At 37.9% G+C, this 922,746-nt stretch carries 930 protein-coding genes, 14 tRNA genes, 7 pseudogenes, 8 riboswitches and 3 other annotated features (2 of these 962 only partly in view); of the genes and pseudogenes, 400 read left to right on the forward strand and 551 right to left on the reverse strand.

All coding sequences use genetic code 11. The features are described from left to right. Positions 1 to 156: the 3' end of a patatin-like phospholipase family protein gene (locus CEQ21_RS20735; protein WP_185766138.1), read on the forward strand. The gene continues 699 nt to the left of window position 1, outside the view; 156 of the gene's 855 nt are visible here — the last part of the coding sequence; the start codon falls outside the window, past its left edge; its stop codon occupies positions 154 to 156. A gap of 65 nt (positions 157 to 221) precedes the next feature. Here CEQ21_RS20735 and CEQ21_RS20740 read toward each other — a convergent pair whose 3' ends face one another. Continuing rightward, positions 222 to 785: a YdcF family protein gene (locus tag CEQ21_RS20740; RefSeq protein WP_185766139.1), complete on the reverse strand. Its 564-nt coding sequence runs from the start codon at positions 783 to 785 to the stop codon at positions 222 to 224. A gap of 94 nt (positions 786 to 879) precedes the next feature. Here CEQ21_RS20740 and CEQ21_RS20745 point away from each other — a divergent pair, with 94 nt between their 5' ends. Continuing rightward, entirely contained in the window at positions 880 to 1,668 is a 789-nt protein-coding gene (locus CEQ21_RS20745) for a hypothetical protein (protein ID WP_185766140.1), read from the forward strand. A gap of 48 nt (positions 1,669 to 1,716) precedes the next feature. Here the strand turns inward: CEQ21_RS20745 and fabF are convergent, their stop codons facing one another. Next, positions 1,717 to 2,949, reverse strand: coding sequence for a beta-ketoacyl-ACP synthase II (fabF, locus tag CEQ21_RS20750; RefSeq protein WP_185766141.1), 1,233 nt, complete (start codon positions 2,947 to 2,949; stop codon positions 1,717 to 1,719). Between the two features lie 113 nt (positions 2,950 to 3,062). On the opposite strand from fabF, the gene CEQ21_RS20755 reads away from it, so the two are divergent. Together CEQ21_RS20755 and CEQ21_RS20760 are read left to right on the forward strand one after the other, a co-directional pair. Beyond that, positions 3,063 to 3,896, forward strand: a complete 834-nt coding sequence (locus CEQ21_RS20755; RefSeq protein ID WP_185766142.1) for a helix-turn-helix transcriptional regulator — start codon at positions 3,063 to 3,065, stop codon at positions 3,894 to 3,896. A 90-nt stretch (positions 3,897 to 3,986) separates the two neighbouring features. After that, complete coding sequence (locus tag CEQ21_RS20760; protein WP_185766143.1) at positions 3,987 to 5,264, forward strand: ATP-binding protein; 1,278 nt, start codon at positions 3,987 to 3,989, stop codon at positions 5,262 to 5,264. 36 nt (positions 5,265 to 5,300) lie between these two features. Here the strand turns inward: CEQ21_RS20760 and CEQ21_RS20765 are convergent, their stop codons facing one another. After that, positions 5,301 to 6,101, reverse strand: a complete 801-nt coding sequence (locus CEQ21_RS20765) for an EcsC family protein (RefSeq protein WP_185766144.1) — start codon at positions 6,099 to 6,101, stop codon at positions 5,301 to 5,303. Positions 6,102 to 6,483: 382 nt separating this feature from the next. Beyond that, a riboswitch (FMN riboswitch) is annotated at positions 6,484 to 6,633 on the forward strand. A 405-nt stretch (positions 6,634 to 7,038) separates the two neighbouring features. On the opposite strand from CEQ21_RS20765, the gene ribE (CEQ21_RS20770) reads away from it, so the two are divergent. From ribE (CEQ21_RS20770) to CEQ21_RS20805, 8 genes and pseudogenes are all read left to right on the forward strand, one after another. Continuing rightward, positions 7,039 to 7,686, forward strand: coding sequence for a riboflavin synthase (ribE, locus tag CEQ21_RS20770; RefSeq protein WP_185766145.1), 648 nt, complete (start codon positions 7,039 to 7,041; stop codon positions 7,684 to 7,686). Between the two features lie 37 nt (positions 7,687 to 7,723). After that, positions 7,724 to 8,329, forward strand: a pseudogene (gene ribB, locus CEQ21_RS20775) (3,4-dihydroxy-2-butanone-4-phosphate synthase); the annotation flags it as partial. 17 nt (positions 8,330 to 8,346) lie between these two features. Then, entirely contained in the window at positions 8,347 to 8,814 is a 468-nt protein-coding gene (ribE, locus tag CEQ21_RS20780) for a 6,7-dimethyl-8-ribityllumazine synthase (protein ID WP_185766147.1), read from the forward strand. Between the two features lie 215 nt (positions 8,815 to 9,029). After that, a complete protein-coding gene (locus CEQ21_RS20785; RefSeq protein ID WP_185766148.1) occupies positions 9,030 to 10,325 on the forward strand; it encodes an NCS2 family permease in 1,296 nt (431 codons plus the stop codon). A gap of 228 nt (positions 10,326 to 10,553) precedes the next feature. Next, complete coding sequence (locus CEQ21_RS20790; protein ID WP_185766149.1) at positions 10,554 to 11,789, forward strand: EAL and HDOD domain-containing protein; 1,236 nt, start codon at positions 10,554 to 10,556, stop codon at positions 11,787 to 11,789. Positions 11,790 to 11,922: 133 nt separating this feature from the next. Then, positions 11,923 to 12,909, forward strand: coding sequence for a diaminopimelate epimerase (dapF, locus tag CEQ21_RS20795; protein ID WP_185766150.1), 987 nt, complete (start codon positions 11,923 to 11,925; stop codon positions 12,907 to 12,909). A 134-nt stretch (positions 12,910 to 13,043) separates the two neighbouring features. After that, positions 13,044 to 13,682 (forward strand): FMN-dependent NADH-azoreductase, encoded by a 639-nt coding sequence (locus tag CEQ21_RS20800; protein WP_185766151.1) that lies wholly within the window; start codon positions 13,044 to 13,046, stop codon positions 13,680 to 13,682. A 95-nt stretch (positions 13,683 to 13,777) separates the two neighbouring features. Beyond that, positions 13,778 to 14,719: an ATP-dependent DNA ligase gene (locus tag CEQ21_RS20805; RefSeq protein ID WP_185766152.1), complete on the forward strand. Its 942-nt coding sequence runs from the start codon at positions 13,778 to 13,780 to the stop codon at positions 14,717 to 14,719. Between the two features lie 40 nt (positions 14,720 to 14,759). On the opposite strand, the gene CEQ21_RS20810 is transcribed toward CEQ21_RS20805, so the two are convergent. Continuing rightward, positions 14,760 to 15,344 carry an HD-GYP domain-containing protein gene (locus CEQ21_RS20810; RefSeq protein WP_185766153.1) on the reverse strand — a complete coding sequence of 195 codons (585 nt, stop codon included), beginning with the start codon at positions 15,342 to 15,344 and terminating at the stop codon, positions 14,760 to 14,762. 450 nt (positions 15,345 to 15,794) lie between these two features. Between CEQ21_RS20810 and CEQ21_RS20815 the strand changes: the two genes are divergently transcribed. Both CEQ21_RS20815 and CEQ21_RS20820 read left to right on the forward strand, forming a co-directional pair. Beyond that, positions 15,795 to 16,451 carry a response regulator transcription factor gene (locus CEQ21_RS20815; protein ID WP_185766154.1) on the forward strand — a complete coding sequence of 219 codons (657 nt, stop codon included), beginning with the start codon at positions 15,795 to 15,797 and terminating at the stop codon, positions 16,449 to 16,451. Between the two features lie 104 nt (positions 16,452 to 16,555). Continuing rightward, positions 16,556 to 18,055: a helix-turn-helix domain-containing protein gene (locus CEQ21_RS20820; RefSeq protein WP_185766155.1), complete on the forward strand. Its 1,500-nt coding sequence runs from the start codon at positions 16,556 to 16,558 to the stop codon at positions 18,053 to 18,055. Between the two features lie 57 nt (positions 18,056 to 18,112). On the opposite strand, the gene ligD is transcribed toward CEQ21_RS20820, so the two are convergent. Next, on the reverse strand, positions 18,113 to 19,321 hold the full coding sequence (gene ligD, locus CEQ21_RS20825; protein ID WP_185766156.1) for a DNA ligase D: 1,209 nt from the start codon (positions 19,319 to 19,321) through the stop codon (positions 18,113 to 18,115). Positions 19,322 to 19,484: 163 nt separating this feature from the next. On the opposite strand from ligD, the gene CEQ21_RS20830 reads away from it, so the two are divergent. The 11 genes from CEQ21_RS20830 (at position 19,485) to CEQ21_RS20880 (ending at position 30,929) form a co-directional block, all read left to right on the forward strand. Next, complete coding sequence (locus CEQ21_RS20830; protein WP_185766157.1) at positions 19,485 to 20,324, forward strand: non-homologous end joining protein Ku; 840 nt, start codon at positions 19,485 to 19,487, stop codon at positions 20,322 to 20,324. Positions 20,325 to 20,445: 121 nt separating this feature from the next. After that, positions 20,446 to 21,102 (forward strand): phosphatase PAP2 family protein, encoded by a 657-nt coding sequence (locus CEQ21_RS20835; protein ID WP_185766158.1) that lies wholly within the window; start codon positions 20,446 to 20,448, stop codon positions 21,100 to 21,102. 28 nt (positions 21,103 to 21,130) lie between these two features. Continuing rightward, complete coding sequence (locus tag CEQ21_RS20840; protein WP_185767358.1) at positions 21,131 to 21,670, forward strand: glycerol-3-phosphate responsive antiterminator; 540 nt, start codon at positions 21,131 to 21,133, stop codon at positions 21,668 to 21,670. 209 nt (positions 21,671 to 21,879) lie between these two features. Next, the gene (locus CEQ21_RS20845) at positions 21,880 to 22,698 is read left to right on the forward strand and encodes an MIP/aquaporin family protein (protein ID WP_127737759.1); all 819 of its coding nucleotides are present in this window, start codon (positions 21,880 to 21,882) and stop codon (positions 22,696 to 22,698) included. A gap of 56 nt (positions 22,699 to 22,754) precedes the next feature. Further along, the gene (gene glpK, locus CEQ21_RS20850; RefSeq protein WP_185766159.1) at positions 22,755 to 24,248 is read left to right on the forward strand and encodes a glycerol kinase GlpK; all 1,494 of its coding nucleotides are present in this window, start codon (positions 22,755 to 22,757) and stop codon (positions 24,246 to 24,248) included. Positions 24,249 to 24,421: 173 nt separating this feature from the next. After that, a complete protein-coding gene (locus CEQ21_RS20855; RefSeq protein ID WP_185766160.1) occupies positions 24,422 to 26,101 on the forward strand; it encodes a glycerol-3-phosphate dehydrogenase/oxidase in 1,680 nt (559 codons plus the stop codon). 837 nt (positions 26,102 to 26,938) lie between these two features. Continuing rightward, positions 26,939 to 27,023, forward strand: a riboswitch (ZMP/ZTP riboswitch). A 37-nt stretch (positions 27,024 to 27,060) separates the two neighbouring features. Beyond that, positions 27,061 to 27,897, forward strand: coding sequence for a bifunctional 5,10-methylenetetrahydrofolate dehydrogenase/5,10-methenyltetrahydrofolate cyclohydrolase (locus CEQ21_RS20860; RefSeq protein ID WP_185766161.1), 837 nt, complete (start codon positions 27,061 to 27,063; stop codon positions 27,895 to 27,897). 192 nt (positions 27,898 to 28,089) lie between these two features. Further along, positions 28,090 to 28,290 carry a cold-shock protein gene (locus CEQ21_RS20865; protein WP_127737763.1) on the forward strand — a complete coding sequence of 67 codons (201 nt, stop codon included), beginning with the start codon at positions 28,090 to 28,092 and terminating at the stop codon, positions 28,288 to 28,290. 331 nt (positions 28,291 to 28,621) lie between these two features. Further along, entirely contained in the window at positions 28,622 to 30,091 is a 1,470-nt protein-coding gene (locus CEQ21_RS20870) for a degradosome RNA helicase CshA (RefSeq protein ID WP_185766162.1), read from the forward strand. Between the two features lie 105 nt (positions 30,092 to 30,196). Continuing rightward, positions 30,197 to 30,397: a cold-shock protein gene (locus CEQ21_RS20875; RefSeq protein ID WP_127737764.1), complete on the forward strand. Its 201-nt coding sequence runs from the start codon at positions 30,197 to 30,199 to the stop codon at positions 30,395 to 30,397. Positions 30,398 to 30,527: 130 nt separating this feature from the next. Further along, on the forward strand, positions 30,528 to 30,929 hold the full coding sequence (locus CEQ21_RS20880; protein WP_185766163.1) for a cytosolic protein: 402 nt from the start codon (positions 30,528 to 30,530) through the stop codon (positions 30,927 to 30,929). A gap of 44 nt (positions 30,930 to 30,973) precedes the next feature. Here the strand turns inward: CEQ21_RS20880 and CEQ21_RS20885 are convergent, their stop codons facing one another. Next, entirely contained in the window at positions 30,974 to 31,267 is a 294-nt protein-coding gene (locus CEQ21_RS20885) for a DUF6509 family protein (protein WP_185766164.1), read from the reverse strand. 345 nt (positions 31,268 to 31,612) lie between these two features. Here CEQ21_RS20885 and CEQ21_RS20890 point away from each other — a divergent pair, with 345 nt between their 5' ends. Beyond that, the gene (locus CEQ21_RS20890) at positions 31,613 to 31,816 is read left to right on the forward strand and encodes a cold-inducible protein YdjO-related protein (RefSeq protein ID WP_185767359.1); all 204 of its coding nucleotides are present in this window, start codon (positions 31,613 to 31,615) and stop codon (positions 31,814 to 31,816) included. 34 nt (positions 31,817 to 31,850) lie between these two features. Here CEQ21_RS20890 and CEQ21_RS20895 read toward each other — a convergent pair whose 3' ends face one another. The 3 genes from CEQ21_RS20895 to CEQ21_RS20905 all read right to left on the reverse strand — a co-directional run bounded on the left by CEQ21_RS20895 (position 31,851) and on the right by CEQ21_RS20905 (position 33,943). Beyond that, the gene (locus CEQ21_RS20895) at positions 31,851 to 32,540 is read right to left on the reverse strand and encodes an LrgB family protein (protein ID WP_185766165.1); all 690 of its coding nucleotides are present in this window, start codon (positions 32,538 to 32,540) and stop codon (positions 31,851 to 31,853) included. Continuing rightward, a complete protein-coding gene (locus tag CEQ21_RS20900; protein WP_235907294.1) occupies positions 32,537 to 32,914 on the reverse strand; it encodes a CidA/LrgA family protein in 378 nt (125 codons plus the stop codon). The genes CEQ21_RS20895 and CEQ21_RS20900 overlap by 4 nt, the downstream gene beginning before the upstream one ends. Before the next feature lie 153 nt (positions 32,915 to 33,067). Continuing rightward, positions 33,068 to 33,943: a LysR family transcriptional regulator gene (locus tag CEQ21_RS20905; RefSeq protein ID WP_185766166.1), complete on the reverse strand. Its 876-nt coding sequence runs from the start codon at positions 33,941 to 33,943 to the stop codon at positions 33,068 to 33,070. A gap of 175 nt (positions 33,944 to 34,118) precedes the next feature. On the opposite strand from CEQ21_RS20905, the gene CEQ21_RS20910 reads away from it, so the two are divergent. Further along, positions 34,119 to 34,268: a hypothetical protein gene (locus tag CEQ21_RS20910; protein ID WP_185766167.1), complete on the forward strand. Its 150-nt coding sequence runs from the start codon at positions 34,119 to 34,121 to the stop codon at positions 34,266 to 34,268. Positions 34,269 to 34,348: 80 nt separating this feature from the next. Here the strand turns inward: CEQ21_RS20910 and CEQ21_RS20915 are convergent, their stop codons facing one another. Continuing rightward, complete coding sequence (locus CEQ21_RS20915; protein ID WP_185766168.1) at positions 34,349 to 34,675, reverse strand: hypothetical protein; 327 nt, start codon at positions 34,673 to 34,675, stop codon at positions 34,349 to 34,351. Positions 34,676 to 34,904: 229 nt separating this feature from the next. On the opposite strand from CEQ21_RS20915, the gene CEQ21_RS20920 reads away from it, so the two are divergent. From CEQ21_RS20920 to CEQ21_RS20930, 3 genes are all read left to right on the forward strand, one after another. Continuing rightward, entirely contained in the window at positions 34,905 to 35,435 is a 531-nt protein-coding gene (locus tag CEQ21_RS20920) for a pyrophosphohydrolase domain-containing protein (RefSeq protein WP_185766169.1), read from the forward strand. A 249-nt stretch (positions 35,436 to 35,684) separates the two neighbouring features. Continuing rightward, positions 35,685 to 36,305: a TetR/AcrR family transcriptional regulator gene (locus CEQ21_RS20925; protein ID WP_185766170.1), complete on the forward strand. Its 621-nt coding sequence runs from the start codon at positions 35,685 to 35,687 to the stop codon at positions 36,303 to 36,305. A gap of 82 nt (positions 36,306 to 36,387) precedes the next feature. After that, positions 36,388 to 37,899, forward strand: a complete 1,512-nt coding sequence (locus tag CEQ21_RS20930) for an MDR family MFS transporter (RefSeq protein ID WP_185766171.1) — start codon at positions 36,388 to 36,390, stop codon at positions 37,897 to 37,899. A 78-nt stretch (positions 37,900 to 37,977) separates the two neighbouring features. Here CEQ21_RS20930 and CEQ21_RS20935 read toward each other — a convergent pair whose 3' ends face one another. Further along, positions 37,978 to 38,265 carry a late competence development ComFB family protein gene (locus CEQ21_RS20935; protein ID WP_235907295.1) on the reverse strand — a complete coding sequence of 96 codons (288 nt, stop codon included), beginning with the start codon at positions 38,263 to 38,265 and terminating at the stop codon, positions 37,978 to 37,980. Between the two features lie 133 nt (positions 38,266 to 38,398). Here CEQ21_RS20935 and CEQ21_RS20940 point away from each other — a divergent pair, with 133 nt between their 5' ends. Both CEQ21_RS20940 and CEQ21_RS20945 read left to right on the forward strand, forming a co-directional pair. Beyond that, positions 38,399 to 39,055: a DUF3885 domain-containing protein gene (locus CEQ21_RS20940; RefSeq protein WP_235907296.1), complete on the forward strand. Its 657-nt coding sequence runs from the start codon at positions 38,399 to 38,401 to the stop codon at positions 39,053 to 39,055. Positions 39,056 to 39,202: 147 nt separating this feature from the next. After that, positions 39,203 to 39,463 (forward strand): spore coat protein, encoded by a 261-nt coding sequence (locus CEQ21_RS20945; RefSeq protein ID WP_185766173.1) that lies wholly within the window; start codon positions 39,203 to 39,205, stop codon positions 39,461 to 39,463. 42 nt (positions 39,464 to 39,505) lie between these two features. On the opposite strand, the gene CEQ21_RS20950 is transcribed toward CEQ21_RS20945, so the two are convergent. Both CEQ21_RS20950 and hpaB read right to left on the reverse strand, forming a co-directional pair. Then, positions 39,506 to 40,009 carry a YhcN/YlaJ family sporulation lipoprotein gene (locus CEQ21_RS20950; RefSeq protein ID WP_185766174.1) on the reverse strand — a complete coding sequence of 168 codons (504 nt, stop codon included), beginning with the start codon at positions 40,007 to 40,009 and terminating at the stop codon, positions 39,506 to 39,508. Between the two features lie 173 nt (positions 40,010 to 40,182). Then, on the reverse strand, positions 40,183 to 41,646 hold the full coding sequence (gene hpaB / locus CEQ21_RS20955) for a 4-hydroxyphenylacetate 3-monooxygenase, oxygenase component (protein ID WP_185766175.1): 1,464 nt from the start codon (positions 41,644 to 41,646) through the stop codon (positions 40,183 to 40,185). 530 nt (positions 41,647 to 42,176) lie between these two features. On the opposite strand from hpaB, the gene CEQ21_RS20960 reads away from it, so the two are divergent. The 6 genes from CEQ21_RS20960 to CEQ21_RS20985 all read left to right on the forward strand — a co-directional run bounded on the left by CEQ21_RS20960 (position 42,177) and on the right by CEQ21_RS20985 (position 47,565). After that, positions 42,177 to 42,359 (forward strand): hypothetical protein, encoded by a 183-nt coding sequence (locus CEQ21_RS20960; RefSeq protein ID WP_185766176.1) that lies wholly within the window; start codon positions 42,177 to 42,179, stop codon positions 42,357 to 42,359. Between the two features lie 172 nt (positions 42,360 to 42,531). Beyond that, positions 42,532 to 42,975, forward strand: coding sequence for a disulfide oxidoreductase (locus CEQ21_RS20965; protein ID WP_185766177.1), 444 nt, complete (start codon positions 42,532 to 42,534; stop codon positions 42,973 to 42,975). A 391-nt stretch (positions 42,976 to 43,366) separates the two neighbouring features. Further along, positions 43,367 to 44,830: a sugar porter family MFS transporter gene (locus CEQ21_RS20970; RefSeq protein ID WP_185766178.1), complete on the forward strand. Its 1,464-nt coding sequence runs from the start codon at positions 43,367 to 43,369 to the stop codon at positions 44,828 to 44,830. Between the two features lie 247 nt (positions 44,831 to 45,077). Next, positions 45,078 to 46,061, forward strand: coding sequence for a ketoacyl-ACP synthase III (locus CEQ21_RS20975; RefSeq protein ID WP_185766179.1), 984 nt, complete (start codon positions 45,078 to 45,080; stop codon positions 46,059 to 46,061). Between the two features lie 282 nt (positions 46,062 to 46,343). Further along, the gene (locus tag CEQ21_RS20980; protein ID WP_185766180.1) at positions 46,344 to 46,535 is read left to right on the forward strand and encodes a hypothetical protein; all 192 of its coding nucleotides are present in this window, start codon (positions 46,344 to 46,346) and stop codon (positions 46,533 to 46,535) included. A 190-nt stretch (positions 46,536 to 46,725) separates the two neighbouring features. Further along, the gene (locus CEQ21_RS20985; RefSeq protein ID WP_185766181.1) at positions 46,726 to 47,565 is read left to right on the forward strand and encodes a glycosyltransferase family 2 protein; all 840 of its coding nucleotides are present in this window, start codon (positions 46,726 to 46,728) and stop codon (positions 47,563 to 47,565) included. A gap of 399 nt (positions 47,566 to 47,964) precedes the next feature. On the opposite strand, the gene CEQ21_RS20990 is transcribed toward CEQ21_RS20985, so the two are convergent. After that, positions 47,965 to 48,552: a nitroreductase family protein gene (locus tag CEQ21_RS20990; RefSeq protein WP_185766182.1), complete on the reverse strand. Its 588-nt coding sequence runs from the start codon at positions 48,550 to 48,552 to the stop codon at positions 47,965 to 47,967. A 457-nt stretch (positions 48,553 to 49,009) separates the two neighbouring features. On the opposite strand from CEQ21_RS20990, the gene CEQ21_RS20995 reads away from it, so the two are divergent. Beyond that, positions 49,010 to 49,606: a lysozyme family protein gene (locus tag CEQ21_RS20995; RefSeq protein WP_185767362.1), complete on the forward strand. Its 597-nt coding sequence runs from the start codon at positions 49,010 to 49,012 to the stop codon at positions 49,604 to 49,606. Between the two features lie 109 nt (positions 49,607 to 49,715). On the opposite strand, the gene CEQ21_RS21000 is transcribed toward CEQ21_RS20995, so the two are convergent. Together CEQ21_RS21000 and CEQ21_RS21005 are read right to left on the reverse strand one after the other, a co-directional pair. Continuing rightward, complete coding sequence (locus tag CEQ21_RS21000) at positions 49,716 to 50,432, reverse strand: GntR family transcriptional regulator (RefSeq protein ID WP_185766183.1); 717 nt, start codon at positions 50,430 to 50,432, stop codon at positions 49,716 to 49,718. 67 nt (positions 50,433 to 50,499) lie between these two features. Beyond that, positions 50,500 to 51,699, reverse strand: a complete 1,200-nt coding sequence (locus tag CEQ21_RS21005; protein WP_185766184.1) for an enolase C-terminal domain-like protein — start codon at positions 51,697 to 51,699, stop codon at positions 50,500 to 50,502. 303 nt (positions 51,700 to 52,002) lie between these two features. Between CEQ21_RS21005 and CEQ21_RS21010 the strand changes: the two genes are divergently transcribed. Next, positions 52,003 to 53,394, forward strand: coding sequence for a PTS transporter subunit EIIC (locus tag CEQ21_RS21010; protein ID WP_185766185.1), 1,392 nt, complete (start codon positions 52,003 to 52,005; stop codon positions 53,392 to 53,394). Positions 53,395 to 53,436: 42 nt separating this feature from the next. On the opposite strand, the gene CEQ21_RS21015 is transcribed toward CEQ21_RS21010, so the two are convergent. Continuing rightward, entirely contained in the window at positions 53,437 to 54,363 is a 927-nt protein-coding gene (locus CEQ21_RS21015; RefSeq protein ID WP_185766186.1) for a LysR family transcriptional regulator, read from the reverse strand. Positions 54,364 to 55,006: 643 nt separating this feature from the next. Between CEQ21_RS21015 and CEQ21_RS21020 the strand changes: the two genes are divergently transcribed. Beyond that, a complete protein-coding gene (locus tag CEQ21_RS21020) occupies positions 55,007 to 55,195 on the forward strand; it encodes a hypothetical protein (RefSeq protein WP_185766187.1) in 189 nt (62 codons plus the stop codon). Between the two features lie 250 nt (positions 55,196 to 55,445). Here CEQ21_RS21020 and CEQ21_RS21025 read toward each other — a convergent pair whose 3' ends face one another. Further along, entirely contained in the window at positions 55,446 to 55,874 is a 429-nt protein-coding gene (locus tag CEQ21_RS21025; protein ID WP_185766188.1) for a DUF3888 domain-containing protein, read from the reverse strand. Between the two features lie 36 nt (positions 55,875 to 55,910). After that, positions 55,911 to 56,597: a DUF421 domain-containing protein gene (locus tag CEQ21_RS21030; protein WP_185766189.1), complete on the reverse strand. Its 687-nt coding sequence runs from the start codon at positions 56,595 to 56,597 to the stop codon at positions 55,911 to 55,913. Between the two features lie 570 nt (positions 56,598 to 57,167). On the opposite strand from CEQ21_RS21030, the gene CEQ21_RS21035 reads away from it, so the two are divergent. The 3 genes from CEQ21_RS21035 (at position 57,168) to licT (ending at position 61,539) form a co-directional block, all read left to right on the forward strand. After that, positions 57,168 to 59,087 (forward strand): beta-glucoside-specific PTS transporter subunit IIABC, encoded by a 1,920-nt coding sequence (locus CEQ21_RS21035; protein WP_185766190.1) that lies wholly within the window; start codon positions 57,168 to 57,170, stop codon positions 59,085 to 59,087. A 69-nt stretch (positions 59,088 to 59,156) separates the two neighbouring features. Continuing rightward, a complete protein-coding gene (locus CEQ21_RS21040) occupies positions 59,157 to 60,578 on the forward strand; it encodes a 6-phospho-beta-glucosidase (protein ID WP_328593489.1) in 1,422 nt (473 codons plus the stop codon). Positions 60,579 to 60,708: 130 nt separating this feature from the next. After that, on the forward strand, positions 60,709 to 61,539 hold the full coding sequence (gene licT / locus CEQ21_RS21045) for a BglG family transcription antiterminator LicT (protein ID WP_185766192.1): 831 nt from the start codon (positions 60,709 to 60,711) through the stop codon (positions 61,537 to 61,539). Positions 61,540 to 61,573: 34 nt separating this feature from the next. On the opposite strand, the gene CEQ21_RS21050 is transcribed toward licT, so the two are convergent. The 4 genes from CEQ21_RS21050 to CEQ21_RS21065 all read right to left on the reverse strand — a co-directional run bounded on the left by CEQ21_RS21050 (position 61,574) and on the right by CEQ21_RS21065 (position 65,772). Next, on the reverse strand, positions 61,574 to 62,953 hold the full coding sequence (locus CEQ21_RS21050) for an MFS transporter (RefSeq protein ID WP_185766193.1): 1,380 nt from the start codon (positions 62,951 to 62,953) through the stop codon (positions 61,574 to 61,576). Between the two features lie 29 nt (positions 62,954 to 62,982). Next, positions 62,983 to 63,993: a quercetin 2,3-dioxygenase gene (locus CEQ21_RS21055; protein WP_185766194.1), complete on the reverse strand. Its 1,011-nt coding sequence runs from the start codon at positions 63,991 to 63,993 to the stop codon at positions 62,983 to 62,985. A 70-nt stretch (positions 63,994 to 64,063) separates the two neighbouring features. Then, positions 64,064 to 64,639, reverse strand: a complete 576-nt coding sequence (locus CEQ21_RS21060; RefSeq protein ID WP_185766195.1) for a TetR/AcrR family transcriptional regulator — start codon at positions 64,637 to 64,639, stop codon at positions 64,064 to 64,066. Between the two features lie 119 nt (positions 64,640 to 64,758). Then, positions 64,759 to 65,772, reverse strand: a complete 1,014-nt coding sequence (locus tag CEQ21_RS21065) for an AraC family transcriptional regulator (RefSeq protein ID WP_185766196.1) — start codon at positions 65,770 to 65,772, stop codon at positions 64,759 to 64,761. Positions 65,773 to 65,962: 190 nt separating this feature from the next. Here CEQ21_RS21065 and CEQ21_RS21070 point away from each other — a divergent pair, with 190 nt between their 5' ends. Both CEQ21_RS21070 and CEQ21_RS21075 read left to right on the forward strand, forming a co-directional pair. Further along, positions 65,963 to 67,303, forward strand: coding sequence for an MFS transporter (locus tag CEQ21_RS21070; RefSeq protein ID WP_185766197.1), 1,341 nt, complete (start codon positions 65,963 to 65,965; stop codon positions 67,301 to 67,303). Further along, positions 67,296 to 70,043 (forward strand): alpha-L-rhamnosidase, encoded by a 2,748-nt coding sequence (locus tag CEQ21_RS21075; protein ID WP_185766198.1) that lies wholly within the window; start codon positions 67,296 to 67,298, stop codon positions 70,041 to 70,043. Before CEQ21_RS21070 ends, CEQ21_RS21075 begins: the two co-directional genes overlap by 8 nt. Positions 70,044 to 70,080: 37 nt before the next feature. Here the strand turns inward: CEQ21_RS21075 and CEQ21_RS21080 are convergent. After that, a tRNA-Arg gene (locus tag CEQ21_RS21080) sits at positions 70,081 to 70,154 on the reverse strand. A gap of 688 nt (positions 70,155 to 70,842) precedes the next feature. On the opposite strand from CEQ21_RS21080, the gene CEQ21_RS21085 reads away from it, so the two are divergent. From CEQ21_RS21085 to CEQ21_RS21195, 23 genes are all read left to right on the forward strand, one after another. After that, complete coding sequence (locus CEQ21_RS21085; protein WP_185766199.1) at positions 70,843 to 71,556, forward strand: GntR family transcriptional regulator; 714 nt, start codon at positions 70,843 to 70,845, stop codon at positions 71,554 to 71,556. 232 nt (positions 71,557 to 71,788) lie between these two features. Beyond that, positions 71,789 to 72,613, forward strand: a complete 825-nt coding sequence (locus CEQ21_RS21090; RefSeq protein ID WP_185767363.1) for an ABC transporter permease — start codon at positions 71,789 to 71,791, stop codon at positions 72,611 to 72,613. Between the two features lie 39 nt (positions 72,614 to 72,652). Next, on the forward strand, positions 72,653 to 73,756 hold the full coding sequence (locus CEQ21_RS21095) for an ABC transporter ATP-binding protein (RefSeq protein ID WP_185766200.1): 1,104 nt from the start codon (positions 72,653 to 72,655) through the stop codon (positions 73,754 to 73,756). Beyond that, positions 73,743 to 74,897, forward strand: coding sequence for an extracellular solute-binding protein (locus CEQ21_RS21100; protein WP_185766201.1), 1,155 nt, complete (start codon positions 73,743 to 73,745; stop codon positions 74,895 to 74,897). The genes CEQ21_RS21095 and CEQ21_RS21100 overlap by 14 nt, the downstream gene beginning before the upstream one ends. Beyond that, entirely contained in the window at positions 74,894 to 75,766 is an 873-nt protein-coding gene (locus CEQ21_RS21105; RefSeq protein ID WP_235907297.1) for an ABC transporter permease, read from the forward strand. Before CEQ21_RS21100 ends, CEQ21_RS21105 begins: the two co-directional genes overlap by 4 nt. A 24-nt stretch (positions 75,767 to 75,790) precedes the next feature. Beyond that, positions 75,791 to 77,059 carry a hypothetical protein gene (locus CEQ21_RS21110; RefSeq protein WP_185766202.1) on the forward strand — a complete coding sequence of 423 codons (1,269 nt, stop codon included), beginning with the start codon at positions 75,791 to 75,793 and terminating at the stop codon, positions 77,057 to 77,059. A 20-nt stretch (positions 77,060 to 77,079) separates the two neighbouring features. Further along, a complete protein-coding gene (locus CEQ21_RS21115) occupies positions 77,080 to 78,624 on the forward strand; it encodes a CehA/McbA family metallohydrolase (protein WP_185766203.1) in 1,545 nt (514 codons plus the stop codon). Between the two features lie 499 nt (positions 78,625 to 79,123). After that, a complete protein-coding gene (locus CEQ21_RS21120) occupies positions 79,124 to 79,618 on the forward strand; it encodes an NUDIX hydrolase (RefSeq protein ID WP_185766204.1) in 495 nt (164 codons plus the stop codon). Between the two features lie 281 nt (positions 79,619 to 79,899). Beyond that, positions 79,900 to 80,349, forward strand: coding sequence for a GNAT family N-acetyltransferase (locus tag CEQ21_RS21125; protein ID WP_185766205.1), 450 nt, complete (start codon positions 79,900 to 79,902; stop codon positions 80,347 to 80,349). A 32-nt stretch (positions 80,350 to 80,381) separates the two neighbouring features. Then, positions 80,382 to 81,368: an AraC family transcriptional regulator gene (locus tag CEQ21_RS21130; protein WP_185766206.1), complete on the forward strand. Its 987-nt coding sequence runs from the start codon at positions 80,382 to 80,384 to the stop codon at positions 81,366 to 81,368. Between the two features lie 127 nt (positions 81,369 to 81,495). After that, complete coding sequence (locus CEQ21_RS21135) at positions 81,496 to 82,851, forward strand: glycoside-pentoside-hexuronide (GPH):cation symporter (protein ID WP_185766207.1); 1,356 nt, start codon at positions 81,496 to 81,498, stop codon at positions 82,849 to 82,851. Beyond that, complete coding sequence (locus CEQ21_RS21140; RefSeq protein WP_185766208.1) at positions 82,848 to 84,416, forward strand: alpha-L-rhamnosidase-related protein; 1,569 nt, start codon at positions 82,848 to 82,850, stop codon at positions 84,414 to 84,416. The genes CEQ21_RS21135 and CEQ21_RS21140 overlap by 4 nt, the downstream gene beginning before the upstream one ends. Before the next feature lie 122 nt (positions 84,417 to 84,538). Further along, on the forward strand, positions 84,539 to 85,090 hold the full coding sequence (locus CEQ21_RS21145) for a hypothetical protein (RefSeq protein WP_185766209.1): 552 nt from the start codon (positions 84,539 to 84,541) through the stop codon (positions 85,088 to 85,090). 177 nt (positions 85,091 to 85,267) lie between these two features. Then, positions 85,268 to 85,999, forward strand: coding sequence for an SMI1/KNR4 family protein (locus CEQ21_RS21150; RefSeq protein WP_268879007.1), 732 nt, complete (start codon positions 85,268 to 85,270; stop codon positions 85,997 to 85,999). 311 nt (positions 86,000 to 86,310) lie between these two features. Continuing rightward, a complete protein-coding gene (locus tag CEQ21_RS21155; protein WP_185766211.1) occupies positions 86,311 to 87,822 on the forward strand; it encodes a response regulator transcription factor in 1,512 nt (503 codons plus the stop codon). A gap of 10 nt (positions 87,823 to 87,832) precedes the next feature. After that, the gene (locus CEQ21_RS21160; protein ID WP_185766212.1) at positions 87,833 to 89,599 is read left to right on the forward strand and encodes a cache domain-containing sensor histidine kinase; all 1,767 of its coding nucleotides are present in this window, start codon (positions 87,833 to 87,835) and stop codon (positions 89,597 to 89,599) included. A gap of 163 nt (positions 89,600 to 89,762) precedes the next feature. After that, complete coding sequence (locus CEQ21_RS21165) at positions 89,763 to 91,052, forward strand: ABC transporter substrate-binding protein (RefSeq protein WP_185766213.1); 1,290 nt, start codon at positions 89,763 to 89,765, stop codon at positions 91,050 to 91,052. Between the two features lie 202 nt (positions 91,053 to 91,254). After that, positions 91,255 to 92,070, forward strand: coding sequence for a carbohydrate ABC transporter permease (locus tag CEQ21_RS21170; RefSeq protein WP_235907416.1), 816 nt, complete (start codon positions 91,255 to 91,257; stop codon positions 92,068 to 92,070). Then, the gene (locus tag CEQ21_RS21175; protein WP_419181602.1) at positions 92,063 to 92,881 is read left to right on the forward strand and encodes a carbohydrate ABC transporter permease; all 819 of its coding nucleotides are present in this window, start codon (positions 92,063 to 92,065) and stop codon (positions 92,879 to 92,881) included. The genes CEQ21_RS21170 and CEQ21_RS21175 overlap by 8 nt, the downstream gene beginning before the upstream one ends. Positions 92,882 to 92,905: 24 nt before the next feature. Beyond that, a complete protein-coding gene (locus tag CEQ21_RS21180) occupies positions 92,906 to 95,935 on the forward strand; it encodes a beta-galactosidase, LacZ type (protein ID WP_185766215.1) in 3,030 nt (1,009 codons plus the stop codon). A gap of 362 nt (positions 95,936 to 96,297) precedes the next feature. After that, on the forward strand, positions 96,298 to 97,683 hold the full coding sequence (gene fumC, locus CEQ21_RS21185) for a class II fumarate hydratase (RefSeq protein ID WP_185767366.1): 1,386 nt from the start codon (positions 96,298 to 96,300) through the stop codon (positions 97,681 to 97,683). Positions 97,684 to 97,866: 183 nt separating this feature from the next. Next, positions 97,867 to 100,224, forward strand: a complete 2,358-nt coding sequence (locus CEQ21_RS21190; RefSeq protein ID WP_185766216.1) for a sensor domain-containing protein — start codon at positions 97,867 to 97,869, stop codon at positions 100,222 to 100,224. A gap of 126 nt (positions 100,225 to 100,350) precedes the next feature. Beyond that, positions 100,351 to 100,929: a nucleotidyltransferase family protein gene (locus CEQ21_RS21195; RefSeq protein ID WP_185766217.1), complete on the forward strand. Its 579-nt coding sequence runs from the start codon at positions 100,351 to 100,353 to the stop codon at positions 100,927 to 100,929. Positions 100,930 to 100,984: 55 nt separating this feature from the next. On the opposite strand, the gene CEQ21_RS21200 is transcribed toward CEQ21_RS21195, so the two are convergent. The 3 genes from CEQ21_RS21200 to CEQ21_RS21210 form a co-directional block, all read right to left on the reverse strand. After that, complete coding sequence (locus CEQ21_RS21200) at positions 100,985 to 101,440, reverse strand: GNAT family N-acetyltransferase (protein WP_185766218.1); 456 nt, start codon at positions 101,438 to 101,440, stop codon at positions 100,985 to 100,987. A 186-nt stretch (positions 101,441 to 101,626) separates the two neighbouring features. Further along, the gene (locus CEQ21_RS21205) at positions 101,627 to 102,595 is read right to left on the reverse strand and encodes a bile acid:sodium symporter family protein (protein WP_185766219.1); all 969 of its coding nucleotides are present in this window, start codon (positions 102,593 to 102,595) and stop codon (positions 101,627 to 101,629) included. A gap of 262 nt (positions 102,596 to 102,857) precedes the next feature. Next, a complete protein-coding gene (locus tag CEQ21_RS21210; RefSeq protein ID WP_185766220.1) occupies positions 102,858 to 103,217 on the reverse strand; it encodes a hypothetical protein in 360 nt (119 codons plus the stop codon). Between the two features lie 166 nt (positions 103,218 to 103,383). Here CEQ21_RS21210 and CEQ21_RS21215 point away from each other — a divergent pair, with 166 nt between their 5' ends. The 7 genes from CEQ21_RS21215 (at position 103,384) to CEQ21_RS21245 (ending at position 108,038) form a co-directional block, all read left to right on the forward strand. Further along, positions 103,384 to 103,626, forward strand: coding sequence for a hypothetical protein (locus CEQ21_RS21215; RefSeq protein WP_185767367.1), 243 nt, complete (start codon positions 103,384 to 103,386; stop codon positions 103,624 to 103,626). A 120-nt stretch (positions 103,627 to 103,746) separates the two neighbouring features. Beyond that, complete coding sequence (locus CEQ21_RS21220; RefSeq protein WP_185766221.1) at positions 103,747 to 104,058, forward strand: antibiotic biosynthesis monooxygenase family protein; 312 nt, start codon at positions 103,747 to 103,749, stop codon at positions 104,056 to 104,058. Positions 104,059 to 104,182: 124 nt separating this feature from the next. Then, on the forward strand, positions 104,183 to 104,617 hold the full coding sequence (locus CEQ21_RS21225; protein WP_185766222.1) for an SRPBCC family protein: 435 nt from the start codon (positions 104,183 to 104,185) through the stop codon (positions 104,615 to 104,617). Further along, positions 104,617 to 104,943 (forward strand): ArsR/SmtB family transcription factor, encoded by a 327-nt coding sequence (locus CEQ21_RS21230; protein ID WP_185766223.1) that lies wholly within the window; start codon positions 104,617 to 104,619, stop codon positions 104,941 to 104,943. Before CEQ21_RS21225 ends, CEQ21_RS21230 begins: the two co-directional genes overlap by 1 nt. A gap of 169 nt (positions 104,944 to 105,112) precedes the next feature. Continuing rightward, positions 105,113 to 106,846 (forward strand): ATP-binding protein, encoded by a 1,734-nt coding sequence (locus tag CEQ21_RS21235; protein ID WP_185766224.1) that lies wholly within the window; start codon positions 105,113 to 105,115, stop codon positions 106,844 to 106,846. 40 nt (positions 106,847 to 106,886) lie between these two features. Continuing rightward, positions 106,887 to 107,477 (forward strand): restriction endonuclease, encoded by a 591-nt coding sequence (locus CEQ21_RS21240; RefSeq protein WP_235907298.1) that lies wholly within the window; start codon positions 106,887 to 106,889, stop codon positions 107,475 to 107,477. A gap of 243 nt (positions 107,478 to 107,720) precedes the next feature. Beyond that, a complete protein-coding gene (locus CEQ21_RS21245; protein ID WP_185766225.1) occupies positions 107,721 to 108,038 on the forward strand; it encodes a CHY zinc finger protein in 318 nt (105 codons plus the stop codon). A gap of 11 nt (positions 108,039 to 108,049) precedes the next feature. Here the strand turns inward: CEQ21_RS21245 and CEQ21_RS27300 are convergent, their stop codons facing one another. From CEQ21_RS27300 to CEQ21_RS21255, 4 genes are all read right to left on the reverse strand, one after another. Then, complete coding sequence (locus CEQ21_RS27300) at positions 108,050 to 108,178, reverse strand: hypothetical protein (protein ID WP_268878998.1); 129 nt, start codon at positions 108,176 to 108,178, stop codon at positions 108,050 to 108,052. A 221-nt stretch (positions 108,179 to 108,399) separates the two neighbouring features. Then, positions 108,400 to 108,819 carry an acetamidase/formamidase family protein gene (locus CEQ21_RS27420; RefSeq protein WP_328593509.1) on the reverse strand — a complete coding sequence of 140 codons (420 nt, stop codon included), beginning with the start codon at positions 108,817 to 108,819 and terminating at the stop codon, positions 108,400 to 108,402. Beyond that, a complete protein-coding gene (locus CEQ21_RS27425) occupies positions 108,801 to 109,337 on the reverse strand; it encodes an acetamidase/formamidase family protein (protein ID WP_328593490.1) in 537 nt (178 codons plus the stop codon). The genes CEQ21_RS27420 and CEQ21_RS27425 overlap by 19 nt, the downstream gene beginning before the upstream one ends. Before the next feature lie 80 nt (positions 109,338 to 109,417). Next, positions 109,418 to 109,762 (reverse strand): hypothetical protein, encoded by a 345-nt coding sequence (locus CEQ21_RS21255; RefSeq protein ID WP_185766226.1) that lies wholly within the window; start codon positions 109,760 to 109,762, stop codon positions 109,418 to 109,420. A 342-nt stretch (positions 109,763 to 110,104) separates the two neighbouring features. On the opposite strand from CEQ21_RS21255, the gene CEQ21_RS21260 reads away from it, so the two are divergent. Continuing rightward, positions 110,105 to 110,392, forward strand: a complete 288-nt coding sequence (locus CEQ21_RS21260; protein ID WP_185766227.1) for a hypothetical protein — start codon at positions 110,105 to 110,107, stop codon at positions 110,390 to 110,392. A gap of 45 nt (positions 110,393 to 110,437) precedes the next feature. Here CEQ21_RS21260 and CEQ21_RS21265 read toward each other — a convergent pair whose 3' ends face one another. Next, positions 110,438 to 111,748: a prolyl oligopeptidase family serine peptidase gene (locus CEQ21_RS21265; protein ID WP_185766228.1), complete on the reverse strand. Its 1,311-nt coding sequence runs from the start codon at positions 111,746 to 111,748 to the stop codon at positions 110,438 to 110,440. Positions 111,749 to 111,950: 202 nt separating this feature from the next. Here CEQ21_RS21265 and CEQ21_RS21270 point away from each other — a divergent pair, with 202 nt between their 5' ends. From CEQ21_RS21270 to uxaC, 6 genes are all read left to right on the forward strand, one after another. Then, positions 111,951 to 112,952 (forward strand): LacI family DNA-binding transcriptional regulator, encoded by a 1,002-nt coding sequence (locus CEQ21_RS21270; protein WP_185766229.1) that lies wholly within the window; start codon positions 111,951 to 111,953, stop codon positions 112,950 to 112,952. A gap of 187 nt (positions 112,953 to 113,139) precedes the next feature. Further along, a complete protein-coding gene (locus CEQ21_RS21275) occupies positions 113,140 to 114,582 on the forward strand; it encodes a tagaturonate reductase (RefSeq protein ID WP_185767369.1) in 1,443 nt (480 codons plus the stop codon). 68 nt (positions 114,583 to 114,650) lie between these two features. Continuing rightward, positions 114,651 to 116,141 (forward strand): UxaA family hydrolase, encoded by a 1,491-nt coding sequence (locus tag CEQ21_RS21280; protein ID WP_185766230.1) that lies wholly within the window; start codon positions 114,651 to 114,653, stop codon positions 116,139 to 116,141. 173 nt (positions 116,142 to 116,314) lie between these two features. Then, entirely contained in the window at positions 116,315 to 117,814 is a 1,500-nt protein-coding gene (locus CEQ21_RS21285) for an MFS transporter (RefSeq protein ID WP_185766231.1), read from the forward strand. A gap of 123 nt (positions 117,815 to 117,937) precedes the next feature. Further along, positions 117,938 to 119,071 carry a glycoside hydrolase family 88/105 protein gene (locus CEQ21_RS21290; protein ID WP_185766232.1) on the forward strand — a complete coding sequence of 378 codons (1,134 nt, stop codon included), beginning with the start codon at positions 117,938 to 117,940 and terminating at the stop codon, positions 119,069 to 119,071. Between the two features lie 8 nt (positions 119,072 to 119,079). Next, on the forward strand, positions 119,080 to 120,492 hold the full coding sequence (uxaC, locus tag CEQ21_RS21295) for a glucuronate isomerase (protein ID WP_185766233.1): 1,413 nt from the start codon (positions 119,080 to 119,082) through the stop codon (positions 120,490 to 120,492). A gap of 64 nt (positions 120,493 to 120,556) precedes the next feature. Here uxaC and CEQ21_RS21300 read toward each other — a convergent pair whose 3' ends face one another. Continuing rightward, a complete protein-coding gene (locus CEQ21_RS21300; protein WP_185766234.1) occupies positions 120,557 to 121,321 on the reverse strand; it encodes an IclR family transcriptional regulator in 765 nt (254 codons plus the stop codon). A 55-nt stretch (positions 121,322 to 121,376) separates the two neighbouring features. Further along, a complete protein-coding gene (locus CEQ21_RS21305) occupies positions 121,377 to 122,219 on the reverse strand; it encodes a sugar phosphate isomerase/epimerase family protein (RefSeq protein ID WP_185766235.1) in 843 nt (280 codons plus the stop codon). Between the two features lie 161 nt (positions 122,220 to 122,380). On the opposite strand from CEQ21_RS21305, the gene CEQ21_RS21310 reads away from it, so the two are divergent. The 7 genes from CEQ21_RS21310 (at position 122,381) to CEQ21_RS21340 (ending at position 127,293) form a co-directional block, all read left to right on the forward strand. Continuing rightward, positions 122,381 to 123,034 (forward strand): bifunctional 4-hydroxy-2-oxoglutarate aldolase/2-dehydro-3-deoxy-phosphogluconate aldolase, encoded by a 654-nt coding sequence (locus CEQ21_RS21310; RefSeq protein ID WP_185766236.1) that lies wholly within the window; start codon positions 122,381 to 122,383, stop codon positions 123,032 to 123,034. After that, positions 123,031 to 124,044 carry a sugar kinase gene (locus tag CEQ21_RS21315; RefSeq protein ID WP_185766237.1) on the forward strand — a complete coding sequence of 338 codons (1,014 nt, stop codon included), beginning with the start codon at positions 123,031 to 123,033 and terminating at the stop codon, positions 124,042 to 124,044. Before CEQ21_RS21310 ends, CEQ21_RS21315 begins: the two co-directional genes overlap by 4 nt. A gap of 31 nt (positions 124,045 to 124,075) precedes the next feature. Beyond that, complete coding sequence (gene kduI / locus CEQ21_RS21320) at positions 124,076 to 124,915, forward strand: 5-dehydro-4-deoxy-D-glucuronate isomerase (protein WP_185766238.1); 840 nt, start codon at positions 124,076 to 124,078, stop codon at positions 124,913 to 124,915. A gap of 35 nt (positions 124,916 to 124,950) precedes the next feature. Next, positions 124,951 to 125,733 (forward strand): 2-dehydro-3-deoxy-D-gluconate 5-dehydrogenase KduD, encoded by a 783-nt coding sequence (kduD, locus tag CEQ21_RS21325; protein ID WP_185766239.1) that lies wholly within the window; start codon positions 124,951 to 124,953, stop codon positions 125,731 to 125,733. Positions 125,734 to 125,890: 157 nt separating this feature from the next. Continuing rightward, on the forward strand, positions 125,891 to 126,313 hold the full coding sequence (gene fosB / locus CEQ21_RS21330) for a metallothiol transferase FosB (protein WP_185766240.1): 423 nt from the start codon (positions 125,891 to 125,893) through the stop codon (positions 126,311 to 126,313). A 36-nt stretch (positions 126,314 to 126,349) separates the two neighbouring features. Beyond that, a complete protein-coding gene (locus tag CEQ21_RS21335; RefSeq protein WP_185766241.1) occupies positions 126,350 to 127,006 on the forward strand; it encodes an MtnX-like HAD-IB family phosphatase in 657 nt (218 codons plus the stop codon). Between the two features lie 98 nt (positions 127,007 to 127,104). Beyond that, positions 127,105 to 127,293 carry a hypothetical protein gene (locus CEQ21_RS21340; protein WP_185766242.1) on the forward strand — a complete coding sequence of 63 codons (189 nt, stop codon included), beginning with the start codon at positions 127,105 to 127,107 and terminating at the stop codon, positions 127,291 to 127,293. A gap of 15 nt (positions 127,294 to 127,308) precedes the next feature. Here the strand turns inward: CEQ21_RS21340 and CEQ21_RS21345 are convergent, their stop codons facing one another. After that, on the reverse strand, positions 127,309 to 128,082 hold the full coding sequence (locus tag CEQ21_RS21345; protein ID WP_185766243.1) for a serine/threonine protein kinase: 774 nt from the start codon (positions 128,080 to 128,082) through the stop codon (positions 127,309 to 127,311). Between the two features lie 98 nt (positions 128,083 to 128,180). Here CEQ21_RS21345 and CEQ21_RS21350 point away from each other — a divergent pair, with 98 nt between their 5' ends. The 3 genes from CEQ21_RS21350 (at position 128,181) to CEQ21_RS21360 (ending at position 130,582) form a co-directional block, all read left to right on the forward strand. Continuing rightward, positions 128,181 to 128,516, forward strand: coding sequence for a hypothetical protein (locus CEQ21_RS21350; protein ID WP_185766244.1), 336 nt, complete (start codon positions 128,181 to 128,183; stop codon positions 128,514 to 128,516). 499 nt (positions 128,517 to 129,015) lie between these two features. Further along, positions 129,016 to 130,365 (forward strand): amino acid permease, encoded by a 1,350-nt coding sequence (locus CEQ21_RS21355; RefSeq protein WP_185766245.1) that lies wholly within the window; start codon positions 129,016 to 129,018, stop codon positions 130,363 to 130,365. Positions 130,366 to 130,510: 145 nt separating this feature from the next. Further along, positions 130,511 to 130,582 (forward strand) — tRNA-Val (locus CEQ21_RS21360). Between the two features lie 149 nt (positions 130,583 to 130,731). Here CEQ21_RS21360 and CEQ21_RS21365 read toward each other — a convergent pair. Further along, positions 130,732 to 131,547: a Cof-type HAD-IIB family hydrolase gene (locus CEQ21_RS21365; RefSeq protein ID WP_213087360.1), complete on the reverse strand. Its 816-nt coding sequence runs from the start codon at positions 131,545 to 131,547 to the stop codon at positions 130,732 to 130,734. Between the two features lie 191 nt (positions 131,548 to 131,738). On the opposite strand from CEQ21_RS21365, the gene CEQ21_RS27305 reads away from it, so the two are divergent. After that, positions 131,739 to 131,873, forward strand: a complete 135-nt coding sequence (locus CEQ21_RS27305) for a hypothetical protein (RefSeq protein WP_268878999.1) — start codon at positions 131,739 to 131,741, stop codon at positions 131,871 to 131,873. Between the two features lie 93 nt (positions 131,874 to 131,966). Here the strand turns inward: CEQ21_RS27305 and CEQ21_RS21370 are convergent, their stop codons facing one another. The 3 genes from CEQ21_RS21370 to CEQ21_RS21380 all read right to left on the reverse strand — a co-directional run bounded on the left by CEQ21_RS21370 (position 131,967) and on the right by CEQ21_RS21380 (position 135,012). Next, a complete protein-coding gene (locus CEQ21_RS21370; RefSeq protein WP_185766247.1) occupies positions 131,967 to 133,151 on the reverse strand; it encodes an MFS transporter in 1,185 nt (394 codons plus the stop codon). A 519-nt stretch (positions 133,152 to 133,670) separates the two neighbouring features. Further along, complete coding sequence (locus CEQ21_RS21375; RefSeq protein WP_185766248.1) at positions 133,671 to 134,036, reverse strand: winged helix-turn-helix transcriptional regulator; 366 nt, start codon at positions 134,034 to 134,036, stop codon at positions 133,671 to 133,673. A gap of 160 nt (positions 134,037 to 134,196) precedes the next feature. Beyond that, positions 134,197 to 135,012 (reverse strand): AraC family transcriptional regulator, encoded by an 816-nt coding sequence (locus tag CEQ21_RS21380; RefSeq protein ID WP_185766249.1) that lies wholly within the window; start codon positions 135,010 to 135,012, stop codon positions 134,197 to 134,199. Positions 135,013 to 135,271: 259 nt separating this feature from the next. Here CEQ21_RS21380 and CEQ21_RS21385 point away from each other — a divergent pair, with 259 nt between their 5' ends. From CEQ21_RS21385 to CEQ21_RS21405, 5 genes are all read left to right on the forward strand, one after another. Continuing rightward, positions 135,272 to 137,230, forward strand: coding sequence for a primary-amine oxidase (locus CEQ21_RS21385; RefSeq protein ID WP_185766250.1), 1,959 nt, complete (start codon positions 135,272 to 135,274; stop codon positions 137,228 to 137,230). A 61-nt stretch (positions 137,231 to 137,291) separates the two neighbouring features. Next, on the forward strand, positions 137,292 to 137,861 hold the full coding sequence (locus tag CEQ21_RS21390) for a hypothetical protein (protein ID WP_185766251.1): 570 nt from the start codon (positions 137,292 to 137,294) through the stop codon (positions 137,859 to 137,861). 112 nt (positions 137,862 to 137,973) lie between these two features. Further along, a complete protein-coding gene (locus CEQ21_RS21395; RefSeq protein ID WP_213087361.1) occupies positions 137,974 to 139,233 on the forward strand; it encodes an ammonium transporter in 1,260 nt (419 codons plus the stop codon). Positions 139,234 to 139,604: 371 nt separating this feature from the next. Next, complete coding sequence (locus CEQ21_RS21400) at positions 139,605 to 140,168, forward strand: transposase (RefSeq protein WP_185765678.1); 564 nt, start codon at positions 139,605 to 139,607, stop codon at positions 140,166 to 140,168. Next, positions 140,054 to 140,995 (forward strand): IS3 family transposase, encoded by a 942-nt coding sequence (locus CEQ21_RS21405; protein WP_185767319.1) that lies wholly within the window; start codon positions 140,054 to 140,056, stop codon positions 140,993 to 140,995. Before CEQ21_RS21400 ends, CEQ21_RS21405 begins: the two co-directional genes overlap by 115 nt. 100 nt (positions 140,996 to 141,095) lie before the next feature. Here CEQ21_RS21405 and CEQ21_RS21410 read toward each other — a convergent pair whose 3' ends face one another. Then, entirely contained in the window at positions 141,096 to 141,857 is a 762-nt protein-coding gene (locus CEQ21_RS21410; RefSeq protein ID WP_185767370.1) for a YqcI/YcgG family protein, read from the reverse strand. 245 nt (positions 141,858 to 142,102) lie between these two features. Between CEQ21_RS21410 and CEQ21_RS21415 the strand changes: the two genes are divergently transcribed. Next, on the forward strand, positions 142,103 to 142,783 hold the full coding sequence (locus CEQ21_RS21415) for a polysaccharide deacetylase family protein (RefSeq protein ID WP_185767371.1): 681 nt from the start codon (positions 142,103 to 142,105) through the stop codon (positions 142,781 to 142,783). A gap of 150 nt (positions 142,784 to 142,933) precedes the next feature. Then, on the forward strand, positions 142,934 to 144,286 hold the full coding sequence (locus CEQ21_RS21420; RefSeq protein ID WP_185766253.1) for a sensor domain-containing diguanylate cyclase: 1,353 nt from the start codon (positions 142,934 to 142,936) through the stop codon (positions 144,284 to 144,286). Between the two features lie 147 nt (positions 144,287 to 144,433). Here CEQ21_RS21420 and CEQ21_RS21425 read toward each other — a convergent pair whose 3' ends face one another. Further along, positions 144,434 to 144,610 (reverse strand): PhzF family phenazine biosynthesis protein, encoded by a 177-nt coding sequence (locus CEQ21_RS21425; protein WP_268879008.1) that lies wholly within the window; start codon positions 144,608 to 144,610, stop codon positions 144,434 to 144,436. Between the two features lie 304 nt (positions 144,611 to 144,914). Between CEQ21_RS21425 and CEQ21_RS21430 the strand changes: the two genes are divergently transcribed. Next, positions 144,915 to 146,210: a globin-coupled sensor protein gene (locus tag CEQ21_RS21430; protein ID WP_185766255.1), complete on the forward strand. Its 1,296-nt coding sequence runs from the start codon at positions 144,915 to 144,917 to the stop codon at positions 146,208 to 146,210. A 30-nt stretch (positions 146,211 to 146,240) separates the two neighbouring features. Here CEQ21_RS21430 and CEQ21_RS21435 read toward each other — a convergent pair whose 3' ends face one another. Continuing rightward, a complete protein-coding gene (locus tag CEQ21_RS21435; RefSeq protein WP_127737858.1) occupies positions 146,241 to 146,474 on the reverse strand; it encodes a DUF378 domain-containing protein in 234 nt (77 codons plus the stop codon). A gap of 336 nt (positions 146,475 to 146,810) precedes the next feature. Here CEQ21_RS21435 and CEQ21_RS21440 point away from each other — a divergent pair, with 336 nt between their 5' ends. The 12 genes and pseudogenes from CEQ21_RS21440 to CEQ21_RS21495 all read left to right on the forward strand — a co-directional run bounded on the left by CEQ21_RS21440 (position 146,811) and on the right by CEQ21_RS21495 (position 157,001). Then, positions 146,811 to 146,990, forward strand: coding sequence for an H-type small acid-soluble spore protein (locus tag CEQ21_RS21440; RefSeq protein WP_185766256.1), 180 nt, complete (start codon positions 146,811 to 146,813; stop codon positions 146,988 to 146,990). A 195-nt stretch (positions 146,991 to 147,185) separates the two neighbouring features. Continuing rightward, complete coding sequence (locus CEQ21_RS21445) at positions 147,186 to 148,106, forward strand: CobW family GTP-binding protein (RefSeq protein WP_185766257.1); 921 nt, start codon at positions 147,186 to 147,188, stop codon at positions 148,104 to 148,106. A gap of 133 nt (positions 148,107 to 148,239) precedes the next feature. After that, on the forward strand, positions 148,240 to 149,244 hold the full coding sequence (locus CEQ21_RS21450) for a permease (protein WP_185766258.1): 1,005 nt from the start codon (positions 148,240 to 148,242) through the stop codon (positions 149,242 to 149,244). A gap of 73 nt (positions 149,245 to 149,317) precedes the next feature. Next, entirely contained in the window at positions 149,318 to 150,106 is a 789-nt protein-coding gene (locus CEQ21_RS21455; RefSeq protein WP_185766259.1) for a TIGR03943 family putative permease subunit, read from the forward strand. A 49-nt stretch (positions 150,107 to 150,155) separates the two neighbouring features. Then, positions 150,156 to 150,263, forward strand: a riboswitch (TPP riboswitch). Positions 150,264 to 150,410: 147 nt separating this feature from the next. After that, positions 150,411 to 151,238 (forward strand): hydroxyethylthiazole kinase, encoded by an 828-nt coding sequence (gene thiM / locus CEQ21_RS21460; protein ID WP_185766260.1) that lies wholly within the window; start codon positions 150,411 to 150,413, stop codon positions 151,236 to 151,238. A gap of 1 nt (position 151,239) precedes the next feature. Next, positions 151,240 to 152,049, forward strand: coding sequence for a bifunctional hydroxymethylpyrimidine kinase/phosphomethylpyrimidine kinase (gene thiD, locus CEQ21_RS21465; RefSeq protein ID WP_185766261.1), 810 nt, complete (start codon positions 151,240 to 151,242; stop codon positions 152,047 to 152,049). Positions 152,050 to 152,064: 15 nt separating this feature from the next. Next, positions 152,065 to 152,724 (forward strand): thiamine phosphate synthase, encoded by a 660-nt coding sequence (gene thiE, locus CEQ21_RS21470; RefSeq protein ID WP_185766262.1) that lies wholly within the window; start codon positions 152,065 to 152,067, stop codon positions 152,722 to 152,724. Between the two features lie 187 nt (positions 152,725 to 152,911). Next, positions 152,912 to 152,992, forward strand: a pseudogene (locus tag CEQ21_RS27430) (YjcZ family sporulation protein); the annotation flags it as partial. 328 nt (positions 152,993 to 153,320) lie between these two features. Then, positions 153,321 to 154,586 (forward strand): ammonium transporter, encoded by a 1,266-nt coding sequence (locus tag CEQ21_RS21480; RefSeq protein ID WP_185766263.1) that lies wholly within the window; start codon positions 153,321 to 153,323, stop codon positions 154,584 to 154,586. Positions 154,587 to 154,694: 108 nt separating this feature from the next. Then, entirely contained in the window at positions 154,695 to 155,678 is a 984-nt protein-coding gene (locus tag CEQ21_RS21485; protein WP_185766264.1) for a DUF294 nucleotidyltransferase-like domain-containing protein, read from the forward strand. Between the two features lies 1 nt (position 155,679). Further along, complete coding sequence (locus tag CEQ21_RS21490) at positions 155,680 to 156,408, forward strand: exonuclease domain-containing protein (protein WP_185766265.1); 729 nt, start codon at positions 155,680 to 155,682, stop codon at positions 156,406 to 156,408. Between the two features lie 35 nt (positions 156,409 to 156,443). Beyond that, complete coding sequence (locus tag CEQ21_RS21495) at positions 156,444 to 157,001, forward strand: GNAT family N-acetyltransferase (RefSeq protein ID WP_185766266.1); 558 nt, start codon at positions 156,444 to 156,446, stop codon at positions 156,999 to 157,001. 200 nt (positions 157,002 to 157,201) lie between these two features. On the opposite strand, the gene CEQ21_RS21500 is transcribed toward CEQ21_RS21495, so the two are convergent. Next, positions 157,202 to 157,552, reverse strand: coding sequence for a hypothetical protein (locus tag CEQ21_RS21500; RefSeq protein WP_185766267.1), 351 nt, complete (start codon positions 157,550 to 157,552; stop codon positions 157,202 to 157,204). A gap of 275 nt (positions 157,553 to 157,827) precedes the next feature. Between CEQ21_RS21500 and CEQ21_RS21505 the strand changes: the two genes are divergently transcribed. From CEQ21_RS21505 to CEQ21_RS21515, 3 genes are all read left to right on the forward strand, one after another. Beyond that, positions 157,828 to 158,580 (forward strand): DeoR/GlpR family DNA-binding transcription regulator, encoded by a 753-nt coding sequence (locus CEQ21_RS21505; RefSeq protein WP_185766268.1) that lies wholly within the window; start codon positions 157,828 to 157,830, stop codon positions 158,578 to 158,580. Continuing rightward, a complete protein-coding gene (gene pfkB, locus CEQ21_RS21510) occupies positions 158,577 to 159,482 on the forward strand; it encodes a 1-phosphofructokinase (RefSeq protein ID WP_185766269.1) in 906 nt (301 codons plus the stop codon). The genes CEQ21_RS21505 and pfkB overlap by 4 nt, the downstream gene beginning before the upstream one ends. A gap of 79 nt (positions 159,483 to 159,561) precedes the next feature. Further along, positions 159,562 to 161,436 carry a PTS fructose transporter subunit IIABC gene (locus tag CEQ21_RS21515; RefSeq protein ID WP_185766270.1) on the forward strand — a complete coding sequence of 625 codons (1,875 nt, stop codon included), beginning with the start codon at positions 159,562 to 159,564 and terminating at the stop codon, positions 161,434 to 161,436. Positions 161,437 to 161,522: 86 nt separating this feature from the next. Here CEQ21_RS21515 and CEQ21_RS21520 read toward each other — a convergent pair whose 3' ends face one another. Continuing rightward, positions 161,523 to 162,818, reverse strand: coding sequence for an MFS transporter (locus tag CEQ21_RS21520; protein WP_185766271.1), 1,296 nt, complete (start codon positions 162,816 to 162,818; stop codon positions 161,523 to 161,525). Positions 162,819 to 162,979: 161 nt separating this feature from the next. On the opposite strand from CEQ21_RS21520, the gene CEQ21_RS21525 reads away from it, so the two are divergent. From CEQ21_RS21525 to trpA, 8 genes are all read left to right on the forward strand, one after another. Next, on the forward strand, positions 162,980 to 163,618 hold the full coding sequence (locus tag CEQ21_RS21525; RefSeq protein ID WP_185766272.1) for an MOSC domain-containing protein: 639 nt from the start codon (positions 162,980 to 162,982) through the stop codon (positions 163,616 to 163,618). A gap of 52 nt (positions 163,619 to 163,670) precedes the next feature. Next, positions 163,671 to 163,929: a binding site (T-box leader), on the forward strand. Positions 163,930 to 163,978: 49 nt separating this feature from the next. Next, positions 163,979 to 164,209, forward strand: a binding site (T-box leader). A gap of 77 nt (positions 164,210 to 164,286) precedes the next feature. Further along, the gene (gene trpE, locus CEQ21_RS21530; protein WP_235907299.1) at positions 164,287 to 165,678 is read left to right on the forward strand and encodes an anthranilate synthase component I; all 1,392 of its coding nucleotides are present in this window, start codon (positions 164,287 to 164,289) and stop codon (positions 165,676 to 165,678) included. Further along, positions 165,675 to 166,265 (forward strand): anthranilate synthase component II, encoded by a 591-nt coding sequence (locus tag CEQ21_RS21535; RefSeq protein WP_185766273.1) that lies wholly within the window; start codon positions 165,675 to 165,677, stop codon positions 166,263 to 166,265. The genes trpE and CEQ21_RS21535 overlap by 4 nt, the downstream gene beginning before the upstream one ends. Beyond that, the gene (gene trpD, locus CEQ21_RS21540; RefSeq protein WP_185766274.1) at positions 166,262 to 167,284 is read left to right on the forward strand and encodes an anthranilate phosphoribosyltransferase; all 1,023 of its coding nucleotides are present in this window, start codon (positions 166,262 to 166,264) and stop codon (positions 167,282 to 167,284) included. The genes CEQ21_RS21535 and trpD overlap by 4 nt, the downstream gene beginning before the upstream one ends. 1 nt (position 167,285) lies before the next feature. Next, positions 167,286 to 168,062, forward strand: a complete 777-nt coding sequence (gene trpC, locus CEQ21_RS21545; protein ID WP_185766275.1) for an indole-3-glycerol phosphate synthase TrpC — start codon at positions 167,286 to 167,288, stop codon at positions 168,060 to 168,062. A 12-nt stretch (positions 168,063 to 168,074) separates the two neighbouring features. Next, positions 168,075 to 168,683: a phosphoribosylanthranilate isomerase gene (locus CEQ21_RS21550; protein ID WP_185766276.1), complete on the forward strand. Its 609-nt coding sequence runs from the start codon at positions 168,075 to 168,077 to the stop codon at positions 168,681 to 168,683. An 18-nt stretch (positions 168,684 to 168,701) separates the two neighbouring features. Continuing rightward, complete coding sequence (trpB, locus tag CEQ21_RS21555; protein ID WP_185766277.1) at positions 168,702 to 169,904, forward strand: tryptophan synthase subunit beta; 1,203 nt, start codon at positions 168,702 to 168,704, stop codon at positions 169,902 to 169,904. Continuing rightward, positions 169,904 to 170,683 carry a tryptophan synthase subunit alpha gene (gene trpA / locus CEQ21_RS21560; RefSeq protein WP_185766278.1) on the forward strand — a complete coding sequence of 260 codons (780 nt, stop codon included), beginning with the start codon at positions 169,904 to 169,906 and terminating at the stop codon, positions 170,681 to 170,683. Before trpB ends, trpA begins: the two co-directional genes overlap by 1 nt. Before the next feature lie 148 nt (positions 170,684 to 170,831). Here the strand turns inward: trpA and CEQ21_RS21565 are convergent, their stop codons facing one another. Beyond that, complete coding sequence (locus tag CEQ21_RS21565) at positions 170,832 to 171,596, reverse strand: SDR family oxidoreductase (RefSeq protein WP_185766279.1); 765 nt, start codon at positions 171,594 to 171,596, stop codon at positions 170,832 to 170,834. Between the two features lie 171 nt (positions 171,597 to 171,767). On the opposite strand from CEQ21_RS21565, the gene CEQ21_RS21570 reads away from it, so the two are divergent. From CEQ21_RS21570 to CEQ21_RS21595, 6 genes are all read left to right on the forward strand, one after another. Beyond that, positions 171,768 to 172,214 (forward strand): Lrp/AsnC family transcriptional regulator, encoded by a 447-nt coding sequence (locus CEQ21_RS21570; RefSeq protein WP_185766280.1) that lies wholly within the window; start codon positions 171,768 to 171,770, stop codon positions 172,212 to 172,214. A gap of 83 nt (positions 172,215 to 172,297) precedes the next feature. After that, positions 172,298 to 172,576 carry a hypothetical protein gene (locus CEQ21_RS21575; RefSeq protein WP_185766281.1) on the forward strand — a complete coding sequence of 93 codons (279 nt, stop codon included), beginning with the start codon at positions 172,298 to 172,300 and terminating at the stop codon, positions 172,574 to 172,576. Positions 172,577 to 172,989: 413 nt separating this feature from the next. Then, positions 172,990 to 173,688, forward strand: a complete 699-nt coding sequence (locus CEQ21_RS21580; RefSeq protein ID WP_185767373.1) for an MBL fold metallo-hydrolase — start codon at positions 172,990 to 172,992, stop codon at positions 173,686 to 173,688. 26 nt (positions 173,689 to 173,714) lie between these two features. Next, positions 173,715 to 174,287 (forward strand): TetR/AcrR family transcriptional regulator, encoded by a 573-nt coding sequence (locus tag CEQ21_RS21585; RefSeq protein ID WP_185766282.1) that lies wholly within the window; start codon positions 173,715 to 173,717, stop codon positions 174,285 to 174,287. Positions 174,288 to 174,473: 186 nt separating this feature from the next. Further along, entirely contained in the window at positions 174,474 to 175,088 is a 615-nt protein-coding gene (locus CEQ21_RS21590; RefSeq protein WP_185766283.1) for a TetR/AcrR family transcriptional regulator, read from the forward strand. Between the two features lie 109 nt (positions 175,089 to 175,197). Further along, entirely contained in the window at positions 175,198 to 176,532 is a 1,335-nt protein-coding gene (locus tag CEQ21_RS21595) for a metal-dependent hydrolase family protein (protein ID WP_185766284.1), read from the forward strand. A 65-nt stretch (positions 176,533 to 176,597) separates the two neighbouring features. Here the strand turns inward: CEQ21_RS21595 and CEQ21_RS21600 are convergent, their stop codons facing one another. Beyond that, on the reverse strand, positions 176,598 to 177,008 hold the full coding sequence (locus CEQ21_RS21600) for a DUF4275 family protein (RefSeq protein WP_185767374.1): 411 nt from the start codon (positions 177,006 to 177,008) through the stop codon (positions 176,598 to 176,600). Positions 177,009 to 177,207: 199 nt separating this feature from the next. Here CEQ21_RS21600 and CEQ21_RS21605 point away from each other — a divergent pair, with 199 nt between their 5' ends. The 6 genes from CEQ21_RS21605 to CEQ21_RS21630 all read left to right on the forward strand — a co-directional run bounded on the left by CEQ21_RS21605 (position 177,208) and on the right by CEQ21_RS21630 (position 180,058). After that, a complete protein-coding gene (locus tag CEQ21_RS21605) occupies positions 177,208 to 177,720 on the forward strand; it encodes a YxiJ family protein (protein ID WP_185766285.1) in 513 nt (170 codons plus the stop codon). 95 nt (positions 177,721 to 177,815) lie between these two features. Continuing rightward, a complete protein-coding gene (locus CEQ21_RS21610) occupies positions 177,816 to 178,196 on the forward strand; it encodes a hypothetical protein (RefSeq protein WP_185766286.1) in 381 nt (126 codons plus the stop codon). 215 nt (positions 178,197 to 178,411) lie between these two features. Then, positions 178,412 to 178,609 carry a helix-turn-helix transcriptional regulator gene (locus CEQ21_RS21615; RefSeq protein ID WP_185766287.1) on the forward strand — a complete coding sequence of 66 codons (198 nt, stop codon included), beginning with the start codon at positions 178,412 to 178,414 and terminating at the stop codon, positions 178,607 to 178,609. Next, on the forward strand, positions 178,609 to 179,082 hold the full coding sequence (locus CEQ21_RS21620; RefSeq protein ID WP_185766288.1) for a hypothetical protein: 474 nt from the start codon (positions 178,609 to 178,611) through the stop codon (positions 179,080 to 179,082). The genes CEQ21_RS21615 and CEQ21_RS21620 overlap by 1 nt, the downstream gene beginning before the upstream one ends. Positions 179,083 to 179,152: 70 nt before the next feature. Next, a complete protein-coding gene (locus tag CEQ21_RS21625; RefSeq protein ID WP_185766289.1) occupies positions 179,153 to 179,650 on the forward strand; it encodes a GNAT family N-acetyltransferase in 498 nt (165 codons plus the stop codon). Positions 179,651 to 179,704: 54 nt separating this feature from the next. After that, positions 179,705 to 180,058, forward strand: a complete 354-nt coding sequence (locus CEQ21_RS21630) for a hypothetical protein (RefSeq protein WP_185766290.1) — start codon at positions 179,705 to 179,707, stop codon at positions 180,056 to 180,058. A 102-nt stretch (positions 180,059 to 180,160) separates the two neighbouring features. Here CEQ21_RS21630 and CEQ21_RS21635 read toward each other — a convergent pair whose 3' ends face one another. Beyond that, a complete protein-coding gene (locus CEQ21_RS21635; protein WP_185766291.1) occupies positions 180,161 to 180,493 on the reverse strand; it encodes a hypothetical protein in 333 nt (110 codons plus the stop codon). A gap of 343 nt (positions 180,494 to 180,836) precedes the next feature. Here CEQ21_RS21635 and CEQ21_RS21640 point away from each other — a divergent pair, with 343 nt between their 5' ends. The 3 genes from CEQ21_RS21640 (at position 180,837) to CEQ21_RS21650 (ending at position 183,328) form a co-directional block, all read left to right on the forward strand. Further along, on the forward strand, positions 180,837 to 181,310 hold the full coding sequence (locus CEQ21_RS21640) for a MarR family winged helix-turn-helix transcriptional regulator (protein ID WP_185766292.1): 474 nt from the start codon (positions 180,837 to 180,839) through the stop codon (positions 181,308 to 181,310). Positions 181,311 to 181,462: 152 nt separating this feature from the next. Beyond that, positions 181,463 to 182,698, forward strand: a complete 1,236-nt coding sequence (locus CEQ21_RS21645; RefSeq protein ID WP_185766293.1) for an MFS transporter — start codon at positions 181,463 to 181,465, stop codon at positions 182,696 to 182,698. A gap of 234 nt (positions 182,699 to 182,932) precedes the next feature. After that, positions 182,933 to 183,328 carry a DUF2500 domain-containing protein gene (locus CEQ21_RS21650; protein WP_185766294.1) on the forward strand — a complete coding sequence of 132 codons (396 nt, stop codon included), beginning with the start codon at positions 182,933 to 182,935 and terminating at the stop codon, positions 183,326 to 183,328. A 152-nt stretch (positions 183,329 to 183,480) separates the two neighbouring features. On the opposite strand, the gene CEQ21_RS21655 is transcribed toward CEQ21_RS21650, so the two are convergent. Then, positions 183,481 to 183,786, reverse strand: coding sequence for an antibiotic biosynthesis monooxygenase family protein (locus CEQ21_RS21655; RefSeq protein ID WP_185766295.1), 306 nt, complete (start codon positions 183,784 to 183,786; stop codon positions 183,481 to 183,483). A gap of 183 nt (positions 183,787 to 183,969) precedes the next feature. Here CEQ21_RS21655 and CEQ21_RS21660 point away from each other — a divergent pair, with 183 nt between their 5' ends. Then, positions 183,970 to 184,470, forward strand: a complete 501-nt coding sequence (locus CEQ21_RS21660; RefSeq protein WP_185766296.1) for a GNAT family N-acetyltransferase — start codon at positions 183,970 to 183,972, stop codon at positions 184,468 to 184,470. A gap of 38 nt (positions 184,471 to 184,508) precedes the next feature. Then, positions 184,509 to 185,111 (forward strand): DJ-1/PfpI family protein, encoded by a 603-nt coding sequence (locus CEQ21_RS21665; RefSeq protein WP_185766297.1) that lies wholly within the window; start codon positions 184,509 to 184,511, stop codon positions 185,109 to 185,111. Between the two features lie 39 nt (positions 185,112 to 185,150). On the opposite strand, the gene CEQ21_RS21670 is transcribed toward CEQ21_RS21665, so the two are convergent. Continuing rightward, the gene (locus CEQ21_RS21670) at positions 185,151 to 186,062 is read right to left on the reverse strand and encodes a LysR family transcriptional regulator (RefSeq protein WP_185766298.1); all 912 of its coding nucleotides are present in this window, start codon (positions 186,060 to 186,062) and stop codon (positions 185,151 to 185,153) included. Positions 186,063 to 186,325: 263 nt separating this feature from the next. Here CEQ21_RS21670 and CEQ21_RS21675 point away from each other — a divergent pair, with 263 nt between their 5' ends. From CEQ21_RS21675 to CEQ21_RS21700, 6 genes are all read left to right on the forward strand, one after another. Continuing rightward, on the forward strand, positions 186,326 to 188,038 hold the full coding sequence (locus tag CEQ21_RS21675; RefSeq protein ID WP_185766299.1) for an ABC transporter ATP-binding protein: 1,713 nt from the start codon (positions 186,326 to 186,328) through the stop codon (positions 188,036 to 188,038). A gap of 119 nt (positions 188,039 to 188,157) precedes the next feature. Further along, on the forward strand, positions 188,158 to 189,126 hold the full coding sequence (locus CEQ21_RS21680) for a DMT family transporter (protein WP_185766300.1): 969 nt from the start codon (positions 188,158 to 188,160) through the stop codon (positions 189,124 to 189,126). A gap of 157 nt (positions 189,127 to 189,283) precedes the next feature. Further along, positions 189,284 to 190,057 carry a Cof-type HAD-IIB family hydrolase gene (locus tag CEQ21_RS21685; RefSeq protein ID WP_185766301.1) on the forward strand — a complete coding sequence of 258 codons (774 nt, stop codon included), beginning with the start codon at positions 189,284 to 189,286 and terminating at the stop codon, positions 190,055 to 190,057. Between the two features lie 342 nt (positions 190,058 to 190,399). Continuing rightward, entirely contained in the window at positions 190,400 to 191,491 is a 1,092-nt protein-coding gene (gene proB, locus CEQ21_RS21690) for a glutamate 5-kinase (protein ID WP_185766302.1), read from the forward strand. Between the two features lie 14 nt (positions 191,492 to 191,505). Next, a complete protein-coding gene (locus tag CEQ21_RS21695; RefSeq protein WP_185766303.1) occupies positions 191,506 to 192,753 on the forward strand; it encodes a glutamate-5-semialdehyde dehydrogenase in 1,248 nt (415 codons plus the stop codon). A 49-nt stretch (positions 192,754 to 192,802) separates the two neighbouring features. Continuing rightward, positions 192,803 to 193,702: an AEC family transporter gene (locus CEQ21_RS21700; protein ID WP_185766304.1), complete on the forward strand. Its 900-nt coding sequence runs from the start codon at positions 192,803 to 192,805 to the stop codon at positions 193,700 to 193,702. A 520-nt stretch (positions 193,703 to 194,222) separates the two neighbouring features. Here the strand turns inward: CEQ21_RS21700 and CEQ21_RS21705 are convergent. Next, the gene (locus CEQ21_RS21705) at positions 194,223 to 195,086 is read right to left on the reverse strand and encodes a YitT family protein (RefSeq protein ID WP_185766305.1); all 864 of its coding nucleotides are present in this window, start codon (positions 195,084 to 195,086) and stop codon (positions 194,223 to 194,225) included. 204 nt (positions 195,087 to 195,290) lie between these two features. Between CEQ21_RS21705 and CEQ21_RS21710 the strand changes: the two genes are divergently transcribed. Next, positions 195,291 to 195,623 carry a PadR family transcriptional regulator gene (locus CEQ21_RS21710; protein WP_185766306.1) on the forward strand — a complete coding sequence of 111 codons (333 nt, stop codon included), beginning with the start codon at positions 195,291 to 195,293 and terminating at the stop codon, positions 195,621 to 195,623. Next, the gene (locus CEQ21_RS21715) at positions 195,620 to 196,261 is read left to right on the forward strand and encodes a hypothetical protein (RefSeq protein WP_185766307.1); all 642 of its coding nucleotides are present in this window, start codon (positions 195,620 to 195,622) and stop codon (positions 196,259 to 196,261) included. Before CEQ21_RS21710 ends, CEQ21_RS21715 begins: the two co-directional genes overlap by 4 nt. Positions 196,262 to 196,359: 98 nt before the next feature. On the opposite strand, the gene CEQ21_RS21720 is transcribed toward CEQ21_RS21715, so the two are convergent. Beyond that, positions 196,360 to 196,989 (reverse strand): DUF3885 domain-containing protein, encoded by a 630-nt coding sequence (locus CEQ21_RS21720; protein WP_185766308.1) that lies wholly within the window; start codon positions 196,987 to 196,989, stop codon positions 196,360 to 196,362. Positions 196,990 to 197,191: 202 nt separating this feature from the next. Between CEQ21_RS21720 and CEQ21_RS21725 the strand changes: the two genes are divergently transcribed. The 4 genes from CEQ21_RS21725 (at position 197,192) to CEQ21_RS21740 (ending at position 200,653) form a co-directional block, all read left to right on the forward strand. Beyond that, positions 197,192 to 197,833 (forward strand): sigma factor-like helix-turn-helix DNA-binding protein, encoded by a 642-nt coding sequence (locus CEQ21_RS21725; RefSeq protein ID WP_185766309.1) that lies wholly within the window; start codon positions 197,192 to 197,194, stop codon positions 197,831 to 197,833. Positions 197,834 to 197,851: 18 nt separating this feature from the next. Further along, positions 197,852 to 198,433, forward strand: coding sequence for an ATP-dependent Clp endopeptidase proteolytic subunit ClpP (gene clpP / locus CEQ21_RS21730; RefSeq protein WP_185766310.1), 582 nt, complete (start codon positions 197,852 to 197,854; stop codon positions 198,431 to 198,433). Between the two features lie 119 nt (positions 198,434 to 198,552). Continuing rightward, complete coding sequence (locus CEQ21_RS21735) at positions 198,553 to 199,743, forward strand: class I SAM-dependent rRNA methyltransferase (RefSeq protein ID WP_185766311.1); 1,191 nt, start codon at positions 198,553 to 198,555, stop codon at positions 199,741 to 199,743. Positions 199,744 to 199,867: 124 nt separating this feature from the next. Continuing rightward, positions 199,868 to 200,653 (forward strand): HAD family hydrolase, encoded by a 786-nt coding sequence (locus CEQ21_RS21740; protein WP_185767375.1) that lies wholly within the window; start codon positions 199,868 to 199,870, stop codon positions 200,651 to 200,653. Positions 200,654 to 200,702: 49 nt separating this feature from the next. Here the strand turns inward: CEQ21_RS21740 and CEQ21_RS21745 are convergent, their stop codons facing one another. Continuing rightward, positions 200,703 to 201,146 carry an Lrp/AsnC family transcriptional regulator gene (locus tag CEQ21_RS21745; protein ID WP_185766312.1) on the reverse strand — a complete coding sequence of 148 codons (444 nt, stop codon included), beginning with the start codon at positions 201,144 to 201,146 and terminating at the stop codon, positions 200,703 to 200,705. Positions 201,147 to 201,354: 208 nt separating this feature from the next. Between CEQ21_RS21745 and CEQ21_RS21750 the strand changes: the two genes are divergently transcribed. Then, the gene (locus CEQ21_RS21750; RefSeq protein WP_419181603.1) at positions 201,355 to 201,990 is read left to right on the forward strand and encodes a YitT family protein; all 636 of its coding nucleotides are present in this window, start codon (positions 201,355 to 201,357) and stop codon (positions 201,988 to 201,990) included. 123 nt (positions 201,991 to 202,113) lie between these two features. On the opposite strand, the gene CEQ21_RS21755 is transcribed toward CEQ21_RS21750, so the two are convergent. Continuing rightward, complete coding sequence (locus CEQ21_RS21755) at positions 202,114 to 203,055, reverse strand: ArsR/SmtB family transcription factor (RefSeq protein WP_185766314.1); 942 nt, start codon at positions 203,053 to 203,055, stop codon at positions 202,114 to 202,116. Positions 203,056 to 203,272: 217 nt separating this feature from the next. Here CEQ21_RS21755 and CEQ21_RS21760 point away from each other — a divergent pair, with 217 nt between their 5' ends. The 8 genes from CEQ21_RS21760 (at position 203,273) to CEQ21_RS21795 (ending at position 211,589) form a co-directional block, all read left to right on the forward strand. After that, positions 203,273 to 204,541: an extracellular solute-binding protein gene (locus tag CEQ21_RS21760; RefSeq protein ID WP_185766315.1), complete on the forward strand. Its 1,269-nt coding sequence runs from the start codon at positions 203,273 to 203,275 to the stop codon at positions 204,539 to 204,541. A 110-nt stretch (positions 204,542 to 204,651) separates the two neighbouring features. Beyond that, positions 204,652 to 205,575 (forward strand): carbohydrate ABC transporter permease, encoded by a 924-nt coding sequence (locus CEQ21_RS21765; RefSeq protein ID WP_185766316.1) that lies wholly within the window; start codon positions 204,652 to 204,654, stop codon positions 205,573 to 205,575. A 15-nt stretch (positions 205,576 to 205,590) separates the two neighbouring features. Continuing rightward, positions 205,591 to 206,436: a carbohydrate ABC transporter permease gene (locus tag CEQ21_RS21770; protein ID WP_185766317.1), complete on the forward strand. Its 846-nt coding sequence runs from the start codon at positions 205,591 to 205,593 to the stop codon at positions 206,434 to 206,436. Then, the gene (locus CEQ21_RS21775) at positions 206,436 to 206,873 is read left to right on the forward strand and encodes a hypothetical protein (protein ID WP_185766318.1); all 438 of its coding nucleotides are present in this window, start codon (positions 206,436 to 206,438) and stop codon (positions 206,871 to 206,873) included. Before CEQ21_RS21770 ends, CEQ21_RS21775 begins: the two co-directional genes overlap by 1 nt. After that, positions 206,873 to 208,621 (forward strand): glycoside hydrolase family 2 protein, encoded by a 1,749-nt coding sequence (locus tag CEQ21_RS21780; RefSeq protein ID WP_185766319.1) that lies wholly within the window; start codon positions 206,873 to 206,875, stop codon positions 208,619 to 208,621. Before CEQ21_RS21775 ends, CEQ21_RS21780 begins: the two co-directional genes overlap by 1 nt. 8 nt (positions 208,622 to 208,629) lie before the next feature. Then, complete coding sequence (locus tag CEQ21_RS21785) at positions 208,630 to 210,444, forward strand: glycoside hydrolase family 2 protein (RefSeq protein WP_185766320.1); 1,815 nt, start codon at positions 208,630 to 208,632, stop codon at positions 210,442 to 210,444. Positions 210,445 to 210,771: 327 nt separating this feature from the next. After that, complete coding sequence (locus CEQ21_RS21790; RefSeq protein WP_185766321.1) at positions 210,772 to 211,152, forward strand: hypothetical protein; 381 nt, start codon at positions 210,772 to 210,774, stop codon at positions 211,150 to 211,152. 137 nt (positions 211,153 to 211,289) lie between these two features. Continuing rightward, positions 211,290 to 211,589 (forward strand): iron-sulfur cluster assembly accessory protein, encoded by a 300-nt coding sequence (locus CEQ21_RS21795; protein ID WP_127742140.1) that lies wholly within the window; start codon positions 211,290 to 211,292, stop codon positions 211,587 to 211,589. 28 nt (positions 211,590 to 211,617) lie between these two features. Here CEQ21_RS21795 and CEQ21_RS21800 read toward each other — a convergent pair whose 3' ends face one another. Next, the gene (locus tag CEQ21_RS21800) at positions 211,618 to 212,187 is read right to left on the reverse strand and encodes a thioredoxin family protein (RefSeq protein WP_185766322.1); all 570 of its coding nucleotides are present in this window, start codon (positions 212,185 to 212,187) and stop codon (positions 211,618 to 211,620) included. Positions 212,188 to 212,612: 425 nt separating this feature from the next. On the opposite strand from CEQ21_RS21800, the gene ppc reads away from it, so the two are divergent. Next, complete coding sequence (gene ppc / locus CEQ21_RS21805; RefSeq protein WP_185766323.1) at positions 212,613 to 215,372, forward strand: phosphoenolpyruvate carboxylase; 2,760 nt, start codon at positions 212,613 to 212,615, stop codon at positions 215,370 to 215,372. 49 nt (positions 215,373 to 215,421) lie between these two features. Here ppc and CEQ21_RS21810 read toward each other — a convergent pair whose 3' ends face one another. Next, the gene (locus CEQ21_RS21810; protein ID WP_185766324.1) at positions 215,422 to 215,742 is read right to left on the reverse strand and encodes a thioredoxin family protein; all 321 of its coding nucleotides are present in this window, start codon (positions 215,740 to 215,742) and stop codon (positions 215,422 to 215,424) included. Positions 215,743 to 215,931: 189 nt separating this feature from the next. Between CEQ21_RS21810 and CEQ21_RS21815 the strand changes: the two genes are divergently transcribed. Further along, positions 215,932 to 216,714: a CAP domain-containing protein gene (locus CEQ21_RS21815; protein ID WP_185766325.1), complete on the forward strand. Its 783-nt coding sequence runs from the start codon at positions 215,932 to 215,934 to the stop codon at positions 216,712 to 216,714. Positions 216,715 to 216,933: 219 nt separating this feature from the next. Continuing rightward, positions 216,934 to 217,365 (forward strand): hypothetical protein, encoded by a 432-nt coding sequence (locus CEQ21_RS21820; RefSeq protein WP_185766326.1) that lies wholly within the window; start codon positions 216,934 to 216,936, stop codon positions 217,363 to 217,365. A gap of 41 nt (positions 217,366 to 217,406) precedes the next feature. Here the strand turns inward: CEQ21_RS21820 and CEQ21_RS21825 are convergent, their stop codons facing one another. Together CEQ21_RS21825 and CEQ21_RS21830 are read right to left on the reverse strand one after the other, a co-directional pair. Next, a complete protein-coding gene (locus CEQ21_RS21825) occupies positions 217,407 to 218,198 on the reverse strand; it encodes an HAD family hydrolase (RefSeq protein ID WP_185766327.1) in 792 nt (263 codons plus the stop codon). Between the two features lie 114 nt (positions 218,199 to 218,312). Beyond that, a complete protein-coding gene (locus CEQ21_RS21830) occupies positions 218,313 to 219,266 on the reverse strand; it encodes a MerR family transcriptional regulator (RefSeq protein ID WP_185766328.1) in 954 nt (317 codons plus the stop codon). Between the two features lie 169 nt (positions 219,267 to 219,435). Between CEQ21_RS21830 and CEQ21_RS21835 the strand changes: the two genes are divergently transcribed. From CEQ21_RS21835 to CEQ21_RS21845, 3 genes are all read left to right on the forward strand, one after another. Further along, positions 219,436 to 220,629 carry a metallophosphoesterase gene (locus CEQ21_RS21835; protein WP_185766329.1) on the forward strand — a complete coding sequence of 398 codons (1,194 nt, stop codon included), beginning with the start codon at positions 219,436 to 219,438 and terminating at the stop codon, positions 220,627 to 220,629. Positions 220,630 to 220,703: 74 nt separating this feature from the next. Then, positions 220,704 to 221,708 carry an LLM class flavin-dependent oxidoreductase gene (locus tag CEQ21_RS21840; protein ID WP_185766330.1) on the forward strand — a complete coding sequence of 335 codons (1,005 nt, stop codon included), beginning with the start codon at positions 220,704 to 220,706 and terminating at the stop codon, positions 221,706 to 221,708. 85 nt (positions 221,709 to 221,793) lie between these two features. Continuing rightward, complete coding sequence (locus CEQ21_RS21845; RefSeq protein WP_185766331.1) at positions 221,794 to 222,201, forward strand: hypothetical protein; 408 nt, start codon at positions 221,794 to 221,796, stop codon at positions 222,199 to 222,201. Positions 222,202 to 222,237: 36 nt separating this feature from the next. On the opposite strand, the gene CEQ21_RS21850 is transcribed toward CEQ21_RS21845, so the two are convergent. After that, on the reverse strand, positions 222,238 to 223,215 hold the full coding sequence (locus CEQ21_RS21850) for a cation diffusion facilitator family transporter (RefSeq protein ID WP_185766332.1): 978 nt from the start codon (positions 223,213 to 223,215) through the stop codon (positions 222,238 to 222,240). 224 nt (positions 223,216 to 223,439) lie between these two features. Further along, positions 223,440 to 223,607 (reverse strand): hypothetical protein, encoded by a 168-nt coding sequence (locus CEQ21_RS21855; protein ID WP_185766333.1) that lies wholly within the window; start codon positions 223,605 to 223,607, stop codon positions 223,440 to 223,442. 251 nt (positions 223,608 to 223,858) lie between these two features. Between CEQ21_RS21855 and CEQ21_RS21860 the strand changes: the two genes are divergently transcribed. Next, complete coding sequence (locus CEQ21_RS21860) at positions 223,859 to 225,502, forward strand: copper resistance CopC/CopD family protein (RefSeq protein WP_185766334.1); 1,644 nt, start codon at positions 223,859 to 223,861, stop codon at positions 225,500 to 225,502. A 128-nt stretch (positions 225,503 to 225,630) separates the two neighbouring features. Here the strand turns inward: CEQ21_RS21860 and CEQ21_RS21865 are convergent, their stop codons facing one another. Continuing rightward, positions 225,631 to 226,200: a biotin transporter BioY gene (locus CEQ21_RS21865; RefSeq protein WP_185766335.1), complete on the reverse strand. Its 570-nt coding sequence runs from the start codon at positions 226,198 to 226,200 to the stop codon at positions 225,631 to 225,633. A 176-nt stretch (positions 226,201 to 226,376) separates the two neighbouring features. Here CEQ21_RS21865 and CEQ21_RS21870 point away from each other — a divergent pair, with 176 nt between their 5' ends. Then, complete coding sequence (locus CEQ21_RS21870; protein ID WP_235907300.1) at positions 226,377 to 226,709, forward strand: DUF3889 domain-containing protein; 333 nt, start codon at positions 226,377 to 226,379, stop codon at positions 226,707 to 226,709. A 52-nt stretch (positions 226,710 to 226,761) separates the two neighbouring features. On the opposite strand, the gene CEQ21_RS21875 is transcribed toward CEQ21_RS21870, so the two are convergent. The 3 genes from CEQ21_RS21875 to CEQ21_RS21885 all read right to left on the reverse strand — a co-directional run bounded on the left by CEQ21_RS21875 (position 226,762) and on the right by CEQ21_RS21885 (position 230,620). Beyond that, the gene (locus tag CEQ21_RS21875) at positions 226,762 to 228,117 is read right to left on the reverse strand and encodes a 6-phospho-alpha-glucosidase (RefSeq protein WP_185766336.1); all 1,356 of its coding nucleotides are present in this window, start codon (positions 228,115 to 228,117) and stop codon (positions 226,762 to 226,764) included. 1 nt (position 228,118) lies between these two features. Then, positions 228,119 to 229,684, reverse strand: coding sequence for a PTS transporter subunit EIIC (locus CEQ21_RS21880; RefSeq protein WP_185766337.1), 1,566 nt, complete (start codon positions 229,682 to 229,684; stop codon positions 228,119 to 228,121). Positions 229,685 to 229,819: 135 nt separating this feature from the next. After that, complete coding sequence (locus tag CEQ21_RS21885; protein ID WP_185766338.1) at positions 229,820 to 230,620, reverse strand: MurR/RpiR family transcriptional regulator; 801 nt, start codon at positions 230,618 to 230,620, stop codon at positions 229,820 to 229,822. Between the two features lie 274 nt (positions 230,621 to 230,894). Between CEQ21_RS21885 and CEQ21_RS21890 the strand changes: the two genes are divergently transcribed. The 5 genes from CEQ21_RS21890 (at position 230,895) to CEQ21_RS21910 (ending at position 237,363) form a co-directional block, all read left to right on the forward strand. Further along, positions 230,895 to 231,944: an LLM class flavin-dependent oxidoreductase gene (locus CEQ21_RS21890; protein ID WP_185766339.1), complete on the forward strand. Its 1,050-nt coding sequence runs from the start codon at positions 230,895 to 230,897 to the stop codon at positions 231,942 to 231,944. A 383-nt stretch (positions 231,945 to 232,327) separates the two neighbouring features. Further along, on the forward strand, positions 232,328 to 233,071 hold the full coding sequence (locus CEQ21_RS21895; protein WP_185766340.1) for a (Fe-S)-binding protein: 744 nt from the start codon (positions 232,328 to 232,330) through the stop codon (positions 233,069 to 233,071). Beyond that, positions 233,052 to 234,476 carry a LutB/LldF family L-lactate oxidation iron-sulfur protein gene (locus CEQ21_RS21900; RefSeq protein WP_185766341.1) on the forward strand — a complete coding sequence of 475 codons (1,425 nt, stop codon included), beginning with the start codon at positions 233,052 to 233,054 and terminating at the stop codon, positions 234,474 to 234,476. Before CEQ21_RS21895 ends, CEQ21_RS21900 begins: the two co-directional genes overlap by 20 nt. Before the next feature lies 1 nt (position 234,477). Next, entirely contained in the window at positions 234,478 to 235,194 is a 717-nt protein-coding gene (locus CEQ21_RS21905; RefSeq protein ID WP_185766342.1) for a LutC/YkgG family protein, read from the forward strand. 72 nt (positions 235,195 to 235,266) lie between these two features. Then, positions 235,267 to 237,363, forward strand: coding sequence for a bifunctional aldolase/short-chain dehydrogenase (locus tag CEQ21_RS21910; protein WP_268879009.1), 2,097 nt, complete (start codon positions 235,267 to 235,269; stop codon positions 237,361 to 237,363). Positions 237,364 to 237,469: 106 nt separating this feature from the next. Here CEQ21_RS21910 and CEQ21_RS21915 read toward each other — a convergent pair whose 3' ends face one another. Continuing rightward, entirely contained in the window at positions 237,470 to 237,946 is a 477-nt protein-coding gene (locus CEQ21_RS21915) for a DUF4188 domain-containing protein (RefSeq protein WP_185766344.1), read from the reverse strand. A 14-nt stretch (positions 237,947 to 237,960) separates the two neighbouring features. After that, positions 237,961 to 238,503, reverse strand: a complete 543-nt coding sequence (locus CEQ21_RS21920; RefSeq protein WP_185766345.1) for a PadR family transcriptional regulator — start codon at positions 238,501 to 238,503, stop codon at positions 237,961 to 237,963. A gap of 249 nt (positions 238,504 to 238,752) precedes the next feature. Between CEQ21_RS21920 and CEQ21_RS21925 the strand changes: the two genes are divergently transcribed. Both CEQ21_RS21925 and CEQ21_RS21930 read left to right on the forward strand, forming a co-directional pair. Further along, a complete protein-coding gene (locus tag CEQ21_RS21925) occupies positions 238,753 to 239,220 on the forward strand; it encodes a hypothetical protein (protein ID WP_185766346.1) in 468 nt (155 codons plus the stop codon). Positions 239,221 to 239,441: 221 nt separating this feature from the next. Continuing rightward, positions 239,442 to 240,200 (forward strand): hypothetical protein, encoded by a 759-nt coding sequence (locus tag CEQ21_RS21930; protein WP_185766347.1) that lies wholly within the window; start codon positions 239,442 to 239,444, stop codon positions 240,198 to 240,200. A 153-nt stretch (positions 240,201 to 240,353) separates the two neighbouring features. Here CEQ21_RS21930 and CEQ21_RS21935 read toward each other — a convergent pair whose 3' ends face one another. Beyond that, a complete protein-coding gene (locus CEQ21_RS21935; protein WP_185766348.1) occupies positions 240,354 to 240,818 on the reverse strand; it encodes a VanZ family protein in 465 nt (154 codons plus the stop codon). An 828-nt stretch (positions 240,819 to 241,646) separates the two neighbouring features. On the opposite strand from CEQ21_RS21935, the gene CEQ21_RS21940 reads away from it, so the two are divergent. From CEQ21_RS21940 to CEQ21_RS21960, 5 genes are all read left to right on the forward strand, one after another. After that, complete coding sequence (locus tag CEQ21_RS21940) at positions 241,647 to 242,126, forward strand: RNA polymerase sigma factor (protein WP_185766349.1); 480 nt, start codon at positions 241,647 to 241,649, stop codon at positions 242,124 to 242,126. Between the two features lie 3 nt (positions 242,127 to 242,129). After that, positions 242,130 to 242,828: a zf-HC2 domain-containing protein gene (locus CEQ21_RS21945; protein WP_185766350.1), complete on the forward strand. Its 699-nt coding sequence runs from the start codon at positions 242,130 to 242,132 to the stop codon at positions 242,826 to 242,828. Positions 242,829 to 242,979: 151 nt separating this feature from the next. Next, positions 242,980 to 243,267, forward strand: coding sequence for a hypothetical protein (locus tag CEQ21_RS21950; protein ID WP_235907301.1), 288 nt, complete (start codon positions 242,980 to 242,982; stop codon positions 243,265 to 243,267). A 29-nt stretch (positions 243,268 to 243,296) separates the two neighbouring features. Further along, positions 243,297 to 243,719 (forward strand): cytidine deaminase, encoded by a 423-nt coding sequence (locus CEQ21_RS21955; RefSeq protein ID WP_185766351.1) that lies wholly within the window; start codon positions 243,297 to 243,299, stop codon positions 243,717 to 243,719. A 180-nt stretch (positions 243,720 to 243,899) separates the two neighbouring features. After that, positions 243,900 to 244,670: a class I SAM-dependent methyltransferase gene (locus CEQ21_RS21960; protein ID WP_185766352.1), complete on the forward strand. Its 771-nt coding sequence runs from the start codon at positions 243,900 to 243,902 to the stop codon at positions 244,668 to 244,670. A 644-nt stretch (positions 244,671 to 245,314) separates the two neighbouring features. Here CEQ21_RS21960 and CEQ21_RS21965 read toward each other — a convergent pair. Next, positions 245,315 to 245,653, reverse strand: coding sequence for a hypothetical protein (locus CEQ21_RS21965; protein ID WP_185766353.1), 339 nt, complete (start codon positions 245,651 to 245,653; stop codon positions 245,315 to 245,317). Positions 245,654 to 245,725: 72 nt separating this feature from the next. Next, the gene (locus tag CEQ21_RS21970) at positions 245,726 to 245,908 is read right to left on the reverse strand and encodes a hypothetical protein (RefSeq protein WP_185766354.1); all 183 of its coding nucleotides are present in this window, start codon (positions 245,906 to 245,908) and stop codon (positions 245,726 to 245,728) included. Between the two features lie 887 nt (positions 245,909 to 246,795). On the opposite strand from CEQ21_RS21970, the gene CEQ21_RS21975 reads away from it, so the two are divergent. The 11 genes from CEQ21_RS21975 to CEQ21_RS22025 all read left to right on the forward strand — a co-directional run bounded on the left by CEQ21_RS21975 (position 246,796) and on the right by CEQ21_RS22025 (position 260,334). After that, a complete protein-coding gene (locus CEQ21_RS21975; protein WP_185766355.1) occupies positions 246,796 to 248,034 on the forward strand; it encodes an SH3 domain-containing protein in 1,239 nt (412 codons plus the stop codon). 465 nt (positions 248,035 to 248,499) lie between these two features. Further along, a complete protein-coding gene (locus CEQ21_RS21980) occupies positions 248,500 to 249,066 on the forward strand; it encodes a hypothetical protein (RefSeq protein WP_185766356.1) in 567 nt (188 codons plus the stop codon). Between the two features lie 14 nt (positions 249,067 to 249,080). Continuing rightward, positions 249,081 to 251,414, forward strand: coding sequence for a putative bifunctional diguanylate cyclase/phosphodiesterase (locus CEQ21_RS21985; protein ID WP_185766357.1), 2,334 nt, complete (start codon positions 249,081 to 249,083; stop codon positions 251,412 to 251,414). A gap of 184 nt (positions 251,415 to 251,598) precedes the next feature. Then, entirely contained in the window at positions 251,599 to 252,564 is a 966-nt protein-coding gene (locus CEQ21_RS21990; protein WP_185766358.1) for a helix-turn-helix domain-containing protein, read from the forward strand. Between the two features lie 152 nt (positions 252,565 to 252,716). Continuing rightward, complete coding sequence (rhaB, locus tag CEQ21_RS21995) at positions 252,717 to 254,129, forward strand: rhamnulokinase (protein ID WP_185766359.1); 1,413 nt, start codon at positions 252,717 to 252,719, stop codon at positions 254,127 to 254,129. A 12-nt stretch (positions 254,130 to 254,141) separates the two neighbouring features. Beyond that, complete coding sequence (rhaA, locus tag CEQ21_RS22000; RefSeq protein WP_185766360.1) at positions 254,142 to 255,395, forward strand: L-rhamnose isomerase; 1,254 nt, start codon at positions 254,142 to 254,144, stop codon at positions 255,393 to 255,395. Between the two features lie 79 nt (positions 255,396 to 255,474). Next, entirely contained in the window at positions 255,475 to 255,789 is a 315-nt protein-coding gene (rhaM, locus tag CEQ21_RS22005) for an L-rhamnose mutarotase (protein ID WP_185766361.1), read from the forward strand. 40 nt (positions 255,790 to 255,829) lie between these two features. Then, complete coding sequence (locus tag CEQ21_RS22010; RefSeq protein WP_185766362.1) at positions 255,830 to 257,152, forward strand: MFS transporter; 1,323 nt, start codon at positions 255,830 to 255,832, stop codon at positions 257,150 to 257,152. A gap of 180 nt (positions 257,153 to 257,332) precedes the next feature. Further along, positions 257,333 to 258,094, forward strand: a complete 762-nt coding sequence (locus CEQ21_RS22015) for a DeoR/GlpR family DNA-binding transcription regulator (RefSeq protein ID WP_185766363.1) — start codon at positions 257,333 to 257,335, stop codon at positions 258,092 to 258,094. Positions 258,095 to 258,278: 184 nt separating this feature from the next. Continuing rightward, positions 258,279 to 259,115, forward strand: coding sequence for a rhamnulose-1-phosphate aldolase (gene rhaD / locus CEQ21_RS22020; protein ID WP_185766364.1), 837 nt, complete (start codon positions 258,279 to 258,281; stop codon positions 259,113 to 259,115). Between the two features lie 67 nt (positions 259,116 to 259,182). Then, complete coding sequence (locus CEQ21_RS22025) at positions 259,183 to 260,334, forward strand: iron-containing alcohol dehydrogenase (protein WP_185766365.1); 1,152 nt, start codon at positions 259,183 to 259,185, stop codon at positions 260,332 to 260,334. 69 nt (positions 260,335 to 260,403) lie between these two features. Here the strand turns inward: CEQ21_RS22025 and CEQ21_RS22030 are convergent, their stop codons facing one another. Beyond that, a complete protein-coding gene (locus CEQ21_RS22030; RefSeq protein ID WP_185766366.1) occupies positions 260,404 to 260,859 on the reverse strand; it encodes a VanZ family protein in 456 nt (151 codons plus the stop codon). Positions 260,860 to 261,054: 195 nt separating this feature from the next. On the opposite strand from CEQ21_RS22030, the gene CEQ21_RS22035 reads away from it, so the two are divergent. The 26 genes from CEQ21_RS22035 (at position 261,055) to manA (ending at position 284,863) form a co-directional block, all read left to right on the forward strand. Beyond that, positions 261,055 to 261,492 (forward strand): MarR family winged helix-turn-helix transcriptional regulator, encoded by a 438-nt coding sequence (locus tag CEQ21_RS22035; RefSeq protein ID WP_185766367.1) that lies wholly within the window; start codon positions 261,055 to 261,057, stop codon positions 261,490 to 261,492. Then, positions 261,485 to 262,693 (forward strand): MFS transporter, encoded by a 1,209-nt coding sequence (locus tag CEQ21_RS22040; protein ID WP_185766368.1) that lies wholly within the window; start codon positions 261,485 to 261,487, stop codon positions 262,691 to 262,693. The genes CEQ21_RS22035 and CEQ21_RS22040 overlap by 8 nt, the downstream gene beginning before the upstream one ends. 401 nt (positions 262,694 to 263,094) lie before the next feature. Then, positions 263,095 to 263,520, forward strand: a complete 426-nt coding sequence (locus tag CEQ21_RS22045) for a transcriptional regulator GutM (protein ID WP_185766369.1) — start codon at positions 263,095 to 263,097, stop codon at positions 263,518 to 263,520. Between the two features lie 16 nt (positions 263,521 to 263,536). Then, positions 263,537 to 264,067: a PTS glucitol/sorbitol transporter subunit IIC gene (locus CEQ21_RS22050; RefSeq protein WP_144455671.1), complete on the forward strand. Its 531-nt coding sequence runs from the start codon at positions 263,537 to 263,539 to the stop codon at positions 264,065 to 264,067. Between the two features lie 15 nt (positions 264,068 to 264,082). Continuing rightward, entirely contained in the window at positions 264,083 to 265,102 is a 1,020-nt protein-coding gene (locus CEQ21_RS22055) for a PTS glucitol/sorbitol transporter subunit IIB (RefSeq protein WP_185766370.1), read from the forward strand. A gap of 38 nt (positions 265,103 to 265,140) precedes the next feature. Further along, on the forward strand, positions 265,141 to 266,076 hold the full coding sequence (locus tag CEQ21_RS22060) for a sugar-binding transcriptional regulator (protein ID WP_235907302.1): 936 nt from the start codon (positions 265,141 to 265,143) through the stop codon (positions 266,074 to 266,076). Positions 266,077 to 266,268: 192 nt separating this feature from the next. Further along, positions 266,269 to 267,546, forward strand: a complete 1,278-nt coding sequence (locus tag CEQ21_RS22065) for an NAD(P)H-dependent oxidoreductase (protein WP_185766371.1) — start codon at positions 266,269 to 266,271, stop codon at positions 267,544 to 267,546. A gap of 27 nt (positions 267,547 to 267,573) precedes the next feature. Further along, complete coding sequence (locus CEQ21_RS22070; RefSeq protein ID WP_185766372.1) at positions 267,574 to 267,927, forward strand: PTS glucitol/sorbitol transporter subunit IIA; 354 nt, start codon at positions 267,574 to 267,576, stop codon at positions 267,925 to 267,927. A 222-nt stretch (positions 267,928 to 268,149) separates the two neighbouring features. Continuing rightward, positions 268,150 to 269,136 (forward strand): thiamine pyrophosphate-dependent dehydrogenase E1 component subunit alpha, encoded by a 987-nt coding sequence (locus CEQ21_RS22075; protein WP_185766373.1) that lies wholly within the window; start codon positions 268,150 to 268,152, stop codon positions 269,134 to 269,136. 18 nt (positions 269,137 to 269,154) lie between these two features. Beyond that, positions 269,155 to 270,144, forward strand: a complete 990-nt coding sequence (locus CEQ21_RS22080) for an alpha-ketoacid dehydrogenase subunit beta (RefSeq protein ID WP_185766374.1) — start codon at positions 269,155 to 269,157, stop codon at positions 270,142 to 270,144. A 14-nt stretch (positions 270,145 to 270,158) separates the two neighbouring features. Beyond that, on the forward strand, positions 270,159 to 271,511 hold the full coding sequence (locus tag CEQ21_RS22085; RefSeq protein WP_185766375.1) for a 2-oxo acid dehydrogenase subunit E2: 1,353 nt from the start codon (positions 270,159 to 270,161) through the stop codon (positions 271,509 to 271,511). A 12-nt stretch (positions 271,512 to 271,523) separates the two neighbouring features. Next, the gene (gene lpdA, locus CEQ21_RS22090) at positions 271,524 to 272,921 is read left to right on the forward strand and encodes a dihydrolipoyl dehydrogenase (protein ID WP_185766376.1); all 1,398 of its coding nucleotides are present in this window, start codon (positions 271,524 to 271,526) and stop codon (positions 272,919 to 272,921) included. A gap of 188 nt (positions 272,922 to 273,109) precedes the next feature. Then, a complete protein-coding gene (locus tag CEQ21_RS22095; protein WP_185766377.1) occupies positions 273,110 to 273,589 on the forward strand; it encodes a PTS sugar transporter subunit IIA in 480 nt (159 codons plus the stop codon). 37 nt (positions 273,590 to 273,626) lie between these two features. Beyond that, positions 273,627 to 275,045 carry a PTS galactitol transporter subunit IIC gene (locus tag CEQ21_RS22100; protein ID WP_185766378.1) on the forward strand — a complete coding sequence of 473 codons (1,419 nt, stop codon included), beginning with the start codon at positions 273,627 to 273,629 and terminating at the stop codon, positions 275,043 to 275,045. Between the two features lie 22 nt (positions 275,046 to 275,067). Beyond that, the gene (locus tag CEQ21_RS22105; RefSeq protein ID WP_185766379.1) at positions 275,068 to 275,349 is read left to right on the forward strand and encodes a PTS sugar transporter subunit IIB; all 282 of its coding nucleotides are present in this window, start codon (positions 275,068 to 275,070) and stop codon (positions 275,347 to 275,349) included. 63 nt (positions 275,350 to 275,412) lie between these two features. Continuing rightward, on the forward strand, positions 275,413 to 275,871 hold the full coding sequence (locus CEQ21_RS22110) for a hypothetical protein (protein WP_185766380.1): 459 nt from the start codon (positions 275,413 to 275,415) through the stop codon (positions 275,869 to 275,871). Continuing rightward, the gene (locus CEQ21_RS22115) at positions 275,840 to 276,919 is read left to right on the forward strand and encodes a zinc-dependent dehydrogenase (protein WP_235907303.1); all 1,080 of its coding nucleotides are present in this window, start codon (positions 275,840 to 275,842) and stop codon (positions 276,917 to 276,919) included. Before CEQ21_RS22110 ends, CEQ21_RS22115 begins: the two co-directional genes overlap by 32 nt. A gap of 14 nt (positions 276,920 to 276,933) precedes the next feature. Then, positions 276,934 to 277,635 (forward strand): SDR family NAD(P)-dependent oxidoreductase, encoded by a 702-nt coding sequence (locus CEQ21_RS22120; RefSeq protein ID WP_185766381.1) that lies wholly within the window; start codon positions 276,934 to 276,936, stop codon positions 277,633 to 277,635. Next, positions 277,632 to 278,372: an SDR family NAD(P)-dependent oxidoreductase gene (locus CEQ21_RS22125; RefSeq protein ID WP_235907304.1), complete on the forward strand. Its 741-nt coding sequence runs from the start codon at positions 277,632 to 277,634 to the stop codon at positions 278,370 to 278,372. Before CEQ21_RS22120 ends, CEQ21_RS22125 begins: the two co-directional genes overlap by 4 nt. Before the next feature lie 127 nt (positions 278,373 to 278,499). Beyond that, positions 278,500 to 279,450: a sugar-binding transcriptional regulator gene (locus CEQ21_RS22130; protein ID WP_185766382.1), complete on the forward strand. Its 951-nt coding sequence runs from the start codon at positions 278,500 to 278,502 to the stop codon at positions 279,448 to 279,450. Positions 279,451 to 279,532: 82 nt separating this feature from the next. Further along, positions 279,533 to 279,868 (forward strand): bh protein, encoded by a 336-nt coding sequence (locus CEQ21_RS22135; RefSeq protein ID WP_185766383.1) that lies wholly within the window; start codon positions 279,533 to 279,535, stop codon positions 279,866 to 279,868. 372 nt (positions 279,869 to 280,240) lie between these two features. Beyond that, entirely contained in the window at positions 280,241 to 280,603 is a 363-nt protein-coding gene (locus CEQ21_RS22140) for a GntR family transcriptional regulator (RefSeq protein WP_185766384.1), read from the forward strand. A gap of 16 nt (positions 280,604 to 280,619) precedes the next feature. Then, positions 280,620 to 281,525, forward strand: a complete 906-nt coding sequence (locus tag CEQ21_RS22145; protein WP_185766385.1) for an ABC transporter ATP-binding protein — start codon at positions 280,620 to 280,622, stop codon at positions 281,523 to 281,525. Next, positions 281,497 to 283,446: a hypothetical protein gene (locus tag CEQ21_RS22150; RefSeq protein ID WP_185766386.1), complete on the forward strand. Its 1,950-nt coding sequence runs from the start codon at positions 281,497 to 281,499 to the stop codon at positions 283,444 to 283,446. The genes CEQ21_RS22145 and CEQ21_RS22150 overlap by 29 nt, the downstream gene beginning before the upstream one ends. Before the next feature lie 27 nt (positions 283,447 to 283,473). After that, positions 283,474 to 283,812, forward strand: a complete 339-nt coding sequence (locus tag CEQ21_RS22155; protein WP_185766387.1) for a hypothetical protein — start codon at positions 283,474 to 283,476, stop codon at positions 283,810 to 283,812. A 103-nt stretch (positions 283,813 to 283,915) separates the two neighbouring features. Continuing rightward, positions 283,916 to 284,863 carry a mannose-6-phosphate isomerase, class I gene (manA, locus tag CEQ21_RS22160; RefSeq protein ID WP_185766388.1) on the forward strand — a complete coding sequence of 316 codons (948 nt, stop codon included), beginning with the start codon at positions 283,916 to 283,918 and terminating at the stop codon, positions 284,861 to 284,863. A 38-nt stretch (positions 284,864 to 284,901) separates the two neighbouring features. Here the strand turns inward: manA and CEQ21_RS22165 are convergent, their stop codons facing one another. Then, entirely contained in the window at positions 284,902 to 285,699 is a 798-nt protein-coding gene (locus CEQ21_RS22165) for a histidinol-phosphatase HisJ family protein (protein WP_185766389.1), read from the reverse strand. Between the two features lie 184 nt (positions 285,700 to 285,883). Here CEQ21_RS22165 and CEQ21_RS22170 point away from each other — a divergent pair, with 184 nt between their 5' ends. The 6 genes from CEQ21_RS22170 (at position 285,884) to spoIIP (ending at position 292,153) form a co-directional block, all read left to right on the forward strand. Further along, a complete protein-coding gene (locus tag CEQ21_RS22170) occupies positions 285,884 to 286,660 on the forward strand; it encodes an alpha/beta hydrolase family protein (protein WP_185766390.1) in 777 nt (258 codons plus the stop codon). A gap of 190 nt (positions 286,661 to 286,850) precedes the next feature. Continuing rightward, the gene (locus CEQ21_RS22175) at positions 286,851 to 288,584 is read left to right on the forward strand and encodes a methyl-accepting chemotaxis protein (RefSeq protein WP_185766391.1); all 1,734 of its coding nucleotides are present in this window, start codon (positions 286,851 to 286,853) and stop codon (positions 288,582 to 288,584) included. Next, positions 288,577 to 289,623 (forward strand): sugar ABC transporter substrate-binding protein, encoded by a 1,047-nt coding sequence (locus tag CEQ21_RS22180; RefSeq protein ID WP_185766392.1) that lies wholly within the window; start codon positions 288,577 to 288,579, stop codon positions 289,621 to 289,623. The genes CEQ21_RS22175 and CEQ21_RS22180 overlap by 8 nt, the downstream gene beginning before the upstream one ends. A 184-nt stretch (positions 289,624 to 289,807) precedes the next feature. Further along, positions 289,808 to 290,413: a lysophospholipid acyltransferase family protein gene (locus CEQ21_RS22185; RefSeq protein WP_185766393.1), complete on the forward strand. Its 606-nt coding sequence runs from the start codon at positions 289,808 to 289,810 to the stop codon at positions 290,411 to 290,413. Beyond that, positions 290,410 to 290,829 carry a 3-hydroxyacyl-ACP dehydratase FabZ gene (gene fabZ, locus CEQ21_RS22190; RefSeq protein WP_235907305.1) on the forward strand — a complete coding sequence of 140 codons (420 nt, stop codon included), beginning with the start codon at positions 290,410 to 290,412 and terminating at the stop codon, positions 290,827 to 290,829. The genes CEQ21_RS22185 and fabZ overlap by 4 nt, the downstream gene beginning before the upstream one ends. A gap of 184 nt (positions 290,830 to 291,013) precedes the next feature. Next, positions 291,014 to 292,153 (forward strand): stage II sporulation protein P, encoded by a 1,140-nt coding sequence (gene spoIIP, locus CEQ21_RS22195; protein WP_185766394.1) that lies wholly within the window; start codon positions 291,014 to 291,016, stop codon positions 292,151 to 292,153. A gap of 38 nt (positions 292,154 to 292,191) precedes the next feature. On the opposite strand, the gene CEQ21_RS22200 is transcribed toward spoIIP, so the two are convergent. Continuing rightward, positions 292,192 to 292,392: an aspartyl-phosphate phosphatase Spo0E family protein gene (locus tag CEQ21_RS22200; RefSeq protein ID WP_185766395.1), complete on the reverse strand. Its 201-nt coding sequence runs from the start codon at positions 292,390 to 292,392 to the stop codon at positions 292,192 to 292,194. Between the two features lie 208 nt (positions 292,393 to 292,600). Between CEQ21_RS22200 and CEQ21_RS22205 the strand changes: the two genes are divergently transcribed. The 5 genes from CEQ21_RS22205 to CEQ21_RS22225 all read left to right on the forward strand — a co-directional run bounded on the left by CEQ21_RS22205 (position 292,601) and on the right by CEQ21_RS22225 (position 300,746). Further along, positions 292,601 to 293,347: a sugar phosphate isomerase/epimerase family protein gene (locus CEQ21_RS22205; protein ID WP_185766396.1), complete on the forward strand. Its 747-nt coding sequence runs from the start codon at positions 292,601 to 292,603 to the stop codon at positions 293,345 to 293,347. A 111-nt stretch (positions 293,348 to 293,458) separates the two neighbouring features. Further along, the gene (gene bglX, locus CEQ21_RS22210; protein ID WP_185766397.1) at positions 293,459 to 295,612 is read left to right on the forward strand and encodes a beta-glucosidase BglX; all 2,154 of its coding nucleotides are present in this window, start codon (positions 293,459 to 293,461) and stop codon (positions 295,610 to 295,612) included. Between the two features lie 70 nt (positions 295,613 to 295,682). Then, positions 295,683 to 299,018, forward strand: coding sequence for a GH36-type glycosyl hydrolase domain-containing protein (locus tag CEQ21_RS22215; RefSeq protein ID WP_185766398.1), 3,336 nt, complete (start codon positions 295,683 to 295,685; stop codon positions 299,016 to 299,018). A 284-nt stretch (positions 299,019 to 299,302) separates the two neighbouring features. Next, positions 299,303 to 300,259, forward strand: a complete 957-nt coding sequence (locus CEQ21_RS22220) for a LacI family DNA-binding transcriptional regulator (RefSeq protein ID WP_185766399.1) — start codon at positions 299,303 to 299,305, stop codon at positions 300,257 to 300,259. Between the two features lie 127 nt (positions 300,260 to 300,386). Further along, positions 300,387 to 300,746, forward strand: a complete 360-nt coding sequence (locus CEQ21_RS22225; RefSeq protein ID WP_419181625.1) for a hypothetical protein — start codon at positions 300,387 to 300,389, stop codon at positions 300,744 to 300,746. A 31-nt stretch (positions 300,747 to 300,777) separates the two neighbouring features. On the opposite strand, the gene CEQ21_RS22230 is transcribed toward CEQ21_RS22225, so the two are convergent. Next, a complete protein-coding gene (locus tag CEQ21_RS22230; protein WP_185766400.1) occupies positions 300,778 to 301,740 on the reverse strand; it encodes a tyrosine-type recombinase/integrase in 963 nt (320 codons plus the stop codon). Positions 301,741 to 301,820: 80 nt separating this feature from the next. Here CEQ21_RS22230 and CEQ21_RS22235 point away from each other — a divergent pair, with 80 nt between their 5' ends. The 6 genes from CEQ21_RS22235 to CEQ21_RS22260 all read left to right on the forward strand — a co-directional run bounded on the left by CEQ21_RS22235 (position 301,821) and on the right by CEQ21_RS22260 (position 307,787). Then, on the forward strand, positions 301,821 to 303,341 hold the full coding sequence (locus CEQ21_RS22235; protein WP_185766401.1) for an aminotransferase class V-fold PLP-dependent enzyme: 1,521 nt from the start codon (positions 301,821 to 301,823) through the stop codon (positions 303,339 to 303,341). A gap of 58 nt (positions 303,342 to 303,399) precedes the next feature. Beyond that, a riboswitch (TPP riboswitch) is annotated at positions 303,400 to 303,502 on the forward strand. Between the two features lie 103 nt (positions 303,503 to 303,605). Next, entirely contained in the window at positions 303,606 to 304,214 is a 609-nt protein-coding gene (gene thiT, locus CEQ21_RS22240; protein WP_185766402.1) for an energy-coupled thiamine transporter ThiT, read from the forward strand. A gap of 185 nt (positions 304,215 to 304,399) precedes the next feature. Continuing rightward, on the forward strand, positions 304,400 to 304,657 hold the full coding sequence (locus CEQ21_RS22245; RefSeq protein ID WP_185766403.1) for a hypothetical protein: 258 nt from the start codon (positions 304,400 to 304,402) through the stop codon (positions 304,655 to 304,657). A gap of 189 nt (positions 304,658 to 304,846) precedes the next feature. Continuing rightward, positions 304,847 to 305,101 carry a hypothetical protein gene (locus CEQ21_RS22250; RefSeq protein ID WP_185766404.1) on the forward strand — a complete coding sequence of 85 codons (255 nt, stop codon included), beginning with the start codon at positions 304,847 to 304,849 and terminating at the stop codon, positions 305,099 to 305,101. 64 nt (positions 305,102 to 305,165) lie between these two features. Beyond that, a complete protein-coding gene (locus CEQ21_RS22255) occupies positions 305,166 to 306,881 on the forward strand; it encodes a glycosyl hydrolase family 18 protein (RefSeq protein WP_185766405.1) in 1,716 nt (571 codons plus the stop codon). A 156-nt stretch (positions 306,882 to 307,037) separates the two neighbouring features. Then, on the forward strand, positions 307,038 to 307,787 hold the full coding sequence (locus CEQ21_RS22260; protein WP_185766406.1) for an MBL fold metallo-hydrolase: 750 nt from the start codon (positions 307,038 to 307,040) through the stop codon (positions 307,785 to 307,787). 35 nt (positions 307,788 to 307,822) lie between these two features. Here the strand turns inward: CEQ21_RS22260 and CEQ21_RS22265 are convergent, their stop codons facing one another. After that, on the reverse strand, positions 307,823 to 308,362 hold the full coding sequence (locus CEQ21_RS22265) for a GNAT family N-acetyltransferase (protein ID WP_185766407.1): 540 nt from the start codon (positions 308,360 to 308,362) through the stop codon (positions 307,823 to 307,825). Positions 308,363 to 308,814: 452 nt separating this feature from the next. Between CEQ21_RS22265 and fni the strand changes: the two genes are divergently transcribed. The 3 genes from fni (at position 308,815) to CEQ21_RS22280 (ending at position 311,676) form a co-directional block, all read left to right on the forward strand. Further along, positions 308,815 to 309,882, forward strand: coding sequence for a type 2 isopentenyl-diphosphate Delta-isomerase (gene fni, locus CEQ21_RS22270; RefSeq protein ID WP_185766408.1), 1,068 nt, complete (start codon positions 308,815 to 308,817; stop codon positions 309,880 to 309,882). 139 nt (positions 309,883 to 310,021) lie between these two features. Continuing rightward, positions 310,022 to 310,372: a hypothetical protein gene (locus tag CEQ21_RS22275; RefSeq protein WP_185766409.1), complete on the forward strand. Its 351-nt coding sequence runs from the start codon at positions 310,022 to 310,024 to the stop codon at positions 310,370 to 310,372. Positions 310,373 to 310,920: 548 nt separating this feature from the next. Continuing rightward, positions 310,921 to 311,676: a glycoside hydrolase family 25 protein gene (locus CEQ21_RS22280; RefSeq protein WP_185766410.1), complete on the forward strand. Its 756-nt coding sequence runs from the start codon at positions 310,921 to 310,923 to the stop codon at positions 311,674 to 311,676. Positions 311,677 to 311,712: 36 nt separating this feature from the next. Here CEQ21_RS22280 and wrbA read toward each other — a convergent pair whose 3' ends face one another. The 3 genes from wrbA to CEQ21_RS22295 all read right to left on the reverse strand — a co-directional run bounded on the left by wrbA (position 311,713) and on the right by CEQ21_RS22295 (position 314,454). Further along, a complete protein-coding gene (gene wrbA / locus CEQ21_RS22285) occupies positions 311,713 to 312,330 on the reverse strand; it encodes an NAD(P)H:quinone oxidoreductase (protein ID WP_185766411.1) in 618 nt (205 codons plus the stop codon). A gap of 29 nt (positions 312,331 to 312,359) precedes the next feature. Continuing rightward, a complete protein-coding gene (locus CEQ21_RS22290) occupies positions 312,360 to 313,817 on the reverse strand; it encodes an aldehyde dehydrogenase family protein (RefSeq protein ID WP_185766412.1) in 1,458 nt (485 codons plus the stop codon). A 220-nt stretch (positions 313,818 to 314,037) separates the two neighbouring features. Further along, positions 314,038 to 314,454, reverse strand: a complete 417-nt coding sequence (locus CEQ21_RS22295; RefSeq protein ID WP_185766413.1) for a MarR family winged helix-turn-helix transcriptional regulator — start codon at positions 314,452 to 314,454, stop codon at positions 314,038 to 314,040. Positions 314,455 to 314,578: 124 nt separating this feature from the next. Here CEQ21_RS22295 and CEQ21_RS22300 point away from each other — a divergent pair, with 124 nt between their 5' ends. Further along, positions 314,579 to 316,009 (forward strand): MFS transporter, encoded by a 1,431-nt coding sequence (locus tag CEQ21_RS22300; RefSeq protein ID WP_185767382.1) that lies wholly within the window; start codon positions 314,579 to 314,581, stop codon positions 316,007 to 316,009. 44 nt (positions 316,010 to 316,053) lie between these two features. Here CEQ21_RS22300 and CEQ21_RS22305 read toward each other — a convergent pair whose 3' ends face one another. The 6 genes from CEQ21_RS22305 to CEQ21_RS22330 form a co-directional block, all read right to left on the reverse strand. Next, positions 316,054 to 317,118 (reverse strand): sensor histidine kinase, encoded by a 1,065-nt coding sequence (locus tag CEQ21_RS22305; protein ID WP_185766414.1) that lies wholly within the window; start codon positions 317,116 to 317,118, stop codon positions 316,054 to 316,056. Further along, positions 317,115 to 317,795 carry a response regulator transcription factor gene (locus CEQ21_RS22310; RefSeq protein ID WP_185766415.1) on the reverse strand — a complete coding sequence of 227 codons (681 nt, stop codon included), beginning with the start codon at positions 317,793 to 317,795 and terminating at the stop codon, positions 317,115 to 317,117. The genes CEQ21_RS22305 and CEQ21_RS22310 overlap by 4 nt, the downstream gene beginning before the upstream one ends. A gap of 37 nt (positions 317,796 to 317,832) precedes the next feature. Next, positions 317,833 to 318,624: an ABC transporter permease gene (locus CEQ21_RS22315; RefSeq protein WP_185766416.1), complete on the reverse strand. Its 792-nt coding sequence runs from the start codon at positions 318,622 to 318,624 to the stop codon at positions 317,833 to 317,835. Continuing rightward, the gene (locus tag CEQ21_RS22320) at positions 318,611 to 319,576 is read right to left on the reverse strand and encodes an ABC transporter ATP-binding protein (protein ID WP_213087348.1); all 966 of its coding nucleotides are present in this window, start codon (positions 319,574 to 319,576) and stop codon (positions 318,611 to 318,613) included. The genes CEQ21_RS22315 and CEQ21_RS22320 overlap by 14 nt, the downstream gene beginning before the upstream one ends. Positions 319,577 to 320,099: 523 nt before the next feature. Beyond that, positions 320,100 to 320,639, reverse strand: a complete 540-nt coding sequence (locus tag CEQ21_RS22325; protein ID WP_185766418.1) for a GNAT family N-acetyltransferase — start codon at positions 320,637 to 320,639, stop codon at positions 320,100 to 320,102. Between the two features lie 133 nt (positions 320,640 to 320,772). Further along, positions 320,773 to 322,962, reverse strand: a complete 2,190-nt coding sequence (locus CEQ21_RS22330) for a diguanylate cyclase (protein WP_185766419.1) — start codon at positions 322,960 to 322,962, stop codon at positions 320,773 to 320,775. Between the two features lie 77 nt (positions 322,963 to 323,039). On the opposite strand from CEQ21_RS22330, the gene CEQ21_RS22335 reads away from it, so the two are divergent. Next, positions 323,040 to 323,675 carry a C40 family peptidase gene (locus CEQ21_RS22335; protein WP_185766420.1) on the forward strand — a complete coding sequence of 212 codons (636 nt, stop codon included), beginning with the start codon at positions 323,040 to 323,042 and terminating at the stop codon, positions 323,673 to 323,675. A gap of 30 nt (positions 323,676 to 323,705) precedes the next feature. Here CEQ21_RS22335 and CEQ21_RS22340 read toward each other — a convergent pair whose 3' ends face one another. Continuing rightward, positions 323,706 to 324,722 carry a Gfo/Idh/MocA family protein gene (locus CEQ21_RS22340; RefSeq protein WP_185766421.1) on the reverse strand — a complete coding sequence of 339 codons (1,017 nt, stop codon included), beginning with the start codon at positions 324,720 to 324,722 and terminating at the stop codon, positions 323,706 to 323,708. Between the two features lie 166 nt (positions 324,723 to 324,888). Here CEQ21_RS22340 and CEQ21_RS22345 point away from each other — a divergent pair, with 166 nt between their 5' ends. From CEQ21_RS22345 to CEQ21_RS22360, 4 genes are all read left to right on the forward strand, one after another. Beyond that, entirely contained in the window at positions 324,889 to 325,215 is a 327-nt protein-coding gene (locus CEQ21_RS22345) for a hypothetical protein (protein WP_185766422.1), read from the forward strand. 243 nt (positions 325,216 to 325,458) lie between these two features. Continuing rightward, complete coding sequence (locus CEQ21_RS22350) at positions 325,459 to 326,007, forward strand: GNAT family N-acetyltransferase (protein ID WP_185766423.1); 549 nt, start codon at positions 325,459 to 325,461, stop codon at positions 326,005 to 326,007. 21 nt (positions 326,008 to 326,028) lie between these two features. Further along, positions 326,029 to 326,463, forward strand: coding sequence for an NUDIX domain-containing protein (locus tag CEQ21_RS22355; protein ID WP_185766424.1), 435 nt, complete (start codon positions 326,029 to 326,031; stop codon positions 326,461 to 326,463). Between the two features lie 168 nt (positions 326,464 to 326,631). Beyond that, positions 326,632 to 327,612, forward strand: a complete 981-nt coding sequence (locus CEQ21_RS22360) for a DUF3231 family protein (protein ID WP_185766425.1) — start codon at positions 326,632 to 326,634, stop codon at positions 327,610 to 327,612. Between the two features lie 197 nt (positions 327,613 to 327,809). On the opposite strand, the gene CEQ21_RS22365 is transcribed toward CEQ21_RS22360, so the two are convergent. Next, a complete protein-coding gene (locus CEQ21_RS22365) occupies positions 327,810 to 328,319 on the reverse strand; it encodes a hypothetical protein (protein WP_185766426.1) in 510 nt (169 codons plus the stop codon). A gap of 188 nt (positions 328,320 to 328,507) precedes the next feature. On the opposite strand from CEQ21_RS22365, the gene CEQ21_RS22370 reads away from it, so the two are divergent. The 4 genes from CEQ21_RS22370 (at position 328,508) to CEQ21_RS22385 (ending at position 331,420) form a co-directional block, all read left to right on the forward strand. Further along, positions 328,508 to 329,149 (forward strand): DUF4272 domain-containing protein, encoded by a 642-nt coding sequence (locus tag CEQ21_RS22370; protein ID WP_185766427.1) that lies wholly within the window; start codon positions 328,508 to 328,510, stop codon positions 329,147 to 329,149. 164 nt (positions 329,150 to 329,313) lie between these two features. After that, complete coding sequence (locus CEQ21_RS22375; RefSeq protein ID WP_185766428.1) at positions 329,314 to 330,192, forward strand: DMT family transporter; 879 nt, start codon at positions 329,314 to 329,316, stop codon at positions 330,190 to 330,192. 615 nt (positions 330,193 to 330,807) lie between these two features. Beyond that, positions 330,808 to 330,945, forward strand: coding sequence for a hypothetical protein (locus tag CEQ21_RS22380; RefSeq protein ID WP_185766429.1), 138 nt, complete (start codon positions 330,808 to 330,810; stop codon positions 330,943 to 330,945). Between the two features lie 148 nt (positions 330,946 to 331,093). After that, positions 331,094 to 331,420, forward strand: coding sequence for a YnfA family protein (locus CEQ21_RS22385; RefSeq protein WP_185766430.1), 327 nt, complete (start codon positions 331,094 to 331,096; stop codon positions 331,418 to 331,420). Between the two features lie 47 nt (positions 331,421 to 331,467). On the opposite strand, the gene CEQ21_RS22390 is transcribed toward CEQ21_RS22385, so the two are convergent. Continuing rightward, positions 331,468 to 332,385, reverse strand: a complete 918-nt coding sequence (locus tag CEQ21_RS22390) for an aldo/keto reductase (RefSeq protein ID WP_185766431.1) — start codon at positions 332,383 to 332,385, stop codon at positions 331,468 to 331,470. Positions 332,386 to 332,639: 254 nt separating this feature from the next. Here CEQ21_RS22390 and CEQ21_RS22395 point away from each other — a divergent pair, with 254 nt between their 5' ends. From CEQ21_RS22395 to CEQ21_RS22430, 8 genes are all read left to right on the forward strand, one after another. Next, on the forward strand, positions 332,640 to 333,785 hold the full coding sequence (locus CEQ21_RS22395; RefSeq protein ID WP_235907307.1) for a tetratricopeptide repeat-containing glycosyltransferase: 1,146 nt from the start codon (positions 332,640 to 332,642) through the stop codon (positions 333,783 to 333,785). A 109-nt stretch (positions 333,786 to 333,894) separates the two neighbouring features. After that, positions 333,895 to 334,191, forward strand: a complete 297-nt coding sequence (locus CEQ21_RS22400; RefSeq protein WP_185766432.1) for an antibiotic biosynthesis monooxygenase family protein — start codon at positions 333,895 to 333,897, stop codon at positions 334,189 to 334,191. Between the two features lie 254 nt (positions 334,192 to 334,445). Further along, positions 334,446 to 335,039, forward strand: coding sequence for a cell wall hydrolase (locus CEQ21_RS22405; protein ID WP_185766433.1), 594 nt, complete (start codon positions 334,446 to 334,448; stop codon positions 335,037 to 335,039). A gap of 169 nt (positions 335,040 to 335,208) precedes the next feature. Beyond that, entirely contained in the window at positions 335,209 to 336,981 is a 1,773-nt protein-coding gene (locus CEQ21_RS22410; RefSeq protein ID WP_185766434.1) for a helix-turn-helix domain-containing protein, read from the forward strand. A 149-nt stretch (positions 336,982 to 337,130) separates the two neighbouring features. Next, positions 337,131 to 338,435: a Zn-dependent hydrolase gene (locus tag CEQ21_RS22415; protein WP_185766435.1), complete on the forward strand. Its 1,305-nt coding sequence runs from the start codon at positions 337,131 to 337,133 to the stop codon at positions 338,433 to 338,435. 16 nt (positions 338,436 to 338,451) lie between these two features. Further along, the gene (locus CEQ21_RS22420) at positions 338,452 to 339,636 is read left to right on the forward strand and encodes a M20 family metallopeptidase (protein ID WP_185766436.1); all 1,185 of its coding nucleotides are present in this window, start codon (positions 338,452 to 338,454) and stop codon (positions 339,634 to 339,636) included. A 17-nt stretch (positions 339,637 to 339,653) separates the two neighbouring features. Further along, a complete protein-coding gene (locus tag CEQ21_RS22425) occupies positions 339,654 to 339,848 on the forward strand; it encodes a DUF3311 domain-containing protein (RefSeq protein ID WP_185766437.1) in 195 nt (64 codons plus the stop codon). After that, positions 339,845 to 341,317 (forward strand): sodium:solute symporter family protein, encoded by a 1,473-nt coding sequence (locus CEQ21_RS22430; protein ID WP_185766438.1) that lies wholly within the window; start codon positions 339,845 to 339,847, stop codon positions 341,315 to 341,317. The genes CEQ21_RS22425 and CEQ21_RS22430 overlap by 4 nt, the downstream gene beginning before the upstream one ends. A gap of 359 nt (positions 341,318 to 341,676) precedes the next feature. Here the strand turns inward: CEQ21_RS22430 and CEQ21_RS22435 are convergent, their stop codons facing one another. Next, positions 341,677 to 341,997: a hypothetical protein gene (locus CEQ21_RS22435; RefSeq protein ID WP_185766439.1), complete on the reverse strand. Its 321-nt coding sequence runs from the start codon at positions 341,995 to 341,997 to the stop codon at positions 341,677 to 341,679. 181 nt (positions 341,998 to 342,178) lie between these two features. On the opposite strand from CEQ21_RS22435, the gene solA reads away from it, so the two are divergent. From solA to CEQ21_RS22450, 3 genes are all read left to right on the forward strand, one after another. Beyond that, positions 342,179 to 343,321, forward strand: coding sequence for an N-methyl-L-tryptophan oxidase (gene solA, locus CEQ21_RS22440; protein ID WP_185766440.1), 1,143 nt, complete (start codon positions 342,179 to 342,181; stop codon positions 343,319 to 343,321). A gap of 128 nt (positions 343,322 to 343,449) precedes the next feature. After that, positions 343,450 to 343,887: a hypothetical protein gene (locus CEQ21_RS22445; protein ID WP_185766441.1), complete on the forward strand. Its 438-nt coding sequence runs from the start codon at positions 343,450 to 343,452 to the stop codon at positions 343,885 to 343,887. A 104-nt stretch (positions 343,888 to 343,991) separates the two neighbouring features. Then, a complete protein-coding gene (locus tag CEQ21_RS22450) occupies positions 343,992 to 344,615 on the forward strand; it encodes a nitroreductase family protein (RefSeq protein ID WP_185766442.1) in 624 nt (207 codons plus the stop codon). Positions 344,616 to 344,618: 3 nt separating this feature from the next. Here CEQ21_RS22450 and CEQ21_RS22455 read toward each other — a convergent pair whose 3' ends face one another. Continuing rightward, complete coding sequence (locus CEQ21_RS22455; RefSeq protein ID WP_185766443.1) at positions 344,619 to 345,113, reverse strand: L,D-transpeptidase family protein; 495 nt, start codon at positions 345,111 to 345,113, stop codon at positions 344,619 to 344,621. 172 nt (positions 345,114 to 345,285) lie between these two features. Here CEQ21_RS22455 and CEQ21_RS22460 point away from each other — a divergent pair, with 172 nt between their 5' ends. The 8 genes from CEQ21_RS22460 to CEQ21_RS22495 all read left to right on the forward strand — a co-directional run bounded on the left by CEQ21_RS22460 (position 345,286) and on the right by CEQ21_RS22495 (position 354,799). Next, positions 345,286 to 345,597 carry a hypothetical protein gene (locus tag CEQ21_RS22460; RefSeq protein WP_185766444.1) on the forward strand — a complete coding sequence of 104 codons (312 nt, stop codon included), beginning with the start codon at positions 345,286 to 345,288 and terminating at the stop codon, positions 345,595 to 345,597. A gap of 121 nt (positions 345,598 to 345,718) precedes the next feature. After that, positions 345,719 to 346,066: a hypothetical protein gene (locus CEQ21_RS22465; RefSeq protein WP_185766445.1), complete on the forward strand. Its 348-nt coding sequence runs from the start codon at positions 345,719 to 345,721 to the stop codon at positions 346,064 to 346,066. A 133-nt stretch (positions 346,067 to 346,199) separates the two neighbouring features. Continuing rightward, a complete protein-coding gene (locus CEQ21_RS22470; RefSeq protein WP_185766446.1) occupies positions 346,200 to 346,613 on the forward strand; it encodes a CoA-binding protein in 414 nt (137 codons plus the stop codon). Positions 346,614 to 347,127: 514 nt separating this feature from the next. Next, entirely contained in the window at positions 347,128 to 349,107 is a 1,980-nt protein-coding gene (gene parE / locus CEQ21_RS22475) for a DNA topoisomerase IV subunit B (RefSeq protein WP_185766447.1), read from the forward strand. Further along, a complete protein-coding gene (gene parC, locus CEQ21_RS22480) occupies positions 349,104 to 351,533 on the forward strand; it encodes a DNA topoisomerase IV subunit A (RefSeq protein WP_185766448.1) in 2,430 nt (809 codons plus the stop codon). The genes parE and parC overlap by 4 nt, the downstream gene beginning before the upstream one ends. A gap of 111 nt (positions 351,534 to 351,644) precedes the next feature. Then, on the forward strand, positions 351,645 to 352,403 hold the full coding sequence (locus CEQ21_RS22485; protein WP_185766449.1) for a hypothetical protein: 759 nt from the start codon (positions 351,645 to 351,647) through the stop codon (positions 352,401 to 352,403). 138 nt (positions 352,404 to 352,541) lie between these two features. After that, positions 352,542 to 353,603 carry an AbrB family transcriptional regulator gene (locus tag CEQ21_RS22490; RefSeq protein WP_185766450.1) on the forward strand — a complete coding sequence of 354 codons (1,062 nt, stop codon included), beginning with the start codon at positions 352,542 to 352,544 and terminating at the stop codon, positions 353,601 to 353,603. A gap of 467 nt (positions 353,604 to 354,070) precedes the next feature. After that, on the forward strand, positions 354,071 to 354,799 hold the full coding sequence (locus CEQ21_RS22495) for a hypothetical protein (RefSeq protein ID WP_185766451.1): 729 nt from the start codon (positions 354,071 to 354,073) through the stop codon (positions 354,797 to 354,799). A gap of 46 nt (positions 354,800 to 354,845) precedes the next feature. Here the strand turns inward: CEQ21_RS22495 and CEQ21_RS22500 are convergent, their stop codons facing one another. From CEQ21_RS22500 to CEQ21_RS22565, 14 genes are all read right to left on the reverse strand, one after another. After that, positions 354,846 to 357,407, reverse strand: coding sequence for a rhamnogalacturonan lyase (locus CEQ21_RS22500; RefSeq protein WP_185766452.1), 2,562 nt, complete (start codon positions 357,405 to 357,407; stop codon positions 354,846 to 354,848). A gap of 95 nt (positions 357,408 to 357,502) precedes the next feature. Beyond that, entirely contained in the window at positions 357,503 to 358,603 is a 1,101-nt protein-coding gene (locus tag CEQ21_RS22505) for a beta-galactosidase BglB (protein ID WP_185766453.1), read from the reverse strand. Positions 358,604 to 358,620: 17 nt separating this feature from the next. Then, complete coding sequence (locus CEQ21_RS22510; protein ID WP_185766454.1) at positions 358,621 to 359,988, reverse strand: family 4 glycosyl hydrolase; 1,368 nt, start codon at positions 359,986 to 359,988, stop codon at positions 358,621 to 358,623. Positions 359,989 to 360,001: 13 nt separating this feature from the next. Next, a complete protein-coding gene (locus tag CEQ21_RS22515) occupies positions 360,002 to 361,987 on the reverse strand; it encodes a beta-galactosidase (protein WP_185766455.1) in 1,986 nt (661 codons plus the stop codon). A gap of 42 nt (positions 361,988 to 362,029) precedes the next feature. Next, entirely contained in the window at positions 362,030 to 362,689 is a 660-nt protein-coding gene (locus CEQ21_RS22520) for a rhamnogalacturonan acetylesterase (protein WP_235907308.1), read from the reverse strand. A 24-nt stretch (positions 362,690 to 362,713) separates the two neighbouring features. Continuing rightward, entirely contained in the window at positions 362,714 to 363,751 is a 1,038-nt protein-coding gene (locus CEQ21_RS22525) for a glycoside hydrolase family 88/105 protein (protein ID WP_185766456.1), read from the reverse strand. 18 nt (positions 363,752 to 363,769) lie between these two features. Then, positions 363,770 to 364,543: a carbohydrate ABC transporter permease gene (locus CEQ21_RS22530; RefSeq protein ID WP_419181626.1), complete on the reverse strand. Its 774-nt coding sequence runs from the start codon at positions 364,541 to 364,543 to the stop codon at positions 363,770 to 363,772. 127 nt (positions 364,544 to 364,670) lie between these two features. Next, positions 364,671 to 365,570: a carbohydrate ABC transporter permease gene (locus CEQ21_RS22535; RefSeq protein ID WP_185766457.1), complete on the reverse strand. Its 900-nt coding sequence runs from the start codon at positions 365,568 to 365,570 to the stop codon at positions 364,671 to 364,673. A gap of 64 nt (positions 365,571 to 365,634) precedes the next feature. Next, the gene (locus CEQ21_RS22540) at positions 365,635 to 366,924 is read right to left on the reverse strand and encodes an ABC transporter substrate-binding protein (RefSeq protein WP_185766458.1); all 1,290 of its coding nucleotides are present in this window, start codon (positions 366,922 to 366,924) and stop codon (positions 365,635 to 365,637) included. A 118-nt stretch (positions 366,925 to 367,042) separates the two neighbouring features. Next, positions 367,043 to 368,602, reverse strand: a complete 1,560-nt coding sequence (locus CEQ21_RS22545) for a response regulator transcription factor (RefSeq protein ID WP_185766459.1) — start codon at positions 368,600 to 368,602, stop codon at positions 367,043 to 367,045. Between the two features lie 2 nt (positions 368,603 to 368,604). Beyond that, positions 368,605 to 370,365 carry a cache domain-containing sensor histidine kinase gene (locus CEQ21_RS22550; RefSeq protein WP_235907309.1) on the reverse strand — a complete coding sequence of 587 codons (1,761 nt, stop codon included), beginning with the start codon at positions 370,363 to 370,365 and terminating at the stop codon, positions 368,605 to 368,607. Between the two features lie 24 nt (positions 370,366 to 370,389). Continuing rightward, positions 370,390 to 371,022 (reverse strand): YesL family protein, encoded by a 633-nt coding sequence (locus tag CEQ21_RS22555; RefSeq protein WP_185766460.1) that lies wholly within the window; start codon positions 371,020 to 371,022, stop codon positions 370,390 to 370,392. A 318-nt stretch (positions 371,023 to 371,340) separates the two neighbouring features. Then, positions 371,341 to 372,297, reverse strand: a complete 957-nt coding sequence (gene corA, locus CEQ21_RS22560; RefSeq protein WP_185766461.1) for a magnesium/cobalt transporter CorA — start codon at positions 372,295 to 372,297, stop codon at positions 371,341 to 371,343. Positions 372,298 to 372,545: 248 nt separating this feature from the next. Continuing rightward, a complete protein-coding gene (locus CEQ21_RS22565; protein ID WP_185766462.1) occupies positions 372,546 to 373,202 on the reverse strand; it encodes a M50 family metallopeptidase in 657 nt (218 codons plus the stop codon). A gap of 229 nt (positions 373,203 to 373,431) precedes the next feature. Between CEQ21_RS22565 and CEQ21_RS22570 the strand changes: the two genes are divergently transcribed. Further along, positions 373,432 to 374,127 (forward strand): DUF1796 family putative cysteine peptidase, encoded by a 696-nt coding sequence (locus tag CEQ21_RS22570; protein WP_235907421.1) that lies wholly within the window; start codon positions 373,432 to 373,434, stop codon positions 374,125 to 374,127. A gap of 58 nt (positions 374,128 to 374,185) precedes the next feature. Here CEQ21_RS22570 and CEQ21_RS22575 read toward each other — a convergent pair whose 3' ends face one another. From CEQ21_RS22575 to CEQ21_RS22595, 5 genes are all read right to left on the reverse strand, one after another. Beyond that, positions 374,186 to 374,668 (reverse strand): CBO0543 family protein, encoded by a 483-nt coding sequence (locus tag CEQ21_RS22575; RefSeq protein ID WP_185766464.1) that lies wholly within the window; start codon positions 374,666 to 374,668, stop codon positions 374,186 to 374,188. 5 nt (positions 374,669 to 374,673) lie between these two features. Next, entirely contained in the window at positions 374,674 to 375,147 is a 474-nt protein-coding gene (locus tag CEQ21_RS22580; RefSeq protein WP_235907310.1) for a CBO0543 family protein, read from the reverse strand. A gap of 152 nt (positions 375,148 to 375,299) precedes the next feature. Next, positions 375,300 to 376,001: an N-acetylmuramoyl-L-alanine amidase gene (locus tag CEQ21_RS22585; RefSeq protein ID WP_185766466.1), complete on the reverse strand. Its 702-nt coding sequence runs from the start codon at positions 375,999 to 376,001 to the stop codon at positions 375,300 to 375,302. 232 nt (positions 376,002 to 376,233) lie between these two features. Continuing rightward, positions 376,234 to 376,740, reverse strand: coding sequence for a hypothetical protein (locus tag CEQ21_RS22590; RefSeq protein ID WP_185766467.1), 507 nt, complete (start codon positions 376,738 to 376,740; stop codon positions 376,234 to 376,236). Then, positions 376,737 to 377,210: a hypothetical protein gene (locus CEQ21_RS22595; protein ID WP_185766468.1), complete on the reverse strand. Its 474-nt coding sequence runs from the start codon at positions 377,208 to 377,210 to the stop codon at positions 376,737 to 376,739. The genes CEQ21_RS22590 and CEQ21_RS22595 overlap by 4 nt, the downstream gene beginning before the upstream one ends. Positions 377,211 to 377,366: 156 nt before the next feature. On the opposite strand from CEQ21_RS22595, the gene CEQ21_RS22600 reads away from it, so the two are divergent. The 3 genes from CEQ21_RS22600 to CEQ21_RS22610 all read left to right on the forward strand — a co-directional run bounded on the left by CEQ21_RS22600 (position 377,367) and on the right by CEQ21_RS22610 (position 379,766). Beyond that, the gene (locus CEQ21_RS22600) at positions 377,367 to 378,635 is read left to right on the forward strand and encodes a glycoside hydrolase domain-containing protein (RefSeq protein ID WP_185766469.1); all 1,269 of its coding nucleotides are present in this window, start codon (positions 377,367 to 377,369) and stop codon (positions 378,633 to 378,635) included. Between the two features lie 353 nt (positions 378,636 to 378,988). Next, on the forward strand, positions 378,989 to 379,273 hold the full coding sequence (locus CEQ21_RS22605) for a hypothetical protein (RefSeq protein ID WP_185766470.1): 285 nt from the start codon (positions 378,989 to 378,991) through the stop codon (positions 379,271 to 379,273). Positions 379,274 to 379,418: 145 nt separating this feature from the next. Further along, the gene (locus CEQ21_RS22610; RefSeq protein ID WP_185766471.1) at positions 379,419 to 379,766 is read left to right on the forward strand and encodes a hypothetical protein; all 348 of its coding nucleotides are present in this window, start codon (positions 379,419 to 379,421) and stop codon (positions 379,764 to 379,766) included. Positions 379,767 to 379,779: 13 nt separating this feature from the next. On the opposite strand, the gene CEQ21_RS22615 is transcribed toward CEQ21_RS22610, so the two are convergent. The 9 genes from CEQ21_RS22615 to CEQ21_RS22655 form a co-directional block, all read right to left on the reverse strand. After that, complete coding sequence (locus CEQ21_RS22615) at positions 379,780 to 380,082, reverse strand: Parvovirus coat protein VP1-like protein (RefSeq protein WP_235907311.1); 303 nt, start codon at positions 380,080 to 380,082, stop codon at positions 379,780 to 379,782. 142 nt (positions 380,083 to 380,224) lie between these two features. Beyond that, positions 380,225 to 380,755 (reverse strand): aminodeoxychorismate lyase, encoded by a 531-nt coding sequence (locus CEQ21_RS22620; protein ID WP_185766473.1) that lies wholly within the window; start codon positions 380,753 to 380,755, stop codon positions 380,225 to 380,227. Next, positions 380,745 to 381,125, reverse strand: a complete 381-nt coding sequence (locus CEQ21_RS22625; protein WP_185766474.1) for a hypothetical protein — start codon at positions 381,123 to 381,125, stop codon at positions 380,745 to 380,747. The genes CEQ21_RS22620 and CEQ21_RS22625 overlap by 11 nt, the downstream gene beginning before the upstream one ends. A gap of 193 nt (positions 381,126 to 381,318) precedes the next feature. Next, positions 381,319 to 382,041, reverse strand: a complete 723-nt coding sequence (gene queE / locus CEQ21_RS22630) for a 7-carboxy-7-deazaguanine synthase QueE (RefSeq protein ID WP_185766475.1) — start codon at positions 382,039 to 382,041, stop codon at positions 381,319 to 381,321. After that, positions 382,038 to 382,520: a 6-carboxytetrahydropterin synthase QueD gene (queD, locus tag CEQ21_RS22635; protein WP_185767387.1), complete on the reverse strand. Its 483-nt coding sequence runs from the start codon at positions 382,518 to 382,520 to the stop codon at positions 382,038 to 382,040. Before queD ends, queE begins: the two co-directional genes overlap by 4 nt. A gap of 5 nt (positions 382,521 to 382,525) precedes the next feature. Beyond that, positions 382,526 to 383,185 carry a 7-cyano-7-deazaguanine synthase QueC gene (gene queC / locus CEQ21_RS22640; protein ID WP_185767388.1) on the reverse strand — a complete coding sequence of 220 codons (660 nt, stop codon included), beginning with the start codon at positions 383,183 to 383,185 and terminating at the stop codon, positions 382,526 to 382,528. Positions 383,186 to 383,463: 278 nt separating this feature from the next. Beyond that, positions 383,464 to 383,847: a ribosomal maturation YjgA family protein gene (locus CEQ21_RS22645; protein ID WP_185766476.1), complete on the reverse strand. Its 384-nt coding sequence runs from the start codon at positions 383,845 to 383,847 to the stop codon at positions 383,464 to 383,466. A gap of 70 nt (positions 383,848 to 383,917) precedes the next feature. Beyond that, positions 383,918 to 384,094, reverse strand: a complete 177-nt coding sequence (locus CEQ21_RS22650) for a Fur-regulated basic protein FbpA (protein WP_185766477.1) — start codon at positions 384,092 to 384,094, stop codon at positions 383,918 to 383,920. Positions 384,095 to 384,214: 120 nt separating this feature from the next. Further along, positions 384,215 to 384,332, reverse strand: a riboswitch (SAM riboswitch). A 55-nt stretch (positions 384,333 to 384,387) separates the two neighbouring features. After that, positions 384,388 to 385,488 carry an EAL domain-containing protein gene (locus tag CEQ21_RS22655; RefSeq protein WP_235907312.1) on the reverse strand — a complete coding sequence of 367 codons (1,101 nt, stop codon included), beginning with the start codon at positions 385,486 to 385,488 and terminating at the stop codon, positions 384,388 to 384,390. A gap of 169 nt (positions 385,489 to 385,657) precedes the next feature. Here CEQ21_RS22655 and CEQ21_RS22660 point away from each other — a divergent pair, with 169 nt between their 5' ends. Beyond that, positions 385,658 to 387,157, forward strand: a complete 1,500-nt coding sequence (locus CEQ21_RS22660; protein WP_185766478.1) for an FAD-dependent oxidoreductase — start codon at positions 385,658 to 385,660, stop codon at positions 387,155 to 387,157. Between the two features lie 383 nt (positions 387,158 to 387,540). On the opposite strand, the gene htpG is transcribed toward CEQ21_RS22660, so the two are convergent. The 5 genes from htpG to CEQ21_RS22685 all read right to left on the reverse strand — a co-directional run bounded on the left by htpG (position 387,541) and on the right by CEQ21_RS22685 (position 392,997). After that, positions 387,541 to 389,415: a molecular chaperone HtpG gene (htpG, locus tag CEQ21_RS22665; RefSeq protein ID WP_185767390.1), complete on the reverse strand. Its 1,875-nt coding sequence runs from the start codon at positions 389,413 to 389,415 to the stop codon at positions 387,541 to 387,543. A 166-nt stretch (positions 389,416 to 389,581) separates the two neighbouring features. Continuing rightward, positions 389,582 to 391,162 (reverse strand): catalase, encoded by a 1,581-nt coding sequence (locus tag CEQ21_RS22670; RefSeq protein WP_419181604.1) that lies wholly within the window; start codon positions 391,160 to 391,162, stop codon positions 389,582 to 389,584. Positions 391,163 to 391,248: 86 nt separating this feature from the next. Continuing rightward, entirely contained in the window at positions 391,249 to 391,662 is a 414-nt protein-coding gene (locus CEQ21_RS22675; RefSeq protein WP_185766480.1) for a GNAT family N-acetyltransferase, read from the reverse strand. A gap of 239 nt (positions 391,663 to 391,901) precedes the next feature. Beyond that, complete coding sequence (locus CEQ21_RS22680; RefSeq protein WP_185766481.1) at positions 391,902 to 392,663, reverse strand: DUF1129 family protein; 762 nt, start codon at positions 392,661 to 392,663, stop codon at positions 391,902 to 391,904. A gap of 13 nt (positions 392,664 to 392,676) precedes the next feature. After that, positions 392,677 to 392,997: a PadR family transcriptional regulator gene (locus CEQ21_RS22685; RefSeq protein ID WP_185766482.1), complete on the reverse strand. Its 321-nt coding sequence runs from the start codon at positions 392,995 to 392,997 to the stop codon at positions 392,677 to 392,679. A 189-nt stretch (positions 392,998 to 393,186) separates the two neighbouring features. Between CEQ21_RS22685 and CEQ21_RS22690 the strand changes: the two genes are divergently transcribed. Continuing rightward, entirely contained in the window at positions 393,187 to 393,690 is a 504-nt protein-coding gene (locus tag CEQ21_RS22690; protein WP_185766483.1) for a hypothetical protein, read from the forward strand. A gap of 33 nt (positions 393,691 to 393,723) precedes the next feature. Here the strand turns inward: CEQ21_RS22690 and CEQ21_RS22695 are convergent, their stop codons facing one another. The 4 genes from CEQ21_RS22695 to CEQ21_RS22710 form a co-directional block, all read right to left on the reverse strand. Continuing rightward, the gene (locus CEQ21_RS22695; RefSeq protein ID WP_185766484.1) at positions 393,724 to 395,130 is read right to left on the reverse strand and encodes an amino acid permease; all 1,407 of its coding nucleotides are present in this window, start codon (positions 395,128 to 395,130) and stop codon (positions 393,724 to 393,726) included. Positions 395,131 to 395,479: 349 nt separating this feature from the next. Further along, the gene (gene map, locus CEQ21_RS22700) at positions 395,480 to 396,223 is read right to left on the reverse strand and encodes a type I methionyl aminopeptidase (RefSeq protein ID WP_185766485.1); all 744 of its coding nucleotides are present in this window, start codon (positions 396,221 to 396,223) and stop codon (positions 395,480 to 395,482) included. Between the two features lie 130 nt (positions 396,224 to 396,353). Further along, the gene (locus CEQ21_RS22705) at positions 396,354 to 396,773 is read right to left on the reverse strand and encodes a DUF1801 domain-containing protein (RefSeq protein ID WP_185766486.1); all 420 of its coding nucleotides are present in this window, start codon (positions 396,771 to 396,773) and stop codon (positions 396,354 to 396,356) included. A gap of 18 nt (positions 396,774 to 396,791) precedes the next feature. Beyond that, complete coding sequence (locus tag CEQ21_RS22710) at positions 396,792 to 397,775, reverse strand: Gfo/Idh/MocA family protein (protein ID WP_185766487.1); 984 nt, start codon at positions 397,773 to 397,775, stop codon at positions 396,792 to 396,794. 185 nt (positions 397,776 to 397,960) lie between these two features. Here CEQ21_RS22710 and CEQ21_RS22715 point away from each other — a divergent pair, with 185 nt between their 5' ends. After that, positions 397,961 to 398,593 carry a LysE family translocator gene (locus tag CEQ21_RS22715; protein WP_185766488.1) on the forward strand — a complete coding sequence of 211 codons (633 nt, stop codon included), beginning with the start codon at positions 397,961 to 397,963 and terminating at the stop codon, positions 398,591 to 398,593. A gap of 41 nt (positions 398,594 to 398,634) precedes the next feature. On the opposite strand, the gene CEQ21_RS22720 is transcribed toward CEQ21_RS22715, so the two are convergent. Beyond that, positions 398,635 to 400,086, reverse strand: a complete 1,452-nt coding sequence (locus CEQ21_RS22720) for an alpha-amylase (protein ID WP_185766489.1) — start codon at positions 400,084 to 400,086, stop codon at positions 398,635 to 398,637. A 183-nt stretch (positions 400,087 to 400,269) separates the two neighbouring features. On the opposite strand from CEQ21_RS22720, the gene CEQ21_RS22725 reads away from it, so the two are divergent. After that, positions 400,270 to 401,493, forward strand: coding sequence for an MFS transporter (locus CEQ21_RS22725; protein WP_185766490.1), 1,224 nt, complete (start codon positions 400,270 to 400,272; stop codon positions 401,491 to 401,493). A 40-nt stretch (positions 401,494 to 401,533) separates the two neighbouring features. Here CEQ21_RS22725 and CEQ21_RS22730 read toward each other — a convergent pair whose 3' ends face one another. From CEQ21_RS22730 to CEQ21_RS22750, 5 genes are all read right to left on the reverse strand, one after another. Beyond that, positions 401,534 to 402,700: a M20 family metallopeptidase gene (locus CEQ21_RS22730; protein ID WP_185766491.1), complete on the reverse strand. Its 1,167-nt coding sequence runs from the start codon at positions 402,698 to 402,700 to the stop codon at positions 401,534 to 401,536. Between the two features lie 147 nt (positions 402,701 to 402,847). Next, positions 402,848 to 403,657 carry an adenosylmethionine decarboxylase gene (gene speD, locus CEQ21_RS22735; RefSeq protein WP_185766492.1) on the reverse strand — a complete coding sequence of 270 codons (810 nt, stop codon included), beginning with the start codon at positions 403,655 to 403,657 and terminating at the stop codon, positions 402,848 to 402,850. Positions 403,658 to 403,786: 129 nt separating this feature from the next. Next, positions 403,787 to 404,716 carry a glutaminase A gene (gene glsA / locus CEQ21_RS22740; protein WP_185766493.1) on the reverse strand — a complete coding sequence of 310 codons (930 nt, stop codon included), beginning with the start codon at positions 404,714 to 404,716 and terminating at the stop codon, positions 403,787 to 403,789. A gap of 185 nt (positions 404,717 to 404,901) precedes the next feature. After that, positions 404,902 to 407,112 carry a sensor domain-containing protein gene (locus CEQ21_RS22745; protein ID WP_185766494.1) on the reverse strand — a complete coding sequence of 737 codons (2,211 nt, stop codon included), beginning with the start codon at positions 407,110 to 407,112 and terminating at the stop codon, positions 404,902 to 404,904. Between the two features lie 276 nt (positions 407,113 to 407,388). Next, positions 407,389 to 407,814 (reverse strand): EamA family transporter, encoded by a 426-nt coding sequence (locus CEQ21_RS22750; RefSeq protein WP_213087350.1) that lies wholly within the window; start codon positions 407,812 to 407,814, stop codon positions 407,389 to 407,391. Between the two features lie 225 nt (positions 407,815 to 408,039). Here CEQ21_RS22750 and CEQ21_RS22755 point away from each other — a divergent pair, with 225 nt between their 5' ends. From CEQ21_RS22755 to CEQ21_RS22765, 3 genes are all read left to right on the forward strand, one after another. After that, positions 408,040 to 409,095, forward strand: a complete 1,056-nt coding sequence (locus tag CEQ21_RS22755; RefSeq protein WP_185766495.1) for an LLM class flavin-dependent oxidoreductase — start codon at positions 408,040 to 408,042, stop codon at positions 409,093 to 409,095. Continuing rightward, on the forward strand, positions 409,095 to 410,045 hold the full coding sequence (locus CEQ21_RS22760) for an ATP-grasp domain-containing protein (RefSeq protein WP_185766496.1): 951 nt from the start codon (positions 409,095 to 409,097) through the stop codon (positions 410,043 to 410,045). Before CEQ21_RS22755 ends, CEQ21_RS22760 begins: the two co-directional genes overlap by 1 nt. A 99-nt stretch (positions 410,046 to 410,144) precedes the next feature. Further along, the gene (locus CEQ21_RS22765; protein ID WP_185766497.1) at positions 410,145 to 410,771 is read left to right on the forward strand and encodes a ribonuclease H1 domain-containing protein; all 627 of its coding nucleotides are present in this window, start codon (positions 410,145 to 410,147) and stop codon (positions 410,769 to 410,771) included. A 29-nt stretch (positions 410,772 to 410,800) separates the two neighbouring features. Here CEQ21_RS22765 and dacB read toward each other — a convergent pair whose 3' ends face one another. From dacB to CEQ21_RS22815, 10 genes are all read right to left on the reverse strand, one after another. Continuing rightward, positions 410,801 to 412,285, reverse strand: coding sequence for a D-alanyl-D-alanine carboxypeptidase/D-alanyl-D-alanine endopeptidase (dacB, locus tag CEQ21_RS22770; protein WP_235907313.1), 1,485 nt, complete (start codon positions 412,283 to 412,285; stop codon positions 410,801 to 410,803). 71 nt (positions 412,286 to 412,356) lie between these two features. Beyond that, positions 412,357 to 413,166 carry an Fpg/Nei family DNA glycosylase gene (locus tag CEQ21_RS22775; protein WP_185767392.1) on the reverse strand — a complete coding sequence of 270 codons (810 nt, stop codon included), beginning with the start codon at positions 413,164 to 413,166 and terminating at the stop codon, positions 412,357 to 412,359. 107 nt (positions 413,167 to 413,273) lie between these two features. Beyond that, the gene (locus CEQ21_RS22780; RefSeq protein WP_185766499.1) at positions 413,274 to 414,293 is read right to left on the reverse strand and encodes an STAS domain-containing protein; all 1,020 of its coding nucleotides are present in this window, start codon (positions 414,291 to 414,293) and stop codon (positions 413,274 to 413,276) included. Between the two features lie 14 nt (positions 414,294 to 414,307). Continuing rightward, a complete protein-coding gene (locus CEQ21_RS22785; protein ID WP_185766500.1) occupies positions 414,308 to 414,895 on the reverse strand; it encodes a hypothetical protein in 588 nt (195 codons plus the stop codon). A 25-nt stretch (positions 414,896 to 414,920) separates the two neighbouring features. After that, entirely contained in the window at positions 414,921 to 416,291 is a 1,371-nt protein-coding gene (locus tag CEQ21_RS22790) for a DEAD/DEAH box helicase (RefSeq protein WP_185766501.1), read from the reverse strand. Positions 416,292 to 416,447: 156 nt separating this feature from the next. Next, complete coding sequence (locus CEQ21_RS22795) at positions 416,448 to 417,248, reverse strand: HAD family hydrolase (RefSeq protein ID WP_185766502.1); 801 nt, start codon at positions 417,246 to 417,248, stop codon at positions 416,448 to 416,450. Between the two features lie 109 nt (positions 417,249 to 417,357). Continuing rightward, positions 417,358 to 418,335, reverse strand: coding sequence for a ring-cleaving dioxygenase (locus CEQ21_RS22800; protein WP_185766503.1), 978 nt, complete (start codon positions 418,333 to 418,335; stop codon positions 417,358 to 417,360). A gap of 22 nt (positions 418,336 to 418,357) precedes the next feature. Further along, positions 418,358 to 418,771 carry a MarR family winged helix-turn-helix transcriptional regulator gene (locus CEQ21_RS22805; protein ID WP_185766504.1) on the reverse strand — a complete coding sequence of 138 codons (414 nt, stop codon included), beginning with the start codon at positions 418,769 to 418,771 and terminating at the stop codon, positions 418,358 to 418,360. Between the two features lie 140 nt (positions 418,772 to 418,911). Continuing rightward, positions 418,912 to 419,667, reverse strand: a complete 756-nt coding sequence (locus CEQ21_RS22810; RefSeq protein ID WP_185766505.1) for an exodeoxyribonuclease III — start codon at positions 419,665 to 419,667, stop codon at positions 418,912 to 418,914. Positions 419,668 to 419,959: 292 nt separating this feature from the next. Beyond that, positions 419,960 to 420,733, reverse strand: coding sequence for an MBL fold metallo-hydrolase (locus CEQ21_RS22815; protein WP_185766506.1), 774 nt, complete (start codon positions 420,731 to 420,733; stop codon positions 419,960 to 419,962). A gap of 348 nt (positions 420,734 to 421,081) precedes the next feature. Here CEQ21_RS22815 and CEQ21_RS22820 point away from each other — a divergent pair, with 348 nt between their 5' ends. Beyond that, the gene (locus tag CEQ21_RS22820) at positions 421,082 to 422,080 is read left to right on the forward strand and encodes an NADPH:quinone oxidoreductase family protein (RefSeq protein ID WP_185766507.1); all 999 of its coding nucleotides are present in this window, start codon (positions 421,082 to 421,084) and stop codon (positions 422,078 to 422,080) included. 35 nt (positions 422,081 to 422,115) lie between these two features. Here CEQ21_RS22820 and CEQ21_RS22825 read toward each other — a convergent pair whose 3' ends face one another. From CEQ21_RS22825 to CEQ21_RS22835, 3 genes are all read right to left on the reverse strand, one after another. Next, positions 422,116 to 422,988, reverse strand: coding sequence for an amidase (locus tag CEQ21_RS22825; RefSeq protein ID WP_185766508.1), 873 nt, complete (start codon positions 422,986 to 422,988; stop codon positions 422,116 to 422,118). Positions 422,989 to 423,036: 48 nt separating this feature from the next. Further along, positions 423,037 to 423,125: riboswitch (cyclic di-GMP riboswitch) on the reverse strand. 158 nt (positions 423,126 to 423,283) lie between these two features. Then, complete coding sequence (locus tag CEQ21_RS22830) at positions 423,284 to 423,724, reverse strand: CoxG family protein (protein WP_185766509.1); 441 nt, start codon at positions 423,722 to 423,724, stop codon at positions 423,284 to 423,286. 110 nt (positions 423,725 to 423,834) lie between these two features. Beyond that, positions 423,835 to 424,791, reverse strand: coding sequence for a tyrosine-type recombinase/integrase (locus CEQ21_RS22835; protein ID WP_185766510.1), 957 nt, complete (start codon positions 424,789 to 424,791; stop codon positions 423,835 to 423,837). Between the two features lie 213 nt (positions 424,792 to 425,004). Between CEQ21_RS22835 and CEQ21_RS22840 the strand changes: the two genes are divergently transcribed. Continuing rightward, positions 425,005 to 425,310, forward strand: a complete 306-nt coding sequence (locus CEQ21_RS22840) for a DUF5658 family protein (RefSeq protein WP_268879000.1) — start codon at positions 425,005 to 425,007, stop codon at positions 425,308 to 425,310. A gap of 85 nt (positions 425,311 to 425,395) precedes the next feature. On the opposite strand, the gene CEQ21_RS22845 is transcribed toward CEQ21_RS22840, so the two are convergent. After that, a complete protein-coding gene (locus tag CEQ21_RS22845) occupies positions 425,396 to 426,415 on the reverse strand; it encodes an STAS domain-containing protein (protein ID WP_185766512.1) in 1,020 nt (339 codons plus the stop codon). Between the two features lie 271 nt (positions 426,416 to 426,686). Between CEQ21_RS22845 and CEQ21_RS22850 the strand changes: the two genes are divergently transcribed. Beyond that, the gene (locus tag CEQ21_RS22850; RefSeq protein WP_185766513.1) at positions 426,687 to 427,508 is read left to right on the forward strand and encodes an alpha/beta fold hydrolase; all 822 of its coding nucleotides are present in this window, start codon (positions 426,687 to 426,689) and stop codon (positions 427,506 to 427,508) included. 73 nt (positions 427,509 to 427,581) lie between these two features. Here the strand turns inward: CEQ21_RS22850 and CEQ21_RS22855 are convergent, their stop codons facing one another. After that, positions 427,582 to 428,721 (reverse strand): MGDG synthase family glycosyltransferase, encoded by a 1,140-nt coding sequence (locus tag CEQ21_RS22855; protein WP_185766514.1) that lies wholly within the window; start codon positions 428,719 to 428,721, stop codon positions 427,582 to 427,584. Positions 428,722 to 428,736: 15 nt separating this feature from the next. Continuing rightward, entirely contained in the window at positions 428,737 to 429,720 is a 984-nt protein-coding gene (locus CEQ21_RS22860; RefSeq protein WP_185766515.1) for a metal-dependent hydrolase, read from the reverse strand. A 493-nt stretch (positions 429,721 to 430,213) separates the two neighbouring features. Here CEQ21_RS22860 and CEQ21_RS22865 point away from each other — a divergent pair, with 493 nt between their 5' ends. Continuing rightward, entirely contained in the window at positions 430,214 to 430,750 is a 537-nt protein-coding gene (locus tag CEQ21_RS22865) for a ribonuclease H-like YkuK family protein (RefSeq protein ID WP_185766516.1), read from the forward strand. A gap of 50 nt (positions 430,751 to 430,800) precedes the next feature. Here the strand turns inward: CEQ21_RS22865 and CEQ21_RS22870 are convergent, their stop codons facing one another. The 9 genes from CEQ21_RS22870 to CEQ21_RS22910 all read right to left on the reverse strand — a co-directional run bounded on the left by CEQ21_RS22870 (position 430,801) and on the right by CEQ21_RS22910 (position 440,331). Next, positions 430,801 to 431,571 (reverse strand): TerC family protein, encoded by a 771-nt coding sequence (locus tag CEQ21_RS22870; protein WP_185766517.1) that lies wholly within the window; start codon positions 431,569 to 431,571, stop codon positions 430,801 to 430,803. Positions 431,572 to 431,737: 166 nt separating this feature from the next. Continuing rightward, a complete protein-coding gene (locus CEQ21_RS22875; RefSeq protein WP_185766518.1) occupies positions 431,738 to 432,925 on the reverse strand; it encodes a MalY/PatB family protein in 1,188 nt (395 codons plus the stop codon). Positions 432,926 to 432,977: 52 nt separating this feature from the next. After that, a complete protein-coding gene (locus CEQ21_RS22880) occupies positions 432,978 to 433,727 on the reverse strand; it encodes a glucose 1-dehydrogenase (protein WP_185766519.1) in 750 nt (249 codons plus the stop codon). A gap of 535 nt (positions 433,728 to 434,262) precedes the next feature. Continuing rightward, positions 434,263 to 434,916 carry a DUF1796 family putative cysteine peptidase gene (locus CEQ21_RS22885; protein ID WP_185766520.1) on the reverse strand — a complete coding sequence of 218 codons (654 nt, stop codon included), beginning with the start codon at positions 434,914 to 434,916 and terminating at the stop codon, positions 434,263 to 434,265. A gap of 16 nt (positions 434,917 to 434,932) precedes the next feature. Beyond that, positions 434,933 to 435,562, reverse strand: coding sequence for a DUF1796 family putative cysteine peptidase (locus tag CEQ21_RS22890; RefSeq protein ID WP_185766521.1), 630 nt, complete (start codon positions 435,560 to 435,562; stop codon positions 434,933 to 434,935). Positions 435,563 to 435,670: 108 nt separating this feature from the next. Beyond that, complete coding sequence (locus tag CEQ21_RS22895) at positions 435,671 to 436,600, reverse strand: NAD-dependent epimerase/dehydratase family protein (protein ID WP_185766522.1); 930 nt, start codon at positions 436,598 to 436,600, stop codon at positions 435,671 to 435,673. Between the two features lie 149 nt (positions 436,601 to 436,749). Then, positions 436,750 to 437,850 carry a hypothetical protein gene (locus CEQ21_RS22900; protein WP_185766523.1) on the reverse strand — a complete coding sequence of 367 codons (1,101 nt, stop codon included), beginning with the start codon at positions 437,848 to 437,850 and terminating at the stop codon, positions 436,750 to 436,752. Then, positions 437,825 to 439,081 carry a glycosyltransferase family 4 protein gene (locus CEQ21_RS22905; protein WP_185766524.1) on the reverse strand — a complete coding sequence of 419 codons (1,257 nt, stop codon included), beginning with the start codon at positions 439,079 to 439,081 and terminating at the stop codon, positions 437,825 to 437,827. Before CEQ21_RS22905 ends, CEQ21_RS22900 begins: the two co-directional genes overlap by 26 nt. 38 nt (positions 439,082 to 439,119) lie before the next feature. Next, positions 439,120 to 440,331: a glycosyltransferase family 4 protein gene (locus tag CEQ21_RS22910; RefSeq protein WP_185766525.1), complete on the reverse strand. Its 1,212-nt coding sequence runs from the start codon at positions 440,329 to 440,331 to the stop codon at positions 439,120 to 439,122. A 195-nt stretch (positions 440,332 to 440,526) separates the two neighbouring features. On the opposite strand from CEQ21_RS22910, the gene CEQ21_RS22915 reads away from it, so the two are divergent. The 6 genes from CEQ21_RS22915 to CEQ21_RS22940 all read left to right on the forward strand — a co-directional run bounded on the left by CEQ21_RS22915 (position 440,527) and on the right by CEQ21_RS22940 (position 445,574). Beyond that, positions 440,527 to 441,051, forward strand: a complete 525-nt coding sequence (locus CEQ21_RS22915) for a hypothetical protein (RefSeq protein ID WP_185766526.1) — start codon at positions 440,527 to 440,529, stop codon at positions 441,049 to 441,051. A gap of 33 nt (positions 441,052 to 441,084) precedes the next feature. Further along, a complete protein-coding gene (locus CEQ21_RS22920) occupies positions 441,085 to 441,591 on the forward strand; it encodes a hypothetical protein (protein WP_185766527.1) in 507 nt (168 codons plus the stop codon). Positions 441,592 to 441,782: 191 nt separating this feature from the next. Next, positions 441,783 to 442,874, forward strand: a complete 1,092-nt coding sequence (gene wecB, locus CEQ21_RS22925; RefSeq protein ID WP_185766528.1) for a non-hydrolyzing UDP-N-acetylglucosamine 2-epimerase — start codon at positions 441,783 to 441,785, stop codon at positions 442,872 to 442,874. Next, positions 442,867 to 443,853, forward strand: a complete 987-nt coding sequence (locus tag CEQ21_RS22930; protein WP_185766529.1) for a polysaccharide biosynthesis protein — start codon at positions 442,867 to 442,869, stop codon at positions 443,851 to 443,853. The genes wecB and CEQ21_RS22930 overlap by 8 nt, the downstream gene beginning before the upstream one ends. After that, on the forward strand, positions 443,854 to 444,681 hold the full coding sequence (locus tag CEQ21_RS22935; RefSeq protein WP_185766530.1) for a dTDP-4-dehydrorhamnose reductase family protein: 828 nt from the start codon (positions 443,854 to 443,856) through the stop codon (positions 444,679 to 444,681). Beyond that, positions 444,678 to 445,574 (forward strand): NAD-dependent epimerase/dehydratase family protein, encoded by an 897-nt coding sequence (locus tag CEQ21_RS22940; protein WP_185766531.1) that lies wholly within the window; start codon positions 444,678 to 444,680, stop codon positions 445,572 to 445,574. Before CEQ21_RS22935 ends, CEQ21_RS22940 begins: the two co-directional genes overlap by 4 nt. A 47-nt stretch (positions 445,575 to 445,621) precedes the next feature. Here the strand turns inward: CEQ21_RS22940 and CEQ21_RS22945 are convergent, their stop codons facing one another. Further along, complete coding sequence (locus CEQ21_RS22945) at positions 445,622 to 446,695, reverse strand: glycosyltransferase family 4 protein (RefSeq protein ID WP_185766532.1); 1,074 nt, start codon at positions 446,693 to 446,695, stop codon at positions 445,622 to 445,624. 319 nt (positions 446,696 to 447,014) lie between these two features. Between CEQ21_RS22945 and CEQ21_RS22950 the strand changes: the two genes are divergently transcribed. Continuing rightward, positions 447,015 to 447,740: a glycosyltransferase gene (locus CEQ21_RS22950; protein ID WP_235907314.1), complete on the forward strand. Its 726-nt coding sequence runs from the start codon at positions 447,015 to 447,017 to the stop codon at positions 447,738 to 447,740. Between the two features lie 80 nt (positions 447,741 to 447,820). On the opposite strand, the gene CEQ21_RS22955 is transcribed toward CEQ21_RS22950, so the two are convergent. The 8 genes from CEQ21_RS22955 to gltB all read right to left on the reverse strand — a co-directional run bounded on the left by CEQ21_RS22955 (position 447,821) and on the right by gltB (position 459,127). After that, positions 447,821 to 448,255, reverse strand: coding sequence for a peptidylprolyl isomerase (locus CEQ21_RS22955; protein ID WP_185766533.1), 435 nt, complete (start codon positions 448,253 to 448,255; stop codon positions 447,821 to 447,823). 123 nt (positions 448,256 to 448,378) lie between these two features. Beyond that, positions 448,379 to 449,044 carry a peptidylprolyl isomerase gene (locus CEQ21_RS22960; RefSeq protein ID WP_185766534.1) on the reverse strand — a complete coding sequence of 222 codons (666 nt, stop codon included), beginning with the start codon at positions 449,042 to 449,044 and terminating at the stop codon, positions 448,379 to 448,381. 89 nt (positions 449,045 to 449,133) lie between these two features. Next, positions 449,134 to 449,340, reverse strand: coding sequence for a hypothetical protein (locus tag CEQ21_RS22965; protein WP_185766535.1), 207 nt, complete (start codon positions 449,338 to 449,340; stop codon positions 449,134 to 449,136). A 79-nt stretch (positions 449,341 to 449,419) separates the two neighbouring features. Then, positions 449,420 to 451,654, reverse strand: coding sequence for a DEAD/DEAH box helicase (locus CEQ21_RS22970; protein WP_185766536.1), 2,235 nt, complete (start codon positions 451,652 to 451,654; stop codon positions 449,420 to 449,422). Between the two features lie 77 nt (positions 451,655 to 451,731). Then, a complete protein-coding gene (locus CEQ21_RS22975) occupies positions 451,732 to 452,196 on the reverse strand; it encodes a hypothetical protein (protein ID WP_185766537.1) in 465 nt (154 codons plus the stop codon). 126 nt (positions 452,197 to 452,322) lie between these two features. Continuing rightward, positions 452,323 to 452,841, reverse strand: a complete 519-nt coding sequence (locus CEQ21_RS22980; RefSeq protein WP_185766538.1) for an HD domain-containing protein — start codon at positions 452,839 to 452,841, stop codon at positions 452,323 to 452,325. A 225-nt stretch (positions 452,842 to 453,066) separates the two neighbouring features. Then, positions 453,067 to 454,557, reverse strand: a complete 1,491-nt coding sequence (gltD, locus tag CEQ21_RS22985) for a glutamate synthase small subunit (protein ID WP_185766539.1) — start codon at positions 454,555 to 454,557, stop codon at positions 453,067 to 453,069. A gap of 16 nt (positions 454,558 to 454,573) precedes the next feature. Then, the gene (gene gltB, locus CEQ21_RS22990; RefSeq protein WP_185766540.1) at positions 454,574 to 459,127 is read right to left on the reverse strand and encodes a glutamate synthase large subunit; all 4,554 of its coding nucleotides are present in this window, start codon (positions 459,125 to 459,127) and stop codon (positions 454,574 to 454,576) included. Positions 459,128 to 459,266: 139 nt separating this feature from the next. Between gltB and CEQ21_RS22995 the strand changes: the two genes are divergently transcribed. Beyond that, positions 459,267 to 460,169: a LysR family transcriptional regulator gene (locus CEQ21_RS22995; protein ID WP_185766541.1), complete on the forward strand. Its 903-nt coding sequence runs from the start codon at positions 459,267 to 459,269 to the stop codon at positions 460,167 to 460,169. An 80-nt stretch (positions 460,170 to 460,249) separates the two neighbouring features. On the opposite strand, the gene pepF (CEQ21_RS23000) is transcribed toward CEQ21_RS22995, so the two are convergent. The 4 genes from pepF (CEQ21_RS23000) to CEQ21_RS23015 all read right to left on the reverse strand — a co-directional run bounded on the left by pepF (CEQ21_RS23000) (position 460,250) and on the right by CEQ21_RS23015 (position 464,935). Next, positions 460,250 to 462,043, reverse strand: coding sequence for an oligoendopeptidase F (pepF, locus tag CEQ21_RS23000; protein ID WP_185766542.1), 1,794 nt, complete (start codon positions 462,041 to 462,043; stop codon positions 460,250 to 460,252). A gap of 194 nt (positions 462,044 to 462,237) precedes the next feature. Further along, positions 462,238 to 463,353 carry an NADH-dependent flavin oxidoreductase gene (locus CEQ21_RS23005; protein WP_185766543.1) on the reverse strand — a complete coding sequence of 372 codons (1,116 nt, stop codon included), beginning with the start codon at positions 463,351 to 463,353 and terminating at the stop codon, positions 462,238 to 462,240. A 233-nt stretch (positions 463,354 to 463,586) separates the two neighbouring features. After that, positions 463,587 to 464,402 carry an STAS domain-containing protein gene (locus CEQ21_RS23010; RefSeq protein WP_185766544.1) on the reverse strand — a complete coding sequence of 272 codons (816 nt, stop codon included), beginning with the start codon at positions 464,400 to 464,402 and terminating at the stop codon, positions 463,587 to 463,589. A gap of 335 nt (positions 464,403 to 464,737) precedes the next feature. After that, the gene (locus CEQ21_RS23015) at positions 464,738 to 464,935 is read right to left on the reverse strand and encodes an IDEAL domain-containing protein (RefSeq protein ID WP_185766545.1); all 198 of its coding nucleotides are present in this window, start codon (positions 464,933 to 464,935) and stop codon (positions 464,738 to 464,740) included. A 174-nt stretch (positions 464,936 to 465,109) separates the two neighbouring features. Between CEQ21_RS23015 and CEQ21_RS23020 the strand changes: the two genes are divergently transcribed. Then, positions 465,110 to 465,919 carry a Cof-type HAD-IIB family hydrolase gene (locus tag CEQ21_RS23020; RefSeq protein ID WP_185766546.1) on the forward strand — a complete coding sequence of 270 codons (810 nt, stop codon included), beginning with the start codon at positions 465,110 to 465,112 and terminating at the stop codon, positions 465,917 to 465,919. 71 nt (positions 465,920 to 465,990) lie between these two features. Next, positions 465,991 to 466,848 carry a dimethylarginine dimethylaminohydrolase family protein gene (locus CEQ21_RS23025; RefSeq protein ID WP_185766547.1) on the forward strand — a complete coding sequence of 286 codons (858 nt, stop codon included), beginning with the start codon at positions 465,991 to 465,993 and terminating at the stop codon, positions 466,846 to 466,848. A 42-nt stretch (positions 466,849 to 466,890) separates the two neighbouring features. Here CEQ21_RS23025 and CEQ21_RS23030 read toward each other — a convergent pair whose 3' ends face one another. From CEQ21_RS23030 to CEQ21_RS27310, 3 genes are all read right to left on the reverse strand, one after another. Further along, positions 466,891 to 467,961, reverse strand: a complete 1,071-nt coding sequence (locus CEQ21_RS23030; RefSeq protein ID WP_185766548.1) for a branched-chain amino acid aminotransferase — start codon at positions 467,959 to 467,961, stop codon at positions 466,891 to 466,893. A gap of 182 nt (positions 467,962 to 468,143) precedes the next feature. Then, positions 468,144 to 469,523, reverse strand: coding sequence for a M20/M25/M40 family metallo-hydrolase (locus CEQ21_RS23035; protein ID WP_185767394.1), 1,380 nt, complete (start codon positions 469,521 to 469,523; stop codon positions 468,144 to 468,146). 203 nt (positions 469,524 to 469,726) lie between these two features. Then, a complete protein-coding gene (locus CEQ21_RS27310) occupies positions 469,727 to 469,858 on the reverse strand; it encodes a hypothetical protein (protein WP_259347255.1) in 132 nt (43 codons plus the stop codon). A gap of 416 nt (positions 469,859 to 470,274) precedes the next feature. Between CEQ21_RS27310 and CEQ21_RS23040 the strand changes: the two genes are divergently transcribed. Beyond that, entirely contained in the window at positions 470,275 to 471,408 is a 1,134-nt protein-coding gene (locus CEQ21_RS23040; RefSeq protein ID WP_235907315.1) for a CAP domain-containing protein, read from the forward strand. 39 nt (positions 471,409 to 471,447) lie between these two features. Here CEQ21_RS23040 and CEQ21_RS23045 read toward each other — a convergent pair whose 3' ends face one another. From CEQ21_RS23045 to CEQ21_RS23105, 13 genes are all read right to left on the reverse strand, one after another. Beyond that, on the reverse strand, positions 471,448 to 472,359 hold the full coding sequence (locus CEQ21_RS23045; protein ID WP_185766550.1) for an AEC family transporter: 912 nt from the start codon (positions 472,357 to 472,359) through the stop codon (positions 471,448 to 471,450). 64 nt (positions 472,360 to 472,423) lie between these two features. Then, positions 472,424 to 473,686 (reverse strand): L-lactate MFS transporter, encoded by a 1,263-nt coding sequence (locus CEQ21_RS23050; protein WP_185766551.1) that lies wholly within the window; start codon positions 473,684 to 473,686, stop codon positions 472,424 to 472,426. A 55-nt stretch (positions 473,687 to 473,741) separates the two neighbouring features. Further along, positions 473,742 to 474,923 carry a formate-dependent phosphoribosylglycinamide formyltransferase gene (gene purT / locus CEQ21_RS23055; protein ID WP_185766552.1) on the reverse strand — a complete coding sequence of 394 codons (1,182 nt, stop codon included), beginning with the start codon at positions 474,921 to 474,923 and terminating at the stop codon, positions 473,742 to 473,744. 208 nt (positions 474,924 to 475,131) lie between these two features. Then, positions 475,132 to 476,436, reverse strand: a complete 1,305-nt coding sequence (locus CEQ21_RS23060) for an allantoinase (RefSeq protein ID WP_185766553.1) — start codon at positions 476,434 to 476,436, stop codon at positions 475,132 to 475,134. Positions 476,437 to 476,486: 50 nt separating this feature from the next. Continuing rightward, on the reverse strand, positions 476,487 to 476,828 hold the full coding sequence (gene uraH / locus CEQ21_RS23065) for a hydroxyisourate hydrolase (RefSeq protein ID WP_185766554.1): 342 nt from the start codon (positions 476,826 to 476,828) through the stop codon (positions 476,487 to 476,489). Between the two features lie 18 nt (positions 476,829 to 476,846). Continuing rightward, the gene (gene uraD, locus CEQ21_RS23070) at positions 476,847 to 477,359 is read right to left on the reverse strand and encodes a 2-oxo-4-hydroxy-4-carboxy-5-ureidoimidazoline decarboxylase (protein ID WP_185766555.1); all 513 of its coding nucleotides are present in this window, start codon (positions 477,357 to 477,359) and stop codon (positions 476,847 to 476,849) included. Between the two features lie 28 nt (positions 477,360 to 477,387). Further along, positions 477,388 to 477,870 carry a (2Fe-2S)-binding protein gene (locus CEQ21_RS23075; protein ID WP_235907316.1) on the reverse strand — a complete coding sequence of 161 codons (483 nt, stop codon included), beginning with the start codon at positions 477,868 to 477,870 and terminating at the stop codon, positions 477,388 to 477,390. Then, complete coding sequence (gene pucD / locus CEQ21_RS23080) at positions 477,867 to 480,176, reverse strand: xanthine dehydrogenase subunit D (RefSeq protein ID WP_185766557.1); 2,310 nt, start codon at positions 480,174 to 480,176, stop codon at positions 477,867 to 477,869. The genes CEQ21_RS23075 and pucD overlap by 4 nt, the downstream gene beginning before the upstream one ends. After that, on the reverse strand, positions 480,163 to 481,059 hold the full coding sequence (locus tag CEQ21_RS23085) for an FAD binding domain-containing protein (RefSeq protein WP_185766558.1): 897 nt from the start codon (positions 481,057 to 481,059) through the stop codon (positions 480,163 to 480,165). Before CEQ21_RS23085 ends, pucD begins: the two co-directional genes overlap by 14 nt. Further along, on the reverse strand, positions 481,056 to 481,676 hold the full coding sequence (locus tag CEQ21_RS23090; protein WP_185766559.1) for a nucleotidyltransferase family protein: 621 nt from the start codon (positions 481,674 to 481,676) through the stop codon (positions 481,056 to 481,058). Before CEQ21_RS23090 ends, CEQ21_RS23085 begins: the two co-directional genes overlap by 4 nt. Beyond that, entirely contained in the window at positions 481,673 to 482,686 is a 1,014-nt protein-coding gene (locus CEQ21_RS23095) for an XdhC family protein (protein WP_185766560.1), read from the reverse strand. The genes CEQ21_RS23090 and CEQ21_RS23095 overlap by 4 nt, the downstream gene beginning before the upstream one ends. Before the next feature lie 192 nt (positions 482,687 to 482,878). Then, complete coding sequence (locus CEQ21_RS23100; protein ID WP_185766561.1) at positions 482,879 to 484,495, reverse strand: aminotransferase class V-fold PLP-dependent enzyme; 1,617 nt, start codon at positions 484,493 to 484,495, stop codon at positions 482,879 to 482,881. Positions 484,496 to 484,539: 44 nt separating this feature from the next. After that, entirely contained in the window at positions 484,540 to 485,109 is a 570-nt protein-coding gene (locus tag CEQ21_RS23105; protein WP_185766562.1) for a glycerol-3-phosphate acyltransferase, read from the reverse strand. Positions 485,110 to 485,403: 294 nt separating this feature from the next. Here CEQ21_RS23105 and CEQ21_RS23110 point away from each other — a divergent pair, with 294 nt between their 5' ends. Then, complete coding sequence (locus tag CEQ21_RS23110; protein WP_144454882.1) at positions 485,404 to 485,640, forward strand: helix-turn-helix transcriptional regulator; 237 nt, start codon at positions 485,404 to 485,406, stop codon at positions 485,638 to 485,640. 840 nt (positions 485,641 to 486,480) lie between these two features. On the opposite strand, the gene CEQ21_RS23115 is transcribed toward CEQ21_RS23110, so the two are convergent. After that, on the reverse strand, positions 486,481 to 488,535 hold the full coding sequence (locus CEQ21_RS23115; protein WP_185766563.1) for a methyl-accepting chemotaxis protein: 2,055 nt from the start codon (positions 488,533 to 488,535) through the stop codon (positions 486,481 to 486,483). 151 nt (positions 488,536 to 488,686) lie between these two features. On the opposite strand from CEQ21_RS23115, the gene CEQ21_RS23120 reads away from it, so the two are divergent. Further along, positions 488,687 to 489,418, forward strand: coding sequence for a hypothetical protein (locus CEQ21_RS23120; RefSeq protein ID WP_185766564.1), 732 nt, complete (start codon positions 488,687 to 488,689; stop codon positions 489,416 to 489,418). 39 nt (positions 489,419 to 489,457) lie between these two features. Here CEQ21_RS23120 and CEQ21_RS23125 read toward each other — a convergent pair whose 3' ends face one another. Both CEQ21_RS23125 and CEQ21_RS23130 read right to left on the reverse strand, forming a co-directional pair. Then, positions 489,458 to 490,213, reverse strand: a complete 756-nt coding sequence (locus CEQ21_RS23125; RefSeq protein ID WP_185766565.1) for a 3D domain-containing protein — start codon at positions 490,211 to 490,213, stop codon at positions 489,458 to 489,460. A gap of 201 nt (positions 490,214 to 490,414) precedes the next feature. Then, entirely contained in the window at positions 490,415 to 492,556 is a 2,142-nt protein-coding gene (locus CEQ21_RS23130; protein WP_235907317.1) for a PAS domain-containing protein, read from the reverse strand. 253 nt (positions 492,557 to 492,809) lie between these two features. Between CEQ21_RS23130 and pepF (CEQ21_RS23135) the strand changes: the two genes are divergently transcribed. From pepF (CEQ21_RS23135) to CEQ21_RS23145, 3 genes are all read left to right on the forward strand, one after another. Beyond that, a complete protein-coding gene (pepF, locus tag CEQ21_RS23135) occupies positions 492,810 to 494,624 on the forward strand; it encodes an oligoendopeptidase F (RefSeq protein ID WP_185766567.1) in 1,815 nt (604 codons plus the stop codon). A 118-nt stretch (positions 494,625 to 494,742) separates the two neighbouring features. Then, positions 494,743 to 494,886: a hypothetical protein gene (locus tag CEQ21_RS23140; protein WP_185766568.1), complete on the forward strand. Its 144-nt coding sequence runs from the start codon at positions 494,743 to 494,745 to the stop codon at positions 494,884 to 494,886. 17 nt (positions 494,887 to 494,903) lie between these two features. Continuing rightward, entirely contained in the window at positions 494,904 to 495,161 is a 258-nt protein-coding gene (locus CEQ21_RS23145) for a transcriptional regulator SplA domain-containing protein (protein WP_144454876.1), read from the forward strand. A gap of 45 nt (positions 495,162 to 495,206) precedes the next feature. Here CEQ21_RS23145 and CEQ21_RS23150 read toward each other — a convergent pair whose 3' ends face one another. Beyond that, positions 495,207 to 495,392 (reverse strand): cold-inducible protein YdjO-related protein, encoded by a 186-nt coding sequence (locus CEQ21_RS23150; RefSeq protein ID WP_185766569.1) that lies wholly within the window; start codon positions 495,390 to 495,392, stop codon positions 495,207 to 495,209. Between the two features lie 187 nt (positions 495,393 to 495,579). Here CEQ21_RS23150 and CEQ21_RS23155 point away from each other — a divergent pair, with 187 nt between their 5' ends. Continuing rightward, on the forward strand, positions 495,580 to 496,767 hold the full coding sequence (locus CEQ21_RS23155; RefSeq protein ID WP_185766570.1) for an alanyl-tRNA editing protein: 1,188 nt from the start codon (positions 495,580 to 495,582) through the stop codon (positions 496,765 to 496,767). Between the two features lie 33 nt (positions 496,768 to 496,800). Here CEQ21_RS23155 and recQ read toward each other — a convergent pair whose 3' ends face one another. Next, positions 496,801 to 498,948, reverse strand: a complete 2,148-nt coding sequence (gene recQ / locus CEQ21_RS23160) for a DNA helicase RecQ (RefSeq protein ID WP_185766571.1) — start codon at positions 498,946 to 498,948, stop codon at positions 496,801 to 496,803. A gap of 260 nt (positions 498,949 to 499,208) precedes the next feature. Here recQ and CEQ21_RS23165 point away from each other — a divergent pair, with 260 nt between their 5' ends. After that, positions 499,209 to 500,048 (forward strand): P-loop NTPase family protein, encoded by an 840-nt coding sequence (locus CEQ21_RS23165; RefSeq protein WP_185766572.1) that lies wholly within the window; start codon positions 499,209 to 499,211, stop codon positions 500,046 to 500,048. Between the two features lie 101 nt (positions 500,049 to 500,149). Here the strand turns inward: CEQ21_RS23165 and CEQ21_RS27495 are convergent. From CEQ21_RS27495 to CEQ21_RS23185, 4 genes and pseudogenes are all read right to left on the reverse strand, one after another. Then, positions 500,150 to 500,233 (reverse strand): annotated as a pseudogene (locus CEQ21_RS27495) (YjcZ family sporulation protein); the annotation flags it as partial. Positions 500,234 to 500,340: 107 nt separating this feature from the next. Then, complete coding sequence (locus tag CEQ21_RS23175; RefSeq protein WP_127741175.1) at positions 500,341 to 500,448, reverse strand: YjcZ family sporulation protein; 108 nt, start codon at positions 500,446 to 500,448, stop codon at positions 500,341 to 500,343. Positions 500,449 to 500,613: 165 nt separating this feature from the next. Next, a complete protein-coding gene (locus tag CEQ21_RS23180) occupies positions 500,614 to 500,877 on the reverse strand; it encodes a hypothetical protein (protein ID WP_185766574.1) in 264 nt (87 codons plus the stop codon). Between the two features lie 169 nt (positions 500,878 to 501,046). Next, positions 501,047 to 502,231 (reverse strand): MFS transporter, encoded by a 1,185-nt coding sequence (locus tag CEQ21_RS23185; protein ID WP_185766575.1) that lies wholly within the window; start codon positions 502,229 to 502,231, stop codon positions 501,047 to 501,049. A gap of 94 nt (positions 502,232 to 502,325) precedes the next feature. On the opposite strand from CEQ21_RS23185, the gene CEQ21_RS23190 reads away from it, so the two are divergent. After that, the gene (locus tag CEQ21_RS23190) at positions 502,326 to 503,057 is read left to right on the forward strand and encodes a ZIP family metal transporter (protein ID WP_185766576.1); all 732 of its coding nucleotides are present in this window, start codon (positions 502,326 to 502,328) and stop codon (positions 503,055 to 503,057) included. 188 nt (positions 503,058 to 503,245) lie between these two features. Here CEQ21_RS23190 and CEQ21_RS23195 read toward each other — a convergent pair whose 3' ends face one another. After that, a complete protein-coding gene (locus CEQ21_RS23195) occupies positions 503,246 to 503,383 on the reverse strand; it encodes a hypothetical protein (RefSeq protein WP_164849752.1) in 138 nt (45 codons plus the stop codon). 333 nt (positions 503,384 to 503,716) lie between these two features. Here CEQ21_RS23195 and CEQ21_RS23200 point away from each other — a divergent pair, with 333 nt between their 5' ends. Together CEQ21_RS23200 and CEQ21_RS23205 are read left to right on the forward strand one after the other, a co-directional pair. Next, positions 503,717 to 505,336, forward strand: coding sequence for an ABC-F family ATP-binding cassette domain-containing protein (locus tag CEQ21_RS23200; RefSeq protein WP_185766577.1), 1,620 nt, complete (start codon positions 503,717 to 503,719; stop codon positions 505,334 to 505,336). 153 nt (positions 505,337 to 505,489) lie between these two features. Further along, entirely contained in the window at positions 505,490 to 506,203 is a 714-nt protein-coding gene (locus tag CEQ21_RS23205) for a restriction endonuclease (protein ID WP_185766578.1), read from the forward strand. Between the two features lie 509 nt (positions 506,204 to 506,712). On the opposite strand, the gene CEQ21_RS23210 is transcribed toward CEQ21_RS23205, so the two are convergent. From CEQ21_RS23210 to mprF, 3 genes are all read right to left on the reverse strand, one after another. After that, positions 506,713 to 507,882: a D-alanyl-D-alanine carboxypeptidase family protein gene (locus CEQ21_RS23210; RefSeq protein WP_185766579.1), complete on the reverse strand. Its 1,170-nt coding sequence runs from the start codon at positions 507,880 to 507,882 to the stop codon at positions 506,713 to 506,715. 269 nt (positions 507,883 to 508,151) lie between these two features. Next, complete coding sequence (locus CEQ21_RS23215; protein WP_185766580.1) at positions 508,152 to 509,768, reverse strand: MutS-related protein; 1,617 nt, start codon at positions 509,766 to 509,768, stop codon at positions 508,152 to 508,154. A gap of 112 nt (positions 509,769 to 509,880) precedes the next feature. Next, positions 509,881 to 512,415, reverse strand: a complete 2,535-nt coding sequence (mprF, locus tag CEQ21_RS23220; RefSeq protein ID WP_185766581.1) for a bifunctional lysylphosphatidylglycerol flippase/synthetase MprF — start codon at positions 512,413 to 512,415, stop codon at positions 509,881 to 509,883. A 521-nt stretch (positions 512,416 to 512,936) separates the two neighbouring features. Between mprF and pflB the strand changes: the two genes are divergently transcribed. Both pflB and pflA read left to right on the forward strand, forming a co-directional pair. Next, positions 512,937 to 515,177, forward strand: a complete 2,241-nt coding sequence (gene pflB, locus CEQ21_RS23225; RefSeq protein ID WP_185766582.1) for a formate C-acetyltransferase — start codon at positions 512,937 to 512,939, stop codon at positions 515,175 to 515,177. Between the two features lie 103 nt (positions 515,178 to 515,280). Continuing rightward, positions 515,281 to 516,018, forward strand: coding sequence for a pyruvate formate-lyase-activating protein (gene pflA / locus CEQ21_RS23230; protein ID WP_185766583.1), 738 nt, complete (start codon positions 515,281 to 515,283; stop codon positions 516,016 to 516,018). A gap of 382 nt (positions 516,019 to 516,400) precedes the next feature. Here pflA and nadE read toward each other — a convergent pair whose 3' ends face one another. Genes nadE through CEQ21_RS23245 form a run of 3 tightly spaced genes read right to left on the reverse strand, consistent with a single transcriptional unit; the run spans position 516,401 to position 519,275 of the window. Next, positions 516,401 to 517,222, reverse strand: a complete 822-nt coding sequence (gene nadE, locus CEQ21_RS23235; RefSeq protein ID WP_185766584.1) for an ammonia-dependent NAD(+) synthetase — start codon at positions 517,220 to 517,222, stop codon at positions 516,401 to 516,403. A gap of 12 nt (positions 517,223 to 517,234) precedes the next feature. Beyond that, on the reverse strand, positions 517,235 to 518,698 hold the full coding sequence (locus CEQ21_RS23240; RefSeq protein ID WP_185766585.1) for a nicotinate phosphoribosyltransferase: 1,464 nt from the start codon (positions 518,696 to 518,698) through the stop codon (positions 517,235 to 517,237). A 31-nt stretch (positions 518,699 to 518,729) separates the two neighbouring features. Continuing rightward, positions 518,730 to 519,275, reverse strand: a complete 546-nt coding sequence (locus CEQ21_RS23245; protein ID WP_328593510.1) for a cysteine hydrolase family protein — start codon at positions 519,273 to 519,275, stop codon at positions 518,730 to 518,732. Between the two features lie 362 nt (positions 519,276 to 519,637). Between CEQ21_RS23245 and CEQ21_RS23250 the strand changes: the two genes are divergently transcribed. Then, positions 519,638 to 519,928, forward strand: coding sequence for a hypothetical protein (locus CEQ21_RS23250; protein ID WP_127741203.1), 291 nt, complete (start codon positions 519,638 to 519,640; stop codon positions 519,926 to 519,928). Positions 519,929 to 519,961: 33 nt separating this feature from the next. Further along, complete coding sequence (gene yidC / locus CEQ21_RS23255; RefSeq protein ID WP_185766587.1) at positions 519,962 to 520,762, forward strand: membrane protein insertase YidC; 801 nt, start codon at positions 519,962 to 519,964, stop codon at positions 520,760 to 520,762. Between the two features lie 42 nt (positions 520,763 to 520,804). Here the strand turns inward: yidC and crcB (CEQ21_RS23260) are convergent, their stop codons facing one another. The 6 genes from crcB (CEQ21_RS23260) to CEQ21_RS23285 form a co-directional block, all read right to left on the reverse strand. After that, entirely contained in the window at positions 520,805 to 521,167 is a 363-nt protein-coding gene (gene crcB / locus CEQ21_RS23260) for a fluoride efflux transporter CrcB (RefSeq protein ID WP_185766588.1), read from the reverse strand. Next, positions 521,160 to 521,540 carry a fluoride efflux transporter CrcB gene (gene crcB / locus CEQ21_RS23265; RefSeq protein WP_185766589.1) on the reverse strand — a complete coding sequence of 127 codons (381 nt, stop codon included), beginning with the start codon at positions 521,538 to 521,540 and terminating at the stop codon, positions 521,160 to 521,162. Before crcB (CEQ21_RS23265) ends, crcB (CEQ21_RS23260) begins: the two co-directional genes overlap by 8 nt. 61 nt (positions 521,541 to 521,601) lie before the next feature. Continuing rightward, entirely contained in the window at positions 521,602 to 521,805 is a 204-nt protein-coding gene (locus tag CEQ21_RS23270) for a DUF6501 family protein (RefSeq protein WP_127741211.1), read from the reverse strand. A 76-nt stretch (positions 521,806 to 521,881) separates the two neighbouring features. Then, positions 521,882 to 522,085, reverse strand: a complete 204-nt coding sequence (locus CEQ21_RS23275) for a hypothetical protein (RefSeq protein ID WP_185766590.1) — start codon at positions 522,083 to 522,085, stop codon at positions 521,882 to 521,884. 74 nt (positions 522,086 to 522,159) lie between these two features. Beyond that, positions 522,160 to 522,564 carry a gamma-glutamylcyclotransferase family protein gene (locus tag CEQ21_RS23280; RefSeq protein ID WP_235907423.1) on the reverse strand — a complete coding sequence of 135 codons (405 nt, stop codon included), beginning with the start codon at positions 522,562 to 522,564 and terminating at the stop codon, positions 522,160 to 522,162. Positions 522,565 to 522,593: 29 nt separating this feature from the next. Beyond that, a complete protein-coding gene (locus CEQ21_RS23285) occupies positions 522,594 to 522,995 on the reverse strand; it encodes a secondary thiamine-phosphate synthase enzyme YjbQ (RefSeq protein WP_185766592.1) in 402 nt (133 codons plus the stop codon). A 197-nt stretch (positions 522,996 to 523,192) separates the two neighbouring features. On the opposite strand from CEQ21_RS23285, the gene sda (CEQ21_RS23290) reads away from it, so the two are divergent. Beyond that, positions 523,193 to 523,330, forward strand: a complete 138-nt coding sequence (gene sda / locus CEQ21_RS23290) for a sporulation histidine kinase inhibitor Sda (protein ID WP_185766593.1) — start codon at positions 523,193 to 523,195, stop codon at positions 523,328 to 523,330. 41 nt (positions 523,331 to 523,371) lie between these two features. Here the strand turns inward: sda (CEQ21_RS23290) and odhB are convergent, their stop codons facing one another. From odhB to CEQ21_RS27315, 5 genes are all read right to left on the reverse strand, one after another. Continuing rightward, positions 523,372 to 524,625, reverse strand: a complete 1,254-nt coding sequence (gene odhB, locus CEQ21_RS23295; RefSeq protein ID WP_185766594.1) for a 2-oxoglutarate dehydrogenase complex dihydrolipoyllysine-residue succinyltransferase — start codon at positions 524,623 to 524,625, stop codon at positions 523,372 to 523,374. Positions 524,626 to 524,640: 15 nt separating this feature from the next. After that, positions 524,641 to 527,463: a 2-oxoglutarate dehydrogenase E1 component gene (locus tag CEQ21_RS23300; RefSeq protein ID WP_185766595.1), complete on the reverse strand. Its 2,823-nt coding sequence runs from the start codon at positions 527,461 to 527,463 to the stop codon at positions 524,641 to 524,643. Positions 527,464 to 527,819: 356 nt separating this feature from the next. Continuing rightward, positions 527,820 to 529,232 carry a HAMP domain-containing sensor histidine kinase gene (locus CEQ21_RS23305; RefSeq protein WP_185766596.1) on the reverse strand — a complete coding sequence of 471 codons (1,413 nt, stop codon included), beginning with the start codon at positions 529,230 to 529,232 and terminating at the stop codon, positions 527,820 to 527,822. Then, complete coding sequence (locus CEQ21_RS23310; RefSeq protein WP_185766597.1) at positions 529,229 to 529,921, reverse strand: response regulator transcription factor; 693 nt, start codon at positions 529,919 to 529,921, stop codon at positions 529,229 to 529,231. The genes CEQ21_RS23305 and CEQ21_RS23310 overlap by 4 nt, the downstream gene beginning before the upstream one ends. Positions 529,922 to 530,045: 124 nt before the next feature. Further along, entirely contained in the window at positions 530,046 to 530,171 is a 126-nt protein-coding gene (locus tag CEQ21_RS27315; protein ID WP_259347241.1) for a hypothetical protein, read from the reverse strand. Positions 530,172 to 530,406: 235 nt separating this feature from the next. On the opposite strand from CEQ21_RS27315, the gene CEQ21_RS23315 reads away from it, so the two are divergent. From CEQ21_RS23315 to metC, 3 genes are all read left to right on the forward strand, one after another. Further along, positions 530,407 to 530,589, forward strand: a complete 183-nt coding sequence (locus CEQ21_RS23315) for an H-type small acid-soluble spore protein (RefSeq protein ID WP_127741229.1) — start codon at positions 530,407 to 530,409, stop codon at positions 530,587 to 530,589. A 92-nt stretch (positions 530,590 to 530,681) separates the two neighbouring features. After that, positions 530,682 to 530,798: riboswitch (SAM riboswitch) on the forward strand. A gap of 178 nt (positions 530,799 to 530,976) precedes the next feature. After that, positions 530,977 to 532,086: a methionine biosynthesis PLP-dependent protein gene (locus tag CEQ21_RS23320; RefSeq protein ID WP_185766598.1), complete on the forward strand. Its 1,110-nt coding sequence runs from the start codon at positions 530,977 to 530,979 to the stop codon at positions 532,084 to 532,086. Further along, complete coding sequence (gene metC / locus CEQ21_RS23325) at positions 532,083 to 533,252, forward strand: cystathionine beta-lyase (RefSeq protein ID WP_185766599.1); 1,170 nt, start codon at positions 532,083 to 532,085, stop codon at positions 533,250 to 533,252. The genes CEQ21_RS23320 and metC overlap by 4 nt, the downstream gene beginning before the upstream one ends. 337 nt (positions 533,253 to 533,589) lie before the next feature. Here metC and CEQ21_RS23330 read toward each other — a convergent pair whose 3' ends face one another. The 7 genes from CEQ21_RS23330 to CEQ21_RS23360 all read right to left on the reverse strand — a co-directional run bounded on the left by CEQ21_RS23330 (position 533,590) and on the right by CEQ21_RS23360 (position 540,938). Continuing rightward, complete coding sequence (locus CEQ21_RS23330) at positions 533,590 to 534,171, reverse strand: hypothetical protein (protein ID WP_185766600.1); 582 nt, start codon at positions 534,169 to 534,171, stop codon at positions 533,590 to 533,592. A 141-nt stretch (positions 534,172 to 534,312) separates the two neighbouring features. Continuing rightward, positions 534,313 to 535,014, reverse strand: a complete 702-nt coding sequence (locus CEQ21_RS23335) for an SGNH/GDSL hydrolase family protein (protein ID WP_185766601.1) — start codon at positions 535,012 to 535,014, stop codon at positions 534,313 to 534,315. Positions 535,015 to 535,213: 199 nt separating this feature from the next. Then, complete coding sequence (locus tag CEQ21_RS23340; protein WP_185766602.1) at positions 535,214 to 536,038, reverse strand: aldo/keto reductase; 825 nt, start codon at positions 536,036 to 536,038, stop codon at positions 535,214 to 535,216. A gap of 160 nt (positions 536,039 to 536,198) precedes the next feature. Further along, positions 536,199 to 536,864 carry a GNAT family N-acetyltransferase gene (locus CEQ21_RS23345; RefSeq protein WP_185766603.1) on the reverse strand — a complete coding sequence of 222 codons (666 nt, stop codon included), beginning with the start codon at positions 536,862 to 536,864 and terminating at the stop codon, positions 536,199 to 536,201. Between the two features lies 1 nt (position 536,865). Next, positions 536,866 to 537,732: a carbon-nitrogen hydrolase family protein gene (locus tag CEQ21_RS23350; protein WP_144454842.1), complete on the reverse strand. Its 867-nt coding sequence runs from the start codon at positions 537,730 to 537,732 to the stop codon at positions 536,866 to 536,868. A 487-nt stretch (positions 537,733 to 538,219) separates the two neighbouring features. Next, entirely contained in the window at positions 538,220 to 539,371 is a 1,152-nt protein-coding gene (locus tag CEQ21_RS23355) for an acyl-CoA dehydrogenase family protein (RefSeq protein WP_185766604.1), read from the reverse strand. A 127-nt stretch (positions 539,372 to 539,498) separates the two neighbouring features. Beyond that, positions 539,499 to 540,938, reverse strand: coding sequence for a phospholipase D family protein (locus CEQ21_RS23360; RefSeq protein WP_185766605.1), 1,440 nt, complete (start codon positions 540,936 to 540,938; stop codon positions 539,499 to 539,501). 158 nt (positions 540,939 to 541,096) lie between these two features. On the opposite strand from CEQ21_RS23360, the gene plsY reads away from it, so the two are divergent. The 4 genes from plsY to CEQ21_RS23380 all read left to right on the forward strand — a co-directional run bounded on the left by plsY (position 541,097) and on the right by CEQ21_RS23380 (position 544,168). Continuing rightward, positions 541,097 to 541,699: a glycerol-3-phosphate 1-O-acyltransferase PlsY gene (gene plsY, locus CEQ21_RS23365; RefSeq protein ID WP_185766606.1), complete on the forward strand. Its 603-nt coding sequence runs from the start codon at positions 541,097 to 541,099 to the stop codon at positions 541,697 to 541,699. A 116-nt stretch (positions 541,700 to 541,815) separates the two neighbouring features. Beyond that, positions 541,816 to 542,490, forward strand: coding sequence for a two-component system sensor histidine kinase NtrB (locus CEQ21_RS23370; protein ID WP_185766607.1), 675 nt, complete (start codon positions 541,816 to 541,818; stop codon positions 542,488 to 542,490). A 128-nt stretch (positions 542,491 to 542,618) separates the two neighbouring features. Beyond that, complete coding sequence (locus CEQ21_RS23375) at positions 542,619 to 543,776, forward strand: CapA family protein (protein WP_185766608.1); 1,158 nt, start codon at positions 542,619 to 542,621, stop codon at positions 543,774 to 543,776. Positions 543,777 to 543,868: 92 nt separating this feature from the next. Further along, a complete protein-coding gene (locus CEQ21_RS23380) occupies positions 543,869 to 544,168 on the forward strand; it encodes a HesB/YadR/YfhF family protein (protein ID WP_127741253.1) in 300 nt (99 codons plus the stop codon). Positions 544,169 to 544,184: 16 nt separating this feature from the next. Here the strand turns inward: CEQ21_RS23380 and CEQ21_RS23385 are convergent, their stop codons facing one another. From CEQ21_RS23385 to CEQ21_RS23405, 5 genes are all read right to left on the reverse strand, one after another. Continuing rightward, on the reverse strand, positions 544,185 to 544,475 hold the full coding sequence (locus tag CEQ21_RS23385; protein WP_185766609.1) for a hypothetical protein: 291 nt from the start codon (positions 544,473 to 544,475) through the stop codon (positions 544,185 to 544,187). 27 nt (positions 544,476 to 544,502) lie between these two features. Further along, positions 544,503 to 544,925: an acyl-CoA thioesterase gene (locus CEQ21_RS23390; protein ID WP_185766610.1), complete on the reverse strand. Its 423-nt coding sequence runs from the start codon at positions 544,923 to 544,925 to the stop codon at positions 544,503 to 544,505. Between the two features lie 102 nt (positions 544,926 to 545,027). Further along, positions 545,028 to 545,198 carry a hypothetical protein gene (locus CEQ21_RS23395; protein ID WP_185766611.1) on the reverse strand — a complete coding sequence of 57 codons (171 nt, stop codon included), beginning with the start codon at positions 545,196 to 545,198 and terminating at the stop codon, positions 545,028 to 545,030. 98 nt (positions 545,199 to 545,296) lie between these two features. Next, positions 545,297 to 545,650, reverse strand: a complete 354-nt coding sequence (locus CEQ21_RS23400; RefSeq protein ID WP_185766612.1) for a hypothetical protein — start codon at positions 545,648 to 545,650, stop codon at positions 545,297 to 545,299. A gap of 471 nt (positions 545,651 to 546,121) precedes the next feature. Next, a complete protein-coding gene (locus tag CEQ21_RS23405; RefSeq protein WP_185766613.1) occupies positions 546,122 to 546,259 on the reverse strand; it encodes a hypothetical protein in 138 nt (45 codons plus the stop codon). 127 nt (positions 546,260 to 546,386) lie between these two features. Here CEQ21_RS23405 and CEQ21_RS23410 point away from each other — a divergent pair, with 127 nt between their 5' ends. Beyond that, the gene (locus CEQ21_RS23410) at positions 546,387 to 546,530 is read left to right on the forward strand and encodes a hypothetical protein (protein ID WP_185766614.1); all 144 of its coding nucleotides are present in this window, start codon (positions 546,387 to 546,389) and stop codon (positions 546,528 to 546,530) included. A gap of 266 nt (positions 546,531 to 546,796) precedes the next feature. Here the strand turns inward: CEQ21_RS23410 and CEQ21_RS23415 are convergent, their stop codons facing one another. The 10 genes from CEQ21_RS23415 to CEQ21_RS23460 form a co-directional block, all read right to left on the reverse strand. Next, entirely contained in the window at positions 546,797 to 549,127 is a 2,331-nt protein-coding gene (locus CEQ21_RS23415) for an AAA family ATPase (protein ID WP_185766615.1), read from the reverse strand. 146 nt (positions 549,128 to 549,273) lie between these two features. Further along, positions 549,274 to 549,417 carry an acid-soluble spore protein N gene (locus CEQ21_RS23420; RefSeq protein WP_127741263.1) on the reverse strand — a complete coding sequence of 48 codons (144 nt, stop codon included), beginning with the start codon at positions 549,415 to 549,417 and terminating at the stop codon, positions 549,274 to 549,276. A 73-nt stretch (positions 549,418 to 549,490) separates the two neighbouring features. Beyond that, positions 549,491 to 549,622 carry an FbpB family small basic protein gene (locus CEQ21_RS23425; RefSeq protein WP_127741265.1) on the reverse strand — a complete coding sequence of 44 codons (132 nt, stop codon included), beginning with the start codon at positions 549,620 to 549,622 and terminating at the stop codon, positions 549,491 to 549,493. Between the two features lie 185 nt (positions 549,623 to 549,807). Then, positions 549,808 to 550,326 carry a TlpA disulfide reductase family protein gene (locus CEQ21_RS23430; protein WP_185766616.1) on the reverse strand — a complete coding sequence of 173 codons (519 nt, stop codon included), beginning with the start codon at positions 550,324 to 550,326 and terminating at the stop codon, positions 549,808 to 549,810. A gap of 279 nt (positions 550,327 to 550,605) precedes the next feature. Then, positions 550,606 to 551,163, reverse strand: a complete 558-nt coding sequence (locus CEQ21_RS23435) for a PepSY domain-containing protein (RefSeq protein ID WP_185766617.1) — start codon at positions 551,161 to 551,163, stop codon at positions 550,606 to 550,608. Between the two features lie 100 nt (positions 551,164 to 551,263). Then, complete coding sequence (locus CEQ21_RS23440; protein ID WP_185766618.1) at positions 551,264 to 551,968, reverse strand: PepSY domain-containing protein; 705 nt, start codon at positions 551,966 to 551,968, stop codon at positions 551,264 to 551,266. Beyond that, entirely contained in the window at positions 551,965 to 553,329 is a 1,365-nt protein-coding gene (locus CEQ21_RS23445; protein WP_185766619.1) for a HAMP domain-containing sensor histidine kinase, read from the reverse strand. The genes CEQ21_RS23440 and CEQ21_RS23445 overlap by 4 nt, the downstream gene beginning before the upstream one ends. Continuing rightward, positions 553,326 to 554,024, reverse strand: a complete 699-nt coding sequence (locus tag CEQ21_RS23450) for a response regulator transcription factor (protein ID WP_185766620.1) — start codon at positions 554,022 to 554,024, stop codon at positions 553,326 to 553,328. The genes CEQ21_RS23445 and CEQ21_RS23450 overlap by 4 nt, the downstream gene beginning before the upstream one ends. A 144-nt stretch (positions 554,025 to 554,168) precedes the next feature. Continuing rightward, complete coding sequence (locus tag CEQ21_RS23455) at positions 554,169 to 555,098, reverse strand: manganese-dependent inorganic pyrophosphatase (protein ID WP_185766621.1); 930 nt, start codon at positions 555,096 to 555,098, stop codon at positions 554,169 to 554,171. Positions 555,099 to 555,328: 230 nt separating this feature from the next. Further along, on the reverse strand, positions 555,329 to 556,663 hold the full coding sequence (locus tag CEQ21_RS23460) for a glutamine synthetase family protein (protein ID WP_185766622.1): 1,335 nt from the start codon (positions 556,661 to 556,663) through the stop codon (positions 555,329 to 555,331). 304 nt (positions 556,664 to 556,967) lie between these two features. On the opposite strand from CEQ21_RS23460, the gene CEQ21_RS23465 reads away from it, so the two are divergent. The 3 genes from CEQ21_RS23465 (at position 556,968) to CEQ21_RS23475 (ending at position 560,439) form a co-directional block, all read left to right on the forward strand. Continuing rightward, positions 556,968 to 558,149 (forward strand): MFS transporter, encoded by a 1,182-nt coding sequence (locus tag CEQ21_RS23465; RefSeq protein ID WP_185766623.1) that lies wholly within the window; start codon positions 556,968 to 556,970, stop codon positions 558,147 to 558,149. A 95-nt stretch (positions 558,150 to 558,244) separates the two neighbouring features. Then, complete coding sequence (locus CEQ21_RS23470) at positions 558,245 to 559,462, forward strand: aminotransferase-like domain-containing protein (RefSeq protein WP_185766624.1); 1,218 nt, start codon at positions 558,245 to 558,247, stop codon at positions 559,460 to 559,462. Then, positions 559,462 to 560,439 carry a D-2-hydroxyacid dehydrogenase gene (locus CEQ21_RS23475; protein ID WP_185766625.1) on the forward strand — a complete coding sequence of 326 codons (978 nt, stop codon included), beginning with the start codon at positions 559,462 to 559,464 and terminating at the stop codon, positions 560,437 to 560,439. The genes CEQ21_RS23470 and CEQ21_RS23475 overlap by 1 nt, the downstream gene beginning before the upstream one ends. Before the next feature lie 55 nt (positions 560,440 to 560,494). Here CEQ21_RS23475 and CEQ21_RS23480 read toward each other — a convergent pair whose 3' ends face one another. The 3 genes from CEQ21_RS23480 to CEQ21_RS23490 all read right to left on the reverse strand — a co-directional run bounded on the left by CEQ21_RS23480 (position 560,495) and on the right by CEQ21_RS23490 (position 564,354). Next, the gene (locus CEQ21_RS23480) at positions 560,495 to 560,884 is read right to left on the reverse strand and encodes a rhodanese-like domain-containing protein (RefSeq protein ID WP_185766626.1); all 390 of its coding nucleotides are present in this window, start codon (positions 560,882 to 560,884) and stop codon (positions 560,495 to 560,497) included. A gap of 139 nt (positions 560,885 to 561,023) precedes the next feature. Further along, positions 561,024 to 563,729 (reverse strand): aconitate hydratase AcnA, encoded by a 2,706-nt coding sequence (gene acnA, locus CEQ21_RS23485; RefSeq protein ID WP_185766627.1) that lies wholly within the window; start codon positions 563,727 to 563,729, stop codon positions 561,024 to 561,026. Between the two features lie 364 nt (positions 563,730 to 564,093). Then, positions 564,094 to 564,354 carry a hypothetical protein gene (locus tag CEQ21_RS23490; protein WP_185766628.1) on the reverse strand — a complete coding sequence of 87 codons (261 nt, stop codon included), beginning with the start codon at positions 564,352 to 564,354 and terminating at the stop codon, positions 564,094 to 564,096. Positions 564,355 to 564,525: 171 nt separating this feature from the next. On the opposite strand from CEQ21_RS23490, the gene CEQ21_RS23495 reads away from it, so the two are divergent. After that, on the forward strand, positions 564,526 to 564,672 hold the full coding sequence (locus tag CEQ21_RS23495; protein ID WP_185767395.1) for a small acid-soluble spore protein P: 147 nt from the start codon (positions 564,526 to 564,528) through the stop codon (positions 564,670 to 564,672). Positions 564,673 to 564,799: 127 nt separating this feature from the next. Continuing rightward, entirely contained in the window at positions 564,800 to 565,105 is a 306-nt protein-coding gene (locus CEQ21_RS23500; RefSeq protein ID WP_185766629.1) for an Hsp20/alpha crystallin family protein, read from the forward strand. 4 nt (positions 565,106 to 565,109) lie between these two features. On the opposite strand, the gene CEQ21_RS23505 is transcribed toward CEQ21_RS23500, so the two are convergent. Then, positions 565,110 to 565,661, reverse strand: coding sequence for a hypothetical protein (locus CEQ21_RS23505; protein WP_185766630.1), 552 nt, complete (start codon positions 565,659 to 565,661; stop codon positions 565,110 to 565,112). Between the two features lie 15 nt (positions 565,662 to 565,676). Then, entirely contained in the window at positions 565,677 to 567,077 is a 1,401-nt protein-coding gene (locus CEQ21_RS23510) for a MocR-like pyridoxine biosynthesis transcription factor PdxR (RefSeq protein ID WP_185766631.1), read from the reverse strand. Between the two features lie 108 nt (positions 567,078 to 567,185). On the opposite strand from CEQ21_RS23510, the gene CEQ21_RS23515 reads away from it, so the two are divergent. The 3 genes from CEQ21_RS23515 to CEQ21_RS23525 all read left to right on the forward strand — a co-directional run bounded on the left by CEQ21_RS23515 (position 567,186) and on the right by CEQ21_RS23525 (position 570,553). After that, the gene (locus tag CEQ21_RS23515; RefSeq protein WP_185766632.1) at positions 567,186 to 567,731 is read left to right on the forward strand and encodes a pyridoxamine 5'-phosphate oxidase family protein; all 546 of its coding nucleotides are present in this window, start codon (positions 567,186 to 567,188) and stop codon (positions 567,729 to 567,731) included. A 133-nt stretch (positions 567,732 to 567,864) separates the two neighbouring features. Then, positions 567,865 to 569,415 carry a ribosomal protection-like ABC-F family protein gene (abc-f, locus tag CEQ21_RS23520; RefSeq protein ID WP_185766633.1) on the forward strand — a complete coding sequence of 517 codons (1,551 nt, stop codon included), beginning with the start codon at positions 567,865 to 567,867 and terminating at the stop codon, positions 569,413 to 569,415. A gap of 115 nt (positions 569,416 to 569,530) precedes the next feature. After that, positions 569,531 to 570,553 carry a potassium channel family protein gene (locus tag CEQ21_RS23525; protein WP_185766634.1) on the forward strand — a complete coding sequence of 341 codons (1,023 nt, stop codon included), beginning with the start codon at positions 569,531 to 569,533 and terminating at the stop codon, positions 570,551 to 570,553. 48 nt (positions 570,554 to 570,601) lie between these two features. On the opposite strand, the gene CEQ21_RS23530 is transcribed toward CEQ21_RS23525, so the two are convergent. Further along, on the reverse strand, positions 570,602 to 570,937 hold the full coding sequence (locus CEQ21_RS23530; protein WP_185766635.1) for an antibiotic biosynthesis monooxygenase family protein: 336 nt from the start codon (positions 570,935 to 570,937) through the stop codon (positions 570,602 to 570,604). A 191-nt stretch (positions 570,938 to 571,128) separates the two neighbouring features. Between CEQ21_RS23530 and CEQ21_RS23535 the strand changes: the two genes are divergently transcribed. Both CEQ21_RS23535 and CEQ21_RS23540 read left to right on the forward strand, forming a co-directional pair. Beyond that, entirely contained in the window at positions 571,129 to 572,091 is a 963-nt protein-coding gene (locus tag CEQ21_RS23535) for a processed acidic surface protein (RefSeq protein ID WP_185766636.1), read from the forward strand. Then, complete coding sequence (locus tag CEQ21_RS23540) at positions 572,081 to 572,671, forward strand: sortase (RefSeq protein ID WP_185766637.1); 591 nt, start codon at positions 572,081 to 572,083, stop codon at positions 572,669 to 572,671. Before CEQ21_RS23535 ends, CEQ21_RS23540 begins: the two co-directional genes overlap by 11 nt. Before the next feature lie 30 nt (positions 572,672 to 572,701). On the opposite strand, the gene CEQ21_RS23545 is transcribed toward CEQ21_RS23540, so the two are convergent. The 5 genes from CEQ21_RS23545 to CEQ21_RS23565 all read right to left on the reverse strand — a co-directional run bounded on the left by CEQ21_RS23545 (position 572,702) and on the right by CEQ21_RS23565 (position 583,119). After that, positions 572,702 to 573,406, reverse strand: a complete 705-nt coding sequence (locus tag CEQ21_RS23545; RefSeq protein WP_185766638.1) for a class I SAM-dependent methyltransferase — start codon at positions 573,404 to 573,406, stop codon at positions 572,702 to 572,704. 117 nt (positions 573,407 to 573,523) lie between these two features. Further along, positions 573,524 to 576,877, reverse strand: coding sequence for a hypothetical protein (locus CEQ21_RS23550; protein WP_185766639.1), 3,354 nt, complete (start codon positions 576,875 to 576,877; stop codon positions 573,524 to 573,526). 129 nt (positions 576,878 to 577,006) lie between these two features. Further along, the gene (helD, locus tag CEQ21_RS23555) at positions 577,007 to 579,325 is read right to left on the reverse strand and encodes an RNA polymerase recycling motor HelD (RefSeq protein WP_185766640.1); all 2,319 of its coding nucleotides are present in this window, start codon (positions 579,323 to 579,325) and stop codon (positions 577,007 to 577,009) included. 202 nt (positions 579,326 to 579,527) lie between these two features. Beyond that, complete coding sequence (locus CEQ21_RS23560; RefSeq protein WP_185766641.1) at positions 579,528 to 580,781, reverse strand: MFS transporter; 1,254 nt, start codon at positions 580,779 to 580,781, stop codon at positions 579,528 to 579,530. Positions 580,782 to 581,154: 373 nt separating this feature from the next. After that, positions 581,155 to 583,119, reverse strand: a complete 1,965-nt coding sequence (locus CEQ21_RS23565) for a lipoteichoic acid synthase (RefSeq protein WP_185767396.1) — start codon at positions 583,117 to 583,119, stop codon at positions 581,155 to 581,157. 473 nt (positions 583,120 to 583,592) lie between these two features. On the opposite strand from CEQ21_RS23565, the gene CEQ21_RS23570 reads away from it, so the two are divergent. After that, positions 583,593 to 584,648, forward strand: a complete 1,056-nt coding sequence (locus CEQ21_RS23570; RefSeq protein WP_185766642.1) for a M42 family metallopeptidase — start codon at positions 583,593 to 583,595, stop codon at positions 584,646 to 584,648. Between the two features lie 50 nt (positions 584,649 to 584,698). On the opposite strand, the gene CEQ21_RS23575 is transcribed toward CEQ21_RS23570, so the two are convergent. The 9 genes from CEQ21_RS23575 to CEQ21_RS23615 form a co-directional block, all read right to left on the reverse strand. After that, a complete protein-coding gene (locus tag CEQ21_RS23575; RefSeq protein ID WP_419181606.1) occupies positions 584,699 to 585,253 on the reverse strand; it encodes a M15 family metallopeptidase in 555 nt (184 codons plus the stop codon). 62 nt (positions 585,254 to 585,315) lie between these two features. Next, a complete protein-coding gene (locus CEQ21_RS23580; protein ID WP_185766643.1) occupies positions 585,316 to 586,260 on the reverse strand; it encodes a response regulator in 945 nt (314 codons plus the stop codon). A gap of 401 nt (positions 586,261 to 586,661) precedes the next feature. Continuing rightward, positions 586,662 to 587,603 (reverse strand): C40 family peptidase, encoded by a 942-nt coding sequence (locus CEQ21_RS23585; RefSeq protein ID WP_185766644.1) that lies wholly within the window; start codon positions 587,601 to 587,603, stop codon positions 586,662 to 586,664. A 274-nt stretch (positions 587,604 to 587,877) separates the two neighbouring features. Then, entirely contained in the window at positions 587,878 to 591,015 is a 3,138-nt protein-coding gene (locus tag CEQ21_RS23590; RefSeq protein ID WP_185766645.1) for an AAA family ATPase, read from the reverse strand. Next, positions 591,012 to 592,157: an exonuclease SbcCD subunit D gene (locus CEQ21_RS23595; RefSeq protein ID WP_185766646.1), complete on the reverse strand. Its 1,146-nt coding sequence runs from the start codon at positions 592,155 to 592,157 to the stop codon at positions 591,012 to 591,014. The genes CEQ21_RS23590 and CEQ21_RS23595 overlap by 4 nt, the downstream gene beginning before the upstream one ends. 179 nt (positions 592,158 to 592,336) lie before the next feature. Further along, a complete protein-coding gene (locus tag CEQ21_RS23600; protein ID WP_185766647.1) occupies positions 592,337 to 592,537 on the reverse strand; it encodes a cold-shock protein in 201 nt (66 codons plus the stop codon). A 214-nt stretch (positions 592,538 to 592,751) separates the two neighbouring features. Beyond that, a complete protein-coding gene (locus CEQ21_RS23605) occupies positions 592,752 to 592,889 on the reverse strand; it encodes a YvrJ family protein (protein WP_185766648.1) in 138 nt (45 codons plus the stop codon). Between the two features lie 72 nt (positions 592,890 to 592,961). After that, positions 592,962 to 593,177, reverse strand: coding sequence for a DUF2922 domain-containing protein (locus CEQ21_RS23610; protein WP_185766649.1), 216 nt, complete (start codon positions 593,175 to 593,177; stop codon positions 592,962 to 592,964). Positions 593,178 to 593,207: 30 nt separating this feature from the next. Beyond that, a complete protein-coding gene (locus CEQ21_RS23615) occupies positions 593,208 to 593,426 on the reverse strand; it encodes a DUF1659 domain-containing protein (protein ID WP_185766650.1) in 219 nt (72 codons plus the stop codon). Between the two features lie 174 nt (positions 593,427 to 593,600). On the opposite strand from CEQ21_RS23615, the gene CEQ21_RS23620 reads away from it, so the two are divergent. Beyond that, positions 593,601 to 593,861 carry a phage holin family protein gene (locus tag CEQ21_RS23620; protein ID WP_235907318.1) on the forward strand — a complete coding sequence of 87 codons (261 nt, stop codon included), beginning with the start codon at positions 593,601 to 593,603 and terminating at the stop codon, positions 593,859 to 593,861. Positions 593,862 to 594,021: 160 nt separating this feature from the next. Here the strand turns inward: CEQ21_RS23620 and CEQ21_RS23625 are convergent, their stop codons facing one another. From CEQ21_RS23625 to CEQ21_RS23635, 3 genes are all read right to left on the reverse strand, one after another. After that, entirely contained in the window at positions 594,022 to 595,467 is a 1,446-nt protein-coding gene (locus CEQ21_RS23625; RefSeq protein ID WP_185766651.1) for a DEAD/DEAH box helicase, read from the reverse strand. Between the two features lie 254 nt (positions 595,468 to 595,721). Further along, positions 595,722 to 596,279, reverse strand: coding sequence for a hypothetical protein (locus tag CEQ21_RS23630; protein ID WP_185766652.1), 558 nt, complete (start codon positions 596,277 to 596,279; stop codon positions 595,722 to 595,724). Positions 596,280 to 596,304: 25 nt separating this feature from the next. Continuing rightward, positions 596,305 to 596,862 carry an isochorismatase family protein gene (locus CEQ21_RS23635; RefSeq protein WP_185767399.1) on the reverse strand — a complete coding sequence of 186 codons (558 nt, stop codon included), beginning with the start codon at positions 596,860 to 596,862 and terminating at the stop codon, positions 596,305 to 596,307. A gap of 108 nt (positions 596,863 to 596,970) precedes the next feature. Between CEQ21_RS23635 and CEQ21_RS23640 the strand changes: the two genes are divergently transcribed. Next, positions 596,971 to 597,360 carry a hypothetical protein gene (locus CEQ21_RS23640; RefSeq protein WP_185766653.1) on the forward strand — a complete coding sequence of 130 codons (390 nt, stop codon included), beginning with the start codon at positions 596,971 to 596,973 and terminating at the stop codon, positions 597,358 to 597,360. Positions 597,361 to 597,368: 8 nt separating this feature from the next. On the opposite strand, the gene CEQ21_RS23645 is transcribed toward CEQ21_RS23640, so the two are convergent. From CEQ21_RS23645 to CEQ21_RS23655, 3 genes are all read right to left on the reverse strand, one after another. Continuing rightward, positions 597,369 to 597,839 (reverse strand): CcdC family protein, encoded by a 471-nt coding sequence (locus CEQ21_RS23645; protein ID WP_185766654.1) that lies wholly within the window; start codon positions 597,837 to 597,839, stop codon positions 597,369 to 597,371. Between the two features lie 145 nt (positions 597,840 to 597,984). Next, positions 597,985 to 598,344 (reverse strand): response regulator, encoded by a 360-nt coding sequence (locus CEQ21_RS23650; protein ID WP_185766655.1) that lies wholly within the window; start codon positions 598,342 to 598,344, stop codon positions 597,985 to 597,987. A 157-nt stretch (positions 598,345 to 598,501) separates the two neighbouring features. Then, a complete protein-coding gene (locus tag CEQ21_RS23655; protein ID WP_185766656.1) occupies positions 598,502 to 599,209 on the reverse strand; it encodes a cytochrome c biogenesis CcdA family protein in 708 nt (235 codons plus the stop codon). 242 nt (positions 599,210 to 599,451) lie between these two features. On the opposite strand from CEQ21_RS23655, the gene CEQ21_RS23660 reads away from it, so the two are divergent. Continuing rightward, on the forward strand, positions 599,452 to 599,628 hold the full coding sequence (locus CEQ21_RS23660; RefSeq protein WP_235907319.1) for an aspartyl-phosphate phosphatase Spo0E family protein: 177 nt from the start codon (positions 599,452 to 599,454) through the stop codon (positions 599,626 to 599,628). Between the two features lie 218 nt (positions 599,629 to 599,846). On the opposite strand, the gene CEQ21_RS23665 is transcribed toward CEQ21_RS23660, so the two are convergent. The 7 genes from CEQ21_RS23665 to yneA form a co-directional block, all read right to left on the reverse strand. Next, the gene (locus tag CEQ21_RS23665; RefSeq protein WP_185766657.1) at positions 599,847 to 600,062 is read right to left on the reverse strand and encodes a hypothetical protein; all 216 of its coding nucleotides are present in this window, start codon (positions 600,060 to 600,062) and stop codon (positions 599,847 to 599,849) included. A gap of 451 nt (positions 600,063 to 600,513) precedes the next feature. Then, positions 600,514 to 600,732, reverse strand: a complete 219-nt coding sequence (locus CEQ21_RS23670; protein WP_127741347.1) for a YneF family protein — start codon at positions 600,730 to 600,732, stop codon at positions 600,514 to 600,516. Positions 600,733 to 600,819: 87 nt separating this feature from the next. After that, positions 600,820 to 601,263 carry a sporulation inhibitor of replication protein SirA gene (sirA, locus tag CEQ21_RS23675; RefSeq protein WP_185766658.1) on the reverse strand — a complete coding sequence of 148 codons (444 nt, stop codon included), beginning with the start codon at positions 601,261 to 601,263 and terminating at the stop codon, positions 600,820 to 600,822. A gap of 177 nt (positions 601,264 to 601,440) precedes the next feature. After that, entirely contained in the window at positions 601,441 to 603,450 is a 2,010-nt protein-coding gene (gene tkt, locus CEQ21_RS23680) for a transketolase (protein ID WP_185766659.1), read from the reverse strand. 420 nt (positions 603,451 to 603,870) lie between these two features. Further along, positions 603,871 to 604,104: a DUF896 domain-containing protein gene (locus tag CEQ21_RS23685; RefSeq protein ID WP_185766660.1), complete on the reverse strand. Its 234-nt coding sequence runs from the start codon at positions 604,102 to 604,104 to the stop codon at positions 603,871 to 603,873. Between the two features lie 113 nt (positions 604,105 to 604,217). Beyond that, positions 604,218 to 604,883, reverse strand: coding sequence for a YneB family resolvase-like protein (locus tag CEQ21_RS23690; RefSeq protein ID WP_185766661.1), 666 nt, complete (start codon positions 604,881 to 604,883; stop codon positions 604,218 to 604,220). 80 nt (positions 604,884 to 604,963) lie between these two features. Continuing rightward, positions 604,964 to 605,278 (reverse strand): cell division suppressor protein YneA, encoded by a 315-nt coding sequence (gene yneA, locus CEQ21_RS23695; protein WP_185766662.1) that lies wholly within the window; start codon positions 605,276 to 605,278, stop codon positions 604,964 to 604,966. 156 nt (positions 605,279 to 605,434) lie between these two features. Between yneA and lexA the strand changes: the two genes are divergently transcribed. Next, positions 605,435 to 606,055 carry a transcriptional repressor LexA gene (gene lexA, locus CEQ21_RS23700; protein WP_127741360.1) on the forward strand — a complete coding sequence of 207 codons (621 nt, stop codon included), beginning with the start codon at positions 605,435 to 605,437 and terminating at the stop codon, positions 606,053 to 606,055. A gap of 460 nt (positions 606,056 to 606,515) precedes the next feature. On the opposite strand, the gene CEQ21_RS23705 is transcribed toward lexA, so the two are convergent. The 4 genes and pseudogenes from CEQ21_RS23705 to CEQ21_RS27320 all read right to left on the reverse strand — a co-directional run bounded on the left by CEQ21_RS23705 (position 606,516) and on the right by CEQ21_RS27320 (position 608,421). Continuing rightward, positions 606,516 to 607,280, reverse strand: a complete 765-nt coding sequence (locus tag CEQ21_RS23705; protein WP_185766663.1) for a nucleotidyltransferase domain-containing protein — start codon at positions 607,278 to 607,280, stop codon at positions 606,516 to 606,518. After that, entirely contained in the window at positions 607,277 to 607,753 is a 477-nt protein-coding gene (locus tag CEQ21_RS23710; RefSeq protein WP_185766664.1) for a YbaK/EbsC family protein, read from the reverse strand. Before CEQ21_RS23710 ends, CEQ21_RS23705 begins: the two co-directional genes overlap by 4 nt. 139 nt (positions 607,754 to 607,892) lie before the next feature. Beyond that, positions 607,893 to 608,170: pseudogene (locus CEQ21_RS27435) on the reverse strand (hypothetical protein). Between the two features lie 119 nt (positions 608,171 to 608,289). Continuing rightward, positions 608,290 to 608,421 carry a hypothetical protein gene (locus CEQ21_RS27320; RefSeq protein WP_259347222.1) on the reverse strand — a complete coding sequence of 44 codons (132 nt, stop codon included), beginning with the start codon at positions 608,419 to 608,421 and terminating at the stop codon, positions 608,290 to 608,292. Positions 608,422 to 608,644: 223 nt separating this feature from the next. On the opposite strand from CEQ21_RS27320, the gene CEQ21_RS23720 reads away from it, so the two are divergent. The 3 genes from CEQ21_RS23720 to CEQ21_RS23730 all read left to right on the forward strand — a co-directional run bounded on the left by CEQ21_RS23720 (position 608,645) and on the right by CEQ21_RS23730 (position 610,243). Continuing rightward, the gene (locus CEQ21_RS23720; RefSeq protein ID WP_185766666.1) at positions 608,645 to 609,226 is read left to right on the forward strand and encodes a CBO0543 family protein; all 582 of its coding nucleotides are present in this window, start codon (positions 608,645 to 608,647) and stop codon (positions 609,224 to 609,226) included. Between the two features lie 54 nt (positions 609,227 to 609,280). Further along, a complete protein-coding gene (locus CEQ21_RS23725; RefSeq protein WP_235907320.1) occupies positions 609,281 to 609,445 on the forward strand; it encodes a DUF4021 domain-containing protein in 165 nt (54 codons plus the stop codon). Positions 609,446 to 609,604: 159 nt separating this feature from the next. After that, on the forward strand, positions 609,605 to 610,243 hold the full coding sequence (locus CEQ21_RS23730; protein WP_185766667.1) for a histidine phosphatase family protein: 639 nt from the start codon (positions 609,605 to 609,607) through the stop codon (positions 610,241 to 610,243). A gap of 30 nt (positions 610,244 to 610,273) precedes the next feature. Here the strand turns inward: CEQ21_RS23730 and CEQ21_RS23735 are convergent, their stop codons facing one another. Next, positions 610,274 to 610,900, reverse strand: coding sequence for an NUDIX hydrolase (locus CEQ21_RS23735; protein ID WP_235907321.1), 627 nt, complete (start codon positions 610,898 to 610,900; stop codon positions 610,274 to 610,276). 102 nt (positions 610,901 to 611,002) lie between these two features. On the opposite strand from CEQ21_RS23735, the gene lepB (CEQ21_RS23740) reads away from it, so the two are divergent. After that, a complete protein-coding gene (gene lepB / locus CEQ21_RS23740; protein WP_185766669.1) occupies positions 611,003 to 611,545 on the forward strand; it encodes a signal peptidase I in 543 nt (180 codons plus the stop codon). A gap of 29 nt (positions 611,546 to 611,574) precedes the next feature. On the opposite strand, the gene CEQ21_RS23745 is transcribed toward lepB (CEQ21_RS23740), so the two are convergent. The 3 genes from CEQ21_RS23745 to CEQ21_RS23755 are packed head-to-tail and all read right to left on the reverse strand — an operon-like array spanning position 611,575 to position 615,191. Next, positions 611,575 to 612,045 carry a (2Fe-2S)-binding protein gene (locus CEQ21_RS23745; RefSeq protein WP_185766670.1) on the reverse strand — a complete coding sequence of 157 codons (471 nt, stop codon included), beginning with the start codon at positions 612,043 to 612,045 and terminating at the stop codon, positions 611,575 to 611,577. A 1-nt stretch (position 612,046) separates the two neighbouring features. Next, positions 612,047 to 612,871, reverse strand: coding sequence for an FAD binding domain-containing protein (locus CEQ21_RS23750; RefSeq protein ID WP_185766671.1), 825 nt, complete (start codon positions 612,869 to 612,871; stop codon positions 612,047 to 612,049). Beyond that, positions 612,861 to 615,191, reverse strand: coding sequence for a xanthine dehydrogenase family protein molybdopterin-binding subunit (locus tag CEQ21_RS23755; protein ID WP_185766672.1), 2,331 nt, complete (start codon positions 615,189 to 615,191; stop codon positions 612,861 to 612,863). Before CEQ21_RS23755 ends, CEQ21_RS23750 begins: the two co-directional genes overlap by 11 nt. 353 nt (positions 615,192 to 615,544) lie before the next feature. On the opposite strand from CEQ21_RS23755, the gene CEQ21_RS23760 reads away from it, so the two are divergent. Then, on the forward strand, positions 615,545 to 615,721 hold the full coding sequence (locus tag CEQ21_RS23760) for a tunnelling fold family protein (protein WP_375545205.1): 177 nt from the start codon (positions 615,545 to 615,547) through the stop codon (positions 615,719 to 615,721). 263 nt (positions 615,722 to 615,984) lie between these two features. Next, positions 615,985 to 616,314: pseudogene (gene queF, locus CEQ21_RS23765) on the forward strand (preQ(1) synthase); the annotation flags it as partial. A gap of 293 nt (positions 616,315 to 616,607) precedes the next feature. Here queF and CEQ21_RS23770 read toward each other — a convergent pair. After that, complete coding sequence (locus CEQ21_RS23770; RefSeq protein ID WP_185766673.1) at positions 616,608 to 617,132, reverse strand: YfiT family bacillithiol transferase; 525 nt, start codon at positions 617,130 to 617,132, stop codon at positions 616,608 to 616,610. Positions 617,133 to 617,146: 14 nt separating this feature from the next. Further along, positions 617,147 to 617,728, reverse strand: coding sequence for an LOG family protein (locus CEQ21_RS23775; protein ID WP_185766674.1), 582 nt, complete (start codon positions 617,726 to 617,728; stop codon positions 617,147 to 617,149). A gap of 204 nt (positions 617,729 to 617,932) precedes the next feature. Between CEQ21_RS23775 and CEQ21_RS23780 the strand changes: the two genes are divergently transcribed. Then, the gene (locus CEQ21_RS23780) at positions 617,933 to 618,406 is read left to right on the forward strand and encodes a hypothetical protein (RefSeq protein WP_185766675.1); all 474 of its coding nucleotides are present in this window, start codon (positions 617,933 to 617,935) and stop codon (positions 618,404 to 618,406) included. A gap of 38 nt (positions 618,407 to 618,444) precedes the next feature. On the opposite strand, the gene CEQ21_RS23785 is transcribed toward CEQ21_RS23780, so the two are convergent. After that, positions 618,445 to 618,876 (reverse strand): DUF2383 domain-containing protein, encoded by a 432-nt coding sequence (locus CEQ21_RS23785; protein ID WP_235907322.1) that lies wholly within the window; start codon positions 618,874 to 618,876, stop codon positions 618,445 to 618,447. A 179-nt stretch (positions 618,877 to 619,055) separates the two neighbouring features. Here CEQ21_RS23785 and CEQ21_RS23790 point away from each other — a divergent pair, with 179 nt between their 5' ends. After that, positions 619,056 to 619,163 carry a YjcZ family sporulation protein gene (locus CEQ21_RS23790; protein ID WP_185766677.1) on the forward strand — a complete coding sequence of 36 codons (108 nt, stop codon included), beginning with the start codon at positions 619,056 to 619,058 and terminating at the stop codon, positions 619,161 to 619,163. A 56-nt stretch (positions 619,164 to 619,219) separates the two neighbouring features. Here the strand turns inward: CEQ21_RS23790 and CEQ21_RS23795 are convergent, their stop codons facing one another. The 6 genes from CEQ21_RS23795 to gdhA form a co-directional block, all read right to left on the reverse strand. After that, positions 619,220 to 619,885, reverse strand: coding sequence for a hypothetical protein (locus CEQ21_RS23795; RefSeq protein WP_185766678.1), 666 nt, complete (start codon positions 619,883 to 619,885; stop codon positions 619,220 to 619,222). A gap of 105 nt (positions 619,886 to 619,990) precedes the next feature. Next, a complete protein-coding gene (locus tag CEQ21_RS23800) occupies positions 619,991 to 620,371 on the reverse strand; it encodes a hypothetical protein (RefSeq protein ID WP_185766679.1) in 381 nt (126 codons plus the stop codon). An 85-nt stretch (positions 620,372 to 620,456) separates the two neighbouring features. Then, positions 620,457 to 620,705 carry a hypothetical protein gene (locus CEQ21_RS23805; RefSeq protein WP_185766680.1) on the reverse strand — a complete coding sequence of 83 codons (249 nt, stop codon included), beginning with the start codon at positions 620,703 to 620,705 and terminating at the stop codon, positions 620,457 to 620,459. A gap of 1,056 nt (positions 620,706 to 621,761) precedes the next feature. Beyond that, positions 621,762 to 622,601 carry an alpha/beta fold hydrolase gene (locus tag CEQ21_RS23810; RefSeq protein WP_185766681.1) on the reverse strand — a complete coding sequence of 280 codons (840 nt, stop codon included), beginning with the start codon at positions 622,599 to 622,601 and terminating at the stop codon, positions 621,762 to 621,764. 265 nt (positions 622,602 to 622,866) lie between these two features. Continuing rightward, positions 622,867 to 624,366 carry a malate:quinone oxidoreductase gene (locus tag CEQ21_RS23815; RefSeq protein WP_185766682.1) on the reverse strand — a complete coding sequence of 500 codons (1,500 nt, stop codon included), beginning with the start codon at positions 624,364 to 624,366 and terminating at the stop codon, positions 622,867 to 622,869. A 649-nt stretch (positions 624,367 to 625,015) separates the two neighbouring features. Continuing rightward, positions 625,016 to 626,407: an NADP-specific glutamate dehydrogenase gene (gdhA, locus tag CEQ21_RS23820; protein ID WP_185766683.1), complete on the reverse strand. Its 1,392-nt coding sequence runs from the start codon at positions 626,405 to 626,407 to the stop codon at positions 625,016 to 625,018. A gap of 144 nt (positions 626,408 to 626,551) precedes the next feature. Here gdhA and CEQ21_RS23825 point away from each other — a divergent pair, with 144 nt between their 5' ends. Both CEQ21_RS23825 and CEQ21_RS23830 read left to right on the forward strand, forming a co-directional pair. Further along, entirely contained in the window at positions 626,552 to 627,463 is a 912-nt protein-coding gene (locus tag CEQ21_RS23825; protein WP_185766684.1) for a LysR family transcriptional regulator, read from the forward strand. 98 nt (positions 627,464 to 627,561) lie between these two features. Further along, positions 627,562 to 628,704 (forward strand): zinc-dependent alcohol dehydrogenase, encoded by a 1,143-nt coding sequence (locus tag CEQ21_RS23830; RefSeq protein ID WP_185766685.1) that lies wholly within the window; start codon positions 627,562 to 627,564, stop codon positions 628,702 to 628,704. 364 nt (positions 628,705 to 629,068) lie between these two features. Here the strand turns inward: CEQ21_RS23830 and CEQ21_RS23835 are convergent, their stop codons facing one another. The 21 genes from CEQ21_RS23835 to nadB all read right to left on the reverse strand — a co-directional run bounded on the left by CEQ21_RS23835 (position 629,069) and on the right by nadB (position 646,613). Next, positions 629,069 to 629,296: a hypothetical protein gene (locus CEQ21_RS23835; protein WP_185766686.1), complete on the reverse strand. Its 228-nt coding sequence runs from the start codon at positions 629,294 to 629,296 to the stop codon at positions 629,069 to 629,071. A 125-nt stretch (positions 629,297 to 629,421) separates the two neighbouring features. Further along, complete coding sequence (locus CEQ21_RS23840) at positions 629,422 to 629,652, reverse strand: hypothetical protein (protein WP_185766687.1); 231 nt, start codon at positions 629,650 to 629,652, stop codon at positions 629,422 to 629,424. A gap of 240 nt (positions 629,653 to 629,892) precedes the next feature. Continuing rightward, positions 629,893 to 630,324: a hypothetical protein gene (locus CEQ21_RS23845; RefSeq protein WP_185766688.1), complete on the reverse strand. Its 432-nt coding sequence runs from the start codon at positions 630,322 to 630,324 to the stop codon at positions 629,893 to 629,895. Positions 630,325 to 630,350: 26 nt separating this feature from the next. After that, positions 630,351 to 630,662 (reverse strand): hypothetical protein, encoded by a 312-nt coding sequence (locus tag CEQ21_RS23850; RefSeq protein WP_185766689.1) that lies wholly within the window; start codon positions 630,660 to 630,662, stop codon positions 630,351 to 630,353. A gap of 96 nt (positions 630,663 to 630,758) precedes the next feature. Beyond that, the gene (locus tag CEQ21_RS23855) at positions 630,759 to 630,977 is read right to left on the reverse strand and encodes a hypothetical protein (protein ID WP_235907323.1); all 219 of its coding nucleotides are present in this window, start codon (positions 630,975 to 630,977) and stop codon (positions 630,759 to 630,761) included. A gap of 222 nt (positions 630,978 to 631,199) precedes the next feature. Beyond that, positions 631,200 to 631,775 (reverse strand): DUF6944 family repetitive protein, encoded by a 576-nt coding sequence (locus CEQ21_RS23860; protein ID WP_185766691.1) that lies wholly within the window; start codon positions 631,773 to 631,775, stop codon positions 631,200 to 631,202. A gap of 324 nt (positions 631,776 to 632,099) precedes the next feature. After that, on the reverse strand, positions 632,100 to 632,408 hold the full coding sequence (locus tag CEQ21_RS23865) for a hypothetical protein (RefSeq protein ID WP_185766692.1): 309 nt from the start codon (positions 632,406 to 632,408) through the stop codon (positions 632,100 to 632,102). 631 nt (positions 632,409 to 633,039) lie between these two features. Next, positions 633,040 to 633,291 (reverse strand): hypothetical protein, encoded by a 252-nt coding sequence (locus CEQ21_RS23870; RefSeq protein WP_185766693.1) that lies wholly within the window; start codon positions 633,289 to 633,291, stop codon positions 633,040 to 633,042. Positions 633,292 to 633,633: 342 nt separating this feature from the next. Then, positions 633,634 to 633,903 (reverse strand): CPCC family cysteine-rich protein, encoded by a 270-nt coding sequence (locus CEQ21_RS23875; RefSeq protein WP_185766694.1) that lies wholly within the window; start codon positions 633,901 to 633,903, stop codon positions 633,634 to 633,636. Positions 633,904 to 633,918: 15 nt separating this feature from the next. Further along, positions 633,919 to 634,116: a hypothetical protein gene (locus CEQ21_RS23880; protein ID WP_185766695.1), complete on the reverse strand. Its 198-nt coding sequence runs from the start codon at positions 634,114 to 634,116 to the stop codon at positions 633,919 to 633,921. A 148-nt stretch (positions 634,117 to 634,264) separates the two neighbouring features. Further along, positions 634,265 to 635,602 (reverse strand): type I glutamate--ammonia ligase, encoded by a 1,338-nt coding sequence (gene glnA / locus CEQ21_RS23885; RefSeq protein ID WP_185766696.1) that lies wholly within the window; start codon positions 635,600 to 635,602, stop codon positions 634,265 to 634,267. Positions 635,603 to 635,634: 32 nt separating this feature from the next. Further along, positions 635,635 to 636,051 (reverse strand): MerR family transcriptional regulator, encoded by a 417-nt coding sequence (locus tag CEQ21_RS23890; protein WP_127742842.1) that lies wholly within the window; start codon positions 636,049 to 636,051, stop codon positions 635,635 to 635,637. A 109-nt stretch (positions 636,052 to 636,160) separates the two neighbouring features. After that, positions 636,161 to 637,432: a methionine gamma-lyase family protein gene (locus tag CEQ21_RS23895; RefSeq protein WP_185766697.1), complete on the reverse strand. Its 1,272-nt coding sequence runs from the start codon at positions 637,430 to 637,432 to the stop codon at positions 636,161 to 636,163. Between the two features lie 9 nt (positions 637,433 to 637,441). Beyond that, positions 637,442 to 638,707, reverse strand: coding sequence for a GTPase HflX (gene hflX / locus CEQ21_RS23900; protein WP_185766698.1), 1,266 nt, complete (start codon positions 638,705 to 638,707; stop codon positions 637,442 to 637,444). A 272-nt stretch (positions 638,708 to 638,979) separates the two neighbouring features. Continuing rightward, positions 638,980 to 639,969: a stage V sporulation protein K gene (gene spoVK, locus CEQ21_RS23905; RefSeq protein WP_185766699.1), complete on the reverse strand. Its 990-nt coding sequence runs from the start codon at positions 639,967 to 639,969 to the stop codon at positions 638,980 to 638,982. A 180-nt stretch (positions 639,970 to 640,149) separates the two neighbouring features. Then, positions 640,150 to 640,386: an RNA chaperone Hfq gene (gene hfq, locus CEQ21_RS23910; protein ID WP_127742850.1), complete on the reverse strand. Its 237-nt coding sequence runs from the start codon at positions 640,384 to 640,386 to the stop codon at positions 640,150 to 640,152. 45 nt (positions 640,387 to 640,431) lie between these two features. Further along, complete coding sequence (gene miaA, locus CEQ21_RS23915; protein WP_419181627.1) at positions 640,432 to 641,388, reverse strand: tRNA (adenosine(37)-N6)-dimethylallyltransferase MiaA; 957 nt, start codon at positions 641,386 to 641,388, stop codon at positions 640,432 to 640,434. Positions 641,389 to 641,511: 123 nt separating this feature from the next. After that, entirely contained in the window at positions 641,512 to 642,927 is a 1,416-nt protein-coding gene (locus CEQ21_RS23920; RefSeq protein WP_185766700.1) for a hypothetical protein, read from the reverse strand. A 185-nt stretch (positions 642,928 to 643,112) separates the two neighbouring features. Beyond that, a complete protein-coding gene (gene nadA, locus CEQ21_RS23925; protein ID WP_185766701.1) occupies positions 643,113 to 644,204 on the reverse strand; it encodes a quinolinate synthase NadA in 1,092 nt (363 codons plus the stop codon). A 29-nt stretch (positions 644,205 to 644,233) separates the two neighbouring features. Continuing rightward, positions 644,234 to 645,067: a carboxylating nicotinate-nucleotide diphosphorylase gene (gene nadC, locus CEQ21_RS23930; protein WP_185766702.1), complete on the reverse strand. Its 834-nt coding sequence runs from the start codon at positions 645,065 to 645,067 to the stop codon at positions 644,234 to 644,236. Continuing rightward, the gene (gene nadB / locus CEQ21_RS23935; protein WP_235907325.1) at positions 645,036 to 646,613 is read right to left on the reverse strand and encodes an L-aspartate oxidase; all 1,578 of its coding nucleotides are present in this window, start codon (positions 646,611 to 646,613) and stop codon (positions 645,036 to 645,038) included. Before nadB ends, nadC begins: the two co-directional genes overlap by 32 nt. Before the next feature lie 112 nt (positions 646,614 to 646,725). On the opposite strand from nadB, the gene CEQ21_RS23940 reads away from it, so the two are divergent. Continuing rightward, the gene (locus CEQ21_RS23940) at positions 646,726 to 647,862 is read left to right on the forward strand and encodes an IscS subfamily cysteine desulfurase (protein WP_185766703.1); all 1,137 of its coding nucleotides are present in this window, start codon (positions 646,726 to 646,728) and stop codon (positions 647,860 to 647,862) included. Positions 647,863 to 647,896: 34 nt separating this feature from the next. Here CEQ21_RS23940 and CEQ21_RS23945 read toward each other — a convergent pair whose 3' ends face one another. The 4 genes from CEQ21_RS23945 to CEQ21_RS23960 form a co-directional block, all read right to left on the reverse strand. Further along, positions 647,897 to 648,475 carry a TetR/AcrR family transcriptional regulator gene (locus CEQ21_RS23945; protein ID WP_185766704.1) on the reverse strand — a complete coding sequence of 193 codons (579 nt, stop codon included), beginning with the start codon at positions 648,473 to 648,475 and terminating at the stop codon, positions 647,897 to 647,899. A gap of 18 nt (positions 648,476 to 648,493) precedes the next feature. Beyond that, positions 648,494 to 648,805 (reverse strand): DMT family transporter, encoded by a 312-nt coding sequence (locus CEQ21_RS23950; protein ID WP_328593492.1) that lies wholly within the window; start codon positions 648,803 to 648,805, stop codon positions 648,494 to 648,496. After that, positions 648,805 to 649,146, reverse strand: coding sequence for a DMT family transporter (locus CEQ21_RS23955; protein ID WP_185766705.1), 342 nt, complete (start codon positions 649,144 to 649,146; stop codon positions 648,805 to 648,807). The genes CEQ21_RS23950 and CEQ21_RS23955 overlap by 1 nt, the downstream gene beginning before the upstream one ends. A gap of 157 nt (positions 649,147 to 649,303) precedes the next feature. Next, complete coding sequence (locus CEQ21_RS23960; RefSeq protein ID WP_185766706.1) at positions 649,304 to 650,266, reverse strand: glycoside hydrolase family 43 protein; 963 nt, start codon at positions 650,264 to 650,266, stop codon at positions 649,304 to 649,306. A 298-nt stretch (positions 650,267 to 650,564) separates the two neighbouring features. Between CEQ21_RS23960 and CEQ21_RS23965 the strand changes: the two genes are divergently transcribed. Further along, positions 650,565 to 651,839 (forward strand): erythromycin esterase family protein, encoded by a 1,275-nt coding sequence (locus CEQ21_RS23965; RefSeq protein ID WP_185766707.1) that lies wholly within the window; start codon positions 650,565 to 650,567, stop codon positions 651,837 to 651,839. Between the two features lie 57 nt (positions 651,840 to 651,896). Here the strand turns inward: CEQ21_RS23965 and CEQ21_RS23970 are convergent, their stop codons facing one another. Further along, complete coding sequence (locus tag CEQ21_RS23970) at positions 651,897 to 652,535, reverse strand: YcnI family copper-binding membrane protein (protein WP_185767405.1); 639 nt, start codon at positions 652,533 to 652,535, stop codon at positions 651,897 to 651,899. Positions 652,536 to 652,988: 453 nt separating this feature from the next. Between CEQ21_RS23970 and CEQ21_RS23975 the strand changes: the two genes are divergently transcribed. Then, positions 652,989 to 653,249 carry a hypothetical protein gene (locus tag CEQ21_RS23975; protein ID WP_185766708.1) on the forward strand — a complete coding sequence of 87 codons (261 nt, stop codon included), beginning with the start codon at positions 652,989 to 652,991 and terminating at the stop codon, positions 653,247 to 653,249. Positions 653,250 to 653,301: 52 nt separating this feature from the next. Here the strand turns inward: CEQ21_RS23975 and CEQ21_RS23980 are convergent, their stop codons facing one another. The 5 genes from CEQ21_RS23980 to CEQ21_RS24000 all read right to left on the reverse strand — a co-directional run bounded on the left by CEQ21_RS23980 (position 653,302) and on the right by CEQ21_RS24000 (position 656,403). Continuing rightward, the gene (locus tag CEQ21_RS23980) at positions 653,302 to 653,733 is read right to left on the reverse strand and encodes a hypothetical protein (RefSeq protein WP_185766709.1); all 432 of its coding nucleotides are present in this window, start codon (positions 653,731 to 653,733) and stop codon (positions 653,302 to 653,304) included. Between the two features lie 120 nt (positions 653,734 to 653,853). Next, positions 653,854 to 654,315: a DinB family protein gene (locus CEQ21_RS23985; RefSeq protein ID WP_185766710.1), complete on the reverse strand. Its 462-nt coding sequence runs from the start codon at positions 654,313 to 654,315 to the stop codon at positions 653,854 to 653,856. A 20-nt stretch (positions 654,316 to 654,335) separates the two neighbouring features. Beyond that, positions 654,336 to 655,199, reverse strand: a complete 864-nt coding sequence (locus CEQ21_RS23990; RefSeq protein ID WP_185766711.1) for an AraC family transcriptional regulator — start codon at positions 655,197 to 655,199, stop codon at positions 654,336 to 654,338. A gap of 194 nt (positions 655,200 to 655,393) precedes the next feature. Next, positions 655,394 to 655,618 carry a hypothetical protein gene (locus CEQ21_RS23995; protein WP_185766712.1) on the reverse strand — a complete coding sequence of 75 codons (225 nt, stop codon included), beginning with the start codon at positions 655,616 to 655,618 and terminating at the stop codon, positions 655,394 to 655,396. Between the two features lie 116 nt (positions 655,619 to 655,734). Next, the gene (locus tag CEQ21_RS24000) at positions 655,735 to 656,403 is read right to left on the reverse strand and encodes a TVP38/TMEM64 family protein (RefSeq protein WP_185766713.1); all 669 of its coding nucleotides are present in this window, start codon (positions 656,401 to 656,403) and stop codon (positions 655,735 to 655,737) included. Positions 656,404 to 656,650: 247 nt separating this feature from the next. Between CEQ21_RS24000 and CEQ21_RS24005 the strand changes: the two genes are divergently transcribed. The 6 genes from CEQ21_RS24005 (at position 656,651) to CEQ21_RS24030 (ending at position 660,176) form a co-directional block, all read left to right on the forward strand. Then, on the forward strand, positions 656,651 to 656,890 hold the full coding sequence (locus tag CEQ21_RS24005) for a YueH family protein (RefSeq protein ID WP_185766714.1): 240 nt from the start codon (positions 656,651 to 656,653) through the stop codon (positions 656,888 to 656,890). 121 nt (positions 656,891 to 657,011) lie between these two features. Next, positions 657,012 to 657,515, forward strand: coding sequence for a GNAT family N-acetyltransferase (locus tag CEQ21_RS24010; RefSeq protein ID WP_185766715.1), 504 nt, complete (start codon positions 657,012 to 657,014; stop codon positions 657,513 to 657,515). A 163-nt stretch (positions 657,516 to 657,678) separates the two neighbouring features. Continuing rightward, entirely contained in the window at positions 657,679 to 658,095 is a 417-nt protein-coding gene (locus tag CEQ21_RS24015) for a BlaI/MecI/CopY family transcriptional regulator (protein WP_185766716.1), read from the forward strand. Between the two features lie 2 nt (positions 658,096 to 658,097). Further along, the gene (locus CEQ21_RS24020; RefSeq protein WP_185766717.1) at positions 658,098 to 658,940 is read left to right on the forward strand and encodes a M56 family metallopeptidase; all 843 of its coding nucleotides are present in this window, start codon (positions 658,098 to 658,100) and stop codon (positions 658,938 to 658,940) included. 111 nt (positions 658,941 to 659,051) lie between these two features. Continuing rightward, positions 659,052 to 659,453 (forward strand): DoxX family protein, encoded by a 402-nt coding sequence (locus CEQ21_RS24025; protein WP_185766718.1) that lies wholly within the window; start codon positions 659,052 to 659,054, stop codon positions 659,451 to 659,453. 30 nt (positions 659,454 to 659,483) lie between these two features. Beyond that, entirely contained in the window at positions 659,484 to 660,176 is a 693-nt protein-coding gene (locus CEQ21_RS24030) for a DsbA family protein (RefSeq protein ID WP_185766719.1), read from the forward strand. A gap of 37 nt (positions 660,177 to 660,213) precedes the next feature. On the opposite strand, the gene CEQ21_RS24035 is transcribed toward CEQ21_RS24030, so the two are convergent. Both CEQ21_RS24035 and CEQ21_RS24040 read right to left on the reverse strand, forming a co-directional pair. Next, positions 660,214 to 660,873 (reverse strand): Type 1 glutamine amidotransferase-like domain-containing protein, encoded by a 660-nt coding sequence (locus CEQ21_RS24035; protein ID WP_185766720.1) that lies wholly within the window; start codon positions 660,871 to 660,873, stop codon positions 660,214 to 660,216. Between the two features lie 212 nt (positions 660,874 to 661,085). Then, a complete protein-coding gene (locus tag CEQ21_RS24040) occupies positions 661,086 to 661,805 on the reverse strand; it encodes a YebC/PmpR family DNA-binding transcriptional regulator (protein ID WP_185766721.1) in 720 nt (239 codons plus the stop codon). 277 nt (positions 661,806 to 662,082) lie between these two features. On the opposite strand from CEQ21_RS24040, the gene CEQ21_RS24045 reads away from it, so the two are divergent. Next, on the forward strand, positions 662,083 to 662,463 hold the full coding sequence (locus tag CEQ21_RS24045; protein ID WP_185766722.1) for an SET domain-containing protein: 381 nt from the start codon (positions 662,083 to 662,085) through the stop codon (positions 662,461 to 662,463). Between the two features lie 40 nt (positions 662,464 to 662,503). Here the strand turns inward: CEQ21_RS24045 and CEQ21_RS24050 are convergent, their stop codons facing one another. The 7 genes from CEQ21_RS24050 to CEQ21_RS24080 form a co-directional block, all read right to left on the reverse strand. Beyond that, entirely contained in the window at positions 662,504 to 663,505 is a 1,002-nt protein-coding gene (locus tag CEQ21_RS24050; protein ID WP_185766723.1) for an LLM class flavin-dependent oxidoreductase, read from the reverse strand. A 118-nt stretch (positions 663,506 to 663,623) separates the two neighbouring features. Then, positions 663,624 to 664,244 (reverse strand): YesL family protein, encoded by a 621-nt coding sequence (locus tag CEQ21_RS24055; protein WP_185766724.1) that lies wholly within the window; start codon positions 664,242 to 664,244, stop codon positions 663,624 to 663,626. Between the two features lie 28 nt (positions 664,245 to 664,272). Next, positions 664,273 to 665,265 (reverse strand): LacI family DNA-binding transcriptional regulator, encoded by a 993-nt coding sequence (locus CEQ21_RS24060; RefSeq protein ID WP_185766725.1) that lies wholly within the window; start codon positions 665,263 to 665,265, stop codon positions 664,273 to 664,275. Positions 665,266 to 665,516: 251 nt separating this feature from the next. Then, the gene (locus CEQ21_RS24065) at positions 665,517 to 666,419 is read right to left on the reverse strand and encodes a carbohydrate ABC transporter permease (RefSeq protein ID WP_185766726.1); all 903 of its coding nucleotides are present in this window, start codon (positions 666,417 to 666,419) and stop codon (positions 665,517 to 665,519) included. A gap of 36 nt (positions 666,420 to 666,455) precedes the next feature. Then, positions 666,456 to 667,379: an ABC transporter permease gene (locus CEQ21_RS24070; RefSeq protein WP_185767406.1), complete on the reverse strand. Its 924-nt coding sequence runs from the start codon at positions 667,377 to 667,379 to the stop codon at positions 666,456 to 666,458. Between the two features lie 116 nt (positions 667,380 to 667,495). After that, complete coding sequence (locus CEQ21_RS24075; protein WP_185766727.1) at positions 667,496 to 669,103, reverse strand: type 2 periplasmic-binding domain-containing protein; 1,608 nt, start codon at positions 669,101 to 669,103, stop codon at positions 667,496 to 667,498. A 558-nt stretch (positions 669,104 to 669,661) separates the two neighbouring features. Then, a complete protein-coding gene (locus tag CEQ21_RS24080; protein WP_185766728.1) occupies positions 669,662 to 670,249 on the reverse strand; it encodes a TetR/AcrR family transcriptional regulator in 588 nt (195 codons plus the stop codon). A 291-nt stretch (positions 670,250 to 670,540) separates the two neighbouring features. Between CEQ21_RS24080 and CEQ21_RS24085 the strand changes: the two genes are divergently transcribed. From CEQ21_RS24085 to CEQ21_RS24100, 4 genes are all read left to right on the forward strand, one after another. Continuing rightward, on the forward strand, positions 670,541 to 670,870 hold the full coding sequence (locus CEQ21_RS24085) for a YolD-like family protein (RefSeq protein WP_185766729.1): 330 nt from the start codon (positions 670,541 to 670,543) through the stop codon (positions 670,868 to 670,870). Positions 670,871 to 670,888: 18 nt separating this feature from the next. After that, positions 670,889 to 672,154, forward strand: a complete 1,266-nt coding sequence (locus CEQ21_RS24090; RefSeq protein WP_185767407.1) for a Y-family DNA polymerase — start codon at positions 670,889 to 670,891, stop codon at positions 672,152 to 672,154. Between the two features lie 68 nt (positions 672,155 to 672,222). Further along, positions 672,223 to 672,960 carry an AAA family ATPase gene (locus tag CEQ21_RS24095; protein WP_185766730.1) on the forward strand — a complete coding sequence of 246 codons (738 nt, stop codon included), beginning with the start codon at positions 672,223 to 672,225 and terminating at the stop codon, positions 672,958 to 672,960. An 81-nt stretch (positions 672,961 to 673,041) separates the two neighbouring features. Then, positions 673,042 to 673,521, forward strand: coding sequence for a hypothetical protein (locus tag CEQ21_RS24100; protein WP_185766731.1), 480 nt, complete (start codon positions 673,042 to 673,044; stop codon positions 673,519 to 673,521). A 129-nt stretch (positions 673,522 to 673,650) separates the two neighbouring features. After that, positions 673,651 to 673,733, forward strand: a riboswitch (cyclic di-GMP riboswitch). A 395-nt stretch (positions 673,734 to 674,128) separates the two neighbouring features. Here the strand turns inward: CEQ21_RS24100 and CEQ21_RS24105 are convergent. Further along, the gene (locus CEQ21_RS24105; RefSeq protein WP_185766732.1) at positions 674,129 to 674,329 is read right to left on the reverse strand and encodes a hypothetical protein; all 201 of its coding nucleotides are present in this window, start codon (positions 674,327 to 674,329) and stop codon (positions 674,129 to 674,131) included. A gap of 461 nt (positions 674,330 to 674,790) precedes the next feature. Between CEQ21_RS24105 and sda (CEQ21_RS24110) the strand changes: the two genes are divergently transcribed. After that, positions 674,791 to 674,979, forward strand: coding sequence for a sporulation histidine kinase inhibitor Sda (sda, locus tag CEQ21_RS24110; protein WP_185766733.1), 189 nt, complete (start codon positions 674,791 to 674,793; stop codon positions 674,977 to 674,979). Positions 674,980 to 675,072: 93 nt separating this feature from the next. Next, positions 675,073 to 675,160 (forward strand) — tRNA-OTHER (locus CEQ21_RS24115). Positions 675,161 to 675,272: 112 nt separating this feature from the next. Here the strand turns inward: CEQ21_RS24115 and mngB are convergent. From mngB to CEQ21_RS24135, 4 genes are all read right to left on the reverse strand, one after another. Beyond that, on the reverse strand, positions 675,273 to 677,870 hold the full coding sequence (gene mngB / locus CEQ21_RS24120; protein ID WP_185766734.1) for a mannosylglycerate hydrolase: 2,598 nt from the start codon (positions 677,868 to 677,870) through the stop codon (positions 675,273 to 675,275). A 12-nt stretch (positions 677,871 to 677,882) separates the two neighbouring features. Next, complete coding sequence (gene mngA, locus CEQ21_RS24125) at positions 677,883 to 679,820, reverse strand: PTS 2-O-a-mannosyl-D-glycerate transporter subunit IIABC (protein ID WP_213087351.1); 1,938 nt, start codon at positions 679,818 to 679,820, stop codon at positions 677,883 to 677,885. Positions 679,821 to 679,947: 127 nt separating this feature from the next. After that, the gene (locus CEQ21_RS24130; protein ID WP_185766736.1) at positions 679,948 to 680,679 is read right to left on the reverse strand and encodes a MurR/RpiR family transcriptional regulator; all 732 of its coding nucleotides are present in this window, start codon (positions 680,677 to 680,679) and stop codon (positions 679,948 to 679,950) included. A 35-nt stretch (positions 680,680 to 680,714) separates the two neighbouring features. Further along, positions 680,715 to 681,260, reverse strand: a complete 546-nt coding sequence (locus tag CEQ21_RS24135; protein ID WP_185766737.1) for a GNAT family N-acetyltransferase — start codon at positions 681,258 to 681,260, stop codon at positions 680,715 to 680,717. Between the two features lie 262 nt (positions 681,261 to 681,522). Between CEQ21_RS24135 and CEQ21_RS24140 the strand changes: the two genes are divergently transcribed. After that, the gene (locus CEQ21_RS24140) at positions 681,523 to 681,777 is read left to right on the forward strand and encodes a hypothetical protein (protein WP_235907327.1); all 255 of its coding nucleotides are present in this window, start codon (positions 681,523 to 681,525) and stop codon (positions 681,775 to 681,777) included. Positions 681,778 to 681,825: 48 nt separating this feature from the next. Here CEQ21_RS24140 and CEQ21_RS24145 read toward each other — a convergent pair whose 3' ends face one another. After that, the gene (locus CEQ21_RS24145; protein ID WP_185766738.1) at positions 681,826 to 682,119 is read right to left on the reverse strand and encodes a hypothetical protein; all 294 of its coding nucleotides are present in this window, start codon (positions 682,117 to 682,119) and stop codon (positions 681,826 to 681,828) included. Between the two features lie 733 nt (positions 682,120 to 682,852). Between CEQ21_RS24145 and CEQ21_RS24150 the strand changes: the two genes are divergently transcribed. Together CEQ21_RS24150 and CEQ21_RS24155 are read left to right on the forward strand one after the other, a co-directional pair. Continuing rightward, a complete protein-coding gene (locus CEQ21_RS24150) occupies positions 682,853 to 683,047 on the forward strand; it encodes a CsbD family protein (RefSeq protein WP_185766739.1) in 195 nt (64 codons plus the stop codon). A 176-nt stretch (positions 683,048 to 683,223) separates the two neighbouring features. Next, positions 683,224 to 683,508, forward strand: a binding site (T-box leader). 61 nt (positions 683,509 to 683,569) lie between these two features. Further along, positions 683,570 to 684,775, forward strand: a complete 1,206-nt coding sequence (locus tag CEQ21_RS24155) for an MFS transporter (protein ID WP_185766740.1) — start codon at positions 683,570 to 683,572, stop codon at positions 684,773 to 684,775. A gap of 138 nt (positions 684,776 to 684,913) precedes the next feature. Here the strand turns inward: CEQ21_RS24155 and CEQ21_RS24160 are convergent, their stop codons facing one another. Next, the gene (locus tag CEQ21_RS24160; RefSeq protein ID WP_185766741.1) at positions 684,914 to 685,354 is read right to left on the reverse strand and encodes a cell wall hydrolase; all 441 of its coding nucleotides are present in this window, start codon (positions 685,352 to 685,354) and stop codon (positions 684,914 to 684,916) included. Positions 685,355 to 685,622: 268 nt separating this feature from the next. On the opposite strand from CEQ21_RS24160, the gene CEQ21_RS24165 reads away from it, so the two are divergent. Then, positions 685,623 to 686,375 (forward strand): SDR family NAD(P)-dependent oxidoreductase, encoded by a 753-nt coding sequence (locus CEQ21_RS24165; RefSeq protein WP_185766742.1) that lies wholly within the window; start codon positions 685,623 to 685,625, stop codon positions 686,373 to 686,375. Between the two features lie 67 nt (positions 686,376 to 686,442). Here CEQ21_RS24165 and CEQ21_RS24170 read toward each other — a convergent pair whose 3' ends face one another. After that, a complete protein-coding gene (locus CEQ21_RS24170; protein WP_235907328.1) occupies positions 686,443 to 686,610 on the reverse strand; it encodes a hypothetical protein in 168 nt (55 codons plus the stop codon). A 315-nt stretch (positions 686,611 to 686,925) separates the two neighbouring features. Then, a complete protein-coding gene (locus CEQ21_RS24175) occupies positions 686,926 to 687,756 on the reverse strand; it encodes an SDR family oxidoreductase (protein WP_185766743.1) in 831 nt (276 codons plus the stop codon). A gap of 95 nt (positions 687,757 to 687,851) precedes the next feature. Between CEQ21_RS24175 and CEQ21_RS24180 the strand changes: the two genes are divergently transcribed. Then, complete coding sequence (locus tag CEQ21_RS24180) at positions 687,852 to 688,256, forward strand: MerR family transcriptional regulator (protein ID WP_185766744.1); 405 nt, start codon at positions 687,852 to 687,854, stop codon at positions 688,254 to 688,256. A 76-nt stretch (positions 688,257 to 688,332) separates the two neighbouring features. Here the strand turns inward: CEQ21_RS24180 and CEQ21_RS24185 are convergent, their stop codons facing one another. The 4 genes from CEQ21_RS24185 to CEQ21_RS24200 all read right to left on the reverse strand — a co-directional run bounded on the left by CEQ21_RS24185 (position 688,333) and on the right by CEQ21_RS24200 (position 692,100). Further along, the gene (locus CEQ21_RS24185; RefSeq protein ID WP_185766745.1) at positions 688,333 to 688,992 is read right to left on the reverse strand and encodes a class D sortase; all 660 of its coding nucleotides are present in this window, start codon (positions 688,990 to 688,992) and stop codon (positions 688,333 to 688,335) included. A 3-nt stretch (positions 688,993 to 688,995) separates the two neighbouring features. Further along, positions 688,996 to 690,186, reverse strand: coding sequence for a processed acidic surface protein (locus CEQ21_RS24190; RefSeq protein WP_185766746.1), 1,191 nt, complete (start codon positions 690,184 to 690,186; stop codon positions 688,996 to 688,998). Positions 690,187 to 690,511: 325 nt separating this feature from the next. Beyond that, positions 690,512 to 691,537 (reverse strand): STAS domain-containing protein, encoded by a 1,026-nt coding sequence (locus CEQ21_RS24195; RefSeq protein WP_185766747.1) that lies wholly within the window; start codon positions 691,535 to 691,537, stop codon positions 690,512 to 690,514. Between the two features lie 224 nt (positions 691,538 to 691,761). Further along, on the reverse strand, positions 691,762 to 692,100 hold the full coding sequence (locus tag CEQ21_RS24200) for a ribonuclease E inhibitor RraB (protein ID WP_185766748.1): 339 nt from the start codon (positions 692,098 to 692,100) through the stop codon (positions 691,762 to 691,764). 336 nt (positions 692,101 to 692,436) lie between these two features. Here CEQ21_RS24200 and CEQ21_RS24205 point away from each other — a divergent pair, with 336 nt between their 5' ends. Next, positions 692,437 to 692,583, forward strand: a complete 147-nt coding sequence (locus CEQ21_RS24205; protein WP_185766749.1) for a hypothetical protein — start codon at positions 692,437 to 692,439, stop codon at positions 692,581 to 692,583. Between the two features lie 43 nt (positions 692,584 to 692,626). Here the strand turns inward: CEQ21_RS24205 and CEQ21_RS24210 are convergent, their stop codons facing one another. Together CEQ21_RS24210 and CEQ21_RS24215 are read right to left on the reverse strand one after the other, a co-directional pair. Beyond that, entirely contained in the window at positions 692,627 to 693,106 is a 480-nt protein-coding gene (locus CEQ21_RS24210) for a GNAT family N-acetyltransferase (RefSeq protein WP_235907329.1), read from the reverse strand. 34 nt (positions 693,107 to 693,140) lie between these two features. After that, positions 693,141 to 694,037: a DMT family transporter gene (locus CEQ21_RS24215; protein ID WP_185766750.1), complete on the reverse strand. Its 897-nt coding sequence runs from the start codon at positions 694,035 to 694,037 to the stop codon at positions 693,141 to 693,143. A gap of 211 nt (positions 694,038 to 694,248) precedes the next feature. On the opposite strand from CEQ21_RS24215, the gene CEQ21_RS24220 reads away from it, so the two are divergent. After that, entirely contained in the window at positions 694,249 to 695,118 is an 870-nt protein-coding gene (locus CEQ21_RS24220; protein WP_185766751.1) for a LysR family transcriptional regulator, read from the forward strand. 118 nt (positions 695,119 to 695,236) lie between these two features. Here CEQ21_RS24220 and CEQ21_RS24225 read toward each other — a convergent pair whose 3' ends face one another. Then, positions 695,237 to 695,977 carry an alpha/beta hydrolase gene (locus tag CEQ21_RS24225; RefSeq protein WP_185766752.1) on the reverse strand — a complete coding sequence of 247 codons (741 nt, stop codon included), beginning with the start codon at positions 695,975 to 695,977 and terminating at the stop codon, positions 695,237 to 695,239. A 138-nt stretch (positions 695,978 to 696,115) separates the two neighbouring features. Here CEQ21_RS24225 and CEQ21_RS24230 point away from each other — a divergent pair, with 138 nt between their 5' ends. Further along, the gene (locus tag CEQ21_RS24230) at positions 696,116 to 696,583 is read left to right on the forward strand and encodes a hypothetical protein (RefSeq protein ID WP_185766753.1); all 468 of its coding nucleotides are present in this window, start codon (positions 696,116 to 696,118) and stop codon (positions 696,581 to 696,583) included. A gap of 114 nt (positions 696,584 to 696,697) precedes the next feature. On the opposite strand, the gene CEQ21_RS24235 is transcribed toward CEQ21_RS24230, so the two are convergent. From CEQ21_RS24235 to CEQ21_RS24245, 3 genes are all read right to left on the reverse strand, one after another. Continuing rightward, positions 696,698 to 697,537 carry an HAD family hydrolase gene (locus CEQ21_RS24235; RefSeq protein WP_185766754.1) on the reverse strand — a complete coding sequence of 280 codons (840 nt, stop codon included), beginning with the start codon at positions 697,535 to 697,537 and terminating at the stop codon, positions 696,698 to 696,700. A 249-nt stretch (positions 697,538 to 697,786) separates the two neighbouring features. After that, positions 697,787 to 698,137 (reverse strand): DUF6054 family protein, encoded by a 351-nt coding sequence (locus CEQ21_RS24240; protein ID WP_185766755.1) that lies wholly within the window; start codon positions 698,135 to 698,137, stop codon positions 697,787 to 697,789. A 163-nt stretch (positions 698,138 to 698,300) separates the two neighbouring features. Then, positions 698,301 to 699,653 (reverse strand): MATE family efflux transporter, encoded by a 1,353-nt coding sequence (locus tag CEQ21_RS24245; RefSeq protein ID WP_185766756.1) that lies wholly within the window; start codon positions 699,651 to 699,653, stop codon positions 698,301 to 698,303. A gap of 192 nt (positions 699,654 to 699,845) precedes the next feature. Here CEQ21_RS24245 and CEQ21_RS24250 point away from each other — a divergent pair, with 192 nt between their 5' ends. Continuing rightward, the gene (locus CEQ21_RS24250) at positions 699,846 to 700,526 is read left to right on the forward strand and encodes a TetR/AcrR family transcriptional regulator C-terminal domain-containing protein (RefSeq protein WP_185766757.1); all 681 of its coding nucleotides are present in this window, start codon (positions 699,846 to 699,848) and stop codon (positions 700,524 to 700,526) included. A 68-nt stretch (positions 700,527 to 700,594) separates the two neighbouring features. Here CEQ21_RS24250 and CEQ21_RS24255 read toward each other — a convergent pair whose 3' ends face one another. The 3 genes from CEQ21_RS24255 to CEQ21_RS24265 all read right to left on the reverse strand — a co-directional run bounded on the left by CEQ21_RS24255 (position 700,595) and on the right by CEQ21_RS24265 (position 703,196). After that, positions 700,595 to 700,966, reverse strand: coding sequence for a hypothetical protein (locus CEQ21_RS24255; protein WP_185766758.1), 372 nt, complete (start codon positions 700,964 to 700,966; stop codon positions 700,595 to 700,597). A gap of 162 nt (positions 700,967 to 701,128) precedes the next feature. After that, on the reverse strand, positions 701,129 to 701,581 hold the full coding sequence (locus CEQ21_RS24260) for a hypothetical protein (protein ID WP_185766759.1): 453 nt from the start codon (positions 701,579 to 701,581) through the stop codon (positions 701,129 to 701,131). A 520-nt stretch (positions 701,582 to 702,101) separates the two neighbouring features. Next, a complete protein-coding gene (locus tag CEQ21_RS24265; RefSeq protein ID WP_185766760.1) occupies positions 702,102 to 703,196 on the reverse strand; it encodes an NADH:flavin oxidoreductase in 1,095 nt (364 codons plus the stop codon). A 134-nt stretch (positions 703,197 to 703,330) separates the two neighbouring features. On the opposite strand from CEQ21_RS24265, the gene CEQ21_RS24270 reads away from it, so the two are divergent. Then, on the forward strand, positions 703,331 to 704,188 hold the full coding sequence (locus CEQ21_RS24270; RefSeq protein ID WP_144454704.1) for a LysR family transcriptional regulator: 858 nt from the start codon (positions 703,331 to 703,333) through the stop codon (positions 704,186 to 704,188). A 437-nt stretch (positions 704,189 to 704,625) separates the two neighbouring features. Here CEQ21_RS24270 and CEQ21_RS24275 read toward each other — a convergent pair whose 3' ends face one another. From CEQ21_RS24275 to CEQ21_RS24290, 4 genes are all read right to left on the reverse strand, one after another. Then, positions 704,626 to 704,826 carry a hypothetical protein gene (locus tag CEQ21_RS24275; protein ID WP_144454703.1) on the reverse strand — a complete coding sequence of 67 codons (201 nt, stop codon included), beginning with the start codon at positions 704,824 to 704,826 and terminating at the stop codon, positions 704,626 to 704,628. 158 nt (positions 704,827 to 704,984) lie between these two features. Next, a complete protein-coding gene (locus CEQ21_RS24280; protein WP_185766761.1) occupies positions 704,985 to 706,628 on the reverse strand; it encodes an FAD-dependent oxidoreductase in 1,644 nt (547 codons plus the stop codon). Positions 706,629 to 706,661: 33 nt separating this feature from the next. Next, positions 706,662 to 707,960, reverse strand: coding sequence for an arsenic transporter (locus CEQ21_RS24285; protein WP_185766762.1), 1,299 nt, complete (start codon positions 707,958 to 707,960; stop codon positions 706,662 to 706,664). Between the two features lie 15 nt (positions 707,961 to 707,975). Then, a complete protein-coding gene (locus tag CEQ21_RS24290; RefSeq protein WP_185766763.1) occupies positions 707,976 to 708,323 on the reverse strand; it encodes an ArsR/SmtB family transcription factor in 348 nt (115 codons plus the stop codon). A 261-nt stretch (positions 708,324 to 708,584) separates the two neighbouring features. Here CEQ21_RS24290 and CEQ21_RS24295 point away from each other — a divergent pair, with 261 nt between their 5' ends. Continuing rightward, positions 708,585 to 708,761: a DUF8096 family protein gene (locus CEQ21_RS24295; protein WP_127734276.1), complete on the forward strand. Its 177-nt coding sequence runs from the start codon at positions 708,585 to 708,587 to the stop codon at positions 708,759 to 708,761. A gap of 218 nt (positions 708,762 to 708,979) precedes the next feature. Further along, on the forward strand, positions 708,980 to 709,843 hold the full coding sequence (locus CEQ21_RS24300) for a hypothetical protein (protein WP_185764152.1): 864 nt from the start codon (positions 708,980 to 708,982) through the stop codon (positions 709,841 to 709,843). Between the two features lie 1,195 nt (positions 709,844 to 711,038). Here CEQ21_RS24300 and CEQ21_RS24305 read toward each other — a convergent pair. Continuing rightward, entirely contained in the window at positions 711,039 to 713,429 is a 2,391-nt protein-coding gene (locus tag CEQ21_RS24305) for a hypothetical protein (protein WP_185766764.1), read from the reverse strand. 853 nt (positions 713,430 to 714,282) lie between these two features. Here CEQ21_RS24305 and CEQ21_RS24310 point away from each other — a divergent pair. After that, positions 714,283 to 715,209: a hypothetical protein gene (locus CEQ21_RS24310; RefSeq protein ID WP_185766765.1), complete on the forward strand. Its 927-nt coding sequence runs from the start codon at positions 714,283 to 714,285 to the stop codon at positions 715,207 to 715,209. A 17-nt stretch (positions 715,210 to 715,226) separates the two neighbouring features. After that, positions 715,227 to 715,802: a hypothetical protein gene (locus CEQ21_RS24315; protein ID WP_185766766.1), complete on the forward strand. Its 576-nt coding sequence runs from the start codon at positions 715,227 to 715,229 to the stop codon at positions 715,800 to 715,802. A gap of 539 nt (positions 715,803 to 716,341) precedes the next feature. On the opposite strand, the gene CEQ21_RS24320 is transcribed toward CEQ21_RS24315, so the two are convergent. From CEQ21_RS24320 to CEQ21_RS24490, 35 genes are all read right to left on the reverse strand, one after another. Then, positions 716,342 to 717,244, reverse strand: coding sequence for a polymorphic toxin type 44 domain-containing protein (locus CEQ21_RS24320; RefSeq protein WP_185766767.1), 903 nt, complete (start codon positions 717,242 to 717,244; stop codon positions 716,342 to 716,344). A gap of 100 nt (positions 717,245 to 717,344) precedes the next feature. After that, positions 717,345 to 717,812 carry a DUF5412 family protein gene (locus CEQ21_RS24325; RefSeq protein ID WP_185766768.1) on the reverse strand — a complete coding sequence of 156 codons (468 nt, stop codon included), beginning with the start codon at positions 717,810 to 717,812 and terminating at the stop codon, positions 717,345 to 717,347. Positions 717,813 to 718,375: 563 nt separating this feature from the next. Next, positions 718,376 to 718,624 carry a DNA-binding protein gene (locus CEQ21_RS24330; RefSeq protein ID WP_185766769.1) on the reverse strand — a complete coding sequence of 83 codons (249 nt, stop codon included), beginning with the start codon at positions 718,622 to 718,624 and terminating at the stop codon, positions 718,376 to 718,378. Positions 718,625 to 718,859: 235 nt separating this feature from the next. Further along, positions 718,860 to 718,982: a hypothetical protein gene (locus tag CEQ21_RS27325; protein ID WP_268879001.1), complete on the reverse strand. Its 123-nt coding sequence runs from the start codon at positions 718,980 to 718,982 to the stop codon at positions 718,860 to 718,862. A 136-nt stretch (positions 718,983 to 719,118) separates the two neighbouring features. Next, positions 719,119 to 720,009 (reverse strand): N-acetylmuramoyl-L-alanine amidase, encoded by an 891-nt coding sequence (locus CEQ21_RS24335; RefSeq protein ID WP_185766770.1) that lies wholly within the window; start codon positions 720,007 to 720,009, stop codon positions 719,119 to 719,121. A gap of 54 nt (positions 720,010 to 720,063) precedes the next feature. Next, complete coding sequence (locus tag CEQ21_RS24340) at positions 720,064 to 720,333, reverse strand: phage holin (RefSeq protein ID WP_185767410.1); 270 nt, start codon at positions 720,331 to 720,333, stop codon at positions 720,064 to 720,066. 18 nt (positions 720,334 to 720,351) lie between these two features. Next, entirely contained in the window at positions 720,352 to 720,861 is a 510-nt protein-coding gene (locus tag CEQ21_RS24345; RefSeq protein ID WP_235907330.1) for a phage holin family protein, read from the reverse strand. A gap of 60 nt (positions 720,862 to 720,921) precedes the next feature. After that, complete coding sequence (locus tag CEQ21_RS24350; RefSeq protein WP_185766771.1) at positions 720,922 to 721,149, reverse strand: hypothetical protein; 228 nt, start codon at positions 721,147 to 721,149, stop codon at positions 720,922 to 720,924. Next, a complete protein-coding gene (locus CEQ21_RS24355; RefSeq protein ID WP_185766772.1) occupies positions 721,142 to 721,387 on the reverse strand; it encodes a hypothetical protein in 246 nt (81 codons plus the stop codon). The genes CEQ21_RS24350 and CEQ21_RS24355 overlap by 8 nt, the downstream gene beginning before the upstream one ends. A 1-nt stretch (position 721,388) precedes the next feature. Then, positions 721,389 to 723,956, reverse strand: coding sequence for a hypothetical protein (locus CEQ21_RS24360; RefSeq protein WP_185766773.1), 2,568 nt, complete (start codon positions 723,954 to 723,956; stop codon positions 721,389 to 721,391). Positions 723,957 to 723,970: 14 nt separating this feature from the next. Continuing rightward, positions 723,971 to 724,273, reverse strand: coding sequence for a hypothetical protein (locus tag CEQ21_RS24365; RefSeq protein WP_185766774.1), 303 nt, complete (start codon positions 724,271 to 724,273; stop codon positions 723,971 to 723,973). Next, positions 724,270 to 725,460, reverse strand: a complete 1,191-nt coding sequence (locus CEQ21_RS24370; RefSeq protein WP_185766775.1) for a phage tail protein I — start codon at positions 725,458 to 725,460, stop codon at positions 724,270 to 724,272. The genes CEQ21_RS24365 and CEQ21_RS24370 overlap by 4 nt, the downstream gene beginning before the upstream one ends. Continuing rightward, the gene (locus tag CEQ21_RS24375) at positions 725,453 to 726,571 is read right to left on the reverse strand and encodes a baseplate assembly protein (RefSeq protein ID WP_185766776.1); all 1,119 of its coding nucleotides are present in this window, start codon (positions 726,569 to 726,571) and stop codon (positions 725,453 to 725,455) included. The genes CEQ21_RS24370 and CEQ21_RS24375 overlap by 8 nt, the downstream gene beginning before the upstream one ends. Further along, positions 726,564 to 726,872, reverse strand: coding sequence for a hypothetical protein (locus CEQ21_RS24380; protein ID WP_185766777.1), 309 nt, complete (start codon positions 726,870 to 726,872; stop codon positions 726,564 to 726,566). The genes CEQ21_RS24375 and CEQ21_RS24380 overlap by 8 nt, the downstream gene beginning before the upstream one ends. 5 nt (positions 726,873 to 726,877) lie before the next feature. Then, a complete protein-coding gene (locus CEQ21_RS24385; protein WP_185766778.1) occupies positions 726,878 to 727,549 on the reverse strand; it encodes a phage tail protein in 672 nt (223 codons plus the stop codon). Positions 727,550 to 727,563: 14 nt separating this feature from the next. Beyond that, positions 727,564 to 727,758, reverse strand: coding sequence for a hypothetical protein (locus CEQ21_RS24390; RefSeq protein ID WP_185766779.1), 195 nt, complete (start codon positions 727,756 to 727,758; stop codon positions 727,564 to 727,566). Beyond that, entirely contained in the window at positions 727,758 to 728,777 is a 1,020-nt protein-coding gene (locus CEQ21_RS24395) for a phage late control D family protein (RefSeq protein ID WP_185766780.1), read from the reverse strand. Before CEQ21_RS24395 ends, CEQ21_RS24390 begins: the two co-directional genes overlap by 1 nt. Beyond that, the gene (locus CEQ21_RS24400) at positions 728,777 to 729,046 is read right to left on the reverse strand and encodes a tail protein X (protein WP_185766781.1); all 270 of its coding nucleotides are present in this window, start codon (positions 729,044 to 729,046) and stop codon (positions 728,777 to 728,779) included. The genes CEQ21_RS24395 and CEQ21_RS24400 overlap by 1 nt, the downstream gene beginning before the upstream one ends. Continuing rightward, a complete protein-coding gene (locus CEQ21_RS24405) occupies positions 729,043 to 733,716 on the reverse strand; it encodes a phage tail tape measure protein (protein WP_235907331.1) in 4,674 nt (1,557 codons plus the stop codon). Before CEQ21_RS24405 ends, CEQ21_RS24400 begins: the two co-directional genes overlap by 4 nt. A gap of 169 nt (positions 733,717 to 733,885) precedes the next feature. Then, entirely contained in the window at positions 733,886 to 734,233 is a 348-nt protein-coding gene (locus CEQ21_RS24415) for a phage tail assembly protein (protein WP_185766782.1), read from the reverse strand. A 17-nt stretch (positions 734,234 to 734,250) separates the two neighbouring features. Continuing rightward, positions 734,251 to 734,763 carry a phage major tail tube protein gene (locus CEQ21_RS24420; RefSeq protein ID WP_185766783.1) on the reverse strand — a complete coding sequence of 171 codons (513 nt, stop codon included), beginning with the start codon at positions 734,761 to 734,763 and terminating at the stop codon, positions 734,251 to 734,253. 2 nt (positions 734,764 to 734,765) lie between these two features. Next, the gene (locus CEQ21_RS24425; protein WP_185766784.1) at positions 734,766 to 736,223 is read right to left on the reverse strand and encodes a phage tail sheath family protein; all 1,458 of its coding nucleotides are present in this window, start codon (positions 736,221 to 736,223) and stop codon (positions 734,766 to 734,768) included. A 3-nt stretch (positions 736,224 to 736,226) separates the two neighbouring features. After that, positions 736,227 to 736,637: a hypothetical protein gene (locus tag CEQ21_RS24430; RefSeq protein WP_185766785.1), complete on the reverse strand. Its 411-nt coding sequence runs from the start codon at positions 736,635 to 736,637 to the stop codon at positions 736,227 to 736,229. Next, the gene (locus tag CEQ21_RS24435; RefSeq protein ID WP_185766786.1) at positions 736,634 to 737,140 is read right to left on the reverse strand and encodes a hypothetical protein; all 507 of its coding nucleotides are present in this window, start codon (positions 737,138 to 737,140) and stop codon (positions 736,634 to 736,636) included. Before CEQ21_RS24435 ends, CEQ21_RS24430 begins: the two co-directional genes overlap by 4 nt. Position 737,141: 1 nt before the next feature. Continuing rightward, positions 737,142 to 737,708: a phage tail protein gene (locus CEQ21_RS24440; protein ID WP_185766787.1), complete on the reverse strand. Its 567-nt coding sequence runs from the start codon at positions 737,706 to 737,708 to the stop codon at positions 737,142 to 737,144. After that, the gene (locus CEQ21_RS24445) at positions 737,708 to 738,025 is read right to left on the reverse strand and encodes a hypothetical protein (protein ID WP_185766788.1); all 318 of its coding nucleotides are present in this window, start codon (positions 738,023 to 738,025) and stop codon (positions 737,708 to 737,710) included. Before CEQ21_RS24445 ends, CEQ21_RS24440 begins: the two co-directional genes overlap by 1 nt. After that, complete coding sequence (locus tag CEQ21_RS24450) at positions 738,018 to 738,416, reverse strand: hypothetical protein (protein WP_185766789.1); 399 nt, start codon at positions 738,414 to 738,416, stop codon at positions 738,018 to 738,020. The genes CEQ21_RS24445 and CEQ21_RS24450 overlap by 8 nt, the downstream gene beginning before the upstream one ends. 2 nt (positions 738,417 to 738,418) lie before the next feature. Next, positions 738,419 to 739,462, reverse strand: a complete 1,044-nt coding sequence (locus CEQ21_RS24455) for a major capsid protein (protein WP_213087352.1) — start codon at positions 739,460 to 739,462, stop codon at positions 738,419 to 738,421. Positions 739,463 to 739,478: 16 nt separating this feature from the next. After that, positions 739,479 to 739,844 carry a head decoration protein gene (locus tag CEQ21_RS24460; protein WP_185766790.1) on the reverse strand — a complete coding sequence of 122 codons (366 nt, stop codon included), beginning with the start codon at positions 739,842 to 739,844 and terminating at the stop codon, positions 739,479 to 739,481. Further along, on the reverse strand, positions 739,841 to 740,950 hold the full coding sequence (locus CEQ21_RS24465) for a head maturation protease, ClpP-related (RefSeq protein ID WP_185766791.1): 1,110 nt from the start codon (positions 740,948 to 740,950) through the stop codon (positions 739,841 to 739,843). Before CEQ21_RS24465 ends, CEQ21_RS24460 begins: the two co-directional genes overlap by 4 nt. Continuing rightward, complete coding sequence (locus tag CEQ21_RS24470; RefSeq protein ID WP_185766792.1) at positions 740,947 to 742,515, reverse strand: phage portal protein; 1,569 nt, start codon at positions 742,513 to 742,515, stop codon at positions 740,947 to 740,949. Before CEQ21_RS24470 ends, CEQ21_RS24465 begins: the two co-directional genes overlap by 4 nt. A gap of 13 nt (positions 742,516 to 742,528) precedes the next feature. Beyond that, a complete protein-coding gene (locus CEQ21_RS24475) occupies positions 742,529 to 742,765 on the reverse strand; it encodes a DUF6148 family protein (protein ID WP_185766793.1) in 237 nt (78 codons plus the stop codon). After that, positions 742,765 to 744,585: a phage terminase large subunit family protein gene (locus CEQ21_RS24480; RefSeq protein WP_185766794.1), complete on the reverse strand. Its 1,821-nt coding sequence runs from the start codon at positions 744,583 to 744,585 to the stop codon at positions 742,765 to 742,767. Before CEQ21_RS24480 ends, CEQ21_RS24475 begins: the two co-directional genes overlap by 1 nt. After that, complete coding sequence (locus CEQ21_RS24485) at positions 744,563 to 745,144, reverse strand: type IV toxin-antitoxin system AbiEi family antitoxin domain-containing protein (protein ID WP_185766795.1); 582 nt, start codon at positions 745,142 to 745,144, stop codon at positions 744,563 to 744,565. The genes CEQ21_RS24480 and CEQ21_RS24485 overlap by 23 nt, the downstream gene beginning before the upstream one ends. A gap of 1,106 nt (positions 745,145 to 746,250) precedes the next feature. Continuing rightward, the gene (locus CEQ21_RS24490; RefSeq protein WP_185766796.1) at positions 746,251 to 746,874 is read right to left on the reverse strand and encodes a DUF1796 family putative cysteine peptidase; all 624 of its coding nucleotides are present in this window, start codon (positions 746,872 to 746,874) and stop codon (positions 746,251 to 746,253) included. Between the two features lie 816 nt (positions 746,875 to 747,690). Here CEQ21_RS24490 and CEQ21_RS24495 point away from each other — a divergent pair. Next, a complete protein-coding gene (locus CEQ21_RS24495) occupies positions 747,691 to 748,641 on the forward strand; it encodes a sensor domain-containing diguanylate cyclase (RefSeq protein WP_185766797.1) in 951 nt (316 codons plus the stop codon). Between the two features lie 1,314 nt (positions 748,642 to 749,955). Here the strand turns inward: CEQ21_RS24495 and CEQ21_RS24500 are convergent. From CEQ21_RS24500 to CEQ21_RS24550, 11 genes are all read right to left on the reverse strand, one after another. Then, on the reverse strand, positions 749,956 to 750,513 hold the full coding sequence (locus tag CEQ21_RS24500; protein WP_185766798.1) for a tyrosine-type recombinase/integrase: 558 nt from the start codon (positions 750,511 to 750,513) through the stop codon (positions 749,956 to 749,958). Next, positions 750,510 to 751,163 (reverse strand): sigma factor-like helix-turn-helix DNA-binding protein, encoded by a 654-nt coding sequence (locus CEQ21_RS24505; protein ID WP_185766799.1) that lies wholly within the window; start codon positions 751,161 to 751,163, stop codon positions 750,510 to 750,512. The genes CEQ21_RS24500 and CEQ21_RS24505 overlap by 4 nt, the downstream gene beginning before the upstream one ends. A 243-nt stretch (positions 751,164 to 751,406) precedes the next feature. After that, entirely contained in the window at positions 751,407 to 751,598 is a 192-nt protein-coding gene (locus tag CEQ21_RS24510; RefSeq protein WP_185766800.1) for a hypothetical protein, read from the reverse strand. A 214-nt stretch (positions 751,599 to 751,812) separates the two neighbouring features. Continuing rightward, on the reverse strand, positions 751,813 to 752,016 hold the full coding sequence (locus CEQ21_RS24515; RefSeq protein WP_185766801.1) for an XtrA/YqaO family protein: 204 nt from the start codon (positions 752,014 to 752,016) through the stop codon (positions 751,813 to 751,815). Positions 752,017 to 752,321: 305 nt separating this feature from the next. Further along, positions 752,322 to 752,507 (reverse strand): Fur-regulated basic protein FbpA, encoded by a 186-nt coding sequence (gene fbpA / locus CEQ21_RS24520; protein WP_185766802.1) that lies wholly within the window; start codon positions 752,505 to 752,507, stop codon positions 752,322 to 752,324. Between the two features lie 11 nt (positions 752,508 to 752,518). Next, positions 752,519 to 753,580: a DnaD domain-containing protein gene (locus CEQ21_RS24525; RefSeq protein WP_185766803.1), complete on the reverse strand. Its 1,062-nt coding sequence runs from the start codon at positions 753,578 to 753,580 to the stop codon at positions 752,519 to 752,521. A 45-nt stretch (positions 753,581 to 753,625) separates the two neighbouring features. After that, positions 753,626 to 753,796: a hypothetical protein gene (locus tag CEQ21_RS24530; RefSeq protein ID WP_185766804.1), complete on the reverse strand. Its 171-nt coding sequence runs from the start codon at positions 753,794 to 753,796 to the stop codon at positions 753,626 to 753,628. 148 nt (positions 753,797 to 753,944) lie between these two features. Continuing rightward, positions 753,945 to 754,274, reverse strand: a complete 330-nt coding sequence (locus tag CEQ21_RS24535; RefSeq protein WP_185766805.1) for a hypothetical protein — start codon at positions 754,272 to 754,274, stop codon at positions 753,945 to 753,947. A gap of 12 nt (positions 754,275 to 754,286) precedes the next feature. Then, a complete protein-coding gene (locus CEQ21_RS24540; protein ID WP_185766806.1) occupies positions 754,287 to 754,547 on the reverse strand; it encodes a group-specific protein in 261 nt (86 codons plus the stop codon). A gap of 14 nt (positions 754,548 to 754,561) precedes the next feature. Continuing rightward, on the reverse strand, positions 754,562 to 755,074 hold the full coding sequence (locus CEQ21_RS24545) for a helix-turn-helix domain-containing protein (protein ID WP_185766807.1): 513 nt from the start codon (positions 755,072 to 755,074) through the stop codon (positions 754,562 to 754,564). A gap of 236 nt (positions 755,075 to 755,310) precedes the next feature. Beyond that, complete coding sequence (locus tag CEQ21_RS24550) at positions 755,311 to 755,526, reverse strand: helix-turn-helix transcriptional regulator (protein ID WP_185766808.1); 216 nt, start codon at positions 755,524 to 755,526, stop codon at positions 755,311 to 755,313. 159 nt (positions 755,527 to 755,685) lie between these two features. Here CEQ21_RS24550 and CEQ21_RS24555 point away from each other — a divergent pair, with 159 nt between their 5' ends. The 4 genes from CEQ21_RS24555 (at position 755,686) to CEQ21_RS24570 (ending at position 759,095) form a co-directional block, all read left to right on the forward strand. Further along, positions 755,686 to 756,123: a helix-turn-helix domain-containing protein gene (locus CEQ21_RS24555; protein ID WP_185766809.1), complete on the forward strand. Its 438-nt coding sequence runs from the start codon at positions 755,686 to 755,688 to the stop codon at positions 756,121 to 756,123. Between the two features lie 151 nt (positions 756,124 to 756,274). After that, on the forward strand, positions 756,275 to 756,856 hold the full coding sequence (locus CEQ21_RS24560) for an ImmA/IrrE family metallo-endopeptidase (protein WP_185766810.1): 582 nt from the start codon (positions 756,275 to 756,277) through the stop codon (positions 756,854 to 756,856). A gap of 23 nt (positions 756,857 to 756,879) precedes the next feature. Then, the gene (locus CEQ21_RS24565) at positions 756,880 to 757,791 is read left to right on the forward strand and encodes a toll/interleukin-1 receptor domain-containing protein (RefSeq protein ID WP_185766811.1); all 912 of its coding nucleotides are present in this window, start codon (positions 756,880 to 756,882) and stop codon (positions 757,789 to 757,791) included. A gap of 185 nt (positions 757,792 to 757,976) precedes the next feature. Continuing rightward, the gene (locus CEQ21_RS24570; RefSeq protein WP_235907332.1) at positions 757,977 to 759,095 is read left to right on the forward strand and encodes a site-specific integrase; all 1,119 of its coding nucleotides are present in this window, start codon (positions 757,977 to 757,979) and stop codon (positions 759,093 to 759,095) included. A gap of 51 nt (positions 759,096 to 759,146) precedes the next feature. Here the strand turns inward: CEQ21_RS24570 and mutL are convergent, their stop codons facing one another. The 5 genes from mutL to CEQ21_RS24595 all read right to left on the reverse strand — a co-directional run bounded on the left by mutL (position 759,147) and on the right by CEQ21_RS24595 (position 765,791). Next, positions 759,147 to 761,042 carry a DNA mismatch repair endonuclease MutL gene (mutL, locus tag CEQ21_RS24575; RefSeq protein WP_185766813.1) on the reverse strand — a complete coding sequence of 632 codons (1,896 nt, stop codon included), beginning with the start codon at positions 761,040 to 761,042 and terminating at the stop codon, positions 759,147 to 759,149. A gap of 27 nt (positions 761,043 to 761,069) precedes the next feature. Beyond that, positions 761,070 to 763,685, reverse strand: a complete 2,616-nt coding sequence (gene mutS, locus CEQ21_RS24580; RefSeq protein ID WP_185766814.1) for a DNA mismatch repair protein MutS — start codon at positions 763,683 to 763,685, stop codon at positions 761,070 to 761,072. 168 nt (positions 763,686 to 763,853) lie between these two features. After that, entirely contained in the window at positions 763,854 to 764,402 is a 549-nt protein-coding gene (locus CEQ21_RS24585; protein ID WP_127734284.1) for an outer spore coat protein CotE, read from the reverse strand. 257 nt (positions 764,403 to 764,659) lie between these two features. Beyond that, positions 764,660 to 765,106, reverse strand: a complete 447-nt coding sequence (locus CEQ21_RS24590) for a GNAT family N-acetyltransferase (protein WP_185766815.1) — start codon at positions 765,104 to 765,106, stop codon at positions 764,660 to 764,662. A 118-nt stretch (positions 765,107 to 765,224) separates the two neighbouring features. Continuing rightward, positions 765,225 to 765,791: a histidine phosphatase family protein gene (locus tag CEQ21_RS24595; RefSeq protein WP_185766816.1), complete on the reverse strand. Its 567-nt coding sequence runs from the start codon at positions 765,789 to 765,791 to the stop codon at positions 765,225 to 765,227. 265 nt (positions 765,792 to 766,056) lie between these two features. Here CEQ21_RS24595 and CEQ21_RS24600 point away from each other — a divergent pair, with 265 nt between their 5' ends. Then, on the forward strand, positions 766,057 to 766,419 hold the full coding sequence (locus tag CEQ21_RS24600; protein WP_185766817.1) for a group I truncated hemoglobin: 363 nt from the start codon (positions 766,057 to 766,059) through the stop codon (positions 766,417 to 766,419). A 39-nt stretch (positions 766,420 to 766,458) separates the two neighbouring features. Here the strand turns inward: CEQ21_RS24600 and CEQ21_RS24605 are convergent, their stop codons facing one another. The 4 genes from CEQ21_RS24605 to CEQ21_RS24620 all read right to left on the reverse strand — a co-directional run bounded on the left by CEQ21_RS24605 (position 766,459) and on the right by CEQ21_RS24620 (position 770,225). Continuing rightward, complete coding sequence (locus tag CEQ21_RS24605) at positions 766,459 to 767,496, reverse strand: DUF3231 family protein (protein WP_185766818.1); 1,038 nt, start codon at positions 767,494 to 767,496, stop codon at positions 766,459 to 766,461. 83 nt (positions 767,497 to 767,579) lie between these two features. Beyond that, a complete protein-coding gene (locus CEQ21_RS24610) occupies positions 767,580 to 768,359 on the reverse strand; it encodes a Cof-type HAD-IIB family hydrolase (protein WP_185766819.1) in 780 nt (259 codons plus the stop codon). A 162-nt stretch (positions 768,360 to 768,521) separates the two neighbouring features. Further along, positions 768,522 to 769,808, reverse strand: coding sequence for an MFS transporter (locus tag CEQ21_RS24615; RefSeq protein ID WP_185766820.1), 1,287 nt, complete (start codon positions 769,806 to 769,808; stop codon positions 768,522 to 768,524). Between the two features lie 204 nt (positions 769,809 to 770,012). Beyond that, on the reverse strand, positions 770,013 to 770,225 hold the full coding sequence (locus CEQ21_RS24620) for a hypothetical protein (RefSeq protein ID WP_185766821.1): 213 nt from the start codon (positions 770,223 to 770,225) through the stop codon (positions 770,013 to 770,015). Between the two features lie 380 nt (positions 770,226 to 770,605). Between CEQ21_RS24620 and CEQ21_RS24625 the strand changes: the two genes are divergently transcribed. After that, complete coding sequence (locus CEQ21_RS24625) at positions 770,606 to 771,307, forward strand: YoaK family protein (RefSeq protein ID WP_185766822.1); 702 nt, start codon at positions 770,606 to 770,608, stop codon at positions 771,305 to 771,307. Positions 771,308 to 771,391: 84 nt separating this feature from the next. Here the strand turns inward: CEQ21_RS24625 and CEQ21_RS24630 are convergent, their stop codons facing one another. Beyond that, positions 771,392 to 771,724, reverse strand: coding sequence for a YisL family protein (locus tag CEQ21_RS24630; protein WP_185766823.1), 333 nt, complete (start codon positions 771,722 to 771,724; stop codon positions 771,392 to 771,394). 611 nt (positions 771,725 to 772,335) lie between these two features. On the opposite strand from CEQ21_RS24630, the gene brnQ reads away from it, so the two are divergent. Further along, a complete protein-coding gene (brnQ, locus tag CEQ21_RS24635; RefSeq protein ID WP_185766824.1) occupies positions 772,336 to 773,667 on the forward strand; it encodes a branched-chain amino acid transport system II carrier protein in 1,332 nt (443 codons plus the stop codon). Between the two features lie 121 nt (positions 773,668 to 773,788). Further along, positions 773,789 to 774,034, forward strand: coding sequence for a DUF2164 domain-containing protein (locus CEQ21_RS24640; RefSeq protein ID WP_185766825.1), 246 nt, complete (start codon positions 773,789 to 773,791; stop codon positions 774,032 to 774,034). Between the two features lie 294 nt (positions 774,035 to 774,328). Here CEQ21_RS24640 and CEQ21_RS24645 read toward each other — a convergent pair whose 3' ends face one another. Both CEQ21_RS24645 and CEQ21_RS24650 read right to left on the reverse strand, forming a co-directional pair. Next, a complete protein-coding gene (locus CEQ21_RS24645) occupies positions 774,329 to 774,565 on the reverse strand; it encodes a hypothetical protein (RefSeq protein ID WP_185766826.1) in 237 nt (78 codons plus the stop codon). 239 nt (positions 774,566 to 774,804) lie between these two features. Continuing rightward, entirely contained in the window at positions 774,805 to 775,599 is a 795-nt protein-coding gene (locus CEQ21_RS24650; RefSeq protein ID WP_185766827.1) for a D-alanyl-D-alanine carboxypeptidase family protein, read from the reverse strand. 232 nt (positions 775,600 to 775,831) lie between these two features. Here CEQ21_RS24650 and CEQ21_RS24655 point away from each other — a divergent pair, with 232 nt between their 5' ends. Further along, positions 775,832 to 776,047, forward strand: coding sequence for a hypothetical protein (locus CEQ21_RS24655; protein WP_185766828.1), 216 nt, complete (start codon positions 775,832 to 775,834; stop codon positions 776,045 to 776,047). Between the two features lie 27 nt (positions 776,048 to 776,074). Here the strand turns inward: CEQ21_RS24655 and CEQ21_RS24660 are convergent, their stop codons facing one another. The 3 genes from CEQ21_RS24660 to CEQ21_RS24670 all read right to left on the reverse strand — a co-directional run bounded on the left by CEQ21_RS24660 (position 776,075) and on the right by CEQ21_RS24670 (position 778,168). Further along, the gene (locus CEQ21_RS24660) at positions 776,075 to 776,854 is read right to left on the reverse strand and encodes an arylamine N-acetyltransferase family protein (protein ID WP_185766829.1); all 780 of its coding nucleotides are present in this window, start codon (positions 776,852 to 776,854) and stop codon (positions 776,075 to 776,077) included. Between the two features lie 4 nt (positions 776,855 to 776,858). Continuing rightward, entirely contained in the window at positions 776,859 to 777,209 is a 351-nt protein-coding gene (locus CEQ21_RS24665) for a cupin domain-containing protein (RefSeq protein WP_185766830.1), read from the reverse strand. A gap of 77 nt (positions 777,210 to 777,286) precedes the next feature. Beyond that, a complete protein-coding gene (locus CEQ21_RS24670; RefSeq protein WP_185766831.1) occupies positions 777,287 to 778,168 on the reverse strand; it encodes an AraC family transcriptional regulator in 882 nt (293 codons plus the stop codon). 102 nt (positions 778,169 to 778,270) lie between these two features. On the opposite strand from CEQ21_RS24670, the gene CEQ21_RS24675 reads away from it, so the two are divergent. Then, entirely contained in the window at positions 778,271 to 779,206 is a 936-nt protein-coding gene (locus CEQ21_RS24675; RefSeq protein ID WP_185766832.1) for a DMT family transporter, read from the forward strand. A gap of 38 nt (positions 779,207 to 779,244) precedes the next feature. Here CEQ21_RS24675 and CEQ21_RS24680 read toward each other — a convergent pair whose 3' ends face one another. Then, a complete protein-coding gene (locus CEQ21_RS24680) occupies positions 779,245 to 779,751 on the reverse strand; it encodes a GNAT family N-acetyltransferase (protein ID WP_185766833.1) in 507 nt (168 codons plus the stop codon). A 173-nt stretch (positions 779,752 to 779,924) separates the two neighbouring features. On the opposite strand from CEQ21_RS24680, the gene CEQ21_RS24685 reads away from it, so the two are divergent. Beyond that, entirely contained in the window at positions 779,925 to 780,170 is a 246-nt protein-coding gene (locus CEQ21_RS24685) for a YkuS family protein (RefSeq protein WP_185766834.1), read from the forward strand. 365 nt (positions 780,171 to 780,535) lie between these two features. Here CEQ21_RS24685 and CEQ21_RS24690 read toward each other — a convergent pair whose 3' ends face one another. Continuing rightward, positions 780,536 to 781,726: an RtcB family protein gene (locus CEQ21_RS24690; protein WP_185766835.1), complete on the reverse strand. Its 1,191-nt coding sequence runs from the start codon at positions 781,724 to 781,726 to the stop codon at positions 780,536 to 780,538. A gap of 183 nt (positions 781,727 to 781,909) precedes the next feature. On the opposite strand from CEQ21_RS24690, the gene CEQ21_RS24695 reads away from it, so the two are divergent. Then, complete coding sequence (locus CEQ21_RS24695) at positions 781,910 to 782,920, forward strand: DUF3231 family protein (RefSeq protein ID WP_185766836.1); 1,011 nt, start codon at positions 781,910 to 781,912, stop codon at positions 782,918 to 782,920. A 147-nt stretch (positions 782,921 to 783,067) separates the two neighbouring features. On the opposite strand, the gene CEQ21_RS24700 is transcribed toward CEQ21_RS24695, so the two are convergent. The 12 genes and pseudogenes from CEQ21_RS24700 to CEQ21_RS24755 all read right to left on the reverse strand — a co-directional run bounded on the left by CEQ21_RS24700 (position 783,068) and on the right by CEQ21_RS24755 (position 792,497). Then, a complete protein-coding gene (locus CEQ21_RS24700; protein ID WP_185766837.1) occupies positions 783,068 to 783,508 on the reverse strand; it encodes a hypothetical protein in 441 nt (146 codons plus the stop codon). Then, entirely contained in the window at positions 783,508 to 784,278 is a 771-nt protein-coding gene (locus tag CEQ21_RS24705) for a hypothetical protein (protein ID WP_185766838.1), read from the reverse strand. The genes CEQ21_RS24700 and CEQ21_RS24705 overlap by 1 nt, the downstream gene beginning before the upstream one ends. Positions 784,279 to 784,844: 566 nt before the next feature. After that, a complete protein-coding gene (locus tag CEQ21_RS24710; RefSeq protein ID WP_185766839.1) occupies positions 784,845 to 785,243 on the reverse strand; it encodes a VOC family protein in 399 nt (132 codons plus the stop codon). Then, complete coding sequence (locus CEQ21_RS24715; protein WP_235907333.1) at positions 785,236 to 785,814, reverse strand: GNAT family N-acetyltransferase; 579 nt, start codon at positions 785,812 to 785,814, stop codon at positions 785,236 to 785,238. The genes CEQ21_RS24710 and CEQ21_RS24715 overlap by 8 nt, the downstream gene beginning before the upstream one ends. A gap of 29 nt (positions 785,815 to 785,843) precedes the next feature. After that, a complete protein-coding gene (locus tag CEQ21_RS24720; RefSeq protein ID WP_185766841.1) occupies positions 785,844 to 786,149 on the reverse strand; it encodes a YciI family protein in 306 nt (101 codons plus the stop codon). A 101-nt stretch (positions 786,150 to 786,250) separates the two neighbouring features. Continuing rightward, the gene (abc-f, locus tag CEQ21_RS24725; RefSeq protein WP_185766842.1) at positions 786,251 to 787,885 is read right to left on the reverse strand and encodes a ribosomal protection-like ABC-F family protein; all 1,635 of its coding nucleotides are present in this window, start codon (positions 787,883 to 787,885) and stop codon (positions 786,251 to 786,253) included. A gap of 317 nt (positions 787,886 to 788,202) precedes the next feature. Continuing rightward, positions 788,203 to 788,670, reverse strand: a complete 468-nt coding sequence (locus CEQ21_RS24730) for a GNAT family N-acetyltransferase (RefSeq protein WP_235907427.1) — start codon at positions 788,668 to 788,670, stop codon at positions 788,203 to 788,205. Between the two features lie 117 nt (positions 788,671 to 788,787). After that, positions 788,788 to 789,408 (reverse strand): annotated as a pseudogene (locus tag CEQ21_RS24735) (HAD hydrolase-like protein); the annotation flags it as partial. A gap of 117 nt (positions 789,409 to 789,525) precedes the next feature. After that, positions 789,526 to 789,699, reverse strand: a complete 174-nt coding sequence (locus CEQ21_RS24740; protein WP_185766843.1) for a hypothetical protein — start codon at positions 789,697 to 789,699, stop codon at positions 789,526 to 789,528. A 160-nt stretch (positions 789,700 to 789,859) separates the two neighbouring features. After that, on the reverse strand, positions 789,860 to 790,300 hold the full coding sequence (locus tag CEQ21_RS24745; RefSeq protein ID WP_185766844.1) for an SRPBCC domain-containing protein: 441 nt from the start codon (positions 790,298 to 790,300) through the stop codon (positions 789,860 to 789,862). A 116-nt stretch (positions 790,301 to 790,416) separates the two neighbouring features. Further along, positions 790,417 to 791,355 carry a magnesium transporter CorA family protein gene (locus CEQ21_RS24750; RefSeq protein WP_185766845.1) on the reverse strand — a complete coding sequence of 313 codons (939 nt, stop codon included), beginning with the start codon at positions 791,353 to 791,355 and terminating at the stop codon, positions 790,417 to 790,419. A gap of 845 nt (positions 791,356 to 792,200) precedes the next feature. After that, positions 792,201 to 792,497 (reverse strand): hypothetical protein, encoded by a 297-nt coding sequence (locus tag CEQ21_RS24755; RefSeq protein ID WP_185766846.1) that lies wholly within the window; start codon positions 792,495 to 792,497, stop codon positions 792,201 to 792,203. Between the two features lie 259 nt (positions 792,498 to 792,756). Between CEQ21_RS24755 and CEQ21_RS24760 the strand changes: the two genes are divergently transcribed. From CEQ21_RS24760 to CEQ21_RS24770, 3 genes are read left to right on the forward strand one after another with little or no spacing between them, the layout of a single operon-like run. Next, the gene (locus CEQ21_RS24760; protein ID WP_185766847.1) at positions 792,757 to 793,308 is read left to right on the forward strand and encodes a TetR/AcrR family transcriptional regulator; all 552 of its coding nucleotides are present in this window, start codon (positions 792,757 to 792,759) and stop codon (positions 793,306 to 793,308) included. Continuing rightward, positions 793,308 to 793,631 carry a DMT family transporter gene (locus CEQ21_RS24765; protein ID WP_328593493.1) on the forward strand — a complete coding sequence of 108 codons (324 nt, stop codon included), beginning with the start codon at positions 793,308 to 793,310 and terminating at the stop codon, positions 793,629 to 793,631. The genes CEQ21_RS24760 and CEQ21_RS24765 overlap by 1 nt, the downstream gene beginning before the upstream one ends. Before the next feature lie 17 nt (positions 793,632 to 793,648). Continuing rightward, positions 793,649 to 793,996, forward strand: coding sequence for a DMT family transporter (locus tag CEQ21_RS24770; RefSeq protein WP_185766849.1), 348 nt, complete (start codon positions 793,649 to 793,651; stop codon positions 793,994 to 793,996). A 22-nt stretch (positions 793,997 to 794,018) separates the two neighbouring features. On the opposite strand, the gene CEQ21_RS24775 is transcribed toward CEQ21_RS24770, so the two are convergent. After that, entirely contained in the window at positions 794,019 to 794,513 is a 495-nt protein-coding gene (locus CEQ21_RS24775) for a tetratricopeptide repeat protein (protein WP_185766850.1), read from the reverse strand. A gap of 212 nt (positions 794,514 to 794,725) precedes the next feature. Between CEQ21_RS24775 and CEQ21_RS24780 the strand changes: the two genes are divergently transcribed. The 3 genes from CEQ21_RS24780 to CEQ21_RS24790 all read left to right on the forward strand — a co-directional run bounded on the left by CEQ21_RS24780 (position 794,726) and on the right by CEQ21_RS24790 (position 796,858). Then, positions 794,726 to 794,908, forward strand: a complete 183-nt coding sequence (locus tag CEQ21_RS24780) for a hypothetical protein (protein WP_185766851.1) — start codon at positions 794,726 to 794,728, stop codon at positions 794,906 to 794,908. Positions 794,909 to 795,131: 223 nt separating this feature from the next. Next, on the forward strand, positions 795,132 to 796,136 hold the full coding sequence (locus tag CEQ21_RS24785; protein WP_185766852.1) for an aliphatic sulfonate ABC transporter substrate-binding protein: 1,005 nt from the start codon (positions 795,132 to 795,134) through the stop codon (positions 796,134 to 796,136). A 236-nt stretch (positions 796,137 to 796,372) separates the two neighbouring features. Beyond that, on the forward strand, positions 796,373 to 796,858 hold the full coding sequence (locus tag CEQ21_RS24790) for a GNAT family N-acetyltransferase (protein ID WP_185766853.1): 486 nt from the start codon (positions 796,373 to 796,375) through the stop codon (positions 796,856 to 796,858). Between the two features lie 93 nt (positions 796,859 to 796,951). On the opposite strand, the gene CEQ21_RS24795 is transcribed toward CEQ21_RS24790, so the two are convergent. The 8 genes and pseudogenes from CEQ21_RS24795 to CEQ21_RS24830 all read right to left on the reverse strand — a co-directional run bounded on the left by CEQ21_RS24795 (position 796,952) and on the right by CEQ21_RS24830 (position 802,974). Beyond that, on the reverse strand, positions 796,952 to 798,292 hold the full coding sequence (locus tag CEQ21_RS24795) for an LLM class flavin-dependent oxidoreductase (RefSeq protein WP_185766854.1): 1,341 nt from the start codon (positions 798,290 to 798,292) through the stop codon (positions 796,952 to 796,954). A gap of 23 nt (positions 798,293 to 798,315) precedes the next feature. Beyond that, positions 798,316 to 799,161: an ABC transporter permease gene (locus CEQ21_RS24800; RefSeq protein ID WP_235907334.1), complete on the reverse strand. Its 846-nt coding sequence runs from the start codon at positions 799,159 to 799,161 to the stop codon at positions 798,316 to 798,318. Then, positions 799,158 to 799,934, reverse strand: a complete 777-nt coding sequence (locus tag CEQ21_RS24805) for an ABC transporter ATP-binding protein (RefSeq protein WP_185766855.1) — start codon at positions 799,932 to 799,934, stop codon at positions 799,158 to 799,160. Before CEQ21_RS24805 ends, CEQ21_RS24800 begins: the two co-directional genes overlap by 4 nt. Before the next feature lie 118 nt (positions 799,935 to 800,052). Continuing rightward, positions 800,053 to 800,211: a YezD family protein gene (locus CEQ21_RS24810; protein ID WP_127734359.1), complete on the reverse strand. Its 159-nt coding sequence runs from the start codon at positions 800,209 to 800,211 to the stop codon at positions 800,053 to 800,055. A 103-nt stretch (positions 800,212 to 800,314) separates the two neighbouring features. Further along, positions 800,315 to 800,476, reverse strand: a complete 162-nt coding sequence (locus CEQ21_RS24815) for a Fur-regulated basic protein FbpA (protein WP_185766856.1) — start codon at positions 800,474 to 800,476, stop codon at positions 800,315 to 800,317. Between the two features lie 75 nt (positions 800,477 to 800,551). Continuing rightward, a pseudogene (locus CEQ21_RS24820) lies at positions 800,552 to 801,753 on the reverse strand (threonine synthase). A gap of 217 nt (positions 801,754 to 801,970) precedes the next feature. Then, positions 801,971 to 802,495, reverse strand: coding sequence for a hypothetical protein (locus CEQ21_RS24825; protein ID WP_185766857.1), 525 nt, complete (start codon positions 802,493 to 802,495; stop codon positions 801,971 to 801,973). Further along, on the reverse strand, positions 802,492 to 802,974 hold the full coding sequence (locus CEQ21_RS24830) for a hypothetical protein (protein WP_185766858.1): 483 nt from the start codon (positions 802,972 to 802,974) through the stop codon (positions 802,492 to 802,494). The genes CEQ21_RS24825 and CEQ21_RS24830 overlap by 4 nt, the downstream gene beginning before the upstream one ends. Before the next feature lie 174 nt (positions 802,975 to 803,148). On the opposite strand from CEQ21_RS24830, the gene CEQ21_RS24835 reads away from it, so the two are divergent. After that, positions 803,149 to 803,901, forward strand: a complete 753-nt coding sequence (locus CEQ21_RS24835) for a sulfotransferase family 2 domain-containing protein (protein WP_185766859.1) — start codon at positions 803,149 to 803,151, stop codon at positions 803,899 to 803,901. Positions 803,902 to 803,955: 54 nt separating this feature from the next. On the opposite strand, the gene CEQ21_RS24840 is transcribed toward CEQ21_RS24835, so the two are convergent. The 4 genes from CEQ21_RS24840 to lepB (CEQ21_RS24855) form a co-directional block, all read right to left on the reverse strand. Beyond that, on the reverse strand, positions 803,956 to 805,062 hold the full coding sequence (locus CEQ21_RS24840) for a GerAB/ArcD/ProY family transporter (RefSeq protein WP_185766860.1): 1,107 nt from the start codon (positions 805,060 to 805,062) through the stop codon (positions 803,956 to 803,958). A 479-nt stretch (positions 805,063 to 805,541) separates the two neighbouring features. After that, positions 805,542 to 806,195, reverse strand: coding sequence for an HAD family hydrolase (locus CEQ21_RS24845; protein ID WP_185766861.1), 654 nt, complete (start codon positions 806,193 to 806,195; stop codon positions 805,542 to 805,544). Between the two features lie 68 nt (positions 806,196 to 806,263). Next, positions 806,264 to 806,593 carry an HIT domain-containing protein gene (locus tag CEQ21_RS24850; RefSeq protein ID WP_185767416.1) on the reverse strand — a complete coding sequence of 110 codons (330 nt, stop codon included), beginning with the start codon at positions 806,591 to 806,593 and terminating at the stop codon, positions 806,264 to 806,266. Between the two features lie 30 nt (positions 806,594 to 806,623). Next, positions 806,624 to 807,181, reverse strand: coding sequence for a signal peptidase I (gene lepB, locus CEQ21_RS24855; RefSeq protein WP_268879002.1), 558 nt, complete (start codon positions 807,179 to 807,181; stop codon positions 806,624 to 806,626). A gap of 124 nt (positions 807,182 to 807,305) precedes the next feature. Here lepB (CEQ21_RS24855) and CEQ21_RS24860 point away from each other — a divergent pair, with 124 nt between their 5' ends. After that, positions 807,306 to 807,767: a hypothetical protein gene (locus CEQ21_RS24860; RefSeq protein WP_185766863.1), complete on the forward strand. Its 462-nt coding sequence runs from the start codon at positions 807,306 to 807,308 to the stop codon at positions 807,765 to 807,767. 351 nt (positions 807,768 to 808,118) lie between these two features. On the opposite strand, the gene CEQ21_RS24865 is transcribed toward CEQ21_RS24860, so the two are convergent. After that, entirely contained in the window at positions 808,119 to 808,823 is a 705-nt protein-coding gene (locus CEQ21_RS24865; RefSeq protein WP_185766864.1) for a class I SAM-dependent methyltransferase, read from the reverse strand. Positions 808,824 to 808,988: 165 nt separating this feature from the next. Between CEQ21_RS24865 and CEQ21_RS24870 the strand changes: the two genes are divergently transcribed. Further along, complete coding sequence (locus CEQ21_RS24870) at positions 808,989 to 810,026, forward strand: helix-turn-helix transcriptional regulator (RefSeq protein WP_185766865.1); 1,038 nt, start codon at positions 808,989 to 808,991, stop codon at positions 810,024 to 810,026. Between the two features lie 46 nt (positions 810,027 to 810,072). On the opposite strand, the gene CEQ21_RS24875 is transcribed toward CEQ21_RS24870, so the two are convergent. From CEQ21_RS24875 to CEQ21_RS25025, 31 genes are all read right to left on the reverse strand, one after another. Further along, positions 810,073 to 810,780 (reverse strand): M48 family metallopeptidase, encoded by a 708-nt coding sequence (locus tag CEQ21_RS24875; protein WP_185766866.1) that lies wholly within the window; start codon positions 810,778 to 810,780, stop codon positions 810,073 to 810,075. Positions 810,781 to 810,810: 30 nt separating this feature from the next. After that, positions 810,811 to 811,308 carry a YehS family protein gene (locus tag CEQ21_RS24880; RefSeq protein WP_185766867.1) on the reverse strand — a complete coding sequence of 166 codons (498 nt, stop codon included), beginning with the start codon at positions 811,306 to 811,308 and terminating at the stop codon, positions 810,811 to 810,813. A 231-nt stretch (positions 811,309 to 811,539) separates the two neighbouring features. Further along, a complete protein-coding gene (locus CEQ21_RS24885) occupies positions 811,540 to 812,517 on the reverse strand; it encodes a tRNA dihydrouridine synthase (RefSeq protein WP_185767417.1) in 978 nt (325 codons plus the stop codon). Positions 812,518 to 812,734: 217 nt separating this feature from the next. Continuing rightward, positions 812,735 to 812,815 (reverse strand) — tRNA-Leu (locus tag CEQ21_RS24890). Positions 812,816 to 812,820: 5 nt separating this feature from the next. Then, positions 812,821 to 812,894, reverse strand: a tRNA-Gly gene (locus CEQ21_RS24895). A gap of 14 nt (positions 812,895 to 812,908) precedes the next feature. Then, positions 812,909 to 812,985, reverse strand: a tRNA-Asp gene (locus CEQ21_RS24900). 21 nt (positions 812,986 to 813,006) lie between these two features. Then, a tRNA-Ser gene (locus CEQ21_RS24905) sits at positions 813,007 to 813,099 on the reverse strand. A gap of 5 nt (positions 813,100 to 813,104) precedes the next feature. After that, positions 813,105 to 813,180: transfer RNA gene (locus CEQ21_RS24910), tRNA-Ala, on the reverse strand. A gap of 16 nt (positions 813,181 to 813,196) precedes the next feature. Next, positions 813,197 to 813,273: transfer RNA gene (locus CEQ21_RS24915), tRNA-Arg, on the reverse strand. Positions 813,274 to 813,301: 28 nt separating this feature from the next. Next, positions 813,302 to 813,376, reverse strand: a tRNA-Gly gene (locus tag CEQ21_RS24920). Positions 813,377 to 813,391: 15 nt separating this feature from the next. Continuing rightward, positions 813,392 to 813,476, reverse strand: a tRNA-Leu gene (locus tag CEQ21_RS24925). A gap of 15 nt (positions 813,477 to 813,491) precedes the next feature. Beyond that, positions 813,492 to 813,567, reverse strand: a tRNA-Thr gene (locus CEQ21_RS24930). Between the two features lie 5 nt (positions 813,568 to 813,572). Beyond that, positions 813,573 to 813,648 (reverse strand) — tRNA-Val (locus CEQ21_RS24935). A 6-nt stretch (positions 813,649 to 813,654) separates the two neighbouring features. After that, positions 813,655 to 813,729: transfer RNA gene (locus CEQ21_RS24940), tRNA-Glu, on the reverse strand. Between the two features lie 203 nt (positions 813,730 to 813,932). Then, positions 813,933 to 814,460, reverse strand: a complete 528-nt coding sequence (locus CEQ21_RS24945) for a DUF3231 family protein (RefSeq protein WP_185766868.1) — start codon at positions 814,458 to 814,460, stop codon at positions 813,933 to 813,935. A 61-nt stretch (positions 814,461 to 814,521) separates the two neighbouring features. Then, positions 814,522 to 816,219: a GMC family oxidoreductase N-terminal domain-containing protein gene (locus CEQ21_RS24950; protein ID WP_185766869.1), complete on the reverse strand. Its 1,698-nt coding sequence runs from the start codon at positions 816,217 to 816,219 to the stop codon at positions 814,522 to 814,524. 6 nt (positions 816,220 to 816,225) lie between these two features. Then, positions 816,226 to 816,864, reverse strand: coding sequence for a hypothetical protein (locus CEQ21_RS24955; protein ID WP_185766870.1), 639 nt, complete (start codon positions 816,862 to 816,864; stop codon positions 816,226 to 816,228). A 136-nt stretch (positions 816,865 to 817,000) separates the two neighbouring features. Beyond that, positions 817,001 to 817,921: a DMT family transporter gene (locus tag CEQ21_RS24960; protein WP_185766871.1), complete on the reverse strand. Its 921-nt coding sequence runs from the start codon at positions 817,919 to 817,921 to the stop codon at positions 817,001 to 817,003. Between the two features lie 26 nt (positions 817,922 to 817,947). After that, a complete protein-coding gene (locus CEQ21_RS24965) occupies positions 817,948 to 818,775 on the reverse strand; it encodes a helix-turn-helix domain-containing protein (protein ID WP_185766872.1) in 828 nt (275 codons plus the stop codon). A 140-nt stretch (positions 818,776 to 818,915) separates the two neighbouring features. After that, positions 818,916 to 819,476 (reverse strand): AAA family ATPase, encoded by a 561-nt coding sequence (locus tag CEQ21_RS24970; RefSeq protein ID WP_185766873.1) that lies wholly within the window; start codon positions 819,474 to 819,476, stop codon positions 818,916 to 818,918. A gap of 140 nt (positions 819,477 to 819,616) precedes the next feature. Then, complete coding sequence (locus tag CEQ21_RS24975) at positions 819,617 to 819,937, reverse strand: putative quinol monooxygenase (protein WP_185766874.1); 321 nt, start codon at positions 819,935 to 819,937, stop codon at positions 819,617 to 819,619. A 40-nt stretch (positions 819,938 to 819,977) separates the two neighbouring features. After that, on the reverse strand, positions 819,978 to 820,424 hold the full coding sequence (locus tag CEQ21_RS24980; protein WP_185766875.1) for a GNAT family N-acetyltransferase: 447 nt from the start codon (positions 820,422 to 820,424) through the stop codon (positions 819,978 to 819,980). Positions 820,425 to 820,809: 385 nt separating this feature from the next. Continuing rightward, positions 820,810 to 823,719 carry an alpha-L-rhamnosidase gene (locus tag CEQ21_RS24985; protein WP_185766876.1) on the reverse strand — a complete coding sequence of 970 codons (2,910 nt, stop codon included), beginning with the start codon at positions 823,717 to 823,719 and terminating at the stop codon, positions 820,810 to 820,812. A 90-nt stretch (positions 823,720 to 823,809) separates the two neighbouring features. Continuing rightward, positions 823,810 to 825,108, reverse strand: a complete 1,299-nt coding sequence (locus tag CEQ21_RS24990; RefSeq protein WP_185766877.1) for an MFS transporter — start codon at positions 825,106 to 825,108, stop codon at positions 823,810 to 823,812. Positions 825,109 to 825,288: 180 nt separating this feature from the next. Continuing rightward, positions 825,289 to 826,557 carry a glycoside hydrolase family 1 protein gene (locus CEQ21_RS24995; RefSeq protein WP_185766878.1) on the reverse strand — a complete coding sequence of 423 codons (1,269 nt, stop codon included), beginning with the start codon at positions 826,555 to 826,557 and terminating at the stop codon, positions 825,289 to 825,291. Positions 826,558 to 826,704: 147 nt separating this feature from the next. Continuing rightward, positions 826,705 to 827,700, reverse strand: coding sequence for an AraC family transcriptional regulator (locus CEQ21_RS25000; protein ID WP_185766879.1), 996 nt, complete (start codon positions 827,698 to 827,700; stop codon positions 826,705 to 826,707). 285 nt (positions 827,701 to 827,985) lie between these two features. Further along, positions 827,986 to 829,047 carry a C45 family autoproteolytic acyltransferase/hydolase gene (locus CEQ21_RS25005; protein WP_185766880.1) on the reverse strand — a complete coding sequence of 354 codons (1,062 nt, stop codon included), beginning with the start codon at positions 829,045 to 829,047 and terminating at the stop codon, positions 827,986 to 827,988. Between the two features lie 118 nt (positions 829,048 to 829,165). Next, positions 829,166 to 830,863, reverse strand: a complete 1,698-nt coding sequence (locus tag CEQ21_RS25010) for a methyl-accepting chemotaxis protein (RefSeq protein WP_185766881.1) — start codon at positions 830,861 to 830,863, stop codon at positions 829,166 to 829,168. Between the two features lie 206 nt (positions 830,864 to 831,069). Further along, a complete protein-coding gene (locus CEQ21_RS25015; protein WP_419181607.1) occupies positions 831,070 to 832,671 on the reverse strand; it encodes a DUF1593 domain-containing protein in 1,602 nt (533 codons plus the stop codon). Positions 832,672 to 832,866: 195 nt separating this feature from the next. Further along, the gene (locus CEQ21_RS25020) at positions 832,867 to 833,517 is read right to left on the reverse strand and encodes a hypothetical protein (protein WP_185766883.1); all 651 of its coding nucleotides are present in this window, start codon (positions 833,515 to 833,517) and stop codon (positions 832,867 to 832,869) included. 18 nt (positions 833,518 to 833,535) lie between these two features. Then, complete coding sequence (locus tag CEQ21_RS25025) at positions 833,536 to 834,009, reverse strand: SRPBCC family protein (RefSeq protein ID WP_185766884.1); 474 nt, start codon at positions 834,007 to 834,009, stop codon at positions 833,536 to 833,538. A gap of 169 nt (positions 834,010 to 834,178) precedes the next feature. On the opposite strand from CEQ21_RS25025, the gene CEQ21_RS25030 reads away from it, so the two are divergent. Further along, a complete protein-coding gene (locus tag CEQ21_RS25030) occupies positions 834,179 to 835,279 on the forward strand; it encodes a GerAB/ArcD/ProY family transporter (RefSeq protein WP_185766885.1) in 1,101 nt (366 codons plus the stop codon). Between the two features lie 54 nt (positions 835,280 to 835,333). Here CEQ21_RS25030 and CEQ21_RS25035 read toward each other — a convergent pair whose 3' ends face one another. From CEQ21_RS25035 to CEQ21_RS25045, 3 genes are all read right to left on the reverse strand, one after another. Beyond that, positions 835,334 to 836,788: a glycoside hydrolase family 1 protein gene (locus CEQ21_RS25035; protein WP_185766886.1), complete on the reverse strand. Its 1,455-nt coding sequence runs from the start codon at positions 836,786 to 836,788 to the stop codon at positions 835,334 to 835,336. Between the two features lie 200 nt (positions 836,789 to 836,988). Further along, positions 836,989 to 837,729 (reverse strand): MurR/RpiR family transcriptional regulator, encoded by a 741-nt coding sequence (locus tag CEQ21_RS25040; protein ID WP_185766887.1) that lies wholly within the window; start codon positions 837,727 to 837,729, stop codon positions 836,989 to 836,991. Between the two features lie 83 nt (positions 837,730 to 837,812). Continuing rightward, positions 837,813 to 838,685 carry a LysR family transcriptional regulator gene (locus CEQ21_RS25045; RefSeq protein ID WP_185766888.1) on the reverse strand — a complete coding sequence of 291 codons (873 nt, stop codon included), beginning with the start codon at positions 838,683 to 838,685 and terminating at the stop codon, positions 837,813 to 837,815. A gap of 122 nt (positions 838,686 to 838,807) precedes the next feature. Between CEQ21_RS25045 and CEQ21_RS25050 the strand changes: the two genes are divergently transcribed. Continuing rightward, positions 838,808 to 839,578, forward strand: coding sequence for a class I SAM-dependent methyltransferase (locus CEQ21_RS25050; RefSeq protein ID WP_185766889.1), 771 nt, complete (start codon positions 838,808 to 838,810; stop codon positions 839,576 to 839,578). A 42-nt stretch (positions 839,579 to 839,620) separates the two neighbouring features. Here the strand turns inward: CEQ21_RS25050 and CEQ21_RS25055 are convergent, their stop codons facing one another. Then, on the reverse strand, positions 839,621 to 840,145 hold the full coding sequence (locus CEQ21_RS25055; RefSeq protein WP_185766890.1) for an SRPBCC family protein: 525 nt from the start codon (positions 840,143 to 840,145) through the stop codon (positions 839,621 to 839,623). 562 nt (positions 840,146 to 840,707) lie between these two features. Between CEQ21_RS25055 and CEQ21_RS25060 the strand changes: the two genes are divergently transcribed. The 3 genes from CEQ21_RS25060 (at position 840,708) to CEQ21_RS25070 (ending at position 841,855) form a co-directional block, all read left to right on the forward strand. After that, positions 840,708 to 841,088, forward strand: coding sequence for a hypothetical protein (locus tag CEQ21_RS25060; RefSeq protein ID WP_185766891.1), 381 nt, complete (start codon positions 840,708 to 840,710; stop codon positions 841,086 to 841,088). A gap of 36 nt (positions 841,089 to 841,124) precedes the next feature. Then, entirely contained in the window at positions 841,125 to 841,394 is a 270-nt protein-coding gene (locus CEQ21_RS25065; protein WP_185766892.1) for a hypothetical protein, read from the forward strand. Positions 841,395 to 841,510: 116 nt separating this feature from the next. Then, entirely contained in the window at positions 841,511 to 841,855 is a 345-nt protein-coding gene (locus CEQ21_RS25070) for a hypothetical protein (RefSeq protein WP_185766893.1), read from the forward strand. A gap of 47 nt (positions 841,856 to 841,902) precedes the next feature. On the opposite strand, the gene CEQ21_RS25075 is transcribed toward CEQ21_RS25070, so the two are convergent. From CEQ21_RS25075 to flgG, 77 genes are all read right to left on the reverse strand, one after another. Further along, positions 841,903 to 842,298 carry a YlbF/YmcA family competence regulator gene (locus CEQ21_RS25075; protein WP_185766894.1) on the reverse strand — a complete coding sequence of 132 codons (396 nt, stop codon included), beginning with the start codon at positions 842,296 to 842,298 and terminating at the stop codon, positions 841,903 to 841,905. Then, complete coding sequence (gene miaB, locus CEQ21_RS25080; RefSeq protein WP_185766895.1) at positions 842,298 to 843,842, reverse strand: tRNA (N6-isopentenyl adenosine(37)-C2)-methylthiotransferase MiaB; 1,545 nt, start codon at positions 843,840 to 843,842, stop codon at positions 842,298 to 842,300. The genes CEQ21_RS25075 and miaB overlap by 1 nt, the downstream gene beginning before the upstream one ends. Before the next feature lie 180 nt (positions 843,843 to 844,022). Further along, entirely contained in the window at positions 844,023 to 844,949 is a 927-nt protein-coding gene (locus CEQ21_RS25085) for a dipeptidase (RefSeq protein WP_185767418.1), read from the reverse strand. Between the two features lie 182 nt (positions 844,950 to 845,131). After that, the gene (spoVS, locus tag CEQ21_RS25090) at positions 845,132 to 845,392 is read right to left on the reverse strand and encodes a stage V sporulation protein SpoVS (protein ID WP_016201204.1); all 261 of its coding nucleotides are present in this window, start codon (positions 845,390 to 845,392) and stop codon (positions 845,132 to 845,134) included. A gap of 332 nt (positions 845,393 to 845,724) precedes the next feature. Then, complete coding sequence (locus CEQ21_RS25095; protein ID WP_144452479.1) at positions 845,725 to 846,522, reverse strand: TIGR00282 family metallophosphoesterase; 798 nt, start codon at positions 846,520 to 846,522, stop codon at positions 845,725 to 845,727. Positions 846,523 to 846,676: 154 nt separating this feature from the next. Beyond that, positions 846,677 to 848,245 (reverse strand): ribonuclease Y, encoded by a 1,569-nt coding sequence (gene rny, locus CEQ21_RS25100; protein ID WP_185767419.1) that lies wholly within the window; start codon positions 848,243 to 848,245, stop codon positions 846,677 to 846,679. Between the two features lie 442 nt (positions 848,246 to 848,687). After that, positions 848,688 to 849,737 (reverse strand): recombinase RecA, encoded by a 1,050-nt coding sequence (recA, locus tag CEQ21_RS25105; RefSeq protein ID WP_185766896.1) that lies wholly within the window; start codon positions 849,735 to 849,737, stop codon positions 848,688 to 848,690. 178 nt (positions 849,738 to 849,915) lie between these two features. After that, positions 849,916 to 851,157, reverse strand: a complete 1,242-nt coding sequence (locus CEQ21_RS25110; RefSeq protein WP_185766897.1) for a competence/damage-inducible protein A — start codon at positions 851,155 to 851,157, stop codon at positions 849,916 to 849,918. 85 nt (positions 851,158 to 851,242) lie between these two features. Further along, positions 851,243 to 851,821, reverse strand: coding sequence for a CDP-diacylglycerol--glycerol-3-phosphate 3-phosphatidyltransferase (gene pgsA, locus CEQ21_RS25115; RefSeq protein WP_185766898.1), 579 nt, complete (start codon positions 851,819 to 851,821; stop codon positions 851,243 to 851,245). A 242-nt stretch (positions 851,822 to 852,063) separates the two neighbouring features. Then, positions 852,064 to 852,981 carry a helix-turn-helix domain-containing protein gene (locus tag CEQ21_RS25120; RefSeq protein ID WP_185766899.1) on the reverse strand — a complete coding sequence of 306 codons (918 nt, stop codon included), beginning with the start codon at positions 852,979 to 852,981 and terminating at the stop codon, positions 852,064 to 852,066. Positions 852,982 to 853,001: 20 nt separating this feature from the next. Beyond that, positions 853,002 to 853,793, reverse strand: a complete 792-nt coding sequence (locus CEQ21_RS25125) for a YmfK family protein (protein WP_127734451.1) — start codon at positions 853,791 to 853,793, stop codon at positions 853,002 to 853,004. Positions 853,794 to 854,077: 284 nt separating this feature from the next. Beyond that, entirely contained in the window at positions 854,078 to 854,338 is a 261-nt protein-coding gene (locus CEQ21_RS25130; RefSeq protein ID WP_144452475.1) for a DUF3243 domain-containing protein, read from the reverse strand. Between the two features lie 95 nt (positions 854,339 to 854,433). Continuing rightward, complete coding sequence (ymfI, locus tag CEQ21_RS25135; protein WP_185766900.1) at positions 854,434 to 855,156, reverse strand: elongation factor P 5-aminopentanone reductase; 723 nt, start codon at positions 855,154 to 855,156, stop codon at positions 854,434 to 854,436. Between the two features lie 70 nt (positions 855,157 to 855,226). After that, a complete protein-coding gene (gene yfmH, locus CEQ21_RS25140; RefSeq protein ID WP_185766901.1) occupies positions 855,227 to 856,513 on the reverse strand; it encodes an EF-P 5-aminopentanol modification-associated protein YfmH in 1,287 nt (428 codons plus the stop codon). Then, the gene (yfmF, locus tag CEQ21_RS25145; RefSeq protein WP_185766902.1) at positions 856,513 to 857,790 is read right to left on the reverse strand and encodes an EF-P 5-aminopentanol modification-associated protein YfmF; all 1,278 of its coding nucleotides are present in this window, start codon (positions 857,788 to 857,790) and stop codon (positions 856,513 to 856,515) included. The genes yfmH and yfmF overlap by 1 nt, the downstream gene beginning before the upstream one ends. Before the next feature lie 191 nt (positions 857,791 to 857,981). Beyond that, entirely contained in the window at positions 857,982 to 858,944 is a 963-nt protein-coding gene (locus CEQ21_RS25150) for an ABC transporter permease (protein WP_185766903.1), read from the reverse strand. Beyond that, positions 858,945 to 860,003, reverse strand: a complete 1,059-nt coding sequence (locus CEQ21_RS25155) for an ABC transporter permease (RefSeq protein ID WP_185766904.1) — start codon at positions 860,001 to 860,003, stop codon at positions 858,945 to 858,947. It lies immediately after the preceding gene. After that, positions 859,996 to 861,531 carry an ABC transporter ATP-binding protein gene (locus tag CEQ21_RS25160; protein WP_185766905.1) on the reverse strand — a complete coding sequence of 512 codons (1,536 nt, stop codon included), beginning with the start codon at positions 861,529 to 861,531 and terminating at the stop codon, positions 859,996 to 859,998. Before CEQ21_RS25160 ends, CEQ21_RS25155 begins: the two co-directional genes overlap by 8 nt. A 269-nt stretch (positions 861,532 to 861,800) precedes the next feature. Beyond that, positions 861,801 to 862,862 carry a BMP family lipoprotein gene (locus tag CEQ21_RS25165; RefSeq protein WP_185766906.1) on the reverse strand — a complete coding sequence of 354 codons (1,062 nt, stop codon included), beginning with the start codon at positions 862,860 to 862,862 and terminating at the stop codon, positions 861,801 to 861,803. 74 nt (positions 862,863 to 862,936) lie between these two features. Next, positions 862,937 to 863,668, reverse strand: a complete 732-nt coding sequence (locus CEQ21_RS25170; RefSeq protein ID WP_185766907.1) for a GntR family transcriptional regulator — start codon at positions 863,666 to 863,668, stop codon at positions 862,937 to 862,939. Between the two features lie 303 nt (positions 863,669 to 863,971). Continuing rightward, positions 863,972 to 866,341, reverse strand: coding sequence for a DNA translocase FtsK (locus tag CEQ21_RS25175; protein ID WP_185766908.1), 2,370 nt, complete (start codon positions 866,339 to 866,341; stop codon positions 863,972 to 863,974). A gap of 140 nt (positions 866,342 to 866,481) precedes the next feature. Next, on the reverse strand, positions 866,482 to 866,694 hold the full coding sequence (locus CEQ21_RS25180; protein WP_185766909.1) for a YlzJ-like family protein: 213 nt from the start codon (positions 866,692 to 866,694) through the stop codon (positions 866,482 to 866,484). Then, positions 866,691 to 867,362, reverse strand: coding sequence for a ClpP family protease (locus tag CEQ21_RS25185; RefSeq protein WP_419181628.1), 672 nt, complete (start codon positions 867,360 to 867,362; stop codon positions 866,691 to 866,693). Before CEQ21_RS25185 ends, CEQ21_RS25180 begins: the two co-directional genes overlap by 4 nt. A gap of 281 nt (positions 867,363 to 867,643) precedes the next feature. Further along, on the reverse strand, positions 867,644 to 867,799 hold the full coding sequence (locus tag CEQ21_RS25190; RefSeq protein WP_127734476.1) for a DUF3934 family protein: 156 nt from the start codon (positions 867,797 to 867,799) through the stop codon (positions 867,644 to 867,646). A gap of 150 nt (positions 867,800 to 867,949) precedes the next feature. Further along, the gene (locus tag CEQ21_RS25195; RefSeq protein WP_185766911.1) at positions 867,950 to 869,638 is read right to left on the reverse strand and encodes a ribonuclease J; all 1,689 of its coding nucleotides are present in this window, start codon (positions 869,636 to 869,638) and stop codon (positions 867,950 to 867,952) included. Between the two features lie 181 nt (positions 869,639 to 869,819). Next, complete coding sequence (locus CEQ21_RS25200; protein ID WP_185766912.1) at positions 869,820 to 871,157, reverse strand: amino acid permease; 1,338 nt, start codon at positions 871,155 to 871,157, stop codon at positions 869,820 to 869,822. A 235-nt stretch (positions 871,158 to 871,392) separates the two neighbouring features. Next, positions 871,393 to 872,256 (reverse strand): 4-hydroxy-tetrahydrodipicolinate synthase, encoded by an 864-nt coding sequence (gene dapA / locus CEQ21_RS25205; protein ID WP_185766913.1) that lies wholly within the window; start codon positions 872,254 to 872,256, stop codon positions 871,393 to 871,395. A 37-nt stretch (positions 872,257 to 872,293) separates the two neighbouring features. Further along, entirely contained in the window at positions 872,294 to 873,520 is a 1,227-nt protein-coding gene (dapG, locus tag CEQ21_RS25210) for an aspartate kinase (RefSeq protein WP_185766914.1), read from the reverse strand. A 224-nt stretch (positions 873,521 to 873,744) separates the two neighbouring features. After that, positions 873,745 to 874,794: an aspartate-semialdehyde dehydrogenase gene (asd, locus tag CEQ21_RS25215; RefSeq protein ID WP_185766915.1), complete on the reverse strand. Its 1,050-nt coding sequence runs from the start codon at positions 874,792 to 874,794 to the stop codon at positions 873,745 to 873,747. A gap of 176 nt (positions 874,795 to 874,970) precedes the next feature. Further along, the gene (dpaB, locus tag CEQ21_RS25220) at positions 874,971 to 875,564 is read right to left on the reverse strand and encodes a dipicolinate synthase subunit B (RefSeq protein ID WP_185766916.1); all 594 of its coding nucleotides are present in this window, start codon (positions 875,562 to 875,564) and stop codon (positions 874,971 to 874,973) included. Next, entirely contained in the window at positions 875,565 to 876,464 is a 900-nt protein-coding gene (dpaA, locus tag CEQ21_RS25225; protein ID WP_127734490.1) for a dipicolinic acid synthetase subunit A, read from the reverse strand. 179 nt (positions 876,465 to 876,643) lie between these two features. Beyond that, positions 876,644 to 876,895 (reverse strand): YlmC/YmxH family sporulation protein, encoded by a 252-nt coding sequence (locus CEQ21_RS25230; protein WP_185766917.1) that lies wholly within the window; start codon positions 876,893 to 876,895, stop codon positions 876,644 to 876,646. Between the two features lie 98 nt (positions 876,896 to 876,993). Next, complete coding sequence (locus CEQ21_RS25235) at positions 876,994 to 878,232, reverse strand: M16 family metallopeptidase (protein WP_185766918.1); 1,239 nt, start codon at positions 878,230 to 878,232, stop codon at positions 876,994 to 876,996. Positions 878,233 to 878,361: 129 nt separating this feature from the next. Further along, the gene (locus CEQ21_RS25240; RefSeq protein WP_185766919.1) at positions 878,362 to 879,324 is read right to left on the reverse strand and encodes a polysaccharide deacetylase family protein; all 963 of its coding nucleotides are present in this window, start codon (positions 879,322 to 879,324) and stop codon (positions 878,362 to 878,364) included. A 184-nt stretch (positions 879,325 to 879,508) separates the two neighbouring features. Then, positions 879,509 to 881,635, reverse strand: coding sequence for a polyribonucleotide nucleotidyltransferase (gene pnp / locus CEQ21_RS25245; protein ID WP_185766920.1), 2,127 nt, complete (start codon positions 881,633 to 881,635; stop codon positions 879,509 to 879,511). 259 nt (positions 881,636 to 881,894) lie between these two features. Further along, entirely contained in the window at positions 881,895 to 882,164 is a 270-nt protein-coding gene (gene rpsO, locus CEQ21_RS25250; RefSeq protein ID WP_127734500.1) for a 30S ribosomal protein S15, read from the reverse strand. A gap of 199 nt (positions 882,165 to 882,363) precedes the next feature. Continuing rightward, a complete protein-coding gene (gene ribF, locus CEQ21_RS25255) occupies positions 882,364 to 883,311 on the reverse strand; it encodes a bifunctional riboflavin kinase/FAD synthetase (protein ID WP_419181608.1) in 948 nt (315 codons plus the stop codon). A gap of 70 nt (positions 883,312 to 883,381) precedes the next feature. Further along, positions 883,382 to 884,299, reverse strand: coding sequence for a tRNA pseudouridine(55) synthase TruB (gene truB, locus CEQ21_RS25260; RefSeq protein ID WP_185766921.1), 918 nt, complete (start codon positions 884,297 to 884,299; stop codon positions 883,382 to 883,384). 141 nt (positions 884,300 to 884,440) lie between these two features. Further along, a complete protein-coding gene (gene rbfA, locus CEQ21_RS25265) occupies positions 884,441 to 884,797 on the reverse strand; it encodes a 30S ribosome-binding factor RbfA (protein WP_127734504.1) in 357 nt (118 codons plus the stop codon). A 20-nt stretch (positions 884,798 to 884,817) separates the two neighbouring features. After that, on the reverse strand, positions 884,818 to 885,099 hold the full coding sequence (locus CEQ21_RS25270; protein ID WP_185766922.1) for a DUF503 domain-containing protein: 282 nt from the start codon (positions 885,097 to 885,099) through the stop codon (positions 884,818 to 884,820). After that, positions 885,096 to 887,255 carry a translation initiation factor IF-2 gene (infB, locus tag CEQ21_RS25275; protein WP_185767421.1) on the reverse strand — a complete coding sequence of 720 codons (2,160 nt, stop codon included), beginning with the start codon at positions 887,253 to 887,255 and terminating at the stop codon, positions 885,096 to 885,098. The genes CEQ21_RS25270 and infB overlap by 4 nt, the downstream gene beginning before the upstream one ends. A gap of 19 nt (positions 887,256 to 887,274) precedes the next feature. Continuing rightward, the gene (locus tag CEQ21_RS25280; protein ID WP_127734510.1) at positions 887,275 to 887,577 is read right to left on the reverse strand and encodes a YlxQ family RNA-binding protein; all 303 of its coding nucleotides are present in this window, start codon (positions 887,575 to 887,577) and stop codon (positions 887,275 to 887,277) included. Beyond that, entirely contained in the window at positions 887,574 to 887,861 is a 288-nt protein-coding gene (gene rnpM / locus CEQ21_RS25285) for an RNase P modulator RnpM (RefSeq protein WP_127734512.1), read from the reverse strand. Before rnpM ends, CEQ21_RS25280 begins: the two co-directional genes overlap by 4 nt. A 9-nt stretch (positions 887,862 to 887,870) precedes the next feature. Further along, positions 887,871 to 889,001, reverse strand: coding sequence for a transcription termination factor NusA (gene nusA, locus CEQ21_RS25290; protein WP_185766923.1), 1,131 nt, complete (start codon positions 888,999 to 889,001; stop codon positions 887,871 to 887,873). Between the two features lie 327 nt (positions 889,002 to 889,328). After that, on the reverse strand, positions 889,329 to 889,799 hold the full coding sequence (rimP, locus tag CEQ21_RS25295) for a ribosome maturation factor RimP (RefSeq protein WP_185766924.1): 471 nt from the start codon (positions 889,797 to 889,799) through the stop codon (positions 889,329 to 889,331). Between the two features lie 297 nt (positions 889,800 to 890,096). Beyond that, complete coding sequence (locus tag CEQ21_RS25300; protein ID WP_185766925.1) at positions 890,097 to 894,419, reverse strand: PolC-type DNA polymerase III; 4,323 nt, start codon at positions 894,417 to 894,419, stop codon at positions 890,097 to 890,099. A 195-nt stretch (positions 894,420 to 894,614) separates the two neighbouring features. Continuing rightward, complete coding sequence (locus CEQ21_RS25305; RefSeq protein ID WP_185766926.1) at positions 894,615 to 896,315, reverse strand: proline--tRNA ligase; 1,701 nt, start codon at positions 896,313 to 896,315, stop codon at positions 894,615 to 894,617. An 89-nt stretch (positions 896,316 to 896,404) separates the two neighbouring features. Further along, entirely contained in the window at positions 896,405 to 897,673 is a 1,269-nt protein-coding gene (gene rseP, locus CEQ21_RS25310) for an RIP metalloprotease RseP (RefSeq protein ID WP_185766927.1), read from the reverse strand. 15 nt (positions 897,674 to 897,688) lie between these two features. Further along, a complete protein-coding gene (locus tag CEQ21_RS25315; protein WP_185766928.1) occupies positions 897,689 to 898,831 on the reverse strand; it encodes a 1-deoxy-D-xylulose-5-phosphate reductoisomerase in 1,143 nt (380 codons plus the stop codon). An 89-nt stretch (positions 898,832 to 898,920) separates the two neighbouring features. Next, entirely contained in the window at positions 898,921 to 899,715 is a 795-nt protein-coding gene (locus tag CEQ21_RS25320) for a phosphatidate cytidylyltransferase (RefSeq protein ID WP_185766929.1), read from the reverse strand. 16 nt (positions 899,716 to 899,731) lie between these two features. Then, complete coding sequence (locus CEQ21_RS25325; RefSeq protein WP_185766930.1) at positions 899,732 to 900,508, reverse strand: isoprenyl transferase; 777 nt, start codon at positions 900,506 to 900,508, stop codon at positions 899,732 to 899,734. A gap of 402 nt (positions 900,509 to 900,910) precedes the next feature. Further along, positions 900,911 to 901,468, reverse strand: coding sequence for a ribosome recycling factor (gene frr / locus CEQ21_RS25330; protein WP_185766931.1), 558 nt, complete (start codon positions 901,466 to 901,468; stop codon positions 900,911 to 900,913). Beyond that, the gene (gene pyrH / locus CEQ21_RS25335; RefSeq protein ID WP_185766932.1) at positions 901,468 to 902,193 is read right to left on the reverse strand and encodes a UMP kinase; all 726 of its coding nucleotides are present in this window, start codon (positions 902,191 to 902,193) and stop codon (positions 901,468 to 901,470) included. Before pyrH ends, frr begins: the two co-directional genes overlap by 1 nt. A gap of 218 nt (positions 902,194 to 902,411) precedes the next feature. Continuing rightward, positions 902,412 to 903,296, reverse strand: coding sequence for a translation elongation factor Ts (gene tsf, locus CEQ21_RS25340; RefSeq protein WP_185766933.1), 885 nt, complete (start codon positions 903,294 to 903,296; stop codon positions 902,412 to 902,414). 229 nt (positions 903,297 to 903,525) lie between these two features. Further along, a complete protein-coding gene (rpsB, locus tag CEQ21_RS25345) occupies positions 903,526 to 904,227 on the reverse strand; it encodes a 30S ribosomal protein S2 (RefSeq protein WP_185766934.1) in 702 nt (233 codons plus the stop codon). A gap of 144 nt (positions 904,228 to 904,371) precedes the next feature. Then, complete coding sequence (locus CEQ21_RS25350; RefSeq protein WP_185764153.1) at positions 904,372 to 904,986, reverse strand: hypothetical protein; 615 nt, start codon at positions 904,984 to 904,986, stop codon at positions 904,372 to 904,374. A gap of 15 nt (positions 904,987 to 905,001) precedes the next feature. Continuing rightward, complete coding sequence (locus CEQ21_RS25355; protein ID WP_185766935.1) at positions 905,002 to 905,310, reverse strand: hypothetical protein; 309 nt, start codon at positions 905,308 to 905,310, stop codon at positions 905,002 to 905,004. Positions 905,311 to 905,321: 11 nt separating this feature from the next. Further along, the gene (locus CEQ21_RS25360; RefSeq protein WP_185766936.1) at positions 905,322 to 906,086 is read right to left on the reverse strand and encodes a FliA/WhiG family RNA polymerase sigma factor; all 765 of its coding nucleotides are present in this window, start codon (positions 906,084 to 906,086) and stop codon (positions 905,322 to 905,324) included. Positions 906,087 to 906,607: 521 nt separating this feature from the next. Beyond that, positions 906,608 to 907,105, reverse strand: a complete 498-nt coding sequence (locus tag CEQ21_RS25365) for a chemotaxis protein CheD (protein WP_185766937.1) — start codon at positions 907,103 to 907,105, stop codon at positions 906,608 to 906,610. After that, positions 907,098 to 907,736, reverse strand: coding sequence for a chemotaxis protein CheC (locus CEQ21_RS25370; protein WP_185766938.1), 639 nt, complete (start codon positions 907,734 to 907,736; stop codon positions 907,098 to 907,100). The genes CEQ21_RS25365 and CEQ21_RS25370 overlap by 8 nt, the downstream gene beginning before the upstream one ends. Continuing rightward, positions 907,736 to 908,206, reverse strand: a complete 471-nt coding sequence (locus CEQ21_RS25375; RefSeq protein ID WP_144452442.1) for a chemotaxis protein CheW — start codon at positions 908,204 to 908,206, stop codon at positions 907,736 to 907,738. The genes CEQ21_RS25370 and CEQ21_RS25375 overlap by 1 nt, the downstream gene beginning before the upstream one ends. Positions 908,207 to 908,253: 47 nt before the next feature. Next, a complete protein-coding gene (locus CEQ21_RS25380; RefSeq protein WP_185766939.1) occupies positions 908,254 to 910,284 on the reverse strand; it encodes a chemotaxis protein CheA in 2,031 nt (676 codons plus the stop codon). 21 nt (positions 910,285 to 910,305) lie between these two features. Next, positions 910,306 to 911,403 carry a protein-glutamate methylesterase/protein-glutamine glutaminase gene (locus tag CEQ21_RS25385; protein WP_185767422.1) on the reverse strand — a complete coding sequence of 366 codons (1,098 nt, stop codon included), beginning with the start codon at positions 911,401 to 911,403 and terminating at the stop codon, positions 910,306 to 910,308. Positions 911,404 to 911,413: 10 nt separating this feature from the next. After that, positions 911,414 to 912,277, reverse strand: a complete 864-nt coding sequence (locus CEQ21_RS25390; RefSeq protein WP_185766940.1) for a MinD/ParA family protein — start codon at positions 912,275 to 912,277, stop codon at positions 911,414 to 911,416. A 1-nt stretch (position 912,278) separates the two neighbouring features. Beyond that, entirely contained in the window at positions 912,279 to 913,451 is a 1,173-nt protein-coding gene (gene flhF / locus CEQ21_RS25395) for a flagellar biosynthesis protein FlhF (protein WP_185766941.1), read from the reverse strand. Then, on the reverse strand, positions 913,448 to 915,484 hold the full coding sequence (gene flhA / locus CEQ21_RS25400) for a flagellar biosynthesis protein FlhA (RefSeq protein ID WP_185766942.1): 2,037 nt from the start codon (positions 915,482 to 915,484) through the stop codon (positions 913,448 to 913,450). The genes flhF and flhA overlap by 4 nt, the downstream gene beginning before the upstream one ends. Positions 915,485 to 915,534: 50 nt before the next feature. Further along, a complete protein-coding gene (gene flhB, locus CEQ21_RS25405; protein ID WP_185766943.1) occupies positions 915,535 to 916,617 on the reverse strand; it encodes a flagellar biosynthesis protein FlhB in 1,083 nt (360 codons plus the stop codon). Between the two features lie 2 nt (positions 916,618 to 916,619). Then, positions 916,620 to 917,393, reverse strand: coding sequence for a flagellar biosynthetic protein FliR (gene fliR, locus CEQ21_RS25410; protein ID WP_185766944.1), 774 nt, complete (start codon positions 917,391 to 917,393; stop codon positions 916,620 to 916,622). A 4-nt stretch (positions 917,394 to 917,397) separates the two neighbouring features. Then, positions 917,398 to 917,667 carry a flagellar biosynthesis protein FliQ gene (fliQ, locus tag CEQ21_RS25415; protein WP_144452435.1) on the reverse strand — a complete coding sequence of 90 codons (270 nt, stop codon included), beginning with the start codon at positions 917,665 to 917,667 and terminating at the stop codon, positions 917,398 to 917,400. Between the two features lie 22 nt (positions 917,668 to 917,689). Beyond that, positions 917,690 to 918,355, reverse strand: a complete 666-nt coding sequence (gene fliP / locus CEQ21_RS25420; RefSeq protein WP_185766945.1) for a flagellar type III secretion system pore protein FliP — start codon at positions 918,353 to 918,355, stop codon at positions 917,690 to 917,692. Next, positions 918,348 to 919,052: a flagellar biosynthetic protein FliO gene (locus tag CEQ21_RS25425; protein ID WP_185766946.1), complete on the reverse strand. Its 705-nt coding sequence runs from the start codon at positions 919,050 to 919,052 to the stop codon at positions 918,348 to 918,350. The genes fliP and CEQ21_RS25425 overlap by 8 nt, the downstream gene beginning before the upstream one ends. 26 nt (positions 919,053 to 919,078) lie before the next feature. After that, positions 919,079 to 919,441, reverse strand: a complete 363-nt coding sequence (locus CEQ21_RS25430; RefSeq protein WP_127734568.1) for a response regulator — start codon at positions 919,439 to 919,441, stop codon at positions 919,079 to 919,081. 31 nt (positions 919,442 to 919,472) lie between these two features. Beyond that, positions 919,473 to 920,654 (reverse strand): flagellar motor switch phosphatase FliY, encoded by a 1,182-nt coding sequence (fliY, locus tag CEQ21_RS25435; protein ID WP_185766947.1) that lies wholly within the window; start codon positions 920,652 to 920,654, stop codon positions 919,473 to 919,475. Further along, positions 920,644 to 921,642: a flagellar motor switch protein FliM gene (gene fliM / locus CEQ21_RS25440; protein WP_185766948.1), complete on the reverse strand. Its 999-nt coding sequence runs from the start codon at positions 921,640 to 921,642 to the stop codon at positions 920,644 to 920,646. The genes fliY and fliM overlap by 11 nt, the downstream gene beginning before the upstream one ends. A gap of 38 nt (positions 921,643 to 921,680) precedes the next feature. Next, complete coding sequence (gene fliL / locus CEQ21_RS25445) at positions 921,681 to 922,109, reverse strand: flagellar basal body-associated protein FliL (protein ID WP_185766949.1); 429 nt, start codon at positions 922,107 to 922,109, stop codon at positions 921,681 to 921,683. Next, on the reverse strand, positions 922,096 to 922,320 hold the full coding sequence (locus tag CEQ21_RS25450; RefSeq protein ID WP_185766950.1) for a flagellar FlbD family protein: 225 nt from the start codon (positions 922,318 to 922,320) through the stop codon (positions 922,096 to 922,098). Before CEQ21_RS25450 ends, fliL begins: the two co-directional genes overlap by 14 nt. A gap of 54 nt (positions 922,321 to 922,374) precedes the next feature. Next, positions 922,375 to 922,746, reverse strand: the 3' end of a protein-coding gene (gene flgG / locus CEQ21_RS25455) for a flagellar basal body rod protein FlgG (RefSeq protein ID WP_185766951.1). 411 nt of this gene lie beyond the right edge of the window; 372 of the gene's 783 nt are visible here — the last part of the coding sequence; its start codon lies off the right edge, out of view; the stop codon is at positions 922,375 to 922,377.

Genomic DNA, 922,746 nt, shown 5'->3' on the forward strand with positions numbered 1-922,746 from the left:
GAACGGAATGGAAACATACTTGTCATAAGACCACAGGAAAAATTGATTGTCGGACGTATGGAAAGAAATCCTCAAAAACTCGAAAATTTGTATATGCAAGGCTTTCGTGATGCAAAAGCAGCACTTGTACAGATGAAAGAGCATGAATATATGTAAAGCTATGAAATCCCAATTGGTCGTATGCCAATTGGGATTTGTTTTATGTCAAACAATAAAAGCTATTAATATCCAAGCACCTTCATTTTGCCAATAGCCAACAATTCTCGCAATGTTAACGAGACTTTCACTGAGTTCGGTGTTTTGGCCGCGAGAGGGTGTGCTTTGATACCAATTTTTTCAGCAATTGTGATTGCCCTGAAAAGGTGGAAATCACTTGTGGCAATAGTCACTTCCTTTATGTCATATAAGTCCTTACTGTTTTGTAGGTTTTCAATAGTAGAAGTAGACGTATCTTCCAAGAGTATCCTATCTTCCGGCACTTTCTTTTCAAGAAGATAGTTTTTGAGTGCTGCAGCCTCTGATATCTTTTCTCCCTCTCCTTTACCGCCAGATACAATAATTTTAGACTGTTTATTATTATTCCAATAAGAAAGGGCAGCATCAGCCCGGTTTTTAAGCACTTTTGATAATGTTTCGCCGTCCACTTTAGCCCCGAGGATAATAATATAAGGTATTCCGTCAGGGGGTGTTATAGCAGAGGTTCTTTTCATTTTTACATAGTAAAAGGATGTACAGGCTATCAACAGTACGGCAGTTGTGAGGATAGCAAATTTTACTTTTTTCAAAAAATATCACTCCAATCAATCATAGATGATAATGGCTGTTAATAGAATATAGAATACTAGATTATGTTTAAAAAATCAGTAAGGAGCCATGTTCGTGATGAATATCGAAAAATACTACAGACAATCAGCAACTGCTTATCTTAACGCAAGCATTATCAGCTGCCTTCCAGTCATCTTTTTTCTGGCAATGTTTTTAAGTATTAAGCTGAATCGTCTCTTTCTTTTGTTAATCATACCCTTTTGTTTATACAGTATAACCGCATTTGCCTCGTACTTGCTTCAGAAACGGCGATGTGAGAGGCTTGCGAATACTTTCGAAGAGACAAAGGTGAAGTCTCTCCTTCAATCTCGGACAGTTCTTTTGTCTTTTTTGCCTGCACCATCTTTAAGGATGCTTATTTTTGACGGTGAGGGATTAGTACTCGGAGAAATTAGGGATGAAAAATTTGCTTTGTTCAGGTGGTATTTGCCAGCATTTCTAGACGGATTACGGTCAAAAACATATGGTTTCTATAACGGGGAAGATATGCTTCAATATCAATTTACGATGCGAAAACAATCGATAGAGATTCGGAATAGAAAAAACCAGCTGATCAGTAAAATGGATGAAAAGAAAACAGATAAGGCTGTGCAAACTATTTATATATATGATGATAAGCAGCTTGTGTTAAAAAGGTCCCTTGCATTTACTGATTATCGCCTTGAAAAGGAAGGCGGCTTAATACTGGCAAATGTGAAAAAGGGCTGGATGCCAAAGGATTGGCAAAAGCGTTTTTTAGACCCAAACCATCCAGTTGTGACTATCCACCATTCTGCAGCAAACAAAGATATAATTCATATTTATGCGATTTTGGCAAAAATATTTGCTTATAAGGACCATTAAAGAAAAAAGGCTGGCAAATTTGCCAGCCTTTAAATCACATCTGCGTTATTAATATTTTTTAAGCAATATTGCTGAATTGTGGCCGCCGAATCCGAATGAATTGGATAGGCCGATGGTCATTGCTTTTTCTCTAGCTGTATTTGCAACATAATCCAAGTCACAATCTGCGTCTGGGTTTTGCAAATTGATGGTTGGGGGAATAAGCTGGTGCTGTAGTGTTTTGGCGAGGGCGATTGCTTCTACGCCACCTGCTGCACCAAGCATATGTCCAAGCATTGATTTATTCGCAGTTACAGGAATTTGATGGGCATCTGCACCAAACAGCTTCTTGATTGCGAGTGTTTCTGACATGTCGCCAACCTTCGTGCTCGTTGCATGTGCGCTGATTACATCCACATCAGCAGTTGTGATGCTTGCTTTTCGCAATGCATTTCTCATTGCTGTATATGCGCCAATTCCCTCTGGATGAGAAGCAACCATATGATAGGCATCTGAGCTTGCACCATAGCCGATAACTTCACAAATAATGGGCGCATTGCGACTTAAGGCATGTTCTAAAGATTCTAGCACTAATATTCCCGAACCTTCACTCATTACAAATCCATCCCGTCCTTCATCAAAGGGACGACTTGCAAGCACAGGTTCGTCATTTCTTGATGATAATGCTCTAGCATTTGCAAAACTAGCCACAGATAATCGTGAAATTGCGGCTTCTGCGCCACCAGCAAACATGATGTCAGCATCATCGTTTCGAATCGCATTAAATGCTTCTCCAATAGATGTATTTCCAATCGAACAAGCAGTTACAGGCGAAAGAGATGGACCTAAGGCACCAAGCCTGATACTTATCTGCGCTGCAGCTGCATTTGAAATCATCATTGGTACTAAATTAGGACTGACCCTATTTGGACCCCTGTCCTGTAATATATTTACATTATCGATAAGTGTATTGAGGCCGCCGATTCCGGACCCGACATATACGCCCATTCTTTCCTTATCGACTTTTTCTAGGTTCAATTGTGAACCGATTAACGCTTCCTCAGCGGCCGCTAATGCAAACTGTGCGAAGCGATCCAGCTTTTTCGCTTCCTTCGTGCCCCATCTTCCTTCAGCATCTAAATTCGTAACACTTCCAGCAATTTTCGTTTTTAAATCAGATACATCAAATTGTTCAATTTTACTTATGCCCGATTTTCCACTAGAGAGATTTTCCCAAAATTGATTCACATCATTTCCAAGTGGCGAGATGACACCCATTCCTGTGACAACGACTCTTTTCATCTTTCATTCCTCCAAAAGCTTGTTTTTTTATCTATTTTATCGTTTACTTATCCTATTACAAGTTGTAGTTTATCCTATTATAAATACTACTAGCTTAATAAGGAGACGAAAGTATGAACGATGAGATAAGACTTCGGGCACTGTCTGAGTTTTTGAAAACGAAGCGGTCAAAGCTGCTGCCACAGATGGTTGGGCTACCTCCTGGAGGGAGAAGGCGCACACTTGGGCTGCGCAGAGAAGAGGTGGCACAACTAGCAGGAGTCAGCACAACATGGTACACATGGCTTGAGCAAGGCAGAGATATTAAAGTGTCGATTTCCGTATTAGAAGCAGTTTCGGACGCTTTAAGATTGAGTAAGGACGAAAAAAAGTATGTATTTGGACTGGCCTTTGAGGAAGCGCATAATACAGAAATTACTTTAGATGAGGGAGAATTAATCACTCCTTCTTTAGAAAAAATTCTAAGAGAACTTAAATATTGTCCGACAATTATTACTGATAGAAGATGCTTTATAGTTGGCTGGAACGAAGCTGCAGCACAAGTATTCCTGAACTTCAATTTGTTGCCTTTAGAGAATCGGAACTTGATTGAGCTTTTGTTTGCGAGAAAAGAATTAAAGGCACTTGCTGTTAACTGGGAGCATTTTGTCCAGGGTTTTCTTTCTATTTTCCGTACTTATTTAGGACAGTATATGGCTGATGATTGGTATTCACACTTTATTCAACAAATGGGAGATAAGTATCCTGATTTCCAAAAGATGTGGAAGGAAAGTGAAGTAAGCTCTGCACCAGAAGTTATGATTGAATTTCGACATTCAAAGGCAGGCAAGATGCTCTACAACTTGTCATCCCTGCAGGTTCATGGTGCAAATGATTTAAGATGCAGCATTTATACACCAGTTGACGGTACAGAAACAGAAGAGAAATTGAAGCAGCTTATTAAATAGCAGCTAAAAACGCATTGTGCAATAAAATACCTTCATATAAAATGAAAGTAAAAGAAAGTAAAAGAAAAGGATAGAATAGGTGAATGCATCATGCTTGACGACTTACTAGTAAACGGTTTCTTCCTCTTTTTATTTTGTTGTTTTATACCGCTGCTGTTTGTGTTTCAGAATGGCAGAATTGAAAATAAAAAATATTTGCTGATTTTAACATCTGCTGCTGCAATCATTGCCTGTATGAGTTTTCCAATTAAGGTGGGGAATGGTACGCTGTTTGATTTGCGGCTTGTTGCCCAAATTTTCGGCTCCTTATATGGAGGGCCTATTGCAGCTATTATTTTAGCATTAGTCAATATCCTGTATAGAAGCTTTTTTGATGGCATAGGAGTTATAACCACATTTATTATTGCTCCGGTTCATTTGATGGTTATATTAAATGTGAGAAAGCGATTTCTGTTGTTGTCAATTCGAAAGAAAATTATTTATAGTTTTATAGGAGGAACTATTTCTACCTTACTTACTCTGTTAATGGTTAATTGGATAGCGGGAATTAATGTCCCAACTAAGCTGGCAATTCTTTATGCATTGCTTCTCTCATCAGTATTGGCATTAATAATTTATGTTGTGGAGACAATTCAAAAGCTTTGGACAGTGCAGCATAAAATCATGCAATCACAAAAGATGGAAACGGTCAGTCAGCTGGCAGCATCTATCTCCCATGAGGTACGTAATCCACTAACATCAGTAAAAGGATTTATGCAGCTCCTTCAAGAAACATCTCTTACTAATAACCAAAAGAACTATTTGGAAATATCAATAAGTGAGCTTGACCGGGCAGTGAAGGTAATAGAAGACTACTTAACATTTGCCAACCCAAAGCCATGCAGTGCTGTGAAAGAATTGGATATTCAAGAAGAGATTAATCGGGTTGTTAAGGTACTTGGGCCCTTGGCAAATAAGAATTCTGTACGTGTGGAGCTTAGTATAAGCAGCATACATATTATAGCTAATCAGCAATATTTCAACCAATGCCTTATAAACATATGCAAAAATGCAATAGAGGCAATGGAAGAGCATGCCCATGGAGTACTGGCAATTAAAACAGAAAAAGTAAAAAATGATATTATCATACGTTTCATTGATACAGGTATTGGAATGAGTAAGGAAGAAATAGCAAGACTTGGCGAGCCTTATTATTCTACAAAAGGAAAAAACGGGACTGGACTTGGCATGATGTTTGTTTTTAATTGCGTTAAAGAAATGGGCGGCACCATTCAAGTAGAAAGTAAAAAAGGGCATGGCACAACATTTATTATGCGCCTGCCCATTAAATATAGTGCTAAATCAAAAGAAACGGATCATGCATCATGATCCGTTTCTTTTTTTGAAAATAGAATCTGTATACACTTAACGTTGGTGAATGTCGAGCCTTTCTAATACTTTGCGTTTTCGATAAAACATTTCACCTGTCTCGGCAATATCGTGAATCATCGAACGGTTGGAGAAAGCGCCAAAAACAACCCCGAAAACTGGCACCATCTGAAACAGCTTCTTCCAGCCAAAAGTATCGCGATAGGCAAAGACAACCTCCTTCCAGCCTTGCATTTCAAGCAGAACCTCTCTTTGCACTTTATCTGTTTCATGATCGAAGTGGGAAAGTTGATCCAATATCGTGTTTTTTCCTAATACATCTGCTGAAACATATTGCAAACATTTAATAATAAAAATGCGCTCTTTTTTTTCATTTGGGTTATAGCCGTAAGAGATGGCAATATCCTGCAAAATTTTGATTTGCATCGAAAGCAAGATGGGAATATCGATTCCTAATGTCAAGAAACCGCCAATTCCTGTACTAGCCCCTTGGATGGTCGCAATGTTTTTGCGGTTTTTTGTCAATTTCGCGACCGCAGATTTCATTTCATCTAACGGCAAGTCCTTAACCTCGTCAAAATGCTGCACATTAAGATGCTTATAATATTTTTTAGAGGCAGATATATCACTTAGCAGTTTGCCACCACTCTGAATATAGTTTCCCATTTCATCTAAAAGCTGACCGATTTTATTTTGAATGAATGCAGGGGTTAGTTTATCTATTAATTTAAAGGGAAGTCTACTGAGCTTCTCCCAAAACCATAAACCGCTTTGGTCTTTTTCCCATTTTCTGACTTCCTCCAGCTCATTCAATAAATAGGCTTCATTTTCTGTCATATAAGCTGCTCCATTTCTGATTAGATGTTTTTTCATATTGAATAGTAATACGATAGTCTCGAAAAATGGTTTCCCAAATTACTGTAAAAAGACTAGGACATTAAATTGCTATTTAAGCTCTAATGAAATTTTTTATTACTATTTGAATATACCACTAAAACCAGGCAGGGCTGGGTAATGCTATAACTCCAACCCCCTTTATGTACAAGCAAAAAACAGACTATTCAATGTAATACCAATATAATTTTCCGTTTCAAGTTTTTAGGGGAATGGAGACAGTTGCACTTGAAGTCTCGATATATATTTATAAGCAATGCAGTTGCATTCTAATATAATGTAGTGTAAACTAGCAACAATTAAATAGTAAAGGACCACATTATGTGGTCGCCTTCGGGGTAGGGTGAAATTCCCAACCGGCGGTGATGAGCGTTCGTGTGCTCTAAGCCCGTGACCCGGCTTAAAAAATTTTTAAGGCGGTGGATTTGGTGAGAAACCAAAGCCGACAGTATAGTCTGGATGGGAGAAGGAATAACAAAAGCTGCTGATTCATTATGTGGATTCAGTGTGTTTGGTGTGAGTATTGCTAACTTAGGTTCGCTTTTTTGACTATGGGCTAAATTATGTCCATGTTTAAAACAGGTGTAGCTTTATTTAGTGTACCCTTATACCAAATTTGCGCCTTTATTTGTTATGCAATCTCCCGTATAAATTTATTTTATACGGGATTTTTTATTTTTCAGTACTGGTCTACAGTGCATTTAATGAATTAATTGCATGAATTCTTAAAGGGTTGGTCAAAATGAAAAAAACTGTTTTACATACAGCAGCACTTACTGGATAATCCTCAACATTATAAATAATCAACATGCTTTAATCACCCCACTTAGGTGTGAAGGCAGCTATTTAATCACAATCAATAGAGGGAGGAGGAGATGGTTTGTTTACGGGAATTGTCGAGGAAACAGGTGTAGTGAAAAATATCTCCAAAACAGGCAAAACGCTAGTCCTTGCTATCCAAGCGAAAACCATTATGAATGATATCAGGCTTGGGGACAGCATTTCGGTTAATGGGGTGTGTCTTACCGTTACAAGCTTTAAGCAAAATGAATTTACTGCAGATGTGATGCCTGAAACATTTCAAGATACTTCACTATCGCGGCTGACAAATGGTTCACAAGTTAACTTGGAAAGAGCAATGGCGGCAAATGGCAGGTTTGGAGGTCACTTTGTAACAGGTCATATTGATGGTGTTGGGACCATTTTAAGTAGAAAACCAATTGAAAATAGCATCAGTCTTGAAATCGAAATACCAAAGGATTGCTCGCATCTCGTATTGGAAAAAGGATCGATTGCCATAGATGGAACGAGCCTGACCATTTTTGAGACAAAAAGCCGCTCTATTTGTGTAAGTATTATCCCGCATACAACGCTAGAGTCCATTGTTGGTAAAAAGCAGGTTGGGGATATCGTAAATCTTGAAATTGATATGATGGCGAAGTATTTTTATTCCTTCATGAATAGAGACGACAAGAACGAGTCAAGCAAAATAACACCATCTTTTTTGCAGGAGAATGGCTTTTATTAAACGGATTCTATTGATAAATAGGAAGGGGGAGTATTCTATGTTTCATACAATTGAAGAGGCATTAGATGATTTAAAGGCAGGTAAACTGATCATCGTAGTAGATGATGAGGATAGGGAAAATGAAGGGGATCTAGTAGGGATTTCCGACTTGGTAACACCTGACATGATCAACTTCATGGCAAAAGAGGGCAGAGGACTTATTTGTGTTCCTATCGAGGCAGAGCTTGCCGACGAGCTCAAACTCACGCCAATGGTAGATAATAGTAGTGATCCTCGGGGGACAGCTTTCACTGTGAGTGTTGATCATAAAGAAACATCAACAGGAATAAGTGCATTTGAACGGGCGTTAACGATTGAAAAAATGGTGGCCCCCGGAGCTAAGGCAAAGGACTTCACAAGACCAGGCCATATATTCCCGCTAATTGCCCATAAAGGCGGTGTTCTTTCCAGAAATGGCCATACAGAAGCTGCCGTTGATTTAGCGAAATTAGCAGGTTACTCTCCATCTGGAATCATTTGCGAGATTTTAAAAGATGATGGAACGATGGCCAGAGTAGATGATTTAAAAGTAATGTCACAAAAGTTTGGAATGAAATTGGTTACGATAAAAGGACTTATTGAATATAGACAAAAAAGAGAAGAAGCTAAGGAGACAGTAATATGACAAAAATATTTGAAGGTAACTTAATTGGAAGCGGGCTAAAGGTTGGCATTATCGTATCAAGATTTAACGAGTTCATTACAACAAGACTTTTGTCTGGTGCAGAGGACGCTCTTAAGCGCCATGGTGTTGAAGCAGAAAATGTTAATGTTGCGTGGGTACCAGGTGTTTTTGAAATTCCACTAGCAGCAAAAAAATTAGCAGAAACAAAGAAGTATGATGTAATAATCACATTAGGAACAGTTATCCGTGGTGCAACACCGCATTTTGATTTTGTTAGCAATGAGGTCGCAAAAGGGGTGGCAAGCACGTCTTTATCAACAGGAGTTCCTATAATTTTTGGAGTTCTTACAACAGAATCGATTGAACAGGCAATCGAGCGAGCTGGTACAAAAGCCGGCAACAAAGGCTGGGAAGCGGCAGTTAATGCGATTGAAATGGCAAACTTATACAAGGAAATAATTTAATCTCAAAAAATTGGTCAAATCCTCCATTTTTATGGTGCAGGATTTGGCCAATTTTCATTTAAAAAGATTGGCAAAGTAATGGAAATCTGCTATCATATTCAATTGTGGCTCCCTTAATAAAATAAAACAAATTAGGACTAAAGATTTATGTGTCTGAAACGTATTTTTAAGGTGATGCGGGTAGGGAGAGGGCTATAAATACACAGGTTTACTAAATGAAAAACTATCTATCAGATTTCTTTAAGATGAAGGAGAGCGAAGCTACTTTCAAAGGGGAATTTTTTGCAGGTCTGATTGGCTTTTTTACAGTTGTCTATATTGTCGCTGTTAATTCGCTTATTTTGTCAGAGGCTGGAATTCCACTTGAAGCAGCAATAATCGCTACCATTTTAACATCTGTCGTTGGTTGTTTTTTAATGGGGTTTCTTGGAAATGTACCAATATTGCTTGTTCCAGGAATGGGGATTAATGCACTATTTTCCTACACAATTGTCCAGTCAATGGGGCTAAGTTGGCAGGAAGCGCTTGCTGTTGTCTTTGTTTCTGGATTATTGTTCATGCTGATTGCCTTTACTAAGCTAGCGGCAATCGTCAGCAAGGCGATCCCAAGTTCTCTAAAGGAGTCACTGACAGTTGGACTCGGTCTATTTCTTATGCTGATTGGCTTGGAAAAAGGCGGAATCGTTGAAAAGGGCAGCAATTCTATTATTGCATTAGGCTCCCTCAGTGACTTGCATGTATTGGCAACTGTTATTACATTAATCATCAGCATTATCTTGTTTTTGAGAAATGTAAAAGGAAACTTCCTGATTACTATTATCGTTGGAACACTGATTTCTTGGATGTTTGGCTTAATTGAACCAGGAAGTGCAGGAGAATCTGTCCAGTTAAAGGATTATTGGAATGTGTTTGGGCATATGTCCTTTGAGAATATTATTTCCATACCTTTTTGGATTGCTGTTTTCTCACTGTCCATGGTACTTGTTTTTGAGAATATTGGTCTTGTATCAAGTCATGTTCAATATGTTGGGAAGTCAGAGCGTTTTAAACGAGCTTTTCAGGCAAATTCCATTTCCGTTATGTTGTCAGGGCTATTTGGCAGCAGTCCGACTGTTGCGACAGTGGAAAGTACTGCCAGTATGACAGCAGGAGGAAAAACAGGACTAACATCTATTACGACAGCATTGTTGTTCATTTGTTCCGCCTTCTTTATTCCCGTAATAAAGATGATACCGAATAGTGCCATTGCCCCGATTTTAATCATCATTGGCGGGCTAATGCTGCAAAATATTCGCAATCTTGATTTGAAGGATATGAGTGAAAGTTTTCCAAGCATTTTTATAATTGCGATGATTCCTTTCACATATAGCATTGCGGACGGTATGGCAATCGGATTTATATTGTATCCGATTTTAAAGATAGCACTTGGAAAAGCTAAAGAAGTATCTTTGCCTTTATACTTCATTTCTTCCTTGTTCTTAATAAATTTTGTCCTTCAATATACACATTGATGATAACTGGCTTCCATAGGACTTCCTTTTATGGCAGCCAGTTTTATATTGAGATAACGAAAAAAATTCTGCTCGGAAATTTTGGTATACGCTAAATTACCCATTATAATAGAGTAGATAGTCACTTTTTATAAAAGCTCCATCGTTCGACAGCCTTTGGAGACATCGTTTATTAGAATAAAACTAAATATTTTGAAATGAGTAGAAAAGAAGTTCGGAGGTATTTCAATGGAAGTTTTTGTGGCCAGGCAGCCGCTGTTCAATAGAATGGAAGAAGTGTACGGCTATGAGTTGCTGTATCGCAATAATGAAGTCAACATGTTTCCGAACATCGACGGTGATCATGCGACAGCAGATGTAATTATCAACAGTTTTTTAAATATTGGGATTGAAAAACTATCTGACGGAAAGCCTTGTTTTATTAATTTTACTGAAAATCTTCTGGATTTAGGGCTGCCTACATATTTTCAACCACGAGATATCGTAATAGAAATTTTGGAGACTGTCGAACCAAGCAGAAAAATTATTGACATATGCAAAGAATTAAAGTCATTAGGCTATAAAGTGGCGCTCGATGACTACATTTTTGATAACAGCAATCCATACGCTTATGAGTTATTACTAGCTGCAGATATTATTAAAGTGGATTTTATGAATACAAATGAGGAAGAGAGACTGGAAATAGAGGCGCTTGCAAAACAGCTTGGCAAGGAGATGGTTGCCGAAAAGCTTGAGACAAGAGAAGAATATGAAAAAGCTAGAAATTCTGGCTATCATTATTTTCAAGGTTATTTTTTCTCAAAGCCTGCAATCATGTCTACACATGATGTTCCTGCATATATCCATACATATTATGGTATCTCCAAGCATATTCGCTCCATAGACCCGGATATTGATATGATTACCAATCTGATTGAACAGGATATTTCCTTGTCGTACAAGCTCCTTAAATTAATTAATACGTTAGGATTCGGCCTTAAGCATAAGGTTACGAGCATAAGACAAGCAATTGTTCTTATTGGGTTAATGGAACTTCAGAAATGGTTGTATGTGCTGGCTGTACGGGAAAGGGACTGGAATAACGGTATATCATATGAAGTAATGTCCAATTGTCTAATCAGGGCCAGAATGTGTGAGTCTGTTGCAGATCTAATTCCAGGGAAAAGAAATACCTCTGGACATTTTTTGACAGGAATGTTTTCTTTAATGGATACGATCTTAAATTTAGATATGCAGGATATTTTAACACAAGTGCCACTTGACGAAGCAATCATGGATGCACTCTCAGGCGAAAGTAATACACAAAGAGATGTTCTTGATCTTGTACTTGCTGTTGAAAAAGCAGACTGGGTACTTATAAGCAAAGGCTGCAAGAAACTGAACATAGAAGAGAAAGAATTGTTTAAGGTTTATGCAGAATCTCTTAATTGGGCGAAGGATCTCATGGAAGATAAAAAAGGTTAAAAAATAAGCCAGCATTCTGAGTGCGAATGCTGGCTTATTTTTTATCCAAATTTGCTTTACGAAAAATGTTACAATTGCAAAAATAGCAAAAAGAGAAGTACAATGAGATAAAGTTAATGTTGGAGGGTTACATATGAAAATAAAACTTACAAAATGTCATGGAAGCGGGAATGACTTTCTAATTATAGATGAGATTTCAAACAGCTACACTTTTACAGAGGAAGAACGTGCAAGCTTAGCAATTGCTTTTTGTAATCGCAGCACCGAATTAGGCGCAGATGGAATACTATTTGTCATGCCTAGCCAGCAGGCAGATGCTCGCATGAGAGTGTTCAATGCAGATGGATCTGAAGCTTCGATGTGTGGTAATGGAATCCGTTGTGTGGCACGTTACGTTTGTGAGCTGCTTAATGTGGAGGAAGCTGTAATTGAAACAATGAAAGCTAACTTGGAAGTGAAAAATGAAGCAGATATCTTTCCAAACATACCGACATATTTAGTGGAAATATCGCCAGTTTCCTTCCAGACAAAGGACTTACCTTTGCATGTCGGTAAAGAGACTTTGCTAAACGAAAAGATTGAAAGCCTTCATGCTAATCTGGAATTTACTGCCTTAGCAGTCCCTAATCCGCATCTAATTACAATTGTCGACAAAGCAACCATCGAATCATCTGTTCAAGAGGAAATTAGCAGCTATGTAAATGGACCTAATGAGCTTTTCCCTGATGGAGTTAACGTGAGCTTTGTGTCTATATTGGACAAAGGAAGCATCTATGTCAGAACATACGAGCGTGGTGTTGGATTTACAAATGCCTGCGGAACTGCGATGTCTGCATCAACACTTGTATCTATTTTAAACGGCTTCAATAAGTCAGGTGATTACATTGAGGTTTATAATAATGGCGGAAAAGTACGTTGTTTTGTGCATGAAAATGATGGGAACTATCGCATTGACCTAATTGGTAATGCCACAAATGTATACGAAGCATTTGTAGAAACAGACCTTGCGAAGCCTGGTGATTTTGTACTTCTTGAAAAAGTGATGGAGGAGCAAGAAGCTATTCATTACAGCAAGCTGCAGGATGCAGCACAAGCATATATAAACGACAAACTTGTATAAGTAATTTTTGCTTGAAAGATTAATTCTTTCAGGCGTTTTTTATATGGAAGAATATGTAAATGTTCTGTTGGTATGATTTCCGTCTTTCCTTCAAAAAATAAGACCCTAGTCTTGTAATGGAAAGGAAGTACAAAATGGCAAAATTATTATATATTACGGCACATCCAAATGATCACTCTCAATCCTTTAGCATGGCTGCGGGACAAGCGTTCATCGATTCATATAAAGAACAAAATCCAAATGATGAAATTGTTTATATCGACCTGTATAAGGAAGTGATTCCGCATATAGACAATGATGTATTCAGCGGGTGGGGCAAGCTGCAATCAGGTAAAGGATTTGAAGAGCTTTCAAACGAGGAAAAGTCAAAAGTGAGCAGACTTGGTGAATTGAGTGATCAATTTGTCGGAGGGGATAAGTATGTTTTCGTTACACCGATGTGGAACTTCTCCTTTCCACCTGTTTTAAAAGCCTATATTGACTCTGTTGCTGTTGCAGGCAAAACCTTCAAATATACAGATAAAGGTTCTGTTGGCTTGTTGACAGACAAAAAAGCACTCCATATACAAGCACGGGGCGGTATTTATTCGGAAGGTCCAGCGGCTGAATTGGAAATGGGACATCGCTATTTAAATGCGATACTCGTGCACTTCTTTGGCATTCCTACTTTGGAAGGGATATTTGTTGAAGGTCAAGCTGCAATGCCAGATAAAGCCCAGGAAATTAAAGAAAAAGGAATTGCAAGAGCAAAGGATTTAGCGAAAACCTTTTAAAAATGTGGAGCTGCTTATGATTAGGCAGCTCCTTTTTTATGGGATAAAAAGCTGTATTAGAGGCATGTTAAAGAAAAAAAGGAATGGGAAATTAAATGAAACCAATCGTCCCTTTTGAACCAGTAGTAACAGAGTCCGTACCCATTGGCGACAACTGGATAGCACAAGTAAAGTGGGATGGGACAAGAATTCTAACATACCACGATGGCGACAATACCAAGCTCTTTAATCGTAAACTGAATGAAAGGACTAAACAATACCCTGAATTGCTTCAAGCATCCACCTATTTAGAAGAGGACTCATTCATTGTAGATGGTGAAATAATTGCTTTAAAGGATGGGAAGCCCTCCTTTTATGAAGTGATGAAAAGAGATCGCCTTAAAAATATCGATCGCAATGGCGGAATGATGAATCGGGTACCGATAACCTATATGGTTTTTGATATTCTCTATTTAAACGGAAGCTGGGTAACAAACAAGCCTTTAGCAGAAAGAATGGAGCTCCTTAAAGCTTTGATAAGACCTATGGAGCATGTTCAGCTCGTCGAAAGCTTCAGTGACAAAGAAGGGCTGCTGCAGGCCTGCCTCAGCAATGATTTAGAAGGAGTAGTTTTTAAAGATTTGACAAGTTCCTATACAATTGGCGCTAAGGATAAACGCTGGTTAAAAAGGAAGAAACAGCATGACTTGATTGCCGTTATTGGCGGTGTCACCTATAAAAACGGTGTTGCAAATTCCCTGCATCTTGGCTTGTATGATCAAGATACTAATTTGATTTACATCGGAAGCGTAGGCAACGGTAAATTGACAAACAAGGATTGGGTGGAGCTTACAAAAATTCTTGTTACATTGCAAACTGATAACTGTTCTTTTACAAATGTTGGATATGGTAAATCTGCCATGGTTTGGTTAAAGCCTATTCTAACTGTAAAGGTCAGCTTTCTTGAATGGATTGAGGACCAGACATTAAGGCATCCAATCATAGAAGCATTCGTAACTGCAGACCCGCTTGAGTGCAGACTGGAAAAGGAAGAGTAAAGAAGTGGGCGTTGCATATTAGGTGTAGCTTTGCAGCGCTCTATCGAGACAATTGAAGTTTCTCCTCTAACATGCGATATTTTTTTGATTCTATATAGTTGAAAAAAGAATAGACTAACTCTTCATCATAGACAGTTTTATTTAATGCTTCTATTTCTAATTTAATTTGCTCTTCGTTACTTGGAAGTTGATAAGCTCTTCCGTAAAGCATTGCATCATAACTATCAATAATTCGAAGCATCCTTGAAAATAGAGGTATCTCTTGTCCTTTTAAGCCATAGTAGCCACTACCGTCAAGATTCTCATGATGATATAAAATGACATTCATAAACTCCTCTGTAAACATCTTTCTCTCCTGTAATATTTGTTTTCCATAAAAGGTATGACTTTTAAGTTCATGCTTCTCTGAAATGGTAAGCCTGCCTGATTTGTTCAGCAGGCTCCTGCTAATGTTAAGTTTCCCAATATCATGAACTGCACCCATATAATAGATTTCAGCAGACGGCTTAATGTCGATAAAGGAACTGAAATTATGCAGCTCGTCTGCGACTCGCAGTGAGTGGCCCAAAGTATTCCTGCAGTGTTTAAATAAACTGCATACTAGCTCCTGAATATGTTTGTTCATTCAACATTTCTCCCTTTAATTAGTATGGAAAATCTATCTGAATTTAGGGTACCACTTATTTACATATTTTGTTTCTCATTTTCGAAACGGTCTATTTAATATTTGAAGAAAAAATATTTAAATTACTATCTTTATATTTTTTGGTTTATAAATCTACTCCAATTAGAAGTTGAAATCCTTCTTCAGCGTATTGTTACAACGGGAAAGTTGTTAATGGTTTATTTTGAAAAGCTCCGTTTCAATGTTGAGACGAATCACTTAATTCCTTGTTGTAAAATGTAAATTGTTATTATTTGCACTCCAATCCTTAATTCCTATTTGTCCTTTCAAAAAAATCCTAGCATTTATACCTTTGATGTTTTCTAATACAAATCCTCTGAGGATAAATAGGAATGCTTCATTAGCTTGCAAATACTAACTCGGAAGAAGTTAAAGAGGAGACAATAATCTATGGCTAAAATTGCACTTTTAGATAAGGATCCACTTGCAAGAGAGAAAATGAGACAAAGTCTTAGGATGGAACAATCCTATCGCATTGTTGCAGAAGGTCAAGATGGGAGATTTGCATTGCCAATCATGAGAGCCCACAATCCAGATATATTTATCATGTGCAGCAAAATGCCCAATGTTAACGGGGTGGAAGCTGCGAAAGAGCTTATTGAGGAAGCTTCGGAAGCGAAAATTATCATGGTTTTTTCTGATGAACAAGACATAGAGTTAACTGCGTCTTTACGTGCAGGAGTAATGGGGTTTGTTTCCATTGAAAGAATAGAGGATTGGTTGAAGGAAGCTGTGCGGAACCTCCTTTCTAACAGAAATTATATGGATCCGTACATTTCAACTGAGGTTCTCAAAGAATATCGTAAGCTATCAGATCGAACAAAAAAATATAAATCTGGACGTACTAGTATTTTTACAACACGCGAGCAGGTTGTTCTCCAATCGCTTGTAAAAGGGAAAAGTAATTTTGAAATTGCTGATGAGCTGCATATAAGTGATAAAACAGTAAAAAACCATATTAGTAGTATCTTAAAAAAGTCAGATACAGAATGCAGAACAAGGGCTGTTGTTAAAGCGATTAAATACGGATGGGTAAAATTTGAATAACGAACCAGCGATATTACCGAGACCATATTGTTGATGATACGTTTTGCAATATTTTTATCGTACCAAGACAGTAAAAGGCAAATCTCGGCAAAAAGGTGATAAGGATGAATCGATTTTATAAGCGGTACTCTGATATAATTTTTCAACTGCTAAGTGATGAAAAGTGGAATAGTTTAGCGGTGATTTCGGATAAGACAGGCTTTTCAAAAACAACCATTTGGAGAGATTTGGAATTTCTTGAAAGCGTATTACCGGAAGATTGGGTATTCGAGAAGAATGAAGCATATGGTGTCAGACTCATTAAGCCGGAAAATGGAACACTTGAGGGTCTTTTGGGGCAAATAAGAGAAAAGAACACGTATTTGCATACACTGAAAATCATTCTTTTAAATGATGGGGTTGATGTTTCTCAAATATGTCAAGAAGTGCATATAAGCAGATCAACAGCATACAGGCACTTGGAAAAATTGCAGGAGGTAGTTAAGGAGGCAGAAGTCACATTATCAGCAAGTCCATTTCGGCTTGAAGGTGATGAAAGGAAAATTAGACGCTTCATTATGCAGTATTTAGATTTTATGTCCTTTGAAACGAATCTTGTCAAAGAAGAGCTTGATGCTGGAAAATTCCAAGAGCATTTGGTTAAAATGTTTTCGCGGTTTTCAATGTCTTATCGAACAGGTGCACTCTATCGCTTGACGATTATTTTATTTATAGCCAATCATCGTGCATCAATGGGTCATTTTATTTCATATCCAGATTCTGTCTTAAAGACACATGAAGGCAGCAAGTATTTTGAATTGACTAAAAGGCTTTCGCCTTTTATGATTAAATGTCCGCGCAGAGAAATTCAATTACAGGAAATTCTGTACATTGCCATATTTATTATGAGTGAGGAAAGACCGTTAAATAGAACAAAGCACTTGCAGTATATTCATAAATCAATGAAAAGCGAAAGAGGCTATCCGATGTCCGTCTTTCTCAAAAAGTTAGATAAGTATATTGGTGTACCAATATCACAGGACGACATATTTTTGTTTCACTTCTATCAGTCACTAAAACGAATTTCGGTTGAAACGGAATTTGAGACAGAAACTGTGAAGAATTCTGCTCTGCAATATTTAGATTTTTTTGAAGGAAACCAGCTTTATCAGGCGATTGCACAGATTGCAAAAGAGTGTTTTACGCATTATTCCCTTTTGTTAAAAAAGCTTGATATACTTGAAATTTTTGCGATTACTCAGGCTGCTATAATCAGAAGATGGAATAACCACAAAATCCAGGTGGCTGTTATGTGCAGAACCTATAGTGAGAAGGATTACATCCGGGAGATTTTGAACTACCATTTTGACAGCAAGCTGAAAATAACCTGTATTGATCCTTCAAGTGTTCATCTGCTGTATATGTATGAGGAGTTTGATTTGCTTATTTCAGCAGGCGAATTGAATCCTTCAGATGCCTGTATCGAGCATATTCCGAAAATTATCATTTCATCCTTTCCAACAAGTGCTGAATTAAGAGAAATAAGTCATTTTATTGAGGATCATTTTTTTGGTGATTTAGGAGTTACAAAGGATATGGTTTATCCGTTCAATGAGTCAGTTTGATATATTGTTATGTAGGTTAAGAATCCCATCTAAATGTTGATGGGATTCTTTTTTTCTTCATGAATGGTTTGACTGGATGAAACGGAGGACTTCCTTTAATGATTGCTTTTCCTTTGTTGCAAAAAAGAATTGGAAGGGATCTTCCCCGTTTTTTAGCCGATCTGACACAGACTCCATTGTAAAGGCTTTTGGTGATAAATTATTTGTGAGTTCCTCCCAATATATCGGGCAAGCTACATATCCACCTTCATTCCCTCTGACAGAATAGGGAGCAATAATCGTTTTTCCTTCGCTATGCTGGATATAATCGATGTAAAGGCGGTTACGGCGATTTTTTTTCAAGCGCTCAATCGTAAATAATTCTGGTTCAACCGTTATCATATAGTTTGCAATAAATTCTGTAAAAATTCTTGCTTCCTCATACGTGTAAGTTTTTTCTGGCAGTGGGATATATACTTGTATCCCTTTATTGCCAGATGTTTTTATAAAAGAAACAAGCTTTAGTCCGTCGAGAACCTGCTTGAGGATTTGTGCAGCTTTAATTGCCATATAGAAATGATCTCTTGATGGTGGGTCTAAATCAAAGACAATTTCTGATGGCATACTGTCAGACAGCATTGTCTCAAACGGGATGTGAAACTCGAACGCAAGCTGATTGCCAAGCCAGAGCAATGTTTGTTGATTGTTGCAGACAATATAATTAATATCTTCCTTCTGGCTTGTTTCAACAAATGCTGGTGCATAATCAGGACATTGCTTCTGATAAAAGGATTCTCCGAACAGTCCATGCGGAAATCGGATAACTGTCAGTAGCCGATTGCGTAAAAAAGGCAGCATTTTCTCTTCTGCCAATGTTAAATAGTTGATGAAATCTATTTTGCGTACATTGTTCGCAGGAAATAATGGTTTGTCTGGGTGGGTGATAGCCAGTTTATCAAGTCCGCTTGCTTCAAGTAGCTGTTCATAAGTGCACTCCTGCCAGCCTTTTTGAAAAAGAAATTGGACAAATACAGGCTGAATAATTTTTTCGTCTTTAAACGCAGAAAATGAAAGCTCGACACAAATCCCTGGTTCAACTAACATCACATTTTTCTCTGACTGTGCATTTTTTTGCACAATGCTGAGTAAGGCAGCATTTTCTTCCTTTGTCATGCCCTCACTAAACTGTCCAACATTTTTGATAAGGCCATTATCCGCAACACCTACCGAAAACAGCTTATCCTTAAGGTTATATTCTGTAATCGTAAAGGAAGCAGTATATTTCATGGTAGTACTCCTAACAATGCTTATTTGCTTTTAGTGTTTCACCTATGCAGTCGAATCATTCATTTCCAAGATTTCATTGCATGAAAGGCAGGCTCAAAAGCCATTTTATTAATAAGTACCACTTTAAAGAAGTCAGTGAAAAAACATGATGGGAGAATAAAGAATGCACACAATGTGGAAAGGAAGCATTAGCTTCGGTTTGGTTAATATCCCAATTAAGCTGCATACTGCAACAGAAGATAAAGATATAAAGCTGCGCACACTTCATAAAGCATGTCATGCACCTATTAAATATGAAAAAAAATGCTCTGCTTGTGAAAAGGAAGTTGCACCAGAAGATATCGTTAAGGCATATGAATATGCTAAAGGCAAATACGTTGTTCTTGATAAGGAAGATTTAGAGAAGCTGCAAAAGGAAAATGAAGATAAAGCAGTAGAAATAATTGATTTTGTTAAAATGGATGAAATCGACCCGATCTATTATGATAAGTGCTATTATATGTCTTCAGGTGATGGCGGCAACAAAGCATATGCTTTGTTAAGAGAGGCATTACTCGAGTCGGGAAAAGTTGGTATTGCTAAAATTATTATCCGTTCAAAAGAGCAATTAGCGGTAATAAGAGTATATGACAATACATTAGTTATGGAGACAATCCATTTTCCTGATGAAGTCCGTAAAGCAGAGGATGTGCCAAATGTTCCGGCAGAATCCACTATTGCCAAAAAGGAGCTAGAGACGGCAATCCTGCTAATTGATCAGTTAACTACTTCATTTGATCCGACGAAATATACGGATGAATATCGAACTGCATTACTTGAATTGATTGAAGCCAAGAAAATGGGCAAGGATGTTGTTACAAGCCAAGAAAAGGTTCAGACAACAAATGTCATGGATTTAATGGCAGCATTACAGGCTTCTATCGACAATACGAAGCCAGAACAAACAACAGAAGAAAAACCCAAAAAAACAAAAACAAGAAAAAAAGTCGCAAAGGAAGCATAAACAGCAAAGGGGGGAAATCCCCTTTGCATACAAACTTATTGATAAACAGTTCTTTTTGGAAAAATTGTCTACAGTTGTCTATAATGGGGAGATAATCTAAATAAAAGGAGGCTAAACTTTATTGAATAGAAGTGAAAAGAAGCTGACACTAAAATATGTCAGTACTATACTTAGCATTGTTATTTTGTTTATAATTGCCTTTTTATTTGTTAGCTTTCAAATCAGAGGTGCAGAGATAATCGCTTTTGATAAAGTCATTATCGAGTTTGTTCAATCATTTCAAACAGATGCCACAACAAGATGGACTGCCATCTTGACAGATTTTGGATCTATTAAATTTATAGCCATTGCAATTGTTGTTGGAGCAGTGCTTCTTTGCTTGTACAAGAAATATTCACTGGCGATTTTTCTTATTTGTGTCCCTGGTATAGGCGGATTATTAAATAAGTTCCTAAAGTGGATCTTTAAACGAGAAAGACCGGATATACTCCCATTAATTACAGAGCATGGGTACAGCTTTCCTAGTGGCCATAGTATGGGGTCGCTCATTTTTTATGGAAGTGCTGCATATGTACTTCTTCATATTTTGAAGACTAATGGAAAAAAAGCAGTGACTGTTCTAATTGCTTGCATTTTTATCTTAATGATTGGGACAAGCCGAATTTATTTAGGTGTACATTATCCAACAGATATTGTAGGGGGATATGCCGTAGGCTCCGCGTATTTACTAGTGTGTATCTTAGTTTTCCGCTATTATGAAGAAAGAAAAAATAAATAGATAATAAAACAGGGTAGAGGTAAAAATGATGGAACAGAAAATAATACCTGCATCATCCAACTTAAAGGAATTCGAAGCTTTTTTGGAAAGCAGTTACGAAGTTGGCGTCTTTTTAGAAATACATATTTCTCAGCTTAAGAACATCAGTAAGCTTGCCAAAAATGCCGGTAAAAAAATGATATATCATGTTGATTTGATCCAGGGGTTGAAAAGTGACGACTATGCGACAGAATATGTCTGTCAGGAATTTAAGCCATATGGACTAATATCGACAAAATCATCAGTTATATTAAAAGCGAAACAAAAGAATGTAATTGCCATCCAACGTGTCTTCCTTCTTGACAGTCATGCCATTGAAAAAAGTATTAAACTGGTACAGCGAACAAAACCTGATTATATTGAGCTTCTGCCAGGTACAATGCCTTGGATGATTGAAGAAATAAAGGAGCGGCTCGATGTACCGATATTGGCTGGTGGATTGATTCGTACTGAAGCGGATGTTGAAAATGCGATTAAGGCTGGAGCAGCGGGTATAACAACATCAAGAAAAGAATTATGGAACAAATAGAAAAGTTTTCACTATTTTTCTAGAGAAAATCTTGCAAACGTATTGACAGCGTTTACATGGTAAGATATGATGTATCTACAAGTTAATAAAACGTGTTGGAGATAAGGAGATGCACACAGATTTTCACATTTATTGTGATATATTTCTGTTGTGCCCTCCTTTTTTGCTGTTTTATAAACTTATTGTTTTTTAGAAAAGGGGGAGTATTAATGTCTGCGTTTTTAGGTGAACTTATTGGTACAATGATTTTAATCGTTTTTGGGGGAGGAGTAGTTGCTGGTAGCAATTTAAAGAAAACGTTTTCTAATAATAGCGGGTGGATTGTTATTACAATTGCTTGGGGCTTAGCTGTTACGATGGGAGTCTTTGCAGTTGGCAGTATCAGTGGAGCACATCTTAACCCTGCAGTAACTATCGCACTTGCGATAACTGGCGATTTTGCATGGAATCAAGTGCCTGAATATATCATAGCTCAAATGCTTGGTGCGTTTATTGGAGCAGTTATTGTATACTTACATTATTTACCACATTGGAAAGCAACTGATGATAAAGGAGCTAAGTTAGGCGTATTTGCAACAGGTCCAGCTATTCCACATACTTTTTCCAATCTGCTTGGAGAATTAATCGGTACTTTCATGCTTGTTCTAGGCTTGCTTTTCATTGGTGCAACAACATTTACAGATGGCTTAAATCCGATGGCAGTCGGTTTACTAATAGTAGTGATCGGTATGTCTCTTGGGGGCACAACTGGCTATGCTATCAACCCGGCAAGGGATTTAGGACCACGTATTGCTCACGCGTTGCTTCCGATTGTAGGTAAAGGGGATTCTAACTGGAAATATGCTTGGATTCCAGTCGTTGGACCAGTCTTAGGTGGAGGGTTGGCAGCAGTATTTTACCAATATTTCTATAAAGGAACAATTTCCAGCTATTTTTGGCCGGTTGTCATCGTTAGCATAGTGATATTAGGGTTTGCGTTTTTTGCAACAAAAAGCAACAATTCTATTAAAATGAAAAATGCAGCTTAATAATAGAAGGAAATAATATGGTAGACTAGTTTCATAATCAAATAGGGGGTATTACGATGGAAAAATATATTTTGTCATTAGACCAAGGAACTACTAGCTCAAGAGCAATTATTTTCAATAAAAAAGGAGAAATTGTTCATTCGGCGCAAAAAGAATTTACGCAAATCTTTCCGAAGCCAGGTTGGGTAGAGCATAATGCAAGTGAGATTTGGGGTTCCATTCTATCTGTTATTGCAACCGTTTTATCGGAATCAGATATAAAAGCAGACCAAATTGAAGGTATTGGGATTACGAACCAACGTGAAACAGCAGTCGTTTGGGATAAAGAGACAGGTGTTCCAGTCTATAATGCAATTGTTTGGCAATCAAGACAAACAAATGATATTTGTGAAGAACTTAAGGCACAAGGACATAACCAATTATTTAGAGATAAAACAGGGCTTTTGATCGACGCTTATTTTGCAGGTACAAAAGTGAAATGGATTCTTGATAATGTTGATGGAGCAAGAGAAAAAGCGGAAAACGGTCAATTGTTGTTCGGGACAATTGATACGTGGCTGATTTGGAAGCTTTCAGGCGGAAAAGCGCATGTGACGGATTATACGAACGCTTCTCGTACTTTAATGTTCAATATTTATGATTTAAAGTGGGATGATGAGCTACTTGATATTTTGACTGTACCTAAGTCTATGCTTCCAGAGGTGAAACCTTCTTCTGAAGTGTATGCACATACAATTGACTATCACTTCTTCGGCAAGAATATTCCGATTGCGGGTGTCGCTGGAGATCAGCAAGCAGCATTGTTCGGCCAGGCTTGCTTTGAGGAAGGAATGGCGAAAAATACGTACGGAACAGGCTGCTTCATGCTTATGAATACAGGAGAAAAAGCAGTCCGCTCTAATCATGGTTTGTTAACCACAATTGCATGGGGATTAAACGGAAAGGTCGAATATGCGCTAGAAGGAAGTATCTTTGTTGCCGGCTCTGCTATTCAATGGCTTCGTGATGGCCTTAGAATGCTAAAGGATGCAAAAGACAGTGAAGCGTATGCTACGAAAGTAGATTCAACTGATGGAGTCTATTTAGTTCCTGCCTTTGTTGGGCTTGGCACACCATATTGGGACAGTGATGTGCGCGGTGCGATGTTTGGTGTCACAAGAGGTACAACAAAAGAGCATTTTGTCAGAGCAACACTTGAATCCCTTGCCTATCAAACAAGAGATGTCTTGTCTGCAATGGAAGCTGATTCCAATATAAGTGTAAAAACATTAAGAGCAGATGGCGGAGCAGTAAAAAACAACTTCTTAATGCAATTCCAAGGAGATATTTTGGATGTTCCAGTACAAAGACCTGTCATTAATGAAACAACGGCTCTTGGTGCCGCATATTTAGCAGGGCTTGCTGTAGGCTTCTGGAAGGATCAGGCTGAAATTGCTGAGCAGTGGAAATTAGATAAGTCATTTGATCCAGCAATGGAAGAAGAACAACGAGAAGTACTTTATTCAGGATGGAAGAAAGCGGTTCAAGCAACAATGGCTTTCAAAAATTAAGCTAATACAAATTAATTCTAAATACTATGAATATATATATAATTATGTTATAATAAACACAAGTTAATAAAATGTCCGGAGATTTGGAGAGACCACAAAGTCGTTATCACGTATTGGTAATGATTCTTTGTGGTCTCTTTTTTGTTGGACATAATTCTTAGGAGGACATCCAAATGAAAACGAATCGTAATTTCTTAAAAAAACAACTTCAGGAAAACAAATTTGATGTGCTAGTCATTGGTGGAGGAATAACTGGTGCTGGGATTGCGCTTGATGCAGCAACAAGAGGGATGAATACCGCATTAGTGGAAATGCAGGATTTCTCTGCAGGCACATCAAGCAGATCAACAAAGCTTGTCCACGGGGGACTTCGCTATTTAAAACAGTTCGAAGTGAAAATGGTAGCAGAGGTTGGTAAGGAAAGAGCGGTCGTTTACGAAAATGGTCCACATGTTACAACACCAGAATGGATGCTTCTGCCTTTCCATACAGGCGGCACGTTTGGAAAGTTTACAACGAGTATCGGCTTACGTGTCTATGATTTTCTTGCAGGTGTTAAGAAAAAGGAAAGAAGAAAAATGTTCACTAAAGATCAGACACTTGCAAAAGAGCCTCTTGTGAAAAAGGAAGGCCTTAAAGGCGGCGGTTATTATGTGGAATACCGTACAGATGACAGCAGATTAACAATTGAAGTAATGAAGGAAGCAATCGAAAAAGGAGCGACTCCTTTAAACTATACGAAAGTGGAAAAACTGCTTTATGATAACGAAGGCAAAGTGAATGGAGTATATGTAACAGATGTATTAACTGGAGAAACTTATTCAGTTTTTGCTGATATTGTTGTTAATGCAGCAGGTCCATGGGTGGACACTATTAGAGAAAAGGATGGCAGCAAAAAAGGGAAAACTTTGCAGATGACAAAAGGTGTGCATATCGTCATTGACCAATCTGTATTTCCGTTAAAACAAGCCATTTACTTTGATACACCAGACGGAAGAATGGTATTTGCGATTCCAAGGAACAATAAGGCCTATGTTGGAACAACAGATACCTTCTATAAGGAAGATCCAGTGAACCCTGCGATGACAGTGGAGGACCGCACATATATTCTTAATGCGATTAAATATATGTTCCCGGCAGTCAATCTAACAGAAAATGATGTAGAATCAAGCTGGGCTGGAGTTAGGCCATTAATTTTGGAGGATGGAAAGGACCCATCAGAAATCTCAAGGAAGGATGAGATTTGGGTATCAGATTCTGGACTTGTGACAATCGCTGGAGGTAAGTTGACTGGCTATCGTAAAATGGCAGAAACAGTCCTTGAAATTGTTGGTAAAAAATTAACAGAAAAAGGCAGTAGCTTTAGTGGCTGTCAAACAAAGCATTTGCCGATATCAGGAGGAAAAGTTGGTGGTTCAGCCAACTTTGAAAGCTATATAGAACGAATTATTCCAGAAGGCATAAATGCTGGCTTAACAAGAGAAGACGCTGCCGCGATTGCGAAAATGTACGGAAGCAACGCACCAGACATTTTCAACCTAGTTGCGGAAAAGAAAGCAGCAGCACAACAGTCTAACTTACCTGTCCTACTTTGGGCGAAGATCCACTATGCGATGCAGCGCGAACTCGCAATGACACCGGTCGACGTACTGCTTCGGAGAACGGGAATGCTCCTGTTTGACATAACAGAAGCATTAAAACATAAAGAAGCTGTTCTTGCATATATGGCAAACTATTACGAATGGGACCAAGCAGAACAACAATACCATAAGCAACAACTCGAAAAAGAAATCCAACACGCAACAATTCCAGCAGATTTACAATCAGCAGAACTATTAAATAATATAATGTAACGAAATAGATGGTGTGACATTTGAGTTAGTCACGGTTAAAAAACTGAACTATTACAGCGATTAATAGTTCAGTTTTTTTCTTTGTGATTTCTAAACAGAGACAATATTGAGAAATATGTTGAAATGCAACGGAGGCAAATCGACTCCTGCGGGAAATAGAAGACCCCGCAAAAGCGAGTGTGCGCAGCGCAATGAAACGGACTAATCTTAGGAACATACTCTATTACTATGCTGAAAATCGGGTGTTTTGTTTTTATAATAAAATTATGCCTTTTATTACCGATATACAGCACGGTTGACAAAATGTAAATAATAGGGTATTCTATTACTTGTATGTATTTGAGGCAAGAACGGATTTGAATTATAAAAGTAAAAGATTTTGTGTAAAGTTATGTAGATGCAAACCAACCAGGAACAGTTGAAAAACAGAATAAACACCACTTTAACAATCTTCTCCAAAAATCACATTAAAAATAATCTCTCATATGCGGATTAACCCTTCCAAAAATTATTCTCAGTTAATGTTATTTTTGCCGCCGTTCTAACTGATAGAACCTAAATTCACACTGGCACGGCCTCGGAGCCGTAAGGATGAAAGAGAGGTAGGGCTTTCATTGTTTTAGGCAATGGCACTAATTAGTAGTGCATTCCTTAAATATATGCCAATAAAAGTGCAAGTTTTTACATAGGTCTACTTTCTTCATATAATAATGAACAAAGATCTATTGCAGCACTCACCACTGGGCATCTCCTGAATTAACAGGAGATGCCCTTTTTTCATGTCGAAACTTGTTTTCATAAAATGAGAGCTATGTTATTATTACCTAGTAAATAGATTCGTTTCGCAGTGACTGACGACAATAATGGAATAAACCATATGGGAGCTGTGAAAGGTGTATAGCCGGTCGTCTGGGCAAAAGGTGATAAACCTTTCTAACACAATACCTGGAGGGATATACATGTCTGAGAAAGTTATTTTAGATGGAAATGTAGTAGCAAACACAGTAAAGGAAGAATTGAAAAGCAGAATCGAAGCATTAAAGACAAAAGGCATTACACCTTGTCTTGCAACAATTCTTGTTGGAGAAGATCCATCTTCCGCTACTTATGTACGCATGAAAGGTAATGCGTGTGCTAAGCTTGGTATTGACAGCAGAAAAATCCATTTAGACAAAGAGACAACAACAGAACAGTTGCTTGAAACAATTCAATCGTTAAATGAAGACAGTAACGTACATGGAATTTTGCTTCAGCATCCTGTACCTGACCATATTGATGAAAGAAAGGCATTTGAAACAATTGCGATAGATAAGGACGTTGATGGTGTAACGAGCCTAGGATACGGACAAACAGCTTTAGGCTTCGGAAGATACCCATCCTGTACACCTGCTGCAATACTGAAAATAATGGAGCATTATGGTATTGACGCTAGCGGAAAGCATGCAGTCGTTGTTGGCAGAAGTCCAATTCTTGGTAAGCCAGTATCAGCATTGCTATTAAATGAAGATGCAACGGTAACAACTTGTCATTCTCGCACTAAAAATTTGGCTGAGCATGTCAAACAGGCTGATATTGTTGTTGCTGCAGTTGGTAAGCCGAATTTCATTCAAGGTGACTGGATTAAGCCAGGCGCTGTTATCCTTGATGCAGGCTATAATAAAGGTAATGTCGGGGATGTTGATTACGAAGCATGTCTTGCAAATGCTTCAGCAATTACTCCAGTGCCAGGCGGTGTAGGTCCTGTAACAATCAGCATGCTTTTAAAGCATACAGTGGATTCAGCAGAGGCAAATTAAAAAAGTTAATTGACAAAAGTCGATATTGAAGATATGATGTATATAACGCTTGTAAGTTCGGTATATGTTTTTTAAGGATTGTTGGTCATGGTTGCACATACAGCCTATGTCCGAAAAGGTAGCGATGCTTCACTGATTCCTAAAGATTTATATAAGTTCTTAAAGGTGTAACACAATTTTGGAGGTTTTACAATGAACACAGGTAAAGTAAAATGGTTTAATGCAGAAAAAGGTTTCGGTTTCATCGAGTCTACTGAAGGACAAGACGTATTCGTTCACTTCTCCGCTATCCAATCAGAAGGTTTCAAAACTTTAGAAGAAGGCCAAGAAGTAACTTTCGAAATCGTTGAAGGTAACCGTGGACCTCAAGCTTCTAACGTAAACAAAGCTTAATAATTTTTAGATTAAAGGTGATGCCTTTCCTTAATGCATCACCTTTTTTTAGTGTAGTACGCTATCGCTCCACAATCCCAATCATTTTCATCAGGAATTTAAATCCCCTAATACTTTTTCAAGAATGTTTTGGAACATGAAAAAAAGTGAATGGAAGTGGAGAGTATATATTTATCAATAATTATACAAAGCTCTTGCTCCAATATTTTTCAAGATTAAATTATTTAAATGCCTACCAACTTGGGTAAAATAGGCTAAGGTATCCCAATGGACTACCAGCATTCTTTATAAGTATTTAAGGCAATGAGCACTAACGAAGGAGGAAAAAGTATTGACGACTTTTTCAGATTTTAATTTAAGCAGCAGTTTAGAAAAAGCATTATCCAATATGGGTTTTGAAGAACCAACACCAATTCAAGCACAGGCGATTCCTATTGGTCTTGCTGGTAAAGATATGATCGGACAGGCACAAACAGGAACAGGTAAAACAACAGCATTCGGTGTTCCACTTTTGGAAAAAATCGAAGTTGGTAAAGCTGTTCAAGGCCTTGTTATCGCGCCAACTAGAGAATTGGCTGTACAGGTTGCAGAAGAACTTAACCGTATCGGTGCAGTAAAAGGCATCCGTACATTGCCAATCTATGGTGGACAAGATATTAACCGTCAAATCCGCGGATTAAAGAAAAAGCCAGAGATTATCGCAGCAACTCCTGGTCGTCTTATCGACCATATTGAAAGAAAAACAATTCGTCTGCAAGATACAAAAATGATCGTTTTGGACGAAGCAGATGAAATGCTAAATATGGGCTTCATCGAAGATATCGAAAGAATCTTGAGTGAAACACCAAAAACACGTCAAACTTTACTTTTCTCAGCAACAATGCCAAAAAGAATTCAATCATTGGCAGAGCGCTTCATGGTGGAGCCAGAGCTTGTTAAGGTTAAAGCGAAAGAAATGACTGTTACAAATATTGAACAACACTATATCGAGCTGCAAGAACGCCAAAAGTTTGATGTACTATGCAGTCTTCTTGATATCCAATCACCAGATCTTGCGATTGTTTTCGGAAGAACGAAAAAACGTGTTGATGAAGTAGTTGAAGGTTTAATTAAACGTGGATATTCTGCTGAAGGAATCCATGGTGATATTCCACAAGGGAAAAGGGATCAAGTAATCCGCCGTTTCAAGGAGCAAACAATTGATATCATGGTAGCAACAGATGTAGCTGCTCGCGGATTGGATATTAGCGGTGTAACTCATGTTTACAACTTTGATATTCCACAAGACCCTGAAAGCTATGTTCACCGTATTGGTCGTACTGGCCGTGCAGGTAAAAAAGGTTATGCAGTAACATTAGTATCTCCAAGAGAATTGGATCACCTTCGCATCATTGAAAATGTTACGAAGAAAAAAATGGTGAAAAACCCAATTCCATCAACTACAGATGTATTGGCAGGAAACCAACAGGCAACAATCAACAAAATCCAAAAAACAGTTGAAGAAAACCAATTCGCAGAATATAAGCGTCTTGCGGAAACTTTGCTGGAAGAAACAGATTCTGTTACATTGCTTGCAAGTGCATTAAAGCTTCTAACAAAAGAGCCGGATGCAACGCCAGTTAAATTGACTGCTGTTGAACCGCTTCGTTCTAAAAAGCCGAAAGGTGACCGTTCTGGCGGAGGACGTCGTCGTAGTGGTGACAGAGGCGGACGCGGATATGATCGCAACCGTGGCGGTGGCAACGGCAACGGCGGCGGCGGAGAAAGAAGAAGCAGAAACAGAAATAGAAGCAGAGACTAAAAAAATATTTCTGGATTATGTTTAATTTTTCTTCAAAATGGTTAAAATGTACAAATGAAGGATATAAATGTATATCCTGGTTATTTAAATCTAGGAGGCAATAAAATGGCAACAGGTAAAGTAAAATGGTTTAACTCAGAAAAAGGTTTTGGATTTATCGAAGTAGAAGGTGGAGATGATGTATTCGTACATTTTTCTGCAATTCAAACAGACGGTTTCAAAACATTAGATGAAGGTCAAGAAGTTAACTTTGATATTGAAGATGGCGCACGTGGCCCACAAGCTGTTAACGTAACGAAACTTTAATATGCTTATCTCAAAGAACCCTGTATAAACAGGGTTCTTTTTCGCATTGTTCATTTTTTAGGCTAATGTTTTTTGTGAAATGGACAAAGTCTGTTACAATTAAGGCTGATTAAGAAAGAGGTGCTTATATATGAAGGAATATACTGTTGAATTTCATAAGGAAGACGGTATGGATAATATTAACGTCCAAAAATTAAGCGAAGAGGATTTCAATCGTGTCACAAGCGGTGGAACTAGACAGCTGTTTGAGCTTGATACAAATATCGGCTTTTTCATCTATTTTGATGCAGTAGATGAAAATGGCAAAGAATCTTATTTAGTTCTTCAATATGAAGAGGAGAATGAATCTCCTTCAGCTTGTTATTCATTTGAGTTAAAGGATTTTTATCAATTTATCGCATTGCATTTGAATGATCTGCAAATTGATGAGGATGAAGAGGAAGAGGCGGATGAACAAGAATTTGGTCCAATTCATTACCTTGCACATTTAATGCATCATATTGTAGAAGACGGGAAGTCTGTAGAAGTATAAGATGAGAAAAAGGAGCAGGAATACCCTGCTCCTTTTTATGTAGATTAAGCCTCTTCTGATGCGTAGTGACTGCTGCAAAAGCTGTGGATCTCTTGGAGCTCTTCATCTTCTAATGCAAAGTCTAGGTACTTATCCTGACTGCTGTTATGGAAATGGTAATTTAGTACCTTCATTTCCTTCTCATCAACGAAAAATAATACTTTCAGCTCAACTGCACCGTCCTCAAACAGCTCATCTTCTTCCTCTTCTTCAAGCTGTAAGATAAATTCATAACGGTCTCCAGATAAAATACCTGTAGGATCTTGAAGCTTTTCAACTGTGTATTCTGTTATATTCATTTGTGTTAGCCTCCTATGTTAGTACTTGCTAGTATTTGAAAGTATCGGTGAATTTATTGCACACTCGAAAATAATATCATATTGCTTTCAGGATAGCTAATGCTTTTCATTTGAAATGAAATATGTTACTATGAAATATTAATTATTTGACTTTTTTTATTAATGTGCTATAATTATAAGATAGGTTAAAAGATAGATATGTTTTTTCACTTGTTTTTTAAGATCTAGTCTGTAGATTTCTTACGTTTACAAGTGATTTTTTATTTTTTATCGGCTCGAACGTACTCTGGCATTGTATCCAGAGCCGAAACAAACAAAAGCTTCATGGAGGTGTTTCATTTGGCAATGGGTTTTGGCCGGAAGAATAACGAGGAAGTTGTAAAAGAAGAAGTAGTAATTTGGGATTGTGTATCTGAAACATGTAAGTGTTGGTTAAGAGACAATTTTAAAAGCAGTGAAACACCGAAATGCCCAATTTGCGGCAGTGATATGGCACAAACGACAAGAGAATTACAAGTCGTCAATAATAATAGCATTTATTCAAAATAAAAAACTAAAATCCTTTTGGATTTTAGTTTTTTTTTTAACTCGTTATATTCATCAATAATGGAATGAGAGAGCTACCCCAAATAACCGTAATCCACGCAGCTAATATCATCGCAAGTGTTGAAAAGGTGGCTTCCTGTTCTCCAAATTCCATTGCTTTTGTTGTTCCGACTCCATGTGCACCCATGCCTAATGCTAAGCCTCTGGCTATCGGTGATTTTAGAGACAAAAATTTAATCGCACATGGTCCAATAATTCCACCAATGATTCCTGTCAGAATAACAAATACTGTTGTTAATGGCGGCAGCCCGCCGATTTCCTGTGAAACTTCTATCGCAATTGGAGTCGTAATTGAACGAGGGAGGATACTTATCATAAAATCAGGTCTTAAATGAATGAACATCGAAAAGAAATACGAAGAAACGATGGCAACAACCGTTCCAGTTGTGACGCTTATAAGCATGACACCGAAGTATTTCTTCAGCAAATGCTTATGCTTATAAATTGGCACAGCAAATGCTATTGTTGCAGGACCAAGCAAGTGAGTTAAAAATCGGGAAGCTTCCGTATAGTTTCCTGCAGGTATGTGCAGGCAGCTGATAACAAGTATCAACATTAATGGTGCCAGCAAGAGTGGGTGCAATAATGGATTTTTCCACTTATTATAGCCCCACTTTGTCAGCCTGTAAAAAAAATAAGTTAACGCTGTAAACAGTAAAATATTCATTTATGAAAACTTCTCTTTCTATTATAAATTTTTTCTGCTGTAAAGCCTGTTGCACCCATGACTATAAAGGTACTGACAGCAATGAGAAGTACTGTTTCGATCCCCTTCATGTTAAAAATCTCTTCATAATTAACGATTCCGACTGCAGAAGGAATAAAAAACAGCAGCAGCTCTGCTAACAGCCAGGCAGCTCCTTGCTCCACCCATTTTAATTTAATCCAGCCAAACTGCAATCCTATAAATAAAAAAATGAGACCAATCATGGATGCCGGCAGTGGAACGGACACAACCATTTTTATTCCCATTCCTAGAAAAAGAAAAAGATGTATAAAGGCAATTTGCCCCATTATTATGAGTAGTTTCAATCCAATCACCTTCCTAATGTCAATCAAAAGATTAACTATATGGATATAATACGATGATTGTCGGTATTCGTAAAATACATAATAATTATAATTAATATAACTAAAAGTTATGATGAGTTCGTGAAATAACAAAAGGAGAGGAAGGGAGGGGAAGAAGGGCAGCTATTGCTGAAGAATAAAGTCTATAAACCTTCTTCCCGCGACAGAAAGATAGCGGTCTTTTTTTGTTATGACAGCTAATTGCCAGTTTGTTACTGGATTTAAATCCATAATTCGTACTTGATTATTCGTAGTTTTGCTACATATGGATTCTGGGAGCATGGAGATTCCAAGGTTTGCTGCCACTATTTCAATCATAAAGTCCCATTGTGAGCTTTTAAAAATGATGTTTGGTTCAAATCCTTCATTAATGAAGCCTCTTTTCATCATTTCATACAGAGCAAACTCTTCGCTATAAAAAATGAATTCCTCCTCTTTCAGCTCCTTCATATGGACTTGCTTTCTATCTGCAAGCTTATGCTGTTCATTAACAATTAGTTTGATTTCTTCACTTACAAGATGAAAAACATTAAAGGAAGATTCATCGGTTAGCGGCAATACAGCAATACCAATTTCGAATTCACCTTCTTCCACACTCTTAACAACTTTTGCAGCTCCATATTCTTTTATATTGATGTGAATATTCGGATAAGCTTTATGAAATGCAGCAATTACTTTAGGAAAAAACAAACTGCCAATCATTGGTGGAATGCCGATTGTAATGTTGCCTCTTGCAAGATTAGTCATGTCATGGAGAGTAGTAGCCATCTCATCCATTTGCGCCATAATTTTTTGTGCATATTCGTACACAATCTGGCCAGCATCTGTTAGCTCATGCGTTTTATTGGAGCGATTAATGAGTATAATCCCAATCTCTTCTTCTAAACTTTTGATCCCCTTACTTAATGCAGGCTGTGAAATATGCAGTTTTTCTGATGCTCTTGTCATACTTTTTTGTTTAACCACTTCAACAAAATACATTAGCTGCCTAATATCCATGTTTCTCCTCTATTCTTCGCTTGATTAATGGTTATTATTGTACTCTACTAGGAGAAAAAGGAACAGGTAAATATTATTATTTCAAAAAAAGATCGAACATTAAGGGATGAAGTGTTTATAATCAGCAACATGAGGGTAAAGACACGTTAGAATGAATGAAAAGGGTGTGGATGCTATGAATACGCATGAGCTGAAAACGAAAAGAAAGCATTCTGACTGGAAAAATAATTTAATGGCGCAAAAGAAGTATGAAAAGTTAATTACGAAGAAAACTACTGTGGAATTTATCGCAAATAATGTTAATCGCAATAAGGAACAGCATTAAGCTCTTATATTTTATATAAATCTCAGGCTGTTTAGGCACAGCACGCTAAGCAGCCTGAATATAGTATCTAAAGTGAGCGCTTATTTCAGCGCGGAAGGTTCCATTATATAATCTTCAAAAACTTTTTCTATGATTGCATTTTCTTCTAAATAATTTGGGCTTTCAAAATGTTTGATTCGCACAATATAAACAGATTTAACAAACATATGAAGTGCTTCATCCTCGGTTAAAGCATCAATCTTCTCGATTAATACTTGGTCGGATATATAGTTGACAATTCGACTCAGAAATTCTTTTGGATAATCCTTTGGCAGTTTTCCGGTTTCTTCTGTAAAGATACCCCCTTGACCTTCAATTTCGACATGACGTATAACCTCTGATAATTCTTTAATACTGAATATATCCACTGATTCAACACCTCTTTCCTCTAGTATTATAACAGGGGTTTAAATGCTAGTAAATTAGTGTTTTTTCACATGTTTATTATGTGTACAGCTGCTTGGTCTGAAATGTTGTTATATAAAAGAAAATCGCGTGGTTTTTTTAGGGATTTCAAAAAAAACAGAATGTAAGTCCCATATTGGGAACAATAATGGTAAAATACTCATGGAAGACTATTTATAAAGGGAGTACAGTATGGCAAACGAACAAAATAAAGATTTAAATATTATGTATAATATGGTTAAGGATTTTCATCAGGCATTTGGCCACCAAGTAGGCGAAAGTCCTAAGCCGATTGCGGACAAAACTGCCGTTAACAGAGCTGTTTGGACAGGAGAAGAGCTTGTGGAATTCCTTTACGCTACTGCAGCAGGTGAGGAAGAGAAATTCCAAGAATTATTCCAGCAATTCCTTAAAGGACTTCATAAAGCAGCAGATAAAATCATGACAGAGAAAAAACCTGTTGATGATGTGCTTGTGGCACAAATGGATGCTTTGACAGATGTTGAATATTTCAACCAAGGCAGCTTTGTTATTGCCGGAGTTGAACCGTTTAATTTATTCAATATTGTTCAAGAAGCAAATATGGGCAAGCTGTTTGAAGATGGTAAACCGAGATTCAGGGAAGAAGATGGAAAAATCATCAAGCCGCCAAATTGGGAAAAGGATTTTGCTCCTGAAGGACGTTTAAAAGAAGAAATTGACAAGCAAAAGCACAAAGGATAATGAGCTAACTACATATAGAGCTAGGAGAGTATCTTTAAAAGGATTCCTCCTGGCTCTTTTGCTTGTTCAAATACTTTTTCATATACAAAGGTATGAAACATCATATAAGAAGTATGCAGCTAAAAATTAAGAAGCAAATGAAATGACACGTTGTCATGTTTTTATGTTGACATATGACACAGTGTCACATATAATAAAATTTGTTATCACATATGACACAGTGTCACATGAAGAGAGTAGGGTTATGTTATGCCAAAACAAACTTTTTTTCATTTAGCTCAAGATAAGCAGGATACACTAATACTAGCTGCTAAAGAGGAGTTTTCAAGAGTGCCGCTTCATGAAGCTTCCATTGCAAATATCATTAAAAGCGCAGGTATTCCAAGAGGTAGTTTTTATCAATATTTTGATGATAAAGAGGATTTGTATTTCTATTTATTGAGTGAAACCTCTAAGAAAAATACCGAAAAATTTCTATTAATATTACAGGAAAATAATGGTGACTTGTTTAAAACGTTTATTGAGTCCTTTAGATTTATGGTAAGCAGTCATAAAGACAAAGACCAAGCTAACTTTTTTAAAAATGCTTTCTTGAATATGAATTATAAATTGGAAAATACTTTAGCCAATAATGTATATGAAGAAAAGCAAAAAAGTCATTTTGAAAACATCTCTAAATCGATTGATAAAAGCATGCTGAATATAGAAGATGAAAGTGAATTACATCACATGGTAAGGGTAATGACAGCTGTTACCTTTCATAATTTAGTGCAAATGTTTGTGAAGGATCTTACCGCTAAAGAAGCAGAAAACAGCTATCTGATGCAAATGAAACTGCTAAAAAGAGGTTTTTGTAAGACAGAGGATTAAGATAAACAATCATAAAGTAACTGGGTCTTAAGCAAACTAAAGGTAAATAACATGAGGATTTAACAGTGAGGAGATAAAATAGATGGATTCAAGTTTACAACAAAAAAAACCCCCATATTTGATGATTGCCATACTTTTTGTGGGAGCCTTCGTTTCATTTTTGAATAACTCCCTTTTAAACGTTGCGCTGCCATCCATTATGGTGGATTTAAAAATAGCAGATTATTCAACGGTACAGTGGTTATCAACAGGCTATATGCTTGTTAGTGGTATATTAATTCCTGCTTCGGCATTTCTTTTGACCCGCTTTTCAAACAGAAGCCTATTTATTACATCAATGGCTATCTTTACAGCAGGTACGGCGTTGGCAGCATTCGCGCCTAACTTCGGCACATTGCTTGCTGGACGTATGATTCAAGCTGCAGGATCTTCTGTAATGGGTCCTTTGCTTATGAATATTATGTTAATCAGTTTCTCCCGTGAAAAACGTGGGGCTGCAATGGGGATATTCGGATTAGTTATGATTACTGCTCCAGCAATCGGTCCAACATTATCCGGTTATATCGTAGAGTATTACGATTGGAGACTTCTTTTTGAAATGATTCTTCCACTAGCTGTTATTAGCTTACTGCTTGCGGTATGGAAGCTTAAGAACGTTATGAATCAAAATAAAAATGCAACACTTGATTATATTTCTATTGTGTTATCAACGATTGGATTTGGCGGATTGCTGTATGGCTTTAGTTCCGCAAGCTCTGATGGCTGGACAGATCCAATTGTGCTAACAACATTAATTGCCGGGGCACTAGCTTTAGCTGCATTCATCATCCGTCAATTAAAAATGGAAGAGCCGCTACTTGACTTGCGTGTATATAAATATCCGATGTTTGCGCTTGGCTCAGTCATTGCTATAGTTAATGCTGTTGCCATGTTCTCAGGGATGATATTAACACCAGCCTACGTGCAGAACGTAAGGGGGATTTCACCGCTTGATTCAGGGTTAATGATGCTTCCAGGGGCGATTATTATGGGAATAATGTCTCCAATCACAGGAAGACTGTTTGATAAGTTTGGACCTCGTGTTCTTGCTGTCATCGGCCTTGCTATCACAGGATTATCCACATATATGCTGGCACATGTGCAGCTTGATTCAACACATACGTATATCATACTTGTGTATACACTTCGTATGTTCGGTATGTCGATGGTTATGATGCCAATTATGACAAATGGTTTAAATCAGCTTCCTACACGCTTGAATCCACATGGAACGGCTGTTAATAATACAGCACAGCAGGTATCAGGTTCCATCGGGACAGCAATATTAGTTACAATCATGAATACCGTAACAAAAACGAACGCAGAAAGCATGATGGCAGGTGTTGACCCTGCAACAATCACACAATCCTCTGCAGCGTTGATTACACAAAAAGCTTTGTTAGAAGGTATTCAATATTCCTTCTACGTAACACTTGCAATCAATATTATCGCATTGATTCTTGCCTTCTTTGTTAAACGTGCAGATACAAGCGAAAGTGCAGTGAAGGAGCTTGAAAAACAAGGTAATGCAACAACAAAGCCTGCAACTAATTAAAGAAAAGAAATAAACCAGGCAAATGCCTGGTTTATTTCTTTTTATAGGTCATAAAAAAATACTGAAAAGTATAAGACATTAATGCTCATTCAAATGTTTTGGATAGTTTCCAACAAGATAAATCGCACTGATAATTCGTTTGTTTATCCATTTGCGGTTTTCGTCTGTATTCAATTGCTCAAAAACATGTTCTCTGCCTTTATCTGTAGTAACATAATGGTGTGGCAGATTATTTAGGCTGTATGCAATTATATCCATTTTACATTTTTCACATTTACAAAAAAGCTGGAAATCGGGACTGAGCAATAAATAGGTTACGAGAGACTCGACGATTTCTTCCATGACATTTAAGTATTTTCTATCCATAGCTATTCCCCCACATATTGCACTATATTATTTATATCGGCAAATTCCGGGATTTTTTCACTCAGTTCTAAACATTTGTTTATCGAATCAAGAAAATTATTTTTATTATTTATTCAGCGAAGGAGAAGCTATTTTGATTAACCAGGTGAATGTATTTTTACAAAGCCATTTTAAGGATTTAGTATTAGAGCCACCGTTATTTTACAGCTGGAATTATGGATTAAGATTTGAAATCGCAGATCCAATTAAATGGAATGAAAAGGGTGGCATGAACCAAGCTTATGAACGTTCCACCACATTATTCAATGAGGTGTTTGCAAAAGAGGATAACATTATTTTTGTGACAGATGTCCATACTTTCAAAAGCAACAAGTATCTGCAGAAGCGTCCGCTGAATGTATATTCTAAATTCATAAAAAGTAAACAAAAATTATATCAATTATCGCACCAAACACTCCCTGAATTGGAGGAGGAAGAGGGAGTTACCCATCGGTTTAGTCTTATTTGTAAGAAGGCCGAAATTAGATACGCTTCCTTGCTTAAAGCAATATGCCATGAAGATATGGGTGATTCGCAAACTATTCTAAGAGGGGATAGGCGGATAGGCTATAACATTTACTTGATAAATCACACGAAGCAGATGATTTATCATCTATATGATGATCGTGGCTGTGATATTATTGCGGCAAGTAAACAAAACCTGCATGCTATTTATAGGAATTATAATCATTGGTTATTGGATTATGATCGAGAAAAAATGGCTTCCTTGTTTTCACCAAGCAACAAGTAAAGACAAGTTAAAAAAATGTAAGATGACAAAAATAGCGTGAGCAGTTTGCACATTTTTATTTTTCCTCCACAATTAGGCAAATCACCTAGACAAAATCAGGGCTGGGTGAATATCGTATTAAGGATTACAGGAGGAGGTTATATAGAGATGAATGAGATAGCTGCAAATTATCCAATTAACAGTGCTGATTTAAGAAGACCATTTGGAAGGCCATTTGGCGGCCATTTTGGCTATGGTAGAAGACCGTGGGGTTACCGTCCGTACGGATTTGGAGTTCCTTTCGCTGCGGGACTTCTCGGAGGTCTTGCTGCAGGATCACTTATCGGAGGGCCATATTACGGAGGATACGCATACGGAGGATATCCATACCCATATCCGTACCCATCCTACCCTTACTATCCTTATTAATATATAAGATGCCCATCCAATTGGATGGGCATCTTTCTTTTGTTAGCGTGAATTAGGGAAAATTCTTCTAACAGTTTCGACAAATTCGTCGTATAATCCGCTGATTGGTTTTCCATCTTCGATGTCATTAGCATAATTTGTGAATCGATCAAAAAAATCAGGATTAGAGGATACATACACGTTATCAATGTCCTTATCTGTATCTTTGACACGATCGGCAATTTTATCCTCTAGCTTATTTGTTACACCGTCTTCTTGATTGCCTTCAAGCTGGACAGCAACAAAAGCATTTTCGTCTGTTTTCATCACAACAGCACGCTTAACTTCTTTCATATCCTTTACTTTTTCCGCTGCTTTGTCTGCGACATCTAGGTTGGCTTTTTTGCGTTCATCTGTTTTATAGCCAACACTGTTATCAGTTAAATTGTTTGCAGTATTATTTTTATCATCATTCATGGCTGTGTTATTATTATCGTCATCATTGCCACAGCCTGTAATGATTGTCATTAAGGCAGCAACTGCAAGCATATGCTTCATTTTTTTCATCGTGATTTGCCTCCTTGTATATGGTTCAAATTAAGTTTTCCCGAGAACTTAATTTAATATGTACAAGGTATCACCATAAAGGTAAAAAGCTATTATAACCGCATCCTAATAGTTCCTAAAGTCTTAAGCATTTCCTTTTGTGTCTTTAGCCTGATTGGAAGGCAAAGGCCGTTTTATTTTGTCGGATTATCATCATCTGAATGTCCTAATTGTAAGAAGTTGCTTACCGTTCGCACATGCTCATCTAAAGCATAATTTCGGTACAAACTGCTCGCTGATCTTACCGGGTCGCCAAAGAAAAATCTTTCATACTGTGTTTGTCTTGTGCCAAAAGCACTCATTGTTAAATCCCAGCCTAAACGAAAGATTTTATTGCGCTCTACTGCCTGTTTATTTGCACCCTGCAAATACTGAAGTAAATCCTTTCTAATTTCAGATTGAAAAGCTGTTTGTGTTGGTAATGTAACAAGTCCACTTGCCCCAAGTAATTGAATAATTTCTGTAAATCGAGGATAATTTTTTGAAAAAATATTGCTGGAAACTTGCAGGGGAGTAATATTAGGGACAATGCCGCCCCAATTATCATATATTGCATCATTCTCAGATTTATCTAATAACGCTTTCATCGTTTCAAGTGTAATAATGATTTCTGCCATTTTTTCTTGTATATGAGTGTACTCTCTTATATCAATTGTATCAATGATCAATTCGGCAATTCCTAATAAAAATTCCGTTTTGACGATTTGTCTAATTAAAACCTGATGTAATGCGAAATGGTGGAAGGAGCTGGAGTTTAAAAATTCATTTGCAGCTTCTAAATTGTCATAAAAAAATACGCGGTTCCATGGCACCAATACATCGTTAAATACAAGGATACAATCCATTTCGTCGTAGCGAGAGCTTAATGGATGATCGATTTGAGAATTCTCACCTGCAAATGACTCTCTGCCAATAAACTTAAGTCCAGGCGTATTAGAAGGAATACTGAATGCAAATGCCTCGTTTTTATCAAACTTTGGTGCACCAAACACAAGAACCTCGTCCGTTATTCCACCCTGTGTTGCCAAAAGACGCGCTCCCTTTATAACAAGTCCTTCGGAAGTACGAGCGATGACTTTAGCAGAAATAGGTTCTTTAGCATCCTCTAAAAATGTTTGTGAACGATTCACCTGTGGAGTAATAAAAGTATGCGTAAAAGTCAAATCACGCTCTCTTGCTTCTTCATAGAGCCGTACAATGTTTTCCGGAAAACAATTTTCCTTGCCTGCAAGCAAGCTAGCTGATGAAGCCAAACTCATTACCGCTGTATTTAAATAATCAGGACTTCTGCCCATCATCCCAAAGCTTGCTTTTGCCCAACATTCCATCATTTTACGGCGCTTATATAAATCCTCTTTCGTTTTTGGCTGCAGATAGGATAATCCTATACGTTCGCCTGTATGCGGAGAAGAAAATGTCATTAGCTGCTCCAAGTCTAAGTTTGTCTGCATGTCATATAAGGAAGCTTTTTCCTCCAGTATCCCTTTAAATGCTGGATGTGTTGACAGTTTTTGTGTGACTTTCCTGCCGTCCAGCCATATTTCCGAATTCATGTTATCAATTCTTTGTATAAAAGCTTTTCCATTTATAGCCCCCATAAAAATCCTTCCCTTATATTGATATTAGTTAAAGCTATTTTATTAACGACTGTTGCTTATTGTTCCACGTTTTTCATATATATGAGTAAGGGTGTTAAGAAATTAATCTCATGGATAGGTCAAAAGTTAGATTATTCGAATATTCAATATTAATATTAGTGAGTGAGGGGATAGATTTAATTTTGAAAAAAAGCATGGAAGTACTGTTATTTAACAGTAGCAAGCCCGGTTTGTTTTTTTATGGTCTGTCTTTTTTGATTCAAGTGGAACCTTAGGATTGTTTATTCGCGATGTTCTTGAAGATTCAAACTAAGCACCACCATACATACTGGCAAAAAAGTTTAGAAGTTTTCCAAGGATTTTAACTGATGAAATGATGTATCAATAGAAAAAACAGGACAGTAATGTATTGTCCTGTTTTTTCTATTGGTTTTTATATGCAAGTACACTTTATATTTGAACCACAATGAATGTCATAAACAGAAAAATATGTTGATATGCTATGAAGAAGGTAACTGGAGGTGATGCTCTTGGTAAGACTAAATACGCTGTATCAGGATAAGGGAAGAGGTTGGCAATCCAAGCAGATTATCTTTCAGATAGCACCATCCATTGGCGAAACAATTAAAATTGATAAAAGTTTTTACAAAATCACCAATATCATTCACCATGCAGAGGATGGCAGCTTGGAAGTAATAGCCCAAGCAAATTGAGCTCAACGATTTGGAGGTAGTGGCTTATAGTCAAGACCTCCTTAATCATCTATAATAAGGAACAGGTAAATTGATTAGTCACGAGATGTTGCTTTATACAAAAAAGGGACAAGTTCTGATGAAGATATTAGTAAGATTAAGTGTTCGTTTAGCTATAAGGGAGGTAAATAATATGGAAACAAAAAATAAAGAGAAACTGTTAATGGCAATATGGGTTGTTTCTACAATTGCCACGTTCGGAAGTTTGTTTTTTTCTGAAATTATGAAATTTGAGCCATGTAAACTATGCTGGCTTCAGCGAATATTTATGTATCCATTACCGATTATTGTTGGCTTAGCTATTATAAGAAAAGATTATAATCAGATTTGGAGCTTTTTAACGTTAGCAAGCATAGGCTTTGCTATTTCTGTCCATCACAATTACATTATGTTGTTTCCGCCAGAGCTAGGCTCATGCGGCAGAGTGTCATGCACAACGGATTATTTTCATTTATTAGGATTTATTACCATTCCGCTTATGGCACTTATAGCATTTATCATTATTATTGTTTTATGTATTATCGGCTTAATTATGGACAAAAAGTCAACATTTATCGTTGGTGAAAATCAGGAATAACCATGGGGACTGTGACAAGGAGTTAAGGCTAGAAGGAAGAGCCGAACTATTTTTCGTTTAGCGACTAATAGTTCGGTTTTTTATTAGGAATTTACTTTTTATCCACTAATGAGAAATCTTAGTGTACATTGCCGAGGACACTCGATTACTAAAGGAAATAGAGACGATTAGCCCCGCAATCGCAGAGGAGGAGGCTCTAAAACCTCCTCTGTGAAAAGTGTGCATAGCAGAATGAACAAATTTTAGAGCAAGGAATATTCTGTTTTGTTCATATCAAAAAAAACGGGCAAATGTTTAAATCCCCCTTTAAAAAGGTAAATAACTTCTACACACTTCCTTAACAGCAAAGGAAGCTGCGAATCTATATTTACATAAAAGGGTGAGGAATTAAATGAGAATTAGTGAGGAACCTGCTTTTGTAAAAACATCCGCAGCGAGCTCAAATGAAGGGCAAAAAAAGCAGAAGTTTTCACAAAAAACATATTTAAAATTGATTACAATCATTTCTACATTCGGAGGTCTGTTATACGGTTACGATACGGGTGTAGTAAATGGAGCACTGCCTTATATGTCAAGAGAGGATCAGCTTAACTTATCTCCTTTTACGCAAGGGCTCGTTACAAGTTCCCTTCTGTTTGGGGCAGCATTTGGGGCAATTTTTGGAGGCAGACTGTCTGACAGGAAAGGACGACGCAAAACAATCATAAGTGTTGCATGTATTTTCCTTATCGCAACAATTGGTTGTTCGCTTGCTCCAAATATAGAGATTATGGTTTTAAGCAGATTTATTTTAGGACTTGCAGTCGGAGCAACATCTGTAACAGTACCTGCATTTTTAGCGGAGATGGCTCCTGCAGAAAAAAGGGGTAGACTTGTTACTCAGAATGAATTAATGATTGTCACAGGACAACTGCTCGCATACATATTTAATGCCATTTTAGCGAACTCATTTGGCGATATGGGCAATATTTGGAGATATATGCTAGTTATAGCGACTCTTCCAGCAGTACTATTATGGCTTGGCATGCTGATTGTTCCCGAAAGTCCACGCTGGCTTGCTTCTAAGGGCAACTTAAAAGGAGCTTTACAAGTACTAGAAAAGATTAGGGAACGCATGCAAGCACAAAAAGAACTAAAAGAAATCAAAAATACGATTGTAAATGAAGGAAAAGTGAAAAAAGCAACCTTCAAAGACTTAAAACTTCCTCATGTTCGCAGAATTATACTTATAGGAATAGGAATTGCCATGATCCAGCAGTTAACTGGTGTTAATTCCATTATGTATTATGGAACAGAAATATTGAAGGATGCAGGCTTTTCAACAGAAGCGGCTTTAATCGGTAACATTGCCAATGGTGTTATCTCTGTTGCTGCAACATTCGTTGGTATAGCACTGCTTGACAAGGTCGGCCGAAGACCAATGCTGTTTTTCGGTATGGTTGGGACAAGCACATCACTCCTGCTTATTGGTATTATTTCAATTACAATGGAAGGCTCTTCCGTACTTCCGTATATTATCTTGAGCTTAACTGTTTTATTCTTAGCATTTCAGCAAGGTGCAGTCTCACCAGTAACTTGGTTGATGCAGTCAGAAATTTATCCACTTCATCTTCGCGGTTTAGCAATGGGTATTTCTATTTTCTGCCTGTTTATGATGAATTTTCTTGTAGGTTTGCTATTCCCTGTATTATTTGATGCATTTGGCTTGGCAACTACATTCTTCATCTTCGTTGGACTGGGATTAATAAGTTTATTTTTCATCAAACGATATGTACCGGAAACGAAAGGACGTTCACTAGAGGAGATTGAGCAATCCTTTGCTAAATCACAGAAAAAATATGTACAACAAGGCTAATAGCTAAGAAACGTTCCTAATAAAGGAACGTTTCTTTAGCTATTAGCCTGTTTTTCTATTCCTTGTCGCGAATACCTTTCTCCAATCATTTTATATACAAAGGTTTTTTTTGTGTAAGGAGGAGGAATGGAAAGTTGATACTCCATCGTTGACAAATAAACTTCATTCGTAATAATATAAAATTAGTACCTGATACTAATAGTAGGATATATAAATTGGTTATAAGTATAAAAAGGAGCGAACCGAAATGACTTCAAAAGCAAGGATTTCAGCAATTGGAACATATGTCCCTGAAAAGAGACTGACAAATAACGATCTTGCGAAAATGGTGGATACAAGCGATGAATGGATCGTCCAAAGAACAGGCATTAAGGAAAGACGAATTGCAGGAGAAGAAGAGTTTGCTTCTACCTTGGCAATTAAAGCAATCGAAAACTTAGCTGCAAACAGCAGTACTTCACTGGATGATGTTGACTTTATCATCGTTGCAACTACTACTGCAGATTATGGTTTTCCAAGTGTAGCAACACAAATACAATCACATTTTAAAATCGGGCAGACAGGTGCGATGGATTTAAGTGCTGCATGCGCTGGATTCACATATGGTCTGCATTTAGCGAATAGTATGATCACATCTGGAATGCATAAAAAAATACTTGTTATTGCAACAGAAACTTTGTCAAAGGTGACAGACTATACGGATAGAACAACATGCATCCTGTTTGGTGATGGTGCCGGAGCAGTGCTTGTTGAATATGATGAAGAAAATCCGAGCTTCCTTGCAACCCATCTGGGCACAAATGGAGAAGGCGGCATTCACATATACAGAACCGCATTATCGGAAAAGATGAATGGAGAGCCTTTAAATAACAGTGGGAAAATGGTTCAAAACGGCCGTGAAGTATATAAATGGGCGACAAGAACGATTCCAGCCTCCATGGAAGCATTATTGAAAAAAGCCAATATGAAAAAGGAACAGCTGGACTGGTTCGTTCCCCACAGCGCAAATTTACGGATGATTGAATCGATTTGTGATAAGTCGGGTGTATCGATAGAAAAAACTTTAACAAGCATGGTTCCATATGGAAATACCTCATCAAGCTCGATACCATTGGCAATCCAGACAGGGCTCGATGAACAAAAAATCAAAAATGGAGACAATATACTCCTTTACGGCTTTGGCGGCGGACTTACACATCTTGGGTTAATTATAAAATGGAATTTGGCTTAAAAAGATACAGGAGAGAGCAGGCTGCTCTTTCTTTTTTTTTGTTGCTTTACCAAGTTCTACTGTTGTCCGCGGCCTTGACCGACAATTTATAAAAAAAGGCGTGATTATGGAAAAGGGATAGATAGTTGAAAAGAAATCTTTTTTTACAAAAAAAGTATTAACTTATATTGAAATAAAAGGGATTTTCAAGCATAATAAGTGAAAATGAGAAAAGTAATTTTTTGTTAGTGGTGTTACTTAATGTCGTTATAATGGATCACTTTTAAAAAAGGAGCTTGTCTGATGAATGGTAAAAAAAGACTAATCCAAGCAAAATACAGGGCTAAAAAGAAAGAGATGCAGGAACATAATAAATCGATTGCGGTTTTTTATCTTTTGGCTCTAATTGTGCTCATTATGATGCAAAGTGATTTTGGAAGCAAATCTATATTTCCTTTCGACGGAAATGGCATTTATACTTATTATAGCGAGTAAACAAAAATGAATTGATATACGTAAGTCAGTCCTATACAAAGTGTACAGGGCTTTTTTTATTGAACTTCAATGTGTGCAAATATCTACTACGCAAGAGCTGAAAAAATGTATAAAGAAGATGTTTGAACATACCATTTTAAACCCTTCCTCATAGTATATAAAAGTAGTTAGGAAATGGAGGGCAAATAGCTTGGATAATCTTATTACAGTCCTAATCCCGTTTTACAATCCTGGTAAATATATCATTGATGCTATTAGCAGTATTTACGCACAAAATTATTTCTCCTGGAAAATCGTTTTGGTAGATGACGGCTCGACAGATGAGAGTTCAGAGTTAGCAAAAAAATATCTTGTTGATCCAAGGATAACGTATGTAAGACATGACGAAAACAAGGGGCAATCGGTTAGTTTGAATACTGGACTTGAGCATATTGAAACACCCTTTTTTGTTCAGCTTGATCCTGATGACTGGCTTTATCCAGACACCTTGCAAAGCTTAGCAGATGAAGCATTGAAACAGCCAGAGGATGTTGCGGTCATTAGCGGCAATATTAATATAAGTTTTGAAGATGAATATGGACAAGTGTATTTATCGCGAATAAAAAAAGGCCAGCATTATGATAATCCATATGATTTTTTATTGGCAAATACATCTATTTGGCCAAGATGCTACAGAACCTCTGCAGTACGAGAGGTAGGAGGCTGGCCATTGGATGATCCTTATGGAGGCAGATATGTGGAAGACATTAGAATACTGCTTCTGTTAATAATTTCTTATCGTTTTTATTGGATTGATCAGCTTATGCTTTATCATCGCAGACATGAAAAAAATAACACAAATGAAAAAAATGAAACAGCTTCTTCCCTAAGATTGCTTATTGAAGAAACATTAGTCAATTGGGGAGATGTGTACAAGCCTGTATTTAAATATGAAGATAGCTACATGATACTGGATGGTCTTGAGGATAATACCGATAGTCAAGAGGATAATACAGCAGAAATTATTAGGGAAATACCAGTGTCAGAGTAATCTAAGAGGAATAGAAAAAAGAGGCTGGTACAAAACAAAAGATAACCTTTCTAAACACGAATAATAAAATTACATCCATATTTGAAAAATGAAGCTAGTGACTAAATAGAATATGGAGTTATAATTAGTTCATTTCATTACGCGCTCGTCCTCGCGCTTTCCGCGGGGAAAGCTTGAGTCTCCTCGTCTTCGCCTGCGGGGACTAAAGCGTCCTCTATTTCCCGCAGGAGTCGAGTGGCCTCCGCTCCATTCCACTAAAATTCTTAATTATTGTATTAAAACTAAAAAACAAAAAACCGAACTATCTAATTTATATTAAAATATATAGTTCGGTTTTTATATTGATTCATATACTTATGTCCCAGCCTCTTTTTTCTTTAGATGATTTTTCGAAACAGATTAAAGAGCTTCTTTACCAAAAGACCCTTCAAATAGGGATTCACGTAATGCACGTCTGCTGCTTGGCTTTTCCCGTTCTTGCAGATTATCTGGGAGTGACTCCTTCTCTCCTTGATATCCAATGGCAACCACAGCGTGTAGTTCGTATTGCTCTGGGATGTTTAATACTTGGCGAGCAAGCACATTATCAAACCCTCCCATCGCATGTGTAACCAAGCCTTGATTATGTGCTTCCAGAGCAAGGTGACTCCATGCAGTACCAGCATCAAATGCATGCCACGCATTGGGACCACGTTCTGTTGATGTTTCGGAAAGAATAACCGCTAAAGCAGGTGCATGCTTAGCCCATAGAAGATTTCCAGGTACAATAAAGGAATGAAACTTTTCTAAATCGGCCTGTGTGCGGGCGATAATAAATCTCCAAGGCTGAACATTGGATGCAGAAGGAGCCCATCTTGCTGCTTCAAATATACTTAAAAGAACATCCTCAGGTATAGCCTTCTCCAAAAAAGAACGAGGAGACCAGCGATTGATAAACTGCAGTGAAATATCGAAACTAGAATTACGAAAGTCCTTCATATCAGCCATAAATAATCCTCCTAACTAGTAATATAAGTTAAAATATACCATAATTAACATAGGATAAAAAGCTTGGCAAACAATTGTTAGAAGATAATGATATTTCTAAAAGACACGTAAATTAGGAAATATATGTTAACATATAGATATTGCCATAATGGAGGATAATAATGTCATATATTACTGGTTTTTGGCAAATAATGATTTTTTTATTGTTAGCGTTATTGGTAAGAGGAATATATAACTTTATAAAGGTAAAACGGTAACGAACGGAGCAATATATCTTCACACAGCTGCTAAATAAGGCAGCTATTTTTTAATAGAAAAAACATTTGCAAAAAAACAGGACAGAGTTTAGGTTAAGGAAAGAAATTCTGACCTGTTTCTTGTATAATGGATAGAGAAAAATGAAAAAACATTTAAATTGCTTTAATGAGGGGTTAAATTGAAAAAAAGAAGAAGAAAAATGAGAAAACTGCGTATATTGATCTTCATCGTTATTGTTTTATACGGTGGCTATTTAATTACCGCTAACTCTATTAAACAAACGGCTGAAACAAGATTAGCCAATTATTTGCCAGAGATAAAGGATGAATTGAATAAAAATGAACTGGATGCAGATGAGTTTGCACCTGTTTTGCTTGCCATTATGGATCAAGAAAGCCATGGGAAAGGCAGTGATCCCATGCAGTCATCTGAATCTGCAGGTTTAGCGCGTAATGAAATCAGTGACCCCGCAGAAAGCATCAAACAAGGAGTGTATCATTTTTCCGAAATGTACAAATACGGTGAAGCAAATGATGTAGACCTTGAAACAATTATTCAAAGCTATAATATGGGTCCAGGCTATATCGATTTTGTTGTTAATAGTGATACATTTCATAGTGAGGAAACCGCCAAATCCTATTCCGAGCTTATGGTAGAAAAATCGCCTGATTTGTATACATGCAATAACGATAAATTAAATTTCCGCTATCCTTATTGCTACGGCGATTATAGTTATGCAGGAAAAGTCGCTGCAAAAATTGATGCGATGAATGAGATTGTGAGACAGCATTTATAAAATTCAGTTTTAATTACACAAGGAAAGATAATCAAATATTAAACAGCTTGAAAGGTTTGTCTAAAAGTTCTAAGACCAGTGAAAAATCACTGGTCTTAGAACTTTTAGGTTATTTCTTTCTATACTCATGCTTGTGTCGATTGAAGGGTGTAAAGTAGGAGACGGAATAATCTAAATTAATCATTTCACTATATTCAAACACCTTGCCATTTTCTAATATTCCCCTATTAATAATTTTCATGGCTGCACTTCCTTTTTTACAATTAAGCAGGTCTGCATCCTCTTTAGTAATGTTTATAGCACGGTATGTTGTGATGAAATGGGAAATATTAAGTCCGCATTGCTGTACATAATCATGGACAGATTTTTTTATTTCTTCTTCATTTAGATCAGGAAAATAAGAACAGGGAAGAACAGAGGTTTCAATCTGCATCTTTTGAAAGTCGACAATCCTTATCCGCTTAAACTCCCATAATTTCTTATTTGGAACCATATGTAAATCGAAAATCTTTTCCAGCTCTTGATTTGGCTGAATCTTTTTTAAGTACATTATTTTTGAATGGATATCCTTGAATTTTTTTTCTGTAAGAGAATTATAAATTAAAGGACTTCTATATCTAGTTTCAGACACAAAGATACCAGAGCCTTGAATAACTTTAATACACCCAATATTGACAAGCTTCTTTAACGCTTCTCTTATCGTATACCTTGAAACAGTATACAGATTGGAAAGCTCCCTTTCAGTTGGGAGCTTTTCGCCAGCTTTGTACTTATTCTGATAAATTTTACTGAGAATATCCTCTGCGATAAAATCTCTTTTTTTCATTATTTATACCTCGAAAATTAGTATCTTTCCTCGGTTCATTGTAGCATGCAAAAGTATAGAACGCTTGTTATGGTGTGTGGATGGCACCGTTCGGCAGGCGGGACTCTGTCCACTCGTGTTTACGGTAAATAACAGGATAGGCTGCTGCCATCTCTTCGTCAAAATCTACACCAATGCCGTTTTTTTCAATTGGATAAATATACCCATTCTGTACCTCCACATTTCCAGGAAACATTTTTTTTGTTGTTTCATCTGGTTCTTGAATTTCCTGTATGGCTGCATTGTGCAAATGGATATTTAAGTGTGTATTGACGGCAACGCCAATTGGAGTCATATCAGATGGCCCGTGCCATGCTAGGCGAACACCGAAATTTTCACAAAGTGCTGCAAGCTTTAATGCAGGTGTAATCCCGCCTATTTGTGAGACATGACAGCGAATAAAATCAATTTGACGATTAACAATCAGATTTCTCCATTCTACCGGATTATTAAATAATTCTCCTGTTGCAATCGGGGTACTGCATTGATTTCTTAAGGAAATAAGCCATTCATTTTGGTCTGGTGGCAGGATATCCTCTAAAAAGTATGGTTTAAACGGCTCTATATCCTTCGCTAGCTGCAATGCTTCATTAGGAAATAATCGTTCATGAACATCATGCAGGAAATGGATAGAATACCCATATTTCTCCCTGAGTGCCTGAAACATGGTAATAACATCCTGCCGATAGTTATGTTGATCAAAATATTCGCCGCCAGCGTCCTGTATGGCGCAATGCATGTTAGGGTTTTTCCCGCCGTATTTTCCCATTTGACAGCGAATATGCCGATAACCTTTTGCCAGCAGCCTATCCACATCCCGGAAAAGCTCTTCGATTGTTAATCCATCAGCATGTGTATAAGCAGCAATCGCATTTTTCGATTTGCCGCCAAGTAGTTGATAAAGAGGCATGTCAGCTAATTTTGCTTTTATATCCCATAACGCCATGTCAATGCCAGCAATCGCATTATTGATAACAGGACCGTTTCGCCAATAAGAATTCACCATCATTACTTGCCAAATGTCTTCTATATGGTTCGCATCTCGATTAATAAGCAGTGGTTTTAAATACTCTTCGATCATAGTTTGAACAGCTAATGGTCGCTGTTGAAATGTGGCACATCCGTAACCGTAAATACCCTTATTCGTTTCTACTTTAACAACGACAAGATTATGTCGATGCGGATTTGTTACAAATGATTTTATGTCAGTAATTATTGTCGGTTCCAACTCTTAATCTCCTTTTCTCTCACTTTTTTTGTCAAATCAAAGCCTTATAATGACTCCATTAAAGCATATGGAAAAACAACGAGTCAATTTGGTCAGGGAAGTACTTCTTATTTATTCATTTACCGTACCAATTTATAAGACCATTGCAGGTGAAAGCTTGTTGCAGCAACGGTTTTTCCAATAAAACGGTATTTTTTAACCGCTTTCATTGCAAGCGATGCTATGCTATTATGACCTTGTCAAATCAAGTTTCTATAATTAATGTTAATCTGCATTTACTTGATAATGAGAGGATGCTTTAGGATGAGGGAAAAAGAAGCTGTTAAAAGAATCATCGAATATGTTGGCGGTAAAGATAATATTAAGAAGGCATGGCATTGCATGACAAGATTACGGTTTGATTTAGTCGATCAGACAAAAATTGATCATGAAAAGGTTAAACAAGTTAACGGAGTTATTGGTGAACAGTTGCAGAATGAACAATATCAAGTGATTATTGGCACAAATGTGCAAGTTTTTTATAATGCTTTAATGGAAGAATTAGAGGTAGATGAAAATACAATTACCACAACAGCAGACACTAGCAGTAAAGGAATGTTTGGCAGATTGTTGGATGTAGTTTCTGGAGTGTTTGGACCAATTGTGCCTGCCATTGCAGGGGCGGGAATGATAAAAGGGGTTCTGGCTGGTTTAATAGCTCTAAACATTTTGTCAAAAGAAAGTGAAACAGTTGTTATTTTAGATTTAATTGCTAGTGGGGTCTTTTATTTTCTGCCATTCTTTTTAGCAGCATCTGCTGCAAAAATCTTTAAGACAAATCAATACTTAGCGATAGCAGTAGCAGGAGGGCTGATGTACCCAACGTTGCTCGATGCGGCTAAGCTTGGAGAAATAACCAAGTATCATTTTATAGGCTTGCCGATACCAGTTATTAATTACTCAGGTACTGTTATTCCTATCATTTTATCTGTGTGGGCATTAAGCTATATACATAGATGGGTAGATAAATGGATGCCAAGTGTATTGCGAACGGTATTCACGCCAACATTGACGTTATTTCTGACCATTCCAGTTACACTTATTGTAACAGGGCCCTTAGGCAGCTATGTTGGCAAGGGCTTGGCATTTATGGTTGAATTTTTGTTTAACGTATCTCCGATTTTGGCAGGGGTTGTCATGGGAGGGGCGAGACCAATTGAAATCGTTTTTGGTGTTCATCATGCCATCACACCGATAGCCTTGCAAAATTTTGCGGATAAAGGATACGACATGCTGATGCCAATGATGTTCATGACAAATATGGCGATTGCTGGTGCGACCTTTGCGATGTTTTTTAAAGCGAACAGTAAAACAGAAAAATCAGTGATACTATCTGCAACCATATCAGCCATACTTGGCATAACAGAACCTGCTTTATTTGGTGTTTTGATTAGAAACAAAAAGGCATTTATTGCGTGTACAATCGGCAGTACGATTGCTGCGACATTCTTTGCAGTCATGGGTGTGAGGATATACGGGTATATTCTTTCAAGTATTGTAAGTCTTGTTGCATATGTCGGACCGTATTTTCCGTATGCGATTGCAGGTATCATCATTGCAATTGGAACAGCCTTTTCCATCACGTTTTTAACGGTAAAAAAGAATTCATTCGGGGCGGGGCATAAAGATACTCCTGTTCAGAAAATAAGTGGATAATAGTCAGAGGGGGCCTAACTTTGGGGAGGTCCCCTCTGACTATTACACTAATACTTCTAATGATGATCTCTGATTGATTAATTTCTTTACGATAGATAAGTAGCTTTGCATATCCCCATTTTTAGCCACTGTTTTCGGATAAACTGCCCATATTTCTCGATAGATATAATCGGGGCTTTTAAAGGGCAAAACAATAATATCTCCTGACGCATAATCTTGGTGATTGATAAGGGAAAAATCATCGAGTGCACAGATGGCATGGCCATCCTTAACGACATTTCTTATTAGCGCACTATTATTGGAGGTAACAAAAACAGGGTTGTTTTCCAAGCCTGATTTTTTCACAAGCTCTTTATGTGTGGATGTTTCAAGGACGGCAATACTTTCATTAACTAAATCTTCCTTCGTCAGGAACTTTCTTGTACTTAAGGGAGAGTGTTTACTTACTGCTATACAGACATAGCTTCGATAAAATGGCTCAATATGGATGGAACTGCTATTTTCTAACAGATTTCTGTTCGCAACAATTAAGGATAGATCAAATGAACCATCATTTTTGAGGATTTTTGCGATGATATCCTCATGCATGCCTTCTTGTATTTCAACCTTCAAGTCTTTTTGCTCCTCCTTTAACGACATAAGGGCTAGATAGCCCACATTTCCAAATGTAGGTGTAAAGGCAATCTTTAAAGGCAAGCTTTGATGCCCATTTTCCATTCTATGCACATCGTCATATAGCTCTTTATACTTACACTGCAGCTCGAATGCTCGTTTCAGGACCATTTTCCCTGCAGGTGTTGGAGTAGTCCCTTTGTTGGAGCGCTGAAAAATAGTTACCCCTAAATTTATTTCTATTTGCAGGATGGATTGGCTGATTGCAGAAGGGGTTATATGCAGATTATCTGCTGCTTTCCTGATAGACCTTTCCTTCGCCACTTCCAACAAATAATCAATTTGTTCTATATTCATTTTCATCCTCCTACTTAAAAGAATACTATTGCTGTTACATTAAATGAATCTCCAACTTTATTACTGTTTCTATAGTACATAATATCTGTCTTTTTGTTGTCTCAATAATAGAATAGAGAATTTCAATTTAGAGACAAAAGGGGATAATTCAACTAGCTATTGTTCACATTTTTGACTAATAAGGACTTCATAAGCGAGCATAGCAAGGGTTTTTCGCACAAAGTAGTAGTTTACTTATAAGCTAGATAACCTAAACTTAACACTACGTTCACTTTTATTACATTTACGTTGTTGTTTTTCTATAATAGACTTCCATTAACAAGAATTAGGCCAATGGTTGCGAGTTTCTTTTCTAATTCAGCTGAAATTAGGGTTGTTTGTAGCGTTGAAGGAATGTAATTACGAAAAGTACACTATTAATGCTGTCCAGTTTGGCAAGACAACGAAATGGAGACAAGAGACAGTAAACAAGAGGCTGGTTATTGAAATGAGCAATAAAAAAATTGGAGCACGGATGAAGTGAAATTACTGCAAACCTTAGTAGCCGATTTCTGCGATTGCTAGTAAACTTGGCAGGACTCCAGCAGCAGTGTCCAGTCGGTTGAGGAGACTTGGACTTGGCGCAACTAGGAAGCAGACAGGGATGGTAACAGTACGAGAGTTGGCTTTAGAACTGGGGGAAGCAACTAAAACTGTGTTGCAATGGACTGAAAATGGATTAAAGCATACAAAAAGAATTACCCGATATAAAAAAGAATATCTATTAATTGATTGGAAGGATTTTTGGAGCTGGGCAGAAAGAAACAAAAACATGCTTGATTTACGAAGTTAACAAATAAAAACGCTTCTACATTACCAATATGGGTTAAGGCAGAAATACACACAAGCGCAAATGAACGGAAATATTGGCCTTGGACAACAGGCAAATTAGAAAAGCTGCATGTTTTAATCGTCAAAGGATGAACATATAAACAAATCAGCAAAGTTTTTAAACAGAACAGAATCAAGTATAGAAAAAAGGTATTACAGGCTGATCAAAAAGGCATAAAAAGCAGGTAAACAGACTGCCGATTGGCAGCCTGTTAGCTTCCTTTAAAATATTTTACAAGCTTGATTTCCAGTCCATTCACTTTTTCGCTTTTTAACCGTGGTGCAGTGCCGCCAATATTCGGAGCGTCTACTTCGAGAATTACTGTATCCGTAAATGTATCGCCATCAGGTTCTCCGACAAGAATGGACAGCTTTACTTCATACCAGCCATTGTAACTGTCTTTTCCTGTTTGCTTCTGCATAATGGCAACATCTTCTACCTTCATTGGATTAACAATCATTTCCTTCCCGTATTGGTCATGGACTATTTTGTTTAATTTCGGCTCAAAAATAGAAAACAGAATATCCTCTGTTGTAAAGTAACCATCGACTCTTTCTGCTTTCGTTTTCGTTTTGGCATAAGTATAATGCCCATTTGAGAAAATCATGAACCCCATAAGTAAAACTAGTAGCTTTTTCATTGCGTCATCTACCTTCCTTTAGCGTTTATGTTGTCATTAATTTGAATCATTATTATATGTTGCCACTTTTAATCCTTTCTCTTCGTGCCATTCAGCATAAAGAACATTTTTATAATCTGTTATTTGATGTTGTGATAGCTGTTGCTTCAGCCAGCCTTCATCATATTTAAGTGTTTTAAGATTTTGTTTATTTACTTTACCATCAAGCACTAATGCATATGCTAGCTGTATTTTCTTTTCTGGAATTTGTAGGTCTTCATTAGTAGGAGTTCCATATGAATGCTTTGGTGCAACACTTATATTACCATCTTGTTCCAAAATGACATACTCTGCGTCAAATAAAGAAAAATAACCTTGTTTTCTTAACAGATGCTGAAGCTGACTTAAATCAATATGATTTTTTTTTAAGGTTTTAAAGTCAATTTCTCCCTTATTAATAAGCATGGATGGTTTCCCTTCAAAAAAGCCGCGCAGTAAAAATGATTTTTGTGTCAGTAACTCAACAAGGTAGATAAGTAGACCCCAAAGTAAAATGCTGTATACGATATCAAGCACTCCTGTACGCTCATCAAAGATAGAATCTCCTACGAAATTCCCTAAGACCATTCCTGTTATAAAGTCAAAAGGAGTAATTTGCGAAAATTGAATCTTTCCTAGAATTTTCAGCATAAAAAGAAGGGTAAAAAACCCGACACATAATTCCACTGTGATATCAAAAAACATGTGCTTCACCTATAATCTTTTAATTAATTTGCTTAGAGGAATGCCATACTATACAGAAATTTCATCGATTTATATATTGCGGAAAACTCCCTAAATTATACAAAATAAAGTCGTTTTTTAAAAAAAGTAAAAATATTTATGTTTCATTAATTTGAATTACCGCGAAAGTGTAAGGCTGTGCGAGTAATGAAACGGAATATTTTGCAGGTAGTAGTGAATTTAAATAAGCCAATCCAAAAAACAGTTTAAACCACCGCAAATAGTTCTCGTATAAAATTATAGTTAGAAGTTAGAACTGAATTTTTAGCCGACAATCACACACCAGAGTAAGTAGTAAATCAATTAATCTGTCATATATAAAAAAAAATTTATTGAAAGCGTTGACATGAAATCGTTCTCATGATAAATTAAACCTATCAAATAACAACTTAATAAGTTCCTTGATGGAATGTTACCTTAAGTGGGCATAACCTGAACTGACTAGAACACGCTTTTATAGTGTGATTTAGTGGGCTCAGGTTTTTTATTTGGCAAAAACCAAAAATAGATAAAAGAAGGAAGGGTCAAAAAATGAAATATGAGCAGCTGGCAAAAGACATTATTGCTAATGTGGGTGGAAAAGAAAACGTTTCCAATGTAGTCCATTGTATTACACGCCTTCGCTTTAAGCTAAAGGATGAAGGAAAAGCAAATACAGAGGTATTAAAAAACATGGATGATGTTGTTACAGTCATGAAAAGCGGCGGACAATATCAAGTCGTTATCGGAAACCATGTACCTGATGTATACAAAGCTGTAGTTACAGTTGGTGGTTTTCAAGGTCAGGAGCAAGTGGAGGAAGATGAAGGACCTAAAGGTTCCCTTTTCAGTCGCTTTATTGATATGATTTCAAGCATCTTTACACCAGTCCTTGGCGTGTTAGCCGCATCAGGGATGATCAAAGGCTTTAATGCATTATTTGTCGCACTTGGCTGGCTGGAAAATACATCCGGCACATACCAAATCCTAAATGCAGCCGGTGATGCGCTATTTTATTTCTTGCCAATCTTCTTAGGATATACAGCAATCAAAAAGTTCGGCGGAACACCTTTCATCGGAATGGCAATCGGAGCTGCATTAGTGTACCCGACCCTTTCGACTTTAACAACAGGAGACCCGCTGTACACAGTATTTGCAGGTACGATGTTTGAATCACCAATTTATGTTACATTTTTAGGAATTCCTGTTATTTTAATGTCTTATTCATCATCTGTTATACCAATTATTCTGTCTACATTCTTTGCAGCAAAAGTAGAGAAATGGCTGCGTACCTTTATTCCAGATGTTATTAAAACATTTGTAGTGCCATTATTAACATTATTAATTGTTATTCCAATTACATTTATGGTCATCGGCCCGATTGCAACATGGGCAAGCAGCTTGATTGGTGCAGGTTCATTATTCATTTATAACTTAAGCCCGGTAATTGCAGGGATTTTGCTTGGTGGTCTATGGCAAGTTATCGTTATTTTCGGACTTCACTGGGGCTTGGTGCCAATTGCGATTAACAATGTGGCAACAATGGGCTTCGATACAATCCTGGCAACAGTATTTGCCGCATCATTCGCCCAAATTGGTGCAGTTCTTGCGATCCTAATTAAAACAAGAGATAAAAAGTTGAAATCATTGAGTATCCCAGCATTCATTTCCGGTATCTTCGGTGTAACAGAGCCAGCTATTTACGGAATTACATTACCATTAAAGAAACCGTTTATCATCAGCTGTATCGGTGCAGCAGCAGGTGGAGCTATTTTAGGTCTTGCTAATGTAAAGGGTTACATTATTGGTGGTCTTGGAATTTTTGGAATCCCAACATACATTAGTCCTGATGGGCTTGGCATGGATTTATGGGGTGCATTAATTGCCATTGTGGTAGCATTCATTGTTGCTTTCATCTTAACGTACTTGTTTGGAGGGATTGGCAAAGAAAAAGCAACAACTACTGATTCAGAAGTAAAATCTGCTTCAAATGAAGTTGCTGCAACAGCAGCAGTACAGCAAGAAGTTATCATTAGTCCATTAAATGGCGAAGTGAAAGCATTATCAGAAGTTGAGGATGCAGCATTTTCAACAGGTGCATTAGGTCATGGCCTTGCAATTGAACCATCAGAAGGCAAACTTTATGCTCCAGTTTCTGGTACAGTATCAGCTTTATTCCCGACAAATCACGCAATTGGTATTACGACTGATTCTGGTGCAGATATATTAATTCACATTGGGATGGATACTGTGCAATTTGAAGGAAAATACTTTAAAGCATATACAGTCCAAGGTGAATACGTGGAAAAAGGCCAGTTGCTTATTGAGTTTGACATTGAAGAAATTCGCAAAGCTGGTAAGCTGTTAACAACACCTGTAGTTGTCACAAACTATAAGGATTACAGCATGGAGTTAACGAATAAAAAACAAGTCACTACAGTAGATGAGCTGTTCAAATTAGATGTAAAATAATAGGTAGAGTAGAAGATAAGGAGCATAAGCTCCTTATCTTCTCCAATGAATATAAAGGAGGAAAAGAAAATGGCATTTCAAAAAGGATTTTTATGGGGCGGCGCAATTGCTGCAAACCAAGCAGAAGGTGCATATCTTGCTGATGGAAAGGGCTTGACAACAGTTGATCTTTTGCCAACAGGTCAAAAAAGATGGGACATTATGATGGGGAATCTAACTTCATACGAACCGTTAGAAGGAGAATTCTATCCATCACATGAAGCGATTGATTTTTATAACCGCTATAAAGAGGATATTGCACTATTTGCGGAGATGGGCTTTAAGGCATTGCGTTTATCAATCTCTTGGGCAAGGATTTTTCCAAATGGTGATGATGCAGAGCCAAATGAAGCAGGCTTGAAATTCTATGATGATTTATTTGATGAACTGTTGAAATATGGAATTGAGCCTGTTGTTACTATCGCCCATTTCGATGTGCCAGTTAATCTTGTTAAGAACTATGGAAGCTGGCGAAGCCGCAAGCTTGTTGGATTCTTTGAGAAATATGCGACAACTCTTTTCAACCGCTATAAAGATAAAGTAAAGTACTGGATGACATTTAATGAAATCAACATGCTTCTGCACCTTCCGTTTGTTGGAGCTGGTCTTGTATTTGAAGAAGGGGAAGATAAGAAGCAGGTGAAATACCAGGCAGCACATCACCAGCTTGTGGCAAGTGCATTAGCTGTTAAAGCATGCCATGAAATCAGCCCTGATGCTAAAATTGGCTGTATGCTTGCAGCTGGACAAACCTATGCATATAGCTGTAATCCTGATGATGTTCTCGATGCACTGGAAAAGGATCGCGATTCCTTCTTTTTCATTGATATTCAATCTCGCGGTAAATATCCTGGCTATGCAAAAAAATTCATTAAGGACCATAATATTACAATTGAGATGGAAGCAACGGATGAGGAAATTCTGCTAAATAACACGGTAGATTATATTGGCTTTAGTTATTATGCGAGCAGAACGACAAGTACAGATCCGGAAATCAATAAGACGACATCTGGAAATGTATTTGGCTCGATTGAAAATCCATTTTTAGAAAAGTCAGAGTGGGGCTGGACAATTGATCCTAAAGGATTCCGTATAACAGCAAACCAATTATATGACCGCTACCAAAAACCGCTGTTTGTTGTCGAAAACGGATTGGGTGCCATTGATATCCCATCAGAGGATGGAGCTGTCACAGACGATCATCGCATCGACTACTTAAACAAGCATTTACAGGAGCTGTCTCAAGCAATCGATGAAGGTGTTGAAGTGCTCGGTTACACGAGCTGGGGCCCGATTGACCTTGTGAGTGCATCAACAGGAGAAATGAAAAAGCGTTATGGCTATATTTATGTGGACAAGGATAATGAAGGAAATGGCTCATTAGAACGTTCACGCAAAAAAAGCTTTGATTGGTATAAAGAGGTTATTGCGACAAACGGAGAAAATTTATAAAAGAAAACACTTTTAGGAAAGCGAGTCAGTTGCTTTCCTTCTTTTGAATTTTCGAAAAATAATCCTTTTAGATTCGTATTTTCCATTATATTATAAGTAATAGAACGACAATAAACGAATAGGTGGTTACATGAAAATAGCCAAAGTATTTAATAATAATGTCATTAGTGTAATGGATGACAATCAGGAAGAGCTCATCATCATCGGAAAAGGTCTTGCATGGCAAAAAAAACCAGGCGATATTGTTGACGAAGAGAAAATCGAAAAGATTTTTGAGCTGAAAAACAAAGACATTTCACAGAAATTTAAAACCCTTCTATATGAAGTTCCCCTTGAATATATGGAAGTGACCGAAGAAATCATTAAGCTTGCAAAAAATAGACTTGGCAGAACCTTTACTGACAGCTTTTATATTTCTTTAACAGATCATGTCCACTTTGCTGTGGAAAGAATTCAACAAGGACATATCATTAACAATGCTTTATTATGGGAGATTAAAAGATTTTACAAGGATGAGTTTTCAATCGGCAAAGAGGCATTGCGTTTGCTGAAGGAGAAGTTCGATGTCGATTTACCTGAGGATGAAGCGGGCTTCATTGCGATGCATATTGTTAATGCTGGTCTTAGTGAAGAGATGCCAGATGTTGCGAACATCACGAAGGTCATGCAAGATATTCTTAATATCGTTAAGTATCATTATAAAATGGAATTTGATGAAGAATCCTTGAATTATTTCCGGTTCCTCACACATTTAAAGTTTTTTGGTCAAAGATTATACAGTAAAACGTATTTGCAGGATGACGATCCATTTTTGTATGATGCCTTTAGACAAAAGCATCCAGGAAGCTTTGAATGTACAGAGAAAATCAGTGAATATATTGTGAAGCAATTCGACTATAGCATTACAAATAATGAAAAGCTGTATTTGGCAATCCATGTCCAACGGTTGGTCAGTAGATAATATAGACACGCAAAGTAGGAAGGCGGAAGCCTTCCTACTTTGCGTGTTCAGCATTATTTGCATGAAAACGGAAATGATAGGTTAAGGTGATGAAAAGAACAAGAATACTAAGTACTGTATATATATTGCTGTAGCTAATTCCGTCTTGTGTCAGTAAAAGTGGATTCAAGTGGATGCTAAGGTCTTCTTTCTCAAGGGATGCACTCATCATCGTTGTAAACACTGCCCCAGAAATAAAATTAATCATCATCATTATCCCCATTCCGACACCTACATCAGCCTTTGGCAACGTAACTGAAACAGTGTTTGCCATCGCAATCTGCATAAATGTTTGCCCAATACATGCAAATATAAGGATAAACATCGTTATATATGGTGAATATCCTGCAAAAACGGACAATAAGCTAAAGCCAATAAAGAAACCTAACAAAGCTAAAAAGGTAAGCGTACGATTCCCTTTCCTGTCTGCAAGTCTCCCGCCGCTTATTCCTAATAATGCTGCTGTTAATGCACTTGGGAACATGTATAAGCCACTTAAAAGCGGCGATAATCCATTCACCTCCTGCAGTAATAGCGGCGTCAAATAGGGAATTCCAAAGCCTATTCCTGAACAGATACCAGAGATGGCAATTCCGAATGAAAACTGTTTATTTTTAAACAAAGAAATTGGAATAAATGGATTTTTTCCTTTCTTTATCCTCCAAATGAATAAAACAAAGCTTAAAGCAAATAAAGCAGCATAGCTTAAAGTACTTTGTGTGATTGCCAATAAAAGGGAAGCAAGGGCGACAGCCAAACATGCCGCTCCAAGTATATCCGTTTTCCCGTTTACCTGCTGTTTTTGCTCATTTAAATATTTGCGAAAAAACGGCAAAGTAATAAGAGAGAGCAGGGAAATAACAAAAAGATAATGCCAGTTAAAGACGCTTGTGACAACTCCAGCCACGATTGGGCCAATTGCTGTTCCTAGGGCCATTCCTGCAGATGTTAAACCTAAAACACGTCCTCTTGTTTCCTTAGGGAAGAAGCGGGCAGGAATGATCATTGCAACAGTCGGCATAACAGATGCTCCTGCTGCCTGCAAACATCTGCCTGCAAGCAGCAGGGAAAAGCTGTTCGCAGCAAATCCCAAGACACTTCCAGCAGCAAAGGTGGATAAGCCGATAGTCAGCAAGGTTTTTAGCATATACTTATCGGCTAGCTTCCCATAGAGAACAGATCCAATCGCATAAATGATAATATAAGCAGTTATGATCCAGCCCGCTTCTGTTGGTAACAGGTTGAATTCCTTTGTGATAGAAGGGACTGCCATATTGAACATAGTTGAATTCATCACACTTATTACTAGAGCAAAAGTTAGCACTGCCACTAAACGGTCGTTGCTTTTTTTCTTTGTTTTTAAATTGCCAGCCATTGTCTTCTCCTTTATAAACTTATAGCTTGCTAGTTTTTGCCCACAACCTTTAAATCTAACATCTCCAAGTTTTCGATAATCCTGTCAAAACGTAAGGGCATCGGTTGACTTGGGAACATATAATGCGGATAAGGATCACCTAGAATGCGGAAGAAGGGTTCAAATAAGCCAGATGCAAGCAGACCAACCATCTTCGTATAGTGGGAGTCAAGGCGATAGGAATGAACGGTGCCTGCAGGGACATGCAGAAAATCTCCAGGATGCATGTCGATTTCTTCGCCCATTGCCCACATCGTCATATTGCCTTCGAGACAGAAAAAGGTCTCTGTATGCTGTTCATGATAATGTTCAACTATTCTGTCACCTTTAGGTCCATCTGAAGCTACGATGATAAACTGGCCTTCTGTATTTTTTTGTGATGCGATAATACGGTGAAGCTGGTCACCTGTCAATAAACGGTCACCTTCACCTGAGAGGATAACATAAGGGCTAAGTGTATCTGGCAGCCTCGTTTTATTTGGCATTATCCGTTCAGCAACCGGTTTTGGCGTGCTTAATTGGAAGTCTGTGTTTGCTTCAGCTTCTGCCAGCGAGTCAGCAGAAATGACTTCACTAACATTTGGAGGATATTCAGCATGTGAATAGGGATTACCGATGGTGCGATAAAGGTTTGTCGCGTCACCATTTGAAGTATAAGAGATAAATCTCGTTCTGTGGGCAAGCATTTTGTAGCTATGTACCGTTTTGGCAGGAATATGGGCATAGTCGCCTTCTATAAGCAAGTAGCTCTCATCACCAAGTGAAACTTCCAATTTTCCACTAAGAACTAAAATTCCTTCATGTGTTTTTTCATGAAGATGGGAAGGAAATGAATCGTCTTTTCCGCCTGTAATCAGCACCATCCCGAAAATATTATCTGTGCTTTGTGCATTAGCCATAATTGTTGCTACTTGTCTGCCGAACAGATGGTGTTCTCCATCGCCGCTTCGCAGTAAATAGGGTGTCTTTTCCGTTGGTAGGTAGTCTTTAAACGTATTCATTTTTTTATCGCTCCTTCACATTAACTAGACCGGTCTGTCTAATTATAATAATACAAAGGGATAAAAAATGCTACCCCTTAGATGTTAAAATTTGTGGAATTGTTTCCATAACCGCGATAAGTGGGGCTTTATCCTTACGAGTTATGGACTGCATAATTCCGCCGCCAATCATAGAATTAATAAGCATCCCCATTTTTAATGCATGCTCTTTTTGCTCTCCATTTTGGATTAATTTATCAGCGATAATTTTCTCCCATTTTGAAAATGCTTCCATACAAGCAAGGCGTAATGGTTCACTGATAAGTGCAGTTTCGCTTGCAAGCAAGCCGACAGGAATTCCTTCAATGCTTTCAGGGGAATCAAACTGGCTTGATGTATCCTTTATAAATGCTTGAATTGCTTCAACAGGGTTCGCTATTTCCTCCATTATTGCAAGCAGCTTTCTTTCAATAAAGCTGCTTGTATAATGGACAGCCTCAATTGCGAGAAGCTCTTTGCCTTGCGGGAAATGATGATAAATTGAGCCTTTTGGCAATCCGCTTTCACTTATAATTTGGTTCATACCTGTTGCATGATAGCCCTGCAGCTGAAAAAGACGTGAAGCTGTTTGCAGTATTTTGTCACGAGAATTCAATTTAGTATCCATTGTAAGTTTCCTTTCCTTCAAATGTGAGGATAGTCCTACTTTACTATAGAAAATAGAAAGAATATTGTCAAAGAACTGTTATTGCTTTTTGAAAATATTCTTAATAGCTTTTTAGAAAATCATTTCTTCATATCTTTTTTTTCAAGCAGTCCTTTGCGGTAATCAGCTGGAGTACATTTGTAATATTCTTTAAACTTTTTATAAAAATGATTAAAATTAGTATAGCCAGTTTCATCTGCAATTCGGTTTATCTTCATTTGTGTATTTTCAAGAAGCAGCTTTGCCTGCCTGAGGCGAAGCTCTTGCACCATTTCACTAAAGGTCTTGCCAATATTCTCTTTAAGCAGCCTGCTTAAGTAATTTGGGTGAAAATGAAATTTGGTGGCAACCTCTTTTAAGCTTGTTGTTAAATAATGCTCTTCAATATACTGAAGGATTTCTAAGATTACTAGATTCCAGCTCTCATCCTTAGCAACCACCTGACTTTGTTGTTTTGATATTCTCATAAGCTCTGTAAATAGGAGAACAATATTACAGCTTATCACTTCCTGGGTGGCTAAATCAGGTTTATAAAACTCACATAACCCTTCATTGATATACTGCCGGACTTTTTTATTTCCAGAAGACGGAAAGTAAAGATACCGGCCCTTCATTTTTGGCTTGTAAATGGTGTCAATAACGAACTTCGCTATTAAATCATTTTCTGTTAAACGGGCGAGAATGTCGTGATTAAAGTAAGTTTTTCGTAGGAGGATGTTAATAATAATGGTGTCCTTTTCTGCCTTTTTTATTGTATGCATCACATCTGTATCTAAAATGGTTAAGTCACCCTCCTGCATTTCAACTGTCTCCCCATCTATCCACTGTGTAAAGCTGCCAAAATAAGCATAGCTGATTTCTAAAAAATCATGTTTATGTACTTCAATGTCTACATAACGAGGATGCTTCATAAAGGTTATTTTCTCTTGTTTTTTCATTAACAAGTCGGCTGACAGGACATCCACGCCTGTTACTGGTGAGATCCGATTGATAGTCGATAATATTTCCTTCAGGTTTACTAAACCTGATGACAGAGCTGCTGCTTCAATCTCATTATCTGCAAGCAGCTTTTTTTTCAAGTCCTTTACCAACATAGCCTCACCATACCTTATCTCTAATAGGTTACTAATTGTTATAAAATAACCGTTGATTTGACATAAAAATATAACAGTTATTTATATAAAATGATTATGACACCGCTTACAACTATTAAGCAAGCGTTTTATTTAATAGTCAGTCTTTTTTTGTGAACGGTTTAATGATAAGGGAAAAGGAGTTGGGAAAATGGCGAACAAGGAGCAACCTAGCATTTTACTCAGAGAGAAGCTGGCTTTTGGAGCAGGTGCATTTGGTAAAGACTTTGTTTATATTTTTGTTTCCATGTATTTATTGTACTTTTATACAGATGTATTAGGTATCTCTGCTGCAACAGCAGGATCTATTCTGTTAATCGTGCGGTTTATTGACGCAGCATTTGATTTGCCATTCGGCTTTATGGTTGACAAAACGAATTCTAAATGGGGAAAGCTGCGTCCCTACTTGCTTTTTGGAGCTGTTCCATATGGAGTGACAGCGGCATTTTTATTTTTTGCACCAGAGATAGGAGAAGGAGGAAAGGTTTTTTACGCTTTCAGTCTTTATTTCCTTATCAGTATTCTTTACAGTGTTGTCAGTATCCCGCATGCCGCCCTGAACACAGTTATGACGGAAAATCCGGAAGAAAGGGCTCATTTAACGAAGTATCTGATGCTATTTTCCGGACTTGCCGCAGCACTTGCGGGCAGTATAACAGTTCCTGTTGTTGGTATGTTTCCTTCTGAAAGATTAGGATATTTCTTTATGGGAGCTGTTACTGGTGTTATTGCAATCCTGTTACTGTTCTTGTGTTTTAAAGGAACAAAAGAGCAAGTAACAGCACTGGAAGCTAATGAAAAAATCCCCTTTAAGCTTGCCTGGAAAACTGTGCTCACAAACAAACCGTTTATCATTCTTTCTGCGTCCTTTTTAATGATGCAAATAAGTCTTGGAATTCGTGGTGCGGCTGGCATTTACTATTTTATTTACAATGTTGGCAATGCAAATCTTTTTAGTGCCGTCTCAGCAGCAGGCGGGATAGCCGGATTGATAATCACCTTCATCCTGCCGGCAATTGTCCGCCGCATCGGGATGAAAAAGTTTTATATTGCAGCTGGCCTGCTAACGCTCCTTAACTTTTTGTCCATCTATGTCGCACCAGTCCATATAATTCCGCTTGTATTAGGCTTGAATATTGCAGCTGCTGCGTTAACTTCTGTTGCTTTATTTGCTGCATGGGGTTCACTTCCGGATGCGATCGAATTCTCGCTAAACAAAAATGGTTTGCACATTGAAGGCGTGTATTACGCATTATATAACTTTATCCAAAAGGTAGGCTCGTCGATTGCAGGCGGTCTTGCCGGATTTGTGCTAGCTGCATTTGGTTACAAGTCAGGCATGACACCAACAGCTAGAAGCTTAGAAGGAATTCTCGTTACAGCTGCGATTATTCCAGCAGTATGTGCCTTATTGTTTACGATATTCATGTTTTTTTATCGCACAAAAGACATAAAAAAAGAATCAGTGGAAAAGGGTGTTATCAATGGATAAAAGTATAGTAGTAAAAAATTTAAAGGTGGAAAATCAACACAATCCTCTCGGCATTGATATCCGATCTCCTCGTTTTAGCTGGATGATTGAAACAGAGCAGAATAATGTGCTGCAGTCTGCCTACCATCTTATCGTGACAGAAGAGGATGGCGAGGAGGTTTGGAATACAGGAAAAATAGACAGTGATCAATCTATATGGATTCCATATAAAGGACCAAGTCTTACAGCAAGGAAATGTTATCTCTGGAAAGTGCGAATCTGGGATAATACAGGACAGATTTCTGATTGGGGCAGGGCATCATGGGAAATGGGACTGCTTGATGAAGACGATTGGCATGCTTTTTGGATTGAACCGGAACAGGAGGAAGCAGTCGAAGAGCCTTTTATTACAGTTCAGGAAATGTTTTTAAGGGGGTTAAAGGATAAAAGCTTGGATGAAAAAGCTAAGGACCTCCGGCCACCACAGCTTTTAAGAAAAAAATTCGCGATATCAGGTGACATAAAAAAAGCAAGGTTGTATGTAACAAGCCATGGTGTTTACCAGTTGGAGCTGAATGGCAGTCGGGTTGGGAATAATGAATTCGCCCCAGACTTTACGGCATATAATGTTCGCCTTCAATACCAAACATACGATGTGACAGATTTGCTTGCTTCTGGAAATAATGCAATCGGAGCAGTTATCGCAGATGGCTGGTATATTGGCCGGATTCAGCTGACAGGGCACAGCTGCCAATTCGGGAACAAACTTGGTTTGCTGATGCAGCTGGAGATAGAATATAAGGACGGAACGACAGAACGAATTGTTTCTGATAAGCAGTTTGTTTCAAGCCCAGGTCCATGGCAGTATGCTGATTTATTTATTGGCGAAAAATACGATGCCAACTTAGAACAGTCAGACTGGAGCTGTTTTGACTTTAATGATCAAAATTGGAAGACTGTGAAACAGGTAGACTATTCCCTTGATAATCTCGTTGCACAGTTTGGACCAAATGTGCGCGTTATGGAGGAACTTGTACCGCTATCCATTCATAGTGAAACGGACGGTTCCCAAATTATTGATTTTGGGCAAATCATTGCCGGCCGCATTCGGATTGCCATAGAAGCGAAGAATGGTGACATAATCACACTTCAGCATAGTGAGGTGCTGGATAAAGACGGCAAGTTCTTTATGAACATTATCGGTCGAAATAAGGATCAGACGGATATTTATATTGCCAGAGGAAGCGGTACGGAAACATATGAACCAAAATTTGTATTTCATGGCTTCCGCTATGTAAGAGTAACAGGTCTGATAGCATCTATAAAAAAAGACGCTGTGCGGGCAATCGTTCTATACAGTGATATGGAGACAACCGGCCATTTTGAATGCTCAGATCATCGCTTGAACAAGCTGCAGCATAATATTCAGTGGAGCCAGAAAACAAATATGCTGTCCATTCCGACAGATTGTCCACAAAGAGAAAGGGCAGGCTGGACAGGTGATTTGCAAGTTTTCGCACCAACAGCTGCTTTTAACATGGACGTATATCTATTTTTGGAACGCTGGCTTGGTGATGTTAGAAACGAACAGTTTGCCGATGGTCAAATTGCCAACTTTGTACCGACTGGAAAATATTATGTCAAGGAATGCGCAAGCATGGGGCAGCTTTCCAGCGCAGGCTGGGGAGATGCGATTATTATTGTTCCATGGGTGCTGTATGAGCGCTATGGCGATGTACGTGTGTTAGAACAAAACTATGAGGCAATGGCAAAATGGCTGCAATATGTTCAACATAAAGCAGAAACAGAAATACCGGATTCAATGACAGAAACGGACCCGACTGTATTGGAAAGACAAAAGTACTTGTGGAATACAGGCTTTCACTTTGGCGATTGGCTTATTCCAAGCATAGTCGAAAGTGCGGATGAAAATACAGGACCGATGGACAGTGCAATTCTTACAAAAGAGCTTGTGGCAACTTGTTTTTATGCAAATTCTGCCCTGCTTTTCGCTAAAATAGCTGAACTGCTTGGAGACAAGGAGACTGCTCATACCTACTACACACTAAACAAACGTATTCGCAAAGCCTTTGAGGAGGAGTATGTTGACGTAAATGGCAGAATTAGCGCTCACTTTCAAGGAATTTATATTTTGGCACTGCAAATGGACATGGTCTCAAGCAAAAAACGCCTGCTAGTTGCGGCACAATTAGCACAATTGATTAAAGACAATGACCATAAATTAGATACAGGTTTTTTATCTGTTCCGTATTTAATGGATGTGCTGTGCACCGAAGGCTATGAAGATATTGCATATCGCCTATTGTATCAAACAGATTGTCCTTCATGGCTTTACGAGGTGGATATGGGAGCGACGACTATTTGGGAATCGTGGTCAGCTATAAAAAAAGACGGAACTGTTGGACATATGTCCTTTAACCATTATGCCTTCGGATGTATTGGCGATTGGCTTTACCGAGAGCCAGGGGGAATCAAGCATAGCTCACCAGGCTATAAGCATAGTATAATCGCGCCAAATGTAAATGTTGGAATGAAGAGTGCTAAAGCAGTATTAAAAACAGGATATGGCATCCTGTCCTCCGCTTGGGAAAGAAACAACGACTTCATAAAGCTAGAAGTAAACGTACCGCCAAATACGACCGCAACAGTTATACTAAATGGGGAAAATCGAGTGGAAGTAGGAAGCGGTTTCCATCATTTCCAATATGAAAGTCCTGCTGTTTTAAAGGCAAAAGCATAGGAAAAAGCTGGCTTATGAAGCCAGCTTTTTTTTATGACGTCCCTGGAGGGAATCGAACCCACGACACACAGCTTAGGAGGCTGCCGCTCTATCCTACTGAGCTACAGAGACATTATTCGATACCATAAGAGGATACACCATTGACTTACATCTGTAAAGTAATTAGCTTTGCAGATGCCAATTTTCCCCTTTTGTTGAGGTAGGAAAAACAGCTCCGTATTCTTGTTTGACGTAGAAGCTCACACCTTCAACAAATAATTTTAAAAGAGGCTGGGACAAAACAAAAGATAATCTTTCTATACAAGAATAATAAAATTACATCCATATTTGAATAATGAAGCTTGTGACTAAATAGAATATGGAGTTAAAATTAGTTCGTTTCATTGCGCGCTCGTCCTCGCGCTTTCCGCGGGGAAAGCTTAAGCCTCCTCTATTTCCCGCAGGAGTCGAGTGGCCTCCGCTCCATTCCACTAAAATTTCTAATTATTGTATTTTAAAAAACAAAAACAAAAAAAACGAACTATCTAATCGAAATCAAAATGGATAGTTCAGTTTTTATACTGATTCATATACTTATGTCCCAGCCTCTTTTTGAATACTTGATGGAAGTTGAATGGGCAAATTTAATATAATAGTAGAACAAAATATATTAAATTTGTAATTTTTATGAATGTTTTCTAAATATTAATCGCAAGTCTACTATAATATTGCTTAGGATAACTGCTAGCACATATAATAATCAATATTAGCTAAATAAGCATTACGAAGTAATCTAACTTAAATCAAACGGAGGGATACAGTGCAACCTCTATACATATCCATAAAAGAAAAGATTGAGGCAGATATGCATTCAGGCAAACTAAAGTCAGGGGACCGGTTGCCTTCTGAAATAGTGCTTGCAGCAGAATTTAAGGTCAGCCGAGAAACCGTCCGGTCCGCAATCCGCTTGCTTGAAGAAATGGGCAAGGTTTATGTTAAGCATGGGGTAGGGACATTTGTTGTTAACCCGTTGCCTAAAACACCAAATAGCCTAGAACAGCTTATGAGTGTAACTTCCATGATAAAGTATGCCGGCTTAGAGGACGGAGAAAAACGCGAAAGAATCAAGCTTGATAATCCTACGGAGGAATGGATAAAACTTCTTCAACTGAAAGATGATGAAGAGGTCATCATTCATGAAAGAATCCGAACGGCAAACGAAGAACCTGTTGTGTTTTCTCAGAATGTCATAGCGGAATCACTTAGTAAGAAAAAGATGATCAATCAAGGCCCGATTGGATCTTTATTCGATTACTTAAAACAAGAGTGCAATATTGATATTGCAAGAGCTACAACGGAAATTGTTGTTCCCCTTCATACGGATCGTAATTGTCATAAGCTTCTTATTCATCCAGAAACAACCGTTTTATTACTAAAGCAACTTCATTACGATTATCAAAATCGCCCAGTTTTATATTCATTGGATTATTTTAGAAACGATGTATTTACATTTACTGTGAATAGAACAAGATAAAATTAATAGGCGCAAAAACTGGAAACCCGATCAATTATTTTATTGGTCGGGTTTTTTTGGTTTTTTTATTAGAAGTCTAGACAACTTAACAAATGATAAAAGAAAGTTATGAATATTTACAAGAAAACAACAAATAGAATAAAGATTATTAATAATCGTTTGTTAAATTAAATCTAAGAGGTATAGACTTCTTATTTTTGAAAATCATTATTTGAACAGGAGAGGAGAAGAGATATTGTGGTATTTTAGAACACTTGGTAAGGGGAAAATAGTTGAATTCATTCTACTTGCGATTTTCCTGCTATTCTTTTTTGGGCCTTTATTAAATTTACTGTTACTAGCATTTTCTGGTGAGTGGCAATATCCTGATGTTTTGCCAAAGTCTTGGTCATTGGAATGGTGGAGCTTCGTTTTAGCAGATGAGTCGATCATAAGGTCAATGTGGTTATCTTTTCTTATTGCAGCCATTGTCACCTTGATTTCTCTTATTATTTGTATTCCGGCAGCATACGCGTTTGCACGCATCAGTTTTCCACTAAGAAGGTTTTTTCTATTCTCCTTCTTGCTGACTAATGCTTTTCCGAAAATGGGCTTATATGTGGCAATCGCCGTTTTGTTTTATCAATACAGTCTGATGAATACATTCATTGGGATTATATTAATACATCTAATTAATACGCTTATGCTCATGACATGGATTCCTTCTGCGGCATTTGAAAATGTGCATCGTTCGCAAGAGGAATCTGCTCGCGATGCTGGGGCATCACCATTAAAGGTATTCTGGTACATCACATTGCCAATGGCTAAGCCTGGCATTATCGTGGCGTCTGTTTTTACCTTCTTATCTTCTTTAGATGAAGCACAGGGAACCTTACTTGTAGGAATACCAGATTATAAAACGATGCCAGTTATTATGTATTCGATCATAGCGGACTATCCAAGTACAGCAGGTGCAGTGTTTTCGGTAATATTGACACTTCCAACGATCATTCTGCTCTTTGCCGCTAGAAAATTTGTTGGAGCAGATTCATTTGCAAACGGTATGCGTCTTAAATAATGCTTATATTCCAATGAAGAGAAAGGAAGGTATCATAGCGTGACAATAAGCTTATCCATAACTAATTTAAGCAAGATTTATCCAACAGGGGAAGGTGTTAAAAGTTTTTCCTTGGATATTCAAAATGGGGAAATGGTTACATTACTTGGACCTTCAGGATGCGGTAAATCTACGGTTTTGCGAAGTGTTGGCGGATTCGTTGAGCCTAATGAAGGGGCCATTTTAATCGAGGGGAAACAAGTAAATCATCTTCCTCCTGAAAAGAGGCCAAGTGCGATGGTTTTTCAAAGCTATAATTTATGGCCGCATATGACTGTCTTTAATAATTTAGCATTTAGTTTAAAGCTGAAGAAAATGAAGAAAGCTCATATTATCGATAAAGTGAACTGGGCATTAAATTTAGTACAACTACAAGGCTATGAAAAGAAGTTTCCAAGTGAGTTGTCAGGAGGTCAGCAACAAAGGGTTGCTCTAGCACGGGCATTGCTTCTTGAACCGAAAGTGCTCTTGCTGGATGAACCATTTTCTGCACTTGATGCAAAACTAAGGCATGAGTTACGGGAAGAACTTCGAGAAATTCAAGCAAAACAGCAGCTTACTATGCTCTTTGTGACACATGACCAAGAAGAAGCATTATCCATTTCTGATCGAATTGTTGTTATGAACAAAGGAGAAGTGGAGCAAATTGATTCCCCGCAAAATATTTATAATTATCCTGCATCCTTGTTTGTTGCTCAATTTATTGGAAAGATGAACTTCCTGACAGGTTATGCGGAGGGAAACAAAATTCATATCGGGTCTCTTACCTTTCCTAACATGAATCGCTATAGAAAATCGGTGACTGTTGCTGTCAGACCAGAGGATGTTGTGCTTGCAAGTGAAGTAGAAAAGGGCCTTGAGGCAATGGTTGAAAAAGTGATGATGTTAGGTCATTACGCAGAGGTCAGCTTGAAAACAGAGTTTGGAATACTAAAAATGTTTGTTGATCGCAGTCAAATAAGTCAATACAAAATGCTCCAAAATATCCGCATAACTTTCGCAACAATTCAAACCTTTACAGATAAACAGGACATACATACTAATGGTTATTCCAAAATACCAAATCTAACTAAAGAGGAGATTGAAGTATATGAGAACGTCTAAATCATTAAAAAGATTGCTAACAGGAACATTATTGGCTGTAAGTACCTTTTCATTAGTTGCGTGTAATTCTAGTGAGACAAACAGTGCGGCAAGTGGAAATGACGTAACTAAAATATCGCTGTACAGTTCAGGCTCTCAAAATGTTGAGACTTTCTGGGAAACGGTTATTCCTAAATTTGAAGAAGCCCATAAGGATATTGATGTGAATTTCGTGTTCGTTCCATCTGGGACTGGTGGACAGGCTACAATTGATCGAATCGTTGCAGCTAAAAAGGCAAATAAAGATTCCGAGATTGATATATATGAGGGAGCACTTGCTGATATCCTCCGCAGTGATGACGAAGGTGGACTATTTTATGAGCTTTCAACAGATTCTATTGAGAATCTAGAGAATGTTCAAGCTGAAAATTTAGAGGGTACTCAAAATCTGGCAGTTCCTTATCGTGCATCATCAGTAGTACTTGCCTACAATTCAGACAAAGTAAAGGATGTACCGGACACAGCGGCAGAATTGAATGCTTGGATAGAAAAAAATCCAGGTCGCTTTGCTTACAATGATCCAAATACAGGTGGGGCAGGAAGCTCATTTGTCCTTTCAACTGTTTATAACGAGCTTGATGACAATGCTATGAATGTTCAAGATGAAAGTATTATGGAAAGTTGGGACAAAGGCATTCAAATCCTAAAGGACATGGCACCAAACCTTTATAAATCAGGAGTTTATCCTAAAAAAAATCAAGGGACGATTGACCTGCTTGCTAATGGAGAGGTTGATATGATTCCGGCTTGGTCTGATATGGCTTTAGAACAAATTAATTCAAAATTATTGCCGGATACTACTGAACTAAAACAAATTGATCCAGCATTTACTGGCGGTCCAGCCTATTTAATGGCTGTGGATAATGGTAATGAAGAACGTAAGGAAGCGTCAGAAACATTCCTTGATTATGTACTAACTCAAGATGTGCAGAAATTGGTTATTGACACAATGTACGGCTATCCAGGGATTAAGTGGGAGCTATTACCAGCAGAGGATCAAAAGAAGTTTGAAGCAGTAAGTGGCGGTTACCGTACCTTTAACGGCGGCGATTTAGCGAGTGAATTAATGAAAGTCTGGCAAAAAGAGGTTGCAAGTCAATGAGCAGTGAAGTTGCCTTAAAAGAGAGTTTTGTCATCAAGAAAAAAACAAAATTAGCAGTGTTAGGAATAGGGCTTGTTATGCCCTCTTTCCTAACGTTGCTTGTTTTAGTCATCTATCCAGTTGCCCTTGCAATCATGGAGAGCTTTCAAAATGAAGAGGATGCCTTTTCACTTGAGAACTATCAATATATTTTTACAGAGCCATTAATCTTGCAAAGCATCCAGCATACGCTAGTAATTACGTTCATTTCTTGTTTTCTAACACTAGCAATAAGCTATATATTAGCTATTTATCTTAACTTTAGTAACAGTGTTGTTTCTAAAATAATCAACAAGCTGTATTTCATCCCATTATTTATTCCGGGAGTTATCGCCATCTATGGATTTTTAAACTTTTATCGCGATAATGGCTGGGTTGCAAGAATCATTGGGGAAAACAATATGCCCTCAATTATTTATGACATGAAAGGCTTATTAATGATTAATGTGTGGTTTAATATTCCCTTTACAACCATGCTGTTATTATCTGCTTTACAAGCTATTCCTCGGTCTGTCATTGAAAGTGCAAAAGATACGGGGGCATCAAAGTTTAGGTTGTTTATTCATTTCATACTGCCTCTTTCCTATAAGACCATGCTTGTTGCTTTAACGTTTCTGTTTATGGGTTTAATCGGCAGCTTTACAGCACCATTCCTTATTGATCGGAATGCGCCGCAAATGCTTGGGGTATCCATGCAGCAGCATTTCTCCGTATACAATGAAATTGGCCAATCAAGCGCACTTGCAGTTTTTATGTTTGTACTTTGTTCTATTGTTGGCTATGTATATATCCAAAATAATATGAAAAAGTCAAAGAAGGATCTGTTCTAATATTAAACTAGGGAGATGATTTGGATGACTGTATTAAACCCTGCAAAATTGAAGCATTTAGAACGTATACAATCTAGCTTTATTATTGAGGAAAAAGGATATTATGCGCTTAATCTTCGTGCAAATGCGTCTACCTTTTGGCAGGAAGAAAACAATGAATCAATCATGTTGCGATTGTATGTGAATAAGGTGCATCACCAAGATGTTATTTTATTTTATGGCAGACAGAGCTTCACCTATAAGCGTCTTCTTGGGTTAATGGAGCCTGGAACATATGAAATAGAATGGCTTTGTGAGTCACCTCGAAACAGTGCAGCTTTTGCTCAGCTTGAAAGCTGGAAGATAGAAAAATTAGACTTATCTGAGCGAGAAGCACTTGCCGTTCAATCTGCACCCAAGCTTTACGGCCGAGCAGTGTACAGCCAATTTGATAATTTGTATACAGATACTCCGTTGGAAATGATTTATTTTTTTGATGAATGGGAAAAAGGGACGGTAATTGAGTATCATATGGTTTTTAGTCATGAAGATGAGGGAACACCTGCTGTTCTGTTAATGTCAAAGTGGGGGCGCTTATTAGATATTGAATACATGGCAAGAGTTTATTTGAATGAACAGAATGAAATAAACCATGTTGAATATCAAGGGGCAGAACATCAGATTAAATCCTATAATGTGGATAATAAACAAATTGTACTGCAAACAGCTACATGTAATGGCAACTTTACGGATGAAATTACAAGCTCCTATCATTTCTCCTTTCTTCCAAGCTACGAATGGAAGATAAAAACTGAGGCTCGAGAAACAGTCATGGAGCGTTTTTCTTATATTAATCATGTCATGAAATGGGAAGCTGAGAGACAGTTGAAGAATTCTCCTTTGCCTTATAATAAAATCGAAAATGTGAACCAATTTATTTATATTCAATCCTCCGTATGGGGGATTGAGCTCGGTAGTCCAAGCGTAGACTTCCTTTGCCGTACTAAAGGGGACACTGAGTGGTATTCAAGTTCCTTACATAATAAAAAGCTAGGTGTATTCTCTGCAGCTTATACTGGTCCCTATAATCATTTTGGGACAGCTATTTGTCTGCCAGATGGGATATCAATCGAAGATATAGCAGAAATAAAGATTGCTCTTATCAATGATAAGCTACCTCAAGTCAACGTGAAAAACTTGCAGGTTTTTGCTTACGATGAAAATAACGACTTGAAAAAATATATAGAAAAAGCCTTTGACGAAAATTTAACCAGTTTAGAATCGGAAATGATTATTTGGCGAAAAGTGATGTAAGGATGGTGTAAAGCAACACGATGAGAGAAAAAGAGAATCATATATTATTTGAAATCAATTCAACCATTACGAGTAAAAGTACACAATCTCATATCCGACACAGCTTTTTTGTTCCGGAAAATGCAGATACTATTTATGTGGATTTTTCTTTTGACCCACCCCATCAAACTGATAGCGATGAAAATAAGCGGTTAAGAGAAGAAGCCTCCGCCTATTATGAAGCAAAGCTAGCGCATAATGAGGAAGAAGTAATTAGAAACCTGCTAACATTATCCATTGATGATGAAGATGGTTTTAGAGGGGCACGTCATTATCATTCACCTAGCCAACATCACATGATTAGTGAGTCTAATTCATCTCCAGGATTTCTTAATAAAAAAAACCCTCCAGGCTTGTGGTCTGTTACTGTAAGCATTCATGCATTAGTAACAGAGAGCTGTCAATATAAGCTTCGTATATATAAACAGCACGATTTGGCATCCGAAACGGTGATACCTTGGCGAGATAGACCCTTAAATCAACAAATTAAAGATAATGACTTAAAGATTCCAGCATATCCTCCACTTGAAGGTCCAGTGAAGTGGGTTCCATCTGAATTGCATACACATACATTTCATAGTGACGGGAAACAATCGTTGATGGAAATGGTAGAAGCTGCTGAGGAACTTGGCCTTAAAGCAGTCGTTATGACAGATCATAATACTATCAGCCCTTTTGAGGAAATAGAACTAGCAGAACAAACAGGTCTGCATATTCTGTATGGTTTAGAATGGACGACTTTTTACGGACACCTCCTAACGATAGGATATGATGTGCCAACCTACACGGATTGGCGCGGAATAGGACCATTAGATATTGAAAAGGGGATAAAGGAGATTCGGCGCTATGATGCCTTAGTTGGAATAGCCCACCCGTTTCGTATCGGTAACCCAATCGGAACAGGGTGTCACTGGGAATTCCCTGTCGAATCAATTAATGTAGTTGATTTTATAGAAGTTTGGAATTCCACAAGACCAGGCCGGAAAGCATATAATCAGCGTGCATTTCAATACTGGACAGACTTGTTGAATAAAGGCTATAGAATAACAGCAACTGCAGGCAGGGATTGGCATCATAATGAAGAAATTAATCCTTTACCTGCAATTACTTATGTCAAAATGTCTGAAGGTAATGAAGAGAAAAATGCGTTCAGAGCGGCTTTCTTACAGTCTATCCGTGCAGGAAGAATCACTATTTCATATGGAAAACCACTTGAACTGATCGTGAAGCACGCAGGTATGACTTATTGTGTTGGTGATGTACTTAATAGAGTGGAGAATCAATCCTTTATCGTGCAAGTTTCGACAGAGGAATGGAAATATAATAACCGTATAGATTGTAAGAATGCTGTGTTGGTTGTTGTAACAAATACGGGAGAAATACTACGTGGTGTCAAAGGGCAGTTACAGCTTCAAGCTGAAGCAAATCTAACAGATGTTAGATGGATTCGCTCAGAATTATATGCATCCATTGATAATGGCACACATGAGTTGGTCGCCTTTACTAATCCTATTTATATAAGGTGAAAGGAAGAGTGGATATCTGCATGAAAGAGCCTGGGACAAAACAAAAGATAACCTTTCTAAACACGAATAATAAAATCACATCCATATTTGAATAATGAAGCTTGTTACTAAATAGAATATGGAGTTAAAATGAGTTCGTTTCATTGCGCGCTCGTCCTCGCGCTTTCCGCGGGGAAAGCTTAAGCCTCCTGCTGGGTCTAAAGCGTCCTCTATTTCCCGCAGGAGTCGAGTGGCATCCCCTCCATGCCAATAAAATTCTTAATTATTGTATTAAAACTAAAAAACAAAAAAAAAATTATCTAATTTATATTAGAATATATAGTTCGGTTTTTATATTGATTCATATACTTATGTCCCAGCCTCCTTTTTGTACAGTTTTTTTACAGTATAAGCATTTTTACTTTAGCTGGAGGCTAACACGGGTTTCGATAGTATTTTTTGAGAAAAAAGGTGATTTTGTTGTTTTAAAAGAAGTTAAGAGGAAAGGAAGTGGTATTATATGAGCTATGTAGCTGATTTAAGAAAATTAATAGGCAGCCATCCAATAATTACGGTCGGTGCGACCATCATTATAGTGAATGAGCAGGGAGATATACTATTTCAGCAGCGGTCCGATACACTTGATTGGGGGTTGCCAGAAGGAGCGATGGAACTGACAGAAACACTAGAAGAAGCTGCATGGCGAGAGTTAAAGGAAGAAACAGGTCTGCATGCTGAAGCATTTGCGTTAATTGATGTGTTTTCAGGGCCGGAATATTACTTCCACTATCCAAATGGTGATGAGACATATAGTGTGATTCATTTGTATCACGGAAAAAGGGTGAGTGGTCAGCTTGAAATGACGGATGGAGAAAGCTTAAACCTTCATTACTTCGCTGAGGATAAACTACCAGAAAAAATAGAAAAGCGAGCGCAAGCTTTATTTGATGCGGCAGGTGAAAGGCTTTGGAAGCTTAAGTCTTCTTTTGTAACAACAGGTAGGAAAACTGAATAAGATAAATTTATTACTAAAAAGCATTATTTCTGTATTAGGAGTCTTTATAATCATAAAATCAGATTATAATAGTTTCTTGTATGTGTTTTTTGTTGTTCTAGTGATCGGTTATCTTATCTATGATTCTATTACAAAGAGAAATAGTAATTGAGCAATCTGCCTAATAGTACATTAAAGAGTCTCCCAAAGGCTCTTTTTTTTGGTTCAGCTTGATTAGATGAACAAGCGAATTTAATATATAATAGTAAAAAATAATTTATACATAGCTTAGGAGAAATAATATGAATTGGAAAATAAAAGCATTTAATGAGTTAACAGCAAGTGATGTCTACACTATTTTACAAGAAAGAACGGCTGTATTTGTTGTCGAGCAAAACTGTCCTTATTTAGAGGTGGATGGCAAAGACATCGAGTCCTTTCATCTCATTGCTGAAAAGGATGGGGAAATTGCCGCGTATGCAAGAGTTTTGCCTGCTGGAATTTCTTACGAGGAAGCTTCAATCGGCAGGGTGCTTGTCAAAAAAGACTTTAGAGGACAGGGCCTAGCATATGACTTGCTGAATAATGCCATTGCGTTTATCCGAGATGAATTAAAGGAGCCTGCCATAAAAATTTCAGCACAAAGTCATTTAGAAAAATTTTATGCTTCCTTCGGCTTTCAAGTAACCTCAAGTGAGTACTTGGAGGATGATATTCCTCATATTGATATGCTGCTTTTGTTTGCAGAATAATAGATTCCTGTTGATACGAGGAGGGGGAGAGTATGAATCTCCAGCAGCTTGATGACTTTTTGCGAAGTCTTGATTATATTGAAGAACTGCAAATAAAAACAGGTGAAAATGTCAATGACTTTGACGGACACGAATTGCATTTAGAAAACGGTGATGCCATTCCAAGAATGCGGGAGGAGTATTTTTTCCATACAGGCCCAATATTTATCAATAAGCATCACCGCTTTGCGGATATGCCTGTGCATATGCATTCCTTTATTGAAATCAACTATGTATATGCAGGTACATGCAGACAATTAATCAATGGGGAGGAAATCATGTTAACAAAAGGGCAGGTTTGCCTGCTTGATACGGACGTTCCTCACAGTATCCCATCCTTGGGGGAAGGTGATATTCTCATCAATATCATTATGAAAAAGGAGACCTTCTCGACTGCGTTTTGGTCACAATTTACAGGGAAGGGTGTCGTTTCTGAATTTTTACTGAATGCGATAACAGAAAATCAGCTTCATGACAGGTATATTCTGTTTCATTCAGAGGATCGGGAAGAATTACAATATACAATAAAAAAAATGCTGTGTGAGTTCTTTTTCCCATCTGATTACTCAACAGACATTATTAATGCCTTAGTACCGGTATTATTTATTGAATTAATGCGAATCTATCAGCTTGATAAAAACTTTGAAAGCTATGAAAAAGTTGGCCGCACAAATATGATGGAAATCCTCCATTACATTGAAAATAATTATCATGATTGCACATTAACCTCCCTTGCAGGGGTGTTTAATTTTAATCCCAACTATTTAGGTAATATGCTTAAGACAAAAACCGGTAAAACCTTTATTGAGCTACTGCAGTCACAAAAGATGGTCCGTGCCGCTGTGCTTTTGAAAAATACGTCAAAAAGCATTGCAGACGTCGCCTACGAAATTGGCTATGAGAGCAGCAGCTTCTTTCACCGCAAGTTTAAAGAGCATTTCAACTGTACGCCATACCAATATCGAAAAAAATATAAATAATATTTCCTATCCCACCTGTAAAACGAGCATATTTTATCTGTAAACCGTTTATTGTATCCGTATTCAGAAAGCGTTTTAATAATAGTAAGAACTAGTTCTACTTTTTTGATAACGGGAGGTAATTTAAATGAACGGAGCAGTTGGTGTTTGGCGGCAGCGGATTGGTTATGGTGCTGCAGATTTTTCTTGTAATCTCGTTTGGCAAATGATTGGACTATATTTAATGTTTTATTATACAGATGTGGTCGGCCTTGCTGCCGCGCAAGTGAGCTTGCTGTTTCTACTGACAAGAATAATTGATGGTGTTGCAGATGTTTTGATGGGAATTATCATCGATAAAACGAATACAAAATGGGGCAAATCAAGACCGTATTTTCTTTATGGGGCTATTCCTTTCGCCCTGCTCGGCATTCTAGCATTTTATGTGCCTGATGTGGGTAGCGCCTCAAAACTGCTTTATGCGTATATAACGTATACTGGGCTGTCGATTGCCTATACAATGGTCAATATCCCGCTGGCATCCATTCTTCCAAGCATGACAAGTGATCCGCAGGAACGGACAATGCTCGCAACGGTCCGGATTATTTTTGCACTAATTGGTTCGACTGCTGTTAGTGTTTTGACAATGCCGATGGTAAATAGCCTTGGCAACGGATCACAGGCACAAGGCTTCTTTTGGACGATGGTGATATTTTCTGTAATCGCTTGCTTTTTATTTTTCTTTACATTCCGCAATGTTCGGGAGAGGGTTGTTGTTCAAGTAGAAAAGACAACTGTAAAACAAGCACTATCGACATTAAAGGGCAACAAACCATATTATATTTTTGCAGTTAATATTTTGTTTATGTGGGGAGCCTACTTTTTTCAACAAGGAGCCCTAATCTATTATTTTACTTATAATTTGGATAGAGCGGATCTTGTTGCGCTAGTTGCAGGAATTGGCTCCTTCGTCCCTATTGTCGGCACCATTTTAACACCTGTTATTGCGAAAAGAATGTATAAGCGGACATTATTTCTTCTTTCAAGTGCGGTCAATTTAGCAGGTCTTCTCGTAATGATTGCTGCCGGCGGGAATATTTCCATCCTGCTGACAGGTGCAGTTATTTCTGCGATTGGTCATGGAGCACGCCAAAGCATTTACTTTTCAATGCAGGCAGACCCTGTTGACTATGGGGAATGGAAAACGGGTATTAACGCTGCAGGCATTTTGTCGGCATTGAACGGCTTCTTCGGCAAGGTAACAATGGCAGTTGCTGGAGCTGCTTTTGGACTGATGCTAACATGGGGGAAATATGTGCCTAATACTGCCCAAACAAAGGAAGCACTGCTTGCAATTAAAATGGGCTATCTGATCATTCCAGCAATATGTGTTGTTATATCCATGATTATCATGCGCTTTTACAATCTCGATAAAATATATCCGCAAATTCGTGCCGAGATTGACGCACGAGTGACAAATAACATAAAGGAGGAAATAATATGAACTTCCAAAAAGTCGAAGAGCAAGTAATTATCAGAGATGAAATATTTGCACAAAAGGCAGAGCAGCTTATGCCTCGTCTTTTTGAAAAAGTGGTCAAACCTGTTGCAATCGTGAATGTTAACAGTGATCCCCACGTCATTCATGGCTGGAAAACCGAATTTCAAGCACCTTTTCGTTCTCTTGCGGAAAGAGATTTTGGCAAAAACGATTCGTTTATTCTTGATTTTGGGGACCATCATGTTGGTTATGTTTCGATGTCAGTCCGCCCGGTAGGCAGTCCTCCTGATGCACCATTAGCCTTAAAGCTGACAATTGGTGAGATGCCTGTGGAAATGGCAGTACCTTTTGACAGCTATGATGGCTGGTTAAGCAGCTCTTGGCTGCAGGAAGAAACGATTTATGTTGATGTCCTTCCAGGGGTTATTAAGCTCCCAAGAAGATATAGCTTTCGATATATAAAGGTTGAAATAATGGCAACATCGCCAAAATACCGTGTTCAATTCGATCATATTGAGTGCATGGCTGTTACTTCTGCAGATGAAGCACAGGTTAATAACATAACTCATGAAGATAGACTGCTAGAAAAGCTTGATGAAATTAGCATTAAAACATTGGCAGATTGCATGCACGAAGTGTTTGAGGATGGGCCGAAACGAGACCGCAGACTATGGCTCGGTGATTTGCGCCTGCAAGCTCTCGCAAACTACGAAACATTTAAAACAAATGATTTAGTAAAACGGTGCTTGTATTTATTTGCAGCAGTCCCTGACCAGCATGGCCGTATAGCTGCTAATCTATTTGTTAAACCACAGCTGATTGCAGATGACACTTATTTATTTGATTACTCGCTGTTCTTTTTATCGACTTTACATGATTATTATGTTGTCACAAAAGATGCTGAAACATTAACAGAGCTTTGGCCAACTGCCTACAACCAAGTAGAGCATGCCTTAAACCGGCTCGACGAAAACGATATTCTCAAAGATTCACCTGACTGGTGGTCGTTTATTGATTGGCAGGAAGGCTTAAACAAGCAGACGCCTTCCCAAGGGGTGCTTATATATGTGTTAAAGCAGGCGATTGAACTCGGGAATATCCTTCAGGTTAAGGAAAGAGAATACTTGCAAACACGACTAAAGCAAATAATTGCCGCAACGAAAAAACATCTGTGGGATGAACAAAAACAGTTTTTTATTAGCGGCAATGACCGCCAGATTTCCTGGGCTAGCCAAATATGGATGGTATCGGCAGGTGTGCTGTCAGCGGAGGAAGGTAAACAGCTTCTTAACCGGTTAGTGGAAGAGAAATCGGCTGTCGGCATCGCAACTCCTTACATGTATCATCATCTTGTTGAAGCACTTCTTATTGCAGGTGACAGAGATAAGGCAATCATGGAAATGAAAAACTATTGGGGTGGTATGCTAAGTGACGGCGCTGATACATTTTGGGAGCTTTATGACCCGAATGATAAAACCTTCTCTCCGTACGGAAGTCATTTAATTAACAGCTATTGTCACGCATGGAGCTGTACACCGACATACTTAATCCGAAAATATGATTTATGAGCTTAAAGAGACAATCACTGCCGATTGTCTCTTTTTCTTGGCAAAAGTTAGACAAAGTATTTATTGACTGCTAGTTTTATGGTAATTTAAAATATAGAAAAATATTCAAATAGAGGTGGAAAATGGATTCGGAATGGAAGGCAATCTTCCGGTTTTTAGGCATATCCTTATATGCACTATATTATACCGGCTGTTATATTATCATCAAAGCTTCTCAATCAACCTATAATATTGTCAATATAACAATAATAGTACTCCCTATCCTTATTGTTTTGGTTGTAAGATATTTTCGGAAAAAACGCAAGCAGACAACAATATTAAAATATATGAAATCAGTGCTTCTTTATAGCATCGCTCCAATAATTTGTCTGTACCTGCTTACGGCTAATCAATATAAATCTATTTTCACGACCGAAAAATGGCTCGAGAAGGATTCAGAACGAACCTTTATGATTGATCATTTATTAAAAGAGCATCCTTTAGAGGGCAAACAGAAAAAAGACATAGTTGCTCTGTTAGGACAAGAAACAGAAGAAGCATCTTTTAAAGAAAAGGATAATATGGTTTATCTGCTCGGTGCTGAACGTGGCTTCATTTCAATGGACGCGGAGTGGCTTATTATCCATTTTAATGAAGACAATATTGCAGATAAGGTGGAAGTTGTGTCGTCTTAATCATTTTATTCGCTACTGTTTGATAAATAAAGATGGATTTCGCCATAGGAAGGTACATAGTGTCTTTTCCATATGCTTATGCATTACACCACTTAATAAATAAGGAGTGGATACTATATGTCCATTTGGAGAAAAGACTCCGATTATTATAATCTCGGAGACTTACTAGATTAAGATATTCAGTTAGCAGAAAATCATTTTCAAGTGAAGCTGCCAATCGAGTATATCGAGCTGTTGAAACAACAAAATGGCGGCAGCTTGATTTATAATGCATTGCCGATTGCCTTTAACAGGTATGAGGATGATGATCATCTCGAAATAGACCATTTTCTTGGAATAAAAAAGGATAAAGGCATTCTTGAAACAGATTATTATGTGCAGGAATGGGGAATTAACAGACAGAAGATTATTTTAATAAGCGGGGATGGGCATAGCTGGTTTGCATTGGATTATAACAATAAAGAGGTGCCTTCCGTTATCTATATTGAAACAGATGAAGACAAGATAACGGATATTTATCCGACCTTTCAAGCGATGCTTGACCATTTGTATCTACATGAATGGGACGATGATGGTGAATTTTCATCAATTGAAGAAGGCAGGCGATTAATTCAAAGTAAGGACATAGAGGATATTTATCAAGGAATTTCGATATTTTGTAGTTATTTTTTTGATAATAGTATCCAAGAAGAATTTTATGGTTATTTAAAAAAACTGTTTAAAAGTGAAAATGATGATGTGAAGCATGAGGCAGTTGGAGCATTGTGGAGAACGGTGGAAATGTATGAAGGTAATGTAGAGCATATCAAACTGTTGATAAACGATTTAAAGAATGATAAATCGCCAATAATCCAAGATTTTCTTCAAGACATAATGTTAATGTATGAAATATCAAGACACCAGGAATAAGAGTGTTAAGCATGGTTTAATCATCGACCATGCTTTTTTATTTTGAAAAGTATAAAAGCGCATACATAAAGTGCTGATATTAATTATTTTTTATAAAATAAAGCTCTGAACCCATGATATACTTAATAAAAAGCTGAAAGGAGGCAGATAACCAATTTGCTATGCTGTCAAACAGAGTAACATGTAAAAGCGTACTATTACCACACAAGTCCATACATAAGGTGTAGCATTCACTTGTTTTAACTGAAATGTATTTGCTTTTAAAGTCACCGCATACGTAACACATCTTTTCACTGGCAGGGGGGATATCAATGGCAATAGAACGGGGCCGATTGCTGATTGTAGATGATGAAATATTGATACGGCAGGGGATTAAGCATTACATCAATTGGGAACAGGAAGGTTTTGACATTGTCGGGGAGGCTGCACATGGAAAGGAAGCACTTGAACTTATTGAGGTTGTTAAACCTGATATAATCCTTACAGATATTGTCATGCCAATTATGGATGGCGAAGAGCTGACGAGAATATTGAAGGAGAAATATCCTCAGATTGGCGTGATTGTCTTAAGCAGTTTTGGGGATTTTGATTATGTCCGCTCCACTTTTCAAAATGGTGTGCTCGATTATATTTTAAAGCCAAAGCTTAATTCGGACAGTTTACTGACGGTTTTAAGAAAAATGAAGCAGAAAATAGCTGGGCAAACGCTGCCAGAAAAGAACGAAGGAAATTCTTATATCGAACAGGCAATTCGTAAAATGCTGTCAGGTTATGATGTGGAAAAAAATGACGACCAAATAGCAGCCGTATTTCCATCCGAAAATTACTGGTTAGCTGCCATTCAAACTTCGGGCGAGCAAGCATGGATGGATACTTTTAAGCTAGAAATAATCAGTGGGTTGAAACGACGAGGGTTTACTTGTTTTATTGAAAAGGACATTGCCATTATTAATGGCGAAGATGTACAGCAATTACAAGCTTATTTTGAAAAACTGGCTAACGAGCAGATGGGATTGCGTTTTGTTTTAACAGATCGTTTCGAGGACTTTACATTAATCGGCAAGCAATATAACGAAATATTAGTGAAATTAATAAACTCTCGGTTTTATTTTCCCGAAATTCCTGTTTTAACAGCTCAAGTTCTTTCTGAGGAAACCTCTGAATTAGAAGCATTTCACTTAGATTGGTTCATAAGTGAGTTTAAAAGTAAACGCTTTGATTCTGCTTTATCCTATGTAGAGGAGTATGCTGCAAATATTTCTGGTAGTTTCCATCTTGATGTCTATGAATATAAGTCTTTTTTCAGCAATATTATCTTTAATATGACGATTTTACTTGGAAATATGGAATATGATGTAAAAAAATTGGAGCAGGAAAAATATACGTATTTACGCGGAATTGAGGAAGCGGCAGCTGCTGATCAAGTAGGATTACAGCTGGAGCGGTTTTTAAAAGAAGTGAAACAAATAATTGAAGTTATGCTTGAACAGCCAGATAGTATAAATATAAAAAGAATCATTTCCTATCTGAATGAACATTTTCAAGAACAGCTGACACTAACAAATGTAGCGAATCACTTTCACTTTAATCCATCCTATTTGTCCAGTTACTTTTCCACACATATGAAGGAAGGCTTTAGCGAATATCTTAACAGAATCAGGATCGAAGAGGCGTCTAAGCTTCTTACGGCAGGAACGGAGCCGATTTCGGAAATAAGTGGAATTGTCGGTTATTCCGACCATAGCTATTTCTGTAAAGTATTCAAAAAAATGAAAGGGCTATCACCAAGTCAGTTTCGACGTAAACAATGGGTGGAGAAGTGATGACTTAACGATGAATCTTATACCAGAACGATTTAAACACAGCAATTTATTCATCACAATGTCACTGATTACGGTCATTATCATTATCATCGTTTCTATAACGATAACATGGACAACAATCCGCATGAGTGAACAATTCTTTTTTGAAAAGTTCAGCATAACAAATGCGAAGGTTATGGACCAGGTTAAGGATAGTTATGAGAAATATCACTATTCTGTCGTCATTGCTTCAAATAATTTGCAGCAAAGCATTGCTATAAGAGACATGCTGACAGACAAAAACGAATCCAATATTGAGCGGTTTCAATCCATATACGGACTAAGAGAACTTATTCGACGAATTGAACCTAATTTAGCTGCATATGATGTTGGCATCATTGTTGCAGGGGAAAACGGTTTAAGCTACGCAACAAATGACAGGTCCATTTGGCCAATTACAGATGAAGAGTTGAATAAAAGCAGTCTAGCAAAACAAACAGCTCAGGCTCCTTATAAACTGCAATATCATTATGATTGGCGTCCAAATAATGACACAGGCAGTTATCTTGTTGCTTCTAAGGCACTTGTGAATCGTGCGGGTGAGCAGTACGGGGCAGCATATATATCTATTCGCGAAAGTGATTTCCGTAAGTTTTATGCGACCTATACTTCTCCTGGCAATAATGTCTTTTTAGTCGATAAAGCAGGCGTTATTGTTTCAAGCAGCCTGCCAGAACAAATCGGCAAACACTCAAGTGAGCTGAAGGATTATGAAAAGCAGTTTGGGACAAATGAAAATAATGGTTACGTAATTGGCGATTTTCTGGGAAGAGAACAAATCATTATGATGGAATATATACCTTTTTTTGATATGTATATGTTTAATATTATCGATAAAGATACAGCGTTTGGTAATTTAATTGATAAGAAAAAGATTTTACTCATTTCGATGGGGGTTGTGATTGTTGCACTATTTATAGTTCTGCTTGCTTCAAGACGACTAACTAACTCTTTGTCTAGTCTTGTCAGACAAATTGAAAGTGCATCAGAATACGATTTTGATGAATATGTATCAGTTTCTGGCACATATGAAACGCGAAAAATCGGCATTGCCTTTAACTCGATGCTCGATGAATTACATGAATATGTCGATCAGCTTGTTCTGTCACAGAAACAGCGCCGAAATGCCGAGCTTGAGGCATTGCAGCAGCAAATCAATCCTCACTTTCTTTATAATACTTTAGCATCAATTAAATTTATTGCTAGTCAAGGCAATATCGCGGAAACAGATGCAATGATTAACTCCTTAATCTCATTATTACAAAACACGATTGGAAATGTCAGTGAGACGATCACAGTGGATCAGGAGATGACTAATTTGCGTAACTACGTTTTTATTAATGAAAAACGATACGGAAATAAGATTAAGGTGAATTACTTTATTGCACCAGACTGTGCCGATATTCTTGTACCGAAGCTGATACTGCAGCCGTTCGTTGAAAATGCTTTTTTTCATGGATTTATTGAGAAGCAGGAAGGCTATATCCATATTCTGATTTGGCAGGAGGATGGCAGCTTAATCTGTGAGGTGGTTGATAATGGCGATGGCATGGAGGAGACATACAGCTTAAAACAGCAAACAAAACGAAAGCAGCAGCTTTTCTCTGGCATTGGCATTACAAATGTTCATGAACGCATTAAGCTTATTTATGGTGAGCCGTATGGTGTCGAAATTACAAGCGAGCTTAAAGCAGGAACAAAAATAAGAATTACCCTTCCGATACAAAGAAAATCATAAAATCTAAAAGAAATCCAAATGAAAAGTTGTAAGCGAATTCATTTCCTTGAAATAGTACAAAAACAAAAAAATATCTTCCTAACGATTTTCCCGAACAGGATGCTAACATAATAAGTGTAAGTGATAACGCTTACAAAAAAGAATGATTCTTGGGGGGAAATGGATGAAAAAGCTACTTGCACTGATTCTAGCCAGCATTCTGCTTTTGGCAGCTTGTTCTTCTGGTGGCAATACAGAGGATGCATCTGGAGACGAAAAGGATACAAATAAAATTACGGTATGGGCGTGGGATCCTAACTTTAATATTAAAGCGATGAATTTAGCAGTCGATGCATATGCATCCGAAAATTCAGACCTTGATATTCAAGTAATTGAAAATGCTCAAGATGACATTATTCAAAAGCTTAACACGTCTTTAAGCTCTGGCACGACGAAGGGGCTGCCAAACATTGTTTTGATAGAAGATTATCGTGCGCAAAGCTTCCTTCAAGCATATCCAGATATGTTCTATGAATTGACGGACAGCTTTAAGCAAGACGATTTTGCTCAGTATAAAATCGCTCCTACAAGTGTGGAAGGAAAAAATTACGGGCTGCCATTTGATACTGGAGTTGCAGGCTTGTATGTTAGAACAGATTACTTAGAAGAAGCAGGCTATTCGATTGATGATATTAAGGATGTTGACTGGAATAAATATATTGAAATTGGAAAAAAGGTGAAGGAAGTAACAGGCAAAAACATGATTACACAAGATCCTAATGATCTTGGTTTAATTCGCATGATGATTCAATCTGCAGGTTCTTGGTATACGAAGGAAGATGGCGTGACACCTAACTTAGCTGGAAACGAAGCATTAAAAAAGGCTTTCGAAACATATAAAGCCCTTTTAGATGCAGATATTGTCACACCAGTTTCAGATTGGAGTCAATTTTTGGCAGGTTTTAACAGTGGTGATATTGCGACAGTGCCAACAGGCAACTGGATAACTCCATCTGTTAAAGCGGAAAGCTCCCAGTCAGGAAAATGGGGCGTAGTTTCCTTACCGCGCTTGCCTGATGTGGCAGGTTCTGTTAACTCCTCCAACCTTGGCGGAAGCTCGTGGTATGTTTTGAACGTTCCTGGAAAAGAGAAGGCAGCTGAATTCCTTGGCAAAACATTTGGTTCTAATGTTGATTTCTACCAAACGCTTAATAAAGAAGTAGGTGCAATTGGAACTTATTCTCCTGCTGTTGAAGGGGAGGCTTATCAAGAAGCAGATGATTTCTTTGGCGGACAGCAAGTCACAGCTGATTTTGCGAAATGGACAGAACAAATTCCGCAAATAAACTACGGTTTGCACACATATGCCATTGAAGACCTTCTAGTAGTAGAGGCACAAAACTACTTAAAAGGCAAAGACCTTGATAAAGCCCTTGAGGATGCACAAACACAAGCAGAGGCGCAAATCAAATAAATTAGAGTAGTGATGAAAAAATGCAGCCTAACTTGGATATAAATTTCCGTTTAAGGCTGCATTTTTATCAACTAGATGCAAGGAGTGTTGAGTTGTGATTCCAGCAAAAACCAATCAGGGTCTCCAGCCAGTAAGAACGTCAAGAAGCCTGCGAACAAAAAACACGGCAATAGGCTGGTCCTTTATAACGATTGCATCTGCAATGATTTGCTTGTTTTATTTTTATCCAATGGTTCAAGCATTTATTTTGTCATTGCAATCAGGATCAGGCACAAATTTAACTTTTGTCGGCTTTGATAATTATGCACGCCTACTTAAGGACCCGACGTTTTTGACTACCGTGAAAAATACGGTAATTTATCTTATTATTCAAGTTCCAGTGATGATTTTGCTCGCATTGTTCATCTCGGTTTTATTAAATGATAAAACATTAAAGTTTAAAGGTGTTTTCCGGACAGCCATCTTTCTGCCGTGTGTCACATCATTAGTTGCTTATTCTGTAATTTTCAAGTATTTATTTGGACTTGATGGCATTATTAATCTATTTTTGCTGAAGATCTCTCTTATTTCGGAGCCGATTCAATGGCTGACAGACCCTTTCTGGGCAAAAATCGCTATTATTACGGCGATAACTTGGCGCTGGACTGGCTACAATATGATCTTCTATTTATCTGCATTGCAAAATGTCGACCAATCCATTTACGAAGCAGCAAAAATGGATGGGGCATCAAGTATCCAAACATTTTTCAAAATTACTATTCCGATGCTTAAGCCTATTATTTTATTCACTTCCATTACCTCCACAATTGGTACACTCCAGCTGTTTGATGAGGTCATGAATATAACACAGGGCGGCCCGGGGAATGCCACGATGTCGATTTCCCAGTATATTTATAACCTTTCATTTAAATATACTCCGGACTTTGGTTATGCAGCGACCGTCTCGTATGCCATTGTGATTATGATTGTAATTTTCTCCATCATCCAGTTTAAAGTGGCAGGTGATAAAAATGATTAAGAGAGTATTTAGCTATGGTTTTTTAACGATTGCATCCATTGTTTCTGTGTTCCCTTTTTTATGGATGATTGTCAGTTCCACAAATAAGTCAGTCGATGTCACACAGGGACGTCTGTTGCCAGGCAGTCATTTTATGGAAAATTTGAAAAGTTTGCTTGAAACGGTTGACATCATTCCTGCATTAATTAATTCTGGCAAAATATCCATCATTACAACAGTGCTTTCCCTGCTCATTGCATCGCTGGCAGGGTATGGATTTGAGGTTTATCGAAGCAAGATGAAGGACATGGTCTTTAATATTCTTTTATTGTCGATGATGATTCCGTTTGCAGCATTGATGGTTCCTTTATTCAGAATGTTTGGCATGATTTCACAAACTGCACCATATATAGGAATTGACACTGCTGCGGCTGTTATATTACCGACAGTAACAACAGCATTCTTGATTTTTTTCTTCCGTCAAAGCACAAAGATGTTTCCAAAGGATATTTTGGAGGCTGGCCGAATTGATGGTTTAACAGAATTGGGTTGTTTTTTCCGAATTTATGTACCAACGATGAAAACGACGTATGCGGCGGCTGCGATTATTACATTCATGGCAAGCTGGAACAGTTATTTATGGCCATTGGTCGTATTACAGTCACCAGAAAACCAGACAGTGCCGTTATTGATTTCTGTTCTTGGATCAAGTTACTCTCCAGATTTCGGTGTTATCATGACAGCCATTGTCATTGCAACATTACCAGCAGCATTTATCTTCTTCATTATGCAAAAGCATTTTGTTGCGGGCATGATGGGATCAGTGAAATAGTAAGCAATGAAAGGAGTTTAAAAAATGACAAAAATTATTCCGACAACAGATTGGCTTGAGGATGTCAGTGTATTTGCTGTTAATCGGCTTCCAGCACATTCGGACCATTTATACTATGAAACAAAAGCGGAGGCAATAGCTAAAGAGCCGATGAAGCTCCGCAGCTCTTTAAATGGAGATTGGCAGTTTCATTATGCGGTTAATCCAAGTGTAAGGCCAAGCACATTTTATCAAAAAGATTTTGATTGTTCTGGCTGGGATTATATATCTGTGCCTGGTCATATTCAGCTGCAAGGATATGGGAAGCCTCAATATGTGAATACGATGTACCCTTGGGACGGTCACCAAGATATACGACCACCAGAAATTCCGACAGACCATAATCCAGTTGGCAGCTATGTTAAATATTTTACGGTGCCTGCAAACTTGGAAGGCTCACCACTTTATATTTCGTTTCAAGGGGTAGAATCTGCGTTTTATGTGTGGCTGAATGGGACATTTATCGGCTATAGTGAAGACTCCTTCACACCTGCTGAATTTGAACTGACCCCATATTTAACAGACGGAGAAAATAAGCTTGCCGTAGAGGTATATCAGCGCAGTACAGGAAGCTGGCTGGAGGATCAGGATTTCTGGAGATTTTCAGGGATTTTCCGTGATGTCTACCTTTATTCTGTACCAACTATCCATGTTACAGATATTCACGTTCGTCCTGAATTGAATGACACCTATACATTAGGCAGTTTGGCTGCAAACGTGAAGCTTGAAGGAAAAGCTGTGTCTAAAATAGCTGCAGAGCTTACGGACAAGAATGGAAAAACACTTTCGTCTGCAGCTGGAACCGAGCAAACTAACAATTGGACAATTCAAATGGATGTGGAAAATCCAGAGCTTTGGAGCGCCGAAAATCCTTATTTATACACTTTATATGTCAGTGTCTTTGATGAATCTGGCGAGCTCATTGAGGTTGTTCCGCAGAAACTGGGCTTTAGACATTTTGAGCTGAAAGATAAAGTCATGCGACTGAATGGCGAACGTATTGTATTTAAAGGAGTTAATCGCCACGAGTTTAATCCAAGACATGGCAGAGCCATCTCAAAGGAAGATATGCTATGGGACATCAAAACATTAAAGGAGCATAATATTAATGCAGTCCGCACCTCCCACTATCCAAACCAAAGCTTATGGTATGAATTATGTGATGAATATGGTGTTTATGTTATTGACGAGATGAATTTAGAAACACATGGCTCATGGCAAAAGATGGGGGCAGTTGAACCTTCCTGGAATATTCCAGGGAATAAGCCAGAGTGGCAAGACATTGTAATGGACAGGGCGATTTCCATGGTAGAACGTGATAAAAATCATCCATCGATTCTAATTTGGTCATGCGGAAATGAATCATATGCCGGCGAAGTAATCTTAAATGTTGCCAATTATTTCAGAAGCAAAGATGCAAGCAGGCTTGTCCACTATGAAGGTGTGTTCCATAATCGTCAATACGATGCTGCAAGTGATATGGAAAGCCGCATGTATGCAAAGCCTGAGCATATTGAGAAATACTTGACAGACAATCCAGAAAAGCCCTATATCAGCTGTGAATATATGCATGCAATGGGAAATTCCCTTGGAGGCATGTACAAATACACAGAATTAGAGCAAAAATATCCAATGTACCAAGGCGGGTTTATTTGGGATTATATTGATCAGTCCCTCTATAAAAAGGACCGGTTTGGCAAGGAATATTTGGCTTATGGCGGGGATTTCGATGACCGGCCAACAGACTACGGTTTTTGCACAAATGGCATTGTTTATGCTGATCGTAAAGTATCACCAAAAATGCAGGAAGTGAAATTCCTGTACCAAGATTTCAAACTTGTTCCAGATCAAAATGGAGTCTTGATAAAAAATGAAAGCTTGTTTACGAATACGGAAAACTATCACTTAGTATGTAAGCTGTTTTTGAATGGCTATGAAATAAGTACGAAAAAACTGTCAGCCTCCGTTGAGCCGCAAAGCTCTGCTCATGTTGCGGTTACGTTTCCTGCCAATCTAACAGGAGCGCAAGGTGAATACTGTATTCAGGCTTCATTCGTTTTAAAGGAGAAAACACTGTGGGCTGATGCAGGTTATGAAATCGCGTTCGGTCAATATATTTATGAAACTGGGGAAAAGCAAGTAACAAAACCACTTGGAGAGATAAAAACTGTCCATGGTGATGTTAATATAGGCGTCCATGGCAAGGACTTTACTGTTATTTTTTCCAAGCAATCTGGTAGTCTAGTATCCTTGTCATATGCAGGTAAAGAAATGATTTCCATGCCACCTGCACCATTATTTTGGAGGGCAACAACAGATAATGACAGAGGCTTTTCACAAAGCTATCATTCTGGATTATGGTATGCTGCAAGCCTTGCAAGGCAATGCACAGATATTCAGGTGGAAGAAAGCAGCAGCCAAACTAGTGTTGCCTTCACATATGCTTTTTCTGTCCATGCAGACATAGAAGTGAAGGTGGTTTATACAGTTTTTGCAAATGGAAGCATTCATGTGAAGTCAGTATATAAAGGTGCTGACAAATTGCCGCAGCTGCCGATATTTGCCTTATCCTTCAAGCTTCCAGCCGAATACAGCAAGACCCATTGGTATGCTCTAGGACCTGAAGAAAATTATTCCGATAGAGCAATGGGTGCCAAACTAAGCCGTTTCCACCAAAAGGTTTCTGATAACCTATCAGGCTATGTAATGCCACAGGAATCTGGCAATCGTACTGGAGTCAGACAGGTATCTGTAACGAACGAGCAAGGCCATGGCATTACTATCTCGTACGTAAACAAACCGCTAGAATGTAATTTCTCTCCATATACTGCATTTGAGCTTGAGAACGCTCAGCATGTATATGAGCTTCCAAACATTCATTATACTGTGGCGACGATCGCAGGCAGGCAGATGGGTGTTGGTGGTGACGACAGCTGGGGCGCGCCTGTTCATAGAGAACATTTGCTTCATGCGAGTGAAGACATAGAATTTGAGTTTGTTATGGAGAGAAGATAGTCAAAAGCCTTATTGTCCTTCAAAATGATGGACCATAAGGCTTTTTTTTATGATGATAGGCTGTTTTAATTATTTTAGGCAGTCTATTAAATCAATAAATTAGAGGGTTCAACATCCTGATTCACTTTGTTTTGATTGTCACTGTAAAAACATAGAAACGAACAGCTATTTCTTTAAAAGAGTTTGTAATAATGTATAACTAATTTACCTTGACTTAGAAAAGTCATCTGTCCCATTTTTAGTATGCAGATTTTGTAAAAAATATAAACAACCTCTTTAAGAGATTAAATATGAAAATTCAGTCATCACCGTTTATAATAATAGATAGACAGACAATTTATTTAGGAGAGGATGGAATGTCAATGGAATATCGTTTGGAGAAGGATACAATAGGAGAAATAAGAGTCCCGGCAAATAGTTATTGGGGGGCACAAACACAACGAAGCAAAGAAAATTTCCCTATTGGTGAAGAAAAGATGCCAGTTGAAATCATTCATGCTTTTGCTCTTTTGAAAAAAAGCGCTGCAATTGTTAACAATGAACTTGGGCTTTTATCAACAGAAAAAACGGAAGCGCTTAGCTTTGGTGCAGATCAAATATTGAATGGCAGTCTTAATGAGCACTTTCCACTTGTTGTTTGGCAAACAGGCAGTGGTACACAGTCAAATATGAACGTAAACGAAGTAATTGCATTTGCGGGGAATAAATGGCTTGCTGAAAAAGGATCAGAAACCCGTTTGCATCCGAATGATGATGTAAACAAATCGCAAAGCTCCAATGATACATATCCAACAGCTCTGCATATAGCAGCAGTTGTGCAGCTAGAAGATGTTGTGCTTCCTGCTATTGATAAGCTGAAGCAAACCTTCCGGGAAAAAACAGAGGCATTTTCTGATATTGTTAAAATCGGTCGCACCCATTTACAGGATGCCACACCACTAACACTAGGGCAGGAAATCAGCGGCTGGCACCGAATGCTTGAAAAGTCAGCAAGCATGATAACAGCAAGTTTACCTTTCTTACGCGAGCTCGCTATTGGAGGTACAGCAGTTGGGACCGGCTTAAATGCGCATCCGGAATTTTCTGAGAGAGTCTGTCAGAAATTAACCGAATTCACAAATAAACCATTTTCCTCTGCTGAAAACAAATTCCATGCACTAACAAGTCATGATGAAATAACGTTTGCACACGGAGCGTTGAAGGGATTAGCTGCAGATATGATGAAGATTGCCAATGATGTCCGCTGGCTTGCAAGTGGCCCAAGATGCGGCATCGGTGAAATCAATATTCCTGAAAATGAGCCAGGAAGCTCTATCATGCCTGGAAAGGTAAACCCAACGCAAAGTGAGGCAGTGACAATGGTGGCTGTACAGGTAATGGGGAATGATGCAGCAATTGGGTTTGCTGCAAGTCAGGGGAATTTCGAACTGAATGTATTTAAACCAGTCATTGCATATAATTTCCTGCAATCAGCCCGCCTGCTTGCTGACAGTATTCTATCCTTCAATGATCGCTGTGCAATTGGCATTGAGCCAAATTTAGAAAAAATCGACAAAAATTTAAATGAGTCCTTAATGCTTGTGACTGCCTTAAATCCACAAATAGGCTATGAAAATGCAGCAAAAATAGCTAAAAAAGCATTTGCCGATAACTCTACATTAAAACAGGCAGCTTTAGCATTAGAGCTGTTAACTGAAGAAGAATTCGACAGCTACATCCAGCCGAAAGAGATGACATATCCTAAATAAAATTTCAAGCGGAACCCATTTGCCAATGGGTTCCGTTTTTTTTATGTAAACGACGATTATATTTGTTAACTTCATGATAAAATAGTAGTATAGTCTTATGAATAAAGTCTCAATTGGTTTTTTAATTGTTTTATAGACTTGTTTACTTAACAAGCTAGCTTTATTACTCAGGAGGTCATGTTATTGCTTTTTCAAAACATCATCGATCACTTTCATGCACAATATATGATCTTAATTCCGATAATGTCTGTAATAAGCTGTGCAATAGGGCTGTGGATTAGCAAGAAGATAAGGATGGATGTAAACAACAAAACCGCCATCCTTATCGGCGGTTCGCTGTTGCTAGGCTTTTCTTTTTGGATTACTTTTATTCTTATTTCCTATATGGTGCCACTGAACTATTCGTCAAAGGATTTTCCAATATACTTTATCCTTATTTTTTTGTTTTGCTTTATTGGTTCTTTAGTCATTCTCTCCCTCTCACAATTGAAAACATGTAAGGAAAGCCATTATTTATGGGGAAGTCTATTTTTGGCAGTGTGTTTAATAGCATCAGATACATTTGGTTTTGCGTTGCTATTCAGTCAGCATATTCAATTTAATCTTATTCTTTATTTGACAACCTTTTTACTGACATTAGGTTCGTCCTTCTCTGTTTTCAGGTTTTTAATTCAAATAACCAGTGATGATATATTTCAAGGCGCTTCGAAAAAATGGGAGTATATTGGCGTTGTTCTTGCAGGGGTATCACTGGCGAATATTCCCTATATTGTTTTAGTATCGATTTTAAAATTTAATTTAGGATACATGTATAGTGACTATGAAATTTTCATTCCGTTTATCCTAACAATCGGAGCTAATTTCCTCTTAATGCTGCTGCCATATTTTTTAGGTGACACGATTTTGAGTAAAAAGGCAAATTTTTATACAGCATTATTTGAGCATAATCCTGTGGCAGTTATTGGTATAGATTTGCTCGGAGCAATTAATAGTGTTAATTACGAAGGCACGAAACTCCTTGAATTGGAGGAGAAGGAATTGCTTGGCAGGGATGCTTTTGAGCTCTTCTCCAATATTGACAGAAATAAAATGGATGCTTATTTATCTGGATATAATACAAAAATGGTCCATAAGTTCGAAACAGAAATTACAATGAAAAACAATAGCAAAAAAGATGTTTATATTACCGCTGTGCGGATTATAACGAATGATAAATTTATCGGTGTTTTTGCATTAGTGGAGGATATTACAGAAAAGAAAAAATCAGAAGAGCAAATTAAACATCTTGCCTTTCATGATGATCTTACCCAGCTGTCCAACAGACGGGTTGCCAAAATGACGATGAATGAATATATTGAAAACAATATCCCCTTTACACTAATGCTGCTCGATTTTGATCGTTTCAAAAGCATTAATGATACACTCGGTCATTCCTTTGGTGACAGTTTGCTGCAGAAAATTGCGAGAAGATTAGACAAGTTAGTGCTCGATAAAGGAAAGGTCGCAAGGTTTGGGGGAGATGAATTCCTTATAATCATTCCCGATGATTTGGAAAAAAAGGACTTGTATAAGTTAATCGCTCAATCTATTAACCAAGTATTCAGGCAGCCAATTCTTATTGACGGCTATGAGATTGTTTTGACAGCAAGTGTTGGCATAAGCAGATTTCCCGAGCATACAACAGATGTGGATGATCTCGTGAAATACGCAGATATTGCTATGTATCAGATGAAGGAAGCTGGTGCAAATGGGTACAAGGAATTTAATAACGAAATGTCTCTTCATGCAAATCATAAAGTTGGTTTGGAAAGTGATTTGCGGAAAGCGATGGAATACCAGGAACTGTTTGTTCACTATCAGCCAAAATATCAAATCGAAAGCGGCAATATTATCGGTGCAGAAGCGTTAATTAGGTGGAAGCATAATAAAAAAGGCTTTATTCCACCTAATGAATTCATCCCGTTGGCTGAAGAAAGCGGTCTGATTGTCAAACTTGAAAAATATGTGTTCACAGAAGTATGCAAACACATACATAGGTGGAATAAAGCTGGTAAAAATATTGGACGGATTTCTATTAACATATCGATTGTAACCTTATTAAGAGAGGATTTTATAACGTTTATTGCCGAACATTTGCAAAAGTATAGGATTGCTGGAAGTATCATTGAACTTGAGATAACAGAGCGAATCGTCATGAAAAATGAACTGGTAGTCAACCAAACATTAAAGAAAATAAGTGAATTGGGCATCAGTATCAGCATGGATGATTTTGGTACTGGCTATAGTTCACTATCCTATCTTCATAAGCTCCAAGTCGACTGTATTAAAATTGACAAATCCTTTATTGATCAGATTGAACGGAATATAGAGGTTGTGTCAGCCATCATTTCCATGGCAAAAAATCTAAAGCTAGAAATAATCGCAGAAGGTGTGGAAACAGAAGCACAGGTGAAAAAGCTTATTCAGCTTGGCTGTGATCAGGCACAAGGCTATTATTTTTCCAAGCCCATTTCCATGGCTAAATTTGAGGCAATACTATAACAATACACCCCACTTATTAGACTTTGCTCTAACTTAGTGGAGGTGTTTTTTTTAATATTTACAAATTATATGATTGGTTGATACGATAAAAGAAATATAATCAGTAAATAAGAAGGTGTTTTTTTTATGAGTATAACAGAACAGGAAGTCATGAAATGGATAAAAGATGATGAATGGATGATGGATATACTGCAAATTGTTCAGAAGCTTGACTTGCCTGACTGGTGGATTTGTGCAGGGTTTGTACGCTCAAAAATTTGGGATAAGGTGCATCATTTTTCTGTTAGAACGCCACTACCAGACATTGATGTTATCTACTATGATGCGAATAATATCGAGGAAGAAGAAGAAAAGCAATTGGAGCAAAAGTTAAAGCAGCTTCATTCCCTTTTACCTTGGTCTGTCAAAAACCAAGCTAGAATGCATACGCTTAATGATTTTCCGCCTTATACATCTGCAGTCGATGGGATCGCCCATTTTACTGAAACAGCAACGGCCTTAGGGGTAAAGCTAGATGAAGATGGCAGCCTTGTTTTTGCTGCCCCGTGGGGAATCACAGATACGGTTTCTCTTAAAGTCAGGCCAACTCCACTGTATGAAAAGCCAGATAAGAGAAACATTTATGAGAATAGAGTAATAAAAAAAGCTTGGCAAAATCACTGGACAAGACTGGAGATATTAGGAATAGAGGAGAGTCTACTCTAACAAAAAATCGGCTAGAACTCATATTTAGTTACGAACTTCTAGCCGAATGCTGCTTTTATAATGATTTGGTCATAAACAGGCTGTTTTCGTCCAGTATGTAATCTGCAAAGGGACCGCAATAAGTGAATCCTAATGCTTCATATAATTTTCTTGCTGGCAAAAAGGCCTCCATTGAGCCAGTTTCAAGACTAAGACGTGTATAGCCTCTTGTTTTAGCGGCCTCCAGAATATGAAGCATAATCTGTTGTGCGACGCCTTTGCGCAAATGAGCAGAAGAGGTTTTAACAGACTTCACTTCAGCATGAGTCTGATCCAATTCCTTTACTGCCCCACAGCCTAAAAGCTCGCCATTTTCCCATGCGCTCCAAAACGTTATTTCAGGCTTGCGAAGTCCATCTAAGTCAAGGGCATGAATACTTTCAGGCGGAGAGTGAAGTGTCATACTATATAGATGATCCTCAAGCAGTGCAGCAATTTCAGGACCACGTAAGTCGTCAATCTTGATTATCATTCATTATTCTTCCCTTCTAATTCAATGTGAGTGTGTTTTTCCTATGTCTATAATAATATCATACGGAAAACGAAGTAAAAGATTAATTTAGAATTTTCATACATTAATAAAGAGTGCTTACAAAATAAAAAGCCGAACTAATTACTTGATAAATTAGTTCAGCTTTAATCTAGACTTCCCTAAATATTAAACCTGCAGCTTATTATTAACAGTCGAATCTGTTTTGGTTTTATCCTTCATCCGGCTGAAAATATTAGCAAGAACAGAACCAGATAAATTATGCCAAACACTGAAAATAGCACTAGGAACAGCTGCGAGTGGAGAGAAGTGTGCTGAGGCAATAGCGACACCTAAACCTGAATTTTGCATGCCAACCTCCATGGCAACAGCCTTTTGCTTTGCAAGGTCCATGCCACAAAGCCGTGCAAAGAAAAAGCCGATTAAAAAGCCAAGCACATTATGAAGAATGACGACTCCAAAGATTAATAAACCAGTTTCAGCAAGTCTGTCTGCACTGCCTGCCACAACTGCAGCAACAATTAAAACAATTGCAATAACAGATACGAGAGGCATTGCTTTTGCCCCTGCTTTTGCTTGTTTGCCAAAGAAGCGTTTCACGATGAATCCAAGCACAAGCGGAATAATAACAACTTGTACAATCGAAAGGAATAAAGACCCTACACTGATTTGAATCCATTTGCTAGCAAACAAAAGGATAAGCAGCGGTGTTACAATTGGTGCTAAAACTGTAGAAACAGACGCAATGGCAACAGCTAGTGCAACATTTCCTCTTGCAAGAAAAACCATCACATTTGATGCTGTACCACTCGGACAGCAGCCTACCAAAATGACGCCAACGGCAATTTCGCTTGGCAGGTTTAAGCCGACAGCCAATAAAAATGCAAGAAGCGGCATAATCACAAAGTGACCGATAACTCCTAACGCAACATCCTTAGGACGTGTAAATACTTCTTTAAAATCAGATAATTCAAGGGTAAGGCCCATACCGAACATAACAATTCCTAATAGTGGCACGATATAATCGCCGATCCAAACAAAATGCTCTGGCATAATATACGCAACTGCCGCAAAGACCAAAACCCATAATGTAAATGTTTTTCCTGCAAAGCTGCTAATTTTCTCGATGAATCCCATAAGACGAAACCTCCAAAGAATGATAATTCAGATTTTTTCAAATAAAATCACTTCACTATATTAGATGAAATATTTAGAAAAATCAATATGAGATGATTCCGATATAATGGGTCTAATTTCTTATTTTTATTTAGCTTTTATAAGGGGTTTTGTAGGGAGATGAAGCTGGGAAATATGTCTATTTTTTGAAAACTGGATATTAAACTTGTTTTTCTAGTAAGACTTGATATAAATAAAGAAAGACACTATTTCCCTGTTAATCTTATATTTCGACAATGATAGCATTTGGAAAACTTGTTCTTTTTGCCATACGATTTAGCTGCATTCTTAATACAGGGCTTCTTGGAATAATGATAATTATCCTATCAAAGCCTAACTCCTGATAAAGCCGAAATGAGTTTTCCATATATGGAATCATTTCCTGTGTAAGAACATCCATGTTTTTGCAGTCAATAATTAATTTAAATTGCTTGGCATCAGCAATAGAAAGATAAGCAACTTTGTTCCGGTAATCAGTTACAAATTCTGCAACAGTGGCAGGATCAAAAGTACCTTCTATCAGCATATCAATCGTTTTAGAGGAGCGATTCACCTTTATGTCAAAACATCCTTTTTCTTCCATAATGATTGGATCTCCTTATGCTGTAACTATTCAGTTGAATTTTTTGTAATTATAGCACAGTGTTAAAGAAAATAGGATATTAAATAATGGAATCAGTTGGTTTTGCATAAATCGAGACGGGAATAGTAGAATGAAGCAGTTTTATTCAGCGAAAGCAGGTGGGAAAGTGGAAATAAAATCCTACTCGTATCGGAAAAAAGGTAGTATGGAATTTATTTATGATAAATTTGCCCATTCGAGGGTTATCCTCTATCCAATTAAAAACTATTATTTTATTAAATTTGTAAAATGGAATGCAAAAGATCCATATGTGACAAGACAGGATTTAGAAGAGATGGAAGAACTGGCAAATGAAGAAATGGGGACACTTGAATTTTATATGCAGCGCAAAGGCAGTACATTGGCATAGGATTTGCATAGTCCTATGCTTTTTTATATATGGAGGAAGCAGAATTATGTATAACAAGGAATTATGGATGAGATTGGCGAAATAAAAAAAGCGGAAACGAATATATAGGGGGAATTTTTAATGGAAAGCAAAAAGGAATATTATGCTGTTATTTTCACATCAAAAAGAACAGCTGGTGATAATGGCTATGGAAAAATGGCAGAAAAAATGGAGGAGCTGGCTGGAAAACAGGCTGGCTTTATTGGTGTGGAAAGTGCACGTGATTCAAGCTTAGGAATAACAGTTTCTTATTGGGATTCTCTGGAAGCTATCAAGCGGTGGAAGGAAAATGCTGCACATAAGCTTGCACAAGACAAGGGAAAAGCACAGTGGTATGAAGATTATCATGTCCGTATTTGCAAGGTAGAAAGAGAGTATGGGATGGAAGAATAAAGATTCTCGCGCATGAAAATAATAGTTAGCGGTTAACTTGACATATAACCAAAAGGTGTTATAAAATCAAAAGTATAACCAAAAGGTGTTATATTACTGAATATAAAGGAGCTAACAAAAGCATATGACAATTAATCAGAACAATGGTAAGGTGCAAGACATTATTCAAACTATTACAATTGACGCAAGTGTTGAAAAGGTATGGAACTTTGTTTCCACAGCAGAAGGGATTGCGGCATGGTTTATGCCAAATGATTTTCAGGCAGAGCTTGGCTATGAATTCCATCTTCAATCGCCTTTCGGACCATCTCCTTGTAAGGTTACAGCATTGGAACCACCACATAAACTGTCTTTTGATTGGGATACAGAGGGCTGGTTTGTTACCTTTTCATTGAAAGAGCTTGACGGAAGAACGGAATTTACTGTCATCCACGGCGGCTGGAAAAATACAGAAGACCTAATTGGCAAGGCAAATGAAAAGTCTGCCATTATCCGTGATAGAATGAATCAAGGCTGGAGCGGTATTGTTCAAAGGCTAAAAAAGGTAGTGGAAGCATAATGACAGCTGCGGCTGGAAAATCCGATGTTTTTCAAGCGATTGCTGATCCAACAAGGAGAAAAGTACTAAAGCTGTTATCTGAGAAAGACATGCCGATAACGGAAATCTCAAGTCAGTTTCCAGTTAGCAGAACGGCTATCGTCAAACATCTGCAAGTCCTAACAGACGCAAAACTAGTCTCATCCAGAAAAACTGGTAGAGAAAAGATATATACTTTAAGTCCAGAGCCTCTCGCTGAAGTACAGGAATGGATTTCCTACTATGAACAGTTTTGGTTTAACAGGCTGTCTGTACTTAAACATTTGATGGAAGAAGACAAAAAATAAAGGCGCAATTTATGCGTCTTTTTTATATGAATATATTTATTTAAAATAATTGTGCTAGGAAAATAACTAGAAAATAATGTATGATAGAAGAGAATGGTAGCGGTGACAAAAAGTTAATAAGTACTACAAAATATGTCTCTGAAACAACTGAAGAAAGTAGGGACTTGAGATGGTAACGATTACTTCTAGACATATGATACAGCCTGAGGCGGCTTTGAGTAAAAATACAATCATTACAAAAGGAACACATATCTCCTATGTATACACAGAGATGGATAAATACATAGAAAACGCCCTCTATTTTATCACTGCAGGTATTGAACTGAATCACGAAATCTTGTTTATTGACGATAAAAAGGTGCTCAGCCTTCTTAATGAACGTCTTAAAGAGCAAGGGATTAATGAAGAGCAGTTAGAGAAAATTAACTTTATTAATCATGTGGATTTTTATGAACCGAATATTCCGCTAGATTCTGACAAAATAGTTCGCAAATTTACAGCTATAGTACGCCCTCTTTTGAATACTGGAAAGCCAGTTAGACACTGGGGAAAGGTCATTTGGCTTAACGGGCAAAAAAATTTGCTTGAAAATCTATCTAAATATGAAGCAGCTGCTTCTCAATTTATTAGAAAATCAAACAGCTTTGGTATTTGTGCATTTGATGGTATGCAATTACCAGCTTCTATCCATATGGAAATAATGAAATACAGTCATTATGTTATGTCAGATAATGAACTTGTTGCATCGAGCTTTCAGAATAGTGAAAATTTACATCCTTCCATCAGAAGGGAAGTGAACTACAAGAATGCCCTTTCTACGCTAAAAATTGCGCAATCTCATTATGCTAGAATAATAGAAGAAATGCCAGATGCCGTTTTTATTACGTCAAGGGGAAATATAGCATATACGAATAAATCAGCATTAAAGTTAATGGAGGCAGATTCGGCCCAGCTTCACAATAAAGTGGTATGGGAGATTATTGATCCTGCTTTTCACATGCAAATTAAAGCAAAGGCAGTTGGCGTTTTGAAAAGGGAGCGTTTTGCAACGTGTGAAATTCAGTTAATTGCTTTGACTGGAAAAAAGGTAGATGTCGAGGTATTATCTTTTCCTTTTGTTTTTGAGGACAAAAAAACAATTATTCATATTGCCAGAAACATTAAAGAACGAAAAGAAAATCATGATTTGATGATTCGAAACGAAAAGCTAGAGATTGCCGGTCAGCTTGCCGCAAGCATCGCGCATGAAATAAGAAACCCTCTAACGGCTATAAAGGGGTTTATGAAGCTCGCAGAACAAGGCTCCTTGCATATTAAAGATGTTTATCCGATTCTTGATGCAGAAATAAATCGAATAGAAACGATTGCGAGTGAGTTATTACTACTCGGAAAGCCTGTCTCAACAGAAATAAAGGTGATGGACTTGTCCAAGCTTTTATATGATATATGTACCTTCATGCAATCACAAGCAAACATGGAGAATGTCATCCTTCATTTCAACATACCGAATAAACCACTATCTTGTAAATGTAACGGTGACCAAATAAAGCAGGTCTTTATGAATATTATAAAAAATGCAATTGAAGCAGTTCCTGCAAGCGGACAAATAATTGTTAATGCCAAGGAAATAGCAGATAATGCAGTGTTTGAAATAATTGACAACGGAGTTGGAATTCCAATAGAAATTCAAAACAAGCTGGGTGAACCTTTTTATACAACAAAGGAAAAAGGGACAGGTCTTGGTTTAATGGTTTGCTATAACATTATTGAACAGCATAATGGCTCTATTCATTTTCATTCCGTTGAAGGAGAAGGAACTACTTTCACTGTAAGTATCCCCTTAGTGAAGATACAAGGGGATAAGCTTATAATGAAAAGTGAAAGCAATGTGTATAAATCATGATAATTTCTGTCTATCCTTATAAAAAAAGGAGGGGACAGCTTTGCTTTTTTTGGAATTAATAGCAGGTATTCTTATTGTGCTTGCCTTCATCCATTTTTTCTGGACAAAAAAGCAGGATGAATATAAAGGCAGGTTAATTATGCAGCATCTACATACAAGTCAGGACATGAAAAAAACCCTTGCACTTGGCTTATATCTCCGCTTTCTTCCCGCAGGAAAGCAAGTGGAAAAACATTCCCTTTTGTTAAAGGATGATGTTACATTAGAAGCCTTTATAGCAAGCTTGCTTGAGAAAACTAGGGGAGGAACGGCATGGGTGCTGGCAGATGCAGATAGGTTGGGAATCAATTTGGAACACCAAACGAAGGAAGGTTTGTTTTTAGGGCAAATCGTTAGGAGCGAGAATGAAATTGGTTTTGAACAAATTGCCCTTGTTCATTCAAATATTGTAAAAAAACGTGCAGCTGGAGGATATGTCGTAACAGCAGGCATGTTTTCGGAGGATGCTATTTATTATGCAAAAGGGCTGAATATCGAGTTAATTGATGGTGTTGGCTTAACCGATTTATGGCTTGCCAGTCTTGGAATAGCAGAAAAGGAAATACAAAAGATTCTGCCGCAGTTAACGTAAAAAAATGGAAATTCCTTTTGGGAAAGGAGTTTCTTTTTTTATAGTTACCTGAATTCTGCTAAATGTGAAGAAAACCGTATATGTCTCTCGCAATGTGCTTGGAATAACCGCCAATTGTAAATGAACGTACAGACTGTTTTTAAAATTAGCTGTTATTATTGATGGTACTGTTACATGCTCCATTGTATAATGGAAAAATGAGCAATTTAGATTAATAGTTTTTGCAAGGAGAGGGAATCATAAATGATGAAGGTACTTGGATTTACAATAGATGGCGAGACAAGGTGTAAGCATTATCATAGTAATATTGATGTTATTGCTATTAAATTTTATTGCTGTAATACCTATTATCCTTGCTATAAATGCCATGAAGAGGCTTCAGATCATCAGATTAAAGTATGGCCATCCCAGAAATTTGGCGAAAAAGCGATTTTATGCGGAGTGTGTAAAACGGAGCATTCCATTGCTGCTTATATAGACATGACGTCTTGTTCTAATTGTGGAGCGAAATATAATGACAAATGCTCCTTGCATCATCATCTGTATTTTGCCACGAAGTAACAGATTAGCAATTAGTTTAACAGCTTAGTTATTGCTCTAATTAGTAAGCGTGTTAGCAGGTAGAGTGGCTCTACTAGTTCAATGGCTAGTTCAGCTAACTCGGAACGGTCCTTTTTTTCCTTCTTCTTTTTCAGTTTCATATTTGATCCTGCCCTTCATATTTATTGAAGTTAATTCCGGTATTTATATAAGTAATACGAAGGGAGTCTCCAAAAGTTTCATAATTGGAAAAGTTGGTGGGAACAAAATAAAAAAATAACTTATCTAACTTCGTAACTCTGAAACACTAAAAGTTAGATAAAATTATCTATTAATTCGTGTTTAGAAAGGTTATTTTAGTTTTGTTCCACTTTATTTGTCCCTATCTCAAAGCTCCAAAGGGTAATACTGCATGCACACCTTTAACGCCATTAACAACTTGGGTTATTCTTAGGTCAACCACTGTACTTGATAGGGCAGTTGCTTCTGTTCTGCTTATATTATAGTTCTGTGCCATTAGTGTGATCATTTCATTTAAGGCATCCTTTGCTGCAATATTTAAGTCCTCGTGAAAGCCGAATGTAATCCATCCAGATGGTGTTTTGGCAAGTGGGGCTCGCAATTGCATATCGCTGCGGGCAATTAATGTAATGTCTACAAGCTCCATTGCACATTCAATTGCTGTCCCGGAAATCTCACCGTCTCCTTGAAGGGCATGGCCGTCACCAATGGAAAATAACGCACCTTCTACAGATATTGGTAAAAACAAACTGCTGCCTTTAACTAATTCTTTACAATCAATATTCCCACCACAATAACGTGGAGGTGGGGTAGGGTGGACCCAGACTCCTCTGGAGCTACTCCCATTACTCCCATAAAAGGTTTTAGGGACACAGAAAAAGTTCTATCACCAATAATAGTCGATCCTGTCATTTGATTGGAATCGAGTTTCCAGTCTAGCTGAATTTTTTCTTCCTCGGAAATGCCAAGCGCCATGTTCTGCCAGTTTGGCAAACCGCCGCTCCAATTCCTTCCATACCAGCCTGGCACAATATCATTTATTTTAATTTCCAGCACCATTCCTGGCATGGCATCTTTTACAGCAATTGGTCCAATCATGGGATGACCAAGCTTTTGTTCGGATTGATTGGAGGTGAATTTTTCAAACACTTCTGCTTCTGCTGAAGAATAACCCCACTCAATATCTAATGTTTTCATTGCAATCGAGTCTCCAGATTCAACCGTTAAAACAGGAAGGTAGTCTCTGCTGAACGAGCCATGAAGATTTTCTTGTTTTAATGTTAATACATGCTTCATCATTTAATCACTCCTTTATTATTTTTGTTTATTTCGATGTGCAAACGAAAAAACCCTTTTTCAAATACATGAAAAAGGGCGTGTCAGTAATATTTCTTTTCATCAGGTGTGAGAATTCTTGTCAGAGAATGTACCTTTGTTGAAATTAACTTGGAGCTTAACCGCTGTTTTAATGTTGGAAATACATGACCAACATAGTCATCTATAGAACGGCAGTAAGCTATTTCAGGGAGATGGATATTAAAGGAGCAGGAAACGCGAACATGAATATCACCATCTATATCAAAGGGTTCAGAAACAGAGACTACTTCATAGTTATCTGCGAACTTGTTTTTTATACCATTTATTTTTTTCGACACATGCAGCTTATAGTTGGAAGTTTGTGTCGGCTTAAAGTTAAAGTCTGCTATACCAATTGCATTTATCATTTTTTCCTCCAATAAAAATAAACTATGTATGATTATATCATTTTTATGTTAAAAAATATGAGAATTAAATTCAAATCATGATGGAAAAAGCAGGTATATAATTGAAGTTACACCATATATATAAATGGTATGGCTTAAATGAGAATTATTTTTGTCATTTATTCAACTATTTTCTTTGGCTCTGTGACACCAGATGATTATTTTCTTAAGAATCTACTCTATTGCGTATGTGATTAAACGAAAGTTTGAATGCTTCGTCCAGAGCTTATTCTTTTGAAGGTTGGCAGTCATTCCTAACATCGTAGGGGGAATGGAAAAAATTTTTTTCATAAAGGAGACTATATGAAAACTAAAGCAAAAATCAAAGGTGTAAAGTATAAGCCAGAGTATACCCATCCACGATATAAAGTGAAATTAGAGACACCAGACGGGAAAGAACTGATTATTGAGTTTGATTACAGTGATACAACAGGAAAAAAAGGGTATAAACCACTTGGCGTCCTGCATGATGGTGAAGATATGGGTGTGAAATTATCATGGTATTCCCGGCAAGTAGAAGGGATGACAGTCTCTGAGTTTTTACGCATACTAGCATTTAAGGTTGATAGAAAATATAAGGTTATTTCGTAGTAACATAGACAAAAGCGGCTGACAGTCAGCCGCTTTTGTTGTTTTTTAATGTAATGTTCTTGAAGCAAGCCATTCCATTATAGTCGTATTTTTTCCGTTTATTTTCGATACAGGATCATTGTTGAATACATATATCCATGACCAGTGACCATCGTATTGATAAGTACTTCCGTCCGCATTTTTGTATAACCCTGATGTATCGTGAACGTCATTATATAATGTTAAGTGAACATCGTTGGCTTTTGCAGCAATGAGACGCTCGTATGTTGGCAATGTGTTTAACTCTGGAAGTAATGTTGTATCATTTTTTGCTGTCACAAACCATGTTGGAGTTTTCGCAAGCTGTTTAATATCCTTCTCGGAAATATATTTATCATTTAACCCTTCACAAACAGGGAAGGCACCTGCGAAGTAATCAGGATGGTCACGTGTCATTAATAGTGTCATATAACCGCCATTTGATGCACCGCCGATGTAAATACGGTTTTTATCAATATCACGGTTGCTATTCACGTATTTTTCAATAAGTGACATTAAAGCATCTGAATATTTAGAAGTTCCATCAGCTCTCCCTGTTAGACCATCCATCCAATACGTTGGAGCTTGGGGAGCTAATACATACGCACCGTTAAAAATAGATTGGATATCTTCAGAAGCGAAATTCACTGCTTTATTTGCAGCAATTGGAATAGTTGCATCTGTTCCGCCTTCACCACCGCCATGCAGCCAAATAATCAGCGGATTCTTTTTCTTGTCCTTTGCTGGCTCGAAATCAGCATAGGATAATGTAGTTCCTCCAGCTGAATGCTTACCTAAAGAAAATTCGCCAACAAGTCCATTTTGCGAACCATTGTTCTTTGTAATGATTAAACCTGTTAGCTTAGTTGACTTTGATTTAATGTCTTTTACTTGTTTAATGGTATAGTCAAAATCTACCCAATTATTGAATCCTGTTACAAAGTCATAATTTAAAGCAGCACTGATAGTTAAAGTTGGGCTATTCTCCAGTTCTAATACTACATACTTACCAGATTTAACAGCCTTGCCATTTTTATCGGCAACATATGCATTCGTCACATTATTATAGCCTTCCTCAAGCAATGGGTTAGCAAGCCTGCTGTCTGTTCTTTTAACATATACTTGAAACGTATCCTTAGTGACGCTGTCTTTTGTAATATTTTTGTCAATATTGACAATCAGTTTTGTAACAACCGTTCCCCAATCCTTCACTTCTGTAACTGTTTGATAAGATGTTTTGTCCTTATGATTTTTTGCTGCGCTAACGCCTGTGCTGTAAGAGAAAATCAAGACGAAGCCTAAAACAATCAATAATGCTGATTTTATGTACTTATTCATTCTTTAACTCCTCTCTCCTTGTTTTTTAAGCGCTTACATATACAATGCTATCATGTTATAAAGGTACATATAAGGGAAAAAATGCCTATTTTAGTTGTTTAATACAGTAATATCCTAAAATAATCAGCAGGATTCAAACCTTGACCACTGTTGAAATATTCAAGTAAACTAATAGGTAGAATATGAAAAGTGAGTGATACCAGTGGGTGTAACAATTAAGGATATTGCCAAATTAGCTAATGTTTCCCATACAACCGTTTCAAGGGCTCTTAATGGAAGCCCTCTAATTCGGCCAGATACAAAAAAGAAAATACTGGAGCTGGCTGAACAGCTGCATTATGTGCCAAATTATAGTGCCAAAAGTCTTGTCTTGAAAAAGTCTTATACGATTGGCTTGTTTTTTACAAGCATTTCAAACGGAACTTCCTCTACTTTCCTTGCGAATGTCATCAAAGGAGTAAATGGGGAAATAGATGAGAATTACAATTTATTCGTCAGAGGCATTGACGATTTTAAGGAATTTGCTGCCATCAATGGACAAAGGTTTGATGGAATCGTTTTGATGAGTCAAAGCGATGAGGATGATGCTTTTATCGAGCATGTGAAGCAGCAAAACATCCCGATAGTTGTACTCAATCGGGAAATAGATGATCCGTCCATCACAAACATCCTTTCAAATGATGAAGCTGGTGCGATGGAGGCAACTAATTATTTGGTTAGTCAGGGTCATCAAAGAATTGCTATTATTGAAGGAAAAGAAAGCTTTAAAACAGCATTAAAAAGAAAAAATGGCTATATGCAAGCATTAATGCAAAATAATTTAGCGATAAACAAACGCTATATTGTGAAGGGCAGCTATGACATGGAAAGCGGCTATAAAGCAATGGAGCAGCTATTAGCTTTGAACAACCGTCCAAGTGCTGTATTTTGCTCTAATGATGATATGGCAATCGGCGCAATCAATGCGATTTTCGCAAGCGGTTTGCATGTACCTAACGACATCTCCATTGTCGGTTTTGACAACAGTGCTTTTAGCCAGTATGTTATGCCGAAACTTACAACTGTGCAAAGACCAATTGAACAAATCAGCCAAAAAGGCGCAAAAAAGCTGTTAGAGCTGATAAATGATTCTAATGAGACAGGTGAAAGTGTATTTGTAAAAACAGAACTAATTATTCGTGATTCGGTTATTTCACAACCATAAATTAAATGTTAACGTGAGCATAATCGGATGATTATGCTCATATTTTTAAAGGAAAAGGTTGATAGAATGGAAATAGAACGGTATATTAATGGTGTAGATGTTTTGTTTTGTTCACACCAAAATGTTAACGTGTGCATAAAATTTTAGGAGGCGTTTCACTTTGACTAAAACCATAAAAAGCAGTTGGATGGAAAACAGAAATACTTATCCAGAAAGAATTGTCCAGTTTGGTGAAGGAAACTTTTTGCGAGGCTTTGTCGACTGGCAAGTTGACAGAATGAATAAAAGGGCTGGCTTCAGCAGCAGTGTAGCGATTGTTCAGCCACGTGCAAACGGAAATGTTGGCATGCTGAATGATCAAAATGGGCTTTATACGCTGTTTCTTCAAGGTCTAAAAAATGGTAGCGCTATCAGGGAGCATACTGTGATTGAGGCGGTTTCCAGAGGAATTAATCCGTATACAGAGTATGGAGAATATGTAAAGCTTGCAGAAAATCCTGAGCTTCGTTTTATCGTATCCAACACGACTGAGGCAGGAATTGCTTTTGCACCAGATGATAAATTGACAGATTCCCCGCCAAGCAGTTTTCCAGGCAAGCTGACAGCCTTTCTTTATCATCGCTATCAGTTTTTTAATGGCAGCAAGGAGAAGGGCCTTGTTATTATTCCGTGTGAGCTGATTGACCAAAATGGAGAGGAGCTGAAAAAAATCGTCCTGCAATTTTCCTCCTTATGGAATTTAGAGAAGGGATTTACAAACTGGCTGGAAGAAAACAATGTTTTCTGTTCAAGCTTGGTGGACAGAATTGTTCCTGGCTTTCCAAAGGATTCCATTAGCGAAATAACAGAAGAGTTAGGGTACGAAGATCGCCTTGTTGTTGTTGGTGAGCAATACCATTTATGGGTTATCGAAGGACCAGCTTGGCTGAAAGCAGAGCTTCCTGTCGAAGAAGCCGGGCTTAATACACTAATTGTGGATGATATGACCCCATATCGGACGAGAAAGGTCAGAATCTTGAATGGAGCACATACAGCAATGACGCCAATTTCTTATTTATGCAATAAGGAGACAGTTGGTGAAGCAATGCTAGATGGGCAAATTGGCGAATTCGTAAGAGAGTTGATTACAAACGAAATTATTCCAATACTTGACCTTCCAAAAGCAGAACTGACAGTATATGCAGATGAAATTATTGACCGGTTCTTAAATCCGTACATTACCCATTATGTTATGGATATTTCTTTAAATTCCATCTCAAAATTCAAAACAAGGGATTTGCCGACATTGCTGGAGTTTGTTGACAGAAAAGCAGAGCTTCCGCAGAAGCTAGTATTTTCCTTAAGTGCGCTGCTTTTCTTTTATAAAGGTAAACGAGGTGATGAACAAATAATACTGCGTGATGATGATTCTATTCTTTCCTTCTTTCATAAGCAATGGAGCACGGTGGATGGGTCTCTGGCTTCTATGCAAGCTTTTGTACTGAACGTATTGCAGGAGAAACTGTTATGGGACCAGGATTTAGGCGGGGTAGCAGGCCTTGCTGATACAATTACCAATCATTTAATGAGAATGGAGCATTCAGGCATGAGAAATGCACTTCAAGCATGCTTGGAAAATGCTCGCAACTAACTATTTGTCTTATGTTAAGTTCGGTATGTTTATATTCAAAAGAATAGAAGTTTAATGGAGGGATTACCATGCGTGAATTTATAAAGATTAACCAAAAGGACAATGTAATTGTCGCTTTAAAGAATTTGCAAGCAGGTACGAAGCTTTTGGTTGAGGATAAGGAGCTTGAATTGAAGGAGGATATTGCGAGAGGCCATAAAATCGCCACTACAGCGATTTTGAAAAACAGCGATATTATTAAGTATGGATTTCCTATCGGACATGCGACAACAGATTTACAAGCTGGTGCTTGGGTGCATACACAAAATACGAAAACAAATCTTTCTGGAATCGAGGAATACAGTTATTTACCGCAAGTAAGTTATATCCCTGCTAAAAACGAGAAACGCACATTCAAAGGATACAGAAGAAAAAATGGCAATGTCGGCATTCGAAATGAATTATTTATCGTACCAACAGTCGGCTGTGTGAACGGGATAGCTGATTTAATCGTGAAGGAATTTATTCGTGAGGTCGAAGATATTGCACCATTTGAAAACATTCAAGTTATTAAGCATAACTATGGCTGCTCCCAATTAGGTGACGATCATGAGTATACAAAAACAATCCTTGGAAATGCGGCAACACATCCGAATGCGGGCGGAGTATTAGTGTTAGGCTTAGGCTGTGAGAATAATATAATTGAAGACTTTAAGGAATCACTCGGAAGTATTGATGAAAGCAGGGTGAAGTTTCTATCCTCCCAGTCAGTGTCTAATGAAATAGATGCAGGAGTTATGCTCTTGAAAGAAATTTATACAAATGCAAAAAATGATGTGCGAGAGGACGTTCCTTTATCTGAGTTAAAGGTTGGGTTGAAGTGCGGAGGTTCGGACGGATTTTCGGGCATAACAGCGAACCCTCTGTTAGGACGTTTTTCCGATTTTCTGATTGCACAGGGCGGGACGACTGTGTTGACAGAAGTACCTGAAATGTTTGGCGCAGAAAAAATTTTAATGGAGCGTGCAGAAACAGAAGAGGTATTTCATAAGACAGTAGCATTAATCAACGACTTTAAAGAATACTTCCTGCGCTATAACCAGCCTGTTTATGAGAACCCTTCTCCTGGTAACAAGCTTGGCGGAATAACTACACTTGAAGATAAGTCACTTGGCTGCACACAAAAAGCAGGCAGTGCTGCTGTTGTGGATGTCTTGAAATATGGGGAAAAACTCGCCAAAGGTGGCTTGAATCTTTTAAGTGCACCAGGCAACGATCTTGTGGCAACATCTGCATTAGGCGCTGCAGGCTGCCAGCTTGTTTTATTTACAACAGGAAGAGGCACTCCGTTTGGCAGCTTTGTGCCAACAATTAAAGTATCAACCAACACACCGCTCTATCAAGAAAAATCCCACTGGATTGATTTCAATGCAGGCAGCCTTCTTGAGAATGTAGAGGAAGAAGCTGTCTTGCAAGAATTTATTCATTACATCATTACTGTTGCGAGCGGTCAGCTTGTTAATCATGAGAAGAATGAGTTTAGAGAGATTGCTATCTTTAAAGATGGTGTTACCCTATAGGCAGGAGGGTGTGAGTATGTTCACACCCTTTAAAATATTTTGTGACAATAATTTGAAAACGATTGCTCAATCCTGAGCAATCTACTATAATGGTTTTATTGTTAACGTTAACATAAAGTGTAACATCCAATAAGAAGAAAGAATCTTTAGTTCATGTTAGGAGAGAGGGAATTATGGCTAGAAAAATAGGTTTGACACATCAACTTGCATATGGAAGCGGCAATTTATTAGGAAGTGGGGCATTAGCGATCAGCGGCGCCTGGCTGATGTACTTTTTAACAACCTTTTGTGGGTTGTCTGCTGTTCAAGCTGCTTCTATCTTTTCGATTGCAAGTATTGTGGATGCGATAAGCAACCCTATTATGGGATTTATTACAGATAACTTCCACAAAACAAAATTAGGCAGAAAATTTGGCAGGAGAAGATTTTTTATTTTACTCGGTATCCCCCTTATGCTTGTCTATCCAATGATTTGGGTTGAAGGACCTGGTTACTGGTATTATCTATCAACCTATATTTTATTTGAACTGATTTATACTGGAATCATGGTTCCTTATGAAACGATAGCGACCGAGATGACAGACAGTTTCAGTATGCGGACAAAGCTGACAGGATACAAGGCTATTTTTGGTAAAATTGCAGGATTCTTGGCTGCATTTATTCCTGGCCGATTTATTGCTGAATACGGACAAGATGTTGCCACACCATTTCTGTACACAGGAATAGTGTATGGAGTCATCATGATGCTAGCCATGATAGCGCTATATCTCTTCTCATGGGAAAGACCGATTGAAAGTATTAAGAATGAGGAAAGCGGAGGCAATCTTTTTGAATCCTTGAAAAAGCTTGTGGTTGATATGCTGTCTACATTCAAAATAAGAACATTTCGTCATCATTTAGGCATGTACTTGTTTGGATTTGGAGCTGAGTGGCTGTTCGCTTCCATGTTCACCTATTTTATTATTTTTGGTTTAGGTCACAGCTCAGAAGTCGTATCAAATCTCAACAGCATGAATTCCATTCTCCAATTGATTTCCACTGCCATCTTTATTGGAATATGCTTAAAGTTTGGATTTGCCAAGCCTTACAGAATGGCATTAACGGTTGTTATCATGACGGTCATTGGCTATGCAGCATTATATTTCACTGGATCATCCAATTTAATGATATTAATAATCGTCATAACCGCTATATTTGGATTTGGAACAGGCGGGGTTTACTATATTCCATGGACAGTTTATACCTTCCTCGCAGATGTAGATGAGCTTGTTACAGGGAGAAGACGAGAAGGAATTTATGCCGGAACAATGACGTTTGCAGGAAAGCTTGTACGTGCAGTTATCGTTTTCCTGATAGGGTGGATTTTAGAACAGTTCGGTTTTGTGTCTGGTAAAGCAGTTCAGCCTGAATCGGCTGTAAATGCAATAGTCTGGGTTTTAGCAGTCGGCGTAATTGGTTTGGCGTTAATTGCTATCTTTGTAACCTATAAGATGAAGCTCGACAGCAAAACACATGCGATGATAATTAAAGAAATTGAACGTATTAACAATGGTGGCTCGAAACTGGAAGTTGACAAGGAAACGAAGGAAGTTGTGGAATATCTTACAGGCTTTAAGTATGAAGAGTGTTTTGGCAATAATACGCTCGGATACCAAGCGCGCAAAACAGTTTAGCTAAAATTAAAGGAATAGTGAGTTTATTCTTGAAAAACTGGTTGTAAACCCTTACACTTATTAATATAAATGTTAACGTGAACATTTTAATCGATGTATAAATAATCTTTCGAGGTGATAAAATTGGAAAAAGTGTTTGACAAGAAGCAGACGTATAACAACTGGGGAGCAAAAGCTGCCAAAAGTCTGATGGAGCGAAAGCCGAATATCAATCCGAGGATGAGATGGGAATATGAGGATGGCGTTGTGCTTGAAGGTATGTACCTATTATGGAAGCAGTCTGGTGACAGGGAGTATTTGGACTATATTAAACAAAATCTAGATTTATTCGTTGACGGAGTTGGCAATATCCCGAAGTATAGCCTCCAGGAATTTAATATTGATCATGTGAATAACGGCAAAATTTTAATTGACCTGTATAACGAAACAAAGGATGAAAGATATAAAAAGGCTGCTGATCTGTTGAGGGAACAGCTGCGACGTCACCCTCGCACAAAGGAAGGATCGTTTTGGCATAAACAAATTTATCCATACCAAGTATGGCTTGACGGTTTGTATATGGGGTCTGTGTTTTACGGTAAGTACATCCATACCTTTAGCGAAGAGGAGAATTGGGATGACGTAATCAATCAATTTCTGCTGTGTGAAAAGAATACTAGGGATGATAAAACGGGTTTATTACATCATGCCTATGATGAAACGAGAGAGCAGCCATGGGCTGACAAGGAAACAGGACTTTCCCAGCATTTTTGGGGACGCTCCGTTGGTTGGTTTGCGATGGCACTTGTTGATGTTCTCGACTATTTGGATGGAAACGACCAGAAACAAAGATTAATTGTTATGCTAAAGGATGTTCTTGATGCAGTTATGAAATTCCAGGATAAAGAGACGGCACTATGGTATCAAATTCTTGACCAAGGTACGAGAAAAGGAAATTATCTTGAATCTTCCTGTAGCTGCATGTTTCTCTATGCCATTGCCAAAGGCGTGCGCAAAGGCTATTTAGACGAAGAATGGTATGAGATTGCTGAAAAAATATACGAAGGCGTCCTTGATGAATTCATTACAGAGACAAAGGAAGGCTATATCAATGTTAATAAAATCTGCTATGTCGGCGGACTTGGCGGTGCAAATAAGCGGGATGGCTCCTTCTCTTATTATATCAGTGAGCCAATTGTAACAAATGACCATAAGGGCTTTGGACCATTTATTTTGGCAAGTGCAGAAATGGAAGGGCTTAATAAAGGAAGAAGGTAGGGAAAAACATGAAGCGATTTATGGATGAAGAAACGTTTCTGTTAAACAATGAAACTGCTAAACTGCTTTATCATGACTATGCAAGCAATCTTCCCATTATAGATTATCACTGCCATTTGGACCCGCAAGCAATCGCTGAAGATAAAGGCTTTGAGAGTATAACAGAAATTTGGCTTGGTGGTGACCATTACAAATGGCGGGCAATGCGTACTTTCGGAATAAAAGAAGAATTGATAACAGGAAATAGCACAGATGAAGAAAAGTTCCAAGCATGGGCGAAGACACTTCCATATACAATTGGTAATCCGCTGCTCCATTGGTCTGCGATGGAACTGAAAAAATACTTTGGTGTGGAACAACAGCTTTCAAGTGACAATTGGCTGGACATTTATGATGCTTGTAACAGTCAACTCAAAAGCGAAGGCTTCCATGTTAAAAAGCTCATAACGGATTCAAATGTAGAGTGGATTTGTACAACAGATGACCCAACAGATGCATTGCAACATCATCAAGCTATTGCTGGCAGTTCTTTTTCTACATCTGTTACCCCAACGTTTAGGCCGGATCGGTTGTTAAAAATCGACAAAGAAGACTTCCTCGACTATATGCAGCATTTAGGGAAAGCAGTGGGCTTTTCGGTTGACAGCTTTCCGCTGCTAGTCGATGCAATAATGAAGCGGATGGATTATTTTCATGCAAACGGCTGCTTTATTTCTGATCATGCCTTTACAAGCATTCCCTTTGCAAGAGCAACAGACAAAGAGCTGTCTGCCATATTTACAAAAAGACTTGCAAATATTATGCTGTCAGACCATGAAGTGGAGCAATATCAGACAGAGCTGCTGCTTTTACTTGGAAGGAAATATGCAGAGCTAGGCTGGACAATGCAGCTCCATATAGGTGCGGCAAGAGATCCTAATACAAAAATGCAGCAAAAACTCGGATCAGATTCTGGCTTTGACTTTATTGGTGACTGGAACTATGGAGAGAAGCTTGCCTTGTTTATGAATGTGCTGGAATATGAGGATATGCTTCCAAGAACAATTTTTTATAATTTAAATGCAGTACATAATGATGTGCTGGCAACATTGGCAGGTTCTTTTCAGAAGGAAGGAATCAAAGGGAAGGTTCAGTTTGGAACTGCCTGGTGGTTTAATGATCAGAAGGACGGTATGGAGAAACAGCTTAGCTCCCTTTCTAATTTTGGGCTGCTTAGCACATTCGTCGGTATGCTGACAGATTCCCGCTCCTTCCTGTCCTACCCAAGACACGAATATTTCAGGCGTATTTTATGTAATCTTATCGGCACATGGGTGGAAGCAGGGGAAGCACCTAATGATATTAAGCTGCTCGGAAAAATAGTGCAAGATATTTCTTATAACAATGCATTCGAATACTTTAGGCTAGGCGAGAGAAAATAGCGGCAATAGGAAACGAAAGCTCTTGCTAATAGCAGCAAGAGCTTTCGTTTTTTGTATTGCTTCCTTATAAGGAAGCAATAATATCTTTTTTTATCTTTGCTTGGCAGCTTTGAACAGCTTTAATCACCTTTTGCTCAAACTCCTCGGATACTCTGTATTTTGGTGTACTGACACTAATGGCACCATAGTTTTTTTCATTGATTGATATGGAGGCACCGATACAAAATACTTCCTCTTCATGTTCACAATTGTCACTGGCATAACCAAGGCTTCTGATGCTGGCAATTTCCTTGCGAAAGCCGGCTTTTGTTGTAATAGTGTTTTCTGTCATTTTAACCAATTCATTATTATCGAGGTATGATTCGACTTCGTCATCGCCTCGTTCAGCAAGGACCGCTTTTCCCATTGCAGAACAATAAATCGGAATGCTTTTGCCTACTTTTGAATAAAGACAAATCGGGTTTTTACTTTCTATTTTGGCAATATACACGATATTTGTTTTATCCTGGATGCCAAGGTGAACGGTTTCGCCTGTTTCTGCTTGTAATGCTTCCAGATGAGGCTGGGCAATCTCTTTTATATCAAGATGCTGAATGGCTCTATTGGCATATTTAATTATTGTCGGACCAAGCGAGAATTTTTTTAATTCTGTGTCTTTTTGAACGTAGCCAATGTAATTAAGTGTTTCCAGTATCTTTAACGCGGTAGAATTCGTTAATTCTGTTTCTTTCGCGATTGTGTACAATGCTTGCGGCTCTTGGCAGTCTGCCAAATAGGCTAATATTCTGTCTGCTTTCAGCAAAACAGTTCCATAAAGTTGTTTTTCCATTGTCTTCCTTCCTTTTTCATGCTGAAAGGGAAAAATTCACTCCCTCCCATCAGCTTTAGTTGATACTATTGTACACGTTTCTTATGAAATCCGCACTTTCCTTTATATGAGGGTCTGTGGTCGATTCCATCAAATAGTACATAAAAGGTTTCTTTTTCTTGAAGCATGCAAACAGCTTTTCATAGTCAAGCTGTCCTTTTCCTACAGGAACCGTCATTATTTTGTTGTCTTCAATCATAAAATCTTTTAAGTGGACAATGGCAATTCTGTTGCCAAACAGCTCGGCAGATTCCTGAAAGAGTTTTTCTTGGTCCTGATAGTTATCAAGTGTGATGAAGTTAACAGGATCATAGATAACTTGCAGGTTATTAGAATTAATATTATCCAGTAATCTCTTCATATGAAAGGGTGTATGGATAGGGTGGTTAATGCCACCTTCAATTCCGACTGTAACACCGAACTTTTCAGCTTCAGCAACAAGCTCTTTAACACTGACTAAAACCTTTCGGAACGCTTCTTCGGTGAAGTTCTCCTCCGTGTATTCCATCACTTCACGGATGTTGCCAGTTTCAGTCCCGACAATACTACAATGGAAATCGCGTGCATATCTTACATGCTCTTTAAATCTTGCTAATTCTTGCTGCTGAATTTCAGGATTAGGATGAATCATATTAATATAGCAGCCAAGCACCGCAATTTGTATGCCAGCTTGATTGAAAGCTCCACTAACGAGTGAGGCGAGTCCTGTTGAAAGGCTGCCGTTTCGTATACTCATAGCAGGGAATGATTTTGCGAGTGCTAATTGGACAGCAGAAAATCCTTTATTGGCAGCTTCATTTGCCAATTCCTCTAGTGAGTGGCTAGTTAAATCATGCGGTCTTATACCTAAATTAATCATTTTCCTTTTCCTCCCTTAAATGGCTAAATTAATTTTACTTAGCAAAAATTTGTTTTTTCTTGAATTCGTTTTCAATAGAAGCTATAATGAACTTGTGTTTCCAAATAATAAATCAGATTTCCTTATAAGAAATTATATAACGTTATTTTCGGAGGTGCAATATGAATAAAGCAAATACTTTGAAAAAAGTGACAGATTGTGGGGTTGTTGCGGTAATCCGGGCAAACACACCGGAAGAAGCCGTTAAAACATCCCAAGCATGTATTGAAGGGGGAATTACCGGAATTGAAGTAACCTTCACCGTAAAGAATGCAGAAAAGGCTATTAAAGAGCTAGTTGAAAGCTATGAAAACACAAATGAGGCTGTCATTGGAGCAGGAACAGTATTGGATGCTCATACAGCAAGACTTGCTATTGCGGCAGGTGCCCAGTTTATTGTCAGTCCATGTTTTGACAAGGAAACTGCTAAACTATGTAACTTGTATCAAATACCGTATATGCCAGGATGTATGACGGTGACAGAAATGAAGCAGGCGCTTGAATATGGTGCTGATATAATCAAGCTCTTTCCTGGCAGCGCCTTTGGACCAGATTTTGTAAAAGCTGTGAAAGCGCCACTTCCACATGTGAACATAATGCCAACTGGTGGTGTTAGCTTGGAAAATATTCATGAATGGATTGGGAACGGCTGTGCAGCTGTTGGTGTAGGCGGCAACTTGGTAGCACCAGCTAGTGTGGGCAATTTTGAGCAAGTTACCGCCTATGCGAGGCAGTATGTAGAAAAAGTAAAGGAAGCTAGAGGGAAATCTTCATGAAAAAGGTTGTCACCTTTGGAGAGATTATGCTGAGACTGTCTACTAATGACGGTGAGCGTCTCAGTTCTGCAAACACTCTTCATATGCATTATGGAGGCGGAGAAGCAAATGTCGCCATTGCCCTTGCAGGATACGGGTTTCATACATATTTTGTCAGCAAAGTACCCGATAATCCGCTAGGAAAAGGTGTATATCGGCATCTTCACGGAAATGGAGTATCAACAGACTTTCTGCTCTCAGGCGGTCAACGCTTAGGAACCTATTATTTGGAAACTGGCAGTGGAGAGCGCAGTCCGCATGTGACGTATGACAGAAAATACTCTAGTTTTTCTGAGATCACAGGTGATGAGTTGAATTTGGAAACAATTTTGGCAGAGGCTGCTATATTCCATGTTTCCGGCATAACACTAGCATTATCAGAAAGTTTAAGAGAATTGGTCCTAGAGGCTGTTAAAACGGCGAAAAGACTTGGGGTCCAAACAAGCTTTGATTTTAACTACAGAGCAACACTATGGAGTCAAGAAGAGGCTGCAGCAGCAATTAAGCCGATCTTGCCATATGTAGATATTTGTTCATGCGGCGAACTGGATGCTATTCATCTCCTTGGTATCCCAAAAGCAAAAAATGAGTGGGATAAACAGGAAAGGCTTGTCTATTATTACGAGAAGATTAATGAGTTGTATCCCAATATTGCTGTAATGGCTTCCACATTCCGAACAGTGCATTCAGCTTCCCGTAATGAGCTGCAAGGCAACTTGTTTATGAACGGGAAACTCTATCAATCGAAAGTGCATGATATTCAGCCGATAGTCGATCGGGTTGGTGGAGGGGATGCATTTGCGTCAGGAATTTTATGTGGACTTTTAGAAGAACAAGCACCAGACGAAATCGTTGCATTCGCAACAGCAGCATCTGCCTTAAAGCACACGATTTACGGAGATTGCAGCCAATTCACCCAAAAAGAAATCACTAGATTTATAGAAGCAGGATCAGGGCGGATCTCCCGCTGACAATCATATAAAAATAAAGGAGCGATTTAAAATGACAGAATTAGCAACTCGTTATGCCATCCATCCTGAGGACATGAAAAAATATACGACAGATGAACTGAGAGAACATTTCCTTGTGGAAACAATTTTTGAACCAGGCTATGTCCACCTTACTTATACACATAATGATCGCATGATTTTTGGTGGAGTAACACCAGCGCAAAACGAACTGACAATTACCTTAAATAAGGAATTAGGTGTTGAATATTTCTTAGAACGGCGAGAACTGGGAATTATCAATATTGGCGGAGATGGTTCTGTCATTTTAGATGGCGAAGTATATGACATGCAAAAAAGAGATGGTTTATATGTCGGAAAAGGAACAAAGGAAGTAATATTCCGTTCAGAAAATCCAGAAAACCCGGCGAAGTTTTATATCAACTCAACACCTGCCCATCATCAGTATCCGACCGTAAAAATTGACATTAATAAAATTGAGCCACTTCAAGCTGGTGAGCCTGGTACGCTTAATGAACGAAGAATTTATCAATATGTTCATCCGAATGTGTGTGAAAGCTGTCAGCTGCAAATGGGCTTAACGATGCTGTCACCTGGTAGCGTTTGGAATACGATGCCATGCCATACACATGAAAGACGCATGGAAGTATATCTGTATTTTGATATGGAACCAGAAACTCGCGTGTTCCATTTTATGGGGCAGCCGGCGGAAACAAGACATTTAGTAATGAGCAATGAGCAAGCGGCCATTTCACCAAGCTGGTCAATCCATACAGGGACTGCGACAAATAATTATACTTTCATTTGGGGCATGTGCGGGGAAAATATTACGTATACAGATATGGATCATGTAAAAATGGAAGATTTGCGCTGATAATACGAATCTAGTAAAAAAAGGAGGAAATAATAATGACTACACAATTTGATCAATTTTCTTTAGATTACTTTAAAGTGGATGGACAGGTCGCTATCGTAACAGGCGGTAATTCAGGGTTAGGACAAGGGTATGCGGTGGCACTTGCTAAAGCGGGTGCAGATATCTTTATTATCACGCATGATGATAATTGGCATGAAACGAAAGAGTTGATTGAAAAGGAAGGCAGAACAGCAATTTTTCATCAAGCTGATTTGACTGACAGAAGCCAAGCGAAAGCAGCTATTACAGCCTGTCAGGAAGCATTTGGGAAAATCGATATCCTAGTTAATAATGCAGGAACAATTAGACGTGCCCCATTACTTGAGTATAAAGAGGAAGATTGGGATGCTGTCATGGATATTAATTTGAATGCTGTTTATTTTTTAAGCCAAGCTGTAGCGAGAATTATGAAGGAACAAGGCAGCGGTAAAATCATTAATGTTGCCTCCATGCTTGCATTTCAAGGCGGCAAATTTGTTCCGCCATACACAGCGAGCAAGCATGGTGTTGCCGGGATAACGAAGGCATTCGCTAATGAACTGGCAGAATATAATATTCAGATTAATGCAATTGCCCCAGGCTATATTAAAACAGCAAACACAGCACCAATTCGTGCCGATGAAAAGCGCAATGCGGAAATACTTTCCCGTATCCCCGCAAATCGTTGGGCAGATCCAGCTGATTTAATGGGAGTTATCGTATTTTTAGCAAGTAAAGCATCCGACTATATGAACGGTCATGTTTTAGCAGTTGATGGTGGCTGGTTAGCAAGATAAAAAAGATAAATTATCCGCTATTCACTTAAAATTAGTGAATAGCGTTTTTTTATTTATATCTATCTATTTAAAAGGAATTTGTAAGCGCCTTAAAGAATATTTGTAAGGATATCTTTTCCTCGTAAAACTTAATAATAAAAAGAAAAGAGGCTAAATCTTGGCTATAAAAGGCATTAATCATTTTTTGTTTTCTGTTTCCGATTTAGACAGATCTGTTGCATTTTATCAAAGTATTTTCGATGCAAAACTGCTTGTTAAAGGCCGTAGTACAGCATACCTAGATTTAAATGGGATGTGGCTTGCACTCAATGAGGAAAAGGAAATACCACGTAATGAAATCGCTTTATCTTATACGCATATTGCCTTCACAGTAGATGAAGATGAAATGGAAACACTGTATAAAAAGCTTGAGGAGTTGAATGTAACCATACTCTCTGGAAGACCTCGTGATGAAAGGGACAAGCAATCGCTTTATTTTACAGATCCTGATGGCCATAAATTTGAATTTCATTCAGGCAATTTACAGGACAGGCTAACGTATTATAAAGAAGCGAAAAAGCATATGCTGTTGTTTGATTAAAACGGTAATAATTTAGAAGAAGGAAGGACGATAAATATGAAAAAATGGGCTTTTGTATCTGACTTTGATGGCACCATTTCCAAGAAGGACTTTTATTGGATTGTGATTGAACGCTATTTTCCAGAAGGAAAGGAGCTGTATAAAGAGTGGAAAAACGGGAGCATCAAGGATATTGATTTTTTAAGTACAGTATTTGGGGCTATTCATCAGGAGGAGGAGCAAATAATTCAGGATGTGCATGGAATTCCGATTGATGAATATGTGCCTGCCTTCATTAAAGCTGTCCAGCAAAGTGGTGGCGACTTCTACATTTTAAGTGCGGGAACAGATTATTACATAAAGCATATTATAGAAAAGTACAAGCTGGAAAATGTTGTCGTGCTTTCCAATGAAGGTGTGTTTAAAGACAAAAATATTCAGTTAAATATAAACAAGGAAGACTGGAAGTATTCGGAGCGGTATGGCATTGACAAGGCAATTGTCATTCAAAAGCTAAAGGAGGACTATGAGAAAGTCTACTTTGCTGGAGACAGTGAACCGGATTCTCACCCAGCAGCATTTGCGGACAGAACCTATGCAAGGGATGTGTTAAAGGAATTGCTGGCAGAAAGAAATATCGACTTTATCCCGTTTGAATCCTTCTGCGAAATAGAAGCACATCTTATAAAAACTGGGCAAATCTCCGAAAAATAATACATGAAAGTTAAGGTAATGTAAAGATATTGTTAATATCATGTATTTATGATGTAAATGCAATATGATGGAATTAGCAACGTATAGGGGGTGAGCATTTGTTTAAAAAAATCATTCGTAAAGTGCAGGAACTTACAGGAAGCCACAGCGATCGTCACAGGCATAGAAAGTACAGCAGCAGTCGCCGCAGTCGCAAGTATTATGGCAGCAGCAGTTCTGGCAAAAGAAAAAATGACAGATACGGTGGCAGCCATCGTTATAAACGAAAAAGCTACAGCAGCAGCTGACAAAAAAACTCTTGCTTAATTCAGTAGCAAGAGTTTTTTTATAGCATTATCAACATCATGACGAATACTTTCGATTTCTTGATAGCCCTTATCAATACCAAGCAGTTTCTTGATAATATTTGTTGTTGCATCATTTAGTTCTAGCTCCGTAAGCCAGCTGCCCTTCCTTTTTCTTTTACCTGTATAGGTGGAATACAGCAAATAGAGGAGACATTCACCGATATCGAAAAAATCATCCTGTTTAAGCACTTCTGCTTCCTTTGATTTGACAGCGAGCTTGGCGAGTCCAAAATCAATTAAATAAAGATTATTTTCCTTTATAAGAATATTTGGCGGTCGGATATCATGATGATAAATATGCTTATCATGCAAATAAGCAAGTGCATCTAAAAGCTTTTGAATCAGTTTTAAAGCATCTGTTTCAGTGAAAGTCTGTTTTTCGTAAAAAAGCAAATCCTCGATATTTAACCCGTCAATATACTCCATTACGTAAAAGACCTCTTTATCTGATTCAATTGTTTCAATTAGCTTTGGAATTTGATGATGATTTAACGAGGCAATTAACTTAATTTCTTGCAGGAAACGCTGTTTTTCCTTTTTTTTTAAAGCCTTACTTGGACGCAGCTGCTTTGCAACATATAGTTTGTTTGTATGAATATGGCTGCATCTGTAAATCAAGCCGTAACCACCCATGCCCACACATTTTTCAATTTTATAATCATTTCCAAGAAGTTCGTCCTTTTGCAAGGGTCGATCATATATCCACTTAAGAAGAAATTTCCAATTCATGCATCCACATCCTAAATTAACTTCTGCCCATATTGTAGCAAATAATCATGCAGTTTAGGTACTACGATGTACATATAAAAATAGAGGAATAGGTAGCTATGGGCGTTAATATGATACATAAAAGGGGAAATGAAGGTGATAAATTGGACAGTCATTTCATATTTACTCAATTTCTTTTTTATGGGATCCTCTTTGCAGCATTATTTTTCGCTTGGAAAATCGGCAAGTACATTCTGAAAAGCAAAGGAATTGTGTTTGCTGCAGTTGGATCCATCCTATCAAGCATTTGTTTTCTCATGATATGTGGAGCTGTTTGGTATCAAGCTGTACCCGATCTATTTACCAAAGGTATTCTCCTTCTCATTTATATTCTGATGCTTGCAGCAGGGAATGGATTAGTTATCCGTTTATTGCTGTACAAAAGATCCAAGTAAATTGGCAGGGACAAAAGTGTTTGAGTCTAGGTGAAAACCGAACTATTCTTATGAATTGTTCGGTTTTTTGTGATTTATTTATTAAAATAATTAAATATCTGAGTGAAATGGAGCCAACTCGACTACGGAGGGAAATAGAAGACGCTATTGATTTACCAGCGGAAGGCGTTAGGAGAGCAAGCAATGAACCGAACTATTTTAACTATACAGATATTTTAATCATAAAAAACATTGTTTCAAAGTGTATTCTGATTTGTCCTATATTAAGATGTTTTAGAATCGGTTTTTTTGGAAGAAAAAAGCCATGTGCAACAGAAAAAATATATGCTATAATTTTTCTTTTATGTATAATAGAAAATGTGGGAAAATTCTAAAAAAGCAGTACAACATACATGATTAGCGCAATTTTTTATGGTCATGTAAAAACAATCATGCTAATAAAAATAGTAGAGTAGTGATTGATTGCTAACATCTTAGAAAGAGAGTGTGAAGAATAATCATGCAAGAGCAAAAGTTAGCGAGAGGATTAAAGAACAGACATGTTCAGCTGATCGCAATTGGTGGTGCGATCGGAACAGGATTATTTCTTGGTTCAGGGAAATCGATTCATCTTGCAGGTCCATCGATATTATTTGCCTATTTGTTTACAGGCATCATTTGTTTTTTAATCATGCGAGCATTAGGAGAATTGCTTCTTTCCAATATGCAATACCATTCCTTTGTGGACTTTGTCCAAGATTATCTTGGTAATATGGCTGCCTTTGTAACAGGCTGGACGTACTGGTTTTGCTGGATAACAATCGCTATGGCTGATTTAACGGCTGTCGGGTTGTATACACAGTACTGGTTGCCAAATGTACCCCAATGGGTGCCAGGGCTGATTTTACTAGTTATCCTATTATGTATGAACCTTGCAACAGTTAAGCTTTTCGGAGAGATGGAGTTTTGGTTTGCACTAATTAAAGTCATTGCTATTCTAGCTTTAATTGTAGTAGGTTTGTTCATGATATTTAAAGGGATTACAACAGATGCAGGAACAGCGAGTTTTTCTAATCTGTGGAGCCATGGGGGCATGTTCCCGAACGGTATGAACGGATTTATTCTTTCCTTCCAAATGGTCGTGTTTGCCTTTGTTGGAATTGAACTAGTCGGTCTGACTGCAGGCGAAACCGAAAAACCTGAGGTTGTACTGCCAAAAGCAATCAACAGCATCCCGATCAGAATCTTAATATTCTATATCGGTGCGTTAGTTGTTATCATGGGAATTTATCCTTGGAATGCCATTAACCCTGCAGAAAGTCCATTTGTACAAGTATTCTTGACAGTTGGTATTCTTGCAGCAGCAGGTGTAGTCAATTTTGTTGTGTTAACATCTGCAGCATCTGCGTGTAACAGTGCGATTTTTAGTACAAGCAGAATGGTGTTTTCATTGGCGAAAAATGACAATGCACCAGCACCAATGACAAAATTGACAAAAAGACGTGTCCCTGCAAATGCGCTGTATTTCTCACTAGTGGTTATATTAGTAGCAGTTGTGTTGAATTATATTATGCCAGAGGATGTATTTACACTCATTACAAGTATTTCGACTGTATGCTTCCTATTCATATGGGCAATCATCGTTATTTGTCATTTGCGATATAAAAAACAAAAACCAGAATTGGCAAAAAACAACCCATTCAAAATGCCGCTTTACCCGGCTGCCAACTATATCATTTTAGCGTTTTTGGCATTCATCCTAGTTGTGTTAGGATTTGCAGAGGATACTAGAGTTGCATTGTTTGTAACACCAGTTTGGTTCATCTTGCTAATTGCAATCTATCAATTCCGTAAAAAAGTCGTTAGATAAGAACTGGAAAAGACAGCTGGCAGGCTGTCTTTTCCTTTATTTACGAAACCTTAACAAACAAAAAAAAATCTTGACGCTAAGACAAGCATCCGTTATTATAAGTACATCAAGTAAGACAATTTTGTAAGAATATATTACATAAATTGATCCGATAGTTCAGCGGGAGAATACATCCTTGACAGGGATGGGGTCGGGGGTTCGAATCCCTCTCGGATCATCAAGAAAAGGTCACTTTCCAAGAGAAAGTGGTTTTTTTTTATGCCTTGCTATTCCTTATTTGCAAATCTTACAAAAAAGTCAGATGAGGCTTAAACGTAAAATGCAAAGAGCCATGATAAACATGGCTCTTAATTCGTTATGTGACAGTTAGTTAAAATATTTACTTAATGTATAAGCAATTCCGTCTTCTTCATTGGAGCGAGTCACTTCATCCGCGACAGCTTTTAAGTCGTCTACCGCATTAGCCATAGCTACACCGATACCAGCATAATCGACCATAGTAGCGTCATTATGCCCATCCCCAAAAGCAATCATTTCTTCCTTTTTGTAGCCTCTTGGAATAAGAACGGTATCTAACGCCTTTGCTTTATCGATTCCTTGAGCGGTAAATTCAAAGTAAAATGGGGCCGTAAACACACAATTTAACGTATCTTTAAAAGGCTCCATCATGTCTTTATAATGCTGCTGAAGATAATCAGGAGAACCGGCAGTTAGGATTTTATTAAGTGGATAGTCAGCAAAAGCAGCCAAATCTGCTACTTCACATAAGTTGAATTTACCACCGCGAGACTCATATTTTACGATATTCATAGAATTCCCATTATAATCTATTTCATTGTTAAACACGTCATTGACATACATATAGTTATCTTTATCAATCATCGGAATAACTTTAAATTTCTTCATATGTTCAAGCACTGCTTGACCTTGTTCCACTGTCATCGTTTCATTAAACAATACTTCATTTGTTTCACAATCCACCACTTTAGAGCCATTAAAAGAAACTAAAAGGCCATGATGCTTTTCCATTTCTAGTTCTTTGGCAAAATCCAATAATCCTGAAGTGGGCCTGCCTGAGGCTAGAACCAAGATTGCCCCAGCTTTTTGCGCTTTCACTAAGATTTCTTTTGTTTTTGCAGGTATTACCTTGTCATTATTAGTTAATGTCCCATCTACATCCATTATAATTACTTTAATTTCATTCACACGGAGATCCCCCTTATTTTCACAGTAAGTGACTGTAGTTTTCTAAATATCGTATACGCTTTTCTGTTGAATTTCTTTCCTAATCCTAATTTTATAACAATCAATCTAGCATTATCATCAAAATTGGGTTTAATATTTTCAAAATCGTATAATTTAGGAGGGTAACAATGAATTCCGCATTAGAGATTTTTTCAGATTCATCAGAACGAGTAAACTACAATGTACCAGGTTTTCCGTTATATGTTCGAAAAGGCAGACTACTACATTTTGATAAATATGTAGCCACAAATCATTGGCATTAAGATTTAGAGTTTATCGTTGTGCTTGAGGGTTCGATTGAAAGTTTTTCTATTCATAACGGAAATTTATACTTAATGCCAAAAGTAGTTATTCCCCTAAGAAGCATTTCTGTTAAGTACTCCTTTTACTTCCTTTCGAGAGAAAACGAAGGAGATGAAAAAAGCAATAAAACAAGCTGCAGCTAGAAAGATAAACGCAAACTTCATCGAAAATTGTTCATAAATACTGCCACTGATTATTGGAAAAGTGGTCATCCCGAGTGCGTAGACAGCCTGAAAGAAGCCCATCGCAGTAGAACGCTTTTGCTTCGGTATCGATTGGAGTGCCTGAGACGTTATGAGCGAAAATAATATACCTGTACCTAGCCCAGGAATTAATTGTAGAACACAAACAATCACAATGGAACTTGTTTGAGGAACTAAAAGACAGTAGATGCCAAGTAATAGAAAACTAGTATAGATCCACTGTTTTTTTGAAAGCAGTTTAAGAAATTTTGTTGAAGCAAGCTTGGCAAACAAAACGGCAGAAAGCATATAGATGATAGACGAAAACCCAATTTCCATATTTGTAGCACCAAGATCCTTAATGATTTGATTTGTAAAGGACATGGTTGTTGACATTTGCACACCTTGCTGTATTAATGCTAAACACGAGTAAAGCAAGAGGTTTTTATCCTTCATTACTTGCAATAACTCGCTGACACGTAATTTAGGTTGATCGTCAGATGTTGTTGTGTGAAGGAACAGAGAAAGGAGACAGGCGATAAGTCCAGCGCCTAAACTGAAAGCGCAAATCACCATCATGCCGACAATATCATACAGGAAGGTGCTAGTAACAAAACCGAGTAACATACCTGCGTTATTAGCCATAATAATTTTGCTGGTTGCATGAGTTTGGTCTTCATTCTTAAAAAAGCTCATATACAATATCATAAAGGAAATCCAGGTGGCACTTGCTGTCCCTGACAATATATTTGCCATTAAGAAGCCAATTTCATCAGGTGACAAAATACGCACAAAAGAAGCAGCGCCAGCTAAAAAGGTACCTAAAAGAATAAACAGCTTATGATTGCTGCTAAGATCAGCAAGTATCCCCACAGGCAACCGAAGCAGAAGCTGGGAAATGCCATATGCACCGATAATAGCACCAACTAAATTACTAGAAACATGTGCTAACAGCAGATAGGTAGTTTGATATGGGACGTATACATATTGAGCAAACCAAAAAAACGCGACAATCCATAAAATCAGTGAAGCTTGTCTTTTTTGTACAGTTTGCATTTGTTATTAGCTCCTTTCAGTAAAATTTATTATGTAAGTAGGTAGTTTCATTCTAAAGTAGACGATTTCGGCTTTTGATTAAATAATACGAAAATCGTTTCCTTTTGTGGGTTTTGAGCCAGTGTTAAGTAAGTGTTTCCATATATAAGGGTAGACGAAAAAGAATGAATGTTCAATCATTTTTACTCTTATGCAGTATAATATTCTAAGTTGGAAATTAGTACATATTAAATTTTTCAGTTAGGAATTCTGCATAGTAATGTCAGTATTCTAAATAACACGAAGTAAATTGGGAATTTGAAAGATTCATATGGTTATTTCTGAGTTAGCTTGTGTTTTTTTGTATCCTAGGGAGATTGATTAACCGATTAATTTTGCGGAGAGAAGCTCAAAATATCATTGAAATATGATGTTTCGAGCCTGTTTTTATAATTCGAATGACTTTACTAAAAGCTTTTACTAGACTGAAATTAAGATATTATAAGTGTTAACTTCGCAATCCAAAGCATTATAAGTGTATTACTGAGCTCCATTAAAATATGGCAACTGGTTTTCAAGATTAACCTTCTTATAGTTCCTTCCCCATACATGCATTGCTTCTAGTATTGGCATAACACTTTCTCCGATTTCAGTAAGTGAATACTCTACTTTAGGAGGAACAACTGGATAAACTTCCCGATGAATTATAGAAGCTTCTTCTAATTCTCTTAATTGATTAACAAGCATTCGATGAGTTATAGCAGGAAATGATTTTTTTAGCTCGCCGAACCGTTTTGTCCCATGCTTTCCTAAGTGCCATAGAATTGGTATTTTCCATTTCCCGCTAATGATGGATAGGGTAAGTTCCTTTTCACAATTAAACTTCTTTTCACGCAGATGAATCATTTTTCCCTCCTAATGAAAGCTTCTTGTCTTAAGTATAGTAGTCTCATAAAAAAAAGAATTGTAAAAAAACAACATAACGTTCGCTTACCCTAAAAAAAACCGTCCATTTTAGACGCTAAAAAGGTCTGATAAGGAGGAATTTCTTTATGATCATGTCATGTTAAACATCTGTAAAAATCTTTTTATACTGTTTAGGTGTTAACTGGATAAATTTTTTAAAACCTTTAATAAAGTGTGCTTGGTCGTAGTAGCCATTCTCATAGATAATATTCAGCAAGTTTTCCTCGCGGCTATGTAAATACATATCGAGTGTATTTTGGAAGCGAACGATTTGGGAAAATTGCTTAGGAGAAAAGCCAATATACGCTTCAAACTTCCTGCGTATATGCTGTTCCGAATAGCCAATCCCGTTTGCTAAGTCTTGAATATTAACGGTGCCACGAGATAAATAAATTTGATCAATTGCATAACGAACCATGCTTTGCTCTTTTGTTAATTCCAGCTGACTTTGTTGTAGATATTCCTCAAATAATTTAATTCTTTCGCTAAAGGTTTTACCAGTCATGATTAATTCTATTAATGGCTCAACATCATTCATAACGTCAGTTAACGGAATTTGTTGGGCAAGCAGGAGAATCATTGCTTCATTTAAACTGAAAATACTTTGCTCCGGGAAAAACCGAATGCCGAAGTACTGGCAATTCTTTCGGAATTCTGGTTGCGTTTTTCGATAAAAGGGGCTAGTCCACAGGAACACTGAGGGATTGACAGAATCACAGCAAAATAAAAAATCGAAACATCCATCTGGTATAAGTGATAGAAACGTAGAGGTATTTGCATTTGTAGTGAATTGATAAAACAGGGCAATGTTTTGGCTATACCAACCACCAGCAGGTTTAAGCTCTTGATAAAGATGCGTATTTTGTTTAATTTCTGGCTGAGAAGGAAAATACACATGATTTAATAATGCTTCCAAATTTAGGACTCCTTTCTTAATGGAAAATGAATAGGATTTGACATTACTACGGTTAGTTAATTGAATAGTTTGAATATACGGAAAATAATAACAGCATAATCATGTTAAATACAGTTTCTTGTTAGAAGACCTAACATACAAAAATAATCAGGTTCGTTTTTTACAATAAATTCATAAAAAAACTAGCTATTCTAAACATGTAGTTAAGTTAAAAACAACAACATTCATTAAAATTTTAGCGAATATCGGAGGTAATCTAATGAAAGCATCTGAAGTGAAAGTAAAGGCAGCAACACATCCTTTAGAGCCGTTAACAGCAGAGGAAATTACAAAGGCAGTAGCTATATTGCGAGAAACAAATAATTTAACCAAATCTGTACGGTTTGCTCAAGTGGTTTTACATGAACCTGAAAAAGATTTGGTGTTGCGATTCCAAGAGGGGGAGTTGTTTGAAAGGGAAGTTTTCATTATTTTACTTGAGCCAGACATAAACGAAACGTACGAAGCTATCGTTTCCTTGACAAAGGAGCAAGTAATTTCCTATGAGCATATTCCTGATGTTCGACCAGGTTTTATTCTTGATGAATTTGAAGCAGTCGAAGAATTAGTAAGAAATGATTCGGAGTACCAAGCAGCACTTTTAAAACGCGGCATCACTGATTCAAGCTTAGTAATGATTGATCCATGGTCTTCTGGTTACTTTAATATCCCAGAAGATGAAGGGAAGCGTCTTGTTCGAGCGTTAGCATGGGTAAGGCAGGCTGAAGGAGAGAATGGCTATGCTTTTCCGATAACAGGTCTTATTCCTGTCGTTGATGTGAATAAAATGGAAATTATTCGCATTGAGGATTACGGAGTAAAACCAATTTCACCAACAGATGGTGCTTATACTCCTGAAGAGGCTAAGAGTTATGCTATTAATACTCGTCAAGACGTTAAAGCATTAGATATCATTCAGCCTGATGGGCCAAGCTTTGCTATTGATGGACATCATATTAAGTGGCAAAAATGGAATATTCGATTCGGATTTACACCTAGAGAAGGGCTTGTCCTTCATACTGTCGGATATGAGGATAAAGGGAAGGTTCGTCCCATCCTTTTCCGGGCAGCTTTATCTGAAATGGTCGTACCTTACAGTGATACCAACCCAGCCCACAATTGGCAAAACGCATTTGATGCAGGGGAATATGGCATTGGACAGCTCGCCAATTCATTAGAGCTTGGCTGTGACTGTGTCGGCTTTATAAAATATTTTGATGCAGTAATGTCAAATAGCAAAGGCGAACCATTTATCGTAAAAAATGCCGTTTGTTTGCATGAAGAGGATTATGGGGTCGCCTGGAAGCATACGGATTGGCGAACAAACAGTGTAGAGGTGAGGCGTTCTCGTCGCTTAGTTCTGTCGTTCTTTGCAACAGTTGCGAATTATGATTACGGATTTTTCTGGTCCTTCTATCCTGATGGCACGATTGAGTGTGAAGTGAAACTGACTGGAATATTAAATGTCGGTGCATTAGATGTTGGTGAGGTTCCTAAATATGGAACAGAGGTTGCGCCACAGGTGAATGCTCCGTATCATCAGCATTTCTTTAATTTCCGAATTGATCCAATTTTGGATGGTGTGAAAAACTCTCTCGTTGAATCGTACACAGTCGCAGAAAAGGCAGGTCCAGAAAATCCTAATAATAATGCTTTTTATACGATAGCAAAAGCCTTCAAATCAGAATCAGAATCCGTAAGCAATATTGATTTGGCCACCCAAAAAACGTGGAAAATCGTCAATCCGAATTCGAAAAACTATTTAGGCCAGCAAGTTGGTTATAAGCTTGTCACTGGTGAAAATTGTTTTCCATTCGCGACAGATGATGCAAGTGTCATAAAAAGGGCAGGCTTTATAAAAAATCATCTTCATGTTACAAAATACGATCGTGATCAAATGTATGCATCTGGAAAATATCCGAACCAATCAAAGGGGGGAGATAGCTTAGAGCATTATGTGAAGGCTGACCGTAACATTGAGAACGAGGACATTGTTGTCTGGTATACAATGGGACATCACCATATAACTAGACCAGAGGACTGGCCAGTAATGCCAACTGCGTATCAGAGCTTTCAATTAAAACCAAACGGATTTTTTGACCGTAACCCAGCCCTTGATTTGCCACGTCCAAAAGCAAAAGCTTCCTGCAGTTCAAATAATGATTCTACTTGCCATTAACAAGGAAACGGGAGCTTGGCTTTTTAACCAACTCCCGCATTATATTAAATGAGGTGAAGACATGTTAATTATGATTAGCTCCGCATTAATCGTTGCTTACACGATACTTTTTAGTATATACACGGCCTCGAAAAAACATCTTGTCAGTGCCTCGACAGGCAAGTGTATTTCCATGGGCTTAGGAATGGTTAGCAGTACGATGATTGGTCTCATGCTTTCATTATTCATTCCAGGTGAATTAGCCTATACCACTATCTTATCCATCTTCTTCAGCGGTGTTTGTACCTATTTTACAGGAAAGCATTTTGGTGTTAATGGAATGATAGAAACATTGTCTGCCAGCTTTATGGGAGCGATGATGGGCGCGATGCTTGGAGATATGACCCCGGCAAACAGGCAAACCTTTCTCATTGTAGCAATGGACATCATCTATTTATTATCGATATTATCCTTACTATTTACCATTAATAAAGAGGCTGTTAAACAGGATGCGCTGATAAAAACGAAATTAACTCCCATTTTTGTTAGTGTAATTCTCTCTATTTCAGTTGTAGGTATTGCTGTAATAATGGAAACAAATGCAAAGGCAGCAGATGATACCACGGAAATGAATCATCAACATCAGCATTAATACTAATGAATCAAAGGAGGAATTGATGTTGGCAAAAAAATTATTTGTCATGCTGCTTTTCTTACTTATTCCTGTGCCAATAAATACATTAGCAGCAACAACAGAAACGGTAATCGATTCAGGTGATACAACTTGGATGCTGGTTGCAACAGCCATTGTTATCTTTATGCATGTTCCAGGTTTAGCACTTTTCTATGGAGGATTAGTGAGTGATCGCAATGTTGTTTCCACAATGATGCACAGTTTTGTTAGCTTGTTAGTTATCACACTCGTATGGGTGTTATGGGGATATACCTTAAGCTTCGGAACAGATAATGGCGGACTTATCGGGAGCTTGGAATACTTAGGCTTTAATGGGGTTGGTGGAGAAGCTGCGTTTGGCACTTATACGATTCCGCATTATACGTTTGCTATCTTCCAATGTGCGTTTGCAGCTATAACTGTTGCAATTATTTCTGGGGGGATTGCCGGACGCATTTCTTTCCCGGCATGGATTCTCTTCAGTGTTTTATGGATTACTTTCATTTACGCACCGATGGCTCATTGGGTTTGGGGAGGCGGCTGGTTAGCACAACTTGGAGAGCTTGACTTTGCTGGCGGCACTGTTGTTCATATTCTATCTGGAGTTAGTGCTCTTACTGCCGCTGTCATTATAGGACCAAGATATGAACATTTGCAGAAAAAGAACAATCCACATAATATTGTACTATTTTTAATTGGTGCAGCAACACTATGGTTTGGCTGGTTCGGCTTTAATGCAGGCAGTGCACTTGGTGCTAATGATGTAACGGCACTTGCTTTTGCTAATACCCAAGTTGCGGCTGCTGCTGGTGGTTTGAGTTGGCTGCTGATCGAATGGAAAGTGCGCAAGCGGCCAACATTGGTTGGCACAGCCACAGGAGCCATTGCTGGTCTTGTTGGAATCACACCAGCAGCAGGGTTTGTTACAGTTCTATCTGCCATTGTTATCGGTTTACTTGCTGCACCAGTTAGCTATTATGGCATTAACTTTATAAAAGAAAAATTCCGATATGATGATACATTAGATGCATTTGGTGTTCACGGTTTAGCCGGAATTTGGGGCTCCATTGCAACAGGTATTTTCGCGACAACAAGTGTAAACCCTGCCGGGAATGACGGCTTGCTGTACGGAAATCCCAGCCTGATTCTACATCAAGTTACAGGTGTGGCAACAGCATTAGTGCTTGGTGTTGTCGGGACATTTCTTATCCTAAAAATAGTGAAATTATTTGTGCCTTTACGTGTAACGGAAGAAGAGGAGATAATGGGCCTAGACATTAGTCTTCACGAAGAAAGAGCCTATAACTCAACTACTGAGACGATAGGTGTGAATGACACACATGTATCGTAAGTGAAGTAATACAATATCTGTGGAGGCTGGGACATAAGTATATGAATCAGTATAAAAAACGAACTATCCATTCGAATTTCAATTGGATAGTTCGTTTTTTTTGTTTGTTCTTTTAAAATACAAAAATTATATTGATGTAATTTTATTACTCGTGTTTAGAAAGGTTATCTTTTGTTTTGTTCCAGCCTCTTTTTCTTTTTTTTAAAAGAAATGTAGCTTCCTATTTAGTGTTATTGTTAGGATTACCCAGTAATAACTATCTATTGAACCAAGAATATAATTCTATGTGCAAATAAGAAAAGACCAAATTCCAGAAGAGGTGCTGCACCCCAAAAGTTAGAGTTGAAATCTAACTTTTGGGGGGTTTTTTTATGGCTAAATATAGTGGGAATTTCAAACTAAAAATTGTTCAAGAGTATTTGAAAAGTGCTTTAAGTTATGACCGATTGGCGCAAAAATACAGTATTCCATCTTCTTCACCAATTAAGAATTGGGTAAGTGCTTATAAAGCTTTTGGCGAAAAAGGGTTACAACGGAAAATAGCTAATGAGGAATACCCTGTTCAATTCAAATTGGATGTATTACACTTTAGGAAACAAACAGGTGCTTCTTTTCAAGAGACAGCGATTCAATTTAGGATAAATAATCCGAGTTTAATCGCCAAATGGAACAGTAAATTAGAAAAAGAAGGAATAGAGGGCCTGCAACAAAAAGCAAAGGGGCGCCCGTCTATGTCTAAAAAACCAAAAACAACAGCGAATAAACAGAATAAACCAATGTCACGTGAGGAACAGTTAGAACGTGAAAATGAAATGCTTCGATTAGAGGTTGCCTATTTAAAAAAGTTGAAGGCTTTTCGAGAGAATCCGGATGCCTTCCTCGAAAAGCACAAGCAGCCATCGCCTTCGAACTTAAAGAAGAAGGATTCCGATTAAAAGATGTCTTAACACAAGTGGAAATTCCAGAGGCAACGTATCATTATCAAATCAAACAGATGAAACAAAAGGATCCAAATGAAACGTGGGAAACGTTGATTTTAGAGACGTTTGAGAAGCATAAAGGCAGATATGGTTACCGTCGTATTCATGCGGAATTGAAAATGCAAGGTTACCCCGTTAACCATAAGAAAGTACAACGTATCATGAAGAAGCTAGGTTTGAAATGCGAAAAATTCGTGCGTAAATCACGCTACAAATCGTATAAAGGTACGGTTGGGAAAGTGGCGAAAAATCGTTTGAACCGTCGTTTCCACACACCACATACCCTTCAAAAAGTTGTGACCGACGTAACGGAATTCAAATGTACAAATGATGAGAAGTTGTATTTAAGCCCTATCATGGATTTATATAACGGGGAAATTATTGGGTTTAGTATGTCTAAAAGTCCAACGCTGGAATTTGTGATGGATTCATTAAAACAGGTGCTTCCTATTATTCAAGAGCGTGCCAAATATCGAACAACCATTCACTCCGATCAAGGCTGGCACTATCAGCACTACAAATGGGTACAAACATTGAAAGAAAATAAGATGTACCAAAGCATGTCTCGCAAAGCAACATGTGCAGACAATGCAGCAATGGAGAACTTCTTTGGCTTACTGAAGCAGGAAATGTATTACGGAGAACAATTAATTTCTTACGAAACATTGAATATGAAGATTGAGAAGTACATCCATTACTATAACAACGATCGAATTAAACAAAAACTGGCCGGCATGAGTCCGGTAAAATTCCGAACTCATGCCAGCCAATTAGCTGCATAATAAAAACTCTAACTTTAAGGGGTCACTACCAGAGAGTGGTCTTTTCTTATTTTTAGTTAGTGAACAATAACTTACTTTAAGAATTGTAAACAACTTTACATTATTCCTTTTTTACGTCATATAAGCCCAATGCTTTCAAAACACGATGATAGGGGCATTTCATTGGGATAGTCTCATCATCACGGAGAAAGTATTGCTTCCATTCTTGATTATCTAATTCTCCGTAACTGTGTAAGGCAGGGTGAATGTCAATCGAGTCATAGTTTCCAAGTCTTTTCCGAATTTTAGTTTTAATTCGCCCAGCTACTGTTGGCTTTTTATTAAATTCCTGCAGCACCCATCTTGGGGTTATGGCAAGCATCATATTGTGTGAATTCCTGCTTTGCCGATTTATATGTGCAGGTGTCGCACAATACATGAAGTATTGTTCACCAAAAAAACAAAACTCCCATAAAGAATGGTCAGGATCCCTAGGGATATGGTGTGGCCATTCCATATCGTCAAGGCTTGCTAGTTTCCCTAGCTGCTCCCAAAAAATCTCTTCATATTGTTCGACACTTATATCCTGCAAGTCAGCAGGGGTTTCATAAAAGACAATAAGGGAAGTGTATTTTCCAAAGGACCGAGAAGCATCTGTGTAGGTCTTCAACAAATCTGCGAACTTAACGCTGCTGTTATCTTCACGAGGATCACCGAGAAATCCGTATCTTAATTCATTTGTACTAAATCCAATCACCGCAGGTATGCATGGAAAAGGTTTTTCTTTATCTGTCATTTTTATTTTAAACGCATCAAAGGCTGCCTTCTGCCATCCATCAGAACTGTTTTGTTCTAATGTTTCTTTATCAAACAGACTATTAATTATTCTCACCTCACTGTATGTACTAATACTGTATTCATTCCAAATCAAAAGGGAAGATGTCCATACTTTTTGGTTGAAGATGAGCAAGGAAAATCAACAAAGGGAGAGGGTTTTCAGACTTTGTCAAGAATAGATATTTAATCCTTAAAAAATAGCTAATTTCTTTGAAATGCAGAAAAAGATTTTGATTGGAAGTAGAGAATGGAGTGAAGAACTTGTACAAGAGACGGTTAATTCAAACAGTAATGATCGTATTTTTAGCTTTTTTCTGCTTATTTGGTGTATATAAATTAATGAACTCACGTACCTTTCAATTGGTTGGTACAATTGTAGATCATGTGGAAACAAAGGAAAAGCTAGTAGCTTTGACATTTGATGACGGACCGACAGGAAATGTGGATGAACTGCTTCCACTGTTGGACAAATATAATGCCAAGGCGACCTTTTTTCTTATAGGAAGAGAATTGAAAGAAAATATACCAGCAGCAGAAAACATAGTATCCGCAGGGCATCAAATCGGCAACCACACCTATTCTCATAATCGTATGGTTTTTAAGTCTATTAGCTTTATGAAAGAAGAAATAGAAAGTACAGATGCATTAATACGAGAAGCAGGCTTTGATGGAGAAATTGATTTTCGTCCACCTAACGGAAAAAAATTAGTAGGTTTACCTTATTATTTAAACAAACATGATAGGGAAACAATCACCTGGAATCTTGAGCCTGACAGTTATTATCAACATCCAAAAGACAAAGTGAAGTATGTTAAGGAAAATATAAGCCCAGGATCGATTATATTACTTCACCCAATGTATGATATGACAGGGAATGAATATAAAACAGCAGAAGGAATATTAACAACTTTAACGGATATGGGTTACAGGTTCGTTACCATAAATGAACTTCAAGCAGCGGAAACTAAATAAAAACCACAATAAACAACCCTTAAACACTTTTATTGAATTGGATTAATTTACATAGGATATAATCATTGCTATCCGGTTTCATCGCTCATATAATAAATCATATACAGTACTAAAGAACTAGTTAATACAGAAATAGAAAGGGTTAATCTTATGGACTTTACTCAGCACCTTTCATTTTTGAAGCATCATGAGGGCGAGCTTCGCCTGCTTATTGATATGATTGAGGAATTTATTGTCTTAAAGGACGGTTCAGGCAAATGGATTTTGGCGAATAAAAAAGTCATTGATACATATTGTTTAGCTTCTATTTCGTATCAAGGCAAAACAGATCTGGAGCTTGCGGAATTGATTCCAGAATTGGAAGAAAAGTTTATTAATAACTATCAGACAGACGAAGAAGCTTGGAATAACGGCAGTGCTTTTAAGATGGAAAAAACCTTATTTGATCAGCATGGTGTCGAACATACTTGGGAGGTAATTAAAACCCCTGTATTTGATGATGAAGGAAACAGAAGTCATTTGATTATCGTGTCGCGCAATATAACGGACCGTAAAAGATCGGAGAACTTACTATATCAACGTGAACGGAAATTTAGAGTCATTACAGAAAATATGAAGGATATTATCCTGCTTGTTAATAGGGATGGTTTCATTCAATATGCTTCGCCATCCTATGAAAAAATAATGGGCATAAACAGCGATTTGCTTAAACGAGAAAATATCATAACACAAGTACATCCAAATGATGTAATTGACATACAAGAACGGCTTGATAAAGTGTCAAACAAGGAAACACTTGAACATAAATTTGAATTAAGACTCATTGATGAATACAAACAATATCGATGGTTTGAAGCAAACTGCTCTTGTGTGAAAAAGCAATCTGGAGAAATAGAGTATATCATTTTAGCTGCAAGAGAAATCTCAGAGCGTAAACAGTATGAACACAGGCTGGAAAAAATGGCATATCAGGATTATTTAACAAAAATACCTAATAGACGGTCTTTTATGGAAAGTCTGCCTAATTTAATAAAGGATGCAGAAGAAACCGGAAAATTGTTAGCACTTGCATACCTTGATCTTGATTTTTTTAAGCAAATTAATGACACTTACGGTCATGAAATCGGTGATAAACTGCTGGCACTGTATGTGAAAAGGATTGAAAATAATTTACGTGAAACCGATAAAATTGCCAGAGTAGGTGGAGATGAATTTATCATCACGATAGAAGGACTTAACAGTAAAGAAGAAGCGGTAAAAATCATATCCAGATTATGTGAGAATCTGAAAGAGCCATGGAAGTTAGATAATGAGTATATGCTGAGAACAACTTCTTCAATGGGTGTTTCCTTGTACCCAATGGACGATATCGCTATTGAAGCATTATTGAATAAGGCAGATATGGCCTTGTATGCTGCAAAAAATAATGGCAGGGGTCAGTACCAATTTTATTCAGAAGCAAGCTGTCATATTGTGAATAGTAATACAAAAACAACTTCTTAAAAAATCTAAGAAGTTGTTTTAATTAGAGCAAGTGCTTTCCTTCCATTGTAATAGTAACGGGACACACTACCTTAATTCCCCATTTGTAATAGTAACGGGACACACTACCTTAATTCCCCATTTGTAATAGTAACGGGACACACTACCTTAATTCCCCATTATTCTAGCAGCAATTGTTGCCTGCCCGTAAAAATCCACTTCCTCTGCTGGTTTGAAACTGCTTATTTTATAATCTGCAGGATTATCCACTAATTGCAGCAGAAAAGCAGGTTCAGATAGATTTAACTCATTCACAATTCGCTGCATCTCGACTTCAGTTAAAATATCTGCATTTTAGTATATCTGCTACAATGTTACCTCCATAGTGTTTTATGTTGCAGTAAAGTCGGTAACGTTTTCAACCTAATATTCTCCATTATATATAATTGCTTGCTGTAGCTTATTACGTTCTCGCAAACAAGTAAATGAACTTGCGTTCCAAAGGTAGAATTAAGCCATTTTTCAGAGTATTTATATTGGATATAAAATAGTTATTTATACCTATTAGATGTTAATGAAGGGATATATCTTAACTGGAAATCATATGGTATTCTTAGTTTGACATAGGATAAAAGTTGGGGTGGGGGAAATGATATTTACAAAAAAGAGAGAAAAACAGGGCATTGATGCCCGGATTACCTTAAAGGATGTAGAGTTGAAAGTTGATGCACATAGTGAGGTTTATAAACAAGTTCAAATGATAGGTTTAACACCAGAGGATCTAATTCAAATAAAAAGAATGCATCCTTTTGTGCTGCAGCATATAGATGCAATTGTAGATAGATTCTATAAAAACCTAGAAAATGAACCGTCTCTGCTAGGGATTATTAATGATAACAGTTCGATTGAACGCTTGAAAAAAACATTACGCACACATATATGTGAAATGTTTGCAGGTGAAGTGAATTCACAGTTTATGGAAAAGCGTATTCGCATTGCACATGTTCACGTCAGAATCGGCTTGCAGACGAAATGGTATATGTGTGCATTTCAGGATTTGCTTTTGTCACTTCTAGCGATAATAGAGGAACACTTTCCAAATAAAGAGTCACATATGCCGATGATTAAGGCTGTATCGAAAATACTAAATTTAGAACAACAGCTCGTACTAGAGGCATATGATGCCGAATCAGCACGGATTAAGCAAGCAGCGGAAAAGGAGAAAATTATAATCCGTCACAGTGTTACAGAAGCTTCGCAAAACCTGGCGTCTATTTCGGAAGAAACGAATCAATCGTTTCAAAGTCTTATTAATCAGTCAAATGATATTATTGTCTTCGCCAGAAAAGGGGCTGACCTTGCGAGCCTTGCAGAAGGCAAGGCAATACATGGAAAAGAACAGATTAACAGCCAAGCAGACAATATGGTATACATCAATCAAAAGGTAAACGACATTTCAAAGGATGTCCATGCTTTGCTTTCTATCACAAACGAAATGGCTGAAATTATCAATATTGTCAAAGGAATTGCCGACCAAACGAATCTGTTATCCTTAAATGCTGCAATTGAAGCAGCGAAAGCAGGGGAGCATGGTTTAGGATTTTCCGTTGTTGCCGGTGAGGTGAGGAAGCTTTCTGATGACACGAAAAAATCAGTCGCAAATGTGGCAGCACTCATTCAAAATACAAATGGCCAAACGGAAAAACTAACTGCTTCCCTTGATCAAATCATGGATGAGATTACGAAAGGTAATGAAAATATGCAGGAAACTGCTGAGCACTTCCAGCATATTTTTGAGGCAATGCGTGAAACAAAAGTGCAAAATAACCGAATAGATGAGGAGCTTGCTTCGTTCCTGCATGTAATAAATGAAATGGGCATCGATTTCAAAGAGGTGGCTGTTTCTGCGGATAAATTAACCTTAATAGCCAATGATATGGAATAACACAAAAAAAGCTGGCAGCGCCAGCTTCTTTTAGTGGTTTGTTCTTACATGTTGGTCAGAAGTTCGTTCCTTCGGAGACATAAATAACATACCGATATTAATTAATCCCGCAATACCAACTACACCGTAAACAATTCTAGATAATGCTGCATCTTGTCCGCCGAAAATTGCTGCAACTAAATCCCATTGAAAGAATCCGATTAACCCCCAGTTAATTGCTCCGATAATAGTAAGAACTAATGCTGTTTTCTGTAATGCTGTCATGATTATTCCTCCTTTAAGTGTATTTTGTTCTTAGTTTGTATTTACACTGTTTAAACGGATGTGAAACATGTTGCGAAAAGGTAAATGTATCCAGTAATAAGGAGCAAACAAAAAAAACACAAATAATAGATTATTTTATTTAACTTTGAAAGACTGGAGCTTGGGATACAGATGGTACATGCATAAAGGAATTATGATTGAAATATCTTGAATAGAAAAAAACAAAACCACACATAATGTTAAAGGAGCATTTGACCATTTTTGGAACCAAATGGACCTTTTGTTCATAAAATTAGCTAAGCAGGCAATCTCTGATGAAGAAAGTAGGTGGAAAAAGTGGACATCAATAGAGCGAAACAGATCTTATCTTCTCCTGCAGAAATCGAAGTCCAATACAACGGAGTATCCATCTGGATTGATGAGATTAAAGAGGAAGATCAGACGGCCATTGTGCATTTAGTGGGCGGTATTGAAGAAAGAACAGAAGTAGATATTGCAAGCTTAAAAGAAATGTAAAGGCTTTAGTATAATAATTAATAGAGGAAAAGCCCATGAAGGAGAACTGCACCCTAAAAGTTAGAATTGAAAGCTAACTTTAAGGAGTCACTACCCGGTTGCTGGGCTTTTTTTGTATGAAAAAAACCCGCTTGTTCTAAATAATCTGTGCCTCGCATACATTTTGAAAAAGATTTGTGCTTATAGGAGGAGTTTATGAAAACAGAGGTCTATTTAATTAACGGTTTTTTAGGCAGCGGAAAGACCAGCACCTTGTTGAAATGCATGCAATATTTTAAGACGATGAACAAAAAGTACGCGATCATCCTAAATGAATTAGGGAATGCCAATTTAGAAAAGCATTTATTTGAAGATGAGTCATTGTTTGAGCTGTTAAACGGCTGTGTTTGCTGCTCTGTTAAGGATGATTTGCGGACAACTTTAGACGAGGTTGCCAAATTAGCGGATAATCAACAAATTGATGTTGTGCTGCTTGAAGGAACAGGTGTTGCTAATCCATCGGAAATAATTGACACCTTTCAAGAGGAGCGGTTTAAGGAACATTATCGGTTGAGGGAAAGTATATGTGTGGTGGATGGTCTTCGTGTCGGCGAATATACAAGCATCTTTTCAAGTTCGAAGGAAGTAAGACAGCTTCAGAAAGAGCAGATTGAAAGAGGAAGCTTACTTATTTTAAATAAAATGGATCAACTAACGGAAAAAGCAGCGATTGAAAAAGCAGAGAAAATAATCCGGAAGTACAATAAACAAGCACCAATTATTCATACAGCATATGGAGATGGCATTACTCTTTATTTAGACGGAAATGATACCACCTTACCTTCACCGCAAGAGGAAGAGAGAGGGCGTCATCACCATCATCACCATATTAAAGCAGTCAAGCTTCATTTTAACAAAGTGGCATCAAAGCAGGATATTATAACAATGCTAGAACAGTATGAAGATAAGCTGTTAAGAGCAAAGGGTATTGTGAAAATTAAAGAAGACAAAGAATGGTATCATTTTCAGTATGCTTCTGGGCTAATGGAATGGCAAAAGCTAGACAAAAGCCCACATTATCCAGGTGAAATTGTGCTTATAGGTGACAACTTACAAAAAGGAGAGTTACATATATAAAATTGGCTAGTCTGCAGGAATAATTCTGCAGACTTTTTTTATTAGCAGTAAAGGTAGACATAATGAAAGACTATTTCGCATAGAGTAAAAGATAGAGAGACATGATGTGAACTATTATTAAAAGGAGATAGATATGTCCATACCTACTAGTATAAAAGATGTTATCGTATTTGCATTATTCCTATTCTTGATGTATTTATTTTTCTTCGGAGATGTATCAGCCCTGCCATTTATGGAGCAATTGCTGTCAGAGGATGTTCAATCTATTTTTATCGTGTTCCTGGCGATTTTTCTTGAGGCCCTGCCTTTTCTTTTGCTTGGAGCCATTGCTTCGTCTGTTATTAATATTTATGTCTCAGAAGCAATGATTGCTAGAGTTATTCCGAAGAATCCAATCGCCGCGATTTTTGTTGGCGTTCTTGTTGCTGTTATCACGCCTGTGTGTGAATGTGCAATTATTCCTGTGGTCCGCAGGCTCATTCAAAAAGGGGTTCCTGTTCATGTCGGAGTCGTATTGCTGATGTGTGCACCAATTTTAAATTTTATTGTATTCGGCAGCACTTATTACGCATTCCGATTAAATATGCCGATTGTATATGGTAGATTTATCATTTGTGTTTTGGCTGCTGTTATTGTCGGTTTTATCATGCATAAATATTTCTCCAAAAAGAATGTTTTAAAAATGCATAAAGAAGATTTAGTCGGCAATGTTCCTATAAATGAAAATAAAGGTGATTCCAAATGGAAAGGAATACTTCACCATACTAGCTTTGAATTTTTTGCAGTTGCTAAGTATTTCATTATTGGCGCACTTTTTGCGGCAGTTGCTCAAGTCTACTTTCAGGATGCCTTATATGGACTTGCAGGGGAGAATCCGTTTAAGGGCACGGCTGTTATGATGGCTTTAGCTTATATTCTGTCATTATGCTCTGAAGCAGATGCATTTGTGGCAGTTTCTTTCGCAAAAACCTTCCAGCCAGAAGCAATTTTAGGCTTCCTTGTTTTTGGACCGATTCTGGATTTCAAAAACACGCTTGTTATGCTCGCATCCTTTCGATTTAAATTTGTACTTGTGTTTATTATCGTTGTCTCGGCGATCGTCTTTACCTTGTCGATTATCGCAGGGTATTTCCTTTAAGAGAGTACTGAATATACAACTGTTATAAAGGGAGATGCTAATTAAGTAGACTGTCATAAAGGAGGAAAGATAAATGAGGTTGCGGTGGAGTCCGTTGTGGCAGCTTTCGAATGAAATGCAAGGAATTATTATGATCGGTTTTAGTCTTTTGATTTTTAAGCTTTATGCGAAAAATATGATTACTGCCTTTGTTGCGCCAAAGATGGAGCCATACTTGCTTATTTCAATGGGAGTATTGTTTTTGCTCGGTTTCTTTCGGCTGTTGAACAGCAATTTAAAAGGCGCTGATTGTGACTGTGATGTTTGTGATGAAAATGTTCCCCCGTGGAAGCTGGCGCTAACCTATTGCTTCTTTTTAACACCGCTTGTGCTGTTTTTTTCGATAAATGATTACTCTCTTCATGATGAAGCGTTGTCCAAGCTAACTGCTCATGATGGCAAAACAACAGAGCTTGCAAATAGTCCGCAAACAGACGGGGAGGTTCAAGCTGTCATTAATGATAATAAGCAAATAGAGGTAGCAGATGATAATTATTTCCAAGTAATGGACGTACTAAACAATAAGCTTGATGAGGTGGAAGGATCATCAATCGTAATAAAGGGGTTTATCTATAGAGAGGACGGTTTCTCCGAAAACGAGGCTGTTATTGCAAGATATGTTATGACACATTGTATTGTGGATTTATCTGTATACGGCTATATGCTTAATGGGGACTTGCAGTCGGCCAAAACAAATGGCTGGTATGAAATTAAAGGCACCGTCATTAAACAAGAAATGGATGGACAAGTAATGCCCGCAATCCAAGTGGACAGCGTGAAGACAGCAGATCCGCCGAAGGACGAGTATTTATATATGTTCTAGTCTAGCAATCTTGCAAATTCGATTTCTTTCTTATAAGATAATAGTAATTAAATATTTTTTCGGGAGCTTGTGGAATCAGGCTGAGAGGGTGGCTAGAGTCATCGACCGTATGAACCTGTTGGGTAATGCCAGCGTAGGGAGGTGTACATATTATATCGACACTTTGCTTAGGCGAAAGTGTTTTTTCTTTTTTAAGCCTTGTTTGCTAAAAACCTCCTTAAGGTTAGACGACTGTATGGGAGGATTTTTCTAAACATAGGCTTTTTTTATTGGATTTTAATACAATGGAAAGCAGGGACTAAACATGACAAACGTAAATAACCGAAAAGATGTGGCAGGACTTCTTACAGAAATGAGACAAAAAGCTCCGCTCATTCACAATATCACAAATGTTGTGGTTACGAATTTTACAGCAAATGGTCTGCTTGCAATTGGAGCATCGCCTGTGATGGCTTATGCAAAAGAAGAGGTTGGAGAAATGGCGACAGTAGCTGATGCGCTTGTCTTAAATATCGGCACATTAACGGCTGAAAATGTAGAAAGCATGATTATTGCAGGAAAAGCAGCAAATGCAGCCAATACACCTGTAATCCTTGACCCTGTTGGTGCTGGCGCTACAAGCTTTCGCACAGAAAGTATTCAGCACATCCTTAATGAAGTGAAAATAAGTCTATTAAGGGGAAATGCGGCAGAAGTGGCAAATGTGGCAGGAATGGAAGCAGAAATCAAAGGCGTTGATTCTGTTTCTTCCTTAGAAGATCATGCAGTCATCGCTGTTCATGCTGCCAAAAAAATTGGGGTGCCAGTGTGTATTACAGGGGAAAGAGATGTAGTGACAGACGGGCAGGAGCTTTATTATGTTGGAAATGGCCACCCTATCATGACAAAGGTGACAGGAGCAGGCTGTCTGTTGTCGTCGTGCTTAGCTGCATTTATTGCCGTGGAAGACGATGTTGTGCGCGCAAGCGTTGCAGGTCTTGCGGCCTATGGCATTGCTGCTGAAAAAGTAGTCAACAGTAAACCTGCTATTGGACCGGGAAGTTTTCAAGCTGCCTTCTTGGACGAGCTTAACAGCATAAGTGAAGAGGATATAAACCATTACAAAAAAATCGAAGGACCTCTTGGTGAATGATATGAAACGTAATGTAGCATTGACGATAGCAGGCTCTGACAGCGGTGGCGGTGCTGGGATACAGGCAGATTTGAAAACATTTCAGGAGCTTGGTATATACGGCATGTCGGCAATAACAGCCGTGACAGCCCAAAATACGCTTGGAGTCGAGGCGGTTTATCCTATTCCACTTGAAGCAATTGAAAAACAGATTGATGCTGTTGCAACAGATATTGGCACAGATGCAGTAAAAACTGGGATGCTCTTTGACAGTAATATTATTGAGCTTGTTGCTGCGAAAATAATTGCGTATAAATGGAAAAATGTCGTTGTGGACCCTGTCATGATTGCGAAAGGAGGCGCAAGTTTGTTGCAAAGGGAAGCTGTCGCTGCACTAAAACAGCATCTTATCCCTTTAGCAACAGTCATTACGCCGAATATTCCAGAGGCTGAGGAGCTGACAGGCTTCTCCATTCATACAATGGAGGACAAAAAGGAAGCAGCAAGAACACTGCACAGTCTTGGCGTTAAGTACGTGATTATGAAGGGTGGTCATGGTGAGGGTGATGATTTAGTCGATATGCTCTATGATGGAGATACCTTTTTTACACTTGAATCGAAAAGAATAAATACAAAAAACACCCACGGAACTGGCTGTACCTTTGCAGCTGCAATGGCAGCATCATTAGCAAGTGGTATGCCTGTCCATAAGTCATTTGAAGTCGCCAAAAGATTTGTGTATTTGGCAATAAAGCATGATTTACATCTTGGCAAAGGGCATGGACCGACAAATCATTGGGCTTATGCCGAATATGGAAAATCGAAGGAATAAGCGGAGGTAAGTCAATTGGAGAGATACACAGCAGAGAAAATCAAACAATTATTAAAGCTTTATTTTATTATGGGCAGAAATAACAGCAAGCTTTCTCCTGAAGAAGTACTGTCAGAGGCATTAAAGGGCGGTATTACTATTTTTCAATACAGGGAAAAAGGCGAGAATGCTTTAAACGGTAAAGAAAAAAGGGAGCTCGGCAAAAGGCTTCAGCAGCTTTGTAAAGAGTTTAATGTTCCGTTTATTGTTAATGATGATATTGATTTAGCGCTTGAACTCGATGCAGATGGTGTTCATATCGGTCAGGATGATGAGTCTGCAGAAGCAGTCCGTGCAAAAATCGGAGCGAAAATACTGGGTGTTTCCGCTCACAGCCTTGAAGAGGTAGAAGTGGCAATCCGTGCCGGTGCTGATTATATAGGGATTGGACCGATTTATCACACAGATACAAAAAAAGATGCGAAGGAAGTCAGAGGCACTGTTTTAATATCAGATGTTAGGAGCCAAGGCAATGCTATTCCAATTGTTGGTATCGGAGGAATAACAGCCACTAATGCAGCACCAGTATTTCATGCAGGTGGAGATGGTGTTGCCGTTATTTCCGAAATAAGTGGTTCAGATCAGCCGTTTGCTAATACGCAACGCCTTCTTGATGCCATAAATACAGAAGCTTAAAAATTTGGGTTTTTAGCAAAAAAATAAGGCAAACACCCAACCATTTAGCCCGATTGAGCATATGATGATTTTGTAAAAGCAGCAAAGTAAAAAAAAATAGCTGCAAATACGATATCAGAAAGGGAGATGTTCTATGTACGGTTACGGATATGGTCATGGTGGATATGGATACGGCGGCGGATGTGGCGGCGGATATGGTGGCGGCTTCGCATTGATCGTTGTATTGTTCATACTATTAATAATTGTTGGTGCAACATTTATTTGCTAATAGTAATAAGAAAAAGCTGGCCAAAACGTGGTCAGCTTTTTTTATGTTAGATTTGTTAACGTTTACTTAATTTTTCGGCAGTCGAACTTGTTGTTTAACTTTAAAATCTAAAACAATTGAATAAGAAATCACCTATATACATATTGTTAAGAAATCGCTATTTATAAAGGAAAATAGCGGATGTTATCAAATAATTTAAGTTTTTTGAAAATTAAATTTATAAATCATATTGACAGAATTTTTTATACAGGTAAAATAAGGTTTATCAAGTGTTAGATTATATGACACTTAGTGTTAGTAATACTACACAAAAGGGGGAAATGGCTAAATGGATAACTTAGAGTTTTTAATGAACAGCTTGTGGACGATGATTGGTGCAATTTTAGTTATTTTTATGCTTGGCGGATTTATCTTATTGGAAGCAGGGTCCACAAGAATGAAAAACGCTGGTCACATTGCTGGTAAAACGATCTTTACATTCGGAATTTCATCACTCGTTTTCTGGGCTGTCGGCTATGGCTTTATTTTTGGGGGAGATGCTAACTTCTTCGTTGGTATGTCAGACTTCTTCTATTCAGGTGCTCAAATTCCAGATGCGGCAGTACAAACAACTGTATTTTTCGTCTTCCAGCTTGCGTTTGCAGGGATTTCGTTAACAATCGCACTTGGCGGGTTTGCAGAAAGAGCTAAATTATCAGTTTACTTGATTTTCTCTGTTATATTCTCTGCAATCGTATATCCGGTAATTGCCCATTGGATCTGGGGCGGCGGCTGGCTTGCTGAGCATGGAAAGCAGGATTTCGCAGGATCAACGGTCGTACATTTAACTGGTGCGATGGCAGCATTTGCTGCAACGATTTTACTTAAGCCTCGTATCGGAAAATACAATGCTGACGGATCTGCTAATCCAATCTTCGGTCATAACCAAGTGTATACAGCATTGAGTGTTCTTATTCTTTGGGTCGGCTGGTTTGGATTCAACGCAGGAAGCACAGTTTCTGTTGCAGATGGCTTCTTCGGTTTCGTTGCATTGAACACTAACTTAGCTGCTGCAGCAGGTGCAGTTTCAGCTCTATTAATCTCATGGGTTGTTCTAGGAAAATCAGATATTACCACAATGCTAAATGGTGCCTTAGCTGGACTTGTTGCGATTACAGCATCATGTGCGTTCGTTGATACTTGGGGAGCAGTAGTAATCGGCTTAGTTGCTGGAATTCTTGTATTCTACAGTGTGCGCTTCTTTGAAAACAGAAGAATTGATGATCCGATTTTCGCTTTATCTGTTCACGGTACTGCAGGTGTTTGGGGAACTTTGTCTAACGGTTTGTTCGCAACTAAAGAATTGGCTACTGTTGGTCAGCCAGGTTTATTCTACGGCGGAGGATTCCACCAATTGGGTGTTCAGGCGTTAGGTGTTGTAACATGTGCATTGTTCGCATTCGTTGTCAGCTTCGTTATTCTTTATGTCATTAAAAAGGTAAGTGGCCTTCGCGTGACAGAAGAAGAAGAAATCATGGGTCTTGACATCAGTGAGCATGGAACATACGGATATCCAGAAGTGTTCTTGCCGAAGGATGAAACAAAAAGCGTGTAAACAAAGATGGTAATGGAAGCCTCACTTTTTATAAGTGAGGCTTCTGCCTTCTATAAAGAAGAATATGATAATATATAAATAACTATATATGTGCAAGGAAGTGCGTGAATGTGCTCATATAATGGAAAATTATTAGAGTTGAAAACAGAAAAAGAAAATTATAGTCAAGTACACGATTTAACAAATGAATCTTTAAACGACAAGCATGACTTTATTATGAAGCAAGTATTTTCTGTCGTATTTGATGAGTTTACACAAAAACATGGCGACCCACCATGTAAGTTCGTCTGGTTCGTGACAGGAAGTGCTGGCAGAAAAGAGCAGGGAATTATAAGTGATCAAGATCATGGGGTGATCTTTGAAAACGATGATCCTATTGTTCAAGAATACTTTCTTGCACTTGGGTCTGTTGTAAGTGATGGCTTGAACAGTGTTGGTTATCCTTATTGTGAAGGCAATGTAATGAGCAGTAACTCAGTATGGTGTAAATCCTCTATTGGCTGGAAAGGGCAAATAGAAAAATGGATGGAACGAGAAAATTGGGAATCTATTCGTTATTTGCAGATTTTTTATGACAGCAGAGGCCTTATCGGCAATGAGGAGTTCGTTCATGAGCTCAGAGATTTAATTCATCAATATCGACACAATTATCCGTCTTTATTAACCCGTTTTTTGAATAATATCATGCGCATAAAAAAGGGTGTTGGCATTTTTGGGCAGTTTTTTGTGGAGCGCACAGGCGCGCATAGAGGCTCACTTCATTTTAAAAACACGATGTATTTGCCTTATGTTAATTCGATAAGACTCCTTTCTATAAAGGAAGGAATTACTGCAACCTCAACATTAGAAAGGATTGCAATGTTAAGGAAGCTTGAGAAATATGAGGGTCTTATGAAGGAATATGACAGCTGTTTCCGGCGTATCCTTTGTATTCGAATGTCCTCCTTTAAGGATGCTGCTGATTATAGTGATGTCCACTTCCTAAATATTAATAAGCTAACAAAAGAGGAAAGAATGGAAGTAAAGTATTTGCTCAGAAAAGGCATAAAGTTGTACCAGCAAGTGAAAAGGCTAATTGAAAAAGGGTGTTAATGTGGGAGTAGAGTCTTTTTTTCAATATATGAGAGATTTATATGGCAAAATGAATGCAAATGTCCTTAATCAAGGAACAGGATTAATGAACTCACAGCAGCTTGCGTTTATGAGACAGCTGCAGAAAGATGTCAAGGTTGAGCTTGCGTCTCAGCTAACCCTTGAGAATATCGAAACAGTAGTTTTTGATATTGAAACGACTGGTTTTTTTCCAGATAAGGGAGATCAAATTATCTCGATAGGTGCAGTCAAGGTAAGGGGATGTGTGATTACAGATGAAGAATTTTACACATTGGTGCAGCATAATGGACCTATTTCAGAAGAAATCTCTGCATTAACAGGAATATATAAAGAAGATACAGAACAAGCGCCGTTGTTATCTGAGGCACTTATTCGCTTTTTTGAGTTTGCGAAAAATGATACGCTTGTTGCCCATCATTCCTCCCATGAAAAGAACTTTATGCAATCCGCCTGCTGGAAGCAATTTAAAACACCGTTCAAGCATCGTATTGTTGATACAGCCTTTCTTTTCAAAATTGTCGAGCCGCACAAAACAATCGTCAGCTTGGAGGATTGGTGCGCCACAAACGATATACCTGCAGAAAATCGACATCATGCCCTTGGAGATGCAAGGCTGACTGCTTTGCTTTGGACGCGGTACTTAGAAAAAGCACAGAAGCTTGGTTGCGTTACATTGCAGGATATTTATGAAAGGCTCGCAAGAAGATAAGCGGGCAAACTAATTTTAGAAAAGAGTGGAAAGCAATGCTAAAAAGCGACAGATTGCTGTTAAGAAGCTGGAGTTTGGAGGATGCTGACGATCTTTTTGATTATGCCAGTAAGGAGGAAGTCGGTCCAAACGCAGGCTGGATGCCCCATAAAACCGTAGAAGAAAGCAAGAAAATTATCCAGATGTTTTTAATGAAAAAGGAAGTATATGCAATTTATCTGCTTGGTGAGAATAAGGTGATTGGCAGTATTGGTCTTCATCGGCATAAATCAGATTACAGCAAAAATTCCTTCAAAAAAGAGCTGGAAATTGGCTTTGCGCTGCATCCGTCCTATTGGGGACAGGGGATTACTCCAGAAGCAGTCCAGCTTATTTTAGAACATGCTTTTCTAAATTTGGAGGCAGATATCATTTGGTGCGGTCATTTCGATTTTAACGAAAGATCAAAACGAGTTCAGGAAAAATGCGGCTTTTCATATAAGCTTACAAAGCAAGAAAAGCTGGAGGTTTTTGGTGGAATGGATGTTACAAGTCTATATTATGCTATAACGAAGGAAGAGTATATAAATAATAACGGGACAGAGCTTGTTTAGAAAAACATCTGTCCCGTTTTTGTTTTTTAAAAATAAAAAAGCCGCTTCCTTTGAAGCGGTAAGTAATTAAATATTGAGAAGGATTATTACAATATATAGATGTGTTGTTAAAACAACCATCTATATATTGTTTTTTATACTATCATAATCGTTTCTATCATGCAATTATTTGTTAATAAAATACAAAGACAAGCATTTATTTATGAAAACAGAAGCACAATATAAAAGGCAAATATGAGTAGGAGTGCAATCGTTATCAGTTTGTTAACCCAGGATTTTGGGAATTTTCGTCGCTCCTTCTTAAGGCCAAAGCCGACTGAAGCGATTATATTCACATATAAAACTAGTGTGATAATCGAAAAACCAATAAATTGGGCGATGAAAAGTAACAGCAAGTAGCTTTTGCCTTGGAACATCGACGCATCGGGAAAAGATGTTCCGCTAATCAACTGAATAATTACATCATTTATTGTCCCAAATAAAGCAAAAAGAATGACGATTGTTGCAAGGATTTTTATAAATTCTAAATAATAATAAGAAAGTTTGTTCATACATTGGTCCTTTTTTAAGAAATTTGTTGAATTCTGTTATTAATTATAGGAGAAAATGTCGAGTGACGCAATCTGCATTACGCATTTCGACACACTTCGATGAATTAGGCGAAAAAATTAAAATTTTTATAAAGTTAGTAAAACATTCAAAAACTATCAATATATGATTTTTTTTGAATGTTTTTGAAAGAAAATGCTTGAAATCTGAAATCGGTTACAGTATTATTAACCTATAGACAACAAACCCAAGTTATGAATAGAAAGGTTGTGGGAAGTTGTTAACACCTGAAAGACATTCACTAATTTTGCACTTATTAAAACAACAAAACATTGTTAAAATACAGGATTTAGTTGATGCGACGGAAACTTCCGAAAGCACAATCAGAAGAGACTTGACCCAATTGGAGCAAGAGGGATTCCTTAAAAGAGTTCACGGGGGAGCAGCCCGGCTTCAAGGGAAAATGAATGAACCAAGCATGGATGAAAAATCAGCCAAAAACCTTCATGAGAAGAAAACAATCGCTGCCTTCGCTGCGAATCTTGTCGAAGAAGGGGAGAGCATCTATTTGGATGCCGGCTCTACTGTTACGGAAATGATACCGTTCTTAAAAGATAAAAACATTGTCGTCGTTACAAATGGTCTGATGCATATGAAGGAGCTTATTGCTTCCAATATTCAAACATACTTGATAGGCGGATATGTTAAGGAAAGAACGAATGCACTTGTTGGAAGAGGTGCCCTTCTGAGTCTAAGTCATTACCGTTTTGATAAATGCTTCATGGGCGCGAACGGAGTTCACCCTGAATTTGGGTATACGACTCCTGACCAGGAAGAAGCAATGGTCAAAAGTAAGGCAATTGATCTTTCGAGGGAAGCCTTTTTTCTGGCTGATGACAGTAAGTTTTCTGAAGTATATTTTTCAAAGATTGCTGATATTCACGAAGCCTCCATTATTACAAATGAAAATGATGGAGAAACTTTAAGTATGTACAGCAAAAAAACTAGTATAAAGGTTGTGACATCATGATTTATACGTTGACATTGAACCCATCTGTTGACTATATCATAGAACTTAGTGTAGTGAATTTAGGAGAATTGAACAGAACCGAGCATACAAGCAAGTTTGCAGGCGGAAAAGGCATTAATGTTTCCAAGGTTCTGCAAAGGATGGGTGTGGAAAGCAAGGCACTTGGTTTTGTCGGTGGATTCACTGGCGATTATATCAAGGATCAGTTGAAGCAAGAAGCAATCCATACGGATTTCGTTGAAGTAGAAGAAGATACAAGAATTAATGTTAAGGTAAAAGCTGCAGATGAAACAGAGCTGAATGCAGCAGGTCCAGTTATCTCTGCAGAGAAATTAGCAGAGCTGCAAGAGAAAATCAGCAAGCTGAATTCAGAAGATCTCTTAGTGCTAGCAGGAAGTATTCCATCAACACTGCCAGCTAACACATATGAAGAGCTTGTGAAAATTTGTTCAGAAAATAAGGTTTCCTTTGTGGTTGATGCTGAAGGCGAGCTTTTGCAAAAGGTTCTTCCCTACAGTCCGTTTTTAATTAAGCCAAATCACCATGAGCTTGGAGATTTATTTAATACAACGATTACAAGTGCGGAAGATGTAATTCCATATGGGAAGAAACTGCTTGAGCTTGGTGCCCAAAACGTGATTGTTTCCCTTGCAGGTGATGGTGCTGTGTTTATTAATCAGCATGAAACAATCATTAGCACTGTTCCAAAAGGAGAAGTGAAAAGCTCTGTCGGAGCAGGGGACAGCATGGTAGCTGGTTTCCTCGCAAAATATAATGAAACACAAGACTTGAAGGAAGCATTTAGATACAGCATTGCATCTGGCAGTGCCACAGCATTCTCGATCGGCCTTTGCACGAAAGAGAAAGTGGAAAGCCTGCTCCCGCAGGTTGTATTGAAGTAACAACAAACCCGGGTGCTTATGTAACAATAATGGAGCATAAGCACCGCCATTAAAAAAATTAGAAAAAGGGGCGTTACAGATGAGAATCACAGAATTGCTGACGCGCGATACAATCCTTTTGAATATAGAAGGAACACAGAAAATCGAAGCGATTGATCAATTAGTAGCAAAATTGGATGCAGCAGGAAAACTTGCTAACAAAGAGGAATATAAAGCAGCAATCTTAAAAAGAGAAGAGCAAAGCACAACAGGAATTGGTGAAGGAATTGCGATTCCTCATGCGAAAACTAGTGCAGTTAAAAACCCAGCTATCGCATTTGGCCGGTCTGTAGATGGACTCGACTATGAATCACTTGACGGTCAGCCAGCTCATTTATTCTTTATGATCGCAGCTCCAGATGGTGCAAATAATACACATCTTGAGGCATTATCAAGACTTTCCACAATCCTGTTGAAGGAAGAAGTGAGAGCAAAACTACTTGCTGCAGCGACAGAACAGGATGTTGTTAACATCATTGACAGCTACGACGAGGAAGAGGAAGAAGAAGAGCAAAACATTGCAGATAAAAAGAATTTCATTGTTGCTGTAACAGCATGTCCGACAGGAATTGCTCATACGTATATGGCAGCAGATTCATTAAAATCTAAAGCAGCAGAACTAGGTGTCGACATTAAAGTAGAAACAAATGGTTCAGGCGGAGCGAAAAACGTATTAACAGCTGAGGAAATTGAAAACGCTACAGCCGTTATTGTTGCAGCAGATACAAAAGTTCAAATGGAGCGCTTTAAAGGAAAGCATGTCATTGAAACACCAGTTGCTGACGGAATTAGAAGACCAGCTGAGCTGATTGACAAAGCTCTTAAGCAAGAAGCACCTGTATACCAAGGCGGAAATGGTGCCAATGCTGATGAAGAAAGCAGCAAAAAAGGCGGAGCAGGCATTTATAAGCACCTAATGAACGGTGTTTCTAACATGCTCCCATTTGTTGTCGGCGGTGGTATCTTAATTGCTATCAGCTTCATGTTCGGGTATAATTCATCCAATCCAGATGATCCAAGTTATAATGCTTTTGCAGCAGTCTTGAAGCTAATCGGTGGAGACAACGCATTCAGCTTACTAGTACCAGTTCTTGCTGGATTCATCGCAATGAGCATTGCCGATCGTCCAGGATTTGCACCAGGTATGGTTGCAGGTCTTATGGCAGCAAATGGCGGAGCAGGCTTCTTAGGTGGCTTGATCGCAGGTTTCCTTGCAGGTTACGTTGTTATTGGGATTAAAAAAGCACTTTCAGGTTTACCAAGATCATTAGAAGGTATTAAAACTATTCTGCTATTCCCGTTACTAGGTATTTTAGTTACAGGTTTAATCATGAATTATGTTGTAATTGGTCCAGTCGGGGCGCTTAATACAGGTATAACAAACTGGTTATCAGGTCTTGGCACAGCTAACGCAGTACTGCTTGGAATTATCCTTGGTGCCATGATGGCAATTGACATGGGTGGTCCAATTAATAAATCTGCTTATGTTTTCGGTACAGGTTTAATCGCTAACGGTGTATTTGAGCCGATGGCAGCAATCATGGCAGGTGGTATGGTTCCACCGCTTGCAATCGCATTAGCAACAACACTATTCAGAAATAAATTTACAAAGCAAGAAAAAGATGCTGGAACAACAAACTACATTATGGGTCTTTCCTTTATTACAGAAGGTGCGATTCCATTTGCAGCAGCTGATCCACTTCGTGTTATTCCATCTGTTGCAATCGGAGCAGCAATTACAGGCGGATTGTCTATGTTCTTCCATATCGGTTTAAGAGCACCACACGGCGGTATTTTCGTATTCGGTCTTGTGGATGGCAACTGGTTGCTTTACTTGCTTGCAGTAGTAATCGGTGCAGTTGTAGCAGCATTTTTACTAGGTATTTTGAAAAAACCTGTTACAGAAAAGAAATAATGATAGAAGAAAAGAGGGTCTGCTAACATGATGCAGATCCTCTTTTTTGTTATCGTAACACTATTAAAGCAAAAGGAGTGCCGGTATTAATGGGCATTTCCTTTTGCTTTTATACGAAAAAGTACAGCTAATGCTGCAATGGCTGCAACAGCTGCCAAAATATAAAATTGCATGCTTGGAATTTCCTTGCTTAACACGGCCATTATTGGCGGTCCTGCTGCAACACCAATGAACCTCATCGAGCTGTAAAGACTTGTTATGGTCCCTCGTTCTTCCTTTTCAATTCCCTCGGTTATTAAAGCATCCAATGGTGGCAGACTTGCTCCAATCCCAATCCCAGATATGGTTAATACCCCAATGATATACCAAAGATTATCATTAAAGCTCAGAGCAATAGTTCCGATTATGATAAATACAATCCCAGTAAAGGTAATCCATTTCATCAAATTTTGATCCTTTTTAATCTTTTTACCTGTTATAAAGGAAGTCAGGCATAAGGCTCCAAGTGGAATAGCCAAGTACATCCCTTTTTTTAAGTTTTTTATATGATATTTTTTTTCTAATATGTCTGATAGGTAAAACTGCTCTGCAAAAAGGACAAACATGATAATGACACCAATGAAAAAAATAGCATACAGCCATTTTTTGTCTTTTTTCATCACTTTTTTTGTATGTTGAATAAATACCCTGAATGGAGGAGGTTCGCTAGGTCCACCAGGCACCTTAACAAAGATTATAATAAGAAGAATGGAAATCAGACAAAAAACTGGAATTGCCCAAAACGGCATGAACCAAACAATCCCGGCAATAACCGCCCCAAGAACAGGGCTGAGCACCTTACCAAGCGTGTTGGCCGTTTCAATAATACCTAATGTACTGCTGATTTCTTCTTCTTTTTTGAACATATCCCCAACTAAAGGCAATACAATTGGAAATGCGCCTGCTGCCCCTATCCCTTGCAAGGCCCTGCCTGCAAGGATAATCCAATAAGAGTTCTGTATTTTCCATGCAGCAAATCCACATATCACACCACCAATTCCGGCGATGATTAAGCTTGGGATTATGACTTTTTTTCTGCCGATATGGTCTGACAGATATCCAGCTACAGGTATCAGCAATATCGCCAAAATACTGTATACGGTAATGATCATACTCACCTTAAAGGATGATATGCCAAGCTGACGCTCAATGTTCGGCAAAACAGGTATCAGCATACTATTGCCAAGTGTCATCACTAAGGGGATAGAAGAAATAGACAAAATAGACATTTTTGTTACCTTTATTTTGTTGCTTTTATCGGCAGTGCCTTTTTTTGTTTTCTCCTTTTTATCCTGTTCATCACTAAAACTGAAAAAGCCTTTTTCCTCATTTATGTGATCCATTTAAATTCTCCTTGATTTAAATAGTGCTGACTAGTAATAATATGTACGTGAACATTAGCAATTACACTGAGATTTTTAGGAAATAAGCAGAAATTAATCCTATTCGCTAAGTAATAAATAACGGTATAATAAAAGGATAAAAAAGTATAAAGGAGGACAACATGAAGGGAGACATTATCACATTAAGTGTTGGCAAGCCGAAAACCTTTGATTGGAATGGGAAGCAAGTTTCCTCAAGCATCGGTAAAACAATTGTAGACCAATGTTATTTAACATTTGACAGTTTTGCAGGGGATGGTGTCGCAAATGAAGATTTTCATGGCGGCAGAGAAAGGGCAGTATGCTTTTACCCTTATGAGCATTATGCGAATTGGGAAAAGCAATTCAACGTAAAGCTGGAACCACCAGTGTTTGGCGAAAATATTTGTGGTACTGGCTGGCTTGAAAAAGATACATATATTGGCGATGTTTTTTCGATTGGAGATGCCATTGTGCAAGTTACGCAAGGAAGAATTCCGTGCAATACAATCTCTAAATACAATAGTGTCCCTACATTCTTGGCTCGTATTGTTGAGACTTGCTATACTGGTTATTTCATGAAGGTGTTAAAGGAAGGGAAGATTGAGTCTTCGTCCCAGATTGTTCTGCTTGAGCGCAAACAAGAGGATATTTCTGTTTGGGATGCAACAAGAGTAATGCTGCTGGACCGCAAGAATAAGCCAGAGGTCGAAAGAATGCTTAAGCTTGAGGATTTAGCAGAGGATTGGTCAAGCCGCTTTCAAAAAGCATTGCAAAAATAGAAATTCTTTCTTGACAATCTAATTCATGTCTTTTATGATAAGTATAACATAAATACAAGCGATGACGAAGAGTAGTAACTATTGATGGGAACTTAAGAGAGCTGATGGTTGGTGTGAATCAGTGTTACATAATAGTGAATGGACTTCAGAGCTTCTAAACCGAAACCTAAATTGGAAGTAGGCTTTAGCGAAATGTCTCAACGTTATAAGAGACCGAAATATGCGCCAACGATTTTTGAGTGCATTATTTCTTAGAGTGAGCTTATTAACTAAGCTAATGAAGGTGGCACCACGGGTTTCTCGTCCTTTTTTATAGGAGAGAAGCCCTTTTTGTGTCTTTTTTTATAAACATTTTTCATAATAAAATCAATGATTAAGAGTAGTAAGCTAATATGTCTGGTGTAGAGAGTCGGTGGCTGGTGAAAACCGATCCAGAGAATTAGCTGAATGGACTTATGAGTGCTGGTCTGAAACTTTAGTAGGGCTCGCCGGTTTCCACCGTTAAAAGGATAGAATATTATTGTATTCGAAAAGAGAGAGTGTTTACACTCTAACTGAGGTGGTACCGCGGTTTTATTAATCGTCCTCTACTATGCATTGCTTAAGTTGCAATTCATAGTAGGGGACTTTTTTATTGCAAATAAACGCTTTGATATGGAGGAGACGAAATGAAAACGACAGGGAGCCAAATGGTGATTATTGAAAAATTGGAAGGGGATACGCTAACCCCAATCAGCATTTACCAAAAGTTAACAGGGGCAAAGAAATTTCTTCTCGAAAGCTCATTGAAACACGAAGCCTCAGGTAGATATTCTATTATAGGCTGTGACCCTGTTTTTGAGTTGATCGGCAATGGAGCGAAAACAACGCTTCTAAAAGCAGGCAGTACAGAGGTTTATGAGGAAAAAGCGTTAGAGCTTGTGAAGAAACTGCTTCCAATGCATGATGTCAATTTACCATTTGGACTTCCGATAAATGCTGGAGCGGTTGGTTATGTTGGCTATGATAATATCAGGCAATACGAAAATATCGGACCAGTTGCGAAGGATGAGCTAAAGCTGCCTGACGTGCATTTAATGTTTTTTGAAGATTTTGTGATTTTTGACCATTTGGAACAATCTGTCTTCTTGGTTGCTTCCCCGCTCTGTGAGACAACAACAGAAGCAAGTCTTAAAGCAAGGCTTGAAAAAAGGAAGCAGGAAATTGAGGCATCCTACACAGAAGTACCTGAAGATGTTCAGTTATCGGCCTTTAAGGCTTCTGTTACAAAAGAGGAATTCGTCGAAAAGGTCAAAAAGGCTAAGGAATATATTACAGAAGGGGACATATTCCAAGTCGTGCCATCCCAACGGATGTCAGCAGACATAAAAGGCTCAAGCTTTTCCTACTACAGAAAGCTGCGTGTGAAAAACCAGTCACCATATATGTATTATCTTGATTTTGTTGATTACGCGATTGTCGGCAGTTCACCAGAAAGCTTAATTAAAGCGACTGACGGAACGGTTATCACAAATCCGATTGCCGGAACAAGACCCCGCGGAAAAACCGTTGAAGAGGATCAAGCACTTGAAGCAGACTTGCTTCAAGATGAGAAGGAATTAGCTGAACATAAAATGCTTGTTGACCTTGCCAGGAATGATGTTGGAAAGGTCAGCCAGTTTGGAAGCATTGCTATTGATAAATACATGAAGGTCGAAAAATACAAGCATGTCATGCATATCGTGTCAGAGGTTAGCGGGCAAATCAAGGATGGACAGTCAAGTGTTGATGCCCTTGTATCCTGTCTTCCTGCAGGAACTGTCTCAGGTGCTCCGAAAATAAGGGCAATGCAAATCATCTATGAGCTTGAAGGCGTCAAACGTGGAATTTATTCGGGAGCAGTCGGTTATTTCTCCCAAAATGGCAATATGGATTTTGCATTAGCTATCAGGACGATGGTTATTAAAGACAATAAAGCCTATATACAAGCAGGTGCAGGTATCGTGCATGATTCAGTGCCTGAAAAAGAATATGAAGAAACCATTCATAAACTAAAAGTATTCTTGGAGGGACTATCATGATTTTATTAATTGATAATTATGATTCATTTACGTATAACCTGTATCAATATTTAGGAGAATTAGGCGAAGAAGTAAAAGTTGTTCGCAATGATGAAGTAACAATTGAAGACATAAGGAAATTAAATCCAAGGAGTATCGTTCTTTCTCCAGGGCCTGGCCGTCCAGAAAACGCAGGCATCCTAATTGACGTAATTAAGAATTTGTATCAAGAATTTCCAATCTTAGGAATTTGCCTTGGCCATCAAGGAATTGGCTATGCATTTGGGGCAGAGGTGAATAAAGCAGCCAATATCATGCATGGAAAAACTTCTTACCTAAATAGTGTTCATACTAACACCATTTTTACGGATATTGCTAAGCCAATTGAAGTGATGCGATATCACTCCCTTGTAATAAATAAAGATACACTGCCAAGTGATTTTGAAGTATTAGCTGTGTCTAATGATGATCAAGAAATAATGGCAATCAAGCATAAAAACCATCCACTTTACGGATTTCAGTTTCACCCCGAATCTATCGGTACAGAAACAGGAAAGCAGCTACTAGCGAACTTTATTAAAGAAACAAGAAAGGGTGTATTAAAATGAAGCATTATTTGCAAAAGGTAATGAATCGAGAGTCGTTGACAGAAGCAGAAATGCTGGAAGTATCCAGAACATTTTTCACAAGTAGTGTTTCAGACAGTGAGCTTTCAGCCTTTATAACAGCATTAAAGCTAAAAGGAGAAAGTGTGGACGAAATTGTCGGCTTAGTGAAAGCTGTAAGGGAACAAACACTGAAATTTAGTCATATTGCTGGCTGTATAGATAATTGCGGTACTGGAGGAGACGGCTCTCACAGCTTTAACATCAGCTCCACATCTGCTTTCGTGTTAGCAGGAGCAGGCATTCCTGTTGCGAAGCATGGTAACAGAAGTGTTTCGAGTAAAACGGGAAGTGCAGATGTCCTCGAACACTTAGGAATCCATTTAAATGTTACACCTGAGCAAAATGAACAGCAGCTGAGAGACATCGGGATTACCTTCTTGTTTGCCCAGCATGTTCAGCCGAAAATGGGCAGAATCATGAAGGTAAGGAGAGAGCTTGGCATACCAACGATTTTTAACTTAATTGGTCCACTAACAAATCCGATTGAATTAGAAACACAGGTGCTTGGTATTTATAGACGAGACTTTACAGAGCTGTTCGCTGAAAGCTTAAAGCGATTAGGACGAAAAAGAGCGGTTGTTTTAAATGGTGCTGGCAGCATGGATGAAGCTTCCCTTCAAGGAGACAATGAACTGGTCATTTTAGAAGACGGCAAAATCAGAAAAATGAATCTTCATCCAAAAGAAGTTAACCTGTCCGTTTACAGCAATGAAGCGATCCGCGGCGGCGATGCAAAAGAAAACGCAGATATCTTATTGAGAGTGTTAAAGGGAGAAAAAGGCGCCTATAAAGATACAGTGTTATTAAATGCAGGTATCGGCATTTATGCAGCAGGAAAAGCAGCCAATTTGGAAGATGGTATAGAGCTTGCCAGAAACAGCATTGATAGTGGCGCAGCTTTATCTAAACTAGAGCAGTTAGTAGCGAACAGTTCATTGTACGAGAAAGCAGGGATATAAGATGGAAACTATTTTAGATAAAATCATTGCAAAAAAAGCAGATGTAGTAGAAGAATTAAAAAAACACAAAGCAGTGCTGCAAAACAGTCCTGAATTTCCAAAAAAATCATTTATCGAAAAGTTAGCAAATGCAGAGCAACTGGCTATTATTGCTGAATTCAAACGAGCCTCACCTTCCAAAGGGGATATTAATATCGGACTTGATCCAAAAGACCAAGGCTTAAAATATGCCCGGTACGGGGCGGACGGGATGTCTGTTTTGACAGATGGACCTTTCTTTAAGGGCAGCTATGACGATTTAGCAAGAGTCAGCAGCGCAGTATCAATTCCCGTTTTGTGTAAAGATTTCATCATAGACGAAATCCAAATTGACTTTGCAAAGCACCATGGCGCAAGTCTAGTGCTGTTAATTGTGGCAGCCCTTGATGATAAGAAACTCCAATCGCTGTATGAATATGCTGTAGGAAAGGACTTAGAGGTACTGATGGAAGTCCATAATGAAGAGGAGCTTGAGAGAGCTCTGCAAACAGACTGCAGCTTAATCGGCGTCAATAACAGAGACTTAAAGACATTTAACGTTTCCTTAGAAGTGACAGAACGACTTGCGCCAGCTATAAAAGGAGCAGGCAAGTATTTAGTCAGCGAAAGCGGAATTGCGACACAAGCAGATATTGACAGAGTGGTTGCAGCAGGGGCGAATGCCATTCTTGTTGGCGAAACGTTTATGAAAGCATCTAATCTTCGCGAAACATTAACTAGTATGAAAGTTAAGCTGTAAGGAAGTGAAAACATGAATGTTAAAATATGCGGAATAAGAGGAGCAGAAGAAGCGCTTTGCGCAGTACAAAACGGTGCTAAGGCAATTGGATTTGTGTTTGCAGACAGCAAGCGGAAAATTGAGCCTGAAGATGCACGAGTTATTATCGATAAGCTTCCTGAAGATGTATGGAAGGTTGGTGTGTTTGTAAATGAAACGAAGGAAAGAATTGAAGAAATCGTCCGAATTTCAGGCATCAATGTCATCCAGCTCCATGGAGATGAATCAAGTAAATTCGCGAAAGCCTTCCAATTACCAGTGATTAAGGCGTTTAGCATAAAAGGGGCAGAAGACTTAGCGGCAATCGCAGATTTCCAGTCCGATTATATTCTATTAGATAGTGCGCGCGAACGCTACTTTGGCGGAAACGGCAAAGTGTTTGACTGGAATATCGTGAAGGATTATGACTTTAAGGGAAAAAAAGTCATTCTTGCAGGCGGCTTGAACACAGAAAATGTTCGTTCAGCAAGCAATATGGTTAACCCATTTATGCTTGATGTATCAAGTGGTGTTGAAACAGACGGGAAAAAGGATTTACAGAAGATCGAGTTATTTTTAGGAGAAGCAATTCCTACATACTAAATAAGGAGGCAGCAAATCATGACAGTAAACTATTCATTTCCAGACAAAACAGGACATTTCGGGATCTACGGGGGCAGATATGTTCCAGAAACATTAATGACAGCAGTTGTTGAGCTAGAAAATGCGTATATGGAGGCAAAAAAGGACCCAGCCTTTCAAGAGGAATTAGATTATTTATTGAAGGACTATGTTGGCAGAGAAACACCGCTTTATTATGCAGAAAGACTGACAAAGCATTTAAACGGTGCGAAAATTTACTTAAAAAGAGAAGATTTAAACCACACAGGTGCACATAAAATTAACAATGCAATTGGTCAGGCACTGCTGGCAAAAAGAATGGACAAAACAAAGGTAGTTGCCGAAACAGGAGCTGGTCAGCATGGCGTTGCCACAGCGACAGCTTGTGCTCTGCTTGGATTAGAATGCACGATTTTTATGGGTGAAGAGGATATAAGAAGACAAAAGCTGAACGTATTCCGCATGGAGATGCTTGGTGCGAAGGTCGAAAGTGTTACATCAGGAAGTGCTACATTGAAGGATGCTTGTAATGAGGCATTACGCTACTGGGTGACAAACGTGATGGATACACACTATATTCTTGGCTCTGTTATGGGACCACATCCATTTCCAATGATGGTTCGCGATTTCCAAAGTGTAATCGGTACAGAGACGAAAGCACAGTTCCTTGAAAAGGAAGGAAGATTACCAGAAGCAGTCATTGCTTGTATCGGTGGCGGCAGCAATGCAATGGGAATGTTCTATCCATTTATTAAGGACGAGGAAGTGACCCTTTATGGGGTGGAAGCGTCAGGACACGGACTGCATACAGATAAGCATGCTGCATCATTAACGAAAGGGAAACCAGGTGTATTGCATGGCTCCTATATGTACCTATTACAGGATGAGGACGGACAAATTCAAGAGGCACACAGCATCTCCGCTGGACTTGATTATCCTGGAGTCGGTCCAGAGCACAGCTATTTAAACGATATTGGCAGAGTGAACTACGAGTCAGTTACAGACGAAGAAGCTTTCGAAGCATTGCAGCTGCTTTGCCGCCTTGAAGGAATTATTCCAGCATTAGAAAGCTCTCATGCAATTGCTTATTGCTTGAAGCATGCTCCAAAAATGAAGGAGTCAGAAGCGATTGTTGTTTGCTTATCAGGCAGAGGAGACAAGGATGTTAATACAGTAATGGATAGAATGGGAGTGACAGAATAATGACGACAATTGCTGAACGTTTTAACGAAGTTAAAAGAAATGGCGACAAAGCCTTTGTTCCGTATATTATGGCAGGCGACGGTGGCTTGGAAACATTAGAGGGAAAAATCAAATTTCTTGAAAATGCCGGAGCAACAGCAATCGAGCTTGGCATCCCGTTTTCCGACCCCGTTGCAGATGGACCAATCATTCAGGCTGCTGGAATTCGTGCACTTCAAGCTGGAACAACATTGAAAAAAGTATTTGATACTTTAGCGTCCTTTCGGGAGACGACGACAATTCCGATTGTCTTTATGACCTATTTAAACCCAATTCTGGCGTATGGTGTCGAGGCATTTTTTGCAGCATGTGAACAATCTGGCGTTAACGGATTAATCGTCCCTGATATGCCAATTGAGGAAGAAGGAATTCTGCTTTCCTCTGCAGAAAGTCACCAAGTCGAAATTATCCGCCTCGTAACATTGACTAGTTCAATCGACAGAATTGCGCAGATTGCCAAAAAAGGAAACGGTTTTCTATATGCAGTTACTGTAACCGGAATAACTGGTTCTCGTACAGTATTCCAAACACAATTAGGTGAACATTTGCTAAAAGTGAAGGAGGTAAGTCCAATTCCTGTGTTGGCAGGCTTTGGCATCTCAACACCTGAACACGTTAAGGAAATGACCCAGCATTGTGATGGCGTTATTGTCGGCAGCAAAATTGTCGAGTTGTTTCATAAGAATGAATTAGATGAAATCAAAAGCTTAATTGCCGCAAGCAAGAAGGTATCTGTTTAGGAATATCTGCGTGTAGCAAAAAAACTGGTGGATAAAACTGTCTGCCAGTTTTATTTGCGGTTTAGCAATTTATTGCTCGAATGTGTGAAACCCTTGCTAACAACCGCATAGTTGTAAGCAGAGTTTTCACTTTTTAAGTAAGCACAATTTATAAGCGGAAGCCTCCAGAAACATCTAAAATCTGGCCAGTTATCCACCGGCTGTCAGACGATGCCAGAAAGGCAGCAGCATCTGCAACATCTTCAACCTGACCTAATCTGTTAAACACAGAGGATTCGGTGGCAAATTTTCTTATCTCCAGATCATCCAGCAGCTTGATATTAATATCTGTTTTTGTATATCCTGGCATAATGGTATTAACTGTTATATCCCTTGGGCCAAGATGTTTGGCCAATGGAAGCGTCATTGTATTAAGCGCTCCTTTACTTAAGCCATAGCAAATCGAACCTGTTAAACCAATGCGGACTTCTGCAGAAGAAATATTAATGATTCGCCCCTTTTCTCTGAGTCTTGGGAATGCTTGCTGGATAAGAAAAAAGGGTGCTTTTAAATTTATATCGATGATTTCGTCAAAAATATTCTCTGTTGTGTCTTCAATCGTTCCTTGTGTGCCGATACCGGCATTATTTACTAAAATATCAAATGCTGCTGCACCAGTTCTATTGTGCAGATCTTCATCTAATTGTGCTATTAGCTTATGGACGCCATCTAATGAATGTAAATTAGCTTGTATAGCGAATGCATTTCCACCAGCAGACACAATCTCCTTAACCGTAATATTCGCAGCATCCTTATTGCTGCCATAATGGACAGCAACTAATGCACCTTCCTCAGCTAATCTTTTTGCAATAGCAGAACCGATGCCACGACTTGCTCCGGTTACTAAAGCGATCTTGCCAGTTAAATTCTTCATTTTCTAACCACGTCCTGATCTGTTTTTTTTTGAATTAAAAAGCATACATTCATTTTATTTTAATTCTAAGAAAACTGAATATATAATAATAAAAAGATCAGGCACTTTACTTATGATTTTAAAGGCAAATGGTTGTCTTTACTTTAAATAATAAGATAGGGGGAAAGTTCCATGAAAAATGCAGTCAAACTCGATGAAATTGATTATAAAATCATGAATGTATTATCTGAAAATGCGAGAATACCTGTTTCTGAAATAGGCAGAATCATCTCCATGACACAGCCTGCAGTTAAGGAAAGGATGAATAAGCTGGAGGAACAGGGGGTTATAGCCAGTTATAAAACAAAGTTCGCACCTTCTGCCATTAATAAAAGCATCTTAACGTTCGTTATGTTTAAAACAAGCAAGTGTGCCAATTTCGTTCAATACTGTAAGGAAGCACCTGAAGTAGTGGATTTATATCGGGTAAGCGGCGAATCAAATTATTTACTAAAAGTAATGACAGATTCAACAGCTACGCTTTCGGCGTTGTTGGAATCCTTAATGAAATTCGGATTATCACACCCGATAATCGTCATGAAAACAGAATTTGAAGAGAAAATCTCATTTGACGAATAATTAAAGTCGTTCCAATAGCAATAAAACCGACAGTGGGAATTGAAGAATAAGTAAATATAAATAAACTATGATGGAGGTAAAACATGATTGCGATTGTCCTTCTTACATTAGTTATTCTATTGATTCCATTTTTGTTTTTTTCCAAAAATCTAAAAAAACGAAGAAGCCTGCTCTTTTTAGGCTATATCATTTGTGCTGCACCGATGGTTTATGTGGTTATAGACGATATGTTAAATCAATACGAAGATGCAAACATTGGGTTAGGACTGGGGATATTTTTGACATGGGGCCTTACAGCCTGTATTTATTTAGGATGGGGCATTTTTTCTGTGATAAAAGCAATTCGTAAAGCTAATAAATAGATTTTGATTCTATTGTTAAACGAGTATATTGTGAATTGCGTCAATTAGCGAGAAGTATATAAGATGGATGTATATGGTTAGTTTTACTCAAAGCAAGTGACTACAAAACGTTCCTTAGGCATAAGTATTTAAATTAGCGTATCTTTTTGTTTTAAAACAATAGGAATCTTAGTGAAATGGAGCGGAGGCCACTCGACTTCGAATGAAAATAGAGGACGCTTTAGACCCCGCAGGCGCAGACGAGGACCCACTCGCTTTTCCCGGGGAAAGCAAGTGGGTGCAGCGCAATGAAACGAACTAATCTTAAAGCAAAGAATGTTGTCTGTAAAAAGTTAGGGAAAACATTTGTAAAAACTAATGACATTAGTTAAAATGTTAATTAGATTAGTTTTGATATTGAGAGGAGCAATATGATGAAAATAACGAAAATTGGCAATGTTTATCAACTTGCCTTCATGCCCAGGTTTTTTCCTGTTAATTGTTATTTTGTTGAAGAAAAGGACGGCTTGACCTTGATTGATTGTGCACTACCTTACAGCAGCAAACATATCCTTGCTGCGGCTGAGAAATTGAATAAACCGATTACTCGGATTGTATTGACACATGCTCATGATGATCATATTGGATCATTGGATGCTCTTAAGGAAGCACTGCCACATGCGCCTGTCTATATTTCGAGAAGAGATTCACGCCTTTTAAGAGGTGATAAAGGACTTGAGTCAGGTGAGCCTGACACACCTATTCGCGGAGGAGTACCGAAAAAGATAATGACGCAGCCAGATATATTGTTAGAGGACGGTGATGAAATAGGCGACTTACTGACAATCTCAACTCCTGGACACACTCCAGGTTCCCTATCCTTTTTTGATAAAAACACAAGAGCGATCATAACAGGTGATGCCTTACAAACAAGAGGTGGAGTCGCTGTTGCCGGTCAACTTAATCCACTGTTCCCATTTCCAGCGTTTGCGACCTGGAATAAGGAGCTTGCTTTAAGCAGTGCAAAATTATTGCTTGAATTATCTCCTCAAGTTCTCGCTGTCGGCCATGGTAAGATGATAACAGAGCCAACTGACCTAATGAAAAAGGCAATAGAACGCAGTCAAAAATAAAGAGAAGTTTGAAAGGAAGTTCCAACATGTCGCCAAGACCCGGACTCGATTTACAACTGATTTTAGAAACCGCCACAAAACTCGCCGATACACACGGGCTTGAAGCAGTTACGTTAGCTACATTAGCTAAAACGCTGCACGTTAAATCTCCGTCCCTTTATAATCATGTTAAAGGATTACAAGTTCTAAGAGTCGAAATGGCAAAATACGGCTATAAGCAGCTGAATGACCAGTTGGCTGAAGCTGCCATTGGCCGCACTCAAGATGCCGCTGTTCATCATCTCGGTAAAACGTATGTTAGCTTTGTCAGAAGGCACCCTGGACTATATGAAGCAATGCTTCGTACACCTCGTGCCGCTGACGAGGAGCTTGCAGCAATTCAAAGCAGAAGTATTCAGATCGTACTTCAGGTGATGAACGAATACAAGCTTGGCGAGGAAGAAACCCTGCATGCTGTTAGGGGATTAAGAAGTATTCTGCATGGTTTCGCTTCCCTCGAACAGAACGGGGAATTTGGTTTGCCATTAAAGCTTGACGTAAGCTTAGAGATGACCTTAAATGCTTATCTTGCTGGTATTAAAGTAAATGAATTGTCATAGGTAATGGTTGTTTGGCTTAATGTGTTATACATATATGAGAACTGGTTAGGTATGTATTTGTTAAGTCAAACGCCATAGGTTTGTTTTATGTATGACTAGATATACATGCTGTGAAAAAACCAAAAATTTGACAGAAACAACCGATTATACTAAATTAATAGTGAATTAACAATTCAATATTGGGAGGTGTTCTGTATCCAAGCAAAAAAGGAAGAAGTAAAAAACCAAATAGAAGCTGCCGCATTAACAGTATTTTTTGAAAAAGGTTTTATAAAGGCTAAAATGAGTGATATTGCAGAAGAGATTAACATTTCAGTCGGCAATATTTATACGTATTTTAAAAACAAAAATGAGTTATTTTACACAGTAGTTCCACCTTCTTTAGTTGATTATTTGCAAAAGATATTAGTGGAAAGCATACATATCGTGAATCAGAAGTTTTTTGACGGTACGAATGACAAAGAAGCCGCGATTTATCAAGAACAAATCCATTTATTAACGGAGTATCATAGGCAAATTGTTATTATTTTTGAAAAAAGTCACGGTACTGTTTACAGCAATGCAAAGAATGAGCTGATAGAGTTAATGATCGAAACAAAAAAGCCGTACATGAAGAACACCTACAAAAAACACGATATTACCAAGGACGAGAATACAATTTTATTAACGATTCTTGCTAATAGTTTCGTCGATATGATATTGGATTTATTGAAACGAGAAATGAGCGCAGAAAGCAGAAAACGAATTTTTGAGATGCTAAGCATTTACCGACTGCACGGAATTAATAGCTTAAATGAATAGTAGTGATTCACCGATATACGTACATATTTGTATAAAGGTGCTATCACTTTTTTTAACAATCAATAATGAATGATTAATTCATTATTGCGATTTAGGAGGACGATATTTCATGAAGACAGGTTATGCATTAAAGAATTGCCAGGTGATATATGGGGATATGGAAAAAACACCTGATACCAATAGGACGATTTTAATTAACGAACAAGGACTGATTCAACATATCGGAAAATCAAACGATCTTTCTATCCCAAGTGAATATGAAACAGTTGATATGTCAGGGAAATATGTAATGCCCGGTCTCATCAATGCCCATGTCCATCTGTTTGCAGACGGTAAACCATTTTCACTGTCTGTTAGTGAAGGCATGCTGGATTTTGCGTATCACCATATATTGGATACGAAATTTGGCAGAAATATATTAAAAAAACGAATGAAAAAAAACGCCATAACCGCACTTCACGCTGGTGTAACTACTATGCGCAGTGTTGGTGAATTTTTCTATCAGGATGTCCGATTAAGGAAGGAAATAAAGGCAAACGAGTTTGTTGGACCCAATTTGCTAGTATCCGGATATTTTCTGAGTGTCACAGGCGGACACGGAGCACCATATTTGGCATTGGTCGGTGATTCTCCTTGGGAAGCGAGAAGAAATGTCAGAATAAATGTCAAAAACGGAGTAGATTTAATCAAAATCTGTGTAACAGGCGGAGTTACTGATGCAAAAATGGTTGGTGAAGCTGGTCGCCTGCAAATGACAGAGGAAGAGGTTGCTGCCATTTGTGAGGAAGCACATAAACTCGGCATGCTTGTTGCAGCACATGTTGAAAGCACAGAGGGAGTAAGGATTGCGCTTCGAGGTGGAGTCGATACAATTGAACATGGTGCAGAGATGGATGAAGAAATTATCACCTTATATAAAAACAATCCTAAGGCATTAAAAGGCTACACGGCATTAATACCTACCCTGCAGGCAGGTTATCCTAGTGCGAAATTAGACAGAAGTCTTACAAAGGTGAGCGAAACAGTAAAGGAAAACTCGCGTCTAGTGTATGATTCTATGCTAAAAGGGGTACAGCAGGCGGTAAAATATAATATTAAAATGGGAATCGGCACAGATGCAGCCATGCCATTTGTGACCCACTATGATATGTGGCGTGAACTAGACCATCTAATGAGACAAACAAATCTGAACACAATCCAGTTGATTGACAAAGTTACAAAAACAAATGCAGAAATATTAGGAATCGATGACCTGACAGGAACAATAGAGCTTGGAAAACAAGCAGATTTAATCGTGCTCGACCAAAACCCATTAGACAATATCACAGCATTGGCCGATGTTTCCATGGTTATGGTTAAAGGCAATCTTATTAAAGCGCCGAGTGTTAACAGAATGAAGGAAGTGGATGAACTGCTTGATTTAGTTTGGAAATTGGAAGATTAAAAGAGTAATGGAAAGTAGTAAATAATGAAAAACACTCGCCAATTCCATAGCAAGAGTGTGTTTCATTATTTACGCTGAATAAAATATGGTCCACATTCCCTTTCGTGTGTCATGATAAAAGTCCATTTGTTATTCCAATCCATTACATACATGTCATTATAGTCCATATGATCCTCTATATAAGGTAAGTCCGTTATTGTAAGGGTGTCTGCATGCTCAAAAAGGTAAGCGTCATCTATAAATTGATAAAATATAGTACATTTATGCTTTGTTTGTTGAAGGAATGCTCTTATTGCACCGTCCTGCTGAAGACATGTTACCTTTTCCCAAGAACATAAGTGCCAGAGAAAGTTATCCATGCAAATCGCCTGTTGTTCTTCTACGGTAAGATGGCTTGCAAAACATTCACGCCATCTGCCACGCAAGTAGGTTCCCCACTTCGGAATTTCCAGCCGCTTTAATTGTTTATTTTTCATAATAGAAAGCTTCCTTTCTAGCTGAATTAATTGAAATGCATGCCCACCAAGCAAATTTAGCATGCTGTTATCCTATACATTGGGAAAAATTTCTATATAATAGATTGTGTGAAAACTTAATGATTAAGAACTAAGTATTTTATTCCTTTCTCAAAATGAAAAGTAGTACAAACTAAATATCTTTATTCTAGGTGATGTTATGAGTGAAAAATTAAAGAAAAAAGAGCTAAGTCAATTAGTTCAAGCAAATCTTATGAAGAGAAATTCACTTCAATCGGAAGTTCTACCTTTCTTTTATAAAATGATTGGAGAAGTTTGTAAAGAAAAATATCCCAATACGATAAAGCAGATGCTGCAGTTATCATTGCGAAATCCTTTCCCATATCAGGATTTGTCTAAAATTCAACAAGATTTTAAAAAGCAATTTTCTAAAGAAGACTGCTTAAACGGGGAGCTAAATACATATTGGATGATGATTTCAAGTAGTTTAAACTTCCTTCTAAAAGGAAAATCTATTAGCATTGCACCTAAATCTATAGCGTGGTTAAAAATGTCCTTCTTTGATATTTTTCCACAATATCAATTTTTGGAGCCTCATCTTGAAAAATACCCTTATCTCTATAAAGAATATGTTCATTTCAATAACGCACGCTTTTTTATATTATTTTACATATATCTTCAATCTTCCACGATTCAAAACAAGAATTATTAGAGATAGAAGGAATTATAAGCCCTTCTGTTGAATTGGTATATTGATAAGGTAAGCAATAGACTGTTTTGCTAAATATTCTACTAGGAGCTGAAATAATGTTCAATCAAAACAAAATGATTCCCACACAAGGAACAGAAGTAGAAGTAGATAATATTTATACCATTTTACCCTCACCCGGAACCATTATTGGAGAGGCAACAGAAGAAGAAATGGAAAAAGCAGCAGAGCTAGAAATTAAACATATGGCGTTCGTTCGCTTGCAAGACATGAACATACAATTTGATGGTACAACCTATAAAGAGCTATTAAAGGATTTTCAAGCATTTGAAGCAGAAACAACTGCTTTTTGGAGGACTATTGCAAGAAGGTTAGCTGTTCCGTATGAATGGCCAATCAGAATTGACCATGCGAATGGACCAATTTATCTTGGTGAGCATGATTTTTATATGGAAGAGGAAGAAGAAACAGAAGATTGATTACTATCATAGTATTAGCATCTATAAATCAAGTCAGCTGCATAACAGGCTGGCTTTTTTTTTGCGCAATTGGTGATGACTACTTCAATTAGTCCATATTTATTTCTATTGTGTTATGCATAAAAGAAAAAATGTGAATTTCTTGTATTTATTTCCAATATAATGTAAGGTATATATAACATTTGTAATATATATATTACTTTGGCGGTGATGCTGTGAAGAATCATGTTAAAATTTTGAGAATTAAAAGCTCGATGACGCAAGAACAATTAGCAAGAAATGTTGGGGTTACAAGGCAAACGATTGGATTAATCGAAAAGGGGATGTATAACCCCAGTCTTAATCTTTGTATTGCAATTGCTAAACAGCTTAACAAAACATTAGATGAATTATTTTGGGAGGTAGACGAGTAATGAAATCCTGGCTAACGTATTTTTTGCCTAACGATGAATATAAAGAGAAACAAATGTTGGTTTTTATTGCAGAAGGAGCGATACTCCAAATCTTTATAGTAATATTGATGCTAATCGCAAGTAATTTTCTCACCTTTATACAAGCTGACACGATTTTACTTGTTTCAAGTATGATATTTCTTTTATATGTTACTGCTAGATTTATACTTTCTGGGATGGAGTATGCAGATATCACAACAGAGAGGGCTTATAAAAAAGAACTAAGAGCCATTCTTATAAAAACTAGTGTTTTTGTGAGCTTCACCTTATTTATATTGGGGTTGATAACTATTTTTAATGTCTCAGTATTGTTAACTAATGACCAAAATTGGTTTGCCTTTTTAGTGTTAATAATCTGCACAAGCTTTTTCATGTGTAGTGCGAATTATATTTCGTTAAAACGCTCCTTTAGAAAAAACAAAGAATTACTATAATACTGGTATAGTAAAAATTGGTATTTTAAGGAAAAATTCAGAAATTGATTCTATTTAAAGGAGCGACACCATGGAAATTAAAGTGCTTGAAAAAAATGATGCAAATAGCTATAAAGGATTGAGATTAGAAGCTTTGAAATTAAGTCCAGAAGCATTTGCTTCAAGCTATGAAGAGGAAAAAGACTTCACCCTAGAAACATTCGCGAACAGGGTGAGCAATTCAAGTTCATATACACTTGGTGCATTTGAAAACGGAGTGCTTGCTGGTGTTGTGACATTACAGTTAGAGCAAAAAGCAAAATTAAAACATAGGATAAATATTTTTGCGATGTATGTTGCAGTTGAAAAACGGGGAAAAGGTATTGCGAAGAAATTAATGCAGGAAGCCATCACAAAATCTAAGCAAATGGATGAAATTGAAGCAATCTATTTAACGGTTGGTGCTGCTAATTTGCCTGCAAAAAACCTTTATCAATCGTTAGGCTTTGAAGCATATGGAATAGATAAAAATGCTTTGAAAATAGATAATATCTATTTCGATGAGGAATTAATGGTTTTATATTTTTAGCAGGTTACTATTATTGGTATGCTGTATGTAAAATAATGAATGTGTCAGGAGAGTATGATGGCAGTATATTTAGTTCAGTTAGAAGCAATACCTAATAAAGATAATCCGGAGAAGGCAGAATGTATTGGTGCATACGTTAATTGCTGGGTGAAAGCTGACAATATGAATATAGCATTTCAAACGGCAACAAAGTACGTAAACACGCAAGGATGGGATGTAATGATTGTAGAGGATCAATTTGAAGTACAGCGAGAAATGTATGTTGGAGAAGATGGAGAAGTGGAAGAGGAGTACCATGACAGTCTTCAATCCTTTGATGATGCATGGAGAGAAGGAGTATCTGCCATTTATTATACTTATTCTACGGAAGATGAAGTTCAAAAGATGGAGACAGACTGTTTGCATTAGACTATTCCTGAAATACAAAAGCTGAATGATAGGGTGAGTATGGATATACCAATATGTATTTACAAAAAAAAACTCCACATGGGCAACCATGGGAGCTAATCTTTAGCTTGCGGGCGGAATAACTTTTGCGATTAATAGAATAAGGATAATTAGTCCAATTACTGTGTAACCGATCGCTACCCAAAGCGGTAAATTTATTCTATAAGCAAAGGGTTTTGTCTCTTGAATAATGCCTGTTTGTGCAGATACTTGACTGTCAGAAACCCTCGACCAAGCTCCACCAGAACTATTGAACGAGAATAGAAGTCCGACAAAAGCTAAACCTATAAAAAACATTGGTTCAATAAAGCGGATGTGAAAAAAAAGTGAGGCAAAATAATTAATAGCTACCATTAAAACCAGCGTTATTACAGGGGTAATAAGATTTCCCTTCATGCTTGTCACTCCTTATGATGTTTTTAGTATATTTCTTACTGTATCAAATTTTACCATAAAATTAAACTTATTTAGGAATATTTTCCTTTTTGAATAATTTCTGTATTTGTTAATGGAGCATTAACTGATGGATGTTAAAAAGTCGAACTGCTGATGGAATGAATTAAGCTACTAATAGATATATTTTACGCATCCAATTAGTTTCATAAAAGGATTGCTACAAAAGACAGGCAGCTATCTGTAGTAAACAGCTCTATTTCTATTCACGATGGAATAATGTTGAAATGGAAACAAAAATTCTACTATAATATTGGTAATGCACCAACTGGTAGGAGGTTAGCACATGAACAAAGAGGAACAGATTTTATCAGGGTTTAGGGATATATTAAACAAGATAGTAGCGCTTAATAAGCCGAAAATGGAAGAAAGCTTACATGGTCATAAGTCATCTGAAGTACATTGTATTGAATTTATCGGCAAAAACGCCGATTCCAATGTCACAAAACTAGCAGAGTCCTTTTTTATGACTAGAAGCGCTATTAGTAAAATAACGAAAAAACTCCTCGATAAAGGCCTTATTGAAAGCTATCAAAAGCCGGAAAACAAAAAAGAAATCTATTTTAGGCTGACAGAGGAAGGACAGGCAATAAATAAGGTTCATGATGATTTGCATCAAGCGTTTAGAGAGCGGGATAAAGCAGTATTTGAACAGGTGACTGTGGAGCAGTTTGAAAGTATTCTTAGCTTTGTAGAAAAGTATAATAAGCATTTGGATGCAGAAATAAAAAAGCAAGAAGGAACTATCAAGCCTGAATAATAATGAAAAATACACCGTAACAACAAATGCAGTTCAATTCTATTAAGAGTTGAGCTGTATTTTTTGTCTTAATTTTTGTTGACTAGGAAACAATAAAATGGTACATTATTTTTGTTTCTTAGGAAACTAAAAAGTTAGTGAGGAGTATGTACATGTTCAAATTTAAATCACACAAACATCAAAATACAGGACAGACAGTTGATAAAAAGGCGTTACTATTTGGTTTAATGTCTGTATTTCTATGTGGAATAGGTTTCACAATCATAGCACCAGTCGTTCCATATTTAGTTCATCCGTATGTTCACAATCAAGAAAATCAGGCAATCATTGTGACAATGCTGACCGCTGTTTATGCAGCCTGTGTTTTTATGGCGGCACCCGGACTTGGAGCTTTAAGTGATAGATATGGTCGTCGTCCGATCCTCTTAATATGCTTGTTTGGGTCTAGTGTCGGGTACGTGATTTTTGGGATTGGAGGAGCTTTATGGGTACTGTTTGTTGGAAGGATAATGGAAGGTGTAACAGGCGGGAGTATAAGCACCATCTTTGCTTATTTTGCAGACATTATCCCGAAAGAACAGCGAACAAAATACTTTGGGTGGGTAAGTGCTGTTACAGGTGTCGGCATCGCTGTTGGACCTGTAATAGGTGGACTGCTGACAAAGTTTGGCTATTCTGTACCGATGTATGCAGGAGCATTTATAACTTTATTAAATTTTGCATTCGGTCTTCTTTATATGCCAGAAAGTCTTAACAAGTACAACAGGCTGAAAAAAATTACGTTACTAAGATTAAATCCATTCTCACAATTGTTTAGCATTCTTTCTATGAAAAATCTAAAATGGCTGCTTATCTCTGCGTTTTTACTATGGATTCCTAACGGATCTTTACAGGCCGTTTTTTCACAGTTTACAATAGATACTTTCAACTGGGAGCCAGCGCTAATCGGACTGATGTTTTCCATAATGGGTATTCAAGACATCGTTTCACAAGGGTTTATCATGCCAAAGCTGTTACTGAAATACAGTGATGTGCAAATAGGGATAATCGGAATGATTTCAGAGATTATTGGCTACAGCTTTATCGCAATGTCGGCGTTATTCTCTCTATATCCGCTTTTTATCGCCGGAATGTTCGTGTTTGGATTTGGTGATTCCATCATCGGACCTTCATTCAATGGAATGCTTTCCAAGTCTGCCCCTGCTAGTGAACAAGGCAGGATTCAAGGAGGCAGCCAATCTATTCAAGCATTAGCAAGAATAATAGGACCAATTATAGGCGGACAAATCTATGTATCCCTTGGTCATGCTGCCCCCGCTTTTATGGGAATGATTTTAATTGCTGCGGCAGCTTTCGTATTATATAAGCGTAAAGATGTGATGAGTTAAGGTACTAATGTATTTAAGTGAATTCATTTGGAGTACTGGGTACTATTGGTGTAAGTAGTCCGAATTAGTAGAGGAACATAACCAGTCCTAACAATAGATATTAGCGTTTTTAATAGTCACCATATTTGGCGACTATTTATTTACAAAAAATACCCAATACATATACTTGGCAAATGAAACTTTATTAATCATTAGACGTATATAATTACAATATTTAACAAAAGAGGTGTTAACATGCCAAATGACTTTTACTTTGGAGACTCTATGTTCCAATTTGGTCCGATTTTTATCGGAATTGTGTTTGTCTTCGTTATTGGTAGTATTTTATTTGCCATTTTTAAAGGAATTGGCGAGTGGCATAAAAATGAGCAGTCGCCCAGGCTAAGTGTGCCAGCAGTGATTAAAGCAAAACGTACAGATGTCAGAAGAAGTTCAAATCATGATAATCATCATTCTTCGAGTACTATATATTATGTCACCTTTGAGTTTGAAAGTGGCGACAGAACAGAGTTTCATGTTTCAGGTAAAGAATATGGGCTGCTTTCTGAAAATGACACAGGAATTTTAAACTTTCAAGGCACTAGGTTTTTAGGATTTGATAGAAAAAGTATGAATCAAGAAAATTTGTAAGCAATAAACATCCGGACTTATTAAGATTATTGAAATTATTGTATGCCATAATGAAGAGCCTAGGAATCTTCCTAGGCTCTGTTTAATTCTCTCGAAAAGGTAACAGGACGCTTGCGTAGCTTTGAATAATACTTTGTGAGTTCCGTAATTTGTTACTCAGCAACCACTGAGAACTGCTTTACAGTTGGGATAATGGCTGCTAGCTCTTTATCAGGGTATTTTTTCTCAAGCTCATGAATATCTTTAAACTCTGTGCTTCTTACCCACTGCAAATAATCTTCCTTAGTCTCCCATTCCATATGGACGGTGATTTCTCCTTTGTGTTTGTCTGTTTGCAGGAGGAGAAAACGGATAAAACCGGGATTTTTATCTACTAATCGTGAGCGGTTTTTGTATATTTCAATCACTTCATCTGCTTTATCTGCTGGTACTGGAAAAGTTGAATGGACGATAAACATTGGCTAGACTCCTCTAACATTGATTTTCTTTATCGTACCATAAATCTTGTTTGACGAAAATTGATGTACCAGAAGGAATGCGTTGTGGCAATATGGAATTTATTATGTAGGCTAGTTTGCAATTTGCGATAACGTTTTTCCTAAACCGGTTTTACGTGTGGACATCATAGAGGGGTGGTTGTTTTGCAGGTAAGAGTATTAAAACCAAAGGATGCTAAGGAATATTGGGGTTTGCGGTTGATTACATTAAATCAGCATCCAGATGCATTCCTACTAACATTGGAAGAGGAGCAAAAACGGCTTTATCCTATCAAGCGCATTTCCGCATTATTGAAGGACCCGACAAGAATTACCATTGGGGCGTTTATAGACGAGCGCCTTGTTGGCACTATCACACTTCAAAAGGAAACCTATAAGAAAATCAAGCATAAGGCAAGTGTTCTGTCGTTTTTTATTGAAGATGCATACCGCAACAAAGGGATTGGGAGAAGGCTTTTGACAGAGGTGATTACCTTATCAAGAAGACTGGAGATTGAACAATTGCTGTTGGCGGTTGTATCAACAAATGCTGGAGCTATTGCTTTATACGAATCGATGGGGTTCACTGTTTTTGGCTTGGAAAAAAAGGCCTTAAAGGTGAATGGCCAATATTTTGATGAACAACATATGATTTTTTATTTATAATACATAAACAAAATCAATAAAAAGAAGGAGAGGGCGAAGTGGAAACGAGAAGTGTTGGCATTTTACTGTTTGATGACGTAGAAGTATTGGATTTTGCAGGTCCCTTTGAAGTGCTGTCTATTACATCTTTTAAGGATCGGGATGATGTTAAGCCATTCAAAGTCGAAACAGTGTCTGAGACTGGGAAAAGCATTTCAGCAAGAAACAGGCTGCAAGTCGTACCAGACTATTCCTTTGATACAGCACCACCTTTTGATATTCTGGTTGTGCCTGGAGGTTCTGGTGCTAGATTAACGGAATTACATAATGACAGGCTGATAGACTGGATTAAAGAGCAGGACAAAACGACAGAAATGACGACATCTGTTTGCACTGGCGCTTTATTGCTGGCACAGGCTGGATTACTTGATGGCAAAAGAGCGACTACACATTGGGCTTCCTATGATTTGTTTGCAGATCTTTTTCCGAACGTGGAGGTCGTTAGAGAAGTTAAATTTGTCGATGAAGGCAGAATTGTAACATCAGGCGGTATTTCGGCAGGGATTGTAATGGCTTTTCATCTTGTCGAAGTATTAGTTGGCTTAGAAGAAAAATGGAATGCAGCCAAACGAATGGAGTATGATTTGCCAGAAAGAAAATAAAGAAAGAAGGCTTCTTGTTTGAAGCCTTCTTTTCATCGTTTACTTATAAGAAATCGCTTCAAGTGTGTGCGTATTTTTTGTTTGCAAATATTGAGTGAAAAGCTCAACAGATAGAGGATGAATCCCGGTTTTAGATAGCACGTAAGAAAAATGGCGGTTAATCTGTTCATTTTTAAGGCGAATTGGATGGATTGTTTTCATATGCAGCTCTTTTTGGATTGAATATTTAGAAACTATCGAAATGCCTATTCCTGCTTCCACCGACTCTTTAATTATTTGCGTGCTCCCAAATGACCGTAAAATCAGCGGAGAAAAAGCGTGTTCTTTAAAGAGCTTGTCAATGACCTCTCTTGTACCAGAGCCCTCTTCTCGTAATATCCATGTTTCACCATAAAGGCTTTCTAAATCAATTGTTCGAAAGCTGGATAAAGGATGATCAGCGCTAACGATTATTACTAGTTCATCTTGTTCAAAAGGGGTTATGTGGAGCTGGGGATGACTTTTGATTTCACCATCGATAATTCCGACATCAAGACTGCCCTCAAGCACTTGATTCATTATCTTGCTCGAATTCTGAATGGTAACTTTCGGTTCAATTAGTTGATGTACCTTCATAAAGTCAGATATAAATCTCGGCAGCAAATATTCACCAAAAGTGTAGCTAGATCCAATTAAGAGCGGACCACTCACTACTTTTGTCATATCATGAATAAGGCTTTCGACCTGTTCGTATTCATTTAATATTCTCTTCGCATGATAATATAATATTTCACCAGCCCTGGTAAGCCGAACATATTTATTTGTTCTGTCGAAAAACTTCACTTCATATTTCTTTTCCAATGCCTTAATGGAAAGTGTTACTGCAGATTGTGTAATATGCAGCTCTTCGGCAGCTCTTGTAAAATTCTTTTTTTCCGCTACTGTGACAAATGTCAATAAATGATAATCCAATCCCTTCACACTCTCCTTATGCCAGATTTAGCAATACCCATTTGAAGTATATGTTTTAGTTCGCTGTTAATAGTAAATAACCCTTTAACTATTCTAAAAATACTGAAAATTTACTATTTTCAAACAAAAAACACAAATAAAAAAAGTCATAAATTTATGCTACTATTTCGAATACGAAAATAATTTTCTTGTATAAACAGGGAGAAGCCTCTATAATTAATAATGATTCTCATTTAAACTGACAAAAAATAAAGGAGCATATAATGATAAAGCGTTTTTTCACTTATTATTTACCGCATAAAAAGCTATTCATTCTTGATTTTTCAAGTGCTGTCATTGTGGCGATCCTAGAACTTGCCTTCCCGATGGCTGTAACTTGGTTCATTGACAAACTCCTTCCTGAAGGAAATTGGAGTACCATTGTCTCTGTTAGCTGCGGCTTATTGGCATTATACTTAGTAAGCACTTATTTACAATATATTGTAAACTATTGGGGCCATAAGCTTGGCATCAATATAGAAACAGATATGAGAGCACAGCTTTTCAACCATGTTCAAAGACAAAGCTTTAAATTCTTTGACAACACTAAAACAGGTCATGTGATGAGCAGAATTACGAATGATTTATTTGATATCGGAGAGCTTGCCCATCACGGTCCAGAGGATTTATTTATTGCGATTATGACGTTTGTCGGCGCATTCTGGATTATGCTGACAATTAATGTAAAGCTTGCGTTAATCGTCATATTTATCGTGCCAGTTCTAGTTTGGCTAATTACATACTGCAATAAGAGCATGAATAAAGCTTGGAAGCATATGTACGGTGATATTGCCGATGTTAATGCCCGTGTTGAAGACAGTGTGTCTGGTGTACGTGTTGTTCAATCCTTTACAAACGAAGAATTCGAAATGGAGCGTTTCTCTGTTAATAACAAACGCTTCAGAAAAGCAAAAATCGTTGCATATAAAGTGATGTCCTTAACATCATCCTCTGTTTACATGTTAATGCGCTTTTTCACGTTAGTGGTATTAGTTTATGGCGCATGGCTGACATTCAATGGTGAACTGACAAACGGTCAGCTTGTTGCATTTATTCTTTATGTGAATATCTTGCAAAAGCCAATTGATAAAATCAGTACATTGCTTGAGCTTTATCCAAAAGGTATGGCTGGTTTCAGACGTTTCTTAGATTTGCTTGATTCGGAGCCTGAAATTCAGGATCGCCGGGATGCAGTTGAAATGCCTGCATTACGCGGGGACATTCAATTTAATGATGTAACATTTGGCTATGATAACCGCACTGTATTGGATAAAATTAGTCTTAACATAAAAGCAGGCGAAACAGTTGCATTCGTTGGTCCTTCTGGTGCAGGAAAAACAACAATTTGTTCCCTTGTACCAAGATTTTATGATGTAAACAGCGGTGCCATTAAAATCGATGGCATGGATATTCGCGACATGACGAAGCATTCATTGCGTTCACAAATCGGGATTGTCCAGCAGGATGTTTTCTTGTTCACAGGTACGCTTAAGGAAAATATCGCGTACGGAAAATTGGATGCAACTGATGAAGAAATTCATGCAGCTGTAAAAAGAGCTCATTTAGAGGACTTAATCCGCAAGCTACCAGATGGTTATGAAACACAAATCGGAGAGCGGGGCTTGAAGCTTTCCGGCGGACAGAAGCAAAGACTTGCGATTGCGAGAATGTTTTTGAAAAATCCTCCAATTTTAATATTGGATGAAGCTACTTCTGCATTAGACACAGAAACAGAGCAAATCATTCAAGCATCGCTAAATGAACTTGCGAAAAACCGTACGACACTTGTTATTGCCCACAGATTGGCAACAATCCGTAATGCTGACCGCATTGTAGTCGTAACAGAAAATGGGATTGAAGAAGAAGGCGGACATGATGAATTGATTGAAAAAGGCGGTATTTTTGCCAACCTTCATCGTGTTCAATATCAGCGTTAATCCAAAAAGATGCCTGAACAAGGGCATCTTTTTTTTTGGAAAATATCGATTGATATTATTAACCAATATGCGATATATTGGTTATAAGTTAAAATTCGACTAGTATGGAGGTTTGTTATATGCGCCCGATTTTGTTAGGAATCGCCTCAGCCTTTTTTTTCGCTTTCACCTTTGTGTTAAATAAAGCGATGGAGATGAATGGTGGGAGTTGGGTTTGGAGTGCGTCACTGCGGTATTTTTTTATGGTACCATTTTTACTTATACTTGTTCTTGTTAGGGGTAATTTAAAACCTATTTTAGTGGAGCTACGAGAAAATACAGGTAAATGGGTATTATGGAGCTCTGTTGGCTTTGGGATTTTTTATGCCTTTATTTGTTTTGCCTCAGCCTATGGACCTGGCTGGCTCGTTGCGGGAACATGGCAGCTGACAATCATCTCTGGAACATTACTTGCACCGCTGTTTATGGAGAAGAAGTATACAAAAGGCGGAGAAGCAATTATGGTGCGCAAGAAAATTCCATTTAAAAGCTTAACCTTTTCGGTCTTAATTATTATCGGCATTGCCTTCATGCAGCTAGAATTTGCGATGAAGCTCTCGTTTGGCACGGCAATGCTTTGCCTTTTGCCGATCCTTGTAGCTTCATTCGCTTATCCTTTAGGTAATCGCAAAATGATGGAGATCTCAAACGGACGTTTTGATGTTTTCCAGCGGGTGCTTGGCATGACAATTGCAAGCCTGCCTTTTTGGATAATATTATCTATATACGGCTTCCTGACAGCAGGACCTCCGTCTAGTTCACAAGTATATCAATCAGGTATTGTTGCCTTGTTTTCTGGTGTTATTGCGACAATTCTCTTTTTCGCAGCGACAGACTCTGCCAAGGATAATATGCAAACACTTGGTGCTGTTGAGGCGACACAGTCATTTGAAGTACTGTTTGCTTTAATTGGTGAAATGGTGTTTTTATCTGTTGGGCTGCCAAGTGCGATGTCTCTTATCGGCATTGCCATCGTTATAGGAGGAATGGTGCTGCATAGTATATTTTCAAGAAATATAAAAAAACTAAAATTAGCGCAAACTGCTTAAAGAGCATTTATTAAGGTTTTGTTAATTATGCTGGTTTTTTTACTTAAGCTGCAGGTAAATGTATACTTATATAGGGAATAAGTATACGAAGTGTAAGAACAGACATGACAGTCATGATTTTGGCTATCTAAGAATCTAAATTTGGAGGACCACAAAAATGACCAACGAAGCACGAGAGATTAAACTGATTGCCCTCGATATGGACGGCACATTATTAAATGGAGATGGAGAAATTCCAGAAGAAAACCGCAAAGCAATTAAAGAGGCCCAAGATGAAGGCATTCATGTAGTGCTTAGTACAGGCAGATCTATTGCAACATGCAAGGAGCATTCAGAAAGTTTATTTTTAAAAACCTTCCTTGTTACGGTGAATGGCAGTGAAATCTGGGATTGGCAAGGAAATCTTATTGAACGGAATTTGGTTGAAGTCGAGCAAATGCGCTGGCTTTGGGAGCTTGCACAAAAGCATGGAGCAAAAACATGGGCAATTAGCTGTGGTAAAACATGGAAGGATGAAATGCCTGAGGACCTTGATAAGCTAGAGTGGTTGAAATTCGGTTATCAAATTGAAGACGACACAATCCGCAATAATGTCTTAAAGGAACTTCAAGCAAGAGGAGTTTTTGAAATAAGCAATTCCTCCCTTGTAAATATTGAAGTAAATGCATTTGGCATCAATAAAGCACGAGGCTTAAAAACCGTTTGCGAGCGCCTTGGTGTTACAATGGATGAAGTGATGGCATGCGGAGACAGCTTGAATGATATCAGCATGATAAAAGAAGCAGGTATTGGTGTTGCTATGGGCAATGCACAGGATATCGTCAAGGAAACAGCAGATGTGACGACAAAAACGAATGACGAAAATGGTGTCGCATACGCAATTCGTACTTGGGCGTTGAAAAAGGCGAAAGAGCCAGCCTTAAAAAAATAATGTTGAAACAAAAAAAATAACTGCTATAATAAATAAAAAAAGAAGAACCGAACGAAGAGAAAGAACTAGTATGCGATAACCATTCGTAAAAGAGAGTGGAGCTTATAAGCTGAAAGGCTCCATGACGACATGCCGCAGAACCTGCCTTTCGAGTCCTATAAAAATAGGCGTTTAATCTGGCGTTATCAGACAAAGTGGGGTAATGAGACTAGTTTCTCTTATCCAATTAAGGTGGTACCACGGAAAGCTCTTTTCGTCCTTTTTACAGGATGAAAAGAGCTTTTTTTTATTGATTGTGAGCAATTGATAGGTGAGAATTGTGAAGGGTTGGAGGAAATCGACGTGGATAGGAAAAGGATCGTAATAAAAATCGGCAGCAGCTCGCTGACAAATTCAAAAGGGGAGATTGACCAGGACAAACTGAAGGATCATATAGCAAGCATCGCAGCCTTAAAGGAAAAAGGCAAAGAAGTGATACTCGTTTCTTCTGGTGCAGTTGCAGCAGGTTTCAAACAGCTTGGCTACCCGTCACGCCCTGTCACATTAAAAGGCAAACAGGCAGCAGCAGCAGTTGGGCAGGGACTTCTTATACAAAGCTATACAGAGCGTTTTCGAGAGTACGGCATTGTTCCAGCGCAAATACTGCTAACTAGAAACGACTTCAGTAAAAAGGAGCGCTACCGCAACGCATATTCCACTTTATCAGAGCTTTTGGAACGAGGAATTCTCCCAATCATCAATGAAAATGACACTGTATCTGTTGAGGAGCTGACATTTGGGGACAATGATATGCTGTCAGCATTAGTTAGCGGTCTTATTCACGCAGAACAGCTGATTATCCTTACAGACATCAACGGGCTATATGACAGTAATCCAAATGAAAATCCACTTGCGAAACGATATGACTTTATTGAAAAAGTAACAGCTGAATTTCTTGAAGGTGCGAAAGGGAGCGGCTCGAAGGTAGGTACAGGTGGTATGAAGTCGAAGCTGATTGCTGCAGAAACCGCGTTAAGCCTTGGAGTACCAGTGTTCATCGGCAATGGCAGTGGAGCAGATAAGCTCATTTCCATCATAGAAGGAAAAGGTGATGGTACTTATATCGGTTCAGATGGATTAAGTGCGATAACCAGCAATAGACAGTGGATTGCTCTGCATTCAACGGTGGAAGGTAAAGTGTTTGTCGATGAAGGGGCAGAACTTGCCTTACTGCAAAAAGGCAGCAGCTTACTTCCCGCAGGCGTTTATAAAATTGAAGGAATTTTCGAAAAAGGAAATGTTGTCGAAGTTTTTGGGACATCAGGCCTTATTGGAAAAGGTGAGGTTCAATATGGCTCAAATGAGCTTCATAAACTTCTCGGTGCAAAAGAAAGAAAACAAGCAGGCGAACAATTGCAGGAAGTCATTCATCGCAATAGCTGGGTGAAAATTTAAGGGGGGTTCTTTATATGGGAGAGGTTCAAGTAAAAGGTAAATTGGCACAAGACGCAAGCAGACAATTATGGAAACTGACGACAGCGGATAAAAATAACGCACTGGCATTGATCGCAGACCAGCTACTTCTAGACCAAGCCATTATTATTGAACAAAATAAACTAGATTTAGTTCATGGCGAAAAAGCAGGCTTGTCAGCTTCTGTTTTAGACAGAATCATGCTTAATGAAAAAAGAATCGCAGACATGGCGATGGCGATAAGACAGCTAATTGAACTGAAAGACCCAATTGGTGCTACGTTAGAAGAAATCAAAAAAGAAAATGGCCTGCTTATCTTAAAAAAGACCGTGCCAATCGGTGTGATGGGCATGATTTATGAGGCACGCCCAAATGTGACAATCGATGCGGCCACATTATCCATTAAGACAGGAAATGCCATTATCTTAAGAGGCAGTTCTTCTGCGGCAAGCTCCAATATGGCTCTTGTCCGTTCCATTCATGAAGCATTAAAAAAATCAGCTCTGCCTGTTGATGCAGTTCAGCTGATTGAAGATACAAGCAGGGAAACGGCAAAAGAGCTGTTTCACCTGACAGAGTATTTGGACGTTCTTATTCCACGAGGCGGCAAAAACTTGATTGATACAGTTGTCAAAGAAGCTTCTGTACCAGTTATTGAGACAGGTGCTGGGAACTGCCACCTATTTATAGATGAAAGTGCTGATAAAGAAATGGCACTTAATATCAGTCTTAATGGTAAAACACAGCGCCCATCTGTCTGCAATGCACTGGAAACTATCTTAATTCATAGAAGCTGGTACGAGAAATTCGGCCAAGAGCTCCTGCAAGCACTAGCAGCGCACGGGGTGGAAATTTACGGAGACGAAGCAGTCATAACTGATTACGCAATGGCTCATGCTGCAACTGAAGAGGATTGGTATACAGAATACTCTGCCTTAAAGATTAGTGTTAAAGTCGTAGAAGATATAAACGAAGCAATCACACATATAAATAAGTATGGCACAAGGCACTCAGAAGCAATTCTTACAGAGGTAACGGAAAATGCAGAAGCATTTTTATTAAGTGTCGATGCTGCCGCTGTTTACCATAATGCCAGTACCCGTTTCACGGACGGCTTTGAGTTCGGCTACGGTGCCGAAATCGGCATAAGCACCCAAAAGCTCCATGCACGCGGACCGATGGGGTTAAATGCTCTGACATCGTCCAAATACTATATTTATGGAAATGGCCAAGTCAGAAAATAAGCTGCAAAGTTTTGATTGATTGTAATTTAATAGATAGGAAGCGAAAAAAATGCAGTTTGTTACGGTACTATTACCGATATTCTTTATATTTGCTGTCGGATTTGTTGGTGAGAAGGTTCTTCATATCAATACAAAGGCGATAACGACAATGACCGTTTACTTAATGACACCATTATTGTCCTTTAGTGTTTTCTATGAAACTACTTTTGACCTGGATTATTTAATGATGGCAATATATGCGTTAGCCCTTGTCTTCGGTATTATTGGAATTATTTATATTGTGGCTATCATTAGAGGATATGACGTTAAGAAAACATGCGGAATGATTTTGTCATCTGCCTTTATGAATAATGGCAACTACGGAACACCACTTGTTTTATTTGCCTTCGGACAGCCAGCCCTTCATTATGCCGTTATCCTGATGGTTATCCAACAGCTGATAATGGCAACAATTGGTGTCTATTATGCAGCCAAAGGATCTGCAGACGGTGAATCAGCAAACGAAACCTGGAAGAAGGTATTGAAGGTTCCCATCATGTATGGTGCCATGCTTGGGATGCTCTTTCACTTTTTGCATATCCCATTGTCCAATACAATGCTTGATGCAATTAAAATGGTCGGAGATGCTGCCATTCCAACCGTCATGCTCGTTTTAGGGATGACATTAGCGAAAATATCCGTCAAACGAATTCAAGTAAAACCATTATCCTTTGCATTAACCTTAAGACTGATCATCTCCCCGCTGATCGCATGGGGAATGACCTTCATACTGCCTGTCGATGACATGCTGAAACAAGTGATGATCGTACTTGCAGCAATGCCTTCTGCCGCCAATACGACCATGTATGCCCTGCAATACGGAACAGAACCAGACTTTGTTTCCACTGCGACACTATTTAGTACATTGGCGAGTATTATTACATTGCCGATTGTGTTGTTTATTGTGTGAGACGGTGTATTGGCAGTATGGAGATAAGTTTAATTCTGAAACCCTAATCGGCAGTAGATTCGATTAGGGTTATTTTTTAAAGTATTGAACTATGTAAATTAATTTACAAAAAAGTTGATTATTAGTTAATGAATTTAGGATATACGTGTTAAGCTATCTATGTAATATATGATTCTAAAAAAATTATTTATCCTAGAAATTTTGTTACAAAAAGGAGTTAATTATGGAGCTTATCCTAGCAACTATTTTCTCAGCCCTCATCATCGTGATGACCGTCTTTTTCTTGTTGAAGGTTTTTTATATCGCTTACAAAAGAAAAGACATTTCCTTTCGAAAGTGTTTTCTGTATGCTGCTGTTACTATTGGAATAAGTTGTTTTTTAATAGCTGCTTTGCCTTTCGTATTTCAAAGTATTTTAGAAATTGTATATTGAATGCCGGGTTTTAGGCAAAAAAAACAGCCTAAGTCATCAGCTTAGACTGTTGTTGAAAATGTTGTTGAAACACCAAAAACCACTCTCTCAATGAATCGCATGCTTAAATTTCCCGCCATGTGCCTCTTGTGTGTCCATAATCGTAATAAACGCATTGGGATCAATCTCCAAAACGATGCTTTTGAACTTGGCAATTTCGAGCCGGGTGAACACGACATAAAGCACTTCTTTTTCCTGATCAAGATAACCACCTTTGCCTTTTAGCTTTGTGACACCTCTGCCAAGGCGGTCTGATAATGCTTCGGCGATTTCTTCGTATTCGTTTGTGATAACCATGGCTGCTTTTGTATCATCAAATCCTTGCATGACAGCGTCAATTGCTTTGCTTGCGATATAGTAGGTGAGAATGGAGAACATCGCTTGTTCCCATTCGAGTACAAACCCTGCCCAAGTGAACACAAAAACGTTCAGAAACATCACGAATTCCCCGACGGAAAAGGGGATTTTTTTTGATAACAGGATGCCAAGTATTTCTGTTCCGTCCAAGGCTCCCGAATTGCGGATAACAAGACCAACACCAGCACCAAGCAGCAATCCTCCAAAAACAGTTGCAAGAAGCGGCTGCCTTGTAAATGGATCAACATGATGCAAGGAAGATTCAACAACAGCAAGCATGATAATCGCAAATAAAGAGGAGATGCAGAAATTTTTGCCGATGTATTTATAGCCTGCAAACAAAAAAGGGATGTTGATAATCAGCACTAAAATTCCAAAACTGAAATCGGTCATATAGTTAATGATCAAGGAAATGCCAATAATGCCTCCATCTATAATTGTATTTGGCACAAGAAATAATTCAATCGCTACAGCAGCGAGACTTGCGCCAATCATCAGCATGATATAGCGGATAATGAAATGGATTTTGGCTTCCTTTTTATGCTTTTTTCCCATCTTACACACCCTTCCTAAAACGATGGAATACTTCGCTTTAAATGAACATGGTTTATGATGCCAACAAAACAGAAAAATATTCCAGCATAAGATAATTCTTTTCTAACACGACTGTTTTTACATATTTTTAACATGAAATCCGTTGCAACTTAACAAGGAAAGAGATAGAATATCAGTACTATATAATTCTAGGTAGGTGAAAATATGTTTAATCGGGAGCTTGTTAAGGGGAGTACTTCTTTAATTCTATTGCAGCTATTAGCCGAAAAAGAAATGTACGGCTATGAACTAGTGAAGGAGATGGAAAGCCGCAGCGACTATTCTCTGCAGGTGAAAGAAGGCACATTATATCCAGCACTACATAAATTAGAAAAGCAAGAATATGTGGAATCATTTTGGAAGGATTCTGAAAAAGGTCCTGCACGTAAATATTATCGTATAACCGCAACAGGTCTTGAGATACTCGAGCAAAAAACAAAGGAATGGAAAAGCTTTGTTCAAACGATTGATAAGGTGATTGGGAGAAAAGGAATATGATTTCTTCTAAACAAGAGTATTTGGATATCCTCCGTACATGTTTGAAAAATCACGATCGGGTTGAGGGTATTATACTGGAATATGAACACCATTTGACAGATTTGTTAGCTGAGGTAAACTGTACGAGCATGACCGAAAAAGCCGCAATGGGTATAGTTATACAAAGACTTGGCACACCTGCAGAAATGGCCGCATTGTACGAAGAAGAGCGGACGGTTACACCTGCCCGGACAAAGTGGATTTTCTTTTGCGGCAACTTTTTCTTTTTTGCAGCAGGAATAATGCTAACAGTTTTTTATCACTCTTTATCAAGCCCGACAGTAAAGCAGCTGTGGTTTTTTCTAACTAGTATTCCGTTTTTTCTGATTTTTCTGTATCTGTTTTATTGGCTGTTGCTTGGTTATGAGGTTGGCAAGGAGTTTGGACTTGGCGGAAAAAAGCTGTTGAAAAGAACCTTTTACATCGCACTTGCACCAAACCTGTTCTTAATGGTAATGGTCGTTTTTCGGATTATTCCTGCGTCCGTTTTTGCGCCGCTGTTAACGGACGAGTTTACGGTAATCTGCATTATTAGCACAATTTTTTTATATCCGATTTCCGTCTTAGGATTTCGGTATGGCACAACGAAATCGATTTAATTGTATGCCAAAAAAACTCTGTACTCCTTAAGGGATGCAGAGTTTTTTTGGCGAACAAACACTGTATCTATTTTGTCCATTTTTACATTCTGTTTCTGTCAGTCTTCTATCCATTCATAATATTTTTCAGAAAGGGGGCGAATTCGCTCCTCATCCAATGCGATCACTTCACAGCCACGGTCATCATACACAAAAAATATAATGTCCTTTGTGATGTTCACAAAGAATACATCAGGATAACCAGCGGAATACCCTCCCAGCTTTGGATATAACGGAAAATCTTCATTGCTGGCTGCTTTCAGTAATTCCTTAACACGCACATCTTCAAGCTTGCACAATAAGGAAAATTGTTGCATTTCGAATTCATTTGCTTCCTCTATTTCAAAGGGATAAGCAGAAGTTTGTACGTGAATTTTATGTAATAGCGCTTTTCTTTTTAGAAATTGCTTGTATACCTTTAATTTTTTGGTTTTTTTCTCATATGTTTTATGTTTATAAACATTTGTGACAAGGAACAAGTCATCGCTTTCGTCAAACAATTCATCAAACATCAGAGAAACTTGTTTATATACAAGCTCAAATCTTTCGCAATTAAGTTTATCATCATCTGTAAATTGATAAATATTATTCCCGAGAGTAAAGTGGATGCCAATATTCCATTGATAATAAATACTTGGAATCAATGTGACAGCAGGAAACCTTTCCTGTAAATAATCGATTAACTTCATAAAAAATTTTCACTTCCTGTTAACAATTCAGCAGAGAATACTATGCTTGTATTCTCCAGCCATTTAAATAACTGCTGCTATTTTAGCATGAAGAGAAGTACAGCTGTATAATAAATAGTAAAAGAATTTTTTTTGCCCCGTATCTTTTTTGCTGGCTGAAACGTTCTAAGTAGGAAAACCAAAAGCAAAGGGAGGGATAAAGTTGAGCAAACAGCCGTTAGAAAATGACAACAGTCTGCATAAGCATTACGAAAGCTTGAGTAAATACTGTCAATATCTCGCGATGACTAAATGGGAAAAGGAAGATATCATTCATGACACCTTCTTAAAGGCAATGGAATCGTATCAAGACAGTGAAATAACGGTCTCACTATTAAAGAAAATGGTTCATAACCGCTGGGTTGATACAATACGCAAAGATAAGCAGGAAAAAGCACATCTATCTGCAACAGAAGCTGTGCAGGCTGATCGTGCTGCTGATTGGATGATTGTAGCAGAGCATTTGGCTGAGTCGCTGACAAAAAAGCAAGCAGCCGTCTTCTTGTTGGTTGAAGGCTTTGGCTATCGTATTAAAGAAGCGGCTGAAGCATTGGAAATGACGGAAACAGGAATAAAGGCAATTCTGTTTCGAGCGAGAAATCAACTGCATAAACAGCATAACGATACAAAAGACAATGCCGGCACAAGTGATGCAAGCAGACTATACTATAAAACGCTTAAGCAGCAAAATCCAGCACTGTTGATCAATGAAATACTGTCTGTGCAAGTTCTTTATCCAGCTAATGGAAGCAGAACAGAGCTTAAGCGGCAAAGCACGGGACCAATTATGCAGCTAGCAGCATAGATAAAAGGGGGCAAAAAAATGGGTGCTATTCCATATGTAATTGAACAATCGAGCGGGGGCGAACGTTCCTACGATATTTATTCAAGGCTGTTAAAGGACCGGATTATCATGCTTGGTGAAGAAATTAATGATCATGTTGCCAACAATATTGTTGCACAGTTATTATTTTTAGCGGCAGACGACCCTGATAAAGATATTTCCATTTATATAAATTGTCCGGGTGGCTCCACAACAGCCGGATTTGCAATATTTGATACGATGCAGTATATAAAGCCTGATGTACGTACGATATGCACAGGCATGGCAGCATCCTTTGGAGCATTGCTGCTGCTTGCAGGCACGAAAGGAAAAAGGTATGCATTGCCTAACAGTGAAATTATGATCCACCAACCACTTGGCGGTGCAAGAGGGCAAGCGACGGAAATTGAGATAACAGCGAAACGAATTCTAAAGCTGCGTGAACAAATCAACCAGATTATGGCGGAAAGAACAGGGCAAGCTGTCGAAAAAATCGCTGTTGACACAGATAGGGATTATTTCATGACAGCAGAAGAAGCAAAAGACTACGGAATCATTGATGAGATTATTGTTTCGAAATAAAAGCTTAGCAGCTGCACTTAATTTTGTGCAGCTGTTTTTTTGTGATTCGTTTTTTCTGCACCGATACGCTATAATAGGACAAGAAAATGATTATTTGCAGGAAGAAAAAAGGTGAAATAATGACAGGTAAGCAAGTTACGATAGATGAAGCATTTGAGAAAAGTATTCGAAACGGCAGTCCGTTGCTGTATAAAGATTCCCTTGTAGGAATAAAAGGATTAAATGAAGGTCAAATCATTGATGTGAAAAATAAAGCCGGAAAATTTATCGGCAGAGGATATTATGCCCTTCAAAATAAAGGGATTGGCTGGCTGTTGACGACAAATCAGCAGGAAGCGATTGATTTTGCTTTTTTCGCTAAAAAAATAAAAACGGCAAATGACAAAAGAGCAGCATTATATCATGATAATGAAACGACAGCATTTCGCCTCTTTAACGGGGAAGGAGATGGCATTGGTGGCTTTACTGTAGATAGATATGATCAGTACTTGTTAATTCAATGGTACAGTAAAGGAATTTACGAATACAAAGAGTGGATCATTGAGTCTTTGGAGAGTCATGTAGACTTCAAAGGGATTTATGAAAAGAAGCGGTTTGATACGAATGGTACATATGTCGAAGGTGACGATTTTGCGTATGGAGAACAAGGGCAATTTCCAATGATGGTAAAGGAAAACGGCATAAAATATGCAGTAGACCTTAATGAAGGGGCAATGACGGGGATATTCCTTGATCAGCGTGAAGTGCGCAAAACAATCCGCGACAAATATGCAAAAGGGAAAAACGTGCTGAACACCTTCTCCTATACTGGTGCATTTTCTGTGGCAGCGGCAGTTGGCGGCAGCAAAACCACGACAAGTGTTGATTTAGCAAACAGAAGCAGGGCGAAAACTGCCATGAACTTTGAATACAATGACATCGAGCTTGCATATCAGAAAATAGTTGTCGAGGATGTTTTCCACTACTTTAAATATGCGGTGAAAAAGCAGCTGGAGTTTGATATGGTCATTCTTGATCCACCAAGCTTTGCGCGCAGTAAAAAGCATACCTTCAGTGCGGCTAAGGACTATTCCAAACTGTTAAAAGAGGCCATCAGCATCACGAAGCAATCAGGGGTTATTGTTGCATCAACAAACTGCAGCACGTTCGATATGAAAAAGTTCAAGCAATTTATTCATGACGCATTTAACAAGCAAACGAACAGCTACGAAATTCTCGAGGAGTTTGGCCTTCCAGAGGACTTTGCAAACATCCGTAACTTAAAGGAAAGCAATTACTTAAAAGTCGTTTTTATAAAAAAACTTAAATAGTTTTTTACGATAATATTTTTAAGAACGAGTTCATTTAGAGAATAAAAACGCTGTTTACTTACATGCCTTTACCTAGTAATCTAATATTTAGCAATGTTACTAGTACATATAGAATGGGGATTGAATAGTGAAAGCGATATTGTTTGATTTAGATGATACACTCCTTTGGGATAAACGAAGTGTCAAAGAAGCATTTGAAAAAACATGCAAGCTTGCTGAGGACAAATACGGAATTTCTGCATCAAGCTTTGAAGAAGCTGTCAGAAAGGAAGCACAAACCTTATATCAAGCATATGAAACGTATGCTTTTACACAAATGATCGGGATTAATCCGTTTGAAGGTCTGTGGGGAGAGTTCGCTGATCAGCATGAATCGTTCCAAAAAATGAAAGCAATTGTTCCGATATACCGCAAGGATGCTTGGACTAACGGTCTTTTGGCAATGGGAATTGAGGATAAGGCGTTCGGTGAATATTTAGCAGAGCAATTCCCTGCTTTTCGTAAAGAATCTCCTTTTGTATACGAGGAGACATTTGCACTTCTAGATGAACTGAAAGGGAAGTACAAGCTGCTTCTCCTTACAAATGGTTCGCCAGGCTTGCAAAATACGAAATTGACAATAACGCCTGAAATTGCTCCATATTTTGACGAAATTGTTATCTCAGGAGATTTTGGTAAAGGGAAACCAGATCCTGCTATTTTTGAGCATGCGGTTTCCTTGCTTGACTTAAGTGTGGATGACTGTCTAATGGTCGGTGACAATCTGATGACAGATATTCTCGGAGCATCAAGAGTGGGGATGAAGTCGGTCTGGATTAACAGAGAAGGAAAAACACCTGAAAATGTGCAGCCGACATATGAAATCAACGATTTGCTTGAGCTGCTTCCACTTTTAAAGGAAATTAGCTAATTAAGAATAAGAAGCTCAGAGGAAGTTTGCCTCTGAGCTTCTTTTATTATTATTCCTCATTCTTTGGCATAAGATGCCTGAATGGCACAGGTGATGCAAGCACAACAGAGGTATTGATTGTGCCAAAGGGAATTAACCGATCGACTAGTTGCCGCATTCCGTCAATTCCTGAAACGGCAGCCTTTATAGTATAGCTGATCGGCCCTGTTACACGGTGACACTCCAAAATATCCTGCTCATGCTTAATGAATTCCTCAAATGCATGGGGTTCTTCCTTCAATTCACTTATTTGAATAAACAGAAGTGTTTCCCTGCCTAGCTTTGCTGGGGAAACCCTTGCGCTGAATTCAAGAATAATTCCTCGTTCTTGCAGCCGCAGCAGTCGTTCAGATACACTTGGCCGACTTAAGGAAAGCTGCTTGGAAAGGTCACTCACCGTTATTCTTCCATCCTCCTGCAGTAATTTTAACAATTGCACATCTACCTTATCCATTTTTTGCTCCTTTACAAAATGAAATCAAAATCTATAAAATACATTCAGTTTTTAGGTTATATTTGTTCATTCTATTCTTTTTGATATGTAAAAATGCTTAAGTTTATTCTATCATTAAATATATACCAAAACCACCAAATTTACCTAAGAAACTCAGCGATATGCCATCCTCGCTCATAACCCAACTTTAAATTTTATCATATTAGGAGTGTTTTGTTTGAAAAAAATATTAATCATGATTGTCGGCTGTTTTTTCACCTCAATAGGCCTGTATGTACTAAAAAGTGCAACGCTTGTTACTGGCGGCACGGCCGGTTTAAGCTTAAGCTCGTCGTATTTATTTCCGATTTCATTCGGAGTGTTGTTTACGATCATTAACATCCCATTTTATATTTTGTCTTATAAAAAGATGGGGAAACAGTTCACGATATCTACAATACTTGCAGTAACAACTGTTACCATTCTTTCCTCCCTTATAACGGCGTATTTACCACCGCTTGCTTTTCCTCCCCTTGTGGGATCGATTGTTGGCGGAGTCATTATCGGAGCTGGTATAGTCGTACTGTTTATGAATGGTTCGTCACTTGGAGGTGCCCAAATCCTGTCGATTATCCTTCAGAAACAGTTTAACTGGAATATGGGAAAAACGAATTTTATTTTTGATACAATTGTGATTCTTATCGGTATGTATAGTATTGGCGTGCTAAGAGGCTTCTATAGTATTCTGTCAGTACTGATTGTTTCTACAATGCTTAGCCGTTTTAAAGAACAAATTGCTAAACGAAACACGAAACCAGTGAAAGTAACAAACAAAGAGCCTCTGCTCGAAACAAGCTCGATGTAATAAAGGTTTGTTAGATATAAAAAGTACCCTATAGAGTAGACATTTAAAAGTCTTCTATCTATAGGGTACTTTTTTTTGTTGTAAGATGTTGATTTCACTTAGAGCTAATAATTTAGATTAGCCTTAAATATTACTGGTTTTTAAAGTTTGCGTTTCCTTTTCTAAATAATAGATGCCAACCCGAATATTTTGCTTATGGTTTCCAAACTGCTCCCCGAACAGAGTCAGTCCGCCAACTTTCTCCGAGCCTTCTTCCACTGCAATCTTCAGTGTTAAAAATGGGGATTGATCTAATTGGATGTCATCAATGGTTACACTTGAGAATGGCTCCCCGTCAATTCCTGTATCTATTTTATTAATTCGAATTGTTTTCAAAAGGCCGTATTGACTAAATTTATCATTCCACCAGCTCGGCGTATAGCGCCCGCGCACGTCAGAAAAGTTTCCAGGTACTGTATATGTACCAAGCTTAACACCATTTAAATAAAAGGTAATATCACTTGGCCACACATTGTTAGATAAGGGGAATTCAGAAGCTAACTCCATACTGATTTCTATCATTTCCGGTATTTGGTTTGGCCCTAAAAGATTAGGAATTTTATATTCTACAAAGCCTTCTGACAACCACAAGAGCTGTGTATCAACTCTTTTAGAATCCATAAAGTATTTCGGGTCATCGGGCTTGCCGATTACTTCTGTTTCTGATGCAATTCCGCAGGTTGGTTTTGCTTGGAAATCTGTATAATGGCCAATTTTTAAATCGGTTAAATGCAGAGCGTATTCTTGAAAGATTTTCTTTGGGAAATGAATTTCAATATTATCGATGGCGAGTTCCACTATTTTTTGGAGCCCTGATTTACCAGGAGTTCTTACTGATTTAACTATTCCCGCTTCTTCTAGCTTCTGCACATGGCGAGTTACAATAGCAGGGCTTATATGTAATTGTTTCGCTAAATCGGAAATATTTGTAGAAGCTTTAGCTAACAGTTCAATGATCTCGATCCGTGTTTCACTAGCTAGTGCTTGATAAACATAGAAGTAATCCTTAGAAACCTGAATTTGCATAATGGCTCATCTCCTTAACCTAAAGATTAAATAGTAGCTTGTACTTTGATTGTAACATTATACTTGTTTAACCTCAATAGAAAACACTATAATTGTTGATAAAATAACGTTGACAACGCTTTCTTTTGTTGTTAAATTAAAAATGTAAAACAAACATATCAATATATTTAACTAAATAGTTAAATGTATGAGTTGAATGAAATGGGGAGGAAATTCGATGGGTACTTCAAAAAAACGGTGGAAGCTTTTGGGTGTGTTAGGGTTGGCTATTGGACTTATGGCGGGATGTAGTAGTTCAGGTGCAAGTAGTAGCGCTAAAAACGAAATCACCTTTTGGAATCCATTTACAGGACCTGATGGGAAAAACATGCAAGCAATGGTAGATCAATACAACAAGACAAATCCTGATTACAAAATTAAGAATATCTCTCTCAAAGAAACAGATATGTATACGAAAATTCCAACGATTGTGAACTCCAAAAAGAATATACCTGATTTAACAATTGTTCATGCTGAGCGTATTAAGCAGTTTAAAGATAATGATATGTTAACGTCTTATAATGATTTGTTAACAGATTACTCAGATATTAAGGCGGAAAATTATGTAGCAGAAGCCTGGAATATTGGGGAGATTGAATCCGAACGATATAGTATACCGCTAGATATACATACGTTTGGACTTTACTATAATAAAGATTTAGTAGCTAAGTATTTACCAACAGCGTTAGACGATAATATCGTAACGTTCGATGAGATAAAGCAAGCAGGCGAAGTTTCGAAAAAAGATAAGATTGCCTCTATTGGAGTCTCTTGGTTAAAACCGAACTTTTTATCACTTTATGCACAAAATGGCGGCGTGCTTTCAGAGGATGGAATCCAGCCGACACTTGATAATCAAGCAGCAAAGGATACATTTAATTTGTGGAAGGATTTAGTGAAAACAGGATACACAACTAAAGACGGGGAAGATCCAACACAAATGTTCTTAACAGGAAAAGTAGTGTTTTTGCCAGAAGGAATTTGGATGCAAAACCAAGTGAAGCAAAGCAAGATAAATTGGGGATTAACAAATGCCCCGCAAGTTTCTGATGACTTGTCTAAAGCAGTTAACTGGTCTTCCTCCCATCAATTTGTCATGTTTAAGGATGAAAAACGGACAGATGAAAAGGCAAAAGCTGTGATGGATTTCTTGAATTGGGTGCGAGACAACTCAATGGAATGGGCTAAGTCTGGACAAAACCCTGCTACGTTGTCCCTATTAGAAGACGAAGAATACAAAAAAATGCCACAAGCATTTTTCTTATCAACACCAGAGCAGCAAGCAACGTTAAAAATCTTTGATTATAAATACAACGGTTACGTTTCAGAAGCGCTTGATACGCAAGCAGGAGATGTAGTTTTTGGAAAGCTGGAAGTAGATAAAGCGCTTACTCAAATGCAAAAAGAAGTTTCTGCGAAGGTTGAAAAAGATAACTCAAATAAATAATGTAAAGCAATTAGCAGGTAAAAAAGCTTACCTCTTGTTTACTCAGAAGGTAAGCTTTTGAAATTTTTATTTAAAAGTTAATAAATAGAAAAAGAAATGGGAGTGGAGTGATGGAAACTGTTCCTGCTACAAACCAAGTAAAGCAAGTCAAACATAAACGGTCCAAAAAATATTCGTTTACACCATGGGTTTTCTTAGCACCACATTTGCTGATATTCGCTGTATTTTTCTTAATTCCTGTTTTCTTTGGTATTTATATTTCTTTTACAGAATGGGATTTAATTAGCTCTCCTACATTTATTGGCCTTGAAAATTATAAAGAAATATTACTGCAATCTGACTCGATTTTTTATGAACAGCTACATACAGGCTTGAAGAATACGTTTTTATTCGTGCTGTTTGTTGTACCGTTTTGTATCATTGTGCCATTATGTCTCGCGGCAGCTCTAAATACTAAACCTGTTTTATGGAAATTCTTTCAATCTCTGTTCTATTTACCATCATTATTTGCGATTTCAGCAGTCGTAATCATTTGGACATTGATGTTCAACGTCACATATGGACCAATCAATAATATTTTCAATTTAGAAACGGTCTGGACTGGAACACAGCCTTATGCATGGATAGCGTTAATGATTGTAACGGTTTGGTGGTCTATCGGCGGAAATATGATTATTTATCAAGCAGCCTTAAATGGGATTCCAAAAGACCTTTATGAAGCAGCAGATATTGACGGGGCATCTCCATTTCAGAAGTTCATTAAGATTACGCTGCCAAGTATTAGAGGCCAAATTCTTTATACGGTCGTTATTACCACGATTGCACATTTCAATGTATATGGACAGCCGCTAATGCTTACTGGTGGGGGACCAACTGATTCGACTAGAGTTCTCTTAATGGATATTCAACAAAATGCCTTTGGCTCTGGACAATCGATCGCAGGGATTTCATCAGCGATGGCCGTTATTCTTGGTGTGTGCATCATGATTGTTGCATCCTTACAGTTCTTTTTCTTAAGAGAACGAAAAAATTAAATAGGAGGGATTGGAATGAGTGGAAAAAGAGTTAATCCATTTCCAAAAATCATTGCATTTGTCTTTTTACTCGCAATGTCCGTTATTTGGGTTATTCCGTTAGTATGGGGAATTGTAACTTCTTTTAAATCAGAAATAGAACTGCAATCTGTTGGTTTTAAATTTCTGCCAATCGAATGGGTGCTTTCCAATTACACCTCTCTGTTAGTGGATAATGCAAGTACACCGTTAGTGCGTTGGTTTACGAATTCCTTGTTTATTTCTGTATCGCATACTTTATTAGTTTTACTTGTTGTGACACTTTCTGCCTTTGCATTTAGTAGATTAAGTTTCAGAGGGAAGAATGGGTTGTTTGCCTTTTTGATGGCGACAATGATGTTTCCTGCAGTTGTTAACTTAATTCCTCTTTATAAGATTATAGACATATTAGGATGGGTAAATTCACCAATCGCGATGATTGTTCCTGGTGCTGCAGGTGTTTTTAATATCTTCCTAGTAAGACAGTTTATGAATAATATTCCAACAGAGTTTGATGAAGCAGCAAGGATGGATGGTGCCAATGATTTTCAAATATTGCAAAGGGTGATACTGCCTTTAATTAAACCAGTGCTTTTGGTCGTTTCTTTATTCTCCTTTACTGGTTCTTGGAATGATTTCCTCTGGCCGTCAATCGTGTTCAATGATGTGGAAAAAATGCCAATAACACCAGGTCTGCAATTGCTGCAAGGGATGTATCAAGCTCAGCCTACATTATTGATGGCAGGAGCGCTTGTTGCGATAGTTCCGACATTCATTCTGTATTTATTTGCACAAAAGTATTTCTTGGATTCTATGTCATTATCAGCTGGAGTGAAAGGTTGATGAATAGAAGATTGGAAAGAAACTTAGTGATCATAGCCGGGATTTGGCAAATAATTGATGGCTTATTAACGATTTTGGTGTATGGGACTTTGAAAAAAATAGAAGGTGCAAGTCTGATAGAAAACACGAGCTTCGCCTATATGAAAGCGATGGAATCAGTCGTTGGAAGCATCTATATATTTATCGGAATATTTGGCTCCATTCTAATCGGACTTGGCCTGTTTAACTTGGTTTGTGCGAAAAAATATATAAAAGATGATCATGTCCATGTAAAAGTGGCGTTATGGTTATTAGTATGTGGAGTTATGAGTTACTTCATTATGGATATTATCAGTGTAGTCTTATACATGTCAGCGGGCATGATCATGCTGGCTAAAAATAAGAGTATAAAAAAGCTAATGATGAGAAGTAATCAACAAATTGGAGGTATAAGCTGATGAAAGAATTGCATCCTAACCCGCAATTGAGACGAGAAAAATGGTATTCCTTAGATGGAAAATGGGATTTTGCGATTGATGATGAAAATAAAGGTGAAAAACATAACTGGTACGAACAGTTTCCAAAGGGAACGGTGATAGAAGTTCCTTTCACCTATGAAACGAAGGCAAGCGGCATTCATCAGCAAGAGCATCATGAAATAGTATGGTATGAACGAACCCTGAATATCGATAATCTAGAGAAACATCCTATTGTTCATTTTGAGGGAATCGATTATGAGGCGTTTATATATGTTAATGGGCAGCTTGCGGCACAGCATCAAGGTGGTTATCATGCCTTTTCAGTTGATTTAAAGGATAAAGTTCATATTGGCGAAAATAAATTGACGGTGAAGGTGTTAGATTCAAAAGATTGCTCACAGCCAAGAGGGAAGCAAAGATGGCAAGATGAGAACTTTGGGTGCTGGTATGTGCAAACAACAGGGATCTGGAAATCAGTTTGGCTTGAATATGTTTCTCCTGTATATGTAGAACATGCAAAAATTACGCCTTTATTTGATGAACAAGAAATTCTAATAGAATTAGATGCAAACAACATTCCAATTGGGGCAGATGAATATAGAGCAGAAGCGAAGATTCTTTTTGATGGAAAGCTCATCAATTCCTTAACAGCAACCATTATAGATGGTTCTGCAGCACTGCAAGGAAGTGTGCTTGAAAGAAAGGACCCGTGGACAATGAAGGGTTGGAGTCCGGAAAACCCACATTTGTATGATCTTCAGCTTAATTTATATAAAGGGAACGAATTACTTGATACCGTATATTCCTATTTTGGAATGAGAAAGATTTCAATCGAAGGAAATAAGATCCTGCTTAATAATAGAGAGTTGTATCAACGCCTTATCTTAGATCAAGGCTATTGGCAGGATTCCGATTTGACGCCGCCAAGCATAGAAGCTTTAGAGGTAGATATTCAAAAAGTGCTAGAGCTTGGATATAACGGGGTCAGGAAGCATCAAAAAGTAGAGGATGCTCGCTTTTTGTATTTGGCAGATAAATACGGGCTGCTTGTATGGGTAGAGGTTGGCTCAACCTATGCATTTAATGATCGGGCAGTGAAGAATTTTTCACAAGAATGGATGGAAATTGTGAAGCAAAGCTATAATCATCCAAGTGTTATTACGTGGGTTCCTTTTAATGAATCTTGGGGAGTTCACGACATTCATGTGAATAAGAAGCAACAAGCGTTTACGGAAAGCATTTATTATATGACGAAAACATATGATCAAATGCGCCCTGTCATAACAAATGACGGCTGGGAGCATACCATTTCCGATGTCATTACACTGCATGATTATGAAGAATTCGGCAAAGTGCTGGCTAAACGCTACGAAAACAAGGATGATCTGTTGTCAAATAAAATGCAGTTTAATAAAGACTTCTATCCATTTGCTGAAAACTATCGCTATGAAGGACAGCCGATCATTATTTCGGAATTCGGCGGAATTGCTTTCCAAACGGAAGAAGGCTGGGGTTATGGTAATCAAGTGCCGGATGAGGAAGCGTTCTTCAAACGATTTGAAGAGATTCATTATGCCGTACAAGATTTAGACTATGTGGTGGGCTATTGTTATACACAGCTTACAGATGTCCAGCAGGAACTTAACGGACTGCTTACTATTGATCGCAAGCCGAAGGTATCTGTTAACAGAGTAAGAGAAGTAAATACAAGAAGAGTGAAACCATAGGAGGGAATATGAGTAGACTAGAATATCCAAGACCTCAATTTGTACGATCTGAATGGCTGAATTTAAACGGTACATGGCAATTCGAGTTTGATGATGAAAATGAAGGCTGGCAGGAGAAATATGCTAATCAAGAGAAACTATCTCGTGAAATAACCGTTCCTTTTGTTTACCAATCAGAGTTGAGCGGCATAAATGACCGCAGAATTCATGAGTATATATGGTATAAAAAGGAAATAGAGCTAGACAATCCTGCTGATAAGTTAACATTATTACACTTTGGTGCAGTTGATTACTATTGTAAAGTGTATGTGAACAGGCAATTTGTTGGCGAGCACGAAGGGGGCCATACTTCCTTTCATTTTGATATATCTGATAAGCTCGTAAAGGGAAACCAAACCATCACCGTCTTTGTACATGATCCTTTTGATGATGAAACGATTCCGCGCGGGAAGCAGTTTTGGGAACAAGAATCACGGGGAATTTGGTATACCAATTCAACGGGAATATGGCAAACGGTTTGGATAGAACAGATTGAAAAAGAACATATAAAAACTGTGAAATTCACGTCTGATTTAGATAATGGAAACGTATGGTTAGATTTGCATTTGAGTGACTTTATTAATAGTAAAGAAGATAGATTCATAGACTACTCTATCAGCTTTAAAGACATCGTAATTGCAGAGGATCGCATGAAGTTAACTGGTCAAAATGTGAAAAGAGCAATTGATCTTATGCAAAATAAAATTTTCCGATCTAATTTCCATGATGCCGGATTTGCGTGGACACCTGAGAATCCAAACCTTTTTGATGTCAAATTAGAATTGGTTCATGGCGATGGCCATGTACTGGACACGATAACATCTTATTTTGGATATCGGAAAGTACATACGGAAAGCGGGATGGTATTTCTAAATAATAGACCATACTATCAAAAGCTTGTATTAGACCAAGGCTACTGGCCGGAAGGATTATTGACAGCCCCTTTAGCGAGTGATTTTAAAAAAGATATTGAACTCGCGAAAGAGATGGGTTATAACGGTTGTCGTAAGCATCAAAAAACAGAAGATCCCTTGTTTTTATATTATGCTGATACATTAGGGTTTTTAGTTTGGGGGGAGTGTGCTTCTGCCCCTGTGTATACAGAAAAAGCTGCCACAAGATTAATGAAGGAATGGATGGAAATTGTCGAACGAGATTATAATCATCCGTCCATTGTAACTTGGGTGCCGTTAAATGAAAGTTGGGGAGTACCTGACATCCACGCAGACAAAAAGCAGCAGCAATTCTCCAAAACAATGTATCATATGCTGCATGCAATTGATGGCACTAGACCTGTCATCTCGAATGATGGCTGGGAAGCGACGACAACGGATATATGTGCTATTCACAATTATAATCATGGAAATCATGAGGAAAAGGAGAAGTATAGTTATTTTAAAGAAACATTAGCTTCTGTCGAAAATCTTCTTTCGCATGCACACGGCAAATGGCAGGTGTATGCAGATGGCTACACTCACCAAGGTGAACCGATTCTGCTGACAGAGTTTGGAGGAATAGGCTTTAAAGTAGATGATCAAAAGGGGTGGGGCTATACTTCTGTCGAGACGGAAGAAGAATATGTCCGCGATTTCCGCCGTATCATGGATGCCATCTACCAATCGAAAGGGTTATGGGGTTATTGTTATACACAGTTAACAGATGTAGAACAGGAAATAAACGGGTTACTCACCTATAACCGTAAACCTAAATGCGACCTTTCTCTTTTAAAAGAAATTAATAATCAATTTTATCCTGCTAGACTTCCTATCGTAAAGACCGATTAATGGTTAACTATAAATTATTCTGCTTTTAGGAAATAAGTATTTAAAGTCCAAGTAACTGAACTATTTTAGCGGTTAGCGTTTAATAGTTCAGTTTTTTTGTGTTTTCAGTGTAAATACAATAATGAACCGAACTAAGCTTAACTATTTTTTCTCACAGTTCATTCTTCCTTCTATATATAAGCACTCATTTTCATGTTTGTTATTTAAGAGCCGACTTATCAAGGTCAGGATTATTTTCTACAAATGAATTGACATTGATAATCATTTTCATTTACAATATGAATAACCAATAAACAGACAATAAAGAAGCTAGGAAGGTGTAATTATATGCAAAATCAATTCTTGGTAGTGAAGCCGTTTCAATATATGGTGGAATGTACATGTCCTAGACCCGATCATACATTTTTTCTTGATTTACATAAAGGGGATATTATTACTGTTACAGAAGAGAAGAAATATGTTGACTCTTTAGGTTGGCTAATGCTAGTAATGATCAATGATTATAGTGTATATATGTTTGTACAGGAGCTTGAGGATTTCATTGATGAGGAGAAAATCGTTTCTGTGCTTGATATGGAGCTAAAACGCAACTATCTGCAATTTAAAGTGAATGAATCCTTAGATACATTAGATAAAGAAGGCTTTGAGCAATATGCGAAGGAATTAACTATCGTAAAAGAAATGGTTGAAATCGGCGCATTATCATAATAGAAGAAACAGGACTGGCAGGAGCTAGTCCTGTTTTTGTATACAAAAAGCGCAGCCAGTACCGATTGTTTGCAAACAATCTTATAGAGGAATACAATAGAGACGAACAAAAATCAACAAAATTTGGAGGAAGTACAATGAATGTTAAAGTAAATCGCCATGCAGCTAAAGTTATGAAACAAATGCTTAGCAAAGCAAATGAAGGAGAAATGCTGCGTGTATACATAACAGAGCATCACGGTAACCATGCCCATTACGATCTTAAGCTGGACAAGCAAACAGAAAATGATGAAGTGGTTGAGTCAGATAAAGAAGTGGCTGTCCTTTTAGATAAGAACGACAGTGAGTTTTTAGACGGAATTTGGATTCAGTACTTCCATGTGCCAGAACCAGGCTTTGTTATTTACAACCCAAATAAAGAAAGCCACAGTCATTAAAAAAAACGGGGTGCAATCCCCGCTTTTTTTATTTCTTTTCAAGAGCAGTCAAACTTTCGATCAAATCAGTTTTAATAATCGTCCACCAGTCTTTATTGTTGATAAATTGCTCAACCATTGCTTTAATAAAGGATTTAAATGCAGCATCATATTCTGGAGAGTCTTTAGCTGGCACATCCTTTTTAAGAACATCAACTTCCTTTTGAATAAGTTCTGCTCGTGGTCCCCATTTGCCGATTACCTCATCGTTTTCGTTAAGGAAAATAATGATGGGAATTGAACGGGCAGTTCCATTCGTCAAAAATTGGTCCATTAATTCAAGGTTTTCATCCCTGATTAAGAATCTTGTTTCTATTAATGCTTCATTAGCTAAGCGTAAAAAGATAGGGACGTTGACCATTGCATCCCCACACCAATCAGCACTTAATATCAATGCTTTAAACCCTTTTGTCTGCAGCACCTTTAAGCTGTCGATGTCTTTTGCGGGAACAGAAAACTCATTATAAACCTTTAAAAGATTGTCCTTGTTTACTTGCATGCTCGATATGTACGTATGTGATGACATTCCTTTGTCAAACCAGCTTTTAAGATTGCTCATCGATAACACTTCCTATTCTTCATTTAATAGTACTCATCGTTTATTCTACTAAAAATAGCGGACTAAGAGTAATTTTATGCTTTTGTTGTGTAAATTCGGATAAGCATCTATTATTTTTGTACAGTCATGTTATAATTAGTCAAAATTTAAATAACCTTTCCAAGATTGGAAAAGTGGTATAAGACAAATTGATGTGCAAATAATGTAAGGAAAGGTATAATAAAATAAAGTCCTTATGAAAACGGTTAATTTAGTAATTATTCCCTGTTTTCAGCTTATTTATACAAAAAATAGATTAATTTCACGAAACTGATCTTTTCTATCTATTAATCAGCGCGATTTCTTGATGTATTTTCTGACGAATAGTGATAGGATTATAGGTATCGAATAGATAAAAATTACTTAGATTAAGGGATGGTAATCTAATGACAACACGATTAAAAGTTAATGAGAACAGCACGTCCTTGCGCAGAGATGTTAAGCGATTGGGGAAAATACTTGGTGAAGTACTTGTTCACCATGGCGGACAAGAACTTTTAGAAAAAGTCGAAACAATCCGTAAATTAGCAAAAGAATTGCGCAATAATTACAATGAAGATACATATCAAACATTGAAAAACGAAATGGAAAACTTGGAAAGACCGATGAGAAGACAGGTTATTCGTGCCTTCTCGAAATATTTTCATCTTGTTAACGTGGCTGAGCTTAATCACCGCATAAGAAGAAGAAGAGAATATCAGCTTATGGAGAACAACCTTGTTCAGCCTGCGTCAATTGACAGTGCCATTCAGGCTTTTAAGAGCAAAAACCTTTCAGAGGATGCGATTCAAAATGTTCTTAATACATTATCGTTGGAGCTGATTATTACAGCACATCCGACTGAATCGACAAAACGCTCTATTTTGGAAATTCAAAAGCGGATTGCAGGTCTTTTAAAGCAGCATGATAATCCGATGTTGACAAGAAAAGAGCGTAAGTTAATTGATCAAGAGCTGTTTGAAGAAATCACGATCATGTGGCAAACAGATGAGCTTCGTCTAACAAGACCGACTGTAATGGATGAAGTACGAAATGGTTTGTACTATTTCGATCAAACATTGTTTGACGTTTTGCCTGATATTCATCAAGAGGTCCAAGAAGCTTTACATGAAAACTATCCAACTTATAATTGGAATGTTCCGAACTTCCTGACATTTGGCTCATGGATAGGTGGAGATCGCGACGGTAATCCGAACGTGACGCCTGAAGTAACATGGCAAACTCTTCATAAGCAAAACAAGCTTGTGCTTAAGAAATATACAGATGCTGTGGTTTCTTTAATGAAGCGTTTCAGCCATTCGACAAACAGAATTAAAGCAAGTTCAAAACTAATCCAGTCTATCGTAGAAGAAGAGCAGCTTTATTTAACTGCTGACAGCAAGTGGGCAGTTGAAACAGAAGTGTATCGCAGAAAGTTTGCTGTTATTGTAGAAAGACTTAAAGCAACTGGTAAAACAGAAAAAGGCTATACGGATTCAGAAGAGCTACTTAAGGATCTGCAGTTAATCCAAGAAAGCTTTGCGATCCATCAGCCAAAGGATCATGAGCAAAAGGATTTGCAAAAGCTAATCCGTCAAGTCCGTTTGTTCGGTTTCCACCTTGCTACATTGGACATCCGTAACCATAGTGGGGAGCATGAAGCAGCTATTTCAGAAATTATGAAAAAAGTTGGCATTGCAGACGATTACAGCAGCCTTGATGAAGACAACAAAATGAAAATTCTTGAATCTGTCTTGAAGGATCCTCGACCAATTCTGTTGTTGAATGAGGATTATTCTGCACAAACACAGGAAATGATTAAAACATTCCAAATGATCCGCGATGCTCATAAAAAATTCGGTAAACGTGCTATTACGGTTTATCTTATCAGTATGACACAGTCTGCAAGTGATTTGCTTGAAGTGCTTGTCCTTGCGAAGGAAGCAGGCATTTATCGTCTTCATGCAGATGGAACAGTGGAGAGTCATTTAAATGTGGCTCCATTACTGGAAACTATTGACGATTTAGTAGCAGGACCAGATATTATGCAAACATTATTTGAGCTACCAGTTTATAAAAACCATCTTATCCAGCATGGAAATCAGCAGGAAATCATGCTTGGCTATTCTGATGGAAGTAAAGATGGCGGAACGCTAACAGCCAACTGGAAGCTGTACAGAGCTCAAAGAGAAATTCATGAAATGGCAAGCCGTTATGAAATCGGCCTGAAATTCTTCCATGGACGCGGTGGTTCACTTGGAAGAGGGGGCGGTCCACTTAATAAGAGTATTCTTTCACAGCCAGCTGAAACGCTTGGTGATGGTGTGAAAATTACAGAGCAGGGCGAAGTTTTGTCTTCTCGTTACTTATTGGAGGATATTGCGTTCCGCAGCTTGGAGCAGGCAATTTCTACATTGTTAAAGGCGTTTGCTCACATTTCAAATAACGAGCTTGATCAAAGTCAAAAAGACAAGTGGGAAACAGCAATGGAGGATATTTCTGCAGTATCATTGAAGAAATATCAATCATTAGTATTCTTTGACGATGACTTTATGACATACTTTAAAGAAGCAACACCTCTTAACGAGATTGGAAACTTGAAAATTGGTTCCAGACCGATGAGCAGAAAAAGCAAGCAGACGTTTGAAGACTTGCGAGCTATTCCTTGGGTGTTCGCATGGACACAAAGCCGCCAGCTGTTACCAGCATGGTATGCAGCAGGAACTGGTCTAACTGCATTTGCAGATAAGGACAGTAAAAACATTAATATCTTAAAGGAAATGTATGAAAAATGGCCATTCTTCCGCTCGACTATCGACAACCTGCAAATGGCGTTAATGAAGGCAGATTTGACGACAGCGAGAGAATATTCTGCTTTAGTGGAAGATGAAGCAATTGGTACACGAATTTATAACAATATTAAAGAGGAATACAACAAAACAAAAGCGATTCTCCTTGAGATATCCGGAGAAGCAGAGCTTTTAGATCATACACCAACAATTCAGGAGTCTGTGTACAGAAGAAATCCTTATGTAGATCCGTTGAACTTCTTCCAGGTAGAGCTGATTAAACAGCTGCGCGACCAGGAAACACCAGATCCGGAACTATTGAATCAAGTATTGCTGACAATAAATGGAATTGCTGCAGGCTTACGTAACACAGGCTGATGCATAAAAAAAAGAAACAGCGTTTTAAACGCAGTTTCTTTTTTTATGTTTATTTGTTAAACGGAGCCAAAAATTCCTCGACTTGCTCAGGTGTTTTAGCATTAGCACTGTGCAAATGTCCGATTTTTTCGCCATCTTTAAATACAAGCAGACTCGGAATGCCCATAACATCAAATTTTTCTGCTAGCTCAGGAAGTTCGTCCTTGTTTAAGCTAAACCATTTTTTATCCGCGTTTTCTTCGATAATTTCACCGATAAACATATCCATTCTTGTGCAGTCAGGACACCAAGTCGTGAAAAACTTAATGATATTAGTTTCTCCATTGTTAATAATTTCATTAAATGATTCTGTTGTGCTGATTTGATTCATATTACACCTCTTAACATTATTTGAAATAGCTCAACAACTAGCTATTATCGTCATTATACACGTAATTCGCTAAAAATTCCTGTAAGATGCTTCCAAGTTATTTTAGAAAATGAGCAAATAAATACCATAAGTAATTTGCGTACAAACAGAGAAAATAATTAAAGAAAAAACTGCAAAGGAGCAATTTTAATGAAATTTAAACCCGTTAGAACAGTACTATGTATGAGCTTAGCTGCAGGTATGTTAACTGCATGTAATAATAATGACAATCCAATGGACACAGATAATGATATAATGGAAACAGGTCAAATTTCCAATGTAAAAACAGACACAAACAGTAATCGCTACCCACATACACAAGCAATCAAAATTCAGGATGCGAAATATGAATTTAAAATTGTTAATCGTGGCGCTGTGCCAAATGGAAATGCAAACGGATATACCAATGCAAATACAAACAATGGAACGGCAAAACAGACACAGCGTCCCACAACGAATAACATTCAGCAATCTCAGTCTGCACCAGCCCAACCAGCGCCTGCAGCCCAGCCTTCACCTAAAAAAGCTGCTGAAATTGCCAGTGAAAACAAAGGCTCAAGTGAGTATGTGGATGCCGTTATCAGCTTGACTAATAAAGAAAGACAAAAAGCTGGTTTAACTACACTTAAGGCATATCCTGAGTTAAACAATGTAGCAAATGTGAAGGCACAGGACATGAATGAAAAAGGCTATTTTTCGCATACAAGCCCAACATATGGATCACCATTCGACATGATGAGAGATTTTGGCATCACGTATAAGTCAGCTGGTGAAAATATTGCCCAAGGACAAAGAACACCTGAAGAGGTTGTTAATGCGTGGATGAATAGTGAAGGGCACCGCGCTAATATTCTCAGCAAGGATTTCTCTCATATAGGCGTTGGCTTTGAAGAAAATGGATATGAATGGGTGCAAATGTTTGTAAAAAAATAAGCGGTAGACAAAAAAGGACATCTTCCTTAAACAGAAGATGTCCTTTATAATCGCACTTTTTGGTGTGTTCTACTTGAACTTAACGTGTCAGCTATAATATTATATAAAAATATGACCTGACTACAAATTTTTTTTGTCATAGAAAATGCCTCTCTGTTATAAACTAGAAAGTATGTGTAAATGGCATTTTGTCAGTTGATTGTAAAGAGGAGGATACAAATGGCTGCTACGAAAATAAATCTTGCACCAGTAGAGAACAAATACATAAAACTTATCATGTCTGTTGAGGATATGGATAAAGAAAAGCTAGTAGATTTGGGAGATTCCTTTTTGCTGAAAATGAACAAAAAGAGTAAAAGCGGAAACGAGTTGTATTTTTCTGTGTTATTCGCCAAGAAAATGATGAATAAGCCGTCAAGAACCTCGAATCCATCTATTGCCATTACGAAAACCAAAAACTTAATTACGGTTAATCTCACGATTATGCTGGAGCTTGATTCCATCAAGGAAAGTGAAGGCTTTTATTGGATTAAAACAGAAAATGCAGCATCACCTGCGTTTGAATTTTCTTATAAAATGAATGAAAGCTATTACGATAAAAAAGTGACCCAAGTGTTGGCTGAAACAGCGCAAACAGAGAGTACGGACTAAAAATAGGCGATGCAAAGCTTTTGCATCGCTTATTTTTGTTACTATTCTTTAATAAGCCCAAGTGACTTTAAGCCGTTATAAATGCCTGAGTCAGTTACAGAGGTAGTTTTGTGCTTGGCATAAGCAAACAGCTTCTCATGAGCATTTCCCATTGCAAAACCAACGCCGACAACCGAAAGCATTTCTTTATCATTCATTCCATCACCAAAAGCAATCGCATTGTTTGTTTCGATGTTCAGCCTTGTTAATATCTCGCCGATAGCCATCCCTTTGTTCACTTTATCACTAATAACATCGTAGGCATGGCGGAATCCTTCAATATTAACTTGCGAAAGATGAATATCAGGAAAACTCTCATAAAGGGGAATATCCACTTCCTTTAAGTTAACGACGGTAATGCCTAATATGTTGGCATGCTCATCTTCTGTATACTGCTTATTGCTTCTTAAGTGGAATTTTTTACAAAACAGCTTCGTCATTTCATTATCCGGATGTGAGAGCAGATTATGGCTGCTCGTATAAAGGATAAGCTCATTGCCTTTTTCATGAGCAGTTTTTATGTATAAGTCCACTAAATCAGGGCTCATCGGGCTTTTCACAATATTTTGCCCCTTATAAATGGCAAGAGCGCCATTATAGCCAATAAATGAATCAATCTTTAATACTTCGCCGATATCTGCAATCTCATGAAGGGGTCTTCCCGTTGCAAGGAATACTTCTAGTCCTTGCTCCTTCATTTGTTTGACAGCCAACCTTGTAGAGTCTTGCATCGTGTCGTCTGGCTGCAAAATCGTGCCGTCAATATCTAGAAACAGTGCTTGGTAATTTGCCATTACATCCTCCAGTGTCCCATTCTTTTAAAAATCTTCCTACGAACACATTTTAACATAAAGGCAGTGACATAAAAAAGACCAGGGGTTGCCTGATCTAATTGAAAACATATCAAGTTATTTATGCCAGATTTTCCACCATGTTTTTTTCGGAGGCTCTGCAACAGCCGTTTGGCGAAATGACTGAACAAGCTCTTGGAAGCTTTTTTCCCGGTCTTTAATTTCCTTATTCATTTGTTCACGTTCAGTGTGCAGGGCTTCCATTAAAATTCGGTCATTTTTATGTAGCTGCTCAACTGTTTTATTTATTTCCGTATTTGATTTAGATAAATGCTCCATCATCGTCTTAATTTCTTTCGTAGATGTCGTAGAAGCTGTCCATTGCTTCGAATATGTTTTCCTTTCGGCTTTTGATAAATCGGACAGCTTTTTAATATTATGCTTGATTGCCGTATAGTCCTCGGTTGTTTTTTGATTGCTTGTATGTACTAACTCAGAAATCTGCTCGATGTCTTCCTTTGCTGCTTCCTGATGCTCAGAAAATGCAGTAGACAGCTTTTCAATTGTTTCCGATTTCCCAGCTTGTATTTCTGTTGTAATGCTTTCTAATACCTCTTGTTTAATTCCGTTGCGGATTTCTTGTTTTACCTCATGCAGGAAGTCCTGCTTATATGCTTCTAGGGATGACATTAAGGCTTGCAGCTGTCTGCCATCTTCTGCAATTCGGTCGATTTTTTTTACTAATTCGTCTGGCTCAATAACTTGGATTTCATTAGCAGCAGTCTCAAGCTCTTGTTTACTGTCTGCTTGCTCGACTTGTTTTTCTGCTTTAATTTCCTTTGGCTGTAGTATCATGCTTAATGTTTTTTTAACCTCTGTAGTGTTTTTCTTTTCTTTATATAAATTTTTCACCTCAAGCAGCAAGGAGAGCTCCTTGTCTGTATAAAAACGCGCGCCGTTTTTTGTTCTTGGAATAATTAATATTTCTTTGAATTTATTTTCCCATTGCTTTAATGTTTTGGGACTTGTCGTCAATTTTTGGGATGCCTCGTGTATAGAATAAATGTTCATGTATTACACTCCTTTAGAATGATAAATTATATTTAAAAAAAGAATTTATAAATGACTATGCTTACAAATTACATAAAAAAGGTCTATTTTCCTGCAAGAAGACAAAAGCTATCAAAACTTCTTAATAGTTGACATATTTCAGCAAGCTTATTGAAAAGGAGGGTAGGTTTTGGCATTTTGGAGAAGAATAAGGGCATTACCCCATGCTTGGGAGCTCCGAGGTGAAGAACTCGTGAAAATACGATACATATTGTTAGCACTGCTGTTCCTGTTTTTTTCAAATGAAATAGCAGAAGCAGATGAATTACATAATCCAACAAAAGCTAAACTGAAAATTTTAGAAACGACAGATATTCATGCGAATATTTTAGATTACGATTATAAAAAACAGAAACGCACCATTGATTTTGGTTTAAGCAGAACGGCAGCGCTTATTCAAAAAATCAGGTCACAATCTGATAATACGCTTTTATTCGATGTTGGCGATGTAATAAAGGGAAATGCACTGGCAGAATTTATTGCCAAAAGCAATCTTCTTTATCTTACAGATATCCACCCTGCATATAAGACGATGAATTTATTGGAGTATGATGCAGCGACTGTTGGAAATCACGAATTTAATTATGGAATCGGTTTTCTGATGAAAAGCTTAACTGGCGCTGATTTCCCTATTGTAAATGCAAATATATATGTGGATGATCATAATAACATGGAGGAAGATGATCTGCATTTTTTTAATCCGTATGTCATTTTGCCGCAAACGATTAAAACAGAGGACGGTAAAGAGGAGACATTAAATGTTGGTGTTATTGGCTTGCTGACGCCGATTGCAGCACAATGGGACAAGGAATACTTCAAAGGTAATCTTATTATGAAGAATATGAGTGAAACAGCAGCTGAGCTAGTACCGAAAATGAAAAAGGAGGGTGCTGATCTTATCATTGCCCTTGTTCATGCAGGACTGCAAACAGATGGTGCTCTTGAAGAAAAACAGGGAAATAATGTAGTTGATGTGAGTATGGTGGAAGGTATTGATGTTCTATTATTTGGACATTCTCATGGGCTGTTTCCGAAAAATGGTGAAAAGAATACTGATGTTATTAACCATCAGGCCGGAACGATAAATGGGAAGCCAACCGTTCAAGCAGGCTTTTGGGGAAATCATCTTGGAATCATTGATTTAACGTTGGAGAAAAGAGCAGGTACGTGGAAGATAACAGCATCCAAATCACAGGCAAAACCTATTATCCGAATCATTAATGAGAAGAAGGTGCCAGTCGTTTCCCCATACCAGCCGATTGAGTACTTAATGAAGCCCTATCATGAGCAAACATTGGAGTATATGAAAAGCGTAAAGGAATAGCTGTAAGCAGGATAATTGCTTCTTGGACTGTAATCATTCTATAGTAATATAGAGAACAAAAGGAGGTCAGAAAAATGTCGAAAACAATAAAAGATGCTAAGTTTTCTGTCCTTGATTTATCACCAATTACAGAGGGAAGTACTGCTGCTGCTGCTTTTAAAAATTCATTAGATTTAGCACAGCATGCAGAAAAATGGGGATATAATCGATATTGGGTTGCAGAACATCACAGCATGCCAGGCATTGCCAGCAGTGCTACGTCTGTGCTGATTGGATATATTGCAGGAGGAACGAGCAAAATCCGTGTCGGGTCAGGCGGAATCATGCTGCCAAACCATGCACCATTGGTTATTGCCGAACAGTTTGGGACATTAGAGTCATTATATCCAAACAGAATTGATTTAGGGCTTGGACGTGCTCCGGGAAGCGATCAGTTAACTGCGAATGCATTGCGCAGAGGCGGAAAAAGGGACGGAAGTGACTTTCCGGAAATGCTTGAGGACTTACGCCAATTTTTAAGGCCTTATGAGCAAACAGGCTTGCCTGTCCGTGCTATTCCTGGAGAAGGCTTAAACATTCCAATATGGCTGTTAGGCTCAAGTGGATTCAGTGCAAAGCTGGCAGCAGAGCTTGGTTTGCCATTTGCCTTTGCAAGTCACTTTTCATCAGATTACACTATCCCAGCATTACAAATTTACCATCAGAATTTCAAACCATCCACAGTGCTTGAAAAGCCTTATGTTATGGTTGGGGCCAACGTTATCATTTCTGAGACAGAGGAAAAAGCTAAATATTTGGCTACATCCTCACAACAGCAATTTTTAAGCTTAATAAGAGGCAGACCAACACAAATGATGCCGCCTGTTGAAAACATGGATGAAATTTGGAGTCCGTATGAGCGATCTGTAGTTCAGCAACAGCTTAAATCTTCTATTATTGGTACACAGGACATAGTTGCCGCAAAGCTTGAAGAATTTTTGAAGGAGACACAAGCGGATGAAGTTATTGTTAACACAGCTTTATATAGCCATCAAGAAAGACTTGAATCCTTTAAGCTTCTCAAGGAAATTGTGATGTAGCTTTTCTTTTTCTCAGGTTATCGCTTGACTATATGCCCAAATATGATTTATCTTTCTTACATGTGCTATACATGGAGGTTTTTTTTTGAAAACGACAATGATCTTAAAAAATGCTGATAAAATCAATCAATTATTAACAGATATAGTAAAAGAGTCTTTTGAAGAAATCAGAGGAGAAGAAGTATTGCTTTGTATGGAATGCTGTGATGTTGATTTATTTGTGACAGTTGATTCACATGAAGAGCTTACTTGCGCCATTAAGGAAAACTTTGAGCTAGATGAATTTGGCGAAGTGCTTGATAAAGAAGCATACATTCAATTATTGAAAGAGCTAGATGAATACTATGTAGAGCTCCATATTCAATCAGGCTTTTACGATTACTTCCCAGCAGGAACCTATACTGTTAACGGTAAGGAAGAAGAAACGGAAACAGATATATTAGCGCCGAAAGGAATTTTTTACGCACCTTTTGAAGAAGCGGTTAAAGAATAATGTGCAAAAGAGGAAAGGGGCTGCCTTTCCTCTTTTTTACGGTGTTTTTATCTCATTACTTGGCTCTTTCCACTTTAAAATGCCATCGTCCTTGTCATATTCAATAATGACGTCGGAAACACCTTTTTCCTCCAAAATTTGATCCTCAATGCGATGTCTAATAAGATCGGCTTGTGCGACAGTTAGCTTACTGTCTAATTCAATACTCAATTCAACATGGAAGTTCTCGCCTTCTTTGTAGACAGAAATGTCCTGAATATCACGCACATCTGGGTCTGCCATCGCAATAATGCCGATTCTTCCTTCCATTTCCGCATCACTTTCACCGATAGCACCAGCAGCGTTATCCAAAAATACTCTGCCAACAACAAAAAACATAAATATACCAATGATTATCGAAGCAAGACCCTCGGCTTGATGGAAGGGAGTATACTGTGCAATGATGACAGCGAGCATTGCGAGCAGACCACCGCCAGTTGCAACAATGTCCTCCAGAAAGACTAACTTTGTGGCGGGATTTGCTTTTTTTAAATATAGGAAGCTGTCTTTAAAAAGGCTTAAACCTCGAGACGGGACACCCTGATCTTTCACGATTTCCTTCATCGCTTTCATTAGTACAAAGAATTCTAGTATGACAGCAAGGGCAAGTACTGCAATGTTTAAATAAAACCCAGTTGATTCAGTCGGATGAAATAAGTGGTCAATGCCTTCACGGATTGTCTCATAGGACATAATACCAACAATAAGCACAGCAAATAACAAAACTAGATTAACAAGTCTGCCAAAGCCGCCAGGAAATCGTTTTGTAGGTGCTTTTTTGCTTAAAGCAGAACCGATAAAGACAAAAAATTGATTTGCTGCATCACCAAGTGAATGCATTGTTTCAGCAAACATCGCGACATTCCCCGTTATCCCAAAAGCGGTCCCTTTTATTGCGGCAATCAGCGTGTTAACAACCGTTGCGTAAAGTGCCGATTTATTTCCATTCTTTAGCAACGCAAAAAAATCTTTCATCCTTAAACCTTCTTCCTATTGTAAATAACCAACGCTCATTTTAAAAGGATATAAATTACATCATTCCCATTTATTAAAATTACATGCAAAGGAGGCATGAATGGACATAAAACTAAAAAGAAGTCTGTCAAATTACGACAGACTAATCAGACTATGTAAGTTAATTCTTGGAAGCTTTGAGATTTCTGTTTTAAGAACATTAAACAAAAACAAAAACTGGCACATTAGTTCGCTTTTTCAACTGCAGCATTCCAGTCGGGAAAATAATGAAGAGCATGCCTCATTAAATCAGGGTGGTTTGTTTTAATTTTCTTTTTGTTTAATTGTTCTCCCTTAGAACGCAAACCTTGGATTGCAGCGATAACTTGATCTGCACTCATTGTTACTTCCATTAACTTACCTCCTTAAGTAGATTATCACCATTATTGCCAGTTTTGATTTCTTTAAACATGACTATCGTTATTTCCTCGGAAACCGCAAAATGCACGAGAATAGAGCAGCATTTGACAAAACTGGGACGAATCTTGGCCTAGCAATAAAAACGGTCTTTTTGTTTGTCGCAGCGTATAGCAAACTATATAATAGAAAATAAGTGCAAATTAGCACAACGGAGTATTCGTACTAAGGGAGTGTATGGACTAATATGAGGTTAAAGTTTTTATCTGGTGTGTTTCTAGTAATAATGCTGTTATTCACCATAAATATTTCGAATGCTTCTGCACATGCATATATCGTCAATTCGACTCCGAGTGAAAATGAAAGCTTGGATGATTCACCAACAAAAGCGACGATTGAGTATAACGAGAAGATTCAATCAGGGTTTGCCGTTTTAAATGTAACGAATTCCGCTGGTGAAAAGGTGGATAAAGGCAATGTGACAGTGGAGGATAAAACAATCTCCGTTGATTTGAAAGATGACTTGAAAAATGATGTTTATACAATGGAATGGCGTGTTGTCTCCGCTGACGGGCATTCGATAACAGGACTTGTTCCATTTAGTATTGGAGAGCTGCCAGAGGGTGTTGTGCTTCCGCAAAAGCAATATACGGCAGACAAAAGCAGTATGGTGAGTGTTTCACTAAATAAAGTACTATTATACAGTGGTTTTTCTCTGTATATGGGACTTGTTTTATTTTATCTCGTTTGGTTTAGACCAAATCGACTCGAGTCTAAGATTACAGGAAGAACGAAAAGGTATGCTGTTGTTGCTTTAAGCTTAATAGGATTAGGATTACTATCCTTTATCGTTATCCAAACACAAGTTAATGCAGGCGTGTCCTTTTTCCAGGCATTGAAACCTTCCTTGCTTCTTGAAACGCTGAAAAGCACAAAAGAAGGGACAATTTGGTCCATTCAAATGGTATTATTCCTTGTTTTAGTGCTGACGCAAGTACTTGTTTTCAAAAAAGGAGCACTTTTAAAGAAAAGAATGTGGATATTGCCGCTCATCAGCTTTGTTGGCATTCTCCTTTGTAAAGCCTTCATTGGTCATCCGTCAAGTTCACCATATGAAAATATAGCAATCATCATGAACTTTTTCCATTTGACGGCAGCTTCCATTTGGCTTGGAGGCATTATTGTGATCATCTTCCTTCTAAAGGAAGGGGTTTTTGCAAAAGAGGGAGAGCAGCATGATATTTACTGGAACACACTGCAGGCTTATTCTATGTGGGCACTGTTTACAGTTGCAGTCCTTGCGATTTCTGGTGCTGTTAATGGTTCCTTGCTTATCCCGGATTTCCATTCGTTAGTTAGCACCGCTTATGGAATTACCTTACTTGTGAAAGTCGGTATTTTTGCGTTAATGGTTGGGTTTGGCGCCTATCATCTTGTAAGCAGAACAATGCTATCAAGGCAAAAATTCTATAAAAAGACGATTAAGATAGAAATGGTACTTGGCGTGCTTCTGCTTATTGTTACAAGCGTCTTTACACAGCTGCAAACACCGACCTTGCCGATTGATAAGCCCTTTTACAGTGAAGCAGAGATTGCTTATAATGAGAATTTGAGTCTTGCTGTTTCACCGAAGAAAACCGGTATCCAAAACCAGTATGAAGTTAATTTATTTGATAATGACAGAGATCCTTTAAAGGATCCTGAACAAATCACGATTGAATTAAAGCAGGGAGAACAGCAAACCTCCTTTACCCTTGAAAAAGCAGGGGAAGGAAAATATACCGCTGAGAATCTCCAGCTCAATAGCCCAGGTAAATGGGAAGTAACTGTTCATCTATTATTTAAAGACCTCGACAGTTACGATATCCCCTTTGAATTTAACGTAAGATAAACATGGGGAATGATTATTTCTTGGGAAACCGCAAGAAATGACAAGTTTTTTGATAAAAAGTCGTTTTTAAAGATAACATGTCGAATAACGACAAAGGCCGTGCATTTATGCATGGCTTTTGTTGTGCTTTATATTCTTAAGCTGCTTTTTTTGAAATAAGAGTTATTTAATCTGTTTGCAAGCACACCAGCAAAGGCTGTGAAAATAAGATCCTTCACTAATGGAAGCATCATCCAGCCCCAAACAATTGGATAGGAGAAGCTTTCAGGCGCTTGTGCCCATAGCTTATAGGAAAAATACATCCAGTTAGTACCGATTACATAATTAATCGCCAATCCAACATAACTGCTAAAAATAAATGCAGGCAAGGAGCTGTTTCGTTCACGAATAGCTCCTACTGTATAAGCAAGTAAAATATAGCTGAGAATAAAACCGAATGTTGGGCTTATCAGGATTCTTAAACCACCGCTTAGTCCGGAGAAAATAGGGAAGCCAGCAAGTCCGATTAACATATAGGAAATCATCGCAATCATGCCGAGCCTTTTGCCTAACAACAGACCAGCCATAATGGCGAAAAAGGTTTGCAGAGTTATTGGTACACCTGCAATTATTAAGAAGTTTGTTACATTAGCGCCGATTGTCATTAACGCTACAAATAAGGCTACCATCGTAATATCAATTGCTCTCCATTTTTTCATGTCAACTTATCCATCCTTTATAAATATGTATTATAACTAAAATTTACTATATAAGGAGTTGGAATATATGTCAACCACATTTTATTTTTAGTTAACTTATTTATTTGAAATGATTTACATAAAAAAACATAGATTGCGAAGAATAGAAGGAAACAGCAGTAGAAAGGAGAGTTAAGATGCGAAAGTCAGTACTAAGTATAGTAAGCATCACTTTACTCAGCTTTTTGTTTGCAATGAACACGTCAGCTGCGCCAAGTGGTGATAAAGGACTGCCATCCTATGTTAAATGGGGGCAAATAGCAGTGACGAAAACGAAGGAAAAATATCCAAACAGTGAGATTGTTGACTATAAGCATATCGGCAAGGACGAGGAAAAAAACACTTCCACTGAAAAGTTCAAGCTTATAGTGAAGGAAAAGGACAAAGAAGTGGGCGTTATGGTTAATCTTACGTTTGATACGAGAACAGAAAGACTGTTGAATATTGATTGGAAAGAATCCACCCCATGACGTTCAGTAAAAAAACTCCGCTAAAATAATAGCGGAGTTTTTCTATTTGAGGTTAAACAAGTGAACCTTCTTTATATTCTTTTTTCAATGTTGGCCAAAAATCTTTATTTGCTGCAATTAAATCATCTAAGACAGCTTTAGCTACTTTGGCAGATGGTAGTGTTTTGTTCAGTGTAAAGGCTTGGAGCGCTTTTTCATAAGAACCTTCAATGATCGCCTCGACAAGAATCTTTTCAGAAGCAAGCTGCTGTTCAATCATAGCTTTGTAGAAGTAAGGAATGTCGCCGACAAATTCTGGTTTAGGTCCGTCTGCTGTTATGAATGCAGGTACTTCAATCATTGCGTCTGCAGGCAGGTTTGGAATCGTCCCATTATTTTCTGTCATCACTACATAGCGTTTGCCGAGATTTTGAGCAATCGATACTGTAACATCGACAATGAAGGTTCCGTGAACACCAACAGCGAAGGAATCTTCTAATATACCAGTCTCTTCAAACTTTTCAACCGTTTCAAACAGAGTTTTTTCTCTGCCATCCATTACTTCATTTGCGCGTGTATAGTCTTTGTTGGAAGTTTCTACAATATGATCTGGGAACAGATAATATTGTAGATATGGATTTGGCAAGTATTCAGGGAAATGATCCATAATCAGCTTAATGTTCTTAAATGTTTTGATCCAAGAAGAATCGGCATGGCGATAGTCAATTTTGGAAACATCCTCTGTCAGCAAACCGTGTTGATAAACATGCTCTCTTACATTAGCAAGTCGGTCAATCCCATCGACCTCAATCCGTGTGAACCAGCCAAAATGGTTAAGACCAAAATAGTTAACGACAAGTTCGTCTCTTTCAACACCCAGAATTGCGGCTATATTACGCATTGTTGCAACAGGCATGTCACAAATATTGAGCACCCTTGCTTTTGGACGGAGCTTACGCACACCTTCTGCGACAATTGACGCTGGATTAGAATAGTTGACAATCCAAGCTGTTTCCTTAGCGTATTGCTCCACATAATCAATCAGTTCAATCATCGGAGCGATCGTTCTAAGACCATATGCCAATCCGCCAGGACCGCATGTTTCTTGGCCGACAACATTGTGAGAAAGGGGGATTTTCTCATCAAGCTCGCGCAATGCATATTTTCCTACCCTCATTTGGGCAAAGACAAAGTCTGCATCTTCAAATGCCGTTTGTGGATCTGTCGTGTCTGTTACAACAATAGAATCCGTATACTCAGCGATAACGGCTTTTGCTGCAACAACAACCTTTGCTTGTCTTGCACCATCAATATCATAGAAACGAATTTCAGAGAGCGGCAAATCTTCCAGTCTATCCATTAAGCTTCTAATAATCCCTGGTGTATAAGTGCTGCCTCCGCCTGCAACTGCTAAAATATATTTTTTCATGTTATATTCCTCCTAATTGTTGGTCTACTTGGTCGCGTACACTTTTCACATTTAATCCATAAACAACTTGCACATTGTTTCCTGATTTAATAATGCCTTTTGAGCCTGTTTCCTTTAATACCTGTTCATTCACTGCATTTGGATCCTTCAAAATTAATCGTAATCGTGTGTAGCAATTGTCTACATTTTCAATATTGTCACTGCCTCCAAGTGCTCCAATTATAGTGGCACCTAATTCAGCAGGAGGGGCATTCGGAATGGCTTGCTGCGGTGCAGCGTTTTCTTGTAAGGTTTGTGGTGCAGCTTCGTCACTTTCTCGACCAGGTGTTTTTAAGTTCAGTTTCAAGATCAAGAAGCGGAAGATAATGAAATACAATGCTGCCATCAGTAAACCGACGACAATGAACATTGGCCAGTTTGACTTCGTTGTCCCAAGTGGGAGATTGTACAGCAGGAAGTCAATAAAGCCGTTAGCGCCGATTGCATGGACACCGAATATGCTCAGCAGCATCATTCCAGTACCTGTCAGAATCGCATGAACAACAAACAGTAATGGTGCTGTGAATAAAAAGGCAAATTCTAGAGGTTCTGTAACACCTAATAAAAAGGAAGTGAAGGCGGCAGGGAAAAGAATAGCCTTTGCCATTTTCTTTTTCTTTTTGTCTGCTGTCACATACATCGCAAGGGCAGCGCCCATTAAGCCGAACATTTTACTCAAACCTCGGGCATCCCAGTTAACTGTATCACTTAATACTTTGATTGCAGGATCAGCCATTTCCGCAAAGTAAATGTTCCTTGCACCGTAAATGATTTCAGAGCCGATATGGGCAACACCGCCAAGCTCAGTATAAAGAAACGGTGTGTAAACAAGATGATGAAGTCCTGTCGGAATCAGAATTCTTTCTAAAAAGCCATAGACTAGCAGGCCAAATACACCAAGATTTTTGATGCCTGTTGCCAAGGCAGTGATTCCATTTTGAGCAATTGGCCAAAATTCTGCCGCTAACGCTCCTAAAATCATCGCGCTTGGGATTGCAAGAATGGCAACAAAACGATGACCAGAGTAGATGGCGAAAACGCCTTTAAATTCGATATCACAAAATTTGTTATGCAAAATACCAACAAGGGCACCAAGCATGATCCCAGAGAAAACACCCATTTCAAGGACTTGCACATTAAGGACCATTGCTTGTCCTGAAAGCTGCATTGCCTCAGCAGGAACAATCCGGCCCGTAAGCTCCAGCACCTGATGCATCGCATTGATAAAGATAACGAAGGTGACAAGCCCTGTTAAAGCTGCATAGCCCTTATCCTTTTTGGCGAGGCCGATTGGAATTCCAACAGCAAAAATTAACGCCAGGTTCTGCAGGATGGAAACAGCAGATGCAGAAATGAACTTTCCTGTATTTTGAATGATGGGTATTTCGAGAAACGGTACGTATTGAGCTAAATTTCCGTTTCCGAAAACATTGCCAAATGCGATAAAAAGTCCGATGATCGGCAATAGTAATATTGGTGCGAACAATGATTTTCCAAAGGCTTGGAGACCATTAACCACTTTTTTCATATATGATCCTCCTTTTTGTGCGAAAGCGTTAACAATTTATAGTTAAAGTATAATGGCGAATTCTCTCCATTGAAAGGGGATTCACGCCATCTGTACTTTGTCTTTCAAACATGTAACATGTTACATCAAAATTATTTAGTATTCTGTTATGATTCCTTTTTTGACGGCCAAAGTTAAAAGTAAATCGATAAGCATAAACATATTCGATTCATAAGACGTTACTTCAAATTCATGCTGCGATTCTATCGTAGGATCAAGCACAGTGAACACCATGTCTGCAACCTCTGCTGTCGCACTTTTACTGTTTCCGGTAAACAGAATGGTCGTCAAGCCTCTGTCATTTGCTAGTTGTACCTTTTCCAAAACCTTCTGCGTATTTCCAGAGCGGGAAAAGACGATAAGCAGCCTGTATTTTTCAATATTATTTAAGAATATTGCTCTGCTGTCACTGGTTGAAGAGTTTGATACATAATAGCCGAATAGCTCGAATTTCTTCGATAGGTAGTTTGCAAATAACGTCGAAAAACCGGCGCCATAAAAATAAATCATATTATTCTCTTTTATTTCCTGTAAAAAACGCTCGATGCTTTGTTCATTTAATGAATCAAACGTTTGTTCAAAATGGTGTTTAAATGTTTCGACAGCCTCGCTCAAAGGCTGATGGATGTCTTCTATGTATTCAGCATCACCCTCAACAAGCTTCGATGCCTTTAAGTTTAAATGATAAATAAATTCACTATAGCCGCTGAATCCGAGCTTTTTGCAAAGGCGGATGATGGTTGTAGTGGATACAAACAGTTCATTTGCCGCAAGCCGGATACTTAATGTTTTGTTCTCCAGTTTTTTTCTGATAAGAAACAACAGGATTTCTTTCTCAGCGGTTGTTAAATGCCGTTCATTGGCATAGTCGAAAAAAAGGTGATCGATGCTTTTCACGAATTAATCATTCCTCATTTATGTTTTTTACATTTATCTTATCAATTGGGGAACATATTAAATAGAGCTATTTAGATAAAGACTTGGTAGTACATTAATTATCGTTCGCAAAATGCCACCTTCTTATGAAATCACCTCACTAACAAGTGGAAGTTCGATTTTTTTTCCGTAATAAAAATATCTTTAAGTCAAAATAGTTGAATTCGTGATATAATACTGTTTATAAAGGATAGAAAATAATTTGCGATTAAAAGTGAAATTTGGAGGCTTTATCATGGAAATAGGAATTAGTACATTTGTGGAAACTACACCTGATGTTAATACAGGCAAAACGGCTCCACATTCTCAGAGAATAAGAGAAGTTGTTGAAGAGATTGTGTTAGCAGATAAGGTAGGTCTTGACATTTTCGGTGTTGGTGAGCATCACAGAAAAGATTATGCTGCATCATCACCAGCTGTTATCCTTGCAGCAGCAGCTTCACAGACACATAGAATCAGACTGACAAGCGCTGTAACCGTGTTGTCTTCAGCAGACCCTGTCAGAGTATACCAGGATTTCGCCACACTTGATGGTATTTCAAACGGAAGAGCGGAAATAATGGCTGGCAGAGGTTCATTTATTGAGTCCTTCCCGTTGTTTGGCAATGATTTGCAAGATTATGATGAGCTTTTTGACGAAAAGCTTGATTTGCTGTTAAAGCTGCAGGCTTCCGAAATGGTGACATGGAGCGGAAAGCATCGTCCTTCTATTAATAACAGAGGGATTTATCCTCGCCCTGTTCAAGATCCACTTCCAATCTGGATAGGAAGCGGCGGTAACGCTGAATCAGCTGTGCGAGCAGGAATTCTTGGACTTCCGCTTTGTTTAGCGATTATTGGCGGAAATCCTGTCCAATTTGCCCCACTTGTACAGCTATATAAAAGAGCAGCAGCTCAAGCTGGTCACGACCCTGCCAAGCTTGCTGTAGCATCCCATTCACATGGGTTTGTAGCTGAAACAACTGAGACTGCGGCAGACAAGTTCTTCCCTTCCACACAACAAGCTATGAATGTTCTCGGCAAAGAAAGAGGCTGGGGCCACTATAGCAGAGCTAGCTTTGATGCAGCAAGAAGCTTTGAAGGTGCACTTTATGTTGGAGATGCTCGTACTGTTGCAGACAAAATCATTCACCTTCGCAAGCATGTTGGTGTTACAAGATTTATGCTGCATGTACCTGTCGGCAGTATGCCACATGAAGATGTGATGAAAGCAATTGAATTGCTCGGTAAGGAAGTAGCACCTATCGTGCGCAGCGAAGTCGCAGACTGGGAAAAAACACTATAAGAAATGTTTAACCTGCAAACAAACTGTTTGCAGGTTTTTTTATCTCTAAATGAGGCTGGCACATAAGTAAATGAATCAGTATAAAAACCGAACCATACATTCTGATTTCGATTAGATTGTATGGTTCGGTTTTTTGTTTTTGTTTTTTAAAATACAATAATTAGAAATTTTAGTGGAATGGAGCGGAGGCCACTCGACTCCTGCGGGAAATAGAGGACGCAGGAAATCATTGAAAACAAACAAAAATAAAGTTATCCAAAAATAAATACAAATAAATATACAGAAAAACAAATAAAAACAGATGAAAAAACAAAATATTGGTAGTATAATAGAAAAAGAATAAAGAAAAGGCTTACAAGAAGAGGTTTTTTTAGGAGGTAATTATGAAAGTCTCATTATTTATAACTTGTTTAGCAGATATGTTTTATGCCAATGTTGGCAAAAGTTCTGTAGAGCTATTGGAAAGATTAGGCTGTGAGGTTGATTTTCCAGAGCAGCAAACATGCTGTGGCCAAGTTTCCTATAACAGCGGTTATCATAAAGAAACAAAAGAGGTAGCCAAGCATATGATTAAGACATTTGAGCAATCAGATTATGTGGTCGCGCCTTCTGGCTCCTGTGTTGCGATGCTCCATGAGTATCCCCAGCTTTTTAAGGAAGATAGGGAGTGGCAGGAAAAGGCCGAAAAGCTTGCAGCTAAATCGTATGAACTGACCCAGTTTATTGTTGACGTGTTAAAGGTCGAGGATGTGCAGGCAAGCTTGCCGGCGTGTGCAACCTATCATCGCTCCTGCCATATGACAAGGCTGCTTGGAGTGAAGGACGCACCTTTAAAGCTGCTTTCACATGTGGATGGATTACAGGTTAACAGCTTGCCAAACAGTGAAAATTGCTGTGGGTTCGGAGGAACGTTCTCTGTTAAGATGGGGCCGATTTCCGAGCAGATGGTTCAAGAAAAAGTCGACTCCATTGAAGCTGCGAATGCAGATGTTCTCATCGGGGCCGATTGCGGCTGCTTGATGAATATTGGCGGCTATATTGATAGACAAAACAAACCAATTAAAGTGATGCATATTGCAGAAGTATTAAATAGTGAGGTGAAAAAGCATGCCGATGAAAATAGGTGATCAGCCTTTTTTTGAAAGAGTTCACGATGGATTAGAAGATAACTTTATGAGATCTGCGGTTACATCCGCACAAGAGCGGATGCAAGGAAAGCGACTGGCTGCTGTTGAGGAGTTAGGTGATTGGGAAGAGTGGCGAAAGCTTGGTGAGGAAATTCGCACACATACACTTGATAATCTTGATTATTATTTACAACAGCTCAGTGAAAACACGGCGAAACGAGGAGGCCATGTGTTTTTCGCAAAAACGAAAGAGGAAGCCACAGAGTACATCAAAAATGTTGTCGAAAAAAAACATGCCAAAAAAATCGTCAAGTCAAAGTCCATGGTGACAGAGGAAATTAACTTAAATGAAACACTTGAATCAGCAGGGTGTGAAGTGATTGAAACAGACTTAGGCGAATATATTCTTCAGCTTGATGATCATGATCCACCATCCCATATTGTTGTGCCTGCCCTTCATAAAAACAAAGAACAAATCCGCGACACTTTTAAAGAAAAGAAAGGCTATCAAAAAACAGAGGTGCCAGAAGAATTAGCTCTGTTTGCAAGAGAACAGCTCAGACAGGAATTCCTTTCCGCTGATATAGGCATAACAGGCTGCAATTTTGCGGTAGCAGATGCGGGAACAGTTTGTCTTGTCACAAACGAAGGAAATGCAGGCTTAGTAACGGCACTTCCAAAAACACAAATTACGGTTATGGGGATGGAACGAATCGTGCCTACGTGGGAGGAACTCGATGTCCTTGTCAGTCTGCTGTGCCGCAGTTCTGTCGGGCAAAAGCTCACAAGCTATATCACTGGGTTAACTGGTCCAAAAGAGGCGTTGGATGTGGATGGTCCAGAGGAATTTCATTTGGTAATTGTCGATAATGGAAGATCCAATATTCTCGGAACAGAGTTTCAAAGTGCCCTTCATTGTATAAGATGTGCCGCATGCATTAATGTTTGTCCGGTTTACCGTCATATTGGCGGACATTCCTATGGTTCGATTTATCCAGGTCCGATAGGTGCAGTGCTGACACCATTGCTAGGCGGATATGATGACTATAAAGAGCTGCCGTATGCCTCTTCCCTTTGTGCTGCATGTACAGATGCCTGCCCTGTCAAAATCCCGCTCCATGAATTGCTGATCAAGCATCGCCGGAAAATCGTCGAGGATGAGAAGAAAGCACCAATGGCTGAAAAGCTGGCAATGAAAGGGTATGAATTTGCCGTTAAGCATCCAACTGTTTATAAGGCAGGCACAAAGTCAGCACCAACAGTCTTAAAGCCAATTACAAAGGATAACAGTATTAAAAGTGGTCCAGGACCTGTTAAACTTTGGACAGATACACGTGATTTGCCAGCACCAAGCAAACAAAGATTCAGAGATTGGTATAAACAAAAACAGCAGGAGGAGCAGTGAAATGGCCGGTAATATCATGAACAGCGATTCCTTTTTGGACCATGTCGCCCATAAGCTGCAGCGGACGAGAAAGACTGCAGCCACAAAACCTGTTTGGAAGCATAAACCTCAGTGGAATGTTTTAAAGGACGCAAATCAACATGAGTTGGCTGCTGTTTTGAAAAAACAATGTGAGGTTATTCATACGCAATTTTTAGAAGTACAAGCAAACGAGGTAGCAGAAACAATTGCCAAAATCCTGAAAAGTGAGCAGTTGAAAACAGTCATTACATATGATGACTCCCGCTTTTTAGAGTATGGCTTTAATGCGGAAGTGCGCAATAAATGGGAAGCGGCTGGAGTCAGCAGCTATATTTGGGATCATACAAAAACGGCAGAAAATATAAAAGCAGCAGAACAGGCTGATGTCGGTATTACAATCAGTGATATGACCTTGGCTGAATCTGGTACTGTGCTGCTTTTTAGTAATCGCAACAAAGGCAGATCTGTTAGCTTGCTTCCGAAAACATTTATTGCGATTGTACCACAAAGCACGATAGTGCCACGAATGACACAGGCAGCAACCGCTATTTCTAAGCTTGTTTCAGAGGGAAGTGAGCTTGCAAGCTGCATTGATTTCATAACAGGACCAAGCAATAGTGCCGATATAGAGCTTAATCTTATTGTCGGTGTCCACGGACCAATCAAAGCCACATATATCCTTGTAAAAGACAAATAAATAAAAATAAAACAAAAATATATACAAAATAAACAAACATAAGTTATAATAAAACCAGATAAAACAAACACAATTGAAGATAAACGGAGGAAAACAAAAATGGTGAAAAGTTTATGGCAGGAAGAACAGGCAGCAAAAATAGCAAACGGCTTGGATGAGTTAGTATACCGTTCTAATTTAATCGGCACAGATCGTGCTGTCTGTAACTGGGGCGGCGGAAACACTTCTATGAAGACGACAGTCAAGGATTTTAGAGGACGTGATGTTGAAGTGATGTGGGTGAAGGGGAGCGGTTCAGATCTTGCAACAATGAAAGCGCATAACTTCACGGGCTTGAATATGGATGACATTCGTCCACTCATTGAAAAAGAGGAAATGCCTGATGAGGAAATGGTGGAATATTTGTCTCATTGCATGATTGACAGCAAGCACCCTCGTGCATCAATTGAAACATTATTACATGCATTCCTGCCATTTAAACATGTCGATCATACACATCCTGATGCGATTATAAGCCTGTGCTGCGCTGATAATGGCAAGCAAATCGCAGAAGAGATTTATGGCAACCGTTTTGTGTGGGTACCGTACATTCGCCCTGGCTTTACATTATCTAAAATGATCGCAGAAGGCGTAAAAAATAATCCTAATGCAGAATTAGTGTTGATGGAGAAGCATGGTCTCGTTGTTTGGGGAGATACGGCAAGGGAAAGCTATGAAAAAACAATTGCGATTATTAATGAAGCAGAGTCCTATATTAATAGGAGGATAGAAACGAATCAAGTATTCGGGGGCACTAAATATGCGGCATTAAGCAATGCTGATGCAGAAGATGTTCTATCAGCAATTATGCCAGTTATTCGCGGTGCTGTCAGTGAAGAGAAAAAGATGCTTTTGACTTACGACAGAGCGGAAGATGTCCTTGAGTTTGTGAACAGTCACGATGCAAAAAGCTTATCACAAGTGGGAGCAGCATGTCCTGATCACTTAGTGCATACGAAGATGGTTCCGCTGTATGTAGAATGGGACCCAGCAACAAAGGATATTGCGCTGTTAAAAGAAGAAGTAAAAAAAAGGATAGCTGCATTTAAGCAAGCCTATATTGCTTATTTTGACCGAAATAAAAACGAAGGTGACCAAATATTCGAAACAGCACCGCGTGTTATCTTAATTCCCGGAATCGGCATGATTAATACAGGCAAAAATGTGGCCATGTCCAAAGTGAGCGGAGCCCTTTACCACCGTGCGATTGCGGTAATGAAAGGCGCAACAGCATTAGGAGAATTTGTTTCTTTAAATGAAAATGAATCTTTTAATGTGGAATATTGGCCATTAGAGCTGTACAAATTGTCACTTGCTCCGAAAGAAGCAGAGTTTTCAAGAAAAGTAGCCTTTGTAACGGGTGGAGCAGGCGGAATTGGCAGCGAAACATGCAGACTGTTAGCATCAGAAGGTGCACATGTTGTGTTAGCAGACTTAAATTTAGAAGGCGCTGAAAAAATTGCTGCCGAAATAAATGAACTGTATGGGGAAGAGCGTGCGCTTGCAGTTAAGATGGACGTTACAAATGAACAAGCCGTTCAAGAAGCATACAAAAAAACAGCTCTTGCCTTTGGCGGTGTCGACATCATTGTCAACAATGCAGGGTTAGCGACATCAAGTCCGTTTGACGAAACAACCTTACAAGAGTGGAATTTAAACATGAATGTGCTTGGAACAGGCTATTTCCTTGTCGCAAGAGAAGCATTCAAGCAGATGAAGGAACAGGCACTTGGCGGAAGCATGGTGTTCATCGGCTCGAAAAACTCTGTTTATGCAGGCAAAAATGCGGCAGCATACAGTGCAGTTAAAGCGATGGAAACACATCTTGCCCGCTGTATTGCAGCAGAAGGCGGAGAATTCGGAATCCGCGTTAACTCTGTCCTGCCAGATGCAGTGCTGCAAGGGTCAGCCATTTGGGGATCAAGATGGCGCGAAGAGAGAGCAGCAGCATACGGCATAGAACCAGACCAATTAGACGAGCATTACCGCAAACGCACAACATTGCTTGTCAACATCTATCCAAAAGACATAGCAGAAGCAATCAGTTACTTCGCTTCCTCAAAAGCAGAGAAAACAACAGGCTGTATGATTACAGTCGACGGCGGAGTACCAGCAGCATTTACTAGATAAGTCGTTTAAGGAGGACATAAACATGTCCTCCTCTTTTGTTTGTATGTTGAATGTTAAGCGGCAGAGTCATAGGGCACCTTATTGATTTAAGAAATTATAAGCTAATTTATTGTATATTAAGCCGTTTATGTGCGGAATTCCGATCTGGCGTAATGGGAATATGATTCAATGCTTTTCCTAAGCCATAGTGAGGCATATTTGCATAAATAGCTTCATAATTCCCTTTACTTATTTGATACGTTTCATGATAAATTCCTACTGCATCATTGTTACCTACTTTTTGGTTGAAAGACTTCCAAGCAGTCAAATGCTTTTCATTATGAGCATAAGCAAGCAGGTCTTCGACTGAACGCCAATATTGAATCATCGCAGTTGTTTTCATGCCGAAATAACTTTCCATCGATAAAAATCCTAGCTCCTCTTTATTAGTATAAAGCTCCTTAATCATTCCAGGCATGGCTGAAAAAACTGGTAACCACTTATGCATTGCGAGTCGCTTGTTAATTCTCATTCCAATGATGAAAACGACAATATCCTCAGTATTGTCAATCGTATAACGCCCGGTATAAATGTGGTTGGTCATCACTAATTCTCCTCCTATAAAAATTTATTAAGAGTATACTCACACCAGTCTATCGCTGCTTTCGTAGTTCTTTTTCCATAATCCAATGTACACAGCCAATAAATGGAATCCTCGTCGTTATCTGTGTGATTGATAATAGCCTGTTCTATAGATAAATAGGTTTGATAACGTTCTTCAAGTTCTTGCTTATAATTCTGTAGCAGCAACACCTTATTTTCCCGATCTTGATAGCGGCCAAAAAATAATTTAAGCAAAACTTCATTTCGCTCAGTTGGTAAGTGTTCAATCGGCTTTACCAACCAATTCTTTAAAACCTCTAATCCCTTCGATGTTAAATAGTATTCATTACTATCTGGTTTTCCAGTGCCAGAAGAAGTACGAACTTCAGCTAATTCCTCTTGGGCAATTAATTTTAGAGCTGGATAAATTTGACCATAACTAATTTTCCAAAAGTGATTCAAGCTCTGATCAATGAACTGTTTTATCGCATAACCAGATTTACAATCGGTAGTTAATATTCCTAATATTGCATATGTCGTAGCGTTATAACTTTTCAATTATGTTCTCACACCTATCTAAAAGATATATATCATTTAGATACATAATAATAAATTCAAACAAAAAGCGCAAGATTATTTTCAGAAAAGTTAAAAATAAAGAGAAAAAGACAATGCCTTTACTTTAGCAAAGTGCTCCTATAATAAAAGAACTGCATAAAAGAGAAGAGGTTTGTTTGGTTTTTTCCACAATCAGGCAATTTTTGTGATAATATTCAGTAAGGAATGGATGTGTAGAGGAGAAATTGAATGAAGTATTTTGTAGATGATGACCGTTGGGATGTAACGGGCTATGTAAATGAGCTGAAAAAACTATTACCCAGTTTTAATAAAGAGACATCGACCTTTTTAAAATGTCGCTCATTCCATGATGGAAAGGTTGTTTCTCTTACTGTTTTGAACCAGGAGAACGGAAATACAAAAGACCCGACTACAATCAAAATGGTCATAGAGCATGCTGATGAGGATTGCGGGATCTTTGAAATACAATGGAAAAATGTTCGTAAGTTCTTAATGGATTATGATATTAAAAGAAATGTTTATAGTAATGTTCCTAATAAAATTGCCTTCGGTGGGACAAGAGGACTTGATGAATGGGGCTACGATGAAATTCTACCGTTGAGTAAAAGGAAATTACAACATGAAATTCTTTTATTCTCACAAACAACAATACTTATCCATTGTTCGGATATTAAAATAAGAAAAATAAAAGCCTAGCGAACAAGATGTAATAAGCTAGTTCCTCAGAGAATAGAAGTTGAGTTAATTGTTAGGAAGTGCACATTAAATTAATGTAGGCGGTCCAGTAAGGATTCATGCTCATTTTAATTTCGGTACTAACAAAACAGGATTGCACAAGAAGGAAAATTGAGAAGGAATTTGACATGATATTTTTGTAAAAGACATAAAAGTTTTCTTTTGAAATAAGGAGTGTAAGTATGGGGGTTTGGGGAACCGCAATTTTATCAAATGATTTAGCAGATGATATAAAATTTAGATACAGAGACTTATTAGGCGATAATTATTCAGATGTAATAGCTAGTAAAATTGTCATTGAAGAATTCCTTAAAGAGTTAGATGATGAAGAAATTACGGCATTTTGGCTATCGTTTGCTTTAATACAGTGGAAATTAGGTAGACTTCAAGCAGATGTTAAAGCTATCGCACTTCAAATCATAGATAGTGGAGCGGATCTTCAACATTGGGAAGAAGATACTAAAATAAGAAAGCAGCGGGTAGCTGTTCTTAATAAATTTAGAGAACAATTAAATTCTCCTCAACCTCAAACAAAAAAAGTACCAAAGAGATTTATAATAGATACTACATTAAAAGCAAGGGATGCCATTAGTTATCAGTTGCTTTCAGGGGAATATATTATCTTTAAAGTTATTGGGATTATTGAACAATGGACTGGTGACAGATATCCTTTATTAGAATTATGTGATTGGAAAGGTATAGAAATTCCTTCAAGAGATGAAATCAATACTTTAAAGTTACTGAAAGAACCATCTATTGACGGAGACGAAATGTTCCGTAAGATAGCAATTCTCCCTAAAGGGAAAAGAGATGACCCTACTAAACGAATTAGATTAGTTGCTGAAGATGTAAGGATTGCATCAAACATGGAGCCACCATATGTTGTAGCAGTTTGGAAAGAAGTAGATAAATATTTACAGAATAATTATAATCTCGAATAATATTATTAGTGAACAGTTCTAAAAAGGATTGAATAATTTTAGATAAGTAAATAGGTGGGACAAAATGAGTAATATTTTTTTTAGCAAATACCTTTGAAAAAAGACATGTAATTTTCTTTTTAAAACTCCTGATAATAAATCACTTGTTACTCTCTATTTTTTCAGTACATTAAAAATCTCTAAATCAAATTGTCCTTTACACCAATTGACAAGAAAATGAAAAGCAACACAACCAACTACTGCACCTAAAGTATTTAGGATTACATCATCTATATCAGCTTGACGATACGTGTATCCAGCCAACATAGAGATGACAAATTGAGTAAGTTCAATGCCTAAGGATGATAAAATACCAACTAAGAAAACTCTTTTTATTGATTTCATCCTTTTGCTTAATAAAGGAACATATAATCCTAATGGTAATAATAATAGTAAATTACCAAAAGATTGATAAGCACTAAAGTTCGATAAGAATGTAAATGGAATCATATTATTATGTAAATAATTTTCTTGGGCTTCATAATTAATTGTGGTTTTATCATAAGGAATTGGAAAAATTGTTATTGAGATAACACATGCTACATAAATAGCAAACGTGAATTGAACAATATTTTTCATAAAGGTATTTCTTTTGAAATTTTTTTAAAGTAAATCGCGAAAATTATAAAGAACAAAAGAAATGGAAGTTTAGGGTCAAGCACATAAATCACCTCCTCTGTTAAATAATAACATAATAGATTGTTGACGAAACGTCAACAAATTTCCTGTGCGAAAAATATCAAATTTGGTGGTATGCTAATAAGTGTTTAACATTTTAGCTACTAATAATTCTCTATCCATAAAGTAAAGAATAAAGATACCATTTCAACCGGAGAAAAAAAGTTATCATCAATATGTCGCTATTTAACTTAGCATCGGAAAAAGGTAAATATTATGATTGAAGGTTTTGCTGTATTAGCTTCTATTTATTACCTATTTATTGCATTGTTTTTATTTTAACGCTGGTGTCATTGTTAAAGAAGATAAAGTATGAAGAAAATACAACTTATAATACCGTTTGTCTCACAGTTTCATTTGTACTAATCATAATGACAATTGCTGCACTTACTACTCTTGATTAAGGTTATCGTATTATAGTATTGGAGACTGCAAGAATTATGGATTATAAAAACCTCACGTTTTAGAAAGATGGCTAATCTATTCCAAGTAGTAGCTTTAATTATTTAGTGTACAATAATCTTTTTAACAGATGTTGTGTTTAATTGATCCGAAAAGGGATTCCATAATAATTAAGGAATCCTTTTCTTGTGCCAAAAAATTGGCGATTTATGCTGAATATGACGTGATTGCTCATTAAAGGAAGGCTAATTTACATGCCGTTTTTTACTTTGCAATTTTGTAACGAAACACAGCTTTTCTAGTCTTACTTATGAAAGGAGGTAGAAAGTGACAGAGTTTGAGCGTATTTACCATTTATATTTTCGAGAAGTTTATTCGTTTGTATTATTGCTAAGTCGTAACGAAACGATTGCAGAAGAAATTACACAAGAAACTTTTTTCAAGGCTTTAAAAAACATAGATACATTTAAAGGAAATTGCAAACTTAGTGTTTGGCTTTGTCAAATCGCTAAAAATACATATTTTACGTATCACGACAAGCAAAAACGGTTTGACACAAATGTAATACCTGAAGAAGTAAGCCAGAAGAGTATGGAAGAAATGATATTAAGAAAAGAAGATAATATTCGCTTGCATAAGGTTTTGCATCACTTAGAAGAACCTTATAAAGAAGTTTTTACATTAAGAGTATTTGGAGAGCTTTCTTTTAAAGAAATAAGTGAGATTTTTGAGAAAACGGAAAGTTGGGCGAGAGTCACCTTTCACCGAGCTAAACGCAAGATTCAGGACTTGTTAAAGGAGGAGTAGGAAATGAGCGAAGGTAGGAAAGTATCTTGTGACATAATTAACGATATACTGCCGTTGTATTACGACAATGTATGTAGTGATGCTAGCAAAAAAATGGTAGAAGACCATCTTCAGGAGTGTCAAATCTGTAAAATGGAATTAGAGAAACTTCAAGATGAAATTCATCTTCCAGAAAAAACTACTATTGAAAATAGACAGGATGGTAATGTCCTAAAGAATATATCTGCCTCATGGAGAAGAAAACGGTTAAAGTCTTTTATTAAAGGTGGATTTTTAGGTGCTTTATTCATAAGTATAATCATTTTAGGATATCTTGGTTTATTCGAATGGAAAATTATCAGTGTGTCTACAGATGTAGTCGAAATTAGTGAGGTAAGTGAAATGGATGATGGCATAATTGTTTTTTATGCGGAGATAAATGATGGGTATAGTTTAAACACAATAATATATGATGTCGATAGCGAAGGGAATCTTTATGTGACTCCATTACGCCCAATTATTAAGGAGAAAGCAGATGCCCAGCCTCCATATGGGTTAGAAAAAGGTTATGATTTTATTGATATTAAAAGCCAGGAAGAATACCGTGGTCAGGAAATTAAAACAATATATTACGGCACAAAATATGATAAGATTTTAATTTGGAAAAAGGGAATGGAATTACCAAAGACAAGTGAAGAAGTAAAGAAAAATTTAGGTTTGTAATTATATTTGAATGACACTCGTCCAAAGCCTCCCAGCATTTTTGTATCTGCTAAGAACTTTAAAGTATAAGAAGGTAAATTCCATTTTATGGAGAATATCTACTGCATAGGCATAGAAGTAATTAATATTAATATGCAGGGGGAATGCGATAATGATGCCATTTTTAATAGGTTATGGAGTCCCGATTTTAGGAGTGGTTTTAGGTTTGCATTATAGCATGGAAAAAACAAAAAAAAGGAAATACATTGTCTGGGGAATTGTTTTAATGTTTGCAATTTCTCCGTTTCTGTCCTTTGCCATTGGATTAAGTTATGCAATTATTTCCGAGAGCGGCTGGGCCGCTTTAATCATGTTATATATTTTCCCGATTATCTTTCTTATAGGACTTGTAATGTTATTAATTGGTATCTTTAAGAAAGATAAATCGGAAGTGCTATGATGAGGAATTCGTAAGGAATAGGAGGCTATATGAAGACTTTTCCTGTAACTAAACAAGACATTGCACTAGTAGAAATAGCAACAAAGAAAATAACAATGCTTTACAAAGACGATAAACATCATGTGGGAGCTTCCATCCGTACTAAATCAGGTGAGATTACTTCTGCAGTACATATTGAAGCGTATATTGGGAGAGTAACGGTATGTGCAGAAGCAATTGCTATCGGCAGTGCAATTTCAAATGGACAAAACAATTTCGAAACGATTGTTGCTGTCAGACATCCTTACTCTGATGAAATAGATAGAAGGATAAAGGTGGTAAGTCCGTGTGGTATGTGTCGAGAGTTAATTGCAGATTACGCACCTGATTGTTTTGTATTATTAGAATTAAATGGCGAGTTAGTAAAAATTATGATTAGTGAACTCATTCCCCTTAAATATTCACGTAATTAAAGGGTTGTTGAAGTGTTTCGTATTCCGAATTAAACAAAATGATTATTAATTAAAATGGGGTTGCGTCCTGAAAATATATTTTTTTAAAGGAGCTATAACGGCTAATTAATATAAAGAAAATTTCAAATCTTAGAACATCACAATAAGAAACACATCTTAATATTAGACAAAGGAGAGAAAATGAATATAAATAATTCGCAAGAATATGATGATCCTACTTTATATGATAAAGAAAATGAATCATATATCCCAGAGATACCATTTTTACAAAAATGGGCATCTAAACAACAAGGTCTGATAATTGATATTGCTTGTGGTACTGGTAGAGTAACTATTCCTTTGGCGAAAAAAGGATATAATCTTGTTGGAGTAGATATACATAAGGGAATGTTAACCCAGGCTAAAAAGAAGGCTGCCAATCTTCATTTACAAATACGTTGGATTGAACAAGACTGTACACAATTAGATTTATGTATAAAGAGTAATTTAGTATATAGTGTTGGTAACTCTTTTCAACATTTCCTAACAAACGAGTCACAAGATGGATTACTTACCTCTATAAATAAGTCTTTAGAGGTTGAAGGTTTATTCATTTTCAACACTCGGTTTCCTAGTGTTGAAGAATTGCTACAACCAAGTACAGAGGAGTATTGGAAATCATATACGGACAATGAAACATTAAATATTGTTGATCTGTTTACGATTAGTGAATATGACTCTCTAAAACAAATTCAACACTATACAACTATTAGAAAATACAAAGATAATGCGGGGGACATTATTAAAGAAAAAAGGACTAATATTAGCCTGAGATATGTATTTCCACAAGAGATGGAAAGACTTTTATTCGCTTTTGGGTTTGAAATTCTACACCTATATAGTGAATGGAATGAGACACCTATTACAAATGACAGTTACGAGATGATTTATGTTTGTAGGAAAATAAGATGATAGTTAAATTTTAAAAACTCAGTATTTATAGTGTTATTTCAAATTAATAAAGGTTTTGCTTAGTATTAAGGTGTTAATTGGAAGCATAGCTTCGAATAATATGACAGGCTTTATATGTTAAACAGGTTAGTGGAGGAGACTATAACTAATTAAGATAATACATCACCTCGTTCGATTATAATATCAACAAAATATAAACTGGTACCTGTAGTTGGAAATAATTTCTCAAGCGACCCACTACAGGTACCGGTTTATTAAGTGAACACACCTCAATGAACTTACAAAAAATGTCTTAGTAGCAATCATTCCTACTTATTATTATTTAGCTCTTGTTTTTTATTACTCTTTTGTTTCTTTAATTCGGATTCTTAATAAACTAAAAAAAGATGTTACAACAAGTAATAAACCAAGGAAATTAGCTCTTAAAAACTCATGGAAATTACTTGGCTTATCAGAAAAAAACAAAATTATGGCTCCTATAATAAACATAAATATATAGGAAGTATTTAAACTATTTTTTTTCCAAAGGTGCTTTGATAATAGATTTATGACTAAAAAGACAAGCAGAAACACCAATATCTGAATAATAGCCAAAGGAACATTACCCCTTATCTTTTAGAAGCTGTAATTTTAGGAACTGGCAACTATTGTATTTTCACCGTACTACCTTTAGAACTTATCTTACCTGAAAGGAAATTAGCCGCTTTAGATGTATCATATGCCATAAGTGCAGTAGCTGACGCTGCTGCAATTCCTCCTAATATTATAGATGCTAACGACCAATTATCACTAGACTTTTTTAAAGTTTTTACAAGCTTATCAGCTGTAGATTTACTCATTGAAAATGAATAGGATGTCCAGGTTAAACCTCTCTCACCTTTAATTGGATTTCCTTGTTGATTAATTTCAAAAGAACGATCTGCTGTAAAACTAATTTCTCCTCTATCTTTGGCCTGATTTAATAAATTAATAGAATTTTGCAATGTTTGTACTTCAGCAGTATTCAGAATTCTACTTGCGCCTCTATCTAAAGTTAAATTACCATTACTACTTAGCTAAATATAGTTTTCTATTTCCAATGATTTGTCCATCAACTCATCAACCATTGTATTTTCAGTGACAGTTTCAGTACTTACTGGTTCTACTTGAGCATGACCTACAGTCGGTAAAAAATTCCCCGTCAACATAGCTACCGATAAAGTTAGAATTCCTATTTTTTTCATACTATTATACTTCATTTCATCTACAACTCTCCAACCTCTTTTTTTTGAATAAATATTTTAATATTTATTCAATTCAAGCGTAACATAATTTCATTTAGTGAAGATTGAACATTCTGTTAAAATATTTTCTCGCTTTGTACTTTATGTCACTAACAAAAACTAGGGTTTTGAGGCATTTAAATCTATTAAAACCAATAAAGTTAGGTAACATAAATTCTAAACAACTAAAAAAGACAGTACTAAAAAGTACTGTCTCCCGAATAAGGTGTGAACAAATGTGAGGAATTGAAAAGTATTTTTCCATTAGAGATTAGCATTAAATTGATCTCATATGTATATCTTGTCAAATTACTACTAAAAGAATCATTTATGATGATCCAGGTTAATTAGTTGTGATATTTAAAGACTGATTTGCGTATTGGATTAATAACAAATACACAAGTAATATTTGTTAAAAATTTAAATTTAATCAGCTTTAAACATTTCGAGTCTTATAAATACTCCTCGGTAATAATGTGTACCCGAGTAGACAACATATGTAAAGTGCATCACTATTCAGAGGAATTGTACCTAAAATGTGCAAATAGCTATATTTTAGGATTGAATACAGCGTAAAAAGCATATAAATATAAAAAAGAAAAATATAGAAATCACTAAGTCAAAAGTATTATATTGTAAAAATTCCGGACTTTAATATGGTTAAGTTTGGTAAAAATGTTCAGTTTGGTTAATTTTCCTGTAAATACTTATAGATAATTGACAGGATGCTGGAAATCTTTGGGCAAAAAGTTATAGGATGGAATCCTACGTTTATCGCATATATTCTTTTACCGAGATGACTTATCATAAATATACAAAGCAAACAAGATGCTGATATATATATATTATGGGGGTAATTTTGTATGACAAGCTTAGTAGGAACTGACGGCGAGCTGAAGGTCTTAAGAACAGAGAGACATACGACCAAACAAGTCTATACTACTAGAATGGAAAAAAGAGAATTAGAAAAAAACATTTCCAGCTTAGACATAAGAGATGCTTGGAATATTAGAAGTGTTCTTGAAAGCATAAAGGACAGCTTTATGGAGCATGTCACTAGAGTTAGGAAATTGGTGCAGGAAAGTCCTGCCAAACGGCTGGTGGTTACAGGTATCTTTACTATTCTATTTTCGTTAGGTGCAAGTACTGCATCAGCCTGCATCCAAGAATATACATATGAAGTAAAAAAGAATGAGACAGTTTCAGAAATTGCGAAACAGCACGGAGTTACAGCAGAAGCGATCCTAACAGTGAACGGCAAAGTATCTAACGGAGATAAAATTCTTCTTCCAAAGGTGCAAGACAAAAAAGTGTCTGCGACAGTGCTTAATATTCGTGCCAAAGCAACAACAGACAGCAGTATTATAGGGAAGAAGAAGCAGGGAGAAGTCGTTAAAGTGTCATTTACAAAAAACGGCTGGGCTGGCGTTCTTATTGATGGACGTCTTGCATATGTAAGCGCTGATTATTTGACAGACGTAAAAGGGAAAGCAACTGAAGCTGTCAATAAGTCTGTTACGAAGTATGTGACAGCTGACACATTGAGAGTAAGATCAAATCCATCCACAAAAGCTGCTGTAATAGCCTCATATAAAGAAGGAACGAAGGTATCAGTTAAATCAGAAGAAAATGGCTGGGCACAAATTGAATATAAAGGGAAAAAGGCTTATATCAGCAGTGCTTATTTAACAAAGACTGCACCAAGCAGTGAACCAAGCAAAGCTGTGACGAAAACAGACAGCAAAACCTATACAATAAAAAAAGGGGACACATTTTATAAAATCAGCAAAAGCTTCGGAATTTCTGTATCTCTTTTACAGGAGGCTAATCCGAAGGTCAATGCAACAAAACTGCGCATTGACCAGGTAATCAATATCCCCGCAATAACATCCTCCGACAGTTTAATAAAGGTTGAAGCGACAATCGGCGGGATTAGTCCAGACGGTACGGTCCGTTTTATCACGACGGATGGCATTACTTATGCAGCAAAAGCAGGTACTGATGGAATCTTAAACAGCTTATATGACAATCAGGGCAAAAAGCTGACATTGACCGTAAAGGCAAAGCGTGGTGAGCAGATGATGATTACTGCCATCAAATAAGCAAAAAAAATGAGGGGCTGCCTAAAATCAGCCTCTTTTTATTTGCAAAATAACAGTAAAACAAAGAGTTTAACATACACCAACTTTTAATAGCATAGGTTCTGCTGCTGTTTTCAAATAGATCAGCATCGGTTTGTAACATGGCCGTTTATTTGCATTGGTGAAAATGCTTATTGTGTTAGAAAGTAGTTAAATATGAAATGGTTTAAAATGCCGAATAGTTTCTTTTTAGTAAAAAGAAAAGGTAAATGCATAATTTTACGTATCCAATAAAAGGAAAATATTTCTAAAAGGCAGTTAAAAATCACCTACTAAAATGGCAGAAGTGGAACGAGTTGGAAATCGTTTTCATTTTGTTGATTTTTTTTGTTTATTTTTGATACTAGTATGGAGAAAAATATATATAATATAGCTTGCATACGTACTTGGAAAATAAAAAAGCTTGATATTTTGGGAGGTAGTAATGTGTATATGAAAGTTGATACATTTGCATTGCTTAACGAGTTTAATCAAATCTGGATGGAGTGTTGGCTTGAAAAGGGATATGGATTTGAAATGTCTGAAACCCCTGCAGATCGGTTTTTAATTATTGATGCAAAGGACCAAAAGGTGGGAACAATTGAATTTAAGCGATATTCCCTCGACCCAGCTAACAACATCAACAGTGTGTTTCCCTTTTACGAGCTAGAGAATATTAAAGCATTAGATTTAGACCATGTTATGGAAATTGATAAGGTGGCAATTTTAAAGCAGCATCGCGGCAAGAATTTAGAAAGGCTATTATCACTGTTTGTAGATTACTCAGAATTCCGCCAAATAACTCATTGTGTTGTTCTGCTTGAAAAAATGTTTTATAAGGCACTTAAGAACGTCTATAAAATACCACTGGAAACTGTCGGTGAAAAAATATACTATAAAGGAGACTATGTTATTCCTTCTATCCTTTATCCGCAAGGGATATATGAAAACAAGGATAGTTTTTCTTGGTTGATTCAAACAAAAGATCTGATAAGAAAACCGATATTATATTAAGAATGGAGAAATAGATGTACAGTCTCAATACAAAACGGTTTGCCTATTCCTTTATTGTTTTTTTTATTATGGCAAACATCCTTTGGAATATCATCTTCAGCAGCAATCAGCAGCTACTGGATTGGGGTGGCGTTACCTTCCAACTGATTGCCTGCAGCGCATCTATTTACTGGATTATATCCACTGGCCTTAAAGCTAAAAACGCTGCAAAAAGCTTTTGGCTTCTCCTTGCTTTCGGGGTACTGGTCTATCTGATCGGCACATTACTGTGGAGCTATAATCAATTTATTCTGAATGGTAACAGTGTTTTTGGAAAATTAGCAGAGAAGTTTTTTATTGTTCAAAATGTGTTTTATTTTTTCTCCTTACTTGTTTTAATTAATCAGATTAAAAGCTCCCTTTTGACGATTCGCTTTTTACTCGATATTTTAATTGCTATGTCAGCAGCGACAACCTTTAGCTGGATATTTTTAATCAGGCCATTGTTTAGCAACATTGAAGATTTAAGCTTTTCAATCACTGAATTAAGTTATCCGATACTAGATCTTATTGTCCTAGTTGGAGTAATCAGTCTTTTCAATACATCGAAACGGGTCTTGTCAAAGCAAACTACTTTTCTTTTAGTTACAGGCTTGCTTACCCAAATTGTCGCAGATACCATTTTCACCTACCTTAAAGTGATTAATTCCTATTCAGTCGGCAGCATCAATGAACCTTTATGGATTTTGTCGATCCTGCTTATTGGACTGTCAGGCATTTATCAGAAGGACAGCGTTTCTGTTAAACAGTCACATGTGGGAATGGGAACAGAGAACATATATATAAAGCATATTATCCCGTATTTTGGAGTATTGCTGTTAACTCTTTATTTTACGTATATGCTTTATGATAAACATCCAGTTTTTCTTGGTTTGTCCATAAGCATATTCCTGTTGATAATAAGACAGGTCTTTACATTGCTCGAAAATGATCGGTTAGTCGAAGATTTAAATAAGCTAAATGAAGGGCTGGAGCAAAAGGTAAAGGAAAGGACAGACAAGCTTGTTGAGATTATCAATTCAATGGAGTACCTTGCTTTTCACGATGTTGTTACAGGTCTGCCGAATCGCCGTTATATGGAGAAGCGGCTTGCTCAAGCACTGGAGAACAATAGTCCAGGCAAAAAGCTTGCTTTTATGCTTTTGGATTTAGATCGGTTTAAACATATTAATGATAGTCTTGGCCATTCATATGGAGACCTCCTTCTTAAAGAGGTAGGGGAAAGACTGACATCAAGCATTGAACAAAATGGGGTTGTCTTTAGAATCGGTGGTGATGAATATGCACTGCTTATTGAGAATACAAACATCTGCCAAATCGAAGAGCTCGCTGAAACAATTCTTAAGAGAATAAGAGAGTCTTATATGATTAAGGGTGTAGAATTAAATATAACGCCAAGTGTTGGTATCGCCATGTACCCTGATCATGGCAATGACTTGGATGCATTGTTGATGAAAGCAGATACTGCCATGTACAAAGTGAAAGAAAATGGCAAAGACCACTTTAAAATATATAGTTGTGACATGAGTATGAAATCAATAATGGAGCTTGAACGCTCGATAAGAAAAGGGATTGAACGAAAGGAATTCATCCTGCATTACCAGCCGCAAATTGCAATTGATACTGGTGAGATTGTCGGAGTGGAGGCATTGGTACGCTGGGAAAAACCTGGAAGTGGATTAGTGCCGCCAGGTGAGTTTATTCCGATTGCAGAGGAAACAGGGCTCATCTTACCGATCGGCGAATGCATATTATGGGAAGCTTGCAGACAATCTGTTAGCTGGAAGAAAAAGGGGTTCCCAGATTTGCGAATCGCAGTAAATATCTCTTCCCTGCAATTTCAGCAAGAGAACTTTGTTAATATGGTAAAGACAATTATCCACGAAACCGGAGCGAACCCGGAAAATATGGAATTGGAAATAACAGAAAGCATCGCGATGGGGCCAATTGAACAAAATATGTCCAAGCTTGCTAGTCTCAAAGAAATGGGCTTCAATATAGCCATTGATGATTTCGGAACAGGTTATTCTTCGCTTCATTACTTAAGCAAGTTTCAGATTGACAGGCTGAAAATTGATCGCTCCTTTATTACATCATTGGAAAAAAGCGAAAAAGATACGGCAATTGTCCGCATGATTGTCATGATGTCAAAAGCATTAAATGTAAAGGTTATAGCAGAAGGAGTAGAGGACGAACACCAAAAAGCATTTCTTACAGAAGTGAAATGTGATGAACTGCAAGGCTATTTATTCAGCCGGCCGCTTAATGCGGAGGACTGTGAAAGGCTTTTATCTAAAAATGCCTCCTAACCAAAAAAAAGTAAAGCCAAGCGTAATGCTTGGTTTTTTTACTTATTTAAATTCTCCTCAAAAAGTAGAAACCTCTTTTTCAGTAATCTTGTAAAACGTTTACATTTTCTTGTTGCCTAGCCTTAAAGATTATTAGTAAGATAGAAAGGAAGACTTTAGTCTTGAAGTCGGGGGGGGATTTAGTTTGGATGCACTCCTTTTAAAGCAGTTGATGGAACTGACAGAGGAAGAAATCGAGGTATTATCACAGGAAAAAAAGGTCAGGAAGGATCTTTATACGAGCCAGCATCATTTTATTATCGAAAGTGAAAAGTTTCTTGATAAAAATAAAATGATAACGGTAAGGAAGCATACAAGGTTTATTGACTTTCCAAAGCATAGGCATAACTATATTGAAATTAATTACGTCGTAAAGGGCAAATTAAAGCAAAAGGTGGATAATGACGCCATCACATTGAAAAAAGGAGAGCTGCTTTTTTTAAATCAGCATATTGAGCATGAAATTGAAGCTTGTGGTAATGATGATCTGATTATCAACTTCATCATTCAACCGCTCTTTTTTCAATTTATTTTTCAATATTTAAATGGTGAAAACATCATTACAGAATTTCTTATTAACAGCTTGTTCAACCATACCCAAAATGGACAATATCTATATTATGCCGTTTCAGAAGTAGAAGAGATTCAGGAGCTTGTCGAAAAAATTGTAAAAGAAGAAACGGACGGCTCTCTTATGGCAGAATCGAAGATGAAGCTATACATGGGGCTTCTCTTAATAGAGCTTGTGAAAAACACAGATAAAATAACGAAAAATCATTCTGCCTCCTCCCAGCATTTTGTCGTGGTTGAATCTTTAAAATATATTGAAGAGCATTATAAAAATGGGACACTGCAGGAGCTTGCACATCGCTTGCTGCAATCAAGCTCAAGCTTAAGTAAAAATATAAAAAAGGCAACTGGTTTTACTTTTAAGGATTTAATACAGGAAAAACGGCTTATAAAAGCAAAGGAGCTGTTAGAAACAACCGACTTTTCGGTGCGGACAGTGGTTGAGGAAGTAGGCTATGATAATATCAGCTACTTTTATCGGATTTTCAAAGAAAAATATAAAAAAACACCGAAGGAATTACGAAAAGAACTGGCAAAATAGCGAATTTTGCCAGTTTTTTTTGCGTCTTTTTGCGAGTTAAAGGAATTTAAGGACAATAAATAAGAAAAATTACGTTATTTTTTTATACGCTTTCAATCATTAGAATAAGAGTAAGGAAACGTTTTCACTCAGAACTCAAGGAGAGGTAGAAAATGAACAAATATGTCTTGGCTGTTGACATTGGAGCCTCAAGTGGACGGCTGATGCTCGGTTCCATACAGAAGGGAAAACTCGTGTTAGAAGAACTGCACCGCTTTTCAAACAGCATTGTCAAAAAAGGACAATATTATTGTTGGGATTTACATAAACTGTTTGTCGAAATAAAGCAAGGAATAAAAAAATGCCAGGACCTTCAAGTGAGGCCAGAAAGTATCGGTATTGATACATGGGCAGTAGATTTTGTGCTCCTTGATGAAAACGGAAATTTGTTGACTGAGGCCGTTTCTTATAGGGATGACAGAACAGATGGTGTTATGGAGGAAGTTTTTCAGCAGATCATCAAGGAAAGAATTTACTTAGAAACAGGAATTCAATTTCAAAAATTCAATACCATCTACCAGCTTTGCGCATTAAAGAAAACAAATCCAGAAAGCCTTGATAAAGCTGACAAGTTTTTAATGATACCTGATTACTTTCACTATTTGCTGACAGGAAAAGCAGTCAATGAATATACAAATGCAACATCAACACAGCTTGTTAATGCATTTACGAAAAAATGGGATAAGCAGCTGCTTGATGCGGTTTCCATTAAGCCAGATATGTTTCAGGATATAAAGATGCCTGGCACTATATTAGGAGAGGTTAAAAAGGAGCTTGCTGAGGAATTCGGGTTTAACTTAAAAGTAGTAATACCTGCAACACATGATACTGCTTCAGCTGTTATTTCTGTACCAGAGCATGATGAAACGATTTACATCAGCTCTGGAACATGGTCACTTATCGGTGTTGAAAATAAATTTCCTATATGTGTAACAAAAGCATTAGATTACAACTTCACGAATGAAGGTGGCATTGATTACCGCTTCCGATTTCTGAAGAACATTATGGGATTATGGATGATTCAGGAAGTGCGGCGAAACTACGATAATGAACACTCGTTTGCAGAGTTTGTCGAGCTTGCAAAAGCAGCAAAAAACTTTCAATCCATTGTCAATGTGAATGATGACCGCTTCTTAAATCCAGACAATATGATCATTGCCATTCAGAATTATTGTGCAGAAACTAATCAGGAAATTCCAGTAACTCCAGGTGAAGTTGCCAAATGCGTTTATGACAGTTTAGTTGCATGCTATGTTGCCGCTATTAAAGAAATTGAAGAGATTTTTGAAAAGCAATTTACGAAGATTAATATAATCGGCGGAGGTTGCCAAAATGAACTGCTGAACCAGCTGATTGCAGATGCAACAAAAAAGCAAGTATTTGCCGGACCTGTTGAAGCAACAGCCATTGGGAATATCGTTTCCCAACTGATTGCCTTAGGTGAAATAAAGGATGTTCATGAAGCCAGAAAATTAATTAAGCATTCTTTTCTTGTGAAAGGATACGAAGCAGCACAACCAATATGAGGAGGCTAAAAAATGTCTGTAAAAGAAAGCTTTGAAGCAGCAAAAAAACAATATGAGCAATGGGGAGTGGACGTCGAGACAGCTATACAAAAACTGCAGCAAATACCAATTTCGATTCATTGCTGGCAGGGTGATGACATTGGCGGATTTGAGGCAAACCCGAGTGAATTATCAGGTGGGATTGATGTTACCGGTAATTATCCTGGTAAAGCAACAACGCCAGAGCAGCTGCGCAGTGATTTGGAAATGGCGTTATCTCTTATCCCTGGCAAGCATAGAGTCAATCTTCACGCGATTTATGCTGAGACAAACGGTGAGGTAGTCGAAAGGGATGAAATTGAGCCAAAGCATTTTAAAAATTGGGTAGCTTGGGCAAAGCAGCATGGCTTAGGTTTGGATTTTAATCCGACATTATTTTCCCATGCTAAGGCTGAGGATGGGCTGACCCTTTCTCATCCGGACGAAAGTATTCGCGAGTTTTGGATTAAGCATTGCATTAAAAGCAGAAAAATCGCCGAATACTTTGGCAAAGAACTTGGTACACCGGCATTAACGAATATATGGATTCCTGATGGCTATAAAGACATTCCATCAGACAGACTCACACCGCGAATTCGTTTAAAGGAGTCGCTTGATAAAATTTATGCAGAACAAACAGATGAGCGCTATAATCTAGATGCCGTGGAAAGCAAAGTATTTGGGATTGGTTCGGAATCATATGTTGTCGGCTCCCATGAATTTTATTTAGGATACAGCCTAAAGAACAATAAGCTCTGCTTAATGGATACAGGACATTATCATCCAACAGAGACTGTGTCAAACAAAATATCCTCGATGCTGCTGTTTTCCGATAAATTGGCTCTTCATGTGTCTAGACCAGTAAGATGGGATAGTGATCATGTGGTTATTCTTGATGATGAATTAAAAGAAATTGGCCTGGAAATCGTTCGCAATGATGCAACAGACAAAGTGCTAATCGGTCTTGATTTCTTTGATGCAAGCATCAATCGTGTTGCCGCTTGGACAATTGGTACAAGAAATATGATAAAAGCTCTATTACATGCACTGTTAATGCCTAATGCAAAATTAAAACAGCTTCAAGAGGAAGGTAATTTTACCGAAAGATTAGCATTAATGGAGGAATTTAAAACATATCCATTTGGCGCTGTCTGGGATTATTATTGTGAGCAAATGGATGTTCCTGTAAGAGAAACATGGCTGGAACATGTAAAAACCTATGAACAGGACGTATTATTAAAGCGCTAATTAAGTGCCTTTCCCTTTAAGGGGGAGGCATAAAGAAAAAAACAAAATGAAAACCTTTACATAACGGGAGGGTAATAAAATGATTCGCAAAGGTTTTATCATGAATGTTCATGAAGATAAGCATGATGAATACGAAAAGCGTCATAATGAAATTTGGCCAGAGCTCCTAGATGCTCTACGTGAACATGGAGCTAGCAATTATTCGATTTTCCTTGATACAGACGCAAACAAATTATTTGGCTATGTTGAAATAACGGATGAAGACAAATGGAGCAAGCTGTCCACAACAGCAATAAACCAAAAATGGTGGGAATTTATGGAGCCATTAATGGAAACAAACCCAGACAACAGTCCTGTCACTATTTCACTAAAAGAAGTTTTTCATATGGATTGACCAATAAATAGTCGCTGAGTTTTAAAAGGAGAGAGAGAAAATGACAAAGACGAAAAAATTTGCGGCAAAAAATGTAACAGGCTGGAAAGCCACGATTGCGGTCGCGATGGCTAACTATATCGAAGCAGGCTCCATCATCGCAGCAGCGAGCAGCTTAACATTATGGCAGGCATACTTAAATATTGACAGTATGGGTGTTGGACTTTTAAGTGCATTGAGTGCAAACGCGTTTGGTGCTGCAATTGGTGCATTAATTGGCGGGCCATTAACAGATAAATTCGGACGAAAGTTCATCTTCAGCTATGATTTGCTTGTTTATATGATTGGTGTTGCCCTTATAGCAGCTTCTGTCAATTTCCCGATGCTGCTGATTGGTACGATTATTACCGGTTTGGCAGTTGGTGCAGGCGTTCCTGTATCCTGGACATATATTGCAGAGGAATCACCAGAGGACAAACGGGCAGCACATGTTGGCACCGCTCAAATGGCGTGGTCGATCGGTCCGACCTTAACGTTTGTATTAGCTGTAGTACTTGCACCAATGGGCTTAGCCGGTTCAAGAATTATATTCCTTCATTTGCTGGTTATTGCCTTTGTTACTTGGTATATACGCCGAGGCTTAGATGAGTCCAAAATTTGGGAAGAACAGCAGGAAAAGGAGAAAGCAGAAGCGTTACAAGGCAAAGCAAAAACAAATGTTTTGAAAGAGCTGTTTACATTAAAAGCAAATCGCAGTGCGTTAGTTTTATTGATTGGAATTTATTTATTCTGGAATTTAACAGCAGGCGCAATGGGCTATTTCATGCCATATATTTATGAAAATGTCGGCGGCCTTAGCACAGGGCAAGCGAACTTACTGCAAGCATTTCTGTGGCTGTTTACTGTATTAACTACGTATTTCCTCTTTATGAAGCTTGGAGATAAAGTCAGCAGAAAGGCATTATTTGGCATTGGAGCAGGTATGGGACTTGTTGCGTGGCTTATCCTTACCTTCATGCCAATGACATGGCCGACACTCATCGCCTTTGTCATCCTGTGGGGAGCAGCAGCGGGTATTGGTGCACAAGCATTTTACGCATTATGGACAAGTGAGCTTTTCCCGACAAAATATCGTGCCAGCGCACAAGGCTTAATGTACTTTATCGTCAGAACTGGGATTGCTGTCTGGTCATTTATATTACCATTATTAATGGATACATTAGGATTTACGGTTGCTGGAATTGTTATGATTATTTTCCTTGCGATTCATATGGTAATTGGTATTATTCTTGCACCAAATACACGAGGAAAAACACTGCAGCAAATTGAAGAAGAGCGTTACGGTAAAGATTTGGATCATAATTCTGTTCATAAAACGGTTTAATTAGGTGGATTGGTGCAAAAGTTTCTAACTGATGCACCTTTTTTGTACTTTGTACTTTGCAGCAACTCAAAATCTATGTTTTATATGAAAACCTACCCAATTATGATATAGTAAAAATACAAAATCACAGGTAAATCCAACTAAACAAAAGTCGGTTGTTGAAAGTGAGGGAGATTTTAGTTGCTTGTTGCAGAGAGACGACGAAAAATCGTCGAATTAGTTAATGAAAGATTAAGTATTCGAGTGTCGGAATTAAGTGATATTTTTTCCGTAACAGAAGAAACAATCAGAAGAGATTTAGAAAAGCTGGAACAGGATCAGCTTTTAAGCAGGAGTCATGGTGGTGCTGTCAGCATCGAAAAAGAAGCAACAGACGTCCCGTTTATGGTAAGAGAAATTACAAATTCCGATGAGAAAAAAGAGATTGCAGCTGAAGCGGTCAAATGGATTGAACCAGGTGAGCAAATTGTTTTGGATGGCAGCACAACAGCGTGGTATATGGCTCAAGAATTGCCTGACATGCCGTTGACAGTGATCACAAATTCAATCAAGGTGGCGTTAGAGCTCAGCAAAAAGGAACAAATTAAAGTAATCTCCACTGGCGGAATGCTTCTTGCTAATTCGTTATCCTATGTTGGGCCATTATCTGAACGCTCTTTAGACAGCTACTATGTCAACAAATTATTTCTGTCATGTAAGGGTGTCCATCTTTCCGGGTTAAGTGATTCCAATGAGTGGCAAGCAATCTTGAAAAAGAAAATGATGGACATTGCCTCACAAGTTATACTGCTTGCTGATTCAAGTAAATTTGGTGTTAAGACATTTGCTCATATTTCGGAATTGACAAGAATTCATCACGTGATTTCCGATTCCAATATTCCGGCTGAATTCCAAAAAGAACTTCAGGAGAAAGCAATTCCTGTTACTAGCGTAAAAATCTAGAAACCTCAAATATTGTGGTTTCTTTTTTATGGACATAAAATGTTCAAAAACAAAAGAGTGAATGTTTGTTTTCTTTTGTTTGTTGTTGACTTGTGTTTGGTATCGACTTATGATGAAGGTGTAAACAACAACTACGAAAACAATAAGATTGATGAAAAGCTTAATAGAATAGGAGAGTGTCAGCATGCCTACAAAACTTCAAAGGAAGAGTGTAGAAGAGGCCCCTTTTCTCAAGGAAATGCGCAATATAGCCTATAATATGTGGAGAATGGGGTGGGATGAAAGAAATGGCGGTAATATAAGTTATTTGCTGCAAGAAGGGGAGGTAAGTGCCTATGTGGATGTGGAGAAGGTAATTCGGTCTATTCCCATTAAGACACCTGCAAAAGAGCTCGAAGGTAAGCTTTTTATTGTAACTGGCTCTGGCAAGTATTTTAGAAATGCCAAAAAAGATCCTCGAAACACCTTTGGAATTATTAAAGTTGGCAGAAATGGTGAGAGTATTGATTTACTGTGGGGACTTGAGGATGGCTCTTTACCGACAAGTGAGCTTCCCGCCCATTTTCAAAGTCATATGGAAAGACTGAAGCTCGACGGAAATCATCGTGTGATTATGCATAACCATGCGACGAATTTGCTTGCGATGACCTTTTTGCATGAATTGGATGAAGCAAAGTTTACAAAAACCTTGTGGCAGATGTGTACAGAATGTATTGTTGTGTTCCCTGATGGAATCGGGATATTACCATGGATGATTCCGGGAACAGAAGAAATCGGCCAAAAAACAGCCGAAAAAATGCAGGAGAACCGGCTTGTTCTTTGGCCGCATCATGGCATCTTCGGTGCAGGCTCAACGCTTGACGAAGCATTCGGTTTAATTGAAACGGCAGAAAAGGCAGCGCAAATTTATACAATTATTGGCGATCCATCAAGGATAAAACAAACCATTACGGACAAGGAGCTAGCTGATTTGGCTAAAGCATTTCACGTTCATCCCCGTAAAGGCATAATAAATAGCTAATTATTAAAAGTAATATTCAGCTTGAGTAACTTTGTGAAATATTGAACAATAACAGGAGGTTATTTAAATGTCTTCACATGTTTTATATGTTCCAAGCACTAATTTAATAGGAAGAGGCTGCTTACAGCAAGCAGGTCCATATTTAAAACAGCTTCAATTTACGAAAGCTCTGCTTGTAACAGACAAGGTTTTAATGAGGAATGGGATTGTCGAAAAGGTGGCAAAGCTGTTAGAGAAAAATGATATCGAATATATGGTGTACGATGAAGTAAAACCAAACCCGACTGTAGCTAATTGTTTGAACGGCCTACAGGTATTTCGTGAAAACAACTGTGATTCGATTGTGTCTGTTGGCGGCGGTTCACCGCAAGATGCGGCAAAAGCAATCGGACTTCTGGCTACAAATGACGGTGATTTGAAGTCATTCGAAGGAGTCGGAAAAACACTTTATCCATCAGTCCCAATCGCAGCTATTAATACAACAGCAGGAACATCAAGCGAATATACGATTAATTATGTTATTACAGATGAAGAAAGACAAGTCAAAATGGTGATGGTTGATAAGAATAGCCTTGCAGCCATATCGATTAATGATCCAGAGCTGATGACAGCTAAACCGAAAGACCTGACAGCAGCAACTGGAATGGATGCCTTGACACATGCAATAGAAGCAATTGTAACTCCAGGAGCGTACAAGGTGACAGATGCTGCTGCATTGGCGGCAGTCGAAATTATTTTTGAATATTTACCACTTGCCACCCAAGATGGAGAGAATATAGAAGCGCGAGAACAGATGGTTTTTGCGATGTTTCTTGCAGGCTTGGCTTTCAATAATGCTGGTCTTGGCTTTGTGCATGCAATGGCCCACCAGCTTGGCGGAGTGTATGATTTACCGCATGGCGTTTGTAATGCGATGCTGCTGCCAATTGTGGAGAGAGAAAATGCACAGCGAGATCCAAGTAAATTCCCTCGGATTGCTAAGGCAATTGGCATGAACACAGAAGGAAAAACAGCGATTGCTTGTGCAGAGCGCGTAATTGAAGCAATCAAGCAGCTAAGCAGCATTGTCGGAATTCCGTCCAATTTGTCAGAGCTTGGTGTCACCGATGTTGATGTGGAGAAACTCGCCCAATTTGCCCTTGTTGACGCATGTGCGGCCGGAAATCCTTTTCAGCCGACAAAAGAAGAAGTTATTGCCATGTATCAGGAAATCTTATAAAGAAAAAACTGACTCAAGAGGTCGCTGTATAGGACCAATTTGAGTCAGTTTTGGTATTTGTCCATGTAGTTAAGTCGATTTCCTCCGCCTTTTAATAAATGGATAAACAAGCAGCCTCCAAACGATATAACCACAAAGCCCTCCGATTGTATTGAGGATCACATCATCCACATCACATGCTCCAACTTTACTCACAAGCTGCAGCAGTTCAACAAATATGGATAAAAGCAAGGAACAGACGAAGCTATATTTCCATTGACGTGCTCTCTGAAACAGGAGCGGAAGGAAAAAACCAAGAGGAACAAAAGCAAGGATGTTACCAAACAGATTATTCGTCATCATCGCTAAATGAAAAGGCCCGAGTCCCCTAATGTCCAATAATATACTCGCAAACGGGATGAAATTATAGGAAATCTCGCCTTTAACAGCATGTCTGTAGCTTGAAAAGAATAAAAGATAGAACAAAATGAGTAGATAGACAGTAAAAAGAAGGTACCCTGCCCATGTGGAAAAACGTCGAATCATAGTAATCTCCTTAGTTATAAAACAACCAAAATGTTAGCTGTATTTTCCGAACATTATATAAAAAATAACAGAAATTGTACATGAATTCGCTAAAAATACGGTTAAACCTATTGCTGGATTGTTTTATTCTTGATATAGTTACTTAGGTAACTAATTTTTGTATCTATTATTTAATGTTAGGAGCATGCCCGTCTTATGAATGATGTTCATGAATTATTTCACTCTGTTCACCAGCTTGCCAGACAAATGACAAAGGCATTGAACGATGCACTGCAACCGTTCGATATATACAGTTCGCAATGGACCGTTTTGTTTTTACTTAAAACAAAAGGCTCGATGACTCAAAAGGAAATTTCCGATTATTTAGCGATTGAAGCACCGCCAATAACAAGGACGGTCCAAAAATTGGTAGCAAACGGATATGTTAGACAAGTGAAAGGAATGGACAAACGAACAAAAAGGATTGAGCTGACGGAAAAGGCCCTGGAGAAATACCCAGAATGGGAAAAAGCAGTATTGCAAATGAACCAGGAGCTGATTCAGCCATTAACCTCTGCTTCTAAAGAACAATTATTATTATTGATTTCTGATTGGAATCAGCAATTAACAATTAGGGGGAAGGAATTTGAGTAAGGAAGCACTTTGGACGAAAAGCTTTATTAATATTTGGGTTAGTAACTTTTTTTTATTTTTGACGTTTTATTTTTTGATGGTTTCCCTGCCCGTTTATGCCATTCATGAACTGCACGGAAAGCAGTCAAGCGCAGGACTTATTACGACAATGTTCTTGCTGACAGCAATTGTAGTTAGGCCATTTGCCGGAAAGCTAATGCAAAAGTACGGCAAGAAAACATTGCTCGTCCTGTCATTGGCGATATTCTTTATTGTGGCGCTATTTTATTTTTTACCACACTCTGTTGGGAGCTTGTTGATTGTTCGCGCCTTTCATGGAATAGGATTCGGGATGGCAACAACTGCAACAGGAACGATAGTCGCAGATATTATTCCGAACTCCAGAAGAGGGGAAGGAATGGGTTACTACTCGATGTCAATGAATCTTGCGATGGTCGCGGGGCCATTTCTTGGATTGATGGCTATAAACTCTTGGGGATCTAATACCCTCTTTTTAATGGCAGTAATTTTTGCTGTTATGGCGATTTTTACTGGATTATTTATTAAGCTGCCAAAAACAGAACATACACCTTCTGCACAAGTGGAAGAGAAAAAGACTGCTAAGCTTGGCGGCATTCTTGAGCCATCTGCCATTCCAATCAGCATTGTTGCGGCACTTTTTGGGATTGTCTATTCATCGATTCTTTCCTTCGTATCTGTATATGCAGACGGGAAAGGCCTGCAGAGCGTTTCAGGGTATTTCTTTGTCGTGTATGCGGTAGTCATGCTGATGGGAAGACCATTTGCTGGTCGTTGGTTTGACCGATTTGGAGCAAATGTCATCATTTACCCTTGCATTCTGCTGTTTGCTATCGGGATGTTGACATTAAGCAATGTTAACACAGCATTTTTCTTCTTATTTGCAGCAGCATTAATTGGCTTAGGCTATGGAACGCTTTTCCCAAGCTTCCAGACAATCGCCATTCAAAAGGCTGCACCTGAAAAACGCGGCTTGGCAACAGCAACCTTCCTGTCATTATTCGACAGCGGTATCGGAATTGGGTCCTTTTTGGTTGGATTTGTCGGAGATATGATCGGCTTCGGTCCGTTATATTTCTACAGCAGCTTCTATATTCTGCTTGCACTTGTCGTTTATTACTTCCTGCACGGCAAAGCAGCAAGAAAATCTAAGTTAATCAACGAAATGCCAAAAGCGAGCTAAAGTAGATAAGAAAAGCTTGAAAGGAATGACACCTTTCAAGCTTTTTTTTGTATAAAGTTGCAGAGATAACCTTTTGTTCCATTTCGCTCTAACAAAGGCGAGTACCTGATATTTAGTACGAAACAGATAGCTTGCAAGTCCCCCGGATAAAGTCCATTTGCTTACTAGCAAGATTAAATTCAGCTAGTTAAAATTTTATTATTTTGAATATTGACAAATATGTGAACGGTGATTATCCTTATGGTATAACAAATGTTAAGGCCTGTAACAAATGTGATATTACTAATCCGACGTTATCAATGTGACATATGTGACGGTCTTACTAACACTGTCAAATGAAAGCGCTATTATACAAGAGAGGAGCAAGTAGGTAGATTCCAAAGGGGAATAGGAGAGATGATATGCAGCTAGCTTTTATACTTTGTCTGATTCTTATTGTTCAGTATCTTTTATCATTGTATCAAATTAAGCAATATAAACTTAAAATCGATAAAATTGTTAGCGGTTACAAAGGCGAGGAAGGCTATTTTATGTTCTCAGGAATGACAAGGGGAAAGCTCAAACACGGAGCAATTGCTGTTTTAGTTGTCGATAGCAATTATATTATCCATGAGTGTCACTTGTTAAAGGGTATGTCTGTTTTCACTAAATTTAAGCCAATTGAGAAGTATAAAGGCAGACATGTCGGGGAAATTGTCAGCAACATTAACGATGAGATTCCCTTAAAAGGCAAAAGCAAGCTGCCTTCCAACAGCAAGGCATTATTACAAGCTAGTGAAAATGCCTTACTAACAATAGCAAAGAAAAAAGTGTCTTTGGGAATTTAAAAAGGGGGGCAAATAAATGGAATGGATTAAATGGTTAGGTGAGCATTTTATCGGCATGTTCCAGGCTGGCGGAGAAACATTCATGGGCTTAGTTACTGGGATTGTTCCGACACTTGTCGTGTTATTAACGTTTACGTATGCGATGATGAAATTCGTCGGAGAAGAAAGAGTCACAAGAATTATTCAATTTGCTGCAAAATATACTATCCTTCGTTATACATTGATGCCAATTCTGTCACTGCTGATGTTAACAAACCCCATGGCATACACTTTCGGTCGTTTTTTACCTGAAAAACAAAAACCTGCTTTTTATGATTCAGCAGTATCCTTTGTTCATCCGGTCACAGGCTTGTTTCCTTATGCGAACGCTGGTGAGTTGTTTGTCTATTTAGGAATTGCCAACGGAATACAAGAATTAGGATTACCCATTGCAGATCTTGCGGTCCGTTACTTTATTGTCGGTATTGTTGTTATTTTAATTCGTGGTATTGTAACAGAAATTATTACGAAGTATTTAGCAAAAAAAGATGGCACGGACTTAGTATAGGAAGGGGAGAATCAGATGAGTTATCGTGGTGTTTTCGTAGCAAAAGGCTCAGGAGGCTGGGGTGTTGGTCTTTATGTGGAACCAAACTCCAAAAAGAATAAAGTCGTATCCATAACAGGAGGAGGAATCCATCCAGTTGCCGCCAGAATAGCGGAATTAACTGGCGCTGAAGCGGTAGATGGATTTAAAGGCTCTTATCCTGAAGAGGAAATGGTATGTGTTGTTATTGATTGCGGCGGTACAGCTCGAATCGGTGTTTACCCGATGAAGCGCATATTAACAGTCGACGTACTTCCATCATCTCCATCAGGTCCCCTTTCAAAATATATTACCGATGATATCTTTGTATCAGGTGTAACACCAAAAGACATTTCACTATCAGAAAGCTTCACTCAACCTGCGAGTGCTCAAGAGGCTGCAGAAGAACCAAAATTTGATCCAACAAATAAGCAGAAATTTAAAGATGACTATGCCGAGCTGAAAAAAGAGGTAGCAAGCCAGCAAAAAGACAATATTTTGCTGCGATTCTCGAAAGGAATTGGCAATGTCACAGGAACATTTTATCAGGCTGGCCGTGACACGATGGATATCCTTTTGAAAAATATTCTGCCATTTATGGCCTTTGTAAGTATGCTAATGGGGATTATTAACTATACAGGCGTTGGAGATTGGATTGCTCAAGCACTGACTCCCCTTGCAGGTTCATTAGGCGGGCTGCTTGTTATTGCCGTTGTCTGTACATTGCCGTTCCTATCCCCAGTATTAGGGCCAGGTGCAGTTATTGCCCAGGTTATCGGGGTATTAATCGGCTCCCAAATTGCATTAGGAAATATTCCTCCCCAATTTGCGTTACCTGCCTTGTTTGCGATAAACGGGCAAGTAGGCTGTGATTTTATTCCGGTAGGCCTATCTCTTGGAGAGGCTAAGCCAGAAACGGTGCGTTACGGCGTTCCTGCGATTCTTTACAGCCGTTTAATCACAGGTGTTGTATCTGTTATCATCGCCTATTTTGCGAGTTTTGGGATGTATTCATAAGCACATAAACAAAAGGGCAGAAAGGAAGAGATTTCATTTTGTTTATTCAGGATAGAAGAATATTAATAAAAGTCGCCCAAATGTATTATGAGGAAGGTGCAACACAGTCAGAGGTTGCCAAAAAGATTGGAATTAGCCGTTCTCTCGTGTCAAAATTATTAACAAAAGCGCGCGAAGAGGGGATTGTGGAAATTATTATTCATGAAACCCGAGTCCATCAATTTAGAAATTTGGAGCGCAAAATAGAGCGCCTCTACGATTTACGTGATGTTGTCTGTATTGAAAGCGTTGGGCTAGAAACCTCGAAGAAGCAATTAGGGGAAGCAACTAGTGAATACTTGCAGCGTGTCATCAGGGATGGCCAGATTATTGGCCTTTCCTCTGGCACAACATTAAATGAGGTGGCAAAAGCAATTCATTCTGTCCAGCTGCTGCCAACAGCTACAATTGTGCCATTAGTTGGAGGAATGGGGAACGAGCGTGTCGATATTCATTCTAACAGCATTGTGTCGAAAATAGGCAATGCCCTGCAAGCTAAATATGAGCTGCTGCATGTTCCGGTTATGGTCGACACAAAGGAGGCTAAGGAAGTATTAATTCGTCAGCCTTCGATTCGCTCCACTTTGGATTTGGCCGAACAATCGCAAATAGCCATTGTCGGGATTGGCGGAAGGCCTGAGGATTCGACAATGGTTAAATCTTATCTGGGATTAGAGCATCAGCAAATAACGAATGATGATGAGATTGTCGGAGATATTTGCTATAACTTTATTAATAAGTTTGGCAAACAAGTAGACAATGCTTGGAATGAAAGAGTAATAGCGATAGAACTTGAAAAGCTCAAGGCAATACCATTAGTTATTGGAGTAGCTTCTGGTCTTGAAAAGGTTTCTGCTATTAAAGCTGCATTAGAGGGTGGCTTGATTCATGTATTGATTACAGATGGTGTTACAGGAAGCGCGCTTGTCGAATGAAAGTAATCTGATTTGTTTGAATATTTAGCTTGACAGCGAGTATTCAAACAATTTAAACTGTAGTTGCAGAACAAATGACACGAACCGTAACAAATGTAAAAATAACTTTAAATAGGTTCTAAGATGTTACATTTGTTTGGATTAATAAAAAATGTAAGCGCATTAATAATCAGTTGGAGGAGGAATTTATTTATGTCAATTTACACGAAGCTTTTGCAAAGGGAACGTGAAAATGCTCCAGTTAAGGTGGGAGTCATCGGTGCAGGACAAATGGGGTTTGGAATGATTGCCCAAATTTCAAAGATTCCAGGTATGATCGTGACAGGTATTTGTGACGTAAATGTTGAAGCAGCACAAAAAGCAGCTGATTTCTATTCCTCACAATCGGCGCGTAAGGATGCAATAATTGTCACTAATGATTATCGGAAAGTCATTCAGTCAAACCAGGTTGAAGTAGTTGTTGATGCAACAGGTGTCCCTGAAGTGGGAGCAAATGTTTCTTTAGAAGCACTCAGATCAAAAAAACATATTGTCCTCTTAAATGTGGAAGTTGACATAACGATTGGATCAATTATGTATCAAATGTTTAACAATGCAGGACTTATTTATACTGGTTCTGCAGGTGATGAACCTGCAGCAACGCTTGAATTATATGAATTTGCCAAAACGATGGGATTAGAAGTGCTCGTTGCTGGCAAAGGAAAAAACAATCCATTTAATCCGCTCTCAAACCCCGATGTGGCAGCAGCAGAGGCGAAGGCAAAAAACATGAGTTCACACATGCTTGCTGCGTTCCAGGATGGAACGAAAACAATGGCAGAAATGAATCTATTAAGCAATGCAATTGGGTTAATACCAGACAAAGTCGGCATGCACGGCGTTTCCGCAACAGTTCAAGATGTTGCCGACAAATTAACGCTTAAAGAAAATGGCGGGGTATTAGACAGCTTTGGAGTAGTCGAATATGTAAATGGCCTTGCTCCAGGGGTATTTGTCATAGTAAAAAGCGAGCTTGAGCCAGTTGATGAAGAGCTCCGCTATTTGAAGGTTGGGAAAGGACCTCATTATGTATTCTACCGCCCTTACCATCTTGCCAGCTTAGAAACGCCAATAACGATTGCGAAAGCAGTTTTGGAGCATGATTCATCGATACATCCACTTGGTGCGCCAATTTCAGAAACAGTTGCTGTCGCAAAAAGGGACATAAAAGCAGGCGAGACATTAGATGGAATTGGCGGATACAGTGTGCGCGGTGTACTTGAAACACATCGTGATATGAAGGCAAACGGGCATATTCCCATTGGCTTAATCAGCGGCAAGGTTGTGGCAAAAAAAGACATCAAAACAGGACAATTCCTAACATCGGATGATGTGGAGCTTGATACAAATACAACGGTTTGGAAGCTGCGAGCATTGCAGGATCAATTATTCCCGTCAAACCAAGAACAACGTCCGCTTGTGACGTTATAGAATATAAAAAGAAGCAGGAGGATTAGCATGACAAAATCAGTTGTAAAAGAAATCGGAGAATTAGTTCCTACATTTAAAGAAGATAAAATCTTAATATTATTTGGCCCACAAGCACCAAAGGAATTACGAGAAATGGCTGTCATTCACGAATTTGAAAATCTGGACGAAGAGCCGTTAAAGCAAGGCGGAACACTGCAGTTTGGAGACGAGCGTTTCACTATAACTGCAATTGGAGATTTAGCAAATCAGAATTTCAAAGAATTGGGGCATGTTTCAATATACTTCCAGGAACCATTGGATGAAGTTTTGCCTGGGGCGGTATTTGCAGCACCATATTCGTTTCCTAATATAATAGAGGGCACAGTTATAGCTGTTAAGTAACCAAAAGGGAAAGGGAGAACAGGTTTTATCACCTGAAGCTCTTTTTCCCTTTTTTTAATAATTCACAATATTTGCGGCCCATTTTTTTGCAGAAATCTATCATTATTTTATTATTAAAAAATATCAGAAAATACACATTTTTCCCTTGACTATCTTACGGATACATTATATGATTTTTACAAATGTAACACTATAGAACAAATGTAAAGGGAGGAATAAATAATGACAGTAAAAACATTAAAGCTTCCTGAGATGATTACAGAACAGAAACTGAAAGATTTATATAAAGAGATGTGGTTAATCCGCTATTTCGACGAAAAGGTGGATCAATTTTTTGCTAAAGGCATGATACATGGAACGACACATTTATGTGTTGGTCAAGAGGCATCTGCAGCAGGTTCTATCGCAGTGATTGGCAGAAAAGATAAGATTGTCAGCACACACAGGGGACACGGACACTGTATTGCAAAAGAAGGTGATGTTAACAAAATGATGGCAGAGCTATTCGGAAGAGAAACAGGCTATTGTAAAGGAAAAGGCGGTTCGATGCATATTGCGGATGTCGAAAAAGGCAATCTAGGAGCAAATGGAATTGTTGGTGGAGGTCTTCCGCTTGCGGTCGGAGCTGCGCTAACGTCACAAATGAAAAAAGAAAATTATGTCGTGCTTTGCTTCTTTGGTGATGGTGCCTCAAACGAAGGCAGCTTTCATGAATCGGTTAACCTTGCGGCAATCTGGGATCTTCCTGTTGTATTCATTTGTGAAAATAATCAATATGGGATGTCAGGTCCGGTAAAAGAAATGACACGTATAGACCATATTGCAGACAGAGCCGGCAGCTACGGCATCCCTGGCAAGGTAGTTGATGGACTTGACATGATTGATATTATGAATTCAGTCCATGAGGCAGTCGAACATGCACGCAGCGGCAAAGGGCCATCCTTAATCGAAATGAAAACATATCGCTGGAAAGGTCACTCAAAAAGCGATGCCAAAAAATACCGGACTCGTGAAGAAGAAAAGGAATGGAGAGCCAAAGACGGAATCAAACGCTTCAAGGAAACGCTCATCAATGCGAATATTCTTACAGAAGAAACAGCAAAGCAGTTGGAGGAGTCAGCTTATCAGGAAATCGAAGGTGCTGTGAAGTTTGCTGAAAACAGTCCAGAACCATCCATTGACAGTTTACTAGAAGATATATACGCATAAAAGAGAGGAGCGGAAGGTATGACTACAAGACAAATAACGTATTTAGAGGCTGTTAGGGAAGCGATGAGTTTGGAGATGCGCGAAAACGATGATGTATTCATTCTTGGAGAAGACATCGGGGTTTATGGTGGAGCCTTTGGCGTAACTCGTGGGATGATTGAAGAGTTCGGACCTGAACGGGTCCGTAATACACCTATTTCAGAAGCGGCGATTGCTGGTGCGGCCATCGGGTCGGCATTAACAGGAATGCGCCCAATTCTTGAACTGCAGTTTTCTGATTTTATTACGATAGCGATGGATCAAATGGTCAATCAAGCTGCCAAAACACGCTATATGTTTGGTGGTAAAGGGAAGGTGCCAATGGTATTACGGACACCGTCTGGGTCAGGAACAGGAGCTGCCGCTCAGCATTCTCAAAGTCTTGAAGCATGGATGACACATATTCCAGGATTGAAGGTAGTTCAGCCTTCCACTGCTTATGATGTCAAAGGATTATTAAAAGCAGCAATTGACGATGACAATCCAGTCATATTTTACGAGCATAAGCTTTTATATAAAACAACAGGCGATGTGCCGACAGAGTCATATAAAATCGAATTAGGTAAAGCTGACATTAAACGAGCAGGCACAGATGTTACGATTGTTGCAACCGCTATCATGGTTCATAAAGCCCTTGAAGCAGCAGCCATCCTCGAACAAGAAGGAATCAGTGTAGAGCTAATTGATCCGCGCACACTTGTGCCGCTTGATAAAGAAACCATCATAGAATCTGTGAAGAAAACAGGAAGATTGATTGTTGTCCATGAAGCAGTTCAGCGCGGCGGCTTCGGCGGGGAAATTGTCAGTGTAATTGCTGAAAGTGAAGCATTTGATTATTTAGATGCCCCAATTAAACGACTTGGTGGAAAAGAGGTTCCGATTCCATATAACCCTACCTTAGAAAAAGCAGCCATCCCGCAAGTTCCAGACATTGTTGCCGCAGTGAAAGAAACGGTGAAAAACAGATAAGGAGGGAAGCCCGCATGGCAAACGAAATATTTATGCCCAAGCTAAGCAGCACGATGGCAACAGGCACTCTCCTACAGTGGTTTAAAGAAGAAGGAGAAGCTGTCGACATTGGAGAACCGCTTTTTGAAATAATGACAGACAAAATTAATATTGAAGTAGAAGCGTACGATCAAGGCGTGCTCCTCAAAAAATATGTTGCTGTCGATGAAGAGGTGCCAGTTAATCATGTGGTAGGCTATATTGGCAAATCAGGAGAATCCGTTCCAGCTGAATCACCAGGGCAGGCAGGCGGCGGCACAAATGAAGAGGAAACGTCAGAAAACAATGCAACAGTATCCTTAGAGGATAATCAGGCAGCTGTTCGTTCATTACAGGAGAGCACGAAGCAACGTGCCACACCAGCAGCGCGCCATTTAGCAAGGTCTAACAAGGTAGATTTAGTGTTTATAAATGGCAGTGGTCCAAATGGACGTGTTCATAAAAAAGATGTAGTTTTTTATATAGAAAGTGAGCAATCATCACCAAAATCAACACCACTTGCGCAGAAGATCGCAGCAGCAGCTCAAGTCGATTTATCGACTGTTACTGGAAGCGGTGTGAACGGGAAAATAGTGAAGGCAGATGTTGTTCATGCCATTACTCCGCAATCTAAAGAAGCGGATGTTGCTTTTGACCATACCGAAAATCGCCGAAAATTGTCTGCAATGAGAAAAGTAATTGCTGACAGAATGGCACAAAGTGCATATACAGCTCCACATGTAACATTAACAACGGAAGTCGATATGTCTAAAGTAAAAGAATTGCGGTCTGTGCTTATACCAGTAGTGGAAAAACAAACTGGCCTTAAAATCTCCTTTACTGACATCTTAATAAAAGCTGCCGGTTCAGCCCTTTCAAGGCATCCGCAAATAAATGTCTCGATAGAGGGGGACGAAATTGTCCAGCATAACGAAATTAATATTGGTCTTGCTGTCGCTGTACAGGATGGATTAATGGTTCCAGTCATTAAGGATGTGCCAGCAATGGGGCTTGCAGCAGTTACGAAAGCGGCCAAGAATATTGGCAATCGTGCTCGTGAAAACAAATTGCTGCCAGACCAATTAAAAGGCTCAACTTTTACAATAAGTAATCTCGGAATGTACGCAATTGATGTATTTACACCAATTATCAATCAACCAGAGAGTGCCATACTCGGAGTTGGAAGGATTCAGGATAAGCCAGTTGCTATTAATAATACTATTGAAATTCGTGCGATGATGACACTCAGCCTATCATTTGATCACAGAGCGATGGACGGGGCGCCGGCAGCTGCTTTTTTAACAGAATTAAAACAAATACTCGAAAATCCATTTGAGTTATTAGCATAGGGGGAATAAAACGTGAAAACCTATGATCTTGTCGTAATCGGTGGCGGACCTGGCGGGTATGTAGCAGCACTGCATGCAGCAAAACAAGGTCAAAAAACCGCGCTGATTGAAGCAGATAATCTTGGAGGAACGTGTTTAAATAGGGGCTGTATTCCATCAAAAACGTATTTAAAGCATGCTGAAATAATCGAACAAATCGAAAAAAGCAAGGATTGGGGAATCGAAACGGGAGCATTAACGTTTTCCTTCAGTAAAATGAAAAAACGAAAAGATGATGTAATTGACCGTCTTCGAAGTGGGATTGCCTTCCTGCTTAAGCAAGGGGCAATAGATGTGTATAACGGTTATGGCACAGTCCTGCCAAATGATTGCGTGAAGGTACAGCTGGCCGATAAACAAGAAACCGTTAGCGCTAAAAAAGTAATCATTGCAACAGGTTCAACACCAGCTCTGCCGCCAATTGCAGGATTAGATACTATCCGCTATGAAACTAGTGATACCATTTTCGATTTGGAGGAAATCCCGAAATCTGTCATTATAATTGGCGGTGGTGTTATCGGGGTGGAATTTGCCACTATTTTTGCCGCTTTAAACACGACAGTAACAATTGTGGAAGCAGCTGATAGAATCATTGCAACAGAGGATGAGGAAGCTTCAAGGTTTTTAGCTAAAATGTTAAAGAAAAAGGGCATCCGCATCCAAACAGGTACAATAGTGCAAAGTGTTCACGAGACTTCAGAAGTAAAAACCGTTCTTTGTAAGGATGCAAATGGGAAAGAAGTACTGCTTGAAGCAGACGTAGTAACCATATGTACTGGCAGGCGTCCAAATCTGTCTGCTGTTGCAGAGCTTAACTTGCAACAAAATGGTCCGTTTATTAAGGTTAATAGCAAAATGGAAACGAGTCATAACGGTGTTTACGCTGTTGGAGACGTGATAGGCGGCTGGCAGCTCGCACATGCAGCAAGCGCTGAGGGCATTGTTGCAGCAAATAATGCCTCAGGTAAATCTGACTATATCAATTATCATGTTATGCCACGCTGTATATATACTTTACCTGAAATTGCTTCTGTTGGCATGTCCGCAGAGGAAGCACAAAGGCAAGGCATGGAAGTTCGTGTTGAGAAGTTCGATTTTTCCGGAAGTGGAAAAGCACTAAGTGCGGGTGAGCCAGACGGGTTTACGAAAATTATCTATGAAGCAAAGCATGGTGAAATCGTCGGTGTTGTGATGGCAGGCTCTCATGTTACAGAATTGATCGCAAATGCTTCTGCCTTTATGCATTTAGAAGGAACAATCACGGAAGCGGCGAATATGATTCATCCACATCCGACAATTTCAGAAACCTTTTTTGAAGCAGCCTTAAATGGAGTGCATAAATCACTATCTCAGCAAGCTGTGCGGTCTTAATGTTAATAGTTTGCACGAAACGCCTCTACACATTGCAGGCTTTTTTGTGCACTTTTGAGTCGGAAATTGTTTTTAGAATTTTCGAAAAAACGACTTGACTGAACTGTGATCATAACTTATGATAATTACAAATGTAACATGTGTGAACAAAAGTAAGAAACTATCTAACCTGGAAAGGAGGAATAATCATGGAAAAGTTAATTCACCTTGATGAAAATGTTGTGCACTTGCATGTATTAGCAGAAGATAGCGAAGATATTATTGCTACATTAAGTGAAGGCTTAAAAAGACATCAATATGTGAAAGAATCGTTTTTATTATCCATTTTAGAAAGGGAAAAAGTTTTCCCAACAGGACTGCCTCTTGCAACAATGGGAGTGGCGATTCCCCATACAGATCCAGAGCATGTTATTAGGCCGATGATTTCAGTTGCAGTTTTGGAAAATCCAGTTGAGTTTATCGTGATGGGAAGTGAAAACACTAAAGTCAGTGTGGAAATTGTTCTTATGTTAGCAATCTCCGATCCAGCCAAGCAGCTGAGTTTGCTGGAAAAATTAATGAGTGTCTTCCAAAATGATGCAGCGATGTCTCAGCTGAAAAATGCCGTTTCTGCTAAAGAGCTTGTAGAAATATTAGACAAAGAGCTAAACCAAATTAGTGTCGAATGAAATGTAAGCGCTACCTATTATGTTAGGGGGTCAACTCATGATTAAGCAGGCTGTTGATTTTGTGTTAGATTTAGGTCCTTCCATCATGCTTCCCATCATCATGACGATTTTTGGTTTGCTGTTAAAGCAAGGCTTCAAAAAATCATTAACAGCAGGAATTACCATTGGAATTGGCTTCATTGGCGTTAATCTTGTTATTGGGCTTTTATCAGGAGCCATCGGGCCTGCAGCACAGGCGATGGTTGAGAAGCTCGGTTTGAATTTGGATATTTTGGATGTGGGCTGGCCAATTGGGGCGGCGATTTCCTTTGGAACACCAGTAGCACCATTAATGATTCCATTAGTTTTAGTTTTAAACGTAATCATGCTGTCTACTAATTTAACCAAAACGCTAAACGTAGATATTTGGAACTTCTGGCATCTTATCTTTGCTGCATCTGTTACTTATTATGCTTATGACAATATGATTCTAGCGATTGCAGTTGGCTTGATTGTCTCAGCCATTACCCTCAAACTAGCAGACTGGACTGCACCAGCAGTTGAGCACCACTTTGGCCTCAAGGGTGTTTCCATGGCCCACTCAGAGACAGTTAACTTTGCACCAATCACGTATGCAAGTAATCGAATTGTAGATAAAATTCCTGGTATCAATAAAATAGAGGCAGATCCGGAAACATTAAAGAAACGATTTGGGATTTTTGGTGAACCGCTTGTTATGGGGTTAGTGCTTGGCCTCCTGATTGGTTTCCTTGGCGGTTATGACGCAAAAGGAATTCTCACATTAGGGATTCAAATGTCGGCAGTATTAATTCTTATGCCAAGAATGGTAGCTCTGTTAATGGAAGGACTTATTCCCATATCAGAGGGAGCCCGTGACTTAATCAATAAAAAGTTCCCTGGGAAAAATGTTTATATTGGTCTTGATACAGCCATAGTGATTGGAACAGCATCCAATATGGCAGTAGCATTGATTATGGTGCCAATAACACTGTTATTAGCTGTCATTCTCCCATATAACGGTATGCTGCCATTTGCAGATTTTGCTGTTCTTCCATTCACCGTCGTATGGGCTGTTGCAGCAGCACGGGGCAATATTATTCGCGGCATTATTAACAGCATTGTCACATTGATGATTGTTTTCTTTATTGCAACGAATCTAGCAGATTTAGCTACAACGATGGGAAGAGCAGTCGGCTTTGATTTTCCAGAAGGAGCAACACAGATTTCCGGTATTGATTTAGGCTCCCATGTTATTCCATGGATAATTGTCCGCTTACTTGATCCAAGCAACCCATATTTTATTGCAGCGATTGTTGCCGCACTTGCTTATTGTTTACTTTGGTATTGGGTCAGAAATGATATTAAAAGACAATATGCGAAAGAAATGGGCTTAGACGCAAAGACATTAAAGCCAGTTGAAGCAGTACAAGAAAATGAAAACGCTTATAAAGCGTAAATAAAGCTAGGGGGATGTTAAAATGGCCAAAAAAATCTTAGTTTCCTGTGGAACTGCTGTAGCTACCTCAACAGTTGTCGCTAAAAAAATTGAAGAAATGCTGAAAAAGAAAGGGTTAAATGTTGTTGTGGAGCAGTGTAAAGCATCTGAGGTTCCCTCAAAGGCAGCGCGAGCAGATTTAATTGTGACAACAACACCAGTCAGCGATACAGGTAATACACCAGTCATTCAAACGATTTCCTTTTTAACAGGTGTTGGAATTGATGCAGATATAGAAAAAATCATCTCACATATTGATAAATAAACTAGTAAAAAGCAAAAAAACGATCCTAAGTTTTTTTGCTTTTTCTGCAAATGGAGGATACGTATGAAACAGTATCGTTACACATCGTCTGTGCTTTTTCTTTCCATTATACTTCCCGTACTTATCATGATGGGCTTATTTATATGGGCAATCGTGCAGGTGCTTAATGGTGGATTAGTTGGCATACATCCGCTCCTATTAATAGCAATGCCAGTTTTATTTATCACCTCTGTGATCGGGATTAATAATCCATCAAGTATTACCTTAACAACAGAGTCCATCATATTTGAAGGCTTTTGGAGCAGGCATGAATATAAATGGGAAGACGTAAAGGAATTAACATTGAAGGATTATGGCTATGTAGGCAAAGCGTTTATTAAGATTGGCAGATTCCGCCTGCTTGGTGGGAGGTATTGGGTTTCCTCCAAGCTTGAAGGCTATAAAGAGTTATTAGCAGTGATAAAAGAAATAGTGGAAGGACGTGAAAGGCATGCAGGACGCGAAACGGCACAATCAAAATGAGGAAAAACGGCAGGAAGGCCAAATGAAAGTAGCTTCCTTCTACAATAAAAACAAGATTAACTATGAAGACAGACAAATCCCTTCCATTGAAAAAGACGAAGTATTAATAAAAATGGAATATTGTGGACTTTGCGGAACAGATATTCATAAAGTGCTCGATGAAAAAGTAGCGCAGCAAACTGTTCTTGGTCATGAGGTCGCAGGAACAATCGTTAAGGTAGGTGCAAATATAAAAGATTATCAGATTGGTGACAGAGTATTTGTCGCCCATCATGTACCGTGTTTTACTTGTCATTATTGCAAAAGAGGATCGTACAGCCTATGTCCCCAATTTACACAAACGAATCTTGATCCAGGCGGCTTTGCAGAATATATTCGCATACCTGCATTACATGTTAAACACACGATGGGCCACCTGCCAAAAGGAATGAGTTTTGAGGAGGGGGCATTGGTTGAACCAATTGCCTGCTGTCTGCACGGATTTGAATTAATAGACACTCATCCGGGAGATACAGTGGTTATTATGGGGGCAGGCCAAATTGGGCTCCTGCAGGTTCAATTAGCAAAAAGTCTCCTTGCTGCAACTATTATTGTAAGTGATATTAATCCATATCGTCTTGAAAAATCTTTGGAATTTGGAGCTGATGTGGCAATAAATAGTCATAAGGAAGATGTCGTAACAAGCATAATGGAGCAGACAAATGGAAAGGGAGCCGATATTGTCATTATTTCAGCAGGAATTCAACAATTGTTACCCCAAGCAATGGAATGTGTGTCAAGAGGTGGCACTGTATTAGTTTTTGCTCCATTTCCAAACACAGACGTAGCAATCCCTGCAGCACGGTTTTTTCTTGATGAAATAAAGGTTGTGGGCTCTTATTCCTCCACTCCTTACAACTATGAAAGAGCTATTAACATGCTGCGAAACAACGTATTTAATGTAAAAAAAATGATTACCCATCGTTTTCCGTTAGCAGAGCTGGATCAAGCAATAGCACTTGCTCATAATCCGTCAGAACAGGTTTTAAAGGTTCTAATAAAACCATAGAAAGAAGGAAAACCATGTTTGACTTATCCTTAAATAATAAAGTTGTCCTAGTAACAGGTGTGGACGATATGCTAGGTGCAGCTATTTGTAAAAAATTAGCTGAAGCTGGAGCAATCGTTTGGATACATCGTTTTCATACGAACGAGGCAGTTGATCTTCACAAGGAGATACGCTCAATGGGAGGGCTTGCTTCCGTTATAACAAGTGACCTGCAAACAGCAAATGAGGTTCAAGCAGTTGTTAAGAAAATAATCGAACAAAATGGAAAAATAGATGTACTTATTAATTATGCAGACAAATCTGCCAAAACAACCATTAATCAACTGACACCATCAGCTTGGCTAGCAGCGTTTCAAGTGAATTTAGATGTGCCCTTTCTTTGCTGTCAAGCAATTATCCCAATCATGCTGGGACTGAAAGGAGGAACTATTATTAATATAACCTCACAAGCAGCTAGCACGGGTGATGTTGGACCAGCTTATGCTGCAGGTAAAAGTGCATTCCAATCGTTTACGAAAGGGCTGGCAACAGAATTTACAGGAACAACAATTAAAGTAAAGGAAGTGGTTGCACCAATTTCTTTACACGATCAGAATAGTAGCTTCCAAGCGAAAAATAAAGTAATGAAAGCAGTTGCAAACAAGATATTACTTTTATGTACCCCTTATTTAGATGAAGAGATAGAAGCATTGGATAAGGAGGGCTTAAATAAATGATGCTAAAAAACATCCTAATTATTGGCGGAGCAAGTGGAATCGGCAAAGAAATTGCTTTGCATTTTGCAAAGGATGGACATCAAGTGGCTGTTGCAGACATAAATAAACAGACATTAACGCAAATGATTGCTGACAGTGACCATCATAATCTGTTTCCTTTTGAGGTTGATGCAGGTTCCTCGGAAAGTGTTGCGTCACTTGCCAATGAAATTCACACAAGGTTTGGTTCCCTTGACCTCCTTGTTTACTCAGCAGGTATAACTAATTCAGTGGGGTTTTTGGATATTGACTGGGCTACTTGGCACAAAACGATGGCTGTTAATCTGCACGGACTTTTTTACAGCATTAAATTTTGTCAACCGATACTAGCGCAAGGTGGAAGCATTGTTATCATTGGATCAGGCTCTGCCATAACAGGCACTGGTGGCGGCATTCACTATGCAGCATCAAAGGGCGGAGCCTTTGGCCTGATGAGATCGCTGGTTACAGAGCTTGGCAAAAATAATATTAATATCAATGTTGTTGCCCCTAGAGTAATTGAGTCAGATATGCTTAATAATTTATACCCAACAGAACAATCAAAGAAGAGCCTAACAAAAGAGATTCCCATTGGCAGATTCGGAACACCAAATGATGTATTCCATGCAGTCAGATATTTAAGCAGTGCGGAAGGGAAATATGTGCATGGACAAATCCTGCTGCTTGATGGGGGGAGAACGTATAAACAATTATTATAAACAAATGCCGGGAAGCTGTTTCCGGCATTTTTGTGACTAGACGTGATGATTTTAAAAAAGATTTGCTGTAATATGTTCTTATACATAACATTTGTAATTTAGTTAGCTAACGTAGGAGATGATATGAATGGAGTGGCAAGAAAAACGACAATTAGTAAAGGTTTCCAGCATGTACTATCATGATGGGTTAACACAAGCACAAATTGCGCAGAAATTAGGTGTATCAAGACCAGTTATATCCAAGCTGCTTCAAAGGGCAAAGGACGAAGGAATCGTGAAAATATATATAAAGGATGAAAGTGTTCACACAGTTGAATTAGAAAGAAAGCTTGAGCAACATTTCGGGCTGCTTGATGCTGTCGTTGTTCCAAACAACGGACTGTCAGAGGAAATGGCCAAACGGGAGGTTGGTCAAGCAGGAGCAAGCTATATTTCCAACAATATTAAAGATGTTAAAAGCATTGGGATCTCCTGGGGAGAAACACTGGCACATCTTGTACAGGAATATCCATATGAACGCAGAGAGGATGTAACAGTTGTCCCATTAGAAGGGGGAATGGGAGTGAAGCAAGTGCAAATTCATGCAAATCAACTTGCTAATGACCTAGCGAAAAAACTGCAAAGCACCTGTACTTATTTGTATGCTCCTGCTATTGTGGAAACAGAAGAACTAAAAGAACGGCTTATGGGCATGGAGGATGTTCAAACAGTATTAGAAATCGGCCGCAATGTGGATGTTGCTCTCGTTGGGATTGGAAATCCATATGCGAATTCAACATTGATGAGATTAGGATATTTACAAGAACATGATTTAGCACAGCTTCGTGAAGTTGGAACAATCGGTGATATCGGTTTTAGATTTTTTAACGAAAACGGTGAACCAATCGACGATTCTTTAAACACGAAAGTAATCGGCATTACGTTAGCTGAGTTCCAGAAAATTAAAAAAGTAATTGCCGTTGTGGAGGGACAACATAAAGTAGAAAGTATATTAGGCGCATTAAAAGGAAAATTTATTGATGTATTAATTACAGACGAATTAACGGCAAGTGCTATAATAAAGAAAATGACTATATAATTTTTATATCTTCTTTTTTAAAAGGTTTTTTGTAATCAAAACGGGTTTGAAAATTTAGACTAATTGGCGAGGAGAGGTTTGTTTGGAAATTACAGAGTTTGATGTCTCCCTTTATTGTTCACGCTGTCAAGATGAAACCCTGCATTATGTTCATTATTTAAACAATAAAATCTCAAGTACCGAGTGTACGAATTGCCACCGTAAAATTGATATGCACCTTAATCCGAAAAGAGAATTGTATAAAGAGATATATAAGCGAGTAGTTTCAAAACCAACCCGACTTACCGAGGAGTACAGTCAAGGCTTAAATAAGTTTATCGTCGGTGTTCCAAAACGGGCTCTTAGTAAACCATATCGCTTAATGAAGTACGTTGACGAAACAAGAATTGCCCTAAAAAAATTTAAAAGTCAACATTGAAGCAAACAGGATAGAAGTTTCTATTCTGTTTTTTTTTGTGTTAGAAATGCTGTGTTTTTTAAATGAAATCTCACATTTTTGAGTGAAAGGAAGCAACCAAAGAAATTACCGTTTATTTACGATAGCCTTCTATCACTTTGCAGAAAATCGATAAATTAAATGTCATAACCGGAATGCCTTGTTCTGGTATGGAGAATTTGAAGATTTGTTAAGATGCTATTCTAAGTAAATAGTAGGCTTTTGGAAATGGGTATTTATCAATCTGGAAAAAAAGGAAAAAAATTCATTTTAGTACTTTTTTTCGGTTGAATTATAGATTATAATGACTGTACTACGCATAATAGTACACTTAGTACAGATGGGGGGCTGGATATGTTTGAACTGGATATTAGAAGCAGAACACCTATCTATGAACAGCTTGTAGAAAAATTCGTTGAGCTAATTGTCACAGGCGTATTAAAGGCGGATGAACAGCTTCCGTCTGTTCGCACACTGGCAACACAGGTGACAATCAATCCTAATACAATCCAAAAAGCGTATCGAGAGCTTGAATTAAAAGGCTATATCTATTCTGTTAAAGGTAAAGGCAGTTATGTCAAGGCATCTGAATTTATTCAAGATGACAGTAAAAAAGTCGAGGCACTAGCAAGACTGGATAAAGCAATAAAGGAAGCACTGTACTTAGGCGTATCGCCAGAGGAATTGCTTTTGCATATTAAAAAGCAGATAAATTAACGGAGGTGTTAGGCCGATGATTCAATTAAAACAAGTCGTGAAACGAATCAATAAGGATGTCATTCTCGACAAAATGAGCTTGAACATACAAAAAGGAAGTATCTACGGCCTGCTTGGCTCCAATGGTGCTGGAAAAACAACAATTTTAAAATTACTTGCAGGCATTTACAAACAAAATGAAGGAGCAGTTACAGTGGAGGAGCAACCTGTTTTTGAAAATACGAACTTAAAAAGCAGAATGTTCTTTATTGCTGATTATCCTTCCTTTTTGCCTCATTACACGACAAAGCAAATGGCGCTTTTCTATAAGGAGCTTTATCCGAACTGGAATGAAGCACTGTTTGAAAAAATCGGCAATCAGCTTGAAATTAACGTAAATAAAAAAATTCACCATTTTTCTAAAGGTGTGCAGAGGCAAATTGCCTTTTGGCTTGCTTTTGCAACTGAGCCAGAATACTTAATATTAGATGAACCGTTTGACGGACTTGATCCTGTGATACGCTCGAATGTGAAGAAACTCATTGTGCAGCAGGTTGCGGAAAGAGAAATGACGGTTATCATTTCCTCTCATAATCTCTCAGAAGTAGAGGATTTATGTGATCATATTAGTATTATCCATAAAGGAAAATGCTTGATTGAAAACGATATTGATGAAATAAAGCTTGATTTTCATAAAATCCAAGTTGCTTTCCAGGAAGCAAACACCATTGAACAATTGAAAAAAAGCTTAAGCATGGTCCATTTCGAACAACGTGGCAGTGTCAGCATGTTCATCGTAAAAGGGGAAAAAGACGATATCATCAAGCAAATCGACCAGTATAAACCTTTATTACTAGATATCTTGCCACTTACATTAGAAGAGATATTTATTTACCAAATGGAGGAATTGGACTATGCCATTAAAGAAAACCTATTATTATAAGCAATTATCATTATTAACGTTTCGAAACGTCGGCTGGTTAGGAATTATCTCCTTTTTAGCACTCTTTTTTGCGGTGCCGATGCATTTAATCTTAATGGATAAAAAGGATTATAGAAGATGGGAGAGAGATCAAGTATACTCAGAGATTTTTGATATAAATATCCTTGTTCAAGCAGGGATAATGATTATTATTCCTCTCCTGCTCGGAATTTTCCTGTTTCGATATATTCAAAGTAAAGCATATAGTGACTTGATTCATAGTTTACCAGTCAGCAGAAGCTTCCTGTTTCACTTCTTTACATGGAATGGCTTTTTTGTGTTAATTGTTCCTATTATCTTAAACGCCATCATTATTATGGCTGCATATTGGATTATCGATTTGCATCAGTTCATTTCATTTGCAAAGATATTTAGCTGGATAGGCATTTTTACCATATTTACAGCGATTGTGTATTTTACTTGTATTTTTGTCGGCATGCTGACAGGTCTTTCGATAACACAAGGTGTGTTTTCCGTTTTGCTGCTTCTATTTCCAGCAGGAATCATCTATATGGTTTTTTATAACTTCAGCAGCTATGTCCACGGGTTTCCTGTCGACAAATACATATCTGACAAACTGATCTATTTATCACCAATATTAGCTCCTGTTATTATTTACAGTGATTATTCGGCGGTAAAGGTATTTACATCCTATATTGTGGTTTGCGCCATTCTTTATATTGCCGCAATGCTTCTATATAAAAAGCGGAATACAGAAACAGTTTATCAAACATTAACTGTCAGTAATTTAGGCGGATTGTTTAAGTACACTGTAACAATATGTTTTATGCTTCTGTTTGGTTTGTATTTTCAACTGATTAACCAAGGTCTCCCGTATCATCTCTTTGGTTTGTTAATCGGGTCATTTATCGGCTATCTTGTTGGGGAAATGTTCCTCATGAAATCTTGGCGAGTGTTTAATCGTTTAAAGGGTTATCTGTTCTTTCTGCTTGCAGGTATCATTGTAGCTGTTGTCGCACCATTTCTTAACAGCAAATATGAAGAATTTGTACCAGAGGTGGAAGACATAAAAAGTGTGAGGATTGAACAGCACAATAATTATACTAACGATACAATAATGGGATTAACTTCTGAAGAAAATAAAACGCTGGTTACTTTAATGCATAAAGAATTAATTAAGACAGATACAACCTATGATCAAGATTACTATAATGATCGTATAAATTTAACAGTGGTATATGAGCTTAAAAATAGAAAAGTAACGAGATCTTACAGTATCAAAAAAGACGTATCCGACAAATTATTAAAACCTATTTATGAAACGAAGGAGTTTAGACAGAAATTATATAATTTGGATACACAAGATGATATTTCAAAAGTTAAAGTCGACATGCCAAATGGTCAAACTTTAAAACTTACGGACAAAAAAGAATTAAATAATTTCCTTACTGTTTTAATGGGGGATAAACGAAATGAGTCCTTTGGAGGCATGACAAATCTTTATGAACTTTCGGCATCTGTTGCTGTGGAGAGAAAAGATGGAACGTCCGACTATTTTAACAGCTATATTACTGTAAACAATGAAAAAACAATAAATTGGTTGCAAATTCGGGGCTTCCAAAATTTATTTACTATGGATTCTCAATACGTAGATAAAATGTATATCGTAAAATCAGAGGAGGTTGGTGATAACTATTCAGATCTATACTCTATTGAAGAAATCGAATCTAAAATAAGCAAGTTCGAAAGTAAGGCAGAAGTAGAGAGTAAGGAGCAGCAAAGCGACATCCTTGCAAAATTTGTGTACCCAAATCAAAAATATATGGTATTTGTAAAGCCTAAATATCAAGATGAAGTTACAGTGAATTTCATCTCTGAGGATGACCTGCCAGACAGCATTAAACAAAAACTAAAAAATTAACGAAACAAAAAGGAGAGTGGATGTGCAATGGCTGATAATTACATAAACGAAGCGTATATGGCAGCTTTTGCACAGAAGCTTTTCCGGACTGTATTCGGGATAGTCAGACAGCAGGAACTTGCGGAGCTTGTCGCACAGAAGGCATTGTCTGCAAGTTTGGAGAAAAGTGCAAGTATGTTAAAAGAGGATTGGGAGAAGTATACTCTGAAGCTTGCTGTTCGCACAGCAATCAACTGCAAAAATTCACCAGAAGAGCAAAAGGAGAAGCTTTTGCGGCGCTTTCATAAGTATCCTGCTACTTTAGAAAATGAACTAGATAGCAATCATAGTAACGAGAACAAGGTTGTCAATATGGCAGGATGCTAATCCTGTCTTTTTTGTTTTCTTATTTTGAAAATAGATAGAAATCGCTCCATTATATGGTAGAATTAATTTGGTAAACAAACATTTAAAGGAGTTCTATACTAATATGAATTTTGAACCTTTATTTTTTAATCCTATCTTTATGGACCGCATTTGGGGTGGTACAGAGCTGCGCAGCTTTGGATACGAGATTCCTTCAGAAACGACAGGCGAATGCTGGGCTTTTTCTGCTCATCCGAACGGACAAAGTGTTGTGAAAAACGGCAAGTTTGCAGGAAAAACGTTAGGCGAGTTATGGGAAAACAACAAAGAGCTGTTTGGTAATGCAGAAGGAGATCGTTTTCCTTTGCTGACGAAATTATTGGATGCTAATCAAGATTTATCTGTACAAGTTCATCCCAATGATGAATATGCAAACGTTCATGAAAATGGCGAATTAGGAAAAACGGAATGCTGGTATATTGTTGATTGTAAGGAAGGTGCTGAAATTATTTTTGGCCACCATGCCCAAACAAAAGTAGAGCTGGAAAGCATGATCCGTGAAAATAAATGGACAGAATTATTGAATAAAGTTCCCGTCCAAAAAGGTGATTTTTTCTTTGTGCCAAGCGGGACAATCCATGCAATTGGCGAAGGGATTATCATCCTGGAAACACAGCAAAATTCAGATACAACCTATCGTGTTTATGACTATGACCGAAAGGATGATACTGGGAAAACGAGAGAATTGCATGTAGAACAATCTGTTGCTGTTACGACAGTTCCTCACAAAGCCGATTCCTTTGACGTCAATGTCGAAACAAATGGTGATTTAACAACAACTACCTTTATCGAATGTGACTATTTCACTGTTGAAAAATGGGACATTCAAGGTACGAGCATAAACACACAAACAAAGCCTTTCCTTTTATGCAGCGTTATAGAAGGAGAAGGAAGCATTAAGAAGGATGCAGCTAGCTATCCTTTCAAAAAAGGAGATCATTTCCTGCTGCCTAGTGGGTTTGGCAGCTTTGAAGTGGAAGGAAACAGCGAACTGATTGTTTCTTATCTATAAGCGAAAAAAGAGAGTGAATTTACATTCACTCTCTTTTTTTAGCCAATTTTATATGCAGTTGGTTGTCGTTTGGAGTAGGTATAAAGATGGGTAAATCCGCATGCCTTTGCCAAGTCTATGCCTTCCTGGAAACCGGCTCCTGCTGTTTCCGCGTGATGGGAGTCGGAACCAATCGTAAGAAGCTTCCCGCCTAATTCCTTGTATAGCCCTAAAATGTCATGAGAAGGCATCGATAATGCTACACTTGTCCGCCAGCCAGAAGTATTAATCTCCAAGCCAATGTCTCTGCTTATAGCTATGTTCAAAATATCGGCAATCAAATCCTTATGCTTGTCAAAATCATATAAACCCCTCGGGGAATAAGCATAGCGCTTCATTAAGTCAAAGTGGGCAATAATATCGATGTCTGCTGTTTGCACCATTTTCTTTAACTCCAGAAAGTAATCCTCGTAAATATCTTTATCAGGATTAGCATTCATATATCTTCTTAAAGTAGTGCCGCCTAAGTTATGAACAGAGCCTAATATGAAGTCTAAAGGAATCGGTTGTAATTCTTGTTGATAATTACCTTTTAGCAAATGGGGCTCACATAATTCAATGCCAATCTTGATCAGAAGCTTGTCTTTAAAAGTTTCCTGACATCTTTTTATTTCATGGAGATATTTATCCCACACCATATGCCCATATGTTGGTGCATTTGGATTTACGGAGAAATGCTCTGTAAAACAAATTTCTTGGACCCCATTGTTAATAGCACTTTTACAAATTTCCTCCATATCAGCCTTTGAATCAAAGGAATGATTGGAGTGATGGTGATAGTCTGTATAATACTGCATAATTCCTCCTAAGTAGAAATTTATATTTATTATTTCATACAGGAAAAGTTATGTCAGTTTTTTTATTTCCTTTTGACAAAAAAACACGTTTCCCTCTATAATAGAAGGAATAAGAAAACGATTTTTTAAAACCAAGTAAACCTGTATGAAAAGTTTATTTAAGGGGATTGTGGGAGGTAAACGAATGACTGTACACCAAAGGCTTATGTGGAAAAAGGAGGAGCTTGCCCTCTCTATTGATTATCCAGCAAACGGAATGACAAAAAACGGACATATTGTACTTATATGCCATGGCTTAATTGGAAGCCGGATTGGTGTTGACAGACTCTTTGTGAAATCAGCATCAGAGCTTGTGAAAAACGGTTATACAGTGTATCGTTTTGATTATGCTGGCTGCGGAGAAAGCACTGGAGAGTATGGCAGCTTTGGATTAAATGATCTTATTGCGCAAACAAAAACACTCATAGATTATGCTTGCAGGCAGGAAGAGACAGATAAGATTATTCTGCTTGGCCACAGCTTAGGTGGAGCAGTGACATTGCTGCAAGCAAACCGGGATGAAAGGGTAAAGAAGCTCATCCAATGGGCTGCTGTTGGAAGTCCTTATAAAGATTTAGCAAATATAGTGGGCAGCAGTGAGGTTGAAAGTTTACAAGACTTTGAGAAGGTAGATTTTTATGGATACCCTCTTTCTGGATATTTCTTTCAGTCGATGAAAGAATACTATCCGCTAAACGAGTGCGCACGCTTTAAAGGAGATGTTCTGCTTCTCCATGGCAATGGTGATTCTGATATCCCCCATGATTATCTTTTTGAATATAGACATAAATATGAACAAAGAACAGAGGGAAGTGTGGAAGCATTTATCATCGCACAAGGAGAGCATACCTTTTCTTCCTCCGCCCATTACGAAGAACTGATTGGAAGAACAGTGAACTGGTTGAATAAACAAATGTTGTGAGTTTTTTGTTAATTAGTATTCACCTGAAATAAAGACGTCAGAAACACGAAAACTTAGATGTGCGAAGGATTCTCTAGTGAGAATCCTTTTTTATTTTTTAGTGATTTTTTTAATTAAAAAATATTGAAAAAAGCTATTCAACAATTGTTTGTTCTTGTCGATATTACTTCTAGAGATAGGAGGGGCTCTTTTGACAGAAAAATATAAGTTCAAAAATTTAAGGATTGGTTACAAATATGGAATAGTGTTTTTATTAACACTTGTCTTATTTTTAACTTCAATCGGAATCACGTATGTATCCTTAAACAAAATGTCCAGTAATATGAATGAAATTAGCAGTAAAAATGAATTAAGCATCAATACAATGGAATTGGTAGCGCTCTTTCAAGAGAAAAACACGCAAATACCGTTGTATTTTCATGATGCAAACGATGAGAAGCTTGATGAATACTTAGAATTAAGTAAAAAATTCACTTTGACTGCTTTAAAAGTAGAAAAAAATATCGAAGGCAATGAGGCTAAAAAAATATATTTAAAGCTTATCGCCAACAATCAAGAAATTGATGAAATATTCTTTAATTCTGTTGTACCGAATGTTAAGGATTTTAATACTACTTCTTATAAAGAACTTGAAAAGCAAATCAGTGACTTAAAAGGTAAGGTAACAGAGGAAGGCGAACAGCTTAATAAACTCGTTTCCGCGGAAAACAAGCAATCATTGGCTGATTCTAAGTCATATGTAACAAGAACAAGCTTCCTAGTCGGCATCTTAACAATTGTGACAATTGCCATTTCAGGTGCTATCTTAATTATTATCTCTAAAAGAATACAAGGGAAGTTAAAGCATGTTATGGAGGTAAGCGATTCCATTGCTAATGGAAAATTAGATGTGTCGCTGCTCGATGAAAATTCTACAGATGAAATTGGCGTTATGTCCAAATCGATAAATAAGATGGGCCAAAGCTTGAAAGAAACGATTCATGGCATTTCATCCATGTCTACAAATCTTGATTCAAGAAGTGCAGAAGTATCTGAGGCAGCTGCTGAAGTCAGCACTACGATTGATACTATTTCAATGACTGTTCAGGAGCTTGTGGAAGGTGTTAATGTCCAAGCAGATGCTTCATCAACGATCGCAGTCAACATGCAGGACTTTAACCAACAAATTGCTGTAGCAGATGAAAATGCAAATGAATTGGTGAAAACTTCAGCTGTTGTCACTGCTTCAAGTAAAGAGGGCTCAAGACTTATGAATAGGTCTTTAGAGCAGATGCACACCATAAATACTGTTGTAACAAGCAGTGTCGAAAAAATGAAAGAGTTGGAAGGTAATACGGCAAATATTACCAAGCTTGTGACATTTATTAAGTCGATTGCTGAACAAACAAACCTGCTATCCTTGAATGCGTCTATTGAAGCGGCCAGAGCAGGCGAGGCAGGCAAAGGCTTTTCGGTTGTTGCAGAAGAAGTACGTAAATTAGCTGTGCAAACATCTGATTCGATAACAGATATAACCGGTTTAGTCACAGCAATTAGAGAAAATAGTATTGAATCACTAACACAGCTTGAAAAAGGCTATGAGGAAGTGAATAAGGGTGCTGAACAGATAAAAATGACAGAAAGCACCTTTAATGCCATTATGGATGGAATTACTAATTTAACGGAGAAATCACTGAATATATCAGAAATCATTAAGGAATTTACAAAGACGGGTAATGGCATAAGTGCGTCTGTTGAACAAATTGCCGCAGTGTCAGAGGAATCAGCAGCCTCCTTTGAAGAAGTTTCTGCCTCGATGATGCAGCAAAATGACATGATGACAAGTATTACAGCAAACTTTAAGGAAATTACGCAAATGGTCGATAATATGAATAACATGATTCAAAAATTTGAACTTGATAAGGAGGAGAAGGGACATGCGTAAGTCACTGCAGAAAAAGCTTATGGCAGGAGCGTGTGTCATGGCCATGACTTTTTTGGCTGCCTGCTCCCAAACTACTACACAGCAAGCAGAAACAAAAATGAAGCTTGCACAAGATGACAGCAAGGTATATGTTGGCTTTTCATTAGACACACTGCAAGAGGATCGCTGGTACAAAGACAAGGAAGCATTTGAGAGTAAAGTGCTGGAGCTTGGTGGCGAAGTGAAAACTCTTGCTGCAAATGGTGTCGATAGTGTGCAAATCAAACAAGCAGAGCTGCTTATCGCAGAGGGTGTCGACGTATTAGTCGTAGTGCCACATAATGCAGAGGTTTCTGCTGAGATTGTCGACAAAGCGCATAAAGCAAATGTGAAAGTTGTTTCTTATGACCGCCTGATTAAAAACGCCGATGTAGATTATTATATTTCCTATGATAATAAAAAGGTTGGACAATTACAGGCACAGGAAATACTCAAAAAGCAAAAGAAAGGCAATTTCGCCTACATTGGTGGAGCTGAAACAGACAATAATGCTGTGCTCTTTCGAGAGGGTGCCATGGAAGTACTTCAGCCTTATATAGATAAAGGCGACATTAAGCTCGTGGTTGATAAATATACAGATGAGTGGCAGCCTGATATAGCAGAGTCTAATATGAAGCAAGCGTTAAAGGAAAATAATAATGATATTCAAGCAGTTATCGCCGCAAATGACGGAACGGCAGGCGGTGTTATCGATGCTTTAAAGGCAATTGGGAAAACAATACCAGTTTCAGGACAAGATGCCGAAATCACTGGCCTAAAACGAATACTTGCTGGCAGCCAAACAATGACCGTTTATAAACCAATTCAGGCAATTGCAGAAGATGCAGCAGCAATCGCCATAAAGGTCGGCAAAAACGAAAAAGTCGAAACAACAGCTACTGTAAACAATGGTAAAAAGGATGTCCCATCCATTCTGCTTGATCCAGTAGCAGTCACAAAAAGCAATATAAACGAAACAGTAATCAAAGATAAATTCATCACGGAAGATGAGCTGAAATAATGAGCAGGAGCTTCTATTGTTAGAAGCTCCTTTCCTATGTATAGATGACACTACTCTTTTTTGATTGGATAGTATATAATGAAACGTATAGAAAAAGATAGTATCTAGTACTAAGAGCAGCTGGTATAATAAATATAGAACAACTATATACAATACGTTTTAATTTACATAAAGGAGTTTTAATATGTATACATTTACAAGTAACTTTGCCAATATCGTTTTGAAATTATTCGGACGCAGTGTAGCAATACATAAAGACAAGCTTCCAAAGGATACCGGTTATGTTGTAGCATGCTCCCATATTGGCTGGGTTGATGTTGTGGCGCTTGGGACTGCCATGCTGCCAAATCAAATTCATTTCATGGCAAAAAAAGAGCTGTTTGCCAAACCGAATGCGGGAAAGTTTTTGACAAGCATTAATGCGTTTCCAGTCGACAGAGAAAATCCAGGTCCAAGCAGTATTAAAACACCTGTTAAATTGCTTAAAGAAAAGAAAATCGTCGGCATTTTTCCAAGCGGAACAAGAACATCTGAGGACGTGCCTTTGAAAAGAGGGGCAGCGACTATTGCCAACTTGGCAAAGGTGCCGATTGTCCCAGCGGCATTCAGTGGTCCGACTGATGTTAAGGGCTTACTGAAAGGCAGAAAAATCAGGGTAATCTTCGGCGATCCAATTTCTTTGCAAAAGGAAGATGGCACAAGAAAGGACGTTGCCGAGCTGACACAGGAAATGACAGCTGCAATGGCAAGCCTTCAAAAACAGCTTGATGAATTTGGGCAAAAACAATGATTGATTTAGCGATTGTTAAAGACATACTTAACCGCTATCCACTGCCGCTTGTTGATGAAATCTTAGAGCTTAAAGCAGGGAAAATGGCAGTAGGCGTCAAACAAATTAGTAAGGAAGACACATTTGCCACAGGAACAAACCCAGAAAGCCCAATCCTGCCAGGTGTTCTTATCATTGAAGCAATTGCGCAAGTATCTGCAGTTGCGATTCACAGTGAAAAGAAGCATGAAGGAAAGTGGGCACTGCTTGCGAAAATAACAGACTGTAAAATAAAAAGACCCGTTTTTCCTGGTGATGAGCTCTGTATGGAAGTATTTGTCACAAAGGTTAAAAAAACGATTGCAAAGGCAAAAGGCATCGCAACCGTTCGCGGAGAATTGATATGCGAAGCAGAGCTGCTGTTTTCGTTCAAATAATAACCAAAAAAATGTATGCAAAGTATTCTGCATGCATTTTTTTACATACACAAAATAATTTTACGCACTCAATTTATTTATTAAAAAAACAATAAGCAATTAAAATCAAAAACTCATATTAAAATTCGTCCTTCTAAATCTCTACTAAAAAGAATATAAATTTTAGAGAGAAAGGAGACGACCTATGCCAATATCTAAATTCAAATATTATTTCCAATTCATCTATACTACTATACTGGGAGTCATCCTTGTTTTTATCTTAATTTCTGGTGCAACAACCTCATTTGTTTCACAAAAATTCTCCTCCGATTATATAAGAGGGGCATTGGAAAAGGTTGATGCAGCAAACCTTTATTCCCAGCTTTTTAACTTTGAAAATCATTATTTTCCAAAGGAAGGAAGCACCATTTCGTTATCGAACCTTTTCTTTCAGGTTGCTACAAATATAAGACTTGATGATACCCGAACATTATTAGGAAGAGAGCTTCCTCAGCTAAGCTTCTATCATACAAAAATCATTGTGGCAGAGGAAGGGACAACCATTGCGCAATTACCATATGAATCAACTCCATCTGAAGAAATTTTGAAAAATCCAAAGGAAGCTGATGAAGAAAAAATCGCCGATGATACACCAAAAACAGATGACAATAACACACATCAAACCTCCACTGAAAAACGAGTGTTAATCTATCAAACACATAATTTAGAATCGTATTTACCGCTGTTAAAAAATGCAGAAAAGCCTGATGATGCCATAAGTGCAGACGAACGGGTCAATGTTGTCAGCCTTGGATCAAAACTAACAAGCCTGCTCCAAAAAGACGGAATTGGCGTACAGCATGATAAAACAAACATGAACCAAAAGCTATTGGACCGTAAGTGGAAATATACAGCATCCTACAGTGCTTCGAGTGAGGTTGTTGAAACAGCGATATCGGAAAATAAAGACCTAACTTATCTAATTGATATCCATAGAGACTCAGCGAGGAAAAAAACGACCACAGCTACTATAAATGGTAAGAGTTATGCTAAAATAGTCTTCGTTGTTGGTGAAGGATATGAAGGATATGAAAAGAACCAGGCATTTGCTAAAAAGCTGCATAAGGAACTTGCTGCAAAATATCCTGGTATTAGCAGGGGAGTTTACGGGAAAAGTCAGGATCAAGGAAACGGTATCTACAACCAAAACTATTCAGATAAAGCCATCCTTCTTGAAGTCGGCGGTGTCGACAATAATCAAGAAGAGCTGAACCGAACAATTGATGCCTTTGCCGATGTTTTCTCAGAAATATATTGGGAGGAAAACGGCGCAACTGAACAATAATACAGAAACAGCCTCCTTTCCATCGTAAAAGGAGGCTGTTATTTGTTTTTGGAACTTTTACATTTCAGCTGCTGGTATAAAACAATATACGAATCAAGCTCTTCGCTTTTCTTTAAGACATCAATGCTGTCTAAGCCCTTTCTTGTTGCAGTTTCTAACAGCTCATAGCGAAGACTATTTATTTTTATAAGTAATTCACTAAGTGAGTACTTTTGGTATTCCCCTTCATCACGCAACATCCAATTCACCCTCATTAGTTATACGGTTAAGTTAATTCTTATAGCCTATCATAATTCCAAAATATGAATAATTCATGAATATTCTTTTAACTTTTGTCTTCTGTATATATTTTAATAGATAATATATGGACGGAAGGAGGAATACAATGAAAGGATAAGGACCTGATTCATCACAAATCTTTTTATATTAAAAAAGGAGCGGATACTTATGAGTTTGCCAATCGCATTGCAGTTATGGAGTGTTAAAGAGGATGCTGAAAAGGATTTTTTTGATACCTTGGAGAAGGTGGCAAGCATGGGCTATGACGGTGTCGAATTTGCTGGTTATCACGGGAAAAATGCCCAAGAAATAAAAGCAAAGTTAAAAGAGCTTGGATTAAAAATTGCCGGTTCCCATATTAGCATGGAAGAAATATTGCAAGACACTGATAAAGTAATAAAATTCGAGCAGGAGCTTGGCAATAAATATATTGTGTGCCCGTGGGCAAGCTTTCCTACCCTTCTTGAGTGGGACGACTTTGCAGAAAAACTGCAGCAAACAGGTGCTAAGCTTGCAGCAGCTGGAATGTCTCTGCTTTATCACAATCATAATCATGAACTTGCCAGCGAGGAAGGGCCGGTTATTCTTGATAGACTGTTTGAGGCTATACCAGCAAGCTGTTTAAATGCTGAGCTTGACACATATTGGCTAGAATACGCAGGCGTTAATGCCATTGACTATATGGATAAATGGACAGGCAGAACTCCGCTTATCCATGTGAAGGATATGGATTCTAGCAAACGGGAAAGTACTGAAATCGGCAATGGCAGTCTGAATATAAAGGGCATTGTTGAAAAAGCTTACAAGAATGGAACAGAGTGGCTGATTGTGGAACAAGAAGCATTTACACAAGCCCCGCTTACAAGTGTTGAAATTGGTTTGCACAATTTACGTAGAATAGTCGCTGATTTGTAATAGCAAGTCCTCCCCATGCATTTTAAGTTGACCTAAGAAATGAAAACGCTTATAATTCAAATTGTAATCTTTGGTGAAACGTTTCGATAAAGTGAATGGGGAGGCAGAAATATGGTTCAGCTCGATCTCAAGTCAATCATTCAAAACATGACATTAGAAGAAAAGGTCGCACAATTAATGCAGCTGTCCGGAAATTTTTATTACGGACTCGCCGGGGAAATAACTGGTCCATTTGAAGAGATGGGCATCAGCGATTTTGTTGTACAAAACAGCGGATCTGTTTTAGGTGTTTCAGGTGCAGACACCGTGCGAAAAATTCAAGCGGAGCATTTAAAAACGAATCGGCATGGCATTCCACTTTTATTCATGGCAGATATCGTCCATGGCTATAAAACTATCTTTCCAATTCCATTAGCAATAGGCTGTTCCTGGGATTTGGAGCTGGCAGAAAAAAGTGCAGAGGTTGCGGCAAGTGAAGCAGCGGTTGCTGGTGTTCATGTCACCTTTGCACCAATGGTCGATCTCGTCCGTGATCCGCGCTGGGGCCGGGTGCTTGAAACGACTGGAGAAGACCACTATTTAAACAGTGCATTTGCCAAAGCCTTTGTGCGAGGCTTTCAAGGCAAAAATCTTGCGGCTGACGACATGAGAGTTGCCGCGTGTGTAAAGCATTTCGCTGCATATGGGGCATCAGAAGGGGGCCGTGACTATAACACTGTCAACATGTCTGAACGCCAGCTGCGCGAATCCTATCTTCCTGCATATAAAGCAGCACTTGATGAAGGCTGTGAAATGGTGATGACATCCTTTAACACAGTCGACGGGATTCCAGCTACTGGAAACAAGTGGCTTATGCGGGATCTGCTTCGCGGGGAATGGGGATTTGATGGTGTGCTGATATCAGATTGGGGCGCAGTGAAAGAATTAATTCCTCACGGCGTTGCCGGTGATGAAGCAGAGGCAGCCCGCAAGGCAATCCTTGCCGGTGTTGATATTGAAATGATGACACCCTGCTATATCCGCAGCTTGAAACATCTGATTGAAAGCGGGGAAGTAACAGAGGCATTATTGGATGAAGCGGTGCTGCGCATTTTAAAGCTGAAGGAAAAGCTCGGATTATTCGAAAATCCTTACAGAGCGGCAGATGCTGTGAAGGAAAAAGCAGTGATACTTTCTGAAAGCAACCGGGAAGTTGCTCGTAAGATTGCAGAGAAATCATGTGTTCTTTTAAAAAATGACAATGGTGTGTTGCCATTGAACAAACAGCAAAAAATCGCCCTCATTGGACCTTTTGCCAAATCAAGTGACATTTTAGGAGCATGGTCTTGGCAAGGAGAAACTAAAAATACAGTAACCCTTAATGAAGCACTAGAAGCAATGACAACAAATGTAACAGTCGCACAAGGCAGTCATGTGGAGACAATAACAGAAGAACAAGTTGCAAAGGCAATCGTAGCAGCGAAGGCAGCAGATGTTATTGTTCTTGCAGTTGGTGAATATGCATCCATGAGCGGTGAAGCCTGCAGCCGTGCAGATATCACATTACCAATAGCACAGCTGCAACTGATTAAACAAATGAAAACATTAAACAAACCAATAGCCGTCATCCTGTTCAACGGTCGTCCCCTTGATTTACACGGTGTGATGGATGAAGCTGATGCAGTGCTCGAAGCATGGTATCCAGGTACAGAAGGAGCCGCCGCCATTGCTAATATTCTGTTTGGAAAGGTGAATCCATCAGGAAAACTGACCATGTCCTTTCCTTATGCAGCAGGACAAATTCCGGTATACTATAATGCTTATAATACTGGTCGTCCCTTTGACGGAGTTAGCCGTGACCATTATTTATCCAAATATTTAGATATCCCAAATAAACCGCTTCTCCCATTCGGCTTTGGTCTGAGCTATACAAACTACACATATGAGAATTTGCGATTGTCCTCCGATAAGATGACCGCAGACGAACCGATTCAAGTTTCACTAACCATAACAAATACAGGGAATTACAGCGGAGAAGAAATCGTTCAGCTCTATATCCGCGATATGGCAGGCGAAGTAGTCCGGCCTGTCAAGGAACTGAAGGACTTCCAAAAAGTAAAACTAAACCCTATGGAAGCAAAGGAAATACAATTCGAATTAACAGAAGAACAGCTGCAATATTATCACCAAGATATGAGCTTTACAAGTGATGAGGGCTTGTTTGAATTGTATGTGGGCAGCAGCAGTAATGATGTTTTATCCAGTGTATTCACGTTGTTTAAATGAAATTATGTGATGTAATGAGCAAATTTGCAAACTTAATTTTTAGTTGAAACGGATCGGAGGATACTTTCAAATGATTAATACAGGACAAAAAGAAACCTATACATTAAAGTCTGCGGATATGTCAGTAAGCTTTTTACCAACAGGCGACATTTTCGAGATGTTTAATGGCAATATAATGATAAATCAGCTACAGGGTAATCCAATTGATGGTGCTCCGAGTAATCTATTTTTAAGAGTATACACACAAGACGAGGTGGAAATTTATCCATTGCTTGGCATAAAGTCAGCAAGCGAAGTGAAGTTTTCTGATTCACAAGCTGTATGGTTTGGTAAAGCAGGCACGTTAAACTACCAAATCACGTTTACATTAACAGACAGGAATATTTGGTTTTGGGATATTGAGCTGGAATGTTCAAAAGCAGTAGTTGACATTATATACGGACAAGATATTGGGCTGGCTACTCGTGGAATGGTTCAATCCAATGAAGCCTATACAAGCCAATATGTAGGACATTCTGTTTTTGAAACAGAGGAAGGCGGAATCGCTGTCTGCTCTAGGCAAAATCAACCGCAGGATGGGCTTTTTCCGTATTTGCAGCTTGGTTCTTTCATGAAATTAAAGGCATTCTCTACAGACGGCTATCAGTTTTTTGGATTAACTTATAAAGAAACAGATATCCCCGAAGCACTGCTTAAGGAGCAACTGCAAAATAAGGTATATCAATATGAATTTGCTTATATTGCACTTCAATCTGAAAAAATACACATAGCGGGTAAAGAAAATTTTGTCTTTTACGGCATTGCAAAGGATAATCACGAAATGGCCATAACTGAGCATGAGTATGTACAAGAAATAAAGACAGCCTTCCAGGAAAAAGTTAACCAGAAAAACTTTCAAGCCGTTCAAAAACAAACGATGAAGCAAAATATAGGTAAACCTCTCCAAGTACTGTCCATGACATTGGAGGAAATCAATCAGCATTATCCGCAGCGCTGTCATGAGGAGTTGGAAGGCGACACGTTGCTATCCTTTTTTACAGAAACGCATGAACATATTGTATTAAAGGAGAAGGAAAATGTTGTTGAGCGATCGCATGGCCACATCATTCTTAGTGGCCAGAACACAACAATTAATGAAAATATTCTTACGTCAACCTCTTATATGTATGGCTTATTTAATACTCAAGTAACTGTCGGAAATACGACAATAAATAAACTGCTGTCAAATGCGAGAAATGGATTAAATGTAATGAAAGCATCCGGTCAGCGCATTTATGTGGAAATAGACGGAGCATATCATTTGTTAACGATGCCGTCACTGTATGAAATGGGCTTTAATTATACGAAATGGTACTATAAAACACACAATGAGACTTTTATTATTACAAACTATACATCAGCCAGTCTGCCGGAAATTCACCTTCACCTTCAAACAAAAAGCGGCAGAGCATACCGCTTTTTTATAACAAACCAAATAACAATCAATCACAATGAGTTTGATGCTTCTTTCCATATCGAGAAGAATGATAAGCTGCTGACAATAACACCAGCTAGCACAGCTCCAGTTGCAGCAGTCTATCCTAATATTTGCTACCATCTATACTTAGATGGAACGAACATGACTGTTACGGACGAAAAAAAGCTGATTAATGGTGCTGAAAGCTTGTCCGCTTCCCTTGTTGTCCTTGATTTGGAATGTACAAATCAATTTACGCTAACAGTTCAGGGACATATTAACGGGGGAGACTTTATAAAATCGGCAGAAAATTTAGAAACGGAAAAAAAGAAGTATCAAGCTTTTTATCAAGACATGCTGAATGGCTTTAAGCTGTCACTCCCACAAAAGAAAAGTAAGCACCTTGAGAAACTTAATACATTAGCATGGTGGTACACACATAATATGTTTATCCACTATCTTGTTCCACACGGTTTAGAGCAATATGGCGGTGCTGCTTGGGGTACTCGGGATGTATGTCAGGGGCCTGTTGAATATTTTATGGCTGCAGGCAGGTTTGAAATCGTAAAACAAATTCTACTGAAAGTATACACCCATCAATTTAAGGATGATGGAAATTGGCCGCAATGGTTTATGTTCGATAAATACGAGACAATTCAGGCTGGCGAAAGTCATGGGGATGTTATTGTTTGGCCGTTAAAAGTGTTAGGAGATTATTTATCCGCTACCGAGGATTACAGTATATTGGAGGAAGAAATCCCGTATACAGACAGACAAACACTACGAAAGATTTCATCTGCAAGTCTTTTGGAGCATGTCGACAAACAAATAACTTATATAAAAGACCATTTCTTACATGATACATTTTTGTCGGCATATGGAGATGGAGACTGGGATGATACACTGCAGCCGGCAAACAGCCAGTTGAAGAAATATATGGTTAGCAGCTGGACTGTCGCACTAACATACCAGGTGTTGAAGCAGTACGCACAAGTCCTCAGAAATTATGATGAATCACTGGCAGATGCTGTTCAATTGTTAGTTGGTGGAATAGAAAAGGATTTTAAAAGGTTTATACTGAACTCGCCTGAAATTCCTGGATTTCTGTATTTAGAGGATGTGAGGAAAGCCGACCGTCTCATTCATCCGCAAGATAGCAAAACAGGTATTCAGTATCGCTTACTGCCAATGACCAGAAGTATCATTGCAGAACTATTTACAAAAGAGCAGGCAGAAGAACATACATCAATAATATTCAATCATCTCCTGCATCCCGATGGTGTTAGACTAATGAACAAACCGGCACCATATACAGGCGGAGTCAGCGTCCAATTTAAGCGTGCCGAACAAGCAGCCAATTTCGGAAGAGAAATAGGTCTGCAATATGTACATGCACATATCCGCTTCATTGAAGCGATGGCTAAATTGGGAAAGGCTGAAGAGGCTTGGCATGCTCTTGCAGTCATCAATCCGATTAATATTAAGTCAGTTGTTCCAAATGCAGAACGCAGACAAAGCAATGCGTATTTTAGCAGCTCTGACGGAAAGTTTTCTAATAGATATGAGGCAGCCGAACGATTTAACGAACTGCAAGCAGGAAATGTTGCCGTCAAAGGAGGCTGGCGCATCTACTCAAGCGGTCCAGGCATTTATATGAATCAGCTAATCTCCAATTGCCTTGGAATTCGGCAGCTGCCCAAATACCTTGTTCTTGACCCTGTTCTTTCAAAGGACTTGGACGGACTTAGATTTGAATTTGTTATTTATGGGAAGGCAGTTACTTTTATATTTAAGCAAACAAATGGAGAGAAGAAAATTACTGTTAACAACCAAGAACTTGCAGCAGAAACAGCAAAAAACCGGTATAGAGACGGTGCATTTCTTCTTCCTAAAGCACAGCTTTTAAACTATTTACAGGAAGGTATGAATGAGATAGTTGTTCAACATTAAAAAATACGGCATGTAGGGCTAATCTGCTCTACATGCCGTATTTTATTTGCTGCGATCATCCTTCAGCCGTCGTTTCTTAGAAGCTTTAGGCTGGAAACCTGCAAACGTAAAAAAGTGAAGATAGACTCAGTTATTTGAAGCCAGGAAATCAAAACGATTTCCTGGTTCCCTTCATTACGTTAAAAATAACTTTACACACTACAAGTACTATCATGATAATTTTGATAAAATAGGAGTATTGATTTAAATTACATCGCAACTTTAACAGTTTGGGGGGAGCTTTAATGGCAGGTATTAAGGACATCGCAAAGGAAGCTGGTGTTTCTATTTCTACTGTTTCGTATGCGCTGAATGGGAGTCCGAAAGTAACGGAGGAGACAAGAAGCCGGATTTTAGCTATTGCTGATCGGCTGGGATATGTGCCAAATGCAGCGGCAAGAATGCTGAAGGTGAAGCAAACAAAGATCATTGGGGTCTTTTTGGCTGATTATGGCGGCTATTTTTATGGTCCGCTGCTTCGTGGAATGCGTGAGGCTTTAAACGAAAAAGGGTATGAATTAATTGCGTGCTCTGGTGTTCAGTCCCATCGGCTTTTGCTGGAAAAGGTCATTGATGGCGGCATTATTTTAGATCAGGCTTTCACAGATGAGGAGCTGCTTAATTATGCTGACAAAAGCTATAAAGTAGTAGTGCTGGACAGAGAGCTCGTTCATGAAAATATTAAAGGTGTGCTTCTGGATAATATGGCTGGTGCAAGATTAGCTGTTAGAAAGCTTCTTGAAAACAATGTAAACAAACTGTATGCAGTCACGGGTCCTGTTGGTTCATATGATTCAAATAAACGGATGGAAGGTGTTAGAGCGGAACTGCAGTTGTTCCCAAGTGTAGAGCTGATTGAGCATCAAGGTAATTTCTTAAAGGATTCTGGTGAGGAGGCAGCAAGGCAGATTTTTGCGAACTACAGTGAACCTATTGCGATATTTTGCTTTAATGATGAAATGGCGGTTGGAATTTATCGTTATTTGCAAGATAAACAATATGAAATAGGAAAAGATGTGTTTCTTGTTGGTTTTGATAATATTGAGTTAGCGCAATATATGGTGCCAAGATTAAGCACCATCAGCTATTCGAGCTATGAATGGGGTTCAATAGCTGCTGATAATTTATTAAAGCTGCTGTCAAACGAACCAGTAGAAAATGAACAAATAGATGTAACGATAACGGTTGGCGGCTCTTCATAATTTTTTAAGCCTTAAGTTCTGGAACTTAAGGCTTTTTTTGTTTTATATTCTCTTAACCCGCATATTCCCCTGCATCAACAGCAAACTAAAAGTAGTATAAGCTATATTACTTAAGGGGGAAACGATGATGGATTTTCCGACAATACAGACCAATTTCTGGGATGCCGTGGCAGCCGTGCCGATTGTGATGGTACTGACACAATTGCTAAAGTGGATTTTTCATATACCAAAAAAATACAGACCAACATCTGCACTTATCTTAGGACTAATAATTTCTGTCTTTTTCAGTCATAGACATAGTCTAACAGCAGGTCTGTTTATGGGGTGGTTTTATGGTTATTCTGCCATTGGCTCGTATGCATCCATGAAAACAAGTGTATTAACAATAATAACCAAATGGGAGAGGAAGGATAAATTCCCACGAGTTAGACTGTTTTTAAAAAAGTTATTTTTACTAAAAAAAGAGTACAACACTTTGCCTGACTAAAAAAGCAGACGGAAAATCATCCATCTGCTTTTTATTTCTCAGAAGAGACTTCCTCATCCAGTGCAAGCAAGTATTGTTTATATCTTCGCAAAGCCGCTTCACTTGTTAAGGAGAAGCGTTCCATAATATATTCATCCGATCTGCCCTGCTGAATTTCCTCCAATATTGCGGTATTACGCAAGTTCACTGCTGATATTTTTCGCAAACCTGCCCGCTTGACTTCATCCTTTATCATTTCCTGGATGGCACGAACGGACAAAGCTTTTGGCTTTTGTCTGTCATAGTCATATTGAAAGGAAAGAGACACATTATTAAATGCGACAAAGAGCGGGTCCTTAGAATGGTATTTCGGGCGGAATAGCTCAGGAATTGAGTAAAAATACGTCCTGATATCCTCCATTATTTGCTTTTCAACAGCAAACTTCTTCATCGTTTCCCCAAACGGAATTGAAAGCTCTCCTTGTGCAAGATTCACATGCTCCATCGTAATGGCAAACACTTCAGTCGGTGTTAGCCCGAATGCTCTGATAAGGGATGCAATGGCAGCATTGCGCTCTACAAGAAAATTCCGAGCCGCTTTTTTTCCGGTTGCTTCTGAGTACCGAAGCTTCACCGTATACATGAATTTAGTAAACTCAACGTCCTCAATGAAATCATTGCTTGTTAAGGAACGGAGCGGTGCCGTATGTGATAATTTATGAATATCATGTGCAGCAATGCATTGATGATATTTTAGAAAACGGCTCAGTACGGTTGCTAACCGGCGAATTGTTGCATGAGAAAGTTTTTTTTTATGCAAATAAACGAAGTATTTTTGAATATCGTCTTTTCTTAATGCCTTCAATGTGTTCATATCCGTTTTTTTCTGCTCTGCTTCAAGCCATGAAAAAAACTTCTTCAAGTCTGATTCATATTGTTTAAGTGTCAATTTAGAGCGTCCGGCTTCGTGCAAATCCTCAAGGAAAGCATGTGCAAAATCGGGTAATATAGCCATAAGCTTTCAGCCTCTTTCTTTTTTTGAAAATTTTTATGTATTTAGATTAACTTCTTTCTTTATTTTAACATAGGTTAGTAATGGAGAGAGAGGGTGGATTTAGGTTGATTAGAGCTAAAATTGGAGAATCGACATATGTGATTGGAACAGAGCTAGAAGCACACTTTAGCTCATTCAAGAAACATATAATCGGAGATGATTTTGCCTACCCTACTGTTTATGGAACCCAGAAATTATTATATGCTGATTGGACGGCGAGCGGAAGACTGTATCGGAAAATCGAAGATAACCTTGTTGACATAATTGGTCCATATGTAGCAAATACACATACAGAGTCAAACATAACCGGCACCTATATAACAAATGCCTATCATGAGGCAAAAAATATTATAAAAAAACATGTACATGCAAATGAGGATGACATGCTTATTTTTGACGGATTTGGCATGACAGGAGTAATCAATAAATTCCAAAGATTAATCGGCATTAAACATATGGACAAACGAACACTGACCATAAAGGAAAAACCGATTGTCTTTGTGACACATATGGAGCATCATTCTAATTATCTGTCTTGGCTTGAAACATCTGCAGACGTTGTTACGATAAGACCCTCGGCCAATGGCGATGTGGATTACAGTCACTTAGAGGAATTACTTGAGATGCATAAGCAAAGCACTAGAAAAATAGGAGCATTTACCGCTTGCTCTAATGTAACTGGCAGAAAGACCGATTATCATCGGCTTGCAAAGCTAATGCATCAATATGGGGGCATTTGTCTTGTTGATTTTTCGGCATCTGCTCCATATGAAATGATAAATATGCATCCAGACGATAAAGAAGCTGCCCTTGATATTATCTGTTTTTCACCACATAAGTTTTTAGGAGGACCAGGTACAAGTGGTGTTCTTATCATGAATAAAAGCCTTGTTCATGCAAAAATCCCTGATCATCCAGGGGGAGGAACGATCGACTTTACGAATGGATGGGGTGATGTCCTTTATAAAAAGAATATAGAAGAAAGGGAAGACGGCGGGACCCCAGGCTTTCTTCAAGCGATTCGGACTGCCCTCGCTATTCAGCTAAAGGAAGAAATGAATGTCCGGAAAATGCAGGAGCGTGAACAGGAGCTCATTGCTTTATTGATGACAGAGTTAAATAAAATACCGGGAATAACGATACTGGACGGTGAAAATAAAAACCGCCATGGCATTATTTCCGTGATTTGTGAAGGGCTCCATTATGATCTTGGAGCAAAGCTGCTTAATGACCGGTTTGGCATTCAAGTTCGTGGCGGCTGTTCGTGTGCCGGCCCATATGGTCACTATTTGCTTGGTGTGAGCGAGGCACAATCTAAGCAAATAGCAGCGGAGGTACAAAAAGGAATCTTTACTAATAAACCTGGATGGATAAGAATCTCGCTTCACCCGACAATGACTAATCAGGAAGTCTATTCGATTATTCATGCCTTTAAGAAGATAATTATGTATAAAAAAGAATGGCAAAAGGATTACCGCTATATGCCGAGAAGCAATGAATATGTTTGTGCATTAAGAAGCATGGATAATCATACGGATATTTTTAGAGCCTCCTTAAAGTAAGGAAAGAAGCTTTTTAGTTGAATAAGAATCTGCTATAATAATAACAATTGAATAAAAAGCAAACCACAGGGGGAGCATGTATGCTGAGAGTGATCTTAAATGATCAGACCCTTTGAACCTGTTAGTTAAGACTAGCGTAGGGATCGTGGCTGAAGCCTATTTACTAAGTGTTTAATTTAGGATCACTTTTTTTATGCGAAAAAAAGTGCGTTAATTTTACTTCATCTCCCCTTTGGTATGCGTACATAACAAGGGGGATTTTTTATGAAAAAAATGAGGTTAGTCGTCTTAATTGAAATTGCTATTTTTGCAGCTATAGCGTTAGTGTTGGATTTACTGCCTTCTATTCATCTTGGAGCAAGCGGGTCCATCTCGATTGCCATGGTGCCGATTTTTATAATTGCTTTTCGCTGGGGTTTTAAAGCAAGTGCAACAGCCGGCTTTTTATGGGGACTTTTGCAAATCGTAACAGGAGATTTGCAGGCACTGGCATTTTGGCAAGTAATTCTAGAGTATTTCCTAGCATTTGCTTGTATTGGTTTTTCCGGTCTGTTTATGCCGAAAATACAAAACAAACTCAAAAACGGAGAAATAGGAGCCGCTTCACTGGTGATGATTGCAGCTATACTCTTAGGCAGTGCTGTCCGCTACTTCTGGCATTTCCTTGCAGGTGTTACGATTTGGGCACAATACGCACCAGAAGGCCAGTCAGCCTTTGCGTATTCATTATTCTACAATGGTGTCCCGTTCATTGGAGCATCCGTATTATGCTCGATTGCAGTTGTCATCTTACTAAGTGCAGCACCGCGGTTGGTACTTGATCGTCCAACTGGGCGCGCAGGCTACTATTCTGAAAATTCGGAAGCAAAATAATGATTAACAAAGGAGTCCAAATGGGGCTCTTTTTTGTGTGTAATATTCAAATAATATCCACAAAATATACTATTTTGGTTATTGTGAAAAGAGTAACATTTTCGTGTGATGACCATATAAAAGAAGAAAGGAGGAGCCTTTTAAGTTTTCTGTAGCTTGAAAAAATCAAATTGGGAGTAATTTATGTGAAAAAGCACAGGACAGCCAGTTTGCTTGCGACAATCACGATTTTTCTTGTATTTACTGTTCCAGCACACGCTGATGATGGGGAATCTGCAGAAACATACATGCCAATAATTGAAAAACAGGTTAATGAGTTTGATGAAAATGAAGAAGTAGCGATTTATAAGGCTAAAAAAGGGAACGAAACAAAACCAACAAAAAGACTGGTTATGATAAATGGAATAAACGTACGGGAGTTACAACTTCAGAAACAACCATAAAACAAGATGTTACAGCAGTGGACTGGGCAATATCTAAAAATGGCAAGACTTATATTTGGAATTTCGTAATACCAGCAGCTTTAGTTAAGTCAAACAAGACATCTACAATTTATTCTTATAAAGAATAATTATAAAATAATGTTGTTAACGTTAACAATATTTATAAAGTAATAATCTATGAAAAATAATATGGCATTACATGAGGGACACTCTGTTGACTTCGGTCCAAGTGCTGTTGTTATCGACAGTGATGAAATGGTTATCGGCAGTGATGATGATGTGTTTATTTATGATTTAAAAGACTTTCGTTTGAAAAATCCTTTCCGATTCAAACAGACCCCGACCTGCTGTTTGGCAGTCTGCTTGTCAAACCTTCAGAATAACTCTAACAAACAATTGGAAAAGGCTCTTCCTTTTGTCTGCACTTTATTCATGTTAGAATAAAAATATCTTTCTATTAAAATAGAAAAATAAGGCATCATTTGACATGCATCACAGGAGGAAGGTAATGGCAGAAATAACTTTTCAAGCGCCAAAAAGGCCAAATAAGTATAAAGTCTTACTGGGACTAGCATTGGCTGTTTTATTGGTAGTGACAAGCATCTTCTTTATATTCTATCCATTTGCAAGCTCTAAAACGGCGGAATACTTTAAAGGGGAAAACCCAATTATATTGGATGGAAAACAGGCTGGTAATGCAATAACGGTTGATGGAACTGCTTACTTGCCGTTAAGCTTCTGGCAGGAAAATATAGATGAAAGCATCACTTATGATTCAGAAAGCAATTCTGTAATTGCCACAACAAAGGATAAAGTGATTCAGTTTCCATCAGAATCTGTTTCCTATTTTGTTAATAATGAAACGGTGGATCTGCATTTTCCCCCGATTAAGGATGACAATGGTGAGGTTTATGTGGCAGTCGAACCGTTAATCGAGTTTTATCCGTATCAGTTTACCAAACTAAGTGATGACACTAATGCAATTTTATTGGAAAAGGACGGCACGGAAAAAACAGCGGCAACTTTCAAGCCCAAGCAAGTGCGTAATGATTATGCGAGGCTGCGTACAGAACCGACACTTTTTTCTGCGTATACTGGTGAGTTAAAGCAAAAAGAAGCTGTCACAATTGAAAAGGAAGAGGGCGACTATTATTTTGTCCGCAAGAACAATGGTGTAGCTGGATATATAAAAAAAGACCTTGTTACAACAGGGGATACTATAACTGTTAAAGCGGAAGTAGACGAAAAAACGCCTGCGCTAAAAAAAATAAACGGTCCAGTTAATCTAACATGGGAAGCTGTTTACTCTAAGAACCCAGACACTGCTGATATACCTAAGATGGATGGTGTTAATGTCGTTTCACCGACATGGTTTAAGCTGTCTGGCAACAAAGGAAATGTCAGTAATCTTGGCTCAGCGGATTATGTTAAATGGGCGCATAAACAGGGCTATCAAGTATGGGGACTATTCTCCAATGACTTTGACCCAGAAAAGACGCATGATGTTTTTAAAAACTTTGAGACAAGACAAAAAGTAATCAGACAGCTGCTAGTGTACAGTGAAATGTACAATCTTGATGGCATCAATATTGATATTGAAAATGTTAATGAAGAGGACGGCGAATATGTTACTCAGTTCGTAAGAGAAGCAACGCCATACTTCCATGATGCTGGCTTGACTGTATCGATGGACATCACATTCATTGCCGGAGGAAACTATTCTGCCTTCTTTGAAAGGGACCATCTTTCAGAGATTGTCGACTATTTAGTTGTCATGGCATATGATGAGCATTGGGCAACATCGCCAACAGCCGGCAGCGTTGCAAGCTTGCCGTGGGTGGAAGAAAACCTGAAAACATTGTTAGAGCAAGTTTCAAATGAAAAGCTTGTTTTAGGTGTTCCATTATATGCAAGGCTTTGGGAGGAAAAGGAAAATGGTGACATATCATCTGAAAGTCTCTCAATGGAAAAAGTACAGGAATGGCTCGATAAATATAAGGTGAAACCAACTTATGATGAAGAAAGTGGCCAAAACTATGGTGAGTACTATGATTCCAAATCAAAATCAACCTATAGAATTTGGCTTGAGGATGAATTATCCTTATCTAAGCGTGCCAAGCTTGTAGAAGATTATGAATTGGCAGGCATCGCAAGCTGGTCCCGCTATTTCGCAGATGAGTCTGCATGGGTGGCCATGGATTTGGAAGAAGATAGTGAACAATAGATAGAGTCCTTCTTTATATACAGAGAATATTCGCTGTGTATAAGGAGGGTTCTTTTTTATATTAAGAATAAAGACATTCTAGTTAATATACTTTGCTAATTATCAACATTAAGATACACTAAAAGAAAACCCACGACAAAGATGGAGGGAAGACATATGATTAAAGTAATTCCGTTAGGTACAGGTGGAGCCTTCACAAAATATTATCATAATAACTATATTATGGAGCTTGGTGAGAGAAAGCTGCTTGTCGATGCAGGGACAACTTTGCGCTCCAGCCTTCCTGCTGCAGGATATAATTATCCCGATATTACGGATATCGTTATAACCCATTTACATGCAGACCATGTTGGTGGCTTAGAGGAATTTGCCCAGCGCTGTATGTATTTGCATCAATATAAACCGCATCTTTGGATAAGGGAAGAGCTTTCCGAGGGAATTAACAACACTTTATCAAGTGGTTTATGTACAGATGGATTGGTGCTGGATGATTATTTTCATGTGCATTATGTGAAGGATCGCTTTAGCTTAGGAAGTCATTATGAGGTGGAGCTTCTGCCAACAGATAATCTGCATGCAAACAATATGTTGTCAATGGGGCTGAAGCTTTATGACAACCAAGAAAACATCAATATTATTTATACGAGTGACATCGGCAAGCATGAAGAGGCTTCGTTTGATGCTCATATGGACGAAAATACGAAGGCTCTCTTTCACGATATTTCCTTTATAAAGACACCTGTGCATTCGTACATAGAGGATGTTATAACTTACTATACTGGCAAAATAGAGCTTCAATCAATTTACGGGATGCATTATAGTGATGATATCGACATAACAGAAACAGAAGATAAATACGGCATACAAATAGTACGAGCTAATCAACCTATATTGTTTAAAAAATAAAGCAGACATATATTTATGTCTGCTTCTTTTTACAATTAATCATGCGGATTAATAATAGCGAGGACTTGATGATCCTCCCATTTCCCATGGATTTTGACATTTTTTCTGGCAATTCCTTCTTTATGAAAGCCCGCCTTTTCTAATACTTTAATTGACCCAATATTATGCGGCATTACGCCTGCTTCGATGCGGTGCAGATGGAGGCTATTAAAGGCATAATCGACAGCAAGTTTGACTGCCTCTGTAGCATAACCTTTGCCGTTATGTGCCAAATCTATAAAGTAGCCAATAAAAGCACTTTGCAGGGAGCCTCGAAGCACCTGAAACAAACTAATTGTCCCAACTAGCTGCTTTGCTTCTGTTTGATAAATCCCAAATTGATAGTGAGAATCTTCCTTCCAAGTCTTGCTCCAGCCATTAATCAGTTCTATTTGTTTGTTGCTAGTATAATAGTCTGCTGCTCGCTCCATCGCATATTTTTCAAAGAATTCTTTGTTGTTGAACTGAAATTGGAGCAGTGCTGCTGTATCCTCCGTATTAAAAGGTCTGATACATATTTTTTTACCATAAATCATTAAACTACTACCACCTTTCTTATAATATGCTATTACTATTAATATACCGTAAAATAAGAAATCGTTGTCTTAAAAAGTGTTTTTATTGATCGTTATTAGTTCCGTTTTTTGGTTTACGGAGTAGTTACTATAATAAAAAAACAAGTGGGATGAAGCTAAAGCTACTCGACTCCAGCGAGAAATAGGGAAAATGATGAGAGCCCGCTGCGAAATGAAACGAACTAATACACCCATCCGTTTATTTTGTTACATTCCTACGAACAAGGTAAACTGGAATGGTTATTTTGACCTTATCTTGTATCCAGAAAACACTAAGATTTTATTATGACGCTATAAGGATGCTTACAAATAGAATCCATTGAGTAACTTATAAAAGGCATATGATTTGTGATTTAGGAAAAATTAACAGTAGTTTACTGCAAATTTAGTGAGAAAAGATATGAGGACATTATATGAGTGAGAATAAAAGACAAAAACGGAAAGATGAGCATATTGAGTTAGCACTGCAATCAGAACACGCATTGACCTCTGACTTTGATGAACTGACCTTTATTCATCGGTCATTACCTGAGGTATCCATCCTGGATATTGATTTGAGTACAAGCATTGGTCCGCTTGCGATGGAGTTTCCATTATATATTAATGCGATGACAGGCGGCAGCACTAAATCTGCAGCAATTAATGCTGCTCTTGCTAAAGCGGCAAATGCCGCAGGTTTACCAATGGCAGTTGGATCTCAGCATGCAGGCATAAGAGATGCAGAGCTTGCTAATTCTTATAAGGTTGTTCGTACAAACAATCCGAACGGCCTCATTTTTGCGAATGTTGGTGCAGATGTACCGTTAGAATTTGCTCGCAAAGCAATTGACATGCTGGAGGCTGATGCATTACAGGTTCATCTTAATGTACCGCAAGAGCTCGTCATGCCAGAGGGCGAAAGAGATTTCAGTGGAATGCTCGCAAAGCTGGAAAAGCTGGTTTCAAAACTATCTGTGCCGCTTATTGTGAAGGAAACGGGATTTGGCATGAGTGTGGAAACAATCGCACAATTAAAAGGTATTGGGATTAATTATATAGATATTGGCGGGAGAGGCGGTACCAATTTTGTTCATATTGAAAATGAACGAAGAAGCAAAAAAGACTATTCTTATTTAAAGGGGTGGGGTCATTCAACGGCTATATCGCTTCTAGAGGCAAAGCCAGTTGCTGAGGGTCTGACAATTATGGCATCGGGCGGCATTCGCAACCCTCTTGATGCTGCCAAGTGTTTTTCTTTAGGAGCAAGCGCTGCAGGTATCGCCGGTCCATTTTTAAAGATTCTCCATGAATTTGGAACAGAAGGTCTAATAGAGGAATTAGAGGAATGGAAACAGCATTTACAGATAATATTTCTGCTGCTGGGCGTGAAATCTATTAATGACTTGCAAAAATATCCAATTGTTACAGGGGGTAAGCTTAAAAATTGGTGTGAGGTCAGAGGCATAGATATATTATCTCTAGCAAGACGAACGATACAATAAAAAAAGCTGAACATTATGTGTCAGCTTTTTGTTTTGTTTTTTTAGTTTTTTTAATAGTCGATTCTTTTGCTTCCTATATAAATATGATATTATCAATATTCAATCAATATTGTTTATTTTTTAGAGAAAGAGGAACAACATGTTTGCAACAATTTTTTGGACTATATACATAGGTTTACTTGGTACAGCAGCAATAGGTTTTTTGATAAAAGGAAAGTACAAGACGACTCTATCAAAAATTGATTTTGCTGTTTCTGTTATAACATGGATAGGTTTGTTTGGGTTTGTGACAGACACTCAAATTTGGACACCAATTTTTTGGAAAATAGTGTTTGTTGGCGGATTGGCATGGGAAATAGTCTATGGGATATTTTTAAACGACTATTATGGAGAGGATCCGGAGGAAGAAGTTCCACTCCCTGTTACAATTATATTTTTTATTGTATTTGTTGGTCCATTATATTATGGTTTATACCACTATGCCTATTAATTTTACATACAAAAGAGCTTCCATGCAGGCTCTTTTTTTATTGGGTAAATTTGCTTGATGCAGCATGTTAAAAAATGCTGTTCAAGCACCTCAAGTTATTTTAAACGGATAATTAAATCTTCATATTTTGCGAGAATAATAGATTTTGTCAGAGGATTTTGTATTTCGGCAAGTCCGTTTCCATGGTCGAAGAAGAACAAATGAATTTTGCTTTTATAAATGACCTTTTGACCTAATCTAATTGGAGCTCCTCCTTTTAGGTAAAGCTTAAAATATAAACGCAACGTAATAATAGTAAAAGAAGGATTATCCTTCTCTTTACCGAATCAAACTAAAGAAACACTTAGCAAAAAGCAGGGGATATGGAATTTCTATTATCTTATGCACAAGAAGTTGTTCGGGCTCCTATTTTAGAAAAGCTTCCGTTTGGTTTGAACAATCATGAAAGAGTGAAATATTAAAACTAACATGGAAAGAAAGAGAGGGAGTTGATGAAGATATTTCACATAAACGGGAAGTGTGAGATTTCTGTTTCAGCGAACTGAAATATGACTAGAACGAATAAAGTAAGCTCCTATATTACATGGCTTTTATGGCTGACAGGATTAATTTTAGTTGGTGCAGTCACCCTTTTCTTTTTGTGGAGGCAAGGGATTTGGATACCAAATGCCTTTCGTGCAGATGATTATGCCGTAAAAGGGATTGATGTATCTGCTTACCAAGGAGAAATTAACTGGCCGAAAATCGAGAATCAGGATATGGAATTCGCTTTTTTAAAAGCGACAGAAGGGAGCTCTTTTGTTGATGAGCGGTTCGCATACAATTGGGAGGAAGCACGTAAAACATCGCTCCGTGTCGGTGCATACCACTTTTTCAGCTATGAAAGCAGCGGCAAAACGCAAGCTGAAAATTTCATCCGCACGGTCTCTAAAGATGCAAATGACCTTCCACCTGTTATTGATGTTGAATTTTATGGAGATAAAGAAAAAAATCTCCCTGTGCGAAGCGACGTCGAAAAAGAGCTGAAAACAATGATTGACATGCTCGGTAAGCATTATGGAAAAAGAATCATTATATACACAACACAAAAAGCGTATGATTTATACATAAAAGATGGGTTCAGGGAAAGTGACATTTGGATTCGCGATGTTTTTACAGATCCTTCGCTTCCAGACAAGCGGAATTGGGTCTTTTGGCAATACACGGATAAAGAAAGACTCGAAGGATATAATGGCAAAGAAAAATTCATTGATGTAAATGTGTTTCATCGAAGTTCAGCGGAATTTAACGCATATGGAAAATAAACAAAAAGGGCATTCTGTTAAGAATGCCCTTTTTGTTTATTGATTGCCTTTTTTCACCCATTCGGCAACAGTTACAACTCGTTTTGCCTGATACTGAGCGGCTTTTTTGTAGACGTCTTTACCGCCTACAATTTCGTTGTTTTGGTTAACTGACACACTTGTTCCGTATGGATTGCCACCAGCAGCATATAAAGACTCATCCGTATATCCTGGTGTAACGACAATGGCACCCCAATGGTACATAGTTGTATATAAGCTTAAAATCGTTGCTTCTTGACCGCCATGTGGGTTTTGAGCAGAGGTCATGGCACTTACGACCTTGTTTACTGTTTTTCCTTGTGCCCAAATTCCGCCAGTAGTATCCAAAAATTGTTTCATTTGAGAAGCGACGTTCCCAAACCGGGTCGGCGTACTGAAAATGATGGCATCAGCGTCAACGATGGCGTCTGAAGTAATGACAGGGAGATCCTTCGTTTCCTCCACATGAGCTTTCCATGCTGGATTACCTTCAATAGCGCTTTGGGGTGCTGTTTCCTCGACACGATAAATAGTAACATCTGCACCGCTTTCCTGCGCTCCTTCAGCGGCCCACTGTGCAAGCTGATAATTAGTACCTGTTGAACTATAATAAACAATTGCCAATTTAACTGTCATTTGCAATTCCTCCTAAATCATGTACTAGCTTAAAATGGGTACTTACGGAAATCCGGTTGTGCTGAAATCCATTTCGTGCTTGTAAATTCTTCGACAATCCAATCATTTCCAAATCGGCCCATTCCGCTTGCTTTCGTCCCGCCAAAGGGAACAGTTGGACTATCGTTAACTGTCTGGTCATTAATATGTGTCATGCCGCTTTCAACTGTTAACGCAAGCTTTCGGCCTTTATCAAGATCATTTGTGAAAATTGCAGAGCTTAAGCCATATTCTGTGTCATTGGCGATTTCGATTGCATGCTCATCTGAATCTGCTTTAATAATAGTTGAAATTGGGGCAAATAACTCCGTTTGTGCAAGCTTACTGCTATTATCCACATCCACAAACACAAATGGTGTTAATAAATTGCCAATTCTTTCGCCTTCAAGAGCCAATTTACAGCCTTCTGCTTTTGCTTCTGCGATGAAGGACATGGCTTTATCTGCTTGTTTTTCGTTAATAAGAGGACCTATGATTGTTTTTGGATCTTTTGGGTTACCGTATGGTACATTTTTAACTCTGTCGATGAACTTTTCGACGAATTCATCATACACATCCTTATGGATAATCATGCGATTAATCGACATACAGATTTGTCCTTGATGAATAAATTTCCCAAAGATTGCTGCATCAACAGCCCGATCCATATCTGCGTCTGCCAATACGATAAATGGGTTGTTTCCGCCAAGCTCAAGTGCAACGCGCTTCAGCATCTTGCCCGCTATTTCACCGATATGCTTACCGACAGGTGTTGATCCGGTAAAACTAATTAACCCAGAGTCTTTGCTTGTCAGCATTTCATCGCCAAGCTCTTCCAAATCTGATTGTATAACTTGAAGCACACCTTTTGGAAGTCCAGCAGCTTCAAATGCTCTAGCAATGATGGAGCCACCTGCAAGTCCTGTCTGCGTATCCGGCTTATGAACGACCGTATTGCCAAGTGCTAAGGCAGGAGCGATTGTTCGCATGGATAAATTCATGGGAAAGTTAAAAGGAGAGATAGAAGTAATCACACCAAGAGGCAGGCGGTATGCATAGTTTTGCTTGCCATCTTTTTCTGGCAAATCACGTCCTTGATCAATTTTATCAACGAGATCAAAGGAAGCCTCCAAATATGCGATGGTCAGGTCAAGCTCCACATTTGCTTTAATCTGACTGCCGCCTGTTTCTTGTGAAATAATAGCAACGATTTCCTCTTTGTTACTTTGTAAAAAATCAGCTGCTTTTTTCAATATTGCAAGCCTTTCCTTATGTGTTGTTTGTGCCCATGCCTTTTGAGCAGCTTTGGCGGAGGAAAACGCCCTCTGAAGCTGATCGACAGTCGCGATACTGAAAACAGTTATCGTTGACTGATCAAAGGGATTTTTGTCTTCAAACGTTCTGCCAGCATTTCCTTCGGTCCATTCTCCGTCAATAAAACTCTTATTTAAATTTGTAAATTGTTCCATTGTCTGCACCTCATTTCTTTTCACGTATAAGGATTCCTAGTTAAGCCAAATCAAACAATAGTATTGTACCCCTTGATAAATGGGACAAACATACTTTTGGAATATACTTCGAGTCAGGATAATCGTTAATCCCCCGCATAAGCTGTCATTCTTGCACCATAATAAAGATGAATACATAAAAAAAAACCCATCCACTAAGAAAGATGGGGGACAGCAACACTTATAATCCATTATCAATCTTTTTTAATAACGATATTAATTGTGTTCTTTCATCGTCTGTCAGATTTTTGGTCAGCTCTTTGTTTAATTCAGCTAAAACAAATTGAATATGGGGATATACATCAATCGCTTTCTCAGTTGGAAACAGTTCGTTTGCTCGGCGATCAGTTTCAGAGGTTTCTTTCCGTATGTAGCCTGCTTTTTCGAGCTGGCTGACAGAACGGGCGGTTGTGGCTTTATCAAATTTTAATTTAGATGTTAGTTCATCCTGATTGATTCCTGGGCTTTGAATAATCGATTTTAAAAATGCATATTGTCCACCATTGCCGATGTTATAATTTTTGAATGCCTTTAATAAATATTTTTGATTTTGTCTATGAATAACAGAAATCAGTCTGCCTAAAGGAGCTTCCTTCATAATTGTTCAACTCTCTTATATGTTTTTTTAATGTTGCTTCTATTTATAGATTACATTACAATAAAATAGTTGCGCGCGCAACTAATGGATAGAGGTGATTGGATTGAATAATGGTCAGCATGGTATGAATGGTCATGAAAAACGCTGGACTATTTTAATTATTTTAAACTTATTTACGTTTATGTCGACATTAGACGGCAGTATCGTCAATGTCGCTCTTCCAACAGTTTCGAAAGAGCTTGCATTGCCGCTCGCACAATCTCAATGGATTGTCAGCAGCTATTTAATGATAATATGTACTGCGATATTGTTCTTTGGAAAACTTGGAGATATTTTTGGCAAAATTAAAATCTTCAAGCTTGGTTCGATTATTTTCATCATAGGTTCGTTTCTGTGCGGATTTAGTGATTCGCTTATACTGTTAATTCTTTCTCGTGTCGTACAGGCAATCGGTGCTGCTATGACGATGGCGAACAACCAAGGAATTGTGACAGAAGTGTTTCCGCCAAAGGAAAGAGGAAAGGCGCTTGGATTAATTGGTACATTTGTTTCATTAGGAAGCATTGCAGGACCAAGTCTTGGCGGCATTATTCTGTCAAGCCTTGGCTGGGAATACATATTCTGGCTGAATGTGCCGATTGGCATTATTGCCATCATCTTTGCCTGGAAGCTATTACCGAAGGATGCGACTGTAACAAAAGTGAAAATTGATGTTCCAGGAAGTATTTTGTTTGCCTTGGCGATATTGTTTTTGTTTTCAAGTCTATTGTTAGGACAGCAATATGGGTATTCTAATAGGTATATCCTGATGTCTGTTGTGTTGGGGGTTATTCTGTTTGTGTTCTTCATCCTAGTAGAACGTAAGGCAGAAAATCCAATGCTGGCATTTTCCCTTTTTAAAAATTCTCTTTTCTCAATCAGTATATTATGTGGATTTTTAGTATTTGTAGCGAATTTTTGTTTCAACATTTTGGCGCCATTTTACACACAGGATATTTTAGGATTGTCGCCGCTGCATGCAGGCTATATCCTCATGCTGTTTCCGATTGCAATGGCCATTATCGCACCGATAAGTGGGGCGCTTTCCGATAAGATTGGCGGACAGATTATTACCTTTGTCGGATTAATCTTAATGATTGTGGCACAAATCGGCTTAACATTTCTACATGAAGGCAGCACGATCCTGACATTATCATGTTTAATTGTGCTTCTTGGGATAAGCACAGGCTTGTTCCAATCTCCTAATAATTCATTAGTTATGTCGACTGTTGACCGAAAACAGCTAGGAATTGCCGGAAGCATTAATTCACTCGTACGAAATTTAGGAATGGTCGTTGGTATTTCTGTGGCGACGAGCACGTTATTTTCTGTAATGAGCATCCATGCTGGTTATCGTGTCACAGCATTAATACCAGACAGACCGGATATTTTTCTAGCAGGTATGCATGTCGTATTTATTGGCTCAAGCATTTTATGCTTTATCGGCGCCGTATTAACGGGAGTGCGTCTGTATTCGTCAAGAAAATCAAGGGAAGAAAGAGAAAAGACTGCATAAAGAAGAGGCGCTTGATAGTTAGTCAAGTGCCTCTTTTTAATAGCTTAATGTAAGGGAAGCTTGATCGTGAAATCAGTTCCCTTATTTATGTCACTTTTCACTGATATTTTTCCCTGATGCATGTCGATAATTTTTTTTGTGATCGATAATCCTAATCCGCTGCCGCCGTTTTGTCTGTTCCGTGACAAGTCTGCCTTATAGAAGCGTTCAAAAATTCTCGCTTGAACAGCTTCTGTCATACCGATACCACTGTCTTTAATCGTTACAATCGCACTGTCATTTTCCATTCGTAGCGTTACAGTAATTTTCCCGAGGTTTGGGGTGAATTTAATACTGTTATGAATAAGATTTATCCATACCTGCTCTAATAAATCCTCATCTGCATGGATCGAGACATTCTCTAATTCAATTTGTGTATCAATGCATTTTGCTGTCCATTGTGGTTCACACGCAAGAATTACCCGCCGAATCTGACGGTCGAAACGGTATTGTTTAGGCTCAAACGGTGTTTTTTCTGATTCTAATGACGTTAGCTTTAAGAGATTTTCACTTAATTTGGAGAGCCGCAAGCTTTCTGTTTTTATAATTTGTAAATAATGAGCTCTTTCCTTTTTTGTTAAGTCTTCATTATTTAATGCTTCCGCAAAGCCGATAATAGAGGTAAGCGGTGACTGAATTTCATGGGAAACATTTGAGATGAATTCCTGACGCATTTGCTCCATTTCGCCTAATTCTGTTGCCATATGCTGCATGCTTTCAATGATGCTGTGATAGGGATGGTTTCGTTGTACTTGTTGTCCGTAAAAAGACAAATCAATATTAAAATTCCCTTGTGCCATCTGTTCAAATGCATAAATCATCGGGGAGAAAAATTTGCGCTGTCTGTTTTGAACTCCCTTTATACGGCTAATGCAAGTAATTCCGAGCATGACGGATAAAATAACAAGCACCGTATTAATCACTTGTTTCCACAGTGGAGAAATCGACCAGCTATAATGTGTAAATAGCCAGGAGGTGAAAGAAAAAACGAAAATGGAAGCAAGAATAATAATTAAAAAGATTAATGCGAAACCACCGATATGTAGTAATGCTTTCCAAAGCTTCTTCATATTAACTCCAGACGATAGCCTAATCCTCGAATCGTGCTAATTTTGAATTTATGTTTATCGTCCAAAAATCTTGCTCTTAACCTTTTAATATGAACATCAACGGTTCTTTCATCTCCCTCATAATCAAAGCCCCAAATATCCTCAATCAGCTCATCACGCGAATACGTTTTGCCTGGCTGTGATGCGAGCTTAAAAAGAAGCTCAAATTCCTTTAAGGGCAAAGTGCAGGATTTGTTGTCCATCCACACTTCAAAGGTTTTCCGATCCAGGATAACCTCACCAATTTGCAATTTTTGTGAGGCGACAATTTTATATCGTTTTAACAATGTTTTTACTCTTGCCGTTAGCTCAAGGGGATCAAATGGCTTCACTAAATAATCATCTGTCCCCAACTCAAAGCCCTTCACCTTTTGAGCGGTTTCGCCTTTTGCTGTCAGCATCAGGATTGGTAATTCCTCTGGATAATATTTGCGGATTTCCTTGCAGACAGCCCAGCCATCCAAATTTGGCATCATTATATCCAAAATCACTAAATCAACCTTTTCTGTATCAAGGAGTGTTAAAGCTTCCTTACCGTCAGAAGCACTGATAATCTCCCAGCCCTCCTTGCTAAGAAACACCTCTAATAATTCTCTTATATATGGGTCATCATCTACGACCATTATTCTTGTTAACATTCGAATACTCCCTTTTAATAGGATCTATCATCATACATTATCGATTTTTTTCTGAACGTGCAAACAGAATTGTACCAATTACAGAAAAAATCAGGATGAAGCAGACAATGACAATTAAGTCGAGTCCTGGATTAAACAACACAATTTCATTATAAACGGGATCACCCCAATAAAAAACAGCTCTAGCTAAATCAACACAGTAGGTCATTGGCATAAGATGTGCCAGAAAACCGAGTATGCCTGTTGAATGATTAACAGGTATCAATGCTCCAGATAAAAACATTTGCGGCATCGTTATAAGCATGGAGCCGATATCGGCTACTTTGCTGTCTGTGATAAAACTAATAAAGAAAATTCCTAGCGCTGCACCGACGAGACTGAAAAGGGGAGACAGCAACAATAGCCAAACAAAGGACATTCCTCCCAGTGGGATTTGCAGAACCAACGCAACTGCTATAATGCCAATTAACATTGCCATGCTTGAAAAGGCTGTACCAATCATTTTTCCTAATACAATTGAATATCTCGAAATGGGCGAAACGAACAGCTCTTGCGTGAAGTTAGAGCTTCTTTCCTCGACAAGCTGGCTCATTCCGCTAACGGATGCTTGAAACATTGAATTGACAATCATGCCAATCAGCATGAACTGCATAAAATTATAACCTACATTGCCGGCGAGATTTTGCGACATGCTGCCGCCGAGAATGCCAATAAAGATAATCGGAAACAAAATGCTTATCACGATATATACAGGATTGCGGATGACCCGGACGAGCTCCCTGCCAATAATAGCTGCAACAGCATTTACTTCTCTGCTAATTACCGACATATTGTTTGTCTCCTTCCTGAGTCTTTATTAAATCAACATATGCCTCTTCAAGTGAAGGCACTCTGATTTCCAGCTTTGTTAAAGGTATCTTAATTTGCTGCAACAGGCTATGTGGTGTTTTTTGATCGTAATAGACTTTAACACCATGCTCCCATTCTTCATAATCACAGAAATTTGTGGCAAGCTCCTCTATTAGCTGTTTTCTATCATCTGCATCAAGGTTCATTGTTTTTTTAACAAGAAGATGGTTTTTTATTTCATCTGGTGTACCTGCTAATGAAACTTTGCCTTTATTAATGATACAGACACGATCTGCACCTTCGGCTTCTTCTAAATAATGGGTAGTTAGGAAAATCGTAATATTCTCCTTTTTTCGGATTTGCTGCAGGTACTCCCATAATGACCTACGGCTTTCTGCATCAAGCCCTTGTGTTGGCTCATCAAGAAACAAAATCTTTGGATTATGCATTAAACTGCGGATAATTTCTAGCTTTCGTTTCATACCTCCAGAGAATGTTTTTAGCCTTTTGAATAACTGGTCTTTTAAGCCAACCATTTCCGCCAGTTCTGCAACTCTTGCTTTATAGGCTTTTGGCATCATCCGATATAACGGTCTATATGGATATATCCCGTATATACTCACATGGAGGCGAATGTTTTCTTCTGCTGTAAGTTCTAAATCTAAGCTAGGGTTTTGAAACAGGATGCCAATTTGTTGCCGGACTTTTTTTGCATCTGTTTCTAAATCAGCATCAGCAATTTTAACAATACCGCTTGACTTGGAAAGGGTTGTTGTCAAAATAGAAATAGTCGTTGTTTTGCCAGCACCATTAGGCCCTAAAAAAGCGAAAAATTCACCAGGATTAACAGAGAAACTGATTCCGTTAACGGAAGGCTCTTTTGCTCTTTTGTATTTTTTTGTTAAATGCTCGATCTGAATAATTGGTTCCACCGTAATTCCTCCTTCTGTTTTTCTTACATGAGACAGAATAAAAGAGGAATGTGAACGGAGTATGAACGGATGAAATAAAAAAACTATTTCATCTGGCACTAGTTTCACATGAAAGGATAAGGGAGAGGAGGGGGATGCCATTTTATATTAAGGCATAATAAGACGGGTGTCGCCACATTCTGCAATGTGGATACGTGCTTTGATTAATGAAGTATGACTTTGACGAGGGAATACAGCAGCTGCATTAGTTAAATTCACCGCATATCAATCAGCTAGGAAATATAGGGTAGAGCCTTTTGATAGGCTCTATTTTAAAAATACAAAAATCTAGGTGGTTTAAACCTCTTCTTAACAATAATTAGTTATATGGAGGGAATAATTCCTAATTGTTATATGACAGCAAAATTGAAACCATTGTACCTGCGACATTACCTGATGGAGAGAAACGCATATCTCTGCTATGTGAGGAAAGTGGGGAACTAGAACTTTATACTTTACAAACAAAGCCTGCTATTTTCCGTTTTTAAAATACTTTATACCAATACAGTGTTTTATCGATATTAGGATTGAAAGCATGTTTAAGTGAATCAACACCGCCGAGCTCCATTCCTTGTTTTAAATAAAATCTGCAGGCAAGAAGATTATCATCCTGTGCTTCAAGAGAAATCCCCCCCAATCCTCCGGATAATGCCCACTCTTCAGCTTTTGTAAAAAGAATGTTACCGACCCCATTTTGTCTGAATTTCTCACATACTGCTATATTTTCAATATAGCAGAATTTATTCCAATCCTTAATTAGCCTGATTTGGCCAACATATTCGCCATTAAGAAAGGCTAGAAAAATAGCTTTATCTTCTTTTTCGATATACTCATGCCATGGAAGCGTATCATCAGGGAATGTAGTATATCTTATCTGCTCATACAACTCTTCTTGAAAAGACCAAACCCCATTTAAAAGGGAAGGGACTAGTCGTCCGATTATTGGAAAGCGTTCATTTGTTTTATTAATATTGCTGATATGCTCTGTTTGGAATGGAATAACAGTAATCTGCTGGTATTTCATCGTATACCTCCTTATTATGTAATTTCCTACATAATAGCATGGTTTTTACAGCAAAGTGTAAATAAGTTATAATTTTCCGTTAATTAAAACAAAAAAGAAGACACCAGTTAGATGTCTGGTGTCTTGCTAGGGGTTAATAGACTTGGCTTCTCACTTTTTCCTGATAGGCAACAGCCCGATTTCGACCCTGTTCTTTAGCTTGATATAAAGCATTATCAGCATGTAAGATGAGCTGATGCAAATTTGATTTACCCGGTTTACTTGTACTAAAGCCAACACTGATTGTAAGTGCCAGGCTGCTATTATTTTCTAGCTGTAACTCTTCCTGCTGCATTTCAGCAACAAGTCGTTTCGCAAGCAGCAAGGCTTGTTGCTGGGAAGTATTAGGGAGAAACACGATAAATTCCTCACCTCCATAACGGCCAACAATCCCGCTAGTATGACAAACTTTGTGAATGATGTTTGCTGCAAAAACAATCGCCTTATCACCGATCATATGGCCATATGTGTCATTGACACTTTTGAAATGATCAATATCAATTAAAAATAGGGAAGACTGGTCGTGAAAACTGTTTGTAATTTGGAAAAGCTCAGTTATTTGTTCAAAGAAATACTTTCGATTATACAAATTTGTTAAGTGATCAAACATAGCTGAAACCTTTAAATTTTGATAGTTTTCCAGCTTCGTTAATAGGCGCGGGAATTGATCTGCAAAGGAATCTGTAATAATTTTCGCTTCAAAATTTTGCAGCTTCCCCTGATTTTCATCAAAAACAACGAATAGTCCTTCCTTTTTAGCAACTTTAACTGGAATAGTAAGTAACGAATGAATGTCATTTTGTATACCGAATGGATTATTATGAATATTTGCCAAGAACTGTGGTTTATTCATAAGCTCTTCTGCAACAGTTAGCTGGTTAGCATCAATGGTTTGCCCATGTTGTACCGAAATGTTCCAGCCGTCTTGCCCATGCTCCAAAAACACCCCATTAGGAAAGTTAGTTGCCTCCTGCAATGTTTTTAAACCACTTTCAATTAAAGCAGGTGTGTCTTCTATTTCCTCCATCCTTTTATAGGAATTATGAAGAAGAGATTGGATATAGTATTTTTTCGACTCCTTTTCCTTTTCCAGATTAATCCTTTTAATTTTGTCTGCAAGCCCAAGCGATAAGATAAACACTTCTGCAAGTGCCCCGATTTTTGGTCCATTTTGTATCACAGCATAAAGCGGTACAAGCTTATAGGCAGCAAGTAAGTTAACGATAACACCCAATACCAACAAGCCCCATGCTGCTAAGAAATAGACGGCTTCCCTTGAGGTGGCTCTAACTGTGATTGCTATAGCAATAATAAATCCAACAAACACTGTTGCAATGACCGTACTGATCATCGTTGCGATAGAAGGTGCAACCATAAATGGTGACAAAAGCGATACAACTGCAACAGCAACAACCCAATTAATCAGTTTATTAAGTAGTGGAGCTACTATGTTGAGCTGCAAAAAATGCTTTGTAAATTGTAAAGCAAATATAGAAGAGAAGATGATAAAGAACGAATTTGACCTTAACGCCCACCAAGGAAAATCCCCCCAGAGAAATTGGAATGCATATCCATCCCAAATTAACTGCATGACCGTAAAGCCGATTACAAAGAGAATATAATATAAGTACGTTTTTTCTCGCAAAGAAAAGAACAAAAAGCAATTGTAAATAATCATTGCAATCATGACTCCATAATAAATACCATTGCCAGTTTGGCTGAGATAGTTATTTGTTGAAAAGGCTATGGGGTCCCAAAGGACTATTGGTGCTTGAAAAAATGTTTCTGTCTTTATTTTCAGAAAATAATCTTGTTCGGCATCTGCCTTAAGTTTAATTGGAAAAAGCAAATTCTTATGTTTTATTTGTCTAACGTCAAATGGCAGGCTATATCCAATTGTATCCTCTTCTATAAGCTTACCGGCTACTTCTCTATACAAGGTAACAGAGCTTAAATGAGGCTTTTTAATTTCAAGCAAAAGTTCCTTTTCACTTGAAGAAGAATTGGTTAGAGGGACGTTTATCCAGTAGCTTGCAGTACTGATGCTACCAGAAGCGTCTGTTTCACCAAAAGGCTTAAACTCCTTTTGCTTACCTAGAATACTTTTTGGATTTATTTTATCGTAATAATCAATATAGATGGATGTCTTATTTGTAATGTTAATCTCGTCCAAGCTGTTCCCTATGCTGATTGGTTGTCCCGCTAATGCCTTTTGGGCAGGTGTCAACAATACAGCTACTAATAAAAAAAGAACCAAAAGACGATTCTGAGAGAATATTTTCATAAAATAACTCCTCTAAAGCAAATTAATAGTATAATTATACCATGATTTTATAGTCTCTCTACCAATGGAGGAAAAAAATGCATAGTATTTTGTATAGTGATTTAGAAAAAACATTAAAAACCGGCGACATTGTTTTATTTAGCGGCCAATACCAAATAAGTAAACTTGTAGAAAAGCTGGAGCATAGTAAATGGTCTCATGTTGGAATGGTTGTTAGACCTGATCCAAACGGAGAAGTATATTTCTTTGAATCTACTGCTTTAATCAATCTAGAAGATGTTTTGGAGCATGATAACAAAACTGGTCCAAAGCTTGTTAAACTGCTAGATCGTTTGAAGACATACGGAGCAGATCTTGTTCCATATATTCCACCAGTTTATGCAGTTCGCCAATTCCTTAAAGACACAGTTAATGAGGAAAAACTGTATGATTATATTAAAAAGGTTCATGGCATTCCAAACCCAGGTGAATGGAAAATGATTGAAGAAGTTATCGAAGGAAGGATCTTTTCTATTCCGTCCAAAAGCAATGATTACACATGCAGCAAGCTTGTTGGCGAAACATTAGAAACGCTTGGGGTTTATCACCCGAAAAAGCCTCTTAACGGGCTTATGCCGATGGATTTTTCTACAGACAGTCATATCAAACAGCTAACTTCGTTATGGGATAAGGAAATTATTATTAATCTTGAACAACAAGAAGTGGTAAGCTGATAAAAAAGCTGGCGGGATGATCCGCCAGCTTTAAAAATAAACTTTTTCTCCTTTTTTGGCACTCTCAACAGCTCCAAAAACCATCATCATGCTTTTTAAATTATCTCTGCAGTCCGTTTCTGCATTTCTATTTGCTTCAACTGATGCAAACATTTCATCAAGGCAGCCCCAATGACCTTCTTGACCGTTCCAGCTTCCTGCAAAAATTTGCTTTTTGACTGGGAAAAGAAAACCAGCCTCATTAGAAGGATCTATTGTTTCAGCATATGGGTTGTTTATACCATCCCAAGCGGCGCTCCCTATGCTTCCGGTTGCACGCCAATCAGATTCCCAGGAGGTGTGAAGACCTTCTGCACACCAAGAACCGTTATACGTAAATACCGAGCCGTCATCCATTTCAAAAATACAAATAGCTGATGCGTTGCCTTTATACCAGGAGCCTTTTGGATTATATTCATGGCAATAGACGGACACTGGATTAGCCTGAAGAAGAAACCGTGCTTGGTCAAAAGTATGTATGGCCATATCGACAATTAACGGATTATCCATGATGTCCCGAAAGCCGCCAAAATGGGGACCAAGAAAAAAGCTAGCATGAAGGGAGCCAACCTGCCCGATTACCCCGGATTGGAGCAGCTCCTGATAGGCTCGTATTTGTCTGTTATACCGTCTATTTTGCATTACCGTGTATCTTTTACCAGATAGTTCGGATGCAAGGACTAAGTCTTTCGCTGCGTCGAGTGTTTCTGCCATCGGTTTTTCGCCAAACACATGACAGTTAAGCTTTAATGCAGCAGATACAATCGTTGGATGGGCTGCTGGAATGGTGATATCAAACACTAAATTTGCGCCAGTATTTTTTATGGCCTCTGTTATATCTGAAAACACAGGCACATCCAGTTGAAATTTATTGGCTAATGCTGCTGCAGATTCTATTTGTAAATCTACGAGTCCAACAATCTCAGCGTTTTTACGCTGTAAGGCATATTCAATCCAAGTATGAGACATTCCTCCACAGCCGGCAACGACAATTTTATGATTAACCAAGCGCAACACCTGCACTTTCTTCAAAGTTATTAAAGCGTTTACATAAATTGAGTATAACGAATTTCTGCCCTGCTGGGAACAGGAATTTTGGAGTGAAAATACAAAAAATCATCCATAGAAAATAGCGTAAGGGCAATACTACATAAAAAAGCCAAGGAGGCTGACTATGCCAAAGAAAACAGAAGCTGCACCAGATGTGACAACAGATAGAGAGTCAAATGTTGTACCGCTTAATAAAGAAAGCAACAAAGATCAAATAGCAGAGTTAAATCGAATGCTAGCCGCAGTTATGAATTATATTTCGGACGATGAAGTGGAGGAAATAGATGTTACATACTTACTTGATAACACAGAAGGTCTTAAGGAATGGTGGGATGAATATAAGGAAAGCAACAGGAAGGTTGTCGAGGAAGAAATAAAAAAATCATTGAATAAGCTGTCCTTAAAGGAACTCGAACATATTCGTGAACAAATAATGGAGAAGCAAGAGTGAGGCTGTCTGATTGGGACAGTCTTCTGTCTTTATTAAGAATTTAGTGATAGTATTGTATCAATTTTACATGATTGGTAAATTCTTAAAATTAGGTGTTTATCAACACGCCTCATTTAAGGAGAACTTTCGTATAGACCTGCTTAGTTCTTGTTAAAGTACTTGCTTAAGACAAAGCACAAGAAGACTCTGCACTCAGGAGTCTTTTTAGTTTTTTTAAGAAATAAAATAAAGGGGGATTGGTTTATGAATGAAAAAACAGAGGAAGTGCAATTTCAAAGAAATAACGCAACCTTTTACATACGAGCAGCTAAACCAAAAGATGCTCAAAGCCTATCGGTCTTGAGGCTGCAAATTGATGGGGAAACAGAAAATCTGGACAGGGAAAAAGGCGAAGGTTATTTAGACGGGCAAGCTTTCTTAAAGGTGATTGAGAAAGATATCCATGCTAAAAACAATTTGTTTTTAGTGGCAGAAACAAAAGGAAAGCTTGTTGGCTTTTCAAGATGCGAAGGCAGCGATCTCAAGCGAATGTCTCATAAGGCGGAATTTGGTGTTTGTGTTTTAAAGGATTATTGGGGATACGGAATTGGCAGTCTGTTTCTTAAGAAGTCCATCCATTGGGCGGAATGTATAGGCTTGAAAAAGCTTTCCTTACATGTTCTTGAAATAAATCAAAATGCGATTCGTTTGTATAAAAAACATGGCTTTGAAGTAGAAGGTGTATTAAAAAACGATAAGTTGCTTGCGGATGGCTGTTTTTACAATACGGTTGTCATGGCAAGACATGCTTAAAACGGTAAGGGAGAAAGCAAATTGGAAGAAATATTCGGGGAAAAAAGAACGGACAGCCAATATCGCTATCGAAAAGGTGTATATGCAGTAATTCTGTTAGAAGGAAAGGTTATGACAGTGTTAAACTCTCATGGTCATTATTTTTTGCCTGGGGGAGGCGTTGAAATGGGAGAATCTAATCAAGAGAGCCTTACAAGAGAAGTGCTTGAGGAAACCGGATATATAGTTGAAAAAGCGGAGTACATTGGCAATGCAGGCAACTACTTTACTTCCTTTCAAAATAAACCAATTTATAATGATGGCTACTTCTACAGAACATCAATAGGGAAACAAGCGCAAAATCCGACGGAAACTGAATATAGTATGAAATGGATTAATGTGAAAGATAGTCAGTCACTGTTGTTTCATGCACACCATGTCTGGGCAATAAAAAAAGCCGTACAGAAAATGATGTAGTAAGTTAGTTTTCTTAAAAGGCGATGGTAGGTCATTGCTTGTAAAGTCTAGACAATGAATATAATTATTCCTCATACTGCTGTTGAAAAAACTGGTATAGAATTGTTTAGGCAACAAATACTAATGATAACGAAAAAATTTCCAGAGTTTTGAAGGAGCATGAAACACATGAATAGTGATAAATTAACCTCTGTAGAATTTGGTGCATTATGGACAACTTATCATAAAAAAACAATGATACTACGAATTTTAGAGCATCTAATTCAACACGCAGAAGATCATAAAGCAAAGACATTAATGAGTGGATTATATGAAAAGCTTGAAAAAAAAGTTATTGAAATGGAAATTATCATGGAAAAGGCTGGAGCAGCTAAACCAGCTGGCTTTACTAAGGAAGACTTTCATGAGAATGCTCAAGCATTATTTACAAACGGTTTTGATATCATGTTCTGCCGTATTTTAAAGGAAATAAGCATGGGGATGTATGTCCTTCATACGACGATTTCTTACCGAGCAGAAATTATTAACTTTTATCGCGAACTGACTGAGATTACTCATTTATATTATCACCATTTTACCGATTATTTACTTAAAAACGGTTTCTCTAAGCTGCCGACGACAATAAAGCTGCCGAGCTCCATTGATTTCATCACAGATACATCGTATATGAAAGGAACCAATCTTCTTGGCCAAAAAAGGCAATTAAATACGGTGGAATATGGACTCCTTTATCATTCTGTTGAAACAAATCTTTTCGGCATGCAGCTGATGAAGGCATTTGCACAATGCTCGAAGGATAAAGAGGCAAAGCAATATTTCACTAAGGGACAGCAAATTTCAGAGGAAATATTGCAAGGAACGGAGAAAATACTATTAGAGAACAATATTCCCTCTCCAACAATGCCTGGAGGTGTGCTGACTTCCTCGGTTGATGCCCCTTTCTCAGAACGATTAATGCTATATTGTACATATTTGTTAGGAGGCTTCAGCATCGGCGGACAAGGTTTCAGCTCGGCTTTTACATTGCGAAATGATATTATTGCAAAATCAGCCATTTTTGCGAAAGATGCCTTTGAATATACATTAGAAGGAGCTAAGCTAATGATGGAAAAGGGCTGGATGGAGGAACCCCCAAAAATGGAACTTTGAAAACAATAGGGCAGATTTGGTCCTTTGTGACAAAAATAGTAAAGGCTATCTTCCATAAAGAACTAGAAGTCATATGCTGTCTATTAAAGCACCAAGTCATACTAAAATCTTTTTGTATTTGTAACCTAAGTGACATTATGTAGGATGACTTGTCTTATGTATAGGTCTATAAGAATGTAAATTGGGAATCGTTCCTGTTATGATCTCAATGGTATTTTAAACACAAATAATAAAAAGATAATGATTAGTGCAGACAGAAAATAAGATAGGAATGGTCGTTTATGATGCAAACGAAGCATTACGTACATCGTACTGTAAAAAGGAATCTCCATCCATACTTCATAGCCGTTTATCAATTCAATCCGCTTAAAATATAAAAAGACCGATTCTACTAAAAAAGAGCATATGATCCATTTGATAATATATTTGCTTTGGATGACATTGTTCCCTTCAAAAGGGTAGTTCGCCAAGTATAGCAGTGCTATCGCAGGTAGATTAATAAAACTGTGCAGTATGTCCACTAATATCGGATAATGATGAAAAATATCAGGCGTATATCTCCATAGAGGTTTATTTCGGCAGAGAAGATTATATAGTAAGTCACAAATGATTATATACATCAAAGTAAGGTGATAGGTATGGATTTTTTTCCAATCCTTCCTGAAATAACATACTAATATCAGTGTTATGGAAAGTAGAAGATGCATTTTTTTCCTCCTATCACCTAAAACAAGCAGGCATTAATCTTATGTACATGTATATATAGTTTGTTGTTATTTACAGTTATTATTCATTGCCAAGGATAACTGCTTTTTTTCTGTTGAAAAAGGAAAATGTAACCTGCATGTTGAAATAAAAAAAGAAGGGAAAAAATGTTATATAAGGTTGTGATAAAATGACGAGCCAAAAGCTGCGTAAAACGAGGTCAGAACAGGAATTAATACGTATAAATGTGCCGGTAAACGAACACTTACCATATGTAGAGGCTGAACCAGATGTACTTATTCGTTCCAAGGTGGAAATTATTAACCGAATAATCCCTTTAACGATAACTGCTGCTAAAGCACTCGAAGCACCTGATGAGTATTTGGCAGAAGCGGTTGAGGACTATCAAGCAAATAAGCTTTTTACGAATGAAGAACGGCAATTCATGGAGTCTGAAATCACAAATGAGCAGGCCAAAATTAATTTTTCATGGAAATTAGAAAGTATATGGGTGCTATTATGGTCTGTAGGTCTTGTCCCCGAATTAAATTCTCCTGATAAAACATGTGATGTTGATCTGTTGTTAGATGTTGTTCTGAACAGTTCGAGGGATGACCTACTAAACAAGGCTACTGTTAAAGAAAAAAGCATCATTCTCGATGAATTAGACTTTATATATCGTGCTCATTGGGCTGTCCGTAATGCTCAACTGCATGGTACTGACATTCCTGCTGCATTAGATGAAGGGGTTGTATATGAAAGGCATTATGCTTTTAATTGGCTTGTGCACTATATGGATCAGGAATGGGAAGAAATAAGTACGGATACTTAAAAAGTGATCCAGGTGGCTACATGTCAGCTGGATTTTTCCACTTACAAGGGAAATAAGGCGAGGGAAGAGAACGAATGGTGCTATGAAAGAACCATCCTTCTGTTCATTCATAAAATAATACTAGCCATTGAGAAAAAGAATAATCAGATACAGGAGGTTAACAATTGCTGAAAGGATATATGTATAATACTGCCTCCATATTAATGATGGGTGTTGGGCCGTTGATTGCTAAGTTTGGTCTGCAGACTATATCTGCGAGCACTGCCGCTTTCATTAATGCCTGCACAATCATTTTTGCCTGCTATATTTGGGGACATTTGCTAAAGCGTCCTGTCAGATTTTATGTGTCAAAGGATATGACTATTTTGTCTTGCTGTAATGTAATGGGTGTATTACTTATGTATGTTAGTTTAAGTTTACTTTCTCCTGTTCAAATCGGTTTTTTAGGTAGGTTTTATACCGTGTTTGCCGTGCTGTTATCGTTCTTTATGTTGAAAGAAAATATTTCAAAAATCGAGTGGTTGCTTGTTCTGATTGCAGTTGGCGGCACCTTTTTGTTTATTGCACCGAAGGACAGTGGCAGCTTATCCATTCTAGGTATCATTTGTGCCATCATGTACACCTTCTTTTTTGCGTTAAGCAATGTATTAGTGAAACAACGCATGGAAAAAGGCATCCATTCCAATTCAATTCTTTTCACAAATAGTATGTGGACAGGGGCTTTACTTGGAATTTATATGCTGGTTTTCCCGTCAAGCTGGCATGTAACGCAAAGTGGTGTTTCGTTTACAGCAATTGCTTCCCTTATGACAGGTTTCTTAGGAACATTGTTTCTGTATGAAGCATTGAAACGAATTAGATTTTCCATAGCCAACATTATGAGAGCCTCAAGCCCAGTTTTGCTCGCATTTGTCTCCTACCCGTTTTTTCCAGTTGAATTGACACTCTTAAACATCATTGGTGCAGCCATTCTTTTGGCATCGATTATGCTGATTGGCATTGTCGATTTTAAAGGGCGAAGAGTGGATAAAGGACTACAATAATGGAAAAAAAACACGTAAAAGAAGGAAACTCTTGTTATCTTACTCAAGAGCTGAATGAACAAACGATCAGTTGTAAGCGGTTTATTAAAAGGGGTTGCGTGGGAATTTGTCCTAATCTGCTTCAGCTTAACTCTTGATTGTCTTATGCAGAAGAGCATCTTGCTCACTTACCAGCAACCTGTCGTTTTAAAACGATAGCATATGTTGAATAATAAGAATAACAGAAAACCGCAATCGCTATAAAAAATTGTACTTGTTGGATTAGTGCAGGTGCTACTGCAGCAAGGCTTTCAAGCCAAATAATAAGAATTCATGGAGTTAGTTGCTTTTATGGTTCAAGAACAGAGACTAGCGCGGAAACAGCATGTAATCTATTGCTATACTCTATACAAGTTGGAGATTGCTACATTTATCATACTAAAGAACTAAATAATTACTGATTATGGACGATATAAAGAGAGATAAGAATAAAATGCCTATTTATGCTTATCACTATTGTATTTTAGCCATAAAAGGACGGGGACTACCGCTCCTTTTATGGCTTTTTATTTATCTGCTACTACATAAAATTTCTGTCAAAGCTAAAAATACAGAAAGGATAAAGGAGGTATAGTAATGAGTAAACAAGAAGATACAACAAGTGAAGGCTTAAATCAGATCTTTGAGATTATAAATGCAAAAGGCGATATTGGCGAAATTAAACAAATATTAAAGAATCCTTTAAAGGAAGATACAGACGACCGAAGTGAATAAGTAGTATCAATCCCACATTTTAATGAGAATGTGGGTTTTTTATTGAAGTTAGGCTCATTTTCCATCATAATTTTTAAGGGAAGGCGCTGTGGGAATATACAAATTAGGCGCTATTAAAAATTTAAACTGTTATTGGAGTTATCTCTTTATGTTTTATTCTATTATGATGTTTTTGATTGCTGGGCTTGCTGAAATTGGTGGTGGCTATCTGATTTGGATATGGTTAAGAGAGGGAAAACCGCTTCATTTCGGGATATTTGGTGCAATTGCTTTAGTATTATATGGAGTGATAGCAACATTTCAAACGTTCCCGTCTTTCGGCAAGGTTTATGCAGCCTACGGGGGCGTGTTTATTATTCTGTCTGTGCTTTGGGGCTGGGGCATCGATAAAAAAACGCCTGATTTATATGATTGGATAGGTGCTTTAGTATGTTTAATTGGTGCAGGTATTATCTTATTTGCTCCCAGATCATAATGAGCACAAAAAAAGGGCAGCTTCCTTAACAGAAGCTGTCTTTTTTATTATGGAAGGATATTTCCTGCTGCACGGAAGATGTCATACCATTCTTGACGCGATAAATGAATGTCGCTTGCTTTAATGCAGTCCTTCAATCTTGTTTCATTCATTGTGCCGATCACTGGCTGCATTTTTGCAGGATGGCGTAATAGCCATGCGATCGCGATTGTTGTGTTGCTGACACTGTATTTTTCAGCGATTTCATTGATTTTTTGATTCAATTCAGGGAATTTCTCGTTATCCAGGAATACTCCTTCAAAGAATCCGTATTGGAATGGAGACCATGGCTGAATTGTTATATCATGAAGTCGGCAAAAATCAAGAATTCCTCCGTCACGATTAACTGCTGCATCATTCTCCATATTCACATTAAAGCCACTTGAAATCATCGTGGAGTTCGTGATGCTCAATTGAAGCTGGTTTGCAACAATCGGCTGTTTGACAAACTTTTGTAATAGCTGAATTTGCATAGGGTTTTGATTGGATACACCAAAATGACGGACTTTCCCCGCGCTTTCCAGAATGTCAAAAGCCTCAGCTACTTCTTCTGGTTCAACAAGTGTATCAGGGCGGTGCAACAGAAGAACATCAAGATAGTCTGTGTTCAGCCTTTTGAGTATGTTGTCCACAGAGTCAAGAATATGTTCTTTAGAAAAATCAAACATGCCTTTGCGAATTCCGCATTTTGATTGTAAAATGATTTTTTCGCGAACATCTGCATTCATATGTATTGCATCAGCAAAAATTTCCTCACAGCTTCCTGCACCGTATATATCAGCATGGTCAAAAAAGTTTGCACCTTGCTCTAGTGCCGTTTGTACAAAACGCTCTGCCTCTGGTTTTTCAAGTGAGTTAATGCGCATACAGCCAACCGAAACGACTGGAACTTCTAAACTGCTTGCTCCTAGCTTCATGGTTCTCATGTTTTATCCCCCTTTATGGTTATCCTAAAAAATTAATCTAGGTTTTTACCTTGCTAGATGTGCAAGATTTGGCAAAATCACCTCTAAGCCTAAATTGAATTATAAATGAGAGCGATTTCACCGTCAACTTTCAAGATTTCATGGATAAGGAAAAATAGAGACTATAGAGATACTCGTCCTGCCAAAAAAAAGCTTAAATCATACTATATTTGTGACAGGTAATGAATCGTACCGCAAGTAGAGGAGGAAATACCATGAAGAATATAACACTTTGCATGATTGTCAAAAATGAGTCCCGGATTATAGAAAGATGTCTCGATTCTGCCGCTCCCATTATTGATTGTTTATCGATTTGTGACACAGGCTCAACAGACGGCACTGTTCAAATAATTAAAAACTGGGCGAATGTTAATGGCAAGAACTGCACGGTGCATCATACTCCATTTCAGAATTTTGGATATAATAGAACACTGTCTGTTAAGCTTGCCCAACAGACATATCCTGATTCCGATTATATCCTTTTACTCGATGCAGACATGATTTTGCAAGTAGAGGCAGGTTTTACGAAAAAGGAATTAGCAGCAGATCAATATTTAGTGATGCAAATGAACAATTCCTTAAAATATTGGAATACGAGATTAGTTAGTGCAAGGAAGCAATGGGAATCTGTCGGTGTGACACATGAGTATTGGGAAATGAAAAGAGATGTTTCTGAAATTGTCGAGATTGGCAAGCTGACAACCCTGTATATTCTAGATAAAGAAGATGGCGGAAGCAAACAGGATAAGTTCGAAAGAGACAAAAGATTATTAGAGGAAGCCATTAACAATAACGAAAATGACAAGCATTTGAAACAGAGATATTTATTTTATTTAGCACAAACCTACTATGATTTGCAGGAATGGGACAATGCGATTGAGGCATATCAAAAGCGCATAAAGGAAGGTGGCTGGGAGGAAGAAATCTACTATAGTATGCATAAGATAGGTCTAGCATATGAACAGCTTTCGATGTATTTTCCAGTAGGAGAAAAGGCAGACCGTTTTCTGTCGCTAGCTTTGCTTCATTTACAAAGAGCATGGGAGTTTCGGCCATCAAGAGGCGAAGCAATTTATCATCTCGCCAGAATCCATCGAGAAAATAAGCACTATCATATATGCTTGTTGTATGCAGCAGAAGGAAAAGCAATTTCCTTTCCTGTCGATGATCTGCTGTTTGTTGATTTTCCTGTTCATGACTATTTGTTTGACTATGAGCTAGCGATAGCCGCTTATTATATAGAAGAAAAAAGAGAGATTGGCTTAAAAGCATTAAACAGCTTGCTGGAAAGGCAGGATAAACTGCCGGCAAATATGCAACAGTGGTTAAGCGAAACAAATAAATTTTATCAATCCCATTAAAAAGACACTGCGGGAAAGTCAGTGTCTTTTTCTTATTTAGTAACACACAGCAGGAATTTTCCAACTGGTGTAGAAAAGAATTACATCAGTAAAGATAGGAGGAACTAGCATGATTTTAGAAGCTGCTATGCTTCAAGTAAGGGAAGGAATGGAACAAAGCTTTGAACAGGCCATTAAGGATGCGTCCCAAATTATTGGTAGCATGGAAGGTTATATCGAGCATGAATTACAAAGCTGTTTGGAGGCTAAGGGGAAATATTTATTACTGGTCAGATGGAAGGAACTTGAGGATCATACGATAGGCTTTAGACAATCCGCAGAATATGAACAATGGAAGAAGCTGCTTCATCACTTTTATGAACCATTTCCGACAGTAGAGCATTTTACAAAGGTTTATCCTACATAATTAATACTATTAGTTAAAATAAAGTCGTTAATCCTGCAATAACGCTGTAATAATCCTGTAATAGTTAGAGAAAAAAGCAGTTTTTGAGGATTTTTTATTGGTAATGCCTTCCTAACTAGACAAAACAGTCACTTATATAGCAAGCATGAATAGTGTTAGCTTCCGAATACCTAAAATTTGGTACATGTATAACTATATTACATCTGTTAATCTACTAGAGTATTAAAAACGTAGTCTTAGGAGGCTAATCATCTATGAAAAACTTAAAAAAACTTCTTGTTGTTTCAATTATTGCCCTATCTCTATTCGGGTTTAATACACAATCAAAAGCCGCTTCTAATCATGTCGTGAAAAGTGGCGAAACGTATTGGATCATTGCAAAAAATTTCGGTGTATCAGCTAACAGCATAAAAAGCGCGAATAAAGCAACAAGCAACATGATTTATACTGGTCAAACTCTTACTATTCCCGCTTCTACTATTTCCGCAGCGGATAAGGATTTAATGGCACGTCTTGTTTCAGCAGAAGCAAAAGGCGAACCATATGCAGGAAAAGTGGCAGTTGCAACGGTTATTTTGAACAGATTGGATAACGCTGATTTCCCTGACACTATTAAAGCAGTTATCTATCAAAAGGATAGCGGATATTATGCCTTTACACCAGTGCAAAACGGAACGATTAACAATGCTGCAGACGCAGATTCGAAAAAAGCAGTAACAGAAGCAATTGCATCAAGAGGTCAAAGTCAAGGTTCTTTATACTTCTATAATCCTAAAACATCAACAAGTGACTGGATTCTTTCTCGTAAAGTGACAACGAAAATCGGGAACCATACTTTCGCTAAATAATAGACAAAAATGAGCATCACTCCATATTCGGAGTGGTGTTTTTTGTTCCTCTTTTTAGGATTTGCAAAACCGAAAACGCTATACAACGATTTCCACTATTTATTGTGAGAATATTTTGTTGTATTCTACAATATATAGACTGAAATAGTGCTGGCTGGAGGAATCATCATTGAATAAAGATAAACAACTTATGAGTTTGATTAATGCTGCTCAAGCACTTACCTCTACATTGGATTTAGATGAGGTACTGCAGCAATTAATAAATGAGACGTTAAATGTAATAGATGGAGCGGATGCGATTCTGCTGTTTGTGTATGACAAGCGCTCAGGCAAACTTGTCGCAAAAAACGGTGTTGGTGTTGAGCTTTCGTATTTGCAGGAAATAAAGCTACACCCTGGTGAAGGGATGACAGGCAAAACCTTTTTGAGTAAAAAAGGACAAATATTCAGTCATGTCCAAGAAACAGAAAGAGGCATGGAAAATATAAGAGGAAATAATAAAAGTCTGTTTCAAAAGGCAGTTGGAGCTTTTCGTTATCATCCTGTCAGCACCATTTGTGCTCCCCTTCTGTCTAAAGACGAATGTATTGGCGTATTGACAATCGACAGTTTTTCAGAGGATGTGCATTTCACAGAGCATCATTTGCTTTTGTTAGAAACTTTTGCTGCTCAAGCAAGCATTGCAATTGAAAATGCGAAGTTTTTTGCTGATACAGAGCGCTCCAAAAAGATCCATGCAGAGCTAGCAACAGCGTCCATTAACCAAAAGGGATTAGCTGAGATAACTAATACCTTATCACTGCTTATTGAAGAAGAGGTGTGTGTGTACAATGAGTTTTTTGACCTTCTGTCTGCCTCTTCACCAAACTCAGAGGAATTAGGTACAGTTAAAAAAGCAAAGATTATCACTCTTTATAAGGAAGATATGCCTAAAGACGGCAGCTTGTATTGCCAAGAAGAAAAGTTAACGCTTATCCCAATAAAAACAGATGCAAGGATTATTATTGGACTGCTAGCCATATTTAGCGACGGAGCAGATAATCTTGATACTTTAGATTTACTGGCAATCGACCTTGCCAACAATATATTTGCACGGGAAATTATCGGCCAGGAAAGGCTGCTTTCTGACTACTATAAATATGAAGGCTATTTATTAGATCAGCTTTTAAGCCAAAGATTTGATTTCTTTTCTGGTCCGCAAAAAAACATTATTGGTCTGTCAGACAACTATCGGTATCTATGCATTAATATTCAAATTCCAAACCAGCTCCTCGAATTTGAAGAGCTGAACGTAAAAAAACAGCATTTCCACCGCTTGTTATTCCGAGAGATAAAGAAACTGAATTATAAAGTGCTCGTATCGGAAAAAAATATGGAATACGATGTGCTTGTGATGATCCATGATCGAAAAACAGAGGAGGAAATCATCGAAATATTCTACAGCTTCTTTAAAGATTTAAAGGCGAAACTAGCTGATTTAATCCATTTTGAATTTCATGTCGGCGTTGGAAGAGTATTTATGCAGATAAATGAAATTCAAAGCTCTCACCGTGAAGCAAAAATTTGCTCTGATTATATAAAAGCAAATGGCAAGGATTTACTTATCCTTTCCTATAAATCGCTTGGTATTTACCGGTTATTTATAAAACAAGACCAAGCGGAGCTTTATGAGTATGTGAATAGTACAATCGGCCTGCTTATTGAGTATGACAGGACACATAGTACGGATTTACTGTCAACGTTAACGGTTTATATGGAAAATAAACAGAATATGACACTGACAGCAAAACAATGTTTTGTACATTTAAATACGATTAAATACAGGCTGCAAAACGTGAAGGAAATCTTGGGACTTAAAAGCTTAGAAGGCAAGGACATGTTTGAGTTGCAGCTTGCTATTTATTTGTATGAATACGTGAAAAAAGGGATTGGAAGACAGTAGACAAATGTCGAAAATCATCTAATTGAATCGACGCACTATCCAAACCAGACAAAAATACCAGCGTTATTTTGTCTGGTTTGGATATGTTTAAAATTGTCTAACTATTCTAGAATTTCTAAATAATGATACAAATTATGAGGGGGGACAACATGGAAGCTTTAACAGCAAGAAAATTGGATGAGCTTCTTTTATCCGACTATGATCATTCCCATGACCATGGAGGAGTTAGTGGGGCAAGGCTGGCGCAAAGACTATATGAATTGTCCAAGATTGGTCTTACGGAGGAAAACGGCTCGTATCGAATCGGCTTCTCTGCAGAGGAACAACAAGCAAAGCGGCTTGTGGCAAAGTGGATGACAGAAGCTGGTCTTGATGTCAAACAGGATGGTGCGGGTAATATTATCGGCAGATTAGCCGGTAAGCAAGCGGATCTGCCAGCAATTCTTTCTGGTTCTCATGTAGATAGTGTGCCAAATGGAGGACATTTTGATGGACCGTTAGGCGTACTTGCCGCACTTGAGGTTGTTGAGAGCTGGAAGGAAACAAACTATCTGCCAGAGCATCCATATGAAGTAGTCATCTTTTCAGATGAAGAGGGTGCACGATTTAATGGCGGTTTGACGGGAAGCAGGGCAATGGCTGGCAGCGTTGATGCCGATAAACAGCTTGGCCTTGTTGATATCGAAGGCGCAAGCTTTCAACAAGTTATCGAGAATATCGGTTTGTCCGTACCTTCCTTCTTTGAGGCTAAAAGAGACTTATCAAAAATTAAAGCATATGTCGAGGTCCATATTGAGCAAGGCAAACGACTGGAAAAAGAAAACCTGCCTGTTGGAATTGTTTCTGGGATTGCTGGTCCGAGCTGGCTGAGAATTACATTGGCTGGTGCTGCAGGACATGCTGGCAATACACCGATGGATGACAGACAGGACGCTTTAGTGGCTGCAGGCGAATTAATTGCCGCAATACCTCATTTGCCGCCAAGTGTAAGCTCCACTGCTGTTGCGACAGTTGGTAAGTTACAAGTACATCCAAACGGTGTCAATGTTATTCCAGGTAAAGTTGAATTGTTTGTCGATATTCGCGACATCTATGAAGACAAGGTTAGTGAGCTCGTTCAGCTCACCATTGATAAGGCCGAGGCGATTTCTGCTAAGTATGGAATTACTTTATCCTATGAACAAACCTTAAAGGTTCCGCCGATGCTTGTCCCAGATGACATGAAGGATTTGCTAACAATGTCATTGGATGAGATGGGCATAAAGCCTCTCTATCTGCCAAGCGGTGCTGGTCATGATGCGATGGTGCTCGGCACTCATATACCTGCTGCGATGATATTTGCCCGCAGCAAAAATGGAATTAGTCATAATCCTGCGGAATGGACATCATTGGATGATTGTGTACAGTCTGTTCACCTACTGAAAAAGATGCTTGAAAAGCTAGATAAAAACTAAAAGGAGTGATGCTAAAATGACAGCAACAACAAACTCGATACAAGCAGTAATCGATGCCGTAAAAGACGAGGTAATTACATATAGACGCTATCTTCATCAACATCCGGAGCTTAGCTTTGAAGAAGAAAAAACATCTCAATATATTTATGATCAGCTACAAGCATTTGGAAATATTGAGCTAACGCGACCAACGAAAACAAGTGTTGTTGGCCGTATTATCGGTGCAGCTCCTGGTAAAGTCGTAGCAATTCGTGCAGATATGGACGCCTTGCCGATTCAGGAAGAAAACGACGTAGACTATGCTTCAACAAACCCTGGTGTGATGCACGCATGCGGTCATGATGGCCATACTGCCATGCTGCTTGGTGCAGCAAAGGTGTTATCTTCTATTAAAGATCAATTACATGGTGAAATTCGCCTCTTATTCCAACATGCTGAGGAATTGTTTCCCGGCGGTGCGGAGGAAATGGTCGAAGCAGGTGTTATGGATGGTGTAGACACAGTTATTGGCGCCCATTTATGGTCACCGCTTGAAATCGGCAAGATTGGCATTGTATATGGACCGATGATGGCTTCACCAGATACTTTCTATCTTACTGTGAACGGCAAAGGCGGTCACGCAGCACTTCCGCATCAAACCGTTGATTCCATTGCGGTTGCCTCACAAGTAGTAACAAACCTGCAGCATATTGTTTCAAGGAACACAGATCCACTCGATAATCTTGTACTGTCTGTCACTAAATTTGTTGGTGGGACAACACATAATGTTATTCCTGGTTCAGTAGAAATTTGCGGGACAGTGCGCAGCTTTGATCCTGATTTGCGCAAGGAAGTGCCAAAGCTGATGGAAAGAGTCATTAAAGGGATAACAGACGCACATGGTGCAACTTATGAATTTAACTATGAGTTCGGCTACAGACCTGTCATTAATGACGCTCGTGTTACAGAAGTACTGGAAGCGACAGTTGCAGAAGTGTACGGAGTGGAAGCAATTGACAAAATGAAGCCGAATATGGGTGGCGAAGATTTTTCTGCCTTCCAGCAAGTAACAGAAGGCTCCTTCTTTTACATCGGTGCTGGCAATCCAGAGAAGAATGCTGACTTCCCTCACCACCATGCGCGGTTTGAGATTGACGAGGAATCGCTTGAAAAGGGAGTTAACCTGTTTGTCTATAGTGCTATGAAATTACTAAAAGCCTAATTAAAGGAGTGAACATCATGATTAAAGTATTAGCGTTGCTTCCGTTTGTTTTCATGCTTGGAGGAGCATTTGTATTTAACCAGGTTACACCATATGTGTTAGGAATGCCGTTTTTGCTGTTTTGGTGTGTGTTATGGACAGTTCTAACATCTGTTATTATGGCAATTATTTATAAAATCGATCCAAAAAACAAAGAAGGTGAAACAGAATGAACGCAGCATTAGTCATCATTTTTGCCACAATGCTATTATCAATCTTTTTAGGAATACGCGCAAAAAAAGGGAAAGACATGGACCTGGAACAATGGTCTGTTGGAGGAAGAGGCTTCGGTTCTGTTCTAGTATTCGTATTGATGGCAGGAGAAATCTATACAACCTTTACCTTCCTTGGCGGAAGCGGCTGGGCATATAGTAAAGGTGGACCAACGTATTATATTATTTCATATGGTGCACTTGCTTATATTATGTCTTACTTTTTGCTTCCAAAAATCTGGCGTTATGCTAAGGATAACAGGCTCGTTTCTCAATCAGACTTTTTCGTCAGCAAATACAAAAGTCCTTATTTAGGAATCCTTGTGTCTCTTGTTGGATTTGTTGCAATGATTCCATACTTTGTTCTTCAATTAAAAGGACTTGGCATCATCGTATCAGAAGCATCTTATGGTCATATTTCACCAACAGTAGCTATCTGGATTGGCATTGTTGTTGTTACCGTTTATGTAATGGTATCAGGGATTCACGGATCTGCCTGGACAGCTGTTGCAAAGGATATCCTTATTCTAGGTGTCGTGCTTTTCTTAGGTATTTATTTGCCACATCATTATTATGGCGGCATTCAGCCTATGTTTGAAGCAATTGATTCTGCGAAGGCAGGTTTTCTTTCCTTGCCAGATTCCGGACAGAGCTCTTCTTGGTTTGTCACAACTGTATTACTAACGGCACTAGGCTTTTATATGTGGCCACATACATTCGGTTCTATTTATTCGTCTCAAGGAGAAAAAGCGTTCCGAAAAAATGCGATTTTCATGCCATTATATCAATTGGTTCTTTTATTCGTCTTTTTCGTTGGATTTGCAGCAATCCTACAAGTTCCAACATTAACTGGAGCAGACACAGACTTAGCATTGCTTCGCTTGTCCATTCAAACATTTGATCCGTGGGTAGTAGGTATTATTGGAGCAGCTGGGATTTTAACAGCGCTTGTTCCTGGTTCCATGATTTTGATGGCAGCAGCAACATTGCTTGCAAAAAACGTCTACAAAGTATTGAAGCCAAGTGCAACAGACAAGCAAGTTACAAATATGGCACGTTATCTAGTTCCAGTTGTTGCATTAATTTCCGTGTTTGTTACGTTTAAGGGCGGCGGAACATTAGTTGCCTTGCTTCTTATGGGCTATAGCTTAGTAACACAGCTGTTCCCAACCCTATTGTTCAGCTTAATGAAAAATAATTTCGTAACTAAAGCAGGTGCATTTGCAGGTATCTCAACAGGTGTAGCAACAGTTGCATTTGTGACGATCTCGGGCTCAACAGTCGGCACCATATTCCCATTCCTGCCACAAGCAATTCAAGATTTCAATGTGGGCATCATTGCTTTAATTATCAATCTTGTAGTACTTACAGTAGTCTCACTGCTAACAAGACCAGTGGAAGTATTGAAAACAAATTCAAAACAAGTATAAAAGTAAGAAGCAGGAGGGCTGTCCTCCTGCTTCTTTTTAGTTTCTCAGCTTTTTTGTAAAGAAAGTCTTAATAGCATTAGGCACAAGGTAATTACATGAGCGGTTTTTTGACATATCATTGCCAGGTTCATCCTATTGAAGGAGGTTTTTAAATCATTAGATAGAAAATAGTTTTTAGAACTTATTCGGATACACCTACTTTAGTGTTTTTCCGATAATTTCTAATCATAGCGTCTTATGCCTTGAGAAATACGGCAAACCTGTTATTATTTCATCACTAATCTATTGCATTATGTAAGTTGCTTTATTCTATTATTAAATAGAAAAAAAGAGGTGATTATCGCCTCTTTTTTCTTGTATTAACGTCCTTGTGGGTATTGCTTATGCCATTCATCCCAGTGACCGTTTGGATGATGATGACCTTTTTTCCAATAATTTTGTTGGAATGTGTTATGGGGGTCCTGCCAGTTTTGGTGTTGATAAGGCTGCTGATAGCCTCCAAATGGATGATTATCATGGTCATGGTAGTTGTGCTGCCAGTTGTCAAAGGACGGCTGCTGGTAGCCTTGCCAGCCTCCGTACGGGTTGAATGGTGGAGATTGTTGCCAATTTCCGTATGGGTTGTAGCTTTGTTGTCCTTGTCCCCATGGCATATACGGTTGGAATGGTCCAAATTGCATGTAACTCACCTCTTAGTCAGACTCTGTATAGAGTATGCGAATGTCTTTTTGATGAGCATATCCATATTTTGACGAAGTCATTTTTTGTCTAGTGTTAATTTTATTATTTTTCCAAAAGTAGAACAATGGTATGATTGCCTTTATAACAAGTGAGTTTGTTTAGGAGAGAGGAGTTATCGTTATGACACAATATGATGCAATAATAGTTGGCGCTGGGTCAATGGGAATGGCAGCAGGCTACTACTTAGCGAAACGAGGGATTAAAACACTACTGATTGATGCCTTTGATCCGCCGCACACAAACGGTAGTCACCATGGAGATACCCGCATAATCAGGCATGCATATGGAGAAGGTGCAGAATATGTACCGTTAGCATTAAAAGCTCAAGAGCTATGGATGGAGCTTGCGGAGCTATCTAAAGAAGAGCTGTTTCTACAAACAGGTGTCCTTAATATAGGCAAAGATGACTCTGTTTTCCTAAAAAATATTATCGATAGCGCCCATACATATAAACTTGCAGTCGATAAACTAGATGCTGATCAGGTGATGGAGCGTTGGCCAGGTATTAAGCTGCCTGCCAATTATATCGGCTGTTTTGAAAAGTCATCTGGTGTACTTAAAAGCGAGGCTTGCATCAAAGCATATAAAAAGCTAGCAATGGAAAGAGGAGCGAATCTGCTTACATACACAGAAGTTACAGACATAGAAGTACAGGGAAATGTTGTAACAGTTAAAACAGCAAACAATACTTATCAAGCAAAATCTCTTATTGTTAGTGGCGGGGCATGGGCAGGCAAGCTTCTAGCTAAGCTTGGTCTTCATCTCCCAATATGCCCGACAAGAAAGACATTCGCCTGGTTTGAGGCAGACGATGCTCATTATGGCAGCGAAAACTTTCCGGCTTTTTCTTTTGAAACAGAACAAGGCATGTATTATGGCTTCCCAAGCATCGATGGAGCCGGCTTAAAGATAGGCAGGCATGACGGAGGCATTCAGATAGATCCAGATCAAGCGGTCAGTCCCTTTGGCGAAGTAGCGGAAGATGCGGGAGATGTGAAGCAGTTTTTATCCACGTATATGCCATTAACAAAGGAATTGAAATTCGGCAAGACGTGCACATATACTTTGACACCTGATGAAGACTTTATCATTGACCTTCATCCTGATTATAAAAATGTGGCTATTGCGGCAGGCTTTTCTGGTCACGGCTTTAAATTCAGCAGTGTAGTAGGCCAAATCTTAAGCGATCTCATAGCAACAGGTAAAACCGAACATAATATTAGCCCATTTTCGGTGAAAAGATTCCAAATTCCTGTTAAATAACTGGAGATGTTTTCATTTAATTGAATTCTCATTGATAGAAATTGCTAAAACGCCAATTAGGCGTTTTTTTTATTACCAGTAACATTTTTTTCCATAATTCCGTCTAATGAGTTAAAGGGGGAAGATCAATGAAAAAGCTGATTTCGTTGCTGGTAGTAGTTATGCTGTTTAGTACTATCATCTTTATTGAAAGTCGCATCAGCATGCCGGCACCAATCTTTACTATAAATGGGCAAATTGTGCCGACTGTACAAGGCAGCTATTGCTGGGACGGAGTATTACAAAGCGTTTGCAGTGATTCTCCTTCACCAGAGGTGCTTTTGGAAGAGAATGGTTTTGAAGCGGTTTATGTTCAATCTGGCGATCGTATTAAGTTAAAATTCACGAGAACCCCTTTTAAAAAATCAATAAATGCGTCAACGTGGCCAATTGATGAGGGTTATAAAGCAATATTAGACGGCAATTATTTAGTACTCCCTGAAAAACCAGGAGTATATATGTATGATGTTTCCGCAAGTTGGGAACAAGGCAGCTTAGTTTTCTCTTTTATGGTGGAAGTTGAGTGAAGGTATCATAAAACTCGTTGAAATTAAAGCAAAAAACTTTACGTAAAAACAAACTTCATATATCTTTAATTCGAGATAAAAAACTCAAATAAAGGAGAACAACCATGACTGAATTTTTAGAAATAGTGAAAGAAAGACGCTCTGCCAGCAACTTTTTAGAAGGTAATCCGATTACAAAAGAAGAATTAAATCGTATTTTTGAAGCTGTTAAGCTAGCTCCATCCGCATTTAACTTGCAGCATACACGGTACATAACAGTGCTTGATACAAATATGAAAGAAAACATCAGGGTCGCAGCGAACGGTCAATATAAAGTAGCAAGTGCCTCAGCCGTGATTCTTGTAGTTGGAAACAAGCGTGCCTACAAACAGGCTGGTGATATTTATGAGGGCCTGCAAATGCTTGGTATCGTCAATAAGCAGGAATATGATCATTTAGTATCAGATACTACTGCTTTTTATGAAACTCGTGGTGCAGAATTCCTGAAAGAAGAGGCTATTCGAAATGCTTCTCTTTCTGCCATGCTGTTTATGCTTGCAGCCAAGAATCAAGGCTGGGATACATGCCCGATGATTGGCTTTAATCAGCAGGAAGTCCGCCGTTTATTACAGGTTCCTGATGAAGAGGAAGTGGTGCTGATGATTACCATAGGCAAAGAAAAAATAGAGAGCAGACAGCCGCGAGGATATCGTAAACCGGTTCGTGAGTTTGTTACATACGTGGAATAAAAGTTAAGGGTGAATAAACACGGCCGTTCCAATTGGAACAATGCTTGCAAGCTCCTCAACGTCTTTGTTATACATTCGGATACATCCTTTTGAAACAGCTTTGCCGATTGAACTAGGATCGTTTGTGCCATGGATGCCATAGTGCTCTTTTGAAAGACTCATCCATAATGTGCCGAATGGGCCACCAGGATTTGGTGCTTTATTAATAATTACAAAATTACCGACAGGTGTGCTTGTTAGCATCCGGCCAACAGCAATTGGATATTGTTTTTGCAGGACACCATTCCTAAATAGCTTCAGCGTTCGGCCTCCAACAGATACATCTAGTTGAAACGGGATACTTTGTGGGGAAGGCAAACCAGGGATGATGATAATTTGACCTGGATTAATGAAGTTTGGATTAATACCACTGTTTGCCTGTAAAAGAGCAGATAATGGTAGGCGGTAATCCCTTGCTATTTGGCTCAATGTCTCCCCGCTTCTTACGATATGATTCATTCTTTAACCTCCAGTAGTATGCTTATAGATACTATATGCATAAGAAAGCGGAGAATAGCCTTAAGCTTAAAAAAGACCAAGTCTGATAACAGGAATAATAGGCATGTGTCCTTATCATTCTGTAGGTTAATGCATATTGTATGGCAGATATAAAAAAAGGAGAGTTGCCTATATGTATCCCTATGTAAATTATAGCTATCCTCAAGCTTCCTATGACTACAATTATCAACAAGGTTATTATGAAGATCCAAATAGACAAATGCAGCAGTTATCTCAGTTGTTTCAGCTGCCACAGTGGAAACAATGGGAGAGAAGAATCAATCAGTTAGAAAGAAGAATTGATCAGCAAGACCGCAGACTCGACCAATTGGAAAGAAGAGTTAATCAGCTGGAGCGGGAGAACAACCAACAGCAGCGTGATATTGACCAGCTTGAGCGCAGCTTGCAAAGAGTTAATCAGCGTTTAAACGCATTGGAAAGATAAAAGTGTGTAAAAGGAGCCGGCTTTGTGCTGCTCCTTTTACACACTTTTTAGTATTGGAATTTTTTTGGCTGTTGAGGGAATGATACTTTTATCATAACTGATTCTTTGGAGGTACTGTAAAATGGCTGTTTATGTATACCAAACATTCTCTATAAAGCAGGATAAATTTAAGGAAGGACTTGAAAACCTGCGTGAATTAAAAAAGTTCAGCAATGAAAATTATTCGCATAAGGTCGAGATATTAACACCTATATCTGGTAATGACCATACATACGCCTTATTGACAGAGTATGAAGGACTTGCAGAAATGGAACTGCAAAGCAAAAAGTTGACAGAGGATGAGGATTATCAAAAGCTAATTGGTGAATTCTTTTTACAAAACATTGAACAAGGCAGCATACATACCCAAATTTACCGAGCAATGATTGAAAAGAAAGAGAAAAAGAATAAGGATAAGGAAGCGGAATAAAAGGGAAATGTTACAGCATTTTATTTGCTATTTACGCTTAAACTGCACTAGTATATAGGGTAATTAAGATGATTCATGCTTGTATATAAAGGGAATCATTATAAAGCAAACAAAAGGATTAGGAGGAACAATAATGGCAATTGAAAATCCAAGCAGAGAAGAAATTGGCAGTATTCTTAAAAAAGCGAAAACAATAGCGGTTGTTGGTTTAAGTGATAACCCGGAGCGAACGTCCTATATGATTGCAAACGCCATGATGCAGGCTGGTTACGATATAATCCCTGTTAACCCAACAGTTGAGGAAGTTCTTGGCAAAAAAGCATATAAGAGCCTGACAGAGATAAAAGAGCATGTTGATATTGTTAATGTATTTAGAAGATCGGAATTCCTCCCAGAGGTGGCAGCGGAATTCGAACAGATTGATGCAGATGTATTTTGGGCACAGCAAGGACTTGTCCATGAAGAAACCTTTAACACTTTGAAAGATAAGGGTTATACCGTCATTATGGACAGATGTATTAAAGTCGAACATGCATTGACAAAATAAACCGTGAAAACGGATGTGAATAAGGCTTCTCAAGCTAATATATTCCGCTTGAGATACCGCCTCATTTGCATCTGTTTTTTTATTTTTATAAACAAGCAAGCGGTAAAGACGTTCGAGAAGAAACGGGGGTTAGCGTTTTTTTTATAAGAATTATGTGTTAACATAATTAAGATGCTTGAAAGAAACCTTATAAAAAAAAAGCTTTTCTCTTTTTGCTTTCTTGGTATAATATTGAATCTAATCGACTATTTTCAGAAAATAATCGAATTATTCATTTGCTTGTGGAAAAAATGCTGTTATCATATCATAAGAACAATTGTTCTGGTTATGATTTAATTATCTCCCATGCATAAAATAGTGGCCTTCGTCCACTATAGAAGGCAAAAAGACTAAAGAAAAATAATTCTTCTCTTTTAGAGGATAAATGAAATTATAGACGAATACATAAACAATTGTTCGACATGCTACATAAAAAGATAATATGTCGTGTTTTTGAGGTGAAAGGGGTATGTCTGTGGCGAAAAATCAACAACCATTTGACTATAACGATGATGCCATTCAGGTGCTGGAAGGACTAGAAGCTGTTAGGAAACGTCCTGGTATGTATATCGGAAGCACAGATGCAAGAGGATTGCATCATTTAGTATATGAAATAGTGGACAATGCTGTCGATGAGGCATTGGCCGGCTTTGGTGAAGAAATCATCGTGAAAATCCATAAGGATAATTCTATAAGTGTTCAGGATAAGGGACGAGGCTTACCGACAGGAATGCACAAAATCGGCAAGCCGACACCTGAAGTAATCTTTACGATTCTCCATGCAGGTGGAAAATTTGGACAAGGCGGCTACAAAACAAGCGGCGGTCTGCATGGTGTTGGTGCTTCGGTTGTTAACGCCCTGTCTGAATGGGTTGTCGTTAAAATTAAACGAGACGGATTTATATATGAACAGCGTTTTGAAGATGGAGGAAAGCCGGTAACAACGCTTGAAAAGCTCGGCAAAACAAATCAGACCGGTACAACTATTCACTTTAAGCCAGACCCAACCATCTTCTCTACAACTACTTATAATTTTGAAACGCTTTCAGAGCGTTTGCGTGAATCAGCCTTTTTATTGAAAGGCTTAAAAATTGAGCTAATTGATGATCGCCAAGGGGAGCATGCTGTTTTCCATTATGATAATGGGATTGAAGCCTTTGTTGAATATTTGAATGAAGAGAAGGATAACCTTCATCCTGTTGTCAGCCTTGAGGGTGAAAGCAACGGAATTGAAGTCGAGTTTGCTTTTCAATTTAATGATGGCTATTCCGAAAACGTATTGTCCTTTGTTAACAACGTTCGGACAAAAGACGGCGGAACACATGAGGCTGGCAGTAAGACGGCCATGACAAGAATGTTTAACGAATATGCACGCAAGGTCAATCTGCTTAAGGAAAAGGATAAAAATCTGGACGGCTCTGACATTCGTGAAGGATTGTCAGCGATTGTTTCTGTCCGCGTTCCAGAGAACCTGCTGCAATTTGAAGGACAGACGAAAGGAAAGCTGGGTACAAGTGAAGCAAGATCTGCAGTTGATGCAGTAGTTTCCGAGCATCTTTCCTACTTTTTCGAAGAAAATCCTGAGACGAGCTCTCTTCTTATTAAGAAAGCAATCAAAGCTTATCAAGCACGTGAAGCGGCTCGTAAAGCAAGAGAAGAAGCTAGAAGCGGCAAGAAAAGAAAGCGCGGGGAAACAGTGCTTTCCGGCAAGCTTACTCCGGCACAATCGAAAAACCCACAAAAAAATGAACTATATCTTGTTGAGGGTGATTCAGCCGGCGGTTCTGCTAAGCAAGGCAGAGACAGACGTTTCCAGGCAGTTCTGCCTTTAAGAGGTAAAGTAATCAATACAGAAAAAGCAAAGCTGTCTGATATCTTTAAAAATGAAGAAATCAATACAATCATCCATGCTGTTGGAGCGGGCGTTGGAGCAGACTTCAATATTGAAGATTCCAATTATGATAAAGTCATCATTATGACAGATGCAGATACAGATGGAGCACATATTCAGGTACTTTTGCTGACATTCTTCTATCGCTATATGAAGCCGCTTGTAGAAGCAGGTAAAGTGTATATTGCCTTACCGCCGCTTTACAAGGTAAGTAGAGGTTCAGGCAAAAAAGAAGTTATTGAGTATTCATGGAGCGATGATGACTTGCAGGATGCCATTAAAAAAGTCGGCAGAGGCTATGTTCTGCAACGTTATAAAGGGCTTGGCGAGATGAATGCCGACCAGCTTTGGGATACGACAATGAATCCTGATACTCGAACGTTAATACGCGTTAAAATTGATGATATCGCAAGAGCTGAACGCCGCATTACGACATTGATGGGCGATAAGGTGGAACCACGCCGGAAGTGGATTGAATCAAATGTAGCGTTTGGTTTAGAAGAAGAAGGAAACATTCTCGAAAATGAAAATATCGTGGTTGCAGAGGAGGGGAATGAATCATGAGTTCAACAGAACAATTTCGTGATTTACCTTTAGAGGACGTTCTCGGTGATCGCTTTGGACGTTATAGTAAATACATCATTCAAGAACGGGCATTACCTGATGCCCGTGATGGCTTAAAACCGGTACAACGCCGGATTCTATATGCGATGCACGTTGATGGCAATGTGCATGACAAGAACTTCCGTAAGTCAGCTAAGACTGTCGGAAATGTTATCGGTAATTACCATCCTCATGGTGACAGCTCCGTGTATGAAGCAATGGTCCGGATGAGCCAGGAATGGAAAGTTAGAAATTTGCTGATAGAAATGCATGGTAACAACGGAAGCATCGACGGTGATCCTCCGGCGGCGATGCGTTATACAGAAGCAAGACTTTCTGCGATATCCTCTGAACTGCTTAAGGATATTGATAAAAGAACAGTCGATTTCATTCCAAACTTTGATGATACATCCAATGAACCGACCGTTTTACCCGCAAAGTTTCCAAACTTGCTTGTGAATGGTTCAACAGGTATATCTGCCGGTTATGCTACTGATATTCCACCTCATCATCTTGGAGAAGTCATTGATGGTGTTATCGAAAGAATGGACAATCCTAATTCTACTGTAGATGACATAATGCAGCATATTAAAGGTCCTGATTTCCCGACAGGCGGCATTATCCAAGGTGTGGAAGGCATCAAAAAAGCCTACGAAACAGGCAAAGGCAAAATTATCGTTAGAGGAAAAGCTGCCATTGAAGATATTCGCGGCGGCAGACAGCAAATCGTTATAACAGAAATTCCATATGAAATAAACAAAAGTAATTTAGTGAAAAAAATGGATGAAATCAGACTTGATCGCAAGGTGGAAGGCATTTCAGAGGTTCGTGACGAAACAGACCGTACTGGTTTAAGAATCGTCGTTGAACTGAAAAAAGACGCTGACGCATCAGGTATTCTTCATTACTTATACAAAAATACAGATTTACAAATTACTTATAGCTTCAATATGGTAGCCATCCACAATAAACGTCCGAAGCTAATGGGAATTATTGATATGCTGGATGCTTATATTGAGCACCAAAAGGATGTAGTCATAAGAAGGACTCGTTTTGATCTTGAAAAAGCAAAAGAAAGACAGCATATTGTTGATGGACTTATAAAAGCACTTTCGATTTTAGATGAAGTGATAACAACAATCCGTGCTTCTAAAGATAAACGAGATGCGAAAGATAATTTAATTTCGTCCTTCCAATTTTCTGAAGCGCAAGCAGAAGCAATCGTTTCCTTGCAGCTATACAGATTGACGAATACGGATATAACAGCATTGACAGCAGAGGCGGAAGAGCTCGCAAAAAAAATCGAGGAATGGTCTGCCATACTTTCAAGTGAGAAAAAGCTGCTGTCCGTTATAAAAAAAGAGTTGAAGGATGTCAAAAAACGCTTTATTTCTGAGCGTCGTACTGTTATTCAAGCAGAGATTGAAGAAATCAAAATCAATCTTGAAGTACTTGTCGGCAGTGAGGATGTTATTGTTACTGTTACGAAGGAAGGCTATATTAAGCGTACAAGTCAGCGTTCTTTTGCAGCTAGCAATGGACAGGATTTCGGTATGAAGGATTCAGACCGAATTCTCGCCAAATTGGATATTAATACAACAGAAGTTGTACTGTTGTTCACCAATAAAGGGAATTATTTATATTGCCCTGTTCATGAACTCCCAGATATACGCTGGAAGGACCTTGGTCAGCATATTTCCAATATCATCCCAATTGACAGAGATGAAAGCATTATCCATGCTATTCCTGTTAAAAGCTTTGATGAAGGTAAATACTTGCTATTCTTCACGAAAAATGGGATGACGAAAAAGACTGAAATGACAAGCTATAAAGCACAGCGCTACAGCAAGCCCCTTGTTGCCTTAAACTTAAAAGGCGATGATGAGGTTGTAGATGTTGTTGTTACAGATGGAAAAAAAGAAATCTTAATTGCTACACACTATGGCTATGCATTGCGCTTCCATGAGGAAGAAGTTAATATTGTTGGACCAAGAGCTTCCGGTGTGAAGGGTATAGCCTTGAAGGATGATGACTTTGTTGTATCAGGTCAAATCATTACAAATGAGAAAAGTGAATCGGTTGTTATTATTACACAACGAGGATCTATTAAGAAAATGAAATTAAGTGAATTCGAAAATGGCGGCAGGGCGAAGCGTGGCGTTGTTATGCTGAGAGAACTTAAATCAAATCCACATCGTATTGTTAATATGTTTATTGCTGCAAAGGCAGATATTGTTCATATTCATACAGAAAAAGGAGCACTTGAGGAAGTATTGGTCGAATCCATTCGATTTAATGACCGCTATTCAAATGGTTCGTTTGTAATCGACGAAACAGAAGCTGGAAAAGTCGAATCTGCATGGTTTACCAAGCTTGCTGAAGCTTAAGAAAAAATATCCTTCACCATTATGGTGGAGGATATTTTTTTTCCTTTCTTACATGTTTTTACCATTATTGGAGATGATATTAACAATGGGATTCATGTTGGAGGGATAATATTGAGAAAAGAACTATTGTTCGCATTTACAGCATTTTTTTTCATGTCATTAAGTGCGATAACTGGCGCATACGCATTAGAAAATGAGGAGCAAGAAAAAATATTATTGGAGGAACAAAAGGACTTAAACGGCGATGGAAAAATGGAAAACATGACCTTAGTTGGCATTTCTTCTGAGGATGAAGACAATTTCTATAAAAAGCTTACGATCCAAGTGTCAGACGAAAAAGAAACGACAGCAGATATAACGATGGATGGTGGATATAATCCAAGCTTAGAACTGTATGATCTTGATGGTGATAAACAGGAGGAAATGTTTCTGACGATATCTGATAACGAACGAAACAGCAGAAAAAGATACCAATTATTTGATTATAATGGGACGGAAATAAAGGAAGTAGCAATTCCTGAATTACCTGTTATGACAAGCAGCTTTAAGGAGGATTATAAAGCAGAGCTCGTTATTGAAGGCTTAAAAACATATAATTTTGATTTATATGAACGAAAAAATACATATGAACAATTAGGCTTATACCAAAACGGGCATTTAAATGAGTCAACAGAGCTTATAATCAGCCCTTTCACTAGTCTAAAGCCTTCTAGGTATAAGCAAAAATTCGCATTAGAAGGCAAGCAAATCATCAGTGGAATTGCAGCAGTTGATAAAATTGCCTATCTGGAAACAGTATGGACAAGCAAAAAAGATGGCTGGAAGCTAGAGAAATTTAAAGTAAAAGAAATTAGCAGCAAAACAAAATAATCGAAAAACAATTACTCAATCATGCTTGTTGAAAGCTGGTTGAGTAATTTTGCCTGATAAAATATTTCGTATAGCCAACTAATTTTTATGATAGTATATTATATATACATCTACTAAATTAGCAAGAAGGGATATTGCATGTCATTTTTTATAATGTTAGTATCAGCGCTTATTGGTGGCACCGTTTTTTATTTATGTCATTTGCCATTAGCATGGCTTTTAGGGGCTATGATTGGCACATTAGCTTATGTAAAGCTCTCCAAACAAACTCCAAAACTTCCTTTTTCCTTTCGAACATACGGATTAATTCCAATCGGTTATACAATTGGGGAACATTTTGATAAACAAACACTTATAGATATGGTCACACATCTGCCGTCCATGCTTCTAATGACAGTCGGTTTAATCCTGTTCAGTCTGTTGTTGGCAGTGGTGACAAATAAGTTGACACACAGCAATTTAAAGTCGACGATAGCAGGGAGCATTCCAGGTGGATTAACACAAATGGTCGCCATCAGCTCTGAGATAAAGGGAATAGATCTTACCGTCGTTACGATCATACAAGTTTGCAGGATAATAACGGTAATTATGCTAGTGCCTTTTGTAGTATACAGTCCAATCCTGCACGCTGGCAGTACAGCAGTATCTGTTGCAAAAGGAGCATCTGTGAGCTGGCTGATTCTACCGTTTATAGCAATAGCCTTTATTGCAGGAATCATCGCCAAAAAATGCAAGTTTCCAACTCCATATATGCTCGGACCGCTCATTATTATTGCCGCATTGCTGCTTGCAGATGTTACTGTGCCAACGATACCAGCGCCAATTATAGCGTTAGCACAGTTATTAATCGGGATTGATTTAGGATTACAAATGAAGTTCGGAAAAATTGAAAATAAATCGCGTTTTCTGGCCGTTTCCGTCATTTCATCGATTGTGCTTGTCAGCTTTTCTTTCCTACTTTCCGCGATACTGTTGGGAATAGAAGAGAACATTTCATTATTAACAGCATTTATCGGCTTAGCACCGGGTGGAATGGCTGAAATGGCCATATTAGGTCAAGCTGTGCAAGCAGATTTAACGATTATTACGACTTACCAGCTTTTCCGGTTATTATTTATTCTGTTTATTGTACCTATTATTATGAAAAGAGTTTTCCTGTATATGGAAAGAAGAAAAGAGATAAAGACAGTAATAAAGTGAATAATAAAGGTAACTAGACATATAAGCTTTATGTCTAGTTTTTTGAATGAAAAGCGCTTACAAAATAATAAAAAGTAAACTAGGATAATCGAACAAAAACGAATAAAAACTATCATTAAATTAGTTAAAAGTGACATAATAAAGTGCAATATGATTAAAACAAAATCAAATTTCATCTGAAAGCATAAATATTTGCTAGTACATGACAGTAAAACAAAATTAACGCAGAACATTATATAAAACAGCTATAAAAGTTAAAAAATGAATTACACTTAATTTTTTATTCTGTCTCACTATCTAAAGTATACTTAATATTGAGACGAGATTTCACTTATTCCACTTTGCTTGTGATAATATATATTATGTAAACTAGAAAAATGAAAAATACTAATAATCATACTTGCTGTTAGTTTTCTCTCCTTCTGTCATAATAAATGTAATAAATATGTTTTAAGGAGCTTTTGTTCATGTATTTTGATTTTCTCCCAGCATTAAACTCATTGCCTTTACATACATCTCTTTCAAAAGAATTACTGTTAACAACAGAATTTCAAATTTATGCTGATCAAGATCTTGTTATGTATTATTCACCACATAATGATTATGTTAACAAGAATGCAAAAATAATCATTGTTGGCATAACTCCTGGCTGGCTGCAAATGAAAACGGCTTTTGAGGCTTATTTATCGTGCGAACAACAATCTTTAACAGAAAAACTGCAATATACAAAAGAAACTGCAAGTTACGCTGGTACAATGCGGGCAAATTTAATTGCGATGCTTAATGAAATTGGTCTGCACAACGCTTTATGTTTATCTAGCTGTACTGAATTATTTGCGGACGAACGCTCATTGCTTCATACTACCTCCCTTCTTAAATATCCTGTATTTTACAAAGGGAAAAACTACACAGGTCATAATCCGTCTATGAAGCACAGCAAGCTTCTTACCTCCTTCGTTTATTCCGTGTTTCCAGAGGAACTTAAGCTAATCGACAACAATGCTTTAATCATTCCACTTGGAAAAATTGTAGATGAAATGATAATGGAGCTTGATTTAGCAGGTAAAATCAATCAGCCTTATCTTACTGGCTTTCCCCACCCATCTGGAGCAAATGGCCATCGTCTTAAACAGCTAGCGCAAAAAAAAGATCAGCTAACTCAGCAAGTGTCTGTTTGGAAAAACGGCTTAGTATAAACAAAAAACAGCGTCCTAAAGCAATCAGAACGCTGTTTTTAACTATTTATTGTTTCCATGAATCCTTCAGCAGCAATGCATGTTTCGTTAAGTTTTTAGCTGCTTCAGGTGAAATGTTTTTACTTTTTTCTTTTTTCAGCTGATTAACAAGCTTATCAAGTGATTTTACTGCTTGCTTTGTCTTGCCTTTTTTCTGATGTTTTACTGCCTGTTGTAAGCTGCTGTGTAATTGTGTATATGTTTTTTTTGACAGCTCTCCCTTCGCCTTATAATCTGATAGTAACTGCTCTAATAGAACAGCTAATCCAGGAGTGCTAAATGTTGGAACAGGCACCTTCGACCAATCTGTATCACTTGCGAAATAAAAGCTTGGATAAGAAGGCTGATTATAGGTAGTGCTTTGTCTTGCAACACCTGTACGGTATTGGACATCATGCATAAGCGTATATAGCTTTCTGTTTGTCACTTCTGTGCTGAGATATATTCTAATCGCAGAGCTATCTGTCGTTCGGACAAGCAGCTCCTCGCGCCAATCTCCAAAAATATCAGCTACAAGCGAAGGATTGCCCTTTGTGCCGTTATTTGTTCTTGTTCCGTCTAAGGTTAGAAGTCTTCCCTTCTGCCAATCTTCTATCGTCGGTGTTACCTCAAGTGCACCGTCTACTATTTGTGTCGTCATATCTGCTGCCCATTTAATATTCATATTCGTGCCAGGTGCAGCGTCACCGAGCTTTGTTCCTTGTGCTGTATATAAACCGACACCAGTGTTTGCCCATGTTTCAAGACCGCGCTTTGTTGGGTCAATATCACCGATAATGCCTCTTCCTGTATCCTTGCCTGTGTATCCGCCATAAATGACCTTGCCAGTCTTAGCATCCCTTAAAGTATAGCCGTAAGGCGCACCTGTTGCCCCTTCATGCACCATGTAAATCTCCAATCCAGGACGGTCTGGATCTATATCTGTCACGTGCAGAGCATCACCGTGGCCGATTCTTGCAGTTGTTCCAGGTGAAGAGCTTCCTTCAGGCAGTACGCCTGTTGAACTGTATAAAAGCGAGCCGTTATCATCTATTGTAGCACCGCCATAAACTATTTCCTGTTTGCCATCACCATCCACATCTGCAGCCTCTAATGAATGTGCTCCTTGTGTTGTTAAACTAGCAAATTCTTTATTCGTGCCATCCTTGCCATGTGGACTGTCATTGAATGGATTGGACATCGGTGTCCACCCGCTGTCGACATCCCACTTCTTCTGTAGATGCTTGCCGTCCCAGCTGTAGGAAACAAGGGTTGTTCTTGTATAATAGCCTCTGGCAAACACAGCATACGGCTTTTTGCCGTCAAGATAAGCCACAGTGCCTAAAAAACGGTCAACACGGTTACCAGGCTCAATTCTAGACATCGCATAATCGCCCCACATAAGCCCATCATCATGTCTGTCTGTTTCATAATGGATGGTTTCAAGCTCTTTACCTGTTAAGCCTTCAAATACAGATAGATACTCAGGACCGTCTACGATAAACCCTTCAAATGTCCTTAAATCATTACGCGTGCTTCTGCTTGGTGCATATACATCCATGAAATAATCGACAAGGCTTTTGGCATCCTCTTTCACTAACGGGTAGCTGTATTTTTTCTCTATTCCGAATGCCTCTTCTAACGTCTTTGGCCAATTACCGTTCACGACCTCTTCATGCTTATGCCAATTCATAAACATTTCCACCATATGGTCATAATAATCATCAGCACTCATGCGATAATCGTCTTTATTACTATAACCAGCTTTCTTATCTTCTTTTGGCATCGTAATGTACTTTTCAGACGTAATTTTGCCTTTTTTGTCATAGTGAATAACCTTTGTACCTGGTGCCGTCTTAAACATCATTACTGCTTTACCGTCCCCATCAAAATCATACACAGACATTTGCGTATAATGAGCACCTGCTCTTATATTCACACCAAGATCAATCCTATAAAGCAACGTGCCGTCAAACGTATAACAGTCAATAAAGACATTTCCTGTATAACCCTTTTGTGATACATCCTTGGAGTTAGAAGGGTCCCATTTCACAAAATACTCATATTTGCCATCGCCATCCACATCACCGACACTCATATCGTTCGCAGAATAAGTATACGCCTCCCCAGCAGGTGTAACACCATCAGCTGGCTTTTGGAGCGGGAGATCATAATACTGATTCGACCATGGGCGAACCTCGTCACTTTCATCTACCTCTTTGCCGTTAACTACCGCTTTAACCTCATAGGAAGACCTTGCTGTCCCTTTTTTATCAAGGAAATTAGTGCTGTCTGTAACAGCAGCGATTTTCTTGTTATCTCGGTATACATGAAACGAGGCCCCCTTCATCCCCGTTTTCGTATAGCCTGTCACTTCCGAGCCTAAAAGCCGCCAGCTGAGGAATATCCCTTCAGACGTTTGTGCAGCAGTTAAGCCTCTGTCCAAATATTCAAGCTGAACCTTCTGCGTTGCATACTTGTCTTTTGAACTTGCAGCAAAAGCTCCGCTTGTATCAACTAATAATAACGGCAGTGCTACAGCAGCACAAAGCGCTTTTCTTACATAGGTCGAACCTTTTTTCCACGACATTTGCAGTCACCTCAGTTTCTAATATTAGTAAAACGTTTTCATTTTATCCTTTTTAAGGAAGCCCATTTAAAAGGACTTCCTCATGGTAATCACTTTCACTGACAATCCTGCAGGAATTCTGCCAGACAGAGAACAGTAAGGGATTGCCCATACGGCATGGCGGTGATTCTGATATCTTTATAGAATTGAAGCGTATCACCCATCCCTGTACCGACAGACACCTTCTGCAGTACGCCGTCTGTGTTTATCTCCGCTATTAATCCATCAATTGCCTTGTAAGCGGTCTCTCGATACTTTTCTGCCACATAGCCCTTATGTACAGCCTTTAAGATGCCATAGGCAAACCCTGCGGATGCAGATGCTTCTAAATAAGATGAACGGTCATCAAGCAATGTATGCCATAGCCCGCTGTCATCTTGTAGCTCGTACAGTGCTTCTATTTGCCTGTTTAATGTATTAAGGAGAAAGCTGCGAAAGAAATCCCCATCCTTTAATTCCAATATGTCAATCAATTCAGGGATAGCAATCGTTATCCAGCAATTCCCCCGTCCCCACAGTGCTTCTGCATAATGGTGATTGCCTTCAAACGTCCAGCCGTGAAACCAGAGACCTGATTTTCTATCTGCCAAGTATTTGATATGAATCAGAAATTGCTTTTTCGCTTCCTCTACATATTCTTTTCTATTTAACAACATGCCAATTTTCGCAAGAGGCAGGACTGTCATCATCAGCGTATCATCCCAAAGCTGATTTTTGTTTTCTGGACCGTACGTCATGTGCTGCAGTCCATCATCCTTCGTTCTTGGCATCTCCTTCATTACCCAGTTTGCCCAGTCCTCTAAATACGGCAAAAGATTAGCATCCTTTGTTTTTTCATATAGAAATGCCAGAGTTAAAAGCGGAGCCATTGTATTGACGTTTTTGGGTGGCACGCCTTCTGTAAATCTAGCAGTGAACCAGTCCTGAATAATCTGGATGGCACTCTCGTCCTTTGTGAGCTGCCAATACTGAAAGATTCCATATAACCCAACACCTTGCGGCCAATTCCAAACATGCCAGCTTTTGTCATCTACAATTAAACCATCGAAATTCAGCAAGTATTCTCCGGTGTCATCCTGTATTTTCGTTAAATTAGTCATTAACAGCTCGATTGTTTCGGTTACCTGCTTTTTATCTGTAGCCGTTGTTTTTGACATACGTATCTCTCCTTTTACTAGTTTTGCTGCCATACGTCCATTTCTTCAAATAAGGAAATGGCATCTTCGTAAGGAATTGCCGCAATGAGCGGATCATTTACAAATGCATTACGTGCTAGATTTTGGTCCTTTGTAAGAACAGCATGTATGACTGCCTCCTGATTAAGAATATGCCTGTTCACCATATTAGCGACATCAAGGGGAAGTTCGTTTGTTCTGACAGGCTGGACGCTGTTTTTGCGGATTAAGGCATTTGTTTCCACGATAGTCCCTTGTGTTAGATTTTGTATTTGCCCTTTATTCGGGAAGTTAACGTTCGTCACAAGGTCTTCTACTCCAAGCAATGCTAAGAGAATTTCGACACCTTCTTCTCCAGAGGGCTCAAGGACAACCTGTGTATCACTATTAAATACCGCTTCGTTTTCTGCTATCTTTCGTTGTTGGTCGTTCACACGAAAATCAACTGTTGTTAAATGGAACTTCCAATTTTGTACGGTTTGCGGATTTTTTAAATATACAGGTGGCATGAATTCTGCTAGATGGCGATCTCCAGCGGCAGCGATTAACCGATATTTTCGGAACAAATCAAACTTCACCCGATTGCTTGAGCGGAAGACGCTTTCCTCCCATTTTCCTTGTTCCTTTTCAAAGCCTGTTTGTGCGTTCTTCTCAGCAAACTCGGCATACAGAGGGAATAAATCAACATTTTGGTATGTTGCTTCATTTATCCATGTAAAGTGATTGATGCCTGTAACACTTACCTTAATGTCCTTGCGGTTTTCAACTGTGATACCGAGCATTTCTTCTGCCATACTTGCCAATAAATGCTGTGTTTCAAAGACTTCATGGCAGCAGCCAATTGCTTTTATTTGCGGAAAGGCTTTATATAATGTTCTTGTACAGACAGACATTGGATTTGTATAGTTAATGACCCATGCATCTGGACAATGCCGTTTAATATGTTCCCCAATCTCCATAAACATCGGAATCGTTCTGACAGCTCTTCTTATTCCACCAGGTCCAACCGTATCGCCGACAGATTGATAGATTCCATACTTTTCAGGAAAATGAACATCCTTGGCCATGTCAGCAAATGTACCTGGCAAAATCGAGATAATCACAAAATCAGCATCTTTAAGTGCTTCTTCTATTGTTGGAATCGCTTCATACGTCCATTTTCCTGTTGCATCTGGAAGGCTGGAAATATGTGTCCCGATTTTTTCGTTTGTTTTAGCTGCCTCAAGATTAATATCGTAAAGAGCAATCGTTCCTGACAGACGTGGCTCTAAAGCAAGGTCATACATCAATCTTCTTGCCCAGCCTTGAGACCCACCGCCAATATAAGCAATTTTAATAGAATCGACCTGATGGTTAGTAGTAGCCATGTTTTATCCTCCTCTAAATAGATTGTAAGACTCGATATTCATAGTTCCCAATCTGCAAATCCCCTGCCGGAATGTCCTCCTCTTGTATACAATCGAAAACAACATTCGGAATAGAAACAGTTCCCCCTTTTCCATCCATATTGACAACAATCCAGTATGTCCTGCCGTCTTGTTCTCGCGGCGCAGCAATTGTTCCTTCAGAGGTCGTAATGTCCGCAGCAACTCCTGCCTCCCTTGCATAAGTACGAATCATTTCAGTAAGCATTTTGCTGCCCGCTTCCCCTGTTGGCAAGGAACCAAGCATTACAATTTTTCCTTTTCCAAGCTGTTTTTCTGTTAAAAATGCTTTCCCTGAAACAAGGCCGCCTTTTATTGTGCCAATTACCTTAGCTTCCTTCCCGTCAAAAACAGCGCTCCATAATCCCAAGGGAGCTGTTAAGCCGTATGCTTCCCCAATAGAGCCAGTATCTTCAATCGGGAAGGTATAAGCTGTTTCCATTCCCGAAAGCTCTTCTAATTTTCCTAAAGCAGCATTTGTATGTATCGTATGGTTCTCTGTTCTGCCACCTGTCATCGGTCCGACAATCCATATCCCGCCCTGTTCTACAAATGCTTTCGCTCTGTTTATGTAGTCATCTGCCAAATAAGGAATAAAAGGGGTAAGCAGTAGCTTGTAGCCGTTAAGATCTGCGCCTTCTGGCAACAGGTCACGGTGCACTCCTGCAGCTAAAGCATGCTTATAAATGTCTGTTATTAATTCTTTATAATGCAAGCCTTTATGAGGCTCTGTATTAAGAAATATTTTAGCTCTGTCAGAATAGGTAATCGCAACTTCAGCTTGAACAGGACGGGTGGCTGTTATAAATGGTTCAATGGCAACCCGGGCTTTTTCTGTCTCTATAACTTCCTCATAACCGACAGTCGGTTTTCCCCAGGCGCTTATAACGGAGCCGTGCGGCTGTTCACATCCTGCTCTTTGCTGGCGCCACAGCCAATAGCAAAACCCTGCTCCTCCGAGAGCGTAGCTTGCTACCGCTTCTGCTTTCAGGTAGCCTTTCGGATGAGGAGTCGAATAGCTTTCAAGGGAAGCGCTGTAGGAAGGACTTGTTTCCATAATCCAAAAATCCTTGCCTTTTTTCAGGTTTCGCCATAAATCACAATTGAACAAGTAGGAAAAATAAGACACTGCAGGAGCGTATGTGTCAAAAGAAGCAAAATCAAGGTTTTGAAAGAGGCGCTCATTGTCGACAGCGAACATGATGGTGCTGTTATGAGTGATTGGTACTTGTGAATGCTCGCGGATAATTGCTGCTTGTTCTTCGGCAAATTCGGCTATTGCTTCCGTTGAAAAAATTTGATACATCGTTTTCAATGAGGAATTATGCAAAAACGGTACAGGCCCAGGCTGCGGCACCTGCTCGAAGTGATGGTAATATTCACTCCATATATCTGTCCCCCAAGCATCGTTTAATTGCTCCACACTGCCATAACGATTTTCAAGCCATATATGCCATTGCTCTTTGCATGTAGTGCACATGCATTCTGCAACATGGCATTTAAACTCATTGTCAAGCTGCCAGCCAATAACACCGGGCATATCGCCTAAAGATATTGCAAGCTCAGAGGTGAGGATTGCTGCACGCTTTCTGAAATAAGGGTTATTCGTACAAACATGCTGACGAGAGCCATGTATCATCGTTTTGCCATCAGAATCAACATACATTCGTTCAGGATGATTGTCAGACATCCATATTGGCGGAGTTGCCGAAGGTGTGCACATAATGACCTCAATGCCATTCTCATGAAGTAAGGAAATAATCTGCAGGAAGAAAGTAAGATCTATCTCTCCTTCGACAGGCTCCATTTTTGACCAGGCAAACTCGCCGATCCGAACAACATTTATCCCTGTTTCCTTCATAAGGCGAATATCTGTTAGTATCGTCTTTTCATCCCATAGCTCTGGATAATAAGCCGCACCATGGTACAGTTTTTTTGCCATGTTTGTCATTCACTCCAATCTGATTTCTAGTTATGAATCAAGCTAACAAATGTTTAACCCAAGTTCATTCGTTCCTTCTAAAATGAGCCTGCAAATTTCTGCGGCGCCAGTTGTGCAAAAATGGGTGTTATCCTGCAAACCGTTCGGATAATTTGGATGCTCCATTGCGTTAAGCCAGACAAACAGCTCCTTCGATTTTTCCGGACCATATGCTTCGTACAATTCTTTCGTTTTGCCATGTAAATCAAGAAGCGGAACATCAAGCCTTGCTGCCAGCTGACGCATAGCATCGGGAAAATCGCCAAGTGTATTTACCAGCTTTCCATCCTCATCAAATTTCCGCCTGTTTACAGAAGTTAAAAAAACAGGCATTGCTCCTTTACTAGTTGCTGCTTCTACATATTTACTCAGGCACGCTTGGTAGGTAGTAAAGGGCTCGGTTCCATACGATTTTTGGTCATTATGTCCGAATTGAATAAACAAATAATCGCCTGCCGAAATTCTTTCTTTAATGCCATCAAGCCTGCCCTCCTCGATAAAACTATTTGAGCTTCTCCCTCCCATCGCTTCATTACAGACCTCTACCTTATCCAAAAAAGGCTGCAGCATTTGGCCCCAGCCTGCCATTGGCGCTTCAAAGTCAGGACAGGCTGCCGCGGTAGAGTCTCCAGCAATAAAAAGGCGGATTCTTGTCGTATTCACCCCTTATGCCTCCTTTTATTTCATTTAAGCATACACACGCTTCGTGCTTTTTAAGAGCTGGGAGAGATAAACAAGAGCAAGACCTTGTCCCCAGCCGTGAATTCGTTTGAATGGTACTGCTTTATAGCCTGCCGTGTCATCCATGACTGCAGTACCAGCAGACACATTCATCACCTTGCCTTCTGTGGTAATACGCTCTAGAATACTGGGAATAGCCTTTTGTGTGTACTTATTGTATAAAGAGCCTCGTGATAATAAAGCAGCTAAAATACCGCAGGAGCCTGATACTTCAAGATAAGAGCCAGAATCAGTCAGGACTGTGTGCCAAAGACCTGTGTCTTCGTCCTGCAGTCTTGCTAATGAACTTAGCTGATCCCTTAGTGAGCCATCAATAATCATAAAGGATGGATGTGTTACTTCAATCAATTCGAGTGCCTTTGCCATCGTAAGTGCCGCCCAGCCGTTTCCTCTAGCCCAAAATATCCCTGACATATGCGATCTTTCGATATTATCCCAGCCATGGTAGTATAAATCAGTTAATGAGTCTTGCAGAACGTCTTCATGGCCGTGATATTGGCGCAGTCCATCGTTGAAATAATCCGTATTCCCTGTTAGCTTGCCAATTCTTAGCAAAAAAAGACCTGCCATCATCATTGTGTCCACCCAAGCTTGTTCGTGAAAGATGTAAGTGGTTGAATTAACTGTATGCTGAAGGATACCATCACCAAACCGCTCTGCGTCGTGTTGTAAAAACTCGGCAAGCTGAAGGGCGGTATCTAAGTACCTTTGCTCATTTGTGGCAGTATAAAGGGACAGAAGCGCATGCCCCATGGACACACCGTTGACAGACAGCTTCGGCAGCCCATCCTCTAGTCTTTCATCCATCCAGCTTTTTAATTGATCGAGATATTCTGTTTTTCCAGTCGCTTCATACGCCTCAGCCACTCCGTAAAATGCAACTCCTGCTGGCCAATCCCAATTAAAATCCATCTGAAACGTCTTACTAACAACAGCATCTATCGCTTCAAGAACACTGCTTTCATCAAAAACAAGTGCAGGCATAATGTCACTCCTTTTTCATTATTTTAATCCGCTCGTACTGATTCCTTCGACAATATACTTCTGGAACAAGAAGAAGATAAGTACAACCGGCAATAGTGATACTACAGACATTGCGAACATCGCACCCCAGTTCGAGGCTGTTTCTGAATCAAGGAACAGCTTTAAGGCAAGGGAAACCGGATATTTCTCTGGACTGTTTAAATAAAGGACAGGGTTGATTAAGTCTTCCCATTTCCAGTAAAAGGAGAAAATTCCGGCAGTTGCGAGTGCAGGTGTTATCAACGGTAGAATGATGCGGTAAAAAATACTGAATCTGCCACATCCATCAATTCTGGCCGCTTCATCAAGCTCAAGCGGAATATTGCGAATGAATTGAACCATAAGGAAAATAAAGAACGCATGACCAAAATACTGTGGAATAACAATCGGCTTAATGGAATTAAGCCAGCCAAGCTTAGCAAAAATAATGTATTGTGGAATCATGATGATTTCATGCGGGAGCATCATCGTGACCATCATACAGGCGAACCAAAATGCTTTCCATTTAAACTGAATTCTCGCAAAGCCATACGCAATCAGAGCGGATGAAGCAACAGCACCAATTGTGGACAAGCCGACAATCACAAGCGAGTTCTTTATGAATACACCAAAGGACTGTCCTGCAATGCCCTCCCAGCCTGCTGCATAGTTGCTTAAAATGAACGGCTTTGGTATAAGGGAATGGGCTGTTATAAACACTTGCGAGCTTTCTTTAAAAGAGCTCATTAACAGCCAGATAATCGGATAAAGCATAATTAAGGCAAATCCGCCTGTTATGATATGATAAACCCACTTACGAGCCTTAAAACGAGGAGTCTTATACGATATAACCGGATCAGTCATGATTGGGCCGGTATCTTTAGTGACTGTTTTCATGTGATTAATCCTCCTTCGATTCGTAATGAACCCAGAATTTAGACGTTTTGAACAATATAAGTGTCAATATCCCGACGATGACAAGCAGCACCCATGCCATCGCTGATGCATAGCCCATTTGAAAGAAGTTAAATGCCTTTTGGAAGATATACAGGGAATACAGAAGTGTGCCATCAAGCGGTCCACCTTCCCCCTTTGTTATGATGTATGCTGGTGTGAATGTCATAAAGGCGGAAATCGTCTGCATGACAAGGTTAAAGAAAATAATTGGGCTTAATAGTGGTAGTGTAATTTTAAAGAAAACCTGAAATCTGTTAGCTCCATCCACATTTGCTGCTTCATGATAGGAAGGCGGAATATTTTTTAAGCCTGCTAAAAAGATCAGCATCGAGGAACCGAATTGCCAAATTGCCAGGAAAATCAGCGTCCATAATGCTTTTGTTGGGTCTTGGTACCAAAGGATTTTTTTATCAATACCAAAGAAAAACAGCAGAGCATTCAGTGTTCCTTCATTACCGAAAATGTTTCTCCACATAATGGCAACAGCAACACTTCCGCCGATAATGGAAGGCAGATAGAAAAGGGTGCGATAAAGTCCTACCGCCCTTGAAGCCTTATTAAGAAGCATGGCGACAATCAGCGCAAAAATCAGCCTGAGTGGCACGCCTGCAAACACATACGTAAAGGTTACCTTCAATGATTGCCAAAACTTTTCATCTCCTGTGAACATTTCCTTGAAATTATCCAAGCCAACCCACACTGGTGTTGAAAATAAATCGTAGTTAGTAAAGGATAAGTACAAGGAAACGGCCATTGGTATAATCGTAAATGCCATAAAACCGATAATGAACGGGGATATAAATGCATAGCCTGCCAGATTTTCACTTGCGAGCCGTTTTTTCATGCGGTTCAACTCCTCTACGGAACTTAACAGGAAAGGAGGAACATGTTATTCCTCCCTTCTTGCCTTACTTGTTTCTTGCTAATATTTCTTCTGCTTTTGCGCGGAACGTTTTTGCTCCTGCATCAGGTGTGATTTTCTTGAACAGAATTTGTTCTGATACATCTTTAAGCGCCTTCATCACCTCAGCACTGCCAAGTGGGTCAGGTGGATCTGCCTTGCTTGCGTTTTGCGAAGCCTTTTCTACATATTCAAAGATTTTCGTCTCTTCTTCCGTAAGTTCTGGCTTGATTGCTTCAATAACCTTAGAAGAAACAGGTACACCTCTGTCTCCTTTAATTAATTTGTTTGCTTCCACATCGTTCACGAAGAAATCAATAAATTTAGCTGCTTCTTCCTTATGCTCTGAGCTTTTTGGAACAGAGAAATACATGCTTGGCTTTAAGAATAAAGCCGTATTATCTGCTTGCTCTGGAGGAAGGTTTAGTGACAGCGGTGAATCCGTTAATTGAGCAAACCCTAAATATTGGTTTGACCAGTTCCACGTCATTGCTGCATTGCCCTTGACGATAAAGTCATCTTCAAGTCCTTTGACTTGTGCTTGCACATCTGGTGTTGGAAATGCCTTTGCATCAACTAAGTCAAGCTGCATGTTGAAATAGTCTACAAATAGCTGGTCATTCTTATAGGCCAATCCATCACCCGTTTCATTGTAAAAGCGCTCGCCTTGTGTTCTTAAGTAATATGGGAAAAAGACATCTGCCGGGTTCATCCCATTTGTGCCGTACTTGTCTGTTGATGTTTGCACATCTGTTGCCATTTGTACGAATTGATCCCATGTCCAAGCTTCATCATTAAGCTCTACACCAGATTCTGTTAACATATCATCGTTGGTAATAACAGACAGTACATTAGATCCTAAGTTAAAGCCATAAAGATTGGCGCCGATTTTCCCACCAGAAATGGTATTTTCATCAATCGAGCTGACATCAATTGTTCCATCCTCTGTATACTTTGTTAAGTCCTCAAGCTGGCCTTTTTCCCCGTATTGAGAAAGGTAGGCTGTATCCATTTGAATGATGTCAGGAAGCTGGTTAGCTGCAGCCATTGGCGCTAGCTTTTTCCAATAATCATCAAAGTTGGCGAACTCCGCTTCTATCTCTATATTCGGATGTGCCTTTTCATACATTTCAATTACCTTCATTGTGTAATCATGCCTTGGCTGTCCGCCCCACCATGCTACACGCAAAGTGATTTTGTCGTCTTTTCCGCCAGAAGTCTCTTTACCGCTTGAGCTGCAGGCTGCCAAAGAAAAAAGCAAGATAAAACTTAATGCTATAATGCCAAGCTTCTTCATAAATTGCCCTCCTTTATTGAAAGTGCTTACATTATTAATTTAATGCATTTTCACCGGATTCGTAATGAAAAAAACAGACTTCGATGTGTAAATAACAGAGTTAATTAAAACGCTTTCATTAAACTTTCAAGGCTTTTTTATATTCTGAAGGTGTGTAGCCTGTGTATTTCTTAAATACTTGGCTGAAATATTGCGGGTTATCACCAAAGCCGATTTTATCCGCCAAAGTCACCATTTTGACATCCTCCACGTCTGTTATATAAGCAATCGCCTTTTCAATGCGCCATTTTGTCAAATACGCAGAAAACCGTTCTCCAGTCTCTTGTTTAAATAATTTACCTAAATAGTCCGGATTCATATAAAGCATCTCATTTGCAACATTTTTTAGAGACAGCTCCGGGTTAGCAAAATGTGATTCAATAATATCGATTACTTTGTTAATCACAGACGATTGCTTAGATTGAAGGCGAGCTTTATTTTTGTCTGCCAAAAGTGAAGCTACTGTATCTAAATATTCCTTCATTTGCTGAACTGTCTTCATGGCTAACAGCTCAGCAGTACCTGCATGCAAGTCCAGCTGGTTATCCTTGTCAACCGTTTGAATAATCGTTTTGTAAAGCTGAATACAATAAGATTTAGTCTGATGAATACCAAGCCGTTCGCACCCCATTCGATCAAATAGGTGATTTAGCTCTCTATGGGCTTCGTCCTCACTTCCAGCTTTAATCATGAGACAAACTGGCTGTTCGTCCATCACAAACTGTGTGGAACATTTTTGTGATGGTTGCGGGTGGATATCTGTATTGGTAATGATTTTGCCTATCCCAACATAAAATTTGTGAGCAATATATTCAAGTGCTCGGTTATATAAGCTTTTCACTGTCTCAACAGAACCTGGTCCGCTTATTGCCACTGTCATGTCGACACAATGGATGAATGATAGTTCTTTTTGCAAGGCTGTAACCTTGGTTTTACAATCTTCTATTCCTTTCTCCGCATTCATTATAAGAATTCCATGCTTACCTATCACTGTTTGAAGAACAAGATTTGGCAGAAAGTCTCCAGCTGTCTCGACAATGGAGGATAAATGTTCATACGGTATGTCACCTTCTGTTTCGATAAGCACAAGCATGACTTGCTGCATCCGGTCTTTAATGGCAAATAAATGCTCATAACGGGAAAAATCACTTTTATCTCCTTTTCCTGTGAAAAGCTGTGCCAATAGCTGTGCCTTCATAAAAGGTTGGATTTTCTCTAAATTTTCCTCTAAAAGCAGAAATTTTTCTTTCTGCCTTTTCTTCTCTTCCAGCTCTTTAATGATGTCTTGAAGAGCGGCTGTGATTTTCTCTTCATTACATGGCTTTAACAAGTAGTTTTTAACGCCGTACAGCATTGCTTTCCTTGCATATTCAAACTCTCCAAAGCCGGACAGAAGAATGAAGCTTGTGGCAGGATATTCCTCATGTACTTTTTTTGCTAGCGCAATTCCATCCATTCCAGGCATCTTGATATCACTTATAACAATATCCGGTTTACAGGCAGATATTTTTTCATATGCATCAAGACCATTGCGCGCAGTTGCTACAAGTTCTGTATTCAAAGAACTCCAATCAATCACGCTCGAAATGCCTTCGACAATAATTCTTTCATCATCTGCCAATAATACTTTATAGGTCATCTCTAACACCCCTTTGTAATAGGTAAAATGACTGTTACAGCTGTCCCCTTCTCATCAAGATTCTCTATTTGCAAGCCATATTGTTCACCAAATCCTAATTTAATGCGTGTATCAATATTATTTAGACCAATTCCTGTGCCTTTCGGCTTTATAATGCCTTTTTTTATGTATTGTAGTGTATTGGGGTCAATCCCGGGACCATTATCCTCAACGCGGATGTGCAGATAGGTATCTATTATTTCTGCTTTAAGCTTTATAATCGACATTTCCAGCGAAGGCTCGACTGCGTGCTGAAACGAATTCTCTAGAAGCGGCTGCAGGGTCAATTTCGGGATGGAAACATGCATAACAGTTGCCGGAATATCCATCTGAAACGCAAGTCGATCTCCAAACCGATAATGTTGAATAGTCAAATAGCTTTGGACAATTTCCAGCTCCTTTTCCACTGTAATGATATCTTCATTGAAGTTAATGGAATTACGCATTAAATGTCCAAGTGCCTCGACCATACTCGAAATTTGCTGCTGCTTGTTTGTTTTGGCAAGCCAGTTAACGGATTCCAACGTATTATAAAGAAAATGCGGGTTGATTTGTGCTTGCAATGCCTTAAATTCTGTTTCTTTAACTAGCAATTGCTTAGAGAAATTTTCCTTTATCAGTTCATCTATGCGCTGAACCATCGTTTTAAAATTCCGATAAAGTGTTCCAACCTCATCTACAGGCATTTCGTCTACCTTAAGTGCTTGCACCGCCATAAAGTCACCTTTTTGGACCTGCTGCATTGTCGTCGCAAGCCCCTCGATTGGGTTCGTTATTCTTTTTAAAAACTCGAAGCCTATCGAAATCAACAACATAAATAACAAGCTGAAAATAAGAACCATCGAATATTTAACTACTGTAATTTTTGAAAACATAGCGTTAAATGGAATGATATTCCAATAGGTCCAGTCTTCAAAATTAGTGGCAATATGATTAACAAAAAATCTTTCCCCATTTATTTTTTCGATGCCATAGCCTTGCCCATTTTTAGATTGGAAATTATAATCTGTTAAGCCGTCCATGTCTTTCTGTGAGTAAAATACTTGTGTACTATTGGAGATGATGATATTGCCTCCTGCTTCGCCCTGTGTTAAAGGAAGTCCTGTGACGATTTTATCTAGATTAACTCGGATCACTAATTTACCTAATTTTTCGAAATTTAAGTTTTCATAGGAACGAAGAAGACGGACAGATGTTAAAAATTCATTGACGCCGTCCATTTCCATCCAATAGTTTTTGCCTTCATATTGATCTGCTTGATAAAGGGCCAGCCGCTTTTCTTTTTCACCAAGCGGTTTGGAGCTCGAGCCTGCCAGAAACTCTCGGCCAGACGAATCGTATATATAGATAGAGTGAATATATTTTTCTGAGCTGACATAGCTGGCCAATTCTTCCTCTAGCTTTTGTTCTAACCGGTACATATCATAGTGTGTTACATTGCCCTGCAGCTCTTGCAATGCAGATTGAATTTGCGGATCGACCGCAATATTAAAGCTCGCCTCTTCAACTTGTTCCAGCTGCTCTTCAATGCTGTTAGACGACATCATTAACACCTGCGACGATTTAGCATATATTTGTTCATCATAAAGAGAGAAGGCATATTGTAAACCAAGTAACACAAGTGCAAGGGTGACAACCATCAACAGTGTGATGCGGATAAAGAGCTTAACATTGAGCTTGGAATTTTGATAGGTTGCTACTAATTTGGACCAAGTTTTTTTCATGCGAAAGCTCCCTTACCTTAAAAATTATTGGCGGGCCTCTTGTTTGGCTGTTTGGCTGCTGATACTTTGGAAGGCTTTAAGTGCAACTGCGGTCGTTACTACTGCAAACAAACTGCCGCTAAAGAAAATAATGACCGTTATATGAAGCAAGCTAACAAAAACGGCCCCAAAACCGCCTGCAACTAAGCAAAGTGTATGAAATGGTTTTGTGAAGCCAATAAGAAAAGCATACTTAAAGGTGCTGACTAAAGGAATATCATAGTGTACGTACACGGGAAATACAAACAACAGCAGCACAGTGAACACAAGCAGCAAGCTTAATAAAATAATCGCCATCATTGACGTTTGTTCGTTCATAGATGCGATGATTTTAAAGTCAACATAAAAAATTGCCGCTAACCCAAGCAGGATAAATCCAAGCAAATTTGCTTTCCGAAATTCCTGTTTAAAAACGGCCAAAAAGCTGGAAAAGATCCGGATGTCTGTATTACCTAGCAGCCATTGCCTTGATACACTGTACATAGCCACAGTAGAAGGACCAATCCCAAATACAATCAACCCACAAAGGGTAAACACTCCCCATAACAAATTAAGATATGCCAGCCTTGTTACCCATTCACAAAAACGGTAAATGCCATTTGCGACAAAATGATACATTGAATAACCTCCCAGACATCATTGATTTTGAAGCGCTTTCAAAAATATGTAATGTTATGTCTCCTTTAAGTGTAATGAAAACTGGTGGCATAAGTGTGCAAAAAAACAGTTATTAGTGTATAAAAAACAGTGATTTATAGATTGCTTGCATCGCTTCCTCTCTATTGCTAGTTAAGTTAGTACGGTTATATTATATAGTAAATCTACCATTTTTTGAAAGCTGTTCAAATGAATATAGGGAAATAAACCCATAGGCTGTACCCTTTCAATGGCAGTAAAAAAGATGCCAGCTAAAAGCTAAAGCATCCTCATACTCTGTTATTTAAACCAGCCCTTCCTCCTAAACCACAATATCATCAATACTCCCATTGCTGCCATGAAGGCAAGCGAAAAATAATAGCCATAATGCCAGGTTAATTCAGGCATATTCTTAAAGTTCATGCCGTAAATACCAGCAATGAATGTTAATGGAGAAAAGATCGAGGTGATGATGGTGAGCACCTTCATCACATTATTTGTTTGATGGGAGTTCAAAGACAAATAGCTATCGCGGATATCTGCTGTCATTTCGCGATTTGACATCACCATCTCTGAGAGTTTTAACAAGTGATCATAAATGTCAGAAAAATATTCTCTGCGTTCTTTAATTCCGCCTAAATGATGAGAGTTCAGCATCCGGTATAATAAATCACGCATCGGGTGCACAGTATGCCTTAAATTCAGCAGCATATACCTTACATCAAAAAGCTCCTCCATTAAATCGTTCATCGAGATATTTTGCGTATTATCCTCAATCTTATCGAGTTCGTCCTCTAAACTGTAGATAAGCGGAAAATAATTATCAACAAGCTTATCCAGTATGTGATAAAACACATAATATGGGTCCCATTTTTCTGCATGCTGATGGGATAATAAATTGCTCCACACTTGAGTTACCTCGATTGTTGGTGAAAAATGAAAGGTGACAATTCCAGCATCGCCAACAAACATATCAAGCTCTTCTTTAACGATTTCTTTCTCTTCAATACGTAAAATATGTGTGACATAAAAGGCATGATTTTCATAATAATCAAGCTTTGGCCGCTGCAAACGATGGATGCAGTCCTCAACAGCAAGTGGATGAAAATGAAATGTATCGGTAAGATGTCTGATTTCATCCTCTGTCGGTTCACTAAAATCAACCCAGTACCATTTAAACTTAGTCATATCGACATTATTTAAGGAAATACTTCCTTCTAGTTTATTTTCATATGTAATGCCAATAATCTGAATCACTTAAACCAGCTCCTTCGTCTGACCAGTTCTATTATGCTTATTGTTTCCGACAGAAGGCAATTTAATGAAAGCTTCCTTGTAAAGGTATTTATAAGTGATTTGTTGATTTGTGAAAAGTTTATGAGAAGGCTGACTTTTCATTCCAAACACTCGCTTTTTTGCGGGAAGGAAGCTCCAAATTTCTAATATTAGCAAATTAAAGTAACGGATTCGGTTTGTCTACTTGTTTTTATTTTTAAAATCTCCTCTCACTGAATAATATGATTAACACCTAAATAGCTAAAAAACAGCGCTTGTCCAAAAAACAGAAAGCCCCAAATAAATGCTGGAATTATCTTTGTCATTTCAGCAAGACTTGTTGCATCTCCGGCTCTTTTCGGCTTTTTAATGCTTAAATAAAGAATCGTATAAGCACTTTTAATTGATTCAACAAACAGAATACTGGTAAGGAGCTGGAGAACATGAACCTTCAGCAGTGCGCTTCCATAAATCGAAAGCCAGAGAAAAATACTGCTTGCACAGACAATCCAAATAAAACCATAAAGATTTCTTATCCACAATACTAATGCCGTAAGACATAAACCAACATATATAAATAACAGCATACGATATGCTCCTATTGTGATCATCCATATAGAAAAGAAGGAGAACGCAGATGCAAACACATAGCCTGACAGTGTTGTGACGAATCTTGAGAACCAGTTAGCATGCATTGTGAAGGCAAGGCCCTCTGTATTTGCGAATAAATGAATTTTTTTGACTTTTCCTCCACAAATAATCGCCATTAGTCCATGCCCTATTTCATGGATCAATGTTTGAATGACCGCCACATATTTTCCCAGTACGGGGATATGCAGCAAGACGATTGCTGCAAGTAAATATATTAGAAAGCTAGTTAATGTCAAGATTGCTCCTCCTATTTTTAATATGTATGTGTTTCATTTGATAAATTATTGTACCACCACTAGCATTATAGCCGTTAATTCTTAATAAATCCTAAAATTCATTTTTTCGTAACAAATTTTTGCAAAAGTATTAAATATAAAACACTATTACCATTTTGATACTTTGTCCAAGCAAATTAACATAAAGCTACATTTAATAATATGAATAGTATGGAACAGTAAAGGAATGATGATATTGAATTTACAGGAACTAAAAGGGTCCTATGATTTACTGCTCGGAATTGGCAGCTGGTGCGGACCTTCCTTGAATTTAAGAAGGCATAATTTACGGAGATTTGCCTTTCCTCTTGATTGGATGGTGTCCAACTCAGTTGCAGATGTGACTCGGTTAATTAACAACAAGTTTCAAGGCTTTATGGAATTTTCGAATCTCATTCAGACAGAAGGAAGTTCCAGCTCGCTTGATGATGGTGTAGCAGTTATGCCCGCACAAGGCGGTACAGAACCAGTTAATGCGCACTTTATTTACGATACCTTTTATAACATAACCTCTGTTCATGATTTCCCGATCGTCCCTAATCAAGATTGGTCTGTTCATTATCCGGCTTATAAGGCAAAGCTGCAAAAACGTATCTCCAGCCTTTTTGAAAAGTTGGCAAGCAGCCCGAAAGTGTTGTTTGTAAGATGGGGATTCGCTACACAAGAAGAAGCGGAAGCACTTTATCAGGCCATTTCACAGCTTCGTAATGGACTTCCATTTAATCTGCTAATTATGCAGCCTGTAAACGGGATACAAACTGTTAGTGATATGCATTGGTCACATCCAAGTATTTGTGCTGTGCAAGTCCCTTTGGAGGAGCCAAATAATGACGCTATATGGGACGAGGTATACAGCGGACTGTCTGTTACTAGTTATTGGTCATAACCAGAACAGAGCTTTATAGCGATACTGCTATAAAGCTTTGTTTTGTTCTTCCTTTTTACTATATTGATTTTTCTGTAACCATCCCTTTTTGAAACCAACACGCAACTATTCTCAGGATTGCTAGCATCATAATACTAGAACAAAAACCTAACAGCCAATTCCAATGCAGATATTCTACTAAGGAGGTCGTCCTTTCTACGATAACACTGTATGTCGGAATGATGAGCCCAAATACCAAAAAATGAACCAATACCCTTCCCTTTTTTGCGCGTTGCGGATAATGAAGTATAAATAGCATTCCTATTGTTGGAAAAATCATATAATGTAGTGAAAAACTCAAATCGGTGGCAAATGGAAATTCTCTATATGGAAATTTGACGAGATGCAGTTTAATTTGAATAAATTCATAAACCCATGCAATGGACTGTGAACACAGAAAAACCATCTGTGCCAGTCGTTTATTGCTTTTTCGAAAATAGCGAAATAATACGATAAGTGCAGCAGTCCATAAAATGAGTAATATCCAAGCTTCTTTTTGCATGGTTTTCACCTTAATCCTTTTTTAAACCATTGATAGTAAGTATGACTTAAGAATAATACGAATATAACACTTGAGTAGCTCCAATACCATTGCCATTGATGATATTCTACCAGCCCTGTATACCGTTCCAGCATTATTTCAATGGCAGTGAAAAAACCGGCAATCAGAAGATAATATAATATTTGAAACAGCGGCCTTTTTGTTTCAGGGTAATGGAAATTAAAAAGAATGGCCGTTAATGGAAACAAAAAAAACTCAAAATAAATACTCGACTTATAATCATGATTATCATCTGGGAGCAATTGGATGGGATATTCGATCCATTTCATTTCTACAACCAACAACCCTGTCGGCCATGTTATGAGTTGGATAACCAAATATAAAATGAAGGCATCCCTCGCCTTTTCTTTCGGGACAAACCTCCATGCAATGATGATACTAATAACAAGTATGCTTGCTAAAATGACTCGATCCACCACCAAAAACAATCACCTCGATGCTTTGCATACTGTTAGTTTACCCAATAAGTGAAATCCTAGTATGTTGCTTATGTAATAGAAACCCCTGCAACTGGCAGGGGCTAAATAAACTGATACTTTTCTTTATAAATGCACGTAATATATGTTTTATTTTATTTAATTCGAATTGATTGCCCAATACTAAGCTTAGTTGGGTTTACATTTGGATTAAGCTTTTCTAAAGTTCCGTGATCGATGTTTAATCGTTCCTCAATTTCCCAAAGTGTATCTCCTGCTTTAATTTTATAGGTTGACACGGCTGCTTTTTTCTTCAGATTAAATGCTCTTTCAAGTCCTTTTACATGTCCTGTTGCAACTGCATTAAGAAATTCTTCGTTTTTCAAAAGGGTTGCATCCTTGCGTGTGTCGATAAATAGGCTCTCTGTTAAAATGGCATCCATATGTGACTCACGTAATACATGCAGATCAGATGCTTTTGTGCCTCTGTCTACAATGTTGTAAGGTGTTAATTCATCCATAATGGCATTATGAATTGTCGCATGAATCTTGCCTGTTCTGCTTGATATCGCAAGTGTATTGTAACGATAGTCTTCGTAGCCTGTTCCGCCGCCTGCGTTAATATGAATAGACAATAAAAAGTCAGCATTCCAGTTATTTGCAGCATTTGTCCGTTGATCTAGCGATAATGTTTTATCTGTAGTGCGGCTCATCCGCACCTCAACGTCTTCATATCCTTGAAGCAAGCTTTGAATCTTCTTGGCGATTTTCAAAGTTAAATCCTTTTCCAGCAATCCGTTCCCAACAGCTCCAGAATCTGTTCCACCGTGTCCTGGATCAATAAAAATTTTTGTCATACTAACCATCTCCTTTGTAGATTTAGCGAGTATGGACCATCTAAAAGGAAAATATAGTTATAAAGACTCTTTCCTTTCATCGGTCAACTAATATCAGTGTATGAGAACAGATGATTTTCGTGACAAATGGTAATACTGACTTCTTGTTGGGAGAAATACAGTTGCTTACGGCATATTTTTTAAAGCTTTTACGGAAAAAAAAATCCCCATTTGTGAGAAATTTTTTCACTGCTTATTGTTCATTTGCTTCGTTTTTTTGTTCCTCTTTTTTTATGTAAGCATACAGAAAAGCTGTCACTGTTTGGATTACTAGAAATACTGGAATGGAATGAATAAGCTTGTAGCCGTTTTGTAATGTAATGATATGAAGCATCGTAAACACAAATTGTGCCCCAATCCCGATGCCAACCCAGCCAACAATATAGAGAATGCTCATAACACCTCTTATCCGCAATACTTCATAAAAGTAATTAAAGCAGTAACCGAAAGGAACAAATAACATGTAATAAATTAAATCAAAAAGTTCATAATGATTTGTATCATTCACCTTGTAGTAATCAAGTAACCCGCCACCGATACTGAAATCAAATAGAACGCCAATCGTAAAACCCCATACAATGCTTAATATAGTCAATTCTGTTGATAATCGCTTCGGCAATATTGCCATGATAGCATAGGAAACACCGATAAAAACAAGCAATGCTATTTCATTCGTATCAAAAGTTCCGTATAATTTCATGTCATTTTACCCTCTTTTTGGATAGTTATTACATAAAAATAATGGATTGCTAACACTGCACAAAAATAAAGGACGAAATATAGATAGTCAAAAATTAGATGCCAATGTTTGATTTCAATGATGTCCCCTGCTAGTGCAAGTAATATAAAAGCGAATAAACAGAAGGCTCCCCCGAAGGTAACCATGATTGTTTTAAGCTTCGAAGTGTTTGTTTGAATGATGTTTATATACATAATGGCTGCTAAAGGAACGATGATACTGCGGAAAATTAAGAAAGAGAGATAATTTCCCGTACTCTTTGAAATTTCCACCAAAATCAGCTCCTCGTAAATGATCCAGTTCCAATGAATACTTATGACAAGCATAATGAGAAAAATAATCATATTTTCAGCTTTGGATATAACTTTTGGTTGGATATAGAAAATGGCTGCAAACAGCCAAGCGAAACAAATAAAAACAACAAAGAACATACTCTCACCCACTAAGCATTTTTTTTAGCTTTTCCACACCCCTCTTTAGCTATACAAGCAAGAAAAAATTCTTCCACTCCTCCTATCAGACAAGCCCGAACAAAGGTTGCAATTCAACATATTGTAATTAAGAGGACTAAAGGAAGGTGTGATACGATGGATTGGAAAAAATATTTAATCATTGCAACTTCGGCTTTCTTGATTATTTTATTGGGAATCGGTGCATTCTTGTATTCAAAATCTAACCCGACAGCTGTTGCGGACAGTTCTAATGCTACTGGCAATGTTAGCACGGAAAATGAGTCTAACCAACAAAACACAGACCAAACAAGTTCAAACCTATCTGTTACGAATAATATCCAAAACAATGTAAGCGGTGAAGCGAAGGCAGATATTGAGAGCTCGATTAAAAATGAGGTAGACAGTCAGGATGCAGACATTAAAAATAGTTTAACAAACTCTATCAGTGATCATGCAGAAGTGACGCTTACCAATAAACTAGAAAGTCTTTTAAACGGTACACTGACTGGTTCTTTGAATAATAGCATCAATAATGAGGTAACTGGCACAGGTCAAACTAAAATAGAAAACAACTTAATTAATAATATTCAGCTTCAAGTTAATGTGGACGTGATTAATGCTATTACAACTACTAGTAAGAAGCCTTCACAAACAGAGAATAGTAATAGCAGCAATGAAAATTCTTCTAATGAGGAGCAAGCAACGGAAGAAGAAGCATCTAATGAAAATAATAATTCCTCCGAGGAAGAGCCTGTTTATATTTGGGGAATTGATTCAGCAAGTGAAACAACAGAAGAGTTTTATGCATGTGTTAACGAGAACTTTGGAAACCCAAAAGTGGTGGCACGCTATTTAGGTCATAATGAAGGCGTTTCAGCAGGCTTAACAAGTGCACAAATTGACTTGATTCATGAAAATGATGCAGATGTTTTGCTTATTCACAATGGCTTTAATGACGCCACAGGCTATGACAATGGTGTAAATGAAGCAAAAGAGGCGATTTATCTGGCAAATGAGCTAGGAACACCTGATGGGGTTGCTATATTTGCAGATATTGAGCCAACCTACCCTGTTGATGCTGCCTTTATTGAAGGCTGGTATGATGAAATGAATGCATCTAAGTTTGAGCCAGGCATCTATGGCGTTTTTGACAGTGGCAGTGAATTAGTAAATACTTTCAACCAAGCTGCTGAAAACAAGCAAGAAATAAAGGATAACACATTTATTTGGTCAGCATCCCCAAGTATTGGCGTATCAACAGAAGAAAATGCACCAGACTTTAATGTGGATGCACCAGAAGGTTCGTTGGCATATGGCTGGCAATATGGAATCGATGCAGAAACATGCAATATTGATACTAATTTGTTTGACAGCAAATTAACAGATGTACTGTGGAAAGCTTAAAAAAAACTGGCACGAATTAAAATCGTGCCAGTTTTTTCTGTCTTTGCCTTGCTTCTGTCAGTATGAATACACCACAACAATTTCGGGTTTTTTTCAAAATGAATAGACTAATAATCGGAATTAATATAAGCTTACGTAAGGTGAGTCTTTTCTCATAGCAGGCACGAAGAATAATGGGAAAAGATTACATGTACATAAGAAATAGTGGCAGAAGAAAACGCCCTTCTTACTTACATCTAATTATAGTGACAAGATGCGTTGTGAGACATATGACCACTAGTCTTAAGATGTATATAAATCACGACACTTCTTCATATAATGAAGAGTGATATATTTTAATAAGGGGGTGAAATATGAGAATTTATCTAATTATTACACAAATTATTTATGTGCTTTGCCTTATACCTTGGCTGCCTATTTGGGGGCTTTCATTCATGAGCTTTGACGGTGGTTTCAGCTTTTATAATATTCTATTTGTCCTTATCATTAGTTTATATCCAGTTGCCGTTATTGCGTGTACGATTCTTTCCTGGATATTCAGGAACAAAAGAAAAACAGCAGCAATTATCATTAACTTAATACCGATGCTGTGGGTAGTTGGCTTAACACTCGTTTTATTTACATTTAGGTTCTCTTAAAAGGGTCTTGTTTAAGATCCTTTTTTTTATGTATTTGCAGTTGTTTCGGTTTATTCCTACTTCCAAATAACCTCGAGACTCCCATAAGGATACCTAACACATTATTGTACATACTATTATTACAAATAGTTACAGGAGGCAGGCAATGAATAATTTCTTTGGAGCTATGCTGGCAAAAGCAAAAAATACATTTATGCAGACAGCAGAATCTGTGCAAATTCAACAAGAACCAACTGTTTCTGTCTTAGAGCTAGCAGATTTTATTGAAAAGCATGTTGATACAAATATGGTTAGTCAGTTTTTATTAGGAGACTTTTATTATTTTTATGAGTTGCAGGCAGAAGGAATCCATTATTACTTAGAGAAAAAACGTGATTATATCCTGCAGCTGGACGCTTCCCAAGAGGATCAAATCCTTGTTTCCTATCGATCTTATCGTGATAAGGAACATATCCAGAAGTTGTTTTCGTTTCCTTCTGCCCAAAAACAATGATCAATTAACGCTGTTACCTGCTGCGATGGGACCTTTTTTGTTTTGGACATTTCACATCTGTTCGCAGTTTCATAAAGCCAGAAATAAGTCTTGCTGTACTGCCTTCGTGCGTCCGTTCACTCGTTTTCCTGTGAACACATTCGATTAACTGCTTATCACATCGGCAACTAGATCCATATCGTGCTACACAGTCGTCATGGCGCTTGCAGCATGAATCGACATAGTTTATTGGCGCACCAGGACCACTGCAGCCAGGTCCGCAATACCGATAGCCTCCTGGCAGGCAAAACCCTCTGTTTCGTTTCGTCCTTTTCATTTTTTCACCTTCCATAAAAGCTTCTGTTAACATTTTATGGACTTTGCAAAAAAAGGTATGGTGTAAAACCTAAAACACAAAAAATCACTTACGATTTGTTTGTATGTCATAATAGCATACAAACATCATAAGTGATTGGTTTTTATTGTTTTTGGAAAATAGTAGATATAATTTTGTTTGTTGACATGGAGCTGTCAATTTTATAAGAGCCCGGTTTCAAGTATTTTTCAACGCCTTTTTTCTCTACTTCTTTGGAGAATTCAAAGCCGCTCATTTTAATGATGTCAGCATCCTTCAATGCGTTACCAACATCAATACTTGTCATACCGTTTGATACGTAAATGCTAGTGCGGAACACTACATCACCATTGCTCTCAGTTTCACTTGCTTTTTCTTCAGCAGCATCGACTTTTTTCTGCCAGTCTGATTCTGCCTTCTCTGCTGCTTCTTTTGTTTGAACTACATATCCTGAGGATGAAAGTATATCTTGCATCTCTTCGACAGTCGGTGTTGTTTCAACACCTTCTGAATTCTCCTCTGTTGCTGGAGTATTTGTAGCTGTAGTTTCTGCTGCTTTTGGTGCATCTTCTTTTGTGACAAAATAGGCAACGCTGCTGACTGCTGCTGCTAAGAGTAAACCTGCTGCAAAACTACTGATGATACTAGGCTTCATTTACAACAGGTCTCCTTTCGTCTTTCTCCAAAATAAAAGGAGCAAGCATTTTTTCCACTTGTTCTACTGGAAGCTTCTTTTGGCCAGCAATACTTTCAATAGAATATTTGCGACGATGCAAATCTAAAACTTCTCTTAATTTAACGCGATCAGCTGAAGATAAACGTACGCCTGTTTCTTTTTCAATAATCTCTATATCGAGCTCTAGATTGCGCACTTGTGTTTGCAGCTGTGTCAATTCTTCTGTCACAGAAAGGTGAATCATATCGATTTCCCTTTGTTCTGCTTTAGCTGTTCTTCGGCTTCTGATTGTTGAAGCAATCAACAGCAATAGTGCTGCACCAAATAAAATGGCTAATGTCCATTCCATTACTATCAGATCCTCCCTCTTGTTAGAATCTACTATTCTAAAAGTCTATTATACATGCTTTTCCGTGATTTTTCGATTATATTCTACAAAATTCCTCCGTTAGTAAGATAAGATTATCCAATAAAAAGGAATTAAAGCCTGATATATAGGTATTTCCAACCTGTTTGTATGGATAAAAAAGGTATTCTGTAGTCTATACGCCTCTCTTATTTCCCCATACTAACGCATGAAGTTGTGGAAGAACACGAACAGCATTCATTTCTTTTGTATTCATTGTTAAATCAATAAGCCATTCATACTTTGCTAACAGCTTATGAAGCAATTCTTCATTATTGCCGTTTGTAATATCATCATTTCCGACCTGCAAATAAAATGGTACTTGCGGGTAGCGCTTATGCACTTGCTTCGCATATTCGTAATCAGCCTCATTAAATACAACAACCTTTAAGCTGAATATGTTATTAAGTTCTGATAACTTCTCAATAATATCATCCAATATGGCGAAATTAGTATTCATTCCAGAGCTTGGCGGCTTAGGGGAAATGGTCAAATCATCAATATGCTCGAACCAATCCTGCCATTTGCTACCTTGTGTTTCCAATGCCAATTGGATATTTTTCTTCTTAGCCAATTCAATAAAATGGATAAGATTTGTCAGAAGCGCTGGATTGCCGCCTGAAATGGTGACATGATCGAAGCAATCTCCACCTATTTCATAAAGTCTGTCCCAAATCTCCTCCGCTGTCATCAGGACGATGTCATCCTTTCCAGTGCCATCCCACGTAAAAGCAGAATCACACCATGAGCAGCGGTAATCGCACCCGGCAGTACGAATAAACATCGTTTTTCGGCCGACAACCATGCCTTCTCCTTGTATTGTCGGTCCGAAAATTTCAAGCACCGGTATTTTGCTCATCCCATCCATTCCCTTCTTGCTTCTGCAAAACTCGTTGGTGTTTCATAAAGCTTTATATATTCCACTCTTAAGCGCTGGAAGTCATTGTTGTATTGCTGTAACTCAGCATTCAATTTTTCATACATCCAAACAACCATATTTTCTGCCGTTGTGTTCATGCTTGGAAGTGTTTCATTTAAATAGCGATGGTCCAGATAAATTTCGATTTTATCCTTCCAAATACTTTTTAAGTCACCGAAATCGATAACAAGCCCAATTTCATTTGTTAATCCGCTAACTGCTAAAATGACCTTATAAGTATGCCCATGAAGGTTTTTGCATTTTCCTTCATAGCAATGAAGATGATGGGCTGCATCAAAAGTGAATTCCTTTGAAATCAAAACTCTTTTTTGATGATAATTCAGCTCTTCTTTTTTTATGTCTTTGCCGAATTTTTGCAGGTTTTCGACGATTTTAAAGCCGAAGAAATTTGTATCCATCATTCTCAGTTCGCTTCCTTTTCTTGAAGATATTTATCTAATCCAGCCTTTCGCAAAACACAGGACGGACATTGACCGCAGCCATTCCCAATAACACCTTCATAGCAAGTTAATGTTTTTTCTCTAACATAATCAAGTCTGCCTAATTCATCAGCAAGCTTCCATGTTTCTGCTTTATCAAGCCACATTAATGGTGTATGGATAACAAAAGAAGTATCCATTGCCAAATTAAGTGTCACATTAAGTGATTTAACAAATGAATCACGGCAATCTGGATATCCGCTGAAGTCTGTTTCACAAACACCTGTAATAATATGCTTTGCGCCGATTTGGCTTGCCAAGATAGAAGCAAAGGATAAGAAAACAAGATTTCTTCCTGGCACAAATGTAGAAGGAAGCTCCCCGTTTTCGCCTTCTTTGACTTCAATATCACTTCTTGTTAAAGCATTTGGTGCTAATTGATTAAGTAATTCCATATCTAATAGATGATGCTTAACTCCTACCTCTTCTGCTATATCAATGGCACATTGAATCTCAGCCTTATGTCTTTGATTATAGTTAAAGGTAACAACTTCCACCTCTTTAAATGTTTCCAATGCCCAGAATAAACATGTAGTGCTGTCTTGACCGCCACTAAAAACTACTACTGCTTTTTCATCTCTCAACATACTTATTACTCCCTTTCTACCAAACCGCAACAAGGATATTCATATTTGTTGCTCCAATATTAAACTTACCTTAGCCTTTTCATAAAAAAAAGCAGCACTCCAAGAGAGAAGTGCTGCTTCTTCTTAGTTTTTTTAAAGAGGGGGGCTACAACCTCTCAAATCTTAAATTATCGGCATAAATGCCTAGGACTGTTAAAAACTCAACCATTATTATATCGTAAATACATGAAAACACAAATAATTAAATTAATGGCACCTTTTTATGGAAGCAGGATTTAGCCCGTTTTTCTTTTTAATAGAAAATAATCTATACAAAAAGCTACTAAAATCCCAAGTGCATACCGCACTAAATCGATCCATAAAAAACCCTTTCCTAAGATAAGTCCTCCTATTAATGTGCTGCGCATTTGCACTATCCAATTTGCTTGATACAACTGGCTTAATTCAATGAAGTAGCAAAATAAAAGTGCATAAAGGAATGCGGGAAATATTTTGTCAGAAGTTAAGATTAGCCTACAACCAAAGTAAATCATACTCGCCCACACGGCATCACCAAGATGAACCTGAATTATGTTTGGGTAAAGATTTGTATATCTTGATGACAAGCCAATAAGTACACAAATAATAACTGCTGCTATATATATTGCTGCTCTCTTCATTTTCGCACCAGCCTTTTTTGTGATCGCTATCCATTTTACACAACAATACTTTAATTCAACAACAATAACCCTATCCTTGACTCAAGTCATTCTGATTGCAGGCTGCTTGTGCATACACTTCCTCTAGCTCTGTTATCGTGAGCTCAAATAAATGAAAAGCCTCTTTTTTATAGATACCAAGTGCTATAAGTTTCTCAATCAAATCATCCTTTTCATCTTGAAAAGACGATGCATGTTTAAAGTCCATTATTTTGCCTCCTGTAAAACTCATCCTAGTCTTTTTATAGGGAGGAAATGAAAAAATCCTCTTCTTAAACAGAAGAGGATTTTTTCATTACATATAATGCATTGTCGTATGCATTTCTTCCTCTTATCTGTTAGACCGAATAAATCGCGTCATTGGAATTGGCACAGTTTTCATCAAAATGATGAACCCGCTGCCGAGGTTTCAAAGGGCCAGTTCCCTCCACCTCTCTGGATAAGTTTTTGAAATATAATATTTGGATTTATTTAAACATATAGAATCTTAAATGTCAATACTTAAGACTGCTGCAGCATCGTATTCTGCAGTTCTTTATCTGTTATTGGTACTGCTAAAGGCTTTGCAAACATATATCCTTGAAATAAATCGTATCCCATGTTTTTTAGAAAGTAAAAATCGTCGATATGCTCGACACCCTCTGCTAGGGCAAGTGCTCCAATAGAATGACTTCTTTGTAATACGTTTTGGGCGACCACTTGCTTCTGCTTATCCTTGCTGACACCATTGACAAAATCAATTGCTAGCTTCACTACATCCGGTTCGAGCTGCTCTAATTTATCAACATGATTGTAGCCTGTGCCAACATCATCCAGTGCATATTTAAAGCCATGCTTTCGGTAGTAGGAAAGAATGGACTTTAAGTGCTCTATATTTTGCACCTCATCTGTCTCTACTACCTCAAATACTACTTGTGAAGGTACTACTCCTAATTCCTTAATCAAAGCAAAGGTGCTTGCAAGACAATGTTCAGGAACATAGATAGCGGTCGGGATGAAATTAATGAAAATTAACTTATCTTTCACAATACCAGCATTTCTAACAGATTGGAGACGGCAAGCACGATCTAATGAGAAAACTCTGTTTCGAACTCTGGCTGCCTCGAAGAGTTTAAATGGAGGAATAATGGAACCGTCTTTGTTCAAGCCTCTTGACAGGAATTCATGTCCGTAAATTGTTGGAGTGTTTTCTTCCATACGAACAATTGGCTGATAATGAGTTATAATTCTGTTTTCTTCTATTAGCTCATCAATCCAAGCAGTTTCCCTTTCTTTTGCAAACTGATGAATCGGTTTTTTGTTTCTTTTCTTTTTTGTTGGATTAAAAACATCTGCTTCGACTGCTTTAACATCAGAATCACTTAAATGGACTGCTGCATAATCGACAAACGAAAAAAAGACAGGCTCTAACAGCCAAACAGTTGTATTGTCTACCAATTTATATTCATCACTACAGCTTTCCTTGAGATAGTCTAAGAGAAGTTTCATGGAAGGTGCATCTTGAAAAAAAACACTATATCCCTTTGCTCTTGGAACACATACATCACAAACCAAATTTGCTTCCTCCAATTCATTCTTTACGTCTAGATGTTTATCGTTCATTTTCCCTATAAACTTAACAAGTAAACAATATTTTAGTACTATTTTACTATAGTTTATTCTGAAAATGTAGGCAAGAATTGCGACTTTTTCCTATGTTTTTTTGGATTAACTGTTTTTTATTTCCTCTGCTGGGAAACATAAAGTTAAACAAAAGAGGAGATGAAATTGTATGAAGGAACATCAATCATTATGGAAAGAGTCAGTAAAGTTACCAACATTCCCAAAGCTTTCTGCTGATGAGGAAACAGAGATTTGTATTGTTGGTGGAGGAATTACTGGATTGACAGCAGCTTATTTGCTCGGCAGACAAGGTCATCAAGTTGTACTGCTTGAAGCAGATACAGTAATGAGTGGTACAACAGGCTACACAACAGCGAAAATTACTGCACAACACGGACTGATTTATGATGAGCTGCTAAATAATATGGGATTAGAAAAAGCTAAACTATATTACGAAGCAAATAAGAATGCGATGGAATTTATTAAAATTTTGGCAGAAGAACTGGATATAGACTGCGGACTGGAAAAGCATGATGCAATTTTGTATGCTGTGACAGATGAATATGCAGAAAAAGTGAAGAAGGAACATGCCGCATATCAAAAAATCGGCATAGATTGTGAGCTAGTAAACTCTATTCCACTTCCCATCCCGATTAAAGCAGCATTAGTAATGAAGGATCAATATCAATTTCACCCATTACAGTTTTTCAAACAATTAATAAAGAAATTCGAAAATGTGCAGATTTTTGAAAACACGACAGCTACAGATGTTGAGGAAAATCAACAAGAAAAAGTTTCAGTTATTACTCGAGATGGCCTTAAGGTACATGCCGATAAGGTTATCAGTGCCTCCCACTTTCCATTTTATGATGCAAACGGCTTTTATTTTGCCCGAATGTATCCAGAAAGGTCATATATTGTGGCAGTGGAAGAAACGAATGAGTATCCTGGCGGAATGTACTATAGCGCTGATACACCTACAAGATCGCTGCGCCCTGTTACACATGACGGTAAAAAGCACATCTTAATAAGTGGCGACAGTCATAAAACAGGACAAGACGAAGATACAGCAAGGCATTATGAAGCGCTCAAGGAATTCGGGCAAAATGTACTAAAAACAGATAAGGTTGCTTACGAATGGTCAGCCCAAGACTTAATCACACTTGATAAAGTCCCGTATGTTGGTTGTATTAAAAAAGGCCATGACTCTGTATTTGTGGCAACAGGTTATCGGAAATGGGGGATGACGAACGGTGCAGCAGCATCCCTTTTGCTTGCTGATTTGGTAATGAATAAACAAAATCCTTATGAGAAATTGTATACACCCTCCCGCTTCTATTCGGACCCGAGCTTACGCAAATTTATAAGTATTAACTTAGATGTAGCAAAGCATTTGATTGGCGGTAAGCTCCAAGCTGTTAATCAAGAAAAGGAATTATCCCTTGATGAAGCTTCCATTCTGCGTATCAACGGCAAAAAGGTCGGTTGTTACAAGGACCAAGACGGCACTGTTCATATGGTCGATACAACATGTACCCATCTTGGATGTGAGGTAGCTTGGAACAATGGCGAAAAAACCTGGGATTGCCCGTGTCACGGCTCGAGATTTTCTTATGATGGAGATGTTTTAGAGGGACCGGCAGACGAACCTTTAAAAAAATATCAATAAACAGAGAAGATTATGTGGTCTTTACTATTTTGTAAACCGATTTATTCTGCACAAAAAGAGGCTGGGACATAAGTATGTGAACCAGCGTAAAGACCGAACTACTTAATCAACTATTGATTAAATAGTTCGGTTTTTTGTTTTTAGTTTAAATACAAAAAATTAGAAATTTTTGTGGAATGGAGCGGAGGCCACTCGACTCCTGCGGGAAATAGAGGAAAGGATGAGACCCCGCAGGCGAAGACAAGGAAAGCGAGTGGGTGCAGCGCAATGAAACGAACTAACTTTATCTCAAAATTCTATTTAGACATAACCTTCATTTTTCTTGTAATTCTATTATTCGTGTTTAGAGAGATATCTTTTGTTTTGTCCCAGCCTCTTCGTTTCTACCCCATAATTTTGCAGATATTATTAGTAAATTCCACTGGATCCTCAATTGGAAGTCCTTCAATAAGTAATGCTTGATTGTATAATAGATTTGTATACAATGTTAGCTTATCGTTATCCTGTGCAAATGCTGTTTTTAATGATTGGAATACTTCATGGCTTGTATTGATTTCAAGCACTTTATCGGCTGTCACACCTTGACTGTCAGGCATCGCGTTAAGGATTTTCTCCATTTCAATCGTTATTTCGCCTTCTGTCGAAAGACAAACTGGATGAGATTTTAATCTTGTTGATATTTTGACATCCTTCACCTTGCCGTTTAGGGCATCCTTCATAAACTGCAGTAATGGTTTAACTTCTTCCCCTGTTTCTGTCGTTTCCTTATCATCGACATTAATACCAAGGTCGCTTGCAGAGACAGATTTGAATTCTTTGTCTTTATAGACACGAAGCATCTTAATCGCAAATTCATCTATATCATCAGTGAAATACAGAATCTCGTAGCCCTCGTCAGCGACAAGCTCTGTTTGCGGAAGTTTATTAATTCTTTCAATAGATTCACCTGTTGCATAGTATATATATTTTTGATCGTCTGCCATATTTGCAACATATTCATCTAAAGAAACGAGCTTTTTCTCCTTTGAAGAATAAAACAGCAGTAAATCCTCCAGCATTTCTTTATTTGCACCAAAGTCATTATAGACTCCGAATTTCAGTTGTCTGCCAAATGATTGATAAAATGCTTCGTATTTTTCCCGCTCGTCCTTTAACAATGTTTTCAATTGGCCTTTAATTTTTTTTGTGATGTTTTTTTCTATTTTTTTCAGCTGTCTGTCATGCTGAAGCATCTCTCTGGAAATATTTAAGGACAGATCCTCTGAATCAACAAGCCCTTTTACAAAGCTGAAATAATCTGGCAGCAGATCGGCACATTTTTCCATAATCAGCACACCGTTAGAATACAGCTCTACACCTTTTTCATATTCCTTTGAATAATAATCAAATGGTGCCTTCTCTGGTACATACAATATAGCATTATAGCGGATTGCCCCATCCACGCTCACATGAATATGTGTTAACGGCTTATCAAACCCATACCGTTTATCCTCATAGAAGCGCTCATAATCTTCATCTGTTAGTTCACTTTTGTTTTTTCTCCAAATCGGCACCATGCTGTTAATCGTTTGTTCTTCCTCAAACTCAGCAAATTCTCCAGAGTCCTCCTGGCTTGGAGCAGAAATAGAGACATCCATTTTAATAGGGTAACGAATAAAATCGGAGTATTTTTTGATAATTTGTTTTAATCGATGCTCGTCTAAAAACTCGTCATAACGGTCTTCCTCACTGTTTTCCTTTAAAGTTAACACTATTTCCGTTCCGACTTGTTCCTTAACAGCTTCTTCTATTGTGTAGCCGTCAGCACCCTTTGATTGCCATTTGTAGGCAAGATTGCTGTCCAGAGATTTTGTAGTAACAGTAACAACATCTGCAACCATAAAGGCAGCATAGAAACCTACACCAAACTGGCCGATGATATCATGGCCGTCTTTAAGCTCTGTTTCATTCTTAAAGGCAAGAGACCCGCTTTTGGCAATTGTTCCTAAGTTATTCTCCAACTCTTCTTTTGTCATACCGATGCCACTGTCCGTTATCGTTAATGTCCGGTTTTGTTTATCTGCTTTAATCTTTATATAGTAATCTTCTTTATGGAAGGTTATTGCATCATCTGATAATGCCCTGTAATAGATTTTATCAATGGCATCACTTGCATTAGAAATCAGTTCTCTTAAAAATACCTCTCTTTGTGAGTAAATAGAGTTAATCATCATTTCGAGAAGCCTTTTTGATTCGGCTTTGAATTCCTTTGTTTCCATCATTAGCAAATAGCTCCTTTCAAAAGTAAGAATAAACGAATATGTAACACATTTAGCACTCATAGATTTCAAGTGCTAACGCTTATTTAATACCATATATTTGGAATCATGTCAACACAACAACAAAAAGTAGCCTGCTGTTACTTAATCAGCAGGCTAAATCATTTTAGTATGGATCAGATGGATGGGAAACATCCTTAGCTGATTGCACAGCCTCTTCCATTTGATCGACTCTTGTTTCCGTTATTTTCTTGATTGCTTCTGAAATTCTTTTCCCGTAATCTTCATCGCATTGTGTCAGCATATCGACCATTTTTGTTTGGATTTCCTTACGACAAGCAGCAAGTGCGGAAGATAGGTTACTAATGAGCTCCTCTCTTTCAAAATCAGAAAAGCGTCTGTATGTTTCGCCAGCCTGTCCGAAATTATTTTCACGAGAGATTTTTTCCCGTTTCACTTCGCCTTCCACATAGGGCTCATGCTCTTTGCCTGGATTTTCCGCTTCTTTTAAGCCGCCGATAACAGATGGCTCATAATTAATATGTGGATTTTGATGTTTTCCAAAATCTGTACGGAAGTCCATTTGCCCGCCTTCCTGATTTGTCGCAACATGCTTTTTCGGCTTATTGATTGGTAATTGCAGATAGTTTGTTCCGACTCTGTGTCGCTGTGTATCAGAGTAGGAGAAGGTTCTTCCTTGAAGAAGCTTGTCATCAGAAAAGTCCATTCCATCCACGATTACACCTGTACCGAATGCAACTTGCTCTACTTCTGTAAAGTAGTTTTCCGGATTCTTGTTCAAAACCATCTTTCCGACTGGAAGCCAAGGGAAATCGTCTTTATACCAAAGCTTTGTCGGATCAAGTGGATCAAAATCCAACTCTGGATGCTCTCCATCCTCCATGATTTGTACAAATAGCTCCCATTCCGGATAATCGCCTTTTTCAATCGCTTCATATAAATCCTGTGTTGCATGGCTGTAGTTCTTTCCTTGAAGCTCATCTGCTTCTTTTTGCGTTAAGTTCTTGATGCCTTGTTTTGGCTCCCAATGGTATTTCACAAGAACACCTTTTCCCTCTTCGTTCACCCATTTATAGGCATGAACACCAGAACCTTGCATTTGGCGGTAATTCGCAGGAATCCCCCATGGCGAAAACAAGAATGTAATCATATGCATCGATTCAGGTGTCAACGCAAGAAAGTCAAACATTCTTTCTGGATCTGACAGGTTTGTAACAGGGTCTGGTTTAAACGAATGAACCATATCAGGAAATTTCAGCGGGTCACGGATAAAGAAAATCTTTAAGTTATTTCCGACTAAATCCCAGTTGCCATCCTCTGTATAAAACTTAATCGCAAATCCTCGTGGATCTCTTAACGTTTCTGGAGAATGAAGACCATGGACAACTGTTGAAAAACGCACGAACAATGGTGTTTGTTTGCCTTTTTCTTGGAAAAGCTTTGCCCTTGTATATTTGGAAATAGGTTCATCCCCGACAGTACCATATGACTCAAAATACCCATGCGCCCCAGCACCTCTTGCGTGAACAACCCTTTCAGGGATTCTTTCACGATCAAAGTGTGTAATTTTTTCTAAGAAATCATAGTTTTCCAATGTAGTCGGGCCTCTATTCCCAACGGTACGTACATTTTGATTATCTGTTACAGGATGACCTTGGCGATTTGTTAATAAATCTTCGCCGGTAGGCTCATTCATTTTTTCTTCCAAACATCTCAACTCCTTCATATGTATAACAATATCGTTACCAAATTTAGGATTGATATGCATATTTTAGTTGTAATTCACAATATTTTCTTCGCTGCTTTTTACAGTTAGATGAGAATTGTCATGCCGGGAGCGTCTGTTTCTCTTTCTTGAAAGCCAAGTTTCTTGTAGAAAGAATGCTTGCCTTTTGCCGAAAAAAGCTGGACTGTTTGAATGCCGCTATCTTTGCATTTTTGGATAAGCTCCTCAATCACTTTTTTACCAAGACCTTGTCCTTGCATATCGGGATTTACCATTACATCGCAAATAAGTGACTGATAAACACCGTCTGAAATCATTCTTCCGAATGCTGTTAATGTTTCATTATGATAAATAGCTGTATAATACCAGCTGTTTTTAGCTGCCTCATATAGTTGTTCGCGTGTATAATTTCCTTTTTTGTTTTGCAGCAGTCCACTTGCTTCATGCAGTGCTGCAAACTGTTCAAATGTTGGGAGTTCATTTGTTATTTCGTAGTCCATTGTTAATCTCCTCAGTACGTTTGTTTATATAATATTTATACAATATTATTAATAAATATGCAATTGTTAGTTTGAAAAAACACCTATTTTAGGTGTTTACTGTTTAAATTTAGTTTCCGCTGCTGGTTTTTAACTTTCTTGTAACTTTAAGTATCTCAATCCTGCAACGGAAATTTATTCATCTTTAAGATTTTATGCCTATCAATTATCTGAAAATTACTATAGAGTAATTTCAAAACTTATACTGTTTTTGCATTTTCTGCTTTGTTTTTAATGAAAACAATTAGAATAAATATAATGGATAGAATAATGAATATCATGGAGGAATATAATGCTTTTTCCTCAATAGAAAGTGGCAAAAATTCTACAGCTAATGTTGGAATATAGACGATTAATGGAACGAAAGGTGCCCAAGATTTAGACGACCATGAAAACCATATTAGGAAAAGCAAAGCAATTGCAGTAACTCCCATCTTCCCAAGAAAACTATCAATTACCAATACAGGTGCACCTTTATTACCGAAATACAAAAGAAGAAAAAATGCTGCAGTAGATAGAAAATTAAGTGTAAATACACCAATAACCATCTTTTTTGATAAAGCCTCTGATCTTAAAGCAAACCATTTGAACGTAACCACAAACATTAAAAGCATGAAGCAAATAATAATAGGCTGACCAATAATAACTGATAATGTATAGCTCAATTCATTAAAAAGTGCATCACTGATAATTTGATATGCAATCACACTCAAAAACACAAGAGGAATAAACTTCAACCATTCTTTATAATCTGTTTTCATTTCGTTAGCTAAGCTCTCCATATAGGCTTTCGGTGAGTCACCTGTAATTTCTGTTATGTTTTTTCCGTTCTTTTCTGCCTCAACTAAATGATCTGTCAATTCTTCGACTATCTCATTAATTTCTGCTTCTTTTTTTCCGCTGGTCATTAAATATAACTGAAGATTATCGATAAATTCCTGACTTTTTGCTGAAAGCTCCATTCTTTGTCCTCCTTTATTTCTTTTTTAATAATTCGTTGACGCTGTTGGATAAAAGCTGCCATTTTTCTTCGAATTGTGCTAATTCGCTGTAGCCTTGTTCTGTTAATGTGTAATACTTTCGTTTCGGACCGGATGGTGATGCTTTTGATTCGACATGAACAAGCTTTTCTTTTTTCATTCGCAGCAGCACAGGATAGATGCTGCCTTCGCTAATCATTGTAAAACCGTACTCTTCTAATCTTTCAATCATTTCATACCCATACACTTCGCCTTTTGCGATGACTGCTAATAAACAGCCCTCAAGCACGCCTTTAAGCATTTGACTTGATGACATCTGCTTCTTTCCTTTCCTTTGACAGCTATTTTGCATTGCAAGATAGCTAATATATACAGATTAGCATACACTATTTTGCTTTACAAGATAGTAAGGTAATTATTTTCCTTTTTTTCAATAATTGGGCTTTTCTGCTACACATAGTGGACTTCCATTCCTTCATAAATTGAGGGTAAAGGAGGTTTTTTAGTGAAAAAAGTTATTTTTTTCTCCATTTTACCACTCATGCTTGTTTTATCTGCATGCTTTAATGATCCGATTCAGGATGATCTTATGGACTATGTTAATAAGGAAATGCTAACAGCATTTGAACTAGAGGCAACTGCTGTGTCTGCCTATGACCAAGTTTCAGGAATAAACTATAGTGATGATATAACCATGTATGATGCTTTAATATCAACTGTCATTCCAACCTACAATGAGTTTATTAAAGAATTAAATTCTGTTCCAATTGAAACAAGTGAGTTAAGGGAAATTCATGAGATTTATATAGAAGGCGCAGATCTTCAATATAATGCGTTTGTTAAAATTGTCAGAGCGCTTGAAACACAGGATCCATTGTTAATAGAAGAGGCTAATGGGATGCTTGAAGAAGCTCGCTCCCTGCTTCGTGAATATCAAAATGAGATTGATAAGCTCGCAGAAGAGCATAACGTGGACTGGGAGGAAAAGGATAGTGCATCCTCTGTATGAAAAAAAGCGAAGCAGAAATGCTTCGCTTTTTTATTATTTATTCGTGAGATTTTGGTTACGGCGGACTTTTGGATAGAATAATATGCCGCTTGCGAGTAAAATGACTCCGAACAGGAATGTCTTAATATCTGCTGTTCCTGCAATGATGACCCATATCGAGTAGATGGATGCAAGTATACCGATTACCATGTCTATTCTGCGGCCTTTATTATGAATATATGTTTCTCCAGTGAAGGTAAGCTTCACTTGGAACAACGAGGCAATCAAGTATGGAACAAGATAAGCCAATGTAGCGATGTAAATGACAAAATCAAATGCTTGTGAAATACTGTTTGACACAGTAGAGAAAATGAATAATTGTCCAAGTATGTTTGTCAGCACTAATGAAAATACTGGCATGCCATGTTTGTTTTCTCTTTTAAAGGGATTCAGGAAGATCCCTTGCTTTGCAGCTTGATAAGGTATTTCCGCACTTAGCATTACCCAGCCGATTGTGGATCCGAATAAGCTGATTAGTCCAATCCCAGCAAGGATCTTGCCGCCAATCGAACCAAGCACGACCTCGATGGCATCAATCAATGGTTTTTGTGAGGAAACAAGTGCATCTTGACTTAACAGCCCCATAACCAATGTGCTTATGCCAATATAGATTGCTAGCGCAAGGAACAGACCCAAAATGGTAGCACGTTTCACATCAATTTTCTTTTTGGCTCTGCCTGCAAATACAACGGCAGATTCTACGCCAAGAAATGCCCACAGTGTCGTCACAGCTGCATTGTTAACTTGTCCTAATAAACCAACAGAGTTACCTGCTGCATCTGTTTTTGCTTCTGCAAATGGCAGGATATTACTTACTTCAAACGCAAACAGGGCAATAATGATAAACAGCAAAAAACCGACAACTTTAGCTGCAGTAGCTAGGAAATTCAGTTTCCCTGCATTTTCAAGCCCGCGCAGAATAATAAAATGTGTCCCCCATAAAAGTAAGGTACAAACGGCGAAGGTAAAGGCATTGCCGGCTTTTAAAGTAAAGGATCCTGCTGTAAACAGGACAGCCTCACTAGTTAAAATAGGGAAAAACGTTGATAAATAACCGGCAAATGTTGTGATTATCGCGACATTTCCTGCAAGGTTCCCAATCCAATATCCCCATGAAGACATAAATCCGGACAGCAACGACAGGTTGGACCCTTCCTTAAACAACTGCTTTGCATATATTTGCGGACCACCAGTTAATTCGGGTTTTCTTATTGCTAAATTCCCAAAGACTAAAGCTGTCACTAATACTCCTAACCCAGTTAAAACCCATGCGAGTATAACACCGGCAGGACTTGCTACCTCTGACAGAGATCGAGGAAGCATAAAGATTCCCGAACCGACCATATTACCGACAACAAGTGATGTCAATATAGCTAGTCCAAGTTTATTACCATTGCTCATGATGTTTATGTTCTCTCCTTTATTGTGTAATTACTTAGTTGTACATTGGAGATTACTTAAAGATTGTAAAAAATACATATACTTCTACTATTTTTCCAATTTAAAATTAAAGAATACAAGCACATCCATTAGTAATTTCCGTAAGCGGCAATTGTCTCTAACTTTTTGTTAGGCCTGCTCCGATCCGAATTAATCAAAATACGGTGAACGGTATATATATACCATACGGCAAAAAAACTAGTGCTGTCAATAATAAAGTTTACTCTGCTAAAGTACTAAAATATTCTGAATAAAAAATCACAAAGTATGTAAAATAAAGCCAGCAGAAATGAATTCTGCTGGCTTTATTTTATAATGTTGTAATAATAGGCTTATCTTTTGTAATGATTACGGTATGCTCATATTGTGCTACAAAGCTTTTGTTTTTCGTTGAGAATGTCCAGCCATCAGACTCTTCATACACTTCTTCAGCACTAGTCGAAATAAATGGCTCAAAGGCAATAACCATTCCTTCTTTCAGAAGGTCGTTATCCCATGAATCAAAATAATTAAGGATATGATCTGGCTCTTCGTGCAGGGATGTGCCGATACCGTGGCCAGTCAGGTTTTTAATAACCGTAAATCCATGCTTTTTAGCCGTATTATAAACAAATTTTCCGATTCTGTTCTTTTTAGCGCCTGGTTTAAAGCATTTAAGTCCTTCTTCAAATGCTTCTTTTGCTACTTCACATAATTTCACTAATTTAGGGTCTCCATTGCCGACAACGAAAGACTTGCCAGTATCTGCGAAATAGCCGTTTTTGCTTGCCGAAACGTCAATATTAACTAAGTCGCCTTCCTGAATAACGCGGCTTCCTGGAATCCCATGAGCCACCTCATCATTAACAGAAATACATGTATAGCCTGGAAAATCATACATGTCTTGAGGTGCTGACACAGCGCCATGACTTGCGAATAATTTCCCTGCCAGTTCATCCAATTCCTTTGTCGTGATGCCAGGAACCGTTTTGCTATATAGTTCTTCCCTAATTAAGCTGACTATTTTTCCAATTTCCATTAATCCATTAATGTCTTGCTCATTTTTAACAATCATATACTTTCTCCTCTTTGTTTCATCTAACGTTGCTTCATTCATCCACTTAAACGTTATTATTATAGTCTAACATCCTTTATTAGTAAAATATATCCCCTTCCTAACAATTGTATGAGGTGATCAATACCTGTTATTCAGGATATGTTTCTTGCAGGAATTTGACAGAGGATGCAATGAGCTCCTTTAAAACATCTATTTCAATATCTGCGACTTTATTTATGTATACACAAGCCTTCCCTGTCGTGTGTTTGCCAAAGCGTTTTAATAATTCGTCTCGCTTTTGCTCCCCTGGTGCAAAATAAAGGCTGATTTTTGCCTTTCTTGGTGAAAAGCCAACTAAGGGTGCATCACCCTCATGTCCTGTCGCGTATTTATAATGATAAGCTCCAAACCCAATAATGCTTGGTCCCCACATTTTTGCAGGTAAATTCGTTGTTTCCGCAAAAATATCCAATAATTTATAAGCATCCTCGCGCTTTTTAACGCTCTCCACTGCTTCAATAAATTCGATCACACTATTTTCTGTTTCCTTTGTTTTTAATTCATACATGGGCCCAGCTCCTTTATTTTAGCTTATGTCTGCCATTGTGACTCCCATTTGCCTTCTTGCTTCATCTAAAATTCCCATTGTAATTAAAGTTTTTTCCCATGTGTTGTGAGGAGATTCAATCGTATAGGATTGAATCGTTTCGATAAATTCCTTGATTTCATAGTACATTGGCTCGAGCTGTTCTTGTTTGCTGATATCCTCTGTTATTCCATTAGCAGTTAGTATCTCTGCCTTTTTCGGACTGGATATATGCTGAATCAGCATCGTGCCATCTTCTCCTTGGATTTCTGTCGGCAATGTCGATTCAGATATGCAGGAGAACAATACATTTGCTCTAAAACCATCATATTCAAGCGTTATTTGGCCATTTCCATCAACACCTGTTGACAAAAGATTCCCAAATGCAGCAATAGATTTTGGTGCACCAAATAATTCAACAATCGGGTATACAGTATAAACACCTAAATCCATTAACGCTCCGCCAGATAGCTTTGGATTAAAAAGGTTTGGCAGTTCGCCATTTTTGTATTGCTCATAAAACGGAGATAATCGGCAATTGGCTGAGAAATAGGACTGGATTTTTCCGATTTTATGAATGTTTTCCTTCACAGCAAGGAAATTGGGCATAAGTGTTGATTTCATTGCTTCCATTAATGACACTCCGTTATTCCTTGCTGCTGCCATCATCATTTCTGCTTCTTCACGGTTAGAGGCAAATGGCTTCTCACATATAACATGCTTTTTATTATTCATAAACAGTATTGCCTGTTCACAATGAAGGCTATTCGGTGTGGCAATATATACTGCATCTATTTCTGTAGAAGCTGCCATTTCCTCGAGATTATGAAAGGCATGCTTAATTTGCTGCTTTTTTGCAAACTCCTGCGCCTTTTTTTCGGAGCGCGAATAGACAGCGCTTACTAAAAACTGTTCATGCTGCCTTCCTGCTTTAATAAATCTCTCTGTTATCCAGTTGGAACCAACAATGCCAAATCGTATCATGTCTCCACCACTTTCTATTTGTTTATTACTAGAATAGCAGACTGTCAGATAAAAACATATGATGAGTACTTCTTTTTACAAATTTGACACACATTTCAATGGACACTTTCGAAACCATTGAAACATAATTGCTTTTTGCTAAACATAGACTTGGATGTACAAGCAGTTGTGATGGAGGGATAAAAATGAGCCTAAGCATATTACTTGGCTATATTTTATTAGGGTTTACTTTAGCTGCACCAATAGGTCCTGTTAATTCAGCTCGACTTGATAAGGGAATTAAAAATGGATTTTGGCATGCGTGGGTTGTCGGCATTGGCTCATTGGTCGCAGATGCCATCTTTATGCTGATGGTGTATCTTGGCATGGTCAATTTTTTAGAATTGTCCTATGTGCAAGTATTTCTATGGCTTTTCGGAGGATTTATCTTTATTTATACAGGTGTTGAAAGTATTGTTAGTGCTAATTCTATTAAACTAGATGATATAAGAGGGAAAGACTCCTTATTCAAATGCTTTATGACTGGGTTTATATTATCTGCAACAAGTCCATTGTCCTTTCTGTTTTGGCTTGGTATCTATGGATCTGTTTTAGCAAAAACAGCATCAGAAAATGGTACAGGCACTTTGCTTATATACAGCAGTATGATTTTTATCGGACTCACAATCTGGGATGTTACCTTTGCAGCACTTACCTCAGGCTTTAGGAAATTTCTTAATAAAAACACGTTAAGAATAATCTCCATCATCTCAGGCATCACGCTTTTATTATTCGGTGTTTACTTTGCGTTCCAAGGGCTTAATAAGCTATTTTACTAGAAAAAAAGGAACGATTAAAACCGTTCCTTTTTTCTGCTATATTAGTTAGGAAGTCCCCAAACGGAAACACTTTGCCCATCAACTTTGAAATCAGCAAAGCCATCCTCTTCTATGACTATTTCTTCGTTTCTTGTGTTTGTTAAGTCAACCCACGTTTCGCCAGCGCGTTCTGTGCCGACAAACATGCGCTTACTGCCTTCCATATCATTTGAAATGACGACAGCACAGCCTGATTTTTCAATACTTTCATCGCCATGTCTGACCCAGCCGATAACATTTTTATCATCAAAATAATCATCCTGTTGTCCGTAAGCTTTCTTTTTCCTTGCGTAAAGGAGCGGATCAATAGCCATTCGTTTGCCATCAACAGGCACTGGCCCTTTTATTCCATAATAATCTCCATAAAACACACAAGGATAGCCATCCTCTCGCAACAAAATTAAGCTGTAGGCAATCTGTTTAAACCAATCCTCCACCCACGATTCTAACGATTCATTCGGCTGTGTGTCATGATTGTCAACAAATGTGACACTATTCATCGGATGCAGTTTAACTAATGTATCATCAAATATTGTTGATAAATCAAACTCGCTGCCTTGTATCGATGCTGTATGTAGCTTATAGTGGAGCGGAACATCAAACAAGTCAATCGTGTAATCCATTTCCTCTAAGAACTGCTTGCATTCGTCAATTTCACCCTTCCAAAACTCGCCGACAAAATAAAAATCATCGCCTTTTTCTTTCTTTAAATGGACAGCAAAATCCTTGATGAATTCATGATTAATATGCTTGATTGCATCAAGTCGGAAGCCATTGCATGAAAGTGTTTCGCTTATCCATTCCCCCCATTTAAACATCTCTTCCCTGACCGTTTCATTATTAAAATCAATATTGGAGAACATTAAGAAGTCATAGTTACCCAACTCTTTATCAACATTGTTATTCCAATACTTGTTTTCACCAAGGATACGGAATACTCCCTCCTTCTCTTCTTTAGCATCATAATCTGTCCCATTAAAGTGGGTGTAATTCCATTGAAAATCAGAATATTGTCCATTTCTGCCAGGGAAAGTGAATTTCGTCCACCCTTCGATATCATGTGGCTCTGAAATATCTTCCTCCCTGTTATCTGGATTCACTTCGACAACCTTAAAGGTTTCTAATTCGTCTGCTCCTGCTTTATGGTTCATCACAATATCGACATACACGGAAATCCCGACATTATGGCAAGCCTGTATTGCTTCAAGCAGCTCCTCCTTTGTCCCATATTTCGTACGGACTGTCCCTTTTTGATCGAATTCTCCAAGATCGTAAAGGTCGTAGATGCCATAGCCATTATCATCTTGGGTAATTCCTTTCGTCACAGGTGGAACCCACACAGCATCAATTCCAGCTTCCTTTAATTCACTTGCTCTTTCTTTCAATCTTTTCCAATGGTTGCCATCAGCATCTAAATGCCATTCAAAAAATTGCATAATTGTTTTGTTTTCCATAGAAACACTCCTTAATTTTAGGATTATGCCTAATAAGTACCCCAATTTTATTTTTTTGAAGCATTTTAGTTAGCTAATTAGAAAATTTTTTTCATAATATTTATTCGTATTGCGAAATATTGATATGGCATTTACAATAAAAAAACAGAATAATCAAAAATAATAAACAGCAAAGGAGCTTCGATGAATAAGAAGATTTTTTTATATGTGAAGGCATTTTCAGATTTGGGAACTTATATGGATTTAATAGCTATAAATGTTTTAATGTACGCGGCAACTGGGAGCACCGGCTTGCTAGCTGCTACAATGGCTTTCCGCACACTGGGAGGCTTTATTTCGAGTGTTTTTTCAGGCGTACTTGCTGATCGATTTGACAGACGCAAGATTATGATAATTGCTGATATTTTGCGAGCTGCCATCATATTATTACTGCTGTTTTTTCCTAATCCTATCATGATTATTACAGTATGCTTTTTGATTGGTTTCACAACTAGCCTGTTTGCAGTTAGCTATAGTGCCGAAATTCCGCAAATATTTGGTGAGGACAAAGTAATCGAAACAAACGCACTTATAGCAAGGCTGACATCAATTAGTCTTGTATTCGGATTTATCGGTGCGGGAATAATAACGAATGTGCTTGGCTATAAATGGACGTTGATAATAGATGCTATTACCTATATTTTATCTGCATTTATATTAATGAAAATGAAATGGCAAACATCCACTGCCCCGAAAAACACAACTACTGCTAGTGGAAGTGTGAAAAAAATCTTTTCAAGTCTCAGCAACGATCTTAAGGAAGTTAATTCTTTTATCTTATTAGCACCAATGCTGCTTTTAGTTAATGTCGTTTTTTTAATAGGGTCTTTTGCAGGAGCCTCCCATAACTTAGGGATTCCACTTTTGGCTGAAATAATTAGCAAGGAAAAGCAAAGCTTATATTATGGGCTGATTTGGGCAGCATGGGGACTTGGCTCTGTTTTTTCGACCATGATTATTCCGAAACTTAAATTTAACAATGATAGAAGTCTTTATTATGCAGCTTTTTTGTCTGCAATGCTCATGTCAGCAGGCTTTATCACGTTCTTTTCTAACAGTAATAGCTGGCTTATTCTTGCCTTTGCCTTTTTAACAGGGATTTTCGATGCAACCTTTACAACCCTGCATGCTGTTATTCTTCAAAAAACGGACAATCATATACGAGGGAGAATATTTGGTGTTGGCATGCTGTTAAAATCGCTTGGATTTGCCCTTGGTTTTGTGATTGCACCAATTGTGCTTGATGCAAGCTCCTTAAAAATAATGGTTTGGATTTTCCATGGCACCTTAATTTCAGCAACACTTTGTATTATCTTCTATACAAAACATTTGTACAAAAGAGGAAAACAGTTAAAAAGTGTCTCTTAGCAAAAACAATCCCCGGCAATTTGCCGGGAATTGTTTTTTATTATTTCATACGATTAAATTCATCTTTAACCTTTTTCAATAGTTCCGGGTTCGTTAATACTTCATACCCAGTTAACGCCATTGATTTAGCACCGACAATCATTGCTTCTCTTGCTTGATCTGTCATTGCTGCCTCTCTGAATTCATGTGTATGGCATGCATATGCTTCGTTACAAATTTTAATATAAGGATGAATAGACGGCACTGCTTGGCTTACATTTCCCATATCAAGAGAACCAGAGCCATCTCTTTGTTCATAGATTTCCTCAACAGGTATACCAAGAGACACTAGTTCGTTTGTGAATGCGTCTGAAAGTGTGTCATTTGAAATCATATCATCATATGAGAATTCATAGTTTGATACTTTAAATGTTGTACCAGTTTGCAGGGCAGCACCTTCTGCACACTTCTTCACCTTTTCAACTAGTTCATTTACATACTCTCTTTTGGCAGCACGAACATAGAATTGAGCAACCGCGTAATCTGGTACAACATTTGCTGCTTTTCCACCCTCTGGAATAATACCATGAATACGAGCATCTGAGGTAATATGCTGGCGCAGTGCGTTAATGCTGTTGAATGTTTGGATAACAGCATCTAATGCATTAATGCCCATATGCGGACTTGCTGCTGCATGTGCTGCTTTTCCGAAAAATTCAAATTGAATGGCATCCATTGCAAGAGATGCACCACTTTTCATATTATTATCAAGAGGATGAACCATCATCGCTACATCAAGCTCTGAAAAGATGTCCTGCTCTGCCATTGTTACCTTTCCGCCCTTTGTTTCTTCGGCAGGCGTTCCATAGACGATTACCTTTCCACCAGTTTCAGCAAGCGCCTTGCTTAGACCGATTCCTGCTGCAATCCCCATTGTGCCAATCAAGTTATGACCACATGCATGTCCGACTTCTGGCAGTGCATCATATTCGGACATAAATCCGATTACTGGACCTTCTTTTCCACTGTCAAATACCGCCCGAAAAGCAGTTGGCAGACCGCAAAACTCTCTTTCAACCTCAAAGTCATGATCTAATAATGTTTTAATTAAAATAGCGCTTGCCTTGAATTCTTCATGTCCAAGCTCTGGATTTTCCCCAATATATATACTGATTTCCTCGAATGTTTTTTTATGTTGTTCAATTGTATCAATGATTGTTTGTTTCAACTAAACCTTTCCCTTCTCCCTATAATGATACTATTTTACCAAAATTATTGGAGATTAACATTATAAAATGATTAAAAATTATTTTATAAGCATATTTATACAAAAAACAAACATAAGAAAGACAGACGTTATCGCCTGTCTTTCTTATTAACCGTTTATATTTTTACCGTAAAAAATTTCATTCATTTCTACTGTTAGTTTTTCGGTTATGTCTGCTTGCTCCTTATCACTGAGCTCATCTGCGGTATAACCGAATAAATAATTATTCAAGTCGAATTGCTTTAGCTTGCATTTCGTATGAAAAATATTTTCTTGATAAATATTCACATCGATCATATCGAAAATTTTCTGTGCTTCTAGTGGAATGTAATTTTGGATGGAATTAATATCATGGTCGATAAACAATTTATGGCCATGAATATCACGAGTAAACCCTCTGACCCTGTAATCAATAATCATTATGTCTGTATCAAAGGAATGAATTAGGTAGTTAAGTGCTTTTAATGGCGATATCTCTCCACATGTAGAAACATCTATATCTGCTCTAAATGTGCTGATTCCTTCATCAGGATGGTACTCTGGATAAGTATGAACAGTTATATGACTTTTATCAAGATGGATAACGACAGAATCAGGCAGTGGCCCAGGAGATTCTTCAAATACATCCTCTGGAGCCTCCGCCACAGGTCCTTCAGAAACCAGCAGTGTCACACTTGCTCCCTGCGGTTCATAATCCTGCTTTGCCACATTTAAAACATGTGCTCCAATGATTTCCGCGACATTCTTGAGAATGCTCGTTAGTCTATCTGCATTATATTGCTCATCAATGTATTGAAGATAACTTTCCCGTTCTTCCTTTGTTCTTGTATAGCAGATATCATACATATTGAAGCTAAGTGATTTAGTCAGATTGTTAAATCCATGCAATTCAATGCGTTGTTCAGGTGTTAGGCTCATGTTCGTAATCCCCCTATTTATGCGAAAAATAAGTGCACTTTCAAATAGTTTTATGTTACCCCTATCTCTTTGAAAATAACCATAGGCACAAGAAGCATATTATAAGCGCAGCTATATTAGGGGAAATGATTAGAACATGCTCAATGAGTATTTTTTCGCCAGAATTTCAAGCAATTTCAAGCCGGCAACACTATTTCCTTTGTCATCAAGTGCAGGTCCGGAAATACCAATACCGAAACGATTAGGAACCGCTCCTAAAATCCCGCCAGAAACACCACTTTTCGCAGGGATGCCAACACGTACAGCAAATTCGCCTGATGCATTATACATTCCGCATGTAACCATAAAGGTTTTACAAATTCTTGCAACATGCGCGGGCATAATTCTCTTGTTTGTACCTGGCTCCACCCCATCCATGGCAAAGATAATGCCAATGCGAGCTAAATCAAGACAATTTACTTCAATCGCACATTGTTTCGTATACAAGTCAAGCAGCTCTTCAACATCCTCATTAATAATGCCATGCTGCTTCATAAAGTGACATAAGGCTCTGTTTAGATGAGAGGTTTCATATTCTGATTTTGCTACCTCTTCTGAGTAACCGATATCTTCATTTCCAGCTAGCTTCTTCACAAATTCAATAATGTTGTCAAACCGCTCCTCGACAGAGCCACCTTTTATCATACTAGTAACTGCAAGTGCTCCTGCATTTATCATCGGATTTAATGGCTTGGACGGATTACTCATTTCCAGCTTTACAATCGAATTGAAGGGGTCTCCTGTCGGTTCATAGCCGACTTTTTGAAACACAGTATCTTCACCTGATTCCATTAGTGCCAGTGCAAGTGTTAGTACCTTTGAAATGCTTTGCAGCGTAATTTTTTCTTTTATACAACCTGCTGAATAACAAGTGCCGTTCGGGTATATAACCGCTATCGACAAATTATCTGGGTTTGCTTTACTTAACGCTGGTATGTAATCTGCAACTTTTCCTTCCTTTGTGTAGCTTTTTGCTTCTTCTAATATAACTTCTAACTCTTCTACCGTTTTACATGGCATCCTTTATCACCAACTCTTTTAATATCGTTTTACTTCATTATTTCCTTATCAGACGGAAATAAACTTACATGCTAAACAAGCATGCTTCTATATACTTATACTACACAAAAAGTCTGGAAACAATCACCAACATTGTTTAGGTAATGTAAAAAAGGACTGGAGCGCTGCTTCCAATCCTTTTTTAGTTAATGTTTGTCTACTTGTTTAAGCAGCAGTTTTTCAATATCCTCATTTGGCAGAGGTTTGCTATAGTAGAAGCCTTGCCCGAGGACACAATGGTTTTGTTTTAAGAATTCCAGCTGTTCTTTTTGTTCGATTCCTTCGGCGATAACGGAGAAATTCATGTTATGCCCCATATCAATGATGGCCTTAACTAATGAACCTTGATGGACCGGATCTGTAATATCATCAACGAAGGTTTTATCAATTTTTATCGTGTCAATCGGTAAATGCTTTAAGTAGCTTAATGACGAATAGCCTTTGCCAAAGTCATCTATCGAAATATTAAATCCATATGCTTTTAGTTTATGAAGTATCGCTAAAGACAAATCCATATTTTGCAAAGTGCTTTCTGTAATTTCCAGTTCAATCATTTTTGTATTTAAACCATATTTGTCGACATGCTCCCCAATAATTTCTGCGAAATCGGTGCAATGAAATTGTCTTGCTGAAATATTAATCGACATTTTTATATCATTAATGCCTTTCTTATTCCACGCCCTCATTTGCTGGGCTGCTTGCTTGATAACCCAATCGCCTATTGGAACGATTAAATTTGTCTCTTCTGCTATTGGGATAAATTCTGCCGGAGAAACAAAGCCGAATTTCGGATGTTTCCAACGCAGTAATGCTTCAACGCCGAATATTTCCCCTGTAAGAATGTTAAATTGCGGCTGATAATACAAAGAAAGTTCATGCTTTCTAATCGCCTTTCTTAGCTCCATTTCCAGCATCATTTTTCTAGCACCACTTTCCTCGAGTGCATGTGAATAAAACTGATAATTATTTTTTCCATTTTCCTTTGCTAAGTACATTGCGGCATCGGCATTTTTAATTAAAGTTTCCTGATCCTTACCATCTGCTGGATAATTACTGATGCCTATGCTTGGTGTAACGAAAAATTCCTCTGTTTTAATAATAAGGGGCTGGTTGAAGGCCTCTAGTATATTGTTAGCCGTTTGTTTCACTTCCTGCAAATTTGTGTTTTCGAGAATTATCACAAATTCATCACCGCCGAGTCGCGCGACGAAATCTCCTTCTTTCAGCGATAAGCTAAGCGTATTCGCTACCTTTTTCAAAATAATATCACCGGTAGAATGTCCTCGTGTATCATTGATTCGCTTAAACTGATCCAAATCTAAAAACAACACGTATAAGGAATCGACTGCAGGACTATGAAGGCGTTCATGCAAATGAACCATACAGCTATACCTGTTCGGCAGCTCTGTTAACGTGTCATGATAAGCTAATTGCTTAATTAAGTTATCCGATTTCTTTCGTTCGGTAATATCACGACCAACAACAAGCACCGCATGTCTTCCTGCAAACATAATTGGCATGCAGGACAGCTCCACATCAATAATTCTTTCCTGTAATGTTTTAACTTGAACTTCGACACGTAAATTTGTGGCGCCATTTATAGAAAATTCATTATCAATTTTTTCATAGTCTTCTTTCGACAGCAAATCATAAACGGTGTTACCGACAAGCTCAACAGGACTGCCTGCGCCAATAAGCTTGCTCCCTGCATAATTGATATATAGCATTTCATAGTTGCTGACAACAGCTATTATATCCGGTGACATCTCCACAAGCGTGCTGAAGCGGTCCTCGTTTTCTTTACTTTCTGTTATATCAAAAAAAATACTTGTAAACTCTGTCCTTTTGCCATATCCATCAAATCCGGGAATTCCTTTGTCTTTAATCCAGCGAATTTCGCCGTCTGGCTTAACAATTCGATAAATACTTGTGACTTCTGCTCCGGTTTTTAATGCTTCTAGTCTTTCTTCAATTACATAATGATCGTCTTCATGAACAGATTCTTTCCATAAATCATTATTATGATAGAATTCTGCAATGGATCTGCCATAAATTCTTTCCATACCAGAAGTAATTAGAAGTGTTCCAGTCTTGTAATCATGATACCAAATTGCCATATCCATTGTTTCAAAAATGGTCTGGAGCTTCATACTGCTATTTCTCAATTCTAAAATGATCATTGATATATTCTTTAATAGTACCAGCAGCGAAAATATTGTTACAAGACTGAAGATGGTATGCAGAATAATAAATACAGTATGGTTCAAAAAGTGGTAAAAGATATTTACAAGCATTGATAGAACAACAAATAAACAAAGGGTAATGATCCATTTCGTTTGACTGTTTTTATAGATCATTGTTGCTCTCACCTATCTTTCATTATCCCTGTTTCTTTGTGGGTCTAAAATGTTGCACCCAATTTCTCTTTTTATCGGCATCATACAGAGTTTTGTTGAGTGCTTGTACACACTTATCCATAAAAAAACAGGAAGACTGCTCTTCCTGCTATATTTTGTAGATGAACTATTCTATTAAAAAAGGATGATTACTCGCTTCAAAGGCTTCATTAAAATGTCTACGTATCCTGCAGGCGACAAACATCTTCCCTCATTATTCTGAATCTCCAGCGAGAATTAGTGCAACGCAGCCAAAATAACGCCAACTGTTATAAGGCCTATTCCAACACCGTTTAGGAGACTTATTTTTTCCCCTAGAAAAATAATCGCAATTATTGCTGCTAATACTACGCTTAATTTATCAATTGGTGCAACTTGTGTTACCTTGCCGGTTTTTAATGCGAGAAAATAAAACAGCCATGATGTTGCACCAGCAATTCCACTGAGTACAATAAACAGGAAATTCTTTTTGTCTGATATAATTGTTGGGATTTTATGAAGATTTCCTTCTATTGCTACAACAACTAATAGAAAAAGTGCCATGATGATTGCGCGGACGGCTGTAGCTGTATTGGAATCAATATTTTGCAGACCGACCTTTCCGAATATACCAACTAAAGCAGCACAAACTGCAGAGAGTATAGCAAACAGTAACCAAGACAAACGAATTCCCCCTTTGTATGTATTATGTTTGGTAAAGCAAATTTTACTCTTTTATCGCAAAATTTGTAAAAATGTCTCCTCCTATATTTGTGCTCTTTTTCCTTTTTTATAAATACAGAGTATATTTATAGGTTTTATAGATTCAAGTATATTGACAGTTAGTATACCTCTATAATAACATTAATAATATTCAAAAAACTTTAGTGTCCTAAAAGGAGAATGTACATGAAATTTGGATTTTGGCTACCTATTTTTGGTGGATGGCTGCGAAATGTTGATGATGAGAACATGCCTCCAACATTTGATTATGCAAAAAAGGTCATTCAAAGTGCAGAAAATTGGGGCTATGATACGACTCTTATTGCAGAATTATACTTAAATGATATAAAAGGTCCTGAAACAGATTCAATTGAAGCATGGTCAACGGCTGCTGCTCTTGCTGCTGTGACAGAAAAAATAGAAATCATGACAGCAATCCGTCCCGGCTTCCATAACCCTGCTGTTGCGGCGAAAATGGCAGCAAATATTGATCAGATAAGTAATGGCCGCTTTACTTTGAATGTTGTGTCTGCTTGGTGGGAGGAAGAAGCAAGACAATATGGCGGAATCTTTACAGAGCATGATGAAAGATATGAACGCACAGAGGAATTTTTAGCTATTCTAAAAGGTCTATGGACGGAAGAAACTTTTAGCTTCAAAGGGAAGTTCTATGATATCAAAGATGCCAAGCTTGCTCCTAAACCTGTTCAAAAGCCAAATCCAATTCTTTATGCTGGTGGCGAAAGTCCAAAAGGCAAAGCTGTTATTGCGGAAAATTGTGATGCATATGTCATGCACGGCGGAACAGTTGACGAGATTTCCGTTAAAATTAAGGATATGCAAACCAAAAGAGCAGAATTCGGCAAGGAGCCTTTTTCCTCTTTCGGAATGGCAGCGTATGTTATTTGCCGCGAGACAGAAGAAGCAGCAGCACAAGAGCTTGCTAGAATAACAGATGTCAAGGAATCCTCTGCATATGCTGGGTTTGATGACTTTGTCAATAAATCACAGCTCGAACAGCAAATTAAATTGCAAGACTATTCTGTCTCTAACAGAGGGCTGAGACCTGGTCTGATCGGTACACCTGAGCAAATTGCCAAAAAGATTCTCGAGTATGAGGATGCCGGCATTAACCTGTTGCTACTGCAATTCTCCCCACAGCTAGAAGAAATGAAAAAGTTCTCTGAGCAAGTAATGCCGCTTGTAGAATCATTAAAAAAAGAAAGAGAAGTGAGCAAATAATGAGCAAAGTATATGTTATCCATGAAAACAGTGAGTGGACTGTTCATTTAACGAAACGTCTGGAGGAGCTTAATATACCTTTTGAAGAATGGGATTTATCAGAAGGTAATTTTGATTTATCGGAAGCTCCTCCTGACGGAATTTTCTACAGCCGGATGAGCGCATCTTCTCATACAAGAGGACATCGTTATGCAGCGGAATATACTGGTGCTGTCCTTGAATGGCTTGAGTCTTATGGCAGAACAGTTGTTAATGGAACAGGTGCTTTGAGACTGGAAGTAAGTAAAGCTGCACAGTATGCCGCATTGTTCAAGCATGGCATCCAAACACCAAAAACGCTTGTAGCAACAGGCAGTGAGCAAATTATCCAAGCAGCCAAAAAACTTGGTGATCCATCCTTTATCACGAAACATAATCGCGCCGGAAAAGGCTTGGGTGTTCGCTTATTTCATTCCATTGAGGAGCTGGAAAGATATGTGTACGGACCAGAATTCGAAGAGCCTGTTGATGGGATTACTTTAATTCAACAATATATTGAATCACCAGATCAAAGCATCACTCGCTGTGAGTTTGTGGGCGGAAAGTTTGTTTATGCTGTTAAAGTCGACACGGCAGGCGGTTTTGAGCTTTGCCCTGCTGACGCTTGCCAAATCAATGATCTTTTCTGCCCTGTTGGCGAACAAGTGGAGGAAAAGCCAAGCTTTTCAATCCAAAAGGATTTCCAAGAACCAATTATCGAAAAATACGAGCAATTCCTTCAAGCACAAGGCGTTTATGTGGCAGGAATTGAATTCATGAAGGACAAGAATGGTACTGTTTATACGTATGACATTAACACAAATACAAATTATAATGCCGATGCAGAGAAGGAAGCAGGGATTTTCGGCATGCTGCAGTTAGCTCAGTATTTACAAGGATTACTTGAGCGTCAATCTGGAGTGGCCAATTAAGCTTTTACATTTTTTAAGGACTGGCTGTCATGGACAGCCGTTCTTTTTTTTGCCAGCTATGATAGAATAGGAATGGATTGAAAAAGTGGAGGCGAAGCAATGGCTAAACAAAAATATTATGTAGTGTGGAATGGACGAAAGCCAGGTATTTATACGACATGGGCAGAATGTGAAAAGCAAACAAAAGGCTTTCAAGGTGCGGCCTTTAAATCTTTTCCTACCAAATCTGAAGCGGAGCAAGCTTATAACCAAGGTGTAGCCAGCCGTTCTGTCTCAACCGGAAAAGCGGGTGCTTCAGCCCAAAAAAGCGGCACTGCTGCACCAATTGACGAAAACAGCATTTCTGTTGATGCGGCATGCAGCGGAAATCCTGGCATGATGGAATATCAAGGTGTGGATACAATGACTGGAGAACGCATATTCCATTATGGTCCTGTATTTGGCACAAATAATATTGGTGAATTTTTAGGAATTGTTCACGCATTGGTGATGCTGAAGAAACTTGGAAAAGACACAACTATTTATAGTGACAGCATGACTGCTCTTTCGTGGGTACGAAACAAAAAAGCGAACACCAGCCTTAAACGAGATCATCGTACAGAGGAACTGTGGCAAATGATTGAACGAGCTGAAGCCTGGCTGAAGGATAATACATATAAAAACAAAATCATTAAATGGGAAACGCATATACATGGTGAAATAAAAGCTGATTTTGGGCGCAAATAAGCGTGAGAGCATATGCTCTCACGCTTTCCTCATTGAGCTGCCAATAATTCGACTATTTGATTTTCCATTAATTTCCCAGAACTTTCATCAATAAGATGGTTGAGTAGGATTGAAAAAATATACTTCTGACCGCTTTTACTTTCTACATAACCGGAAAGTGAACTAACTGCTGATAAAGTCCCCGTTTTTGCTTTCACTTTTCCTAATGTATTTTCCGATTGCAGACGATTGCGTAAGGTTCCGCCAATCATTCTGTCTTTATTACCAGAAACAGGGAGCGCATTTTCAAATTCTGAAAACCAAGCTTGCTTCTGAATATGGAAAAGCAATGTAGATAAGTCATTTGCCGTAATCAGGTCAATTGGTGAAATACCAGAACCATCCCGAATTAGCATGCCGCTCGTATTCAGTCCGAATTTCTTCATTTCTTCCTTAAGTACTGCAACACCCTTTTCAAAGCTGCCTTCACCTTTTTCGACTTTTCCTATTTCCTTTAACAATGTTTCCCCAATCGTATTATTACTTAGCTTCATAAATGGAACTATTATTTCTGACAATGGCATTGACTTATGCACAAGAATCGGTGTTGACAGCTCTGGGGTGACACCTTCCTTAACCTCACCAGTCCAGGTAATATCCTGTTTTGTTAAAGCCTGCTGAAACACATTAAGTACTAATTCAGGGGGATGCTCAATTGCAACCCATTTTTTCGTTGCACCGCTTCCTACCGGAATATCACCCTTTATTGTGATTGTATTTTCACCATGTTCCCGAACAGACTGGATATTTTCCTTGCCATCCTTACTAACAGTGCTTGTATGATTAGCAATATCCAGATTAGTAACAGTTGGATTAATGGTCAGCTTTGCTTGACTGCCTGCACTTGCTCCTGGACTTGCTTTAATCATAATAGTGCCTGCATCATATTCTTTATCAGGCGACATCGTCAAAGCAGAAACAGGTGCTCCGTAGTAGGTCGTTTCATCACTCCATGCCAAATCTATGGAATATGGAACATCATCATACCAGCTTGCATCTCCAATGATGCTGCCATTGATTTTTTTGATTCCTTTATCATGTATTGACTTAGCGATACTCTCCAGGTCACTCTGAAGCAAAGTCGTATCGCCTTTGCCTTTTACGTATAAGTTTCCTGATAAAACGCCATTCACAAGCTGTCCGTCGGTATAAATCTCTGTGTCAAAGGTGTAGTCGCTCCCTAATACAGACAGCGCAGCCGCAGCTGTTAACAGCTTCAAATTAGACGCAGGCGCTAATCTTGTATGAGCCAGTTGTTCAAAAACAACCTTTCCGCGCTCTTGCTCCCTGATGCTTATACCAGCAAGACTCCCTTTTAGCTCAGGCATGGACGTAAGAAGCTCATCTAATTCTGCTTCTAGGTCTTCGGTGTTTCCCTGTGCTTGTACTTCAAGCTCATATGGCTTTGTTCCATTCAGCTGAACGATAATTATTCCGATGATAATCAGCAGCAATCCAAGTTTTTGGTGTTTCAAAGGCAACTCCACCCCTTTTTTAAGGCATATGTAAAGAACTATTATGGCCAAAGAAAAAGGAGGTTAGACAATCAATGCTGACAAACTGGACAAAAGAAGGTTTTTTTGGAAGAGATTTCGGTCCTTACAATTTTACTGCCGCATCTTTGACAAGGTTGACCTTCACAGTCATACACACGGCATTTATCATTATAAGCACCTGTTTTAGTATCTCCGACGAAAAGAGGATGCTCCATATAACCGCCAATTGCTGTTGCTTCTGGTAACACTGTTTGAATCGATGTATATAGAGCCGAACGCTCGTCCCCACTTAGGTCCTCTAATTTTCTTTCCGGTAACAGCCTTGCAGCATAACATATTTCATCAGAATAACAATTGCCGATTCCAGACAAGAAATGCTGATCAACCAGCTTAAGCTTTAACATGCCCCGCTTTTTTTCGGTATAGGTTAAAAACTGTGCTTCCGTAAAGCTGGCATCTAAAGGCTCTGGACCTAAATCTGCCAATTCCTGTTCTACCTCTTGTTCTGAGTATAGATGAAGGTAGCCGAGTCTCAACCCAATGAAATAGAGGTGTTTATCACCAAAGGACAGTTGCACCTGCACTGTTCGTTTCGGCTTATCCTTTTCTTCAGAAAAATACATCCAGCCTCCAAGCATAAGATGCAGCAGCAGCACCCTATTATTGCTTAACCGAAACAGCAGATGCTTTGCCCGCCTCTCAACAGCCTGGATGGTAGTACCGCGAACTGCTCCAATAAATAAACTTGGTGCGACATTCACCGATTTTTCTCTGTTTATAATGACATCTGTTATCAACTTGTTTTGCAGGAGCTGATTAAGGTTGCGTTTGTAATTTTCCATTTCTGGTAATTCGGGCATGAGCATACCTCCAAAGGTTAGTTTCTTCCCTTTATATTCTGATTGAGGATAGCTTTTCATGCATAAAAAAACTCCACACATATATACGTGCGGAGTTCACTTAAAGCTTAGCTTTTTTTAACTATTTCATATCCAAGCTTATCGATAGCATATTCAATTCCTTGCTCTAATGCTGCAAACGTTGGAATGGACCGTAAATCAACGCCTGAATTAATGATTTGCACACCTAATGTCGGACTAATGCCGACAAGAATACATTCTCCGCCAAGAAGGGCAACTGCCTTAACCAATCCTTGTAAACGGAAAATGATATATTCGTCAAAATCACTTATCGCCGTCATGTCAAGCAGCAAATAGGTTGCTCTTTGCTTGGAGAACGCAAACAACGTTTTTTGAAGTAGTCCCTCAAAGCGCTCATCATTAAATTTTCCAACAAGAGAAACAGCCAATATTCCTTTCATGACAGGCATGATTGGTGTCGACAGATGCTTCACCAGGTCAGAAAGCTCCTGTGTCCTATCTTTCACTTTTTGTTCAAGCTTACTTATATATGCCTGTTCTTTTTGGCGAGCTAGTTGGTGGATGTTATCATTTGGCGAAATCGATGATGGATAAATTTCAATTTCATCAAATTCATTTCCATTAAGCTGTGACCTGTTTACCTTATACCACATATTTTCCTTAAACAAAACGGTCAGCACGCCTGCCCAATGGCTTGGAAGAAGGACTGTTGCCTGTTCTTTTTTCATAGATTGATAGATGCGATGCTCCCAGCTGTTCTCAAGCTGGAGAATGACCTTCTTTTCTTTGGAGCAGAAATGTGTGACTGTGATTTTCCCCCAGCCTGCATTTCGATATATATCCATATATTGGTCAATCACATCTCTTGCATCGATCCTGTCCTGATAATAGCTGCTAACTAGCTCTCCCATCCGAAATCCTGTTGCTTCAAGAACAGTATTGGAAACATCATTACCTGAAACCTCAATGATTGTACTGATGAACAATTCAATGGCAGAGTCCCAAAACAACACAGACTGAGCTCCATCAAAAGAGAAAACTCCTTTGTCTTTATCCCAAGTAAATTCCGTGTTGTCTACTTGTGTACGTATAATTGAATCTCCCATGCTATTCTCCTCACTTATTTCTCGTCTAACAGACTTCCCAAGGCGAACATAAAGCTGTAAAACAACTCTAATGTAGCAGCTACACTCAATTCCTCTGTAAATCCTTCTATATATTCAATCGGTAGGTTAACATCCCAAAGGCCATCTTGATTATTAAACATAAGGCTATATGGTGTTTCACTGCCAAGCGTATTGGCGAAATAGGAACGGATAACCTGCTCTTGCTTCTTTGGAGCACGGAAGCCGAAAAGCCCGTCATATTTGCGGAAAACAGAATCAACCTCCAATGTCAGACCATCTACTTGAATCATGTCAAACAAATCAGTTTCCACATATAAATATTCGTCGAGATTTGTTTTCAGCAGAGAAATTTTTTCTTCAAGAAATGAAGCAGACAAACCTTCTTTTACTGTTTCGTCACTTTCTTTATTAGCGAGCTCCATATAGAAGTCACCTAGTTTTTCTGGTAATGAAGCAATGAGTATACGGTCTTCAGCTGCAAGCTCGTTTTCCAATAAATAAGCCTTTTCAACTGGAAGAGCAGCAATTTTTTCATTCTCTGCTTTGCTTTCAAGATATTTCTTCATATTTTTGTTTATCATTTTGGCTAACTCCTTTATGCCCTATTTATTTCTTTTTTGAATGTTTTGGCTTGAAAATCGCACTTCCTGTGTTTCTTTTGCCTTTTTTGCTGCTCCACGATTTTTCCTGCTTTGCTCCATCCTTGGGCTTGCTGCTGGAATTTCTGTCCTGCTTCCCTTTTGCTTCGCCTGAATGCTGTTTTTTGCGGCCTTGTCCAGATTTTGCTTTCTGTCCTGCTCGGAAGCCTGGTTTGCGTTTAGTATGGTCTGTTTTTGGTTTAACAGCTTGTTCTGGATTGTCATCCGTCTTTTTCAGTTGCTGCATCTTTGTTATCGTAATGCCAAGATCCTGCTCGATCATATCCAACGTTTCACGGTCATCTGATGAATAGAAGGTAATCGCCGCACCCTCCATACCTGCTCTGCCTGTTCTGCCGATTCTGTGCACATAGCTTTCTGCATCAGCAGGGATGTCATAGTTGAATACATGTGTAATGCCATCAATGTCTAATCCTCTTGCAGCCACATCTGTTGCAATCAAAATCGGGAATTTGGCATTGCGGAAGTCCTTCATTACTTGCTCTCGTTTTGCCTGTGAAAGGTCACCGTGCAGTTCGCGGCAATCGAAGCCATTGTTGCGGAGAACTTCATATAATTTGCTCACTCTTCGTTTCGTTCGGCAAAATACAACAGCCATAAATGGTTGGTACGTTTTGATGAGAGTCATTAACGTTCCTTGCTTAGCTCTGTCTGTTGTATGCATCGAAAATTGCTCAACCGTTGCAGCTGGACCTTGTTTTTTCTCAACTGTCATGTATTCAGCATTTATCATGTATTTTTTGGCAAGCATTTTAATATCATCAGAAATAGTCGCAGAGAACATTAGTGTCTGCCTTGTTTTAGGCGTACGTCTCATTATGTATTTCACTTCTTCTAAAAATCCGATATGAAGCATTTGGTCTGCCTCATCAAGCACGATAACATTTAAGCGGTCAAGCTTTATTTGACCTCTTTTCATGTAATCTATCAGCCTGCCTGGTGTTGCGACAACAATGGAGATATTGTCCTTCATGCGATGAAGCTGCTTTTCCACATCCTGACCGCCGTATGCTGTTAATACTTCTGCATAGTCAGGTTTTACTTTTTCTATTTCAGCAGAGATTTGGATCGCAAGCTCTCTTGTCGGGCTGACAATCAATGCTTGTATATAGTCTGCGTCTTTTTTTAGCTTTTGGACAATTGGCAATGCAAATGCATATGTTTTTCCTGTTCCAGTTTGTGCTTGAGCTATAACATCTTTACCATCTATTATGGAAGGTATAACCTTTGTTTGGATTGGAGAAGGCTCTGTTATTCCTCTTTTTTGTAAATGATCTATGATAGTATCATTAATTCCTAAGCTTTTAAAATTAGTCAATTTATATCCCTACTTTCTACTTAGTCAGCTTATTAAGCTAACCATCCTTTATTTTGGCTTTTTATCGGTAAAATAGCAAGTGTTCTTAAAAAAACTCTTATAATTAAAAAGGAGCAAAGGCTAATGCGCCTTTGCTCCTTTTAAGGAATACAAGAATTAAACGAGCTTCAAGATTTCAGTGACAGCATATGCTACCCCGTCCTCGTTATTGCTCTTTGTTATATCACTTGCTCTTTTCTTAATTTCGTCTGGTGCATTTTCCATGGCGAATGATCTAGTCGATACTTCAAACTGTGTTACATCATTTCCTCCGTCACCAAATGAATATATTTCATCAAACACTATCTCTTTCATGTTTTCGTAGCGTCTGATTGCCTTCCCCTTTTGAGCAGTGCTTGATGTTATCTCACAGTTATTAGGAAAAGAGGAGGAAAAAGACACACTAGTAAGCTCTTTAAGAGTGTTTTTTACTGTATCAATTTTATCAATTTCTGTTTCATTAACGACGGCAATTAATTTATAAACCTTAATGTCTTCTTGTGCAACGATGCCTTCATAGTCCTGACTGTCAAACATTTGCTGAATTTCATCCCATGATTTTCCGCGCAGTGAAGGTAATGTACCCGGGAATCCGCCTTTGTTCGTATAGACAAGAATGCCAACATTAAGTGGCTTCAATTTAGCTAAAAGCTCAAAATATAAATCCTCAGCAAGTGTTGTTTCATAAAGAAGCTCACCGTTTGCTGAATACATCATGCTTCCATTTAAACAGAAAATAGGAAGCTCCAGTTCAGCAACACCTGCAACTTTAATAACATCGGCATACTGTCTGCCTGTATTTAAAATGACCTCTATATCATTATCCTTCATTTGTTGAATTACCTGTCTATTTTTTTCGGAAATCTGGTGCTGGTCATCCAAAAGTGTGCCGTCCAGATCAATTGATACACATTTCATGTTCATTTTCCCCCTTAGTACTGTTCTCTTAGTATTATAAACATAAGACCTATCAATAGACAGCTTTTTGCATGCAAAAAAGAGGAGGTAGCTATACCTCCTCGCTTTATTATTGGTCAAGTGAAGTATCAAGTGGTTTAAGTCTCGCTTCAATTTCTGCGCGCTGCGGCTCTAAGAACGGTGGCAGTGCCAACGATTCACCAAGATGGTCGATATGCTCATCTGTATCAAAGCCTGGTCCATCTGTCGCAAGCTCAAACAAAATGCCGTTAGGCTCTCTGAAATAAAGAGATTTAAAGTAGAAGCGGTCAACGAAACCAGAGTTTTGAAATCTCGATTCATTTACTTTATTGATCCATTCATATAGTTCTTCTTCATCATCCACACGGAAGGCAACATGATGGACTCCGCCTCTGCCAAGGCGTTGAACAGGCAAATCTGTTCTTTCCTCGATATGAACCTCTGCACCTGTACCACCTTCACCTGTTTCAAAGACAAGAATATCTGGCTGATTTTCTATAGGAGAAGAAAATTGGCCACTTGCACGAAAGCCCATGATATCTGTTAGAACGCGGATTGTTGGTTGTGGTTTACGCACTGTTAATTGCACTGGTCCAAGACCGACAATAGCATGCTCTAATGGAATCGGTCCTTTTTTCCATGGTGTTCCTGCTTTAACGCCTTCGTTGTGTTCATCTGACACAAGGAAGAAGCGCTGACTTTCAAAATCACGGAATTCTAAAGCCCTACGTCCAGCACGTTCGATAATCCCTCCATGAGAAATTTGCAATTCATCAAATCGCTCGACCCAATATTGTAAGGAAGCATCACTCGGAACGCGTAGCGACAATGCGGAAATACTGCTGACACCTTCTCTGTTTGGGGCAAGGTTTGGAATTTCAAAGAAAGTAAGCTCTGTTCCTGGATTACCTTTTTCATCACCATAAAATAAATGATAAACAGATGTGTCATCCTGATTAACTGTTTTTTTAATAAGACGCATTCCTAATACCTTTGTGTAAAAGTCATAGTTTTGCGCTGCTTTTGATGTCATTGCTGAAACATGATGAATACCTTTAAACATCATTGTCATTTCCTTCTTTCTAGTTTTAAATTTTTTTCAGCAGTCCAAGTAACTGCTTCATTTCTGCTTCTGTTAATGCTTCAAACTGTGCTGCCTGAAACTCCTCTTGTTTAGGAATCACATCACTGTAAAGGTTTTGGCCTTTTTCAGTCAAGGAAACGTATTTCGTTTTCCACTCCTGTCTTCTTTCTACCAAGTCCTGCTCCTCCATTTTTTTCAGGAGCTGTGTTATATTTCCTTTTGACACAAGCAGTTTGTCTGCAAGCTCCTGCTGTGTGATGGAATGATTATGACCAATTTGGGCAAGCATATCGAGCTGAGCGACATTTAATCCGAATTGCTGTAAATACTGATTGCTTTTTCTGTTGCTTTTGTTGTAAAACCTTGATAATCGGAACCATAATAAGACACCAAGCCTTGTATTCCTTTTGGTTTTCATTGTTCAATCACCTTATCGTCTTTCGGTTTAGTGCTAAACTTATATTATCAGTTTACTTCTAAACTGATTAACAGTCAATATTTATTACCAAAAAAATTGTTAAAAAAAAACCTCAAGCGATACACCGCTTGAGCTTCTTCTTACAAATTAATTTCCAACCTAACAGGACAATGATCGCTTCCTAATACATTACAATGTATTTCTGTATCGACAAGCAGTTCCTTTAGACGTTCAGAAAGGATAAAATAATCGATTCTCCAACCAATATTCCGCTCTCTTACCTTCGCCATATATGACCACCATGTGTAAACATCGCCTCGGTCCGGATAAAGATAACGGAAGCTGTCAATAAATCCTAAGTCAAGGAGGCTAGTCATTTCTCCGCGCTCTTCTATCGTAAATCCTGAGTTGCCAAGGTTAGATTTAGCATTTTTTAAATCTAATTCTGCATGAGCGACATTAAGATCTCCGCAGTAAATGACAGGTTTCTGCTCATCAAGTGCTTGAATATACAGCTTAAGCTGCTTCTCCCATTCTATTCTATATGGCAAGCGGCTTAAATCTCGTTTAGAGTTAGGTGTATATACATTCAGCAAATAAAATTCAGGAAACTCTAAAGTGATCGCCCTTCCTTCCAGTTCTTCAAAATCATCGCCAATCCCATATTTGACACTTAGCGGCTTCTGTTTAGTAAACACCGCCGTTCCAGAGTAGCCTTTACGCTCCGCATAATTCCAAAATTGATGATATCCCTCTAAATCTAATTGAATTTGCCCTTCTTGCAGCTTTGATTCTTGTATACAAAAAATATCAGCATCTATTTCATGAAAAAAATCTAAAAAGCCCTTTTTAACACATGCTCTTATTCCATTAACATTCCATGTTACTACCTTCATTTGTATTGCTCCTTACCTATAAGTTCTACTAAATTAATAGAGTACCATGAATAAAGCAGTGAATAAAGTAATATATCTTTCCATGAAAATAACTTTTGAATATGAAACGCAAAGACTAGTTGCTTCATTATCTACCTATTTTAAATTTTTTAAGTTCCGCACTTAAGCAGTTAAAACTTTTACTTTCCCCACACTAATCTTATACACTGCCAAAAACAGAACTAGTATGAAAATGTTAAGCGGTTGCTCACTAGTTCCGTTTTCTCTGACAGAATTCAATTAGACTTAGTTTTTATACAATAGTTGGTGCTCCTGCATAGCCTACATCATAATGACGAATGAGTTGATAAAGTCCTTTGGCAATTTGTTCTTTCCCATAAAGTGGTTTGCCATGTCCTGTATAGATGGTGCTCGGCTCCAATTTTGCGAGCTTCATGATAGACTCTCTGCTTTCGGCTCTGTTTGAAGTGAAGTAAGCTGGTGGTCCATGCAGCTCTTCTTTCTGTGTTAAGACAGAAAATAAGGACTCTTGTTTAACAGTAACGAAGGCATCACCAGCCAGCAGCACTCCATCCTCTTTTCTGAATAAGGAAATATGGCCTTTCGTGTGCCCTGGTGTATGGATACACTCCCATCCCTCCATGAAATTCAGCTCTATACCCGTCTCAAGTACTTTCAAGTTAGAATGCAGCTGAATACCATCCCGAGGATATAACGGCGACAACAACGACATAACGCCCTTTACAACAAATGGTGTTGGTCTTGGATAAACCTCTTCACCAGTTAAATAGGACATTTCCTCGCTATGGGCATATATGGGCACATCCCACTCACGCAGCAAGGTTTGCAATGCTCCAATATGATCAAAATGACCATGTGTTAAAATGATTGCTCTTGGCTTTCTGTCACCAAATAATGATTTAGCATATTGCAAAATAAACCTGGCCGAATATGGTATGCCTGCATCGACCAATATCCAATCTTGCTTGTTCTTACCTAAGCCTGATACAAATGCAATATTTGCGATAGCCGTTTTATATCCATAAACATTACTTGCTATTTTCATGTACCTATCTCCTTTTTACGTTTAGTATTGCCTAACATTTTGATCTGACACAAAAAATACATTTTTAAGTAAATTCAATGAAAGTCTTAAAGAAAAAAGGGGTTATATGTAACTAATCCATTGAGAGATTGCTTCATCTTTTTTTGCTCAATCCTAAGGTACACATGCCATCTCTCGACTCGCAGTATTGGGAAAATCAGCAGTTACTTACATGTCAATGTATGATGCTCAAACATCTTTTTCGAGTGCGCTCAATCGTAATAATCTGTATTCCTCGTATGTAAGCCAAGTTGGATATTTTGACCATGCACGAAAAAAAATGATAAGATGACACCGAGGTGAACAATAATGATAGATTCATTTAAAGCAGTTGTTGTTAATAAACAAGACGAAGATTTTTCTTTGCATGTAGAACAAGTAAACTTAGACAAGTTATCTAAAGGCAATGTATTAATAGAAGTGCATTATTCAGGAATCAATTATAAAGATGGTCTCGCAAGTGTGCCAAACGGAAAAATCGTGCGTTCCTATCCACATATCCCTGGTATTGATTTAGCTGGTGTTGTGGTCGAATCGGAAGATTCTCGTTACCAACCGGGAGATAAAGTGATTGCAACCAGCTATGAAATTGGTGTATCTCACAGTGGTGGTTATAGTCAATACGCAAATATCCCGGCAGATTGGGTTGTGCCACTTCCAGACGGACTTACATTAAAGGAAGCGATGATTATCGGGACAGCTGGCTTCACTGCTGCATTATCTGTCCAGCGCTTAGAGGAGAATGGCTTAAAGCCTGAAAATGGAAAAGTACTTGTAACAGGGGCTACAGGTGGAGTTGGAAGCTTCGGTGTTGCGATGCTTGCAAAGCTTGGCTATAATGTTGAAGCTAGTACAGGCAAGGAATCAGAGCATGAATACTTAACAACGATCGGCGCGAGCAGTATTATTGCTAGAGATGAAGTTTATAACGGCAATCTGAAGACATTAGATAAGCAGGAATGGGCTGGTGCAATCGATCCTGTTGGCGGGGCTACATTGGCAGCTATCACAAGCAAGCTTCAATATAACGGCTCTGTAGCTGTTAGCGGCTTAACAGGCGGCGGAGATGTCCCAACATCTGTTTATCCATTTATATTAAGAGGCGTTAACATATTAGGAATAGACTCGGTTTACTGTCCAATGGAGACAAGGCTGAAAGTGTGGAACCGAGTTGCCTCTGACTTGAAAATCGATGACTTTACTCCATTTATCGCCAAAGAAGTTACACTTGATGAACTTCCTGACCTTTTGCCAACTATTCTGCAAGGCGGAATCCGCGGCAGAATTATTGCAAATATTAAAGGATAAATAAAAAAAAGGACCTTGAAAAAGGTCCTTTTTACTTACTTGATTTGCATCCATGTATCCACATAATGAACAGCAAGATTAACGTTTTCTTGCGGATATGCTTTTGCTACTTTTGCAAGCTCGTTTTTCATATATGTTTTACTTTTTTCATAAAAGCTTATATTAGAACCCTCTGCTGACTCACCAGTTTCGACACCAATATTGATTGCTTTTCCAGCATCCTTCGCATATTGCACTTCTGTTTTCACAAGTGAATTAATGCCGTTTGCACCTGTTGCTGTATTTCTGTATGCCATAATAGTGACAGCATCAGTATTTTTGATTGCCCATTTTGCAAGATTGCTTTTTCCATATGTGTTGGCAAATGTAATTTCGTCAAACCAAAATGGCATATCAATGCTTAAATCTAAGCTTAATTTAGAACTTAACTGACTGCTGCGTTTAATCAGCTTTTGATAAGCTAGGACAACAGCATCTCTGTCTGTGTTCCATTCTGTTAATATATACGGTTCAACATCAAAATGTACACCATTGAAGCGTTGATTTGCAGCGCTGCTCTTTTGGTAATTCTTAAGCCATGCGAACATGCTGTCCGCATATGCTTGTCCGCCTGCCAATGCCCATTTCGCAGCACCATCTAATGCATGAACACTGATGCTTTTTGCTGTAGCTTTGGCAATAAATTGTTGATATGTTTTTCGTTCAACCTCTTGGTCAATTTGCAGGTAGACGTCTGTCACATTGTTTTTCACAAGGAAATTAATGACTTTATTTTGTCCAGCTGCAGTTGTTAGTGACCATGGATTCCAGATCCAAGTTGCATTTGTTTTGCTGTTTGCAGCAGCATTTGTATGAATAGAAGGTAGCATTAAGCCCACCACCAAAATTAAAATTGCTAGTTTCTTCATTATATATACTTCTCCTTAAGAAAAGCCTAGACCAATCCAAAGGAGAAGTCTGGCAGCCTGGCAGCCATTCGTTTTGATAAACGGTTAGGCCCATAGCTTTGCGTCCTTGCTTTTCAACAAGTTTGCCCTTTTCAGATATTTTTTAGTTAGTTATATTATAGCGTGTTTCATTCTTTTTTCCTAGTACTTTTCTCACAAAGAATGAAATGAAAATTATGGAAGAACTGTGATAAATGCATTTATCATAAGCTAATCATTAAGTAATCATTTTCTAGTTAACATAATAAAATTATAATCACCTGTCTTCAATCGCTTTACAAACCCCAATCGTTAATTCCTGCGTAATTTCATCTAATTTCGGCTCAAGTACACTATTAACCATCGGTGCAAATGTACCAAATGCATTTATTTCCAAATAACCAGTCATTTTTGTTTGTGTTTCTCCGACTTGCTGTGCTGAAAAATAACCGCTCCCGATAAATTTTTCATTTATGCCTGTCAGCTTGAAAGAAACTTGAGATGGTTCCTCCCATTTCAGTATATCTATCCGTAAAGAGATTTTTTTCTTTATGAAGCCAATATCTGTCTTAAACTCCCATGTTGAAACTAAATCAGAGATAATCTGATGCTGAATATAACCAGGAACTAACGGAGCCCAATTATCCATCGACCTGACAAAATCCCACACCCTTTCAAGGGGAGCTTTAACAACTATACTATGCTTTTTGCTAGGCATTGCTCACACTTCCTTCTTTTCATGTCTATTACTATGCATATTCATATAGGAAGAAAGTATGTTTAGCAAAAAGGATTTTTACTTAGTTAACATAATATTATTATCGTGACTTAGTTGAAGTAATCTGACAATTCCATTTCCATTGCTTTTTCCTTCTGATCATCAGACACATGTGTATATTTTTGAGTTGTGTTTAAATTGGTGTGTCCTAGCAGCTCTTGAATTGTACGAATATCTCGTCCATCCCTGACGAGATGTGTCGCAAAGCTATGACGCAGCTTATGGCTGGAAATCGACTTTTGCTTCCAATTGTATTCTGGGTATTCCTGTTCAATACTGTTACAAATTCGCTCGGTTATTTCCTGTATCCGCCTTCTAGAAATCCTTTTTCCTCGTCTTGAGATGAACAAGGCATCCTCATTTCCTCGCATCGGCAGAATTCTATCTTCCTTTATATAAGACATTAACTCCTCATAAAGCTTTATAGGCAACGGAATATATCTTGTTTTATTACCTTTTCCTAACACCTGCAGTCCTCTTTTTGCTGGTTGAATCGAGGATATATTTAATATATGTATCTCAGAAACACGCAATCCAGCAAAAGCCATCAGGCCCATCATCACTTTATTTCTTTTTTGATGCTGCTTTTGAGATACAATGCTGATCATATCAAAAAACGCCTTCAGTTCATCCTTCTCTAAATAACTCGGCAATTTTCCTTTTTGTTCCTTCGCGCTTTCTAACTCAGCAGCAATGTTTTTATCAAGTAAGTCATAATCCATTAAGCACTTAAAAAATGATCTTAATGCCGTCAGTCGTCTATTCCTTGATGTAGCACTATTGCCCCGCTTTGTTTTCAATTCATTCATGAATAGGGTTATATGCAGCTTTTTTACTTCATGCAATTCTACCTTTTCTGCTTTTTTCCGAGTCATAAATTCTAAAAATAAGTATATATCGCGTACATAGTTTTCCATTGTGAACTTGCTGTAGTCTTTATTATCCATTTCTGTTTTAAAGATAGTGACTTCTTCCTCATACCATTCTGCTAATAAACGATTATCCATCTCTAATAAACCACCAATCTTCGACTTTTATCTATTATTTATTATACTATATTCCTTAAAAAACCGCACATAAGAGATATTATGCGCGGTTATGCAGTCAAAACTGCTACAAAGGAATTAAGTTAGCATCTGCGTGTTATGACCTATTTAATTTATTGTATTTTATTGGGATAATTAGTAGAAATAACAAGCTTTCTAAAGCTTACATATGAGGTGTTTCCAATCAAGATTCTCTTTTGGACAATTGGTATTTTAAATTTAGCTGATGGAATATTGACATATATCGGAATGCATCTCCAACTGATTGGTGAAGCAAATCCGTTAATGAGTTCCGTTTGGGAGCTGTCTCCTTATTTGTTTTTATGCTGTAAAATCGGTTTATCCATTTTCCTGTTTATTCTCGCCGCATATTTCACAACGAAGCATGTGAAAACATGGAGAATAATTCTATCTGTACCACTGCTATTATATGTAAGCATATTTGCTGTCCACCTTACTTGGATATCATATGCATTTTGAAGTTTAATATAATAATATTATGTAAACTAAAGTGGTTAACTTATAAACAATAACTCCTTATCATCAAGATAAGGAGTTTCTTTTATTATATAATTTTCCTGCCAAGCTGTCCTAATGCATAATGAATGCCGTGCTTTAATGTTTGGAAGCAATCAAATTGTGATAAGTTAATGTTTGCCTGTGATACGACGATGCTCAATTCTGGTGAAATTCCGACTAAAATTGTTTTTATGCCAATTAAGTTTGCAGCTGAACCGATTTTTTCTAAAAGACTTGCAGTATGCTGGCTAATATCTCGGTCCAAACCAGTTAAGTCTAACACTAAATAACTTGCTTTGTACTGAGGTAAATTATTAAGAGTATTTGTTACAAGTAATTCTGACCGATCTTCGTCGTATTTTCCCAAAAGCGGAACAATGACAATGTCATCATGGACAGGAATAATTGGGGAGGAAATTCTTTTCACAAGGTCTTTCAGCTCTTTTGTTTTTTCCTCCACAAGCTGCTCCAATTGCGAAATTTGTTCTGATTCTTTTTTTCGTGCCAGTTCATGGATATTGTCTGATACAGTTATTTTGGAAGGGAAATACTTGATGATGCTGTATTCATAGCCTTCAAGCTGCTCCTGCACAACCTTATACCAAATATTTGTACCGAATAATTTTGAGAAAATCCCAGCATAATGTGCTGCTAAAAAATGTCCGCCTTTTTTCTTGCCTTGTGCAAGATTTATTTTATGTTCCCAGCTATCTTTAATATGTGCTGTTAATGTTTTGTTTGTAAAATCCAAATCATGGATATCTGCTAAGCCCCAGCCTGCAGATGCATATGTAGCTGTTATGAGAGTTGCTGCTTCTTTCACATCTACATCCTTCATCTTGTCAAAGTAATCACCAACTACAAGACCTTGTCTAAAGCCTGTAGCTTCAAATACTAAGCTTGAAGCTTCTTCGCCGGAAATTTCCTCAATTGTATCGAAAAAAGTTCTCATCGCACTGGAAATCCAGAAAAGCACGGAATCTTGTTGTTCAAAGATAAACCTGCCTTTTTCTAATTCCCATTCAAAATTTAAACCACCAATATTAATAGACGAATGCTTACTCATCTTAATCCCCTTCATACGCTCATTTTCTTTTTCTCTATTTATGTATATTCACTTTGCATATATACACCTTTTCACCTATTTTTAAACCTTTATTCGCAACATTTTTTTGTTGATCTCGTTAATTGAATGCTACTATTTCTTTTATGTTTAAGATTCGCCAATAGAATAGTATAACTAATTCGAATCAAATTCAATAAAAATTTTTTGTATCCTCTCACCCGTATTGTTTAATAATAAAAATATTATTCATTCATGAAGGAGTGGAGCACGAATGACTGCTTGGGAATTAAAACAAACGTATCTTAATGTCTCTGGAATTAACTTGTATTGTGAATACATACTAAATGAAAAACCACTGATTGTTCTAATTCACGGGTTTGCATCCTCAACCTATACATTTCGCCGAGTTATCCCTTTTCTGCAGGAGCATTATTCAGTTATTGCCATTGACCTTCCTGGCTTTGGAAAAAGTGATAAATCCACCTCATTTATTTACAGCTTTCAGAACTATTCGAAGCTACTGCTGGAATGTTTGAACCAATTTGGATACTCTAATTTCCATATCGTAGCACATTCTATGGGAGGACAAATAGCCCTCAATATGGCATTGCTCGCTCCTGAGCGAGTAACCAAATTAGTTTTGCTATGCAGCTCTGGTTACTTAAAACGAGCAAGAAAAGCGCTTATTTATACTTCTTATTTGCCATTATTTGAAAAATTAGCCTATTATTATGTGCAAAAAAAAGGGGTAAGACACCATTTAAACAATGTCTTCTTTGACAAGTCATTAATCAATGATGAAATGATTGAGGAATTCGGCAAACCACTTAATGAAAAAGGATTTTATAAGGCTTTAATCCGCCTTCTTCGTCATCGTGAAGGAGATTTGTTGCCAAACCAGCTTCAGGATATTCATGTACCTACACTATTAATATGGGGTGAGGAGGATCGCGTTGTTCCATTGGAGATTGGCAAGCGTCTCGTTCGTGATTTGCCTGATGCACAGTTAATTACTTATAAAAAAACCGGCCATTTAATTACAGAGGAACAGCCTGAGCTTGTCTTTAAAAATATTATGATGCACATGATTTAACAGCTATTAATACAAAAAAAACTAACTTAAAAGGTTATTCTCTCCGGACCTTCTAAGTTAGCTATTGATGTGTTTAAGAAAGCTTTTCCTTTGCTTCTTCATAATAAGGCTCCCCAACCTCTAAAATAAATTGAAGAATGTCCTCCGCTGCCTTTGTATTTATAAAATTCCGTTGACTTATTATCATTTTATTTAGCTTTTCGCCGTTATTGGCGAGTAAATTGCTTAATGTATCTTTAATTTCCTTTGGTTTTTTACAAACTACTCCTAAGTTAAAGTTCTCTGCAAAGCTTGGATTATCCTCTTCTTGACCTGGTAATGCACCTGTAATAATAAGTGGTGTATTTGTGGCAATTGCCTCAAACATAACATTCGGGCTCCCTCTTGTAAACGCAATATCAGAGGTTAGCATCAAATCTTGAATGTTTTTTGTAAACCCATATATTTCAACGCGATCACCATATTTGGCTTTTAGTGACATTTCGAGTTTTGTTTTGAGCGTGACGTTTTTCCCGGCTACAATTTTAACGTTGCATTCGAAATGATTCAAAAGATTTTCGGCGATTTTTTTCATATTCCCAACACCTTCACCACCGCTCATAATCAAGCATGTTAATGACTGCCCTTCCCTATAAAGCTTGCGCTGATTACAGCTTTTTTGGAAAAAACGCGAACGAACTGGAAACCCGGAAACCTTTATTTTTTCGTCTGGAATTCCAAATTCAATGCATTTAGTTTGTGCTTCATATGTAGGGCTTATTATGTAATGGGCCCTTTTATCTGCCCAAAGTGGAAAAATATTCACAAGGTCAGCAATAAGGGTGAAAAATGGGATGTTGATCTTTTGCTTTTCTAAAATATTTAAGATAGAGCCATTAAAGTTAGGATGAACAGATAAGATCATATCTGGCTGTATGTCTTCCAGTAATTTGAGAAAGTTTTCCCTGATCAGTAATTCGATAAAGTTATCAACTAAGTGGGGTTTTAGGGCAGAGAGCTTCCAAATCACCTTCCAAAGCTGTTCTGAATTTCTAATGATGGGCCCGTAGGATTGACCGATTTTTAAAAGCAATCGTTTACCAAGGGAAAATCCATCTACTACGAAGATTTCGACACCTTGATACGTTTGGACTTTTTCACATAATGATTCTGTGATACTTTTATGACCATGTCCTGTTATATCAGAAGAAATAATCAGTAATTTCTTTTCCATAAACTCAGCCCTTCTTTAAGATGCCGTATTTTTTAACTGTTTGATTACCTGCTTGTATTGTTTTAAGGAGTATAGTGTGCCGATAAAGCCTTCATTCATCTTGTGGTCGGATGATACTGCGATGATTGTAAGAATAGGAAAGAACTTATTTGTTCGAAATCGAAGATCCTTCCAATAGACTAGGTAGCCATTTTTACGTTTTAGTACAAATGGGTAGGCATATTGGGTACTTGATAGAAAATCTGCAACAAGTGGATGGTTTTTACTTTCTGACACTAAGTCAGGAAATGTAATTTTTTTAACAAGAGAATGGTCAATAGTAAGACTGCTCTTTGCGTAAACACCAAATAAGAAATCTTCCTTCGTTTCGATAATGACATCCCATTGAAATAAGGAAATACGAGGAATCATTTTTATGCGTATAGAGTTTTGAAAATGGAGATGCAAATTTCTTTTTACTAACACGGTGGAGATGGCTCGAACAGCTACGTACAGGAAAATAAAAAGATAAATAGTTAAAAATACCTCACCCATTGGAAAGAATGACAGAAGGGAAAATCCAAACAAATGTACTACTAGAATAGTTGGATCTACTAATGGGAGCGAATCAAACGCAATCCACTTTTTCGAGAACGGCAGTAAGACCTGTGTTCCATGGACATTAAATAAATCAAAAAACACATGAAGAATGACTGCTAAGAAAGTCCATAAAAATAAATGGAGAAACGACGCCTCTTGGAAAAAGGCATAAATAATACCTGAAACAGCAATACTCCAAAGAGGTAACACAAACAAAGAATGGGATGTTGAACGATGATTGCGGATATAACTGCCCTTTCCTTTCATTCGATAAAGATAGTCAAAGTCTGGTGCGTTCGAACCAATGACTGTACCGAATAAGACTGCTTGGGACAAAGCATCAGAATTAGCGACAACGGGATCAATATGAGCGAGTGCAGCTAATCCTAAGCCCATTATAATGTGTGAACTCGTATCCATTTCATCACTCCTTATCATTGTTTAACAAACAATAATGCTTCCTTCTATGTAAATTAATATGTTTGGGTATTGTCTTCGTTTATAGTTAATCACCCCCTTCTGTTCTTCATTATATTTGGTATGTGTTCCTTCATTCATGGTTTCATGTAAAGATTATGTTTAGATTCTGAGATATTATTTAAAGTTACAGGTTAATAGACAGCAGTGATGTTGCTGTATATAAGTCATTTAACTAGTTTAAAGTCTATTATAACTCCATTTAGTTATTCAAAGCACAGCATTTGTGTTCATATAGCTTTTTCGTTTTAACCAGATGTTACTATCTTATCTAACAAGTTTTTTACATATTTTAGGCGTTCGCTCACTCTGTACCAATAAGCACAGCATATAATAGGAGGACAGAATGCTTGGTGCTATTTTTTTAGTGTGTTCATACAATAGGTATAAACAGTACTTCATTGCTTATGTTTAGACGTTTGAAGGAGGAGCTATAATGGCGGAGAAAAGTTGGGCAGATAGGACATTTCAAAATCTTCAAGAAAACTCTATGACATTTGATGTGGTGTTTCAGCGTATTATTAGCTTCATGGCGAGAAACCCTCGGGGAAATTACCGATTGATGATAGGCACAGATTCACAGGTTCATCCATCTCATACAACCTTTATAACTGGCATTGTCATCCAAAATAAAGGCAAAGGTGCATGGGCTTGTATTAGAAAGAATATTGTTCCAAGAAAGATGTTAGCATTGCATGAAAAGATTTCTTACGAAACAACATTAACAGAGGAAGTCGTCTCTTTATTTACTGAGGAAAGAAAAAATACGATGATTGATATCGTACTTCCCTTTATTTATAATGGAGCCACTTTTTCGATGGAAGGCCATATCGACATTGGTAGCGGTTCAAGAAATAGAACGAGTGAATTTGTTAATGAAATGGTTGCTCGGATTGAATCAACGGGAATTGAACCGAAAATAAAACCGGATTCGTTTGTTGCATCAAGTTATGCTAATAAATATACAAAGTGATGCTTTGTTACATAAAAAAAGCCTGTCCTTATTAAGAACAGGGCTAACTTTTATTCTTTTGATGAAGCCACTTCTTCAGACAATTTTTTATTTTTGTTAATGAAGTGGATGATAAATGTAATGATAAACGCCAGAATCAAAATCGCAAAGAAAACGTAATGATTTAACTCGAAGCCAAAAATACTAGCAAACATTTTTAAGGCGATGATGCCGATAAGCACAAATGCTGTATTTTCTAATTCAGGCACCTTTTCAATTAAGACTAAAAACAGCTTTGCTACAGTTCTCATCATTAAAATGCCAAGCATACCACCCAATAGCAAAATCCAAATTTCATCTGAAACAGCTAAAGATGCAAGTATACTGTCGACTGAAAAGGCTAAGTCTAACAATTCAACGGAAATGACAGTTGCCCAGAATGCTCCAAACATACGAACAGTCCAGCTGTCTTTTTTTATGCCGCTTGCTTCCTCGTCCTTATTATTAAGGAAGAAATGCTGGATAACAATCCAAGCAAGATAAGCAGCGCCAATTACTTTAATCCAAGTAAATTTAATTAAATACACTCCGAGTCCGATGAATAGAAAGCGGAAAAAATACGCTCCAAACAGTCCGTATGTGAGTGCTTTTTTTTGCTTGTCCTTAGGAAGATGCTTAACCATGATAGCAAGCACTAGCGCATTGTCTGCTGAAAGAAGTCCTTCAAGGATGACAAGTGAACCAATTAATCCCCAAGAAACAGGGTCTGATAATACTTTAACCCACATCTCTCCATCAAAAAATGAAGCGTAAGTAGAAAGTATTTGATGTAAAATATCCAATCAAAAAGCCCCCAAATAATTATATTAAATTGATAATGAGAACATTATACTCCTAAAAATAGACAACTGCAATCCTTTGAACTAGACGGAAAGCGTTGCCTTTTTTCGTTTTTCATAGAAACCTTAAACAGTGCAAATAACTCACACTGTTCAAGGACATATTGTTTTATTGCAAGTCTTCAAATTCCTTTGCCATTCTTTCCAAAGCTGTTTGGATAATAGATCTTGGCGATGGAATACAGATTCTCTGATAGGTATTCCCTTCTTCCCCAAACATACTTCCATCCTCAAGCAGGACGTTGGCTCTATTATATATACGGTCATGAACCTCCTCTGGCGTTATGTTATACGCTGAAAAATCCATCCACATAATATACGTTCCTTCAGGTATCGTTACCTTTACTTTCGGCATGTTTTTATCGATAAACGTCTTGACTATTTCCATTGTGCCATCAATATATACTTTTAAATCCTCCAGCCATTCCTCACCTTCTCGATACACGGCAATAAGCGCTGAGATTGTAAATGGTGAAGCCATTTGATAGCCCATTGTTTTTAAAAATTGTTTGCGAAGCTTCAAGTTTGAAATTATCGCATTTGTGCAATGGAGACCTGCTACATTAAAAGTCTTGCTGATGGCTGTTAGGGTAATAAGAGAATCATTATCTGCAATTTTTGCCATTGGAATAAATTGCTCGTTTCTTCTAATTAAATCACCGTGAATTTCATCTGCAACAATTAAAACTTGATGCTTACTACAAATATCTGCTAATTTTTGCAATTCATCCTTGCGAAAGTTTCTTCCTGTTGGATTATGAGGATTACATAATAGAAACATCTTTGTGCTAGCATCACTTGCTTTTCTTTCAAAATCTGCAAAGTCAATCGTATAGTAGCCATTGTCATCACAAGAAAGAGGATTATTGACAACCGTTCTTCCATTTCCTTCAATAGCTGAAGTAAACGGTGGATATACAGGACGCTGAATGATGACACCATCACCAGGTTCAGTAAAAGCACGAATAGCCATATTCATTGCATGCACTGTCCCCGGACTGTATACAATATGATCTCTATCAATTTCCCAGTCGTGTCTTTTTTTGAACCAATACTGAATTGCTTCATAGTATTCATCAGGAAAAATCGAATAGCCATAAATCCTGTTGTCTACTGTTTGATGTAATGCTTTGACTAATGCATGTGGTACAGGCAAATCCATGTCTGCCGTAAATAAAGGAATAGTGTCTTCATCATATCTTTCCGTAAGACCCATCTCCTTGATCATCTTACCGCCATCCCATTTGACTGAATAAGTGTTTCTCCGATTAACAACCTCATCAAAATTATTTATCATGATTTCCACTTTCCTTTCACATCGTTAGAATATGTATCCACTAGTTGTTTCATTAATCTTCCTCATAGATCATCTTAACAGTCATTCCGCCATCAACTGTTAGATTAGTACCTGTAATGAAATTGTTGTCTCTATTAGTTAAAAAGAGACATGCTCTCGCAATATCTGCCGGCTTGCCTACCCTTTTAGATAGATGCTGGTCATGATCAATAGTCCGTAAATCTTCATAGTGCTTTGTTTCAATCCAGCCAGGCGCGATACTGTTAACAGCAATTCGGTCATTTGCCAAGCTATTTGCTAACGCATGAGTAATCGCCATAATTCCGCCTTTGCTTGCACTATAGCTTTCTGTATTCGGTTCAGACATATATGCCCTTGTTGAAGACATGTTTACAATCGAGCCACCATTTTCATTTTGCTTCATGATTTTTGCTGCTTCTCGTGAACATAGAAACACACTTCGTAAATTCGTGTGTATAACATCTTCCCATTCATCCAAGGTTAGTTCATAAACAGACTTAAACAAAGCCTTGCCAGCATTATTTATTAATATGTCAATCTTTCCGAATTGCTGCTGCGTTTTTTCCATTAATTGAATGATATCTTGCTCCTGTCTAACATCTGTTTTAATAAAAGCTGCATTTTCAGGATGATTAGAGGCATTAATGATTTCCGTTGATGCAGCTTCATCAATATCTGCAAAAACTACCTTAGCCCCTTCCTTTAAGTAATGCTCTGCAATGCTCCTGCCAATTCCATTACTTGCTCCAGTTACAATAACGACCTGATCTAAAAATTTCATGGCTGTCTCCTTTACTCGTTTATTTCTATACTAATATTGTATTAAAGGATTGACGAGATATCAAAAAATAACTGCTGCAAGTTGCTGTATTGAACTTAAAGGACTTGCGAACAGGTATTTTCCTTGTATTTAATTATTTTTTTTATTGCTTATTTAATAATTGATATTGTAGATTGAGTGCGTAAAATTATTTAATAGTTATATTTATTTGACTTAGCTTAACTTCAATGCCCTTTCTCGAACTTGAACGCTTCTTATATTACCTACATAGCTTTTTAAAAGTTTATCCAGGTTGGCTTTTGTCATAAATTAACTTTTGCAAAGCTTTTATTCTAGAGGCTGGGATAAAACAAAAATAACCTTTCTAAACATGAATAATAAAATTACATCCATATTTGAATATATAGTTCGGTTTTTTATTGATTCATATACTTATGTCCCAGCCTCTATATGCGTATTCACATACTTATTTCCCAGCCTCTTTAGGAAAGTTAAGTCTGCAAAAGAAAACGCCCCATTTTTTATGGAGCGTTTTTTAGTCTTCTACCTCTTTGACGGCGATGTTTTCAAATAATGCCTCCCAATAATCATCGTTGTTTGTCCATTTTTCGTACTCTGGCATTTCAACAACTGTGACATTCCTTATTGGCCACGCCTTTTTTTCCATATCCTGTCTGTCTTTATGATTGATAATTAGGATTTGGTAGTTATTCTTTACGACAGATGATATTGCGGATTCAAGCTGTAATGTGTCTGCAAAGGAAGCCTCTGTGCGCACAAAAAGGATACGTTCGCCTTCTTCAAAGAATTTCAGCATTCTTTCTACACGTCTATCCAGCTTTTCCTTAACCTTTGTATACTCAGGAAAGTTTGTAAACGTATTACTGTCAGCCCTAAAGTCATGGCTTGAAACGATATTATATGCTGTATCTGTAATAACCAAATATGGATCAGTTGAGTTAATGCCTGTGGAATACTCACCTGTTGCTTTCAAGTTGTGTAGCTCCATATAGCCTGTGAATTTATTGGATAGCAGCCTAGAAACTTCTGAAAGTTGATTGGAGGCCATCCAATCAAGTGGTCCTGCAAAAGGGCGCAAATTAAATTTACGAAGCTGGATGCTTGCTAGACATAAATCTCCTAAACTGTATATAGCATCATATGTTCCTTTCAAATCTTGTATACTCATCTACTCGTCTCCTTTACTATTGTGGACGGATGGTAATGTCAGTGAATATATGCTGCCAAAGTGTGTTATTTCCATCCCAAATGTCTTCATTTGGCAGACATAATGCACACACATTATCAATAAAACATTCATGCTCAATAAGCTTATCGATAGGATAATGATTCACGATTAATAATGTAAACTCACCTTTTACTACTTCCTTTAACACAGTCTGGAGCTCAATAATTTCCTCAATGGTTGCTTCTGACCGAATAAAGAGGATGCGCTTGTTTGTTTGAATATTTTGGATAAACCGTGCGATTCTCCTTTGATACTTTTCTTGAACGGACGGTAAATCCATCAGGCTGTCTATTGTATTTCTATCTGTTTTAAAATCATGATTAAAGCTAATAATATTTTCTACATCATATACAAGCAAGTCGGAGTCTGAAGCATAGCCGCTAGGAACAAGATTTTCCTCTGCTAGAAACCCTGTAAAGTAAGTTTGGATAAGCTTTGCAACATTATGTGCATAGCGAATTCCTACCCAATCAAACGGGCCGGCGAAGGGTCTTAGATTAAACTGCCTCATTTTCATTGCTGGCAGGCAATTTTCACCTAAGCTATAAATGGCATCATACTCACCTTTTATTTCATTAAGCTTCATGTACATACTCCTTTTAATGGCATCAGGCCATTATCAATATAAACTGCATAAAGGCAATCTGGCTGTGAATTATGTTCGTATGGCCCCTTATTCGGATGAAGCAACTAGTTAATTAGAAGGAAGCTTGTTTTGCAAATAATATTGATAGGTTTTTTCTAAGCCTGTCACGATATTGTATGCAGGATTCCAGTCAAGCTCATTTGCACATTTTTCATTTTTAAGGCAGCTGTGCTTTATATCGCCTGTTCTGCTGTTAGTATGAATGATGTCTAGAGCAGCTGGGTGAAGCTCTAATAAAATACTAGCAAGCTCCTTAATGGATGTTGGCTTATTTGTGCTTACATGAAAAATGTCGTTATTCCCGCCCTTCATGGCAGCGAGATTTGCTTTTACGACATCTTCTACAAAAACAAAGTCACGCGTCTGTTTCCCATCGCCATGAATATTTAAGCTTGTTCCCGCTTTAATTTTATCCATGAATACGGCAATCACACCGCCTTCACCTTTAGCAGTCTGTCTTGGCCCGTAAACATTCCCATAGCGCAGGATCGTGTAATCCAAACCATAGAGCGTCTGATATAACTGAATATATGTTTCAGCGGAAAGTTTGGAGAGTCCATAATAAGAAATCGGTGCTGTATGATCTTGTTCCGTAATGACAGATTTTTGAAGGTTACCATACACAGCAGAAGTGGAAGAAAATATGATCTTTTCCACGTTTGCATTTCTGCAGCCTTCTAGTATATTTATTGTTCCATTTATATTGATATCTGCATCTTCACATGGATTTTTTATTGATAAGGTAACATCTGCCTGTGCTGCCAAGTGGAATACGAATTGTGGTTTTTCTGTTTCGATGATTTGTCTAGCCTCTTTGCTGCGAATATCTACTTTATGCACGATAACTTTTGGATGATCATGTTCGTGATAACCTGATCTATAATCATCTAAAATATGAACCGCGTATCCTTCTTTAACTAAAAAATCTGTTAAATGCGAACCGATAAAACCTGCTCCACCTGTAACTACTACTTTCATCCTTTTACTCCTCTATTCTTTTTTAATAGCTTATGTTTTTTCTACCATCTGTGTATAAGACGTCTGACCATAAAAAGGAAAATTGGACATGTTTAAGGTATTGGCAGAAAGGAGCGAATGGAGTAATTCCCATTCGCTGATATTCCTACTTACTCGACAATGAGACTGCTTATTATTGTGTCATCGGGCAGCGAATAATTGTGAGGCAACGTCTTAACCACTTCATCAAAAAAGGCATGATCAACAAACGCCTTGTTCTTGCCTGCTTTTTCTGCGAATAGGTAATTATATACATCTGCCGACATTTCTTCAAAAACTTCCAGTGTTTTGTTATTAGGGAGATTATACTTGCTAGGTAAAGTGGCTGCTAGTTGCTCCATTACTTGTGGGTCAATAAATAAATAACCTTCTTTTGCTGTAGACTCTCTTACAAAATATTGATGATAGAAATCTACCTTCATGGGCTGGAACAACGTTATCGTATTTTCATTAGGAAATTGATAGCCTTCAGGCAAAACAGAATCAAGACGCTCGACAATTTTTTGCTGTTCCTCCAGACGTCTCTGTTCCTCTAATCTAAGTTGTTCCTCCAGCCTTTGTTGCTCCTCCAGCCTTTGTTGTTCCTCCAGCCTTTGTTGCTCTTCCATCCTTTGTTGCTCCTCCAGCCTTTGTTGTTCCTCCAGCCTTTGTTGCTCTTCCATCCTTTGTTGCTCCTGTAGCCTTTGTTGCTCTTCCAGCCTTTGTTGTTCCTGTAGCCTTTGTTGTTCTTCAAGTCTGTTCTGTTGCTCTAACCTTTGCTGCTGATGCAACCTCTGTTGTTCCTGTGAACGCTGCTTTTGTTCCTGTCGTGTTTGTTCTAATAGCTTTTTCTGCTCCTCTAGCCTTTTTTGTATTTCTAACTTTTTCTGTTCCAGCTGTTTTTGTTGTTCCTCGAGCTTTTTCTGCTGTTCCAGTTTCTGTTGCCACTGCTGTTGCTCCATCATCTGTCTTTGTGCATTAATCCATTGCTGCTGTTCGATCATTTTTCTTTGTGCATGAAGTAATTGCTGCTGCTCTGGTCTTTCTGGCTTATGCATGTCAGCCGTATAAAATGTCTCATTGTCTTTCTCATTCTTCATCTCATTATTTGACAGTGATGATCCAGGAGATTCTTCTACAGCTATTTTATCAAGCAGTGAACTCACTAAATCCGCTCCCTTGTTAACAGACAAGGAAATCATTTTATTAACGATCGGTTTCCATGGAAACATCACTTTCTTCCTTTCTATTCTTTGCTATTGCTTCCTCATACACTGCTAAAATACTTTGCACACCTTTTGATAAAGACCAATGATCAAGTCCCCAAACTTGTGCGTTTTTCCCGATGATTTTTTGAAATTCAGGCGAGCTTAATAACAGCTTTAATCGTTCATACAATGCTTTAACATCACCTGCAGGGTAAATTAGGCCTGTTACCCCGTCCTTCACCATTTCCGGAAGTCCTCCAGCGTTACTAACAATGCTTGGTTTTCCAGCAATTTGAGCTTCTACTAATGAAAGCGGCTGGTTTTCTAAAAGACTAGGAAACACATAAATATCCGTTTTCGAAACTAAATACGGAACATCACTCCTATTTCCAAAAAAGAAAACGTCATCCTCAATTCCAAGCTCTTCTACTTGCTTCTTTAATTCGGCTTGGTTGTCTCCTTCGCCAATAATCCAGCACACCCAGTCCTCTCTATCCTCTTTCAGCTTGCCTAAAGCGGCAATTAAATGATGCACACCCTTCATTTCAATAAGGCGCCCTGTATATGTGATGACTGTCTTATCTTGCGGAATTAAGAGTGACGTGTTCTCTTTTGTCATTTCCTCTAAAAAAGTGTCTGTATCAAATCCATAATGAAGGACTTTTAATTGCTCTTGCGGCACATTAAATTCCTCCATCAAAATATTTTTTAACCAGTTATTTGCGACGATTGTATAATCAGGAGCTGTTGCACCATTTCTTTCTAAAGCATCGTAGTAAGCTCTGGCCATATAGCTTGTTGGTGATTTATGAATATTTTTTAGCTGATGCCTTATTTCATGTGCAACTGACCCGTGCAGTGTTGCAACTAAAGCTGTATGTTCCGGCAGCACTCTTGCCATGCTTGCCGCTGCCAATACATCTTGAGTATGAATCACATCATATTCTGCCAACCCTAAATAAGCTGCTCCTAACTCAAATATATAGCGCTGGAATTCTGTATATTTGACGAGAGCATTAACATGTAATTCTGGGTATGCTTCCTCTGTCAGTTTACCTTCAAGCAATGGCAGTAATTTTTCTCGTTCGATTGCTTTATCTTTATTAATGATATAAACCGCACTGGAATCTTCATTAAATCCAAGCAAGTCAACCTCATGCCCGAGTTTCTCCATTTCTCTTTTTTGCTGTTCCATATAGTTCCAAACCCCGCCTACATGGGGGATAGCCCAATATGTCGCCAATAGTATTTTCAATTTCCTAACACTCCTTTATTTAAAATTTGCGTAGGTTATTAGCTTTTCCCTTTGTCATATATCCCCAGTAGGTTATCTACGCCAACCTCGAGCGACCAATGCTTAACTCCCCAGTCTTTTGCATTTTTCCCGAGAAAGCTTTGGTATTCCTTGTTAACAAGCAGCATATAAAGACTGTTCCTCAATTCATCAACATTCCCTTTTGAAACAATCAAGCCTGTTGTGCCGTGCACTACCATTTCTGGTAAACCTCCTGCATCGCTGACAATAACCGCCCTTCCAACAATTTGTGCCTCAATGACAGATAATGGCTGATTTTCAATCATGCTTGGCAATACATAAATATCCGCTTTCGATAAAAGCTGCGGGATATCATCTCTGCTTCCAAAGAAAAAAACATAATCCTCTAACCCTGCTTTTTCCGCTTGCAGCTTAAGCTCTGTTAGCTTTTCTCCTTCGCCGACAATCCAGCATTGCCAATTCCCAATAGATCCGCGCAGCTGTTTTAAAGCTTCTATTAAAATGTGAACGCCCTTTAAAGCAACAAGCCTTCCTGTAAATAGAATGATTTGCTTATCAGTCGGTTTATAAATATTAGAATCTCTTTCATCTATTCTGCTCAGGAAGGAATCAATATCAAAGCCATAATGAAGCACTGTTAATTGCTCTTCTGGAACATGAAATTCATCTATTAAAATATTCTTAAGCCAGTTATTGGCCACAATCGTTACCTCTGCTGATGTTGCACCTGTGTGCTCCAGTTCATCAAAATACGTACAGCCGATTTGTGATGTGGCTGTGACATGTTCATATAGAAGATGATCCTTCATTTCATGTGCGACAGAACCATGTAATGTTGCGATTAACCTTGGACCAGATAGCTTAAGGTTGCCAAAGCTTGTTGTCGAAAAGACATCTTGTGTATGGATGATGTCGTACATTTGCAAATTAAGACTGGAAATGGCAAGCTCATAACCAATTCTATGTTTTTCGCAATAAGTGACAACTGGGTCCGCCATATAAGGGATACTTTGTTTTTCTGCTAAGCGGTTATTAATTTCTTCGAGTAAATCGTCATTGTAAATTTTCTTTTCTTCTGAAACGAAGTAAGTGTATTTATGCATTTCTCCATATCCGAGCAAATCCACTTCATGCCCCATAGCTTCGAGCCGTTTTTTTAATTGGTTCATGTAATTCCAAACACCCCCGACATGTGGAACTATCCAATATGTCGCAAGCAGGATTTTCATATATACAACCCCTTTCCTCTTTGTCTCTTTATTCATATTGCAGGAAAGCAAAATAGTGTGGACATGTGCCTGCAAAACAGGTGTTTTTCCAATAAAAATACATGAATGACCTATAGTATTTGTCCAAACGTCTTCGTTTTTGTTACATAAGCTATTCTTGTATCCTTCCAATACAGAGAAAAGGTGGTGAAATTTATGCCTGTAGTACTACAATCCTTCACTACTCCTGCAAACACTGTCAGAATTGCAGATTCGGCAACAGCACCTGGAGCTGTTACTCCAGTTGGTCCAACCATCCCATTGATTGATGGAAACGGTTCATACATCTGGTCTCCTGTTAATGTTTCTGGTCAATCAGTAACATTCCGTAGTGTATTTTCATTCGGTGCACCGCTATTATCTGTGGCATTGCCGTTAACTGTGTATTATGCATACGCTGGTAATGAAACAGCAACAGTAACTGCAACTTTAGAAGTCCTAAATGTATTAGGTGTTATCGTTTTAACAATTCCATTATTTTCTGGGGACACTAACCTTGGAAACCCGTTGAATGTCAGCACTGTTGCAGCAGATACGTTATTGGCAGCAAGTGTTCTTGGTGGAACGGTTAACATTACTGTTGATGCAACAGTTAATGCTCCAATCACTACTCCTTATGATCCTGTTAATACTGGTCGTTATCTTGGACAGATTACTGTACAACAAATTGTTGCTATCTAAACCATACTAACAACTAATGGAGGTGACAAAAAAATGCCAATCGTTTTACAAAGCTTTACTGATCCGACAAATACAATCATTACAGCTAATACAGCAGGGGGAACATTGCCTCAAACACCTGTAGTTGTAGCACCATCTCCAACACAACCGTTCATTGATGGCAGCAATGCATATATATGGGCACCAAACACTGCTGCAAACCAAACTGTGACATTTGAGAGCAGCTTTACGTTTGCAACAGGACTATTGAATGTTGCTTTACCGATAAGTGTTAACTACGCCTTTTCTGGTACAGATACAGTAATTGTCAGTGCAACATTAGAAATCATCAATATTCTGGGAATAGTCATTGCCACAATTCCAATTTTCACCAATATAGTCAATGCAGGCGGAACTACTAGTGTAGAAATCGCATCAGGAGATACTTTGCTTGGATTGAACCTGCTTGGTTCCAATGCCAACCTTACTATCACTTCAACTGTAACTGCAGCTGCTGCTGGTAATTACCTTGGACAAGTGACTGTTAACCGAGTAATTTAATATGATTGAGTGATAGAATTTCCATTCATATGTCCCCCTCCTTCCATAGGAGGGTTTTTTTATCTACACATCTTCTAATTTTCACTAGTTCTAGTTTTTTATTTTTATAGAAAGAGAGACGCCTAGAACATGTAAGAGAGACATGCATATGTTATAGGGATTATCAATAAAGGCAGTACGAGAGGTGAGAAATGAAAGTATTAACTATATTGGGGACGAGACCAGAGATCATTCGTCTCAGCTTGATTATTGGAAAGCTGGACCGTTTAGCTGATAAACATATCCTCGTGCATACAGGACAAAACTTCACTAGTAATTTAAGTGACATCTTTTTTCAAGAAATGGGCATCAGGAAACCTGATTATGTGTTAAGTGACAAGCACAAGTCACTTGGACAACAGCTTGCAGTAATCTTTAAGGAATTAGAACAAATCTTGCTCGACGAAAAGCCTGATAGAGTGCTGGTTCTTGGAGATACAAACAGTGGCTTAAGCTCCATTTTAGCTGAAAGAATGGGTATTCCCGTCTTTCATATGGAAGCTGGCAACAGATGCTTTGACCTTGAAGTTCCAGAAGAGAAAAACAGAAAACTGATTGACAGTGTCTCTAGCTTTAACCTACCTTACACACCACAAAGTAAACAAAACCTCCTGCAGGAAGGCTTCCCATCAAGCAGGATAATTGTGACAGGAAATCCTATAAACGAAGTATTGCTCCATTACAGTGACCGTATTGACTCGAGCAGCGTGCTAGAAAGACTTTCTCTTAAAAGCAATGATTATTTTCTTGTGACAACACACAGGGCAGAAAATGTTGATTATAAAGATCGATTAAAGGAAATCATTAACGGCATCAATTCAATAGCAAGTAAATATAAAAAACGAGTTATTTGCAGCATCCATCCACGCACTAAAGAAAGAATCGAACAAACTACAGAGCTTACAATTGATCCTTTAATTGAATTTTATGAGCCCTTTGGATTCTTTGACTTTGTAGCACTTGAAAAACATGCATTTTGTGTGCTGACAGACAGCGGCACGGTTCAAGAGGAATGCTGTTTGTTCCATGTCCCTACTGTCACAATTCGCAAGACTACTGAACGGATGGAAACAATTGAATGTGGCAGCAATATTTTGTCAGGTGTTAACTGCCAAGCTATTGCAAGCAGTGTGCAGGCAATGGTAAATCAATCGAGAGAATGGTCCTTTCCAGAAGGCTATGACCATGTAAATGTTTCAGATAAAATCGTAAAAATCGTATTAGGAGGAATGAAAGTTGTTTGAAAATAAAAAGATTTTAATTACAGGAGGAACTGGTTCGTGGGGACATGAGCTAGTAAAACAGTTGTTGAATGAAAGTCCAGAGGAAATCCGTATTTTTTCCAGAAATGAATCTGTCCAATTTTCAATGAAACAGGAATTTGACAATCATCCAAAGCTTCATTTTATTATTGGCGATATTAAGGAAAAGGACTCCTTAATGGATGCATGCCAAGATGTCGATTATTTATTCCATCTTGCTGCACTTAAGCATGTGCCTATTTGTGAACATCAACCACTTGAAGCGATGAAAACAAATGTTATCGGCACACAAAATGTCATTGATGCAGCGATTGCACAAAACGTGTACAAAGTTGTCTATATCTCCACAGATAAAGCGTCAGATCCTTCCAACTTTTATGGATTGTCAAAAGCAATGGGTGAAAAGCTTATCATTCATGCAAACACACTTAATACAGATACAAAATTTGTCTGTATTCGCGGCGGAAATGTACTCGGTACAAACGGAAGTGTCATCCATGTCTTCAAAAAGCAAATTCGCGATAAACAAACTGTCGGCATCACAGACTTAGACATGACTAGATTCTTCTTAACAGTGCAAGAAGCAATTAAACTAGTTTTTAAAGCAACCTTTGAAAGCTACGGCGGTGAGATTTTCGTTATGAAAATGCCTGCATGCCGTATTAAGGACTTGGCTGACGTGATGATAGAGCTTTCCAAAGTGAAGGATGTGAAAACGGAAATTCTCGGAATTCGCCCTGGAGAAAAAATTCATGAACTGCTTCTTTCGAAGTATGAGTGTACGACAACAGTTATTTATGATGAGCAATATTATGTGATCTTACCATCCATTCATATCGAAGGCTTAAAAGAACATTATGATGATTGCTCTCCTGTCGATTTGGATGAATATAACTCTAGTATTGGCCTAATCAATAAAGACGAAATTAAGGCAATGCTTTCGAAAGGCGGTCTTATTTAAATGAAGCTTTTAGTCCTTGGTGGGAAAGGGATGGCAGGACATGTAATGGTAGCCTACTTTAAAAAGAATCCGAATTACCAGGTCTATTACACATCAAGGGATAGTCAGGACAATGAAGGAATTTTTTTGGATGTAACTGATTTGAACGCAATGGAGCAAATAATTGATGAAATTAAACCAGATATCGTCATAAATTGTATCGGTATTTTGAATGAGGATGCGGAAGAAAATCCATTTCTAGCCTTGCAGGTAAACAGCTTTTTACCACATCAGCTTGTTAAACTGGTCAAAAGACATAATGGCAAGCTCATTCATATAAGCACAGATTGTGTCTTTTCCGGAGCAGACGGTGATTACACAGAAAAATCCATTCCTGATGGCACAAGTCAATATTCAAAAACAAAGCAATATGGTGAAATTAAGGATACAGAAAACTTAACCATTCGCACATCCATTATCGGACCTGAAGTAAAAGATGACGGAATTGGACTGTTCCTATGGTTTATGAAGCAAACGGGCAAAATCAAAGGCTATGAAAAGGTTTTTTGGAATGGTGTAACGACATTAGAACTAGCAAAAGCTACAGAAAAAATGATCGACAATAATGTAACTGGCTTATATCATCTTTGTGTAAAAGATAAGATCTCCAAGTTCCAATTGTTGAAGCTTTTCCAACAGGTTTTCAACAAAAAAGACGTACAGATTATTCCAGAAAAAAAGAATAAACTCGACAGAACGATTGTGAATACAAGAACAGACTATGTTTACAATCCACCAACCTATCGAAAAATGCTGACAGAGATGAAAAAATGGATGAATGATGGATGACAAAAACAATCCTAATTACTGGTGCGAGCGGATTTACAGGAATTCATGCATGTGAATATTTCGCTAAGCAAGGCTATCGTGTATTTGGTACCGTCAGGACGATCCCTTCCATTATCACAGATAAAACCGAGCTAATAGTATGTGATTTAGCAAACGAACAAGAAATTGATACGCTTATCCAATCTTGCAAGCCCGATTATTTGCTGCATTTGGCAGGCCAAAACCATGTCGGCACTTCTTGGGAAAACCCTGCGCAAACTCTGGAAATAAACGCTTTGTCGACTGCCTATTTACTTCAAGCTGCCACAAAGCATACACCAGATTGCAAAGTGCTGATTGTCGGTTCCGCACTCCAAACAGAGCCACAGGATATTTCGTCTATTCCCCATCCTTATAGTTTAAGTAAAACACTGCAGACACTAATTGCACTCTCTTGGACTAAGCTATACAACATGGATGTTATGGTAGCAAAGCCTTCTAACTTAATTGGACCAGGAAATTCTAATGGTGTTTGCGCAATCTTCATTAAAAACATTCTTAATGCTGAAAAATCTGGCTCCATTCCTGCTATAAATGTACAAAATCTTGGAGCAACTAGAGACTTTGTGGACGTCCGCGATTGCGTATCTGCCTATGAATATATGTTTCTAAAAGGCAGACCTATGGAAGTGTATGATATCACTACAGGTGCTTGTCATTCTTTACAGACAGTCTTAGAGCATTTGCAGGCATTAACAGGAGCCTCATTAAATATAACAGCAGTCTCCAATGATTCATCAGATACCTTTTTGGAAATAGTGCCAGAAAAGCTTCTAGCACTTGGCTGGAAGCAGAAACAAACCCTATGTTCTTCTTTGTCAGATATGATAGATTATTATCGGTCTCACCCTTAATTGAAAGAGTCGTGCAGCTTGCACGACTCTTATTTAGAAAGTAAATCTTACTGTACCCCAAGCTGCTTCATCATCTGGACAAAATTGTTTGCATATTGTTCTGGACTAAATTCACGGGTTAAATGCTTATAACCTGTTTTACGAATTTGTTCTCGTAACGTTTCATTCGTCATAAGCTCCTCCGCTTCTCTGCACGCTGCCTCGATATTTCCAATTGGATAATACTTGCCAGTTCTGTTATGAATGATAGAGCTTCTAACTCCATCAGAATCAGTCGTCAAAACAGGACATTTGCAGCTGAGTGCTTCAAGCACTGAATAAGGAGCTCCTTCTACTTTAGAGGTAGAACATAAAAAGCCGCCAGAATCGCCAATTATAGAGTAATAATCAGCCATTTTTTCATTTGGGATATTTGGCAGCAGCGTTAAATTGTCGGCAAGCTTAAGTTCTTGTACTTTAAGCTCGAAGGCGTCTCTTTCTGCCTGAGCTGATAATGTTGGATCCTCAAACATGTATAGCTGGATTTCTTGATTAACTGTCTGTATAAGCATATGGCCAATATTAAGAAATTCTTTCCAGTTTTTATTGTCCTCAAGGCGCCCAATCCAAGCAACAATCGGCTTCTCCTCTTTTGGGAGCTGCTTATAAGTAAATCTTGAGCTGTCAAAACAGTTATTAAATTGAAATGTTGGAATTCTCGGAAAGAGCTCACTAAAAATATGGGAAATATGTGGAGTTTTCGGATTCATTAGACCGCTTCCCCCTTCTGTTACATAAGGGACAGCATTTGACATCTCTGACTTCGCTACTTGTTTTGGTCCATAGCCTTGTATTTCAAGGATAATAGGTCCTTTAAAGCCGAAATTTCGAAAGCGTGGAATCGATTTATAATCGGAGATAATGACCATTAATTGATAATTTCCTTTATCTAAAATAGTTTTGATTTCTGTATCATCATCTGTAATAAATGTTGGTCCTTCATGGTCATTTACCAGGTCTCTTGCTTTCCGGAAATAGAGAAAATGGCTGTTTATTCCTGCCTGCTTTAAGGCAGCAGAGCGTTGGCGATTCAATGTTTCCACGCCGCCGCTCGGCACATAATAGACAAATAAAATATTCATTTTTGTTTTCCCTCATCCCTTCCTTGTTGTTATACCTTCACTTTGTGCAATTTATACACATGTTGCTAATAGGATATGGAAAATCGTTGGCTTTGCGCCTATTACTTTCGACAAACAAATAAATAGGCCTATTTCCAATTCATTAAATGCACAAGCACATACCTATACAGGAATGGAGCTAGGTTCATATATTAATCTATGAAGAGGACAACAATTACAGAATTCTTAATTTTCCGTAAGGCTAAAAAAGCTTATTTCATTGAATAAGAAAAAAATTTTGTCCGATAAATAGTAAACTTGAAAAAATGAAGGAGGAAGTATGTTGTATCCAAAGGTTTCCATTATTATTCCGTTTTATAATTGTGCCTATGTTGATCAAGCATTAAGAAGCGCCTTACAGCAAACATATCCAAATGTCGAAATTATTCTAGTTGACGATGGCTCAACAAAGCACACGGAAAAGATTGCACCTTACAGAAGACATATTAAGTATATTCGTAAGCCGAATGGCGGAACAGCAACTGCATTAAACAGGGGGTTAGAAGCTGCAAGCGGCGAATATATAGCCTGGTTAAGCTCGGATGATTTGTTTAAACCTGATAAGCTGAGCAAGCAAGTAGCGTTTATGCAAGCAAAAGGCTTGGACGCAAGCTTTACCAACTATGACATTATTGACAGCAACAATGTTGTTCAAATACCATCAAACGGTGCTGATTATCCAACCATGAAGTCAGTTTATGAAGGCTATTTATACTCTAATCCAATTAACGGCTGTACAATTCTTATCAAAAAAAGCATCTTTATGCAATACGGCTTCTTCAATCCTACGATGGTTTATACACATGATTATGAAATGTGGTTCCGCTTATTATCTAAAGGGGTTCATATTGAATTATTGAATGAGTCTCTGACACAATTCCGCTCCCATTCAGAATCAGGCACAAGCAAACATCAGCAGCAAATGCTCGCAGAAATGCAAGTGATTGAAACGATGTATAGACCGCTTATTGTTCAGTATATTGTTGATCACTATTTGCACTTGTAAAGTATAAAAAATCCCCTCATCATTGCGATGAGGGGATTTTTTATAGCTTATACTGTTATCCAGTATGCTTTACTTAGTAATTATTCGCCGATTACAACTTTATCCATAACATCGCCGTTTCTCATTGCTTTAACAGCAGAGATTCCTGATGTTACTTTTCCGAATACTGTGTGTACTCCGTTTAGATGTGGTTGTGGATCATGTACGATAAAGAATTGGCTGCCGCCTGTGTCTTTACCAGCATGTGCCATTGATAATGAACCTTCTTGGTGTGTATGAGGATTTCCTTGTGTTTCACATTTGATAGTGTAACCAGGACCTCCTGTACCATTACCATTTGGGTCTCCACCTTGGCTTACGAAGCCAGGAATAACGCGGTGGAAAGTCAAACCGTCGTAAAAGCCTTCTTTAGCAAGCTTCGTGAAGTTTTCAACTGTTCCAGGTGCTTCGTTTGGATAAAGTTCGAATTCGATCTTTTCTCCGTTTTGCATTACTATGTATCCTTTTTCTGCCATTATAAACATCTCCTTTAATCTTGTCCCATATGTATTGTGTTTTGCTTAGGACAATGTTCAATTCATCATACCATATTACCATACTAGAAATAAAATGTTATTGCTTGTCCCAAGAATAAACAATCATTCTTCTACCTTTTGCGGCTGTGGGAAAGTAACACCCTTCGTATCAACAGTCACCTTCTTCATGATGACATCTTGCTTCGGCTTGTCATTAGCATCGCGGTCAACAGCAACGATTTTGTCGACAACATCCATTCCGCTTGTTACCTTACCGAAAGCCGCATATTGGCCATCAAGGCTTGCAGTCGTTTTTGTCATAATGAAAAACTGAGAACCTGCAGAATTTGGATCGCCTGACCTCGCCATGCTGATGACGCCTCTTTCATGTAAAAGATCATTGTCCTCATATCCATTATCAGAGAATTCACCTTCAATTGCATAACCAGGTCCACCTGTACCATTGCCCTCAGGATCTCCACCTTGAATCATGAAATCTGGAATAACCCTGTGGAATGTTAGGCCATCATAGTAACCCTTTTGTACAAGTGAGACAAAGTTGTTAACTGTATTAGGCGCTTTTTTTGGATATAACTCGATTTCGATTTTTGAATCGTCTTCCATTGTTATCGTCACAACAGGACTAACTTCTATCGTTGGCGAATTGGTGGAAGAGCTTTTCGAATCTTCCGCTTCATTGGTTGTACCACATGCTGCAAGCATTAATGTAAGCAGCAACAAGCAGGCAAGCAAAAATTTGTTTTTGAGGAATTTCTGTTTTCTCTCCATTATTTACACCTCCTATATACTTGACGAATTAATTGTACATAAAGAGATAAAAATAAACAAATTTAAGCTAAACAAATGCCTGTCTTTTCTTACAGCTCTATATAGATTCGGTAAATTCCGTCTATAAATTGTTCATCATACACATAGAAATCATTTTCTTCTAATTTTGATAGGACCTGCTGCTGTTCTTCCTTGTCAGCGATTGTGATATAGCCTTCGCTGTCATATGTTTCCATTGATTTACTAACTGCCTCTTCACTTTTAAGAACTTGTGCAAGTGTGTCTTTTAATGTCATTTATAACCCTCCTATGAATGCAACTACCTTTAAATGATACATCGTTTCCAGTAGGGCTGTAAACAGTCCATCCTAAATTTTACGACAGCTGCTTAAGTAAATATGCAGCAAGCTGATTTGACTCTATTCTGACGGCGATTGACGGTGGCTTTGCCCCTGACACAAGCTGCAAAGGATGGCCAAGCCATACAATTTGTTCATCAATGATGACGATTGGGAACCCTCCATCATAAGGTAAGCTTTTAACTCCCTTTGTTTTGGCCCATTTGGCTTGTCCATATATTTTGCATTTTGGATTTTCTGCCACACTATCAAGAAGCTCCAGCCATTCACTTGGTGGATTAGTATTGTCAGGCATAACAATACACACTTTTTGTGCATGCTTCATATCTCGTGCGATATCTTTTATATTTCTGGCATGCTGCCATTTTAGATAAGGGTGACTTGCTTTAACCCATGTACCGATTTCTGCTTCCTTCACTAATAAGTTTTCAGCGAGCTGATGTTCAACAAGTTTTCTGACAGCTTTGTCTCTGCCAACCCTTTTTCTAAGAAATTCACAGTTGGCAATATGAATAAACTTCCCCTTCGATCTTGTTATAGCTACGTTCAATAAACGCTCACTATCTTTGCCAAGCAGCAGCATGCCTGGACGCTCATGTGGGTATCCTTCCGTACTGTCAAAGATAATCATATCCTTTTCACTGCCTTGAAAGCGATGGACTGTCGCAACAAAAATACTGTTGTCAGCAATTTGCTTTGGAAACAGCTCAGAGGCAATGGCATCCATAAGCTCACTTTGCGCTCTGTATGGTGTGACATATCCAATGCTTTTTATCCCGCTTTTCCATGCTTCCACCATCAGCTGTAAAGCTATCAGAATATGAAAAAGATTCGTTCTTGATTTTGTACCTTTTTCAAAGCCGCTATAATGGCCAAACCCGCTTGTATCCATCAGGATATTTGCTTCTAGTGGAAATGGCGCTTTTTCTGTTATCGCTTTTCTTGAGCGTGCTACTGTTGGGTGGTCTGTTACAAGAGAATGGTAAATATGCTTATTTGTAAACGAAGAAATGCTCGGATGCATACGCCTCTGCTCGTTCAGTAACAGCAAATGCTGGTGCAGCTTGCCTGATGCCACACTGTCTGCAACACCTGATGCATGAAAGATATCTTCCTTCAGCCATTTATTCACTGCTTCACTTCTGCTAGCGGCTATTGGCGGAAGTTGTTTGAAATCACCGCAAACAATCATGCGTTTTCCAAGAGAAGCAGCAAAAGCTGCTTGCGGGACATATGCCATGCTCGCTTCATCAAGCAAAACAAGATCATAATTATCCTCATATATGGTTGCATCCGTCGCAGCTTTAGCCAATGTAGTGCCAACGATCATTGCCTTTTTAACAAATTGAAGCTCTCTTTTACGAATTTTCTCCATTACTCTTGCTAGTTGTTCTTCCATTTTGAGAAGACTTTGTGAATCTCTGCTGCTGAAGGATCTGGCTAGATCCTTTTTCAGTTTGATTTTCTCATCCAGCAATTCTTGCTTCTGCAGTGCTAATCCTCTATCCTTCTCATCTAACAGTGCACTTGTCGTGATTTTTTCCTCTCCAAGCTCCATTTCTCCGCCATTTCCGCCATACCGGAGAATATCACCAAGCTTAAAGCGATCTTTGCTTTTTGCAGTGCTAGTAATTTCCTTCATAAGAACGTCGACTGCCTGGTTACTTTGAGAAAGCAGTAAAATTCTTTTTCCCTTCCAATATTTCTGTAAAGCAACCCGTGCTAATGTATAGGTTTTTCCTGTTCCGGGCGGACCCCAAACAAAGGTTACTGGATTATATTTACTTCTTAATGAAAGCTCATGAACATGATTTTTACTTATTTTCTCTGGATGTTTGGCAAGCATGGAAGGATTCATAAGCCTGGTGATCCGAGAAACTTTCGCCTTATTTTCTTTTATCGTATCAAAGCGGATCATCAATTGTTCGAGAAGCTCCCACGGATCGTGGCTAACAAATGCCTCTGTCACATGATCTCCGATTGTTTTATCAAGTTGAAGTATTATGCTTTTGCCATCGGAGGATAAAATTCGGCCATTTATTTTTGCCGTACCCCAGTGCAGGACGACTGAAGAGCCGATAGGTATTTTAACAAAAGCTATGCTTTCAAAATAATACGTATAGTCCTCAGCTGTTTGCAGGAACTGGCCATTAAACAAAGCAATTCTTGAACTAGAAAACTTTTTTAGATGATTTATTTCTTGCTGAAGGGCTGTTTGCCATTCTTTTAAATATTTAGAAGTACTTATCATTGTATTCCCTTCTACTGCATTCATTGATCAGTTTTCATTATAGCACCAAATATATATCGGAAACTAAAAAAGAAGACTTAAGCGTCTTCTTTGTATATCTGTTTTTGCCAAATATGATAACCATAGATAATAAAGGAGATTCCATACATTATCAAAAAATACTGCCAATGTGCAATCAGCTTGTATTCTGCAATGTCTAGCTTCATTAGCGAGGGCAATACGACGTATGCCATTATGGCATCCATAAGAAAATTTGTTATGGTAAATAGAATGAAGCGCCCACTTGTGAAGTAAAAAATCCAAAACGTACCGACTGGAAAAAGCCCATATGCAAAACTTATGTCTATCATATACCCCCATGGAACAATATATGTGTGAATCACCCACCAGTTGTATTGATAGGCTATTTGAAAAATGATTGTCATTAATAAGCACGTAAGAATAATTACTGGTATATATTTTTTTATGGGCTGCTTTTTGGCAAACAGCAACGTAAACCATGGTAAAAACAAGCTTATATAAAGGACTATCTTAGCGGTCATAATAAATCTCCTATTCGTCAGATCTATCTTTATTATTTTTGCTACAGGCAATATTTATACAAAAAATGGACAAAGCGGAAGGGAAAAAGGCGTAATTGCCTCGTTCTCTTCCGCTTTGTTTTACCATTATTTTTGCGCAAAATGATTATCAATTTTTTCATCAAGCACCTTAAGACTATCCAATGCTTTTTTTATGCTGACAGTACGATAATGATGGTGCCCGCCCGGCTCTTCGTCTTTTTCATCTGCCGCTTTGACGATTTGCTGCAGCGGTGTTAAAGTAACACTTCCCCCAGGCAAGAAGCTGTCAGTGTGAAATAGCACAGCGAGGGCAATTTCTTTTGCTTTGACGGGATTTTCACCAAGCCTTATCAGCAGTTTGTGTGCCCTTTCAGCCCCTTTAATGGGATGAATATCATTTTTTTTATACAATTGATAATCCCATTTCCCATCCTTATACCAAGTATAATGACCAATATCATGAAGAAATCCTGCTTTGGCAGCATTATCAACATCGACATTTTTTTCCTTAGCCAATTCAAATGCATGATAGGCAACAGCAAGAGCATGTGCCAGGCCTGAACGGGTTATATACTTTTGCGCAATATGGTGATTAAAAATATCTGTTAGTTTTACATCTCTCAAAAGTCGACACTCCCCTTATAAGCAAGCACCTACAATTATGTTGTTATCGCTGTAGAAAATACATAAACCACTGATACCATATATAGGACTGCCTTTGATTTTTAACTATTATATACTTAAGATGAAACAGGATAAATACATTTTCAATTTTTTACCCTTTTTCGGAAAAAAATATTCTTAGTTATAAAAAAAAGGGCATCCCAATTAAGGGATACCATTTATTTATCAAGCATTGACAGTTGGCAGGCATGAAGCGCCCATTAGGTATTGATCTACTTTATACGCAACCTCTCTGCCTTCATTTATTGCCCAAACGATTAAGCTTTGCCCTCTTCTTGCATCACCTGCAGCAAACACACCTTCTACATTTGTTTCGAAATCGCCATATTTAGCTGCAATTCTCGTATTTAATGTATCTACACCGAATTGAGCAAGTACAGGCTGTTCTGGACCTTCAAAGCCGATAGCAATAAACACTAGCTGTGCGGGCCAAACTTTTTCAGTGCCTGGTACTTCTTTGAAAAGGAATCTGCCGTCTTCTTGTCTGATTTTTTCCATTTGCACAGTATGAAGCTCCTTCAGCTTCCCTTCTTCATCACTCACTAATTTCGTTGTTTGGATGCTGTACTCTCTCGGATCTCTGCCAAATTTCTGCTGTGCTTCCTCATAAGCATAATCCAATGTGAACACATGCGGGAAAGCAGGCCACATATTTTCAGTAGCGCGTGCTAATCCTAATTGAGGATGTTTACCGAACTGAACAACTGTTTTACATTTTTGACGAAGAGCTGTAGCTACACAGTCTGCCCCAGTATCACCGCCGCCGATGACAATTACGTCTTTGCCTTCTGCATCGATTTCTGGAGTTCCGATACTTGGATCAAGCAAACTTTTCGTTGATTGTGTTAGGTAATCCATTGCAAAATGAACGCCTTTTGACTCTCTGCCTTCTATTTTTAAGTCTCTTTGCTTTTGAGCACCAGTACAAAGTATTACTGCATCAAACTGAGCCTTAAGCTCTTCTGCAGAAATATCCTTGCCGATTTCTGTGTTTGTAACGAAATCAATACCTTCCTGTGTCAAAAGATTGACTCTTCTTTCTACATCCTTTTTCTCCAATTTCATGTTTGGAATTCCGTACATCAGCAAACCGCCAGCACGGTCAGAGCGTTCGAACACTGTGACAGAGTGGCCAGCCTGGTTAAGCTGATCAGCGCTAGCTAAGCCAGCAGGACCGCTGCCGACGATCGCGACTTTTTTGCCTGTGCGCTTTTGTGGGATTCTTGGAGAAATCCAGCCATTTTCAAACCCTTTATCAATAATAGTTCTTTCAATATTTTTGATTGCTACTGCAGGATCTGAGATGGCAACAGTACATGAACCTTCACATGGTGCCGGACATGCTGCTCCAGTAAATTCAGGGAAATTATTTGTTTTTAACAAACGATCAAGTGCGTCCTTCCATCTGCCTCTATAAACAAGATCATTCCACTCTGGTATTAAATTATGAATCGGGCAACCGGAGGTGCTTCCTCCGATTTCCATCCCGATATGGCAAAATGGTGTAGCGCAATCCATACATCTTGCGCCCTGTCTGCTTAGCACCTCGTCTGAGAAAGGAGCAGAATACTTTTTAAAATCGTTAATGCGGGAGAGGGGAGACCGTTCTTCCGCTTCCTCTCTTTTATATTCCATAAACCCCGTCGCTTTACCCAATTGTATCTCTCCTTTCTTACCGAACTGCTACTGTCATTTTAGTAGTTTGCTGTTTTTTTTTGCCTTGGTTTGAGTTGCTTTCAAATGCTTTCATTTCCGCTTCTTCTTGCGACAATCCTAAATTAATACCCGCTTGAATTTGGTTCATCATTCGCTTGTAATCCTTTGGAATTACTTTCACGAACTTGTGAGTATATTTCTCCCAATTGCCTAAAACTTGCTTAGCAGCGAAACTGCCTGTTTCTTCTGCATGCTTGCTGATTAGCGATTTTACTCTGTCTTTTTCAGCTGTATCTGTCAAGTCCTCAAGCAGGATCATTTCCATATTGCAAAGCTTTTCGAAGCTGTTTTTGTCACCTGGCAGTACATAAGCAATTCCACCAGACATACCTGCTCCAAAGTTTTTGCCTGCGTCTCCAAGGATAACTACTTCTCCACCAGTCATGTATTCCAAACCGTGGTCGCCAATACCCTCAACAACGATGCTTGCACCACTGTTTCTGACTGCGAAACGTTCACCTGCCTTACCATTAATGAACGCTTCACCGCTAGTTGCACCGTAAAAGGCAACATTCCCTGCAATAACATTATCCTGTGCCGAAAATGACTCAACAGATGGTGTTGTTATCGAAATTTTTCCGCCTGACAAGCCTTTTCCAACATAGTCATTCACATCACCGTTTAAGCGAATTGTCAATCCTTTTGGAATATACGCCCCTAAGCTCTGACCAGCAGAACCAGATAAATGCAAATTGATTGTATTTTCTGGAAGCCCTGTTTCTCCGTATTTCTTTGAGATTTCACTTCCTACAATCGTCCCGATAACACGGTCTGTGTTACGCACATGATAGTGCAAATCGATTGCTTCACCGTTTTGGATTGCTTTTTCCACTGCAGGAAGGATTTTTCTCATATCAATACTTTCATCAATTTTATGATTTTGCGGTGTTTGGAATGTTCTTTGTCCCTCCACTTGGTAAAGAAGTTTAGTCAAATCTAAATCTTTCGCTTTCCAGTGGTTTTTCGCTGCTTCACCGACAGTTAACACGTCTGTTCTTCCTACCATTTCGTCAACAGTGCGGAAGCCTAGTTGAGCCATAAGCTCTCTAACCTCTTCTGCCACAAAACGCATGAAGTTAACTACATGATCTGGGTCGCCGGCAAACTTGTAGCGAAGATCTGGATTTTGTGTCGCAATTCCGACAGGACAAGTATCCAAATGACATGCACGCATCATAACACAGCCTAAAACGATCAGCGGAGCAGTTGCAAAACCGAATTCCTCTGCACCAAGTAATGCTGCTAGCACAACGTCTTTACCTGTCATCAGCTTGCCGTCTGTTTCCAAGACAACTCTGCTTCTTAATCCATTAAGCATCAATGTTTGATGAGCCTCTGCCAAACCAAGCTCCCAAGGCAGACCAGTATGCTTAATACTAGTTTTCGGTGAAGCACCAGTACCGCCATCATAGCCACTTACGACAATAACATCGGCAGCACCTTTTGCCACACCTGCAGCAATTGTGCCAATTCCGCCTTTAGAAACAAGTTTGACACTTATACGAGCATCACGGTTTGAATTTTTCAAATCATGAATTAGCTGTGCCAAATCTTCAATAGAATAAATATCATGATGCGGCGGCGGTGAAATCAAACCAACACCAGGAGTAGAACCCCTTACATCAGCAACCCATGGATAAACCTTATTGCCTGGGAGCTGTCCGCCTTCTCCAGGTTTTGCACCTTGTGCCATCTTAATTTGCAGCTCTTTTGCATTAATTAAGTAATGACTTTTAACACCAAAGCGCCCTGAGGCAATTTGTTTAATGGAGCTGATTCGATTGTCACCATTCATATCTAATTCATAGCGAGCTGGATCCTCTCCACCCTCACCACTGTTTGAACTTCCGCCAAGACGATTCATTGCAATTGCCAATGTTTCGTGTGCTTCCTTGCTCAATGAACCAAAGGACATTGCTCCAGTTTTAAATCGTTTAACGATTGATTCAACCGATTCAACTTCTTCTAATGCAATCGATTGTTGATTCGAAGAAAAAGCAAACAAGTTTCGTAAAAAGCTCAGTCTTTCTTCGTTTGCAGCTTCCGAATACTGCTTAAATAAGCTGTAATCTGCTCTTCTGCATGCCCATTGCAATGTATGAATGGTCTTTGGGTTAAAGGCATGGTGCTCTCCGCCTTTTCTCCATTGGAATTCACTGCCTGAATCTAAACTTTCATCGTAAGTGTTCGTATATGCAGCATTATGTTTATCTGCTGCCTCCTTAGCGATTGTATCAATACCAATTCCGCCTAATTGCGATACAGTACCTGCAAAGTATTTATCAATCACTTCCTGCCCAATTCCGACAGCCTCAAAAATTTGCGCGCCGCGATAGCTTTGCACTGTTGAGATGCCCATTTTGGACATTACTTTAACAACACCTTCAGTAATAACTTGATTGTAGCGTGATACAGCTTCCTCATAGGAGATGTTGAGTAATTCGTCCTCGATTGCCTTTTGGTATGTCGCATATGCTAAGTATGGATTAATTGCATCTGCACCAAATCCAATTAAGCTGGCAAAGTGATGAACTTCTCTTGTTTCTCCAGATTCTACGATAATGCTAGCTTTAGAGCGAAGGCCTTTATTAATTAAATGCTGATGCAGTGCACTGACTGCCAAAAGAACTGGAATTGCTTTTTGATCTTTGTCCATTTCTCTATCTGTTAACACAAGCAAGCTTACGCCATTTGTTATTGCTGCTTCAGCCTGTTTCAAAATAGCTTGTAGACTTTCTTCTAAATTATCTGTAAATGTTGCCGAAAAGCTTTGTGTAGTAAAGCCAGTAAGCTCATTTGCTTTTAATTGACTGATTTCTCCGTTTGACAGGATTGGCCCCTGCAGCTGAATGCGATGGCAATTTTCTGCTGTTGGGTGTAAAAGATTACTCTCAGCACCTAACCATGTCAATGTGGATGTAACCATATGCTCCCTGATTGCATCAATTGGAGGGTTCGTTACTTGGGCAAACAGCTGCTTGAAGTAGCTGAACAAGGATTGAGATTTGTCAGACAACACAGCAAGCGGTGTATCATTCCCCATTGAACCGATTGGATCTTTTCCTTCCAACACAACTGGTAAAAGGTTCTTCTGTATGTCTTCGTAAGTGTAACCGAAAGCCTTCTGTCTTATCAGTAAGTCTTGGAACGTTTCTGCTTCTTCATTTTCTGGTGTTTTAAGTTTAACAACCTCTGACAGCCACTGTTCATAAGGATGCTCTGTTGCAATTTGTCCTTTCAACTCTTCGTCGGAAATGATTCTGCCTTCCTCTAAGTCGATTAACAGCATCTTACCTGGACTTAAGCGGTCCTTGTAAAGAATGTTTTCTTCTTCAACAGGGATAACTCCCACTTCTGAAGAAAATACAATATAATCATCTTTTGTTACATAATAACGCGCTGGACGTAAGCCGTTACGGTCAAGGATTGCTCCGATTTGATTGCCATCAGTAAATGTAATTGCCATTGGTCCGTCCCAAGGCTCCATCATTGCACTATGAAACTCATAAAATGCTCTTTTTTCACCTGTTACATGCTTATTCTCTGTCCAAGGTTCAGGAATAAGCATCATTGCAGCATGCGCAGGCTTGCGTCCTGAAAGGATAAAGAATTCTAAAGCATTATCAAATACCGATGAGTCACTTCCGTTTGCATCCAAAATCGGAAGCACCTTTTGCAAGTCGTCACCGAAAGCTTCTGAAACGAATTGCTGCTCTCTTGCCTTCATCCCGTTAAAGTTACCGCGAAGTGTATTGATTTCACCATTATGGATTAAATAGCGGTTTGGATGGGCTCTTTCCCAGCTTGGGAATGTATTTGTGCTGAAACGTGAATGCACAATTGAAAATGCTGAAACAAATTCTGGATCTTGCACATCAAGATAAAATGTTTCCACTTGATCTGATGTTAAAAGCCCTTTATATACGATTGTACTTGTGGAAAGACTTGCGAAATAAAAGTCCCTTTCTTCAGTCTTGCCCCAATTTTCAGATAATTTACGGACAATATAAAGCTTGCGTTCAAAACCAAGCTTCTCTAACCCATTATTATTTTTAATAAAAACTTGTCGAATAACTGGACAGCTCTTTTGAGCGACTTTTCCGATTTTTCTGACATCTGTAGGTACTGTTCTCCAGCCGAGAAGCTCCTGACCCTCAAGCTCAATGTATTCATTAATTTTATTTTCAATTTCATGTCTATTAGGATCATCCTTTGAAAAGAAAACCATTCCGACACCATATTGTCCACGTTCAGGCAACTCAAAATCAGTTATCTCCTTGCGGAAAAAAGCATCTGGTATTTGAACCATTAATCCTGAACCGTCTCCTGTTAACGGATCGCTACCTTGACCGCCGCGATGATCTAGCTTACATAGCATACTTAGTCCTTTTGAAACGATGTCGTGAGTTGCCATCCCCTTAATATGAGCAAATAACCCGATTCCACACGCATCATGTTCAAATTCAGGTCGGTATAGACCTTGTGCTTTAGCTAATTGGTTGTACGTCATTTCAACCACCCCTGTCAGATTTTCTAACACTTTTTTTTGTTCAGATAACCCAATTATACTATGCAAATTCATATATACAATATATTATTTGGATAGAAGTAATCTAATATTGAGATGAATTGGAGGAGAACCCTAAAAAATGGAATTACGACAGCTGAAATATTTCATCGAAGTAGCTGAAAGAGAGCATGTATCAGAAGCAGCCGAACGCCTTCACGTTGCACAATCCGCAATAAGCAGACAAATTGCCAATCTCGAAGACGAATTAGGTGTCCCTCTGTTTGAGCGAGAAGGACGAAATGTAAAGTTAACCTCAATTGGTAAAACTTTTCTAACTCATTCTCTTGCTATTATGAAGGCAGTGGACCGTGCAAAGGAACAAATCGATGCCTATTTAGATCCAGAAAGAGGCTCAATAAAAATCGGCTTTCCGACAAGCCTTGCCAGCCATTTGCTGCCGACAATTATATCGGCTTTTAAGGAAAGGCATCCAAATATCACGTTTCAATTAAGACAAGGCTCATACAGCTTTTTAATTGATGCCGTTAAAAACCGTGATTTGGATTTAGCACTATTAGGTCCAGTTCCGACAGATGATTTTGATTTAAAAGGTAATATTCTATTTACCGAAAAAATCTTTGCACTCCTTCCGAGTAATCACCCATTGTCTGAACGAAGAACACTGCGTTTAAAGGATTTGCGGAATGAAGCATTTGTTTTGTTTCCAAAGGGATATATTTTACAAAAAATTGCTTATGATGCGTGTAAACAAGAAGGTTTTCTGCCGAATGTCAGTTCAGAGGGAGAAGATTTAGATGCTATTAAAGGGCTAGTGTCTGCGGGAATGGGTGTAACACTGCTGCCAGAAAGCAGCTTTTATGAGAACGTTCCAAAATTCACAGAAAAAATGCCGATTGAAAATCCAGCAATCAGCCGGACTGTCGGTATCATCGTTCCGAAAAACCGCGAACTCCCACCGTCTGTGCAGACATTTTATCAATTTGTCATTGAGTTTTTCTCCATTCTCGAAAAATATCAATAAAAATTTTATGCAATATAATTTATTTTTATGCATCCTATAAAGAAAGCCGTATACACTCGTATACGGCTTAACAACAATCATCACGCTTTTTTCGTCATTTCCTCCACTAGTGAATGGAAAATGGACATGGCATGATTGATCGGTTCAGGTGAAGTCAAATCAACACCGGTTTTTTTCAGCAATTCCAACGGGAAATCGGAGCTGCCGCTTTTCAGAAATTCTAAATAATTGTCTAGGTCTTCCTGTTTGCCTTCCAAAAGTCTATCTGCAATCGTAATCGCAGAAGCAAAACCAGTAGCATACTTATAAACATAGAATGGACGGTAAAAATGAGGAATTCTCGACCATCCATACTTCACTTCTTCATCAAGCACTAATTCACTGCCGTTATATGCTTTAAAAAGAGACTCATATGTTTCATTAAAGAAATCTAATGTAAGCGGTTCGCCTTTTTCTGCTTTTTCATGTACCTCTTTTTCAAACTCACTAAACATTACTTGTGTAAAGAACGTGCCTTTAAAGCTGTCAATAAAGTGGTTCAATAAATGCTCCCGTTTTTGCGGATCTGTCTCTGTTTTTAACAAATAGCGAATCAGTAAAACTTCATTAACAGTTGAAGCAACCTCCGCTACAAAAATGCTGTAGCCTGCACTTATCGCCGGCTGATGCTTATTACTCAGGTAGGAGTGCATACCATGGCCGCATTCATGTGTTAATGTAAAGAGACTGTCAAGATCATCACGGTGATTAAGCAAAATAAATGGATGGACTCCATAAACACCAAGATTATATGCTCCAGATCGTTTCCCTGGTGTTTCTCTTACATCAAAATACCGCTTCTCTTTAAAGCTTTTCAATACCGAAACATACTCTTCACCAAGTGGTGCTAAGCTTTTCAGCATTATATCAAATGCTTCATCAAAGGATATTTCCTGCTTTGCAGCCTCTCCAACAAGAGGAACACTTAAGTCATATGCACGAAGTTCATCAACACCCAGTTTCTTCTTGCGATATTGCATATATTCGTCCATATACTGAAGATTATCTCTAGTAGCAGCAATTAAGTTCTCATAGACTTCCTTTGGAACTCTATCACCAAACAAGCTTTTTTCCAGTGCTGATGGATAATTGCGTAACTTCGATGTTTTTACATTGTTTTTGACTGCTGAGGAAAAGGTCGCTGCAATCGTATTTTTTAAGGTGACATATGGCTGGTAATATGCCTTATAGGCTTCCACCCGTTTTTGTCTATCTTCGTTTTCTATGAGCTTAGAGTACATCCCTCTTGTCAGCTCTATCTTGTTGCCAGCATCATCTGTCACTTCACCAAACTTTATATCGGCATTATTAATCATACCAAACACCTGACTCGGCACAGACAGTGATTCTCCTAACTCAGATAATATTTCTTCCTTCTCTTTGCTTAACACATGCTTTTTATAAGAGAACGACTCTAATAAATCCTTTTCAAAATACTTTAACCCATCGTTTTCACCAATATATGCCTTTAATTGACTTTCTTCAAGGCTTAAAAGATAAGGCATGAAAAAGGAACTAGCACTGCTCCATTTTTGTCCAACGGTTCTTGCTTGGTCAACAAGGCTTTGGGCACTATTATTTCGTGTATCTGTATCTAAAAGGAGCATCCCGTAAGCGTAAACCTTCCTATATATGTAACCGATTTCTTCTGAAAGTTTTAAGTATGCAAGCAAGCTTGCGGCATCCTTTATATTATCATTAAAGCCTGCAATCTCTTTTACCTTTTCCTCAACAAACTGCAAGTCCGTTTTCCAAGCTTGGTCTGTTTCATAAAGATCACTGAGATTCCATTTTTCTGCTTCTTTCACTTCATTCCTATCTTTAAAAGAATTCATCTGCATCCTCCTTCAAATAATGTATTTTCTTCCATGATACTAAATAACAATTGCTTCTGTCCAAATTGAACACTGATAGATTAGCATGTATCTTGTCTAAAATTACTCTAGCTTTTTAGTTTATGCAGATTAACCAATGGCCATGTATTATCAAACGAAAAAGCTCCCGCAGTTTTTACCGGGAGCTTGCTTCATTATACGCCAGGGAACCAGCCTGGAGAGTTTATAATTGCATTCCATAATGGATCTGGGATAACCAGTTCCTTCTGTTTATTCTTATCCAAAACAGAAACAATTTCATTCTCTTTGCCTTGTTCGATTTTTTGGACAAAATCAGGATCAATTATCAGTTCACGACCAATCGCAAGCAATGCGATATCCGCTGTCTCAAATGCTTTCTTTGCATCTTCTGCAGTATAAACACTACCAACACCAATAACCGGAACACGCCCATTAGCACGCTCAACAATCCACTCGATTCTCGATTTGCTTGTGTCTGCTCCTCTTCTTGGCTCAGACGCAAATTCCATTAAGGAAGCATGAATATAATCAAGCTCTTTGTCTGCAAGTGCGTCAATAAGTGTAAATGTATCTTCCATTGTCAAACCAGGTGTTTCCGGCTCTTCTGGAGAGAAACGATAACCCACAATAAACGGATTTGTTGCTTGTTCAGCTGCTTTTTTCACAGCGTCAACTACAGCAAGTGGAAATGCCAATCTTTTTTCTACAGTACCGCCCCACTTGTCCTCACGTCTATTTGTGTGTGGAGAATAAAATTGCTGGATCAAATAGCCGTTTGCACCGTGAATTTCAACTCCGTCAAAGCCTGCTTCAACTGCGCGTCTTGTTGTTTCACCAAAAGCAGCAATGATTTCTTCAATCTCAGTTTCTTCTAAAGGACGTGGTGCCACATTATTTTCCTGTGCTACATCACTTGCACTCACAAGCTCGCCATTTGGCACTAGGTTTGGAGGGCATGATCTGCCGCCGTGGAAAATTTGCAGAATTGCCTTAGAGCCTTCGTTTTTGATTGCTGTAGCAAGTTCTCTTAAGCTTGGGATAAATTCATCTGCATATCCTGCAAACTCTCCTGGGAAGCCCTTGCCGTTTTCTGTAACATATGTACAAGCAGTGATAACCATGCTAACACCTTTAGAACGTCTTGCGTAATAATCAAGCTCTGCCTTTGTAACAGTGCCATCCTCATTTGATGAGAAATTAGTCATCGGTGCCATCACGAGACGGTTTTTCAGCTCTAATTTGTTGCTTAGCTTTAACGGGCTGAACAGCTTTTCGTATTGATTACTCATAGTAACACTCCTTTGTAATTATATTCACATAATGTTTTTACGTGAAAACACTTCCTATGAACCCATATAGTATTGCTGATAACAGGTAAAAAAAATGAAGTAATGTCATCTTATATTTTCCTTATCCACTTCGTCAAACAATTGAGCTCGAGTTTTAAAAAACAAAAAGCAGCCCTTTGTAAAAAGGGGTGCTTTTTGTTTTTTAAGATATAATTTATTCTTAACAAATGCAGTTATTGCAAATATTCCAGTGCTTGCTTTAAATTGCCAAACACCTTAATAGCGCCTAAGTTCATCTTTGTTTCAACAACCGTTTGCGCAAGCTGAGGACGCAAGCCAGTAACAATTACTTTTATTCCAAGCAAGGAGAGAGTCTCCCCTAACTGATTAAGATATGCTGCGATTTCTGTGTCAATATTTTTTATACCAGAATAATCGGTAATTAAGTATTCAAGCTGTTGCTTCCCAATATACGGTACTACTTTTTCCGTAATATAAGCAGCCCGGTAAGAATCAATGATACCGATAAGCGGCAATACAGCGACACCTTCTTTGACAAGCACAACCGGCGCTGACAGCTCTGCCATTTCCTGCTGTGTTTGTTTGCGATATCTTTCTGACAGACATTCATAAGTGGATACTGTTTCATTTAAACTTATATCCAACAGTTCATTGACCTTATTAATTAATGAAGCATTCTCATGCAACCCTAGTCCAAACTCACTGCTTAAATCTGTCAATAATTCATTGAATATTCTCCGTGTCGGCTGGTATCGAATAACAATTTCTGATATTCTCCCACCTGAAATCAGTTGCTGTTCTGCATTCCGTTTGCTCCACGTAAGTAAATCATCAGGAACTCCTGTTTTTTGATCTGCTAGCGATTGACCAAAAAAGCCTAAAAATTCCTTATACATTATAATTGCACTATTTCTCTCTTCATCTGAAATGCTTATATCCAAGCTGTTAAGAACACCTTCTACTATTTCAAGAGCAAGGACATTTGTATGTTCTTCTATATATGCAGCAACTTTAGATAATTTCGTCATTTATTATCCACCCTCTACTCCAAAAAGTATACATAGATTATACCGTAAAAAGGGCTTACATGTTAGTGATTTTCTAATCTTTGAACAGCTGTTGATTATTCTGAAAAAACAATTAATTGCTTTATTTAAATGGTTATGATATATTAATTCTTGCGATGAGCTCTATTGAATAAGTCAATGAACATTTAATGCGCTATGTGGAGCGCAGTTTATTGCCTCAATAACGTAAGGACACCATTTATGGTGTCCTTTTTATTTTATTCTCTTCTCTTAACAAAAAAGCATGGCCACATTTGGGTGGCCATGCTTTCATATATAATCGATAGTTGCAACTATTAAGATAATTTTTTTAGTTCGTCTGTTAAGCGTAAGAACTCTTCTTTGTCTCCAGCAATCAATGTTTCATCAATTTGTTTCTCGATTTTCTCTTTCCGGAAATTGTAAAGGGCTTTCTCCAAGACCATTTCAGCTAATAAAGAATCAACAACATTTCCCTCAGACTGTTGTGGTGCATTTAATAAATACTTTTCCATTTGAATCAACCCCTTTGCTTTTTTATATTATAGCAACAATTTTCAGATAATTCAAATACTTTTTTAAGGTAATTTATCCCTTTTTTCTAAAGAAAAAAATCATTGTTTCAACTATAATATCCTTACATTTTCATGTATTCTTAAGTAGATAGAATAAATATCGAGGAGAAAACGATGAAATATAAAATGATTGTACTAGACATGGATGACACATTACTTCAGGATGATCACACAGTCTCTGAAGCAACAAAAAAAGCGCTTATTAAAGCACAAGAACAAGGCGTTAAGGTAGTACTTGCTTCTGGCAGACCAACATACGCGATGTGGGAAACTGCAAAGGAATTGCATTTGTCTGATTATGGAAGCTATATTCTTTCTTTTAATGGTGCCAAGATCACGAATTGCCGAACAAATGAAGAAATCTTTAGCAGTACACTTCTTCCAGAGGTTGTGCACCAATTATTTGAATTGAGTAAGCGGGAAAAGGTTTGGCTTCATACATATGTAGGAGATACTATTATTACGGAAGAGAACAACCCGTTCACAGATATTGAAGCACAAATTACCGGGTTGCCGATTAAAACCGTGCCAAACATCGTTGATTACATAAAAGACCCTGTTGTTAAAGTATTAATGGTAAAAGAAGAGGATATTTTAGTTAATGTGGAGAAAGTATTGCAGACAGAGCTTTCTGAACAATTAAGTGTCATGCGCTCTAAACCATTTTTCCTAGAATTCACCGAAAAAGGTGTTACGAAAGGAACTAGCTTATCCCTTTTAATTGACCGTCTTGGCATCACAAGGGAAGAAGTAATCGCAATGGGTGACAGTTATAATGATGCTGCTATGATTGAATTCGCTGGTCTTGGCATTGCTATGGGCAACGCACCAGACGATATTAAGCAAATTGCGGATTACGTGACAGACACTAATAATAATGATGGAGTTGCGAAAGCCGTTGAAAAATTTATTTTAAACGCTTGATTTGTTAAAATAAAGTTACATGTCAGCATATTAATATGCTGACAATACTTTTAAAATAATGGAGGTATAATATGAAAAATGATCAATTCTTGATTGGGAGCCATAATGAATATGACCCATTGAAAAAAGTGATTTTAACATCTCCATTATATATGACAATTAAAGAACCGATAAATGACATTCAAAAGCAATATTTAAACGAAAATATCGATACTAAATTAGCATCTGAGCAGCATCAGGCCTTTGTTGACGTTTTGCAAAAGGAAGGAATCGAAGTAGTGCTTCTGCCTCCAGAAAAACAGTTTCCTGAACAGGTTTTCACAAGGGATATTGGGTTTACATTAGGAAACCATACTTTTGTTGCTAAAATGGGACATGATGTCCGAAAAGGCGAGGAACATGTCCTGTTAAACTGGCTGAATGAACAGGAAATTTCCTTTACAAAATTAAATAGTGACAAAATTGAAGGCGGAGATGTTTTGATCGACAGATCCACCATTTATATTGGTGTCAGCAATCGTACAAACAAGAAATCGATCGAGCATATAAAAACGTTACTGCCAAATTATGAGGTCGTTGACATTCCATTCACTGACAGCTTTTTGCATTTAGATTGTGTCTTTAATATCCTGTCTCCAAATGATGCATTGATTTACCCAGGAGAAATTGAAAAGCAAAAATTAGATCTGTTGAAAAAACGATATTCACTTATTGAGGTAACGAAGGAAGAACAAGCGACACTTGGCACTAATGTATTGTCAATTGGCCATAAAAAAGTAATTAGCTTGCCTATTAATAAAGGTGTTAATGCAGAGCTCCGCAAGCGCGGTTTTACTGTAATTGAAGTAGACATTACAGAAATTATTAAATCTGGCGGAGCTTTCCGCTGTTGTACACTTCCTTTATATAGGGAAACACCAAATTCATAAAAAAAATGATGGTGCCATTTAGCACCATCATTTTTTTATGAATTATACTTCCACTGTCCAGCCGAACGGATCTTCTTCTCTTCCGTTTTGGATATTTGTCAAAGTATCATAGATTTTTTTCGCAAGCTCACCTGTTTCTCCGTTGTTCAACGTAATGGATGTTTCATTCCATAGGAACTCACCAATTGGAGAAATTACTGCTGCTGTACCTGTTCCGAACGCTTCCTTCAGCTCGCCATTCTTAGAAGCTTCAAAAATTTCCTCAACAGAAATTTTGCGTTCTACCACTGGAATATTCCAGTGCTTCAACAAGTCAAGAACACTGCGTCTCGTTACACCCTCAAGGATGCTTCCGTTTAATACGGGTGTTACTACTTCATCACCGATTTTGAAGAAGACGTTCATAGCCCCAACTTCTTCAACATATTTCTTTTCGACACCATCAAGCCAAAGAACTTGAGAATAACCTTTTTGTGTAGCGATTTGTTGTGCTTTTAAGCTTGATGCGTAGTTTCCAGCTGTTTTTGCTGATCCTGTTCCACCTGCAACTGCACGAACATACTCGTTTTCAACAAAGATTTTTACAGGTTTAACCCCTTCTTTGTAGTATGATCCAACTGGAGAAAGAATGATCATAAATTTATAACTGATTGAAGCAGCAACCCCTAAGAATGGTTGTGTAGAAATAACAAATGGACGAATATAAAGGGATGTTCCCTCACCAGTTGGTATCCAATCTCTATCAACGTTGATCAGCTGTTTTAATGCTTCAAGCGCAAATTCTTCGTCAATATCAGGAATGCAAAGACGCTCATTCGATTTATTAAGACGCTCCATATTCTTTTCAGGTCTGAATAACAATACTTTGTCTTCTGCCGTTAAGTATGCCTTCATACCTTCGAATACTGCTTGACCATAGTGGAAAATAACTGAAGCAGGATCTAACGTGATTGGCTGATATGGCAGGATTTCTGCATTATGCCAGCCATTCTCTACAGTATAATCCATCATGAACATATGATCTGTAAATACTTTTCCGAATTCCAATTTACTTGGATCTGGCTTCGGTTTTTTTTCTGTCGCTAATGTTACTGTGATTGTTTGTTCACTCACGTTGAAAACTCCTTCATATGTAAATTATTATTTCTATCTATTATAACGTAACTTTTCAGGAGGGAAAGAGGTAAGCTGATATTTTTTTAAAAGTTTTCCATTTAGTCAGTCAATACACGGAGATAAGAAAAAGAAATATATGTGAGCCTGATACTCTCATATATTTCTTTTGTATACGATTTTTACAGCTCTAACTTTTCTGCTTCTAACGCTGCTGGAAAGCCTTTGAGCATCTGAGCCATATACACAATACCTTCTTCATAATCCTTTAAACGAATGCTTTCATTTGGTGCATGCGCCTTGCTTCCGACCCAGCCCACTCCAGTACTGACAATCGGCAGCTTCAGCACCCTGCCAAAGTCAAACATTGGACCTGTGCCTGCTGAATTTGGTGCAAGGACTACATCACGATTATAAACTTCTTTCGCTGTGTTTTTCACATGGCTGATAAATGGATGACTGAAATCGGAACGATATGCCTTTTGACCATTGATTAATTTTACGGACACATCATGGAAACCATGCTTTTTCAAGTGATTTTCCACACTCTCAAAAATATAATTCGGATCCTGCCCTGGAACGAGACGGCAATCAAGCTTTACCTTTGCACTTTTTGGTAACACCGTTTTCGCTCCTTCTCCTGTATAGCCGCTTTCCATTCCACAAATTGTCATTGTCGGCTCAAACACCATGGCATATCGAGGGTCTTGTCCTAAACCATTCGTTATTAACGGTCTTTTTAGACCATAGAGTTCCTGAACAGCCTCTTCACTAAATGGCAATGACTTAACCACTTCCTCCTCAAGTTCTGTCGGTGGAGTGATGCCATCAAAGAAGCCCTCCACAATAATCTCATTCTGATCATTTCTCATCGACGCTAACGCATGAACAAGTCTCCATGCTGCATTATCTACATATGCACCAACGGAAGAATGCATATCTATATCTGCACCAACTGCTGTCAGCTCCATATAGGCCATTCCTTTAATTCCAGCAACCATGCTGATTCGCTCCTGTTCATCCTTGCCACCGAATTCCCATATGCATGCATCTGCCTCAAACAATTCCGCATACTTTTCCAAATAAGGTGTTAAATTAGGACTGCCAATTTCCTCTTCGCCCTCAATCAAAAACTTCACATTACAAGGCAAGCCTCCTTCTGTTTCGTGGAGAACCTTAAGTGCAGTCAGCCTTGCAATAGTATCACCTTTATTATCAGAAACTCCCCTTGCAAACAGCTTTCCGTCATAAACAGCAGGTGAAAATGGTTCTGTTACCCATTCGCTAAGCGGCTCTGCTGGCTGCACATCATAATGGTTGTAATATAAAAGTGTTTTGGAGGCATCACCTTTTTCCCCAGCAGGGAAAAATCCATAAACAACAGGGTTTCCTCCAAGATCATCCAAAACCTGCACTTCCCCACCAAAGTCTTTTATTACTGAAGAAATATAACTTACTGTTTCCGGAATCGCCTTACTTTGTGCGGATACCGTTTCTAATTGCAAATATTGTTCTAAAATCGCAAAGGATTCCTCCAAAATTTCCTTCGTTTTTGTTTGAATGGCATTTAAATTGCTTGTCCCCAACTATTCCATCTCCTTTTTTCTATAGTTATCTTATTGTTTCGGCAAACGAAGAAAAATCCCTGCAATTATTCATAATATTTTATAAATTTAGTTAATTATTTCGCACACAAAAAAATCTAAATCAGTTCGGAAAAGAAGCATCGTCTTTTCAAAAGTGATTTAGACTTTATCAGAAAAATTTAATTCCAGTTTTTTGTATCTTCTAATAGATCATCAATCTCAATATTCTTGATGTCCCATTTACTGATACCGCTTGCCATATCCAGCGTATCCTGCAAAAGCTGATCAATATCGGCTCTAACTAAATGCATATTGTAGCCTCCTTTAGTACTGTTCACGTTAGTAATGCCCTTTCAAAATTAATCTTAAACAAAATATCATTTAAAACGATACTGCATCACTAATATGTAGCACTTTATAGCTTGGAAACCATATCCATGCTTTTTGTTACTTCACCATTATAGCATGTTTTTCTCTCCTAGCCCATTACGTGTAAATTACATCAATATTACACACTCCGTTTGTTGAAATATATTTGCAAAGATAGAAACAAGAAGATTTTTCCTCTATGTCAAAAGATGAATCAGTGCAAGGAAAATGCTATACTTTTTATGAACTATTCCCCTCTTTTATGAGTTTTTATACTCAATATAAGGCGAATAATTAATATTCCGCTTATGTTTTAGCTTAAATACGGCAATCATGTAAATGAATGGAGGGAAATTTGTTGAGAAGACTTTTTAAGCTGGCGTTACTTTGTTTAATCGTTTATGCCGGTGTGCAATATATACAACATAAAACAGGCGCTGAATCCATTCCTTCAGCTATTGATTATATGAAAACAGAAGTGAATGCACAGGATGCTGTAGACTTTTTTGAAAACCTAATAACACAAGGTAAAGAGCTTTTTCAAGAGACACAAGATGTCCTTCCTGACTGGAATACTTCTGCTGAATCTGACCAGCAAACAAAGCAGGCAGAAAAACCTCAGTTAGAAACTCCTTCCGAGCAAACATTTTCAATTTATAATATCCAAATGGGTGATACAAAGGAATCTGTTGAGAAGCATCAAGGCAAGCCGCAGCGTGTGTCTATGAATGAGTACGGAATATCATGGAATACATACCACGAAAACTATCAAAATTTTGTAATGGTCGGCTATGATTCCAATAATAAAGTCGCTGCACTTTATACGAGTCAGGATTTAATTTCATCAACAGATGGTATAAAACGTGGTAGCAGTAAGGACAGTGTCTTGAAGTCATTAGGTGATCCTCTTGATGAGCTGACAAAAGGCTTTGTGCGCTATAAGCTCCCGGATGACCGAGATTATGAGGTATTTAAGTTGGATGGCAATTATGTCACTGTTTTCTTCGATAAGCATGAGAATAATACGGTTACTGCCATGCAGATTGTTACAGAAACATTAGAAGACAGCAAAAAAGACTTTTATACAGATGGTAGCAAAGAGCTAGAGGAAGGCTTTGCATACCAGCTGTTTGACTTAACGAATGCAAGCAGGGTCAATAACGACCTTGGTATTTTGACTTGGGAGGATACTGTGAAGGTAACTGCCAAAAAGCATAGTGAGGATATGGCTATTAATAATTATTTTGACCATACAAACTTGGATGGTGAATCGCCCTTTGACCGTATGCTTGATGATGGTATTAAATATACAATGGCTGGGGAAAATCTTGCTTATGGGCAATACAGCAGTATTTTTGCACATGAAGGCTTAATGAATTCTCTCGGACATAGGGAGAATATCCTACAAGAAGGATTCACTTATTTAGGTGTTGGGGTAGCCTTTAACGAGGACGAACAGCCATATTATACGGAGAATTTTATAACAAAGTAAAAGAGTTATCCTGTGTCAGGAAACTCTTTTTTTTGTTTGTTAAACAATCATATTACCAATAACCCACAACAGGACAAAGCTAATCAATATAGACAGGTTTGCGGCTGTGCCGACGAATCGTTGATTGTATTTGAATTCGACGCTATAAGGTAAAACAGAGGTGGCCATTGGCAGAATCAGTGCGATTAAAACAGTATAGCGGAACATGTCATCGGCTGGCAGGAGAAAGAATCCTAATAATCCAAAAAACAAGCCAACCCCATAGCGGATACCAAGAACTCTGCCGATTCCTTTCCAGTAGCTTTTTTTAAAGGAGAAGTTTAAATAGATTCCGAGAAGCAGTAAGGATAGCGGCATATTTGCTTTTGATATAACCGAGGTGATGTCGATGACTGTCCCTGGCAAAGGCAAGCCTGTAATATTGATAATAAAAATGATTAAATATGTCATTAACGGAATGGATTTGCCCATTTTTCCGGCTACATGCTTAAAGTTAAGCACAACATCCTCTTTTGCATAATAACTGCCGATTAAGTAACTGACGCCAAATGTAATAATGGCATTACCGATATCAAACATTCCGAAGTACTTTATACCTACCTCGCCCCAAATTCCTTGCACAAAGGGGTAAGCAAAAAGTCCGATATTAAAACCTGGAATAAGCATGCCAAGCATCCCTTTATCCCGTCTTGCTTCTTTCCTGAAAATGAATAATCCTACAATAGCAACAATAATTCCGTACACAAACCCGAGTACAACCAGCATCATTAGCGAGGAATCAATGGTAATACTGTGAAAGGTTACAATGATTAAACATGGCAAAGTTACATTAAAAATGATCCGTGCCATTGCTTCTCCGTCTTTTTCCTTTAGAATATTCCACTTCTTTAAGCAATAGCCTAAAGCGATAATAAGGAAGGAAATGACAAACTGAGCATTAAAGTTTTCCATGCAAACAAATCTCCATTCATAGGAGGATAAACTAAAAAAAAGGTCAGGGGCAGCCCCCAACCTATTAAATACTATTGCCCCCGTTAATTTCTTTGTTCATTAGCTTAATTTTTTTAATATCTAAACGGATTAATAACGAGATTGCCAGAGAAACGATAAACATACATGAAAATACAGTTAATGTTTCTTCATAGCTCCCTGTCGTATCTCTTATCCATGAAACAAATCTTGGACCTGCTATACCTGCTGCAGACCATGCTGTCAAAATATAACCATGAATGGCACCAAGCTGTTTTGTACCAAACATATCTCCAATATAGGCAGGGATGGATGCAAACCCTCCACCGTAGCAAGACATAATGATAAATACTATTATAGAGAACGATACAGCCTCTTGTAAATGAGGCAAAACAAAAAAGGCTGCAATCTGAATCGCAAAAAACAATGTATATACATTCGGGCGGCCGATATAATCGGATACAGAAGCCCAAGCTATTCTTCCAACGCCATTAAAGACACCCATGATGCCAACTAATAGAGCTGCACCTGTAACGGACATTCCAGCAAGCTCTTGCCCCATTGGTGATGCTACAGCGAGGATGGCTATACCACACGTTATATTAATAAACAGCATAATCCATAAAGCCCAAAATCTTTTTGTTTTAATTGCTTCATTAGCTGTTAGCTGTGATAAGTCTGTTTTTGTAAAAGCTTTACCTGATTCAATAGCTTTTTGGAAGCCTGCCGGAACATAATCCTTTGGTGGCGGCGCTAAATATTGAGCTGAAGCTAGTATGATAACAAAATATACAATTGCTAAAATATAAAAAGTCGAAGGTATTCCAACAGTTCCGATTAACTTATTCATAATCGGACTGCTCACCATTGAAGCAAAACCAAAGCCCATAATTGCTAACCCTGTTGCTAAGCCACGCTTATCTGGAAACCACTTTACCAAGGTTGATACAGGAGTTATATAACCTACACCAAGACCAATGCCCCCAAATACTCCATAAGTAATATAAAGGAGCGGTAAGGATTCGATGCTTGCAGCAAAGCCTGAACCTGCCATCCCAATTCCGAACAATACGGCACTAAGTGTTCCTGCAGCTCTTGGTCCAAACTTCTCCACAAAATGCCCTAAAAAGGCTGCGGAAAGACCTAGAAATAAAATAGCGATACTGAAAGTCCAAGAGATACTTGTTAAGCTCCAATGATATGTTTCTTCTAGAGGCTTAGTAAACACACTCCATGCATAAACAGATCCAATGGAAATATGGATGCCAACTGCTGAAAGGGCAATTAGCCAACGATTTTTTGTTTTCATAGTAGTCTCCCTGCTTTAAGTTCTAGTTTTTTCATAGATGGATACATTTCAAAGTTTAATTCTTATAAAAAATAGAGAGCTTTGCGAAAGCCTCACGAGCATTTTCAAGAGCTTCCTCTACTGTTTCTCCTCTTTGAAGAAGAACAGCTAAGCGTCTTCCAACCGTTGCTTTTGGTTTCCCAAATATCCGGATTTGGCTGTCAGGTGAAGCAAGTGCTTGTTCGACACCACAAATTTCATAATCGCTATTATCTGCTAAAGCCTTAAGCGTTTTACTCGCACCTTTTGAATTCAGCCTGATGTGTGGAATTGGCAACCCAAGCACAGCACGAACATGAAGGGCAAATTCAGACAACTCCTGTGTGGCCATCGTCACCATACCAGTGTCGTGTGGTCTTGGAGAAACTTCACTGAAATATACACCTTTGTCTGTAAGGAAAAGTTCAACACCGAATAGCCCGTAGCCGCCAAGTTCATCCGTAATTTGTTTGGCAATTAATTCAGCTTGCTTCAATTGATCTGCTGTCATTTGATGTGGCTGCCATGATTCTATATAATCACCGTCCTTTTGAATATGGCCTATCGGCGGACAAAAGTGTGTTCCATTCACTGAACGAACGGTAAGCAGCGTGATTTCAGAGGTGAAGGTGATGAACTCCTCGACGATAACCCTTGTCTTCCTGCCACGTCCACCTTCAACCGCTTCTTGCCATGAATTTTCAACTTCGTCTGCACTTTTGCAAATGGTTTGTCCTTTTCCTGACGAACTCATAAGTGGTTTTATGACACAAGGAACACCAATATGCGCAACTGCAGTCTTTAATTCTGACAAACTATCTGCAAACTCATACTTCGCTGTCGGCACATTCAATTTCTCACTTGCCAATCTTCTGATTCCTTCTCTATCCATTGTCAAATGAACGGCATTAGCTGTTGGAATGATGTTAAAGCCTTCCTTTTCCAGTTCCACAAGTACTTCTGTTGCGATTGCTTCTATTTCAGGTACGATAAAATCCGGCTTTTCACTAATAATTACTTCTCTCAATGCTTGTCCATCTAGCATGTCTACCACATATGAACGATGGGCAACCTGCATCGCCGGCGCATTTTCATAACGGTCAACAGCAATGGTCGTTACTCCAAGTCTTTGTGCCTCTAAAATGACTTCTTTACCTAACTCTCCTGCACCAAGAAGCATTATTTTTTTCGTATGTTTGGAAGTTGGAGCTCCGAACATTTTATCATCCCCCTCAAACTTTCGTTCCTTTATTGAGCATAATAACGTAATTCATGTATATATTTCAAGGTTTTTTCGAAAAAATAACGAACATTTTTTAAATACCTTCGAAATATAGTTCGGTTTTTACTACATACAAATGTTTATAAGCAAAATAAAAAAGAGTGCAGTACACTCTTTAACAGTAAGCTATTTACCTATAAACCTACTAAACTAGTTCGTTATAAACCGTTTTCCCGTTTAGGATAGTCCTCGTCACTTTCCCCCTAAATGTTTTTTCAATATAAGGGCTTTGTTTATTTCGATAAAAAAGGTCGTCTTTTTTTAATGTAAACTCCCTTTTTAAATCAACTAAGCAAAGATCTGCGTCACTTCCAGCTCCAATTTTCCCTTTCTGCGGGTACAATCCGAAGCGTTTCGCAGGATTACTGCTTGTTAGGCTAGCGATAATGGAAAGTGCTACCTCCCTTTTCCAATATCCCTCTTCAAGCATTACAGTTAATGTCGATTGACAGCCTGAAATCCCCCCCCAAGCCGCGGACAAACTGCCTTTTTTCATTGATTCTAATGAAGGCGAATGATCTGATCCGATTATGTCAATTGCTTTTGCTTTAATAGCCTGCCAAAGACCCTCTACTTCTTGGGCTGTTCTTAAAGGCGGCGCACATTTGGCAACTGCCCCGAGTTTATCCAAATCATCGACGGTCAATGATAAGTAGTGAGGGCAAGTTTCCACAGACACGTCCACTCCCCGTTTTTTGGCAGCTAGTATCGGTTCTAATACCTCACTGCTGCTAATATGTACAATATGAACCTTGCATTTCGTTGCTTCTGCATAGGAGAGAATGCGATTTACTGCTTCTATTTCAGAATAAATCGGCCGAGATGCGGAAAAGGAATGACCATCCTCATTTTCAATCAGCTTCCCTAATTCCTCTGTAATAATATCACTTTCTGCATGAACAGCAAGAATACTGTCAAGCGCTGCTATTTTCTTCATTCCGGCATACAATGTTTTATCATCTGCAGCTTTGAAATCGTCTATCCCGCTGTTGGACATAAATGCCTTAAACCCAATGACACCAGCAACGTCCAGCTCTTCCAACCTCTCCAAATTTTGAGGAACAAGGCCACCCCAAAGCTTATAATCAATAAGAGATTTCTGTTTACCTAAAGCATCCTTTTGCTCATAGCCTTTCAAGTCAATAGTTGGTGGATGACTGTTTAACGGCATGTCAAAAAAAGTAGTTGCACCGCCAGCTGCCAAGCTTTTACTACCTGTTTCAAAGCCCTCCCATTCGGTTCTGCCTGGTTCATTGAAGTGAACATGTGTGTCTATAAGCCCTGGAAAAACATGCAGGCCAGCAGCGTCGATTGTTTCTGCTGTATTGTTACAATCTATTTCTTTAGCAATCTCTAAAATTTTCCCAGCCTTAATGCCAATGTCAACCATTTCCACTTTATTTTCAAACACAACATTTCCATTCTTTATGACCACATCAAACATTTTCATCAGCTTCATCCTCTCAGTAAAAATGCTGTATTTTTATGGTTGTAAATCTATCAGCTTCCTCGGTATGTTTGATAACCCCATGCTGACAAAAGAAGAGGTATATGATAATGTGGCTCTCCCACCTTTACATGAAACCGAATTGGTACAGTTTCGAATAAAACATTAGCTGTTTTCGTGCTTTGCCAATAGTCTTTTAAATGAAACACTAATTCAAATTCTCCAGGAACCAATTCGTGCAATAGCGGCTGTTCCACCCTGCCATCATCATTTGTTCTGGCACTCGATAAAAGCAATCGCTCCTTACCTTTGTACTGCCACAACTCAACAAGTATATTGCTTCCCGGCAATCCTTGAATCAAGTCTAAAACATGTGTTGTTATCCCTGTTCTCATCTCCTGCCTCCTAACGTTTTATGCTTCAAGCGGGTCTTTAACGATACCCTCAAGCCTTATGAAGGAAATCTTGAAAATCTGTGATAATGCTGCAGCAAACTCTTCTTCTTTTGAATGCTTCAGCCTTCTTTCCATATCATGATAAATAGTGTCTTTCGTATGCCCTTTCACAGCAAGAATAAAAGGGAAATCAAATTTTTCTCGATACTTATTATTAAGCTGCAGAAAACGTTCGAATTCTTCTTCTGACAACTGATCCAGACCTGCTCCCTGCTGCTCCTTCACAGAGGAATCAGTCATTTTGATTCTGCCGCCTAAATCAGGATGTGCTCTGATTAACTTCAGTTGCTCGTCCTGTGATGCTTCCTTTACTACCTGCACCATGACCTCATGTAATCGATTAAGCGAATGTATGGGAAGCAATAATTCCCATGCTTTACTCGCAATCCATGGAGTATGCTCAAAAACCCAGCCGATACTTTCGATGAACTGTTCCTTATCCATTTTGTTTATATCTGCTAATGTATACATATGCGTCCGCCTTTCCTACTGTCAGCTGTTAATTTTGCTTGTTTTGCAAGATGTCAACTGCACGCAATATACCTTCATAGCCTGTGCATCTGCATAAATTACCCGAAAGTCCCTGCAGCACCTCTTCTCTTGTTGGCTGCTGTTCTTCATCTAGCAAGCTTTTTAACGCCATAATCATCCCAGGTGTGCAATACCCACATTGTAGTGCACCTCCTTGTAAAAAGGCCTCTTGGATTGGATGCAATGCTTCTGCGCTAACACTTTCAATTGTTTGAATATCTGCATCCTCCAGCTGATAGGCCATAACAAGGCAGGAGTTAACAAGCTTTCCATTCAATATGACAGAGCACGCACCACATCTGCCTACTTCACAGGAAACCTTCGTTCCAGTCAAGCTTAACTCCTGTCTTAGAATGTCCACAAGCCGGTAAGTGGCAGGAACAGCAATATCGACCAACTGTCCATTCACATGAAATTTGATCCTTTTCTCTGCTTTCAGTTGCTCCTTCATAAAGAGGTTCCTCCCATCCATGCGTTTGTGACATCCTTATTTATTCTTGTTATGGCGTATCCCATCATTTCCTCTGAGTTAATTGGGAGCTTATTAACCCAATGGCCGGTAGCATCATGAATCGCCGCAACAATCGCAGGAGCGACAGCAACCGTGCCTATTTCGCCTACTCCTCTTGGTCCAAAGTCATCGCCAGCTTCTAACTGTTCAATTGCTGTGACATTTGTTTGCCTTGGAATATCAAGAATCGTCGGAATTAAATAGGAATCAAGATTTTCTGTCATATACCTGCCGTTTTCCATGACAGCATCTTCCATGATTGTAAAACCAAGCGCCATGCTGCCTCCACCTTCAATTTGCCCTAAATACCCCATTGGATTAACAACTGGACCTGCAGCTATTGCATGGTCTAGCCTGCTAACATAGACTCTGCCAGTCAACACATCGACTTCCACTTCTGCTGCTGCTGCTGCAAAGGTATAAAGGTAATGCCCTCCATCAATGCTTTTTGACGTTGTCGGAAAGTGATAACTAACAGTGACAAGTGGGCGTTTTTCAATTGTGTCTGCAATCTGTTTATATGTCATTACAAGGGTTTCAGGCACATTACCCTTATACTGCCAAACACCGCCAACACCCGTCTTCAGCAATTCTTTCGCAACATTAGATTGTTTTGAAACAAAGGCAAGTATTTGTTCTGACCATTCCCCTTTCAGCTTATTAACGCCGGTCCATACCATATTTGTAGCTCTGGAAGCAGTAGAGGAACCGGAATGGGGAACTTTTGCTGTATCGCCAATCGTTATTTCAATATCATCTGGAGAACAGTTAAAGGCTTCTGTCATAATCATTTCAATTGTGGACAGCAGCCCTTGACCACACTCTTCAAACCCAAAAGAAATGTCGAGCTTTCCATCTTCATTTAATGATAACCTTGCACCAGAAGGGTCTGATCTCCCATAACCAAGACCACCGCCATGCATCGTTATACTGTAGCCTCTTCCCTTAAGAACAAATGGCCGATTTTCATCCACTACGCTAGAGCAATCCTGCAAAACAGGCGACTTCAGAATTTCATCTAAAACATGCCGGGCACCTGCAGTAGGGACTATCGGCTGATCGACTGGGCCAGGATCTTCTGTTTTTCGCAAGTTCCTTTTGCGAAGCTCCGTACTGCTCATATTTATGGCTTCTGCGATTCTTTCCATTTGACTTTCAAGAGCAAAAGTTACTTGATTGCCGCCAAACCCACGAAATTCACCAGCAACACCATTATTTGTATAGACAGAATAGCCTTCTACCTGGATATTATCCATCATGTAGGGCCCTGCACTATGCTCAACAGAGAAATCAAGGACAGCTGGTCCTAATGTTGCATATGCTCCTGTGTCCGCCAAGATGCGCACCTTATGGGCAAGGATTTTCCCTTCCTCATCCACACCTGTTTTCATGGTTATTTTCATTGGATGTCGTTTTAACCCTGCCTTAACAGAAGTTCTTCGTGACTGGTGAATTTTCACTGGCTGCCCTGTCACCATTGCAAGCAGACAAATATATGGCTGAATGTTTAATTCGTCCTTGCCGCCAAATGAACCTCCTATCGGACTTGATATAACCCTTATATTGCTATCAGGTATATTCAAGATTCTGGCAAGCTGACTCTGATCCTTAAACCCATGCTGTGTTGGAGCATAAACACACATCCCGTTGTTTTCAGGAACAGCGACTCCGCCTTCTGTCTCCATATAGGCATGCATTTGTCTTGGAGTATAGTAAACTTCTTCTAAAGTATAAGTACAAGCTGCAAAAGCTGCCTCCATATTTCCGCCTTTTTCAAAAACTGCCTTATGAAGTAGATTTCCATTATCATGCAGCTTAACTGTTTCCTCCTTCAAACTGTCTTCAGGGTCTGTAATGGGCTGAAGGGGAGAGTAGTTAACTTTAATGAGAGCTGCTGCTTTTTCGGCTATCTCAATCGTAACTGCTGCAACAGCCGCAATTGCATCGCCAATGTATCTGACCACATCATGACAAAATACCGGCTGATCCTGGATCACAATTCCAAAGCCATTTAAACCAGGAACATCTTCAGCTGTTAAAACAGCTTTAACACCAGGAAGTTTTTTGGCTTCTGTCGTATCAATACTGGTTATCTTTGCATAAGCATGTTCACTGCGGAGCACTGTTCCATACAGCATGTTAGGAAAAGACATATCTGTGAGATACTTTAATTCTCCTGTCACCTTCTGTAAGCCGTCCCTTCTCGCCTTCCATCTCTCACCTGAGCTTTCTCTAGTTAAATGCATCTTCAGCTTCTCCTCCCTTCTCACATTTTAGGATATGCAGAATATTGGCGGTGATAATGTTGGCAGCTGCTTTCCTTCTGTAGCTGTCTGTAACAAACGGATCAGAATATGATTGGAAGCTCGTTTCAAGCAGTGCTCGAAGCTCTTGCCAATTCACATTTTTGTATTCCTTATGAAGTAAATATGCCTCACCGTCTGCGAGCCTTTGCGAAAGATGAGCTCCTCCTCCAATCGCCAGCTTGATATCTGTGATGATTTCATTTTCCAGCTTCACATAGCCAGCAGTAGAAACAATGGCAGCCGTAAAGCTTTCCCTTCTGCCTATCTTTTGAAAAAACGAACGGCTCTTCCACCCCTTTTCACACGGAATGAGAATACTTAGTAAAAGAGGTGGACCTGCCAATTGGCTTTCCTGCAGCCATTCAGACATCGCGACAATATATGTGGAAGTACCATTAAAAAACTCAAGCTTGGCATCCAATACAAGCAGTGCGGGAATGGAATCACCGACTCTACTGCAGACATTTCCTCCTATTGTTCCTCTGTTGCGCACAGCAGGCGCGGCGATTTTTGAGCATGCTTCTGTTATAATTTTCGCTTTTTTCTGAATATTTACGTCAGAAACACACTCAGACAGAAGGGTAGATGAGCCAATACGCAAATAGTTTTCTCCGTTTAACGTGTGTTCTGTTATACCTTTTAATCTATCAAGCTTATGGGAGCTAATTAAATGACTTGGTTTATGCTGTCCTGATTCCCAATTTAATTGCAACATAGTTCCACCAGCAACAAATACACTTTCTTCTCTTTGTAACGAAAATACATCTTCTAAAGTAACGGGTATATCAACAATTGGCTGCTCTATATTTTGTGAATTCCTCATCTTAAGTCCCTCCCTTCCTGTTTTACACAGTATCGCTGATATTCCTTTATTGTATCGATATCAATAAATAACTCATCATCCGTTAAGGCAAGCTCTGTTCCTTTTACGTCTTTGTTCTGTAGGATTTTTTTTGCCCCCGTGTCACCAGTTAACAATAGGACCTGTTGAAATAAGGACGATGAAAGAACTACTGGCGGTTTTATCATGCCATTATGAACACAAGCGACGTATTTTTTCTCTCCCTTTATTGGTGTAGAACGAATGAGCCTCAGCATATCTGTTGTGATAAAAGGCTGATCAGCCAAACAAATCATTACATTGGAAGCATTACGCTCGATTGCTTGCCTGATTCCTGCCCTTAAAGAGTAGGACTGCCCTTTATCTGCTTTTTCTGCTATGACAATTTCACCACAGCCATTTAAAAGCCTTTCCTTTATATCTGCGGAAATCCATTCCAATGTATCTTGCTTATTAACGACAACAAACACATATGCAGACGGAACAGTAAGAATTGTTCGTAATGCCTTCATTCCTAAGGCTTCTCCGTTAACTGGCATGGTAATTTTTTTGCAGCCCATTCGTTTGCTTTGCCCTGCTGCCAAGTAAATCACATTCATCCATTTAGCCCTAAAGTGCGGACTTTATTGTTTTTAACAGCGATTAACTGTGCTGCAATGCTTATGGCAATTTGTTCTGGTCCTTCTGCATTTATACCAAGTCCAACTGGAGAATGAAGCCACAGTGGTTTAGTTTTTTGTTCCAACAAGCGATCCGCTCTCTTTTTCGACCCTAAAATACCGACGAAAGCATATTCCCTCTCAAGCAAATAGTTTAATAGCTCTTTATCCTTTTGAAAGTGATGCGTCATGATTACAATATAATCCATACTTCCTGCCTGGAAATCTTCCATAAGCTCAACAGGATTGCCAATAACGAGCATATCTGCATCTGGAAAATGTTTATTATTACATAAAGCCGGTCGCCAATCTGCAACAATAACATGAAAACCAGCTTTTTTAGCAATATCCGCAACTGGTCTTGCATCAGGACCTGCACCATAAATAATCAGGCGCGGCTGTGCCCGAAAGGTTTGCCGAAAATAATACCCACCATCATTTTTTGGAGTAAGCCTTTTTTCTGGAAAAGCGGCAAGGTCAAAAGCCTCCCAATTACCAACTCGTTCTCCTGTTTCATTCATAAAAAAGGAGGCTTGAGAACTTAAATCCTCTTTAAGCACCTTTATATGTTCAACTGTTAGGCCATTATCCAGCCAATTCTTTACGATTTTCAGATTATTCATAGCTTTATCATCGAGTTCTTCCATCAGTACAGTTATGCTCCCGTCACAGCCAACTCCTTGCCCCCATGATAAATCATCCTCAGAACGCATATCATAATTAACGGAAGCAGAAGCTATTCCTGTTTCCCAACTTTCTATTCTTGCTACTATATCTTGTTCTACACAACCGCCGCTTAATAAACCCCTTTCCTGATTATCACCAGAAAAGTACATCATTGTTCCTTCCTTTCGATAGGCAGAACCTGTAACATCAATAATTGTGGCTAAATAACCACCTGGCTCACTTGCTGCAATAGTTTCTAAGACAGAATACTCATCAGATGACATATTACGAGACCTCCTTATACTGCAACCCGAGAGCTTTTTATTCATAATCCAAAACCTACCATGTTAATAAATATAACATCTTTTGTTATTAAAGAATATTATCTTCCTAAATAAAAAAAGTCATTGTCATAAATGCATAATAAAAACATTCATAATTAGCTAAATTATACAAATTTTCAAGTTTATTTATCCTTATTCCACCAATATCTCTTTGTTTTCATCCTGTAAACTCCGTAAATATAAACACATCGCCTCAAATAAATCGAGCATATCGTGTATTTCGGTAAGCGATACATTTCCTAACATGGAAATTTGAATCCAATTTCGTTCTTGTAAATAACTGCTTTGGTAATGAAGATAATAACCCTGTCTTTTCAGCCACTCACCAATTTCAATACTTGATATCTGCTTATCAAGAATAATAGAGATAATCGGAGAGGAATATTGCTGTTCTTTTGGCAATAACTTGAACTGCGAGCCTGTTAATCTTTTATAAGTGTATGCATACATCTTGGCAACATCGCTGTATTTTTTCGTAAAGTCTTTTGTTAACGCTTTCCCAAGGGCACTTAGCAATGACGATGAATGGGTGTATGGCACACTATTATGAAGGTAGTATAAGCCTAAATCTATATATGGCGGAATTTGTTCATTTGGCTGAATCTCATGATTGTGAAACACGAATGCTAATCCTGAAATCGATTCCATGCCTTTGCCGCTCACCGCTGTTGCCAAGTATACATCTTTTAGGTCGACAGGCAGTGCTCCTATCGTACTTATACAGTCCACAGCCTGTTTTACCGGTTTTCCACCTATTGCCCTTGTTATCCTTTCAATCTCATTGACAGTGCCAGTTGAAGTCTCACAGTGTACATACCATATCCAATCAATTTCTGAATCTAGTTCTGCAGCCAGCTCTGCTTCTGTAAAAGCCTCACCCCAAGTCTTTCTTACTATTCGGCATTGTAATTGATACCTTTTTGCTCGATTAACTAAGCGTTCGCCAAATTCTCCGTTGCTCAAAATTAGTCCCTTCCCTTTTAATAATGCCAGTTGCGCTGCGACAGCATCGTTAGCAAGTGTTCCTGTACCAATCATAATTTGTACATATTTCGCTTGTGTCATTTGTGTCAAGTCCGCTTGAACGCGCCTTATCAGGTCTATAAAGGCAGCATCACGGTGCGAGAAGGCTTGACTTCCGAGTGTATTAAGAATTTCATCTGATACACGAACAGGTCCAGGTAAAAACGATACTGCTGATGGGAGAAGCTTCTCTGTCAATAGGATATGATCCTTCGTTATATACATCGGCTGATAAATTACACCGGTACTTCCTACCTGATGTGCAAAAGGCATAAAGCCGATATGTCGATACAGCTTTTCTTCTCGCAAAATACCGCTTATGACTGCTCCCTCATACCCATTCTCCTTAAAAATATGATGCAGCATTTGCAGTAAGCCGATAAACACCTTTGTTTTTCTGTATTGTTTCTTGACAGACAGCAGCCGTATTTCACAAAGTTTATTGATGTTCATTTGGTTAGGCAGATAAGCACCAATGTCCCCAAGTTTTTTATCTAAGGAGAATGGGCGTTTATCCGCAAGAGAAATCATTCCGATTACCTCTTGTTCCTTCAAAGCAATAATATATGTATTCTGTTCGTGGTAGGCATCTACTAACAGCCCTTGCTCATTTTTATCATGCTGTGGAATTTCCTCTGCAAATGTTTCATGATTTAACCTAAATATCTGTTCGAATTCCTGTGGATGTGAAGCAATTTTAAAAAGATAGGTTGATAATTTCCCCATACAAAAAACCCCTCTCCAAGCAATTAGTCAAAATGAACGTTATGTTAATTTCTCATTAGCAGAAATTGTCTCCATTTAAGTTTATGGGCGCATATCACCACAGCTACTATAAGCAGGGCAATTACCCCCGGCAACATCTCCTTCTCGATAAAGAAAAATGCGACTGCGCAAACGAGCAGACTAAATAAACCAGGTACTGTAAAGCCTTTATATAGCAAATAAAATAATAGAAAGCTGATAATGATTATGGGAACAAACCATAAATTAACAGCTAGCAAACCTCCAATTAACGTGGATATCCCTTTCCCTCCTTTAAATTGGAATAATACTGGTTTGATGTGACCAATACAAACAAACAGCAAGCCGATAAGCTGGAAAGCTGTTGAAAAGCCAAGCAGGCGGCCGATGAAGATAATTGCCGCGCCTTTCATGGCATCACCTAGAAATGTCAGCACAAAAGCCTTTTTCCCATAGAGCCTTCCAGCGTTTCTTGCCCCAGGATTTTTGCTTCCCTCTGCCCGAATGTCACCGTCAGATTGTATCCGGCCAACAACAAAACCAAATAAGAGATTACCAGCAAAATAAGCGCAGATTAAATATAAAACTAGCAACATACCATCACCCATCTTTTTTTCTAAAAATTGTTATTTTTATCCAAGTAAATTATACAACATTAGAATAAATTTACACAAATTTTATTATTTTCTCTTTCAAAAAAGACCATTTTAAGTTATTTTATTTACAGTTTCTAAATACTCCTTGAATAATTTCTTTAGTTTTTTTATTATGAATGTAGCAATCTATCCGATATAAGATAGATGACAATAGTTAATATTTAATTTTTGCTTTTGAATCAGGCGGCGAAATCCTGGTTCATCGTATTTGCTTGTAAAACCGAGGTGAACATTATGAACAAAGAAATTATTAAATTTATTAGAAAGAACTACGAAATGACACAAAGAGACTTTGCCAAGGTTGTCAATTGTAGCTTTGCTTTGATTGCCCTTGTAGAGGTTGGCAAAAGAAATGTCAGCAAGGAGCTTGAGCACAAGGTAAAAACGGCTTTTAACATAGATGATCAGGACATTCAGTCCATCACTACAATTATCTCTGAATTTACTAAAGGCATCCCTCCGTTCATGTAACAAAAAGCAGTGTGAGAGGGGCAAATATTTTGCTCTTCTTTTCCTCTTTGCAAGTAGTTAAATCTCCCTCTTATACTATCTTTATTCTGCGAACCCGCTTTTTACATACAAAAAGTATTACTTACATAAGTTTTTTTATTAGAAATAAAATGAGCATTTCCTCTTTAAATATACTAATAGCTCTTCGTTTATACCGGTTTCATTCCATTATTTCCTAAACGATACTGTGCCAAGGATATAATCTTTCTAAACACGAATTCTACATGATTTCCTCTAGTTGCGAACATCTAGAAAAGTAGAAATGAATTAACTATTAGTTTGTTTCATTCGCTGCGTCCACTCGCTTTTTTTTGCGGAGAGCATGATACCTCCTCATCTTCGCCTGCGGTTGTTAAATCGTCTCCCTTAGTAATCCAATTGCCTCCGCTGCAATGAGTATTGTTTCTCAAGCAGAAGCACAAAAAGAGACTGAGACAAAACAAAAGATAACCTTTCTAAACACGAATAATAAAATTACATCTAAATTTAAAAATTTAAGGTTGTGTCTAAATAGTTAGTTCGTTTCATTGCGCGCTCGTCCTCGCGCTTTCTGCGCGGAAAGCATTGAGCCTCCTCATCTTCGCCTGCGGGCTCTAAAGCGTCCTCTATTTCCCTTAGTAGTCTAGTGGCCTTCCGCTCCATTCCACTAAAATTTCTAATTATTGTATTTTAAAAAACAAAAACCGAACTATCTAATCTAAATCAGAATAGATAGTTCGGTTTTGTACTAATTCATATACTTATGTCCCAGCCTCTTTTAATAGACTTACATACATATGTCTTAGCTTATACTGTAAAATTTTACAGTTTAAATTTATTTATAACAAGCATCAGCTCTTCTGCCATTTTGCTTAACCCGATGGCTGCTGCTGATATTTCCTGCATGGATGCTAATTGTTCTTCTGTTGCAGCAGATACGTTTTGCGTGCCTTGATCTGTTTGTTCTGCCATTTGTTTAACTAGATTTATGGCCATGACGATTTTTTCCATGCCATTGTTCAGTTCTTTAACAGATTGTGAGACAGAAGTGATTTGCCCACTGACCTCATCAACAGCAGTTTCTATTTCACCGAAGATTTCTCCCGTTTGCTTAACAACCACAATGCCGCCGTCCACTTCGGCCGTTGCATAATTCATTGATTCCACAGCTTTAGCTGTCTCTTTTTGAATTCTTGTAATAAGACCACTGATTTTACTTGCTGAGTCAGAAGATTGTTCTGCCAAATGGCGAACCTCTTCTGCGACAACAGCAAAGCCTTTACCCTGCTCACCTGCTCTCGCCGCTTCAATCGCTGCGTTTAAGGCAAGTAAGTTCGTTTGATCGGCAATTGCAGTTATTACTTGAGAAATTTCACCTATTTCACTTGAATAGCTTCCAAGCTCTTTAATCACAGTCGCTGACTCTGTCACACGCTTACTTATCATATCCATTTGTGTCTCAACAGTGCCAATTGCTTTATTTCCATTAGCTGCTTTAGCGGAAGCCTCAACAGCTCTTTTTGTTACGCTGTCTGAGCTCACAGCTATATGTTGGACATAGTTTAACATGCTTGCAACAGATTGGTCGGTTTCTTCTAATTCAGAAACTTGTTTGTCCATCGCGTGGTTTACTTCATGTATTGTTGCAGAAATATGCTCTGAGGCTGCGTTCATTTCCTCTGTTCCTGCAGATAGCTCCTCACTTGAGGCAGCAACCTGTTCTGCAGCAGCTCTCACCTTGTGAATAACTCCCCGCAAGTTTTCAGTCATTATGCCAAAGGATGATGCTAGCTCTCCGATTTCGTCCTTTGACTGAATTAGAACCTTATCATTTCGCAAATCACCTAAAGCGATATTTTGTGCTTGCATATTTATATCATCTAATGGCTTTAAGCTTCTTCTAATAATGTAAACTAAAGCAGCAATCAGAACTGCAGATAGAATTAATGACAAGAAAATAGACGTTATATTTGTTTTTGTTAAAGTATCTTGAACATGATTTAATGTCTCACTTGCAATCGTTGCATTTTGGAAATAGGATGTAGTGTCCACCTGGGCAAGCAGTACATATCTTACTTCCTCATCAACAATGATCGGATAATAAATTTCAGCTTTTTTATCTTCCAGGTTTAATATCGGTTCTTTTGAGTCAACCACTTTTTTGATTGTTTCATCTTTTGTTGTTGAACCCTTTTTAAGAACAGATTCCTGCCCTGTTTTCAACGACTCTGTTAATACGACATTGCTGTTACTAATTAAGTATATGGATTGAACGCCATTACCCTCTTGAATGAATTTAGAAAGCGAGTCTTCAAATACTTCTGCATTACGCCCGACTTCCAATATTCCTTTACCGTTAAGTCTTGGGATAGAGGTGAATTTAAAAATTTCACCACTTTCTTTCTTAATTGTTAATGGTCCCTCCAACATTTTCATATCACCTGTTATAAGTCCTTTTACGTTTGGATCGAAGGCAAGCAAATTAAATCCAATGGAAGCCTTATCCGTAGAATGGGTGAACACCCCTTTATCATTGGTCAATAAGAAATCGGTCATTTTTGTTTGTTTGGCAATCTGTTTCAAATCTTCGTTTGAAACATTGCGTTGGGCATCAATCTGTTGGAGTGTGTATGCAGCATTAGCCATACTTTCATCTAATTGCTGCTCCAAAACCATAACATGCTGAGATATTTCCGTTGACAGCCCAGTCAGTTTTGACTCTACATCCTTTTTTGAATTTGATTCCAACTGCTGCATAACTAAGTTTGTATTTTGTTTTAGCTTATTTGTTTCAACAAACTGCAAAAGGCTGGATGCTGCTATAAGCACAATGATGATTATGCTTGTTATAGCAATCATCTTGTTTTTTAAAGACATATGTTACCTCCCAATATAAATAGTACATCTTTATATCGGACATCCTGTCCTCAAGTTTAGTTCAAGCCCTTTATTCAGACTATTTCTCTTGCAACCTTTTTAAACATTTGTTCATAAGCTGTAATGAGACGAAAAAGGAGGAGGAAATAATTTGCCTGACCTTAAAAATTCACCCGTTTTCTTGCCAAAGACAAATATAACGGCAGCTACTTCACAAACTGTTTTCCAGTACAACTATTTAGAGGCTTATATGGCAGAACAACAATCAAAAAATGAAATGCTGCGAATGAAATTAGAGGATATTTTTTTGCAAGCTAATAATACTACCCAAGAACAAGCAGAAAAACTGCAGCAACTCGAGGACTTACTTTTTATGCAAGGGAATGTATCCAATCAGATTCTAGAAGAAACAAAAACCAATCAAGATCATATTAAAGCTGTTCTTCAATCTGCTTATGCTGCAGAAGAATTAGCAAAAGAAAATGCTCAAAAACTTTCAGATGAGCAATATGTTCATACTGCCATACTTGATCAGTTTGTATTTCAGGATAAAGCTATCAGTAATCTTACAGAAACGCTCGATGAATTTAAACAAAGTACAATTGCCTTACAAGAAAAAATAAACCAAACAGAAGAAACACAGCAGCAAATCGACGAAAAATTAGAGCTTCAAGAAATTTACCAACAAACTATTTTAGAAAAAGTCGAGGATACAGATGCGAAAATCAGCAAAATGGCGAGACAAATGGAGTATTTAAAAGAAGTTATTTTTGAAAGAATAGAGTATTTAGCTGCAAAATTTGAGGACAATTTAAAATCGCTCGTTATTCCCGTGCAAAAATTTTTCGTAAAAACAAACGAGAAGGCAAAGGAAAAGAAATAAAGCACAAAAAAAAGGATAGCGGCATGCTATCCTTTTTCTTTAATTTATGATTTTGACTTCGACTTGTTTTCTTCCCCAGTTTAAAGCGTCTTTTTCAGATGACATAAATAAATCGATTTTGTTTCCTTTAATTGCTCCACCAGTATCGCCTGCTACTGCCTTACCGTAGCCTTCAACATATACGGTTGAACCAAGTGGAATGACCTTTGGATCTACTGCAATGACTTTTTTGTTGGGATTTCCATTCAAATCAATACCTGTTGCAGTTACTCCAGAACACCCTTTGCAGTCAGCCGTATAGGCTGTTGCTGAAACAGTTACTGTTTCTGCATTGCCAGAATCGTCTTTTTCAACTGGTGCTGCAGCTGTTTTCACTGCCTTTTTTTCTTGTTTTTCTGCTTGTTTCTCTTCTTTCGGTGCGCTATTAGCCTCTTTTTTATCAATGCCGTTATCGACAATCAGTTCTTCACCAACATAGATTTTTTCAGAAGGGAGTTTATTCCACTTCATTAAATCATCAACTGTATTGTCGTTATCCTTCGCTAAACTCCAAAGAGTGTCGCCGGATTTAACTTTATGAGTTTTCTCCACTTGGAGATCTAATGTATCGTTTACTTTAATTATGTCAGAATCAAGGTCATTCCAAGTTTTTATGTCTTCTGTGGAAACATCATAGTCTTTGGATATGCTCCAAAGTGTGTCTCCTTTTTTAACTGTGACTTCTGCCGCCTTCGCTTCAGTCGCAATGGAAGTGGCAATTGTTGCGCATGCAATAAATGATAATAATTTTTTCATTTACTTTTTACCTCCTAACTAGCTTAAACAAGCTAACGGGTATTATCTTAACATGAAATGCGCAAATAAAAAGAACAAGGAGATACCAATTCCATTACTAATATGACAAAGCTTTAACAGTTACAAGTCTAATTGTCAGAATAGTATAGAATTATACATCCTTGCTCTTACCCTTTTGGAAGTAAATTGAATTTAATAGGTTTATTTACCTAGAGTGTCATTGGTTTTTGGAAATGCTATATGGAAGGAAGTACCTTTGTTTTTTTCACTTTCTATATATACTTTCCCTTTTAAGCTCTCAATAATCTTAAAACTAACAAGCAAACCTAAACCTGTTCCATCATTTTTTGTTGTAAAAAATGGCTCACCTATTTTTTGGAGCTGTTCCTCTGTCATTCCGACTCCAGTATCCTTGATGACAACTTTTATCTCATTAGAGGATTTAACATCTATCAGTAAGTTGCCGCCATTTGGCATTGCCTCCACAGCGTTTTTGATGAAATTGAGAAAAACCTGCTTTAGCTTATTTTCATCACACTCTACTAATGATTCACTATCATCAAAGGTTAACTGTGTCTTTACCTTGCTTTTTCTTAACTGATAATCCAGCACAGAAAGAACATTAGTGATAATAGGAATAATTTCCTTTTTCTGCAAACTAGCAACTGACGGTTTAGATAGCATCATAAATTCCTCAACGATTGAATTGACCCGCTCAATCTCCTCTAAAACGATTGAAAACAATTCCTGCCTATCTTTTACTTCTTCATCCATACTCAAAAATTCGGTGTACCCTTTAATAGACGTCAATGGGTTCCGAATTTCATGGGCTATGCCTGCAGCAAGCTGACCAACAGCAGCAAGCTTGTCTTGGCGATGAAGAATTTCCTCTGTTCGTTTCTTTTCTGTAATATCATTTCTAATTGCTAAGTACTTAAAAGGTTTGTTCTGCTTATCCATGAAAGGGATAATAGTGGTATCTACCCAATAATAGGATCCGTTTTTCGCTTTATTACGAATTTCACCCTTCCACACATTTCCGTTAGAAATGGTATTCCACAAATCTTCGAAAAAAGTGGCTGAATGATAGCCAGAATTAACAATTCGGTGTGTTTGTCCGATTAATTCTTCCGAAGTATATCCTGAAATGCGGCAAAACTTATCATTCACATTTGAGATGATTCCACGTTTATCTGTAAAGGCAATAATGCTCGATTGATCAAGAGCAAACTTTATATCGCTTACCTCTTGCACCATTTCTTTTATTCTTAATTGATCCTGCTTCTGTTCTGAAACATCTCTTCTAATGGATACATATTGATACGGCTCACCCTTTTTGTTCATAAATGGAACAATGACGGTATCTACCCAATAATGACTGCCATCTTTCGCTTTATTGCGAATTTCTCCTTTCCAAATATTGCCTGAGCTGATGGTTTTCCACAGTTCCTTAAAGAACTCTGGTGAGTGGTAGCCAGAATTAATAATCCGATGATTTTGCCCAAGCAATTCAGACCGGCTGTATTTTGATATCTCGACAAATTTATCATTCACATATGTAATCATGCCATTTTTGTCTGTAAATGCTACGATGGACGATTCATCTAATGCATGCTGCATATCCCGAACATTTATATCATTTACTGCCAGCTTTTCGCGTATTAATGTACTTGTTCCTATAAGTCCACCAAGAATCAAGATTGTGATAAATAATACAACATATACGATAAAGCTGTCATCGTAATGAGTTGGATCATATTCAATTGGTGTCATGCCGTACATGAGTATCATATGACTGACAAAACAAACACATGTGATAATTAAGCTGCATAATGGCCTGATGATACTTTGTTTTATCCGGGCATTTTTTTTCGGGTAAAAAGATAATTTAACGGAAAAGGAAAAGCCGCTGAATAATAACAAAAAGCTAATAATAATGGTGGGTATATTCTCTGCTTGAACTGTATTTCCGATCGAATATAACCCTAATACAAATACTGACAGCATCGAAAAGCTGAAAAACAGGCTGCTAACATAAATCCGATGCTTATTGTTCTCTTTGTCCAGCATCGAATAAAAAGCCATTCCGGCAAAGCATATTCCAAGCAGCATAGCTAATGTTGCGATTGGGATATCATAGGTTGCTGTTGCATATATATTATTGGCCATCAATATAACAAAGCTCATCACCCAAAAACCAAATCCTAGCGAAAAGGTGCTGGCTAAAAATAAGAAGCGGCTATTCTTTTCAGACGCCTTAACGAGTTGAAACAAATCGAATGAAGTGTAACTAGCCATATAAATTAATATAATGCTTATAAATACAAGAATGGAGTTATACAAAATTGATCCTCCCATACCATTTTAAAAATTAAAGATGAAAAGTTTATGACAATTTAACAACACTTATGATTGTAATGGAAATGTAATATAGATGAAAGTACTTTTCCCCATCTTTCAATGGAAATGGTCCTTTCTAATTAATTAATAATGTTTAATGTGCCTAAAGTTTTCAAAGCAAATAAATACTTACTATTCTAAATAATATGATATAATCATTTCGTATCACTAAATACCATAATGGGGAGGAATTAGATTGCAAATCACAAAGCAAACAAGGCCATCTCGTCAAGATGTGCCAGAAGCATTAAAATGGAAGGTAGAAGACCTTTTTGTTGATGGACAAGCATGGAAAACAGCTCTGCAACAAGCAGAAAGCAGTATTCCCTCGTTTGAAAGTTTTAAAGGAAAACTGCATACTAGCAGTTCCACCCTTCTTGAATGCTTGAAGGCTCAAGAAACTTTACTTGAGAAGCTAGTTCTGATAAGTACATACGCTTCCTTAAAGCAATCAGAAGATGGAACAAATCCTGAAAACCAAGCGAACTCCTCCCTTTTTGCTGCATTAAACGCTAAAGTAAACGGCACTCTGTCCTTCATTCAATCGGAAATTCTCGAAATACCAGAAGAGTTAATAGAGAAATTCCTTAAGGAAGAACAAGAGCTCGCAGTATACAAGCGAAATATCGAGAAAATCCTCTCTTCAAAAAAGTATGCATTATCGAGCGAAACAGAAAAAGTACTTGCGTCTTTAGGACAAATTCATGCATCTCCTTATTTAGTGTACCAAAACAGTAAACTGGCAGATATGAGCTTTGCTTCGATTGAAGATGAAAAAGGCATGGAGCTACCTGTATCCTTCGCCTTGTTTGAAGATGTGTATGAATTCTCTCCAGATCCTTTCATAAGAAGAAAAGCTTATAAATCATTCACAGATACTTTATCAAAATATAATAATACAATCGCTGCAGCATACAGCACTGAGGTAAAAAAACAAGTAACCATTGCAAATATTCGCGGATATGCTTCCGTCACAGATATGCTTTTGGAACCACAGGAAGTAACAACAGAAATGTATCATAATCAAATCAGTGTCATCTTTAATGAGCTTGCACCGCATATGAGAAAATTTGCTGATTTGAAGAAAACCCAATTAGGATTAGATAAAATGCTCTTCTGTGATTTAAAGGCACCACTTGATCCTGAATTCAATCCAAAGACAACTTATGAGGAAGCAAGTGAAACTATTTTGGAAGCATTAAAGGTGATGGGACCAGAATATTCGGAAATCATGAAAAAAGCTTTAACAGAAAGATGGGTTGACTTAGCTGATAATGTCGGCAAGTCCACAGGTGCTTTTTGTTCAAGCCCATATGGCTCTCACCCATTTATTTTAATTACTTGGGGCAACACAATGAGAAGTGCGTTTATGCTGGCACATGAGCTTGGCCATGCAGGCCATTTCTACTTGGCAAACAAAAACCAAAGAATCATTAATACACGCCCATCAACTTATTTCATTGAAGCACCATCAACTATGAATGAAATGCTGCTAGCAGATTATCTGCTTGCAAGTACTGATGATAATAGAATGAGACGTTGGACAATTCTTCAGCTCTTGGGCACTTATTATCATAATTTTGTTACACATCTACTCGAAGGTGAATTCCAACGCAGAGTTTACAAGCTCGCTGAAGAAGGTACACCACTAACAGCAAGTGTTTTTAATGACGTTAAAGGCAATATCTTAAGGGAATTCTGGGGAGATTCTGTGGAAATTACAGAGCAGGACCATATGACCTGGATGCGTCAGCCTCATTATTATATGGGATTATACCCGTACACATACTCTGCAGGACTAACAGCATCAACAGCAGTCGCTGCAAGCATCCGGGAAAACGGCCAAGACACAGTCGACAAATGGCTCGACGTCCTCCGTGCAGGCGGAACTAAAACTCCATTAGAATTGCTGAATGACGCTGGCGTTGACATGTCAAAACCAGATGCAATCAAAAAAGCCGTTGCCTATGTCGGCACATTAGTCGACGAACTTGCAGACAGCTTTAACTAAAAAGCCCCATAACATTTGGTTTTAAGAAGCAGCTATTGCGATAGCTGCTTTTTTGCTGTCATTTTCCATCATAAATTTCCTTCTACTTACAAACACTGTTTTTAAAGGAGAAGATAACATGAAAAAAACGCAAGAACAAGAAACCACTCCACACCTCCATCCAACTGATCGTGGAGATTCAGTCGACGAGTTGGCTAGACTTGAATCAGCCAACAGCTTTATTGCCGAAAAAGAAATCGGACAACAACGAGAAAACTCGTAATACAAAGGAGACAAACTATGGATACAGTAGACCCAAAAGACCTGCAACTAGGTGACGAAGTATATGTTATCTACCATAACCCACATACACCATCGGTTTCCAATGTGAAGCCTGCAGAAATTGTGCAGCATCCAAAAGACCCTAATGCACTGGCGTTATTTTTAAACGACACATTTCATACGATTGAAGATGATGATGCACTGTTCCAATCTGAATCTGATGCCACAAGTGCATACAATCAAATGTATCAAGATGAAATAGACAATTACTTTTAAGATGCCAACCAAATCAAAAAAGTCCCCAAAATGGGGACTTTTTTGTTAATTATTAATTTGCGGTAATTCTCTCATTTCCATTGATGTTTCATTACCACATAGCGGACATTTTAAATCCTCTGTTGCAAAATCCTTACGCATCCAGCCATTGCATGAATTACACGCATATACTTCCATGTTCAATAATACTTCCTCAGGCTTATCATCCATTCCTTTTCTGTTAAAAAACATGTTGTAGCCCCCTTTTTTGTTTATTATGAACAAAAAAGCTGTATTTTATAGGTAATTTAACAAAATTGAGGAATTAAAACGGCTGCCAGTAAAATTATTGGAGGAGAAACTCAGACATAGTACGCTAAATTTAGACATATATGATATGATTATTTAAAAATTAATTACCGATTGAGGAGAATGGACGATGACAAATCAACTGTATTATACTTCCCCTTACACGTCTTCATGGACGACAAATATTATCAAAACAATACATACTGACGGCAAGGAATATGTCCTATTAGAAAATACCGGATTCTATCCTGAGGGTGGCGGACAGCCTGCGGATACAGGCACAATTAATGGAGTTAAGGTATTAGACGTGCAAAAACAAGAAGATGGCACAATTCTTCATCAGGTAGAGCAGCAAATTGCCGGACAAACAGCTGAATGCAAGCTGGATTGGGAGACACGATACGATCATATGCAGCAACATACTGGCCAGCATTTACTTTCTGCTGTACTGCATGAATGGAACAATATTGCAACAGTTAGCTTTCACTTAGGAAATGATTACACGACAATTGACATTGAAATAGACAAACTGACCCAAACAGACCTACTAGAAATAGAAGCACTTTGCAGCAAGCACATTTTTGCAAACAAAGAAATCAAAACATATTTTGTATCTACGGAAGAAGCTTCCTCCATTCCATTAAGAAAGCTTCCTTCTGTGACTGGCAACCTTAGAATAGTGGAAATCGACCAATTTGATTACTCTGCCTGTGCTGGAACACATGTTTCTCATACTGGTGAGCTTGGTTTGATTAAACTTATCAAAACAGAAAATCACCGCGGTCAAACAAGACTATTCTTTTTGTGCGGGCACCGTGCAATCAAGGATTATCAATCATCACAAATTATTTTAAACGAGCTCAGTGACAAGTTCCGCACAAATAAGGACATGCTTGCAGATCGAATTGAAAAATTAGAAAAAGAAAAGAAATCCATTAATAATGAGCTTGAAGCACTCAAACAAGAAAATGCAAACCTTTTAGCTGAAGGGTTAACTAGCAGTACGGACAGCCCTGTAATTTCTGCAACTTTTGAAGATAAATCGCTTAAGGATTTACAGCTGCTTGCCAAAACTATTTTGAAAGACAATGATCATCCAATTGTCTTTGCGTCAGCATTAGATAAGAAAATATTAATCCAACATAACGGCAGTCCTGTCTTTTCCTGCGGAGCGCTAATAAAGGAAATTTTGGCTGTAACAAACGGCAAAGGTGGCGGAAATAATACACAGGCCCAAGCAACCTTTGACACTTCTCTTGATCTTGATCAGGCATTTCGAAAGATAATTGTTCAACTAGAACAAATTTTATTAGCATAAAACAAAGGAGAAGCAAAACTGCTTCTCCTTTTGTTATATCTTTTGTTTTCTTGCAAATAAGACGAGTGCTATCTTTATTTGAAAATAACTGATGTGTGCCGGAAGCTGTTCCTTAATAGGCTTAAGCTTATCAGTTTCACCCTGTTCTAATACTGCTTCTATTTGTTGATGATCATCAAGAGATAAAAATTGACTCCAATCAATTACTTCTCCTTCTTCATCACATCTCAGCAAATGGTTTTCAATAGTGATAGGAGTCATCGCCCTTTTTTCCGCAATTTCTTTTATATTCAAGCCAGCTTGCAATAATTCAAGGGAAACTAAATGAGAGTTTTCTGTTTTCGGTTTTTTCTTAGGCAACATGCTAGTATCTGTACTTGTGACCTCATGTTCTTTTTTCCAGTCTTCAGGATTCTCCTGTTTATATGACTGCAGTGTCTCAAGAATGATCCCGCCGTATTTTTGTAGCTTATGATCGCCTATCCCTTTTATATTAGCTAGTTCTTCTTCGTTTTCTGGTTTTTGACTGGAAATGAGCTTAAGTGTCTGATCAGAAAAAATAACAAACGGAGGAACTCCCTCGCTGTCTGCAAGGCTTTTCCGCAACATTCTTAATCGCTGGAACAAGTCATTATCTTCAACTATAACCTTCGCTTCGGCCTGCTCTTTTCTAAGCACTTGTTTTTTCTGAAGCAGCACTTCTTTCCCTGTTGGTGCCACCTTTAAAATTGGCATGGAGCCACTGCTGACAGCAATATAATTTTCCGATATAAGAAATTCAATGAAATCACTGACAGCTTTAGCAGACTGTTCCTTCATAATGCCATATGTTTTAACTTTATCTAGGGAAAAGTCGATTATCTTTTTGTTTTTTGAGCCTGTCAACACTTGGGCGACCATTGTTTTTCCAAATCTTTCGCCCATACGCATCATACAGGAAAGGACTTTTTGTGCATCAACTGTCACATCAACAACATGTCTTTCATCCTTACAATTGCTGCATCTTTCACATTTCTGCTCTGTTTGCTCTCCAAAATAGTGGAGAATATATTTTTGGAGGCAATCCTCTGTATGACAAAAATTAATCATTGCCTGCAGCTTGGCCAAATCCTGCTCCTGTTTAGCGGGATCATGTGTTGTCTGATCAATGAGAAACCGCTGGATACGGATGTCCTGTGCAGAGTACAAAAGAATACATTCACTTGGAAGTCCATCCCTGCCGGCACGGCCAGCTTCCTGATAATAGCCTTCCATATTTTTCGGAAGCTGATAATGAATGACGAACCGAATATTACTTTTATCGATACCCATCCCAAAGGCTGTTGTAGCAATCATCAATTGATAATCGTCATTAATAAATTTTTGTTGTTGTTCCTCTCTTGCCTTGTCACTCATGCCACCATGATATTTAGCCACTAGAAAACCTTTATTTGTTAAACGGTCATAAAGCTTTTCAACATCCTGTCTTGTGGCAGCATATATTATTCCAGATTCTTCTTTGTTATTTTTTAGAAATCCTTCCATATAACGATGCTTATCTTCCCCTTTGACGACAGAAAAGGATAAATTGTCTCTTTCAAACCCAGTTATGACTGTATTTTCAACAGGGATTTCTAGTTGTGCACAAATATCCTCTTTAACAACAGGGGTTGCTGTCGCAGTTAACGCCGCCACTATCGGCCGTTTCTCAAGTCGTCTGATTAATTGTCCTAATCTTGAATAGCTTGGACGAAAATCATGTCCCCATTGGGAAATACAGTGAGCTTCATCTATTGCGATGAAGCGAATCTCGAGGTCATTCAGCATATCAATGAAAAATTCCCCAGCTAATCTTTCCGGGGCTACATATAAAATTTTATATTTCCCTCTCTTCAAATCTCCCATTCTTTTGGAAGATTCATACGAATCTAATGTACTGTTAAGAAAGGTTGCAGGAATACCTGCTTCTGTTAATGAATCGACCTGATCCTTCATCAAGGAGATAAGCGGTGAAACAACGAGCGTAACACCTGGGAATAACATCGCAGGAACTTGATAGCAGATTGATTTCCCTCCGCCAGTCGGCATAATACAAGCTACGTTTTCCCCTTGCAGTATTTGCCGTATCACTTCCTCTTGCCCTATTCTGAAGGTATCATATCCAAAATACTCCTTTAATACTGATAATGCCTTTTCAAACATTTATATTAATCCTCCTACTAGAAAGCAAAACTTCGTTACTTCCATTGTACCATTTTTTTTGAATGTATTAAGTCGACAAATTAATGTGAATCTTCTTTTATAAATAAACCGAAAAAAACTGCTTATAGAAGGAATTGTCTTTTATTTAGAGAATATCCTTCTATTACGTTATTGAGGTGAATGCGGTGGAGTGATAATTTTGGATGTTGCCTTCAAATGTTACCCTTTGGTTGTACTATTAATAGAAAAGGTCTGATGATATGAATACAAAATTAATTATTGTAGAAGGATTGCCTGGCAGTGGTAAATCAACTACTGCAGCAACTATTCATGAAATCTTGCAGAATCATCCTATCAAAAGTGAATTATTTCTTGAAGGAAACCTCGAACACCCTGCAGATTATGATGGAGTTGCTTGTTTTTCACCTTCAGAATGGAGCTTACTTGAAAAAAATATCAATAAAAAAGATATCCTTCATTCGAGTGTAGAGTATAACAACGGTCTATTCCTTTTGCCTTATAGGAAATTAATGAACCAAAACAAGGGCTTATTCACTGACATAGAATTATCCTCCATCTTCCAACATGACATATACGAACTGCCTTTTGAACAGTATGCAGCATTAGCTGTAAAGAAATGGGCTGATTTTGCAGAAACAGCATGGCACAATGATAAGATTTATATTTTCGAATGCTCATTTTTGCAAAATCCGTTAACAATCGGGATGATCAAATGGGCTGAAGCACAGGAGAGATTGACAGAACACATCGCTCGTTTGGAGGAAATCATTTGTAAATTAAACCCAGTGTTGTTTTATGTAAGCCAAGAGGATGTAAAAGGCTCTTTTCTAAAAGCATTTGATGAGAGACCTGTAGACTGGTCAACGGGCTTTATTGATTACTATACAAAGCAAGGTTTTGGAAAAATGCATCAGTTGCATGGAATTGATGGAACAATACAGGTTCTTCAGGCTAGAAAAAAACTAGAGTTAAAAATGTATGAAAACCTTTCTATCCAAAAGTTTATTTTAAATAACTCATCTTATAATCTACAAAGAAGCGATATTGTCAAAATGCTAACTTCTACACACATTATATAATGAAATATCTATGTTAACACTGATATTATTTGCTTAGGACTTTTGCATGCAAATGAAAGAGGCATAAGCGAGAACGCTTATGCCTCTTATATCTTAAAATATTACAGCCAAGCTGCTCCAACAATAATCAATAGAATGAATAGTACAACGATTAATACGAATCCACCACTACCATATCCACCACTAACTGGTGCTGCGTAGCTGTATCCTCCGCATCCGCAAGAACTACCATAACCATATCCACCATATCCGTATGCCATTTATAAAACACTCCTTCTTTTTTTTATATTATTTAATAACCAAAACCAACATAACTAGATCCTACAATGATTAATAAAATGAATAGCACTACAAGGAGAGCAAAGCCTCCACCAAATCCTGCTGTATGTTCACCACTCATTTAATCCACCTCCCTCATGCACATAAGCATCTTATGTAGATACAGGTTGTCTTGAATGGGCGAATTTCATTTTTTTATTTTTTTCTAATACAATTACTTTGTTACGTACTATGTAGAAGCGCAACAGGCAACTTCTTTATAAAAAAGAAATCGCCTGTTTTTGTCTTAAAAGAACGGAATAAATGCAAGTGCCGCAATTAAGCCGAAAGAAAATCCTACAGCAGCTGCACCCCAGCCCCAGCCTGGACCATAGCCTCTGTAATATCCAAAACCGAACCCGCCATATCCTCTTCTGCCGCCTAAAGGTCTAATAAAAACCTTATTCGAAGTAACTCGATCAATGACTCCCGTATGCACAGTGCCATTATGTGTACGAATGCGAACACATTTCCCAATACCTTTTGAACACTGATTATAATAATTGTTCATTATGCTTCCACCTCCACTTATTTCCTTATATCTTATGTCCAAGCTCACAAAAAGTATGGACAGCCTCCCTATGATAGGAGCGGAAAATTAGCAAATTCGGGTTAAGAAGAACAAAAAAACGCCACTTCTTAAGAATAATTTCTTAAGAAATGGCGATAAATCCACGTATTTATGACGGATTTTCGTTTAGCCTACTATTAATAGTTGCCTCTTTTTTTTCCAAACGAAGCAGGAAAACATTTAATCCGAGCCCGATGACAGTCAACAAACTAAAAAATAAGTACACAGAAAAAATACTATAATGATCGAAAATGAATCCCCCAATAAAAGTATTAAACCAATTGCCAAGTCCATTTCCGATGGCGGAATAGAAAGTAATGGACGTTGCAATCAAATGAGCAGGAGCAATCTTTCTTATGTACTGTAGACCAGCAGGTATAAACAAACCAACTCCAAAGCCTTGTAGAAAAGCTGTTGCATAAACGAGCGATAAATTTGGTTCTGTAAAATAAAAAATCCATCTGACTAGCGAAATAATGCCAGAGAATAATGTGATTTCAAGCAAACCAAATTTCCTAATCCATGCACCTGCAATTTTCATGAAGGGCACCTCTGACAAGACAGCAATTAAAAAAGCTATGCCAATCCCTGTATAAGTTCCGCCGCTACCTTCCACAAATAAACCAAAAAAAGTATTATTCGCTAAATTCGGACTGAAAATCATGAAGGTAATAATTAGAAACAACATGTATTTTTTATGTGTAAACAGCTTGCTTGCTCCTTTTAACGGATTTCCGTTAGCTAGAGCCTTCTCCTTCGGTATCATGGCAGTTGCGAAGGAACAAATTAGCAATGCCGCGAAAAAGGACAGGAAGATGATGCTTGGAGCAATTTCAGACAATCTTCCCATTATAAATACGGCAATCCCAAACCCAAGCGCACCGTACATTCTGACATTACCATAGTCTAATTTGTGTTCACTTGTAAATTTAATTGTGATGCTATCAGATATCGGCACAATCGCGCTTTGGAAAACCGCAATCATTGTTGCAATCACAAAAATCCAGACAAACTGGTCAATAAACAAATACCCTAAACCGCATAATCCGGCAAAAAATGCACATAATTTAAGAATGGCTGTTGGTGAATTCGTTTTATCAGACAGTATTCCCCAAAAGGGTTGAAAAAATATTGTCACTACTGGCCCTATTGACATGATCATTCCAATTTCGAAGCCAGATAAACCAATTGATTTGTTTAAATAAACACTTAGCAGCGGTGCGATGCTGCCACTGCCAAAAAAGGCAAAAAAATAAAAGCATTGCAGAATATAAAGTTGTTTTTGTGTTTTCATTCAAATATTATCTCCTTTGCTTTTTCCATTATATATCAGTTGCTGAATTCAGCAAAATAAATGTCAGAAAAAAACCAATAAGGAGCTTATATCTATGTTAGAAGCTGCAATTTGGGGTGCTGTTGCAAGTTTGTCTTTAATGTTTGGGAGTATCATCGGCCTAATATTTAAGATTCCTGTTAAAGTAAACGCCTATCTTATGGCACTTGGAACAGGTGTGTTAATAGGAGCCTCATCATTTGACCTGCTTATGGAGTCAATGGAAAAGAGTGGGATAAAAAGGACGGCTATTGCTTTTCTTGGCGGAGCATTGCTGTTCACTATAATAGAACTAATACTCTACAAAAAAGGCGGCACAAACAGAAAAAGGTCGAGCGGAAATACTGCAGCACATTCTGGTATCGCTATTTTCATTGGTACATTGATGGATGCTATTCCTGAATCATTAATTATTGGGTTAAGCTTAATCGCAAGCAATCATGTGGACATACTATTTATCGTCGCAATCTTTATAAGCAATTTTCCTGAGGCGCTTTCCTCCACCGTCGGCTTAAAAAAGGACGGTTATCAAAAGAAAAGAATTTTTCTGCTTTGGTCAAGTGTTGTCCTAATTTCCGCACTAAGCAGTTTAATCGGCTATTCCTTTCTTGCAAATGCATCAGAAATAGCAATTGCAAGTATAGAAGCATTTGGGGCAGGAGGATTGATTGCGATGGTATGCTCCACTATGCTTCCAGAAGCATACGAAAAAGGCGGTCCTGTTGTAGGCTTCATTAGTTGTGCTGGTTTAATGATAGCACTTGCGCTTACATCTCTTTCTGGATGATTCAAAATTTAAATGTTATTAGTAATATGCTTGTAATGGAGTGAAAAACATGCAAGCAATGCAGTGAATACATACTGACCTTTTTATAAAAAGTCAAAAAAAACATGTTTCACATTAAGTATCGCCCGGTTACAATCTTAACGATGGTAAAAGCGATATCTACAGTGAACATGTTTTCTTATTGTTTATTAATGTGTAGTTGAGGATGTCAATTTAGTCGATTGTCGGATTGGAACGATTAAATGTGATCTAGGTTTAGTGAAGCTTATTTTAATGCCTGATTTTTTCATTTTATTTACTAAATCAACAAGCTGTTTTCTAGCCATTTATATCTACTCCTTTATGTCCTGTTATATGTATTGTACAGAAAATATATGAAAAAAATATGAACGTTTAATAAAATTTTATAGATATTTACGTATTCCCGATTACAAGCCCGCAAAACCCCTTTTACTCATTTTAACGCTTACAAATCATATTCTATTATAATAGAACAATTCCCTTTTTTTTTAGAAAAAAACTCCAATAAAAAACTCTACAAAAAAAGACACTTAAATGAACTTAAATCAATTGGATAAGAATTTCAATAAAAATTAGCTTCTTACATGCCAATAATGGTATAATTTTATGGATATTGTATTTTGGAGGAAAAAATATAAATGATAACAGTTAGCAATGTTGGTCTTCGATATGGCGATCGTAAATTATTTGAAGATGTTAATATTAAATTCACACCAGGAAACTGCTATGGTTTGATTGGGGCAAATGGTGCCGGCAAATCGACTTTCCTAAAAATCCTTTCAGGTGAGCTTGAAGCTCAATCTGGTAATGTGTCACTTGGCCCAGGGGAAAGACTTGCAATCTTGAAACAGAACCATTTTGAATACGAAGAGCATGAGGTGCTTCAAGTAGTTATTATGGGTCATACAAGACTGTATGAAGTAATGAAAGAAAAAGATGCCATTTACATGAAAGAAAACTTCTCTGATGAAGATGGTATGAAGGCTGCTGAGCTTGAGGGTGAGTTTGCAGAATTAAATGGTTGGGAAGCTGAATCAGAGGCTGCAATCCTTCTAAAAGGCTTAGGAATCAATGAGGATTTGCACTCTAAAAAGATGGCAGACATCAGCGGTTCTGAAAAAGTAAAAGTACTTCTTGCGCAAGCACTATTTGGTCAGCCAGATGTTCTATTACTCGATGAGCCTACTAACCACCTTGACATTGGGGCAATTCAGTGGCTTGAGGAGTTCTTGATTAACTTTGAGAACACTGTTATTGTTGTTTCCCATGACAGACATTTCTTGAACAAAGTATGTACACATATTGCTGATTTAGATTACAGCAAAATTCAAATCTATGTTGGTAACTATGATTTCTGGTATGAATCAAGCCAATTAGCTTCAAGAATGGCAAATGATGCAAACAAGAAAAAAGAAGAAAAGATTAAAGAACTGCAAAACTTCATTGCGCGCTTTAGTGCCAATGCGTCAAAATCTAAGCAAGCAACATCAAGAAAAAAATTGCTTGATAAAATTTCCTTGGACGATATTAAACCATCTTCAAGAAAATATCCATATGTTGCATTTACGCCTGAAAGAGAAATCGGCAACGATTTATTGCGCGTCGAAAATCTATCAAAAACAATTGATGGCGTGAAGGTTCTTGATAATATCAGCTTTATCATGAACAAGGATGATAAAATTGCTTTAGTTGGGAAAAATGAGTTAGCTAAAACAACACTATTCCGTATTCTAATGGGAGAAATCGAGCCAGACAGCGGATCATTTAAATGGGGTATTACTACTTCACAAAGTTACTTCCCTGCTGAAAACTCTGAGTATTTCTCACGTAATGAGCAAACGCTTGTTGATTGGCTGCGTCAATATTCACCAAATGACCAAACAGAAAGCTTCTTACGAGGCTTCCTAGGAAGAATGCTATTCTCAGGTGAAGAAGTCTTGAAAAAACCTGAAGTACTTTCCGGTGGAGAAAAAGTGCGCTGTATGCTATCTAAAATGATGCTAAGCGGCTCAAACGTTTTACTAATGGACGAACCGACAAACCACTTGGATCTTGAATCCATCACAGCACTTAACAATGGCCTAATTAACTTTAAAGGCTCCCTGCTGTTCGCATCACATGACCATCAGTTTGTATCAACAATCGCAAACCGCATTTTCGAAATTACACCAAGCGGTTTAGTTGACAAACAAGTAACATATGACGAGTACTTGGAAGATACAAAGCTGCAAAAGCAAATAGCTGACATGTACAAATAAACGATAATAAAAAAGGTTCCTGCTTTTGTAGGAACCTTTTTTATTTATTTACTTCCATAATATTTATAATGTATTCTTAAGATTAAAAAACTGTGGTATTATTTTTTTATTTCCACAAAAAATTTTTAAAATGATCTTAAGGAGTTTTAAATAATGCAAGAAAAAAACAAACAAAAACTAGGATCTTTTGTTGCTTTGTTATTAGTTATTGGCTTATGGCAAGTTCGTGAAACAGTTGTCAGTATTTCGCCTATATTTGACAATGCAATTATTTATCTTTTTTCCTCACTATTCGTTGGTATTTTCATAGGCTTATTTGTTAGTAGCCTCATTCCTGGTAAGAAAAAACAAAATTCTAGGAAAAATACATCAAGCAAAGAAAAAACAAAAACAAAACAAACCACAGCTTTTGCTAAAAAAGACACTAATAATATGCGAACTCATTCATTATTACACAAAGATAGTGAAATATTGACGCTACCATTTAATGAATTAACATGGAGAGATTTCGAACGGTTATGTTACTTGTATTATAAAGCAAAAAGCACTAATCCTCGTGAAACATCCAATGGGGCAGATGGTGGAGTTGATTTAATAATATTTAATAAACATCATAAAACGGATATCGCCATTCAAATTAAACATTATCAAAAAGGCAAACAAATAACAGTTAAGGAAATACGTGAACTAAACACTGCCAAGAGGAATCATAAATGTATACTTGCAGAATTTATCACAACATCAACCTATACCAATGCCGCTTTAATAGAAGCAAGTAAATTCAAAATCACTTGTAGGGATAAACATTGGGTAGAAAACAAAATACTCCGCTGGAGAGATGAAGCAGCTGCCAAAACAAGAAGCTGACATCTTTTTAAAGACTGGTATGACATAAGTATTTAAGTCTCATTCCAAACCGAACTATTTAATCGCTATAGGTTAATAATAGTTTGGTTTTTTATGTTTTTCTGCTTAAAAACAATAATTAGAAATCTTAGTGGAATGGAGCGGAGGCCACTGGACTCCTGCGGGAAATAGAGGAAAAGATGAGACCTCTCGCAGGAGAAGCCGAGGAGGCTCAGCTTCCTCCCCGCAAAAAGCGAGTGACCGCAGCGCAATGAAACGAACTGCTTTTAAATCCATACTTTATTAAATAACTCCATGCTCCATTTTCTCAAATTTAAATAAAATCATTTATTATTCGTGTTTAATTTAAATAGGTTATTTTTTAGCAGCCCTTATTTTCTTCATATAATAATTTCAGGAATTTACTCTCGGTGTACAGCAACCCAAAAACTAATACAAATTACCTATAAAAACAGCTGCCATATTCTTAAAGCTAAAAAACAACCTTTTATACCCCTTTGCAACTGACATTACTCAGCGTTTCTCCGCCTTCTTTTATTCATATAAACAGCTACCACAACAATAAGCAGTACAATCATGCCAACAGTCGTTTTCACAGCAACATTCCAGTTGTTAGATTCATCCACAGCTGTCTTGGTTTCATTTACTGGCTGTATTTCTTGTGGGGTATTCTCTTGCAGCTGAATGGTTTGAATTGTATCCCCTGCTTTTGACTGTACCAGCAGTTGGCCAGAAGGGGTAATAACTGGGTTAGTAACATCAATGGGCACTGTTAAAAGCTCTGTTTTAATTGTCTGAAATTCTTTACCACCGGTGCTGAAACTTTTCCCAGGCGGCATAAATTCATTTTTAAAGCCATTGAACCCATAATCAAGCATTGCTACAGTATCTTCATAAACGTCTTTTTTCCAGTCTCCTTTTAAAACAATTGCAATCAGCTGCAGCCCTTTTTTCTCCGCGGATGTGGCAAGTGTTTGTTTAGACTGATCTACATAACCTGTTTTCCCGCCATTAACACCATCATAAGGCAGCTCTCCCTTTAACATGAGATGGTGTGTGACAAGTGTTGTATCCCATGATAAGCCCTCCCAGGTTAACTCCTTTGTTCCGAAGATAGACTGAAACTCTTTATTTTTTAACGCATATTTTGTGATAAGTGCCATGTCATACGCTGTTGTATAATGATTTTTATCATATAGGCCACTTGGATTGGTAAAATGTGTTCCATTCACTTTTATTTCATTTTTTAAATATTCATTGAAATTTCGAGTAAATTGCGCAGCACTGCCGTCTAAATATTCTGCTACTGCATCTGCTGCATCATTTCCTGAATTGATAAGCATACCATTTAGCAGCTTTTCAAGTGTGACCTTCTCTCCGCTTTCCAAATAAACACTTGTGCCCTCTTCTTCGGCCGCATGCTCACTAACAGAAACCACATCATCAAGAGAACCCTTCTCGATTGCGTAAATAGCTGTTGCTATCTTCGTAAGGCTTGCAGGATACATTTTTTTGTAGCCGTTTTTTTCATATATAATTGCCCCTGTTTTCGCATCAAGCAAAAGTGCAGATTCACCTTTTAAACCAAGCCTGTCTTCCTCCTTGTCTTTATCTGCTGCTTGTACTGCTGCAGGAGCCAACATCAATAGCAAAAAGAGAACGGCAGTAAATATCTTCATTTGTTAATCACCTAATTTTCTATCTTCTTATAAACTAATGACTATTTTACCAGATTATTCTCCTGATTGCACAGCGATCATATGTTTCAATCATCCATAATTTCTATTCTCAAATAATTTTATGTCCAAATTGTGACAAAAAGGCTGAAACAAACCAAAATATCGAAACACAAAAAAACTGAACTACTAATCGATAAAATAGTTCAGTGTTTAAACGATACTTCATTATTTTTTTCCTACCAAGCCTTTAACATGTCTTCCCCTTTCTTCTACCTGCTCCGTTTCGATACGTTTCCTAGCGCATCATCATATACTTTTTTTGGAAAACCAGTTATCCGCAATAGTTCAATTGCATTTCTTGTGTAAGCTGCACCTTCTTTTATTGAATAATCAAAATAAATTTCGTCATTGTTAATATATTCTCTAAAATGATAATTCATAAATGTACCTGCAAGCATTTCTGTTAATTCTATATCATGCGTTGCTGCCATTATCCTCGTTTGCTGACAGTCATTTAAATAATTTAAAACGGATTTTGCAGCAGCTATTCTCTCAACTGTATTGGTTCCTTTAAAAATTTCGTCTATAAACAAATATACGAATATTTGTTTGTCTGTTTTTACTGTATCAAAAATTCTTTTCAGTGCCATAATTTCACTTAAAAAATAGCTTTGTCCCTTTTCGATATCATCAGCCATTGCCATCGTGGAATATACTAGTCCTCTTGTTAAATTTATTTGTTTGCTTGTACTTGTATTAAGAGCTTGAGAGAAAACGATATTCAAAGCGATTGTTTTCATAAAAGTCGATTTACCTGAAGCATTTGATCCAGTTAGCAGACTATTAGTATGAAAGGAAAAATCATTTCCAATAGGATTTTTCACTAATGGGTGATAGGCATCATGAATGGCAAATGAATTTTCACTATTGAATGTTGGTACACAATAGTATGGTAATGTTTTTCTCCATAACGCTACCGAGTAGAAAAAATCTAATTCCGCTGTCTTTTTCCACGCAATCTCATATACGTTTCTATTATTAAGTAAAATACGAATAATATAGTGAAAAATAAGATGTTCGAGTAGAAATATTGCTTTTACTATTGTCAGTATATGAAGGATTATATTAGTGCCAGTCGTATCATCTTTTAACAGTAACACACTGATAAACGGGGCATTTTTTAAATTGCTAGTTTTCTTTAAGAATGCTGTGTCCTTATTTAGCTTTGCTATCTTTCTTGAAGTGAGAATGATATGTAAACAATAAAACAAGCTTTCAAACTCTGCTTCATTTTTTGTACGGTTCATGTAAAACAAAAAGGAATTCACTAATGCACTAGCGAAAAATAAACTTAATCCGGCAGGAAGGGATATACCAAGCAAACAGAGTCCTACTAGGGGCAGTATACTAAGTAAAAAAATAAGTTTATTTATTTTTTTATCAGGATTTTTAAACATATACTTAGAGGAATTTGTATATGGTGCTTTGCCTAATGCTGCTAAAATCATCGATAACTTAACCCGATATTGACTGTCACTGCTTATTTTCGCAATCATCTTTTCGTCTATAGTATGCTGTTTGTACGTTGCTTTCAATCTGAAATAAAGCATTTCTTCCCCAATTGATGTAAAGGCATAGTTTATATTATTAAATATTTTCTTCATGTTTAAGTCATTCCAAGTTATATCATCAATACCAGTTTCATCATTGCTTCTTTTAATATTTTCAAAGTAAAATTTAAACGTTTCATGGTAACTTTCACTGTGTTCTAATTTTTCATTATTAGCCCATAAGGTCAAAATTTGTGTTCTTCGTTTATGAGAAAAATACATATTAATAAGAACAGTAATAACAGTAATACTGATAATTATGACAAGGTAAACCATGTTTTTTCTCCCATCTCTATTATTTGTATACTAAAATATCATATCTTAAAATACATATTATTACCAATTAAGCTATATTTTTGAAAACAAAAAAAAGGAACTGAATCGACATTCAGTTCCTTTTGCTTTTTGCCACAAGCATTGTAACTTGTGCTGATGTGAATGGCAGAGAAGATTTTCTTCTATAACCTAAATACTTAGGCTCCCATATGTCACAATACTTGTTTTTAAAATTCTTTAAGCCTTGAAAATGATAAAAAACATGTCCATGCTTGAAAATCTGATCTGCAATCTTTTCACTCATAAATGAAAAGCGTGATAGGCTAAGATTGGACAAAGGCGCCATCCCTAAATTACAGCTGACAACTCCAGCTTCCTTCAAATATTCAAATGTGTGTAAATACAGGTAATCCATAGATCCAGAAGGTGAACCTGGCAGGCTTCTCATTAAATCAATAGACCACATTTCTCTCAACTGGTAGGAAGGCATAAGTGAGAGGAAGGAAATAATCTTCCCATTCGGATCCTTAACATATACAAGCCTGGAAGTATTTAAATAGTCCTTATCAAAAAATCCTAACGAAAAGCCTTTTTCCTTTCTGCCGCCAAGCCATCTGTAGCTGATGTTTTCCAGCTCGTTTAAAAGCTGTGGGTCATGTTTTGGATAAGATACTTCAACTGAATAGCCTTCTTTATCAAATTTATTTTTTAATGCTCGATAATTTTTCATTTTTTTGCCTGACATGGAGAATTCCGCTAGTTCCACATGTCCTTCTTCTCCAAGCTTGAAGAAGTCATAGCCATTAGCATGTAGAATCGGCAGCATATTCCTGCTTGTCTGATAAAAGACTGGTGTATAACCGTATATATCAGCCCTTTCATAAAGCTCCTCAACAGCCTTCACAAAGCTTTTTTCTTCTCCCACAGGGTCCCCTAAAACAACAAGCTTGTCTGCATATGTCTCATAAATAAATAAAACATCCTTATCTTTGTTCCAAAATATATACTTATCATGCAGAAAAATCAGATGAGCTAATGTTGTCCCATTATACTTTTCCAGATGGGACATTATTTCCGCCTCTTCTTCTACTGAACTTAATTTCTGTAAACTCTTTGGCTTCTTGATCCAATAACCAATAAGAATGATAATGAGTGCAATAAAAAGCGCAACACTAGCACTTAAGAAAAGACTTTTTGCATCATCGATAACATAAGGTTGCATAAACCTCGGCACACTTGCGATACTAGTTGGCATATTTAAATAGCCAAGTAACAGGTATCCAAAAGTAAAAAAGGAAATCACAACAATATCAAAAATAATTTTACCCCATGTAAGCACAAAGCTCTCTCGATAGAATTTCCCTCTTGACAGCAAAAGTAAAATTAGCACAACGATAATAATAATTGCTTCCTCATAATCCAAGCCTTTCAGAAACGTTGTGACAGCCGCAATTGCTAAAACGAATAACGTAAGATGATATGTCCGCTTCTCCCTGTATTCAATGCCTCTAGCTAGTCCTAGCAACACAAGTCCTGTTCCAACAGAAATATGGTGGGAGAAATTCATGACAGGCAGACTTATAAGTCGTTCAGTAAATTGAAGCCTTTCTAATATCCCTGGAACCGCCCCTGAAATTAACAACAGAATTCCGGAAAGAAACACTAGGATGGTTAAGAAGAAATGACTTACATTTTGTACAGCCACTTTTGGAATATTACTCCAATATTTATTCCATTTTTTCCATAAATCTTGAATTAACAAAATTAACCCTGTAAAGAACGGAATAAAGTAATAGCCTATTCTGTATAAAAGAAGTACAACAAGCAGTTTTTCTGTGGATACACCTAAGTATTCAAATCCCCATAAAAATACTAAATCGAATGCACCTATTCCCCCTGGGATCATACTTACTATTCCTGCCCCAACTGCAATAAGGAAAATCTTCAGGAAATCCCAACCTGATACAGGTAAATCCACTAGGCATGCGAGCCAATATAAATAAAAATAGATGAAACTCCATTCTAAAATAGATGAAACTAATAAGGATAACCCTGATTTAGGTGATTTTATAATCTTATGCAGATTGGTTTTTTTTATTTTATAACTGATAATAAGAATCGGAAGTATGGCAGACACAACTAAGGTTGTGACCATAAGCCAGTGATGATTTTGAATCAACGGCATTTTCCAGCTGTCGTACAAAATCACCCAAGTAAGAAAACTCACACCTGTCAAATAAAACATGGTGATAAAAGCGACGCCTTTTAACAGCTTTTTGTTATCCTGTTCATATTCCTTATAAAAGTAGGATCTTAAAGCAATTCCAATTAACCCTCCGAACCCAAGCAGGTTTGAAAAGGAATTGCTTATAAGCGAAAACTTTACAAGACGTTTTATCGGTATTTCTAAGCTTAAGTATTTACTTAAGTAATAATCGTACATAAACATTGGGGATAGTGCTACAAACCCCAAAATGATAATAAGTGCAAGCGTGCCATAACTCAATTTTTCCATATATTTTAGCAATAGTCCGAAGTCGATTGTGACGAACATATCTCGAAATTCCATGGAAACAAGCAAAAGCAAAGTTACCGGGAAAAGTACTTTCAGCAGCAGCATTATCCGGTCTTTTGTAATAAATGACATTAAAACACCTCAGAGAAGATTTTTTCCGTTTCATAAACCATAACAAACAGTATGTACCATTTTCATTAAAACACCCTAAATAGAAGCTTAATAATCAATGTTAAAAAGGAATGAAAAAATATATACTCTCTTATCATATCTTAAAATTAGCAAAGCGGAAAATAAAAATTAACTTTTTTACATGCTTTTACCATTATTAAATTTATTATGCTCTTTTGACAAAAAACTAATCGGTTGTTTTTGATAAATACTTTCACAAAACAGACTAGCCTTTTTTACGAAACTATTATATAACAGTTTTACTAACCTTAACTTGTTATATGCTTCTCCTTTTGCTTTTTTTATTAATTTTCTATTCCTTCCTCCCCTTTCAACAACTGATACAAAGGGAGTTCACACTTTATTCACAAAATTGCCTTAACTTATACATAATTATGTGAAATAAATCACATTAAAATCTGTTATATTGTTTTTAGGAACATCTTTTCTTTCTGTTATATAAAAAAACGAGGTGAATAATAATGGAAAAGCTCGAAACAAATTATTGGAATGGTTTTAAAGGCGGCACATGGGAAAAGGAAGTAAATGTTCGCGACTTCATTTTAAAGAACTTCAAACCGTTTTATGGAAACGCCGAATTTTTAAGCGGACCTACTGTAGAAACAACACAGCTATGGGAACAAGTTCTTGAGCTTTCAAAAAAAGAACGGGAAAGGGGCGGCGTGTATAACCTTGACACAGATATTCCTTCCACCATTACGTCACATGGACCTGGCTATCTTGACATAACAAAAGAAAAAATCGTCGGCGTGCAAACAGATGAGCCTTTCAAAAGATCCTTCCAGCCTAATGGTGGTATCAGAATGGCTGTACAGGCATGTGAATCATATGGATATAAAGCAGATGAGCATCTTGAGGAATTCTTTACAAAGCATCGCAAAACGCACAATGCCGGTGTATTTGATGCATATACAGACGAAATGCGGCTTGCAAGAAAAGCGGCAATCATCACAGGGCTTCCTGACGCATACGGTCGGGGCCGGATTATCGGAGACTATCGCAGGGTAGCACTTTACGGTGTAAACTTTTTAATCGGAGAAAAGCAAAAGGATAAAAGAGCAACCAGCTCCATTATGTCAGAAGAAACAATGCGTCTAAGAGAAGAATTGTCTGAACAGATTCGTGCTTTACAGGAGCTGAAAGAGCTTGGTGCAAGCTATGGATTTGACCTATCAAGACCTGCTGCCAATACGCAAGAAGCATTTCAGTGGCTTTACTTGGCATATCTTGCTGCAATTAAAGAACAAAATGGCGCGGCGATGAGTCTTGGTCGAGTGTCCACTTTCTTGGATATTTATATTGAAAGAGATTTAGAGCTTGGTTTGCTTACAGAACAGCAAGTGCAAGAGATTGTTGATCATTTCATCATGAAGCTGAGACTTGTAAAATTTGCACGTACACCTGACTATAATGAACTATTCAGCGGCGACCCAACATGGGTGACAGAATCAATCGGCGGCATGGCGAATGACGGCAGACCATTGGTGACAAAAAACTCATTCCGTTTTCTCCATACACTCGACAATCTTGGTCCCGCTCCTGAACCAAACTTGACAGTGCTTTGGTCCACACAGCTTCCGGAAAATTTCAAAAAGTTCTGTGCCCAAATGTCTATTCAAACAAGTTCCATTCAATATGAAAATGATGACATTATGAAGCCGCATTGGGGCGATGATTACGGAATTGCATGCTGTGTTTCCGCAATGGAAATAGGCAAGCAAATGCAGTTCTTCGGAGCGCGCGCTAATCTTGCCAAATGTCTGCTTTATGCAATCAATGGCGGTAAGGATGAAAAATTAAAAGAGCAAGTAGGTCCGGCATACGCACCTGTTACTTCTGAGTATTTAGAGTACAGTGAAGTAATGGAAAAATTTGATTTAATGATGGAATGGCTGGCAGGTCTCTATATCAATACATTAAACGTTATCCATTATATGCATGATAAGTACAGCTATGAAAGAATTGAAATGGCTTTGCATGATTCCGAGATACTGCGAACAATGGCAACTGGAATTGCTGGTTTAAGCGTTGTTGCTGACTCATTAAGTGCAATTAAATATGCAAAAGTTAAAGTAATCAGAGATGAATTTGGTATTGCGACTGACTTTGAAATAGATGGTGATTTCCCTAAGTATGGAAATAACGATGATAAAGTAGATAGTATTGCCGTATCCCTTGTGGAGAGTTTTATGAAAAAGCTGCGTAAGCATGCCACATATCGTAATTCCATGCATACGATGTCTATTCTTACAATCACTTCCAATGTGGTATACGGTAAAAAGACAGGAAACACACCTGATGGACGCCGTGCTGGAGAGCCGTTTGCTCCTGGAGCAAACCCAATGCATGGACGGGACACTAAAGGAACCCTTGCTTCCCTTTCATCTGTAGCGAAGCTTCCATATGATTCTTCCTTGGATGGTATATCTAATACCTTCTCTATTGTTCCTAAAGCACTTGGCAAGGAAGAGAAAGATCGGTCAGCTAATCTTGTCTCTATATTGGATGGGTACGGAGTAAAAGCTGGTCACCACTTAAATGTTAATGTATTTAATAGAGAAACACTTCTTGATGCAATGGAGCATCCGGAGCTGTATCCGCAATTGACTATCCGAGTTTCAGGCTATGCTGTTAACTTTATCAAGCTTACTCGCGAACAGCAGTTAGATGTAATCAATCGAACTTTCCATGAATCTATGTAACATTTTGCAAGGTTTACTTGAAAATACGGAGAGCAGATAGCTGCTCTCCTCTTACCTACTAACTGTCGGATTTTTTTATTTGTTATACTGGAGGTGTATAAACATGAAGGGTAGAATTCATTCCATTGAAACATTTGGTACTGTAGATGGACCAGGGATTCGATATGTTGTTTTTACACAAGGATGTCTGCTTCGCTGTCAATTTTGCCACAACGCAGACACTTGGGGACTTGATGGAGGTAAAGAAATGGAAGTGCAAGAAATAATAGATGACTTGACTGCATACCTCCCTTTTATCAATGCTTCTGGTGGAGGAATCACTGTCAGTGGCGGTGAACCACTGCTGCAGCTGCCATTTCTTATAGAACTGTTTAAAGCATGTAAGCAAATTGGAGTTCATACGACAATTGATACATCTGGAGGCTGCTATTCAACAGCATCCCATTTCCAAGAACAGCTTTTAGAGTTGCTCTCCTACACCGATTTAATTTTATTAGATTTAAAGCATATTAACCGTAAAAAACATATAAATTTAACTGGTATGGGCAATGATCATATTCTCGCATTCGCAACCTTTTTATCAGAAAAACAGGTGCCTGTTTGGATTCGACATGTACTAGTGCCGACTATAAATGACAGTCCGGAAGACTTGGGAATGCTTGGTGATTTTATTTCTACGCTGTCGAATATTGAAAAAGTAGACATTCTGCCATATCATAAACTTGGAGTTTATAAGTGGGAGGCATTAGGCCTTGATTATCCATTAAAGGGAATTGAACCTCCATCCGAAAGCTCCGTACAATTCGCCTATAATATGCTGACAAAAGCTGAAATCAGCTAAGAAAATTCAGACAGCAAAGAAAAAAGCCTCAAGCATTCACTCGCTCGAGGCTTATATATTGTACTGATTTTCAAAGCATTTTCACTACTTATACTTCCTCTTCCTCATCAGTTTTAGGATGTTCACCTTTTCCAACTGACAATCCCCATGTAAAGTTGATAGGGCAACTCAGTAGCATCATGCTTAAATTTATGCCGAATATTGTCATACGTTTCCCCTCCCTCTTACCATAATGCCTTACTTCCCTTCACTTAAATCAAAAGTATCTTTTTTCTTACACTGCTAGCTTATGTTATCCATCTAGGACATGCTTGTGCGAATATAACGACTTTTTCATATTCAAAAAAAAAACCTCCCCGATTTTCACGAGAGGTTCTCTCTATTATTTTTTCCACCAATCATCGAACATCGATGCCGGTACTTGTCGTTTATGTTCTGTAATTAAGTAACGTGCCTCGATTTTTTCAGCTGCCTCTTTTGGCACTTCTTTGCCTTCTAAGTAATCATCAAGCTGATCATATGAAATGCCAAGCTCTGTTTCATCAGCCTGACCTGGTTTTTCATCTAACAAATCAGCAGTAGGAACCTTTAAGTAAATTCTTTCCTCTGCGCCAAGCTCTTTTAAAAGCTGTTTACCTTGTCTTTTAGATAAACCTGTTAGAGGAAGAACATCCGCTCCGCCGTCTCCGTATTTCGTAAAGAAACCAGTTACTGCTTCTGCAGCATGGTCCGTTCCGATGACAAGCAGATTTGACTGTCCCCCAATTGCATATTGGGCAATCATTCTTGCGCGAGCCTTAATATTTCCTTTGTGATAATCAGACAATGGCGTATCCTCCATGTCGTCATACACATTTTTAAATTCGTCAACTGGTTCCTTTACATTAAACACAAGCTCTTTATCTGCTTTAATAAATTGAAGGGCACTTTTTGCATCCTCTTCATCTGCTTGTACACCATATGGCAGCCTTACTGCAACAAATGTAGCGTCATGACCTTCACTGCGAAGCTCTTCCACAGCCAATTGTGCTAATCTACCTGCAAGTGACGAATCTTGTCCGCCGCTTATTCCCAATACAAAACCCTTTGCTTTCGACTTTTTAACATAATCCTTTAAAAAGTTGATGCGCAGGCTGATTTCTTCCTTTGCATCTATTTCAGGCTTTACATGAAGAGCTGCAATTATTTCCTTTTGTAAGCTCATGCCATATTCCTCCTATTTTTGCGTATTTTTAACTTTACTTTTCACCATTTCCAGATGGCTCATTTTGTTTTCCCAACATAATGGGCTTAAATCGACTGGATATTCTTCCGGATTAAGGGAACGCTTGTATTCATCCCAAAGCACATCAAGATTTTCCTCGGCAAATTTCTGTGCTTCATAAATAGTCGGTGATTTATAAATTAGTTCTCCATTTTTAAAAATGTCCTTATGGATGTCTTTCGCATGAAAGTTTGTGACAAATTTACTGATATAAGTATGTGTCGGATGGAACATTTTTAATCGTTCTTCTTCCTCCGGGTGCTCTGTTTCCAGACAAATATAATCACCTTCAGATTTATGGTTCATGCTGTTTATAATGCGGTATACCCTTTTAATTCCAGGTGTAGTAACCTTTTCTGGGTTTCCGCTTATTTTGATTGTATCTTGCATATTACCCGCTTCATCTTCGATTGAAACAAGCTTATATACTCCTCCCAAGGCCGGCTGATCAAAAGCTGTAATAAGCTTTGTCCCAATTCCCCAAACATCAATTTGGGCACCCTGAGCTTTTAAGTTGATAATCGTATACTCATCAAGGTCATTACTTGCGACAATTTTTGTATCGGTAAAACCAGCTTCATCAAGCATCTTTCTTGCTGCTTTAGATAAGTATGCTAAGTCCCCGCTATCGAGTCTAATACCAATAAAATTGATCTTGTCTCCTAGTTCCTTCGCCACTTTAATGGCATTTGGAACACCTGAACGCAATGTATCATATGTATCAACTAAGAAAACACAGTCCTTATGACGTCTAGCATATTTATGAAAAGCAGTATACTCGTCATGATATGCCTGAATCATGCTGTGTGCGTGTGTGCCTGAAACTGGAATACCAAATAGCTTTCCTGCCCTCACATTGGATGTGGAGCTAAACCCGCCGATAAACGCTGCTCTAGTTCCCCAAAGGGCTGCATCCATCTCTTGTGCACGCCTGCTTCCAAATTCCATTACGACACCTTCACCAATTGCATGCTTGATACGAGAAGCTTTTGTCGCAATTAATGTTTGATAATTCACAATATTAAGCAATGCCGTTTCAATAATTTGCGCTTGTGCAAGCGGCGCCTCCACTCTTACTAACGGTTCATTTGCAAATACAACTTCCCCTTCTTCAACAGAACGGATATTACCTGTAAACCGGAAGTCCTTTAAATAATCTAAAAAGTCATCTTTAAAGCCTTCTTCTCGCAAATACTCCAGATCACTTTCAGTGAAACGCAACCCTTTTAAGTACTGTATTATTCTTTCCAAGCCTGCAAAAACAGCATAGCCATTGTTGAATGGAAGCTTACGAAAGTATACTTCAAACACAGCATTTCTTTCTGAAACTCCATCCTCCCAATATGTTTCTGCCATATTAATTTGATATAAATCTGTATGCAGCATCAAGCTGTCGTCACGGTAATTAAAACTCATGCTTTTCCTCCTGCGGTTTAACCAATTCGCCTTACAAAATGGCTGCACCAAGTGTGCTTTTAAAATGATTTAGCGCCCATATATGGCCTGCTTCATTAAAGGATGCTGTCGCCTTTTCATGGATATAAAGATTAAATCCTTTATTATAGGCGTCAACAGCTGTGTGGAGCACACAAATATCTGTACAGACACCTACGAGATGAATATCCTTTATGTTTCTTTCATTAAGCTTCATTTCAAGATCTGTACCGGCAAAGGCACTGTATCTTGTTTTATCCATCCAATATACATTATTTAGTCTCTCCGATTGCTCATAAACTTCTTTCAAGGTGCCATAAAGGTTTCTGCCTTCTGTCCCTTTAATGTTATGTGGTGGAAACAAATCTGTTTCAGGATGATATGGATCCTTTTCAGTATGTAAATCAATGGCAAACACAGTGAAATGTCCCTCTTCGATAAATTGCTTCGTAATTTGCGTAATAGCCTTTTCTATTTTAATTCCTGGATCACCGCAAGGCAGTGCACCTTCAATAAAATCGAAAGTATAATCAATATTAATTAGAGCTTTCACTAGAATAGCCTCCTTTAGGATACGCTAAAATATGTGAACACATTATACCGAACTTCCTGCCATTTTACCATAAACTAAGCTTATTTTCCTTGAAACATGTTTAAAACTATATTAGTATCTTTTGGCCATTTTGTAAGTGTAAAAGTACTTTTATCTCTATCATACACCTAAATATGACAATTATTAAAGAAAGATTTTGTTGCGAGTCAAATATTTTTAGCAGGGACTAAAAATATGGACATTTTATTAATGGCCGAGATGAAAAGAAAAATGAATCTGTAAGCAAGGTATTACCAATAGAACAAGATTGCACTTTAGGCTTATTTTCGATATAATTTTAGTGTTGATAACGAACCTGAGGTGTATAAATGTTTGAATTCTTAATTGATTTGACAAACATTCCAAGCTATCAAACCATCTACATTACTGTAATGATAGGACTAATGGTTAAGTACTTTTGGGATATTAACCTGCAAATCACTGTGAATGATGAATTTATCGCATCAGATGGCCTTTATTTGCAAAGAGTCATCACGACGGTAAATTTTAATGTTCAAAAATATAATACTCCCATTCTGCAATGGATCTGTAAAAATATCCGAAAAAGAATGGAAAGCACTGCTGATGATCCGGAAAAACCGTTTCTCCTCCTGATATAGACTAAATCTTTCAACGAAATAGGAGGAGTCACAATGACGAAATCAGCAAAAAAACTAGTTTTAGTATTTATGACAATATTAACTGCCATCATGCTTAGCGCATGTTCAACAACAGGTAGCGGAAGTGGAAGCAGCGGAGGCTGGTTCCATAATACGGTCGTCGAGCCATTTGCGTCCTTGATACATGGGACAGCAATGCTATTTAATGGCAGCTTTGGACTTGCAATCATCCTGATTACACTTATCATCCGCCTTTTGTTAATGCCGCTAATGCTGCGTCAGTATAAAAAACAACAGACGATGAAAGAAAAGATGGAGTTAATCAAGCCAGAAATGGATCGAATCCAAAAAAAGCTAAAAACAACGAAAGACCAAAAAGAACAACAAAACCTGCAGCGTGAAATGATGGACCTATATAAAACACATGGAGTTAATCCATTGTCTATGGGCTGTCTGCCAATGATTATTCAGATGCCTATTCTAATGGGCTTCTATTATGCTATAAGAGGCTCTCAGGAAATTGCCAGCCATACATTCTTATGGTTTAATCTTGGTCATTCCGACCTGATATTAACGGCCATTGCTGGTATTGTTTATTATTTACAGTTCCGTGTGACGCAAAATACGATGACTGCCGAACAACAAAAGCAAATGAAATTCATGGGACTAATTTCACCTATCATGATTGTAATGGTATCACTTAATGCACCTGCTGCTCTTCCGTTATACTGGACAGTCGGTGGTATTTTCCTAATATTACAATCCATGCTTGGACGCAAATTATATCCACCTGCAGTTAAAGATGCTGTAGTTACCAAAAAAGACAAACAATAAGCACCAAAAAACAGACGAGATATTCTCCGTCTGTTTTTTCTTTTATCCAATATTTGCTGCCATGTAACCTAACCACGCAAAAAGAAGCCCACCGCCAAAGGAAATCAATACATACCATGAAAACGTCCTTATATTTTTGCCTTTCCACAGCTCAGCAGCCTCGACTGCCAATGTGGAAAAGGTGGTGTATGCTCCTAAAAAACCGACTGCAAACAGGAGATGAATTGTTTCATTGACATGAAATCCTGCTGTCAATCCTAATAGAAAAGAACCTGTCAAATTTATAATCAGTGTAGCTATTGGCATAGCAGATTTTATTTTTGATTTTATATATTGCATCAGCCAATAACGGCTAATTGCTCCCAAAAAACCGCCAATAGCAACTGTACCCAACATTTCAACCATAATGATGTCCTCTTTCAGCAAGCTTTGTTCCAAGCAAAATTCCGAAAAAAGCGGCAGCTGGTCCAAGCAGCCCGCTCGCTGCCATATAAGCAAACGCATGCATAACCTCACCCTTTTGGAGAAGGGTCAATGTATCAAGACTGAAGGTTGACAAGGTCGTGAACGAGCCAACAATCCCTGTACCGATTGCTGTTGAAAATATTGGGGGGAGTTTTTTTCTTTCTGTAATATACTTCGTAAACCAGCCAAGGAAAAAAGAACCTATAATATTTATTGCTAGTGTATGATACGGAAAAGCACCCGCTCCGAGACTACATAAGTATCTAGCTATACTTCCGATAACCCCGCCGATGCCAATATATAAATAAACCAATGTGATCCCCAGCTTTCCATGTAAAAAGGAGAAAACATTTTCTGCTTTCTCCCAGTCATTCCTATAAATCTTGAAAATAATCCTTATAAAATCCGCCGACTTTTCCAGAATTATCTACAATGAAATAAAATTCTTCTGTTTCATTTTTAACTTCATATGTTTCGCCGACTGTCAGCACTCTATTAACAATATACTTGCTGGCATCTGTATGTATGCACTTCACTTTTTTAACTGTATTCTTGTCATTCCATATTTCATGTATCAATTTGTTAGAGCCCCTTTCACTTATATACTACTTAAGTATATAGCCAGAATGCCCTTTAACGCAACCTATCCTTGCCTCACGACACTAAATTTCTTTCATTATGCATTTGCAAAAATATGCTGCTTCGATCAAAGGTAAACCACTGCCCTGTCGAAGCCTGTTGAAATGTTATATAGCACTGTTTTTTAATCCAGTCCATCCTTTTGAATTCCATTGCCGTATATGTTTTGTCTTTGTCATTAATTGTATATAGTTGATTTTTCGCCTGTATATTCATCATATATGACCTTCTTTCTATGATGTCTTCTGATAGATATATACCACTGGCGAATTGTCCGTTAAACATACATAAGCCTATATTTTTTCATTTGTTCCTAAATTCCCTAAAAAACGTGCCCAATCATGGCCTTCAATTTCGTGCAAGAGCATCTCTTCTTTATTACAAACATAGGTAAATGCTTTAGTAGTATTGTTGTTATTGTCATACACTTCGACCTCAACCCGCACATATAAGCTGTTAAGGTCATTAGGTGTATAATCCTCAAACTCATCCAGCATGTAAAGCTCAGATTGTGGGACTGCAAATATTTCCCCTCGCACCTTCTCCCTTCCCCGATTGAGTGCTAAGAAGGGGTATCCTGCTCCTGCATCGTATAATTTGCCATATACCCACACATCTTCTGCAATACAGCGATAGTTTTTCATCATATAATGATTGATTTGCTGCTTTCTTAAAGTTCCATACACAAAGACTAGCACATTCAATAGTCCCACAGCTCCCTCTTCGGTTATCCAGCTATCAGCTTTATCGTATAGCTTCTATGTCTTGGTCCATCAAACTCGCAAAAATAAATTCCCTGCCATGTACCTAAAGTTAATTTCCCGTTATTAATTATTACCATTTCTGAGGCACCAACTGTACTTGCTTTCATATGTGCGGCTGTATTTCCTTCCAGATGCCTGTCCTTATCCAGATTCCAAGGGTATACTTCGTCAAAACGGCGAATCATATCCGTGACAACATCCGGATCAGCATTTTCATTTATTGTTATTCCTGCTGTTGTGTGGGGGCAATACACGATTACAACACCTTCTTTTATTTTTGATTCTGTAACAGCAGTCTGAATCTCGTCTGTTATCTCATAAAAATTTGTATGTTTGCTAGTTTCCAAGCTCTTTTGTATTAGCATAACTACTGTGCCCCTTTCTAATATTAGTCTTTACTATATAACCGATTTTCAAAAACTATAACATGTCTATCTGATAATTTTCGAATATACCAGTTAAAATTATCCAACACAAGCCTTTTGCTTTTCATTGCTATCGCTTTGCGTTAATATGTACATTGTAAGAATATTCAATCCAATTTATTAAAGGAGGATGCAAAATGAAAATTATGAGCAATGAACAGCTGATTTTTTCTTATCGAGATGCATTGAAAGCCGGTAATGAAGAGGAATGGATACTTATACTGAAGCAGGAAATGGACGAACGTGGTCTTAATCCTAGTATTGTGACTGAATAGAACAAAAAAGAGGATGCTAATCGCTTAGCATCCTCTTTCTATTAAGCTTCAAAAAGTAATGATTCAGGATCTTCGAGCAACGCTTTAACTCTTGCGAGGAACGTTACCGCTTCCTTCCCGTCGATGATACGATGGTCATAGGAAAGTGCTAAATACATCATTGGCCTGTTTTCCATTCTTTCCTTGTCAATGGCAACAGGTCGCATTTGGATTTTATGCATTCCCAATATACCAACCTGTGGTCCGTTTAAGATAGGTGTTGATAAAAGCGACCCGAACACACCGCCATTAGTAATGGTGAATGTTCCTCCTTGCAAGTCTGCTAAGGACAATTTATTATTACGCGCTTTATCTGCAAACGTCATAATATCACTTTCTATTTCGGCAAAGTTTTTACGATCCGCATCACGAAGGACTGGGACAACCAACCCATCATCTGTGGAAACAGCTATGCCGATATCATAGAATTTTTTTAGGACAATCTCGTCACCCTGTATTTCAGCGTTTAACAGCGGAGCTTTTTTCAAGCAAGCAACAACTGCTTTTGTAAAGAAGGACATGAACCCAAGCTTCACATCATTTTCTTTATGGAATTGATCCTTGCGTTTATTTCTTAGGTTCATAATATTGCTCATATCCACCTCGTTAAAGGTTGTAAGCATTGCCGTGTTTTGTTGTACCTCTACAAGCCTTGAGGCAATTGTTTGTCTTCTGCGCGTCATTCTAACACGCTCTGTCGGCTTGCCTGGATTTGCTTCTGCTTTAGGCTGCTTTGTCTCTTTCTCTTTTGGTGCAGGTGGTGCAGGCTGTTCCTTTCTTCGATCATGCTCTATAACATCATGGGCACGCAATCTTCCTAACGGATCATTTGATAAAACTTGCGATAAATCAATCCCTTTTTCTCTTGCTAGCTTTCTTGCAGATGGGGAAGCGATTGGATATCCTTTTGCTTCCGGCTTAAGCGGGCTTGGTTCCTCTTTTACAGGTGGAGCTTCATTAACTACAGGCGCTTCTGGGACAGCCGCTTTGGGCGGTTCTTCTGCTGCCTTGGTGTTGGCACTGCCTTCAGACACGATAGCGATTATTTCTCCAACCTGAACTGTATCGCCTTCATTAGCCTTCAATTCCTGTAAAATACCACTTTCTTCAGAAATGATTTCAACGTTTACCTTGTCTGTTTCCAGTTCTACTATATAGTCACCTTTTTCTACATATTCCCCTGTTTTTTTCAGCCATTGTGCTACGGTACCTTCTGTAATTGATTCTGCTAGTTCTGGTATTTTAATCTCACCCATCTTAAAAATCCCCCTCTATTCAATCCATGTCAATGCTTTATTAATAATTCTTGCTTGATTTTTGCGATGAACAATTGGGTCCCCTTCTGCAGGACTTGATCTTCTGCGTCGTCCTATATAATCAAATGTGACAGTCTCCGGAAGCAGCTTCTTCACTCTTGGCTCCATAAAGCTCCATGCTCCCATATTTTGAGGCTCCTCTTGCACCCATCTGATTTCTTTTAAATTAGGATATTTTATTAAAATTTCTTTCAATTTATTCGCTGGGAACGGATAAAGTTCCTCAATACGGACACTATGAACCCAATCTGAATCCTCCAGCTGCATAATACCTTGATGAAGGTCGATTGCTATCTTTCCAGTTGAGAGCAAAATGCGTTTCACAGCTTGAGGATTTTTGCCAGTAAGTTCTTCCTCAATTACTGGTTGAAACGTATCGTTGCTGAATGCACTTACACTTGATGCCACATCTGCATTTCTTAACAAGCTTTTTGGTGTCATGATTACTAGCGGTCTTACCTCTTCTTTATTCAAGATGGCTGCCTGTCTGCGCAAAATATGAAAATATTGAGCAGATGACGTTAAATTGGCAACTGTCCAGTTATTTTCCGCAGCAGAAGTCAGAAATCTTTCCATTCGTCCGCTCGAATGCTCTGGTCCTTGGCCTTCATATGCATGTGGAAGCAGCATAACTAACCCAGACTTTTGTCCCCATTTTGCTCTTCCTGCTGAAATGAACTGGTCAAAAATAACTTGAGCAGCATTCGCAAAATCGCCGAATTGGGCTTCCCATAGCACGAGTGTTTCTGGAGCAAACACATTATAGCCATATTCAAAACCAAGAACTGCACCTTCTGACAGCGGGCTGTTATGTACCGCAAAGGACGCTTGTGCAGTTGACAACAAATGGAGCGGTGAGTAAACCTGATCTGATTCATTATCATGAAGCACAATATTTCTATGTGCAAAGGTTCCGCGCTCTGAGTCCTGGCCAGACAAACGAATTGGCGTGCCGTCCTGTATAATGCTCGCATAGGCTAAAGTCTCAGCCAAGCCCCAATCAATCTTCCCTTCCTCTATAGCTGCTTCACGTCGTTTTAAAATTTTACTTAATTTGTCAAATACACGGAAGTTATCAGGAAACGAAATTAATTCTGAATTAATTTCCTTCAGCCGTTTTTCTGAAATAGTTGTATCAATCATCGGCAGATCTCTTTCAACCGAATTCGGAGGAAGTGCTTCTTCGTCCATTTCTTCCTTTGTTGGCACTTTATCATACGCTTGCTTCAATTTAGCAATAACGTCCTTTTTAAAGCCTTGGAAATCAGTTTCAGACAATACACCTTGTTCCTCTAATACTTTAAAGTAGCTCGCTGTTATCGTCGGATGTTCCTTGATTATTTTGTACATCAATGGATTTGTAGTCATCGGCTCATCCATTTCATTATGTCCATATCTTCTATAGCCGATCAAATCAATCAAGAAGTCCTTGTTAAAGGCAGCTCTGTACTCACATGCCAGCTTTGCAGCCTTGATTACCGCTTCTGGATCGTCTGCATTTACATGTATGATTGGAATTTCAAAACCTTTGGCAAGGTCACTTGCATACCTTGTCGATCTTGAGTCCCTTGATTCTGTTGTAAATCCAATCGTATTATTTGCGATTATGTGTATCGTACCACCTGTTCGGTATCCTTTAAGCCCAGTCAGATTCAGTGTTTCTGCAACAATTCCTTGCCCTGGAAATGCCGCGTCCCCATGAATGAGGATAGCTTGTGCAGATTGATGGTTCTCTTCTGGAAAGCCTGGGGCTGTTCTGTCATCTTGTGATGCGCGTGTAAATCCTTCAACAACAGCACCGACAAACTCCAGATGGCTTGGATTATTTGCCAATGTAAGGCGTACATTCGATGTACTGCTCTTTTTGATTTGTCTGTTCAGCCCTAAGTGATATTTCACATCACCTGTCCAGCCAAAGCTTATACCAATTGATCCTTCTGAAGGAACAAGCTTTTTATTTGGGGCATGCTGAAATTCAGCAAAAATCATTTCATACGGCTTTTCAAGCACATGTGCCAACACATTTAACCTTCCTCTGTGCGCCATCCCAATATGTACGTTTTTTGCACCGTTAACAACAGACTGAGATATAATTTCATCAAGCAATGGAACCATTGTATCAAGGCCTTCAATCGAGAATCGCTTTTGGCCAACATATGTTTTATGTAAAAAATTTTCGAATTCCTCAACCTCTACAACTCTTTTTAGCAGTTTTTTCTGCAGTTCTTTATTGCAGGCAGGTTTAAGACTTCCTGATTCCACCTTTTTCTGAAGCCAGTTTTTTTCATTTATATCGTTTACATGGTAAAATTCAAAAGCAATTTTATTCATATAAACATCCTTTAAATATTGCACAACTTCAAAGCCATTTCTTACAGTGCTTGGCACATCCTGGCAAAGCAGGGATGCATCGATTTTAACTAAGTCCTCTTTCGTTAGCTGATAGCGAGACAACTCGAAAAGTTCCTCTTGCCTATGTACATCACCCAATGGATAAATATCTGCAGCTAAATGGCCATACGCCCTAATTTTGTTCACTAATGTAACTGCTGCAATAACCTTTTCAACTTCTAAATTACTTCCAGAAGATAGTGCTGGTTCACGTACTGTGTCTTCCTGTTCGATTGGTGACCCCCATGTTGCGAAAAAATCGCGCATTTCCTCATCAACAGAATCAGGATTTTCTAAGTATTTGTCGTACAGCTCCATTGCAACCCCGAGATTGGGTCCATAAAACGCTGGCTGATAGGAGCCTTTACCATTAGATGGCTTTCCCATGAAAATTTCCCTCCACCACATTTAGTAACAACTATATTCCCCATATGCTTGCCCTTTACACTTTCAAGGCGCTTATCTGATAAAAATAAAACGTTTACATTTGTATTTTAACACGGTATTGCACCCGTTACAAAAGATTTACCCATTTTAATAGTAAAAATATTGTAAATTTTTTTCACGCCTTTTTTTACTGTGGTAAAAAACCTTTTATAATAAATAAATATGCTCGGATTCTGGGATAATGTTTATAAGTTTTTAATTAGTTTTCATCCGTTTTTTGTCTATTTTTTCTTCCGAATAATAAAAAAATGCTGCCCACATTACAGAGCAGCACAACATATTTATTTATTAGCTTGTTATTTAGTGGCAGTAACATTTTCAGGCAATGATATGGTTACGGTTGTACCCTCTCCAAGCCTGCTGTCTAATTGTATACTGCCTTGATAATAATCGACGATTTTTTTGGCTATTGCCAATCCAAGACCTGTTCCTCCTTGACCTCTGCTTCGGGCTTTATCTACTCTGTAGAACCGGTCAAATACTTTGTCAATCTCTTTATCCGGGATACCGATACCTTTATCGCTTATTTGTAAAATAAACAGCCTGTCCTTTTTAGATGTTGAAATAGAAATCTCTTTACTTGCTCCTGAGTATTTAATTGCGTTGTCAAGAAGGATTGTAAGTACCTGCTGAAAATGCTGTTCTGCAATTCCATTAAGCTGGTTTGATTGTAGTTGAACATCAAACTTAAAGTCACTGTGCAGCATTTGAAAATCCTTAACAGCGCCTTCAATGATTGTATTAACCATTTCAGGTGATAAATTGTCCTGGTCAAGCCTGTTATGATCTAATCTAGTTAAATCAAGCAGAGTGAGTACTAGTTTTTTTAGTTTCTCTGTTTCATCAAGGGACGCCTTCAATGATTCTTCCAGTATTTCAGGATTATGCTTCCCCCATCTATTTAACATGGAAAGGTGACCTTCCAAAATGGAAATTGGCGTTCTTAGCTCGTGAGAAGCATCTTCGACAAATTGCTTTTGTGCTTGAAAGGACAATTCAATTCGGTCCATCATATGATTAAAAATCGTCGAAAGTTCTGAAATTTCATCCTTTTGCGGATACACAGGCATTCTTTCTTTAAAGCCAGCACTTTTTATTTTTTTCATTGTGTTTGTCATAATGCTTAATGGTTTTAGAAGCTCTCTTGACATCAAATAACCAATTAGCGCACTTATCAAAATTGCTGCAATTGCAAACAGCATCATCGCAAACGCTAAATGCTTCATAACAAGCTTATACGAATCAAGCAGCCTGATGATTTCAATTTCCCCTGTAAATTCCTTGCTTTTTATCGGGTAACTGTAAACTAATGACTGCTCTTCCCCAACAGAAACATACTTGAGCTCTTTTTCGTCATTAACAATGTCCGGTTCGAGAATCGGAAAATCTCCGTTCAAATGAGAAATAAGAACATTGCCGTCTTCATCAATTACGCGAATCAGCTGATTTTTTGTGTTCAATTGCTCTAATGTAGTCAAGCTGTTTTTGATTTTTGTTTCACTTATCGTTTTATCGTCCGTTTTCAAGTATGCCACAAACTCATTCATTGTTTGTCTGACATCATTTTCTTCCTGGTTCATTAACCAAGTCGATACAGTATGAAATTCAAAAAACGTAAAGATGCTGTATGTGAGAAAAATACTTAAGGATAAGCCTAGTGTCAGTTTCCATTTCCATGGAAGCAAGGATAGTCTTCTTACGATATTCATCTCATCACATACCCTATTCCTCTGACTGTTTCAATGTATTGTTCCTTTCCTGACGGATCAAGTTTATTCCTTAAGTAACGGACATATACATCAATCACATTTGTCTCCACTTCAGACTCATAGCCCCATATTTTATTTAAAAGCACATCCCTTGTAAGTACTATGTTAATATTGCTCATAAACATGCTGAGAAGGTCGTATTCTCTTTTTGTCAGTGCTATAACTTCCTTGCCTTTTCTGGCAATATGGGACTCCAATTCCAGTACAATATCTTTATATGTAAGCACTGTCAGCTTTTGCACTGGCTCTGTTTGTTCGCTTGAGATGTTTTCAATTCTCCTGAATAGCGCTCTAAGTCTTGCAAGCAGCTCTTCAATGGCGAATGGCTTCACTAAATAATCGTCTGCCCCGCTGTCTAGTCCTGAAACCCTGTCAAGAACATTGTCCCTTGCAGTTATCATCAATATTGGTGTGTTTTTCACTTGACGGATTCTTCTGCAAACCTCCATCCCATTCAATTCTGGAAGCATGAGATCAAGGAGGATAACGTCCCACTGCTCGGAAATCGCTTTATTAAGACCGCTTCTGCCGTCCGCACAAACCTCTGTATGATAGCCTTCATAATTCAATTCCAGCTCAATAAACCGAGCAAGATTTTTTTCATCTTCGATAATAAGGATTCTCTTCATCTATATCACCCACATTCTAAACATACTTCTAGTTTACCATGGACTGACTCCTGTCAAACAGTGTTGCCACTTGTATACAAAGAAGGAGCGGGATGTTTTCCATCCCGCTGCTTTAGTCATTATATCATTTATTTCTTCTATTCATAAATGTGTCTTTTATTGCATGTGTTATACCAACAATTTGTACTCCAAACAATGAAGCTGCTGTCAAGGATGAAAAAATAATCATCGCATATCGAAATACCATCACTTTTTTCCTCCCTTTATCTTTAACGTAGTTTGATAAACCCTATTTCCAAGTTGCATTTGTTTCTCTTGTTGTTAAATTACACCCCTATTCAAAAAATCGAATGAGAAAAACATTAAAAATACATGAGAACACGTTTTCAGCCGAATATTTTTTTTGAAAATGACGGAAGCTATAAATCGGGACTTGCAGGGTGCATTCCATTCGAAAAATAATGGCCAAACAAGGAGGAAAATTAATGAATGTGGGCAGAGCTATTGAAATCATGAATGCTGGCGAAATTGTTCATGTAAGTTATAATGGTGAACAAATTTTCATTCAGAATGTCAATGAGGATTCTAAAACGGCAAGAATTTATACGAAAAACAATCCCGAACAAGAGCTAGAGGTCGATGTTCTTCAGCTTATTGAAGAGCAATAAGCTACTTTTTATTCTAAAAATATAGAAAAAGCAAAATAATAGTTGCAATTATTGGAAAGGTATAGTAAATTTAATTTCAATTACATAGTATTTTCTTATCAAGAGAGGTAGAGGGAATGGCCCGAAGAAACCTCAGCAACCTTCAGCTTGTTTTCACAAGACTGAAAAGGTGCTAATTCCATCAAGCGTAATGCTTGAAGAGATAAGAAGAATGGCCATAATGAAAATTCATGTCTTCTTCTTATTTTTAGGGAGAGGACTTTTTTATTTCTTTTTTTCCATACCTGCTCTCCTATTCTTGGTAGAATAATACTTTTAGATAATATCAAACTATTTTAAATAACTTCTATATTTTGAATAGTCAGGAACGAGAAGGAGTGTACCAATATGTATGATGTAGAGACTAAATTAGCCCAAATAGGCAACAGAAGCGAAAAAGCAACAGGAACTGTCAACCCGCCAGTTTATTTTTCAACGGCTTATAGACATACTGGAATAGGCGAATCCACTGGGTATGATTATACTCGCACAGGAAATCCAACAAGAGAGGTTTTAGAAAAGGCAATTGCTGACCTTGAGGAAGGCGACCGCGGTTTTGCTTGTAGTTCAGGCATGGCAGCTATTCAAACGATCCTTTCTTTATTTCAAAGCGGCGATGAATGGATTATATCTAAAGACCTTTACGGCGGCACTTACCGTCTGCTTGAACAAGGTTTTAAAAAGTGGGGCCTTCGATGTTGTTATGTAAATACATCTAGCATTGAGGACATTGCTGCTGCAATTACGGAAAATACAAAAGCTATTTTCATAGAAACACCTACTAACCCTCTTATGGAAACAGCAGATATCGAAAAAGCTGCACAGCTTGCAAAACAGCATGATATTCTGTTGATCGTTGATAACACGTTTTATACTCCTCTTATCCAGCAGCCAATTAGGCTTGGAGCAGACATCGTCATCCATAGTGCCACAAAATATCTTGGCGGCCATAATGATGTGCTTGCAGGACTGATTGTCGCAAAAGGCGAAGAAATCTGTCAGGAGCTTGCTTTGCATCATAATGCTGCTGGCGCTGTGTTGAGCCCATTTGATTCTTGGCTGTTAATGCGCGGAATGAAAACATTAGCACTAAGAATGGAGAAGCATGAAGAAAATGCAAGAGCACTTCAAACCTTCCTTAATGGTCATGATGCAGTCCTTGATGTACTGTACCCTGGCAGAGGCGGAATGATCTCCTTTAGAGTACAAGATGAAGCTTGGGTCAATCCATTCCTACAAAACCTAACATTAATCTCATTTGCAGAAAGCTTGGGCGGCGTTGAAAGCTTCATAACATACCCTGCTACCCAAACACATGCTGATATTCCAGAGAAAATCAGACTTGAAACAGGTGTTTGTAACCGTCTGCTTCGTTTTTCCGTTGGCATTGAAAATGTTGATGATTTAATTAAAGACTTGGATAAAGCCTTTACCATTGCCAAGGAGGTAATAAAATGAGCAAACAATATTCTTTTGAAACGAAGCTGCTACACAACAAACATAAATTCGATCCAGCAACAGGTGCAGTAAGTGTGCCAATCCAGCATGCCTCTACTTTCCATCAGCAAGAGATTGATAGCTTTGGAAAATATGATTATGCAAGAAGTCAAAACCCGACAAGGGAAGCTCTTGAGGAAATCATTGCAGATTTAGAGGATGGTTCTAAAGGTTTTGCATTTGCTTCAGGAATGGCGGCTATTTCCAGCGCCTTCCTTCTCCTTTCTCAAGGAGATCATGTCTTAATTTCAGAGGATGTATATGGTGGCACTTACCGTATGGTAACAACGGTGCTTAACCGTTTTGGAATTGAGCATACATTCGTGGACATGACAGATCTTGCTGCAGTCGAAGCTGCAGTTAAGCCTAACACGAAGGTTTTCTATATTGAAACTCCTTCCAATCCGCTTATGAAGGTAACGGATATTAAAGCAGTCAGCAAGTTAGCTAAACAAAATGATGCATGGACATTTGTCGATAATACCTTTTTGACTCCTGCTTTGCAAAAGCCATTGTCACTTGGTGCCGATATTGTTCTTCACAGTGCGACTAAATTCCTTTCAGGCCACAGTGACGTTATTGCCGGTCTTGCTGTTGTTAAGGGAGAAGAACTTGCGAAACAGCTCGGTTATATTCAAAATTCCTTTGGTGCCGTTCTTGGAGTGCAGGATTGCTGGCTTTTAATGCGAGGCATAAAAACATTGCATGTACGCATGAAGCATTCCAGTGAGGCTGCTGCAGAAATTGCTGCCTATCTCCATAATCATCCAGCAATTAAAAAAGTGTATTATCCAGGCTTCAGTGACCACCCACAATATGATATTCAGCAGGAACAGGCAACAAGCCCTGGAGCTGTATTTTCGTTCGAGCTGCATAGTGAGGAAGCGATGCGTACGTTTGTGAAAAATGTAGAGCTGCCTGTTTTTGCAGTTAGTTTAGGAGCTGTTGAATCTATTCTTTCTTATCCGGCAAAAATGTCTCATGCTGCGATGGATCCAATTGCCCGCCAAGAAAGAGGCATCAGTGACGCACTGCTACGTCTGTCTGTCGGCTTGGAAAATCCTCAGGATTTAATTGCAGACTTTGAAGCAGCATTAAAGAAAACGGCTGAGCTTCACTATATTTAATGGAAGATTCAGGACTCGAATGTCCTGAATTTTTTTTATTTACAGATTTTATAAAGGGAAAAATCTCGTGGCAAAAACCTCATTGAAAAACAACCATAACAACTTGTAGCTGCCCTTCTATTCAATTTCCAACAACATTCTTCAAGCAATCAGGAGATAATATAGGCACTGATAAAAGGTCCTTTGCCTAACGAATTTAAGGAGCCATAGCAGTCTGACACGAAAGATGAATTTCGTAGCAAAGAGGATAATAATTCATTAAAATTGGCTTATTGCTAGCGATCCTAATAACTTTTTACACAAAAAAGACCTCCTGACATATAAGGAGATCGTCTTTTCAATCTAAGAATAATGCGTCTATGTCCAAATATTTGGATATAACCTTTGATATTTTCTTCCACTCTTTTGCCTTCATATCAATATAGCTGAATACATAGCTGCTGTTTGTCGTTTTAAGCTGTATCGTATAAAGACTTTCTCTCCCATATACCCCTTCGTCACTGTCCCAGTCCCAGATTTTTATTTTATACAGGTCCTTTTTCAAATCTGTGTATGAGAAATAAGGAAAAAGTATCTTTTTAGGCATAAATCCTTGATTATCTGAGAAAAAGCTCCAAGACTGTAAATGATAAATTTCAAAAAGAAAATCAATTTTAAGCCTGTAGGAACGATTTCCTTTTTTTACATCTAATGTAATTTGGCTGATTTCTTTTTCAGGATTAATCGAAACTATATTATTATGGACAGTGAACAAGTCCTTTTTACGGCTAATTACCGACTTAACAGAGGAAAGCTGTATTTCCTTATCAGTTGCTGCTGAATTTTTAACTGAAGACACCATCTTTTCATAAATAGTGCTGATTGGTATTGGACCATTTTCCTCCAAAACCTCAATGATTCTTTCATACATATTGCCCATTACTTTTTCCTCGCTAGATATTTATGACTTTATGCTTTCTTCTTAAAAAACTCTCTTTCTAGTATAACAAAAGAAAGCTATATGCCAACTTATTTTTGATAACATTTACTTAAAGCTCTGCATTACAGATTTCCTTATGGCTTAGGTGTTAGGTGCAATTAGCTTGTTCAATTCTTGAAAAACTGCAGTTCCCATTTTTTCATAGCCGGAAGCATTCAAATGAATGCCGTCATCACTTATAAAGTCATGTATATTGCCTGCTTGTCTGAGGCAAGACCTTACATCAATTGTTAAAACATTAAGCTGAACTGCAATTCTTTGCAGCTGATTATTATACAAACCATGCCAATGTTCAATACCTCCGCATAAACTTATCCAATGACTAATTGATTTCCCATACTTGTCTGCAAGAAACCGATAGTACTGAACTGGTTCTAATGGCGGTAATGTTAAAATTACTGGAATGATATTTCGTTCTCGTACTTTCTCTACAATTGTTTTGACGTTATCCGAATACTTGGCTATTGGTACAATCGGCGTATGCTCTACTTCAGGTAACTCAGCAACCTCGTCCCATTGAAAGTTACAGTCATTACCTCCTACACTGATCAAAACATAGTCAGGCTCTTCCATTAGCACGTCCTTATCGAGGCGATTCATTAAAAGGTCGGAGTTATCATTAAAAACACCTTTATTCAGTACCTCTACACCCTCCATAGAGAAAGTATTCCCCATTAATAATTTACTTAGGATAGTTGGATAGTTATCCTTTAGTATTCGCGGTCTTCCTTTAACAAAGGACACACCTCTTGTCAGACTGTCGCCAAAACAGATGATTTTCATTATTCACCCCTGCTTTCTGTCCATCCCTGCTGCCTTTTGCTTGAGGCTTGATTCAACATTATACTGTTTATTATATCCATTTCCTGCATATGGAGCTAAATGCATATGCCTAATTTTTAGAAAATTAGTTTTTATAATCAATTTCAAAAATAAAAAACAAGGGATCGAAGCTATATGCTTTGACCTCCTTGTTTCTTCATTAGAAGTTAAAGTTATCTGGATCTGCACCTACACGCTCATTTTTGTTCAGTCCATTGATTTTTTCTAAATCCTCTGCAGTAAGCTCAAAATCGAAGATATCTGCATTTTCGATGATACGATGTTCCTTAATTGACTTTGGAATTGTAACAATGTCATTTTGAAGATCCCATCTTAAGATGATTTGTGCCGTTGATTTATTGTATTTCGCTGCAATTTCAGTAAGAACATCGTTATCGAGCAGTTTTCCTTGTGCTAATGGAGACCAAGCTTCTACGACAATGCCTTTTTCCTTACAGAAACTACGAAGCTCCTCTTGACTAAGCAATGGGTGAAGCTCAATTTGGTTAACAGTTGGAACAATCTCTGCTTCTGACAAAAGATCCTCAAGATGATGCTTGTGGAAATTGCTGACACCAATTGCTTTTACCTTGCCATCTTTATAAAGCTTCTCAAGCGCCTTCCAAGTTTCTTTATATTTTCCTTTGACCGGCCAGTGAATCAGGTACAAATCAATATAGTCAAGACCAAGCTTTTGAATGCTTGTTTCAAATGCAGCCAATGTGGAATCATAGCCTTGATCTGCATTCCAAACTTTTGTAGTAATGAAAAGCTTCTCTCTGTCGACACCTGACTCTTTTATACCTTGGCCAACACCTTCTTCATTCTTATAAACGGCTGCTGTATCAATGCTTATGTAGCCAGCTTTAATGGCTGCTTTAACAGAATCAATTACTTCTTGACCTTCCTGCACTTTAAAAACACCTAAACCGAATTTAGGCATTTCCACACCATTATTAAGTTTGACAGTTGACTGTAAATTCATAACAAGCCCCTCCTTTTATGTATGTTGCTATTCTCTCATATTAACAAATCGGAATAAAGTATTTTGCTTTACGAAAAAACGTGAAGCAAATGACGTTACCGCTTATTTATTTCCATAAGAAAACCCCTGTATACGTTTCTATACAGGGGATTAAGTTGCATTATTTAAACGGATTTTTCCATTCCATCAGCACAGCATTGTTCAAGGAATCTTCATCTTCTAAATAGTCATGCAGAACAGTGACAGGCATTCTGCCACAGTTCATTAAAAACGTGATAACAGGATCCTTTTTTTCTCCAGCAACAACCTGACTGACATATTCTTCTGGGGAAAGCTCTGCAGCGAACTTTCGGTACCCAGGCATCCTGCCGCCGCCTATAAGACGATCAAGCTGCTTTTCGATGACAATCTGGTACATGCTTTGCATCATAATTTTTCCCAATCCGAGGAAGCGATACGCAGGCCGAATACTAATATCAACGACATAAAGTGCGTTACCATCGTTTTTATGTGTTGTAATATATCCGTCCGCTGTGATATCACTCCAAGTATGCTTATTTTCCTTTTCATTGTAAGAGATACAAAGAGATGTGAGCGAGCCTGCTATTTTCCCTTCGACTTCCACACAAATTGCCCCTTCTGGAAAAATAGTGACATGGTTTTCCAGTTGGTCCTTTGTCCACCAAAGTTCTGATGGAAATGGAGGGGGAAAGCATTCAGCTTGAATGTTCATTAACTCTGCAAAGTCCTCTTTTTTGTAGTTGCGGACTTTGCATTCTCTTGGCTTCTTACCATCATATATATATAAGCTGCTGCTATAGTACATATCAGCCTTCTATTGTTTCCCAATCTGTATAAATATCTGTTCGTCTGTCTCTCCATGTTGTGACAGAGCCCTTTGCTCTCACCTCGTAAAGAAGAGAAAGATCGAGATCAGAGGTAATAATCATATCATCATTTAACTCGCCCTCTGCCATGATTCCTTTAGGTGGAAATGGAATGTCATTCGGCGTAATAATCGCCGCCTGACCAAAATTTGCACGCATAAAATCAACATTCGTTAAAGAGCCAACCGTGCCAGTGACAACCACATACACTTGGTTTTCAATCGCTCTTGCATGGCATGTGTATCGAACACGATGGAAGCCATGACGGTCATCTGTACAGGATGGACAAAAGATGACGTCCGCCCCTTTTGCTTTTGCCATCCGCACAATTTCAGGGAATTCTATATCATAACAGGTCAAAATCGCAATTTTGCCTTTATCTGTTTCAAAAATCCGGAAGCTATCGCCCTTCTCCATATTCCATTCCTCTACTTCTGTCGGTGTAATATGAAGCTTTGCTTGCTCCTCGATTCTTCCATCAGGATAAAATAAATGGGCGACATTAAATAATTTGTCATCCCTGCGGATAACGTGAGTTCCACCGATTATGTGCATTCCAGTTTGAACAGCGAATGTGCGGAACAGATTTTGATACTGTTCTGTAAATCCAGGCAACTCATTAATGGTTAACGGATTTTGCCCATCTCCCATTGACAACAGCTGTGTTGTAAAAAATTCAGGAAATAAAACAAACTCTGCTCCAAATTCCTGTGCCGTTCGGACATAATGCTCACACTGCTTAGCAAATTCTTCAAATGACTTAATGTTTTGCAGTTTATACTGCACGGCAGAAACTCTTATTTTCATCTTCCATCTCCCTTTAGCAAGTAAATTTTTTATTTAAATTAGAAAGTTACAAGAATTGATTATGCGTCATTTTTTGTTGGTTTTCAATAGATTTGTATCAGTTTTTTATATTTTAGTTCATTTTTTATTATTTGTTACATAAAGAAGGAAAATCATTAGCTACTGACAGCATTTTTTAACTAATCGTAAACAAATTCATGATATAATGGATATATATTACAGATAATTTAAAAAATAACAAAATCGCTGAATAACTGGGAGGGCTTACTATCATTTACTTGATTTTAGGATTGGTTTTTCTGATTTTATTAGAGGAAACGATCGTTTTTAGTGTGAAGCGCTATTTAAATGGACCAGGTAAATGGGAGTTAATGCTGAAACAACAAATTATGTCTATACGCAGAAAAAAAAGACCAGAGAACAATGCCGCCTGATCTTCTTGCCTTTTTCGAGTCCAAAAGCCTAGCTTTTGGACGTTTTTTATTATTTATTCATGCTCTTTCAACGATTTGTCGGCTAACTGGGATATTGTCATATCATCCATAGGTGGATTATGTAAACCTGCCCTTACATCTCTGTAGTAGCGCTGCAACGGACTGCTTGCAGAAAGGCTTCTTGCGCCGACAATGCGCATGGCCAAATCGACTACCTCTATTGCCGTATTTGTTACATAATGTTTGGCAGCACTTAGCTCTGGAACAAGCAACTGCTGCTCTTCTTCCTTAGCCGCATCCCATTTTTGACTGACAGAATAAAGGAAATGCTTTGCCGTTAACAGTTTCAATTCGATTTCGCCGATTTTTGTCCTTACGGCCGGAAGTTCGCTTATCGTCCCTGTAATGCTGTTTGGTGAGTGGCTCTTCGCAAATCTTATTGCTTCCTTTTGCGCTGCTCCGGCGATGCCAAGATAGCAGGCAGGAATGTGGAGTAGCCACGGGTTAACCTTTCTTGGACCGCCAAGCTTTTCCACCATATATTTGCCTTCGATAACTGCTTCCTCAAAAAACACATCATGGCTTCCAGTTCCTCGCAAAGCGATACTGTCCCAAGTCTCTTCAATTTTCAGGCCTGGATTATTTCTTTTAATCAGAAAATTCCCTACCTCATCTGTATCCTTAATAGATGCACTAACAACAAAATAATCCAGCATCGGCGACATGGATGTAAAGGATTTTCTACCATTAATTAACCAGGAATCGCCCTTTTTTTCTGCTGTTGTTTGCGGTTTTCCTCCTCTTGTTGGGCTGCCTGTTTGCGGTTCTGTTGCAGCACTGTTTATAAGAGCACCGTCTTTGATTGCTGCATACAACTCGTCAAGCAGGGAAGATTCCCACTTGTTTTCGGACATATTGCGGACAACACCCATATGCCAGCCGATGGACAACGCAGTTGATCCATCGCCAATGGCAATTGCCTCCTGTAATCTAACCATTTCATAGATGGATATTTCCTTGCCATCGTACGCTGCTGGAATCGTTAATGCTGTATAACCGAATTCCTGCAACTCCTTTATGTTCTCAAATGGGAAAAATCCATTTTCATCTACTTCTCGTGCTCTTTCTGAAAAGCCCTTTGCCAACTTCCCAATCGCTATAAGCCTTTCAGAAAGATTGTTCATTTGTGAAAAATTTGCAACCATGCTTTTTCAGCTCCCACACTTAATTTCTATGTTTATGTATTAGCCTTACTGGCTAAGGTTCTTCCTCCAATTATAAAGGACTCCTACTTCCTTGTATACGAAACTGCCCGTAATGTGAAACGGGCAGTTAATAGGTAGTGAACCACAGGATACGCTGAAGGCGGTACAGTAAATAACGGAAAGCAGGAAGTTCATCCTCTGTGCTGTAATCTTTTGTATATTTTCCACCTTTATTTGCCCACAGTTTTTCAAAATAACTTTTTGTTTCTTTCATAATTTGCACATCAGCAGAAGCAGCTATTTTTAGATTTGTTTCTAGATTTAAGTCATGAAGATTTCTTCTTGTATAGTTGGCAGATCCTGCAATAATAATATTTTTTTTCTTGCTTTCAATCAACATTAACTTTGAATGGTACTGCTCTTTACCTGTGTTATACCAACGTATTGCAATCTGCTCATTGCCTTTTTTCATCAACTCTGCCGCTGTCGGTATATTAGGAAGACCAGCCTTCTTATTACCAAATGAGTTTTGATTTGGATCAAGGATTAAGTTTATTTGTACCTTGCGAGCTGCTGCATCTATCAATTCATCCATTACAGGGCGATCTGCCAAATATAACATTCCGATCCAAATGGTGTCGCCTTTTTGTGTGCTGTGAATTCCGTTTACCACCTGTTTAGCGATTTTCCCCTCTGTAAGAAGCTGTAATTGAATATCCCCTTTCTCCGCAGTAGGTTTGACTTTAGGGAATGACGTCTTATCCATCAGTCGATAAACACTTTCCTCTGTTTCCAGTAAATCATTTATGATATTTCCTTTCACAACATAGGCAATGTTTGAATGGTAACCACTTGCATCATGCATATTTCCTGTCGATACAATAGCAGTGTTTTCCGTAATTAGCACTTTACGATGATTTGCTTTAACATTCAGTAAGTCCAAATATGACCTAACTGTTACATCAGGAGCACTTTCAGCAAGCAAATTCGGTATATGTCCGTTATCTCCATGACCAAACCATTTAAATGACATTCGCCACAGCGTTGAATAAAGAGGGTTGGAGTCACGGAAGCTTTCCATATTTGTTTCCACGACCTTTGCTCCACTTTTTGTTAGTCTAGTAAGCTCAGGTGATGGATAGGAATGATAGGTCGTGTTAACAGGATCAGTAATGAAAATCAACTTAAGGCCCGGATTTTTTTGTTTTTTTTCTACGAGCTTGTTCGTCACTGCTTTTGCGATTTTTGGATAAGTTTGATCATCATTCGTATCACTATTAAATAGAAACATGTCGATAACAATAAATTGCTTTGCACTATCTATTTCTTTAAGCATACGTGCAAGGATCTCCTGATGAAGCTTTTGGTTACCATCTTCATCCTTATAGGTGGTATCCTCAAGAAATTTAATGTCTTTATCCTCGACACTGTGTATTGGACCTTCATAGGAAATTCCTTGCGGTAATGGTTTAAGTGTATGATATAAAAGAACACTTATGTAAATAGAGAAAAACACTACAATTATGCTTAGGATTATTTTCTTCCTTTTCTTTCTTTTTTTTAGCATTTCATATCCCCCTATGCTGCACCAAAAATATAACAAAGGTTTTTACCCTAAAGATTATTGCCGTAAACCGGGCCTGCTAAGATTTTTTCGAAAAAAGAGTGAGAATTTACAAATACGTGGTACAATAACCATATACATAGAACGAAGGAGAGTTAGCATTGATCATTGCCATTTTAATTATTTTAGCCTACCTGATAGGATCCATTCCTTCCGGTTTAATCATTGGGAAGGCTTTCTATAAAATCGATATAAGAGAACATGGAAGCGGAAATCTCGGAGGCACAAACTCATTTAGAGTTTTGGGGAAAAAAGCAGGATTTGTCGTAACATTCTCAGACATTTTAAAAGGAACGTTAGCAACTTGCCTTCCATTATTACTTAGTCTTTTTACTGACATCCAAGTAAATGTCAACCCGCTTATCTTTGGTGTTGTGGCCGTTATTGGCCATATGTATCCAATATTCGCAGGCTTTAAAGGTGGAAAAGCTGTCGCAACATCAGCTGGGATTCTTTTGGGACATGAACCTTTAATGTTTTTAATTATTATGGTCGTCTTTTTCTTAAGTTTATATTTATCTAAATACGTTTCTCTGTCTTCTATGATTGCAGGATTTGCTGGTTTGGTATACTCTATCATCCTTTGGGACGACAAGCTGTTAATAGTCATCCTCGCCATACTGACTATTTTTGTCGTATACAGACATCGCGCGAATATCAAACGTATTTTAAACAAAACAGAACCGAAGATAACTTGGCTGTAAAAAGTTAGAAACCATCAATTATGATGGTTTTTTTTTGTTTTTTTGACATATCTAGATTTATTTCGTCATAAAGTTTACTAACAAACAGTAATTCATACAAAGGACGGTTGAGAAAAATGATAGATAATCAAGAAAAACTACAAAATCTGGAAAAAACAGCCGTTGGTTATGCACATGAAATTAAAAACCCAATAACAGCAGTGCGCGGTCTCCTGCAGCTTCTTGCAAACCCAGATTTACCCGCACCTAAAAGAAGCCTTTATTCTGAAGTGGCGATCGAAGAATTGGACAGAGCAAATTATCTTCTTAATGAAATGGTATATGATAATCCTCTTAGCTATCAGTCTTCCGCGACAATCGACATAAAGGATGCTGTCCACAAAGCAATGCTTTTGTTTGATCAAACAATTCAAGTTAAACACATTAAGGTTCAAGCAAACTTCATGTCCTACTTCAAACCTTTATTGCCAAAAATACAGCTTTCACAAGTGCTCGCAAACCTCCTCAAAAACGCTGTGGAAGCATGTTCAGAAAACGGGACTATAACCATTTCTGTTTTTAAGGAAGATAACTTCGGGATAATCTCTATTAAAGATAATGGCTGTGGAATTAGTGCAGAAGCATTAGAACAGCTGTTCACTCCTTTTTATACAACAAAAAAGGATGGAACTGGAATCGGTTTAAGTATCTGCAAGTCGATTATTGAGGAAGTTCAAGGCAGTATTACGGTCCATTCTATCCTAGGTGAAGGAACAGAATTTATTGTCAAGCTACCGCTAAAGTATAAATAGTTTTTTTATTCAGAAATTTCATCATTTTTCCATTTTACGAAATTAGTCGAAATCAGTCCTGTTTTTTTGTTATCCTATAGTAGCAAACTAGTACTATTAAGATGACTCACTTAAAGGCAGGAAAAACGATGAAAAAAAATGTACAGCTCTATCTTTTACTTGTTTTTATTGGCGCTTCCATTGCAGCCTTTGCTTTTTTTAAGCTTAATCCTGACAATGTTACCAACAATAAAGATGACTATACGAGCAGCGAACTGCCAATGAAGAAAAATAATCTTGGCTCTAAATCAATTGGCCGTGAAGCTACGCTTGGGGCTGTTGGGGATATTCTGATTCATGACCGGGTATATAATGAAGCGAAAGTAGCTGGCGGTTTTGACTTTAAACCAATGCTTGCAGAAGTGAAAGAAGAACTTGAAAAGCCTGACATTCTCTTGGCAAATCAAGAAACGATTGTAGCAGGCGAAAAAATCGGGTTATCAAGCTATCCGTCTTTCAACAGCCCACATGAGGTTGCAGATGCACTAGTTGATGCTGGCGTTGATATCGTGACAACCGCTAATAATCATTCTTTAGATAGAGGCGTCAGCGCTCAAAAGCAGTCCCTTGAATACTTAAACAAAATTAACCTTCCTTATGTCGGAACATTTACAAGTGAAGAAGACCAGCAAAAGCTTCGTGTTCTTAAATCAAACGGCATTAAAATCGCTTATCTTTCGTACACCTATGGATTAAATGGTATTTCTGTTCCTAAAGATGAAGCGTATATCGTTAATCTAATCGATAAAGAGAGAATGAAAAAAGAGATAGCAAAAGCGAAAAAGCAAGCTGACTTTATCGTAATGGGAATTCACTGGGGCATTGAATATGAGCGCAACCCAAATCAAGAACAGAAAAATCTTGCCCAATTCCTGGTTGATGAAGGTGTCGACATTATTTTCGGCGGCCATCCTCACGTGCTGCAGCCAATGGAATGGTTATATGACAAAAACGGCAAGAAATCCTTAGTTGTATATTCACTTGGCAACTTCCTATCAGGACAAGCGGATGATTATCGTGATATTGGCGGGATGGTAACAGTTAAAGTAAGTAAAACAGAGCTTGGAGGAAAAACAACGAAAAAAATTGAAGTACCCTCCTTTTTTCCAACATATGTATACAGTAAAAATGACAAGGGCTACAAAATGGTGCCATTAGAGGATGCTGGTAAGCTTGGGCTGCCTGACAGCAAGCAAAACTATCAGGAAATGATGACACATATGTTGAAAGGTGTGCATCCAAAGTAAGCGTTAAGACAGTTTAATTATGTGCATACTCACGATTTATCCTTTATAATAATAATGAGGATTAATTTAATCTCACAAAAGAGGTGCTTGAAATGAAAATAGTAATAAGTGATAAGGCTTCAGAATGGTATAAGAACGAACTGCTTCTAAACGAAGGTGACTATGTCCGCTTTTTCGCAAGATACGGTGGCTGCAGTACTGTCCAGCAAGGTTTCTCCCTTGGCATATCGAACGAAAAACCTGTGAATTCAGGCGTTAGTACGGAAAAGGACGGAATTCGTTATTATATCGAGGAGAAGGATCTTTGGTATTTTGACGATAATGATTTGCTAGCTGACTTTAATGATGCAGCACAGGAACCAGAATATCATTACACAGAAAAGCAGGCTTAATAACAGCCTGCTTTTCTTATTTGAGATGAATGTCTATCCCTTCCTTCTCGAGAATATCCGTTTGTGTTTGTCCGAGAAGATCAAAGTGAGAGTATCCATCCTTCCTGTTATGAATCCATTCTTTTTTCAGACCATATTTGGCGCCCCATTGCTCCAGCTTATGTAAATCAGCACAGCCTACCTTTGTTACAGTCTTACAGCCTGGAAAACGGTCATCTAGCCAATAATGTGTCAAAAAGGCAATTTGTCCATCATCAATTTGTTTTTTCCACTGAGCTAATTCATTTCGTTTGATGCCAAATGCCATATTTTTTCTATCTCTCCTTAAATAGGTTTATTTTCTTTTAAGTTCTTCATACCTTTGAAACCACTTAGGAAATACTTTTTTGAATGATTTAGGGCGGAAATTTTCCTTGCTGACAATAATATGAGTAGTCGACCCTTCTACACAAAGGTCACCATCTCCGTTTTCAATTCGGTAGCCATATACTGTCTTAATGCCATCATTCGCATCAATCCACGTTTTTACAAACGCTTTATCACCATATCGTAACGGCTTTTTATAAGTTGCCTGCACATCATAAACAGGCGCAAAATAGCCCTCTTCCTCCATCTCAACATAGCTGTAGCCAATATCCTCAATCAACGCTGTTCTCCCGCGCTCAAAAAACTTCAAGTAATTAGCATGATAAACTACCGCCATCATATCGGTATCCGCATAATCAATTTTAAGTTCTAATTTATGTACGTATTCCAATGCTTCCTGCACTTCCTTTACTTTAATTCCTTCTCCTTCATTTTATGACTTACCTTGCAACTAATCAAGAAAACCGACCGTTAGCACGATTGAACACAAATCTTATTCATTTATCATTCTATTCATTAGGTCCTGCAGCATTTTCGTTAAATTTATCTCTTTTCGCAGCATTTCCTTATACCCTTTTGCCAGTATTGGTGTATTCTCCATTTTTATCGCTAGTTTTTTTAACTCCCATTGCAGCATTTCATATTCTGTCTCTAAATCAGTCATATTCCCCTCCATATAACTAATCATATATACATACGTTTATAAAGCATATTATATCGGAATCAGAGCCATCAGTCTGCCTATCTTCTAAAGAATAATAATTATGAATTTACTTGCATTAAACTGTGTATCTCTCCAGTAGTTCTATCCATTTTTAAGGAAGTCCCAATCTCTTGTCGATCATTTACCTCCACAAAAGCATTTATATAGTATGTATTCCCCTTACCAGAAGTAATTGATTCTATCTCTTTAACTTCGCCATGCAAATATTCTTTTACTATTTTCTTGGCTTTTTCTTGTGTTATTAAGGTTTGTTCTTTTTCTTTAACGGTAAAAGCAGAAGTCTTCTTATAATTATAGTTATCTATTTTCCAATTCCCATTTTCTTTTTTAGCTTCTACTATAATAATCAGTGGTGTGTTAAGATACGATGCTTGTAGAGTTTCTACCTTCAATTTATCACTTGCTTGCTGTTTAATGACAAAATGCTGATTATAATTAAAATTCGCAGGGAAATCCCCCCAATTGGTACAGTAAATAATGATACCTTAAGATTATTTATAAAATTTTTCGTAAAATAAGGCTGTAACTCCTGCAAAAACGACTATGTATTCCAGTGTTGATTTTGTTCAGCATATACATTTGCCAATTGCAGCAGCTGATAAGATTTCTCTGCAATCTCCTTCATTTCATCATCAGTTAATCTGCTGTACGCTTTTTTGAAACGGTTACATTTAGTGGTTCTTTTTCTTCTGAAACACTTGTGCATGCTGTTAATAAACAAATACAGACAAACATTGCTGGTAATCTTTCTATCAATTCTGAAATCTCCTTCCACTCGTATAAACTAAGTTATCATATTCCATATTTTATCATTTATACTAGATATAAGAAAATCCAAATTTTTTTTTTGAAGATGTCTTTGCTCAGGAGCTAGCAAGATCGCCTTTATCATTAATTTGTTTATCGTTTGCCTCTTCTTGTTTTTGCGTTTCTTCTTCCTCGATTAACACTGTCCAATCGGTTTCAATTATTTTCTTCTGCAGCTTTTCAATTAGGCCCATAATACTTTACTCCTAGTCGTTTGATTTGTTATAATTATAATTACCCACTTAATGGAAATAAAAAACAATATATTATATGGTACTGCTGTTCTTTTTAGTACTAATTATTCAAAAAGGAGATTTTACAATGATTAACGATGATGAAATGCTCCTATTTATAAACCATATATATTTATTAGTTACAGAATGCAAAAAATGTCAGGATCATGAAATGAAAACCATGATTGTAGATGAAATTCTTTTTTTTGGTGATCTATTAGAACAAAAATAAAAAGTATTCTCTATAAAGTTAGAAGCAATACATTGACCTCTCGATAAGTTAGTCCCGTAAGTTTAGTTTCTACTAAAAGTCCATCCTGTTAAGAGATGGTTTTAATTACCTTTGTATTTCCCCCAAAATAAAAGTACAATGAAGTCTGCAGTTTTTCACATAAACTACACACCTGAGATAAAAACTGCTGATTTTGACTATCCTTTTTTGGATAGTCCTTTTTTTGTATATAAAAAAGGCGGCTTAACTTAAGCCGCCTAACGAATTTATGATTGCTGGTTCGTGAAAAAGTTCAACGCTTGCATCATATCTTCTTCTGTAAGCAAAGAATAATTAATCTGATCATCTGATGCTTCCATGATGCGTAATGCTTGCATTTGAACAGATTCATCGACTAAATTTGTCGCAAACCGTCCGTTACCATTCGTTTGAAATGTTGAAAGCCTCGTCTGTAAAGCAAGCTTCGCAGCTTTATCAAGCTGATAATCGAATTTAGCTGCATACGCCTCCATTATTTCGATTAATTCTTCCTTATTATAGTCCTCGAAATGGATAAATTTCTTAAAACGAGAAGTTAGCCCTGGGTTGCTTGCGAGCAATGCCTTCGTTTCGTCAGGATAACCTGCTAATACAACGACTAGATTTTCATTATGTCTTGTCATTTCCATAACAAGTGTATCAATTGCCTCTTTGCCGAAATCTTGATTAGATCCAGATAGTAACGAATATGCCTCATCAATAAATAAAACGCCGCCAAGAGCTTCTCTAATTTTCTTTTTGGTCTTAATCGCAGTTTGTCCAACAAATCCAGCAATAAAATCAGCTCTGCTTGCAACAACAAGATGCCCTCTTTTTAAAATCCCGCAATCCTTTAAGAACTGCGCGTATAATTTTGCCACAGTTGTCTTCCCTGTCCCTGGGTTGCCCGTAAAGACCGCATGCAGCTGAATTGGTAAATTCTTTTTTGAATTCGTTCTTCTAAGTTGCTGTACTTTCACAAAGGAAATAATTTTTTTCATTTCGTCTTTAACCGTCGTTAACCCGATCATTGCTTCAAGCTCTTCTGCTGGATTTTCTGATGACTCTTCCTCTGCCGCTGCAAAATCATTACCTTCAAGCAAAGTGTATGTCAAGAATGGCTTATTTGAATGTGCTTGGGAGCCCTTGTTAAAAATTGCATCAAGTACAATGTTTTTTACCGCTCTCGCATTGCCAAAGCTTTCATCGACCTGCTCTTTTTCAAGACGGAGCTCTAATTGTTGTTTGCCTTCCTCACTTATAACATAATCATTGTCTTGGGCAATTTTTTCCCCAATCGCAATTAACTCTTCTGCCGTGTAATTAGGCAAATGTATCAAATTAGATGTTGGAAAACGGCTGCTAAGACCGTGATTGCCATCTAAAAACTGTCTCATTTCCTCTGGATAGCCTGCTAAGATCACAGCGAATTTCCCGCCAAATTCAGAGCTTGTCATCAAAGAAACTAATGTATCAATTGCAGTTTGGCCATAATCACTTCCTTGGCCATCTCGATTTAAGCTATACGCTTCATCAATAAATAACACACCGCCAAGCGATTGCTTCACAACATTACGGACATTTTCCTCCGTTTGACCCATATAGCCTCCCACTAGCTGAGAGCGATCTGTTTCCACAACCTCCTGACTCGGAAGGACACCTAACTCATAATATATTTTAGCCATTAACCGTGCCAATGTAGTTTTTCCTGTGCCAGGGTTTCCTGTGAAAATCATATTTAGGCTTAATTCATCCTGGATGGTAAAGCCTAGCTTCTTTCTTGAATTCTGATATTTAAGAAACTGGTAGAAGTCCTTTACGCGATTTTTGACCTTTTCCAGACCAATCATTTGCTGAAGCTGTTCAAGTGCGGAAATAGTTTCTTCCTTGATTTCACCCGACTCTTTCTCTATAAAAATGGCCAGCCAAGCAGTTTTCAATTCATTCAGTTCTTCAATCAGCTTTTTGACACTGTCATAATAAATGGATGTATGAAATACACCGCTAATAGATTCTTCATATTCCTCAGAAGACTGCAGAAGCTGAGATGTTTTTTGTGTAACTTCATCAAGTAAGGAGATAATTTTTTTATATTTATCTTCAGCAAGCTTATTGTTAAAGGTCACTGCAGCAGCGCTGTTTGAAATAATCTCGTCCTTTTCATCATCAACCATGTTTAAAAACATTCGGCAATTATTTATATATTGCTCAGCAATCTTTCTTTTTGCTGTTCTGTTATCCGTTTCTCGTATCGCTGGAAAATTCAACATCTCTAAAAGATCTTTATAATTTTTCCAATCGTTTTGGGAAAGATATTTATTTGCTTCCTTATTTTGCGGATCCAATTCCTTTGCTTTTTTGAGCCAAGCACTCGCAATTGTGTCCTTTTCATTTGTGTTTAATCTGGAAATTGCCGCAATTGTCAATAATCTAGAAATCATTTCAGGCTTCTCTGTTTCATCTATTGTTTGAATGACAGATAAAACCGTTTTTTCATTCTTAATGACTCCCGTATTTTTAAATTCCTCTTCCAGAGTAGCTATTGTTTGACTGACAGTATTTTCGACTTTTTTCTCCATTTTACTTCTTCACTTCACTTACATATAAGTTTAATTTACATCTTCTTATAGTACCATAATCTTCGTTTATCCGTTAATCATTTTAACTTGTTTTCACAACGTTAAAAACCAAAAAAAGGCTTCCGCTACTATGCGGAAGCCCTTTATTATTCACCTTTTGTTTGAATTACTTGTGCATGCTGACCTGAAGTGTCTTGCATTTTTTTGCCTTTATTCCCGCCAAATCCTCTCGATTTTGTTCCGATATGGCTAGGTACAAAGTGCTTGCTGTCTTTTTTTGGATTGCTCATCATTATCCCCTCCTTCTTTATAAGTTTGCACATGGAAGGAAGAGGTGATGTGTGGCAAAATTTTCTCAAACGGTTATCTTGCTTTTTTAAGATGCTTCTTTTCAATTCGTTCTTCTATTTTTTCAATAGCTTCCCTGTCTTTCAGTAATTGCAATTTATTTTCAGTTACTAGCTCCTGGAAGGAACGTTTACGAGGTTTTCTCATTTTATTTATCTCCTTTATGCTTTTATATTTCCATAATTCCCAAAATTTCAAGAAGTTATTACTCATTTGCAGAAATTCTTTTAAATTTTTGAAAAATCTTTGTTTTCTGAAAATAATGGTCGTATATGCTTTTTTGTTACGGTTTCATTATAAGGGATGTCCGCATAATTGTAAAGCGCTTACAATCAATCTTTACTTTTTATTAACTTTTCCATTACATTTATTGACATAACAGTGAAGTATTTGTTCATAATAATACCATTTTCATCGATAAAAAATGTAGTTGGTATTGTCATTACCTTATATTTTTCATTGATCCCATCAGGATTATCCAAAAGGACAGGAAAAGACACATTCATTTTTTTTGTAAAAAGAGCCACAGCTTCCGAATTGCCGCCATCAATATTTACTGCCAATACCTCAACAGTCCCCTTGTTCTTTTGGTAGAACTTTTCAATTTCAGGTATTTCCTGCTTGCATGGCGGACACCATGTTGCCCAAAAATTAATGATCACTTTTTTTCCTCTTACACTAGATAGACGCACATCCTTTCCTTGCAGATTCTTCAATGTAAAATCTGGTGCTATGTTACCCACATTAACGCCAATATTACTTTCAAGCTTATTTGCAGCAGTTTGTGGTATATCCAAAAATATAATGCTGAAACTAATCAGGATACTTAAAAATAATGTTGTTTTTTTCAAATGAGTTCACCTCAATTTATCTTCATTATTATTAAGTTTTCCTATTTTACTTTATTTACAATGTTTTTTTCTGGAAGTGCTTTTGAATGCGTAGAATTATTAACCTAAGTGAGTACCCTATATAACAAGCTTGCTATTCATGATACAACCTAAAGCTTGTCCCTGCTTCTTTACTTTAACAAGTTTCTAGCCAAAAATATATATGTATGACTTAATGTTGCGAATATTGTCATATTTAATTTTTTAAAAATAAAAAAGCAGCCTCATAAGGCTGCTCACTTAAAATCTGTCTTGTTCTTTTGTTAAAATTTTGCCTGTTTCTGCGGATATAGTCATTTCCGTTTCGGTGCCATTTTGTGATGTTACTTCAAGCTCATATACAAATTGAGCATTGTCTTCATCTAATTCGAACTCAGTTATAACTCCACTTACTTCTTTTAATGCTATTTCTTTTGCTTTTTCCTCTGTTACTTTAATTTTTTCAGCCAGCATATCTTTTGTTATAACTGTACCTTTTTCTGCGTCAACATAAATATCCTCTTGATCATCAGCGAATTCCACCTGATAAACGGAGTCGCCATTTTCAGTGTATTCTTGCTCTACTTCTTCTACCATTGTGTTTCTTTCTTTTCCGGCAATATCAGCTGCTTCCTGCTTTGATACTGCTGGTTCTGCTTGTGTAATGCTTTTAACAATACCGCCATTTGCGTATACATCTCTGTCATCAACTAAATCATATGCTGCTGCCCCTCCAAAACCTATGACCGCAGCACCAATTCCATATTTCAACCATTTTGATTGCTTTACTTTTTTCCAAGCTTTATTGATAAAATTCATGTGAATTCCTCCTTCTTTTCTATACTTCTATCTTATCCTGAGAAAATGATAAGATTGGAGCAGAAATATGAGAAATTGATGAGAAATTCAAATGAGTGTATTAATCTTCCTCCCAGTTAATCGATTCAATCACACCTGAATAGGCATTGATATACATTTTTACTTCTTTATTTTGATCTGTATCTATTTCAAGCTCATAGACGAGTCCAAAATCATCATCCTCTTCGAGCTCTATCTCCGAAACTTTGCCCGGTATTTCTTTCAAGGCAATTTCCTCTGCTTTTTCTTGCGCAATGTATTCTGAACTTTCTCCAACAGCTTCTTCTGTAATATCACCTGTTTGCCGATTTAATAAATATGCTTGTTCATTAGTGTCTGTTTTGACAATAAAGGAATAATAAGCTATTTTATTGTGCATCGTTTCTTCTATTGTTAATAAGTCTCCGCTTATTTGTTCCTTAATGAGATTGATTGCTTTATTTTCCTCGATAAGACCGTTATTCGCAACGTTACTTTTTAATGATTGTAAAGAAAGGGATGAGATTTTGCCTGTCTTCTTTATAAGTTCCATTTTGTATGTGCCAGTATTGTTTTCAAACACAATCTTAAAAACGTCCCCTTCTTCCTCTTTCTTTTCCCCAATACTGTTTATCGTTCCACCATAAGTAGTCACAACAAATTCTTTCGCTTCTGCTTCCGTAATCGAATCATTGCTTTTTAAATAAAAAGTAACGATGCCGACCGCTATGATAATAAGCAGCAATATAAAAGCAACAATAATTACCCGTTTTTTCGTTACCTTCATTTACTCACCGCCTTTATGTCTGCAGGAAATGAGCAAGTAAATGTTGAGCCTTCACCAAGAACACTTTCCACTTCAATTTCTCCACTATGAGCATCGACTATTTGCCTTGCAATAGCAAGCCCAAGGCCAGCTCCGCCAGCTTCTCTATTTCTCGCCTTATCCGCCCGAAAAAATCGATCGAATATATGTTCCTTATGATCCTCAGCAATGCCAAAGCCATTATCGGCTACCTGCAAAAATACTGTTTTATCTTTTATATAAGCCCTTATGGTTACATGATCAGCACCGTATTTAAATGCATTATCAATAAATATCAGCAGCAGCTGTTTCATTTTTTGTTTGTCTGCGGTAACAATTACTTCTTTACTTGACGCATCCACTTCAACCTTACGGCCAGTTGCCATTTCCATATTTTTTGCCGTCTGACTGCAGAGCTCCCACAAATTCATTTCCTCCATCTGCAGCTCAAGGAGATCATCTGCCTTTGCCAAGTCAAGCATATCATTTGTCATTTCCTTCATTCGTACTGCTTCTGAGAGTATGGCATCGATTCCTTCTTCTAATGCATCCGGTTTATTTTTTCCCCACCGCTTCAGCATATTTGCATAACTTTCGATTACTGTCAGCGGTGTTCTTAATTCATGGGAGGCATCATATACAAATTGCTTCTGCTTGTCGTATTGAATTTCTAAGCGCGAAATCATCTTATTAAATGTGCTGCCAAGTTGGTATAGCTCATCCTTGCTTTTTTCTTTTAATGGAAGCTTTTGAAAGCTGCCGTTAGCCTGGATATCCTCCATCGTTCTTATCAATGATTGAATTGGTGTTAAAATAAAGCTTGAAAGCACTCTCCCTGCTAAAAAGGTTGGGACGATAATAAGGATTGTGCCAATGAATAAAATCAATTGCAATATTTGTAATATCCCAACAGAACCGTCTATATTTTCGGACATTTCCAGCTTTACAATATTACCATTATTCCAAACGACTGGCATGGATGTCACAGAAAAGGTAATTCCATCGTGCTTTAAGACTTCTTCATTCTGAACCTCTGAATAAAAATGCTCCAGTTCTGCATAACTCGAATCCTTAGTACTTGTAAATAATACAGTATTACTTGCGTCAATAACACGAATCATTCCCTCTGTTGGTACAAATGCGCGCAGAAGGGCATTTTGATTCGTTTCCGTTGTAGCAGTTTGAATGTTTTGTGCAGTTTGTGTTAGCTTAGCTGCTGTTTCATTTGTCTCATTTCGGAGGATTTCTTTTTGAAAAACAAAATATATGGTCGTATTTAAGCAAATCATCATAATTACTAGCAATAATGTCGAAAAAACTTGAATTCTAGTTCTTACTTTCATATAGTAGTATCCTTAATAACATACCCAATCCCACGAATTGTCTGAATCAACTGCTTTTCAAACTGATAATCGATTTTTTTACGCAAGTATCGAATATAAACATCCACCACATTTGTATCTGCCACAAAGTCATAGCCCCATACTTGATTTAAAATCTGCTCTCTAGACAGCACAATATTCTTATTTTCCATTAAGTAAAGCAGCAGTTCAAATTCTCTTGGAGTGAGCTCGATAGCGATATTTGCCCTTTTCACTGAATATGACTTCACAAAAACCTGTAAATCGTCTACCTGGAGGATTTTTTCCTGCTCTTGTTTCATTTGCATTTTACTAATGCGCAGGCTCGCTCTAATACGGGCGAGGAGTTCTTCAATTTGAAAAGGTTTTGTCATATAATCATTTGCACCTAAGTCCAGTCCTGTTACCTTGTCCGGAATGGAATCTCTGGCTGTCAGCAAAATCACTGGTACGTTTACAGATGCATTGCGTATCCTTCTTAGAATTTCCAACCCGCTTATTTCTGGCAGCATCACATCAAGCAAGACAAGGTCCCAGTTGCCTGTTAGCACTTTTTCGAGCCCCTGTTCGCCTGCATGCTCTGCATGTACTTCATAGCCTTCATACTCCAGCTCCATTGTTATAATTCTTGCTATCTTCTTTTCATCCTCTATCACAAGAATTTTATCCTTTGTCAAATTCTTAAGCCCCCTCGTTTTAGTATCTATGTTTAATCACATTTATGCTCTACTTTATATTATCTTGTATTCGTTAATAAAAAAAGGCTCTCCTGCCAATGTTCATTCATGTGGATGAATATTGGGCAGAAAAGCCTTCATTTCTTATTTAGATAATACTTCTGTCAAGACTGGTACGATTTGTTTTTTACGTGAAACAACACCTTTTAACAATGCAGTGTTGTTTTCTAGTTTAACTCCAAACGCTTGTTCAACAGCGTCAACTTTATTACCAAGTGCAAGAGCAACTGAATCATTATTCAAAATATCTGTTACAACAAGCAAGAATAAATCAAGCTCTTTGTCAGCAATCACTTTGTTTAATGCTGCTTCTATTTCCGCTTGTTTAGCTAGGACATCATTTGTGTCAACAGCGTTAACTTGCGCAATCTCACACTTATATGATCCCATTGGGAATTCCTTCGCATCAAGGCTAATTAATTGCTCCACTGTTTTATCGCTTAAATCAGCGCCAGCTTTCAGCATATCCAAGCCGTATTGCTCAAGGTTAATTCCAGCAATTTCTGCAAGCTCTTGAGCTGCTTTAACATCCTGCTCTGTGCAAGTTGGAGATTTGAACAATAAGGAATCGGAAACGATAGCAGATACCATCAAACCAGCAATTTCCTTTTTAATCTCTACATTGTTCTCTTTATAAAGCTTGTTAAGAATCGTTGCTGTACAGCCAACTGGCTCAGCACGGTAATATAGAGGATCGCTAGTTTCAAAATTTGCAATACGGTGGTGGTCGATAACTTCAAGGATAGAAACCTCTTTAATGTCTTCCACACTTTGCTGGAATTCATTGTGGTCAACAAGAATAACTGAATCTGTTTCTTCTGATGCCTTTTGTATGTATCTTGGAGCTTCTGCTTTGAAAGTATCCAACGCAAATTGTGTTTCGCCATTGATGTCACCAAGACGAACAGCTTCTGCTTCAACTCCTAAAGCCTTTTTCAATTCTGCATATGCGATAGCAGAACAAATCGTATCTGTATCTGGATTTTTATGACCAAAAACTAAAACTTTTCCCATTCTTTAATTCTCCTTGTAACTGAAATTATTGAAATAGATAAACAAAGTTGCGCCGCTTATCAATGTATTTATTGTATCATATCGCAAGCAAAAATAAAGAATCGTTAGTCAAAATCTCCCTCTTATTTTATCGGAATTGTATTTTTGTGTTGGGGCAAGCGGATGTTTCTACTAGCTAGCACATCAAAAAAGAGAGGACATCAGCCCTCTCCATCTATAAAACTATTATATTAGAATTTAAATTGGTAATTTTCAATTTCCCAAGCATGAATTTGTGTACGGTAGTTATCCCACTCTGCTTTTTTTGCTGCAACATATTCATAGAATACGTGCTCGCCAAGTGTTTTAAGCCCGATTTCACCTGCTTCTAGTTCAGCAACAGCTGCTTCTAGACCGCCTGGCAAGCTTTCGATGCCAAGTTCATCGCGGCGTGCATCTGTCATGTGGAAGATATCTTCATTAACAGGTGCTGGAGCTTTTAATCCTTTTTCTACTCCATCCAAACCAGCAGAAGCGATAACTGCAAATGTTAAATATGGGTTAGACGCTGGATCTGGACAACGTAATTCTACGCGAGTAGCCATGCCTTTTTTCGCAGGGATACGAATTAATGCAGAACGGTTAGAAGCAGACCAAGCAAGATATACTGGAGCTTCATAGCCAGGTACTAGACGCTTGTAAGAGTTTACTAGGGGGTTTGTTACCGCAACAAAGCTCTTCACATTATCAAGGATACCTGCGATGAAAGAGTATGCTTCGCTTGAAAGCTGTAATTCATCAGACTCATTGTAGAAAATGTTTTCGCCATCTTTGAAGAATGACATGTTAACATGCATTCCAGAGCCGTTGATGCCAAATACTGGTTTCGGCATGAATGTTGCATGCAAACCGTATTGTGCTGCGATTGTTTTAACAACCCATTTGTAGGTTGTTGCAAGGTCAGCCGCACCAAGAGCATCTGCATATTTAAAGTTAATTTCATGCTGGCCTTCTGCCACTTCATGATGCAACGCTTCAATTGTGAAGCCCATTGCTCTTAACGTTTTGAAAATTTCAACGCGAACCTTTTCACCTAAGTCTTTCGGAGATGGCTCAAAGTAACCGCCTCTATCACCTAAAACTGTTGTCGGATACCCTTGTGCATCTGTTTCAAACAAGAAGAATTCCAACTCAGGTCCTACAGAAATTGTATAGCCATGTTCTGCAGCACGTGCAACTGTTTTCTTAAGAACATTACGTGTGTCGCCTTCAAATAATGTGCCATCAGGATTAGTTACAGAGCAAAGGAAACGTGCTTCTGAGTATCCTTCTTCTTCTGTCCAAGGCAACACAACAAATGTGTTTAAATCTGGGGCTAAGTAAGAATCTGATTTATTAATAGGTGAAAATCCTTTAATGGAAGAACCATCAATCATGATTTTCCCTTCTACTGCATCATCTAATTGAGCTGCTGTAATTGTGATATTTTTCAAAATTCCTTCAATATCGACAAATTGCATATGCAATAATTCAACGTTTTTTTCTTTAATGATACTTTGAATCTGTTCTAATGTAATTTCAGCCATGTCAATTTACCTCACAATCAATGTTCTAATATCTAACTTGAATTCATTATAAGAAATTATTTATAGTTATACAATATCTTTTTTTAAAATTTTTTAAATATTTTAAAGATAGCGTTTACATTACCAAAAATTTGTGTATGTGTTAGTTTTTACAAAAATTCGAAAATTCACTAAAAATAACTACTTTTATTGTTTTCTCTTCATCATACTCTTGTTTTCATCCCATTTTAATATTTCCATATTCGAAATAAATCGCATATAGTTGCACATATATATGAATGTCTAAATGGAAAGAGGTAACCGTTTGACAAAAAAATCTCTTTATTTGCTGTACTTTATCACTTTTCTTTCGATGACTGGTTATGGTGTCGTCCTACCGGCTTTGCCTTTTCTTGCCGCAAGCTTAGATTTAAGCTCTTTTCAGATGGGGACACTTATCACCGGTTGGGCATTGGCACAGTTTTTTAGTGTTCCATTTTGGGGGATGCTCGCTGATAGAATCGGGAAAAAGCCTGTCCTGCTTATTGGTCTTGGCGGATTTGGAGCCGCCTTCTTATTATTAATGGCAGCAAACTCCTATCTTTCCCTTTTATTAATCAGAATAATTGGCGCAATTCTTTCTTCTGGCATGCAGCCTGCTGCAATGGCACTTGTTACTAACCACATTAACAAGAAAAACAGAAGTGACGCAATTGCAAAAATGGGAGCAGCAAGTGGCTTGGGCTTTTTATGTGGACCACTTGCTGGATCACTCCTTTCCCCCTTCGGCTTGACTGCACCATTTTTTCTTTCAGGGCTTTTAAGCCTGTTGGCCATTCCCTTCGCGTGGAAATTTATAAACGAGGGTCAGCACAAAAGAACGGCAAAACAGCATGAGGTTAATCTTCTTCAGTCAATAAGGTTTTTGTTTGAAAAAGACTACAAGCAATTATTCTTCCTCACATTAGGCATGGCAGTTGCTGCATCTAGTCTGTTCTCGATGCTAGGTTTTTTGTTAATCGAGCGCTTTTTAGCAACTCCATTTATAACTGGTGCTGCCTTCAGTATTCAATCCGGTGCTGCCGTATTCGTACAGCTCGTCTTGTTTAGCTTTATATGCAAGCACCTCTCTGAGAAAGCGACCGCCTCTTATGGATTGATTATTCAAGCGCTTGGTTTTGCCTGTATAGCTTTTTCGTTTCATTTGATTGTTGTATTTGTAGGATGCATCTTGATAGGAATCGGCAGTGCATTTACTAGACCAACATTAATCAGCATGCTTGCTAGACAAAACACGATTGGTCAAGGAACAGTAATGGGTCTTCATGCAGCAATGGATAGTCTTGGTCGAGGTGTCGGACCACTTATAGCAGGACTACTCTACTCACTGGCTCATTTCGGTCCATTTTTAATGGCTTTTGTTCTCTGTATCTGTTTATTTTTCTATTTTTCTATTTCCAAATCTTTTACAGAACAGCACATGGATTACAGAACTATAACCAAATAAAGATATTTTTTATAGCAAATAGCTAGATTAATTTTTAGAATAGTGTTAATTTTTAAAATATACAAACTATTAAACATTAGGATGGTGCTAACATTATGAATTCTATGAAAAATATTTCCTTCAGCAAAAGATTTCCAGACATGCAGATTATCGGTTCTTCCTTTGCCGGATCACTTGATCATGTTATCCCCCTCTCCTACGGCTTTCCTGCTCCAGAGTCTTTTCCTCTTGAGACAATGGTTACAGCAACAGAACATGCAATGAAAACACAAGGATCAGGCGCAATGTCCTATACTGGTGGAACTGGGATTAGTAATATTGTTAATTGGATTTTGAAGCGTTCGGAGCTGCGGGATGTATATGCAAAGCAAGATCAAATTATCGTAACTTCTGGAAGCATGCAGGCCATTGACTTAGTTGCCCGAACACTAACAGACCCAGGTGACGACATTTGGATTGAAGCACCTTGTTTCTTTGGTGCTATCCGAACATTTAATTTAGCACAAGTAAATTTACGCTCCTTTCCAATTGATGAAAACGGCATTATTGTCGAGCATGTAGAAAAGGCACTTATCGAGGCAAAGCTGCAACAAAAGCCATTGCCAAAAATTCTGTATATTATGCCTAACTACCATAATCCTGGCGGAGTTAATCTCTCTGTTGATCGCAGAAAAAAACTGGCTGAGCTTGCCTATGAATATAATTTCATCATCCTTGAAGATGATGCATATGTGGAGCTTTCCTTTGATGGCAAATACTTACCTTCCATCCATTCCTTCGGTCCAGACAGAGTTATTTATTTAAGTACCTTTTCAAAAGTGATTGCACCAGGAATCAGGCTTGGATGGGCAATTGGCTTAAGTGAAATTATTAATAAAATGCGTATTCTTAAGACAGATGGACTAACAAGCGTCTATGTGCAGGAAGTAGCCTATAATGTGTTAGAGCAATTGGATATCGAGTCACATATTAACAATTTGAGCACGATGTACAAAACAAGAAAAGAAGCGATGGTGGAGGCAATTAAGGAGCATTTCGGTGACGAAGTTAGCTTTGTTTCACCAGAAGGCGGTTTCTTCCTCTGGGTAAAATTTCCACAAGGAGTTAACACTAGTGCCTTTGTCGATGATGCGATGACTGCAGGCGTCTCTTATTTAGATGGCCGTCATTTCTTCCTCGAGGAAGAAGGCTATAATACAATGAGACTATGTTTCACCTACTGTAATGAGGAAAAAATTAAAGAAGCAATTAAGCGTCTTGCTGAAATTTATTACCAACACCTTCGCAGTTTACCAATGGAGGAAGCTAACTAATGGCTGGTAAAAAGCCGGTTATTTATGTTAGGTACAATATTCCGGAAAAGTATCTTAACAAAATAAAAGCACTAGGGGCAACCGTTCTTTTTGAACCATGGACATTTGGCGAGGAAGAACCTCAAATAACACATGATTTAAGCGAATGCAATATTGTCTTAACATTGGGACTAATTGATCCATTAACAATACAGCCATATGCACCAAATCTTCAATGGGTACAATCAATGAGTGTCGGACTTGATGCACTTCTTCACAAAGAGACAATCAATAGTGATATAATAATAACAAATACAAAAGGCTGTACTTCTATCCCTATTGCTGAACATACAATTGCGATGATTTCTGCTTTTTCGCGAGGACTTCCGACAATGCTTCGAAATCAGCACAAAAAGATTTGGAGCAATACGGAGATTAAAGATTTAGAAGGTTCTAATGTAGGAATTGTCGGCTACGGGGAAATTGGCAAAGAAATTGCGAAGAGATGCAAAGCACTTGGCATGAATGTAGTCGGCTGCCGCAAACGACCTGCTAACACCCTTGACGATGATCCAGCAGATCAAGTTGTCGGGCTTGAGAGGATAGACGAAGTAATACAAAATGCTGATTTTCTTATTTTAGCATTGCCATCTACAAAGGAAACATATCATTTTATTGATAAACATAAATTGCGGTTGCTGAAAGACTCTTCCTTTTTAATTAATATTGGGAGAGGAAATACAATTGTAGAAGAGGACCTACTGCAGTCATTATCAAAGCAGCAAATAAAAGGCGCTGCCCTTGATGTATTTGATATAGAGCCATTACCAAGCGCTCATCCTTTTTGGAAGCTTGAAAATGTTATTATCTCCCCGCACAATGCCTATTATTCTCCTAAAAGCATGGAGCGTTATATGGAGATATTTATAGAAAACCTGACAAGATTTAAAGAAGGCACCGAGCTTCTTAATGTCGTAAATAAAGAACTAGGCTATTAATAGAAAGCAAAAAAAAGGAAGGCATAAATTTATGCCTTCCTCTTTACTTGCCTAATTATACTGTTTCAAAGCCTTCTTGTTTCCAAGCAGTTGTTCCGCCTTCAATGAATGCAACATCAGTGAAGCCCATTTGTTTAAGTAAATATGCGCCTAATGCAGCTTGCCCACCAAGACCACATGTTACTAATACAGGTCGATTACGGTCAGCTAATTCTGCGTTGCGAAGCTCCTCTGGAAGCTCCAAATCAGCGCGTATTGGCAGCATGCCAAGAGAAATGTTAACACTGCTTGGGATTAAGCCACAAGCACCTGCATCTGTAGCATCTTGTACATCAATTACATATGTATTAGGTTTTTCTTCGATTTGTTTTTTTGCTTCAACTGATGAGATACCTTTAACGTTACTGCGTGCTTCTTCTAATAGCTTTCCGAATGTCAATGCCATTTAAATCACTCCTATAGTTTAATTTCCTACATATCTATAGTAGCAAACTTTTCCTTATTTACCTAATAGAATGATCATTTTCCAAAACAAAAAAGAGACTTCCTACCGGCAATATGATAGGAAGTCTCTTAATTTTATATTAGTTTTTCAACTTATCTCTAAGCACCATTGGCAAGATACCGCCATGACGGTAGTAGTCAATTTCAACTTCAGAGTCAAAGCGAACAAGGACATCGAAAGTCTTTTTGTTGCCATCCTCATCTGTTGCAGTAACTTCAATGAAATCACGAGGCTTAACTGTTTCATCAACATACACATTGAACGTCTCTGTACCAGTCAAACCAAGTGACTCAGCAGTATCTCCAGCTTTAAACTGCAATGGCAGAACTCCCATTAACACAAGATTGGAGCGATGGATACGCTCAAAGCTCTCTGCAAGAACTGTTTTAATTCCAAGCAGATTCGTACCTTTTGCAGCCCAGTCACGGGAAGATCCCATCCCATAGTCTTTGCCAGCAAGAACCATTAATCCTGTGCCATCTTCTTTATACTGCATACATGCATCATAAATAGATGTCACCTCACCTGATGGCCAATACGTTGTGAATCCACCCTCTGTCCCAGGAGCGATCTGGTTACGGATACGGATATTGGCAAATGTTCCTCTCATCATTACCTCATGGTTACCACGACGAGAACCGTAAGAGTTGAAATCACGAGGTTCTACTCCATTTGCTTTTAAGTATTTCCCTGCAGGAGTGTTAACGCCGATAGCCCCAGCTGGAGAAATATGGTCTGTTGTAACAGAATCGCCAAACTTACCAACAATTCTTAACCCTTTAATTGGAAGTACTTTTTCCGGATCCGGTTTAAGTCCTTCAAAGAAAGGTGGGTTTTGAATATATGTGCTTGTTTCATCAAATGTATACAAGGAATCGCTGCTTGTTTGAATCTCATTCCAGCGCTCATTGTCATCAAACACACGCTCATACTCTTTCTTGAACAATTCAGGAGTTACTGTTTTATTAACAAGTTCATTAACCTCTTCTGTTGATGGCCAAATATCCTTGAAGAAAACATCGTTTCCATCCTTATCCTTACCAATTGCTTCATTTTGTAAATCAATATCAACTGTTCCAGCAAGTGCATAAGCAACAACTAATGGCGGTGATGCCAAGTAGTTTGCTTTCACAAGCGGATGAATACGGCCTTCAAAGTTACGGTTACCAGAAAGTACGCTAGTAACAAGTAAATCAGAATCTGCGACAGCCATTTCGATTTCATCTCTTAACGGACCAGAGTTACCGATACAAGTCGTACAGCCATAACCAACTAGGTTAAAGCCAATTTGCTCTAAATACGGCAATAAGCCTGAATCTCTCAAATAACCAGTAACTACCTTTGAACCTGGAGCCAAAGAAGTTTTTACAAACTTTGGTACTTCCATACCAAGCTCAACTGCTTTTTTAGCAACAAGACCTGCTCCAACAAGCACATAAGGATTAGATGTGTTTGTACAGCTAGTGATTGCAGCGATAGCAACAGCTCCTGTTTTCATCGTTGTGGAATCACCGTTAGCAAACTTAATATCTACTGATTTATCAAATTCATCTTTTTTCAAGCCGAAGCCTTGATTTCCTTCTGGTGCAGTGACAGAATCAACAAATGCTTTTTGCAGCTGTGATAATGGAATCAAGTCTTGAGGACGTTTTGGTCCTGACAGGTTTGCTTCAATATCAGAAAGGTTAATTTCAATTACCTTTGTATAAACTGGTTCAAAACTTGGATCAAAGAACAATCCATTGCGTTTAGAGTATTCTTCTACTACTTTGATTTGCTCTTCTGGTCTGCCAGTCAATCTCATATAAGACAATGATTCTTCATCAACTGGGAAGAATCCGCAAGTTGCCCCATACTCTGGCGCCATGTTTGCAATTGTCGCACGGTCAGCAAGCGGCAATTGGGAAATACCAGGTCCGAAGAATTCAACGAATTTTCCAACAACCCCTTCGCCTCTTAGCACTTGCGTTACCTTTAAAGCAAGGTCCGTTGCTGTTGAACCGTTTGGCATATCACCAATAAGCTTAACTCCAACTACTTCAGGCACAGGGAAGTAAGATGGTTGTCCAAGCATACCAGCCTCTGCCTCAATACCGCCAACACCCCAACCAAGTACGCCGATACCGTTAATCATCGTCGTATGTGAGTCAGTTCCGACAAGTGTATCTGGGAATGCTTCTAATTCGCCCTCTTTATTTTCTACTACTTGCACAACATTTGCTAAATATTCTAAATTTACTTGGTGTACGATACCTGTTGCAGGTGGTACGGCACGATAATTGTCAAAAGCTTTTTGAGCCCAGCTCAAAAATTGGTAGCGCTCCGCGTTGCGTTCAAATTCAAGATCCATATTTGCTGTCAACGCATCAGGCGTACCATATTTGTCAACCTGTACACTATGGTCAATAACAAGGTCAACAGGTTTTTCCGGGTTAATTTTGCTTGGATCTCCACCAAGATCAGCCATAGCTTTTCTTAATGAAGCTAAGTCAACAACAGCAGGAACTCCAGTGAAATCCTGAAGGATAACCCTTGAAGGCTTAAATGGTACATCAATCTCTTGCAATTCATCTGTTCCCCATTTTGCTAGGTTTTCCACATGCTCGTCTTTAATGACGAAACCATCCATTTGTCTTAATACAGATTCCAATAGAACTTTAATAGAGTACGGCAATTTTGTAACATTACCGATTCCCGCTTTTTCCAATGCTTCCAATTGATAGTAATGATAACGCTTCCCATCAACCTCGAATGATTTACGTGCATTGTAAGTATCTTTTGCCATATGTATTACCCCCTCCATGTAATCATATACCAAAAATAGAAAAATAGTCGAATATTTCGTACTTTCTATCTTTTTTGTCATTTACATCCTCATTCATTTTAATACACTAACTTTGATAAGTAAATAATAAGAAAGTTATCATTTATAATAAGCACTACTTATGACCCATTTAATTTAAACACTCCCTCACGTAAGAAATATGGACATTATCATTTGATATAAACCTAGTTACTAGCATTGCTCTGAGCTCTCTCCATGGAATGCAAAGCCCTAATGCACGAGTCAGTATCGCTCCTTCCAGAAAATAAATAGTGATATAACCCAAAACATCCTTCCTAATTAGGAAGGATGGCATTTTTTTCAATTATGAAAGCTCATTAACTTCATTGACAATATTTTTCAAATCACTTTGAAAAGTTTCAAGTTGTTGACGCTGATGCTCTGAAGCAACTTCTAACGCATTTTCAATTTGTTGATATGTCTCATTAATCTCTTGCTTCAAATGCTTTAACTGATGGCCATAGCTTGCTGAGTCCTTCACGATACTTTCATATAAAGACTGAGTTTCAGTCATATTATTTTGCGCAGCTTGAAATGCTTCTTGTTTATTACTTTGATAAAACACTGTATTTCCTCCTATCTATTTTCACATCATTATTCGTTGTTGTCAGCAGGAAAGAAACCCTACAATTAAATTGCTCAAGCTCGTAGAAAAATATTCGGTATAAACAACTGATATTTCTCTCATTCTAATCAATGAAGGGCAAACTGCTTTTCAAATGCAAAGGAGATGAGAATAATGAATAAAAACGACAGCAAAGACATGCGCAAAAACTCCCCTAAAGGCCATCATGGCGGTCAGCCAGAGCCTCTTAGCGGCAGTAAAAAAGTTAAAAACCGCAACCATACAAGACAAAAGCATAACAGCGGTCATGACCTTTAATTCCAACGATTTACTATAAGAATCCTTCTCAGGCTGATGAAATCAGTTGTTCATCAGCCTGATACTTTTTTTGTGCACATATATAAGCATCTAAGAATACATTGGTTCAAAAAAGGCGTGACATATAATGAATAATGATTATTCTGAGTGGTTGTCTGAATTTGGCTCACTTGTTAATTATTTAGACAAAACTGAATTTCAAGTTGATGTGTATGAAGCAGATACCTACTATTTGGTTGAAGGCTTGCTGCCGTTTGCAACAATGGAATCAATTTTACTTGATGTTAAAGAAAATTATTTAACAATCTCAGCAACAGACTTAGAAAATAATGTTAAAACGAGAACTGTTTACTTCCCAACAATTATTGAAGATAACAAAATAAGCTCTGTTTTTTCAAAAGGTCTTCTTGAAATAAAAATCAATAAAAACTAACTGTTTAACCTTTTTGTTCCATCACTTTTTCCAGCGTATAATAAATGATGCCTTTTGCTTGATCGAGTCCTTTTTGCCAATGATAAAGCTCCTGATTATTATTACCCTTTTGTTTATCAGCAAGGGCATAGAGCACTTCCTGCATCCACAAGATATCAATGGAACAAACATCTTCTTTGACTAACGATTCCTTTTTACGGTTTAATTTTAACCATTGCCTAAAAAATCTTTTGTTCTTATCACAGGGGATTTTTTCTATTTCCCCTTCCACTCCGTTTGTGCTGTCAAAGTAAAAACAAAATAGGATAGTCAGCTCAGGATATAGCCTTCGATACGGAGGACGCTTAACAAGTCTACGATAATTGCTGATAACAGCTTTATCATTTTTCCTGGTTAAAGCTAAAATATAGCCGTAATAAGGATGATGTTTTCTTAAACGTAAATACAGCTCAATCCATTTACTGTTTCGTGATTTTTTTTCTGTATAATAAGCAAGCAAAAATAGACTTAGTATGAAAGCAAGGCATAATAATGCAGCTAAATAAATTCCCGTCATCCTCCTCCCTCCTTTCTAACAATCTCCAAACCAAAGTGTCGCAAGACTATCTATCCCTTCTTTGATTTCCTCAACAGACAATCCTCCAAAACCTAAAATAATTGGACAATGACTTGCTGTCTGTTGTGTGTAGTAGCTCGCTGTGGAATAGACACCAATTGAATGATTCCAAGCATTCTCAATCAATTGAGCATGACTCCTGTCGTACACATTTATGAGAAGATGAAGGCCCGCTTTTCCACCGATAATCTCAATTTTATTCCCCATATGTTTTTGTAAGGCGAAATTGAGTGCTTCGTATTTTTCTTTATAAATTTTTTTCATTTTCCGCAAATGCCGATCAAAATGGTCTCTCTCCATAAATAACGCTAATGCGTGCTGCAAAATAGGCGAGGCATTTTGTGAATCAAGAGATTGGTGTGAAAGCTTGTCAGATAATGCTTTGGGCAAAACCATATAACTGATGCGAATGGAAGGTAAAAATGACTTGGAAAAGGTGCCTGCATAAATGACTCTGTCATGGCGGTCCAGCCCTTTAAGACTGGCTATTGGTGCCCCTTCATAGCGAAATTCACTGTCATAGTCATCTTCAATAATATAGCTTTCTGTTTGTTCTGCCCATTTTAAAACTTGCAGCCTAGTTGCTGCTGGCATAATGGTACCAAGGGGAAACTGATGTGATGGAGTGATATAAGCAGTCTTACAGCCACTCGCCTTTAATGCTTGAACATCATAACCGAATTCAACTGAAACCGGAATGTGCCTAACATCGCAGCCAGCACTAATGAATGTTTGTTTCACTCCATCATAACCGGGATTTTCCATCGCAACCGTGACTTTTTGATCAGAAAAAAGCGAAACAATTTTCCTAATAAGCTGATTTGTTCCAGCTGAAATAACAATATCCTCATAATTGCATTTAATTCCTCGTGACCGGTACAAATAGGTGGCAATTTGTTGTCTTAGAAATACGCTGCCTTGTTTATTTCCATACAGCAAAACTTCCTTACCAGCAATTTCTAAACTGTCTTGCAGGCATTTTTTCCATATTTTCATCGGAAAATGCTCTAAATCAACATCTCCATATTGAAAATCAAATTGCATTTCTACTGGAACAGTATGTACCTTTTCTGCATGCTGCAGCATTCTATTATTTGAAACGGGCAGAAATTCAAGGTTTGGGACAACCCAATATCCTTTTTTTAATCTGCTTTCAATATACCCTTCTGCCACAAGCTGCTGGTATGCCTCATTAACGGTGTTTTTACTGATTCCTAATGAAACAGACAATGCTCTGACAGAGGGAAGCTTTGTTCCTTCCTTCAAATTGCCACTGTGCATTTCATTTCTGTAGAACTCGTAAAGCTGTTTATAAATAGGTGTTTTACTATCTTTTTCAATAAAGCAGGAAACCATCCTCGCTCTCCTATCTGTACCAGTATTTTTTTCATAATCTGGCACTTTTTAATATGACTATGTTTTTTTACAATGATTCTAACATAAAGAAAAAGGAGAATGAGACACATGGAGCAAATAAGACAGAAAAAACTGGCATGGACAGATGAAGAACAAATAAACGACTGCTTGAGCGTATGCAGAACTGGCTATCTTGGACTTAGTGACGGAATGGAGCCTTACGTGGTTCCACTTAATTATGTATGGCATAACAAGTCGATTTACTTTCACGGTGCAGATGAAGGAAGAAAGATAAGAATCATCGAATCAAATGCTGCTGGCTGCTTCACTATTTGCGAAGAGCTTGGCACGATGAGCGATCCAGTTCCTGCAAAAACAGACACTGCCTATTGGAGCATAATGGCATTCGGTCATATCGAAAAAGTGACAGATAAAGAGGAAGCAAGAAATAGCATGCAAGCATTGCTGAATAAATATGTGCCAGGCTATTATGACAAACCGCTTGCCTCGGCTCATTTAGAAAAATACCGCTCATCACTTGGCAGCAAAACAGCCATTTATAAGCTGTCTCCTTCTACATTAACGGCTAAAGAAAACCCGCTAAATGAAAAGGCGCGATTCACAGCGGGCAGGACGATTTCATTGGATTTATAATGAAAATAATAGAAATGAAGGAACTAGTCTAGTTTTCTGTTCATTATTTTAGTATTATGAAGAGATGGATACTGCCATTCATTGGCGATTTGTCTCATACATGTACTTTATAGTGAAGTGAGGAAATAAACTTATGTTATTAAATGTGGAAAATTTAAGTCATACATTTGGAGATAGAACTTTATTTAAAGATGTCTCCTTCCGTTTACTTGCAGAGGACCATGTCGGTCTAGTTGGGGCTAACGGTGTTGGTAAATCAACATTAATGAATATTATTACAGGACAATTAATTCATGATGCCGGCAGAGTCGAGTGGATTCCTTCTGTTCATTACGGTTACTTGGATCAGCATACAGTGCTTACACCAGGAAAAACAATCCGCGATGCATTAAAGGATGCTTTCCTTCCTCTATTTAAAGAAGAAGAAAAGCTAAATGAAGTAACAGCTAAAATGGGTGACGCTACACCAGAAGAGCTGGAAGAATTACTGGATGAAATGGGTGTAATCCAGGATAAGCTGGATGCTGGCGGTTTTTATACACTTGATATAAAAATTGAAGAAGCAGCCCGCGGTTTAGGTCTTGACGCCATTGGACTTGACCGTGACGTATCAGCATTGAGCGGTGGGCAAAGAACAAAGGTTCTGCTTGCAAAGCTATTGCTAGAACAGCCGCAAGTTCTATTGCTGGATGAGCCGACAAACTATCTGGATGTGGAGCATATTAGATGGCTTTCCTCTTACTTAAAGGAATATCCATATGCCTTTATTTTGATTTCCCATGATACTGAGTTCATGAACCAAGTATCAAATGTTATCTTCCATCTTGAATTTTCGAAGCTGACAAGATATACAGCAAGCTATGATAAATTCCTTGAGCTTGCGGAAATCAACAAAAATCAGCATTTGAACGCATATGAAAAACAAAAGGATTTCATTAAAAAACAAGAGGATTTCATTTCTAAAAACAAAGCGAGATACTCTACAACCGGACGAGCAAAAAGCCGTCAAAAGCAATTGGATCGTCTTGAGCGCATTGACAGACCGGAAACTGCTTTAAAGCCGACATTTGAGTTCAAAGAATCTCGCGGCAGCAGCCGTTATGTTTTTGAAGGAACAGACTTTGAAATTGGTTACGCAGACCCGCTGTTACCGAAGATGTCCGTTACGATTGAACGTGGTGAAAAGATTGCGGTAGTCGGCTGTAACGGTGTTGGTAAATCAACATTGCTTAAAACAATGCTTGGCAAAATCAATCCACTTAGTGGAAAAATCGAGCGTGGAGATTTCTTGTATCCTTCCTATTTCGAACAGGAAGTAAAAGCAGGCAATTTAACTCCTATTGAAGATGTTTGGAACTCTTTCCCAAGCATGGATCAGCACCAAGTTCGTGCTGCACTTGCAAGATGCGGGTTGAAAAACGAGCATATTTCACGACCTCTTAACCAGTTGAGCGGTGGCGAACAAGCGAAAGTCCGCTTATGCAAGCTATTAATGGAAGAAAGCAACTGGCTGCTATTCGATGAGCCAACAAACCACTTAGATATTACGGCTAAGGAAGAATTGAAAAGAGCACTAAAAGCTTATAAAGGTACCGTTGTTCTCGTTTGCCATGAACCTGACTTTTATGAAGATTGGGTAACAAAGGTTTGGAATGTAGAAGAATGGTCTAACCAAAATAACTAATGTTTGATAAAAACTATCAATGATGAATTATTTTATGATGGATAAAATTCCATTCATAAGAATATTCATTATATGATAGTTTTTTTTGCCTAAAAATGCGGCAAGGAGGTGCAACTTGTTTTTCTTTGGACGAATTTGGAAAGTCATCATTAACTTTAGCTTTACGGCAATTCTACTTATTACCTTTGGAGTAATCTTAAGTGCTGCATGGTTTTTTCGCCTTTTGGAGCCCGCAACCTTTCCAAGCTATTTCGACAGCTTATGGTTTACATTGGTCACTTCCACAACAGTTGGTTATGGAGACTATTACCCTACCTCCATATCCGGTCGTATATTCGCGATGGTCTTTTTTGTGTATGGAATCATGACCCTTACTGTGTTTATTGGAAAAATTCAGCAAATGCTTTCTGACTATAAAAGGCTGAAGGAGGAAGGAAAATTGGACTATAAAAAAGATGGTCATGTAATTTTTATAGGATACGGCAAGAAAACAGCCATTGCCATTAAGGAGGTAAAAAGCTCAAATTTGAAAATGCCAATCGTGCTGATAGACAGCAAGCTTGATAAGAACCCTTACAATGAAGATTATGTGTTTTTTATTAATGGAAATCCAGCAGAGGACGAAACATTGTTAAAAGCAAACTTACCAGTTGCAGAGCGTGTTTTTATTTTTTCAGATGAAGCAATAGAAAATGATTTAGCGGCAGACGGAACAACAGCTTTGATTGCATTAGGTGTTGAAGACCTGTCCAATGAATATTCGGTTAATATGCATACAACAGTTGAAATTCGCAAGGCTTCCCACAAGCCGCGTTTTAAGCATGCAAATGTCGAAAGATTCGTTTATTCTTATGAGTCGGTTGGACTTTTGATTGCTAGAGAATGCTTGCATTCTGGCAGTGCCACTTTATTAAATGATTTGCTCTCAAATGACAGAGGTTCAGACTGGCATCAAATTATCGCCAAAGAAGAATGGAAAACATATAAAGATGCTGCAGTGGGCGTATTCTCATTAGGCGCAACACTCATTGCCGTTAATGATGATTTAGATGTCGCAACAAAAGCAAAAGAGCCTCTCCCGATTGATGCGACATTGACAATTGTTTGCAGTGGAACGACGAAAGCAAATTTTAAATAAGCCATTTAAAGAGGGCTGCTTTATACTACATATCCTTTGCCCTCTTCGTTAATTTGTTTCTGTATGCTGTTTTCCTTTTTTAACTGCTTTTAATTCATACTTATCGACCTTAACAGAGATAATATGATCTGGCTTTGGCTTGCCAATATTTTTTCGGTGTCCCTCAATATGGGCAGGACTCTTCTCCCAATTCTTCCAAGCCTCTTCAGATTCCCATCTAAAAATAAGTAATACTTCCTCATCACCACGGCGGACTTTCTTCACATAAACACTGACATCAACAAAGCCTTCCTGCTCCTCCACAATGCCACCTTGGCTGAACTTATTAACAACAAGATCAGAAGTTCCTTCTTTCACAATCATAGTTCGCGTGATTACAAACATATATCTCTCTCCAATCCATCTTTTAATATATTTTTATTCTATTGATAAAGATTATCATTGTCAATTAATAACCCATCTGCCGTCTCTACTTCCCGTATTTTTCATTACGCTCGCTTTTTTTTGGAAATACTGTATGTTTTTTCAATGACAGCAAATAATACCAATAATTAGATTTATTGGAGGTCTTTGCTATGATAAGAGGTATAACTCTTTTTACACTTGCCTGCTTGTTATTACTCATGAATCCGGTTGGTGCATTCGCTGCACCAACAAATGAGGAGGTCAGCCAGCTTGCCAAATCGCTTGGATGGACTACTGATGATTTGGAAAACTATTTAAGCGATAAAGAGCTTTCTTTAGAGCATTTTGATTCAATCGAAAGTTTGAAGGATTATCTGGGCACACCCATCACACCTGATAATTTAAATAAATTGCTGAAAAACTATAATATGACACAAGAAGAATTGGACATTTTGCTGACTGGTTTCAATGAAACTGTTCAAGATTATTGGTTCATAGAGGATTTAGATGTAGCAATTGACTTTTATCAAAATCATGAAGAGCAAATGCAAAATTTAGAGGCATTTTTGCTGAATGTTGGAATGACAGAAGACGAAACGGCTAGTTTATATCAGCATTTTAAAAAGCTCGACAAACAAGCTCTTGCCAATAATATTTCTGGCTGGAAAGAAAAACTACAAGCTTTCGCTACGATGGATCAGGAAGAGCAACTCACTAATGCTAGTAAGGAAAACTTATTGTCAATTTGGAAAAATGTCAGCAAACAGCTTGAATTAACCCCTGTTTTTTATGCTGTGGACGATAATGGCAATAGAAATGAAATTGCACTCGATGAATTTATGCAAGCGCCACAATATGACACGGTAGCGTTAGAGATTTACGACAGCAACGATGCTTTGCTTGTAGATACCGTTATCTCTCCGGAAAAACTAACGAGCGGATTTGCCGTAGCCGCAGCAGACAAAGTCGTAAATTTGGCTGAACTAAGCGGAAACTTAACAACACTTTATGATTCACAGCTTCCGAACACTGCATCTTTTGTCCCTTTATTTTTATTTGCAGGATATTTATGCATATTAACAGGCTGCATCATGCTGTTACGGAATAAGAGCAAAAAGCTTTATGAAAAGTAGATCTGTCACCTTGTCTGTATGTGCTTATACCTTAATTGTGGTTGGCATGGCCTTTGTTATTTCTAATTCAGTCAATTTGCTGCATGCAAACAGACCGCTTAACTCTGTGTCTGCCTATGATCCAAAAGAGGTTATTTCTAACTCTGCCAAAAGCACGTCGCCACAAGAAGGTGATGTGTTCGGCATCCTGATTGCACCTAAGCAAAACAAAGAAGTAACGATATTTGAAGGAACAGACTCCTCTACTTTAGCAAAGGGTGCTGGCCACTTTTCAGGCAGTGCATACCCTGGTGAAAGCAATAATACGGTAATATCAGGGCATCGGGACACGTATTTTCGGTTTCTAAAGGATGTAGCCAAAAATGATCGGATTATCCTGCAAACAAGTAGTGGAACATTCACCTATAAGATTCGTAAAACAGAGGTGGTATCTGCCTCAGCTGAAAATATAGTAACACCAAAAAGCAGACCTGTTTTAACATTAACGACATGCTATCCATTTTACTTTATTGGTGACGCACCAGAACGCTTTATCGTGACAGCTGATCTTATTCAAAAAGACATGTCTACAGCCAGATAGCTTATGATAACCTGCTTTTTTTGCAGGTTATCAATTTTTTGCTTTAATAAGCAGAAAATGTGGGTTATTCATCAAATACTGATAACTCTCCGCTTTTAACTCTTTTAGTTTTGGTGTTGGCTGGAGCTCCTTTATTGATATTAACGTGAAAGCCTTTGTTGTTTCATTGATTATATCTTGAAGGGGTCTCCGGTACATCGGAACCTCAAATTCTTTGCCTTGTTTATTCCAAATATCCGTTAGTGCTTCTGTTTCAAAATAGCATGCGTGTTCTGAAATTTTGATATCCATGAATGGATGATGGACAGAAAACAAAAACTCCCCGCCGCTTTTAAGAACTCTGCTAAATTCTGCAAACACCATAGTCCAATCTTGTAAATAATGGAGTGTCAATGAGCTGATAATCAAATCAAAGGAAGAATCACAAAAAGGCAGTGGTTTCTCTAAATCCAAGCACAATGCCTTTCCTCTGTCACCAATTCTTCGTTTTGTTGCCGCAATCATTTGCGGACTAATGTCGATAGCGGTAACATCAGCCCCTCGTAAAAGCAGTTTATTTGCATACCAGCCTGCTGCACAGCCTGCATCAAGAATTTTCTTGGCAGATAATTCTTTCTCTAATTCAGCCATCATTCCTGGCCGTTCGTATTGTGTATTATAAAAGCTAGAGTCATCAACTTGGTTTTCGTAAACAGTTGATAAAGAATCAAATACCGCTTGTATTTTCGCTTTCATTTTTTCCCTCCTAATGCAATACATATCTTTGTGTATATTCTTTGTATATTGTTTACAATCCTTTTTCTACTGCAAAAAAAACCATGCAAAAGCATGGTTCGTAACATTTCGTGCGTATTAACTCCATTTTGCCAAAACAGCAGCTATTTTCGTTTTCCACATCTTTATAAACAAAAGGACATTGTTGCCTCCCTTTTGCTTTTGCATTTCATAAAAGCTGGCTGCACCAATTAAAACACTGCCGGCAATGAGCAAGTATGCCCACCAAGGCATATTCCCCCAATATGGTCTTGTTTGCAAAAGGACATTTAAAAGGAGAACGCCTATCCCAATAAAGAAGTAGGATTTATACCGGAAATAAAAACCTCCTATAACGGATAGTAATGCTAAGCTCCCAAGAATTATCGCATCCATTATGTCAGATGTTTTTAACCCATCAATGATTAAGCATACCGCTGAGAATAGCAGAAAGATCCACTCTATTTTTATGATCAACTGCAGATGGTCAGACTTTAGTTTTTTACAAACCCATATCAAGATAAACCAAGGCAATAACAGCAGTTCCATGCGGAAGTAAATAGAAATTGGCAGTTCATCAAGCAATGTATAATACGGCTGCAGAAGGACGAACATGGCGGCTATCTTAGCTATCCAACTAGATTCCTTGGCCACTCTCCCCTTTTGTAAATAGATAGATAAAGCCAATAGAATACCTGGCGCTGCCTTCAACCATAATATATCTGTGTTTGTGAACAGCATAAAGACAAATGCAAAGAAGCCACTAGTACTATATAGATCTACTGCAGTTAACCTGTCTTTTTCAAAGGTTACTAGTCTTCTGTATAAGCACATTCCTATCAGGATAAGTAGAGCCCCAAGTATCGCATAAAAGAAAAATCGCTCAGCTTGCAGAAAATCCTGTGCATACATAAGCCTTTCTGTACTGCAGAATAACAGCAGCATTGCTGGTGCAACCAAAAAGTGTTTTTTGTCCAAATACATAAGCAGCAAGTAAATAGTCAAATAAAGTAGACTGATTAAAAATTCATAATAAGAGAATTCTGCTAATACGAGCCAAGAAACAATTCCTAGCAAACTAAACGGGATAAAAAACAGCAGTAATGATTTTTCGCTACGCCGTTTCTGGTACAAGCGCTGACATAATATAAGAATACTAGTATAAAGAAATGCTTGAGATACTTCAGTACCGCCAACAAAGGCAAGATGCTTTTCGAATGCGAATATCATAAAAAACGACAGATAGGCTCCATAATGCATGAGTATTTTCACATATTTTTGTTTTATCATGTAAGCACTCACTGAATATGCAATAAAGCTGAACACAAAATGAATCATTGCGTTATTATAGTTAATTACAACATCCATTCCTAATGCCAGTAATAAATAAGTATGACCAAATGCTGCTAAAGGCAGCTTAAAGTCTTTATTTTTCATAAGTACTGTAGCTAATAACACTAGAATCCAGCCATAAAGGGCACTTTTCTCGTAAAGCCAATCTGAAGAAGAAAACAGCAAATCAATCAAGGAAAAATAGCAGAAACACGTTACTGCAGTAATCAGCCATGGGACTGCTTTATCTCGTCGTAATCTATATAACAAGTAAAAAACAAAAATACCGCCAGCATAGACAGCTGTTCTTGCCATATCACTACTAGCTGTTGCTGTCACGGTTAACAGTACTGCCGCCATATACATAAATTGACTAATATAGAACCCGTTTTTTCCCATTCCTTCATCTTTTCTTTGATACCATTTGCTTAATGCTAATATGCTAATACTAGCTAAAGCAACAGAAACGAAAGACCCTAACTCTTGCAGACTTTGTATAGCTGAAAACAATGCGATAAACGCAACACTATAAACAATCGGGATGATTAAATTTAATAGTGTAAAGCCTGTTATTTCTACGTTTTTCCTCTTTATATATAATAAGGTGAATCCAAGGAGGAAAAGCATAAAGCATACTTCCCATCCGCCAAAGAAAAACATCCCGTTTCCATACGTACATATAACCATAATACTAATCGTAACATCGCTTGAGCTTCTTTTTATCACTTGCAGCATAGGAACCTTATTAAATAGACATAACACAAGCAATAAAAGAAAGGCAATACTATAACTGACCACTAATAAGCTGTGAAGATCGGTAACCAGATTCCATTTTAACGCAAGCTGCCAAATGCTTCCTCCCCATAATACGGCAGGCAAATACGGAATAATCCGTGTATGAAGATGTTTTGTTAAGTATACAAATTGTGCTCCAAGCAGCAGTAATGTTATCGCGATAATATATGAACCGCTCCAAACAAACTCTAGCCGAAAAACAGCACTGTAAATAAGACTTGCCAGACCAATCGCGATACTTGTATGCTCCCACGTTTTCTTCAAGTTCATTTCCTTTTTCACTGTGGCTAGGAAAAGAAAGACACCCGCAAAAGCAACAAAGGCCAACGGCATCCAGTCAGACAGAAATTCGTAAGAGAAAAGCTGATAAACTCCTGCACTAGCAGTCACTGTTACCAAGAAATGAACGTTTTTCTTGTTTGTTTCAAGGAGGAAAAGGAAGTAGACAGCACTCATCAACAAGAAATTCCAGCCTTGAAATAGTGAAGATTCATAGAAAAAGCTGATGAATAATGTTGTCACAACCATGTGTACGAGCGTATAAACAGGCAGGAGACGAAGATAACCACTTAACCAGGCTTTTCTGTATCTTGCCATAAACAGAATAATCAAGAAATTAAAGATAACCATTATTAATGTGAACACATCAAGCGGTAAGGACAATGCTAATACCACAAAGGCAACAGTTGACGAAAACGCCGTTAATGCTGATACGCGGAAAAAAGTTGAATCCATTCTTTTTGCCAATTGGTGATATACAAGCACAAGAACTGTTCCCGCGATTGCCCCAAACAGATAGCTCCCTTGCCCTTCATATGACAAATAAAACCCTGCTAAATGAAAGAAACTGACGGAAACAAACCCAATAGGCAGAAATAATCCGCCAAGTACAGTAAAGGCGAAAGCTGTTTTTTCTATTTTTACAACATTTTTTGCGATAAAGCCAAATCCAAAAAACAAAATAGAGACAAAGAAAATACTTGCTGCCTTCATCCAGCCTGCCATTGTGCTCCAATTGCTAGTTGCGACAAACAGGCCACCAAGCAACAGCAAAAAAACACCAAGATACAATAGGTAAGAAATATTCCGTTCACGCATCTCTTCCTTGCTACGGACTTTTTTGATTTTTAGCTCCTTTTCAGGAACTTCTTTTTGTTTTAATATATGCTTTTGATGTGTTGCTTCTTTCTGCGGTAAAACAGCTGCTGCTTCTGTATCATGGACATAGCTCTTATACCCGGAAAAAACTTCATCATATGTTTGAGAACGTATGTATTCTTGCTCTTTAAGCAGTTTCAGCTTTGTCAAAAATGAATTTTCAGTCATTCACCATAACCCCTTATGATAATATTGTACATAATGTGTAATTTTACATTATTTATTAATAAATTTCAATAATATGTACAAAAGTAATAAAAAAACTGCCGGCATATATAGCCCAGCAGCAAAAGAACGCTAATTTGATATTTTTTTCAACCTAAATGCTTCTTTATCAATATTATCTAAGAACGGATTAGGAATATTTTCTTGCTTATATACATAAAGCTCATGCATCGCTCTTGTGCATGCCGTGTAGAACAGCTCTTTTTCCATTTCATTCACATAAACCGAGCTATTATATAAAATAACAGCATCGAACTCAATTCCCTTTGCTAAATAGGCAGGAACTACTGATATTCCCTTTTCATAAGAGATTGTTCCCTTTTCCAATAAACGGACACCACCAGAGCCTTTTAACGATTCATACACTTCGATGCTTTCCTTTTGTGTTTTGCATATAATGGCGATGGTTTTATTACCACTTTCCTTTAAATGCTGCAAATCTTCTTCAATATGGGCCAAAATCGTTTTTTCATTAGGTACTTCTATAACCAACGGCTTATTTCCATGACGGTTAAACGGCTCTATTTCATCACCATTATGTGCCATGCTTCTTGTGAATTCAATAATTTCACTAGTGGAACGATAGCTTTTTGTTAACGTTATTTTCTCCACATCTTCATCCGATCCATCTCTTAAAAACTCATCATTTCCATGTGCAAAGATAGCTTGATTTAAGTCACCTAAAAAAGTCATTTTGCTGTATGGGAAGAGCTTCTTTATATAGCTTATTTGGAATGCTGAATAATCCTGTGCCTCATCTATAAATACTTGCCGAATACCTGTACTTGCTTTTTTCCCCTCCAGCATATCCTTTAAATAAGCGAATGCTGTCGCATCCTCATTCCATAAAATCCTCTGCTCGAGATTAACAATAGTCGAATTCACCAGGCTGGTCCACTTATCACCTGACAGCTCATCTGGTCTTTTGTCAAAGGCATTTTTGTATATTTGCCCATAATCAATAAATCGCAAATTTTTAATGCCCTTATAAATAGACTTGAAACGCTTATTCACAATAACCTTCCGAAGAACAACTTCTTCCTTATCAAAGTAAGCAAATTCATCGTCATCACCGTTATTTTTCTGGGCTGCTTTAAAGGCACTTAAATAATCTTCCTTATCAAGCAGCATCATTTCCTCTTCGACCCAAGACTGTTTTCTTTCTGCTTTAGCATGCTTTCTCATCTCTGATTGGGCCCAATCCTTTAAGCTCTGCATCCGATTTGGAATGGTGATGTGATCATCCAACTCATAGAATTTCCTTGCTAATTCCTCTTTCGAAATCAGCACCTTCTTGCGGAAGGTAATATTTTTAAACACAATACCATTCTTTGATAAACCCTCCATGAATTCATCCAGATGCTCCTTGAATGCAAGACTGCTTTTATATTGAATAGCTGCTAGACGAAGCTTACTGCTTTGTTCATCCTCATCAGAAAGAAGTGCTTCTAACTGAGCAAAAGGATCTTCTACATCAAATGATTTCCCGACCCTATTAAGAATATATTCATGCCATGTTGTCTGCTGCATATTCTCTTCCCCAAGCTCTGGCAGCACTGTCGATACATAGCTGTTGAATAATGGGTTTGGCGAAAAGAGCATAATGTTATCAGATTTAAGCGTATCACGATGTCTGTATAACAAAAATGCGACCCTTTGCAGTGCTGCAGAGGTTTTTCCGCTCCCTGCCACGCCCTGGACAATTAAATATTTACTTGTTTCATTACGGATGATTTTATTCTGTTCCTTTTGAATTGTCGCTACAATGCTTTTCATCATCGAACTAGCATTTGTCCCAAGCACCTCAAGCAGCAGTTCATCACCGATTGTAACACCTGTATCAAAGAGATTAAGAATTTTCCCTTCTCTGATTAGAAATTGTCTTTTTAACAGAAGTTCACCGTCAATTTTCCCTTCTGGTGTCTTGTAAGAGGCATCACCTGGTGAATAGTCATAATAAACACTTGAAATAGGTGCTCTCCAATCGTAAATATAGAAATTTTCATCATTTTGATCCATAAAAGACGTTATCCCTATATATATTGCCTCCGCATCCTCCTGTTCTTCCTTAAAGTCAATCCTTCCAAAATACGGTGAATACTTTAATTTCTCTAACGTTTTTAACTGTTTATGTATTAGCCCGATATTTCGCTCGCGTTCGCCTAATAGCTCTGCCTGCTGTCTGAGACTTATATGCGTTTCGAGCACATCATCCGGTTCATCAAAGTTAACTGTTACATCTTCCCAGAACGTTTCACGAAGATGCCCTGCATCACCGCCAACATCTTTTTTATTCATTTCTAATTTATTTATTTTTTTGCTAATTTCCTGAATGACCATATTTGCTCTTTGCTGTTCTTTTGAAATCTCTTCTAGGTCCTTTTTGCTCATGTTTTTTTACCACTCCTTGTACGTTACTATTTGACAAGCAGGAATTTTTATGATAGTATAATATTAGGTTATTATAAATATTTTACGAATGTTAATATTTATAACTTTTCAAGTATACCATAAACACAATTACATATCTATAAAATCATCCCATGCTTTATTAGCATGGGATTTTTTATGTTTTCTTAAAGACGATAATACCTTATCCGATCTTTGCCACTTTGCTTTTCAAAGGAAGTGTATCCTTTCTTTTTAAGTATACGTAGTAAGCAAAGAAAGATACACCACTTAACGCCCGCATAACAGATGAAATATTCATTGCACTATATATATTCGTCATTTCCAGCAAAACAACACCGAACTGTGGTGCCGCAAATGCGACGAGTGCCAACAAGATATTGTAATTAGAAATGCTTTGACTTCTGGATTCCTCTTTTGTACTGTCTAATAGCTGATTGAACAACAACAATACAGTTCCGGAAACGAACAGCCCTGCCAACAAATTGACAGCAACAATATACGGCAGGTTAGTCGACAGCACCGTCATAAACGGAGTAGTTGCCATTCCTATTGAAACGAGAACAAGCATTTTAGAATGGCTATGCTTTTCTGCCATCCTTCCCCACCATTTAAAGCTGACAATTTGTCCTATTGAATTGGCTACCGCAAAAAGACTTACCCATAATCCTGTTGCTCCAGCGTACTTGATTTGATAAATGCTGAACAGTGACCAGCACATTTGCCAAGCAAAATTAAAAAACAGGCTGCATAAAAGAAAATATAAAAAAGGTTTATGCTTAAAAACAGACAAGCCGAACAAAGTACTCTTACTAGCTGCCACTCTTTCCTTTTGTGGTTCAATATGTTTTTTTAAATAGGTTATTTCTAATAACCCACATATAAAAGCGAATATAAATAACAGCTGGTATGGCAAAGGATTACCTGCGTCAAATAACTGCAGGAATAAACCGACAATGAAGGTTGAAATCATTGCTACAACGGTCATCACTTTATTACGTGTACTAAAAAACACATTTCTTCTCTGCTCTGAAACGATATCTGCAATCAATGCTTGCCAGCTTAGATTGGCAAAGGAAAACGGTAAATTCATCAGTGCTACAAGCAAAATGAATGTCCAGCTTTGCATAGAATCAGGCAGAAAAACAACAAGCGCCATGGCAAGTAAAAATATTCTTGCCATCAGAAAAGAATACACTGTAAACATCTTTTTACTTTGAAGCTTATTCATAATGATGGAACCGAGAATCATTGCAAACATCCCAACAAATTGCGGCAATGATCCAATTAAGCCGAGCTCATAATTCGAAACACCAAGAACACTTATAGCGAAAAGAGGAAAATAATTATTAGATATATTAAGAATTAATGTTGTGTAAACACCATTCTTAATGCTCCATTTTTCATTAACACTATTTACCTGTTCGTGCTCATCCATTTGTTAATCATCCATCCTTTTTTATTCTTATTTTCATTGTTAACCGAATAATACGAAAATTATTTCGAATTCTGAACTTTTTTCCAATAGTAATATTACTCCCTTCTATTAGCGGTTACAAGCTTTTTTTTGAAAATTTACAGTACTTTTTTTTCGCTGTTAAACAGGTCGTTTATTGAATAAAAAAGCTCGTTTTAGTTTTTAAAAAAGGAGCTTTAAATTCCGGATAAATAAATTGATATTAACGTGATAGGAACACTTTAACTGTGATGCAATTTGGTTTTAGCCCTTTTCATATGAAATTTCACTGCTGCGGCTCACCGATTTGCAGGCAAAAGAAAAGCTGCTTACCGAGTTGGTAAGCAGCTTCTTATTATTCGCCAGTTTCTGTTTCTGATTTTGTATCTGTTGCAGGGTCAGTTGTGGAGTCATCACCGTTTTTTACATAGCTGTAATCGTCTCGATTAATCGGTGTGAATCCTTTTGGTGTATAGAAACGAAGTAAGTCTTTACTTACGATTGAATCAGATGTTTGCAGCTCTGCAGCAGCATTTTCAGCTTGCTTCGTACATTGAGCAGCATCTAATAAATCACCATTGTTTGTATCATAGCAATTATCTCCGATTTTTGTTACTGTCGGTGATACATAATCTCCGTTACGGAAAGGAATTGTTTCACGATGATCTTTTGATAGCAAATCAGATCCAATTTGCAGATAGTCCTTCGTATCAACACCTAACAAATGAAGAACTGTCGGCATAACATCGACGTCACCGCCATACTCGCTGACAACCTTGCCTTCCATGCCAGGAACATGGATAAACAATGGAACACGTTGCAATTGAGAATTCATTAATGGTGTTATTTCATCAACCCCCATTACCTTCGCCATTGCAGTATTGTGGTTTTCAGAAATTCCGTAGTGGTCTCCATACATTACAACCATAGTATTGTCATCCAGACCTGATTCCTTCAAGTAGCTGAAGAATTCCTTAATAGACTCGTCAAGATAATGTGCTGATTGGAAATAATCGTTAACAACGGAATCGCCAAAGTCACCAGCAGGGAAATCTGTATCCCCTTCATCCATTTCAAATGGATGGTGGTTAGACAATGTTATGAACTTCGCATAAAACGGCTGTTGAAGTGATTCCAATAACGGCATACTTTCCTTGAAGAAAGGAATATCTTTCATCCCGTAGTTCTTTGTGTTTTCTTCAGACATGTCATAGTATTCTGCATCAAAGAAATAATCATATCCAATTGATTTATACATTTCGTTTCTGTTCCAGAATGTCTTGTAGTTACCATGGAAAGCTGCAGACACATAACCCTTTGTTTTCAGGATAGCTGGAGCAGATTGTAATGTGTTTTGTGCTTTATTAACAAAAACAGACCCTTGTGACATCCCGTACAAGGAATTATCCATCATAAATTCAGCATCAGATGTTTTACCCTGACCTGTTTGGTGGAAGAAATTCTCAAAGTAAAGTGTGTCTTGTTTACCTACAAGAGAATTCAAGAACGGTGTTACCTCTTCACCATTTAGCTTGTAATTAATGATAAAGCTTTGCAGTGATTCAAGTGAGATATAAACGACATTTTTTCCTTCTGCCTCTCCATAATAAACGGAATTTGGCTCAGCAAAATTGGCATTAATATAGTTTTGAACCTCTGTAATGTCACTGCTGTCCGCAAGAGCTCGTTGGCTTTCAGAGCGAGCATTTTGCACGACATCATAGACTGTGAAGTTGTATGCACCCAGATATTTAACTAAGTAGTTGCGGTCAAATGATCTGCTTAAAAGCTGTGGACGATCTGCTTCTGCAAGGCCAAGGTTAATGATAAACACAAGGATTGCTAATGCGAATACAGATTTAGCGGCTCGGCGATTTTTTTGAACTTTAGGTTTATAAACCTTCGTTGCCAGCAATACTATTAGTACGATGACATCAAGGAAATAAAGAATATCGGTAAAACGCATTAGCGAATTTATACTGTCGCTAAGCTGTCCGCCATTCACCTTAACCTGCATAACAACAGGAACAGTGATAAAGTCTGTAAAGAAGCGGTAATAAACGATATTAGCATAAAGCAATGCGGACATGATTCCGCTGATGACAACAATCATAATTGATTGAGCCTTCCCCTTAATGAACAAAGCAAGTCCAATAAAGAACAAGGCAGAGCTTAACGGGTTTAAGAACAAAAGGAACTGCTGAAGTGCACCCTCAACGCCAAGGCTGAACTCAACCTTGTAAGCAATATACGTTTTCATCCAAAATAAAATAATGGCGATTAAAAAGAAAGAAGAATGTTTAGAGAAAAATTTCTTCATTAATTCTGCTGTACCTTTCAATCAAATTCACCTCAATTCAAGTTTTAGCAAAAAATCCTACTGATTTTTCATCGGCTTTCACATAAAGCCATTTTTAGTTTTATAGTTTTTTGTTTTAAATTCCTGTTTTAGTAAAAGCCAAGATTCGCCATAATCGAGATGTGTTTTGCCTTTACATTTCAAAATAACGTTTTAAATTATATCACAGGATGATTCAAAGAGAAATAAATAAATATGCCTCCATTTCCACATATAACCTCCACATAGTGTTTACAAAAAGCATATAAATTCTTCAAATTAAACCCATCTTACATTAATTACAAAAAAAATGCTAGTCAAAAACTATAAGTAAAAAGAATCAAAATCTTTATATAAATAATACCGTTTACCTTTCTTTATAAGAGTCCAATTCCTCAAACTTTGTTTGCCCTTTTCTTTTCAAGTATAATATAGGTGAAACCAAACAGGAGGAAATGAGCATGATTAAATTGAAGCAAACTGAGTTTTTGCAGTCATTGGAGAGCTTACTGAACATCAGCAGCCCTTCAGGCAACACAGTAAATATTATTAAATACATAGAAGACCAATTAACAGCAGAAGGAATTGAAACGAGAAGGAATAATAAAGGCGGGCTTATTGCAACAATTCCAGGCAAAAGCGCTGACAAGCAAAGAATGCTGACAGCACATGTTGATACATTGGGAGCGATGGTAAAGGAAATCAAGGCTAACGGCCGACTTCGCCTTGATTTAATAGGTGGTTTTACCTATAACAGTATTGAAGGGGAAAATTGCCTGATCGAAACATCAAACGGAGACGTTTATACTGGTACAATTCTGCTTCATCAAGCATCTGTTCATGTATACAAAGAAGCAAGCAAGACGGAAAGAAATCAGGCTAATATGGAGGTCCGCATTGATGAGCGCGTCGCTTCTGCAGAGGATGTCAAGCAGCTTGGCATTGCTGTTGGTGACTTTGTTTCCTTCTATCCAAGAGTTGAATTAACTAAATCCGGTTTTATTAAATCACGGCATTTAGACGATAAAGCAAGTGTTGCAATTCTGCTTGAAGTGATGCAGGCCTTAAAGGCTTCAACTGAACAAATTCCATATACTACACATTTCCTCATTTCCAATAATGAAGAAATTGGTTACGGCGGAAACTCAAATATCCCTTTAGAAACGGTCGAATATTTAGCAGTTGATATGGGGGCAATGGGAGATGGACAATCTACAGATGAGTATACTGTTTCCATTTGTGTGAAGGATGCGAGCGGTACCTATCATCTTGGCTTGCGCAAAAAGCTTGTTAAACTTGCAGCCGACAACAACATCCCTTATCAGCTTGATATCTATCCATATTATGGTTCAGACGCTTCTGCTGCCATAAGATCTGGTCATGATATTATTCATGGACTGATTGGCCCTGGAATTGATTCTTCTCATGCTTATGAAAGAACTCATTTTACATCTATTGAAGCAACAGCAAACTTGATTTATGCTTATGTATGGAGTGATATGCTTACCTAAAATATCTATATACAAAAAAACAGCGGCAATTAACTTTTGCTGCTGTTTTTTTATGGGCGTTCACCATTTTGGAGATCATCAATACTTAACCCGAAGTCCATTTGGAAATGGGGGTAATCCTTAAAGCTGATCCAATCGCCGCCCCACTCAAATCCTAATGACTTTGCGATTTCGACAACTTCCGACCAGTCACTTTTGGCATTGCCATTGCCATCATATTCCATGTCCCAAATAACTTCCCCATTAAGATTCATGAGCGCAAAATCAATCGCGAGACCATAATTGTGATAAGACTCTCCGCCCTTTGCATTTGTGACGACATCACCAGATGCTGTTCTTCCTTGCGCATATAGCTCATCCTGTTCCTTAGAGCTTCTGAAATCCGCGGTTATAATTATATTAATACCCTTATCAGCAGCTAAGCTTATCAGCTCATCTCGTTTATCGGCAACTGTGTCATTAAGCTCTGTTGGCATTGGAATATCATGTTGCAGGTCCGATTTTTGCCCTTCTTTCCAATAAGCGATAACAAAAATAGATAATATTAAACAAACTAGAAGGAAGCTAGCAACATTCCTTCGCTTTCGTTTTGGTGTCTTCTTCAATGAATCTCTCCCTATTTCTTCTATAATATACTTGCAAAAGCCTGTTCGAAAACCATAACCGTCTATTTATATATATCTAAGGAAGCAAGTTTTTTCGCTTCAAAGTATAAAACTTGAATGAACTTTTTAGTATGGATTTTGACTTGCTTTGGAGAAATTAATTCTTCATTACGCAGTTCTGTCATTTTACATCTTATCGTAGAAAAGTCAAAAAACTTTGTTGCGTAGTTTTCAAATTTACCATTTGTTGACTCACTTAAACCAATGTTTGCCCAATGTGTGATTGATTGGTTGATTGCTCTTCTCACACGCTGTTCACTTGCTTTTGTTTCTCGATTCAATTCTAAAGATGAAGCTGTATCTCCCAATCTCATTACGGAGAGCTTTTCAAACAGCTCTTTCAATGAAGGAAAATGAAGGTCAAACCCATCATTTATTTCATGCTCATACAAGTATTCCACCATTTCCAGCAAATCTTTACTGCCGTTTTCTCCTATTATACCAAGTTCCGACAACAAAAACTCTGCAGATTCGACAATTTTAGTACCTGCTTGAGCAACACCATTGCTCTGTATGTCCTGCTTATGTGTGATCATTAACCCATTTAGAGAGCGTCTAATATCATTTACAGTTTTTTCAAGCTGTATCGTTTGCATCACCTTATGGATAACGGCAACCAATTCTTTTTTATTAATCGGTTTTGTTACATAATAGTCGACACCTTGCGTATACGCAGCACCAATTAGTTCTTTTGCTTCAACTTGGGAAAGCATGATTACTTTTCCTTTAAACTCACCGTTCCAAGATTTTATTGTTTCTATCCCATCACTGTCCGGCATCAGCAAATCCATGATGACGATATCAATATCATAAAAACTAAGAACATTGCTTGTTACCTGACACCCTGTCTCAGCTTCACTAACTACCGTTCCTAGCTTGTCACCTTCTATGATATGCTTTAATACAGAACGAACTGCTCCATCATCATCCACTAAAAAAAATCTCATTATTATGCCCCTTTTTCCATTTTACTAAAAAATGATTAGAAATTTCAGCTGTCAGCACTTCTAACCGTAGCCCAAATAAACACTTAAACTGTATATTCCTTATTTCACTCGCACAAACTTATTACAAAGCAAGGAATATCATATAAGTCGCTTTTTATCAAAATAGTACTACAAATTTTCATTTTTAGGGTTTTTTTTTATTTTTCGCATTATTCAGATGATAGGTATTCTTGCTTCCTGTTCATTATAACAGGGAATAAATAAAGGGCATGTGCTAAATATCACTCTCATGATAAATGCCCCATGCCCGTCTTACTATTGAAAGCTTCTTTCTTTATTAGCAAAATGTGTAGAACGTGTGCAATAAAGCATGCTGATATAGAAAGGAGTTCTCATAACTATTAAAAGAATGATTTCGCACCTAAATAACGGCTTTTCCAGTAGGAATTACTCATATCTGTTATAGTAACACCTGTCGATGATCCTGCATGAATAAACTTATTATTCCCCATGTAAATACCTGCATGAGAAGGACCTGACGTTGTTTCATAAAACACAATATCTCCTACTTCTGGTGTTGAGACTGCAGTCCCAGAGCTCCACATTGTAGCAACAGTTCTTGAAATGGATAAGCCTACTTTGCTATAGGCATAATTAATAAACCCACTGCAGTCAAATCCTGATGGAGTACTTCCACCCCATACATATGGAACACCAATGTATTTTTGTGCTTCTGCAATCAAAGCAGCTGCTTTGGAAGCTTTGTTTTGCGTTGGTGCAGCAGTTGTACCACCTGAAACAGGTGCTTTTACATTTAGGACTTGTCCCACGTAGATTGTATTAGTGGCCATATTATTCCATGTTTTTAACTGGTCTACTGTAATGTTAAACTTTGATGAAATGGACCATAAGGAATCACCGCTAGCTACTTTGTAGGTTACAGTAGATGAAGCCGCAGTTGTGCTTGCTGAACTATTAGATGTAACAATCAGCAACGATTGACCAACTTTAATGGTATCACTCGTTAATTTGTTCCATTCTTTAATTTTCGCAGCAGTTGTATTATATGCTACCGCAATTTTCGACAGAGCATCTCCGCTCTTGACTGTATAATGGATATGGTTCGGAAGCAAGGTTAATTCTTGTCCAATCTTAATCACAGTACTAGTCAATTTATTGTACGCCGTAAGGTCAGCAACTGAAATATTATTGGCAGCAGAAATCTTAGATAAACTATCACCTGATTTTACAACATATTTCTTTTCATGAGCACTTGCAGTTGTCTGAAATCCGGCAAAAATAATCGTTGCAGTTGCACAAACAGTTAGCAGCTGTTTTTTCATGTAGTGGCATTCTCCTTTTGTGTGTGTTGTATTGTCTCTGCCTCTTATTCTAATAACTAGCTTGCTAGATTCCTATGCATAAAAGCTGGATTAATTGGACCATTTTTCCTTTTCAATTTTAAAAAACAACATTTACGAATAAATACCTATTAAACACAGTATAATAAGCCTAGTTTTTTTCCATAACAATCATCTGTTTCCATATAAAAGAATGGAAGCGTGAAACAAAAAAAGTAATCCTTTAGACATAATGATCCTAAAGGATTACAATCTATTAAAATAAATGATGAAATTGCGTCGTGCTGCCGTTTTGGCCTGAGATTACTTCTAATTGCACATCTATTCTTTCCTTTAATTCAGGAACATGTGAAATAATTCCGACCAGTCTGCCTGTACTTTGTATTTCCATTAATGTTTCAATTGCTTGATCCAATGATTCCGGGTCCAATGTGCCAAAGCCTTCATCAATAAACATCGTTTCTAATGAGACTCCGCCGGCATATGACTGAACCACATCTGCTAAGCCTAACGCCAATGACAAGGCAGCTTTAAAGCTTTCACCACCAGATAATGTTTTCACATGTCTTTCTTGGCCAGTATATTGGTCAAAAACAAGCAGCTCTAATCCACTTTGTACATTTCCTTTAGAACGGTCTTTTTTTCTGATAAGATTGTATCTTCCACTTGTCATCTTCACAAGCCTGCTGTTAGCTTCCTGTAAAATATCATCTAAAAATGCTGCTAAAACATATCTTTCAAACGTCATTCTATATGTGTTTTGTCCTCTAGTAATGTCGTATAAATGGCCAATAAGCTTATAGCTTTCCTCCAGCTCTTTCATATCGCTGTTAATTTTCTTTACCTTAGCCAGTATTTCTTTATTGTCCTTTTCTTTAATCAGCAGGTTTGTATGTTCCTGCTGCATATCAGCAATTTCTTCATCAAATACTTTTCGTTGTGCTAATAGCGAGTCCATATCTGGTGTCTTCACATCGCGTAGTATTTCCTCTAAGTCGCTGTATCGATCTGAAATGGAACGATATTGTTCTTTATATTGCTGGATGCTGTTCAGCAGTGCTTCAATTTCACCAGCAGGCAGCTTTGCTTGATGAAATTGTCCATACGTGCCAAAACCCTCACTTGTCATTTTTTCCAAGAAAATTTTCCGTTCTGTTTGAAGATTTGCCGCAATGTCGCTATGCTGTTTTTCCAAGCCTTCCATTATACCAAGTTCCTTCTGCTGCTTCGTCTTAAGTTCTTGGAGTGCTGCGTGTGATTTGCTATACAAATCCTCTAATTTTACAAATTTCGACTGAGATGCAGCGAATTCCCGTTTAAAGCTTTCGCTATTACGTAGATTTTCTGGAACGGCATTTTTCTTCGTGTTAAGCGCAGATTCCAATTCTGTCCTATTGAGAATCAGTTGATGGCTTTGCTCTATTGCCTTTTCAAGCTGGGCATTGTTTAATTCAATTGCCTGTTGCAATTCAACTGTTGCTTTATCTAACCTTTCAAGCTTGCTTGCTGCCTCTCCAAGGCTTCGCTGTGCTTGCTCAAGCTCCTCTATCTCACGAGCAACTACTTGCTTCATCTCAACAGCAGACCAATTGGCAGCATCTGCTCTTATCGATTGCAGCTCTTTACTGCCTATTTCTTGCTGTTCTGCTAAAAAGCTTATTTGAGAATTTATTTGAACTAATTCTGTTTCTGCTGTATGCTTTTGCTTCTCAATGGCAGCTGCATCACCTTTGGCGTAATTTATATCTTCCTGTGACGGGATATTAACACTATTGCTGCTTGCAGGGGCAGGGTGATGCTTACTGCCGCAAACAGGACATGGTGCATCTTGTTCCAGGCTTAAGGATAAATGGTAGGACTGTCCAGTATACCAATCGTTTTCAAGCTTTTCCACTAGAGATTTTGCATCCTTAAAACGGGCAAGAATATTTTCTGTAAGTTCCTTTTTCTTGCCAGCTATTTTTGTTTGTTCTGCTAGTTTTGTTTCGATTGAAATTTGTTTATCAAGCTTTTCCAGCACATGCTTTTTATCTGCCAACAGTCCCTTATTTTCTATAAATGTGATTTTGCTGCTCTCAAGCTCCAATCTGATTTCCTTATATCGCAGCAAATCCTTTTCGTGCTGTTCCTTGTTTTTTACAATAGATTGCTTGTTTGCTTCCTGCTCTATTATTTTCGCAGAAGTTTTTGCAACAGCATCCTCTAGCATTGCAAATTGTTCCACATCTTTCTGAATGGTTTTCAAAAAGGAAATATAGTTGGACAGCTCTTTTCTTTCCGGCTCTTTATCTGCTTCACGTTCAAAAGCCTTTTCAGCTAATACTATGTTTTCCGCAATTTTCTCCAACATTACGGCTAATTGCTCTTTTTCCTGCTCGCACTTGTCCAGCTGCTTTTTCAAATGATGACATATTTCCTCCTGCTGTGTGAGCATTGCAGCTTTTTGGGCGAGAAGTGCTGCTTTTTCATTAGCATTCACTATTTCACGCTGTTCCTCAAGCTTATCCTTTTGCAGCTTCAGTTCGTTCTTCAGCTTCATTTGCTTTAATACAGCCTCAGCCTCAAACACTTTATTATTAAGATCATCTCGTTCCTTATTCTTTTTGTCTAACTCAGTCTTTAACTCTTGCGATTTTTGCCCCATCATCTCAATTTCTTTTTCAAGCAAAGGCAATAGAACAACATCGTTATCATTTCCGTCTTTTATCAGGTTGTAAAGCTCCTCGACAAACACACTTGAGATATTGGCTAAGGCAGATTTTCTCAGCAACAGCTGCTGTTCCACATTTCTCTTCAGCTCAGAGGATTGATCCTTAAGCTTATCTTCCATGTATTTATAAATTTCTGTGTGGAAGAGCTTTTGGAGAATTGCTTCCTTCTCCTTACTGTCAGAAGTCAAAAGCTTTCTAAATTCACCTTGGGGAATCATCAGAATCTGCCTAAATTGATTACTGTCTATTTGCATGATCTCTTTGATTTTTTCCTCCACATCTCTTATGGAGGAAGCGATATTTTTTAATTCTCCGATTTCATCATAAACATACAGCTCTGCTTTAGCACCGATTGTCGTGAAGCCATCGCCTCTTTCTTTCTTTTTGTCTTGCTGTGGCGATCTTGTGATTAAATAGCGCTTGTCTCTTAGCTTGAAATCAAGGCTAACTTCTGTTAATAAAGAATCTGCGGCAAACTGACTTCTCAGTTCTGGACCATTTCTGTCTTCTCCACTTGCTTTTCCATATATTGCATAGCTGATTCCATCAAAAATAGTTGTTTTACCTGCTCCTGTTTTACCAGAAATCACAAACATTGTCCGCGTTCCGAGCTTTGTAAAATCAATTGTTTCTGTTTTAGCATATGGTCCAAATGCTTGCATCGTTAATTTCAGCGGTCTCATTTCAATGCCTCCTCCCTTCTGACTTTGTCGATAACATTGCTGATTATGTTTCGTTTTTCCTCTGTGAAATCAGCAGTTGTCATTTCTTCATAAAAGGACATAAATAAATCCAATTCTGTTTTGCGCTTATGATCTTTTTCTTCTAGAGATGTTTTTTTCTTCTTGTCGATATTTTCCAATTTTCGTTCCAGATGCAGCACATTTGGATAAACCTGTCTCAGCTTCTGAATAGGATCAAGAATTGCACCCTCATCTAATATTGTAACTTTTAAATAGTCGTCAATTTTTTGCTTGTTATAAAAGGCTGGATCAAGTAACTCGTCCATATATCCTTCAAGCTCTCTCATATCCTTTTTTGGTGTAAAGGAATGATATCGCTCTGTGAAAGACCCTTTTTCATCTACTTCAATAATCGAAACTGATTTTCGTTGCTTTGCTTCTGAGAAGGAATATTTCATTAATGAACCAGAATACTTAACAGTAGGATGATTAATGGCATCAGGACTATGAAGATGACCTAAAGCGGTATAAGAAAATGGTGCAAATAGTTCTGCTCCCACACATCCTGAACCTCCAACAGACAGGACTCTTTCGGAGTCAGATGTTTTTCCGCCAAGAACAAAACTATGTCCGATTAAAATATTGGGCTCATTCACATTAAGTTGATCTTCTATCTTGCCAACAACTGCTTTCATTGCATCATGATGACTAACTATGGATGCATCGCCAAGAAATTCTCTTACCGTTACGGGCTCACTATAAGGAACTAAATAAAAGTTAACGCCATTCATATTAACTGGCGTAAGACTGTTTTCTATTTTTCCATTTAAGTAAAACTTATTCTGTTTATACCATGAGCTTCCAAATGACAGTCTTTCCGCACTGTCGTGATTTCCTGATACAGCAAGGATTGGAATATTCAGTTCTACGTTGATGGTATAAAGGATTTCATCAAGCAAGTTCACTGCATCTGTTGGTGGTATGGAGCGGTCATATAAATCACCGGCAATGATAACAGCGTCTGGCTGTTCTGTTTTTACAAGTTCTACGAATTGATTAAGCATATGTCTTTGGTCCTCTGTCATATAAAGACCATGTACTAGCTTTCCAAGATGCCAATCTGCAGTATGAATAAATTTCAAATCTATCACCTCAAAAAAATAAATAATATATAATGTTGATTATTTCTACATAAGCATTGAGACTATTTATCATTATAACAAACTATTAAGTATGGAATGGAGGTAAGTTTTGACGATTCCAAAAAACGCCAAAAGGGGATGCCCGATTAATAGGCATCCCCTTTATTTATGTTAGTACATTATTTTTTTACGACATTAGAAGCTTGTGGGCCACGTGCGCCTTCAACTACTTCAAATTCAACTTCTTGTCCTTCTTCTAAAGACTTAAAGCCTTCTGTTTGAATTGCAGAATAATGTACAAATACATCATTTCCGCCATCTTGCTCAATAAATCCGAATCCTTTTTCTGCGTTAAACCATTTTACTTTACCGTTGTTCATGAAAATATCCTCCTATAAGCTAAAAAAAGCTTTACTCAAAATTACCATTTTATACCGCATTTTAATTACGATTGCCAATCTTTAAAACTATGAAAATAGGCAGTAACACTTAAATACGTTACCTAACGGTTAATGTAAATTTAACATTTTTAGTTATTATTGTCAATAGAAAACCCTTTCATTTTTCAGATAATTAGTCGGGTATTCATGCATTTTATCTCTTCATTCTTTCTGGCAAACTATCAATTGATAGAATCATCTGATCTAGTCTGGTTTCAATCCGATATAACAGATACAAGCATACGACGATTGGAAACCCTGCTTCGCTGATAAATGAAATCCATTCAGCCATGTTATAACTCCTTTATTATTTAATAACCAACTTATTAAAAGGGACAGCAGAAAAAACTGTCCCCTTTTCTGCTTATAGTTCGTATTCTGTTACATTTCGGTCAATTACACGCACACCCTTAGCAGAAACTAAGTCACCATTAGCAGTTGTCAAAACATCTGCAGCAATAATGGTGTCCATAGCGGTTTTCATCGTTTCCATGTCAATTGGCTCTATAGGTTCCCCCAATGTTAGTTTGGATTGTTTTCCGTTTGCAGCAATAAAGGTTAATTCCAGAGTTTTTGTCATCTATTACACCTCCTATTTTTTTAACTTAGATTATCTCGTAATATCATAGCTCTCATGCTTGGTCACAGAATGAACAGGGAATTTTACTATTGATTCAATTGAATCTGCAGCTTGGAGAATTTGGTCTGGAGCAGCTGTTGCCTTAACTAGATTAAAGGTTTTACTGATAAGCTGTGGGTCACCGTTTTCCTTCACACCATTTTGAAAATATAACTTAATGCTAGTCTCTTTCAATAGTGATTGTGCCATTTTCCATCACCTCCTTTCCCCTTCTATATAGAAAAGAAACGATAAAATGGACAGGGAAAGATTATAGAAAAAAATGTATATGAAAACAAACGCTAACTTTAGGTATGCGAACATACATATGAAAACACTATTTCATAGAATATATTATTAAAGGATCTATTGGAGGGAAGCAACATGGAATTGGAATTGTTAAAGGCATATATTAATGAAAATTATTATATTTTTATACCAGTTCTATGGGTGATAGGATATGCACTAAAGCAAACACCGATGATACCAAATTGGCTTATTATTTGGATTTTGCTGGCATTTTCTATTATTCTCGGTACTTGGTCAAATGGTTTTCACCTATCAGCTATTATAAACGGCATATTAGTTACAGGAGTAGCAGTATTAGGACATCAAATGATGGCGCACTGGCCCTTTAAAAAATAATAGTTATTTTCAAAGACAAAGAAGGCTTGTGCATAAGTTACCATAATAGGGAACCTTACAGCAGCACAAGCCTTCTTTTTTATATTATTTATTTGATAGAACAATGGTTAAAATATTCTTTTTTTCGATTAAAAGTATCTTTGAAAGCTATTTTTCCAGTTTATTTAATTGCTTTGCTAACCTTCATCTTCTTCCCTTTAATCGTTGCATTTTCCATTGCTTGGAGGACTAATGATCCTTTACCGTTTAAAATATCTACATAAGACATATTATCGTGAATCGTAATTATGCCAATGTCATCAGCCGTAACACCAGGTATCTTCGCAATCGTTCCAACAAAATCTACTGGGCGGATTTTCTTCTTTTTCCCGCCATTAAAATGAAGTTTAATAATATCTTGATTGATTCGCGCCGTTTTATTATTCTTTACCACACGGCGGCCACTGATTTTTTCATCAAAAGCTGCTTGCCCGCTGGCAACTGCCTGTTTTGTCGGTGGTTCCATTTCAGTCAACTCAAACCCAATATAATTTTGGATTGCTTTAAGGAATTTCCCCTCATATGGCGTTGTAAACGAAATGGCTTTCCCTTTTTTACCGGCACGACCAGTTCTTCCTGATCGATGGACATAGCTCTCTTTTTCCATAGGTATGTCGTAATTTATAACTAGCGTTACATTATCGACATCAATTCCTCTAGCCGCTACATCTGTTGCGACAAGATAGCGGAAGTTACCCATTTTGAAGCCATCCATAACAGCAAACCGATCTTCTTGCTCTAATCCGCCATGAATTTTTTCACAGGAATAATTTGCTCTTTCCAATTCGGAGAACACTGTATCTACGTGTTCTTTTGTGTTACAGAAAATAATACAGCTATCAGGATTTTCAATAACAGTTACTTCTTTAAGTAAAGATAGTTTATCTTCCTGCTTTACTTCTATTTTATGATGATCAATTGTGCTAGTTGTTACCTCATTTGAAGCAATTTCGATATTCACTGGGTCTTTCATATATTTATGACAGAGGCCCTCCACATCTTTTGGCAATGTCGCAGAGAATACCATAGTTACTCTATTTGTTGGGAGTTCCTCCATAATTGCTTCTACTTCATCAATAAAGCCCATATTTAGCATTTCATCTGTTTCATCAATAACAAGATACTTTATCTCGTCTAATACTAATGTTCCTCTTTCGATATGGTCCATAACACGTCCAGGTGTTCCGACAACTACATGGGTTTTTTGCTTCAATTCTTCTTTTTGTTTGGCAAACGGTTCTTTTCCGTAAACTGCCATTGCTTTAATTCGTTTAAATCTGCCGATATTAGTTATATCTTCCCGAACTTGAGCTGCCAGCTCCCTTGTTGGAGTTAGAATTAATGCTTGTGGCTTTTTTTCTTCCCATTTAACCATTTCACAAATAGGGATACCAAAGGAAGCTGTTTTACCACTACCTGTTTGAGACTTTACTACTAAATCATGATTTTCTAAAGCAAGTGGTATTACTTTGTTTTGAACTTCTGTTGGGTTCTCGTATTTAAGTACAGAAAGTGCTCTTTTTATTTCATCGCTTAATTGATAGTTCTCAAAGCTTTTATTACCCATAAAAAAACCTCATTCTTTAAATTATTCGATATATATATAGGATTCTCTTTAACAAATAGGTTATGCAAATATACATATCCTTTTATTATACTTGAAAGAGAGTTGAAAAAGCTGCTATTTCCATTATTATTAGTAATATTGCTATTCGTCAGAATTGTTTTACCTATATTCTTATTATTTTTTTTACAATATGCTGATAAAAAAGGAGCTGGAATTTATGTCCCAGCCTCTTGTGTTAGTTTATTTTTATTTAATTAAATCGTAGCTTTTTGTATTAATTGGTCATACTCTTCCCAAAACTCTTTGTACATCTGTTTATCATAGTCATCATAGAAAACTTTTGTTGGTGAAGTCTGAAAGAGTTGTTTTGCTTGTAACACGAACTGTAGTATTTGTTTTTTATAATCCTCTTTATTTAATTCAATCTGTAAATTCGGATAATGTGTAGCTTCGTCAGTGCTTGTTGTAGTAACTTTGACGAAATCTGATAATAGCACCTGATCATTAGTATGTTTCACAGACCAATGGATAGCAATTGGACAGCCCATCATTAAGATGGCACCGCAACCATGAAAAATAAGCCCTTCCTCTTTGTCCAGCTCATTTAGGTTGCAAATATAGTCTTCGTCAAGTGTTCTTAATAATGCTAGTGCAGATTCACTTATTCCCCATTCCTCATCAACACCAGATTGAGTGATAATCGTATCATTCACTTGTAAATATATTTCGCCATGAGAACATAAATCATACTCAGTTGAAGACGTATCAAGCCAACTTTGATTCATAATTTTCAGTTGGAAATTGTTTTTCATATGGCACCTCGTTTTTTTACTAATCTTACCGATAATTATTATGAGTTGGGTCAAACACATCCTCATGTGTGTATCTTACTAATGAGAAGTTATCGACGTTGTAATGACCATGCAATGTTTCGTTATGGTGAAGAATGATTTGCTCAGCCGTCAGGACTGCTGAATCTGATGTGGAATGCCCGTCGCCAATTAGCGTAACATCAAAGTGATTTACCGTTGCTGTTCTTACAGCCGCATCCACACAATGTTCTGTTTTACAGCCCATTATTACTATATGCCCTACCTTGTGTTCATTTAAAGCTTGCAGTAGCGGTGTGTCATAAAAAGGATTTGTAGCTTTTTTATCGTAAAGCAGGAAGTCAACAGGTAAATGCACATCTGGATGAATTTGAAAACCTGGCCCTTGTCCATTTGCCGTATCCATGTCTCTAATAAATATAATTAATGCATTGGCAGCAATAGCCTTTTTAATTACCGTATTAATATTATTGATAAGTAGTTCTTTTTCAGGTACACCTTTCTCTATAGCGGAACCGTCTATTAATTCTTGTTGTGCATCAATTATAAGTAATGCTTGGTTCAACATGTTTCTCCCCCTGTAAAGGTTTATATACGATTATTTTACATTATTTATCTTTAACCTTACAAATTCTGTTAAAATATTAAAAAGAATATTTCAGGAGAAACAATTATGATAAAAAGAAAACTGAGCACTTCCCTTATTACCTTTATAGTAGCTGTATTTATTATTACTGCTTTTCAACCACTTGATGTATTGTTTTCTGAGGCTACTATTAAGCAGGAAGATTATTTTGGAGAATTTTTAACCTACAGCTTTTATGTTGGCTGTGGTTTATTATTTTATGGTTTCCCGATTTCCCTGCTAATAGATAAGATTACAAATACATTTAAAGATGGAAGGTTCGCTTTTTCCTTTATATTGTATGCTTTTTTTGGATTTCTCCCATTCTTTATTTTATGGTTTTTCACTTTGTTTTCCTTAGCCATTTCCATTCTATTTTTCCTTATAGATGAGTTATTAAGATATTACGAAGAAAAAAGACAAAAGACCTTATCCTAGGGATAAGGTCAGGTTGTTTTTAATTGTGCAGCTAGTTTTTTATAATTAAGCAGCATCGCTATTCTCCATGGTACAATCATAGAAAAGGCAAGTATCCAGAACATACCGCTAAGTGCACCTACATCAATAGAGCTACTTAATATTACTTTAGCAACGATACGTACAGCAAGTAATCCAAATAAAATAAAAACAAACGCTTTTGATCTTTTTAAATAAATATCATTCTCTTTTATCTCAAAGCTTGATGTTTTTATCAGCAAAATAGAGAACAGCATACCAATAATGCTGGATTCTAGTATTTCCGTTGTCGTAACCGCAAATACTGGGAAAATAAACATGAGTGCCCCAGTGCTCATCATGACTGGCGGCAAAATGATTTTTTTTGCTGATACTGGTTTTTTGGCTGACTTCATCCGGACAACCATCAAAAACGTCCCCATAAATACAGCTATAATTGATGAAATAATGACTGATGCCATTGCTCATCTCTCCTTTTATCGAAAGAAGTCTTGAAACTTCTGATGATCATTTTATCCTATTCTATAGTAACAAAGTTTATCTGTTTTTAAAAGAAATAAAAAACGGATATGATTTATATCATACCCAAAACTCTTAAACATTACATTAGCTCAATACTCTATTAATAGCTTCCAATACCCTGTTTTCATCAAATGGTTTTACAATAAAATCCTTAGCTCCTGCTTCAATTGCTTCGACTACCATTTTTTGCTGTCCCATCGCTGAACACATGACGACTTTAGCATTTGGGAATTCTTTTTTAATTTCCTTAACTGCTTCGAGTCCGCTCATTTCTGGCATAGTAATGTCCATTGTGACAAGATCCGGGTCTAATTCTTGATAAAGACGAATAGCCTCTAGCCCGTTCGCTCCCTCTCCAACCACTTCATGGTTTGCTTTGGTTAGTATGTTAAAGAGTGTTAATCTCATAAATTTTGCATCGTCTACAATTAATATTCTTGCCATAGCTGTTCCTCCTCAACAAAAAACGGACAAAATACTTTTTCATCTATTTAAATGCACCTTAAACAATATAACGAATCTTCGTGATCTTTTCAATCACTATTTTGTATAAATTATTGATGCAATTCCTTACCTATTATTATACAGGAAAGTAAAAAATTTAAAAGCCTCTGAAGCCGCCAAAGATTGGCGAAAGCACTCGAATTATGACATTTAGCCCATTAAAATACAAAATAATTCCCATTATTATCATAAAAACTCCTCCAATTCTCATAAATGACCTGCTATATCGTCTAATGAGTGGAGTACTGCCAATAAAAAAGGATAGCAGCAAAAATGGGATGGCGAACCCTAAAATATATGCCGACATATAGAGAATACTAGATGCTGGATTTGTGCTTGCTAAATATAAAACTGCTCCTATTATTGGTCCAGAGCATGGTGTCCAGCCAGCAGCAAAACTAATCCCAATTAAAAAAGAACCGAAAAAACCTGCAGGTCGTTCCCTAAAGGAGACTCTCCGTTCCTTCATTAAAAATTTCGGACGAATAATCTCTACTATCATAAGACCAAACACGATAATGATAATAGAGCCTGCTTTCCTTAAAAATTCCATATGCTCCTCAAAAAGCGTGCCAATTAACGATGTACTGAATGCCAAGGCGAAAAAAATCGCAGAAAATCCCAATAGGAAAAAGAATGTATGCAATAGGCTATTTTTATGGCGCAAAACAGCATTATTTTTCATGCTGTCAACAGACATTCCGGTTATATAGGAGAGAAATGCCGGATATAGCGGCAGACAGCATGGCGAAAGAAAGCTTAAAAAGCCCGCTCCTAATGATATGAACAAATTTATATCACTCATTTAATTCCTCCTCCTAACTCCATCCATATACTATATGACAAGCATTCTGTATTATGATATCTTTGCTTTTTTTGCATTTAATTCCAAAAGTCGTTATACTTAAGATATAGACATGCATAGTAATCAATATTTTTTAATAAACCGTTAAAAAATAGATACTACTTTTGATGCCTAGATCCGCCGGCATATAAACAATCAACCTTTAAGTGCGACGAATCAGAAAGCTAGAAAGGACACATACCATGTCAAATCAACAGTTGATTTATTTAATAGAACAAAAAAGAGAAACCCTATTAGAAGTCGCAAAATTGCATGGTTTTGCTTCTCCGATTGTAATTAAGTGCAGTCAAGAACTTGACGTACTAATAAATAAACTGATGGAGGATTCCCCTAAACAAAAGGAAACCGCCAATCAATAAATCCCCTTTCTAAATAGAGAGGGGATTTATTATTAAATAAGGAAATAATTTTAATGAAATTATTCCCCCGGCAATCGCATCATACGACAAAATCCTTTACTATTTTTAGCGTAATAAGCGTTTAGAGAAGCATTAGCTTAAATAAAAAGAGGCATCCTTATAGATGCCTCTTACCATTATTAAAACGTTTTCATTTTTATAATAACTACTGTTTTTAATCACCAATCAGTTGTGATTCGCTCTCTTTCATTCGGTGCTTCTTCAACAGAAAAACTTAAAACTTTATCAAAATTAAAGTACTCACCCGAAACCGAGTCTTGAATCCATTGATTTTTAAGGATAAAACCAGTGGCATTACTTAAATGATTATGTCTAATTATTAAGCTTCTTCTTTCATTATCCCCATAAGTAAAATAAACAATATATTCTTTCATATCGTTGAATACACCTCCTATACTATAACTATTCGGCAATATAACAAACAATTCCTTCTTAATAACGAACAAAACATTTATAAATTTACGGATATAATATTCGGTGGATTTCGTTTTCTGACCATCTTTAAATTAACGCGTTTAAAAGAAGAACTAGAACTACTGAAAAGGCTATCGAAAGTAATAACTGGAGTAATACAGAGCCGACAAATAAACTAAAGCAAATGGATAAAACTCTCCTACCATAGCTTTCAAAAGCAAAAAAACCACATCCTCCATTGGTTTAGCCCATTAGAAGAGGTGGTTTTTAAATTGTTTCAATGATAGTTAAACCAAATCAAAGCTTTCTTTGAAGTAAGTTACAATCTATCTTAATGAAAATGACGTATCTCAAACACAAATCAAACTCAAGCGGTTAAAACCCTAATATATTATTGGGTTTTAAGCGCTTTTATTTGCCTTGTTGTTTGTTCATAGCAGCCATCATTTGATTGATTTTCTTTTGGGATGGTTTCATTCCCATTTGCATCATCATCATTTTAAGCATTTGCTCGTTAATTGGTGGGTTGTTCTTCAAGTAAGTCATCATGTATCTACGTGCGATGAAGAACCCAATAGCTAGTCCAGCAATCAATGCCAAAACACCAATTAGAATATAAAGCCATAGCATAATTTCTTTTCCTCCTTCATGTTGTCTATTACTTAGTGTACTAGACCAAAGAATATTATACAATATTTGTCCGCTAATTTCTCATGTTCATATCAAATTTCTTTCTTTTATTGGCTTTAGCCATCCAAATCGTGCGTTTTCGATGTCTATCGCCAAAAAGGACGGTTCGTTTTTTCTTAAAATTTCGAAGAAAATTGACTCAGCATCATAGTACCCTTCTGCCTCAATTATTATGTATTTTGACGTTAAGCTCAATTGGGCACTGCTTAAGTTTCCATTTTCTATGTAATAAGAATGGTTGTCCTGCTGCTTAAAGCTTTTATTTTTCTGCAAATCGTTAAAAAGCAGCTTTTGAATTTTCCAAACTGATATAGGAAGTGTGATAAAGTCTATTTGTTTTTCTGTCTCCACTTTAAGCAAGGAATCGTCTGTTTTAGTATGCTCAGAAAATAATTTGTAAAACATCCTTTCTTTCCCATGATAATCTGCAGCAATATCCTCTTTTATTAAATACAAATAATATTTTCTCATACTCTTCGCACACCCGCCTATTTGCATTCTTTTCTTCTATTATAAGGAAGCAAATGTACAAGTTGTGTCTCAAGCTGTTAAAAAAACAGACTAGTTTTGTCGAATTATTATTTATTGGAATATTGTTAAGCAATCAAAAAGAGAAGAGCCATCGGCTCTTCTCTTTTATTGCACAAATTAGTTGTTATCCAATACAGCTTTTAAGCGTGCAACTACGTTGCTTACTGTGAAGCCATACTCTTCCAAGATTTTGTTTCCTGGTGCAGAAGCGCCGAATGTATCAATTCCTAATACTTCACCCTCGTCTCCAGCATAACGATGCCAGCCAAGTGAGCTACCCATCTCAAGTGCAAGACGTTTTTTCACTGACTTTGGAATAACGCTGTTTTTGTATTCAGCTGATTGTTGTTCGAAGCGATCCCATGATGGCATGCTGACAACTGATACAGAGATTCCTTCAGTTTCTAATGCTTTTTGAGCTTCAACCGCTAAGCCAACCTCTGATCCAGCTGCTAAAAGAAGTGCATCAGGAGTTTCTTTGCCTGCAGGTGAAATTACGTATGCACCTTTAGAAACGCCTTCGTATGCGTTCGTGTCAGTTCCTTTAATAGTTGGCAAGTTTTGACGAGTCAAAACTAATGCTGTTGGTTTGTCAGCAGATTCTAAAGAAAGCTTCCAAGCTGCAGCTGTCTCGTTTCCGTCTGCTGGACGAATTACAGAAAGATTTGGCATTGCACGCAATCCAGCAAGCTGTTCAACAGGCTCATGTGTAGGACCATCCTCACCAACTGCGATGCTGTCATGTGTAAATACATAAGTTACAGGCAATCCCATAATTGCTGCAAGTCTGATTGCTGGTTTCAGGTAATCAGAGAATACGAAGAACGTTCCTCCAAAAATTCTCAAACCGCCATGTAGCGCGATACCGTTCATTGCAGCTCCCATTGCGAATTCCCTTACACCGAACCAGATGTTTCTGCCTTCATAATTTTCAGGAGTGAAGTCTTTTTCACCTTTAATCATTGTGTTGTTGCTTCCTGCCAAGTCAGCAGAACCGCCAATGAATGAAGGAAGGTTTTTAGCGATACCGTTTAGCACTTCACCTGAAGATGCACGGCTTGCAAGGCTTTTTCCTTCTTCATAAACAGGAATATCCTTATCCCAGCCTTCCGGCAGTTCGTCTGAAATTGCAAGCTTGAATTGCTTAGCAAGTTCAGGATATTCGTTTTCATACTGTGCAAGAAGATCTGTCCATTCTTGTTCTTTCTTCGCGCCGTTATCAGCAATTGTTGCTTTGAAATGCGCATAAACTTCCTCAGGAACATAGAAATCTTCGTCGAAAGTCCATTTGTATGCTTCTTTCGTAAGTTTGATTTCATCTGCACCAAGTGGAGCACCATGTGAAGCAGATTTACCGGATTTGTTTGGTGAACCATATCCGATAACTGTTTTAACTTCAATAAGTGTTGGATGGTTTTCATCTGATTTAGCTTCCTCTAAAGCTGAAGTTAATGCTTGCAGATCATTTCCATCTTCTACACGTACGTATTGCCAACCATATGACTTAAAGCGTTGTTCAACACTTTCAGAGAAGGACTTGTCCAAATCTCCGTCTAATGAGATATCGTTAGAATCATAAAGAACAACTAATCTGCCAAGTTTCAAGTGTGCTGCTAGTGAAGCTGCTTCTGCAGAAACACCTTCCATTAAGTCGCCATCACCGCAAATGCTGTATGTAAAGTGATCTACTACTTGATAAGAATCTCTGTTATAAGTAGCTGCCAAATGTCTTTCAGCCAATGCCATACCAACAGCCATAGCGATACCTTGACCAAGTGGTCCAGTTGTCGCATCAACACCAGCTGTATGCTTGTACTCAGGATGGCCAGGTGTTTTACTTCCCCATTGGCGGAATTGCTTCAAGTCTTCGATTGATAAATCATAACCTGATAAATGCAGCAAGCTGTATAGCAATGCAGAACCGTGTCCTGCAGAAAGAACAAAACGATCGCGGTTAAACCAAGTTGGATTATTTGGATTATGGTTCATGAAAGAAGTCCATAATTTATATGCCATTGGAGCTGCACCCATTGGCATTCCTGGATGGCCGGAATTAGCTTTTTCGATACTATCAATCGCTAATGTGCGAATTGAACTAATAGATAAGTTATCAATTGTTTCTGTCATTCACTAAACATCCTCTCATTTATAAATCGTACATACTTATAATAAATGTCTCAGCTTTATAACACAACTCATTAGATTATAAGATGTCTGACTTTTATAGTATAAACCCATTTTGAACAAAAAAAAATACCGCTATCATTAATTAATGCACTATTCTTTTCAATTTTCCTATTATAGCTTATCCAAATTCGCTAAAAATGCTTATAAATTTATAATGATAGTAAATAATTTGATTTCAAGTAATCTTCATCAGCTAATTTTGCAAATGTGATTTCCTATTACTTTCAGCGTTTATTCTAGCAGCAAAATCAAAGTAGTATATAAATCCTATATGTAAAACATTCACATGTTTGCATGGCAAATTTCGTTACAGCACACTTCTGAATAAAAAAATCATGGCAAGTCATTTGCCATGATTTTTTAATGAAGCTTTTTCTTTTCTTGGATGTCTTTGATTTTTTGAGGAGTAACATCGTCTCCATTAGGATCATATATCTTAACATTTTCAAGTGTGTTAAGCATGGAAGAACGGAAGGATTTTAAGTATTCTGCACGTAATTTTGTTTGTTCTTTTGCTTCGGCTTCTGTTAAACCGTGTTCTTTTTTCTTCTTTGCTAATTCATTTATACGATTAAGCTGTTCATTTGTTATCATTGCTATTCTCCTTTTCCACCCATTTTGTTTCGAAATACTACCGTATTTATATGGGAAAGAATCTATCTTATCTTGAAAAAGCTATTATAACATAAACGCTAATGCATTACATTTTATTCGTCTTCCATGGAAGCAACTTCATTTTCCTCCATGTATTCCTTATATCTGCGATGGACAGTTGCTTTAGAAAATTCATAACCTAACCCACGAAGTGTTGATGCTATCTCAGAAAAAGTTAAGCCGTTTTGCTTTAGCTTCACTACTTCTTTAACAGGAACCTCCAATCTACTTCTACCAGAGTGCATCCCTTGATTCTTTAAGTTTTCAGCAGGATTGTAGCCTTTTTCAATCGCTCTGTTCATCCCTCTTTTTATCTTAATATTATGTATTTTCCTTTGATATTCTTCAACTAGACTAACGATTTGCAATACCATTGAGTCCGCATCTGACAAGAATAGCTCTCCAGAATGGGATATGCTATAAAGCTTTACATTTTCTCTAAGAATGCAATGAAGTATTGCTATTTTTGCATTCCCTCTGCCAAGTCTTGTTTCATCCTGTATTAATACTGCTGAAATATGCTTTTCTTTTATGACTTCAAGAAGCTCTAAAAGTCCATCTCTCTCCAAGTCAAAACCGCTCGCTTGCTCTTTAATAATATGACATACCCGAAAACCTTTGTCCTTTGCCAATTGCAGGAGTTCTTCTTCTTGTCTTACAAGTGAGGTTGCCTGCTCCTCTTTATCTGTTGATACTCTGCAATAAATTACAACTTCCATTTCATAACCACCATATACTATTATCTGACAAGAGTCTTGTCTCTGTCATAAATATTAACATAAAAAATCGTTGACCGCTGTTAGTCTGCCGCAAGCATTGTGTTCTGCTTTTCAAGCAGAACAGGTATGACAAGCTCCTGTCCAGATTGAATTTGATCGCGCGAAATATCATTGTGCTTTTCAATCCAACTCATGAATTCTTCTTTTGGCATGCTGTATAAATTTTCGTATTGATTGGAAATTCCCCATAAAGAATCTCCTTGGCTAACAGTGACTTTAATGTATTTTTGTGTATCCTCATGACTTGATTTTAAAGCAATCACAAAGCATGTCATGAAGCTCAATATTATTAGAATGATAGAATATGAATGTTTTCTCCAAATTTTTTCGACCATTGTGAACCACCCTTTATTTAGAATATACGTTCGCTTATATTCGCATTTTAATACGAACAGATGTTTCGTGTCAACAAAAAAATCAGAACTTATGTTTGTATCACTAATTATTCCATGTTATACTAGCTTTAAGAAAATATAGTCGAGGTGCATACAATGCAAAAGCTATCTAAAAGACAACTAGATATATTGGAATACATAAAAGAAGAAGTCCGCCTCAAAGGCTATCCGCCCTCCGTAAGAGAAATAGCGGAAGCTGTCGGTCTTGCGTCCAGCTCCACTGTTCATGGACACTTGGCAAGGCTTGAAAGCAAAGGACTTATTAGAAGAGACCCAACAAAACCACGGGCGATTGAAATACTAGATTTGGAAGAAAACAGTATACCAAAATACAACATTATTAATGTTCCAGTTGTCGGTAAGGTTACTGCAGGTTTGCCGATTACTGCCATTGAAAATGTGGAAGAGTATTTTCCGCTTCCTGAAAGGCTTGCTCCAAGTGATGAACAAGTATTTATGCTTGAAATAATGGGAGAAAGTATGATTGAAGCAGGAATCCTTGATGGTGACTATGTTATCGTTAGACAACAAAATTCCGCAAACAATGGGGATATCGTTGTTGCGATGACAGAAGATGATGAAGCGACAGTCAAGCGGTTCTTCAAAGAAAGAGATTCTATTCGCTTACAGCCTGAAAACTCCACAATGGAGCCAATTATCCTGCGCCATGTAAGCATACTTGGAAAAGTTATTGGTGTTTACCGTCATATACAATAATAAAAACTGTCGATTCTTCAATCGACAGTTTTTTTTCTGCTTAAGTCTTGCTAATAATAGCGTTTAGCTTGTTAAATTCAGGGTAAATTTAAACTAACAAAATAATAAAAGGTGATGCAATGCATGATTTAGAGTACAGGATGTTCATTAACGAGCTGCAGCATCTGAACAGCGAATATTTATACTGTGAAAACCCTAAGATTAAAAAGATGATACTGTCCGATATCCTTCTGTTGCTTTCTGTCCTTCCTGCATATTTGTAGCAGGCTAACAGATCCTCTCGACCATTTCCCACGTACAAATAAAAATAAATAAAACCCTTTCTAAAGATATTAGGTTTGCCAATCTAAAAAAAAATGGTGTACCTCCGTCTACAGGGAAATAAACAAGCATTATAGGCGACAGTCCTTTACTCCAAAAATGTAAATGGACTGTCGCCTATTTCATTGTATTACTGCTGTCATTCATAACGATTAAGCATTTTTCTAAAGAAGTTATCTAATGCAAGCGTGATTTCTCTCTCATTAGTTATACTGATAGACATATCCTGACCAATACTTTGAAGCTGCTCTAGCTCAGCATCCATAAATCCCCTGAGAGTATTTAACTCATGCTCTTGTTTCTTCCCGCTTATTTTCTCCTTTAAAAGAAGGTTTACTTCGGTGAGTAGTTCTGCAGAAATTTCAACATCCTCTAACAGCTGCATCATATCATTTGGTGGCATTTGTTTCCTCTGGTGAATCCAGTTGCAGGCAAGAATGGATTTTAAGGAATAATAATAAATTTTAGGATTTTTTTGTTTGTGTTTGTAAGCTAGATAATTTTTTTTCGCAAGTTGCAGATGATGATAAAACGCACTTTTCGCATTAAAAGATGCTTTAAATAATTGCAATAACTCTTGTGCAAATCCTGGTACTTCCTGATAAACGATCTTTGACTGCAGCCACTCTGAAAGAGATATATTTGATTTCCGTAAAAGTCTTAAAGTTTTTGCAAGATCCCACCCGCTAATATCAAGCCTGTCTTCCTGCACTTCTATTGTGTCCTTCTTCTGATCGAGTGACAAATACCAATCCTTTTCATGCATATATATAAATCGCACATCATAATCACTATTAGAATTAGACACACCTTGTGAACGGCTGCCGGCTTCTATTGCATATAGAATTGTAACAGCATGACTTCTTTCAATCTCCACTAGCTTAGAAATGATCACATCATTCATATGTCTTGCCATCCTTTGCAGACATCTACCCATGCTTTACCATTACCAAATTCGTACAATTCGTCACAAGATAACTCTATTGCTGAATTGCTGCTGCCGCATGCAGGGAAAACAGTGCCAAACCGCTTTAATGATTCATCAAGATAAACGTTCATCTCTGTCGTCAATCCAAATGGGCAAACGCCACCAACCATATGACCGGTTTTCTCAAATACTTCCTCTGCTGAAAGCATGCGCGGCTTTTCCTCAAATATCGATTTAAATTTCTTATTATCTATTTTAGCGTCTCCTGCCGTGACAATCAGAACTCCCTCTTCCCCCTTGCGGAATGATAAAGTTTTTGCGATTCTTGCCGGCTCTACCTGTAAAGTTTCCGCTGCCTCAAGGACCGTCGCACTTGATGTTGCAAATTCCATAATGTCTTTTTCCTTTTCCCATTTGGCAAAGTGTGTAACGACATTTTCTAATGACATATTAAGCCTCCAAAATATTTTCATTTATCAATAAATTCAAATATACCATCCTCTCCCCCTTTTATACAAACAACAAACCTATATAATAAAAAAGGACGCAGCTTACTTTAAGCCCCGACCTTTGCCTATTTGTTTTTGATTATAAAGTTATGTAAATATTTTCACACTCTTTTGCTGTTTGCTCCTCATAAAAGCAGTGGAGCCTAAATCTGCCAACATGAGTAGATTACACCAGGTTTACGGACAATCCTCAGGCTGTCTAAAATACAAATGACTGAATAATTCTTTCTCTATTTAACGAATGGTGCGCATCCCTTTGAAAGCAGAGCAGTTGCATCTTGTTTTGTTGATTCCTACTTTGCCTACCATCAGCTTTCATTCTCCTTCTGCTTTGGCACAGAGCAGTCTTGCCAACATATTCAAATCTGCTGATTGCTTTATCTACTGCCAAAACACTGACCTCCTATATCTCCTTATACTAGGAGGTAACTCATCCTATTACAGGCAAGCGCGATTATTTAGTTATTGCACTATCTTTACAATCCAAGAACCTCCTTAAAGTCTTTAAAGCCAATAACATAGCTAAGAATGATAATTGATCCCATAAACATAATAAAAAAAGCTCCTTGTAAATAGGTCATCATTTGCTTTCGTTTTTCTTTTTTCATTTTCTCACTCCTCTTTTTGCATATGTTTTCCAATTGCATTTTTGTCTATGCGACTAATCTAAATTCTTCAAGTTATTAATAATTTATGGAAAGAGAGCAATAATAATAAAATCTCAAAGAAAATGGCTGTTTTAGCGCATATAAAGCTATATTTTAGGCTTTTCATTTACTAAGGACGATAATGAGCATCTGACTTACTAAACTACACGAATGGTGAGTGAACATGATATTCCTTATTCAAGGTATGGCAACATCTTCAGATATTATGGAAGCGAAAAAGCTTCTCGTTGAACTGACTATCGATCATTGGCTTTATCATGATTTGTTTTCAATACAGTGGTGGATTCTTGTCAGTGCAACCATAATCCCTTATTTTATTTGGTGGAAACTAGTTAATAAAAAGCGGTTTTACGAAATTTTTACATACGGGCTACTTTGCGGCTGTTTTTCAATTGTTTTGGACATTATCGGCACAGAAATGTTGCTGTGGAGCTATCCTGATAAGCTCCTTCCATGGATCCCTCCATTAATTCCTGCCGATTTGGTAATGATTCCAATAACCGCCATGCTCGTATATCAGTATACAAATAAGTGGCAGACTTTTATTATTGGCACAATCCTTTGGGCAGCATTGTTTTCTTATATTTTCGAGCCGCTATTTGTGGAATGGGATATGTTTGTGCTTGGTGACTACTGGAAACACTCTTACTCCTTTATTGGCTTCATCCTCCTAGGCATTGTATTAAGAGTGATATTTAAAGGAATAAAGCTTGGACTAATGCACAGCTTAAAGGACACCACATAGTTAAGTGCATATATTCATTTTTTCCGTGGCATCTTATATGGGAGGTGATTACTCTTGGAAAACAATAAACAAATTCAAAAAGAAGAATTAACGAAGAAACTGGCAGCTCAGCAGGCAGCTTTAGGTGTAGATTTGGATGAACAAGAAATCAATGGATTATGGGGCATGCTAGAAACGCAAGAAGAGGATGACTTGCACCACAAGGAGAATAATAAATAATACTAAAGAAACAGGAGTTCTTGTCATTGACAATAGGAACTCTTGTTTTTTTCTATCCCTTTTCTTTCGCTTTTAGAAGGGTTTATACTGTGTTATAAAGAATAGTAAGTAAGGAAAAGGTTTTCTAAGAATTAATATGAATAGGAGCATATGTATTACATGTCTAAATTAAAACTATACTTTGTCCGTCATGGAGAAACTCAATACAATATCGAAAAAAGAATGCAGGGATTTTGTGATTCCCCCCTCACTGATAGAGGGATTCAGCAAGCTAAAGCAGTTGGCGCAGGGCTTGCTTCGATTGATTTTGAAGCTGTTTATGCAAGTGAAAGTCAACGGGTGCAGGATACTGCTAAATTCGCATTAGGCGAAAAAGCACTGCCAATTAAAACAGATGCTCGTTTAAAGGAAATGAATTTTGGTGTCTTGGAATCATTGTTACAGGAAGAAATTATCTCCGAGCACGGCAATATATTGGAAAAAATCTTTTCCATGTCTGATATTGATTTCAAAGTTCCAAAAGGAGAGTCTTTTACCGATTTATTAACAAGAACAAAATCAGCTGTTGATGAAATAATCGCCACACATAAGGAGAAAGGCGGAAACATACTGATTTTCTCTCATGGTGTCACTATCGGATACTTGATTATGTCACTTGCAAAAATGGATACATTTCCGCATCATGATAATTGCTGTGTTTCCATTATTTCCTATGAAAATGGTGAAATCTCAGTCGAAAAGGCTGCAGATCCCTCTTTCCGAGACAGAGGCATGGAATTGCTTTCATCAACAAAATAACTACTTATTGGCCAGCATTTATTTGCTGGCCTATTTGAGGTTTTCTAATTGCTGGTTGAGAAGTTCTGCTACTTTTTTAAAATAAGCTTCCTCATGTGGAACAAAGCTGTTTTTGCCAACTTTACGTTCTTCCTCGCTAACTACTATTCCGTTTCGCCAAGGATAAATGAGCAATTCATTCCTTTCTGCCATACAAAATTGATAAAAGGCAGTAAACTCAGATACAACAATGTCAGAGACTTCCGTTTCCTGCAACTGAAAAGAAATATCTTTATTCACTATATACAAATAAACATGGCTAAATTCATTATCTATTAACTGGTTTGTATGGATGATATTCTTCACTAGTCCAAGCTTAAATAGCTTGTCCACCTCGATCGCCGGTAGCCCCAATTCCTCCTGCAGCTCTCTTATCCCATCTTCTGATGTTTCCATTGCCAATAAATGGCCTGCTGCCGTTATATCCAGTAGTGCCGGGTAATCCTTTTTGCTTTTGCTTCGTTTTTGTAGAAACACATAATAATTGCCGCTCGTTTTTGTGATAAGCCAGAAATGAACGGTTTCATGCCAGAGGCCTTCTGCATGGATTTTTGTTCTCGCTGCTTTTCCAATAGGATTAAATTGTTCATCAAATACTTTTAACAGTTCTTCTTCCATCACATACGCTTCCAATCTTCACACTTTTTGCCTCTATTATATCATTGATTTCCATTTATTTACTAGCTAGAATATAAGTAGTAAATAACCAGGAGGTCTTCTATGAAAAATAGCTGGAAACAAGAAATGTATTCTGTACTGAAATGCATTCTTTTTGCCTTTATCCTTGTTCTTGTCTGCAGGAATTTCTTCTTTACCCCAAGTGTTGTTCATGGTGAAAGCATGTCTCCCACTTTCGAGGATGGCAACAAAATTATTCTCAGCAAAATTGGCGATATCAAACGCTTTGACATGATTGTATTTCATGCACCAGACAGCGATAATAATTACATAAAAAGAGTGATTGGAGTTCCAGGTGATACGATTTCTGTTAAGGATGACATATTGTATGTGAATGGCAAAGCCTTCGAAGAGCCTTATTTAACAGAAAACAAAAAAGAGGCTTCTACCATTAAGCTCACTGGCGACTTTACGCTACAAGAGAGAACAGGTGAAACAACTGTTCCAAAGCACAGTTTGTTTGTTTTAGGTGATAATCGTTTATACAGTAAAGACAGCAGAATCTTTGGTTTAGTAAACAAAAACTCTGTCATCGGCAAAGTTGTCTTTCGCATTTATCCACTTAATGAAATTGGACTTCCATAACTAAAGGGAAGAGGTTCGCCCTTCCCTTTTTACATATTTAATTTTCCCATTGCTTCAAGGACGGCATGCTCAATTTCTTCATAGCTCGTGCACCTGCAAATATTAGATGACAGCCATTCCCGAATCATTTCTTTATCTGCGTTCGGAACCTTTGTTAGTGCATGTGCATTTATAATAAACCCTGGTGTGCAGTAGCCGCATTGGAAGGCAAACTGCTCGATAAAGGCTTTTTGGATTGGCGCTTCAAACAAACCCTCAACGGTAATAACTTCTTTATCAATAGTCTCGACTGCAAGCATTAAACATGATTTCATTGGCTCATTGTCAACAAGGACCGTACATGCCCCACAATCACCGTTTAAACAGCCTGGCTTGCTCCCTGTTAAATGCAAATCTTCTCGTAAAACTATCAGCAAGGTTTTGTTCGGGATAACAGCCACTTGTTTTTCTTCCCCATTAACGAAGAGCTTTATCAGCGTTTTTTTTGCTGGAATATGCATGCTACACCCTCTCCAAGCTCACTAAGATTTCCTCAAGCAGATTCCTTAATACAAATAGGCGGTACTCCTTTGATCCTTCTACGTCATCAAGGATTTCACCAGGAACTGCAGCAATCGCCCTGTTAAGCTTTTCCTCTTCCCTTAACCCTGTTTCATTAAGCGCAGCCTCCATTTGTATGGAGCGGAATGGGAAGGCACATAGTCCGCTTAAGGCTACCCGGATGTGATTGTCTATCTTTAAAGCTGCCGCTGTTATAAGCGGATACCCTGTATCCCATTGCTGTCTTTTCTTTCGGGCTATATATGGAGCATGCAAATATTTGTCCTCAATGAATGCCTGGACAAATATCTCTCCATCATCCAAAAGCATCTTTTCATTAAACTTTGAGGTTATATGATTCATATTGATGTCCTGCCCAACTGCAGTGACAACAAGACTGTCTGTCAGAAGGAGCGGAAGAACAGCTTCCCTGTAAAAGATGTTTCCGCATATATTTCCTCCAAACGTTATCTTGTTTCGTGCTGTCCTGTCAGCCACCTCTTTTGCCACCTCTGTTAACAGAGGGAACTGATTTTTCGTCTGAATCTCTGTTAGCGTGACTGCAGCACCAATTGCAAAATAGCCTTCAACGATATCATGAATTCTGACTGCATCGATAGCCTTTATATCAATAGCCGTGTCCAAGCTGATTTCCTGTAGTCGAAAAAGGGTTATGATTTCCGTTCCTCCACCAAAATAAAGAGGCTTTCCTCCTTCAACCTGCACCTTTCTAAAAAGCTCTGTCGCCTCAAGCAAACGAGTTGGTTTATAATAATCATAAATCATCTTTGTCCAACTCCTTTTTGCTTCTCCAAATTTCCTCCGGAATCAACGGCAGTCGTGTTAACTCTACCCCAGCTGCTAGTGATAATGCATTAGCCAAGGCGGCAGGTATTCCAATAAGCCCATGCTCGCCAGCACCTCTTGCACCATATGGAGCTTCTAAATGCGGTGTTTTCACAAAGTCGGCGATGTATTCAGGATGCTCACCAAATCGAATCGGTCTGTATGTCCGCAGCTGATGATTGAGGACTTTGCCGTTTTCATCAAAGTAAAAACCCTCCCTTGCAGCCCATGACAGCCCCATGCTCATTGCTCCCTTTACTTGTCCTACAGCTGCCTTATAATTTAATATTTCGCCAATATCCATAACAGTTATAGCCTTTCTTATTCTGTACGTAAAATCCTTCGTATTGAAATCGACCTCCACCCCATGTGCACCAACAGCCCATTCAGGGCCTGGATTGCCTTCACCTGTTTCCGGGTCAAGGTTAGTTAATCCTCTCAGTATATATTTGCCTCTTGCGACAATCTGTCCGCCGATCGCATTCCCATTTGGATACACATAACCATAAACAATATCCTTAAATGGCACAAAGGCAGCAGGATCATCGCGTAAATACACCCGCTTATAGCCAACTTCAAGATCCTCAACAGGGACTCGCATTACTGTAGAACCAAGCGACTTTATTTGGTTAATGGCATCATCTGCTGCAGCAAGAACGGCCCTTCCCGCCATTAATGTTCCCCTGCTCGCTACTGTCTTCCAGTGCTCTGGTTCTGTTTGAGTATCCACTGTCATGCGAACATAAATATCATTAATATCCATCTTCATCTTTTCTGCTAGTATTTGTGCTAGCACTGTTTTTGTACCAGTTCCAACCTCGACCAAACCAGACATAAGGTTGATGCTGCCATCAGAATTGAAGGTTAACACAACGCCTGAACCGGCGTCTGGACCAATCGTTGAATTTTTCCAGCTGCAGCTAACGCCTTTTACTCTTAGCACATGCTCATCAATTCTTTCAACCATTCCATTTTCCCAGTTAAACAGCGGCCTCAGCTTGTTTATACATGCTTCCACATTGCCAACATTGCTTTTATTTAAAACAACTCTTGTCGGTGTTTGGTCACCTGGATGGATTGCATTTATTTGTCTAAAATGAAGTGGGTCCATATTCAGTTTCTTTGCCATCATTTCCATTGATCGTTCAAAAGCAAAATGAACTTCACCGTGGCTGAAGCCGCGAAATGGGGCAGCATATGGATGATTGGTGTACACGCATAAGCTGTCGCAGAATACATTTTCTAATTTATACGGTCCTGTACAGTCAACTGCTCCTGCTGTTGTCAAATGCGGAGATTTATCTGCATATGCACCTCCATCGAAAATATATTCTAGCTCAGCAGCCGTTAATTTACCGTCAGAGGAACAGCCAAGCTTAACCTTCGCATGAAGACCGATATGGACTGGTGACACAAGAAGATCATCTTCTCTTGTATTGACTATTTTCACAAGCCTTCCGCCAACTGCCCTGCTTGCAAGATAAGCAAATATTTCAAGCTGTACAGAGGCTTTGCCGCCATAGCCTCCCCCAACAAACGGGGTTTTGACAATTATCTTGCCTGTGGGGATATGAAAGTCTCTGCTCAGAATCTTTTTCACCATATATGGTGCCTGTGAGCTTGTTGTTATCAGCACCTCACCGTCTTTCATTATTTCACAAGTAGCACTTCTTGTTTCCATTGCACTATGGTCTGCTATTGGCAAAAAGTATGTTGCGTCCACAATCACAGCAGAATCTGACCAGCCTTTTTCCATATTGCCTTTACGGATTTTGGTTTTGTTGATGATATTTGTTCCTGTTACTGGATAAATGCCTGGATCTTTATCATATTCATTTATCCGTTCATGTAAGATAGGAGCTTCCTTTTGCATTGCCTGTATTGGTGAGTTAACGACAGGCAGCACCTCATACTTTATTTCAAGCAGCTCCTCAGCTGTTTGGGCAGCATCATATGAATCAGCAACAATTAGTGCGACTATCTCGCCAATATAGCGGACCTTTGTGTGTGCTATAGGAGGTCTATCTCGAACCTCCTCCCCAACATATGGCAAGCCTTTGCCCAAAATCACTGCCCGCACCCCTTTTTGCTGCAGTGCTTTTGTTTCATCAATTTTAAGAATATTTGCATGTGCATACTTGCTTTTAACAAGTCTTACAAATAGCGCTTCTCCAGTCGTACTATCAGCAGTATAGTGGGCATAGCCTGTTACCTTGCTTTTTGACTCCTTCCGCACCACGCTTTTTCCAATTATATGCAAGTACAAAAACCTCCTCCGAGAAAACAGGATTCTTCGATATTCGTTGTTTCTAGTCTTTTATGTATATGAACAATATCCTAAAAAAATTAATGCAAACGCCAATTTTTAGTCATACAGGCTATCAGTGGTTAATATTGACGTTCATGTAATTTTGCTATAATATATGGCTGTACATGATAGCTTTAACAAAGCTAAGAGGTTCATAGCAGATACCCTCTATAAAAAACTATGGATACAGGTGAACAACTGCCATGTCCATAACTTAGGATGTGGCTTTTTATTTTGTAAAAAACAGCCATATCTATAGATTGCTATTCTCAGATGTAACGATCAAATGAAATGGAGAGATGGAAATGTCAGGCAGAAAACACGAAGAAGGTCTTGAGGATTTAACATTGCTCGGGAACCAAGGAACTACCTATCTATATGAGTACAACCCAGAAATATTGGAGTCTGTTGATAACCTGCATGTGAACAGAGATTATTTTGTTAAATTCAACTGTCCAGAATTTACTAGCTTGTGTCAATAGGGGCACACTTCAGTGGTGACACTGTCGCTTAAACCTCGTGAACTCAGGGAAGGAAGGATATTCTAATCCTGAGCCAAGCCTCTAATATGTTAGAGGAAGGTGCAGAGACTATCGAAACCATGCAGATTAAGAATCGGGTAAAAGTATTAGTTTGCAGAAGGGAGTAGAGTACATCCATAAATTTGGGTGGAAGCGCGAGGATGCTTATATTCGACCGAAAGAATATATGTATATGATATAGTCCACCTGCAAATTTTGCAGTGCCAATTACTGGACAACCGGATTTTGCTACAATGTATATTAGCTATATTCCGGATAAAAAAATCGTTGAAAGTAAATCTTTAAAGCTATACTTGTTTAGCTTCCGTAATCACGGTGATTTCCACGAAGACTGTGTGAATATCATCATGAATGATCTTATTAAATTATTAGATCCTAGATATGTGGAAGTATGGGGTAAATTCACACCAAGAGGCGGCCTATCAATCGATCCTTATTGCAATTATGGTAAGCCAGGAACTAAGTTTGAAGAAATGGCTGCACACCGTCTTATGAACCATGATCTATATCCAGAGAAAGTGGACAATAGATAATTGTAAAGAGTTTGTGAGATAACTATTTAAGACTAGCTTAACACTGAACGATTCAATCGATTACGATTAATTGTTCAGTGTTTTTTTGTTTAATGCAATAATAGAAATAGTGGACTGGAGCGATAGCCAGTCCACTGTTCACTACTAGGAAATAGAAACTAATCCCCGCAGAAAGCGCGAGGACAAGCCGCATAAAACGGACTAATCTTACAACCAGTCTCTATTTATAATAATTTCCTGGTCCAGGATAAAGTTAGTTGAAATAAAGCATTACTCGTCGTCTAAGCCTTTTATTATTTCCATCCTTTACGATCGCAAACGCTTGTTATATGACCGAGGTGGTGTTTACCATGCCAAGCATAAATCCCAATATTTCTTTTCAGTCCAACCTCTCCTGACTCTGGATGAACAAACGTCTTATTTAATTGTTCTTGTGACAATGACCGCAGTAATGAAACAAGACGGGCATGCAAGGAGTCAAGGAGCTGCAGGGAAACTTCCACAGCTATTTGCGAATCAGGCAGGCTTGCCCATTTGTCCTCAGCATAAGGCTTTATCACTGGATTTTCTTCTGTTAAAGCAAGCTTAAATCTTGTGTAGGCATTAATATGGCTATCGGCAACATGATGGACTACCTGGCGTATCGTCCATCCCCCGTCACGGTAAGGAGTATCCAGCTGCTCTTCAGACAAGCCAGTCACAGCTTCTCTCAGCTTGGCAGGCAATTGTTCTAAATCATGTAACCATGAAGCAAGCACATCCTCTGTAAACTCATCCTCCCATTCAAACTGTCCAATTGGGTATCTTAAATCTGTCATTTCCCTGTTCCTCCCTATGTTTGCTTCTCCGTTATATATGTCTTTATACTCGGTGGTTGATATGTATGAAACCTGTCAAGCATGACTGCAGGATTCTCTTCCACAATTGCAATACTTCTGTATTTTTCTTGAAGGAATTCAGCATCTGCCATATGATTAATAAGATTCACTAAGGGATCATAATAATGATTCGTATTCAATATACCGCACGGCTTTTGGTGGAGGCCGAGTTGAGCCCATGTGAAAATTTCAAAAAACTCTTCCATTGTTCCTGCACCGCCAGGCAATGTGATGAATCCATCAGCTAACTCCGTCATTTTTGCCTTTCGTTCGTGCATCGAATGAACCGTAATCAATTCCGTCAAACCTTTATAAGCAATTTCTTTATTTTCGAGGAATTGCGGAAGCACTCCCGTTACTGTTCCTCCTTCCTCCAAGACAGCACTAGCAATGCTGCCCATCAAGCCTATACTGGAACCACCATATACTAACCCAATCTTTCTTCTGGCAAGTTCTTTCCCCAATTCTCTTGCTGCATCCATATAAATAGGAGAACTGCCTGTGCTTGAACCACAAAAAACGGCTATTCTTTTCACTATAAATCCCCCTTGTAATAAATGCCATATATACCTTCTTTTATTATAAAATGTTCTGCTTCATTTAGGAACCAAGATTGCTAATTTTACAAAAAACGTTCATTTTTTACATAAAGACGGTCCTCCTTACAAAGCCTATGGAGGAATGGATACTTGATTATAAATGAGTCCCATTATTTTATAATGAAAAAGGAGTCGTTTTACATGCTCACATTTGTCATAAGATGCGGCTTGATTCTTTTATCATGGTCGACTGTCTTTTTATTGCCGAAATCATCCTTCCGTAAGTTCTTGCCAGTAACAATCTTCTCAACTGCTGTCCTTCTTGTGGAAGATATGATAGGAAGAACCTATAAACTATGGAAGGTCAAAGGAGGAAAAAGAGGGGCGACTAATAATGCGTTAACCTTTATTTTCGGGCCTTTTTTTGTCGCTAATTTATGGACCTTCCATTTTGCGTACGGACGTTTTTGGGTATACACGATATTTAATTTGCTGGTTGATTTGATTTTTGCTTACCCGCTGCATTACTTTTTAGACAAGCTCGGTTTATATAAATTGAAAAAAGTAAAGCCAATATTTTTGTTTTACACTGCCTTTATATATTCTATGCTCAACTACGGTTTCCAAATGTTTTTTGATAAAAATTTTATTGTAAAAGAAAAAGACCATAAATAAGCAGCAAGAAAAATTCAACTTGCTGCTTTTTGTCATGATTAATGTATTAACGACTTTAATAAGTCAACATGTTCTCTGTCATTATTTAATATTTGGTGAACTAGATTCATGCTTTCATCATCGAGCTTATCTCTGACAAGCTGCTCAGACATTTTAATACCATATAAATTTTCTCCCTTTATTGCATGTTTAATGATGACTTCATCCCCTTTGTCAGGATCAAATATATTGCCAAGAATCGATTCTGCCTTGCCAATTATCCCCTCACTATCTACCGGTTCGCCGCCTAATTGAGAAATCCTCTCTGAAATACGATGAGCATTATTCGTATGATCTGTTAAAATGTCCGTAAAAGAGTTCTTTAAGGACATATCCTCTAGATTTTGAATAAAATGTTCATACGAATGTATCCCCATATATTGTCCCTGCAGAAATTTATTTAATGTTTTTATCGATTGATCTGTATTCACTGTTTTCACATCCATTTATTATTTTTTCACATTTTAGAATTTACCAGTTTACACTAAAATATAGCCTCTAGTTAGAATGCTCATTTTCTATTTTTTTCATGCTCTCTGTATTCTTGTCCATTCCCTCTCATGTAAATCATCATATGATGTTGTATACCTGATGAGCGGAGGTGAGAGACATGTCAAGAGGTTATGAAGAAAACGGTGGCGGGTACTCCAACAGCTTTGCACTAATCGTTGTTCTATTTATTCTATTAATCATCGTAGGTGCATCTTTCTTAGGCTAATACTCAAAAAGGAAAACGCCCTGGTCTTAAAAGACTAGGGCGTTTTCCTTTTACCATTAGGATTTCCATTCATCTGATTGTAATAGCGTTTGGGTGATTTCATCAAGTTCACTAAAACCTTGTTCCATAGCATAAGCTTTCACCAATTTACCAACTGCTGCAAACGAAAGCATACTAAAATCTCCCAACTTCATGTCATGCCAATACTTAATAAAGAAATCAACCGCAAGTTTATTGGGAAAGATGACCGTATTCCAAGAGTCTTTCTTAAATTTAATGCGCATTTCCTCGAGATATTGCTTCTCCGGTGCTAATTTGTGTGTAATAAGAAGCTGATCATCCTCTGAATAATGGTTTACTTTCTGCTGATCATGTCCAAGTAAGATGGCAGTACCTTGTTCATATCGTGCAAGCTTACAAGGTATCCCCATTTGCTTTAAAACTTTTCCGGATTTTTCTGATACATATTCCATTTGAAATGGCAGTTTGAATGAATGTTGCCTCACAGCCAATTGCCGAAAGAAAATGTCAATGCTTGTCGGATTTAAAAAAATCAGCCGTTTCCCTTTAAGAATTTTCTCCAAATTATCATCAGTTAATTTGAGTTCTGTCACTTTTAAGAGTGGAAAAGATACTGTCTTAGCGCCGCGTACCTGAAAAAAGGACTCCAGCTTGCTGCGCTGTTCTCCTCCTCTAGCAATGATAATATGTTTATTAATCATGTCAATCTCCTTATAACTACTACTTAACATTATATCAAGTCAAACACAGATTTAATTACCAAAGCAAATAAAAAAATCAGCCCCTTAGAGCTGATTTTGTTTCCATTAAGGTGCACGTTTTACCACCTCTACACTATCTACCTTATCACCAGCAAATGTGATATATACTTTATCCCCATTTTTCAAAGTTGTTTCCTCTTTCTTATCTAAAACGACAATATCTTTTTCATCATAGTTGTTGACTGCTGAAAAATGCTTACCATCAGGTGTTTTACTTATAATAGTTGCCGAAATTGTCTGTTTTGCTTCATCATTATCTTCAATAACCTTCCTGTTAGCTTCTGTGATTATTTCAGGTTCTTTATAAACTGACTCTGCTGTTGTTTTAGGAGTAGAGTTAGAGGATAAAGTGAGTACAGCTATTATGACTAATGCCGTAGAAATGCCTGCTACTGCGTAATAGGAACGATTGCTTTTCAAATTCATCCTTAAGACTCCTTTTTGTTCCTTAAATACCCGCTAAGGATTGGACTAAACAGGTTTGGGCATTTTTTGCGGAACAATTGGAGCCTTAGAACTTTTCACTGTATTTTTCGTATAGCATAAGGGATGTATGTGGTAGCCACTTACGCTTTTCAGGGTCTGCGTAATAATGCAAAAACGCTTGTTTTTCCTTTTCACTAAACGCCTTTGCAGCACTGAGATGGTCACTGCAAAACCAGTTCACCTTGTCTGGACTATCCCATGCACTAAACGGAAAAAGCTTGTCAGCACCGCGTACTTTACAAGCAAGACCCTCACATTTTTCTGCCTTAACCATCTCCATCAACCCCTCTAATGCAGCTTACTCTTTACCTTGTCTCACTTAAGAGAATATATGCAGTAAAGGGGGGGACTTGCTGAGAGATAAAAAAAGACTAAGCAAAAGATTGCCTCATTACTTGTTAGATTCTTTTACTTATTTTTCAAGATTTTTTAACAAGTTGTTTATATTCACCGCATAGAATGAAATTAAACTATTTTAAGGCGGGGGATTTATATGAAGCTTAAAAGCATCATTTGTTTTTTTAAAAGGAATCACAAGTATAGCTATTACTCAGACAAATGTGTGAGATGCGGCAAAGAAAAACAGCATTATTGACTAGTCAGATTACTCCCATTTTTAAACATCAAAGGCTTACAGTATATTTTGGACAAAATAAAAGAGGCATCCTTTGCAATGCCTCATTTCCCCATTAATTATATGTATTTTGTGTTCTAACTTTTAATTTTGTTTATAAGCCTCATTATTTGATTATCAAGCTCTTCATTTCTATCACGAAAATAATTAAAATCCTCTTCTAAGCCTATTAGCGTACATCTCAAGATTTTTTTATTAATCTTATTTTTTATGTTTATGAGTTTTTGAATATCTTTGATTATTTCGACTTTTTCACGCAGATACAGACTCCCCCAACCTCCTTCCCATATTATTATTAGATAAATGAGAAAAAAGGACAATAACAATTGCTCGACAATTATTGACAGCACTTAATTACGTTTCTTTCTTTTAGGTATTTTTACAGGGTAAAGTGTAAGTTATTTACTTTACTTACACTACTTAAAAACTACCTAGCTAATCAAAAATTACCTACTTTAAAAATATACGTATTATTCGCCCTTTTATAAGTGATGAGGTAAAATCATGTAGCTAGATACATTTCAGCATGGTCTTAAATTGGCCTATTTTTTTCAACTGTAAATATCGTCGTTTAATTATTTCATATTTGAAGGAATGAAATAATCTTCTTAAAGAGATAGCCAAAATTGATAGAAAATGAAGAAGTTTATGTACGAAAAAAAACAGATGGCACTCATCTGCTTTTTTTCAGGTTGTTCAATATTTTGCAAGAAATTGAATTAATTCCTCGTTAAATTTGTCTGGATGTGTCGCGTTAAATCCGTGTGGAGCTCCTTCAACAACGACTAACTCAGAGTTTGCCAGCATTTTGTGAGCAAGCTTACCACTTGCTTCTAATGGAACGACTCCATCTGCATCACCGTGAATAACTAATGTTGGCACAGTAATGCTGGCTAAGTCATTGCGGAAGTCTGTTCGCGCAAATGCGTCAATGCAATCAAGCGTGCCTTTTGGTGATGCAAATGCAGCAATATCACGGTTGTATAAACGGAGCGGTTCACTAACAAGGTCCTTGTTATCACCTGCTGTAAAGAAATTGTGTGTAAATTCTTCGAGGAATGCGATACGATCTGCTTTAACACCATTTTCAAATTCTGCGATTGTCGCGTCATCAAGGGCACCCTCTGGATGATCAGCTGATTTATACATGTACGGGGGAACAGCAGCAGCTAAAACAGCTTTTTCGATGCGCTCCTCTCCATATATACTAATGTAACGCACCACTTCTCCGCCACCCATGGAAAAACCTACAAGGGTTACTTCTTTAAGCTCCAGATGCTCTATTAAAGTGTGTAAATCTTTGGCTAATATATCATAGTCATATCCGTCATATGGTTGTGATGATTGACCAAAACCACGGCGATCATACGTAATTACGCGATATCCAGCATCAATTAACGCAGGAACTTGGGCTTCCCAAGAACGAGAGCTTAACGGCCACCCATGAATAAGAACAATTGGTTTTCCGCTTCCATGGTCCTCATAGTATATTTTTACTGGTTCATTATTTACTGTATCAACTGTTAGTTTTGGCATTTCTCCAACCTCCATTTATAAATTGTTTTTTAAACCAAACTTATGTTAAAGCATCTAATTTTCTTTACAAAAGCCAACATTACTGTACTATACCCAACAATTTTTCTCGGTAATCGTCTGATTTATATTCATACCATTCTATTACTATCATCAGCATTGCTTTTACCCACCTGGTAAAGCATTTTAAAAGCAATAACACATTTAAAAAAGATGCCTCCTTAAAAAGGAAAGCATCTCTATAGTAAAAACCTTTATCATAACTTTTTTAACTGTAAAACGGTTCTTTTTCAGTAGTAATGAGGGACTGAGTTGTTGATGTATGGACTTCTTCTAATAATGCTGGGTTTTCCATTAAAGAAAGACCATATGAAGGAATCATCTCTTTAATTTTCGGCCTCCACTCTTCGATATGCTGTGGGAAGCATTTGTCGAGTACCTCAAGCATGACCTGAACTGCTGTGGAAGCGCCTGGTGAAGCGCCAAGCAGTGCTGCAATGGAGCCGTCACCTGCTGTTATTACCTCTGTGCCGAACTGTAGCGTTCCCTTCCCAGCATCCGTGTCTTTAATTACTTGCACTCTTTGGCCAGCAACTACTAAATCCCAATCCTCCATCTTTGCATTCGGAATAAACTCACGCAGTTCTTCCATGCGCTGTTCCTTTGACAACATCACCTGCTGAATCAAATACTTAGTTAATCCCATATTTTTTGCACCCGCTGACAGCATGGTGAAAATATTATCTGGTTTTACAGACGTGATTAAATCAAACATAGAGCCAGTTTTCAAAAATTTCGGCGAAAAGCCAGCGAATGGTCCAAACAGCAGCGATTTTTTATTATCAATAAAGCGTGTATCCAAATGGGGCACGGACATTGGCGGTGCACCGACTTTAGCCTTTCCATATACTTTTGCGTGGTGCTGATTGACAATATCAGGATTCTTACACACCATGAAAATACCGCTAACTGGGAAGCCGCCAATATGCTTGCCTTCTGGAATACCTGATTTTTGCAGCAAATGCAAGCTTCCGCCTCCGCCTCCAATAAACACAAATTTTGCAGTATGGCGTTCAATCGTGTTTTTTTGCAGATTACGTACGGTCAGTTCCCATAAACCGTCCTTAGTCCGTTTTAAATCATGAACACTATGCTTATATTTAATTGTCACACCATTATCATCAAGATGGTTAAACAGCATGCGTGTTAATGCACCGAAGTTAACGTCTGTTCCTGAATCAATTTTCGTGGCTGCAATCGGTTCATTTCCATTGCGGCCATCCATGATAAGGGGAATCCAGTCCTGCAGTTTTTCTGGATTATCGGAAAATTCCATTCCTGCAAATAAGGGATTGTTTGACAGCGCTTTAAATCTTTTCCTTAAAAAACTAACATTTTCTTCGCCTTCAACTAAACTCATATGAGGTAATGGCATAATAAAATCCTTCGGGTTATGTATGCGCTTACTGTTAACGAGATAAGACCAAAACTGCATGGAAACTTGGAATTGTTCGTTAATATTAATTGCTTTGCTGATATCAATCGATCCGTCTGGTCTTTCAACAGTATAATTCAGCTCACATAACGCAGCATGCCCTGTCCCCGCATTATTCCATTCGTTTGAGCTTTCCTCTCCTGTGTTTGCAAGTTTCTCAAATACTGTAATCTTCCAGTCAGGCACTAATTCTTTCAGAAGTGTCCCCAATGTTGCACTCATGATTCCGGTACCAATTAAGAAAACATCTGTGTTAGTTTCTCTTTTGCTCATATTAACCTTCCCTTTACATTAGTGTATTCGCAGAAAGGATGCAGGCGCTCTTTATGAACACACCATTTCTGTCTTCGTTTTTTGATACTCTCATTAACTATTATAATTATTTACAAATAAAATTATCTACCATTATCTGATAATTATATACTATTTACAGCATTTAAAAAAGGATAAGTTCTCTTTGAACTTCTTTTATAAGTATAAATCCCCATTTAAAGCAGTTTTCGCCAGAAAAAAATCCACTTACAGCCTAAAGTTTAAGATGCAATATGTATACCCTCTTTCCACAATGTATGCAAAAAGAATGTATTTTATTAAAACCACATACATCTATTTAGAAAAAGCAATAAGAAAAACTCTTCGAGAATATTATTTCAAAAAAATAATTATCTTTAATAATATGTTATGAACCAAGAAGGTTTTTTCTGCTTTTCATAACTGACAACAGTAGCTAAACCGCTCCAATTCCCTATGTATGTCAGCCCTTCTTAGATTGTTTTTGCTCATGCATATAAATCTTAATAGCAAGGAATCTTAAACGCTATTTTGTTATGATAAACGATGCGTTAATGAAGAAAAGTAATATCTTGCTATATAAATTAAGAAGGCCACAGTCTTGTGACCTTCCTGATTTATTCTGTTCACTTTAGATGACACCTTGTTCAAGCATTGCATCTGCAACCTTTTTAAAGCCTGCTATATTTGCTCCGGCAACAAAATTCCCTGCCATCCCATATTCTTGGGCTGCTTGCATGCTTTTTGTATAAATGTCCTTCATAATAGCCTGTAATTTACTATCTACCTCTTCTTTTGTCCAAGCAACCCTAGCACTGTTTTGTGCCATTTCCAATGCAGAAACCGCAACACCCCCTGCATTAGCGGCTTTTGCTGGACCAAATAAAACGCTGTGTTCCATAAAGTAATCAACAGCACCTTGTGTAGAAGGCATATTTGCACCTTCGCCAACTGCTTTTACTCCATTTGATACAAGACGTTCTGCAGCAATCTTATCAATTTCATTTTGAGTTGCACTTGGTAATGCAATATCACAAGGAATCGACCAAATCCCTGTACAGCCTTCATGGTAAAGTGCCTCAGGATGAACATTTACATATTCAGAGATTCGCTTTGACTCTGTTTCCTTTAAGCGCTTAACAGTTTCCAAATTGATTCCATTACGATCATAAATATATCCGCTTGAATCACTGCATGCAACTACTTTTGCACCTAATTGCATCGCCTTTTCGATTGCATAAATAGAGACATTACCAGACCCGGAAACAACGACAGTGCTGCCATTAAAGCTTAAACCTTTACTTTGCAGCATTTCTTCTACAAAATAAACTAATCCATAGCCTGTTGCTTCTTTCCTGCCAAGGCTCCCGCCATAGCCAATTCCTTTTCCTGTCAGCACTCCCGCTTCAAATGCACCTTTAAGTTTTTTATATTGACCAAACATATAGCCGATTTCCCTTGCACCAACTCCAATATCACCTGCAGGCACATCAATATCAGGTCCGATATGTTTGCTTAGCTCTGTCATGAAGCTTTGACAAAAACGCATAATTTCCATATCTGATTTTCCTTTAGGATCGAAATCAGACCCGCCTTTGCCTCCGCCTATTGGCTGTCCTGTTAATGAATTTTTAAAGATTTGTTCAAAGCCGAGGAATTTAATGATGCTAGCATTAACAGTTGGATGAAATCTCAATCCACCTTTAAACGGCCCAATCGCACTATTGAACTGAACTCGGAATCCTCTGTTCACTTGAATAGTTCCATTATCATCAACCCATGGCACTCTAAAGCTGATCATACGCTCAGGCTCTACTATTCTATCTAACACTGCCTGTTTGATGTAAACAGGATTTTTTACAAGTACAGGAACTAAAGAATCCAACACCTCTTTAACTGCCTGGTGGAATTCAGCTTCATTTGGATTGCGATCTTGCACCAATTTATATAAACGATTCACATATTCTTCTGCATTCTCTCTATCTTTCATAACCGTATTTTCCAATGCTTCGACAACTTCCATAACAATTCAGCCCCTAAAAATAATTTAAAGTTTAGAAAATTCCTTTTCTTTCAAGTGGTTTCATTTTATAATTTTGTAATTGATAGTTCCAATACTAATTTCGGATGAAATTCATGCGTTAAACGCATTAGGAGAATGATAACCATGGAAATGCGACAAATTCAGTACTTTCTCGAAGTAGCAAAACGAGAGCATGTCACAGAGGCCGCAGATATATTACATGTTGCACAATCCTCTGTCAGCAGACAAATTTTTAACTTGGAAAATGAACTTGGCGTTGAGCTGTTTATACGAGAAGGCCGCAGTGTTAAGCTGACACCTTTAGGAAAAATCTTCTTTGAACGAATGAAGCAAGTGTGGAACATGATGGAGGACGCCAAACGAGAAGTGAAGGAATATTTAGATCCTGAAAAAGGCACGGTAAGGATTGCTTTTCCAATTAGTATGGCAGCGCATACTTTGCCATCGATAATCTATGCTTTCCGCACTAGATATCCGGAAGCCAAATTTCAAATGAGCAATGCTCTTTATTATGATTTAATCGACGGTGTTATAAACGGAAGCTTTAATTTAGCAATGATTGCCCCAATGCCAAATCAGGAAAAAGAGACGAAAATAAAAGGAGCAACGCTTTTCACCGAAAATATTGTCGCTTTAGTTCCTAATCATCATCACTTAGCTCAAAAATCGTCGATACGACTGCGTGATTTAAAGGATGAGCCTTTTTGTGTGCTCCCAGAGGGGTTTGTTTTTCGCGAACAAGTAATACAAGCTTGCAAAGAAGCGCAATTTTCACCACGGATTGCTTTCGAGGGCAAGGATATTGATGCACTTAAAGGTCTTGTGTCTGCAGGATTAGGTGTAGCATTAATGCCAGAAATGACTCTCGTTGATAACACCCCGCGTTCAACTGTCATTGTGCCTATTGTTGATACAAACTTAACGAGAACAGTCGGTGTCATCTATCCAACGCAACGGAAGCTGCTGCCGACAGAAGAATTATTCTATGATTTCCTGCTTGAAACATATGAACGGTTAAATGAATTTAAACAATAAAGAATGGATATGCGACTTAATTCTATTGTGAAATAGTTTGCCAGCGATAAATTTGGGTAAGAATAAAGTAATCCAAACGAAGAGGAGGCTTCACATTCATGAAAGCAGTCACTTATCAAGGTGCAAAAGATGTACAAGTTAAACAGGTGGCAGATCCTAAGCTACATAAAAAAGATGACATCATCGTCAGAATAACATCGACAGCTATTTGCGGCTCTGATTTGCATATTTACCAAGGTGCTGTACCAGCTGAAAAGGACTATGTAATTGGACATGAGCCAATGGGTATTATTGAAGAGGTTGGGTCTGAAGTAACGAAGGTAAAAAAAGGCGACCGAGTTGTCCTTCCTTTTAACATTTCTTGTGGCCATTGCTATTATTGCGAACATGAAATGGAAAGCCAATGTGATAATTCCAATCCAAATAAACAGCTCGCAGATACTGGCGCATACTTCGGATTTACAGAGCGATATGGCGACTATCAAGGTGGACAGGCAGAATTACTTCGTGTTCCTTACGGTAACTTTATGCCCTTTGTTATTCCAGAAAGCTGTGAATTAGAAGACGAAGCACTTCTATTTATGTCTGATGTTCTTCCAACTGCCTATTGGAGTGTGGAAAACGCTGGCGTAAAAAAAGGCGATACAGTCGTTGTATTAGGGAGTGGACCAGTGGGCTTAATGACCCAGAAATTCGCTTGGATGAAAGGCGCTAAGCGTGTTATCGCCGTTGATAATGTTCCTTACAGATTAAATCATGCCAAAAAGATGAACAAGGTCGAGCCAATTAATTTTGACGAGCATGAGGATGCTGGATATTTCATTAAAGAAATTACCGGCGGCGGTGCAGACGTCGTGATTGACTGTGTTGGCATGGATGGAAAAAAATCAACGATGGAAGCCATCGGACAAAAGCTAAAAATTCAAGGCGGAACTTTAAGTGCCATCCAAATCGGCCTGAACGCTGTACGCAAATTCGGCACAATTCAATTAACAGGCATTTACGGCTCCAAATACAATATGTTTCCACTCGGACAAATCTTTGAACGAAACATTACCGTAAAAGCAGGCCAAGCCCCAGTCATCCACTATATGCCAATGCTGTTCGACAAAATCACAAACGGAGAAATCGATCCAACAGAAATCATCACACACCGCGTATCACTTGATGACGCAAGTAATGCCTATAAAATGTTCAACGACCATGAAGATGAAGTGATTAAGGTTATTCTAAAGCCTTGATTGAGAGGAAGACTCGGCTGGTCGGCTGAGTCTTTTTTGTTAAAAAAACCATTTAAACTAACCACTGCTTTTACTAGTATATGGTACACTTTAACTCTACTTCCCTTTTTATTCTTTCGTACTGCCTTCGATAAGCTGGGAATAATATATTGAATCCATCTTTTCGGATAATCTATAAAGGGATTTATGTGGAAATTTCCTTTTGTATTTTCCTATATTAATATAGGTCTTTTAAATCATTCCATTAACAGCGGTATGTTATTTTAAAAGAAAGGTAGTACTATTTTCTCCTGCTGCTTTCTCATTGACGTTCAAAATTTACTAAATAAAAAAACAGCCGCTTCTAAGCAGCTGTTTCATCTCATCACATTCCCGTTTTATATTTCTTTTCACTTGAAGAGGTGCTTTTCGTATCATGTTTTGCTTTTTCTTCGCGCCATTCCTCTTTAACATCTTCCATTGGTATGGCATCAACGGTTTGTTCACTTTCAAACATATCAAAAAGGCTTTCGTTTTCTGTCGGATACTGTTCAGGGTTGTCCATGTTGGTATGGGCATTAATTAATCCCTTAGATTTTTTCTTGTATTCCATATCCAATCACCTCATTATATTCATTCCCTACCTTACAGAAAAAAAAACGATTAATACCCTTCCAATATTTTCTTCCATACAAAAAAGCATCCAACTAATTTGAATGCTTTGCAGGAACTCTTCCCTTAAGTACTTTTGTTTTTTCTGCGGCCGATTAACATATGCACCATAGATATAATAAACATTACGGCACCAATAAGCACGATGATATCTGCACCTAACTGTAAGCCGCCACCGATTGAGAAATCGGTAAAAACACGCATACATAAGTAACAAACTGCTACTATAAAAAATACTAAATCAGAGTATTTTTTCATAAATTCCATATTGATAAAAAGACGTGGTTTAAAGCTCATTGGTTCAGCTTATTGTGCTTGGTTCTAATTTATCTATTTTAAAGGGGATATTTTCCTTAACTAAATAAAATGTGAAGCAACGAAACAAGTTAAATAGCTATAAGCAATTTAACTAACCACACCTCTTTTCACCTCCTCTGTATAGTAACAATAACATGTCTTTTCGTTTACGTAAAAGATATATCCTGATGAAATTGAACTAAATGGCCAAATAGCGACCATATATGATTCAGCAGAAACTCACCTGTTTTCTGTTGATTTAGTACGACTCAAAGTTTCAACAAAATTAAGGACAAGAATATAAAAAGGATACACAATCAATCCGCCTATTACAAAAAAACCAGTCTTAGAATTCTGAACATCACCAGCATATGTTATCGGAAACAACGAGGCGATTATATAAATAAACAACACAAGATAAGGTACCCAAAGTATAGTTGTCCAATATTTTACGTTGCTTCCGTTAAACCATTTCCTTGTTAGGAAAAACAGCAGAATGGTTCCGCCGATAATATCAAGCATCAATGTAGCTTCCGTAAATAAATTTACTTTTTGTATATCCCAATTTGTCAGTCTGCTGATTCTATATACATTTGCCATTAACTCAAGAGGAATCACTATTGAAAATGCATAAACACAGGCAACTGCATTTAATTTAATAAAGCTTTTCATACAAGAACTATCCTCCTAGTTATGCATTATGACCTATTTTGCAGCTTAGTATGAACAAGGATCGAGGTTACGTTCAAGAAGATTGTCACGATTACAAGTACTGCTGAAGCGCCTGCCACTGCACCTATTGTATCTAAAAGCGCAGACCAGTCCTCTCTTTTTACTAAATAATAGTTATAGAAAATTTGAAGACAAAGAGAAATCGCACAAGCCGCATAGCTGATACTGCTAAGAACTATACTTTTTCCATGCTCTTTTATTAGACAATATGTAGGAATCGCCAAAGCAATTAATCCTAACAGGATGCTGCCGATATTAAGGAAAGCATAATCAAACATGCTTATTTCTCCTTTAGATCATTAGTATTTTTTTATAACAGCAGAGTTGCGAATTAAGGACATAAGTGAAGAAGCTTGACTCATTTTAGCCCCCTTTTATTCCGAATAAAACAGCGGAATTGGTGGAGGACTGCCTGCTTCAGGTAACAGATACATAAACACAAATAGGAAAATAATCATTATCCCTAACGCCATAACAAAAAACGACAGGATCATATTAGCTTTCTTTATAAAGCCAATTAATCCGCATATGAAACTTGCTGCACCAATAAATAACTCAATAAAAGCGATGGGATATACCGAGAATAGCTCCATAACCTGTACTCTTGCAAAATTAAAAATAGTTATTAATAGTAAATAGATTATTTGTAGAATAAGACCCAAAAACGGATAAAGCAAATTATAACTCCTTTTCCATATTATGTTTCTAACTATTATACCTAGTTTTTCTATGTATGTGAACAATCTTTTGAAATTATATTGTATTTTTCTCACCAAAAAAGCAAAACTACTGGAGTTTTGCTTTTAATAAAAATATTACTCATTAATATTAAGACGAATTTCCTCCAGCTCCTCTTGGATTTGTCCGATAAGCGAAATACACGAGCCTGTTGCTTGTATCCAGCTTCCGATAACGCCAAATTGTCCATCGTTCTGATTGTCATGCAACACTCGATCACCACTTATAGCCTGCATCGAGTTACCAATACCTTGCAATAAATTACCGGTTATATTCTCTGCTCTTCCATCCTCCGTACTGTCAAAAAACTCATCTGCCAGACCGACAAAGCTGCCTAATGCCTGCAACCAGTTACCGGTTATTATAAGTCGTTGCTCTGTGTCTGTATTTGATGTGCCATAAAGCACCAAACCAGCTATGACCGTTGAGTTGCCAACAGCTTGAATTTCATCTCCTAACTTTTCTAGAGATATTGTTCCTTGACCATCAGCTGACAACGCACTCCCTGACGCTTGCAACACATTGCCAACAAGTCTTAGTTGATAGCTTTGATCTTTATCTAAATGAAATTGGGGAGTACTGCCAATAGCAGCCTGTATTGTCCCAATTGTAGAGAAAAGGGAACCAATAATTTCTTTCCAGTGACCATTCATTTAAATCAGTCCAAACCAAGTTGATTATGTATATTGTATTCTATAATTAGTTTGTTGGACCTGATTTTATTTGTTCCATGTAAAGTAATAGTAATTTCGTTGTGATAGCCGTCTAACTCCCCTTTTAAGCGAAGGAGGATACTTTTTTTAAACAGTTATCATTACTTATGTATAACTCGAAGCCTAAATAGGTCAAAAAAATCCCTACTGAAATACAGGGATTTTTCCGCCTACTTTATAGCAGCTTCTTTCATTTGAGGTTCAAGCTATTCTCATACATGTATTTGTGTGCATATCCAATCTATGCTATTTGTAAAATTTTCATTACCACCACATTGGATAAAAAGGACCAAACCTTCTTATTCCGAAAACAGGAAATCCGAACAGCCCAAAGCCTCCAAACGGAACAAACAAGCGACTATTATCATTGCCACCTTGGCTTGGTACTAACAAATAAACATTTTCATCATCAAAACTGTGCAGAATACCTTGATGAACCTCATCATCCTTTGTCTCTATTTGGACAAATTGAAATAGATGTTTCGTACATTTTTGCTGAAACTTATGATGATGACTCATTTTATGATGGTGCTGACTTGATGAAGATTCTTCATAACCTCTAACATTTTCCATACCCAAATTCCCCCTTAGTTAAACTCAAGGGCATATTATTCAGAGGTATTAAAAAGGTGACCAGAAAAAAATGATTTAACAACATAAAATACTACAGTGCTGGGATGCTTGAATTTATTAATTAATTTAAAGATAACAAAGTTAACCTCTATAGACTTTTAAGGAATACTTCTAACTAAAAAAGGAATTCCTATGTACATAAATTATCATAGAAATCTCAGTCTCAGAATTCCGCTTCATCTATCCCTCTCCTTTTTTGTTCAAAATATTTTCGATATTTATCTTGTATAAACATGTTCTTTTTAGAGAAGATAACAATATTACAAGGAAGGAGGTTATACTTGTGCATAAAGACAATTATATTTTTGGAATAGGAGTTTTAGCTATTCTTCTAACAACCGTGTACACCGCTGTCTTAGCATCTCAATTAATGGCCACGAAACATAAAGTTGATCACCTATATTTTAAAGATAAATTTAGTAATCAAAAATGAGCCTACTTTTTTATAAGTTGGCTTTTTTTATTTGATATTATTAAGCAAGCTAACTTATGGTAAATGGTACAAAGGAATTCTCCTTCTTAGATTTGGGACTTTCCAAGAATAAAAAGTCTTTTGGAGAACCATTAGAGTTTATCCGAAGAAATAGGCTTTCAGTACATGATATCTAAAAAACTTATTGTCCTTATATGCGATACCATCCTCATACGTTTTTTTAATACCTTCTAATAATTGTTCCCTCCATTTTGCATGCATTTTACTCATAGATGAATCTTCAATAAAGGCTAATCCAGAATTAATCGACTTAGCATTTGTATTGCTTAGACCATTTAGAATATCTTTAGATTCATACTTTCTTAATAGCCAATCATCATTAGTCATCATTCTAAGGCTATATGCTTTTTTAATAATCTCTAATTGTTCAGCTTTTGATTTGGGTCACCAGGCGATAGCTTATAAATCAGTTCCCATTTAGTAGTAGAATTTTCGAATGTATTGCTTTGAGCATAATTTGAATTTACTACTTCTCCCTTTTCTAACATTTCACAGAAATCTGGATGAAACGATTTTGTTTAAAAGTATTAATTCAATTGCACTTCGTTTATCAATGCTGGTTTAAATAACAACAATTAGAAAATATCTAACTATTTTTACATAACATATAATGAATCCTACTCAGAAAAAGTAGGGTTTTTCTAAATAAATAACTAAAATAAATTATTATTGTTATAACGGTTTATAATTACTGTCCTTTTCATATCTCCATGCAGCTCTATCATTTTTCTCAACTAGCAAGTTTTTTGAATATACACCGAATTCATTCCAACTTTTTTGAGCTTCTCTAAGAGATTCCACATTTGCTCCGCCAGCAAAATCAGGCTCATCGGATTGTAGCGGATCATCTTCCCACCTACATACAACACAAATCTCCCAGGAATTCAATTCAGACAACGTTTTATATCCACAACAAGGACATGTAAATAGTTTCCTTCCCATATTTCACCTCTATATTTATCTTTTTGCGTTTACCAGTTCGTTATGTATTGCAGTTATAGTATTATCTGCTGTTACTACCTCAAATTCTATTAATTTCGGTTCTTTTGTATTAACTTCTTTTCTTTCAAATACTTGTAGGTCTACTTTGTATTCAGCTACTTCTACTTCGGTAGATATATTAGTTTCAATTAGAAAAACAACACCTTCATTCATTTCTGCTGATGTATTTCTGTTTGACATGAAAGAATAAGTACTATTAAACTAATTAGAACTAAATTTAGGTAATATCATATTCACTTATAATGCACTTATTTACAAATAAAAAAAGCCTTGGTATTAGATATACCAAGGCTTCTTCTACTTAATACATTTCCATGTATTGGTCTCGTTCCCATGGATGCACTTGTGTGCGGAACATATCCCACTCAATCTCTTTAGCTTCTACAAAGTGTACGAAAATATGCTCTCCTAAAGCGTCAATCATTGTTGGATTTTGCTTTAGTTCTGTTAATGCGTCTGCAAGTGTTGATGGCAGGTCAACGATGCCTTCTGCAAGGCGTTCTTCTTTGCTCATGATGTAAATGTTGCGGTCTACTGGTGCTGGCGGAGTCAATTCGTTTTTGATTCCGTCAAGGCCTGCTGCTAGCAAGGCTGCCATTGCTAGGTATGGGTTAGCTGCTGGGTCCACGCTGCGTACTTCAACGCGTGTGCTTAGGCCGCGTGATGCTGGGATACGCATTAATGGTGAACGGTTGCGAGCTGACCATGCTACATAACATGGTGCTTCGTAGCCTGGCACTAAGCGCTTGTAAGAGTTTACAGTCGGGTTAGTGATTGCTGTAAAGCTTGTTGCATGCTTAACAATACCAGCGATGAATTGTAGTGCTGTTTCACTCATTTCAAGCTCTGTGTTTGGATCATAGAATGAGTTTTGACCGTTCTTAAACAGGGAAAGGTTACAGTGCATTCCTGAGCCGTTAACGCCGAACAATGGCTTTGGCATGAATGTTGCGTGCAGTCCGTGTTTGCGTGCAATTGTTTTTACGACTAATTTAAATGTTTGGATTTGGTCACATGCTGTAACTGCATCCGCATATTTGAAATCGATTTCGTGCTGTCCTGGAGCAACTTCATGGTGAGATGCTTCGATTTCAAAGCCCATTTCTTCAAGCTCCAACACGATGTCGCGGCGGCAGTTTTCGCCAAGGTCTGTTGGCGCTAGGTCGAAGTAGCCTCCGTTATCGTTCAATTCAAGGGATGGTTGCCCTTTTTCGTCCAATTTGAACAGGAAGAATTCTGGTTCAGGTCCTAAGTTGAAATCAGTAAAGCCGAGAGCTTCCATTTCTTTAAGAACACGACGCAAGTTGTTACGCGGATCTCCTTCGAATGGTGTGCCATCTGGATTGTAAATATCACAGATAAGTCGTGCAACCTTGCCTTTTTCTGCTGTCCATGGGAAAACAACCCATGTATTCAAATCTGGATATAGGTACATATCAGATTCTTCAATTCTTACAAATCCTTCGATGGAAGAGCCATCAAACATCATTTTGTTGTCGAGGGCTTTATCAAGCTGACTGATTGGAATCTCAACATTCTTGATTGTTCCTAAAATATCCGTAAATTGAAGTCGAATGAATTTTACATTACTTTCTTCTGCAAAACGTTTGATATCCTCTTTTGAATAGTTCTTTGCCACGGCTATTTCCTCCTCTTAAGTCCCTTTAATATCTATCTCTGAAAAAATTGAGATCCTCCCTGTCCCATTGAATTGCGGCCATTATTGTTAAAACGTCCTGCATTCAACAGCTCCTTGCGCAAAAGTTTACGCAAGTCTTCATCTGTAAGCTCTCTGCGAGCCTTTTCTGCTTCTTTCTTTACATCTTCTGTTATAACTTGCTTTTCCTTCACTGAGAAGATTTGTTTAATCCCAGCGAGGTTAACACCTTGATCGATTAGATCCTTAATTTCCAATAGTTTGTCAATATCAGTTAAGGAAAACAGTCTCCTGTTGCCATCCGTTCTTGCTGGAGCAATTAATTCGTGCTCTTCATAGTAGCGAATTTGTCGAGCGGACAGCTCTGTTAACTGCATGACAATACTAATTGGGAATAGAGGCATCGACCGACGAATTTGACTACCAGACATAGCGATTCGGCTCCTTTAGATTGATTATATTTACCCAACTTCATTATAGTTTTGGATAGATTTATTGTCAACAAATGTTACAATTTCTAACCTCTGGATGCAGATTTTTTTATGATAACGTAATCAGCTTTTGTTCCAATAATCTGTCAACTGCCATACATACAGCAATTTTTACGTGAGAATACGTTAATCCGCCTTGTACGTAAGCGACATATGGCGGCCTGATTGGACCGTCTGCAGTTAGCTCAATGCTTGCACCTTGAATAAACGTTCCTGCTGCCATAATGACATCATCTTCATAGCCTGGCATGTAATTTGGATATGGTGTGACATGGGAATTGACTGGTGATGCGTACTGCACAGCCTGGCAGAATGCGACCATCTTTTCCTTATCATCAAATTGCACCGATTGAATCAAGTCTGTGCGTGGCACATTCCATTTCGGCGCAGAATTCATCCCAAGCTTTTCAAGCATAGCTGCAGTAAACACAGCACCCTTTAAGCTTTGTCCGACAACATGTGGTGCAAGGAAAAATCCTTGGTACATTTCCTGCAGACTGTATAGAGATGCTCCAGCCTCCGCTCCAATGCCTGGAGATGTCATCCGATAGGAGCATGCTTCTACGAATTTTTCTTTCCCAACAATATAACCGCCTGTTTTGGCAATACCGCCGCCTGGGTTTTTGATAAGAGATCCTGCCATTAAATCTGCACCAACATGACATGGTTCAAGATCCTCTACGAATTCACCATAGCAATTGTCCACAAATACGACAACATCGCTTTTCAATTCCTTAACAAAATCAATCATTTCCTTTATTTCTGCAATTGTAAAGGATGGTCTTGTTGCATAGCCCTTTGAGCGCTGGATACCAATCATTTTTGTATTGCTCTTAATGCTTGACGCGATTTTTTCGAAATCAGGGCGTCCGTCCTCTTTTAAGGCAACACTATTATAAGAAATGCCGAATTCCTTTAAGGAGCCTGTGCCATTCCCTCTAATTCCGACGATTTCTTCTAGTGTATCGTAAGGTTTTCCCGTAATATACAGAAGCTCATCTCCTGGACGCAGCACTCCGAATAACGCAATGCTGATCGCGTGTGTACCTGAAATGATTTGCGGGCGCACAAGTCCTGACTCTCCGCCGAATACTTCTGCATAAATTCGTTCTAGCGTATCTCTTCCTAAATCATCATATCCATAGCCTGTTGTTGGAATAAAATGAGATTCGCTCACCTTGTTGTTTTGAAAGCTTTTCAGAACGCGAAATTGATTTTCGTCAATTCGTTCATCTATTGTTTTATGAACTTCCTTCACTTGTTCTTCTACCTCTCCGACAAGAACTCGGAGTTTATCACCAAATGTTAATTGATCGTACATAATGTTCTCCTATCGTGTTGCTTTATAAGCTTTCAGCTGTCCGGAAAGGCTTGTGTCATGTAAACAATAGCCTGTGCACGTATACTGCTGTTCTTCCTCTTCGAAAACAAGACTTCTAAGTATACTTTCATTTTTCAGCTGCGCCAGCAGCTTACCATTGCTTGCTGGAACGACAACTTCATAATATTCCATATTCTCAATCATCGTGTCTTCAATTTTTTGTTTTAGTCTCATTCTGTCATCTGCGTTTAAGGCACTGATCTCGATACTGTCAAGCTTGGAGGACGGCACGAAGTCTGCATGCGTAAGATCGCGCTTGTTATAAACGGTGATTTGCGGAATCGCAGGGATTTCCAGGTCTGCAAGCAATTTATGCACCGTTTCCTCATGCTGATAATATTCCTCATTTGACATATCAACAACATGTAACAGCAAATCTGCTTCACGCACTTCCTCTAATGTGGAGCGGAACGCAGCAACGAGCGTTGTTGGCAAGTCTTGGATGAACCCAACCGTATCAGTAATAAGCGCACTGAATCCACTCGGCAAAATGACCTTTCGTGTCATCGGATCAAGTGTCGCAAACAAGATGTTTTCCTCAAAGGAATCTGCTTCTGCCACGCGGTTAAACAGCGTAGATTTACCGGCGTTTGTATAGCCTACAAGCGCAATTTGGAATGTTCTGTTGCGCTTTCTTCTTTCTCTGTATCTGTCACGGTGTTCAACGATAACATTCAATTGGCTTTTAATATCATCGATTCTGCGGCGGATATGACGTCTGTCTGATTCAAGCTTCGTTTCACCAGGACCTCTTGTCCCAATACCAGCACCTAGTCTGGAAAGCTGAAGACCTTGTCCGCCAAGCCTTGGCAGCAAATATTGCAGCTGTGCCAGCTCAACCTGAAGCTTCCCTTCCTTTGAGCGTGCTCTTCCTGCGAAGATATCCAAAATCAATTGTGTTCTGTCTATGATACGTGCTTCGATATTTTTGGAAAGATTGCGCACTTGGCTTGGGGACAGCTCATCATTGAAAATGATGATATCTGCATCCATTTCCTCTGCCAGTACTTCTAATTCTTCCACTTTTCCTTTTCCTATGTATGTTGAAGGATGAATCCTGTCTCGATTTTGTGTGATGGAAGCAACCACTTGACCGTGTGCTGTTTCCGTTAAACTTGCGAGCTCTTCCATGGAGTATTCAAATCTTGCTGTGTCATCTGTCGTTTGACAGCCAACAAGGATTACTTTCTCTGTTGATTCTTTTGTTTCATTCAAAAGAAAACCCTCTTTCTACCCTTTGTCTATATTATAGCAAAAATAACGCTTTCTTCACTATTTCTACAATAATAGTATGCGATTATTTTCTATTAATAATCACGCACTTAGCGACTCGCATTCCTTTACAGTAGCATATTCCATGTGAGAAAAACAGCATTTTTTCCCGTCCTAACAATTCCTATTAAAACATACAGAAAAATACAAAAACTTAACTTATGCAAAAAAACAGGAACACAGAGAAATTTAGTGTTCCTGCCTAATATAAACGTTTAAAAACCATTGTTCATTGTTGGTATTTCCTCATTTTGCTTTGACGTGCTTTCATAAATAAGATCATTGCTTCTTAATGTCATTAACTCGTGTTTGTCATAATTACCTTGCATAAGCAAGCGCATGCTTTGTGCACGTATTGACTTTTCTAAAACATTGCGAATGTATCTGCCGTTTGAAAAACTGCGCATATTTTGCCCTGTACGGACATACGTCAAATGGGACTTTAGCGACTTCTCCGCTTCATGACTTAAAGTATACTCTCGTTCAACAAGCATCCTTTTGCCAATTTCCATCAACTGATCTGTCGAGTAATCAGGAAAATCGATGACTAGTGGAAATCGTGAGTGAAGTCCAGGATTCAGAGATAAAAAGAAATCCATTTCCCTTGAATATCCTGCAAGTATAAGAATAAACTCATGCTGTTTATCTTCCATATGCTTCACAAGTGTATCGATCGCTTCCTTACCGAAATCCTTTTCTCCACCCCTGCCTAATGAGTAGGCTTCATCAATGAACAGGATGCCACCAAGCGCTTTTTTTACTAAGTCTCTCGTCTTTTGGGCTGTATGACCAATATATTCACCAACTAAATCAGCTCGTTCTGCTTCAATTAAATGTCCTTTTGACAATACATTCATCTTTTGAAACAGCTTGCCGATTAAGCGGGCAACTGTTGTTTTGCCTGTGCCGGGATTTCCTTTGAACATCATATGTAGAGCTTGCTTGCCAGCCTTTAAGCCATGCTCCTCCCTTTTTTTGTTCACATATATCCAGGCATATATCTCCTTAATCATTTTTTTCATTTCATCCATGCCTACAAGACTGCTAAGCTCTTCCTCTATTTCTTTCAGTGCGCTATGTTCACTTGTCATTTTTTTCGGGATTGATTCAGCTTCTGGCAGTTCTTTTGGAAGAACCTTCTTTTTCTGCGAGTTGATTACAACACTAATCTGTCCATTATTCTTCATCCGGATCGGATGCTCCAAAAGCCACACCTCCTAACGTGGATATGCCGAATATGACATAAGGCATGTTTGCCTGTTTCTTTTCACTCCATAAATAATGTATATTCACTAACATCTTCAATCATTAGTGAAAATTTTAATTTTACACATATCAAAAAAATGCAAAAAAAAAACTCCAGGCTGTCTGCCTGGAGTTTTTGATTATGCTTGTGTGCCTTCTAAATCAATTTGAACATTCTTTTGCGGAGCAAAAGTGGAAATCGCATGCTTGTAAACTAATTGCTGCTTGCCTTCTGATTCAAATAATACTGTAAAATTGTCGAAACCTTTTATAAGTCCGCGAATTTGGAATCCATTTAATAGGAATACTGTGACACTAGTACCATCTTTGCGTAGTTGATTTAAAAATTGGTCTTGGATATTAACTGATTGCTTCATGAAAATCCTCCTCTTTTCTCTCTGCTATTATGTATTCGATTAATTCTAAAGCATTCCTTCTAAATAGCGGGAAATTTCCTTTATTTTTTTAGAAATGTCATTAGATTTGACACTATCTGTCATATCAAACCATTTTACACTCATTTTATTGCGAAACCAAGTTAATTGCCTTTTCGCATATCTTCTTGAGTTTTGCTTTAACTCTGCAACAGCGTCATCTAATGAAGATCTGCCTTCAAAATATTTATAAATTTCCTTGTAGCCGATTGCTTGAATCGATTGGCAATCCTTTAAGCCGGCATCAAAGAAATGCTTCACCTCTGGGAGAAGTCCTTCCTCCATCATCTTGTCGACTCGGAGGTTTATTCTTTCATATAATAATTCTCGATCCATCGTCAAGCCAATAATGGCTGCGTCATACAGCATTTCCTCACTTTGGTTCTCTTGGAGCTCTGACATTCGATTTCCTGTCACATGGAAAATCTCCAGTGCACGAATAACTCTGCGAACATTATGGTGATGAATGCTTGCCGCTGTTAAGGGATCGATTTGCTCGAGCATTTTATGAACCTCTAATGTGCCTTTTTCATCGGCAAGAGCCTCTAGCGATGCCCGGTAGTCTGGGTCTGCTGTTGGTGCTTCCTGAAATTGATAATCATACAGCACGGATTGAATATAAAGGCCAGTGCCACCAACAATAAACGGCACTTTGCCGCGATTTGTAATATCCTTGATTTTGCTGCGGACTAATGTTTGAAATTCAGCTACAGAAAAGGCCTCATCTGAATCAACAATATCAATTAAATGGTGTGGTATCCCTTCCATTTCATCGTTTGTGATCTTAGCGGTCCCAATATCCATCCCTCTGTAGATCTGCATCGAATCCCCGCTGATAATTTCGCCATTGAATTTTTTTGCTAATTCAATGCTCAGCTTTGTTTTACCAACAGCTGTCGGACCGATTAATACAATAACTTTTTCCTTGTCTATCAAACCATTCAACTGCCTTTTATAACTTTTTAGCACAAGTAATCTTGACTTTTTTTATTGTACCATAAATACATGCTTACGTTTAACATCTAACAATTATTGCCCTCTTTTTCCCGAATTATACACCACTTTCCTTTAATCTGTTTCTATTTCTTTATTCTTATTATCTCTTACAATAATTTCGTAAGGATTGTCTTCTGATATTTCTTTGATTTCACTTGTTTCTAAAAACCTTGTGATGCTTCTTTTTACCTCTCTTGCAATGATTTCAGCATCCTTGTCTTCTTTTAATAAATAAAGTCTAACATCGAACTTCATCACACCGTCGTCTGGTTCTGCAAACATTGCCTTGAATGTATACTTTTCTGAACTTGCCAAGGCAGTATTAATATATTCTACAACATCGCCCCAAATGTAGGCTTGTTCATGATCTTTATATCTGTATTCTTCCACAAATAATTTGCGATCGTCCTTGTACTCATCAAGGATAGCTTGAGTTATATCCTCTGCTTCTTGTTTCTTGCCAATTTCCTCAGGAATCTCAATACTCCATGCATCTGTAGACCAACTAACGAATAGAGGATAAAATAGATTACTATTAACCTCAAATTTATCCATTATTTTTTTGGATAATTGATTATTTATTTTTTCAAGTATCTCATTTGAAATGGCTGTTTCCTCATCCATTTCCACTTCTTCCATTGGTGGACTTTCTTCTGGTATATAAAAGTTAGTTTCCATAAAAAAATCTATATTCCGCTTCTGCATCTCAGCCTCTACCAATGATTTAATCTCTTCCTGCTTGGCTTCGTTGTCTTTCCCTTCTATTTCCAAATAGGCATATTCTGCATTACTATCCACTGAAAAATAGACATCCTGATAGCCTGCATTTGCAATTGCAGCACGTACTTCATCTAATGCTTCTTCCTGCTCTATCGACTCTTTAAATATGTCCATAATATCGATACCAGGATTAACTTCCGCTTTAGCTTTTAATGCTTGGCTGCCTGCTCCGCCAATTAGCAAAACCAATAAAAAGGTTATAATTGGCGCAAATCTCTTGATATGGAAGGGACGCTTAAACTCAGGGGGCTCCTCCATATCTTCTATATAAGCTAAGTCTTTATGCAGCTGCTGTTTTAATTGCTGCAGGTCTGTTCCAGTTTGACCTGAAGTCCACTGCATTAAAGCATCCATCAGCATTTGCTTTGCTTCTTTTTCACTATACCCCATAATCCTTGCACTTTTCTGGATGCTGTAGCCCTTATAGTAGTGCAAAACAAGCAGCAATCGTCCCTGTTTGTCGACTTTGCTTAGACCAGCTGTGAACTTTACTTGCATTGAATTTTTTTGTCTTGCGCTTGGCTGCTTTTCTACTTGTTTAGCGAGCAGCTTTAACAGTCTTCGCTCTGACTTTATTGGAATAATAGCATTTAACGCTTCCTTCTTTGTTTCTTCTATTAATATGGCTGCCTCATTATCGTTATCTGCAACGATGCTGGCAATCCTCTTAAGCTCTTGATTTAAAACACTGATATTCTTGTCTGCCAAGCAACGTCTTCCTTTCTATTATCCCACTGTATATATTGACAACTAGCTTAGAATAGAATTCCAACAATACCATTTTATAGGGTAATAACGGAAAAGTCATTATATTATGACAAGTGAAATGTAAAAAATCTGTTTCCTTTTCATATTTTTTATGTAAAAGGAAACAGAATATGAGATGGCATGGATTATCTGTGCAGCATTTTGTTGAGGGCATGTCTCGCTTTGCTTGCTACTGCCTCTTCGACAAGGATGCGATTGCTCTCGAATCCGTCCTCAAGCGATTCGAGACACCACACTAAATGGGGCAGGTCAATTCGATTCATAGTCAGGCATGCACACATATAAGGATTTAAGCTGATTATATGCTTATCCGGATGATTTTGAATTATTCTGTTGACGAGATTCATTTCGGTTCCCACAGCAAAGGATGTGCCCGGTAAAGCTTGTTCAATCTCTGTAATAATATAATTGGTGGAGCCAGCCATATCTGAAAGGGCAACAACTTCGCGGCTGCATTCGGGATGAACGATAACTTTCATGTCTGGGTGTTTTTTACGGACATTTTCAATATTGGCGGTCGTGAAGTTTTCATGCACAGAACAATGCCCTTTCCATAAAATCACCTTTACCTTATCCAAATCCCCTTCAAATATTAACTCATTTTCAATGGGGTCCCAAATGGCCATATGCTCAAGAGGGATACCGAGGTTAAAGGCGGTATTTCTGCCTAAATGCTGATCTGGGAGAAACAGAAGTCTTTCCTTTTTGGTAAGTGCCCATTCAACCAGCTGTTCTGCATTAGAAGACGTTACGGTCGCACCACCGTGCTCGCCGACAAATGCCTTGATAGCTGCAGTTGAATTAACATATGTTAACGGGATTATCGTACTTCCAAAGGTTTGAGTTAGAACGTCCCAGGCCCGCTTTGTTTCGTATATATCGGCCATATCGGCCATCGAACAGCCTGCCCTCATGTCAGGCAAATATACCTTCTGATCATTGGTTGTCAGAATATCTGCTGTTTCTGCCATAAAATGCACACCGCAAAAAACAATAAATTCTGCTTTTCTGTTTGCGGCAGCAATCTGGGCCAATTGCAGGCTGTCACCTGCTGCGTCCGAAAATTGGAACACCTCATCCTTTTGATAATGGTGACCAAGAATGAATAATCTGTCGCCAAGCCTATCTTTTACTGCTTTTGCTCGCTCCTCAAGTTCGTTCATTTCCATAGTCATATAATGCACAGGAATCTGTCTAACACTTTCTAATAAGTTCACCGTTCCATTCCCCCTCATAATCCCTTTATCTAAAAGCTTGCTTTCACGCTTATATCCAATGCTGTTGCTGAATGGGTGATAAATCCTAATGAAATATAATCGACACCACAATCTTTATAAGCAGGTAAATTTTCGAGTGTGATTCCGCCTGATGCTTCTGTTGTCACCGTTTCAGGAACATGCGGTATCCATTTGGCAATGTCTTCTGGTGAGACGTTATCAAACATGATAACATCTGCCCCTGCTGCTAAAGCATCGTGCATTTGCTCGAATGACTCGGTTTCTACTTCTACTTTCATCATATGGCCTATTGATTTTTTGACTGCCCGAACTGCCTCTGTTATTCCTCCAGCGAAGGAAATATGATTATCCTTAAGCATCACTGCATCATATAATCCAAAGCGATGATTAAATCCGCCTCCGACGGTTACTGCATATTTTTCTAGCATGCGCAGACCTGGTGTTGTTTTTCTTGTATCACAAATTTTTGTATAACCACTGTTTAATGCTTCTACTGCTTTATTTGTTAATGTGGCAATTCCGCTCATTCTCTGGATAAGATTTAAAATAACCCTTTCTCCCTTGAGCAGGTTCTTAATTTCTCCTCTAACAGTGGCAATCGTTTGGCCAGGCTCGATTCTTTCTCCGTCCTCTAAATGGACTCGAACATCTATTTTGCGATCGAGAATAAAAAAGCCTTGCTTGATAATGTCCTTTCCGCAAAAAAGCCCTGTTGATTTAGCAAGGAAGATAATTTCGCCTTCCTGCGAATTTGGAAAAATGCTATCGGATGTGATATCACCACCGCCGATATCTTCGTTAAAAAAACTTTCAAGTTGCTGCCGTAATTTTATTTCGTTCATCACTTGCACCCTCAATCCTTTCCATTTTCAGGAGAACTTTCTGTTTTCTCCAGTTTTCTACTTCTTGGGGAAAATCGCTTCTATAGTGCCCGCCCCTGCTTTCCGTCCGTATAAGGGCCGCTTTTGTGACAAGATAGGCTGTCAGCACCATAAAATACGTTTGCCGCTCTTCCTTTTCAGAACTAGCTGTTTGCACTTCCCATTTTTCCCCATTTAAATAAGACTCTAACCATAATTGATGCTCCTGTAGCATTTTTTCTGTCCTGATGATTCCAACAGAAGCCATTGTTCGTTGTTGTAGCTCCTTGATGCTTGGGAGACTTTTGTATTTCTTTTGTAAATGTATCGGTTTTGCTTCCTGAGTAGTTTCTGATTTTTGCTTGCCTGTTTCATTCAAGTATTTAGCTAGCTCGTTTCCCATATACAAGCCTTCAAGCAAGGAGTTACTTGCAAGCCGGTTTGCCCCATGTAAACCAGTGCAGGCGGCCTCACCAATGGCGTACAATCTATCGACCGACGTTTTCCCGCCAAGATCTGTCTCAATGCCACCCATTAAAAAATGACAGCCGGGAGCAACGGGAATTTTTTTGTTTTGCAGATTAATACCATGCTGTATGCATTTAGCTGTAATACTGGGAAAGCGTTCCGCAAAGTTTTCCACATTTGCAATATCTAAATAGACTGACTCGCCTTTTTTCCAATATTGGTAGATTCTTTGCGCTACGATATGACGTGGTGCCAAGTCTTTATATGGATGAATATTTGCCATAATTGGAACTCCGCTGTCTGTAACTAGAACTGCTCCTTCGCCTCTGACTGCCTCTGAAATTAGTCCTACTGTTTTTCCGTCAACATACAGCAATGTTGGATGAAATTGAACAAATTCCATGTTGATGATATTAGCTCCTGCCAAATAAGCAAGTGCGATGCCATCACCAGTGATTGTAGCTGCGTTGGAAGTATATTCATAGATTTGCCCGCATCCTCCTGTGGCGATAATTATATGATTGGCGATAATTCGTTTTTTTGTACCGTCTGCCATTATAGCTTTTGCGCCAATGCAGCTGCCTTTGTCTGAAAGGATGAGTTCATACACAAACACGCCTTCTTTGATTGTCACATGAGCAGGCATTGTGGCCACAAGGAACTCTATCACTTTTTTTCCTGTTTCATCACCGCCACTATGTACAATACGATTCTCTGAATGTGCTCCTTCCATACCAAGACTCCAGTTACCGTTTTTCTCTTGATCAAATGCACATCCTGCTGCTGCCAAATCATGTAAGAGGACAGGAGCCATTTTAGTGACGGTTTTAACAGCACAAATATCGTTATGAAATCGGCCTGCTTCTATTGTGTCAAGGGCATGCTGTTCATAGCTGTCTTTAGCGCTGATGCTTGCTGCAATGCCACCTTGAGCCAAATAAGAATTACTGGTTACAAGACTCATCTTTGTGAGAATCATCACATTTAAATGAGAAGCAAGCTGTCGTGCCAGCTGTAAACTGGCGATACCACTGCCGATTATCAATACATCTGTTTTCATTATTCACCCTCCTGATTTTACAGGTGTCTTGACACTTATATTTACATAGTTTTAAACTAATGACAAGTGTTTTTTTAGATTCCAAGTGATTTGGTGTAGAAAGGGTGAGTAAATGATTTATTTAGATTATGCAGCGTCATGTCCTCTTGATTCTGATGCTGGCAAGATGTACTTGGAGGTTTCAGCGGACTATTACGGGAACAGCAGCAGTCTTCACGATATCGGAGGAAAGGCAAAAGATTTACTGGAAAGCTGTCGCGGGGAAATGGCACGATTGCTTGGGGTGGAAAAAAGCGGCGTATACTTTACAAGTGGCGGAACGGAAAGTAATTTTCTTGCCATAACAGCACTCCTCTCTGCCAATAAAAGTTCTGACAAACATATTATAACTACAGCAAGTGAGCATTCATCCATTCATGGAACAATAAAAAGATTAGAAAGGGACGGGTATTCGGTAACCTATTTGCCGCTTGGTGCTAACGGAATGATTGATATCAATGTGCTTGAAACATGTATAAAACCGGAAACGGTGCTGGTATCCATACAACATGTTAATGCTGAGATCGGCGCCATTCAGCATATTGAAAAAATTGGCACAATGTTAAAAGAAAAAGGTATTTATTTTCATAGTGATATGGTGCAAAGCTTTGGAAAGCTTGATATTGCTGCCATTTCTGCCAAGGTAGATTCCCTCTCTATATCAAGCCATAAATTCTACGGTCCTAAGGGAGTTGGGTTAACTTATATTTCTCCTACAATTCCATGGACCGGCTTTCTTCCTGGCACAACACATGAAAATGGCTTCAGGGCGGGAACGGTGAATATTGCCGGTATCGCCGCAATGTGTGTAGCTGCCCAAAAAGCAGTGCAAAGATTGGCAATTGATCAAGCTCATTATCTATCATTACGAGAAATCGTCATCGAATCGGCCTGGTCTACCGATAACTTAATCGTTTTTCAATGCGGCAACCAGCTCCCAGCCGTTGTTGGCATGCGGATTCGCGGGATTGAAGGACAGTGGACGATGCTTGAATGTAATCGCAAAGGCTTTGCAATTTCAACTGGAAGTGCTTGTCAAACAGGACAGCAGGCTCCTTCGAAAACGATGAAGGCTTTAGGATTATCTGACGAGGAAGCGAAGGAATTTGTGCGTGTTTCTTTTGGAAGAGCAACAACTATAGCTAATGTGAAAGCCTTTATGGAAACAGTCGTCTCCCTTGCAAATGAACGTAATGCCTTAAAGAAGTAAAAATGGAGGGTCGCATGTATAATGCGTACCCCTCCTATTTTTCCAATGCTTGCCAATATACCTTCCAGCAAGCCTCCAGCTTTTCTTCGGCTTTTTTTTCGGTATGATCGTATACGAGTTCCACCATAATACTCATTAAAATACCCGTGTAGGCAATCGTAAGCGTTTTTTCATCTAAGCCTGTAATCACGTCTTCAGCAAGCCATTTTATAAAGGCTTGTTCAAGCATGTTCTCCTGAAGTACCTCGACCTCAACGACCTCTTCGACAATCGCATCATATAAATGACTCGGTGGAAAGAAGCTCATTCTTAGCCAGAATTTCAAGCTCTGGTTTTCTTCGAACAGTCTTTTCACTGCCACTAAGTATTCATATAAAAAAGTCTCTGGTCCAAGATTTGCAGATTCGCTAAAATAGGCCTTTTTCGTTTGGATCTCAACTGCCTTTGCTTCTCTTAGCACCTCTAAAAACAAGGCATCCTTGCTGCTGAAATGGGAATAAATAGAGGATTTTTTTATGCCGACCTCCTCTGCAATCATCGCAAGTGATGCCCCTTCATAGCCTGATTGCGTAAAATGCTTGATGGCCGCTTTTTTTAAATCTTCTTTTGTCATCTTTACTCATTTCCTCCTTTATCCGATAAGCTTTAAGCCAATTGCAGCAGCTAATATAAGTCCAATAAAAAAGAGCCTTTTTGCATCCTTCGGTTCGCCATATATAAACATTCCAAGTAAAGCGGACCCAACCGTTCCGATTCCCGTCCATACACCATAGGCTGTGCCCATCGGAATGGTATTCATGGCATATGACAGCAGGGAAAAGCTGCAGGCAAACCCGATAATTAACAAAAGAATAGCATCCCATTTTTTCATGGCTGCCCGCTTCATGTTAACAACCCCGAACACTTCAAATAACCCTGCACCAACTAACGCTAACCATGCCATTATGAGCCCTCCTCTGCTGAACTGCTTTCATCTGTGACGACTTTCAAGCCGATAACTCCTACAAGCAATACGATAACAAGTAACAGCTTTAAAAGCTGGAATGGTTCTCCGAAAAACAGCATTTCTGCTATAACTGTTCCAATTGTACCAAGTCCTGTAAATACTGCGTAGACTGTTCCAACTGGCAAAACCTTTGTTGCATATATTAGCACAGCGAAGCTGATTATAATAGCAATAGCTGTACCAGCCCACTCTAGGGCAGTATCAGCATGCTTTAAGCCTGACACCCAAGCAACCTCCATTAAGCCTGCGGCAAGAACCATCATCCAATGTCGATTCATTGCTGTTCCTCCTTCGAATTAACTACCGACCGTTCGTTAGTTATTATTTCATGAAAAATATATTAAGTCAACTACCATCCCTTTTCTAAAATTATTATAAAGAAAAAAAGCAGCGGTTTTCAAACATATATGTTTGAAAGCCACTGCTTTATAATATTTAATAGGTTGGCCATCCACTCGAATCCCAATACAAATCATTAATGAGCATTGTCGGCATTCCATTGTTCAATGCATCATACGAATGGCGAACGATTAGATTATTGTTCAAAATATCTGAATGACCTGGGCCTTTCCAGCGATCATTGCCTGTATCGAATATCGTGCCGCCGCCATTAAGCATATTGACACCATTCTTATCTAAATAAGGTCCAGTAATAGACGTAGACCTGCCAACAGCCATTTTGTATGTGCTGTTAACACCTTGACAGCAGCTGTCAAAGGACACAAATAAATAGTAGTAGCCATTGCGATAAACTATGTTAGGCGCTTCAACTGCTCCATTATTATTCGGCCTTGCAGCAATGGAGTACAAGCTGCCTGTCGGCTTCATTGTTGTCTTATCAAGACGCGTCAGCTTAATACCGCTCCAAAATGACCCAAAGGACAGCCATGGATTGCCGTCCTTGTCAATGACAAGGTCACCGTCAATCGCATTATAGTTATTGGAAGATACAGAGCGTGTGACAAGCCCATCATCTCGCCATTGTCCGGAAGTAATACTAGAGGTTGATAGAAGTCCGATCAAAGATGTATTGGAGCCGAAGGATGAAACAGAGTAGTAGAGCCAGTACCTGCCATTATAGTAGCTTATGTCTGGTGCCCATTGGTTTTTTTCATAATTAGGCACATAGTTGGCCCACCATGAGGGAGCAGTCGGAAAAATCGTTGGTGCTTGATACCAGTTTGTTCCATTATCACTTCTCAGTACCCTTATCCCATTTGGGCTTCCCGTTCCAAATGTGTACCATGTGTTGCCTTCTTTAATAATGGAAGGATCATGGATTTGCAAGTCCCCTGTCAAACTCCAAAAGCTGGCAGATGCTGAACTGCTGATAGACAAACAGGCCACAAGAGCAAGTAAAGCTATTTTCAGCTTAAAGCCCTTTCCTTTTCTTTTCATCGTTATCCCCTCATTTCTTAATTTTAAAAGGCTGAAAAAACGATAATGAAACCTCCCTTCTGAGAAAGTATTTCTAACAATTATATATTCTTCTTCATTCAATGAAAACCCTTTCATAAATACACTTAAAATGAATAGGAATGATAACTTTTTTCAAAAAAGATACTGCTCCGTAACAAGGTTATCTATCTTTTATAGCTCACACTTTATCCTGCATAATTAAAAACAATTCCTCCCTGCATACATCCTCTTGCAACGAACAAGCTATTCCTATAACACACTTATGGAGGACATTATTATGCTTATTAAAATAAATCAACATATCGAAAATATCCAGAAGCACAGCACAGCCTTTCATGGGATAGACGACCTGGAACCGCTCATTAAGGAAGCTGCTAAGGCTAAATATGTCTTGCTTGGTGAAGCGACACACGGGACAGCAGAATTTTATTCCTTACGTGCTGAAATCACCAAAAAGCTGATTCAGGAACACGGCTTTTCGTTTGTTGCTGTTGAAGGCGATTGGCCTTCTTGCTATGAGGTGAATAATTATGTGCAAAATAAGTCACCAGCTGCAAATGCCAAAGAAGTGCTAGCTCATTTTAATCGCTGGCCGACATGGATGTGGGCTAATCAAGAAATCATCCCGTTGCTTGAGTGGCTGAAAAGCTTTAATGAGCATAAAGAAGCTGGCAAAAAAGCTGGTTTTTATGGCTTGGATGTGTACAGTCTTTGGGAATCGATGGAAGCAATTGTTCATTACTTGCAAGAAACGAAGTCTCCTCATGTGGAAAAAGCATTAAAGGCGATGGAATGCTTTGAGCCGTATAATAGAAAAGCCCAAACATACGGGATGTCAGCGGCATTGCTTGGCGAAAGCTGTCGGGCAGAAATTCTGGAGCTGCTGCAGTCCATTCAGCAGGCTAACAACAAGAGCGGTGAATCTAACGCAGAAGAGCAGCTTAGTCTGGAGATTAATGCCTTAGTATCGAAAAATGCGGAGAATTATTATAAAACAATGATTACAGATGATCAGGAATCATGGAATATTCGAGATCATCATATGGTCGAAGTATTATCCCATATCAGCAGTTTCTATGGCAGTCAAGTAAAAGGGATAATATGGGAGCATAACACTCATATTGGTGATGCTAGAGCAACAACAATGGAGCAGGAAGGCTTAGTGAATGTTGGCCAAATCACTCGCGAAAAATATGGGATGGACAATATCTTTTCTGTTGGTTTTGGCACATATAGTGGTACGGTGATTGCCGGAGACAAATGGGGAGCACCTTATGAAAAAATGACACTACCGAAAGCTAAGCGTGGCAGCTGGGAGGAGATGCTTCATCGGGCAGGGTCCCACGATAAATATTTGATTTTTACTAAGGAGAACAAAACACTGTTCGAAGAGCGGGTCGGCCATCGAGCTGTTGGAGTTGTATATCATCCTGAATATGAACAATATGGAAACTATGTTCCGTCTAGCATGTCTGAAAGATATGATAGCTTTATTTATGTGGACAAATCTACTGCTCTTTCGCCACTGCCTGTTGAAATAAAAAGGGAATAACTTGTTTTCACCATTAAAAAGGGAGTAGACATATGCTACTCCCTTTTAAAACGCTGATTATTTTCTTCTTATAAATGTTAACACGATTGCAATTACAGAAATAATGATCGCTGCAATCGATAAAACGTTGCTTGTTGAAGAGCCTGCATTGTCTTCATCGCTGTCAGCTGACTCATCTGTGTCAGCATCATGGTCAGATGTATGGCCATGGCTGTCTGTTGCTGCTGTTGCCTTAGTGATCTCTGTTACAGAATGTGGAAGATCCGCATCGGCATCACCAGTCCACTCGACAATGCTTCCATCTGTGTAATATTGGAATGCATCCCAAATTACTTCACCTGCATCTGCAGGATTTTGAGCAGTAAAGCTGAAAAGACGGTATTCACCTGGTTTGATTGCCGCATCATCATTTTCTGCTTCCCATGTTACAGTTGTTACTTTATCATCACTATTCTTTTCAGTAGTTACCTTCCAGCCATCAACAGGCTGATACATTTTAAAGTCTACATTGTCTGCAATCTTAATGGATACTTTATTTGTGTTAACTTCCTTTTCAACAGGGATTTTAACCGTATATGTTTCCCATGCCTCTGTTGTGGATGTTGACGGGTTAACAGTTACGTGAGCGCTCGCTGGAAGAGCAATCAAAAATACTGCTGCAAATGTAACTAAAAATGCTGTAATTCTTTTCTTCATATGTATCATGCTTTTAACTCCTTTTTGTTCTTTTTTTCACATATGTTTATAACACTATGTAAATAGGAATAACCTTCTTTATCATAACAGATGTGTTAAGCGCTTTACATTTAAATTTGTGGCAAATTTGTGAACATGTAATAATAGCCAGTTTTGCCGTTTTTTCTTTTTTTAAAACATACGGTGGATAATGCATCACCGTTACATTTTCTATAAGTCACATAATAGACACAACTTAAGCTTTTGATACATTGTACGAAAAAAAAAACGAAGCTTGTAGTTACTTCCTCCATACTGTAACAGGTTATTCAAATTTAACCGGCACAAAAATTACTTCTACTTGGCTATGAGAATGAAGCGACCAATTCCATTATTCTTGACCTGTCCTTCCACAGCTGCCTATACTTAACCCCATTCCCCCTCATATTGTAACGATAAAAGGAGGGGAATTTTATGTTTCATAGTAAAAGACTACATGGAGGTGCTCCAGTTATTACTGCCCCCACTGTGGGAGGAGTGCATGTCGCACCTGTTGTCGGTCATGGAGCTGCAACATTAACTGGATTTGTTGCTCCATCTGTAGGCTTTAGTGCAGGAAACCCAACTATCATCTATCCATATAAGCAGTTTCCAGCCTACATGAACCCAAATCAATACCCAAATCAATATTATCATAATTATCCTTACAATCCTTATTATCCACCTTATTATTAATTTGCTGTCAAACTAAAAAAAGCATTTCGCAAATTGCGAAATGCTTTTTTAATTAAACGATAGATGTTGGTTCTTGCTGCTTTGTCTTTTTCCAACCAAGCATCATTAATACAAGACCACCAACGGAAACGACAAGACCTGCAATGCTAAGTGCTAATTCTAACACACTCTTATTTTCCGCACCTGCACCTGGACCATTCATACCATTCATTGCTGGCATATTACCTTGTGCCTGACTTGGATCAAATCCAGATTCAGCAGTTGTTGAAGAATTGTCTGTGCTCTCCGTGCTTTGCATCGTATCACTCGTTGAACTTGTTGAACTATCCGATGATCCATTCATCTCCATGCTTGGCGCTTGTCCACTCATCTGCCCCATATCTGGTGCAGAGCCAGCGCTAAAGTAAGATGTGACTCCTAAGATTGATTGTGCTAGTAATAAAAGCATTGCTGCAATAATTGCGATAGATTGGAATTTTTTCATTTTATCTCTCTCCTAATTCGTAATGTAGGTTCATTATGAATTAGGAAGCTTAAGTTTTTCTTAACTTTTATTAATGGTTTTATTTTCTTTGTAGCTGCCATTGAATTCCACGAATAAAATCTATAATATCTTCCTGCCAATAAAATTGGCACTCACACTTTCCTGCCCAATTTCTCTGGCCCAAATGGACAGCTGACCAATATGATGGATTTCGTGAACGATGCAGTGATTGATAATTTCCGCTCTTGAGCAGGCTTCATCTCGCCATGGAACTTTGATTTTTTCTGACGGATTTTTGGCAAGTACTACGTTCAGCAACGCTCGAACCTTAGCTGTCACCTTGTTGGATAAGGTCCTTACCTTTTCAAGGCTATTGTACTCAAGTATTGTATATTCTACTGTTTCCTTTCCTTCAAGGGCGAGCAACCAGCTGTACTCTACATCGATAATATGCACGAGTGTTGCTAGTATCCCCTGCACGCCTCCTGTTCGCTTGGCAAACAGCTCCTGCTCAGGAATGGACTCACACCATTTCAGCCACTCATCTCTTACTTGCCAGTTATATTCAAATAACGATTGCATCAAAATCTCCCTTCAAGTATTTATGGTCTATCAACAGGTATCCAAATTTCAGAATAGAAATCCGCGCTGTGTGGATCTCCTTCTCCGTACACTTCTAACTGCGGGGAAGCAACTTGCACATAGCCGCTTGTCGGGAACCATTCTCCATAAATTTTTTTCCATGTTTGCTGCATGCTGTCAGGCATTGCTCCATGCACTTCAAATATCGCCCATTTTGATTCCGGTATTGTGATGATATCAAAGCCTGGCGCAGCTTTTTTTGTGGAGGCTGCTGCAATCCAATAATCCATATCCTTGTTTTCGCTGGTTGTTTCTGTGCATATACCGAGAATCCCTTTAATTTGGCCGTTATTCCATTCTGCTAATGTTTCTGTTGAACCATCACCATTTGCCTCATTCCAAAAAAGCGGTATTTCTTGAAAGTTCTCTTCTTCCTTATAAGAAAAGGACCTCTTCTTGCCTATTGCTTGAAAACCTTCCATTTCGACAATTTTCACATTCATTGGTTCTGCTCCCTTCAAGAGAATTTGGATTGTAAAAGGATTATAGATAGTCAGCTTTCCCTTTCCATTGCGGATGTCACTCGGTGTTGTCCCATGCTGTTTTCGGAAAGCTTTTGTAAATGCTTCTGGTGATTCATAGCCGTATTTGAAGGCAGCATCCATTACCCGCAGCTCTTTATTCATCAATTCCTGCCCTGCACAAGACAAACGTCTCCTCCGTATATATTCACCAAGTGTTGTGTCAGTCAAAACAGAGAACGTTCGTTGAAAATGGAAAGAGGAAAGACAAGCCTGCTTGGCAATTATTGAAGTCTCCAATTTCTCGTCTAGATGTTCTTCTATATATTGAAGTGCCTTTTGCAAACCTTCAAGCCACGTCACTCCTATCACATCCTTCCTAACAGTATAGCTGCAATCATATTTGTTCGCCTGTCATTTCTTGCTCGATTAAAACCAGATGTGTTCAACAAAGCTTTCTTGATTGTCTCCCCTATTTCCTTCTTCATCATGTTAATATTTTAGAGAAAATAAAAACAGTCCCCATAATTTGGACTGTTGTGATGAAACTTTATCCCCTATGCGCTGCCTCCGTCTCCTCCACATCCGCTGTCTGAGCTGAATGATGAACCACAATCATGATTTGAGTGGTGGCTGTGACCGCCATCATGATATCCATTTCCAGGTAAATCCCATGGTGTGTAGCTCGCATGTGTTGATTTGGAAATTTTAGATGCTTTTGTTCCCTTTGAGAAAAGCGATGCGATAAACAGAATCCCAACTAATATAATGACAATATACATATACCTCAGCCTCCTTTATACTATTTACGACTTATCATTCATTTTGGTTTCATTTTTTTACAGAAATTTCACCATAAATGTAAAAAGCTGCCGGTATATATCGGCAGCTTTCGTTGTTATTCATTATTGGTTACTTTTGCTTTTACTTTTTTTTGCTTCTGGATGAAAAAAATTACGACTGTCACTGCAAGGATAATTAGGACAATAAGAATTGGGTTTATATCGGTAGACAGAAAACCATATGGTATTAAGGATAATACAAAAAAGTACAAAAAGTTGCCTGCAGCTGTTCCTGCCACAAATCCTTTTAAGGAGATGGTTGTTACTGCAGCCAATATATTTAGTATGCTTGTAGGGAAAAATGGTAAAACCCTCGCATAAAACACATACTGTCCACCTTTATTTTCAATTTTCCGCAGCGCCTCACCATGTGCTTTCTTTTGGACGAAATCCTGTAACCAATAACGGACGGCTACAAATACAATGATTGCCGCGACAATACTGGAGATCCAGCTCCACATAAACCCATAAAAAAAGCCGAAGGCATAATAATTTATTGTTATCACAAGAATTAACGGAATTACTGTAAAGCTATTTTGTATAACCATTATAATTAAGCTCAGGATAAGTGCATAAATTTCGTTATTCCGATAATAAGCTGTGAATTCCTTCAATTCTCCATTTCTTATTGCATGAAATATTTCTAGCTCGTATAACAAGAAACTGACCAAAACAACTGTTCCAACAAAAGAAAGTAATTTCCATATTTTTTTTATAGCGATCACCTTTTTTCCTATATATATGGCAGGCTTTTTTTACGAGGAACCATTCATAAGCCTATTTAATTTTTATCCTCTATTCACAACTGCTTTCCTTTATACCTGCTAAACATGTAAAAATAAACATAGCTTTTCCACGGTTTATTTAGGTTTTAGTCGATTTCCATTACATTTTGATTAAATTTGTCAAATATGCAAGAAATGGTATTTTCTGAGGAGTATAATAGATTTAATCCACAAAGGAGGTTTATCTATGGCTATTTTATTAGATACAAATTTAGGCCAGAAAGATACAGAGCTTTATATAACCCACACAGAGGATGGACGAGTTATTGTAGCGATTCCGACAATCCATTGGTCTGCAGAGTTAAATACAAGCGATGATGACATGCTGAAAAATGAATACATCCAAGCATCCCTCCATTACCATATGTATGAAGGGGACATCACGAGCTTGGCTGACAAGATATTAGAGCATACTGCAAAATGCTAACATATTTTTTTCATTTACACCACCTCCTAATTTACTGACTAACAAATCCCTTTTTCCTTTGGACGAATCGTTGGACTTCTGCTACTCTAGGATATGATTATTCTTTAAAGGAGTTTTGCATGTGAGTTATATTTTTAAAAGCGAAAGGCTGGGCTTCCGATTATTGACTGTTGAGGATAGTGAAAACTGTGCATTATTTTGGGGCAGTGATGAGGTCATGGCCTATACTGGCGGAAGCATTGCTACAGAACTACTTCCGCAAGTCATTGATTTCTATGCTCAATCACAGCAGGATTACGGCATTACAGTTTATGGCGTAGAGGATATTTCGTCAGGCGAGCTCATCGGTGCAGCAGGATTTGATATTGACTCTGCGGTTGATGATATTGAGCTGGTTTTTCATTTCATAAAGGACGCTTGGGGCAAGGGCTTTGCTTCTGAAGCTGCTGTTGCCTGCATTCGTTACGCAGCGGAAGTTTATCAGCCGAAAAGTATCATTGCTTCCAGTAGTGTCGAAAACAAAAAAGCATTAAATATACTTGGTAAGATTGGGTTTGCTTATTTGGGAATTCATTATTTGGAAGATACTGCTCAAGACGAAGCCCTCTTTCAGCTTGTTTTATAAACAATAAATCAGATCATTTGCTTTCCATAAACAGAAAGCAAATGGGTTATAACAGAAATTAGTTGAATATTACGAACTCTTTACTGTTTTGTAACACTGCTCCTGTTTTCTTGACTGTCCACATTCATCTGCACTACAATGTGTAGTGTGAGGTGCAGCAATCATGAAAATAAATAAATTTAAAGTTCATGAAAAAGGTTTAAATCGTTTTTTTGGCCCATTGGAAGCTAGAATAATGGATTTGCTCTGGGAAAATGAGGAGCTTTCCATAAAAAGTGTGCAGACGCATTTAGAAACAGACAAAGCTGTTAGCTTTAATACTGTTATGACTGTTATGAACCGCTTAGCAGATAAAGGCATACTTAACAAACGCCATGTTGGCAGAAGCTTTCTTTACTCCCCGAAGTTGTCGCGGGAAGACTTCCTCAATACACAGTCAAAGGAGCTAACATATGAGCTTATGGATGAGTTTGGGTCAAGTGTTGTCGTCAACCATATGCTTGATGCATTGCAGAATGTTGATGAAGGTTTAGTGGCAAAACTGGAACAAAAAATAAAAGATTGGAAAAAGGATCGATAAGAATGACGAAAAATCATGCTAATTACCTGTTGCTGATCAGCGTTTTGATAAGCGGCAGTATCCTCCTTCAGATGATATGGTATATTTATTCGCTCACAAGCAATTTTGACATTCGCTTTAACCTGTTCCAAGCTTGCCAGCAGCTGTTCGAAATGTTTGGAGTTCCTTTCTTGGAATATATCCTACTTGCATTTGTCACCTTTACACTTCTCCATTTGGTATGGTTTTGCATGATACAAATAAAGAAACTGCTTAACCTAAGAACAAAAGTAACTAGTCTGACATGCAGCGAGATGAGTCGTGAATGGAATAGTCGTTTTCAAACAAACCGCATCCATGTTATTCAGTGCGAACAGCCTTTTGCGATTACTGTTGGATTTACTAAGCCGCAAATTGTGCTGACAACTGGTTTATGGGATATTCTATATGACGAAGAAATTGAGTCTGTTATTTATCACGAATTCCATCACTCCTACCAGTTTGACCCTATGAAAACCTTTATGATGGAGCTTTTCGCAAAGGTGCTTTGGTTCCTGCCTATCCTTAAATGGCTGGCTCAGCAATTTTCAATCGTACGGGAAGTGCTTGCTGACAATTACGCAATCGAAAAAAGTGGACAGAGATTGCATATATCAAGTGCACTGTTAAAAATGATTAACAGTAAACAAGTGCACCATCCCGTAAGCTTCGTTTCGTTTGCAGATGGCTCTGTTAACTACCGTATTCAAAATATGATTGAGCCTAATACAAGCAATAAAATAAAATGGCCACTAGTTAGTAGTGCTGCCTCCCTATCGATTTTTACGCTGCTGAGTTTAGTTTTCTCAAAACTGCTGCATTACTAATTTTTTTTACACTCTTACACTACATATTGTAGTGTAAATAACCTGGCTAAATATACACACTGCGTTTGTAGTGTTTTATATACACTACTTAATTAAAGGAGGAAATCATTTATGAAATTTACACATATCGGTATTGTTGTTATTCGCGTTGTTCTAGGTGTGATATTTTTTGCACATGGGTTATCTAAATTTCAGGGAGGAATTGAAAATACTGCTGGGTTCTTCACTAGTTTAGGCCTGCCAGGATTCTCTGCCTATCTTGTCGCTGGAATTGAACTCATTGGTGGTGCTCTTATTATCCTTGGACTCGCAACGAGAATTATTGCTGCATTGTTTGCTGCTATTATGGTTGTTGCGATTGCGACAGTCAGCCTGCAAAACGGCTTAGTGGGCGGATTTGAATTTGATCTATCATTGCTTGCAATGTCTCTATTATTAGTATTAAATAAAGAACAGGCATATTCTGTAGATAATGTTATACTATCAAGTAGGAAGAAAGAACAGAATGTTTAAAAAGCTTTTTAAATAAAAGGAGAAGTCATTGTGGCAAAAACGAAAAATCAGAAACAAAAAAAAGCAAAATCAACTGGAAATAAGCCTTCTAAATTTATTTATTGGATCATCGGCATCGTTGTCGTCTGCATTGCGGGGCTTGTCATTTTAGCAAATCTGCCTGAAAAAGGGTTCGATTTCGACTATGAAAATCAACCTGTATTAGGAGAAGAATCTGCTGATGTCAGTATCGTAGAATTCGGAGATTACCGCTGTCCTGTTTGTAAAAACTTTAATGAATCCTTTTTCCCTGTTGTAAAGGAAAACTTGATTGACACAGGTAAAGCGAAATTCTATTACATGAATTATCCATTTATACATGCTGATTCCACTACTTCGGCACTGTTTGCCGAAACGGTTTACAGCGAACTAGGCAACGATATCTTTTGGAAGTTCCATGATTCTATTTTCGCTAATCAGCCTGATAACGAAACAGAAGAGACATATACTGAAGATTTCTTGAAAGAGCGACTAAAGGATGCTGGAGCGTCGGATGAAGAGATTACAAAGGTGACAGAAGCGTTCCAAAAGCAAACAGCGAAAGACTCTTTGCAACAAGATTTAGACTATGTTAATCAATTAAACATCACTGGAACTCCAACCATCTATGTTAACGGTGTTAAATTCGAAGGCACAAGCTATGACGAATTATTGGATATGGTGAATGAAGCAGCTGAAAAGTAATATTACTAGAGAGTACATACATATGTACTCTCTGTTTTTATGTACCTACTATTTTCTTGCATCCATTTGTCTGTATTTGATATACCCCGCCCCCTTCCATTCTCGCTATTATTTCATTTTGAAAGTAAACACCAGTCTTTTCGTCAATACCATATACATTGGCGGTTGGATGTTTTGCTTTAATTGCTTGTAAATGGCTTGTTTCGTTCCATTCAGAAAAATGAACAGCAAAATATGTATCATATAGCAAGCCAATGCCATTCCTTTCAGCATATCGCTGCTCCTTGTTATCTTTACTAGAAATAATACATTTTTGCGGACTTATCAATGCGCCTGCTGAAAAACCTGCAACTGGTACTCCCTGCACGTACGCTTCCTTTATTGCTGCTCCTATATTAGTATCAGCGATATACTCTGCATAGCGGCTCGTGTCTCCGCCGCAAATAATTATGCCTCCACTGTCTTTAATCGTTTTTATTACTTGTTCCTCTGTAGTACTTGGGAGTGGTAAATAATAAAACGTTCCAGCACCATATTTTTTTAGTTCATCTGTATAGGCAGGCATATAGGAAAGCCAGTCATCCCGGTCAACTAGCAGGATTGCAATCGCTCCCCTTTTTGTCTGTTCCATAAACTGCTGTGCCAGTGTTGAAGTAAATGGCGGCCCGCTCCCAAAAGCATAAAAATGACGTGCCAACTAATCTCCCTCTTTCCCCTGTAGTCATCGTCTTTATTTCAAGCCTCCGCTCAATATGATGAAACGAAAGCTGTAACCGATGCACCTAAGCCTATTTCTATGTTATTTTTCTTATTCTCTTATAGTCTTCCAAATATCTCCTTATTGTAGCACAGCATTTTTTCCACGTAAAAAAAACCCTTCTCTTAATGAGAAAGGTTTCATTTGCTTTCTTATTCACCTAAGTCAACATTGTGATAGACTTGGCGAACATCCTCTAAATCTTCAATCGCGTCGATCATCTTTTCGAATTTCGCTTGTGATTCTTCATCAAGTGTTACATCGTTTTGAGCAAGCATTGTTAATTCGGCTACAGTAAATTCTGTAACACCAGCACTTTTGAATGCTTCTTGTACTGCATGGAATTGGTCTGGCTCAGCATAAACAATCACAGTGTCGTCTTCAGCAATAATGTCACGAACATCAACATCTGCTTCCATCAACAATTCCAATACGTCTTCTTCTGATTTGCCCTCAATACCAATAACGGCTGTTGCATCAAACATATAAGCAACTGATCCACTGACACCCATGTTTCCGCCGTTTTTCCCGAATGCAGCACGAACATCTGAAGCTGTTCTGTTTACATTGTTTGTAAGTGCATCAACAATTACCATTGAACCATTCGGACCGAATCCTTCATAGCGAAGCTCATCATACGTTTCTTCTGATCCGCCCTTCGCCTTTTCAATAGCACGATCAATGATATTCTTTGGTACACTGTACGTTTTAGCGCGTTCTAAAACAACCTTTAATGCTTGGTTTGATTCTGGATCTGGCTCCCCTTGTTTTGCAGCCACATAAATCTCACGGCCAAACTTAGCGTATATACGGCTTGTGTTTGCATCCTTTGATGCTTTTTTTTCTTTAATATTATTCCATTTACGACCCATTTTGAACACTCTCTTTCTGATTTATCCATCATTATCTATTATAGATAACAACTGGCCGGCTCTTCAATGCCTGTTAACGTAATTTTATTTTGACCTTTTCTTTTAAGCAATGCTTAAGACGAATAATATTATACCGTAAATATGAAATTTGTTCATCTTTCTGGAACTAGGATTATCGATTTCTGATAAATTTACTAAAGTAACAGCATTCTTCATTCCTTTTAACAGGAATAAATGGTACAGTTAAGTGACAACTGAAAAGGAGCAATAGACAATTATGATAGAAGTAAAAGTATCTCCAATAAGTGATGGGGAATTCAACAGAGGTGTTTTCGCTACAGAAGATATCAAAAAAGGCGAGCTTATTCATAAAGCTCCTGTTATTTCATATCCGAACGAACAGCACGAGCATATTGAAAAAACGCTGCTAGCTGATTATGCATTTGAATATGGCATAAATCATACTGCCATTCTTCTTGGCTATGGCATGCTGTTTAACCATGCTTATGAACCAAATGCTGTATATGATATTAATTTTGATGAACATACATTTGATTTTTATGCCTATAAGGATATTAAAGCAGGCGAAGAAATCTTAATTAACTATAATGGCGATGTGGATGATAAAGAACTGCTTTGGTTTGACAAAGACGAATAAAAAAACAGACCTTCATTAAAGATGAAGGTCTGTTTTTTTTTTAACGGCCGTCCACAATCTCTTTAAAGATTTCATAGGAGCGAATTTGCTTTTTCTCATCATAAATATAAGAAACGGCCATGATTTCATTCACATCGTATTTTTCCTGGAAGCTTTCTAGCTGTTCTTTCACAGAATTTTTGCTGCCGATGAATGACATGCTGGACATGGAGGTTGCCATTTCTTTTTCCATCATGCCCCAAATTGCCTCCATGCTGTCAACTGGTGGACTTAAAGGTGTACGTGTTCCTCTAACAACATTCAAGAAAAATTGCTGCATCGTAGTTGCTTCCCTTTTTGCGTCTTCATCTGTTTCTGCCGCAATGACATTTAAGCAGACAATCATATTCGGTTCAGCCAAATATTGAGATGGCTTAAATCTTCGTTTGTATATAGAGATAGCCTCTTCCATTTGCCCTGGTGCAAAATGAGCAGCAAATACATATGGCAGACCTAGCTGTGCTGCAAGATAAGCAGAGTCTGTTGATGAACCAAGAATATAAAGCGGTATGTTTTTGTTAGCTCCTGGGTATGCACGAACATAGCCCTGCTCTTCCTCTGGTCCAAAATACGTCAGCAATGCCTGCACATCATCCGGGAAGGTGTAGACCGTATCATGCTGTGCTCTTCTTAAGGCACTGGCTGTTTTCATATCTGTTCCCGGCGCCCGTCCAAGCCCCAAGTCCAGTCGGTCAGGATACAGGACAGCCATTGTTCCAAACTGCTCTGCCACAACAAGTGGTGAATGGTTCGGAAGCATAATGCCGCCAGATCCAACCTTGATTTTATTTGTGTGCTCTAATGTATGTTTTATTAAGATAGAAGTTGCCGAGCTCACTAATGTCGGAGAGTTATGATGCTCTGCAATCCAATAGCGTGAGTAGCCCATATCTTCTGTTGCTTGTGCTAAAGTCACCATTGCATCAATGGCTTCTTTTTCTCCCTGTCCAAGGCGAATTGGTGCCAAATTTAAGACAGAGACAGGTATATTTATGTTAGACATGTCAAAAGTCCTTTCTTACAGTAGATTCTCTATTATAGTAACAATAAGCGTAACTGAAACAAACTTATTTGCTCATCTAAAGAATTTACCAAAATAAAAAGGGAGAAGCTGTTCTCCCTCATGGACCTTCTATGATAATCGACTGCTTTGCTTCATCCATTCTCGCAAACACTTTATGACATAAACTATAATGCAGCCAAGCAGCAGTGCTGAAAATAATGATGCCTGTAAATGGCATATAAAAAAGCACAACACTCACCATTCCGAATACCGCAAGAATTACTACAGTTATATGAATATTCATCATGGAAAGGAGCAGAGAATTTTTGAAAGCCGTCTTTGTTGGCAATTTATAATGGGCGATCATCGGAAAAATATAAAATAAAGTGGTCAAAAAGAGGACACTGACCAATAAAACAGGCACCGTCATCACTATTTTCATCAGTGATTGATCTTGATTTAAATAAAAATAGTTAAAAAACAGCACAGCAAGCAAAACTGCCATAATAGCACCGATTGCTATGCTCTGCCTGAAATTTTCTTTGAAATAATGAAAATAGTTGCGGACAACACTTGTATCTCCGTTGATTTTCCATTGCCTGATCACACTGTACATCGCACTGGTTGCTGGTGCAATTGTAAAAAGAGGCAGGCATGACAGCAGCCAAAAAATATTCAGAATAAAGAGATTGGAAAGTTTATCTATAACATTATAAAACTTACTGTCGATAATATTCACTAGCAACAGCCTCTTTCCTACATTTAATTTAGATTGATTCTCCCGCAATAAATCTGTATGAAAGCTCCGTATTCTCGTTGTTTATGTAACTGCCCTTTTCGATTTTATGAACAAGGCTTTCCACCGCCTTATCCCCTATCGCCTCGACAGGATATTCAATCGTTGTTAGAGCGGGGGTAACGTACTTCAATACATCGATATTATCAAAGCCCATTATTCCTACATCAAGAGGAATGGTATAGCCTTTTGTTTTCAAAAAGCGCATAACTTCTAATGCATATAAATCACAAGAACAAATGATTGCCGTCCGCTCTCTTTGCCGGAAGTTTATCTTTTCCAAGTAATCGAGATAATCATTATGCCTAATAATCTCTGCCTCTTTCAAATCGTTAAAGGCTAATGCTTCTAAAAAGCCCTGGAGCCTTTCTTCCTGTGTGTAAATATTCGTTATGCCCTTATACTTCAATGGTGGCGATATGTAGATGAACTGCTTATAGCCCTTATCAATAATGTGGCTGACACCATTTTTCATTGCAGCCCTTTCAGGTATGCCAACATATTCCCAATCTTCGGACAGGAAATTGAAAATAGTGATGATTGGAATCGAAAATCCGTGGAGATATTCTTCAAACTCATGTCCTTTATTAACGGAAAAAAGAATAATTCCATCCACCTTATGATTTGCCAAATATTCAATGCATTGCTTTTCATTCTCCATATCCTTATCTGTTAAAGCAATATACAAAAAATAGCCGTATTCCCTCGCTTTGAGCTCGACTGCTGTTAAAAGCTGTGCATATGAACGGTTATAAAGATCAAACAGCACAATCCCAAGTGTCATCGTTCTTCCTTTTACTAAGCTCCTTGCTGTAAAGTCTGGACGGTATTTCAAATCCTTTGATGCCTGCAGTACCTTTTGTTTTGTTTTTTCTTTAATGCCAGGGCGATTGTTCAGCGCACGGTCTACCGTGCCTGATGATACCCCACAATATTTTGCGATATCCTTGATAGTGACCCTCATAATGCCTCCATATTAGCTGTTATTGCAAGCTTTTTTTGCCAGCATCCTCTGATGGAATGCTGGCAAAATTGGAAACTTTGCAAATAGTTTTATTTATATGATTCTATTATACATATAATGTTATTCCATTTCTTCCTATAATAGGAATGTTCTTTACGCTAATCGTTGCACTTTGCTGCTGACACTAGCTCGTGGAAATGGACATTTCAATCTTGCTATCACTCTTTCTATAACTATCCAAGGATAAAATATCAGCCTTTCACAGAACCTATCATAACCCCTTTTTCAAAGTATTTTTGAATGAATGGGTAAATAATCAAGATCGGCAATGTCGAAACAATGATGACTCCATACTTGATTTGGTCTGCATATTTCTGTGCGTACCCGCCAGCAGCCCCACCTGCACCTGCACCTTCGGCAAATACTTGGTTGGATAAAAGAATATCTCTTAGCACAATTTGCAATGGCTGCAGGCTATAATCTCTGATATAAATCAAGCCGGTGAAGAAATCATTCCAATGTCCAACTAAATAGTATAAGCCGACAACAGAAATGACTGCTTTTGATAAGGGCAAGGCAATTTTTCCGAAGAATTGAAAATGTGTACACCCGTCCATTTGTGCTGCCTCAAACAGCTCTTTCGGCAAGGAGCTTTCAAAAAAGGTTCTTGTTATAATTAAGTTAAATACATTCACAGAAAACGGAAGAATGAACACCCACATATTATTGATTAAGCTTAGCTCCTTCATTAACAAGTATGTTGGGATAAGTCCGCCATTAAAAAACATTGTAACAACAAAGATGAACATTAAAAATCGTCTTGCCTTAAAATCCTGCCTTGAAAGCACATACGCTGCCGGCAGCGTAAGCAATAGATTAACAAATGTTCCTAATACGGTATAAATAATTGTATTTTTATAGCCGACCCATATTCTTGAATCATTAAATATCTCTTTATAGCCGAACAAGCTGAAGCCTTTCGGATACAGCGTCACTTGCCCTGTTGACACTAAGGTCGAATCACTGACAGAGGCGATGACGACAAAATATAACGGGTATGCGACCAATAAGAAGATAAATAAACATAATATGAAAATGAATGTATCAAAAACAATGTCGCTTTTGGTTTTACCTTTTGTGCTGAAAATCTTCATGACTTCCCTCCTTCTTTTGCAGGCATAAATAATCGCCTACCATAAGCTAATATTAGAAAACCTTTTGGCTATATAATTCATTGCGATCAGGAAGACGAAATTGATCATTGTATTAAAAAGGCCGATGGCAGCAGAATAGCTGAACTGATTTGAGATAATCCCGATTTTATACACATATGTCGCGATGACTTCAGAGACTGGAAGATTAAGAGGATTTTGCATTAAAAAGATTTTTTCAAATCCGGTATTAAGGATATTCCCCATACTTAAAATAAATAGGATAATCATCGTTGGCACAATCGCCGGCAGGTCAACATAGCGAATCGTTTGCCATCTGCTTGCACCGTCGATTTTTGCAGAATCATAGAGCTGCGGGTCCACACTTGCTAATGCTGCTAAATAAATGATGCTGTTCCAGCCTGCATGCTGCCAAATATCTGATAGCACATAAACAGGAACAAATGCCTTCTCTGACGCCAATAGGTTTATATCCCAGCCGAAGGAATGCATAATATGCCCAACAACGCCTGAATTAGGCGACAAAAGAACATTAAGCAAGCCCACCATAACTACTAAGGAAATGAAATGAGGCAAATAAACGGTCGTTTGGATCGCTTTTTTCCAACGCTTCCAAATGACTTGATTTATGATTATTGCCAGAATGATTGGTGCAGGGAAGCCAAGTATAATGGTCGCAAGGCTGATTACCACAGTGTTTTTCATTAAATCAGCAAACATATAGCTGTTAATGAACTCCTTAAAGTAATGAAGCCCAACCCACTCACCGCCTGTAATTCCCTTTGTGAAGTCATATTCTCTAAATGCTAACTGCACACCATACATCGGGATATAATTAAAGATGATAATAATAACAATCGCTGGCAGGATCATAATCCATAATTGGTAATCCCGTTTCAAGCTTTGTAAAACATTTCTTTTTTTTGCAGGCTTCGTTGTCATCTCTGGGACTGCTTTTTTTGCTTGAGGATTGATTAAGGCCACAAAGCTACCTCCCTTTTAAAAGGATGCCGTTTTAGGATTATGCTTAAATGGCATCCTTCGTCATTTGTTGTTACTTATTGGTTCTTTTTGTAGTCATCATAATATTTCTGCATGATTTTGATATTTTCCGGCAAGCCTGTTTTTTCGGCATTCTCTAAATAAGCATCCCACTCTTTATCAACACCGCCTTTAGTAATCCATTGCGAGTATTTCGCTAAGGCAAGGTTCATTAAGTTAGTGTTATTTAAGCTAAGCTTCGAATTGTCTTCTTTGCTGTACTTAATGAACATACTCGGAAGAACGTCATTTTCCACATCAATGGCATCTAACGCTTCTTGCAGTGGCTCTGTTTGTTTGCCGACAGACTGCATATCCGTTCCAAGCTCTAGCTTCAAATCGTCTGCTACATACATTGGTCCGTTATCGGCCCATGTTGTTGTCCATTTCCATGTTCCTGGATCCATGTTTTCATCTTTTGGCGGCAATACTTTGTAGCTGCCATCTGCATTTTCTTCAATATTTGTGCCGATGGAGCCAAACAGCACCTGCATGCTCACCTTTGGATCATATAATTCATTGATGAATTCTAATGCAGCTTCTTTATTTTGGGACTGTGCAGATAATGTAATCATATTGACACCATAGTTTAAGCCATTATAGTCATAATCCCATGAAACTTGGACATCATCTCCAGCTGTTACTTGCAGTGGTGCCATGGAAGCATATTGTGGCGCCACCTCATTGCCGAATCTGTCTGTCACTTCCCAGCCAAATGTATAGCCGACCTTCGCTGTGTCTTTATCACCTCTGGCTAATGACTGGTATTTCGTGTAGTCCTGTGTAAATACTTCTTTATTAATCAAGCCCTCTGCATAGCATTTATGCAGAAACTCGACAAGCTCTTTATAGCGATCATCTGTTAGGAAGTTTTTGACCTGCCCATCCTCCACATAGTAGCCTGAACCACTCGCATCTGTCAGTGTGATGCCAAAGCTTCCTAACAGGACGGTTGGCTGGAAGAAGCCAAAGCCGATTGTGCCAGTTGGTGAAAAGTCCATTGGAATTTCGTCATTTTTGTCTCCGTTTCCGTTTGCATCCTCATCCTTGAATGCTTTAAGAACTGTATATAATTCATCCCAGTTTGTCGGCATTTTCAAGCCAAGATTATCAAGCCAGTCTTGGTTGATGAATTGTCTTGTAGCTGTTCCAGGCCAAAATCTCTGATATTTAGGCAGCCCGTATATTTGGCCGTCAAGCTGTGTCGCAATTGCTTTTGTTTCCGGCTTTGCATCAAACATCGCCTTGACATTTGGCAGGCTTGAATCCACATCATCAGCCAAATCCTCAAACAAGCCTGGAAATTGCACATAATCTGCATCTGTAATGGCATTAGGGCCAATAATTAAATCAGGTACATCACCACCAGCAAGCAAGGCCCCTTTCTTCTGATCCCAATCTGCCGAAACTTCCTGCCACTTAATATCAATCCCAAGCCGGTCCTCTATCTCTTTGAGCCATTCAATTTTGTTCACATCCTGTGTTAATGGGTGCTTTGTTATAAGTGCAGTAAGCTGCGGCTTCCCATCCTTTGTGACGGCTGCCTTTTCCTCTTTGTCTGAACAGCCTGCTAAAACAAGAGCGGCGAGTGATGCTGCCAGAAAACCATAACCTAATCTTTTCATCTTGTTTTCCCCCAATAGAAAATTTTTTCGTCACTAAAACTACCGCTTTCTTAATGTTTTACCTCCTTTTATGAAAATAGCTTTAAAAGTTTATGTAATTGTGAACGTACACGAAAAAGTCCATGTGCGTTCAGCAGATACAACAAATAGTGATAGCGTTTACATTATTCTAAAAAAATAAGGATGAAATAATAGTGAAGGAACTGTGTACGTACACGAAAAAAACTAAAAAAAGGAGAGGCAGTAATTGAGTAAAATTCCTAGATGAGCATTTGTTGTAGGTAAGGTTTTTATTGTTTAAATGCAAGTTAATGATAACGCTTTCTTTTTGGTTCGTCAATAAGACTCTCTCTTCAAATTTCCGCTGTTTTTGGCAAAAAGGCAGGTTTTTTTTACATTATTGCTCTTTTCTATTTTCATTCCTGTCGAAGATTCGCCTGTATCAACGAATCATGCGATATTTTAATTATTTAAAGGCATTATAGGGACAGCTTAAGCTAAAGTGGTAAGCTACAAGTCCCTAAAAATAAAAAAAGTTTTAGCGTCCTCATTAAAGCGCTAAAACTTCGCCTCGTTCTCTAATCCTTTTATAATAAATTCAACATGATCCTCTGCCGAGTTTTTTACTTCCTCATAGCCCTTTACACTGCCATGATAATGAGAAATAAAGCCATGCAGTGATATAAAGGCAGACATAATAGCACTTGCTTTTAAAAGACTCTTCGAGTGTGTCTGTATGGCGATTGTAAACTGTTCGTAGCAATGATTGGCAGCTTCACGAGATAAACCGCCCATTCCCTTTCTCCCCTGCATAAACATCATCTCATATTGGCTTTGATTGTTTAACCCGAATTCCAGGAACGAAAGCATCAGTCGCTGCTGCTTTTGTTTATCCTGCTCCTGTTCTTCACCCAAAATTTCTTCGATACGTTTATTTAATGCGAAAAAACCTTCATCAACAATAGCATGAAAGAGCGCTGCTTTATTTTTAAAATGATAATAAATTGCCCCATGACTACACTCAAGCTCTTTAGCTATGCTGCGCATGGAAAGTTCTTGATATCCTTTTTCTATGAATAATTCCCTTGCTTTATATACAATGCTGTCTCTTGTTAATTCTTGTCTTCCTGCTTTTCTCGGTGACATAGGTGGCTCCTTTAATTGACCATAGGTAAATATTATAGCATGCATCTGACGTTTTACACTATGTAAAATAGATAACATCACTTCGTTGTTGTAAACCTTCTAATCGCACATCTTTTTTTGTTTTCTTTTTGGTTGCTTTGGATGCATAAAATTTAATTATTTGCCACTTTTTCTATTGTCCGCATGTTTTTTTTCGCTTTCCTAATATTACAAATAGGACTTTTTTTTCGAACCCTTCTTGATTACGAACGTTTGTTCTGATATATTAAACACTATAAGGAGATGATTTTCATGATACGAGACAGAGGGGCCATTAAGTGGACGGCAATGATGCTACCAGAGCATGTGCACAGCATTAAAGAAGCACTGAAGGAAGACAAAAAAATAACGCAGCCCATCCTGGATGAGGATCAAATTCGTGAAATGGAACTGCTCATTTTAGAAAGCATGGAATATGGCTGGGTGCTTGAATGCGAAATGTTTAAAAACGGTGAGATTCGCCGTATCAGCGGCCATGTTGTGCATATTGACCATCTGAAACAGGAAATTCGCATACAGGATACTAAAGATAGTCTACATACTATTCCTTTTCGCAGCTTAGTAAACATTCAAAAAGACTAAACAAGGAGGTGCTGCATGATGTTCGACTATTCTCAATTTCCAGACCGTTCCATTCTTTGTGTAGACATGAAAAGCTTTTACGCAAGCATTATCGCCGTCCATGAAGGCTTGGACCCTCTCACATGCCATCTTGCTGTCGTCGGCAATACGGATCGAACAGGCAGTGTTGTCCTTGCAGCATCTCCCGCTATGAAGCGTGATTTTAAAATTAAAACAGGATCCAGGCTTTTTGAGATCCCAGACGATCCGAGAATTAGCATTCACAATCCGAAAATGGGTTTGTTTGTCCGTGTCTCAACAGAAATAACCAAGCTGTTCTTCCGGTATGTCCCCCCATCAGCCGTCCACACCTATTCTGTCGATGAAAGTTTTCTTGATGTGAGCGGTCTTGAGAAGGTTTGGGGCACACCAGAGGAAATAGCAGCCCAAATCCAACGGGATATTCTTCTAGACATCGGCTTACCCTCCACAATCGGCATTGGTCCAAACATGCTGATGGCAAAGCTGTGCCTCGACTTGGCTGCCAAAAAAACAGCCAACGGCATCGCAAGCTGGTCGTATGATGATATTCCCGCAAAGCTGTGGCCCCTTTCTCCATTGCGGGAAATGTGGGGAATCGGCCGACAAGTGGAAAAAACACTGCACAGCATGGGAATATTTTCTGTCGGCCAGCTTGCTCGCTACGACCTGTCCCTTTTGGAGAAAAAATTCGGGATAATGGGCAACCAGCTATATCACCATGCATGGGGAATTGACTTATCCGAAGTCGGTGCACCAATTATACAGGGGCAGATCAGCTACGGAAAAAGCCAAATACTGCTGCGCGATTATAAGGACGAGAAGGAAATTAAATCAGTCATCCTTGAAATGTGCGAGGAGGTTGCCAAAAGAGCTAGAGCCCATCATCACGCAGGCAGAACAATCAGCTTTGGCCTCTCCTACAGCAAAGATGAATTCGGCGGCGGCTTCCATCGGTCGAGAACGATTGAGAACCCAACAAATATTACGATGGATATTTACCGTGTCTGTCTCGAATTAATGCGCGAGAATTATCATGGGCAAACAGTTCGGCAAATCTCTTTGTCTATAGGAAAACTAGAAAGAGATGATGAGGTTCAGCTCGATTTATTTGATACAAATAGCTGGAAAAAAAGAAAAATTGGCTATGTAGTTGATGGCATCCGCAACCGTTACGGTTCCGCCTCCCTGCTTCGTGCTGTTTCGTACACTTCTGGCGGCACTGCTAGACATCGCGCCAAGCTTCTTGGCGGCCATAAAAAATAAAGGATTTGCCAATTTTCTTATCGAATATACTTACAGATTACGAAAAAGCAATCGAAAGGAGAATCTCCATGTTTCTTAAAAAGATAACCCTCCTTAAAGATGATATACCGCAACAAAACAGCTACCCCTTTTCCATTCCAGCCATTAAAGGCTTGCGGGAACTAGAATTGACAAATAAAGTGACGTTCTTTATTGGCGAGAACGGTTCAGGGAAATCAACACTGCTTGAGGCTATTGCCGATAAATGCGGGTTTCATACGGCAGGAGGAGGAAAAAATAATTATTACGAAGTCCATTCCTCCCAGTCTGATTTAGGTAACCATATTCGGTTATCTTGGATGCCTAAAATTACAAACGGTTTTTTTCTGCGCGCTGAATCCTTTTATCATTTTGCCACACTTCAGGATGAGCTGGAAAAGGACCCATTCACAAAATCAAACTATCGGGCATACGGTGGTAAATCACTGCTGCAGCAATCACACGGTGAATCCTTTTTATCCCTATTTCAGCATCGATTCAATGGGCAAGCGATTTATTTGCTGGACGAACCAGAAGCAGCCCTCTCTCCGCAAAGACAATTAACATTCATCCGTCTCCTGCATGATTTGGCGGAATATGAGGATTGCCAGTTTATCATTGCCACACACTCCCCTATCCTGTTAGGCTATCCGAATGCTTCCATTTTGAACTTTGATGGTGGCGAAATAACTGAAATACAGTACGAGCAAACAGATAATTATCGACTCACGAAATATTTTTTGCAGCATCGGGAAAAAATGTTGGATGAGCTGCTAAGAGATGATTAAAAATACTTGAAATTACCCATGAAGGATATTCTTCTCGGAATAGGAAAAGATAAGAATATCTTCATTTACAAGGAGTCAAGTATGATCGGTTTGCTAGCTGCCATTATTATTTTTAATACAATTGCCTATTTTTCCATAAAGCGTTTAACTGGAAACCAAATCTTGCATATATGGTTATTTACAGTAGTGCTTCAGCTTATTTTTGATGTGTATATCGATTTAAAATACCACGGCTATTGGTATCTTTCCAAGGATATTGACTTGTTGGCAATCCCGCAGATTTTATTATTGGTACCGCCGGTTAATCTTATTTTTCTGAATTATTATCCATTCAAAAAAAAGCGCAAAACAAAAGTAATATATATCGCCATATGGGTGTGTGCGATTGTCCTTTACGAGCTAGTGACGTTAATTCCAGAGCCTTGGGGCTATTTTCATTATGGGTGGTGGCGAATCTGGTACTCCATTTTGCTTGATCCATTTTTGTTTATCATTTTAATTAAATATTATCGATTTATTTGCCGTCTGGAGGCAAAAGCAGATAAGCATGCACCAACATAAAAATGAGTCATTATTACCATATCGAAAAAAAAACAAAAATTACACAAACGAAAAAACCGATAAAAAAGACCTATTTTTACAATAAACCAACTGGGATATTCCTTGACAATTTTTTGAATAATGATATAAAATTTACTTGGGCAAATTTTACGAAAGTAAAAGACGCAAAGCCACGGGCCTAAAGCAAAAGCAATGGCAGCCGGGTTGCAGATAAAGAATGTGAGGCTTTTATTTGTTATGGAGAGGTTAAGAAAACTCTGCCGCTAAAAGCCTATAAAAAACGACACATTTCCTGTCTAATTTGCCTTAATAAATTAGAAAAGAGGAAAAGTATGTTTTATCCAACAGTTTTGAATGAAAAAACAAGTCTTCGCCATATCGTAAAGGATAGGCAATATTGCATGTGCGGTTCCAAGTATAACCCATATGCTACGCTTGAAAAACGAGATTTTAAACGCATTGAATTCAAACAAGAACACGAAATATCATGTCCGAGCTGCAAAAGGATGTCACATTAACAAAGTGCAAAGATAGTAATACAGATAATCCAGAAAGGGAGCTGAAAAAATCAGCTCCCTTTCTTCTATTTTCAAAAAAAAAAAGCATCTTAGCGGATGCCATTAACATTCATATACTCTCTAAAGCTAACAAGTAAGTCTCTTTCTTCATTGTGCAATTCATAGCTTTTCATTCTCAGCTTGTTTAATTCCTGGTGTAAGCTTTTATTTGCTGAATCACGTTGGAGCTGTTTCATGATTAAAATGGACTTAGCCTTCGCTTCAGATTGCGCTTTAGCTAATACCTTCATTTCATTGATAAAAGAATTCTCTTTTAATATAGTAAACACCTCCTAATTTAGTTAATTCGACACATCCAGCTCTTTTCCTTTTTTTCAACAGAAGCAAAATAAAACACTTTAGTACTTTAAACCCAAAAACATTTTATTAAGACAGGAAAAATATACCTTATTCTCTGTTATAGTTAAAGCTACAATAAAAGTAGACAAACCTAGACATACTCAAAAATCTTTTTGAGGAGGATTTCTATGATTAAATCTTTTATATGCTATTTTCGCAGGTACCACAAATTTGATTATTACAATGACAAGTGCAAAACTTGCGGGAAGCTTAGAAAACGTCCTTAAAAGTATCGAGCCTTTATTGAGCTCTTTTTTTTTTGCAAAACTCCCCACTATTTTGTTACATGATGTTTACGCAGACAAGCAGTAGGGAAAGAATGGATTGTATCAATACTACAGGAGGTGTTAGTATGTCTTCCTTGAAACTCCTTAGTGATAAATCCTTGCTATTTGCCTATAGACATGCACAGCGTTTAAATCTAGACATGGAATTTATTACAATGCTAAAACAGGAAATAACCAAACGAAAGCTAATTCATATTGTCTTTAACAAAAACACAAAAATTCTCTATAATCAACATAATAAAGAGGATAGATAAATAAATGCAATTGCATTTTTAGATTCAATATCTATACAAGATATATTTTGTAAAAGCAGAATAAAAATATGTTAATTCCTCATACTATTATTAGGACTTGTAGCTCAAAGATAGAGCAACCGAGTTGTTCCAACCGAGAAGCAGCTTGTGTATCTTGCGGGTTCAAATCCCGCCAAGTCCGATTTGCTTCTATTTGTAGAAGTATCTTATAAAAAACGCCTTCTTTTTAAAAAAGGCGTTTTTTTAATACTATATTTTACCATTGCCCGGGAAATTCACAAATCTTTGCTGACCTATTTTATTAAAATGGTCTGTACTTGATTTGGCTTAATACAAATAGATATTGTATTTGTGTCCATTGCTAAAGGACAAATAATATTTTCGTTTAATTGACACAAAAAGATATCCTTATATTTTGTCTTTAAGATAAAGGAAGATTCAACCTCCTTTTCAGTCGGATTGTATAAACGTAAAATCAAGCCTTCTTCCTTTTCGGCCTTTTTTAATGTACTTAGCACATTAGCGCTGTTTGTGTCTTGAAGCAAACTAAAGCTGAGTGGCGTTTGCTTCACTGCTGTGTTTAACTTCATCGCATTATACGGTATTTTATTATATGTTTGTATTCGTGATCTATATTCTTTAGCTAGTTTCCCTGTGTTTTGTGCGCCTTTTTTTGTAGAGACAGCAAACTCTACATTAAGCTGACCAATCATTTGAGAATCAGGAGTAGAAAGCTTTATTCCAGATGGCCTGCCGGGCCTGCGCACTAAATTCTCTTTCCCAAGATAGCCAACACTACGTAACAACGTAAGTGCAATAGTATCAGACTCTGCTCCTACGATTTCATATTCACGAATACTGTTTGTTAAGGTACTCACTGTGTAATAATCATTGCATAAGCTGACGTATGACAGCATCGGATAAATAGCGTCAGGACGCTCATCCCACCCTTCTTCCTCCCAGTACTGGATGGCTGGATCAAGTACACTTCTTTTAATTGAACCAAATTGATTATCAGAAACAGAAACAGCAGCTGCGATTTTACTTGGAATGTAAGTGCGTAATCGATAATCCTTTGCGTTGTTATGAATAGCACCAGCCACATTAATTATCGGCTTGTCAAAAGGAATTGTTATGTTCCACTTAATTTCTGAAATAACACTGTTCCTGTTATCTTCCCTATCCTGTAAATCTTTTGGCAAAGGAAGTTTGACCTTTATATATATTTGCGCTTCATAGCTGTTTTCCATAATTACAAACGAAGCACTAGCATTCTTATGAATGTTAGGCTCCTCATTTAACACGGGAGAAAAATCGTATTCGTCCCCGTCATCGCCAGATGTTTCAAGCAGCAACACATTTTCGAGCTTGAGCCCAATCTCCTTATCAAAAATCGTTAATGTTCCATTTGCATTAACTTTTATGTGATAATAGTCGGTTTCAATCCAGTCCTTTTCCGTAATGGCTGCTTCCATTTCATTCTCCTGCGGTACAATAAAAAACGCCTTGTACCCCATTGCGGGAATAGCTGCCTTAAACTGGATATGGTATTGCCAAAAGGGTTCATAATTCTCATAATGAACGAGCTGCCGGTCAACCAAACCAGGATCTAAGCGGACTTTTTCAACAAGCTCAAATGGAATTTCAGACCCGTTCGCATCTTCAAGAATAAAAGCTGTTTGCTTTGTTGTAACAACAGCATTTATCGTGTCCACTCTTTCATAGGAAAGCAAATTAAATGCTGTCACGATATCCTCTTTTCGGTCTGTCGCAATGGCATCTGAAATCTTCCGTTTGTAAAAATCAATCAGCCTGTCGATCTTCTCCTCTGCAAGCACAAAGCGATTCATTATTTCTTGATGAACCTTATCTGAACAGCAGCAGCCGATACTGTCATGGGCATGGTTTTTGAGCACTTCTTTCCAAATTAATTCAATTAAACCATGATGGTATTCAAATCCCAATGAATAAGCAATCGCTGCTAAAGGTTCCAAAATATCAACGATTTTATTTTCTATCCTCGTGTTTGCTGCTTTAATATCCATCCGGCTTGAAAATATACTTCGATGGACGCGCATGTATTTGCCATCAAGCATTTCCCCTCGAACAGTCGGCAGCGAAGAAGACAAAGCTGCAAAACTGTCCATATAGCTGCTTAACAAAAATTCTCTGTCAGGATACAGTCTTTTTAATGTCTCCATAACTTCGAAAATATTCTGTTGAATAGGCATTTGATCATGGCCGTTCGGCAAAATAACATTGCCATTTGTACTGCCCTTATCTAAGACAGGAAAATATTTTTTCATTCTCGTTTGAAGTGCTTCCTCCTCTTCCGGTAAATATTTTCCAATGGCATACCCTAGTGGAAGAAGCTGTACAAGCACTCTTGAGCCTTCATCACTTTCCCAATAAAATTCAGTCTTGTCTGTGCCAAGCCGTTCAGAGGCACCTCTCCAGAAAATAAAGTGCTTAATATCAAACCCATTTAAAATTTGCGGCAATTGCGCTGATTGCCCAAAGGAATCAGGCAAATAACCGATTTTCATCGCCTCACCAAAAGCTTCGCAATCCTTACTTCCGTATAACAAATTACGTACAATCGATTCTCCTCCAACAATCATTTCATCTGTTTGTGTATACCACGGTCCAATTAATAGCTTGCCTGTTTGGACAAGCTTTTTTATTCTGTCTTTTGCTTGCGGCTTAACGGCCAGATAGTCCTCGAGTATAGCAGTTTGCCCGTCTAATAAGAAGCATGGATAATCCGGATTTCCCTCAAGCACCTCAAAGATTTCTTCCATATTGTTTACAAGCAGGATACGAGATTCCTCTGTTGAAAAATACCATTCTCGATCCCAGTGCATATGCGGTATAATATGTACTTTTTTCATCTGTTCCTCCAATTAACACGCCTTATTTTCGATGGCATTGCTTTTCTCACTCAGAATCTTTCTTTTTCTGCTTATAATTAAAAGAATGGTTGAAATACATGCCCCCAGACATGCAGCGCCAAGCCATATAAATGCAGCTATCCAAATCGTTTTTCCCTGCAGTAAAGCTAAGGAAAAGATACCGGCGCCAGGAACATTTAATCCAATATGACTACTTGCGACAATTGCCCCTGTTACGGCAGATCCTGCTATGAGCGATGGAATAACACGCAAAGGATCATTAATCATAAACGGAATGGCTCCTTCTGTAATACCTGCTAAGCCTAACAGCCATGTCTGTTTGCCAACCTCACGTTCCTGTTGGTTAAAGTATTGTTTTCCAATGATGGTAGCTGCTGTTACGGCAAAGGCAGACACCATTTTAACGGATGCAAAAGCAGCATACGGAATAAAATTGCCGCTCGCCATTGCGCCAATACAGAATGTGTAGGCGGCTTTGTTAACAGGACCACCTAAGTCAAAGGAAACCATTGCCCCAATAAGCGCTCCTAAAATAATCGCATTAGCACCAGAAAGATCTTCTAACCATGTGTTAAGCCCATCATTAAGCCATGCTAACGGTTCGCCAACCAAAAACAGCATGATGGCTCCTACAATTAGTGTTCCTGCAACTGGATACACCCAAAAGCTAACAAAGCCTGAAAGCACTCCATTTGTTTTTATGTTTTGCTTGAAAAATTTGAGGAGAAAGCCTACCATAAATCCGCCCAGCATGCCACCAAGAAAGCCGCTGCCAATTAAATTAGCTGCTATTCCTGCCGCAAAGCCTGGCGCAAGTCCTGGTTTATCTGCAATGGAATAGGCCATGTATGCAGATAAAACAGGGATCATCAGCTGACCAAGCATACCGCCTCCTAGCTGCCTTAACAGCCAAAGCCAGGAGCCTTCCTCTGCATATACATCCTGAAGACCGAAGGCTTGTGAGATTAACACAGCTGCTGCCAATGTCATGCCACCTGCCACAATGATAGGGATGATATTGGAAATACCTGTAAGGATGGAGTCCTTGACTTCCATCTTAAATGGCTTATGCTCGTGATTAACATCGTCCTCTGGCCGCGGAACAGTATTATTTAATTTTTTCGGATATGTTTCTGCTGCGTCTAGTGCCTGTTTAAGGAGCGAAGCTGCGTTTCTTATAGGTGCAGCAACACTTGTCTTTACTTTGGGCAAGTGACTGTAGCGCTGTTCGTCCTTAATGGCAACATCATTCGCAAATATTACGGCATCTGCAAGTTGGAGCTGTGTTAATGTATGCTTATCTTCTATCCCATTTGCTCCCTGTTTTTCCACCAAAACGTTCACTCCGAGCGCTTTGCCTGCCTTCATTAAAGCTTCTGCAGCCATATAGGTATGGGCCATTCCGGCAGGACATGCTGTTACCGCAAGTATTGTTTTGTTTCCTGTCTCTGCTTCCATACCACTATCCTTACTTGTATTATCCAATTGTCTCCATAATTCTTCTGCATTCGCTGCAGTCAATAAGCGGTTTTTATAATCCTCCTCGCATAAGCGTTTCATAAACTCGGAAAGAATGGTTAAATGGGTGGAGCCTGCTTGATCTTCCGGTATCGCCAGCATAATAACAAGCTTAACCTCATTATCTGGATTAACACTTTCCCAATCGGCAATATGCGTTTTAACTGTCGCAATTGCAAATGCTGCTTCTTTAACAGCTGTTGATTTCCCATGGGGAATGGCTATACCTCCATCAAGGCCAGTCGGTGACTGCTTCTCCCGCTCAAGCACAGACTGCAAAAAGGCTTGCTCGGAATAAAGTTTACCTTCGCTGTTAAGCTGACTCGCCAAAAACTTAATAGCCTGATGCTTTGTTTCAAAATGCGTATCTGTCGTAATTAGGCTTAAGGATGTTAAAGCTCTTAAGTTCACATTAGCAACCTCCTTTATAGTAATCGCTTTCATTTATGGTTTTATCGTAACAAAAAAACAAGAAGCTAAAACTAATCTTCTTGTTTTTACACAAAATAAACTGGAATGATAGATATATGTGTATTTTTCACTTGAAAGTGTCCCAGTAATGCTCAGACAATGCCTGCAATACAATCATTAGCGGTGTTTTGTCCGTAATATTATAGCCATTTTTTAATCTTCTAGGAGAATAGCAATATAAGTTATAATCAGCTAATTTCTGCAATGAGTTTTGTTTAAAATGGGTGAGTGATACCGTTTGTATCCCTTTCTTCTTCGCAAACTCAGCTATTTCCAAAACAAGCGGTGTTTCACCTGACAGGCTTATTAATAGAAGTACATCTTGTTTTGTCATCCTACTTAGCATATGGTAAATTTCGTGCCTATGACTCAAATAATCAGAGCTTTTTCCGACTACTCTCAAATTTCTTACCATCATCCCGCAAAAATCAGCAGAGTCACCGGCACCATAAAACAAGATGTTTTTAGCTGAGCCAAGCTTCTTTACTATTTTCTCTAAAAGTGGTCGGTCAATCAGATCGTATGTTTTTTTGATAAAGGAAAGCGAATGGTGCTGCACAGATAATTCACCTGCCTGCAGTTCGTCCCTCATACTGTTTTTCAGATGTGAAAAGCTTTCATAGCCAAGCTTTTTGGAGAGCCTTGTTATCGTATTAGGAACCGTGTACAACGCATTCGCAGAAGTTTGAATGGAATCAGTCGTAAAGTCCTTTTTATGCTGCAATATGTACTCAATAATTTGATCGTCGGTATCGTTGAGCTTATATTCAAACATTTGCACACGCTCTTCAAAGTTCATCCAGCCATCACCCCTCCATTCTTAAGAATACCGGTTTACACTTGTTCTATGCTTCGGTTCCAAATCATATGATGAGCGCCATCTCCCCAATAATCCTTTAACAAATAGTCAGGTTCGCCGAGTTTTTTCGTCCAGATCTTTTGGGCAATTTTATAGCCGCTGTCTAAACAATAGTGATGGATTTCTGCTGTTTCCAAAGTACGGATAATGGCGTTAAGAAGCATTGTGCCAATCCCTTTATTCTGGTAATGAGGATGAACAAATGCAGTACCAACCTCCATATAACCGGCTAATACCCCATTTGTTTCCCTTACAATAAGGGAGCTTGCTGGTCCATAGGCAATGCAGCCAAGCAGGTTTCCACTCAGACTATCCACGGCAATTAAAAAATGTCTCACAACCCCGCCGCTCGCAAAATCAGCTAACAGATGCTCCCGCTTTTCCTTACATTCCTGCTCATAATCTTCAGTAAGTTTCTCTAAACCATTTATGCTAAATGTATCTTCCAAAACAAGATCAAAAAAAGCAAAAAGTTCTTCCTTGTCCGAAACTTGCGGCCTTCTTATTTCCACCGAAAGCATATAACCCCTCCATAAACTCCATGTTTGTTCTAGTGTAATACTTTTTCAGTTATATATAAATAGAAGAAAAACAAGACAGTTTCACTTCCTAAAAATAGCTTGTTTATTTTTACAAATAATGTAATGTTGAAATTAACAAGCTGTTAGAAATGACTTTAGGCGTCTTCGTTTTGTTGGTGGAAAATTGCTTGCTGCCCTGAATAATGCATGGACACACGGGGTAAAAAGCGGAAATACTTATGAATAGGATGGTAGAAAAATAATGACAACTCCATGGTATTTAAAGGAAAAGGTACTGTTTAGCATTTGCTTTTTAGTTCCACCAATAGCATATATGATTGTTATCGGAAATAAGAAGAAACTAGAAAGAAAACGCTACTTAGAGTATTTAACATTAGCAACAATAATGGTTAGCATATGGCTATTAAAGTTTACTCCTGGCCCTATCCGCCTTAGCGTCTTAATGACCATCATCCTCATACTCCTATATCGCTGCATAAAAAAGACAAAGAAGTAATAAAGACCCTAGGCCTCTTCTTTTCTTTGTCTTCTTTCATATGTATGCTTACGGTTCAGATATCCCCATTGCTAATGTAAGCAATAAAACAAAAATCGTCATGAAAACAAACAGAACCGAATTTCCCAAAATACTAATAATGACAACAGGTTTAATTTTCGTCCTTATTCCTATTACCATCGCAACAATAAACCCAATATCAATCAAAAAGTAAATGACAATAACTACCCATAAGTTTATGTTTTGAATTACTCTTGACAGCACAAGAACTAGAAATGCAGCAATAATTAAAGCAACGGTTAAAACTAAAGGATTTATTTTCGATGTGTTTTTTTCGTTCAAAATCGTATCCCCTCTCCTCTTATATGTAATTTTATCAAAAAAATGTATATTTCCCCATATGGAATGTTAAAATCACTAGTTTTTCTTTTAAGGAGGTATGTGCAGATTGTCCTTAATGAATGAAAATTCACTGAAGATCATCTTAATTAATACCGTGATTATATGTTTAAGCCAACTTTTATTCATGTACACCAAATTATCCATTTTGCCTTTTCAACTTGGCTTCACTGTATTAATTTTTTTACCTATAAATATCGTAATAAAATTAAGTAAAATGAAAGTCGATTTTTATCAACACTGGGTTAGTGTATACGTAGGATTTTTTTGTTCCACTGTTATTTTTTACATCTTAAAAGCTTTATTAGTAAATAAACCAAGTGATTCTCCCCCTGGCGAACCTTACTTTGATTTATTTTTAATTGTTTTCATTTATGGATTTTTACAACTGTTGATTTTCATTTTTTTAAATGGTATTACCTATATTATTAATGTATTTACAAATAAAAAGTGGACTTAAAAGATAAAATCCTAAAACTGAAGCTGATAACAGATGCATGCACTATAAGCATCTGTTCTATTATCCTCAGTTTTACATTTTCCACCGAACTAGATACATATATACGCAAATAAACTAAATGCAACTCCCTTCTAGCTTAATCTATTAAAATAACGTTTACCGCAATTATGTACAGGGTACATATTAATATAACAAGTTAAAAGGAGTTGCATAATCATGGCAGAAAACAAACACAGTATTGCGGATAAAGTAAAAAGTGGTGTATCTAAAGTAAAAGGTGAAGTGAAAGACCAGATTGGCAACGCAAAAGGCGATAAGAGTATGCAAGCTGATGGTAAAAAGGATAAAGCAAAGGGTAAATTACAGGAAACAACAGGTAAATTCAAAGAAGATTCCGACCATAAGTATTAAAAAAATAGCTGCCGTTTGGCAGCTATTTTTTTATTCGCGACTATCTCTTTAGGGTGTTCACTTCGTTCAATAGGAAATCGCCAAACACCTCTTTATATTAACTAATAATCTCTAAAAACCATAATTATATTAAAAACACTATTTTTTCCCAGTTAAATATTGTATAATCTCCTATAATAAATGCGATGAAAAGAAGAGTAAGTGTGCAAAAGCATAACAGAGAACTCCAGTTGCTGAGAAGGGAGGATGTAATGGCACACCGAACCAAGTCTTAGAGCAGCATATAGGATATTTCGTTTTACTATTGATTATATGCCGGTATTCTCCCGTTAAAGAGTTAGAGTATAGACAATCCATAATTAATTTGGCTCTGCAGTACTCGAAAAGGTTTCTGTGGTAACACAGAAATAAATTGGGGTGGCACCACGAACTTCTACTATATACGAAGTCTCGTCCTCAAGGATTTTTTCTTGGAGGTGAGATTTATTTTGTTTGTAAAACGTATAAGGAGGAGTCACTACAATGGAATGGAAAAACCCCCTTTTATTGTTAGTTGGAATCGGAATTTCTAATATAGGTGCATGGGTTTACTTAATTGCCTTAAACTTACTCATACTAGATATGACGAACTCACCATTGGCCGTATCAATCCTTTATATACTATTGCCTATCGCCACCTTATGTACAAACTTTTGGTCAGGAACTTTTATTGACAGATTTAATAAACGAAAGCTAATGATGTTTCTTAACTTCATTAGAGCAATATTTATCTTCACATTATCTTTTTTTGAGTCACTTTTTCTGATTTACATAGTAGTCTTTATCATTAATATAGCTAACACTATCTTTGAACCAACTTCCATGGTGTATATGACCAAGTTAGTTTCAAAAACACATAGGCAAAAATTTAATGCTTTTAGAAATTTCATTAACTCCTGTGGGTTTATACTTGGGCCTTCTATTGCGGGTGTTCTGTTTATTATTGGCACACCAAACCTTGCGATCCAAATCAATTCTATTTCATTAATCATATCCGCCATTGTCATTCTGCTTCTGCCGAATGTAGAGATTAAGGGAAAGGACATTGTCTTACAAAGGATCAATTTAACAGTAATTCTAAACGACTGGAAAAGCATATTTGCATTCAGTAAAACGAATATATATGTAACACTTGTATATATTTTGTTTAGTATGCTTACAGTGTTTATGACAGCATTGGATTCGTTAGAGGCTGCCTTTGCAACAGAAGTATTATCCTTATCTAATAGCTCCTATGGATTCCTTGTCAGTATTGCAGGCGGTGGAATTATTGCCGGTTCCATAGTAAATGCGTTATTTGCCAACAAATTAAAACTAAATATTCTAATTGGATTTGGCGCTTTTTTTACACCTATCGGCTACATCATTTTTGCGTTTTCAACTGACTTTATTTGGGCATCAATCGGCTTCTTCATGTTAACTTTTTGCCTGTCATTCGCCAATATCGGATTTTTAACCTTCTATCAAAACAACGTTCCCGTTGATATTATGGGGAGGTTCTCCAGTATATTAGGAATGCTTGAAGCTGGGTTCATAATAGTATTCACACTGACAATCGGTTTAGCTACAAAGCTGTTTGACATTCGTTCTATCTATATCGTTGGATCTCTTGCTTTCTTCGGGTTGGGGTTCATGATTCTTTTTATTGTAGCTGTTAAGTCGAAAAGACATTATTATGAACTAGTGTGAGAATATAACCAATTTCTTGTAATTAAATCCAAAATTTTCTTTATCATAAACAGGAAGAACTTCCTTATAGAAAGGTTTAAAGTAAAAAAGCAGAAAACATGCAAAGTAAAATTGCATGTTTTCTGCTTTTTATTAACTTCATCCTCTATAAACACTTGCACAGGTTCCGGCTGCTGGTTCATAAAAGCAATGTTGTTTAAATTGACCAGTAAAAGGTTGATTGTACCATGTTTGAGGACAATCACCACTTGGATTAAAGTACCATAAAGCAAATTTCGCTGGATGATTTCTCCAAAATTTTAAATTTTGCAGTGCTAATCTTCTTTCTGACTCTCTTGCCCTTTGATAAAATACATTGCCTTTTTGTACTGCTTCAAACGAGTAATTTCCCCCTTGTACTTGAAAAATGACTTGTTCGATGGTTCTTAAGTCTTTAAAGTCTGTACAATCGGCTACAAGACGATTTACAATTACATTTCCAACATAAAGCATCCCTTGGTTTCCTTCACCCTCAGCTTCTGCTCGCATCATTCTCGCCATTAAGTCAATGTCAGCATCTCTATATGCAACTCTTGCCATTTTTCCACCTCCATAATATTGTATGAAAAAAAAGCTAGGCCATATGCCCTTGTTTATAAATTTTCCATTAAATACTTATTTTTTATCTCTTCAGCTATAAAAAATTCTTCGTTAGGCATTAATCATTTGATACTATTTGCTTCCATATATAAATTAAGTGAATACTTTAAATTATTTTGAAATCAGAATACTACATTCTTGAACGAAAAAAAGATTAATTCTATAATATTTAGGAAAGCGAACTTTTGGTAATTTAGGGGGATTTAATATGAGTCAAAATAAAGTAGCTATTATTACAGGTGGCGGAAGCGGATTAGGTCAAGCTGTAGCATTAAAATTAGCAGATTCTGGTGCATCCATAACAGTGGTGGACATTTCCGAAAAAGCCGGAAAAGATACAGTAAGCTTAATTGAAGAAAAAGGAGCAAAAGCACTCTTTGTTCAGGCAGATGTTAGCAAGGCAGAAGATGTAAAAAATTACGTAGATAAAACAGTTGAGGAATTCGGCAAAATTGATATGTTTTACAATAATGCAGGAATTTCTGGCCCAGGTGTTAAATTCCTGGATAATACAATCGAACAAATTCAACAAGTAGTTGGGATTAATTTATTAGGTGCATTATACGGTATTAAATATGTAACAGAAGTAATGCTTGAAAACGGTGGAGGTTCCATTGTTAATACATCGTCAACTGCTGGAGTTGTAGGACAAGCTACTGTAGGTACTTATTCTGCAACAAAGCACGGCATTGTCGGCATAACGAAAACGATTGCTGCTGAATATGCAGAGCAAGGGATCCGTTGTAACGCAATCGCACCTGGAACAATCGAAACGCCGATGGTGAAAGAATATCGCCAAAAAAATCCTGAAAATGTAAAAGCGGTTGTAGAAGCTATTCCGCAAAAACGTCTTGGCGAACCGGAAGAAGTGGCAGAACTAGTTACATTCTTATTAGGTAATAAAGCGAAATATATTAACGGTACAGTAGTATCTATAGACGGCGGTTTTACATCTATCTAAATCTCAACTGACAAAAAGAAGCAAGGAATTCATCTTTGCTTCTTATGTCAACTTCAAACAAATCCTTTTATGTAGAAGCGTTTATATTTTTTAGTTGTTTATTTAAATTCCAACGCTCTGGCTTTTCTTCTTCCATCTTGTATCCACTCGTTTCGGTAAGATTCAAATGAATAGCCCAATTCAGTATCATCATAGCCAGGTTGAAATCCGCAACAACGGCAAATAAGGCTAACATTAGGGATTCCGTTTTTATAAAGAGGTTCTCGCAATCTGTCAAAACCACAAACTGAGCAAACGTAAAATTTTTTCCTCTTAAAAAATATCATTATACACCTACTAAAGATTAATTTATCCCATTTTCCCTATTCCGCAAAACCACCATGATTGTAACATACATATAGCTGTCGGGCAGAAATAGTGCCAAGTTTGTATTAAAAATTTAAACATAAATAAAAGGGCTCTCCTTAAATGAAAGGAAAGCCATATTATTTACTACAATACTTCGCGAACATTATTCTTCTGGCTTAACAACCATAAGCTAAAAAACTTTCTAATTATTGAAGTAGTGTCCTTGTTTAAGATCTAATAGTAGATTAGGTTGCACAGGCTGCCAACCTAAGAGTTCCTGAGTTTTTGTGCTTGTTCTAGGAATATCAAGAGCAGCAAGGGTGCCAAGAAAACCAAAGTGTTCAGCTGCCTCCTCCTGTGAAATGCTTGCGATAGGAACATTAAGTTGTTTACCGATTACCGTGGCGATATCACGAAACGGCACTTCTTCATCTGCTACTCCGTCTATATAGGAACCGGCTGGTGCCTTTTCTAATGCGAGACGGTAAAGATGTGCAGCATCAAGTCGATGAATAGCAGTCCAACGATTGGAACCGTCGCCAACAAAGGCAGAAGCTCCCTTCGCGCGAGCAAGATTAATCAGATTTGGCACAAAGCCCTTATCCCCCTTGCCGTGCACGGATGGAGCAAGCGAAACAACCGACGCCCGCACGCCATGCTTCGAAAGCGCCATCACTGCATTGTCCGAAGCCGCTCCATTTGCATGTGCTGTCGTTATAAACGGTTTGCCAGACCCTTTAAGCGCCTCGCCTATCGTCTCAATTACAGTTAAATCGGTTGCGAGCGAAGCTTGAAAGTCCGAAAAGTCGTGGTTAAACGCTAAATGGATTACGCCATCCGCAGCAGCGACACCGATGCGAAGGCTGTCAAGGTCATGAAGATCTCCTCGATGTACTTCGGCCCCTGCCTCTGTTAGTAGCGCCGCTCCCTTGTCTGATCTTGTTAGTCCAATTACCTTATGACCAGCATGAATGAGTTCCTGCACTACCGCAGAACCGATATAGCCTGTTGCTCCTGTTACAAAAATACGCATGATGATATCCTCCTAAAGTTGTGATGTTGCTTGAATAATTGTAGTATAAACATTAGAGTACACTATAAGGCAAGTCATATTTAGGAGAGTTATCCATGAAAATTCAAGAATTAGCTAAACAGACTGGTTTGACAGCTTACACCATTCGTTTTTATGAAAAGGAAGGGTTGTTCGACACTCGACATGTCCGGCGGGATGATAATAACTATCGCAACTATACAGACGAGGCTATAGAACGTCTTAAACTCATAAAGAAGTTTCAAGGCGTGGGTTGCTCTATTTCTGAGTTAAAGGAAATCTTATTGGATGTAGATACAAATACTCGTACTAATGAGCAAGTGATAGAATGGATTTGCCAAAAGATATCTGAAATTGAACGTAAGAGAATAGAGTATAAACAAATGCTTGATACGCTTAATATCATGCTGGAATACAGATTGGCATTGAAAAATGACCCAGAAAGGGCCCATACCTTATTAAAAGAACACCATTTTGATTGAAGTCTGGCGGTAGCTAAGTAATTTTCTAAAAAAAGATGGCTCCAATAGGAAGGAGCCATCTTAATTGCTTTATTTTTCAATTGTTCAACTGCTCTTCTACTAAACTAGCAACGAGTATATAGCGCTTAGGAGCATCTCCAATATAATTGAAAGGGTAACAAGTTGTAACTGTCAGCGTTGCTTTTGGCTTCGGCACAATAACAGTACGATCATCTTTATCCACTATCCTGACGCGCATCACTTTATACGAAAATTCTCCAGCAACTGTCTTTACAGTCAATAGGTCCCCTTTGCCGACTTCACCAAGCTTTCTAAAAACAGTATCCCTATGGCCCGAAAGCACTGAATTGTCGTCTTCACCAGGCATAACACTACCTGCAAAATGGCCAACACCCTTCTCGAGCTCCTCTTCGTTTGTTCCGTGAATAATCGGAAGAGTTGCTTCAAGCTTTGGAATATAGAGATCACCCATATAGTCACCAACCTTTGGCGTTTCAACATAAAGAGGGGCTTGTTTTTTTGTCTCAGCTGCCAAAGCTTTGGTTTCCTTCTCGTTTTTTTCCGGCATTACATCTGCCTGTGTTTGTCCTGTTTTATAAAGGAAATATCCTTTTAAGAAAGGATGGTAATTGGAGCTGGCAAACCAAACTCCAATTAAGATGACAGTCGCAGACAATGAAAGAAGAAGCCATTGTTTTCGCTTACTTACTCTTCTATTTTTATTGGCTGCCTGCATGTTTTAAAGTCCTCTCATCCAAACACGTCTGAACACAAGTACCCCCACAAGCGCAATCATAAGTCCAACTATTGAGTTTTGCACATAGTCTGATGCCGTGTTAGGTAGCTTCCCGCCTTTTACAGTTTGTTCCACAGCTTTAGTTGCTGTTTTTACTGGTGTTACATCCGTGTCTTTCATAAATTGTAACGCCTCTTGCAGGTCTTTACCTAACTCTTTAATAAGCTTAGAACCAAACATTTCATGAGTAAGAACGATATCCGCAAGATTTTGTCCTTTTTTATTGTTAAGCTGAATAAGTAAGTCGGCACCATTTGTTGACGTTAACGCCATTAAGCTTTGTATAGTTATTGCCTTTGTTGCACCATCTTTCATAAGGGAATAGTTAGCATCAACCTGTAACAAATTCAGTAATTGATTCGAAATATCCAACAGATCTGCAATTTGTTCAGCTGTCAACTCTCTCGCAGATTCGAAATCATCAAACTCTATCATTCTGTCACTTAATGCAGTTAATTGTTTTTTAAGATTAGGATTTTCACTATCTATTTCCTTAAAATGTTCTAATAGCCTTTCCACCTCGTTAGCTGTCAATGGCAAGGATTGAAACAAGCCCTTGGTTCTTTCCTCCAAGTCTGCTTTACTATTCACATAATAAGCAACAGACTCCCGAAGGTCTTCAATTGTTACAAATTCATCAAGATAAATTTCAAACCGCTGCATGTACTTCTCTAATTCTGCTTTAGAAGAAAATCCATAATCATCCAATAGTTCTTGGAGATTGTCATCGTTGATGGGTGTGCCATCAACTGGCATTTCTAAATAGTAACCGACATACTCATATAGACTTTCAGCGAAGAAGGGGAATTCTATATCAAGTACGTCCTGTCCCTTTTCTATATCACCAAATTCAGTTAAAAGCTCATTTAATTCAACTCTTGTTATGCCATAGTCTGTCAAAAGTGGCCTAATAGATTCCTCTGTTAAAGGTGTACCTAAATAAATGACAGAATCATAATCATCCAAAGACCCTCCTTTACTCTCTAAATAATCCAAATAATCTTGTTTTCCCCAGCCAATTTCAGCTAGAAATGCCTCGAATTCTGAATCACCGGCTCCCATGGCAAACGAGGCCACAGGCTGGAGACTTAATGCCAATATAATAGCTGTAAAGAAACTAAGTAAACGCTTCATCGATTTCCCCCTACTACATTTTTTGTATTTCCAATTTATTATAATAGAGGTAAAAACAAACAGAAATAATAATAAGAATCACACTGTAAATATTTAGAAAAACACAATATTTCTTTACGAAAAGAAAACAGAAAAGAGATTGCACTTAATTTTTTATGAGTTAGTAGATTTCCAGTATACAAAAAAGGTGATCCCGAACTTGGATCACCATGGTTAAAACAGTAATATTATTCTTATTTTGACTTACTTTATAAAGGGTTTCTTTTAGGTTGCTAATTAGTAATGAGAAAGCTTAAAGAAGATTAATTACCAAAAAGTATGTTTATTAGCTTTTCTTTCTAACTAATTCATATCCACTTAACTCAATTGCATAACGAACTCCTTGTTGCAATGTTGCGAAAGTTTTGACATCTGAAGCTCTATAGTTTGAGTTCAAAATTTTCATTGCTAGATTGGAGGAAATGCCAACTATAAAACATTCAGCCCCTATCAAGCGGCAAGCTTGGATTAATTTTTGTATACCATAAATTAAAAACTCATCAATATTATGAATACCCGTCACATCGATTAAAAGGTAGCTTGCCTTTTGTCGAGAAATCTCAATTAATGCATCTTCAAGTAAATCAGAGGCTCTTTGCTCAGAGTACTTGCCGATTAAAGGAACAACAAGAATCCCTTCTAAAATCGGTATAATAGGTGATGATAATTCTTTCACTAAATTAGATAGTTCTTCCGTATGTTCGTTTACTTTTTCCTCCAACGCTTGAATACTCTGTTGTTCTTTTTGACGTGCAAAATCGTGAATATTTTTTTGAGGAGTAATACTCGAAGGAAAAATTTCAATTAATTCCTTATATCCCTCTTCCGTTTCTTCACTATTTTTGACTTCATACCACATATCGCGTCCAACAAATCCTCCGAAAATACCCGCCCAAAAACTCGGTATAAAAGTCGATACATGATTTTCATAGGAATCTTTAAAAATTCTTTTTTCCCAGCTGTTTGTTATTTGAATGACAATTTTACTTTTATCTTTAGCATAATCTATTATCTCAAAATTCCCCCAACCTGCTGTTTTATAAATCTCTGAGTAATCATGGAGAATTTCTTCAATATTGTTACTTTCTTGATAATAGGAGCATACTAAATGACCCATCCGATATCCGGTTGCTTCATAAACAGTTTTCGAAGCATCTTTTCCAGAAACGTCATCAATTGTTTTTAAGAAAAGTTCAATTGCGGTATCCCACATTAAAAGTGTTGATTCACCTTGTAAATTTAATAATCCTTTTTTATAATCCCAGGTTAAATCTTTACTTTTTACTTTTGCTTTATATGTATGCTGTTCCATCCATAAAACACCTCTTTGATTCAAATTTTCCCCTACAATATTTTCAAATAATTCTAGGATAAAATACCCAAACAAAACAAAAATAAACCTAATTAAAGCCTTTTTTCATTTTAGAATTAAACTTCTTCATACAAAGGTTGGGGCTGCTTTATTGACACGTCTTTTCAGATGAAATAATAAAAAAAGACCATATATCTCTATAGTCCTTCATTACTTCAAATTCATTATTCCTCCAGCCCAACGCCCCAACCGTCAATTTCTCCATCTAACGGATGAACCAAGTCCCGTAGTTTGTTCTGTATCTCAACAATACCTTCATAAGTAAGCATCATGTCATTAAAGCAGTAAACTGTCCACATTTCTTCTTCTTCATCATGATCCAATTCACAGCGATACCCTTCCGTCTTCAACACTTCAAGAACTTGTATGCCAGAAATCTCATTTGGAACATCAATAACAAATTCCACTGTCTGTTCTACACTAAAATCACAGCCATATTTATCGAGTGCATGCAGTACATCTCCATCTTCATCTCTTGGAAACTTTCGTTTTTTAAAGAACATCGTAAATTGACCTCTTTTCTAGTAATTTATAATATATGTTTATAGCTATCATATCATTATTTACTTAGGTGAATTAGCCTTAATGTAATTATATTCTAATTACTCGAAGGTCGTAGTAAATTTGCTGCTATCTAAACAAGTGAATTATTTAATAAGGATACCCCCTATTAAACCAAATAAATATTTTTCAATCGTGGGGTCTTTGTTTATATGTTTAGAATCATAAAGTTAAAGAAGAGAAATCGCAAAATCCCACACTAAAAATTCTATATTTAATCCATAATAAAAGAATGATAGATTTAATATACTAAATTAACCATTTATTATGGAGGCGTTATGATGAATAAAAGCATTTTATATATTCTTTTAACAGCTATTTTAACAGCCTTAATCGTTATAATTATCGGGATATTTCAATTGGCTGATGCATTAGAAGCTGTAAGCCATTCAATTGATGCTTTAAGAGTAAAGATTCCTGAATGATGTTTTTGCTAATCCGCTGCATATACCAAAAAGTATGAATACTTTAAATTATGTTATCTTGCTTGTTCCATAAGAAAGTGGGTTTCCTAGTTCTGATTGGAAAGCCACCTTTCGTATGTAATTCCTCTTCCAAAGAAAGGAGTAATTTTGTGCCATAACCTTTACCTTGAATTCGATTATTTATACAAAGTTCTGCTAAGTAAAAAGTTAATCCTGCATAAGATTTTTTACTATTACCTGCAATGAATCCTATTAGATTACCTTTTACATACAGCAAAAAACCAAGGAACTTAGGTGTATGAAGTAAATCAGTAAGTCTTTCCTTAGCTGATGAATATGTCCACGTTTCATTCCAAGGCTCGCTATTAAATACAGAAATATAAAGTTCTATACATTGCTCTAATGTATCTTCTGTTATAAAAACAAACAAGACTGCAAATAAACAAAGACTTAGAAGGATTCTTACACTAACAGGTGTAGATGTAGTTAAATCTTTACTAAGAAAAAAACACACAATTAACACAGCAGCAAATTACCTTTCACCATCCTAATTATTTTCATCTTAACAACCCCTTCTCTCTTCGCTTAAAAACTCCAATAAATTTCGCCTCACTAACAAATGTTGACCCTAATAGAAGCCCACCACCAATTACTTGAATAATAGTCATTTGTTCCTGAAGAATAATTGCAGAAATGATAATTGCCACAAAAGGATCAACGTAACTTAGCATGGCTATACTTTGCCCGCTTAATTTTTCCATGCCAGCGAAAAACAACCAAAACCCAATCCCTGTATTGATAATTCCTAACATCAGAATAAAAGGTATTGATGAGCCTGTTATTTTTAGAATATTATTAAATCCTTCCGTCAGGAAAACATATGGCATTAACATGAAAGTTGTTATGCCTAGCTGAATAATAGTCAGCTCTAACCTCCCCATATTTTTGATAAACTTATTAACAAGCAATAACGCAGCATAAAATACAGCAGCAATAACTCCAAAGAAAAGTCCAAGTAAATCATCTGCAGCTGATGTGCTTATGCCTTTGCCGATAATCAAAAACATGCCTATAATTGCTACGGCAATACATATAAATTTCTTTCTAGACAGTTTTTCACGAAGGATAAATGGTGAAAGTATCATAACAAATACGGGTGCAAAATAATAACCTATAGTCGCATTTGCGATGGTCGTATGATCATATGATTGATAAAGAAAAATCCAGTTTCCTCCCAATGCAATTCCTGAAATAAACAAACATAAAGCATTTGCTTTCATCAAACTCCATGATAGCTTTTTCTTTGTTATTACGAGAATAATAAGTAAGAACAAACATCCCAAAAAACTACTAAATAATGCCCTTTCACTTGCAGTTAGGTCAATGTATCGAACGACTAAACCAATTGTTCCGAAAATAATCATGGATAATATAAATAAAATTTTAGATTTCATAACTGCCTCCTACTAATATGCTTATAACATAAATGTACCTATTTTTATTTTGTATTAGTTAAGAACCACTCATATAAAACAGCTGGATTGGCCAATCCCTTTTACCTTGATTTTTTTATAAAAAAATCATAGCATACGAATAGGTATTACAAAATTGAATGTTTTTCATGTTTTGCATAACAAAATGGAATACCTTGGAGGAAAACTTATTATGAACATCCAAAAATATTTGGCATTTGTAAAAGCAGCCGAATTCCAAAGTTTCACAAAAGCTGCTGATGCATTAAATTATACACAGTCTGGCATCAGTCGAATGATTAGTGATTTAGAGTCAGAATGGGGAGTCACCTTATTTGAACGTGGTCGAACTGGTATAAGTTTGACGTCTGATGGCTTACAGTTATTTCCTCATTTAAAGCGAATCTGCCTTGAACAAGAAAATATCATAATGCAGGTAGAGGACTTACACAATATTCAATCTGGAATTATTCGGATTGGCACGTTTTCAAGTGTGGCAACCCATTGGCTTCCTATTATGATTAAAGCTTTTAAGAACGACTATCCGAAAATTGATTTTGAATTACTGTTAGGGGATTATACAGAAATAGAAAACTGGATTGTAGAAGGACGTGTTGACCTTGGATTTTTAAGACTTCCAACAAATGCGGACATTGAAACAATTTATTTGGAGCAAGATCGTTTGCTGGTGGTTATTCCTGAAGATCATCACCTTGCTAAATGCGAAAAGTTTCCAATTAGTGAATTAGCGAACAATCCATTTATGCTATTGGAAAAGGGCGCAAAAGCAGAGATTTCTGAAATATTTGAGATGCACGAGCTATCACCACAAGTCCAATTAACAACATGGGATGATTATGCCATTATGTCTATGGTCGAGAATGGATTAGGAATCTCTATTTTACCTGAATTGATATTACAGCGTATCCCTTACCGAATTATAGCCAAAGAGCTGGAAGTTCCTGCATTTCGTACTATTGGAATCGCTATGCGAGACAAAAAATCCCTGTCACTTGCCTCAAAAAGATTTTTAGATTATTTATCTTGTAGGAAACAAGATTGACACACAAAAAGATTTTACAAACACCAGTTTTTTTTCTAACTATTGTTGAATCATCTTTCATGAAAAATAAAGAAACTAATCAAGGAAGAAAATTGATTAGTTCTTTTTTACGCGTACATTACCAGTCTAATTCATTGAGGAATGCTAGGATATCACTATGTAATACGACCTTATCTGGCCCTAATGTCATTAAATGCTTGGAATTAGAATAGCCTTTTATATTTTTATCAGAGGAGGATATATTGGAATATATATAATTAGCACTGTCTTTATATAGCGGGTCATCCAACAATCCATACAATATAGAGATTGGCTGATTCATCTTATTCAAATTCCCCATAATCAAATCAATGTATTCCTTGAATTCAGATAAGTTATTAGTTGAGCTTGCTTCTAACTTATTTAACTCCTCCGAGATTTGTAGCTTCTCTTTCCCCTGCAGCTGCTTTACATACTTTGCATAATTTAATACTCGTTTTTTTAATGAACTAACCTCAGTCTTATACGGGACAGACATTGTAACTATACCTGTAACATGCTTTTCTTGGCCGACCTTTAAGGCCAAGAGCCCGCCTAAAGACACCCCAATAACAGCAATATCCTGATATCCTTCATTTATTAAAAAGTTGTAGCCCTCTTCTGCGCTTTCCCACCAATCATTTGGATTAGTTGTCATTAATTGCTCTGCTGTAGAACCATGACCTTTATATAAAGGAGCATAACAAGTATAATTTTCTCTATTAAGGTAGCTCCCAAGCTTTTTCATATCAACCGTATTACTTGTGAAAGAGTGCAATAATAATACTGCTTTTGAACCACCTTTATAGAAGAAAGACTTTGGTTCACTAATTCTTACCATTTTTGATTACCACCTTATTCTATAATTTTCAATAAGTATCCGTACGATACAAATACACATAATGGTTTCCAAATGTTTTTTTGAATAATTAGCAACTAAAAAAACAATGCTAATAAAAAAAGTGAGGACAAATCCATTATGTCATTTAAAAGTCAAAAATTCCTTAATATTTGTATGGTAGTACTATCTTGGGTATCAGTAGCTTTGATTGGTCCTAATAATATAAAAAGATTTTTCCCGGCAACAATGATCATTAGTATAATAGAAATTTTAAACGGTTTACTAGGAAAAAAAAGGAAATGGTGGGTTTTTTATAATAAACCCAACTCTTTCTTAAATGGTGAATTTTCTTATAATATCGGCCCATTCATCTTAACATCCTTTTTAACGCTAAAGCTTGGATATGGAAGTTTCAAAAAATTCATGCTCCTAAGTGCTTTAGTACACGCTTTCTTTGTATTCCCTTTTACGTATTTCGCTAAAAGGATAAAATTATTTTCTTTAGTACGTATTAACTCTATCCAATTTTTCTTTTACTTTATACTGAAGGCACCTTTATTATATTTAATTCAGTTTCTTTTTGAAAGGAAAGGAAAAGCGCTGTAAATATTCTTACGGATATGCAAAATAGATAAGATTTAGTTTAAGGTAGAAATCTAATCCAAAAAAACCTCCTCTGTTTTTTAGAGGAGGTTTTGGTGTAAATGACGACAGCGCGAGTTATCCTAATAACCCATATTTCTCAAAGCTATTATAAATACCGTTTTCATCTACCGTTTCTGTAATATCATCTGCCACACTTTTTACTATTTCATGTGCGTTTCCCATTGCTATCCCATGCTGAACAAATTGTAACATCTCAATATCGTTAAAGCTGTCGCCATATGCAAAGGCATTTTCTTTCGTAATATTTAAACGTGTTAATACCTTTTCAATAGCTGTTGCCTTGTTAATACCAAGAAGTGATATTTCTCCGCTGTTACTGCCAAAGACAGGGACAGTGCTTGGAATAACTGTATACCTTGCTTCAAACTCTTTCATCACGGAATCAATTGGGGTTGTTGAATCAAGGAAGATAATTTTATTAATATCCTCCCTTATTAACTCCTCCCCTTCAATTAATGCTTCATAAAATGGCATTATTCCCTTTTCTATTTCCTTAAGAAATTCTGGGTTATTAGCTTTCAACTTAGCAATAAAACCAAAGACATTTTGTTTGCATTTTTCACTGGCAAACAATCCAGTATTTGTTTCTAAATAAAAGTCTATTCCCTTTTCATAGAAGAAATCTAAAATTTGCTGGGCGTCTGTTTTCTTAAATTTCTCATGGAATAATGCTTCTTTTTCTACTTCAATATAACAACCTGCGCCGCCAATTAATCCATCGAAGCCAACACTTAATATGTCATCAAATATTTCTCCTCTTGATCTTCCTGTACATAAATAGATAATATGTCCATTCTCTCGCGCTTTTCGCACGGCTAATTTAGCAGATTCCGGTATCATCCCTTTTTCATTGACTAACGTACCATCAATATCCAAAAAAATTATTTTTTGCATCAGTATACACTCCTATAATAAACAAAACTAAGCACAAAAAAATTCAGTTTATTTTCAAGTTTTTGATTATATGTTAATTATATAAAAAAGAGCTGCTGAAAACTGGTCTGTTATAGACCAACTTAGCACACGATAATATAAATTTACTGGTTTATTGAATTGATAAATGTAGTTTTCAGCTAATAAATTAGACATCAGAAAGGCTCACCTTAAACTAAAGGCAAGCCATCATCGTTGAAAATTATTTGATTACAGTTCTGCTTCCTTTACAATATACTCAGCCAATATATCCTTTAACCAACCAACAAAATTTTTACTTGCTCCAAAATCAATGTTGATAATACTCTCAGCACTTCCTGAAGTAATACATCTCACCTTATTTTCTCCATCGAAATTTTCTAAGATAGCTGTTAGTGTTGCCCTTCCAGATGTACGAAAATAATATCTTTCAAAAATAAATGTACATGTTTGTTTTCCTTCGTCTCCAACTATATGATTTTCCCAATATATTAAATCGTCCATTATATTTGGGGAATTAAGAATAATATCAGCTGCTTCAAATGGTGATACGGATGTTTTAAATTCTATCGGTTTTTGCATATTAACCCCTCTTTCGGATTCTCTTTCTATTATTTACGAGTGTTCCAATAAAAGGTTTCATTTCTTCTAATTGTAGCTCCTCTATATTTTACTGCTTTCAACTCTTTCAAGAAGTTTTACTTATATATCTTTTCACAAAAACTGCTTAAGAGGGTTATGTTTTCTACTCCATCAAACTGGCCAAATCAGGCTGTAGTTTGTTTCGTAAAACAAACAGCATAATAGCACCAACAAGAAATGCGACTGCATCTGCAACCACAAGCGACCAGACTACCCCTTCAAAGCCGTACATAGAATTTGCAATAAATAATACAGGAATTAGCGTAATCCCTTGAATAATCGACATAATAAATGCAGCTGTTCCTTGTGCAGTTGCTTGGAAAATCCCAGTAAATAAGGCCGTCATTCCTGTAATGAACAAGGATAAAAACGTTACATGTAAGATGTAGCTGCCCATTTCAATTAGTTGTGCATTAGTTGTAAATAATCCAATCAAGTGGTCAGAAATAAAGTAGACGATGATGCCAAACAAGACTGCTAGGGTTACGATTGCTTTTATTGTAAATGAAATAGTCGTCTTCATACGTAATTTATTCGCTGTAAATGCAAAGGCAATTAACGGCACGACTCCTTCACATAAGCCCATCACTATAAACTCAGGGAACTGAAGTAATCGTGATGAAATTCCGTAAGCAGCTACAGCATGTTCTCCATAATCAACAAGAAAATGGTTAAAAATAAGCGACATGGCACCTAAAAAGATGCTCATAATAAAGATAGGAACTCCAATTTTTAATACATTGCTCAAAATCTCCTTCGAAGCCTTGAACCATTTAAGAGAGATTGTTAAGAATTGGCTTTTTGTTCCCATATGATAAGCGTAGTACAAACTTGCAGCAATGTTAGAAATAATGGTGGCAGCTGCAACGCCAATCACGTCCCAATGGAACACGAAGATTACTAAAGCATCAAGAATTATATTTAAAACAACACTTAGAATCATGCCAATCATGGATGTTATTGCTGAACCCTCTGAGCGGACAATATTTTCAAGTGTGAAAAACAATATAACGAATGGTGAACCAATAAGCATAACTGTCACATATTCCTTTGTAAATCCAAAGGAATCTGACATTGCTCCCAAGCCATGAACGATTGGATCAATCAACGGGAGGCCAATAAGCATTACGATAAGTCCAAGAACTAAACTGCTGTAAAAGGCGAATGAAGACACATGCTTAACGTCATTATACTTTTTCTCGCCGAGTAAGCGGGAGATAAATGTGCCGCTGCCCATACCAACCAAATTGCCAAGCGCCATAATAATGGCGAATAATGGCAAGGTTAATGCAAGGGCAGTTAACATCGCCGTATTATGAAGTGTACCAAGGAAATAGGCATTTAAAATGGAATAAATAACATTCATGGATGAACCGATCATCATCGGAACAGCAAAATGAGCTACAGCCTTTGCGACCGGTGCTTTTTCAAAATAATAGAGATTTTCTGTTTCCATATTATATCACTGCTTTCTAATTGTGTTTTCAATCATTGATTTTTCGACAACTACTACCCTTTCAAATAAACACGCTTTGTTACGTCTATTACCTAACAGTGTAAGGTTGCCTCTTACAGTGTTAGATGATATCATGATTTTATAAGCGTGTAAAGCATAAACTTACACTGTTAGATTAAAGGGTGATTAATAATGAAAAAACAACAGCCGCAGATTTCAGAAGAGAGCATTTTAACTGCCTCGTGGGAGCTTCTTGGCGAGGATGGCATCGAAAAATTAAGTATGAGAAAATTGGCCAATAGACTTGGCATACAGGCCCCTTCTTTGTATTGGTATTTCAAAAGCAAACAAAATCTCTACCAGCGTCTAGCAAACACTGTATCCAAAGTAATTCTGGAGGAGTTTCACTGTGATGGAGACTGGAAAGAGCAACTGACCGAGCTTGCGATAACAACAAGAAGCGTACTCAGCCGCTATCCATGCTCAACCCAGCTCATGATGATGACACTTCCTCACGAACCAGACATTATCCGCTTCACTAACCGCATGCTGCTTTGCGTGGAGTCGACACCACTTGAGCAAGAACAGAAAATGCAGGTCGTGACAACACTTGTAAACTATGTTTTCTACTTCGTACTTGACGACTATCAGCATGAGCGCAATGTCTCCGCTATGCTTAAGGAACAGGAAACACTCCCAGGTGATGAGTTAATACGCCTTCTCGACACGATGAGTGAACAAGATGCAGGATTGTTCAAAAGAATGTTCACAGGCGGTCTGTTCGAAATGATGGGAACAGACGCAGCCTTTGATTTTGGATTGAAGGTAATCATTTTGGGAATTGAGCAAGTGATACTTGAACAGCAAAAGTAATAGAAAAAACCGCTCATCAGGATAATGATGGGCGGTTTCACTTGCTAAATATAAAATAAAATGAACTATTAATAATAGATAAAACTTGCAATGATATAATAAACATACATGATAAAGCTTATGGTGACTAAGCTGAGTGAACATATACTTATAAGCTTTTGACGTCCTGCCTTTTTACTCATACGATTTAGTACAATTACTAAACCTAGAATAACTAATTGTGTAATAATGGATATATAATAATACTCTTTTAAAGATTGTCCTCCTCCTCCTCCGATGTACATGCCTGTACCTACTAAAAGGATGCCAATTAGACCATATACCCCAACGATATTTTCTATAGTTTTATTATTATATTTAACTGTGTCAACAGAAATAAATGTTATTGTTAACACTGAAAAGCTTATGATGACTTCAAATAAAATAACTAATATTAACAATTGGTTATCTCCTATCATGAGTTTGAAATACAGCGTCCTGTTTTTCTCTTTTTGATTTTAAATAATTGATATATAGTATATCGTCACAATTTGATAACTTTTACTATTTATTTAATACGCAAATAATAATGACCAAAAATAGCCTTTAAAATTCATCTCTCTTTATTCTTGCTGTGTGTCCAAACGAATCGTTTCGTCTTTGTATATAGCCTTTCCATCCTTTGATTTTCGGTAAACTGCAATTAGTGCTACATGGTCATCTTTCCAATTAACTTCAAAGTTAGCAACCGTTGCTAACTGAAACATATGATAATCCAAATATTCCTCTAGCTTATTACCATACTCACCGTAATAAATACGAAAAGACGAATTTCCATAGACTATTTTATTATCCTTTTTGTCTAAATATTGAGATCGAATTTCCTGTAGTTCAACAATATGTACTTGGTTTGGAGATATGCTTGTTAGTATCGAACTTGCTATGTCTGGATACGAATCCGAAGTGGCTCTTTTATTTTTTTCTATTGTTGCTGAGACAAAGATAATGACCAACATCCCCATTATGATGATTACATAAATAAATGAGTTTACCTTTTTTACTTGTCTGCTCCTCATTCTAAACTCCTAAGTAGTTAAACTTATTATGGAATATATTAACACATAAGTACAAAGAAATTCTAGGTATCAAAAGGAAGAATGTTCTACATTGTTTTCACTACACTTCAAAGCAGATTCTATCGATAGCTATAAAAAAAGAAAAAGAGGCTGGGACAAAACTAAAGATAACCTTTCTAAACACGAATAATAAAATTACATCTTAATTTGAAAAATGAACCAAGTGACTAAATAGAATATGGGTTTAAAATTAGTTCGTTTCATTGCGCTGCAGCCACTCGCTTTCCGCGGGGAGGAAGCTGAGCCTCCTCGTCTTCGCCTGCGGGGTCTCTGCCTTTCCTCTATTTCCCGCAGGAGTCGAGTGACCTCCGCTCCACTCCACTAAGATTTCTAATCATTTGTATTAAAACTAAAGAAACCAAAAAACCGAACCATTTAATCAACTAATGATTAAATGGTTCGGTTTTTACATAGATTCACATACTTATGTCCCAGCCTCTTTTTCAATAACAAACTATTTTTATTCCATTTCAAAATCCTTAATATCAGCTACAGGGTGCAGCACAGCTGTTGGATTAAATACTGACAGCTCTACTTCATTTTCCACTTTTCTAACCCAGTCATGGTCAGCTAATGCTCCTTTTCCGAGTGCTATCAAATCAGCATCTCCACTTTTTAACATGTTTATAGCATTTTCAACATTCTCTAACTGTCCATTAGCGATGATTGGCAACAAACTATATTTTTTCGCTAAGGAAACTAATGTTTCTTCGCCTTCAGCAAAGGCTGGTTGCAGCGCATCATACTCTGTTACGTGAATATAATCTAACCCTGATTGACCTAAAGAAGTAAAAATAATGTTTGCATCTTCCTTTTTTCCTGACCACTTATAGAAATAATCATTTACTTTTGATTGAGAAATTCGCATACCTACTATAAAATCACTGCCTACTGCTTTTGTTACTTCTCTAGAAATTTCGACGAGAAACCTTACACGATTTTCAGTGCTTCCTCCATATTCATCAGTACGTTGATTTGTATACTCTGTAAGAAAGCTATCTAATAGATAGCCATTGGCTCCATGTAATTCAACGCCATCAAATCCTACAGATTCCGCCCGTTTAGCAGCTTCTACAAAATTGTTTTTTACAGCATTCATTTCTGCTTTTGTTATTTCTCTTGGAACAGTGAACTTCCCTTCTCCAAGATAGAATGTAAGTTGTTCTCCTTTAGGCTGGATTGCTGATGGAGCAATTTTTTTCTCGGTAAAACGATTACCTTGTGAAAGTGGTCCAGTATGCTGTAATTGCATAAAGATTTTTCCTCCTTCAGCATGGACAGCATCTACAACCTTTTTCCATGCTTGTGCTTGTCCTTCAAAAGCAATCCCAGGTTGATTGCGATAAGTCTGACTATTCTGATCATCAATATATGTTCCTTCTGTAATAATAAGGCCAAATCCGCCTTTTGCGAATGAACGATAGTACTTTATCATTTTATCCGTTATATAGCCCTCCTCTGTAGCACTAATACGTGTCATTGGTGCTACACCAACTCGATTATTTATCACTGTATTATTGATTTTATAAGAATGGAATAAGATATTTTTACCCATATTAATTACCTCCTGTTATGTTTCGTATTTGACAACCTCTCAAAATTTAGCTTAAATGAACAGTACAGTTTAGTAAAACGAATATATTCGATAAGATAGTTCAAAAATATTGAACTAATTTAGGAGATGGTAGTTTGGAACTACGACATTTAGTTACATTTAAAACGATTGTTGAAAAGAACGGCTTTAATAAGGCGGCTGAACACTTGGGTTATGCTCAATCCTCGATTACTACCCATATTAAAGAACTAGAAAAAGTATTAGAAAGTCCACTTTTTGACCGATTGGGAAAAAAAGTAATCTTAACACAATTTGGTCAACAGTTTCTTCCTTATGCCACTCAAATAATTGAACTTTATAATCAGGCACTAAGTATTGACAAAGAACCTCAAGGAGAATTAACAATTGGCATATCTGAATCATTAACAATTTGCCGAATTCCTGTCATTCTGCTTGAATTCAAGCAGAAATACCCAAAGGTAAGCCTTCACGTTAAATCATTAGAAAACTATGATGTGGCAAAAAGCCTTCAAAGTGGTGACATTGATTTAGCGTTAGTTTTAGAAAAGGAGAATTGGAAACAGGAGGAATTGTATATAGAAGAATTAGTACGGGAGAAAATGATGTTTATCAGTCCTATTAGTAAAAGTAATAATGGAATAAATACAGCATTATATTCCGATTTAAAATGCAGTTATAAATCTGTATTTGACGAGTACATTTTATTAAATAAACTAGTCATAAAGGACAGTTTAGAATTCCAAAGTATCGAAGCTATCAAACACTGTGTAAAAACTGGGTTAGGCGTATCGCTTGTTCCATTTTTTTCTGTAAAGGAAGAACTAAAAAGCAGCATATTTACAGGCGAGGAGGTTTCAGAAGGTCAAAGCTCTTTAGCGACTTATTTAACCTATCACAGAGATAAATGGTTGTCCCCATCGATAACAAGCATGATTCGTCTTGTACAGAAGCATGCATTAACGTGGGAATAAATATGGGAGGTGCTCATAAAGCACCTCCCTTTTAATATGTGTGATTGGTCCATTAGGGAAAATGCAATCGCCTATAGGAATAAAGGGAGTATTATCAAAATTTATATATCCTCCTGTGCCTGACTGAACATCACTGTTATTTATAAAAATACTTTTCAACATGATTCTACCAATAAAAACCGCTTTTTTTGATACCCAGTCACCAATGATCAACTATAAAGCGAATCAGCATCCTTGGAATAAATGTTATAATGTTCCAAATCCCTTCAAGTACTATTTCAAACAAACTCTCTTTAAAAAAATCTTTAAATTTGTTTGGTTTTCTTTTTCTATATTTCATCTTTGAACTTCCCTTGCTTATTTGGTTTTTTCTCTGAAAAAGATTTTCCCTATCATGATTATCGACAAATTCCGGGTAGATTGAACGGTAAAAGAGGTTAACTTTTTTGCTTTTTGATTAAATCAATTATGTAAAATAGCTGAGTTATAATAAATGAACCAAAGAAAATGCAAAGTATCCCAATAACTGTATCCACTTCACCCACTGAGTCTATCCCAATCATTAGAGGAATTAAAAAACCTAATAACACTAAACCTAATAATATGCTAAGTATAAAAATACTTATGTACCGTTTCATACCTTCCCTCCCAGTTGTTTTTAGTATATACGATTAAAAAATGTGTAAGTTTCATTTAATAGAATAAACGATAATAGAACAACCAAACTTTCTCTTTCACGTACTAAGCTATGCAAAAAAGACCTTAGCTGAACTAAGGTCTAATAAAAATGCTGGTATCATTTATTCTTTAAATAATCTTGGTAATTTTTATTCCCTCCAGAAAGATTATAAACATCTTGAAAACCAAATTGGCGCAACACATTTTGAGCTGCATTGCCAGTGACTCCACTATTACAATAGATTACTGTTGGGAGTTTAGGATCAAGCTCTTTGCATTTTTCACGCAGGTCAGCTAGTGGTATATTAAGTGCGGTTTCGACTTTTGAAACATTGTATTGTTTTAGCGCTCTTGTATCTATTACTTGGATTGCTTCACCTTTTTCGATTCTCTCTGAAAGGTCTTTCGGTGTAATCAGCTTATTTCTTTTTTCAATCGCATTTTGTAAGGCCATTCCGGTATACATGACAGGATCTTTTGCTGTGCTGAATGGTGGTGCATAGGCGAGATCAAGGTGAAACAGGTCCTCTGCTTTTGCTTTAAAAGTTATGGCTGTAACAAAAACATCTATTCTTTTATCAACGCCTTCTTCTCCTACGATTTGCACACCGAGGATTCGGCCTGTTTTTCTATCTGCAATTGCTTTAATGACTATTTCCTTTCCGCCAAGATACTCTGCTTTAGCTGGTTTGATATTATGAAGAACTTCAATATCAAACCCTTCTGCCAATGCTTCTGTTTCATTCATCCCCGTTTGACCAATAGCCAAATCAAACACTCTTAAGATGCCTGTCCCTAATATACCTCTGTGCTCTAAAGTCCCGCCTGTGATAACATCTCCAGCGATTCTTCCCATTTTGTTTGCTGTGCTTCCTAACGGGCGATAAATAGGTTTTCCTGTTATAACAGAGTAGCTTTCTGCAACATCTCCAACAGCGTATATATTAGGAAGATTCGTTTGCATTTTGCTATTAACGGCAATAGCTCCCGTATCGCCAATTGTTACACCTATTTCCTTAGCTAATTGTGTATTTGGACGTACACCAACAGCTAATATAACCATATCTGCTTCGATCACTTTTCCTGACTTTGTTTGTATATCCATCTTCCTGATAGTCGTTACTTCATCATTTAAAATAAGGTTAACTCCCTTTGTTGTTAAGTGCTTCTCAACACGGGATGCAATATCCTGATCGAGATGTGCCATTATATGATGACTGCGTTGAACTATCGTTACTTCTAACCCACGCTGAGTCAGCTGCTCTGCCATTTCCAGACCTATATATCCACCACCAATGATGGTTACCTTCTTTGGTTGATTTCCCTTCATATATTGATCAATGGCTGCAGTATGTTGAATTGTACGAACTTGGAAAACATGCTTTTGATCAGCTCCAGCAATATCAGGTGTTATCGGTGAAGCGCCTGTTGCAAATACTAATACGTCATATGTATCTTCCTTCACTTCATCTGTATCTAAATTTTTCACTTTTACTATTCGTTGCTTATCATCAATCTGGGTTACTTCATGTCTCGTAAAAATATCGACGTTATAGCGTTTTTTGAATGATGCAGCACTTCTTGGTGTTAACGTATCTAAATCAGCTACTTCGCCACCAAGGAAATACGGAATGCCGCAACTAGAATAGGAAATATCATAGTCAGCATTATAAAGAGTGATTTCAGCTGTTTCATCGTTTCGTCTTGCTTTTGCTGCTACAGATGTACCTGCTGCTACAGAACCAATAATAATTATTTTCATAATATGAACCTCCAATATAGAATCAATATTTGACTATGTTAGAAAAGAAAGCCATAAATATAAACCGATCAACGTAATCAAAAGGGTTGGTATGGTTAGGATGATACCTGTTTTGAAATACGTTCCCCATGAGATTTTCATTCCTTTTTGGGATAAAACATGGAGCCATAATAATGTAGCAAGTGAACCAATCGGTGTAATTTTCGGTCCTAAATCGGAACCAATAACATTCGCATATATTAACCCTTCTTTAATTACTCCAGAAGTGTTAGTATTTGCGATTGCTAATGCATCTATCAATACTGTTGGCAAGTTATTCATAATGGATGAAATAACAGCAGCGATGAAGCCCATACTGAGTGTAGCGACAAATAATCCTTGGTCTGCTGCTGCTTGAATAATATTTGCTAGTAAATCGGTTAACCCTACATTTCGAAGTCCATAGATGACAACATACATGCCAATCGAAAAGAAAACAATTGCCCATGGTGCCCCTTTGATTACTTGCTTAATAGACACCGCCGGACTCTTTCTTGCAAACAGCAGAAATGCGATTGCAATAACACAAGCAACGAATGAGACTGGAATAGAAAGAAACTCACTCGCAAAATAACCAATCAGCAATACTGCTAAGATAACCCAAGATATTTGAAACATTTTTTTGTCTTTTAACGCACTCACAGGGCTTTTCAAATGGCTAACATCATATACCTTTGGAATTGCCTGGCGGAAGTACAAATAAAGGACAAGAATGCTTGCGACGATTGAAAAGATTGTTGGAATGATCATTCTTGAAGCATATTCAACAAATCCAATCTCAAAGAAATCGGCAGACACGATGTTAACTAGGTTGCTAACAACTAAAGGTAATGAAGTTGTATCTGCGATAAATCCACTTGCGATGATAAATGGAAACACCATTTTTTCATCTAATTTCAATGCCCGCACCATTGCCAGCACAATTGGTGTCAGGATAAGTGCTGCGCCATCATTAGCAAAAAGTGCGGCAACGATTGCACCTAAAACAGATACGTAAATAAACATCTTTATCCCGTTTCCACCAGCAATCCTTGCCATATGTAATGCAGCCCATTCAAAAAAGCCTATTTCATCTAAAACCAATGAAATAATGATAATTGCAATAAATGCCAAAGTAGCATTCCAGACAATCCCTGTTACGTCGACAACATCATGGAAATCCACCACTCCTGCAAGCAGAGCAAGTATCGCTCCGCCACAGGCAGACCAACCAATCGAAAGGTTTTTCGGTTGCCAGATAACGAATGTTAGGGTTAATAAAAAAATAATGATAGCTAAAAAAGTTTGTAGCAAGGCTATTACCCTCCGTTAATTACATATAATTCTTAATCCATTGTTTTCTAACCAAATAAATTTATCGCGCTCACTTGGAACATGCTTTAATACATCTTGTACCAAAAGGAAATACTCACTTTCCTTATTTAACGAGTAAACTACCCATTGCCCTTTTCTTTGTTCTTTTACAAGTCCAATATCGCGAAGCTTGCGGAGATGCTGGCTGATTGCCGGCTGTGACATTTGAAATATTTCCACAAATTCACATACACAGCATTCCTGTTCAGCCAGCATATTGACCATAGATAATCTAGTTTTATCCCCTAACAGCTTTAATACATTCGCAGTCTCTTTTAATTCTAGCGTATTAGCTTGGCTCATAATGAACGACCACCACCTTATTTATGTTAGTTTCGTATATAAGTATATGCTTATATGTGAATATTGCATAGCGTTAATTTCATTTGAATCTTTATTAACCCTTTTCCCGATTTCTCAGCCATTCAAATCCTAAACCCTTCTTTAATAGCTAATTTAGACCAATATTAAGAATGATTCGGACGCGATTTTAAAAATAGCAGTATTCCCGAAATATGGCTTTATGTTATTATGAATAAGCAAATCTAATTTGAAGGTGATCGCTTGAGCGAAGAAAAATATAACGGATATGATACAACGATAGTTTATGATTATAAGGAGTACCCTGATGTTAAAAGCGGACGGTGTGATAATTGCGACAATGCTCAATTCAAGAGCTCTGTTAAGGATTTCATTTTCATCCGTGAATGCCGTCAATGTGGTATGAAGAAAAGTATTTGACCCTTATTGGGTCTTTTTTATTTAGTTGGCTAAACGCAAATCAATTACAATTCATCTTCGTTTTTAATTTACACTAAATTACACTAGTGTAAAAGTTCCCTTCTATAAAAGAAACAAACCAAAACCAAATTATAGAAAAAAAACCAAAAAATTATTAAAGATATTTTTTCTTTATCCGATATATACATAGTGAAAATATTTTTCAGGGAGGTTTTACCATGTTTAAAAAGTTGTTTGTAGCTAGCATACTTATTATAGCTTTTTTATCGCTATCATATAGCATTCATTCATTTGCAAACGAGGAAAATAAAGCACTTATAAATTATTCAGGGGGATTACTAGATTCTAAAACCGGTTATAGTGCTGTAAGTTCAAGTTCAAATTCAAAAAAAGATGAAATTATCACCGTTACTGATAATGATGAATCTACATATCAAACTTTATTACGTTATGATGGTGGTGCATCTAGAATGGATCATTTTATCTACCCCTTAACTGTGCCATCCAAAATTGGGTATATTCGGTTAAAAACAGATAATACTGAAAGTCGAGTTAACGTATATCTGTTAAACAACTCAGGAACAGTCCTTAAAGTTTTAACTGTACCTTCAGAAACAAAAGATGGTTCATTAATTAAACTGCCTGAGGATTTTAATTTAGTTGACGTATCTAAAGTTGCCTTACATAATATATCTAATACTGATGTTAACATCATGGAATTTAATGTTTACCCTTCTAATTATACTGAAGAACCATCCACTGATGAACCATCCACTGATGAACCATCTACTGATGAACCATCCACTGATGAACCATCTACTGATGAACCATCTACTGATGAACCATCTACAGATGAACCATCTACTGAGAGTAAAACTGTACATCTTAGAATTCAAATGGTCGATGGACTTGAAAGAGAATATTTTCTTTCAACTAAGGAAGCCGATAATTTTGAAAATTGGCTTGAAAAAAGATTAAATGATGAGGGTACTGCCATCTACACTTTCAAAACTAAAGAACTTCCAAGAACTGAAAATTTAGTTTACGATAAAATTGTCTACTATGAGTTAACAGAACTATAATGCACATATCTCAGACCTCCTAAATTATTGGGAGGTTTTTATTTTAGTTGGATTTATGTTTACCGTTCCTCAAAAAAAGGGTAGTGTAGTGTAACATTGGTCAATTAAAAAATATAATATTTTCCATGATGGAATTCAAAATAAATCTTAATTATTTTCTTACTTAGTTACACAATTTATTTTGGAATTGGATGTGGAGTATTAGTTGGTTAAAAATATAAAAGAATCTCACTTAATGAAAGGCCTATACTTAGATACATATCAAACAATTGAAAGTTTACTAAGGTTATGTGCAGATGAACTGAGTCTTGAGGAACCCTCCGAATTCTCCAAAACTTATATATCATTAAATTTCACTGAAGTTATAAGTATTTTCAGAAGTGATGTACAAATTAAATAGTGTTTTATTTTATAATTCTAAAAGATGTAATTGCAATCATTAAAAAAATCCAAAGTTACGTATGTTAATATGCTCTATATTTGCTAATTTGCAGCTAATTGTAACGATAATTTAAAATATAAATTAATAATTATGTAAGCTTAATAATGAAAAGACTGTTTTTATTATTCATTTTATAATGAGCTAATATAGCTAAGGGTGAAATTTGCTACCAAGTATATTGTGGTGCATAAAGACATTGTAGACAAAGATAAATTATTAAATTCGGTTCATTTATGATTGCTTCACACTCATTGTATATGACGTGAGTAAATAGTAATCAACAATAATGATGAGTGATCAATTAGCCACTCATCATTATTGTTACAACTGATAAAATCTTCTCGTTATCATAAATACATGAAAAGGTATGCAATTCACTACTTAAATCCACTATAGGATTATGATGTTGAGATAAACTACAATAACCCCTTCCCCACCGCTACATAACCCTCTTAAACATCTTCTCCATCTCATAAGAAGAGTAAATTTTAACTTTTATTTCATTTCATAACATCTCATAGTTATTATGAATTCAACATTTTTTTATTTACCTATTCATTCTTTTTCATAGCTTTTTAAACAATCGGGGGCAATTTTGGGGCATACACTTCCTAATATGGTTCACATTTATACAACGTTTATAGATGGCTGCAAAACTTTTTATATAAGTGAACTATTCGAATAATACTATTTAAAACACTCTAAAATTGTTTGTTTATTTATTCTAAAATAAAGAGATTATTTACAACTGGTTTAATAATTCTCTTCTTCATACCTTATTTTATGTTTCGGATAATTTTCCCAAAAAATAGAATACAAACTTTTTTCTTGGTAATGGAACCTCAATTTATCTATAGAGTTTCTTATATGAATATTCGGAATTATAATTTGTGGAACATTATATTCTGGTAATCCACACCTATTAAACTGAGAGTTATTATTAATTTGAATTGGGACGTCACGATAATTTTTAAATTTTGCTTCTCCTCTACCGTATTGGTCAATTTCAGTACCTGAGTAAATATACAACTGAGGCATAATACCAGAATTTTCCATACCTTTAATTAATTGATTTATAACTTCACAAGTATTCATTAACTCCTCTGAAGTTGGAAACTCATTTATCGGTCTGTTATGTTTAATTCGGTTCCTAACATTACTAATGTTATTCGTTTCTAATATAACAGTTACATCTCTTAAAAAATCAATTAATTTCTTTATCTCAGATTCATTAATATTAAGCATAGTTATCTTATATTCAAATGGAAACTTATAAATATCTGTCTTCATATGGTAATAGGGATATTCTGATAGTGGTCGTTTATAGTTTTCTTTTTCAGCAAGATATTTTTCACATAGTTCCGCCAATACTGTAAAACCCTTAATTAGAGGATACAATGTATTTTTCCCTTCTCCATCTAACACTAAGAAATCTGAATCACTAATAGAGTATTCATAAGAATTAATACTCTCTACCATAAAAGTCCTAGCGCTATCTAAATTAAATACAAAATTTGTATCTAAATAGTGATCAGACAATAATGACCATGTAATAAAAGATAAACTATAGTCTAAAATCTCCTCTAATGAAACAAAATAATTTACTCCAGCACTTCTTATCACTTCCCTATCCTCTTCACTTACGATGTCATTAACTTTTATTGTTTTTTGAAATTGATTATGACGCTTCCAAAAAACACTTAAATATTCAGGAAAGTTCATGGAATTAAAACCTAATTTCCAAAGTATTTTATTAATTACAAAGTCTTCTTTTAAAGGAGAGTAAGGAAATTCAAAATCACCATACTTTAAATACTTAAATGTTTTAAGTACATAATCAGGATTATCAAAAATCAAATTCATTAATATTCTTTTTGGATCTTCACTTAATAAATATTTTTCTATTTTCTCTTCGAAATTATCACCATGTATATTTCTTAATTTCCAATTTAACCTCTCTAAATTATTAGAGTCTGTATATAACATTGTAATTAAGTTTTTGAGTCTTATTAGGGCGGTGTTAATTTCAGTATAACCATTTTTAACTACACACCTTATACCAAATTTAGAACATTCTGTTGTAATTTTAAATGACCTTTTAAAATTCCTTCGAAAATGAGGTCTCCTTATCTCAGTGGCTGGTATATGTATTTTATTTTCATAAATTAATTTTTCTAGTGATTCTACAATATCCAAATCCTTACACAAAAAAATTAATTGTAAGCACTCAGCATGTTGAAGTTTAGAAGAAATCTTCTCACCATTCCCCTGCCAATATCTTCTAAACTCATTATCTGTTGGAAAATAGGTTCTTAAATTTCTAAAATTATCAATTAGATAACCTAATAATACCTGTAGTTCCTCTAATGCAAATGTCCCCAATAAAACTATTAACTCATCTAAATTATTATCGTCAAACTGGTTTGTAGCTCTTAAACGGGATACCTTTGGTATGGTATTTGTTTCCGGGTGATTTCGCAGGTGCTCCCTTATTTTTCTTTCATAAGTTGAAATATTGCTAACTATTGTTGATAGTTCTGTAATATGCAGAACCTGACATGATGAGTCAGAACAGTGGTGTACTGGTACAGGTCTTAAGGGCATAAAATTCCTATTTTCTTGGGAAATTAACAATCCAAAAGGACCTGAAATTAAATTATCTACTTGGAAAACTCCGTTTTGACTACCCTTTAAAAGGGTTATAGTTTCTTTATAATTAAGCCTATCTAATTGATTGTAGAGATCATAAAATTTGTCATACAACTCTCTTCCAAATATATAAGGAAATAATAATCTTTCTCTTTTTATTTCTTCGTGCGCAGATTTTAATAGTTTATCTATATCGGTATTATTAATATCTATTGTTTGAATAGATCCTACTAGTGCTGCTAATTTCATCTCTGTTTTGACACCGGATTTTTCTATTTCCTCATTAAATAATTCTTTTATGACTTTTTCCCCAAGTGGGCTTAAACAAATAGCTTCTCCAAATAGAGAATTAGGTTTGTAGTTATTATTTAAAATACTTTGCATAAGGAATGTTTTAATTATATTTATTATTCTCAAATTTTCTGTATTTATAGGCTCTTTTTTTTCAAGTACATTTTGTTCAGTATTTTCTTCTAACAACTTATTGCTACTCATGAAAACAGACCTCCCCTTTAATATTTCTAATTTTATATATTCATAATATACCATTTTTGTTAGAAAATATAATAGAGCTAGAACTTAAATTTAGGAGCAAAAATACAGAAAAAGACTATGAGTTTTTATGTTTAAAATCATGATACCTGCGTGCGGAACATGACTTCTCTCTTTACCCCACTTCATAACGTATAAAAATCACATGATATTCTTAAGTTTTAACTCTGTATTTCTTATTTTGTTTCATATCTTTTTACCAATCGGGGGCATATTTGGGGCACAATTGGGGGCATATTTCTAATTAAAAAAATTGATACCTTATTTTACTAATGCCCCCGATTGTTTAAGTACATCTTTTCACAAACTTAAGGTTAAATAAAATAGATATTAACACCTCATTGATTTAATGTTAATCGATAATGTTGTAAATAAAATCGGAACTACCAGGACTTAATTGGACTAACGAAGTAGCAATCAATAACAATCTTTTGTATTTGCTTGCTCATATCATCAATTTTTATCAAGGATTATCAGCCGTTAATACAGTATGTGCAGTTTCTTGACAGTATCTGTGCCATCACCACCCATTACTTAACTAATATTAATAAACTTATCTATCATTTGGATAGAATATCCACTATAATACTGATAATGGAAAATAACTATCAGAATATACCTATGTATAAAGACTGGCTTTTTTAACAATTATGATTACACCTTGATATATTACCTGATATTATAATTCGAAATATCATTTTCACCTTATAGTTTCTTATTAATTTTATGTAAAGTTCTTTTTTATAGAAAAAGATATTTATATTTAGAAATCAACATGGATAAATTAGGAGGATATATGGAATACTTTGTATTTAAGCTAAATTTAGAACCTAAAACATTACAGATTTATGATTATGAATCAAATCGAGAGCAAGTAATTGCTAAGATTATTCCTAAAGGGTTAGGTGAAATATTCAATACTTATGAAATAATTGATGACTCATTAATCAAATATTCAGATGAAATAGATATAAGTGAGGTTGCTAATTCATTAGAATACAATAAACTAATTGAACTAAACAGAAATATAATAAATATGTATGAAGAAATTGTTAATCGTTACAAAAAAGGAGAAGGCATAAATTATTCTGTTGAATATCTTGAGCATAGAGAATTGCTAAATAAATATATAAACGATTTAATATTAAAATACCCATTTTTAAAGGGGGCTTTGGAATCCAAAGAGAACGTCTTTATGGTAGATTCATTTTCTAAAATAAAAATGGCGGTTACATACATACAAAGAGCAAAAAAAATTGAGTATTTTATAAAGCATTTTTCTAAAAAGGAATCAAAAACAGAATTTATATATGATAAACAAAAAGAATTCATTTATATTTCAACAAAAGATGCTACTCCAAAAACTGTAGAAGACTATGTAGAAATACTACAAGATAAAATAAATAATTTTTCTTCTGATTCTAACATTGGACGTGTAACAATAAACCCAGTATATGAAAAATTCGAATTTACTGGGTTGTATTCTGAAATCACAATTGAATTAGTTTATCCAAATGGCGCAGCAAGAGATAGATCAAGAGCTATTGAAGCTGCAAGTGCAGCAAGAGAAATTAGAAAATTGGAAGCTTCAAAAAATGAAAAAATTGATATATCTACGTTAAACGATTACTATCAAGAAGATGGGGAAAAAGGATATATAAAATCTATAACTTCTAAAGGAAAAAAAATCATTACCAGTGTAATTAAGAAAATGGTTTTATAGATAAACGAGGTGAATTAATGAATAAAAACAATAACATTGAAATAGAAGATAATCCATTTAAAGTCATGTGGAATGTTCGCAAAGAGATTTTAAGTAAGGCTTTTTTAATAGTATGGCTAATTCTATTCTTTATTTTAATTCTTTTCTATATTCTTTCTTATAAATTTACAATTATTAAAATGGAGGCATTTTCACTATCTGATTTTCTTACTCCTGGCATTACTGGCTTGTCTTTTACCTTAGCATTAATAACTGCAACAACGAGAATATTTTCTAAAGATAAACTAGTTGATATATACTTTTATACTGATGAAGCTAATCCTAATAAAGGCTACCTGTTTTATAGAACAATTGCACCTTATATTTGGACATCAACTATTTGGTTAATAGTTACCATTGGATCCTTATTTTCGAAATTATTCATATTCAATTTTCTGCCTATTTTTCATGACATTTTAAAGTTAATATTTTCTGCCTTTGTCTTAATGGGCATTATGAGTTTATGGTCTCTTTTAATAGCCCATATTCAAGATGTCTCATTAGAAACAGAACGTGAAATTAAAGAGCAAATAAAAAATGAAGATCATCAATGACTGATCTTTCATATTATGAATTGTTGATTTTCTTACAACTTTAATTCGCAACTCAATATTCAGCATCATACATAGACTAAGTTAGGAAGGGTAACAGTAGACACTAAAAGGACCACACATATTAGAACATATCTAGTACGTGTGGTTCTTTTTGTATGAATTTCACATAACTCACTCCCAATGAAGATATCATTATTAATTCTGCTTAAATTCCACATAATCCTTCTTTCACTAAGCTGCCATGATTGTTCCATAAGGATGGATTTGCATCTACTAAAGGAATGTTGCTCCTGTTTCTATCAGAGCAAAGAAGAAACATTTCCTTAGTGAATTTAGCCCTATTCACTTTATCTGTATTTCTTTACATGTGTTATTTACAACACCAACTATTACGTTGCCTACATCTTATTACCATCAATGTCTAACAGTCTCAAAAACCGTTTAAAACGCATTTTAAAAAAGGTTCTTCTAATTACAAACACTTCCATATTACAATAAATAAAAAACAACTGTACTCTTAGAGACAGTTGTTTTTTTCTTTATTTAAAATATTTAACAGCATCATCATAACCTTTTCTTACTGGTATCTTGTCATCTTCTCCATCAAATTGAGCTTTAAATTTACCTTTTTTGGCATTACTAATAAAAGTGGTTACAGCAGATACAGCATCACCAGCTCTTAATAAGTCATTTTTACTAAATAATAATTCTCCAGTATAGCTATAATTATAATTACCAATATACGCTGCATTTACTACTTTATATCCACTATAAAAGTACCCATTTATTTTATTGTCCCAAGGTTTATAACCAGAAACAACTTTGTAATCCCAAGAACCACCAGGCTGTACTTTTGCAACAAACCAACTTGCAGTTGCATTATATGCATTAACTGAGTTTCCACCTGAATACTTTTGAGCAGTTAAATTATCTTTATAAATTTTCTCAAACTGTTTTCTGTTATTTTCAACTAATGATTGAATATTTTTTTTGGGATAGCCACCATCTACAACTCGAAGAACTCCAAATTTCGGGCTTTTCTCAATCACAGTTATCTCAGAATTTTCATCTTCAATAACAACTTGTGGAGCTTCTGTTTCCAAATTCTCTAAAATTTCTTCTTGTGTAGCAAACTCTATTTGGAAATCTTCGTTAAAATTCATTACTCCTTCAGTTATACCATCATTTAATTGACCCATTTCAACTAAATATTGATTAAATAATTCACCAGAAACATTCAAATCCTCGGCATTTGCATTTATCACAATTTGCCCATTATCATTTAAGCTTGCATAACCATTTTTAACAACTTCAGTATGTAGCTGTTGAGTAGTTTTATTTATACTGTCTCCATTAGATTGTGCAAAAGCATTTTGTGCAAATGATAAACTTCCTATTAATAATGCTGTAACTATAGATCCCTTAACAAAATTTTTATACATTTAATCCCTCTTTTTCTATTTTTCTACTAACAGTACAAAATAATACCATATATTTTTTGTAAAATCTATAAAAAAAAGGAATCTTTAGTAGATTCCCCAATTAATGGTTATTATATGTATCTCTTTCTATATTTAATTTAATACCTTCTATAATTACAGTCTTATTATCCAACCAATTAATTTCTGCTTCTTTATTAAGTACATTAGAATATATAGTTTTTGATTTTTTATTTTCTATGTTTACAACCACAGCTCTTACAGTTTTATAATCCATGAAATATGCTGAAATATTATAAAGTTTAATTTCATGTTTCTCATCTGGCGAAACAACCGTTTTATTTATAAAACCTTTTGGTAAGAACTCCAGATTATACTTATAGTTTATAAAATAACCTGATACCAATACTATCCCTATTAGTATAGAAATGGCATTCTTCTTAGGAAAAAGCCTATTGCTGCTTAGCAAATAGACTACAATTCTTACTAAGAATATTATTAATAAAATTAATGTGATAATAAATATTAAAATAGTTGCTAATGAAAGAAAATTAAAAAGAGAATTATTCATATTCACACCCTCAAAAAATTTATAATGTTGTAATACCTACCAAATTACTTTCCATACTTTCAAATAATGTATTTATTATATTATAGTTTACTACTAATAAGTTAATATTCTTTCCAATAAATTGGTTCCCAACCAATTTATTTCCGATTTTTGTGAATTTCATTGAAATTTAGATTAAAATAATTCATTATTATCCTATCTTTTATAAGGTCTATCTTATATTAATTCATAAAATAAAAAAATTTTAAAACTATTGTCCCCGTTAGTTTAACAATCAAAGATAGTTATTTGCAGTTCATTTATTTAACAGTAAGGTTATCCGTCCTAAACCAATGAACGTTTGTACAACAAATCGAAGAATTTATTATCTTTATGGTTGTTTACTCAATAGCAAATAAGGAAAGACAGCCCTCCCATCAAATAAACGCTCCACTAATGTTATTCATTTGTCAAAACTAATATTCACTCTATTACATTCACTCCATTACTCCCCTATACAATGGTCCTTCTTGTTACACTTCTTGTAAATTCTGAATAAAAAAAGCCTTTCTCAAAGAGAAGGCTTATTTTTTTGGTCCTGTACCTTTTGTCTTCCTGATTTCTGCCAGTTCTACTTTCAGTTTTAAAACCTCTTCACGCACAAATAGGTTCTCTCTAGGCAAAACCTTAATTGGCACCAATCTGCCGCTTTCCTTTAACTGGCCCATTCGTTGCTTGCTGACATCTAACAGTTCGCGTGTTTCAGCTGCTCCGAGGATTTCCGTAGAAAAGAAATCCTCTAAAGCTTTACGGCCTCTTAAATTGAATTCCATGTCATTTTCTCCTTAAATCTTTAACAATGATGATAAAGGTGTACAGTGTAATCACTGTCGCAACAATTGTTACAAAAGTATTTGGGAATATTATACGTGTTGTAATCGCTGCGGCACTTGCTAAGATCCAAGACGTGATCCAAATTTGTTTTTTAGTCATATTGTACGCTAGAATGAGTTATAATGTTTGTAAAGGAAGTTGAATGAGAACCACCTCACTCAACCCCTTACTTGATTAGTCTTCTTTGTTCTTGTTCTTATCGTTAGCGTCTTTGGACTGTTGCATAATCCACGCTATTGTTACGATATTGGTTAGAATGGAGAAGACTTTAAACATTATCTCTAATACCTCTAGCATTTCCTCACCTCCTTATATTTATATAATATAATAACACTTGACCAAAGACAAGTGTTTTGATAAAAAAATGGTATATTTCCAATTTTTTTCTAATAAAATAGTAGGATGCTCTGCAAGCAGAACATCCTAATTTCGATTACTGTACTTTAATTGACTGACCTACCTTTAATTCTTTAGGGTTTATTTTTGGGTTGAGTTTTGTCAATGAACCATGCTTTAATTTTAACTCTTCCTCAATACTCCAAAAAGTATCTCCCTTTTTAATCTTATAAGTATCATCCTTCTCTCCAAATTGCAGTTTATCTCCAATCTGGAGTTTTTTCTCATTTACACTTGGATTCCACTTTCTAAGTTGTTCAACAGTTGTGTTTTCTTTTTGCGCGATACTCCAGAACGTATCTCCTTTTTTTATTGTATAGGTATCACTGGATTCGGAAGTTTTATTTGTATTTGTTTCAGCCTTTACAGGTTCCGCTTTTTCTAATTTCAATGTTTTTGCTAAACCATCCACATGCCCTTGAGCAACAGCATCCAAGAATTTCTCATTTTTTAGACACTTAGCGTCTGCAGCACGGTCAATAAATAAATTCTCTGTCAAAATGGCTGGCATATTAGTCTGGCGCAAAACAGCATAATCAGCAGCTTTTTTTCCACGAACAGTTACCCCAAAAGATTTAATAGCATTGACAATTTCGCCATGAATGCAGCTTTGATGTTTGCCAGTGGCAGATGAAGCTGCTGTTTTTGAATAACGAAAATCTTCATAACCAGTTCCACCACCTGCGTTAATGTGAACGGATAGGAAGAAGTCAGCTCCCCATTTATTCGCATCAACTGCACGCTGTGTTAAAGTTGGGTACGTGTCACCTGTTCGGCTCAATTTCACAGAAACATTCTTGTAGCCATCTAGCAACAATGCCTGGATTTTCTTAGCGATTTTTAAAGTTAAGTCTTTTTCTTTTAAACCATTTCCAATTGCGCCTGGATCGCTTCCACCGTGTCCTGGATCAATAAAGATTTTTGTCATGATAATTCATCCCCCATTAATTTAAATTTAAAAAGAGCAGCCAATAGACTGCTCTTACTTCGCATTTGTTAGGTTATTTGCTTTCAATACTTCTTTTTGTTGATGTCCTTTTGCTGTTACATAGTTGTTCTTAAACCAAGCAATTAATGCCACAACTGCTGTAAGAATAAAGCTGCCCACATAGTAAATCATTTCAATTAAGCTAGATACTTGGTCATTGCTAAAAGGAAGGGCTTCTTTACCGAATACCGCCAATCCCTGGTTAGCAAATGCAAGTAAAAGAAGCACTGTTCGAATAACAGTGCCTTTGTCCAATTTCTTCAATGTTTCTAACATCTTAAATCACTCCTTAGAATCGTTGTTTGTTTCTTCTGGAATTATTACTCTGGAATTTGCCCTTTGTATCTTTGATTTAATTTCACTTGATACGGACTCAATAGCCCAATTAGGAATTAATTTATCCCATCCTGCTCTGGTGAAATTGGCTGTCATTGAATTTAATGTGTGGTACAGCAAACCTCCCCAAAATAAAAAGAAAACGATATTCGGTGTTCTAAATATGTTATCCATTAACACACCGAATACAGGCAATAACAGCATAACAAGCGTTCTTGCTAATCCTTGCAGACCATAAACGCTGGCATACGTTCCGTCTTTCTTAGATGCAACGGAACCACTAATCCAATCGAAGGCAATAACCAAAATCAAAGCTGACATACACATTAAGTTGTAAGTTGTTCCCCCATATAGCCAACTCAAAAAACCACCAACTCCACTCGCTAAAAATGCTGCGGCACCGATTTTTACGTTAAATAATTCGCCAATGTTAAATATCTCTTTATACGAAAACACTGCTATCCTCTCCCTTATTTATAAAAAATAGCGCTACTTTAAGCAGCGCTTTGTTCCCCACTATTCAGTTTCTGTTGGTTGCTCTGCTGTTTCTTCAGTTGGTGTTGTCTCAATAGGAGCGTCATCAACTGGCTGCTCTGCAGGTATTTCCTCAACCGTTTCAACTGGTTGTTCTACTATTGGATCTTCAATACCTAATTCCTTTTTAACATCTGGTCTGAATGCTTCTGGAACTGCGTTAATATCCATGAATTTAAGTCGTACAGCTGTTACAAACATATTATGCACTTGTGTTTCCTCCTTTTAGGGCTTTAATTTCGTCTTGCAAAGATGCGTTTTGCATCATAACTAAAGAAAGCATGTTTGCCGTGGCATTCATGCTTTCCATCATTATTGCAACTAAATTTCCCATTACCTCAATACTTGAGCTTTTCTTCAATTCTTCCACTTCTTGCTCAAATTGCTCTCTGGTCTTGCCAAGTTTCTGGAGTGCTATTTCTAATAATTCATCTGAAATTTTTTCCATTTTATAGACCTCCTGCTTTCAGTCTTTTCATCATGTCATAAATAAGCTGTGCATTAATGGTTATTTCTCTTCGGTTGTCTTCTGTTGCTTTGATGTTATCGTCTAACGCTGTACGGATGCTATTTGCAAAGGTTGCAGAAGCTACTACTGGGTTAGATGTAAACTGATTTCGATCATATATTAAGTAACTTATCGTATATTCTGCTGTAGCATCAATGTCTGCTGTGCGTTTTGATGCGTATACTTTTCCTCGTGTATTTGCTGCTGATCCACCGATATTCCAGCCAGAATCCAGATTAGCATTCTTATAAACTGCTAATATATTCAAAGTCCTATATTTTAGCCATGTGTTTGCAGCTCCAAACAATGCGTTAATATACGATGTACCATCAACTCCAGAATTATGCATAGCTGTGACCTTTTCTCTTACAACCACCCCAGAACCTACTTCTATTTGCGTCAATCCATTAACGGTAATGGCACCCTCATATTTACACTCTAAAACAACTGGAGTTGCAAGCACGTAAGAAAGTATATAAGGTGTATAACCTGTAGCTTTATTTGCTGCCACATAAGTAACGGTTTGAGTCGGCGCATCTGTTCCGTCTACTATTGACTTCCAGGCAGTCGGCTTTCCGTTCGAATCCACTGTTTTGACTTTCCATCCGTTAAAGTAAGCTTTTACTTCGTCGTTCGTTGGTGCATAGGTTGAAAGGGTTAAACCCATTTCATCATATGGCGTTGTTAAGTAGATATCCCCTGTTGCATTTAGTCCATTGTACGTATCTGCGTCATTAACAACAGAATTTACTGTCATAAGTTTTCCGTTGTACTTCGTTAAAATGCTGCTCCTTGAGACTGGAAGGTTTGAAGCAAGTGCAAAAATTTTCGCTGTAACGTTGCCGTTCTGTGATGAATGGTATAACCATGTTTTAGAACCATCTAAAGCAATATCCTTTTCGATAATCTTACGCACCATTGTCTTACCATCTTGATCGTATAGTAAATCTTTTGCTGTTCCAATTGCTCCTAGTTTTGTTTCCGCAAATAAGTACGAAGGGTTACGTGGTACAAATGGTTTAACGTTCCCGCCAGTTGTAAGAATTACATTATAGAAAGTCATTTTAGCGACTACGGTACCGTTAGTGGCTCGGATACGTGCATAAGCTGCATTTGCTGGCATACGCCAAGCACCTCGCCCGTTATTTACTAGCTCTTTTCCGTCCTTATCATAAATATGAGTTGTATAATAACCGCTGATATGGTCACATTCCCCGTAAAGAGTATAAATTTCATTCGGTATTACAGGAATGTTAGGACTCCAGGAATGAGCATACTGACCTGTAGGATCTATAGAAAACTTGTACGGCTCCAATAATACAGAATTTTGATTTGTTAAACTCCATTCTGAAAAAGGCGGTACTAAGTTATCTCCTTCGGCCATTACGTATGGATTTTGGATGTGCTGTACACCTTCTACCATAGGGTAACGGCGAATTACTTCGTCTTCGCTCCAAGTAACCAGAGCAGCGTCGTAATGCTCTTTTGTTACTTCGTATAATGGAACACGCGGAGCATGTAGAATTGCCGTTACTTTTAATTCAATTTGCAATTCGATATAGTCTGTAACAATCGTTGAAATAGTTACACCGTCACTTGCGTCTGCATACGCAACCAAGTGATAAAAACCGTTAGCATCAATAAGTTTTGGGACTTCACTAGATAACTGGAAATTAGTAACAGCAGAAATTGCACTTGTTGTATTGGTTTTTTTCTGCCCCCAAGCATCATCAGCCCATTTGTTGGAATCAGCATACCATAAGTTAACAGTGGCTTTGTTTCCTGCTGGTCCAGAACCATAACCATGCCAATACCATGTAAACTTATTAATGTTCTCTTTTGCCCACTGTATTTTTTGGGCTAAAGTGTTACCAGGTATTCGCCCTAAACTCTTTTCTATTTCTTCAATGATATTAAAAGAAAATAGTTGTTGTGAAATGCTTGTATTTCCAACTACTGAGCTTTGTGAAATCACACCGCCATCTAACGTTTTTAGTCTATCAACATTCGCTTGTACGTTTTCATAATTAAATGCAGATGGTACTTGAATCGTTGGAAACTGTCCTTGCATAGACTTGTGTGGATTTTCGAGAGTGCTATTATAAATTTTCCCCTCAAAGTTTGCTATCCTTGTTAAGTTGACACTACCGCTCAGTCCAGTAAACTTTTGAATACCTTTAAATCCTGTTCCGTTTACGGCAAACCACGTTTTTTTGTCAGCTTGTAGATAGTACTTTCCAGCCTCTAGTACACTATTTTGCAACGGGATAAGTGTCCGCCCTTCCATTTGTAAGGATATTGGAGCATTTACATCCCCGTTTAACATCTGCAGTCCCTGTGAAATAGCTTGTGTTTGTCTACTTGAGCCTTCTAACTTTTGATGAGCAAGCTCAATTCCAGCATCCATTTTGTTCAGATTATTTGCACTTACTGGAGTGCCTTGTTGAAGTATCTTAGTGCCATCAAGAATATGGTCTTTCCATCCGACCTTTGTATAATTTTGTGCCATTTATGTTCACTTCCTTAAAGTTTTTTCAATGTATAACGGAAAGCCACCAAAACGCCATTAATTGACTTTTTATCTACGCTGTCTGGCTGATCGTCAAACACTTCGCCATCTACGTCAACCAATTGCCATTTCGTTATTGCTCCTGCAATGGAATCGTCTAAATACAGGTAAAAGGTGATTTGGTCCCCATCTTGATCTATTTTAAATAGTGGTATTTTGTATGTAACATTACCAATTACATACTGACCTTCTTTTACTAAGTTTTTAAAAAAGTTTTTAGTCTTGTTATGGGCTGTTGTTGTCAACGTCATTTTCATTCTCCCTCCCCAGCATAAAATTGACCAGTAAGCTTATAATTGCGTGTAGTTGTATTCTCATCGTCCGTTACTTCTAGGAATGAGGACACGGAGCGTGTATATTGTTCAAATACCTCTTTTGAACCAACAAGGAAATTCATCTTTAAATCCTCCTTAGTTGCCATGTACTCGACCAAGGAAGTGTCTTTTGTCATTCCAATTTCAATACTCTGCAGATATTCCTTTTGGATTTTCTCCAATTCTGCTTTACTACCTAAAAAGAATTGACCTGTTCTTGCTAATTCCTCTTGAACAGAAGTGTAATTCTCGCTGTCAATTGTTAGACTGCTTTCAACGGAAACATGGATATCTCCCTCAAACATCTCAGTACTGCCAGTCCTAAACTTACCTACCATCAGAGAATCATTAGCCATCAAAAACTCAATGTTAGAGTAATTTGTTGGAGCACTTTCTAATTGGATGATGCTTTCGAATTCCTTTTTAATCAGTTCCACTCTTTGCTCACTATTCGCAAAGAATCCTGGATAACGATAGGTGGTATCCACTTTATAAAAGTCTTCTCTTTGCATGGTTATGGTTCCGCCATCTATAAATCTTCCTAATGTGGAGACTTCAGGCCATTGCCCACAAAGTAAAGCACCAGTAAATGGATGGATTTCAATGTTGTTATTGCCTTCCACTGCTTGAACAGGAACATCATTTTTCCAATTAAAAAACACACGCTCGAAACGTGTGCTTTGTCGTTTAACGGTATTTACCATTCGAAACAGCTTTACAATGTCTTGCTCATTCTTTAAGTATTCGTTTGCATAGATATGGAAATGGTACGGATCTCCTCCATATTCAAACCACTCTCTTACTTTTCCCTTCGGAAAGAATGGAGCGATAACATCCTCAATGGCTGCCACCGTTCCTTTTGTTTTATGAATAGATTCGGAGTTTGCGATGATTAACCGTTTTTGTTCATTGGTCATATTCACATCGTAAAATTCCGCAGCTTCTTCGAAAGCCACAAAATCTAATAAATGATCTGGTATCCCCTCAAACATTTGAACTAATTGAGTTTGCGAATAAACCTTTTGAAAAATAGGCGTTAATGCATATGCCAGAGCAGCAATATTTTTATCCTTTTTCAAGCTATCTGAAAGCAAATCACCAATTTCAAAGTTATCTAGTGTCTTAATCATCCACCAGACCTCCATAATTGGCACTCACGGCGTTTGAATGAGCTACTTGAGTCTTATTTAGCACAATAAACTGTGATGGGCTACTGGCAGTCACGCGGACCCCACCAGCTGCTTTCACTCTGGTGACTAATTCACTTGCATCTATTCCTCTACCAAGCTTACTTTTCTGCCATGTAATATAGTCCTCAATAGCTGCGTTTATCTGAGCCTTTATGGTTGTTTCTACGCTTGCTTTAGACCTTGAAATATAAAAGTCTAGTTGAATATCGTAACGAACGATTTCAGGCGATTCGATGCGTATCACATCTGTTAATGGACGGATGGTTCTCCCGTTCAATTTTTCCTCCAAAGCAGTGATAATAGCTTCTGAAGGTAATGCTCCATTTTCTAATAAAGGAACCACTGTAACAACGCTTGCAGATGGAGAATAAACGGCTACGTCTACTATTTCGGAGCTTACGGATTTAGCATGATAAATATAAGCGTCTTCTGGTCCTGCTGTACTATATTGAGAGTTTGATTGCCGTATCCTTTCAGCATAAGCATCGTTTTCCTCCCAATCTAACCCTCCATCCGATTTCGTAATATTATAGGCTTTTGTTACCCATGGTAAATTATCATTATCTACAATATTCGTAATCTGATTAGGAAGATAACCATTCCCGACTTCCCCTAATTCGGAGCATGTCATGGGTATATCAATGTATGTTAATCCTGTTGATACCTTGTAATCTGTTGTACTCGCAAACTCTAAATCTGCCACTGCCATCCTGGTTCCACTTGGAATCGTAAAAGTTTCCACCGGATTACATTCAAATCGAATAATTGTTTCAGCTGCTCGTGGTTCTAATCGAGAAACTCCTTTTTTTACACCTAAATGATCTAGGTAGTTATCCTCTGCAAATGCTAATAAATTCATTTTTCCCGTGAAATCAATATTATTTGATAGCATAGTAGCCATAAACACCATTGATTTTATAAAATTCCTTCTTGGATCTGTTTCGTCTAAAGATGTTCCAGTTGCATTCTCAAATCGAGCAACTGCAATGCTTTCCATTTCCTCTGGATCGACTTCGATAAAATCAACATCAGGTAACCCAAATCTAGCCATTATCAAACACCACTTTCACAAAGGGATAGATACTGGCATTCTCTGAATCTTCCTGAAAGGTGACTTCTTCCACTGTCAAACCTTCAATGTTATTTTGAAGGAGTTCCACTACATCCGCTGTATATTGAACTTTTGATGCTTCGCTCAATTCATCAATTGGAGGCAGCCATCCGGCTTCACGGTTCATAAAACAAGTCCCTTTCATCGTAGCCAATAGAAAGGATGCGTTTTGCAATTTAGCTTTTGTGCCAGTAGCTCCAAAGTCGATACTGCCAAATGGTGATATTTGATGGGTGCTCATGCTCATCATCCTTTCTTCAATGATGTATATTTTGAAACGGCACTGCAGTATTTGCCACCGCCAAGATCATACCAAGGTATATCGGTTGTTTTTACTCCGTACACTTTGAATTTTTGCCCTTTACGAAGAACCTTTAAAATTTTCCCTTTAAGGCTTCTGGAAGCCCTACAGTTCAGCATTCCTACTTTAATAGTTATGGTTCCATATACTTTCTTTGTAGATGCCGCTGTTTTCTTTTTAGCTGGTTTTGGCTTCGGCTTTTGGATGCTGACCGCCTTAATATCCTTGGCATATTCTTTAATGCTCACATCCACTTTAATGCTGATAATTCTTCCCTTTCCATCAATCAGTGGCTCCCCTTCGTTTATGGAGGAGATATACCAATAATTTTTAGAAATGGATTTTGTTCCAATAATAAAAGCTCCGGTCTTTCCACTATCTCGAAAGGACCGGAGCTTTTCTACTGCTGCTGTTGGATCTACTCCTAAACTTCTGCTAAGAGTCAGGGAGAAGGATGCGGACTCTTGACCAGGGCCGATAAATTCAGAAATCGGCTTTCCTTTTACTTCGTGCTCGCTCCACCTTGCATCCCCACTTCTTGAAAAAGTATCAAAGGTTAAAACCTTTTTGGTCGATACTTCAAAAGTGATACCGCCAAAACTTCCGATTTTAGCCACGGTTTCACCACCCTTTATATTGCTCCTAAAACATATCCGTTACCTTTCCCTAAGAAACAAACAACATAGTCTCCTTCTTTTGGAAGCCAATTGTCCCCTCTTGTAAGGATAATCAATTCTCTTGTAACGGTTCCGTTATCATCACGTAAAACTTTTGCTGTATTTCTACTTGGATAAACAGCTGATATTCTACCTTCAATTAAGTTCATCAGTATCCCACCAAGCATTTCCTTAAGTTTAATGTTGTTTCGGAGGTATCTCCGGTCTTTCCTGAAAGAGAAGTGATGATATACTTTCCGTCCAGATTGCTAAAACCCTTTATAGTAACAGTTTGGCCAGCATACAAGTTCATAATGCCAGCAATTGTAATGGTAACTGTTGTTGCCTCTTTATTCGCTTCACGCAATTTCTTTTTTGCTAATCGAAGGGCAGCAGCGTCCGAATTCACTTCTTCGTTCACCAGTAAAACTCTGCCCGTTTTTGGAGGTTTAGAAGGTGTGAACGTTTGTTTATACGTTCTTTTCTTCTGCGTATCCGTATAGGTAACTTTACAGGATTTATAACTGCCGTTTAAGGTGTCTTTATAATTCCACTTCTTAACTAGTTGATCTGTACGATTAATGGTTGCGACAGTATCCAGCGATTCTAATTGTTCCTCATCAATGACATATACTTTTTTATTGGCCAATTTTAATGCCAACCCATTTTCATTGCAGAGTCGATAAAGAAATGCTCCATCTGACTCGTATTCTTGGTCCAATCTGTCAAAGCTCGGATTGTCTGCAGCATCATAATAAATACCTAACCCATTCTTTTTCGCTACATCTGTCAGTACTTTCTTTAACGTCGTATTCTCCCATGATCTAGACTTTTTTTCTCCTTTTAGAGAAGACTCTTGAGGGATGGACGTTGATTTAATACTGACCGTTGTAGGAGGGCCACCTCCACTTGATTCGTCTATTTCGTAATATCCTAAATCTCGTTTACTCGTACTTTGGTTTCCCCAACCAGAAGGAATAATTAAAACCGCTTCAATGGCAGCTCCCTTTTCAGGCATCCAATTACCTAACCAAATTCTATCCTTGTCTGCTAAATTAATAGTTAAATCATCAGCAGAACCAGTGAAATTATCAGTAAAAGAAAGACCTGTGACAAATGGATCAATATCTGCTGTGAATTTGTTGCCATTATATTTAAGGTCATAGCTGATACGTCTTCCATCTGTCATTAAGAATCCTCCTCACTTGCAAATGCTAATGTTTCTTCCTCTTCTGTATCATCGTCCAAATCTTCTTCTAACCATGCTGGACGTTGGTATTCATATACATCCTCTAATTCAAATTCAGGAATGGTTATTTCAATGCCACTTGTGAATAGAAGGACTAACCGATATTGAGGATTAGCAATAAGAAGCAATGGGAAGAGATATTCACTTCCCATTTGCTCCAATGCTATTTTATCCCAAGTATCTCCACTAACTGTTACATAAGTACTCATGATAATCTCTTCCGATCTTTGTCATTCTCGTATTCCTCAAGCACACTGATAATCAATTCTTTGAAATTCACTTTATCGTCTCTCAACGCTTTTGCAATTACTTCGCGAATATCTCCTGTTCCGTTATTACCTACGCTGATCTGTGGAGCATAATGTACTTCAATAGAAGGACCTCCACTACCAACCGAAACAACACCAGAATTGTCGTTGCTAAAACTCATAAAGCTTCTTAGTAATCCGTCTAACATGGACTTACTTGAAGTGTTTGAGTTTATTTGGGTTGCACCTGGCAGTTTTAACAATTCTGGACCGCGTTCGCCAGCCCAATAATAATCAGTGTTTGGAGTAGTTCCACCTTGATAATAACCTTTATATCCTCCGCCGCTTGCCATTGAAGCAATACCAGGAGTGTTGAAGATGGAACCATATCTTGCTTGCGTGTAGCGAATCGACGCTACAGCATTATGGATTGGATTCCAAATATCATTCATTCCGGAAAGCTTATAAGCGTTAAACGTAGGATCAATGGTTTGCAATAAGCCCTTGGATGGTGTTCCTCTTTTTGCATTGGAATCCCATAAGTTAATGGCTCGTGGATTTCCTCCTGATTCTTTCATGGCCATTGTTTGCAATGGTCCTAACCAGGACATCGGAACACCTGTAATGCTAATCGCAGCTGTAAGCCACTTTGTCACATCACCAGACGCTGCAGAACCTCCACCGCTCCAATCACCAAAGCCAGCAATCTTCTCTTTCACAAACTCAACAGCTTTTTCTTTAACCAGTTTGAATGTTCCCTGACTAACATCATTTAAGACTCCAGAAAGGGTAGGAGCAACTACTCCAAATTGTTCTAAGACTTTATCCATCAGTTTGGACGGTTCGGAAACATAGCTCCAAACATCTAAAGCAGCGTCTTTTATGTCAGAACCTTTTTCTTTTGTCCAATCCCATGCTGCAGAACCTTTTTCTTTTGTCCAATCCCATGCTGCAGAACCTTTTTCTTTAACCCAACTCATTCCTTGTTGCAATGGATTTTGAACATTCCCTGACTTATAAGCCGGTATATTGTAGGTGTTCATAATTTGCTGTGTTTCTCTATGGGGAATAACTTGCGTCCCTTTTGGTAAGTTCATAAGTGTATCCGTGCCAGGACTCATTCCAACAAATCCTGTTGGAGTGCGGAATAATTCTGGACCGCCACCATCACCCAAAATAGCCAAGCCCCCTGGATGATATCCAGTACCTTGTGCATATTGAGGTACTTCCCATTGATTTAAAGAAACTTCTACTCCGACCTTATCCAGCACCCAATTAATCCCTTTTATAATTCCGTTGACGATACCACCAATAGCATTCATTGTTGCATTTGCCATTGACTTGATACCATCTATTAATCCATTAAGGATTGCTTTTCCGGTATCATATAGGTTTATCGCTTTAAAGAAACCAATAATGTTATTCATGATTGTCTCTGCTGTTTGTTTTATGTTTTTCCACGCTCCAGACCAATCTCCTTGCAGAAGAGAAACAGCGGTTTTTACAATTCCGGTGACAAGAGTCAGCGAATTATTAATAGCCGTTGATATTAGTGGAAACACAAACTGGACAATTTGTAATAAAAATTGAATCGCTGGAACAACAATATTAGTTAAAAGCAAGGCAACTCCTTGAAGAATCAAGGTTATTGCTGGAATGACCAACTGGATCACACCTAATATTAACGGGAACACCATTTGGACAATTTGCAGCAAGAATTGAATCGCTGGAACCACTATGTTAGTTAAAAAGAAAGATACTCCCTCAAGCAATAAGGTGATAATTGGAATTACAGACTGGATAATTCCCAATATTAATGGGAAAGCCATTTGAACCACTTGAAGTATTAAAGGTAAGGCAACTTGTGCAATCAACATTATGACGGGTACTAAAGAACCGATTAAATTAATCGCTAATGGTAAAACAGCTTGAATAATCGCAAGTATTAAAGGAAAAATCAACTGTGCTCCCTGTAATAGCAGTGGAAGAACAGAATTAGCAATATCCGTGATTACTGGAATCAATAAACCTATTAAGCTTACAATTAACGGCATGCTTGATTGAATTAGTGATACGATTAACGGCAAAATGGACGTTACAGCACCTAATAACAAAGGCAACACAATACTAGCAATCTCCGATGTTAGCGAAAACCACGTAGTAAATAGGTTAACCAGGACAGGCAGTAAAGTCGTTACTCCATCAATCACCATAGGAACCAAAGATGTTGCAAAACTGGAAAATAAGCTTCCGAATTCTTGGAATAGTTGACCAAATGCTCCACCTAATTCCGCAAAAGCAGGACCTAATGGGACAAAACTTTCCACTATAATCTGGCCTGTTTTTTGAAATTCAGGTCCTAATGTAGCAAAAGAAGTAGTTATTTCTGAAATAGCTGGCATGAGCATGGATAACAAAGTCTGACCAATAATACCTAATATAGGAATAACCGGTGCAACCGCGCTTTTTATGGACTCAAATGCATCAATAAAAGTCCCCTTAATTAGTTCCCATGAACCTACAAGGGAATTACGTACGTCATCATTTGATTTTATAAGTTTATATAAAAAAGCACCTATAGAAATGACACTGGCAATCACCCAACCTACAGGACCAGTTACTCCTAAGAAGGATAATCCTAGTCGCCCGATTAACGGTGAAAGGGTTGCGATAGTATTTCCGATTGTGGAAAAGGAGCCCGTTATATAATCTGCTACCGTTTTAGCAGGACCTTGTAAACCATTGAACCAGTCTGCAGCTGCGCTTGCTTTTGAGCCAATATAGTTAATGGTTTCATCATATGCTGAACGAATGGCAGCAAATGTAGAGACTGTGAAATCCAAAAACCCTTGCCATAATTGTGGTGCCAATGCAGTTACATACGAAACGCTTGAGGAAACAATTCCCCGTACACTTGCAAAGGCGCTGTCCACTTTATTTCTAAAGGTATCGGACATTTTATAAGCAGCAATAAAAGCAACTACTAATCCAGCTAGGGCAGCAGCCACCAATATAAATGGATTAGCCAACATTGCTCCATTTAAAGCAATCATAGATGCTCTAATTGCAGCAATAACACCTTTTACTCCACCACCCGAAATTGTATAAGCAATCATGGCAGCACGATGAGCATGGTATAAAGCAATACTTACTGTTTGAATAGCGTTATAAGCAACTTGCCCTGCTGCTATTCCCACTAGAGTACCTTTATACACTAAGAATGCTGTAGACAATCCTAGAATGATTGGTGTAACAGTAACCATAATGGATTTGAAACTTTGAATGGTTCCTGAAAGATCATCCGCTAAATAATTAGAAAAACTATTTAGGTATGGAAGCACTCTATCCGCTATCGGAATGACAAATTCTGTTTCAAATTGTCTTCCTATCCCTTGAATGGCTTTGCCGATGGTGTCATATTTAATTTCCCCGACTTCTTCCATCGTCTTTTTCGTCATATCGAAGGAATCTTGTACGTTTCCAAGTGATAACAGAGTTTTCATTTCAAGATCTTCTGCTTGTGTACCAAAGAGCGCAACAGCCATTTGTGATTGTAAGCTTGTATCTCCTATTTCAGAGATTTTTTGGATAACCTGTTGCATGGCATCTTTGCCTTCTAAAGCACCTGAAGAAAGGGCGTCCAGAAATTGTCCGGCACCTCCAATTGTCCATTCAATGCTCTTATAGGCTTTTTCGGAGGCTGCACCGGAACTTTGTAAGTCTTTTACTAGTGCAGCAGCGTTTTCCCTCCCCACCTGACTTGCAAGCTCCATAAATTGCTTGGTTGCTGTTCCTCCGTTTTGGAGTTTATCCATGTAATCGTCGAAACCATTTGATCTAAATAGGTAACTTAACGCATCTGATGTTGCTGTACTTCCATCTTTTATCCGAATACCGAATTCTTTTACAACGTCGCCCACTTTATCAAGATTAAAAGCGCCATTTTCTAATCCGGCATTGAAGACGTCGAACATCTCATTTGCATCATAACCAAGGGTTTTGAAGTACACGGAATATTCATTTGCACTGTCCAGAAGCTCCTGCGACTTATTAAGTCCCTGTTGCGCCCCTTGAGCTAAAAGATTATAGGACTGTTCGGCAGTAATACCAAAGTTTTTCATCATGGTGTCACTGGCTTTTATGGACTCCGTAACATCCTCTCCAAATACATCCCTATATTGAATGGCATATTTGGTTGCTGTTTCTAAGGATTTCCCTGATAGATCGGTGACGGATTTAACTTCTTGAATGGCAGCAGCTAAATCATTCCAATCCTCTCCAAGATTATTGTTATAGAGATTCTTGGATATCTCTTTTATTTCTTTCATTTCATCAGCCGTTGCACCTGTGCCGGCTTGAACTTGCTTCATAGCATTGTAATACTCATCAGAAGCAACAACAGCTGCACCTAAACCGACGGCAACGGCTCCAATTGCTGAACCACCAAGTATTGCTGCTTTGGATGATAGGCTCATGCCAGTTTGAAGATTTTCTGTGCTGTGACTTAGTGCATTTGTATTTGCTTCCGTATTACTAAGCGCTGAATTGGCAGTATTAAAAGCTTGGTGGAACGAAGGATTTATCTGTCCACCAAGCTGGAAGGCTATTTGAAAGGCTTGAGCATTATTCATTTGTCATCTAACACCTCTTTAACATCTTCTATTTCTCTTAAAAGATTTAAGAAAGTAAGGTTTCGGAAGTATGTTTTAGGTGTTTTGGTTGCTATTCCTAGCTTGATGAAGACTTTATTTAAGGTTTTACGGTCATAATTTTTCTTGTACTTTCCATCTTGAAAGCTTATTACTCCGCTGCGTTCAAAAAACTTGTCACCGTTCTTTTAACTTTTAAACTGTCTTTTGCAGGCAGTTGGAAAAAGAACTCTTGTGGCTTACCAGTTGCTTTAGAAGCAAGGAAAAACAAATATGTCATGCTCATTTCTGGAACCATAGAAGGCTTATTTACACGCAATAGCATATTTTCTGCATCGTCTAAATCCTGACCTGTTAAATTTTCTACACCACTTACATCAACCTGTGTAAATGTTTCTCCGTCAAAAGAAAAAGGCTTGTTAAATTTAACAATGCCTTTTTCGTTGGATTCTGTAGTAGTTGATGCTGTGTTATTTGTTGTTTTTTCTAATTGTGTCATTTTAATTTCCTCTTTTCTTAGATTAATTTATTAATTGCTGATAATTGGTCGACTCCGTTTACTTTGTAAACAGAATTTAATTTATCCAATTCTAATGTTGTTTTCCCATCAATTTCCACCTTGATATAAAATACCTCAAGAGTGTTCTTGGATTCCATCGTTGAATTTAGAGATAATTTACCAAGGTCAAGTGCTTTCGACATGTATTTTATGGTGATTTTCACTTGGTAATACGATATTGCAGCAGAGTTAGAGTCAACTTGTTGAACAGCACCTCTTAGACTTAACGATCTACCTGCATAAGCAGCAAAGTTGAACGTCTTATCTAATAGCGATCTCCAAGGTATCTCAATAGACATGCTTCCAAAATGCCCTATGTTTGGAGTTTCAAGCTCCCCCAATATTCCTGCGCCGCTTACTGTAGAAGTCATTGATTCTAAGTTAGGCAGCGTAATCTCTCCAGATACTCCTAGCAATTTTGTCTTGTCATCATATACATTAAAATTAGCAACTTTAGCTGGTATTATCATGCTTACGCACCTCCAAATAGACTATTAGTCATGAATGTTGGATCAAATTCAAGAGTATTTACAATTTGTTCTGCTGGCGTATAACCACCAATTTTTGTAAGGAATGTAATTTTCCCATTTAAGATATCCGTTTGAGGATTATCTTCCTCCCTAAACTCAATGCTTGCGCCAGCAATATAACCTGCAGCTACTAATCCATTTGCTCGAATATTCTCGCTATCCACAATGCCCTCAATTAATCGAGTACTTGTTAAATCATCAATTTCATTCCAGAAAGTAAGCACAAAGCTATTTCCCCACCAGTTCATTAGTCTTCTTAAGTTAATGAATCGGTCTTTAGGATCGGTCGTGCCTGGATAAGCTGCGGTATTGTTACCCCAAACTTTCCATCCACCCCAATTTATGAAGGTAACAATTCCTTGTCCATTTAAATAGTTAGCTTGAACTGGATCAAGATAAACTTCTGTTCCATTCGCTAGGCAAGCACCACTAATAGCAATTGATTTGTTAGATGGTGATTCTGCTGGAACATCCTCTGTTGTTGCGTCCAACGCTTTCAAAGAAGCAGCATAAATGGAACTTGCATGTAAAATCCTTGTTCCAATTTTTGTTTTTGGCCATAATACGGAACTCTTTGCATTTGTATAGCCATTGTCATTTTTCCAAGTTGGTACATCTTCATATTTTGTAACGGTTGTAGTATCAATATCTGCTGCAACATCGGCATTAAAACTTCCATTGATTTTTTGTACTTTTGCCACCATTACCGCATAAACATCTGGATATTGTGAAAAGCCAGGAGCGATTAATAGACCTGGGACAACACCTAATCTTGGATAAACTTGTTGGACCAATTCAAGCCCTTTATATTTACCTGCAGCACTGTCATATCCACCAATAACATCTGCTTTCGTTACTTTCGAAGCATCCACTTTGTCATATGTTACTTTTGCAGCAGTTGCAACACCAATAGTGCCACTTGTTAAAACAGTAATTGCCGGTTTATCAGCTGCATTAAAGCTGATAGTATAATCCTTGTCTTTTTCAAATGTTTTTGTGCCATCAGAACTTTTAAGTCTTACTGTGCTTAACAAAACACCTTCATCATTAATGATAGCTGCTCCCTTTGCAATCGTTAGTGCTGCATCTGTAACAACCGTTTTATGGACTGTTGGATCAAGAACATTAATAAATACAACAGGGCCAACAGAAGCTAACTGCAGGGCTGCGAACATAGCTTCACAAAGTGTGTATTTACTGAAGTTTTCGCTATAACCAAGTTTGGATTTTGCCTCTCCGAAATTGTTGGCCAAGATAGGCACGTTAGTAACAGCGAATGGATCTGCTGAAAAGTGAACTGGTGCAATTCCGGCGGCAATTAAAACGCCCCCTATATTCTGCACAGGAGGCGTTACGGATGTACTATTTTCTTTTATATTAATTCCATGTTCATAAGCCATTAATTAAAAGCCTCCTTGGTAAAATTGCAACGTCTTTTCATACATCACTTGTTCTTTTGTTCCCTTTACTCCTAAATTAGCGTTTGCCTGTGATAAATCACTAACCGGCACGATTAATTCCTGAATAAAAGGGCATTTCTCTATTTCTGCTTTTACTTGAACAGGAAATCCATCTGTAAAAGTAGAATATTGCGGCAGGGTATTACCAGGAATACTTGGACCAACATAAATAAGCGTCTGAACTGTTTCTGCCTTTCTTAACTCATGAACATCTACATTGGCAACTTCCGGTGTAGAAACTAGCTCTTTTACTTGTGGAACTTCTTCCTTTACTACATTGGATTGCTTTGCTTCTTCAATCTCTGCGCCAGATGTAATTATTTCCTCAACTTCAGCTTTTTTTCGAGTCGTCATATTAACTTGTTCACTTCCTCGTCTAGTATTTGTATTGCTTCTTCAAATTCCAATAACATAGCTCCGAAATAAAACGGATGTGTATCCTCGTCATGTACTTTCCACCTCGGAGGAGCCGGTAAAGAATACTGTTTTTTCATTTGACGATTCTTTGTTAAATCCATTGCTAATTTTCTCAGAATTGCTCGTACATCTTTATATCCGCTTCTGTCTTCGGAATCGTCATAAACCCCTACAATGACATTCACTGTAATAACTTGGGGAGTATCCCAACCTTCCTGGACCCCTTCGAATAATTGCACAACGATTGCCGGATAAAAAGAAAGACTGTTATCTTCTTCAGCAAACTCGTCATGTGGATTTTCGTTTCGTTTGGGTATCGGTAAATGTTGCTCGTACACTTTTACTGGAACCTTTTCTCCGTTTTGACCTTTGAAAAAAACTCCCTTAAATACCTTTTCGAAACGCTTGATTAACTCGGTCTGTAATGTCTCTGGTATCATGTTAATCCTGTCCTATCCCTATGGCTCTGTTAATCTCATAATCTACTCGACTTAGAAATGTTTCATAGCCAGTACGATTAATTTTGTTGCGAACCTCTTCATTACCAATCATTTGTGGAACTGAAGGGCCCATTACTCTGGTAACAGGTAACCGTTTCTTTCCTTCCCTTTTAAACACCTTAATTCCATTGATGTTTACAACGAACGGGCCTTTTACAGCTCTTAAGCTGCTTCCCTTTTTAACAGCAATTTTGATTGGCTTTTTCCGTCTTGGTTGTACGGTTTTAGGTGATACTTTGAAACGATCAATGGGAATTACTTGACCTCTTGAAGTGACAATGGCGGACAAAGTTGACTTGGACGCTCTTGTTTTATTCAAGGTGTTTCGAACATCACCAGCTTTTATGTTGTATTCTTGCCTTACTTCTCTTGTAATACTTGCAGCCACGGTGGTCATTGCCCTATTTAATGCTTTTGTTATGACATCTGGAGCCTTCTTTTGAAACGTTCCTAGTCGATTCTGGACATTGTGTAATAAGGTGTGGTCAATATTGACTGTTACAGGCATTATTGATTCCTCCCTACCGTTATGACATACATTTCATCTTCACTTGAAACACTTATAATACGGAATTTCCTTTCTCCTAGCTGTATTTGTTGATTAGCTATAGGTCTGAAATTCAGCTCCGTTTTTGGAACATAGAAAAGGATTTCTGCATTTGCAAGTCCTTCTCCACCATTTCCAAACTGCTTTTTTATAAGTTGTTCTGGATCTCTAATAATAGTGACTTCTTTCCCCTCAATTAGCAGCTTTTCTGCAAACTCATTTGCATTGAAAAAGGTATCACTTATATCTTTAGCAAGGAAATCTTTAAAATTACTCATTAAAGTCAACAGGAAGTGCTAATACTTCCTCTGCTTTGCCTTCTGCAATGATTAAAGCAATAAGATCATCTTTTTTCTGGTCGATTGCTGGAACTAAAATACCTACTTCCATAGCAGCCTCCTTTAAGATGTCCTTATTGAATTTGTTATACAAAAGCTTATGAATATCCTTGCTGTTTTCTTCAGAATCAACCAATTCTGAATCAATAGGAGGTGCTACTGGCTCCCCTTCTTTTCCATCGTTAAGGTCAACTACTTCTTTTTCCTCAATAAAAAAAGCAGCTCCGCAGTTTACTAAACGCTTTGCTACTTCTTCTGGAATATTTGCTTGTTCACCTGGATAAAATCTTTTTCCGTTATAACGACTTTTTAATTTAAATTGAATTGTCATTATTACACCACCTGTGCAACGAACCACTCATCCGCATCGTTTGGCTTTGGAACAGGACGGCTTGCTAAACGAATCATTCTAGCCTCTGCATTTACATCAGCCCATGATCTAGGAATGATTTTTCCATCATACGTAATAAATTGTTCTGAGCTTTCCATTTGAGTAATGGCACCATACAAAGTTTCTCCAAGGTTTGCTCTTGCAAGAACTACTGTATTCGCCGGAATAAATGGTTTCATCACATTATCATCATCTACATACCAGGAATCATATGTGTAAATATCCAAGTTAAGCTCTGCAATTCGGCCAATGTAACTTACACCTTCGCCTCTATAAACAGGCTTATATTCGATATTGTTCATGTTTCTAATATCCATTAGCTTTTGAATATTAGCATCATTACGGAATGCCTTTAATGCATCTCTACCCATGATTACCATATCAACATTGACATCAGTTTTTTGCGTGATTTCAAGTTTCCAGTTTTCTAAGTCTTCGTAAATATTGCCTCCTTGTCCCCAGCGATCGGAACCTTCTAAAATTTCCTTATTAGTAAAATTAAAGTCCAGCTCCTGAGTTACAAAGTCCTTATCACTTCGGTCAATAAAACCTTTCATGACTACTTTTCCGTTAAGTAATGCTTGCGCTGACATCCATTCTTGTCTTCTGGTAATCATAGCTGTAAGTTCTTTAATGTCTTTCCCCAAAAGTTCCACTTGTCTTTGCTGTGGTGTTTTACTGCTGACAATATTTTCTCCTAATCCTCTAATGACAAGATCATCTACTGTTATAATCCTTTGAGGCGCAATTTTAGGAGCAAGATATCTTTCTGTTTTATATCCTTCTCTGGTCATTGTAATACCGCCGACTCGTGGAGCAACAAACGGTGCCATTTTTCTTTTTCCTTTTGTAAAATCCAGTAATACTTCTTCTGTTACAAACGTTTCTCCGTCTGGAAAAAATGTATTTTTCAAGAAGCTTGTTGGAGCAATCATTTTTTGAATTGCCGGCAACATAGTTATTGTTTGATATAATTTTAAATTCACTTTAAATCCTCCAATTTTATAGGTTTTCTGTTAGATAGATACCTAGTGTTCTAAGTGTTTTTTCATGTTTAGCAGCTGTATCTGTTCCCCCAAAAATTAAAGCTTTGCGATTAAAAAGACCAGAACTATAGGCTGTATTAGCTACTGCGATAGTTGTATCAACATCGTCAGTTAAAATGCAATCTGCAGACTCCATTCCTCCAGTTTTAGTGCTGTCTACCTTAACAGCTAATCCAGTTGCTGTTTCAATAGCTAAAACTGTTCCACGAAGCAAAACTCCTTGTCCAGCCTTAAGCTGAACTGATTTCTTATTAACTGGAACGGTTGTACCAGCAAATAAATTATCAAATTCAACTTCTCCAATAACTTCATTCATTTTCATGATTGCAGAGCACCTCCTAATTGATTCGTTAACTCATTTTCTTGTTCATCTTTTGTGCCATTAAGTACGGAAAGTAACGCATTAGTATCTGCAGCTGTTCCATTATTGGATGCTGGTGCATCGCCACCAGGAATGTCATTAATTATTTGAGCATCTTTTTGAACATTGTTTAAATAATTAGTTCCTCTTTCTTTTTCTGCTTTAATAATTTGGACCGCAAGAGCACTTGCTTCGATTTTCTCTTCAAATTTTGCTTTATTTATTAAAGCTTCATTACCTGGCATTTGAAGTTCCTCAATCTCCTTAATTCGATTGTTTTCTGCTGTGATTCCCTCTTCAAATCCAATGTTTTTTACTTGGTTGAATAGTTCGGGATGATCGTTTTTCAACGTTTCCAAATTCATAACTTTTGGTTCCTCCTGAATTTCAGTGTTTTGAGTAGATTTAGTAGCATTTAATACCATGTTACTTGGTATTTCCGGCTGCCTTCCTGAACCCATTTGATTTCTAATTGTATCTATGACCTCTTGTGGCAACATACCTCCATCTGCAGCTACAGATGCAACAATGCTTGTACTAGAATTTTCAAACATAATTTCATCAATTAAATGCAAATCTAGTGCCTGTTTTGGCTTTAACCATGTTTCTTCGTCCATTAGGGCCAAAAGCTCATCATATGATTTTCCGCTTTTCAGGTTATACGCACTGGCTATTGTTTCGTTTACTGTTTTTAAAAAATCAGCAGCCTTATTCATATCTCTATAATCACCTTGTGCCCTCATGGCTGAGTTATGAATCATTAATTGCGCTGTAGGTGCCATTAGAACTTTATCACCAGCCATAGCAATAACTGACGCTGCACTTGCTGCTAATCCCAATATCTTTACTGTTACATTGTTCGGATGTGCTTTAAGCAAGGCGTATATTTCAGATGCATCAAAGACCGAACCGCCACCGCTATTTATTTCTACTGTTACCTCATCACTATCTACAATGCTTTCTAAAGCATCATTGATTTTTTTAGGGCTAGTTGCTTCAATTCCGAACCAATCATAAATCCACTGGTCATTGCTTGAAATTATTGGACCTCTTACGCTAATTTTCACTCTTCCACCTCCTTCTCGTCCTCAGTTTTTTTGGTTGGTTCTGATTCTTCCTCTTGAATTAAGCCAGCTTCTTTTCTTGCTTTCTCTTCCAACGATCTTAACTGATTATTCTTGAAGAAGTTTCCATTACCCATAGCAACGGTTTCCTGAGAACGTGTAGAGAATCCATTTGCCACCCGCTTCTCTGCTGCGTTCACCTCCTTCAAAGGATCTAATTGCCCTTGAGATGGTCCATTCCATTCCGCTCCGCAATATGCCTTTCTTGCCATCGGATCAGTAAAGAAGCCAGGTGCATATATTCTTCCTTTTGCTATTCCTTCTGCCAGAAACTCCTCATAAGTAGGCTGGCAAAATCCATTTGCAAGCCAATCTCGTCGCATTTTAAACATCTTCCATGCTTCTAACAGCGCCCCTCTTGATGCTGAATAAGAAGATGTAAAGTTCTTTAGAAGCAATTCATAAGGAATTTCTAATGCTGCTCCTATCTGTCTGCATATAGAAGTGACAAACCCATCATAATTTGGGTTTGGTCTGCCTGGATTAGACTCTTGAATCTTTTCATTTTCACCTAAAAAATGGACACTCCCATTACCTAGTTCGATAGTGGAATTGTCCTCTTCGTCAATCATATCCTCTGAATCTAAAGGGCTAAAGGTGTTATCACCTTTTCCGGTTTCCGTTGTAACAAATACCGAATACATACCGTTAATAACAGCAGCCATTAATTCAGCTTCGGAATATCTGGCTAATTGCTTTAAACTTTCAATGACAGGAGCAAGCACTGGAACGCCTCGTCTCTGCTCTGGTCTTTCACTTTCCATCAAATGAATAACATTTATTCTTCCAGAAGCAGCACCAAATTTCGGTATTCTGTTCCATTTATTGATTGCCGCAGTGGATGAATAAGGATGCTTATCCGCTATATGATAAGCAACTACTTCTCCCATGCCGTTTATTTCTACGCCATTAATAATCTTATCGTCCTTAGCAATGGCATCATATGGAGTACAAACTCTATCTGCTTCTATAAGTTTTATTCGCAAGTCATAGGGCATTCCGGTTCTTGGCATCATAGGAAGGAGCGCCACGCAATCCCCACTCATTAACCAAGAAAGAAAGGCAAGTTGTTGTAATTCATAAAAGTTATTCATTCTTTGAGCATCACAATTAATGGAGTCTGCCCATAAAGCGAACTCTCTTTCCACTTTGGTTTCCCACGCATCTGCATCTTCAACTGTCATATTTAAGTAATCAGCATCTATTTGTGCGTTTAGCCTTAATCCTGCTCCAACAACGTTTGTACGCATTGTTTTTAAAGCGCCTGTTGCAATTGGAGCACCCATATATAAATCTCTGGAACGTTCTCTTAAAGTATCAATGTTGTACTCAATGTCCTCTATTACCGAACCAGTGCTTGTCAACCATCCTTGCAAAGCTTTCTTTTTTGCACTGGCACCATGGTTGTCATATCCACTATTGATGATTTCTATTTTCTTTTTGGCATGCATTCGATTTAGTCCGGCTTTTGGGCTAAAAAAGGATATTGTTTTATCTAAAAAATTCATAAGCTATCACCCTTTATAAATCTCTTGGCATAAACCTCATGGCCCTTCTGCCTTTTCCTTTTGAACTTGCTTCTAATTTCACAATTTCATTTTTCCAATAAATAACCGATTTTCTTATTTCCGTTAAATTAGCTCTTGTTAATGACCTTGTACCGATACTATAACTTTGACCTGTAGTTACTGCTGATTCCGCAGAAAGCCAATCGTAATACATCTTTCTGGCAATTTCTAAATCGGTCATTCCTTCCATTATTGCACCCCTTTAGACACTGTTCTCCGTTTTCGTTTCTTACTCGTGCCTGTATTTCCGGCAGCATATTCTTTTTCCAAGTCAGGATTAATGATTTCTAAAGCAGCTGTATTATAAACTCTTAAATCCAATGGCTCATTTCGTGCTCTAACTTTCTTCCAAACTTGATACGGAACTCCTTGCTCATACCTTGTTACCAGTTTTTCAGCTGTTAGTCCTTTAAAGTAGTCTGCGTTATATCCTCTTCCTTTTGGAAAATGACAATAGTTAGGACCGAAGTCTTCCATCTGAAGACTGGACATCACTCTTGATTTACCTTCATTAACTCCTAAATGTACTAGCAAAGTTTTGGAAGGTTTCTGTCTACTTGTACCAGCAACTAAAGGATCATACTCGCCTTTTCCTGTCGATTTCCCTTTAATGGCATAAACCCTTCTGGCTTCTCTTTGCTTGGTAAACTTGTAAACTTCTTGAGTGTAGTGTCCACCACTATCCATACAGGTACACATAATTGCAAACTGTTTTCCGTTTGCCTTGCTCCAAGTTCTTGATAAAAAAGTATCTAGCTCGTTCCATATATCCTGTTGTTTCAAATCACCATAAATTACTTGATACTGGATTCCCCAGGATTCCTTCCCTTTTCCCCATCCAACCACTTCAATTTCAAAACGATCGTCTTGCGTGTCAACTGAAGCAGTTAGAATTTTCACATCGTCTGGAACTTCTACATCTTCCCCATAATCTTCAGCACGTTTCATTAAATCGTCGTCTTCGAGCTGCTGCCCTTCTTCCTCCCATGTTTCACCTAAACTCGTATTCACCCAAACTTTCATTGCTTCTGGACCTTTCTCCTTCGCTTTAAGAAAGTCATCCACAATTTCTTTCCATTTCCTCCACGGGCTTAATAATTCGTTTAAGTGAAAACCTCTGTAATTAGCCTCTGGTTCATTCGCAATCCAAAAACCGATTTGCCTTTTCCATTCATATTCTGAATGCATCGCTCCACATTCTTTACAAGCGTGTGTTATAGGGCTGCTTAAATCATTCTTATCAAACACAATTTGTGCCCAACTTAACGGCTGCAGTCCTTCACATGATGGACAAGGTAAGTGATAATATTCTTTCGTGCTAAATTCAAATTCAGCCTCAATTCGGGAACTGCCTTTATTTGTTGGAGTAGAAACAAAGACCTTTTTTCGGTTAAGAAAGTTATTCGTTCGCTTTTCAGCAAGAGATAGTGGATCTCCCTCTGCACCAGCAGAAACAGGAAAACGGTCCACTTCGTCCGCTAAGAATATTCGAATAGAACGACCAGCCAAATCACCAGGAGCATTTGCACCAACCAAAGCTATATAACCGCCAGGAAAAGACTTTTCTAACGTTGTGTTTCCACCATTCCTTGTTTTTACGTCTGCAACTTTTCCCCTTATAGCCGGAGTGTCTCTAATCATTGGAGCTAACCGTTGCTTAGAAAAGCTTTTTGCCAATTTTTCTGTAGGTTGCATAATTAAGATTGGGGATGGATCTTGATCTATATGATAACCCGTCATATTCAGAAGGAATTCTGTTTTCCCTACCTGTGCTGATGACATTATCACAACTTTTTCACAATCAGGATCACTAATGGAGTCCATAATCCCTCTTTGATAAGGTGCTCTGTCTGTTCTCCATTGTCCTGGTTCTGCAGATCCTTCACTTGATAATTTTCTGTATGCATCCGCCCATTGGCTAACTGTTAATTCTGGAGGAGGTTCTAATATGTCTGAAGCCAATTGTTGAAAGAGCGCTAGTGTCTTTTTATAATCTGAGCTGGTTGACACGGTGATCACTCATTTCGTCATCTTCGTCCTCGTCCTCTCCATTCAAGAACATCTTATCTTTACTAATTTCATAAAATACGCTCGGATCATAATCTTTTAATTCCGTTAGTAATTCAATAACAGAATTCTTCAGTAGATCTTTAATCACTTGAAGATCTTCGACCATAATTAATTGAGGAGCCATTTTGGATGGAAGAGAAAGTGTCTTTTGCCTAAAAGCTATAAGCATATCGTTCATAATTCTTTTCACATCTTCTGAACGATGTAGCTCTCCTTTTATAATTTGGACTTCTAATTGTGTCTTTTCTTTTTTTGCTCTTGTCCACAGTGCCATTTCTTCTTCTTTATCTATTTTAGAATCACTTGGTAAAGCTTTGGAAATTTGATATTCAATAAATTTATTAATGGATTGTGGCAAATCATAATAACCTCTGCTAAGACGAACCAAGGCTCCATCGTCCGCAAATTGTTGAATTCTTCGCTTAGATACACCTAGTATTTCGCTAATTTCTGCTGTTGTTACTACTTTTGCAATTTCACCTGATTCCTTACGTGGCAAGGCTTCTCTCCTCCTTCCAAAATTATTTCCCAAGATTTTCGAATGAGAAAACGAAATCGACTATTTTGGCCAGAAACTAGAACCGTTTTTGGCTCGTCAGCACCCGCTAAAGAACTCAGATGCCAGAAGAACCTAAGGTTTTTGTAAATTATTGGTAAAAATATGAAATGTGGCAAAAACACTGGTATATCAATGTTTGTCGGCACTTTTCAGTGCTAAATTGGTTGGTTCAGAATTTTACTTCTCACTTATAGGTGGCAAATGGATGACAGAATTTCTCCAATGCATCATATCTATGTAATTGTGTTGCATTCAAAAAAAGGGCGTGAGCCCTTGATAACACTGGTTAAAATAAAAAATTTATTTATTTACGCACAAACCCTAAAATTTTGTTGTATTAGCCGTTTTTCGAAGAAAAAAAGGACAAAGCGAAATGGATTTTATAAATTGGCTATGTTAATGGTTAAGGTTGATTTTTCGTGAGGTTGTTTTTGTTTGTGAAATGTTACACTTAAACTAATATGGCAGGTTAGTTTAAGTGTATTTATTCACAGACTAGAAGTATTACGAAACTTTATAAGAATGGGACAATCGCCGTCTCCACAATGGACAAGGAATCATATCTTTATAGTAGGTGATAAACCTCCTACTCATTAAAAACTTCCTTAAAGGTGTACCTTCCCTGGGTACATCTATTTTATTTTTTATTACAGGTTCTTATAAGTGTTTGTAAAAGAAACGAGCTATAAATGTACTGTAACAAAAGTAAGTCATATGAATATGATATATAGACATAATATCACCTGTCCCAATAAGATAGGTTTTAACGAAGACAATTGTAGGGATTGTCTTCGTTTTTTGCCTTTAGATACTTAAAACTAATAGCCCGTACCAATTATTTGAACTAGCATATAATATTTATGTAACTTCCCCTTTTATATTATTTACTTTTCTACCCTTCTTTCTAGAAGGGTTTTTTACCTAAATAGTTAAGGTGTACCTTTAAAGTACACCTTAGCTGGAGAGAGTTATGGCTATATGAATGGTATGTGGAAGAAAGAACGAAAAACATGTTAGTAAAAAATTTCAGAATATATAAAGGGTATTTAAGCTAGGGTTATTCCTTGGAAAACAAACTCCCACCAACTATTATTTCCTTCCCAAATTTCCTCATTAGGCAGCTCAATAGTACATACATTATTGATATTCCAGTCTACTTCTAGTAATTCCTTAACATGGGTATGGTTGACAACCAGGATAGAGAATTCATTTTTTACCATTCGAGAAAGTATATTTTCTAACTCCATTATATCTGTTGTGGTAGCGTTCGTTCTAATAAATAATAAACGTTGTGAGGTAGTAAGCATAGTCATAAACCGATTGATACGATTGAAATACTTTTCTTGAACCTGTGGTAGGCTTGGAAGATCTGTTAATGTATTAACATCTGTTTTAAAATCGTGATTAAAGGATACGTAATTTACGGAATCCACAACCAGGACATCCTCGGTAGATGCGTACTGTGGAATGACTAAATTACTCAGGTTTAAAAAATTAGCAAAGTTAGTATTTATTAATGCGTTTACATTTTTTAATTTTGGCGTTCCTACCCAATCAAAAGGACCTGCAATTAGTCTTAAGTTATATTTTCTTAATTTTAAAGCAGGAATACAATTCTCCCCTAGGCTAAATATAGCATTATATGGACCTTTAATTTCATCTAATTTCATTGAATCTTCCCCTTAACTAAAATATAAACATACATCTTTGTATAGTAGATGTATGTTATTAAAAAGGGCATGGACGTATGTTTAATTTGATAAAAAAAGGCATGACTATCTTCCGAATTTTTTTGTTATTAAGAAATACTAATTACTTGGACAAGAGCCGTGCTTTATTTTCTTATAAAGAATACTTTATTAATGTGGTGTGGAAGTCACAAAGTTTCTGTAAGGTCGGGGGACCAGTTTTCTTTCCAAACTTTCTTCTTTTAGCAGGGGTGTACCTTCAATAGGTGCACCCGTTTCAGCTTAAAAAGATTAAACAAAGTGTAAAAAACCTTACTCGGCTGAATAAGGTTTTTTACACTTTGTGATTAATGAAGGGTAATACATTATATGCAGCTATTTTATAATTTTCTACAGATTAAAAGCATGAAATGTGAATTTTACCGTTATAAAGTACCTTCTGGCCAAATTCAATAGAACATCATCCTTAAAATTAATATTCCATCAAAAAAACACCAACAATTTATTGAAATGTACAGGAGGATGTAGCCTTTTTACAGTAAATATTACTTAGATTAAATAAAGTTTAGAATAGCATAAATACTATAGGTAATATATGAGTAATTTGACTTGTATACACTAGGAATTTATAAATAAGGCTGAAATATACCTTTAACTAATAATATAATAATGAAACAGAAAAAAAGTTTTATGCAAAAGAAACTGAATCCATATCAGATGGAAAAGATTCGCTAAAATATATAATTCTACATTGAGACATAACAAAAGAATGTTAAAGTACAAGGAGTTCTATTCAAAATGAGAAAAGGTTTAAATGATTATCAATTATACGAAAATTTCAATGAACTTGCTGCAGACATTCTTGCCTTAGCAAAAAATATAATCCCGGGGGGATATTTCTTTCTAAGTGCTTTTACGGATAAAGAGCAGCACATTCTAAAAGTTGCTAAAAATAAGGAAAACATCCAAATTAATGAAGGATCACGAATTCCACTACAATCCGCAGTTTGTACTAGGATTAATTTTTCTAAAGGAAGTCCTTTGGTTTATACAGATATTGGTAAAGAAAATAGCTTAGGGGGATTAAAAAAAACTTATCAAGCAACCAATGTAAATGCTTATTTAGGAGTGCCTGTAATTCTAAGAAATGGAGAAGTTTTTGGGACGCTATGTGCAGTTCAAGAGAGAGCTACTACTTTTAATGGAGATAGCATCAAGTTAATTGAAAAATTAGCGAAAATGTTTTCGTACTATTTAGAGTTAGAAAGTATGGCTTATAGAGATCATTTAACTGGTTGTTATAACAGATACTCTTTAGAAAAGTTTTTTCAACTACACACAAGAGAGGAAGGGGTAGTTCTTTTTTTAGACTTAGATGGTTTTAAGAACATTAACGATAAGTTAGGACACGAAACAGGTGATTTTGTCTTAAAGGAAGTTTCACTAAGGATAGAAGAAGCAATTCGGAACAGCACATTAAGAGGAGCTGTATTTCGTTTAGGTGGAGATGAATTTGTAATTAATCTCATTGGTCCTATTAGTAAAGAAAGGATAGATGATATAGCCACTAATCTTATCCGTAGTTTATCATCTTGGGATTTCCATACGAATGATTTTTACTTATCAACAAGTATTGGTATAGCTCCTTATATAAAAGAGGACCATTCACTGACAGAGTTACTAAAAAAAGCAGATAATGCTTTGTATAGAGCAAAATCAAGTGGGAAAAATACATATCAATATTTTTGAGTTTTTTAGCATGTTGTTTTTTCAATTACATATGTTATCTATATGTAATAATAAAATTAATACGACTTGCTCAAAAAAAGTCCCTTTTTTAGGGGCTTTTTTTGATGGATAAAAAAACAGATATTTAGGACATATATACAAGACACAATAGTTGTTAGCTTCTGAGAATATGGGATGAGTTGCTGGTTGTAGCTCATTTTTATTTATGGAACTAATAGGGCAACATTCCTGTAATAAATGAAAACTGCTTATGGTAGAAACAGGGCAGTATAGTGAAATAGGAATGGGAAACTTGAGGGAAGAAAAAAATAAAACATCCATGAAACATGGATGTTTACTTAATCCTATAAAGGAGACATTTTTCTCTAACAAGGAATATTGATTTTGTATTAGGATCCAATATTTCTAATAACCCATTTTCATGATTAAAAAAACAAAAGTGTATTTTACTTTTGTATATAACTTTTTGTCCAAATGATATTTCACCATTTTGAAATTGCTTGTTAGTTGTTGGCATGTTTCTAATATGTCTGAGTCCTCCCTTCCAAGTATAAGGGAAGGTGACTAAGAAAAGTCTGAAAGGACCCCATATATAGTATGTTACTATATGATAAACATAACATGGGATATGCCCGTAAGTAAATCAAGTTGTACTTATCGATTGATAAGAATAGTTCTATACGATGGCATAATATTGGCAGCACTTCTGTAATAAAGAAAACTTTCTAGTGTAACAATCGAGGCAGGATAGTGTAAGAGGAGATAGACCACTGAAGACAATACGGTAGCTTAAAACATAAAAAGAAGCCATTTACGACTCCTTCGGTTTGTTTTTCAGATATTTAACTATGTCGAAAAACACTTTAAGTACGAATATGAGTATAACTACTCCAATAGCCCAAGTATCTGCATTAAAAATTAAGATACATAAGATAGTAAAAATAGCATAACAACCTATTTTAAAAACTAAATTCACGAGTTCGGATACAAACATAAATAAGTCACCCTTTAGAATTTTACTTTAAAGTTAATACGATAGAGAATCAAAAAAGTTTCAAAGGTCTCGTTATAGTCAACAGCTCATTAATTTAAGCTAATAACCATATAAATGGAGATCGAAAGTATTGGTATTTTAACAATAGTGTACAAATTCATTATATATAAACTGTTTATAGGATAAGTTTGTGAAGAAATGTACTTAAACAATAGGGGGCTTGAGTAAAAAAGTTACAAAAGTAAAATGAGCTTGGAGATACATTCTCCAGCTCATTTTACTTTTTTGTATTTAAAATCACCCTTCACCTTTAACATAGCCTATAAATTTAAATCCATCATCGTTTTGTCCAAGTAATCTTTCTCTAATCCGATGTAAATGTAAGTAGTTATTTCCTTATCATGATTAAATATCTTTTGAAGTGCAGCTATATTTCCATTTCTTTTATAATGCATATAACCGAAGGTTTTTCTCATGGTATGTGTTCCACAATTCTTTTTAAATCCACATGAGACAGCCGCTTCTTTAATAATCTTATAAGCTGTACTCCTATCTATTGCTCGTCCCTTTTTCTTTTTATCTTTCTTCCTACTCAAGAACAAATACTCATCATCGGGTTTCCCCTTTATGTAAGCTTTTAATGCTGACCTCAGTGATCTATTGATTGGTACTTCTTTTATTTTCTCTGTCTTCATTTCCACAATACTTATTTCTTCTCCTCTTACGTCTCCAACCTTTAGCTTTAAGATGTCACCTATACGCATGCCAGTGTTAATCCCTAACACGAATAGGACATAATCCCTTTCGTTTCTTTCTTTTAGAAATCCCTTCATATCCTCAATGATTTGCTTGTCTCTAATTGGATGAACCTTCTTCATGCTGTTTCCTCACCCTTTTCTTCATTAAGTATTTTGGCCACTTTCTTATTTGCTCTTGATATTAGAGATTGCACACTGCTTCTGGATATATTTAAAAACTTGGCTATTTCATATTGAGAATGTCCTTTACTCTTTAAAAGCAAGACTTCTAATTCTCTCTTGCTTAATGAAGCTGTAGCCTTATCTAAAATAATTCTTTCAGAAGGAGTAATCACATTTTCCTTTGGTTCTGTTTCCCATGTGAATTCAGGTTGTTTACTTCGGAAATATCTTTGCATACGTAATGGATCTACAGGCTTTGTATTTTGATAAACAGATCTTCTTTCAATTCCTCTGTTCGATCCTGGAGCATGTCCGTTTTTTAACCAAGAAAGAGCATACTCCAAATTTCCTTGAATTAATGAATAGGGAGCATCTTCTCCTTCCAGCTGCTGCCATCGCTCCTTAATTTCTGCTTTTCTTTTCTTTGATAGTCGAAAAGACTTTCCTGGCAATTTACTCTCTTTGATTATTTCTTTTAGTTGTTTTTTTTCATCTTTGAATTCCTTTCTTTGCTCTTTCACTAAAGAAAGCGTTTCTTGATATTGTTTAATTAATTCTTCATTGGACAATTCTCTGTATTCCCAATTCTCTACTAAGGACAATTCCACCTGATTTTCCCCCTTATTCCCAACAGAAAATATGCAGTTTTTTATACAGTCGTTTTGGGAAATACACACTAATCCCAAAGGGAAAATGGCTTTATATCAACAATGTATAAAGATTATTTCCCGTGTTTATTTCCTGTTTTTAAGAACCCTTATATATCAAGGGTTTTGATGATAGCTTGTTTACATAAGAAATGTTATCTAAAGCAAATTCCTTGTTTAACTGCATAGATATACTTTTTGAATTCAATCTGTTCCACGTATCCTTTTTGTTTCTTCTTCCATTAAATGTGAAGTGTATTTGCTTCTAGGATGAACAGTCGTTGGTCCAGTCCTTTTGTCTTGGCGGTATTTACTTACTCCCCATTTCAATTGGAAAATCATTTTTCGTTTTTGTTTTTGTATTTGGTTTCTTTGTTGCTTGCTCTTATGTAGCATTAGGCGGACAACTCCTTATGACAGCTTTTTCACTGTTAGTGATACTCTTGATAAATAAAAAAGGACACCGATAAGACAACAATTGAATGTTGTTTTACCAGTGTCCTCACGCTTTCGGTCTTGGACTTATTGAATTAATAATTTCGTACCAAACTTTACCTTTTATTGGTACTAACTTTACATTAAACTAGAAACATAGGTTAAATGAAAATGATTATATTAGTTCACTTTCCCTGAAGTGAATCCGACGGCTTTTCCCATCAACCGTTTCTATAATCGTTTCTCCATGACGTACAGCTTCACAGTAGGAAGCTGTACCCTTGTTACCGTCCAATACAAGAACTTTAACTTTCCCAGGTTCTATAATTTCTTGAATGGACATATCTGGATTAATAATAATTTCTTTAGTTCTTTTCACATTGAACACTCCATTTTTGGTATAATGATGGTAGGTTCAAACAACGTATGGTCGGGCACAAGCTCGGCTTTTTTTCTTTTTAGGAGATATGTTTGAGTAATATTCAATTGAAAGATATCATGATCTTCTTCACAAGAATTAGAGCAAAACAAATAATTCTTACCCTTTGCATCAAACGTTTTACCACAGCAGCTACATTGACTATATAGCATGGTTTATTCTCCGGAATAACTCATCAAGCGCTCGATGCCGATAGTCATTTGAATATCTAGCTAAATAGTAAAGCTGGCCTAAGGTTAATACAATCATATAATCTGTTCCACCGTCACTTTTCTAGCCTGTTTAATCTTTTCCCTAATATGCAATAGTTCCAATTCTGCAAGTGATCCTTCGTATAGTTGTCTACCATCTCCTAATTTAGTAACTTCAAAATATAACAACTCACTAATAACAAACTCTTTTCTTTCTTCTTTAATCAATTGACTTTCCAAAATAACAACTCCTAGCTTCTTAGATTTTTAATCTCTTCTTGCAAATCCAACAACAATACTTTTTCCTCTTCTATAGACATAGCAGCTTCTATATTTTGCGTGTTACCAAACCATTCAGGGATTTTTTCAGTCCTAACATGCTTTCGATTGTTACCACTTGTTCTTTGCTTAGTTTGCTGCTCCTTGTACTTTTGAATAAAAGCATCAGCTTGTTGTACCGAATAAATATTTTTATCTGCCCAGTTACGCAGGATACTTTCTACGTAAGCAAATGACTTAGCACCACGTTCAACTGCAATCTCCATTGCTTTTAGTACCAATTCAGTATTTAGATCACCACACCAATGCATAATCTTTTGTGATATATGACTGCCAATTGTTCCAAATCCATTTTGCTCATAAAAATTAAATGGGTTATCTTCAGGCTGGCTTTCTTTTTCTTCTTCAAAATTATCTGAAGTAATTTCTGTAGTAGTCTCTGAAGTAATCTCTGGTATTGCTCTTTCTTTTTCGCCCTTTCCAGATTCCTTTTCGACCTTTCTATTTTCTTTTACACCCTTTGAATTTTCTTTTTCACTTATCGTATTATCTTTAAGAAAATACGTATTTTCCTTTTCGCTAAATACTACTGGTAATGGATAACCTTCTAAGCTGTATCCTAAATTATATAAATCCAATTGTATTTTAAGGATATTAACACGGTATTGTAGTGTACGATCCATTTTTAATTTTGGATTTCGTCTTTCATCTAGCCAGCCATTAGCAACAAGTACTTTTAAATATTCTCTCATGGCTTTTGGCTTAACATTTATCATCGTCTCAACAGACAAATCTTCTGCTTTCTTATAAATCCAACCAGAACTTTCTAATATATTGACTGATAATTCTTCTATATTCTTAACATCATCAGAATACTTTTGTAATCTGGCCATTTCTTCTTTGATAAATACCTCTGCATCTTCTTTTCGTTCAGACCAATAAATCATTTGATTTAGAACAATAGCAAGCTTAAAATCTCCTGTAAGCTCAACTAGTTCTTCCTTTATAATTACCTTTTTTGTTTTGCTAGACACTATATCTGCTCCCCTCTCAATTTCCATATATAACCAAATCACCTATCAAAACTCGCATATATAAATTTGGATTTGCTGAGAATCTACCTGTACTGATATTTCTCTTTTCAAATCGTTGGCTTGGGCTTTTACTTCACTTATACTTAGACCGAAAAGTATCGCTTGATATATTTCTTGGAACGTTTCTTTTACTACAAAATCAACCTGATAAAGCATAATTCCCTCCCCTTTATTAAAATCGGTGCGCACCGTAATAGTTAGAAAGAACATTTATAGAATTATCCTTCTAGCCATTACGACAAGCCCGATAAGTACTTGTCAATCTGAACTTTTTATATGTTGGAGTGTTTGTAAAGTAAATTTTTTATGCAGTTCTTGATTTTTTGAATTTAGGACCATTCAGTTGTTGAAAATTTTTGCGTATTTCTTCAAAGATATCTCCATAAATTCGATATTTTTTAGATTCTTTCATCTGCTTAGAGTTACTCAAAAACTTCCCATATTTATGTAGAGATTGCGAAACTAGAATCATTTCCATCCCGTCTAATTCCACTGGGTTATTCTTTTGTAATATTTTATTAAAAGCAATATCAAATAACTTTTTATTCATACCTAGTAAAGTCGAGCGATTATAATTCATAGCTATTATTACCATTTCTTTTTGATCTTCAAAGAGAAAGATTGATTGTTTCATAATGTCCTCCTATTAACGTTCTGTAATCCATTGCAATAAAAACTGCTTAGCATTATCTGCAGGAAAATACCACTTGTTTCCGACTTTATATTTAGGGAATCTTGGATCAAAGAAAAATTCTTTTTGAATAGTATTCCAACACATGCAAGTTCTTCTTTTTAATTCATTGGCATCCCAATAAACTAGTTCAGCATCAACCTCTGATATTTTCTCTTTTAATTTCTCCATATACATTTGTTTAACTTCATTTTGATCAATTTGAATACTTAGCATTTTTTTCTCCCTCACTACTTATTAAATTTTCTAATCTTCATTGTTACATTCCAAGCACGAAAAATATCTTTCATAGAAAATCGGTACTCTTTACAAACACAAGCAACTAAATTAATCATGCTTGCTGCAGCATCTAAAACTTCCATAAGTACTTTTTTCATTTCTTCTCTTTCATCATCTGTTCGAACACTCGCTGGTTTTACCCAGCACACACTATTAAGCTGTTCCAATGCCTCAGTTGTTTCTTTTCTAACTAAGTAATGCATACTAGCAGGATGCCGATCTATGTAATCACCGTCAAGGTATGGAATACTAACTACACCACTAGCTGCTTCCCAAGTTTCAAAATAAAACTGTGGATCATCTACAGATAGTGTTACTTCCGGATAAAGTTCTTTAGGTAATTTTCTGGCGCCTGTTTCATATTTGGCAATCGCTTCTCGGCTGTAATTTACATCGGCTGCTAAATCTTCCTGCGTCATGCCTTGGCGTTTTCTTGCTTTCGATAATAAGTCGCCAATTGCCATCTCATTTCCCCCTATTAAATTTTTAAAATCATGCTTTAAAATGTCTTTAAAAGTCATTAGCAGCAACTTGGTTGAGAATAATACTATTAATATTTCTTCTTTTTGGTTAATTTCTAGGAATTCTGGTTTTTGAAAAAAAATTATAATTTTGTCACATTATTTATTTAGAATTGTGACTAAGAAAATATTAGAATTATTGAATATAACAAACCCAAACCCAACATTTTGTTGTGATATTAATCAAAAAAAATTTCATTAGCATCTTTCTTAAATAGTTCTGAAATAGCGAGTGCAATATTTAAACTGGGTGTCCTTACTCCCTGTTCTATCATTCCGTAGTAACTCTCTGTTATTTTAATTCCATGCATCTTCTCTAGTAAGAATACAACTTCTTTTTGAACTAAGTCTTTTTCTTTACGAAGATTTATTAATATATTTCTTTTCTTATTCATATTTACCCTCCCAACTTCTTGTTGTCTTTATAATAACCCAACATTTTGTTGAGTGTCAATATATAGCACAATTTTTTGTTGTTTGTTTAAAAAAAGTTTTTATACCCAACTCATAGTTGTATAATTAATTAATAATGAAACATTGGAAGGACTGTTTTAATGGCTAGTTTAAAAGAAAGATTAAAAGAACTAAGAAAAATACATAAACTGACCCAATCTAATGTTGCAGAATTCTTAGGTATTTCAGAAAGTGCATATGGCTACTACGAACAGGGTAGAAACGAACCATCTTTAGCATCTTTAAAAATCCTTGCGGATAAATACAATGTAAATACATCTTATCTATTAGGTGAAACAGATTTTCCTTCTAAAGATATAGCTAAGGTTATCCTAGCAGGAGAAGAAATTACTTTAACTGCTGAAGAATATAAAGTATTTGAAGAATTAAAGAGACACCCTATCCTCTTTCACGATTTAGCGAAAGATCCTAAGAAGAAAATAAAAGAACTGATTAAACTTCAAAAAGCAAGAAATATATTATTTGCTGACGATGAAGAGGAAAATGAAGAAAACGGATTTGGAGAATTAGAAGATTAGCACGATCTTAAGATTAATGATCGTGTTACTTTTTAACCTAAACATAGTAATAACTGACTATTAAATTAACTTTTTATGGACAATCGTTCTTATATAAGAATATTTAGTTCATCATAACAATTTAACAACATGTGATTATGAGGTAATGAAAATGCATATTTCAGAGAAAAAAATAGATGATTGGGAGCAACGGGCAAACAAGGTCCTTTCACATTTTAGTTATCAACATACAGATGAAATTGATTTATATGATATCTGTTGGAGATATGGCATTGTTATTAAGCCCCTTGATCAGAACTATTTAGCAGACACCGAAGAATATACCTCTATTAAACATTTAAAATCATTTTCTATTCCAAAGAAAAGTGGTCGTCGTGGCACAATCTACATTGTCCCCCACTTAGATCCAATTGAAAAAAGAATGCTGTTAGCAGAAGAATTTTGCCATATCTACTCCCATTACTCTTCTCAGCTAATGTCGGACAATCTAACATTAGATAAGCAAGAAAGCCAGGCAAAGAGAATGGCAGCATATCTACTCATGCCCCACCGCTTCCTAAAAGACATCTATAGAACTGCAGTCAATGAACCAGTATTAATAAGCGATATTGCCGATTACTTTCTTGTGACAGAAGAATTTGCACACTATCGATTGTCATTGATTTATAACCATAAGGTGGATGGGTTTGTACAAATTCGTGAAAGATTGTGGAGTTTAGAAATGTTGAATTAAAATCTGGAAGGAGAATAAGACACATGTCGATAACCACTTACAGGAATAATGTCAAAAGATCTAAAGAAAAATTAATTAATTTAAGAAAAAAATTAGTAAAAGAGCAAGACGCTGAAGGTAAGGCTACAAAGGAAGTTATTAGTATACAAAAGTCACTTAAAACAACTAAATCATCATCCACTATAAAAACTAAGTTAACCAAGCTAGATAGATTAAACACAACTATTCATAAAGCACGTGATGAACAAAGAAAAATTAATAAAAACATATCAGATGAAGAAAAACGTCTATTAAGATACGAAGAACAATTATTTAAAGAAGAACAAAGAGAGCTTAAAAAATCAATGTCTGAAATTAATAAATATAATCATGAAAGAGATAATTATCAAACAGAATTGTTCGAAGAATTAGATAGATATAAAAATGCTATCTCTCTCCATACAAAAGAATTACAAGAGAATACGTCAATAGAAGAACAATTTGACGTATTCATATCCCATGCTAGTGACGATAAAGAAGAATTTGTAAAGCCTCTTGCTGAATTGTTAGTAGAGTCTGGTCTATCTGTTTGGTATGACGAGTACAAACTTACTTGGGGCAAATCTAATAGACAAACTATAGATAACGGGTTAGCAAAATGTCGATTTGGCATTGTCGTTTTATCAGAATCATTTTTCAAAAAAGGATGGACTAATTACGAACTAAATGGCTTAGTGACAAGAATGGTAACTGAAGGAAGAGACTTAATATTACCTATCTGGCATCGAGTCGGATTTGACGAAGTAAAGGAGTATAGTTCTTCTTTAGCTGATATATCCGCACTTAGAACTGATAATCTAAATATTGAAGAAATTAGAGATATATTAGTAGAAATGCTTGTTCCTGAATTTGAAGAAACATATATTGAACAAGAAGAAGTAAATAAATTAATTTAGTCATCCCTACTGGAAATTTTTAGCGTGTACCAGAATTAACCCTTGTTAAAAGAACTGCTCTTTTACTAGGGCTTTTTTTTACTTTACAAACAGAACATTTGTTCTTATTATAATAAAGTACCAATTTCTCTATTCATATGTTCCGCGAGACTCTTTAGCATTTTACTTATCAATTATTCAAGGTGGTGAAAAAATTGGCTAGTTTCAGAAAACGTGGTTCCACATGGGAATACAGAATAAGATTTACTGATCCACAAACTGGAAAAAGAAAAGAAAAAGTTAAAGCTGGTTTCAAAACAAAAAAAGAAGCCCAAATTGTTGCTGCTCAAATAGAGCAAGAAATTTTCCTAGGTAATAACCCTATTCTAAAAAAAAATGAATTTAGTGTGAAAGATTGGCTTGAAGAATGGTTAAAAATCTATGGCGGAATGTGCCATGAAAGTACTCTTATAGCAAGAAAAAATTATATTAACAAATCAATTATCCCTGAAATAGGATTCTACCAGCTGAACCAGTTAAAAAGAGTAGAATATCAGAAATTCATTAATCAATTAAGTGAAAGGTATGCTAAAAAGACAGTACAAACTATACATTCAATCTTTTGTACAGCTATTAATAAGGCAGTAGAGTTAGAATACATCCAGTTTAATAAATTTCAGAATATCCAGATACAAAAAGATCATAGTATTGAAAAGAGAAACTATCTAACTAGAGATGAAGTTAGTCGTTTTTTAATAACAGCAAAAAATTGCCCTAATCATCATTATCTAATTGCCTCCCTTCTTTTAAGAACTGGTATTAGGAAAGGTGAATTATTAGGGCTATTATGGGAAGATGTAAATTTGAAAGAAAAAACAATTAGCATCACTAAATCAAGGAGTAACTATGGGGTTAAGGAGCCTAAAACTCCCTCTAGTTATAGAACCATTTCAATCGATAATACCTTAGTGGAAGAAATCAAGGAGTATCAAACTTGGCAGGAAAAGAATAAAGAAAAACATGGTATTAATTACGTGCAAACTAATTATGTCATAACAACGTGGAATGGCACTCCAATGGGAACATTTGGAGTTAACAAAGTAATTAGCACAATTGTAGATAAAGCAAATTTACCGAAAATTAGCCCACATGGATTGCGCCATACCCATGCTATTATGATGTTAGAGAGTGGCAACGATATAAAAATAGTGAGTGACCGCCTTGGCCACTCATCCTTAAATATTACAACAGATGTCTACCTACATATTACGAAAAAACATGAAAAAGAAAGTATTTTACGACTTGAATCCTACCTTAAAGATTAAAATATGGGGGCAAATTGGGGGCAAATCAATATTCACCCCCGTAAAACCCCGCTACATCACGCGCTTAAACATCTTCTCCATCTCATAAGAAGAATAATGCACAATAATCGGACGGCCATGAGGGCATGTAAATGGGTCTGATGTGTGGCGCAGCTCTTCAAGCAAGCTTTCGATTTCGTCATTGCGAAGGTGGCGATTTGCTTTTATGGACCCTTTACAGCTCATCATGATGGCTGCTTCTTCACGCAGCAGCTTGATGTCGACCTTTTTCATTGATAGGACTTGTTCGATCATTTCTTCGATTGTTTCTGTTTCTTCGTCCTTTGGGAACCATTGTGGATGGGAGCGGACGAGATAGCTTTGTTGGCCGAATGGTTCAAGGAAGACGCCGACCTTTTCGAGCTCTGCTTTGTTTTCTTCGATTTTCATCCATTCGTCTAATGAATATTCCAGCGTTAACGGAATTAGCAGCTCCTGAAGCTCGTTATGAACCTCGCCGACCTTATCTCGGTAAAACTCATATTTAATTCGTTCCTGGGCGGCATGCTGGTCGATAATATACAAACCTCTTTCGTTTTGCGCGAAGATATACGTGCCATGCATTTGCCCAATTGGGTATAATGGCGGGACACGGTTTTCTGCGGCTACATCCTCGAGCACTTCCTCTTCCCATGTCTCCTCATTTTGTTCTGCTTCTGGCCCTGGCATTTGTGCGTAATTATCCGGACTATTGAAAATTTGAATAGCCGGCTCATTTCGTACAAACACTTCAGGCTCCTCTGTCACTGCAGGCACAGCTACGTCGTCAAATATCGGCGGCTCTTTCGTAAATGCTGGGAAAGCAAAGGACTGTGCCGTTTGTGATACCTCTTGTCTGGCTTCTTTCACTTGATCAAAGGATAGAAATGTTTGTTCATCCTTGGGTGCTTTTGCTTTTTCGCGGATAAAGCCAGCCGGAATCAATTCCTTCTTCTTGAAAGCTGCTTTTATGCTTTCACTCACCAATTCATTTAACTCCTGCTCCTTGCTGAAGCGAACCTCCATTTTAGATGGGTGAACATTGACATCGACAAGCATCGGGTCCATTTCCACATTTAAGAGCACGATCGGGAACCTGCCGATTGGCAGCAATGTGTGGTAGCCATCTTGAATACTGCGAACAAGCGAGTAGTTCTTTATGAACCTGCCATTAATCATTGTTGAGATATAATTGCGCGAGGCTCTTGTGATTTCCGGCAATGCCATGAATCCTGTTAAAGTAAAGTCCAATGATTTCCCTGTGATTGGAATCATTTTTTTGGCGATATTTAAGCCATAAATACTAGCTAAAACCTGTCTCACATCGCCATTTCCGTTCGTATGAAGGAGCTTTCTGTCATTATGGATGAGTCGAAAGCTGATTTCAGGATGTGATAATGCGAGCCTGTTGACAATGTCCGTTATATTGCCGAGCTCTGTATGAATGGACTTCATATATTTCAGCCGCGCAGGTGTATTAAAGAACAAATTGGACACAGTGATTTCTGTTCCTTTTCGGCTCGGGGCGCTTTCGTGTTTCTTTAAGTGTCCGCCTTCAAGTTCAACCGTTGTTCCCTTTTCACCAGTTGATGTAGTCAGCTGCACATGGGAGACAGAGGCGATACTTGGCAGTGCCTCGCCTCTAAATCCTAGTGTGCGGATACGAAACAGATCATTTTCGTCCTTAATCTTGCTTGTCGCATGACGAGAAAAGGCTGTGAGTACATCCTCCTCGTCAATTCCTGCACCGTTATCGAGAATACGTATGCTTTGCAGTCCCGCTTCCTCAATAAAAATTTCGATATTTGTGCTTTTCGCATCAATGCTGTTTTCTACTAATTCTTTAACAACAGAGGCTGGCCTTTCAACTACTTCTCCTGCAGCAATTTTATTGGAAAGTGCGTCATCCAGTTGAAATATCTTTGCCATTTTCCTCACCTCTTCTTTTATTTGCACTTAGTCATTTTTTATTTTTTTATGCAGCTCATACAGCGTATTTAAGGCTTGCATTGGTGTCATATCTAAAATGTCGATTGATTTAATCTTTTGCAGAATTTGTTTTTCCTTACCTGCCAATGGCTTAGCCGCTGGTGTTTTACCTTCATCAAAGAACGACAGCTGGGCATCTGACTCCACCTCGACAATCGGTGCGTTCTCCTTCACTATTGCTCTCTGCTTGGCCACGTGCTTGTGTTCCTCTTTTTGCTCAAGGGATGTAAGCAGCTCTTGTGCTCTGTCAATCAGTTCTTTAGGCAGCTCTGCCAATTGCGCAACATGAATTCCGTAACTTTTGTCTGCCGCGCCTTCTTTAATTTTATGAAGGAATACAACCTTGCCGTTTTGCTCCATTGCGCTGACATGGACGTTTTTAAGGCGGCCAAGCTCTTCATCTAAAACAGTCAGCTCGTGATAGTGGGTGGAGAATAATGTTTTCGCGCCAACAATGTCATGGATATGCTCAATAATTGCCTGAGCAAGGGCCATTCCATCATATGTGCTTGTCCCTCTTCCAATTTCATCAAACAAGATAAGACTGTCCTTTGTCGCATGAAGAAGGGCATTTCGTGCCTCCAGCATCTCTACCATAAAGGTGCTTTGTCCAGAAATCAAATCATCTGCCGCACCGATTCTTGTAAAGACCTGGTCGAAAATTGGCAAAGTTGCTTCCTCTGCCGGCACATAGCAGCCGATTTGAGCAAGGATGCTAGTTAGTGCGACCTGCCTCATATACGTACTTTTACCGGACATATTTGGACCAGTTATAAGCAGCAGCTCTCTATCTCTGTCCATTAAACAGCCATTGGCAACATAGCTTTGAGAGTTCATGACCTTTTCCACTACAGGATGGCGTCCATTTTGGATAGAAAGTATCCTTTCAGACGAAAAGGCTGGTTTAACATAACGGCGCTCCTCACTAACCGTTGCAAAGCACTGAAGCACATCAAGCGCACTGACTGTTTTGGCTAGAATCTGCAGTCTTGGAATAAAGTCTTTAACCGTTTCGCGAATGATGGTGAAAATATCATATTCTAACTCGACGATTTTTTCTTCTGCCTGCAGAATAAGGCTTTCCTTCTCCTTCAACTCAGGCGTAATATAGCGTTCAGCATTCGCTAATGTTTGCTTCCGTTCATATTGGCCTTCCTCAAGTAAATGAACATTTGCTCTTGTTACTTCAATATAGTAGCCAAATATACGGTTATAGCCAATTTTCAGCGATTTTATGCCTGTTTTTTCCCGTTCTTGTCTCTCAAGCTGAGCAATCCAGGTTTTTCCGTTACGGCTCGCATCACGGTACCTGTCCAGCTCTTCATTATAGCCGTCTAAGATGATATTGCCTTCCTTAACAGACAAAGGCGGATTTTCCACAATCGCAGTTTCAAGTAAGTCTGTCACCTCTTCACACGGATCCAATTCGAGTGCGAGTCTGCTTGCCTCATCTGTTCCAAGCTGTGCTATTAGCTCTTGGATTGCTGGAACTTGCTGCAGTGATTTTTTTAATTGCACAAGATCACGGGCATTGACGTTACCGAAAGCAACACGACCAGCAAGTCTTTCGAGGTCATACACTTCCTTCAGCTTTTCACGAAGATCCATTCTTTCAAAATAATGGCTTATCATCGTCTCAACCATATTTTGCCTTTCAGCAATTTTCTCCTTGTTTAACAGAGGACGGTCGATCCATTGCTTTAATAGCCTGCCTCCCATTGCTGTTTTTGTTTCATCTAACAGCCACAGTAAAGAGCCTTTTTTCCCTTTTGAGCGAATCGTCTCCGTCAGCTCTAAATTTCGTTTCGAGAAATAATCGATTTTCATAAAGTCATCAATGACATAAACAGCAACAGGCTGTAAATGATCAAGATTTCTTTTTTGCGTTCTGTAAAGGTAAGCAAACAATCTTCCTATAACAAGGCGCAGCTCTTCATCGAGCACATCTGCTAACAAGGCTGCATATTGCTCTAGCCCTTGCGCGTCCTTTTCATAGGAAACAGTCAATGCTGTCCGCTCCTGCAGACGCTTTTTGCTCTCTTCCGGGAAATCAGGGCTAATGATCACCTCTTTAGCTCCTGATAAAGACAGTTCATTCAAAGTGGATTCAAACCCGAGCGTTTTCGTTGCTTTGCATTCTCCTGTAGATAGGTCACTATAGGCAAATCCATATGAGTTGTTACCCAATATGGTAATTGTAGCAATATAGTTATTTTCCTTATCGGAAAGGTTTCTTCCTTCCATCATCGTTCCAGGGGTAATCAGCTGAACGACTTCTCTGCGGACAACTCCCTTTGCCTGCTTCGGGTCCTCTGTCTGTTCACAGATTGCCACCTTGTAGCCGCGCTCAACAAGCTGCTCAATATAGTTCTTCGCAGAATGGTGGGGAACACCGCACATCGGAATTCGTTCACTTCCCCCGCCTTCTCTGCTCGTTAGCGTGATTTCTAATTCCTGTGATGCTTTTATTGCATCATCAAAGAACATTTCGTAAAAATCGCCTAAACGAAAAAATAAAAAGGCATCCTGATAATCTGCCTTTACTTGTAAGTATTGTTGTATCATGGGCGTATACGTCGTCATAAAATCCTCCAAAAGCATAACTCATTTTCAATTTATTATTCTACCATTATAGCATAATGGACCAGTATGTATCAGGTGGTTCCTTCTGCCAGAAAAAAATGGTTTGCAGGCATCCGCAAACCATCTCCTATATGTGAAAAAATAAGAACTAGGATGTCACTCCTAGTTCTATTCTTCTTCAGATCCTACAAGGAAATCAGGATTCAAATCCTCAAACTCTTCATCCTCAACATCCAAGCCCCATACATCATCGCCATCGTGTTCTTTGTGCTCAGGGAATACTTCTACAACTATCTTTGTTTCCCCGATAACTTCCACTAGGAATTCTCTTTCAACATGGACGATGATTTTGTTGCCATTTGGTGAAATGACTGCTTCAATGCAGTTTGGCTGTTGAAGAACTCGTGCAATTACATCGTGATCATCAAGGCAATCAGGATCACGGTATTTCAATTTCACGGTATCTGTATATTCAACTCGTTCTGTCACGACTTCTGTTTGTGTGTTGTCGTTATAGGAATACCAAACGTTGATATCGTAGTAGCCGCAAATCTCTACTGTCTTTCCAATCTTTTCCGCTTCGTACGTATGGTTGATGATCCAGCACCCTAAAATGCTGGAAGGGCTGTTGTCTGGGCAGATCGTATGGTTGGATTTTGTAAATTTACGTCCTTTCGCAACGACTGCCTTTGTAATAATCTCTCTATATTCTCCCATTTTCGAGCGAAACCTCCTCATTCATTTTCATTTCATCCTATGCGGGATAGGAGACTAGTGTGCGATAATTTTTGAAGCATACAAATTAAAGCTTAAGCCTAATTCATTGTATGAAAATGACGGGCAAATGTGCCGAACTTAGCGAGATTTTCTAGACAAACAACATGAATTCTTCTTGAAGGCAATTAAGAACGATTTTAATCTTAGCCTGCTTGATAAACCGGCAATTTGTTTGCAGCAGCTTCTGGCACTCCTTCTTACAGGACTTGCGCTAACCGAATCATATCTCTACACTTAATGCCGTTTTCGATTATTTCGTCTTCATAATCTGCAAAAAAATCAAATTCCACCCCAACAATACGGAAACCGCATTTTTGATAAAAGGCAAGCTGGTCCACGCTCGAATTGCCTGTGCCAACCTCAATTTTCTTAAATCCCTCAAGCCTTGCCCTGCGAGTGGCATCCTTTACAAGCAGTTTCCCGATTCCTCTATTTTGCAGAGTGTCTTCCACTGCAATATTTACTAATTCTACTGTGCCTGGTTTTGTCGGCAGCAACACGTATACACCTTGTAATTTAGAATCATCCTCAGCAACATAACAATTCCCTCTTCTTAAGTAATCATTTATATGCTCATGCGAAGGATCTGCTGACAAAAGCAGCTTTATAGGTGCAGTTTCTCCTAAAAGTTTGCGTATTTTCATTTCCATGCTCTCCCTTTCCAAGTACTTATGTACTTTAATTTTAAAGGAACCTCGTGATATAAAGCCCAAAAGTTTTTTGGACTTCGAAAAATAGAAGCAATTCAAAAATCAAAGTTATTTAAATTAAATGTTTCGTACAATTATAAAGATTACATTCCCATTTGCTGTTAATTAACTTTAATGAGGTTAGTGATGTATTTTTAAGGGATTGTTCGTACACAGCTTTTGGTGTCAATTCAAGTATGATGGCATTTAGCAGAGCACCATGACTGACTATCAAGGTGTTTTGTTCGACGGGTGCGATCTTCTCCTGTAAAAAGGATTGTGTGCGTGCTTTAACACTTGCGCTGCTTTCAATACCTAAATCCTGCTCACGCCAGTTCCTTCCCCATCTTGCTATTCTTTCCGCTTCTGTCGTTCCTTCAATCAATCCGCCATTTGTTTCACGTAATCGTTCGTCTAATACTAATTTAATTTGCAGCTTGTTTGAGATAATTTCGGCTGTTTGCCTTGCTCGTGTTAAATCACTTGAATAAATAATTCCCCAATTGCCTGGACGAAGTCGTTCTGCAAGCAGCTTAGCGCCTTTAAGCCCTTCTTCGTCTAAAGGAATATCTGAGCTTCCTTGTGCTCTTCCCTCTTTATTCCAAGCCGTGCTTCCATGTCTTATTAAGCCTAATTCCATTTGCTTTTCCCCTTTTCCTTTTAAAATTCAGCAACTACATGGCTCACAATTTCAAGAGCCCGTAATATCATTCATTACTCTGCTTTTCAAAGCAGAGTAGACCAGTCTTATTCATTGCACCTTCCTTCCCTCCAAAATATTGTCTCCTTTAATTCGTCACAACGTTACATAACTCCTGTTAATCCCTCCAATAAAATGCCACATAAAAGGATAAAAATAGAAATATTTGTTCATTCTATACTTAGTAGAAAAAGGAGGAATTTATGTGGAACAAACACTTTATGACAAAGTAGGCGGAGAAGCTGCGATTGCAAAGGTAGTTGATTATTTTTACAATGAGTTGGTATTAAAGGATGAGTCAGTTAGTCATTTTTTTGAGCACACAAATATGGAAAAACAGCGTAGCCACCAAACAAAATTTATTAGTTTTGCATTAGGGGGGCCGAAGCAATATCCCGGTAAAGCCATGGCAAAAGCGCATGAGGGAATGAATATCCAGCCGGAGCATTTTCAGGCGATCGTTAAACACCTGCATGCAGCACTTGCACATGCAGGTGTTGGTGAACAGGATATCCAAACTGCCTTAGAGAAGGTCGGCACATTAAAGGATGATATTCTTTACAAATAAAAACACACAAGAAGGAACATTCCTTCTTGTGTGTTTTTATTATTTAGGTTTAGCCAAATCATCACGATTAACCGCATGTGGCGGTTCTTCCATCCAGCCATTTTCCATCATGATTTTGGCGCCGCTCGTAACGAACATCATGATGTTCATAAGGGACTTTGAGTACATCAGACCGATATCATGCCGGCCATTAACAGCAAGCGAATTTCCAAATGCTCTGATTTTCATGGAAAACATGTCCACTTTATGAAAGGTCATTAATTTATCAGAAAAAGGCGCAAATGTTGATGTTGTTACAAGATGGTCTAAAAATGCTGGTGATGGCAGGTTTTCCTTGTGAAGATGGTCCATATATCGTTCTAGGTTTCTATGCGTCAACTCTTTCCCTCTTACAAAGAGGCTTTTCACCTTTTCCTGCCTTGCCACCTGGCTAAAGCCTAAAATGAGTGCCTTACTCGTTACATTGTTTTCAATATTATCATAAAGATGGGCAATTTCCATTGCGTGCAACGGTCTGATCTTCCCAATGAAGCCGTTAAGAAAAGTCTCAGTTGCAAATTCCGGTCTTTCTGCTATCGGGATATACGGCGGCTTCATAATAAGGCCCTTTTTCATTTGGATGGATTTGATTTGTTCAATCAGGGCAATCGTTGCATCCATGCAATAAATGAAAAATTCCCTAACATCCTTACGATAGACGATTGGGATTGCAATTTGATATATGCTCAACCCGGCCTTTGCCGCATACTTTAGATAGTGAACATAGAATTGATCCTCGTATAATCTTGGTGCATTTATATTGACATCTTTTTCTGTAAAGCCGATTGGATGAGGAATATTCTCTTTGTCGAATATTCCTTTAGTAGTATCCAAAAATACCGTCGACAATTTTATGGCATCCTGCAGGAGTGCTTTAATTTCTTGATCCTCACAATGCTGCAAATAATACCTTAATATACATAAGGACATGCTGTTTCCCATATAAGTTGCCCACAGCTTTGCCATTTCGGTTGATGTTAGCCTTTCGCCAGAACTGGATTTATGTGCGCCTATTTTAATCGGTTTGATTGTATTCAAGGCATTTTCCTCCACGAATCATTTTGCTTATTTTTAACGTGAAGGATTTAGTTTATACAATGGAATAATCTAGCACAATAAAATTAAAGCAAACCTACCATTTGCAAACCGTGAACGATGCCGTCGTCTTCCACTGACTTTGTCACATATTTTGCAGCAGCCTTAATATGGTCCTCAGCATTGCCCATTGCCACACTATTATGGATAGCTGTCAGCATTTCCATATCATTTTCGCCATCACCAAATGCATATTGATTGCTTTTTGCAATGCCAAGCTTTTCGGTCATTTTTGCTATGCCTCTTGCCTTTGATCCACCCTTTGGAAGAACGTCGACAGACAACGGATGCCATCTGACAAAATCAAAATCCTCAAAAATTTGCTCATACTGCTTCTCTTCACCCTCTTGACAGAACAGAAGGGACTGGAAGAGGTCTCTGTCTTTATAGTAAAGCGGATCATGTGTTGGGAAGCGGCCGATTTTAAGTGTTTGGATGCTTTCTTGGATAAAAGCATGCTCCACAACATTTGCTTTCATATCCTCGTGGTCCATATATACAATAGGATGGTCATTAAGAAGCGCCGTTTCTGCCAGTCTTTCTAACGCAAGAATATTTAATGGATTTTTATAAATGACTTCTCCTTTGAAAACAACATATTGTCCGTTGTAGCTGACATAAGAATCAATCTCTAATTCCTTGCGCAAATCCTCATACATGAATGGCGCTCTGCCTGTTGCTATCGCTACTTCATGGCCGTTCTTCTTTAATTGAAAGACAGCTTCTTTCGCAGACTGTGGAAGTTGCTTTTCGTGTGTTAGTAAAGTTCCATCTATATCAAAAAAAATAATACTTTTCTCTTTCATTTCATTCCCTGCTTTCCATAAGTTGATTTTCCTGCTGCCAAACAAGTTGTTATTTCTTTATAAAAATAAGCCCTTTATTTTAACAGCTCTCATTTGAACTAAGTTTATGTTATGAAACGCATTTCAGGTCAATAATGAAATGCTTTATCATATGTAACCGAATTACTCTCCAATTAATTTTTTATTTTTTTCTAATGCTTTATACAAAAAATAGCAGGTTACGGAACATAATATTGCAAGCAATCCGATGAACCCATAACCAAATTTCAACCCAATAACAGCACTGTCTGCAGCACCAAACTTACTTGCGATAATTCTTGCAGCGTCAATTATGAGTCCTATCAAAAAGTTGCCGATAACGCTTGCGATTCCCATCAATGTAACAGTAAAGGTGATTGCTGTACCCGTCTTTTTCGGATAACGTTTTGCAAGCAACGCCATTATTGTTGGATAAACGATAGCAATACCTATGCCAGATATAGCATATAACAATGCACCCTTTTCACCAATTAGAATGGCCAAGAGCGTACAAATGCCTGAGAAGCCTGAAAATATCATGATTGATAAAGCAAAGCCGATTTTATCTGTTATAGGCCCAAGCAAAAGCCTCGCAAACATAAAGAATAGAAAAAACAATGACAGCATATTGGACGCCTTCTTCAAATCCCAATCATATGCCTGCACTAAAAAGTTTATGAGCCAGCCTCCTACCGCCATTTCTGACACAACTCCTAACGAAAGGACAGCGACAATTAGCCATGCAACCCGATCTTTCAACAGTGCTTTAAAGGAAGCGGTTTCTCCGTCTTCGTGTTCTTCTGCCGGAAACTTACTAAAAAGCGACGGGATAATTGGCAGTAAGGACAATGCTAAGAAAAGAACGTACATACCGCGCCAGCCAAGCGCTCCTGTTCCTACCTGCCAATCCATAACAGATGCAGCAAATATTGGAGCAACAGTGGAACTTAATCCATAAAAGAAATGGGAAATGTTAAGCATTGTACCTGTGTTTCTTGTGAAAATACGGGCTGCCATAATTCCAAGAGCGATTTCAAGCATGCCATTGCCTAAGTACAAGATGAAAAAGGAAACAGAAACTGTCTTAAATCCTGCTGATAAGTAAATGAATACACCTGACAATGCCATAATGACAAAGGCGGATGTTCCTGTCCATTTAACACCTATTTTATCAGACATCCAAGAGGTGTAGGAGCATGCTAGGAGATAACCAAATGAGTTTAACGCCAAAAGCAGCCCAATTTGTGTCTGGCTCGCAAGGAAGTCTGACTGAATAAGCGGGATAGCAGGTCCCTTAATATTTTCCGAAAATCCAAATATCAAAAAACCTCCGAATACAATGCTTATAAGCAAATATTGATTCCATTTCGTATTACTCTTCGTGCTTTGCACTATTGCATCTGCACCGCTATGTTTGTTTAAATTCCCCATAATTATTCCCTTTCGATATTTATCCAGGATTTGGTGTTACGAACAGCGTCTTTTCAAGGCAAACCGCTTCACTATTCGATTGATAGATGCCGTAGTTGGCGATACGCTGATAACCGTGTTTTTCATAAAAAGTGACGGCTGCTTGATTAACCTTTCGTGTTTCTACAAGAATGGAAGTAAAGCCTAAAGTTGCAGCTTTCTCCTCTAAAACAATAGGATACTTGATCCAATGCCAGCGTTACTATATTTCGCATACATTCTTTTCAGTTCTGCTGATTCCTGCGCATAAGGACGTAATTCGCCACAGCCGACTGCCACAATACTAGCAGTGCGAGCAACAGCAAACACAGATAAGGGTGACAGAAAATCTTCGACCGAAACGGAGGATGCACCACTGCTTCCCGTGATTCCTGCCAATACTTCTGACAGTTCATCATAAGCTGTTTTGGTTCCACCCCATTCGGATTTTCTTTCTTAACAGTTAATTCCATTTTTCCTCCTAACATATTGACGATGTATTTACTTTTGTTATATTAAGGAAGATTTCAATTCATAACTAGCACCCTCCATATAACGACGAAATTTCCTCCGATTATTAAATTCTTTATAAAGTCCACATATTCCTGCATTCGTCTTATAGAAGAAAACAGACTATTCTAACCTTATGTTTTTGGTAAAAGTACATAAAATTGTTGGATTTTTGCCTGTTAGCTGGCAATCATTATGGTAAACTATATTTTGCAATTCATATTCCTTTAATTGCTACAACTATTAGAAAAAGGAGAAGGAGAACAGACATGCATGAAAAATTAAAAACCATCCCCTCCCTTTCCTCCAATTCGATTTATATGGGATTATTACTAGCTATTGTGGGGGGATTCCTTGATGCTTACACCTTTGTCAGCAGAGATGGTGTGTTTGCTAATGCCCAAACAGGCAATATGGTGCTGCTCGCTGTTAAAGCAGCTAACGGTGAATGGAAAGGGGCACTTTTGTACATTCCTCCTCTTGTTGCATTCGTATTAGGGGTGCTTGTTTCTGAAATTGTGAAAATCCCGCATATACGGCATCTCGTCTACAGCTATCGCCGCTCCATCCTCATTTTAGAATTTTTCGTACTGTTAGTTATCGGCTTTTTGCCAATGAGCGTGCCAAATATGATTGTTACTGTCAGCATTGCATTCGTATCTTCATTGCAAATATCGACATTTAATAAAATTGATAAATGGGCATATAATTCAACCATTGCAACTGGTAATCTCAGGACAGCCACACAAGCTGCATATGCTGCCTTTGTCAGTCATGACAAAGAGGCAAAACGGCAGTTTATTGATTTCGGGGTAATTATAGGATCCTTTTTATTTGGTGCCTTGCTTGGAACATTTTCGACAACCTATATTGGAAAAACATCTATTTGGATTGCAGCAGCTATCCTTATTGTTGCTATTCTTTTATATCACCGTGATAAAGGCTACTATAGAAAAGCATCTCTGCAATAACAAGCTAAAAATAAAGCATTCTTTGCAAAAGGAAAAGCCCGCAGCTGTTAAACCGCGGGCTTTTCCTTTGTCTTGTTCCTACTCTTATAGCGTAAAGCCTAAATATAGTACAATAATAAGAGCGACGACAAACTGAATCCATAAAACGATTGTTTTCTTCCCTTTTTTTGTACGGATTAGAATCATCTCTAGTGAGGCAATTACCCACAATCCTACTAATGTTTTCAATGTGTGCATAACATCAAGACCTGTGTATGTTAGCATCGTTACACCAGTACCAATAATGGCTAAATACATAAGTCTTAATACCATATGCACGATTTTACTGCCCTTTTCCTTGCCACCTTTATACAAAAGTAATGAAATGACAAACAGGATAAGAGCCAACGCCCATGCTGTTATATGTATATGTCCCAATCTTTCCCCCTCCTTTCCCTCTCAAAATAGTAACATAGAATAAAAAAAAATATCCAATAAAACTATCATTTTCGACAAACCTAAGTTTCGCTTGACTGAAACCGCACTCAAACCTTACAAATCCACCATTAAACCACTTTTACATGGCCGTTTTTCTATCTTCCGAGTAACGAAACATCTCAGAAACTCTTGAAATTTTAATTTTAATCATTTAACATAGTGAACGTTGTTTATAAAAAAGCAAGAAGTTTAAACTGATACAATTTTTTCAGCCATTGTAAATGCCACCATGATGTTACACCATTTTCTAGTAATTCTAAACTTTTTATACTTTATGATTTATTGCCTTGTTATTTTCAAGTCAATATTTTTATCGTTTTCGAAATTGCAAGGACTAAAAAAACCTACAGACATTTCATTTTAAAAGTTTAAATATGTGAATGAAAGGCATTCTAAAGACAGACAAACATGTGGTAACATCTGATGAGTTTTCATTTGGCTATAATTTTTTGAAAATTGCTATTCTATTTACGATTTCGCCAACTAAGATCGTGTAGAGGCATTTTCAAGCTATTAACTTTTATATTGATTTAAGTTTTGGAGGTTTTATTGTGTCAACTAAAGTACCATTTTCATTTATCGTTATTATTGGTCTCATGTTGTTTGCATTATTTTTTGGAGCCGGTAATCTTATCTTCCCAGCAATGCTCGGTCAATCAGCAGGCAGTGAAATCTGGTCTGCAAATGCAGGCTTCCTTGTAACAGGTGTAGGTTTGCCGCTTCTTGGTGTTATGGCCTTTGGATTTTCTGGCAAAGAGGATCTGCAATCATTAGCTAGCCGTGTGCATCCAATATTCGGTCTTGTTTTTACAACTGTTTTATATTTGGCAATTGGGCCATTATTTGCAATCCCGCGTACTGGAAATGTTTCCTTTGAAATCGGCGTTAAGCCATTTGTGTCAGAAAGTTCTGTCGGAATTGCACTATTAATTTTTACAGTTATCTTTTTTACTATCACTTGCTTCTTGTCACTGAACCCAGCGAAAATCGTTGATATTGTCGGCCGTTTTTTAACACCAATTAAATTGACGTTCATTGGCATTTTAGTTGTTGTTTCTGTGATTTTCCCAATCGGCAAATTCCAGGCACCATCAGAGAAGTATATGACTAACTCTTTCTTTAACGGTTTCCAAGAAGGATACTTAACAATGGATACACTCGCTTCCTTCGTATTCGGAATTATCATTATTAATGCTATTCGCGAAAAAGGAGCCAAAACAAAAGGACAAATTTTAAAAGTTTGCTTAATGGCAACATTAATTGCCGCTGTCATTCTTGCAGCTATTTATTCAGCTCTTTCCTATATGGGTGCATCAAGTGTAGAAAAGCTTGGACATTTGGATAATGGTGGAGAAGTATTATCGCGTGTTTCTGAATACTATTTCGGAACATACGGCGGAGTTTTATTAGGCTTAATGATTACTGTCGCTTGTTTAACTACAAGTGTTGGCTTAATAACAGCTTGTTCTTCTTATTTCCATAAGCTTTTCCCTGCTATCTCTTATAAAGCAATCGCTATAAGCTTATCAGTATTCAGTGCTATTATTGCAAACGTTGGACTTACTGAGTTGATAGCCATTTCTGTACCTGTTCTAACTATCATTTATCCTTTGGCAATCGTGCTGATTTTCTTAACATTCCTTCATCCCCTATTTAAGGGAAGACCTGGAGTATATCAAGTCAGTCTATTGTTTACCTTTATTATCAGCCTTGTGGACAGCCTCCAAGAAACAGCATTGAAGATTCCTGCTTTAGATTCCTTCTTCGCAAGCTTTCTTCCAATGTACGGCATTGGCTTAGGATGGATTGTCCCAGCAATTATTGGTGGATTAATTGGATACGTATTGAATTATAAGCAAAACAATGCTTTACACAATAATTAATAAATAAACTCGAATGTGGCTGACCTCGTTGTCAGCCACATTTTTTATGAAAAAACAAGCCTGTAATATGTTGCTGAATCGATGTATAGTACAATTTATTAAGAGGAAGGGACTGTTCATATTGTTTTATAAATTAACAAAAGAACAACAGGAAATGATGATTTCCGATATCCAAACATTTTTCTCCCAAGAAAGAGACGAGGAAATTTCCGAATTTGCGGCAGAACGAGTGCTTGATTTTTTCAAGGAAACAATTGCAGCCCATTTTTATAATATGGCAATTTCTGATACGAAGAAGCTAGTAGAAGAGCAATTTATGGCGATTGAGGATGAAATATTAACATTGGAAAAACCAATAAGGAAATGATAAACAAAGCAATGTATGTATAAGGAAAGTGTTTGAAAGCAAACCTTATTTGAAGAAGAAACTACTTTAAAGGGAGATTTCACTTCATGCGTAAAACATTGCTTGCAGTGCTGCTTGCTGCTTTTTTAGGTTAGGTACGATGATGACTGGCTGTAATGAAATTAATCCAGGCACAGATCAGCCTGGCGAGGATGAAGTCGGCGATAATGAAATTAATGATGAAGAATAAGGCATCGATAACAATCGATGCCTTCCAAAAATTGCAGATGTGCAAGCGTGCTTTATAAGCAAGCCTTAACTGCCGTTATTAGCATATTTCAGTTCATATCTCTTTTGTCTAGCAAGCCTGAAAGCTCCTCGATAATTGTGCCTCACTGTATTATTCCATCTGTACCCACAAGTTGAAGCACTTTTATTCATCACTACGGCAACCTCTTCAAAGGCAGCAATTGCTGTACTCCCCTCACGGATATGCCTCAATACTGTTTCAGCAAGCAAAGCATCTTGTTCTCTCGTAAATGTATCTGGCATTTTATCACCTTTGTTCGTCTTGATTAATCTTAATATCGACACGAAACAGTCTAGGTTTAGTGCCATTTTACATTTCTGCCTAAAACTTTTTATCATATGGCAAGGTAATTATGCCTTTAGCTTGGAAAGCTGGATTAATCGTTTTAGCTATTTTTTACCCATTGCCTGTAATCGAATATCGGTTGCTGGACAGGTGTCCAGTTTAGTATTCCTTCAAACGATTGTAGACTAGTAGACATTTATTGTTGCTTAGTACCATTCTCGAAATACTCTTCAAGTGTCCAGTCCTTATCCTGCATCACTTTTGCGGCATCTTTGCCAACATAACGATAGTGCCACGGTTCATATTCATATTGAGTGATGTCTACCTTATCTTTTGGATAGCGCAGGATAAATCCGTATTTATAGGCATTTGCCATTAACCATTTGCCTTCCTTATCCTCGCCAAATTCCTCTGTTAACAGGAAATTTTGCTTCTGTGAAGTGATATCCATCGCTAAGCCACTTTGATGTTCACTTGAGCCAGGAATCGCAACAGCCTGTTCTGCGTTTTCCTCTCCTACATTGGCTACCTCTTGCTTAAATACGGCAGCTTGTCGATCGTAAGAACGGTATCCTGATGATGCATAAAGAATAAGTCCCTCGTCTTTTGCTCCATTAAACATATCAGCTAATGCTTCTGCTGCTTCTTTTCTCATATGGCTTTTTTCGATATCCTCATCTCCAAAAGAAAATGCAACATCAGGTCTAACGAGATCCTTTGGTTCATAATCACTCGGCAAATAATATTCCTTGTTGACAAGTGCTAACATATTTTCTGGATTTTCAAGAACAAAATGCCCATCTTCTTTTTTTACTTTATTTTGGTTTTCTGTGGGGATTGTCCACTCTGTTTTTGGCGCCTCTTCCTTTTCAACAATATCCTGCTGTGAGACAGATTGATTTGAGTTTTCTTTTTGCTGACTATCTTGTTGGGTCGTGCTGCAGCCGCTCAACAATAATGCAATGGCTGACATTGTAATTACTTTCTTCATGTTTTCACCTTTCTCTTGTTGCTTTACAACTTATTTCTATTACCCACTTTTTTATAAAGGGAATATTATCATTATAAATTTGTTTGTACACAATACCATTACAAATGAATAACAAAACTAAAAAAACTAGATTACGCTTAAAAACTTGGATTGTGATAATTGGCATACTATCATAAATACAGCCCTTTTATGTAACAATAAAAGGACTAAACTTATTGGAGGTCATGCCACAATGCCTAAAGATTCAGGCAATATCCATGTTGAGACAGAGTCACATAAAGATGGCTCTAGAGAAGGCGTCATCGCAAATGCTAATGGTGATCAGATGGGAATAAAAACAGATGCTCGCACTAATAAGGCCAATCCTTTTCATGTTGACTCACTTAAAGCAGATGCAAATATGCAGCAATTTAGTAATACGCTAGATGATTCATTTCCGAAGAAATAGAAAACAGGATGCTCAGGCATCCTGTCTCTACCTTAATCCAAATCTTTCCTTTGCAATTGCTGAAAATTCTTCTGTGTTGATGTCTTGCTTGTGTTTTTTTCCGTCTATCCATTCTGTAAAGGAGTCTTGGGATAATACCATGCTTCCTTTATCTGTTAACATGCTAACGAGCGGACCTTTATTAAAGCGGGAATCGGGATGCTCGACAATTGTTTTTTGCATTTCGATCATATCCTTAACGTCATAAAATGCTACGGTTGATTGGAAGGCGTATCCTAGCGTCCATTCCTCACTTTTATCCTTCAGTTTCATAAAGAAGCAATAGTCTCCATACTCAGTCTCTTCTTGCTTTATTTGAAATTGTCCATTATCTGATTGGATAATTTCACCATCAAGCGGCACTGGTTTTAACGGCAGGTTTGCACCAAATCCAGAATCGACAATATAACGTCTCCCATTCTCTTCAAGCAAAATGGCAGCATGTGTGGCACCTGTTTTACTCCAAGTTTTATTTGCAGCATCATAAGTGATTCCTTTAATCATGGTTACTTGAAAACCGTTTTCAAGTAAAAACAAGTAGAGAAGTGGATTCAAATCAAAACAAAGACCACCTTCCTGTCGTCCAATAACCTTTTCCATTAAGTACTTTTCTGAAATAGCTTCTGTTCTTCCCTCAATAATGGCTGTATTTTCAAACGGTACCGTTTTAGCCATTCTTTCAAGAACAAGTTCTAAAGTTTGCAATGTAATAGCTTCATCAAGAGGAAAGCCAACCCGTTCGCGCAAGCGTTTATTGATTTGTTGCATATAATTACACCCTTTCTTCTAATGGCAGGTTTTCTCCTTGCAGTACAAGTACTGTCATGCCTTCCTCACTTCCAGATTCATGGCCTTCTCCTTTTTCCCAAAGAACACCTTCACCTGATTGGATCGTTTGTACTAGCTTATCAGGACCCTTTATCCAGCCTTTCCCTTCCATAACAATAAAGGCTTGAGAAACAGGGGCATTATGGTAACCAACAACTCCACCTGACTCTATATGGATAATCCCAATACTGACAGGTTCATCTGTTCTCATTATTTTTGTGTAATAAGCTGACATAGACTGATAATTGCCAATCTCTTTTCCTGCAAGCTTGTTAAATGAGATTATTTTCTTCATACACTTTCACCTCTTGTCCAGTCTATTATCGCATAGTTTATTTCAATCACGGTAACGGTCTGCTTAACCGATTATATTTAAGATTTTTGTTTATGTTTTTTATAGGCTAATGGAGTCATATGGATTTCCTTGCGAAATTTCTGGATAAAATAGCTAGTGCTGTTAAAACCGACTCTATAGCCGACCTCGGTTATATTCGCATCCTCTTCCTGAAGTAACAGCAGGCTCTTCTGTATGCGATAATGCTCCAAATAGCTGAAAGGAGACCTTTTCAAAATTCTTTTGAAATAGCGGCAGCATTCAGACCGGCTCAATTGACCTGCAGAAGCAATATCCTCAAGGCTTATCTTCTCCTCGTAGTGTTGATGAATCCAATTGAGCATTCGTTTCATTTTTTCATTCTTACTGGCCTCTGTTTTATTAAAAGCCGGCGGTATCCCATGCATCATAAAGCTTTTCCAAGCTTGAGCCAGCTCTGTACTTATATCAATTTCAAAAAAAGGCTGTTTTTCCATTAGCAAACGGTTGATTTTCAAAATCGACTCCAGAATGGTTCTTCCCCATTCCTTGTTGCCATCAATGGAGACATATGGAAGATTGCTCGCTTGTACATAGGGATACACAAACGTGGAAAACAGTTCTTGTGACAAAACAAAAGAAGGTGCTACATTCATGCATATATAGGAAGCAGCTTCTGTCTTTTCTTCCGCCATATGAAGCAAGCCGCTATTAATAAACAGTCCGTTACCTTCTAATAATTGAACTCTTTCCCCATTTACGTGAAATATAGCTTCCCCCTTTTTCATGTATACAAATTGCAGCTCATCATGCCAATGTAGGGGGATATGGCCATGAATATTTTGGTTAATTGTTGTTTCATAGCATGCTATTGGCAAAAGAACGGTAAGATGCTCTGTCAGCTCCCTTAAATTCTGATCAATGGAAAAATGACCTTTCATACTACCACCTCCATATTGTTATATTTTTTCATGCTATTTACGTATTTCCTATCAGATTATTGCTTTATTATAACAATATATTTATATAAGGGTGGAAGAAATATGTTGAACAATGATCGAAAAAAAGGCTTGTTTTTTGTGATTACCGGGGCTGCATTTTGGGGTATTGGCGGTACTGTTGCCCAGAAGCTGTTCCAATCTTATGAGGTAAATGTCGATTGGCTTGTTGTTGTCAGGCTGCTTTTGTCTGGCTGCATCTTGTTGCTATTTAAGCTTTTCAGCAAAAACCGCAGGGAAATTATTAATGTATGGAAGGAGCCAAGCACTGCCATCAGACTTGTTGCATTTTCTGTGTTTGGAATGCTGGCAGTTCAATATACGTATATGGCATCCATCCATCATGGCAATGCGGCAGTTGCTACCTTACTACAGTATTTATCTCCAATCATGATAATGCTGTATTATCTTATCACAAGAAAAATGCGTTTGACTAAGGTGGATGTCTACACGGCAATTCTAGCGTTATCAGGCTGTTTTTTCCTGCTCACAAACGGCACCTTCTCTGAGCTTTCTGTCCCTGTCCCTGCTGTCGTTTGGGGTGTTTTGTCAGGAGTTGCTGCTGCGTTTTACACGTTAAGCGCAGGATCGCTGCTAAAAAAGTTCGACTCTTTAGTAATTGTCGGCTGGGCAATGATTATCGGCGGACTTTGCTTAAATATAGTCGAACCAATTTGGAAAACAGCACCAGCTTCCATAACTGCCTCACAGCTTATTTATTTAGTGTTTGTCATCCTTTTTGGGACAATGATTGCCTTCTGGTTTTACATCAAAAGCCTTGAAACACTCATGCCGAAAGAGGCAAGCTTGTTAGGCAGCATTGAGCCATTAGCAGCCTGTTTAACAACTGTTTTCTGGCTGAATATGCCCTTCGGATTTATCCAATGGGTTGGTGCTGCATGCATCATAAGTGTGGTACTGCTTCTCACCTTAAGTAAACGCCAAGCAGTTCCCTCTGCTTCTGATGATATCCCGATTTGATATAGAAAGAAAAAAGCTGCCGGTTGCTTCGGCAGCTTTCAAATTGCTTGTTTTTCAACATGATACTTATAAAACTTCTTATCTACCTCCATAAGAGGAAATGCTTTTGGTAGCTCTGCCATTTCAATACTAGTAAAGCTGTTTTTCTCATAAAAGCGATGTGCGGCTAAAAATTGTGGCGTTGTTCCTAAAAACACCTCGTTTACAGTACGCTCCTTTGCCCAACTAAGCGCATTCTGCAACAGACGAGTTGCTGTGTTAAAGGCTGAACCGCGATAATCTTTGGCAACAAACATTTTCCTTAAAGCTACTTGGCTATTGCCAATATCAAGTAAAGCAATTGTTCCGACTACCTTGTCCTCCATACACGCTACCCAAAAATTCCCTTTTCCCCGTTGATAAAATGTTTCAATCATCATTAAATCAGGTTGATTTTCTTTTGTTATTGGAATATTGTATTCCGTTTGCTGGATATGTAATATCAAGTCTAATACTTCTGTTTGATATTGCTCGGAATATACTTTCACAATTGGTTCCTTGCTCATCTTGCCACCGCCTATACAGTAATATTTTGTTCGTAATTTATCATCTGTTTTAAAATGGAACTACCGTAATAAATATCTGACTTTTCAGTCTATAATATCAAAAACAATTATTTTTTTCAAATAGAATAATTCTGCTATCATAAGGAAAATTTATTTTTTGGGAGGTGATTTATATGGCAAGAATTGGTGTAGAACAATCGCTAACAAATATTTCTGAGGCTCTTCGTGAAAAAGGGCATGAAATCATTAACCTCCAGCAAGAATCAGACGCACAAGGCTGTGATTGCTGTGTCGTTTCAGGAATCGACTCTAATGTTATGGGCATGCAGGACACACAATTGCAAGGCTCTGTGATTGAGGCAAACGGCCTCTCTGCAGATGAAGTATGTCAGCAGGTAGAACAACGAACAAGCAGATAAAAATGCAAGTCAGTCCGTTTGGTATGGCGGGCTGGCTTCTCTCCTCTATAATCCCCTTAAATATACTTTCCTGTTTGTATGAAGATCGTCATTTTTGGCGATACATTTACTAAAACACGACGATTGCCTATTGTTATTGGAACATGTTGTTTCCGTAAATATTCTATTCAAGATAATGTAGTTTTTTCCGTCCTGTCATATGATGAAAATATATAGTGTGAAGGGAGATGAATGAAATGATTATCTTTTTAATCGGATTAGGCATATTGATTGTGGATGTGTTTTTCTAATTCTCCCAAATCCTAACAGGCTGATAAAAAACATGACCCTTTTGGGTGAAGTTTGCCATCAGCCTGGAACATTCTTCAATTTGCCTTGAAATTATATAATGGTTTAATTACTTGAACAATTTCAATCGTATCATCTGTATGCTTAATAATATCCTCCATCGGTTTATAAGCCATTGGACTTTCATCCAATGTACCTTCATTAACAGAAGTCGTCCAAACATCCTTCATTACGTCTTTAAATTGCTCTAATGACACCAATTCTTTTGCTTTTGTCCTGGACATTAATCTACCCGCACCGTGTGGGGCTGATTCATTCCAGTCCTTATTTCCCTTGCCTATTGCGATGATGCTTCCATCCCTCATATTCATTGGAATAATCACTTTTTCATCTTTTCTCGCAGAGATTGCTCCTTTTCTGAGAATCATCTGTTCCATATCAATGTAATTGTGAATGGTCGTAAAGCTTTCTAAGATGTTCCAGCGCATACGCGAAGTGATTTCCTCCACCATTGCCTTTCTGTTTAATAAAGCATAATGCTGGGCTATCTTCATGTCATTCATATAATGCTCAAAGCTTTTCCCTTGAAGGTAGGCAAGATCCTTTTTGACATATGGTCGTTTCAGCGCCTTTAACGTCTCTTCAATTTCACTTTCCCTTCCTGCTGCTTTCAATTCATCAATCAAGCCTTGTTTCTCCTGATGCAAGCTCAAAAGCTCATTATAAGCCAAGTTTTGATAATGATCGGCAATTTGCTTCCCTAAGTTTCTTGACCCAGAATGAATGACAAGTACAATTTTGTCATCCATTTCGTTCAACTCTACAAAATGATTGCCGCCACCTAATGTACCAACAGATGATTTGGCTCTTTTCAAGCTAAACGGTGCCACAACATTGCGAAATTCTACTCTTTTGGAGTATGGGTGAAATTGACTACTTTCACGTGTAGAAAAACCGCTTGGAATATGCTTTCGGATAACTTCATCCAATTGATCAAAATTCACTTCTGTTTTATTTTTATCGATGACTGCTACTTCCATGCCACATCCAATATCTACACCAACCAAATTTGGAACAATTTTATCTGTTATCGTCATTGTTGTACCGATTGTGCAGCCTGCTCCAGCATGTGTATCTGGCATGATTCGTATTTTCGTTCCCTTTGTAAATTCCTGATCACATAGCTCCAGTATTTGAGACATCGCTGTTTCTTCTACTTTATCTGTATAAACTTTCGCAATATTATATTTTCCTTGGACTTCTAACATAGTGACTCTCCTTTTTTGTATTAGAGGAAGCAATTGCAAACAGATTTCTATTACATCCTTCCATATTTATACTTTACTGCCAATTCGCTCTTTCTAGTATTAATTCCTGCATTATTTTCAAAATGAATGGAAAACCTATACATGGGAAAATTTTTGTTGTAGAAAATTCTTTAGGAGAAATTCATGAAAAACAATACAAAAGCACCACTTACCTCTGCTGAAAAAGCAAATCTCTGGAATTTTTATATGGCGAACACAATGTCTCGCTGTATGTTCCAGCATTTCTTAGCAAATGTAGAAAACAAACAGATTAAGAAAATTATTCAAGACAGTGATTTACTTAGTCAAAGGATAACAGAGCGTGTGAAAAGCTTTTTTCAAGAAGAAAACATTCCATTGCCTGCAGGCTTTTCTGAGCAGGATGTAAACCTGACTGCTCCTCGGCTGTTTTCTGATAGCTTCTACCTTTTGTACATAGACATGATGTATAAGCTTGGATTAATCTTTTACAGCATCACATTACCAAATACAACGAGATTAGATATTCGCCAATTTATAACAGAATCAATGCGTGATGCAGCTAACTATTCCAATCAAGTGACAGAGGTAATGTTAGAAACTGGCATTTATGTGCGACCACCAAATATTCCGACAATGAACACACAAGAAATGGTGGAGCGACAAAGCTTTTTCAATGGCTTTTTTGGTGATAAACGAACATTGACTGGGATTGAAATTTCACAGTTATTTGCAAATATCCAGTTTAATACCATTAAAACAGTCCTTTTACTCGCATTCAGTCAGGTTGCAGAATCAAATGAAATTCGTAGCTACTTTATAAGAGGAAAACATATAAATATTAAACAAAATACTGTTTTTTCTAATGTCTTAAAGCAGGAAGACCTGCCACTGACAATGCCAAGTCAATTTAATGTGACAACAACCAATATACCACCGTTTTCAGATAAGTTGATGCTTTTTCATATCAGCAATTTATCGTCAGCTAAGCTAAGAAACTTCGGCGATTCCATCGCAGTCAGCCCTCGTCATGATTTGGGTTCCATCTATTTCCGGCTTATGGTGGAAACTTCGAACTATGCGGAGGATGGAGGAAACCTTTTAATTGAAAATAATTGGATGGAAAAGCCGCCACATAATGTCGATCGAAACCTGCTTGCTAAGAAAAAGAAATAATGATGCTGCCGCAGTTTGGCAGCATCATTATTTCCAACTACTTACTCTTTGACAATTTCTTATGATAAAGGACATACTTTGCCTCCTATCTAGTATCAATAAACAAATAATAGCCGCCATTGACTTGGCAGCTATTACATGTTTGATTCACAGTCTGACAATACCTAATGTGTGATACTTTTTTAAAATCATTTCCACCATATTAGCCTTATCCTCCTCACAATTTATGATGAGGAGTACTTCTGCAGGAGAGCATGCTGGTTTGTTCCGCTTGCTTTTTTTTATGGATACATCCAAAAATATTCCGACAAGAGCCCCCGCTATCATACCAATTAATCCCCAAATAATAGGACCAAGATACAGAACGAATCCGTAAATTGTCCCTAACAGCATCATAATCATGCTTATACAGGACACTAAAAATAAATTCATGCCATTATTATTATAGGGGTCAATAAAACTATATTCTGTTTTTTCGGGGAAGATAGGTTTTGCTAATATACATTCACGACCGATATGGTTGTTTTCGAGTTCACTTATGGCAAGCTCCAGTTTTAACGAATGTTCAAACAAAGATATGACAGTCATTATTTTTTCTCCAATAGCTTCATCAAGTCTCTTCTGTTAGCCTTATTCCAATAGTTGTTTTCTAGATAGCGCGCTTGCTCGATTTTAAATAGATCATTAAGTGTGAGTGTATGATAATAGCTGTCACATACAGCAAAACAATATAATGAAGGCAAATACAGCGCCCATTGCGGGTCGAGTGCAACTATTGCTTTTAAATAATCTCCATTGCAGGTGTAGTAGAAGCTGCTTAACAGATTTGATTGAAATATAGTAATTAACAGCCAAAAACTTAAGTACAATCCTGTTGTAATATTGCGGATAATTAAATGTCCAAGACCTGGTGTGATGATTGACCAAAAAACTGGAATCCATACACTCATCTTTTGAAGATAATTAATCTCAAATAGACTTAATTGAAAATCAGCTATTGGAGCCTTTTGCCTTGCTGCAAGCTGAGACAGTTGATTAATATCTGTTGCTAATCTATAGGCATCCCATATATTAAAGATATAAACACCGATATAGATAAAAAACCATTTTATGTCAAGGCATTGCTTCGCCATGTCAAACTGGCCAGTACAAGAATAAACAATCGCCAAATTAAGCTTGGTTTCTGTATTAACAACAAACTCAAACAGGAATAAAAAGAAGCCTTTCAACCGTTTCCCTAACATTATATGACCTGCACCGGGCATCGCCATTCCCCACCATAATGGCATATACGGGTTAATTACACGCAAGTAATTACTACCGAAGGGTGTTATTTTTACTTGGGGTCTTCTTAACACATCATGCATCCTACTCACCAGTTTCTCTCGATGTATACTATGTATGATTCTCCAATAAGTCCTTTTTATTCGAGCAGCATCGTTCTTTATATAAAATTGCTCCACCCTGTTTTTCATTAAAACGTATTCTTAATAATCGTTACAGTTTATTTTTGGAAATTTTATAAGTAAAATAACTATATGTCTTATTAACTAATAACAACTATAAATTAAATTACCGAAGTATATATTTATCCAGTATTAGCAAAAATAAAAGTAGCAGGGAGGCATTGTACCAGATGAAAAAAGAAGATGTACTATCAGATGATTTTTTAGAAAAGCTTGTAGAGGAAATCAATGAGCTGTATGGGTGGGATGAAACGGAAACACCTGTTGAGGAATAGCTTATTTGAAAGTCTAAAAAAGGCCATGACAAAATGTTAGTCCTCATTCTATCATGGCAAAATACAATAGTATTAGAGCTACTTCTTTAGGCATTTGGTTATAGCCCTACTATCCTAGTATATCGTTCTTTATTAAGAATGTCTCTTATTTTTTTAAAATTTATTACATTCTATTTCTATCCGTTACTTAAATGGAAGAGTAAATTGCCAGGAAACCCCATACTTATCAATAATCCATCCAAATTTTCTGCTGAAGGAATAATCTCCAAGAGCCATAAGCTCTTGGCCTCCACTAACGAATGCTTGATAATAATGGTCAATTTGCTCCTCTGTTTCACATTCAACATAAATGGAAAATGAGGGTGTAAATCCAAAGTCATGAGAAATGTTGCTGTCTATACACATGAACTCTTGGTTCTTCAATGTGAAGACAGCTTGCATGACGCTTCCTTCCTCTCCAGCTTCGTCCTTCCCGTAACGGATCACATTCTTTATACTTGAGTCTTCTATTATGGTTGTATAAAAATGGATCGCTGCTTCCGCATTTCCTTGAAACATTAAAAATGGGGTTATCTTAGTCATTGGTTTGTGCCCTCCAACCATTAAAATCTTTTTTTATTAAAGAGTACATATACAGGTCGTCCATTTTTCCGCTCGTAAATTCATAGCTTCTCAGCAAGCCTTCACACAAAAACCGATGCTTTTTGAGCAAGCTTTGTGACGACAAGTTGGGCGGTTCAATCAGTGCTTGAATTCTTTCAAGTCCCATATGCTCAAAGCCGTATTGTACGACTACCTTTAAAGCTTCACTTGCCAAGCCCTGTCCCCAATAATTCTTATGCAGCTCATAGCCGATTTCTGTCCGAAAATGACGCTTATCCCAATTCAAAAATCCGCAGCTGCCAAGCACCTTTCCATTTTCTTTTAGTGTAATTCCCCATCTTATGCCCGTTTGCTTCATTCGGATTGACTTATACCATTCGACTTCCTTCCGCACTTCCTCAAGTGACTGAAAAGGCTCCATTCCATAATATTTCATGACATCCTTGTCAGAAAGATACTCGAAAATATCTAATGCATCTTCATTTTGGATTTCTCTTAACAGTAACCGTTCTGTTTGCAGGACAGGAAAATCATTTTGCTTGGAGTACAAATTGTCCCCCTCCATTCCTGAAAATAACCTTATTTATTTAAATCCATAAATATTGGAGCAACCTTACATGGCGAAATCTCAATCCTTTGCCATACATTGCCTGTCACATAAGGTTCTTCCTTAAGCCACTCATCAAGCGCTTCTTTTGATGGATAGTCTACTACCATCATCGAACCAATCATTTTTTCTGTATCATCTAACAGGGCAGCGCCGTATAAATGATTGCCCTCATCAAATCGTTTCTCAACCGACTTTAAATGCTCTGCTCGTGCACCCAATCTCCTTTCCAATGCAAAATCATCCGTACCGTCATATGCTGTTACAACAAACTGCATAATTATTTCCCCTTTTATTCCATAATGTATATTCCCTTATATTGCTTCGACGAAAAAAGCACTTTTCCTTCTGGAAAAGTGCTTTAGCTTACAGATATATATTAGTTGGACAGCTCTTTCAGCTTTTGTGTTAGTTCATTGAATTTAGCATCAAGCACCGCATATTCTTTATCTTGTGGCAACATAAAGCTGAGCCTTCCTAAAATCTCTTGTCTTTCTGTTTCAAGCTTTAGCCTCAGCTCTTTTTTGTCATCTCTTGTAGGTGCATGACTTTGCCATTGTTTGCGAATTCCTGTATCTGTTATCACTAATTGGCTAGTTGTTGTTTTCTCAAGGAAATAGCGATCATGGGACACGATAAGTAACGTTCCATTATATTGAGCCAACGTCTCCTCCAGCTGCTCACGCGAAGCAAGGTCAAGGTGATTGGTAGGTTCATCCAACAGTAAGACGTCCTTATCATCTAGTATATAGGCCATTAACTTGCATTTGACACGCTCCCCCATACTCATTGACTCAATCGGTTCCCTCCATTGAGCTGCCGTGAATCCCAAATGCTTCATTAACGTCTGAACCCTTCCTCTCTCTTCGAAGGTTTCCTTATAAAATAGCTGCTCTGGTGTTGAATCAAGTGGCAAATCAAATACCTCCTGTGATAAATAGCCAATATTGGCTGCAGGTGACATCCAAATATCCCCTTTTCCAACAACACTTCCGGCAATCATTTTCAACAATGTAGACTTACCGCTGCCATTTGCACCTGTCAGGGCAATTCTTTCTCCATGTTTTATCGTAAAATGTACATCCTTAAACAAGGTCCGTTCACCAAATGATTTCGTCAGCCCTTTCACTTCTAAAAACCGTTTGCCAACCTTATTGCTTGCTGTTATGGAAAACTGAACAGAATGCTCCTCTGTAACAGGCTCCACGTTACGCTTTGCGAGTTCCTTTTCTAATCGTTTTTGTTTTGATTTTACTTGAGCATCCATCCGCTTTGCTTTAACACGATAGTATTCTTTCATGCCTTCTTTTTTTGTTGACTGTGCATGAGCTTTTTGTGACCATGTATTCAACTCTTTTATTTGACCTTGAATTTGTTCTGTCAATTTTTGCTGTTTTTCATATTCTCGTTGCTGCACCAACCTTTTCGCATTGCGGGCCTTCATAAAGTCAGAATAATTCCCCTTATGCTCTATAAGCTTCTTATCCTCAATTGCCCAGATTTTTGAGGCAACGGCATCAAGAAAATAGCGGTCGTGGGACACTAAAATTATCGTTCCTTTATATTCCTTTATCTGTTTCTGCAGTAAATCAAGACTTTGGCTGTCAAGGTGATTCGTCGGTTCGTCTAACAGCAGGAGATCAGCTCCAGTCGCAAAGCCTTGTGCAAGCCTGACTTTTAATTTTTCACCGCCGCTTAAATATTCATACGGTAAAACTGGCACAGACCATTTTTCAAGAAGCCTTGTTACATCGACTGATTTGTTTGCAGAGATATGTGTTTTTGCCTCTTGGATGACAATGGCAATATCCAAGCCTTGATTAAGCCACTGTATTTGCCCGTCAGTAGGCTCTACATCCCCGTTTAATAAGTGGAGCAGCGTTGACTTACCAGCACCATTATTGCCGATAATTCCTACGACATCCTCTTCCTGCACTGATGCTGTTACCTTGTCAAACAGGAGCTGATCTGCCACCTCATATTTGATATTATGCAATTTCATTAATTCTTTCATATAATCAATCCCTCATTTCACAGGGAGGACAAAAAAATCCTCCCAAAATAAATTTTGGAAGGATTAGCCGGACATTTTAAGCATCATAAATAAGCTGTCTAAAACAGCTATATAGAAAATGGGCAGACTAATCCTACTTTAGTTTAATTTGCATTATGCATTTCAACTGAAAAAATAAGATTAGTTATCCATCGGCCACCCATCATCCTTTCTGCTTTTGTAATATAAGTGTAGCATAACCTCTTTTTAGGATGCAATGGGCAATTCCGCAAAACAGGATAGGGTCCTCAATTAATAACAGTATTATCAAGCTGTCGTTAATTCTTTTCCCATTCTTCCCGCAGCAAACCCATACGAATCGAATCATAGTATATACCATTATAGTAACGGCATTTTCTTAATCGTGCTTCGAGCTGCATTCCAAGCTTTTTCCCGACCTTCATCATACGCCTATTGCCTGACCAAGTCGTAAAGCCGACTCTTACAAGTGGAAGTGTTTGAAATAGATGGTTTATCCACAGCTTCAGTGCCTTTGTACCATATCCACCGCTCCAAAACTTTGAATCATATATGACGATTCCCATTTCAAGCCAGTTTGATGGCTTATGCTCCCAATAATAGCTGACAGATCCGATAAGCTTTCCATCTGTCTCTATCGCCCAAAAATCATCTTGATAAAGATACTTGTCTTTTTGCTTTTGAAAGTCATTCCACGAAATGGCCTGATGCTCGTAATAAGGAGCATCCCATTTTTTCCAATCCGGACTTTCCTCTTTATATGTCATTTTCCAAAGAGGATAGAGGTCGTTTTTCGTTATCTGTCTAATAAGCACGTTTGCTTCTTTATAAGACACAACACGGCTTGGAGTTTCCCCAAGCAAAATTCTCTCTAAGTCTTGCACACTATTTGCAAGAAATGTGGGACTGAACGCAGTTAATTCTTCTCTTGCACCATATCCATATGTAACAGCTATTGAATCTATGTCCGTGTTATTTGCACCTATTAAATCATACTTCCTGTCACCAATCATAATAAAGTCTTGCAGTGAAAAGTCCTTGTAGAGCTTAAGTATGTATTCAATAATCTCTGTTTTTTCTGACCTTGTCCCATCTTGATTACTTCCGACAATGACATCAAAATAGGAAGTAATGTTAAAATATTCCGCTGTTTTTTCTGCAAATGCTGTCCATTTAGATGTAGCTATCGCAAGAATACAGCCTTGGTCCTTTAATTTTTGGAGCAAGCCTGTCATTTCTGGATAAAGCAAATTTTCATACATGCCAGTCTCTTTATATCTTTCTCTGTAAAAATCTATCCCCTTTTGAATTGTTTCCTCATCAAATCCATAAAAATCAGCAAAAGACACATGCAAAGGTGGGCCAATAAAGCATTCTAAATCATCCAAATCCAGCACTTGTCTATTAAGCATGCTCAACGCATATTGCACCGATTTCGTAATACCAATCTTAGGATCTGAGAGTGTCCCATCTAAATCAAACAATATGACCTTATATGAACTCATAAGGTATCCTCTCCCCTTCTAGTAACCATTCATATATATAAATGTAATAGTAGTAAGAAATTTCAAAAATCTTTTTAAACAACATTTCTGTTTTTAAATTATAATCAATATACAACTCTACTCTTTTCTTCTGTCAACCAGCTCTTTATAGATAAAAACTAGCATCACAAATATAGCTACTGTTAACATGCCATGAAAATCATATCGTAAAACTTCTGCCACATACGGAATTGCGGGAACGACAAAAGCTACTAGTAAGCTTATTAAGACTGCTAAGACAACCTTATTCATGATAAACGACTCCTAAATTTATTATAAGTAAATCTTTAATTCTATCATATTCTCTTTTGGTAATTTGTGTAAATAAAAATTTGCATCTACCGAAATCTGAATAGTGCTTAGTTCATGAAAAATACAAAACGCTGCTTCATTTAACAGCGTTTTTGCACAATTATCCAAGTACTAATGACGCTCTCAAATCATGAATACCGTGCTCCAAATAGGCTTTTAGGCATGTGAGGGTATAGACCCAGCCTTCTTTTTGGTTGAGCAGCTTTTCAACTAGCAGGGGATCATCTTCTTTAAAACCTGATTCTTTCACTTCCATAACTGTTTTCGAGTTATGCTCTTTAAGTGTGATGGAAACGATTGTTTCTTCGTGCTTTTCACCCCATGCGAACACGATTTTCTCCTTTTCTGCTACTTCCATTATACGAATAGCAACTTCTGCCTGATACTCATCGTATCTCAATAGTACTGTGTTTCCTTCTGTCCACTTTTCGGAACTAGAACTAAACCAGTAGTTACCAATCTGTTCTGGATTTATAAGCGCTACAAACACTTTCTCAGCAGGTTTGCTTATTTGCAGCTTAACCGTGACTTCTGTTAACACTTTAACGCCCCCTCCTTGTTTTTAGCTATCATATCATAGGCATAAAGCTAAACCAAACTACCCTTTTAAAGTAAATAAAAGAGAGTACATCATGTCGATGTACTCTTTTCGATTTATTAAAATAATCGTTTTCTCCGTAAGACAATCGCTGTCAGGCAGGACAAAACAAATGAAATTGCTAACGCTACAAAAAAAGCATGCTTATATTCTTGAAATGGTATGTTAACATTCATTCCATAAAAGCTTGCGACTATTGTTGGAAGGGAAAGGACTATTGTAACAGATGTTAAGAATTTCATAACCATGCTGACATTATTCGAAATAATCGACGCAAATGCGTCCATCATACCGCTTAAAATTGACGCATGTGTTTGAGCCATCTCTATCGCCTGCTGATTTTCAATAATAACATCCTCCAGCAAATCTTGATCATCTTCGTACATTTTTAAAAATCTGGTATTCATCATCTTATTCATGACAATATTATTCGATTTAAGTGATGTTGTAAAATAAACAAGACTTTTTTGTAGATGAAGAAGAGAAAACAGCTCCTTGTTTTTCATTGATTGCAGAAGCTGGTCTTCAATTGTGTCAATCTTTTTACTGATTTGTTTAAGATATTTCAAATAAGACGTAGACATGCTATACAGTATTTGGAATGCAAATCTTGTTCTTTTATACGTAAAGAAATCCTTAACTTTTCCTTGGGAAAAAGCATGAAAAATCGGATTATCCTTGAGACAAATTGTCACAAAACAATTTTTGGCAATGATAATTCCTAAAGGAATTGTATCATACGTTGGTTTTTTCTTATCATCAAAGGTTACGGATGGAATGTTGACAATTATTAAAATATCATCGCCATCTTTTTCTATCCTTGAACGTTCCTCTTCATCCAAAGAATCCTTTAAAAATTCAATTGGAATATCAAGCTCTGCTGCAATGTACTGAATCTCCTGCTCTTTTGGAGCAACTAGATTAATCCAGCAGCCGCTCGTAATTTTATTCGTTTCTTTAAGTACTCCTTCTTCGTTAGAAAGATAAATATTTAACATGGTAAAACCTCCTCTTATTGTGAGGAAGTCAAATGCGTTGCCATAAACAAGCTGAATTTTCACTCGTATTCAAAATTAAACGGAATGACTCCTTATTGACTTCCCCCTGTCTCGACTCGGGCTCAGGTTCACTGCAATAATGACTACTCATAAAAATTCAACTCCTTTGGTTTCTGTTTTAAAACACTATTACATTTTACTTGAATTCTTTATTTTTGCAACTAAACTAGCAAACTTTTTGAAAAATTTATAAAACCAATTTATTAGTCTGATTCTTTCCCAAATTAGCAAATCCATATTCCTAATTACCGCCACATCATTGAATGAATTCCAGAGACCTTTTTCCTGTGGCCGTACAATATTATTATTTACTGTCTTTAACAAACGCTATATTTAAAAAGCAATTCCTAAAGAGCAGCCTAACGGAGTCCAAATAAACTGCATGGTTTCTATATATTCAGGTCGTATAAAGAGGTCTAACAAAAAGGAAAACAAAGTTAAGATCATAAACCATTTTATAAATTTAATTGTCCTATTCCTAATTTCCACCTTGCCTGCTTTTTTCCAATAAAAGAAAGATAGTACCAAAAGATATAACACATACAGGAATAAAAATAAAAGATACCCATACAAAACTACATGTGAATTATTTTCCACAAAAACTAGCACCGTTGCTATCACAAACAACACAAATAAGAGCCTATTTAACCAAACAATCTTTTGCACTAACATTTACTCCTTAACCATTTATACTGAAAAATCTCGTATACCTTAAATACAATCTGTCAAAGAAAGTTAATCGTCACTGCCCTCCTCCAGAAACCAGGGAATTTCTGTTTCAAAGTTCAACTGAATTCAGGCTTTGAAAAGCTCTCTGGTACCTGATTATTTTCCTTCGATAAACAAAATGCCAATTTATCGAGCGTATATGTATGATGGTCCTGCCAGTTTGTCATTGTACAAGTTTCACCTGTTAGGATCCTGCCGACAACATGATAAAACCCAATATACTGGTGATTATTATCCGCTTCGGTTGGAAAATGAGAAAGCATAACAGGTTTTTCTGGCATAATGCCTAGTTTCGTAAAAAAGGAAGTTTGTCCATCTTCCAAGCTTAAGACTGTCGATGCAAATTTCGACAATAAGAGCAAGCACATATCTCTATTTCATTACGATAATATTCGGCCGTTTTCTCCACATCGACTTCCAAAAGCCAATTCTTTATTACTATTTTTTTCAACATTACTACCCTCTTTCACTATTTACGATACTAATTACCTATCGAAAACATACAACTTCCGTATATAACTGTAAACATTTCCCTTGAAAAAGAAATTATTGACTAAAAAACCGACCGGACGGTACAATAAATATACATATACATATTGGAGGAGACGCATTATGGAATCAAAAGCAGATATGAAGCGCCATCTCATTATAGAAACAGCAAAAAGGCTTATTCATGAGCAAGGAATTACCAGCCTAACCCTTGACGCTGTTGCTAAAAAGGCAAGCATCAGTAAGGGCGGTCTTCTATATCACTATCCAAGTAAAGAAGCGTTAATGAAGGGAATTGCCATTGCTATTTTTGAAGATTTGGAGAATTGTATGGCAGAATACGCAGAGAAAGATCCAATTGAAGCAGGCAAATGGACTAGAGCTATGATTGAAGTTACGAAGGATGACTTAGAACATAATGCAGAGCTGAACGTTGCCGTAATGGCTTCCTCCTTATTGGACGAAACGGTGGCGGAAAGTATCTCAAACAGCTACCAAAGGGCGTTGACAAAGCTTGATAATGATGGCATTTCTCCTGTCACAGCGTCTGTTATCCGCTTAGCACTTGATGGTCTTTATTATTCACAAATGCTCGGTGTTGCTCCATTGAATAACACAAGGCAGTACGCTGTTCTTGACCAGCTCATGCAGATGACACGTAAGGGGGAGATGTGATGAGTCCGTATTTATTACTGGCAATTTCCATAATTAGTGAAGTATTTGCAAGCTCAATGCTTAAGGCAACGGACGGCTTCAGGAGACTGCTACCGACACTTGGGGTTGCGGCCGGCTATAGTATTGCCTTTTATGCTCTTTCGTTAACATTAAAAACATTGCCGCTTGGAACGGCATATGCCATTTGGGCGGGTGTTGGGACAGCACTAACTGCATTGGCGGGCGCATTATTTTATAAAGAGAGCTTAAACAAAAAGAAAATCCTTGGCCTTTTGCTTGTTATCGGCGGGGTTGTCCTCTTAAATATTGGCGTGGCTCATTAAAGAAAGGAGTTTTTACTATGAAAGGATATGTTTATTTAACCATTTCCATCATTACCGAGGTTTTTGCGACAACGATGCTGAAAATGGCAGAGGGCTTTACTGTGCTCCTCCCTTCCATCGGCGTCATTATTGGCTATGTACTTGCGTTTTATTTTATCTCAAAGGCACTACAATCACTACCATTAAGCCTATCGTATGCTATTTGGTCTGGGGTTGGGACAGCTGCAACAGCATTGATTGGCGTCATTCTTTGGAAGGAACTAATTACCCCTGTCATGCTTTGTGGTATTGTCCTTATTATCGGCGGTGTTTTCTTGTTAAATGGTTCTGAAAAAGGTGAAACAGCCAAAAAGCCAGCAAACTAAGTCTGGCTTTTCGGCTGTTTTTTTAACTAGAAGATTCCCACTTCTCATCTAATTTATCAGCATAAAAGCGTATAGCTTTCTGATAGTTTAATAGTTGTTCATCTGCAGTTGTATCCACCAAACAAGTTAACAGCAGCTTCATTGCTTGATCATGTTCCTTAAGATTGTAAAGGGTCATGGCGTAAAATGCTTGAAAGGCTTTATTTTGTGGAAATTTCTCTATCCCTTGTATAAAGGTATTTCGGGACTTCTCATACTCCCCTAATGTACGATAGGTGCTGCCGAGTCCAAGTAATGCACCCTCCAATTCATTCAGCGGCAATTTCAGCTCGATCGCTTTTTCGTAATAAAACACCGCTTTTCTTTCTTCCCCTAATAAATCAAAGCTCCATGCACATTGATAAAGGATGGAAGCATCATTAGGGAATTGTTGCGCCAAGTCTAAAAGCAAACGGTTTGAGTTGGCATGGTCTCCGCAAGCTCTTGCGTGCAATGCTGCTGATAATTCTTTATCCATCTAATCCCTCTTTCTAATAGATTATTTATACCATTTCAACATAGTCCCTTCTTTCCCTGCCAAAAATGAGAAACATTAGATTAATTCATTATTTTTCACAAATTCCACCTAAACCACTTGGATTAGTGCATTTTTTAAAGTATAATGAATATACAATAATAAGAACATTATAGGTTCCTTGATTTATAGACTATCCATTAGGAGGGATTACCGTGGTAAATCTTAATGAAGCAAAAAGAAGAATCATGATCCAAAAATTAGAGGTGTATGGCAACTATCCGTTTGATGCGTTACACAGCTTTTCTCTTTCTGAATTGAATAAAAGATACCATGAGTGTATGGCAGCAATGCATCCTCATGATGGAACAGGCTCTATTAAATGGAAAAAAAACTAAGATAATTTTTATCATTAAACCAACTTTATAGGTATGAATAATTAGATTTAACAACCAATAACAGATGAATATGCCGATCAGTCAGCCTGAAGGTCCTAATGTATAGTGTTTGCTATACTTAGGGCCTTTTATTTTTTAGCTTGAAGGGTGGTGATAGCTGCTAATCTGCTTTATGTTCTTTATGTTCTTTACGTTCTATTAAAATCGTATTGGAGGATACATAATGTTTTCATTAAAAAAAGCCTATTTTCTACTATCTGTCATTTTATTAACCTTAATCATTTCAGCATGCGGTGCTGCTTCTAACGGTTCTGGAGATGAAGATGGCGAAATTACCGTAAATATTGGTGTACAGCAAAGCATTTGGCCAATCCTGCTCGCTAAGGAAAAGGGCTGGTTCGAGGAAGAGTTCGAAAAGGCTGGTGCTAAGGTCAAGTGGGTCGAATTTCAAAGCGGTCCATCCTACTTTGAATCGATTGCCTCTAATCGCCTCGACTTCGGTCGAGTTGGGAATATACCAGTACTAGCAGGTCAAGGCGGCGGCATTAAATTTGAGGAAATTGCCACAGCAAGCACTGGTGAGCTTAGCGATGCGATCATCGTCCCAGAGAATAGCTCGATAAAAACAGCACAGGATTTGAAGGGCAAAAAAATCGCAGTTGCTAAAGGAAGCAGCGCTTATGGACTTTTATACAGAATGCTTGAAAAGGAAGGCATTAACCCATCAGAGCTAGAAATCATTCAACTTCAGCCAGATGAAGCACAGCCTGCTTTTGAAACCGGCTCTGTTGATGCATGGGCCATTTGGGAACCATATCAATCTGTTCAAGTCGTCAAAAACAAAGCGAAGGTAATCGCAACAGGCAAGGATATCGGCAGCTACAGTCCTGGCTTCCAAATTGTTCGCTCCGAATTTGCGAAAGAGCATCCAGAGCTTGTAGAACTGTATTTAAAAGTAACTGAAAAAGCAACAAGATGGCAAAATGAGCATAAAGAAGAAGCAATAAAAATTTACGCCGACTTAAAAAATACGGATGAAGAAATTATCAGCAGAGTGCTAGAAAATTCCGTACCGGAAAATACAGCTATCAGTGATGATATTATAAAGGAACAACAAGCAACAGCTGACTTGCTGTTAGAGCAAGGCGGTTTAACAAAAAAATTGGATGTAGCCGATGTTGTCAACAATACTTATATCGAAAAAGTGTTGCAGGAATACGATAACTAAAATAGATAGCCCCCCCTTTTCAACTGGGGGGGCTTTGTTGTTTTATATTCTTATTAGATTGCACATAAAACAGCAAGCAGCACCTTTAGCAATCAAATAAAAAGTCATTATACAGCATCACGAAATGGTATTTAGTAGTGAAAAATATGTTCACAGAAAAGGTCCTTTTTATCTGATGAAATGTTATAATATTTAAAATTATTGGAAGTAAATAACAAATAGAAAGGCTGATAAGAATGACATATGTAATTCGAAAAATAAAACAAGAAGATATTACACAAGTTCAAGATGTAGCAAAAACGACTTGGAATGCTACTTATGAAGGAATAATTCCTGAAGGGATACAAAAAAATTTCTTGAAATCAGCTTACAATGACGACAGAATGAAGCAACGATTAGTAAGCTCTACCCTTTATGTAGCTGAAGTAGAAGGGAAAGTTATTGGGTTTGCCAACTTTTCTCCAGTAAGAGAAGATGGTAAAGTGGAGTTAGGAGCCATTTATCTTTATCCAGAGCAGCAAGGGAAAGGTATCGGTACAGCATTGGTGAATGCGGGAATTAAAGATTTAGACGGTGTAAATGAAATTTATATAAATGTCGAAAAGGATAATAAGATCGGTAAGACCTTTTATGAAGCCAAAGGTTTTGAGGTTGTCAAAGAGTTTGATGACGATTTTGATGGTCACATCCTAAAGACAGTAAGAATGGTGTTAAAAGTTTAAAGCTCGCAGGCTGCGAGCTTTTTTGATGCATATAGATACTATTACTCCAAGTGATTTGTTTACAATCCTAAGGCGTACTATCCGAACCCGTTACTAAATAAGGGATACGTTCTCCTTAGCCGCATCTAATCCTAAATTGCTGCGCAGTGTGCCGCCAGCGTATTCTGTTTTGAATAAACCTCTGTTCTGCAGCTCTGGGATAACGAATTCTACGAACCGGGACAAGCCTTCACTCATTTGCTGTGGCATGATGTTAAAGCCGTCTGCTGCTCCATTTTCAAACCATAACTGCAATTCATCAGCAATACTCTCAGGTGTTCCAGCAATGGTGTAGTGCCCTCTGCCGCCAGCTAAACGCAATAACAGCTGTCTGATCGTCAGGTTTTCCTTTTTCGCTAAATCACTGATTAATTTTGTCCTGCTTTGATGGCCCTTAATTGCCTCTAAGTCAGGCAGCTCTGGGAATGGTCCATCTAACGGATAAGTTGTCAAGTCAAAGCCAACTCTGTTGGAAAGCTGTAAAAGACTGTATTCAGGATTAGTAAGCATATGAAGCTCTGTTTCTTTTGCGTTTGCCTCCGCCACTGTATTGGCAATAACAGGGCATATCCCAGGCAGGATTAATACTTTTTCTGGGTCGCGGCCATAGTCACGAACCCTTGATTTTAGCTTTTTATAGAAACTTTTAGCCTCTTCCAATGTTTGCTGTGCCGTAAACACGATTTCTGCATATTTTGCTGCGAAATCAATTCCATCCTTAGAGGAACCTGCTTGAACAATAACCGGTTTTCCTTGTGGAGATCGCGGACTGTTTAAGGGGCCCTTAACAGAAAAGTGGCTGCCTATATGGTTGATTTCATGAACCTTCTCACTTAATGCATAAACCCCTGCCTCCTTATCCTTAACAAGAGAGCCTTCCTCCCAGCTGTCCCAGAGCTTATGTGTCACCTCTAAAAACTCCGTTGCTCGTTTATATCTTTCCTCATGTCCTGCAATCTCTTCAAGACTGAAGTTCCTTGCTTCCTCATCTGTTCCGGATGTAATGACATTCCAGCCTGCCCTCCCATTGCTCAAATGGTCGAGGGAGGAGAAGCTTCTGGCAACATTGTAAGGCTCAGTAAAAGATGTTGAAACTGTTCCAATTAAACCGATGTTTTTAGTAACAGCTGCTAGAGCGGGCAAGAGGATAAGCGGCTCCATCCCTCCTCCGCCGAGCTCACCATACTGAACAGCTTTTTTCGAAACAGAATATCTGTTGGCCATAAAGATTGAATCAAATTTTGCTGCTTCTGCTTTTGCTGCAATTTCCTGATAATAAGCGAAATCTTGAACCCTTTCCACCTCGGAGGATGGATGCCTCCATGCCCCTTCATGATGTCCCATACTTGTTAAAAATAAATTCAACCGCATCTCTCTCGCAGAACGATTAGCCATATTAAGCCACTCCTTTTTCTTTTTTATCCTTTAAAGCTGTCCTGCCATTTGAGCAGTCTTCTTTCAAAAAGCCTAACAAATGAGTCAGACACTTTTCCAAATACAGCGAATATAATAATTCCCACAAATACAACCGTCGTCTGGGAGAACTGTCTTGCATCGGTAATTAGGTAGCCAATCCCTTCACTTGATCCCATAAGCTCTGCTGCTACTAATGCAAGCCATGCAGCACCTAACGCAAGACGGAGACCAAGCAGGATATTCGGCAATGCAGACGGTATAATTAAGTTTGTAATCTGCTTCCATTTGCTGTACTGCAAAACTTTCGCAACCTCAAACATTTTCCCATCGACACTGCGAATGCCAAGAAAAGCATTAACATAAAGGGGAAAAAACGCGCCTTTTGCAATGAGCAGAACCTTTGATACCTCGCCAAAGCCAAACCACAATATAAACAAAGGAATTACTGCTAATGTCGGAATTGTCCGCAGCATTTGCATTGTCGGATCAAGTGTATGTTCCACTTTGTTCGAAAACCCAACCGCCAACCCTGCCAGAAGCCCAAGTGATCCGCCAATTAAAAATCCGGCAATCGCCCGCAGAAAACTGACTTGAAAGTGATACAGCAGATTCCCATTCCTCCATAAATCTATGAAGGCCATAAAGATTTCGCTTGGTCTTGGCAGCAGCGTTTCTGACACAAATCCATAAATCCCGGCTGCCTCCCAAACAGCTATGAGAACTACTGGAAAAATTAAGCCCCTAAGGAAGATAATGAACCTTGAATCAAACTGCTTATTTTTCTTCTTACTATTCTTTGTTTTTTTCACAACTGTTTCTTCGTAAATTAGCTCTGTATTATTACTCAACGTACAGTCCCTCCAATCAGCTCATTATCCTTTTGCTCCGTTTTCTCAAATTCCCGTAATATTTGCTGGCGGTATGCTTGAAACGCCATGTCTGATTTCTTCCTTGGGTATGGTAAATTCACATCGATGGTTCTTTGAATGGACCCTGGTCTGGCATTCATAATCACAACCTTGTTACCTAAATAGATTGCTTCATCAAGATCATGTGTAACAAATAGCATCGTCGTTTTGTTTTCCTGCCATATATTTAAAAGAGCATCCTGCATATGTGTTCTTGTGAAAGCATCTAAAGCACCGAATGGTTCGTCAAGCAAAAGCACCTTCGGATTGCGTAGCAATGCTCTTGCGATTGCTGCTCTTTGGGCCATTCCACCAGAAAGCTCGCGCGGATACGATTTTGCAAAGCCGTCCAATTTCACTAGCTTAATTAACTCCGACACCTGCTTTTTTACGTCTTTATTCTTTAAGGAGAAGTTTGCCGCGATATTCTTTTCAACCGTATGCCATGGAAACAGTCGCGGTTCTTGAAAGATAAAGCCCTTATCAATGCTTGGACCAGCAACTTCCTCTCCATCAATCAGTACAGAGCCAGTTGTATCGATATCAAGGCCAGCGATAATTTTCAACAACGTGCTTTTTCCACATCCGCTTGGACCGATAATTGTAATGAATTCCCCTTTTTCTACCGTTAAATCAATATCCTTTAATGCGTGTGTATCACCGCTTTTCGAGCTGAAACTTTTATTTAAATCATGGACTGCAAGTAATGCCATTGAAAACTTCTCCCTTCTTTGTCTTCAAACATTGAAATTAATATGTACAAAAAAAAGACACGCGCTACCAATAGCAATCGTGTCTTCTCCGGATGACCGGTCGAATGACTTTATGTTATCAGCCTTTTTTAGGATTATCCGCTTGAATTCGGATTTTTTCTTCCCGTTCAATTTGAGCAATCTTTCCAGCATGGAGTGTGATTGTAACAGAACCGTACTCAATTTCCTTTAAAATCGAAATGATATATTTTTCATTTTCGAAAGTCACTTCTGCCATTTTAATAACCCCTTTACGAATTTTTTTCGATTCTTTGCTAGATAAAAAAAGCCGCTTACTCCATTTATCTGGGTAGCGGCCTTCAGTTTTCTGATCAGCACTATTATTCTTTTCTATTTTTCAAGCGTGCAAATTCAATTTCTAAATCTGTTAGTGTTAATTCATACAAATGCTGTTCGCCTTTTTTATAATGCTTAGCAGCTATTAAATAATCAATTATATAATGCTTTCGTCTATCAACCAACTCTCTTAATATACGAGACATTGTCATCTCCCCTTAGTAAACTAGTCGAATACTAATTAATCTAATCTTTTTACTTGGTTTTAGAACAAAATATAATTAACGGTGAATTTTTTCCATATATGTCGCCTTATAGTCTACTGTATCTGGATACTTGATGCCAACACCTGTATTCAAGCAAACTACTTTTTCAGCCTTACCTATCCAGCCTATTTCACGCAGTTTGTCTGCTGCGGCAACTGTTGCTGCGCCTTCTGGACAAATGAACTGTCCCTCTGACTTTGCAATAAGCTGCTGGGCATTTGTGATTTCTTCTTCTGACACTGCTATCGCACGGCCATTTGTCTCATAGATAGCCTCTAAAACAAGGAAATCGCCTAAAGCCTTAGGCACATTTATTCCAAATGCCTTTGTTTCAGAGTTATCCCAAAAGTCAGATTCCTTTTCGCCTTCTTCATACGCTTTAACAATCGGGGCACAGCCTTCTGCCTGGACGGCAACTAAACGTGGGAATGGACCATTAATCCAGCCAAGCTCCTGCATTTCAAGAAACGCCTTATAAATACCGATTAATCCAACGCCACCTCCAGTTGGATAAAGAATAACATCCGGAAGCTCCCAGCCAAATTGTTCAGCAATTTCATACCCCATCGTCTTTTTCCCTTCGATGCGATACGGCTCCTTTAATGTAGATGCATCGAAATAACCGTTTTCTTTTATAAGCTGTGCGGTAATTTTTCCTGCATCACTGATTACTCCATCAACAAGGTATAACTCTCCCCCAGATATACTTACTTCTTTTCTCGTGATTTCCGGGGCATCTAATGGCATTACCACATGTGCACGAATTCCAGCTTTTGCTGAATAAAGGGACCATGCTGCACCTGCATTGCCATTTGTCGGCATTGCCAGTTCCGTTACACCTAGCTCCTTTGCTTTGGAAACACCGACTGCAGCTCCTCTTGCTTTAAAGGAACCTGTTGGGACAAGTCCTTCATCCTTTAAATAAAGCTGCTGGAGCTGTAATTCCTCTCCTGCTCTCTCTAGTGGAAGCAGTGGTGTCATCCCTTCTCCTAATGTTTTTACATTCTTTTCATTAAGCACTGGAAGGACCTCGTGGTATCTCCAAAGGATTTTTCCCTGCCTTGTAAATCGTCCTTATGAATGATATTTTTTAATGATTGCAGCTCATAACGCGCAAGCAGTGGCGAGCCACAGCTACATAGTTGCTGTATTTCTTCGGCAGAATATTGCTGGCTGCATTTCGGGCATTCTAGATTGTTTATGTAGCTATATCTCATACTATCCTCCAAAATTAATTTTTTTAAGATGAAAAAAGAGACCAACAAAATACAGGCCGGAATGGACTCGTAGTTCGCTGAATCTCTAGTGATCTAGTCGATTCTTTTAAATATTTTGCCAAATCTGATAAACCTATGTTAACAGCATCTAAAAGTTGTTGTCAATCATTTTTTAGGGTATTCTGATTGATTTACTTGGAATAATAGTTTAGTCCCATTATTCCGTTTGTATTTTTTCTTTTTCCGCTTGTCTCTTGTTAGGATAGACTGTCGTAACATAATGATAAAACAGTCCAGTAATTGATTGAGTAAATAAAAAAATGGGAAAGGCAAATGGTAAGCTATAATTATTCTGATATGTAATAATATGCAGGACGGTGAACAGCCACTGTGCAAGAACTCCGAAAACAGCCCAGCCTGCTACATAATATCCAAATGTTTTTTTATGTATTTTCAACACTTCATAAAAATACATAAAGGCGTAGCCAAAAGGACCGTATAACGCATAATAAACCAAATCAAATAACTCATAATGGTTTGTGTCATTTTCGCGGTATAAATCCAGTAAGCCTCCCCCTATTGTAAAGTCATACACGATCCCAGTTGATATTCCCCATAATAAACTCATACATGTTATTTCCCTGCGAAGCTTCTTTGGCGAAAACACTACAAATAAATAAGCAACTATTATAAAAAGCAATAAGGAAATTTCATTGATATCAAATTTTCCAATCCAAATCAACGTACCAGCACCTCATTTTCTTTTTCCACTATATATGTTTGATACCACTTATGAATCAATAGCCCGAAAATATGCAGTGCAATATAATAAAGCAAATCATAAAGTATGGACCAGTCTTTAACTGTTGTAACCTTTAACATATGACTAATACTAGTCAAGCCTAATATAACCAATGTTGAAACGATAATGTGCATGAACTTTTTAAGAAGTGAAGCATCTGATTTCCCAAAATTCAATGAAATTAAAACAAATAGCGGGATAATAATGCTCCTTTTAATTAAATAAGCGACAAAATCCCACGTATCATGGGAATAGGTAATGAAACCAAGCTCTTCATAAATAAGCCATGTCCAATTAAGATTCACAATTAATACACATAAAAACAGCACGGTATTTTCTACGACACTAAACTTCTTTTTTTGTACAAAAAAACAAATGATGGAAAACCAGCCTATAAAAAAGTAAATTGCAAACGCCATTTTAACCTCCAATGACTTTTTTTCTAGTATTTCCTTTAAAAGTACACATTATGATACAGATTTTACCGTTCGGCTCGTCTTTTTTTTAAGGACTACACGAATGCCTTACCGTTTTTTCAAATACTTCATTTAATAATAAAGAGTAAATTTAGATTGAAGAAGAGAGGTGTAAAAATGAGGGAGCAGGAACTGCACATTTTTCTTCACATCCCAAAAACAGGCGGATCTACCTTAAACTCCATTTTCACAAGACAATTTTCAGCACAGGAATTGTATGACCATGAGTTTTTTCAAAATAAAATTGTCCCTATTGCTGACCTAACTTCCGAAGATAGGATGCAAATTAATGCGATTGCAGGGCATCTTCTGTATGGAGCTCATGAACAATTTACAAAACCGTACCATTATTTCACGATGCTGCGCCATCCAGTCGACAGAGTTCTTTCGTTATATTCTTACTTAAGAAACTATCCAGGCTATGAAAGACTGCAGAACATGACATTAGAGGAATATGTTCGGACTGAACCAGAGGCCAAAAATGGTCAAACTCTCCTTTTGTGCGGCTACCCATTGCAATATAATGTCAGCCTTGCGAAAAAACGGCTGGAATCATTCGATGTAGTTGGCATTACAGAAAGATTCGATGAATCCTTGTATTTGCTCAAATCGGCCTTTGGTTGGACAGACATCCATTATGAGAAGGTAAACATCACAAAAACAAGGTTAAAGCGTACGGATGTACCATTAGAAACAATTAAGCTGATTGAGGAGCATAACAAGCTCGATATAGAGCTGTATCATTTCGCTAAAGAGCTGCTTCAAAAAAGGCTAAAAAACTTGTCCAAACGGGAAAAAAAGGCCATGAAAAGCTTCGTACAAAAACAAAAAAGCATGAACAAGCAAAGTAAAAAAGCAAAGCCTAATTAATCTAGCTTTGCTTTTTTACTTTCCCGATTTAATCACTATGTTCAGCATAATATGTTATTTACTAACAGAGATCCCTTTCATACCAGTTTTCACTAATATAATTATGTATAACAGGATTGGGAGCATAAACTGCAGCGGCATACTTAATAAATAATGAATTACCCGCAGTCCTTCATATACATGGTCAGCAAAATATCTACTGATAAAAATCGAATAAACAGAGATAATGAACACCATTGGCATAACAAAATAGCGATACGGAAGCTTAAAGATATATTCAAGCCCTTTTAATCCCCCATAAATAAAAACCGAGCTTTTTACAAGAACACCGAGCATAATCATAAACACAGAAATAACATCTATCCTTTCGATAAATTCGCCAATTGAGACAAGTCTTGTCGCAGATAGAAGCGGAAAGTTGGCACGAAGAGCAATATTGCTTCCTAAAGAAGTCGTAATCAAAAAGCTTGTTAATGTTAAAAAAAGCCCGGAAGAAACTACAGAGACAAAATACGTTAACCGGCTATCCTTTAAATTTGTTACTAATGGCAGAATACACATGAAAACAACCATTTCTCCATAAGGTCTTGCCACTTCATACGGAAACATGCTTTTAATGAAAATTCCTATCCCTCGCCCCATTACTGGCTGGATATTTTCCAGTGTAATACTTCTGCTTCCATACAAGAAAATGATCAGTAACAATAAAAAGAAAATGGAATAAGGTATCAACACCTCTGTGGTCCGCCCAAGCACTTCTATACCAAGATATAAAATATAGCCTAGCAAAACGGTTAATGTTAAAGAAATAAATTCAATTGGAGTTATTGGCAAGATTGCAGCTGAGGTTAACTCACTGAAATCTCTTACAATACGGGCGGCAATATAAAAAAAATAAACTGCATAGATAAAGCTGATGAAAACAGCGACAGGTCTGCCAAAGCAATACTCTAAAATTTGATACAAATTTTTGTCTGGCAGCATATAAATAATTTTAAAATAAAAAAACGCAACGATAACGCCTATAAAAGTTGACAACAGGATAACGAGCCAGCTATCTTCTCTTGCCTCTATGCCAATCCCAAAAACTAAAGAGCTCCCTAGGTTAAAGGCTAATATTAATGCAAATAATTGTGTAAGAGAAACTTTTTCTGTTAACATAGCTGCTGCTTCCCTCTTTCCCTACCTTTATCATTCAGCAGAAAGTAATCAAGCCTATAATTCCCATTATTATGTGGGAATATGTATGGCCATTAAGGGAAACTTTATATAAATGGGAAAAGAGGCTGGGGCATAAGTAAGTGAATCTGCATAAAAACCGAACTACTTAATCAACCAATTATTAAATAGTTCGGCTTTTTTGTGTTTTTTAGTTTTAATACACTGATTAGAAAACTTAGTGGAATGGAGCGGAGGTCACTCGACTCCTGCGGGAAATAGAGGAAAGGCTTAGACCCCGCAGGCGAAGACGAGGAGGCTCAGCTTCCTCCCCGCGGAAAGCGAGTGGCTGCAGCGCAATGAAACGAACTAATTTTAAACCCATATACTATTTAGTCACGTGCTTCTTTTTTCAAATTTAGATGTAATTTTATTATTCGTGTTTAGAAAGGTTATCTTTTGTTTTGTCCCAGCCTCTAATTTCAGTATTTTGCTAGAACAGTATATAATTCACGGAGGTCATCTATTACTTGATCTGCTTGAACAAGCTCTGATTCCTGCGCAAAGTCAAAGTTACAGCCAATCGCAAGCAACTCATTTGCTTTTGCTGCTTGAATATCTGACAATCGGTCACCAACTACAGCACCTGAGGTTATATTATATTTCTCGATTACTGCTTTCACTAAATCAGCTTTATCCAATGTATCGATTTGCGCGATACTGAATGTTTCTGTTACCCAATTATCTAAATTGTAGTACTCTGCAATTGCCTTTAAATAGGCGGGCAGCCCATTGCTTGCGATGAAAATAGAGTAGCCGTTCTCCTTCAATAAAGCAAGTATCTGTATTACATATGGATATAATGCGCCTTTACCATTGCGAATATTTTCGACCAATCTCTCCAGAAAATAAGCATCTGTTCCCGCACGGACTTCCTTGCTATGTTGAGGTAATAGAGCCTCCCATACTTGCGGAAGCGGTACTCCCATAATCTCACGGTATTTCTCTATAGGTGTTTTATCATTCCAGAGATTTTTTTCTCTTAAACATTGAAATGCATCCTCAAGTGATAATTCGAGAATAGTATTCGTTTGGAATAACGTCCCGTCCATGTCAAATATAACGGCATCTAGCATGGAAACTCTCCTTTTTTATAAGACTACCAATCAAGAGCAACGGAGAGGACTTAAACGTGCTAGAATATTTACTTAAGCGGCCTGCCTGATACTATATGCCAATGGAGATGCTTTGAATCTTGATATTTTCCTAAGTTAGTAATTACACGGCATGCCCCGTATTCCTCTGTTACCATTTTTTGCTGATTTTGAATAACGCTCAAAAGCTCCAGCAATAAGGGGTGAACACTTTCCTCCAGTGTTAGCAGGGAGGAAATATGCTTTTTCGGTATTGCGACAATATGAACTGGATAAAAAGGCAATGTATGATAATATGCCAACACATTTTCTGTTTCTAACACTTTCTTTACAATCGTTTTGCCACTCAGCACTTCCTCACAATAAAAATCCTCTGTTATCTTTTCAACTCCGTCTTCTTTAAATTTCAACTAGTTTACGAGATGAATATTCTTGATTGGCCAATAAACAATATTTGTCGAGCCGACAACTTTATTTGCTGGAACAAAGCCGATAACCCGGCTGTCAGTGCTATTCCTTCGATTGTCACCAAGGACAAAAAAAGTATTCTTTGGAACACGTTCATGACCTAACAAACTTGTTAATGTAAAGTTTTCCGTTAATAGCACTCCACTCCTGTATAACTTCCGCAGTTCCTGTTTGTTATTTTCCAAATATGGTTCTTCATATGCTTTGCCATTTATATAAAGTGTATCGTTTTTATACTCTATTTTATCCCCAGGCATGCCAATGACTCTTTTTATATAATCCTCCTTTTCATTTGCATGGAATACAATGATATCAAACCGTTTAACCGTTCCCACCTTCGTTACAATCATCCTGTCTCCATTATCTAATGAAGACTTCATTGATTCACCGTCCACAATTATCGGAACAAAGATGAATAACCGGATAACCAGTACTGCAGCAATCGCAAACATGACTGATTTAAGCCATTCGTAGTTTTCATTGTTCAGCAAATTTTTCAACCTATCACTACCTTTTATTCTTCTTTTTACACCTATTATCGTACCATTTAATGGCATTAAATTGAACTAATTAAATTCCACTGTAAAGGAAATAATATACATGATGGCCACAGGAGGTATGATAATGAAAAACTGGAAAATGTATGTACTATTAATAGGACCAATGTTAACATTTTTATTATTTGGAGCAAAATCCTTTAGACGCTTTTTACCAACTGGTATTTTCAGCTCTCTTCTTATCTCGTTAATTAGCGAGTTTTCTAAAACCTATTCATGGTGGAAAGTCAAAAACCCAATCATTCCAGGAATCGCTACAGATATCACCTTTGTATTCGGGCTATTTTTTACATTAAATTTATGGATCTTTAAATTAACTTATGAAAAACTTTGGCTTTATATAATCACGAATATCTTTGCAGACTATTTATTTGCGTACCCGCTATCAGCACTTGCTCAAAAATTTAAAATATATAAACTGATCAACTTGAAAAAAAGCCAGCTTTTTGGACTCAGTTTAATTGTCGCAGCACTGAACTATGTATTTCACCGCTTTATTGTCGAGAAAGGAAAAAAGCAGATAAACTAGGCGCTTATCTGCAATGTATGGTAGGAGTTATTATTGAAGTCATTGCCCTGTTGTCTTATTGAATTCAAAAAGGTGTATACTTGATTTAATATATCATTGGTCGGCCATTTACAGATGGTTATTAAATATAAAGGATATCCGTTTAAGGTATTCTACTTCAGGATGATACCTAAGTTTGCTTAAAGTTCGATTTTTAAATTCTGATAAAACTTATTGAAATGGGCTATGAAGGATGTTTAGAACCCGCATACTTCTTAGTGGAAACACAATCTTTCCCCGCGGACAGCAAGTCGAGAGCACAATGAAACGAATTACTTTCCATCTCAATCTCCCTTGTTTTTTAGGTTAGCATTATGCAAGTTTGCTGCGTCTGCAATAAAAACCTTGAATCAGAAAAGATCCGAAATAGCGACTTATATCCGTAAAACCACATTCATGAAGGAGTTCAACCATTTGCTGATCAGAAATAACCTCTGTGCCCTTACCGAAATTTTCGGCAAAATCTAAAAATTCCTGCTCTGATACACCGTTTGCACACATATACTGCTTCCAAGCAGCCATTTGAATTTCAAAGGATGTACTATTTGAGTCTCCAAAAATAGCAGCAACCAAAAATGGTGCATCAGGGTTTAAGTGGTTTGCAACATTTAGGAGAAACTTGCGTTTATTGTCGATTCCCTTAATAAAATGAAGAACAAGTAAACAGGTTGCACCATCAAACTGTTCAGTGCTTGAAAACTCTTGCCATTCTAGCTGCTGAAAACGAATAGGATTATTTAAATGCTCTGTTCTGCTTTTAGCAAGCTCGAGCATAGGCTTCGAGGAATCCACCGCCATAAATGACCACTTAGTATCAACTCCTAAAGCTAAAAGCTCTTGGCCCCCTCCTGCACCAACAATTAAGATTGATTTTTCCTCCTCCTTATGAAGTGACACTGACATCAATTTGCTTGTAAGCTCATATAAAAGGAAATATCCTGCAATTTTTGTTGATATTTTCTGGCCATATGTAATTACCTTTGGGTTGTGCCAGCTTTTTGCTAACCTGTTTTTCATAACAATTCCTCCTATTACTCACTTAAATGTTTTTATTTACCTTCTGTTTCGTTATGATTACAATAAATGATATTAATAATCATTTTCAGTATAAAATGTAATCTTATCGAATGTAATCCCAAATTAGTGGGATATAAATCATTTAAATTAGAAATGAGGGATTTTATGGCAACGATTTTTTCAGCACAGACAAACTCCATTCAAGAATTCCTGCATAAGTGCCTAGCTGATTTAAAAAAGAGGGTTTACTTTGACGCAGCATGTTTTACGACTGTTGATACGGAAACATTGCTTTCAACAGGCGCTTATACGGATGACCGAATAGAAAACATTCATCCTTTATTATTTGAAAATGAATATTTAAGGCAAGATTATAATCATTTTGAAGATTTATTAACATCAGCTACTCATATTGCATCATTATGCAACGCGACAAATGGTGAACTGCACCAGAGTGACCGATTCCGTGAGATTCTTTCGCCTGCAGGTTTTGCTGATGAATTACGTGCAGTCATTATTCATAAAGGTAAATGCTATGGATTTTTGACATTGCTGCGCTCGAAAAAGGAAACAGTCTTTTCCAATATGGATATAGAAGTGCTAGCTTCGCTTTTACCACCTATTTCCTTCAATCTATATAAGCTTCTTGCCTTTCCCCAGAAGATTGACAGTGACGTTAATTGGGCGAAAAGTGTAATTCTACTAGATGAGGATTTTCACATTACCTCAGCAAATCAGGAAGGCTTTTTACTTGCCGACACGCTTCGGAAAGCCGAAAACATAGAAGCAAATGTATTACCACGTCCGCTTCGAGCTGTCTGCATGAAAGCAAAGGCCTTAAACACAAACAATACAGAGGAAAAGGAAGCAAAGGTATGTTTGCATCCTTCTGCTGGAGAATTCCTGACAATTCATGCGACAGTTTTGCAATCAGAAAAACAGCAATATGCGGTTTCCTGTCAACAAACAACACCACAGGAAATTCTAACGAAAACATCAGGCTATTATGGGCTCACGCTTCGCGAAAAACAACTAATATTCCATCTCCTTCATGGTGATTCCACGAAAGAAATAGCCGCAGCACTGTTTATTTCACCACACACTGTGCAGGATCATTTGAAGTCGATTTTCGAAAAGACGAATACGACGACTAGAGGTGAATTAATATGGGTGCTTCTTAATAAGTATAATTTCTCGATATAAAAAAAGACTTCACTATTGTGAGGTCTTCTTTTATAGCAGTTTACATTTAAACAGTCATTTTCCAGTTTGAAAAAGCCAACCAGTTTTCTTTTTGTTTATAATCTGGCATGATTTTCCCTACAAGACGCCAAAACGAACGATCATGGTTTAAATGGACCATATGACACATTTCGTGAATAACTACATAATCAATTACTTCACGTGGTGCCATTGCCAGCCTCCAATTGAAGGTTAAGCGCAAGTTGGAGTCACAGGTCCCCCAGTTCGTCTTACTATCTGTAATTCGTACAGAACGGGGTTTCGTTTTAAAATTACTTTGATAAATAGCAATACTCTTCTCCACTAAAGACTTACACTGCTGATAATAAAACCGTCTTAATGCTTGTTTGCTTTTTTCATCATTTAACTGCGTCACATATATATACAGTATTTCTTGTTCAAATACAACATAATCCTGACTTATAGTAGCATCTTGAACAATTTTTATAGGATATGAATTGCCCAAATAAAGAAAGCTCTCATTATTTTCATAGTGCTTTTCTTGCGGGCCATTCATTCTAGCCTTAATTTCTGCTAATTTCTCCTGAATAAGTTCCCATCTGTTTTCTAATGCTTGAAGTACTTTTTCATCAGGTGTTTTTTTCGGAGCTTGAACTTCAATTTCCCCATAGCTGTTAATCGATATCCCGATAGAAGTTCGGTTTTTGTATTTTACTTCATATTTGATTGTAGAACCTGAGTAAGTATGAAACATTTCTCATCACCTGCATACACTTTTCTGCACTTATCCTCGATATTGAACCGCCAGTCCTTTTAGGAAGTTTCTAGCAAATTTATCTCCACACTCTTTATAATTTTTATGCCCTTCTTTTCGTAATAAGGCACCTAATTCGCCTTTTGTTACTGTTAATCCTGCGTTTTCAAAAATATCTAACATATCATCAGTAGTTAATGACATGGCTATTTTGACTCTTTTTAACAGGAGGTTATTTATATGCTCCTTTTTTTGAGAAGATTGAGCTGGTGGATTAGGCATTCCTGGTTTAGGCTCTTGAACTCCCCTTTTGAAAATAATAAGTCCATTTAAAAAGGAGTCAAACATACTTGTTGTACATGTTAACTTGTCGTCATTTTCCTCTTCCTCATCATCAGACTTTGTGAGTATTTCGATCACTTCAGGCACCGTTACGTCAACACCGCCAAGCTTAAAAATCTCAACCATTTCTTTATTCTTAATTTCCAACGCATATCTTAATCGAATCACCATATCTTGAATTTCCATTATGTATAAACTCCTTGTTTTTAATAGTATCTTTCGTAACTAACAGGTACTTAATTTTAGTATAACTAATAATTCTTCGCAACAACCTGCATTAGTTAACTATTGGTTTTGTATGTAATAATTCTGCCTCGCAACGAATTAATGCAAAAATGGCAAGCATGAGTTCAGGATAACTGTTCTCACACCTGCCAACTAACAAAATCAAACAAACGCGAACTTTCTAAAGGTTAATCAATCAATTGTTTCCATATTCTGTTCGAAATTATCAAGCATTGCGCGCACTTCATCAGAAGTGGCTGTGCTCATCAATTGATTCCTTAATTCACCTGCACCTCTAAAGCCTTTCACATATATCTTAAAGAAGCGATGTAGTGCTTTAAATGAACGTGTCTCTAGCTCTTTAGAATATTTATCATGCAAATCAAGATGCAATCTTAAGAGGTTTAGCAATTCCTTACTGCTATGCTCTTGTGGCTCTTTTTCAAAGGCAAATGGATTTTTAAAGATACCGCGCCCAATCATAACGCCATCAATTTCATATTTTTTTGCTAGCTCCAAGCCAGTTTGGTAGTCAGGAATATCCCCATTTATCGTCAACAATGTATTTGGGGCAATTTCGTCACGGAGCTTTTTAATCGCCGGAATCATCTCCCAATGCGCATCTACTTGGCTCATCTCCTTACGTGTACGGAGATGAATCGACAGATTTGCAATATCTTGTTTGAAGATATGTGTCAACCAGTCTTGCCATTCGTCAAGTTCAGTATAACCAAGTCTTGTCTTCACACTAACAGGCAATCCGCCTGCTTTTGCTGCTTGGATGATTTCTGCAGCAACATCTGGACGGAGGATCAGACCGCTCCCCTTCCCCTTAGATGCCACATTAGGTACAGGACAGCCCATATTGATATCGACGCCGCGAAACCCAAGTTCTGCCATACCAATACTCATTTGGCGGAAATTCTCCGGTCTATCTCCCCAAATATGTGCAACCATTGGCTGCTCATCCTCTGTAAATGTCAAACGGCCGCGCACGCTTTGCTTCCCATCTGGGTGACAATAGCTTTCTGTATTTGTAAACTCTGTGAAGAACACATCAGGTCTTGCTGCTTCACTTACTACGTGACGGAAAACAACATCCGTCACCTCTTCCATTGGTGCAAGTACAAAAAATGGTCGTGGAAGGTCACGCCAAAAATTATTTGTCATAATCATATTCAAATCCTCTCAGGTTTGGGCTATTATGTTAGTCTTGTCCCATCTATATTAAAAATCAAACATGTTTTTTCTTATCTTTCACTTATAACATGCTTAAATACTTATAATCAATGAATACGTAATTTTAGATACTATCAACAAATAAAAAACGCTCCTTACGAAGTGTAAGAAACGTTCATTTCACTGTAAATGCATACAGTCAAGTTAATACCGGTGGCCGGGGTCGAACCGGCACTCCAGAGGAACACGATTTTGAGTCGTGCGCGTCTGCCAATTCCGCCACACCGGCATAATTGGAGCGGGTGATGAGAATCGAACTCACGACATCAGCTTGGAAGGCTGAGGTTTTACCATTAAACTACACCCGCAATTTAAGAAATAATGGCGGTCCGGACGGGACTCGAACCCGCGACCTCCTGCGTGACAGGCAGGCATTCTAACCAGCTGAACTACCGGACCAAATATAATTTTAAGTGTGTATGGAGGAGGAAAGGGGATTCGAACCCCTGCGCGGTTTGACCCGCCTGTCGGTTTTCAAGACCGATCCCTTCAGCCGGACTTGGGTATTCCTCCGTTTTTGGTGGAGCCTAGCGGGATCGAACCGCTGACCTCCTGCGTGCAAGGCAGGCGCTCTCCCAGCTGAGCTAAGGCCCCAAAACATAAATCTATATGGCGCGCCCGAAAGGAGTCGAACCCATAACCTTCTGATCCGTAGTCAGACGCTCTATCCAATTGAGCTACGGGCGCGTATTAATTTAATGTATTATAGTAATTCTGGAGCGGAAGACGGGGTTCGAACCCGCGACCCCCACCTTGGCAAGGTGATGTTCTACCACTGAACTACTTCCGCATATTAAAATTAATTTGGTGCGGGTGAAGGGAGTCGAACCCCCACGCCTTGCGGCGCTAGATCCTAAGTCTAGTGCGTCTGCCAATTCCGCCACACCCGCAAATTAATTTATCAATGGTGCCGACGAGAGGACTTGAACCCCCAACCTACTGATTACAAGTCAGTTGCTCTACCAATTGAGCTACATCGGCATATATGGTGGAGGATGACGGGATCGAACCGCCGACCCTCTGCTTGTAAGGCAGATGCTCTCCCAGCTGAGCTAATCCTCCGAATATTGGTGACCCATACGGGATTCGAACCCGTGTTACCGCCGTGAAAGGGCGGTGTCTTAACCGCTTGACCAATGGGCCATATTTTGTTGCTGAATCATCGTTTATTTCGTTTGTTGTATCAGCGACAAGGATTATTATATAAAGTAATACACAAACCGTCAATACATTTTTTAATATTTTTTTATTTTTTTTTATTTTATTGTTCTATAGGCTTTTTCCGTCTTATGATTATAACAAAAAAAGGAGTTGAATTCTAAGCATTCACTCCTTTCATTTCTATCTTATTGTTTGTAAAAAGGTGGAACACGCAGCCAGCCATGCTCATCCAAGTATTGTTTAACAGTCATGCCAGCCATCGTCTTTTTCAAAATGAATTTTGAAAACAACAGACCGACATCTGCCCGAATCGATTCCGTTAGTCCCCTTGCTCCGTAATTAACACCTGCAGCTAAGTTATAGGAAAGAAGATTAGCCATTTCTTCATCATTCAGCTTAGCTCCAGCTGGGATATCTTGAAAGTCCCCAAGTGGTTTTTGAGGCGTAGCCGGTGGCAGTGGAACTCCTTCCTTCTTCAAAAAATCCTGTAATTCATCCCGCATCGGAATATGTATCGTGTCTGTAATATCCTTTATGATAGATTTCAATTTCGGATCTTGCGCTAGATTATAAGATATTTCTTCATTACGAAGTGTCGTTTCTGTTGCTAACAAGTAAAACCACAAATTAGTGACCTCCATAACATTTAGTGGTCTTTTTTCACCATCTAAAAATGGCTCAAATGCATCATGCATGACATCCATTAGTTTCATTAAAAACCCCACCTATCTTAAGATGTTTTTCTTTATTTTTCCGAATTGGCAAAAAAACATGCTATGAAAAGTAAGTTTCTATTACTTTTTCTGCTGTCCTCACAGCTAGTGCCTGTGTTGTAAGGGTCGGATTGACGCCACCAAGTCCATTTACATGCACACTGTTGTCTGCAATATACAGCCTTTTTACTTGATAAGCTTCACAATTGCTATCGACTACGCGGCCAATTCTCATCGTGCTCTCCATATGTATCATAATTCCCGGAGGCCAATTAGAGCGATGCACTTTCTTTGCTCCGGCTTTTTTGAGGATGTCAGCAGCAAGACCTGCCAGCTTTACTTGCTTCCTCTCCGATTTTTTTGTTGCTTTATAACGGATTACTGGGACAAATCCATTTTCGTCAGACAGAAGGGGATCAAGTGTCACACCATTTTGCTCATCGACTTCATCATCTGTTGTTACTAATATACTTAATGACCGGGGGTATTCATCCATCCATTTCCTTAAAAAGGATCCGGCTAGGCCTCCCTCTATATCCCATGGATTCTCCGTCTGTCCATTTTGATTAAAGTAATAACCAGTTTCACTTAAACTGTAGAAGGAAGCAGTTAAACCTGGACTTAATCCGGTTGTCTGCAACGCCCCAAGTCCAGGATAGTCAAGCCTTGCTCCGCAATTATTACCAACAAAAGGTCTTATTTCTCCGCTCCCTAATATAGAAAGCAAGTCCTTTTCATCAAATATTCCGGTGATCCAGTCCATATAATGCGTTACTAAGCCTTTACCTACAAACTGGTTTTTTGGCAAGTTAGAATTCAACCATAGTCTTGGTGTTTCAATGCTTCCACAGGCTAACACAACCGTTGCTGCCCTTAACTCCTCCTGCTCCCCTGTCCAAGTATTCCTTACCTCCACTCCGATAGCACGCAGCTCTGAATCAATTGTTTCTGTCAGGATCTTCACAGCAAATGTGTTTGGCCTTATACATACATTTCCAGTTTTTAAGGCAAGGGGAATATAACTTACATTCGTTGAGCGCTTGGCTATTTTGTCGACAGACGGACCATGAGGGCACCCGTTGACACAGTGCCCAGAAAGTGTGCAGCCTTCCATCCACGAGAGCTGCTCATCGGTGACACCAGAAGAATGAATGATGGTCTTATTCGGGGGAAGAATAGCATTCGGCTGTGGGCGATAACCGGGCTTTTGTACATCTAATACTGGTGTGAAATTCATACCAAGCCTGCTCGCACCATAATAAAATAATTCCTCCTTGGCAGTAACAGCTGCAAATTGAACAGGCAGCTCTGCTTCAACCTTTTCATAATAAGGAACTAGCTCTTTGTAGGAAAACGGCCATTTACCGTCAATTGCCCGTGGATATGCTCTTGGACAATTTGCCGTATAAACTTGGGTGGTGCCTCCAACGCCTGCTGCTTGCCAAATCATTGCCTTTTGTTTAATATTGCGAAACCATTGCGCCTTGCTGCGATCTGCAGGACCCCACCGAAATCTGCCAGTGACAAGATCATTCATATTCATTTCTTCTTTATTCAGTAGCTCCTTGTATAGATGAATATTTAAATCAGTCAAAGAGCTGCTGGATTTTCCGCCTGCATCGAGATTAGGTTGAGGCCATTTTTGATTTCCATACCATGGACCTGCCTCAAGCACGAGCACCTTTAAACCTTTTTCACCTAATTCCTTTGCAATAACTGCGCCACCACCGCCAGATCCAATCACAATAACATCATGCATTTCCCATCAACCCCTCCCCTTTTTAGGCATGAATGCTATAAAACCACGTAAATCGCGATATGCATAGGAAGGGCCTGGATACTGTGTCAGTTGCCACCCAAGAGGAAAGTGCTCTAATCTTCTGTGCTCGGGAGAAAGTGCGGCAGAGCTTCCATAACCATTCCATTCAGAGTAAAACCCAAATAATGTTAACTGCTTTAAAACATCCATCATATTCTTTATCAATCCAAGATTATCCTTGTAAGGCAAACTCAAATGCTTTTTATTAATTTCAAGTCGATCTATTAATGAAATTGCCTTAAGCCTGTCTATTTGTGATAAATAAGTAAAAGGTCCGCCAAAAGGAAAGCCAGACACAGTTAAAGGGTTTATATTTTCACCTGACTGCATTAATGACACAGCACCATTATCAAGCAGTTGTGCTGTCGACTTAGCCATTGATGCAACATTCATTTGCCTCTTTATCTTTGGCGATATGGACTGATCCAGTATCGCTAATATATAGTCGTAAATCCTTAGCTCTAATGCTCCTGGCTCTACTTTGATTGATACATTTTGAAAATAATACGCTGCTGGAATAACAGCCTGTGCAAGTGATTGAAAGGTGGACATTATGTAAAGGTCACTGCTTCCTTTCCTAATCATGGCTAACCCCTTTACACTTTTATTTACTCTGTTAATAGTATTCAGCTTTAATTGTGGCTATGTCGGATATTTGCATGAAAAAAAGCACAAACAACATTGTGTTCATGCTTTTTTTCATGCTTTTAAGCAAATAAAATCATTTAACCGTCCGGCTTTCTAATCGGTCTTTTTTCTTGAAGGTCAGTTTAGTTTCTGACACAACCAACCCAGCTAATGTCAGAAGGATGCCCAATACTGACAGCTTTGTCAGTTGTTCATTTAATACAATCATGGAAGTCACAACTGTAATAACTGGCACCATATAAATATAAACACTCGTTTTAATGGCGCCTAATTTACTGACAGCCTTATTCCACGTTACAAAGCAAAGGGCTGATGCACCCAAGCCGAGAAACAGAAAATTAAATAAATTGACTGGGCCTGTAAACCTGTTGAGTCCAAGCTTAAAGTCAGACAAAAACAGTGCTGGCAGCATCAGGATAAGACCATAAAGAAAGACTCTACGTGTTGTCTGTATGGTATGGTAGCCATAGCTGGAGATTTTTTTCGTTAATACAGAATATGCAGCCCACACAACTGTTGCAGCAATTGCCAAAATATCTCCAAGTGGATTTATTTGGAAATATGCTGTGCCATTGTAGCTGATTAAGAATATCCCCATCATCGCCATGGCAAAGCCGGCAAAGAAATTCACCTTTAATGACTCATCCTTTAAAAACAGCATGGTAAGCAGCGCTGTTGAAAATGGAACCATTCCGCTGATGACCCCGACATTAGAGGCCAAAGTCATTGTTAAGGCAATGTTTTCGAGAAGATAATATAAGGTTACGCCACATAAACCAGCACATACAAATAATAGTTCCTGCTTTAATGGTTGAAGCTTCATCCTGTATGGAAATATAATCAGCAAAACGACAAAACCAATCACAAAGCGAAAGAACAAAATCTCAATTGGAGTAAAGTCAATCAGCAGCAGTTTTGTTGAAATAAACGTAGTTCCCCATATTATAATAGTCACAAGTGCTGCGATATGCCCATTTGATGCATAATTTCTCATAATATAATCCTCTTATTCTAATATATTCAGGCTCTTGCTTTTTCTTTATAAATGTCTCGATATTGGCCTGGTGACAAGCCAATAAATTCTATAAAAAAATTACTAAAATGACTTTGATCAGCAAATCCTATTTCGATTGAAACATCTATCGGCTTCATCCCATGCTCAAGCAGTTTTTTTGCTTGATTAATGCGGACTGTTTGCAAGTATCTATAGGGAGTTATTCCAAGACTGCGGGTAAATGAGCGCAAAAAAGTATACTTGTTCATACTACTTACAGCTGCTAAGTCGTCTAAAGTTAAATGATTTTTATAGTTTTCTTCTATGTATCTGCAAACAGCATCAAGACGGTTATCTGCCGCACTCGTTTTTCTGTCTTCTGGAGCTGAACTCCATTCTTTTATTAAGTATTCCATCAAAAAATAAAAGCTTTCTTCCTTTTCAAGACCATTTTCCTTTTTCATTATCATCTCATGTAATTCCTTTAATAATGATGCATAACTCGTTTTAACAAGTACGGGTGAGGTGAAATAAGGAAGATAATCCTTGCCCATAATTTCCTTGGCCACCATAGCCATTATTTCTGGATTGATATTAAGGCAGCGATAATCTAAAGCACGATGGTCAACTTGTTCACATGCATGGTTATCAAATGGATTAAAAATGATCATATCCCCTTTATTAATCACATATTCCTTATGTTTGCATGTCAATTTTCTTTGTCCGTTCTCTATAAATCCAATTACATAATATTCATGAAAATGATTCGGGAATTTCTGCATGATTCCATTGAAGTGATATGCTTCAATCTGCAGCTTATCATCATACATAACAGCCCTTTTCTCCCTGCTCATTCGTAATTCTCCTTTCCATATTGTGATCATAAAACAAGTGTAGCATAGGTGATTACAGACTATCTTGTATGATATTGACCAATTCAAATAAAAAAGCCTTGCGTTGTAAAAAGCAAAGCGACAAGATTTGTATTATGTTGTTATAGCTGAAATTTCCTCTTAATGATTGAAGCTACTTCAGCAGGACTTTTAGTTGTGTTATTAATCTTTAAATAATTTTCCATTTGCAGCTCCCCTTCTTTCGAATTCAAGCGATACTTTGTAAGGGAGCTTTTAAGCTCGGCTTCCGACCAGTCTACATTTCTTTTTGTCGGTTTATGTTCCAGCCTGTTCGGAGTTTTGTTTCTTAGCAGCCGCTCCTTTACGTCTGCCTCCAATTCAACATAATAAACGGTGCCGCCTTGCTTTTTAAAGATATCACTGATTTTTTCAACATACTCCCAATCCTCTTGGAGATTGAATGCCCATACATAGGTAAAAATTAGTCCATGAAGATTACTCTTTGCAACTGATTCGAAGATTTCCTGGCGAAACAATTGGACAAGGCGATTTCCTTCTGACGTCCCATAGCCAAAAAAATTACTTACTAAATCAATCGACATATGATTATGAAAAAGCTTCAATTCTGTTAATGCTGCTAATTCCTGACCAACAGTCATCTTGCCAACAGCCTGCGGACCGAATATTAAAACAAACTTCATATGTTTCTCCTTTCCCATTCCAATTAATAAGAAAAATCCTCTACTAAATGATAGAGGAGAACTTGGCACTTAACCAAACAATATTTCTTTCTACTTCCATAAACTACGAAAGCAATGTGCCCATCTAGGAAAAATGCAACTTACACAGGCTGTCCTGGAAGGCCCTTTCCCCACACCTGTTTAAATGTGCTGATTCTTTGCATACCAGTGATGAGCGGTCTTGCTTGCATGATCAACGATTGAACTCCTTCAAGTGATAAGGATGCCTCATGAGCGGCTTTATCTGTCCACACTTCATAAACATAGACACTATCAAGCTCTGTGTCTGAAATGTTAATTGTATACAGCTCACAACCTTCAACTGCCTCCATCGAAGAAGCGGCTTCCATTAAAATCGCTGCAAGCATATCTCTATTCTCAGGTTTTGCTGTAAACTTACCGTACAATCCGAATTTATCCATAATATCTTCCTTCTTTCTCCCTAATTTAATTGAAGCCTGACTAGTAAGATAAGCCGTCTTTCTCACATCTTAATCGCTTCACAAGAATATACTGACTGCTTTCCTTTATCGGATGCTCTTTAATAACCCCTGCAATCTCATACCCCTGCTTGCGGTAAAATTCAGGGGCTTGACAACTAAACGTATCAAGTTGAATATGACTGCATTTGTATTCTAGTGCACACTCCTCGATTTTCTGCAGAAGGCTACTTCCACACCCACACCCTCTAATAGATTCATCAACCCATAATGATTCAATTTGCAGGTGATGCCAAAACATAACACCAGTTATACCGCCAACAATTGCATTGTTATCATCTCTAGCAGTAAAACAAATTTTGTTGACAGGATGTTTTATAGTTTCTGGCAATTGTGACAGATTATATTCAACTACTCTCTTCCGAAGAAAATCACTGTTTTCTGAATAATCTTCCCTGCAAATGTTCATTCTCAATTCCTCCCTTCAGCAATTTGTATTGTGCTAACTATTAACTTAAGTTCAATAACGCTTACCAATAACTTAATTTAAGGAGAAAATTCTTAGTTTATTCCTTACTATTAGCCAATACCCTCCTAATCCGGTTCATTAACCAGCTTATAAAGTTTTGAGTAAGGGTTTTCTGCATTTTTTTTAAAAGTTCATTCGTTTGATTTTACATGGAATAATTCTCCGTTTATTCTCTTTATCCCTTCTTACAAAATACAAAAAAACCGAACTTATTAATCAATGTTGATTAATGAGTTCGGTTTTTACACAGATTCTATATACTTATGTCCCAGCCTCTTTGAATTAGCATATTATATCCTTATGACCGAATCTCTTATTCCGCGTTTTACACCAGCTCTGTTGTCCATTCAATCATGTTAAGCTCTTCTATCAGTGCATTTACTCGGTCAATTGTCAGGTTTGCCTCAGGGAATTCTGCTAATTCCTTTAAAGTCTTTGTTCTCATCGCAAAAATACCTGGTGGATTGGCGATTCCTGGGGCATGTTTTTCAAGGACTGCAGCGGAAGATTTTTGCGCAAGCACGTCGATAAGTCTTGATTCATCAGTAAACCTGACTGTTAGTCCGTACTTATTTGCGTATTGGAAATGGTAGCTGCCAGAGCCGACTGTTAAGATAACTGTATCTTCTTGTTCCTTGACAGAATAAATTCCTGTTGAGGCGGCAAGTAGTTTCCCTCCTTCAGTAACAGCTTCTATTTGTGCATATGGCAATGTTATTTCTGCTGTTGTATTTGCAGGAATGACCACTTTCAACTCTATTTTGTCTGCTGTTTTACGCCATTCTGAATGAATTCTGCCATACATAGATTCAAGAACTGCTTTTGCATAGGTTAGATGGATTCCTGCAAACTGCGGTTTAATGCGAATCCGTTTATAAGCAGGCATCCCTTCATCCATATCAAGTCCAGCAACAGCTCTGTACAGCCAATCACCAATAGCACCATAAGCGTAATGATTAAAGGAATTCATGTCATCGCTCCAAAATGAACCGTCTTCTTTTATCCCGTCCCAGTGCTCCCATATTGTTGTTGCACCTTGCTTAACAGAATACAGCCATGAAGGATAGCTCTCCTGCAGCAATAGTCTGACTGCTGTTTCATGATATCCCGCTTTAGATAGAGCAAAACATAGATATGGTGTACCGACAAAACCAGTCGTTAAATGGTAATCGTTTTGCAGGATTAGTTCGTTTAACTCTCGCGCTGTCCGTTCCTTCACCTTACCGTCCACTAAGTCAAACATGAGTGCAAGCACATGTGCTGTTTGTGTTGGAGAAACGAGCCTGCCTGAAGGCGAGACAAATTCAAAGTTAAAAGCCTTAACAATTTTCTCTAGCAATGCTTCATAGTGTTGTGCCTCATCCCATTTGCCAAGCACCTTAGCAGCATCTCTTAAAATTCTAGTTGAATGGGCGTAAAAGGCTGTTGCCACAAAATCCTTCGGAGTTGCTCCGCTGTAGCTACCTGATGGTGCATCGAGGGCGAGCCAATCGCCGAAATTGAAGCCAACCACCCAAAGATATTCGTTTTCTCCTTGCATATGCATATATTCAACCCATGCCTTCATGCTTTCATATTGCTCCTCTAACAACCTTCTGTCTCCATATGCCTTGTAAACCTCCCACGGGATGATAGTCGCTGCATCGCCCCATGCTGCTGCATTTGCCCCGCCAACGACCGCTGGAATTACAAAAGGAACGCCACCGTCTGAATGCTGCTCTGCTTTAAGGTCACGCAGCCATTTCGTGAAAAATGGACCACCGTGATAATTGAATAATGCTGTCTGGATAAACACCTGGGCATCACCTGTCCAACCAAGCCGCTCATCTCGTTGCGGACAATCTGTCGGCACATCAAGAAAATTGCCTCTTTGCCCCCAGACGATATTTTCCTGAAGCTTATTCACGAGCTCGTTAGAACACTCGAATTCACCTGTTGGCTGCATATCAGAATGAATGACTTCACCAATAAAGTTTTCAAGCGGCAGTCCGTTCTCCTGATAAGGGTAGCCTTCAATTTTCACATATCGAAAGCCTTGAAAAGTAAAGTGAGGAGCGTAGCTTTCAAGCCCAGTTCCTTTCGTTATATATTCAACCTGCTGATCTGCTTTGCGCAAATTTCCAAAATAAATATTTCCATCCTTATCAAGCACCTCAGCATGCTTTAAAACGATATGTGTGCCGCTTGTCGCTTTAACTGAAAAGCGGATTCTGCCAACCATGTTTTGCCCCATATCAATGACCGTATCCCCTGATGGTGTGATAAATGTGCTGATAGGCTTGATTAACTCGGTAACTTTTGTTGGCCAATTTTCTTGTGCAACAAGCTGTGATACAGGCATACGCTGCACTGTCGTATGATACCAAGCACTGTCATTAAAACCTGGACAGCTAAAGCCTTCCTGTTCAAGCCTTGCATCGTATCTTTCCCCTTGATAAAGTTCGGAATAAACAACAGGTCCCGTCGCTGCCTTCCATGACGTATCTGTAGGAATAATAATCTCTGTGCCATCCTCATACCTCACATGTAGTTCAAAAAAGGCTGCCCGTCTGTCTCCATATATATGTCGCTTGTTTTCCCATGTTAGATTTCCTTTGTACCAGCCGTCAGCAAGCATGATACCTAAACCGTTAGGACCAGCCTGAAGACTTGATGTCACATCATATGTCTGATATTGAAGGCGTTTATGGTAGCTGGTCCAGCCTGGTGTAAGTAAATCATCCCCAACGCGTTCTCCATTTACATAAAGTTCATACAATCCTAATCCAGTCCCATAAATACGAGCCGAAACAATTTTTGACTGAAGATTAAATTCTTTTCTTAACAGAAACACAGCTTCACTTAATGGATCGATTTCATCCTGTGCTGGTGTAATCCATTGTGCTCTCCAGCTATTTTCATTTAAAAAAGCTGTTTCCCACCAAGCGGTTTCACTCCAAGCCGATTTTCGGTCTTTGTTGTCCCAAATCTTCACCCTGTAGTAGTATCTTGTTTTTCCTTTAAGCTCTGGTCCCCCGTATTCAATATGCAGAGATTCTTGGGAGTAAACGATGCCTGAATCCCACAATAAAGATGTAAAATCCGCCCTATCAGATACATGAATTTGGTAAGTCCTTTGTACTATTCCCCTTTCACTTGATGCAATTTTCCAGCTGATACGAGGCTTTTTTATGTCGAGTCCAAGTGGATTTGTTCGATATTCACATGTTAATGCAGCAACCTTTAAATCTGTCATTCTATCTATTCCTTTCTTTTATAGAGATTTCATTGCACACTTCATACAATTTAATTAGTTTAATCAGTAAGTAAACCTCTAAGTAATTTTTTAGGAAACAATTATTTCATCAATAGGTTCGTCACCTGCTTCGTCTTTTCCTTCCATTTCTGGTATAGGAAGGACAGCTATAGCAGAAAGTATGGAGAATGCTGCAAGAACCAAGAAGAACATTGTATAGCCATCACCGCCGAATGTACTTGCACCGAAAGCAATTAGTACAGGTGCTGCAAAGCTGACTAATGTGGAAGCCATATTTGTAGTCGTATTCATTATTGAAATATCCTTAGCAGCATTTTCCTTTGAAGGCAGAATACGATTAACAAGGGCATTATCAACAGCATTGTACATTCCAAATCCAAAGTTAAAAATGAAGTTTCCGACAATTACCCAGGCCACACTTGTAGAAAAAGCAAAGGCAACAAGGCAAAGTGCTGTTATGAGTGCTGCTCCCATTACAAATGGTTTTTGCTTTTTGACTTTATCTGATAAAAAGCCGCCAAGAATACCCGCTCCCACCATTAGAATAATCGTAGGCGCAGTAAGTCCCATTATTTGAAAAATTTTCGTTTCACTCAAGTGAAACCTAGCGATATAAAATAGTGTCAGCATATTCAATCCAGCATTGGAGAAATTAATGAACAGCTTTGTCAAAAGTGCCCAAGTATAAGCTGGATGCTGCTTAAAGCTTGGATAAAAGCCGCGAATACCAGATGATTTTTTTTCCTTGTTTTCTGTTCTCGCAAAGTGATTATCCTTTATAAGAAGTGCTGCAGCTATGCCTCCAATCAACTGGATAATAATTAAAGTAATCATCTTCTGTTCAAGCGTCGAATCTGCAAACACTCCCATCAGCATTTGACCTGACATAACAAACGCTGGTGCTGAAGCTCCAATTAAGCCTGACACACGACCAAACTTTTCTGGATTTACCTGCTCTGGCACAATGGCATAACAGGATAATGAAACCATGCCATAAAAGAAGTTCGCCAAGCATAACGAGATAATAAACATTGGAATAGTAGCAGCATATGTCAGCAGCACCATCGAAATCGCACCGAGAATGCTGCCCGCTACCATCCAAAATCTTCTTCTTCCCATCCTGATCCTCGTCTTATCTGCAATAACACCACCAAACAATCCAAATACAACAACGGCAATTCCTGTGATGCCTGACGCAGTTCCATATACAGCAGTCGCATTCTCCTGTCCGACAATTCTTATCACAATAAAGGTAGAAAGACCAAATCCTAATAAAACTAATGGCGCTATAGAAGTGCCAACACCCAGCATTGCGGCTACTATTAATCTCTTAAAAGGCGTTTTATTCCAGACAACCGTCTCCATCATTACCCCTCCATAAAATGCATTTCATAAGGCAAACTCTTCCTTGGACGCTGATTTATAACAGTAAACGCTTTCATATCATTCAGTGGCTAATCAGAGAATATTCTTACTTGATTCAAAGATTTATCAACAATAGATATTTTGCATGAATCTACTCCCTAAAGCGTGGGAGCAGATGTTACTTCAATTATTAACAAGGGAGCTGGATTTAGCAATTTGTCCAAGAAAACGCGCACTTTCCTTCACCTTCCGTTTTTGTGTGGTACGGTCTACCTCGATTAACCCAAACTTCTTAGTATAGCCTGAATTCCACTCATAATTATCGAATGTTGACCAATGAAGATAGCCTCTTATATCAATCCCATCCTCCAAACATGACTGCAGGCCTGCTAATCCTTTGCGAATAAATTCGACCCGTCTGCTGTCATTATCTGTGGCAATTCCATGCTCCGTAATAATAATTGGAATAGATATAGACTGAGCTACCTTACGGACTACATTAGACAGTCCTTCTGGATAAAATTCATAGCCCATTTGTGTCAATTCTGCCTCTTTATTTGGCTGGACTTGGCCGTCTGGACCATATACTTCTCTTGTGTAATTTTGCAATCCAAAAAAATCATCCTCTTCTATCATAGGCAAATATTGACTAAAATAACTTTGCCATTTTGCTGCAGCTAGTTCTTCTCCACCTTGAATACTTTGAACATCAGACAACGCCATTGACAGTCCAACTAATGTGTTTGGCTGGACGCTCTTTATCGCTTGACGAGCTTTTTGGTGGGATTGACGAAGAATTTTGAGTGAATGTTCATCAGAAAGCATATGAAAGGTAAAATACTGATCACTCGTTGCACCGCAAAGCTTTGCTGCTTCCTCTCTCCAACCAGGAGCTGTCCACGAATCTCGCTCAATTCCAACTGGCGGAATAAAGCCGATACTAGTAAAAAGCTCTCGAAGCATGACAGGGAGATTCACTTCATTCATCGTCAACACATATGGAATTAAGTCACCAAGCTCTCGAAATACAACTTCGCAATATTTTGCAAAAAAATCAGGAACATCAGGGCTTGCCCACCCGCCAAATTGCATTAACCATTTTGGCGAGGCAAAGTGATGCATTGCAACAAAAGGGGTAATATTGTGTTTATAACATGTTTCAAGGACATCGCGATAATGATTAATTGCCGTTTGGGAATATTGCCCTGGCTCTGGCTCAATTCGCGCCCATTCAATTGAAAACCGAAAAACCTTTAATCCCAGACTGGCCATAAGGGCAATATCTTCTTTATACAGAGTGTAATGATCGATGGCTTTACCTGATTTCTCATTATATGGCGAGCCTTCGACTTGCTCCTCTGCCCAAAAATCACTATTATCATTATTGCCCTCCACTTGATGCCCTGCTGTTGCTGAACCCCAAAGGAATTGCTTCGGAAAATCATAAGTCATTATAAATACCTCCTAATATCTTTTTCCTTGCTTTGTGATTCTAATTGTAGCAAGCGTTTTCATTTGTTTTAATGGCATATACAAAGAAGATGTTTGCTCGATTCAAAGATTTAGGAAGTAATCATAATCATCCTTAAAAAAGAAACATTACTGATTTCTATCCCTGTATTCCTTTGGAGTCTGTTGATATATTTCATTAAATTTTTTGTAGAAAAAAGACACACTCGAATACCCTACCTCTTCAGAAATTTCTGGAATAGGCATAAGAGAATTTGTTAAGTAAAGGGCCGCTTTATTAACCCGTTGGATTTGCAGCAAGTCTGTAAATGACTTTCCAGTTGCTTTTTTCAATATCGCAGAAATATAGTTTGGATGATATTTAAACTGATCAGCCATATCTGTTAGGCTGCATTCCTTGCAGTGACTTTCTATATACTCCAACAAATTTAAAACGATCAAGTCCTTTTCTGTCCTGTTGTTTCTCTCTATGCTTGTTAAGCTGTTGCTGTGGCGGATTAACTCCGTAAACATGATAAATAAATAAGCATCTATCATTCCAGAAGTGAAGGCATCTTCCTCAAAATATTCACACATAATATGCTCCATAATGTCATTAAAGTTAGAGCTTGCTTCAAAAGGAAAATACAGGTACTTATTTGCACTTCGGCTGTCAATCAGAGAATCTACTAAAAATTGAGAAATTATACTTCTGTTTGTGAATCTACTTAAAAAGCTTGAAGACAAGTAATCGTGCTTCAGTTTTATTTCTATAATAATATCTTCTTTTGCTGTTTCCATTACCGTATGGGGAGTATTTTTGTCAATCATGATGATTCCCCCTTCCTGTATATTTATGATATCCTCCTGCATGATAATCTGGCATCTGCCTTGATAAACATAGATCAGCTCAATGTATTGATGAATATGCAATGGTACAAAGGCAGTAGGAGGGCATTGCGAAATAAAGATATTATCTTCAATCGGATTATGGAACGGATCAAAAATCATATTAAACTCGTACAGCGGCTCGCCATTAATGCTTCCAATCGGTTCAACCTGATAGGTGTTTTTTATTTGGTCCCAGTCAGGAGGAGCCATTTTATTATAGCTTTCAAGCTTCAGTCTTAATTCGGCACTATTCATTGCCACACCCCTTTTGTTTTCTTTTGTTTTTTACCTTTTTAATTTATTTAACTTTGTTTTTTATTTGTTTATGCGCTTTCGCTTTTATTTACATCATAAATATAACATATTAGCATTTAAAAATATTTAAAAAAAGATATGCTGACTTTTCCCTTAGCTCTGTCATTCCGGCATTTTTGTTTCCTTAATGATTTGCAGTCACCTCAGTTGTCTGCCAATAAAGCTCATTAAAATACCTAGCAACTTTATATTTAATAAAAAAAACAGCACTGCAAAACAGTACTGTCATTTATACCAATCAGCTTGCTCCATATGAACAAAGGGAATGTCTGTATCAATAAGCCCTTCTACTTTCTCAATCTGTAAATCCTCCCCTTCGAGCCACTTTGCAAAATCGAATTCAATAGGCTTTTGATCACCGCCGAGTGCAAACCACGCTTTTTGAACGGTAGGAAAATAGGCGGAAGTATGGATTGTTCCAGCCCAAGCTCCATACAGCTTGGAGAATATGCCTGAATCACTGTCATTCAACAGCTTAAATGCTGCTTCTCCGTCCGTATTACTAGTTTGATTTTCCTCGATAATTTCCAATCTTCGTTTTGAATCATCCAAAACATGACGATTTTCTTCTGTCATGACATTAAAATGATTTGTGCATGAATAACCTCTTCTTACCTCTACTCGTCTTGGGGAGGTTTCGACGATGAATGGAGTGTCACAGCTTTTGTCAAACAGTACATAGCTAAAGGAATGACGGTGCGGAATTTCTTTCAGCAAAGCAGCTGCTTCTTCAGCAGACCCGCAAAGCTCTAGTATAAGCCTTCCGATCATATTACACACAAAGCCTGTGCCAGGACGTTTTCGATTCATGAAATTATAGCCCATCGTCAAGCCCTTTTCATTCATGCCATCCATTCGGCCTGTTCCTCTTTGGCTTGGCCCGATTATGGCATTTCCCCCGTCTGTCGGCTGAAAGATTGTATACCTGCCATCATAGGTTTTCGGATGATAATCATAATTACGAATTAAATAATCATTCCCGACATAAATGGAACAGCCTGACTTGTCGATATCAAGACGATAGCCGCAGAATTCTAATAGCACCCGTTCCATTGGCCAGCCCAATGCATCACGATAACCTTCAAACTCTTCCCAAATAAGTGGTGCAAACCTCGCAAAAATCTGTTTTGTTTCCTCGACATCTATCGAAAATTTCGGCTTTCTTACCTTCCATTGCTTTTCTCTGTTTTTAACAAGTATCGAATCCTTGAAATACTCGCCTTGTTTCAAGCCAAAATTATAATGCGTTCCCCGAAACTGCAAGACGTCTGCATAAACTTTTTTCATTATGTATCCTCCCATCTGTTCTATTAAATAGGATACTTGTAAAAAGAAGTGATGGAAAGGAATAAGCTAGACAAAAACATGAAAAAACCAGCCCCAACATTATGAGGCTGGCTACTATTTATACTTTAAACTTACTGATCAGTTCTTTTAAGTTTTCTGCTAAATGACTCAATGCCTGTGCAGATGCTGCGATTTCCTCCATTGATGCAAGCTGCTCCTCTGCTGAGGCAGCCACATTTTGCGAATGCATAGATGTTTGCCCAGATATCGTTCGAATATCAGAAACAGTTGCCACAACTCCCTTTGTACCTTCTGCCAGTATTTCAGAGGTTCCCGCCATCTCAGCAATTTGGGCTGTCAAGCTTTCCATAAATTCCATGATCTCTGTAAAGTTTGCTTTTGTCTGCCCGACAATTTCAAGCCCTTCTTGCACATCTAATGTGACTTGCTCCATTGAAGCGTTTGATTGCACCATATCTGCTTGGATTGTTTTAATAAGTGCTGAAATCTGTGCAGACGATTGTTGGGACTGCTCTGCCAGCTTTCTGACTTCATCTGCAACTACGGCAAAGCCCTTTCCATTTTCTCCTGCTCTTGCCGCCTCAATCGCTGCATTTAATGCTAATAAATTCGTCTGGTTAGCAATATCTGTAATGACATTTGTGATTTTCTCAATTTCTTGTGAACGTGAATCAAGATTTTTAATTGCTTCACCAGTTTTCGCAACAGAATGATGGATTTCTGTAATCTTTTGGACTGTTTTATCTACAAAAACCCCACCATTTTTGGCCTTTTCTGTTGCCTTTATGCCAACAGCAGACACAGATTGAGCATTTTGGGCAATAGATTGAATTCCATCTGTCACATCTCCAAGCGCATCAGCGCTGTCTTGTACATTTGTTGCTGATTGGTCTGCACCATTTGCAACCTGCTGGATAGACTCAGTAATCACTTCTGTAGCTCTGCTCGTCTCTTCTGAGCTTGCAGTCAACTCTTCAGAGGAAGATGCAAGCTGCTCAGATGTCGATATCACTTCATTCATCATTACTTTTAAACTGTCGGCCATTTTATTGTAGCTAACAGATAGATTTTTTAACTCATCAGAGGATTCATCAGCAACAGTCGCCGTAAAATCTCCGTTTCCTGCTAGTTCCAATGCAGAAGTAAGCTTTTTGAGTCTTTTTCTAATCGTTCTTGTAAATAAAAAGATGACAACAGAAGCAATGACAATTACCACTATCAGCACAATAATAAACTTTGTTATGAAAGAAGATAAAATACTGTCAATCATTGCTTCTGAAGCACCGACATACATAATTCCAACAACCTCACCAGCAGCATTTTTCAACGGCATATATGCTGTCTGATATTCTTTTCCGACTACTATTGCTTCCCCATAAAAGGATTTTCCATTTGTTAATACTGTGTCAATCACTTCTTGAGAGGCTTGCGTTCCTGTTGCCCGTTTGCCATCTATCATTACATTCGTTGCAATTCTCGTATCATTTAAGAAAAATGTAACTGTATCGTCTGTTTCCTTACCAATCAAATCTACTAACTGGTTATTATCATTTAAAACAGTCTCACCCTTTAAGAGCTTGTCCCCCTCGACAGTCCAATTACCAGGGTATTTACTATCTACATAGTTATAACCAAGCGCGAGGTCACCCTTCGCTTTTTCTATCGCAAATTCCTTTATCCCCTTTGAAATCTCACTATATGCCAAAAAACCGATAACAACGGATAAAACAATTATTACAGCAAACACAATTAAATTAATTTTTGTCCCTAGCTTTAATTTAAGCTTTAACCTCATGCTTCTTCCCATCCCTTAACAGTTTAGCAATTTATTTTGCTAATGGTTGTATCGGTGCAATTATATAAATTTTTATAGCTTTTTGAGGCGATAGAAAAATATTGTTGTATAACAGAGGGAAACACTTCCATAACTTCTATTCATTAGAAAAAAAGACGGAGGATAGCCTATAAATAAGCTTTTCCACCGTCTTAGTGTTTATGCCATTATTTCACCGTTAAGATGACTCGTTGATAATGCTTTAACGCATGAGCGCCATCATCCTGTACTTCTACAATTACATGAAGCGTATCTCCAGATTTCGCATCCTCTGGAACAGTGAAGCTAACCGTATCACTGTCCTTGCCTGTTAGTTCAATCGTATCTGTTGTTTCTCCTTCTGCCAGTTCACGTTGAAGACCAAGCTGAAGACCATCAACAACTTCAGCGATTGTATCTTTTTTGGCTACCTTTGACTCTTCGTACGTATCTGCTTCAAAATATCTCCACCATTTAAAGGATAGCTTGTCACCATCAGGGTCACTAGCATTCGCATGCAACGTTACCTTCTCTCCCTTTTCCACCGTTAAATCTACGCCTTCTGTAACTTCAACTGTTGGATTATGGTTTGCATCCTCATAACTTTCTGCCGTCAGCCAATCTGCGCGTGCTGCAAAGTCGCTTTGAATATCATCGAACCAGCGTGTTAAGGAATACTCTGCTTCATATCTGTTTGCGTACACATTAAAGTCTGTAACAGTGTTTTTATACACCTTGCTGCTGACAGCGTCAAAACGGCCGCCCCAGCCTCCATATGTCGGATTCTCTAAGCTTCTTAATCCGTTGTCAATTAAGTAGAAGAAAGATGGAGAATCACCTTCAGAAATAAAATCATATTTATTATATTGAGGATTTTTCTCTAAATATTCGTCTGTTCCGCGCTGCTCCTCAAAAAGCTCTCCTTCAATCATCTTGCCGTCACCCATTAACGCATACATATCCATTAACGGTCCATGGCCGACAATATTTTCTTTATGCCAAGCACCTGTCAGCTTTGTGTTCAGCTCTTCTGAATGTAATTGCCAAGCGTAAGCGAAATGCCAGAAATTCGAAGTATCATTAATGATGCGGATATCTGGCCAGTTTTTCGCAATATACTTGCTATAACTGTCATCCTGATCCAAAATAATGTAAAGTACAAGCTTATCACTTACTTTTGATTTTACACTTTCCCAATCATCTGACTTGCTGTATTCTTCTTCAATTGATTTCAGTGCACGAGCAGTTGTGTTAGTTCCACCCCATGTCTGTACATATAAATCACTGTCGTCATCATTAAGGAACAGCTCCTTCAAAAACTGGGAACCATCTGTTTCTTCTTCCATTTCACCTACATTGGATATATTGCCAATCTTTGTGATGCTGCGCAGGTAATCCGGTTCTGGGTAGCCATCTGCATGCTTTTCAAGATTTGGATACGCATCCTCATAGGCATCGATCATATTAGTCAGCCACTCTGTACCCGTCCATCTTAATGGCTCAATTCCTTTATCTTTATCACCCGCATAATGATAGACAGAACTCGTTAACACTATTCCTTCTAAATTCATCTCATTTGCATAAAGTAAGTAGCGAAGAACAGAGTTCATATCATCCACTTCACCATCTGTAGTTATCACCGTTCTTGCCTTTTGCTTTTCTGCTGTTTTCGTATCAGTATCTGTTTTTGGTTCACTTGCAGGACCGCTTTCCTCCTTACTACTGTTTGTGCAGCCAGCAAAAATAGCACAAACAAGCAGCAATAACACGATTAATCCTGTTCTTTTCATGTCCTTCATCCCCTCTTTCTGTTTAGTAGGCATGATTTTTGTTAATAAAAAACAAAAAACCTAAACAAGCACATGAAAATCCATGCATTTGTTTAGGTTATGCCCGTTAGGTAACATTCCTGTTTCCCATATGTAATTAAGCGATTACAAGATAATGCTACCAGTTTATTAGAGCGCTTTCATCAAACTATTCTCCTATTTTCTCCAATTTACAATAAGCTTGTATGGGTCAAGCTCCTCCTTTTCATCGGGAACGTACATCTCTCGATCATGATAGGGCAGCTGAAGATTTTCCCATTCTTTATGTGTTTCTGGTTCACCAGGCAGGCATTTTACATAAAGATCATAGCCCTCCCAGTCACTAGTCGATACACAAGCCCTGCCTTCCCCATAATTAAGTGCCATATCAATGGCATTTTTCAGCTTGACCAAAGCCTCCCTGTTGCCGACAATCAAGCTATCATCATGCCAGTACCGCTGCCCATATAGATGCAATAATGGACTAACTATCGTTCCCTCGTTGTATTCTGCCAAGACCATTTCAAACTTAGGAATAAGCGCTTCATGAGCAAGGTCTGTTGCCATTACATCCAAATCAGGACTGCTTAATCCAAAGATTTCTTCCATGTCCTGCAAAAACGGCGTGGCCTCAACAAAAAGAACAACTGCATCTTTAAAGAAGTAGGTACGAATAATAGTATCCTCTTTTTTGTAGGTAGCAAAGGTTAAATTCGGCGAAAGCTCGATCAAATCAACTCGCTTTATCTTTTGCTTTTTTCTTTTTTCCAAATTGCTTGTCAATGCTGTACTTGTATCTATTCCGACAAATAATGTATTTCCACCCATTGTATTTCCGTCCTTTTTTTATGGCTTAATTTGTTGATAATTTTTGAACAAATCTTCCCACCTCTCCATTGGAAATTCAATTACTTTCCCATCCAGTAAAGAGGACAGCACTTCTAAGGATGCATGCCAGCCAGCTATATCTTTAGGCGTATGATCTGTCCAGTTAGGGAAAATTTCGCATAAAACAAGGCTGCTGCCCGCCTTACTTGGAGCTACCTCGAATCGAACACTTCCCTCTCCCCATTCGTATTCAAGGAGAACACCTTCCTTAAAATCCAAGATTTTCATTTCTATGGAAGTATTTGTTCCATCTCTCATATAAAAGCGGATGTTTCCCCCTATACGAAGATCTTCTGCTTCAAGATTATGAAACCATGCTGTTAATTTTTCATTGTCTGTCAATGCAGACCATACTTGCTCCGCGTTATAACGAAAGTTCCGTTTAAATATTGCTGTATATCCTTCCTCCACTTTTTTTATATCTGCAAGCATCTTGTCTTCCTCCTTTCATACTAATGAACAATGCTTCTTTTATTATAAACCGACAAATCTATTTTGAAAGAATATCCATGGAAACAATTAGTATATTTACTCCTTTTTTACACATAATAATCTCGTGCAGATAGGCGCAATCGGACAAGAAAGAGAGAGTACTTCCCTGATGATGAAGGAAAATATATCGTTAAATCAACTGCTTGCTTTAATCATTGGCTTTAATTTGGGAAGTTCTGTCGTACTTGGAATTGGTCTTTTAGGCAAACAGGCAGCATGGATAGTAGTCCTTTCGTCTTCCTTTCTTGGCTTAATCATTGTCTTAGCTTACTATTATATGTCTACATTTTCTCCAGATAAGAATTTATACGAGATAATGGAAACCTGTATTGGCAGACCACTCGCAGTTATTGGCAGTATTATTTATGTCCTATACTTTTTTTATATGGCATGCCGTGTCATCAGAGATTTTATTGAGCTAACCTCGACTGTCATTTTACCAATCACGCCCATAGAGGTGCTAACATTATCGCTAGTATTAATCATTGGCTATATATTATATCTAGGCTTAGAAGTACTTGGGAGAACAACGGAAATATTCACACCTTATTCGATTTTGTTTATCATCCTATTAGCCGTTTTTCTTTATGCAAGTAAAAACTTCTCGTTAGATAAAGTCACGCCAATATTCCCAGATGGTGTTAAACCGTTAATAAAAATTATTTTCCCGTACGAACTTGTCCGTCCATACGGACAAATTATCGCTTTCACTTGTATATTTCCATTAGTAGGAAACTTTAAAAAAGGCAATAAAGTGTTAATTTTTGCTATTGCTTTATCATCCTTTTTTTTGACAATCGCAACATTGTTTGTCAGCCTTTCACTTGGCAGCAATATCGCATCAAGGGCGATATTCCCCTTATTGAGCGCGACTCGGTTAATTTCAATTGGAGAGTTTATTGAACGGATTGATGCCTTTACTGTTTTCATAATTATGCTTGGTATCCTTGTAAAAAGCTCTGTCTTTATTTTTGCAGGGTTAAAGGGACTAGAATATATATGCCATATCCCATACAGGTACTTCATCATGCCTGTTGTGTGTATTATTTCTTTGTTCACTGTGTTTATTGGCAGAGGGATAACAGACCATATTCAAGAAGGGTTTAAAGTAGTGCCATTCCTTTTAAACCTGCCCTTGCAATTTATTGTGCCAGTCATGCTGTTGGTCATATTATTATATAAAAAGGCAACAGGCAAAATAAAAAACTGACAAAACAAAAACAGTGTCTTCCAAAAGAGAAGACACTGTTTTTTTCACATTATATTATAGTTCTGCACCATTTGTTGCAATGACATTTTTATACCAGTCAAAGGATTTTTTCTTTTTCCTTTCTAATGTACCATTGCCATAATCATCTTGGTCCACATAGATAAATCCATAACGCTTAGACATCTCTGACGTTCCTGCACTGATAAGGTCGATACAGCCCCAGCTTGTGTAGCCCATAACATCGACACCGTCTTTGATTGCTTCGCCCATTTGTTCGATGTGTGCACTCAAGTAATCAATGCGATAGTCATCTTGAATAGAACCATCTTCTTCGACTTTATCATAAGCGCCTAATCCGTTTTCAACGATGAACAAAGGAACTTGGTAACGATCGTACATTTTCTTCAATGTAATACGCAAGCCCTTCGGATCGATTTGCCAGCCCCAATCAGATGCTTCTAAATAAGGGTTTGGAATTCCGCTGAAGAAGTTGCCTTTTTCTTTCATCTTATCTGGTGAACCACTTGACACCATTGTCATGTAATAGCTGAACGACAGGAAGTCAACTGGGTGCTGAAGCAAAATTTCTTCGTCTCCTGGCAGCATGTCAATTTTGATGTCATTTTCCTCGAAATAACGGTTCATATAGCTAGGGTAATAGCCGCGAACTTGAACATCTGTGAAGAACAGGTTCTTCTGATCTTCCTCTAATGCCGCAAGCACATCATCTGGACTGCAAGTTTCCGCATATGTTTCCATCCGAGCAAGCATACAGCCAATCAAAGCATCAGGGATGATTTCGTGACATGCTTTAACCGCTCTTGCACTTGCGACAAACTGATGATGAAGTGCTTGGTAAACAGCCTGTTCGCGATTTTCAACGCGGTCAACAAGAATCCCGCTGCCGATATAAGGTGAAATCGTGGAAACGTTAATTTCATTAAATGTCAGCCAATACTTCACTTTGTCTTTATAACGGTTGAAGACAGTTTCAGCGTAATGTACAAAATATTCAACTAAGCGACGGTCTGTCCACCCGTTATACTTTTGCACTAAATTCAGCGGCAGTTCGTAATGAGACAATGTTACAAGCGGCTCAATTCCATGCTTTTGCAGCTCATCAAACACTCTGTCATAAAATGCCAAGCCCTCTTCATTTGGTACTGTTTCATCACCATTCGGGAAAATACGCGGCCAGGAAATCGACATACGAAATGTCTTAAAGCCCATTTCAGCAAACAAAGCAATATCCTCTTTATAACGATGATAGAAATCAATTCCGCGGCGTTTCGGGAAATTGTCTCCGCCCTTGCCAGCAAGCAATTCCTCTAGCTCTGCTTCACTTCTAACATCCATTTCAATTTCGTGACCTCTTTCTTCCTTCGGTACGAACGCTACCATATCAAAAATGGATAATCCTTTTCCGCCTTCATTATAAGCACCCTCTAGCTGATTGGCAGCAGTTGCGCCGCCCCATAAAAACCCTTCAGGAAAATGACTCTTTTTCATATCAATGCCTCCTATTATGTTTATAAATCTATCATACTAGCATTTTTTAAATAAAACTGGTCTGATTAAGACTAGCTTTACAATTAGACATTTACGAAGTGATTCGCTTTATGAAGAAAAGCCATTTTGGAGACATAGTATAAGGTATTTATTCCTACTAGATTGCTGTCAAGTGCTTAAACTGGTCTGGTTGAGACCAGTTAATAGCGATAAAACAGCACATCAAACAGCCTCAATAGTGTATAGCTGCTGACACTTGAGTTTTCTATTTTGCCACATTGAATAATTTCGTCGAAAACGGCTAATTTGCCAAGCTCACCAGAGAAAGTAATCAGCAGTTTTTGACCTTTTGCTGCTTTAAATTTTTCAATAAACGGGAAATACGAAGATAAAATATTACCTTGGATTGATATCGTGATGATTAAATCATCCTCATCCAGTTCTGTTAATGCATCCATCTGCTTAAAAAAGTTAGTGTCACATTCACTTAATTTCCCTAATAGAAGCAGCTTTTTCTGTAGCTCCATTGCTTGTACTTGGTATTTCTCAAATCCTAAAATAATGATTCTGTTTGACTTTTTTATACGCTGAACAATTCGATCTATTTGTTCAGTTGGTATTTGGTCAATAATAGCCAAATTTTCATTTAATTGCATAAACAGCTCATTTGTATGTAATGGTGTATTATTTGCTTCATGAATGGAAGCACCAACTGGAATGTTGACACTGTTGCGCATACTTGAAAAATTGCGAAAACCGATTCTTTTACAAAAACGGTTAATCGTTGATGGCGCCACATGGCAAGCATCTGCGGCACTTTCGAGTGAAAAGCTTTCCAATTCATGAATATGTTCTAAAAGACCTTTTGCGACATGATAATTAATATCTTTGTTCAAGGAATTATTAATATATGCCAACAGCGTATAAATCAGCTGCTCCATTTTTACCACCTCGAATGCAATTCTACCATAATTTCCGCTGTTGCTGAAACTGTAAGTATTTTTGGAGAGTGTTTGGTAACTGCTTATGAGAGCACCGCAATTTTCTCCTTAAAAAAGGAAATGAATAAACTTACTTCCTCTGTTTTTACCTTTGACAATAAATATGTTGACGAAGCTGGTGGCAAAACTTTATCAGGTTTCACTTCCATCAGCTTTTTCGCGTTTAATTCATCCATAACAGTAGTATACGGAAGATAGGATACGCCAAGTCCTTGTTCAATAAAGCGCTTTGTGATTTCCATCTGATTAACCTTCATTGTCCTAATAAACGGATAGCTTCCTTTAACAGTTCTCTGTAAATCCTCCCAGTACTCTGGATGATTATGTGTAATGAGTCTGAATGTCGTTAATACATGCTGTTCACTTAACTTTAAAGATTCATGATATGGTGCGACGAGTATCACTCTGTCCTGATGAAGCGCTTCAACCTGAACAGTGGATTGTATAGGCTTTAGTCTGGATATCCCAATATCTGCCCTCGACATACTTATTTCTTCACCAATTTCATAAGAGCTGACAATATGCACAAGCACCTCGATATCTGGATATTCATCCATAAATTCTCGCAAAATCTTCGGCAGGATGCTGGATGCAATTTGTGGTGCTGCTGCAATGACAAGCTTCCTGACATATCCTTGCTTCCATGATTCAAATCCTTCTAAGCCTTGCTCGTATTGATTGAAAACTTTCTTTGCCACTGGAAGAAAATGATGCCCTGCTTGTGTGAGTACGATTTTTTTGCCTACTCTATCGAACAACTCTATATGCACGGTTTCTTCTAATCTCTTAATATGCTTCGTAATCGCAGGCTGTGTCAAAAAAAGCTCCTCTGAAGCAATTCGGAAATTTTCGTGCTCTGCCGCCACTATAAATGTTTTCAGCCACTTAATATCCATAGTACCTCATTTCTAATAACTAACTGTTATTAATTTTTTCGTTTTTTGTTAATTTTCAGTTTTAATCCTTTTTATTATAATCTAATTACAGGAAATTACATATTACATAAGGAGGATTTACAATGGAGACGGTTAAACAAGATACATGGAATGCAAGCTTATATGATGGAAAACATTCATTCGTATCAAATTATGGAGGAGATCTTATCAGCCTTCTATCCCCTCGTCCAGAAGAAAAGATTTTAGACCTTGGCTGCGGAACCGGTGATCTTGCAAGCAGATTGGCAGGATACGATTGTGAAGTGATTGGTATTGATAATTCACCAAATATGATTGCACAAGCGCAAAAAAAATACCCGCATATTCCGTTCTTTGTAGAGGATGCCACTTCTTTACCCTTTGACTCTCGATTTACTGCGGTCTTTTCTAATGCAGCACTTCATTGGATAAAATCGCCAAAACAAGCTTTAACTAGCATTTATAACAGTTTGCAGCAAGGAGGACGGTTTGTCGCTGAGTTTGGCGGAAAAGGAAATGTGCAAATAATTACAGATACCATTATAGAGGAATATGCAACTCAAGGAATCAGCTTTAATTGGGAAAACTTTCCCTGGTACTTTCCAAGCATCGCAGAGTATACCCAACTTATGGAGGAAGCAGGATTCCGTGTCGTCTTTGCTCAGCATTTTGACAGACCCACTCCATTAGATGGGGAAAATGGATTAAGCAATTGGATAGAAATGTTTGGGGATTCCTTCTTTAAAGGACTTTCAGAAAACAAAAAAGCCATGATTACTCAAAAAGTTTCTAAGAAATTACATCCACAAGTATATAAGGATGGAGCATGGCAAATTGATTATAAACGAATTCGTGTAATTGGCATAAAGGAATAAGCAAAAGCAGAATGCTAGTATGATAGCATTCTGTTTTTTTGTTTACAGGCCGTTTTCAAGCAGTTTATCAAGCCTGCGGAATTGAGATTCTGTTCCTTGAACAAAGCCCATTTCCACTATTTGCTGGATTGCTTCCTCTGAAGCAAAAGCACTTATAAATTGCAATATTGTTTGCTGTCCGTCTGCCTTGAAAGCAGCGGTTATGTGTATTTCTGGCATTCCTGCTTGAGCATTGCCTAATTCATCTGCAAAGGAATCTGTATAGACGATTTCTTCTGGTACTGTTATTTTCTTGTAAACAGCAAAGCCCCATGATTCCTGGCCAAAAAACTCCCCTTGATTTTCATCTGTACAGCGCATGCAATAATGCCAAACACCGCCTGGCTTAAATTCAAAACGAGCATTTGTTGTTTGCCAGCCTTCTGGTCCCCACCATGCTTCTAATAGATGAGCGTCAGAAAACGCCTTAAAAACCGTTTCTTGAGCAGCCTCAAACCTTCTTTCAACAACAAGATTATTGCCTTCTGTGTAATATACTAACTTATCAAACATCTGTTTTTCAGACATGTCACACCTCCAAATAGACTTTGTATGTTTTTAGCTAGATGTCGTTATCCGTAATTCTAAACTTAAAAGAATATCTACTGCTACATTCTAGCAATTCCCGCAGAAATCCTTCTTCATTCACACGATAAATATAGTGCACCATAATAAAAAAGCAATCGTGCACTTGCAGCCTTAATATCACTTTCATTACGCTGACTCCTTTAAGAATCATTTAGCTGCCTCTTAACATCATTTGCAAAAAAGCACTGATTATGTAGACAACAAAAAGACAATTCCTTGCTCTAGACTGCTGAATGAATAATAAAAATAAGCTTTTCTGCCGTATAGTCCCTTAATACTTCCGACCTTTTCTTATCCTTTTCTTTTTTTCTTACCAAAAGGCTGACAGCTGCATTTATTCCTTTTTTCTTTCGACTGAACTTGCTCGTATTCAGTTTTCTTTAAAGAAAAGCAGCCTACAAACAAGCTTATGTCTTAAAAATATGCGTTTGCACTGATTAATTCGCGGATACAGCTTGGTCGTGTTTTTATATACTGTACTATACGCAAGGGGGTGAGGGAGTTGGCAGGAAAATTTAATATAAAAGATCAATTTGATTTTAAGTTTAATGTAAATGGGAAAGAGGTTTCAAATGAAGAAAGAGCAGCCTATGTAGATCAGTTTATGAGCAAGATGACAGAAGAAATGGGCGGCATAGCAAAAAAGCTTACTAGCAAAGTCTCCGATACTGTTGCGACCAAAAGTGTGGATGCGATAAAAGAAAAAGCCGTAAATACACTTAATATCAATTCACTAAAGGATTTGCTGAACGAGGATAACCTCGGTAAGCTGAAAGAAAAGCTACCTGTCATTGATGCTTCTAATGAGGATGGAAATCTAAAAGTAAATGTAAATGGCAAATCACTTTTCTCATTAGACCTTTCCAATTTTATAAAGAAATAAACGCAAGAAATTTTGCTTGAAAGGAGGTGAAATCATATGTTGTCTGGATGCACATCTGATTCTCACAAAAGAAGCCGTTCTGGCTCTGGTAACGGTACAGAACTTCGTGCATTTACTAACGCTACTCAAGGGAACGGTAACCTAGCTAACCAATTTTCTGCTGCTGGTGCTGCTGGAGGAGCTGCTGTAGGTGTAAACTTGTTGAACTTCTTTATTGGTGGAATTCTTGTAAATGCAAACAGTGCTGGTGATGCTACTGCTGTTTCTTTCAACGAGAATAACCCTGAACAAGTGAACGAAGCTTAATTTAAAACATTACGAAAATAATACTATGGGCAGCATTTCTACAATTGATTCGTCAATTATGGGAATGACTGCCCATCTTAACTTATATATATTACATAAACGAGAGGAGTGGGACCATGACAGAAAAGAATATCGGTTTAACAAAGGAAAAGCTGAAGGAATTAGGTGTGCCTGATGAGCTTGTTGACAAAATACTTGAATCAGGCGCTCCATCTGTCAATACACATGCTGAAGGTGGCAATGGCGGCAGTGCAGTGAGTTTAACATATGTAGACAACTATTCTAGTCTTATGCTCGTATATACCTTCCTTCTTCATACAATTCAGAGCAGTAACAATCGAGACAGAGAAACAAAGCAGCTTAATAAATCCCTGCTAACAACCTTAGAGACTGCCATGAAGGATCAGCAGGAATACAGAAGAGCCTTTCTTCAAGCAATTAACGTTCTTAATAACAAGTAATATTATAATAAAAAAGCCAACATCCTTGATGTTGGCCTTTTTGTATATCAATGAAGCTTATTCTGCTTCTTATCTGGTGTTTTTTCTTCATTAAACGCATCAACTACATTGTTTGCAATTGTTTTGGTGACCATTTGCAGCATGTCATTGACGATTTTTTGCGACTCTTTGAAATCGGACACGATTGGTATCGCATCAATTTCTGCTTGAAGTGCATCAATCTTTGCTTCCGTTTCCTTCAGCGCGGAGATTTTCCCATAATGCTGCAGATTTACTGCTTGCTTCTGCAGCTTTTTAATCTGAGCAATACGGTCATTCACCTTGCTGTTTTGGTTGATTTGTTTTTCCGCTCTTATATAGAAATCAACCTCTTCTGTCTGTTGAATCATTTGGGCAAGCTCTTCTGTCCGCTTTAATATTTCTTCTTTTGTATATTTAACCATTAATTTACCTCAACTGCTTCGATGACCTCAATCATTTCACCATTTAATGACCAAGTTTTTGCATCTGTAATTTTAACTTTAACAAGCTTACCGATTGCGGATTTTGGTCCAACAAAATTGACTAGCTTGTTTTTGCGCGTATAACCTGCAAGTACATGGGAGTGCTTTTTGCTTTCGCCTTCAACAAGCACTTCTACAACTTGGTCTTTATAGCTAGTCATTGATTCAGCAGATTTTGCATTCACCAATGCATTTAAACGCTGTAAACGTTCCTTTTTGACTTCTAACGGTACATTGTCCTTCATTTTCGCTGCAGGTGTTCCTTCACGCGGTGAGTAAATGAACGTATAGGCTGCTTCAAAACCAACCTCTTCATATAAAGAAAGTGTTTCTTGGAACTGCTCTTCGGTTTCATTCGGATAACCAACAATTATATCTGTTGTCAAAGTCAAGTTCGGTATTGCTGCTTTCATTTTGCGGACTAGCTCTAAGTATTGCTCTCTTGTATATTTCCTTGCCATAATTTTCAGTACATCAGTCGATCCAGATTGGACCGGTAAATGAATATGCTCGACCATATTTCCGCCTTGAGCCAATACTTCAATCAGGTGGTCATCAAAATCGCGAGGATGGCTTGTCGTAAAGCGAACTCGTGGTATATCAATTTTGCTGATTTCATTCATTAAGTCACCTAAACGATAGTTAATGTCAGTAAAATCTTTTCCGTACGCATTAACATTTTGGCCAAGCAGGGTGATTTCCTTATAACCTTGTGCAGCTAACTGCCGAACCTCCTGGATGATATCCTCTGGGCGTCTGCTTCTTTCCTTGCCTCGTGTAAATGGCACGATACAGTACGTACAGAATTTGTCACATCCATACATAATATTAACCCATGCTTTGATTTTTCCGTTTCGCACTTTCGGAAGGTTTTCAATGACATCCCCTTCCTTCGACCAAACTTCCAATACCATTTCCTTCGACATATATGCTTCATGAAGGATGTTTGGCAAGCGGTGGATATTATGAGTTCCGAAAATAATGTCAACTTGCGTATATGTTTTTAATATTTTGTTAACAACAGATTCTTCTTGGGACATGCACCCGCATACACCAAGCAGAAGATCCGGTCTTTCTGTTTTTAAAGACTTCAGATGACCTAACTCACCGAATACTTTATTCTCTGCGTTTTCACGAATCGCACAAGTATTCAATAGAATAACATTCGCATCATCTACCGTATTTGTCGGCTCATAGCCTAAGCTCATGAATATTCCTGCCATTACTTCTGTATCATGCTCGTTCATCTGGCAACCAAATGTGCGGATATAAAACTTACGTCCCTCTCCCATACCGCGGAATTCTTCAGGAATCGCAAAGTCATTTTCATAACGAATTTCTTCTTTCCCTCTTCGCTTCGCATCCCTTAAGGATGGTGGTGTATAGACTGTTTCAAAATATTTGCTGTAATCCTTTGCCGATTTTTTGTCCGTTGAATTAACAGCTGCTACTTTTTGAGTTTCTAAACGCTGGTTTTCGTTCATTTAACATACTCCTCTCTTATCGATGAAAAACGCTATCATCCATAAGCTTTTGTTAAAAAATTTCCAAATTACGTATTCATATGCTAGTTTTGACAAGTTTACATTATATTAGTATAAGCCTTTCAAGCTATGAACACAACCGGAAGGTACTAAGAGTATGTCACAAACCGAAACCTACGCTTATTTACGTGGATAACGTTTTTTCATATTTTGAAACAGAAATTTTTCTGCTTGACTGCTAGTGTAATATTTTAGCAGCTCATTAATCAGATTCTCATAGCCATAAATAGAATCTAATCCGAAAACAAATGAATCTATTCCATCAAAATCTGAACCGAAGCCAATATGATCCTCACCGCCTAATGAACATACATAGTCCACATGTCTTATAACATCCGTAATTGTCACTGAGCCCTTTCCGCTTAAAAACTGCGGCACAAATGTAATACCTATCACACTATCCAGTTCAATCAACGCCTTTAGTTGGTCATCACGCAGGTTTCGTGGATGTGGACAAAGTGTAAATACATTGGAATGAGACGCATATGGATAAGCAGCTGTTTCTATTGAATCCCAAAAGCCTCTTTCAGAAAGATGGGATACATCGCACCAAATATGCTGTCTATTAAGCTCCTTCACTACTTCCTTTCCAAAGACAGTCAGTCCAGCTCCTCTCGGCTCCATTGCTCCATCTGCAACAGCATTAGCATTGTTCCAGGTAAGGCCTACAGATGTTACCCCAAGGCGCAGCAGGTTTTTGAGCTTAACAATATCCTGCCCAATTGCCTCACAGCCTTCTAATGTTAACAAAACACCAATTTCCTCCTTGCCAAGTGACTCTATGTCCTGTTGACTTTGGATTAACTTTAAATGTGGATAAGGTTTTAAAATATGCTCATAAAATATTTCCACCATTCTAATTGCTGCATCAAAGCGCATATCAGGATGGACAGACTCCGGAATATAAATGGCAAAACATTGAATTTTTGCTCCACTGCTCCGAAGACCGTTGTACGTGACCTGTAGCTTCTGACTATCTTGAAAGCGAATTTTACCGTCTAGAAACATTTTATATAACACATCACAATGTCCGTCAAAAAAATGCAGTGCCCTCATCTCCCCATTTTCACATGTACTTTATTATATACTCCCATTATCATTACATGCTTATTTTCAAAAAAAGAACCTGTATGACTTAGCATACAGGTTCACCCCCTTTATTACCTGATTAACATGCAAGCAGGTAATAAGGGATAGGTTTTCGTCATAATGTGTCTTTATTGCCCTATTTATCTAGGCTCCACAATGAGCTTGATCGCTGTTCGTTCCTCACCGTCGATAACAATATCAGTGAAGGCCGGGATACAAATTAAATCCACTCCGCTAGGTGCTACAAACCCTCTTGCGATAGCAACTGCTTTAACAGCTTGATTCAATGCGCCTGCTCCAATAGCTTGGATTTCCGCTCCGCCTCTTTCTCGCAGAACCCCAGCAAGCGCACCAGCTACAGAATTGGGACTAGACTTTGCTGAAACCTTTAATATCTCCATTTCTAGCTCCTCCTTGTTTAACCCCCCCGCATGTTCAGCAGTAAATTTAGAACACATCAGGATATATATCATTCCATTGCTACTATATTCTGCTTTTAATTCACTTATTCCAGCTTGGACAAAAATTTAGGAAAAATAATCCTAGATTAGCCTAAACTTTATGGTAAAAGCAAAAAGACCCGAAACTAAAAAAGTTTCGGGTTTTGCATAAGAGGACAGCAATGAGACAAGTATAGAAAACCTTCGCCTCTTTAATCCTGCATTAGCCTCACCTATAATTTAATTCATTTTGAATTATACTCATTTTCAACAAGCTGTCTTCGCTTTGTATCTTACGAGAAAAACGGATGATCATCATTAATAAGTATCCGGTTGATTTTTTTGGCTTTACCTGTTTTTTTGTCTACCTCAATTAGGCATGCACTCAATGTCGCTCTGCCTGTTTTCGGCGGTTCAAATCTTGTCGGCAGGTTTGTCAGGAATCTGTTGATGACTGCAGACCTTTCCATCCCTAATATGCCATCATATGGTCCTGTCATGCCTACATCTGCCATAAATGCCGTTCCTTGTGGAAGTATGCGGTTATCAGCAGTTTGAACATGTGTATGTGTGCCAATTACTGCGGTAACCCTGCCATCTAAGTACCAGCCCATTGCCTGCTTTTCACTTGTTGCCTCCCCATGGAAATCAACAAAGATAATATCCGTGCGTTTTTTCGCTTCAGCAATCAGCTCATCTGCCTTTACAAATGGATCATCACTTGGATTCATAAAGGTTCTGCCTTGCAGATTAATGACAGCTACTTCCACATCATTGATTTTAACAAAAACCATTCCTTTTCCAGGATTGTTCTCAGAAAAATTCGCAGGTCTTACTAAGTACTTTGCATTATCGATAAATTCAAATATCTCCCGATTATCCCATGTATGATTACCTAAAGTCACTGCTTGGGCTCCCACTTCCAAAAAACCACGGTAAATTTTTTCAGTAATTCCTTTGCCGCCAGCAGCATTTTCACCATTAATAATCGTTAGTTGGGGGCGATATTTTTCTTTAAGCTTCGGCACATACTCTTTAATCATGTCCCTGCCCATCGATCCAACTACATCGCCTATAAATAAAATATGCATGATTTAAATCCTTTCTATGAAGTCTCCAGCATTAATTGCAGTGACTTCTCTGTTAAACTGTCTTCTCTTAAGTTTAACATACATTTTTTAAATTTCTCTTATACAGCCTATTTCAAATCTTTCAAAATAAAAACGGTGCACATGGCACCGTTTTTTATTTTGCGTATTCAACAGCTCTTGTTTCGCGTATAACTGTAACCTTAATATGTCCTGGATAATCCAATTCTTCTTCAATCTTCTTGCGGATATCACGAGCTAATCGATGTGATTCCAAATCGTCGATTAAGTCTGGTTTAACCATAATTCTTATTTCACGGCCAGCTTGAATAGCAAATGACTTCTCAACACCATCATAAGATTCAGAGATTTCTTCTAATTTTTCAAGACGGCGAATATAATTTTCTAGTGTCTCTCTGCGTGCACCTGGTCTTGCAGCTGAAAGTGCATCAGCAGCAGCAACAAGCACAGCAATGATAGAAGTTGGCTCTGTATCACCGTGATGGGAAGCGATACTATTAATGACCACTGGATGTTCTTTATACTTTGTAGCAAGCTCTACCCCAATTTCAACATGGCTTCCTTCGACTTCATGGTCAATGGCTTTACCGATGTCATGTAGTAATCCTGCTCTTCTTGCAAGCGTCTCATCTTCACCAAGCTCTGCAGCAAGTATTCCTGAAAGTTGAGCAACCTCAATACTGTGCTTCAGTACATTTTGGCCATAGCTTGTACGGAATTTCAATCGACCGAGAATTTTGATCAAGTCAGGATGAAGTGCATGTACACCGACTTCAAATGTCGTTTGTTCACCGATTTCACGGATGTGCTCATCTACTTCCCGTCTTGCTTTATCAACCATTTCCTCAATACGAGCCGGATGGATACGTCCATCTTGTACAAGCTTATCAAGAGCAAGCCTTGCTGTTTCTCTTCTAATTGGGTCAAAACCGGAAAGAATAACAGCTTCTGGAGTGTCATCAATGATCAAATCAATTCCAGTAAGTGTCTCAAGCGTACGAATGTTACGCCCTTCTCTACCGATAATTCGGCCTTTCATCTCATCATTAGGCAAATTAACCACAGAAACTGTTGTTTCTGCAACATGGTCGGCAGCACATCTTTGGATTGCAAGCGACAGAACCTCTTTAGCCTTCTTGTCTGCTTCTTCTTTTGCTCTTGAATCGCTTTCTTTAATCATAACAGCGATGTCATGAGCGATATCTTGCTCAGTTTTGTCTAAAATGATGGATTTTGCCTCTTCACGAGTTAAACCGGAAATGCGCTCAAGTTCGGCTTTCTGCTTGAGGACCATTTCATCCACTTTGCTCTCCATCTCTTCCATATGCTGTTGTCTTTTATTAAGAGAATCGTCCCTCTTTTCTAAAATTGTTTCCCGTTTATCAAGCGCCTCTCCCTTACGGTCAAGGTTTTCTTCTTTTTGCAATAAACGATTTTCTTGTTTTTGTAGTTCATTTCTTCGATCACGAACTTCTAGTTCTGCTTCACTACGAAGCTTGTGAATCTCATCCTTTGCTTCTAACAAAGCTTCTTTTTTCAATGCGTCTGCTTCACGTTTTGCTGTTTCAACTAATTGTTCAGCAGTCAATGTCGCATTAGCAATTTTTGCATTAGCATTGGACTTACGAATAAAATATACAACAAAGCCAACAACGGCAATTACGATTAGGCCAAGCAAAATGGAGATGATTATATTGGTTTCCATCATTTCACCTCCTCTTGCTATTAAATTGTGTTGTTACGATTTTAAAAGTATTGGCTTATAATTCTTTTTAAAACGAAAGTGCTGCCCTAGCCGCAAATAGTTTCTAGGTTTTTCATACTCATAAAAATGTAAAATATACAATATAATTGTATAGTTGTGCCAATTCATTGTCAAGAGCTTGAATTAGGAGGATAGACACTAAATTAAAGGGATTTAGTTTGTTTGGTTATGTACTCTCTTACATTTACTGGTAAAATATACATCACTGTCTATCATTTTAACGACAGAGATATTGATATAACAATAATGTTTTAATATAACTCTATGACTGGCATCTTTTACAATTAGTATAGACAGGTAAAAACCTATCTAAACAGATTATCACTACTATTCCTAAATAGAAAAAGGATAGCGGTCATACTACCGCTATCCTTACAGGACATTAATCTATCAATTCAAGAGATTCTTGATCTTCTTCTTCCTGACCTGGTTTCAAGACAACTTCTTTATCTAGACCGTAGTGATCACGGATTTTCTTTTGAATTTCAAGAAGGATATCTTTGTTTTCTTTAAGGAATAACTTCGCATTTTCACGGCCTTGACCTAAACGCTCATCATTATAGGAGTACCATGATCCACTCTTTTGAACAATATCCAACTCAGAGCCTAAATCAATAGTTTCTCCTTCTTTAGAAATTCCTTCTCCGTACATAATATCCACTTCTGCTACTCTGAAAGGCGGCGCTACTTTATTTTTTACAACTTTAATTTTCGTTTTGTTACCAACCATGTCCGTACCTTGCTTAAGTGTTTCAGCACGGCGAACTTCCAAGCGGACAGTAGAATAGAACTTCAACGCACGGCCACCAGGAGTCGTTTCTGGATTTCCGAACATAACTCCAACTTTTTCACGAATCTGGTTAATGAAAATAGCAATAGTTTTAGATTTGTTGATTGCACCAGAAAGCTTACGTAATGCTTGAGACATTAGGCGGGCCTGCAAACCAACATGGGAGTCACCCATTTCCCCTTCAATTTCTGCTTTTGGCACAAGTGCTGCAACAGAGTCAATAACAAGGATGTCAACTGCACCACTTCTAACCAATGCTTCAGCAATTTCAAGTGCCTGTTCCCCTGTATCCGGCTGAGAAAGAAGCAATTCATCAATATTAACGCCGAGCTTTTGTGCATAAACAGGATCCAGCGCATGCTCAGCATCGATAAATGCAGCTTGTCCTCCTTTTGCTTGCACTTCTGCAATTGCATGAAGGGCAACAGTCGTTTTACCAGAACTTTCAGGGCCGTAGATTTCAATAATACGGCCTCTTGGATATCCGCCAACCCCAAGCGCTGCATCCAGTGCCAATGAACCACTAGGAATAGTGGATACAACTTTGTCTGTCTGTTCTCCGAGTTTCATGATGCTACCTTTACCAAATTGTTTTTCTATCTGTTTTAATGCCATTTCTAAAGCAGCTTGACGATCGCTCAAAAAATTCTCCTCCTTATATATAAAAATGAATCATTCTCCATTCGGTAGATTCATTTGGTGTTCAAGAATATATATTAAATATACTCCTTTTCTTCGAGTTTGTACAGTAAAAAGTAGAACATTCATTCGTTTTTTTTACAGCCTATAAAGATGCATAAGGAGACTTAAAGAAAATTGCTTATAGCTTCTGTAATTCTTTAAGCAGGAAGAATTGACCGTATTTTGACGACCTGCTTCTGTTTGCGGACCGCCCGCCCCCAAGAAGAAGCTTTTCACAAGTTGTCGGCTGGCCTTTTATTGAAATACCAATATAAACAGTGCCGACAGGATGACCTTCTAATTCATCCGGACCTGCTACACCTGTGAAGCTAATGCCAATATCTGTGTCAATCAGCTTAGCAACATTTTCAGCAAGCTCAATGGCACACTGTTCGCTCACAACGCCATCATTCGCTATGGTCTCCGCTTTGACAGAAAGAACATTTTGTTTTACTTCATTTGTATAACAGACAACTCCGCCGCCGAACACATTTCCTGCTCCAGGAATATTCGTCATCTCCTGCTGGAACAGCCCGCCTGTCAGGCTTTCTGCTGCAGCAATTGTCAGGCCGTGTTTTCCAAGCTCCTTAGAAAGCTCTTTAGCAAGCGTTGTGTCGTCGTATCCATAGAAGAACTCGCCAACACGTTCAAAGATGGCCTTTTCTGCCTCATCTATAAGGCGTTCTGCTTCTTCCTGTGAATCATGCTTGCAAGTAATGCGAAGTGTAACCTCCCCTTCTCCAGCAAGCGGTGCGATTGTTGGATTTGATTGTTTTTCAATCAAGTCGAGGATTTCTGTTTCCAGCAGCGATTCTCCAATTCCGAAGAAGCGCAGCACTCTGGAAGCAATCAATTCTTTCGTTGTCAGCTTCTCTTGAAGCGCCACATATCCATATACATCAAACATCGGCTGCATTTCCTTAGGAGGTCCTGGCAGAAGCATATAAAAGCGGCTGTCTTTTTCCAAAAACATCCCTGGTGCCATGCCGTGATCGTTGGTAAGGATACGTGATCCTTCCAAAACAAGTGCCTGTTTTTTATTGTTTTCTGTCATCTGTCGCTTTGAGCGGACAAAATACTGTTCAATAGAGTGAAGAGCCGTTTCATCAAAAACAAGCTCTTTGCCAAGATGGCCTGCAATTGTTTCCTTTGTCAAATCATCCTTTGTAGGACCGAGTCCACCTGTAAATACAAGAAGATTAGAGCGAGATTCAGCAACCTCAATAGCTTCCTTTAAACGGGCTGGGTTATCTCCAACCGCTGTATGAAAATATACGTTAATTCCTAATTGAGCCAATTGCTTTGAAATGTATTGGGCATTCGTGTTAGCTATCTGTCCAAGTAATAATTCGGAGCCAACCGCTATGATTTCTGCATTCATCCGTCTATTTCCCCTTTCTTTCCCTCGTTATCTATATAACCTTATTCCCCTATTACATGAAACTAAAAGTTTTTTCCAATTATAATCACTTTGAATTAGCAAAAACATGTTTGTTTTTGCTGAAATAATCCCAGCCAGACCAAATGGTAAAGATTAAAGCAACCCACAGAGCAATCTTGCCAAACGGAAGTCCCACTAATTGGAAAATCATGTTATGTAAAAGCAATGCGGAAATCGCAACGATTTGTGCCCATGTCTTTATTTTCCCGAGCATATTCGCAGCAACCACTTCTCCGCCGCCTGCAAGGATTGCACGAAGCCCTGTCACAGCAAATTCCCTGCTTATAATAACAATAGTAATCCACGCTGAAGCCATATCATAGTTAACAAGCACAACAAGCGCAGCAGATACTAGTAGTTTATCTGCAAGCGGATCAAGAAATTTCCCTAAATCTGTGACTAGATTATATTTTCTCGCAAAGTATCCGTCGACCCAGTCAGTTGTCGATGCTAAAATGAACAGCAGCGCTCCAACAAAATGGGAAACAGGCAATGTCACGCCAAGTAAAGTCATTTCACCCCATGAAAAATCAGCGAGCATGATGACAAGAAATACTGGTATCAACAGTATTCTCGAAACAGTTATTTTGTTTGGTAAATTCATCTTACTTCCTCCGTTTTATATACAAAAATATCGATTTCTTAAATATTGGCTAGAAATCCTTTTGGTCTTTTAATAAAAGAGCTGAAGAGAAATTAGCCAAAATAGTATGAAAACATTAGTATTATACCCAAAAATAGTAGAAAAAGCGAAAAATAGCCATCAGAAAACGATGACTTTCCTACATTTTTCTATTGAAACAAAAGCAAGAAAGAGCTGATTACACAGCTCTTTAAGCTTAACTTTTACTCTTTTTCTTCTTTCACATACTTGATTGTAATATCCTGGCGCACAGAATCTGACGGGGAAACAGCAAAATCAAGTTTCTCGTCATTAACATAAACATCTGTTTGGCTGCTGTTGCCAATAACAAGTATTGCTTCTGTTTCCTTTGAGTAATCAACCGTCTTGGAATCTTCCCCATCCTTATCTAAAATGCCCTGATAGAAGGAATATCCTTTGCCGTTTTGCATGTTTACCCATGTTTGCCCTGTTGAAACAAGCTTAACACTGAACTTGTCTGCATTTTTCAACTCATAAACAGTAGAGCTTCCGCTTGTTTCAGCAACCTTTAATTCCTGCTTTGGTGTTTCTTCTTCCTTCTCTTCCTCAGTAGCTTGCTCTTTATCTGCGTCAGTGTCTGCTACCTTCTGGTCAGTTGCGTTTTCTTCCTTTTTCTTTTCATTTTCAGCGTCCTTTAATGTCGCTGATTCTTCATATTTAGCTCCAGTTTGATCGTTTTTTGTGTCTGCAGCAGAATCCCCGTTGCCACGATTTTGGATTAAGAACCAAGCAAGTGCAATAACACCCACAACAAGCAGGGTGATAAGGACTTTAGGCAAAATGTCCATTATCTTTGATCCGCCTTCTGACATCGTTTGTCTTGAGGTAACTCTTGATAACTTCTCTGGGATTTCTTCATTGCCGCTTGACGGAATTTCACTTTTATATTCCTCAAACAAATCCTCTGGCGGCAAATCGACCGCTTCTGCATATTGTTTAATGAATGCTCTTGCATAAAAATTCCCTGGCATCATACTAAAGTTGCCCTCTTCGATGCCTACTAAATAACGGGTTTGAATTTTTGTCATTTCTTGAAGCTCTTCAAGACTTAGGCCTTTGGCGAGCCTCGCTTCTTTTAATCTATTTCCTAATTCACTCACAAATAACACCTTCCAACTTGCTAAAAATCAAATCCTTGAAACTCATTTTCTAAAAGTAATGCATTCTTTTTTCTTACATCGAGTATGATTTCTTCATTCGGCTCATGTCGAAGCTCAATAATATAATCGAAATCATCAAGCGTATATTCTGTATTATGTACAAACACATCTGGATGCTCGACCACTTTAACAGCAGGAAGTCGCATCACTTCCCTAATAAGCTGCCAATGCTTCTCATTAATCTGTTTGCTTGAAACAACTCCATCTATAATAAAAAGATTGTTTTCACTATACTCATCTTGTATTAACGTACTCCTGACAGTTTGCTTCAGTAACGTAGAACTGATTGGCAGCCATCGCTTGTTGGAGCTGACGCTTGCTGCGACAATTGACTCTGTTTTGCCAACTCTCGGCATCCCTCTTATACCTATTAGCCGATGGCCTTCTAGCTTAAACAATTCTGCCATAAAATCGACCAATAGCCCCAGTTCGGTTCGCACAAACCGAAAAGTCTTCTTATCATCTGCATCCCTTTGTATGTATCTGCCATGGCGGACCGCCATCTTGTCCCGAAGTGTCGGCACACGAAGCTTGAACACTTTAATCGTATCCATCGTATAAAGAATGGATTCCAGCCTCTTCACCTGTTCATCATCCGTCGTCGTCATAAGCAGGCCACGTCTTCCATCATCCACTCCATTAATCGTAATGATATTAATGGAAAGCATACCTAATAACGATGCGATTTCCCCTAAAAGTCCAGGTCGATTTTTTTGAATTTCATACTCTAGATACCATTCCTTCTCGCTCAAAAAATCCTCCCCAAATCATGTTCTGTTCGTTTTTTTAACTCTATATAATAATAAAGGAAAGTCCCTAAAGATGAAAGAAAAAACCAAGCACTTTCCGATAAAATTAAAAACCATTGTCCTTATGTATAAATTCTTTATTATATTTAACAAAGAATTGTCATTATCATAAAAAAAGAGGCCGCTCATCAACAGGGTGAGCATAAAAATAAAAAAAAAGGAATAGCTGAAAATACCTTCTTGCTTTTTACGTTCTCCCTATTTGATAAGCCGCCCCTAAAAGCTAATTAACGGTCAGATCCGTTGTTTTGAACAAGCTTGACCATCATGTTCGCAATTGCATGCTGCTCTTCTTCAGATGCAACAGACCAAAGATCAGCAAGAATCTTTTCCTGATCATTTTTTGGTTCTACTTGATTGGACAAGTAATCACCAATTTGGAATGCAAGATCGCCAATCACACCTTTGTTCATTCCATCATTTTGAGCATGATGAAGGCGGTCACCTAAAAAGTCTTTCCATTGATCCCAGTTTTGCAATATAGACATAGTGGTACTCCTTTCAATTCTATAAGTTGTATTACATAGTTATTTTGGATTGTTCGTCTCCATAATATGCATCAACTTACAGGAAAAAAATTCATTTACATATGCCAACCGCCATTAAGGGATAATACTTGTCCTGTCATATAGGAAGAACTGTCTGAAAGCAGAAATAACACACTTTCAGCTACTTCCGCAGCACTGCCTAGCCTGCCCATCGGAATTTCCTCTGTCATCCATTCCTTTTCTTCTGCCGAAAACATACTAAGCATTTTTGTGTCAATTGCTCCTGGTGCAACAGCATTGACACGTATACCATTTTTTGCCATTTCCTTGCTTAACGCTTTAATAAAGGCTATTTGGGCACCCTTTACTGTAGAATAAGCAACCTCCATTGAAGCACCAACCTGTCCCCAAATGGAGGACACGGCAATAATACTGCCAGCTTGCTTTTGCGTCAGCTTGGGCAGCAGCTCCCTTGTGATCGAAATAAGGGAGGCAACATGGAGGTTCCATAGCTGATCAAGTGTCTCATCCTGTAAATCAGCAAGCATTCCATACACACTGACACCGCTCGCATACACAATTCCATCAAGTGCAAAAACAGAGCTTGTAACTTGTTTATAGGCATCCCGTTTGCTTAAATCAGCCTTTATTGGTATATATTCTTGTCCATATTGAGCAAGCTCGTTTAATAGTGTACGGAGACTCTCCTCATTTTTGTGATAATGCAAGTATAAAGAATAACCCCGACTCGCCAAAAGCCTTGCAACACTTGCTCCGATTTCTCCAGTTGCACCTGTTATTAAAATATGTTTCCCCATTATTTCCCTCCAAAATCCGATTATGTACAGCAAAAAAGGAAGTGGGCGAACCCAATTCCTTTACAATCGGTTATGCCTTTGGCACAACCTGACATACAGTCATTCTGCTCTCGTCAATAAATCGCTGTGCAGCAGCTTGTATGTCTTCTACTGTAATTTGCTCCATCGTTGCAACAACATCAAATAAATTCATGCCATTAAAGGAATACCTTGTAAACTGGTTTGCAATATATTCAGGCGAATTTACTGCTCTTAAAAACGCACCAATCCGCTTCTTTTTCGTCCTTTCCAGTGTATCTGCTTGGATGGTCGTTGACTTTGCTTCAAGTAAAATCTTTTGTATACGATCTGCAAGCTCATCAGGTTTACCAGTATCTCCGCCTATCATCGCAAAGCCGAAGCCCTTTTCCTGCGTATAATCATAGGAGAACGTATCATCGATTAACCCTTCTGAAAACAGATCCTGGTAGTTTTCCGAGCTATTCGAGAAAAGCATATCAAGCAACGTATTGATACTTAGCTCATTTTTAAGCATTTCAGCACCTTGCTGCTCTACATCCAATGCTTTAATGCCAACAAGACATTTCGACGTTTGTACATTCATTTGAAGCACTTGTTTTTTCTTATCAACTGCTTCAGGCTCTTCCTCGAACCTTCTTTTAATTTCCGACTTTTTCGTGTAATCCTTTTTCTGTTGGTTTGTTCTAATATTTTTCATATATTCTTCTGGATCAACAGGACCTACAACGAACAAGAGCATATTGCTTGGGTGATAGAACGTGTCATAGCACTCATATAGCAAATCCTTCGTGATAGGAGTGATAGACTCAATCGTTCCAGCAATATCAATTTTTACTGGATGGTTGGCATACATATTTTCGATTAGACCGAAATATAGGCGCCAGTCTGGATTATCATCATACATCGTAATCTCTTGACCGATAATGCCCTTTTCCTTTTCAACTGTTTTTTCAGAGAAATAAGGATCCTGCACAAAATCAATTAACGTCTCTAAATTATTTTCAACATTTTGCGTACTGGAAAACAAATAAGCTGTTCTTGTAAAAGAAGTGAACGCATTAGCTGACGCACCATTTTTGCTGAATTCTTGAAAAACATCCCGATCCTTTTTCTCAAATAGCTTATGCTCTAAGAAGTGGGCGATGCCATCAGGAACCTTTTTATATTCTGTGCCATTTAATGGAACAAACATATTATCTACCGAACCATAATTTGTAGTAAACGTACAAAATGTTTTATTAAAGCCTTTTTTCGGAAGAATATATACTTTTAATCCGTTGTCCAGCTCTTCAAAATATAACTCTTCCTGCAGCTGCTCAAAAGAGATTTTTTCCATTAGTTATTCCCCTCCGATCCTGATAGGAAATAGATTGTATCTAATTCAATTTTTTTGGCAACATTTTGGATTTCTTCTTTTGTCACCTTACTAATTGATTGAAGCCAATGGGATATATCTACGTCTACTCCACTAACCGCATTATGATAGAAAACCTCAATCATGCCTCTTGATGTATCAAGAGTTTCCAGCATTTGATTATGGGTAACCGCCTTTGTTTGCATGATTTCATCCTCTGTAAAATCACCTTGCTTCATAAGCTCTAGCTGTTCCTTAATAATGGAAACTGCCTTTTCATAATTTTGCTGGTCAATACCGGACAAGACCATTAATAAACCTTTATGGCTTTCAATACGGCTCGCCGCATAATAGGCAAGACTTTCTTTTTCCCTAACATTCAAAAACAGCTTCGAATGAGAAAAACCGCCATAGATGCCGTTGAAAACCTGTAAAGCAAAATAGTCCTCATCCCCGTATAATACATTTGTTCTGTATCCAATATGTAGCTTACCTTGCTTCACATCTTGGACTTCCTTTACTTCCTTTTCCTTTACTTGGTTATGTTCGGCTCTCTCTCCTGCGGTAACTGTTCGTTGTTCAAACGGCAGTTTTTCATTAATGTAGGCAGCAATTTCGTCTTCCTCAATATCTCCAACAATAAAAATGTCAATCTGATCCTCTTTGCGAGCTTTTTCGTAATATGCATACAGCCCATCCGAGGTAATTGTGTCGACTTGTTCCGCCTCGCCGTTAACGCCTAAAGCATATGGCTCTCCTTTGAACATTTCTTCAATAAGGCGAAAATTTGCATATCTCATTTTATCATCATATATGGATTGAATTCTTTGCTTTAGTGCCCTTTTCTCATCATCCACTGGTTTTTGTGCAAATGTTTTTCCATCAGCATGTGGGTGAAAAAGAATTTCCGCCAAAAAGTCGACTCCTTTTTTTAACAATGGTTCTGGATCACTTAAAAATTTTTCATTAGCAATTTCCAAAGAGAAAGAAATAACTTGATAATCACCTTTTTTCGATAAATCAATAAAAAATGTTGCTCCATACAATTCTTCTAAATAAGAACGAAGTGCGGCAGTTGATGGATACTTATTTGAACTGTTTTGAAGAACATACGGCAAAAGTGCCCTTAATGTAGCTGTTTCCTCTATGATAGGCGCCTTCCACTTTACTACTATAGTATTCGTTTTAAACTTATCTGTCTTAACCGTATGCAGATTATATCCGTCATACTTCGTGACTTTTTCTTCCGCAACACTCATTGGCTACCTCCTAGGTTCACTGCAAACATGCAAATTTTTTATAGCTTTAGTATTGACTCAATTTGTAAGGATATTCTTACTATAACTTTGTTGAACTCTGTTTTTCAAGTTTTTGGGTACATGAATCCTTCCATCAAAAAATTCACATAAAAAAACTCCTGCAGCAACTATTGCAAACAGGAGTTTTATTTTTATCTGCTTCCTTTAATATATGGCACACCAGAAGCCTTCGGAGCGTCTGCTCTGCCAATGAAGCCTGTAAGTGCAATGATTGTCAACACATATGGTGCAATCAGCAAGTACACATTTGGAATATTCTCCAGGAATGGAAGACTGCTTCCCACAATGCTCAATGATTGGGCAAAACCGAAGAATAGTGCTGCACCCATTGCTCCAAGCGGATTCCATTTTCCGAAAATCAATGCGGCAAGTGCCATGAAGCCTTGACCACTGATTGTAGAATGAGTGAAGTCATTTGTTATCGACTGGGCGAAAACACCTCCGCCGATACCACCTAAGGCACCTGACAGAAGAACACCGATATAACGCATTCTTGTAACATTAATACCCATTGTATCTGCAGCCATAGGATGCTCACCAACAGCACGAAGACGCAAACCAAATGGTGTTTTAAACATTACAAACCAAGATATAATTGCGACAATAATCGCAAGATAAGACGTCCAGTACGTATTTTGGAAGAACAATTCCCCAATGACTGGAATATCTTTCAGTAAAGGAATATCAACTTTTTTGAAGCTATATTGAATCGTTGCAGTTTGGCCTTTTCCATCGTATATCAGCTTCACAAGGAACATGGCAAGACCTGCTGCAAGCAAGTTTATCGCAACACCAGAAACAGTCTGATCCGCACGGAATGTGATGGACGCAACTGCATGGAGTAAGGAGAAGACTGCGCCGACAACCATTGCACATAATAGTGCAACCCATGGTGTCCAAGCTCCTAAACTATCTGCGAATGTTAAATTGAATACGATGGAAGAGAATGCCCCCATCAACATAAGCCCTTCTAGCCCGATATTAACAACACCGGAACGCTCTGAGAAGTTACCGCCAAGGGCAGTGAAAATCAGCGGAGCAGCCCATAATAGCGAAGAAGGAATGACAATTAATAATACATCCATTAATCCCACTTACTTCTCCCCCTTTTTACTTTTATTTTTGCTCAATTTCTCTAAGAAGATACGAATCATATAGTTAGCTGCCACAAAGAATACGATTAATGCGATGATGATATCAACCATCTCATTTGGTACACCAGCTTCTAAAGGCATATTTAACGCGCCGACTTTCAAAAATCCGAATAAAGCTGCTGCGAACACAATCCCAAGCGGTCCATTTGCACCAAGAAGCGCTACGGCGATTCCATCAAAACCTACGCCTGTAAATCCAGCTTTATTACTAACATATTCAAATGTTCCTAAGCCTTCCATTGTCCCTGCAAGACCTGCAAATGCACCAGAAATGACCATGGAAAGAACAATATTTCTATTAACATTCATCCCTGCATATTGTGAAGCGTTTTGGTTAAAGCCAACTGCTTTCAGTTCATAGCCTTTAACTGTTTTCTCAAGGATGAGCCACATGATAAGTACACATGCAAGGGCAATCAATATTCCCCAATGTAAACGAGAATAGTCTGTAATGCTGCTCAAGAAATCTGAGCGCAGAGACGCAGATGCTGGAATATTTTCCGTGCGGTCTGCCTTATCTGTTAATACATTACGAATTAAATAGTTAGATACATGTAATGCGATATAGTTCATCATAATACTGACGATTACTTCATGCACACGGAAGCGTGCTTTTAAAAAGCCTGGCACAAATGCCCATAATGCACCTGCTGCTGCTCCTGCAAGCACTGCAAGCGGCAAATGAATGATCTTCGGCAAATCAAATGCGACACCTACCCAAACTGCAGCAAGCCAGCCGACAATCAATTGACCCTCTACCCCGATATTAAACAAGCCAGTGCGGAAAGCAAATGCTACCGCAAGTCCTGCAAGAATTAACGGCGTAATCTGACGCACTACTTCACCGGCAAAGTATACTTCACCGAACGCGCCGTTCCATAATGCAGTATATGCTGCAGCAGGATTATAGCCGGTAATAAGCATGATGATTGTTCCAACTATGACGCCAAGCAATACCGATATAACAGGTATACTAATTTTTCTGATTGTATTAGACATTCTTCTCCACACCCACTTTTTTATCTTTGGATCCTGCCATCAATAAACCTAATTCTTGTTCTGTCGTATTTTTCGGGTCAACCTCTGCAATGATATTCCCTTCAAAGATAACAGCAATTCGGTCACTGACGTTTAAAATTTCCTCTAGTTCAAAGGAAATGAGCAATACTGCTTTCCCCTTATCCCTTTGCTCAATCAGACGTCTGTGTATAAATTCAATCGCCCCTACATCTAGTCCGCGAGTCGGCTGTGCAGCAATCAAAAGATCAGGGTTTCTGTCCACTTCTCTTCCGATAATTGCCTTCTGCTGATTTCCTCCAGATAAAGCTCTCGCCGGAGTATGTGCACCTGGTGTTCTTACGTCATACTCTTCAATCAGTGTTTTCGCCTTTAAGTCAATTTCTCGTTTGTTCAGGAAGCCTGCTTTAGAGAATGGCTGCTTATAATAAGTTTGCAAAACCATGTTTTGCCCAATCGGAAAATCAAGCACCAAACCATGCTTATGACGGTCCTGCGGGATATGCCCAATGCCGCTTTCTGTGATTTTTCTTGGTGTCAGCACACTGAGTTCCTTCCCATTTAGCTTAATGCTGCCGTTGTCTTTTTTAAGTAGTCCAGTGATTGCTTCTATCAACTCAGACTGACCATTACCATCCACTCCAGCAATTCCAACAACTTCGCCGGCACGAACGTTCAAGTTAAGTGAGTTAACAACAGGTACTCCTCTATTGTCCTTAACAGTCAAATCAGAAATTTCCAAAACAGTTTCTTTTGGCTGTGACGCTATTTTATCCGTTTTAAACGTAACTTCCCGGCCGACCATTAAGTTTGCCAGTTCTGTTGGGTTCGTTCCACTTACGTCGTATGTACCAATTCCTTCCCCTTTACGGATAACTGTAACGCGGTCACATACTTCCATAATTTCTTTCAATTTGTGCGTAATGAGAATGATGGATTTGCCTTCCTTAATCAAGGTTTTAAAGATAGCAATAAGTTCCGTAATTTCCTGTGGAGTCAGCACGGCAGTCGGCTCATCGAAAATAAGAATTTCTGCACCGCGATACAAGGTTTTTAGTATTTCCACACGTTGCTGCATTCCGACAGAAATATCAGAGATTTTTGCTTTCGGATCAACAGCAAGGCCGTATCTCTCACTAATATCTCTTACTTGCTTTTCTGCCTTCTTTAAGTCTATTTTCCCTTTACTTACCGTTTCTTTTCCTAAAATAATGTTTTCTGTAACAGTAAATGTGTCTATCAACATGAAATGCTGATGAACCATTCCAATGCCCAATTCATTTGCGACATTCGGGTTAGAAATATTTACAACTTTCCCTCTTGCTTTGATTTCTCCTCTTTCCGGCTGGTAAAGACCGAATAAGACGTTCATCAATGTTGATTTGCCTGCACCGTTTTCCCCTAACAATGCATGAATTTCACCCTTTTTCAGTTGAAGGTTTATATTGTTATTGGCAACAATTCCTGGGAACTCTTTTCGGATATTCAGCATCTCAATAACGTATTCCATCTAACTCACTCCTTCTTATCCACAAACGATTATCAAAAAAATTAAAATTAGAGCTGGTAAAAAAATACTTAAACGGAAGCAGTGTGGAAGAGTTTCTGCTACCTATATCCATTCATTATCTTGCTATAGTTTCACCATCGTAAAATTTTTAATAAAAAACAGAAATTTTCTGTCTTTTAGTTAAAATTCTAAGTTATGGTCGTAAAAAAGGAATAAGTGTTTGCCATGCAAACCACTTATTCCTGTAAAAAACTTTTTAATGAAGAAAATTATTGTACAGTATCAGGAACAGTGTACTCACCGTTTTTAATTTTGTCTGTCCATTCTTTAACAGCAGCTTCAATGTCTGCTTTGTTTTCTACTTCTTCGTTGATAGCTGCCAAGCCTACACCATCTTCAGCAAGACCGTATACAGAAGTTTCTCCACCTGGGAAGTTTCCTTCTTGAGCTTTAGTAGAGATATCTTGTACTGCAGCAGATACTCCTTTAAGTGCAGAAGTCAAGACAACATTGTGATCACCGACAGCACCTTCACCTGCTTGGTCAGAGTCAACACCAATTGCCCAGATTGCTCTTGAAGGATCTTTTTCTTTCAATTCACGAGCTTCTGTGAAAAGACCAGCACCAGTTCCGCCTGAAGCGTGGAAAATTACGTCCACATCAGAAGAGTACATTTTGCTTGCAATTGTTTTTCCAACTTCTGGCTTATCAAATGCACCAGCATATTGGGAATCAATTGTAGCATCAGGGTTAGATTCTTTAACACCAGCTTCAAAACCTGCTTCAAAGCGTGTGATAACTTCACTTTCTACCCCGCCGATGAATCCGATTTTGTTTGTTTTTGTTGCTTTACCAGCAGCTACTCCAGCAAGGAAGCCTGCTTCTTGTTCCTTAAATGTAATGCTTGCTACGTTTGGTTGATCAACTACAGCATCAACAATTGCAAAATGAGCATCTGTTTGTTGTTTTGCAATTTCCTCTACTGCACCTTCCATCATGAAACCAATACCATACACTAAGTTATACTTTTGACGAACTAAGCTGTTCAAGTTCGTTGAATAATCAGAATCTGATTGTGATTGTAAATAGTCGATACCATTACCTTTTTCAAGTTCATTTGCCTTACCAAAAGCTTGTAGGCCTTCCCATGCTGACTGGTTGAATGATTTGTCATCAACACCGCCGACATCTGTTACCATTGCTACGCTGAAAGAATCACTCTTGTCTTCGCCAGAAGATCCTTTGTTGTCATCGCTTTTACCACAAGCCCCTAAAACAGTCCCAGCAGCAAGTACTAAGGACAGCGCTAAACCAAATTTACGCTTTTTCAAGGTTTGTACCCCCTAATTTTTTGTTTTTTTGAATTTCATAGTGAGAAATGCAATAACAATAGTTTCTCCGATTGTCACGAATAAATTCGTTTTCTTAGCACCTGAAAGCTAAACTTATCGGCCCTAAAGTAATTGACTGAAAACAGTATAGGCTCATCCTTGTCATCATAATGCATCTGCTTAAGTACAAGCAGAGCAGTTTCAGGCTCGCATTGTAAGATTGGAGAGATTTTCTCATGATATCCGATTGGCTCAATTTGCGCGACAGCATATGTAATATTCTTTTGGGCATCCGATTCCAAAAATTGAAAAATCGAGTCATTTTCATACGAAAATTTCTCTGGCACAATTTTTTGCGGAAGCTTGTCTATGCAATAAACAACCGGTTCACCATTAGCAGTTCGAACACGTTCGATGACCACTAGCTCTTCTTCTTGCGGGCAGGAAAAACGCCTTGCATCTTCTTCAGTTGAACCTTGAGTTGTTGAGCTTAGAAAAATGGTTCCTGGATTCATACCAGCTTGCTTAATCATGTGGGTCACACTGTAGAGCTGTTCAATGCCTGAATTAAAAAGCGGCTTGCTGTTGACAAATGTCCCGACGCCATGACGTCTTATGATGACATTTTCCTCTTCTAATGTGCGCAGTGCCTCTCTTAATGTGGCTCTGCTGACACCTAAAGTTTTGGCAAGCTCAAATTCAGAAGGGAATTTTTCTTTTTCTTTATAAATCCCTTTCTCAATATCCCGTTTCAGTCTATCCACAACCTGCAAATATAAATGCCTTGTATCTGACTTAATTAGCATGCTATTTCCTCCAAAAACTTTCTAAGACATCAGACATCTGATGTTCAATCATTCCTACTAATCGAAAATACTATAACACTTTTTTACTAATAAATAAATAGAGAATTGTGAAATAAGTCGAAAAAAAAAGAGAAAAGAAACAATTGTCCGGAAATGACTTCCAAATTTCTAGTTTCTTTCTCTTAATATTCGCCTTTACAACATAATCTATCCTTTAACCAAGTAAAACATTTGTATAAAAATCATCAAAACCGAACAATATAAGTATAACCTATTTCGTATCCCGAAATATACTATTTCTTCTTAATTTATTTCTTCTGATACTTTTGGCACAAGAACAGTCCTCGGTTTACTTCCCTCATATGGGCCGACAATACCTCTAGCTTCCATTTCATCGATAAGTCGTGCTGCTCTTGTATAGCCGATTCTAAATCGTCTCTGCAGCATGCTGACAGATGCAGTCTGCATTTCCACTATCAAATCAACTGCCTCACCGTACAAATCATCCTCCACATCCTTAGCAGTTGTTTCGGTGATTTCATCAGGAATCATTTCCTCCTGATATTGTGCCTTCTGCTGACCAATAACAAAGTCGACAACTTCTTCTACCTCTTCATCTGACAGGAACGCACCTTGAACACGGACTGGCTTGCTTGCACCATATGGGAAGAACAGCATATCACCGCGCCCGAGAAGCTTTTCCGCTCCGCCCATGTCGAGAATTGTGCGAGAATCTGTTTGTGATGACACAGCAAAAGCAATCCTAGATGGAATATTCGCCTTAATGACACCTGTAATGACATCGACAGAAGGACGCTGTGTCGCAATAATTAAATGAATGCCCGCAGCACGTGCCATTTGCGCAAGCCTTGTGATGGCATCCTCTACGTCATTTGAAGCAACCATCATTAAGTCGGCAAGCTCATCAACGATTACGACGATGTATGGCAATAATGGCTGCTTTTCGTCTTCTTCGGCATTATACCTATTAACATAGTCATTATAGCCTTCAATATTACGAGTGCCAGTATGAGAAAACAGATCATATCTTCTTTCCATCTCACTGACAACCTTTTGCAGTGCCTGAGATGCTTTTTTTGCATTTGTAACAACAGGTGCTAGGAGATGGGGGATACCATTATAAACATTCAACTCAACCATCTTCGGATCAATCATCATCATCTTCACTTCATGCGGCTTTGCCCTCATTAAGATGCTTGTGATAATACCGTTAATACACACACTTTTTCCGCTGCCTGTTGCACCGGCAACAAGAAGATGGGGCATTTTATTTAACTCTGCGCAAACAGCATTTCCAGTAATATCCCGCCCGAAAGCAATCATCAGCTTGCTGTCCGGCTTATCATTTTTGTTTGTTTCGAGCACTTCCCGCAGTGAAACCATCGCAACCTCTGAGTTCGGCACTTCAATTCCAATCGCTGATTTCCCTGGAATTGGCGCTTCAATCCGGATGTCTTTTGCTGCAAGCGCTAATGCTAAATCATCACTTAAATTGACGATTTTGCTTACCTTAACACCCTCACTAGGATGAACCTCATATTTAGTAACAGCAGGCCCAAGATGTACCTCTGTTACCTTTGCCTTAACACCAAAGCTGTGGAAGGTTCGCTCAAGTTTCGCTGCATTCGCATGTATCTGTTCATATTCGCCACTTTGGTCAGCCTTTTTTGGCGCCTTCAATAGTTTAATAGGCGGCAGCTTATAATCCTTATTTTCAACCTCTGTGAAGGTAATTGGGACAATTGCTTCTTCCACTGTATCATTTTCTGCTGGTGCTTGGATTACTTCCTCCTGCTGTTGTGTATCTTCATAAGCATTTGCAGTAAACGATGAGATGATTGGCTCCGCATACGGCTCCTCGCTGTGTGCAATTGGAGGATTGACGATTAAAGGCTGCAACTCCTCCTCCTGCTGCTGTTCTTGTTCTTGTGTTCTTTGTCTTCTTTGTGACTGCGATCGTGCTCTTGCCGACTGCCTGTCCTCTTTTTTCGCTTCCCTCTTTGCCGAAGCCGACTCTTTCCACTCTCTTATATCCTCTAAAAAGGCAAGCCATTGTCGTTTAATGAAGCTCCAGATGGATAGCATCATTTTGCGAAAGGCCCCACTTAATGTTTTGCCTGTCAGCAGAATCACTCCTGTTATAATGGCTAAGAAACTGACAATCTGCGTTCCGGCAGTATCAAACAGGAAATGGAACATTGCGAACAGGACTGCACCAATCATGCCTCCCCCTAAATCCATTCCAGTCGGTTTTCCGTTCACTTCAAGCCAAAACAGCTCCCAAGTGTTGAAAATAACACTTGGATTGTCGAATCTTCCTTCACTTGACAGCATATTAAACAACGTCACATGACTTAAAAGCAGAATCGCACCGACAATTAAGTAGATTCCATTTAATTTAGTATGAAATAAATACGGCTTTTCTCTTTTCCACATTAAATACCCGCCGTACACGATCAGCCCGAGAAGGCAAAGGATATACCATTCTCCCGTAAAAAACCGAAAGAACAGCACAATAGTCGCCCCAACAGCCCCAAGCTTTAATATGGAGATAAAGCTTAAAGTAATTAAAATAAGCGCAGCAAGCTCAAATTGAATTGTCTTTTTGAGATGCTGCTTCTTTTTCGTTTTTCTAGTTTTTCTTTTTGCCATGTTATCACCTAATGTTTCTATATGTTTTCTTTTCGTTCGCTTTTGATTTTGGGTTTATGCACGAAATAAGCAGCCTTGATTCGGCTGCTATAATTTTGGTTATTCTATTTTTTATTATATCATAAGTTGAAAAAATACAGCTAAATTAATGGTATTTTTGCACCTGGCTGAACAGGTCCATGCAAGTAATGACTTGGATCTGTTGAAAGGACACGAACAACTTCGTATTCATGCATTTCGTTTTTGGCAACTAGAAGGGGGATACCATTATAATCAATCACCTGTTGCTTTTCAAAAGTCTCTTGGCCGATTGGAAATATCAATTCATCTGGCATCATTGTATACATAATCATTGTACTAATCCTTCATTCTTATCCTTTTTTAAATCAATAAGTTCATTCAGCTTTGTCATTGCTTCCCCAACACCGCCAACACCGTCAATTAATCCAGATGTTACAGCATCTGCACCAATCACATTTGTCCCAATATCTCTTGTCAGGTTGCCTTTTGCAAACATTAAATCTTTAAAGTCTTCTTCTTCAATTTTGCTGTGCTTTGTCACAAACTTAACGACTCTTTCCTGCATTTTGTCTAAGTATTCAAAGGTTTGCGGCACACCGATTACAAGCCCTGTTAACCGAATCGGATGGATTGTCATTGTCGCTGTTTCAGCTATAAAGGAATGATCGCACGATACGGCAATGGGAACACCGATGGAATGTCCCCCACCTAAAACTAACGATACAGTCGGCTTAGACAGAGAAGCCAGCATTTCTGATATTGCTAAGCCTGCTTCCACATCCCCGCCGACCGTATTTAAAATAACCAATACGCCTTCAATTTTTGGATTTTGCTCTATCGCAACAATTTGCGGAATGAGATGCTCATATTTAGTTGTTTTATTTTGTGGAGGGAGCTGTAAATGTCCCTCTATTTGTCCGACAATTGTTAAACAATGAATTTTCGAATCCTGAGATAACTGAGGCACATTTGTTTGTCCTAGCTGTTGTATTTTTTCCATGAGCGTAGACGACGGTTTATCTTCCTTCGGCTGCTGCTCTTCTGTATTATTATAATTCTCATTTCGGTTAGCCATTATATTCTCCCTTCCAACACATTATGCTTTTATTATGAAGCTAGAAAGGGAATTTCATGCGAACCAAAATTAAATTTCCACCTGGCACATTGCTTAGCGCTTATTAACAGCTTTTGGGTAATTGGTTATACGAAGGTATATCTGTTTAGAATTGTATAAATTTAAATAAAAAGGCCGTGCTTTAATCAGCACGACCCCTTTTTAAACTATTCTTGCTCAGTACCGCTGTCTTTATTGTGTTTTACACCTTTGCTTTTATAAGGTTTTGCACTTTTAGCTTTTTTCGCGCCTGCTTGCCAACGGTTCCAGCCTTTTTTGCCAGTCCCTCTGCCAGTACCGCCCTTACCCTTTGCTTTGCTCATTTATTGTCACCTCTTATGTTGGAAGCTTATTAGTAATTGTTTTCATCATGTCTCATATAAATACAGACATGCATAAAAAATGCACCTCCAATTGTTTAGTGTTTTACTGTAAACAATTGGGGTGCACATTTAAAGAATGCGCTAAATTACTTACTTCGTATCCTTATTTCTTGGTGTTCTCACTTCCATAATAATTGGAAGTATCATCGGTCTGCGTTTTGTTTTTTCGTACAAGAACTGATTCAGTGTATCTCTTATATCTTGTTTAATGCCCGTCCAGTCAAAGCTGTCTTTACTGATGCTTTTTTCGACGATATCTTTAACACGGTTTGCCGCCTCTTCCAGAAGCTGTTCGGATTCCCTAACATACACAAATCCTCTTGTAATAATTTCAGGTCCAGCAGAAATTTTGCGCTCCTGTTTATTTAATGTAACAACAACTGTCAAAATTCCGTCCTGAGACAAGAGCTTACGGTCTCTTAATACGATATTACCAACATCGCCAATACCGCTTCCGTCAATTAAAACATTGCCAGAAGTAACTTTCCCGCTTGTACGAAGCTTGCCGTCTTTAATTTCCATCATTTCTCCCTGTTCAGGAATATGGATATTTTGCGGCAGAACTCCACATTTCTCAGCAAGCTGTGCATGTGGCTTTAATACACGATACTCTCCGTGAATTGGAATGAAGAACTTCGGCTTAAGAATATTAATCATAAACTTAAGCTCTTCTTGACTGCCGTGGTTAGAGCTATTGAATGTTTTGTTACCAGTTAGAACACTTGCACCTAAACGGTATAGCATATCAATCGTTTTATTAACAAATACTTCGCCACCAAGTAACGACGATGCTGCAAATAAAATAGTATCTCCATCACCGATGTTAACTTGTTTATGATTTTTCCTTGCCATTCTATGCAATGCTTCAACTGGCTCACCCTTGTTGCCTGTTGTTAGGATAACTGTTTCGTTTTTCTCACGACCTTGAATTTCTTGGAACGAGACAAGAATATCCTCTTGAATATCAATATAGCCATGCTTTTGCGCAATATTTAAGATAACTTGAAGATTTTTGCCCATCACAGCAATTTTGCGGTTTGCTTTTGCAGCAGCATCAAAAATATGCTGAATTCTGTTAAGATCTGTTGCAAATACAGTTGCGATGATTCTGCCTTTTGTACGAAGGAAGGCATTTGTCAATTCCTCTGTTACAACCGAATCTGATATTGAGTAGCCAGGCTTGTCCGCATCTGTACTGTCAGATAGCAAACAAAGAACGCCTCTTTCACCAAGTTTCGCCATCTCAGCATAGCCTGGTTTATACAAGTCACCAGCAGTTTGGTCAAATTTAAAGTCACCAGTATGTACTATTGCACCTTCAGATGTATGAATGACAATAGCAATGCTATCAGGAATGCTGTGGTTCACCTTGAAGAACGACACAGAAGCAGAGCTGAATTTCAATACTGATTTCGAAGTAACAATTTCAAAACGGACTTGTCCTTTAAAGTCTTGCTCCTTCATTTTCTCTTTCGCCAATTCAGCCGTAAGCCTTGTAGTGTAAACAGGTACGTTCAGCTCTCTAAGAAAGAAGGATAGTCCCCCAATATGATCTTCATGTCCGTGCGTTAAGAAGATTCCCTTCACTCGTTCTTCGTTTTGTTTTAAATAAGTGACATCTGGAACGACGATATCAATTCCAAGCATCTCATTTTGCGGATACATTAAGCCAGCATCAATTACAAATATGTCTTCATCGACTTCGACTGCAAACATATTTTTACCGTTCTCCCCTACTCCTCCGAGGGCAACCAGCTTTATCTTTTCATTTTTCTTCACTTTTTGTTTCCTCCTATGTTGAGTTAGCCGACCATTGATCAGTTAACAATATTATACTTTATCTATTTAAATGTTTACAACCAATTTCAAAGAAAACGCGTACAGCATGGAGGAAGAAAGCAATAGCAACCAGTAACTAACTTTGCCAGAAATGTTGATTAAAAGCCAATCAACAGTTACATTATTTTGCTTTTTTAAATTTAAAAATAGACATAATAATCAAAAATGCCAGTACAACCAAACAAGCAATAATACTGATTCTGTTATCCTCATTCATAATAAAGCTGATACTTATTAGTGTTAGTGCTGCTGCTGCAAGCCCAGTAATGTAAGGATAACCCCATAAACGAAAACTTGGCATCGTTGGATAGCTCTTCCGCAGTTTAATTTGAGCTAGACAAATACTTATCCAAACAATGGAAACGACAAAACCTGGAAATGCCATCAGCAATGTAAATACTTCATTTTGGGCAACAAGCGCAATCATTGATCCAAGCAATAATACGACACCAGTTAAAACAAGGCTATATGTCGGCACACCGCTTTTTGAAAGCTTACTGAACGCTTTTGGCGCCTCTCCCTCTTCTGCAAGTGAGTGAAGCATTCTTGTACATCCATAAATGCCAGAGTTAGCCGCTGACAATACAGCAATTATCAGAATAAAGTTCATGATATGTGCAGCGCCCTGCAAACCAGAAATGGACAGTACTTGTACAAACGGACTCGATGATTCTGTCAACTCATTCCACGGAATTAATCCACATATGATTAAGATTGGCAATGTATAGAAAAGGACGATTCTTAAAATAAAGCTTTTTATCACCTTTGGCAGTATTTTCTCTGCATCTTGAGCTTCCGTAACTGTGACACCGATAAGCTCTGAACCTCCATATGAAAACATAACAACTAAAAGAGCAGCAAAAATGGATGTAAAGCCATTCGGAAAGAATCCGCCATGCTCTGTAAAATTCCGGAAATAATTAGCGCCATCAGAAGGGATAATACCAAATAAAATTCCTGCACCTAAAATAATAAATACAATAATCATCGCTATTTTAATACCAGCAAACCAAAATTCAAACTCTCCGTAATGCTTTACATTCATTAAGTTTATACTCAGAATAAAAATAGTACATAGTATACTTAATAGCCATAATGGCACATCTGGAAACCAGTATTGCAAGAAGCTTCCGGCAACAACTACTTCAATAATACACACTGCCAGCCAAAGGACACAATAAAGCCAGCCAATAATAAAGGACATTCTGCTTCCAAACGCTTTTAAAATAAAGCCCTTCATATTTGTGTTTGGATAAACGATCGCCATTTCAGCAATAGCTCCCATTACAACCAATAATAATAAACCTGCAAAAATATAGGCAACAACTACACCAGGTCCAGCAACGCCAACCGTTTCACCGCTCCCTTTGAAAATGCCTGTCCCAATAGCGCCACCCATCGCCATCAGGCTGATATGTCTCGGTTGCAGTTTCTTCTGCAACGTATTTTTTGTTTCCATTGTACTCCTCCTTAAGTCACTTAACCTCATCTATTCCTATCAATCAAAAAAGCTCAATACATATCATTTGTTCTTCAGAAATAAAAAAACCAAATCCCCCGAAAAACCCTGTTCCACTGCCGATGCAGTAGGGATTGACGGGAAATCTGGTTTTATCTCTATAAACCTCATTTAAACTTTTTCGTCTATATGGATAGACTAGCTATGTAATACTGATCTACCCATCCAAATATAATTAGAAAAAGCTTGCCAGTTTTGTTCTTTCCTCTTCTGTCAGTGGCACAAGAGGCAATCGGACTGAACCGACATCAATACCTTTTAATTGAAGTGCTGTTTTAACTGGTACTGGGTTAGGCGCAGCAAATAGTGCTGTCATAACTGGCAGCAATTCTTGATGCAACTGCGCTGCTTTGGCGATATTTCCCTCAAGGAAAGCCGCTACCATCGCCTGCATCTCAGGACCAATTACATGTGAGGCAACGGAAATGACACCAGTTCCGCCAACAGACAGCAATGGCAATGTTAAGCTATCATCTCCACTGTATACATAGAAATCACTTGGCGTACCTGCAATAATTTTTGTAATATTATTAAGGTTGCCACTTGCTTCCTTCACTGCAACGATATTTTCAACAGCTGATAATCGAATAATTGTTTCGGGTTCGATATTAACAGCAGAACGACCTGGAATATTATAAATCATAACAGGAAGGGCTGTGGCATCTGCGACTGCCTTCACATGCTGATACAAACCTTCTTGGTTTGGCTTGTTATAATATGGGCCAACAACCATGACAGCGTCAACGCCTGCCCGTTCTGCTTCTTTTGTCATCTCGATGGAGTCATAAGTGTTATTACCACCAGTCCCTGCGATGATTGGAACTCTCTTTTCCACTACCTTTACCACATGCTTAAATAATGCAATCTTTTCTTGTTTTGATAATGTTGGAGATTCGCCAGTTGTTCCTGCAACAACTAAGGAATCTGTTCCATTTGCTATCAAATGATTAACAATCTGTGTTGTTTTCGGAAAATCAATATGTCCCTTTGCATCAAATGGTGTAATCATGGCCGTTGACACTCTACCAAATAAACCCATCGTTCCACTCCTATTCTCATTTTCAATCTTGTTGTGTTTAATGCTGTTCCTTATCTAATTCAAATGAATCATGCAATACGTTTACAGCGCGGACTAAATCCTCCTGTTTAACGAGGACCCATATAGTCGTATGGCTATCCGCAGATTGTAAAATGCGAATTCCTTTATTTGAAAGTGCTGTGACAATTTTCGAAGTAACACCAGGCACGCCTGCCATGCCGGCTCCAACCACTGACACCTTTGCACATTCTTTCTCTACTATTGGCTCATAGCCCATTTCTTGTAATACAGCTGTTGCTTTTTTTGCCATTTCATCTGTTACTGTGTATACGACGCTGTTCAATGAAATATTAATGAAGTCAACGCTGATTTCTTCATTGGCCATAGCCTTAAATACTTGAGATTGCAAATCATACTGGTCCTTTTTGGCAAGAACTTTAATTTGCGTTACATTTGCAACATGAGCAATTCCTGTCACAGGTCTTTCTTTAATATCACTGCCTTTATTATCATGGCTGCTTGATGTTACAAGTGTTCCAGTTCCTTTTGAATGTGTGGAACGGATGCGAATTGGAATTTCCGCCTGCATAGCAATCTCCACCGCTCTTGGGTGAATAACTTTAGCACCTTGATATGCCATATTGCAAACCTCCGTATACGTCACAACGGAAAGTGGTCTTGCATTTTCAGCAATGCGCGGATCTGCCGTCATAATACCTTCCACATCTGTGAAGATATCGATTACTTCTGCATTCAACGCAGCACCTAATGCAGCAGCGGATGTATCGCTTCCGCCTCTGCCCAATGTTGTTGTATCACCGTTTCCAGCAGCACCCTGGAAGCCTGCAACAACTACGACATCATAAGTTTCAAGCTCTTTATGGACGCGTGTGCAATCCATTTCAAGAATCCTTGCATTCATGAAATCATCATTTGTAACAAATCCGGCTTGAGCGCCTGTAAGTGCTGTTGCTTTTATGTTGTTTTCCAGTAACAGCTGTGTAAATACAACACTGGAAATGATTTCTCCACAAGACAATAGCAAGTCATTTTCGCGTTTGCTTAACTGGCTCTCAGAACCACCGATAAGAGATAAAAGCGTATCTGTTGCATACGGTTCCCCTTTTCTTCCCATTGCGGAAACGACGACTACTACTTTTTGGCCATTTGCTAAGGCATCTTGTATATGCTCTTTAGCTTGATTGCGGCTTTGTTCATCTCTTACAGATGTTCCACCGAATTTTTGTACTACTATTTTTGTCATTGCTATACACCTCTGTACACCTTAAAAAAGTGTTTTCTATTAAAAAGGGGATCATCCGAGCATCCGCATCTTCATATTTTAGAAAGCTGCAGTTTCTCAAGACATCCCCTTATTGCTATTATATGAAAACAGGTGGCCGTATTTTTACTCTCATCTGCGGTTTTTCGACCGCCTGTTTTAGCGAATATAATAAAGAGATGTGCTGCATTAGTTGCGTTAGTCTTTTATTTCACTAGTCCTAGCTTAACAAGACTTTCAGCAATTTGAACTGAATTCCAAGCAGCACCTTTTAGCAGGTTGTCTGAAACAACCCACATATGAAAACCGTTTTCTGCATCAAGGTCTTTGCGAATACGTCCAACAAATACATCATTTTGTCCGACACAATCAGCCGGCATTGGATATACTTGATTTTGAATGTCGTCCTGTAGGATAACACCCGGAGCCTCTTTAAGCAAGCTTTGAACATCACTTGCTGTTACATCTGTTGCGTCCACTTCAAAGTAAACAGACTCAGAGTGACCTGTAGCAACTGGTATTCTTACACATGTTGCAGCAACCTTCAGGTTCTCATCATGCATAATTTTTTTCGTTTCATTAATCATTTTCATTTCTTCATACGTAAATCCATTTTCCGTAAATACGTCAATTTGCGGAATGGCATTAAAAGCGATTTGGTAATGCTTTTTATCACTTTTAACTGGAAGGATTGTCGGCTCAAAGCTTTCTCCGTTGATGATTGCTTTTGTTTGGCTGTGAAGCTCCTCAACAGCAGCCGCTCCTGAACCTGATACAGCTTGATATGTGGATACTAGTACTTTTGTCAAACCGTATTTTTCTCGCAAAGGCTGTAAAGCTACAACCATTTGAATAGTAGAACAGTTTGGATTTGCAATAATTCCATTATGCTTGTGCAAATCCTCTTCATTTACTTCCGGAACGACTAAAGGTACATTCTCATCCATGCGGAATGCACTTGTGTTATCAACAACTATTGCCCCGTGACGAACAGCATGTGGAGCAAGCTCCTTCGATACACCACCGCCTGCTGAGAATAATGCAATGTCAATTCCATTGAAGCTCTCAGGCGTTGCCTCTTCTACAGTAATTTCAGTACCTTTATAAGTAACCTTTGTCCCTGCAGAACGCTTTGAAGACAAAAGAGTTAATTTTGAAATAGGAAAATCTCTGCTTTCCAATGTTTTAATCATTTGTTGTCCGACTGCTCCAGTTGCTCCAACTACTGCTACATTAAATCCTTTTTTCTGCTCCATAAAGGGTCCCCTTCTTTCAGGTGTTTTCTCTGTATATTATACAATAATGACGGCGACAAGCTCGCCGCCAAATGAATATTCTCTATTTTAACATATTCGCGCTATATGAACAGAACCTTTTTTCTTGAAATGTGGCAAAAAGTTAAAAATTACGAATAATTATCCTATTATTTCTACTAATCTAAAAATTTCTCGATGATGACAGGCTGAATTTGATTCCCTTCCATTGCTGCAGCAATCGTTTCAGCTAGCATACTCATTCTTGCTACCATGGAATTTGGCTTTTTGATTGGATCATCTTGGCCGAAAGGAATGAAATAAATATGTTTTGTTGCCATCAGGCGCATTAAGTTAACTCCATTTAGCCCTAAGGCATCATTTGTTGATATCCCTAAAACAACTGGCTTTTGGTTTCTTAATGTTGCTTTTGCCGCCATAAGTACTGCATTGTCTGTCATAGCATTTGCGAATTTGCTCATGCTGTTTCCGGTTAGCGGGGCAATTACCATACAATCAAGCGGAATTTTTGGACCAAGGGGCTCCGCTTTGACAATGCTGTCAATAATCTCATTACCTGTTACTTCTTCCAGTTTGCCGATCCATTCTAACCCTTTTCCAAATCTTGTATCTGTATTTTGCACATTGCCTGTTACAACTGGCACAACTTCAGCTCCAAGACTAACAAGCTTTTCTACTTGTGGCATTACTTCTGCATATGTGCAGTGGGAGGCAGAGATTCCGAACCCAATTCGTTTTCCTTGTAAGCTCATTTATGATTGCTCCTTTCGACTTTGCCATTCTTCTTGCAGCAGCTGTGATAGTACCTCTGCTAAGATATTCCCAGCAGTCTTAGGCGCGACAATTCCAGGTAAACTAGGTGCAAGCAACGCCTTTACCCCTCTTTTTTCTGCATATTGAAAATCCGTTCCTCCCGGTTTTGAGGCGAGATCAATGATCAAAGTATGCAGCGGCATCTTTTCAATGACAGGGGATGTGACAACAAGGTGGGGAATTGTATTAATGCAGATATCTATATCACAAACCGCACTCTCTAATTCATTTAACGGAATGGGTGTAAGACCCATTTCCAATATTCTGGCCAGATGCTCACTTTCACTTGCGGCAACCTTCACCTTTCCTCCTAATGCATGAAACGTTCTTGCAACACTCATTCCAACACGCCCTAAGCCAAGAACAAGTATATTGGAGCCATGAATGGTCGTATCAGTATGCTGAATGGCCATCATTATCGTTCCTTCAACTGTTGGAATGCTGTTCAGTATTGCTACATCATCCCTGTTAAACAACTGAACTAACACAGTATTTGTTCTTTTGATGATACCATTTAAATAGTCATTGGTGATTCCCGAGTAAATAGTGCAATGGGACGGTGTCTTTTCTAGCATTTCTTCTGTTAAAAAAACCTTTTCGTTCGAAAAGATAGTATCCACCTGTCCGTTTAGATCGGTTCCTTTAACAGGCAGAATGATTGCATCAATCATTGAAAAATCTACATTATCGATTTTTTCTTTTGTAGCTCCAGCAAAAGCATGATCCAGCTGTTCAAAGCCTACTAAAGAAAGCTGTGCATGCTGCTCTGTCAGTTTGCGGACAATTTCGAGCTGCCTTGCATCGCCGCCGATAATGGCGATTTTCATCCCTGTCAGCATGTATATTTCACCTTCTTTTTTAAAGATCCTAACACTTATCAATCACTACTCCAACATACTATGTCATGACCTTGTTTTAGGTGATTTGCTTTATATATTTTCCTGTAAAAACGTTCATTGTAAAAAACAAAAAGTCCGGCACACTATCCCTCTAATTTGGGATAGTGCGCCGGACTTTTTTAAGTCGGTTCATCCTTATTTGGAATATCGACAATAATCATGTCAGTGCCGATTTTTTTTATGTGGGACCAAGGCACTCGTAGTTCGTCCCCTGTTTTGCGGAAGCCAAACCACTTAAGAGAGGGAATCAGCAATGTTTTGATTTGCCCATCCTTTTCATTAATCTCCAAATCGGTTTGTCCGAGCATGCCAAGACGGACGGCGTTTTTGACATCCACAAGCTCTTTTCCGCTCAATTCGCTTAGTCTCATCCTCTTATTCCTCCTAAGATATGTTGTTCTATTAATCATATCGCTCGGTGGAAGGATTTAGACTAGCTAAAAAGTATTTTTATGTAACTCCTTCTATATTATAGAAGGCTTTTAGGCAGTTTACCGTCTGGACTGATAAGTGACACAGAATAGGAATCAGTGAAAATTTGATGTGCCATTTTATTCACATCTGCATTTGATACCTTATCTATCTTCGCAATTATCTCGTCTAGTGTATGATGTTTACCAAGCAGCAATTCATTTTTGCCGTTTCGGCTCATTCTGCTGTTTGTGCTCTCCAAGCTTAACATCAAGCTGCCTTTTAATTGTTCTTTGCTGTTTGCTAGCTCTTTTTCTGTAATGCCGTCTCGTTTAAGAGTCTCAAGCGTTGTCTGGATCGTTTCATACAGCTCATCAAGCTGCTTAGCACCAGTTCCTCCGTAAATCGTTACAATTCCACTGTCTTGGAAGGAAGAATGATAGGAAAAGACAGAATACGCTAATCCCTTTTGCTCCCTTACATCTTGGAATAATCGGCTGCTCATGCTTCCGCCCAAAATATTATTCAGAGATATCAAGCTGTACATGTCCTCATGACCAACTTTTAGTCCTTCATATCCAAGGCAAAGATGCGCCTGTTCTGTTTCCTTTTTACGAGAAACCCTGTTTGTATGGAAGGCAGGTGCGCTGATTACTGCTTCACTTTTGCCTGCTTCAAACGCGCCAAAGTACTTCTCCACTTCCGCAATAAAGGCTTCTGTTATATTTCCGGCAATGGAAATAACCGTGTTTTCCGGTGTATAGTGGTCAAACATATATTCTCTTAATGTATCACCATTAAAGGTACTTAACGTTTCCTCTGTTCCTAAAATAGGATATCCAAGCGGATGCTTTTCATAGACTGCCTGGCTTAATAAATCATGAACAATATCATCAGGAGTATCTTCATACATTTTTATTTCTTCATAAACAACATTCTTTTCTTTCTTTAGCTCTCCCTCTTCAAAAGTAGAATGGAAGAACATGTCTGCAAGAACTTCTAGTGCAAAATCAGAATGTGTATCAAGCACTTTTGCATAGTAGCAAGTATACTCTTTTGAAGTAAATGCATTTACTTGCCCGCCGATGCTATCAAAGGATTCTGCAATTTCTCTTGCATTCCTTGTTTTTGTTCCTTTAAAAAACATGTGCTCCAAAAAATGGGATACTCCATTGTTTTTTTCATCTTCATTTCTAGACCCAGTGCCTATCCATACACCAATAGCTACAGAGCGGACTGTAGGTATGTTCTCCAGCACTATTCTTACACCGTTTTGGCAAGTATATCTTTTAATCAAGTAAGTTCCTCCTGTTCTAGTTTGCCAAAGTTAACTGCTCGCGACTGCTAGTATATCTCATTATTCGTATTTTTTCCAAAAAGTTGTTTCATTATCAAAAATAATTGAATTTGAGATAAAAATTCCCTACTATTCGTTATCTGAAATAGAACGTTCCTCGCTAAGCATTTCTGTGACAGTATTAATCTCTAAATCCTTCTGCTTTATCTGGGTTATAAGTCTATCTAAGCTGCTTGAGGTAGATTCTGTTGGATGCATTAATATCATCGCACCATTATGGACCTTACTCATGACACGCTGCAGTAGCACGTCAGGACTTGGTTTTTGCCAATCTATCGTATCAACAGACCACATTAAGGTGCCAAGCTTCTGTTCCTTTGCAATCCGCACCACCGCGTCATTATAATAACCGCTTGGAGGAGCAAGCCATGTCACCTTTTTGCCAGTCGTTGCTTCAATCACATCATTGGTTTTTGTAATTTCTTCTCTGATTTTTGCTTCACTTATTTTACTCATATCAGGATGTGTATAGGAATGGTTCCCTACCTCATGCCCTGCTTCCACAATCATTTTTGCCAGCTCAGGATTTTTTTGGACCCATCTTCCTTCAAGAAAAAAGCTTGCTTTAACATTCTGCTTTTTTAAAGTTGCCAAAATATCAGGTAAATACTCATTTCCCCACGCAACATTAATAAGAAAACTCACCATTTCTTTTTCAGGATTGCCTTTATAAATAGGAGATGCAGATAAATCGTTGAGGTGAATCTCGGGCTTTAATTGTTTATAGACGAGTTTATGTTCATCAAAAACGCCATCTTTTTTCATCTTATTATAAGAAGCCTTAATGTCGACCTCAAGTCCATTAATGCCAGGAATTGCTTTCCAAACAGGATCAATTTTAGCGTCGACAGCATCGACACGATATTTCTTTGCATTACTTTCAATTGTTTCTAATAGATTACTGCTATCTTTAGATACTGTAATGCTTTCACGGTTATCGACCAAACTTGCTACATATGTATTGGATAATGGATTGTTTACAACAATCCATGCTGCTAATAGGATACCAGCCATCGGAATTATTCTTTTCATTCTAAATCCCCTCCTTATAAAACTTTATGTAAAAGGAGGACAAGGTAGAACGATTTGAAAATTGTAATTAACGGAATAACATTTTGCCTATAAAAAAAGGCAGACCCTTACAATTAACTGCCTGTGCGCAATTGCTGCGTAAAATACAGAAATCATTAGAGTCAAACCTCATTTTTTTAACTTATTATTTTGCGTCTTCAGCCTGTTCTTTTTGCTCTTTTTGCTCTTTTAATACGGCTTTGCGGGAAAGATTTACTCTGCCCTGCTTGTCGATTTCTGTTACCTTCACAAGAATTTCATCACCGATTGCAACAACATCCTCGACCTTGCCGATACGTTCTTCTGCAAGTTCAGAGATATGAACTAAACCGTCTTTACCGTTGAAGATTTCAACAAAAGCACCGAACTTTTCAATTCGTTTTACTTTACCAAGATACATTTGTCCAACAACAACCTCGCGGACAATATCTTCAATGATTGATTTTGCTTTTTTGTTCATTTCGTCATCAACTGAAGAAATAAACACTGTACCATCTTGTTCAATATCAATTTTCACGCCAGTTTCTTCAATGATTTTATTGATTTGTTTACCGCTTGGCCCAATAACATCACGGATTTTATCTGGGTTAATTGCCATCATCAAGATTTTTGGTGCATAAGTGGACAATTCTTCTCTTGGAGTTTGAATTGTTGCAAGCATTGATTCAAGAATTTGCATGCGGCCGATTTTAGCCTGTTGTAATGCTTCTTCTAGAATTTGTCTTGATAACCCGTCAATTTTAATATCCATTTGAAGTGCTGTAACACCCTTAGATGTACCTGCAACTTTAAAGTCCATATCGCCAAGGTGGTCTTCCATACCTTGAATATCTGTTAAGATGCTGTAATGCTCACCTGATTTAATCAGACCCATAGCAATTCCAGCAACTGCAGCCTTAATTGGTACACCAGCATCCATCATCGCAAGTGTACTTGCACAAATGCTCGCTTGAGAAGTTGATCCATTAGATTCCAATACTTCTGAAACAAGACGAATTGTATATGGGAAATCCTTCTCGGATGGAATAATTGGTTCTAATGCTCTTTCACCAAGGGCTCCATGTCCAATTTCACGGCGTCCAGGTCCACGCATTGGTCCTGTTTCCCCTACACTGAAGTTCGGGAAGTTATAATGATGCATAAAGCGTTTTTCTTCTTCCACACCAAGACCGTCCAAAATCTGAACATCTCCTAATGCACCTAATGTACAAATGCTAAGTGCTTGCGTTTGTCCGCGTGTAAACAGGCCAGATCCATGTGTACGAGGAAGCAAATCAACTTCAGATGAAAGTGGGCGAATTTCTTCTAAACCGCGTCCATCAGGTCTTACTTTATCTTCTGTAATAAGGCGGCGAACTTCATTCTTAACAAGTTTATCAAGAATTTGCTTCACTTGCTTCAACTTGTCCTCATCCGCTTCTTCCGCTTCCAATTTCTCTAGAACAGAATTTTTCACGACTTTAATTGCAGCTTCACGTGCATGCTTTTCTTGAACTCTGATTGCATTAAGCATTTCTGATTCACAAAGTGCACGAACTTCTGCTTCAATATCTTTGTCCAGCTCATAAAGAACAACATCCACTTTTTCTTTGCCAATTTCTGCCACGATTTTTTCTTGGAATTCAATCAGCTTTTTAATTTCGTCATGGCCAAACATAATTGCTTCAAGCATTACTTCTTCAGGTACTTCTAAAGCGCCTGCTTCAACCATGTTAATAGCATCTTTTGTTCCAGCTACAGCAAGGTTGATATCGCTTTTCTCAGCTTGTTCCACTGTTGGGTTGATGATGAACTCGCCATTAATTCTTCCAACGTAGACACCAGCAATTGGTCCGCCAAAAGGAATATCTGATACAGATAATGCCAATGATGATCCAAACATTGCTGCCATTTCAGACGTGCAATCTTGATCAACGCTCATTACAAGGCTGACAACTTGAACTTCATTACGGAAACCATCTGCAAATAACGGACGGATTGGTCTATCAATCAAACGGCTCGCAAGAATTGCTCTTTCACTTGGTCTTCCTTCTCTTTTAATGAAGCCGCCAGGTATTTTACCAACTGCATATAAACGCTCTTCATAGTTAACTGTTAAAGGGAAAAAGTCTAAATTTTTCGGTTCTTTAGATGCTGTTGCAGTACTTAAAACAGCAGTATCCCCGTAACGCACCAATGCTGCGCCGTTTGCTTGCTTTGCCAATTGGCCGATTTCGACTGTAAGCTTCCTGCCAGCCCAGTCAATTGAATAGACATGTTTATCTTGTCCCATTCTAAAAAACCCCTCTCTGCTCATTTCACTTGTTAGAGGTTTTGGTTATTTAAGTGCTACCTAAACCTACATGGATATTTTTTATCATTATCAAAATACTTATTACATATTATTTCAGTTATAGTCACTTATGTCAAAGTCAGTGTTCACCAACAATTATGTAATTAATCAGTTATATATATATGTCAATAGTTTATAGTAGTCTTCTTGCACAATTTGCACAATAAAAAAGCGGGAAAAAGTATCCCGCTTTTTTAAACTATCTACGTAGACCAAGTTTAGTGATTAAAACACGGTAACGTTGAACGTCTTTATTACGTAGGTAAGTTAGTAGATTACGACGTCTACCTACCATTTTCAAAAGACCACGACGTGAGTGATGATCCTTCTTGTGTGTACGTAAATGATCATTCAGATTGTTGATAGACTCAGTAAGGACAGCGATTTGAACTTCTGGAGATCCAGTATCGTTCTCATGCGTTTTGTACTCATTGATAAGTTCGTTTTTACGTTCTTGAGTGATTGCCATCCTGTTTCACCTCCTATATCCTATTACACTAATCCCCATTTACTGAGCAAAACGTTGGTGACTCGATTTTGCCAAGCAAAGGTTGTTTTTAGTACGTTTATAAGAATAACCTTTTTTCATTAAAAAAGCAAGAAAATCATCTATTAAATTTTCGTATTGGGGAATACTCTTACACTATCATTCCCAAACTTTTCTTGTATTAAACATTAAGTGTTGAAAAATATTCAATTGCTGTCTGTTTATCCTTGGCAATTTGCTCAACAAGCTCTTGTATGCCATTAAATTTCTTTTCGCTTCTTATCCTTATATGCCATTCAATCGTTATCGTCTTATCATATATTTCTTGATTAAAATCAAAGATATGCGCTTCAATGGACTGAACTGTTTTTCCCGGATGGAATGTAGGTTTCGTACCAACATTACAAACCCCTTCATACCATTTTCCGTCAACCAATACCTTCACTGCATAAACCCCTTGAGGAGGAATAATTTCCTCACCAGCAGCCTCTACATTTGCTGTTGGAAAACCGATTGTTCTTCCGCGCTTATCTCCGTGAATGACACGGCCATGGATGCTGTAATAACGACCAAGCAGCATTGGAATCTTCTCCATAGCTCCAGCATTAATATGAGATCTGATAAGAGTAGAGCTAACTTTCTCTCCCTCAAAGGTTTCCTTACTGATTATGGTAATACCGAATTGACCGCGGGAATGCTCCTTTAATGTTTCAGAAGTGCCTGCTGCCCTTAAGCCATACGAATAATCGAAGCCTGCGACAACATGCTTTGCATGAAGTCCGACTAAGTATTGATCAACAAACTGTTGTGGCTGCAATGCGGCGAATTCCTTTGTGAACTGAATAATAAACAAGTAATCAACGCCCAGCTTTTCCATTTCAGCTATTTTTGTATCTAATGAAGTAATTAGACCAATTTGCTTTTTTTCTTTTGACAAAACCAATGACGGATGTGGATCAAATGTCATAACACCTGTTTTTATCCCTAGTTCATCTGCTACTTTTTTTGCTTCCCCTATGACCTTTTGATGGCCAAGGTGGACACCGTCAAAGTAGCCCAATGCCATAACTAGGGGAGGAAAATCCATGGAATGCATATTTTCAATATTATCTATTCTTGCTACTTTCAAACTTGACTCACCTTTTTCCAGCACTAAATAATTTTATTGTTATGCCTGTCTATACCAAAAACGCTGCTTGCTACTCCAATACCTTCAAGATTTTAGATGGTTTTATCATTCCTTCCTTAGAAGGATGATGTATATATATGGCCAAAGCTTCTCCCTCTTCTGAAAAAACTGCGATTGGACAATCAACATCTACTAGATGTGAAGGAGTTTCTAGCACTGCACCGTTCCTGACTCTCATAGCTAATGTATCATTTATTTCATATTTCGGCAAATAACTAAGCGCATCCTCAATCGGTCTTAAGCTTTGCTCCAATACACCATTGCTTTGTGCCTCTTCAATCTGCTCCAATGTAAGACAATCTTCCAATGTTATTGTAGCAGAACGTGTTCTAGAAAGATCCGACATATGAGCCGGATAACCAAGCCTTTCTCCAATCATTACGGCAAGTGTTCTTATATACGTTCCCTTGCTGCAATCAACCTTAAAACGAAAGGAAATTTCATCACCTGAAAGAGAATCCCATTCCTCAAGCAATTCAATTGTATAAATTGTTACGTTCCTTGTCGGTCTTTCTACTTCTATTCCAGCTCTAGCATATTCATAAAGCCTTTTGCCATTTACCTTGACTGCAGAATACATTGGCGGTGTTTGTGAGATAACACCAGTTAATGATTGTAGAACCTCTTCAACCTGTTCTCTTGTAATACTGCCTTCTACCTTTTGTTCTGCTACCTTTTCTCCAGAGCTGTCTTCTGTTGTCGTAGAATATCCGATTGTAACCTCCCCTTCATACGACTTTCCAGCATCAGTTATGTATTCAGCAACCTTTGTTGCCCTTCCTAAACAAATTGGAAGAACACCAGTAACATCAGGATCTAACGTACCTGTATGGCCGATTCTTTTCATACGTAATATTTTACGAAGCTTAAATACGCAATCATGTGATGTCATGCCCTTCGGCTTCCATAATGGTAATATACCTTCCATATTTACAAATCCTTCCCTTCAAAGCTTCATGCTTTTGTTAAATAAAATGACTCCTATTGTCTATTGTTTCAAAAACAAAGAGAGCGTACTCTCCTTGTTTTTGAGAACAGAAAGAAATAGGAGTCATTTACAGACAAAATCTTATTTATCTGAATCAGATTCTTTTGCAATTTGATGTAGCAATGTATCAATTCTGTTTCCATAATCAATAGACTCATCAAATTCAAAAGTAATTTCTGGTGTTTTGCGCAAGCGGATTCTTTGTCCAATTTCTGAACGTATAAACCCTTTCGCTTTTGCAAGCCCGTTCAGGGTATTTTCTCGTTGCTCTTGATCTCCAAGTACAGAAATATACACAGTTGCCTGTTGCAAGTCTCCAGTTACTTGAACATCTGTTACAGTAACAAAGCCTATGCGAGGATCTTTAATTTTTCTGCTAATGATCTCACCAAGCTCTTTTTTCATTTGTTCACCAACACGGTTTGGTCTAAGGCTCATAACATTCTCACCTCATTCTATTAAAGCCATTCTATAGCTGTTGTCGCGGCTTCAATTTCCGGAAATGAATCAATCAGCTTGAGAGCATTCTGTAGCTCTCTTTCTGCTGCAACCTTAACAGATGCCACCGTTACAATCGCAAGTTCTGCCCGTTGCCACATATCCTGGAAACCAACCTCCGACACAGCTATATTGTATTTTTGTTTCAAGCGATCCATGATACGCTGTAAAACAGCACGCTTCTCCTTCAGTGAATGAGCATCATAAATGATACATTCAACTGTCAGCAGACCTGTTATCATTTGCGCTCAATTTCTTGCATGATATAAGCTTCAATGATGTCTCCTTCTTTCATATCATTGAAGTTCTTAATAGTAATACCACATTCGTACCCTTGAGAAACCTCTTTAGCATCATCCTTGAAGCGTTTCAACGCATCAACTTCGCCCTCAAAGATAACAATGCCATCTCTGATAATGCGGATACCGCTGTCTCTTGTGATTTTACCATCTGTTATATAAGAACCAGCAATTGTTCCGATTTTAGAAACTTTGAATGTTTGGCGAACCTCAGCCTGACCGATAACTTTCTCTTCGAATTCAGGATCAAGCATACCCTTCATCGCTGCTTCAATCTCTTCAATTACTTTATAAATGATGCGGTGCAAGCGTACATCCACTGCTTCTGCATCTGCTGCTCTTTTCGCATTGACATCAGGTCTTACGTTGAACCCAATAACGATAGCATTAGAAGCTGCTGCAAGCGTGATGTCAGATTCATTAATGGCACCAACACCTGTATGGATGATTTTCACATTTACGCCTTCTACTTCGATTTTGTAAAGTGCTGCTGCAAGCGCCTCAGCTGAACCTTGAACATCTGCCTTCATGACGATATTCAAGTCTTTCATTTCACCTTGCTTCATGTGCTCAAACAGATTGTCTAGGCTAATTCTAGCCTTTTCTGATCTTTGTGCTTGAATTGCATCAGAAGAACGTGCTTCCCCGACTTGACGTGCTGTTTTTTCGTCTTTAAATACAACGAAACGGTCGCCGGCTTGTGGTACTTCATTTAAGCCAGTTATTTCTACTGGTGTAGATGGACCAGCAGTTTTAACACGACGTCCAAGGTCATTTACCATTGCACGAACACGACCAAATGTGTTACCGACAACAATTGGGTCACCAATGTTTAATGTTCCATTTTGCACTAGCAGTGTTGCAACAGAACCTTTACCTTTATCTAATTCTGCTTCAATAACAGTACCAACAGCATTGCGATTTGGGTTTGCTTTATATTCTTCTACTTCACTTACAAGTAAAATCATTTCAAGCAGTGTATCAATTCCTTCACCAGTTAATGCAGATAGAGGTACAAAGATAGTTTCTCCACCCCAAGCCTCTGGTACTAATCCATGTTCTGTCAATTCCTGCATTACTCTATCAGGGTTTGCAGTCGGCTTATCCATTTTGTTAACAGCTACGATAATTGGAACCTCAGCTGCTTTCGCATGGTTAATTGCTTCGACAGTTTGTGGCATTACTCCATCATCTGCAGCAACTACAAGGATAGTAATATCCGTAATTTTTGCTCCACGTGCACGCATTGTTGTAAACGCAGCATGTCCCGGTGTATCAAGGAATGTGATTTTTTTGCCGTTATCTTCAATTTGGTATGCACCAATATGCTGTGTAATTCCACCAGCTTCGCCAGCAGTTACCTTCGTGTTACGAATGCTGTCAAGCAATGTTGTTTTACCATGGTCAACGTGACCCATAATTGTAACAACAGACGGACGTTCGATAAGCTCAGCAGCGTCATCATCCCCAAAGTAAACTTCAAGGTCTGTCGCATCCACCTTAATTTCTTCTTCTACTTCTACACCATAATCTCCAGCAATCAATTCAATTGCATCTTTGTCAAGATCTTGGTTGATCGTAGCCATTACACCAAGCATGAATAATTTTTTGATGATTTCAGAAGGTTCACGATGCAGTTTTTTTGCAAGCTCTGCAACAGTTAAAGAATCACTGAACGTAATTTTTGTTGGCAATTCTTTTTCTTTTTTAGGAGCTGGAGGAGCTACTGGAGCTTGTTTCCCCTTGTTGCGATTATTGTTGTTTCTGTTTTTATTATTGTTGTTATTATTGCTTTTTGGTTTGTTGAAACCTGGTTTTGAATTATTGTTTTTTGTTTGAGTTGTTTTTCCTTTTTCAGCCATTGCATCACTTTCTTCTTCATAAGTTGCCGCTATATTTTTCGATGCAGCAATCTTATTGTTATTTTGTATTGCTTCAGTACTTTTATTATATACGCTATCTAATTTCTTAATTGCGTCGTCTTCTAATGTTGTCATATGGTTTGACACTTCTACGTTCATGTCTTTTAGTTTTGTAATAACATCTTTACTTGATATGTTGAATTTTTTTGCGTATTCATAAACTCGCATTTTACTCATCATTTCACCCCCGCAAGAATTAATCGAGCAGTGTTAAAAGTTTTTTTGCAAATCCATTATCCAAAACAGCGACAACCACTCTTGCTTCCTTGCCAATCGATTGTCCTAGCATTTCCCTGTCTGGTACCATTTTCACTGGCACTTTATAGGAATTGCTTTTGTCCATGATTTTTTTGGCCGTGTTTTGTGAAGCATCTTCCGACAATAATATTAGTTTTGCATTTCCGCTTCTAATTTCTTTTACGGTAAGTTCCTCACCTGAGGTAATTTTCCGTGCTCGATTTGCTAAGCCAAGTAATGACATCCATTGATTATTTTTCATTTGGATTGTCCTTGCTCCTTCTCTATTAAATCCAGCAGCTCTTCGTATACCGAATCCTCAATTGCCACGTCAAGCTGGTTTGCCAGAATATTCTTCTTCTTGGCTAAAAGTACCGCTTCTTTATCCTTAGAAAGATATGCGCCACGTCCCGATTTCTTTCCGGTTAAATCAACCGATACTAGACCTTCTTTCGAGCGAACGATGCGAACCAGTTCTTTTTTTGGTCTCATTTCACCTGTAGCAACACATTTGCGCATTGGTACTTTTTTGCTGTTCACACTCATTCACCCCAATCAATCTAAATCTTCACTGTTTAAGCGAAACTCTTCCTCATCCTCGTCTGCATCATCAAATGTCAACAAAGATGATTCTGTAGGATATATCCCAGCTTCTCTTGCATCAGTTTCTGATTTGATATCGATTTTCCAGCCAGTAAGCTTTGCAGCAAGACGAGCATTTTGTCCTCTTTTACCGATTGCAAGTGACAATTGGTAGTCAGGAACGATTACTGTTGTAGCCTTTTCTTCTTCATCCACAATAACTTCAAGCACTTTAGATGGACTTAAAGCATTAGCAACGAACACTTTTGGATCCTGGGACCATTGTACAATATCGATCTTTTCGCCTTTTAGCTCATTAACGATTGTTTGTACACGCGTACCTTTTGGACCAACACATGATCCAACTGGATCTACCTCTTCGTTTTCAGAGTGAACGGAGATTTTCGATCTGTCACCAGCTTCACGCGCAACAGATTTAATTTCAACAGTTCCATCATAAATTTCAGGTACTTCCATTTCAAACAATCTCTTCAACAAGCCTGGATGTGTTCTTGAAACATAAATTTGTGGACCTTTTGTCGTTTTTTCAACTTTTGTTAAAAATACTTTAATTCGGTCATGTGGCTTGTAGAATTCGTTTGGCATCTGCTCATTTGCAGGCAGGATTGCTTCAATCTTTCCTAAGCTCACATAAATGAATTTGCTGTCTTGACGCTGAACGATACCTGTCATGATATCTTCTTCGCGATCAATAAATTCAGAATAAATGATTCCTCTTTCTGCTTCACGTACACGCTGTGTAACAACCTGTTTCGCAGTTTGCGCAGCAATACGACCGAAGTCCTTCGGAGTCACTTCCAATTCAACAACGTCTTCCACTTCATAGTTTGGATTTACCTTTTGAGCATCCTCCAATGAAATTTCCAAACGAGTATCAAATACTTCATCGACAACTTCCTTACGTGCAAACACACGCATTGTGCCGGAACCTAAATTTAAATCTATACGAACATTTTGCGCTTGATTGAAATTTCTGCGATATGCTGAAATTAGAGCAGCCTCGATAGCCTCAATAATAACATCACGCGAAATCCCTTTTTCTTTCTCAAGCAATACCAGAGCATCAACTAATTCACTGCTCATGAGAGTGTATCCCCCTTTAACCTCAATGGAAAATATAGAGCGGAAGCCCTTTGTTCAAACCTGAGAGACACTGGAGAGTCGGGACAGGAAGTCGTTCTTTGACTTCTTGGTCTGACTTGAAGTGTTCGAAGGGTTAAGGGCTGACGCTTGTTTGATATAGAGCGGAAGCCCTTTGTTCAAACCTGAGAGACACTGGAGAGTCGAGACAGGAAGTCGTTCTTTGACTTCTTGGTCTGACTTGAAGTGTTCGAAGGGTTAAGGGCTGACGCAAAAATAAATAAGTGCAAAAGTGCTTGGCTAGATTTAAGCCAAAGCACTTCCTTGTTCTTATGAGAAGATTACTGCAAGTCTTGCTTTTGCAATTTTTTCATAAGGAATTTCAATGGTTTTCTTTCTCGTTTTAATTTTCACTTCAACTGTGACAACATTTCCATCAAAGCTTGTAAGAATTCCTTCAAACGTTTTTTCGTTGTCAATCGGTTCATATGTTTTAATATGTACATTTTTCCCAATTGCTTTTTGGAAATCCTTGTCTTTCTTTAGTGGTCTTTCGGCACCAGGAGAAGATACTTCTAAGAAATAGTTTTCTGGAATCGGATCGACTTCATCCAGTTTTTCGCTTAGTTTTTCGCTGACTGCAGCGCATTCATCAATATCCACACCGTTGTCCTTATCAATGAAAACACGCAAAAAGTAGTTAGGACCTTCCTTAACATACTCAATGTCAACTAACTCTAAGTTAAGTTCATCTAATATGGGATTAACCATTTCTTCGACTATTCCTGTTACTTTGCTCAAACTTTTTCCCTCCTTAAGCAAGGAACAAATTATTGAGGCAAGAATGCAAACTAAAGTGGGATGCTTTTCTTGTCTAACCTAATTAGTGATTATTTCGCAGATTTGCTGGGGTTCTTGCCATGCAAACCTATATGCAAAAAGCTGCATACAACAGGAAAGAGTGGGTTGCCCCACTCTCCATTCGCGAAAGTTATCCTTAGTATTTCCAACTAAACTATACCATAACCACACTATTTATGCAAATAGAAGTCTGGTACAGCAAGGTTCATTGACCTCATCATTCAGTACATCTTTATCTTAGAATAGTGACAGCTGGTTTTGATCAGGCATGTCACCCAAGCAGCCGTGATTATCCAAATATTCCATGATTGTTTTGGACACCTTTCCGCGCTGCTGCAAATCTTCTTTCGACAAAAATTCACCGTCTTGTCTAGCTCGTACAATATTCAAGGCTGCATTTGTTCCAAGTCCAGGAATACTGTTGAACGGAGGAATTAACGAATCCCCTTCTATAATAAATTCGCTAGCACTTGATTTATACAAATCGACTTTTGTGAAAGTGAAACCACGCTCTACCATCTCAAATGCCAATTCCATAACAGTCAGCAAGTTTTTCTCTTTTGTAGATGCATCAAGGCCTTTGCCACTAATTTCATCAATAACTGACTTAATGCTATGCGATCCTTTCACCATTGCATCTACGTCAAAGTCTTCTGCCCTTACGGTAAAGTATGCTGCATAGTAAAGGAGCGGAAGATGCACTTTAAAATAAGCAATCCTTACGGCCATTAGAACGTAGGCAGCAGCATGCGCCTTAGGGAACATGTATTTTATCTTTTTACAAGAATCTATATACCATTCCGGCACTTCATTCTTGCGCATTTCCTCTTCCATATCGTCAGACAAGCCTTTCCCTTTACGTACACTTTCCATGATTTTGAAAGCGAATGCTGGCTCCAATCCTTGATAAATTAGATAGACCATGATGTCATCACGACACCCAATAACTTCACTCAAATTACAAATATTATTGTGAATCAGCTCTTGGGCATTACCAAGCCAAACGTCAGTACCATGTGAAAGTCCAGAAATTTGGACAAGCTCTGAAAATGTTGTCGGTTTTGTATCTTCAAGCATTTGGCGCACAAACTTCGTACCAAACTCTGGGATACCGAATGTACCTGTCTTACAATTTATTTGTTCTGCTGTAACACCTAACGAATCTGTGCCACTGAAGATTTTCATTACTTCAGGGTCATCTGTCGGGATTGTTTTCGGATCAATGCCGCTCAAGTCCTGAAGCATCCTGATTACGGTCGGATCATCGTGTCCAAGAATATCAAGCTTCAACAGATTATCATGGATGGAATGGAAGTCGAAGTGCGTTGTTTTCCATTCTGAATTTCTATCATCTGCCGGAAATTGAATTGGCGAGAAATCATAAATGTCCATATAATCCGGAACTACGATAATACCGCCTGGATGCTGACCGGTGGTTCGCTTAACACCAGTACAGCCTGAAGCAAGCCGGTCAATTTCAGCACCTCTGATTTGCAGGTTATTATCCTGCTGATATGCCTTCACATATCCATAAGCAGTTTTATCCGCAACAGTTCCTATCGTTCCTGCACGGTAAACATATTCCTCTCCAAACAGCACCTTTGTGTAGTTATGGGCTTTTGGCTGATATTCTCCAGAAAAATTCAAATCTATATCAGGAACCTTATCTCCTTTAAACCCAAGGAAGGTTTCAAACGGAATATCATGTCCGTCTTTTTTATATCTAATTCCGCAGTCAGGGCAGTCTTTGTCAGGTAAATCAAAGCCTGAGCCGACGGAACCGTCATTGAAGAATTCTGATTGTTTACAGCTTGTACACACATAATGTGGTGGCAGCGGGTTAACCTCGGTGATTTCGGTCATTGTCGCAACAAATGAAGATCCGACAGATCCACGCGACCCTACTAGGTATCCATCATCCAAGGATTTTTTCACGAGCTTGTGAGATATCAAGTAAATAACGGCGAAGCCATGGCCGATGATACTTTTCAGTTCCTTCTCTAGCCGTGCCTCTACTATTTCGGGAAGTTCATCACCGTAGATGCTTCTGGCCATGCTGTAGCTCATTTCCCGCATTTCTTCGTCCGCACCTTCAATTTTCGGCGTATACAAATCATCTTTAATCGGTTTGATTACATCAATCATGTCGGCAATCTTATTACTGTTTGCAACTACAATTTCTTTTGCCTTTTGTTCTCCTAAGAAACGGAAGCTGTCTAGCATTTCATTTGTCGTCCGAAAATGAACGTCAGGCAACTTATGCCTGTTCAACGGGTTGGCACCGCCTTGTGAGCCGACCAATATCTGTCTGTATATTTTGTCGTTCGGATTATGGTAATGCACATTACCTGTTGCGACAACTGGAATATCCAGCTTTTCGCCGAGCTTAACGATATTGCCAATAATCTCTTCAAGTGCCTTCTTATCCTGTACAAGCTCCATTTCGATTAAATGAGCATACACTTCTTTCGGCATAACCTCTAAATAATCATAGAATGGCGCTACATTCTCAACTTCTTCCGGCGCTTTTTGCATCATCGACTCAAATACTTCCCCTTTATCACAGCCTGAACCGACAAGCAGTCCTTCTCGATGCTTTTGCAGGACAGAGCGAGGGATGCGCGGCACACGGTAAAAGTAGTTTAAATGGGATATCGAAACGAGCTTAAATAAGTTCTTCAACCCAACATCATTTTGGGCAAGCAGTGTGCAATGATATGGGCGGGCTCTTTGATAAGCATTCCCTTGACCCATATTTTCGTTAAGCTGATTATGGTTTATAATGCCTTTTTCCTGTGCATCCTTTAGCATTATTAATGCTAAATAACCTGTTGCTTCTGCATCATAAATCGCGCGGTGATGCTGTGTTAATTCAATATCGAATTTCTTGGCAAGTGTATTCAAGCGGTGGTTTTTCATTTCTGGATACAAGAACCTACCAAGCTCTAACGTATCTATGACAGGATTATCTGCTTTTGGCATACCAGCTTTCTGATAGCCAACATTGATGAACCCTACGTCAAAGGATGCGTTATGAGCAACAAGGATATCATCTCCTGCCCACTCTTTAAACTTACGCAAAACAATATCGATTTCAGGAGCACTTTGAACCAAATCATCTGTAATTCCAGTCAAATTAATAGTCGTTGCCGACAGTCTGTGGTGTGGATTGGCGAATGATTCAAAACGGTCAATAATTTCTCCATTATGGATTTTCACAGCCGCCAATTCAATAATTGTATTGTACACGGCAGATAAACCAGTCGTCTCAACGTCAAATACTACATATGTCGCATCCTCTAAAACTATATCCTTCTCATTGTAGGCAATTGGCACACCGTCATCGACTAGGTTAACTTCAACACCGTACAAAATTTTGACATCATTTTTCTTTCCAGCACCGAACGCTTCTGGGAATGATTGCGCCACTGCATGATCTGTTATAGCAATAGCTTTATGGCCCCATTTTTTCGCTTGGCCGACAAGTGCGCCGACAGATGAAACAGCATCCATTTGGCTCATTGGTGTGTGGAGATGGAGCTCGACTCGTTTTTCTCCTTCTTTAGCTGTATCTTGTCTTTCCACAGGCTTTATTTCATTCAAATCATTTCCGATCATAACTAAGTCTCTGACAAAGGTGTCATTTTGAATACTGCCTCGGGCTCTGAGCCACATTCCCTTTTTAACAAGCTGGAATAATGCAGCATCTTCCTTGTCTCTTGAGAACATCTTCACCATAATAGAGCTGGTGTAATCTGTTATCTTAAATGTCAGTAATGTTCGTCCACTGCGAAGCTCTTTTGTTTCAGCGAAGAATACATATCCTTCAATCGTTACACGTCTTTCCTCATCAACAATTTCCTCAAGGCGTCGATAATCACTGTCATCCTTAATCGTTAAGCCGATGGAAAGCGGACCTGATGGAATACTCGCATCTCCCGCTTCTTTGTCAGCTTCCATCTTCTGAATATCAAGCATTGCCTGCTTGCCGCGTTCTTGGTCCTCTATTTTCTTCGCTTCAAGGAACTGAGCATACGCGTCATTCGCTTCCTGTTGTGCCACTTCTGTATCAATCATTAAGGTCGGGAAGCCAAAGTACTGATAAGCATTTGCTATCATATCAGCATATTTGCGCTTAATGGCCAATCCTTCCATTTCGTTATTAACAAAGATGGTTAATTTATTACCCTGAATCTTAGGCACTTGTTCATTGAGCAGCTTAATGAGCGGTGGTGCAATTCCCTGCATTTGTTCGATACACGCAGACCAGTAATCCCTTATAAGTATTTCATCTGCAAGACCTTGCTGGACACTTATGTTAAATGTTACAGATGCAATATGCTCAAAGTTGCTGATTAGCTTATCTGTAAACAGCTGGTATATGTTATAAGGAATAATGTTTTCAAACAAAAAATGAAAATGCCATTTCTTCGCTTTTCTTTCAATAATAATCTTGTCAATTTTTGCATTTTGAAAATGGGATACAATCGCATCATCTGTTAATTGAAGCTGCTGTAATAGCAATTGAAATCGTTCCAATTTCCCTTCTATTCCTGCCATTTGTTCTCCCCTAACTTTTCTTAATTTCTATCCTGGCACATTGTCCAAGCTACATTATATCATAATCTTTTTTTACTTTTAGGAATAAAGACTGCTTAAATGTTGGCAATTTAGAGAACTAGCAAGACTTTGCTCACATTAAGCAAATCATGAAAAAAGCTACAGCCTTATAACGAAGGCTGTAGCTTTATTTACTTAATTTGCAAAAAGCTTAGAAATAGTTTCAAGCAGTTCATCTACATGAACTTCATGTACTTCACCGCTGCTTCTTTCTTTCAGCTCAACTATACCTTCTGCCGCTTTTTTACCGACAGTGATGCGAATTGGTAAACCAATTAAATCAGAATCAGCAAACTTAACTCCTGCTCTTTCTGCACGATCATCAACAAGCACATCATAACGGTTGTCCCTCAAGCTTTTATATAGCTTGTCTGTCAACTCTGTTTGAGCCTCATCTTTCACGTTAACTGTGATCAAATGCAAATCAAATGGTGCAATTGCTTTCGGCCAAACGATACCTTTTTCATCATTAAATTGCTCAACAACTGCTGCCATTGTTCTAGAAACACCAATTCCGTAGCAGCCCATAATAATAGACTGTGAACGGCCGTTTTCATCAAGGTAGCTAGCACCCATTGCTTCACTATAGCGTGTACCTAGCTTAAAGACATGACCAACTTCGATCCCTTTTGCAAATACGATTGAACCTTTACCATCTGGAGAAACATCTCCTTCTTGAATGAAACGCAAATCAGCATACTGGCTAACAGCAAAGTCTCTGTCTGGGTTCACATTCATATAATGATAATCTTCATCATTTGCCCCGCAAACACCGTTAACAATATATTGAACAGCACTATCAGCAATTACTTGCACGTCTTTGACACCGATTGGACCTAATGAGCCAACACTGCAGCCTAAAATTGTTTTTGTTTCTCCTGCATCAGCTAGCTCTACATTTGTTGCTTCAAGCAGGTTTTTCAGCTTAATATCGTTCACTTCATGATCGCCGCGAACTAACACAAGAACATGGCTGTCATCTACTTTGAACAGCAATGACTTAATGCATTCATTTTCGGCAACATTCAAGAATGATGCAACTTGTTCAATCGTTTTAACATTTTCTGTTTTCACTTTTTCAAGCTCACCATGTGGCTTGTCCTCTTTTTGATAAGAAGTGATAACAGGAGCCATTTCAATATTTGCCGCATAATTAGATTCCGTAGAATAAGCAATTGTATCTTCTCCGACATCAGACAGAGCCATGAATTCATGTGTATCTTTACCACCCATTGCTCCACTGTCAGCGATAACTGCGCGGTAGTTTAAACCGCATCTTTCAAAAATATTGCAGTATGCTTGGAAGATGGCATCATATACTTCACCTAAGCTCTCATGAGAGCTATGGAAGGAGTAAGCATCCTTCATGATAAACTCGCGTCCGCGTAAAATTCCAAATCTAGGTCTCTTCTCATCCCTGAACTTTGTTTGAATTTGATAAAGTGATAGCGGCAAACGTTTGTAGGACTTAATTTCATCTCTAATAAGACTAGTAATTACTTCCTCATGTGTTGCACCAAGCGCAAATTCCCGATTATTACGATCATTCAAACGCATTAATTCTGGTCCGTAAGAATACCATCTGCCAGACTCTTGCCATAACTCTGCTTGCTGTAAAGCAGGCATAAGCAATTCGACTGATCCGGAGTTATCCATCTCCTCACGGATAATATGCTCTATTTTTTTAAGTACTTTATTAGCCAATGGAAGATAAGAGTAAATTCCGCTTGCGTTTTGTCTAATATAGCCTGAGCGCAAAAGAAGCTGATGGCTTTTGATTTCTGCGTCTGCTGGAACTTCCCTTAAAGTCGGGATTAACATTTTACTTTGTTTCATTATAAGCACCTCTATTTATATTATACAAACAGGTCATGAATGAAGGTGAGGTCCACATTCACCTCACCCATTCAAGTCCTAAAAAACATTTATTTAAGAAAGAAACGTTGAATATCATTCCAAGTAACAACAATCATTAACAGCATCAGCAATGCAAAGCCAATGAAGTGGACAATTCCTTCCTTATGCCTGTCAATTGGCTTCCCTCTTATTGCCTCAATCGCAAAGAAGAATAATCTTCCGCCGTCAAGAGCCGGCAGCGGCAATAAGTTCATAATTCCAAGGTTAATACTAAGTATAGCAGCCCATCTCATCAGTGAATAGATGCCTGATTGCGCAACCGTGTCCGTTGATTTATAAATGCCGACAGGTCCACTCAATGCATCAATCGAAAATTGCCCTGTTACCAGTTTTCCAACTGCACCGATGATGGTCTTTGTCCAAGTATATGTTTCAGTTAAACCATACTGGAATGCTTTTAACGGCGATTTTTCCATTGGGCTGTATACACCAACAAGTCCAATCTTTTCTCCGTCTTCCACTTCCGTTTCTTTAGGAGTAACATCAACAGTCATTTCTTTCCCATCACGGACCAGCAGGAATTCTAACTCTTCACCTGGGCTCTTTTGGATGATAGTAACAACATCTTTCCAAGTAGAAACCGATTGACCATCAATACTAAGAACAGTGTCGCCTTCTTTTAAGCCCGCGCTTATTGCTACACCATCATCCGTTAATTTCCCAAGCTGGGGCTCATTTGATGGCATGCCTTGTGTCAGTGCAATAATGACAAACACGACAAATGCTAGAACAAAGTTCATCATTGGTCCAGCAAATATTGCTACTGTACGCTGCCATAACGTTTTACTATTAAACTGACGGTCATATGGAGCGATTTGTGTTTCAATACCATTTTCGATAATAACCGCTTCTCTGTTGATCTCAAACACTTGCAGTTCTTCATTAATGTCGTCTTCTGCATATCCTTTGACTACTAAATCATGATCTAAATCTGCAGCTTCTACATTAATTATTCTGGCATCTGGATATTTTTCCTTATTGTTGAGAATAAGCTTCTCAACCTTGCCATCTTTGCCAAAAAGCAGTCCAATCCGATGTCCTGCTTTAATCTCAATCATTTCAGCGTCTTCTCCCGCCATGCGTACAAATCCGCCTAATGGAAGCAGACGAATAGTATATGTGGTTTCTCCTCTTTTCTGAGAAAAGACTTTCGGACCGAATCCTATTGCAAATTCCCGACAGAGAATGCCTGCCCTTTTTGCAAACACGAAGTGCCCTAATTCATGAAAAAACACTAACGCACCGAAAATGATAATAAAAGCAACTACTGTATACAATATATAACCACCTTTTTATAGAAGTGTGCTTGCAATTTTTCTCGTTTCTTGATCAACCTCTTGTATAATGGCAAGGCTTGGATTTGTAATAGAACGATGATTATTCAACGCACTTTCAATCAGCTCCTCAATTTGCAGGAAGCTGATTTCCCCTTTCAAGAACCTGGAAACAGCCACTTCATTGGCAGCATTAAGGACAGTCGGCAGCGTACCGCCAGCTTTTCCCGCTTCAATCGCAAAATGCAGGCAACGGAAGCGTTCAAGATCCATATCTTGAAAATGCAGCTTCCCGATTTTCGCCAGATTCAATCGTTCTGACGATTGAAGTGGCAGTCTATCCGGATATGTAAGTGCATATTGAATAGGTACCTTCATATCTGGTGTGCCAAGCTGGGCAATAACACTGCTGTCATGGAACTCAACCATTGAGTGGATGATACTTTCCTTATGTAATAAGACATCAATTTTATCATAAGGCAATCCGAATAACCAAAATGCCTCAATAACTTCCAACCCTTTGTTCATCATTGTTGCTGAATCAATCGTAATTTTTGCACCCATTGACCAGTTTGGATGCTTTAATGCATCCTCCACTGTTACCTGCTTTAAATCGTCTCTGGACAAATCACGAAAGCTTCCGCCAGACGCTGTAATAATTAATCTGTCAATATTCTTTTCTCTTTCACCTTGTAAGCATTGATAAATAGCTGAATGCTCGCTGTCAACAGGCAGTATGGAAACGTTATTCTTTTGCGCTGCTTCCATTACCAAATGACCTGCAGTCACCAAAGTTTCCTTATTTGCAATGGCAATTGTTTTGCCAGCTTCAATCGCCTGCAAAGTAGGATACAAGCCAACACTACCTAATACAGCATTGACGAGTACTTCTGCTTTATCAAATACAGCAACCTCGACCAAACCTTCCTGGCCAAACGTAATTTTTGTATTTGGAAATTCAGCCTTTAATGTATCACAATCTTCCTTTTCAAATACTGATACAAGTGAAGGCTTGAATTCTGCAATAATCTTTCTTGTCAGCTCCAAGTTTTTACCTGATGAAAAGGCGACAAGCTTAAAGCTTTCTGGATGCTCTCTTATAACATCCAATGTTTGTGTCCCAACCGAACCGGTTGCTCCCAATAAACTTATATGTTTCATTGTCTCACTCCCAGACCATGTTGCATTTCTTTTTTCTTTTGTTATTTGTATACATTATTAAATAGAGACAATCTTCCCAGATTATTCGATTATAGCTTACCTAGCATGTCTAAAATAAAATAAAGCAGTGGCCATACAAACAATAAGCTGTCGAAACGATCTAAAATACCGCCATGCCCAGGCAGGATTCTCCCAGAATCTTTCACACCATAATGGCGCTTCAATGCAGACTCTGCCAGATCACCAATTTGTCCAAAAATAGACAAGATAATTGTGATTAAAGGTATTATAGACCATTCTATGTAGCCGAACACATAAAATAGAACCGCAACGACTACAGCACATACAATGCCCCCAACAAAACCTTCTACTGTTTTATTTGGACTGATTTCCGGCCACAACTTTCTTTTGCCGAAAGCTCGTCCAATGAAATAGGCACCTGAATCTGTTGCCCAAATAATAAACAAGGAGTATACAAGAATTGTCAGGTCATTATTGCTAATCTGTACAAAGAAATGAAAGCCCACGCCGATATAAAGAACGGAAAGGACAGAAAAGCTGACGTCGTCAAATGTGAACTTGTTTTTTGATGCGACCATATAGCTTAAATAAAGGAGGATTGCAAGCAATCCAATTTCTGTTTTTGACAAGTTCCAATCAGCGAGAAAACCGATGTACTCATCTGGAAGAATAAATATCCATGTTACAAGCAAGGAAAGCATGCCGCTAAATGACCATAAGTGCAGTTTTCTCATTTTCAGCAACTCATATAAAGCTATGGCGCCAATTAAAAATGTGAACAGCACTAACGGCACATCACCAAGCAAGATAAACAGGATAAACACAGCTGCTGCAAGTACTCCTGTTATAGTTCTCTGTTTCATACATTCACAACCCTTATTAGACTCCTCCAAAACGCCGCTGGCGATTTTGGAATACTTCGATTGCTTCGATTAAATGCTCCTCTTTAAAATCTGGCCAGAGAACATCTGTAAACCAAAGCTCTGTATAGGCAAGCTGCCACAACATAAAATTACTTATCCGGATTTCGCCGCTTGTGCGAATGAGCAAGTCTGGATCATTTAATCCGCCTGTCATCAAGTAAGATGAAAATACTTCCTCTGTGATTCCATTTGCATCAAGCTCTCCGGTTTGGCTATCTTTAACGATGTTGTTAACTGCTTGCAGAATTTCCGATCTGCTTCCATAATTCAATGCAAAATTCAAATTCAAGCCAGTATTATTTTTTGTTTTTTCCACCGCATTATCCAAAGCTTTTAAGGTATGTTCCGGAAGCCTTTCTGTATAGCCAATTGCCGTTACACGAACATTCTTCTCCATTAGCTCTGGCAAGAAGGTGCTTAAGAATTGTTCTGGCAGTGACATAATATAATCAACTTCCGTTTTTGGCCGTTTCCAATTCTCTGTAGAAAAGGCATATAGGGTCAAAACTTTTATTCCCAATTCATCAGCCATCTTTGTAATACGTTTTACACATTTCATTCCTTCGTGATGGCCAGCTATTCTTGGCAGCTTTCTTTTCTTTGCCCATCTGCCATTACCATCCATAATAATGGCGACATGCTCTGGAATTTTCTGCTGCTTCACATTGCTTATTTGGTCTTGGAGAGTTTTAGTAGTGGTCCCCGTTTTCCATAACCTTAATTTGTTAAACATACTATTGTTCCTCCAAAGTAGATCCTCTCACATCATCTATATCCTTCATTACATTCTGTTCTTATAATACTAACTAACTAAACATCAAAATTACCTGTAAATGCAAGCAAAAGTGAGGGCAGGCTTACATGTTCCCTTTATATCTTAAAGGAAACTAGTCTTCATAAGCAACCAAAAATAAAAATAGCCAGTGATAATGCGAAAAAAACCCCCTAATAATAGAGGGTTCCAGACTTCACTTTTGATCCCATCTCCTGTTCCAGACATTTATGAAATATTAAATGTCCTGTTGGCATGGCTGATGGCAGCACCTAGCCTTAAGCATTAACCAGCAAGGCATTGATGGTAAAGGTCAGTCATCATCGTATCGGCATTTATGTTTTTGCAAACAGCAGTCAACAATTATACCTCTAAAATTTCTTTTTCTTTTTCTTTAGTCAATGCATCAACTTTACTGATATATTCATCTGTTAACTTTTGAATGTCATCACTGAAACCGCGAAGTGCATCTTCCGTAATGTCACCATTCTTTTCAAGCTTCTTCAAATCATCATTTCCGTCTCTGCGGATGTTACGAATCGCAATTTTTGCCTCTTCAGATTCTTTTTTGACGTTTTTCACAAGCTCTTTACGACGTTCTTCTGTAAGCATTGGGATAGACAAGCGAATGATGCTACCGTCATTCGTTGGATTTAAACCAATATCAGACTTCAAGATTGCTTTTTCAATGTCACCTAAGATGGATTTATCATATGGTTGAATAACAAGAAGTCTTGCTTCAGGAACGCTGATTCCAGCTACTTGGTTAATTGGTGTTGGAGCACCATAATAATCTACAGAAATTCTGTCAAGAAGGGCAGCATTAGCTCTTCCTGCACGGATACTTGCAAGCTCACGAGAGTAACTTTGAATTGCTTTATCCATTCTTTCCTTTGTACTTGAAATAACTTGCTTCGGCATTATTTTTTCCCCCTTACTAATGTTCCAATTTTTTCACCCATAACTGCTCTTTTAATGTTTCCATCATCCGTAATTGAAAATACGATTAGTGGAATATCATTGTCCATACATAGGGATGATGCGGTTGAATCCATGACAGCAAGTCCATCCTTAATCACATCAAAATATGTCAGCTCATCATACTTTGTTGCCTCTTTGTCTACTCTTGGATCTGCTGAGTAAACACCATCTACATTGTTTTTCGCCATCAAGATAACTTCTGCTTCGATTTCTGCAGCTCTTAAAGCAGCAGTAGTATCAGTTGAGAAGTATGGATTTCCTGTACCTGCCGCAAATATCACGACACGTTTTTTCTCAAGGTGACGAATGGCACGTCTTCTGATGTAGGGTTCAGCTATTTGTCTCATATCAATTGATGTTTGCACACGTGTTTCAATGCCCATTTGTTCTAAACTGTCCTGCAGGGCTAAAGAGTTCATGATTGTGGCAAGCATGCCCATATAATCAGCATTTGCTCTGTCCATGCCCATTTCCTCACCGATTTTACCTCTCCAGATATTACCGCCGCCAACAACTACTGCTGCTTCGACACCTAGTTCAGCAATTTCTTTTACTTGCTCTGCTACCTCTTTGATAACTGTAGGATTAATACCAAAGCCCGCTTCTCCAGCTAATGCTTCCCCACTCAATTTTAGAACAACACGTTTATATTTTGGATTACTCATGGAAACCTCCGTATGTATTAAATGTCTTTAAAAATAGGGAACACAATGTGCTCCCTTTCTTAAACTTGTCGAAACACTCTCAAAAGCCATTCCATGCTGCAAAGCGATAAAAAGCTTGCAGAGGTTTTGATTAAGAGCGCATTCAATCAAACAACCATTTCATGAATGATACACAATATAAGGAACACAGGTGTGTTCCTATATTAATGTCGACAATATTATTTTTTGTTAACTTGGTTCATAACTTCTTCAGCAAAGTTATCTTCACGTTTTTCGATTCCTTCTCCTACTTCATAGCGAACGAATTCACGTAAAGTTGCACCTTTAGATTCAACGAATTGACGAACCTTTTGGTCTGGGTTTTTAACGAAAGTTTGGTCAAGAACACAAACGTCTTCGAAGTATTTGCCAAGGCGGCCTTCAACCATTTTCGCAACGATGTTTTCAGGTTTTCCTTCGTTAAGTGCTTGTTGTGTTAATACTTCTCTTTCGTGCTCAACTTCTTCTTGAGAAACTTGGTCACGAGAAACGTATTTAGGGTTAAGTGCAGCGATATGCATAGCAATATCTTTAGCAGCAGCGTCATCAGTAGATCCTTCTAATACTGTAAGAACACCAATGCGTCCGCCCATGTGAAGGTAAGCACCAAAAGCATCGCTATCTGTTTTTGATTTGATTTCAAAACGGCGCAATGAAAGTTTTTCACCAATTTTAGCCATAGCAGTATTGATGTGTGCTTCTACAGTTGTTCCTTCTGTAATATGTTGAGCAGTAGCTTCTTCAACAGTAGCAGGTTTGTTGTTTAGAAGATGTGCTGCAAGTTCTTTAACAAGTACTTGGAAACCTTCGTTTTTAGCAACAAAGTCTGTTTCTGAGTTAACTTCAAGGATTACTGCTTCGTTACCTTCAACAGCGATGTAAGTAGTACCTTCTGCAGCGATACGGTCTGCTTTTTTAGCAGCGCTAGCGATACCTTTTTCACGTAGGAAATCGATCGCTTTTTCGATATCACCATTTGTTTCAGTTAGTGCTTTTTTACAATCCATCATTCCAGCACCAGTTTTTTCACGAAGTTCTTTAACCATTTGAGCTGTTACAGCCATGTTTGTTTCCTCCTTGTAATATCCGTATGTACGTATACTTATTGTTTGTCCATTTATTATTGCTTTTAAGCAATTCTCTTTAAAAAAAGGTGATAAGAGGGCTGCTCTTTATCACCTTTTCCACAAGTCCCTAAACTAGAGTGTCTAGCAAAAGACTACTAGGTTGATAAAAACCACGTTGTGATCTCTATGCTCTGTTCGTTTTTGTAGCAGACACAGTTATTTTGACTTAAGCAGTTGTTACTTCTTCGCCTTGTTTAGCTTCAAGAATAGCATCTGCCATTTTTGCAGTTAATAGTTTCACAGCACGGATTGCGTCGTCATTCGCAGGAATAACAACATCAATTTCGTCTGGATCACAGTTTGTATCAACAATTCCAACGATTGGAATATTCAATTTATGCGCTTCAGCAACTGCAATGCGCTCTTTGCGTGGATCTACAATGAACAATGCATCTGGCATTTTTTTCATGTCTTTGATTCCGCCCAAGAATTTTTCCAAGCGCTCAAGCTCTTTGTTCAATTGAACTACTTCTTTTTTAGGAAGCACTTCAAAAGTACCGTCTTCAGACATTCTTTCGATATCTTTCAAACGAGCAATACGTTTTTGGATTGTTTCGAAGTTTGTTAAAGTTCCACCCAACCAGCGTTGGTTAACATAGTATTGACCAGAACGGATAGCTTCTTCTTTAACTGAATCTTGCGCTTGTTTTTTAGTTCCTACGAAAAGAACAGTTCCGCCGTTACCAGCAAGTTCTTTCACATAGTTATAAGCTTCTTCAACCTTTTTAACTGTTTTTTGAAGGTCGATGATGTAGATACCGTTACGCTCCGTGAAAATGAATTTTTTCATTTTTGGGTTCCAACGGCGAGTCTGGTGACCGAAGTGTACACCAGCTTCAAGCAATTGTTTCATTGAGATTACTGACATGTTTGTTCCTCCTAGTGGTTTTGTTTTCCTCCGCTTTTTTCATATTTAATCAAAACTGTAGCAATACAGCACCAATGATTAAATCCAAAAGCGTGTGTATTAACACCGTTTTTTAATATATCATATGTATGATAGACAATCAAGCTATTCATGATTTTTTTGTCTAAATTTCAACAATAATTCTATCTCTGTCTTTCCTTTATTTAATTGTTTAGCAATTTCTTCAATCGTTTTCCCTTGCTCCTCAAGCTCTGTCACTACCTCAAGCAGTGTCTTTTCCTTTTCCTCTGGCTCTTCTTCTTTTTCGACAATTTCTTCTTCTGCAACAACCTCTTCTTGAATTGCCTTTACTTTTTTATCTTCCTCTGGAAATTGCGGCAAGATTAAATCCAACAGCTCTTCTACATCATCATTGCCTGTAGGTTTCTCAAAGGTTTGATAGGATTTGGCTGCAGCTCTATATGTATTGATCATCGGCATTTGTTTCGGTTCGGTAACTACTGACGGTTGGCTTTGTGGGTTTTCTTTTTTGCTTTCTTCTAAATTACCATCGAGCTTTTGAATTCTATCAAGAAACAATTCATTTTCCTCTTTTATTTCGGCAATAAAGCTTGAAATGATTTCTTCCATTTCTTCTAGAGCCTTTTCCTGACGACTTTCAAATGCTGCCAGCCTGTTTTGTCTTATAAACAGCAACGCAATGCATAACAATGCCAAAATATTTAACGCAATACTAAAAACAAGCAGAAAATTCACCATTGTTTTTACCTCAATCTATCCACTATAGTCAATAACATTCCCTTTATAAGGGTGTTCAGAAAGCAACTGCTCCTCATCCTTATTCTGCTTCTTCTTTTTTTGAGAATCGGAGCGGCTCTTTCCATCTTTGTGTCTATTATTGGAGATATTCCCCTTTTCTTCTCCTTTAATGACCGTAGTTCTTTTTTTTATTTCTTCTTGCAAGGTGGCTTGCAGGGCATGATTGTTCATCAACTGCCCGCGTTGATCCTGCTGGTCCTGTATTTTGCCTGCGTCATAAGTTCTCGGCAAGGCCACCTGCATTTCAATTGCTTTTAAACTCATTATCCTCGCCTCTATATTACCTTCTCTAAAGAATGTCTTAGTTTATAGATTGCCTTTGAATGAATTTGGGAAATACGGGAAGTAGATAGGTTCATCACTTGGCCAATTTCTGTTAATGTCAGTTCTTCTTTATAAAATAAGCTAAGGACAAGCTGCTCTTTATCATTCAAAGTTTCTATCATGGACGCCATTTCCTGAATCAATTCGTCTTTCATCACTTTCTCTTCCGGTATTTCCGTTTTATTGTCTCTGATTGCAAATGTTGGACCTTCCTTCTCGTCCGACTCATTCAGCTGCTCATCAATCGAAAGGACGTTGGCAAAGAAGTGCTCATTCATTGTTGAGTATACTTCGTCAGTGGATAAATCTAATTCATCCGCTATTTCTTGAACTGTTACGTTTCTCATCATTTTCTGTTCAAGCTTTTCAATAGTTGACTCAATTTTCTTTGTCTTTTCGCGAGTACCTCTTGAAAGCCAGTCTTCCTTTCTCAAACCGTCAATAATGCTTCCTCTGATGCGAAAAGACGCATATGTGTCAAATTTCAGGTCACGCTTTGGATCAAATCTTTCAAGTGCATCATAAAGTCCAATCATGCCTAAACTGTTCAACTCTTCTCTTGAGACGCTTTTAGGAAGACCTACAGAGATGCGCTGGACGTGAAAACTAACAAGCGGCATATACTTTTTAATTAACGTATTGCATGCATCTGTGTCCCTATCTGTAATCCACATCTCCCATGCATTCTTCTCCTCTAATGTCGTCTCATTTGCCATAAACATCCTCCTCGAACAGCGATACTATTTATTAGTTATATTATCTCTTTATTTTGAACTCTCTCGACCATATCCATACTAAAAACCTTCTTTATATATAAATAGAAAAGATTTTATGCTTATCCTCCTGTGAAGAGGACAAAATCTGTTTTGAATAATAACTACAAAACAAAATAGTGCTTTCCTACTCAATATGAGAAATGCACTATTCAATCCAATAAGACGCATATCCTATATTGATTTAAGGGAAAACATCCAAATTAAACGATGGAAACCTGTATATTCAATGGTTATACAGCTCTCCGCCTCTTAAACTTTACCACTGTCGAAATTTCTGCGGAATAGTACTTTAAACCTATTTTTGTTACAAAATTACTATATGTTAAAAAAAGGATGGATTTTTCGTCCTTTTATAGTTCTTTAAACCCAACTCTCAGGCTGCCTTATTGAAAAAAGCCTGCACTTCATCAGTGTCAGACTTTACTAATTTGTCCACCTTATGGGATATTTCTGATAAATCTTTATATAATATGTGTACCTTTATTAACAGTACGAATCATAAGTTCATGTGTTGCTGGATTAAACTCGATTGTTCTTCCGCTGTTGCCGCCGACATCTTCTGCCCAAATCTTAATGTTTTGTGTATTTAATGCCTTCTTGACCGCCTCAACATTACGAGGACCAATTCTCATGACATCACTGGTTCCACTAAATTGAAACATTTGTGCTCCACCAGCAATTTTTGCCTTTAAGGAAAACTTACTTGCCCCCAGTTTTCCTAACTTATTTACTAGCTCCGTGATGGCTGTATCTGCAAATTTAGCAATATTGACAGGACCACTCTTGCTTAATGATGAATCGGGAAGCATGATATGAGCTAAACCTGCAATAGACCTTCTCTCATCATATAAAACGATCCCAACACAAGATCCAAGCCCGGAAGTCCTTATTAATTCCGGTGCTTTGACTGTGTTCATATCCGCAATTCCAACCTTCACTACAGTAGCTTGTTCAGTCATCCAGCTTCACTCCCAATGATTCAAACAAGGTATGAAAGGACTCTGGGTCTGGGAGAAGGAAAAAATGACCCTTAACCATTTCAGAAAGTGATTTATCATCTTCATTGAGGGCAGTGTTGATGACAATTGCATAGTCGCTGACTTGTGATAGCTCAATCAACCCATAGCTTACAATTGCTCCGACCATATCAATTGCAAGTGCAGGAACAGATGGATATAAAGATAGATTGGTAAAATCCGACAATGCGGACAAATAAGACCCTGACAATATATTGCCAAGCTCCTGTAAAGCAGATAAGGAAAGTTCATCATATGGTTCAGACAATTGAGCTGTCTCGTCACCTATCATGTCTCTGATAAAATTCGTCGCTTGTTCAATTGGCAGCATAAAGAACATACTGCCAGGAGCATCTCCTTCAATTCTAAGAAATACTCCTGCTGCAATATTGTCAGACCCTCCTGCCATATCCATCATTTCATCGAAGGATACTATTTCCACATTGGGAACTTTCATATCGATTTTTTTATTAAGGAGTTTGGAGAGTGCTGTAGCAGCATTGCCTGCTCCAATATTTCCAATCTCCCTTAATATATCAAGATGAAGCGAAGTAATCTTATCTGTAAAGCCCATTAAAGTTCACTTCTAGCATATTTTTTTAATTCTTCGCGATCAAACACTCTTTCTAAGTTAACTAGGATAAGTAAACGCTTGTCTACCTTTACAACACCACTGATGTAATCAACTTCCTGACCACCAACAACTTCTGGAGCAGGCTCAAAATCACCAGAATCCACATCGACAACATCGTTTGCAGCGTCAACAATCAACCCTACTTCCATGTCCTCAATCGCAATGATAATAATACGAGTCTGATCCGTATGTGCAATCTCCTCCAAATCAAAGCGTCTGCGTAAATCAATGATTGGTGTTACGACACCGCGCAGGTTTATTACCCCTTTAACAAATGGAGCAATGTTAGGAATTCTCGTAATGTGCATGATTTTTTCAATTGATCTTACATCATTTACAGGAATTGCATACTCTTTTCCCTTCAGTTCGAAAATAATCAGTTTTACTTCTGTTGAAACCGATTCTACCATTTCATTCCTTCCTCTCTATCAACCAATCTTTGCATCAAATTTAACGTTTATTTAATCAAAGCGTTGCAATCAACGATTAAGGCTACTTGTCCATCACCTAATATTGTAGCACCAGAAATTGCAAATGCATTAGCTAAATAATTTCCGAGTGATTTTAATACGACTTCTTGCTGGCCGATAAAGGAATCAACAACGAAGCCTGCGAGCTTCTCACCTTTTCTAACAATGACAACTGAATAGAACTCTTCTTCTTCTTTCGTTTCTGGAACCTCAAAGATATCCTTCAAGAATAGAAGAGGGACTACTTTGCCACGGAAATCTATTACTGTTTGGTTATGTGCTTGAAGCACGTCCTGCTTGTTAACGATTGCTGTTTCAATAATAGATGATAAAGGAATCGCATATTTTTCCTGCTGGATTTCCACAAGCATCACAGAAATGATAGAAAGTGTTAATGGCAACTGAATAGAGAATAAGGAACCTTTTCCTTCCTGCGAATCAATCGTTATTGTTCCGCCAAGAGATTCAATCGTGCTTTTCACAACATCAAGACCAACACCACGGCCAGAAATATCAGAAATTTTATCTGCTGTTGAGAAGCCGGATGCTAGGATTAACTCCGCAATTTGTGAATCAGTTAAGCTATTAGCTGTTTCTTGTGTGATAATTCCTTTGCTTAATGCCTTTTGAAGTACTTTTTCTTTGTTGATTCCAGCACCATCGTCCTCAAGCTCGATAAATACATGGTTTCCACTATGATAAGCTCTAAGTACTACCGTTCCTTCTTCATTTTTACCATTAGCTCTTCTGACTTCTGGAGACTCAACCCCATGATCCAAAGCATTTCTTATAAGATGGACAAGAGGGTCACCAATTTCATCGATGACTGTTCTATCCAATTCTGTTTCTGCGCCAATTATCTCAAGATTGATTTTTTTGTTCAAATCTCTCGCTAGCTGTCTGACCATACGAGGGAATCGATTAAATACAGTCTCAACCGGCACCATTCTCATATTTAAAATAATGTTTTGAAGGTCCCCAGTGATTCTTGACATTCTCTCAACCGTTTCATGGAGCTCTTGAACCTGAAGGTCTTGTGAGATTTGGTCTAGTCTTCCTCTGTCAATGACTAGCTCCTCAAACAGATTCATTAATATATCAAGGCGTTCAATGTTAACCCTGATTGTTTTGCTTGATTGCTTTGCCACAACAGCAGGCTTTTCCTCTTCTTTTTTCGGTGCTGCAGCAGGTTGAACAGCGGAGCTTTCTTGAACTTGTGGAGCAGCTGCTTCTTCCGCCTCTTCCTCTACACTCAACTCAGAAGCAGAGAAGCTATTTACAGTTACTTTTTCTACTTCAGATACCTTCATAATTTTCGCTTCAATCGTACTAGGCTCTTCCTTAGATATAATGGTAACCATGAAAGAATACTCAAACTTTTCTTCTTCCAATTCCTCAACAGGTGGATTTGATTTAATCACTTCACCTAATGATTCCAATGCTTCAAAAATCATGAATACCCTTGCTGCTTTTAGCAGACAGTTTTGACTTAATGAAATCTCAATTTCATATGTGTTGAAGCCTTGTTCTTTTGATTGCTGCATAACAGTAATTTCGAATTCATCATAGCTGCTTCCAGCTAGAGGTACTTCTGCTACAGCAGTTGCCGTTTGATTAGCAGCTGTTTCCACAAATGCTTCTCCGCTTTCGATTGCAACTAGTTTCCTCACTACATCCTCTACATTTCTTTTTCCGTCACCACCGCTTGCAATCGATTCTACCATTGCTTCTAGGTCATCTACTGCAAGGAAGATAACATCTAACACTTCAGGTGTTACAGAAATTTTCTCGTTTCTAATTGCATCAAGAACATTCTCCATCTGGTGGGTAAGGCTCGCAAGATCTTCGTATCCCATTGTTGCAGACATACCTTTTAATGTATGAGCAGAACGAAATATCTCGTTAACAATTTGCAGGTTTTCTGGATTTTTTTCTAATTCCAGTAATTGCTCGTTACATGTTTGCAAATGCTCCTTGCTTTCTTCAATAAAAACTTCTAAATACTGGCTCATCTCCATAAATTTTACACCCCTTGGCGTTTATACATACTTCATTATTGTTTGTGCAATATTTTCTACATTTTGGACTTCATCTACATAATTTGTTGCAATGGCAGCCTTTGGCATTCCAAAAACGATGGATGTTTCCTTCGATTCTGCAATGGACTTGACTCGTCCAGAGTTTACAAGCTTGATAAGCCCATTTGTTCCGTCTGAACCCATTCCAGTCATAATAACCGCAAGCTTGTCATAGTTATTTAATTCACTTGCCGATTCAAACATTACATCTACACTAGGTCTATGACCATTTACAGGGGTCGATTGGTCTAGTTCAACTACAAGGCTGTTCCCAGAGGATTTTACTTTTAAGTGATATCCCCCTGGAGCTATATAAGCTATCCCGTTCTTTATCGTTTCCCCATGTTCCGCTTCCTTAACTGTTATCTCTGAAAGAGAATTAAGCCTGTTAGCAAGCGATTGAGTAAAGCCTGCTGGCATGTGTTGTACAATTAAAATTGGTGCATTAATGTTTGCAGGCAATTTTGTGATGACATGCTGTAATGCTCTTGGTCCGCCTGTTGAAGTTCCTAAGACGATAAGTTTACTTGAGGCAGGATTCCATTTTGAATCTACTTTTTTGACTGTTTTTTCTTCTTTTGGTTCTATTTTACTATAACTAACTCTAGTACTAATAGGTTTTTTTTCCTGCACAGGAGAAATCAAGAGTTTAGACAGCTTTACCTTACTTGCTGAAACTACTTTTTCGATTAATTCATCCTTAACCTTATATAAATCAAGAGATATCGCTCCAGATGGCTTAGCGATAAAATCAATGGCGCCGATTTGCATTGCTTGAATTGTATTCTCCGCTCCTACCTTCGTTGTGCTCGAAAGCATGATGACAGGGACTGGGCTTTCCTTCATAATCCGTTCTAACGCACTTATGCCATCCATAATTGGCATCTCAACGTCCATTGTAACTACATCGGGTTTAAGTTCCTTGATTTTTTTTAATGCATCTTGTCCATTTCTGGCAATGCCAACGACCGACATGCGTGAGTCTTCTGTGAGAAAATCAGTTATAAGCTTACGCATAAAAGCCGAATCGTCGACAATTAAGATTTTAATTTTTCCCACGACAACTCCACTACCTTTCAAACAGCAGCCTCTTCAATTTTGCCATGAACGGCTTTTTGTTTTCTTGAGGGTCTGCAAACTCTTGTTTACAGTATCTATCGGCTATTTCTGACAAAGCTTTAGAGGCTTGAGAATTTTCATTAAAAATAATGAATGGAACTTGTTTCCTAACTGCTTTGGCAACATTCTGATCGTCTGGTATCGCACCAAGATTAATAATATCCCGTTCCAAAAATCGACCTACGACGTTTTTTAATTTCTGGTAGGTTTCTTTGCCATCAAGAATACTAATTGTTCTATTAACAACAACGTAAAAAGGGATATCGTCTTTTTGCAGGTGAATAAACTTCATTGCAGCATATGCATCTGTTATAGAAGTAGGCTCAGGTGTAGTTAATACAATCACATCATCGACAGAAAGGATGAAATGAAGGGTATCAGTACTTATACCCGCCCCCATATCAAATAATATATAGTCATAATTGCTAAGATGACTTTCAAATTCCTGAAAAAATCTTGCAAGCTGATTTTCCCCCATATCAAGAAAATCAGTTAGACCTGAACCTCCTGCAATAAAGTCAATTCCACCAGTACCAGTATGGATAATGTCTGAAAAGGATGCGTTATTTTTAAAGTAATCAACAATAGAAAAGGCTGGCTGTGATCCCATTAATATATCAACATTACCCATCCCGATATCCATGTCTATTAAAAGAACAGAATAACCTTTCAATTTCAGCGATAAAGAGAAATTTAACGAGAAATTTGATTTCCCAACTCCTCCCTTTCCGCTAACAACGGCTAATGTTCTTTGCTTTTTGGGGTTATGAAACTGTTCGAATCTTTTTCTCAGCATTGCCGCCTGATCTGTCATATTAATCGACCTCTATTATCCTTTTTGCTATTTGTCGGGGATCTGCTGGCATTATATCGTCAGGAACATTTTGTCCTGTAGTCACATAAGCCACACCCTTTTGATATTTGACCACAAGATTGATCATTGCTCCAGATGTTGAAGTTTCATCTAATTTTGTAAATATAAACTGATCGATATGAATGGAAGAAAATTGCTGATAAATTTCTTCCATGTCTTTTTGTTTAGCAGTCAGTGATAAAACAAGCAATGTTTCCATATCACTATTATAATCGACCACTTCTTTCAAATCTTGAACATATTGTTGGTTACGGAAGTTTCTTCCTGCAGTATCCACAAGAATAATATCGCAATCTGCCAGGCTTTTTGTTGCCTTTTCAAAATCCTCCAAGTTATAACAAACCTCAATTGGAACATTTAAGATTGTAGCGTATGTTTTCAGCTGATCAATAGCGGCGATACGGTATGTATCTGTTGTAATAAATCCTATCTTTTTCTGATGCTTCATCATAAACTCTGCTGCCATTTTAGCTAATGTCGTTGTTTTTCCGACACCAGTTGGCCCAATTACGTTTATAAATTTTTTCTTAAGCGCAAGCTCCCCAAAATTATATTGCTCCATCTCTTCATAAAGAAAGTCCTCAGCCCAGTCGTAAACTTCTTCCACTGGGCTGTTTGCCCCTGCTATATACCATCTTTCCAAAAGCTTTGCTGTCAGCTTTGACTGAATATCTGCATCAAGGTCTTGACTCACTATACTGTCCATTACTGTTTGCAGCTGGATTGGCAGCTCCATTTGTAACTTACCGCTTTCAGACATTTTTTGAATATGTTGATTCATGCTCGCGAGCTGCTTCATGATGTCTTCATTTGCAGGTACAGGAGACTTTTGTAGCTCCTTCTTTCCTTCAAAATCAAGATTACGCTCCACTTTCGGTAATAACTTCGGTGCGGGAATTGGTGCGGGCATCGGCTTTTCTTGTGGTGGCCTTGAAGTGTTCAAATCAGGATCTATTGCCGCAAGCACTTCAATATTTCTTTTTTTGAACATTCCTAAGAACCCGCCGGTGTAAATAATTTTCGATTGTAAAATCACCGCATTATTACCTAATTCTGCCCTGATTTGCTTCATTGCTTCTGGCATGCTAACTGCAATATATTTTTTTATTTTCATTCTATTGTCACCACCCCAACACTTTGAACTTCCACATTAGATTCTAACTCGTTATAAGACAGTATCGGTACCTGTGGGAAGTATCTCTCTGTCAACTGACGGACATACATGCGGACAGCTGGAGAACAAAGAATAATTGGCATTTGTTCCATTATGGATTGCTGTTCAACTTGCCCAGCAACAGCCTCAAGAATTGATTGGGACACACTTGGATCTAATGCTAAATAATTGCCGTGCTCTGTCTGCTGAATATTATCTGCAATTAACTTTTCAACTTTTCCTGATAATGTGATTACTTTCAATATATCTGTCGTACTTGTATATTGGTTTGTAATTTGACGAGCTAACGCTTGTCTTACATATTCAGCCAGCAAATCTGTATCACTAGACATTTTTCCGTAATCTGCCAATGTCTCAAAGATAACAGGTAGGTTACGAACAGATACATTCTCTTTTAATAGTTTAGCCAAAACCTTCTGAATATCTCCAATGGATAATGGATTTGGTGTAACTTCCTCAACAAGAATTGGATAGGTTTCCTTCACATGGTCAACAAGCTGTTTTGTTTCTTGACGTCCTAAAAGCTCATGAGCATTCAATTTTATTACCTCTGTAATATGTGTGGAAACAACAGACGGAGGATCGACTACAGTGTAACCAAACATTTCTGCCTGTTCCTTAACCGATTCTGTTATCCATTTCGCTGGAAGACCAAAGGATGGTTCAACAGTATCGATACCTTTAATAGAATCATCATCAATTCCTGGGCTCATTGCTAAATAATGATCCAGTAAAAGTTCGCCTCTTGCCATTTCATTTCCCTTTATTTTCAAACGGTATTCATTTGGCTGCAGCTGAATATTATCCCTGATACGGACTACTGGAATGACAAGACCAAGTTCAATAGCCAACTGTCTTCTAATCATGACTACCCTGTCAAGAAGGTCTCCGCCTTGGTTAGCATCTGCTAACGGAATTAGGCCATAACCGAATTCGAATTCTATCGGGTCAACATTCAGTAAGCTGACAACACTTTCTGGACTTTTGAGCTCGTTTGTTTGGATATCTTCTTCGATTTCCAGCATTTCTTCCAAATCTTGTTTTGGCGCTTTTGAAAGAGCATAGCCTCCAAATGCAAGCAAGCCCGCAATCGGAATTGTCAATATGTCATTTATTGGTGTAATTAAGCCAAGTACGAAAATCGTTCCCCCTGCTACATAAAGCATTTTCGGGTAAGACAGTAGCTGCTTCGTTAAATCAGACCCAAGGTTGCCGTCTGAAGCTGCTCTTGTTACAACAATCCCTGTAGCAGTCGATATTAATAAAGCAGGTATTTGACTGACGATTCCATCCCCAATAGACATAAGAGAAAAGTTCTGAGCTGCATCTGCTATCGGCATGCCAAGCTGTGTCATCCCGATAACAATACCAAATATCAAGTTAATAAATACGATTATAATTCCGGCAATGGCATCCCCTTTAACAAATTTACTGGCACCATCCATCGAGCCATAAAAATCTGCTTCTCTGCTGACTTTTTCCCTGCGGATTTTCGCATCTGCTTCTGAGATGAGTCCAGCGTTCAAGTCTGCATCAATGGCCATTTGTTTCCCTGGCATCGCATCAAGCGTAAAACGGGCCGCTACTTCTGATACACGCTCAGACCCTTTTGTAATAACAATAAACTGGATAATTACCAAAATGGCAAATACAACTAATCCAACAACTAAATTTCCGCCAACCACAAAGGTTCCAAATGTATGAACTACCCCGCCAGCTTCACCGGTAGACAGGATCGATCTTGTTGTGGAAACGTTCAGACCGAGACGGAACAATGTCATTAAAAGCAGCAAGGATGGAAAGATGGAAAACTCCAGCGCTTCGCTCATGTTCATTGTCAATAATAATATTAATAGTGCTAAAGAAATATTCAGCAGGATCAAGATACTTAGCATCCATGTAGGGAATGGAATAATGAGCATCGCTATGATTAGTATTACGCTGAATACGACTGTTAAATCTCTACCAGACATATTTTTCGCTCCTAACTAACAACCAAACATCTATTTTAAACAGGTGAATCTTATGAATGCTGTTTTTTTGTACGGTATACATAGGCAAGTATTTCTGCAACTGTTTTAAAAAACTCCTCGGGAACTATGTCCCCAACATCCACCTGACTATATAGCGCACGTGCAAGGGGTCTATTTTCCACTGTTATCACTTCATGCTCTTTAGCAATCAGCTTGATTTTCTGTGCCAAAAAATCAACGCCTTTTGCGACAACATATGGAGCATCATACTTATCCTCATCATATTTTAGGCAAATAGCATAGTGGGTCGGGTTCGTGATGACTACATCTGCGGTCGGCACATCCTGCATCATCCGGCGCATCGCCATTTCCCTCTGTCTTTGCTTAATCTTTGATTTAATTAATGGATCTCCTTCAACATTCTTATATTCATCCTTTATATCCTGTTTTGACATACGAATGTTTTTTTCATAATCATATTTCTGATATAAATAATCAAATAGTGCTAAAAATAACAAGGCTCCTGAGCCAACAAGGCCCATTTGAACGGTTAATTTCGCTAATGTAATTAAGGTAGCTCCAATTGACTTCTGAGACAGAAGTAAGATTTGCTCGAGCTTGTTCCAAAGAATGGCAAATGTAATTATTCCAATAACCGTTATCTTTAAAATGGATTTAAGAAGCTCCACAATTGATCTTATAGAGAACATCCTTTTCAATCCAGATAATGGGTTTATTTTTTCCAATTTAAATTTTATTGGTTCTGTCGTAAAAAGCACTCCGACCTGCATATAGTTGGCAATAACACCTGCAATCATCGCGGCTGCCAATATAGGGCTTAAAATGATTGCCGTCTGTTTCAGTATCTCAATGAAGATACTCTTAATATTATGTTCTGTCAGCTCCATTAGCATGAGATCATTTAAGGAAAAATTCATAAGGGAAACAATCCCTTTTAATATGGAACCACCTGCAAAGTTAAGAACCGCAAAAACTGCAATCAACACCAAAGCCGTATTGATATCCTGACTTTTGGCCACTTGCCCCTTTTTCCGGGTATCTTGTCTCTTTTTTGGTGTTGCCTTTTCTGTTTTTTCCCCTGAAAAAAACTGTAAATCCAGTCTTAACAGCATGCTTAACCTCCCATCAATTTCATCATATCTCTCATTGTCGCAAGTATTGTTGAAAACAGATTGGAAACAGATCCCATTAAAGTACCCATAACAACAACGAGCATAACAAGGCCGACTATTAACTTTACAGGCATACCTACAACGAAAATATTTAATTGCGGTACAGTCCTAGCTACAATCCCTAAAGCAACATCTACTAAAAAGATGCAGCCAACGACAGGTATGGACATCTGGAAGGCAATAGCAAACATCAACGCAAGCGTTTTTGCTGCATATTTCATAATGTTTACGTCTCCAAAATTAACCCATGACTGTTCAAGCGGAATGAATTGATAGCTGTAAAAAACTCCATCCAACAGCAAGTGATGCCCATTTACTGTCAATAAAAAAAAGAGAGCAATAATGTTTAAATACTGCCCTGTCAGCGGACTTTGAGCACCAGTTTGCGGGTCGATGACATTGGCGATGGCAAATCCCATCTGAAAGTCAATAAAGCCCCCGGCAATCTGTACGGCGGAAAATAGCATATATGCTAAAAAACCGATAAATAGCCCGACCATTGCTTCTTTTATAATTAATAGATAATATGCCCCGTCCACCTCTAATACAGGGGGTTCCATCCCAAAATACATCATTAATGAAAGAAAAAATGCAAAACCTACTTTATGACTTGTCGGTATCGTCCGATAAGAAAAGAGAGGCAGCATTAGAAAAAAGGATGTAACCCTGACAAAAATCAGCAAAAAGGCCGGAAACTTTGGTAAAAAATCCTCCATAGCCTCACCCAATAAACCTTGTCAGGTTAGAGAAGATATCACTTGTGTAGGATAAAACATGGCTTAGCATCCAAGCTCCAAAAAAAATAATGCCTAAGAGGACTGCAACAATTTTCGGCACGAATGCTAGCGTCTGCTCCTGGATTTGGGTTGTAGCTTGAAAGATACTAATTAACAGCCCCACAACAAGGGCAATAATAAGCAATGGGCCACTAACAACTAATACGGTAAGTACCCCTTTTTCCGCAACTGAAATAACCATTTCTTGTGACATGAAACATCACCCTTCTTAAAAGCTAAAAGCTTTCTAATAAAGATTTAACCACCAAATACCAACCATCAACCATTACAAACAACAATATTTTAAATGGCAATGAGATCATAACAGGCGGTAGCATCATCATCCCCATGGACATCAGAATACTTGCTACGACCATATCGATGACCAAAAATGGGATAAATATCATAAAGCCGATTTGGAAGGCTGTTTTCAGTTCACTGATTGCATAGGCCGGAACCAATGTTGTTAATGGGATGTCTTGGATAGACTTGGGAGTTTCCGCTCCTGAATAATTCAAAAACAAAGCCAAATCCTTTTGCCTTGTATGTTTACTCATATATTCCTTAAAGGGGACTGCTGCATTTTCATATGCTTGGTCCAGACTTATTTCCTCATTAAATAATGGGGTCAATGCTGTTTTATTTACCTCTTGAAATGTAGGTGCCATAATAAAAAATGTCATAAATAAGGACAGTCCGATAATAACTTGGTTTGGCGGCATTTGTTGTGTCGCAAGCGCCGTTCTGACAAAGGAAAGAACAATGACGATTCTCGTAAAGCTTGTCATCAATATCAGGATGCTTGGAGCTAAAGAAAGGACAGTCAATAGCAATAACAACTGCACAGAAGTAGAAACATTTTCTGGTGCACTGTCATTAAAAAGCTGCATAAACTCATTCATCTTTTTCTGAACCTCTCTTTTTTAATTCTTTCATGATTTCTTTTCGGCCGTTCGATACTTCTTGCAATTGTTTCTTTAAATGAATGGCGAAGTCTTCCTTTTTGTGTTTCTGATTAGGATAATTTTTTACGCCATTCATAACCTTTGTCACAATATCGCTTGGCTGTATTAGCTGCTCCATCTTTTCGTTGTAGTCCTTAATGATGCTTGTATATTCCTCTTCTTCTTCGATCTCTTTAATAAGCTGAATATTTTCGCCAACCCCAACCACGAGCAAGCGCTTGCCGACTTTCACAAGTTGAATCGATCGATTTGCACCTAATGCAGTTCCGCCTAAATTTTCAATTATTTGCGAGCTTTTATACACATGGTTACGTTTATTAATAAAACGAAGTACAACATAAAGCAGTGCAATAACAAAAAGGGTAGCAAAAATCATTTTGAGAAAATCCCAAAATGTAAGTCCTACGTCTCCAGTTACAGTCTGCGATGTTGAATCATTCGTTTCTGTGTTTGTATCATTCTGATTTGTTGTCTGCTCATCAGCAGTATTGCTTTTATCATCTGTTTGATTTTGATTTTTTTCAATTGCATCAAAGACACTATTATCAAGTTGTTCTGCATAGGCTTCATGATGAAAGCCTAGCAGAACAATTAAGAGTAGTGTGCATTTAATAAATAACTGTTTTGTATTCAATGATGACACCCTCTAATGTTTGTTTCTTATCCTAATGTTTTGCTGATTGCTTCAAGTACTCGATCAGCTTGGAATGGTTTGACGATGAAGTCTTTTGCACCTGCTTGAATTGCATCAATAACCATTGCTTGCTGACCCATTGCAGAACACATAATGATCTTTGCATTTGGATTGATTTTTTTGATTTCTTTTAATGCAGTAATACCATCCATTTCAGGCATTGTAATGTCCATTGTAACAAGGTCTGGCTGTGTTTCTTTATATTTCTCAACAGCCTGTGCGCCGTCAGCAGCCTCTCCAACTACATCATATCCATTTTTAGATAAGATATCTTTAATCATCATTCTCATAAATGCTGCGTCGTCTACAATTAGTATTTTCTGTGCCATAAATCTCTACCCCCATAAAATATAAATAAGTTTATTTTAAATTGTTCAAGCGATCTGACTTGCTAACAATATCCGTAACACGGACTCCAAAGTTTTCGTCGATAACAACTACCTCACCCTGGGCAATAAGCCTGTTGTTAACAAGTATATCAACTGGTTCCCCTGCAAGCTTATCCAGCTCAATAATGGAACCTGAGCTCAGCTCAAGGATTTCCTTCACAGAACGCTTAGTTCTGCCGAGCTCCACAGTAACTTTTAAAGGAATATCCAACAGCATGTTCAAATTTCTTGATTCATTTTCTGTTGGTGTAAAAGTTTCGAAATTAGAGAAAACAGCTGGCTGTACATTTGGCTGTCCTACACTGTAGCTTGCCCCAAAGTGCTGTGGCTGGCTTGGTGCTCTTTGCTGTTGCTGCTGTTCAACATATACAGGCTCTGGTACCGGCGCTGCGTATGTTTGTTGCTCGCGTGCAGGTTGTTGTTGTGGTTCTGGACGCTGCATTTGCTGTGTTGGAGCAGGTGGTTCAACAGAATCGGCAGTTGGATTCAACAAACTATCCACAAGTCTTTTTGCAAAATCAAGCTGTAAAAGCTGCATAATATTCGAATCAATCAAGTTCCCAATTTTCAATCGGAAGGAAATCTTGACAAAAATATCATGATCAGGGATTGAGTCTGCTCCTTCTCCATCTGATAAGTTTAAAATGTCTATAGCAGGCGGGGAAATATCCACCTTTTTGCTAAAGATAGTCGACATGGATGTTGCAGCAGAGCCCATCATTTGATTCATTGCTTCTTGTACTGCACTTAACTGAATTTCATTAAGCATTTCTGGGGGACTAATACCGTCTCCACCAAGCATTAAATCAGCAATAACAGCGGCATCTGATTGTTTTATAACTAAAAGATTCATGCCAGAGAAGCCTTCTGTATAATTTACACTGATTGCCACATATGGATGTGGGAACTCTTCTGCTAAGTCTTTTTTCAGGACAATCGTTACATTTGGTGTCGTAATATCCACCTTTTGATTTAAAAGGGTAGATAATGCTGTCGCGGAACTCCCAAACGAAATATTTCCTATTTCACCTAATGCGTCTTCTTCTATTGAGGTTAAATAATCCTCTACAGCCAGCTCTTCTTGCGGTTCTGGACTATCTCCTTTTAATAGAGCATCAATTTCATCTTGTGAAAGCATATCGTTACTCACCATCTTCTTTCCCCCTATCTAAAGTCCCTAATACTTGAACGGCTACCTTCTTATTTACTTTACCCGGCTGTCCAATAAATTTAGGTATATCTCCAACTTTAATAGTCAAGGGTTGATCTATCGTTTGATTCATTTCAATAACATCCCCTATATCAAGCATCAAAAAATCTTGTATAGAAATATCGGATGTTCCTAATTCTGCAACAACAGAAACAATTGATTTTTGTATGTTATTTTGCAAAGCTTCGGCCACTTCAGGCACTGGTGCTTTCTTTTCTGTTTGCATCCAATAATGTCCAGAAAGCTTTGGAATAATTGGCTCTAATACAACATGGGGAATACAGATGTTAATCATTCCACTTGTATCACCAATCGTTGTATTTAAGGATATAACCACTACTGTCTCGTTCGGTGACACCATTTGTAAAAATTGCGGGTTCACTTCAAACTCTGACAGTGTCGGTTCAATTTCAACAATATCCTCAAGCGCTTCTCTTAAGTAATCAAAGGCCTGTTCAAACGTATTGGACATGATCTTTGATTCAATCTCCGTCAAGTTTTCCACTTTATTGACGCTAGTCCCTTTTCCGCCCATCATGCGATCCATCATAGCATAGGCGATATTCGGGTTTACTTCCATTAATATTCTTCCATCTAAGGGTGTGACTTCAAACACATTCAAAATCGTCATCTTTGGAATGGATCGGATAAATTCTTCATAAGGTATCTGGTCAGCGGATGTGACCGATATTTGCACTAATGTTCTCAGCTGTGCTGAGAAATATGTTGTCAAAAGCCTTGCGAAGTTTTCATGAATACGCGTTAAGCTTCTGATTTGATCTTTAGAAAAGCGCAAGGCTCTTCTAAAGTCATAGGATTTTACCTTTTTCTCTTGCTGTTCTTTTTTTAGTTCATCTGCATCCATTTCACCTGATGATAAAGCGGATAATAATGCATCAATTTCATTTTGGGATAATATATCTCCTGACAAAAACTCTCACCTCAAATCTCTTTCATTCATCCAGTTGTTTATTGGAGAAGAGAATTGGTTATATATACTTGAACTACCTTTCCCTCTTGCATCAATTCATTAATCTTATCTTTCAAATCATTTTCTAGCTTAACCTGACCTTCTTTACCTTGCATATCTTTTGGTGTTTTTTCAGATAGCTCTTGAATGATAATATTTTGAACTTGGAAAATACGTTTTTCTAGTTCTTCAGCGGCTTTTTTACTATCTGTTTGCACTTTAAAGGATATGCGCATGAAGTTATCAGTCGCTAAATTGGTTGTTATTTCAGGGATATCAATAGAAGCCTCCACTACTTCATCAATAGTAGGTTCCTTCTCTTCTTTATCACCTGAAAATTTCCAGATATAAATGAATGCTCCTGCTCCAACAAGAGCAATTGTTAGTATTAAAACTAACATAATAACAAGGACTTTATTGTTCTTCATCTTCTCTCTCTCCCAAGTTCGGTAATCCAAAAAGGTTAACAGATTGATAAAAAGCTTTCATTGACTCCACTACTTCATCTTCTTTTTCTTTTACAACATATTTCCTTCCGTTCGCCAACGTGATTGTTGTATCAGGGAAGGATTCAATTGTCTCAATAAACAATGCATTAAGCCTGAAAGTCTTTCCATTTAATCGAGTAACATTTATCACTGTTATTCTCAGGAGAGGTCTGCCTAGTTTATGCCTCTCCTGATCCTCCTTTTATTATCGTTTTAAGTTAACTAATTCTTGCAGAATTTCATCAGATGTAGTGATGATTTTTGTGTTAGATTGGAACCCTCTTTGCGCAACAATCATATCTGTAAATTCTTCTGATAAATCAACATTGGACATTTCCAAGTAACCACTGTTAATGCTTCCTGCTCCACCTTCATTTGCATTAGATAAAGTAGCAGGACCAGAGTTCCCAGATACTTGGAACGTATTTGAGCCAGATTTTTGCAGGCCTTCTGGGTTAGAAAACTTAGCAAGCTGAATTTGGCCAGCATCTTGTGTTTCTCCGTTTTCATCCACATAAGAAATGCTTCCATCTGCACCAATACTGAACGATTGTGCTGTTTCAGGAATTGTGCCTGC

The organism is Niallia circulans (genome assembly GCF_007273535.1).
Lineage (GTDB): Bacteria > Bacillota > Bacilli > Bacillales > Cytobacillaceae > Niallia > Niallia circulans_B.

What these genes read in the sequence shown, in the direction of transcription:
- fabF (WP_185766141.1), bottom strand. Translation starts at nt 2,949, where the DNA reads ATGAAAAGAGTCGTTGTCACAGGAATGGGTGTCATCTCGCCACTTGGA.
- CEQ21_RS20755 (WP_185766142.1), top strand. Translation starts at nt 3,063, where the DNA reads ATGAACGATGAGATAAGACTTCGGGCACTGTCTGAGTTTTTGAAAACG.
- CEQ21_RS20760 (WP_185766143.1), top strand. Translation starts at nt 3,987, where the DNA reads ATGCTTGACGACTTACTAGTAAACGGTTTCTTCCTCTTTTTATTTTGT.
- CEQ21_RS20765 (WP_185766144.1), bottom strand. Translation starts at nt 6,101, where the DNA reads ATGACAGAAAATGAAGCCTATTTATTGAATGAGCTGGAGGAAGTCAGA.
- ribE (WP_185766147.1), top strand. Translation starts at nt 8,347, where the DNA reads ATGACAAAAATATTTGAAGGTAACTTAATTGGAAGCGGGCTAAAGGTT.
- CEQ21_RS20785 (WP_185766148.1), top strand. Translation starts at nt 9,030, where the DNA reads ATGAAAAACTATCTATCAGATTTCTTTAAGATGAAGGAGAGCGAAGCT.
- CEQ21_RS20790 (WP_185766149.1), top strand. Translation starts at nt 10,554, where the DNA reads ATGGAAGTTTTTGTGGCCAGGCAGCCGCTGTTCAATAGAATGGAAGAA.
- dapF (WP_185766150.1), top strand. Translation starts at nt 11,923, where the DNA reads ATGAAAATAAAACTTACAAAATGTCATGGAAGCGGGAATGACTTTCTA.
- CEQ21_RS20800 (WP_185766151.1), top strand. Translation starts at nt 13,044, where the DNA reads ATGGCAAAATTATTATATATTACGGCACATCCAAATGATCACTCTCAA.
- CEQ21_RS20805 (WP_185766152.1), top strand. Translation starts at nt 13,778, where the DNA reads ATGAAACCAATCGTCCCTTTTGAACCAGTAGTAACAGAGTCCGTACCC.
- CEQ21_RS20810 (WP_185766153.1), bottom strand. Translation starts at nt 15,344, where the DNA reads ATGAACAAACATATTCAGGAGCTAGTATGCAGTTTATTTAAACACTGC.
- CEQ21_RS20815 (WP_185766154.1), top strand. Translation starts at nt 15,795, where the DNA reads ATGGCTAAAATTGCACTTTTAGATAAGGATCCACTTGCAAGAGAGAAA.
- CEQ21_RS20820 (WP_185766155.1), top strand. Translation starts at nt 16,556, where the DNA reads ATGAATCGATTTTATAAGCGGTACTCTGATATAATTTTTCAACTGCTA.
- ligD (WP_185766156.1), bottom strand. Translation starts at nt 19,321, where the DNA reads ATGAAATATACTGCTTCCTTTACGATTACAGAATATAACCTTAAGGAT.
- CEQ21_RS20830 (WP_185766157.1), top strand. Translation starts at nt 19,485, where the DNA reads ATGCACACAATGTGGAAAGGAAGCATTAGCTTCGGTTTGGTTAATATC.
- CEQ21_RS20840 (WP_185767358.1), top strand. Translation starts at nt 21,131, where the DNA reads ATGGAACAGAAAATAATACCTGCATCATCCAACTTAAAGGAATTCGAA.
- CEQ21_RS20845 (WP_127737759.1), top strand. Translation starts at nt 21,880, where the DNA reads ATGTCTGCGTTTTTAGGTGAACTTATTGGTACAATGATTTTAATCGTT.
- glpK (WP_185766159.1), top strand. Translation starts at nt 22,755, where the DNA reads ATGGAAAAATATATTTTGTCATTAGACCAAGGAACTACTAGCTCAAGA.
- CEQ21_RS20855 (WP_185766160.1), top strand. Translation starts at nt 24,422, where the DNA reads ATGAAAACGAATCGTAATTTCTTAAAAAAACAACTTCAGGAAAACAAA.
- CEQ21_RS20860 (WP_185766161.1), top strand. Translation starts at nt 27,061, where the DNA reads ATGTCTGAGAAAGTTATTTTAGATGGAAATGTAGTAGCAAACACAGTA.
- CEQ21_RS20865 (WP_127737763.1), top strand. Translation starts at nt 28,090, where the DNA reads ATGAACACAGGTAAAGTAAAATGGTTTAATGCAGAAAAAGGTTTCGGT.
- CEQ21_RS20875 (WP_127737764.1), top strand. Translation starts at nt 30,197, where the DNA reads ATGGCAACAGGTAAAGTAAAATGGTTTAACTCAGAAAAAGGTTTTGGA.
- CEQ21_RS20880 (WP_185766163.1), top strand. Translation starts at nt 30,528, where the DNA reads ATGAAGGAATATACTGTTGAATTTCATAAGGAAGACGGTATGGATAAT.
- CEQ21_RS20885 (WP_185766164.1), bottom strand. Translation starts at nt 31,267, where the DNA reads ATGAATATAACAGAATACACAGTTGAAAAGCTTCAAGATCCTACAGGT.
- CEQ21_RS20890 (WP_185767359.1), top strand. Translation starts at nt 31,613, where the DNA reads ATGGGTTTTGGCCGGAAGAATAACGAGGAAGTTGTAAAAGAAGAAGTA.
- CEQ21_RS20895 (WP_185766165.1), bottom strand. Translation starts at nt 32,540, where the DNA reads ATGAATATTTTACTGTTTACAGCGTTAACTTATTTTTTTTACAGGCTG.
- CEQ21_RS20905 (WP_185766166.1), bottom strand. Translation starts at nt 33,943, where the DNA reads ATGGATATTAGGCAGCTAATGTATTTTGTTGAAGTGGTTAAACAAAAA.
- CEQ21_RS20910 (WP_185766167.1), top strand. Translation starts at nt 34,119, where the DNA reads ATGAATACGCATGAGCTGAAAACGAAAAGAAAGCATTCTGACTGGAAA.
- CEQ21_RS20920 (WP_185766169.1), top strand. Translation starts at nt 34,905, where the DNA reads ATGGCAAACGAACAAAATAAAGATTTAAATATTATGTATAATATGGTT.
- CEQ21_RS20925 (WP_185766170.1), top strand. Translation starts at nt 35,685, where the DNA reads ATGCCAAAACAAACTTTTTTTCATTTAGCTCAAGATAAGCAGGATACA.
- CEQ21_RS20930 (WP_185766171.1), top strand. Translation starts at nt 36,388, where the DNA reads ATGGATTCAAGTTTACAACAAAAAAAACCCCCATATTTGATGATTGCC.
- CEQ21_RS20935 (WP_235907295.1), bottom strand. Translation starts at nt 38,265, where the DNA reads ATGGATAGAAAATACTTAAATGTCATGGAAGAAATCGTCGAGTCTCTC.
- CEQ21_RS20945 (WP_185766173.1), top strand. Translation starts at nt 39,203, where the DNA reads ATGAATGAGATAGCTGCAAATTATCCAATTAACAGTGCTGATTTAAGA.
- CEQ21_RS20950 (WP_185766174.1), bottom strand. Translation starts at nt 40,009, where the DNA reads ATGAAAAAAATGAAGCATATGCTTGCAGTTGCTGCCTTAATGACAATC.
- hpaB (WP_185766175.1), bottom strand. Translation starts at nt 41,646, where the DNA reads ATGGGGGCTATAAATGGAAAAGCTTTTATACAAAGAATTGATAACATG.
- CEQ21_RS20965 (WP_185766177.1), top strand. Translation starts at nt 42,532, where the DNA reads ATGGAAACAAAAAATAAAGAGAAACTGTTAATGGCAATATGGGTTGTT.
- CEQ21_RS20970 (WP_185766178.1), top strand. Translation starts at nt 43,367, where the DNA reads ATGAGAATTAGTGAGGAACCTGCTTTTGTAAAAACATCCGCAGCGAGC.
- CEQ21_RS20975 (WP_185766179.1), top strand. Translation starts at nt 45,078, where the DNA reads ATGACTTCAAAAGCAAGGATTTCAGCAATTGGAACATATGTCCCTGAA.
- CEQ21_RS20980 (WP_185766180.1), top strand. Translation starts at nt 46,344, where the DNA reads ATGAATGGTAAAAAAAGACTAATCCAAGCAAAATACAGGGCTAAAAAG.
- CEQ21_RS20990 (WP_185766182.1), bottom strand. Translation starts at nt 48,552, where the DNA reads ATGGCTGATATGAAGGACTTTCGTAATTCTAGTTTCGATATTTCACTG.
- CEQ21_RS20995 (WP_185767362.1), top strand. Translation starts at nt 49,010, where the DNA reads ATGAGAAAACTGCGTATATTGATCTTCATCGTTATTGTTTTATACGGT.
- CEQ21_RS21000 (WP_185766183.1), bottom strand. Translation starts at nt 50,432, where the DNA reads ATGAAAAAAAGAGATTTTATCGCAGAGGATATTCTCAGTAAAATTTAT.
- CEQ21_RS21010 (WP_185766185.1), top strand. Translation starts at nt 52,003, where the DNA reads ATGAGGGAAAAAGAAGCTGTTAAAAGAATCATCGAATATGTTGGCGGT.
- CEQ21_RS21015 (WP_185766186.1), bottom strand. Translation starts at nt 54,363, where the DNA reads ATGAATATAGAACAAATTGATTATTTGTTGGAAGTGGCGAAGGAAAGG.
- CEQ21_RS21020 (WP_185766187.1), top strand. Translation starts at nt 55,007, where the DNA reads ATGGTAACAGTACGAGAGTTGGCTTTAGAACTGGGGGAAGCAACTAAA.
- CEQ21_RS21025 (WP_185766188.1), bottom strand. Translation starts at nt 55,874, where the DNA reads ATGAAAAAGCTACTAGTTTTACTTATGGGGTTCATGATTTTCTCAAAT.
- CEQ21_RS21030 (WP_185766189.1), bottom strand. Translation starts at nt 56,597, where the DNA reads ATGTTTTTTGATATCACAGTGGAATTATGTGTCGGGTTTTTTACCCTT.
- CEQ21_RS21035 (WP_185766190.1), top strand. Translation starts at nt 57,168, where the DNA reads ATGAAATATGAGCAGCTGGCAAAAGACATTATTGCTAATGTGGGTGGA.
- CEQ21_RS21040 (WP_328593489.1), top strand. Translation starts at nt 59,157, where the DNA reads ATGGCATTTCAAAAAGGATTTTTATGGGGCGGCGCAATTGCTGCAAAC.
- licT (WP_185766192.1), top strand. Translation starts at nt 60,709, where the DNA reads ATGAAAATAGCCAAAGTATTTAATAATAATGTCATTAGTGTAATGGAT.
- CEQ21_RS21050 (WP_185766193.1), bottom strand. Translation starts at nt 62,953, where the DNA reads ATGGCTGGCAATTTAAAAACAAAGAAAAAAAGCAACGACCGTTTAGTG.
- CEQ21_RS21055 (WP_185766194.1), bottom strand. Translation starts at nt 63,993, where the DNA reads ATGAATACGTTTAAAGACTACCTACCAACGGAAAAGACACCCTATTTA.
- CEQ21_RS21060 (WP_185766195.1), bottom strand. Translation starts at nt 64,639, where the DNA reads ATGGATACTAAATTGAATTCTCGTGACAAAATACTGCAAACAGCTTCA.
- CEQ21_RS21065 (WP_185766196.1), bottom strand. Translation starts at nt 65,772, where the DNA reads ATGTTGGTAAAGGACTTGAAAAAAAAGCTGCTTGCAGATAATGAGATT.
- CEQ21_RS21070 (WP_185766197.1), top strand. Translation starts at nt 65,963, where the DNA reads ATGGCGAACAAGGAGCAACCTAGCATTTTACTCAGAGAGAAGCTGGCT.
- CEQ21_RS21075 (WP_185766198.1), top strand. Translation starts at nt 67,296, where the DNA reads ATGGATAAAAGTATAGTAGTAAAAAATTTAAAGGTGGAAAATCAACAC.
- CEQ21_RS21100 (WP_185766201.1), top strand. Translation starts at nt 73,743, where the DNA reads ATGAGAACGTCTAAATCATTAAAAAGATTGCTAACAGGAACATTATTG.
- CEQ21_RS21105 (WP_235907297.1), top strand. Translation starts at nt 74,894, where the DNA reads ATGAGCAGTGAAGTTGCCTTAAAAGAGAGTTTTGTCATCAAGAAAAAA.
- CEQ21_RS21110 (WP_185766202.1), top strand. Translation starts at nt 75,791, where the DNA reads ATGACTGTATTAAACCCTGCAAAATTGAAGCATTTAGAACGTATACAA.
- CEQ21_RS21115 (WP_185766203.1), top strand. Translation starts at nt 77,080, where the DNA reads ATGAGAGAAAAAGAGAATCATATATTATTTGAAATCAATTCAACCATT.
- CEQ21_RS21120 (WP_185766204.1), top strand. Translation starts at nt 79,124, where the DNA reads ATGAGCTATGTAGCTGATTTAAGAAAATTAATAGGCAGCCATCCAATA.
- CEQ21_RS21125 (WP_185766205.1), top strand. Translation starts at nt 79,900, where the DNA reads ATGAATTGGAAAATAAAAGCATTTAATGAGTTAACAGCAAGTGATGTC.
- CEQ21_RS21130 (WP_185766206.1), top strand. Translation starts at nt 80,382, where the DNA reads ATGAATCTCCAGCAGCTTGATGACTTTTTGCGAAGTCTTGATTATATT.
- CEQ21_RS21135 (WP_185766207.1), top strand. Translation starts at nt 81,496, where the DNA reads ATGAACGGAGCAGTTGGTGTTTGGCGGCAGCGGATTGGTTATGGTGCT.
- CEQ21_RS21140 (WP_185766208.1), top strand. Translation starts at nt 82,848, where the DNA reads ATGAACTTCCAAAAAGTCGAAGAGCAAGTAATTATCAGAGATGAAATA.
- CEQ21_RS21145 (WP_185766209.1), top strand. Translation starts at nt 84,539, where the DNA reads ATGGATTCGGAATGGAAGGCAATCTTCCGGTTTTTAGGCATATCCTTA.
- CEQ21_RS21155 (WP_185766211.1), top strand. Translation starts at nt 86,311, where the DNA reads ATGGCAATAGAACGGGGCCGATTGCTGATTGTAGATGATGAAATATTG.
- CEQ21_RS21160 (WP_185766212.1), top strand. Translation starts at nt 87,833, where the DNA reads ATGAATCTTATACCAGAACGATTTAAACACAGCAATTTATTCATCACA.
- CEQ21_RS21165 (WP_185766213.1), top strand. Translation starts at nt 89,763, where the DNA reads ATGAAAAAGCTACTTGCACTGATTCTAGCCAGCATTCTGCTTTTGGCA.
- CEQ21_RS21170 (WP_235907416.1), top strand. Translation starts at nt 91,255, where the DNA reads ATGATTTGCTTGTTTTATTTTTATCCAATGGTTCAAGCATTTATTTTG.
- CEQ21_RS21175 (WP_419181602.1), top strand. Translation starts at nt 92,063, where the DNA reads ATGATTAAGAGAGTATTTAGCTATGGTTTTTTAACGATTGCATCCATT.
- CEQ21_RS21180 (WP_185766215.1), top strand. Translation starts at nt 92,906, where the DNA reads ATGACAAAAATTATTCCGACAACAGATTGGCTTGAGGATGTCAGTGTA.
- fumC (WP_185767366.1), top strand. Translation starts at nt 96,298, where the DNA reads ATGGAATATCGTTTGGAGAAGGATACAATAGGAGAAATAAGAGTCCCG.
- CEQ21_RS21195 (WP_185766217.1), top strand. Translation starts at nt 100,351, where the DNA reads ATGAGTATAACAGAACAGGAAGTCATGAAATGGATAAAAGATGATGAA.
- CEQ21_RS21200 (WP_185766218.1), bottom strand. Translation starts at nt 101,440, where the DNA reads ATGATAATCAAGATTGACGACTTACGTGGTCCTGAAATTGCTGCACTG.
- CEQ21_RS21205 (WP_185766219.1), bottom strand. Translation starts at nt 102,595, where the DNA reads ATGGGATTCATCGAGAAAATTAGCAGCTTTGCAGGAAAAACATTTACA.
- CEQ21_RS21210 (WP_185766220.1), bottom strand. Translation starts at nt 103,217, where the DNA reads ATGGAAGAAAAAGGATGTTTTGACATAAAGGTGAATCGCTCCTCTAAA.
- CEQ21_RS21220 (WP_185766221.1), top strand. Translation starts at nt 103,747, where the DNA reads ATGGAAAGCAAAAAGGAATATTATGCTGTTATTTTCACATCAAAAAGA.
- CEQ21_RS21225 (WP_185766222.1), top strand. Translation starts at nt 104,183, where the DNA reads ATGACAATTAATCAGAACAATGGTAAGGTGCAAGACATTATTCAAACT.
- CEQ21_RS21230 (WP_185766223.1), top strand. Translation starts at nt 104,617, where the DNA reads ATGACAGCTGCGGCTGGAAAATCCGATGTTTTTCAAGCGATTGCTGAT.
- CEQ21_RS21235 (WP_185766224.1), top strand. Translation starts at nt 105,113, where the DNA reads ATGGTAACGATTACTTCTAGACATATGATACAGCCTGAGGCGGCTTTG.
- CEQ21_RS21245 (WP_185766225.1), top strand. Translation starts at nt 107,721, where the DNA reads ATGATGAAGGTACTTGGATTTACAATAGATGGCGAGACAAGGTGTAAG.
- CEQ21_RS27300 (WP_268878998.1), bottom strand. Translation starts at nt 108,178, where the DNA reads ATGAAACTGAAAAAGAAGAAGGAAAAAAAGGACCGTTCCGAGTTAGCT.
- CEQ21_RS27425 (WP_328593490.1), bottom strand. Translation starts at nt 109,337, where the DNA reads ATGATGAAGCATGTATTAACATTAAAACAAGAAAATCTTCATGGCTCG.
- CEQ21_RS21255 (WP_185766226.1), bottom strand. Translation starts at nt 109,762, where the DNA reads ATGATAAATGCAATTGGTATAGCAGACTTTAACTTTAAGCCGACACAA.
- CEQ21_RS21260 (WP_185766227.1), top strand. Translation starts at nt 110,105, where the DNA reads ATGAAAACTAAAGCAAAAATCAAAGGTGTAAAGTATAAGCCAGAGTAT.
- CEQ21_RS21265 (WP_185766228.1), bottom strand. Translation starts at nt 111,748, where the DNA reads ATGAATAAGTACATAAAATCAGCATTATTGATTGTTTTAGGCTTCGTC.
- CEQ21_RS21275 (WP_185767369.1), top strand. Translation starts at nt 113,140, where the DNA reads ATGGAAAACAGAAATACTTATCCAGAAAGAATTGTCCAGTTTGGTGAA.
- CEQ21_RS21280 (WP_185766230.1), top strand. Translation starts at nt 114,651, where the DNA reads ATGCGTGAATTTATAAAGATTAACCAAAAGGACAATGTAATTGTCGCT.
- CEQ21_RS21285 (WP_185766231.1), top strand. Translation starts at nt 116,315, where the DNA reads ATGGCTAGAAAAATAGGTTTGACACATCAACTTGCATATGGAAGCGGC.
- uxaC (WP_185766233.1), top strand. Translation starts at nt 119,080, where the DNA reads ATGAAGCGATTTATGGATGAAGAAACGTTTCTGTTAAACAATGAAACT.
- CEQ21_RS21300 (WP_185766234.1), bottom strand. Translation starts at nt 121,321, where the DNA reads ATGGAAAAACAACTTTATGGAACTGTTTTGCTGAAAGCAGACAGAATA.
- CEQ21_RS21305 (WP_185766235.1), bottom strand. Translation starts at nt 122,219, where the DNA reads ATGATTAATTTAGGTATAAGACCGCATGATTTAACTAGCCACTCACTA.
- CEQ21_RS21310 (WP_185766236.1), top strand. Translation starts at nt 122,381, where the DNA reads ATGAATAAAGCAAATACTTTGAAAAAAGTGACAGATTGTGGGGTTGTT.
- CEQ21_RS21315 (WP_185766237.1), top strand. Translation starts at nt 123,031, where the DNA reads ATGAAAAAGGTTGTCACCTTTGGAGAGATTATGCTGAGACTGTCTACT.
- kduI (WP_185766238.1), top strand. Translation starts at nt 124,076, where the DNA reads ATGACAGAATTAGCAACTCGTTATGCCATCCATCCTGAGGACATGAAA.
- kduD (WP_185766239.1), top strand. Translation starts at nt 124,951, where the DNA reads ATGACTACACAATTTGATCAATTTTCTTTAGATTACTTTAAAGTGGAT.
- CEQ21_RS21335 (WP_185766241.1), top strand. Translation starts at nt 126,350, where the DNA reads ATGAAAAAATGGGCTTTTGTATCTGACTTTGATGGCACCATTTCCAAG.
- CEQ21_RS21345 (WP_185766243.1), bottom strand. Translation starts at nt 128,082, where the DNA reads ATGAATTGGAAATTTCTTCTTAAGTGGATATATGATCGACCCTTGCAA.
- CEQ21_RS21350 (WP_185766244.1), top strand. Translation starts at nt 128,181, where the DNA reads ATGGGCGTTAATATGATACATAAAAGGGGAAATGAAGGTGATAAATTG.
- CEQ21_RS21355 (WP_185766245.1), top strand. Translation starts at nt 129,016, where the DNA reads ATGCAAGAGCAAAAGTTAGCGAGAGGATTAAAGAACAGACATGTTCAG.
- CEQ21_RS21365 (WP_213087360.1), bottom strand. Translation starts at nt 131,547, where the DNA reads ATGGATGTAGATGGGACATTAACTAATAATGACAAGGTAATACCTGCA.
- CEQ21_RS27305 (WP_268878999.1), top strand. Translation starts at nt 131,739, where the DNA reads ATGAATTCCGCATTAGAGATTTTTTCAGATTCATCAGAACGAGTAAAC.
- CEQ21_RS21370 (WP_185766247.1), bottom strand. Translation starts at nt 133,151, where the DNA reads ATGCAAACTGTACAAAAAAGACAAGCTTCACTGATTTTATGGATTGTC.
- CEQ21_RS21375 (WP_185766248.1), bottom strand. Translation starts at nt 134,036, where the DNA reads ATGATTCATCTGCGTGAAAAGAAGTTTAATTGTGAAAAGGAACTTACC.
- CEQ21_RS21385 (WP_185766250.1), top strand. Translation starts at nt 135,272, where the DNA reads ATGAAAGCATCTGAAGTGAAAGTAAAGGCAGCAACACATCCTTTAGAG.
- CEQ21_RS21390 (WP_185766251.1), top strand. Translation starts at nt 137,292, where the DNA reads ATGTTAATTATGATTAGCTCCGCATTAATCGTTGCTTACACGATACTT.
- CEQ21_RS21400 (WP_185765678.1), top strand. Translation starts at nt 139,605, where the DNA reads ATGGCTAAATATAGTGGGAATTTCAAACTAAAAATTGTTCAAGAGTAT.
- CEQ21_RS21415 (WP_185767371.1), top strand. Translation starts at nt 142,103, where the DNA reads ATGATCGTATTTTTAGCTTTTTTCTGCTTATTTGGTGTATATAAATTA.
- CEQ21_RS21420 (WP_185766253.1), top strand. Translation starts at nt 142,934, where the DNA reads ATGGACTTTACTCAGCACCTTTCATTTTTGAAGCATCATGAGGGCGAG.
- CEQ21_RS21430 (WP_185766255.1), top strand. Translation starts at nt 144,915, where the DNA reads ATGATATTTACAAAAAAGAGAGAAAAACAGGGCATTGATGCCCGGATT.
- CEQ21_RS21435 (WP_127737858.1), bottom strand. Translation starts at nt 146,474, where the DNA reads ATGACAGCATTACAGAAAACAGCATTAGTTCTTACTATTATCGGAGCA.
- CEQ21_RS21445 (WP_185766257.1), top strand. Translation starts at nt 147,186, where the DNA reads ATGAAAACAGAGGTCTATTTAATTAACGGTTTTTTAGGCAGCGGAAAG.
- CEQ21_RS21450 (WP_185766258.1), top strand. Translation starts at nt 148,240, where the DNA reads ATGTCCATACCTACTAGTATAAAAGATGTTATCGTATTTGCATTATTC.
- CEQ21_RS21455 (WP_185766259.1), top strand. Translation starts at nt 149,318, where the DNA reads ATGAGGTTGCGGTGGAGTCCGTTGTGGCAGCTTTCGAATGAAATGCAA.
- thiM (WP_185766260.1), top strand. Translation starts at nt 150,411, where the DNA reads ATGACAAACGTAAATAACCGAAAAGATGTGGCAGGACTTCTTACAGAA.
- thiD (WP_185766261.1), top strand. Translation starts at nt 151,240, where the DNA reads ATGAAACGTAATGTAGCATTGACGATAGCAGGCTCTGACAGCGGTGGC.
- CEQ21_RS21480 (WP_185766263.1), top strand. Translation starts at nt 153,321, where the DNA reads ATGGATAACTTAGAGTTTTTAATGAACAGCTTGTGGACGATGATTGGT.
- CEQ21_RS21485 (WP_185766264.1), top strand. Translation starts at nt 154,695, where the DNA reads ATGTGCTCATATAATGGAAAATTATTAGAGTTGAAAACAGAAAAAGAA.
- CEQ21_RS21495 (WP_185766266.1), top strand. Translation starts at nt 156,444, where the DNA reads ATGCTAAAAAGCGACAGATTGCTGTTAAGAAGCTGGAGTTTGGAGGAT.
- CEQ21_RS21500 (WP_185766267.1), bottom strand. Translation starts at nt 157,552, where the DNA reads ATGAACAAACTTTCTTATTATTATTTAGAATTTATAAAAATCCTTGCA.
- pfkB (WP_185766269.1), top strand. Translation starts at nt 158,577, where the DNA reads ATGATTTATACGTTGACATTGAACCCATCTGTTGACTATATCATAGAA.
- CEQ21_RS21515 (WP_185766270.1), top strand. Translation starts at nt 159,562, where the DNA reads ATGAGAATCACAGAATTGCTGACGCGCGATACAATCCTTTTGAATATA.
- CEQ21_RS21520 (WP_185766271.1), bottom strand. Translation starts at nt 162,818, where the DNA reads ATGGATCACATAAATGAGGAAAAAGGCTTTTTCAGTTTTAGTGATGAA.
- CEQ21_RS21525 (WP_185766272.1), top strand. Translation starts at nt 162,980, where the DNA reads ATGAAGGGAGACATTATCACATTAAGTGTTGGCAAGCCGAAAACCTTT.
- trpE (WP_235907299.1), top strand. Translation starts at nt 164,287, where the DNA reads ATGAAAACGACAGGGAGCCAAATGGTGATTATTGAAAAATTGGAAGGG.
- CEQ21_RS21535 (WP_185766273.1), top strand. Translation starts at nt 165,675, where the DNA reads ATGATTTTATTAATTGATAATTATGATTCATTTACGTATAACCTGTAT.
- trpD (WP_185766274.1), top strand. Translation starts at nt 166,262, where the DNA reads ATGAAGCATTATTTGCAAAAGGTAATGAATCGAGAGTCGTTGACAGAA.
- trpC (WP_185766275.1), top strand. Translation starts at nt 167,286, where the DNA reads ATGGAAACTATTTTAGATAAAATCATTGCAAAAAAAGCAGATGTAGTA.
- CEQ21_RS21550 (WP_185766276.1), top strand. Translation starts at nt 168,075, where the DNA reads ATGAATGTTAAAATATGCGGAATAAGAGGAGCAGAAGAAGCGCTTTGC.
- trpB (WP_185766277.1), top strand. Translation starts at nt 168,702, where the DNA reads ATGACAGTAAACTATTCATTTCCAGACAAAACAGGACATTTCGGGATC.
- trpA (WP_185766278.1), top strand. Translation starts at nt 169,904, where the DNA reads ATGACGACAATTGCTGAACGTTTTAACGAAGTTAAAAGAAATGGCGAC.
- CEQ21_RS21565 (WP_185766279.1), bottom strand. Translation starts at nt 171,596, where the DNA reads ATGAAGAATTTAACTGGCAAGATCGCTTTAGTAACCGGAGCAAGTCGT.
- CEQ21_RS21570 (WP_185766280.1), top strand. Translation starts at nt 171,768, where the DNA reads ATGAAAAATGCAGTCAAACTCGATGAAATTGATTATAAAATCATGAAT.
- CEQ21_RS21575 (WP_185766281.1), top strand. Translation starts at nt 172,298, where the DNA reads ATGATTGCGATTGTCCTTCTTACATTAGTTATTCTATTGATTCCATTT.
- CEQ21_RS21580 (WP_185767373.1), top strand. Translation starts at nt 172,990, where the DNA reads ATGAAAATAACGAAAATTGGCAATGTTTATCAACTTGCCTTCATGCCC.
- CEQ21_RS21585 (WP_185766282.1), top strand. Translation starts at nt 173,715, where the DNA reads ATGTCGCCAAGACCCGGACTCGATTTACAACTGATTTTAGAAACCGCC.
- CEQ21_RS21595 (WP_185766284.1), top strand. Translation starts at nt 175,198, where the DNA reads ATGAAGACAGGTTATGCATTAAAGAATTGCCAGGTGATATATGGGGAT.
- CEQ21_RS21600 (WP_185767374.1), bottom strand. Translation starts at nt 177,008, where the DNA reads ATGAAAAATAAACAATTAAAGCGGCTGGAAATTCCGAAGTGGGGAACC.
- CEQ21_RS21605 (WP_185766285.1), top strand. Translation starts at nt 177,208, where the DNA reads ATGAGTGAAAAATTAAAGAAAAAAGAGCTAAGTCAATTAGTTCAAGCA.
- CEQ21_RS21610 (WP_185766286.1), top strand. Translation starts at nt 177,816, where the DNA reads ATGTTCAATCAAAACAAAATGATTCCCACACAAGGAACAGAAGTAGAA.
- CEQ21_RS21620 (WP_185766288.1), top strand. Translation starts at nt 178,609, where the DNA reads ATGAAATCCTGGCTAACGTATTTTTTGCCTAACGATGAATATAAAGAG.
- CEQ21_RS21625 (WP_185766289.1), top strand. Translation starts at nt 179,153, where the DNA reads ATGGAAATTAAAGTGCTTGAAAAAAATGATGCAAATAGCTATAAAGGA.
- CEQ21_RS21630 (WP_185766290.1), top strand. Translation starts at nt 179,705, where the DNA reads ATGATGGCAGTATATTTAGTTCAGTTAGAAGCAATACCTAATAAAGAT.
- CEQ21_RS21635 (WP_185766291.1), bottom strand. Translation starts at nt 180,493, where the DNA reads ATGAAGGGAAATCTTATTACCCCTGTAATAACGCTGGTTTTAATGGTA.
- CEQ21_RS21640 (WP_185766292.1), top strand. Translation starts at nt 180,837, where the DNA reads ATGAACAAAGAGGAACAGATTTTATCAGGGTTTAGGGATATATTAAAC.
- CEQ21_RS21645 (WP_185766293.1), top strand. Translation starts at nt 181,463, where the DNA reads ATGTTCAAATTTAAATCACACAAACATCAAAATACAGGACAGACAGTT.
- CEQ21_RS21650 (WP_185766294.1), top strand. Translation starts at nt 182,933, where the DNA reads ATGCCAAATGACTTTTACTTTGGAGACTCTATGTTCCAATTTGGTCCG.
- CEQ21_RS21655 (WP_185766295.1), bottom strand. Translation starts at nt 183,786, where the DNA reads ATGTTTATCGTCCATTCAACTTTTCCAGTACCAGCAGATAAAGCAGAT.
- CEQ21_RS21675 (WP_185766299.1), top strand. Translation starts at nt 186,326, where the DNA reads ATGATAAAGCGTTTTTTCACTTATTATTTACCGCATAAAAAGCTATTC.
- CEQ21_RS21680 (WP_185766300.1), top strand. Translation starts at nt 188,158, where the DNA reads ATGCGCCCGATTTTGTTAGGAATCGCCTCAGCCTTTTTTTTCGCTTTC.
- CEQ21_RS21685 (WP_185766301.1), top strand. Translation starts at nt 189,284, where the DNA reads ATGACCAACGAAGCACGAGAGATTAAACTGATTGCCCTCGATATGGAC.
- CEQ21_RS21695 (WP_185766303.1), top strand. Translation starts at nt 191,506, where the DNA reads ATGGGAGAGGTTCAAGTAAAAGGTAAATTGGCACAAGACGCAAGCAGA.
- CEQ21_RS21700 (WP_185766304.1), top strand. Translation starts at nt 192,803, where the DNA reads ATGCAGTTTGTTACGGTACTATTACCGATATTCTTTATATTTGCTGTC.
- CEQ21_RS21705 (WP_185766305.1), bottom strand. Translation starts at nt 195,086, where the DNA reads ATGGGAAAAAAGCATAAAAAGGAAGCCAAAATCCATTTCATTATCCGC.
- CEQ21_RS21710 (WP_185766306.1), top strand. Translation starts at nt 195,291, where the DNA reads ATGTTTAATCGGGAGCTTGTTAAGGGGAGTACTTCTTTAATTCTATTG.
- CEQ21_RS21715 (WP_185766307.1), top strand. Translation starts at nt 195,620, where the DNA reads ATGATTTCTTCTAAACAAGAGTATTTGGATATCCTCCGTACATGTTTG.
- CEQ21_RS21720 (WP_185766308.1), bottom strand. Translation starts at nt 196,989, where the DNA reads ATGAAGTTAATCGATTATTTACAGGAAAGGTTTCCTGCTGTCACATTG.
- clpP (WP_185766310.1), top strand. Translation starts at nt 197,852, where the DNA reads ATGGGTGCTATTCCATATGTAATTGAACAATCGAGCGGGGGCGAACGT.
- CEQ21_RS21735 (WP_185766311.1), top strand. Translation starts at nt 198,553, where the DNA reads ATGACAGGTAAGCAAGTTACGATAGATGAAGCATTTGAGAAAAGTATT.
- CEQ21_RS21745 (WP_185766312.1), bottom strand. Translation starts at nt 201,146, where the DNA reads ATGGATAAGGTAGATGTGCAATTGTTAAAATTACTGCAGGAGGATGGA.
- CEQ21_RS21755 (WP_185766314.1), bottom strand. Translation starts at nt 203,055, where the DNA reads ATGCAAATTCAGGTTTCTAAGGATTACTTCTATGTTTATCAAGCACTA.
- CEQ21_RS21760 (WP_185766315.1), top strand. Translation starts at nt 203,273, where the DNA reads ATGGGTACTTCAAAAAAACGGTGGAAGCTTTTGGGTGTGTTAGGGTTG.
- CEQ21_RS21765 (WP_185766316.1), top strand. Translation starts at nt 204,652, where the DNA reads ATGGAAACTGTTCCTGCTACAAACCAAGTAAAGCAAGTCAAACATAAA.
- CEQ21_RS21770 (WP_185766317.1), top strand. Translation starts at nt 205,591, where the DNA reads ATGAGTGGAAAAAGAGTTAATCCATTTCCAAAAATCATTGCATTTGTC.
- CEQ21_RS21775 (WP_185766318.1), top strand. Translation starts at nt 206,436, where the DNA reads ATGAATAGAAGATTGGAAAGAAACTTAGTGATCATAGCCGGGATTTGG.
- CEQ21_RS21780 (WP_185766319.1), top strand. Translation starts at nt 206,873, where the DNA reads ATGAAAGAATTGCATCCTAACCCGCAATTGAGACGAGAAAAATGGTAT.
- CEQ21_RS21785 (WP_185766320.1), top strand. Translation starts at nt 208,630, where the DNA reads ATGAGTAGACTAGAATATCCAAGACCTCAATTTGTACGATCTGAATGG.
- CEQ21_RS21790 (WP_185766321.1), top strand. Translation starts at nt 210,772, where the DNA reads ATGCAAAATCAATTCTTGGTAGTGAAGCCGTTTCAATATATGGTGGAA.
- CEQ21_RS21795 (WP_127742140.1), top strand. Translation starts at nt 211,290, where the DNA reads ATGAATGTTAAAGTAAATCGCCATGCAGCTAAAGTTATGAAACAAATG.
- CEQ21_RS21800 (WP_185766322.1), bottom strand. Translation starts at nt 212,187, where the DNA reads ATGAGCAATCTTAAAAGCTGGTTTGACAAAGGAATGTCATCACATACG.
- ppc (WP_185766323.1), top strand. Translation starts at nt 212,613, where the DNA reads ATGACAACACGATTAAAAGTTAATGAGAACAGCACGTCCTTGCGCAGA.
- CEQ21_RS21810 (WP_185766324.1), bottom strand. Translation starts at nt 215,742, where the DNA reads ATGAATCAAATCAGCACAACAGAATCATTTAATGAAATTATTAACAAT.
- CEQ21_RS21815 (WP_185766325.1), top strand. Translation starts at nt 215,932, where the DNA reads ATGAAATTTAAACCCGTTAGAACAGTACTATGTATGAGCTTAGCTGCA.
- CEQ21_RS21820 (WP_185766326.1), top strand. Translation starts at nt 216,934, where the DNA reads ATGGCTGCTACGAAAATAAATCTTGCACCAGTAGAGAACAAATACATA.
- CEQ21_RS21825 (WP_185766327.1), bottom strand. Translation starts at nt 218,198, where the DNA reads ATGGCAAATTACCAAGCACTGTTTCTAGATATTGACGGCACGATTTTG.
- CEQ21_RS21830 (WP_185766328.1), bottom strand. Translation starts at nt 219,266, where the DNA reads ATGAACATTTATTCTATACACGAGGCATCCCAAAAATTGACGACAAGT.
- CEQ21_RS21840 (WP_185766330.1), top strand. Translation starts at nt 220,704, where the DNA reads ATGTCGAAAACAATAAAAGATGCTAAGTTTTCTGTCCTTGATTTATCA.
- CEQ21_RS21850 (WP_185766332.1), bottom strand. Translation starts at nt 223,215, where the DNA reads ATGAAAGATTTTTTTGCGTTGCTAAAGAATGGAAATAAATCGGCACTT.
- CEQ21_RS21855 (WP_185766333.1), bottom strand. Translation starts at nt 223,607, where the DNA reads ATGGAAGTAACAATGAGTGCAGATCAAGTTATCGCTGCAATCCAAGGT.
- CEQ21_RS21860 (WP_185766334.1), top strand. Translation starts at nt 223,859, where the DNA reads ATGAGGTTAAAGTTTTTATCTGGTGTGTTTCTAGTAATAATGCTGTTA.
- CEQ21_RS21865 (WP_185766335.1), bottom strand. Translation starts at nt 226,200, where the DNA reads ATGAAAAAATGGAGAGCAATTGATATTACGATGGTAGCCTTATTTGTA.
- CEQ21_RS21870 (WP_235907300.1), top strand. Translation starts at nt 226,377, where the DNA reads ATGCGAAAGTCAGTACTAAGTATAGTAAGCATCACTTTACTCAGCTTT.
- CEQ21_RS21875 (WP_185766336.1), bottom strand. Translation starts at nt 228,117, where the DNA reads ATGAAAAAATATATTTTAGCAGTTGCAGGCGGAGGCAGCACTTATACA.
- CEQ21_RS21880 (WP_185766337.1), bottom strand. Translation starts at nt 229,684, where the DNA reads ATGAAAAAAGTGGTTAATGGTCTCCAAGCCTTTGGAAAATCATTGTTC.
- CEQ21_RS21890 (WP_185766339.1), top strand. Translation starts at nt 230,895, where the DNA reads ATGGAAATAGGAATTAGTACATTTGTGGAAACTACACCTGATGTTAAT.
- CEQ21_RS21895 (WP_185766340.1), top strand. Translation starts at nt 232,328, where the DNA reads ATGAAAGTCTCATTATTTATAACTTGTTTAGCAGATATGTTTTATGCC.
- CEQ21_RS21900 (WP_185766341.1), top strand. Translation starts at nt 233,052, where the DNA reads ATGCCGATGAAAATAGGTGATCAGCCTTTTTTTGAAAGAGTTCACGAT.
- CEQ21_RS21905 (WP_185766342.1), top strand. Translation starts at nt 234,478, where the DNA reads ATGGCCGGTAATATCATGAACAGCGATTCCTTTTTGGACCATGTCGCC.
- CEQ21_RS21915 (WP_185766344.1), bottom strand. Translation starts at nt 237,946, where the DNA reads ATGACCAACCACATTTATACCGGGCGTTATACGATTGACAATACTGAG.
- CEQ21_RS21925 (WP_185766346.1), top strand. Translation starts at nt 238,753, where the DNA reads ATGAAGTATTTTGTAGATGATGACCGTTGGGATGTAACGGGCTATGTA.
- CEQ21_RS21930 (WP_185766347.1), top strand. Translation starts at nt 239,442, where the DNA reads ATGGGGGTTTGGGGAACCGCAATTTTATCAAATGATTTAGCAGATGAT.
- CEQ21_RS21935 (WP_185766348.1), bottom strand. Translation starts at nt 240,818, where the DNA reads ATGAAAAATATTGTTCAATTCACGTTTGCTATTTATGTAGCATGTGTT.
- CEQ21_RS21945 (WP_185766350.1), top strand. Translation starts at nt 242,130, where the DNA reads ATGAGCGAAGGTAGGAAAGTATCTTGTGACATAATTAACGATATACTG.
- CEQ21_RS21950 (WP_235907301.1), top strand. Translation starts at nt 242,980, where the DNA reads ATGATGCCATTTTTAATAGGTTATGGAGTCCCGATTTTAGGAGTGGTT.
- CEQ21_RS21955 (WP_185766351.1), top strand. Translation starts at nt 243,297, where the DNA reads ATGAAGACTTTTCCTGTAACTAAACAAGACATTGCACTAGTAGAAATA.
- CEQ21_RS21960 (WP_185766352.1), top strand. Translation starts at nt 243,900, where the DNA reads ATGAATATAAATAATTCGCAAGAATATGATGATCCTACTTTATATGAT.
- CEQ21_RS21970 (WP_185766354.1), bottom strand. Translation starts at nt 245,908, where the DNA reads ATGAAGTATAATAGTATGAAAAAAATAGGAATTCTAACTTTATCGGTA.
- CEQ21_RS21975 (WP_185766355.1), top strand. Translation starts at nt 246,796, where the DNA reads ATGACAAGCTTAGTAGGAACTGACGGCGAGCTGAAGGTCTTAAGAACA.
- CEQ21_RS21985 (WP_185766357.1), top strand. Translation starts at nt 249,081, where the DNA reads ATGTACAGTCTCAATACAAAACGGTTTGCCTATTCCTTTATTGTTTTT.
- rhaB (WP_185766359.1), top strand. Translation starts at nt 252,717, where the DNA reads ATGAACAAATATGTCTTGGCTGTTGACATTGGAGCCTCAAGTGGACGG.
- rhaA (WP_185766360.1), top strand. Translation starts at nt 254,142, where the DNA reads ATGTCTGTAAAAGAAAGCTTTGAAGCAGCAAAAAAACAATATGAGCAA.
- rhaM (WP_185766361.1), top strand. Translation starts at nt 255,475, where the DNA reads ATGATTCGCAAAGGTTTTATCATGAATGTTCATGAAGATAAGCATGAT.
- CEQ21_RS22010 (WP_185766362.1), top strand. Translation starts at nt 255,830, where the DNA reads ATGACAAAGACGAAAAAATTTGCGGCAAAAAATGTAACAGGCTGGAAA.
- rhaD (WP_185766364.1), top strand. Translation starts at nt 258,279, where the DNA reads ATGCCTACAAAACTTCAAAGGAAGAGTGTAGAAGAGGCCCCTTTTCTC.
- CEQ21_RS22025 (WP_185766365.1), top strand. Translation starts at nt 259,183, where the DNA reads ATGTCTTCACATGTTTTATATGTTCCAAGCACTAATTTAATAGGAAGA.
- CEQ21_RS22030 (WP_185766366.1), bottom strand. Translation starts at nt 260,859, where the DNA reads ATGATTCGACGTTTTTCCACATGGGCAGGGTACCTTCTTTTTACTGTC.
- CEQ21_RS22035 (WP_185766367.1), top strand. Translation starts at nt 261,055, where the DNA reads ATGAATGATGTTCATGAATTATTTCACTCTGTTCACCAGCTTGCCAGA.
- CEQ21_RS22045 (WP_185766369.1), top strand. Translation starts at nt 263,095, where the DNA reads ATGCAGCTAGCTTTTATACTTTGTCTGATTCTTATTGTTCAGTATCTT.
- CEQ21_RS22050 (WP_144455671.1), top strand. Translation starts at nt 263,537, where the DNA reads ATGGAATGGATTAAATGGTTAGGTGAGCATTTTATCGGCATGTTCCAG.
- CEQ21_RS22055 (WP_185766370.1), top strand. Translation starts at nt 264,083, where the DNA reads ATGAGTTATCGTGGTGTTTTCGTAGCAAAAGGCTCAGGAGGCTGGGGT.
- CEQ21_RS22065 (WP_185766371.1), top strand. Translation starts at nt 266,269, where the DNA reads ATGTCAATTTACACGAAGCTTTTGCAAAGGGAACGTGAAAATGCTCCA.
- CEQ21_RS22070 (WP_185766372.1), top strand. Translation starts at nt 267,574, where the DNA reads ATGACAAAATCAGTTGTAAAAGAAATCGGAGAATTAGTTCCTACATTT.
- CEQ21_RS22075 (WP_185766373.1), top strand. Translation starts at nt 268,150, where the DNA reads ATGACAGTAAAAACATTAAAGCTTCCTGAGATGATTACAGAACAGAAA.
- CEQ21_RS22080 (WP_185766374.1), top strand. Translation starts at nt 269,155, where the DNA reads ATGACTACAAGACAAATAACGTATTTAGAGGCTGTTAGGGAAGCGATG.
- CEQ21_RS22085 (WP_185766375.1), top strand. Translation starts at nt 270,159, where the DNA reads ATGGCAAACGAAATATTTATGCCCAAGCTAAGCAGCACGATGGCAACA.
- CEQ21_RS22095 (WP_185766377.1), top strand. Translation starts at nt 273,110, where the DNA reads ATGGAAAAGTTAATTCACCTTGATGAAAATGTTGTGCACTTGCATGTA.
- CEQ21_RS22100 (WP_185766378.1), top strand. Translation starts at nt 273,627, where the DNA reads ATGATTAAGCAGGCTGTTGATTTTGTGTTAGATTTAGGTCCTTCCATC.
- CEQ21_RS22105 (WP_185766379.1), top strand. Translation starts at nt 275,068, where the DNA reads ATGGCCAAAAAAATCTTAGTTTCCTGTGGAACTGCTGTAGCTACCTCA.
- CEQ21_RS22110 (WP_185766380.1), top strand. Translation starts at nt 275,413, where the DNA reads ATGAAACAGTATCGTTACACATCGTCTGTGCTTTTTCTTTCCATTATA.
- CEQ21_RS22115 (WP_235907303.1), top strand. Translation starts at nt 275,840, where the DNA reads ATGCAGGACGCGAAACGGCACAATCAAAATGAGGAAAAACGGCAGGAA.
- CEQ21_RS22120 (WP_185766381.1), top strand. Translation starts at nt 276,934, where the DNA reads ATGTTTGACTTATCCTTAAATAATAAAGTTGTCCTAGTAACAGGTGTG.
- CEQ21_RS22125 (WP_235907304.1), top strand. Translation starts at nt 277,632, where the DNA reads ATGATGCTAAAAAACATCCTAATTATTGGCGGAGCAAGTGGAATCGGC.
- CEQ21_RS22130 (WP_185766382.1), top strand. Translation starts at nt 278,500, where the DNA reads ATGGAGTGGCAAGAAAAACGACAATTAGTAAAGGTTTCCAGCATGTAC.
- CEQ21_RS22140 (WP_185766384.1), top strand. Translation starts at nt 280,241, where the DNA reads ATGTTTGAACTGGATATTAGAAGCAGAACACCTATCTATGAACAGCTT.
- CEQ21_RS22145 (WP_185766385.1), top strand. Translation starts at nt 280,620, where the DNA reads ATGATTCAATTAAAACAAGTCGTGAAACGAATCAATAAGGATGTCATT.
- CEQ21_RS22150 (WP_185766386.1), top strand. Translation starts at nt 281,497, where the DNA reads ATGCCATTAAAGAAAACCTATTATTATAAGCAATTATCATTATTAACG.
- CEQ21_RS22155 (WP_185766387.1), top strand. Translation starts at nt 283,474, where the DNA reads ATGGCTGATAATTACATAAACGAAGCGTATATGGCAGCTTTTGCACAG.
- manA (WP_185766388.1), top strand. Translation starts at nt 283,916, where the DNA reads ATGAATTTTGAACCTTTATTTTTTAATCCTATCTTTATGGACCGCATT.
- CEQ21_RS22165 (WP_185766389.1), bottom strand. Translation starts at nt 285,699, where the DNA reads ATGCAGTATTATACAGACTATCACCATCACTCCAATCATTCCTTTGAT.
- CEQ21_RS22170 (WP_185766390.1), top strand. Translation starts at nt 285,884, where the DNA reads ATGACTGTACACCAAAGGCTTATGTGGAAAAAGGAGGAGCTTGCCCTC.
- CEQ21_RS22180 (WP_185766392.1), top strand. Translation starts at nt 288,577, where the DNA reads ATGCGTAAGTCACTGCAGAAAAAGCTTATGGCAGGAGCGTGTGTCATG.
- CEQ21_RS22185 (WP_185766393.1), top strand. Translation starts at nt 289,808, where the DNA reads ATGTATACATTTACAAGTAACTTTGCCAATATCGTTTTGAAATTATTC.
- fabZ (WP_235907305.1), top strand. Translation starts at nt 290,410, where the DNA reads ATGATTGATTTAGCGATTGTTAAAGACATACTTAACCGCTATCCACTG.
- spoIIP (WP_185766394.1), top strand. Translation starts at nt 291,014, where the DNA reads ATGCCAATATCTAAATTCAAATATTATTTCCAATTCATCTATACTACT.
- CEQ21_RS22200 (WP_185766395.1), bottom strand. Translation starts at nt 292,392, where the DNA reads ATGTTGCGTGATGAAGGGGAATACCAAAAGTACTCACTTAGTGAATTA.
- CEQ21_RS22205 (WP_185766396.1), top strand. Translation starts at nt 292,601, where the DNA reads ATGAGTTTGCCAATCGCATTGCAGTTATGGAGTGTTAAAGAGGATGCT.
- bglX (WP_185766397.1), top strand. Translation starts at nt 293,459, where the DNA reads ATGGTTCAGCTCGATCTCAAGTCAATCATTCAAAACATGACATTAGAA.
- CEQ21_RS22215 (WP_185766398.1), top strand. Translation starts at nt 295,683, where the DNA reads ATGATTAATACAGGACAAAAAGAAACCTATACATTAAAGTCTGCGGAT.
- CEQ21_RS22220 (WP_185766399.1), top strand. Translation starts at nt 299,303, where the DNA reads ATGGCAGGTATTAAGGACATCGCAAAGGAAGCTGGTGTTTCTATTTCT.
- CEQ21_RS22225 (WP_419181625.1), top strand. Translation starts at nt 300,387, where the DNA reads ATGGATTTTCCGACAATACAGACCAATTTCTGGGATGCCGTGGCAGCC.
- CEQ21_RS22230 (WP_185766400.1), bottom strand. Translation starts at nt 301,740, where the DNA reads ATGGCTATATTACCCGATTTTGCACATGCTTTCCTTGAGGATTTGCAC.
- CEQ21_RS22235 (WP_185766401.1), top strand. Translation starts at nt 301,821, where the DNA reads ATGGAGAGAGAGGGTGGATTTAGGTTGATTAGAGCTAAAATTGGAGAA.
- thiT (WP_185766402.1), top strand. Translation starts at nt 303,606, where the DNA reads ATGAAAAAAATGAGGTTAGTCGTCTTAATTGAAATTGCTATTTTTGCA.
- CEQ21_RS22250 (WP_185766404.1), top strand. Translation starts at nt 304,847, where the DNA reads ATGGCATTACATGAGGGACACTCTGTTGACTTCGGTCCAAGTGCTGTT.
- CEQ21_RS22255 (WP_185766405.1), top strand. Translation starts at nt 305,166, where the DNA reads ATGGCAGAAATAACTTTTCAAGCGCCAAAAAGGCCAAATAAGTATAAA.
- CEQ21_RS22260 (WP_185766406.1), top strand. Translation starts at nt 307,038, where the DNA reads ATGATTAAAGTAATTCCGTTAGGTACAGGTGGAGCCTTCACAAAATAT.
- CEQ21_RS22265 (WP_185766407.1), bottom strand. Translation starts at nt 308,362, where the DNA reads ATGATTTATGGTAAAAAAATATGTATCAGACCTTTTAATACGGAGGAT.
- fni (WP_185766408.1), top strand. Translation starts at nt 308,815, where the DNA reads ATGAGTGAGAATAAAAGACAAAAACGGAAAGATGAGCATATTGAGTTA.
- CEQ21_RS22275 (WP_185766409.1), top strand. Translation starts at nt 310,022, where the DNA reads ATGTTTGCAACAATTTTTTGGACTATATACATAGGTTTACTTGGTACA.
- CEQ21_RS22280 (WP_185766410.1), top strand. Translation starts at nt 310,921, where the DNA reads ATGACTAGAACGAATAAAGTAAGCTCCTATATTACATGGCTTTTATGG.
- wrbA (WP_185766411.1), bottom strand. Translation starts at nt 312,330, where the DNA reads ATGACAGTTAAATTGGCAATTGTTTATTATAGTTCAACAGGTACTAAT.
- CEQ21_RS22290 (WP_185766412.1), bottom strand. Translation starts at nt 313,817, where the DNA reads ATGGAACAATTTACAAATTTAAATAAGAGTTTTATTGACGGAGAATGG.
- CEQ21_RS22295 (WP_185766413.1), bottom strand. Translation starts at nt 314,454, where the DNA reads ATGAAGGAAGCTCCTTTAGGCAGACTGATTTCTGTTATTCATAGACAA.
- CEQ21_RS22300 (WP_185767382.1), top strand. Translation starts at nt 314,579, where the DNA reads ATGAATGGTCATGAAAAACGCTGGACTATTTTAATTATTTTAAACTTA.
- CEQ21_RS22305 (WP_185766414.1), bottom strand. Translation starts at nt 317,118, where the DNA reads ATGAAGAAGCTTTGGAAAGCATTACTACATATCGGTGGTTTCGCATTA.
- CEQ21_RS22310 (WP_185766415.1), bottom strand. Translation starts at nt 317,795, where the DNA reads ATGTTAACAAGAATAATGGTCGTAGATGATGACCCATATATAAGAGAA.
- CEQ21_RS22315 (WP_185766416.1), bottom strand. Translation starts at nt 318,624, where the DNA reads ATGTCGGTAATTAGCAGAGAAGTAAATGCTGTTGCAGCTATTATTGGC.
- CEQ21_RS22325 (WP_185766418.1), bottom strand. Translation starts at nt 320,639, where the DNA reads ATGAAATACCAGCAGATTACTGTTATTCCATTCCAAACAGAGCATATC.
- CEQ21_RS22330 (WP_185766419.1), bottom strand. Translation starts at nt 322,962, where the DNA reads ATGAAAATATTCTCTCAGAATCGTCTTTTGGTTCTTTTTTTATTAGTA.
- CEQ21_RS22335 (WP_185766420.1), top strand. Translation starts at nt 323,040, where the DNA reads ATGCATAGTATTTTGTATAGTGATTTAGAAAAAACATTAAAAACCGGC.
- CEQ21_RS22345 (WP_185766422.1), top strand. Translation starts at nt 324,889, where the DNA reads ATGCCAAAGAAAACAGAAGCTGCACCAGATGTGACAACAGATAGAGAG.
- CEQ21_RS22350 (WP_185766423.1), top strand. Translation starts at nt 325,459, where the DNA reads ATGAATGAAAAAACAGAGGAAGTGCAATTTCAAAGAAATAACGCAACC.
- CEQ21_RS22360 (WP_185766425.1), top strand. Translation starts at nt 326,632, where the DNA reads ATGAATAGTGATAAATTAACCTCTGTAGAATTTGGTGCATTATGGACA.
- CEQ21_RS22365 (WP_185766426.1), bottom strand. Translation starts at nt 328,319, where the DNA reads ATGCATCTTCTACTTTCCATAACACTGATATTAGTATGTTATTTCAGG.
- CEQ21_RS22370 (WP_185766427.1), top strand. Translation starts at nt 328,508, where the DNA reads ATGACGAGCCAAAAGCTGCGTAAAACGAGGTCAGAACAGGAATTAATA.
- CEQ21_RS22380 (WP_185766429.1), top strand. Translation starts at nt 330,808, where the DNA reads ATGAGTAAACAAGAAGATACAACAAGTGAAGGCTTAAATCAGATCTTT.
- CEQ21_RS22385 (WP_185766430.1), top strand. Translation starts at nt 331,094, where the DNA reads ATGTTTTATTCTATTATGATGTTTTTGATTGCTGGGCTTGCTGAAATT.
- CEQ21_RS22390 (WP_185766431.1), bottom strand. Translation starts at nt 332,385, where the DNA reads ATGAGAACCATGAAGCTAGGAGCAAGCAGTTTAGAAGTTCCAGTCGTT.
- CEQ21_RS22395 (WP_235907307.1), top strand. Translation starts at nt 332,640, where the DNA reads ATGAAGAATATAACACTTTGCATGATTGTCAAAAATGAGTCCCGGATT.
- CEQ21_RS22400 (WP_185766432.1), top strand. Translation starts at nt 333,895, where the DNA reads ATGATTTTAGAAGCTGCTATGCTTCAAGTAAGGGAAGGAATGGAACAA.
- CEQ21_RS22405 (WP_185766433.1), top strand. Translation starts at nt 334,446, where the DNA reads ATGAAAAACTTAAAAAAACTTCTTGTTGTTTCAATTATTGCCCTATCT.
- CEQ21_RS22415 (WP_185766435.1), top strand. Translation starts at nt 337,131, where the DNA reads ATGGAAGCTTTAACAGCAAGAAAATTGGATGAGCTTCTTTTATCCGAC.
- CEQ21_RS22420 (WP_185766436.1), top strand. Translation starts at nt 338,452, where the DNA reads ATGACAGCAACAACAAACTCGATACAAGCAGTAATCGATGCCGTAAAA.
- CEQ21_RS22425 (WP_185766437.1), top strand. Translation starts at nt 339,654, where the DNA reads ATGATTAAAGTATTAGCGTTGCTTCCGTTTGTTTTCATGCTTGGAGGA.
- CEQ21_RS22430 (WP_185766438.1), top strand. Translation starts at nt 339,845, where the DNA reads ATGAACGCAGCATTAGTCATCATTTTTGCCACAATGCTATTATCAATC.
- CEQ21_RS22435 (WP_185766439.1), bottom strand. Translation starts at nt 341,997, where the DNA reads ATGCAATTTGGACCATTCCAACCGTATATGCCATGGGGACAAGGACAA.
- solA (WP_185766440.1), top strand. Translation starts at nt 342,179, where the DNA reads ATGACACAATATGATGCAATAATAGTTGGCGCTGGGTCAATGGGAATG.
- CEQ21_RS22445 (WP_185766441.1), top strand. Translation starts at nt 343,450, where the DNA reads ATGAAAAAGCTGATTTCGTTGCTGGTAGTAGTTATGCTGTTTAGTACT.
- CEQ21_RS22450 (WP_185766442.1), top strand. Translation starts at nt 343,992, where the DNA reads ATGACTGAATTTTTAGAAATAGTGAAAGAAAGACGCTCTGCCAGCAAC.
- CEQ21_RS22455 (WP_185766443.1), bottom strand. Translation starts at nt 345,113, where the DNA reads ATGAATCATATCGTAAGAAGCGGGGAGACATTGAGCCAAATAGCAAGG.
- CEQ21_RS22460 (WP_185766444.1), top strand. Translation starts at nt 345,286, where the DNA reads ATGTATCCCTATGTAAATTATAGCTATCCTCAAGCTTCCTATGACTAC.
- CEQ21_RS22465 (WP_185766445.1), top strand. Translation starts at nt 345,719, where the DNA reads ATGGCTGTTTATGTATACCAAACATTCTCTATAAAGCAGGATAAATTT.
- CEQ21_RS22470 (WP_185766446.1), top strand. Translation starts at nt 346,200, where the DNA reads ATGGCAATTGAAAATCCAAGCAGAGAAGAAATTGGCAGTATTCTTAAA.
- parC (WP_185766448.1), top strand. Translation starts at nt 349,104, where the DNA reads ATGAGTTCAACAGAACAATTTCGTGATTTACCTTTAGAGGACGTTCTC.
- CEQ21_RS22490 (WP_185766450.1), top strand. Translation starts at nt 352,542, where the DNA reads ATGTCATTTTTTATAATGTTAGTATCAGCGCTTATTGGTGGCACCGTT.
- CEQ21_RS22495 (WP_185766451.1), top strand. Translation starts at nt 354,071, where the DNA reads ATGTATTTTGATTTTCTCCCAGCATTAAACTCATTGCCTTTACATACA.
- CEQ21_RS22500 (WP_185766452.1), bottom strand. Translation starts at nt 357,407, where the DNA reads ATGTCGTGGAAAAAAGGTTCGACCTATGTAAGAAAAGCGCTTTGTGCT.
- CEQ21_RS22505 (WP_185766453.1), bottom strand. Translation starts at nt 358,603, where the DNA reads ATGTCAAAAACAACGGCTACAGATAAAAAGCAGGTAACCGAAACAATC.
- CEQ21_RS22510 (WP_185766454.1), bottom strand. Translation starts at nt 359,988, where the DNA reads ATGGCTACTACTAACCATCAGGTCGATTCTATTAAAATTGCTTATATT.
- CEQ21_RS22515 (WP_185766455.1), bottom strand. Translation starts at nt 361,987, where the DNA reads ATGGCAAAAAAACTGTACCATGGTGCGGCTTATTATCCAGAGCTATGG.
- CEQ21_RS22525 (WP_185766456.1), bottom strand. Translation starts at nt 363,751, where the DNA reads ATGCCTGCACTTGTTTTTGATGAAAGCAGTGTTCTTGAAGCGATAGAT.
- CEQ21_RS22530 (WP_419181626.1), bottom strand. Translation starts at nt 364,543, where the DNA reads ATGCTTTATCCGATTATCTGGCTGTTAATGAGCTCTTTTAAAGAAAGC.
- CEQ21_RS22535 (WP_185766457.1), bottom strand. Translation starts at nt 365,570, where the DNA reads ATGAAAAAACGGCTCGCAAGTGAAAATCTGGCAGGCTATGCATTTATA.
- CEQ21_RS22540 (WP_185766458.1), bottom strand. Translation starts at nt 366,924, where the DNA reads ATGAAGAAGCTTGGCATTATAGCATTAAGTTTTATCTTGCTTTTTTCT.
- CEQ21_RS22545 (WP_185766459.1), bottom strand. Translation starts at nt 368,602, where the DNA reads ATGACCTATAAAGTATTATTGGCAGATGATGAAAGAATTATTGTCGAA.
- CEQ21_RS22550 (WP_235907309.1), bottom strand. Translation starts at nt 370,365, where the DNA reads ATGAAAAAAACTTGGTCCAAATTAGTAGCAACCTATCAAAATTCCAAG.
- CEQ21_RS22555 (WP_185766460.1), bottom strand. Translation starts at nt 371,022, where the DNA reads ATGTATCATTTTGTCGCAAATGGCATTTACCGTTTTTGTGAATGGGTA.
- CEQ21_RS22570 (WP_235907421.1), top strand. Translation starts at nt 373,432, where the DNA reads ATGATATTGAATTTACAGGAACTAAAAGGGTCCTATGATTTACTGCTC.
- CEQ21_RS22575 (WP_185766464.1), bottom strand. Translation starts at nt 374,668, where the DNA reads ATGCAAAAAGAAGCTTGGATATTACTCATTTTATGGACTGCTGCACTT.
- CEQ21_RS22585 (WP_185766466.1), bottom strand. Translation starts at nt 376,001, where the DNA reads ATGACAAAAATTTTTATTGATCCAGGACACGGTGGAACAGATTCTGGA.
- CEQ21_RS22590 (WP_185766467.1), bottom strand. Translation starts at nt 376,740, where the DNA reads ATGAAATTATACGGAACTTTTGATACGAATGAAATAGCATTGCTTGTT.
- CEQ21_RS22595 (WP_185766468.1), bottom strand. Translation starts at nt 377,210, where the DNA reads ATGTTCTTTGTTGTTTTTATTTGTTTCGCTTGGCTGTTTGCAGCCATT.
- CEQ21_RS22600 (WP_185766469.1), top strand. Translation starts at nt 377,367, where the DNA reads ATGGATTGGAAAAAATATTTAATCATTGCAACTTCGGCTTTCTTGATT.
- CEQ21_RS22605 (WP_185766470.1), top strand. Translation starts at nt 378,989, where the DNA reads ATGAGAATTTATCTAATTATTACACAAATTATTTATGTGCTTTGCCTT.
- CEQ21_RS22610 (WP_185766471.1), top strand. Translation starts at nt 379,419, where the DNA reads ATGAATAATTTCTTTGGAGCTATGCTGGCAAAAGCAAAAAATACATTT.
- CEQ21_RS22615 (WP_235907311.1), bottom strand. Translation starts at nt 380,082, where the DNA reads ATGAAAAGGACGAAACGAAACAGAGGGTTTTGCCTGCCAGGAGGCTAT.
- CEQ21_RS22620 (WP_185766473.1), bottom strand. Translation starts at nt 380,755, where the DNA reads ATGAAGCCTAGTATCATCAGTAGTTTTGCAGCAGGTTTACTCTTAGCA.
- CEQ21_RS22625 (WP_185766474.1), bottom strand. Translation starts at nt 381,125, where the DNA reads ATGGAATGGACATTAGCCATTTTATTTGGTGCAGCACTATTGCTGTTG.
- queE (WP_185766475.1), bottom strand. Translation starts at nt 382,041, where the DNA reads ATGAGCAAAATACCGGTGCTTGAAATTTTCGGACCGACAATACAAGGA.
- queD (WP_185767387.1), bottom strand. Translation starts at nt 382,520, where the DNA reads ATGGATACAAATTTCTTCGGCTTTAAAATCGTCGAAAACCTGCAAAAA.
- CEQ21_RS22645 (WP_185766476.1), bottom strand. Translation starts at nt 383,847, where the DNA reads ATGAAGAGAGCAGCAATATATATAGCAGCAGTTATTATTTGTGTACTT.
- CEQ21_RS22650 (WP_185766477.1), bottom strand. Translation starts at nt 384,094, where the DNA reads ATGGACTTTAAACATGCATCGTCTTTTCAAGATGAAAAGGATGATTTG.
- CEQ21_RS22655 (WP_235907312.1), bottom strand. Translation starts at nt 385,488, where the DNA reads ATGAACGATAAACATCTAGACGTAAAGAATGAATTGGAGGAAGCAAAT.
- CEQ21_RS22660 (WP_185766478.1), top strand. Translation starts at nt 385,658, where the DNA reads ATGAAGGAACATCAATCATTATGGAAAGAGTCAGTAAAGTTACCAACA.
- htpG (WP_185767390.1), bottom strand. Translation starts at nt 389,415, where the DNA reads ATGGAAACAAAGGAATTCAAAGCCGAATCAAAAAGGCTTCTCGAAATG.
- CEQ21_RS22670 (WP_419181604.1), bottom strand. Translation starts at nt 391,162, where the DNA reads ATGAAGGAGTTGAGATGTTTGGAAGAAAAAATGAATGAGCCTACCGGC.
- CEQ21_RS22675 (WP_185766480.1), bottom strand. Translation starts at nt 391,662, where the DNA reads ATGGACTACGAAATAACAAATGAACTCCCAACATTTGAACAGTTTGCA.
- CEQ21_RS22680 (WP_185766481.1), bottom strand. Translation starts at nt 392,663, where the DNA reads ATGGAGCTTTCAGCAAAAAGTCAGGAATTTATCGATAATCTTCAGTTA.
- CEQ21_RS22685 (WP_185766482.1), bottom strand. Translation starts at nt 392,997, where the DNA reads ATGTCATCAAGTCAAATGCTTAAAGGCGTGCTTGAGGGCTGTTTATTA.
- CEQ21_RS22695 (WP_185766484.1), bottom strand. Translation starts at nt 395,130, where the DNA reads ATGAGCAATGGTAATAAACTTGGACTAGCTATATTGACATCACTTGTT.
- map (WP_185766485.1), bottom strand. Translation starts at nt 396,223, where the DNA reads ATGATTGTTAAAAATGAGCAAGACATTAATGGATTAATGGAAATTGGA.
- CEQ21_RS22705 (WP_185766486.1), bottom strand. Translation starts at nt 396,773, where the DNA reads ATGTATGAATTAAAAACAAAGGAAACAGAAAATAGTGTGATCGAATTT.
- CEQ21_RS22710 (WP_185766487.1), bottom strand. Translation starts at nt 397,775, where the DNA reads ATGATACGATTTGGCATTGTTGGTTCCAACTGGATAACAGAGAGATTT.
- CEQ21_RS22715 (WP_185766488.1), top strand. Translation starts at nt 397,961, where the DNA reads ATGAGCCTAAGCATATTACTTGGCTATATTTTATTAGGGTTTACTTTA.
- CEQ21_RS22720 (WP_185766489.1), bottom strand. Translation starts at nt 400,086, where the DNA reads ATGGAAAACAAAACAATTATGCAATTTTTTGAATGGCATTTAGATGCT.
- CEQ21_RS22725 (WP_185766490.1), top strand. Translation starts at nt 400,270, where the DNA reads ATGAATAAGAAGATTTTTTTATATGTGAAGGCATTTTCAGATTTGGGA.
- speD (WP_185766492.1), bottom strand. Translation starts at nt 403,657, where the DNA reads ATGAGCCTAACACCTGAACAACGCATTGAATTGCATGGATTTAACAAT.
- glsA (WP_185766493.1), bottom strand. Translation starts at nt 404,716, where the DNA reads ATGCCATGTAAAACGGTAGAAGAGTTAGAAGTTATATTAGAAGAAGCA.
- CEQ21_RS22745 (WP_185766494.1), bottom strand. Translation starts at nt 407,112, where the DNA reads ATGATCTATAAAAACAGTCAAACGAAATGGATCATTACCCTTTGTTTA.
- CEQ21_RS22755 (WP_185766495.1), top strand. Translation starts at nt 408,040, where the DNA reads ATGAAATTTGGATTTTGGCTACCTATTTTTGGTGGATGGCTGCGAAAT.
- CEQ21_RS22760 (WP_185766496.1), top strand. Translation starts at nt 409,095, where the DNA reads ATGAGCAAAGTATATGTTATCCATGAAAACAGTGAGTGGACTGTTCAT.
- CEQ21_RS22765 (WP_185766497.1), top strand. Translation starts at nt 410,145, where the DNA reads ATGGCTAAACAAAAATATTATGTAGTGTGGAATGGACGAAAGCCAGGT.
- CEQ21_RS22775 (WP_185767392.1), bottom strand. Translation starts at nt 413,166, where the DNA reads ATGCCCGAATTACCAGAAATGGAAAATTACAAACGCAACCTTAATCAG.
- CEQ21_RS22780 (WP_185766499.1), bottom strand. Translation starts at nt 414,293, where the DNA reads ATGGGAGATTCAATTATACGTACACAAGTAGACAACACGGAATTTACT.
- CEQ21_RS22785 (WP_185766500.1), bottom strand. Translation starts at nt 414,895, where the DNA reads ATGATAAACAAAAATATGAAGAAATATCTTGAAAGCAAAGCAGAGAAT.
- CEQ21_RS22795 (WP_185766502.1), bottom strand. Translation starts at nt 417,248, where the DNA reads ATGAAATGTGTATCAATTGATCTGGACGGCACACTTTTGGATGACCAG.
- CEQ21_RS22800 (WP_185766503.1), bottom strand. Translation starts at nt 418,335, where the DNA reads ATGATGTTTAAAGGTATTCATCATGTTTCAGCAATGACATCAAAAGCA.
- CEQ21_RS22805 (WP_185766504.1), bottom strand. Translation starts at nt 418,771, where the DNA reads ATGAAAACCAAAAGGAATACAAGGCTTGGTGTCTTATTATGGTTCCGA.
- CEQ21_RS22810 (WP_185766505.1), bottom strand. Translation starts at nt 419,667, where the DNA reads ATGAAGGTAGTAACATGGAATGTTAATGGAATAAGAGCATGTGTTAAA.
- CEQ21_RS22815 (WP_185766506.1), bottom strand. Translation starts at nt 420,733, where the DNA reads ATGAAAATAGCAAGTAATGTTTATGGATATAAAACGGCTATCGCAAAT.
- CEQ21_RS22820 (WP_185766507.1), top strand. Translation starts at nt 421,082, where the DNA reads ATGATAGATTCATTTAAAGCAGTTGTTGTTAATAAACAAGACGAAGAT.
- CEQ21_RS22825 (WP_185766508.1), bottom strand. Translation starts at nt 422,988, where the DNA reads ATGAAGAAACTAGCAATTTTAATTTTGGTGGTGGGCTTAATGCTACCT.
- CEQ21_RS22830 (WP_185766509.1), bottom strand. Translation starts at nt 423,724, where the DNA reads ATGCCTAGCAAAAAGCATAGTATAGTTGTTAAAGCTCCCCTTGAAAGG.
- CEQ21_RS22835 (WP_185766510.1), bottom strand. Translation starts at nt 424,791, where the DNA reads ATGGATAATCGTTTATTAGCAGAATGGTATGAGGAAGAAGTCACTATC.
- CEQ21_RS22845 (WP_185766512.1), bottom strand. Translation starts at nt 426,415, where the DNA reads ATGAGTAAGCATTCGTCTATTAATATTGGTGGTTTAAATTTTGAATGG.
- CEQ21_RS22850 (WP_185766513.1), top strand. Translation starts at nt 426,687, where the DNA reads ATGACTGCTTGGGAATTAAAACAAACGTATCTTAATGTCTCTGGAATT.
- CEQ21_RS22855 (WP_185766514.1), bottom strand. Translation starts at nt 428,721, where the DNA reads ATGGAAAAGAAATTACTGATTATTTCTTCTGATATAACAGGACATGGT.
- CEQ21_RS22860 (WP_185766515.1), bottom strand. Translation starts at nt 429,720, where the DNA reads ATGGATACGAGTTCACACATTATAATGGGCTTAGGATTAGCTGCACTC.
- CEQ21_RS22865 (WP_185766516.1), top strand. Translation starts at nt 430,214, where the DNA reads ATGGCGGAGAAAAGTTGGGCAGATAGGACATTTCAAAATCTTCAAGAA.
- CEQ21_RS22875 (WP_185766518.1), bottom strand. Translation starts at nt 432,925, where the DNA reads ATGATAAATAATTTTGATGAGGTTGTTAATCGGAGAAACACTTATTCA.
- CEQ21_RS22880 (WP_185766519.1), bottom strand. Translation starts at nt 433,727, where the DNA reads ATGAAATTTTTAGATCAGGTCGTTATTGTAACTGGAGCAAGTAATGGA.
- CEQ21_RS22885 (WP_185766520.1), bottom strand. Translation starts at nt 434,916, where the DNA reads ATGAGTATACAAGATTTGAAAGGAACATATGATGCTATATACAGTTTA.
- CEQ21_RS22890 (WP_185766521.1), bottom strand. Translation starts at nt 435,562, where the DNA reads ATGAAGCTTAATGAAATAAAAGGTGAGTATGATGCCATTTATAGCTTA.
- CEQ21_RS22895 (WP_185766522.1), bottom strand. Translation starts at nt 436,600, where the DNA reads ATGAAAGTAGTAGTTACAGGTGGAGCAGGTTTTATCGGTTCGCATTTA.
- CEQ21_RS22900 (WP_185766523.1), bottom strand. Translation starts at nt 437,850, where the DNA reads ATGTTTCCATGGAAACCGATCGTTAATAAAATGATTTCCTTGTCTGTT.
- CEQ21_RS22910 (WP_185766525.1), bottom strand. Translation starts at nt 440,331, where the DNA reads ATGAAAATCCTGCTTGCGACATATTGGATAGTTCCACATGTCGGGGGT.
- CEQ21_RS22915 (WP_185766526.1), top strand. Translation starts at nt 440,527, where the DNA reads ATGCCTGTAGTACTACAATCCTTCACTACTCCTGCAAACACTGTCAGA.
- CEQ21_RS22920 (WP_185766527.1), top strand. Translation starts at nt 441,085, where the DNA reads ATGCCAATCGTTTTACAAAGCTTTACTGATCCGACAAATACAATCATT.
- wecB (WP_185766528.1), top strand. Translation starts at nt 441,783, where the DNA reads ATGAAAGTATTAACTATATTGGGGACGAGACCAGAGATCATTCGTCTC.
- CEQ21_RS22935 (WP_185766530.1), top strand. Translation starts at nt 443,854, where the DNA reads ATGAAGCTTTTAGTCCTTGGTGGGAAAGGGATGGCAGGACATGTAATG.
- CEQ21_RS22940 (WP_185766531.1), top strand. Translation starts at nt 444,678, where the DNA reads ATGACAAAAACAATCCTAATTACTGGTGCGAGCGGATTTACAGGAATT.
- CEQ21_RS22945 (WP_185766532.1), bottom strand. Translation starts at nt 446,695, where the DNA reads ATGAATATTTTATTTGTCTATTATGTGCCGAGCGGCGGCGTGGAAACA.
- CEQ21_RS22950 (WP_235907314.1), top strand. Translation starts at nt 447,015, where the DNA reads ATGTTGTATCCAAAGGTTTCCATTATTATTCCGTTTTATAATTGTGCC.
- CEQ21_RS22955 (WP_185766533.1), bottom strand. Translation starts at nt 448,255, where the DNA reads ATGGCAGAAAAAGGATACATAGTAATGCAAAACGGAGAAAAGATCGAA.
- CEQ21_RS22960 (WP_185766534.1), bottom strand. Translation starts at nt 449,044, where the DNA reads ATGGAGAGAAAACAGAAATTCCTCAAAAACAAATTTTTGCTTGCCTGC.
- CEQ21_RS22965 (WP_185766535.1), bottom strand. Translation starts at nt 449,340, where the DNA reads ATGACATTAAAAGACACACTTGCACAAGTTCTTAAAAGTGAAGAGGCA.
- CEQ21_RS22970 (WP_185766536.1), bottom strand. Translation starts at nt 451,654, where the DNA reads ATGATAAGTACTTCTAAATATTTAAAAGAATGGCAAACAGCCCTTCAG.
- CEQ21_RS22975 (WP_185766537.1), bottom strand. Translation starts at nt 452,196, where the DNA reads ATGACCGCTAAGATAGTCCTTTATATAAGCTTGTTTTTACCATGGTTT.
- gltB (WP_185766540.1), bottom strand. Translation starts at nt 459,127, where the DNA reads ATGACGTACAACCAATTAGCTAAAGCACAAGGTCTATACCGACCTGAA.
- CEQ21_RS22995 (WP_185766541.1), top strand. Translation starts at nt 459,267, where the DNA reads ATGGAATTACGACAGCTGAAATATTTCATCGAAGTAGCTGAAAGAGAG.
- pepF (WP_185766542.1), bottom strand. Translation starts at nt 462,043, where the DNA reads ATGAATTCTTTTAAAGATAGGAATGAAGTGAAAGAAGCAGAAAAATGG.
- CEQ21_RS23005 (WP_185766543.1), bottom strand. Translation starts at nt 463,353, where the DNA reads ATGAGTAATCAATACGAAAAGCTGTTCAGCCCGTTAAAGCTAAGCAAC.
- CEQ21_RS23010 (WP_185766544.1), bottom strand. Translation starts at nt 464,402, where the DNA reads ATGACGAAATTATCTAAAGTTGCTGCATATATAGAAGAACATACAAAT.
- CEQ21_RS23015 (WP_185766545.1), bottom strand. Translation starts at nt 464,935, where the DNA reads ATGGAAAAGTATTTATTAAATGCACCACAACAGTCTGAGGGAAATGTT.
- CEQ21_RS23020 (WP_185766546.1), top strand. Translation starts at nt 465,110, where the DNA reads ATGAAATATAAAATGATTGTACTAGACATGGATGACACATTACTTCAG.
- CEQ21_RS23025 (WP_185766547.1), top strand. Translation starts at nt 465,991, where the DNA reads ATGAAAAATGATCAATTCTTGATTGGGAGCCATAATGAATATGACCCA.
- CEQ21_RS27310 (WP_259347255.1), bottom strand. Translation starts at nt 469,858, where the DNA reads ATGCATTTAGTTAGAGCCGATATTGATCAGCTTTTGCAGGATACGCTG.
- CEQ21_RS23045 (WP_185766550.1), bottom strand. Translation starts at nt 472,359, where the DNA reads ATGGAAAACTTTAATGCTCAGTTTGTCATTTCCTTCCTTATTATCGCT.
- CEQ21_RS23050 (WP_185766551.1), bottom strand. Translation starts at nt 473,686, where the DNA reads ATGAAAACAAAAAATCGTTGGCTAATTGCCCTTTCAGCAGTTGGCATC.
- purT (WP_185766552.1), bottom strand. Translation starts at nt 474,923, where the DNA reads ATGTTCGGAGCTCCAACTTCCAAACATACGAAAAAAATAATGCTTCTT.
- CEQ21_RS23060 (WP_185766553.1), bottom strand. Translation starts at nt 476,436, where the DNA reads ATGAAAATGTTTGATGTGGTCATAAAGAATGGAAATGTTGTGTTTGAA.
- uraH (WP_185766554.1), bottom strand. Translation starts at nt 476,828, where the DNA reads ATGAGAACAGGGATAACAACACATGTTTTAGACTTGATTCAAGGATTG.
- uraD (WP_185766555.1), bottom strand. Translation starts at nt 477,359, where the DNA reads ATGTATACATTAGCAGATATAAACAAAATGGATAAGGAACAGTTCATC.
- CEQ21_RS23075 (WP_235907316.1), bottom strand. Translation starts at nt 477,870, where the DNA reads ATGAAGGAGCAACTGAAAGCAGAGAAAAGGATCAAATTTCATGTGAAT.
- pucD (WP_185766557.1), bottom strand. Translation starts at nt 480,176, where the DNA reads ATGCATTTAACTAGAGAAAGCTCAGGTGAGAGATGGAAGGCGAGAAGG.
- CEQ21_RS23085 (WP_185766558.1), bottom strand. Translation starts at nt 481,059, where the DNA reads ATGAGGAATTCACAAAATATAGAGCAGCCAATTGTTGATATACCCGTT.
- CEQ21_RS23090 (WP_185766559.1), bottom strand. Translation starts at nt 481,676, where the DNA reads ATGAATGTGATTTACTTGGCAGCAGGGCAAAGCAAACGAATGGGCTGC.
- CEQ21_RS23095 (WP_185766560.1), bottom strand. Translation starts at nt 482,686, where the DNA reads ATGTCATCTGATGAGTATTCTGTCTTAGAAACTATTGCAGCAAGTGAG.
- CEQ21_RS23100 (WP_185766561.1), bottom strand. Translation starts at nt 484,495, where the DNA reads ATGGGGAAATTATCAACCTATCTTTTTAAAATTGCTTCACATCCACAG.
- CEQ21_RS23105 (WP_185766562.1), bottom strand. Translation starts at nt 485,109, where the DNA reads ATGTTGCTAGTTTTATATTTAATCTGCGCTTATTTTGCTGGTAATCTC.
- CEQ21_RS23110 (WP_144454882.1), top strand. Translation starts at nt 485,404, where the DNA reads ATGAACAAAGAAATTATTAAATTTATTAGAAAGAACTACGAAATGACA.
- CEQ21_RS23115 (WP_185766563.1), bottom strand. Translation starts at nt 488,535, where the DNA reads ATGTCTTTAAAAAACAAGATGATTGCTATAACAAGCATAATCATCATT.
- CEQ21_RS23125 (WP_185766565.1), bottom strand. Translation starts at nt 490,213, where the DNA reads ATGAAAAAATTATTATCATTTATTGCATGCGCAACAATTGCCACTTCC.
- CEQ21_RS23140 (WP_185766568.1), top strand. Translation starts at nt 494,743, where the DNA reads ATGAAAAAAACGCAAGAACAAGAAACCACTCCACACCTCCATCCAACT.
- CEQ21_RS23145 (WP_144454876.1), top strand. Translation starts at nt 494,904, where the DNA reads ATGGATACAGTAGACCCAAAAGACCTGCAACTAGGTGACGAAGTATAT.
- CEQ21_RS23150 (WP_185766569.1), bottom strand. Translation starts at nt 495,392, where the DNA reads ATGTTTTTTAACAGAAAAGGAATGGATGATAAGCCTGAGGAAGTATTA.
- CEQ21_RS23155 (WP_185766570.1), top strand. Translation starts at nt 495,580, where the DNA reads ATGACAAATCAACTGTATTATACTTCCCCTTACACGTCTTCATGGACG.
- recQ (WP_185766571.1), bottom strand. Translation starts at nt 498,948, where the DNA reads ATGTTTGAAAAGGCATTATCAGTATTAAAGGAGTATTTTGGATATGAT.
- CEQ21_RS23165 (WP_185766572.1), top strand. Translation starts at nt 499,209, where the DNA reads ATGAATACAAAATTAATTATTGTAGAAGGATTGCCTGGCAGTGGTAAA.
- CEQ21_RS23175 (WP_127741175.1), bottom strand. Translation starts at nt 500,448, where the DNA reads ATGAGTGGTGAACATACAGCAGGATTTGGTGGAGGCTTTGCTCTCCTT.
- CEQ21_RS23180 (WP_185766574.1), bottom strand. Translation starts at nt 500,877, where the DNA reads ATGAACAATTATTATAATCAGTGTTCAAAAGGTATTGGGAAATGTGTT.
- CEQ21_RS23185 (WP_185766575.1), bottom strand. Translation starts at nt 502,231, where the DNA reads ATGAAAACACAAAAACAACTTTATATTCTGCAATGCTTTTATTTTTTT.
- CEQ21_RS23190 (WP_185766576.1), top strand. Translation starts at nt 502,326, where the DNA reads ATGTTAGAAGCTGCAATTTGGGGTGCTGTTGCAAGTTTGTCTTTAATG.
- CEQ21_RS23195 (WP_164849752.1), bottom strand. Translation starts at nt 503,383, where the DNA reads ATGGCTAGAAAACAGCTTGTTGATTTAGTAAATAAAATGAAAAAATCA.
- CEQ21_RS23200 (WP_185766577.1), top strand. Translation starts at nt 503,717, where the DNA reads ATGATAACAGTTAGCAATGTTGGTCTTCGATATGGCGATCGTAAATTA.
- CEQ21_RS23205 (WP_185766578.1), top strand. Translation starts at nt 505,490, where the DNA reads ATGCAAGAAAAAAACAAACAAAAACTAGGATCTTTTGTTGCTTTGTTA.
- CEQ21_RS23210 (WP_185766579.1), bottom strand. Translation starts at nt 507,882, where the DNA reads ATGAAGATATTTACTGCCGTTCTCTTTTTGCTATTGATGTTGGCTCCT.
- CEQ21_RS23215 (WP_185766580.1), bottom strand. Translation starts at nt 509,768, where the DNA reads ATGGTTTACCTTGTCATAATTATCAGTATTACTGTTATTACTGTTCTT.
- mprF (WP_185766581.1), bottom strand. Translation starts at nt 512,415, where the DNA reads ATGTCATTTATTACAAAAGACCGGATAATGCTGCTGCTGAAAGTACTT.
- pflB (WP_185766582.1), top strand. Translation starts at nt 512,937, where the DNA reads ATGGAAAAGCTCGAAACAAATTATTGGAATGGTTTTAAAGGCGGCACA.
- pflA (WP_185766583.1), top strand. Translation starts at nt 515,281, where the DNA reads ATGAAGGGTAGAATTCATTCCATTGAAACATTTGGTACTGTAGATGGA.
- nadE (WP_185766584.1), bottom strand. Translation starts at nt 517,222, where the DNA reads ATGAGCTTACAAAAGGAAATAATTGCAGCTCTTCATGTAAAGCCTGAA.
- CEQ21_RS23240 (WP_185766585.1), bottom strand. Translation starts at nt 518,698, where the DNA reads ATGAGTTTTAATTACCGTGACGACAGCTTGATGCTGCATACAGATTTA.
- CEQ21_RS23250 (WP_127741203.1), top strand. Translation starts at nt 519,638, where the DNA reads ATGTTTGAATTCTTAATTGATTTGACAAACATTCCAAGCTATCAAACC.
- yidC (WP_185766587.1), top strand. Translation starts at nt 519,962, where the DNA reads ATGACGAAATCAGCAAAAAAACTAGTTTTAGTATTTATGACAATATTA.
- crcB (WP_185766588.1), bottom strand. Translation starts at nt 521,167, where the DNA reads ATGGTTGAAATGTTGGGTACAGTTGCTATTGGCGGTTTTTTGGGAGCA.
- CEQ21_RS23275 (WP_185766590.1), bottom strand. Translation starts at nt 522,085, where the DNA reads ATGATGAATATACAGGCGAAAAATCAACTATATACAATTAATGACAAA.
- CEQ21_RS23285 (WP_185766592.1), bottom strand. Translation starts at nt 522,995, where the DNA reads ATGCTAATACAAAAGAGCTTGGAAACTAGCAAACATACAAATTTTTAT.
- sda (WP_185766593.1), top strand. Translation starts at nt 523,193, where the DNA reads ATGAAAATTATGAGCAATGAACAGCTGATTTTTTCTTATCGAGATGCA.
- odhB (WP_185766594.1), bottom strand. Translation starts at nt 524,625, where the DNA reads ATGGGTGAGATTAAAATACCAGAACTAGCAGAATCAATTACAGAAGGT.
- CEQ21_RS23300 (WP_185766595.1), bottom strand. Translation starts at nt 527,463, where the DNA reads ATGGGAAAGCCATCTAATGGTAAAGGCTCCTATCAGCCAGCGTTTTAT.
- CEQ21_RS23305 (WP_185766596.1), bottom strand. Translation starts at nt 529,232, where the DNA reads ATGAATATCGTAAGAAGACTATCCTTGCTTCCATGGAAATGGAAACTG.
- CEQ21_RS23310 (WP_185766597.1), bottom strand. Translation starts at nt 529,921, where the DNA reads ATGAAGAGAATCCTTATTATCGAAGATGAAAAAAATCTTGCTCGGTTT.
- CEQ21_RS23315 (WP_127741229.1), top strand. Translation starts at nt 530,407, where the DNA reads ATGAATGTGGGCAGAGCTATTGAAATCATGAATGCTGGCGAAATTGTT.
- CEQ21_RS23320 (WP_185766598.1), top strand. Translation starts at nt 530,977, where the DNA reads ATGTATGATGTAGAGACTAAATTAGCCCAAATAGGCAACAGAAGCGAA.
- metC (WP_185766599.1), top strand. Translation starts at nt 532,083, where the DNA reads ATGAGCAAACAATATTCTTTTGAAACGAAGCTGCTACACAACAAACAT.
- CEQ21_RS23330 (WP_185766600.1), bottom strand. Translation starts at nt 534,171, where the DNA reads ATGGGCAATATGTATGAAAGAATCATTGAGGTTTTGGAGGAAAATGGT.
- CEQ21_RS23335 (WP_185766601.1), bottom strand. Translation starts at nt 535,014, where the DNA reads ATGAAAATCATCTGTTTTGGCGACAGTCTGACAAGAGGTGTGTCCTTT.
- CEQ21_RS23340 (WP_185766602.1), bottom strand. Translation starts at nt 536,038, where the DNA reads ATGAATTTACAGTCAACTGTCAAACTTAATAATGGTGTGGAAATGCCT.
- CEQ21_RS23345 (WP_185766603.1), bottom strand. Translation starts at nt 536,864, where the DNA reads ATGTACTATAGCAGCAGCTTATATATATATGATGGTAAGAAGCCAAGA.
- CEQ21_RS23350 (WP_144454842.1), bottom strand. Translation starts at nt 537,732, where the DNA reads ATGAAAATAAGAGTTTCTGCCGTGCAGTATAAACTGCAAAACATTAAG.
- CEQ21_RS23355 (WP_185766604.1), bottom strand. Translation starts at nt 539,371, where the DNA reads ATGGTTGCAAATTTTTCACAAATGAACAATCTTTCTGAAAGGCTTATA.
- CEQ21_RS23360 (WP_185766605.1), bottom strand. Translation starts at nt 540,938, where the DNA reads ATGCTAAAAAAAAGAAAGAAAAGGAAGAAAATAATCCTAAGCATAATT.
- CEQ21_RS23370 (WP_185766607.1), top strand. Translation starts at nt 541,816, where the DNA reads ATGATAGATAATCAAGAAAAACTACAAAATCTGGAAAAAACAGCCGTT.
- CEQ21_RS23375 (WP_185766608.1), top strand. Translation starts at nt 542,619, where the DNA reads ATGAAAAAAAATGTACAGCTCTATCTTTTACTTGTTTTTATTGGCGCT.
- CEQ21_RS23380 (WP_127741253.1), top strand. Translation starts at nt 543,869, where the DNA reads ATGAAAATAGTAATAAGTGATAAGGCTTCAGAATGGTATAAGAACGAA.
- CEQ21_RS23385 (WP_185766609.1), bottom strand. Translation starts at nt 544,475, where the DNA reads ATGGCATTTGGCATCAAACGAAATGAATTAGCTCAGTGGAAAAAACAA.
- CEQ21_RS23395 (WP_185766611.1), bottom strand. Translation starts at nt 545,198, where the DNA reads ATGACTGATTTAGAGACAGAATATGAAATGCTGCAATGGGAGTTAAAA.
- CEQ21_RS23405 (WP_185766613.1), bottom strand. Translation starts at nt 546,259, where the DNA reads ATGGGCCTAATTGAAAAGCTGCAGAAGAAAATAATTGAAACCGATTGG.
- CEQ21_RS23410 (WP_185766614.1), top strand. Translation starts at nt 546,387, where the DNA reads ATGATTAACGATGATGAAATGCTCCTATTTATAAACCATATATATTTA.
- CEQ21_RS23415 (WP_185766615.1), bottom strand. Translation starts at nt 549,127, where the DNA reads ATGGAGAAAAAAGTCGAAAATACTGTCAGTCAAACAATAGCTACTCTG.
- CEQ21_RS23420 (WP_127741263.1), bottom strand. Translation starts at nt 549,417, where the DNA reads ATGAGCAATCCAAAAAAAGACAGCAAGCACTTTGTACCTAGCCATATC.
- CEQ21_RS23425 (WP_127741265.1), bottom strand. Translation starts at nt 549,622, where the DNA reads ATGAGAAAACCTCGTAAACGTTCCTTCCAGGAGCTAGTAACTGAAAAT.
- CEQ21_RS23435 (WP_185766617.1), bottom strand. Translation starts at nt 551,163, where the DNA reads ATGAATTTTATCAATAAAGCTTGGAAAAAAGTAAAGCAATCAAAATGG.
- CEQ21_RS23440 (WP_185766618.1), bottom strand. Translation starts at nt 551,968, where the DNA reads ATGAAGGTAACGAAAAAACGGGTAATTATTGTTGCTTTTATATTGCTG.
- CEQ21_RS23445 (WP_185766619.1), bottom strand. Translation starts at nt 553,329, where the DNA reads ATGAAAGTAAGAACTAGAATTCAAGTTTTTTCGACATTATTGCTAGTA.
- CEQ21_RS23455 (WP_185766621.1), bottom strand. Translation starts at nt 555,098, where the DNA reads ATGGGAAAAGTTTTAGTTTTTGGTCATAAAAATCCAGATACAGATACG.
- CEQ21_RS23460 (WP_185766622.1), bottom strand. Translation starts at nt 556,663, where the DNA reads ATGGCTGAAATTACATTAGAACAGATTCAAAGTATCATTAAAGAAAAA.
- CEQ21_RS23470 (WP_185766624.1), top strand. Translation starts at nt 558,245, where the DNA reads ATGAATTCTATGAAAAATATTTCCTTCAGCAAAAGATTTCCAGACATG.
- CEQ21_RS23475 (WP_185766625.1), top strand. Translation starts at nt 559,462, where the DNA reads ATGGCTGGTAAAAAGCCGGTTATTTATGTTAGGTACAATATTCCGGAA.
- CEQ21_RS23480 (WP_185766626.1), bottom strand. Translation starts at nt 560,884, where the DNA reads ATGGCATTGACATTCGGAAAGCTATTAGAAGAAGCACGCAGTAACGTT.
- acnA (WP_185766627.1), bottom strand. Translation starts at nt 563,729, where the DNA reads ATGGCAAAAGATACTTACAATGCACGTAAATCATTCGAGGTTGATGGG.
- CEQ21_RS23500 (WP_185766629.1), top strand. Translation starts at nt 564,800, where the DNA reads ATGAATAATGATTATTCTGAGTGGTTGTCTGAATTTGGCTCACTTGTT.
- CEQ21_RS23505 (WP_185766630.1), bottom strand. Translation starts at nt 565,661, where the DNA reads ATGACGGGAATTTATTTAGCTGCATTATTATGCCTTGCTTTCATACTA.
- CEQ21_RS23510 (WP_185766631.1), bottom strand. Translation starts at nt 567,077, where the DNA reads ATGGTTTCCTGCTTTATTGAAAAAGATAGTAAAACACCTATTTATAAA.
- CEQ21_RS23515 (WP_185766632.1), top strand. Translation starts at nt 567,186, where the DNA reads ATGGAGCAAATAAGACAGAAAAAACTGGCATGGACAGATGAAGAACAA.
- abc-f (WP_185766633.1), top strand. Translation starts at nt 567,865, where the DNA reads ATGTTATTAAATGTGGAAAATTTAAGTCATACATTTGGAGATAGAACT.
- CEQ21_RS23530 (WP_185766635.1), bottom strand. Translation starts at nt 570,937, where the DNA reads ATGTTTGTAATCACGCGAACTATGATTGTGAAAGAAGGAACTTCTGAT.
- CEQ21_RS23535 (WP_185766636.1), top strand. Translation starts at nt 571,129, where the DNA reads ATGATAAGAGGTATAACTCTTTTTACACTTGCCTGCTTGTTATTACTC.
- CEQ21_RS23540 (WP_185766637.1), top strand. Translation starts at nt 572,081, where the DNA reads ATGAAAAGTAGATCTGTCACCTTGTCTGTATGTGCTTATACCTTAATT.
- CEQ21_RS23545 (WP_185766638.1), bottom strand. Translation starts at nt 573,406, where the DNA reads ATGAAAGCGAAAATACAAGCGGTATTTGATTCTTTATCAACTGTTTAC.
- CEQ21_RS23550 (WP_185766639.1), bottom strand. Translation starts at nt 576,877, where the DNA reads ATGACTGAAAATTCATTTTTGACAAAGCTGAAACTGCTTAAAGAGCAA.
- helD (WP_185766640.1), bottom strand. Translation starts at nt 579,325, where the DNA reads ATGAGCAAAAAGGACCTAGAAGAGATTTCAAAAGAACAGCAAAGAGCA.
- CEQ21_RS23560 (WP_185766641.1), bottom strand. Translation starts at nt 580,781, where the DNA reads ATGGATGAGCACGAACAGGTAAATAGTGTTAATGAAAAATGGAGCATT.
- CEQ21_RS23565 (WP_185767396.1), bottom strand. Translation starts at nt 583,119, where the DNA reads ATGAAGAAATTTTTCTCTAAACATTCTTCTTTCTTTTTAATCGCCATT.
- CEQ21_RS23570 (WP_185766642.1), top strand. Translation starts at nt 583,593, where the DNA reads ATGAGCATGATTAAATTGAAGCAAACTGAGTTTTTGCAGTCATTGGAG.
- CEQ21_RS23580 (WP_185766643.1), bottom strand. Translation starts at nt 586,260, where the DNA reads ATGAGATTTTTTTTAGTGGATGATGATGGAGCAGTTCGTTCTGTATTA.
- CEQ21_RS23585 (WP_185766644.1), bottom strand. Translation starts at nt 587,603, where the DNA reads ATGAAAAAACAGCTGCTAACTGTTTGTGCAACTGCAACGATTATTTTT.
- CEQ21_RS23590 (WP_185766645.1), bottom strand. Translation starts at nt 591,015, where the DNA reads ATGAGACCGCTGAAATTAACGATGCAAGCATTTGGACCATATGCTAAA.
- CEQ21_RS23600 (WP_185766647.1), bottom strand. Translation starts at nt 592,537, where the DNA reads ATGAACAACGGTAAAGTAAAATGGTTTAACGCAGAAAAAGGATTCGGA.
- CEQ21_RS23605 (WP_185766648.1), bottom strand. Translation starts at nt 592,889, where the DNA reads ATGGCTGAATGGATTTCATTTATCAGCGAAGCAGGGTTTCCAATCGTC.
- CEQ21_RS23610 (WP_185766649.1), bottom strand. Translation starts at nt 593,177, where the DNA reads ATGACAAAAACTCTGGAATTAACCTTTATTGCTGCAAACGGAAAACAA.
- CEQ21_RS23615 (WP_185766650.1), bottom strand. Translation starts at nt 593,426, where the DNA reads ATGGCACAATCACTATTGAAAGAGACTAGCATTAAGTTATATTTTCAA.
- CEQ21_RS23620 (WP_235907318.1), top strand. Translation starts at nt 593,601, where the DNA reads ATGGAATTGGAATTGTTAAAGGCATATATTAATGAAAATTATTATATT.
- CEQ21_RS23625 (WP_185766651.1), bottom strand. Translation starts at nt 595,467, where the DNA reads ATGGGTAATAAAAGCTTTGAGAACTATCAATTAAGCGATGAAATAAAA.
- CEQ21_RS23630 (WP_185766652.1), bottom strand. Translation starts at nt 596,279, where the DNA reads ATGAAAAACAATTTCCAACTGAAAATTATGAATCAAAGTTGGCTTGAT.
- CEQ21_RS23640 (WP_185766653.1), top strand. Translation starts at nt 596,971, where the DNA reads ATGATAAAAAGAAAACTGAGCACTTCCCTTATTACCTTTATAGTAGCT.
- CEQ21_RS23645 (WP_185766654.1), bottom strand. Translation starts at nt 597,839, where the DNA reads ATGGCATCAGTCATTATTTCATCAATTATAGCTGTATTTATGGGGACG.
- CEQ21_RS23650 (WP_185766655.1), bottom strand. Translation starts at nt 598,344, where the DNA reads ATGGCAAGAATATTAATTGTAGACGATGCAAAATTTATGAGATTAACA.
- CEQ21_RS23655 (WP_185766656.1), bottom strand. Translation starts at nt 599,209, where the DNA reads ATGAGTGATATAAATTTGTTCATATCATTAGGAGCGGGCTTTTTAAGC.
- CEQ21_RS23660 (WP_235907319.1), top strand. Translation starts at nt 599,452, where the DNA reads ATGTCAAATCAACAGTTGATTTATTTAATAGAACAAAAAAGAGAAACC.
- CEQ21_RS23665 (WP_185766657.1), bottom strand. Translation starts at nt 600,062, where the DNA reads ATGAAAGAATATATTGTTTATTTTACTTATGGGGATAATGAAAGAAGA.
- CEQ21_RS23670 (WP_127741347.1), bottom strand. Translation starts at nt 600,732, where the DNA reads ATGCTATGGCTTTATATTCTAATTGGTGTTTTGGCATTGATTGCTGGA.
- sirA (WP_185766658.1), bottom strand. Translation starts at nt 601,263, where the DNA reads ATGAGAAAATATTATTTGTATTTAATAAAAGAGGATATTGCTGCAGAT.
- tkt (WP_185766659.1), bottom strand. Translation starts at nt 603,450, where the DNA reads ATGACAGAAACAATTGATAACTTATCTATTAGTTCAATTCGCACATTA.
- CEQ21_RS23685 (WP_185766660.1), bottom strand. Translation starts at nt 604,104, where the DNA reads ATGATAACAAATGAACAGCTTAATCGTATAAATGAATTAGCAAAGAAG.
- CEQ21_RS23690 (WP_185766661.1), bottom strand. Translation starts at nt 604,883, where the DNA reads ATGGAAGTTGTAATTTATTGCAGAGTATCAACAGATAAAGAGGAGCAG.
- yneA (WP_185766662.1), bottom strand. Translation starts at nt 605,278, where the DNA reads ATGGTCGAAAAAATTTGGAGAAAACATTCATATTCTATCATTCTAATA.
- lexA (WP_127741360.1), top strand. Translation starts at nt 605,435, where the DNA reads ATGCAAAAGCTATCTAAAAGACAACTAGATATATTGGAATACATAAAA.
- CEQ21_RS23705 (WP_185766663.1), bottom strand. Translation starts at nt 607,280, where the DNA reads ATGAATGATGTGATCATTTCTAAGCTAGTGGAGATTGAAAGAAGTCAT.
- CEQ21_RS23710 (WP_185766664.1), bottom strand. Translation starts at nt 607,753, where the DNA reads ATGTCATTAGAAAATGTCGTTACACACTTTGCCAAATGGGAAAAGGAA.
- CEQ21_RS27320 (WP_259347222.1), bottom strand. Translation starts at nt 608,421, where the DNA reads ATGAAAAAAGAAAAACGAAAGCAAATGATGACCTATTTACAAGGAGCT.
- CEQ21_RS23720 (WP_185766666.1), top strand. Translation starts at nt 608,645, where the DNA reads ATGATATTCCTTATTCAAGGTATGGCAACATCTTCAGATATTATGGAA.
- CEQ21_RS23730 (WP_185766667.1), top strand. Translation starts at nt 609,605, where the DNA reads ATGTCTAAATTAAAACTATACTTTGTCCGTCATGGAGAAACTCAATAC.
- CEQ21_RS23735 (WP_235907321.1), bottom strand. Translation starts at nt 610,900, where the DNA reads ATGGAAGAAGAACTGTTAAAAGTATTTGATGAACAATTTAATCCTATT.
- lepB (WP_185766669.1), top strand. Translation starts at nt 611,003, where the DNA reads ATGAAAAATAGCTGGAAACAAGAAATGTATTCTGTACTGAAATGCATT.
- CEQ21_RS23745 (WP_185766670.1), bottom strand. Translation starts at nt 612,045, where the DNA reads ATGCATATTCCAGCAAAAAAAACGCTGATAAAGCTCTTCGTTAATGGG.
- CEQ21_RS23750 (WP_185766671.1), bottom strand. Translation starts at nt 612,871, where the DNA reads ATGATTTATGATTATTATAAACCAACTCGTTTGCTTGAGGCGACAGAG.
- CEQ21_RS23760 (WP_375545205.1), top strand. Translation starts at nt 615,545, where the DNA reads ATGTCAGGCAGAAAACACGAAGAAGGTCTTGAGGATTTAACATTGCTC.
- CEQ21_RS23770 (WP_185766673.1), bottom strand. Translation starts at nt 617,132, where the DNA reads ATGACAGATTTAAGATACCCAATTGGACAGTTTGAATGGGAGGATGAG.
- CEQ21_RS23780 (WP_185766675.1), top strand. Translation starts at nt 617,933, where the DNA reads ATGCTCACATTTGTCATAAGATGCGGCTTGATTCTTTTATCATGGTCG.
- CEQ21_RS23790 (WP_185766677.1), top strand. Translation starts at nt 619,056, where the DNA reads ATGTCAAGAGGTTATGAAGAAAACGGTGGCGGGTACTCCAACAGCTTT.
- CEQ21_RS23795 (WP_185766678.1), bottom strand. Translation starts at nt 619,885, where the DNA reads ATGATTAATAAACATATTATCATTGCTAGAGGAGGAGAACAGCGCAGC.
- CEQ21_RS23800 (WP_185766679.1), bottom strand. Translation starts at nt 620,371, where the DNA reads ATGAATTTGAAAAGCAATCGTTCCTATTACGCAGTAGCAGGCATTTCT.
- CEQ21_RS23805 (WP_185766680.1), bottom strand. Translation starts at nt 620,705, where the DNA reads ATGGTTAAGGCAGAAAAATGTGAGGGTCTTGCTTGTAAAGTACGCGGT.
- CEQ21_RS23810 (WP_185766681.1), bottom strand. Translation starts at nt 622,601, where the DNA reads ATGCCAAAACTAACAGTTGATACAGTAAATAATGAACCAGTAAAAATA.
- CEQ21_RS23815 (WP_185766682.1), bottom strand. Translation starts at nt 624,366, where the DNA reads ATGAGCAAAAGAGAAACTAACACAGATGTTTTCTTAATTGGTACCGGA.
- gdhA (WP_185766683.1), bottom strand. Translation starts at nt 626,407, where the DNA reads ATGGAAGTTGTCGAAGCATTGGAAAATACGGTTATGAAAGATAGAGAG.
- CEQ21_RS23825 (WP_185766684.1), top strand. Translation starts at nt 626,552, where the DNA reads ATGGAAATGCGACAAATTCAGTACTTTCTCGAAGTAGCAAAACGAGAG.
- CEQ21_RS23830 (WP_185766685.1), top strand. Translation starts at nt 627,562, where the DNA reads ATGAAAGCAGTCACTTATCAAGGTGCAAAAGATGTACAAGTTAAACAG.
- CEQ21_RS23835 (WP_185766686.1), bottom strand. Translation starts at nt 629,296, where the DNA reads ATGGAATACAAGAAAAAATCTAAGGGATTAATTAATGCCCATACCAAC.
- CEQ21_RS23840 (WP_185766687.1), bottom strand. Translation starts at nt 629,652, where the DNA reads ATGAGCTTTAAACCACGTCTTTTTATCAATATGGAATTTATGAAAAAA.
- CEQ21_RS23845 (WP_185766688.1), bottom strand. Translation starts at nt 630,324, where the DNA reads ATGAAAAGCTTTATTAAATTAAATGCAGTTGCCTGTGTTTATGCATTT.
- CEQ21_RS23850 (WP_185766689.1), bottom strand. Translation starts at nt 630,662, where the DNA reads ATGTTTGATTATGCTTTCCTTAATATCGGCAGCATCCTGTTAGGATTA.
- CEQ21_RS23855 (WP_235907323.1), bottom strand. Translation starts at nt 630,977, where the DNA reads ATGGAGCTATTCTCGGTATATCCCATCGCTTTTATTGAGTTATTTATT.
- CEQ21_RS23860 (WP_185766691.1), bottom strand. Translation starts at nt 631,775, where the DNA reads ATGAATGGTCACTGGAAAGAAATTATTGGTTCCCTTTTCTCTACAATT.
- CEQ21_RS23865 (WP_185766692.1), bottom strand. Translation starts at nt 632,408, where the DNA reads ATGGAAAATGTTAGAGGTTATGAAGAATCTTCATCAAGTCAGCACCAT.
- CEQ21_RS23870 (WP_185766693.1), bottom strand. Translation starts at nt 633,291, where the DNA reads ATGATGACTAATGATGATTGGCTATTAAGAAAGTATGAATCTAAAGAT.
- CEQ21_RS23875 (WP_185766694.1), bottom strand. Translation starts at nt 633,903, where the DNA reads ATGGGAAGGAAACTATTTACATGTCCTTGTTGTGGATATAAAACGTTG.
- CEQ21_RS23880 (WP_185766695.1), bottom strand. Translation starts at nt 634,116, where the DNA reads ATGAATGAAGGTGTTGTTTTTCTAATTGAAACTAATATATCTACCGAA.
- CEQ21_RS23890 (WP_127742842.1), bottom strand. Translation starts at nt 636,051, where the DNA reads ATGTCTGGTAGTCAAATTCGTCGGTCGATGCCTCTATTCCCAATTAGT.
- CEQ21_RS23895 (WP_185766697.1), bottom strand. Translation starts at nt 637,432, where the DNA reads ATGTACGATCAATTAACATTTGGTGATAAACTCCGAGTTCTTGTCGGA.
- hfq (WP_127742850.1), bottom strand. Translation starts at nt 640,386, where the DNA reads ATGAAGCAATCAGTTAATATCCAAGACCAATTTTTAAATCAACTACGC.
- nadC (WP_185766702.1), bottom strand. Translation starts at nt 645,067, where the DNA reads ATGAACGAAATAAAATTACGGCAGCAACTTGAAAGTTTTTTTAACGAA.
- nadB (WP_235907325.1), bottom strand. Translation starts at nt 646,613, where the DNA reads ATGAAAACAGATGTATTGATAATCGGCAGTGGTATCGCCAGTTTACAG.
- CEQ21_RS23940 (WP_185766703.1), top strand. Translation starts at nt 646,726, where the DNA reads ATGATTTATTTAGATTATGCAGCGTCATGTCCTCTTGATTCTGATGCT.
- CEQ21_RS23945 (WP_185766704.1), bottom strand. Translation starts at nt 648,475, where the DNA reads ATGACAAAAGAAGATTTAAAAAAAGCGGCCATCAAGCATTTTACGCAA.
- CEQ21_RS23950 (WP_328593492.1), bottom strand. Translation starts at nt 648,805, where the DNA reads ATGGCATGGTTAGCGTTAGTTGGTGCAGGGTTATTTGAAGTGTTCGGG.
- CEQ21_RS23955 (WP_185766705.1), bottom strand. Translation starts at nt 649,146, where the DNA reads ATGAATCGACATTGGATGATGGTTCTTGCCGCAGGCTTAATGGAGGTT.
- CEQ21_RS23960 (WP_185766706.1), bottom strand. Translation starts at nt 650,266, where the DNA reads ATGAAAAGAAAAGGAAAGGGCTTTAAGCTGAAAATAGCTTTACTTGCT.
- CEQ21_RS23965 (WP_185766707.1), top strand. Translation starts at nt 650,565, where the DNA reads ATGCTTATTAAAATAAATCAACATATCGAAAATATCCAGAAGCACAGC.
- CEQ21_RS23970 (WP_185767405.1), bottom strand. Translation starts at nt 652,535, where the DNA reads ATGAAGAAAAGAATTACAGCATTTTTAGTTACATTTGCAGCAGTATTT.
- CEQ21_RS23975 (WP_185766708.1), top strand. Translation starts at nt 652,989, where the DNA reads ATGTTTCATAGTAAAAGACTACATGGAGGTGCTCCAGTTATTACTGCC.
- CEQ21_RS23980 (WP_185766709.1), bottom strand. Translation starts at nt 653,733, where the DNA reads ATGAAAAAATTCCAATCTATCGCAATTATTGCAGCAATGCTTTTATTA.
- CEQ21_RS23985 (WP_185766710.1), bottom strand. Translation starts at nt 654,315, where the DNA reads ATGCAATCGTTATTTGAATATAACTGGCAAGTAAGAGATGAGTGGCTG.
- CEQ21_RS23995 (WP_185766712.1), bottom strand. Translation starts at nt 655,618, where the DNA reads ATGTATATTGTCATTATATTAGTTGGGATTCTGTTTATCGCATCGCTT.
- CEQ21_RS24005 (WP_185766714.1), top strand. Translation starts at nt 656,651, where the DNA reads ATGGCTATTTTATTAGATACAAATTTAGGCCAGAAAGATACAGAGCTT.
- CEQ21_RS24015 (WP_185766716.1), top strand. Translation starts at nt 657,679, where the DNA reads ATGAAAATAAATAAATTTAAAGTTCATGAAAAAGGTTTAAATCGTTTT.
- CEQ21_RS24020 (WP_185766717.1), top strand. Translation starts at nt 658,098, where the DNA reads ATGACGAAAAATCATGCTAATTACCTGTTGCTGATCAGCGTTTTGATA.
- CEQ21_RS24025 (WP_185766718.1), top strand. Translation starts at nt 659,052, where the DNA reads ATGAAATTTACACATATCGGTATTGTTGTTATTCGCGTTGTTCTAGGT.
- CEQ21_RS24040 (WP_185766721.1), bottom strand. Translation starts at nt 661,805, where the DNA reads ATGGGTCGTAAATGGAATAATATTAAAGAAAAAAAAGCATCAAAGGAT.
- CEQ21_RS24045 (WP_185766722.1), top strand. Translation starts at nt 662,083, where the DNA reads ATGATAGAAGTAAAAGTATCTCCAATAAGTGATGGGGAATTCAACAGA.
- CEQ21_RS24050 (WP_185766723.1), bottom strand. Translation starts at nt 663,505, where the DNA reads ATGTCTAACATAAATATACCTGTCTCTGTCTTAAATTTGGCACCAATT.
- CEQ21_RS24060 (WP_185766725.1), bottom strand. Translation starts at nt 665,265, where the DNA reads ATGAGGGTCACTATCAAGGATATCGCAAAATATTGTGGGGTATCATCA.
- CEQ21_RS24065 (WP_185766726.1), bottom strand. Translation starts at nt 666,419, where the DNA reads ATGAAGATTTTCAGCACAAAAGGTAAAACCAAAAGCGACATTGTTTTT.
- CEQ21_RS24070 (WP_185767406.1), bottom strand. Translation starts at nt 667,379, where the DNA reads ATGACAACGAAGCCTGCAAAAAAAAGAAATGTTTTACAAAGCTTGAAA.
- CEQ21_RS24075 (WP_185766727.1), bottom strand. Translation starts at nt 669,103, where the DNA reads ATGAAAAGATTAGGTTATGGTTTTCTGGCAGCATCACTCGCCGCTCTT.
- CEQ21_RS24080 (WP_185766728.1), bottom strand. Translation starts at nt 670,249, where the DNA reads ATGTCACCGAGAAAAGCAGGAAGACAAGAATTAACAAGAGACAGCATT.
- CEQ21_RS24085 (WP_185766729.1), top strand. Translation starts at nt 670,541, where the DNA reads ATGATACGAGACAGAGGGGCCATTAAGTGGACGGCAATGATGCTACCA.
- CEQ21_RS24090 (WP_185767407.1), top strand. Translation starts at nt 670,889, where the DNA reads ATGTTCGACTATTCTCAATTTCCAGACCGTTCCATTCTTTGTGTAGAC.
- CEQ21_RS24095 (WP_185766730.1), top strand. Translation starts at nt 672,223, where the DNA reads ATGTTTCTTAAAAAGATAACCCTCCTTAAAGATGATATACCGCAACAA.
- CEQ21_RS24100 (WP_185766731.1), top strand. Translation starts at nt 673,042, where the DNA reads ATGATCGGTTTGCTAGCTGCCATTATTATTTTTAATACAATTGCCTAT.
- CEQ21_RS24105 (WP_185766732.1), bottom strand. Translation starts at nt 674,329, where the DNA reads ATGAAGGTATTAGCTAAAGCGCAATCTGAAGCGAAGGCTAAGTCCATT.
- sda (WP_185766733.1), top strand. Translation starts at nt 674,791, where the DNA reads ATGTCTTCCTTGAAACTCCTTAGTGATAAATCCTTGCTATTTGCCTAT.
- mngB (WP_185766734.1), bottom strand. Translation starts at nt 677,870, where the DNA reads ATGAAAAAAGTACATATTATACCGCATATGCACTGGGATCGAGAATGG.
- CEQ21_RS24130 (WP_185766736.1), bottom strand. Translation starts at nt 680,679, where the DNA reads ATGAACTTTGAAGAGCGTGTGCAAATGTTTGAATATAAGCTCAACGAT.
- CEQ21_RS24135 (WP_185766737.1), bottom strand. Translation starts at nt 681,260, where the DNA reads ATGCTTTCGGTGGAAATAAGAAGGCCGCAAGTTTCGGACAAGGAAGAA.
- CEQ21_RS24140 (WP_235907327.1), top strand. Translation starts at nt 681,523, where the DNA reads ATGACAACTCCATGGTATTTAAAGGAAAAGGTACTGTTTAGCATTTGC.
- CEQ21_RS24150 (WP_185766739.1), top strand. Translation starts at nt 682,853, where the DNA reads ATGGCAGAAAACAAACACAGTATTGCGGATAAAGTAAAAAGTGGTGTA.
- CEQ21_RS24155 (WP_185766740.1), top strand. Translation starts at nt 683,570, where the DNA reads ATGGAATGGAAAAACCCCCTTTTATTGTTAGTTGGAATCGGAATTTCT.
- CEQ21_RS24160 (WP_185766741.1), bottom strand. Translation starts at nt 685,354, where the DNA reads ATGGCAAGAGTTGCATATAGAGATGCTGACATTGACTTAATGGCGAGA.
- CEQ21_RS24165 (WP_185766742.1), top strand. Translation starts at nt 685,623, where the DNA reads ATGAGTCAAAATAAAGTAGCTATTATTACAGGTGGCGGAAGCGGATTA.
- CEQ21_RS24170 (WP_235907328.1), bottom strand. Translation starts at nt 686,610, where the DNA reads ATGTTAGCCTTATTTGCCGTTGTTGCGGATTTCAACCTGGCTATGATG.
- CEQ21_RS24175 (WP_185766743.1), bottom strand. Translation starts at nt 687,756, where the DNA reads ATGCGTATTTTTGTAACAGGAGCAACAGGCTATATCGGTTCTGCGGTA.
- CEQ21_RS24180 (WP_185766744.1), top strand. Translation starts at nt 687,852, where the DNA reads ATGAAAATTCAAGAATTAGCTAAACAGACTGGTTTGACAGCTTACACC.
- CEQ21_RS24185 (WP_185766745.1), bottom strand. Translation starts at nt 688,992, where the DNA reads ATGCAGGCAGCCAATAAAAATAGAAGAGTAAGTAAGCGAAAACAATGG.
- CEQ21_RS24190 (WP_185766746.1), bottom strand. Translation starts at nt 690,186, where the DNA reads ATGAAGCGTTTACTTAGTTTCTTTACAGCTATTATATTGGCATTAAGT.
- CEQ21_RS24195 (WP_185766747.1), bottom strand. Translation starts at nt 691,537, where the DNA reads ATGGAACAGCATACATATAAAGCAAAAGTAAAAAGTAAAGATTTAACC.
- CEQ21_RS24200 (WP_185766748.1), bottom strand. Translation starts at nt 692,100, where the DNA reads ATGTTCTTTAAAAAACGAAAGTTTCCAAGAGATGAAGATGGAGATGTA.
- CEQ21_RS24205 (WP_185766749.1), top strand. Translation starts at nt 692,437, where the DNA reads ATGATGAATAAAAGCATTTTATATATTCTTTTAACAGCTATTTTAACA.
- CEQ21_RS24215 (WP_185766750.1), bottom strand. Translation starts at nt 694,037, where the DNA reads ATGAAATCTAAAATTTTATTTATATTATCCATGATTATTTTCGGAACA.
- CEQ21_RS24220 (WP_185766751.1), top strand. Translation starts at nt 694,249, where the DNA reads ATGAACATCCAAAAATATTTGGCATTTGTAAAAGCAGCCGAATTCCAA.
- CEQ21_RS24225 (WP_185766752.1), bottom strand. Translation starts at nt 695,977, where the DNA reads ATGGTAAGAATTAGTGAACCAAAGTCTTTCTTCTATAAAGGTGGTTCA.
- CEQ21_RS24230 (WP_185766753.1), top strand. Translation starts at nt 696,116, where the DNA reads ATGTCATTTAAAAGTCAAAAATTCCTTAATATTTGTATGGTAGTACTA.
- CEQ21_RS24235 (WP_185766754.1), bottom strand. Translation starts at nt 697,537, where the DNA reads ATGCAAAAAATAATTTTTTTGGATATTGATGGTACGTTAGTCAATGAA.
- CEQ21_RS24240 (WP_185766755.1), bottom strand. Translation starts at nt 698,137, where the DNA reads ATGCAAAAACCGATAGAATTTAAAACATCCGTATCACCATTTGAAGCA.
- CEQ21_RS24245 (WP_185766756.1), bottom strand. Translation starts at nt 699,653, where the DNA reads ATGGAAACAGAAAATCTCTATTATTTTGAAAAAGCACCGGTCGCAAAG.
- CEQ21_RS24250 (WP_185766757.1), top strand. Translation starts at nt 699,846, where the DNA reads ATGAAAAAACAACAGCCGCAGATTTCAGAAGAGAGCATTTTAACTGCC.
- CEQ21_RS24260 (WP_185766759.1), bottom strand. Translation starts at nt 701,581, where the DNA reads ATGAGGAGCAGACAAGTAAAAAAGGTAAACTCATTTATTTATGTAATC.
- CEQ21_RS24265 (WP_185766760.1), bottom strand. Translation starts at nt 703,196, where the DNA reads ATGGGTAAAAATATCTTATTCCATTCTTATAAAATCAATAATACAGTG.
- CEQ21_RS24275 (WP_144454703.1), bottom strand. Translation starts at nt 704,826, where the DNA reads ATGAAACGGTACATAAGTATTTTTATACTTAGCATATTATTAGGTTTA.
- CEQ21_RS24280 (WP_185766761.1), bottom strand. Translation starts at nt 706,628, where the DNA reads ATGAAAATAATTATTATTGGTTCTGTAGCAGCAGGTACATCTGTAGCA.
- CEQ21_RS24290 (WP_185766763.1), bottom strand. Translation starts at nt 708,323, where the DNA reads ATGAGCCAAGCTAATACGCTAGAATTAAAAGAGACTGCGAATGTATTA.
- CEQ21_RS24300 (WP_185764152.1), top strand. Translation starts at nt 708,980, where the DNA reads ATGTTTAAAAAGTTGTTTGTAGCTAGCATACTTATTATAGCTTTTTTA.
- CEQ21_RS24305 (WP_185766764.1), bottom strand. Translation starts at nt 713,429, where the DNA reads ATGAGTAGCAATAAGTTGTTAGAAGAAAATACTGAACAAAATGTACTT.
- CEQ21_RS24310 (WP_185766765.1), top strand. Translation starts at nt 714,283, where the DNA reads ATGGAATACTTTGTATTTAAGCTAAATTTAGAACCTAAAACATTACAG.
- CEQ21_RS24315 (WP_185766766.1), top strand. Translation starts at nt 715,227, where the DNA reads ATGAATAAAAACAATAACATTGAAATAGAAGATAATCCATTTAAAGTC.
- CEQ21_RS24320 (WP_185766767.1), bottom strand. Translation starts at nt 717,244, where the DNA reads ATGTATAAAAATTTTGTTAAGGGATCTATAGTTACAGCATTATTAATA.
- CEQ21_RS24325 (WP_185766768.1), bottom strand. Translation starts at nt 717,812, where the DNA reads ATGAATAATTCTCTTTTTAATTTTCTTTCATTAGCAACTATTTTAATA.
- CEQ21_RS24330 (WP_185766769.1), bottom strand. Translation starts at nt 718,624, where the DNA reads ATGGAATTCAATTTAAGAGGCCGTAAAGCTTTAGAGGATTTCTTTTCT.
- CEQ21_RS27325 (WP_268879001.1), bottom strand. Translation starts at nt 718,982, where the DNA reads ATGCTAGAGGTATTAGAGATAATGTTTAAAGTCTTCTCCATTCTAACC.
- CEQ21_RS24335 (WP_185766770.1), bottom strand. Translation starts at nt 720,009, where the DNA reads ATGACAAAAATCTTTATTGATCCAGGACACGGTGGAAGCGATCCAGGC.
- CEQ21_RS24355 (WP_185766772.1), bottom strand. Translation starts at nt 721,387, where the DNA reads ATGGAAAAAATTTCAGATGAATTATTAGAAATAGCACTCCAGAAACTT.
- CEQ21_RS24360 (WP_185766773.1), bottom strand. Translation starts at nt 723,956, where the DNA reads ATGGCACAAAATTATACAAAGGTCGGATGGAAAGACCATATTCTTGAT.
- CEQ21_RS24365 (WP_185766774.1), bottom strand. Translation starts at nt 724,273, where the DNA reads ATGAAAATGACGTTGACAACAACAGCCCATAACAAGACTAAAAACTTT.
- CEQ21_RS24370 (WP_185766775.1), bottom strand. Translation starts at nt 725,460, where the DNA reads ATGATTAAGACACTAGATAACTTTGAAATTGGTGATTTGCTTTCAGAT.
- CEQ21_RS24375 (WP_185766776.1), bottom strand. Translation starts at nt 726,571, where the DNA reads ATGGCTAGATTTGGGTTACCTGATGTTGATTTTATCGAAGTCGATCCA.
- CEQ21_RS24380 (WP_185766777.1), bottom strand. Translation starts at nt 726,872, where the DNA reads ATGAGCACCCATCAAATATCACCATTTGGCAGTATCGACTTTGGAGCT.
- CEQ21_RS24390 (WP_185766779.1), bottom strand. Translation starts at nt 727,758, where the DNA reads ATGAACTTAATTGAAGGTAGAATATCAGCTGTTTATCCAAGTAGAAAT.
- CEQ21_RS24395 (WP_185766780.1), bottom strand. Translation starts at nt 728,777, where the DNA reads ATGACAGATGGAAGACGTATCAGCTATGACCTTAAATATAATGGCAAC.
- CEQ21_RS24400 (WP_185766781.1), bottom strand. Translation starts at nt 729,046, where the DNA reads ATGAGTACTTATGTAACAGTTAGTGGAGATACTTGGGATAAAATAGCA.
- CEQ21_RS24405 (WP_235907331.1), bottom strand. Translation starts at nt 733,716, where the DNA reads ATGAATAATGCTCAAGCCTTTCAAATAGCCTTCCAGCTTGGTGGACAG.
- CEQ21_RS24415 (WP_185766782.1), bottom strand. Translation starts at nt 734,233, where the DNA reads ATGACACAATTAGAAAAAACAACAAATAACACAGCATCAACTACTACA.
- CEQ21_RS24420 (WP_185766783.1), bottom strand. Translation starts at nt 734,763, where the DNA reads ATGATAATACCAGCTAAAGTTGCTAATTTTAATGTATATGATGACAAG.
- CEQ21_RS24425 (WP_185766784.1), bottom strand. Translation starts at nt 736,223, where the DNA reads ATGGCTTATGAACATGGAATTAATATAAAAGAAAATAGTACATCCGTA.
- CEQ21_RS24430 (WP_185766785.1), bottom strand. Translation starts at nt 736,637, where the DNA reads ATGACGACTCGAAAAAAAGCTGAAGTTGAGGAAATAATTACATCTGGC.
- CEQ21_RS24435 (WP_185766786.1), bottom strand. Translation starts at nt 737,140, where the DNA reads ATGATACCAGAGACATTACAGACCGAGTTAATCAAGCGTTTCGAAAAG.
- CEQ21_RS24440 (WP_185766787.1), bottom strand. Translation starts at nt 737,708, where the DNA reads ATGCCTGTAACAGTCAATATTGACCACACCTTATTACACAATGTCCAG.
- CEQ21_RS24445 (WP_185766788.1), bottom strand. Translation starts at nt 738,025, where the DNA reads ATGAGTAATTTTAAAGATTTCCTTGCTAAAGATATAAGTGATACCTTT.
- CEQ21_RS24450 (WP_185766789.1), bottom strand. Translation starts at nt 738,416, where the DNA reads ATGACAATTCAATTTAAATTAAAAAGTCGTTATAACGGAAAAAGATTT.
- CEQ21_RS24460 (WP_185766790.1), bottom strand. Translation starts at nt 739,844, where the DNA reads ATGAAAATGAATGAAGTTATTGGAGAAGTTGAATTTGATAATTTATTT.
- CEQ21_RS24470 (WP_185766792.1), bottom strand. Translation starts at nt 742,515, where the DNA reads ATGAATTTTTTAGATAAAACAATATCCTTTTTTAGCCCAAAAGCCGGA.
- CEQ21_RS24475 (WP_185766793.1), bottom strand. Translation starts at nt 742,765, where the DNA reads ATGGAAGGAATGACCGATTTAGAAATTGCCAGAAAGATGTATTACGAT.
- CEQ21_RS24490 (WP_185766796.1), bottom strand. Translation starts at nt 746,874, where the DNA reads ATGAAATTAGATGAAATTAAAGGTCCATATAATGCTATATTTAGCCTA.
- CEQ21_RS24495 (WP_185766797.1), top strand. Translation starts at nt 747,691, where the DNA reads ATGAGAAAAGGTTTAAATGATTATCAATTATACGAAAATTTCAATGAA.
- CEQ21_RS24500 (WP_185766798.1), bottom strand. Translation starts at nt 750,513, where the DNA reads ATGAAGAAGGTTCATCCAATTAGAGACAAGCAAATCATTGAGGATATG.
- CEQ21_RS24510 (WP_185766800.1), bottom strand. Translation starts at nt 751,598, where the DNA reads ATGCTACATAAGAGCAAGCAACAAAGAAACCAAATACAAAAACAAAAA.
- CEQ21_RS24530 (WP_185766804.1), bottom strand. Translation starts at nt 753,796, where the DNA reads ATGCTTTATCAGGTTGATTTTGTAGTAAAAGAAACGTTCCAAGAAATA.
- CEQ21_RS24535 (WP_185766805.1), bottom strand. Translation starts at nt 754,274, where the DNA reads ATGAAACAATCAATCTTTCTCTTTGAAGATCAAAAAGAAATGGTAATA.
- CEQ21_RS24540 (WP_185766806.1), bottom strand. Translation starts at nt 754,547, where the DNA reads ATGCTAAGTATTCAAATTGATCAAAATGAAGTTAAACAAATGTATATG.
- CEQ21_RS24545 (WP_185766807.1), bottom strand. Translation starts at nt 755,074, where the DNA reads ATGGCAATTGGCGACTTATTATCGAAAGCAAGAAAACGCCAAGGCATG.
- CEQ21_RS24550 (WP_185766808.1), bottom strand. Translation starts at nt 755,526, where the DNA reads ATGAATAAGAAAAGAAATATATTAATAAATCTTCGTAAAGAAAAAGAC.
- CEQ21_RS24555 (WP_185766809.1), top strand. Translation starts at nt 755,686, where the DNA reads ATGGCTAGTTTAAAAGAAAGATTAAAAGAACTAAGAAAAATACATAAA.
- CEQ21_RS24560 (WP_185766810.1), top strand. Translation starts at nt 756,275, where the DNA reads ATGCATATTTCAGAGAAAAAAATAGATGATTGGGAGCAACGGGCAAAC.
- CEQ21_RS24565 (WP_185766811.1), top strand. Translation starts at nt 756,880, where the DNA reads ATGTCGATAACCACTTACAGGAATAATGTCAAAAGATCTAAAGAAAAA.
- mutL (WP_185766813.1), bottom strand. Translation starts at nt 761,042, where the DNA reads ATGGCAAAGATATTTCAACTGGATGACGCACTTTCCAATAAAATTGCT.
- mutS (WP_185766814.1), bottom strand. Translation starts at nt 763,685, where the DNA reads ATGACGACGTATACGCCCATGATACAACAATACTTACAAGTAAAGGCA.
- CEQ21_RS24585 (WP_127734284.1), bottom strand. Translation starts at nt 764,402, where the DNA reads ATGGGAGAATATAGAGAGATTATTACAAAGGCAGTCGTTGCGAAAGGA.
- CEQ21_RS24590 (WP_185766815.1), bottom strand. Translation starts at nt 765,106, where the DNA reads ATGAAAATACGCAAACTTTTAGGAGAAACTGCACCTATAAAGCTGCTT.
- CEQ21_RS24595 (WP_185766816.1), bottom strand. Translation starts at nt 765,791, where the DNA reads ATGGAATTAGGCTTAATAAGACATGGAAGCACGGCTTGGAATAAAGAG.
- CEQ21_RS24610 (WP_185766819.1), bottom strand. Translation starts at nt 768,359, where the DNA reads ATGAAAGAGAAAAGTATTATTTTTTTTGATATAGATGGAACTTTACTA.
- CEQ21_RS24615 (WP_185766820.1), bottom strand. Translation starts at nt 769,808, where the DNA reads ATGGGGAATTTAAACAAACATAGCGGTGCAGATGCAATAGTGCAAAGC.
- CEQ21_RS24625 (WP_185766822.1), top strand. Translation starts at nt 770,606, where the DNA reads ATGCATGAAAAATTAAAAACCATCCCCTCCCTTTCCTCCAATTCGATT.
- CEQ21_RS24645 (WP_185766826.1), bottom strand. Translation starts at nt 774,565, where the DNA reads ATGCCAGATACATTTACGAGAGAACAAGATGCTTTGCTTGCTGAAACA.
- CEQ21_RS24650 (WP_185766827.1), bottom strand. Translation starts at nt 775,599, where the DNA reads ATGAAGAAAGTAATTACAATGTCAGCCATTGCATTATTGTTGAGCGGC.
- CEQ21_RS24655 (WP_185766828.1), top strand. Translation starts at nt 775,832, where the DNA reads ATGCCTAAAGATTCAGGCAATATCCATGTTGAGACAGAGTCACATAAA.
- CEQ21_RS24660 (WP_185766829.1), bottom strand. Translation starts at nt 776,854, where the DNA reads ATGCAACAAATCAATAAACGCTTGCGCGAACGGGTTGGCTTTCCTCTT.
- CEQ21_RS24665 (WP_185766830.1), bottom strand. Translation starts at nt 777,209, where the DNA reads ATGAAGAAAATAATCTCATTTAACAAGCTTGCAGGAAAAGAGATTGGC.
- CEQ21_RS24670 (WP_185766831.1), bottom strand. Translation starts at nt 778,168, where the DNA reads ATGAAAGGTCATTTTTCCATTGATCAGAATTTAAGGGAGCTGACAGAG.
- CEQ21_RS24675 (WP_185766832.1), top strand. Translation starts at nt 778,271, where the DNA reads ATGTTGAACAATGATCGAAAAAAAGGCTTGTTTTTTGTGATTACCGGG.
- CEQ21_RS24680 (WP_185766833.1), bottom strand. Translation starts at nt 779,751, where the DNA reads ATGAGCAAGGAACCAATTGTGAAAGTATATTCCGAGCAATATCAAACA.
- CEQ21_RS24685 (WP_185766834.1), top strand. Translation starts at nt 779,925, where the DNA reads ATGGCAAGAATTGGTGTAGAACAATCGCTAACAAATATTTCTGAGGCT.
- CEQ21_RS24690 (WP_185766835.1), bottom strand. Translation starts at nt 781,726, where the DNA reads ATGTTAGAAGTCCAAGGAAAATATAATATTGCGAAAGTTTATACAGAT.
- CEQ21_RS24695 (WP_185766836.1), top strand. Translation starts at nt 781,910, where the DNA reads ATGAAAAACAATACAAAAGCACCACTTACCTCTGCTGAAAAAGCAAAT.
- CEQ21_RS24700 (WP_185766837.1), bottom strand. Translation starts at nt 783,508, where the DNA reads ATGACTGTCATATCTTTGTTTGAACATTCGTTAAAACTGGAGCTTGCC.
- CEQ21_RS24710 (WP_185766839.1), bottom strand. Translation starts at nt 785,243, where the DNA reads ATGACTAAGATAACCCCATTTTTAATGTTTCAAGGAAATGCGGAAGCA.
- CEQ21_RS24720 (WP_185766841.1), bottom strand. Translation starts at nt 786,149, where the DNA reads ATGCAGTTTGTTGTAACAGCATATGACGGTACGGATGATTTTGCATTG.
- abc-f (WP_185766842.1), bottom strand. Translation starts at nt 787,885, where the DNA reads ATGAAAGAATTAATGAAATTGCATAATATCAAATATGAGGTGGCAGAT.
- CEQ21_RS24730 (WP_235907427.1), bottom strand. Translation starts at nt 788,670, where the DNA reads ATGACATATAAAGAGGAAAGTCCGGATTGGAAAAAATGGGATGCTCCT.
- CEQ21_RS24740 (WP_185766843.1), bottom strand. Translation starts at nt 789,699, where the DNA reads ATGAATAAGGTTGTCTTAGCAGTCTTAATAAGCTTACTAGTAGCTTTT.
- CEQ21_RS24750 (WP_185766845.1), bottom strand. Translation starts at nt 791,355, where the DNA reads ATGTTAAATATTTATCTTTCTAACGAAGAAGGAGTACTTAAAGAAACG.
- CEQ21_RS24760 (WP_185766847.1), top strand. Translation starts at nt 792,757, where the DNA reads ATGGAATCAAAAGCAGATATGAAGCGCCATCTCATTATAGAAACAGCA.
- CEQ21_RS24765 (WP_328593493.1), top strand. Translation starts at nt 793,308, where the DNA reads ATGAGTCCGTATTTATTACTGGCAATTTCCATAATTAGTGAAGTATTT.
- CEQ21_RS24770 (WP_185766849.1), top strand. Translation starts at nt 793,649, where the DNA reads ATGAAAGGATATGTTTATTTAACCATTTCCATCATTACCGAGGTTTTT.
- CEQ21_RS24775 (WP_185766850.1), bottom strand. Translation starts at nt 794,513, where the DNA reads ATGGATAAAGAATTATCAGCAGCATTGCACGCAAGAGCTTGCGGAGAC.
- CEQ21_RS24785 (WP_185766852.1), top strand. Translation starts at nt 795,132, where the DNA reads ATGTTTTCATTAAAAAAAGCCTATTTTCTACTATCTGTCATTTTATTA.
- CEQ21_RS24790 (WP_185766853.1), top strand. Translation starts at nt 796,373, where the DNA reads ATGACATATGTAATTCGAAAAATAAAACAAGAAGATATTACACAAGTT.
- CEQ21_RS24795 (WP_185766854.1), bottom strand. Translation starts at nt 798,292, where the DNA reads ATGGCTAATCGTTCTGCGAGAGAGATGCGGTTGAATTTATTTTTAACA.
- CEQ21_RS24805 (WP_185766855.1), bottom strand. Translation starts at nt 799,934, where the DNA reads ATGGCATTACTTGCAGTCCATGATTTAAATAAAAGTTTCAGCTCGAAA.
- CEQ21_RS24810 (WP_127734359.1), bottom strand. Translation starts at nt 800,211, where the DNA reads ATGGCAGAAGTGACTTTCGAAAATGAAAAATATATCATTTCGATTTTA.
- CEQ21_RS24815 (WP_185766856.1), bottom strand. Translation starts at nt 800,476, where the DNA reads ATGTCTCGTATATTAAGAGAGTTGGTTGATAGACGAAAGCATTATATA.
- CEQ21_RS24830 (WP_185766858.1), bottom strand. Translation starts at nt 802,974, where the DNA reads ATGGCGTTTGCAATTTACTTTTTTATAGGCTGGTTTTCCATCATTTGT.
- CEQ21_RS24835 (WP_185766859.1), top strand. Translation starts at nt 803,149, where the DNA reads ATGAGGGAGCAGGAACTGCACATTTTTCTTCACATCCCAAAAACAGGC.
- CEQ21_RS24840 (WP_185766860.1), bottom strand. Translation starts at nt 805,062, where the DNA reads ATGTTAACAGAAAAAGTTTCTCTTACACAATTATTTGCATTAATATTA.
- CEQ21_RS24845 (WP_185766861.1), bottom strand. Translation starts at nt 806,195, where the DNA reads ATGCTAGATGCCGTTATATTTGACATGGACGGGACGTTATTCCAAACG.
- CEQ21_RS24860 (WP_185766863.1), top strand. Translation starts at nt 807,306, where the DNA reads ATGAAAAACTGGAAAATGTATGTACTATTAATAGGACCAATGTTAACA.
- CEQ21_RS24865 (WP_185766864.1), bottom strand. Translation starts at nt 808,823, where the DNA reads ATGAAAAACAGGTTAGCAAAAAGCTGGCACAACCCAAAGGTAATTACA.
- CEQ21_RS24870 (WP_185766865.1), top strand. Translation starts at nt 808,989, where the DNA reads ATGGCAACGATTTTTTCAGCACAGACAAACTCCATTCAAGAATTCCTG.
- CEQ21_RS24875 (WP_185766866.1), bottom strand. Translation starts at nt 810,780, where the DNA reads ATGTTTCATACTTACTCAGGTTCTACAATCAAATATGAAGTAAAATAC.
- CEQ21_RS24880 (WP_185766867.1), bottom strand. Translation starts at nt 811,308, where the DNA reads ATGGAAATTCAAGATATGGTGATTCGATTAAGATATGCGTTGGAAATT.
- CEQ21_RS24885 (WP_185767417.1), bottom strand. Translation starts at nt 812,517, where the DNA reads ATGACAAATAATTTTTGGCGTGACCTTCCACGACCATTTTTTGTACTT.
- CEQ21_RS24945 (WP_185766868.1), bottom strand. Translation starts at nt 814,460, where the DNA reads ATGAAACTAATGGATGTCATGCATGATGCATTTGAGCCATTTTTAGAT.
- CEQ21_RS24950 (WP_185766869.1), bottom strand. Translation starts at nt 816,219, where the DNA reads ATGCATGATGTTATTGTGATTGGATCTGGCGGTGGTGGCGCAGTTATT.
- CEQ21_RS24955 (WP_185766870.1), bottom strand. Translation starts at nt 816,864, where the DNA reads ATGATTAGGAAAGGAAGCAGTGACCTTTACATAATGTCCACCTTTCAA.
- CEQ21_RS24960 (WP_185766871.1), bottom strand. Translation starts at nt 817,921, where the DNA reads ATGAGAAATTATGCATCAAATGGGCATATCGCAGCACTTGTGACTATT.
- CEQ21_RS24965 (WP_185766872.1), bottom strand. Translation starts at nt 818,775, where the DNA reads ATGAGCAGGGAGAAAAGGGCTGTTATGTATGATGATAAGCTGCAGATT.
- CEQ21_RS24970 (WP_185766873.1), bottom strand. Translation starts at nt 819,476, where the DNA reads ATGAAGTTTGTTTTAATATTCGGTCCGCAGGCTGTTGGCAAGATGACT.
- CEQ21_RS24975 (WP_185766874.1), bottom strand. Translation starts at nt 819,937, where the DNA reads ATGGATAAATTCGGATTGTACGGTAAGTTTACAGCAAAACCTGAGAAT.
- CEQ21_RS24980 (WP_185766875.1), bottom strand. Translation starts at nt 820,424, where the DNA reads ATGAACATTTGCAGGGAAGATTATTCAGAAAACAGTGATTTTCTTCGG.
- CEQ21_RS24985 (WP_185766876.1), bottom strand. Translation starts at nt 823,719, where the DNA reads ATGACAGATTTAAAGGTTGCTGCATTAACATGTGAATATCGAACAAAT.
- CEQ21_RS24990 (WP_185766877.1), bottom strand. Translation starts at nt 825,108, where the DNA reads ATGATGGAGACGGTTGTCTGGAATAAAACGCCTTTTAAGAGATTAATA.
- CEQ21_RS24995 (WP_185766878.1), bottom strand. Translation starts at nt 826,557, where the DNA reads ATGACTTATGATTTTCCGAAGCAATTCCTTTGGGGTTCAGCAACAGCA.
- CEQ21_RS25000 (WP_185766879.1), bottom strand. Translation starts at nt 827,700, where the DNA reads ATGAATAGTGCCGAATTAAGACTGAAGCTTGAAAGCTATAATAAAATG.
- CEQ21_RS25005 (WP_185766880.1), bottom strand. Translation starts at nt 829,047, where the DNA reads ATGAAAAAAGTTTATGCAGACGTCTTGCAGTTTCGGGGAACGCATTAT.
- CEQ21_RS25010 (WP_185766881.1), bottom strand. Translation starts at nt 830,863, where the DNA reads ATGAGGTTAAAGCTTAAATTAAAGCTAGGGACAAAAATTAATTTAATT.
- CEQ21_RS25015 (WP_419181607.1), bottom strand. Translation starts at nt 832,671, where the DNA reads ATGAAAAGAACAGGATTAATCGTGTTATTGCTGCTTGTTTGTGCTATT.
- CEQ21_RS25020 (WP_185766883.1), bottom strand. Translation starts at nt 833,517, where the DNA reads ATGGGTGGAAATACATTATTTGTCGGAATAGATACAAGTACAGCATTG.
- CEQ21_RS25025 (WP_185766884.1), bottom strand. Translation starts at nt 834,009, where the DNA reads ATGCTTGCAGATATAAAAAAAGTGGAGGAAGGATATACAGCAATATTT.
- CEQ21_RS25030 (WP_185766885.1), top strand. Translation starts at nt 834,179, where the DNA reads ATGATGAAGGAAAATATATCGTTAAATCAACTGCTTGCTTTAATCATT.
- CEQ21_RS25035 (WP_185766886.1), bottom strand. Translation starts at nt 836,788, where the DNA reads ATGAAAAAGAGTCATTTTCCTGAAGGGTTTTTATGGGGCGGCGCAACT.
- CEQ21_RS25040 (WP_185766887.1), bottom strand. Translation starts at nt 837,729, where the DNA reads ATGGAGCAGCTGATTTATACGCTGTTGGCATATATTAATAATTCCTTG.
- CEQ21_RS25045 (WP_185766888.1), bottom strand. Translation starts at nt 838,685, where the DNA reads ATGGATATTAAGTGGCTGAAAACATTTATAGTGGCGGCAGAGCACGAA.
- CEQ21_RS25050 (WP_185766889.1), top strand. Translation starts at nt 838,808, where the DNA reads ATGGAGACGGTTAAACAAGATACATGGAATGCAAGCTTATATGATGGA.
- CEQ21_RS25055 (WP_185766890.1), bottom strand. Translation starts at nt 840,145, where the DNA reads ATGTCTGAAAAACAGATGTTTGATAAGTTAGTATATTACACAGAAGGC.
- CEQ21_RS25065 (WP_185766892.1), top strand. Translation starts at nt 841,125, where the DNA reads ATGTTGTCTGGATGCACATCTGATTCTCACAAAAGAAGCCGTTCTGGC.
- CEQ21_RS25070 (WP_185766893.1), top strand. Translation starts at nt 841,511, where the DNA reads ATGACAGAAAAGAATATCGGTTTAACAAAGGAAAAGCTGAAGGAATTA.
- CEQ21_RS25075 (WP_185766894.1), bottom strand. Translation starts at nt 842,298, where the DNA reads ATGGTTAAATATACAAAAGAAGAAATATTAAAGCGGACAGAAGAGCTT.
- miaB (WP_185766895.1), bottom strand. Translation starts at nt 843,842, where the DNA reads ATGAACGAAAACCAGCGTTTAGAAACTCAAAAAGTAGCAGCTGTTAAT.
- spoVS (WP_016201204.1), bottom strand. Translation starts at nt 845,392, where the DNA reads ATGGAGATATTAAAGGTTTCAGCAAAGTCTAGTCCCAATTCTGTAGCT.
- CEQ21_RS25095 (WP_144452479.1), bottom strand. Translation starts at nt 846,522, where the DNA reads ATGCATATTTTATTTATAGGCGATGTAGTTGGATCGATGGGCAGGGAC.
- rny (WP_185767419.1), bottom strand. Translation starts at nt 848,245, where the DNA reads ATGGAAACCAATATAATCATCTCCATTTTGCTTGGCCTAATCGTAATT.
- CEQ21_RS25110 (WP_185766897.1), bottom strand. Translation starts at nt 851,157, where the DNA reads ATGAATGCAGAAATCATAGCGGTTGGCTCCGAATTATTACTTGGACAG.
- pgsA (WP_185766898.1), bottom strand. Translation starts at nt 851,821, where the DNA reads ATGAATTTACCAAACAAAATAACTGTTTCGAGAATACTGTTGATACCA.
- CEQ21_RS25130 (WP_144452475.1), bottom strand. Translation starts at nt 854,338, where the DNA reads ATGTCTATATTGCAAAACTGGGATCAATGGAAAGACTTTTTAGGTGAC.
- ymfI (WP_185766900.1), bottom strand. Translation starts at nt 855,156, where the DNA reads ATGGGGAAACATATTTTAATAACAGGTGCAACTGGAGAAATCGGAGCA.
- yfmH (WP_185766901.1), bottom strand. Translation starts at nt 856,513, where the DNA reads ATGGAAAAAATCTCTTTTGAGCAGCTGCAGGAAGAGTTATATTTTGAA.
- yfmF (WP_185766902.1), bottom strand. Translation starts at nt 857,790, where the DNA reads ATGAGTGTTGCGGAAGAAAAAGTCACGAAGTATGACGGATATAATCTG.
- CEQ21_RS25155 (WP_185766904.1), bottom strand. Translation starts at nt 860,003, where the DNA reads ATGTCTAATACAATCAGAAAAATTAGTATACCTGTTATATCGGTATTG.
- CEQ21_RS25160 (WP_185766905.1), bottom strand. Translation starts at nt 861,531, where the DNA reads ATGGAATACGTTATTGAGATGCTGAATATCCGAAAAGAGTTCCCAGGA.
- CEQ21_RS25170 (WP_185766907.1), bottom strand. Translation starts at nt 863,668, where the DNA reads ATGCTAATTAAGTCAGATACAAGGCATTTATATTTGCAGGTTGTGGAT.
- CEQ21_RS25175 (WP_185766908.1), bottom strand. Translation starts at nt 866,341, where the DNA reads ATGGCAAAAAGAAAAACTAGAAAAACGAAAAAGAAGCAGCATCTCAAA.
- CEQ21_RS25180 (WP_185766909.1), bottom strand. Translation starts at nt 866,694, where the DNA reads ATGATTATGTATACAATGATGCCAGATGAATTGATATTTCCAATCGGC.
- CEQ21_RS25185 (WP_419181628.1), bottom strand. Translation starts at nt 867,362, where the DNA reads ATGGAAAAAATACAACAGCTAGGACAAACAAATGTGCCTCAGTTATCT.
- CEQ21_RS25190 (WP_127734476.1), bottom strand. Translation starts at nt 867,799, where the DNA reads ATGAGCAAAGCAAAGGGTAAGGGCGGTACTGGCAGAGGGACTGGCAAA.
- CEQ21_RS25200 (WP_185766912.1), bottom strand. Translation starts at nt 871,157, where the DNA reads ATGGAAACAAAAAATACGTTGCAGAAGAAACTGCAACCGAGACATATC.
- dapA (WP_185766913.1), bottom strand. Translation starts at nt 872,256, where the DNA reads ATGGGTTTATTTGGTAGAGTGTCAACGGCCATGATTACACCATTTGAT.
- dapG (WP_185766914.1), bottom strand. Translation starts at nt 873,520, where the DNA reads ATGACAAAAATAGTAGTACAAAAATTCGGTGGAACATCTGTAAGAGAT.
- asd (WP_185766915.1), bottom strand. Translation starts at nt 874,794, where the DNA reads ATGGAGCAGAAAAAAGGATTTAATGTAGCAGTAGTTGGAGCAACTGGA.
- dpaB (WP_185766916.1), bottom strand. Translation starts at nt 875,564, where the DNA reads ATGAGCTTACAAGGAAAACGAATTGGGTTCGGAATCTCTGCCTCCCAC.
- dpaA (WP_127734490.1), bottom strand. Translation starts at nt 876,464, where the DNA reads ATGCTGACAGGGATGAAAATCGCCATTATCGGCGGCGATGCAAGGCAG.
- CEQ21_RS25230 (WP_185766917.1), bottom strand. Translation starts at nt 876,895, where the DNA reads ATGAGACTAAGCGAATTGAGCGGAAAAGAGCTTGTGGATGTCAAAAAC.
- CEQ21_RS25240 (WP_185766919.1), bottom strand. Translation starts at nt 879,324, where the DNA reads ATGAAAAGAATAATTCCGATGGCTGGTATCCTATTAGCAGCATGGATT.
- pnp (WP_185766920.1), bottom strand. Translation starts at nt 881,635, where the DNA reads ATGGGACAAGATAAACATGTCTATTCAATTGACTGGGCTGGCAGGAAG.
- rpsO (WP_127734500.1), bottom strand. Translation starts at nt 882,164, where the DNA reads ATGGCAATCACTCAAGAACGTAAAAACGAACTTATCAATGAGTACAAA.
- truB (WP_185766921.1), bottom strand. Translation starts at nt 884,299, where the DNA reads ATGGAAGGTATATTACCATTATGGAAGCCGAAGGGCATGACATCACAT.
- rbfA (WP_127734504.1), bottom strand. Translation starts at nt 884,797, where the DNA reads ATGAGCCTTAGACCAAACCGTGTTGGTGAACAAATGAAAAAAGAGCTT.
- CEQ21_RS25270 (WP_185766922.1), bottom strand. Translation starts at nt 885,099, where the DNA reads ATGATAACAGGTCTGCTGACAGTTGAATGTATCATTTATGATGCTCAT.
- infB (WP_185767421.1), bottom strand. Translation starts at nt 887,255, where the DNA reads ATGAGTAAAATGCGAGTTTATGAATACGCAAAAAAATTCAACATATCA.
- CEQ21_RS25280 (WP_127734510.1), bottom strand. Translation starts at nt 887,577, where the DNA reads ATGAAAAATAATCAATGGATGTCATTACTTGGCTTAGCAAATCGAGCA.
- rnpM (WP_127734512.1), bottom strand. Translation starts at nt 887,861, where the DNA reads ATGAGTGTGAACAGCAAAAAAGTACCAATGCGCAAATGTGTTGCTACA.
- nusA (WP_185766923.1), bottom strand. Translation starts at nt 889,001, where the DNA reads ATGAGCAGTGAATTAGTTGATGCTCTGGTATTGCTTGAGAAAGAAAAA.
- CEQ21_RS25300 (WP_185766925.1), bottom strand. Translation starts at nt 894,419, where the DNA reads ATGGCAGGAATAGAAGGGAAATTGGAACGATTTCAATTGCTATTACAG.
- CEQ21_RS25305 (WP_185766926.1), bottom strand. Translation starts at nt 896,315, where the DNA reads ATGAAACAAAGTAAAATGTTAATCCCGACTTTAAGGGAAGTTCCAGCA.
- CEQ21_RS25315 (WP_185766928.1), bottom strand. Translation starts at nt 898,831, where the DNA reads ATGAAACATATAAGTTTATTGGGAGCAACCGGTTCGGTTGGGACACAA.
- CEQ21_RS25320 (WP_185766929.1), bottom strand. Translation starts at nt 899,715, where the DNA reads ATGAAACAGAGAACTATAACAGGAGTACTTGCAGCAGCTGTGTTTATC.
- CEQ21_RS25325 (WP_185766930.1), bottom strand. Translation starts at nt 900,508, where the DNA reads ATGTTTAACAAATTAAGGTTATGGAAAACGGGGACCACTACTAAAACT.
- frr (WP_185766931.1), bottom strand. Translation starts at nt 901,468, where the DNA reads ATGCCGAAGCAAGTTATTTCAAGTACAAAGGAAAGAATGGATAAAGCA.
- pyrH (WP_185766932.1), bottom strand. Translation starts at nt 902,193, where the DNA reads ATGAGTAATCCAAAATATAAACGTGTTGTTCTAAAATTGAGTGGGGAA.
- tsf (WP_185766933.1), bottom strand. Translation starts at nt 903,296, where the DNA reads ATGGCTGTAACAGCTCAAATGGTTAAAGAACTTCGTGAAAAAACTGGT.
- rpsB (WP_185766934.1), bottom strand. Translation starts at nt 904,227, where the DNA reads ATGTCAGTAATCTCAATGAAACAATTGCTTGAAGCTGGTGTACACTTC.
- CEQ21_RS25350 (WP_185764153.1), bottom strand. Translation starts at nt 904,986, where the DNA reads ATGGTGAATTTTCTGCTTGTTTTTAGTATTGCGTTAAATATTTTGGCA.
- CEQ21_RS25355 (WP_185766935.1), bottom strand. Translation starts at nt 905,310, where the DNA reads ATGAGTTTAAAAGCAATTGAAATGCAGGTGGCCTTGCCGAGAACTTAT.
- CEQ21_RS25360 (WP_185766936.1), bottom strand. Translation starts at nt 906,086, where the DNA reads ATGGCAAATGAGACGACATTAGAGGAGAAGAATGCATGGGAGATGTGG.
- CEQ21_RS25365 (WP_185766937.1), bottom strand. Translation starts at nt 907,105, where the DNA reads ATGACTGAACAAGCTACTGTAGTGAAGGTTGGAATTGCGGATATGAAC.
- CEQ21_RS25370 (WP_185766938.1), bottom strand. Translation starts at nt 907,736, where the DNA reads ATGGGCTTTACAGATAAGATTACTTCGCTTCATCTTGATATATTAAGG.
- CEQ21_RS25375 (WP_144452442.1), bottom strand. Translation starts at nt 908,206, where the DNA reads ATGGTAGAATCGGTTTCAACAGAAGTAAAACTGATTATTTTCGAACTG.
- CEQ21_RS25380 (WP_185766939.1), bottom strand. Translation starts at nt 910,284, where the DNA reads ATGGAGATGAGCCAGTATTTAGAAGTTTTTATTGAAGAAAGCAAGGAG.
- CEQ21_RS25390 (WP_185766940.1), bottom strand. Translation starts at nt 912,277, where the DNA reads ATGACAGATCAGGCGGCAATGCTGAGAAAAAGATTCGAACAGTTTCAT.
- flhF (WP_185766941.1), bottom strand. Translation starts at nt 913,451, where the DNA reads ATGAAAATAAAAAAATATATTGCAGTTAGCATGCCAGAAGCAATGAAG.
- flhA (WP_185766942.1), bottom strand. Translation starts at nt 915,484, where the DNA reads ATGTCTGGTAGAGATTTAACAGTCGTATTCAGCGTAATACTAATCATA.
- flhB (WP_185766943.1), bottom strand. Translation starts at nt 916,617, where the DNA reads ATGCTGTTAAGACTGGATTTACAGTTTTTTTCAGGGGAAAAAACAGAA.
- fliR (WP_185766944.1), bottom strand. Translation starts at nt 917,393, where the DNA reads ATGGAGGATTTTTTACCAAAGTTTCCGGCCTTTTTGCTGATTTTTGTC.
- fliQ (WP_144452435.1), bottom strand. Translation starts at nt 917,667, where the DNA reads ATGTCACAAGAAATGGTTATTTCAGTTGCGGAAAAAGGGGTACTTACC.
- fliP (WP_185766945.1), bottom strand. Translation starts at nt 918,355, where the DNA reads ATGAATGAGTTTATGCAGCTTTTTAATGACAGTGCACCAGAAAATGTT.
- CEQ21_RS25430 (WP_127734568.1), bottom strand. Translation starts at nt 919,441, where the DNA reads ATGGCACAGAAAATACTAATTGTAGACGACGCAGCATTTATGAGAATG.
- fliY (WP_185766947.1), bottom strand. Translation starts at nt 920,654, where the DNA reads ATGGTGAGTAACGATATGCTTTCACAAGATGAAATTGATGCTCTATTA.
- fliL (WP_185766949.1), bottom strand. Translation starts at nt 922,109, where the DNA reads ATGAAGAACAATAAAGTCCTTGTTATTATGTTAGTTTTAATACTAACA.